The 922,746-nt window shown below is 45.6% G+C and carries 865 protein-coding genes, 8 tRNA genes, 3 other RNA genes, 1 pseudogene and 6 riboswitches (1 of these 883 cut by a window edge); of the genes and pseudogenes, 405 read left to right on the top strand and 472 right to left on the bottom strand.

Features of this window, described 5'->3' with window-relative positions:
* Positions 1–202 precede the first annotated feature (202 nt).
* The 3 genes from ACN0W5_RS04620 (at position 203) to ACN0W5_RS04610 (ending at position 4,093) form a co-directional block, all read left to right on the top strand.
* Positions 203–1,714, top strand: coding sequence for an aldehyde dehydrogenase family protein (locus ACN0W5_RS04620; RefSeq protein WP_417453025.1), 1,512 nt, complete (start codon positions 203–205; stop codon positions 1,712–1,714).
* Between the two features lie 36 nt (positions 1,715–1,750).
* Positions 1,751–3,007, top strand: coding sequence for an NAD(P)/FAD-dependent oxidoreductase (locus ACN0W5_RS04615; RefSeq protein WP_417453024.1), 1,257 nt, complete (start codon positions 1,751–1,753; stop codon positions 3,005–3,007).
* 84 nt (positions 3,008–3,091) lie between these two features.
* Positions 3,092–4,093, top strand: a complete 1,002-nt coding sequence (locus ACN0W5_RS04610; RefSeq protein ID WP_417453023.1) for a 4-hydroxyproline epimerase — start codon at positions 3,092–3,094, stop codon at positions 4,091–4,093.
* An 87-nt stretch (positions 4,094–4,180) separates the two neighbouring features.
* Here the strand turns inward: ACN0W5_RS04610 and ACN0W5_RS04605 are convergent, their stop codons facing one another.
* The 4 genes from ACN0W5_RS04605 to ACN0W5_RS04590 all read right to left on the bottom strand — a co-directional run bounded on the left by ACN0W5_RS04605 (position 4,181) and on the right by ACN0W5_RS04590 (position 8,775).
* Entirely contained in the window at positions 4,181–5,884 is a 1,704-nt protein-coding gene (locus tag ACN0W5_RS04605; RefSeq protein ID WP_417453022.1) for a methyl-accepting chemotaxis protein, read from the bottom strand.
* Positions 5,885–6,199: 315 nt separating this feature from the next.
* Complete coding sequence (locus ACN0W5_RS04600; protein ID WP_417453021.1) at positions 6,200–6,757, bottom strand: rhomboid family intramembrane serine protease; 558 nt, start codon at positions 6,755–6,757, stop codon at positions 6,200–6,202.
* A gap of 26 nt (positions 6,758–6,783) precedes the next feature.
* Positions 6,784–7,914, bottom strand: a complete 1,131-nt coding sequence (locus tag ACN0W5_RS04595; RefSeq protein WP_417453020.1) for an alanine racemase — start codon at positions 7,912–7,914, stop codon at positions 6,784–6,786.
* Positions 7,915–7,980: 66 nt separating this feature from the next.
* The gene (locus ACN0W5_RS04590; protein ID WP_417453019.1) at positions 7,981–8,775 is read right to left on the bottom strand and encodes a thymidylate synthase; all 795 of its coding nucleotides are present in this window, start codon (positions 8,773–8,775) and stop codon (positions 7,981–7,983) included.
* A 173-nt stretch (positions 8,776–8,948) separates the two neighbouring features.
* Here ACN0W5_RS04590 and ssrA point away from each other — a divergent pair.
* Positions 8,949–9,311: a transfer-messenger RNA gene (ssrA, locus tag ACN0W5_RS04585) on the top strand.
* 105 nt (positions 9,312–9,416) lie between these two features.
* On the top strand, positions 9,417–9,974 hold the full coding sequence (locus ACN0W5_RS04580) for an SspB family protein (protein WP_417453018.1): 558 nt from the start codon (positions 9,417–9,419) through the stop codon (positions 9,972–9,974).
* A 340-nt stretch (positions 9,975–10,314) separates the two neighbouring features.
* On the opposite strand, the gene ACN0W5_RS04575 is transcribed toward ACN0W5_RS04580, so the two are convergent.
* The gene (locus ACN0W5_RS04575) at positions 10,315–13,107 is read right to left on the bottom strand and encodes a bifunctional aconitate hydratase 2/2-methylisocitrate dehydratase (RefSeq protein WP_417453017.1); all 2,793 of its coding nucleotides are present in this window, start codon (positions 13,105–13,107) and stop codon (positions 10,315–10,317) included.
* A 187-nt stretch (positions 13,108–13,294) separates the two neighbouring features.
* Entirely contained in the window at positions 13,295–13,498 is a 204-nt protein-coding gene (locus ACN0W5_RS04570; RefSeq protein WP_085901272.1) for a hypothetical protein, read from the bottom strand.
* Between the two features lie 63 nt (positions 13,499–13,561).
* Here ACN0W5_RS04570 and ACN0W5_RS04565 point away from each other — a divergent pair, with 63 nt between their 5' ends.
* The 4 genes from ACN0W5_RS04565 to ACN0W5_RS04550 all read left to right on the top strand — a co-directional run bounded on the left by ACN0W5_RS04565 (position 13,562) and on the right by ACN0W5_RS04550 (position 16,566).
* The gene (locus tag ACN0W5_RS04565; RefSeq protein ID WP_417453016.1) at positions 13,562–14,200 is read left to right on the top strand and encodes an alpha/beta family hydrolase; all 639 of its coding nucleotides are present in this window, start codon (positions 13,562–13,564) and stop codon (positions 14,198–14,200) included.
* Positions 14,197–14,559, top strand: coding sequence for a TfoX/Sxy family protein (locus ACN0W5_RS04560; protein ID WP_417453015.1), 363 nt, complete (start codon positions 14,197–14,199; stop codon positions 14,557–14,559). Before ACN0W5_RS04565 ends, ACN0W5_RS04560 begins: the two co-directional genes overlap by 4 nt.
* Positions 14,560–14,800: 241 nt before the next feature.
* Complete coding sequence (gene fumC, locus ACN0W5_RS04555; RefSeq protein WP_417453014.1) at positions 14,801–16,207, top strand: class II fumarate hydratase; 1,407 nt, start codon at positions 14,801–14,803, stop codon at positions 16,205–16,207.
* 68 nt (positions 16,208–16,275) lie between these two features.
* Positions 16,276–16,566 carry a ribbon-helix-helix domain-containing protein gene (locus ACN0W5_RS04550; protein WP_417453013.1) on the top strand — a complete coding sequence of 97 codons (291 nt, stop codon included), beginning with the start codon at positions 16,276–16,278 and terminating at the stop codon, positions 16,564–16,566.
* Here ACN0W5_RS04550 and ACN0W5_RS04545 read toward each other — a convergent pair.
* Positions 16,547–20,032 carry an AsmA family protein gene (locus ACN0W5_RS04545; RefSeq protein WP_417453012.1) on the bottom strand — a complete coding sequence of 1,162 codons (3,486 nt, stop codon included), beginning with the start codon at positions 20,030–20,032 and terminating at the stop codon, positions 16,547–16,549. The genes ACN0W5_RS04550 and ACN0W5_RS04545 overlap by 20 nt on opposite strands.
* A 235-nt stretch (positions 20,033–20,267) precedes the next feature.
* Here ACN0W5_RS04545 and ACN0W5_RS04540 point away from each other — a divergent pair, with 235 nt between their 5' ends.
* Together ACN0W5_RS04540 and ACN0W5_RS04535 are read left to right on the top strand one after the other, a co-directional pair.
* The gene (locus ACN0W5_RS04540) at positions 20,268–20,600 is read left to right on the top strand and encodes a Rap1a/Tai family immunity protein (RefSeq protein ID WP_417453011.1); all 333 of its coding nucleotides are present in this window, start codon (positions 20,268–20,270) and stop codon (positions 20,598–20,600) included.
* Complete coding sequence (locus ACN0W5_RS04535; RefSeq protein WP_417453010.1) at positions 20,593–21,786, top strand: MFS transporter; 1,194 nt, start codon at positions 20,593–20,595, stop codon at positions 21,784–21,786. The genes ACN0W5_RS04540 and ACN0W5_RS04535 overlap by 8 nt, the downstream gene beginning before the upstream one ends.
* Here ACN0W5_RS04535 and ACN0W5_RS04530 read toward each other — a convergent pair.
* From ACN0W5_RS04530 to ACN0W5_RS04500, 7 genes are all read right to left on the bottom strand, one after another.
* A complete protein-coding gene (locus ACN0W5_RS04530) occupies positions 21,783–23,234 on the bottom strand; it encodes a sigma-54-dependent transcriptional regulator (RefSeq protein WP_417453009.1) in 1,452 nt (483 codons plus the stop codon). The genes ACN0W5_RS04535 and ACN0W5_RS04530 overlap by 4 nt on opposite strands.
* Positions 23,235–23,390: 156 nt before the next feature.
* Positions 23,391–23,690 carry an Hpt domain-containing protein gene (locus ACN0W5_RS04525; protein WP_417453008.1) on the bottom strand — a complete coding sequence of 100 codons (300 nt, stop codon included), beginning with the start codon at positions 23,688–23,690 and terminating at the stop codon, positions 23,391–23,393.
* A 318-nt stretch (positions 23,691–24,008) separates the two neighbouring features.
* Entirely contained in the window at positions 24,009–25,556 is a 1,548-nt protein-coding gene (locus ACN0W5_RS04520; RefSeq protein WP_417453007.1) for a SpoVR family protein, read from the bottom strand.
* Positions 25,557–25,653: 97 nt separating this feature from the next.
* Positions 25,654–26,958: a YeaH/YhbH family protein gene (locus tag ACN0W5_RS04515; RefSeq protein WP_417453006.1), complete on the bottom strand. Its 1,305-nt coding sequence runs from the start codon at positions 26,956–26,958 to the stop codon at positions 25,654–25,656.
* A 41-nt stretch (positions 26,959–26,999) separates the two neighbouring features.
* Entirely contained in the window at positions 27,000–28,943 is a 1,944-nt protein-coding gene (locus tag ACN0W5_RS04510; RefSeq protein ID WP_417453005.1) for a PrkA family serine protein kinase, read from the bottom strand.
* A gap of 311 nt (positions 28,944–29,254) precedes the next feature.
* Positions 29,255–30,292, bottom strand: a complete 1,038-nt coding sequence (locus ACN0W5_RS04505; RefSeq protein WP_417453004.1) for a threonine aldolase family protein — start codon at positions 30,290–30,292, stop codon at positions 29,255–29,257.
* Between the two features lie 65 nt (positions 30,293–30,357).
* Positions 30,358–30,723 carry a hypothetical protein gene (locus ACN0W5_RS04500; RefSeq protein WP_417453003.1) on the bottom strand — a complete coding sequence of 122 codons (366 nt, stop codon included), beginning with the start codon at positions 30,721–30,723 and terminating at the stop codon, positions 30,358–30,360.
* 100 nt (positions 30,724–30,823) lie between these two features.
* On the opposite strand from ACN0W5_RS04500, the gene ACN0W5_RS04495 reads away from it, so the two are divergent.
* The 3 genes from ACN0W5_RS04495 (at position 30,824) to ACN0W5_RS04485 (ending at position 33,703) form a co-directional block, all read left to right on the top strand.
* Entirely contained in the window at positions 30,824–31,810 is a 987-nt protein-coding gene (locus ACN0W5_RS04495) for an RluA family pseudouridine synthase (protein ID WP_417453002.1), read from the top strand.
* Positions 31,811–31,941: 131 nt separating this feature from the next.
* Positions 31,942–32,826: an RNA polymerase sigma factor RpoH gene (gene rpoH, locus ACN0W5_RS04490; RefSeq protein WP_299379005.1), complete on the top strand. Its 885-nt coding sequence runs from the start codon at positions 31,942–31,944 to the stop codon at positions 32,824–32,826.
* A gap of 172 nt (positions 32,827–32,998) precedes the next feature.
* The gene (locus ACN0W5_RS04485) at positions 32,999–33,703 is read left to right on the top strand and encodes a hypothetical protein (RefSeq protein WP_299379007.1); all 705 of its coding nucleotides are present in this window, start codon (positions 32,999–33,001) and stop codon (positions 33,701–33,703) included.
* Here ACN0W5_RS04485 and ACN0W5_RS04480 read toward each other — a convergent pair.
* The 6 genes from ACN0W5_RS04480 to ACN0W5_RS04455 all read right to left on the bottom strand — a co-directional run bounded on the left by ACN0W5_RS04480 (position 33,696) and on the right by ACN0W5_RS04455 (position 41,916).
* Complete coding sequence (locus ACN0W5_RS04480) at positions 33,696–34,166, bottom strand: hypothetical protein (protein ID WP_417453001.1); 471 nt, start codon at positions 34,164–34,166, stop codon at positions 33,696–33,698. The two genes, ACN0W5_RS04485 and ACN0W5_RS04480, sit on opposite strands and share 8 nt — an antisense overlap.
* A gap of 8 nt (positions 34,167–34,174) precedes the next feature.
* Positions 34,175–36,202, bottom strand: a complete 2,028-nt coding sequence (locus ACN0W5_RS04475) for a hypothetical protein (RefSeq protein ID WP_417453000.1) — start codon at positions 36,200–36,202, stop codon at positions 34,175–34,177.
* A 200-nt stretch (positions 36,203–36,402) separates the two neighbouring features.
* Positions 36,403–37,704 (bottom strand): adenylosuccinate synthase, encoded by a 1,302-nt coding sequence (locus ACN0W5_RS04470; protein WP_299379012.1) that lies wholly within the window; start codon positions 37,702–37,704, stop codon positions 36,403–36,405.
* A 1-nt stretch (position 37,705) separates the two neighbouring features.
* The gene (locus ACN0W5_RS04465) at positions 37,706–38,863 is read right to left on the bottom strand and encodes an ATP phosphoribosyltransferase regulatory subunit (protein WP_417452999.1); all 1,158 of its coding nucleotides are present in this window, start codon (positions 38,861–38,863) and stop codon (positions 37,706–37,708) included.
* Between the two features lie 302 nt (positions 38,864–39,165).
* Entirely contained in the window at positions 39,166–40,743 is a 1,578-nt protein-coding gene (gene serA / locus ACN0W5_RS04460; protein ID WP_417452998.1) for a phosphoglycerate dehydrogenase, read from the bottom strand.
* A 12-nt stretch (positions 40,744–40,755) separates the two neighbouring features.
* Positions 40,756–41,916 (bottom strand): phosphoserine transaminase, encoded by a 1,161-nt coding sequence (locus ACN0W5_RS04455; protein WP_417452997.1) that lies wholly within the window; start codon positions 41,914–41,916, stop codon positions 40,756–40,758.
* A 262-nt stretch (positions 41,917–42,178) separates the two neighbouring features.
* Between ACN0W5_RS04455 and ACN0W5_RS04450 the strand changes: the two genes are divergently transcribed.
* Positions 42,179–43,957, top strand: coding sequence for an SLC13 family permease (locus tag ACN0W5_RS04450; RefSeq protein WP_417452996.1), 1,779 nt, complete (start codon positions 42,179–42,181; stop codon positions 43,955–43,957).
* Here ACN0W5_RS04450 and ACN0W5_RS04445 read toward each other — a convergent pair.
* From ACN0W5_RS04445 to ACN0W5_RS04435, 3 genes are read right to left on the bottom strand one after another with little or no spacing between them, the layout of a single operon-like run.
* Positions 43,954–44,412: a GNAT family N-acetyltransferase gene (locus ACN0W5_RS04445; protein WP_299379023.1), complete on the bottom strand. Its 459-nt coding sequence runs from the start codon at positions 44,410–44,412 to the stop codon at positions 43,954–43,956. The two genes, ACN0W5_RS04450 and ACN0W5_RS04445, sit on opposite strands and share 4 nt — an antisense overlap.
* Before the next feature lie 33 nt (positions 44,413–44,445).
* Positions 44,446–45,228, bottom strand: coding sequence for a PhzF family phenazine biosynthesis protein (locus ACN0W5_RS04440; protein WP_417452995.1), 783 nt, complete (start codon positions 45,226–45,228; stop codon positions 44,446–44,448).
* Positions 45,229–45,247: 19 nt separating this feature from the next.
* Positions 45,248–46,624, bottom strand: coding sequence for a pyridoxal phosphate-dependent decarboxylase family protein (locus tag ACN0W5_RS04435; protein ID WP_417452994.1), 1,377 nt, complete (start codon positions 46,622–46,624; stop codon positions 45,248–45,250).
* Positions 46,625–46,828: 204 nt separating this feature from the next.
* Between ACN0W5_RS04435 and ACN0W5_RS04430 the strand changes: the two genes are divergently transcribed.
* The gene (locus ACN0W5_RS04430; protein ID WP_299379029.1) at positions 46,829–48,175 is read left to right on the top strand and encodes a PLP-dependent aminotransferase family protein; all 1,347 of its coding nucleotides are present in this window, start codon (positions 46,829–46,831) and stop codon (positions 48,173–48,175) included.
* Between the two features lie 78 nt (positions 48,176–48,253).
* On the opposite strand, the gene glmM is transcribed toward ACN0W5_RS04430, so the two are convergent.
* The 16 genes from glmM to ACN0W5_RS04350 form a co-directional block, all read right to left on the bottom strand.
* Positions 48,254–49,609 carry a phosphoglucosamine mutase gene (glmM, locus tag ACN0W5_RS04425; RefSeq protein ID WP_417452993.1) on the bottom strand — a complete coding sequence of 452 codons (1,356 nt, stop codon included), beginning with the start codon at positions 49,607–49,609 and terminating at the stop codon, positions 48,254–48,256.
* 49 nt (positions 49,610–49,658) lie between these two features.
* Positions 49,659–50,732, bottom strand: a complete 1,074-nt coding sequence (folP, locus tag ACN0W5_RS04420) for a dihydropteroate synthase (protein WP_417452992.1) — start codon at positions 50,730–50,732, stop codon at positions 49,659–49,661.
* Between the two features lie 88 nt (positions 50,733–50,820).
* Positions 50,821–52,761, bottom strand: a complete 1,941-nt coding sequence (gene ftsH / locus ACN0W5_RS04415; RefSeq protein ID WP_417452991.1) for an ATP-dependent zinc metalloprotease FtsH — start codon at positions 52,759–52,761, stop codon at positions 50,821–50,823.
* Between the two features lie 89 nt (positions 52,762–52,850).
* Positions 52,851–54,224, bottom strand: coding sequence for a tRNA lysidine(34) synthetase TilS (gene tilS, locus ACN0W5_RS04410; protein ID WP_417452990.1), 1,374 nt, complete (start codon positions 54,222–54,224; stop codon positions 52,851–52,853).
* Between the two features lie 21 nt (positions 54,225–54,245).
* Positions 54,246–55,286: a tol-pal system protein YbgF gene (ybgF, locus tag ACN0W5_RS04405; RefSeq protein WP_417452989.1), complete on the bottom strand. Its 1,041-nt coding sequence runs from the start codon at positions 55,284–55,286 to the stop codon at positions 54,246–54,248.
* Between the two features lie 166 nt (positions 55,287–55,452).
* On the bottom strand, positions 55,453–55,974 hold the full coding sequence (pal, locus tag ACN0W5_RS04400; protein ID WP_299380864.1) for a peptidoglycan-associated lipoprotein Pal: 522 nt from the start codon (positions 55,972–55,974) through the stop codon (positions 55,453–55,455).
* 164 nt (positions 55,975–56,138) lie between these two features.
* Entirely contained in the window at positions 56,139–57,476 is a 1,338-nt protein-coding gene (gene tolB, locus ACN0W5_RS04395) for a Tol-Pal system beta propeller repeat protein TolB (RefSeq protein WP_417453121.1), read from the bottom strand.
* A 17-nt stretch (positions 57,477–57,493) separates the two neighbouring features.
* Positions 57,494–57,700, bottom strand: a complete 207-nt coding sequence (locus tag ACN0W5_RS04390; RefSeq protein ID WP_299377020.1) for a hypothetical protein — start codon at positions 57,698–57,700, stop codon at positions 57,494–57,496.
* Between the two features lie 170 nt (positions 57,701–57,870).
* Positions 57,871–58,806 (bottom strand): hypothetical protein, encoded by a 936-nt coding sequence (locus tag ACN0W5_RS04385; protein ID WP_417452988.1) that lies wholly within the window; start codon positions 58,804–58,806, stop codon positions 57,871–57,873.
* Between the two features lie 11 nt (positions 58,807–58,817).
* The gene (gene tolR / locus ACN0W5_RS04380; RefSeq protein WP_417452987.1) at positions 58,818–59,273 is read right to left on the bottom strand and encodes a protein TolR; all 456 of its coding nucleotides are present in this window, start codon (positions 59,271–59,273) and stop codon (positions 58,818–58,820) included.
* Position 59,274: 1 nt separating this feature from the next.
* Positions 59,275–60,045: a protein TolQ gene (tolQ, locus tag ACN0W5_RS04375; protein ID WP_417452986.1), complete on the bottom strand. Its 771-nt coding sequence runs from the start codon at positions 60,043–60,045 to the stop codon at positions 59,275–59,277.
* A gap of 58 nt (positions 60,046–60,103) precedes the next feature.
* Positions 60,104–60,550: a tol-pal system-associated acyl-CoA thioesterase gene (gene ybgC, locus ACN0W5_RS04370; protein WP_299380859.1), complete on the bottom strand. Its 447-nt coding sequence runs from the start codon at positions 60,548–60,550 to the stop codon at positions 60,104–60,106.
* 12 nt (positions 60,551–60,562) lie between these two features.
* A complete protein-coding gene (gene ruvB / locus ACN0W5_RS04365) occupies positions 60,563–61,651 on the bottom strand; it encodes a Holliday junction branch migration DNA helicase RuvB (RefSeq protein ID WP_417452985.1) in 1,089 nt (362 codons plus the stop codon).
* Positions 61,648–62,274, bottom strand: a complete 627-nt coding sequence (ruvA, locus tag ACN0W5_RS04360; protein ID WP_299380857.1) for a Holliday junction branch migration protein RuvA — start codon at positions 62,272–62,274, stop codon at positions 61,648–61,650. The genes ruvB and ruvA overlap by 4 nt, the downstream gene beginning before the upstream one ends.
* A complete protein-coding gene (ruvC, locus tag ACN0W5_RS04355) occupies positions 62,271–62,858 on the bottom strand; it encodes a crossover junction endodeoxyribonuclease RuvC (protein WP_417452984.1) in 588 nt (195 codons plus the stop codon). Before ruvC ends, ruvA begins: the two co-directional genes overlap by 4 nt.
* Before the next feature lie 28 nt (positions 62,859–62,886).
* Positions 62,887–63,639, bottom strand: coding sequence for a YebC/PmpR family DNA-binding transcriptional regulator (locus ACN0W5_RS04350; protein ID WP_085904112.1), 753 nt, complete (start codon positions 63,637–63,639; stop codon positions 62,887–62,889).
* Between the two features lie 250 nt (positions 63,640–63,889).
* On the opposite strand from ACN0W5_RS04350, the gene ACN0W5_RS04345 reads away from it, so the two are divergent.
* Positions 63,890–64,183, top strand: coding sequence for a hypothetical protein (locus ACN0W5_RS04345; protein ID WP_417452983.1), 294 nt, complete (start codon positions 63,890–63,892; stop codon positions 64,181–64,183).
* Positions 64,184–64,550: 367 nt separating this feature from the next.
* Here the strand turns inward: ACN0W5_RS04345 and ACN0W5_RS04340 are convergent, their stop codons facing one another.
* From ACN0W5_RS04340 to ACN0W5_RS04305, 8 genes are all read right to left on the bottom strand, one after another.
* The gene (locus tag ACN0W5_RS04340) at positions 64,551–67,742 is read right to left on the bottom strand and encodes an efflux RND transporter permease subunit (RefSeq protein ID WP_417453120.1); all 3,192 of its coding nucleotides are present in this window, start codon (positions 67,740–67,742) and stop codon (positions 64,551–64,553) included.
* Positions 67,743–67,892: 150 nt separating this feature from the next.
* Positions 67,893–69,080 (bottom strand): efflux RND transporter periplasmic adaptor subunit, encoded by a 1,188-nt coding sequence (locus ACN0W5_RS04335; protein ID WP_417452982.1) that lies wholly within the window; start codon positions 69,078–69,080, stop codon positions 67,893–67,895.
* Between the two features lie 93 nt (positions 69,081–69,173).
* Positions 69,174–69,818, bottom strand: a complete 645-nt coding sequence (locus ACN0W5_RS04330; protein ID WP_417452981.1) for a TetR/AcrR family transcriptional regulator — start codon at positions 69,816–69,818, stop codon at positions 69,174–69,176.
* Between the two features lie 186 nt (positions 69,819–70,004).
* Positions 70,005–70,826: a TIGR00282 family metallophosphoesterase gene (locus tag ACN0W5_RS04325; RefSeq protein ID WP_417452980.1), complete on the bottom strand. Its 822-nt coding sequence runs from the start codon at positions 70,824–70,826 to the stop codon at positions 70,005–70,007.
* A 159-nt stretch (positions 70,827–70,985) separates the two neighbouring features.
* Positions 70,986–71,576 carry a 5-formyltetrahydrofolate cyclo-ligase gene (locus tag ACN0W5_RS04320; RefSeq protein ID WP_417452979.1) on the bottom strand — a complete coding sequence of 197 codons (591 nt, stop codon included), beginning with the start codon at positions 71,574–71,576 and terminating at the stop codon, positions 70,986–70,988.
* Between the two features lie 61 nt (positions 71,577–71,637).
* A non-coding RNA gene (ssrS, locus tag ACN0W5_RS04315) (6S RNA) lies at positions 71,638–71,794 on the bottom strand.
* Positions 71,795–71,803: 9 nt separating this feature from the next.
* Positions 71,804–72,145 carry a cell division protein ZapA gene (locus ACN0W5_RS04310; RefSeq protein WP_299377465.1) on the bottom strand — a complete coding sequence of 114 codons (342 nt, stop codon included), beginning with the start codon at positions 72,143–72,145 and terminating at the stop codon, positions 71,804–71,806.
* 4 nt (positions 72,146–72,149) lie between these two features.
* Positions 72,150–72,374 (bottom strand): hypothetical protein, encoded by a 225-nt coding sequence (locus tag ACN0W5_RS04305; protein ID WP_417428445.1) that lies wholly within the window; start codon positions 72,372–72,374, stop codon positions 72,150–72,152.
* Between the two features lie 291 nt (positions 72,375–72,665).
* Between ACN0W5_RS04305 and tkt the strand changes: the two genes are divergently transcribed.
* From tkt to ACN0W5_RS04260, 9 genes are all read left to right on the top strand, one after another.
* Complete coding sequence (gene tkt, locus ACN0W5_RS04300; protein WP_417452978.1) at positions 72,666–74,681, top strand: transketolase; 2,016 nt, start codon at positions 72,666–72,668, stop codon at positions 74,679–74,681.
* A 29-nt stretch (positions 74,682–74,710) separates the two neighbouring features.
* Entirely contained in the window at positions 74,711–75,709 is a 999-nt protein-coding gene (locus tag ACN0W5_RS04295) for a class I fructose-bisphosphate aldolase (protein WP_417452977.1), read from the top strand.
* 102 nt (positions 75,710–75,811) lie between these two features.
* Positions 75,812–76,822: a type I glyceraldehyde-3-phosphate dehydrogenase gene (gene gap, locus ACN0W5_RS04290; protein ID WP_299373583.1), complete on the top strand. Its 1,011-nt coding sequence runs from the start codon at positions 75,812–75,814 to the stop codon at positions 76,820–76,822.
* A gap of 160 nt (positions 76,823–76,982) precedes the next feature.
* A complete protein-coding gene (locus ACN0W5_RS04285; protein WP_417452976.1) occupies positions 76,983–77,636 on the top strand; it encodes a thiamine phosphate synthase in 654 nt (217 codons plus the stop codon).
* Positions 77,637–77,722: 86 nt separating this feature from the next.
* Positions 77,723–78,289, top strand: a complete 567-nt coding sequence (gene efp / locus ACN0W5_RS04280) for an elongation factor P (RefSeq protein WP_047762249.1) — start codon at positions 77,723–77,725, stop codon at positions 78,287–78,289.
* 86 nt (positions 78,290–78,375) lie between these two features.
* Positions 78,376–79,176 carry an inositol monophosphatase family protein gene (locus tag ACN0W5_RS04275; RefSeq protein WP_299373596.1) on the top strand — a complete coding sequence of 267 codons (801 nt, stop codon included), beginning with the start codon at positions 78,376–78,378 and terminating at the stop codon, positions 79,174–79,176.
* A gap of 169 nt (positions 79,177–79,345) precedes the next feature.
* On the top strand, positions 79,346–80,908 hold the full coding sequence (locus ACN0W5_RS04270; RefSeq protein ID WP_417452975.1) for an OmpA family protein: 1,563 nt from the start codon (positions 79,346–79,348) through the stop codon (positions 80,906–80,908).
* A 103-nt stretch (positions 80,909–81,011) separates the two neighbouring features.
* Positions 81,012–82,172: a flagellar motor protein MotA gene (locus tag ACN0W5_RS04265; protein WP_417452974.1), complete on the top strand. Its 1,161-nt coding sequence runs from the start codon at positions 81,012–81,014 to the stop codon at positions 82,170–82,172.
* Between the two features lie 6 nt (positions 82,173–82,178).
* Positions 82,179–83,501: a peptidoglycan -binding protein gene (locus ACN0W5_RS04260; protein WP_417452973.1), complete on the top strand. Its 1,323-nt coding sequence runs from the start codon at positions 82,179–82,181 to the stop codon at positions 83,499–83,501.
* Between the two features lie 73 nt (positions 83,502–83,574).
* Here ACN0W5_RS04260 and ACN0W5_RS04255 read toward each other — a convergent pair whose 3' ends face one another.
* Positions 83,575–85,407, bottom strand: coding sequence for an ABC transporter transmembrane domain-containing protein (locus ACN0W5_RS04255; protein WP_417452972.1), 1,833 nt, complete (start codon positions 85,405–85,407; stop codon positions 83,575–83,577).
* Positions 85,408–85,633: 226 nt separating this feature from the next.
* On the opposite strand from ACN0W5_RS04255, the gene rpmE reads away from it, so the two are divergent.
* Positions 85,634–85,858, top strand: a complete 225-nt coding sequence (gene rpmE, locus ACN0W5_RS04250; RefSeq protein ID WP_085901212.1) for a 50S ribosomal protein L31 — start codon at positions 85,634–85,636, stop codon at positions 85,856–85,858.
* Positions 85,859–85,892: 34 nt separating this feature from the next.
* Here the strand turns inward: rpmE and ACN0W5_RS04245 are convergent, their stop codons facing one another.
* Complete coding sequence (locus ACN0W5_RS04245; RefSeq protein WP_417452971.1) at positions 85,893–86,291, bottom strand: DUF1465 family protein; 399 nt, start codon at positions 86,289–86,291, stop codon at positions 85,893–85,895.
* A gap of 365 nt (positions 86,292–86,656) precedes the next feature.
* On the opposite strand from ACN0W5_RS04245, the gene ACN0W5_RS04240 reads away from it, so the two are divergent.
* The gene (locus tag ACN0W5_RS04240) at positions 86,657–87,118 is read left to right on the top strand and encodes an Hsp20 family protein (protein ID WP_417452970.1); all 462 of its coding nucleotides are present in this window, start codon (positions 86,657–86,659) and stop codon (positions 87,116–87,118) included.
* A 560-nt stretch (positions 87,119–87,678) separates the two neighbouring features.
* Here the strand turns inward: ACN0W5_RS04240 and ACN0W5_RS04235 are convergent.
* The 3 genes from ACN0W5_RS04235 to ACN0W5_RS04225 are packed head-to-tail and all read right to left on the bottom strand — an operon-like array spanning position 87,679 to position 89,701.
* Positions 87,679–88,467 (bottom strand): 3-hydroxybutyrate dehydrogenase, encoded by a 789-nt coding sequence (locus ACN0W5_RS04235; RefSeq protein WP_417452969.1) that lies wholly within the window; start codon positions 88,465–88,467, stop codon positions 87,679–87,681.
* A 33-nt stretch (positions 88,468–88,500) separates the two neighbouring features.
* A complete protein-coding gene (locus tag ACN0W5_RS04230; RefSeq protein ID WP_417452968.1) occupies positions 88,501–89,460 on the bottom strand; it encodes an AEC family transporter in 960 nt (319 codons plus the stop codon).
* Positions 89,461–89,518: 58 nt separating this feature from the next.
* Entirely contained in the window at positions 89,519–89,701 is a 183-nt protein-coding gene (locus ACN0W5_RS04225; RefSeq protein ID WP_417452967.1) for a DUF1192 domain-containing protein, read from the bottom strand.
* Between the two features lie 217 nt (positions 89,702–89,918).
* Here ACN0W5_RS04225 and ACN0W5_RS04220 point away from each other — a divergent pair, with 217 nt between their 5' ends.
* Entirely contained in the window at positions 89,919–90,902 is a 984-nt protein-coding gene (locus ACN0W5_RS04220; RefSeq protein ID WP_417453119.1) for an NAD(P)H-quinone oxidoreductase, read from the top strand.
* Positions 90,903–91,046: 144 nt separating this feature from the next.
* Positions 91,047–91,700: a DUF1013 domain-containing protein gene (locus ACN0W5_RS04215; RefSeq protein ID WP_299373627.1), complete on the top strand. Its 654-nt coding sequence runs from the start codon at positions 91,047–91,049 to the stop codon at positions 91,698–91,700.
* A gap of 137 nt (positions 91,701–91,837) precedes the next feature.
* Here the strand turns inward: ACN0W5_RS04215 and ACN0W5_RS04210 are convergent, their stop codons facing one another.
* Positions 91,838–93,736, bottom strand: a complete 1,899-nt coding sequence (locus tag ACN0W5_RS04210) for a propionyl-CoA synthetase (protein ID WP_417452966.1) — start codon at positions 93,734–93,736, stop codon at positions 91,838–91,840.
* A gap of 239 nt (positions 93,737–93,975) precedes the next feature.
* Entirely contained in the window at positions 93,976–94,146 is a 171-nt protein-coding gene (locus ACN0W5_RS04205) for a YdcH family protein (RefSeq protein WP_082130264.1), read from the bottom strand.
* A 390-nt stretch (positions 94,147–94,536) separates the two neighbouring features.
* On the opposite strand from ACN0W5_RS04205, the gene ACN0W5_RS04200 reads away from it, so the two are divergent.
* On the top strand, positions 94,537–95,124 hold the full coding sequence (locus tag ACN0W5_RS04200) for a UbiX family flavin prenyltransferase (RefSeq protein WP_417452965.1): 588 nt from the start codon (positions 94,537–94,539) through the stop codon (positions 95,122–95,124).
* 164 nt (positions 95,125–95,288) lie between these two features.
* Here ACN0W5_RS04200 and ACN0W5_RS04195 read toward each other — a convergent pair whose 3' ends face one another.
* Positions 95,289–95,834, bottom strand: a complete 546-nt coding sequence (locus ACN0W5_RS04195; RefSeq protein WP_417452964.1) for a TIGR02444 family protein — start codon at positions 95,832–95,834, stop codon at positions 95,289–95,291.
* Between the two features lie 215 nt (positions 95,835–96,049).
* Here ACN0W5_RS04195 and ACN0W5_RS04190 point away from each other — a divergent pair, with 215 nt between their 5' ends.
* Entirely contained in the window at positions 96,050–96,265 is a 216-nt protein-coding gene (locus ACN0W5_RS04190; protein WP_299373648.1) for a YdcH family protein, read from the top strand.
* A gap of 74 nt (positions 96,266–96,339) precedes the next feature.
* Here the strand turns inward: ACN0W5_RS04190 and ACN0W5_RS04185 are convergent, their stop codons facing one another.
* Positions 96,340–97,098 carry a GGDEF domain-containing protein gene (locus ACN0W5_RS04185; protein WP_417452963.1) on the bottom strand — a complete coding sequence of 253 codons (759 nt, stop codon included), beginning with the start codon at positions 97,096–97,098 and terminating at the stop codon, positions 96,340–96,342.
* A 257-nt stretch (positions 97,099–97,355) separates the two neighbouring features.
* Here ACN0W5_RS04185 and purE point away from each other — a divergent pair, with 257 nt between their 5' ends.
* From purE to ACN0W5_RS04165, 4 genes are read left to right on the top strand one after another with little or no spacing between them, the layout of a single operon-like run.
* Positions 97,356–97,853, top strand: a complete 498-nt coding sequence (gene purE, locus ACN0W5_RS04180; RefSeq protein ID WP_417452962.1) for a 5-(carboxyamino)imidazole ribonucleotide mutase — start codon at positions 97,356–97,358, stop codon at positions 97,851–97,853.
* Positions 97,854–97,908: 55 nt separating this feature from the next.
* A complete protein-coding gene (locus ACN0W5_RS04175) occupies positions 97,909–99,009 on the top strand; it encodes a 5-(carboxyamino)imidazole ribonucleotide synthase (RefSeq protein ID WP_417452961.1) in 1,101 nt (366 codons plus the stop codon).
* 16 nt (positions 99,010–99,025) lie between these two features.
* A complete protein-coding gene (locus ACN0W5_RS04170; protein ID WP_417452960.1) occupies positions 99,026–99,157 on the top strand; it encodes a hypothetical protein in 132 nt (43 codons plus the stop codon).
* Positions 99,096–99,842: a hypothetical protein gene (locus ACN0W5_RS04165; protein WP_417452959.1), complete on the top strand. Its 747-nt coding sequence runs from the start codon at positions 99,096–99,098 to the stop codon at positions 99,840–99,842. Before ACN0W5_RS04170 ends, ACN0W5_RS04165 begins: the two co-directional genes overlap by 62 nt.
* 28 nt (positions 99,843–99,870) lie before the next feature.
* On the opposite strand, the gene ACN0W5_RS04160 is transcribed toward ACN0W5_RS04165, so the two are convergent.
* Complete coding sequence (locus tag ACN0W5_RS04160; RefSeq protein ID WP_417452958.1) at positions 99,871–100,509, bottom strand: COQ9 family protein; 639 nt, start codon at positions 100,507–100,509, stop codon at positions 99,871–99,873.
* Between the two features lie 86 nt (positions 100,510–100,595).
* A complete protein-coding gene (def, locus tag ACN0W5_RS04155) occupies positions 100,596–101,153 on the bottom strand; it encodes a peptide deformylase (RefSeq protein WP_417452957.1) in 558 nt (185 codons plus the stop codon).
* A gap of 289 nt (positions 101,154–101,442) precedes the next feature.
* Here def (ACN0W5_RS04155) and rpsU point away from each other — a divergent pair, with 289 nt between their 5' ends.
* Positions 101,443–101,646, top strand: a complete 204-nt coding sequence (gene rpsU / locus ACN0W5_RS04150; RefSeq protein WP_046508209.1) for a 30S ribosomal protein S21 — start codon at positions 101,443–101,445, stop codon at positions 101,644–101,646.
* A 169-nt stretch (positions 101,647–101,815) separates the two neighbouring features.
* Here the strand turns inward: rpsU and ACN0W5_RS04145 are convergent, their stop codons facing one another.
* The 5 genes from ACN0W5_RS04145 to ACN0W5_RS04125 all read right to left on the bottom strand — a co-directional run bounded on the left by ACN0W5_RS04145 (position 101,816) and on the right by ACN0W5_RS04125 (position 108,208).
* Complete coding sequence (locus ACN0W5_RS04145) at positions 101,816–103,114, bottom strand: Hsp70 family protein (protein ID WP_417452956.1); 1,299 nt, start codon at positions 103,112–103,114, stop codon at positions 101,816–101,818.
* Positions 103,115–103,308: 194 nt separating this feature from the next.
* The gene (locus ACN0W5_RS04140) at positions 103,309–104,712 is read right to left on the bottom strand and encodes an NAD(P)(+) transhydrogenase (Re/Si-specific) subunit beta (protein ID WP_417452955.1); all 1,404 of its coding nucleotides are present in this window, start codon (positions 104,710–104,712) and stop codon (positions 103,309–103,311) included.
* A 12-nt stretch (positions 104,713–104,724) separates the two neighbouring features.
* Positions 104,725–105,135 carry an NAD(P) transhydrogenase subunit alpha gene (locus ACN0W5_RS04135; RefSeq protein WP_417452954.1) on the bottom strand — a complete coding sequence of 137 codons (411 nt, stop codon included), beginning with the start codon at positions 105,133–105,135 and terminating at the stop codon, positions 104,725–104,727.
* Positions 105,135–106,568: a Re/Si-specific NAD(P)(+) transhydrogenase subunit alpha gene (locus ACN0W5_RS04130; RefSeq protein WP_417452953.1), complete on the bottom strand. Its 1,434-nt coding sequence runs from the start codon at positions 106,566–106,568 to the stop codon at positions 105,135–105,137. Before ACN0W5_RS04130 ends, ACN0W5_RS04135 begins: the two co-directional genes overlap by 1 nt.
* A 251-nt stretch (positions 106,569–106,819) precedes the next feature.
* Positions 106,820–108,208, bottom strand: coding sequence for an ABC1 kinase family protein (locus ACN0W5_RS04125; protein WP_417452952.1), 1,389 nt, complete (start codon positions 108,206–108,208; stop codon positions 106,820–106,822).
* 269 nt (positions 108,209–108,477) lie between these two features.
* On the opposite strand from ACN0W5_RS04125, the gene ACN0W5_RS04120 reads away from it, so the two are divergent.
* A complete protein-coding gene (locus ACN0W5_RS04120) occupies positions 108,478–109,551 on the top strand; it encodes a PLP-dependent cysteine synthase family protein (RefSeq protein WP_417452951.1) in 1,074 nt (357 codons plus the stop codon).
* Positions 109,552–109,610: 59 nt separating this feature from the next.
* Here ACN0W5_RS04120 and ACN0W5_RS04115 read toward each other — a convergent pair whose 3' ends face one another.
* Complete coding sequence (locus tag ACN0W5_RS04115) at positions 109,611–111,416, bottom strand: M3 family oligoendopeptidase (RefSeq protein ID WP_417452950.1); 1,806 nt, start codon at positions 111,414–111,416, stop codon at positions 109,611–109,613.
* A gap of 154 nt (positions 111,417–111,570) precedes the next feature.
* Between ACN0W5_RS04115 and ACN0W5_RS04110 the strand changes: the two genes are divergently transcribed.
* On the top strand, positions 111,571–113,409 hold the full coding sequence (locus ACN0W5_RS04110; protein ID WP_417452949.1) for an AMP-dependent synthetase/ligase: 1,839 nt from the start codon (positions 111,571–111,573) through the stop codon (positions 113,407–113,409).
* A 69-nt stretch (positions 113,410–113,478) separates the two neighbouring features.
* Here the strand turns inward: ACN0W5_RS04110 and ACN0W5_RS04105 are convergent, their stop codons facing one another.
* Both ACN0W5_RS04105 and ACN0W5_RS04100 read right to left on the bottom strand, forming a co-directional pair.
* A complete protein-coding gene (locus ACN0W5_RS04105) occupies positions 113,479–113,838 on the bottom strand; it encodes a BCCT family transporter (protein WP_417452948.1) in 360 nt (119 codons plus the stop codon).
* Positions 113,762–114,175, bottom strand: coding sequence for a BCCT family transporter (locus ACN0W5_RS04100; RefSeq protein ID WP_417452947.1), 414 nt, complete (start codon positions 114,173–114,175; stop codon positions 113,762–113,764). The genes ACN0W5_RS04105 and ACN0W5_RS04100 overlap by 77 nt, the downstream gene beginning before the upstream one ends.
* Before the next feature lie 475 nt (positions 114,176–114,650).
* Here ACN0W5_RS04100 and ACN0W5_RS04095 point away from each other — a divergent pair, with 475 nt between their 5' ends.
* Entirely contained in the window at positions 114,651–118,136 is a 3,486-nt protein-coding gene (locus ACN0W5_RS04095) for an acyl-[ACP]--phospholipid O-acyltransferase (protein ID WP_417452946.1), read from the top strand.
* A gap of 23 nt (positions 118,137–118,159) precedes the next feature.
* Here the strand turns inward: ACN0W5_RS04095 and ACN0W5_RS04090 are convergent, their stop codons facing one another.
* From ACN0W5_RS04090 to ACN0W5_RS04075, 4 genes are all read right to left on the bottom strand, one after another.
* On the bottom strand, positions 118,160–119,035 hold the full coding sequence (locus ACN0W5_RS04090) for an AbiJ-NTD4 domain-containing protein (protein WP_417452945.1): 876 nt from the start codon (positions 119,033–119,035) through the stop codon (positions 118,160–118,162).
* Positions 119,036–119,185: 150 nt separating this feature from the next.
* On the bottom strand, positions 119,186–119,533 hold the full coding sequence (locus ACN0W5_RS04085) for a DUF2312 domain-containing protein (protein ID WP_417452944.1): 348 nt from the start codon (positions 119,531–119,533) through the stop codon (positions 119,186–119,188).
* A 177-nt stretch (positions 119,534–119,710) separates the two neighbouring features.
* Entirely contained in the window at positions 119,711–120,010 is a 300-nt protein-coding gene (locus ACN0W5_RS04080; protein ID WP_417452943.1) for a DUF1244 domain-containing protein, read from the bottom strand.
* Positions 120,011–120,054: 44 nt separating this feature from the next.
* Entirely contained in the window at positions 120,055–120,843 is a 789-nt protein-coding gene (locus tag ACN0W5_RS04075; RefSeq protein WP_417452942.1) for an N-formylglutamate amidohydrolase, read from the bottom strand.
* Between the two features lie 389 nt (positions 120,844–121,232).
* Here ACN0W5_RS04075 and ACN0W5_RS04070 point away from each other — a divergent pair, with 389 nt between their 5' ends.
* Positions 121,233–122,519 carry a glycerate kinase type-2 family protein gene (locus tag ACN0W5_RS04070; RefSeq protein ID WP_417452941.1) on the top strand — a complete coding sequence of 429 codons (1,287 nt, stop codon included), beginning with the start codon at positions 121,233–121,235 and terminating at the stop codon, positions 122,517–122,519.
* Between the two features lie 42 nt (positions 122,520–122,561).
* On the opposite strand, the gene rarD is transcribed toward ACN0W5_RS04070, so the two are convergent.
* Complete coding sequence (gene rarD / locus ACN0W5_RS04065; protein ID WP_417452940.1) at positions 122,562–123,461, bottom strand: EamA family transporter RarD; 900 nt, start codon at positions 123,459–123,461, stop codon at positions 122,562–122,564.
* Between the two features lie 158 nt (positions 123,462–123,619).
* Positions 123,620–124,564, bottom strand: a complete 945-nt coding sequence (locus ACN0W5_RS04060) for an alpha/beta fold hydrolase (RefSeq protein WP_417452939.1) — start codon at positions 124,562–124,564, stop codon at positions 123,620–123,622.
* 136 nt (positions 124,565–124,700) lie between these two features.
* Between ACN0W5_RS04060 and ACN0W5_RS04055 the strand changes: the two genes are divergently transcribed.
* On the top strand, positions 124,701–125,420 hold the full coding sequence (locus ACN0W5_RS04055; RefSeq protein WP_417452938.1) for a helix-turn-helix transcriptional regulator: 720 nt from the start codon (positions 124,701–124,703) through the stop codon (positions 125,418–125,420).
* A 22-nt stretch (positions 125,421–125,442) separates the two neighbouring features.
* On the opposite strand, the gene glcF is transcribed toward ACN0W5_RS04055, so the two are convergent.
* The 8 genes from glcF to ACN0W5_RS04015 form a co-directional block, all read right to left on the bottom strand.
* Positions 125,443–126,744, bottom strand: a complete 1,302-nt coding sequence (glcF, locus tag ACN0W5_RS04050) for a glycolate oxidase subunit GlcF (protein ID WP_417452937.1) — start codon at positions 126,742–126,744, stop codon at positions 125,443–125,445.
* A 9-nt stretch (positions 126,745–126,753) separates the two neighbouring features.
* Positions 126,754–127,959, bottom strand: a complete 1,206-nt coding sequence (gene glcE / locus ACN0W5_RS04045; protein WP_417452936.1) for a glycolate oxidase subunit GlcE — start codon at positions 127,957–127,959, stop codon at positions 126,754–126,756.
* Between the two features lie 77 nt (positions 127,960–128,036).
* The gene (locus tag ACN0W5_RS04040) at positions 128,037–129,524 is read right to left on the bottom strand and encodes an FAD-linked oxidase C-terminal domain-containing protein (protein ID WP_417452935.1); all 1,488 of its coding nucleotides are present in this window, start codon (positions 129,522–129,524) and stop codon (positions 128,037–128,039) included.
* A 209-nt stretch (positions 129,525–129,733) separates the two neighbouring features.
* On the bottom strand, positions 129,734–129,859 hold the full coding sequence (gene ykgO / locus ACN0W5_RS04035) for a type B 50S ribosomal protein L36 (protein ID WP_046503444.1): 126 nt from the start codon (positions 129,857–129,859) through the stop codon (positions 129,734–129,736).
* Between the two features lie 173 nt (positions 129,860–130,032).
* Positions 130,033–130,971 carry a class I SAM-dependent methyltransferase gene (locus ACN0W5_RS04030; RefSeq protein WP_417452934.1) on the bottom strand — a complete coding sequence of 313 codons (939 nt, stop codon included), beginning with the start codon at positions 130,969–130,971 and terminating at the stop codon, positions 130,033–130,035.
* Between the two features lie 205 nt (positions 130,972–131,176).
* Positions 131,177–131,806, bottom strand: coding sequence for a TadE/TadG family type IV pilus assembly protein (locus tag ACN0W5_RS04025; RefSeq protein WP_417452933.1), 630 nt, complete (start codon positions 131,804–131,806; stop codon positions 131,177–131,179).
* A complete protein-coding gene (locus ACN0W5_RS04020) occupies positions 131,806–132,411 on the bottom strand; it encodes a TadE/TadG family type IV pilus assembly protein (protein WP_417452932.1) in 606 nt (201 codons plus the stop codon). The genes ACN0W5_RS04025 and ACN0W5_RS04020 overlap by 1 nt, the downstream gene beginning before the upstream one ends.
* Positions 132,408–133,790: a pilus assembly protein TadG-related protein gene (locus ACN0W5_RS04015; RefSeq protein ID WP_417452931.1), complete on the bottom strand. Its 1,383-nt coding sequence runs from the start codon at positions 133,788–133,790 to the stop codon at positions 132,408–132,410. Before ACN0W5_RS04015 ends, ACN0W5_RS04020 begins: the two co-directional genes overlap by 4 nt.
* 354 nt (positions 133,791–134,144) lie before the next feature.
* Between ACN0W5_RS04015 and ACN0W5_RS04010 the strand changes: the two genes are divergently transcribed.
* Positions 134,145–134,858 (top strand): sulfite exporter TauE/SafE family protein, encoded by a 714-nt coding sequence (locus tag ACN0W5_RS04010; protein ID WP_417452930.1) that lies wholly within the window; start codon positions 134,145–134,147, stop codon positions 134,856–134,858.
* Between the two features lie 53 nt (positions 134,859–134,911).
* On the opposite strand, the gene ACN0W5_RS04005 is transcribed toward ACN0W5_RS04010, so the two are convergent.
* Both ACN0W5_RS04005 and ACN0W5_RS04000 read right to left on the bottom strand, forming a co-directional pair.
* Positions 134,912–134,986, bottom strand: a tRNA-Val gene (locus ACN0W5_RS04005).
* 99 nt (positions 134,987–135,085) lie between these two features.
* Complete coding sequence (locus ACN0W5_RS04000; RefSeq protein ID WP_417452929.1) at positions 135,086–135,442, bottom strand: response regulator; 357 nt, start codon at positions 135,440–135,442, stop codon at positions 135,086–135,088.
* Between the two features lie 186 nt (positions 135,443–135,628).
* On the opposite strand from ACN0W5_RS04000, the gene ACN0W5_RS03995 reads away from it, so the two are divergent.
* The 5 genes from ACN0W5_RS03995 to ACN0W5_RS03975 all read left to right on the top strand — a co-directional run bounded on the left by ACN0W5_RS03995 (position 135,629) and on the right by ACN0W5_RS03975 (position 140,289).
* Positions 135,629–136,576 (top strand): N-formylglutamate amidohydrolase, encoded by a 948-nt coding sequence (locus ACN0W5_RS03995; RefSeq protein ID WP_417452928.1) that lies wholly within the window; start codon positions 135,629–135,631, stop codon positions 136,574–136,576.
* 392 nt (positions 136,577–136,968) lie between these two features.
* On the top strand, positions 136,969–137,142 hold the full coding sequence (locus ACN0W5_RS03990) for a hypothetical protein (protein WP_417452927.1): 174 nt from the start codon (positions 136,969–136,971) through the stop codon (positions 137,140–137,142).
* 78 nt (positions 137,143–137,220) lie between these two features.
* Complete coding sequence (locus tag ACN0W5_RS03985; protein ID WP_417452926.1) at positions 137,221–138,117, top strand: transglycosylase SLT domain-containing protein; 897 nt, start codon at positions 137,221–137,223, stop codon at positions 138,115–138,117.
* A 74-nt stretch (positions 138,118–138,191) separates the two neighbouring features.
* Positions 138,192–138,392, top strand: a riboswitch (cobalamin riboswitch).
* Positions 138,393–138,427: 35 nt separating this feature from the next.
* Complete coding sequence (locus tag ACN0W5_RS03980; protein WP_417452925.1) at positions 138,428–138,772, top strand: hypothetical protein; 345 nt, start codon at positions 138,428–138,430, stop codon at positions 138,770–138,772.
* Between the two features lie 164 nt (positions 138,773–138,936).
* The gene (locus tag ACN0W5_RS03975; RefSeq protein ID WP_417452924.1) at positions 138,937–140,289 is read left to right on the top strand and encodes an MATE family efflux transporter; all 1,353 of its coding nucleotides are present in this window, start codon (positions 138,937–138,939) and stop codon (positions 140,287–140,289) included.
* Between the two features lie 31 nt (positions 140,290–140,320).
* Here ACN0W5_RS03975 and ACN0W5_RS03970 read toward each other — a convergent pair whose 3' ends face one another.
* The 3 genes from ACN0W5_RS03970 to ACN0W5_RS03960 form a co-directional block, all read right to left on the bottom strand.
* A complete protein-coding gene (locus tag ACN0W5_RS03970) occupies positions 140,321–141,898 on the bottom strand; it encodes a sensor histidine kinase (RefSeq protein ID WP_417452923.1) in 1,578 nt (525 codons plus the stop codon).
* A 19-nt stretch (positions 141,899–141,917) separates the two neighbouring features.
* On the bottom strand, positions 141,918–142,700 hold the full coding sequence (locus tag ACN0W5_RS03965; RefSeq protein WP_299373438.1) for a response regulator transcription factor: 783 nt from the start codon (positions 142,698–142,700) through the stop codon (positions 141,918–141,920).
* 92 nt (positions 142,701–142,792) lie between these two features.
* Positions 142,793–143,497: a hypothetical protein gene (locus ACN0W5_RS03960; RefSeq protein WP_417452922.1), complete on the bottom strand. Its 705-nt coding sequence runs from the start codon at positions 143,495–143,497 to the stop codon at positions 142,793–142,795.
* Between the two features lie 535 nt (positions 143,498–144,032).
* Here ACN0W5_RS03960 and ACN0W5_RS03955 point away from each other — a divergent pair.
* Both ACN0W5_RS03955 and ACN0W5_RS03950 read left to right on the top strand, forming a co-directional pair.
* Complete coding sequence (locus ACN0W5_RS03955; RefSeq protein WP_417452921.1) at positions 144,033–145,160, top strand: glycosyltransferase family 4 protein; 1,128 nt, start codon at positions 144,033–144,035, stop codon at positions 145,158–145,160.
* 10 nt (positions 145,161–145,170) lie between these two features.
* Entirely contained in the window at positions 145,171–146,454 is a 1,284-nt protein-coding gene (locus tag ACN0W5_RS03950; RefSeq protein ID WP_417452920.1) for a 3-deoxy-D-manno-octulosonic acid transferase, read from the top strand.
* A gap of 29 nt (positions 146,455–146,483) precedes the next feature.
* Here ACN0W5_RS03950 and ACN0W5_RS03945 read toward each other — a convergent pair whose 3' ends face one another.
* From ACN0W5_RS03945 to dusA, 3 genes are all read right to left on the bottom strand, one after another.
* On the bottom strand, positions 146,484–147,395 hold the full coding sequence (locus tag ACN0W5_RS03945) for a polysaccharide deacetylase family protein (protein ID WP_417452919.1): 912 nt from the start codon (positions 147,393–147,395) through the stop codon (positions 146,484–146,486).
* 76 nt (positions 147,396–147,471) lie between these two features.
* Positions 147,472–147,924, bottom strand: a complete 453-nt coding sequence (locus tag ACN0W5_RS03940) for an OmpA family protein (protein WP_417452918.1) — start codon at positions 147,922–147,924, stop codon at positions 147,472–147,474.
* A 65-nt stretch (positions 147,925–147,989) separates the two neighbouring features.
* On the bottom strand, positions 147,990–148,976 hold the full coding sequence (gene dusA, locus ACN0W5_RS03935) for a tRNA dihydrouridine(20/20a) synthase DusA (RefSeq protein ID WP_417452917.1): 987 nt from the start codon (positions 148,974–148,976) through the stop codon (positions 147,990–147,992).
* Positions 148,977–149,463: 487 nt separating this feature from the next.
* Here dusA and ACN0W5_RS03930 point away from each other — a divergent pair, with 487 nt between their 5' ends.
* From ACN0W5_RS03930 to ACN0W5_RS03920, 3 genes are read left to right on the top strand one after another with little or no spacing between them, the layout of a single operon-like run.
* Positions 149,464–150,222: an HAD family hydrolase gene (locus tag ACN0W5_RS03930; RefSeq protein WP_417452916.1), complete on the top strand. Its 759-nt coding sequence runs from the start codon at positions 149,464–149,466 to the stop codon at positions 150,220–150,222.
* Between the two features lie 39 nt (positions 150,223–150,261).
* Positions 150,262–151,125, top strand: a complete 864-nt coding sequence (locus tag ACN0W5_RS03925; protein ID WP_417452915.1) for a type 1 glutamine amidotransferase — start codon at positions 150,262–150,264, stop codon at positions 151,123–151,125.
* Between the two features lie 60 nt (positions 151,126–151,185).
* Entirely contained in the window at positions 151,186–151,797 is a 612-nt protein-coding gene (locus tag ACN0W5_RS03920; protein WP_417452914.1) for a YfbR-like 5'-deoxynucleotidase, read from the top strand.
* Here the strand turns inward: ACN0W5_RS03920 and ACN0W5_RS03915 are convergent.
* Genes ACN0W5_RS03915 through ACN0W5_RS03905 form a run of 3 tightly spaced genes read right to left on the bottom strand, consistent with a single transcriptional unit; the run spans position 151,794 to position 154,525 of the window.
* Positions 151,794–153,146 carry a hypothetical protein gene (locus ACN0W5_RS03915; protein WP_417452913.1) on the bottom strand — a complete coding sequence of 451 codons (1,353 nt, stop codon included), beginning with the start codon at positions 153,144–153,146 and terminating at the stop codon, positions 151,794–151,796. The genes ACN0W5_RS03920 and ACN0W5_RS03915 overlap by 4 nt on opposite strands.
* Before the next feature lie 27 nt (positions 153,147–153,173).
* A complete protein-coding gene (locus tag ACN0W5_RS03910) occupies positions 153,174–154,172 on the bottom strand; it encodes a glycosyltransferase family 2 protein (protein WP_417452912.1) in 999 nt (332 codons plus the stop codon).
* Positions 154,173–154,183: 11 nt separating this feature from the next.
* Positions 154,184–154,525 carry an EamA family transporter gene (locus ACN0W5_RS03905; protein ID WP_417452911.1) on the bottom strand — a complete coding sequence of 114 codons (342 nt, stop codon included), beginning with the start codon at positions 154,523–154,525 and terminating at the stop codon, positions 154,184–154,186.
* Between the two features lie 226 nt (positions 154,526–154,751).
* Here ACN0W5_RS03905 and ACN0W5_RS03900 point away from each other — a divergent pair, with 226 nt between their 5' ends.
* Both ACN0W5_RS03900 and ACN0W5_RS03895 read left to right on the top strand, forming a co-directional pair.
* Positions 154,752–155,621, top strand: coding sequence for a GNAT family N-acetyltransferase (locus ACN0W5_RS03900; RefSeq protein ID WP_417452910.1), 870 nt, complete (start codon positions 154,752–154,754; stop codon positions 155,619–155,621).
* Between the two features lie 16 nt (positions 155,622–155,637).
* Positions 155,638–156,402, top strand: coding sequence for a PIG-L deacetylase family protein (locus tag ACN0W5_RS03895; RefSeq protein WP_417452909.1), 765 nt, complete (start codon positions 155,638–155,640; stop codon positions 156,400–156,402).
* 7 nt (positions 156,403–156,409) lie between these two features.
* Here ACN0W5_RS03895 and ACN0W5_RS03890 read toward each other — a convergent pair whose 3' ends face one another.
* Complete coding sequence (locus ACN0W5_RS03890; RefSeq protein ID WP_417452908.1) at positions 156,410–157,282, bottom strand: LysR substrate-binding domain-containing protein; 873 nt, start codon at positions 157,280–157,282, stop codon at positions 156,410–156,412.
* Positions 157,283–157,396: 114 nt separating this feature from the next.
* Between ACN0W5_RS03890 and ACN0W5_RS03885 the strand changes: the two genes are divergently transcribed.
* Together ACN0W5_RS03885 and ACN0W5_RS03880 are read left to right on the top strand one after the other, a co-directional pair.
* Positions 157,397–158,785, top strand: a complete 1,389-nt coding sequence (locus ACN0W5_RS03885) for an aspartate aminotransferase family protein (RefSeq protein WP_417452907.1) — start codon at positions 157,397–157,399, stop codon at positions 158,783–158,785.
* 79 nt (positions 158,786–158,864) lie between these two features.
* Positions 158,865–159,326: a GNAT family N-acetyltransferase gene (locus ACN0W5_RS03880; protein ID WP_417452906.1), complete on the top strand. Its 462-nt coding sequence runs from the start codon at positions 158,865–158,867 to the stop codon at positions 159,324–159,326.
* Here ACN0W5_RS03880 and ACN0W5_RS03875 read toward each other — a convergent pair.
* Positions 159,318–159,629: a hypothetical protein gene (locus tag ACN0W5_RS03875; RefSeq protein ID WP_417452905.1), complete on the bottom strand. Its 312-nt coding sequence runs from the start codon at positions 159,627–159,629 to the stop codon at positions 159,318–159,320. The genes ACN0W5_RS03880 and ACN0W5_RS03875 overlap by 9 nt on opposite strands.
* Before the next feature lie 118 nt (positions 159,630–159,747).
* Between ACN0W5_RS03875 and ACN0W5_RS03870 the strand changes: the two genes are divergently transcribed.
* Positions 159,748–160,179 carry an Lrp/AsnC family transcriptional regulator gene (locus ACN0W5_RS03870; RefSeq protein WP_417452904.1) on the top strand — a complete coding sequence of 144 codons (432 nt, stop codon included), beginning with the start codon at positions 159,748–159,750 and terminating at the stop codon, positions 160,177–160,179.
* 55 nt (positions 160,180–160,234) lie between these two features.
* Here ACN0W5_RS03870 and metZ read toward each other — a convergent pair whose 3' ends face one another.
* Together metZ and ACN0W5_RS03860 are read right to left on the bottom strand one after the other, a co-directional pair.
* The gene (metZ, locus tag ACN0W5_RS03865; RefSeq protein WP_417452903.1) at positions 160,235–161,437 is read right to left on the bottom strand and encodes an O-succinylhomoserine sulfhydrylase; all 1,203 of its coding nucleotides are present in this window, start codon (positions 161,435–161,437) and stop codon (positions 160,235–160,237) included.
* Between the two features lie 69 nt (positions 161,438–161,506).
* The gene (locus ACN0W5_RS03860; RefSeq protein WP_417452902.1) at positions 161,507–161,929 is read right to left on the bottom strand and encodes a rhodanese-like domain-containing protein; all 423 of its coding nucleotides are present in this window, start codon (positions 161,927–161,929) and stop codon (positions 161,507–161,509) included.
* 120 nt (positions 161,930–162,049) lie between these two features.
* On the opposite strand from ACN0W5_RS03860, the gene ACN0W5_RS03855 reads away from it, so the two are divergent.
* A complete protein-coding gene (locus ACN0W5_RS03855) occupies positions 162,050–163,141 on the top strand; it encodes a hypothetical protein (RefSeq protein WP_417452901.1) in 1,092 nt (363 codons plus the stop codon).
* Between the two features lie 170 nt (positions 163,142–163,311).
* Entirely contained in the window at positions 163,312–164,454 is a 1,143-nt protein-coding gene (locus tag ACN0W5_RS03850) for a diguanylate cyclase (RefSeq protein ID WP_417452900.1), read from the top strand.
* 94 nt (positions 164,455–164,548) lie between these two features.
* On the opposite strand, the gene ACN0W5_RS03845 is transcribed toward ACN0W5_RS03850, so the two are convergent.
* The gene (locus ACN0W5_RS03845) at positions 164,549–165,052 is read right to left on the bottom strand and encodes an Lrp/AsnC family transcriptional regulator (protein ID WP_299378576.1); all 504 of its coding nucleotides are present in this window, start codon (positions 165,050–165,052) and stop codon (positions 164,549–164,551) included.
* A gap of 211 nt (positions 165,053–165,263) precedes the next feature.
* Between ACN0W5_RS03845 and ACN0W5_RS03840 the strand changes: the two genes are divergently transcribed.
* The 5 genes from ACN0W5_RS03840 to ACN0W5_RS03820 all read left to right on the top strand — a co-directional run bounded on the left by ACN0W5_RS03840 (position 165,264) and on the right by ACN0W5_RS03820 (position 170,039).
* Positions 165,264–166,253 (top strand): mitochondrial fission ELM1 family protein, encoded by a 990-nt coding sequence (locus tag ACN0W5_RS03840; RefSeq protein WP_417452899.1) that lies wholly within the window; start codon positions 165,264–165,266, stop codon positions 166,251–166,253.
* Positions 166,254–166,511: 258 nt separating this feature from the next.
* A complete protein-coding gene (gene trxB, locus ACN0W5_RS03835) occupies positions 166,512–167,456 on the top strand; it encodes a thioredoxin-disulfide reductase (protein WP_417428294.1) in 945 nt (314 codons plus the stop codon).
* 242 nt (positions 167,457–167,698) lie between these two features.
* Positions 167,699–168,589: a LysR family transcriptional regulator gene (locus tag ACN0W5_RS03830; protein ID WP_299378588.1), complete on the top strand. Its 891-nt coding sequence runs from the start codon at positions 167,699–167,701 to the stop codon at positions 168,587–168,589.
* A 525-nt stretch (positions 168,590–169,114) separates the two neighbouring features.
* Positions 169,115–169,561 (top strand): hypothetical protein, encoded by a 447-nt coding sequence (locus ACN0W5_RS03825; RefSeq protein WP_417452898.1) that lies wholly within the window; start codon positions 169,115–169,117, stop codon positions 169,559–169,561.
* Positions 169,551–170,039, top strand: a complete 489-nt coding sequence (locus ACN0W5_RS03820; RefSeq protein ID WP_417452897.1) for an ImmA/IrrE family metallo-endopeptidase — start codon at positions 169,551–169,553, stop codon at positions 170,037–170,039. The genes ACN0W5_RS03825 and ACN0W5_RS03820 overlap by 11 nt, the downstream gene beginning before the upstream one ends.
* A 117-nt stretch (positions 170,040–170,156) precedes the next feature.
* Here the strand turns inward: ACN0W5_RS03820 and ACN0W5_RS03815 are convergent, their stop codons facing one another.
* On the bottom strand, positions 170,157–171,377 hold the full coding sequence (locus ACN0W5_RS03815) for an MFS transporter (protein ID WP_417452896.1): 1,221 nt from the start codon (positions 171,375–171,377) through the stop codon (positions 170,157–170,159).
* On the opposite strand from ACN0W5_RS03815, the gene ACN0W5_RS03810 reads away from it, so the two are divergent.
* A complete protein-coding gene (locus ACN0W5_RS03810; protein ID WP_417452895.1) occupies positions 171,378–172,295 on the top strand; it encodes an AraC family transcriptional regulator in 918 nt (305 codons plus the stop codon). It abuts the gene before it with no gap.
* A gap of 48 nt (positions 172,296–172,343) precedes the next feature.
* Here the strand turns inward: ACN0W5_RS03810 and ACN0W5_RS03805 are convergent, their stop codons facing one another.
* From ACN0W5_RS03805 to ACN0W5_RS03795, 3 genes are all read right to left on the bottom strand, one after another.
* Positions 172,344–174,191 carry a BCCT family transporter gene (locus ACN0W5_RS03805; protein WP_417452894.1) on the bottom strand — a complete coding sequence of 616 codons (1,848 nt, stop codon included), beginning with the start codon at positions 174,189–174,191 and terminating at the stop codon, positions 172,344–172,346.
* 407 nt (positions 174,192–174,598) lie between these two features.
* Positions 174,599–175,606 carry a protein-methionine-sulfoxide reductase catalytic subunit MsrP gene (gene msrP, locus ACN0W5_RS03800; RefSeq protein ID WP_417452893.1) on the bottom strand — a complete coding sequence of 336 codons (1,008 nt, stop codon included), beginning with the start codon at positions 175,604–175,606 and terminating at the stop codon, positions 174,599–174,601.
* 220 nt (positions 175,607–175,826) lie between these two features.
* Positions 175,827–177,029 carry a pyridoxal phosphate-dependent aminotransferase gene (locus tag ACN0W5_RS03795; protein ID WP_299372353.1) on the bottom strand — a complete coding sequence of 401 codons (1,203 nt, stop codon included), beginning with the start codon at positions 177,027–177,029 and terminating at the stop codon, positions 175,827–175,829.
* A gap of 387 nt (positions 177,030–177,416) precedes the next feature.
* Between ACN0W5_RS03795 and ACN0W5_RS03790 the strand changes: the two genes are divergently transcribed.
* Positions 177,417–177,632 carry a hypothetical protein gene (locus ACN0W5_RS03790; RefSeq protein WP_417452892.1) on the top strand — a complete coding sequence of 72 codons (216 nt, stop codon included), beginning with the start codon at positions 177,417–177,419 and terminating at the stop codon, positions 177,630–177,632.
* 30 nt (positions 177,633–177,662) lie between these two features.
* On the opposite strand, the gene ACN0W5_RS03785 is transcribed toward ACN0W5_RS03790, so the two are convergent.
* Both ACN0W5_RS03785 and ACN0W5_RS03780 read right to left on the bottom strand, forming a co-directional pair.
* On the bottom strand, positions 177,663–178,196 hold the full coding sequence (locus ACN0W5_RS03785) for a carboxymuconolactone decarboxylase family protein (protein WP_417428282.1): 534 nt from the start codon (positions 178,194–178,196) through the stop codon (positions 177,663–177,665).
* 193 nt (positions 178,197–178,389) lie between these two features.
* Positions 178,390–178,929 carry a peroxiredoxin gene (locus tag ACN0W5_RS03780; protein ID WP_085901129.1) on the bottom strand — a complete coding sequence of 180 codons (540 nt, stop codon included), beginning with the start codon at positions 178,927–178,929 and terminating at the stop codon, positions 178,390–178,392.
* Between the two features lie 264 nt (positions 178,930–179,193).
* Between ACN0W5_RS03780 and ACN0W5_RS03775 the strand changes: the two genes are divergently transcribed.
* The 10 genes from ACN0W5_RS03775 to ACN0W5_RS03730 all read left to right on the top strand — a co-directional run bounded on the left by ACN0W5_RS03775 (position 179,194) and on the right by ACN0W5_RS03730 (position 191,559).
* On the top strand, positions 179,194–180,447 hold the full coding sequence (locus tag ACN0W5_RS03775; RefSeq protein ID WP_417452891.1) for a diaminopropionate ammonia-lyase: 1,254 nt from the start codon (positions 179,194–179,196) through the stop codon (positions 180,445–180,447).
* Between the two features lie 40 nt (positions 180,448–180,487).
* Positions 180,488–182,617 (top strand): excinuclease ABC subunit UvrB, encoded by a 2,130-nt coding sequence (uvrB, locus tag ACN0W5_RS03770; RefSeq protein WP_417452890.1) that lies wholly within the window; start codon positions 180,488–180,490, stop codon positions 182,615–182,617.
* Between the two features lie 102 nt (positions 182,618–182,719).
* Entirely contained in the window at positions 182,720–184,252 is a 1,533-nt protein-coding gene (locus tag ACN0W5_RS03765) for an ATP-binding protein (RefSeq protein WP_417452889.1), read from the top strand.
* Between the two features lie 472 nt (positions 184,253–184,724).
* Entirely contained in the window at positions 184,725–185,696 is a 972-nt protein-coding gene (locus ACN0W5_RS03760; RefSeq protein ID WP_417452888.1) for a calcium/sodium antiporter, read from the top strand.
* Positions 185,697–185,825: 129 nt separating this feature from the next.
* On the top strand, positions 185,826–186,218 hold the full coding sequence (locus tag ACN0W5_RS03755; protein ID WP_417452887.1) for a dihydroneopterin aldolase: 393 nt from the start codon (positions 185,826–185,828) through the stop codon (positions 186,216–186,218).
* Between the two features lie 641 nt (positions 186,219–186,859).
* Entirely contained in the window at positions 186,860–188,938 is a 2,079-nt protein-coding gene (uvrC, locus tag ACN0W5_RS03750; RefSeq protein ID WP_417452886.1) for an excinuclease ABC subunit UvrC, read from the top strand.
* 138 nt (positions 188,939–189,076) lie between these two features.
* Positions 189,077–189,598, top strand: coding sequence for a molybdopterin-guanine dinucleotide biosynthesis protein B (gene mobB / locus ACN0W5_RS03745; protein WP_417452885.1), 522 nt, complete (start codon positions 189,077–189,079; stop codon positions 189,596–189,598).
* Positions 189,598–190,857 carry a gephyrin-like molybdotransferase Glp gene (gene glp, locus ACN0W5_RS03740; RefSeq protein WP_417452884.1) on the top strand — a complete coding sequence of 420 codons (1,260 nt, stop codon included), beginning with the start codon at positions 189,598–189,600 and terminating at the stop codon, positions 190,855–190,857. Before mobB ends, glp begins: the two co-directional genes overlap by 1 nt.
* Positions 190,854–191,105, top strand: a complete 252-nt coding sequence (gene moaD, locus ACN0W5_RS03735; protein ID WP_417452883.1) for a molybdopterin converting factor subunit 1 — start codon at positions 190,854–190,856, stop codon at positions 191,103–191,105. The genes glp and moaD overlap by 4 nt, the downstream gene beginning before the upstream one ends.
* A 1-nt stretch (position 191,106) precedes the next feature.
* Positions 191,107–191,559, top strand: a complete 453-nt coding sequence (locus tag ACN0W5_RS03730) for a molybdenum cofactor biosynthesis protein MoaE (RefSeq protein WP_299380192.1) — start codon at positions 191,107–191,109, stop codon at positions 191,557–191,559.
* A 77-nt stretch (positions 191,560–191,636) separates the two neighbouring features.
* On the opposite strand, the gene ACN0W5_RS03725 is transcribed toward ACN0W5_RS03730, so the two are convergent.
* Positions 191,637–192,518, bottom strand: a complete 882-nt coding sequence (locus ACN0W5_RS03725) for a branched-chain amino acid aminotransferase (RefSeq protein WP_417452882.1) — start codon at positions 192,516–192,518, stop codon at positions 191,637–191,639.
* 181 nt (positions 192,519–192,699) lie between these two features.
* Here ACN0W5_RS03725 and ACN0W5_RS03720 point away from each other — a divergent pair, with 181 nt between their 5' ends.
* The 3 genes from ACN0W5_RS03720 to ACN0W5_RS03710 all read left to right on the top strand — a co-directional run bounded on the left by ACN0W5_RS03720 (position 192,700) and on the right by ACN0W5_RS03710 (position 195,402).
* On the top strand, positions 192,700–193,206 hold the full coding sequence (locus ACN0W5_RS03720; protein WP_417452881.1) for a MarR family winged helix-turn-helix transcriptional regulator: 507 nt from the start codon (positions 192,700–192,702) through the stop codon (positions 193,204–193,206).
* Positions 193,207–193,293: 87 nt separating this feature from the next.
* On the top strand, positions 193,294–193,989 hold the full coding sequence (locus tag ACN0W5_RS03715) for a response regulator (RefSeq protein WP_417452880.1): 696 nt from the start codon (positions 193,294–193,296) through the stop codon (positions 193,987–193,989).
* Positions 193,990–195,402: an ATP-binding protein gene (locus tag ACN0W5_RS03710; protein ID WP_417452879.1), complete on the top strand. Its 1,413-nt coding sequence runs from the start codon at positions 193,990–193,992 to the stop codon at positions 195,400–195,402.
* A gap of 35 nt (positions 195,403–195,437) precedes the next feature.
* On the opposite strand, the gene ACN0W5_RS03705 is transcribed toward ACN0W5_RS03710, so the two are convergent.
* From ACN0W5_RS03705 to ACN0W5_RS03685, 5 genes are all read right to left on the bottom strand, one after another.
* Positions 195,438–195,779 (bottom strand): tRNA-binding protein, encoded by a 342-nt coding sequence (locus ACN0W5_RS03705; RefSeq protein ID WP_299380178.1) that lies wholly within the window; start codon positions 195,777–195,779, stop codon positions 195,438–195,440.
* Between the two features lie 79 nt (positions 195,780–195,858).
* Positions 195,859–196,461 carry a hypothetical protein gene (locus tag ACN0W5_RS03700; protein WP_417452878.1) on the bottom strand — a complete coding sequence of 201 codons (603 nt, stop codon included), beginning with the start codon at positions 196,459–196,461 and terminating at the stop codon, positions 195,859–195,861.
* Positions 196,462–196,570: 109 nt separating this feature from the next.
* Positions 196,571–197,392: a pyrroline-5-carboxylate reductase gene (proC, locus tag ACN0W5_RS03695; RefSeq protein WP_417452877.1), complete on the bottom strand. Its 822-nt coding sequence runs from the start codon at positions 197,390–197,392 to the stop codon at positions 196,571–196,573.
* 39 nt (positions 197,393–197,431) lie between these two features.
* Complete coding sequence (locus ACN0W5_RS03690) at positions 197,432–197,932, bottom strand: YbjN domain-containing protein (RefSeq protein WP_299380170.1); 501 nt, start codon at positions 197,930–197,932, stop codon at positions 197,432–197,434.
* A 305-nt stretch (positions 197,933–198,237) separates the two neighbouring features.
* A complete protein-coding gene (locus ACN0W5_RS03685) occupies positions 198,238–198,555 on the bottom strand; it encodes an accessory factor UbiK family protein (RefSeq protein WP_417452876.1) in 318 nt (105 codons plus the stop codon).
* Positions 198,556–198,785: 230 nt separating this feature from the next.
* Between ACN0W5_RS03685 and rfaD the strand changes: the two genes are divergently transcribed.
* The 9 genes from rfaD (at position 198,786) to ychF (ending at position 207,419) form a co-directional block, all read left to right on the top strand.
* On the top strand, positions 198,786–199,769 hold the full coding sequence (gene rfaD, locus ACN0W5_RS03680) for an ADP-glyceromanno-heptose 6-epimerase (protein ID WP_417452875.1): 984 nt from the start codon (positions 198,786–198,788) through the stop codon (positions 199,767–199,769).
* Complete coding sequence (lgt, locus tag ACN0W5_RS03675; protein WP_417452874.1) at positions 199,766–200,665, top strand: prolipoprotein diacylglyceryl transferase; 900 nt, start codon at positions 199,766–199,768, stop codon at positions 200,663–200,665. The genes rfaD and lgt overlap by 4 nt, the downstream gene beginning before the upstream one ends.
* Complete coding sequence (locus ACN0W5_RS03670; protein ID WP_417452873.1) at positions 200,662–201,780, top strand: class I SAM-dependent methyltransferase; 1,119 nt, start codon at positions 200,662–200,664, stop codon at positions 201,778–201,780. The genes lgt and ACN0W5_RS03670 overlap by 4 nt, the downstream gene beginning before the upstream one ends.
* Complete coding sequence (gene pgeF, locus ACN0W5_RS03665; RefSeq protein ID WP_417452872.1) at positions 201,777–202,553, top strand: peptidoglycan editing factor PgeF; 777 nt, start codon at positions 201,777–201,779, stop codon at positions 202,551–202,553. The genes ACN0W5_RS03670 and pgeF overlap by 4 nt, the downstream gene beginning before the upstream one ends.
* Positions 202,554–202,669: 116 nt before the next feature.
* Entirely contained in the window at positions 202,670–203,581 is a 912-nt protein-coding gene (locus ACN0W5_RS03660; RefSeq protein WP_417452871.1) for a hypothetical protein, read from the top strand.
* Positions 203,582–203,706: 125 nt separating this feature from the next.
* Complete coding sequence (locus tag ACN0W5_RS03655) at positions 203,707–204,639, top strand: ribose-phosphate pyrophosphokinase (protein ID WP_047762369.1); 933 nt, start codon at positions 203,707–203,709, stop codon at positions 204,637–204,639.
* Between the two features lie 153 nt (positions 204,640–204,792).
* Complete coding sequence (locus ACN0W5_RS03650) at positions 204,793–205,440, top strand: 50S ribosomal protein L25/general stress protein Ctc (RefSeq protein WP_417452870.1); 648 nt, start codon at positions 204,793–204,795, stop codon at positions 205,438–205,440.
* Positions 205,441–205,479: 39 nt separating this feature from the next.
* Entirely contained in the window at positions 205,480–206,229 is a 750-nt protein-coding gene (pth, locus tag ACN0W5_RS03645; RefSeq protein WP_417452869.1) for an aminoacyl-tRNA hydrolase, read from the top strand.
* Positions 206,230–206,321: 92 nt separating this feature from the next.
* Positions 206,322–207,419, top strand: a complete 1,098-nt coding sequence (gene ychF / locus ACN0W5_RS03640; protein WP_417452868.1) for a redox-regulated ATPase YchF — start codon at positions 206,322–206,324, stop codon at positions 207,417–207,419.
* 95 nt (positions 207,420–207,514) lie between these two features.
* Here ychF and ACN0W5_RS03635 read toward each other — a convergent pair whose 3' ends face one another.
* From ACN0W5_RS03635 to petA, 5 genes are all read right to left on the bottom strand, one after another.
* A complete protein-coding gene (locus tag ACN0W5_RS03635) occupies positions 207,515–208,024 on the bottom strand; it encodes an HPP family protein (RefSeq protein ID WP_417452867.1) in 510 nt (169 codons plus the stop codon).
* Positions 208,025–208,152: 128 nt separating this feature from the next.
* Positions 208,153–209,016 carry a VOC family protein gene (locus tag ACN0W5_RS03630; RefSeq protein WP_417452866.1) on the bottom strand — a complete coding sequence of 288 codons (864 nt, stop codon included), beginning with the start codon at positions 209,014–209,016 and terminating at the stop codon, positions 208,153–208,155.
* Positions 209,017–209,219: 203 nt separating this feature from the next.
* Entirely contained in the window at positions 209,220–209,978 is a 759-nt protein-coding gene (locus ACN0W5_RS03625; protein ID WP_299372303.1) for a cytochrome c1, read from the bottom strand.
* Positions 209,979–209,992: 14 nt separating this feature from the next.
* Positions 209,993–211,204: a cytochrome b gene (locus ACN0W5_RS03620; protein WP_417428221.1), complete on the bottom strand. Its 1,212-nt coding sequence runs from the start codon at positions 211,202–211,204 to the stop codon at positions 209,993–209,995.
* Positions 211,205–211,216: 12 nt separating this feature from the next.
* The gene (petA, locus tag ACN0W5_RS03615) at positions 211,217–211,771 is read right to left on the bottom strand and encodes a ubiquinol-cytochrome c reductase iron-sulfur subunit (protein WP_299372298.1); all 555 of its coding nucleotides are present in this window, start codon (positions 211,769–211,771) and stop codon (positions 211,217–211,219) included.
* Positions 211,772–212,093: 322 nt separating this feature from the next.
* Between petA and ACN0W5_RS03610 the strand changes: the two genes are divergently transcribed.
* From ACN0W5_RS03610 to ACN0W5_RS03600, 3 genes are all read left to right on the top strand, one after another.
* Positions 212,094–212,570 (top strand): tRNA (cytidine(34)-2'-O)-methyltransferase, encoded by a 477-nt coding sequence (locus ACN0W5_RS03610; RefSeq protein ID WP_417452864.1) that lies wholly within the window; start codon positions 212,094–212,096, stop codon positions 212,568–212,570.
* Between the two features lie 54 nt (positions 212,571–212,624).
* Complete coding sequence (gene hemF, locus ACN0W5_RS03605) at positions 212,625–213,524, top strand: oxygen-dependent coproporphyrinogen oxidase (RefSeq protein WP_417452863.1); 900 nt, start codon at positions 212,625–212,627, stop codon at positions 213,522–213,524.
* Positions 213,525–213,626: 102 nt separating this feature from the next.
* A complete protein-coding gene (locus ACN0W5_RS03600) occupies positions 213,627–214,163 on the top strand; it encodes a GNAT family N-acetyltransferase (protein WP_417452862.1) in 537 nt (178 codons plus the stop codon).
* 6 nt (positions 214,164–214,169) lie between these two features.
* Here ACN0W5_RS03600 and ACN0W5_RS03595 read toward each other — a convergent pair whose 3' ends face one another.
* Genes ACN0W5_RS03595 through ACN0W5_RS03580 form a run of 4 tightly spaced genes read right to left on the bottom strand, consistent with a single transcriptional unit; the run spans position 214,170 to position 216,930 of the window.
* Entirely contained in the window at positions 214,170–215,390 is a 1,221-nt protein-coding gene (locus ACN0W5_RS03595; protein WP_417452861.1) for a CCA tRNA nucleotidyltransferase, read from the bottom strand.
* Entirely contained in the window at positions 215,390–215,680 is a 291-nt protein-coding gene (locus ACN0W5_RS03590; protein WP_417452860.1) for a hypothetical protein, read from the bottom strand. The genes ACN0W5_RS03595 and ACN0W5_RS03590 overlap by 1 nt, the downstream gene beginning before the upstream one ends.
* 6 nt (positions 215,681–215,686) lie before the next feature.
* On the bottom strand, positions 215,687–216,349 hold the full coding sequence (locus tag ACN0W5_RS03585; protein ID WP_417452859.1) for a CoA pyrophosphatase: 663 nt from the start codon (positions 216,347–216,349) through the stop codon (positions 215,687–215,689).
* 53 nt (positions 216,350–216,402) lie between these two features.
* The gene (locus tag ACN0W5_RS03580; protein WP_417452858.1) at positions 216,403–216,930 is read right to left on the bottom strand and encodes a DUF1285 domain-containing protein; all 528 of its coding nucleotides are present in this window, start codon (positions 216,928–216,930) and stop codon (positions 216,403–216,405) included.
* 238 nt (positions 216,931–217,168) lie between these two features.
* Here ACN0W5_RS03580 and ACN0W5_RS03575 point away from each other — a divergent pair, with 238 nt between their 5' ends.
* Genes ACN0W5_RS03575 through ACN0W5_RS03560 form a run of 4 tightly spaced genes read left to right on the top strand, consistent with a single transcriptional unit; the run spans position 217,169 to position 224,017 of the window.
* A complete protein-coding gene (locus ACN0W5_RS03575; RefSeq protein ID WP_417452857.1) occupies positions 217,169–218,182 on the top strand; it encodes an AAA family ATPase in 1,014 nt (337 codons plus the stop codon).
* Positions 218,183–218,191: 9 nt separating this feature from the next.
* On the top strand, positions 218,192–219,202 hold the full coding sequence (locus ACN0W5_RS03570) for a DUF58 domain-containing protein (protein ID WP_417452856.1): 1,011 nt from the start codon (positions 218,192–218,194) through the stop codon (positions 219,200–219,202).
* Positions 219,195–221,954, top strand: a complete 2,760-nt coding sequence (locus ACN0W5_RS03565; RefSeq protein ID WP_417452855.1) for a DUF4159 domain-containing protein — start codon at positions 219,195–219,197, stop codon at positions 221,952–221,954. Before ACN0W5_RS03570 ends, ACN0W5_RS03565 begins: the two co-directional genes overlap by 8 nt.
* The gene (locus tag ACN0W5_RS03560) at positions 221,951–224,017 is read left to right on the top strand and encodes a hypothetical protein (protein WP_417452854.1); all 2,067 of its coding nucleotides are present in this window, start codon (positions 221,951–221,953) and stop codon (positions 224,015–224,017) included. Before ACN0W5_RS03565 ends, ACN0W5_RS03560 begins: the two co-directional genes overlap by 4 nt.
* On the opposite strand, the gene ACN0W5_RS03555 is transcribed toward ACN0W5_RS03560, so the two are convergent.
* Positions 224,014–224,550 (bottom strand): GNAT family N-acetyltransferase, encoded by a 537-nt coding sequence (locus ACN0W5_RS03555; RefSeq protein ID WP_417452853.1) that lies wholly within the window; start codon positions 224,548–224,550, stop codon positions 224,014–224,016. The genes ACN0W5_RS03560 and ACN0W5_RS03555 overlap by 4 nt on opposite strands.
* A 331-nt stretch (positions 224,551–224,881) precedes the next feature.
* Entirely contained in the window at positions 224,882–225,784 is a 903-nt protein-coding gene (locus tag ACN0W5_RS03550) for a LysR family transcriptional regulator (RefSeq protein ID WP_417452852.1), read from the bottom strand.
* Between the two features lie 126 nt (positions 225,785–225,910).
* Between ACN0W5_RS03550 and ACN0W5_RS03545 the strand changes: the two genes are divergently transcribed.
* Together ACN0W5_RS03545 and ACN0W5_RS03540 are read left to right on the top strand one after the other, a co-directional pair.
* Positions 225,911–226,621: a pirin family protein gene (locus ACN0W5_RS03545; protein ID WP_417452851.1), complete on the top strand. Its 711-nt coding sequence runs from the start codon at positions 225,911–225,913 to the stop codon at positions 226,619–226,621.
* Between the two features lie 30 nt (positions 226,622–226,651).
* A complete protein-coding gene (locus tag ACN0W5_RS03540; RefSeq protein ID WP_417452850.1) occupies positions 226,652–227,626 on the top strand; it encodes a glutathione S-transferase family protein in 975 nt (324 codons plus the stop codon).
* Positions 227,627–227,705: 79 nt separating this feature from the next.
* Here the strand turns inward: ACN0W5_RS03540 and ACN0W5_RS03535 are convergent, their stop codons facing one another.
* Both ACN0W5_RS03535 and ACN0W5_RS03530 read right to left on the bottom strand, forming a co-directional pair.
* Positions 227,706–228,245, bottom strand: a complete 540-nt coding sequence (locus ACN0W5_RS03535) for a DUF924 family protein (RefSeq protein WP_417452849.1) — start codon at positions 228,243–228,245, stop codon at positions 227,706–227,708.
* Between the two features lie 109 nt (positions 228,246–228,354).
* Positions 228,355–231,342: a phosphoenolpyruvate carboxylase gene (locus ACN0W5_RS03530; RefSeq protein ID WP_417452848.1), complete on the bottom strand. Its 2,988-nt coding sequence runs from the start codon at positions 231,340–231,342 to the stop codon at positions 228,355–228,357.
* Positions 231,343–231,745: 403 nt separating this feature from the next.
* Between ACN0W5_RS03530 and ACN0W5_RS03525 the strand changes: the two genes are divergently transcribed.
* The 4 genes from ACN0W5_RS03525 to ACN0W5_RS03510 all read left to right on the top strand — a co-directional run bounded on the left by ACN0W5_RS03525 (position 231,746) and on the right by ACN0W5_RS03510 (position 233,889).
* Entirely contained in the window at positions 231,746–232,015 is a 270-nt protein-coding gene (locus tag ACN0W5_RS03525) for a hypothetical protein (RefSeq protein ID WP_417452847.1), read from the top strand.
* 137 nt (positions 232,016–232,152) lie between these two features.
* On the top strand, positions 232,153–232,827 hold the full coding sequence (locus tag ACN0W5_RS03520) for a tetratricopeptide repeat protein (protein WP_417452846.1): 675 nt from the start codon (positions 232,153–232,155) through the stop codon (positions 232,825–232,827).
* A 58-nt stretch (positions 232,828–232,885) separates the two neighbouring features.
* Positions 232,886–233,314, top strand: a complete 429-nt coding sequence (locus tag ACN0W5_RS03515) for a hypothetical protein (RefSeq protein ID WP_417452845.1) — start codon at positions 232,886–232,888, stop codon at positions 233,312–233,314.
* Positions 233,315–233,397: 83 nt separating this feature from the next.
* On the top strand, positions 233,398–233,889 hold the full coding sequence (locus tag ACN0W5_RS03510) for a copper chaperone PCu(A)C (protein ID WP_417452844.1): 492 nt from the start codon (positions 233,398–233,400) through the stop codon (positions 233,887–233,889).
* 87 nt (positions 233,890–233,976) lie between these two features.
* Here ACN0W5_RS03510 and ACN0W5_RS03505 read toward each other — a convergent pair whose 3' ends face one another.
* Positions 233,977–235,116, bottom strand: a complete 1,140-nt coding sequence (locus ACN0W5_RS03505; RefSeq protein WP_417452843.1) for a DNA alkylation repair protein — start codon at positions 235,114–235,116, stop codon at positions 233,977–233,979.
* 225 nt (positions 235,117–235,341) lie between these two features.
* On the opposite strand from ACN0W5_RS03505, the gene ACN0W5_RS03500 reads away from it, so the two are divergent.
* Positions 235,342–235,959: a hypothetical protein gene (locus tag ACN0W5_RS03500; RefSeq protein WP_417452842.1), complete on the top strand. Its 618-nt coding sequence runs from the start codon at positions 235,342–235,344 to the stop codon at positions 235,957–235,959.
* A gap of 75 nt (positions 235,960–236,034) precedes the next feature.
* Here ACN0W5_RS03500 and ACN0W5_RS03495 read toward each other — a convergent pair whose 3' ends face one another.
* From ACN0W5_RS03495 to ACN0W5_RS03475, 5 genes are all read right to left on the bottom strand, one after another.
* Positions 236,035–238,146 carry a TRAP transporter permease gene (locus ACN0W5_RS03495; protein ID WP_417452841.1) on the bottom strand — a complete coding sequence of 704 codons (2,112 nt, stop codon included), beginning with the start codon at positions 238,144–238,146 and terminating at the stop codon, positions 236,035–236,037.
* A gap of 90 nt (positions 238,147–238,236) precedes the next feature.
* Positions 238,237–239,262, bottom strand: a complete 1,026-nt coding sequence (locus tag ACN0W5_RS03490) for a TAXI family TRAP transporter solute-binding subunit (protein WP_417452840.1) — start codon at positions 239,260–239,262, stop codon at positions 238,237–238,239.
* A 285-nt stretch (positions 239,263–239,547) separates the two neighbouring features.
* Positions 239,548–241,323 carry a sensor histidine kinase gene (locus ACN0W5_RS03485; RefSeq protein WP_417452839.1) on the bottom strand — a complete coding sequence of 592 codons (1,776 nt, stop codon included), beginning with the start codon at positions 241,321–241,323 and terminating at the stop codon, positions 239,548–239,550.
* Positions 241,324–241,382: 59 nt separating this feature from the next.
* Positions 241,383–241,820 (bottom strand): YaiI/YqxD family protein, encoded by a 438-nt coding sequence (locus ACN0W5_RS03480; protein WP_299373758.1) that lies wholly within the window; start codon positions 241,818–241,820, stop codon positions 241,383–241,385.
* A gap of 105 nt (positions 241,821–241,925) precedes the next feature.
* Positions 241,926–242,822, bottom strand: a complete 897-nt coding sequence (locus tag ACN0W5_RS03475; RefSeq protein WP_299373755.1) for a fused MFS/spermidine synthase — start codon at positions 242,820–242,822, stop codon at positions 241,926–241,928.
* A 249-nt stretch (positions 242,823–243,071) separates the two neighbouring features.
* Here ACN0W5_RS03475 and ACN0W5_RS03470 point away from each other — a divergent pair, with 249 nt between their 5' ends.
* Complete coding sequence (locus tag ACN0W5_RS03470; protein ID WP_417452838.1) at positions 243,072–243,797, top strand: GNAT family N-acetyltransferase; 726 nt, start codon at positions 243,072–243,074, stop codon at positions 243,795–243,797.
* On the opposite strand, the gene ACN0W5_RS03465 is transcribed toward ACN0W5_RS03470, so the two are convergent.
* The 3 genes from ACN0W5_RS03465 to ACN0W5_RS03455 form a co-directional block, all read right to left on the bottom strand.
* Positions 243,756–244,016: a hypothetical protein gene (locus ACN0W5_RS03465; RefSeq protein WP_417452837.1), complete on the bottom strand. Its 261-nt coding sequence runs from the start codon at positions 244,014–244,016 to the stop codon at positions 243,756–243,758. The two genes, ACN0W5_RS03470 and ACN0W5_RS03465, sit on opposite strands and share 42 nt — an antisense overlap.
* Complete coding sequence (locus ACN0W5_RS03460) at positions 243,997–244,137, bottom strand: nitroreductase family protein (protein WP_417453118.1); 141 nt, start codon at positions 244,135–244,137, stop codon at positions 243,997–243,999. Before ACN0W5_RS03460 ends, ACN0W5_RS03465 begins: the two co-directional genes overlap by 20 nt.
* 321 nt (positions 244,138–244,458) lie before the next feature.
* A tRNA-Gln gene (locus ACN0W5_RS03455) sits at positions 244,459–244,533 on the bottom strand.
* A gap of 266 nt (positions 244,534–244,799) precedes the next feature.
* On the opposite strand from ACN0W5_RS03455, the gene ACN0W5_RS03450 reads away from it, so the two are divergent.
* Positions 244,800–245,681 carry a peptidoglycan-binding domain-containing protein gene (locus tag ACN0W5_RS03450; RefSeq protein WP_417452836.1) on the top strand — a complete coding sequence of 294 codons (882 nt, stop codon included), beginning with the start codon at positions 244,800–244,802 and terminating at the stop codon, positions 245,679–245,681.
* A 71-nt stretch (positions 245,682–245,752) separates the two neighbouring features.
* Here the strand turns inward: ACN0W5_RS03450 and ACN0W5_RS03445 are convergent, their stop codons facing one another.
* From ACN0W5_RS03445 to ACN0W5_RS03435, 3 genes are all read right to left on the bottom strand, one after another.
* Positions 245,753–246,625 (bottom strand): 4-(cytidine 5'-diphospho)-2-C-methyl-D-erythritol kinase, encoded by an 873-nt coding sequence (locus ACN0W5_RS03445; RefSeq protein WP_417452835.1) that lies wholly within the window; start codon positions 246,623–246,625, stop codon positions 245,753–245,755.
* A gap of 18 nt (positions 246,626–246,643) precedes the next feature.
* A complete protein-coding gene (locus tag ACN0W5_RS03440; protein ID WP_417452834.1) occupies positions 246,644–248,407 on the bottom strand; it encodes a tetratricopeptide repeat protein in 1,764 nt (587 codons plus the stop codon).
* A gap of 192 nt (positions 248,408–248,599) precedes the next feature.
* Positions 248,600–250,252 (bottom strand): electron transfer flavoprotein-ubiquinone oxidoreductase, encoded by a 1,653-nt coding sequence (locus ACN0W5_RS03435; protein WP_299379713.1) that lies wholly within the window; start codon positions 250,250–250,252, stop codon positions 248,600–248,602.
* Between the two features lie 436 nt (positions 250,253–250,688).
* Between ACN0W5_RS03435 and ACN0W5_RS03430 the strand changes: the two genes are divergently transcribed.
* From ACN0W5_RS03430 to ACN0W5_RS03405, 6 genes are all read left to right on the top strand, one after another.
* Positions 250,689–251,534, top strand: a complete 846-nt coding sequence (locus tag ACN0W5_RS03430; protein WP_417452833.1) for a uracil-DNA glycosylase — start codon at positions 250,689–250,691, stop codon at positions 251,532–251,534.
* Between the two features lie 232 nt (positions 251,535–251,766).
* Positions 251,767–253,647 (top strand): lytic transglycosylase domain-containing protein, encoded by a 1,881-nt coding sequence (locus ACN0W5_RS03425; RefSeq protein ID WP_417452832.1) that lies wholly within the window; start codon positions 251,767–251,769, stop codon positions 253,645–253,647.
* Positions 253,631–254,176, top strand: a complete 546-nt coding sequence (gene moaB / locus ACN0W5_RS03420; RefSeq protein WP_417428156.1) for a molybdenum cofactor biosynthesis protein B — start codon at positions 253,631–253,633, stop codon at positions 254,174–254,176. The genes ACN0W5_RS03425 and moaB overlap by 17 nt, the downstream gene beginning before the upstream one ends.
* A gap of 101 nt (positions 254,177–254,277) precedes the next feature.
* The gene (locus ACN0W5_RS03415; RefSeq protein WP_417452831.1) at positions 254,278–255,738 is read left to right on the top strand and encodes a cation:proton antiporter; all 1,461 of its coding nucleotides are present in this window, start codon (positions 254,278–254,280) and stop codon (positions 255,736–255,738) included.
* A gap of 6 nt (positions 255,739–255,744) precedes the next feature.
* The gene (locus ACN0W5_RS03410) at positions 255,745–256,392 is read left to right on the top strand and encodes a ribonuclease HII (RefSeq protein WP_417452830.1); all 648 of its coding nucleotides are present in this window, start codon (positions 255,745–255,747) and stop codon (positions 256,390–256,392) included.
* 142 nt (positions 256,393–256,534) lie between these two features.
* Positions 256,535–257,563 carry a site-specific DNA-methyltransferase gene (locus ACN0W5_RS03405; RefSeq protein WP_299379740.1) on the top strand — a complete coding sequence of 343 codons (1,029 nt, stop codon included), beginning with the start codon at positions 256,535–256,537 and terminating at the stop codon, positions 257,561–257,563.
* 128 nt (positions 257,564–257,691) lie between these two features.
* On the opposite strand, the gene mutY is transcribed toward ACN0W5_RS03405, so the two are convergent.
* Positions 257,692–258,792: an A/G-specific adenine glycosylase gene (mutY, locus tag ACN0W5_RS03400; RefSeq protein ID WP_417452829.1), complete on the bottom strand. Its 1,101-nt coding sequence runs from the start codon at positions 258,790–258,792 to the stop codon at positions 257,692–257,694.
* 177 nt (positions 258,793–258,969) lie between these two features.
* Between mutY and ACN0W5_RS03395 the strand changes: the two genes are divergently transcribed.
* From ACN0W5_RS03395 to ACN0W5_RS03360, 8 genes are all read left to right on the top strand, one after another.
* On the top strand, positions 258,970–259,542 hold the full coding sequence (locus ACN0W5_RS03395) for a DUF721 domain-containing protein (protein WP_417452828.1): 573 nt from the start codon (positions 258,970–258,972) through the stop codon (positions 259,540–259,542).
* Between the two features lie 109 nt (positions 259,543–259,651).
* Positions 259,652–260,269, top strand: coding sequence for a DsbA family protein (locus ACN0W5_RS03390; protein WP_417452827.1), 618 nt, complete (start codon positions 259,652–259,654; stop codon positions 260,267–260,269).
* Between the two features lie 220 nt (positions 260,270–260,489).
* Positions 260,490–263,957 (top strand): chromosome segregation protein SMC, encoded by a 3,468-nt coding sequence (gene smc, locus ACN0W5_RS03385; RefSeq protein ID WP_417452826.1) that lies wholly within the window; start codon positions 260,490–260,492, stop codon positions 263,955–263,957.
* A gap of 263 nt (positions 263,958–264,220) precedes the next feature.
* Entirely contained in the window at positions 264,221–264,565 is a 345-nt protein-coding gene (locus ACN0W5_RS03380; RefSeq protein ID WP_417452825.1) for an AtpZ/AtpI family protein, read from the top strand.
* Positions 264,566–264,610: 45 nt separating this feature from the next.
* Positions 264,611–265,321 (top strand): F0F1 ATP synthase subunit A, encoded by a 711-nt coding sequence (locus tag ACN0W5_RS03375; RefSeq protein ID WP_085901471.1) that lies wholly within the window; start codon positions 264,611–264,613, stop codon positions 265,319–265,321.
* 67 nt (positions 265,322–265,388) lie between these two features.
* Positions 265,389–265,616: a F0F1 ATP synthase subunit C gene (locus ACN0W5_RS03370; protein ID WP_046503712.1), complete on the top strand. Its 228-nt coding sequence runs from the start codon at positions 265,389–265,391 to the stop codon at positions 265,614–265,616.
* A gap of 116 nt (positions 265,617–265,732) precedes the next feature.
* Entirely contained in the window at positions 265,733–266,227 is a 495-nt protein-coding gene (locus ACN0W5_RS03365; RefSeq protein WP_417452824.1) for a F0F1 ATP synthase subunit B', read from the top strand.
* Positions 266,228–266,229: 2 nt separating this feature from the next.
* A complete protein-coding gene (locus ACN0W5_RS03360) occupies positions 266,230–266,718 on the top strand; it encodes a F0F1 ATP synthase subunit B (protein ID WP_417428141.1) in 489 nt (162 codons plus the stop codon).
* Between the two features lie 79 nt (positions 266,719–266,797).
* On the opposite strand, the gene ACN0W5_RS03355 is transcribed toward ACN0W5_RS03360, so the two are convergent.
* The 5 genes from ACN0W5_RS03355 to ACN0W5_RS03335 form a co-directional block, all read right to left on the bottom strand.
* Positions 266,798–267,568 (bottom strand): class II glutamine amidotransferase, encoded by a 771-nt coding sequence (locus ACN0W5_RS03355; RefSeq protein WP_417452823.1) that lies wholly within the window; start codon positions 267,566–267,568, stop codon positions 266,798–266,800.
* 321 nt (positions 267,569–267,889) lie between these two features.
* A complete protein-coding gene (gene gcvP, locus ACN0W5_RS03350) occupies positions 267,890–270,778 on the bottom strand; it encodes an aminomethyl-transferring glycine dehydrogenase (protein ID WP_417452822.1) in 2,889 nt (962 codons plus the stop codon).
* Between the two features lie 116 nt (positions 270,779–270,894).
* Complete coding sequence (gene gcvH / locus ACN0W5_RS03345) at positions 270,895–271,272, bottom strand: glycine cleavage system protein GcvH (RefSeq protein WP_299374852.1); 378 nt, start codon at positions 271,270–271,272, stop codon at positions 270,895–270,897.
* Positions 271,273–271,390: 118 nt separating this feature from the next.
* Positions 271,391–272,494, bottom strand: a complete 1,104-nt coding sequence (gene gcvT / locus ACN0W5_RS03340) for a glycine cleavage system aminomethyltransferase GcvT (protein WP_417452821.1) — start codon at positions 272,492–272,494, stop codon at positions 271,391–271,393.
* A gap of 152 nt (positions 272,495–272,646) precedes the next feature.
* Positions 272,647–272,757, bottom strand: a riboswitch (glycine riboswitch).
* Positions 272,758–273,046: 289 nt separating this feature from the next.
* The gene (locus tag ACN0W5_RS03335) at positions 273,047–273,628 is read right to left on the bottom strand and encodes a hypothetical protein (RefSeq protein WP_417452820.1); all 582 of its coding nucleotides are present in this window, start codon (positions 273,626–273,628) and stop codon (positions 273,047–273,049) included.
* Between the two features lie 250 nt (positions 273,629–273,878).
* Between ACN0W5_RS03335 and ispH the strand changes: the two genes are divergently transcribed.
* The 3 genes from ispH (at position 273,879) to rnhA (ending at position 276,318) form a co-directional block, all read left to right on the top strand.
* Positions 273,879–274,847, top strand: coding sequence for a 4-hydroxy-3-methylbut-2-enyl diphosphate reductase (gene ispH, locus ACN0W5_RS03330; RefSeq protein ID WP_417428133.1), 969 nt, complete (start codon positions 273,879–273,881; stop codon positions 274,845–274,847).
* Between the two features lie 65 nt (positions 274,848–274,912).
* On the top strand, positions 274,913–275,878 hold the full coding sequence (locus ACN0W5_RS03325) for a homoserine kinase (protein ID WP_417452819.1): 966 nt from the start codon (positions 274,913–274,915) through the stop codon (positions 275,876–275,878).
* A complete protein-coding gene (gene rnhA, locus ACN0W5_RS03320; protein ID WP_417452818.1) occupies positions 275,875–276,318 on the top strand; it encodes a ribonuclease HI in 444 nt (147 codons plus the stop codon). The genes ACN0W5_RS03325 and rnhA overlap by 4 nt, the downstream gene beginning before the upstream one ends.
* Positions 276,319–276,357: 39 nt before the next feature.
* Here rnhA and ACN0W5_RS03315 read toward each other — a convergent pair whose 3' ends face one another.
* Complete coding sequence (locus ACN0W5_RS03315; protein WP_417452817.1) at positions 276,358–277,161, bottom strand: flagellin; 804 nt, start codon at positions 277,159–277,161, stop codon at positions 276,358–276,360.
* A gap of 492 nt (positions 277,162–277,653) precedes the next feature.
* On the opposite strand from ACN0W5_RS03315, the gene ACN0W5_RS03310 reads away from it, so the two are divergent.
* Positions 277,654–278,250, top strand: a complete 597-nt coding sequence (locus tag ACN0W5_RS03310) for a DUF1194 domain-containing protein (protein ID WP_417452816.1) — start codon at positions 277,654–277,656, stop codon at positions 278,248–278,250.
* Here the strand turns inward: ACN0W5_RS03310 and ACN0W5_RS03305 are convergent.
* Together ACN0W5_RS03305 and ACN0W5_RS03300 are read right to left on the bottom strand one after the other, a co-directional pair.
* A complete protein-coding gene (locus ACN0W5_RS03305; RefSeq protein ID WP_299374875.1) occupies positions 278,247–278,729 on the bottom strand; it encodes a peroxiredoxin in 483 nt (160 codons plus the stop codon). The two genes, ACN0W5_RS03310 and ACN0W5_RS03305, sit on opposite strands and share 4 nt — an antisense overlap.
* A 25-nt stretch (positions 278,730–278,754) precedes the next feature.
* Positions 278,755–280,866 carry a protein-disulfide reductase DsbD family protein gene (locus ACN0W5_RS03300; RefSeq protein ID WP_417452815.1) on the bottom strand — a complete coding sequence of 704 codons (2,112 nt, stop codon included), beginning with the start codon at positions 280,864–280,866 and terminating at the stop codon, positions 278,755–278,757.
* Between the two features lie 214 nt (positions 280,867–281,080).
* Here ACN0W5_RS03300 and ACN0W5_RS03295 point away from each other — a divergent pair, with 214 nt between their 5' ends.
* Positions 281,081–281,653 (top strand): YqgE/AlgH family protein, encoded by a 573-nt coding sequence (locus ACN0W5_RS03295; protein ID WP_417452814.1) that lies wholly within the window; start codon positions 281,081–281,083, stop codon positions 281,651–281,653.
* A 16-nt stretch (positions 281,654–281,669) separates the two neighbouring features.
* Here the strand turns inward: ACN0W5_RS03295 and ACN0W5_RS03290 are convergent, their stop codons facing one another.
* The 12 genes from ACN0W5_RS03290 to ACN0W5_RS03235 form a co-directional block, all read right to left on the bottom strand.
* Complete coding sequence (locus ACN0W5_RS03290) at positions 281,670–282,305, bottom strand: GNAT family N-acetyltransferase (RefSeq protein WP_417452813.1); 636 nt, start codon at positions 282,303–282,305, stop codon at positions 281,670–281,672.
* Positions 282,305–283,564, bottom strand: coding sequence for a M16 family metallopeptidase (locus ACN0W5_RS03285; protein ID WP_417452812.1), 1,260 nt, complete (start codon positions 283,562–283,564; stop codon positions 282,305–282,307). Before ACN0W5_RS03285 ends, ACN0W5_RS03290 begins: the two co-directional genes overlap by 1 nt.
* A 3-nt stretch (positions 283,565–283,567) precedes the next feature.
* Entirely contained in the window at positions 283,568–284,965 is a 1,398-nt protein-coding gene (thrC, locus tag ACN0W5_RS03280; RefSeq protein ID WP_417452811.1) for a threonine synthase, read from the bottom strand.
* Between the two features lie 135 nt (positions 284,966–285,100).
* The gene (locus tag ACN0W5_RS03275) at positions 285,101–286,594 is read right to left on the bottom strand and encodes a carboxypeptidase M32 (protein WP_417452810.1); all 1,494 of its coding nucleotides are present in this window, start codon (positions 286,592–286,594) and stop codon (positions 285,101–285,103) included.
* A 51-nt stretch (positions 286,595–286,645) separates the two neighbouring features.
* Positions 286,646–287,398 carry an SURF1 family protein gene (locus ACN0W5_RS03270; RefSeq protein ID WP_417452809.1) on the bottom strand — a complete coding sequence of 251 codons (753 nt, stop codon included), beginning with the start codon at positions 287,396–287,398 and terminating at the stop codon, positions 286,646–286,648.
* Between the two features lie 286 nt (positions 287,399–287,684).
* Positions 287,685–288,482: a cytochrome c oxidase subunit 3 gene (locus ACN0W5_RS03265; RefSeq protein ID WP_299378334.1), complete on the bottom strand. Its 798-nt coding sequence runs from the start codon at positions 288,480–288,482 to the stop codon at positions 287,685–287,687.
* 34 nt (positions 288,483–288,516) lie between these two features.
* Positions 288,517–289,128: a cytochrome c oxidase assembly protein gene (locus tag ACN0W5_RS03260; protein WP_299378337.1), complete on the bottom strand. Its 612-nt coding sequence runs from the start codon at positions 289,126–289,128 to the stop codon at positions 288,517–288,519.
* A 1-nt stretch (position 289,129) separates the two neighbouring features.
* Positions 289,130–289,285: a hypothetical protein gene (locus ACN0W5_RS03255; RefSeq protein WP_417452808.1), complete on the bottom strand. Its 156-nt coding sequence runs from the start codon at positions 289,283–289,285 to the stop codon at positions 289,130–289,132.
* A 1-nt stretch (position 289,286) separates the two neighbouring features.
* Positions 289,287–290,207 carry a heme o synthase gene (gene cyoE, locus ACN0W5_RS03250; protein WP_299378393.1) on the bottom strand — a complete coding sequence of 307 codons (921 nt, stop codon included), beginning with the start codon at positions 290,205–290,207 and terminating at the stop codon, positions 289,287–289,289.
* A gap of 90 nt (positions 290,208–290,297) precedes the next feature.
* Positions 290,298–291,899, bottom strand: a complete 1,602-nt coding sequence (ctaD, locus tag ACN0W5_RS03245; RefSeq protein ID WP_417452807.1) for a cytochrome c oxidase subunit I — start codon at positions 291,897–291,899, stop codon at positions 290,298–290,300.
* An 80-nt stretch (positions 291,900–291,979) separates the two neighbouring features.
* A complete protein-coding gene (gene coxB / locus ACN0W5_RS03240) occupies positions 291,980–292,921 on the bottom strand; it encodes a cytochrome c oxidase subunit II (RefSeq protein WP_417452806.1) in 942 nt (313 codons plus the stop codon).
* A 219-nt stretch (positions 292,922–293,140) separates the two neighbouring features.
* Positions 293,141–294,487, bottom strand: coding sequence for a DUF3422 family protein (locus tag ACN0W5_RS03235; RefSeq protein WP_417452805.1), 1,347 nt, complete (start codon positions 294,485–294,487; stop codon positions 293,141–293,143).
* Positions 294,488–294,682: 195 nt separating this feature from the next.
* On the opposite strand from ACN0W5_RS03235, the gene tldD reads away from it, so the two are divergent.
* The gene (gene tldD / locus ACN0W5_RS03230) at positions 294,683–296,113 is read left to right on the top strand and encodes a metalloprotease TldD (protein ID WP_417452804.1); all 1,431 of its coding nucleotides are present in this window, start codon (positions 294,683–294,685) and stop codon (positions 296,111–296,113) included.
* Between the two features lie 231 nt (positions 296,114–296,344).
* Here the strand turns inward: tldD and ACN0W5_RS03225 are convergent, their stop codons facing one another.
* Positions 296,345–297,709, bottom strand: coding sequence for a glutamate--cysteine ligase (locus ACN0W5_RS03225; protein WP_417452803.1), 1,365 nt, complete (start codon positions 297,707–297,709; stop codon positions 296,345–296,347).
* A 57-nt stretch (positions 297,710–297,766) separates the two neighbouring features.
* Positions 297,767–298,558, bottom strand: a complete 792-nt coding sequence (locus ACN0W5_RS03220) for a 16S rRNA (uracil(1498)-N(3))-methyltransferase (RefSeq protein ID WP_417452802.1) — start codon at positions 298,556–298,558, stop codon at positions 297,767–297,769.
* Between the two features lie 95 nt (positions 298,559–298,653).
* Between ACN0W5_RS03220 and ubiA the strand changes: the two genes are divergently transcribed.
* From ubiA to pabB, 3 genes are all read left to right on the top strand, one after another.
* The gene (ubiA, locus tag ACN0W5_RS03215) at positions 298,654–299,598 is read left to right on the top strand and encodes a 4-hydroxybenzoate octaprenyltransferase (protein ID WP_417452801.1); all 945 of its coding nucleotides are present in this window, start codon (positions 298,654–298,656) and stop codon (positions 299,596–299,598) included.
* Between the two features lie 11 nt (positions 299,599–299,609).
* Complete coding sequence (locus tag ACN0W5_RS03210; protein WP_417452800.1) at positions 299,610–300,284, top strand: class I SAM-dependent methyltransferase; 675 nt, start codon at positions 299,610–299,612, stop codon at positions 300,282–300,284.
* Positions 300,285–300,471: 187 nt separating this feature from the next.
* On the top strand, positions 300,472–302,310 hold the full coding sequence (gene pabB, locus ACN0W5_RS03205) for an aminodeoxychorismate synthase component I (RefSeq protein WP_417452799.1): 1,839 nt from the start codon (positions 300,472–300,474) through the stop codon (positions 302,308–302,310).
* Between the two features lie 52 nt (positions 302,311–302,362).
* Here pabB and speE read toward each other — a convergent pair whose 3' ends face one another.
* The 4 genes from speE to ACN0W5_RS03185 form a co-directional block, all read right to left on the bottom strand.
* Complete coding sequence (speE, locus tag ACN0W5_RS03200) at positions 302,363–303,211, bottom strand: polyamine aminopropyltransferase (protein ID WP_417452798.1); 849 nt, start codon at positions 303,209–303,211, stop codon at positions 302,363–302,365.
* Positions 303,208–303,765: an adenosylmethionine decarboxylase gene (gene speD, locus ACN0W5_RS03195; protein ID WP_417452797.1), complete on the bottom strand. Its 558-nt coding sequence runs from the start codon at positions 303,763–303,765 to the stop codon at positions 303,208–303,210. Before speD ends, speE begins: the two co-directional genes overlap by 4 nt.
* Before the next feature lie 151 nt (positions 303,766–303,916).
* Positions 303,917–304,678 (bottom strand): hypothetical protein, encoded by a 762-nt coding sequence (locus tag ACN0W5_RS03190; RefSeq protein ID WP_417452796.1) that lies wholly within the window; start codon positions 304,676–304,678, stop codon positions 303,917–303,919.
* Between the two features lie 12 nt (positions 304,679–304,690).
* Positions 304,691–304,888 carry a DUF4170 domain-containing protein gene (locus ACN0W5_RS03185; protein WP_162200100.1) on the bottom strand — a complete coding sequence of 66 codons (198 nt, stop codon included), beginning with the start codon at positions 304,886–304,888 and terminating at the stop codon, positions 304,691–304,693.
* A 310-nt stretch (positions 304,889–305,198) separates the two neighbouring features.
* Here ACN0W5_RS03185 and ACN0W5_RS03180 point away from each other — a divergent pair, with 310 nt between their 5' ends.
* From ACN0W5_RS03180 to ACN0W5_RS03135, 10 genes are all read left to right on the top strand, one after another.
* Entirely contained in the window at positions 305,199–306,170 is a 972-nt protein-coding gene (locus tag ACN0W5_RS03180) for an SPFH domain-containing protein (RefSeq protein WP_417452795.1), read from the top strand.
* Positions 306,171–306,175: 5 nt separating this feature from the next.
* Entirely contained in the window at positions 306,176–306,625 is a 450-nt protein-coding gene (locus ACN0W5_RS03175) for an NfeD family protein (protein WP_417452794.1), read from the top strand.
* A 9-nt stretch (positions 306,626–306,634) separates the two neighbouring features.
* The gene (locus ACN0W5_RS03170; protein ID WP_417452793.1) at positions 306,635–308,146 is read left to right on the top strand and encodes a UbiD family decarboxylase; all 1,512 of its coding nucleotides are present in this window, start codon (positions 306,635–306,637) and stop codon (positions 308,144–308,146) included.
* Positions 308,147–308,165: 19 nt separating this feature from the next.
* The gene (locus ACN0W5_RS03165) at positions 308,166–308,627 is read left to right on the top strand and encodes a PAS domain-containing protein (protein WP_417452792.1); all 462 of its coding nucleotides are present in this window, start codon (positions 308,166–308,168) and stop codon (positions 308,625–308,627) included.
* A 447-nt stretch (positions 308,628–309,074) separates the two neighbouring features.
* A complete protein-coding gene (leuA, locus tag ACN0W5_RS03160; RefSeq protein ID WP_417452791.1) occupies positions 309,075–310,748 on the top strand; it encodes a 2-isopropylmalate synthase in 1,674 nt (557 codons plus the stop codon).
* 226 nt (positions 310,749–310,974) lie between these two features.
* Positions 310,975–312,321 carry a TldD/PmbA family protein gene (locus ACN0W5_RS03155; protein ID WP_417452790.1) on the top strand — a complete coding sequence of 449 codons (1,347 nt, stop codon included), beginning with the start codon at positions 310,975–310,977 and terminating at the stop codon, positions 312,319–312,321.
* A 48-nt stretch (positions 312,322–312,369) separates the two neighbouring features.
* Positions 312,370–314,178 (top strand): ABC transporter ATP-binding protein, encoded by a 1,809-nt coding sequence (locus ACN0W5_RS03150; protein WP_417452789.1) that lies wholly within the window; start codon positions 312,370–312,372, stop codon positions 314,176–314,178.
* Between the two features lie 32 nt (positions 314,179–314,210).
* On the top strand, positions 314,211–314,945 hold the full coding sequence (locus ACN0W5_RS03145; protein WP_417452788.1) for a lysophospholipid acyltransferase family protein: 735 nt from the start codon (positions 314,211–314,213) through the stop codon (positions 314,943–314,945).
* Positions 314,932–315,936 (top strand): tetraacyldisaccharide 4'-kinase, encoded by a 1,005-nt coding sequence (gene lpxK / locus ACN0W5_RS03140; RefSeq protein ID WP_417452787.1) that lies wholly within the window; start codon positions 314,932–314,934, stop codon positions 315,934–315,936. Before ACN0W5_RS03145 ends, lpxK begins: the two co-directional genes overlap by 14 nt.
* Positions 315,933–316,841, top strand: a complete 909-nt coding sequence (locus ACN0W5_RS03135; RefSeq protein ID WP_417452786.1) for a lysophospholipid acyltransferase family protein — start codon at positions 315,933–315,935, stop codon at positions 316,839–316,841. Before lpxK ends, ACN0W5_RS03135 begins: the two co-directional genes overlap by 4 nt.
* A 5-nt stretch (positions 316,842–316,846) precedes the next feature.
* Here the strand turns inward: ACN0W5_RS03135 and ACN0W5_RS03130 are convergent, their stop codons facing one another.
* Positions 316,847–317,668: a M23 family metallopeptidase gene (locus ACN0W5_RS03130; protein WP_417452785.1), complete on the bottom strand. Its 822-nt coding sequence runs from the start codon at positions 317,666–317,668 to the stop codon at positions 316,847–316,849.
* Positions 317,665–319,278 (bottom strand): exodeoxyribonuclease VII large subunit, encoded by a 1,614-nt coding sequence (gene xseA / locus ACN0W5_RS03125; RefSeq protein ID WP_417452784.1) that lies wholly within the window; start codon positions 319,276–319,278, stop codon positions 317,665–317,667. Before xseA ends, ACN0W5_RS03130 begins: the two co-directional genes overlap by 4 nt.
* Before the next feature lie 216 nt (positions 319,279–319,494).
* Between xseA and purD the strand changes: the two genes are divergently transcribed.
* Positions 319,495–320,775, top strand: coding sequence for a phosphoribosylamine--glycine ligase (gene purD, locus ACN0W5_RS03120; RefSeq protein WP_417452783.1), 1,281 nt, complete (start codon positions 319,495–319,497; stop codon positions 320,773–320,775).
* Between the two features lie 56 nt (positions 320,776–320,831).
* On the opposite strand, the gene ACN0W5_RS03115 is transcribed toward purD, so the two are convergent.
* On the bottom strand, positions 320,832–321,314 hold the full coding sequence (locus tag ACN0W5_RS03115; protein ID WP_417452782.1) for a nucleoside deaminase: 483 nt from the start codon (positions 321,312–321,314) through the stop codon (positions 320,832–320,834).
* Between the two features lie 133 nt (positions 321,315–321,447).
* Here ACN0W5_RS03115 and ACN0W5_RS03110 point away from each other — a divergent pair, with 133 nt between their 5' ends.
* A complete protein-coding gene (locus tag ACN0W5_RS03110) occupies positions 321,448–322,467 on the top strand; it encodes a pseudouridine synthase (RefSeq protein ID WP_417452781.1) in 1,020 nt (339 codons plus the stop codon).
* A 26-nt stretch (positions 322,468–322,493) separates the two neighbouring features.
* Positions 322,494–323,081, top strand: coding sequence for a 16S rRNA (guanine(966)-N(2))-methyltransferase RsmD (rsmD, locus tag ACN0W5_RS03105; RefSeq protein ID WP_417452780.1), 588 nt, complete (start codon positions 322,494–322,496; stop codon positions 323,079–323,081).
* 18 nt (positions 323,082–323,099) lie between these two features.
* Here rsmD and ACN0W5_RS03100 read toward each other — a convergent pair whose 3' ends face one another.
* The 11 genes from ACN0W5_RS03100 to ACN0W5_RS03050 form a co-directional block, all read right to left on the bottom strand.
* Positions 323,100–323,846, bottom strand: a complete 747-nt coding sequence (locus tag ACN0W5_RS03100; protein WP_417452779.1) for a hypothetical protein — start codon at positions 323,844–323,846, stop codon at positions 323,100–323,102.
* A 117-nt stretch (positions 323,847–323,963) separates the two neighbouring features.
* On the bottom strand, positions 323,964–325,106 hold the full coding sequence (locus ACN0W5_RS03095) for a DUF3095 domain-containing protein (RefSeq protein ID WP_417452778.1): 1,143 nt from the start codon (positions 325,104–325,106) through the stop codon (positions 323,964–323,966).
* A gap of 107 nt (positions 325,107–325,213) precedes the next feature.
* Complete coding sequence (gene mutL / locus ACN0W5_RS03090) at positions 325,214–327,160, bottom strand: DNA mismatch repair endonuclease MutL (protein ID WP_417452777.1); 1,947 nt, start codon at positions 327,158–327,160, stop codon at positions 325,214–325,216.
* Between the two features lie 15 nt (positions 327,161–327,175).
* On the bottom strand, positions 327,176–328,477 hold the full coding sequence (locus ACN0W5_RS03085; RefSeq protein ID WP_417452776.1) for a glucose-6-phosphate isomerase: 1,302 nt from the start codon (positions 328,475–328,477) through the stop codon (positions 327,176–327,178).
* A gap of 115 nt (positions 328,478–328,592) precedes the next feature.
* Positions 328,593–329,945 carry a M16 family metallopeptidase gene (locus ACN0W5_RS03080; protein WP_417452775.1) on the bottom strand — a complete coding sequence of 451 codons (1,353 nt, stop codon included), beginning with the start codon at positions 329,943–329,945 and terminating at the stop codon, positions 328,593–328,595.
* Positions 329,945–331,240: a M16 family metallopeptidase gene (locus ACN0W5_RS03075; RefSeq protein ID WP_417452774.1), complete on the bottom strand. Its 1,296-nt coding sequence runs from the start codon at positions 331,238–331,240 to the stop codon at positions 329,945–329,947. The genes ACN0W5_RS03080 and ACN0W5_RS03075 overlap by 1 nt, the downstream gene beginning before the upstream one ends.
* Before the next feature lie 257 nt (positions 331,241–331,497).
* Positions 331,498–332,079: a DUF3035 domain-containing protein gene (locus tag ACN0W5_RS03070; RefSeq protein ID WP_417452773.1), complete on the bottom strand. Its 582-nt coding sequence runs from the start codon at positions 332,077–332,079 to the stop codon at positions 331,498–331,500.
* A gap of 30 nt (positions 332,080–332,109) precedes the next feature.
* Positions 332,110–332,628, bottom strand: coding sequence for a signal peptidase II (gene lspA, locus ACN0W5_RS03065; protein ID WP_417452772.1), 519 nt, complete (start codon positions 332,626–332,628; stop codon positions 332,110–332,112).
* A 13-nt stretch (positions 332,629–332,641) separates the two neighbouring features.
* Entirely contained in the window at positions 332,642–335,482 is a 2,841-nt protein-coding gene (gene ileS, locus ACN0W5_RS03060; protein ID WP_417452771.1) for an isoleucine--tRNA ligase, read from the bottom strand.
* A 41-nt stretch (positions 335,483–335,523) separates the two neighbouring features.
* The gene (locus tag ACN0W5_RS03055) at positions 335,524–336,525 is read right to left on the bottom strand and encodes a bifunctional riboflavin kinase/FAD synthetase (RefSeq protein ID WP_417452770.1); all 1,002 of its coding nucleotides are present in this window, start codon (positions 336,523–336,525) and stop codon (positions 335,524–335,526) included.
* A 191-nt stretch (positions 336,526–336,716) separates the two neighbouring features.
* Positions 336,717–337,148: a MaoC family dehydratase gene (locus ACN0W5_RS03050; protein WP_299371489.1), complete on the bottom strand. Its 432-nt coding sequence runs from the start codon at positions 337,146–337,148 to the stop codon at positions 336,717–336,719.
* A 244-nt stretch (positions 337,149–337,392) separates the two neighbouring features.
* On the opposite strand from ACN0W5_RS03050, the gene ACN0W5_RS03045 reads away from it, so the two are divergent.
* Positions 337,393–337,842 (top strand): DUF2846 domain-containing protein, encoded by a 450-nt coding sequence (locus ACN0W5_RS03045; RefSeq protein ID WP_417452769.1) that lies wholly within the window; start codon positions 337,393–337,395, stop codon positions 337,840–337,842.
* 151 nt (positions 337,843–337,993) lie between these two features.
* Here ACN0W5_RS03045 and ACN0W5_RS03040 read toward each other — a convergent pair whose 3' ends face one another.
* The 4 genes from ACN0W5_RS03040 to ACN0W5_RS03025 all read right to left on the bottom strand — a co-directional run bounded on the left by ACN0W5_RS03040 (position 337,994) and on the right by ACN0W5_RS03025 (position 341,433).
* Entirely contained in the window at positions 337,994–339,586 is a 1,593-nt protein-coding gene (locus ACN0W5_RS03040; protein ID WP_417452768.1) for an RsmB/NOP family class I SAM-dependent RNA methyltransferase, read from the bottom strand.
* A gap of 9 nt (positions 339,587–339,595) precedes the next feature.
* Entirely contained in the window at positions 339,596–339,940 is a 345-nt protein-coding gene (locus ACN0W5_RS03035; RefSeq protein WP_417452767.1) for an ArsC family reductase, read from the bottom strand.
* 92 nt (positions 339,941–340,032) lie between these two features.
* Complete coding sequence (locus ACN0W5_RS03030; protein ID WP_417452766.1) at positions 340,033–340,725, bottom strand: cyclic nucleotide-binding domain-containing protein; 693 nt, start codon at positions 340,723–340,725, stop codon at positions 340,033–340,035.
* A gap of 57 nt (positions 340,726–340,782) precedes the next feature.
* Positions 340,783–341,433, bottom strand: coding sequence for an NnrU family protein (locus ACN0W5_RS03025; RefSeq protein ID WP_417452765.1), 651 nt, complete (start codon positions 341,431–341,433; stop codon positions 340,783–340,785).
* Positions 341,434–341,694: 261 nt separating this feature from the next.
* On the opposite strand from ACN0W5_RS03025, the gene ACN0W5_RS03020 reads away from it, so the two are divergent.
* Positions 341,695–342,909: an NAD(P)/FAD-dependent oxidoreductase gene (locus ACN0W5_RS03020; RefSeq protein ID WP_417452764.1), complete on the top strand. Its 1,215-nt coding sequence runs from the start codon at positions 341,695–341,697 to the stop codon at positions 342,907–342,909.
* Between the two features lie 8 nt (positions 342,910–342,917).
* Here the strand turns inward: ACN0W5_RS03020 and ACN0W5_RS03015 are convergent, their stop codons facing one another.
* Positions 342,918–343,853 carry a 2-hydroxyacid dehydrogenase gene (locus ACN0W5_RS03015; RefSeq protein WP_417452763.1) on the bottom strand — a complete coding sequence of 312 codons (936 nt, stop codon included), beginning with the start codon at positions 343,851–343,853 and terminating at the stop codon, positions 342,918–342,920.
* The gene (locus ACN0W5_RS03010) at positions 343,850–344,263 is read right to left on the bottom strand and encodes a VOC family protein (protein ID WP_417452762.1); all 414 of its coding nucleotides are present in this window, start codon (positions 344,261–344,263) and stop codon (positions 343,850–343,852) included. The genes ACN0W5_RS03015 and ACN0W5_RS03010 overlap by 4 nt, the downstream gene beginning before the upstream one ends.
* Before the next feature lie 114 nt (positions 344,264–344,377).
* On the opposite strand from ACN0W5_RS03010, the gene ACN0W5_RS03005 reads away from it, so the two are divergent.
* On the top strand, positions 344,378–345,295 hold the full coding sequence (locus tag ACN0W5_RS03005; protein ID WP_417452761.1) for a LysR family transcriptional regulator: 918 nt from the start codon (positions 344,378–344,380) through the stop codon (positions 345,293–345,295).
* Here ACN0W5_RS03005 and ACN0W5_RS03000 read toward each other — a convergent pair.
* Positions 345,283–345,741, bottom strand: coding sequence for a hypothetical protein (locus ACN0W5_RS03000; RefSeq protein WP_417452760.1), 459 nt, complete (start codon positions 345,739–345,741; stop codon positions 345,283–345,285). The genes ACN0W5_RS03005 and ACN0W5_RS03000 overlap by 13 nt on opposite strands.
* Before the next feature lie 139 nt (positions 345,742–345,880).
* Positions 345,881–345,965: transfer RNA gene (locus tag ACN0W5_RS02995), tRNA-Leu, on the bottom strand.
* Between the two features lie 347 nt (positions 345,966–346,312).
* Here ACN0W5_RS02995 and ACN0W5_RS02990 point away from each other — a divergent pair.
* The 3 genes from ACN0W5_RS02990 to ACN0W5_RS02980 all read left to right on the top strand — a co-directional run bounded on the left by ACN0W5_RS02990 (position 346,313) and on the right by ACN0W5_RS02980 (position 348,090).
* Entirely contained in the window at positions 346,313–346,819 is a 507-nt protein-coding gene (locus ACN0W5_RS02990; protein ID WP_417452759.1) for a cold-shock protein, read from the top strand.
* 152 nt (positions 346,820–346,971) lie between these two features.
* Positions 346,972–347,553, top strand: a complete 582-nt coding sequence (locus ACN0W5_RS02985) for a YqaA family protein (protein WP_299371453.1) — start codon at positions 346,972–346,974, stop codon at positions 347,551–347,553.
* Between the two features lie 21 nt (positions 347,554–347,574).
* Complete coding sequence (locus ACN0W5_RS02980) at positions 347,575–348,090, top strand: disulfide bond formation protein B (protein WP_417452758.1); 516 nt, start codon at positions 347,575–347,577, stop codon at positions 348,088–348,090.
* A 79-nt stretch (positions 348,091–348,169) separates the two neighbouring features.
* Here the strand turns inward: ACN0W5_RS02980 and ACN0W5_RS02975 are convergent, their stop codons facing one another.
* The 3 genes from ACN0W5_RS02975 to ACN0W5_RS02965 form a co-directional block, all read right to left on the bottom strand.
* Positions 348,170–348,739: an HNH endonuclease gene (locus ACN0W5_RS02975; RefSeq protein ID WP_417452757.1), complete on the bottom strand. Its 570-nt coding sequence runs from the start codon at positions 348,737–348,739 to the stop codon at positions 348,170–348,172.
* Between the two features lie 266 nt (positions 348,740–349,005).
* Positions 349,006–349,680, bottom strand: coding sequence for an alpha/beta hydrolase (locus ACN0W5_RS02970; protein WP_417452756.1), 675 nt, complete (start codon positions 349,678–349,680; stop codon positions 349,006–349,008).
* A gap of 125 nt (positions 349,681–349,805) precedes the next feature.
* Positions 349,806–350,435, bottom strand: coding sequence for a DNA-3-methyladenine glycosylase family protein (locus tag ACN0W5_RS02965; RefSeq protein WP_417452755.1), 630 nt, complete (start codon positions 350,433–350,435; stop codon positions 349,806–349,808).
* A gap of 55 nt (positions 350,436–350,490) precedes the next feature.
* On the opposite strand from ACN0W5_RS02965, the gene gluQRS reads away from it, so the two are divergent.
* Complete coding sequence (gene gluQRS, locus ACN0W5_RS02960; protein ID WP_417452754.1) at positions 350,491–351,351, top strand: tRNA glutamyl-Q(34) synthetase GluQRS; 861 nt, start codon at positions 350,491–350,493, stop codon at positions 351,349–351,351.
* Between the two features lie 24 nt (positions 351,352–351,375).
* On the opposite strand, the gene ACN0W5_RS02955 is transcribed toward gluQRS, so the two are convergent.
* Positions 351,376–353,034 carry an acyl-CoA dehydrogenase family protein gene (locus ACN0W5_RS02955; RefSeq protein WP_417452753.1) on the bottom strand — a complete coding sequence of 553 codons (1,659 nt, stop codon included), beginning with the start codon at positions 353,032–353,034 and terminating at the stop codon, positions 351,376–351,378.
* A 201-nt stretch (positions 353,035–353,235) separates the two neighbouring features.
* Complete coding sequence (ccrA, locus tag ACN0W5_RS02950; protein WP_417452752.1) at positions 353,236–354,519, bottom strand: crotonyl-CoA carboxylase/reductase; 1,284 nt, start codon at positions 354,517–354,519, stop codon at positions 353,236–353,238.
* Between the two features lie 190 nt (positions 354,520–354,709).
* Between ccrA and ACN0W5_RS02945 the strand changes: the two genes are divergently transcribed.
* From ACN0W5_RS02945 to ACN0W5_RS02910, 8 genes are all read left to right on the top strand, one after another.
* On the top strand, positions 354,710–356,764 hold the full coding sequence (locus ACN0W5_RS02945; RefSeq protein ID WP_417453117.1) for a methylmalonyl-CoA mutase family protein: 2,055 nt from the start codon (positions 354,710–354,712) through the stop codon (positions 356,762–356,764).
* 251 nt (positions 356,765–357,015) lie between these two features.
* On the top strand, positions 357,016–357,195 hold the full coding sequence (locus ACN0W5_RS02940; RefSeq protein ID WP_417452751.1) for a hypothetical protein: 180 nt from the start codon (positions 357,016–357,018) through the stop codon (positions 357,193–357,195).
* A 145-nt stretch (positions 357,196–357,340) separates the two neighbouring features.
* Positions 357,341–358,198, top strand: coding sequence for a DUF4743 domain-containing protein (locus ACN0W5_RS02935; protein ID WP_417452750.1), 858 nt, complete (start codon positions 357,341–357,343; stop codon positions 358,196–358,198).
* Between the two features lie 72 nt (positions 358,199–358,270).
* Positions 358,271–358,468, top strand: a complete 198-nt coding sequence (locus ACN0W5_RS02930; protein WP_085900978.1) for a twin transmembrane helix small protein — start codon at positions 358,271–358,273, stop codon at positions 358,466–358,468.
* A gap of 192 nt (positions 358,469–358,660) precedes the next feature.
* Complete coding sequence (locus ACN0W5_RS02925; RefSeq protein WP_417452749.1) at positions 358,661–359,224, top strand: cob(I)yrinic acid a,c-diamide adenosyltransferase; 564 nt, start codon at positions 358,661–358,663, stop codon at positions 359,222–359,224.
* A 150-nt stretch (positions 359,225–359,374) separates the two neighbouring features.
* The gene (locus ACN0W5_RS02920; protein ID WP_417452748.1) at positions 359,375–360,124 is read left to right on the top strand and encodes an electron transfer flavoprotein subunit beta/FixA family protein; all 750 of its coding nucleotides are present in this window, start codon (positions 359,375–359,377) and stop codon (positions 360,122–360,124) included.
* Positions 360,125–360,126: 2 nt separating this feature from the next.
* Entirely contained in the window at positions 360,127–361,059 is a 933-nt protein-coding gene (locus ACN0W5_RS02915) for an FAD-binding protein (protein WP_417452747.1), read from the top strand.
* Between the two features lie 140 nt (positions 361,060–361,199).
* A complete protein-coding gene (locus tag ACN0W5_RS02910) occupies positions 361,200–362,084 on the top strand; it encodes a 3-hydroxybutyryl-CoA dehydrogenase (RefSeq protein WP_417453116.1) in 885 nt (294 codons plus the stop codon).
* Positions 362,085–362,207: 123 nt separating this feature from the next.
* Here the strand turns inward: ACN0W5_RS02910 and ACN0W5_RS02905 are convergent, their stop codons facing one another.
* Entirely contained in the window at positions 362,208–362,786 is a 579-nt protein-coding gene (locus ACN0W5_RS02905) for a redoxin domain-containing protein (protein WP_417452746.1), read from the bottom strand.
* Positions 362,787–362,878: 92 nt separating this feature from the next.
* Here ACN0W5_RS02905 and argH point away from each other — a divergent pair, with 92 nt between their 5' ends.
* The 5 genes from argH (at position 362,879) to ACN0W5_RS02880 (ending at position 369,489) form a co-directional block, all read left to right on the top strand.
* Positions 362,879–364,249, top strand: coding sequence for an argininosuccinate lyase (gene argH / locus ACN0W5_RS02900; protein WP_417453115.1), 1,371 nt, complete (start codon positions 362,879–362,881; stop codon positions 364,247–364,249).
* Positions 364,246–364,551, top strand: a complete 306-nt coding sequence (locus tag ACN0W5_RS02895; RefSeq protein ID WP_417452745.1) for a hypothetical protein — start codon at positions 364,246–364,248, stop codon at positions 364,549–364,551. The genes argH and ACN0W5_RS02895 overlap by 4 nt, the downstream gene beginning before the upstream one ends.
* Before the next feature lie 5 nt (positions 364,552–364,556).
* Positions 364,557–365,828 (top strand): diaminopimelate decarboxylase, encoded by a 1,272-nt coding sequence (gene lysA / locus ACN0W5_RS02890; RefSeq protein WP_417452744.1) that lies wholly within the window; start codon positions 364,557–364,559, stop codon positions 365,826–365,828.
* A 72-nt stretch (positions 365,829–365,900) separates the two neighbouring features.
* Complete coding sequence (locus ACN0W5_RS02885; RefSeq protein ID WP_417452743.1) at positions 365,901–368,450, top strand: DUF4175 domain-containing protein; 2,550 nt, start codon at positions 365,901–365,903, stop codon at positions 368,448–368,450.
* Positions 368,451–368,697: 247 nt separating this feature from the next.
* Positions 368,698–369,489, top strand: coding sequence for a substrate-binding periplasmic protein (locus tag ACN0W5_RS02880; RefSeq protein ID WP_417452742.1), 792 nt, complete (start codon positions 368,698–368,700; stop codon positions 369,487–369,489).
* A 43-nt stretch (positions 369,490–369,532) separates the two neighbouring features.
* Here the strand turns inward: ACN0W5_RS02880 and ACN0W5_RS02875 are convergent, their stop codons facing one another.
* Both ACN0W5_RS02875 and ACN0W5_RS02870 read right to left on the bottom strand, forming a co-directional pair.
* Entirely contained in the window at positions 369,533–369,901 is a 369-nt protein-coding gene (locus tag ACN0W5_RS02875) for a response regulator (RefSeq protein ID WP_417452741.1), read from the bottom strand.
* Positions 369,902–370,020: 119 nt separating this feature from the next.
* Positions 370,021–370,827 carry a zinc-ribbon domain-containing protein gene (locus ACN0W5_RS02870; protein WP_417452740.1) on the bottom strand — a complete coding sequence of 269 codons (807 nt, stop codon included), beginning with the start codon at positions 370,825–370,827 and terminating at the stop codon, positions 370,021–370,023.
* 177 nt (positions 370,828–371,004) lie between these two features.
* Between ACN0W5_RS02870 and ftsE the strand changes: the two genes are divergently transcribed.
* The 5 genes from ftsE to ACN0W5_RS02845 all read left to right on the top strand — a co-directional run bounded on the left by ftsE (position 371,005) and on the right by ACN0W5_RS02845 (position 374,224).
* A complete protein-coding gene (ftsE, locus tag ACN0W5_RS02865) occupies positions 371,005–371,721 on the top strand; it encodes a cell division ATP-binding protein FtsE (protein WP_299371147.1) in 717 nt (238 codons plus the stop codon).
* A complete protein-coding gene (locus ACN0W5_RS02860) occupies positions 371,721–372,611 on the top strand; it encodes a cell division protein FtsX (RefSeq protein WP_417452739.1) in 891 nt (296 codons plus the stop codon). Before ftsE ends, ACN0W5_RS02860 begins: the two co-directional genes overlap by 1 nt.
* A gap of 37 nt (positions 372,612–372,648) precedes the next feature.
* Positions 372,649–373,278, top strand: a complete 630-nt coding sequence (locus tag ACN0W5_RS02855; RefSeq protein ID WP_417452738.1) for a YdcF family protein — start codon at positions 372,649–372,651, stop codon at positions 373,276–373,278.
* Positions 373,279–373,366: 88 nt separating this feature from the next.
* Positions 373,367–374,017, top strand: coding sequence for a lysophospholipid acyltransferase family protein (locus ACN0W5_RS02850; RefSeq protein WP_417452737.1), 651 nt, complete (start codon positions 373,367–373,369; stop codon positions 374,015–374,017).
* Positions 374,018–374,224: a hypothetical protein gene (locus ACN0W5_RS02845; RefSeq protein ID WP_417452736.1), complete on the top strand. Its 207-nt coding sequence runs from the start codon at positions 374,018–374,020 to the stop codon at positions 374,222–374,224.
* 102 nt (positions 374,225–374,326) lie between these two features.
* On the opposite strand, the gene ACN0W5_RS02840 is transcribed toward ACN0W5_RS02845, so the two are convergent.
* Positions 374,327–374,917: a gamma-glutamylcyclotransferase gene (locus ACN0W5_RS02840; protein WP_417452735.1), complete on the bottom strand. Its 591-nt coding sequence runs from the start codon at positions 374,915–374,917 to the stop codon at positions 374,327–374,329.
* A gap of 124 nt (positions 374,918–375,041) precedes the next feature.
* On the opposite strand from ACN0W5_RS02840, the gene ACN0W5_RS02835 reads away from it, so the two are divergent.
* Positions 375,042–376,103, top strand: a complete 1,062-nt coding sequence (locus ACN0W5_RS02835; RefSeq protein WP_417452734.1) for a DUF2125 domain-containing protein — start codon at positions 375,042–375,044, stop codon at positions 376,101–376,103.
* Between the two features lie 48 nt (positions 376,104–376,151).
* Here ACN0W5_RS02835 and ACN0W5_RS02830 read toward each other — a convergent pair whose 3' ends face one another.
* From ACN0W5_RS02830 to ACN0W5_RS02815, 4 genes are all read right to left on the bottom strand, one after another.
* Positions 376,152–377,084, bottom strand: coding sequence for a prephenate/arogenate dehydrogenase family protein (locus tag ACN0W5_RS02830; protein WP_417452733.1), 933 nt, complete (start codon positions 377,082–377,084; stop codon positions 376,152–376,154).
* Complete coding sequence (gene hisC, locus ACN0W5_RS02825; RefSeq protein WP_417452732.1) at positions 377,077–378,159, bottom strand: histidinol-phosphate transaminase; 1,083 nt, start codon at positions 378,157–378,159, stop codon at positions 377,077–377,079. The genes ACN0W5_RS02830 and hisC overlap by 8 nt, the downstream gene beginning before the upstream one ends.
* A gap of 52 nt (positions 378,160–378,211) precedes the next feature.
* Positions 378,212–379,057, bottom strand: a complete 846-nt coding sequence (locus ACN0W5_RS02820) for a chorismate mutase (protein ID WP_417452731.1) — start codon at positions 379,055–379,057, stop codon at positions 378,212–378,214.
* 330 nt (positions 379,058–379,387) lie between these two features.
* Positions 379,388–380,146: a class I SAM-dependent methyltransferase gene (locus ACN0W5_RS02815; protein WP_417452730.1), complete on the bottom strand. Its 759-nt coding sequence runs from the start codon at positions 380,144–380,146 to the stop codon at positions 379,388–379,390.
* 180 nt (positions 380,147–380,326) lie between these two features.
* Here ACN0W5_RS02815 and gloB point away from each other — a divergent pair, with 180 nt between their 5' ends.
* From gloB to ACN0W5_RS02800, 3 genes are read left to right on the top strand one after another with little or no spacing between them, the layout of a single operon-like run.
* Entirely contained in the window at positions 380,327–381,103 is a 777-nt protein-coding gene (gene gloB, locus ACN0W5_RS02810) for a hydroxyacylglutathione hydrolase (protein ID WP_417452729.1), read from the top strand.
* A gap of 48 nt (positions 381,104–381,151) precedes the next feature.
* A complete protein-coding gene (locus ACN0W5_RS02805; RefSeq protein ID WP_417452728.1) occupies positions 381,152–381,769 on the top strand; it encodes a glutathione S-transferase N-terminal domain-containing protein in 618 nt (205 codons plus the stop codon).
* Between the two features lie 4 nt (positions 381,770–381,773).
* On the top strand, positions 381,774–382,202 hold the full coding sequence (locus ACN0W5_RS02800) for a cupin domain-containing protein (protein WP_417452727.1): 429 nt from the start codon (positions 381,774–381,776) through the stop codon (positions 382,200–382,202).
* 30 nt (positions 382,203–382,232) lie between these two features.
* On the opposite strand, the gene ACN0W5_RS02795 is transcribed toward ACN0W5_RS02800, so the two are convergent.
* From ACN0W5_RS02795 to ACN0W5_RS02775, 5 genes are all read right to left on the bottom strand, one after another.
* Positions 382,233–382,916, bottom strand: coding sequence for an HAD family hydrolase (locus ACN0W5_RS02795; RefSeq protein ID WP_417452726.1), 684 nt, complete (start codon positions 382,914–382,916; stop codon positions 382,233–382,235).
* Positions 382,917–383,093: 177 nt separating this feature from the next.
* On the bottom strand, positions 383,094–383,819 hold the full coding sequence (phbB, locus tag ACN0W5_RS02790; protein WP_417452725.1) for an acetoacetyl-CoA reductase: 726 nt from the start codon (positions 383,817–383,819) through the stop codon (positions 383,094–383,096).
* A gap of 191 nt (positions 383,820–384,010) precedes the next feature.
* Positions 384,011–385,186, bottom strand: coding sequence for an acetyl-CoA C-acetyltransferase (locus ACN0W5_RS02785; protein ID WP_417452724.1), 1,176 nt, complete (start codon positions 385,184–385,186; stop codon positions 384,011–384,013).
* A 233-nt stretch (positions 385,187–385,419) separates the two neighbouring features.
* The gene (locus tag ACN0W5_RS02780; RefSeq protein ID WP_417452723.1) at positions 385,420–386,499 is read right to left on the bottom strand and encodes an alpha/beta fold hydrolase; all 1,080 of its coding nucleotides are present in this window, start codon (positions 386,497–386,499) and stop codon (positions 385,420–385,422) included.
* A gap of 4 nt (positions 386,500–386,503) precedes the next feature.
* Positions 386,504–386,905 carry a hypothetical protein gene (locus ACN0W5_RS02775; protein WP_417452722.1) on the bottom strand — a complete coding sequence of 134 codons (402 nt, stop codon included), beginning with the start codon at positions 386,903–386,905 and terminating at the stop codon, positions 386,504–386,506.
* Between the two features lie 226 nt (positions 386,906–387,131).
* On the opposite strand from ACN0W5_RS02775, the gene phaR reads away from it, so the two are divergent.
* Positions 387,132–387,743: a polyhydroxyalkanoate synthesis repressor PhaR gene (gene phaR / locus ACN0W5_RS02770; protein ID WP_299376646.1), complete on the top strand. Its 612-nt coding sequence runs from the start codon at positions 387,132–387,134 to the stop codon at positions 387,741–387,743.
* A 129-nt stretch (positions 387,744–387,872) separates the two neighbouring features.
* On the opposite strand, the gene ACN0W5_RS02765 is transcribed toward phaR, so the two are convergent.
* Complete coding sequence (locus ACN0W5_RS02765) at positions 387,873–389,594, bottom strand: putative bifunctional diguanylate cyclase/phosphodiesterase (protein WP_417452721.1); 1,722 nt, start codon at positions 389,592–389,594, stop codon at positions 387,873–387,875.
* A 485-nt stretch (positions 389,595–390,079) separates the two neighbouring features.
* Here ACN0W5_RS02765 and ACN0W5_RS02760 point away from each other — a divergent pair, with 485 nt between their 5' ends.
* Positions 390,080–390,475 carry a helix-turn-helix domain-containing protein gene (locus ACN0W5_RS02760; RefSeq protein ID WP_417452720.1) on the top strand — a complete coding sequence of 132 codons (396 nt, stop codon included), beginning with the start codon at positions 390,080–390,082 and terminating at the stop codon, positions 390,473–390,475.
* Between the two features lie 106 nt (positions 390,476–390,581).
* Here the strand turns inward: ACN0W5_RS02760 and rfbB are convergent, their stop codons facing one another.
* The 3 genes from rfbB to ACN0W5_RS02745 form a co-directional block, all read right to left on the bottom strand.
* Positions 390,582–391,643, bottom strand: a complete 1,062-nt coding sequence (rfbB, locus tag ACN0W5_RS02755) for a dTDP-glucose 4,6-dehydratase (RefSeq protein WP_417452719.1) — start codon at positions 391,641–391,643, stop codon at positions 390,582–390,584.
* 91 nt (positions 391,644–391,734) lie between these two features.
* Positions 391,735–392,181, bottom strand: a complete 447-nt coding sequence (locus ACN0W5_RS02750) for a response regulator (protein WP_417452718.1) — start codon at positions 392,179–392,181, stop codon at positions 391,735–391,737.
* Between the two features lie 244 nt (positions 392,182–392,425).
* Positions 392,426–392,502: transfer RNA gene (locus ACN0W5_RS02745), tRNA-Arg, on the bottom strand.
* Positions 392,503–392,807: 305 nt separating this feature from the next.
* Between ACN0W5_RS02745 and ACN0W5_RS02740 the strand changes: the two genes are divergently transcribed.
* The 3 genes from ACN0W5_RS02740 to gpt all read left to right on the top strand — a co-directional run bounded on the left by ACN0W5_RS02740 (position 392,808) and on the right by gpt (position 395,523).
* On the top strand, positions 392,808–393,971 hold the full coding sequence (locus ACN0W5_RS02740) for a hypothetical protein (RefSeq protein WP_299376661.1): 1,164 nt from the start codon (positions 392,808–392,810) through the stop codon (positions 393,969–393,971).
* 209 nt (positions 393,972–394,180) lie between these two features.
* Complete coding sequence (locus tag ACN0W5_RS02735; protein ID WP_417452717.1) at positions 394,181–394,936, top strand: TSUP family transporter; 756 nt, start codon at positions 394,181–394,183, stop codon at positions 394,934–394,936.
* Between the two features lie 107 nt (positions 394,937–395,043).
* Positions 395,044–395,523: a xanthine phosphoribosyltransferase gene (gene gpt, locus ACN0W5_RS02730; RefSeq protein ID WP_299376667.1), complete on the top strand. Its 480-nt coding sequence runs from the start codon at positions 395,044–395,046 to the stop codon at positions 395,521–395,523.
* 24 nt (positions 395,524–395,547) lie between these two features.
* Here the strand turns inward: gpt and panC are convergent, their stop codons facing one another.
* Complete coding sequence (gene panC / locus ACN0W5_RS02725) at positions 395,548–396,405, bottom strand: pantoate--beta-alanine ligase (RefSeq protein WP_417452716.1); 858 nt, start codon at positions 396,403–396,405, stop codon at positions 395,548–395,550.
* Positions 396,406–396,648: 243 nt separating this feature from the next.
* On the opposite strand from panC, the gene ACN0W5_RS02720 reads away from it, so the two are divergent.
* Positions 396,649–397,854, top strand: coding sequence for a class I SAM-dependent rRNA methyltransferase (locus ACN0W5_RS02720; RefSeq protein ID WP_417452715.1), 1,206 nt, complete (start codon positions 396,649–396,651; stop codon positions 397,852–397,854).
* Positions 397,855–397,859: 5 nt separating this feature from the next.
* Positions 397,860–398,309, top strand: coding sequence for a GNAT family N-acetyltransferase (locus tag ACN0W5_RS02715; protein WP_417452714.1), 450 nt, complete (start codon positions 397,860–397,862; stop codon positions 398,307–398,309).
* 10 nt (positions 398,310–398,319) lie between these two features.
* Here the strand turns inward: ACN0W5_RS02715 and ACN0W5_RS02710 are convergent, their stop codons facing one another.
* From ACN0W5_RS02710 to ACN0W5_RS02700, 3 genes are all read right to left on the bottom strand, one after another.
* A complete protein-coding gene (locus ACN0W5_RS02710) occupies positions 398,320–399,744 on the bottom strand; it encodes an ATP-binding protein (RefSeq protein WP_417452713.1) in 1,425 nt (474 codons plus the stop codon).
* 36 nt (positions 399,745–399,780) lie between these two features.
* Positions 399,781–401,208, bottom strand: a complete 1,428-nt coding sequence (locus tag ACN0W5_RS02705) for a dihydrolipoyl dehydrogenase family protein (RefSeq protein WP_417452712.1) — start codon at positions 401,206–401,208, stop codon at positions 399,781–399,783.
* Between the two features lie 101 nt (positions 401,209–401,309).
* Positions 401,310–402,044, bottom strand: a complete 735-nt coding sequence (locus ACN0W5_RS02700) for a TVP38/TMEM64 family protein (RefSeq protein WP_417452711.1) — start codon at positions 402,042–402,044, stop codon at positions 401,310–401,312.
* A 370-nt stretch (positions 402,045–402,414) separates the two neighbouring features.
* Here ACN0W5_RS02700 and rpmH point away from each other — a divergent pair, with 370 nt between their 5' ends.
* From rpmH to argB, 6 genes are all read left to right on the top strand, one after another.
* Positions 402,415–402,549: a 50S ribosomal protein L34 gene (rpmH, locus tag ACN0W5_RS02695; RefSeq protein WP_082113995.1), complete on the top strand. Its 135-nt coding sequence runs from the start codon at positions 402,415–402,417 to the stop codon at positions 402,547–402,549.
* A gap of 4 nt (positions 402,550–402,553) precedes the next feature.
* Entirely contained in the window at positions 402,554–402,964 is a 411-nt protein-coding gene (gene rnpA / locus ACN0W5_RS02690) for a ribonuclease P protein component (protein ID WP_417452710.1), read from the top strand.
* A gap of 26 nt (positions 402,965–402,990) precedes the next feature.
* Positions 402,991–403,260, top strand: a complete 270-nt coding sequence (gene yidD, locus ACN0W5_RS02685; protein ID WP_417452709.1) for a membrane protein insertion efficiency factor YidD — start codon at positions 402,991–402,993, stop codon at positions 403,258–403,260.
* On the top strand, positions 403,257–405,059 hold the full coding sequence (yidC, locus tag ACN0W5_RS02680; protein ID WP_417452708.1) for a membrane protein insertase YidC: 1,803 nt from the start codon (positions 403,257–403,259) through the stop codon (positions 405,057–405,059). The genes yidD and yidC overlap by 4 nt, the downstream gene beginning before the upstream one ends.
* A 159-nt stretch (positions 405,060–405,218) precedes the next feature.
* On the top strand, positions 405,219–405,899 hold the full coding sequence (yihA, locus tag ACN0W5_RS02675) for a ribosome biogenesis GTP-binding protein YihA/YsxC (protein WP_417452707.1): 681 nt from the start codon (positions 405,219–405,221) through the stop codon (positions 405,897–405,899).
* A 115-nt stretch (positions 405,900–406,014) separates the two neighbouring features.
* The gene (gene argB, locus ACN0W5_RS02670) at positions 406,015–406,923 is read left to right on the top strand and encodes an acetylglutamate kinase (protein WP_417452706.1); all 909 of its coding nucleotides are present in this window, start codon (positions 406,015–406,017) and stop codon (positions 406,921–406,923) included.
* A 115-nt stretch (positions 406,924–407,038) separates the two neighbouring features.
* On the opposite strand, the gene ACN0W5_RS02665 is transcribed toward argB, so the two are convergent.
* Both ACN0W5_RS02665 and ACN0W5_RS02660 read right to left on the bottom strand, forming a co-directional pair.
* Positions 407,039–408,319 (bottom strand): DUF2336 domain-containing protein, encoded by a 1,281-nt coding sequence (locus ACN0W5_RS02665; RefSeq protein WP_417452705.1) that lies wholly within the window; start codon positions 408,317–408,319, stop codon positions 407,039–407,041.
* Positions 408,319–410,019 (bottom strand): diguanylate cyclase, encoded by a 1,701-nt coding sequence (locus ACN0W5_RS02660; protein WP_417452704.1) that lies wholly within the window; start codon positions 410,017–410,019, stop codon positions 408,319–408,321. The genes ACN0W5_RS02665 and ACN0W5_RS02660 overlap by 1 nt, the downstream gene beginning before the upstream one ends.
* A gap of 203 nt (positions 410,020–410,222) precedes the next feature.
* Here ACN0W5_RS02660 and ACN0W5_RS02655 point away from each other — a divergent pair, with 203 nt between their 5' ends.
* The 4 genes from ACN0W5_RS02655 to ACN0W5_RS02640 all read left to right on the top strand — a co-directional run bounded on the left by ACN0W5_RS02655 (position 410,223) and on the right by ACN0W5_RS02640 (position 413,658).
* Positions 410,223–410,894: a pyrimidine 5'-nucleotidase gene (locus tag ACN0W5_RS02655; protein WP_417452703.1), complete on the top strand. Its 672-nt coding sequence runs from the start codon at positions 410,223–410,225 to the stop codon at positions 410,892–410,894.
* A 164-nt stretch (positions 410,895–411,058) separates the two neighbouring features.
* Positions 411,059–411,901 (top strand): 2,3,4,5-tetrahydropyridine-2,6-dicarboxylate N-succinyltransferase, encoded by an 843-nt coding sequence (gene dapD / locus ACN0W5_RS02650; RefSeq protein ID WP_417452702.1) that lies wholly within the window; start codon positions 411,059–411,061, stop codon positions 411,899–411,901.
* 21 nt (positions 411,902–411,922) lie between these two features.
* Complete coding sequence (dapE, locus tag ACN0W5_RS02645; RefSeq protein ID WP_417452701.1) at positions 411,923–413,086, top strand: succinyl-diaminopimelate desuccinylase; 1,164 nt, start codon at positions 411,923–411,925, stop codon at positions 413,084–413,086.
* An 86-nt stretch (positions 413,087–413,172) separates the two neighbouring features.
* Positions 413,173–413,658: a hypothetical protein gene (locus ACN0W5_RS02640; RefSeq protein WP_417452700.1), complete on the top strand. Its 486-nt coding sequence runs from the start codon at positions 413,173–413,175 to the stop codon at positions 413,656–413,658.
* 19 nt (positions 413,659–413,677) lie between these two features.
* On the opposite strand, the gene truA is transcribed toward ACN0W5_RS02640, so the two are convergent.
* The 3 genes from truA to def (ACN0W5_RS02625) form a co-directional block, all read right to left on the bottom strand.
* A complete protein-coding gene (gene truA, locus ACN0W5_RS02635; protein ID WP_417452699.1) occupies positions 413,678–414,475 on the bottom strand; it encodes a tRNA pseudouridine(38-40) synthase TruA in 798 nt (265 codons plus the stop codon).
* Positions 414,475–415,428 carry a methionyl-tRNA formyltransferase gene (gene fmt, locus ACN0W5_RS02630; protein ID WP_417452698.1) on the bottom strand — a complete coding sequence of 318 codons (954 nt, stop codon included), beginning with the start codon at positions 415,426–415,428 and terminating at the stop codon, positions 414,475–414,477. The genes truA and fmt overlap by 1 nt, the downstream gene beginning before the upstream one ends.
* A gap of 77 nt (positions 415,429–415,505) precedes the next feature.
* Complete coding sequence (def, locus tag ACN0W5_RS02625; RefSeq protein ID WP_299375886.1) at positions 415,506–416,024, bottom strand: peptide deformylase; 519 nt, start codon at positions 416,022–416,024, stop codon at positions 415,506–415,508.
* Between the two features lie 206 nt (positions 416,025–416,230).
* On the opposite strand from def (ACN0W5_RS02625), the gene rmuC reads away from it, so the two are divergent.
* Positions 416,231–417,727 carry a DNA recombination protein RmuC gene (rmuC, locus tag ACN0W5_RS02620; RefSeq protein WP_417452697.1) on the top strand — a complete coding sequence of 499 codons (1,497 nt, stop codon included), beginning with the start codon at positions 416,231–416,233 and terminating at the stop codon, positions 417,725–417,727.
* A gap of 16 nt (positions 417,728–417,743) precedes the next feature.
* Here rmuC and ACN0W5_RS02615 read toward each other — a convergent pair whose 3' ends face one another.
* The 6 genes from ACN0W5_RS02615 to ffs form a co-directional block, all read right to left on the bottom strand.
* Positions 417,744–419,180 carry a DUF4139 domain-containing protein gene (locus tag ACN0W5_RS02615; protein WP_417452696.1) on the bottom strand — a complete coding sequence of 479 codons (1,437 nt, stop codon included), beginning with the start codon at positions 419,178–419,180 and terminating at the stop codon, positions 417,744–417,746.
* 148 nt (positions 419,181–419,328) lie between these two features.
* Entirely contained in the window at positions 419,329–419,913 is a 585-nt protein-coding gene (locus tag ACN0W5_RS02610; RefSeq protein WP_417452695.1) for a hypothetical protein, read from the bottom strand.
* A gap of 114 nt (positions 419,914–420,027) precedes the next feature.
* Complete coding sequence (gene recR / locus ACN0W5_RS02605; protein WP_417452694.1) at positions 420,028–420,624, bottom strand: recombination mediator RecR; 597 nt, start codon at positions 420,622–420,624, stop codon at positions 420,028–420,030.
* Between the two features lie 10 nt (positions 420,625–420,634).
* Complete coding sequence (locus tag ACN0W5_RS02600) at positions 420,635–420,958, bottom strand: YbaB/EbfC family nucleoid-associated protein (protein WP_299378704.1); 324 nt, start codon at positions 420,956–420,958, stop codon at positions 420,635–420,637.
* The gene (locus tag ACN0W5_RS02595) at positions 420,958–422,865 is read right to left on the bottom strand and encodes a DNA polymerase III subunit gamma/tau (RefSeq protein WP_417452693.1); all 1,908 of its coding nucleotides are present in this window, start codon (positions 422,863–422,865) and stop codon (positions 420,958–420,960) included. Before ACN0W5_RS02595 ends, ACN0W5_RS02600 begins: the two co-directional genes overlap by 1 nt.
* Before the next feature lie 151 nt (positions 422,866–423,016).
* Positions 423,017–423,114: signal recognition particle sRNA small type (ffs, locus tag ACN0W5_RS02590), an RNA gene on the bottom strand.
* Positions 423,115–423,223: 109 nt separating this feature from the next.
* Here ffs and nudC point away from each other — a divergent pair.
* Positions 423,224–424,165 (top strand): NAD(+) diphosphatase, encoded by a 942-nt coding sequence (gene nudC, locus ACN0W5_RS02585; RefSeq protein WP_417452692.1) that lies wholly within the window; start codon positions 423,224–423,226, stop codon positions 424,163–424,165.
* A gap of 75 nt (positions 424,166–424,240) precedes the next feature.
* Here the strand turns inward: nudC and ACN0W5_RS02580 are convergent, their stop codons facing one another.
* Both ACN0W5_RS02580 and ACN0W5_RS02575 read right to left on the bottom strand, forming a co-directional pair.
* Entirely contained in the window at positions 424,241–425,089 is an 849-nt protein-coding gene (locus ACN0W5_RS02580) for a prephenate dehydratase (protein WP_417452691.1), read from the bottom strand.
* A gap of 89 nt (positions 425,090–425,178) precedes the next feature.
* A complete protein-coding gene (locus tag ACN0W5_RS02575; RefSeq protein ID WP_417452690.1) occupies positions 425,179–425,937 on the bottom strand; it encodes a 3-deoxy-manno-octulosonate cytidylyltransferase in 759 nt (252 codons plus the stop codon).
* 248 nt (positions 425,938–426,185) lie between these two features.
* Between ACN0W5_RS02575 and ACN0W5_RS02570 the strand changes: the two genes are divergently transcribed.
* The 7 genes from ACN0W5_RS02570 to ACN0W5_RS02540 all read left to right on the top strand — a co-directional run bounded on the left by ACN0W5_RS02570 (position 426,186) and on the right by ACN0W5_RS02540 (position 434,880).
* A complete protein-coding gene (locus ACN0W5_RS02570) occupies positions 426,186–426,728 on the top strand; it encodes a c-type cytochrome (RefSeq protein ID WP_417452689.1) in 543 nt (180 codons plus the stop codon).
* 117 nt (positions 426,729–426,845) lie between these two features.
* Positions 426,846–427,643, top strand: a complete 798-nt coding sequence (hisN, locus tag ACN0W5_RS02565; RefSeq protein ID WP_417452688.1) for a histidinol-phosphatase — start codon at positions 426,846–426,848, stop codon at positions 427,641–427,643.
* A gap of 207 nt (positions 427,644–427,850) precedes the next feature.
* Positions 427,851–429,959 carry an extracellular solute-binding protein gene (locus ACN0W5_RS02560; RefSeq protein WP_417452687.1) on the top strand — a complete coding sequence of 703 codons (2,109 nt, stop codon included), beginning with the start codon at positions 427,851–427,853 and terminating at the stop codon, positions 429,957–429,959.
* On the top strand, positions 429,959–431,056 hold the full coding sequence (locus tag ACN0W5_RS02555; RefSeq protein ID WP_417452686.1) for a microcin C ABC transporter permease YejB: 1,098 nt from the start codon (positions 429,959–429,961) through the stop codon (positions 431,054–431,056). Before ACN0W5_RS02560 ends, ACN0W5_RS02555 begins: the two co-directional genes overlap by 1 nt.
* A 3-nt stretch (positions 431,057–431,059) precedes the next feature.
* A complete protein-coding gene (locus ACN0W5_RS02550; RefSeq protein WP_417452685.1) occupies positions 431,060–432,127 on the top strand; it encodes an ABC transporter permease in 1,068 nt (355 codons plus the stop codon).
* Complete coding sequence (locus tag ACN0W5_RS02545) at positions 432,124–433,785, top strand: ABC transporter ATP-binding protein (RefSeq protein WP_417452684.1); 1,662 nt, start codon at positions 432,124–432,126, stop codon at positions 433,783–433,785. The genes ACN0W5_RS02550 and ACN0W5_RS02545 overlap by 4 nt, the downstream gene beginning before the upstream one ends.
* A gap of 165 nt (positions 433,786–433,950) precedes the next feature.
* Positions 433,951–434,880, top strand: coding sequence for a 2-hydroxyacid dehydrogenase (locus tag ACN0W5_RS02540; RefSeq protein ID WP_417452683.1), 930 nt, complete (start codon positions 433,951–433,953; stop codon positions 434,878–434,880).
* A gap of 96 nt (positions 434,881–434,976) precedes the next feature.
* On the opposite strand, the gene ACN0W5_RS02535 is transcribed toward ACN0W5_RS02540, so the two are convergent.
* From ACN0W5_RS02535 to ACN0W5_RS02495, 9 genes are all read right to left on the bottom strand, one after another.
* Positions 434,977–435,315: a MarR family winged helix-turn-helix transcriptional regulator gene (locus ACN0W5_RS02535; protein ID WP_417452682.1), complete on the bottom strand. Its 339-nt coding sequence runs from the start codon at positions 435,313–435,315 to the stop codon at positions 434,977–434,979.
* A 185-nt stretch (positions 435,316–435,500) separates the two neighbouring features.
* Positions 435,501–435,947: a universal stress protein gene (locus tag ACN0W5_RS02530; RefSeq protein ID WP_299378679.1), complete on the bottom strand. Its 447-nt coding sequence runs from the start codon at positions 435,945–435,947 to the stop codon at positions 435,501–435,503.
* Between the two features lie 150 nt (positions 435,948–436,097).
* On the bottom strand, positions 436,098–437,477 hold the full coding sequence (locus ACN0W5_RS02525; protein WP_417452681.1) for a leucyl aminopeptidase family protein: 1,380 nt from the start codon (positions 437,475–437,477) through the stop codon (positions 436,098–436,100).
* A 242-nt stretch (positions 437,478–437,719) separates the two neighbouring features.
* Complete coding sequence (locus ACN0W5_RS02520; RefSeq protein WP_417452680.1) at positions 437,720–438,895, bottom strand: TAXI family TRAP transporter solute-binding subunit; 1,176 nt, start codon at positions 438,893–438,895, stop codon at positions 437,720–437,722.
* A 266-nt stretch (positions 438,896–439,161) separates the two neighbouring features.
* Positions 439,162–439,821: an energy-coupling factor ABC transporter ATP-binding protein gene (locus tag ACN0W5_RS02515; RefSeq protein WP_417452679.1), complete on the bottom strand. Its 660-nt coding sequence runs from the start codon at positions 439,819–439,821 to the stop codon at positions 439,162–439,164.
* Positions 439,821–440,606, bottom strand: coding sequence for a cobalt ECF transporter T component CbiQ (gene cbiQ, locus ACN0W5_RS02510; protein WP_417452678.1), 786 nt, complete (start codon positions 440,604–440,606; stop codon positions 439,821–439,823). The genes ACN0W5_RS02515 and cbiQ overlap by 1 nt, the downstream gene beginning before the upstream one ends.
* A gap of 1 nt (position 440,607) precedes the next feature.
* Entirely contained in the window at positions 440,608–441,264 is a 657-nt protein-coding gene (locus tag ACN0W5_RS02505; RefSeq protein ID WP_417452677.1) for a cobalt ABC transporter permease, read from the bottom strand.
* Positions 441,251–442,048: a cobalt transporter CbiM gene (cbiM, locus tag ACN0W5_RS02500; protein ID WP_299378667.1), complete on the bottom strand. Its 798-nt coding sequence runs from the start codon at positions 442,046–442,048 to the stop codon at positions 441,251–441,253. Before cbiM ends, ACN0W5_RS02505 begins: the two co-directional genes overlap by 14 nt.
* 12 nt (positions 442,049–442,060) lie before the next feature.
* Entirely contained in the window at positions 442,061–442,864 is an 804-nt protein-coding gene (locus ACN0W5_RS02495; protein WP_417452676.1) for a DUF4198 domain-containing protein, read from the bottom strand.
* A 198-nt stretch (positions 442,865–443,062) separates the two neighbouring features.
* A riboswitch (cobalamin riboswitch) is annotated at positions 443,063–443,297 on the bottom strand.
* A 164-nt stretch (positions 443,298–443,461) separates the two neighbouring features.
* Between ACN0W5_RS02495 and ACN0W5_RS02490 the strand changes: the two genes are divergently transcribed.
* On the top strand, positions 443,462–444,022 hold the full coding sequence (locus tag ACN0W5_RS02490; RefSeq protein WP_417452675.1) for a TetR/AcrR family transcriptional regulator: 561 nt from the start codon (positions 443,462–443,464) through the stop codon (positions 444,020–444,022).
* Positions 444,023–444,099: 77 nt separating this feature from the next.
* Positions 444,100–444,337: riboswitch (cobalamin riboswitch) on the top strand.
* Between the two features lie 145 nt (positions 444,338–444,482).
* Positions 444,483–445,307, top strand: coding sequence for a DUF4198 domain-containing protein (locus ACN0W5_RS02485; RefSeq protein WP_417452674.1), 825 nt, complete (start codon positions 444,483–444,485; stop codon positions 445,305–445,307).
* Between the two features lie 144 nt (positions 445,308–445,451).
* Here ACN0W5_RS02485 and ACN0W5_RS02480 read toward each other — a convergent pair whose 3' ends face one another.
* The 4 genes from ACN0W5_RS02480 to ACN0W5_RS02465 form a co-directional block, all read right to left on the bottom strand.
* Complete coding sequence (locus tag ACN0W5_RS02480) at positions 445,452–445,976, bottom strand: CBS domain-containing protein (protein ID WP_417452673.1); 525 nt, start codon at positions 445,974–445,976, stop codon at positions 445,452–445,454.
* Between the two features lie 154 nt (positions 445,977–446,130).
* Entirely contained in the window at positions 446,131–447,033 is a 903-nt protein-coding gene (locus ACN0W5_RS02475) for a MipA/OmpV family protein (RefSeq protein ID WP_417452672.1), read from the bottom strand.
* Between the two features lie 86 nt (positions 447,034–447,119).
* A complete protein-coding gene (locus ACN0W5_RS02470) occupies positions 447,120–447,692 on the bottom strand; it encodes a hypothetical protein (protein WP_417452671.1) in 573 nt (190 codons plus the stop codon).
* A gap of 149 nt (positions 447,693–447,841) precedes the next feature.
* Complete coding sequence (locus tag ACN0W5_RS02465; RefSeq protein ID WP_417452670.1) at positions 447,842–448,747, bottom strand: LysR family transcriptional regulator; 906 nt, start codon at positions 448,745–448,747, stop codon at positions 447,842–447,844.
* A gap of 111 nt (positions 448,748–448,858) precedes the next feature.
* Between ACN0W5_RS02465 and ACN0W5_RS02460 the strand changes: the two genes are divergently transcribed.
* The gene (locus ACN0W5_RS02460; protein WP_417452669.1) at positions 448,859–449,764 is read left to right on the top strand and encodes a DMT family transporter; all 906 of its coding nucleotides are present in this window, start codon (positions 448,859–448,861) and stop codon (positions 449,762–449,764) included.
* Positions 449,765–449,905: 141 nt separating this feature from the next.
* Positions 449,906–450,604 carry a GntR family transcriptional regulator gene (locus tag ACN0W5_RS02455; RefSeq protein ID WP_417452668.1) on the top strand — a complete coding sequence of 233 codons (699 nt, stop codon included), beginning with the start codon at positions 449,906–449,908 and terminating at the stop codon, positions 450,602–450,604.
* Between the two features lie 15 nt (positions 450,605–450,619).
* Here the strand turns inward: ACN0W5_RS02455 and ACN0W5_RS02450 are convergent, their stop codons facing one another.
* The 3 genes from ACN0W5_RS02450 to ACN0W5_RS02440 form a co-directional block, all read right to left on the bottom strand.
* On the bottom strand, positions 450,620–452,659 hold the full coding sequence (locus ACN0W5_RS02450; protein WP_417452667.1) for an FAD-dependent oxidoreductase: 2,040 nt from the start codon (positions 452,657–452,659) through the stop codon (positions 450,620–450,622).
* A gap of 134 nt (positions 452,660–452,793) precedes the next feature.
* On the bottom strand, positions 452,794–453,978 hold the full coding sequence (locus ACN0W5_RS02445) for a mandelate racemase/muconate lactonizing enzyme family protein (protein WP_417452666.1): 1,185 nt from the start codon (positions 453,976–453,978) through the stop codon (positions 452,794–452,796).
* 52 nt (positions 453,979–454,030) lie between these two features.
* Positions 454,031–455,626, bottom strand: coding sequence for a trimethylamine methyltransferase family protein (locus tag ACN0W5_RS02440; RefSeq protein WP_417452665.1), 1,596 nt, complete (start codon positions 455,624–455,626; stop codon positions 454,031–454,033).
* A gap of 102 nt (positions 455,627–455,728) precedes the next feature.
* On the opposite strand from ACN0W5_RS02440, the gene ACN0W5_RS02435 reads away from it, so the two are divergent.
* Positions 455,729–456,652 carry a LysR substrate-binding domain-containing protein gene (locus ACN0W5_RS02435; RefSeq protein ID WP_417452664.1) on the top strand — a complete coding sequence of 308 codons (924 nt, stop codon included), beginning with the start codon at positions 455,729–455,731 and terminating at the stop codon, positions 456,650–456,652.
* Positions 456,653–456,686: 34 nt separating this feature from the next.
* Entirely contained in the window at positions 456,687–457,145 is a 459-nt protein-coding gene (locus ACN0W5_RS02430) for a methylglyoxal synthase (protein ID WP_417452663.1), read from the top strand.
* An 80-nt stretch (positions 457,146–457,225) separates the two neighbouring features.
* On the opposite strand, the gene ACN0W5_RS02425 is transcribed toward ACN0W5_RS02430, so the two are convergent.
* The 3 genes from ACN0W5_RS02425 to ACN0W5_RS02415 form a co-directional block, all read right to left on the bottom strand.
* Positions 457,226–458,719, bottom strand: coding sequence for an alkaline phosphatase D family protein (locus tag ACN0W5_RS02425; RefSeq protein WP_417452662.1), 1,494 nt, complete (start codon positions 458,717–458,719; stop codon positions 457,226–457,228).
* A 93-nt stretch (positions 458,720–458,812) separates the two neighbouring features.
* Positions 458,813–460,609 (bottom strand): methyl-accepting chemotaxis protein, encoded by a 1,797-nt coding sequence (locus ACN0W5_RS02420; RefSeq protein WP_417452661.1) that lies wholly within the window; start codon positions 460,607–460,609, stop codon positions 458,813–458,815.
* Positions 460,610–460,747: 138 nt separating this feature from the next.
* The gene (locus tag ACN0W5_RS02415) at positions 460,748–461,824 is read right to left on the bottom strand and encodes a P1 family peptidase (RefSeq protein ID WP_417452660.1); all 1,077 of its coding nucleotides are present in this window, start codon (positions 461,822–461,824) and stop codon (positions 460,748–460,750) included.
* A 234-nt stretch (positions 461,825–462,058) separates the two neighbouring features.
* Here ACN0W5_RS02415 and ACN0W5_RS02410 point away from each other — a divergent pair, with 234 nt between their 5' ends.
* Positions 462,059–462,544, top strand: coding sequence for a YHS domain-containing (seleno)protein (locus ACN0W5_RS02410; protein ID WP_417452659.1), 486 nt, complete (start codon positions 462,059–462,061; stop codon positions 462,542–462,544).
* Between the two features lie 75 nt (positions 462,545–462,619).
* On the opposite strand, the gene ACN0W5_RS02405 is transcribed toward ACN0W5_RS02410, so the two are convergent.
* Positions 462,620–462,823 (bottom strand): hypothetical protein, encoded by a 204-nt coding sequence (locus ACN0W5_RS02405; RefSeq protein ID WP_417452658.1) that lies wholly within the window; start codon positions 462,821–462,823, stop codon positions 462,620–462,622.
* Between the two features lie 503 nt (positions 462,824–463,326).
* Between ACN0W5_RS02405 and ACN0W5_RS02400 the strand changes: the two genes are divergently transcribed.
* The 3 genes from ACN0W5_RS02400 (at position 463,327) to ACN0W5_RS02390 (ending at position 465,683) form a co-directional block, all read left to right on the top strand.
* A complete protein-coding gene (locus ACN0W5_RS02400) occupies positions 463,327–463,860 on the top strand; it encodes a PAS domain-containing protein (RefSeq protein WP_417452657.1) in 534 nt (177 codons plus the stop codon).
* A gap of 4 nt (positions 463,861–463,864) precedes the next feature.
* Positions 463,865–465,016, top strand: coding sequence for a methyl-accepting chemotaxis protein (locus tag ACN0W5_RS02395; RefSeq protein WP_417452656.1), 1,152 nt, complete (start codon positions 463,865–463,867; stop codon positions 465,014–465,016).
* Positions 465,017–465,197: 181 nt separating this feature from the next.
* Complete coding sequence (locus tag ACN0W5_RS02390) at positions 465,198–465,683, top strand: YajQ family cyclic di-GMP-binding protein (RefSeq protein ID WP_417452655.1); 486 nt, start codon at positions 465,198–465,200, stop codon at positions 465,681–465,683.
* A gap of 206 nt (positions 465,684–465,889) precedes the next feature.
* On the opposite strand, the gene ACN0W5_RS02385 is transcribed toward ACN0W5_RS02390, so the two are convergent.
* Positions 465,890–466,555: a hypothetical protein gene (locus tag ACN0W5_RS02385; RefSeq protein WP_417452654.1), complete on the bottom strand. Its 666-nt coding sequence runs from the start codon at positions 466,553–466,555 to the stop codon at positions 465,890–465,892.
* A gap of 212 nt (positions 466,556–466,767) precedes the next feature.
* Here ACN0W5_RS02385 and ACN0W5_RS02380 point away from each other — a divergent pair, with 212 nt between their 5' ends.
* The gene (locus ACN0W5_RS02380) at positions 466,768–467,343 is read left to right on the top strand and encodes a peroxidase-related enzyme (RefSeq protein ID WP_417452653.1); all 576 of its coding nucleotides are present in this window, start codon (positions 466,768–466,770) and stop codon (positions 467,341–467,343) included.
* Positions 467,344–467,451: 108 nt separating this feature from the next.
* Here the strand turns inward: ACN0W5_RS02380 and ACN0W5_RS02375 are convergent, their stop codons facing one another.
* The 5 genes from ACN0W5_RS02375 to ACN0W5_RS02355 all read right to left on the bottom strand — a co-directional run bounded on the left by ACN0W5_RS02375 (position 467,452) and on the right by ACN0W5_RS02355 (position 471,562).
* Positions 467,452–468,162 carry a hypothetical protein gene (locus ACN0W5_RS02375; RefSeq protein ID WP_417452652.1) on the bottom strand — a complete coding sequence of 237 codons (711 nt, stop codon included), beginning with the start codon at positions 468,160–468,162 and terminating at the stop codon, positions 467,452–467,454.
* Positions 468,163–468,180: 18 nt separating this feature from the next.
* Positions 468,181–470,100: an AAA family ATPase gene (locus ACN0W5_RS02370; protein WP_417452651.1), complete on the bottom strand. Its 1,920-nt coding sequence runs from the start codon at positions 470,098–470,100 to the stop codon at positions 468,181–468,183.
* Complete coding sequence (locus tag ACN0W5_RS02365; RefSeq protein ID WP_417452650.1) at positions 470,087–470,614, bottom strand: ABC-three component system middle component 5; 528 nt, start codon at positions 470,612–470,614, stop codon at positions 470,087–470,089. The genes ACN0W5_RS02370 and ACN0W5_RS02365 overlap by 14 nt, the downstream gene beginning before the upstream one ends.
* On the bottom strand, positions 470,615–471,088 hold the full coding sequence (locus tag ACN0W5_RS02360) for an ABC-three component system protein (protein WP_417452649.1): 474 nt from the start codon (positions 471,086–471,088) through the stop codon (positions 470,615–470,617).
* Positions 471,089–471,472: 384 nt separating this feature from the next.
* Positions 471,473–471,562 (bottom strand) — tRNA-Ser (locus ACN0W5_RS02355).
* A 228-nt stretch (positions 471,563–471,790) separates the two neighbouring features.
* Between ACN0W5_RS02355 and ACN0W5_RS02350 the strand changes: the two genes are divergently transcribed.
* Positions 471,791–472,108 (top strand): hypothetical protein, encoded by a 318-nt coding sequence (locus tag ACN0W5_RS02350; RefSeq protein WP_417452648.1) that lies wholly within the window; start codon positions 471,791–471,793, stop codon positions 472,106–472,108.
* A gap of 112 nt (positions 472,109–472,220) precedes the next feature.
* On the opposite strand, the gene lepA is transcribed toward ACN0W5_RS02350, so the two are convergent.
* Positions 472,221–474,023, bottom strand: a complete 1,803-nt coding sequence (gene lepA / locus ACN0W5_RS02345) for a translation elongation factor 4 (RefSeq protein ID WP_047762587.1) — start codon at positions 474,021–474,023, stop codon at positions 472,221–472,223.
* Positions 474,024–474,258: 235 nt separating this feature from the next.
* Between lepA and ACN0W5_RS02340 the strand changes: the two genes are divergently transcribed.
* Both ACN0W5_RS02340 and ACN0W5_RS02335 read left to right on the top strand, forming a co-directional pair.
* Positions 474,259–475,845 carry an ATP-binding protein gene (locus tag ACN0W5_RS02340; RefSeq protein WP_417452647.1) on the top strand — a complete coding sequence of 529 codons (1,587 nt, stop codon included), beginning with the start codon at positions 474,259–474,261 and terminating at the stop codon, positions 475,843–475,845.
* Between the two features lie 123 nt (positions 475,846–475,968).
* Positions 475,969–476,538 (top strand): nucleotidyltransferase family protein, encoded by a 570-nt coding sequence (locus tag ACN0W5_RS02335; RefSeq protein ID WP_417452646.1) that lies wholly within the window; start codon positions 475,969–475,971, stop codon positions 476,536–476,538.
* On the opposite strand, the gene ACN0W5_RS02330 is transcribed toward ACN0W5_RS02335, so the two are convergent.
* The 7 genes from ACN0W5_RS02330 to rpmI all read right to left on the bottom strand — a co-directional run bounded on the left by ACN0W5_RS02330 (position 476,535) and on the right by rpmI (position 483,144).
* A complete protein-coding gene (locus tag ACN0W5_RS02330) occupies positions 476,535–477,263 on the bottom strand; it encodes a hypothetical protein (RefSeq protein WP_417452645.1) in 729 nt (242 codons plus the stop codon). The two genes, ACN0W5_RS02335 and ACN0W5_RS02330, sit on opposite strands and share 4 nt — an antisense overlap.
* Positions 477,264–477,530: 267 nt before the next feature.
* Positions 477,531–478,178, bottom strand: coding sequence for a hypothetical protein (locus ACN0W5_RS02325; RefSeq protein ID WP_417452644.1), 648 nt, complete (start codon positions 478,176–478,178; stop codon positions 477,531–477,533).
* 244 nt (positions 478,179–478,422) lie between these two features.
* Positions 478,423–480,831, bottom strand: a complete 2,409-nt coding sequence (gene pheT, locus ACN0W5_RS02320; protein ID WP_417452643.1) for a phenylalanine--tRNA ligase subunit beta — start codon at positions 480,829–480,831, stop codon at positions 478,423–478,425.
* A 14-nt stretch (positions 480,832–480,845) separates the two neighbouring features.
* Positions 480,846–481,916: a phenylalanine--tRNA ligase subunit alpha gene (pheS, locus tag ACN0W5_RS02315; protein ID WP_417452642.1), complete on the bottom strand. Its 1,071-nt coding sequence runs from the start codon at positions 481,914–481,916 to the stop codon at positions 480,846–480,848.
* Positions 481,917–481,960: 44 nt separating this feature from the next.
* A complete protein-coding gene (locus ACN0W5_RS02310) occupies positions 481,961–482,320 on the bottom strand; it encodes a hypothetical protein (protein ID WP_299375166.1) in 360 nt (119 codons plus the stop codon).
* A gap of 249 nt (positions 482,321–482,569) precedes the next feature.
* Positions 482,570–482,926: a 50S ribosomal protein L20 gene (gene rplT, locus ACN0W5_RS02305; RefSeq protein WP_299375163.1), complete on the bottom strand. Its 357-nt coding sequence runs from the start codon at positions 482,924–482,926 to the stop codon at positions 482,570–482,572.
* A gap of 17 nt (positions 482,927–482,943) precedes the next feature.
* On the bottom strand, positions 482,944–483,144 hold the full coding sequence (rpmI, locus tag ACN0W5_RS02300; RefSeq protein ID WP_047762593.1) for a 50S ribosomal protein L35: 201 nt from the start codon (positions 483,142–483,144) through the stop codon (positions 482,944–482,946).
* Between the two features lie 340 nt (positions 483,145–483,484).
* Between rpmI and ACN0W5_RS02295 the strand changes: the two genes are divergently transcribed.
* Together ACN0W5_RS02295 and ACN0W5_RS02290 are read left to right on the top strand one after the other, a co-directional pair.
* Positions 483,485–484,594: an efflux RND transporter periplasmic adaptor subunit gene (locus ACN0W5_RS02295; RefSeq protein ID WP_417452641.1), complete on the top strand. Its 1,110-nt coding sequence runs from the start codon at positions 483,485–483,487 to the stop codon at positions 484,592–484,594.
* Between the two features lie 2 nt (positions 484,595–484,596).
* On the top strand, positions 484,597–487,725 hold the full coding sequence (locus ACN0W5_RS02290) for an efflux RND transporter permease subunit (protein ID WP_417452640.1): 3,129 nt from the start codon (positions 484,597–484,599) through the stop codon (positions 487,723–487,725).
* 71 nt (positions 487,726–487,796) lie between these two features.
* Here the strand turns inward: ACN0W5_RS02290 and ACN0W5_RS02285 are convergent, their stop codons facing one another.
* From ACN0W5_RS02285 to ACN0W5_RS02270, 4 genes are all read right to left on the bottom strand, one after another.
* On the bottom strand, positions 487,797–489,014 hold the full coding sequence (locus tag ACN0W5_RS02285; RefSeq protein ID WP_417452639.1) for an NAD(P)/FAD-dependent oxidoreductase: 1,218 nt from the start codon (positions 489,012–489,014) through the stop codon (positions 487,797–487,799).
* A gap of 106 nt (positions 489,015–489,120) precedes the next feature.
* A complete protein-coding gene (gene infC / locus ACN0W5_RS02280) occupies positions 489,121–489,642 on the bottom strand; it encodes a translation initiation factor IF-3 (protein ID WP_299375147.1) in 522 nt (173 codons plus the stop codon).
* Between the two features lie 187 nt (positions 489,643–489,829).
* Positions 489,830–491,749 (bottom strand): threonine--tRNA ligase, encoded by a 1,920-nt coding sequence (gene thrS / locus ACN0W5_RS02275; RefSeq protein ID WP_417452638.1) that lies wholly within the window; start codon positions 491,747–491,749, stop codon positions 489,830–489,832.
* 187 nt (positions 491,750–491,936) lie between these two features.
* On the bottom strand, positions 491,937–493,163 hold the full coding sequence (locus ACN0W5_RS02270) for a glycosyltransferase (RefSeq protein ID WP_417452637.1): 1,227 nt from the start codon (positions 493,161–493,163) through the stop codon (positions 491,937–491,939).
* A gap of 32 nt (positions 493,164–493,195) precedes the next feature.
* On the opposite strand from ACN0W5_RS02270, the gene ACN0W5_RS02265 reads away from it, so the two are divergent.
* The 5 genes from ACN0W5_RS02265 (at position 493,196) to ACN0W5_RS02245 (ending at position 496,689) form a co-directional block, all read left to right on the top strand.
* Positions 493,196–493,993, top strand: a complete 798-nt coding sequence (locus ACN0W5_RS02265; RefSeq protein WP_417452636.1) for an alpha/beta fold hydrolase — start codon at positions 493,196–493,198, stop codon at positions 493,991–493,993.
* A gap of 126 nt (positions 493,994–494,119) precedes the next feature.
* Positions 494,120–495,082, top strand: coding sequence for a bifunctional helix-turn-helix transcriptional regulator/GNAT family N-acetyltransferase (locus ACN0W5_RS02260; RefSeq protein ID WP_417452635.1), 963 nt, complete (start codon positions 494,120–494,122; stop codon positions 495,080–495,082).
* 9 nt (positions 495,083–495,091) lie between these two features.
* The gene (locus tag ACN0W5_RS02255; protein ID WP_417452634.1) at positions 495,092–495,904 is read left to right on the top strand and encodes an AzlC family ABC transporter permease; all 813 of its coding nucleotides are present in this window, start codon (positions 495,092–495,094) and stop codon (positions 495,902–495,904) included.
* Positions 495,904–496,221, top strand: a complete 318-nt coding sequence (locus tag ACN0W5_RS02250) for an AzlD domain-containing protein (protein ID WP_417452633.1) — start codon at positions 495,904–495,906, stop codon at positions 496,219–496,221. The genes ACN0W5_RS02255 and ACN0W5_RS02250 overlap by 1 nt, the downstream gene beginning before the upstream one ends.
* A gap of 93 nt (positions 496,222–496,314) precedes the next feature.
* Positions 496,315–496,689: a cupin domain-containing protein gene (locus ACN0W5_RS02245; protein ID WP_417452632.1), complete on the top strand. Its 375-nt coding sequence runs from the start codon at positions 496,315–496,317 to the stop codon at positions 496,687–496,689.
* A gap of 11 nt (positions 496,690–496,700) precedes the next feature.
* Here ACN0W5_RS02245 and ACN0W5_RS02240 read toward each other — a convergent pair whose 3' ends face one another.
* Positions 496,701–497,498, bottom strand: coding sequence for an SDR family oxidoreductase (locus tag ACN0W5_RS02240; protein WP_417452631.1), 798 nt, complete (start codon positions 497,496–497,498; stop codon positions 496,701–496,703).
* Between the two features lie 192 nt (positions 497,499–497,690).
* Between ACN0W5_RS02240 and ACN0W5_RS02235 the strand changes: the two genes are divergently transcribed.
* Entirely contained in the window at positions 497,691–498,470 is a 780-nt protein-coding gene (locus ACN0W5_RS02235; RefSeq protein WP_417452630.1) for a tetratricopeptide repeat protein, read from the top strand.
* A 37-nt stretch (positions 498,471–498,507) separates the two neighbouring features.
* Here the strand turns inward: ACN0W5_RS02235 and ACN0W5_RS02230 are convergent, their stop codons facing one another.
* Entirely contained in the window at positions 498,508–499,179 is a 672-nt protein-coding gene (locus ACN0W5_RS02230; RefSeq protein ID WP_299375114.1) for a glutathione S-transferase family protein, read from the bottom strand.
* Between the two features lie 214 nt (positions 499,180–499,393).
* Between ACN0W5_RS02230 and ACN0W5_RS02225 the strand changes: the two genes are divergently transcribed.
* Together ACN0W5_RS02225 and ACN0W5_RS02220 are read left to right on the top strand one after the other, a co-directional pair.
* Positions 499,394–500,086, top strand: a complete 693-nt coding sequence (locus ACN0W5_RS02225; protein WP_417452629.1) for an ArsR/SmtB family transcription factor — start codon at positions 499,394–499,396, stop codon at positions 500,084–500,086.
* A 61-nt stretch (positions 500,087–500,147) separates the two neighbouring features.
* Complete coding sequence (locus ACN0W5_RS02220) at positions 500,148–500,480, top strand: hypothetical protein (RefSeq protein ID WP_417452628.1); 333 nt, start codon at positions 500,148–500,150, stop codon at positions 500,478–500,480.
* A 79-nt stretch (positions 500,481–500,559) separates the two neighbouring features.
* Here ACN0W5_RS02220 and gltB read toward each other — a convergent pair whose 3' ends face one another.
* From gltB to ACN0W5_RS02205, 3 genes are all read right to left on the bottom strand, one after another.
* Positions 500,560–505,101: a glutamate synthase large subunit gene (gltB, locus tag ACN0W5_RS02215; RefSeq protein ID WP_417452627.1), complete on the bottom strand. Its 4,542-nt coding sequence runs from the start codon at positions 505,099–505,101 to the stop codon at positions 500,560–500,562.
* Between the two features lie 11 nt (positions 505,102–505,112).
* Complete coding sequence (locus ACN0W5_RS02210; RefSeq protein ID WP_417452626.1) at positions 505,113–506,540, bottom strand: NAD(P)-dependent oxidoreductase; 1,428 nt, start codon at positions 506,538–506,540, stop codon at positions 505,113–505,115.
* Between the two features lie 228 nt (positions 506,541–506,768).
* Positions 506,769–507,683 carry a complex I NDUFA9 subunit family protein gene (locus ACN0W5_RS02205; protein ID WP_417452625.1) on the bottom strand — a complete coding sequence of 305 codons (915 nt, stop codon included), beginning with the start codon at positions 507,681–507,683 and terminating at the stop codon, positions 506,769–506,771.
* A gap of 221 nt (positions 507,684–507,904) precedes the next feature.
* On the opposite strand from ACN0W5_RS02205, the gene ACN0W5_RS02200 reads away from it, so the two are divergent.
* From ACN0W5_RS02200 to ptsN, 8 genes are all read left to right on the top strand, one after another.
* On the top strand, positions 507,905–508,528 hold the full coding sequence (locus ACN0W5_RS02200) for a ribonuclease D (protein ID WP_417452624.1): 624 nt from the start codon (positions 507,905–507,907) through the stop codon (positions 508,526–508,528).
* A 198-nt stretch (positions 508,529–508,726) separates the two neighbouring features.
* Positions 508,727–509,731 (top strand): KpsF/GutQ family sugar-phosphate isomerase, encoded by a 1,005-nt coding sequence (locus ACN0W5_RS02195; protein ID WP_417452623.1) that lies wholly within the window; start codon positions 508,727–508,729, stop codon positions 509,729–509,731.
* A gap of 14 nt (positions 509,732–509,745) precedes the next feature.
* Positions 509,746–510,450 (top strand): LPS export ABC transporter periplasmic protein LptC, encoded by a 705-nt coding sequence (gene lptC / locus ACN0W5_RS02190; protein ID WP_417452622.1) that lies wholly within the window; start codon positions 509,746–509,748, stop codon positions 510,448–510,450.
* Positions 510,447–511,259 (top strand): LptA/OstA family protein, encoded by an 813-nt coding sequence (locus tag ACN0W5_RS02185; protein WP_417452621.1) that lies wholly within the window; start codon positions 510,447–510,449, stop codon positions 511,257–511,259. Before lptC ends, ACN0W5_RS02185 begins: the two co-directional genes overlap by 4 nt.
* Positions 511,256–512,041 carry an LPS export ABC transporter ATP-binding protein gene (gene lptB, locus ACN0W5_RS02180; protein ID WP_417452620.1) on the top strand — a complete coding sequence of 262 codons (786 nt, stop codon included), beginning with the start codon at positions 511,256–511,258 and terminating at the stop codon, positions 512,039–512,041. The genes ACN0W5_RS02185 and lptB overlap by 4 nt, the downstream gene beginning before the upstream one ends.
* 11 nt (positions 512,042–512,052) lie before the next feature.
* Positions 512,053–513,582 (top strand): RNA polymerase factor sigma-54, encoded by a 1,530-nt coding sequence (gene rpoN, locus ACN0W5_RS02175; protein WP_417452619.1) that lies wholly within the window; start codon positions 512,053–512,055, stop codon positions 513,580–513,582.
* Between the two features lie 207 nt (positions 513,583–513,789).
* Complete coding sequence (hpf, locus tag ACN0W5_RS02170) at positions 513,790–514,359, top strand: ribosome hibernation-promoting factor, HPF/YfiA family (protein ID WP_417452618.1); 570 nt, start codon at positions 513,790–513,792, stop codon at positions 514,357–514,359.
* A 27-nt stretch (positions 514,360–514,386) separates the two neighbouring features.
* Positions 514,387–514,851, top strand: coding sequence for a PTS IIA-like nitrogen regulatory protein PtsN (gene ptsN, locus ACN0W5_RS02165; protein ID WP_299375075.1), 465 nt, complete (start codon positions 514,387–514,389; stop codon positions 514,849–514,851).
* An 82-nt stretch (positions 514,852–514,933) separates the two neighbouring features.
* Here ptsN and ACN0W5_RS02160 read toward each other — a convergent pair whose 3' ends face one another.
* Complete coding sequence (locus ACN0W5_RS02160; RefSeq protein ID WP_046504281.1) at positions 514,934–515,152, bottom strand: DUF1150 family protein; 219 nt, start codon at positions 515,150–515,152, stop codon at positions 514,934–514,936.
* Positions 515,153–515,280: 128 nt separating this feature from the next.
* Entirely contained in the window at positions 515,281–515,733 is a 453-nt protein-coding gene (locus ACN0W5_RS02155) for an Hsp20 family protein (RefSeq protein ID WP_299375066.1), read from the bottom strand.
* A gap of 296 nt (positions 515,734–516,029) precedes the next feature.
* Between ACN0W5_RS02155 and ACN0W5_RS02150 the strand changes: the two genes are divergently transcribed.
* The gene (locus tag ACN0W5_RS02150) at positions 516,030–516,206 is read left to right on the top strand and encodes a hypothetical protein (protein WP_417452617.1); all 177 of its coding nucleotides are present in this window, start codon (positions 516,030–516,032) and stop codon (positions 516,204–516,206) included.
* An 8-nt stretch (positions 516,207–516,214) separates the two neighbouring features.
* On the opposite strand, the gene ACN0W5_RS02145 is transcribed toward ACN0W5_RS02150, so the two are convergent.
* Positions 516,215–517,426, bottom strand: coding sequence for a sensor histidine kinase (locus ACN0W5_RS02145; RefSeq protein WP_417452616.1), 1,212 nt, complete (start codon positions 517,424–517,426; stop codon positions 516,215–516,217).
* Between the two features lie 291 nt (positions 517,427–517,717).
* Here ACN0W5_RS02145 and ACN0W5_RS02140 point away from each other — a divergent pair, with 291 nt between their 5' ends.
* Positions 517,718–518,578: an MBL fold metallo-hydrolase gene (locus tag ACN0W5_RS02140; RefSeq protein WP_417452615.1), complete on the top strand. Its 861-nt coding sequence runs from the start codon at positions 517,718–517,720 to the stop codon at positions 518,576–518,578.
* A 133-nt stretch (positions 518,579–518,711) separates the two neighbouring features.
* Here the strand turns inward: ACN0W5_RS02140 and pyk are convergent, their stop codons facing one another.
* The 3 genes from pyk to ACN0W5_RS02125 form a co-directional block, all read right to left on the bottom strand.
* Positions 518,712–520,154, bottom strand: a complete 1,443-nt coding sequence (pyk, locus tag ACN0W5_RS02135) for a pyruvate kinase (RefSeq protein WP_417452614.1) — start codon at positions 520,152–520,154, stop codon at positions 518,712–518,714.
* 299 nt (positions 520,155–520,453) lie between these two features.
* A complete protein-coding gene (gap, locus tag ACN0W5_RS02130; protein WP_417452613.1) occupies positions 520,454–521,461 on the bottom strand; it encodes a type I glyceraldehyde-3-phosphate dehydrogenase in 1,008 nt (335 codons plus the stop codon).
* 299 nt (positions 521,462–521,760) lie between these two features.
* A complete protein-coding gene (locus ACN0W5_RS02125; protein ID WP_417452612.1) occupies positions 521,761–522,525 on the bottom strand; it encodes a DeoR/GlpR family DNA-binding transcription regulator in 765 nt (254 codons plus the stop codon).
* Between the two features lie 154 nt (positions 522,526–522,679).
* Here ACN0W5_RS02125 and glpK point away from each other — a divergent pair, with 154 nt between their 5' ends.
* Positions 522,680–524,167, top strand: a complete 1,488-nt coding sequence (gene glpK / locus ACN0W5_RS02120) for a glycerol kinase GlpK (protein ID WP_417452611.1) — start codon at positions 522,680–522,682, stop codon at positions 524,165–524,167.
* A 171-nt stretch (positions 524,168–524,338) separates the two neighbouring features.
* On the opposite strand, the gene ACN0W5_RS02115 is transcribed toward glpK, so the two are convergent.
* The 4 genes from ACN0W5_RS02115 to ACN0W5_RS02100 all read right to left on the bottom strand — a co-directional run bounded on the left by ACN0W5_RS02115 (position 524,339) and on the right by ACN0W5_RS02100 (position 530,360).
* Positions 524,339–526,522, bottom strand: coding sequence for an RNA degradosome polyphosphate kinase (locus tag ACN0W5_RS02115; protein WP_417452610.1), 2,184 nt, complete (start codon positions 526,520–526,522; stop codon positions 524,339–524,341).
* A 178-nt stretch (positions 526,523–526,700) separates the two neighbouring features.
* Positions 526,701–527,036 carry a YdbL family protein gene (locus tag ACN0W5_RS02110; RefSeq protein ID WP_417452609.1) on the bottom strand — a complete coding sequence of 112 codons (336 nt, stop codon included), beginning with the start codon at positions 527,034–527,036 and terminating at the stop codon, positions 526,701–526,703.
* A gap of 25 nt (positions 527,037–527,061) precedes the next feature.
* Positions 527,062–527,292, bottom strand: a complete 231-nt coding sequence (locus ACN0W5_RS02105) for a YnbE family lipoprotein (RefSeq protein ID WP_417452608.1) — start codon at positions 527,290–527,292, stop codon at positions 527,062–527,064.
* Positions 527,293–527,393: 101 nt separating this feature from the next.
* Positions 527,394–530,360 carry an intermembrane phospholipid transport protein YdbH family protein gene (locus tag ACN0W5_RS02100; RefSeq protein ID WP_417452607.1) on the bottom strand — a complete coding sequence of 989 codons (2,967 nt, stop codon included), beginning with the start codon at positions 530,358–530,360 and terminating at the stop codon, positions 527,394–527,396.
* A 245-nt stretch (positions 530,361–530,605) separates the two neighbouring features.
* Between ACN0W5_RS02100 and ACN0W5_RS02095 the strand changes: the two genes are divergently transcribed.
* The 3 genes from ACN0W5_RS02095 (at position 530,606) to ACN0W5_RS02085 (ending at position 532,891) form a co-directional block, all read left to right on the top strand.
* A complete protein-coding gene (locus ACN0W5_RS02095; RefSeq protein ID WP_417452606.1) occupies positions 530,606–531,562 on the top strand; it encodes a PDR/VanB family oxidoreductase in 957 nt (318 codons plus the stop codon).
* Positions 531,563–531,702: 140 nt separating this feature from the next.
* Positions 531,703–531,867, top strand: a complete 165-nt coding sequence (locus tag ACN0W5_RS02090) for a DUF3012 domain-containing protein (protein ID WP_417452605.1) — start codon at positions 531,703–531,705, stop codon at positions 531,865–531,867.
* Positions 531,868–531,895: 28 nt separating this feature from the next.
* On the top strand, positions 531,896–532,891 hold the full coding sequence (locus ACN0W5_RS02085) for an alpha/beta hydrolase (protein ID WP_417452604.1): 996 nt from the start codon (positions 531,896–531,898) through the stop codon (positions 532,889–532,891).
* Between the two features lie 67 nt (positions 532,892–532,958).
* Here the strand turns inward: ACN0W5_RS02085 and ACN0W5_RS02080 are convergent, their stop codons facing one another.
* Positions 532,959–533,621, bottom strand: a complete 663-nt coding sequence (locus tag ACN0W5_RS02080) for an O-methyltransferase (protein ID WP_417452603.1) — start codon at positions 533,619–533,621, stop codon at positions 532,959–532,961.
* A 162-nt stretch (positions 533,622–533,783) separates the two neighbouring features.
* Positions 533,784–534,023: riboswitch (cobalamin riboswitch) on the top strand.
* A 150-nt stretch (positions 534,024–534,173) separates the two neighbouring features.
* Here ACN0W5_RS02080 and ACN0W5_RS02075 point away from each other — a divergent pair.
* The 4 genes from ACN0W5_RS02075 (at position 534,174) to ACN0W5_RS02060 (ending at position 538,352) form a co-directional block, all read left to right on the top strand.
* A complete protein-coding gene (locus ACN0W5_RS02075; RefSeq protein WP_417452602.1) occupies positions 534,174–535,424 on the top strand; it encodes an aromatic ring-hydroxylating oxygenase subunit alpha in 1,251 nt (416 codons plus the stop codon).
* 91 nt (positions 535,425–535,515) lie between these two features.
* Entirely contained in the window at positions 535,516–536,613 is a 1,098-nt protein-coding gene (locus tag ACN0W5_RS02070; protein ID WP_417452601.1) for an FAD-binding oxidoreductase, read from the top strand.
* Positions 536,614–536,788: 175 nt separating this feature from the next.
* Positions 536,789–537,634 (top strand): fumarylacetoacetate hydrolase family protein, encoded by an 846-nt coding sequence (locus ACN0W5_RS02065; RefSeq protein WP_417452600.1) that lies wholly within the window; start codon positions 536,789–536,791, stop codon positions 537,632–537,634.
* Between the two features lie 184 nt (positions 537,635–537,818).
* Positions 537,819–538,352: a PAS domain-containing protein gene (locus ACN0W5_RS02060; RefSeq protein ID WP_417452599.1), complete on the top strand. Its 534-nt coding sequence runs from the start codon at positions 537,819–537,821 to the stop codon at positions 538,350–538,352.
* Between the two features lie 71 nt (positions 538,353–538,423).
* Here ACN0W5_RS02060 and queF read toward each other — a convergent pair whose 3' ends face one another.
* From queF to queC, 4 genes are all read right to left on the bottom strand, one after another.
* Positions 538,424–538,891, bottom strand: a complete 468-nt coding sequence (queF, locus tag ACN0W5_RS02055) for a preQ(1) synthase (protein WP_417452598.1) — start codon at positions 538,889–538,891, stop codon at positions 538,424–538,426.
* Positions 538,892–538,976: 85 nt separating this feature from the next.
* Positions 538,977–539,765, bottom strand: a complete 789-nt coding sequence (queE, locus tag ACN0W5_RS02050) for a 7-carboxy-7-deazaguanine synthase QueE (protein WP_417452597.1) — start codon at positions 539,763–539,765, stop codon at positions 538,977–538,979.
* Positions 539,762–540,118, bottom strand: a complete 357-nt coding sequence (gene queD, locus ACN0W5_RS02045; protein ID WP_417452596.1) for a 6-carboxytetrahydropterin synthase QueD — start codon at positions 540,116–540,118, stop codon at positions 539,762–539,764. The genes queE and queD overlap by 4 nt, the downstream gene beginning before the upstream one ends.
* A 3-nt stretch (positions 540,119–540,121) precedes the next feature.
* On the bottom strand, positions 540,122–540,877 hold the full coding sequence (gene queC / locus ACN0W5_RS02040) for a 7-cyano-7-deazaguanine synthase QueC (RefSeq protein ID WP_417452595.1): 756 nt from the start codon (positions 540,875–540,877) through the stop codon (positions 540,122–540,124).
* A 338-nt stretch (positions 540,878–541,215) separates the two neighbouring features.
* On the opposite strand from queC, the gene ACN0W5_RS02035 reads away from it, so the two are divergent.
* Positions 541,216–542,667, top strand: coding sequence for an NAD-dependent succinate-semialdehyde dehydrogenase (locus ACN0W5_RS02035; protein ID WP_417452594.1), 1,452 nt, complete (start codon positions 541,216–541,218; stop codon positions 542,665–542,667).
* A 238-nt stretch (positions 542,668–542,905) separates the two neighbouring features.
* On the opposite strand, the gene ACN0W5_RS02030 is transcribed toward ACN0W5_RS02035, so the two are convergent.
* The 4 genes from ACN0W5_RS02030 to ACN0W5_RS02015 form a co-directional block, all read right to left on the bottom strand.
* On the bottom strand, positions 542,906–543,871 hold the full coding sequence (locus ACN0W5_RS02030; RefSeq protein ID WP_417452593.1) for an esterase/lipase family protein: 966 nt from the start codon (positions 543,869–543,871) through the stop codon (positions 542,906–542,908).
* On the bottom strand, positions 543,864–544,529 hold the full coding sequence (locus ACN0W5_RS02025) for a TetR/AcrR family transcriptional regulator (RefSeq protein WP_417452592.1): 666 nt from the start codon (positions 544,527–544,529) through the stop codon (positions 543,864–543,866). The genes ACN0W5_RS02030 and ACN0W5_RS02025 overlap by 8 nt, the downstream gene beginning before the upstream one ends.
* A gap of 123 nt (positions 544,530–544,652) precedes the next feature.
* Positions 544,653–545,567 carry a pseudouridine-5'-phosphate glycosidase gene (locus ACN0W5_RS02020; protein WP_417453114.1) on the bottom strand — a complete coding sequence of 305 codons (915 nt, stop codon included), beginning with the start codon at positions 545,565–545,567 and terminating at the stop codon, positions 544,653–544,655.
* A 40-nt stretch (positions 545,568–545,607) separates the two neighbouring features.
* Positions 545,608–546,534 (bottom strand): carbohydrate kinase family protein, encoded by a 927-nt coding sequence (locus ACN0W5_RS02015; protein ID WP_417452591.1) that lies wholly within the window; start codon positions 546,532–546,534, stop codon positions 545,608–545,610.
* A gap of 209 nt (positions 546,535–546,743) precedes the next feature.
* On the opposite strand from ACN0W5_RS02015, the gene ACN0W5_RS02010 reads away from it, so the two are divergent.
* Positions 546,744–547,229 carry a DUF2946 family protein gene (locus ACN0W5_RS02010; protein ID WP_417452590.1) on the top strand — a complete coding sequence of 162 codons (486 nt, stop codon included), beginning with the start codon at positions 546,744–546,746 and terminating at the stop codon, positions 547,227–547,229.
* 99 nt (positions 547,230–547,328) lie between these two features.
* Here the strand turns inward: ACN0W5_RS02010 and ACN0W5_RS02005 are convergent, their stop codons facing one another.
* From ACN0W5_RS02005 to ACN0W5_RS01995, 3 genes are all read right to left on the bottom strand, one after another.
* Complete coding sequence (locus ACN0W5_RS02005) at positions 547,329–548,219, bottom strand: GNAT family N-acetyltransferase (protein WP_417452589.1); 891 nt, start codon at positions 548,217–548,219, stop codon at positions 547,329–547,331.
* Entirely contained in the window at positions 548,206–549,198 is a 993-nt protein-coding gene (locus ACN0W5_RS02000) for an MDR family oxidoreductase (RefSeq protein ID WP_417452588.1), read from the bottom strand. The genes ACN0W5_RS02005 and ACN0W5_RS02000 overlap by 14 nt, the downstream gene beginning before the upstream one ends.
* A gap of 155 nt (positions 549,199–549,353) precedes the next feature.
* The gene (locus tag ACN0W5_RS01995) at positions 549,354–550,487 is read right to left on the bottom strand and encodes a dimethylsulfoniopropionate demethylase (RefSeq protein WP_417452587.1); all 1,134 of its coding nucleotides are present in this window, start codon (positions 550,485–550,487) and stop codon (positions 549,354–549,356) included.
* A 58-nt stretch (positions 550,488–550,545) separates the two neighbouring features.
* Between ACN0W5_RS01995 and ACN0W5_RS01990 the strand changes: the two genes are divergently transcribed.
* Positions 550,546–551,547, top strand: a complete 1,002-nt coding sequence (locus tag ACN0W5_RS01990) for a LysR family transcriptional regulator (RefSeq protein WP_417452586.1) — start codon at positions 550,546–550,548, stop codon at positions 551,545–551,547.
* Between the two features lie 380 nt (positions 551,548–551,927).
* Entirely contained in the window at positions 551,928–553,871 is a 1,944-nt protein-coding gene (locus ACN0W5_RS01985; protein ID WP_417452585.1) for a methyl-accepting chemotaxis protein, read from the top strand.
* Positions 553,872–553,993: 122 nt separating this feature from the next.
* Here the strand turns inward: ACN0W5_RS01985 and ACN0W5_RS01980 are convergent, their stop codons facing one another.
* The gene (locus ACN0W5_RS01980) at positions 553,994–555,097 is read right to left on the bottom strand and encodes a diguanylate cyclase domain-containing protein (RefSeq protein WP_417452584.1); all 1,104 of its coding nucleotides are present in this window, start codon (positions 555,095–555,097) and stop codon (positions 553,994–553,996) included.
* 338 nt (positions 555,098–555,435) lie between these two features.
* Here ACN0W5_RS01980 and ACN0W5_RS01975 point away from each other — a divergent pair, with 338 nt between their 5' ends.
* Entirely contained in the window at positions 555,436–556,323 is an 888-nt protein-coding gene (locus tag ACN0W5_RS01975; RefSeq protein WP_417452583.1) for an ion transporter, read from the top strand.
* 44 nt (positions 556,324–556,367) lie between these two features.
* On the opposite strand, the gene ACN0W5_RS01970 is transcribed toward ACN0W5_RS01975, so the two are convergent.
* Positions 556,368–557,219, bottom strand: a complete 852-nt coding sequence (locus ACN0W5_RS01970; RefSeq protein ID WP_417452582.1) for a mechanosensitive ion channel family protein — start codon at positions 557,217–557,219, stop codon at positions 556,368–556,370.
* Between the two features lie 225 nt (positions 557,220–557,444).
* Here ACN0W5_RS01970 and ACN0W5_RS01965 point away from each other — a divergent pair, with 225 nt between their 5' ends.
* From ACN0W5_RS01965 to ACN0W5_RS01950, 4 genes are all read left to right on the top strand, one after another.
* A complete protein-coding gene (locus ACN0W5_RS01965; protein WP_417452581.1) occupies positions 557,445–557,933 on the top strand; it encodes a PAS domain-containing protein in 489 nt (162 codons plus the stop codon).
* 170 nt (positions 557,934–558,103) lie between these two features.
* Entirely contained in the window at positions 558,104–558,592 is a 489-nt protein-coding gene (locus ACN0W5_RS01960) for a PAS domain-containing protein (protein ID WP_417452580.1), read from the top strand.
* Positions 558,593–558,713: 121 nt separating this feature from the next.
* On the top strand, positions 558,714–559,577 hold the full coding sequence (locus tag ACN0W5_RS01955) for a radical SAM protein (protein WP_417452579.1): 864 nt from the start codon (positions 558,714–558,716) through the stop codon (positions 559,575–559,577).
* Positions 559,578–559,632: 55 nt separating this feature from the next.
* Positions 559,633–560,313, top strand: coding sequence for a YczE/YyaS/YitT family protein (locus ACN0W5_RS01950; protein WP_417452578.1), 681 nt, complete (start codon positions 559,633–559,635; stop codon positions 560,311–560,313).
* 77 nt (positions 560,314–560,390) lie between these two features.
* Here ACN0W5_RS01950 and ACN0W5_RS01945 read toward each other — a convergent pair whose 3' ends face one another.
* Positions 560,391–560,945, bottom strand: a complete 555-nt coding sequence (locus ACN0W5_RS01945) for a VUT family protein (RefSeq protein WP_417452577.1) — start codon at positions 560,943–560,945, stop codon at positions 560,391–560,393.
* 882 nt (positions 560,946–561,827) lie between these two features.
* Here ACN0W5_RS01945 and ACN0W5_RS01940 point away from each other — a divergent pair.
* The 3 genes from ACN0W5_RS01940 (at position 561,828) to ACN0W5_RS01930 (ending at position 563,959) form a co-directional block, all read left to right on the top strand.
* Entirely contained in the window at positions 561,828–562,166 is a 339-nt protein-coding gene (locus tag ACN0W5_RS01940; RefSeq protein WP_417452576.1) for a helix-turn-helix transcriptional regulator, read from the top strand.
* A complete protein-coding gene (locus ACN0W5_RS01935; RefSeq protein ID WP_417452575.1) occupies positions 562,156–563,469 on the top strand; it encodes a type II toxin-antitoxin system HipA family toxin in 1,314 nt (437 codons plus the stop codon). Before ACN0W5_RS01940 ends, ACN0W5_RS01935 begins: the two co-directional genes overlap by 11 nt.
* Before the next feature lie 265 nt (positions 563,470–563,734).
* Positions 563,735–563,959, top strand: a complete 225-nt coding sequence (locus ACN0W5_RS01930; RefSeq protein ID WP_417452574.1) for a helix-turn-helix domain-containing protein — start codon at positions 563,735–563,737, stop codon at positions 563,957–563,959.
* 26 nt (positions 563,960–563,985) lie between these two features.
* On the opposite strand, the gene ACN0W5_RS01925 is transcribed toward ACN0W5_RS01930, so the two are convergent.
* From ACN0W5_RS01925 to ACN0W5_RS01860, 14 genes and pseudogenes are all read right to left on the bottom strand, one after another.
* Positions 563,986–565,287: a type II toxin-antitoxin system HipA family toxin gene (locus ACN0W5_RS01925; RefSeq protein ID WP_417452573.1), complete on the bottom strand. Its 1,302-nt coding sequence runs from the start codon at positions 565,285–565,287 to the stop codon at positions 563,986–563,988.
* Complete coding sequence (locus ACN0W5_RS01920; RefSeq protein ID WP_417452572.1) at positions 565,284–565,538, bottom strand: helix-turn-helix domain-containing protein; 255 nt, start codon at positions 565,536–565,538, stop codon at positions 565,284–565,286. The genes ACN0W5_RS01925 and ACN0W5_RS01920 overlap by 4 nt, the downstream gene beginning before the upstream one ends.
* A gap of 517 nt (positions 565,539–566,055) precedes the next feature.
* The gene (locus tag ACN0W5_RS01915) at positions 566,056–567,309 is read right to left on the bottom strand and encodes a type II toxin-antitoxin system HipA family toxin (RefSeq protein WP_417452571.1); all 1,254 of its coding nucleotides are present in this window, start codon (positions 567,307–567,309) and stop codon (positions 566,056–566,058) included.
* Complete coding sequence (locus ACN0W5_RS01910) at positions 567,302–567,637, bottom strand: transcriptional regulator (RefSeq protein WP_417452570.1); 336 nt, start codon at positions 567,635–567,637, stop codon at positions 567,302–567,304. The genes ACN0W5_RS01915 and ACN0W5_RS01910 overlap by 8 nt, the downstream gene beginning before the upstream one ends.
* A gap of 567 nt (positions 567,638–568,204) precedes the next feature.
* A pseudogene (locus ACN0W5_RS01905) lies at positions 568,205–568,447 on the bottom strand (transposase); the annotation flags it as partial.
* A gap of 215 nt (positions 568,448–568,662) precedes the next feature.
* The gene (locus tag ACN0W5_RS01900) at positions 568,663–569,967 is read right to left on the bottom strand and encodes a type II toxin-antitoxin system HipA family toxin (protein ID WP_417452569.1); all 1,305 of its coding nucleotides are present in this window, start codon (positions 569,965–569,967) and stop codon (positions 568,663–568,665) included.
* On the bottom strand, positions 569,964–570,308 hold the full coding sequence (locus ACN0W5_RS01895; RefSeq protein ID WP_417452568.1) for a helix-turn-helix transcriptional regulator: 345 nt from the start codon (positions 570,306–570,308) through the stop codon (positions 569,964–569,966). Before ACN0W5_RS01895 ends, ACN0W5_RS01900 begins: the two co-directional genes overlap by 4 nt.
* Before the next feature lie 460 nt (positions 570,309–570,768).
* Positions 570,769–571,074 (bottom strand): hypothetical protein, encoded by a 306-nt coding sequence (locus ACN0W5_RS01890; protein WP_417452567.1) that lies wholly within the window; start codon positions 571,072–571,074, stop codon positions 570,769–570,771.
* Between the two features lie 83 nt (positions 571,075–571,157).
* Positions 571,158–571,466, bottom strand: a complete 309-nt coding sequence (locus tag ACN0W5_RS01885; RefSeq protein ID WP_417452566.1) for a hypothetical protein — start codon at positions 571,464–571,466, stop codon at positions 571,158–571,160.
* 24 nt (positions 571,467–571,490) lie between these two features.
* Complete coding sequence (locus tag ACN0W5_RS01880) at positions 571,491–573,083, bottom strand: TniQ family protein (protein WP_417452565.1); 1,593 nt, start codon at positions 573,081–573,083, stop codon at positions 571,491–571,493.
* Positions 573,080–573,943 (bottom strand): TniB family NTP-binding protein, encoded by an 864-nt coding sequence (locus tag ACN0W5_RS01875; protein ID WP_417452564.1) that lies wholly within the window; start codon positions 573,941–573,943, stop codon positions 573,080–573,082. Before ACN0W5_RS01875 ends, ACN0W5_RS01880 begins: the two co-directional genes overlap by 4 nt.
* 39 nt (positions 573,944–573,982) lie before the next feature.
* Complete coding sequence (locus ACN0W5_RS01870) at positions 573,983–575,971, bottom strand: Mu transposase C-terminal domain-containing protein (protein WP_417452563.1); 1,989 nt, start codon at positions 575,969–575,971, stop codon at positions 573,983–573,985.
* A 3-nt stretch (positions 575,972–575,974) separates the two neighbouring features.
* The gene (locus ACN0W5_RS01865; protein WP_417452562.1) at positions 575,975–576,610 is read right to left on the bottom strand and encodes a TnsA endonuclease N-terminal domain-containing protein; all 636 of its coding nucleotides are present in this window, start codon (positions 576,608–576,610) and stop codon (positions 575,975–575,977) included.
* 183 nt (positions 576,611–576,793) lie between these two features.
* On the bottom strand, positions 576,794–577,192 hold the full coding sequence (locus ACN0W5_RS01860) for a hypothetical protein (protein WP_417452561.1): 399 nt from the start codon (positions 577,190–577,192) through the stop codon (positions 576,794–576,796).
* A gap of 462 nt (positions 577,193–577,654) precedes the next feature.
* On the opposite strand from ACN0W5_RS01860, the gene ACN0W5_RS01855 reads away from it, so the two are divergent.
* The 5 genes from ACN0W5_RS01855 to ACN0W5_RS01835 all read left to right on the top strand — a co-directional run bounded on the left by ACN0W5_RS01855 (position 577,655) and on the right by ACN0W5_RS01835 (position 586,319).
* Positions 577,655–578,575: a restriction endonuclease gene (locus tag ACN0W5_RS01855; protein ID WP_417452560.1), complete on the top strand. Its 921-nt coding sequence runs from the start codon at positions 577,655–577,657 to the stop codon at positions 578,573–578,575.
* Between the two features lie 230 nt (positions 578,576–578,805).
* Positions 578,806–580,560, top strand: a complete 1,755-nt coding sequence (locus ACN0W5_RS01850) for an N-6 DNA methylase (protein WP_417452559.1) — start codon at positions 578,806–578,808, stop codon at positions 580,558–580,560.
* Complete coding sequence (locus ACN0W5_RS01845; RefSeq protein ID WP_417452558.1) at positions 580,550–581,989, top strand: restriction endonuclease subunit S; 1,440 nt, start codon at positions 580,550–580,552, stop codon at positions 581,987–581,989. The genes ACN0W5_RS01850 and ACN0W5_RS01845 overlap by 11 nt, the downstream gene beginning before the upstream one ends.
* Positions 581,989–583,221 (top strand): FRG domain-containing protein, encoded by a 1,233-nt coding sequence (locus ACN0W5_RS01840; protein ID WP_417452557.1) that lies wholly within the window; start codon positions 581,989–581,991, stop codon positions 583,219–583,221. The genes ACN0W5_RS01845 and ACN0W5_RS01840 overlap by 1 nt, the downstream gene beginning before the upstream one ends.
* Positions 583,218–586,319, top strand: a complete 3,102-nt coding sequence (locus ACN0W5_RS01835; RefSeq protein WP_417452556.1) for a type I restriction endonuclease subunit R — start codon at positions 583,218–583,220, stop codon at positions 586,317–586,319. Before ACN0W5_RS01840 ends, ACN0W5_RS01835 begins: the two co-directional genes overlap by 4 nt.
* Positions 586,320–586,512: 193 nt before the next feature.
* On the opposite strand, the gene ACN0W5_RS01830 is transcribed toward ACN0W5_RS01835, so the two are convergent.
* Positions 586,513–586,589 (bottom strand) — tRNA-Arg (locus tag ACN0W5_RS01830).
* Positions 586,590–586,676: 87 nt separating this feature from the next.
* The gene (gene pip, locus ACN0W5_RS01825; RefSeq protein WP_417452555.1) at positions 586,677–587,633 is read right to left on the bottom strand and encodes a prolyl aminopeptidase; all 957 of its coding nucleotides are present in this window, start codon (positions 587,631–587,633) and stop codon (positions 586,677–586,679) included.
* A 61-nt stretch (positions 587,634–587,694) separates the two neighbouring features.
* Between pip and ACN0W5_RS01820 the strand changes: the two genes are divergently transcribed.
* The 4 genes from ACN0W5_RS01820 (at position 587,695) to ACN0W5_RS01805 (ending at position 592,466) form a co-directional block, all read left to right on the top strand.
* Entirely contained in the window at positions 587,695–588,519 is an 825-nt protein-coding gene (locus ACN0W5_RS01820; RefSeq protein WP_417452554.1) for a thermonuclease family protein, read from the top strand.
* Between the two features lie 35 nt (positions 588,520–588,554).
* The gene (locus tag ACN0W5_RS01815; protein ID WP_417452553.1) at positions 588,555–589,016 is read left to right on the top strand and encodes a rhodanese-like domain-containing protein; all 462 of its coding nucleotides are present in this window, start codon (positions 588,555–588,557) and stop codon (positions 589,014–589,016) included.
* A gap of 61 nt (positions 589,017–589,077) precedes the next feature.
* Positions 589,078–590,565, top strand: a complete 1,488-nt coding sequence (locus ACN0W5_RS01810; protein ID WP_417452552.1) for a M48 family metalloprotease — start codon at positions 589,078–589,080, stop codon at positions 590,563–590,565.
* A 14-nt stretch (positions 590,566–590,579) separates the two neighbouring features.
* Positions 590,580–592,466, top strand: a complete 1,887-nt coding sequence (locus ACN0W5_RS01805) for an adenylate/guanylate cyclase domain-containing protein (RefSeq protein WP_417452551.1) — start codon at positions 590,580–590,582, stop codon at positions 592,464–592,466.
* Here ACN0W5_RS01805 and ACN0W5_RS01800 read toward each other — a convergent pair.
* The 5 genes from ACN0W5_RS01800 to ACN0W5_RS01780 form a co-directional block, all read right to left on the bottom strand.
* A complete protein-coding gene (locus tag ACN0W5_RS01800) occupies positions 592,463–593,152 on the bottom strand; it encodes a helix-turn-helix transcriptional regulator (protein ID WP_417452550.1) in 690 nt (229 codons plus the stop codon). The two genes, ACN0W5_RS01805 and ACN0W5_RS01800, sit on opposite strands and share 4 nt — an antisense overlap.
* Positions 593,152–593,952 (bottom strand): hypothetical protein, encoded by an 801-nt coding sequence (locus ACN0W5_RS01795; protein WP_417452549.1) that lies wholly within the window; start codon positions 593,950–593,952, stop codon positions 593,152–593,154. Before ACN0W5_RS01795 ends, ACN0W5_RS01800 begins: the two co-directional genes overlap by 1 nt.
* Positions 593,953–594,115: 163 nt before the next feature.
* Positions 594,116–594,613 carry a CarD family transcriptional regulator gene (locus ACN0W5_RS01790; protein ID WP_299377734.1) on the bottom strand — a complete coding sequence of 166 codons (498 nt, stop codon included), beginning with the start codon at positions 594,611–594,613 and terminating at the stop codon, positions 594,116–594,118.
* Between the two features lie 515 nt (positions 594,614–595,128).
* Positions 595,129–595,467: a ferredoxin FdxA gene (gene fdxA, locus ACN0W5_RS01785; RefSeq protein WP_299377732.1), complete on the bottom strand. Its 339-nt coding sequence runs from the start codon at positions 595,465–595,467 to the stop codon at positions 595,129–595,131.
* A 90-nt stretch (positions 595,468–595,557) separates the two neighbouring features.
* Positions 595,558–596,022, bottom strand: a complete 465-nt coding sequence (locus tag ACN0W5_RS01780) for a TerB family tellurite resistance protein (protein WP_417452548.1) — start codon at positions 596,020–596,022, stop codon at positions 595,558–595,560.
* Positions 596,023–596,188: 166 nt separating this feature from the next.
* On the opposite strand from ACN0W5_RS01780, the gene ACN0W5_RS01775 reads away from it, so the two are divergent.
* Positions 596,189–596,869 carry a DUF938 domain-containing protein gene (locus ACN0W5_RS01775; protein ID WP_417452547.1) on the top strand — a complete coding sequence of 227 codons (681 nt, stop codon included), beginning with the start codon at positions 596,189–596,191 and terminating at the stop codon, positions 596,867–596,869.
* Between the two features lie 24 nt (positions 596,870–596,893).
* Here the strand turns inward: ACN0W5_RS01775 and ACN0W5_RS01770 are convergent, their stop codons facing one another.
* Positions 596,894–597,811, bottom strand: a complete 918-nt coding sequence (locus ACN0W5_RS01770) for a LysR substrate-binding domain-containing protein (RefSeq protein WP_417452546.1) — start codon at positions 597,809–597,811, stop codon at positions 596,894–596,896.
* 140 nt (positions 597,812–597,951) lie between these two features.
* Here ACN0W5_RS01770 and ACN0W5_RS01765 point away from each other — a divergent pair, with 140 nt between their 5' ends.
* Positions 597,952–598,794, top strand: a complete 843-nt coding sequence (locus ACN0W5_RS01765) for an EamA family transporter (protein WP_417452545.1) — start codon at positions 597,952–597,954, stop codon at positions 598,792–598,794.
* A gap of 94 nt (positions 598,795–598,888) precedes the next feature.
* On the opposite strand, the gene ACN0W5_RS01760 is transcribed toward ACN0W5_RS01765, so the two are convergent.
* From ACN0W5_RS01760 to ACN0W5_RS01750, 3 genes are all read right to left on the bottom strand, one after another.
* Positions 598,889–599,251 (bottom strand): GFA family protein, encoded by a 363-nt coding sequence (locus ACN0W5_RS01760; RefSeq protein WP_417452544.1) that lies wholly within the window; start codon positions 599,249–599,251, stop codon positions 598,889–598,891.
* Positions 599,252–599,351: 100 nt separating this feature from the next.
* Complete coding sequence (locus ACN0W5_RS01755) at positions 599,352–599,747, bottom strand: RNA-binding S4 domain-containing protein (protein WP_417452543.1); 396 nt, start codon at positions 599,745–599,747, stop codon at positions 599,352–599,354.
* 10 nt (positions 599,748–599,757) lie between these two features.
* Positions 599,758–602,520 (bottom strand): helicase-related protein, encoded by a 2,763-nt coding sequence (locus ACN0W5_RS01750; RefSeq protein ID WP_417452542.1) that lies wholly within the window; start codon positions 602,518–602,520, stop codon positions 599,758–599,760.
* Positions 602,521–602,763: 243 nt separating this feature from the next.
* Here ACN0W5_RS01750 and ACN0W5_RS01745 point away from each other — a divergent pair, with 243 nt between their 5' ends.
* Together ACN0W5_RS01745 and ACN0W5_RS01740 are read left to right on the top strand one after the other, a co-directional pair.
* Positions 602,764–603,123, top strand: a complete 360-nt coding sequence (locus ACN0W5_RS01745; RefSeq protein WP_417452541.1) for a copper resistance CopC family protein — start codon at positions 602,764–602,766, stop codon at positions 603,121–603,123.
* A 15-nt stretch (positions 603,124–603,138) separates the two neighbouring features.
* The gene (locus tag ACN0W5_RS01740) at positions 603,139–604,014 is read left to right on the top strand and encodes a copper resistance D family protein (RefSeq protein ID WP_417452540.1); all 876 of its coding nucleotides are present in this window, start codon (positions 603,139–603,141) and stop codon (positions 604,012–604,014) included.
* 48 nt (positions 604,015–604,062) lie between these two features.
* On the opposite strand, the gene ACN0W5_RS01735 is transcribed toward ACN0W5_RS01740, so the two are convergent.
* Positions 604,063–604,707, bottom strand: a complete 645-nt coding sequence (locus tag ACN0W5_RS01735; RefSeq protein ID WP_417452539.1) for a hypothetical protein — start codon at positions 604,705–604,707, stop codon at positions 604,063–604,065.
* A 234-nt stretch (positions 604,708–604,941) separates the two neighbouring features.
* On the opposite strand from ACN0W5_RS01735, the gene htpG reads away from it, so the two are divergent.
* Complete coding sequence (gene htpG, locus ACN0W5_RS01730; protein ID WP_417452538.1) at positions 604,942–606,873, top strand: molecular chaperone HtpG; 1,932 nt, start codon at positions 604,942–604,944, stop codon at positions 606,871–606,873.
* Between the two features lie 99 nt (positions 606,874–606,972).
* On the opposite strand, the gene ACN0W5_RS01725 is transcribed toward htpG, so the two are convergent.
* A complete protein-coding gene (locus ACN0W5_RS01725) occupies positions 606,973–607,821 on the bottom strand; it encodes a DUF1223 domain-containing protein (RefSeq protein ID WP_417452537.1) in 849 nt (282 codons plus the stop codon).
* Positions 607,822–607,999: 178 nt separating this feature from the next.
* Positions 608,000–610,678: an aconitate hydratase AcnA gene (gene acnA, locus ACN0W5_RS01720; protein WP_417452536.1), complete on the bottom strand. Its 2,679-nt coding sequence runs from the start codon at positions 610,676–610,678 to the stop codon at positions 608,000–608,002.
* A 313-nt stretch (positions 610,679–610,991) separates the two neighbouring features.
* Between acnA and ACN0W5_RS01715 the strand changes: the two genes are divergently transcribed.
* The 3 genes from ACN0W5_RS01715 (at position 610,992) to ACN0W5_RS01705 (ending at position 614,267) form a co-directional block, all read left to right on the top strand.
* On the top strand, positions 610,992–611,528 hold the full coding sequence (locus ACN0W5_RS01715; RefSeq protein WP_417452535.1) for a c-type cytochrome: 537 nt from the start codon (positions 610,992–610,994) through the stop codon (positions 611,526–611,528).
* Positions 611,529–611,607: 79 nt separating this feature from the next.
* Entirely contained in the window at positions 611,608–612,957 is a 1,350-nt protein-coding gene (hemN, locus tag ACN0W5_RS01710) for an oxygen-independent coproporphyrinogen III oxidase (RefSeq protein WP_417452534.1), read from the top strand.
* A 122-nt stretch (positions 612,958–613,079) separates the two neighbouring features.
* On the top strand, positions 613,080–614,267 hold the full coding sequence (locus tag ACN0W5_RS01705) for an NnrS family protein (protein ID WP_417452533.1): 1,188 nt from the start codon (positions 613,080–613,082) through the stop codon (positions 614,265–614,267).
* Here the strand turns inward: ACN0W5_RS01705 and ACN0W5_RS01700 are convergent.
* From ACN0W5_RS01700 to ACN0W5_RS01685, 4 genes are all read right to left on the bottom strand, one after another.
* Positions 614,264–615,460, bottom strand: coding sequence for a glycosyltransferase family 87 protein (locus ACN0W5_RS01700; protein WP_417452532.1), 1,197 nt, complete (start codon positions 615,458–615,460; stop codon positions 614,264–614,266). The two genes, ACN0W5_RS01705 and ACN0W5_RS01700, sit on opposite strands and share 4 nt — an antisense overlap.
* Positions 615,461–615,623: 163 nt before the next feature.
* Positions 615,624–615,911, bottom strand: coding sequence for a hypothetical protein (locus tag ACN0W5_RS01695; RefSeq protein ID WP_417452531.1), 288 nt, complete (start codon positions 615,909–615,911; stop codon positions 615,624–615,626).
* Between the two features lie 228 nt (positions 615,912–616,139).
* A complete protein-coding gene (locus ACN0W5_RS01690) occupies positions 616,140–616,352 on the bottom strand; it encodes a hypothetical protein (protein WP_299378404.1) in 213 nt (70 codons plus the stop codon).
* A gap of 285 nt (positions 616,353–616,637) precedes the next feature.
* On the bottom strand, positions 616,638–617,939 hold the full coding sequence (locus ACN0W5_RS01685) for an aspartate aminotransferase family protein (RefSeq protein ID WP_417452530.1): 1,302 nt from the start codon (positions 617,937–617,939) through the stop codon (positions 616,638–616,640).
* Between the two features lie 240 nt (positions 617,940–618,179).
* Between ACN0W5_RS01685 and ACN0W5_RS01680 the strand changes: the two genes are divergently transcribed.
* Positions 618,180–619,322, top strand: coding sequence for a PQQ-dependent sugar dehydrogenase (locus tag ACN0W5_RS01680; RefSeq protein ID WP_417452529.1), 1,143 nt, complete (start codon positions 618,180–618,182; stop codon positions 619,320–619,322).
* A 23-nt stretch (positions 619,323–619,345) separates the two neighbouring features.
* On the opposite strand, the gene ACN0W5_RS01675 is transcribed toward ACN0W5_RS01680, so the two are convergent.
* A complete protein-coding gene (locus ACN0W5_RS01675; protein WP_417452528.1) occupies positions 619,346–620,254 on the bottom strand; it encodes a LysR family transcriptional regulator in 909 nt (302 codons plus the stop codon).
* A gap of 127 nt (positions 620,255–620,381) precedes the next feature.
* Here ACN0W5_RS01675 and ACN0W5_RS01670 point away from each other — a divergent pair, with 127 nt between their 5' ends.
* The 15 genes from ACN0W5_RS01670 to ACN0W5_RS01600 all read left to right on the top strand — a co-directional run bounded on the left by ACN0W5_RS01670 (position 620,382) and on the right by ACN0W5_RS01600 (position 637,022).
* The gene (locus ACN0W5_RS01670) at positions 620,382–620,573 is read left to right on the top strand and encodes a hypothetical protein (RefSeq protein WP_417452527.1); all 192 of its coding nucleotides are present in this window, start codon (positions 620,382–620,384) and stop codon (positions 620,571–620,573) included.
* 727 nt (positions 620,574–621,300) lie between these two features.
* Positions 621,301–621,909: an SRPBCC family protein gene (locus ACN0W5_RS01665; protein WP_417452526.1), complete on the top strand. Its 609-nt coding sequence runs from the start codon at positions 621,301–621,303 to the stop codon at positions 621,907–621,909.
* A gap of 197 nt (positions 621,910–622,106) precedes the next feature.
* Complete coding sequence (locus ACN0W5_RS01660) at positions 622,107–622,574, top strand: (2Fe-2S)-binding protein (protein ID WP_299378424.1); 468 nt, start codon at positions 622,107–622,109, stop codon at positions 622,572–622,574.
* A gap of 2 nt (positions 622,575–622,576) precedes the next feature.
* Positions 622,577–624,928 (top strand): xanthine dehydrogenase family protein molybdopterin-binding subunit, encoded by a 2,352-nt coding sequence (locus ACN0W5_RS01655; RefSeq protein WP_417452525.1) that lies wholly within the window; start codon positions 622,577–622,579, stop codon positions 624,926–624,928.
* A 14-nt stretch (positions 624,929–624,942) separates the two neighbouring features.
* Entirely contained in the window at positions 624,943–625,725 is a 783-nt protein-coding gene (locus tag ACN0W5_RS01650) for an FAD binding domain-containing protein (protein WP_417452524.1), read from the top strand.
* 77 nt (positions 625,726–625,802) lie between these two features.
* A complete protein-coding gene (locus ACN0W5_RS01645; RefSeq protein ID WP_417452523.1) occupies positions 625,803–626,729 on the top strand; it encodes an AAA family ATPase in 927 nt (308 codons plus the stop codon).
* A gap of 6 nt (positions 626,730–626,735) precedes the next feature.
* Positions 626,736–627,956, top strand: coding sequence for a vWA domain-containing protein (locus tag ACN0W5_RS01640; protein ID WP_417452522.1), 1,221 nt, complete (start codon positions 626,736–626,738; stop codon positions 627,954–627,956).
* A 13-nt stretch (positions 627,957–627,969) separates the two neighbouring features.
* Positions 627,970–628,317, top strand: a complete 348-nt coding sequence (locus tag ACN0W5_RS01635; protein ID WP_417452521.1) for an XdhC family protein — start codon at positions 627,970–627,972, stop codon at positions 628,315–628,317.
* A complete protein-coding gene (locus tag ACN0W5_RS01630; RefSeq protein ID WP_417452520.1) occupies positions 628,314–628,991 on the top strand; it encodes an XdhC family protein in 678 nt (225 codons plus the stop codon). Before ACN0W5_RS01635 ends, ACN0W5_RS01630 begins: the two co-directional genes overlap by 4 nt.
* The gene (locus ACN0W5_RS01625) at positions 628,988–630,604 is read left to right on the top strand and encodes an NTP transferase domain-containing protein (protein ID WP_417452519.1); all 1,617 of its coding nucleotides are present in this window, start codon (positions 628,988–628,990) and stop codon (positions 630,602–630,604) included. The genes ACN0W5_RS01630 and ACN0W5_RS01625 overlap by 4 nt, the downstream gene beginning before the upstream one ends.
* Entirely contained in the window at positions 630,601–631,032 is a 432-nt protein-coding gene (locus ACN0W5_RS01620) for an iron-sulfur cluster assembly scaffold protein (RefSeq protein ID WP_417452518.1), read from the top strand. The genes ACN0W5_RS01625 and ACN0W5_RS01620 overlap by 4 nt, the downstream gene beginning before the upstream one ends.
* Positions 631,033–631,151: 119 nt before the next feature.
* Positions 631,152–633,542: an ATP-binding protein gene (locus ACN0W5_RS01615; protein ID WP_417452517.1), complete on the top strand. Its 2,391-nt coding sequence runs from the start codon at positions 631,152–631,154 to the stop codon at positions 633,540–633,542.
* Between the two features lie 192 nt (positions 633,543–633,734).
* Positions 633,735–634,637, top strand: a complete 903-nt coding sequence (locus tag ACN0W5_RS01610; RefSeq protein ID WP_417452516.1) for an NAD(P)-dependent oxidoreductase — start codon at positions 633,735–633,737, stop codon at positions 634,635–634,637.
* 212 nt (positions 634,638–634,849) lie between these two features.
* Positions 634,850–635,899, top strand: a complete 1,050-nt coding sequence (locus ACN0W5_RS01605; RefSeq protein WP_417452515.1) for a putative transporter — start codon at positions 634,850–634,852, stop codon at positions 635,897–635,899.
* Positions 635,900–636,059: 160 nt separating this feature from the next.
* Complete coding sequence (locus tag ACN0W5_RS01600) at positions 636,060–637,022, top strand: carbon-nitrogen hydrolase family protein (RefSeq protein WP_417452514.1); 963 nt, start codon at positions 636,060–636,062, stop codon at positions 637,020–637,022.
* 22 nt (positions 637,023–637,044) lie between these two features.
* Here the strand turns inward: ACN0W5_RS01600 and ACN0W5_RS01595 are convergent, their stop codons facing one another.
* Complete coding sequence (locus tag ACN0W5_RS01595; protein WP_417452513.1) at positions 637,045–638,721, bottom strand: PAS-domain containing protein; 1,677 nt, start codon at positions 638,719–638,721, stop codon at positions 637,045–637,047.
* Positions 638,722–638,989: 268 nt separating this feature from the next.
* On the opposite strand from ACN0W5_RS01595, the gene ACN0W5_RS01590 reads away from it, so the two are divergent.
* On the top strand, positions 638,990–640,216 hold the full coding sequence (locus ACN0W5_RS01590; RefSeq protein WP_417452512.1) for an aminotransferase class V-fold PLP-dependent enzyme: 1,227 nt from the start codon (positions 638,990–638,992) through the stop codon (positions 640,214–640,216).
* 139 nt (positions 640,217–640,355) lie between these two features.
* Here ACN0W5_RS01590 and ACN0W5_RS01585 read toward each other — a convergent pair whose 3' ends face one another.
* From ACN0W5_RS01585 to ACN0W5_RS01575, 3 genes are all read right to left on the bottom strand, one after another.
* Positions 640,356–640,673: a hypothetical protein gene (locus ACN0W5_RS01585; protein ID WP_417452511.1), complete on the bottom strand. Its 318-nt coding sequence runs from the start codon at positions 640,671–640,673 to the stop codon at positions 640,356–640,358.
* A gap of 111 nt (positions 640,674–640,784) precedes the next feature.
* Positions 640,785–641,486 carry a GntR family transcriptional regulator gene (locus tag ACN0W5_RS01580; RefSeq protein WP_417452510.1) on the bottom strand — a complete coding sequence of 234 codons (702 nt, stop codon included), beginning with the start codon at positions 641,484–641,486 and terminating at the stop codon, positions 640,785–640,787.
* Positions 641,483–642,865 carry a formimidoylglutamate deiminase gene (locus tag ACN0W5_RS01575; RefSeq protein ID WP_417452509.1) on the bottom strand — a complete coding sequence of 461 codons (1,383 nt, stop codon included), beginning with the start codon at positions 642,863–642,865 and terminating at the stop codon, positions 641,483–641,485. The genes ACN0W5_RS01580 and ACN0W5_RS01575 overlap by 4 nt, the downstream gene beginning before the upstream one ends.
* A gap of 93 nt (positions 642,866–642,958) precedes the next feature.
* On the opposite strand from ACN0W5_RS01575, the gene hutG reads away from it, so the two are divergent.
* Complete coding sequence (hutG, locus tag ACN0W5_RS01570; protein WP_417452508.1) at positions 642,959–643,795, top strand: N-formylglutamate deformylase; 837 nt, start codon at positions 642,959–642,961, stop codon at positions 643,793–643,795.
* Positions 643,796–643,836: 41 nt separating this feature from the next.
* Here the strand turns inward: hutG and ACN0W5_RS01565 are convergent, their stop codons facing one another.
* Complete coding sequence (locus ACN0W5_RS01565) at positions 643,837–644,346, bottom strand: glycine-rich domain-containing protein (protein ID WP_417452507.1); 510 nt, start codon at positions 644,344–644,346, stop codon at positions 643,837–643,839.
* 724 nt (positions 644,347–645,070) lie between these two features.
* Positions 645,071–646,063 carry an MBL fold metallo-hydrolase gene (locus ACN0W5_RS01560; protein ID WP_417452506.1) on the bottom strand — a complete coding sequence of 331 codons (993 nt, stop codon included), beginning with the start codon at positions 646,061–646,063 and terminating at the stop codon, positions 645,071–645,073.
* 124 nt (positions 646,064–646,187) lie between these two features.
* On the opposite strand from ACN0W5_RS01560, the gene ACN0W5_RS01555 reads away from it, so the two are divergent.
* Positions 646,188–647,153 carry a LysR substrate-binding domain-containing protein gene (locus ACN0W5_RS01555; RefSeq protein ID WP_417452505.1) on the top strand — a complete coding sequence of 322 codons (966 nt, stop codon included), beginning with the start codon at positions 646,188–646,190 and terminating at the stop codon, positions 647,151–647,153.
* Positions 647,154–647,438: 285 nt separating this feature from the next.
* On the top strand, positions 647,439–647,960 hold the full coding sequence (locus tag ACN0W5_RS01550; protein ID WP_417452504.1) for a hypothetical protein: 522 nt from the start codon (positions 647,439–647,441) through the stop codon (positions 647,958–647,960).
* A gap of 197 nt (positions 647,961–648,157) precedes the next feature.
* Here ACN0W5_RS01550 and ACN0W5_RS01545 read toward each other — a convergent pair whose 3' ends face one another.
* Positions 648,158–648,574, bottom strand: a complete 417-nt coding sequence (locus ACN0W5_RS01545; RefSeq protein WP_417452503.1) for a hypothetical protein — start codon at positions 648,572–648,574, stop codon at positions 648,158–648,160.
* 44 nt (positions 648,575–648,618) lie between these two features.
* Here ACN0W5_RS01545 and ACN0W5_RS01540 point away from each other — a divergent pair, with 44 nt between their 5' ends.
* On the top strand, positions 648,619–649,860 hold the full coding sequence (locus ACN0W5_RS01540) for a protein rep (RefSeq protein WP_417452502.1): 1,242 nt from the start codon (positions 648,619–648,621) through the stop codon (positions 649,858–649,860).
* Positions 649,861–649,912: 52 nt separating this feature from the next.
* Positions 649,913–650,725, top strand: coding sequence for a helix-turn-helix domain-containing protein (locus ACN0W5_RS01535; protein WP_417452501.1), 813 nt, complete (start codon positions 649,913–649,915; stop codon positions 650,723–650,725).
* Between the two features lie 64 nt (positions 650,726–650,789).
* Here ACN0W5_RS01535 and ACN0W5_RS01530 read toward each other — a convergent pair whose 3' ends face one another.
* Complete coding sequence (locus ACN0W5_RS01530; RefSeq protein ID WP_417452500.1) at positions 650,790–651,680, bottom strand: hypothetical protein; 891 nt, start codon at positions 651,678–651,680, stop codon at positions 650,790–650,792.
* A 184-nt stretch (positions 651,681–651,864) separates the two neighbouring features.
* Here ACN0W5_RS01530 and ACN0W5_RS01525 point away from each other — a divergent pair, with 184 nt between their 5' ends.
* From ACN0W5_RS01525 to ACN0W5_RS01515, 3 genes are all read left to right on the top strand, one after another.
* Complete coding sequence (locus ACN0W5_RS01525) at positions 651,865–652,377, top strand: helix-turn-helix domain-containing protein (protein WP_417452499.1); 513 nt, start codon at positions 651,865–651,867, stop codon at positions 652,375–652,377.
* Between the two features lie 58 nt (positions 652,378–652,435).
* Positions 652,436–652,774 carry a helix-turn-helix domain-containing protein gene (locus tag ACN0W5_RS01520; RefSeq protein WP_417452498.1) on the top strand — a complete coding sequence of 113 codons (339 nt, stop codon included), beginning with the start codon at positions 652,436–652,438 and terminating at the stop codon, positions 652,772–652,774.
* A gap of 68 nt (positions 652,775–652,842) precedes the next feature.
* Positions 652,843–653,664 carry a site-specific integrase gene (locus ACN0W5_RS01515; protein ID WP_417452497.1) on the top strand — a complete coding sequence of 274 codons (822 nt, stop codon included), beginning with the start codon at positions 652,843–652,845 and terminating at the stop codon, positions 653,662–653,664.
* A 64-nt stretch (positions 653,665–653,728) separates the two neighbouring features.
* Here ACN0W5_RS01515 and ACN0W5_RS01510 read toward each other — a convergent pair.
* Positions 653,729–653,804: transfer RNA gene (locus ACN0W5_RS01510), tRNA-Ala, on the bottom strand.
* A gap of 117 nt (positions 653,805–653,921) precedes the next feature.
* Complete coding sequence (locus ACN0W5_RS01505; protein WP_417452496.1) at positions 653,922–654,251, bottom strand: FYDLN acid domain-containing protein; 330 nt, start codon at positions 654,249–654,251, stop codon at positions 653,922–653,924.
* Positions 654,252–654,596: 345 nt separating this feature from the next.
* Between ACN0W5_RS01505 and aroA the strand changes: the two genes are divergently transcribed.
* The 16 genes from aroA (at position 654,597) to ACN0W5_RS01425 (ending at position 669,615) form a co-directional block, all read left to right on the top strand.
* Positions 654,597–655,922: a 3-phosphoshikimate 1-carboxyvinyltransferase gene (aroA, locus tag ACN0W5_RS01500; protein WP_417452495.1), complete on the top strand. Its 1,326-nt coding sequence runs from the start codon at positions 654,597–654,599 to the stop codon at positions 655,920–655,922.
* A 77-nt stretch (positions 655,923–655,999) separates the two neighbouring features.
* Positions 656,000–656,641, top strand: a complete 642-nt coding sequence (gene cmk / locus ACN0W5_RS01495) for a (d)CMP kinase (RefSeq protein WP_417452494.1) — start codon at positions 656,000–656,002, stop codon at positions 656,639–656,641.
* A 133-nt stretch (positions 656,642–656,774) separates the two neighbouring features.
* Positions 656,775–658,466, top strand: coding sequence for a 30S ribosomal protein S1 (gene rpsA / locus ACN0W5_RS01490; protein ID WP_299377008.1), 1,692 nt, complete (start codon positions 656,775–656,777; stop codon positions 658,464–658,466).
* Positions 658,467–658,727: 261 nt separating this feature from the next.
* The gene (ihfB, locus tag ACN0W5_RS01485) at positions 658,728–659,018 is read left to right on the top strand and encodes an integration host factor subunit beta (protein WP_299377011.1); all 291 of its coding nucleotides are present in this window, start codon (positions 658,728–658,730) and stop codon (positions 659,016–659,018) included.
* A gap of 28 nt (positions 659,019–659,046) precedes the next feature.
* A complete protein-coding gene (locus ACN0W5_RS01480) occupies positions 659,047–659,370 on the top strand; it encodes a lipopolysaccharide assembly protein LapA domain-containing protein (protein WP_417452493.1) in 324 nt (107 codons plus the stop codon).
* A gap of 164 nt (positions 659,371–659,534) precedes the next feature.
* Entirely contained in the window at positions 659,535–660,482 is a 948-nt protein-coding gene (locus ACN0W5_RS01475) for an ornithine cyclodeaminase family protein (protein ID WP_417452492.1), read from the top strand.
* Between the two features lie 122 nt (positions 660,483–660,604).
* Positions 660,605–661,312: an orotidine-5'-phosphate decarboxylase gene (gene pyrF / locus ACN0W5_RS01470; RefSeq protein WP_417452491.1), complete on the top strand. Its 708-nt coding sequence runs from the start codon at positions 660,605–660,607 to the stop codon at positions 661,310–661,312.
* Between the two features lie 35 nt (positions 661,313–661,347).
* The gene (locus tag ACN0W5_RS01465) at positions 661,348–662,196 is read left to right on the top strand and encodes a hypothetical protein (protein WP_417452490.1); all 849 of its coding nucleotides are present in this window, start codon (positions 661,348–661,350) and stop codon (positions 662,194–662,196) included.
* 153 nt (positions 662,197–662,349) lie between these two features.
* Positions 662,350–663,267 carry a hypothetical protein gene (locus tag ACN0W5_RS01460; protein WP_417452489.1) on the top strand — a complete coding sequence of 306 codons (918 nt, stop codon included), beginning with the start codon at positions 662,350–662,352 and terminating at the stop codon, positions 663,265–663,267.
* A 54-nt stretch (positions 663,268–663,321) separates the two neighbouring features.
* Entirely contained in the window at positions 663,322–663,987 is a 666-nt protein-coding gene (locus ACN0W5_RS01455) for a phosphoribosylanthranilate isomerase (protein ID WP_417452488.1), read from the top strand.
* Between the two features lie 11 nt (positions 663,988–663,998).
* Positions 663,999–664,883 carry a phosphatase PAP2 family protein gene (locus ACN0W5_RS01450; protein ID WP_417452487.1) on the top strand — a complete coding sequence of 295 codons (885 nt, stop codon included), beginning with the start codon at positions 663,999–664,001 and terminating at the stop codon, positions 664,881–664,883.
* An 87-nt stretch (positions 664,884–664,970) separates the two neighbouring features.
* Positions 664,971–666,182, top strand: a complete 1,212-nt coding sequence (gene trpB / locus ACN0W5_RS01445) for a tryptophan synthase subunit beta (protein ID WP_417452486.1) — start codon at positions 664,971–664,973, stop codon at positions 666,180–666,182.
* A gap of 12 nt (positions 666,183–666,194) precedes the next feature.
* A complete protein-coding gene (gene trpA, locus ACN0W5_RS01440) occupies positions 666,195–667,025 on the top strand; it encodes a tryptophan synthase subunit alpha (RefSeq protein ID WP_417452485.1) in 831 nt (276 codons plus the stop codon).
* A 24-nt stretch (positions 667,026–667,049) separates the two neighbouring features.
* Positions 667,050–667,976: an acetyl-CoA carboxylase, carboxyltransferase subunit beta gene (gene accD, locus ACN0W5_RS01435; RefSeq protein ID WP_417452484.1), complete on the top strand. Its 927-nt coding sequence runs from the start codon at positions 667,050–667,052 to the stop codon at positions 667,974–667,976.
* A gap of 62 nt (positions 667,977–668,038) precedes the next feature.
* Entirely contained in the window at positions 668,039–669,322 is a 1,284-nt protein-coding gene (locus ACN0W5_RS01430) for a bifunctional folylpolyglutamate synthase/dihydrofolate synthase (protein WP_417452483.1), read from the top strand.
* A gap of 98 nt (positions 669,323–669,420) precedes the next feature.
* Positions 669,421–669,615, top strand: a complete 195-nt coding sequence (locus ACN0W5_RS01425; RefSeq protein ID WP_417452482.1) for a 2-hydroxymuconate tautomerase — start codon at positions 669,421–669,423, stop codon at positions 669,613–669,615.
* A 153-nt stretch (positions 669,616–669,768) separates the two neighbouring features.
* Here the strand turns inward: ACN0W5_RS01425 and trxA are convergent, their stop codons facing one another.
* The 8 genes from trxA to ACN0W5_RS01385 form a co-directional block, all read right to left on the bottom strand.
* Entirely contained in the window at positions 669,769–670,092 is a 324-nt protein-coding gene (gene trxA / locus ACN0W5_RS01420) for a thioredoxin TrxA (protein WP_299376103.1), read from the bottom strand.
* Between the two features lie 100 nt (positions 670,093–670,192).
* Positions 670,193–673,672 (bottom strand): double-strand break repair helicase AddA, encoded by a 3,480-nt coding sequence (gene addA / locus ACN0W5_RS01415; protein WP_417452481.1) that lies wholly within the window; start codon positions 673,670–673,672, stop codon positions 670,193–670,195.
* Positions 673,669–676,773 (bottom strand): double-strand break repair protein AddB, encoded by a 3,105-nt coding sequence (gene addB / locus ACN0W5_RS01410; RefSeq protein WP_417452480.1) that lies wholly within the window; start codon positions 676,771–676,773, stop codon positions 673,669–673,671. The genes addA and addB overlap by 4 nt, the downstream gene beginning before the upstream one ends.
* A gap of 3 nt (positions 676,774–676,776) precedes the next feature.
* A complete protein-coding gene (locus tag ACN0W5_RS01405; protein WP_417452479.1) occupies positions 676,777–677,514 on the bottom strand; it encodes a nucleotidyltransferase family protein in 738 nt (245 codons plus the stop codon).
* A gap of 88 nt (positions 677,515–677,602) precedes the next feature.
* A complete protein-coding gene (tsaE, locus tag ACN0W5_RS01400) occupies positions 677,603–678,094 on the bottom strand; it encodes a tRNA (adenosine(37)-N6)-threonylcarbamoyltransferase complex ATPase subunit type 1 TsaE (RefSeq protein ID WP_417452478.1) in 492 nt (163 codons plus the stop codon).
* Positions 678,091–680,583: an ATP-binding protein gene (locus ACN0W5_RS01395; RefSeq protein ID WP_417452477.1), complete on the bottom strand. Its 2,493-nt coding sequence runs from the start codon at positions 680,581–680,583 to the stop codon at positions 678,091–678,093. Before ACN0W5_RS01395 ends, tsaE begins: the two co-directional genes overlap by 4 nt.
* A gap of 211 nt (positions 680,584–680,794) precedes the next feature.
* Positions 680,795–682,090, bottom strand: a complete 1,296-nt coding sequence (ahcY, locus tag ACN0W5_RS01390; protein WP_417431119.1) for an adenosylhomocysteinase — start codon at positions 682,088–682,090, stop codon at positions 680,795–680,797.
* Positions 682,091–682,256: 166 nt separating this feature from the next.
* A complete protein-coding gene (locus tag ACN0W5_RS01385) occupies positions 682,257–683,153 on the bottom strand; it encodes a LysR substrate-binding domain-containing protein (protein ID WP_417452476.1) in 897 nt (298 codons plus the stop codon).
* Positions 683,154–683,278: 125 nt separating this feature from the next.
* Here ACN0W5_RS01385 and ACN0W5_RS01380 point away from each other — a divergent pair, with 125 nt between their 5' ends.
* Positions 683,279–683,983: an ureidoglycolate lyase gene (locus tag ACN0W5_RS01380; RefSeq protein ID WP_417452475.1), complete on the top strand. Its 705-nt coding sequence runs from the start codon at positions 683,279–683,281 to the stop codon at positions 683,981–683,983.
* 25 nt (positions 683,984–684,008) lie between these two features.
* On the opposite strand, the gene ptsP is transcribed toward ACN0W5_RS01380, so the two are convergent.
* The 8 genes from ptsP to ACN0W5_RS01340 all read right to left on the bottom strand — a co-directional run bounded on the left by ptsP (position 684,009) and on the right by ACN0W5_RS01340 (position 691,195).
* Positions 684,009–685,775 carry a phosphoenolpyruvate--protein phosphotransferase gene (ptsP, locus tag ACN0W5_RS01375; protein WP_417452474.1) on the bottom strand — a complete coding sequence of 589 codons (1,767 nt, stop codon included), beginning with the start codon at positions 685,773–685,775 and terminating at the stop codon, positions 684,009–684,011.
* A gap of 109 nt (positions 685,776–685,884) precedes the next feature.
* Complete coding sequence (locus ACN0W5_RS01370) at positions 685,885–686,133, bottom strand: HPr family phosphocarrier protein (RefSeq protein WP_417431383.1); 249 nt, start codon at positions 686,131–686,133, stop codon at positions 685,885–685,887.
* A gap of 64 nt (positions 686,134–686,197) precedes the next feature.
* Positions 686,198–686,590, bottom strand: coding sequence for a PTS sugar transporter subunit IIA (locus ACN0W5_RS01365; protein WP_299376128.1), 393 nt, complete (start codon positions 686,588–686,590; stop codon positions 686,198–686,200).
* Between the two features lie 225 nt (positions 686,591–686,815).
* Positions 686,816–687,715 carry an RNase adapter RapZ gene (rapZ, locus tag ACN0W5_RS01360; RefSeq protein ID WP_417452473.1) on the bottom strand — a complete coding sequence of 300 codons (900 nt, stop codon included), beginning with the start codon at positions 687,713–687,715 and terminating at the stop codon, positions 686,816–686,818.
* A 43-nt stretch (positions 687,716–687,758) separates the two neighbouring features.
* Positions 687,759–688,211: an HPr kinase/phosphorylase gene (locus ACN0W5_RS01355; protein WP_417452472.1), complete on the bottom strand. Its 453-nt coding sequence runs from the start codon at positions 688,209–688,211 to the stop codon at positions 687,759–687,761.
* Entirely contained in the window at positions 688,212–689,864 is a 1,653-nt protein-coding gene (locus tag ACN0W5_RS01350) for a stimulus-sensing domain-containing protein (RefSeq protein WP_417452471.1), read from the bottom strand. It lies immediately after the preceding gene.
* 38 nt (positions 689,865–689,902) lie between these two features.
* Positions 689,903–690,403, bottom strand: coding sequence for a hypothetical protein (locus ACN0W5_RS01345; RefSeq protein ID WP_417452470.1), 501 nt, complete (start codon positions 690,401–690,403; stop codon positions 689,903–689,905).
* A gap of 93 nt (positions 690,404–690,496) precedes the next feature.
* A complete protein-coding gene (locus ACN0W5_RS01340; protein WP_299376147.1) occupies positions 690,497–691,195 on the bottom strand; it encodes a response regulator transcription factor in 699 nt (232 codons plus the stop codon).
* A gap of 345 nt (positions 691,196–691,540) precedes the next feature.
* Here ACN0W5_RS01340 and ACN0W5_RS01335 point away from each other — a divergent pair, with 345 nt between their 5' ends.
* Positions 691,541–692,560, top strand: a complete 1,020-nt coding sequence (locus ACN0W5_RS01335; RefSeq protein ID WP_417452469.1) for an NAD(P)/FAD-dependent oxidoreductase — start codon at positions 691,541–691,543, stop codon at positions 692,558–692,560.
* 121 nt (positions 692,561–692,681) lie between these two features.
* On the opposite strand, the gene ACN0W5_RS01330 is transcribed toward ACN0W5_RS01335, so the two are convergent.
* Positions 692,682–692,900, bottom strand: coding sequence for a cold-shock protein (locus tag ACN0W5_RS01330; RefSeq protein ID WP_417453113.1), 219 nt, complete (start codon positions 692,898–692,900; stop codon positions 692,682–692,684).
* Between the two features lie 398 nt (positions 692,901–693,298).
* Between ACN0W5_RS01330 and ACN0W5_RS01325 the strand changes: the two genes are divergently transcribed.
* The 3 genes from ACN0W5_RS01325 to ACN0W5_RS01315 all read left to right on the top strand — a co-directional run bounded on the left by ACN0W5_RS01325 (position 693,299) and on the right by ACN0W5_RS01315 (position 695,533).
* Positions 693,299–694,081: a HugZ family protein gene (locus ACN0W5_RS01325; protein ID WP_417452468.1), complete on the top strand. Its 783-nt coding sequence runs from the start codon at positions 693,299–693,301 to the stop codon at positions 694,079–694,081.
* Between the two features lie 107 nt (positions 694,082–694,188).
* A complete protein-coding gene (locus ACN0W5_RS01320) occupies positions 694,189–694,629 on the top strand; it encodes a hypothetical protein (RefSeq protein ID WP_417452467.1) in 441 nt (146 codons plus the stop codon).
* Between the two features lie 115 nt (positions 694,630–694,744).
* A complete protein-coding gene (locus ACN0W5_RS01315) occupies positions 694,745–695,533 on the top strand; it encodes an HAD-IIA family hydrolase (RefSeq protein ID WP_417452466.1) in 789 nt (262 codons plus the stop codon).
* Between the two features lie 58 nt (positions 695,534–695,591).
* Here the strand turns inward: ACN0W5_RS01315 and polA are convergent, their stop codons facing one another.
* Positions 695,592–698,372, bottom strand: coding sequence for a DNA polymerase I (polA, locus tag ACN0W5_RS01310; RefSeq protein ID WP_417452465.1), 2,781 nt, complete (start codon positions 698,370–698,372; stop codon positions 695,592–695,594).
* A gap of 235 nt (positions 698,373–698,607) precedes the next feature.
* On the opposite strand from polA, the gene ACN0W5_RS01305 reads away from it, so the two are divergent.
* Together ACN0W5_RS01305 and ACN0W5_RS01300 are read left to right on the top strand one after the other, a co-directional pair.
* Positions 698,608–699,930 carry a molybdopterin-dependent oxidoreductase gene (locus ACN0W5_RS01305; RefSeq protein WP_417452464.1) on the top strand — a complete coding sequence of 441 codons (1,323 nt, stop codon included), beginning with the start codon at positions 698,608–698,610 and terminating at the stop codon, positions 699,928–699,930.
* 116 nt (positions 699,931–700,046) lie between these two features.
* On the top strand, positions 700,047–700,391 hold the full coding sequence (locus ACN0W5_RS01300; RefSeq protein ID WP_417452463.1) for a hypothetical protein: 345 nt from the start codon (positions 700,047–700,049) through the stop codon (positions 700,389–700,391).
* Between the two features lie 123 nt (positions 700,392–700,514).
* Here the strand turns inward: ACN0W5_RS01300 and ACN0W5_RS01295 are convergent, their stop codons facing one another.
* The 5 genes from ACN0W5_RS01295 to ACN0W5_RS01275 all read right to left on the bottom strand — a co-directional run bounded on the left by ACN0W5_RS01295 (position 700,515) and on the right by ACN0W5_RS01275 (position 703,903).
* Entirely contained in the window at positions 700,515–701,366 is an 852-nt protein-coding gene (locus ACN0W5_RS01295) for a hypothetical protein (RefSeq protein ID WP_417452462.1), read from the bottom strand.
* Between the two features lie 18 nt (positions 701,367–701,384).
* Positions 701,385–701,915, bottom strand: a complete 531-nt coding sequence (locus ACN0W5_RS01290) for an RNA polymerase sigma factor (protein WP_299373817.1) — start codon at positions 701,913–701,915, stop codon at positions 701,385–701,387.
* A gap of 106 nt (positions 701,916–702,021) precedes the next feature.
* Positions 702,022–702,843 carry a DUF4344 domain-containing metallopeptidase gene (locus ACN0W5_RS01285; RefSeq protein WP_417452461.1) on the bottom strand — a complete coding sequence of 274 codons (822 nt, stop codon included), beginning with the start codon at positions 702,841–702,843 and terminating at the stop codon, positions 702,022–702,024.
* 148 nt (positions 702,844–702,991) lie between these two features.
* On the bottom strand, positions 702,992–703,639 hold the full coding sequence (locus ACN0W5_RS01280) for a hypothetical protein (RefSeq protein ID WP_417452460.1): 648 nt from the start codon (positions 703,637–703,639) through the stop codon (positions 702,992–702,994).
* 84 nt (positions 703,640–703,723) lie between these two features.
* Positions 703,724–703,903, bottom strand: a complete 180-nt coding sequence (locus tag ACN0W5_RS01275) for a zinc-finger domain-containing protein (RefSeq protein WP_046505944.1) — start codon at positions 703,901–703,903, stop codon at positions 703,724–703,726.
* Positions 703,904–704,266: 363 nt separating this feature from the next.
* Here ACN0W5_RS01275 and ACN0W5_RS01270 point away from each other — a divergent pair, with 363 nt between their 5' ends.
* Complete coding sequence (locus ACN0W5_RS01270; protein WP_417453112.1) at positions 704,267–705,214, top strand: ABC transporter ATP-binding protein; 948 nt, start codon at positions 704,267–704,269, stop codon at positions 705,212–705,214.
* Positions 705,215–705,474: 260 nt separating this feature from the next.
* Positions 705,475–706,581, top strand: a complete 1,107-nt coding sequence (locus ACN0W5_RS01265) for a lysophospholipase (RefSeq protein WP_417452459.1) — start codon at positions 705,475–705,477, stop codon at positions 706,579–706,581.
* A 17-nt stretch (positions 706,582–706,598) separates the two neighbouring features.
* Here ACN0W5_RS01265 and ACN0W5_RS01260 read toward each other — a convergent pair whose 3' ends face one another.
* Complete coding sequence (locus tag ACN0W5_RS01260) at positions 706,599–707,213, bottom strand: septation protein A (protein ID WP_299373799.1); 615 nt, start codon at positions 707,211–707,213, stop codon at positions 706,599–706,601.
* A 453-nt stretch (positions 707,214–707,666) separates the two neighbouring features.
* Here ACN0W5_RS01260 and ACN0W5_RS01255 point away from each other — a divergent pair.
* From ACN0W5_RS01255 to ACN0W5_RS01230, 6 genes are all read left to right on the top strand, one after another.
* Positions 707,667–707,743 (top strand) — tRNA-Arg (locus ACN0W5_RS01255).
* A 100-nt stretch (positions 707,744–707,843) separates the two neighbouring features.
* Positions 707,844–708,830 (top strand): integrase, encoded by a 987-nt coding sequence (locus ACN0W5_RS01250; RefSeq protein WP_417452458.1) that lies wholly within the window; start codon positions 707,844–707,846, stop codon positions 708,828–708,830.
* Positions 708,831–709,003: 173 nt separating this feature from the next.
* Positions 709,004–710,500 (top strand): SpvB/TcaC N-terminal domain-containing protein, encoded by a 1,497-nt coding sequence (locus tag ACN0W5_RS01245; RefSeq protein WP_417452457.1) that lies wholly within the window; start codon positions 709,004–709,006, stop codon positions 710,498–710,500.
* Between the two features lie 56 nt (positions 710,501–710,556).
* Positions 710,557–713,934: an FG-GAP repeat domain-containing protein gene (locus ACN0W5_RS01240; RefSeq protein ID WP_417452456.1), complete on the top strand. Its 3,378-nt coding sequence runs from the start codon at positions 710,557–710,559 to the stop codon at positions 713,932–713,934.
* Positions 713,935–714,032: 98 nt separating this feature from the next.
* Positions 714,033–717,614, top strand: coding sequence for an RHS repeat-associated core domain-containing protein (locus ACN0W5_RS01235; RefSeq protein WP_417452455.1), 3,582 nt, complete (start codon positions 714,033–714,035; stop codon positions 717,612–717,614).
* Between the two features lie 2 nt (positions 717,615–717,616).
* The gene (locus tag ACN0W5_RS01230) at positions 717,617–717,838 is read left to right on the top strand and encodes a hypothetical protein (RefSeq protein WP_417452454.1); all 222 of its coding nucleotides are present in this window, start codon (positions 717,617–717,619) and stop codon (positions 717,836–717,838) included.
* Positions 717,839–717,951: 113 nt separating this feature from the next.
* Here the strand turns inward: ACN0W5_RS01230 and ACN0W5_RS01225 are convergent, their stop codons facing one another.
* Positions 717,952–718,536, bottom strand: a complete 585-nt coding sequence (locus ACN0W5_RS01225) for a hypothetical protein (protein WP_417452453.1) — start codon at positions 718,534–718,536, stop codon at positions 717,952–717,954.
* A gap of 170 nt (positions 718,537–718,706) precedes the next feature.
* Here ACN0W5_RS01225 and ACN0W5_RS01220 point away from each other — a divergent pair, with 170 nt between their 5' ends.
* Together ACN0W5_RS01220 and ACN0W5_RS01215 are read left to right on the top strand one after the other, a co-directional pair.
* Positions 718,707–719,531 (top strand): prepilin peptidase, encoded by an 825-nt coding sequence (locus ACN0W5_RS01220; protein WP_417452452.1) that lies wholly within the window; start codon positions 718,707–718,709, stop codon positions 719,529–719,531.
* A 331-nt stretch (positions 719,532–719,862) separates the two neighbouring features.
* On the top strand, positions 719,863–720,210 hold the full coding sequence (locus ACN0W5_RS01215; protein WP_417452451.1) for a hypothetical protein: 348 nt from the start codon (positions 719,863–719,865) through the stop codon (positions 720,208–720,210).
* Between the two features lie 52 nt (positions 720,211–720,262).
* Here the strand turns inward: ACN0W5_RS01215 and ACN0W5_RS01210 are convergent, their stop codons facing one another.
* The 7 genes from ACN0W5_RS01210 to ACN0W5_RS01180 form a co-directional block, all read right to left on the bottom strand.
* Complete coding sequence (locus tag ACN0W5_RS01210) at positions 720,263–720,880, bottom strand: hypothetical protein (RefSeq protein WP_417452450.1); 618 nt, start codon at positions 720,878–720,880, stop codon at positions 720,263–720,265.
* 216 nt (positions 720,881–721,096) lie between these two features.
* Complete coding sequence (locus ACN0W5_RS01205) at positions 721,097–722,044, bottom strand: replication protein RepA (protein WP_417452449.1); 948 nt, start codon at positions 722,042–722,044, stop codon at positions 721,097–721,099.
* Entirely contained in the window at positions 722,034–722,291 is a 258-nt protein-coding gene (locus ACN0W5_RS01200) for a helix-turn-helix transcriptional regulator (RefSeq protein ID WP_417452448.1), read from the bottom strand. The genes ACN0W5_RS01205 and ACN0W5_RS01200 overlap by 11 nt, the downstream gene beginning before the upstream one ends.
* 157 nt (positions 722,292–722,448) lie before the next feature.
* Positions 722,449–722,763, bottom strand: coding sequence for a hypothetical protein (locus ACN0W5_RS01195; protein WP_417452447.1), 315 nt, complete (start codon positions 722,761–722,763; stop codon positions 722,449–722,451).
* 35 nt (positions 722,764–722,798) lie between these two features.
* Positions 722,799–723,263: a hypothetical protein gene (locus tag ACN0W5_RS01190; protein ID WP_417452446.1), complete on the bottom strand. Its 465-nt coding sequence runs from the start codon at positions 723,261–723,263 to the stop codon at positions 722,799–722,801.
* A 204-nt stretch (positions 723,264–723,467) separates the two neighbouring features.
* Positions 723,468–724,247 (bottom strand): HNH endonuclease, encoded by a 780-nt coding sequence (locus tag ACN0W5_RS01185; RefSeq protein ID WP_417452445.1) that lies wholly within the window; start codon positions 724,245–724,247, stop codon positions 723,468–723,470.
* A gap of 154 nt (positions 724,248–724,401) precedes the next feature.
* Positions 724,402–725,640, bottom strand: a complete 1,239-nt coding sequence (locus ACN0W5_RS01180) for an MFS transporter (protein ID WP_417452444.1) — start codon at positions 725,638–725,640, stop codon at positions 724,402–724,404.
* A 116-nt stretch (positions 725,641–725,756) separates the two neighbouring features.
* Here ACN0W5_RS01180 and ACN0W5_RS01175 point away from each other — a divergent pair, with 116 nt between their 5' ends.
* Positions 725,757–726,158 (top strand): helix-turn-helix domain-containing protein, encoded by a 402-nt coding sequence (locus ACN0W5_RS01175; protein ID WP_417452443.1) that lies wholly within the window; start codon positions 725,757–725,759, stop codon positions 726,156–726,158.
* A 168-nt stretch (positions 726,159–726,326) separates the two neighbouring features.
* A complete protein-coding gene (locus ACN0W5_RS01170) occupies positions 726,327–726,545 on the top strand; it encodes a hypothetical protein (protein ID WP_417431166.1) in 219 nt (72 codons plus the stop codon).
* An 85-nt stretch (positions 726,546–726,630) separates the two neighbouring features.
* Here ACN0W5_RS01170 and ACN0W5_RS01165 read toward each other — a convergent pair whose 3' ends face one another.
* Complete coding sequence (locus ACN0W5_RS01165; RefSeq protein WP_417452442.1) at positions 726,631–727,197, bottom strand: bifunctional transcriptional activator/DNA repair enzyme AdaA; 567 nt, start codon at positions 727,195–727,197, stop codon at positions 726,631–726,633.
* A gap of 154 nt (positions 727,198–727,351) precedes the next feature.
* Here ACN0W5_RS01165 and ACN0W5_RS01160 point away from each other — a divergent pair, with 154 nt between their 5' ends.
* Together ACN0W5_RS01160 and ACN0W5_RS01155 are read left to right on the top strand one after the other, a co-directional pair.
* Positions 727,352–728,122, top strand: a complete 771-nt coding sequence (locus ACN0W5_RS01160) for an isocitrate lyase/PEP mutase family protein (RefSeq protein ID WP_417452441.1) — start codon at positions 727,352–727,354, stop codon at positions 728,120–728,122.
* A 180-nt stretch (positions 728,123–728,302) separates the two neighbouring features.
* Positions 728,303–728,992: an adenylate/guanylate cyclase domain-containing protein gene (locus tag ACN0W5_RS01155; RefSeq protein WP_417452440.1), complete on the top strand. Its 690-nt coding sequence runs from the start codon at positions 728,303–728,305 to the stop codon at positions 728,990–728,992.
* Here ACN0W5_RS01155 and ACN0W5_RS01150 read toward each other — a convergent pair.
* The gene (locus ACN0W5_RS01150; RefSeq protein WP_417452439.1) at positions 728,989–730,170 is read right to left on the bottom strand and encodes a cupin domain-containing protein; all 1,182 of its coding nucleotides are present in this window, start codon (positions 730,168–730,170) and stop codon (positions 728,989–728,991) included. The genes ACN0W5_RS01155 and ACN0W5_RS01150 overlap by 4 nt on opposite strands.
* Positions 730,171–730,396: 226 nt before the next feature.
* Here ACN0W5_RS01150 and ACN0W5_RS01145 point away from each other — a divergent pair, with 226 nt between their 5' ends.
* The gene (locus ACN0W5_RS01145; protein WP_417452438.1) at positions 730,397–731,263 is read left to right on the top strand and encodes an AraC family transcriptional regulator; all 867 of its coding nucleotides are present in this window, start codon (positions 730,397–730,399) and stop codon (positions 731,261–731,263) included.
* On the opposite strand, the gene ACN0W5_RS01140 is transcribed toward ACN0W5_RS01145, so the two are convergent.
* Positions 731,252–732,181 (bottom strand): hydrogen peroxide-inducible genes activator, encoded by a 930-nt coding sequence (locus ACN0W5_RS01140; protein ID WP_417452437.1) that lies wholly within the window; start codon positions 732,179–732,181, stop codon positions 731,252–731,254. The two genes, ACN0W5_RS01145 and ACN0W5_RS01140, sit on opposite strands and share 12 nt — an antisense overlap.
* A 148-nt stretch (positions 732,182–732,329) precedes the next feature.
* Between ACN0W5_RS01140 and nhaA the strand changes: the two genes are divergently transcribed.
* The 6 genes from nhaA to ACN0W5_RS01110 all read left to right on the top strand — a co-directional run bounded on the left by nhaA (position 732,330) and on the right by ACN0W5_RS01110 (position 738,990).
* The gene (gene nhaA / locus ACN0W5_RS01135) at positions 732,330–733,523 is read left to right on the top strand and encodes a Na+/H+ antiporter NhaA (RefSeq protein ID WP_299375315.1); all 1,194 of its coding nucleotides are present in this window, start codon (positions 732,330–732,332) and stop codon (positions 733,521–733,523) included.
* Between the two features lie 118 nt (positions 733,524–733,641).
* Positions 733,642–733,750, top strand: a riboswitch (TPP riboswitch).
* 113 nt (positions 733,751–733,863) lie between these two features.
* On the top strand, positions 733,864–734,886 hold the full coding sequence (thiB, locus tag ACN0W5_RS01130; RefSeq protein ID WP_417452436.1) for a thiamine ABC transporter substrate binding subunit: 1,023 nt from the start codon (positions 733,864–733,866) through the stop codon (positions 734,884–734,886).
* A 49-nt stretch (positions 734,887–734,935) separates the two neighbouring features.
* Positions 734,936–736,618 (top strand): thiamine/thiamine pyrophosphate ABC transporter permease, encoded by a 1,683-nt coding sequence (thiP, locus tag ACN0W5_RS01125; protein ID WP_417452435.1) that lies wholly within the window; start codon positions 734,936–734,938, stop codon positions 736,616–736,618.
* Positions 736,611–737,318, top strand: coding sequence for a thiamine ABC transporter ATP-binding protein (gene thiQ / locus ACN0W5_RS01120; protein ID WP_417452434.1), 708 nt, complete (start codon positions 736,611–736,613; stop codon positions 737,316–737,318). The genes thiP and thiQ overlap by 8 nt, the downstream gene beginning before the upstream one ends.
* Before the next feature lie 154 nt (positions 737,319–737,472).
* A complete protein-coding gene (locus ACN0W5_RS01115; protein WP_417452433.1) occupies positions 737,473–738,261 on the top strand; it encodes a transporter substrate-binding domain-containing protein in 789 nt (262 codons plus the stop codon).
* A gap of 81 nt (positions 738,262–738,342) precedes the next feature.
* Complete coding sequence (locus ACN0W5_RS01110; protein ID WP_417452432.1) at positions 738,343–738,990, top strand: glutathione S-transferase family protein; 648 nt, start codon at positions 738,343–738,345, stop codon at positions 738,988–738,990.
* 393 nt (positions 738,991–739,383) lie between these two features.
* Here ACN0W5_RS01110 and ACN0W5_RS01105 read toward each other — a convergent pair whose 3' ends face one another.
* Positions 739,384–740,370 (bottom strand): 2-hydroxyacid dehydrogenase, encoded by a 987-nt coding sequence (locus ACN0W5_RS01105; protein ID WP_417452431.1) that lies wholly within the window; start codon positions 740,368–740,370, stop codon positions 739,384–739,386.
* 213 nt (positions 740,371–740,583) lie between these two features.
* On the opposite strand from ACN0W5_RS01105, the gene ACN0W5_RS01100 reads away from it, so the two are divergent.
* Complete coding sequence (locus tag ACN0W5_RS01100; protein WP_417452430.1) at positions 740,584–741,204, top strand: SH3 domain-containing protein; 621 nt, start codon at positions 740,584–740,586, stop codon at positions 741,202–741,204.
* 159 nt (positions 741,205–741,363) lie between these two features.
* Here ACN0W5_RS01100 and irrA read toward each other — a convergent pair whose 3' ends face one another.
* On the bottom strand, positions 741,364–741,801 hold the full coding sequence (gene irrA / locus ACN0W5_RS01095; RefSeq protein WP_299379069.1) for an iron response transcriptional regulator IrrA: 438 nt from the start codon (positions 741,799–741,801) through the stop codon (positions 741,364–741,366).
* A gap of 404 nt (positions 741,802–742,205) precedes the next feature.
* Between irrA and fabA the strand changes: the two genes are divergently transcribed.
* The 6 genes from fabA to ACN0W5_RS01065 all read left to right on the top strand — a co-directional run bounded on the left by fabA (position 742,206) and on the right by ACN0W5_RS01065 (position 747,585).
* Positions 742,206–742,718: a bifunctional 3-hydroxydecanoyl-ACP dehydratase/trans-2-decenoyl-ACP isomerase gene (gene fabA, locus ACN0W5_RS01090; RefSeq protein ID WP_299379071.1), complete on the top strand. Its 513-nt coding sequence runs from the start codon at positions 742,206–742,208 to the stop codon at positions 742,716–742,718.
* A 65-nt stretch (positions 742,719–742,783) separates the two neighbouring features.
* Positions 742,784–744,007, top strand: a complete 1,224-nt coding sequence (gene fabB, locus ACN0W5_RS01085) for a beta-ketoacyl-ACP synthase I (RefSeq protein WP_417452429.1) — start codon at positions 742,784–742,786, stop codon at positions 744,005–744,007.
* Positions 744,008–744,100: 93 nt separating this feature from the next.
* A complete protein-coding gene (locus ACN0W5_RS01080) occupies positions 744,101–744,877 on the top strand; it encodes an enoyl-ACP reductase FabI (RefSeq protein WP_417453111.1) in 777 nt (258 codons plus the stop codon).
* A gap of 84 nt (positions 744,878–744,961) precedes the next feature.
* Positions 744,962–745,378, top strand: coding sequence for a YqaA family protein (locus ACN0W5_RS01075; protein WP_417452428.1), 417 nt, complete (start codon positions 744,962–744,964; stop codon positions 745,376–745,378).
* 99 nt (positions 745,379–745,477) lie between these two features.
* Positions 745,478–746,449, top strand: a complete 972-nt coding sequence (locus ACN0W5_RS01070; RefSeq protein WP_417452427.1) for a trypsin-like serine peptidase — start codon at positions 745,478–745,480, stop codon at positions 746,447–746,449.
* Positions 746,450–746,604: 155 nt separating this feature from the next.
* Positions 746,605–747,585 carry a tRNA dihydrouridine synthase gene (locus ACN0W5_RS01065; RefSeq protein ID WP_417452426.1) on the top strand — a complete coding sequence of 327 codons (981 nt, stop codon included), beginning with the start codon at positions 746,605–746,607 and terminating at the stop codon, positions 747,583–747,585.
* Positions 747,586–747,624: 39 nt separating this feature from the next.
* Here ACN0W5_RS01065 and ACN0W5_RS01060 read toward each other — a convergent pair whose 3' ends face one another.
* Positions 747,625–748,980: an AmpG family muropeptide MFS transporter gene (locus tag ACN0W5_RS01060; RefSeq protein ID WP_417452425.1), complete on the bottom strand. Its 1,356-nt coding sequence runs from the start codon at positions 748,978–748,980 to the stop codon at positions 747,625–747,627.
* A 233-nt stretch (positions 748,981–749,213) separates the two neighbouring features.
* On the opposite strand from ACN0W5_RS01060, the gene ACN0W5_RS01055 reads away from it, so the two are divergent.
* Genes ACN0W5_RS01055 through ACN0W5_RS01045 form a run of 3 tightly spaced genes read left to right on the top strand, consistent with a single transcriptional unit; the run spans position 749,214 to position 753,656 of the window.
* A complete protein-coding gene (locus ACN0W5_RS01055; protein WP_417452424.1) occupies positions 749,214–750,116 on the top strand; it encodes a phytanoyl-CoA dioxygenase family protein in 903 nt (300 codons plus the stop codon).
* Positions 750,106–750,648, top strand: coding sequence for a DUF4269 domain-containing protein (locus ACN0W5_RS01050; protein WP_417452423.1), 543 nt, complete (start codon positions 750,106–750,108; stop codon positions 750,646–750,648). Before ACN0W5_RS01055 ends, ACN0W5_RS01050 begins: the two co-directional genes overlap by 11 nt.
* Before the next feature lie 50 nt (positions 750,649–750,698).
* Positions 750,699–753,656 (top strand): DUF2339 domain-containing protein, encoded by a 2,958-nt coding sequence (locus ACN0W5_RS01045; protein ID WP_417452422.1) that lies wholly within the window; start codon positions 750,699–750,701, stop codon positions 753,654–753,656.
* Between the two features lie 724 nt (positions 753,657–754,380).
* On the opposite strand, the gene typA is transcribed toward ACN0W5_RS01045, so the two are convergent.
* Both typA and ACN0W5_RS01035 read right to left on the bottom strand, forming a co-directional pair.
* Positions 754,381–756,210 carry a translational GTPase TypA gene (typA, locus tag ACN0W5_RS01040; protein ID WP_417452421.1) on the bottom strand — a complete coding sequence of 610 codons (1,830 nt, stop codon included), beginning with the start codon at positions 756,208–756,210 and terminating at the stop codon, positions 754,381–754,383.
* 161 nt (positions 756,211–756,371) lie between these two features.
* Positions 756,372–757,367, bottom strand: coding sequence for an adenosine kinase (locus ACN0W5_RS01035; RefSeq protein WP_417452420.1), 996 nt, complete (start codon positions 757,365–757,367; stop codon positions 756,372–756,374).
* Positions 757,368–757,733: 366 nt separating this feature from the next.
* Between ACN0W5_RS01035 and ACN0W5_RS01030 the strand changes: the two genes are divergently transcribed.
* Positions 757,734–758,630, top strand: coding sequence for a DMT family transporter (locus tag ACN0W5_RS01030; protein WP_417452419.1), 897 nt, complete (start codon positions 757,734–757,736; stop codon positions 758,628–758,630).
* A 72-nt stretch (positions 758,631–758,702) separates the two neighbouring features.
* Here the strand turns inward: ACN0W5_RS01030 and dapB are convergent, their stop codons facing one another.
* From dapB to dnaK, 3 genes are all read right to left on the bottom strand, one after another.
* Positions 758,703–759,509, bottom strand: a complete 807-nt coding sequence (gene dapB / locus ACN0W5_RS01025; RefSeq protein WP_417452418.1) for a 4-hydroxy-tetrahydrodipicolinate reductase — start codon at positions 759,507–759,509, stop codon at positions 758,703–758,705.
* Positions 759,510–759,774: 265 nt separating this feature from the next.
* A complete protein-coding gene (dnaJ, locus tag ACN0W5_RS01020; protein WP_299374840.1) occupies positions 759,775–760,908 on the bottom strand; it encodes a molecular chaperone DnaJ in 1,134 nt (377 codons plus the stop codon).
* Between the two features lie 72 nt (positions 760,909–760,980).
* A complete protein-coding gene (gene dnaK, locus ACN0W5_RS01015; protein ID WP_417452417.1) occupies positions 760,981–762,897 on the bottom strand; it encodes a molecular chaperone DnaK in 1,917 nt (638 codons plus the stop codon).
* A 285-nt stretch (positions 762,898–763,182) separates the two neighbouring features.
* On the opposite strand from dnaK, the gene ACN0W5_RS01010 reads away from it, so the two are divergent.
* Positions 763,183–763,425, top strand: coding sequence for a hypothetical protein (locus ACN0W5_RS01010; RefSeq protein WP_417452416.1), 243 nt, complete (start codon positions 763,183–763,185; stop codon positions 763,423–763,425).
* Positions 763,426–763,469: 44 nt separating this feature from the next.
* The gene (locus ACN0W5_RS01005; protein WP_417452415.1) at positions 763,470–764,078 is read left to right on the top strand and encodes an alpha-ketoglutarate-dependent dioxygenase AlkB family protein; all 609 of its coding nucleotides are present in this window, start codon (positions 763,470–763,472) and stop codon (positions 764,076–764,078) included.
* 121 nt (positions 764,079–764,199) lie between these two features.
* Here ACN0W5_RS01005 and grpE read toward each other — a convergent pair whose 3' ends face one another.
* Together grpE and hrcA are read right to left on the bottom strand one after the other, a co-directional pair.
* Positions 764,200–764,844: a nucleotide exchange factor GrpE gene (grpE, locus tag ACN0W5_RS01000; RefSeq protein ID WP_417452414.1), complete on the bottom strand. Its 645-nt coding sequence runs from the start codon at positions 764,842–764,844 to the stop codon at positions 764,200–764,202.
* Between the two features lie 79 nt (positions 764,845–764,923).
* Positions 764,924–765,955 (bottom strand): heat-inducible transcriptional repressor HrcA, encoded by a 1,032-nt coding sequence (hrcA, locus tag ACN0W5_RS00995; protein ID WP_417453110.1) that lies wholly within the window; start codon positions 765,953–765,955, stop codon positions 764,924–764,926.
* 270 nt (positions 765,956–766,225) lie between these two features.
* Here hrcA and ACN0W5_RS00990 point away from each other — a divergent pair, with 270 nt between their 5' ends.
* Entirely contained in the window at positions 766,226–767,377 is a 1,152-nt protein-coding gene (locus ACN0W5_RS00990) for a type III PLP-dependent enzyme (RefSeq protein ID WP_417452413.1), read from the top strand.
* An 11-nt stretch (positions 767,378–767,388) separates the two neighbouring features.
* Here ACN0W5_RS00990 and ACN0W5_RS00985 read toward each other — a convergent pair whose 3' ends face one another.
* On the bottom strand, positions 767,389–768,165 hold the full coding sequence (locus ACN0W5_RS00985) for a helix-turn-helix transcriptional regulator (protein ID WP_417452412.1): 777 nt from the start codon (positions 768,163–768,165) through the stop codon (positions 767,389–767,391).
* Between the two features lie 112 nt (positions 768,166–768,277).
* Here ACN0W5_RS00985 and ACN0W5_RS00980 point away from each other — a divergent pair, with 112 nt between their 5' ends.
* The 7 genes from ACN0W5_RS00980 (at position 768,278) to ACN0W5_RS00950 (ending at position 774,539) form a co-directional block, all read left to right on the top strand.
* Positions 768,278–769,729 carry an MFS transporter gene (locus tag ACN0W5_RS00980; RefSeq protein ID WP_417452411.1) on the top strand — a complete coding sequence of 484 codons (1,452 nt, stop codon included), beginning with the start codon at positions 768,278–768,280 and terminating at the stop codon, positions 769,727–769,729.
* Between the two features lie 131 nt (positions 769,730–769,860).
* Positions 769,861–770,580: a ribonuclease PH gene (rph, locus tag ACN0W5_RS00975; RefSeq protein ID WP_417452410.1), complete on the top strand. Its 720-nt coding sequence runs from the start codon at positions 769,861–769,863 to the stop codon at positions 770,578–770,580.
* A 50-nt stretch (positions 770,581–770,630) separates the two neighbouring features.
* On the top strand, positions 770,631–771,275 hold the full coding sequence (gene rdgB / locus ACN0W5_RS00970; protein ID WP_417452409.1) for an RdgB/HAM1 family non-canonical purine NTP pyrophosphatase: 645 nt from the start codon (positions 770,631–770,633) through the stop codon (positions 771,273–771,275).
* 114 nt (positions 771,276–771,389) lie between these two features.
* A complete protein-coding gene (gene hemW, locus ACN0W5_RS00965; RefSeq protein WP_417452408.1) occupies positions 771,390–772,613 on the top strand; it encodes a radical SAM family heme chaperone HemW in 1,224 nt (407 codons plus the stop codon).
* 108 nt (positions 772,614–772,721) lie between these two features.
* Complete coding sequence (locus tag ACN0W5_RS00960) at positions 772,722–773,243, top strand: PAS domain-containing protein (RefSeq protein WP_417452407.1); 522 nt, start codon at positions 772,722–772,724, stop codon at positions 773,241–773,243.
* Between the two features lie 63 nt (positions 773,244–773,306).
* Positions 773,307–773,651 (top strand): hypothetical protein, encoded by a 345-nt coding sequence (locus ACN0W5_RS00955; RefSeq protein ID WP_417452406.1) that lies wholly within the window; start codon positions 773,307–773,309, stop codon positions 773,649–773,651.
* 27 nt (positions 773,652–773,678) lie between these two features.
* Entirely contained in the window at positions 773,679–774,539 is an 861-nt protein-coding gene (locus tag ACN0W5_RS00950) for a phytanoyl-CoA dioxygenase family protein (RefSeq protein ID WP_417452405.1), read from the top strand.
* 11 nt (positions 774,540–774,550) lie between these two features.
* Here ACN0W5_RS00950 and ACN0W5_RS00945 read toward each other — a convergent pair whose 3' ends face one another.
* From ACN0W5_RS00945 to ACN0W5_RS00925, 5 genes are all read right to left on the bottom strand, one after another.
* The gene (locus tag ACN0W5_RS00945) at positions 774,551–776,932 is read right to left on the bottom strand and encodes a heavy metal translocating P-type ATPase (protein ID WP_417452404.1); all 2,382 of its coding nucleotides are present in this window, start codon (positions 776,930–776,932) and stop codon (positions 774,551–774,553) included.
* A gap of 102 nt (positions 776,933–777,034) precedes the next feature.
* Complete coding sequence (locus tag ACN0W5_RS00940; RefSeq protein WP_417452403.1) at positions 777,035–778,981, bottom strand: DUF2207 domain-containing protein; 1,947 nt, start codon at positions 778,979–778,981, stop codon at positions 777,035–777,037.
* Entirely contained in the window at positions 778,978–779,550 is a 573-nt protein-coding gene (locus ACN0W5_RS00935) for a LemA family protein (RefSeq protein WP_417452402.1), read from the bottom strand. Before ACN0W5_RS00935 ends, ACN0W5_RS00940 begins: the two co-directional genes overlap by 4 nt.
* A gap of 97 nt (positions 779,551–779,647) precedes the next feature.
* On the bottom strand, positions 779,648–779,914 hold the full coding sequence (locus ACN0W5_RS00930; protein WP_417452401.1) for an ArsR/SmtB family transcription factor: 267 nt from the start codon (positions 779,912–779,914) through the stop codon (positions 779,648–779,650).
* Between the two features lie 151 nt (positions 779,915–780,065).
* A complete protein-coding gene (locus tag ACN0W5_RS00925; RefSeq protein ID WP_417452400.1) occupies positions 780,066–781,496 on the bottom strand; it encodes a penicillin-binding protein activator in 1,431 nt (476 codons plus the stop codon).
* Here ACN0W5_RS00925 and rsmI point away from each other — a divergent pair.
* From rsmI to gshB, 5 genes are all read left to right on the top strand, one after another.
* The gene (rsmI, locus tag ACN0W5_RS00920) at positions 781,487–782,437 is read left to right on the top strand and encodes a 16S rRNA (cytidine(1402)-2'-O)-methyltransferase (protein ID WP_417452399.1); all 951 of its coding nucleotides are present in this window, start codon (positions 781,487–781,489) and stop codon (positions 782,435–782,437) included. The genes ACN0W5_RS00925 and rsmI overlap by 10 nt on opposite strands.
* A complete protein-coding gene (locus tag ACN0W5_RS00915) occupies positions 782,438–782,815 on the top strand; it encodes a YraN family protein (RefSeq protein WP_417452398.1) in 378 nt (125 codons plus the stop codon).
* A gap of 80 nt (positions 782,816–782,895) precedes the next feature.
* Positions 782,896–783,504: a BON domain-containing protein gene (locus ACN0W5_RS00910; protein WP_417452397.1), complete on the top strand. Its 609-nt coding sequence runs from the start codon at positions 782,896–782,898 to the stop codon at positions 783,502–783,504.
* A 67-nt stretch (positions 783,505–783,571) separates the two neighbouring features.
* Positions 783,572–784,447 carry a SirB1 family protein gene (locus ACN0W5_RS00905; RefSeq protein ID WP_417452396.1) on the top strand — a complete coding sequence of 292 codons (876 nt, stop codon included), beginning with the start codon at positions 783,572–783,574 and terminating at the stop codon, positions 784,445–784,447.
* A gap of 21 nt (positions 784,448–784,468) precedes the next feature.
* Entirely contained in the window at positions 784,469–785,413 is a 945-nt protein-coding gene (gene gshB / locus ACN0W5_RS00900; protein ID WP_417452395.1) for a glutathione synthase, read from the top strand.
* A 152-nt stretch (positions 785,414–785,565) separates the two neighbouring features.
* Here the strand turns inward: gshB and ACN0W5_RS00895 are convergent, their stop codons facing one another.
* The 26 genes from ACN0W5_RS00895 to tsaB form a co-directional block, all read right to left on the bottom strand.
* Positions 785,566–785,964, bottom strand: a complete 399-nt coding sequence (locus tag ACN0W5_RS00895; RefSeq protein WP_417452394.1) for a GFA family protein — start codon at positions 785,962–785,964, stop codon at positions 785,566–785,568.
* 12 nt (positions 785,965–785,976) lie between these two features.
* Entirely contained in the window at positions 785,977–786,594 is a 618-nt protein-coding gene (locus tag ACN0W5_RS00890) for a pyridoxamine 5'-phosphate oxidase family protein (protein ID WP_417452393.1), read from the bottom strand.
* A gap of 76 nt (positions 786,595–786,670) precedes the next feature.
* On the bottom strand, positions 786,671–786,979 hold the full coding sequence (locus tag ACN0W5_RS00885) for a DUF1272 domain-containing protein (protein WP_417452392.1): 309 nt from the start codon (positions 786,977–786,979) through the stop codon (positions 786,671–786,673).
* Between the two features lie 111 nt (positions 786,980–787,090).
* On the bottom strand, positions 787,091–787,846 hold the full coding sequence (locus ACN0W5_RS00880) for a glycerophosphodiester phosphodiesterase family protein (RefSeq protein ID WP_417452391.1): 756 nt from the start codon (positions 787,844–787,846) through the stop codon (positions 787,091–787,093).
* A gap of 164 nt (positions 787,847–788,010) precedes the next feature.
* Entirely contained in the window at positions 788,011–790,128 is a 2,118-nt protein-coding gene (gene pnp / locus ACN0W5_RS00875; protein WP_299378640.1) for a polyribonucleotide nucleotidyltransferase, read from the bottom strand.
* Positions 790,129–790,407: 279 nt separating this feature from the next.
* Entirely contained in the window at positions 790,408–790,677 is a 270-nt protein-coding gene (gene rpsO, locus ACN0W5_RS00870) for a 30S ribosomal protein S15 (protein WP_047764175.1), read from the bottom strand.
* 35 nt (positions 790,678–790,712) lie between these two features.
* Positions 790,713–791,642: a tRNA pseudouridine(55) synthase TruB gene (truB, locus tag ACN0W5_RS00865; RefSeq protein WP_417452390.1), complete on the bottom strand. Its 930-nt coding sequence runs from the start codon at positions 791,640–791,642 to the stop codon at positions 790,713–790,715.
* On the bottom strand, positions 791,642–792,094 hold the full coding sequence (rbfA, locus tag ACN0W5_RS00860; RefSeq protein WP_417452389.1) for a 30S ribosome-binding factor RbfA: 453 nt from the start codon (positions 792,092–792,094) through the stop codon (positions 791,642–791,644). The genes truB and rbfA overlap by 1 nt, the downstream gene beginning before the upstream one ends.
* Positions 792,095–792,122: 28 nt before the next feature.
* Positions 792,123–794,801 (bottom strand): translation initiation factor IF-2, encoded by a 2,679-nt coding sequence (infB, locus tag ACN0W5_RS00855; protein WP_417452388.1) that lies wholly within the window; start codon positions 794,799–794,801, stop codon positions 792,123–792,125.
* Positions 794,798–795,469 carry an RNA-binding protein gene (locus ACN0W5_RS00850; protein WP_417452387.1) on the bottom strand — a complete coding sequence of 224 codons (672 nt, stop codon included), beginning with the start codon at positions 795,467–795,469 and terminating at the stop codon, positions 794,798–794,800. Before ACN0W5_RS00850 ends, infB begins: the two co-directional genes overlap by 4 nt.
* 23 nt (positions 795,470–795,492) lie before the next feature.
* Entirely contained in the window at positions 795,493–797,034 is a 1,542-nt protein-coding gene (gene nusA / locus ACN0W5_RS00845; RefSeq protein ID WP_417452386.1) for a transcription termination factor NusA, read from the bottom strand.
* A gap of 121 nt (positions 797,035–797,155) precedes the next feature.
* A complete protein-coding gene (rimP, locus tag ACN0W5_RS00840) occupies positions 797,156–797,701 on the bottom strand; it encodes a ribosome maturation factor RimP (protein WP_417452385.1) in 546 nt (181 codons plus the stop codon).
* 267 nt (positions 797,702–797,968) lie between these two features.
* Positions 797,969–798,676: a tRNA (guanosine(46)-N7)-methyltransferase TrmB gene (gene trmB / locus ACN0W5_RS00835; RefSeq protein ID WP_417452384.1), complete on the bottom strand. Its 708-nt coding sequence runs from the start codon at positions 798,674–798,676 to the stop codon at positions 797,969–797,971.
* A 27-nt stretch (positions 798,677–798,703) separates the two neighbouring features.
* Positions 798,704–799,876 (bottom strand): methionine adenosyltransferase, encoded by a 1,173-nt coding sequence (gene metK, locus ACN0W5_RS00830; protein WP_417452383.1) that lies wholly within the window; start codon positions 799,874–799,876, stop codon positions 798,704–798,706.
* A 222-nt stretch (positions 799,877–800,098) separates the two neighbouring features.
* Positions 800,099–800,581: a helix-turn-helix domain-containing protein gene (locus ACN0W5_RS00825; protein WP_417452382.1), complete on the bottom strand. Its 483-nt coding sequence runs from the start codon at positions 800,579–800,581 to the stop codon at positions 800,099–800,101.
* A 115-nt stretch (positions 800,582–800,696) separates the two neighbouring features.
* A complete protein-coding gene (gene lnt, locus ACN0W5_RS00820; protein ID WP_417452381.1) occupies positions 800,697–802,295 on the bottom strand; it encodes an apolipoprotein N-acyltransferase in 1,599 nt (532 codons plus the stop codon).
* 6 nt (positions 802,296–802,301) lie between these two features.
* Positions 802,302–803,243, bottom strand: coding sequence for a hemolysin family protein (locus ACN0W5_RS00815; protein WP_417452380.1), 942 nt, complete (start codon positions 803,241–803,243; stop codon positions 802,302–802,304).
* Positions 803,236–803,862 (bottom strand): rRNA maturation RNase YbeY, encoded by a 627-nt coding sequence (ybeY, locus tag ACN0W5_RS00810; protein WP_417452379.1) that lies wholly within the window; start codon positions 803,860–803,862, stop codon positions 803,236–803,238. The genes ACN0W5_RS00815 and ybeY overlap by 8 nt, the downstream gene beginning before the upstream one ends.
* A 53-nt stretch (positions 803,863–803,915) precedes the next feature.
* Positions 803,916–804,872, bottom strand: a complete 957-nt coding sequence (locus ACN0W5_RS00805) for a PhoH family protein (protein WP_417453109.1) — start codon at positions 804,870–804,872, stop codon at positions 803,916–803,918.
* 83 nt (positions 804,873–804,955) lie between these two features.
* Positions 804,956–806,362, bottom strand: a complete 1,407-nt coding sequence (miaB, locus tag ACN0W5_RS00800; RefSeq protein WP_417452378.1) for a tRNA (N6-isopentenyl adenosine(37)-C2)-methylthiotransferase MiaB — start codon at positions 806,360–806,362, stop codon at positions 804,956–804,958.
* A 71-nt stretch (positions 806,363–806,433) separates the two neighbouring features.
* Positions 806,434–807,270, bottom strand: a complete 837-nt coding sequence (locus tag ACN0W5_RS00795) for a lysophospholipid acyltransferase family protein (RefSeq protein ID WP_417452377.1) — start codon at positions 807,268–807,270, stop codon at positions 806,434–806,436.
* Position 807,271: 1 nt separating this feature from the next.
* The gene (locus ACN0W5_RS00790) at positions 807,272–808,090 is read right to left on the bottom strand and encodes a GNAT family N-acetyltransferase (RefSeq protein WP_417452376.1); all 819 of its coding nucleotides are present in this window, start codon (positions 808,088–808,090) and stop codon (positions 807,272–807,274) included.
* Between the two features lie 70 nt (positions 808,091–808,160).
* Positions 808,161–808,583, bottom strand: coding sequence for a Fur family transcriptional regulator (locus tag ACN0W5_RS00785; RefSeq protein WP_299379548.1), 423 nt, complete (start codon positions 808,581–808,583; stop codon positions 808,161–808,163).
* Positions 808,584–808,709: 126 nt separating this feature from the next.
* Complete coding sequence (locus tag ACN0W5_RS00780; RefSeq protein ID WP_299379549.1) at positions 808,710–809,123, bottom strand: MucR family transcriptional regulator; 414 nt, start codon at positions 809,121–809,123, stop codon at positions 808,710–808,712.
* Between the two features lie 166 nt (positions 809,124–809,289).
* Positions 809,290–809,748, bottom strand: a complete 459-nt coding sequence (gene rimI, locus ACN0W5_RS00775) for a ribosomal protein S18-alanine N-acetyltransferase (RefSeq protein WP_417452375.1) — start codon at positions 809,746–809,748, stop codon at positions 809,290–809,292.
* Between the two features lie 8 nt (positions 809,749–809,756).
* Positions 809,757–810,458, bottom strand: coding sequence for a tRNA (adenosine(37)-N6)-threonylcarbamoyltransferase complex dimerization subunit type 1 TsaB (gene tsaB / locus ACN0W5_RS00770; RefSeq protein ID WP_417452374.1), 702 nt, complete (start codon positions 810,456–810,458; stop codon positions 809,757–809,759).
* Between the two features lie 180 nt (positions 810,459–810,638).
* On the opposite strand from tsaB, the gene ACN0W5_RS00765 reads away from it, so the two are divergent.
* Entirely contained in the window at positions 810,639–811,721 is a 1,083-nt protein-coding gene (locus ACN0W5_RS00765; protein WP_417452373.1) for a polysaccharide deacetylase family protein, read from the top strand.
* A 105-nt stretch (positions 811,722–811,826) separates the two neighbouring features.
* On the opposite strand, the gene ACN0W5_RS00760 is transcribed toward ACN0W5_RS00765, so the two are convergent.
* The 13 genes from ACN0W5_RS00760 to ACN0W5_RS00700 form a co-directional block, all read right to left on the bottom strand.
* Positions 811,827–812,390 carry a NifU family protein gene (locus ACN0W5_RS00760; RefSeq protein WP_085902610.1) on the bottom strand — a complete coding sequence of 188 codons (564 nt, stop codon included), beginning with the start codon at positions 812,388–812,390 and terminating at the stop codon, positions 811,827–811,829.
* Between the two features lie 105 nt (positions 812,391–812,495).
* Positions 812,496–813,032, bottom strand: coding sequence for a universal stress protein (locus ACN0W5_RS00755; RefSeq protein WP_417452372.1), 537 nt, complete (start codon positions 813,030–813,032; stop codon positions 812,496–812,498).
* A gap of 3 nt (positions 813,033–813,035) precedes the next feature.
* Entirely contained in the window at positions 813,036–813,833 is a 798-nt protein-coding gene (locus ACN0W5_RS00750) for a TIGR02186 family protein (RefSeq protein ID WP_417453108.1), read from the bottom strand.
* A complete protein-coding gene (locus tag ACN0W5_RS00745) occupies positions 813,833–814,747 on the bottom strand; it encodes a sulfite exporter TauE/SafE family protein (protein ID WP_417452371.1) in 915 nt (304 codons plus the stop codon). Before ACN0W5_RS00745 ends, ACN0W5_RS00750 begins: the two co-directional genes overlap by 1 nt.
* 344 nt (positions 814,748–815,091) lie before the next feature.
* On the bottom strand, positions 815,092–816,120 hold the full coding sequence (gene trpS / locus ACN0W5_RS00740) for a tryptophan--tRNA ligase (RefSeq protein WP_417452370.1): 1,029 nt from the start codon (positions 816,118–816,120) through the stop codon (positions 815,092–815,094).
* A gap of 497 nt (positions 816,121–816,617) precedes the next feature.
* On the bottom strand, positions 816,618–818,327 hold the full coding sequence (locus ACN0W5_RS00735) for an ABC transporter substrate-binding protein (protein ID WP_417452369.1): 1,710 nt from the start codon (positions 818,325–818,327) through the stop codon (positions 816,618–816,620).
* A gap of 71 nt (positions 818,328–818,398) precedes the next feature.
* Positions 818,399–818,677 (bottom strand): DUF2160 domain-containing protein, encoded by a 279-nt coding sequence (locus tag ACN0W5_RS00730; RefSeq protein WP_156176779.1) that lies wholly within the window; start codon positions 818,675–818,677, stop codon positions 818,399–818,401.
* Positions 818,678–818,692: 15 nt separating this feature from the next.
* A complete protein-coding gene (locus ACN0W5_RS00725; RefSeq protein ID WP_047764155.1) occupies positions 818,693–819,490 on the bottom strand; it encodes a carbohydrate ABC transporter permease in 798 nt (265 codons plus the stop codon).
* 3 nt (positions 819,491–819,493) lie between these two features.
* Entirely contained in the window at positions 819,494–820,363 is an 870-nt protein-coding gene (locus ACN0W5_RS00720) for a carbohydrate ABC transporter permease (RefSeq protein ID WP_299379593.1), read from the bottom strand.
* Between the two features lie 2 nt (positions 820,364–820,365).
* Positions 820,366–821,445, bottom strand: a complete 1,080-nt coding sequence (locus tag ACN0W5_RS00715; RefSeq protein WP_417452368.1) for an ABC transporter ATP-binding protein — start codon at positions 821,443–821,445, stop codon at positions 820,366–820,368.
* A complete protein-coding gene (locus ACN0W5_RS00710; protein WP_417452367.1) occupies positions 821,445–822,536 on the bottom strand; it encodes an ABC transporter ATP-binding protein in 1,092 nt (363 codons plus the stop codon). Before ACN0W5_RS00710 ends, ACN0W5_RS00715 begins: the two co-directional genes overlap by 1 nt.
* 52 nt (positions 822,537–822,588) lie before the next feature.
* Positions 822,589–824,106: a glycerol-3-phosphate dehydrogenase gene (gene glpD, locus ACN0W5_RS00705; RefSeq protein WP_417452366.1), complete on the bottom strand. Its 1,518-nt coding sequence runs from the start codon at positions 824,104–824,106 to the stop codon at positions 822,589–822,591.
* 139 nt (positions 824,107–824,245) lie between these two features.
* On the bottom strand, positions 824,246–825,016 hold the full coding sequence (locus ACN0W5_RS00700) for a DeoR/GlpR family DNA-binding transcription regulator (protein WP_417452365.1): 771 nt from the start codon (positions 825,014–825,016) through the stop codon (positions 824,246–824,248).
* 250 nt (positions 825,017–825,266) lie between these two features.
* On the opposite strand from ACN0W5_RS00700, the gene ACN0W5_RS00695 reads away from it, so the two are divergent.
* The gene (locus ACN0W5_RS00695) at positions 825,267–825,863 is read left to right on the top strand and encodes a 2-hydroxychromene-2-carboxylate isomerase (protein WP_417452364.1); all 597 of its coding nucleotides are present in this window, start codon (positions 825,267–825,269) and stop codon (positions 825,861–825,863) included.
* 79 nt (positions 825,864–825,942) lie between these two features.
* Here the strand turns inward: ACN0W5_RS00695 and murJ are convergent, their stop codons facing one another.
* From murJ to ACN0W5_RS00670, 5 genes are all read right to left on the bottom strand, one after another.
* A complete protein-coding gene (gene murJ, locus ACN0W5_RS00690) occupies positions 825,943–827,571 on the bottom strand; it encodes a murein biosynthesis integral membrane protein MurJ (RefSeq protein WP_417452363.1) in 1,629 nt (542 codons plus the stop codon).
* 200 nt (positions 827,572–827,771) lie between these two features.
* Complete coding sequence (locus tag ACN0W5_RS00685) at positions 827,772–828,329, bottom strand: PAS domain-containing protein (RefSeq protein ID WP_417452362.1); 558 nt, start codon at positions 828,327–828,329, stop codon at positions 827,772–827,774.
* A 58-nt stretch (positions 828,330–828,387) separates the two neighbouring features.
* A complete protein-coding gene (locus ACN0W5_RS00680; RefSeq protein WP_417452361.1) occupies positions 828,388–831,156 on the bottom strand; it encodes a [protein-PII] uridylyltransferase in 2,769 nt (922 codons plus the stop codon).
* Positions 831,157–831,229: 73 nt separating this feature from the next.
* Positions 831,230–833,875, bottom strand: coding sequence for a DNA mismatch repair protein MutS (gene mutS / locus ACN0W5_RS00675; protein ID WP_417453107.1), 2,646 nt, complete (start codon positions 833,873–833,875; stop codon positions 831,230–831,232).
* Between the two features lie 266 nt (positions 833,876–834,141).
* On the bottom strand, positions 834,142–835,572 hold the full coding sequence (locus ACN0W5_RS00670) for an ATP-binding protein (protein WP_417452360.1): 1,431 nt from the start codon (positions 835,570–835,572) through the stop codon (positions 834,142–834,144).
* Between the two features lie 463 nt (positions 835,573–836,035).
* Here ACN0W5_RS00670 and ACN0W5_RS00665 point away from each other — a divergent pair, with 463 nt between their 5' ends.
* The 8 genes from ACN0W5_RS00665 (at position 836,036) to phoB (ending at position 846,420) form a co-directional block, all read left to right on the top strand.
* The gene (locus ACN0W5_RS00665; RefSeq protein ID WP_417452359.1) at positions 836,036–838,327 is read left to right on the top strand and encodes an NADP-dependent malic enzyme; all 2,292 of its coding nucleotides are present in this window, start codon (positions 836,036–836,038) and stop codon (positions 838,325–838,327) included.
* Positions 838,328–838,514: 187 nt separating this feature from the next.
* Positions 838,515–839,969: an ATP-binding protein gene (locus ACN0W5_RS00660; protein WP_417452358.1), complete on the top strand. Its 1,455-nt coding sequence runs from the start codon at positions 838,515–838,517 to the stop codon at positions 839,967–839,969.
* A 344-nt stretch (positions 839,970–840,313) separates the two neighbouring features.
* Positions 840,314–841,351 carry a PstS family phosphate ABC transporter substrate-binding protein gene (locus tag ACN0W5_RS00655; RefSeq protein ID WP_417452357.1) on the top strand — a complete coding sequence of 346 codons (1,038 nt, stop codon included), beginning with the start codon at positions 840,314–840,316 and terminating at the stop codon, positions 841,349–841,351.
* Positions 841,352–841,456: 105 nt separating this feature from the next.
* Positions 841,457–842,839, top strand: coding sequence for a phosphate ABC transporter permease subunit PstC (gene pstC / locus ACN0W5_RS00650; RefSeq protein WP_417452356.1), 1,383 nt, complete (start codon positions 841,457–841,459; stop codon positions 842,837–842,839).
* Complete coding sequence (gene pstA, locus ACN0W5_RS00645; protein WP_417452355.1) at positions 842,832–844,118, top strand: phosphate ABC transporter permease PstA; 1,287 nt, start codon at positions 842,832–842,834, stop codon at positions 844,116–844,118. The genes pstC and pstA overlap by 8 nt, the downstream gene beginning before the upstream one ends.
* 28 nt (positions 844,119–844,146) lie before the next feature.
* Entirely contained in the window at positions 844,147–844,947 is an 801-nt protein-coding gene (gene pstB / locus ACN0W5_RS00640; RefSeq protein WP_417453106.1) for a phosphate ABC transporter ATP-binding protein PstB, read from the top strand.
* An 11-nt stretch (positions 844,948–844,958) separates the two neighbouring features.
* Positions 844,959–845,699 carry a phosphate signaling complex protein PhoU gene (gene phoU, locus ACN0W5_RS00635; protein WP_417431348.1) on the top strand — a complete coding sequence of 247 codons (741 nt, stop codon included), beginning with the start codon at positions 844,959–844,961 and terminating at the stop codon, positions 845,697–845,699.
* 4 nt (positions 845,700–845,703) lie between these two features.
* Complete coding sequence (gene phoB / locus ACN0W5_RS00630; RefSeq protein ID WP_082130429.1) at positions 845,704–846,420, top strand: phosphate regulon transcriptional regulator PhoB; 717 nt, start codon at positions 845,704–845,706, stop codon at positions 846,418–846,420.
* A gap of 99 nt (positions 846,421–846,519) precedes the next feature.
* On the opposite strand, the gene ACN0W5_RS00625 is transcribed toward phoB, so the two are convergent.
* Positions 846,520–847,500, bottom strand: coding sequence for a glycosyltransferase family 9 protein (locus ACN0W5_RS00625; protein ID WP_417452354.1), 981 nt, complete (start codon positions 847,498–847,500; stop codon positions 846,520–846,522).
* A gap of 241 nt (positions 847,501–847,741) precedes the next feature.
* On the opposite strand from ACN0W5_RS00625, the gene ACN0W5_RS00620 reads away from it, so the two are divergent.
* The 4 genes from ACN0W5_RS00620 (at position 847,742) to ACN0W5_RS00605 (ending at position 852,817) form a co-directional block, all read left to right on the top strand.
* A complete protein-coding gene (locus tag ACN0W5_RS00620; RefSeq protein WP_417452353.1) occupies positions 847,742–848,683 on the top strand; it encodes a nitrilase-related carbon-nitrogen hydrolase in 942 nt (313 codons plus the stop codon).
* A gap of 230 nt (positions 848,684–848,913) precedes the next feature.
* Positions 848,914–850,491 carry a SulP family inorganic anion transporter gene (locus tag ACN0W5_RS00615; RefSeq protein ID WP_417452352.1) on the top strand — a complete coding sequence of 526 codons (1,578 nt, stop codon included), beginning with the start codon at positions 848,914–848,916 and terminating at the stop codon, positions 850,489–850,491.
* Between the two features lie 224 nt (positions 850,492–850,715).
* On the top strand, positions 850,716–851,192 hold the full coding sequence (locus tag ACN0W5_RS00610; RefSeq protein ID WP_417452351.1) for a DUF523 domain-containing protein: 477 nt from the start codon (positions 850,716–850,718) through the stop codon (positions 851,190–851,192).
* Between the two features lie 101 nt (positions 851,193–851,293).
* On the top strand, positions 851,294–852,817 hold the full coding sequence (locus tag ACN0W5_RS00605; protein ID WP_417452350.1) for a YifB family Mg chelatase-like AAA ATPase: 1,524 nt from the start codon (positions 851,294–851,296) through the stop codon (positions 852,815–852,817).
* 75 nt (positions 852,818–852,892) lie between these two features.
* On the opposite strand, the gene ACN0W5_RS00600 is transcribed toward ACN0W5_RS00605, so the two are convergent.
* Positions 852,893–853,138, bottom strand: a complete 246-nt coding sequence (locus ACN0W5_RS00600; RefSeq protein ID WP_299377758.1) for a ParB N-terminal domain-containing protein — start codon at positions 853,136–853,138, stop codon at positions 852,893–852,895.
* Between the two features lie 338 nt (positions 853,139–853,476).
* Here ACN0W5_RS00600 and ACN0W5_RS00595 point away from each other — a divergent pair, with 338 nt between their 5' ends.
* Complete coding sequence (locus ACN0W5_RS00595; protein WP_417452349.1) at positions 853,477–855,018, top strand: PAS domain-containing sensor histidine kinase; 1,542 nt, start codon at positions 853,477–853,479, stop codon at positions 855,016–855,018.
* An 87-nt stretch (positions 855,019–855,105) separates the two neighbouring features.
* Here the strand turns inward: ACN0W5_RS00595 and ACN0W5_RS00590 are convergent, their stop codons facing one another.
* The 7 genes from ACN0W5_RS00590 to hisB form a co-directional block, all read right to left on the bottom strand.
* Positions 855,106–855,462 carry an HIT domain-containing protein gene (locus tag ACN0W5_RS00590; protein WP_417452348.1) on the bottom strand — a complete coding sequence of 119 codons (357 nt, stop codon included), beginning with the start codon at positions 855,460–855,462 and terminating at the stop codon, positions 855,106–855,108.
* A gap of 91 nt (positions 855,463–855,553) precedes the next feature.
* Entirely contained in the window at positions 855,554–855,892 is a 339-nt protein-coding gene (locus ACN0W5_RS00585; protein WP_417431365.1) for a phosphoribosyl-ATP diphosphatase, read from the bottom strand.
* A 20-nt stretch (positions 855,893–855,912) separates the two neighbouring features.
* Positions 855,913–856,674, bottom strand: a complete 762-nt coding sequence (gene hisF, locus ACN0W5_RS00580) for an imidazole glycerol phosphate synthase subunit HisF (RefSeq protein ID WP_299377750.1) — start codon at positions 856,672–856,674, stop codon at positions 855,913–855,915.
* Positions 856,675–856,779: 105 nt separating this feature from the next.
* Positions 856,780–857,520 carry a 1-(5-phosphoribosyl)-5-[(5-phosphoribosylamino)methylideneamino]imidazole-4-carboxamide isomerase gene (hisA, locus tag ACN0W5_RS00575; RefSeq protein ID WP_417452347.1) on the bottom strand — a complete coding sequence of 247 codons (741 nt, stop codon included), beginning with the start codon at positions 857,518–857,520 and terminating at the stop codon, positions 856,780–856,782.
* 12 nt (positions 857,521–857,532) lie between these two features.
* Positions 857,533–858,087 carry a GNAT family N-acetyltransferase gene (locus ACN0W5_RS00570; RefSeq protein WP_417452346.1) on the bottom strand — a complete coding sequence of 185 codons (555 nt, stop codon included), beginning with the start codon at positions 858,085–858,087 and terminating at the stop codon, positions 857,533–857,535.
* Positions 858,084–858,725: an imidazole glycerol phosphate synthase subunit HisH gene (hisH, locus tag ACN0W5_RS00565; protein ID WP_417452345.1), complete on the bottom strand. Its 642-nt coding sequence runs from the start codon at positions 858,723–858,725 to the stop codon at positions 858,084–858,086. Before hisH ends, ACN0W5_RS00570 begins: the two co-directional genes overlap by 4 nt.
* 53 nt (positions 858,726–858,778) lie before the next feature.
* On the bottom strand, positions 858,779–859,366 hold the full coding sequence (gene hisB, locus ACN0W5_RS00560; protein WP_417452344.1) for an imidazoleglycerol-phosphate dehydratase HisB: 588 nt from the start codon (positions 859,364–859,366) through the stop codon (positions 858,779–858,781).
* A 389-nt stretch (positions 859,367–859,755) separates the two neighbouring features.
* On the opposite strand from hisB, the gene hslV reads away from it, so the two are divergent.
* The 5 genes from hslV (at position 859,756) to msrA (ending at position 863,069) form a co-directional block, all read left to right on the top strand.
* The gene (gene hslV / locus ACN0W5_RS00555; RefSeq protein ID WP_417452343.1) at positions 859,756–860,331 is read left to right on the top strand and encodes an ATP-dependent protease subunit HslV; all 576 of its coding nucleotides are present in this window, start codon (positions 859,756–859,758) and stop codon (positions 860,329–860,331) included.
* Positions 860,331–861,665 carry an ATP-dependent protease ATPase subunit HslU gene (gene hslU, locus ACN0W5_RS00550; protein ID WP_417452342.1) on the top strand — a complete coding sequence of 445 codons (1,335 nt, stop codon included), beginning with the start codon at positions 860,331–860,333 and terminating at the stop codon, positions 861,663–861,665. Before hslV ends, hslU begins: the two co-directional genes overlap by 1 nt.
* 20 nt (positions 861,666–861,685) lie before the next feature.
* Positions 861,686–861,880, top strand: coding sequence for a DUF1737 domain-containing protein (locus tag ACN0W5_RS00545; RefSeq protein WP_417452341.1), 195 nt, complete (start codon positions 861,686–861,688; stop codon positions 861,878–861,880).
* A 235-nt stretch (positions 861,881–862,115) separates the two neighbouring features.
* Positions 862,116–862,562, top strand: coding sequence for a peptide-methionine (R)-S-oxide reductase MsrB (gene msrB, locus ACN0W5_RS00540; RefSeq protein ID WP_417452340.1), 447 nt, complete (start codon positions 862,116–862,118; stop codon positions 862,560–862,562).
* On the top strand, positions 862,563–863,069 hold the full coding sequence (msrA, locus tag ACN0W5_RS00535; RefSeq protein WP_417452339.1) for a peptide-methionine (S)-S-oxide reductase MsrA: 507 nt from the start codon (positions 862,563–862,565) through the stop codon (positions 863,067–863,069). It begins immediately after the preceding gene.
* A gap of 123 nt (positions 863,070–863,192) precedes the next feature.
* Here msrA and ACN0W5_RS00530 read toward each other — a convergent pair whose 3' ends face one another.
* The 4 genes from ACN0W5_RS00530 to ACN0W5_RS00515 form a co-directional block, all read right to left on the bottom strand.
* Positions 863,193–863,576 carry a helix-turn-helix domain-containing protein gene (locus ACN0W5_RS00530; protein ID WP_417452338.1) on the bottom strand — a complete coding sequence of 128 codons (384 nt, stop codon included), beginning with the start codon at positions 863,574–863,576 and terminating at the stop codon, positions 863,193–863,195.
* 46 nt (positions 863,577–863,622) lie between these two features.
* Positions 863,623–864,225: a Smr/MutS family protein gene (locus tag ACN0W5_RS00525; RefSeq protein WP_417452337.1), complete on the bottom strand. Its 603-nt coding sequence runs from the start codon at positions 864,223–864,225 to the stop codon at positions 863,623–863,625.
* A 193-nt stretch (positions 864,226–864,418) separates the two neighbouring features.
* Positions 864,419–865,666 carry a murein transglycosylase A gene (locus ACN0W5_RS00520; protein ID WP_417452336.1) on the bottom strand — a complete coding sequence of 416 codons (1,248 nt, stop codon included), beginning with the start codon at positions 865,664–865,666 and terminating at the stop codon, positions 864,419–864,421.
* A 65-nt stretch (positions 865,667–865,731) separates the two neighbouring features.
* Entirely contained in the window at positions 865,732–866,466 is a 735-nt protein-coding gene (locus tag ACN0W5_RS00515) for a Tim44/TimA family putative adaptor protein (protein ID WP_417452335.1), read from the bottom strand.
* 126 nt (positions 866,467–866,592) lie between these two features.
* Between ACN0W5_RS00515 and ACN0W5_RS00510 the strand changes: the two genes are divergently transcribed.
* A complete protein-coding gene (locus tag ACN0W5_RS00510) occupies positions 866,593–867,150 on the top strand; it encodes an FxsA family protein (protein WP_417452334.1) in 558 nt (185 codons plus the stop codon).
* A gap of 19 nt (positions 867,151–867,169) precedes the next feature.
* Here the strand turns inward: ACN0W5_RS00510 and ACN0W5_RS00505 are convergent, their stop codons facing one another.
* Positions 867,170–867,715, bottom strand: coding sequence for a thioredoxin family protein (locus ACN0W5_RS00505; protein WP_417452333.1), 546 nt, complete (start codon positions 867,713–867,715; stop codon positions 867,170–867,172).
* A gap of 191 nt (positions 867,716–867,906) precedes the next feature.
* Between ACN0W5_RS00505 and ACN0W5_RS00500 the strand changes: the two genes are divergently transcribed.
* On the top strand, positions 867,907–868,464 hold the full coding sequence (locus ACN0W5_RS00500) for a histidine phosphatase family protein (RefSeq protein ID WP_417452332.1): 558 nt from the start codon (positions 867,907–867,909) through the stop codon (positions 868,462–868,464).
* Between the two features lie 9 nt (positions 868,465–868,473).
* Here the strand turns inward: ACN0W5_RS00500 and ACN0W5_RS00495 are convergent, their stop codons facing one another.
* A complete protein-coding gene (locus ACN0W5_RS00495; protein WP_417452331.1) occupies positions 868,474–869,352 on the bottom strand; it encodes a LysR family transcriptional regulator in 879 nt (292 codons plus the stop codon).
* A 178-nt stretch (positions 869,353–869,530) separates the two neighbouring features.
* On the opposite strand from ACN0W5_RS00495, the gene ACN0W5_RS00490 reads away from it, so the two are divergent.
* Both ACN0W5_RS00490 and secB read left to right on the top strand, forming a co-directional pair.
* Positions 869,531–870,184, top strand: a complete 654-nt coding sequence (locus ACN0W5_RS00490) for a DUF2306 domain-containing protein (protein ID WP_417452330.1) — start codon at positions 869,531–869,533, stop codon at positions 870,182–870,184.
* A 124-nt stretch (positions 870,185–870,308) separates the two neighbouring features.
* Positions 870,309–870,809 carry a protein-export chaperone SecB gene (gene secB / locus ACN0W5_RS00485; RefSeq protein WP_417452329.1) on the top strand — a complete coding sequence of 167 codons (501 nt, stop codon included), beginning with the start codon at positions 870,309–870,311 and terminating at the stop codon, positions 870,807–870,809.
* A 69-nt stretch (positions 870,810–870,878) separates the two neighbouring features.
* Here the strand turns inward: secB and dnaQ are convergent, their stop codons facing one another.
* From dnaQ to ACN0W5_RS00460, 5 genes are read right to left on the bottom strand one after another with little or no spacing between them, the layout of a single operon-like run.
* Positions 870,879–871,577 carry a DNA polymerase III subunit epsilon gene (dnaQ, locus tag ACN0W5_RS00480; RefSeq protein WP_417452328.1) on the bottom strand — a complete coding sequence of 233 codons (699 nt, stop codon included), beginning with the start codon at positions 871,575–871,577 and terminating at the stop codon, positions 870,879–870,881.
* Positions 871,578–871,615: 38 nt separating this feature from the next.
* Positions 871,616–872,272 (bottom strand): dephospho-CoA kinase, encoded by a 657-nt coding sequence (gene coaE / locus ACN0W5_RS00475; protein ID WP_417452327.1) that lies wholly within the window; start codon positions 872,270–872,272, stop codon positions 871,616–871,618.
* Between the two features lie 48 nt (positions 872,273–872,320).
* The gene (locus ACN0W5_RS00470) at positions 872,321–873,169 is read right to left on the bottom strand and encodes a shikimate dehydrogenase (RefSeq protein WP_417452326.1); all 849 of its coding nucleotides are present in this window, start codon (positions 873,167–873,169) and stop codon (positions 872,321–872,323) included.
* On the bottom strand, positions 873,170–873,799 hold the full coding sequence (locus ACN0W5_RS00465; protein WP_417452325.1) for a Maf family protein: 630 nt from the start codon (positions 873,797–873,799) through the stop codon (positions 873,170–873,172). It lies immediately after the preceding gene.
* Positions 873,792–874,613 carry a pyruvate, water dikinase regulatory protein gene (locus ACN0W5_RS00460; protein ID WP_299372861.1) on the bottom strand — a complete coding sequence of 274 codons (822 nt, stop codon included), beginning with the start codon at positions 874,611–874,613 and terminating at the stop codon, positions 873,792–873,794. Before ACN0W5_RS00460 ends, ACN0W5_RS00465 begins: the two co-directional genes overlap by 8 nt.
* Before the next feature lie 672 nt (positions 874,614–875,285).
* On the opposite strand from ACN0W5_RS00460, the gene hemE reads away from it, so the two are divergent.
* From hemE to rho, 3 genes are all read left to right on the top strand, one after another.
* A complete protein-coding gene (gene hemE / locus ACN0W5_RS00455; protein ID WP_417452324.1) occupies positions 875,286–876,317 on the top strand; it encodes a uroporphyrinogen decarboxylase in 1,032 nt (343 codons plus the stop codon).
* Positions 876,318–876,341: 24 nt separating this feature from the next.
* The gene (hemJ, locus tag ACN0W5_RS00450) at positions 876,342–876,785 is read left to right on the top strand and encodes a protoporphyrinogen oxidase HemJ (RefSeq protein ID WP_417452323.1); all 444 of its coding nucleotides are present in this window, start codon (positions 876,342–876,344) and stop codon (positions 876,783–876,785) included.
* Between the two features lie 240 nt (positions 876,786–877,025).
* Positions 877,026–878,282, top strand: coding sequence for a transcription termination factor Rho (gene rho, locus ACN0W5_RS00445; RefSeq protein WP_417452322.1), 1,257 nt, complete (start codon positions 877,026–877,028; stop codon positions 878,280–878,282).
* Positions 878,283–878,359: 77 nt separating this feature from the next.
* On the opposite strand, the gene ACN0W5_RS00440 is transcribed toward rho, so the two are convergent.
* Positions 878,360–879,343 (bottom strand): quinone oxidoreductase family protein, encoded by a 984-nt coding sequence (locus tag ACN0W5_RS00440; RefSeq protein WP_417452321.1) that lies wholly within the window; start codon positions 879,341–879,343, stop codon positions 878,360–878,362.
* 57 nt (positions 879,344–879,400) lie between these two features.
* On the bottom strand, positions 879,401–879,895 hold the full coding sequence (locus tag ACN0W5_RS00435; protein ID WP_417452320.1) for a methylated-DNA--[protein]-cysteine S-methyltransferase: 495 nt from the start codon (positions 879,893–879,895) through the stop codon (positions 879,401–879,403).
* A gap of 149 nt (positions 879,896–880,044) precedes the next feature.
* Here ACN0W5_RS00435 and ACN0W5_RS00430 point away from each other — a divergent pair, with 149 nt between their 5' ends.
* The 8 genes from ACN0W5_RS00430 (at position 880,045) to ACN0W5_RS00395 (ending at position 887,446) form a co-directional block, all read left to right on the top strand.
* The gene (locus ACN0W5_RS00430; protein ID WP_417452319.1) at positions 880,045–880,791 is read left to right on the top strand and encodes a phosphatase PAP2 family protein; all 747 of its coding nucleotides are present in this window, start codon (positions 880,045–880,047) and stop codon (positions 880,789–880,791) included.
* A gap of 120 nt (positions 880,792–880,911) precedes the next feature.
* On the top strand, positions 880,912–881,163 hold the full coding sequence (locus ACN0W5_RS00425) for a DUF6489 family protein (RefSeq protein ID WP_417452318.1): 252 nt from the start codon (positions 880,912–880,914) through the stop codon (positions 881,161–881,163).
* Between the two features lie 153 nt (positions 881,164–881,316).
* Entirely contained in the window at positions 881,317–882,672 is a 1,356-nt protein-coding gene (gene mnmE / locus ACN0W5_RS00420) for a tRNA uridine-5-carboxymethylaminomethyl(34) synthesis GTPase MnmE (RefSeq protein WP_417452317.1), read from the top strand.
* A 173-nt stretch (positions 882,673–882,845) separates the two neighbouring features.
* Positions 882,846–883,034, top strand: coding sequence for a YqaE/Pmp3 family membrane protein (locus ACN0W5_RS00415; protein ID WP_085901560.1), 189 nt, complete (start codon positions 882,846–882,848; stop codon positions 883,032–883,034).
* A 58-nt stretch (positions 883,035–883,092) separates the two neighbouring features.
* Complete coding sequence (gene mnmG, locus ACN0W5_RS00410; RefSeq protein WP_417452316.1) at positions 883,093–884,961, top strand: tRNA uridine-5-carboxymethylaminomethyl(34) synthesis enzyme MnmG; 1,869 nt, start codon at positions 883,093–883,095, stop codon at positions 884,959–884,961.
* Positions 884,951–885,583, top strand: coding sequence for a 16S rRNA (guanine(527)-N(7))-methyltransferase RsmG (rsmG, locus tag ACN0W5_RS00405; RefSeq protein ID WP_417452315.1), 633 nt, complete (start codon positions 884,951–884,953; stop codon positions 885,581–885,583). Before mnmG ends, rsmG begins: the two co-directional genes overlap by 11 nt.
* Positions 885,584–885,614: 31 nt before the next feature.
* On the top strand, positions 885,615–886,436 hold the full coding sequence (locus ACN0W5_RS00400; RefSeq protein WP_299380977.1) for a ParA family protein: 822 nt from the start codon (positions 885,615–885,617) through the stop codon (positions 886,434–886,436).
* A gap of 74 nt (positions 886,437–886,510) precedes the next feature.
* Positions 886,511–887,446: a ParB/RepB/Spo0J family partition protein gene (locus ACN0W5_RS00395; RefSeq protein ID WP_417430879.1), complete on the top strand. Its 936-nt coding sequence runs from the start codon at positions 886,511–886,513 to the stop codon at positions 887,444–887,446.
* Positions 887,447–887,461: 15 nt separating this feature from the next.
* Here the strand turns inward: ACN0W5_RS00395 and holA are convergent, their stop codons facing one another.
* The 5 genes from holA to ACN0W5_RS00370 all read right to left on the bottom strand — a co-directional run bounded on the left by holA (position 887,462) and on the right by ACN0W5_RS00370 (position 893,503).
* Positions 887,462–888,496 carry a DNA polymerase III subunit delta gene (holA, locus tag ACN0W5_RS00390; RefSeq protein WP_417452314.1) on the bottom strand — a complete coding sequence of 345 codons (1,035 nt, stop codon included), beginning with the start codon at positions 888,494–888,496 and terminating at the stop codon, positions 887,462–887,464.
* A gap of 37 nt (positions 888,497–888,533) precedes the next feature.
* The gene (lptE, locus tag ACN0W5_RS00385) at positions 888,534–889,055 is read right to left on the bottom strand and encodes an LPS assembly lipoprotein LptE (protein WP_417452313.1); all 522 of its coding nucleotides are present in this window, start codon (positions 889,053–889,055) and stop codon (positions 888,534–888,536) included.
* Positions 889,056–889,076: 21 nt separating this feature from the next.
* Positions 889,077–891,638 (bottom strand): leucine--tRNA ligase, encoded by a 2,562-nt coding sequence (gene leuS, locus ACN0W5_RS00380; protein WP_417452312.1) that lies wholly within the window; start codon positions 891,636–891,638, stop codon positions 889,077–889,079.
* Between the two features lie 140 nt (positions 891,639–891,778).
* Positions 891,779–892,312, bottom strand: coding sequence for a DUF3576 domain-containing protein (locus ACN0W5_RS00375; RefSeq protein ID WP_417452311.1), 534 nt, complete (start codon positions 892,310–892,312; stop codon positions 891,779–891,781).
* Between the two features lie 126 nt (positions 892,313–892,438).
* Positions 892,439–893,503 carry a porin gene (locus ACN0W5_RS00370; protein ID WP_417452310.1) on the bottom strand — a complete coding sequence of 355 codons (1,065 nt, stop codon included), beginning with the start codon at positions 893,501–893,503 and terminating at the stop codon, positions 892,439–892,441.
* Positions 893,504–893,891: 388 nt separating this feature from the next.
* Between ACN0W5_RS00370 and ACN0W5_RS00365 the strand changes: the two genes are divergently transcribed.
* Both ACN0W5_RS00365 and ACN0W5_RS00360 read left to right on the top strand, forming a co-directional pair.
* On the top strand, positions 893,892–894,719 hold the full coding sequence (locus tag ACN0W5_RS00365) for a sulfotransferase domain-containing protein (RefSeq protein ID WP_417452309.1): 828 nt from the start codon (positions 893,892–893,894) through the stop codon (positions 894,717–894,719).
* A gap of 55 nt (positions 894,720–894,774) precedes the next feature.
* The gene (locus ACN0W5_RS00360; RefSeq protein ID WP_417452308.1) at positions 894,775–895,455 is read left to right on the top strand and encodes a YggS family pyridoxal phosphate-dependent enzyme; all 681 of its coding nucleotides are present in this window, start codon (positions 894,775–894,777) and stop codon (positions 895,453–895,455) included.
* On the opposite strand, the gene ACN0W5_RS00355 is transcribed toward ACN0W5_RS00360, so the two are convergent.
* The 4 genes from ACN0W5_RS00355 to ribA form a co-directional block, all read right to left on the bottom strand.
* Complete coding sequence (locus tag ACN0W5_RS00355) at positions 895,452–896,015, bottom strand: hypothetical protein (protein ID WP_417452307.1); 564 nt, start codon at positions 896,013–896,015, stop codon at positions 895,452–895,454. The two genes, ACN0W5_RS00360 and ACN0W5_RS00355, sit on opposite strands and share 4 nt — an antisense overlap.
* A gap of 82 nt (positions 896,016–896,097) precedes the next feature.
* Positions 896,098–896,628: a L,D-transpeptidase family protein gene (locus tag ACN0W5_RS00350; RefSeq protein ID WP_417452306.1), complete on the bottom strand. Its 531-nt coding sequence runs from the start codon at positions 896,626–896,628 to the stop codon at positions 896,098–896,100.
* A gap of 85 nt (positions 896,629–896,713) precedes the next feature.
* Entirely contained in the window at positions 896,714–897,805 is a 1,092-nt protein-coding gene (locus ACN0W5_RS00345) for a hypothetical protein (protein ID WP_417452305.1), read from the bottom strand.
* 185 nt (positions 897,806–897,990) lie between these two features.
* The gene (ribA, locus tag ACN0W5_RS00340; RefSeq protein ID WP_417452304.1) at positions 897,991–899,124 is read right to left on the bottom strand and encodes a GTP cyclohydrolase II; all 1,134 of its coding nucleotides are present in this window, start codon (positions 899,122–899,124) and stop codon (positions 897,991–897,993) included.
* Positions 899,125–899,809: 685 nt separating this feature from the next.
* On the opposite strand from ribA, the gene ACN0W5_RS00335 reads away from it, so the two are divergent.
* From ACN0W5_RS00335 to ACN0W5_RS00325, 3 genes are all read left to right on the top strand, one after another.
* Positions 899,810–900,505, top strand: coding sequence for a response regulator transcription factor (locus tag ACN0W5_RS00335; protein ID WP_299381062.1), 696 nt, complete (start codon positions 899,810–899,812; stop codon positions 900,503–900,505).
* Between the two features lie 63 nt (positions 900,506–900,568).
* Positions 900,569–901,408, top strand: a complete 840-nt coding sequence (locus ACN0W5_RS00330) for an MBL fold metallo-hydrolase (protein ID WP_417452303.1) — start codon at positions 900,569–900,571, stop codon at positions 901,406–901,408.
* A 149-nt stretch (positions 901,409–901,557) separates the two neighbouring features.
* Complete coding sequence (locus ACN0W5_RS00325; RefSeq protein WP_417452302.1) at positions 901,558–902,880, top strand: adenylate/guanylate cyclase domain-containing protein; 1,323 nt, start codon at positions 901,558–901,560, stop codon at positions 902,878–902,880.
* 42 nt (positions 902,881–902,922) lie between these two features.
* On the opposite strand, the gene ACN0W5_RS00320 is transcribed toward ACN0W5_RS00325, so the two are convergent.
* The 10 genes from ACN0W5_RS00320 to ACN0W5_RS00275 all read right to left on the bottom strand — a co-directional run bounded on the left by ACN0W5_RS00320 (position 902,923) and on the right by ACN0W5_RS00275 (position 914,521).
* Positions 902,923–904,110, bottom strand: a complete 1,188-nt coding sequence (locus ACN0W5_RS00320; RefSeq protein ID WP_417452301.1) for an ABC transporter permease — start codon at positions 904,108–904,110, stop codon at positions 902,923–902,925.
* A complete protein-coding gene (locus ACN0W5_RS00315; protein WP_417452300.1) occupies positions 904,107–905,105 on the bottom strand; it encodes an ABC transporter permease in 999 nt (332 codons plus the stop codon). The genes ACN0W5_RS00320 and ACN0W5_RS00315 overlap by 4 nt, the downstream gene beginning before the upstream one ends.
* Positions 905,105–907,021: an ABC transporter ATP-binding protein gene (locus ACN0W5_RS00310; protein ID WP_417452299.1), complete on the bottom strand. Its 1,917-nt coding sequence runs from the start codon at positions 907,019–907,021 to the stop codon at positions 905,105–905,107. Before ACN0W5_RS00310 ends, ACN0W5_RS00315 begins: the two co-directional genes overlap by 1 nt.
* Positions 907,022–907,077: 56 nt before the next feature.
* Positions 907,078–907,629, bottom strand: coding sequence for a hypothetical protein (locus ACN0W5_RS00305; protein ID WP_417452298.1), 552 nt, complete (start codon positions 907,627–907,629; stop codon positions 907,078–907,080).
* On the bottom strand, positions 907,617–908,837 hold the full coding sequence (locus ACN0W5_RS00300) for a glycosyltransferase family protein (protein WP_417452297.1): 1,221 nt from the start codon (positions 908,835–908,837) through the stop codon (positions 907,617–907,619). Before ACN0W5_RS00300 ends, ACN0W5_RS00305 begins: the two co-directional genes overlap by 13 nt.
* 31 nt (positions 908,838–908,868) lie before the next feature.
* The gene (locus ACN0W5_RS00295; protein ID WP_417452296.1) at positions 908,869–909,495 is read right to left on the bottom strand and encodes a histidine phosphatase family protein; all 627 of its coding nucleotides are present in this window, start codon (positions 909,493–909,495) and stop codon (positions 908,869–908,871) included.
* Between the two features lie 3 nt (positions 909,496–909,498).
* Complete coding sequence (locus ACN0W5_RS00290; protein WP_417452295.1) at positions 909,499–910,719, bottom strand: glycosyltransferase family protein; 1,221 nt, start codon at positions 910,717–910,719, stop codon at positions 909,499–909,501.
* A 2-nt stretch (positions 910,720–910,721) separates the two neighbouring features.
* On the bottom strand, positions 910,722–911,909 hold the full coding sequence (locus tag ACN0W5_RS00285; RefSeq protein ID WP_417452294.1) for a glycosyltransferase family 4 protein: 1,188 nt from the start codon (positions 911,907–911,909) through the stop codon (positions 910,722–910,724).
* A gap of 13 nt (positions 911,910–911,922) precedes the next feature.
* Positions 911,923–913,146 carry a glycosyltransferase family 4 protein gene (locus ACN0W5_RS00280; protein WP_417452293.1) on the bottom strand — a complete coding sequence of 408 codons (1,224 nt, stop codon included), beginning with the start codon at positions 913,144–913,146 and terminating at the stop codon, positions 911,923–911,925.
* Positions 913,147–913,228: 82 nt separating this feature from the next.
* Positions 913,229–914,521 carry a glycosyltransferase family protein gene (locus ACN0W5_RS00275; protein WP_417452292.1) on the bottom strand — a complete coding sequence of 431 codons (1,293 nt, stop codon included), beginning with the start codon at positions 914,519–914,521 and terminating at the stop codon, positions 913,229–913,231.
* Between the two features lie 560 nt (positions 914,522–915,081).
* Between ACN0W5_RS00275 and ACN0W5_RS00270 the strand changes: the two genes are divergently transcribed.
* Together ACN0W5_RS00270 and ACN0W5_RS00265 are read left to right on the top strand one after the other, a co-directional pair.
* A complete protein-coding gene (locus ACN0W5_RS00270; RefSeq protein ID WP_417452291.1) occupies positions 915,082–917,619 on the top strand; it encodes an ATP-binding cassette domain-containing protein in 2,538 nt (845 codons plus the stop codon).
* Between the two features lie 66 nt (positions 917,620–917,685).
* Positions 917,686–918,150, top strand: a complete 465-nt coding sequence (locus ACN0W5_RS00265; protein WP_417452290.1) for a cyclic nucleotide-binding domain-containing protein — start codon at positions 917,686–917,688, stop codon at positions 918,148–918,150.
* A 74-nt stretch (positions 918,151–918,224) separates the two neighbouring features.
* Here ACN0W5_RS00265 and xth read toward each other — a convergent pair whose 3' ends face one another.
* Positions 918,225–919,022: an exodeoxyribonuclease III gene (gene xth, locus ACN0W5_RS00260; RefSeq protein ID WP_417452289.1), complete on the bottom strand. Its 798-nt coding sequence runs from the start codon at positions 919,020–919,022 to the stop codon at positions 918,225–918,227.
* A gap of 489 nt (positions 919,023–919,511) precedes the next feature.
* On the bottom strand, positions 919,512–920,279 hold the full coding sequence (locus ACN0W5_RS00255) for a gamma-glutamyl-gamma-aminobutyrate hydrolase family protein (protein WP_417452288.1): 768 nt from the start codon (positions 920,277–920,279) through the stop codon (positions 919,512–919,514).
* A gap of 190 nt (positions 920,280–920,469) precedes the next feature.
* On the opposite strand from ACN0W5_RS00255, the gene ACN0W5_RS00250 reads away from it, so the two are divergent.
* Positions 920,470–921,255: a sterol desaturase family protein gene (locus ACN0W5_RS00250; RefSeq protein WP_417452287.1), complete on the top strand. Its 786-nt coding sequence runs from the start codon at positions 920,470–920,472 to the stop codon at positions 921,253–921,255.
* Here ACN0W5_RS00250 and ACN0W5_RS00245 read toward each other — a convergent pair.
* Both ACN0W5_RS00245 and ACN0W5_RS00240 read right to left on the bottom strand, forming a co-directional pair.
* A complete protein-coding gene (locus ACN0W5_RS00245; protein ID WP_417452286.1) occupies positions 921,252–921,947 on the bottom strand; it encodes a LolA family protein in 696 nt (231 codons plus the stop codon). The two genes, ACN0W5_RS00250 and ACN0W5_RS00245, sit on opposite strands and share 4 nt — an antisense overlap.
* Positions 921,948–922,066: 119 nt before the next feature.
* Positions 922,067–922,746: the end of a DNA translocase FtsK gene (locus ACN0W5_RS00240; RefSeq protein WP_417452285.1), read on the bottom strand. It continues 1,705 nt past the right edge of the window; 680 of the gene's 2,385 nt are visible here — the last part of the coding sequence; its start codon lies beyond the right edge, outside the window — the gene reads right to left on this strand; its stop codon occupies positions 922,067–922,069.

Raw genomic sequence — 922,746 nt, 5'->3', positions numbered from 1 at the left:
ATTAAAACTTCAACTTACACCAAAATATTGTATACAATATCCAATGAATACATATAATATCCGAAATGATTAACCAGATTTGACAAAAAACTCAGAAGTCTATCGTCTTTTCCCGTCAAAACGATTGAACAAAGATAAGGCGATTACAAAGATTTCAAAACAGTCAGCCAGAACCCGAAAACATCGGGTTATTGATTAAAAAATGATCGCCATTCATCGAGATCCATTACAACGGATCAAACGAATAGATGATGGCCCTGCCCAACCCAAGGGAGTAGAAGTTTTGAAACAGAATTACATTAACGGTCAATATGTCGATGGTTCGACAGCCCGTGATAACATCAACCCATCAAACACATCTGAAATCGTTGGTGTTTACACCCAAGCCGATACGGCACAAACCCGTGACGCAATTGATGTTGCCGATGTTGCGGCAAAAAGCTGGTCACAGTCGACACCACAACAGCGCTTTGATGTACTGGATGCAATCGGCACAGAACTCATTGCGAGAAAAGCAGAGCTAGGTGAGCTTCTTGCGCGCGAAGAAGGCAAAACCCTTGCAGAAGGTATCGGAGAAACGGCACGTGCGGGCCAAATTTTCAAATTCTTTGCGGGCGAAGCACTTCGTTTAAAAGGCGACAAACTTGCCTCTGTCCGCCCCGGTGTCGAAGTAGAAGTAGTCAGGGAAGCATTAGGCGTTGTTGGTATTATTACCCCTTGGAATTTCCCGATTGCCATTCCGGCTTGGAAAATCGCACCAGCAATTTGTTATGGCAACGCCGTCGTCTTCAAACCTGCCGATCTTGTTCCCGGTTGCGGTTGGGCTTTGGCTGATATTATTTCACGCTCTGGCCTGCCCGAGGGTGTCTTTAACCTCGTCATGGGACGTGGTTCCGTTGTTGGTGAAGAAATTTTGACCAACCCTAAAGTAAATGGCGTCAGCTTCACCGGATCAGTCGCAACTGGTCGTCATGTAGCCGCCACCTGTGCAGGACGTATGGCTAAATTCCAGCTTGAAATGGGCGGTAAGAACCCGCTCGTAGTTCTTGATGACACCGATATTGATATAGCGGTCGAGACTGCTGTTCAGGGGGCATATTTCTCAACAGGTCAACGCTGCACAGCATCTTCACGCCTGATCGTTACAGAAGGTGTGCATGATGAATTTGTCGCAAAAGTAATCGCCAGACTTGAGCAGCTAAAAATCGACAACGCCCTGTCCGATGGTGTTCACATTGGTCCAGTTGTAGATGAAAGCCAGCTGAAACAGGATCTGGACTACATTCGTATCGGCCAGGACGAAGGCGCAAAGCTTGCTTATGGTGGCAAACTTCTGGAACGCGCGACCAAAGGCTTCTACCTGTCTCCCGCGCTCTTTACCGAGACAGCTAATTCAATGCGCATCAATCGTGAAGAAGTTTTTGGACCTGTTGCTTCTGTCATCCGTGTTGCCGACTATGATCAGGCCCTCGCCGTTGCCAATGACACCGAGTTCGGCTTGTCATCCGGTATCTGCACTACGTCCTTGAAATACGCATCCGATTTCAAACGCAATGCCAAGGCAGGTATGGCAATGGTAAACTTGCCGACAGCAGGCGTTGATTACCATGTCCCATTTGGCGGCACCAAAGGATCAAGCTATGGCAGCAGAGAACAGGGCAGTTATGCTGCTGAATTCTTCACAACAGTAAAAACTGCCTATACGCTGCCATAAGGTAACGCAACACGACTCAGCCTTTGGAGATTATGGATGAGCGCAGGAACGAAAAAAAATATACTCGTTGTTGGATCAGGTATCATTGGTCTTTGCAGTGCGAGCTATCTTTTAAAAGATGGCCACGCTGTTACCCTTGTAGAACGTGATCCACTTGGCGATAGCGCATCGTGTGGTAATGCTGGTGCGATTGCTGCGACGGAAATTGTTCCCTTTGCTCTTCCTGGACTTTGGAAAGATGTGCCCGGCTGGTTACTGGCCCCCTTGGGGCCTTTATCCCTTCGCCTAACCTATCTACCAAAGTTCCTCCCTTGGCTGTATCTGTTCCTGAAATCCAGTAGTCATCAACAGGTAGAAAAAACTACTGCTGCGATGAGTGTCTATCTGAAGACAGCTTTTGATGACTACGCTCCCCTTCTTGGTGAAGCGGGTTTGCAATCGCTTTTGAAAACAGAAGGGTCATTGACCGTTTACAAAAGCGAAAAGGGCAGAGAAAAAGACGCTTATTACTGGGATCTGATCCGCCGAAACGATATTGAGGCGCGTCACGTTTCACGATCTGAAATCCTGGAACACGAGCCTCAATTGGGTGAATTAGCAAAATGCGGTGTCTATACACCAAGATGGGGGCACTTTGCCAATCCGGCTGATTTAGTCAGAGGCCTAGCAGAACAGTTTACCCGCAACGGCGGCACCTACATTACAGATGAAGTTGAACAGATTGAGCATCAGGATAACCACCCCTCATCTGCGAGAACCAAAGGCGGACAAAATATTGTGTTTGATCAGTTGGTTATTTGTGCTGGCGCATGGTCAGCACGTCTGGCTAAAAAACTTGGCGATAGTTTTCCACTGGACACCGAACGTGGGTACAACACAACACTGCCAGCACCCGGCATTGATCTTAACAACATGGTCCTTTTTGCAGAGGACAAATTTGTCGCCACGCCTATGAGCGTCGGCCTGCGTATCGGTGGGGCCGTTGAATTTGCCGGAATTGACGCCGAGCCCAATTACAAACGATGTGACACACTTCTAACGCTAGCCAAAAATTATATGCCAAATCTGAATGGGGCTGGGGGCACAAAATGGATGGGCCGCCGACCGTCGACACCTGACAGCGTTCCTGTCATCAGCCAGTCAAGCCAACATCCAAACGTCCATTATGCCTTTGGCCATGGTCATTTGGGGATCACTGGTGGCGCGGTAACGGGGCGAACAATCGCAGATATGATTGCGGGTCGGACACCTGATTTTGACCTAAAGCCATTTAGAATTGACCGTTTCAACTAATTTATCTCAAGTTTAGACATAATCACAAAACCTCAAACAGCAAAGCCCCAGTTCGGCAGAAAGCTTTCATAAGGATAGACACACGTGGCAAATCATACTTTTTTCTGTGTTGATGCACATACTTGCGGAAATCCGGTCCGGGTTGTTGCGGGCGGCGGCCCTCTTCTTCAAGGAAATTCCATGCTGGAACGGCGCGCGCACTTCCTTGCCGAGTATGACTGGATCAGAACAGGATTAATGTTTGAGCCCCGCGGACACGACATCATGTCCGGCAGCATTCTCTACCCGCCAACCCGTGAAGATTGCGACATCGGTATTCTGTTCATCGAAACCAGTGGCTGCCTCCCCATGTGTGGACACGGCACAATTGGTACCGTAACTATTATGATCGAGCGTGGTCTGGTTACACCCAAAGAAGAAGGTGTTTTACGCCTGGATACACCAGCTGGCTTGGTAATCGCTGAATATAAAAAGAACGGTGACTACGTTGATTCTGTGCGTATTCGCAATGTTGCTTCTTTCCTCCACTCAACCAACCTCAATGTTGATGTGCCAAACTTTGGTAGTCTCAAATTTGATGTCGCCTACGGCGGTAATTTCTACGCTATCATTGAGGAACAGGAAAACTACCATGATCTGAGCGATATCACGCCAGGGGATATCCAGCGTTTAAGCCCCATGATCCGTAACCTGATCAATGAAAAATACGACTTTGTTCACCCGGAAGATGATCGAATTCGCGGCTGTTCGCATTTACAGTGGACAGGTACACCTATTCATCCGGACGCCCACGCCCGAAATGCCGTATTTTATGGCGACAAAGGCATTGATCGTTCCCCTTGTGGCACAGGAACATCCGCGCGGATGGCACAACTCGCAGCCCGCGGAAAGCTCGACATCGGAGATGATTTTGTGCACGAGAGTATCATCGGTAGCCTGTTCAAAGGCCGCGTTGAAGATACAACTAAGGTGGGTGGCTACGATGCTATTATTCCATCCATAGAGGGCTGGGCACGCATCCACGGCCTAAACAACATTTTCATTGATGATCGCGACCCCTATGCAAAAGGCTTTCTACTGACGTAAAGCCCTTTGCTATACATGAACGCACTGTCCATATAATCAATATTAGTGCGTTCATGTATGAAGGAAGTTAGTTCTACTAAACGATTACTAACCAATTTTACTAATAAAACCATCAACTTGTTTTGAAAGATCCCGACTAAATCCTTGAAGTTCAGTCGAAGCAGTAAGCACATTCTGAGAAGCGCTATTTGTTTGGTTTACAGAGTTTTCCACTAAAACTATCTGCTCCGATGCCGTAGAGGTATTTTGAGACGCAACTGAAATACTACTCGCAATTTCAGCCGTCGCGCTGCTCTGCTCTTCTATAGAAGACGAAATCACTGTAGAGATCTCATTGATTTCCTCAATGATCGTTTGAATTCCCTTGATCGCCCCGCCAACAGAACCAGTTGCAGATTGAATATCATTTACCTGTTGTTCTATTTCTTCTGTCGCTTTAGCTGTTTGAGATGCAAGGCTTTTAACTTCAGATGCAACAACAGCAAACCCTTTACCTGCTTCACCTGCTCTTGCAGCTTCGATGGTAGCATTAAGAGCCAATAAGTTTGTTTGCTCGGCAATCTCGGCAATTAAGCTAACAACTTCGCCAATTTTTTGTGCCGCTGTCGTCAGTTGTTCCATTTTACTATTTGCACCAACAGCTTCGTCTGTCGCACTTGTGGCAACCTTCCCTGATCTTTGTACCTGTTGCATTATTTCATTAATTGAAGCAGCCAGTTCTTCGGATGCAGCAGCCACTGCATTTACGCTTTCAGTCGCATGCCGCGTAGAACCAGACGCTTGATTGGTACCAGCTAGAGCCTGTTCTGAATCCGAGGACATATTTTGAGCAATCTCGGCAAGGTTTTGCACAGAAGATGATACTTGCTTTACAATTGTCTCTACAGAAGCCTTAAACTCTTCTGAGAGAGCTTTTCTTTCTTGTATTGCAGAAACTTCATATTGCTTTTCAGCTTCAATACGCTCTTTTTCTAATCGCTCTTTCTCTTCAGCATTCGTGCGGAAAACTTCTAATGCTTGGGCCATTTCGCCAACTTCATCACCTCGATCAATGTAGATGTTTTCAATTCCAAGATCTCCCCCCGCAACCTTTTCCATCATGGTCGCGAGTATCGGAATTGGGCGCATCAAGCCACGAAGAACAAAAATCGTGATAACTGCGCCAATAAGAGTAGCAATTAATGAAGCAACTATGAGTGCGTTAATAATATTATTTAAACCGAGATTTATTTTTTCTTTAAGAACACCAGCATAGAGGATTCCTATTTCTTGCCCTTCAGGAGAAAAAATTGGTTCGTATATCGTGTAATAATCTTTCCCAAGAATATTAGCTTCACCATTAAAAGTTTTTCCGGATAAAATAACGGGATAAACTTTTCCCTTTTGTCCCAAAGGTGTTCCAACGGCTCTTTTTCCATCACCTTTTATAATGTTTGTCGTCACGCGCCAGAAATCTTTACTCTCATCTTCCCACCGAAAGACCGTAACCGTTTCACCAGTTGTTGTCCCAATTTCGTCAATCATACTATGATCGTCAAAATCACTAATACCGTTCATAACCAAATCATGCACTTTACCCGTAGCATCAACAGAGAAAGTTGTTTCGGGGTATTCCTTCTTCAGAAGAACGGCAGCGGTTCGTAAGCTAGAATTTTGTTGTTCAATAACGGTTTGAGTTAAATCTGCTTTAAAAGTCCATGCAGCCCAGCCACCTACAATAGAAGCCGTTATCGCAATAATAAACACAAACAAAAAGACAATCTTGGTACTAATCTTCAAAGACTTTAACATCTTCATCCCTAACCACAATAAACTCTCGATCAATCACAATTAGACATATAGTATTTATTTTCCCTTAATTTCAAAAATATCATCGCATTCAAATAAAGTTAAATCTTTAATTACAGCTAAAAACAATCAAAACAAAAAACAACCTTTAATTGTTAAAAAGGAAAATATTTACTTAAAAAAACACGACAAAACATAAACAACAAATAACCTTATCGCCCCAAATAACGCCCTAACCTAAAGATGCTATTTGATTAAACGATCAAAGGATGATGTAAAAAAATAGGGGAAAATTGCCTACTCAAGTCACACTTCTATTTATTTTTTTGACGAATAAGCAATGTAGGCAATCAATCCGCCTGACAGAAAGCCAAACAGATGTGCTTCAAAGGAAACACCTCTCATTGGGATAAAAAGTCCAGAGATCAATCCACTGTATAGCGCGAGAACAAATACCGCGATGATGATTGATCGAAAATCGCGACGCCACCAGGCAGACCCCAACAGATATCCAAGTAATCCATAGACGATACCGCTGGCCCCGATATGAAGCGCTGGTCGGCCAAAGCACCACACCAAGCCACCGGAAAAGAGAATAAGAGCAAGACAAACCGACCGAAACTGCCCTCGCCGTCCACCCCGGGTTTCAAGTGACACCAAACAGCCTAAAATCAAAAGAGGGATTGAATTTGATATCAGATGAACATAACCCGCATGCAAAAAGGGTGAAACGAGAATACCCGGAAGTGCCCCTATATTCCTTGGCACAAGACCATATTGATAAAGGGCGCCCGACAGCATCCAGTTCAAGGCAAAAACAGCCCAAAGACTGCCGACAAAAATAAAGACATCCTGGAAGCGTTTCAGAAAACTCATGCCGGCCTCATAAAACTTTTATGCTGTTACCAACGATTAACCCGTTCCCATTTCCCTAAAAGCTCTCCTTCGGCACTATGTACATCATAATGGGAAAAGCCTGCACAGGTCATACAGGTGTGGATTGGCAAGATCCGAAGACGGCTTCCAACTGGGAATTTCTCATAAGGAAGGTCACCCGAAATTGATGCAATAAGGCCGTGTTCCTGATGAACAGATTCGACGTATAACTCTTCGAATACTTCGCTATCCAATCCACATACAAGGCCATAACCTGTATGTGAAGAGAATTCGCTGGCACTTACATCTTTCGACAAAGCCAAGCCACCAGCGTCTATAAGAAGACGTTTTGCTGTTTTATTGTGCCCGATTACTGAGGCAAGAACCGTTGCAGCGATCTCGTTTTGTTTGCAGGTCCCGATAAACATCTGATCAACATCACCAAACATATAAACGCCCGGCCTGATTTCTGTAAGACCTTTGTAGCTTTTTGCAAAAACGGCTGTCGGCGTTGAACCAGCGCTGACGACAGAACAGGAAAAACCTGCCGTCAAAAGTCGCACAGAAGCACTAACAACGGCCTCCCGCTCCTGTTCTGCTATCTCGGCGATCTCTTCTGGTGTAGAGACGTGGTAGGAATGACCAGCATGGGTCATCACCCCTTTCAAACTCAAGCACTGTGATCCCGTAATAGCCTCGGCCAAACTCAAAAGTTCCTGAGAACCGGCAAGTACGCCTCCACGCCGCCCGCCACTATCGATTTCAATCAAAACAGGAAAGGTTGTTCCAAGCCTTTTCGCTTCATGATCCAACAAGGAAATGGCATCGGGATTATCGGTGGTTAATGTCAATTTAACACCTTTATCCTGTATCCTCTGCGCTTGGGATAACTTCGATGGAACAATCCCCACGGCATAGAGAATATCTGTGACACCACCGTTAGCAAAAAAGTCAGCTTCCGCCAGAGTAGAAACTGTAATGCCATCAAAACCGTCTTTTGTTGCACAGTGATAAGCTTCTAAAGCTTTCGCCGTTTTCATATGTGGGCGTAGCTTGACCCCTGCTTCATTGGCGCGCTCTTGCATCACGCGACAATTTTCTTCAAATACATCTTTATCAAGTAAAAGCGCCGGCGTTGTCAGGGTATCGAAAGGCATTATAGTTTCTCGCAAACGATATTATTGTTGGAATATACTCGAACCGATTAGAACGCTGTTCTAGAATCAAACAGATACTTTACCAGCGATATGCGGGTGCGCTTCGTAGTCCAAGATATCAAAGTCATCAAACGTATAATCAAAGATACTGTCGGGCTTTTTATTGATCCGCAGGCTTGGTAATTTGAGTGGTTCACGTTGTAATTGGGTTTTCACCTGCTCAAAGTGATTGGAATAGATATGGGCATCACCAAAGGTATGGACAAAGTCACCCGGCTCTAAATCTGCTTGCTGCGCGATCATATAGGTCAGAAGCGCATAGGACGCGATATTAAAGGGAACACCAAGGAAAATATCCGCGGACCGTTGATAAAGCTGACAAGATAATCGACCTTCAGCAACATAGAACTGAAAGAGACTATGACACGGCGGTAAGGCCATATTATCCACTTCCGCCACATTCCAAGCAGAAACAATGTGCCGCCGGGAATCAGGATTAATTTTGATTTGTGCCATCAAATTCGTGATCTGATCCACGGTTGTGCCATCAGGTGTGGGCCACGAACGCCATTGATGCCCATAGACAGGCCCCAGATCACCATTTTCATCAGCCCATTCATCCCAGATCCGAACCCCATTTTCCTTGAGGTATTTAATATTCGTATCCCCTGATAAAAACCAAAGTAGTTCGTGAACAACCGATTTAAGGTGAAGTTTCTTTGTCGTCATCAAGGGGAACCCTTGAGAGAGGTCAAATCGGATCTGTCGTCCAAAAACGCTCCGTGTCCCTGTACCTGTTCGATCTCCTTTATCCGTTCCATTCTCTAGGACATCTTTCATGAGATCGAGATACTGACGCATTAATTTTCCTTCAAAAGCTAAAGTAGGCAAAAGTTAGGATGGAAGAATCCAAAAATTTGATGGAAAGATCATATCACGTGTCAGGATTTAGTCATCAGTTCAGAAGATGTCCTTTTGCAAAAAAGCACTAAGCCAGCTCTTTTAGATAAGAAAAATACCCTTTTGAGACATCAGCCCTTGTGAAGTCCTATACATAGTCACTATATTCAAGGTGTCGGCTTCGGCCGTCTATGGTGCTAAACGGGCTTATGGAATAAGCGTTGTGGACCCGGGGGCGGTACCCGGCGCCTCCACCATTCCTTACATTCTTATGAATGTGAATTATGGGGGCGAAATAGGATCGACACGCGTGGTAAAGATTTGTTCGGTGCCCGGCATGGTTCCGCCGTTATCGGGCCGTTTTGAGTAATTGCAAATGACAATTCTCGTGGGGTAGCTCTCGCTGCTTAATTGCAGTCTGAGCAACCGCTTTTAAGCCCTAGGTTTTCACAAGCCTAGGCGGGGTTCGGGGGCACCTGGCAACAGAAGCTCCCACTTTTCATGTCTGGACTCTGGCTTTGTGTTAGAGTAGCAGATAGAGGTATAGAATTAATCAGAGCGATAAAACGTTCAGATAAGCAGCGGCCGGGTAATATATAAGTATGTCGGGAAACAACGAGATTTCAGAAAGCGAACTTCGCTACGACCATATGGTCGAAAAAGCTCTCTTGAACGTGGTTCGGGAATCTCTCGAATATGCTGCAGAACACGGTCTTCCCGGTGACCATCATTTCTACATCACCTTTAAAACGGCTCAGGAAGATGTCAGTATCCCTGATCATCTGAAAGCGCGTTACCCCGGCGAAATGACCATCATCCTTCAATATCAATTCTGGGATCTTGAAGTTGGTAAAGATGGCTTTAGCGTAACGCTCAGCTTCTCGGATGTTCCAGAACGTATGAGCATTCCTTATTCGGCGATTGTTGCCTTCGCAGACCCATCCGTACGGTTTGGTCTGCAGTTCGATATCACAAATGGTGATGGCGAAGATTTGGAAGAAGAACTCGAAGATCTTCTTGAGGATTTTGAAGAAGACGCCTTTGAAAACAGCGATACTGCTGCAAATGCTGATAATAGCCCGGAAGAGCAGAAAATCAAAGAAAAGCAACGTGAATCCGGTGATAACATTGTCACACTGGATACCTTCAGAAAGAAGTAATCTCGGGTTGTTGAACCTAACCACGCGCAGCGTTCCGAAACTCATTCATCGAATTGAAGTCGTGCAATAATGGCTTGAGCATCAAGTCGCGCCCCAGTAGCAACTCTTGTGGACGTATCTTCTAACTGAATCCTATAGCCTTAAGCTCCCTAAACCAATCCATCTCTGCATAACATCTTGGATCAATGATCAGAATCTGATAGCGGGCGGCATTTAAACTAAAAATTTATCACACACATCTGTCCCCTTTAATTAAATACCAAAAGGGACCAAACGAACAACAGGGGTGGCCAAAATGACCACCCCTGCATAAATAAGCTAAAAACCACTTATCGGCGTTTTAGAAATGGGCTGACTTTGTATTTCCCGGCTTTGTTAGTGGCGGGGCAAATTTTGTCAAATCGATACCTTCGACAGAGGCTTTATATTCTTCCATTGTCGGTGTTCGCCCCAAGATTGCGGAAAGAACCACAACTGGTGTTGACGCCAATAGAGATTCGCCCTTTTTATCTTTGGAATCCTCGACAACCCGCCCTTCGAAAAGACGTGTAGAAGTGGCCAAAACCGTATCACCCTTGGCAGCCTTTTCCTGGTTCCCCATACAAAGGCTACAGCCAGGTCTCTCAAGATAGAGAATATTTTCGTATTCTGTACGGGCCTCAACTTTCGGGGCTGCATCGTCAAATTCAAAACCAGAGTACTTCTGCAGAACAGTCCAGTCGCCTTCTTCCTTCAACTCATCAATGATGTTGTAGGTCGGGGCAGCAACAACCAGAGGCGCCTTGAATTCAACACTACCGTTTACTTTTTCAAGATTACGGAGCATCTGAGCTACGATTTTCACATCGCCTTTGTGAACCATACAGGAACCCACAAAGCCAAGATCTACTTTTTTCTCTGCCTGATAGTAAGAAATTGGTCTGATCGTATCGTGAGTGTACCGCTTGGAAACATCTGCATTGTTTACATCAGGATCGGCGATCATCGGCTCGTCGATTTCATCCAGATCAACAACGACTTCAGCAAAATATTTCGCGTTGGCGTCAGGTGTCAAAGCGGGTTTCTCGCCTGATTTGATCTCGGCAATACGCTTTTCAGCAATCGCGATCAGACCATGGAGCATTTTGTTTTCGTTCTCCATGCCCTTGTCGATCATTATCTGAATACGTGATTTTGCAATCTCCAGAGATTCGATCAAGGTTTCATCTTCAGATACACAGATTGACGCTTTGGCTTTCATCTCAGCCGTCCAGTCTGTGAAGGTGAAGGCCTGATCTGCCAACAAGGTACCGATATGCACCTCAATAATACGCCCTTGAAAGACGTTATCACCGAACTGCTTGAGCATCTGTGCCTGTGTCGCATGGACCACATCGCGGAAGTCCATGTGATCAGCCATGGTACCTTTGAAGGTTACCTTTACAGACTCTGGGATTGGCATGGTTGCTTCACCTGTGGCCAAAGCCAAGGCAACAGTACCTGAATCGGCACCAAAAGCGACGCCCTTTGACATACGCGTGTGGGAATCCCCACCAATAATAATTGCCCAGTCATCAACCGTAATATCATTCAGGACCTTATGAATCACGTCGGTCATAGAATGATAAACATCCTTTGGATCACGCGCAGTAATCAGACCGAACTTGTGCATAAAAGCCATCAGTTTAGGCGTATTTTCCTGCGCTTTAAAATCCCAAACAGATGCTGTGTGACACCCAGACTGGTAAGCGCCATCAATTGTCGGGGCTAACACAGTTGCAGCCATAGCTTCAAGCTCTTGCGACGTCATCAGACCTGTCGTGTCCTGAGAACCGACAATATTAACCTTCACACGAACATCTGAGCCTGCATGTAAAACAGCCCCTGGACGAACACCAACTGCATTTGCATTGAAGATCTTTTCAACCGCAGTCAACCCCTGTCCTTCGTGGTGGATCTCTTTTGAAGGCGCAAAAGCAGACTTCAGTTCAACACCCAGTGTTTCACAAGCAAAGGTCTGAAGTTTTTTACCAAAGACGATCGCATAAGAACCACCCGCCTTCATAAATTCAACTTTTTGTGGACTAAAAGAAGACGCCACATCAGCTAGATTTTCATCACCAGCATCATTGAGAAGCTTTTTGTCTTTTGTATTGATGGTGAGAACGGTACCTGTTTCTACAGAATATTTTTGTTCAAGGATCGGATTACCGTCATTGTTCAGGATTGGCTTGCCTTCGGAATCCAGCTTTTTGACCCAATTCTTCAGATCAATACCAATACCACCAGTTACCCCAACAGTTGTCAGGAAGATCGGGGAAATACCGTTTGTACCTGCAACAATCGGTGCAAAATTAACAAATGGAACATAGGGACTAGCTTGTTTACCTGTCCACAAAGCGACATTGTTCACCCCAGACATACGGGAAGACCCAACTCCCATGGTGCCTTTTTCAGCAATCAGCATCACCCGCTTATCAGGGTGCTGTCTTTGCAATTCCTGAATTTCGGCTTGCGCTTCTTCAGAAATAAAACATTTGCCGTGTAGTTCACGATCTGAACGAGAATGCGCCTGATTACCCGGTGACAATAGATCGGTGGAAATATCACCTTCGGCTGCGATGTAGGTAACAACTTTAATTTCTTCTTCTACATCGGGGAGTTTTGTAAAAAACTCTGCCTTGGCATAGCTCTCAAGGACATCACGAGCCACGATGTTTCCGGCATCAAATGCTGCCTTCAAACGCGCCATATCTGCGTCATAAAGGAAAAATTGAGTTTTCAGTACATCCGCGGCTTGTTTCGCAATCGATTGATCATCACCAAGGGCGAGATCAAGGAGAACCTCAATCGAAGGACCGCCCTTCATATGCGAAAGTAGCTCAAAGGCAAAGGAGGGCGTAATCTCTTCAACGCTCGCTTCACCAAGAATAATATCTTTTAGGAATTTCGCTTTTTCCCCTGCCGCGCTGGTTGTACCAGGCAAGGTGTTATAGATGAAATACTTTAGAGAATCTTTTCTGTGTTCATTATTCGGATCTTTGATTTGAGAAATGACTTCTCTTGTAAGCGCATCATCTTCTATAGGCTTAGGGTTTAATCCCTGTTTTTTGCGCGTTTCAATTTCTTTTAGATAATCTGTATACAGGCTCATGGTTATCCCGACGTCTGACGTTAGATACATTTATTGAGCATCGGATTTTTGTAAGGGACTATGTAGAACCCGAAATACTCTTTGTATGTCGTGGTATAGCAAATTGATGCCGCGTTGCAATATATTCTGCGGTATGGGCACAAGCTTGTTTTGGCCTTTCCCCCACTAATACAGTGCCTTTCGCGTTCTATTTCTTCTCAGCCCGGCCCATCGTTTTGGGGTCCCACTTAACAACTTTTTTGGGTTTCTCGGGTGTGGCGAGAATAGAGTCATTATTCTGGCCGACCTGGCTAGCAAATTCTTCAAAACGCCGACGCATTTCTTTCTTCTCTTCAGAATTCATGTCCTGAACAGACTTGTCAGATAAATCTTTCTGGCGAATATCACTCATGCTCTATACCGTAGATCTGTGCATCAAAAGTCATAACCTGTTCTAAATATACATGAAAGCATCATGACAAGCATCCATTTTTTACAGAACGGCCCAGAAGCAGCTCTCGATACGAATAAGGTAACTGTCCTTTTCACCCACGGATCCGGCGCCCCTATGGATACCGATTTTATGAATTACTTCGCTGAAAAGTTAGGAAATCAAGGCCACAACATTATCCGGTTTGAATTTCCCTTTATGGCTGAACGCCGAACAACCGGGAAGAAGCGCCCCCCGGACAGAGCGCCGAAACTATTGGAATTCTGGCAACAAGTAATAGATCAGCACCCTCAGCGCCCTCTTTATATAATGGGGAAATCCCTTGGCGGGCGCATGGCCAGTATGATCGCGGATGAAATGAATGTTACTGGTACTATCTGTCTCGGCTATCCCTTTCACCCCCCTACCAAACCAGAAAACACCAGAACCGCACATCTTGAAAATGCCAAAACACCCTGCCTAATCATACAAGGCACACGTGATCCGTTTGGAAAACCAGACGAGGTTGAGCATTATCTATTATCAGATAAAATAAGAGTCTACTGGTCAGAAAACGGGAATCATAACTTAAGCCCACGGAAAAAATCAGGTCGAACAGATGAGCAAAACTGGTCAGAAGCTATTGCCGCTATAAACGCATTTATCAACGAGACAAATTCATGAGCAAGATTTTACCTAGCTGTGTCGAAGAAGCAATCAATCTCTGCCTTCCACTGGGTGAAATCAGAGTTAAACCAATGTTTGGCGGACATGGGTTGTATTTTGAAGACATCATGTTTGCTCTAGAGGCCTTTGGTAGCATCTATTTAAAAGCGGATAAAAAAAGCGAAACCCTTTTTATTGAAGCCGGTAGTGAACCTTTCACGTACGAAGGCAAAAACAAACCCATAAAAATGTCATACTGGCTTGTCCCGGAAACAGCACAAGAAGATCCAGAAGAATTTATTCATTGGGCCGAACTGGCAATTGCTGCATCAAAACGCGCCCATGCGAAAAAGAAACCTAAAGCAAAAAAACGATAAACTCTGCCTGAGACGACTCTGTGCTAAAAACAATCAAGTAACCTTGAAAAATAGAAGCAACTCAGGATAACAGAAATAAAGGGATAACCGTCATCGAGAATAATTAGTTCAGTTAGCCTGTTTTTCCGTGACGCAATCTGTGTATACTGCGGCGCAACATTACAACTGAACAGATAACAGACAAACCTGCTACTGCTCAATTATCAAATCAGCTGCCAGAGAAAGTTAGGGAGCCAACAGCATGTCCGATAAAGGCAACATTCGTATTGAAACAGATTCCATGGGCGAAATAGACGTCGCAGCAGACCGTTATTGGGGTGCTCAGACTCAACGCTCGCTTCAGAACTTCAAGATTGGTGGCGAAAAAATGCCACCTGCGCTGATTAAGGCACTCGGCACACAAAAACTTGCTGCTGCACGCACGAACATTGAATTAGGTGTGTTGGATAAAAAGCTCGGCGAGACGATCTGCCAAGCCGCACAAGAAGTTATCGACGGAAAGCTGACGGATCACTTCCCGCTGGTTGTCTGGCAAACAGGCTCTGGTACGCAGAGCAATATGAATACCAATGAAGTCATTGCTGGTCGCGCAAATGAAATCCTGACTGGTGAGCGTGGCGGGAAATCCCCTGTGCACCCAAATGATCACTGCAACATGGGGCAGTCATCAAATGATACTTTCCCATCGGCAATGTCCATCGCGGGCGTAAGACAGTTAAGTGAGGAAACCATTCCTGCACTTGAACGGCTGCATGCTTCGCTTGATGCCAAAGCAAAAGCTTATGAAAAAATCATCAAAATCGGCCGCACACACCTAATGGATGCAACGCCCCTGACCCTAGGGCAGGAATTTTCCGGCTATGCCAAGCAGATCGAATATGGCATTGCCCGGATCAAAAATACACTTCCGCGCCTAGCCGAACTTGCGCAGGGTGGCACCGCTGTTGGTACCGGCTTGAACTCTGTCGAAGGTTTTGCTGAAAAATTTGCTGCTCAGGTTTCTGACATTACAAAGCTACCATTCACAACAGCACCAAATAAGTTTGAGGCACTTGCAGCACATGACGCCATTATTGAGGCATCAGGCGCGTTAAACGTTCTTTCAGCTTCCTTGATGAAGATTGCCAATGACATCCGCATGCTTGGCTCTGGCCCGCGTTGCGGACTGGGAGAGCTGCTGTTGCCTGCAAATGAGCCTGGTTCATCCATTATGCCCGGCAAGGTAAATCCTACCCAGGCCGAAGCGATGACAATGGTTTGCGCACAGGTTATGGGGAACCACACAACAATTACTGTAGCCGGATCAAACGGACACTTTGAACTCAACGTTTTCAAACCCGTGATGATTTACAACCTGCTGCAATCTGCCAAGCTGATTGGGGATGCCTGTGACTCATTCCGCGAAAATTGTGTTGATGGTATCGAAGCAAACGAAGAGCGCATCACAACCCTGATGCAACAATCCCTCATGCTGGTGACGGCCCTCAACCCGCATATTGGCTATGACAACGCTGCGAAGGTTGCAAAGAAGGCCTACGTGGAAAACAGCACACTTAAAGAAGCAGCTGTAGCACTCGGCCTTTTGACAGCAGAAGAGTTTGATGAAAAGGTCCGCCCTGAAAACATGGTCGGTCCTCGTAAAGCCTAGGTTGATCTATAGGCGGGTGATAAATCATATTACCCGCCTTATCTTCTTTGTTATTGCGCGAGAACAACATGGTTCTGGACTTCAAGTCGGAAGAAATCAAAAAACGTTCCGTAACCATATCCGGGCACAGAACCAGCTTTAGCTTGGAAGAAGGCTTTTGGCAGGAAATAAAGCTCCTTGCGAAAAGCGAAGGCTTATCTCTCAACCAGTTTGTTGAAAAAGTCGATGAAGCAAGAACAAGCAATCTTTCAAGTGCCTTAAGAATTCTTGTCCTGAACCATTTAAAAGAGCGACTTAAAAATAGCGAAGAAGATACGCTCTCTGTCGCCCCCCCAGCAGTTACCCCCCAAGTTCCTTAAAAAGTCCCTTCAGAAGTTCTTTGGCTTTCTTTTTCTTGGACTTCTTGTCCTCAACAACTGGCTCATTCGTTTGCTCAACAGGTTCCCCCGTCGCTTCTGGTTGCGGTTCGGAAACGTCTTCACTAGGAACTTCCCCACCCAAGAGCTGATTGATTGTATTAGACTTGTTTGATTGCAGGAACTGCCCTTTGACCCTTGGGTTCGGCTTATCCAAATCACCCTTCAGATGAACGGTTAGATAAGGTTTGGTTGGGTCTTCGCCCTCACGAAAAAGGTCACTTTGGCTTTCAATCAACCATGCTGGTAAATCCACTGTGGCTGCCGTAAAGACCGATGTTCGATTGCCATCAACTCGAAGGTCTTTGGAAACAAGAACACCATTATGAATCGTATACGTCCCCTTCAACTGAGCGGGATGTCCTGCGAAGGATTGCAACAATGTTGTCGTTGCATCTCCAACGCCTTGAATCCCCTTTAGTTTGGAACCAAGGACGCCAAGCAGCGCTCCGCCAACAACTTCTTTAGTTTTAACTTTTGCGGTTAAAACACCATGAATCTGACCGCTACCATTTAATGCCTGAACAAGATCAGCTTCAGACCTGCCTTTTGTCGTAATCTTACCTTCAACGGAAACTGGGCCTGATACTCTTTTGAAATCAGCCATGTCCCGAAGCAACGAACCACTATCAATATTGTCACCCTTGATATCCATATCCACAAGAATCTTATCTCGGCCATCAACAGTGCCTATTGCGGTAATTCCACCTCCATAGGCAACGCCTGCAAACTGGGAAAGTGTCAAAACACCATCCTGCAACGTCGCTTTTGCCTGTACATCTGCGATACTTAGAGCATCCTTCTGGACGGCATCAGATATAAGCGAGATCTCGGCATCCAAAGAAGACAATCCAGACAGATCCATTTTTTCCTGAGACCAGCGTCGGTTCAATCCGGCAGAAACCGAGCTGCCACCACCGGATGCACCGCCGGATGCACCGCCCTGTCCTGATTGAGGCAAAAGGCTATTCAGATTCAGCTGACCTGTCATCAGGTTAGCTGTCACCTTTGGTTTCGCACCTTTTACGTTTGCGACGACACTCCCTTGGATACGAGTATTGGCAATGGTTCCATCAAGCTCTGACAGTTCGACTTCTCCCGATCCCGCCTTGATGACAGATTTAACAGAAACCCGTCCCCACTGTGGATTAGTCGAAGCTTCAGGATTAAGTCTTTTCACAAGCTGTGCAGCATCGGGATGATCAATAACCACCAAACCTTGATACAACGAATTGGTTCCGGGCTGAATCACACCTTTGGCCTGATAGGACCCCCCTATTGCTGCCCCAAGAAGATCAACAGATAGATTGTCTTTAGTCCCTTGAACATTACCACTAATCTCTAAAGAGCCCAGCTGAGGCATTCCCTTAATTTTATCTTGTCCGGCAAGCGTCAAAAGCTTTGGAAGGTCAGCCAGCTTGGCGATTATTGTCGTATCGAAAGAAGGAGTCTCAGTCTCAATCTGTTTGATCGCACCTGATAAAGCGAGAGAAGACCCCTCAATATCATCCAAAGACGCATTTCTTATTTGAAGATTACCTTGTTGCAAAGTGGCATCCAGCTTCACCCCGCGAAGCGGAATACCTTGGTACACGGCTTCCCCAAGAGTAATATCCAGATTAGCATCCAACCGCCCCAACAACGATTCCGATTTATTTCTGTTAGCTGATGCTTTCTGAGTTGATGAATTGCTATTATCAGCCAAAGAAGAATCGTTAGACACCTCAGCATTCTCGTTTGTTTTATCAGATGAAGCCTTTTTTTCACCTATCTTATAAGCATCTAAATCAATTCGATCGATAACAACACGTGCCCCAACACCCAAACGATCACGAAGCGCAATTGTAGCCGCCCCATCTAGATGAGTAACATCTAACGTAATGGAGACCGGATTTAGAACGATCTGTTCAGGCCTCAAGCTAAAGCGCAGCTTACCATCCAACCGTCGTAACCTATCATTGGGGACATCAGGAACATCTAATTCAAGCCATGTCAAAAGTCCGCGCAGATCTTCTGTCCGCGCGTTCAATTGTCCATTAACTGTTTGATTTTGATAATTGGCAGCAAGAGCTATTTGACTACCACTTGGAAGTTGAGCGCTTAAATTCTGAATCTCGAACAAACCATTTCCGAGGCTGGACTGCAGAACCAAACCACGCACAATTCTTTGATTGTAAATAATATCATCAATACTGATTTGCGCCTGAAGAGAAATTTCAGGGGAAAACGTTGGCCACGAAGATTTGGAAAGCTCTTTTGTTCCCTGACCCACTTCTGACGTTGAATGCCCTGTTACCGCATTGCTCTCATCGGAAGTACTTTTTGTGGTCGAGATCTTGTTCTTTTGGATCGCATCTTGAACTGTGAGAATATCATCCAGGTTCACTCTTGGGCTTGCCAGGTTCATCGAGATATCGACACCGCCCTTCAGACCGGCACTAACCGTGCCAGTCACTTTTTGCGCCCCAACCCGAACGATAAGATCATTCACAGAAAGCTTGTTAAGGTCACCCTCCAGCTCAGCAGAGATTTCAAAATGACTATCCGCACTTGTTTTGACATCAACCTTAAACAACTCTGAAATCAACGCCCCCAGATCACTTCCATCCCCGTCAAATTTTCCGCGATAGGAAGTACTGTTGACATGACGAGAGACCAAGCCATTAAACTTTAGCTTTGCTTCGGAATCAGGCAGGCGAATACCTGCATTAATTGCGGTTGCTCCTTCGTCGGCAAACTGGCCCAAATCCAGTTCAATCTCTGTACGCTGCCCTCTCAGCAACAAATCACCACCCAGAGTAAAAGGACCTGTAAGACTTTTTGCAGCTACCTCAACATTAATCCCTCCAAAAGTCTCCTGAACATTGCCATCTCTATAATGGACGGTACCGTCAATAATTCGAAAATGATCAAGCACAACACCGGAGAAGAAGGTGCTATCAGCTTCGTCTTCATTATTATCTAAAGCGTTATTTGGGTTTGGTGTAAGCCCGCTATCTGCTTTCCCTTGAGCAATATCCACAGGAGAGAAAACCCAGTTTCCCGAACCATCTGCAAACTTCTCAACATGTATGATAGGTTTTCTTAAAATAACTTCATCAACCCGAAGTCGACCACTCAACAATGGGAAAACAGCAATTTTCACACCCAACTCATCAAGGGAAATCATTGTATTTTCGTTGGATCTTGGGTCGTTTTCCAATCGGACATTCGCCGCAGAAAAACTTGGCACAGGGAGTATTCTAAGATGAAGATCCCCCTCAATATCCAAAGTTCGTCCCGTATGAGCATAAACCTGCTCTGTTATGTCGCCTTTATACTGGTTCCAGTTAATAAAACCTGGCCCAAATAGCACGCCACCAATGACGAGAAGTAATATTATGGATATTGAAATCGTAAATTTGCGCACGATCCAACCTTTTATGATGTTTTATGTTTATGGTTTTGTGTAAAAAATCACACTCTATAATTGTTAAGCTCTAAACTACTCATAAGCTTGTATTTAATCAATCGTTTGCAAGAGATACCTTTATTTAAATTGCGTTATTTCAGATAAATCCACGCATCCCTTGCAAAAATAAACCATCGCGTGCAATTCCGTGATAAACTCGGCTTTCAACACTTTTATAACCAGGTACGACGTTTTGCTTAGAACATTCATTATTAGTTTTTTTATACTCGTTTCCACCAATGCTTTTGCAGCCCAACAACTTACGAATAAAGAGCTTGCCCAGCTATGTAATTCCGAGGACCGATGGTTTGGTGGTCTGTGTAACGGATATATTACAGGTACAGTTGAGAGCCTGTTGGAAATGAGAGAACAAGGACTGATTGCAGAGGCATTTTGTTTTCCAGCGAACACACAACGCGGTCAATTCATTGACGTCATTAGGCTCTCTCTTACAAAAAAAATCGATACCCAGCCAGCATTTGAAAGCATCGTATTAACATTAAGGGAAAAATATCCGTGTGAATAAAATCACAAAGGAACAAGAACTAACTTCAAAACACCCTCGGAATCTTAAAGATTTGATAGCAGTCATTTCCTGCGTATCTATTGCTGGAATTAGTATGGGGTTTACGCTTCCTTTGATGACGATTTCACTTGATCGCGATGGGAATAGCGGATCATTTATTGGCCTTATCGGTTCCATGCTTGGAATAGCTATTGTACTTTTTTCCCCTTTTGTCCCTGCCTGTATTTCCTATCTCGGCATGAGAAAGTTTGTCATCATTTGTATGCTTGGCGAAACACTCATGTTTGTTTGCCTGTTTCTCTTTCCAACACCAATTGCCTGGGTTCTCATCCGCTTTGTTATGGGCATGGCTGTTGCCGGGATTTTCATTGGCAGTGAAAGCTGGATTAATCACCTGGCCATCTCATCTCACCGTGGACGCATACTCGCCCTTTTCAATATATCCTTAGGCCTAGGCTTTGCTTCCGGTCCTCTACTTCTCGTTATCACGGGAACCGATAGCTGGCTTCCCTTTATAAGCGGTGCCTGTATTTGTTTCCTCGCAACAATCCCTTTACTGTTGGTTCAAGATCCAGAGATGGATTTGAAAACCCCGAGCAGCTTTAATCAATTTTCATTTATACTGATCGCCCCTGCATATTGTGCTGCGGTTGTTCTTGCTTCGGGAACAGAAACTTTAATGGGAACTTTTTTTCATTACTACGGTTCCAGAGTAGGATATGCGCAGCACAATATGCATGTCATGCTAACCTTGTTTTTTCTTGGCGGCCTTGTCTTCCAATACCCAATCGGCTGGCTTGCAGATCACATGAACATTCCGCGCCTACTGCTTATTCTGGGAATAGTTTGCATGTTATGCATCATCCTGACATTCCAATTTTCCCATATGATTTTCGTGTTTAAATTCCTTCTATTTTGTTGGGGAGGAATTTTGACATCTATCTACAACACCGTTCTTACCGCTGTTGGGCACGAATACAAGGGGGCTGATTTGATTGCGGCAAATGCATCATTCGGATTTTTATGGGGGATAGGCGGATTAATGCCTCTTGTTGGCGGTCAAGCGACACAAGTATATCAAGGAGAAGCTTTGATATACGTTTCACTGGCACTAACGATGCTGTTTGTCATTTTGATGGTTGGTACTTTGATAAACCCGAAAGCAAAGAAGAAAAACTATAACTAGGGTGTTTTCTTCGCCAATTCTTTCCACTGGGCCTTCTTACGATAGATTGTCGAAGGATTGATATCCAGCAAACTTGCTGCTTTTACGATATTGCCATCACACTTTTCTATAGCACCTTCGATAGCGTCTTTTTCAATCATCCAAAGCGGTAAAACTTCTGCTAACTCCATCGCGGGTGTCGCCTGATCGGTTACGAAAAAATCGGTGGCGTCAGGGATTGAGCTTCTAAGATTGCCATCATCACTTGCGGTAACACTTTCCTTATATTGCACAACACTCGAATTTTGACTACTTAACGACGGCAGCATATCTGCGGTTAAAACCTTGCCTTCGTTCAAGACAATTGAGTTTCTTATGACATTCTGCAGTTGGCGAATATTCCCAGGCCAATTGTAATTATTAATTACTTCCGCTGCATCAGAAGAGAAGATGGAAAACTCTTTGCCTTCTTCTTTTGCATATTCAACTAAAAAAGATTTGGCAATTTCCAGAATATCCTCGTCACGATCTCTTAATGGCGGAAGATGAATAGGGATAACATGAAGGCGATAATATAAATCTTCGCGAAACCGTCCTGCTTGAACTTCTTGCAAGGGGCTACGGTTGGTCGCACAAACAATTCTAATATTTACTTTCTCCAAGCGGGTACTACCGACTTTGTGAAAAGTGCCACTTTGGATAAAGCGTAAGAGCTTTGTCTGTAGATCAAGATCCATCTCGCAGATTTCGTCCAAAAACAAAGTCCCGCCATCCGCCTGTGTCGCAGCCCCGTCCCTGTTCCCAATTGCCCCTGTAAATGCCCCCTTCACATGACCAAAGATCTCTGATTCCATTAAGTCCTTTGGTATTGCCCCGCAATTAAGGGGGACAAATGGCTTTTCTGCACGGGGGCTACACTTATGAATTGCTTCTGCACAAACTTCTTTTCCTGTACCGCTTTCGCCTGTGATGAAGACCGTTGCTTTGGAAGCCGCCGCAGAATCAATTGTACGATAAATGGACTGCATCGCAAAGGAAGAGCCAATAAACCCATAGAAATGCGTTCGCTCTTTAATGGCTTCAACCATCTCGGATAGCTGCATATGCTTCAAAGCATTACGCACTGTAACGATTAGTCGATCAGCAGAAAACGGTTTCTCAAGGAAATCATAAGCCCCCAAACGCATTGATTCGACGGCTATGTTCACAGATGCATTTGATGTGATAATAACCACAGCGATCGGTAATTTTCGTTCCTGCACCATACGCAAGATTTCAATACCATCCATGTCAGGCAATTGTAGGTCTAGCAGAATAACTCTGTATCCGCCGCCCTCAAGCTCATGAAGGGCTTCTTTACCAGACATCACCTGAGTCGATTCATAACCAGAACGCTTTAAATAACTTGTATAAACAGCAACAAGAGATGCCGTATCTTCTACAAGTAAAATAGAGGGTGTGTCTGTCATCAAATATCGTACCAATCGGGTGTATTATTCAGCTAAACAAGAAAACATTGATGATACGAGGGAACATACGCCTTGCCAAGCTTACAAGAGACCCAAGTCAGGACAAGACCCAAGCAGTACAAGACCCAAGCAGTACAAGACAAGGCGCACATTCTTCTATTTATCCTGATAGGCCTCCATTGTTAACGCCCCGATAGCATCAACACCTATAACGAGCTCAATCGCGTGCTCATGATTCTTAAGTCGACAAGCTTCATTAATAAGTCGCATACGTTCCTGTAGCCGAAGAGCCCCAAAAGTTCCACTGACACTTTTTAAAGTATGACTTTCCCTTTCCAACTCGGTGCTATCATGTACTCGTGCTGCATTAAGAACACCCGCGAGATGCGTCCTTAAATCGGCAAGAAACTGTTCGATAAGAAAGGGAATGGCTTCTTCCCCAACTTCATTTGACAAGGACTGAATCACCACCTCATCACGTATAGGATAAGTTTTATCCAATTCTTGCGTATCTATTTCATTAATCGAGCTAATTGTCCTGTGCTCCCCTCTGAAATCGGTGCGGCAAACACCGATATTTCAAGATGATTAATCCTGACAGTTAAGTTTTGAACACGTGTTACTAATGAAGCTTGTTTCCAAATATAGGCAACAGAAAACAAGCTTCTTCAACGACTCATCAAGAATAACAGCTAGCAAATAATTAAACAGTATAAAAGTTGGGGTTTATACATATCCTCTACGCAGCCCTGACGTCCCTAGGAAAACCACGTTTCAACAAGCGGTAACATCATAAGTCGCGAGAATTTTTCCTGTAAGCGCATCCTCGCAATAAAGACTAACATCATAGCCCCACAATTGCGCTATTCTACGCATCACCTGTTCAGCTTCTTTGCCATCAATTGGCACATCGTCGTGCACCATGTGGCGTAAGGTAATCGCACGATCCCCCTCAAATTCAACATCAGCAACCTGTATATCCAATGTCATCGCAGAAACAGTATGGGATTTAGCCAAAGCACTCCGGACTTTTTTGTATCCACGGCTATCATGAATGGCTTCTACCTTTAAGTGTGGAAGGGACGAATTGTCGTGTATCTGGAACAATCTAAAATCCCGGATCAGCTTCGGGCTTAAAAACTGCAAGATAAAACTCTCATCCCGATAGTTTGCCCAGGCATCTTTAAGAACTTCAATACCAGTGTTGGATCCTGCTATGTCGGGGAACCATTGTTTATCTTCATCTGTTGGTTCATGACATATGCGGTAAATATCCTGCATCATGGCAAAACCCAAAGCATATGGATTTATCCCGGTCCATCTCTGATCATCAAAATTTGGCTGGGCCACAACCCTAGTATGATAATCAATAAATTCCAGCATTGCGCCTTCGGTGATTAGGCCTTTATCAAATAGTCTGTTCATAATGTAGTAATGACAAAAACAGGCACAGCCCTCGTTCATCACTTTGGTTTGCTTTTGCGGGTAAAAATACTGGGCGATATTTCGAACAATACGCAATATTTCTCGCTGCCAGTCCTCCAGTACGGGGCTATGTTTTTCAAAAAAATAAAGAAGGTTAGCTTCCGGCAACCCAAACTTGGCCATGTTGGCTTCCTGACGTTGGCTTTTTACTTCATCATCCTCAACGTCCGCTTCATTATGTGGCAATGTACGCCAGATATCTCTATAATCACCGCGTTTATGCTCTTCACGATCATCTATGCGCTGTTTCGCCATCTCACGAGACATAGGGACAGGCCTTGAATAGTGATCGACCGCGTTCTCACGAAGTGCATGTGCCGCATCCAACAATTCCTCCACGGCTTCGACACCATGTCGCTCTTCGCACTTATTGATGTATTCACGGGCAAAATGCATATAGTCCAGAATAGCTTCTGCATCTGTCCATTGTTTGAATAGATGGTTATTTTTGAAGAAATGATTATGCCCAAACGCAGCGTGGGCGACGACCAGTGCCTGCATCGTCATGGTGTTTTCTTCCATGACGTAGCTGATACAAGGGCTAGAATTTATAACAATCTCATAGGCAAGGCCCCGCATACCTTTGCGGTAATAAAATTCGTCCTGAACAAAGCTCTTACCAAATGACCAATGATTGTACATCAGTGGCATACCAATGCCTGAATAGGCATCCAACATTTGTTCAGAGGTAATAACCTCTATTTGATTCGGATAAACATTTAACCCCAACTCGGTATTTGCGATTTCTTCGATGGCATCATAGACACAATCGAGCTTCTCAAAGCTCCATTCTGCACCTTCATACAGCGGCTTCTGTACCTCTTGTGCCTTTGCCATAAAAAATCCCTTCTAATTCTGTCCTGACCATCAATCGTACAAAATCACCAACTCATTGGGCTTTTTGTTTCACGAGACATTCAGCTTTCTTTGGTATTTAATTTCCCCCGGCATCCTCTTTTGCAAATAAATCCCTGAAAACAGGAAAAATATCATTCGGTTTGACGACTCTTCGCATGGCAAATTGTTCAAAGCTCCCGGTTAGCTGAGCATAAATTCGCCAAAGATCGGTCATGTTTTGTTCGTCTTTGAAGATCTCAAGTTCTTGCTCATCCATAACCTCAATATAAGCAAAATACTGACAGGCCGGCAGGATAACATCCCCCATTATGGCGAGGCATTTTTCCCGATCGCTTGCAAAGTTGTCGCCATCAGACGCTTGGGCGGCATAGACATTCCAGTCGCCAAGGGGATAGCGATCTTTTAGAACTTTCTGCATTTCTTCCAGAGCAGAAGAAACAATGGTTCCCCCTGTTTCTCTGGAATAGAAAAAAGTCTCTTCATCAACCTCTTTTGCCATGTGTGTATGGCGGATAAAAACCAGCTCAACCCGTTCGTATTGGGTCGAAAGAAATAGATGCAAAAGCATAAAGAACCTTTTTGCCAGATCTTTCATGCTTTCACTCATTGACCCGGAAACATCCATCAAGCAAAACATCACGGCGCGCGTATTCGGTTTTGGAATTTTTGTGAACGATTTGTAGCGAACGTCCAAGGGGTCAATGTAGGGAACAAATCGACGACGATGCTCTAGCAATTCAAGTTGCTCGTGGAGCTCTTTTAGTTTTTTGGTTTTCCGCCCTCTCGCCTCAAGGTCCAGTATCTCTTCTCGAAGAGTGTTAAGTTCCTCACTTCCTGGCCGCTTCATCGAAATCCGGCGGGCAAGGCTATGCCGCATTGTTCGTTTCAAATCCAGGTTACTTGGCGATCCAACACGCACATATCCAGCACGCTGTTTTTCAAACTCGACTTCTTCTTTCAGCGACGTTTTCACCAAGTCTGGCAGCTCCAGATCTTCAAAGAAAACATCCAGAAACTCCTCTCTGGACAAAGAGAACTGGAAGCTATCTTCTCCCTCTCCATCCTCACTGGCTTTTTTGCCGCCCTGTCCCTCACCACCCTTTGGCGGACGCTTTATCTGATCCCCAGTCGAGAACTCTTTATTGCCAGGCAAAACACGATCATGTTTGCCTTTAGAATAGTCATACTTGAAACGAGGTTCGTTTAAGCCTTTAGAGGGAATCGTTATCCGGCCATTATGACCTATATCGGTCACTTTACCGCCATTTACTGCCTCTTTTACGGCTTCGCGTATCTGACTTTGAGCACGACGAATAAACCTCTGCCGATTGGGTAAACTCTTGCCCTTTGGATTTAGTCGCCTGTCAATAAAATGCATCATGCTGTTAATCCACCTATCCATTGCCTCGCAAGATAATCTGACTAACCCGCTTTATTGACACGCATATACCAATCAACCAGACGATGAACCTGTCGCCTGCTATAGCCACGGTCAACCATCCGATCGACAAATTCATTGTGCTTGGATTCAGTCTTCTTATCTTTTTTCGATCCGAAAGAAATCACTGGCAACAGGTCTTCTACTTGGCTAAACATCCGTTTTTCAATCACTTCTCGTAATTTTTCATAGGATGTCCAACGGGGATTGTGCCCTTTGTTGTTAGCTCGGGCACGTAGCGTAAATTTCACAACCTCGTTTCTAAAGTCTTTCGGGTTTGAAATTCCCGCCGGCTTCTCAATCTTGGACAGTTCCTGATCCAAAATCCGAGGATCAAGCAGTTGTCCCGTATCAGGATCTTTGAAATCGTGTCCTTCGATCCACGCATCTGCATAAGAAATGTAGCGATCAAAAAGATTTTGTCCAAAATCTGAATAGGATTCCAAATAGGCCTTTTGAATCTCATTCCCGATAAATTCAGCATAGCGGACAGATAAATAGCCTTTGATGAATTCAAGATAGCGTTTCTCTATTTCATCAGGGAATTGTTCACGCTGTATTGCCTGTTCCAACACGTACATAAGGTGCACTGGATCGGCTGCAACTTCATTCGGATCATAGTTAAATGTCTCGGCCAAAACCTTGAAGGCAAAACGGGTAGACACACCATTCATACCTTCGTTCTGTCCAGCAGCTTCCCGGTATTCCTGAATCGGTTTTGCATTCGGATCGACATCTTTTAGATTATCACCATTATAGACCCGCATTTTTGAGAAAATATTGGAATTTTCATGCTCTTTTAAACGTGTCATCACACTGAATTGTGACATCATTTCCAATGTTGACGGTGCACAGTGGGTATCATTAAGGTCGCTATCTCTCAGCAGCTTATGATAAATATCAGCTTCTTCATTAGCGCGTAAGCTATAGGGAACCTTGATCACGCAAACACGGTCAATAAAGGCTTCATTGTTTTTATTGTTCTTAAAATTTTGCCATTCAGATTCATTTGAATGCGCCAGAATAATCCCCTGAAAAGGTATCGCCCCCAGGTTTTCCGTCCCCACATAATTACCTTCCTGCGTCGCGGTCAGTAACGGGTGCAACATTTTAATCGGCGCTTTAAACATTTCAACAAATTCAAGTAGACCCTGCGTCGCCATGTTCAAACCACCGCTATAGGAATAAGCATCTGAATCGTTTTGGCTATAATATTCCAGTTTGCGAATATCAACCTTCCCGACAAGGGTCGAAATATCCTGATTATTTTCATCACCGGGCTCTGTTTTGGAAATACAAATTTGACGGAGTTTTGATGGATACATCTTCACCACGGTAAACTTGGAAATGTCTCCTTCAAATTCTTCTAAACGTTTAAGTGCCCATGGAGATATCAGCCCTGTCAGGCGATGTTTGGGAATGTGATACTTGTCCTCAAGGAGGTCACCCATTGTCTCTGGATTAAACAGGCCAAGAGGAGATTCAAAAATAGGGCTGATATGATCACCGGCTTTCAAAACGTAAACCGGACAATTCTCCATTAAAATCTTTAACCGCTCAGCAATTGAAGATTTACCGCCGCCCACTGGTCCCAATAGATAAAGGATCTGCTTTTTCTCTTCGAGGCCTTGAGAAGCATGTTTAAAGAAACCAACAATACGTTCTATGGTTTCTTCCATACCATAGAACTCACTAAAGCTTGGGTAGCGCTTGATTGTCCGGTTCATAAAAATCCGGCCCATACGTTCATCTTGGCTTGTATCAAAAAGTTCAGGCGTACCAATGGCATCCAGCATTCGTTCTGCTGTCGAGGCATACATAACCCTGTCTTCCCTGCATCCAGACAAGTAATCCCTCAACGACATTTCGCTTTCTTGCCGGCTACCGTATAGCTCGGAATAGGCGTCGAAAATATCGGTCTTGGGCATTATGACCTCCTCTATATATTGGCTTAACCTGAAATGCGTTCCTTTATAAAAACAGCCTTCTATCGCTTCTTTACACAACAATGAGATTTTAGGAGGCTGAACTAAAACTCATAAAGGCGGGTATCAAAAAAACACAAAACGAATGCACGATACTCTAATCTTTTGATACTGCTCTTATATTTTTTACGTTCTCACCTGCGAGTTGGATTAACTATTTTCTTTTTTACTCTAAAAAAATAAAAAACCCCGGCTTAACCAATAGGCTAAACTGGGGCTATTTTCACAATTTAATTCACATAAACGCAGAAGCCTTAAAGGATTTGTCCCCGCGCGATTTCAACGAACCGATCCACATCAGACTGACTTGAATTAAAGGACATGACCAAACGAACCAGAGATCTTTTTTTCCCTGGCAGCATTTCATAAAATTCAAAACCTGCTTCCTTCAAGGCACTGATCATGGCCCTTGGCATCGTTAGAAAAAGTATATTTGCTTCTACAGGATGTACGAATTCAATCGAGGTGATACCAGACAGTCCCATCTCCATACGCTTCGCCATATCATTGGCTTGCATGGCATTTCTTTGCCATAAATTATTGTCCAGATAAGCAGTCAGTTGAGCAGACAAAAAACGCATTTTTGAAATAAAATGCCCGCCGCGTACGCGCCTGTTTTCAAGTTCTTTTACATTTGGCTTTCCAAAAAACACAACTAGCTCAGCGCCCATTGCTCCGTTTTTGGTCGCCCCGAAAGAAAGAACATCGACCCCGGAACGCCACGTAAGATCAGCGGGCGAGCAATTGGTCCCGACAACAGCATTGGCAAACCGGGCACCATCCATATGAACCTTGAGATCATTTTCTCTGGCAACTTCTGCAATCGCCATAATTTCATCGGGCCGATAAAGTGTTCCAGCCTCAGTTGTTTGGGTCAGGCTAACCAAACTGGGCTGCGTATGACGTGGAACACCGCGCCCAAAAATTGCGTCTTTCAGCGACTGTCCCGTAAACTTACCATGATCCCCGGGTAAAGGAATGAGCTTTGCGCCACCCGAATAAAATTCAGAAGCGCCACATTCATCAGTATTGATATGCGCTTCTTTATGGCAATAAATCGTGCCATAGGCTGGGGTTAAATAAGAGATAGGTAAAACATTGGCCGCTGTCCCACTAATAACAGGGAACACCGTCACATCTGTCTCGAAGATTTCAGCAACTTTATCTGATAAGCCATCTGTCCACTTATCCGCGCCATAGCTCATCGCTGCATGATCATCATTCGCTTTGACCATTACATCCATAATTTCAGGCGAAACACCTGTGACGTTATCTGAGGCAAAGTTCGTCATACTGCCTGTTCCATCTATTCTTTAATCAACTTTTTAAAATACATTTAGCTATCTTATTGAGGATATCAGTTGCCTGAAATATCAATCTGCCAGCCACCTATTTTGGTGCCATTGCTACTGTCATAAATATCCACACGCTGACAATCGCGTGTTAGTTCGCCATCAAAACGGAAAAGAACCGTATTCCCTCGTAATTGCGCATCAGCCAAGCGGCACCCTGCGGGAATTTTCACCTCGATAGAACCAAAGCTCTGCCCCGAAACTTTCAAGTCCTTGCCGATAACCTGCGCTTCAGAAACTATTTCAGCTTCATTGGTTTCTTTTGATAGAGTTCCATCGCTTAGCCTTGTCGAAATTGTATAAATAACAACGGCAAAACCAACAACCAGAAGAATAGTCATTATCGCAACGGCTATCTTAATAGCTTTCATCTTAATCAACCCACGAGTAAAAGGAAGTCATGTAATAAGCGAGCAAAGCCTGTTCGGCAAGCCAGAGCAGTCTGTAAAGAGAAGCCAATACGAGGAAAACATGCCAGATAACGGCAATAACACTGATCATCCACAGATCTACAATTTGATCGTTTCAGATGCAGAAAAAAAACAACGCCTCGACCGCTTTCTCGTGAACCACCTTCCTGATCTGTCCAGAAGCCGGTTGCAAGCGCTTATTTCTGAAAACTGCCTCGCCATTGACGAAGCCATAATTGAAACACCGAATTACCGTTTAAAGCCGGGTCAAAAATTAACACTGACCGTTCCCTTAGCAGCTGATCCAGAACCGATAGCACAAGATATCCCGCTCGATATTATATATGAAGATCCTTACCTTCTTATTGTAAATAAACCATCAGGTATGGTTGTTCATCCCGCCCCAGGAAACAGCGATGGCACGTTGGTCAACGCCCTGCTCTATCATTGCGGAGATGATTTCAAAGGCATTGGGGGCGTACGTCGCCCCGGCATTGTGCACCGTATTGACAAGGACACCAGCGGCTTAATGGTTGTCGCTAAAACGGACGAATGCCATCAGGGTCTGGTACAGCTTTTTGCCACACACGATATAGAACGTAGCTATAATGCAATTGTATGGGGATTTCCCAAGCCCGCTGCGGGTCAAATTCAAGGAAATATTGGCCGTAGCCCAAAGAACAGAAAGAAGATGGCGGTTGTACAGAGGGGCGGAAAAACGGCTGTAACCCACTATAAAACCTTGGACGTACTTTCTAATGGCGCGGCAAGTATAATAGAGTGTCGCTTGGAAACAGGGCGCACCCATCAAATTCGCGTCCACATGACCCACATAGGCCACCCGCTTCTCGGCGACCCCCTATACGGCAGTCAAAGCCAAAGCAGGCACAAAAACCTTCCCGAAGAAGCACAGGTGCTAATGAAAACTTTCAATCGACAGGCGTTACACGCCAAAACACTTGGATTTGTTCACCCCATAACAAAAGAAAACCTTTCTTTTTCCAGTGAACTATCAAGAGATTTGAAAGATTTGATTATTAGTTTATAATAATTAAAAATCGCATTTAGAATTAAGTTACCTCTTGTGCACCGCGGCATGACACACCATATCTAGCATCATGCAGAGAATTGCCGTTGTGAGCATCGCATCATAACTAGCTACGAAAAGGGGAACGTAAAATGGTATCATCAAAAATCCCAGCCCTGACACCAGAGGGAAACCTATCGAGATATCTTCAGGATATCCGTAAGTTTCCTATGCTAGAGCAGAATCAGGAATACATGCTCGCCAAACGCTGGCGTGAACATGACGATACAGATGCCGCACACACACTTGTGACCAGCCATTTGCGTCTCGTTGCAAAAATTGCAATGGGCTATCGCGGATACGGACTACCCGTTTCGGAACTAATTTCCGAAGGCAACGTCGGCATGATGCAGGCCGTAAAACGCTTTGACCCGGAAAAAGGTTTCCGTCTCGCCACGTATGCAATGTGGTGGATCAGAGCATCAATCCAAGAATACATCCTTCACTCTTGGTCTCTCGTCAAAATGGGGACAACCGCTGCGCAGAAGAAGCTGTTTTTTAACTTGCGCAAACTTAAGGGGCAAATGTCAGCTATTGATGAAGGTGATCTGTCACCTGAACAGGTAACTCATATCGCCGACACCCTCAAAGTTTCAGAGAACGATGTGGTTCAGATGAACCGCCGCCTTGCCGGTCCGGATAACTCTTTGAATGCTCCCTTACGCATTGATGGTGACGGAGAGTGGCAAGACTGGTTGGTTGATGAAACAGAAAGCCAAGAAGTTCAATTTGCAGAGTCTGAAGAGCTCACAAAACGTCGGGCTTTACTTGAAGATGCATTGCAAACACTGAATGAGCGGGAAAGACATATCCTTCAAGAACGTCGTTTAAAAGACAACCCTACGACACTAGAAGATCTTTCTCATGTTTATGACATCAGTCGTGAACGCGTCAGACAAATCGAGGTCCGTGCGTTCGAAAAATTGCAAAAAGCGATCAAGAATGCTGCCATCGAACAAAAGTTAGCCATTTCATAGGTCAACATAAAACACAAAAAAGCCAGTTGGATACGTCTAGCTGGCTTTTTTATTGTCCAGTAAGACAGTCTTTCCCAAACACCGCAGTCTCCTAATAAAAATTTGCTGGAAAATAACGTTTTGAAAAGCTAATTTCCAAAATCAATTTATGAAAAGAAAAACAAGGCTCGTCATGACCTCTTCTGAAAAGACATTCGAAGACAACCTTCCCAAATGGATGTGGTTATGGCTACCTATCATTCTGGTATTAATTCTGTTGGTGACAGGACTTGTTCTACCAGGTCAGGTCTATAGTGACTGGATCGGTAACGAACGGACAGGAATACTGGAAACCTCTCATGCAATTATTCCAGCCATATCTTTTCTATTGGCTTTGCGTATCATTTTTCACCCAAAGGTGCCGACGTTTTCTTTCCTCTGGTTTTGGATTTTACTTGCTGCGTTGGGCAGCTTTTATATGTCCGGGGAAGAAGCGAGTTGGGGGCAGCACTGGTTCCAATGGGATACATCTGACGAATGGTCAAAAATTAATGACCAAGGAGAAACCAATTTCCATAACACCAGCTCTTGGCTGGATCAAAAACCACGCACAATTCTGGAAATTGGCATCATTTTAGGTGGTATTATTCTCCCCTTTATTTTTCTGCGCAAGCCAAGCCTGAGAAACCATCCCTACGCTATTATTGTGCCAACACTGGTTTTACTACCCACTGCGATTATTGCTGAAACCACACGCATGACAGAACGGCTATTTGCCGCTTTGGATGTGCCTTTTCGTTTTTTTCAAAGGGCAAGTGAAGTCCAGGAACTCTTTTTCGCCCTTTTTGTTCTTTATTATTTAATCATGATTTTAAAGAGAGTGAAAAGACTCAACTGACTTCTTGCTCTTGAGGTTCAGTATCTTGCTCAGGCGTAGTAGCACTCACCGATTGCTTAACGCCGTCTCCCCACGCCTCGACAAGATCATCCTGATAGCGGCGAATGGCTTTAATCTTGCCATCGGTTGAGATGCTTAAATAGCTGGAAACAAAAATCGGTGTTCCCAGATAAAGAATCCATCCTAAGCCCGCTGCACCATATGCAATCATCATGTTCCAGGGATCAGAAATTGCGCTGAAAGCACCATCAAAGGATTGTCCCCGCTCCCAAAGTTCCATTAATGGAGGAAGAACCCCGCAAAAATTTGGCAAACCTATCGTAACTGTAAAATAGCGATGCGGGTTGCGGTCAATTACATAAACGACCAAACTCGGCACCATTAATACCGCAAGCAAAATTGCAGACGGCATTAATACCGCAGCAAGCACAAGCAAAACGAGAAGAAGAAGTACGCGACTCATTTTATCCTCTAAAAAACCCAGGCGATTGTCATACCAACCAATGCCAAGCTGGAACATAAGCCGGAAATTACCGCCGAGGTCTTCTCACTTACAAGTTGGACATTTTCATTTGAAACAAGGCCACCCTGCTCAAGCCAAGTTGCTTGGGCTTCTAGGTTAGAAAAAATCATCTGCGCTTGATCAAAACCTGTTTGATCCTGATCCTTGATTTGAGAATTATCCAAAATTGACTGTAATATTGTTAATTTTCCTTCGGTCGTCGCATTTTCAACCGCTTCACGAAGCTGTTTGCGAAAAGCCGTATTATGAAAATTCTCCACTGAATCTATCAATAAGTTCGCCATATGAGCCGATAACGCGGGTAAATTGGGTGGCCCGAACTGTTTTTGCATATCTGCCAAAATTCTTAACGAAGCCCCATTATAAACATCCCTGTCAAAAGGATCTTCAAACCGCTTTAACAGAGCATCAAAATTTCCACGCATATTGTTCATGGCAAAGGCAAGTATATGCCGGTCAACTGGTGCCCCCTCTATTCGACCAGAAGCAACCATATTCTCTAACGCTGGTAATAGATTTTTAATATCATCAACATAATGGTCCCCAACCAAAGGAGACATACAAGGCCAGCCCTCGTTACCGGCATAGACCGCCCGCTCCATCCCATATCCCGGAACCATGCTTTTTACATTTTGGGCCAAGTGCTCAATCTGTTTAATGATGGCAATAAATTCAGGCTTGGTTCTGGTTTGTGAGGTCACCCAAGCTTGGGATAGCTTCATCCTGATAACATCAAGAAACTGCTCTACCTTACCCGGCTCAAAAAATTCCAATGCAATCGCTTGCGCGATGGCGTCGACACGAACGGCAACATCTTTGTATATAATCGGTGCCGCTGGATCTAATGCCATGATAGAAGCTGAAACGGCCCTGTCATCCCCGCTTCCTGTTGATGCCAAGGCACTTGACGTCCGTTCAGCAAGAACGATTAAATCCCCCATATCTTCATTGGACAGCGCACGTCGAACCCAGGAATCTAGATGATCAGATGAAATCAACTTCTTACTCTCTGACCAATTTAACCTCATCGCATTGGCAAGCATTGGTGCAGTTAGATAGTCTTTCCCAGCAAAAGAGATTGATCTAACAGCCTTTGGAGGTAACGGAACCTGTTTAGGGCTTAAATGACGACCATTAGCCCACATTTCAATGTCTGGCATAGCCCAACGCTCATAGGGGTCATCACTCAATAATCCGCGTAAAGGCTCCATCAATTTAAGAGGTACGCGGGTTTGCCCCACCAATGCACCATAAGACCCAAGCTTTATTTTCGCCTCAATAATTTCTGCGTCGGACTTCCCCTTGAGAAGAGAGCCCCCCATCGCGACTTCCGCCAAGAGAACACCAAATGAGTAAAAATCATCAAGTACACCACCCTCACCGCGTCCCGAAGGTAACGCCATACCCGAATCAATTGGCTCGTAGAGCACAGGTTGTGCGTAGGCCGCAGGGGTTGAAAGGCACTCACCCAACATTGCCCTGCCATCAGATGCTACGAAAATATTTTCAGGGCGAATGGCACGGTGCATCAGTGTTCTGGAAGAAAGCTCTCTCAGGGCGGGTAATAAATTATGTATAAACCCATTAATAATTGTTTCTTCGTCCATTTTCGGAACAAGCTGGCCCGCTTCTGGGATCAGACGAGTTCCGGAAGGCCGTTCATACACAAGAACGAAACGACGAACATTATCTTCGGGGAAGATTACCGTCCCAGAACCAACAGGTGTCATCATCACCGGGCAGCTAACACGGCTCATCAACCGGATCATAGAAAACCGGGGTGCAGCTTCCTTCTGACAGATCAACGCAAAAAGAGAATTATTGCCCTTAAGACTGGCCGCTGCGATCGCCAGCGTTCCCGGTGATTGTAATTCAGGCAGACGTTCAGCAGGAAGAAGCCGAAACTTACCTTCGAATTCTACAGGTTGCTGTAAATGTGCCAATTCGTTGGCAATTTCTTTGATATGAGTAGGCATTACTTCCTCAACCTGAGAACAGGCCCCCCGGCCTTCACAACACAAAAGATGAATACTGTTCTAGAGCTATAACAGAGAAAGGTAAAAAAGATAGTTAACAAAAAATATATAACGCCTACGAGAGCGTAAAAAATAAAAGCACTCCCCAGTGTCAGAGAAGTGCTTTTATTAAAAGACTTTATATAGTCCAGATTAGATTTTTATGGTTTAGGATGAAAAGGATCCTGAACCAAAATAGTATCATCACGTTCCGGACTTGTTGACAGCAAAGCCACAGGAACATCAATAAGCTCTTCGATACGACGGATGTATTTAATCGCTGTCGCAGGAAGATCAGCCCAGGAACGAGCACCATATGTGCTGTCGTCCCAACCTTCGAGTGTTTCATAGATCGGCTCTACTTTAGCCTGCTTGCTCGCAAGTGATGGCAAGTGATCGTACTCTTCACCATCGATACGGTAACCAACACAGACCTTAAGCTCTTTAAAACCATCAAGAACATCAAGTTTGGTTAGGGCAATACCTGTAATACCACCAACCTTACATGCTTGGCGCACCATAACAGCATCAAACCAGCCACAGCGGCGTTGGCGACCTGTTACAGTACCAAACTCGTGCCCACGCTCACCCAGACGTTGCCCGACATCATCAAACAATTCTGTTGGGAAAGGGCCAGAACCTACGCGAGTTGTATAAGCTTTGGTGATACCCAGAACATAGCCAACAGAACTTGGACCAACACCAGATCCAGCAGAAGCCTGACCAGAAATCGTATTCGATGATGTCACGAATGGATAGGTACCGTGATCAACGTCCAACATAGCGCCTTGGGCACCTTCGAAAAGAACGCGTTTATCTGTTTTGCGGCATTCTTCAAGACGTTGCCAAACAACATCAACAAAGGGAAGAATTTTTGGCGCAACTTCCAAAAGCTTCTCAACAACGCCAGCGCCATCAATTTCAGGCTGGTTTAAGCCTCTGAGCAGAGCATTGTGGTGCAGCAATAGTGCATCTACACGTTCTTTCAGGAAGTCGGCATCTGCCAAGTCACAAATACGAATAGCACGACGGCCAACTTTGTCTTCATAAGCTGGGCCGATACCACGGCCTGTTGTACCAATCTTGGCATCACCCTTTGCAGCAGCTTCACGCGCACGATCGACTTCACCATGCAGTGGCAAAATAAGAGCTGCATTTTCTGAAACTTTTAGATTCTCGGGCGTAAGTTCAACGCCCTGCTCGCGCAGACGATCCATCTCAGCCAAAAGAGCCCAGGGGTCAACAACAACGCCGTTACCAATGATGGACATTTTACCTTTACGGACGATACCAGAAGGTAAAAGAGAAAGTTTATAAACTTCGCCATCAATAACGAGTGTATGACCCGCGTTGTGACCACCTTGGAAACGAACGACAACGTCCGCTCTTTCAGAAAGCCAATCAACAATTTTACCTTTACCTTCGTCTCCCCATTGGGAGCCGACAACAGCAACATTAGACATGTCAGTTATTTCCTAACTCATGTATGTGATCATCCTCTAAGAGATGACTACAGGACAAACGCAGCGCTTCCGCGCGATCATTCTCGACAGGTCCAAGACCCGAAATTGTTATCCAACCCTGCGCGCGCAATGCGGCACCTTCATCACGCCGTGTTCCATGAGGAAGAAAAATACGGCGTGCTATTTTTGGCTTTGGCAGGGCTCGTAAAACTGTATCCATAAAGAGGGTAAAACCAGTGGCAGGCTCAGTAATATTATCAACACTCACTGAATCATACCGTCCTCCACGTCCCAATTCCCCCCGGACCCCTTTGGCAAAAAAGATAAAGCTGGTTCCTGTGTGATATTCAAAACCACGGTGTTCAACCAGATCCAAGGTTACCGTTAGCTCTGGGGCAGATTCAGCAACCAATTCAACCACATCAACAAGTTTGGAAAATTCGTCTGCAGCCACACCAGAAAAACCTAATTTTCGAGCAGATTCAATAACGTGTTGAGCCGAACCCGCGGCGCTTAAAAGCTGTCGGAAGAAACCCGCGTTTTCACCCGCGATCTTTTCAACTTCAGCTGCATCCTTACGATCCAAAGCAATCCGTAATTCCAGCGCCTGCTCGGCTTCATAGCCAAACTCTTTTGCAATAGCGGGAACGAGCGTTGGCAGATTGATATCAACACTTAGGTCTTTGACACCAATAGTTTCAAGCGCCGTGACAGCGGCCAAAATAACTTCAGCATCGGCCGTGTTGTCAGTAATACCGATCAGCTCGCCGCCAACTTGTGTAAACTGTCTTTCAGGACGAAGCTGGCTACCCGTTACTTGCAGAACATCGCCGCCATAACAAAGGCGCAATGGTCTCGGTGCATTCTGCAGACGTGATGCTGCAATTCGGGCGACCTGAGGGGTGATATCTGCACGTACCCCCATCATGCGATGGCTTGACGGGTCCATAAGGCGGAAAATTTGGTCAGACAGGGTTTCGCCAGCGCCTGAAAGCAACGCATTTTCAAACTCCAACAATGGGGGTTTGATGCGGTCATAACCTTCAGATGAAAAACTATCTATAAGACGGCGCACTACTTCGGCTTCGTGCGCGGCGGCAGGCATTAATAAGTCCTGCAAGCCAGCTGGCAATAAAGCCTGGTTCCCATTCTTTTTCATGGTATGCGTTCCGGGTCGTTTTTAAGCTCATACGATGCGAAAAAACCTGCCGTGACCGAGAAAAGGTCTAACCTTGGGCTCTTTCGGTGATTGACTACAGGTTTTACTCTCCAAGAGCAACCTGATTCCCTGATTCAAGGCTGAAAAGTTACTCTTTTCTGTCAATAATCAAAAAATATGTCGTAAATTCAGTATCCTGATAATTCCCCCCAAGAGTTCAAAAAGAAGGCTGTGGGAACGTCCCACAGCCTACTTATTATGCTTTATGCAAAATCAGAGCTTAATTATAATAGCGTTTCAGCTTAGAAGTTAAGTTGCACAACCTGCTTGGTCTGCGGAAGTTGTTTGACCTTGTCTAACTGTGCCGCATCCAGAGGACTATCCAGTTCAACAAGAGCAATCGCATCCTGTCCAGGTGCTGTTCTTCCCAGATGGAACGTCGCAATATTCACATCTGCTTCGCCCAACTGCATACCCAGTGCCCCGATATATCCGGGCGTATCTTCGTTGGTCAGATAAAGCATATGTTTACCAAGCTCCGCCTCTATTTCGATACCTTTAATATTCACCAGACGCGGACGTTTGCCACCAAAGAGCGTCCCTGCGACAGAACGTTCACCTTTTTCGGTTGTTACCGTCAGACGGATTAATGTCTGGAAGTCGCAATCACGTTCATGTTTGGCTTCGCTGACATCAATATTCCGTTCTCTTGCAATAATAGGAGCGCTGACCACATTCACTGAATCCATAATCGGAGCCAAAAGGCTGGCAACAATTGTCTGCGTCAACGGACGGCAATTAAAGGAAGCAACGGAGCCTTCATAGTCGATCTTGATCGCTTTCAGACCTGTCCGTGTAAGCTGCCCCGCAAAGCTACCCAACTGTTGCGACAACGCCATATAAGGTTCCAGCTTATTAAACTCTTCCGCAGTCAGAGACGGCATGTTCAACGCATTGGTTACCGCACCCGTCAGCAAATAATCAGAAAGTTGCTCAGCAACCTGCAAGGCAACATTCTCCTGCGCTTCAGCAGTTGACGCCCCCAAATGTGGTGTCGCAACAAAGTTCGGTGCTCCAAAAAGAACAGAGTCCTTTGCTGGCTCAACCTCGAACACATCACTCGCTGCACCGGCAACATGGCCGCTTTCCAAGGCATCTTTAAGGTCAGCTTCAACAACCAGACCACCACGGGCGCAGTTAATAATGCGGACACCTTTTTTGGTTTTCGCCAGCGCCTTGGCATCAATAATTCCCTTGGTTTGATCCGTCAGAGGAACATGAAGCGTGATAAAATCGGCACGCGCCAAAAGCTCGTCCAGCTCAACTTTTTCAACGCCGAGGTCCTTGGCGCGTTCAGGTGAGAGAAAAGGATCAAAAGAAATCACTTTCATCTTCAATCCCTGTGCACGGTCAACAACAATAGAACCGATATTTCCACAACCAATTACGCCCAGAGTTTTGGCTGTTAACTCAGATCCCATAAAACGGGATTTTTCCCATTTACCAGCTTGTGTTGATTCGTTTGCTTCCGGAATTTGTCGGGCAGCAGCAAACATCATCGCAATTGCATGTTCAGCCGTGGTAATGGAGTTACCATGAGGTGTGTTCATAACAACAACACCTTTGGCAGAAGCGGCGTCGATATTGACGTTATCAACACCAATACCCGCACGTCCAACAACTTTCAAATTATTCGCAGCTTCCAAAACCTTTGGCGTTACTTTTGTAGCGGACCGGATAGCCAGACCATCATAGTCACCAATTATGGCAATCAATTCTTCTTCGGAAAGACCAACTTTAGTATCAACTTCAACGCCACGATCGCGAAAGATATCTGCGGCTTTCGGGCTTAACTTATCACTTATGAGTACTTTAACCATTTTTCCAACACTCTATTCGAATTCTGTACGTACTTGCTCTATTGCCCAATCCAACCAGGGCAACAAAAGCTCGATGTCTGAGGTTTCAACTGTGGCACCACCCCAAATGCGCAAGCCCGCCGGTGCATCACGATAAGCACCGATATCAAGCGCGGCATTTTCTTCTTCCAACAATGCTGCAAGTCTTTTGGCCGCTTTGGCCTGCGCATCATCAGAAAGGGCTGTGAACCAGTCAGCCGTTACCTTCAAGCAAACGGATGTTGTTGAGTTTGTCGATGTGTCTTCAGCAAGAAAGGCAGCCCAATCACTTTTGGAAACCCAATCCGAAATGACTGCAAAATTTGCATCGCAACGACCAACCAGACCTTCTAGGCCACCCACACTTTCAGCCCAACCAAGAGAATCCAGTGCATCTTCGACGCATAACATCGAAGGCGTATTAATAGTGGCTCCAGTGAAGATCGATTCGTTTAATTTTCCACCTTTTGTTAAACGGAAAATCTTAGGCATCGGCCAAGATGGCTCGTGGTTCTCAAGCCGTTCAACAGCACGCGGACTGAGCGCGATCATGCCGTGAGCACCTTCTCCCCCCAGAACTTTTTGCCACGACCACGTTGTGACATCCAGCTTATCCCAGGGTAAAGGCATCGCAAAAGCAGCTGATGTTGCATCGCAAATAGAAAGTCCCGCACGATCAGAACTGATCCACTCTCCATTAGGCACACGAACACCAGAGGTCGTACCGTTCCAGGTAAAGACCACATCACGATCCCAAGAAACTTGTAATAGATCAGGTAATTTCCCGTAATCGGCTTCAAAAGTACGTACATCATTGAGTTTCAGTTGTTTGATTACGTCTGTAACCCAACCTTTGCCAAAACTTTCCCATGACAGCATATCTACTCCCCGTGGTCCGAGAAGAGACCACAGTGCCATTTCTACGGCACCAGTATCGGAAGCTGGGACAATTCCGACACGATAATCTTCGGGGATACCAAGGATTTTGCGTGACTTTTCGATCACTTCCGCGAGCTTGGCTTTTCCGCCTTTTGCGCGATGAGATCTTCCATGCCAGCAAGAGCCTAGTGAATCCAAAGACCAACCAGGACGCTTGGAACAAGGCCCGGATGAAAATCTTGGATTTAAGGGACGTTCACTAGGTTTTTCTTTCATTGGACATTTTACTCCAGTATGGCAGTTTTTTTTAACTACACGAAACAAACCACCCTATAAGCTAGGGTCGCAAACCGACTTTTTCAGGTCGCGGACGCATCATAAACATATTGCACCGCAAAATGCTTCCTTTTATTTGCCTGATTTTCACAGAAATGAAATTTTTGCATAAGCACAGCATTGTAGTCAGTGCTATTCCAGAATATTTTCTATATACTTAGTAATTAACTTCGCAAAGTTAGGTGGCCAAAGCAGGGTGGGAATGAATACCGATCAATTTATCGTTTTTGCCATTATAGGTCTCGCATTAATTTTATTTATATGGGGCCGAATAAGGTACGATGTTGTTGCAATGATGGCACTTATTGGATCTGTGATCCTTGGTGTTGTCCCTGCGGATACAGCCTTTGAAGGATTCGGGCATCCTGCGGTAATTACGGTTGCCGCCGTTTTGATCATCTCACAGGCATTGCGTAATTCGGGTATCGTCGAGTTGGCAACTCGTTTTCTAGAGCCTGCTGCGGGACATCCCACACTTCACATACTGGCACTGACCACCGTTGTTGCCATTTGCTCCGCATTCATGAACAACGTCGGCGCACTCGCCCTCATGTTACCAATAGCAATCGGCAGTGCTTACAACAGTAAAAGGCCCACAAGTGAAGTCCTGATGCCCCTCAGCTTTGGTTCATTACTTGGCGGCCTCACGACATTGATCGGTACGCCACCAAACATCATCATCTCAAGTTTTCGGCAGGCAGAAACCGGGCAAGGCTTTGCCATGTTCGATTTTTTACCCGTTGGGCTTGGTGTCGCCTTAACAGGCATTCTTTTTATCTCTGTCGTGGGTTGGCGCCTGCTGCCCAAAAGAGCTGTAAACAACAGCGAGAATGAAAGCCTTTTCCAGATTGAAGACTATATAGCCGAAGTCCGAATTCCGGAGAATTCACCTTATGTGGGACACCGTCTTGTTGATTTGGAAACACTGGCTCAGGGTAACGTCGCTGTCGTAGCCTTGGTTCGACGCGAAGATCGTATGCTCGCACCTTCTGGCTATATGCGCCTTAAGGCCGGGGACATTCTAACGCTCGAATCCGATACGGATACTCTCCAACGGGTTGTCGACGAAGCTAACCTAGAACTTGTTGGCTCTGCGGATGACAGTTCTCAAGACCTTCAATCAGATCGCGTTGGCGTATTAGAGGCCGTGGTCACACCAGGCTCTAGACTAGAAGGTCGGACAGCACATAACATGCAATTACATACCCACCATGGCATTAATACTCTTGGCGTTGCCCGACAAGGGCAGCCCGTCAACGAACGAATTGGACGTGTTCGCTTTATGCCTGGTGATGTTCTTCTCATTCAAGGTATCAGAGAAGAAATGCCTGAAACTTTCGCGTCTCTGGGGCTTTTGCCTCTTGCAGAAAGAGAGCTTTCCTTAATCCCAAAACGGGGATCAATCGTTGCACCTCTTCTATTCGCAATTGCAATTCTGCTGGTCGTCTTTGGTATTTTGCCCCCCCAAATTTCTTTTCTCGGTGCTGTTGGCACTATGGTTTTGTTGGGTGAACTCAACCTCAAAGAACTGTACGAATCTGTGGACTGGTCAATTATCGTGCTCTTGGCAGCAATGATCCCTGTCGGGCTAGCCTTGGAAACATCGGGAGGCACCGCCATGATTGCCTCACCGCTTGTATCATTGAGCGCACATATTCCTGTCTGGGCCATCATGGGATTATTGATTTTCATAACCATGATTTTATCTGATGTCATGAATAATGCTGCGACAGCGGTACTGATGGCCCCTATTGGTATTTCTATTGCGAATGGTTTGGGTGTGAATGTTGACACTTTCCTGATCGCAATCGCAATCGGAAGCTCATCGACCTACTTAACCCCCATCGGGCATCAATCCAATTTGCTTGTTATGGGACCGGGTGGATATAAATTTGGCGACTACTGGCGCATGGGACTTCCACTAGATATCATTATCCTTGTGGTGTCTGTGCCTCTTATCCTCTGGATATGGCCGCTCTAAAAGGTATAGGACATTTTCATAACATTAGTGATTTCATCAAATTCAGTCTGTAGAAAGCCTGAGTTTTTGTAGAGCTTGATCGCGTGATCCATTTGCCCCCGGACAGTTTCAAGTAAAATTGAGCGTGCCTTTTGTTCCGCGGCAAAATCCAAAACTCTATTGATAAGGGCCTGTCCTGTATTGTGACCCCGCCCGGACGGTTCAATCCAAAGGCGCTTCAGCTCATAACAAGCCGCCTCTTTGAACTTTACACCAACAACACCGACAGCTTCACCCTCAATAGATTTTACAATCCATAACCGACCATTAGGCAGCGAATAACGTTTATCGATTTCATCCAGTTCTTTCTCAAATCCTTCGAAACAAGGACATGCTTGCGCCCACTTCTCATAGTTCTTGAAAAGCCGCACAACAGAAGAAAAATCCTCAGGTGATGTTACTATTTCGATATTCATGCCTATGATCTCTTTTTGAACCAACCGGATACACTATAGATAGATTACCCCCTTGAGATAAAGTATTGCCGTTCCCGTTAAAAGAATTCGATCTCCACAATCCTCTATCTCAAGGACACCACCTCGCTTAGAAACCTGCTTGGCAATCATTGTCGACTTACCAAGCACGCCTTTCCAATAAGGAGCACAAACAACATGCGCTGAGCCAGTTACAGGATCTTCCGGAATACCACAATGCGGGCCAAAGTATCTGGCAACGTAATCATAATTACGGCTGGTTGATGTAATGATCAAACCATCCCCAGGCAGTTCGGCAACTTTGTCAAAGTTTGGCTCAACGGCAAGAACACTTTCTTCGTCATCGAGTACAGCCATTAGCTTACTTGATATATAGGTTGCTTGCGGGCGCACACCAATCGCCTCTTCAACCATCGAAATGCCATCGAAAGGTGACGGGCTGCGAGACGGAAAATCAAGCGTGTATTGCCCATCGCGACAGGCAACCTTCAGCACACCGCTTTTGGATTCAAATGAAATTTCTTTGGTTGCTTGATCCTGTTCAGTGGCAATCACATGTGCTGTCGCCAAAGTAGCATGGCCACAAAGATCAACCTCGGTTGTCGGCGTAAACCAGCGCAAATGATACCCCTGTTGTGTCGGAACAAAGAAGGCCGTTTCAGACAGATTGTTCTCTGCTGCGATTTTAAACAACAGATCATCCGGTAACCATTCGGTCAGGGGACAAACAGCCGCCGGATTCCCACTAAAAAGCTGCCCCGTAAATGCGTCTACTTGGTACAGTGGAATTTCCATCATTATTCAGACCTTCTCTTTCCTATCTTGCTGGCTCGATCTTATTCTCTGCCTCAATCTTTTTCATGGCATCTTCAATCGCCTTCAAAGACTGATTAATATCTTGGCGTGTTATCTTCCATGATGATACTGAAAGCCTAAACGCATTGTGACCTTTCCAGACCGTGGGGCCAAACCAGCACGTGCCATCTTGTTGAACCGTTTCAATTAGGGCTTCTGTTTTCTCTACGCTATCCCAGGAGATCACGATTTGATTGAGAACAACATCGTTCAAAATGTTTAATCCCAAAGCTTCCAGACCTTTTGCAAAATACTGAGCTAAATCACAACAACCGGAAATCAGGTCATCAAGCCCTTCGCGCCCCAGAAATTTGAGCGCTGCCCATATATCAATACCCCGGGCACGTTTGGAAAACTCCGGAATATAACTTTGCGATGCCCCATCCCGTTCCTTCAGATAAGCAGCAGAAACTGACATTGCACCATGAAGGGCATCATCATCCCGGCAAATGATAAGACCTCCGTCATAGGGCGTGTTTAACCATTTATGCCCATCAGCAGCCCAGGAATCAGCCTTTTCGATACCTTTGGTTAAATGCGCTCGAGATACCGAAGACCTCGCCCAAAGACCAAAGGCACCATCCACATGTACCCAGGCATCGACCGCATGGGCACGATTACAAATCTCATCAATAGGATCAAAGGCACCGCTGTTCACATTCCCTGCTTGCGTACAAACGATTGTTTGGTCGTCCAGTACCGGTAACTTGCTGATATCAATAGCCCCGTTAGCATCGGTTGCGACTTTAATAACCCTCTTCTTTCCCAAGCCCAGCATAGACAACGCTTTAAGTACCGTGACATGGACTTCATCACTCACAACAACCTTGATTTCAGGTGCCCCAAAAAGACCATCTTCTTCAACGTTCCATCCGTGTTTTTTCAAAATCTTATGCCGCGCAGCCGCCAAAGCGGTGAAAGTTGCCATTGTCGCCCCGGTCACAAAACCAACCGCGGATTGCTCTGGTAAATCCAAGATATCCAAAAGCCATTGCGTTGTTACTTTTTCAATTTTGTCGGCCACAGGCGATGTCACCTGAGAAGACGCAACCTGATCCCAAGCAGTTGCCATCCAGTTGGCACCAACCGTGACAGGTAAACTACCCCCGACGACAAAACCGAAATACCTGCTCCCGGCAGATGCGACAGTCGCAGGGGACCCCACCTCATCCAATTGTTTTAAGATATCATTGGGATCATGCCCCTTCTCAGGAAATGGCTCCTCAAACTGGCTAAGCGCCTTAAGATCATGATCAGACGGAAAGACTCTTTGGCTATCAACCTCAGAAAGATATCTTTCACCTCTTTCATAAGCATTACGTAACAATTCACGAGACATTGTCTTCCCCTTCCCCTGTACATCACCCGATCAACCGCACCTTAAGAAATTGAAAATAAATAAATTATTTAAAGCAGAGCGAACAATTGCATAAAAACTACATATTGTCTCAGTTATATCTTGCCTAATTAGGGGGTCAATCATTACATTGTCACCATGACAAATTGGCTTCCAAAAGTAAAATTCGGGGCAGGTCCTCGCTATATGGCAATTGCTGACGCCCTTTCCGAAGATATTCGAAACGGCTTCCTGCAACAGGGTGATCGTCTTCCGACGCACCGTGATCTTTCCTGGCATCTTGGTGTCACTGTTGGAACGGTCAGTCGCGCCTATGCCGAAGCTGAACGTCGGGGACTTACATTTGGTGAAGTTGGACGTGGCACTTTTGTTCACGGACCATCCGCCGCTGAACGTCACATGCTTAATCAATCGAGATTTAAAGATCACAATTTAATCCAGATGGATTTTGCTTATCCGCCCCCAGGAGACGTTGAAGAAAAGGAAATGTCATCAACGCTGCAAAGCATCTCTACCGACCCGGAAATTTCAACTCTGCTTAGCTATCAACCCCATTCCGGGCTGGCTCACCATCGTGAAGCTGGCGCTAAATGGTTTGATATGAACGGCCTCACGGTTGAGCCGGATAACGTAATTCTCACCGCAGGTGCTCACCACGCCATAGCCGTCGCTATGGCAGCACTAGCGCGCCCGGGTGATCGCGTCTTATGTGAAGAAATGACCTATCCCGGCATACAATCGGTATGCAGGATGCTTGGACTGCGTCTTGATGGTCTTGAAATGGATGAACACGGTATTTTACCAAAAGCCTTTGAGGAAGCCTGTAAAGCAGGTGACGTAAAGTTCTTATACTGCGTGCCTAATTTTCAAAATCCAACAACACGCTTGCTCCCCATGGAACGTCGGCAAGCCATAGCCGACATTGCACGGCGTTACAGAGTTTCAATCATCGAAGATGATGTTTTTGGTCTTGTTGCTGAAAACGCTTTACCCCCTATTACAAACCTAGCTCCAGAGCGTTGTTATTACATCAGCTCCCTGGCGAAAACGATCGCCCCTGGCTTGCGTGTTGGTTTTCTGACAGGTCCGCAACACAGTATTTCCAGTCTAGTCGCAGCAGTTCGTGCTACTTGTTGGATGGCTTCCCCTGTTACCGCTGAAATTGCAACAAGATGGATCATGAGTGGGTCTGCAGATAAAATTCTGGAAGGTAGAAAAAAGAGCGCACGACGCCGTGTTGAAATTGCCAGAGAGATCTTTGCCGACTACGAGATGGAAAGCGAAACATTGGGTATCTATGTCTGGCTTCACCTACCCGCACCTTGGAGATCCAGCCAGTTTACCCATGCAGCCAACAGAGCTGGTGTAACCATCTCTGCCTCTGAAGCCTTTATCGTTGGGCGAAAAGCCCCGCCACATGCCGTCAGGATCTGTCTGGGCCAACCCGGTTCAGAAGAAAAGTTGATCAGAGGATTAGACATATTGGCCGGGATATTAAAAAAAGGTCCCGACGTCGGCACGTCTGTCTTTTAAACAAGTGGCGTACGGCCACCTGTCTAAAACATTTTAGGTGATATATTCAAAACCTAACAAACACGTTTGGAAACCCAATTACGTTACGTTAGAGATTGTATCTGAAATCTCGGACACAACAGTAGTCACAAGATCAGAATCTTCGCCTTCAGCCATAACCCGGATAAGAGGCTCGGTTCCGGACTTACGAATAAGGACACGCCCCTTGCCATTAAGCTGAGCTTGCCCGGCTTTTATGGCATCTTGTACCTTGCCCATACCTAACACATCATCCAGCGGCACACCGCTCGTAATGCGAACATTCTTCAGTAACTGCGGTAACGGGGTAAACCCGCGAACAACTTCACTTGCTGGACGATCAGCCCTGATAACCGCAGCCAAAACCTGTAGTGCTGCAATTAAGCCATCACCGGTCGTTGTGTGATCGCTGATCACCATATGACCGGATTGCTCACCCCCAAGATTGTACCCCTGCTCACGCATGGTCTGAACCACATAGCGATCTCCGACGGGAGTACGAATAAGCTCTAACCCAAGGTCATTCAGATATGTTTCCAGCCCCATGTTGGACATAACCGTTGCAACAACGCCGCCCCCCTTGAGAAGCTCACGCGCGTGGAGGGTCTTGGCAATGATTGCCATCACCTGATCGCCATCGACAATTTGCCCGTGCTCATCAGCCAGAATCAAACGATCGGCGTCTCCATCAAGGGCAATGCCAATATCCGCACCGTGCGCGACAACTGCTTCCTGCATCAAAGTAGTCGCCGTCGCACCGCAATCCCGATTGATATTAAAGCCATCAGGCGTCACCGCCACGGGGATAACGTCAGCACCCAGTTCATAAAGAACAGTTGGCGCAACCTTGTATGCTGCTCCATTGGCGCAGTCGATAACAACTTTCATTCCATCCAGACGCAAATCCTTTGGAAAGGTATTTTTAACAAACTCAATATATCGCCCCGATGCATCGTCCAGACGCCGTGCACGCCCCAGCTTAGTACTCGACGCGAGGGGAATTGACTTGTTGTCCTGTAGACGCGCTTCAATTTTAGCTTCGACATCATCGGATAGTTTAAAACCATCTGGGCCGAATAGCTTGATCCCGTTGTCTTCAAAGGGGTTATGGGATGCCGAAATCATGACCCCCATATCCGCCCGCATAGAGCGGGTCAGCATCCCAACAGCAGGTGTTGGTACAGGTCCCAGAAGAACAACATCCATACCAACGGAAACAAAACCTGCGGTTAATGCTGGCTCCAGAAGATAGCCGGACAAACGTGTATCTTTACCGATCACGACTGTATGGCGATGATTACCGCGTTGGAAATGTGCCCCAGCAGCTTTGGCAACAGCCAGTGCAATTTCAGCTGTTACAGGCTCTTCATTCGCTTTTCCACGAATACCATCTGTTCCAAAGTATTTACGGCTCATCTCTTTTTTATAACTCCAACACCAACACTAATATTTTTAAATACTCTTTTTACACAGCCTGTCTTATAGCCTGTCCGATTGCAAAGGCCTGACTTGTCTCTGCCACATCATGAACCCGGTACATTTGAACACCACGATCCAACCCCGCTAAGGCACAGGCAAGTGATCCTGCCACACGATCTTTTGGTTCTTCGCCTTGTGACAACTTACCTATGAAACTCTTACGGCTCACCCCAAGCAAGATCGGGCATCCGATGCCATGCAAAAGAGATAAAGTATCCAATAATCTAAGATTATGATCCACAGTTTTCCCAAAGCCAATACCTGGATCAACTGCAATCATATCTTTTGGAATACCAGCTTCCAAACACGCCTGAACACGCGATTGCAAATAATCATAAATATCCAGAGCAACATCCTGATAGAGCGGATTTGCCTGCATCGTTTCAGGGGTTCCCTGCATATGCATCAAAATAACAGGTACTTTTGCGTTGGCAGCAGCTTCCAGACTTTCCGCATCACCTTCCAACGCCGTGACATCATTGATAATAGCGGCACCAGCCTGCACGGCCTCTGTCATCACCTTTGCATGTCTGGTATCGATTGAAACCAAGGCTCCTGCTTCGGCGAGCTTTTCGACAACAGGAATAACCCGCCTCAACTCTTCGTCCAACGAAACGGGATCAGCACCTGGTCGCGTTGATTCCCCACCGATATCAAGAATTGTCGCGCCCTTGTCAATCATCCGCAAACCATCACCAACGGCTGTACCAGTAGAATAACGATCCCCGCCATCAGAAAAGGAGTCGGGCGTGACGTTAATGACAGCCATAACATGGGGCCTAGACATATCCAGCCCCGCAAAAGAAGACCTTGGTTTCCCCAAAGTCGCCAAGAGATCAGATGCCGTAGAAGTTAGGTCCGTATGGTTATTATCCGTTAACCACGGCAAAATCTCCGAAGTGGGCAGAACATGACGCTCACGAATTTCTCTGGAAGAAACCCTTATCGTCACTTCCGCAGCAGCAAAGCTGTTGCCATTCCCCATAAAGGGCAATGCCTTGCCAACAGAGCTTTGGGTGGAAGATATTCCAACCGGGCGAATATAGAGTTTATGTGACATGAGATACCTGTGGATATCTGTGTAAAACACCAAGGCCCCACAGAATGCGAGGCCTTGGTTTTATTAAATCAACATGACAGAAAAACGATCAGCTTTCAGGCTGAGGTTCTGGTGTTGCACCACCCTTGTCATCTTCTTCGTCATCGCGATGAACTTTTCCACTCTTTGGAACTGAAGTACGAGGTACATCAGAGCCATGATCAGAATTACTATCATCACTACGATCAATCTTGCCGTCTTTCAGAAGCTGTTTAACATCTTCACCAGATAGAGATTCATATTCCAAAAGTGCTTTGGTGATAAGTTCAAGTTGATCACGATGTTTTGTCAAAACATCACGAGCTTGCTTTTCAGCCGTCTCAATAATGCTACGCACTTCGTCATCAATCATCTTCTGGGTTTCACTGGAAACACTCAGGCCATTATCACCGCCGCCGCCATAGCTAAACGGATCATCCTGACGCGATACATAACGCAGGCGACCCAGCTTTTCGCTCATGCCGTAAACCATCACCATGGAACGGGCCATGTTTGTCGCTTGCTGAATATCATTTCCAGCACCCGTCGTAACATTATCTGCGCCATAGATAAGTTGTTCAGCTTCACGACCACCAAACATCATCGCAAGGCGCGCCTTCATTTCCATTACCTTATAGCCAAGGCGATCTCGCTCTGGCAGGTTCATGGTCACACCCAGTGACTGACCACGCGGAATAATTGTCACCTTATGAAGAGGATCATTGCCCTTAACATGAATACCGACAAGAGCATGTCCGGCTTCATGATAGGCTGTCATTTCTCGCTCTTCATCCGTCATGACCATCGAACGACGCTCAGCACCCATCATCACTTTGTCTTTTGCATCTTCAAAGTCAGACATCGTAACAACACGCTTACCTGAACGGGCAGCAAGCAAGGCAGCTTCGTTAACAAGGTTAGCCAAAGCAGCACCAGAGAAACCAGGTGTTCCTCGCGCAACAACACGCGCGTCAACATCCGGTGCCAAAGGAACTTTGCGTAGGTGAACCTTGAGAATTTTTTCGCGACCAAGAATATCAGGATTAGATACAGTAACCTGGCGATCAAAACGTCCCGGACGCAAGAGTGCAGCATCAAGAACATCAGGACGGTTCGTTGCCGCAATAATGATCACGCCTTCGTTTGATTCGAAACCATCCATCTCGACGAGAAGCTGGTTGAGTGTCTGTTCGCGTTCATCATTACCGCCGCCCATACCAGCGCCACGGTGACGACCGACAGCGTCAATCTCGTCAATAAACAGAATACACGGCGCATTCTTTTTACCCTGTTCAAACATATCGCGGACACGGCTAGCACCAACACCAACAAACATTTCGACAAAGTCAGAACCGGAAATAGTAAAGAAAGGCACATTTGCTTCACCGGCAATCGCCCGCGCCAACAACGTCTTACCTGTACCCGGAGGGCCAACAAGCAAACAACCTTTTGGAATTTTTCCGCCCAACCGCTGGAATTTTTGAGGATCTTTCAGGAATTCAACAATCTCCTGAAGTTCTTCTTTGGCTTCATCAATCCCTGCTACATCATCAAAGGTGACGCGCCCTTGCTTTTCCGTCAGCAGCTTAGCCTTGGATTTACCAAAGCCCATAGCCTTACCGCTATTTCCCTGCATTTGGCGGAAAAGGAAAATCCACACACCAATCAACAGGATCATAGGGAACCATGAAATCAGAATCTGTATCAGTGTAGATCCCTCTTCCTTTGGTATTGCTTTTACGATCACGCCAGCATCACGCAGCGTTTCAACAAGCTTGGGATCATCAGGCGCATAGCTAGAGAACTGACGTCCATCACTGGAAACACCTTTGATTTCACGCCCCTGAATAGTAACAGAGGTAACTTGCCCAGATTCGACCTGGGTTAGGAACTCAGAATAAGCTACCTGTTGTTGCCCGCTCTGAGACGACGGCCCCTGAAACAAATTGAACAGGGCAAACAAAAGCAGGGCCACTACAATCCATAGGGCTGCATTACGGCTGAAATTCAAGGTAACGACCTTCCAAAAAATCTGTGCTGCACCCAAACAGGTCCAGCGAAATGAATCACTTCTTCCTAGAAGATAATGCGCTTACGCTCCTAAGCAACCGTAAAGGGCAACTGAATCAGCATATTTTTTGGTTCGAATCGCATTTTCATCTGAATTTCATCGATCCAGTCCGGATTCAGGTACTCTAAATGGGGAACGGTTATGATTTTATCCCCATTATAAACAGCTGGCAGGCTATATCGGACAAAACGGGAAACACCGACATTTTTTACTGTTGGATGTAACGCGCACAGGTCCTGCCACCCTCTTTCCCCCAATGTCTGTAACATTAGGTTATCATTTTTCATTTCGTCATTAACCTGTACAAAGAACCTGTTGTCCCAAAGACATTCCTGTCCAGGGGTTAACAACAACTTTGACACCAACCTATTCTCTCGAACAATAAAGATAACATCATCTTTTTTGATAATTTCACAGCCAGCAAGCGTCAGCTTAACCGAATCTGCACTCATCAAAGATTGAACCAAACGATCAAGCTTTATAGTTTTAGGAGAATAATCTCCTCCCCCAACGGTCAAAAGAGTGCGTTGTAGAGCTCTTTGGAATATTTCCGTTTGAATTTCCTCCGATTCGCGAAAATCAATTTCAGCGTATCCGATTGGATTCAGACGTACTCTTTGATCAATAAAGGCATCGGTCCTTTTTTGCAGTGATCGACGAATTCGCCCCAGACTATGGGTAATACGCTCTAAGCTGCTTTTCCTTATTCCTTGCTGCTCTAACAAAGGAAGCTGCTGTCTAATCCGGTTCCTTAAATAATCTGCCCGCTGGTTACTAGGCTCTTCAATCCACCCCCAGCCATGATGCCTTAAGGTTTCAACCAAACGCTGTTTTGGAAAACCAAGTAAAGGACGGATAAGCGTCATTGCGCCGTCTTGTCGTTGCATAGAGATACCAGCCAAGCCATCAGATTTACTTTGTCTGACAAGGCGCATAAGGAACGTTTCAACCTGGTCATCTAAATGATGCCCCAAGGCCAGAAAAAAAATCTCTTTCTCTCGCCCCCATTTGGCAATCAAAGCATGGCGTGCTTTGCGCGCACGAACCTGCGAGCTCCCCTTTTCTTCACTATCCACCCCAAGAGAACGTGTAAGAATATCATGTTCAATTCCTTCAGCCGAAAGGCGTGCATGTACCCAGTCTGCTTCAATGCCAGATTCGGGGCGCAGACGGTGATCGACAGTCACCGCAAGAAGTTCACCACCTTTAGCTTTCACCCAATACCTGAGCAATAGACAAAGTGCCATACTGTCCGCACCACCAGATACAGCAACCCCGATCCGAAAAGGATTTCGAGGAAGAGCAATCACAGACATCAGCTGTGCAAACTCTTCCTCGCTAATTGGCAGTGATTTGGAATCGGGCCTTGATTGCAGCACCTTTTCCGTCGGAAGATCACCCACTGGAAACTCTTTGCATTGAAGTTAAGGGCAGTTCAAGCGTTGAGATTCCTGACCTGCACGTTGTTTAACAATCGCACTTGCATTGGGATAACGGTTCAAAAGTTCCCCAAACGTACCACAAGCATCTGATGTATTACCAAGCGAAGAAAGCGAAAGACCAAGCTTCAAAAGATTATCTGGTGCTTTAGAAGAATTGGGATAGCGCTGGAAAGAATCTGCAAAGGTAATGGCGGCTTGTTGGTAATCACCGCGGACATAATAAGTTTCACCTAACCAATAGGTCGCGTTGCCGGCAAGAGAATCTTCTGGATGATTTTCAACAAACTTAGAGAAAGCCTGTTCAGCCTCATCATAGCGGGCTTGACGAAGCAGACCAAAGGAATAGTCATACTGTTCTTTTGGTGTATCGCCGGGGAGCGTATAGCTCGCCACTTCGTCAGAGCGTAATCCGCCTTGGATCAAGCTTTGTGGTGACGCACTATCTACTGCTGTATTTGGTGCCGTTGCTGCCTGTTGTTGAGTATTAAAATTATTCAAATCTTCTGCTGGGATTGTTCCCAACACACCAGGTTGCCCGGATGCTGATGGCTGTCCCGTCGTTTGCTGGGCCTGCGAAGCTGTGTTGTTTGCAGCAAGAGATGTTCCTTGTTGCACAGCCCCCACTTGTCGGCCATTTTCCAAGTTCTGCAATCGTAAATCCGTATCAGCGACAAGCTTATCTAGCCTTTTACCAAGCTGATCCAGACGGAAATTTACTTCCTCAAATTGCCCGGTCAGACTTCTCATTTGGTTTTCAACTTGGGAAAGACGAAGCTCTAATCGTCCCGCATTAGCACCGCCACTATCCGAACCTACAGCAGCAAGCTCTTCGGCAGATGGCGTTTTACCCTGATAAACGTGTTGTTGTAGTGTCACCAGTTCACGTTGAAGGCGATCAATTTTATTAACCAACCCCTGTACTTGTGAATTTTGCGCCCAAGCACTCGTTTGCATTGCCATAACAACGAACGCAGCACCCGCGCCTAAACGAAACGTTTTCAAACTAACAGCCATCAATGACATTTTTTCTTGCACCCTTAAACGATAGTAGGTCCTGATTATATATAGCCTTATATTGGTGAGAATATGGCACACCAAATATCACACATATGAAAGCAGTAATTTAACAAAAAAATCCCGTTTGGTTTCGTCAACCAAACGGGATTTTTAATAAGATCAGTCTATGCGCTTAGTTTACAACGAAGACTGCACGACGGTTCTGAGACCATGCTTCTTCGGTAGAACCGAGAACAGCTGGACGTTCTTTACCGAAGCTAACGACCTGAACACGATTCGGATTTACACCAAGAGCAACAAGGTAATCACGTACAGAGTTTGCACGACGCTCACCAAGAGCCAAGTTGTATTCACGTGTTCCACGCTCATCAGCATGACCTTCAACAGTCAGCGTCACAGCTGGATAGCTGTTCATCCAAACGGCAAGTGCTTCAGTAGTTTTCTGACCTTCGCCCTGAAGGTCGCTTTGGTCATAACCAAAGAAAACACGATCACCAACGTTTACAACGAGGTGTTCCAGAGAACCAGGCTGTGGCCCCTGAATGGATGAAGAACTTACAGAGGAGGACTGGTCAGTTGTACCAGTTGTTGCAGATGAACCATCGTTTGATCCGTCTGCATTGTTATCAGAATTGCTGGCACAAGCACTTAGGAACAGTGCGGCTGCAAACATTGTGAGCAACTTAAAGCGCATAATTTTTTCGCCCTCTCGAGTAATACCCGAATACTAAAATTGTTAGGTGATCTGTCTGAAACAACAAATCAACGAAGAAACTCAATAAACCCCCAGTTACACCGATTAAATCGGGAAACGTCCACGACTATAACGATATAACTGTTATTTATCAAGCATACAGCTTATTGCAATAGTGGAGACCAAGCCGGATCAACTCCATCAAGAGGCGTAACGACCTCTCTTTCGTTATATCCGGACAGATCAACCGTATAAACTTTGCTTTTCACCTTACCACGACTATCGGACTTGCCTTGTTTGTAATAAGAGAGAACGCGACCATTCGGTGACCACGTTGGTCCCTCGGCATGGTAACCTTCCGCAAGCATACGTTCACCTGATCCATCAGGCTTCATGACGCCGATATAGAATTTTCTACCGGAAAGGCGTGTAAAAGCAATCAAATCGCCGCGCGGGGACCACACAGGTGTCGCGTAACGTCCTTTGTTAAAAGAGATTCTCTTAACATTTCCACCATTAATATCCATCACATAAAGTTGCTGACTACCACCACGATCAGAGTTGAATACAACCTTAGATCCATCCGGTGAATAAGACGGCGATGTATCAATAGCTGGGTGATTTGTCAGACGCGAAAACTTTCTGGTCCGTAGATCCATCGTGTAAATTTCTGTATTCCCACGATCAGCAAGACTCATTACCACAGAGTTTCCATCCGGAGAGAATCGCGGTGCGAAACTCATTCCCTTGAAGTTTCCAAGGGTTTCTTCACGGCCGGTTTGTAGATCGAGCAGCTTTACCTTTGGAACATTCCCCTCGAATGACAAATATGTGATCTCTTGTGACGTTGGAGAAAAACGCGGTGTGAAAACATCAAACCTGCCGTTTGTCAGGAATTTATGATTGAATCCATCCTGATCCATAATTGCCAAACGTCTTTGACGCCGATTCTGTGGCCCTGTTTCAGAGACATAGACAACACGGGTGTCAAAATACCCTTGTTCCCCTGTTAGACGCTTATAGATGGCATCAGAGATTTGATGTGCAATCCGTCTCCAGTTCGTACGAGTCGAGGTATAAGAAAAGCCTGTCATCATATTCTCGGCATAGACATCCCAAAGGCGGAATTCAATACGGACCTTGCCATCGCCCTGGACCTGGGCAGAGCCTGTCACCAGTGCTTGGGCATTAATCAAACGCCAATCCCCAAAACGAACCCCAACCTGAAGAGAGTTTTGGTCTTGGATGAAGGCTTTATTATCGATAGGTTTGAACAAACCTGTACGCTCAAGGTTTGCAGAAATCACCTCGGCAATATCCCGCCCGATCAGCTGTGCTTCTGGCTGCCCGCCGTTAAAGTCCGCAACAGCAACGGGTAAAGGTTCAACAAAACCTTCGGTAATATTTACGTTGATCTCAGCCTGCGCAGGCACACTACCAATCGCAATTCCTAACACACTGACCGCTGCAACCAGCAATCCGCGCGTTGCCTTTATTAACATCACTGTTCTTCTCCCGTTCATTGATCGAACATTTTTGATGGATCAATTCGAATATTAATCATTCTCCAGTCACCATAGAGATCACTAGGAAATTTATAAGGACCACACCCGACAAGTGTTTTACTAAGCTCGTTCAATGCATTGTTAAAGACATCATCATGATCGAATCTCTCACGATCAACAACGATAACCTCTTCAACATGACCATCTCGAGATAACTTCATTGATAATTCAACAATAGTATCTAAAGAAGAATTAGGGCTAAAATTTGTTTTCCAGCATTTACCCGCTGTTTCTATAAAAGCAAAAGGCTCGGCAACCGCTATACTTTGTGAATACAAACATATTACCGAGACAAAACAATATAAGGCGCCTTTAGAACGAAGCCTTGAAATCATTGCCCAAACATCTTTGATGGATCAAATGTCATGTTCACTGTTTGCCAATCACCGTAGAGATCAACTGGAAGCTTGTAGGGCGCACAGCTGATAACAGCACGTCGAGCATTCTCAGCGGCAGTTCTGAAATATGCGTCTTTGTTAAATCTGTTCTGATCAACAATTTGCACACCGCTAACGCTCCCATCTTGGCGCATTTGCACAGAGATCTCGACGATCATTTCCTCAGCCTGTAAGGCCCCGGCATCGACCCGCCAGCACTGTCGCATCTGCTGCTGAAGAGATCTTTGAATATCATTGATCTGCGCAGCGGAAGCACGTTGTCGTGTCGGCCTAGTTGGTGCCTTACCCTTGGTCGTGGTTTTCTTTGGTGCTGACTTCAACTTATCCACATTTTTCAAAATAGACGTAAGCGCATCGACTTTTGGCTTCGGTTCTTCCTCTTTCTGCACGACTTCCGGTTTGGGTTCCGGACGTTTAGGCGGTTTTGGGCGCGATTTCGGTTTTGGCGGCAAAGCCTTTTTTACTTCTTCAGGCTCTGGCTCAATATTTTCGATAATCTCCGGCTCTGGCGCCTCAACCTTCAAAGGTTCAGGCTCGGGAACAGGTTCCGGTTCCTGGATTGGCTCCGGCTCCGGCGCAGGCTCTGGTTCTGGAACAGGTTCAGGCTGTGGTTCAGGTTCAGGAGCGGGCTCTGGCTGAGGTTCTGGTTCCGGTTTAGGCTCTGGCTCAGGAGTCTCTTCCGGCTCGGGTTCAGGGTTGTCCTGTTCAGGGGCTGGCGGCTTTTCCAAATCAAGCTCGGCAAGAACAACAAACTCCACAGGCACAACCTGCTCAGCAAGAAAGGGCTTGTTAAAGCGTGGTAATCCGAAAATTACAAACGCCAACAACGCCATGTGCATTAATAAAGAAACAGCAATGCCTGTACGCATATTCTTAGCGACTACTTCTGTTCTTTGGGTAATTCAGCAATCAAAGCGACCCTGTCATAACCCGCACTATTAACAAGACTCATGACCTGCATGACCCGCCCGTAATCGATGGCTTTATCGCCCCGCACATAAACCCGCGTATCCGGTTTATTCTCAGTGATTGCATTCAAGCGTGGAACCAACTGTTCTTCTGTCACTTTGGTTTCTTGCAGAAAAAGTTCACCCGTGGCGTTTACAGAAATAACCAGCGGTTCTTCGGAAGCATTCAACGTTTTGGCTTGTGCTTTGGGCAAATCAACAGGCACCCCGACGGTCAAGAGTGGCGCCGTCACCATAAAGACAATCAGGAGCACAAGCATAACATCCACAAAGGGTGTTACGTTGATATCACTCATCGGTTTGCGGCTGGAACGCTTCCAACGACCGCTGCCTTTGGATGCCCCCCCACCAAGCGTCGGCGCTGCCATTCTAGTGCTCCTCTAACTGACGAGAGAGAATCGCACTGAACTCGCCGGCAAAAACTTCCAGTCGTGCGCCATAACGCCCGATATCACTGGATAGCTTGTTATAGGCAAGAACTGCTGGAATAGCCGCGACAAGACCAAGTGCCGTTGCAAACAGAGCCTCTGCAATCCCGGGGGCAACAACAGCAAGGCTGGTGTTCTTTGACGCTGCGATCGAGGTGAAAGCATTCATGATACCCCATACCGTTCCAAAAAGGCCGATAAAAGGCGCTGAAGATCCGACAGAAGCAAGGAACACCATGCCTCTTTCCAAGATATCCATTTCCCTGTTCAAGCTGATATCCATCACACGGTCAATACGCTGCTGTAAACTGACGCGGGCATGATCGCTGCGGCTAGCATTACCGCGACTACTGGCACGCCGCCATTCACGCATGGCAGAAATAAAAATACTGGAAACAGGATCAGAAGGGCGCTTTTCGATGCGATCATAAAGATCATCCAACGAACCGCCTGACCAAAATGCTTCATCGAACTGATCAGCCCGGCGACGCAAGCTACGCAGTTTGACAATTTTATCAATCATGATTGCCCAAGACCAGATAGAGGCAATAATGAGGATAAAAATAACGATTTTTACAATCAGATCGGCTTGAAGAAATAATCCCCACACACTAAGATCATGAACGGCTGATGCCCCACCCAATGCAACGGAATCAACGACATTGCTACCAAGACCGACTGTCTCGACTGTTTCTACAACTTCATTTGCCATCGGCTTTGACAGCTCCTTTTAGCACCCTAAACTCATTCCCCAAACTTATACCCCGGGCTTACACCCCGAACTTACTCAAAGTTTGACTTATTTCTGATGGGATCCTTGCGGGTCCCCCCTTTTCGTCCACACAAGCGATACGGATATCACAGTGGACTAATAGAACATCGTTCCGATAAATAATCTGTTCAAATGAGAAGCTAGCGCCTTTCATTTGGGTAATTCTGGACTTAACAACCAACAAATCGTCAAGATACGCTGGCTGTGCGAACTTAAGAAAGCAATCTTTTACGGCAAAAAAAAGGCCAAACCGCTTACTTAGATCTGTCTGTTCAAAATCAAGGAGCCTCAAGATCTCTGTTCGGGCTCGCTCTGCAAACTTCAAGTAATTGGCGTGATACACAATTTTGGCATTATCCGTGTCTTCGTAATAAACACGAACGGGATAATAATGACTGCCTTTTTCAAACACCCCAGTTAGAGGAAGATCACAAATTTGTTTCATATCTGTCCCTGATCACCCGATTTCACTATTATCGTCTGGGCTATCTCCTGACGCTCCTGCACCGGATAGAAGATCCATTTGTGATGACCGACGGGCCTTGATCTCAACAGGCTCGTTCAAACCAAGGTATTTATACCCTGTGGAACTAAGTAAACGTCCACGTGGTGTTCGCTGTAAAAAGCCCTGCTGAATTAAATACGGTTCGATAACGTCTTCGATAACGTCTCGCTGTTCAGACAAAGCAGCTGCGAGAGTTTCAGCACCGACAGGACCGCCACCATAATTCTCTGCGATAACACGTAAGTATCGGCGATCCATGGCATCAAGGCCTTTTTCGTCAACATCCAAACGGCGGAGGGCCACATCTGCATCAGCCGCTTCAATCAACTCAACGCCCGCAACCGCAGCGAAATCCCTGACCCTACGTAACAATCGACCAGATACCCGTGGCGTTCCCCTTGCCCGGCGTGCAATTTCAAAGGCGCCATCATCACTCATCGGCGCTTCAAGAATTTTAGCCCCGCGGGAAACAATCTGTTGTAATTCCTCTGGCTCATAAAATTGAAGCCTGAGCGGAATACCAAACCGTTCGCGCAGAGGCGTAGAAATCAATCCAGAACGAGTCGTTGCCCCGATTAACGTAAAGGGCGGCAAGTCAATTTGTACTGACCTTGCGGCGGGTCCCTCACCAATAATCAAATCCAGCTTAAAATCCTCCATCGCCGGATAAAGGATCTCTTCAACCACGGGCGACAAGCGATGGATTTCATCAATAAAAAGTACGTCGTGTGGCTGCAAGTTCGTCAAAATAGCCGCGAGATCCCCAGCCTTCGCAATGACGGGGCCTGACGTCGCCCGAAAGCCAACGCCGAGTTCACGAGCAACCACTTGGGCCAAGGTTGTTTTTCCAAGACCTGGTGGACCGAAGAAAAGAACATGGTCCAGCGCATCACCACGCTGTTTTGCAGCCTCAATAAAAATATGCAGGTTTTCACGTAATTGACGCTGCCCAATAAATTCACCGAGGCTCAGAGGACGCAAAGAATTTTCTACACCATCCCCTTCGGAAAATTCATTGGATACTAATCTATCGTCGTTCACCGCATTAACTCCGCAAGACCACCACGAATAAGTTCCTCAAGGGGCGTATCAGCCCCTTTCTCGCTGGATATCTTTGCAACCGCACTGTACGCTTCTGAACGTCGGTACCCCAAATTGACCAGGGCAGAAATTGCGTCTTCTGAAATCGCCATCGGCGTTGATGCAGGCTTACCTTCTGCCGCCGAACTATCAACAATCTCGCCTGACGTTCCAAGTGACAGCTTGGCAATTTTGTCTTTAAGTTCGTTCATGATGCGGATTGCTAGCTTGGGTCCAACACCATTTGCTCGGGTTATTGTGGTTTTGTCCTGGGCAGCAATGGCAACAGATAGTTCATCGGGCGATATCGCCGACAAGATTGCAAGACCAACCTTTGCACCCACCCCCTGAACAGTACCAAGCAAGAGATACCATTCTTTTTCAGCAGCTGTCGCAAACCCAAACAAGTGGATATGATCTTCTCTGACATGGGTTTCGATCAACAAGCTTGTTACTTCACCTTCGCCGGGCAGAACAGAGAGCGTACGACTGGAACAAAAAACAATGTAGCCAACACCGCCAACATCGAGCATAACCCAGTCATCCCCTGTGGAATCAACCTTTCCGGTCAGCTTACCGATCATCTAAACTTCTTCCCCCACGTTTTGCCTGTTTTCTTCAAAGTTCTTGGATCTTCAATCCCTGCTTTTTTTAAAGCAGCACTGATTGGATCTTCGGTTCCTTGGGCCCATTTTCTACCCGTTGAAGCATTATGGGCATGACAAATAGCAATCGCCAAGGCATCCGCAGCATCAGAAGAGGTAATTTTACACCCCGGCAACAGCCGTTCAACCATCATTTGCACCTGATCTTTTGTTGCGTGACCTGTGCCAACGACTGACTTTTTAACAATCATTGGCAAGTATTCACCCACAGGCAAACCAACCAAAGCCGGAGTGATGAGGGCAATACCACGCGCCATACCAAGCTTAAGCGTTGAACTTGGGTTCTTGTTCGCCAGGGTAATCTCAACAGCCGCTTCATCGGGCTGATAATCTGCAAGAACAGTTTGAATACCGTCGTGGATTTCCACAAGGCGTTTGGGAAGATCGTTCGTCGACAGCGTTTTCACAACACCATTTGCAATATGGTGCAGCCTGCTACCTTCTGATTCGATGATTCCCCACCCGGTAAAACGAAGGCCGGGATCGATTCCAATGATCCGCATTATCTCTGGACCCGGCCTCCTTTATAACTTAACCAGCGGTAAGCTTAGCCATAATTTCGTCGTCGATTTCAAAATTCGCACTCACATTTTGAACATCGTCGTTATCATCAAGCGTATCAATCAACTTCAACATTGTTGATGCCTGATCTTCGTTCAAGCTGATAGTATTCTGTGGCTTCCACTGTAGACCAAGCTCTGTCGGCGGGCCAAATTTTTCAATCAAAGCATCGCGAACATCCGCAAAATCACCGGGATCACAAATAATTTCGTGATCATCATCAGTGCTTTCAACGTTATCTGCGCCGGCCTCAACAGCGGCTTCGAACATTGCATCAGCATCAGCTACAGAAGCGGGGTAGGTCAATGAACCAACACGGTCAAACATGAAAGAGACGCTGCCTGTTTCCCCTAGGTTACCACCAAGCTTGGAAAAGGCGGTTCGAACTTCCGATGCAGTCCTGTTGCGGTTATCAGTTGACGCATCAACAATCACTGCGACGCCAGCTGGACCATACCCCTCGTAACGAACGTCTTCGTAGTTCGCGACATCTTCCCCACCAGCAACACGTTTAACGGCGCGATCAATGTTATCTTTTGGCATGTTCGCAGCACGTGCAGCCATGATGGCATTACGCAAGGTCGAGTTTTGTTCTGGATCAGGTAATCCAGAACGGGCTGCAACCATAATTTCGCGGGTGTGACGCGCAAAGATTTTTGCACGTTTTTTATCTTGGGCACCTTTACGGTGCATAATGTTTTTAAATTGTGAATGGCCTGCCATGAGCAGAATTCCTAGCTCTTGTATTATTAAACGGTATTTTTAATTGCCTTCTAGCAGGATTTCGCTGCCAGAAGAAGCCCTAATAGAATTGTTTTCTTTTTTCAGCCACGCCAACACTAAATGATCATCCGCTATTGTGCCCTTGAAACTTGATAAGCTTAACCAAAATCATTAACTAAAGTTTAATTTAAAGTGCATAGAGTAGGCTATCATTAACTAAAGAACGTGATATCTGGATCGGGTACACATCATGGCAGAGAAGTTTCACATCCTCGATTTCCCAGAGGACAATCAACTTGATGCAAAAGAATTTTCAAAACTTGCTGAACAAGCTGCTGACCTGACAGAGGACTACGCATTTTATTCAAATCTGGACGCTTTAAACACGCTTATTGAAACGGCAAGCCCCTTGCCAAATCGCCCTCTAGAAGCCGCTACAAAAGTAGCGTCTATCGCCAAAGACACTCTTCAGCAAACCAATATGATGATTGATGAGGTTCAGCGTTTTAAAGCTCTATCAAAAAAAATCGCTAAACACTCGTAATTCAAGAGCGCTAATCAACCAGTGGAATAGTTTGGGATCAGCGTCCTCCGACATTTACAGTTTCTAGACGAATAACGAGCCCTATTGTATCATCTTTTTCTATATTACAACACGGACTAAGTTGCCCCTCCTCACGTTGGACTATTGGATTCTCTTTCATCATACCAATAGCCAAAACATAATTCTAGGTTCTACTCAAATCGACAAAGTTGGCTGGTATTACATACATATGGTTCCAACAAGAGGTCAAATTTTGCTAGCCAGAAAGTACTCCATGATAGCTTTCTGGGTAACCGCTTCTCTGCAAGGTTTGACAAAAATGATAGCCCCCCCTAGTTGTCCATTATTTAGAATCCCAACTAACGAATTACTTTGCTCCGTCGATATCTGATGGCTTTAACACAGCATCGTCTTGATAGTGTTTCTTCTTTAAACCAACTTCTAATTTGCGAAGAAGGACATAAAAAACGGGTGTAAAAATTAGTCCAAAGACCGTCACACCGATCATTCCATAAAAAACGGCGACACCGATAGTCTGACGCATTTCTGCTCCTGCACCCTGGCTCACCACCAAAGGAAGAACACCCATAATAAATGCAATAGAAGTCATTAGAATAGGCCGCAGACGCAGGCTAGATGCTTCAACAGCAGCCTCAACAATTGATCTCCCCTCGCGCTCTAACTCACGAGCAAACTCGACAATCAAAATCGCGTTTTTAGAAGCAAGCCCCGCCAAAACAAAGAGTGAAATTTGCGTAAAGATATTATTATCCCCTCCTGTATATTTAATACCCAGCATTGCAGAGAGAATTGCCATTGGCACGATCAAAATCACTGCCAGAGGTAGAGTTAGGCTTTCGTATTGCGCCGCCAAAACAAGGAAGACAAGTAATAAACAGAGCGGAAAGATAAAGACCGCTGTGTTGCCAGCCAAAATTTGCTGATAAGTAAGCTCAGTCCATTCATAATCAATACCAGGCGGAAGTGTCTCATCCAAGATTTTGACAATGGCGTCCTGAGCCTGACCAGATGAATACCCAGGTGCTGCATCCCCGTTGATATCAGCCGAACGATAGGCATTGTAACGCGAGGCGATCTCCGGACCAAATGTTTCTTCAACCTCTAACACAGACCCAAGAGGAATCATTTGTCCATCCAGATTACGGCTTTGCAAAGCAAGTATATCATCGGGTTCAGAGCGGAATTCCTTATCTGCCTGAGCAATTACTTGGTAAGTTCGCCCGAACTGGTTGAAGTCATTTACAAAACGAGAGCCAAGGTAAACTTGCATAGTCCTAAAAACCTCTTCGACTGAGATTCCCAGACGCTCCGCTTTGGTACGATCAAGATTGGCAAAAAGTTGCGGATAACTAATGTTATAGTTGGTATAAACACGGGTCAAAGCTGGATCAGCATAGGCCTTACCAAGTACTTGTTGAACGGCATCATCAAGAGCTTCATAACCAAGATCGTTTCGATCCTGGACCTGCAATTTAAAACCTCCTGTATTTCCCAACCCTCTGACTGGTGGCGCCGGGAAAATTGCAACGAAAGCTTGCTCTATAGAATTAAACTTTTGTTGCAACGCACCAGCGATTGCAAAACCATTAAGATGCGGAGCCGTTCTTTCTGAAAAATTATCCAGAGTAACAAACACAATACCCGAGGCGGGACTGTTAACAAAACCATTTACAGAAAGCCCGGGGAACTGAACAGCATTGGCGACCCCCTCCTGTTGAAGAGCAATGTCTCCCATTTCGCGCAGAACCTCTTCGGTACGTTCGAGTGTCGCACCGGGCGGCAACTGCGCAAAACTAATCAAATACCCCTTATCTTGTGCCGGGACAAAACCTTCTGGAACAGACGTAAAGGTATGCCCTGTTAGATAAACGAACCCGCCAAAAATCAACATCATAATGGTCTTGCGTGTGGTAAAAAGACCAACTGCCTTAACATAGCCATTCTGACTTTTGCCGAAACCGACATTAAACAGCTTAAAAAACCAGCCAAAAAGAAAATTGAACAGCTTTGTCAGCCAGTCATTATGCTGGTGTGCTGGCTTGAGCAACAAAGCAGATAAAGCCGGGCTCAATGTCAGAGAATTAATTGTCGAGATGAAAGTCGCTATAGCAATAGTCAAGGCAAACTGTTTATAAAATTGCCCCGTCAAACCACTTACAAAAGCAATCGGAACAAATACCGCACCCAAAACCAATGAAGTAGCAACAATTGGCCCCGTAACCTCTTTCATCGCTTGAATCGTTGCGTCCTTAGGGCTCTTTCCGTTTGCAACGTTTCTCTCCACATTCTCCACGACCACAATCGCATCATCAACAACGATGCCAATAGCCAAAATAAGACCAAAGAGCGATAGTACATTAATCGAAAACCCAAAGGCATACATGAATGCAAAGGTACCAACGATTGAAACCGGGACTGCCAGCAACGGAATGATTGAAGCTCGCCATGTTTGTAGGAAAATGATCACTACCAGCACAACTAACAAAATTGCCTCAAGAAGGGTTTTCATAACCGCATCAATGGAATCACTCACAAAAACCGTCGTATCATAAACAATGGAATAATCGACATCATCAGGGAACGTTTTCTTAAGACGCTCCATTGTATCCCGAACATCTTTCGCAATATCTAATGCATTGGCACCGGGAGAAGCGAAAATCGGCAAAGCAACAGCCTGTTCATTGTTCAATAAAGAACGTAGTGCATAGTTTTGAGCATCGAGTTCGACACGTGCGACATCCGACAAGCGCGTGATGGTACCACTATCGTCTCGCTTGATAATAATTTGCTCAAACTCTTCCTTGTTTTGTAAACGTCCCCTTACATTGACAGGCGACTGGATCTGAACACCATCGTCATAAGGAGGCCCACCAATCACACCAGCAGCGACCTGAAGGTTCTGCCCACGGATTGCACTTACAACTTCCGAAGCCGTCAAATCCAACTCTGCAATCCTGTTAGGATTCAGCCAGACACGCATCGCGTAATCACCAGAACCGAACAAAAGCACCTGCCCAGCCCCCTGAATTTTGGCAAGTTCATCGCGCACACTCAAGGTACCAAAATTCCGCAGATACAGCATGTCATAGCTGCCTTTTGGTGAACGCAGATGAACCACCATAGTCAGATCTGGAGATGATTTTGTAACCGTCACGCCAAGATCACGCGTGACCTCTGGCAAACGGGGCAACGCCTGCTGCACACGATTTTGAACAAGCTGCTGGGCCAGATCGGGATCTGTTCCTATAGCAAAGGTCACACGTAACTGCATGACACCGTCTGAAGACGCTAAAGAGTTCATGTAAAGCATGTTCTCAACACCATTAATTTGCTCTTCTAGTGGCGTTGAAACTGTCTCCGCTATAATAGCAGGATTTGCTCCAGGAAACTGGGCACTTACGACGATTGACGGCGGAGAAACTTCCGGATATTCGGAAATAGGTAGAACCAGCATGGCAATCGCGCCAGCAATAAAAATAAGGACCGAAAGAACAGACGCGAAAATAGGTCTATTCACAAAAAAACCGGAAATATTCATGGTACTGTCCAAGCGGAAAAAGAGTGTATCTGCAATCGGCACGAAACTTTAAGCACACCCCTCAGATTATGCAGTAAGGATATGCATTTGTTCGTTTCGTTATTTTACAAGAAATAATAAAGAAGAATATTCTTCTCCTTATTTCTAGACTTAATCTGCCCTAGCAACCTTGTCAGCAAACTGAGGGTCAACGGGCATACTTGGGCGGATACGCATTAAACCTTCCGTAATGACAACATCGCCATTATTCAGACCTTTGGTGACGATACGCTTTCCCTCAAACCGCTCCCCCAAAAGTACCTCGCGATAGGCCGCCTTGTTCTCTGCATCAACAATATAAACAAACTTACGATCCTGATTGGTACCAATTGCCGTTTCTGAGATCAGAATATGGTTTTGAGCCTTAGCGCTACCGATTTGGACTGAACCGAACATCCCCGGCAACAACATCCCATTCTTGTTTGCAAAATAAGCGCGCGCACGTATTGTTCCAGAGGCGGCATCAATACGATTGTCAAAACTATGAACAAAACCTTCAAAAAGTTGTCCACCGCTCCCCAGCGTTAAGCGTACAGGAATTTTGTCAGCCTTTTCCTGATTAAGCGTCTTAACTGTACGGATATGGTTCAGATAAGTCTGCTCATCAACATCAAAGGCAGCATAGATACCGTTACTTGACACAATGAAAGTCAAAACTGGTGCGTTACCGCCAGCCTCAACGAGATTCCCTCGTGTGATCTCTGCTCGACTAACATATCCGGATATTGGTGCTTTAACACTTGCACGATCAAGGTCAATCTCGGCCTGAATCAGGCGTGCTTCAGCCACTTTAACCGAGGCATATGAAACACTAGCGTCGTTTTTACGTTGATCAAGCAACCGTTCAGAAATTGCTGCTGAATTGATCAACCCCTGAGCCCGTTTCAATTGCTTGCTTGCAAAGGATGCCTGATTTCTTGCTGAACTTAATTCAGCCTTAGCCTGAGCAACAGCAGCTTCATATGGCTTGGGATCAATCACAAACAGAACATCCCCCTTTTCTACAGCTTGTCCGTCCTCAAACAAAACCTCGGTAATCGTGCCACTGACCTGTGGGCGAATTTCCGCAAAATCAACAGCTTCCAGTCGACTAGAGTACTTTGACCAAATTTGAACAGGAACGGCCTTGGCACGAATCGCTGTCACAGGTAGGGCTGCCGGAGCCCCCTGTGTAACGACGTTATTATCGGTCGTTTCAACTGCCTGACCTTCGGAATAAATACCAATACCCACAGCCCCTAGAGCAGCAATAAAACTTGCCGCCACAAAAAGCTTTCTTTTATTACTTGATAACGACATCACGTATCTCTCTTAATCACTTGACCGATCGGTCAAATTTCAAGTCAAAATATAAAATTGAATTCCAGATTTTTTCACCAGAGACCACTTCTCTTAAGCTGTAAGCTTCTTTCCTTGAAGAAAGCTCTCAACGTCCTCATCCCGGAGTCCTACAATACGAATTAATCCGGTAATCAGATCACGCTCCACAGCTTCAAGAGAGTTTTGTATTCTTGCGACCATAACCATACCGACGACATAGCGATAAGTCTCTTCACCACGACTAACAGCATCAATGTTATCAGACAGATAGCCTTGTGCTATCAAATCCCGCACCAGGCAGATATAATAGGTTTCTAACATCCGCGACACTTGATCAGACTTAGTATAAAGCCCTTCTGTATCATGCCCCACCATTTCGGAAGCAAGAGTCATGAAAGGACAACCACAAACTTGACCAAAACGCTTTTGGATTTCACGTTGATGAAACAAAACCTCTTCGCCAAGATCAAAAATCCGTTGAATTGGATGCTTCCGAGGAGAAAAAACTCTGTCCATCATGCCAACAGCTTCATTAGATTTTCTGTCCATACAAGAAAATGCTAAATCAGCCTTACTTTTGAAATAATGGTAAAAACTCCCCTTATGAACGCCGGCTGCCTTACAGATATCATCAACACTTACAGAACAATAACTATTACGCCATATCATTTCTGTTGCGATTTCTAGCAACCTTTCCTTGGTGTTGTTTGTTGTCATCTAGACATTCCATCATATAATTCACCATACAAATAATGCCCTTGACTGAATGGTCAAGGGCACTATTCTTTTTTTTGCCAAAATTCTCATAATTAGAGGCTTATGACAGGAATGTCAGAATACCAACCACATAAAAAAAAGAGAAAAGAAGTCATATAGTCAAAGACGAAAAATTCAGTCTATGTCTTAATCAACCTGTGGAATAGTTTGAGACAAGCGTCCACCAACACGCACAGGCTCTACACGAGTAGCTAGCCCTGTGGCATCATCTGTTTCTACATACAATGCACACAAAGTTGCTTCTCCAACTGCCGGGCTCATCCGTTCTGTCGGCAATTTTTTGGTAAAGCGCGCGACGGGAACTTCTTTTTTCATGCCGATAACTGAATCATAATCCCCGGTCATACCAACATCACTTTGATAGGCTGTGCCATTTGGCAACACTGTATGATCAGCGGTTGGCACGTGGGTATGCGTTCCAACAACAAGACTGACTTTGCCATCCAAAAAGTGTCCCATGGCCATTTTTTCACTGGTTGCTTCTCCGTGAAAATCAACCACAACCGCAGAAAGTCCCTGCTGCCCCATTTTATAGCGATCCAGTATTTTGGAAATCGCTGCAAAGGGATCATCCAGCGGGTCCATAAACACTCGCCCCATGGCATTCATCACCATGATCTTACGCCCACCGGGCGCCTCATAGAGTGCAGCTCCACGCCCAGGCGCGCCTTCTGGATAATTCAAAGGACGCAACAGTCGATTTTCCTTGTTGATGTAAACCATGCAATCTCGCTGATCCCAGCTATGATTACCACCAGAAACAACATCAGCACCGTGATCCAAAAACTGCTTACAGATTTTTTCTGTGATCCCAAAACCCGATGCTGCATTTTCGCCGTTCACAATAACGAAATCCAGTTTCAGATCCCGGCGAAGTCCTGGCAAATGCGCAACAATTGCATCTCGACCAGAGCGCCCGACAACATCACCACAGAACAATAATCTCATAACAGTCTCTTTAATTTACGGGTTATTGAGGAAAAACACCTTCTTTCAATACAACGCGTGTACTACCCCGTGAGGAAGAGCTTGGCAAAGAATTTACCCAATCACCCCTGATCCCGATAATCTTTAAACTACCGAAATAGAGAATTTAGGTCTGAGCGATCAGGAAAGTTCGATAACTTCCTGCTCAGTCACAATATAATCCAAAGGTTGATCATAAGGTCCACGAATAACTGCGGGCATTTCCTGCCCAGCATAGGCTATACCAATCGCAATGACTGATTTTTTAGCCCGCAACTTATCCAGCGTCCGGTCATAAAACCCGCCACCATAGCCAAGCCGATATCCAGCACGATCAAAGGCCAGAAGAGGAACAAAAAGCACATCAGGCTCCAATTCGTCCTTGTCGGCACTCGGTTCTTTTGTCCCAAAACCAGCATCATCAAGCGTATCGCCTGGCGCCCAGCTTCTGAAAACCAAGGGCTTATTAGCACCCAACATAACAGGAAGCACCGGGGTGAAGTCTTTATGATGTAAGGCTTGTAATAATGGCATGGGGTCAAGTTCATCCCCCAAAGGCCAATAGGCGGAAACAACTGAATGAGCAGGCAATGAAATCGTTTCAAACAGGCGTCTGCATAGCTGATCAGCCGCATTTGGATTGTGCTTGTAAGCTTCAGCACGATTCGTCTTGGCTTCTTTACGGAGTAACTTTTTACGTTGATCTATCTCATCTATATTCGATGTATTCATCATCCCCTCCAAATTCGTCGCTATTTACCCTGACCAGGGCTGAATAAACCAGAGAGGAAAACGTGGTGCCGCGGTAGCCGTCGGCTCAAAGTCCTCTTGCGGCCTGCATAAGCAGGTGGGCGCCATATGCCAAGACCACGATCTTGACAGGGACAGCTCCCTAAAGAAGATTATTGGCCCCAGGGATTTTACCAGCCTAACGCACCCCGCAGCACCAGTGAGATCTTTTACTGATTTTCCAATCGGGCGGCAATAGATTCCAGACGGTCCGCACAACTTTCCAGCGCACTTGCGACTTTCTCTGCTTCAACCTCGTCAGCAGCAGCATCTTTTTTGCCGTTTCCGGATTTACCATCATCAATTTGGATATAGGCTTCATGTAACTCGTCTGCAAGAAGCAAACTTGCCATAAGCATTAAATGGGTTTCACTTACCTGCCCCATTGACCCTTTAAGTTCGTCAATCTTTTGATTGATATATTTGGCCAAGCCCAAAAGATGATCTTCTTGTCCATCCTGACAACCAACTGAATAGCGGCGTCCGTTCACGGTCAGTGTTACTTGCGCCATGTTCTTACTTCTCCAGTGAGGCCGAGAGTTGCCCGATCACTTTATCAAGACGATCACCAACTTCTTGTTTTGTGGTTTTAAGATCAGCATTCTCTTTCAGACTCTGATCGAGATTTTTTTGCATCTCTTGAAGTGTCCCATCGGATTCGTTTGATGTGGCCTCAAAGTTTTTCTCAATTGTATCCACTGCCAGAGCAAGACGCTCCAGAGCTTTTAATAATCTCGTCATATCAAGAAACAGCCATTTGCTGAAATTTTATCCCCAGATTCAGTAACCCAGTTCAATTACAGGGTAATATAAAGATTAACCAGAATAAGATGCCCATCTTACATAGGTCAACCGCCTGGCTTACAAGTCTTTTCATTGTGTCCTTTATAGGGTCATTTTCCCGAACTTAACAGCCATTCCTCAGATCACTGTTGACCTTGGCGGTGCAAAGGGGCATTTTGCCGCCGTTAATGGACCCCTGTCTTAAACATTCCAGACAGGATAATCTGAACCCAACTGGGGACCTTGAATATGACTGCACTGCGCCTTCCCGTATCTGCTGCGGACGCCGCGCCAGGTAGCAACCACACTGATATGGCAAATGCCATTCGTGCTCTTTCCATGGATGCCGTTCAACGCGCGAACTCTGGACATCCAGGAATGCCAATGGGCATGGCTGATGTAGCTACCGTACTTTACAGCCGTTTTCTTAAATTTGATCCATTACGCCCTGACTGGGCAGACCGCGACCGTTTTGTTTTGTCTGCTGGTCATGGATCAATGCTGATCTATTCCTTGCTTCACCTGACTGGTTATCCAGACATGACAATGGATCAGATTAAAAACTTCCGACAGTTAGACAGCATCACAGCTGGTCACCCTGAATTTGGTCATGCTCCGGGCATTGAAACAACCACAGGCCCACTTGGTCAGGGAATTGCGACAGCTGTCGGCATGGCCTTGGGCGAGCGCATGATGAACGCCCGTTATGGCGACGAAATTGTTGATCATCACACCTATGCAATTGCCGGTGATGGCTGCCTTATGGAAGGCATCAGCCACGAAGCTATTTCAATGGCCGGTCACCTGAAGCTGAACAAGCTGATTGTTCTTTTTGATGACAACGGCATCACCATTGATGGCTCAACGGACATGTCCGTTTCTGATAATCAGATCAAACGCTTTGAAGCCTGTGGCTGGGATGCGGTTGCAATCGACGGTCACGATCCAGAAGCAATTGCAGCGGCAATAGAAGCTGCCCGTAACAGTGACAAACCTTCTTTGATTGCCTGTAAAACAGTCATTGGTTTTGGTGCCCCGACAAAAGCGGGAACATCGAAAACCCACGGCGCGCCCCTCGGCGACGATGAGATCGCTGGCACAAGAGAAAAAATTGGCTGGCCACACGCCCCGTTCGAAATTCCTGAGAACATTCTCAAGGCATGGAGATCAGCGGGTAAACGCGGTGCAGAATTCTCTGCAGCTTGGGACGCAGAACTCGCAAAAATCCCAGCTGACAAACGCAAGCTTTTCGAAGACCAGATGGCAGGCAAACTACCCGATGGTTGGAAAGAAACTTTCCGGGCATACAAAACCAAAGTCAGCGAAGAAGCACCAAAACTGGCAACCCGTCAGTCTTCTCAAAACGCATTAGAAGAGCTTACAGCGCTAATCCCGCAAATGATTGGTGGTTCTGCTGACCTCACAGGTTCCAACAACACCAAATCCGGTGTTCAGGGCCCTGTAAGTGCAGACAACTACGGTGGTAGCTACATTTATTACGGTGTACGTGAACACGGTATGGCAGCTGCGATGAACGGCCTTGCTCTTCACGGCGGTTTTATTCCTTACGGTGGAACATTCCTAGTCTTCACAGACTATTGCCGTCCGTCTATTCGTCTTTCTGCTCTGATGAAACAACGCGTTATCTATGTCATGACGCATGATTCTATCGGCTTGGGTGAAGATGGCCCGACACACCAACCTGTCGAGCACATTGCCTCTCTTCGTGCGATCCCGAACCTCAATGTCTTCCGTCCAGCAGATGCGATTGAAGCTGCCGAATGTTGGGAACTGGCGCTTGAAAGCGAAGAGGCTCCCTCTGTGATCACTTTGACACGCCAAGGTCTTCCTGCACAGCGCAAGGATATATCTGTAAACTATTCCAGTTACGGTGCTTATATCCTTAATCCTTCTGTGCTTGATCGCCAGGTCACACTATTGGCAACCGGATCAGAAGTGGAGATTGCAATTGCAGGTCAGAAACTTCTTGAAGAAATGGGCATTGGTACAGCCGTTGTTTCCATGCCATGCTGGGAACTGTTCAAGCAGCAGCCACAGCATTACCGTGATGAAGTCCTCTCCCCTGGCACACTAACCGTTGCCGTTGAAGCCGCTCTTCCATTTGGATGGCACGAGTGGATTGGATCACAGGGCGCATTTGTCGGGATGACCGATTTCGGTGCTTCGGCCCCGATTGATCAACTCTACAAGAAGTTTAAAATCACACCTGAAGCAATCGTAGACGCAGTTAAAGCTCGTCTATAAAGCTCGGGATCTGTTAAAGGATTTTAGATATGACTGAATCACTTGCAGATATTGCGCAAGCTCTTGTAACCAGCGGCAAGGGCATTCTTGCCGCTGATGAGAGCACGGGCACCATAAAGAAACGGTTTGATTCTATAAGCGTAGAATCAACCGAAGACTCTCGTCGCGATTACCGCGAGCTTTTGTTCAGAGCAAAAGGTGGGAATGATTTTATCAGCGGCGTCATTCTTTATGATGAAACCCTGCGTCAGAATGCAGCTGATGGCACGCCCCTTAGTAAAGTCCTTCAAGATCAAGGGATCATTCCCGGCATTAAAGTTGATCTTGGGGCCAAACCACTTGCCGGGCATGACACTGAAACGATCACCGAAGGCCTTGATGGTCTTAGGGATCGCTTGAAAGAGTATGCAAAACTTGGCGCCAAATTCACCAAGTGGCGTGGTGTTTATAAAATCACTGAAGAAACCCCCAGCTTTGCAGCGGTTAGCGCCAATGCACACGCCTTGGCACGCTACGCTGCGCTTGCACAAGAAGCTGGCTTGGTTCCAATCGTTGAACCTGAAATTCTGATGGACGGTGATCACGACATCAATGTCTGTCAGGCCATTAGCGAAGAAGTACTACGTTCCGTTTTTGCTGAATTGGCAAATCAGGAAGTAGAACTAGAAGGTATTCTTCTAAAGCCAAACATGGTGATTGCTGGGCAGGATTGTCCCGAACAGAATTCTGTTGACGAAGTTGCTGAACGCACTGTCGCAACCCTCTTGCGCTGTGTGCCTGCTGCTGTTCCGGGCATTGTTTTCCTTTCTGGTGGTCAAAGTGATGATTTGGCAACAAACCATCTCAATGCCATGAACAAGATCGGTAGTAATCTACCATGGAAGCTTAGTTTTTCCTATGGTCGTGCCCTACAAGCAGCCCCCCTCAAAACTTGGGCTGGTAAAAAAGAAAATGCCGATGCTATGCAACAGGCATTTTTGAAAAGAGCCGAGGATAACAGCAGGGCGTCGACAGGCGCTCTGAATTAATCTTCAATCAAATGAACACCCCATCCGAAAGGTTGGGGTGTTGTACTAAGAGGCAAAAGCCTCGAATACGTGTAACTAAATAAAGAAAATAGGTTCCAAATCATGACAGTCAAAGTTGGAATCAATGGTTTTGGTCGCATTGGTCGCCTCACACTTCGTGGAGCAATTGAAACCAATCGTGACGACATCGAAATCGTTGCTATTAACGCATCTGGCGATCCCGCTATCCACGCCCATATGCTTAAATTTGATTCCGTTCACGGCACCCTCAATGCCGAGGTCGAAGCGGATGATGAAAACATCATTATCAACGGCAAAAAAATCAGAATGCTGCATGACCGCGACCCGGCTAAATTGCCGTGGAGCGATTATGGCGTAGATATCGTTCTGGAATGCACTGGTGCCTTTAACAATGTAGAGGGCTCGTCCCTTCACATGGTTGGTGGTGCAAAAAAAGTTTTGATTTCTGCTCCTGCTAAAAAAGGCTGTGATCTGACTGTCGTGTACGGTGTTAATCACAAGCAACTTAACGCTGACCACAAAATTGTATCTAACGCGTCCTGTACAACAAACTGTCTTGCCCCGGTTGTTGACGTTCTCCAAAATCAAATCGGTATCAAGAACGGCTTTATGACAACCACGCACGCCTACACAGGCGATCAAACAACGGTTGATTCAAAGCATAAAGATTTGCGTCGTGCACGTGCTGCGGCCGTTTCAATGATCCCGACATCAACAGGGGCAGCCCGGGCAATCGGTGAGGTTCTTCCTGAACTTGAAGGCAAGCTGGAAGGAAACGCAATCCGCGTTCCAACCGCCAATGTCAGCTGTATTGATCTGACTTTCACAGCGGAACGAGATACCACTGTTGAAGAAATCAACAACGCTATGATTGATGCTTCCAAAGGATACCTTAAAGGTGTTCTTGGCATTAATGCCCTACCGTTGGTTTCCTGTGACTTCAATCACAATCCCTCATCATCAGTTTTTGATACCACGCAAACCCAGATTATCGGGGGTAACTTTGTGCGCGTTCTGGCTTGGTATGACAACGAGTGGGGCTTCAGCCTTCGTATGTTGGATACAGCCGTTGCTATGGGAAAACACCTGTAACAAGAATATAATTCTTTGATTTGAATGGGGTTCTTTTGAACCCCATTTTCTTTTCTGGCTCTTTCATTCGTTCTTTTCTGGTATGACCTATTCGCTTTTGTGATATGAGCTATTCTTTTCTATCCATTGCCAGCAACCACCCGCTTAGGTATGAGAAGGTATGAATTCAGAAATTTATCTCCTAACACCCACCGACCTGTTGTCTGGTGACAAGGACGTCGAACAGTTTAAAGCCACATATATTCAGGCCTTGGACGGAGGCGGGATTTCTTGTGTTTTGCTTAGTGGGACAGCTAACAACGCAGAAACATTGAAGAAAGCTGTTGAAACCCTTCAGCCCATAACGCAAGAACGTGATATCGCCTTTCTCATAGAAGATGATTACCAAACCGCCAAAGCGTTTGGGTGTGATGGTGTGCATCTAAACGATGCAGGTAGCTATAAAGAAGCACGCGAGTATCTTGGAACAGATTATATTGTTGGTGTTGACTGCGGTATATCTCGACACGATGCAATCCTAGTTGGCGAGGCTGGGGCCGATTACGTTGCCTTTAACAATAGGCGCCCCTTGCCGGAAATTGAAGATCCTGACGTTCGTGAATTTGAAGAAGGCGGCCCCAAAGGTCTGGAACTTCTCACATGGTGGCAAACGATGATGACGCCCCCTTGTGTATCCATGGATGACATCACAATTGAAATCGCTAAAGCACATGCTGAAGCCGGGGCCGATTTCATCGCGCTACAAACTGCCGTATGGAGCCATCCTGATAATTCGACAACGGCAATCATAGAAGTAAACGAGGCGATTGCCTGAACGCTTAGGACCTGATAGTTTCCCCAGCGACATAAAAGTACACACACTAATTGATGTTATTTGACAACTGAAGACGGGCACAGATCATGAAAATTAACGGTAATGCCATTCGCCCTGGCAATATTATTGAGCACAAAGGCCGCCTGATGCGTGCCATGAAAACTCAACACACGCAACCGGGCAAAGGTGGGGCGTACCTGCAAGTGGAACTAAAAGATATCCGCGATGGTACCAAAATGAACGAACGCTTTCGCGCAAGTGAAGATGTTGATCGTGTCCGCTTGGATCAAATCGAATATCAGTTTCTTTTCCGCGAAGATGACATGCTTACCTTCATGAACAATGAAAGTTACGAGCAAATTGCTTTGCACGAAGACATGGTTGGTGAACCTGTTATCTTCCTCCAAGATGGAATGACAGTTTCTATTGAGTTATACGAAGAAGAGCCAATTTCTGTCGTTTTGCCTGACACCGTAATCTGTGAAGTTGTCGAAGCAGACGCCGTTGTCAAAGGACAGACAGCGTCTTCTTCTTACAAGCCTGGTGTTCTGGATAATGGCGCCCGTATCTTGGTTCCCCCACACATCGCAGCTGGCACACGCATTGTTGTTAACACTGCTGATGGCAGTTATGTGGAACGAGCCAAAGACTAAATCGTTTATCACAGAGGGGCTTAATCAGGCCCCTCTTAAAACACGGCCCCTTAAAGTATGGCCTTCTGACACGGAAAGTAATTTCGATGGTATATCGCTCCCCCCGTATTACGGTTATGATCCGCGCCGCTGAAAAAGCCGCCCGTAGCCTGAAACGCGATTTTGGTGAGGTAGAAAACCTACAGGTTTCCAAAAAAGGACCTGCTGACTTCGTTTCAACAGCAGACCTTAAAGCTGAGAAAATTCTCAAGGAAGAGCTGAAAAGAGCGCGCCCTGAATTCGGCTTTCTTACAGAAGAAGCCGGCGTAGAAAAAGGCGAGAGCAAGGACGAGAGATGGATTATTGATCCCCTCGATGGCACAACAAACTTTCTACACGGTTTGCCTCACTTTGCCATTTCTATTGCTCTTGAAGTTCGTGACGAAATCGTTGCCGCTGTTGTTTATGATCCGATCAAAGATGAAATGTACACGGCTGAAAAAGGTAATGGCGCTTATTTGAATGACCGCCGTCTGCGGGTTTCTGGTCGTGTAAGTCTGGATAGCACGATCATTGCGACTGGAACTCCTTTCCTTGGGCGTGGTGACAGAGGTCCATTCCTGCGTGAAATCAATGCTGTAATGGCACAAACTGCAGGGGTTCGCAGATGGGGGGCAGCAGCCCTTGATCTCGCTTATGTCGCAGCCGGACGCTACGATGCATTCTGGGAAAGAGATCTTTCAGCTTGGGATGTTGCTGCCGGCTTACTTCTTGTAAAAGAAGCTGGCGGGTCGGTTACAGAAATCGATGGCCGGGCTTTCAAGCTAAAAAGCGAGAGTATTCTTTGTGCGAATATTGATTTGCACCCTAAGATGGTGAAATTGTTCAAAGAGTCCGGTAAATACTAGCTTTCCGCGCTCTCTAAATTACCATTTTGACTATTTTACAAAGGCTCATCATCCATGAGCCTTTGTTTCTTTTAGCCTTCCCTATTGTCGTATCCCTCTATGAGCATTAAGCTACGGACAAAGATTCACATTCGAGAATCATCCTGGGGGATGGAAATTGTTCAAGCCTATGAGCTATATATATAAAAATAGACACCAAAATCGCTCAACGATGTTACAGGCAAGCTGTGCCACACTCGCACTACTATGCAGTACATCAGCAGCCGTAGCACAGAACACAACAATCATTGGCGGGTCTGGAAGTTCTGGCGTTTATGTGAATGAACAGCTGATTGGATCCGTTCCTGCCTATTCCAATGGATATTCCTATGGCGGGCAAACCAGCGGGCAACCGGCCCCAGCGGGCTATCCCGGCGCGGGAAACAATCAATACCTCAGCAGACCGGGAAACCTGCTTTTCCCACCTGAAAATTTCCCTCATAGTCAGGTCACAGTAAACAATTTCGCTGACTTTCAAAGTTCAGGATATAACCAAAGTCCATATTCTGCACAGGGCAATCCGCAGAACTATAATTCTTGGCAACAACGATATGGCCAAAATTCTTATGCTCAGGGGACCTATCCGCAACAGCCTGGGCAAACAACAAATTCAAGCCTCTACAATCCTTACGGACAACCTCTTGTCCCCTTATCACAGGTATCCGGCACTCGGGTAGCAAGCACAGGGCAACAGCCACAGTACCCATCTCAAATCCCGGCCTTTTCACCCCAATCACAGTTATTGGTTCCGCCCCCAAATGGTGGAAGTCGTGCTGTACAGAACGTACCAGCTATAGAGAAAAGCCCTTCGGCTCCGGCACCTCAAGCTCCTGTGTATGAAACTGCGTCAGTAACACCTGCGCCCAAAGCCACGTCTAAAAAGGTTGAACCCGTTAGTCAGACCCAAGCACCAAGTTCCAAAATTCCACCTGCCCCGGCCGTGGAAGAAACACAACCAACCAAGGTTGAGCCTGTTGCAACACCGAAGATTGTTGAACCAGAAATTGTTGCTCCAAAAGCTCCATCCCCCAAAGCTCCATCCGCGGAAGAGACTACAGAAACAGCCGCAACAGCAGCTGAAGGAACAACGTTCTCTGCACCTACACCAAAAGTAACCGCGCCAACGCCATCAATCACAGCCCCAGCTCCAAAGATTGAAACTGTGACCGCAGAGCCTGTTTTGACTCCGCCACCAGTTCCAGAGCCTGCTGAGACTGTTTCTGAAACGGCAATACCAACGGCACCAACAATAGCAGAAACCACCTTAACAGAGAGCACGGAAGCGCTTGCTCCGCCACCTCCTCCAACAGAGGCTGAAGCGACACCTTCACCCGTAGAATTGTTACCAAACAACGAAACTGCCGCCGTTACCTCCCCGGAAGAACTTGGGCCTATCCAGTTATTATTTGAACCAAGTGATGCGGATTTGAGTTTAGAAGCAAGAGCACAACTAAATACACTCGCAGATCAGCTTTTAGCCGACGACAGTAAAGTTGTTCAACTTCTGGCCTATGCGGGTGATAACGAAAGTAATGCGCAAGCCCGCCGGATTTCTCTCTCCCGAGCCCTCGCTGTCCGAGGCGTACTTATGGAAAAAGGCATACCGAGCACTAGAATGCATGTCCGTGCATTAGGTAACAAAGCTAAAAATGGCAATCCGGACCGGGTAGAGATTATTCCTGTCCAAAACTAATTCTTAGAGCAACTCTCGTGCACGGGAAGTGGCTGTCTTAGTTTTGCCTAATAAAAACTGTACCTTGCATGAAAGTTTCTAAATACCAGAGGGCGCTTAACGCATGAAACGGCCAACACGCTACCTTATCCGAATGGGGATTTTTCTGGGGATCGTAAGTATTGCTGTTGCAGCGCTTGCACCAAGTCTCCAGGAAGCTTTCATAGCCAATGCAGTTATGAACGGCATGATTTTAGGCGTTCTTTTCTTGGGTATTATCTATATTTTCCGGCAAGTACTCTCTCTTAATCCAGAACTTGCTTGGCTGGAACACCTAAAAAGAGAAACAGAAGGCGGTTTGGTTTTTGCCGGTTCAATGAACGAAGTCAGAGAACCAAGGCTTCTCGGCCCCATGGCAACTATGATCGGAGAGAAAAAAGGCAAACTGAGCCTTTCCACTCTTTCTATGCGGACTCTTCTCGATGGTATCCAAAGCCGCATAGAAGAAAGCCACGATATCTCCAGATATTTGATCGGCTTGCTGATTTTCCTAGGTCTTCTTGGAACTTTTTGGGGATTGCTGGAAACCGTCAATGCCGTCGGCGATACAATCGCTGGCCTCAGCACAACAGCAGACGATCCCTCTGCTATGTTTGACGAGTTGAAATCTGGTTTAGCAACTCCATTATCCGGTATGGGAACAGCCTTCAGTTCTTCATTGTTTGGTTTAGCGGGTTCATTGGTTCTCGGCTTCTTGGAATTACAAGCAGGACAGGCACACAACCGTTTTCTCAACCACTTGGAAGAATGGCTATCCGGCATCACCAAGCTTTCCAGTGGCGGGCCCGGCGCTGAAGGTGACCAATCAGTTCCAGCTTATATTTCTGCGCTGTTAGAACAGACAGCCGAAAGTCTCGAGAAACTGGAAAGAACAATGTCTCGGGATGAGGAAGAACGTGTTCGCGGGAATCAGTCTTTAATTACACTCACGGAACGGATGTCCACACTGACGGATCATATGCGCGCAGAACAAAGCGTTATGCTCAGCATTGCAGAAACACAATCACAGCTAAAACCCATCCTCAGCCAATTAGCGCAAACACAATCTACCCAAGCAAACGCAGGTCTAGACGAAGCCTCTAAAGGACACCTGAGAAACATGGATCTTCGCCTGGAACAGCTTTCTGGTGAAATAGCAAATGGCAGAGAAAGTTCTGTCCAGGAAATAAGAAGCGAAATTCGTCTGTTAACTCGCACATTGGCAGCAATGGCAGAAGGCGAATAACTCCGAATGTTTTCAGCCCGCCGCAGAAGCAGTAAAAGATCTATCAATATCTGGCCTGGTTTCGTCGACGCCTTGGCAACATTGCTTCTTGTCATCATTTTCGTGCTCATGGTCTTCATGGTTGCTCAGTTCGCCCTCAGCAACGCACTCAGCGGCAAAGACAAGGCACTCTCAAATCTGAACAGGGAAATTAGCGAACTTGCAGAGCTCCTCTCGTTAGAGAAATCAGCAAATACCAGATTACGTTCCAGCGTTACCCAGCTTACAACGGAATTACAAAGCTCCATATCTTCACGTGACAGTCTCGCGAATCAATTAGCGTCTCTCTCGGAAGACAAAGAAAATCTGGAAGGCGAATTACTCTCTGTCAGTAAGCAATTAAAAGACCTTGTTAGCGCACAAGCTCTGTTACAAGAAAACAACGATCAGCTCGCAACCGAAAAACAACAACTTCAAGACGACAAGAAGAGCATAGAAGATCAGCTTTCTGCATTGGAATTGGCTGCTGCCAAGCTTTCTAGGGAATCAGCACAAGTAAATGCCGAACTGGAAGACGCTTATAAAATCATTGAAGCTGATAAAGAGAAAGTTGAAACCCAACTCGCTGAAATAGCTCTGTTGAAAGAGCTCCGGGACAATCTGACGGCAAAGCTCGCAACCGCAGAAACGAGTATTACGGGTCAAAAGGCCCTTACAGAAGAAGCTCAAACCGAAGTCGTGCTTCTAAACCAACAAATTGCCGCGCTTCGCCAACAACTCTCGGATATCTCTGCTACGCTGGAAATCACCGAAGCGATTAATGCTGCGCAAGAAACGCAGATTTTAAATCTGGGAAAACGCCTCAACGTTGCACTGGCGACAAAAGTACAGCAGCTGGCGAAATACAGATCAGAATTCTTTGGCAAGCTAAGGGAAGTATTGGGCAATAGACAAGACATCCGCATTGTCGGAGATCGTTTTGTCTTTCAGTCAGAAGTTCTCTTTTCCAGTGGCTCAGCAACACTGGAAGCTGGAGGCCAAGAACAGTTGGGACAATTGGCAAAAACCCTCAAAGAGCTCTCTGCCAATATCCCTGATGATATTGACTGGATTTTACGTGTTGATGGCCATACGGATGTACAACCGATCTCTACAGCTGAATTCCCTTCTAACTGGGAGCTTTCAACAGCGAGAGCGATATCCGTTGTCAAATTTCTGATAACCCAAGGCATACCGGCATCCAGACTGGCAGCAACAGGCTTTGGCCAGTTCCAGCCCTTAGACAGCAGTCGTGATGAAATTGCCTTCAGACGTAACCGCCGTATAGAGCTAAAACTGACACAACGTTAATAGGTCACCTCAGCAGTCTCTATAAGATGCTTATTTTTTCATAGGATAATAAGACAACGACCAAAAAAGAAGTTTAGCTTGCTGCTTGGACCGTAAGCTCTGCATCCAAATCCGGCCCGAACTGCAACTCTGCCAACCGTGCATAAAGACCATCCTGCTTAACCAGCTCAGCATGCGTTCCACTTGCCACGATGCGGCCTTCGTCCATGACCAAAATACGATCTGCTTTCAAGACCGTCGCCAAGCGGTGAGCAATCATGATTGTTGTACGCCCATCCAGCAGATTATCTAATGCTTTTTGAACAGCAACTTCACTTTGAGAATCCAAAGCAGACGTTGCTTCATCCAGAAGTAAAATTTCTGGGTCTCGCAGGATAGCCCGCGCAATGGCAAGACGCTGTCTCTGTCCACCAGAAAGACGTACACCTTTCTCGCCGAGATAAGTATCATATCCATCAGGAAGCTTTTCCAAAAACTCATGTGCCGACGCAGCTTTGGCTGCATTGATTATCTCTTCGCGGCTCGCATCTGGACGGCCATAGCGAATGTTCTCGTAGGCAGTAGCCGAGAAAACCACAGGCTCTTGAGAAACCAAGCCAATGTGTTTACGCATTTCAACAGGGTCAAAGTCGGGAAGAGTAACACCATCAATCTCAACAGCGCCCTGTTGCACATCATAGTAACGAAGCAGTAACTGAAAAACTGTCGTTTTCCCTGCCCCAGAAGGCCCGACAATCGCCACTTTCTCACCTGCTTTGATATCCGCAGAAAACGCTGTCATAGCCGATTGCGTTGGTCTGGACGGATAATTAAAGCTCACATCTTTGAAAGAGACTGCCCCTTTAATTTTGGCAGGCAATGGTGTTGGAGCTTCTGGTGCCGCAATATCTGTTTTTAGGGCCAGAAGGCTTAACAGACGCTCTGTTGCCCCTGCCGCCCGTTGTAAGTCACCTATAACTTCACTAAAGGCACCCAGTGATCCCGCGACAACAATTGCGTAGAAAACAAAAGAGGACAGCTCACCAGCGGTAATACGACCTTCCAGCACATCGCGACCACCAACCCAAAGAATCGCGCTAATCGAACCGAAAACCAGTACAATAACAATCGCCGTCAAAAGTGCTCGAAATCGGATTCGCGTCACTGCCGTGGTAAAAGCATCTTCGACACGATCCGAAAAATACTGGCGATCAAGCGCTTCATGGCTAAAAGCCTGTACGGTACGAATCGCCCCGATTGTCTCATCAGCATATACACCAACGTCTGCAATCCTGTCCTGGCTGTCTTTACTCAGGGTCCGCACTTTCCGGCCAAAGAATAGAATTGGGATCAGTACAAAAGGAATAACAAGCGCAACAAACCCCGTTAATTTCGGCGACGTTACAATAAGAAGAACTAACCCACCGAAAAACATCAATAAATTACGAAGAGCGATAGAGAAAGACGACCCAACAACAACCTGTAAAAGCGTCGTATCCGTTGTCAGCCTTGAAAGAACTTCACCACTTCTGGTGACTTCGAAAAAGGCAGGAGACATCTTAATAATGTGGCCAAATACGGCGGAACGTATATCAGCAACAACCCTTTCTCCAATCCACGACACGAGAAAGTACCGTGAATAACTTGCCAGTGCTAAAAGGACAGTTACGCCAAAAAGAACAAAAACAGCCTGATCAAGAAGCTCGCCATTTCCACTTGAAAAACCTTGGTCGATCAGCGCTCTAAGCCCTCTCCCTAGCCCCAACACAGTGCCTGCAGCAATGACGAGAGCAATCATCGCACCACAGATTTGCAGTTTATATGGCCGCACAAACTGCCATAACAACAACAGATGCTTTAACTCTTTGCTTTTAGGCGCATCTTCTTTCGATGCGGCAGCTAAACTCTTTCCACTGTTGCGGGTCATACTTGTCTTTCCTGATGAAGGACTCCATTTCTGGACTCCATAAAAATAATAACTTACCTAATAACGGAATTGACCTTTGTACTCCAGTATGAGAAACCACAATTTATTAACGGCTTCAATGCGACCCTATGCCTCTGACAGGTAAATTTACACGATTCGTGGAATTAACTTGCCTCTTGGCGCAGGTTCGGTTAAATAGCCCCCGCTTCCTAAGGGGATACGGACTATGAAAAAAGATATTCATCCAGAATACCACACCATCAAAGTTGTAATGACTGATGGCAGTGAATTCGAAACACGCTCTACATGGGGCAAAGAAGGCGATACTATGCGTCTTGATATTGACCCTAAGAGTCATCCAGCTTGGACTGGCGAGCACCGCTTGGTTGATACCGGTGGTCAGGTTGCTAAGTTCAACAAGCGTTTTGCAGCTTTTGGCATCAAGAACTAAGCCAAACTGTTTAAATGTTAAAAAAGGTTCCGTTTTACGGAGCCTTTTTTTTTGCTCTATCCAATTGAGAATCCAGTCTCGCCACACGCATATAAAGCTGGTAGCTGCGCCCCATCAAATCGACCATTCTTGGATCAGCACCATCCGGTAATTCATCTGCAACTTCACAAACGTTGCGACCAGAGATTCTGTTATCCGGCTGCCTAGCCTCATCTAAAGTTATCTCGCCATTAAGAACTGCTCTTTGCAACAAAAGCCATGCTACAACCTGTGTCAGCCGAGTTGTAAGCCGCATACTTTCACAACAAATTTGCAGCCTGTCTTCCGGCTTTAACCATGGATGACGGTTACTGGCTCTATCGGCCAGATAATCCCTTGCCTCTTTGGTGAGGGACAAGGCTTCTTGATAAGTCGAATCCAGATACGTAACCATAAACCGCCTGATCGTCGCTGCTCTGCATAATAATACAGTCACATGCAGAGTTTTATTCAACCTACCACAAGGGGCTTAACAAATTCTTGGCCCGAATAATCAATGTGAAAGCCTTCGGGTTCTCGGGCCACTCAGCCAGAGTTTCTTGCCAGAGTTTCTTGCCAGTGTTCCTTCCCCGCGTTTCTTGAAAAAAATCAATCTCCTAAATCATCCAGCTATTTTTTTATGGCCCTATCTTGAAAACACTCAGCTCACATCCTAACTCAAACAGTACAAGGAGTGCCAATAGGGCTTCTTAGTATTCCCGAGCCTGACCATGACGGTAGGCTCATTGTTTAGCTTGTTGCTCAGAAGGAGAACACGCAATGCACCATCGTGACCTTACACCATTACTACGTGCGACTGTCGGCTTTGATCGCATGATGAATATGCTTGATGCATCCACCCGACCAGACACGGCAACATCCAGCTATCCCCCTTATAACATAGAGAAAATAGCCGAACATGATTATCGTATCACAATGGCTATTGCTGGTTTTGCACAGGACGAACTAGAGATCACCATCAAGGAAAATTCTCTTCATGTTTCTGGAAAAAAAGAACGCGATAAGGACGAAGAAGTCACCTATTTGCATAGAGGAATAGCAAATAGGTCCTTTGAAAAAAGCTTTGATTTGGCAGACCACATTAAGGTAACTGGGGCAAATCTTGAGAACGGCCTGCTTGTCATTGAGCTGGCACGCGAGATTCCAGAATCAAAAAAACCACGAACTATCCCAATTTCAAATGGGGATTCCAAAGAACCTGAGCTAATAGATCAGAAATAATTTTCAGATCAAAAACGCCAAAGGCCGAGCTTATATTCGATAAGCTCGGCCTTTGTTTTTTTGGCAATATATCTAACAGACATTACGATCTATGTCGTTTGGTCTGTTTGTCCACCCTGTCAACTTGCCTTTGTTATGCAAGAGGTTATGAAGACTCGAGCCTCTCGTCAAGGGGTTGTTTTGTTTTTTGACATTTTTACGACAAAATTTGCCTTTTTTCAGGCGCTTTTCGCTCTCTGAATCAATGCCTATTCAAATGATATCAAAGTATTACGCAAAAAAAATCCGCCGGCAAAAAACCGGCGGCAAGTCAACAGGGAGGCATCAAAAAAAAGACAAATAGTAATAAAAGAACTAAAAAACCTTTTTTGATATTACAAGATTATAAGAAATGAACTAAAAAAGAGTTAACAACATAAATCTTGTTCTTACACTTAAAGATTTAAGATCTATTTTTTCTTTTTCAAGAGGCAAAATTAAAGGGAAGCAAATAAAAAGCTTCCCTTAGGCTCTAGTATTCATCAGATGAAAAATAAATAACGATAATAATAGCTTATAAATTATTGTGCCATCCATCCTCCATCTATTGAATAGGGTGCCCCCGTCATTTGGTCTGCGGCTTCACTACATAAGAAAGCAGCAAGTCTACCTATCTGTTCAGGTGTTGAAAAATCCTGAGATGGTGTTTTTTCAGAAACCAAAGCCCGCTTTTCTTCCTCAAAAGTCTTGCCGCTCTCTTTTGCTCTGGCCTCGATCTGAGCACGAACCAAATCAGTTAAGACCCACCCAGGACAGATCGCATTCACGGTAATCCCCTTCGTCGCGACCTCTAACGCAACAGCCTTGGTCAACCCGACAATGCCATGTTTTGCCGCAACATAGGCTGATTTATTTGGCGATGCGGTCAAACCATGTGCAGAAGCAACATTGATAATACGGCCCCATCCTTTTTCTTTCATCCCAGGTAAAGACGCCTTTATCGTATGAAAGGCAGACGAAAGATTAATGGCAATAACCGCATCCCAGCGTTCTTCAGGAAACTCATCAACAGGTGAAACATGCTGAATCCCTGCGTTATTCACCAAAATATCAACAGCACCAAGTTTTTTTTGAGCCTCAGATATCATATCCGTGATTTCAGATGATTTACTCATATCAGCACTTGAATAGGCTACCTTTACACCGAAATCCGCGGCTATTTTTTTCTCCAAATCTGCAATTTCGGATCGGTCCCCAAAACCGTTCAGCATAATATCAGCACCTTCTGCCGCTAAAATTTCAGCAATCCCCTTACCAATACCGCTGGTCGATCCTGTAATAACCGCCACTTTCCCTTTGAGGCCCGACATTTATTTCTCCTGTAATATAAGAATTGATAACAATTACTTGGGTAAGACGTTCACGTAGTATGCGATCAACATCGTTACTGTAACAACAGATAGAATCGTAGATGAAAGCACGACAGACGCCGCCCTTGCCGTAAAGACCCCATATTGCTGTGCCAAGATAAAAACGTTCACACCTGTCGGCTGCGCGGCCAAAATAACAGCGACCGCTGCCCACAAAGGCGGAACATCAATAACGTTAAAAACAAGGATTGCGACGATACAGGGATAGATAATTGTTTTTAACACAACGATTAAAAAACTTTGCTTCAAATCACCCGCGAGTTTGAATTCAGTAAGGGATACCCCCAATGAAAAAAGAGCACAGGGGACAACAGCCCCACCCAACAAAGCCGTGAAACGATCCATAACCGAGACAAATTCATAACCTGAAAGCTGATAAAGCCCGCCTGCGATAAGACCTATGATAATGGGATTACTCCAAATCGCTTTTGCCAAAGAAAGTAACATGGTTTTGGCCCCATGCCCTCCATCACCTTCGCGCGACAGGTCATATTCCGTCAACATCGACGTTAAGGCCATAAGTATCGGGGCCTGAAAAGCAATCAACATGGTCAAAGGGACCATGCCTTTATCTCCAAAAGCAGAATAGACTAAGGGAAAACCAAGTAATAAAAGATTGCCATAGGTCGCCCCCATTGCCATCACAGCAGCTTCTTTTAGCCCATGACCATACAAAAACCGTCCGAGAACCGCGCTCAAAATAAAAATAGAAAGCGAAACGCTGTAGAAAGCAACGATAAGAGAAAAATCGATATCCGCGGACAAGTTTCCTTGAGCCATTGTACGGAACAAAAGGGCCGGGATCGCCATATAATACACAAAAAAGGAAAGTCCCTTCAAAGCACCAGACGACACCCATTGTCTTTTACCAGCGATGTATCCCGACAAGATAATTGCAAAGACCGGTAAAACTATTTCTAAACTGACGAACAAAATGCCCCCTTACCATCGTTACAGTTTTGCGGTGCGACAAACACCTCGATGACTGGACTTAAGCTTTAAACAAACCGTCCAGCCCCTGACGATGCTTTTCTTTTCGATCTATTTCTATTTGCGTTCTCGTGATCTCGTCCTCTAGCCGCGCGATATATTCTCTTAATTCATTCAACCCCATAGGCTCTAAGTTTTTGAGCTGAGGCTTACCTTTTCTGGGCTCAAGATCGTCAATATCCATACCATCCCCACTTTTTTACTTACATACGGTTTGTTCACATACTGCGACATATACCTTGGCATTGATTACTAATTATGAATTTCGAGCACATCAATTGTTGCCATTGGCAATCTCCATCTCTGCATATTAAACTGAAGATCTAAAAGAGAAACAGCAGATTAATAACCGACAGGGTAAACGCGTGGCACAAGATACTTCCGGACCATTCCCCGAAAAGATGACGGCAATTGAAATCAAAGAGTACGGTGACGCAGATCAACTGGTGCCGACACACCGTCCGATCCCTGCCCCTGCAGAAGATGAGGTCCTTATTAAAGTCAGTTATGCTGGCGTAAATCGTCCAGATGTGATTCAACGCAAGGGTCTCTATCCACCTCCCCCGGGAGAATCCGATATTCCCGGCCTTGAAATATCAGGAACGATTGTCAAAATAGGGGCACAAATCAACCAATATAAACCAGGAGATAAGGTTCTCGCCCTTGTTGGCGGCGGTGGGTACGCTGAATATTGTACCGCCCCGGTTGGACAGTGCCTACCAATCCCCAAAAATCTTTCCATGGAACAAGCCGCTGCACTACCAGAGACCTATTTCACTGTGTGGAGCAATGTTTTTGATCGCTGTGAACTTAAACCCGACGAAACTATTCTGATCCACGGCGGAACCTCTGGCATTGGCACAACCGCCATTCAATTGGCCAAAGCTTTTGGCGCCAAAGTGATTACCACGGCAGGTAGCGATGAAAAGTGTCAAGCCTGCCTAGATCTCGGGGCCGACTTGGCTATTAATTATAAAACACAGGATTTTGTAGAAGAATCTAAGGCTTTCACCCAGAAAAAAGGCGTCGATGTCGTTCTGGATATGGTCGGCGGAGACTACATACAACGCGATATTTCCTGCTTGGGAACAGACGGCCGCCTCTGTTTCATCGCCTTCTTGTCAGGATCACAAGCAGATGTAAACTTCATGCCTGTAATGCTCAAACGCTTAAAAATCACCGGATCAACCCTGCGTGCCCGTTCCAGAGCATTTAAAGCCCAGATAGGTAATAATCTAAAAGAAAAAGTCTGGCCATTAATTGAAAGTGGCAAGCTGGGTCCTCTGATTTACAAAGTCCTACCATTGGAAGAAGCTGCTGAAGCTCATAAATTAATGGAATCATCCAAACATATCGGAAAAATTGTTTTAAAACTTGAAAAGTAGCCCCAAAGCCAGCTAATTAATAAAAAAACACCTCAATCCTTTATTTACTGCTTGGCCTCGCGGTATATTCGGGGTAAGCCACCCGTTGGATACGTATTACCGTAGCCGAAGGATCATTAGCCGACGGCACGATTAGGAGAACCAATGTCTCAACCACTAATGCCAAAAGCGACCGCCGTTTGGTTGGTCGAGAACACATCGCTAACCTTTGAGCAGATTGCAGAATTCTGTCAACTTCACACACTCGAAGTGCAAGGAATTGCCGATGGTGAAGTCGCTGTAGGTATTCGGGGTATGGACCCCATTGCAAATTCTCAGATCACGCGCGCGGAACTAGAACGCTGCGAAAAGGATTCGTCAAAGTCTCTGCGTTTTTATCAGCAGGATGATTTGCCACAGCCGTCCAAACGGACAAAGGGTCCTCGTTACACCCCAATTGCAAAACGTCAGGATAAACCAGACGGAATTGCATGGTTGGTTCGCCACCACCCAGAGCTTACAGACAACCATGTTTCAAAACTGATTGGTACGACAAAGAAAACCATTCAGGCGATCAGAGATCGATCTCACTGGAACATTAGTAACATTCGTCCTCGTGACCCCGTATTGCTTGGCCTTTGTAAGCAAGTCGATCTGAACGCGACAATCGACAAAGCGATCAAAGAAGCTGAAAAAGCTGGCCGCATCATTCCAAAACCAGAACCAATGGAAGAGGAAGTTGTAGCTGCACCGGTCAAAGAAGAACTTCCGGAAGATCCGTACGAAGCCTTCACACGCGCTTTCAAAAAGACTGATTGATATCCTACATATCAAAAACCCAAAAAGGCCTCTTATTTTTAAGAGGCCTTTTTTATAGGTTTGTCCCGTCCTGAAATAAGTTTATATATTTCAGGACGGATCAGTCGGTACAATTCCCAGCAGAAACAATAGCGACGTTACGATTTTGCATACCCAATGCTTGTCAGGGCGACTCTGATTTCATCCAGAATTGCCGGATCATCAATGGTCGCGGGAATTTTATAGTCTTCGTTATCGGCAACTTTACGCATCGTCGCACGCAAAATTTTACCCGATCGCGTCTTGGGTAACCGTCCGACGACCACAGCAAGCTTGAAGGCCGCAACCGGTCCAATATCGTGCCTGACTTTTTGTATAACTTCCGCAACTACGTCGCTATGAGATTTTTTGGCTCCCGCTTTTAGAACCATAAAGCCGAGTGGTAGTTGGCCCTTGAGTTTATCTGCCACGCCAATTACCGCGCACTCAGCAACATCTTCATGAGCCGCTAAAACTTCTTCCATCGCCCCGGTTGATAAGCGGTGTCCTGCGACATTGATAATATCATCTGTCCGGGACATGACATAGATATAACCATTTTCATCTTTATAACCAGCATCCCCTGTTTCATAAAAACCTGGGAAACTTGACAAATAAGCTTGGCGGTGGCGCTCTTTCGCATTCCAAAGGGTCGAGAAGGTTCCTGGCGGCAGAGGAAGCTTACAAACGATTGCCCCGATATCCCCCGCAGGCATTTCATTATGATCTTCAGCATCGAGAATACGAACATCCCACCCAGGAACTGATCGGGCAGGAGATCCAGCTACAATAGGTAATTCTTCAATTCCAAGACAATTAGAAGCTATCGGCCACCCTGTTTCTGTCTGCCACCAGTGATCAATGACCGGGACCTTTAGTTTTTCCAACGCCCAATTCAATGTATCAGGATCACATCGCTCCCCAGCAAGAAACAAAGTCCTGAAGTGTGAAAGATCATACTTTTCCAAATAAGTAGCGTCCGGGTCCTGTTGCCGGATTGCCCGGAAAGCTGTGGGCGCTGTAAAGAGAACAGAAACATTGTGTTCCGAGATAACGCGCCAAAATGCACCGGGATCGGGTGTCCCAACTGGCTTACCCTCGTACATGACAGAGGTTGCCCCGTAAATTAACGGCCCGTACACAATATAGGAATGCCCAACAACCCAGCCGACGTCCGACGCCCCCCAAAAGACCTCGCCAGGTTCAACATTATATATTTTCTTCATCGACCAATGCAGGGCCACAGCATGCCCGCCATTATCACGTACAATTCCTTTGGGCTGCCCTGTGGTTCCAGAGGTATAGAGAATATAAAGCGGATCTGTCGCAGCAACAGGGACACAATCAACAGCCGAGGCCTTCGCCTCTGCCTGTGCCCAATCCACATCGCGCTTGGCTGTCATAGATGCTTCTATTTGCGGGCGTTGCCAGATTACACAGTGATCAGGCTTATGTGTTGAAAGATCAATCGCTTCATCAAGCAAAGGCTTATAGGGAATAACCTTGTTCACCTCTATACCGCAAGAAGCAGAGACGATAATTTTCGGGCTACAATCATCTATACGCGTTGCAAGCTCATTAGCTGCAAATCCTCCAAAGACGACCGAGTGAACAGCACCAAGCCTTGCACAAGCCAACATTGCGACCGCCGCTTCCGGTATCATTGGCATATAAATAATAACGCGGTCACCCTTTGAAACACCAAGCTCAACAAGTGACCCCGCAAATTTGGCGACACGGTTTAAGAGATCGGAATAGCTGATATTCTCTTTTGTATCGGTGACAGGGCTATCGTATATCAAGGCTGTCTGATCGCCCTGCCCCTGTTCTACATGTCGATCAAGCGCGTTATAGCAGGTGTTTAGTTCTCCCCCGCTAAACCATTGGTAAAAAGGCGCGTCAGTGTCGTCTAGCACTTTGGCATATGGTTTATACCAATTAATTTCCGATGCGGCTTCGGCCCAGAAAGTCTCTGACTCTGCCAAAGAACGCGCTTGCACGTCATCAAATAAACCCATGATGTTGTCCCAACATGATTATATATTTTTTATCCAGCCTCCCCGACCGGTCAGAATAGCTTGCTGCATATTAACTAAGGGATCAATTTCCCCAATACACAGAAGCCTGCATTAGATAATTATTTTACAAATTTTTTACAGGCAAGATAATAAAAAAACACCCGCCCGGAAAAACCGAACGAGTGCTTTTTTCATTTATCTAAATGCAAGCAAAAGGTACGCTAAATACCTCGGCATTCTTAGTGGGGATCACTCAACATTTGCATTTCGTCTTTAACGCGAAGCTTTTGCTTTTTAAGTGACATTAGTAGGGATTCATCGGGATGCGGGCGCGTACTCTCCTGATCAATAGCGCTCTCTAAAGTAACGTGTTTTGTGCGCAAGGACTCGATGCGTTCGGCAGTGGCCATATTCGTCTCCCTTTAAATACTAAGTTTCAATTGCTACCAATCACACTTAATGTTGTGAATCTTTACTTCAATTAATTTTTCCAAGAATCATCATTGCACTAGAAATTTTCATGAAAAATCTCCATTACAATATCTGAAAAAGTTTTTAGAAAGTACTGATCGTGTTTGAGATGGCAAAATCAAGACCGCAGGCCGTTTATTAGGCTTTCGCATATGGGATATTTTCAAAGCGTCCCAACCGCAATTATCTTGTTTTTTTCGTACCACCCAAACCCACAAACATTGTTGAGAAGACAGCGTGTATATATGCTAGACCTGTCAGACAAACTTGCCAAGAGCCAGGCAACATATATTTCATTTTTTTATCACACTTGTGAAAGATAGTTACCCATGACGAAGAAGAGAATTATTGTCGGAATCAGCGGAGCAAGCGGTGTAACCTACGGTATTCGCCTCTTGGAAATCTTACGCCCTACTGACATTGAAACTCACCTAATCATGAGTAATTCTGCTGAAATCACATTGACTTACGAAAGTAATTTAAAAGTTTCAGACGTTAAAAATCTTGCTGATGTCACTCATAATGTCAAAGACATTGCCGCTTGTCTTTCCAGCGGGTCCTATCGAACACTCGGCATGGTCATTGCCCCCTGTTCTGTCAGAACCATGTCTGAAATATCAAGTGGCGTCACCTCGAGTCTCTTGACCCGTTCAGCAGATGTTATCTTAAAAGAACGCAGAAAACTGGTTCTTATGGTTCGGGAAACACCACTTCACACAGGGCACCTGCGTACCATGGTCAACCTGTCCGAGCTGGGCGCAATCATCGCACCGCCTGTTCCAGCCTTTTATGCCAAACCAAATAGCTTGGACGAAATGGTAGATTATAGCTTGGGTAGAATTCTTGATTTATTTGATATCGAGATCCCGGGGATGAACCGATGGGATGAAAATAGCAAGAAGCGCCCAAAGAACTGAACTTGAAACTCGATGATTTGGACGTGAAACCCGGTGACCTGTACATCGAACTTGGGACACCGGACTTGGTCTTCACCAACTTATCATCCTAAACCAAGCCCACACACCAGGCTAGATTACCTCAGCACCCGCCAATGATGCGACAGGAAAATTAGCTCGATCTTTTACTGAAACAGCCACACAGCTTCCAAGGGTGGCAACTCTGGGAACCCGCCACGAACAATTGCGGCTAAGTCAGCACAATCCACGGTTCCAATGGCGTCAACTTCACATAGCTCCAAATATAAAACCATGTTTTTTGCGGCCATTCCTGACGAGGGTAATAAAGCAGGTCGCAACGTCATATGAAGGTGCATAAAGTTTTGCTGCAAAGCTTCGGCCCATAGTTCCGAATCTTTCACAAGATTCCGCAGCCCCTCTGTATGGCGAAAGCCATTTATGGTTTCTGCCTTCATCCATGTCCGAATATCGCGCAAGGGTTGGATCACGTGATCTCGCCACTTTTCAATACCAGAGATCAAGCCGGAAAGCTCTTTTGTGCTCAGTTGCTTTCCGCAAAAGCCGGCCCAACAGCAAAAGAGCAATAAATTAACATCCAGATCATACTTTTCCTGCAAAACCAGACAGGCAGGAGCAACTCCTTGCTGTCCGTAAACATCAAGAGAGAAGTTCCAAAAAGGATTTATGGGCAACTGGCTTTGATCAAACATTTTCACCACAGTTTATAGCGCACTGCGAATAAAGAACAAACTATCGAATCGCTATTAACTGTTATTTAGAATGCCCTTTCAGCAAACCAAAATCAGTCTCTTTTCACCAAATCCACAACGATCGAAATAAAACTTACACAAAAACTATGTTTATTTTTAAAGTCAGAGTATAAGTAACTCCTTCTGTTAAATGTGAGTTCAAGAGACCCTGACACGTGGAAAATACAACAGGTAGTAGTAGAAAAGAGCTAATCGAAGAACTTGAAAGGCTCAAACAGGAGCATCGAGACATGGATGATGTTATCGCCCGCTTGCAAGAGCACGCTCCGTTTGATCAGTTACAGCTTGTAAGATTAAAAAAGAAAAAGCTTAATCTTAAAGACAGTATGAACAGAATTGAAAGCAAGTTGCTGCCAGATATTATAGCCTGAACAACCATTCCCAGACACGGTCTGCAAAAACCTAAATATTTTCTAGCCGATTAGGGGTGGGCTTTCAGATACCTCTAAGAGGCATCTCGTTCTCCAGAAGTATTTTGTTTAGCTTTTTTCTGTTCATACATTGCCTTATCAGCTGCTTTGAGCGCCGCATCAGCATCCCCGCCCTGAAAACTGTGGACACCGTGGGAAACATGAACATTCACAGAATTCCCCTCATAATCAAAAGGTATCTTTGCAACTTCCCCAGCCAATAACTGTCCCTTCTCTACTGCGATATCCGGTGGAGCCTGAAGTAAAATCACACCAAATTCATCCCCCCCCAAACGCCCGACAATATCAGAAGAACGCACATTACTGAGCAATGTGGATGCAACATGTTTAATCGCCTCATCACCGGCTTCATGCCCCAACCCGTCATTGATTTCTTTCATGCCATTCACATCGATATAAATAACACTGCCCGGCACCTCATAGCGCTCGCTATACGCCATCATCCGATCAAGCTCGCGTACAAAAGCACGGCGATTTAGAACAGGTGTCAGAACGTCCTGATCTGCAAGCTTTTCAAGGTAATCCACTCTTTTTTTGGCCTGATCCAACTCCTGACGAACATCCTGAACTTCTTTCATCAGTCTCTCAATCGCAGCACGAACCTTTGGCGTGAACTCGGCCTCTGGAATGCCACCAATCGAGGCAACATCTACAGGAGCTGTCGCATCAGACACTCCATCAACTTTTTGTGCTGGTTTAACAGTCGGTGTTGCCGAAACACGCCCGACACTGCTTACAGAGCCAGTTCCACCGGTTGGTCTTTGGACCTTCATACGACAAGCAATCCCTTTGCTTTATTTTCATTCCAGCTTCCTGCCGGAACATCTGTTATTTTAAAGCCATCCCATCAAACGAGGCGCCAAAAAATAAATACTCAATGCACTTTATATACAATCATTTTACATAAAGTTACCAAAAAACGGTAATTCTCCGTAATTTCCAGACAAAGCATTGTGTTCTCTTTACTTGCCTTCTTTTCTCACACGTCTTAATAATGCGCTCCGATACACAGCTAAATCAGGATTAAGCAATGTCCGAGAAATCTCCGCAAGTTGGTATAATCATGGGTAGCCAATCCGACTGGCCCACGATGAAACATGCGGCCGAAACCCTCGAAGCCTTGGGTATATCTTACGAAAAACGTATCGTATCTGCTCATAGAACCCCTGATCGTCTGGTTAAATACGCCACGACAGCGCGCGACAGAGGTCTGAGCATTATTATCGCTGGTGCTGGTGGCGCTGCGCATTTGCCGGGGATGGCAGCCGCTATGACGCCATTACCTGTTTTTGGTGTTCCAATCGAAAGCAAAAGCCTGAAGGGACAAGACAGCCTGCTATCAATCGTCCAGATGCCCGGCGGAGTACCCGTTGGGACATTGGCAATTGGTAAAGCTGGCGCGATCAACGCAGCTCTTTTATCAGGATCAGTGCTTGCGCTTCAAAGCGAAAAGATTGCAGAAGCTCTGGATAACTGGCGTCAAAAACAAACCGATGCTGTCGCCATAGAGCCAGTTGATACCCTCTAATTAAGACACCTATTATTTAGGCAACGTTTTACGGAAATCCGTGGAGACAACGATTATGAGCAAGTCGCTTTCAGCCCCACTCGCCCCAGGTTCCATTATTGGTATTCTTGGGGGTGGACAACTCGGAAGAATGGCTGCATCTGCGGCTGCTGAGCTGGGATATCATTGCCACATCTACTGTCCCGAAGCCGATAGTCCTGCAAGTGAAGTTTCTAAATATTCAACGACAGCAACTTATGATGATGAAAAGGCCCTTGCTGATTTTGCTGAACACGTTGATGTTGTCACTTATGAATTTGAAAATGTTCCTGCCAAAACCGCCGCCTTTCTGATTGACCGCATCCCGGTTAATCCTGGCCCAAACGTTCTACACATTTGCCAAAATCGATTACGTGAAAAGGATTTCTGCAACTCTATTAACGTTCCGACGACACGTTATATGGAAGTCACGAACCCCGAATCACTTGATCGTGTTGTCAGAGACATGGGACGCCCCTGCATTTTGAAGACCACCGAAATGGGTTATGATGGCAAGGGACAAACTTTTATAGCTGCTGATACGAAATTAACCGATGCATGGAATGCAGTTGCTCCAAATTTGGATCAAGCAGAGTTGGTTGTAGAAGCACTGGTCGATTTCCGTATGGAAATTTCTGTTATCGTAGCCAGAAGTATTCAAGGTGACTGTCAGGCGTATATTCCTGTAGAAAACCGTCACAAAAACCATATTCTGGACCAAACAATCGTCCCGGCACGCATCTCGCAAAAGATTAGTGATCGTGCAGAAGCTTTGGCACGGCACATGGCCGAAGAAATGGAACTCGTCGGCATGATGGCCGTAGAGATGTTTGTCACCACGGATGATGAAATCCTGATCAACGAAATGGCACCACGCCCACACAATTCCGGTCATTGGTCCATGGATGCCTGCGTCACATCCCAGTTTGAACAGTTTATTCGCTCCATTGCAGGATTAAATCTTGGATCTGTTTTCCGTCACTCAGATGCCGTCATGACAAACCTACTCGGGGACGATGTTGAAAAGTGGGAAGAAATCCTCTCTGATCCCGCAAGCAAACTGCACCTCTATGGCAAAGACGAAGCAAAACCCGGACGCAAAATGGGGCACTTTACCCGGATCATTCCCCGGAATTAATTAACATCGTAATGAGATGCGAATTATCCTGAGCCGAAAAGGTTTTGATGCTCAATATGGGGGCGGTCCAAGCCCGATTCTGCCCAATGGGGCCAAAGACTTATCAGGAGATCGCCTCGCCGATTGGGCACTTAGGGGCTATCATTGAGCAGCTAAAACCCAAAGCAGCTTCCCCTCAAGACAGAGCGCATCTAGATCCTGATCTCTATCCCGACAGCCTTCCGCGTCATCCCGATTGGACCTGTTGCTTTGGGCAATATGGTGCAGCTCAGCAACATCTTGCCAATCAAGGCGTCACGACCGGAGACATATTTCTCTTCTTTGGCTGGTTCAGGTGCGTAGATAATAATTTGCGACCTTTGTCCAAACAACCAGACCTACACGTTATCTATGGATGGCTACAGGTTCAAAAGGTGATCAACATCGGCACGGATATTCACTCTACAGCAAAACAATACCCAGCCTATGCGGATCACCCTCATCTCACACATTCTTTTGGGGCAAACAACACCCTTTACATTGCAAAAGACAAGTTAAAGATCGATCAGAAAGAACTCGATATTCCCGGCGGAGGTGTTTTCCCCCAGATAAATCAGGACAGAGTTTTGACTGCTGAGGATTCCACTCGCTCCGTCTGGAATTTACCTAAATGGTTTGCACACCCGACACCCGCACTATCTTATCACCAAAAAATAGACAAATGGAGACCGACACCCAAGGGTTGGGAGCTAAAATCAGCCCCAAAAGGACAAGAATTTGTGATTAATACCCAAGGACGTAATCGCCCGGCTAATCAATGGCTCAAAAAAATATTCCGCGATCAACCGATCTGACAAAGATGCTAAGAATGACAAGATTCTCTTACGGGCTCTTCTTGGAAAAAGGGACACAAACTTGAAATTTATTGGCCAGCGCACTTACCTTACCTATTGTTTTACCTAACGCGCCGCCAATTTTGAGAACCTCTGCAATACGCCGATCAAGAAAGCTCCAGGTTTTTTCAAAATTTTCAGAACAATCATCCAACCAAAATAAAAGCGTAGAACTATAAACACCCGCAAGCAACAAGCGTTTGCTATAAAAATTATAATCGGTGGATGTATCCCCGGCGGCTAACCACATGGCATCGACGGTATCATAAACATTATGCATACCTTCAGTCGCCTTAAGCGGCATTGTAAAAAAGCTTACGCCTTTGCGAATGGCTTCACGATCCGGTGTCATAAGCTCCAGTTTGGTTCTTACAGCTAATGTAATTCGATCGCGTACTTTCATGTCAACCGCGCCATTCTTTTCCAAAATTTCCATAACCTGATGGTCAAGCAGTTGATTATAAAATCGCAACACATCAGTTATGCCCCTTGGAAAGAGAATGGAAACATCCTGAGATGAGAAATCACAATTGGTTCCCGCCTCAGTAAGAGCAGCATCACTCCACCCCTCAAAAGGAACAATGCATAACAAAGCTTCTAACAGTTTGACTTTTTTTGCTTCGCTCATATCACGATTCCTTAAGTTTCCTAGCTCACGTACAATTTTGCTCTGGGAAGATAGTGTGCAGAAACATTCCACTTATCCCAAAGATCTCATTCATCAGCTTTTTGATAACCGACTTCTGATGAAAAAATAAGTGATTTAATATCTGTCATTCGTTCTGGGTAGAGAACACCGTTCAAATGATCGTATTCATGCTGAACAACGCGCGCATGAAACCCGGTGGCTTCACGCTCAATAAGCTTACCATCAAGCCCCAACCCGCGATAGCGAATTGATCTCTGGCGAGGAACTTTCCCCATCAAGCCCGGAATGGAAAGACACCCTTCCCAGCTTTCATCGATTTGATTGCCGATAAAATCAATTTCGGGGTTCACAAGAACAGTCAAAGGCACAGCTGCCTCGCCCTCTATCGAAATCCCCAATCTTTCAGCTTCAACTTTCGCGCGATCTTCGGAAACGAAGAAGACAAAAATACGTTTCGACTCGAAAACCTGAGGGGCTGCTATGCCTGTACCACCGGCCTCTGTCATGGTCTCGACCATGTTTTCAACAAGCTCGCGGATTTCGGCTGATGTCGGATCAGAAACAGGCGCAGCAATCTGTCGTAAAACAGGATGTCCCATTTTTGATATATTTAGTAAGGTCATGTTTATACTATGGAACTCTGGTTACACAGAATCAAAATAAAACACCGTGTCTTTACAAAAGTTATCATATTATAGTGCTAAAGCACAGAAATACTGGGAAAAAGAATTTCTAAAGAATCTGGGGTGCTCCTTATTCTTCCCTTCACATTCATAAAAGGCTGTGATAGGTACTGCCATGAACCTGCTGTACCATCGGTCCAGCGGATGTTCTTTATGTGTTCAACTCGGGTAACCGAGAAAACTCTGTCAGACCAATCATGGACTGACGTTAGAAAGGAGCTGATCGCCCGTGCAAGTACACGTTCGTGATAACAATGTTGATCAGGCTCTTCGCGCGCTTAAGAAAAAGCTGCAACGCGAAGGTGTCTTCCGTGAAATGAAGTTGCGTCGTCACTTCGAAAAACCATGTGAGCGCAGAAAGCGCGAGGGTGCCGAAGCAGTTCGTCGCTATCGCAAACTTCTTCGTAAACGTATGGAACGCGAAGGCTATTAAAGTCTGATTGACGTTCTGTGAACGTCGCTTAAGGCGAGATATCTTCCTCTTGGAAGAAGAACGGGCTGCCCTCTAACTCAGAAGGCGGCCCGTTTTGCGTCTAGAATAAATTCGGGTCATCTCTCTCCTCAGCAACCCGATCCTTACTTTAAGTATAAGCAATCACGATCTAAACAGCCCAGCTTTGAGAGTCTGGATCTTGCCCTACCAGAGCAAGGCCGTAAGCAACGGATTCAAGCTGCTTCCCGCTTGCCAATTTATCTTTTCCGAAAAGCTTGGCAAAAAGCGTCTGCACAGCCGGAACGTAAGATGTTCCCCCCGTCATAAAGACCTTATCAATCTGAGACAGAGGAATTTTACTTTCCTGTAACAAGCTATCGACCTTTTTTTCGATCACAGCCAAATCCTTTGCAATCCAGTTTTCAAAATCTTGTCGATAAATCGTTTTCTCAATTTTTTTGTCACTGAAGTGAACCGAAAAATTCGTTTCATTGCTGTTCGTCAAAGCCATTTTCGCTTTGGAAATGGCATCATAAATATCCATGCTCCAATCATTATCGACAACATCGATAAAGGCTTCGATCATTTCCGGATGAACCGCCACTGATTTTAATTCACGAAGTTCGCGAAGGGTTGTCGGGCTTTTCAAAACCCCAAGCTCGTGCCACTTGGAAAAACGATTGTAGAAACTGTTGGGCATATCAAGAACCTTACGATCCAAGGAATAGTACCCGCTGCCTTTACCAAGAGACGGTGAAACCACATGATCAATTAATCGACTATCAAAGGTATCACCCGCGATACCAACCCCAGCATAGCCCAAAGGTGTTGATCGCAAGGTTGAGCCTGAACGCTCAAACTTGATGAGAGAAAAATCGCTTGTTCCGCCGCCGAAGTCAGCAACTAGAATAGTTGCTTCTTTCTCAATATTTTTTGCGTAGTAATACGCCGCGCCGACAGGCTCATAGACATAACTTACGTTAGAAAAACCAATACTTTTATAAGCCGCATCATATCGCTCGCGCGCCAAGTCTTCATCCGGAGAATGCCCTGCATAGATAATTGGACGCCCGGCAATAACGGTGGTTTTATCTTCAGGGATCTGATCTCCGGCATCCGAGACAAACTGTGTAAAAAAATCAGCCATAATATCTTGCAAGGTAAAGCGCTTGGAAAATATTTGCGTTTCCTGAAACAGCTTACTGGCGATATGACTTTTGAAAGACTGAAGAAAACGCACTTCACCGCGCGCCGTTAGGTATTGCTCCAATGCCCAAGGGCCACCAGCCACATCTACTCTGGAGTTTTTAGCCGGGCTATGCTTCTCGTAACAAAGCAAGCTACGATAAACATCATGAAGAATATCATCGTGCTTGAATTTAACGGATTTCACCGCTCCCTTTTGGTCAGCCATAGCAATCACAGTATTCGTCGTACCGAAATCAATACCAATTGAGATATCACTCATGGCTTCATCCTCGTTTATATAAGGTTGGAAAAAGGGACGGGATACATGATCCCTTTCAAGCCAAGTATCAAGCAATAATTTGTAAAAAACCTACTGCATGTTGGTTCTTTGGTACGAGGTTCTTACACCCGTAAACCAAATAAAAAGGGCATCCGAGGATGCCCTTTTTCCAATACAGCAACGATAAGAAGCTCTTAGAGCTGCTCCAAAGACTTCACTATCTTCTCGCACATCTGTTTCGCATCACCGAACAGCATCATCGTGTTATCCCTGAAGAAAAGCTCGTTCTGAACACCAGCATATCCAGCAGACATACCACGCTTCACAAAGAGAACGGTCTGGGCCTGGTCAACTTCCAGAATAGGCATCCCATAAATAGGTGATTTGGGATCTGTCTTGGCAGCTGGGTTAGTAATGTCATTCGCACCGATAACAAAAACAACATCCGTTGATTTGAAATCGCGATTGATTTCATCCATTTCTAGCACTTCGTCATAGGGCACAGATGCTTCCGCCAGCAACACGTTCATGTGCCCTGGCATACGTCCCGCAACAGGATGAATAGCATAACGCACATTAACCCCATCAGCTTTCAGCAAATCAACCATTTCACGCAGCGTATGCTGAGCCTGTGCAACAGCCATACCGTATCCCGGCACAATAACAACTGACCCCGCATTTTTCATCAGGAAAGCCGCATCATCGCCAGAGCCGGATTTTACAACCCGATCATCATCAACGCCGCTCCCGGCGGGACCATCATCAGCCTCGGCCCCAAAGCCACCAAGGATAACGCTGATGAACGAACGGTTCATGGCTTTACACATGATGTAGCTGAGGATTGCCCCTGAAGAGCCAACCAGCGCACCTGTAATAATCAACAGGTTGTTTTGCAGGGTAAACCCGATGCCACACGCGGCCCAGCCTGAATAGGAATTCAGCATGGACACAACAACAGGCATATCCGCACCACCAATCGGTAAAATCAGTAAGAAACCGAGTAACAGTGTAACCGCGATCAATACCCAGAGATAAAGAGGTTCCTGCGTTGTACAGAGCAAAACAAGCAGCACAACAACTAACGCGCCAAGTGCAGCATTAAGCATGTGTTGCATCTTGAAGACCAGCGGTGCACCCGAAACAAGTCCTTGCAGCTTAGCAAACGCGACCACTGATCCCGTAAAGGTAATCGCACCCACGGCTGTACCAATTGCCAATTCAACAAGGCTTGAGATCTGAATATCGCCAACCCGTCCAATACCGTAGGCTTCTGGTTTGTAGAAGGTTGCTAAAGCGACACAAACCGCGGCCAAACCGACAAGACTGTGGAAGGCTGCAACAAGTTGCGGCAAGGCAGTCATTTTAATGCGCAAGGCAATGACAGTACCAATAGCCCCACCGACAAGCAGTCCAAGAAGAATGGTGCCAAAACTCACCACGCCAGGCGCCATAAGGGTCGTTCCGATGGCCAGAACCATCCCGACGATACCAAAAATATTTCCCTGTCGGCTGGTTGTCGGGTGCGAAAGCCCGCGAAGCGCCATAATAAAGCAGACTGAAGCAGCCAGATATAACAGAGCAGAAAGATCTGATGACATAGTAAGCTCCCCCTATTGCTTTTTCTTGAACATTTGCAGCATACGCTGCGCGACGATAAAACCACCAAAGATGTTTACAGCAGCCAACACAATGGCAATGAAACCCATGATTTCGCTAAAACCAACATCGGCTGGTCCCGCCGCAATCAGTGCGCCAACAATAATCACCGATGAAATGGCATTGGTTACCGCCATCAAAGGCGAGTGCAATGCAGGGGTTACATTCCAGACAACGTAATAACCAACAAACACAGCTAAAACCAACACCGTCAAGCCCATAATAAATGGGGCCCCTGCACTTTGCCCGGCCGTGTCGATAGCAAGGCGACTGGCCTCAGATGCAAGGGATGCAACCTCGTCAGATAAGGCACGTGCTGAATTAGCGACATCAGTTGCCTTGTTTATAAATTCCTCACTAGACATCAGGCATCTCCCCTATCTTTAGGTTCAGTGTTTGTCTCGGGCTTACTTTCAGCGGGCTTAGCCGACGCTTTTTCAGGCGCAGCTTTAGGCTTTGGAGCAGCTTTGTTCGCCGCAGCCTTTGTCGTTTTCTTCGCTGTTGTTTTCTTTGCAGGCGCCCGTTTAGAAGGTGCTTTTTTCGTCGTAGTTGTTTTTCTTACTGGCGCTTTTACAGCAGTCTTCTGGGCCGCTGATTTTGGTGTTGCTGGCTCACCTTCGGCCGCTGTCTCTGTTTTAGAAGCCGGCTTTTTTTCAGTATGGGCCAACGCTGGATGAACAATCGAACCTTCGTGTGTTACACAGGTTCCTTTGATGATTTCGTCATTCCAGTCAATTTTTAATTCCTTAGCTTCTTTATCGAACAGAAGTTCAAAGAAATTGAAAACGTTCTTGGCATAGAGCGAAGATGCATCCGTCGCCAAACGTCCGGGAACATTGTTATAACCAACGATGGATACACCATCCTTTTCAACAACTTTTCCGGCTACAGACAGTTCACAGTTACCACCGTTTTCGACAGCAAGGTCAACAATCACCGATCCTGGTTTCATTGACTTGACCATTTCTGCCGTTACCAATACTGGCGCAGGACGTCCTGGTATCAATGCCGTGGTAATGACCATATCAACCTTGGCAATGGTCTCTGCAATCAAGGTTGCCTGTTTTGCCTTATAGGCATCCGACATCTCTTTTGCGTAACCACCAGCGGTTTCAGCCTGTTTAAACTCATCGTCTTCAACGGCAACAAACTTTGCCCCAAGCGATTCAACCTGTTCTTTCGAAGCCGGACGAACATCCGTCGCCGATACGACGGCACCAAGACGCCGTGCCGTTGCAATAGCTTGTAGCCCGGCAACCCCTGCACCCATGACAAAGACCTTGGCCGGAGCAATAGTCCCGGCAGCGGTCATCATCATCGGAAAAGCACGATTGAACACCGCAGCACCGTCCAACACAGATTTATATCCTGCCAAATTTGATTGGCTGGACAAAACATCCATCGATTGTGCACGGGTAATACGTGGTACAAAATCCATTGCAAATGCTGTTAATCCAGCCTTTGCATAAGCATCCAATTCTTTCTCAGAACGATAAGGATCTGCTATTGAGACAACGATGGTACCTTTAGGCAAAACTTTAAGTTCATCATCTTTACCGCCTGCAATTGGCTTTTGCACCTTTAGAACAGCTTTAGCATCCTTGTAGGTTGTCGCGGCATCTTTCCCAATCGTCGCGCCAGCATCCTTATACGCTGTATCCGTGAAGCTGGCCGCAACACCTGCTCCTTTTTCCACAAAGACATCACACCCCAACGCGGCGAGTTTTTTCACCGTCTCTGGAGAAGCAGCGACCCGTGTTTCATTCGGGCGACGCTCCTTGGGAATAGCAATTTTCATATTTTCTCCCCACAAGAATTGTCATTGGATAGAAATACCCAACAAATTGTCATCGTTATTAAAAGGCAATTAAAATCAAAGCTGCAAGTGTGCACTGCACAAAAACATTCTAAAAGCGCCATAACTCAAGGGAAACACCTGTGCCAGCTAGGAAATAATTCTAAAAAAGAATAACAATTTATTGCTGTAATATACAAAAATATCGATTCGCGTGTATACACAGGTGACAAATAGCTACTTACAGATCAACTTTATCCATGTGTCGGAATTGGAACATTGAATTCGTTCAAGGCTGATGTTTGTCTTTCCAACAAAATCTGGTGATCAAAATCCGAAATAAGATCATGAAACAGTTGATGCCAGTTTATTTCGGCATTCAAGTGCATGAACACTGACCCAAGACCGACAGCAGCACGATCCATGAGAACAAATTCTCTTGGTGGCTTTACCCCACCTAACCGACGTAACTCCTGATGCACCTTATTTGCTACTCCGGCACCGTAAGCGCCCCCCTGATAGTCATCAACTATGGTTCTTTTTCGATCCTGAAGCAGAGGTCCATAAAGAAAATGCGCCCATATGTTCAGCGTATTTAGCATCTCTCGACTTTGAATTTTAAAACCCCAGCTTTCATAAGCCCGAACAGCCAGGTCTTCGTCATCTCGTTCAAGCCCAAAATAAAGATCAATAACCCCCTTAACAAAAGATGCATCAAAAACACGGATACATCCAAAATCCAACAAATTGACATCACCGTTCTCTCGTATGGAATAGTTGCCAAGATGAGGATCACCATGAATAACGCCATATTTATAAAAGGGAACATACCAGGCACGAAACATATTCATCGCGACCTGATTTCGCATTTCCAGATCGTTTTCATGAGAACTGATAAAATCAAGAAGCGGGACACCATCAAGCCAGTTCATCGTGATCAAACGATTGGTCGTTAACTCGGGAACAGCTTTCGGTACACATACATGTTTTTCATCTACAAGCATGTGCCCGTAAAGTCCCATGTTTTGCGCTTCACGTTGATAATCCAGCTCTTCTCGTAAGCGATCGGTTAATTCGTGTAAGATATTTGAAGGATCAATCGCCTTGTCATAACGCCGATAAATCCCGAACAACAAAGCAAGCTGTTTTAAGTCAGCCTCAACGGCCGAAATCATGTCCGGATATTGCAATTTACAGGCAAGCCCTTGCCCATCCAAAGCAATCGCACGGTGGACCTGACCAAGTGATGCCGCTGCCGTTGCGACTTGATCAAAGGATTGGAATTTTCTCTGCCATCCCGTCCCCAGCTCCGTCTTCATACGACGCTTCACAAACAACCATCCCATGGACGGTGCGTTTGATTGCAGCTGGCGAAGCTCTTCAGCATATTCTTTGGGCAGTGCGTCGGGGATCGTCGCAAGAATTTGTGCCGCTTTCATCAAGGGCCCTTTAAGCCCTCCCAAAGCGTTCTTCAACTCTGCCGAATGTTTTGCAGAGTTCAGACCTGTCCCCAATACACGATTTCCAACAACCTGTGCAGCAAGTCCTCCTACAGAGCTTCCGACTTTGGCATAGCGTTTCAAACGTCCCGAGAGACGTGATCCTGAATCGCTTATATCTTGGAGATCTTCGTCATCCTGCATTCTGCTGATCTTTCGTACAATCTCTGAAACTTGCCAAATATGAAACGTTAAACCTTTATATGGTGTTTGACCTTCAAAAGTACCAACTCAATCTTCCTCACCTTGCAGGCAAAAAATTTTGGGAAATTATCTCAATAAAAACCTAAAATATGCTTATATTTGAGAGAAAATAACGCCATTGGTCATATACCTTCGCCCGCAAAGATATCAACAGGATCAAAGCTTATGTTATCCTGTGTTTTTAAGAACTACGATTTTCGGATTTTCTAATGAATAAAAGACTTTGGGTTCAACAAGCTCTCAACAAAATCGAAGCGGATTATAACCGATCTTCTGATACCCACCTTATCAAACTGGATTTGCCAAGTTGCCTTGGCGTTGATTTATATTTTAAAGATGAAAGCACACACCCGACAGGTAGCCTGAAGCATCGGCTTGCAAGATCACTCTTTCTTTATGGTCTTTGTAACGGATGGATTGGGCCGGATACCACTATCATCGAAGCATCATCAGGCAGCACAGCAATATCCGAAGCATACTTTTCCCGATTGCTAAATCTAAGATTTATTGCCGTCGTGCCCAAAACCACAGCCCAACGAAAACTGGCACAAATTGAATTTTATGGTGGTGAATGCCATTTGGTTGATGCGAAAGATATCTACACTGAATCAGAACGGCTCGCGCACGAGTTAAACGGTCACTACATGGATCAATTCACTTATGCAGAGCGCGCCACTGATTGGCGGGGCAATAATAACATAGCTCAATCCCTGTTTTCGCAAATGACACTAGAACCCCACCCTTACCCGGAATGGATTGTAGCCAGTGCGGGTACGGGCGGCACATCCGCAACACTCGGCCGCTTTATCCGCTATGATCAATCCTGTACGCACGAAACAAAACTATGTGTGGTTGATCCAGAAAATTCTGTTTTCTATGACTTCTACAAAACGGGTGATAAAAACCTAACCAGTTCTGGATCACGAATTGAAGGCATCGGTCGCCCAAGAGTTGAGCATTCTTTTGTGCCCAGTCTGGTTGATCGCATGATTCAAATTCCTGATGCTGCGTCTATTGCGGCAATCAACGTTCTGGAAAAACTACTTGGACGCAAATGCGGGGCATCCACAGGAACAAATCTTTATGGTGCCTTTCTTCTCATGTCCGAAATGAGAGCCCGTAAAGAAAAGGGCAGCATTGTTACGCTAATCTGCGATTCCGGAGATCGCTATCTCGATACCTATTACAGCCAGGAATGGCTTGATCGCCACAACATCGATCCAGCGCCTTATATCAAAAACCTTGAATCATTCCTTGAAACTGGGTCACTTACCTTGGATTAAGTCATTACCAGCCTCAAGAAACTCCTGCCTTGAGGCTGGTAAATCACAACAGAGCAATATTATTGCTCCATAGCTTCCAGCTGATCAATAAATCCAGACACAACTTTAAGTCCCTGTTTCCAGAAATCCGGATCACTTGCATCTAGACCAAAGGGCGCGAGCAACTCTTTATGACGTTTTGAACCACCCGCAGAAAGCATATCCAAATATTTCTCTGCGAACCCATCCTCGCTTTGCTGGTAAACCGCATAAAGAGAATTGACCAGACAATCCCCGAATGCATAGGCATAAACATAAAACGGCGCATGAATAAAGTGTGGGACATAAGACCAATAGGCTGCGTATTCATCTTCGAAACGAATAGCAGGCCCCAAGCTTGCTTTTTGGGTCTCCATCCAGATTTCACCAAGCTGTTCGGGCAACAGCTCCCCTTTACGACGTTCATCATGAACCCGAGTTTCGAACTGGTGCATCGCAACCTGTCGCACAACAGTGTTCAGCATGTCTTCAACTTTGGAAGCCAGCATGATCTTACGCGCCTTGGCATCCGCTTTCTTTTTCAAGACAGACTGGAAAGTCAGCATTTCACCAAAAACAGAAGCCGTTTCAGCAAGCGTTAACGGTGTATCCGACATGAGTGGTCCTTGCCCTCCGGCGAGAACCTGATGCACGCCATGCCCAAGCTCATGCGCCAAGGTCATTACATCCCGTGTCCGACCTTGATAATTCACAAGTAAATAAGGATGCGCACAAGGGACGGTCGGATGAGCAAAGGCACCCGGCGCTTTACCCGGACGAACAGGTGCATCAATCCAGGGGTTATCAAAAAACTTTTGTCCCACTTCAGCCAGCTTTGGCGAAAATCCTGCGTAGGCAGTCAACACAGTCTCTGTTGCATCGGCCCACGTAATAACATCATCATCGTCATCCGGCAGAGGTGCGTTTCGATCCCAGTAAGGAAGCTGTTCGACCCCAAACCACTTTGCTTTCAGTTTATAATAACGATGCGCAAGATCCTGATAAGAATCAGCCACCGAACTTACCAAAGCATCAACAACCTCGTCTTCGACAACGTTAGCGAGGTTCCGCGAAGAAACAGGACGAGAGAAACCGCGCGCCAGATCTTCGACTTCTTTATCTTTCGCCAAAGTATTCGTGATATGCGCAAAAAGGCGCTGATTTTCGCCCAACACCTTCCCCAGTGACTGAGCCGCTTCTTTACGTGCTTTAGGGTCGCGATCACTGAGTTTATTCAAGATCTGCGCAGAACTGAACTCTTCCCCCATATAAGGAAAGCGAAGGCTCGCCATCGTTTCATCAAACAGGCGCACCCATGCTGAGCGACCGGAAACACGCTTCTCGTGAAGGATTTTCTCGACATCATCAGAAAGCTGATAATCTTTTTGTGCCCGTAAATCTCTCAACCAAGGGGCATATTTGGAAAGGGAGCTATCTGTTATCTTGATCTGTAGATCACCCTCGTCCAACTGATTCAGCTCTAGAGAGAAAAACAGGATGTGTGAGGAAATACCTGTGCTGCGCTCTTGCATAGACTGGAAAAATTTTCCAACTTCCGGATCACTCATATTTCCAGCGTAGACCAGATAAGCATAGCTCATCACCTTGCCCATAATCTCTTGAGTGTTTTCAAACACTTCAATCGCAGCGCAAAGAGCTTCCCCGTCCAGATCCGCTAACTTCCCCGCATATTTTGCATTAAAAGCAATGGCTGACTTTTCGACAGCAACCAGATCATTTTCCAGTTCGGTAGAATCTGGTGCGGGATAAAGATCAGTTAAATCCCACGCGGGTAAAGTACCAAGCTTTTCATCATTTACTTCTTTGGGGTGAGCAGCTTCGGTCATAAAAATTCCTCTCATTCCGCAAACGCGGTCTTCAAATACGAACGTTGTCTGTATAAGTTAGGATCTAGAAATTGAAAACAAGGCGTGAATCGCCAAATATTACAATACATAATGATAAGAAATCACGCGAACAGGTAAAGGCCTAACAAGGAACATGGAACAAACTATTTCTCCGCCGCACTACAAGAACCTTGTCAGTCTCTTTTACGCGCATGCGACAGAGAAAAAAGAACAGCCTTTTCTTTGGTTCAAAGAAAACAAACAATACTGGCCCATTAGTTGGGAAGAAACATCCCGGCGGGTAACCGCATTAGCACGAAGCCTGAAAAAGATCGGACTTGAAAAAGGCGACAGAGTTGTCCTTGTTTCCGAAAACAGACCCGAATGGTTTATTGCTGATCTTGCCATTATGGCTGCCGGAGGGATATCTGTTCCAGCCTATACAACAAATACCCACACCAACCATAAACACGTCCTTGACCATTCAGATGCCAAGGGGATCATTGTCTCCACGAACGCTCTTTGTAAGAAATCCCTTCCCGCGGCAAAAGAAGCCCCCAATTGTCTGTGGGCCATTACGATGGATACGATCGACAAGGATGACATGGACATCTTTGAGATCAGCGAAGGCAAATCAGAACTGCCTATACATGATTGGGAGCATTTAATCGCCGAAGGGAATAACCTTTCGGTGGATATCGAAGCAGAGGCAGATAAGCTCACCAGAAAAGATGTGGCCTGTCTCATCTACACATCAGGAACGGGCGGACTTCCCAAAGGAGTCATGTTAAGCCACGGCGCAATACTTTGTAACTGTGAAGGCGCTTGGGACGTTCTCTATCATCTTGGCTTGGGGGATGAGGTATTTCTTTCGTTCCTTCCTCTTTCCCACGCTTACGAACATACAGCCGGACAGTTTTTCCCATTACTGCTGGGGGCGCAAATCTACTACGGCGAAGGGGCAGAACATCTGTTGCGCAATCTTGCTGAGGCCCGTCCGACTATTATGACGGCAGTTCCCAGATTATTTGAGTCCATGCACAGTCGCATTACCCGTGGCTTGGAAAAAGAAAAGCCGCTCAAACGCAAACTATTCTACAAAGCAGAAGCCCTCGGCCGAAAAAAGTACTATCAGTCGGATAATCTCGGGTTGGTCGAAAACCTTCAAGATCGCCTCTTGGAAAAATTGGTTCGTAACAAACTTCGTCAGCGTTTTGGGGGACGCCTGAAAGCAATGGTTTCCGGCGGCGCGGCCCTGAATGAGGATGTCGGACTGTTTTTTCATGCGCTTGGCCTGACAATTCTGCAGGGCTATGGACAGACAGAGGCGGCCCCAGTTATCGCGGTTAACAGGCACGACAAAATAGATATGTCCACTGTCGGCCCTCAACTCAGGGGCGTTGAAATCAAAATCGCTGATGACGGCGAAATACTGGCTTCGGGCGAGCTTTTGATGTCAGGCTATTGGAATGATCAGAAATACACCGATGAAACCATCAAAGATGGTTGGCTTCATACCGGGGATATTGGCGAAATTGATCATCGCGGACGACTAAAGATCACTGACCGCAAAAAGGATATTATCGTTTTATCCGGGGGGGATAACGTTTCCCCTGCCCGTGTGGAAGGAAAATTATCTCTCCATCCCTCAATTCATCAAGCCATGGTATACGGGAACAAACGCCCTCACTTAACGGCTGTTATCGTTCCTGATGACGAGTTTCTCGACCTATGGGGCGAAGCCAACGGAGTTGCCGCCGTTCTCGCCTCTGTACACAACAATCCTTCGTTAAAAATTTCTATTGCCAAAGCCGTTGATCAAATTAACAAACAGCTCTCCCCGCTTGAGAAAGTGCGTAAATTTGTGATCGCCAAAGAACCTTTCACAATTGACAATGAAATGATGACACCAACGCTAAAAGTTCGACGCCACAAAGTTATTGAGCTATATGAGGAAGAAATTGAGTCCCTTTATCCCAAAGTATCAAAATAGAAATTGCACAAAAAACGGCCCCAACATTTAGTGGGGCCGTTTCATTTAGTAACGTTTACGCATAAACGGTTAGTCGTTCAAACTTCCGCTAACACGGTCTCCGCTTGGTGCATAAGCAATACCTAAATCTTCCTGACGAAGAGACTTTACCAAGCCAATCATCATAAAGATCATGATAATTGAGAACGGCAATGCTGCGGCAATCGCCGCCGCCTGTAAGGCTTTAAGCCCCCCTGCCATTAATAGCGCGGCAGCAACAAAACCTTCCCCAAGCCCCCAAATAACACGGTGCACAGTAGGTGGATTTTCATCCCCGACTGATAGAAGAGTGTTAACCACTAAGGTACCGGAGTCAGAAGAGGTAATGAAATAGGTCGCAATAAGGAGTGTCGCACACAATTGCAGCGATTGATCCCATGAAACCAGCATTCATTTTTTGCAAGGTTACATATAGAGCTGACGTCAAATCAGACTTAACTGCCTCGACGATACCCCCATCACCAAAGAGCTCGATATGCAATGCAGTACCACCAAATGAGGTTAACCAGACAGCACCAAGTAATGTTGGCACCAATAGAACACCGAGAATAAATTCACGGATTGTCCGGCCACGTGAAATACGCGCAATAAACATACCTACAAATGGTGCCCATGACATCCACCAGCCCCAATAGAAAGCTGTCCACCAGCCTTGCCATTGGCTCGCTTCGTCATTTGCATTGGTCCAGAGGCTCAAAGGAATTACATTTCCTATATAATCACCCATGTTCTGTAGGAACGATCCGAGAAGATAACGGGTTGGGCCGAGGATATAATGGGAAAGCCAAAATCCTTTTCATGGTTATAAACGACCGTTTTATCGTTGATTCAGGAATAAAAATACCATCATACGCGTTTAAAAACTGACATCATTCGTTGTCTCAAAGGCACCCACAAACAGAATAATCCAATAAAAACAAAAGAAAGCACAATTTAAAAAATAATAAAATCAATACTCATTTAACTGGTTAACAGTTTATTTATGACATTTCTATTAACGACCATTTTTATCTAAATTTGTAAATTTTCACTCTTTGACACATCAATTTTCAACCCCACACTTGACTTTGAATTCAAAAAGTTACAAATATGAGTGATTGCTCACTTATATTTAAATAAGTAAAAACACAAAGTTAGTTTAAATCATCAAAACAATTCGGCACTATGCAGCAAAAGACGATAAAGAGGCGGAGTAGCTAGGGATGTCCCCAGACGATAAAAACAGAGAAGACGAAACTTTGGCAAATCAATCTCAGCCCAAAGAATCTGGTGGTGAAAATCTATTGCATCTTTTGCAAAGTAAACGTTTTCTGCCTCTTTTCCTCACTCAGGCATTGGGGGCTTTAAACGATAACCTTTTTAAAAATGCTCTCGTTGTCTTGATTACTTACAAGATGCTCCACCTGTCACCAGAAGAAGCCAAGGCGATGGTCACCCAGGCTGCGGGCATCTTTATTCTTCCCTTCTTTCTCTTCTCGGCTATCGCAGGTCAAATTGCGGACAAGTTTGAAAAGTCGCGCTTAATTCGCCTTACAAAATACCTTGAAATAATCATTATGGGGCTTGCCAGTTATGGCTTTTTGACGAACTCCCCCGTCTATCTGATGGTCGTCTTGTTCTTAATGGGAACACAGTCAGCCTTCTTTGGCCCCCTTAAATACAGTATTCTTCCTGATCACATGCGTGATGAAGAGCTTATCGGTGCAAACGGGCTGGTCGAAGCAGGAACATTCTTATCCATTTTGATCGGCACAATCATCGGCGGCATTGTAATTATGACAGAGGATGGCTTGATGACTGTCTCCCTCCTCATCATAGCTCTATCCCTGATCGGTCTTATCACGAGCTACTTTATTCCCAAAGCCGAAGCCTCTGAACCAGCCCTAAAAATCAACCCAAACTTTCTTGCAGAAACCTATAATCTGGTTAAACACAGCGCGGGCAATCGCCCTGTATTTCTCTCTATCATGGGAATTTCTTGGTTCTGGTTTTTTGGTGCAACGTTTCTTTCTCTATTCACGCCATTGGCAAAGCAAATTATTGGTGGAAACGAGTTGATCAGCGTTCTCTTTCTCACCATGTTTTCTATCGGTATCGCTCTCGGCTCACTAATATGCAACAAGCTGCTCAAAGGTGAAATCACAGCACGTTACGTTCCCTTTGGCGCTCTGGGGTTATCGCTTTTCAGCTTTGACCTGTATCTCGCATCGAACACCATAACATCCGCGTCATCCTCGTTGATTGGCCTCGCAGAATACTTCCAACGCCCCGAGCTTATCCGGGTTTTGATTGATCTGCTGCTTATCTCTATTAGCGGTGGCCTCTATATCGTACCGCTCTATGCCATTCTTCAACATGAAAGTAGCGAAAGTCACCGGGCAAGGAATATTGCCAGCAACAATATCGTCAATGCCCTGTTTATGGTTGTCTCAGCCATTGGGGCAACGGGCCTGTTCATGCTTGGCTTTACTATTCCTGAAGTGTTCCTGATCGTTGGGATACTCAACCTTTTCGTCGCTCTCTATGTCTGCAAACTCCTGCCCGAAGTTCCAACAAAGCTTTTCTTCAGACTCATACTAAAAATCTGTTTCCGCGTGGAAGTTAGAGGCGAAGAAAACCTTGACGAACTGGGGCCAAAAGCCGTTATCGTCATCAACCATGTTTCCTTCCTTGACGGTGTCCTCCTTGCAGCTTTCTTACCCGGTCGTCCGACCTTTGCGATAGATACCTATGTCGCTCAGCGTTGGTGGGTAAAACCTTTCCTCTCTGTTGTTGATTTCTATCCGATTGACCCGACCAACCCCATGGCAACCAAAACCATGATCAATGTGGTCAAATCCGGAAAACGCTGCGTGATCTTCCCCGAAGGGCGTATTACCGTCACCGGGGGCATGATGAAGATATTCGAAGGCCCCGGCATGATTGCGGATCACGCAGATGCACCTTTGCTGCCTGTGAATATCGAAGGCGCGCAATACACACCCTTCTCACGTCTGAAGGGTAAAATACGCCAACGCTGGTTCCCCAAAATTATTATAACCATTCATCCACCGAAAAAACTTCGCCTCAGTGACGATATTCGCGGCAGAGAACGACGTTCAGCCATCAGTGTTGGGCTCCACGATTTGATGAGCGAAACTGCATTTACCTCGTGCCCACCAGAAGGCGGTCTGTTCAAGAACCTGTTGGATGCCCGTGATATACACGGTGGGGACGCTGCGGTTGTCGAAGACATTCAACGTGCGCCGCTTTCCTACGACAAACTGATAACATCCAGTTTTGTTCTCGGTGACAAGTTTGCCAACTTTACAAAACCGCAAGAGATTGTTGGCCTGTTGCTCCCGAACTCCTCGGCAGCGGCGGTGTCGTTCTTTGCGATACAGGCCATCGGGCGCGTTGGGGCCATGCTCAACTTTACCATGGGCGAAAAGAACCTGCTGTCCTGTTGTAAAACCGCAGAGATCAAAACCATCATCACATCCCGTAAGTTCATCGAACTCGGACGTCTTGATGATTTGGCTGATGCGCTGGGCCGCGAACACAAAATTATCTATCTCGAAGACCTCAAAGAGGAAATCTCCCTCGGCAACAAGCTGTGCGGTTGGGCAAAAAGCCACTTCGCCAGAACATTCCACAATAAATCTGCGCCAGAGAGTAATGATGCAGCTGTCGTACTGTTCACCTCAGGATCAGAAGGTGTGCCAAAGGGCGTCATGCTCAGCCACAACAACCTTCTGTTCAACAGAAGCCAGCTTGCAGCCGTGGTGGATTTCAACTCGACAGATACCGTTTTCAATGCCTTGCCCATTTTCCATTCATTTGGCTTAACAGGCGGCCTTTTGCTGCCCATCCTCTCTGGCATTAAAACTTTCCTCTATCCGTCCCCGCTCCATTACCGCATCGTTCCCGCTCTTGTGTACGATACTAATGCGACTATTGTCTTTGGCACAGATACCTTCCTGACGGGCTATGCCCGTGTCGCCCACCCCTACGACTTCTATTCGGTTCGACATATCTTTGCCGGGGCGGAAAAGGTCAAGGACAGCACCCGAAAAACATGGTCAGAGAAATTCGGCCTGAGAATTCTCGAAGGTTACGGCGCCACAGAAACATCCCCCGTGCTATCCACCAATACCCCGCTTCAATACAAAGCGGGTACGGTCGGACGCTTCCTGCCCGGTATTGAAAGCAGACTGGAACCTGTACCCGGTATCCCCACAGGCGGACGCCTCTTTGTCAAAGGCCCCAATGTCATGAAGGGATACCTACGCGCCGAGGCCCCCGGACAGCTTCAACCACCCGAAGACGGTTGGTACGATACCGGGGACATTGTGGTCATGGACATTGATGGCTTTATCTCTATTCAGGGCCGTGCCAAACGCTTTGCCAAAATAGCAGGCGAGATGGTCTCGCTGACCGCTGCAGAAGATCTCGCCAGCAAAATCTGGCCGGGCTTTATGCACGCCGTCATCACACGCCCGGATGTCAAAAAAGGCGAGCAACTCATCCTCGCCACAGAATGCCCCGACGCCACCCGTGCAACTTTGTTAAAAGAAGCTCAGGACCAAGGCATCAGCGAACTGATGATCCCCCGCGAAATCGAAATTATGGATAAAATCCCCGTCCTCGGCACAGGGAAAACTGATTACCAAACACTTCAAAAGGAGCTCGTGCCTGAAGAAAGCTGAGAAAGAATAGTTGGGATGATATTTTACTCGGATATCGTCCCGCTTAGACGAGCTTTATTAATAAGATATGTTACAAAAGAAGCACAAGCTCCGAACATAAAAGCAGCATCGGTTACATCCACTTCGACCTTACCCTCATGTATAGCATCGCGAATACCCTCTTGGTCACTTGTGTATCCATAAATACTCAAGAAACCCCTTTTTAAAGCAGGGTGTATTGTTATACTTTTCTCTAATGTTGTTAGAGCTGGGCCAAGGCTTTTCGAAGCACTTTCATTTAATCTACGGGCGACAGATTCAACAGCGTGGATGCTCTCACGAACACTTCCTGTAGTGTCACCTCTGTTCAATGCATCCGCTGAATTACGTAGATGAATACGCGCACCATCGAAGCTATTCTTAATTGCAACCTCGAAAGCCTCTTTAATCGCTACCCCCTCTTCTTGCGTCACAATAGGAATGATTGTGGGGCCATCGCTAATCAGAGTGTATGCGGTTCTACTCTTTTCCAAAGACCATTTAATTTTATCATCCAATTCACGAGGACAATCTCCGTGCCTCAGAACAAATGTTAAAAAGTCAAAAACACTATGCAAAGGACCATTAAAAATAAGCGCTTTTACTTCTTCACGATGATAATCAAAATCCGAGCGAAATTCATCAGTGGGAAGGTAATCAATGGTCACATGTTTCTCAAAAAGGATTGTGTTCCATCGCTGATCGAGTTCAATATAATCACCGTAGTTCGCCCCTACAAAATCACCGTAGATAGCATGCCATATCAAACTCCTAGCTTCTTTAGAAAGCTCTCCAATATTTAACAAAGAGGGCAATGGCTCAAGGCCTTCAGCCTGAGAGAATGAAATTTTCGTTCTATCCAACTTATTTTTATCAGTCATAATTCAGAATATAACTTACTTGTTTTTCTTACAACTAAGCAAACATCCTATACGTGAAAAAAGATATTATCACCATTAAACAACAACCATAAAATCTCACAAAAAAACCCGCCGATTGGCGGGCTTTTTCTTTATGGATGTTCAGTAAAGTTACACCATACCAAGAGCGTGCTTATAGACGTCAATAAGCTCTTCCTGCTCCATGCGTTCTTGCTGTTCAAGTTTGCGGAGAGAAACGATCTTGCGCATGATTTTGGTATCGAAACCAAGCGCTTTAGATTCGGCATAGACTTCCTTGATGTCGTCGGCGATGCCTTTTTTCTCTTCTTCCAGACGCTCAACGCGCTCGATAAATCCGCGAAGACGGTCCGCCGTTACACCAGCGATTTCACCTGGCACGGGCGCTGCGCTAGAGGAACTTGTTGTTTCTGTTGCCATATCATCTGACTGGCTGTCGTCAGAAGTATTTTCTTCGTAGCTTGATTCGAAATCGCTCATGCCCGGGGCCCTTTTATAAAATCACGTGTAATGAGTTGTCTCATAAATTGTCTGTGCGGAAATTAGCGCCCTGCTTCTGCTTTGGCAATGCCCCGCAGTAACCAAGGAGACTTTTTTACAAGATGTCTCTCGCTTACCACAGTCTGTTTTAATGGTTGGCTTAACTGACTGGCAAGACTAATCGTGCGCGGGTTTGCTTTTTTCAAAGGCCGCTTTTTGTTCAGCCGTTGCTTCCAATTGGTGCTTCGATTTCCATTCGTCATAGGGCATCCCATAGACGATTTCACGGGCCTGTCCGTAATCCATGGTCTCGCCTTTTCCTTCCGCAGCAGCCATATACCATTTGGACAAGCAATTCCGGCAAAATCCGGCGAGGTTCATCATATCAATATTCTGAACGTCTGTACGATCTTGCAAGTGCGAAACAAGGCGTCTGAACGCCGCTGCTTCCAGTTCCAGTTTGGTTTGCTCGTTCATGATTTTTTTCTCCCAAAACAAGGTATTTCTTTTTGTGCTTATCTTTATAGATAGCACTTTATTTCTTTAAGCGACGGGCAATGCAGAACCTCTTCAAAGGCATTGATCATATGGGTCGTCCACTGATCTATCCCCGCCTGATCTGAAATTAGATCCTGACGAATTTCAATGAGGACATTGGGTAGTCCCCGTCGATCCGCATGCATTTCCATTGTATAGCCATGACCATCCCGGCCAGTGTAGGGCACGTTGTCCCCACAGTTAAAGCCTTGTTGCGTAAAAGTTTCAATCAAGGGCAACGGAATGCGAGGGTCTTGATTCCACAACACGCAGACAGGCCACGGGCGGGCAACACCGGCCATTTCATGGGTCATACTGTGCATGGACACGATAATTGGCACCTGTCCCTGCTCAATCATGTTATCCAGCGTCGTCTGAATTTGATTGTGATAGGGCCAATAAAAAGCATTTAAGCGGGCTTCTCGCTCTGCCTCTGGCATATCCTGATTTGCAGGGATATGACATCCGTCGCTTACCAAAGGCATCAGGGCATCGTTATCCAGTTTGCGGTTTGGGTCGACCAGAAGACGTGAAAAGTTACTGAAAATAGCCCGAGATTTGAAATGTTTAGCAACGCCTTCGGTCACGTCTTTGATACCAATATCATAGGCCACATGCCGGGTCAGATGGTGATCTTCGACACCAAGATTATTGCGGGATTTAGGAATAAAAGATGTCGCGTGATCACAGAGAAAAACAAAAGGGGTTTCAGCATCTTCATTAATAACGCTCACCGGGCTTGGTTCATCCGAAGCCAGAATTTGGATATCCATTATCTTCCTATTACTTTTACCTTAACTCAGGCCTTATGATGAGGCCCTGACTTTACGTCGCTACTCTATGCCCAATACCACTGAACTCAAGGCTTTTATGCCTTCCTCAATATTGTATTGGTTTAGCGTGATTTCCAGAGGAATTTTGCCATCGCATCACCAGCCCACGAACATCAGAGATTACTTTCCCATCACAGCTGAAAGCTTTTGCGTGCAAAATCAGATAAGCTATCTAGCGTCAAAGACAAAAACCGACCAGATTTTTCATCACAACGTCAAAGAAAGGCAGGAATAACAGTTATTCCGAAGGCTTCTCTTGACGAATGCCCCTGTTCATTTCCATAAAGGCATCTCTGGTTTATGACACTTGTTAAGCGAAGGCCCTGTAGATGAACGCGATATCCCCTAAAAAGTTCCTACGAGATCTCTTCCAGGCTGGTCTGGATGCAGCAAATCCCCGATTGGCTGTGCCTGATTACTTACCAAACCCACCCAAGGGAAAAACCGTCGTGATAGGCGCCGGAAAGGCCGCCGCTGCTATGGCCAAAGCTGTCGAAGAAAATTGGGCCGGACCGATCGAAGGCCTTGTCGTAACCCGCTATGACCACGACATGCCCGAGGGCGAAAAGTGCACCCGCATCGAAGTTGTCGAAGCCGCCCACCCTGTACCGGATGCAGCTGGTCGTGAAGCAGCAAAGCGTATCTATGAAATGGTGCAGGGCCTCAGTGCTGATGACCTTGTTCTTTGCCTTATATCCGGCGGTGGCTCATCTTTGTTGGCTCTGCCCGCTGACGGCTTGTCCCTTGAAGACAAACAGACAATCAACAAGGCTTTGTTGAAATCCGGCGCAAACATCATCGAAATGAACACGGTGCGTAAACACCTATCGGCTATTAAAGGCGGACAGCTTGCTGCCGCTGCCGCCCCGGCACAGATGGTTAGCCTTTTGATCTCTGACGTGCCCGGTGATGATCCCGATGTCATCGCATCCGGCCCAACCGTTCCAGACCCCAGCACATTTGCAGACACCCGCGCCATTCTGGCGAAATACGACATTACACCACCTGCATCTGTTGCCACATACTTGGAAAAGGCGGCAAACGAAACACCCAAACCAAATGATCCGGTTTTTGCCAACTGTTCGATGCACATGATTTCCCGCCCGCAGGATTCTCTTGACGCAGCCAAACGTGTTGCTGAAAAGCATGGCTTTACCCCTGTCGTCCTAGGTGATTCAATCGAAGGGGAGGCCCGTGAAGTCGCCAAGGTTATGGCCGCCATTGCAAGGCAGGTCACCAATCACGATCAACCCACACAGGCACCTTGTGTACTGTTATCCGGTGGCGAGACAACCGTCACGGTCAAAGGAAATGGCCGCGGCGGCAGAAATGCAGAGTTCTTGCTCGCTCTTGCTGTTGAGCTTGGTGGCTCCGCAAATATCTATGCTCTAGCATGTGACACCGACGGCATCGACGGCAGTGAAGACAATGCCGGTGCGATCTTGAGCCCTGATACGCTCGAACGAGCTGTTAAACTCGGCATTAATGCCAAAGAACATCTTGCCAATAATGACGGTTATAGCTTTTTTCAGGCTCTTGATGATCTCATCATCACCGGACCAACGCGAACAAACGTCAACGATTTCCGTGCAATTGTCATTATGCCAAAAGACTAAGACCACCGAACAGCGCTATACACACGAAACGAAGCAGGTTGCCTAAAGCGCAACCTGTTTTTTTGCGCGCTTCATATCGACAAAGGATTGTGCACTAAACAAAAAGACCGCGAACCAGATCAGTCCAAAAGAGATGGCATGTACGTTGGTAAAGGCTTCGCCAAAAAGCAGCGTTGCCAACAACAGATTAACGGTTGGGCCAACGTATTGAATCATGCCAATTGTTGAATAGTTCAAGCGTCTTGCAGCGGCAGCAAAACAAACCAGCGGCACGGTTGTAACAACCCCGGCCAGCATCAACAGCAAACTAATGCCTGTGCCACCAGTAATATAAGTGATCTCGTTCTGAACCCCAATCCAGATCAGATAGCCCAAGGCAATAGGTGTGACCATTGCCGTTTCAGCAAAAAGCCCGACCTGTGCCCCCACAGGCAAACGCTTTCTGATAAGTCCATAAAACCCGAATGACATTGCCAACACTAAAGCAATCCATGGGAACTCTCCCCCGATATAAGTAAGATATCCAACAGCCAACGCGGCTAATCCCACCGCGATTCCCTGTAACAGCTTTAGCCGCTCCCCAAGTATGACAACACCAAGAAGTACGTTGACCAAAGGATTGATATAGTAACCCAGACTTGCCTCGACCAAGTGTCCATTGGAAATCGACCAAATGAATACAAGCCAGTTCACCGCAACGAGTACGGCACTTAGCAGCAACCACCCCCAGATCTTGGGCGAACTGAAAGTCTCTTTAATCTCTGACCATCTTTTCCGTGCGAACAGCAAGATAGCAAGAAGAACCAAAGACCAAATCACGCGATGGCTCAGAACCTCTATAGGTCCTGCCGCTTCTATCTGTTTGAAATATAGTGGTGTCAGCCCCCACCATAAAAATGCGGCCAGAGCCAGAAATACGCCCTGAAGAGTGTCACGTGTCATTTTGGAAATCCTAACCAGAGAAGCTCAGACTACTCTGGGTAAATTAACTTTGCCAGACAGATTACACCTCAAGTCCAATTATTTTATAAAATATGCCATAAAATAATTACCAATGTTCTCAGATACTTCTTTATCGGCCCATCGCAATATTCTTTGCGCTAACTCTGATTTTGTTGTGCCAACCAGTTTAAAATTGTTTGATTCGTTTCTTCCGGTTTTTCTTGCTGAATCCAATGACCGCAGTCCAGATTAACCACATCAACATTAGGCACAAAATCGGATAGATTTTCAGACTTCGCGATGGGGTCCCGGTCACCATAAATCATCAGTGCAGGTTGTTGAATGACGGGATCTACATCTGCCAACTGGTGCCAGTTACGGTCAAGGTTCCTGTACCAGTTTATGCTACCTGTGAAACCTGTTCCTTCAAAGGCCGAAACAAAAACGGCAAGATCACTGTCATCCATGATCGGCTCACCCAGAGGCGTTTTTGTTTCAGCAAGATTGATCATCATCATACCCGGTTCAGGTGGGGCTGGAGGGACATTTTTGCGAAACATATTACGCAGAAACTGGAACGTATTATCGTTTAACACAGCATCTGCAACACCCGGTTGTCGGTTGAAGTGAACAAAATAGAAGTCGTCACCAAAAAACTCTTCCATAAACTCGATCCAAGGCTTTTCTCCGCGCTCTTGGTAAGGCAAGGACAGATTTATGACTTTATTTACTCGATCGGGGTGCAACAAAGTCAAACCCCAGACGACCATTGCCCCCCAATCATGACCAACAAAGGTCGCATCTTCGTATCCATAGTGATCAAGAAGTCCAACAAGATCTCCGGTCAGGTGCTGAATATCATAGTCTATTACTTCGCTTGGGCAGGATGAATTGCCATAACCTCGCTGGTTTGGGACGATGACATGGTAACCAGCTGCCGCAAGCGCGGGCATCTGATGACGCCAGGAAAAGGCGTGTTCTGGCCAACCATGACAAAGGATAATTGGGTTTCCCGCATTCTCTTGACCAGCTTCAAAAACTTCCAACTCGACACCGTTAACGGAAACAAAGGTGGGCTTTGGAAAATTGATTGGGATAGACATTGTGTTTCCTTTTAGCTTTTGTCCCAGAGGTTTAGGGATGTGCATTACAATCGCAAACCTTCTTGTGACTTGAATGATCATTGACTAAAACCAAATAGTGACAAATACTGGCACTATTTATTGATAAGCTTATAAAATGAATATTCGCCCCAGACTTGATGCCATTGTGCGTAGCCTTCGCCGCAACGGAACGTCGACAATAGCTGAGTTAGCAGAAGAGGTTGGTGTATCAAGGCGGACAATATTGCGCGATATCAGTACGCTGCGCGACGAAGGTTTTGTCATTCATTCCGAGCCTGGTCGCGGGGGTGGCTTACAACTTGATCCACAATCGGTTCAGACCACCGCGCGGCTCTCGGTTACTGAGATTTTTGCCCTTCTTATCAGCGTCGCATCCATGCGTGCGGCCGGGAACTTACCCTTTTCAGCCCTCGCTGATGCTGGGCTCGCTAAGATAGAAAAAGCCCTGCCATCGGACAAAGTACGCGACTTGCGCCGTTTCCTAGATTGTTTGTACGTCGGACAGCTTTCACCCCAAGTCGACATATCTGATATGAAAGCTATAGAGTCAGCACTGTTGCCCGCATTCGAGACCGCATTTCTTCAACGGCTGCAACTAAGTTTCCGATACCGCGATGCAAAAGGGGCCATAACAACCCGAATTGTTGAACCTCAAGCTATGCTGATCTTACCACCACTGTGGTATTTGGTAGCCTGGGATCCCGCGCGCGAAGATTTCCGCCATTTTCGTATGGACCGCATCAGCAAACCGGAATATCTGGAAGGCACAAGCTTTCGAAGACGACATGTCCCCTTCGAAGATCATGTCTCTCCAGTTCGTAATTTATCAAGGTAACCCTTTGTCGCCTTAAGCGTTATCAATCCAAAATTTCCGGTTTAGGACCGCCTGTGGCCCAATCGAGGAGTTCAACGTTATGGACAACGGGAATATCTGTACCTGAAGATATCTGACACTGGCACCCGATATTTCCAGTGGCAATGATATCCGGTGTCAGTGTTTCAATGTTTTTGACTTTGCGATCCCGGAGCTTCTCGGCCAATTCTGGCTGCATAATGTTATAGGTTCCGGCAGAGCCACAGCACAGATGTCCCTCGGTTACATCGCGCACGACAAAACCCGCCCCGGTTAAAAGCTCTTTTGGTTGCTTAGTGATCTTTTGACCATGCTGAATTGAACATGGGGCGTGGTAGGCAACAATCTTTGCCGGTTGATCGTCCTCCTTATCCACCAGCGCCAAAGGTTCAAGATCTGCAAGGTATTCTGTGATATCTTTTGCAAGATCAGAAACCTTTGCTGCACGTTCCGCCCAATCAGGATCATTTCGGAGCATAAAGCCATAATCTTTGATCGTGGTTCCGCACCCAGACGCATTAGTAATAATAGCATCCAGTCCTTCACCTTCGAGTTCAGTCACCCAGCCTTGAATAGCAGCCTTCATCTGCCGTTCTGCCATTGTCTCTTTGCCCATATGGTGAACAAGCGACCCGCAACAGCCCACGCCCTTGGCAACAACAACTTCGATACCATGCCTTGTTAAAAGCCTAATCGTTGCTTCATTTATAGAAGGCGCAAGAACAGTCTGTGCACAGCCAGACAAAAGTGCCACACGCCCTTTTGTCTCACCAACTGCCTTAAATGTCTGGGGCTGATCGACAACACTTGCAGCGGGGAGTTCCTTTGGCGCAAGATCAACCAGTGCCTTTATCCTTCCAGTGACAAAGTTCTTCATCAGAGGTTTTGTCAAAGAGGCAATGTTCAATGCGCCACGAAACCAGAAGGGCCGAGGAATAAGATAACTCAAAAGATTGCGCAACAACCTTTCAAACAAAGGGCGCTTATAAGTGTGTTCAACATGATTTCGGGCATGATCCACAAGATGCATATAGTTCACCCCCGACGGACAGGTCGTCATACAGGATAGACAAGACAAACAACGGTCCAGATGTTTTGTGACCTCCGCTGTTGCCGCTTCCCCCTCTTCCAACATACCCTTGATTAAATAGATCCGCCCACGAGGGCTATCCAACTCGTCTCCTAGTAAGACATAAGTGGGACAGGTCGCTGTGCAAAATCCACAGTGCACACACTTACGCAGAATGCTTTCAGCCTCTTCAACACTAGGATCAGCCAACTGAGCGAGAGAAAAATTGGTTTGCATTTGTCTCTCCTATAGATCTGCGTATAAGCGGCCAGGGTTTAGAATAGCTTTGGGATCAAAGTTATCCTTTATGCGCTTCATTAGGGCATGCTCTCCTGGGTCAAGAGGATGTTGAGGAGTGGCGGCATCGCCAATATTATGAGGCGACCTGACCAAAGTGGCGTGTCCGCCCATGCTCTTTAATTTATCCCTGAGCACAGAGGCATTCCCATCACCAGTCAGTGACAGCCAAATAAGCCCACCAGCCCAGTCATAATAGTACTCGGCCTGATCCTCTAACTTTAAACTCTTAATAAAGGTACTTCCTTGTGCTGGTGGCAACGATACTCGCCAAACTGATCTCTCGGGTGAAATTGTAAAAACTTCTGCATCACGTAGCTTTTGCCACAAAGGCTTGCTTTCCCGCTCAGCAATCAAACTTCCCGTGTCAAAATCTGTCAAAAGCGATGCCAACTTGTCCGCCCTATAGGTGACTGATGGTCCATGCCCTTCTAGCCTCAACACCGTTATCGCTCGTTTTTTTGTCTCAAAAGAAAGCTTCGAGGAAATAGACTGCGGAATATGTGCTGCCGAAGAAACTTCGCATGAAGAGTTCAAAGCGACTGACATTGCTTTGTTTGCCTGCTCGTCAGTAAGACCGTAAAGGACATAGCTTTTCTCTTCTGGTGGAGCTGGCAATACCTTAATTGTAATATCACTCATCACGGCCAGAGTTCCATGAGCCCCAGCCATAAGCTTCATAAGATCATAACCCGTCACATTCTTGACCACCCGACCACCGGACTTAAATGTTTCTCCCCGCCCAGAAACTCCGGAAAAACCCAAAAAATGATCTCTCGCAGCACCGGCCCTTAGCCGACGCGGGCCAGATAGATTACAAGAAATCATTCCACCAAGCGTTCCGGGATCAGGTTCTCCCTTCAAAAGAGGGCCATAATCCATTGGTTCAAAAGCCATGTACTGTTTATTCTTGATCAACTCTTCTTGAATCTCGACCAACGGTGTCCCTGCCCGTGCCGATAACACGAGTTCTTCTGGTTCATACAGTGTAATACCGGTTAAGGCAGACATGTCCAGTTGATGGTTGGCTTGCACAGAACGCCCAAATGTCTGTTTACTACCAGAGCCGGTAACTTCAATACTCTCTTCTTCGGATAAAGCCCATTTAATGGCTTCTTCCAATTGGTCTGCATTCTCAGGCTTGATATGACTCATAAAACTCTCGTGACGTTTTTTATTATTCGTTTCTGATCGTCTGATTTTATTTCTAGCTGGATGACTCCAGAACAACTCTAGAAGCGTGGGATATCAGGAAAAGGTAACTTACCTTTATGTATATGCATACGTCCTAGCTCGGCACACCTGTGGAGTTCGGGAAAAACCTTCCCTGGGTTCAAAAGTGCCTTACTGTCAAAAGCACACTTCACTCGCAGCTGCTGTTTCAAGTCGATCTCGTTAAACATTTCCGGCATAAGATCGCGTTTTTCCACACCTACGCCGTGTTCACCCGTCAGCACCCCGCCAACCTCAACACAAAGCTTTAAGATATCCGATCCAAAATCCTCGGCCTTTTCCAACTCTCCCGGATTATTAGCATCGTACATAATTAAGGGATGGAGATTGCCGTCCCCTGCATGGAAGACATTGGCAACGCGTAGATCGTAATGCTCACTCATTTCTCGCATACGCTTTAAGACAAGGGGAAGCTTATTACGGGGGATTGTTCCATCCATACAGTAATAATCCGGTGTCAGACGCCCCACTGCGGGGAAAGCGGCTTTACGGCCCGCCCAGAAAAGTTGTCGCTCTTCTTCATTCTGGCTAATACGACTGGTGATCGCCCCGCATTTTTCAGCAATCGCGGATACCTGATCAATCAAATAATCCACTTCAGCCTGCGGGCCATCCAGCTCAACAATAAGCAGCGCTTCAACGTCCAGAGGATATCCTGCATTGACGAATGCTTCCGCGGCTTTAATAGCTGGTTTATCCATCATCTCCATGCCGCCAGGAATAATACCATCAGATATGATGGCTGCAACGCAATCCCCCGCACTTTCCGAGCTGGAAAATCCAAGCAAGAGCGCTCTTGCTGTTTCAGGTTGGGGCAGAATACGAACCGTTACTTCCGTCACAACCCCAAGAAGCCCCTCCGAACCTGTCATTAACCCAAGGAGATCATAGCCGGGACTATCCAGATGCTTCCCCCCAAACCTTAAAATAGTTCCGTCAATCAAAACCATTTCAATGCCCAAAAGATTGTTGGTGGTAAGTCCGTATTTCAGGCAATGAACACCACCCGCATTTTCAGCAACATTACCGCCGATGGAACAGGCAATCTGACTGGAAGGATCTGGGGCATAATAGAACCCGTTGCCCTCTACAGCTTTTGTAATGCCTAGGTTCGTGACCCCCGGCTGAACCACTGCACAACGGTTATCATAATCAACGTCGACAATTTTATTAAATTTGCCCATACACAATAAAATTGCGTCGGCCAAGGGCAAGGCACCACCAGATAGAGAAGTTCCCGAACCACGAGGAACAACTTTAATTCCCTCGGCATGACAATACGCCAGCACCTGACTTACCTGATCAACGGTTTGCGGCAGAACAGCCATTAAAGGAGGTTGGCGATAGGCCGTAAGTCCGTCTGATTCGTATACCTGTAATTCCCGATCACTTAAAATCACGCCTTCGCCGGGAACTATTTCCCTTAAGGCTTCCGCAATCTCATCTCTTTTCGCCACGATCGACTGATCAGGATCAGGCATCTTCATCAGGTTTCTCCAGATTTATTATTAGGCCCATAGCCTCGCTTAACTTTGCGCCAAGAACAAGTGTGGAGATAAAGAGTTTACGTCACAATATTTGCGACAGATCGGAATATTTGAAATTTAGCGATTAAAAAAAGAAAAAACCGCTCTCTCTTTCGAGAGGCGGTTTTTTTCTTAACTTCATTCTGACCAAATCGTCAGAGTGAACAAGATTAGCCCTGACGCGCTTTAAAGCGAGGGTTCTTCTTGTTGATGACATAAACCCGGCCGCGACGACGAACAACACGGCAGTTCTTATCGCGCAGCTTGGCAGTCTTCAGAGAGTTTACAACTTTCATGGTCCTACCTTTGGCAAAAAATGTGCCCGCTGATCGGGCTGTCGAGAAGCCCGGACAATATGTAAGGACCTCTTAGATGTCAACTGCCTGATCAAACAGTGTGAAAACTGAGCGCTTCTATACGCAACTTTTCGGGTAAACAAAAGAGAAAAGAGACTCTTTTTTCGGATTCTTTACCAATCAGACAGCATTTGTGTCTGAGATTGTCTGATTGCAAGGAATCGATAAAGCCTGATCGTTCCGGATTCAAGAGCATGTGTACGACGCGCCCACAGCTCCATTTCGCGGACCAAGACATCTTCCATCTTCCTGTCAACGCCGTTTTCTTTCATCTGGCCCAAGTAATCAGCCCAACCGCTTTTGACCATTTGAAGATAACGATCTGTCATGTCTTCGAAAATTCGACTTTGAACATTACCCGCCGTGAAACCTTGTTCATATTGAAGTTTTGTCCAGACCTGAAGACTGCTTCCTTCACCATCCTTCCAAGACTTCAATATTTCTTCGTCGGGGTCATCATCTACGATAAAATCAGTGAAAAGAAATTGCCCGCCATCTTTCAGCGCACGACAAGTATCTTTAAAAAATTGCTCTTTATTTTGAATTGTATAGAGAGATTCTTTCGAGAATATGCAGTCAAAAGACTTTGGCTTGAACTCAAACTTCTCAGGATCAAAGGCAAGAACGGGTGCTTTTTTTGCCATTCCTGCCATGGTCGAGATTTCCATCCCGGCTTCGACCATTTCGTGTTCACGTTCCATACAGGTCACCCAAACACCAAACTTATCGGACATTGTCCGACCAGCACCACCAAGTCCAGCGCCAATATCCAAAACATTTTTGGAAGGGTCTAAACCGAAAGGTTTAATGAGCTCTTCAATATATTCTTCATCACCCGGGGTAGTGTTTCCTTCACCCCATACGTCTTGAATAAGTTTAATACGTAAATTTTCCCACTCATGACTATCTGCGCGAACGTCATGTTCTTTTATGGCAGGCATGGGTGGCGCTTTTGGCACGATGCGTAATTCATACCCAAACCACCAGGCCTTCAATCTATCAAATAATGATATCTGGCCTTTCATAACCTGTGTGTTGGCTGATTTTGCCATCTAAGCAGTGCTCCTCATGCCCAGAAGGCTAACGTACTTATACTTGAACCACAAACCCGAACACCCTCATCCCTTATTTAACCACTGTATTCGTGGCCGCCCCCAAAGATGTTTTTTTGACGTGATTAACTCACGCATCGTTCTTTATATGAAATTCATTATTACAATAAATATTTATGTAAACATTAATAACAATATTTCTGGATTATGGGCAACCGTCTGTTTGTCCAGGGTCACGTTGAATTGATATCAAAGCCGATATCCGAGGAGTATGAATAGCAGTTCGCGTTATCTGAGTACTCTCTACAATATTATCGAAAATCAACGGTTCATAATCATAGAAAACTTCTGCGATGATAATGTTGTCCAATGGATCAACAATCAGCCCGTTCGGTACAGTTGCTGTTGTCCCGGCAAGCCCCACAGACCCGGAAACGGCCAAGCTCCCTGCCCCACACTGTTTCCAATTCACCTCAGGCGGGTTTGCCCCTGTTCCGCTGACAGAGGAAACGATAATGATCCCGTTTGCCCCCAAATCAAATGGGTGGATAATATAGTCTGCCGCAGTAAAAATTACATCCATCTCAGTCGCAGACATATTTCTGGACTGCGTCACCAAGTCACTGATTTCGGCAGTGAGTCTCAGCACTTTATGCTGTATCCAGATATAACGGCTCATTTCAATGGCGCCGGATAAAATCAACAATAAAATGGGGAGGATAAGGGCGAGTTCAACAAGCGCGACCCCCCCGTCACATTTTTTGAAGCGCCGGAAAAATCTGAAGCATCGAAAAAAAACGCAACGACTATTCAATAACGTTGATCGTAAGGACATCAACACGACGCACCTCCGCCATAGGGCTCGTTTCTGACCGCAACGCTTGCACGTAATTTAACCTTGCCGTTTTCACCAATTAAGTTAGCGACATATCCCGTAATCAACTGGGTTTCATGGACAACAGTGTAGAGAACAACCTCTGACCCGTTTCCTGCACCGTCGAACCCAGCATCTGAATCCCAAGCTCCATTACAATTCAAATCGGTAAAAGTTTCTCCACCATCATAAGCATTATTGCCATTGGCATCCACATAAGGTTCCGGATCACCAATCGCGTCAAAATCTTCATAAACTAAGGTTGTGAGCTCGTCCGCTTTTACCTGAACAAAACCAGCGCCATGAATGTTGATAGTTTCAAGTATCTTTTCTTCTTTGGTCACGCCAGGTTCTAAATTACCCGTAACACCGTATCGTGCCGCTTCTCGTAATCCACCCTCTAACAGTATTGTTGCAAAATACACCCCCCCCAGATCAAAGACGCCCAGAACAAGCGTCAGGAAAATGGGCAACCCAAGAGCATACTCCAAAGCAACTGCGCCCCTGTCACACTTCCTGAATTTTTTAAAGCGGCATTTCCCAAAAAGAGATCGAATAAGAGTCATTTTGATATTCTGAGTTCAGATAGTTCAGTGCCAATTTTTTCAAAAGCTTTTTCCAGTTCAGCTGCGCTATCAGCCTTAAAATAATAGGGTGCGGTCGTGGCACTCGCGACACTTTTCATCAGGTTAGTTTCAACGTGGTACTCGACAACATATATATCAACACCTGTTGCCTTTATCTGCGCAGCAACGGCTGACAATCGGGCGTCCATCTCGGATACATTAAGATCACCCCTGTATGCATCGCGGTAAGAACTGGTATTCAGGCCATCTGTCATAATCACAATCGCACGACGAAGATTACTCTTAGTGCTTGCTTGGTTGTACGGTTCCCCTGGCATTAAAGCACGCCAAGCCCAAACCAGACCTTGAGCAATTGTCGTTGTACCTGTGGGACTAGACAGTTCATCAATAGCAGCTATCGCATGACTTTTTGTTCCAGATAACTTTGAAATTCCCCAAGCTGGACAGCTGACAGTATACAAGTAGCCATTACTAGGATTCACCACCCTTCGAGGCATTGGTTCCCAAGCTTCCCAGGTCACACCACCAACGTCAGCATCATATAAAAGATGATCAGCATCATCATCGTTGCTGTTATCAGTATAGCGGGCATAGGCACAACCACGCCAATCACTATCAGGCTCTGTAATAAAGGGAACGGGAGAGTTATTGGTATACCAGTACCCACCCGTAAATGTGTTCAAAGCAGAATCGTAGCTCACACCACGTTCTGCCACATTCACAGCAGCAGACCAAGGCACCAATCCAACCTGGAGATTCTCACTTTCGGTCTCATTACCAAATAATTTATTAACAAGAATTTCAGCGGCATCCTTGGCCGAACTCAACCGGGATCCAGACCCGTCGGAACTTCCCATTGATCCTGTCGTGTCAATGGAAACCACCACATCCAAGGGTGTAATAAGCCGCGTGACCTCTGAACTGGCCGCCACAGACATTGTCTCTTCCCCCAGAACACTCATTAATGTTGTATTCAAAACAGCAGATGCTGAGACCGTCACTTTGGTGCCATTGTCACTAATGATAGGAGTTGCCAGCGTAACATCAACATTCATAAAATCACTTGGAAAATTGGCATCAAAGTACTTGGTAAATTCAGCTTGTAGCTTAACAACGTTGTCTGCGTAGGGTGCCGCCGCCAATGCCGATGCATCCAGAGCTTGGCTTAAACGCGCTTTGACCACATAACCGCGCCCGACATCCACCCCCAAACCAACCATGGCAATGAGCGGCACAACAACCACACCAAAATTTACAAATATAGATCCCTTTTCACAGGCATAGCATGCACCGGCCACCTGCTTGATGCGCAGAGCAAGGTTCACAAGTCTTGTTATTGCCGCTGAAAAAGATGTCATTACTAGCTCACCCTAATGATTTGAGCCCCGTGCGATTACCTGAATCTCTTTTGATGGCATCGCTCGTTCCACTAAAATTCAATTAGCTCACCATGCACTTCTACCAAGTCACAATTAAAAAAAGATTAACTCTAACCCATTATAAAAAAACAATAATTTAGGTAAAATTTGAGATTTATTTCTATATAAAAATAAACTCTGTAATAACAAGCCTCTACCGAACAAAAGCAACTGTTTTGAAATTAAACTTCAATGACAATTATTTTCAGCCTGTGTAATACAACACGAAATATCCGATGCATTTCCAAGCATATCCCCCTAATAAGGTAAGAGAAACAAACAACGATTTCTCTGATGGAACTTTATCTCTTTCTTATCATCGCCCTTGCTGGCTCTTTAGTATCAGCCGTCTTTGGGCTAGGCAGCGGCTTCATTGTTCTTTCCATCGGTTCACTATTTATTCCTATCAAAGACTGTATTGCCCTGACAACTATCCTGTTCATGGCGTCGACCTTCACAAAAACAATCCTGTACCGTCAGCATATAAACTGGCGGCTTTCAGCAACTATAGCGATCGGAAGCATTCCCTTTTCCTGGCTAGGAGCAGAGACGCTCGCTTCTATTGATCCGGAACCATTGCGGCCTCTTCTCGCTGGTTTTATCATCTTAAGCATTATTATTAGCGCTTTTGGTCTTAAATTATCCCTTCCACAAAGAACATCTTTCGCCCTGATCGTTGCTGCTTTTTATGGATATGTCTCAGGGTTACTTAGCAGTGGAAACCCCATCAAAGCGTTAGCGCTGGATCGCATGGGATTTGAAAAACAATCTTTTATCGGTGTTATGGCGACGACCGCCCTAGGGGTAAACCTTATCAAGCTAATCAGCTATTCCAGTAATAACATTCTGCGACCAGAACATTATCCTATTGGTACAGCCTTGATAATGATCGCCATATTGTCGGCTTTGACAGGCAGGAAGCTAATTGGCAAAATTGAAGACCAAAGATATAAACATGGTCTATCTATTATCCTCGTTTTCTCTGCGATAACTTTGTTATTTAAATAGCCTTCTTAAGAACTAGGCAAAAGAAAACCCCAAGGTTTCCCTTGAGGTTTTCATGGTGGGCGTAACTGGGATTGAACCAGTGACCCCTTCGATGTCAACGAAGTGCTCTCCCGCTGAGCTATACGCCCTATATCCGAAAAATCGTTTGATAAATACGCAATATTCGGTGAGACAGGGAAGTATCAAACTGCCAAATGTTTGACAAGCCCTTTCGCAAAAGTTTTCGCTTACAAAACCACTTTATTTACTTCATCAATCAAATCTCTGAGATGAAATGGCTTGGACAAAACGATATCACTTTTGAATGAAGGGTCTTTTTCCTCCATCAAAATTCCAGAAAAGCCTGTAATAAACATAATCTTGATCTCTGGCTGATGGTAACGGGCGATTTTAGCTAGCTCCAAGCCCCCTTTTTCCGGCATGACAACATCAGTCAAAACCAAATCAAACCGATGAAAAGATAATGTTTCTTCTGCTTCTTGCCCATTCGAGGCCGAAATTACATTATGCCCCGCTCTCTCCAATGCGCGGCACAGGTAATAACGTAGGTTATCGTCATCTTCTGCAAGAAGAATGTCAGCCATCAGAAACGGTAAATCAATCGAATAAAGTTCAAAAAAATGCTCGACACTTCATTATCATAGCATCAAGAATAGGTATAAGCTTATACATCATTTTACAGCCCACAATCAAAAGAGCGTTATGAGAACGATCCGTCACACGACTAAATCTTCATCCATGTTATTCATTGGACTATTGACGACGATATCATGACCTATGATGTGAATGAAATGGGTGACAAAAATTCGACACCGCAAAACAATCGAATTGAGAATGACGAACAAGGCTCGATCAGAGAAACAGAATCCTATCGTTTGCACCTTCCAAAACAGCATATTTTGCCAGTCGTTTTGTCTTCACCCCACAGCGGAAATCACTATCCGGAAGCTTTTGTAGAAGGCTCTAAGCTGGATATTCATAACCTGCGCCGCTCGGAAGATTCTTTTGTTGACGAACTATTTCAAAACGCCCCTAAACTCGGGGCACCTTTACTTTGTGCACTTTTCCCGCGTGCTTTCGTAGATGCAAACAGAGAACCCTTTGAACTTGACCCACATATGTTCGAAGATGAGCTACCCAGTTATGTAAATACAAACTCGCCCCGCGTTGCCGTTGGATTGGGAACCATTGCCCGCAACGTCACCAGCGAAACACAGATCTACAAAGACAAATTGACCTTTGCCGAGGCGAAAGAACGTATAGAACGATTTTACTGGCCTTATCATAAAGTACTTCGTCAGCTCGTGGATGCGACAAAGCGCAAATTTGGGTACTGCATTCTGATTGATTGCCATTCCATGCCCAAACTGACAACACAGGCCAATGCAATAAGTTCTCGCCCATCACCCGTCCATTTTGTTCTGGGGGACCGCTTCGGCAAAGCCGGATCAAGAATCATCACAAAAACCGTTGAGGATATTCTAGAACAGAATTTATACCGCGTCCTTAATAACAATCCCTACCCCGGTGGTTTCATCACCCAGCATTATGGCGAACCCGCTCTGGGTATTAACTGTCTTCAGATAGAGATATCCCGTACTCTATACATGGACGAAGAGAAGATTGAACGCAGGCAAGAATTTGATGATATCGCCTCATTAATGGACGATCTCATTATTGCTATCGGCTCCATCAAACAAAGCGACCTCGATTATTAGAACAGGTTGATCTTCTATTACCCAAACGTTGAAGATGATCACCTTTCACACTGCTATTCTTCGAAAGCAGCTTAGGGAGAGGCCTGTAGAGGTAGAAATGTTCAGGTAAATATTGCCGTTTTACACGTTTATATGGTTAAGCACTTATTAATAAAAAATCTTCTTCCCCAAAAAGAACTGACTTCTCGTTCTCCCCCCCAAAAAAGCCCCACATCCAGGCAAGACACTGTTATCAAAAAAATAACTCTAATTACGTACGAAATACCATCATAGAAAATAGACCATTGCTGACTTCAAGACTATGAACCAGAGTCAAATCCAATTTACCAGAACATAACTGGCCTCAAAATTGCTTGTTATAATTTCAAGAGTAATGAAAATTGGAGGAGAAAATGTTCGATTATGAGAGACGTCAAGATTTTCTAATTCGCAAGAACCAAGAGCCAGTTAAAATTTTGGCCTTAAAAGAAGAGAATGTCGGTAAATTTATCAATCGCATAACACGTAAATTTCCAAATGAAAGTTGGGAGATTTTACCGAGAATGCTGCCCATTCAAACTGACTAAAAACGAACCTGGCGAAAATTGCATAACGCAAACGATCACCAGACAAATTGAATAAAACAAGGAAAGGAGCAAAAGATCATGCCAAGTAATCCGCTATACTATCTAGCCTTGGCTATTGGTATCCTTCTATCAACCAACGCTTTTGCCCAATCCATGAGTGCGAAAAACAACAGTGATATTTGTGCCGATATCATCACAGAAACAGAGATCGAAAAAAGAATTCCCCTGCATTTGTTACGTGCTATTTCTTTAGTTGAATCGGGCAAATGGGACAAGGAAAAGGGTAGCCGAGTGGCATGGCCCTGGACTGTTATGGCAGAAGGGAAAGGGCGATACCTTCCTACCAAACAAGCCGCAATTGCTGAGGTAAAAAAACTCAAATCTAAAGGCGTCAAGAATATCGACGTCGGCTGCATGCAGGTTAATTTGTACCACCATGCCAAAGCTTTCAAATCATTGGAGGCTGCTTTCGATCCCCACACAAACGTAGCCTACGCGGCTAAATTTCTTGTTGAACTGCGCGGAAAATCCCCGTCATGGACATCAGCTGTTGGCAGGTATCATTCTTACAACCAGAAATACAGCACCCCTTATCGCCGTAAAGTATTAACGGCCTGGCGCGACGAGAAACACCGTATAAATAAAGAACTCCGCCTCGCAGCACTTGAAAAAAGAGCCCAAGAGAAGATTGCCCGGCAACAAAAGAAAAACACTCCCCTCGCAGAAAACCACGCTAGAAATCCTGGCGGCGTTGAAGTATCTCATTTAAAGCCAACAGGATCGACGCCGACACTTGGTGTTGACCTTCCCAAAACGAGTTCGCGTAAAAAGGCACCCTCGGCAACACTCTCATTGGAAAAGCTTGTCCTGACAGAAAACGTAGAAAGTGCTTCACAAAAACCCGTTACAACAAAAATAATCGGGCGCTCAATAGCCACGAGGATTCTTTTTAAAAAATTTGAAACCAATTCATAGAAATTCTGCCAGACTTAATGGCGACTGAAACACCAGATTCAATCAATTGACATACCCCATTCCAGTAAAGTAGCTTTACTTTAAATCGCGAGGTTCCCCCTATGGGATGAAAAGGGAATTTGGTGAAGTCTGTAAGACTGACTCCAAAGCTGCCCCCGCAACTGTAAGTGATGAGATATTATCTTATGACCCACTGGCCTACATAAGGCTGGGAAGGACGGATAGATATCGTTGATCCACGAGCCAGGAGACCTGCCATCGCATTTATCAACCATTAACCCGGGCGGGGTGCACCGGAGGAGAAAATGCAATGACGAGTCACGCCTCTACACTATCTTTCGCTTGTGCGACAGTTCCTTCTAATTCCACAAATGATCCTAAATCTATTATTCATCAGATGCTTATGATGGATGAAGAAACCAACACGCCACCAGAAGACATTATCCTGGCTTGGGTTTTGAGTCTCCCAAATGAGATCGACCCTGCTTTAGCAGCCATTCAGTTATTGTCACATTATGAAGACATCATTGATCAGACAAATAACAGCTCTGCAAAAACCATTATGTTTCTGAAGCAAACAGCTGAGTTTCCAAGATCACGGCTGGCAGCGACTACACGCCGGGGATCAAAATACCGGCGCAGACTACATTCTTGACCTGTTCCAAATCAATCACGTTGATATATCTTTCAAAGGCTCATGTTTCTATGTGCCACTTATCGTGATTAAACCAAGGAAAAAATAAAAGTACGATAACGGTAGTGCATGGGATATAAGACAATTCCTTTATCCCATTCTCTCCACATCAAAGTACCGAACTATTGACCAAGCTGCCTTCCCATTACACACACATTCTGGCCTTAGCAGTTCCGCTAATTCTATCAAATTTGACAGTCCCCCTACTGGGTGCTGTCGACACCGCTGTTATGGGTCATTTACCAGACCCTGCCTATATCGGCGGCGTGGCCGTAGGGGGAACAATTTTCAGCTTTCTCTTTTGGGGATTTGGCTTTTTGAAAATGGGGACGGTCGGTTTTACATCTCAGGCTTTTGGGGCTCAAAACTTCCCGGAGCAACAGGCGGCCTTTCTACGCCCCATACTACTTGCGTTATTGTTTGGGCTCATTCTCATCGCCTTGCAAACGCCTCTGTTACAGCTGTGCATCACATTGATCGATGGCAGTGAAGCGGTTCAGAATCTGGCCTTTCAATACAGCACGATACGTATATGGAGTGCGCCTATTGCCCTGTCTAACTACGTCATTATTGGCTGGCTTATCGGTAAGGGAGAGCCAAAGTTAACATTTATCCTTCAGGTCATAATAAATTCTGTGAACATTCTGTTGGATTTGTTTTTTGTCGTACAACTTGACTGGGGGGTAGAGGGTGTCGCGCTAGCAACAGTGATCGCAGAAGGTGTCGGCTTCACTGTAGGTTTGTGGATCATTCTAAAGAAGTCCAATTTCTTCACCTACAATGTTGACTGGCAGAATGTTTGGCTTCGTTCTCATATTCTTGCCTTGTTCACCGTAAACCGGGATATCTTTATTCGTACGCTGTGCCTTATATTTGCGTTTGCATATTTCACAAGATTAGGCGCCGGCATGGGGGATGAGATCCTCGCGGCCAATGCAGTGTTAATGCAGTTCCTCTATTTTTCAGCATATGGCTTAGATGGCTTCGCCCATGCTGCTGAAATCACAACCGGGCACGCAAAAGGGCGAAAAGATAACATTGAATTCAGAAACGCAGTTAAGGCCAGCAGCGCCATGGCTTTCCTGACATCCATTCTATTCGTTATCACCTTTTATCTGTTTGGGCCGTTAATTATCGGTTTATTCACCGACATATCAAGCGTCAGATCAACCGCCACAGAGTTCATTTACTGGCCCATACTTATGCCCCTGATAAGCGTGGCAGGATTTCAGTTTGACGGCATTTTTATCGGAACAACACGAACGGTTGCTTTACGTAATGCCATGATACAATCACTGCTCATCTTTCTGATCAGTGCATGGTTTCTGGTACCTATGTGGGGAAATCACGGATTATGGTTGTCGATGATGCTGTATATGGCAACGCGCGGGTTAACCTTATTCAGATATTACCCAGCCCTTGCAAATTCCATTGGGGCAACGTCTGCTAAGGCAAAATCCATGGGGCAAGCAACTTAGTAGGCATAACATTTGTTCAGAAGATACTTTATTATTCACCGTTTTGCGGAAGAGAAACAATAATAGAGAGGCCGCCATCCTGGCGATTTTCGGCCCTGACATAACCTCCAATCGCTTCGACGTTTCTACGGACGATCCAAAGACCAATCCCCATGTGATGAGAGGAACTTCCTCCCTTAATTTGTTCTGTATCACTGCTAGAATCATGTCCTGTTTTTTTCGGTCGATATGAAACATATCTCTCAAAAATACGCTCAATTTCACTGTCGGGGACGCCCGGCCCACGGTCACGCACAGCCAGTTCAGCCGTTTTCTTACCGTTGATCAAATCAACTGTGACCGTCGTACCCCGAGGGGAAACCTCAAGCGCGTTATCGATAATATTCTCAAGTATGGTTTCCAGCATATCTTCGCCGGCAAGCACCGAAATTTCATGATCTATTGAGCTTTGCAAGATAACCCCTTGCTGAGAGAAGCTCACATTATAAGCCTCAAGCATTCGCAGAAGAAGTGCGGAAAGATCAATGTTTTCTCTGGGTGGATTCAGTAGTTCAGCAGAGGTATGTTCAAGGTGTCGCGCAGTGGAAACCAGGTTTTCCAAGCGATCCAGAGCTTCTTCAACAACCTGCAGGGCACGGCGTCCCCTTTTGTTCTCTATTTCTACCGTCTTGTTCAAGGGTTCAAGCGCTTGTCTGATAATCGCCAATGGTGTCTTAAAAGCATGCGCATTGTCTTCGGCCGCACGTCGGATCGAATCAGATGACTCGCGCAAAGTATGGGTCATCCGATCGAATTCATGAGCAACAGGTTCCAGTTCAGGCACCTTGTTGCTCATCATAAAGCTGCTTTTATCGACACTGCCTTCGCGAATTCCACGGGCAAGATCTCTAAAGCGCATCAAATCACGCCAAACGGTAAAAACAAGAATGGTAAGAATAAGCGCCATACCTAAATAAATTGCAGCTGCAATCTGAACTTCCAGTGTCTTCCAATAAGGTTGTCCAATGGAAGAGCCTAGAAAAACCTCTGCCGATTGCGTCGCGATAACCGCCCAACATCCGGCATCGGTCCTAATCGCTGTCATAGAGGTCAATAGCTCTTCGATACCACTGGGCCGTAGGTGCCTTATCGCCATTGGCCGTTCGATCAAACAGCTGGCCGTCAAATTATCAAAGACACCCTGAGCAACCAGTGTCTCTCGTTCTTTACGCAATTCGTCCGCCGAAAGGCGTGGTTCCGAAGCAACAAAAAAGACCCCTTGCACCCCCTCTTCACCAGCAGGACGGAACAAAACTTTTATGCCATTTCCCTTGGTTGCTATACGTTCGATTTCTTCTGGTAAATCCAACAAAATCGAAGGGTCGGCGCTTTCGAGCATAGGCCGTAAACTCTCGGCCATAAGTCGCCCCTGTTCACGTACCGCGGTGAGAACAATGTTTTGGCGATCGAGATCAGCTTGCCGAAACTCTTGATACAAAAGGGCCGGAACAGCAAGAAACACCAAAAGCATGATAACGAATTTTGCGAACAGGGAATGTGCCGCCCGGCTCATCCCAGACCGACGTACTTTCTGTTCGCTTTCGTTTATAATCACGCCTTGGTGTTTCACGATTTAACCTTCGAACCAGTTAAGCCGTACCTGACGGACCATCATTCCGCCAGCGATAACCAAAACCGGGATAGTTTTCAATGTGCTCAAAGCTATCATCAATTTCCCGGAATTTTTTACGTATGCGCTTAATAAAGGAACGGACATTAGCCTTGTAGCCATCCGTGCCGTACCCCGCGACAAAATCTTTACCATGCACCAGATCGTATATCTGACGATAACTTACGTCGTTACCAATTCCCGTTGCCAAGAAACAAACAATCGCAAATTCTGTTAAAGTCAGGTCCAGCTGCTCACCTTTCCAATAGGCCCGCATGATGTCTTCGCGAATTTCAAGATCACCTATACGTGAAGATAGCGGGTTGCCGGAATCCTTTCCTTCTTCCTGAGAGGATGAACTCCCCTTTGTGCCTTCGGCAATTAATCGCAAACGCTGTAAAATGATCGGCAAGCGTCTGGATTTATCGATAAAATCAACCGCGCCCCAACGAAGTGCAGCTTCTTCATAGATTTCATCACTTAACATCGTAAGAAAAATGACTGGATTATTCATTCTTGCTTCACGTAAACGTCTCAAAACGGCTAAACCATCCAATCCAGGCATACGCCAGTCCAGAAGAATGGGATCAAGTGACGGTTCATTTAACAAATAACTAAGAACATCAGCACCATTATCGAAGTCAATAACATTAAAACCCTCTTCAGATAGGTTCAATCCCAGTGATTCCCGGAAAAGATCGTCATCATCAACCAAAATAACGCGCGGACTTGCTGTCTCAACTATTGTCGTCGCTGCCATCATTTTTATCTCCTGCCTTCGCTTCCATTACTTTCGAGTGTGTCACACACATCATAAATTCATTAAATAAATTTCTCTGCCGCTATCAATCTGCCTCATGAATCAGGCACCAGATTGCCAGTACCATCCCTTTTTAATGATCGGGTTTCTTCCATTATCTTCTGAAAACAAGCCTGAACGACAGCATGATCTTCTTCGCTGATTGTACCCGGCTTCAAAGGGGACTTGCTACCAGCCGATTTTCCATCATCGGCTTTGAGCGACGTAACCTTTGATAGTCCATCACCATTAAGACCACTTTCATAGGCCAGTACTCTGTAATCACCAGCCTGATCCAGTTTCGGATAGAAAAAAATCTGTAAACTACAGCTCTCGGTATCATATCCCCAAACACGTGCCGGATAGACGTCCCTTATCCATACCGGTTGCCCCAATTTTTCCCGGACCTGAATAAAAGACATGCCAAGCAGAACGCTAATTTTTGGCGTAACCAATAATGATTTGTCTGAGAGATCTCTATCTGTTTGCAATGCCAACAGATCTTCTGAAGGCACTGGTCTATCCGGTATTTTTTCCGGCTTCCAGTTTGGCTTCGGCACCTCTAATTCGGAAACAGCTTGTGGTTCATGTTTTGCATTACCGCGTGCTGCAATTTGAGGTTCGGCAGGTATCTGTGTATCGCTCGCAGTATTTTTGTTCGCAAAGAACCCGCCTTTTCCTGGAAAATTACTACATCCAGCCAAAAGAAGTGCCGTTACAAAGAAAAATGGATAACGAAGCGAGCCTCCGATCCTGTTCATTCCTAGATGACATCCCAACATAATTGTCTCGTAGCGCGAACGCTGCCTATCCCTTATCGACACAAACCCTCCAAGGCTTGTGTTTATTTTGTGGTCAACGCCTAGGCGACGCCATAATTAACAAAGCCTAAAAAATAAAAGTTGCCCTAAAACAAAGTTATCAACGTTCCTTACTCCACGAAATCTAGCAAATTCTTCCGTAGAATATTGGAATACAGTAAGCTGCCAATATAATCTTAAATAGCAAAAACCCGTAAGACGATCAAAAGACACCCTAACTAAGTAAGTCTTTATAAACCTGCAAAAGTGTCAATTTAAAGGATTCCTCGCCGTATATAACAATTTTTTATAAATGCCCTAGAAGAAAAGCTAACAAAATTAGTCCCCTCAACCATTGCACCAGTTAAAATAAGTCGGTATGTCAGATACTCAATTTGGGAAATAATTACACTAACCCATTTCCGTACGAGCACGACAACTATATGATGCCCTAGTCCGGGATCTATTATCTCAGAAATTAATAAGCAGGAACCGAATGAAAATCTGCCAAATTTGCGCTGTCGATTTCTCGCTTTACCACATGCTTCTTCCTCTTATGAAGGGAATGCGAGATGCAGGTCACGAAGTTGTCGGCGTCTGCAGCGATGGCCCATTGGTTGAAAAAATTCGCGCGGAAGGCTTTAGGGTCGAAACCATAGAAATTGAGCGATCGCTCAATTTGCTCTCACACACAAAATCATTCAATAATCTGACTCGTTTTTTCAAGAACGAAAACTTTGATCTGGTTCACACACACACACCGGTAGCATCCCTCATAGCTCGCTTTGCAGCCCGCGCAGCTAGTGTTCCTCAAATAGTCTATACCGCGCACGGTTTTTATTTTCATGAAAACATGCCAACGATGAAAAAAAATATCTTCATTGGGCTGGAATGGTTGGCTGGCCGTTTTACCGACACATTGTTTACACAAGCTCAGGAAGATGCAGAAACAGCCAAGAAGCACAAGCTGTGTAAGAATGGAACAATTGTCGCCATTGGCAATGGTATCGATGTAAACAAGTTTTACCCCGCGTCCCCAAAATCATACAGAAAAGCCCTTAGAATAGAACTTGGTGCCAGGGATGAAGAGACTGTTATCCTGATGGTTGGCCGGTTGGTCCGGGAAAAAGGTTATGTTGAACTGATCGAGGCAATGAAAAAAGTCAACGCAACTCTCTGGATTGTCGGTGACCGACTTGAAAGTGACCATGCCAGCGACATTGACGATGCCATAGCTCAGGCCAAATCAGATGAGAAATTAAAAAAACGCATTCGGTTTTTAGGCTACCGGGATGACGTGAACCAAATCATGCGTGCTGCGGATATTTTTACCCTTCCATCTCACCGAGAAGGTATGCCCAGATCAATCATCGAAGCAATGATGACAGGTCTTCCCGTGGTTGCTACTAATATCCGTGGATCGCGGGAAGAAGTTAACGATGGGAAAACAGGCATTCTGGTCCCGGTAAATGAACCGGGAAAATTATCCGATGCGCTCTGCAAGCTTGTGAACAGCCCCAAATTGCGCGAAACAATGGGGTCAGCCAGCAGAGAACGTGCATTAGCACTGTATGACGAGCAAAAGATAATAGAAACCCAGCTTAAGACATTAAACCTGAGTTAGGGCATCGTGCATGACAACACTCCGCACAAAAATAGCTATGGGTATATATTCTTCTGTTGCGACGGTTATGACACCGCTTGTCAAATATCATCTGGCAAAGCGCATAACCCGCGGTAAAGAGCATCCGACACGCTACACAGAAAAACTTGGCCACGCCTCTTTGGCGAAACCTAAAGAAAAGTTGATGTGGATACACGGGGCATCGGTAGGAGAGTCTCTGTCGATGTTACCCCTACTCGAAACTTTTCACAAACTACAGCCCGATTTGAAGTTTCTTGTTACAACAGGAACAGCCACATCTGCGCGACTGATGGAAGAACGGCTTCCAGCATACGCGATGCATCAGTTTGTGCCCCTTGACCTACCGCTTGCTATTGAACGGTTTTTAAAAACCTGGCGTCCGGATATTGCCTTAATTATTGAATCAGAACTATGGCCCAATATGATTTTTCGAACGAAATCTCATGGTATCCCCCTGATTCTTCTTAATGGTAGAATGTCACAAAAATCAGCTAAATCATGGACAAGAGCATCATTTTTTATTCGGGATCTTCTCAAACAATTTGACCTGATTCTGGCTCAATCCTCTACAGACGCACGGCGGTTTTCAGAATTAGGAGCTCCCCACGTCAAGAAACAAAGTAACTTAAAGTTTGCAGCAGCCCCTCTGACATACAATCAAGATCATTTTGAAGAGCTATCTTCATCCATAGGCGCGCGTCCGGTTTGGTTCGCAAGCTCGACACATCGGGGCGAAGAAGCGTTTCTTGCAGAGGCTCACGAAAAACTTAAATCAAAATTCCCCAATCTTCTATGCATTATTGCCCCTCGGCACCCGGAACGAGGCCCCGAAATTCTCAATGAATTTCAAGGAAAAGACCTGACCGTTAGCCTCAGAAGTGAAGGCACAGACATAATAGAAGACACCTCAATATATCTGGCTGACACTTTGGGGGAACTCGGCCTTTTTTATGCACTATCGCCTGTTGTTATTATCGGCGGCTCTCTATTACGTAAAGGAGGACAAAACCTCTTAGAACCTGCGAGGCAAAACTGCGCGATTATCTGTGGACCAGAGATGCAAAATTTTGAAGAAATTTGCAATGAGATGGTTGATAATCATGCCGTCGTTAAGCTATCAGAGCCAGAAGATATCACCGAACAGCTAGAAGTGCTTTTAAGTGATAAGTCTTTCCAACAGAGGCTGGCACAAAAAGCAGCCGCATATGTAAAAGACCGCGGGCAGGAAATTAATGCCGTAGCTGGTGAGATCCTACAGAAGCTTCCGAGCTAGTCGATAATCTCAATTAACAGATAAAGCCCCTATACAATCTGATCCAGTTCACGAGACAGATGTACTAACTCTTCCAACGTCGGTGGCGCCATGTACCGCTCAAATATAGGGAGTGCTGTCACGGCATCTTTCTGCAGCACTTTATTGACGGCCTGCCTGCTCATCAATACAGCGGTACAACCTGCTTTCTTTGCAAAGAGAAAAGTATTCGCATCTATATCATTTGTCCCCCCAAAAGGAGCTGCAAATGAAAATGTACAAAAATACTCTCTTTCTCTAAGCCACGTTTGGCACGATCTGATTTCTTCGCATTGTTGTTCTGGCGGTAAAGAAGATAAAACGTAATGAGAAGCGCTGTGGTTTCCATAGCAAACCAAAGCATTGTCGATCAGCTTTGATTCGTCAGCGATTACTTTTGTAAGCGAGCTCAAGGTCCCATCCAGCTGCTTCGCAGCAAAAAAAACATCCAACGCCTGATCGACACGCTTACTACTTAATCTTGGCTTTTTACTATCTTTGTAAAATCGTTCTGCTCTTATTTGTTTCGCCCATTTTTCCTTTCCGAAAAAGGTTAAAAAATCTTCTTCAAGTTGGTGCGACAGAATAAAGCGTACCTTATCCCGCCAAAAAATACGGCCCTCGACAAGATTACTATTGAGGAAAACCGTGCATGGTAATTTTTCTTCAATCAACCATGGTATCGCGTTGCTAAATAAATCGGCATAGGCATCATCAAAGGTAATTGTTGCCAGGCCACGCCTGTCTTGCGCGTTAACAAAGTCATCTAAAGAAACAATTTCAAACTGATTACGCAGCCACTTTATCTGTCGCCTGAACTCATCTGGACAGACATTATGCAACCTGCTCTCCAGCCCCGTCGGAATACTTTCAAAAACACCGTGATATAAGAGGATGTGGCCCCCCTGATATTTAGCCGACAATTATTTTTTCCTACTTAGGCGTTCCGAATAAAACGTGACACGATCAAAGCTTCAAGAAAAACAAACGTATTCACCCTCACTCGCTATAAGCAATGACCTCTACTCGACGATCTTCATCTGCTTTATCACCAGTCCCCCACAAAGAAAAACTTCCATAGGCTTCACCGCGGAAAACCGTTTCAATTCTTTTCTTGGCGATGCCTTTTTTTATCAGGTAATTCTTGGCGCTCTGCGCGCGTTTAAGAGAGAGCTTTTTGTTCGCTTCGGGATCGCCCTGTTTATCTGCCTGACCAATCGCGCAGATTTTTAGTGAAGGATGACCATCAACAACATCAAAAAGATCATCTATCTTTTTTTGCGCCTCCTTCGAAAGGCCCGATTGACCAACCTCAAAATAAATAACTTTTTTCGCTAACGGACTTTGGTCAACAGGTCTTGAACAATCAACTTGGCTAGACAATGCAGGAGAAAGGCTTATTCCCCACATAAGCATTCCCAGTGTAAGATACTTAGCAATAGTTTTAATCACAAAAAGTCCCCTTCCCTTCTCAATTGCCCGAACAATCCTACAGCACAGCAAGCCAGAAAACCATATCAAGCAACATCACGGGTCTGTCCCGACAATAAGAAGTCTTCATAAGCCCGTCGAATAACACCCTCATCAGAACCCGGCTTAAATGCATTTTGGCTTAAGCTCCGTCGCCAAGCCCGCGCACCTGGCAACCCATTAAAAAGCCCGAGGACATGCCGCGTTATTGATTTTACAGGCACTCCTTCGGCCACCTGCACGGCAGCATAATTGCAGAGTTCATCGACAATTTCACCACGCTCTTTGATCCTAGTTTCACCATAAAATTTCTGATCAACTCCTGCTAGAATATAAGGATTTTGATAGGCTTCTCGACCAATCATCACGCCATCAACTTTTCCCAAATGGTCCTCAATCTGATCAAGTGTTTGCACACCACCATTAAGGATGATCTCCAGATCCGGGAAGTCCTGTTTAACCCGATACACCACATCATACCTCAAGGGCGGAATTTCCCTGTTTTGTTTCGGGCTCAATCCTTCTAGCCACGCTTTACGTGCATGAACAATCAGTGTTTTACAGCCTGCATCTTTCACTTTAGATACAAGCTCGTGTAAAAACTCATATGAATCCTGATCATCAATGCCGATACGTGTTTTTACCGTTGCAGATAATCCGGATGCTGTCATGGCAGAAACGCATTCTGCAACCAAATCTGGCTCTGCCATCAAGCACGCACCAAATCGCCCTTTCTGGACACGATCACTTGGGCATCCGACATTAAGATTGACCTCATCGTACCCAAATTCTGCCGCTCTCAAAGCACACGTTCTGATCGCTTCAGGGTCACTGCCGCCAAGTTGCAACGCTATCGGATGTTCTTTTTCATCAAACTGCAAAAACCGTTCAGGATCTTTACCATGGAGCAAGGCGCCGGTTGTCACCATTTCCGTATAAAGAACTGTATGCTGCGAAATCATACGCAAAAAAGACCGTTCATGTCGATCGGTCCAGTCCAGCATCGGGGCAACGCATACTTTCCTGTTCAACATCTTCTTTTCCATCAACTTAGTGCTAACTCCATCCAGCATATACGACAAAGATACCCAAACAGCATTCCAAAAGTTTTTTTAACAGCTATCGCACAAACATTAAACCATAGTTGGTGGTAAAGCATCTGCAGGAAAGCCCCTATCCACCATAAACAACCAGTATTAAGGCTGAACACAAACTAAAGCCTCCCATTAATTAGCCTCCTCCCTTAATCAGAAAGGGACCAATAAAAGACGAGTTACTTTCGCACAGAATCAGACCACTAAGCACCACAAAAACCTTTTTTTTCACAGTCCAATTCTCTAGATATGACAAACTATTAGCAAATAACCCACATAAAATAACCAATAGTCACTTTTATCCCACTTTTATCTTGTCCAAAATAACATTCCATTTTATGATCTCGACCATAAGTCAAAAATGACACAAACACCTTACTAACGATGCGTTCTAAACCACGCACTTAATTGAAAGAGGAAGCCCACAATGATCAAGGCCATCACCTTTGACCTATGGGATACAATCGTTGATGACGATTCAGACGAACCCAAACGCGCCGCCCAGGGGTTAAGAAGCAAAAAAGAAGAACGTCGCCACATTGTATGGAAAGCCCTGAACGAAGTCGAACCCATCGAGATGGATGCAGTGACACTTGCATACGATGTCGCTGATGCTTCTTTCAATGTTGTCTGGAAAGAACTCTTTATAAACTGGACCGTCGAACAGCGCATTCGCGCTATTTTAAATGGTCTGGGTCGCAGCCTTCCAAAAGATCTTTTCGATCGCGTTGTCAAAGAGACAGGCGATATGGAGGTCAACATTCCCCCAAATGCAATCGACGGCGTTAAGGCGGCTTTAGCCGATCTATCAAGCCGTTATAAACTCTGTATTGTTTCCGATGCCATTGTCACACCGGGAACAGGTCTTCGACAAATTCTCGACGATTATGACCTTAAACAGTACTTCAGCGGCTTTGCCTTTTCTGATGAAGTCGGTCATTCCAAACCGCACCGTAGCATGTTTGATACTGCCGCAGAGCAGCTCGGCGTGAAGGTCGAAGAGATGTTGCATATAGGTGACCGAGACCACAACGACATCAAAGGCCCGCATGCATTGGGAATGAAAGCCATACTATTCACCGCAACCCGCGATGCCGACAAAGCTCACACGACAGCCGACGCTATTGTCGACAGCTACGCAGATTTACCAGCTGCAATTGATGCTCTCGCGGATGCCAACAAATAATAACTAAATAATACCTCTATCAAACCGGAGAAAGACGACATGTCTAAAAATCCACGTTTCCTCGTCGTCGATGGCTATGCCAAAGAAGGGCGTGATGGCCTAAAAGAAGGCGGCGCGTCCACAGCGGGCGATCTTTACGTCAAGATGCTGAAAACGCAAAGCCCAGACGCGGAGTGTGACATCGTTTACCCCGCCGATCCGGGGGCAACCCTTCCTATGGGCGCAGGTCTAGAGCAATACGACGGCATTGCCTGGACAGGGTCAAGCTTGACCGTTCACTCTGATGATCCCAAAGTTGTACCGCAGATTGAATTTGCAAAAGCTGCCTATGAAGCACAAGTCCCAAGTTTTGGTAGCTGCTGGGCAGCACAAATCTCTGTCGTCGCCGCGGGTGGTGCCTGCGCAGTTAATCCCAAAGACAGGGAAATGGGTTTTGCGCGTAAAATCTCCCTAACACCCGAAGGCCGTGCTCATCCCCTTTTCGAGGGCAAAAAATCTGTCTTTGATGCTTTTATTAGTCATGATGACGAAATCACTCACCTCCCTCCCAATGGTCAGATATTGGCTTCTAACGATTGGACATCAGTTCAAGCCGTATCCGTAACCCATAAGGGCGGTGTATTCTGGTCCGTTCAATACCACCCGGAATATGACCTTCATGAAATGGCGCGACTTTGTTATTGCCGTAAACAAAAGCTGGTAGATAAAGGCTTCTTCACAAACATTGATGATGCCCAGAATTTTGTGGACATGCTCGAAGCACTTCATCAAGATCCCAGCAGAAAAGATCTGTGGTGGTTGCTTGGTATTGATCATGACATCATGAACGCCGATATTCGCCAGGCCGAAGTTAAGAACTGGATTGAACGCCTCGTCATTCCAACGATGGCCCGCAGACGCTAACCGCTGCAGACGATTCACCCAATCAGGTCTGTGGCTCGCAACGAGAAACAGACCTGATTTATGATTACACACAAAGAAAAACCTACATCCGCCCCTCGCGCATGGCAGCGTATGTTGAGCGGACGAAGACTAGACCTCCTCGACCCATCCCCCCTCGACATAGAAATAGAAGACATCGCGCTTGGCCTATCACGTGAAGTCCGCTGGAATGGGCAAACAACTGGCGAATGGGGCTATACCATTGCCGAACACTCCCTTTTAGTCGAAGAAATTGTCACTCTGCTTAAGCCGGATACGAAACCCGAGATTCGCTTGGCGGCCCTCCTTCACGACGCACCGGAATACGTCATCGGCGACTTGATTACCCCTTTTAAATATGCAATTGGCAGTGGCTACAAAGATCTGGAAAACAGATTGATGCAAGCAATTCACGTCCGCTTTGGACTGCCCGCCAATTTACCAGACACAATCAACAAGCTGATTAAACGCGCAGACCGTATGGCAGCATACCTAGAAGCTACACAGCTGGCTGGATTTAGCGACAAAGAAGCCAGCAAGATATTTGGTAAACCTAGGGCAATGCCAAATATCCGCATCACTGGCATCCCTCCGCAAGAAGCGAAAGAGAGCTTTTTAAAACGGTTTGAAAAGCTCAGCCAACCACCAGCTTAGTTTTTATTAAATCCAACCGATACTAAACGGCGCTGTACTAGCTTCCAGAGCGCGTACCCTGTCAAAACAATCGCAATTGAATAGATCATAACTAGTGGAACATTGTACCTTGGGATACTAACAGAAACGAATGCATTAAATCCGACCATAAAGAAAAACGGGAATGCAAAAAATAATACTGGCGCTGTACCAGCTATTTTTTTCAGCTGTATAAACCCTGGTATCAAAGCAAATACGCCAATCAAACCAAAGTACTTTGCCACCCACATTCCTCGTAACGAGAGTGAAAATGTTACCATAATATGTTTCACAATATCAGGTAGAATGTAACCATTAAGCAGAAGACTAATACGCTCTTTTTCCGTGGCAGCTTGCCTATAAATCTCTGCTCTCATAACCGAATTACCATATTTGTAATACCCTTCCGGATGACCAAAACCTAGTTTCTGGTATAGTTCCACAGGGAATAAACTTCTGCTTAGCGAATCACCAAAATCGGGCAACCAGTAGATAAAACTGACAGCATATTCAGCCCAGCTCATCATGTTATACGCTACTCTTTCCGAAAGGATATGCGGGCCATACCCTGCACTCACCCCGAAAACGCCGTAATAAGAGTAGTTACGAAGCATCCAAGGAAGGACAAACAAAATAAATGGCAGCAAAAAAGCACCTGTCTTAAACACAGCCTCTTTTAGCCCTTCTTTTTTGATTAGAAGCCAATAAAGAGGGATACCCAGAATAAGAAAATACACCAAGTACAGATATGATGGACGTGTTAAGACAGCAATAGAGAGTCCGGTTCCCATAAACAGAAAAACACATAAATTATCTTTAACCTTAAGGGCATAGGCCAAACATACCGCAAAACTTATAAAACCAAAAAAAGCCCACGATTCTGTAATTAACCAGGTTGAGTATTCTGACATACGTCCAGCAAACAAAACCAACATCATTGCAGCCAAAGACAACCAGAATCGTTTTGTTAAGAAAAGACAAGCGAGATAACAAAAATATACGACTACTGCGATCAAAACAGTCTGCACGGCATAAACAGAAGTCAGCCCGGAAACGTCACACCCCCCTTTGCGATCACTATAACAACGGATTGCCTTATTGACCTCGGGATCAACTGACATCATTAAGCTAAGAAAACCCGGATATAACGGAGCAACGATTATACCATCTCTTTTGTTTTCAAGGGGAACAAGTGAAAAGCTTGTTGCCCGATCAGCATAACTCAAAGCGTCAAAAACGGGTTCCTGATACCCAACTTTAATTGCCTGGATAGTAAGAATTAAAAGGCAAAATATGAACGGAAATAAATATAAATTTGTTTTTTTAATCACAAAAATAATTTACCCTCAGTAAGAATTTTAGTTATTAAGATCAATATCAATTCTACGTTTAAGCCGCTTGCTCAAAGGTGTCTTTGGCTCATTTGTAATATCAAAATTAAGAGCTGATAGTACAAGCTGTAAACCGACAACCATGGGTAAAGCCGCAAGCATCACCTGTCCTGGAGTTGCTTGTTGTCCTTCAAATGCAGACAGATACCAATGCCAAACACCAAACACAGCACCGTAACAAATAAGCATTGGTCCTAAGATAAACTCTAATGATGCCAGACTAAAATCTCTGAGAAAATAACTATAAACCAGCCTTTTAAATGCATTTCGAATGTGCCCACCTAAAAATGGTAAAATAATTTTTCTGATTTTCAAGTTTGAAATCTCATCCCCATATTTAGCTTCCATAGGAATGTCTTGAACAACTGCTCGTATTAAATTCAAACGAAATAGCATGTCGCTTTCAAAAAAATAACTGGATGCAACCTTGGATGTATCCAAAAGCTGAAACACTGAAAGATTAATTGCTAAAAACCCGTTCGTTGGATCCATTATTCGCCAATAACCCGACGAAAATTTATTTACAAATCCGAGAACAGCATTCCCGAAAAGGCGAATTTTCGGCATTGCGACAAGACTGCGACTGTCCCAGAAACGGTTGCCTTTTGTATAATCCGCGTCCCCCGAAAGAAGAGGATCAATGAATCTTGAAATCAGACTTGGGTCCATTTGACCATCACCGTCAACTTTGACCGCAATATCATGTCCAGCTTTTTGCGCAGCATCAAAACCAGTGATCATTGCACCACCAACCCCCTGATTTGTAAGGTGCCTTAAGACAGTGACACGGGTATCTTGAATATTAGATTCAATAAAATCCCCCGATTTTTCAGGACACGCATCATCAACGCAAATAATTGCATCAACAAAGCTAGGAATAGAATCAAGCACGCCTTTTATATGAGATTTGACCTGATAACAGGGTATCACCACAACAATCGATTTTTCTTTCTGCACATCTCTCATTCTTCAGCTGCTTAGATCTCTTTCACAGAAATAATAACAATCCCCGCTATAATAAAAACGGTTCCAACGACATTCTGCCAACCCAGACTTTCCTTGAAAAGGATTGATGCGGCAACAGGAACAATAACGAAGGCCAAAGCAGTGAATGGATAGGCAAAATTGAGAGGAACTGTTTTCAGGATCCATACCCATACAAGCGTCGCAATGCCATATAGAACAACCCCTATAATCAACCAAGGATTTACTAAACCTAAAACTCCTTCGTTCCAATTTATTTCTAATGAAGCCTTTTTAAAAAGAAGCTGGCCAGAGGACATCACCAAAGTAAAAAGTAGTAAAATCAAGATTTTCATAAAAGAGTGTTTCTCTAAATAGCCAAAGAAGCCGATACAAAAATTTAGAACTCGACGATCTCAGTTCTATATATGTTAATGTACACAATAACAATATGAAGCAAATAGAGATCGCTCCACTGCTTTACCAAATATTAACCTTAAATATCCTAGACAAAATATTACTCTTTATAGATAGTTTGGTGCAAATAATCTCTCTCCAGCCTTAAAACATAGAGTATCAGTTTTGAATTTCGCTCCAGTTGGATCTTCTTTAGACCTTATAAACCAATATAGTAAACTGTTCGGGATGTGTTTTAACAACGCCCCCCATCTGACAAACTCTGAAAAAGCGGCAAAGTATCTTCTCTGGCTCTACCACAACAACCCTGAAGGTAAAGCTGTCGGCTTTGACGCGTGGGATAAAGACATTCTAGCCGCTCACTACTCAACAATTCCAGTTCGTTGGTCTTTTGCAGGAACAATTCGGAAAGGGCTACTTTCACTTAATACGGCAACACACCCTGATTATCGTGGTAAGGGACTTTTCACCAAACTGGCAGACAAGACATATCAAACAGCAGCAGAACTTGGTTACGAATTTGTTATCGGCGTTGCAAACAGCAACTCTACCCCAGGCTTTCTAAAAAAACTTGATTTCACTCTTGTCTCCTCGCTAGAAGCTCGGGTCGGTGTTGGCACCTTCCCTCAAAAAACCCGCCATACGCTAAATAGTTCTGGATCACTGATAAAACATTACTGGACTCAAAAATCTTTTTCCTGGCGTTTATCCAACCCTAATAACCCAGCGCGCATCACAAAAAAAACTAATCCTTTTTCACAAGTAGAAGCCTGTACTGATAAATCTGTCATTAAAGCTTTCACCGAGATCTACTTAGATGAAAATACTGAAGCGACAACAAGTTCGCATAGCATGGGCCTACGCTTAATGCTTGGCGTTATTCCCGAAGAAGCTTCTTGGGGAAATTACTTTCCCATTCCGGATCGGTTAAAACCCTCTCCGCTGAATTTAATTTTTCGCAACCTGCAAGGTCACAATTTAGAGATCGACAAAAGGCATCTTTATTTTAATTTTCTGGATTTTGACGCCTACTAAATAGGATTTTGTAGCGATGTCGCACGTATTTTTATTCTCACATCAAGACGATGAATTTGGTGTATTCAAAGTAATTGACGATCTGGTCAGCTCAAAACACGATGTTCACATCGTTTACCTAACAACGGGTACCCTTGATGGTTCAATATCTATACGAAGAAACACGGAAAGCATTGATGTTTTATCTAAGCTTGGGATAAAAAAAAAACAGATTCACTTTATTGGCTGTGAAAACGAACTCTGCGATGGAAAGCTATATCAGAACCTCCATATAGCAGAGAAAAATCTTGATACGCTTTTCAACCTTATTGGCCCGCCAAGTACACTTTATATCCATGCATGGGAAGGCGGACACCAAGATCACGATGCGGCCCATATTCTTGGACTGGCCATGGCACAAAAACATGCCTGTCTAGAACAAACCTTCCAATTTTCCCTTTATAACGGCTATACTCTACCTTGGGTTTTATATAATGTGCTTAAGCCTATTCCGGAAAATGGTCCCGTTCAAAGAACACAAATATCCTGGACTGACCGAATGCGATTTATCACTTATTGCTGTCGCTATCCATCACAGTTGAAAACCTGGATTGGCTTGCTACCCTTTACACTTATCAATTATTTACTCGATGGTCATCAAAAGCTACAGCTATGCGATATTAATCGCATACAACATCCCCCTCACACAGGAGTACTTCTATACCAAGCAAGAAAAGTATTGAATTATAAGAATTTCAACGAAGGTGTCTCTACATTTTCACAACAACACTTCAAGAATTGATAATCCGTCACCTACGAAAACTCTCAGCAACCTCATGAAAAGCTTTTACAATTCTGAGTTCTTTTCGGCGCTTCAGAGTTAAGAGATATTCCGTTGTCTCCAGATCCGCATCATTAACCTCTAAGATATGAACCCTTTGGTCTCGTGGTAATTCATGGGAAGATACTATCCCAATGCCTAAACCAGCGGCAACAGCTTCGAACAGGCTTTCCCGACTTGCAATTTCCATAATAGGTTTAATATCAAGCGATTTTGTCCGACAGGCTTTTTCAAAAACCTGTCGGGTTATTGATTGAGGTTCGCGCCAAATCATTTTTTCCGCACTTAGTTCAGAAATTTTGATCTGTTTTTTCCCGGATTGTACCCAAGGGTGTGTATGGCAACAGAAAACAACCACACGATGCCGATAGAAAGGTATTGCTTCAACCAACGGATTTTCTTCCCACCCCGTCTGTAAAGCAATATCAACTTTTTCGGCCAAGAGATCCGCCGTTACTTTTTGCGAATTTCCAATATTCAAACCGATATGTACTTCCGGGTATCTCTCCTGAAAGGCAGCAATAATTGGCACGATGAAATATGGACTTCCCGCAGCTATCCGACATGTACCGCGACGCAGTTCCTTTGTCGCATCCAAAAGCTCTGCTGCCTCACTTTCAAGTGCAAAGATTTGAGCTGAGATTTTTAAGAGATCCTCGCCAACTTCGGTCAAGGTCACGCCGCGGCTGTTTCGTCGGAAAAGGCTAAGTTCGTATCTCTCCTCTAACGCCCTGATATGCGCTGTTACCGCTGGCTGGCTTATGGATAGATGTTCTGCAGCCTTCGTCAAACTTCCTTCGCGCGCGACAACGTTAAAGGCCCTTAACTGAGATAAGTTCATCACACACTCATAATTTTTTATTATACCTAGGATAAAAATATACAATTAGATTTATGTCTTTATATATTTCATAGTTAAGAACAAATCAACAAAACCTGTGAAGGCCTTAGCCCTATGAACAGTCATATCTCATCCTCCGATAAAACGCCCCAAGGGGCCGAGGGTGACGTTAATCACTCTCCACGTCGTAAAGTCTGGCATGACAAAAATATTGATAAGGAAGCACAGGAACTCCTTCGCAGAGATGAGAAGGTTTTTCTTCATCAATCCGTTTCCACGCCTTGTCTCTCGGTCATCAAAAAAGCAGAAGGTATTTGGATCGAAGACAACCGCGGACATCGATTCATGGATTTTCATGGCAACAACGTGCATCATATTGGCTATGGTCATCCCCGTTTAAAACAAGCGATTAAACAACAACTGGACGATCTCCCCTTTGCACCGCGACGCTTCACCTGTGATCCCGCAGTAGAGCTTGCCGAAAAGCTAACCGATCTCGCCCCCGGTGACTTAAACAAGGTTCTCTTCGCAACCGGGGGATCAGATGCCATCGAAATTGCTCTTGCCTATGCCCGAGCCAAAACAGGACGCTTCAAAACTATTTCTTTTTGGGACTCATTCCACGGGGCAGGATTTGGGGCCCGATCTATCGGCGGCGAAGAAATGTTCCGCTCAGGTCCTATAGGCCCTCTCTTACCCGGAACAGAACACGTGCCACCGTTCGGTGATTATCGCAACGCCTGGGGTGTAACAGAAGGTTCTGCGGAACTCTGCGCCAATACCATTCGTTACGTTCTGGAAAAGGAAGGGGATGTTGCCGCCGTCATTGCCGAGCCAACTCGCGCTGTACCTTATGTTGCGCCACCAGGATTTTGGAAGAAAGTTCGCGAAGCCTGTAACGAATTTGGCGCGCTTCTGATTTTTGATGAAATTCCAACAGGGCTAGGTAAAACCGGGAAGATGTTCTCGTGCGAATACGATGATGTCATTCCTGATATTCTGGTCGTTGGCAAAAGTCTTGGCGGCGGCATTCTTCCTATCGCCGCAACCATTTGCCGCCCAGAACTGGATATTGCAGATCGCTATGCCTATGGGCATTACACACACGAAAAAAACCCTGTCACGACCCGGGCTGCACTAACGACATTACAAATCATTGAAGACGAAGGCTTGGTTGAAAATGCCGCAAAGGTTGGCGCTTATGCACTTGAACGCCTGCAGGAAATGCAACAACGTCATCCGCTAATCGGCGATGTTAGAGGACGTGGGTGTTTATTCGGCGCGGAGCTTGTGACAGACAGAGACACGAGAGAACCAGCCAATGACGCAGCCGATATGGTTTTATATGCAGCTCTAGATAAAGGCCTTAGCTTCAAAACCACCATGGGGAATGTTCTGACCTTCACCCCTTCTCTGGTCACAACGCAACAAGAAATGGAAAACGCCATGGATATCATTGATGCCTGTCTTGCAGAAGTCGAGATAAAGCTGGGATATCGATGAACGCTCTCTTCTAACGAGATTATTGCCACTTCTGGATTAACGTATTGCGGAGAAATATGATCACTCCTATTCTGCACCCATGACAAATATAACTTTCAGACAGGCACAAGAAGATGATCTTCCGGTAATCATCTCCATGCTGGCAGATGACGACCTCGGCTCAACACGCGAAGATGCTTCTCTGCCTGTGAATCAAAAATATCGAGCAGCCTTCGAAGCCATTGATAAAGATCAGAACCAGTACCTTGCCGTGGTTGAACAGGCAAATGAGATTATCGGCTGCCTCCAACTAACCTTCATCCCCGGCCTTTCTCGCCTTGGCATGTGGCGAGGACAGATAGAAAGTGTCCGCATTGCTTCCGGTCATCGAGGCTCTGGCCTTGGTCGGCAAATGTTTGAATGGGCCATCACTGAGTGTCGAAAGCGTGGTTGCGAACTCGTCCAGCTAACAACAGACAAGGCACGCCCTGATGCTCTTAAGTTTTATGAAAAGTTAGGTTTCAAATCCAGCCACGAGGGCATGAAACTAAACCTAGACTGATCCTTTTTTTTCGATTACCAGAACTCTTGCAGCACCAACGGGATGAGCAACGTGCTCGTCCCCTTCTCCGGCATAAAATATATTCCCTGTTTCGATCACCTGCTCCAGTTCTTGCCCTGCTTCTTTATATAACATTCGGACCTTACCATCCAAAACAACAAAAACTTCATCCCCATCGTTCTGATGCCACTTATAAGGTTTATCCGTCCAGTGAAGCCGGACGGTTGCACCTTCAATCTGTGCAATATCCATCGCATCCCAAGCTGCATCTCCGGTAAATTTGGCTATCTCTATAAACTTCATTTTGCATCTCATCGCTCTGCAGTTAATTTTCTATCGATGCTAAGGTCTTGTCCAAAACGATGATATAGGCATGATGTACAGTTGAACCTGTTATTTTAACTATATCATTCTTAGCAATATGCCCCGATCTCTCGACCACAAAGATCTGAAATTATTAACCTTGCTACGAAACAATGCGCGCGCTTCAATTAAAGAGCTGGCTGCAGGTGTCGAACTATCCCGTACCGCCTTGATAGAACGGATCAAGCGTTTGGAAAGGGATGGTGATATTGAGGGGTACACCCTAAAGAAGGTGCAAAAAGAACAACCTTTGACATTTTTCCTACTGGTTAAGACCCATCAGCCCTCATGTGAACTTATTGCGCCCCGCGTGAAAGCGATTCACGAGATAACGGCCTGCCATTCCCTTGGCGGGAATATCGATATGATTATTGAGTTATCAACGGATACCCTACAGCGGGCGAATGAGATAAGAGAAGAAATATCCAGTTACACCGAAGTCGCTCAAATAACAACATCGACGCTTTTGAAAACACATTTTGAAAAGTAGAAGGCCACCATAATTGGTGACCTTTTATAACTTCGTCTTAAAAACAGTTCTTACACTACCCGCGAATTGCCTGTTCCAAATCTTCTTTCAAATCATCCGCATCTTCAAGGCCGACCGAAATTCTCAAGAAGCCCTGCGTAATACCAACAGCCAAACGTTCTTCTTCACTCAAGCGTTGATGCGTCGTCGAGGAAGGGTGGGTAATCAAAGTCTTGGAATCGCCAAGGTTATTTGAAATATCCGCAACACGAAGACGGTTTAGAACTTTAAAGGCAGCTTCTTTACCTCCCTCTAATTCAAGACCAATCAGCGTACTTCCCTTGCCAGACATCTGTGCCATAGCAAGATCATATTGTGGATGCGATTTCAGACCGGGATAAATCACCTTTTTCAGACCCGGCAGCCCTTCCATATGGTGTGCCAGCGCCAAGGCATTCTCGCTCATCCGGTCAACGCGCAGGGCAAGCGTCTCAAGCCCCTTAACCATCGTCCAGGCGTTAAAGGGGCTCATGGACGGACCTGTATGGCGTAGAAAATCCTTAAGATGATCAGTGTCAAATTCCTGGGAACAAAGAATAGCACCGCCCATGCAACGCCCCTGTCCATCGATATGTTTGGTTGTTGAATAGACAACAATATCTGCGCCAAATTCCAACGGCTTTTGCAACATCGGTGTCGCAAAAACATTATCGACAATCACCAATGCACCTGCTGCATGCGCCATATCACAAACGGCTTTTAGATCAATAATATCTAGCGCAGGATTTGACGGTGTTTCTAACAAAACAGCTTTGGCACCTTTGGCAAGGGCTGTTTCCCAAGCTTTCAAGTCGGTTCCATCCACGACTTCGGTCTCGACACCATACCGAGGCAGAAGCTCGTTCAGGATAAACAGGCAAGAACCAAAGAGCGCTTTGGCACCGACAACGCGATCCCCTGCCTTCACTTGACAGAGAAGAGCTGCATTCACCGCAGCCATACCACTTGCTGTTCCACGACAGACTTCAGCGCCCTCAAGCAAACGCATACGTTCTTCAAACATGGAAAGTGTTGGATTCGCGTACCGAGAATAGACATAACGTTCGCGATCCCCGTTAAAGGCTTCTTCTGCCTCTTCAGCAGAGCTGTAAACGTAACCAGAATTCAAATACAGCGCCTCACTCGTTTCATCAAAGCCGCTACGCATGAGCCCGCCGCGCACCAGTTCTGTCTGGGGGCGAAGCTTTTGTGCTGAAGCATTTGATTTGCTGTTCGTCATCTTTCCTAATCCATTTACTTTATTATGCCCTGAGGGATATTTCTCCGAAAGGAACACTTTTAATTACGGTTAATTTTGTTTCCAGGGAATACCTGCGGCTTTCCAGCCCGCTACTTTTCCCCGATGGCCGCTTTCGTCCACAGGCCCTTCAAAGCCATGCAAAATGTTGAAACAGTATTTATAACCGAGTGACGTTAACGCGATCGCAGCTGAAACGGACCGCACTCCTGACCGACACAGTATATAAAGGGACTGTTCTTCATGTATTCCCAACTGCTTTATCGTCGTCACAAAATCAGGATTGACCTGCATCTGTGGATAAACCTGCCAAGGAAGAAGCTGCGCATCTTTTCCCAAAGATGAAAGATCAGGCACACCGACGAACTGGAACTCCGGGACAGTCCGGACATCAAGCAAAACAGCATTCAGGTCCTTTTCCAAGGCATCCCAAGCTTGCTCTACCGAGACATCACCTGCGTATTGTTGCTCCATTCCGATCTCCATTTGTGCCAGACAATTGGTTAATGGCGCTTATTAATATTGAGAATTAGGGATTTTAAAACCTTTTTCATCAAATACTTTATTCAAATACTTTTGAAATAGGATTCAGGCATGTCTGATTTAGAAGAACTTCGCACCCGGGTAGAAGCAGCAGAAGAACATTTTGGTCTTATAGCTGATCAACAAAAAGGTTATAGCCAACGCTTGATTGCCCTGCTCAATATTACCGAGCAAAAGGATCAGACCATCGGCAAACTCGAATATGAAAACGAGCAACTACGCACGATGCTGTTCTCTCTTTTGCAATCTATCGAAAAGGGGGACACGACAAATACCTTGCAGGACATGGATGTACGCATCTCAGCAATGACGAGCGAAACTGTTGAAATTGAAAACAAATCGGCGGATGACGACCTTTCTCTTCCCGCACCTGAGGCAGAGGTCACAGATGAAGAAGAAACCTTCAACCTAGAGGAAGATGCGCAAGAACTCGACAGTTCAGCCTCAGCAGAAAACGGCGAAGAAAGTGATCTCGACGAGATTGAAGAACTTGTCACAGATCTTGAATCTGATGATGACAATAATGCCATGGCTAACGACGAAACCGATCTAGCGGCGGGTGATTTGAGCGATAACTCTGAGGATGAAGCAGACGACATTTCTATGGAAGATGTCTCCGAATCCGACGATGCCCTCGATTCTCTTGAATCAGGCTCAGAGGACGAAGCTGCATCAGAAGAAATGGCCGATGCAACAGAAGACGACATTATCGCTGAAATAGCAGACAATTTGGAAGAAGTACTTCCTACTGAAGACAACAGTGCTGAAGAAGAAATCATGGATGCCACTGGCATGGATGACACAGATATCGAGGATTCTGGGATGGAGACCTCTGACACAGGCGACGTCGATACCCCCTTAGAAGGGTTGGAAGATCCCCTCGAAGATCAAATCCTGTCTCAGGAAAGTACCACAAACGAAAGTGCAACGGCCGTAGAAGATCCCGATGATATGTTGACAGCTGACGCAACCGAGACTCTTCAAGACGCTAAAATCAGTACAGAAGACATCCCTTTGAGCGAAGACACCGATATTGACAGTTTCCTAGATGAAAACGCTGATGAAGAAGAGAAACCAGGCACCCCTGAAATCGAAGATATAATGGAGCGCATTTCAAAACAGGCACTTTCACAGGGCGAATAAAAAGGGGAAATTTATCTATAAAATTCCGATTTTATTTTCCCAAGAAATGACCTTACTTTAATGCCCGTCAAAACATCTTTCTTATTCGAAAAGCATCCTTGCCCGTGATTTCGGACTATTTAAAATTATACCTCCCCCCGATTCTGCTCGTCACAGGAGCTATCTATCTGGTGGCCTATCCGCAAAGCTATCCCGCACCGATAGATCTGCTGCTCGCTATTGCACCAACAACCTTGTCGACTTTGGGGGCAGGGCTTTGCCTTTGGTTCAGAAAAATCAATCCTGTTTTTTGCTTCGCCATTGCTGTTGGCCTTTCCTATTTCAGCGGAGAAATGTCTGAGACACAGTATTCAGCCGCATTTATTTTGATCCCCCTTGTTTGGATGGGGCTAGCGATTAGTGAAGAACGCGGGATTTTAACCCCTTCGGGTTTCACAAAAGGATTATCACTCTTCGCCGCAGCAGGGATGATTGCGACACTTGGTTATCCAGCCAATGATCTGGGCATCTTTTCCAACCTGTGGATTGATTTGAACTACGCCATGCAATGGCGTCCCACTTGGGGCCTTTGGATGCCTCTACCTGCTCTGGCCTTTGGCGCATTCAGTCTCGCTGCTATGGTTTTGACCGTTCGTCTGATCATCTACCAAAGACCAATGGATGCAGGTTATCTTGGGGGGCTCATCGCACTATTGGGCGCCGCCCTTCGATTTGGAGATTTTCCCGCAACTCCCATATTTATAACCCTCACATCTCTTCTACTTATTCTCAGCCTTTTCCAGGAATCACATCGCATGGCTTTTCTGGACGAGTTGACCCGTATTCCAGCCCGGCGGGCATTGCTCGCAGACATGAAAAAACTGGGACGTCGCTATACGCTGGCGATGGTCGATATAGATTTCTTTAAAAAATTTAATGATACTTACGGGCATGATGTGGGCGATCAGGTTTTACGCATGGTCTCTTCCCGTCTCAATCAGACGGGCGGTGGATGCCGTGCCTACCGATACGGAGGCGAAGAATTTACCTTACTTTTCCCAGGAAAAACCGTTGACGAAGCTTTCGACTATTTGGAAGAAGTCAGGGAACGTATTCAAGGAACTGTTTTTGTTATCAGGGGATCAGATCGACCCGCGAAAAAACCATCAAAATCAAAGAAGAGTAACAGTAATAAAAAAGTTAAAGTCACGGTATCCATTGGTGTGTCAGAACGAACTGAAAAACACGAAGACCCGATGGATGTCATGAAGAAAGCGGACCGTGCCCTTTACAAAGCAAAAGATAAGGGCAGAAACTGTGTGATCGACATGTAAATGCCCTCCCCAAAAAAAAGAAGCTCTGATTTCATAAGAGATACAGAGCTTCTTTGTTATTTACCTCACCAGTGCTTAATAGCGAATACTGGGCTTATTCCTGCCCGCCCCCCAAAAGAAGCGCATCATTATCATCAATTGGAACCCCAGGAATATTTTTGGAAGTCCTGATGACCTGAATGGTCTGTACTGTCGCCACATGAGGCGCAGCCGTCAGCTTTTCTGTTAATTCGTTTTCATGACTGGTATTGCGGGCAACCAGCTTTAAAACAAAATCATTAGAGCCACGGGTCATGCTGCTTTCGCGCACTTCCGGCCACTCATTCATAAAGCTTTCAAATTCAGTCAACACCTGCTCGGACTGACCGGAAAGGCCAACAAGGGCGTAGAAGGTCACTTCATAGCCCAAGGCTTCGGCCTCTAGCTCGGCGTGATACCCCTTGATAAAACCAGCTTCTTCCAAAGCCCTTACCCGTCGAAGACAAGGGGGCGCAGAAATACCTGCCCTGCGGGCGAGTTCGACGTTCGTAACACGTCCATCTTCCTGAAGATCCTGAAGTATACGAAGATCTATACGATCTAACTTTACGCGGCGCATGCAAACGTCCTGTACAGTGTTTCCGGTAACACCCTAAGCCTTCATGCCGTCACATGATAAACAATTAGAGCGAATCGAGTGATTTTGAGTAACAATATTACTCGTGACCTCCGTCTTTTCAAGATACAACAAACAAATTCTATTAGGTAACTGTCACAATGGTGGTCTTTTCCTTGTCTAAATCCTCTTGTCGCGCGATATTCCCTGAACAATGACAGAGATTAAGAAAAACCTTGTTTGCTGGGCTGTTAGCGATGGACGCGCCGGTATAGAAGCCAATTGTCTGGGCCTGGCAGCAGCAATGGGGGTTGCTCCTGTCATTCACCATGTGCAGATGAAATTTCCTTGGAAGTGGCTACCACCAGCTCTCATCCCGCTGCATACCGGTATTTACGATGCATCTCTCTTTCCCCCACAAGACGCGCACGAAGAAAGCTGGCCAGACGTTATAATCGGCTGTGGACGGCAAGCCGCGCTTTTTACCGCACTGGTGCGCAAACTGAGTAAGGGCAAAACCTTTGCCATTCAAATTCAGGATCCCAAGGTATCGCCAGACCTTTATGATCTGGTCGTAACACCAGATCACGATAAATTAAGAGGCTCTAATGTCCTAACCACCTGTGGTGCCCTTAATAAAATCACACCAGATCTGCTTGAGGTTAGTAAAAAAGAACTCGCCCCCCGCATCTCAGGCCTGCCAAGGCCGTTAGTTGCTGTTTTGATCGGCGGAAAAAGCAAAGCCTACGATTTAACAGAAAACATTATTCATCAACTTGGCAATCAGCTTCAAAATCTGCATCAACAAACTGGATGTGGGTTTCTGCTAACAACATCAAGACGAACTGGACAGAAAAACGCGGCCTTATTATCCGGCTACCTGAAAGACATTCCGGCTTTTGTATGGGATGGACAGTCCCCGAACCCTTATTTTGGTTTTTTAGGATCAGCCGACGCCATCATTGTCACCAGTGATTCCGTGAATATGGTTACAGAGGCTGCAAGTACTGGCCGTCCCGTCTTTACCGTCGATTTGGCAGGGGGCACCAAAAAATTTGATCGCTTTCACCAAAAGCTTAGAGATGACGGTATCATCCGCCCCTTTAACGGTACGTTAGAGACATGGCCCTATCCTCCGCTTTGCGAATCACAGCGGATAGCCAAGATCATATTGAAAAAGCTTGATAATTCCGGGCGTCGATAACAGAAACACAAAAGCCTTTAGATAAAGCCCAAAAGATATTGATCTGCCCCTTGTAGAGAACGTCTAGGCACTCTATTTTTCACTCAAGCATAAGACGATTCTATCGTGATTTTCACCGAGATTTCCCCAAGATTACTACAGGGATTTCCACCTCGTTTCTCACCACTTAGATCAATTATTGATCAACTTTGGTGCTGTTATGGTGTCTCGGAATAATGTCGATCCGATAAAGACACAAACGAGAAAGATACAAAGAGCATGTCCGAAACCCACCGTACCAAAGTACTGATTATCGGTTCTGGCCCCGCAGGCTATACCGCCGCTATCTATGCCGCGCGCGCGAACCTTGAACCAATATTGGTTCAAGGCCTACAACCCGGCGGCCAGCTGACCATCACCACAGAGGTCGAAAACTATCCGGGGTTTGCGGACGTCATTCAAGGTCCATGGTTGATGGAACAGATGCAAAAGCAAGCCGAACACGTTGGCACGAAAATGCATTTTGATATCATCAACGAAGTCAATTTTGATGAACGTCCTTTTGTCTGTACAGGCGACAGCGGCAATAGCTATGTTGCCGACACAGTGATCATAGCCACAGGCGCCCAGGCACGCTGGTTAGGACTAAAAGGCGAAGAGACATACAACGGACGTGGTGTTTCAGCCTGTGCGACCTGTGATGGTTTCTTCTATCGTGGCAAAGAGGTTGCCGTTATCGGAGGCGGTAACACAGCTGTCGAAGAAGCTCTCTATCTGGCAAACATCTGCTCTAAGGTGACACTGGTACACAGAAGAGACGCTTTGCGGTGTGAAAAAATCCTCGAAGATCGTTTGTTAAAGAATGAAAAGATCGACATTCAGTGGAACAAAGTTGTCGATGATGTCTTGGGCACACCGACAGATGGCGTTACTGGCCTAAAACTAAAAGATACTCAAGATGGCTCTTTCTCTGAACTTGAGACCAGCGGCATGTTCGTGGCTATTGGACATGACCCCGCAACAGCAATATTCAAAGGCAAGCTGAATCTGGATGATGAAAACTACATTCTGGCGACACCCGGCACAGCCACAACCAACATTCCCGGCGTTTTTGCGGCAGGTGACTGCGTTGACAAAATCTACAGACAAGCTGTGACAGCAGCAGGTATGGGCTGCATGGCAGCACTGGAAGCCGAACGCTATCTGACGGAAATGAATGACTAGAACAGTCACCTAACCAAGATAAAAAGCGAAGCTTGTAAGGGCTTCGCTTTTTATTTGACCAAATTTCATTTGATTTGAGCTTTTCAAAAAAATATACGCTTACGCACAATTTGTTAAGAAGCTGTAATTACAGTAGGATATCCATAATTTACGAATCGCTGCCGCGAATTCAACGCGCAGACTAAGGGAGAAGTGGTTTGTCAGAGGGCACAAAACGCCGGAGTGGCCTGAAAGCGTCTATCATGGACTGGGATAAACTGCGTATTTTTCACGCCGTTGCCGAAGCCGGAAGCTTTACCCACGCAGGGGAACAACTCAACCTCAGCCAATCTGCCGTCAGTCGTCAAATCTCTGCTTTGGAAGAAAGCCTCAAGGTCTCTCTTTTCCACCGTCATGCGCGCGGATTGATACTGACCGAACAAGGCGAACTTCTTTACAGAACCGCTCACGATGTTTTTGGTAAGCTTGCCATGACAGAGGCACAGTTGACCGAAAGTAAAGATCGTCCCAAAGGCCCCCTTAAAATCACCACAACAGTTGCCCTTGGCTCAACATGGCTTGCTCCACGCTTGCACGAATTTATCGACCTTTATCCTGATGTAGAAGTACAGCTTATTCTATCGGACAAAGAGCTGGATCTTTCCATGCGCGAGGCCGATGTCGCCGTACGTCTGCACCCGCCAAGACAAGCAGATTTGGTTCAACGCCACCTGCTAACAGCTCAAATGCATATCTATGCGTCTGTGGGCTATATCAAAAAATTCGGTATGCCACGTTCTGTGAAAGAAATTTCTGATCACAGGCTAGTTGTTTATGGGGACGACACGAAACCACCCCTTCCGGATATCAACTGGCTGCTACACGTTGGCACCGAAAATACTGGCTTGCGCCGCGCATCTCTAGCCATCAACAACATCTATGCCATCATGAAGGCTGTGCGCTCTGGCGCGGGCCTAGGCGCACTTCCTGATTTTATGACACAGGAATCAAGCGATCTCGTACAGGTATTACCCGAAGTTGAAGGCCCACAGTTCGATGCCTACTTTGCCTATGCCGAAGAAATGCGATCATCCAAACGAATTGCCATTTTCCGGGATTTCCTATTACGCAAGGTCGCAGAATCAAAATTCTAGAGTAAAATACTCTAAATTACGCTTTTATTACAAAAACTTACTAGGTATGCGCCTAATGCATATCGGCACTGTAATAATGTAAATCGACAACCTAAAAAAAAATGCTACATTGGTTGTCATCAGATGTTGCGTTGCAATATCTACTTTGACTGACTGTTGAGCTTGCTCCGGTTGGTCTGTTTCCAGGCTTCGGCCTGGGGGTCTTCGGACCCCACGTCTCCCAGACGTGAAGCCTCCCTGTTCAACTTGCCTCCAAGCTTCGTGCTTGGAGGTTTTTTTTCGCCTACACTTTCCAAGAATCGCATAGAGACACGCCAGAGACAATTTTTACAATTTTTGATGATCACATGAACAAGAATATATAAAGATTGAGACAGGGGAATAGCATTAAATAAGTTTAGTTGACAGGCAATCCATGTTAATTAAGCCAATAGGAACAAACAATGAACATTAGTTAACTAGAAATACTGTCAATAAATTGCTACCATGGAGATAAATAAAATCAAATTTTCTAGGGCTTTTAAGTTGAAAATAGTTATAAGCATGTGTTTTGCGCTATTAGCAATAATCACAATTATTGTTATTCATCCAATTATTAATGATTTTTTTGGTATAGTAGAATACGTAAAAAAGCACCCTAAAGCACTTGATGAAATTGCTATTGCAGTTCAAATAGGTCGATTGGACTACATATCCGGGCTATTGACCATTCTTGGGCTGCTTTTGGCTATTTTTGCCTTCTTTGGTTTCGGATATATAAAACACGCAGCAGAAGATATAGCAGAACGCACTGCGAAAGATATCGCAGAGGATATAGCAAAAACTGTTGCCGAAGTTAAGATTAATGAATATATACAGGATGAAATGCCTGACTTGATGAAAGAATATTCTGGGTACATGGTGTCAACTATGTCTGGAGATATTGCAGACTTGATCAGTGAAAATTCAGGAGGTAACGGTGATGATAATTAACCCCTTCGAAATAGTAACTCGACATGTAAAAGCTGATACTCCTGTTAACTTGGATGCTTTGGCATCTGATCTTGGTGTTTCCATCAAAAGAACAAACCTAGACGATGATATTGCTGGAATGATTGAGAGAAACGCAGACGGTACCTATACTGTATCTGTGAATGAAGATCAGCACCCAAATCGTCAACGCTTTACTATTGCACATGAACTCGGCCACTTCGTTCTCCATAAAAAACTTATTGGCGACGGAGTTGACGATACTAAAATGTATAGAAGCACGGATGCAGGAAAGTATCACAACAAGAATTTTGCTAAGATTCAAGAAACTGAAGCAAATCAATTCGCAGCAACTCTTTTGATGCCAACACATCTGATAAAGAAATATCTAGAATTAGGCGTCTCAGAAGCAAGTATTCTATCCGGTATATTTGGCGTCTCAGAGCAAGCTATGGAAATTAGGTTGAGATCTTTCCCTTAATTCCCAAAAACCTGCTCAAACAACTTTTTTCTATGCCCACCCCGAAACAAAATAAAAGCGCCGATACATTGTATCAGCGCTTTTATCGCATATAAGATAATTCGAAAGATAAACTTCCTACTCCGCAGGTTGAGGCAAAGGTTTAGTTCCTCCGATAACGACCTCATTACCCGGCCTTGGGTCTCTCGGCACATTGAAAGCTAAGATCAGGGATATCACTGCCATGCCTGCGCCAGCGGCAAAGACCATCCACATGGCTTCGTCGGGGAAGGCGTGTCCGAAGAGCACCGGAATAAAGACAGCCGGAATATGGTTGATGGAAAAGCTAACGCCAGAGGTCGCGGCGATATCCTTGTAGTCAGCGATCTTCTGCAAATAGCTTTTTTGAGCAATAGCAAAAGAAAAGAACAGGTGATCGAGTATATATAGGACAGCAGCAACCCAAGCCTCTCCGACGAGGGCATAGCCGGAAAACACCAAAATAAGGCCGATGTATTCACAGATCAGGGCGCGACGTTCACCCCAGCGCGAGATAAACTTGCCGATCTTGGGCGCAAGCCAGAAGTTAATAGCTTGGTTCACCAGATAGAGCATGGTGATTTCGGCAACAGAAAAGTCGAACTTCACCACCATCATAAAACTGGCAAAGGCGACAAAAATTTGACGTCGGGCACCGCCCATAAAGGTTAGCGCATAAAAGAGCCAATAGCGTTTGCGCAAAATCATCTTCTTGTGCTGCACTTCCTTTGGCGAATAGGACGGGAAAGCAAGCACAACAAACAGAACCATCAGGATCGTCATAACACCACCCGCCAAATAGACCCATTTGTAATCAAGACCAAAGAAGGTGAAGATCACCCAGATCATACCGTATGCGGTGATCGACGCGATGGACCGCGCAGAAAGCTGCCGCCCCATTGATAAAGGCGCTCTTTCTTTATCAACCCATTGCAGGGTTAACGACATCTGGACCGTTTCGTAATAATGAAACCCGAACGACATGATCACCGTGGTCACATAGAGGCCAAAGGCACTGGGGTAAAACCCCGTAACAGCAACCCCCACACCCAGCAAGATCAAAGCCATCAGACCAAAAGTACGCTCCTTAATAAAGAGTAGGAATAATAGAGCACTCACCACTAACAGCCCTGGAATTTCACGTACGGACTGCAAGATTCCAATTTCAGCCAGACCAAAATCGGCCTTTTCCACAACAAAGTTATTCAGAAGGCTCATCCATGTCGCAAAAGCCAACGGCATCGCGGCAGAGAGAATGATCAGACAGCCTTCGGGCGTACGCCAGACTTCCGGTTTAAGATAATGACCGAGGGGTTTCATATGTTATTTTCCATCAAGACTTCTATTGGTTGTCGCTACAATAGGGATAGAAAGCAAGACTGTCTTGCGTTATCATGCCATACGATATCGACAAACGGACAAAATATTCAATATATCATGAGAATTGAGCCGCCTCTTAACCAGCCACTGGTGTCAAAGCCAAATGATGTGCCTGCGGAACTGGTGCGCCCCGTCATGGTTCGTGCCGCCAATATGCGCCCCGGCAGACGTGTCTTGCCGCACAGCCATGCTTGGTGCCAGCTGGCTTATGCGTCTGAAGGTGTTCTCGCCATTTACACCAATCAAGGCAGTTGGGTTGTGCCTCCGCAACGTGCCGTCTGGATACCGCACGAAACAGAGCATGAGGTCTATTCCCCTCATGGCTCTAAATGGCGCGCGCTGCACCTTGATAAAGAATTCTCCCAAGGTATGCCCGATAGCTGTTGTGTTATCTCTGTCTCAAAGCTGTTACGGGAAATGCTGATCCACGCCGCAACTCTACCAGTGGAATATGATGAACAGGGTGCAGACGGGCGACTGATGCAGGTTCTTATGGATCAAATCCGGGCAGCCAAAACCGTCCCGCTACATCTCCCTCTCCCACAAGATGCCAGATTGCGCCGCGTTACCGAGCTTTTGATTCATACGCCTTCAGACCCACGGAGGCTCGAAGACCTCGCCTGTGATGCCGGGGCCAGCAGTCGGACGCTTGCCAGACTGTTTTCCAAAGAGTTGGGCATGACCTTTCGCCAATGGCGCAGCCAATGCCGCCTGATGGCATCAATGGAACGTCTTGCCCTTGGCGAGCCTGTGACCTCTGTTGCCATCGATTTGGGATACGACAGCCCCAGCGCCTTTATCGCCATGTTCAAACGCACACTAGGTAAACCACCTGCCGCATATTTTGCGACACAATAAAAAAAGCCACGCATCTCTGCGTGGCTTTTCTGTTTGAGGCTGAAATACTTATTCAGCTGCCTCCGTCTCTGCAATCTTCTCTCTGTGATTATCTCTATAGAGAGCTTTGGCAAGAGAGATCACCATCAGCACCATCACCATTGTAAAGGGCAACGCCCCAATGATCATCGCATTTTGAAGCGCACCAAACGGGTTTGCTTCTGCGCCACTGTTACCTGCAATAATCAAAGCACCAATCACACTGGTGAGAATAACACCCCAAATAATGCGGTGTTTGATATCCGTTTCCTTCTCGCCACCAGACATGATTGTATTCATCACCAGAATACCCGAATCAGCAGATGTCACCAAGAAGGTCATAATCAGGACCACACACATGATCGTCAGACCCGACAGCGCACCACCAGAGAGCATCTGACCAAGGGTTACAAACAGCTTTGCGGTATTACTTGCACCAAGAATTGCACCATCAGCACTACCCGTTAGCTCCAGATCAATTGCTGTGCCACCAAGAATGGTCATCCAAAGGAAACACACGATTGCTGGCGCAATAACGCACCCAAAGATAAACTCACGAACAGAGCGACCTTTTGAAATCCGCGCGAGGAAAAGACCAACAAACGGCGAGAACGCAATCCACCATGCCCAGTAGAAAGTCGTCCACCCAGCTTGCCACCCGAACTGACGCCCTTCTGTACCCGCAGCGTAAAGAGCGGCTGCGACCTCGTCTGAATTTTCCAACGCGGTTACAGATGCGGGCAACGTCTCTTTAAATCCGCCCAGAGATCCCCAAGCATTGGTCGCATTACCATAAACAGAGGCGATGTCTTCTGCTGACAGAGCCTTGGCTGCATCAGGAATGGCCATGGCAAATTCTTCGACAGATAACGGACCGTAAGCCCCAAACGACAACTGCGTGAAGTGAATGATATAGTCAACCAAGCTTGCACCAAAGGTCGTCATTGCAAAAGCGAATGAACCAAAGAAAACAAACGTCAAAAGCAAGATGATTGATAATACCAGATTGAGGTTAGAGAGATACTTAATCCCCCGACCAACACCGGAAACCGCAGAGAGAATTGAAAGCCCCATAATGATGAAGAGAGCAGCTAGAAGGCCAACAACGCTTGGTTTCGGTGCTTCAGCATCTCCGTTCATAAGCCAGCTCATATCAGTAACGGCATAGACACCATCAACAAACTGGCTAACACCAAACCCAATGGTTACAGACACGCCAAGAATAGTCGCAACAACGCCAAGCACATCGACAATGTGACCAAAAGGTCCATTAATCATCTTACCAAAAAGCGGCGTAAGGGCGGAACGGATTGTTAACGGCATATCCCGTGTATAGGCGTAATAAGCCAGAGACAGACCTGTGGTCACATAAATAGCCCAAGCATGAAAACCATAATGTAGGAATGTGTAACGGTAGCCAGATTGTACGGCTTCTTCAGTATTTGGTACCACAGCACCGTCGATGATTACCGGGTTAGAGCCCCAGAGACCGAGGGGTTCTGCTGTCGCAAAGACCATCAAGCCAACGCCTAGCCCAGCCCCAAACATCATAGAGAACCAAGAGAAGTTGGAAAATTCGGGTTCGACACCTTCTGCCCCTAGTTTCTTTCTGCCTGTTGCCGGTATCAAGGCAATGATAAACAAGAAGAAGGCAAAACCACCAACCGAGATGATATAAAAGGTGTTAAAGCTGTTCAAAACATTGGAATTAAGAGCAGACAGGACGCTATTGGCATTACCTGGCCAAATCAACGCCCATAATACCAGCAAAGTCATACTGCCTTTACTGATCAAGGCAATGGGGATGCTGTGTCCCTCATAAAAGCCTCCCGTGGCCGTTTTGATCTCAAGATCAGTGAATGGTGGTTTGATTGACATTATGCTTCCCCGTTTCGATTTTTATTATCGTTCTTTGTGTAACAGCTTTAAAACTCTGATTACTCAAAACAATATGAAGCAAAAACGGGTGTAACCGAGTACACTGAAGTATTTTTGTATTATTATTATCTATTTATGTCTTTGCAGAAAGTCCAAGTACCATTTCACAGAGTTCAAACAGATAAACGACACTAATGTACGTCCTAATTTTTGATGTCGCCGCACAAATACTACTGTAACTTTCGAACAAAGCTTCAGTCAAACTTAATATACCCAGAACTACTCGAGAAAAACTGAAGTAAACTTAAGGATTATTGATCTAACAACTTTAATCACTGCGCACAAATAAAGGCAGAGCGATTTATATTTACGCTCTGCCTTATAATTTTTATCAAGCAAGTTTCTATTTAGGTATACAGGCGTTCACCCTTTATATCTTTGTAAAGCTTAGCCACCTCATCCGCATATCCATTAAACAACAAAGTGGGTACTCTTTCACTTTTTCCAAGAGGTTGCTCCGTAGCTTGGCTCCAACGTGCATGCGCAACTTCCGGGTTCACATTTGCCCAAAAACCATATTCAGACCCTTGAATTTCTTCCCAGAAAGAAACTGGTCTTTTATCTGTGAAAGTAAATTTCACAATTGATTTGGTCGACTTAAAACCATACTTCCAAGGCGTCACTAACCGTAGGGGTGCCCCGTTTTGTTTGGGCATCGGCTTGCCATAAATACCTGTCGCGATAAACGCAAGATCATGCGATGCCTCTTCAATCGTTAGCCCCTCAATATAGGGCCATGGATACCAATGTGCTTTTTGTCCGCTTGCGATATCGGGCAGATTAAACGTTTCCATGCGTATGTACTTCGCACTAGACAGCGGACGAGCAAGTTCAACCAGCTTTCGAAGTGGAAACCCTGTCCAGGGAACAGCCATAGACCAGGCTTCAACACATCGATGGCGATAAAGACGCTCTTCAAGCTCAATTTTGGCAAAAAGATCATCGACATCCAACTGCATCTCTTTTTCAACCATTCCATCAATGGCGATTGACCAAGGACGCAAAGGTAATGCCTGTGCTTTTTCGTGAATGTTTTTTGAAGACCCAAATTCATAAAAATTGTTATAAGTTGTCGCCAGCTCTTCAAAGCTGAGATCACGATCCAGTTTATAGTAATCGTTTCTTTTCGCCGGATAATACTTGGCACTTGGATCAAGGCCGGATGTCTGTGTCGTACTTTGGGATGGCGCAGTTGCTTCTGCAGAGGGTTCATCACAACCAGATACAAGACCAACAGACAAAACAGCCGATCCCAAAGCAGCCCGTTTCATAAAATGGCGGCGATTCAAATATACACTTTCCTCGGTCAACTGACTTTCTTTCAGCTCCCAGGGTTTGCGAAATTTCAATAACATTCTAAATCCTCTGTCATGTTCCAGTTACAGAGATACTCCTTGTCCCTCTCACAAACAAATCACTGCTGCGTTAACACCCCGTGTGACAGGGGCTAAAACGACCGCACAAACTAAAAGGGCACATCTAATGATGCGCCCTTTTAGTTTTACACCAGATCCTCTCGCCCGGATATCTTACACAGATATCTCCCGCGAATTGATCGTATTTTTTAGCTCAACTCTAGCTCAGGGCCTCACAAGCACGCTTGATACGCTCACAGGCTTCTTTCAAAGCTTCGGTTGAAGTCGCATAGGAAATACGGAAATAAGGAGACAGGCCAAAAGCCTCACCCTGCACCGCAGCAACATCGAAACCTTCAAGAAGATAGGTCACAAAATCACCGTCAGATGAAATCTGTTTTCCATCCGGAGTTGTCTTGCCAATGGTGCCTTCGCAAGAAGGATACACATAAAAAGCGCCTTCGGGCTTAGAACAATTAATGCCCGGGCAGTCGTTGAGCAAATCAACAACCATGTCACGGCGCGCTTTAAAGACTTCATTGTGCTTGGGGATGAAGCCCTGATCACCACGAAGGGCTTCAACAGCCGCGGCCTGGCTGATAGAACAGGGATTAGATGTGCTTTGAGACTGAATTTTGGCCATGGCTTTTATAAGCGGCACAGGACCACCAGCAAAACCGATACGCCAGCCTGTCATACAATAGGCTTTGGAAACACCGTTCATGGTCAGCGTACGATCATAAAGAGATGGTTCAACCTGTGCAGGCGTGACGAACTCAAAGTCGTCGTAGACGAGCTTTTCATACATATCATCAGTCAGAATCATCACATGCTCATGACGCTTAAGCACATCTGTCAGCGCTTTCATCTCGTCATAAGAATAAGCTGCACCTGTTGGGTTTGAAGGACTGTTCAACAACACCCATTTAGTTTTATCAGTGATCGCTTCTTCCAAATCTTCGGCCTGTAACTTAAAGCCATTACTTTGCATACAAGGCACCGCTACCGGCTCACCATCAGCAAGAAGAACCATATCAGGATATGAAACCCAGAAAGGGGCTGGAATGATAACTTCATCCCCCGGATTCAATGTTGCCATGAAAGCATTATAAAGAATCTGCTTTCCACCAGTACCGACGGTGATCTGCTCTGGCTTGTACTCCAGACCATTATCTCGTTTGAATTTTTCACAAATTGCAGCTTTGAGTTCTGGCGTCCCATCAACCGCGGTATAACGTGTATCTCCACCATTAATGGCGGTGATAGCGGCTGCTTTGATGTTATCCGGCGTGTCAAAATCCGGTTCACCAGCGCCAAGGCCAATGACGTCACGCCCAGCAGCTTTTAGCTCACGGGCTTTGGTTGTTACAGCAATAGTCGGAGAGGGTTTGATTCGCGAGAGGCGATCCGCGAGTTGCGGCATGACCTTATGCTCCTGTTGTTTCGCCGGATCTAGACAAGATTAAGTCTGATCGGGCTTACGAGTTTCAAGACGGGGTGTTGCACAGCGGGCACCGTAATATAACCGACACAGACACCGCAACAGTGAATCGCAGTTTAAAACCATTTTATACGATTAGCTAATCAATGAAATAGACCAGAAAAGAAGGTGCCGTTGTGGAATCTAACCAGAAGACTATTACTCACTAAATACATAAAACACCAAATTGCCGTATTTCTTCTAAATAGCTGTCACAGTTTATCTCTAGAACCCTTAGCCAGTAGAGTTCTACGGAATGAAACCACGAACCTTTAGACACAAACTTTGACGGTGATAGGCCGTTTTAATCCAACCCGAGGAGTATGAGGGATGCATCGAACAGGATATGTCCGCAATTCATACAAAAACAGCGAAACCAAAAAAGGTCTCGTTAGCCTAACAGCTCTTTTGGTCTTGTTAATATCACTTTCAACTGTTTCCGTTTCCCTAGCCGCAATCCTGTCTCCAGAAACCTTCCTCGCCCAACGAATGACAGAACAAAAGAAAGACGAAATCAAGAAAGAGGCCCGGGAGCCTCTTTCTTAAACACGATCATTAATAGTCAGATTACTGATCCTAATCAGCTAAAGCATCTTCCCCATCAAATGTCGCGGCAAGCGCATGCATCACAGACGCGATACGAATTGCATCCTGAATGCCTTCTTTCGAAATTCCACCTGCGGCAACTTGCTTTTCGTGGGATTCAATGCACATGCCACAGCCATTAATAGATGACACAGCCAACGACCAAAGTTCGAAATCAACTTTATCTACACCAGGTCGACCAATGATGTTCATACGCAATCTGGCAGGTAGCTTTAAGTAGTCTTCATTTCCGCTGAGGTGGGCAAAGCGGTAATAGATATTATTCATCCCCATAATCGACGCTGCTGATTTAGCCGCTGAATAAGCCTCGGCAGATAGCTTTTCTTTTGCTTCAGCATTAATCGCCTTGATGACAAAAGCATTTCGACTTGCAAGTGCAGATGACAGGGCAGTTCCCCAAATTTGCTGATCATTCAGGGACGTTGATGTTAAAACATTCGTAATATTCAGCTTAAGATCTTTTGCATAATCAGGCACTGCTGATTTCAAGTCACTAATAGACACTATCTCGTTCTCACTTTATCTCGGGCTTATAGAGTAGATCTTTATTCGTCAGGACAGAATGCTAAAAAGCAAAACACAGGAAAGCAGAATAAAAATCAAAAGGGTTATGGCAAACGGGAACAAACAATACGCTTAACTGAAAAAGGGCGGGTTCAGTTTCCCGATCCCGCCCTTTTGTCAAAGCTCTTGGTTCTTAAGCAACTTTAAGAACGTCGTCGCCTTTATTCCAATTACATGGGCACAGTTCATCAGTCTGTAGCGCATCAAGAATACGAAGCGTTTCTTGTGGGTTACGACCAACGTTCAAACCGTTTACGCCAACATGCTGAATGATGCCGTCTGGATCAACGACAAACGTGGCACGAAGGGCAACGCCAGCTTCAGCGTCGAGAATTCCTAGGCCTTCGCAAAGCTCACGCTTGATATCAGAAACCATTGGGAAAGGAAGATCATTAAGATCTTCGTGATCCTTACGCCATGCCATGTGAACAAAATCACTATCCGTAGAAACACCAAGAATCTGCGCGTCGCGATCTTCGAACTCTTCGTTCATTGCGCCAAAAGCAGCAATTTCAGTTGGGCAAATAAACGTGAAATCTTTTGGCCAGAAGAAAACAACTTTCCATTTTCCTTCATAGCTTTTATCTGTGATTTCAACAAAACCATCCGTTGGGTTATTAGAAACAACCGCTGTCAAAGCGTATTCAGGAAACTTATCACCAATCGTAAGCATGCTTACACGTCCTCATAATTATGCCCACAATGTGAGCGCCGGTATTAATGCAAATTTTAATTGCGCCAAAATCTAATTGCGCAAAGCCCTGCGCAGAGGGTATTTTCAGGGCCTACTTAATCTGTAGAAATTCCTGAAGTCAAGATTTTTTTAGAATAATTCTAATTAACAACTGTCTTTAATTTTTTCACCTCTTTTCCTTACACGAAAAAAAAGCTTAACTGGATACAATTACATTCGTCAGGACACTTAAGATTAAGTCAAATGGACCGCTATTTCTCAATCTGGAAAAGATCACAATTCAACCTGCTTCCTAACCCTGATGCATCCAGATCACTGACTTATGGAGAAGAACTCGAACACATTCTCTCCAAAGAAAGCTGCCAGAAAGCCTATGACGAAATAAAGGCTTGGCCCGAATATCAAATCAGTCCTCTTGTCTCTCTCTCTAATCTTTCAAAGAAACTTAATCTCGTTGACATCAGTTTCAAGGATGAAAGCGAAAGATTTAATCTCGGCTCATTTAAAGCACTCGGCGGTGCCTATGCTGTTTATAATTTCCTGAAAATTTTTATAGAACAAACAAAAGAGATCACAATCAATTCAGATGACTTACGCCAAGACACCTATAGGGACATTACATCGGAATTGACGGTTGCGACGGCGACGGATGGTAATCACGGACGTTCTGTCGCTTGGGGTGCCCAGATCTTCGGCTGCAACGCTATTATTTATGTTCCTGCCAGTTGCAGCCAATCGCGTATCGAAGCCATCGAAGAATACGGCGCAACAGTACTCCAGATGCCGTTGAAATACGACGAAACCGTCAGACATTGCATAAAAGAAGCAAAAGAAAACGATTATCAGATCATCTCTGATACATCATGGGAAGATTACCGCGACATTCCCGCCCAAATAATGCAAGGCTATAGTATTATTGCCGAAGAAACCTTGAAAGAATATTTCACGCGTCCCTTTCGCCAAGCAATCCCCCCATCACATATATTCATCCAAGCTGGTGTTGGAGGATTAGCCGCTGCATTAACGGGTTATTTTTGGTTACATCTAGGGGAAAGACGCCCCAAAATCGTTATTGTAGAACCTGAGAACGCAGCCTATTTATATGCCTCTGCCGCTGAGGGGAAACTAACCAAAGCAAGCGGAGACAAAGAAACCGGTAATGTTCACACCATTATGGCTGGATTAGATTGTGGAGAAACATCCCCTATCGCTTGGGCAATACTATCTCGTGGGGCAGACTTCTTTATAACGATACCTGATGCGATCACAGGCCCAACAATGAAGTTGATTGCAGAATCGCCTTTTGATGACCCTGCCTTGAAAGCGGGTGAATCAAGCATTGCCGGGCTGGCAGCTTTGATTATGACAGCAACACATGAAGATACGCGCGAAGTCCTTGGCTTATCGCCGGATTCACGTATTCTTCTGATTAATAGCGAAGGTATTATGGATCAGTCTTTGTTCCAAAAGTTGGTCGTTGCAGACCAAGCTAGCTGATCCTCAATAATTTTCTTAATCTTCAGGGCACAGAACACGTATGACCTCTCCATTGATTGAACGCGCATCAGACAGTTTTTTCAAAGACGACTCTAAACCCTTCCGCCTTGATTCAGAGTTCTCTCCCTCAGGGGATCAACCCCAAGCTATCAAAGAGCTTTGCGATGGATTAAACCAAGGAGAGCGCAGCCAGGTTCTATTAGGCGTAACAGGGTCTGGTAAAACTTTTACAATGGCGCAAACCATTCAAAAGCTACAAAGGCCAGCCCTTATCTTAGCTCACAACAAAACACTCGCCGCCCAGCTTTATTCAGAAATGAAAGGCTTTTTTCCGGATAATGCAGTCGAGTACTTTGTCTCTTATTATGACTATTATCAGCCCGAAGCTTATGTCGCCCGAACAGATACATACATAGAAAAAGATAGCTCAATCAATGAGCAGATTGATCGCATGCGACATTCAGCGACCCGTGCACTATTCGAACGGGATGATGTAATTATCGTTGCCTCAGTCTCTTGTATATACGGTATTGGTTCTCCTGAAACCTACGCACAAATGACGCTAAGCCTAAAGGTCGAACAGGAAGTCGACATGCGCGACATCCTGAAATCCTTGGTTGAGCTACAATACACCCGTAATGATATAGCTTTTGGGCGCGGTACATTCAGAGTACGGGGGGATACGCTAGAAGTATTCCCCGCACACTACGAAGATCGTGCATGGCGGATATCTTTCTTTGGTGATGAAATCGAATCAGTACAGGAATTTGATCCGCTAACTGGCGAAAAAACCGCCGATCTGGAAGGTGTCAGGGTTTACGCCAACAGCCACTATGTAACGCCACGACCAACCTTGTTGCAGGCCGCGAAGGGGATTAAAGCAGATCTCAAAGTCCAATTGGAAAAATTTAATCAAGAAAACAAACTGCTTGAAGCCCAGCGTCTTGAGCAACGGACAGTTTTTGATTTAGAAATGATAGAAGCGACAGGGGCCTGCGCTGGCATTGAAAACTATTCCAGATATCTTACCGGGCGCGCCCCGGGTGAGCCCCCCCCTACACTTTTTGAGTACTTACCAGACAACGCCCTTTTATTTGTGGATGAGAGCCACGTTACAATCGGGCAGCTTAATGGCATGTATAATGGTGACTTTGCCAGGAAATCTAACCTCTCAGAATATGGTTTCAGACTTCCATCTTGCATAGACAATCGGCCTCTTAAATTCCAGGAGTGGGAAGCTATGCGCCCACAAAGTGTCTTTGTCTCCGCCACACCCGGGCCGTGGGAATTGAATGAAACAGGCGGCGTCTTTGCCGAACAGGTTATTCGTCCGACAGGACTATTAGATCCTGTTTGCGAGATAAGACCTACGGAAACACAGGTCGATGATCTTATCAAAGAATGTAAAGACGTCGTCAGCCGGAATATGCGGGTTCTTGTTACCACGCTGACAAAACGTATGGCAGAAGATCTGACCGAATACCTTCACGAAGCACATCTAAAAGTCAGATATATTCATTCGGATATCGATACCCTCGAAAGAATGGAGATTATACGTGACCTGCGTAAAGGTGTGTTTGACGTCCTTGTCGGCATCAACCTGTTACGTGAGGGGCTTGATATTCCCGAGTGTGGTCTTGTCTGTATTCTTGATGCGGACAAGGAAGGCTTCTTGCGATCGACCACAGCATTGGTACAGACCATCGGTCGCGCGGCGCGTAATGTGGATGGCAAAGTTATTCTTTACGCCGACAAGATGACCCCTTCCCTGACCAGAGCGCTTGATGAAACCAACCGCCGCAGAGAAAAACAACAGGAATACAACGAAAAATACGGCATCACGCCAGAGACAATCCGCAAGCAAATCGGTGACATACTTGGTTCTGTCTATGAAAGTGATCATGTTACAGTAGATCTCAAAGACACAAGTGACAGTCATCGGGTAGGACACAATCTCAAATCCTACATTGACGACCTAACCAAACGTATGCATGAAGCTGCTGCTGATTTGGAATTCGAAGAAGCAGCCAGAATCAGAGATGAGATTAAAAAACTGCAAGACGATGAACTTGGTCTATCAAACACTGCTAGCAATAATTTATCTGACCGAATGGCAATGGCTGAAGCCAAATCGAAAAGCAAGAAGTATCGCAAGGGGAAAAGAGCTTGAGGTAGGAAACTAGATATAGAGTAATCATTGCTTTATATGTGGGTTAAACTTCCCAATTTCTTCGCCTAATGATATCCTGCGATTAACTTCTAGGAAGAACATATGACTTCGTCACTGACTGAAAGCTTGCCAGAATTTCATTTTTGGCAGGATTTATCAGCCTTCAACAGGCTAAGTACGGCCGTCTGGATCTTCGACATAGAAGACCATAATATCTGGTGGGGAAATGAATCTGCACTCAAATTCTGGAACGCCGATACCCTTGATGACCTTGTAAAAAGAGATTTTTCAACTGATTCCAGCTCAGTAAGACGACGCCTGCATGAAATGTTCGAAACGTCTGCACGGGGTGATCGGGTAGAAGAAAACTGGACTCTCTATCCGAATGGTCAACCACAAATGGCTATTCTCACCTTCACACCAATTTTAATAGAAAGCTGTAGAAAAGCTCTCCTCATTGAGGCAACACCACAAATAAAAGATGAATTGGATCACAGAACTAAAAGGATTTTGGAAGCCGTCAGACATACCCCTTTGATGATTACCACGTTTGATGGTGACGGTAGCTTATTAGCGCAAAATCCTGCCGCCGCGAATGCTTACAATGTTCAAGATAAATCGACAACGATTGAAGATCGTTATAATGACCCTGAAATCCGCAAACGTATTCTGGACCAACACGACACACCGAAACGCTTCAAAAGAGACATAAAAGTATACACAGCCTTTGGTGAACGCTGGCACACACTAACAGCCGAAATAGGGCTGGATCCAGTTTCAGGCCGACAAGTAATTGTTGCAACAGAGGAAGATATCACGGAACGAGTCAAAGCCCAGGAAGAATTAAGGCGGCTCAATCTTAACCTAGAACAACGTGTCGCTGAACGTACCCATAAGCTGACAATTGCTAGGCAAGAAGCCGAAAGTGCAAATAAATCCAAAGGTAATTTTCTGGCGACAATGAGCCACGAACTCCGAACCCCTTTGAATGCAATTATTGGCTTTTCGGACATGCTCGGACACCAGATTTACGGCCCAATAAACGAAAAACAAACAGCTGCAATCAGGGACATACATTCCAGTGCACAACATCTTTTAGAGTTAATAAACGAGCTACTTGATGCCTCTACTATTGATAGTGGAGAACTAAAACTGTTTGAAGAATATTTTCAACACGATGATATCGTTGATTATTGCCACGCCACTTTTGAACTGGAAGCAATGAAAAAGGATCAAACGCTTATCGTTGAAAATAAAGCAAAAGATGTCCTAATCAAAGGTGATTCCAGGCGGTTTAGACAGATACTGATCAATTTACTGGGCAACGCCTTTAAATACACACCAGAAGGCGGAACTGTATCATTACTCATTGATTACGATAACGACGACAATTTGCTTTTCCAAGTCCAAGACACTGGAATTGGTATAGAAGAGACGCGGTTACCTGATATATGCAAAGCCTTCACACAAGTAGCCTCTTCTTCTTGGGCAGCAGGAAAAGGTGTTGGTTTAGGGCTATATATAGCATCACGGTTAATCGATGCCCACGATGGAACACTGACAATAACCAGTAAAGTTAATCAAGGTACAAATGTTAAGGTTTTGATTCCCCAAAACCGCCTAAAGAAGGCTTAAACGTCCAGAGAAATCAGATTTCTATTGCCTGTTCTCGAGTAGCGATCGAACAAAACGCAGAGTTTTGCTTCGGCAAGGAAACAATTAATTGATTTTTCCTTTCCCCACCTCACATACAAAAGATGTAAAAAAGAGGACGTTTGCCATGACATCTAACACGAGCATCTATCACGTAACGATTCATATATGAGCACGCAATCTGATCATCGATCAGTTTATAATTTTGAGCTTCATAAGAATGCGTAAAAGAACCCACAATCAAAAGATCCGTTATCAGTTTCCAAGGACGCCTTATCTTTTCATCCCCTCAAAAACTTAAAATGCAGCAAAAAACCGAAAATAAGGCCAAAATTTGACAATCATTCCGATAGGCTATTGAAATACACCCCGATGAGGGGCATTTAATGGCCTGTATTCTCTCTCTGCAACAACAGAGAGATCCGGTGCGAACACAGTAAAGAGTGAAATACATATGACAGCAACAGCATTTCTGGCAGCAGGCGGGGGCCTCGTCCTATTAGCAGTAGGCGGTGAAATCCTCCTCCGTGGCGCACTTGGAATTGCTCGGAAGCTTGGTATTTCACCAATGCTTATTGGCCTGACGATTGTGGCCTGCGCAACCTCGATGCCAGAATTAATGGTAACCCTAGTTGCTGGTCTTGATGGCGCAACAGACATTGGTGTTGGTAATGTCATCGGATCAAATATCGCAAATATCCTTTTAATTTTGGGTGTAGGCGCCCTTATTTCGCCACTAGCAACCAAACCTTGCGATGTAATGCGCGACACCATCGCCATGTTAATTGCTACGGCAATTTTTATTGCCTTTGCGCTTTTAGGTACCTTCACCATCTGGCACGGCGTATTCATGCTCGCTACCCTTATCTTCTATATCTGGCGCAGCTATTATCGCGAGAAAAAATGCAATCCAAAAGAAGAAGCCGATCCAGAACTGGCCGAAGAACTAGAAGCAGCACCGGGCTCTATCCCTGTTTCTATCTTATTGCTCCTCATAGGCGTTGCGGGCCTTATCTATGGCTCTGAGCTTCTTGTCGATGGTGCTGAAATAATTGCCCGTGCTGCAGGTATTTCAGAAACCGTTATTGGTGTGACCCTTGTCGCCTTGGGGACCTCGCTTCCTGAGCTTGCAACAGCCGTAGTTGCAGGTATTCGCGGGCATACAGATGTTGCGCTTGGCAACGCGCTGGGGTCAAATATTTTCAACTTGCTCCTGATCCTCGGGGTGCTCGCAATTGTGTCGCCTTTCACAGTTTCTCCGGCCGTCATCGAATTTGATATGTGGGTGATGGCAGGCGTAAGTCTACTGATCGTTCCGACCATGATGCACGCTGGTAAAATATGCCGTTCGAAAGGCGTCTTCTTTATTGCTCTTTACGCAGCTTACATTCTTTACCAGTTCAAAGATAAGCTCTTTGTCGCTTAAAGATTAATGCTGTAAGTACCTTTGGAATGCTTTTGACCTTCCCAAGTTCAAAGCGTAGATTAGCGCCCGATTAGTTGCCCAGCTAATCAGGGCTAGAACAAGACTGTTTAAAAGAAAAGGAATGTCGACATGACATCCGAAAAATCCGCTATTTCCGGAAGCCAGTTAATTGAACAAAAATTAATAGTACGAGACCTCACACTCAGCTGCAACATAGGCTTGACCGAAGAAGAGAGACTTCGCCCACAGCGATTAAAGGTAAACCTTGAACTTACACTGAGCCCTCTTCCTGTTCTTAATGACGAGATTGATGAAACAATCAATTACGGAATATTGGTCAAGAAAGTCAGGAACGTTTGCCTGCAAACCAAAGTAAAGCTTTTGGAAACTCTTGCCAATGACATCTCTGAAACCTGCTTCTTTGACGATAGGATTAAAACCGTTCACATGCGCATAGAAAAGCTTGATCGTTATCCCGATGTGGCTGGGGTTGGTATCGAAATCACCAGACGCCGCGCTTAATAAGAACCTCCTTTTTTTAATCGATCGCTAGCACCAAAGGCCAGAGCAATCTCTGGCCTTCTTCGCACAAACAATTCCCCCCAAAACTTAATATTTGATAACGACTCGTTATCGATAAAATATCGCCAAGATTCGATTTTTATCGAGGGACGAGCGTATAAAACCTTTAAGAATCAAAGAAATTTTATTTCGAGAATCCCTAACTTGTACACAGGAGAAATCTTTCTGTAACCGTCAAGCCATAAAAAAGAATTTTTTTTATACGTTAGAACGTTGACTTTAAATTCAATAGTAATATCAGTTACTTACAAAATATGCCTATTTTTTAAGCACCTTATTGCAATGCTAGTGTTTTCAAGGGGTATACGCGTAGGCTCACAAGATAGCCACAAAGTTATCCACAGGATCCGTGGATATAATTTTATACGGTTTCACCCAGAGAAATCAGTAGATGTGACGAATCCTATGTCTTCTTAAGAGTCCCATCTATACATTAAGAAAGTGTTCTTGACCTGTTCCACATTAAACGTCATCTAAAGTAGTGCAAGACACTCTTCTTAGCGCAGACGTAACCTGATATATTAAGATCTTCATATTTTAATTCTCTTGAACAGTTAAACCGGACCCGTTTAAGTCAGAAAATGACAAAAGTGCCTTCACGCAAAGCAAGAAAAAAAGATCCGTCGCAAGGTGGAAAACGATCGGCAATGGCTGCGCGTGAAGATTTGGATCCGACAATCGCTAATAATCCACTTGATACTGTTTCAGGATTGTCTGAAGACACCATCAGCTGGGAAGCGGGATCGCAATCAGATGCCGAACAGACAGTCGGAACCAGCAACATCGAAATCGGGACTGGTATAATACTAAGTGTCGTGAAAACCCTGCCAGGTTCACCCGGCGTTTACAGAATGATGGATAGTGAGGGGAATCCTCTCTATGTCGGAAAAGCAAAAAATCTCAAAAAACGTGTTGTTTCTTATACTCGGGTTGACCAGCTTCCCTATCGGATAACGCGGATGGTTTCCGAAACACGATCCATGGAAATTGTGCGAACGAACACCGAAGCGGAAGCTCTTTTACTGGAAAGCAACCTGATCAAGCGTTTAGCCCCACGCTACAATGTATTGCTCAGAGATGATAAATCATTTCCTTACATTCTGATCACAAGCGATCACGAAGCACCGCAAATAACGAAACATCGCGGCGCACAAAAAAGAGAAGGACGGTATTACGGCCCCTTTGCCGATGCCAGGTCTGTGAACCAGACAATAACAGCGCTGGAAAAAGCATTCTTACTTCGATCTTGTAGTGACGGCGTCTATACAAACCGTACTCGCCCTTGTTTGATGTACCAAATCAAACGTTGCTCCGCGCCCTGTGTTGGTCGCGTCTCTCTATCCAACTATGCGTCTCATGTACAAGAGGCCGAAAGTTATCTAAGTGGTTCATCGTCTAATTTTCAAAAAAAAATGGCTGAAAAGATGCAGACTGCCGCTGAAGAACAGGATTATGAACAAGCAGCAGTTTATCGGGATCGTATTCGCGCCCTTACGGCAATCCAATCCAAGCAGGAAATTAACATTGCTGACTTAGATGATGCGGATGTTTTCGCCCTTTATGAAAAGGCCGGACAATCCTGTATTCAGGTGTTTTTCTTTCGGGCAGGTCGGAATTATGGAAATCGTTCTTACTTCCCCAAGCACGATAAAACTATTGAGGCTGAGACCGTACTAACGTCGTTTATTGCCCAGTTTTATGCGAACAAGCCCGTTCCAAAGTTAGTAATGGTCAGCCATAAACTACCCGAGGCCCCTGTCCTTGCAGAGGCATTGGGAACAAAAGCTGGGCGACGCGTTGACGTTACACACCCATCACGAGGTGCCAAAAGAAAGTTGGTCGAAAATGCGACCGTCAATGCCCGCGAAGCCCTTGCCCGAAGGATGGCTGAAAGTGCAAGCCAGCGCCGATTACTTGAAGGCATGTCGGATATGTTGTTTCTGGAAGCGACACCAGAGCGGGTTGAGGTTTATGATAACTCTCACACCCAAGGATCAGAGGCTTACGGTGGCATGATCGTCGCAGGCCCCGAAGGCTTTATGAAAAAAGCCTATCGAAAGTTTAAAATTCGCGGCGACAAGCCCCAAGACGGTCAAGAAGAGAAAACACCAGCAGCTTATCAGGCAGGCGACGACTATGCTATGATGCGAGAGGTTTTAACTCGCAGGCTATCAAGAAGCCTAAAGGAAGATCCCGATCGACAGACTGATCAATGGCCAGACCTTCTAATTCTCGACGGTGGGCAAGGACAGCTAACAGTCGGCATCGAAGTACTTGAAGATCTCGGCCTGACGGATATTCCCATCGTTGCGATCGCGAAAGGGCAAGACCGAAACGCTGGCCGAGAGAGAATCTTTCTTCCCAATCGTCCTTCCTTTCTCGTCGACCCTAAAGATCCTGTCTTATACTTTATCCAACGGTTACGGGATGAAGCACATCGCTATGCCATTGAGACACATCGCAAAGGCCGAACCAATGCGCGTTTAAAATCTGCCCTTGATAGTGTTCCCGGGATTGGCGCAAAACGTAAAAAGGCGCTGTTATTCCGCTTTGGTTCAGCAGATGCCGTTGCCCGCGCAGGGGTTGAAGATTTGGCAGCGGTCGAAGGCATCAGCCGCGTTGTCGCACAATCAATTTATGATCATTTCAACACAGAATGATTTCTGTCCCTCAATTTTCTATTCCACAACTTTTTATTCCATAGTCGCCATCACCTCATTTGATCTATAACATAGCAACAGCCTTATCTGGGCGTTATACAGCTTGTAGAAATTTACCAACACGTTAGAGGATTTATCATGAAGGTTTTTGGCCTTGCAGGTTGGAGTGGTAGCGGCAAGACAACTCTTCTCAAGCAGGTGATCCCGACTTTGGTCAAGCGGGGCTTAAAAGTCTCGACACTAAAGCATGCGCATCACAAATTTGACGTTGATAAACCCGGTAAAGATTCCTATGAACATCGTGAGGCCGGGGCCAGTGAAGTGATGATTTCATCTGGGAACCGGTGGGCTTTGATGCATGAGTTGCGGGATGAAAAAGAACCAACACTTGAAGAGCTAATCCCTCATATGACGCCCGTGGACATTCTTTTGATTGAAGGTTTCAAAAAGGAGAGTCATAAAAAGCTAGAAGTTTTCCGCCCCGCCCTTGGAAAACGCATGCTTCACAAAGACGACCCTAACATTATCGGGGTCGCTACCGATGACGACGAAATGGATACGCCTCTGCCCACAATAAATCTCAACGATATAGAAGCGATCACTGATTTCATCTGCATATCATGTGACCTTCATCACAAGGCCAGAAAGGCCGCGGACTAATGGCCCAACTTTCGGATGATTGTTTTGCCCACGGCGGCAAGTTAATGACAACGGCCGATGCCCTCGCCCTGTTAGAAGAGAAGCTTCAGTGTATTACAGAAAAAGAAACGATTTCCGTTGTTGAATCTTTGGGGCGGGTATTGGCCGAAGATGTTATCTCACCTTGCAATGTACCTCCGCATGACAACTCGGCCGTTGATGGCTATGCGGTGTATTTTGATGATTTAAACACAACATCAGAAACCACCCTGCCTATCAGTGATCGGATAACTGCCGGTAGCCACGTCCGGGAAACACTTCGCAAAGGCACCGCAGCGCGAATTTTTACAGGTGCCCCTATGCCGCTGGGTGCAGATACAGTACTGATGCAGGAAGACTGTCGCCTTGTGGGAACCAATGAAGTCTCAATACCCCTTGGTATCAAGCCGGGATCGAACAGGCGTTTTGCGGGCGAAGATGTCGAAAAAAGCTCTGTCATTCTTCATGCCGGTCGCACAATACGCCCCCAAGACATGGGCCTTATCTCTGCGGTTGGCATATCAAAAATCAAGGTCCACAAATTACTTCGCGTTGCCTTTTTCTCGACGGGGGATGAGCTTAGAAATCCCGGCACGCCATTAGACAGCGGTCAGGTTTATGATTCAAATCGCTATACAATAAACGGCTTGTTAAAAAATCTTGGCTGCAACGTAACCGATCTTGGCATACTTCCGGATAAACCCGACCTGATACACAAAGCTTTAGAAAGCACAGTTAACCGCTATGATCTTGTGCTGACATCAGGCGGTGTCTCTGTGGGTGAGGAAGACCATGTAAAGCAAGTTGTTGAATCATTGGGCTCTCTCCACGCCTGGCGGTTGGCGATCAAACCCGGCAGACCAGTTGCTCTTGGACAAATAGGATCAACCGCATTTGTTGGACTCCCCGGAAACCCTGTGGCTGTCATAGTCACCTTTTCAAATTTTGTTCGCCCCTTGATCAATCTGTTATCCGGAGCAGAAAATACGCCCCCCAAAACCTTCCCTGTTGTTGCAGCTTTTTCTCATAAAAAAAAGAAGGATCGCAAAGAATGGGTGCGGGTTCATCTGAAAGAAAACCTTGAAGGCCATTGGGAAGCACATAAATATCCCAAAGAAGGCGCTGGCATTCTTTCATCAGTCTGCCATTCAGATGGTTTTGCCGTTCTTGATGAAGACCTATTATCTATCAAACCCGGAGACACAATCTCCTACTTGCCTTTTAACGAGATCGCGTTATGAAAATTCTCTATTTTGCATGGTTAAGAACTACTATCGGCAAATCCACCGAAGAGATTACACCGCCAGAAACTGTTAAAACAGTGAGCGACCTACTTGATTGGATGCCTTCTCTTGGCGAGAACTATTCTTCTGCCCTTGAAAAAAGAGACCTGCTTCGGATTGCCATCAATCAGGAATACGCAGATCCAGAACACGTAATTAAACCGGGTGATGAAGTTGCACTCTTTCCGCCGGTAACGGGTGGATAGTATGATCAAAGTACAAGAAGAAGACTTCGATGTTGGGCAAGAGATTAAAAATCTAACCCAAGAGAATCATGCTATTGGAGGTGTTGCTTCTTTTCTCGGCCTTGTCAGGGATATTGCCAGCAACGAAGAAATTTCGGCCATGACTCTTGAGCATTATCCCGGAATGACAGAGAAAATGCTTGCTGAAATAGAGGCCGAAGCAAATCGTCGTTGGGAACTTGATGCGAGCCTGATCATTCATCGTTATGGACGCATGGAACCCGGTGAACAGATTGTCTTGGTCATCACCTGTAGCAAACATCGTAAAGCAGCTTTTGAAAGTTGCGAGTTTTTGATGGATTATCTGAAGACAAAAGCCCCCTTTTGGAAATTGGAAGAAACATCCGAAGGTGGCAAATGGGTTGATGCTCGTGATAGTGATGACACAGCAGCATCTCGCTGGATAGAGACATAAATTCTCAACCTAGGTAACAAAAAACAGCACCGCGCCAATGAAGCGCAGTACTGTTTTTTAGGGTCAATCAGATATGTTTATGCACTAGGTTCACGAACCAATTGATCATAAGCTAGTAAAAGATCCTTTGTTACATCCCCCGGCGTAAATTTATAGCCGCCAATTTCAGAAACAGGTGTCACCTCTACTGCCGTACCGGTCAAAAAGACCTCCTGCGTTTTCCCCAACTCTTCCGGCATAATAGCGCGTTCAATAACGTCATAACCTTTTTGTTTTGCCAGATCGATCACGGTACGTCGCGTAATCCCATCAAGGAAACAATCTGGTATTGGCGTATGAATTTTTCCATCTTGTATTAGAAAAACATTAGCCCCTGTTGCCTCGGCTATCTGCCCTCGATAATCAAGCATCAAGGCATCGTTGTAACCTTTCGCTTCTGCGGCATGCTTTGAGAGCGTAGCAATCATATAGAGGCCAGCAGCTTTAGAGTGCACAGGTGCCGTGGCCGGATCAGGACGACGCCACTCTGCGAAATCCAGACGAATACCTTTCAGTCGATCTTCAGGAGAGAAATATGATGGCCACTCCCAGGCTGCAATTGCGACATGGATCCGGGATTTTTGGGCTGAAACAGCCATCATCTCGCTTCCGCGCCATGCAACCGGGCGGAAGTAGCCATCAACAATATTATTGGCATCCATGACTTCCTGCGCAGCTTGATGAAGTTCTTCAACGGTATAAGGAATATCAAATCCGAGAAGTTTTCCTGAATTGATCAAGCGTTCATGATGTTCCTGCTGTTTGAAGATGCGGCCATTATAAGAACGCTCCCCCTCAAAGACGCTGCTACCATAATGAAGGCCATGGCTTAGAATATGAACTTTGGCATCCCGCCAAGGAATAATTTCACCGTTGTACCAGATAGAACCGTCGCGATCATCAAATGGAAGCATAGCCATAGCTTTCGTGTTAAAGGTGGTATAAAGTTCATTTTTTACGTTGTTTCCACTACTTACTCGCAATATCGTTGAGTGAAGCAATGGAGTCGGCGTAATATTATTACAATTAACCATGAGCAATCGATATTTTCGACCGATCATATTGAAAAACAGATAATACTAATTCGATAGATAAGTCAACATGACTGACATAAAATCCGGACCTAATCCCCTTTTTCTTCGTACAGATGAAATCATGCAGGCAATTGAATTGCTGTTTTTTGCATATAGAGATTTCACAGGGGAGCCCGACGAACTACTTGCAGAATATGGCTTTGGGCGTGCTCACCACAGGGTAATACATTTTGTTGGGCGCAACCCCGGCATAACCGTAAGTGAGCTGCTATCGATTCTTCAAATTACGAAGCAATCCTTGTCCCGTGTACTTTCCCAATTGGTCGCAGAAGGTTTCATCAAACAAACCCCCGGGGAAATAGACCGACGGCAACGGCTTCTGGAGTTGACGGAAAAAGGGACTGAATTGGACGAAAAGCTTTTTAATGTCCAGCGGCAACGGATTGTCAAAGCTTATAAAGAATCCGGTGCAGAAGCTGTTGCTGGATTCAGATCAGTTCTAATGAATATGATGGAAGAAAGTGACCGCCCCCGTTTCACCCCAAAACCAAAGCGTCCATCTAGCCGACGCTAAAAGGCTGCCCAATAATTCAATCTCAATATACACTTGGCTCCAAATTAAGATCTGTGAATACAATTTCGACGCGCTATACTGCAATACATGAATGATTTTAACCCACATTTATTGGTCGTAGATGATGACACCCGGCTTCGGGAGCTCCTTCAGAAATTTCTGACGGATCAAGGTTTTATGGTCACCGCAGCCTCTAGTGCAGAAGAAGCCCGATCAAAGCTGGCATCTTTATCATTCGACCTCTTGATACTGGACATCATGATGCCGGGGGAAAGTGGGTTAGAACTTACAAAATCCCTCAGGGAAAAGGATGATGTCCCGATACTTCTCTTGACCGCAATGGGCGAAACAAACGATCGAATTAGCGGACTTGAAGTCGGGGCCGACGACTATCTTTCCAAACCTTTTGAGCCAAGGGAACTTGTTCTGCGCATAAATGCGATTCTAAAGCGTATACAAACCGCTGCGCCGGTCACAGAACTCCCGACAGAAAATGTTATTTTTGGATCGTTCAGGTTTGATGTTCGGAAATCTCAGCTGTGGAACAATGACGAGTACATCCACCTAACAGACGTCGAGGCGGCTCTTCTAAAAACCTTGGCCCAGCAAGCCGGGATAGCTGTGGGTCGCGATGAGCTTATCGAGGATGGATCCGAACTTGCCAATACACGAAGTGTCGATGTTCAAGTAACCCGCTTACGGCGAAAAATAGAACAAGATCCGAAATACCCGAGGTTTCTTCAAACGATCCGCGGTGTCGGATACATTTTGAAAACGGATTAAATGACCAGTACGCCCGCCAAAGAATCATATATGGATGAAGAAGACGCGCTTCCCAAAAAAAAGAAACGCCCCTTCTTTTTAAAGCGGTATCTTCCCAAATCACTTCTTGGGCGTTCTTTAATCATTATTGTTACACCGCTTCTACTTGTTCAGGCCATTTCGGTCTGGGTGTTTTATGATCGTCACTACGAAACGGTAACGAAACGTCTGGCACAAGGCATTGCAGGTGATATAGCAACATCTATCCTTCTATTGAAAGAAGCAGAAACACCCTACGACAAAGCGAATATTTTTCAGCTTATGCAAAGAACTGCAGGGCTATCCCTCACTCTACATCAAGGCATCGAACTCCCCCCCGTAAACTGGCAACCCGGGTGGTCAGTATTGGAGCGTCGACTTGACCAAGCCATTCACGATCAATTGCTTAAAAACCTGAATGAAAATTATCGATACGACATAGATACCACTAGTCTCGTTGATCAGGTAAAAATACAGATCGAGCTGGAAAATGCGGTATTGTTGGTCCTTGTGCCCAGCAAACGTCTTTTCACCTCCACAACTTATCTTGTCATTCTGTGGATGGTTGGGTCATCGGTCATTACCTTTGGTGTTGCCGTGATCTTTATGCGAAATCAGGTTCGGCCGATACAGCGCCTTGCCCGGGCTGCGGAAAGCTTTGGTAAAGGCCGGGATGTTAAAGGCTTTAAGCCCGAAGGAGCAACAGAAGTCAGACAGGCATCAGGGGCCTTTATTCGGATGAGATCGCGGATCAAAAGGCAAGTAGAACACCGCATGGCGATGTTGGCCGGTGTCAGCCATGATCTACGAACCCCACTTACCAGAATGAAGCTACAGTTGGCAATGTCTGGGCAATCAGAAGATACAAAGAACCTTCAGACTGACGTTGCCGAAATGGAAAAAATGATCGAAGGCTACCTTGCCTTTGCAAGAGGCGAAGGGCACGAACAAACCGCCTCATGTAATGTATCTGCCCTTCTCAAAGGACTGATGCAACAGCTGAGTTTCAGCAATAACCCCATCGATCTGCATATTGAACAGGAAATCAATATTCAGCTCCGCCAAGAAAATTTTAAGCGGGCCATCAGCAATCTTGTTACAAACGCACAACGTTACGGCAGCCACGTTATGGTTTGTGTCCGGAAAAGATCAAAAGATACTGATGAGCTTCTCGAAATAACAATTGATGATGACGGCCCGGGGATTCCAGAAGAACATCGGAAAGATGTTCTTAAGCCCTTCTTTCGCTTAGAACAGTCTAGAAATCAGGCAACAGGTGGTGTCGGCTTGGGTCTCTCTATCGCCAACGATATTATTAGTAACCACGGCGGTGATCTTTCCTTGGAAGACGCTCCCGGCGGTGGACTACGGGCCAGAATCTCTCTTCCATTTTAAGCCCGTTTTCTTTTTTGCTCACAGCAGGGCAATGCTTAGTGCATTCGGCTACCGTTTGGTACCTTGTGATCGGGGGCAAGCAAAACAATACCTCCCTTGTCATCAGAAGCTCCTAGCACAAGAATTTCCGACATAAATTTGCCTATCTGGCGCGGAGGAAAGTTTACGACAGCCATAACCTGCCGCCCAATGAGCGTTTCTGGCATATAGTGATCTGTGATTTGAGCAGATGATTTACGAACACCGATCTCATCCCCAAAATCGACCCAAAGCTTGATCGCTGGCCGACGAGCCTCTGGATAAGGCTGGGCATCGACAACAGTCCCGGCCCGAATATCAACTTTAAGAAAATCATCAAATGTCAATTCGTTACTCATACAACTTATTCCCTCAATAGATGGAGAGAAATAATTATACGCAACGCATTGAAAGGCAAGAAAGACTCAGTAAAAAATACTAGGCTGCTTTCTCTTTATTCCTCAGAACGCCCGACCTTGTACAACGTCTCGCCATCGTATCCAACCGTCCCAGAACTTTATCTAGTTTGACCATCGTTTTGCCCAAGTCGTCGCTGTCGTCACCTAACCAGGATTGAAGGGCAGTAAGATAGGCGATTGAAAAGGCTTTCACCCTCACGACGCCTCTGATCCCTGATGTCGATATCCCGGCCGCTTCCAACATCAAAGGCATTGAGCGCCGAAGGTTACAAAGGAACAACAGTGCTGCCACCGGATCTCTACGGCTATCTTTGGCAATAGCTTTGATGCCGTCTTTGAAAGGCGCCAGCGCATCAAATCTGTTCATGCAAATCTCAAACAACCTATCTTTCGCGGGTTGCTGCAGGTCGTCGGCATCGCATTCGTCGAGAACACCCTGATCTGCCTGTTCAGATATAAACCGCAATATAGAGTTCTTTGAAGGAAAAATCTGATGCAGATCAGATAGCGACACTTTTGAGGCAACTGCGATTTCAGCAAGAGATAACGTGGCCCACCCCGTTTCGACAGCTAAAGACATCGCTGTCGAAACGATATGTTGGGGTATTTCTGATTTTTTCATCACTACTCTCCCCACAATGAAGATACGTCTAATATATAGGGAAGAAAGATAAAATTAAAAGGCAGCTGACCTAAGCGCAAACCCTGAGCTCAAAGGCAGGTTTCAATGTTCAAGACAGCTCTTTACTTCTTTTTGCAGCAGCAGCTACAGTCTTGCTCATCACAGGTTGTAAACCATCATCAGCCATAAGAACATTCAGGCCCGCTTGAGTTGTGCCGTTCGGGCTGGTGACATTGATACGTAACTGACTAGGACTATCATTAGAAAGCCTGAGAAGTTCTCCTGCGCCAGATACAGTTGTATCCGCCAATTTCTGCGCCAACTCTTTCGGCAACCCAGCATCAACACCAGCTTGCGCCAAGCATTCTGCGAGATAAAAAATATAAGCAGGGCCGCTGCCAGAAACCCCCGTAACTGCATCAATCTGGCTTTCATCTTCAAGCCAAGCGGTTTCACCCACGGCGGCCATGAGTTCTTCGCAGACAATCGCTTGTTCTTCACTGACATTTTGATTTGCATAAAGCACTGTCATCCCGCGCGAAACGGCGGCTGGCGTATTTGGCATCGTCCTCACAACAGCGGCATCAGCGCCTAAATGTTCTTCAAAAAATGAAATTTGTTTTCCTGCAACAACCGAGAGGATCACGGCACCCTGTTCAGCATAGGGCTGATAACTCGTAATCGTTGCGTCGATCATCTGTGGCTTAACAGCAAAAAGGATATAATCAGGACTGAAGGATCCACTAAGTTCTTCAAGCGTCTCAATAGCCTGAACACCCTGTTTGACGAATGGCTGCATGTAAGGAGCCTTTGCTGAAGGGTCAATGATAGTAACTTGAGATCCAACCAAGCCACGGTCCAACCACCCTTGCAGCATCGCGCCGCCCATCTTGCCACAACCAACAAGCAGCAAGGTACCATCGTTAAGCATATTAAGCGTCCTATTCCATAAAACTTTAGGAGTAGAACTCTACGCTTCTCCTGCCGTATCCATCAAGGCAAGATCTACGGCATTTAGTTCGGAATCCCCCCCAGAGGATACCAACTGGATCGCAGGGATAAGACGATCCCACTCTGCAACTGCGGTCGCGACCAGATCTTCCGTTTGATCCTGAGAGAAACCATCTTGGCCTCTTAGCGGTACTGTATGTCGATACGCAGGCCCCCCAGTTTCAGGTACGAGATCAAAATGCCCAAGCCATAATTGATTGTTGACAGAAATCAACAACTCGCAAATACGGCTTTTGGCCAACTGCGGGATAATAACTTCACCATGACAGGCAAAAAACATCGCCTGTAATTCACTTTGCCATTGAAAATGAAGATGAAGAGGCCCCCAATGTCCTTCAATCACAGCTAACAGCTCGAAATCACTTTCACGCTCGAAATCCCAGTTATAATCTAGGATCCACTCTTCGATAGCATCAATGGGATTGAAAGGTAGTCGCTCATTCGTAGTTTCTGAGTTCATTGCACTAACCCCTCACTAAGTATAGTTGAGCAAGATACAATAGTTACTGCCACAATCCATATATTGAATTAATGTGACAGAATACTACCAAATATAGTGTGACACAGAACGAATCTTGGGATCAAGAAAAAAGATAAAATAAAAGCCCGAACATTGTCCGGGCTTTTCATACTTTATTCGAACCCACAGATTACTCAGAAATATATTTATTCCAGATCCATGAGATTCAGACTTAGGGAGATTCAGACTTAGGGAGATTCAGACTTAGGGAGATTCAGGCCTAAGAATTCTAGATAACGATAAAGTTAATCAGATTTCTTGGGGGCAACCTTTTTAGCTGTCGTAGATTTGGGGGATGTTTTTGCTGCCCCTTCCAACTTTGCCAATCTAGCTTCCAGTGCCGTAACCTTTTCGGCCAGATCTTCACTTTCTTCCCGTGCCTTGACAGCAACGGCTTTCATGACATCAAATTCTTCGCGGGGCACAACATCCATTTGAGAGATAATGCGTTCAAACTGTTCACGAATCCGCGCTTCGACTTCCCCCCTCATTCCAGCGGCCGCCCCCATAGCGCTACTAGCAACTTTGGCCAGATCATCAAGGATACGATTTTGAGTTTGCATGTTTCTGCCTTTCATACTGTAAGCCTGATCAAAAGACCTCTAAGCGACTCACATTTTTGACTTTATTTGAGCCTAATATGGCTCTTTGATCGCCCGGCTTCAACCTTGTTCGTTATCCTTTAAACAAAGTTATCAAAAAATATCCTTAAAATATCGATGCAAAAGCTTCTCTATGCCTTCTCAAAAGCATATATAGGGAGGCAGAAGATATATCACGAAAGGCTTCAAGCATGTTTCTCGTTACTGGCGGCGCTGGTTTTATTGGTTCAAACCTCGTTGCGTCCCTTGTCGAACAAGGAAAATCCGTTGTCGTCAGCGACTGGCTTGGTCATGACGACAAATGGCGTAATCTGGCAAAACATGAGCTTGAAGATATTATAAAGCCCGAAGCACTGCCTGCGTTTTTAGCTGAAAATGCTGATAAGCTCGAAGGTGTTTTTCATATGGGAGCCATTTCGGCGACGACCGAAACCGACGGTGATGCTCTTATGGAAAACAACTTTAAACTCAGTAAAGATCTTTGGCATGTCTGCGCAAAACATAGCGTGCCTTACATCTATGCATCATCAGCAGCGACCTATGGCGGTGGAGAACACGGTTTTGACGACGAAGAAGATATCGCGCATCTGGCCAAACTCCAGCCCCTGAATGGCTATGGTTGGAGCAAACAGCTCTTTGATCGCTGGGTTGCCCGCCGTGTGGCGAATAAAGACCCGCAACCACCACAATGGGCTGGTCTTAAGTTTTTTAACGTCTACGGTCCAAACGAATACCATAAAGGTGGGCAAGCAAGCGTTGCTTTCCATCTTTTTAATCAAGTCATGTCAGGCGAAGCCGCAAAGCTGTTTCAATCACACCACCCAGACTATTCTGATGGCGGCCAATTGCGTGATTTTATTGCTGTGGAAGACTGTGTTCGGGTCATGATGTGGTTAAAAGACAACCCAACAGCAAGCGGCCTGTTTAATGTTGGAACGGGTCAGGCAAGATCTTTCGTGGATTTGGCCCGGGCTGTATTTTCGGCCATGGGTCGTAATGAAAATATAAAATATGTCCCAACGCCTGAAAATATTCGTGATAAGTATCAATATTTTACCGAAGCTCGCATGAGTAAACTTAAAAAAGCCGGGTACGATCATCCCTTCACATCGCTAGAAGAAGGCGTTCAGCGGTACGTCACAGAATTTCTTGCACAGGAAGACGCCTACAAATGACACAAGAACTGGTCTTCGCGGCTCTCACCTATCCAGAAATAGATCCCATCGCAATCAGCTTGGGTCCCTTGGCAATCCGCTGGTATTCGCTCGCTTATATATTCGGTATCATTCTTGGCTGGCGCTATTGCCGCTGGCTCTGCTTTCAGGCCCCAAGGCAATTACGGCCAATTGCCATGGATGATTTTATCGTCTGGGCAACACTCGGGATCATTCTTGGGGGCAGGTTAGGCTACGTTCTTTTCTATAACTTCACATACTTCCTCTATAATCCGCTTGAAATCTTTGCCGTTTGGCAAGGCGGGATGAGCTTTCATGGCGGGCTTCTCGGCGTCATCACGGCTATGGTGCTCTTCGCCCGTAAAGAAAAAATACATTTTCTTGCCCTTGCCGACATCATTGCCTGTGCAACCCCAATAGGCCTATTCTTTGGTCGCTTGGCGAACTTTATCAATGGCGAGCTTTTTGGGCGCATTACGACCGCTGAAATTGGCATGGTATTTCCGAACGGGGGGCCTCTACCTCGTCACCCAAGCCAACTTTATGAAGCGGGCCTTGAGGGGCTTACCTTACTCTTAATTCTCTATCTCGTTGCCCGCATTGGTGGTCTTCGTCGCCGGGGGCTCACAGCTGGATTGTTCTTGGTTGGATACGGCTTATCCCGAACAGTTGTAGAGTTCTTTAGAGAACCAGATGCTCATATCGGTTTTCTCTTCGCTGAAATAACAATTGGTCAGCTTCTGTCCTCTCCCATGATACTCATTGGCATTGGTCTTGTTGCTTTCGCTCTTCGCCAACCTCTTCAAACGACAGGGCCAGAGTTCAAACCAGAAGACATTTCCCCGAAAGAAGCGGACAAGGCGGCTAAAAAGAAAGCTTCATCGAATAAAAAATGAGTACAGCACCAGATAACAGGTCGCTTTTTGAAAGTTTTCGCCGTCGAATAAAACTCGAAGGAGCGATAACTGTTGCCGACTATATGGCCGATGTCCTTATCGCGCCAACGCATGGGTATTATATGTCGAATGAGCCCTTTGGCATATCCGGAGATTTCATAACCGCCCCGGAAATAAGCCAGATGTTCGGAGAACTCATCGGCTTTTGGTGCGCAGATACCTGGTACAACATGGGTGGCCCGACTGAAATCCATCTCATTGAGATGGGACCAGGGCGCGGCACGCTCATGAGCGATGTCATGCGCGCTGCTGCGATGGTCCCCGGCTTTCACCAAGCCGTAAAAATCCACCTGATTGAAGTCAGCCCAAAGCTTCGGAAAAAACAAAAAGAAACCTTAAGTGGATATGATGTCAATTGGTATGATGACTTAACCGACCTTCCCAACGGACCCAGCATATTCATAGCCAATGAATTTTTTGATGCCCTCCCTATTCGTCAGTTCGAGCGCTCACCCAAAGGTTGGTCCGAGCGATTAATCACCTTGAACGAAGATGAAACAGACCTGGTCTTTACCCTTTCCCCTCCCTCAAAATCCATTGAAACGATTATCCCTCAAGAGTTGGTAGGTAGTCATGAAGGTGCAGTCGTTGAACTATCATCCATAGCGGCTAACGTTTCGGCCCAAATATCTCACCATATTGTCAAACACGGTGGGGCAGGCCTTTTCGTCGATTATGGTTGGGCAATACCGACTGCAAAGCCGAGTTTGCAAGCTGTCCGCAATCACAAAAAGCACGATGTCTTACAGGAACCGGGCACAGCCGACCTTTCAGCCTTTGTTGATTTTCCCACACTGAAAAAATCCGCGGAAGCAAATGGGGCTTCTGTCCATGGCACAATAAGCCAAGAGGATTTCTTACGAAGCCTTGGAATAGAACAACGCGCCGAAATGTTGCGCCAAAATGCAGATGATAAACAGGCGATTGATATCACAGCAGCCGAACATCGTTTGACTGATCCCAGTCAAATGGGGAACCTCTTTAAAGTGATGGCCCTCACAAACCCGGATCAACCAACACCCGCCGCATTTCCAGAATCAAAGGAAGCAACATGATAAGAAGCCCCGCACTAGATCAACATAAGGGCATCAAACATGGCTTTCTCACTCGTCAGGATGGGGCCAGCCAAGGCCTCTATGCGTCGCTTAACTGTGGGTATGGTGCAGATGAAGCGAAAGAAAATGTAACGAAGAACAGAACCATTGCGCTTGAGCGCATGGGTTCTCCACAAGCAAAACTTGTCACGGGTTATCAGATTCATTCCGCAAATGTAGAGATTGTCAAAGCCCCTTGGAATTGCCCCGAAGATGCCCCGCAGGTCGATGCCTTGGTAACAGGTCAACCAGAGATCGCATTAGGTATTATGACCGCAGATTGCGCCCCTGTTCTTTTTGCAGACCCCGATGCGCAGGTAATCGGTGCAGCACATGCAGGTTGGCAGGGTGCGATCAAGGGAGTAACAGACAGTACAATTGATGCAATGGAAAGCCTCGGCGCAACCAGATCAAATATCTACACGGCAATTGGCCCCTGTATTGCGCAAGCCTCTTATGAAGTTGGTGCTGAGTTTGCACACCGTTTCTTTGAAGATACCGAAGATAACATAACCTACTTCATTCCTTCCCCGAGAGAAGGCAAATTTCTTTTTGACCTTCGACAGTATGTCGGGGACAGGCTCAAGAAATCCGGTGTAAAACAGGTGTCTATTTCCAAAAATGACACCTATGCCGAAGAAAACCTCTTTTTCAGTTACCGCCGATCCTGCCACCGAAAAGAAGCTGACTATGGCAGGGGCATATCCATTATATCATTGGAGAGAACAAACTAATGCCACATCTTATACTCTTCTTTTTAATGTGTATTCTCGGCATCCTCGCGACTTGCAGCTTTATGTGATTACTTATCTGGCACTGATACCCATGCTTTTTCCCATAACACAATCATATGATTAAATTTCTCCCTTTACTTTTCATTGCCTTGATAACGGCTTGCGGCCCCTTACCGCGCCCCTTCATGGCACAGGAACCAGACAGTAATCCGCTTTTGAAATTAGAGAACACGCGCCCTCTTGCCGTAGAACCACCAATTTTTGCATTACAGGAAGCAGGTATTGAACCAACAGACCTAACCATTTGGGCGCAGGATAATCTGAGCCAAGCTCTCAGAGATCAAAACCTACCCGCAGCAAACTACGCTTTTGCCTCAAACAGTTTACACCTATACAGCAGCTTTGAGGCAGAAACCATCAGTGAAGATCATGTTGTTATCAGCCTAAAAATAGGTGTTGCAGAAACAACCAATCCTAATCAGTTTTTGATAGAGTCAGAGGAACGGACGACGGTCCCCGCGATACATCTGAAAAAGAACTCAAAGCCTATTTTAGCAGAAATCATAAAAAGAGCCTCCCAAAACGTCAGTCTCAAAATTTCGCAACTTGATCAGGATACAGGCCCTCAGCCTCAAATTACAGATTATGTTCACATTCAACTTTCTTCTTTATCTGATCGCCTGGACGACAGAACCAAGAAAATACTGGAAAATGAACTAAGAGCATCATTTCAGCTCAGGGACCTCTACCTGACCCGCGAAACAACAGAAGATTCTGCCTACAAACTCAGCTTGGGAATAGAACTGTCGAAACAAGGCGAACAAGGAATACTGTCCTTACTCTGGATTCTTGAAGATAGCACAAGCGGAGAAGAAATCGGGCAAATAAGCCAAACGAACCCGGTACCTAATATTCCTCTTTCGCGAATACTGATTCCTGCCTCGGAAGCAATTTCAGAGGGAACAGCCATAGGAATCAAGGACCTACTGCAACAAAAGAGTCTTCAAAATCAAGCTGTTCTGAAATAAGAAACAAATGAATCTTTATGGGCGTTTACAGAAAAGACTGAGATTGCTAAGTTCCGCCCGTCCAATATGAAAACTGCCGACAAGTCATATGTTATGGCTTGTCCAGCCTAGCCGGGGATTTTGGCGTGAAGATCTTAACGGGTAACAGCAACCGACCATTGGCCGAGGCCATTTCTGCATATTTGAATCTACCACTGACCAAAGCATCAGTGCGACGGTTTTCTGATGAAGAAGTTTTTGTGGAGATCCATGAAAACGTGCGCGGTGAAGATGTATTTATTATTCAACCGACATCCTATCCCACCAATGACAACCTTATGGAACTCTTGGTAACGATAGATGCTCTAAAACGCAGCTCAGCGAGCCGTATAACAGCCGTAATGCCATACTATGGCTACGCGAGGCAGGATCGTAAATCCAGCCCCCGTACACCGATTTCGGCCAAGCTTGTTGCGAACCTAATTCAAACTGCCGGCGCGGATCGCGTTCTAACCATGGATCTCCATGCAGGACAGATTCAAGGTTTCTTTGACATTCCGACTGATAATCTTTTTGCAGCACCAGTCTTCATAAAAGATATTCAGGAACGCATGTCCAAAGGGCCTTTGACCATTGTATCGCCTGATGTCGGTGGTGTTGTCCGAGCCAGAGCCATTGCCAAACGCCTTGATGCTGATCTCGCGATCATCGACAAGCGTCGAGAAAAAGCTGGTGTTTCAGAAGTTATGAACATCATTGGCGATGTAAAAGGTCAACGTTGTATTCTTATCGATGACATCGTGGATTCGGCTGGAACCCTCTGTAATGCTGCTGGTGCTCTTAAAGATGCCGGCGCCACAGCTGTATCAGCTTACATTTCTCATGGTGTTCTATCTGGCGGTGCCGTTGCACGTGTTACGGCTTCACCACTTGAAGAACTTGTAACGACAGACTCAATCCAAGCGACAGAAGCTGTTCGTGTTGCACACAACATGCGTCAGATTTCTGTTGCTCCGCTTATGGGCGAAGCAATGCGCCGTATAAGTGATGAGCAATCGGTATCCTGTCTGTTTGACTGAATACCGCTAATTACTGCGGATTGATTTGACGAATAGCTTTCGTCCGTATACAACACGGGCGAATTCTCTGGCTCAGCACCCCTGGAGGCTGGTCAGTTACTGCAACGGCGGAGCAAATGCTCTGCCGCTGTCATTTTACTTTTGGAGACTAAAATGAGTGATATCACAAAAGTGAGCGCAGAAGCTCGCGATAGAGCCGGCAAGGGGCCCGCTCGTGCCGCTCGTCGTGCAGGCCTTGTTCCTGCCGTCATCTACGGTGCAAAAAAAGACCCTGTCATGATCAACTTGGACCCTCGTCCAATCACTAAAGAGTACAACTCTGGTCACTTTGGTACCCGTCTTTGGGAAATCGAAGTTAATGGCAAAAAAGAGCGTACACTTCCACGTGACATTCAATTGCATCCCGTAACAGACATGGTTGAACACGTTGACTTCCTTCGCGTTTCTGCGAAGACGTCCGTAAACGTTATGATTCCTGTACACTTTATCAACGAAGAAAATTGCCCCGGCCTTAAGCAGGGTGGTGTTCTTAACGTTGTACGTTACGACATCGAACTTTCTTGCCGTGCAGATCATATTCCAGAAAATATCGAAGTTGATATGGCTGGCATTGAACTCGGCGATAGCGTTCACATCTCTTCCGTTACACTTCCGGACGGCACAGAGCCAGTAATTTCCGATCGTGACTTCACAATCGCAACGATTGCTGTACCAAGCTCTGTTAAGTCTGCAAAAGCTGATGATGCTGGCGAAGAAGAAGGCGCTGGTGAAGAAGAAGCTGCTGCGGCAACCGAAGAGTAAGATCTCTCTCTTTTGATCTGAACCTAGAGGTAAACTGACATGCTATTGTTTGTAGGTCTCGGTAATCCAGGTCAAAAATACGAGAATAACCGACACAACATCGGTTTTATGGCGGTGGACGATATTGTCCACCGCCATAATTTTTCGCCTTGGCGTTCTCGTTTTCAAGGGAAAACCTCGGAAGGCAGGATTGGTTCGGAAAAAGTCCTGATCCTCAAACCAGAAACATATATGAACGAATCTGGTCGAGCTGTTGGCGAAGCAATTCGCTTTTTTAAAATTGCCCCCGAAGATGTCTTTGTCTTTTATGATGAACTTGATCTTGCTCCGGGGAAACTCCGCATCAAAAAAGCGGGGGGATCTGGTGGCCACAATGGCATCAAGTCAATAGATGCTCACATTGGTAAAGAATACTGGCGCTTACGCATGGGCATTGGCCACCCCGGACACAAAGAACGTGTTACCGGCCATGTTTTGGGAGACTTTTCAAAGACGGATCAAGATTGGCTCGGTAAAGAGATCGATGCCATTTCACGGCACATAGATCTTCTTGTAAAGGGTGACACCCCGGGCTTTATGTCAAAGGTCGCCCAAGATGTTACGCCACCGAGACCAAAAAAAGTACCCGCACAAAAAACATCCTCTCAGGCCCCCACAGGGGACCAAAACACGCCTAGAAAAGCAAAGCCAGAAACAACCAAAGCTGACACAAACGTCAAAAATAACAAAGACGGATGGCAATCGACCTTGGCTAACTGGTTTAGTAATAGTAAAAACCCCCAAGATTAATAATATCTTTAGTCATTGGCTGATTAAACAAACAACTGTTCTCGGCATCGCAAACCATGCTTTAGCGAGAACCATAGTGAAAGGGAATACCCATGGGTTTTAACTGCGGCATCGTCGGCTTGCCGAACGTAGGCAAATCCACGCTTTTTAATGCGCTAACTGAAACAGCAGCAGCCGAAGCGGCCAACTATCCTTTCTGCACCATTGAACCAAACGTCGGACGCGTTGCGGTACCTGATCCTCGTTTGGATAAGATTGCAACCATTGCCAGTTCGCAAAAGATCATTCCGACACAACTTGAATTTGTTGATATTGCCGGTCTTGTCCGTGGTGCATCCAAAGGTGAAGGCATGGGGAACGAGTTTCTTGGAAACATCCGTTCCGTTGATGCCATTGTCCACGTTTTGCGCTGCTTTGATGGTGAAGTAACCCACGTAGATGGATCAGTTGATCCTGTACGGGATGCCGAAACAGTCGAGACCGAGCTTCTTATTGCCGATCTTGAATCTGTTGAAAAACAAATCACATCGAATGCAAAGCGGGCAAAAGGCGGGGATAAAGAAGCCAAAGCCAAACTTGAAGTTCTCACCATCGTTGGTGAGGTTCTTCAAGAAGGGAACCCCGCAAGAACAGCAGAGATTTCTTCAGATCAACGCGACATTTATAACCAACTTCAGCTACTGACTGCTAAACCAGTTCTCTATGTTGCAAACGTCGAAGAAGAAAATGCTGCAACCGGAAATGATTATTCCAAGAAAGTAGAAGAAATGGCCGCTGCCTCTGGTGGTGTGAGCGTTATTATTTCTGCGGCAATCGAAGCCGAAGTTGCCTCCCTTTCCGATCCAGAAGAAAAGACAGAGTTCTTAGCCGATCTCGGCCTAGAAGAGACAGGTTTGAAAAGAATTATTGCAGCCGGGTATGGTCTCCTTGGCCTTCTGACATTCTTTACTGTTGGTCCCAAAGAAGCACGGGCGTGGACAGTTGTCGACGGATCAACGGCTCCAAATGCAGCGGGCGCTATTCACACGGACTTTGAACGTGGCTTTATTCGTGCCGAAACCATTGCCTATGATGATTACATCGAATGCAGTGGCGAACAGGGTGCGAAAGATGCCGGAAAAATGCGTGCGGAAGGAAAAGAATATATCGCGAAAGATGGTGATATATTCCACTTCCGTTTCAACGTGTAACAAATCACCATTCAAAGAATCCAGATTACTAAAAAAGGCGGAAGATCATACCGCCTTTTTTAGTGTCTGAGATTAGGACCATAACATCCTCTGGACTACCAGTATTCTGGATAAGACCTGTTTCGCGACAGATTGTTGGTGATCAAACCGACAAACAAAATAATCAGCGCACCACTTAATACCGGTGTGAAGACAAACGACCAATCAGCCCCTTCGAGCATAATCACAAGTGGTGTCGCCCCAGCTGGCGCATGCAGTGTTCGCGTTAGCTGCATAAAGGCAATCGCAGTTGCAACAGCCACCCCCATTGAAAACCAGTTTGCCCCAAGCGCTTCAAGGACAAGCAACCCTATTAATGCTGCAATCAGATGGCCAAGGACGAGACTACGCGGCTGGGCCAAGGGACTATTAGGCACCCCGAAGACTAGTACACAACTTGCCCCAAATGGCGCCATAAAAAACAGAGCCCCAGCCTGGTCAGATAGCCACGCGATAGCACCAATCGCAACCATTGCCCCAAGCCAACTCCACCAAATATGACTAACACTCGGAATAGCAGGAACAGCTGTCCCTCTTCCCCGATACTTCGTAAGGTAATTTTTCATCACATAGACCCAAATTTCATCCAAGGCTGGATATAAGGCAAGTATACTGATCGTTCTATTTTTATATTGTTATCATATCATCAGATTTACGAATTGAAGGGATAACCTAAAAAAAAGGAAGAATGTTATTAGAGTGCATCGAAGGCGAGAACAACCCCACAAGCATCATTTTTCTGAAGCCTGATACGCGAATCACCTTCTCTTTGGTAACTCACCCTATATTGATCAAAATAAGCCTGTGTAGCCTTTAAATCCCCTACCCAAAGATGAAAAGCAATCATATATCCGTCAGCTGCGCCATCATTTGGTTCAATACCCGGATAAAAGCGGTTAATATCTTCTGGCGCAATAAACCGTAAAACCTGTTTGCGCTCGCTTACATAAACATCAATACACCCATCTGTAACAACAACCGCGTCTGCACCAAAAAACTCGGAATACTTGGTAATCACATCGCTCGGGTTCGGGGTTACATAAACCACCCGTTTGATACCACGGGCACCATTTGCATGTGCAAGCCACTGACTTTGCCACACCACGTCTGGTGTTTTGTGGTCACAAACAAAAGAAGATATTTTAGGGCTAACCTGATTATCATATCGCAAAAGCTCAAAGGCAGGCATGACGTCACCATGTTCCAGTTCGAGTATGCGTTTCAAATCCTTGGGGCCGTCAATAGGAACTCCCGCTTCTTTTAAACAAGCAGCCGTCTGCCCTATATCTTCACTTCTAAACGCAAGGCCTAATCCACCTTCACCATTTTCAAGAAAAACATCCAGTCCATTGGTATCCTGATTTTTATCAACGATACCAATAAGCTCCAGATAATCACCCGGGAACATAATGCAATAGTTGGCCGTTCCCCAACCAATATGACGCCCCCGGGGTGTTAAGCGAAACCCTAGACGGAGGTAATGATGACGTGCCTCTTCCAATTGCTGCACACCAATCAACAGGTGATCAATCCCCTTGAGAGACGAACTGAATAGCATTCAATTTTCCTTAAAATTATTCAGCAGGTATTATTCGGCTGCTTCAACCTACTCCATTTACAACGATATAGGAATCTCCCTTATCTGCCAGATATATTCCGCTGTTATTTTCACGCTGATACATTCACAAGAAAAACGCCAGAAAACGACACAAAAAAGGCTGCTCTAACTGAGCAGCCTTTTTTTTAAACCAAGACGATGTCTTAGTGAACTTTAGCAAATACCTTACGCTTTGCAGCATACATAACCAGTGTGAAAATAATCAGAAAGATCATAACTTTCACGCCTGTATTTTTACGCGCTTCAAGCTTTGGCTCAGCCGCCCACATCAAGAAGTGGCTGACATCCGCTGCCATTTGATCAACAGTCGCCGCAGTGCCATCGCCATATTCCACAGCATCTTCTGAAAGTGGCGGTGCCATTGCAATCAGATGACCTGGAAAATACTTGTTGTAGCTCAGATCGCCAGTCTCGAAACCTTCTGGCGCATCTTCATAGCCTGTCAACAACGCACGCACAAAACTTGGACCGCCGACACGAGCTTTTGCCATTAGCGAAAGATCAGGTGGCGCTTTACCGCCGTTTGATGCCGCCGCAGCTTTTTCGTTAGGGAATGGTGACGGGAAATAATCGGACGCAATTGCGTTGCGTTCAAACATTTCGCCTTCGTCATTCGGCCCGTCTTCAACTGTATATTCAGACGCAATTGCTTTGATCTCATCAACATTGTACCCGAGATCAGTCAAGTTACGGAACGCGATCAAGTCAAGTGAATGACATCCAGAGCAAACTTCTTTGTAAACTTGGAAACCACGTTGTAGCGAAGCTTTGTCATAAGTGCCAAAAACACCGTCAAAGCTCCATTCATAATCTGGCAATGGAACAGCATCTCCTGCTGCATTAGCAGGAACTGTTGCAAAGCCAAGGGCCGCAGCAAAGAGGCCAGACAGAATTTTCTTCATTAGTCGTTCCTCTCTCAAGATTTCAATACGGCTTCATGGATAGAGCTTGGTAATTCGCGCGGACGTTCAATCATCGGCAGTATAACAGGCAGCAATATCAAGAAGTGGAAGAAGTAGTAGGCAGTCGCGATCTGACTTGCAACAACGTACCAACCTTCAGCGGGCTTACCACCAAGGTAACCAAGGAAGAGGCCATTGATAAGGAAAATCCAGAAGAAGACCCGAGCAACAGGACGGAACTTACAGCTACGAATTTTGGAACGATCCAACCACGGTAGAACAAACAAAACGGCAATCGCACCGAACATGGCAAGAACGCCACCAAGCTTATCAGGAACCGCACGCAGAATTGCGTAGAAAGGCAGGAAGTACCATTCTGGAACAATATGCGCAGGTGTCGATAGCGGGTTCGCAGGAATGTAGTTATCCGGATGCCCCATATAATTTGGTGCCCAGAATAAGAACCCAGCAAACAGTATCAAGAAAACACCAAGACCGAACAGATCTTTGATCGTGTAATAAGGCTGGAACGTCAGGCTGTCCTGAGGACCTTTCATATCAATGCCAAGCGGGTTGTTCGATGTCACAGTGTGAAGGGCCACAATGTGAAGAACAACAACGGCAACGATAATGAATGGCAACAGATAATGCAGCGCAAAGAAACGGTTCAGTGTTGGATTATCAACAGAGAAACCACCCCAAAGCCAGGTAACGATATTTTCACCAACAACCGGAATGGCCGAGAATAGGTTCGTAATAACTGTCGCACCCCAGAAGCTCATTTGCCCCCATGGAAGAACGTACCCCATGAACGCAGTGGCCATCATCAACAAGAAGATAACAACACCCAACTGCCAAAGAAGTTCGCGTGGCGCCTTATAAGATCCGTAGTACAGTCCACGCATCATGTGGATATACACAGCAATAAAGAAAAACGATGCCATGTTCATATGGATATAACGGATCAACCAACCGTTATTCACATCGCGCATGATACGTTCAACAGAATTGAACGCCATATCAACATGTGCGGTGTATTGCATCGCGAGAATGATACCCGTTACGATCATTGTAACCAGAGCAAATCCGGCTAGTGACCCAAAGTTCCAAAGATAATTCAGGTTCTTTGGCATTGGGTATTCATAAAGGGTGTGATGTCCCATAGAGATTAGAGGCAGACGATCCTCAACCCACTGGACGACTTTATTATTTGTTTTAAAACTCATGACCTGTTCCCCCTAGCCGATCTTGATAGAGTTGTCAGTCAAGAAGACATAAGGCGGTACTTCCAGGTTCTTCGGAGCTGGCCCCTTACGAATACGCCCGGATGTATCATAGTGTGAACCATGGCAAGGACAGAACCATCCGCCATAATCACCCCGTGATTCACCAGTCTTCTGACCAAGTGGAACACATCCAAGGTGCGTACAAACACCAACTAGAATAAGCCACTCAGGTTTTTCCACACGATCTTCATCCGTCTGTGGATCAGGAAGGTCAGCTAGCGGAGTTTCCTCAGCACCGGCAATTTCCTCAGCTCCACGACGTCTGATAAACACAGGTTTACCGCGCCAGGTAATGGTTACGGACTGACCTTCTTCGATCGGTGACAAATCTACCTCAGTAGAAGATAGAGCCAGAACATCCGCCGAAGGATTCATAGAATCAATCATCGGCCATATTGCACCAGCAGCCCCGACAACGGTCATAGCCCCGGCCGTCAGGTACAGAAATTCACGCCGGGTCTCACCGGACCCTTGGGCGGAACTTTCAGGATTCGCGCCGTCTGCCATTTGTGTAATCCCTATTTTCATCTCTCAAGCTTACAACTCTAAAACAAAGAGCTGCGATACGATACAGGATTTTTGGGCCATTGCCCTTGTCCAACCCTAATTGCGCCCCCATCTAAGCATCGCAGGATGCAAGAACGGATGTGACATCCTGTCGCACTTAGGACTAGTCCTATATTTAGTGACAGGGATATAAAGGATTTGTCATAGAAAGGCAAAGACTCTAAGTGTGAGTCGGACAGGTAAATAACGTTTTTTCCGTCACTTCCGTATTTATGGCCCACATTTATAGCTATATCTTTACCTCATTATAGAGATGAACAGCATGCGTCTTGCTCTTTACCAACCGGATATTCCACAAAACACAGGAACAATGCTTCGAATGGCTGCCTGCCTTGATGTCGCAGTCGACATTATCGAACCCTGTGGCTTTGTTCTTAACGACAAACGCATGAAAAGATCCGGCATGGATTATCTGGATCAAACCGAACTTGTTCGCCACACATCCTGGGATGCTTTTAATCATAGTCGGCTGGAAAGCACACAACCAAAGCGTTTGATCCTACTGTCAACGAAAGCCGCCAAGCCTTACACAAATTTTTACTTCCAACCCGACGATATACTTATGGTTGGCAGAGAATCAGCCGGTGTTCCTGACGATGTGCATCAGGCAGTTGACCATTCTGTTCTCATACCGATGGCGATAGGCGTGCGCTCCTTGAACATTGCAGTATCTGCTGCAATGGTTCTGGGCGAAGCTCTGCGACAGACAGGTGGATTTCCTGTCCCAAGCACCGTATAACGTTATACGATTATATTATTATATCCAAGAACACCGTAACCCCACGAGTATCAGATGTACCAACGGCAAGATCCGACAAGCCCTTTCCCGAATCACGGCGCGCCCGAAGATCATAAAGAGCAGGCTCAGCGTTGGTTCAGACAACTCAGGGATAGCATTTGTGCCGAGTTCGAACGGCTGGAGGACGAACTCTCCGGTACGGTACTGGCAAAGCTTGGCGGGCCTGATGCAGGCCGTTTTGAAAGAAAACAGTGGGATCGCGACGGTGGTGGCGGTGGTGAAATGTCCATCATGCATGGGCGCGTATTTGAAAAGGTGGGGGTCAATATATCCACGGTTATGGGGGAGTTCAGCGACGAATTTTCCAAACGCATTCCCGGCGCTGATAAAGACCCGAGATTCTGGGCAAGTGGTATATCACTTGTTGCCCATATGCACTCCCCACTCGTACCAGCAGTACACATGAACACCCGCCATATCGTCACGACCACCAGTTGGTTTGGCGGTGGTGGTGATTTGAATCCCATGTATCCAGTCGATCATGACACCCATGACTTTCATCGGGCCTACAAAGATGCCTGTGACAAACACAACCCTGGTTTCTTCCCCATCTTCAAAGAATGGTGTGACGAATATTTCTATATTCCCCACAGGAATGAAGCCCGTGGTGTCGGTGGTATTTTCTACGATTACCTGAATACCGGAAACTGGGACGCAGACTTTGCCTTTACACAGGATGTGGGTAGAGCATTCTTGGATATATATCCACAGATTGTGCGCCGCCACATGCACAAAGACTGGAACGACGAACAGCGAAAACATCAACTTTTCCGCCGAGGCCGCTATGCAGAATTCAACCTGCTTTACGATCGCGGCACCATGTTTGGCCTCAAAACGGGTGGAAATGTCGAAGCAATCCTGATGTCTATGCCACCAGAGGCAGCTTGGCCATAGCACCTCTCTTAAACACGCCCACTTTGAAAAACCGGAATAGTTCGCCCGACACCTGAAATTAACACCAAAAGCATAAATCAAATCATCCGAAGGAACCTTCTTATGCTATCGGTACCGCAAAAGATTATATTGGAAACAGATCGTCTGATCGTTAGGGAAATTGACGAAGCTGACGCTCCCTTTATTTTACGTCTTTTGAATGATCCTGCTTTCATTAAAAACATTGCCGACAAAGAAATCAGAACACTGGACCAAGCCTGCGATTACATTAATTCAGGCCCCGTCACCAGTTATAGAGAAAACGGCTTTGGCCTCTTCGTATTAGTCTTGAAAGAGGGCAAAGCCTCAATCGGCATGTGCGGGCTGGTCAAACGCGATGGGCTCGATGACCCCGATATTGGCTATGCCCTTCTTCCAGAATATTGCTCAAAAGGGTACGCTGTCGAAGCAGCTAACGCTGTTCTAGAATACGGACATACTCAGTTAGGAATAGATAAAATCGTCGGCATCGTGAACCCCGATAATACTGGGTCAGCCAAAGTGCTTGAAAAAATTGGTCTGGTATTTGAAAAAATGATCACGGTGTCTGAAGACCTGCCGGAAACCAAATACTATATATCAAGAAAAACAACTAGATAATCTAGGCTAAACCTTCAAAGCATAAGCCAGGCACTGGTCTTGATCAGGTTGAAACGATTGTTCAATCCACCAATCTTCCGTCGCCTTTAGCAGCCGCCCCATTTTTGGTCCCGGCTCGACCCCTGCCTGAATAAGATCGCGTCCGTGTAGCGGGAAGAAAACCGGACGCCATTCCTCGACAATTTTTGCACGATATTGAATATTTTTATTTTTGAAATCATCGCCATCTCTTGCCACTTGTAAACGGAGCAGGTCCGAGACCAGCCCAGCACCAATACGATAGAGAGCTTCTTTAAACAGCATTTCATCCGTACCAGAATCAATTTCGTACTCAGGCTTTATCAAAGAGAGAAAATGCTGTTTTTCTGCTGTTGAAAACCGTAAGCGGTCGGGGATGGTAACTTTATCTTTGGCCTCTCCCCCTTCTAGTAAAGCAACCAACCGAACAAGAGGGTCTCTACGACCTTCCAGCGGTATAAACCGTGCCAAACAACCACCGGAAAGAATTTCGGGCAGAAAGGGAGAAAAAATCTGATTTTCCAACATAACATTTATAACGGGCATCGGGTTTGGTGCCGACAGAAGCCTCATTATCTCGCTATGAATACGTTCCGCAGACAAATTTTTGAGCATATGTTTTTTTGACGTGGCTGCCGTTACACCTTCCTCATCAAAAACATCCGTACCGTACCACGCTTGAAATCGGAAAAACCTTAGTAATCGAAGGGCATCTTCTTCGATGCGAGTTTCCGCCTCACCAACAAATCGAACGCGACTTTCTTTGAGATCCTCAATCCCGCCAAAAGGATCAAACACCGTTCCATCCAGGCGGCAAGACAAGGCATTCATCGTCAAATCGCGGCGGGAGGCATCTTCTTCCCAATTATCTGTGTAGGCCACAGTTGCATGACGGCCATCTGTTTCGACATCGACCCGTAGTGTTGTAATTTCAAAAGCCTGATGATTGCAGACGGCCGTAATCGTACCATGATCAAGCCCCGTCGGGATCGCTTTGATCTTTGCGGCCTCTAATAGCTTGATCACCGTTTTCGGGTGATCAGGTGTTGCAATATCAATGTCCTTGATTTCACGTCCCAGCATGGCATCGCGCACACAACCGCCAACGAAACGAACGTCTTGCCCCTTAGCAGATAAGGCTTGCATCACCTGTTGGGTTTCTTCTGTCAGCATCCATCGCTGATTCTCTAACTTGTACGTCACTGTCATCAATCAATATCGGTATTATCCAGAACTTTTGGCTGGTAACTCGGCGGCACAAGGCTGTCGCCCGGGGCTGGGCCGGAATTAGAAGAGAAAATTCCCATCGCAATACCTGCGAGAACAACACCGCTTAAAAATAGCCAGGCCCAAGGACCACGCTCTATCCATGGCAAATCTTCTTCGCGCATTGCCCCTTCTGATTCAGAGCGGGCTCTTCTTGTTACAAGGTAATAGGCAAGATAAAGAGCAAACGGCAACAGAATTGGCAAAAGGATTAGAAGTAGTCTGGTCAGCATTCGCTGTTATTCCCCATTACAAGTTATATGATTATTAGAAAAATTATTGTTCTGATTAAGGCTTAGAACCTCGCACAAGTTTACCAACATGCCCGCCGTCGCCCCCCAAATAAAATAGTCATTAAAGGGAAAAGCATAATAATATCGACGATAGCCTTCAAATTCGCGAAAATGGCGTTGGCGGCTTTCAGGGGCTAAAAAGAAATTCAAAGGAACTTCAAACACTTCAGCAACTTCAAAACTGTCCGGCTCAACAGGAAAAGGTGGTTTAATAAGACCAACGACAGGTGTGATCACAAATCCTGTACGGGTCACATAAGTATCCAGCTCCCCAATAATACTGACATGTTTACGGGGAAGACCGACCTCTTCTTCCAGTTCTCGCAAGGCGGTATCACAATGGTCTTTGTCTGTTGGGTCAACACGCCCCCCCGGGAAACTGACCTGCCCCGCATGATCATGAAGATGATCTGTTCGTTTTGTAAGAAGTACTGTAAACCCCTCTTCTCTCTCAACAAGAGGTACAACCACGGCGGCGGCTGTTTTATTCCGCGTCGGATCAAAAAATCCCGGGTTTAAGTCATGATCACCTCGCGTGCTATCTTGCTCTGATGGCACGGCTTTTTGCTGTGCAAAAATCTGTGTCAGCCTCTGAGATGTCCAATTCAAACCCACGCTTTGTACCGTCCTTTTCTATAATAATAGACTGATATTGGGTACGGTTATTCAACCTTACCCAGCAGATGAAATACCCCTGAGCTCCATACGCCGACTTCACTGCCCTTTATTTCAGCTAAATCCATCAACTGATAGTAAACGGCACGTAAGATACGGGCCTCTAAGTTTTGTCTTACCAATATATAGGGTGAGGGCTCGCCACTTTCATCTTTATAATCAATTCGAATCGGATGATCCTTATCCAGATCAAACCACTGATCCATATTGTTGCGAAATGATAGGACTTGCTCCTTCCCTTGTCCGTCGTTTTTAAGTTCAACAATCGTAAAGGGAACGTCTTCGACAACAATCTGGGCTTTTTCTACTGGCGTCACTAACCAATATTCGCCGTTCTCATCACGTTTAAGAACTGTCGAAAATAATCGCGCGAGGGCTTTTCGCTCAATTTCCCGTCCTTCATGAAACCAAATGCCATTACGGTCTATACGCATATCAACATCACTGGTTATCGGTAACTTACGGACGGCTTCGGCTAAATCACTTTTATCTGACGTGTCACTACAATCTGTCATCTTTTTGTGGCCCTATAAGCAAGAGATCACTGTTGATTGATCGGATATCACTATGCAAACGCTTGTTTTAAGTTCATTATAACCAAGGTGTTAATGAATGCGTCAAAGAACAAATGTATACTACCATAGGATACATCTGGGCAATGGCCTTGGATATGTAGTCAACAACACAGATACCGGCTTAGTCCAAACACTTAGGCAGCGATATATTTGAAGTTAAGTCAAAAGAGGAAATAAAATGGACACTACGGATAGAAATCCGAGTACAACATTATCCGAAGACCTAACCTTACAGGCAGATCAGCTCTGCACTCGCCTTGCACAACTCAATAAAAATCTAGGAAAAGTTGTCTTCGGGCAAGAAGGTGTCATTGAGCAAGTCTTAATCACCTTATTAGCCGGGGGACACGGCCTGCTCGTCGGGGCACCGGGACTAGCGAAAACCAGGTTGGTCGAAAATCTTGGTATCGTCTTTGGCTTACAGGAAAAACGTATTCAATGTACACCCGACCTGATGCCTTCAGATATCATTGGTTCAGAGGTCCTTGAAGAAGACGACGATGGTCGAAGATCTTTCCGCTTTATTCAAGGACCTGTTTTCTCACAACTTCTAATGGCCGATGAAATCAACCGAGCCAGCCCCAGAACTCAGTCAGCCCTGTTGCAGGCAATGCAGGAACATACTGTCACCGTCGCCGGGCAAAGCCACAAATTACCCTCTCCTTTTCATGTTCTTGCAACCCAGAACCCCTTAGAGCAGGAAGGAACCTATCCTCTCCCGGAGGCACAGCTTGATAGATTTCTTTTAGAGATATATGTCGGCTATCCTGACAGAGAAGCTGAAAAACAGATGCTTCTTGCCACGACCGGAACAAGCGAACCCGAAGCAGAAGGCATTTTAACAGCACGTGAGCTTCTTGCGGCACAAAAGCTAGTCAGGGAAATTCCTGTCGGCGAAGATGTTTTAGAGGGAATTTTATCGCTGGTTAGAAATGGCCGCCCTGAAGAAACCGAAGATGATTTTGTAAAACAGTTCGTCGCTTGGGGGCCCGGACCACGCGCCAGTCAAGCCTTGATGATGGCCAGTAAAGCGCGATGCCTGTTACAGGGGAGATTAAGCCCATCACTAGATGATGTGATAGCCTTGGCTGCACCGGTTTTAAGGCACAGAATTCATCTGGACTTCACAGCCAGAGCTGAAGGCATAACCGTATCAAAGATTATTAAGCGCCTTATCGCCCCCCTGAACTAGAGGGTTAATATGTACAAACGGGCTCCATCAATAGAAGCTTCTGCAGAGAAGCTTTCAGCAGCACTTCCCCCTCTTCTGATTGAAGCAGAGCGTGTTGCCGCAACAGTTTTCCAAGGGGCCCATGGAAGACGCCATGTCGGACAAGGTGACGAGTTCTGGCAATACAGGCACTATAGTCCTGGGGATTCCCCGCGTAAAATTGATTGGCGTCGTTCCGCCAAGTCTGACCCTAATTCTGAAAATGCAGGAATCTTTATCCGTCAAAAAGAGTGGGAATCTGCCCAAAGCTTATGGCTCTGGAATAATACTGCCCCTGGAATGGATTGGGCTTCTGACAAAAAACTGGTAACAAAAAAACATCGAGCTTCAGTTCTTAGCTTAGCACTTGCACAGCTTCTCATTCGAGGTGGAGAAAAAGTCGGACTGGCCGGCGCGGACATCCCTCCTTCAAATTCCAGAAAAAATCTTTATACCATCGCGCAACAGCTGGAAAATCAAAATTCAGATAATAAAAACAAAGAAGATAAGCATCCCGAATATGAACTCTCTCAAGGTCATCGTTTTGCTCAAAACGCTGCTCTTGTATGCTTCTCCGATTTTCTCACCCCCTTATCTGAACAGAAGAAAGTCTTTGCAAATCTTGCGCACAAAAACCTTCGTGTTTGGCTGGTGCAGGTTCTCGATCCTGCAGAAATGAACCTGCCCTACACAGGACGAGTGAAGTTTCAACAACCGGATGGGGACGGCGAGCTCTTACATTCTGATGTTGAATCTATCCGTGATCTCTATATCGATCGTATCAGGGCACATAACAAAGACCTGTCCCGCCTCGTCAAAAAATGGGGGTGGAACCACATCCTCCACACAACAGATAAATCACCGGAATCAACACTTTTGACCCTCTACCGAAGCATCTCTGAACGTCAGAATGCTTTCACACAAACCAGAGGAGAAAACCCAAACGACACCGTAAGTGAGGCAAAAACAAGCAGGGAAAATGTGGGGTCAGGGTATGCTTGACTTAGGGATCATAGGATTTTTAAATCCGTGGCTCTTACTTGGCCTCATCACGCTCCCTGTTGTTTGGCTGATTCTACGTATAACGCCACCTGCGCCAAAAAAAGTTACCTTTCCAGCATTGCGACTTCTCTTGGGTTTACAAGGATCAACCTCCAAACCTCAAAAGACAGCTTGGTGGCTTATTCTCCTTAGAATATTGATTTTAGTTATTCTTATTCTAGCTTTATCTGAACCCATATATGCCCCTGTAAAGCGAACCGATAACAACTACAACACACTTGTTTTGTTGGATAATGACTGGGCCTCAACAAACAGCTGGACCAAACAGCTTGCAACGTTGCGCTCTGTTCTTGAACAAAATAAAGGTAGCAATAAACAAGTAGCTGTTTTGACTACCGCAAAAGACACGACTGGACAGTATCATTTTTCCGGCTTCAAAAATCCCGAAAATCTTTTGACCAATTTAGAACAGCTCTCGTCAATCCAAAGCTGGCAATCTGACCTGCAAGGCGCCCTAAAACAAGTCGAAGAAGAACTTGAACGTTATCATCCTCTCAAAGTTTTATGGCTTTCTAACGGGTTGCTCTCTACATCACAAACAAACGAAACATTAGAACGATACATACCTTTTGCCACATCAGAGATTTATCTCCCGCTCAATGAGAATCTTCCACTATGGATTACGAACATAACCCCCGACAGAAGTGGATTGAAGATAACCGTAGAACGTGGCTTCGAGGGCCCAGAAACAGAAGAACGAGTAGCTGCTCTTTCAGGCAAGAATGAAATACTGGCCTCAGAAAACATTACTTTTGCTAAGGGTGAGAAAGCTGTTTCAGTAACCATTAACATGCCCAATGAGCTTTATAACAAAGCACAAAAGGTAATGATTGTGGGAAAGAATACCGCAGCAACAACCTTCTTACTTGATCAGAGTAATTATCGTTTCCCCGTCGGAATTCTTACAGCGGCAGGCCAAAAGGATAACAAATCCCTTCTTGGTGAGCACTATTATCTTCAACGGGCTTTAAGCCTGTTTACAGACGTCAGATACGGATCTGTGAAAGAACTGTTGTCTCGAGAACTTTCAACAATTGTTTTAACTGATAAAGAAAGCATCCCTTCTGATGACGAAGAAACACTCAATCAGTGGATCAACCAAGGCGGCCTTCTTTTAAGGTTTTCCGGTCCCAATCTGGCAGAGAAAAGGGACAAGTTTATTCCTGTTCCTCTTCGCAGTGGCTATAGAAATCTGGAAGGGAACTTAACATGGGAACAGCCCCTTACCCTTGAAAAATTTGACAAGAGCAGCCCGTTTTTTGGCCTCCCTCACAACACAGAAATAACGGTATCCGGCCAGTTGCTAGCTCAACCTACGCCGGAACTCGATAGCCACACGTGGGCTAGGCTTCAAGACGGCACTCCTCTTGTCACTGCAGACAGTCATGGGGATGGCATGATGGTATTGGTACACACCTCATCAAACACGCGCTGGTCTAATCTGGCTTTGTCGGGCTCATTTATTGATATTCTTAGACGCATATTACAGTTTGGTCAGGGTGTTGGCGCAACCAATGCATCAGACAGTAAACTTCCTGTACATGATATACTTGATGCCTATGGCAACCTTATTCCCATAGAAAATTCTTCCATAACACTGGATACAGCCCCAAACAAAAAGATCACCGCTCAGAACATTGGTCCGAAAATCCCCCCTGGATACTATGGCAAAGACAAAAGGCAAAAAGCTGTAAACTTGGCAGGCAATTTGCCAAACATTCAAAAAAATGACTTTCAAGCCGACGATCGGCAAATTTATGAATCCAGGAAAGAAAGTCCGCTCCAAGTTCCTTTGCTTTTCATAGCTCTTACCTTATTCCTTTTAGATCAAGCGCTGACCCTATGGCTCAGAGGATTGCTGTCAAGTGCAGTTATCGGCAGACCTGTCGCTGTTATTCTGCTTCTTTTGCTTCCCATGACCCTGACGCCTACTCATAACGCGACAGCACAAGACGTCAAAGAACCATTAGACAGCCAAGGTATCGAAGCAACACTGAACACCTACCTTGCCTATATTATTACTGGGGATAACAAGGTCGATGCTGACAGTCATTCAGGGTTAGCCGGTCTCTCACTCCAATTGCACAGACGTACAGCCGTAGAAAATGTCAGAGTTACAGGCGTGGATTTAGACCGAGACCAAATCTCGCCTTATCCCTTCCTCTATTGGCCAATAACTGCGCTTCAAGAACCGTTGACTGCGCGGGGCAAACGACAACTGAATGAGTACATCAGCAATGGCGGTTTAATTTTGTTTGACCTGCGCGAAGCTTCAAACACCCTGAACTCTGCATTGGGGTCACAGGGGAATGCGCAATACCTGCAGATGCTGACGGATGAGATAAATATCCCACAGATGGAACCTGTTCCTGCTGGTCATGTGATCACACGGTCTTTTTACCTTCTGGAAAGCTTCCCCGGTCGCAATAATAACCGTGATTTTTGGACGGAAAGTACGGACCCCTATCGGAATGACGGTGTTGCGAGAATTTTGATCGGATCAAATGACTGGTCCCGCGCCTGGGCCATAAATGGGCAGGGGCACCCTCTCTATGCCATGGTACGAGGCGGAGAACGCCAACGAGAACTCGCCTATCGGTTTGGTATCAATCTGGTTATGTACGCATTAACGGGTAACTACAAAGAGGATCAGGTTCACATTCCCCATATTCTAGAGAGATTAGGTCAATGATCTCTAGTTACGGAATAGAATGGCAGCCTCTCGTTCCCCTTTGGATGATCTATGTGATCATCGGCTTTGCGCTGATTTCAATACTTTCGCTCTTTTTCCTCAAAAATAAGGGCGGGGAATTCAGAGCTGTCTTCTTGGCGATTATTGCTGTTTTTTTAGCCAATCCCAACCTGCACAAAGAAGTCAGTGAGGCTTTGCCAGAACTCGTTCTCGCCATTATAGACAACAGTCAATCAATGAGCTACGGCAAGCGAAAAAGCCAAGCTGCTAATGCGCTAACCTCGCTGCATGAACAAGTTAATCAACGGTCAGATCTTATCCTTAAAACAATACAAATTAACGGCGACGCTGAAAACGGTACTAAATTATTCGAAGAAATATATCTAACTGCTGAAGATAAAGAGCGTCTGGCCGGTATTGTTATTATCTCAGACGGGCAGATTCACGACATTCCCAAAACACTGGAAGGAACACAGTTTCCACAAGATATTCCCCTTCATTTGTTTTTAACAGGTGATCCCGACAAAGGGGATCGCCGTATTGTTATTGAACAGGCCCCTGCCTTTGGGATTATAGATCAAAAAACCGAGCTTTCATTTAAAGTCATCGACGAAAATATTAATAAAACAGGTGCCCCGGCAACAATTACGTTACGAAAAAATGGTGAGGTTGTTGCAGAATTTGAAACCCCGATTAACCAGACAATTACGCATGAGCTGACACTGGAAAATCGGGGCGAAGCAACTTTCGATATCACGGCAAAAACCTTGGATGAAGAAATCACCCCGATCAATAATCAGGCTGTTTTTACAGCAAATGGTGTTCGAGACAGACTAAAAGTTCTTTTGATTTCAGGAGAGCCCCACCCCGGCGAGCGCGCATGGCGGAATATTCTCAAAGAAGACCCTTCTGTCGATCTCATCCACTTTACGATTCTACGACACCCCAGCAAACAAGATGGTACCCCCATCAGAGAGCTTTCCCTGATTGCCTTTCCGATACACGAACTATTCGAGGTGAAGCTGGCAGACTTCGACCTGATCATTTTTGATCAATACCAGCGCCAAGGCTTCCTGCCCAGTCATTACCTGACCAATATCGTAAGATACGTTAAACAAGGGGGGGCTCTTTTGGAAGTTGGCGGCCCTGGCTATGCCTCACCAGCGTCGCTCTACAACACAGCTTTGGGCAGCATTCTTCCTGCTGAACCACTGGGCAAAGTATCTGAACAAGCTTTTCAGCCACTGATCACACAAATGGGGCTACGCCACCCTGTAACAGCACGTCTGCCTAAGGCCAATCTTTCACACGATGAAAAACCACAGTGGGGACGTTGGTTCAGACAGGTTGAAACAGATACGATTGGTGGATCAACCCTTATGACTGGAAACAACCAACTCCCTTTGCTTATTCTGGATCATTACGAAGCAGGACGTGTCGCACAGATAACCAGTGACCACATCTGGTTATGGGGACGAAATATCGAAGGTGGGGGGCCACAAACAGAACTAATTCGACGTTTGGTACACTGGCTCATGAAAGAACCTGAATTGGAAGAAGAAATATTAAAGGCCCGATTAAAGGATCAACAGCTTACGATCACCCGCCAGAGTATGTCAGAGAAAGAAGCCACACTTTCTATAACCAGCCCATCAGGAAAAGTAACTGAGACCACACTCAAAGCCGATACGCATGGCTACGCCTCAACAAGGATAGAGGCGACTGAACCTGGCCTTTACACAATTAATGATGATATCCATACGGTCGTTGCCCAACAAGCACTCAGCGGACCCGAGCATGAAAAAGTACGCGCAGATCCTGCACCGCTTGCCTCAGTCATAGGAACAAGCAAAGGCGGCATATATCATCTTAAAAATATTACCCCAAATTTACGCCTCGTAAGAGGGAATGGTACTCTCACCGGAAAAGAATGGGCCGGGCTGCAGGCACAAAAAGCCGAGAAGCTAATTGGATCAACACGACACCCGCTTCTTCCCCCGTGGATTTTCTTATCCCTACTACTCTTAACAGCATTCGGGGCCTGGTATCGCGAAGGCCGTTAGACTTTTTGAATAACCCGTTCTTCGTAGGTATTTTCCCAAGGTACTAATTCCCCTTTGGGAAGGATGCCAAAGGGGATATTTTGAAGTGACAGGACCTGAAATTTATCAGCACTGACAGGGACAGGCATCTCAAACCCAAGAGGTTTAGCAAGTTCAAAACCGTAAGGCGCATAATAAAGGTGCTCCCCGACAACGAAACACAAACGGTACCCCATTTTGCGCGCTTTATTCAGTCCATGTTTAACGAGAGCTTTTCCGATACCCTTGCCCTGTAAATCTGGCTGCACCGCCAAAGGTCCCAAAAGGAGAGCTGTTTCATCACCAACAAGTACAGGCCAAAAACGGAGTGTTCCCAGCAATTTTCCAGAAGAAGGCGACCGTACCGAAAAGCTTAAATCAGGAGCAGCAGAAACATCAGTCCGAAAAGAGTAAGAAGGACGGGATTTTCGTTCAACTCCAAACGTCAAATCCAGTAGTTTATCAATCTGTGCTTCATCCGTAGCATTTTGAAGGGTAATCGTATAGTCACACATGGTACATCCTGCATTAGTGCCAGCTCTAAGAGCCTGTACTTTTATTTATCAAAGACATCTTTTTTGCTAGCTGCTGTCTTTGGTAGTGCAGGTTGACCTGATACTCAGGTCGCTGAACGGTCCATCTCGACACACAGACTAACAGCCCAGCGAACAGAAGTTCGAGGGCAGGTGCGTCGTCGTCGGAGGTGTTCACAACAGTTGGGCATCTAAATGACCAAGCCTTAAAAAAGTAAATACGATTTGTATATCTTCGATATCACGATTTTTTACCGTGTCAAAGCAAGAAAATATCACAGATGCTTTTTTCATAACAATCGCCAATAAAAAATCAACGATTCAGATTTGACTTATTCCCATAAAAATTTGCAATAAAGTCTATAAACACCCGGGCTTTAGGCGAGAGATTGCGATTGATCGGATAGACAACATATATTGCGTTATCTGTATCCACTTCCCAATCTGGAAATAGCTTCACCACTCGTTTTTGATTTATCGCTTCACGAGAAATGAAATCTGGCATACAGGCAAAACCAATGCCTTCTTCGACAGCAGAAAGAATAAAATCTCCATTGTTCGCCGACAGATTACTCTTCAACGATATCCTAACAGTTCCCTGTTCTCCTGTAAGTTTTAAGTCTGTAATTCTATTCAGATTTGAATAATGCAGAAAGTTATATCCGGTCAATTCTGAAGGGATTACTGACCTGTATCCTTTTTCAAAATAGGATGGGGCAGCAATAATACTCATTCCACAATCAGATATTTTCTTGGCAACCAGCCTTGAGTCCATCATCCGCCCGATACGAATGCCAACATCAAAACCATCTTCGACCAGATCAACCATTTGATCATTAAGAACCAGATCTATCTCTATCTCGGGGTAGTTCTTTCTAAAGTCAGCAAGCATGGGGGCCATACACTTGATCCCAAAAGACATCGGGGCATTGATTTTCAATAATCCTCTGGGTGTCGCAGATAATCGAGAAACTGCATACTCTGCCTGTTCGGCGACATCCATAACGGCTTGACACTTTTCAAAAAACAACCTGCCAGCTTCTGTCAGAGAGAGACGCCTTGTTGTACGGTTTAATAATCGGATTCCCAAGCGATCTTCAAGGCGGCTCACCTGTTTAGATACTGCAGACTTACTAATGCCCAATGCCTGGGCTGCAGCTGTAAAGCTTTCATGTTGAACAACCGAAGCAAAAACCGCCATTTCATTCAAATTCATCTCTTGCCCTTACCAGAAACTGTTTCCAAAAAGAAACAATGTTGTTCTTAATTCAGCCATTATAAAACAAAAGTGATATAACTATCTATAGCTTAATAGTCATTTTTAAGTGTATTGGAGACCCCGATGATTGACATCAGACCATTTGATAGTTTGGGCCGATTTCAGAATGAATGGTTAAACGCCCATTATCATTTCAGCTTTGCAAACTACATGCATCCCGAGAGAACAGGCATTGGCCCCCTATTGGTTTGGAATGATGATGAAATCCAACCCGGTGGCGGTTTTCCAATGCATGGACACCGGAACATGGAAATCATCACCTATGTACGATATGGTGCTATTTCTCATGAAGATCACCTGTCAAACAAAGGGCAAACACCCGCAGGCGATATTCAGGTAATGACGGCTGGCAAAGGCATCATTCACAGCGAATATAACAATGAAGCTGAAATAACCGGACTTTATCAAATCTGGATTCAACCTTCAGAAACCTACCTTAAGCCTCATTGGGATCAAAAAACCTTTTCCCAAGCTGATTACGCGAGTGGTTTTCTACCGCTGGCGTCCGGAGAGAAAAAATATCCCAATGCGTTACCTATAAATCAAAACGCTACTCTTTACGGGACGCACCTGAAAGAAAATGAAGAGATAAACCAACCCATAAAGAAAGACCGGCTAGGATACCTTGTGGTTTCAAAAGGTTCGATCAAACTCAATGATCAGCGACTAAATGAGCGAGACGGCGCAATGATCGCGAACGAAGAAAACTTAAACATCAAAGCCCTCGGGAACGCAGAGTTAATTTTTGCGGACCTGCCAGATACGGCTCAATAAGACAGTAGCCAAAAGAAAAGGAAGAGATAAATGGGAAAACTCGTAGATGGCCTATGGCATGATGTCTGGTATGACACCAAAAGCAGCAATGGTAAATTTCAACGCAAAGATGCCCAGTTCAGAAACTGGGTGACGGCGGACGGATCCAAAGGCCCCAACGGAGAACAAGGCTATCCTGTCGAAAGCGGGCGTTATCATCTCTATGTAAATTTAGCTTGCCCTTGGGCACACCGAGCCCTGATTTTCAGAAGTCTTAAAGGTCTGGAAGGGGCTATCACAGTCTCTATCGTTCACTGGGAAATGAAAGAAAACGGCTGGGAATTCAAACCCGGAGATCTTGGCTCTACCGAAGATCATCTTTATGGGTCTGAGTATCTCTATCAAATCTACACAAAAGCTGATCCGAACTATACGGGCCGGGTTACCGTTCCTGTGTTGTGGGACAAAAAAGAGCAGACAATTATCTCAAATGAGTCTTCTGAAATCATCAGGATGTTCAATAGCTCCTTTGATGCCTTTGCGACAAATGATGTTCCTGATTTTTATCCTGAAGATATGCGTGAAGCCATCGATAGTGTGAACGAGCTCGTCTATCACAGCATTAACAATGGCGTTTACAAAAGCGGCTTTGCAACAACTCAAAAAGCCTATGAAGAAGCTTACTACGAGCTTTTCAAAGTGATGGACGATCTAGAAGAAAGACTGAATTCACAGAAATATCTGGCCGGAGACCGCTTGACGGAAGCTGACTGGCGTCTTTTCACCACCTTATTACGTTTTGACCCCGTCTATTACGGACATTTCAAATGCAACAAAAAGCGTCTTGTTGACTACCCAAATCTATGGGCTCTAACACGCGAGCTTTACCAATACGAAGGCGTCGCAGAAACCGTCAACATCCCCCACATCAAAGCCCATTATTACGGCAGTCACGGGACAATCAACCCAACAGGCGTCATACCTGTAGGACCTGATATCGACTTTAACCAGCCTCATAATAGATAGCTTAAAACAAACACCAGTGTATATCGGCTCAATCCAGAGCCGGTATACACGTCCGATTGAAACCTTTTAGCACTCTGAACTAAAAAGACGATCCTGGTTGTTTCAAGAACTCGATTTCCTCTGATGTGCTTTCTCGTCCAAGAACTTCGTTACGATGTGGAAAGCGGCCAAATCGACGAATAATGACTTCGTGCTTTTGCGCATATGTCAGCCAGTCAGGATTTTCATCCATATCCTGATAAAGCTCTAAAGACTTTTCCTGCATGGCAAGATCTTCGCTATGCTCAAAGGGTAAAAGAATAAAATTCCGCTCTCTTTGCGGGAGCTCTGTGTGCCACCCTTTATTCACGACCTTTTTAGCAATCTCCAATGCCTTTTTATCCGTCGCAAAGGTCTTGGCGTCATTCCTGAACAAATTACGCGGTGCTTGATCGAGCAGGATACAAAGAGCCAAACAGCCCTTGGCTGTATCTGCCCAATGATCAAGCTCACCTGCACTTGCCTGCTGATAGAGAGAGCCGAGTTTCTCGGCAACTTCACGATCAAATTCCGGATCTTTAAAGAACCACTTCCGATCCATACCCTCAGCTAACCAAAAATCCAGAACATCATCTATCACGGTGCATCCCCCCTCAGAAATCAGCATTACTTAGTAAAGCTCAGAACCTGTAGAAATCACGACGAAATACAGACGACCTACAGGTTCTGAGCTTTTTTATACCAATGCTTTACCCGTGCGCACCAATACTATTTGAAATACCGACAGAGATCCGACGACAAAGATCATACAGCTCTTCAATTGGTGCGAAGATATTAGCATGCTCATCGGAATAATCGCGGGTTTCATCATCGCTATAATCACTGGGCTCGCCGTACTCTTTCTCGGTAAAAACCGTTTTCCCTTCATGCACAGGGAAAGTCGCTTTCAGTTCTTCGAGTGCTGATGGAATTTCCATCGCGATAATATCTTGGATCAAATCTTCTAGCGTTAAATCATCGCGGTTGGCAAAGGCAGGAATGCGCATCGCCAACAAGAAAATTTCCTGAATGAGACACAAACGAACGACATGTAAAATGATCAGATTGATTCGCCGACGGGTATCGAAAGGGAAAACCTTCTCTTGTCCATCAGCAGCCAGCGCATCCAACCCACTGTGGAGGTGAATCGCATCTTGACGGAAAACCTGGAGCATCCTGTTCATGCCATCATAACGCTGCGTATCGCCAACAAGATTAGAAAGGCGAAGCTGATCACGGGCACGTTCCGTATGTTTTACAGCGTAGGCCTTAGCCAGCCAATATCTGGGGTTGAAAAGAGCTGCATAAGCTTCGGGTGTATTCAAGCTACTCAGACCTTTTGCATAGGACACCATATCCATAAAGCGTCGAACCCGATCTGATTCTCCATGCAATTTCACAAAGGCATCCAGATCTCTGGATATCGCCGTACCGAAACCACCCGCCGTGTTAGCCAGATACCCCAGTTGCTGGAGGATCGCATTATGCGGGATCGCCCGGATCTGTGACGGATGTCCCCGGTCAATCCCGTGGTGTTTATCGTGCTGGCGTTTACTCTTTCTGGATCCGGTCTGATACAACAGATTTGTGCTGAAAGACCCCAGAAGTGCGGCATAGTCTTTGTTCTCCAGCGTATTCTCATGAAAATCTTTCAGGGTTAAAAAGAAATCCAGTGAATAGTCTGTGTTGGTATAAAACGCATCCTTGTCATCCACAGTCGGTTTACCCAACGCGTGTTCAAGCAAGCGGGTTACCGTGGTCAGCGCAAGCTTAGGTGTTCCGAAATAGAGATACCCATCGCCACCCTGAAAGCTGACTTCCTGTTTCAAAGGAATATTATTCGCTGCAAACAATGAACGTGTCATCGGAGAAGAAACGTATTTAAGACGATCATTGAAACTCAACGGATGTGCTCCACGGCCCATTGATTCGCCATGGGTATCAAAGATAACGACCTCGACACCTTTGACGTTATAGTCCGCAAGTAACCGTGCCAGTTTCATGTGCAGACGTTCAATCGCAAGCGACGCTGAAACCTGTCCTAAATAACGCCCGGCATCAGAGAAACCGGTTTGAATGCACAAACGTCCGCGCTTTTCCACATAGGCACGGTAATGTTCGTTCTCCAAAAGCTCAGCAATAACCTCGCTGCCACGTTCCAACGCAGTTCCTGTTTCAAAGAGCGGAGAGATATCCAGCAGATCATCAACACCGAACAGCTTTGCGTAATAAAGGGCTGTCAAAATGGTAAAAGGTGTGTCGCACTCAGCTATCAAAAAGCGGATTGGGCGCGATGCATCAACATACTTGATCATCTGCGCAATCAGCATGAACATTCGTTTTGCGGTGGTATGTTCGGCAGATAACGAGCCAAAATTTATGCGAATTGGCTGCACCTCATCCAACAAGCCGGAAAGCGCGCGGAAATTCCCTCTGCGACGTCCGGGATCATCCGGCTCACCTTCCATAGCAATATTCTTGCGAATGGCGTTATGGAGTTGTGCAGAATTGAGCCTGACATGCATATGAGATGTTGCCAGCCCATAGTTTGCAATTTCAGACCTCAAAATAATCAGAGAGCGTTTCAGTTCAGTATTATCAGTTAAGTTGAGGGCGCGGTTAATTGCTTCAATCAATTCCGCAGTATGCACCAAACGTGCGCCATCGTCGGCAACAATTGAACGGGATACTTCTTTTAAGGCTTCTTCAGATGCACTGTTATCACTGAAAAATTCAGTTTCTTTTTCAGCCACGTGCAAAGCAAGAGTAACCCGACTCTTGATCAAAGCAAGCGTGGTTTCCAGTTCATCCTTTTCACCTTGATGTTCTGTAGTTATCTCGTTCAGTTTGGAAATATAATAGCCAAGTTGAACAACCTGAACCTTCATTCTGGTGTGGAGCGTATTCGCCCATGTAATATCGGTCCTACCATCAAGATCATACCCAACCCAACTTGCCACTGATAAAACGCGCGGAGAAAGTTCGGTCCATTTTTCAGGATACAGTTCTTCTGCAACGGCCAAAGCAACGTCGTATACTTCTCTTAAGGCTTGCTGTATCGAAGCGATTGCCTCCATCGCCTGTCCATGCTCAGCCAATAAATCAATGGCCTGATCAGGTTCATGAGAGTTACCAATGACAAGCTGATTAAGCGCATCAACCGCCTGAGTATCAAGCGCCTGTCCATCAGAACTTTCGTTAGCTGTAAACTGGGCCAGCGCCTGATAAAGCTCTTTAGACAAACCAAAGGTCGGGTGCGCAGTGATAACAATCCCGAATGCCTCGCGTTCGAGCTTGTCTTTAAAAGCCTCGAACGAAAGTTGCGTATTCGTATCATCAAAAGCCAAGGCCTTAAAAAGCTCTGACAGTCTGGATTTATTATCGGTGATACTCTCGACACCAACATAATCTGAAACGCGCTTTGCTCTATCTCCAAAGGCTTCGACAGATAAATATTGTACTAACTGGGAAAGTAGATCCACAGAAAGGTTGCCTGCCGCCAAACGTTCGGAAAGATCGTGTGCAAGCTCCAGAACCGGATTTCCCAGTGGATGACTGGTTGCCTGTTGACGCATGGTAATCAAGCGAGATTCCAGCTCATCGCGCAATGTACAAGCTTCTGTAAAACGCTTCTCACCTTTAACCTGAGAAAACAATACGTCCAAAGCGAGCCCTTTAGAGGCTTTAGATTTTGCCATTAATTTTGACCTTCCCATTCACGACACTACTTGGGGCACATCAGACGTAGATGGTCATTCATGCCTTCGAATTCATGGTCATTTTTTTATGTTTAGTTCCCGATTTTTCGGGTCTGTCGTGCTGGGACTTTTTATATGACCACTTTATAATTTTCTGTGCTTATAAGAGAAAGTTACAAAGCTAGCAAAGAGAATTCTTCTATCAGTTCATAATCAAATTAAATATATTCTATTTTTTTCAACTAATTAGATAGATTTTCACACATCAAAAGAAAAAGCCTTTTGAATAATAATCTACAATTCACCGTTCAATATGGTTAATTTTGGTATCGTCACAGAAAAGCCACTGGAATCACTAGAAAAAATCGTTGCATCAACATTCATAAAGGAATAAAACTAAAGCATGAGCGATTTTTTTGAAAATGACGACGAACTCGTCTTGCAACTAGGCGACCTTCTTCCTGATGACGCAGGGGAAGTGGTTCTGTTTGCACGCGATGAACCGCTCAAAATTGAATCAAACACACCCTTGATCGAAACAGGTGTTGTTGAAGATTCACATATCACAGCCTCTGGTACAGATGTTGGCGGGCTGACCTATAGTCAGTTTGCAAATGGAATGACTTTGTATCACGACAATGATCATATCTTGATCATCGCGCCGGACGTATAAAACACTCTACCTTACATTTGAACGCAACAGCCTTTAAAGCATTCCGGAATTTATTTTTTTCCTGTAAGCTAAAGTATCGTTACGCCCTGTGATTATATTCAGCCACTTTCACCTCTTTAAAAATCGATAGTGATCCAATGCTACGCTTTTTTATTTCAGCTTTGTTCCTCTTTATTACATCTCAATCCTTTGCTGAGACATCGCGCGGGTTAGAAGCTTATAATCGCGGTGACTTGGAAGCAGCCCTATCCGAACTTAGAGAACCAGCAACAAACGGAGATACAACAGCGCAGCTCTATATAGGACACATCTATCGCGAAGGGATTAAGGGGAGCTTGGATTATAAACAATCAGCTTTCTGGTATCTAAAAGCTGCAAAACAGGGGCACGTCCAAGCCCAAAGCTTTATCGGGCTATACTACACAGACGGTATTGGTGTCAGGCAGGACTTTGACTTGGCTGTTCATTGGCTAGAAAAAGCAGCAAACGCAGGTGACCCCGCAGCCCAGAATAGCTTGGCAGCAATCTTTAAAAATGGCCTTGGACGCGTCGTTGATTATGATAAAGCAGCCTATTGGTATACCAAAGCAGCAATGCAAGGGCATCCTATTGCCCAACGAAACCTGGGACGTTTCTACGAAAAGGGGCGTGGCTTTCAGGTCGATCTTATCAAAGCCTATGCTTGGTACAAAACGTCATCCCTTCAGGGAAACACCTATAGCACTCAATCTCTGCGACAAATAAGCGCGAAAATGACTTCGATAGAGGTTCTTGAAGGTGAACAACTTGCCAAGAGTTTCCCAAGAAGGTAAGGATCAAGTATGATAATGCCCTGCTCTAAGGGCTAGCTTTAAAATACTTGAGCATAACATGCCCCGGCAAGATAGACAGATAGCGAAACAGGACAAACAAAGCATTGCTATGCTTTCCATATTTGCGCTCTGTTTCAAGCTATTCCTGCCAATATTTGCAAGCCTCTTTCTTACCATTCAAGCAACGGCTTCACCCCTTAACAAGTCAAACGGCGTTCAAATCACTCTGGAAAAATCTCTGAGTTTTATTTGCACCCCGAGCGGCATAGATCAAAACCAACAAAATAATTCAGGCTCAGCAACTCTGACGGATCATTGTGATCATTGTTTGACGTGTGCTTTTTATACGCTTCAGCGTAATACTGATAAGCGAACAGCATCCCTGTTGGTGCAAAGTACCTTATCGTGGCGGGTCATAGGCTCAAATCAAGCCAAACTCCCCCTTGATGATCAGCGTCATTCATCAAGGGCGCCTCCGCGCGCATAATAAAGCCCCCAAGTAAAACAAACACCATCTATACTTTCTTTATTTTTTGGCCATTGAGGCCTAGAAAACAACATGAGGTTATCATGAAAAAATTTCTCGTCACTCTAACAGCCCTTCTTGCCCTAACACTTTCTGGCTTAGCCTCTGCAAAGGATTTTAAAGCCGGCGACATCATGGTTAAACAACCTTGGGCGCGCGCTACGCTTGGCCAAATGAAGAACGGCGCTTCATTCCTGACACTACATAATATGGGTGCCGAAGATGACAAACTAGTCGCAGCCGCGGGTTCCGCCGCTAAGCGTATTGAACTGCATTCTCACACCATGGTCGATGGCGTCATGAAAATGCGCCAGGTTGAAGGTGGTATTCCTGTTGCTGCGGGATCAATGGTTGAGCTAAAACCGGGTAGCTTTCACATCATGCTAATGGGCCTCGAGGCACCATTGAAAGAAGGCGAAATGTTCCCGTTAACGCTAACTTTCGAAAAAGCAGGTAGCGTCGATATTATGGTGCACATTGAAAAAGGTGGCGCGATGAAAATGGACGGCGAGGACAAAGATCACAGCAACCATTAAAAAGATCATTAACCTAAAATCGGGTTTAAATCATAAAAAGCCGAGCTTACCAAAAGCTCGGCTTTTTCTTTGCTTACAGTTTACCTTCTATGCACTGGTTTCTTCCATAACCAATTCAAAGTCTTTACGCCCAAGTGATTTACCATTTGCGATGATCTCGACCTGATGAAGTCCCGGATAATACCTGCGGGTGGTTATCGGTTTAATATTGTGACGTTTCCGGGCTTTGTGTTTTCCCCCAGCAGCAAGATTAAATGTTTTCCACTTAAAAACCTTGGGTGATGTTCCTCCATTGGCTTTCCGGTGGTGAACGACAAAATCAAGAATTAGCGCCTGATCCTCATTACTTTCTGAAGTCATTGTCATCTCAAACTCTACCCCCTCCCCATAGATTACGGATGGGGTCAGCACATTAAAATCAATCAATTCAACCTGCGCATCTTTATAGCCCAAGGCCTCTAGACATTTTTTATGTCCTGATTTTATAAGTGTTCGACAGGCGTGACGTATAAGTTTCTGACGTTCTTTTGACGCCCCCTTCATCCACTTCCTTGCGATTTCAGCGACTAGGTCAGGATGATCCTTTGCTATATCATTCAAGTTATTGGCAACAGAGCGACGCACATACTCTTCTGGGTCATCCCGAAGCTTTTTCAGAAGAGGAAGTAAAGGGGCAGGATTTTTGATAAAATCAGGTAATTGCATTGCCCAAGGCAATCGAGGACGAGAACCTTCCGAAGCCAATCGACGCACATGATAATTTTCGTCATCTGCCCAGTTCATGATTTCTGCCAATGTCACCACGGGGGCAGAAAGTAAAAAGTGTCGAATAGCAAACTCAGAACTCGAACGCTTGGTCATTTCCTTGAGTAATTCCATGGATAGATGAAAATGCTCTTTGCCGTAGAACGCAACATAATCACACATCGGCATAACCAACCAGCCGGACACACCTTTATCTGAAGTTCCCTGATCACTTATCGATATATTTTCATCGGGGTTCAAAATCCCCAGTAAAATGTTTGCAGCACTGGAAAAATCTTCGGGCAGATATTTATAAAGTGCCTCAGTGATCCTGCCAGATCGTTGCTTTAATTCAAGCTTACCCAGATCTTTCGTCGCAAACGCAATAAACCCTTCCCGATCAAAATCACTTTGTTGTGCCTTAAGATGCTCAGCCATCTTGGATATTGACTTCAGATTAAAAACTTCTTTAAAGGGCTCCATAATAATCCTGTTTACTTTCATGGGTTGCTTGGCATCTTCTTTTACATCCCCCCTACTGACAGCATAGTGTCAGTAGGTATTTACAGTGCACGTTCACAACAATTTGAGTACTGTTAGCTCGTCATTTCAAAGCATTCCTATAGGGTCATATAATGATATGGAAACCTTTGGATACGCCGAAACGAAATGATGCTTAAATCTCAACGAAGATGCTCATCCCTTTACATGACAGCCTTTATTCTTGCCGCAGTAATAAGCTTTTCAGCGACGGCAAACGAAGCCTTAAAACATGTCGACCACGTCATGGCCCATTGGGCGGACACGCCTCAAGAACAGGGATTACTTCCCGTCGCCATTGCGGAAGCCAAAGTCGCCAGAACTCACGCTGATTTAGCGGCATCGGATCTAACCAGTCTCAGTTCCATGCACCTACATACCCGCCATGTTTTGCACGCTTTAGACCCCGCGCAGGAAGAAAAAGGACCCGGACTTGGGTACGGCCTGATAAAAGCATCAGAAGCGTTTGCAGTACACGCTGAACTTGCTTCGGATTCAGAAGATGCCAATGATATCATTCGTGTGTCCGGAATTATGGTCGCATCCGTTGGCCGCAATACAACGCGCCGCGCTAAAGTAGCTTTTGAGCTTTCAAAGCAAATCCTTTTGAGCAAAACCATCGAAACCGCCGCCCCTAAGGTACAAAAGCTCAAGCAGCTAACCCACGCACTCTTTGCGGGGGAGGATCTGGATAAAGACGGCCGTATTGTTTGGTATCATCACGAAGGTGGATTGAAAATTGCCACCGAACATATGGAAATCATTAAGAACAGTACAACACAATAAAAAAACCAAAGCCCAAACACAATAAAAGGCCGGTATCCGATACCGGCCTTTCATATCCTAAAAGCGGTATTGCCCCTATATTTGGACAGTAGCAACGCTTTTTTTGTTCCAGAAGAAAAAAACAACAAAAACAGCTAAAACAGCGAGATGGATTTCCCATCCCAGCGGCCATAACAACCCGGCGCCAAGAGCTAAAACGACACCTCGCTCTAGCCAATTCAGTTTCTCTTCTAGATATCCCTGTAACGCCCCTGTCAAGGCATACAATCCCACTAAAGAGAACCCAAAAATCATAAGGACTTCGTGCCACTCTCCACCCAAAAACGGCGTGTAGGCAAAAAGGAGTGGAACAATATAAAGACCTTTGGCCACTTTCCAAGACTGTAACCCCGTTGCCATAGGCGGCGTCTTGGCGATTGCCGCCGCCGTAAAGGCGGTCAAGCAAACAGGGGGCGTTACATTACTATCCTGTGACAACCAGAAAATAATCATGTGAGCTGATAACAGCGCATAGATTTGAGTGTCTTTATCCAACACCATTTGTCGCAAGGTATCTGACATATCCGGGGGAACCAACGCCAGAATTCCTTTTGCGGCCTCTGTGGACATCGGTAAACCAATTTCGGCAAGACGTTCAGGAGCCGCCAGCATAAAGATGGCTTTGGCATCATCAGCCAGATTACCCGCAGCAATAGCCTCGACCAGTAAACCATCTGCAATAAGTGAATAGAGAGCCGGGGCAGAAAGCGTTCCCAACACAATATATGATGCTGTAACAGGCAAGCCCATTCCCAAAACAAGCGAAGCTAGCCCGATAAGCACCATCGCAATGATCAGGCTATCCCCCGCCCAATTGGTAATCATCAAAGAAAATGTATTCCCAATTCCGGCCGTCGCAATAACATTAACAATCAAACCGACCGTACAGAGTAAGATCCCTGTCATGACCATATTCCGTGCGCCGAGTGCCAGAGCATCGAGAATGGCACGTAGACCCATTTTATTCGGCGTCAACCACGAAGCGACAACAACCCCGATAATTGAAAAGCCAGCTGCATAGGTCGGGGTAAAGCCATAGATCAACAAACCAATCAGGACTGTTATTGGCACAAGAAATGGTAATCCACCCCTTTTGAGAACTTCAAAGGCACTTTCCGTTTCCACTTCAACAACGTGCACATTGCTGCGTTTTGCTTCCATACGCACAAAAAAAGCTACCGTTGCGAAATAGAGAATAGCCGGCAGAAAAGATACGGCGATAATCGTCGTGTAGGGAATCTGCGTATAGCTCGCCATCACAAAGGCACCTGCCCCCATAATAGGCGGCATCAATTGTCCGCCTGTTGACGCAGCAGCTTCAACTCCGCCTGCAAAACGAGCTGGAAATCCTGCCTTTTTCATCAAGGGAATGGTTATCACACCCGTCGACGCGGTATTCGCCACAGCTGAACCAGAAATAGTACCTGTAAGACCAGACGCAAACACAGCAACTAAGCCAGGACCACCAACTGTTTTTCCTGCAACGACACGTGCGAGATCAATAATAAAATCTCCAGCACCAGAACGCACAAGAAAAGCCCCGAAGAGAATAAACATAAAGACAAAGGTGGACGATATGCGAGCAATATTTCCAAACAGCCCATCATCACCATAAACACTCCTGAAAAGGATTGTCTCGTTACTTAGACCTTTAAATTTAAACACTCCATCAATTAGCGCGCCCCACCACCCGATATAAGTCAGGGCTAGTACAATAAGAATTGGAATAATCCATCCTGTCGTCCGACGGGTGAATTCAATTGCGATAATGATTAATAATGTTCCAAATACCCACTCTGGCGTTTCGAGACGAACCCCACGCTCATAGATGGCGTCTTCCATAGAGATCATGTAAAGCGCAGCAAAAGCCCCAAAAAGACCCAAGGCCACATCAAAAACAAGAAGCCCTCTGTTTTTGCCATTCCCGATCATAGGGTAGATTAAGGCACCCATAAGAACGAAACCGGCAAAGTGCAATGAGTTCTGCCAAAGTCCCGGTATCACGGCAAAGACGTTGAAGTAGATATGCATCAGAGAAATGATCACCCCAAGGCCAAAAACGACCTTTCCGATCCATCCCTCATCACCACGGACAATCGCTTCGTGTTCGCCCAATTCAACTTCTGGTGCGTTTGTTTCTTGTGACATGATTTCCCCGAAAGAAAAGCGTAGTAATAAGACGGGCGCTCGAAATCTCGAGCGCCCGATAAAGCTTTGAAATATTACAATTTCAGCTGATTATTTTGCAATTAGGTTTGCCGGAATATCAATGCCAATTTCTTTGTAATACTTAGCCGCACCCGGGTGCAATGGCACAGGCAAACCAGCCAGAGCTGCATCTGTGCTCATTGCTTTGGTTGCTTTGTGAATTGCGTTAAGGAAAGGAAGATTTTCATAGATCGTTTTTGTGATCTGATAAACAGCATCTTCATCTACGTCATCACGCACAGCCAGGAAGTTTGGCTGAGCAATGGTTGTAATATCTTTTGTCTGTCCAGGATAAGTACCAGCAGCAATAGTGAATGGTGTCCAAAGACCGAAACCACCATCAGCTTGTTTTGCTTGTTCGGCAGTGAAGTTCAATAGTGTGATTTTATCACCCATTGCGGCCATCGCTTTGGTTACCGCACCAGTCGGCGTACCTGATGGTGTTCCCATACCTGCAACCTGTCCGTTTTGCAGGGCATCAGCAGATGGGCCATATCCAACATGTACAAGGTTGTAATCTGCATTTGCATCAATGCCCAAGTTTTTCAGCAAAACAGTATTTGACCCAATGGTACCTGAGTTCTTTTTACCCAAGGCCATGCTCTGGCCCTTCATAGCAGAGAGATCAGCAACCGTACCTGTCTTCGCGTGTTCTGTAAGAACAGTGAACTGCTCCACATTCTGCCATAGCATTGAGACAGAACGCATTTTCGTTTGTGGACCGTCTTTCTCTACAGGACCTTTACCGTTCCAGGCATAATACCCGTATAGCCCTTGAAGAATAGCAAACTGCGCTTCGTCTTCACGGAGTAGTTTTACATTCTCGCCTGAGCCAGCAGAGTTAATTGCTGAGAGACCAATTTTCTGTTTTGGCTGTAATTTAACTTTAACAAGAGTAGAAATCGCAACACCTACAGGATAGTAAGTCCCGCCAGTACTGGCCGTTGCCATAAGATAATCGCGAGCTTCCGCGGCTTGAGCAACAGCACCAGCTGACAGTGCACTGCAAATAGTCGCAGCAGCAGCAACACCTTTAATTGCTTTCATCATTTTCATAAGAGCCTCCCTAAGACATTTATTATTTTCTATAGATTACGTGTTTAAGCATATTTGGCTCCACGTTACTCATTTCACAGGAACAAGGCCAGCCTCCATTCGGGGGTTTTTAAAACAAGCATCGTAGAGACAAAACATATCAGACTACATAAGGCAAAAATCATGCCATCAAAGCTCCCCATTAACAGCATGAAAAATAACAACATTAAAAGGTAAACAAAGATATGGAAGCAAGTTTTCGCCGACATATAAATTCAGAATAGGCAACTTTCCGCGCATAAGAACCTAAACATCCCGGTTCAAAATAGCCGTGAATTCAATCACAAATCTGGCCCCGGACTTTGTCGTGTTTTCAACGCGAATGTTTCCGCTAAAATCTTTGATAATTCCATAACTGATCGACAACCCCAGTCCGACACCTTCGCCAACCTCTTTTGTCGTAAAAAAAGGATCAAAAATTTGATCCAGATTCTTAGGATCAATTCCCGATCCACTATCTTCAACAACAACGATTGCGAACTGATCTATCCGGCGAAGACAAACGAAAATTTTCTTCTCCTTTTGTCCGCCCATGGCATCCGCGGCATTACGAAACAGGTTCACAAAAATTTGCTCCAGACGAATAAGGTCACCCTTCACGAAAACTGGCGCGCCCAAATCTTGAAAATGGAGTTCAATTTCATCCGGTTTCCATACTGTTTCCATCAGATTTATTGCATTTTTCAGGGCCTCTCTTAGATCTACAACGTCGTACTCAACAGGGGCTTTTTGCGCAAAGCTATTCAGCTCCCCCGTGATATTACTCATACGATCCGTAAGTGATGATATTTCAGTCAAAGACTCTTTCACGCTGTCCTTTTTTCCCTTGGCAAGCAACAAACGAGCACTGGCAACAAAAGTCCTTATTGCCGCCATTGGCTGATTGATTTCATGCGCTATCGCTGTGGACATTTGTCCCAAAGCTGCAAGCTTGCCCGTCTGAACCAGATCTTCCTGTGTTTTCAGCAGCTGCATTTCTGTGCGTTTTCGCTCGTCAATTTCCAGCTGTAATTTTTTGTTAATTTCCTGGAACCTTCCCGCCTGCCGCGCCCGCTGTGCTGAACGTAGTTTTTGACGCCGTTCGCGCAGGAAAAGCCCCCCAAGAAAAAACGACATCAACAAAACAGAACCGATAACCCAAGCTGTCTGTTGTTTCTCTTGAACAAGCTTCAGTGGGATTAAAAAATGCATTACCCAGCCGGGCTTCACAGAACCCCTTTCCAAAGAAAGGTATCGTTGCCCGTCAATTTCAAAAACATTTCGACTAAAAAGAGTGTGAAGTTGCAGATTAAGCGGCATCAAATCCGCACCACCAAACTGACGATTACTCCTGATTCGTGCCATAGCCGCTTCATCAATTGGTAGAACAGTCCGATAACGCCACTCATCTCGACTGGACAAAAAGATGACACCATTATTATCAGTGACAAAAACATGCTCCCCGCCATTGTGCCATTGCTCTTGCAGCGGCCTCATATCGACTTTGGCAACGATCACTCCTTTAATCCCTGCTTTATCCTGAACTGCGTGGGACATAAAGTAACCGGGAACGCCTGTCGTCGCACCAACAGCGAAAAAACCTGACTCACGACCTTCTATGGCATCCTTATAATACGGTCGAAAAGCATAATTATGCCCCACGAAAGAACGCTCTTCCAACCAGTTAGAAGCAGCAAGAGTGGTCCCCTCACTATTCAAAACATAAAGAACATCTGACTCTGCTTTTTGATTTGTGGCTCTCAACGAGCGATTGACCGAAGTTGCGACGCCTTCTTTGCCATCATCTTCACTCAGTAAGTTCTTAATTCCTTCATCTCTGGAAAGAACAAAAGGGAGATAACGATGTTTTTCCAAGGCAGACCGCAATGTGCCTTGATACAAAGACAACCTCTCTTGCCCAACCAACGATAAATCTCGTGCGGTGAGAACTCCAACCCAGTACCCAGCTCCGTACACAACGGCAATGCCTACTCCCAGCCCACTTAGCCAAAGAAAAAAGGTTTTCCATGAGATTCTAGGCATCGAAGACATCACTTTTATAAGGAATATCGCTCAACAGATCCGACACCACCGTCTTATCATTATTTTTTATGTATAAGCTGATCCAAGGAAGACAAAAATCGAGATCGATCTTGCTTCGTGAAGGCAGGCGAATAGCTTTTCACTTCTCCACTTTCACGTAAATTGGTCATTAAATCCCTGACCGCCAAGGTCATACCCATCGCATCTTCGGTGAAAATCTTACCTTTGTGATCCAAAACTTTCGCCCCTTCGGCCACACAGCGAGACGCCAGCGGAATATCAGCAGTGATGGCGATATCTCCCTGCTTTATATTCTCGGCAATCCAGATATCTGCCGCATCAGGCTCTTCGGGAACGACCACAGACGTAACCAAAGGATGCCGACCATATCTGAGCCAGGTATTACTAACCATATGAACCTTTAGGTTATGCCGTTCCGCAACTTTCACGACCTCATCCTTTACCGGACAAGCATCCCCATCTACATAAATTTCCATTCTGAACTTCCATTATAAATGTTCACCCTGATCAATGCCCCGAGATCAATGATCAACACATATAAACAGTTTTGCAGGTGTCCACTTGATCAGCTCTCTTAGTCATCATTTCTTTTTGCCGAATCCAAGTTCATTTTTCCACCAGTTCGGTAAAGCAAAGGCAGCCTTGTGAACAGCTGCATTATAGTGTTTGCCATCATGTTTTATATAAGGATCAGAATAATCAAAGCCATCCTTGGTATAAAGGAAAAAGCCGAACTCTGCGCCCGGATACATAGGAACAATTGAACGATAGACATCCAGATGAGGGAAAAAACGACCACTACGCATAATCTCTAACAGACTGTGATCTTCTTCACTGGAAGCTTCCTGCAAGAACCTGATCCGGTCTTTACCAATAAAAATACTATCCGAATCAATGCAGACACCATCGTCTTTTAGAATAGCGACCAGATTATCTAAAAATTCTTCGGTAAATAAACTAGCCGATGGTCCCACTGGTTCAGTGATATCCATAAAGATAAGGTCAAACTGTTCTTTTCTATCTAATGCTTCGATGACGTAACGCGCCGCATCATCGCAAATCAGCTCAACCCGTGGATCATCATAGTCTCCGTTTATCGCGAGATATTCATTGCTAAGCTCAATAACACGTCGATCAATCTCTGCCATAACAACCTTTTCAATGTTGTTATGAACCAAAAGCTCTCTGAGAAGGCCGCCATCACCGCCGCCTACGATCAACGCACGCAAGTTCTCTCGCTTGCGGCCAAGGACAGGAACATGAACAGCCATTTCATGATAGATAAATTCATCTGCTTCCGATGCTTGAATCAGATCATCCAAAACAAGAATTCGACCAAAATCCTTGTGGTCGTAAATTTCAATCTTTTGGAACTGGCTCTGCTCACTGTGCAGAAGCTCCATTTTCATGGCATGTGTAAAGCCAATTGCGCCCGGGTCTTCATGCCACCAGGTACTGAAATCAATTTTATCTGCCAATGATCTGTCCTATTCATAAAAATGTATCAGCGATGTATAGTAAAGCATGCCGTGCCGTACAATCATAGAGTCCATCCCTCCCCAGAAAGATATCAAAAAGTAGACACGCGTAGAAATCTATTAATTTTCACGAACCATGTAGAAAAGAACTCAACCAAAGCGGCCCCATCATTATAAGGCAAATGGCCCTACGAATCAGACCCATTTTATGACTAACTACCCGTGAACTCACGATACGGATAGATAAAAATGTGTAAGAATTCTCTTGGCCAGCCAATTGGCCCAATCGTACCCAATTGGGCAGAGCCTCGCCATCCAGACGTTAAAACGCTCGATGGCCAATATTGCAAATTGGAAAAATTAAACGCGCAAGACCACGCTAAAAATCTTTTCGTCGCGAATTCACGAAGCAAAGGAGGAGAGATATGGACATACCTTCCCTATGGACCTTTTGCCCAGATTGAGAGTTATCAAGAATGGGTCGAAGAAATGTCTGAAAAGACTGATCCTCTTTTTTATGCTGTCATCGACAAAAAAACACAAAAGGCACTAGGTGTTGCAAGCTATCTACGTATCACACCAGCAGCAGGCTCAATAGAAGTCGGCCATATAAACTTTTCACCAGCCTTACAAAGAACTGTTATGGCAACAGAAGCCATGTATTTGATGATGCGCCATGTTTTTGTCGACCTTGGTTATCGACGATACGAATGGAAATGCAATGCATTAAACGAAGGTTCAAAATCGGCCGCAAAACGCCTGGGCTTTTCTTACGAAGGGACCTTTAGACAAGCTGGTATCGTAAAGGGAAGGAACAGAGATACGGCTTGGTTCTCAATCCTTGATACTGAATGGCCTGTCATGGAACTGGCGTTTTCCCGCTGGCTCAATGAAGGCAACTTCACCTCTGACGGAAGCCAGATAACAAGCCTGTCAGATTTCACCCAGAAAATAAGGCACGAACTGACTGCCTGATCGACCGGGGAAGCATTCAAACCAGGTAGAGATAACATTCAGGGCTTTTTTGTTTAAAGCCTCTTCAGGAACGGAAGCTGAATTTGATGGATGGCCTGCAACGATAACCATGACGGTTTTTTCACGCTTGGGACGCCCTAACAAATCTCTTAAGAACCTCATTGAGCTTAGCGTATGGGTCAGTGTTGCAAGACCAGCATTATGCAATGCTGTAATCAAAATGCCATGGCTGCCTATTTGCTCCAGAAGGTGCCAGCCCTGCCGTGCGTACGGCATTTTCTATAATAGCCCGATCAACTGGTGCCGCAGAAAAGTCGCGAATTGTTCGGCGCTTCTGCATCAAACAATGGAAATCATGTGAACGTCGGCGTCTTTCATCCTCTGTGTAATCAGGCAACCCTTCAAAAGGTACGACTCGAAATTCTGCTGACAAGACCAACTATCCCTGTTCTTATTTTTTAAAAACTAAAAACGATTCCGATTAGCACTATTTTCTAAGAAGTGTTTTAGAGCGTTTCTTTGGAAATATAATTTTAGAAAAGGCTAACACAGTTAGGGAAAAGAGACAGACTCAACATAAATTCCAATGAAGTCATGCCATTCTTAATTTACAGGATAAAACGAAAAAGGCCCCAAGATATAATCTCGGGGCCTTTTTCATTGGCTGGGACGGCAGGATTCGAACCTGCGAATGCCGCTACCAAAAAGCGGTGCCTTACCACTTGGCGACGTCCCATCAGATGTGGGAGAGAAAATAGCGTTACTTCCGAGGAAGTCAATGGCTTAAAAGCAATTTTTATCACATTTTTTTAATTATTTTTTTAATATTCTTCAAGGATATTTACCTCTTTTAAACCTGAATGCTTTACCCCTAACCCAGATATTGATTATCCTTGTGTAAATAATGAGTGGTAATCAAAAGAAATCCGCCAATTAAGGCATCCACCCGGGGCAATTCTTGCTCTAAAACACCGAATATAGAAACACAGGGAACTGGAATTGATGAGCGACGATAAGCTCAAGTCTGAAGACGAAAAGCCAACCAGCCGCAAATCCCGCCAGCCGACGACGCGCAAAACTGCTGCAAAAAAGTCTTCTGCCAAGGCAAAACCTGAAGAAAAGAGTACTTCAACGACATCTAAAAAGACTGTTGCGAAAAAAACAACAACCAAAAAAGCTATGAGTAAAAGCAGCGTTTCCTCTGATATATCATCATCAGAGAAAACCGAAAGCAGTCCCCAAAAGACAAGGCCAGTTGCAAAAGCAATTACAGCAACATCAAAAAGAGTCACGGACAAAAACAAGTCTGAACCGGTAGGCGAAGGTGGTAATAAGCCCGCTCCAAAGACACTGGGTACGACACCCAATCCATCTGAAAAGCCTCAGGGGAAGAGTACAGACAAAAATGTCGAGGCGGCAAAGCCAAAGAAAGACTCTGCGGAAGTAAAAGGCAAAACTAAATCACTCTCTGCGGAATCCAAAGATGCGATTGCACGCCCCAAAAAAGGGTACTCTTTGGCCAAAATGATTACCGTCGCCGCGGTGCTCTTTCTCGGGGTACTTGCTGTTTTTCTGATTGGCAATGACTCGATTATGCCTGTCGCGGATACCAGCTCTCAGGCGACAGCGACTCAGGCCACGGATGAACCTAATCCAAATGCCAGCTCGCCCTATGGGATGCGGGTCGAACAGCTAAAAGAAATTGAAGGACTACTCGCAAGCTTGAATTTTGATCCCGGCAGGATCGACGGCAATATTGATCACGAGGCAGTCGCCGCAATCAGCCTGTTTCAAGAAATTTCCGGGTTACAAGTAGATGGAAAGCCAACACAGGAGCTCTTAGCCGAACTCAAAGCTGTCGACAAAATGCTAAGTAATAATTAAGGCTAATCGTTAAGCGTAATAGCGGTGGCTCTCTTCCAACAACGAGCGCCGCTTTCTTATAATCGGCGCCCTTAGCACAGAATTACGGACTGAACCCACCATTCCTTGTGGGTTCGTCCGATTTCAATAGCTGCATTTTCGGCAGTATCCCGATTGTCATAAAGTCCATAACACGTTGCACCACTGCCGGACATACTCGCAAATAAACAGCCTGTTCGATTTTTTAACGCCCTGATGCTCTCTATAATTACGGGCTCCAGTTGCATGGCAGGTTTGGCCAAATCATTGCCACTATCATTCAGGTACCCAAGCAAATCTGACATGCTGCATTCTGGTCCCGGCCCAGGTAAAGCTTGAGAGAACTGACCGTTCAGTGTCCGGAAAATGCGTGGGGTAGATACCGGGCATCCTGGGTTTATAAGAACACAGTAAAGATCAGGTAGCTGAGGTCCTGGCTTTACAAGTTCACCAACGCCTTCCATCCAAGAGCACGTTCCCTGAAGACAAACAGGAACATCAGCTCCCACTTGCAAAGCAAAATCATGCAAACCAGTAATATGATCAGGCTCTATTCTCCATAAGCGCATAAGCCCTCTAAGTGTCGCCGCTGCATCTGCAGAGCCCCCGCCGATACCGGATGCAACAGGAAGATTTTTCTCAAGCGTAACGGTTGCAGCCTTATCAACACCCAAAAGCTTCTGCAGCTTTCGACCTGTTTTGAGCACAAGATTATCTTCCGGATTATCAGCACCCCCAACCAAGTAATCACCAAAAGGCCCTGTGACCTTAAGAGAAAAATCAGACGCGGGTTCGAAAAGCAGCCGATCACCAACACTGGCGAATACCACCAAACTTTTTAGAAGATGATACCCATCATTTCGTTGCCCTATTACCTGCAAAGACAGGTTTATCTTTGCAGGGGCGAATTCGGTAATATGCTCCATTGAAACTGATCTATCCAATTAACTTTCAGATCTATCAGCAACGATGCCTTTATCAATCTTGGTTCGAATCAATTCGACCTGTTCTTCTTCTGGCTCAAAACTAAGAGCACGCCGCCATTGGAACCGTGCCTCATGTTTGCGTCCAACCTGCCAATACGCATCCCCTAGATGGTCATTTATCACAGGATCTTCAGCTTTAAGCTCAATCGCTCTTTCAAGGTATTTTACGGCCTCTTCAAACTTACCAAGGCGATAATAAACCCACCCCAGACTATCGACCACATATCCGTCATCAGGGCGAAGTTCTACCGCCTTGATCAGCATTTTTTCGGCCTGTTCTAGGTTTTTTTCCAGCTCAACCCAAGAATAGGCAAGATAATTCAACACATGAGGTTGATCAGGAGACAATTCCAAAGCTTTCAAGAAATCGGCCTCTGCTTTTGGCCATTTTTTCTGGCGTTCAAAGGCGATCCCGCGATAATAAAACAAAGCCCAGTAACGGCTGTTGTTTTCATCGATCCGTTTGATCGCTTCACCATAGGCATCAGCGGCTTCGTCAAAACGTTCCGAACCACGCAACATATCCCCTTTGCGCAAATGGGTCTCAAAGCGTTCAGGCCGCAGCTCTTCTAGTTGAGCCAAAGTCTCCAACATTTCGTTTTCGAGGCCCTGAGCGTCAAGTTCATCCGCAATTCTGAGGCCAATCGTCCATGCATAGGGAGAATCCAGCGGTATCGTTTTATAAAGCTCGATCGCGGCACGACTACGCCCCTGAGTTTGCATAATCTCGCCCACAAGGATTTTTGCTTCTTCATAATCAGGGCGTAGCTTCAAAGCCTGATTGGCATAAACCAGCCCGGTATCATAAGCCTTTTCCTGTGCATGCAAGCTGGCAAATCCAAAAAGAATTTCTGCAAAGGCATCTCCAGGCTTAGAAATAACCCGTTGTAAACCTTTGTCAGAATCTAAACGCGACAATGCATGATTGGCAATCGCATTTTCTGGGTCCTGCTCCAGATACGTTGTAATTAACCCACGAGCAGCTTCTTTATCACCTTGGCGACTTAAGAAGTCAGCGACAATATTAACTTGCCTAAGTGTCGGCTGTTCCGAAGCACCAAGCAAAGACATGTAATCTTTACGCGCATCTTCCGGGCGCCCACCCAAATCTTTTAAAAGTGCGATCTGAATTCCATAAAGCGACTCAAATCCTTCTTTCTTTGAAAGAGGTTCCAGATTTTCCAATGCTTTATCCAGATCGTTCTGAGCAAGATCAGTCCAGGCAGAGAACATTGGCTCTAGAATTGTGTTAACACCGACATCGGGCGTTGCTTCGATTCTTTCGCGAACCTCGTCCCAATCTTTTCGTTCAACGGCATCAATGACAAGAACAAGGTGCGCAATAGACTGTTCCGGAGAAATATCAAGCAGACGCTTTGCCAATGCCAGCGCCTCATCATCTCGCCCGGTACTCGCCGTTAGCAAAAAAGAACGCGCAAGAAGCCGAGGGTCTTCCGGCGAAGCTTCTAAAGCATGAAGCATCAGTTCGGTTGCAATCTCATAATCACGATTATGCCCGGCAACCAACCCGGCAAGATAAGACCCCGACGCAGAATTACTTGTCCGGACAAAAGGGGATTCAGTACCGAGATCAGCTGAACTTTGCTTACCATCAGAATCACTTTGAGCTGCTGTACACGCGCCTAGAATGAGCGCTGTTCCCGCAGAAAAAATAAAGCGTTGTAAATATTGTTTTACGAACATAGAGCCGTGGCGAGGCAAATCATCCTCCTCTTCACCAGACAAGAAATGCCAGCAGTCTAACTCTCTAAATGCTTAACGCCAAGTATCTGCTGCACAATATAAAGTGACCACATAAAAAACTGACCGCCTCATCTATAAAAGCGGTCAGTTTTTTGTTCGTTAATTCATCATCCACCCAGAAAGAATCCGCTAGGTGTTGGCATATTACCCTTACATGTTTGGATAGTTCGGGCCACCAGCACCTTCTGGCGTTACCCAGTTAATATTCTGGGTCGGATCCTTAATGTCACAGGTTTTACAATGCACGCAGTTTTGTGCATTGATTTGCAACTGAGGATTATTGCCATCGTCATCACGAACAATTTCGTAGACCCCTGCCGGACAAAAGCGCTGTTCCGGTGCATCATAGATCGCAAGATTGTGTGCGATCGGCACTGAAGCATCTTTTAACGTCAGGTGAACAGGTTGATCTTCTTCGTGGTTTGTACCTGAAACAAAGACAGAAGAAAGCCGATCAAAGGAAAGTTTTCCATCCGGTTTCGGATAATCAATTTTAGGCATATCAGCCGCAGGCTTCAGGCATTCATGGTCATAATGTTTATGGCTGAATGTCCATGGTAACTTACCGCCAAAGACTTTGAGATCAATACCCGAATAAAGCATAGATCCCCACAACCCAAATTTAGTGAAAGCGGGTCTGAAGTTTCGGGATTGATATAACTCTTCATACACCCAAGACTTTTTGTATGCTTCGGGATAAGCGGAAAGAACAGGCGCTGTTTCTTCGCCGGCTGTTACCGCATCAAAAGCAGCTTCAGCAGCAAGCATGCCGGTCTTCATCGCATTATGGCTTCCTTTAATTTTTGCAACATTCAGGAAACCAGCAGAACAACCAATTAAAGCACCACCAGGGAAAGCAAGATCTGGTACAGATTGCAGACCACCCTCATTCAAAGCGCGGGCACCGTATGAGATTCGCTTACCACCTTCTAACATTTCTGCGATTGCCGGATGCATTTTGAAACGCTGAAACTCACCAAACGGGAACAGATGTGGATTTTCATAATCCAGCCCCACAACATACCCGACATAAGCTTGGCCATTCTCAAGATGATAAATGAACGACCCACCCCAAGTGTCGCTTTTCATCGGCCACCCGGCGGTGTGAACAACCGTTCCAGGCTTATGCTTGGCCGGGTCCAGCTCCCATAGCTCTTTCATACCAATGCCGTAAGTCTGCGGATCACAGTTTTCTCTCAGATCAAACTTTTCCATCAGACCTTTGCTGAGCGAACCACGACACCCCTCGGCAAAAAAGGTGTACTTACCGTGGAGTTCCATGCCCGGCATATAGGAATCTTTTTGTTCACCAGTCTTGCTGATGCCCATATCACCTGTTGCAACGCCTTTCACACGACCATCGTCATGATAAACAACTTCTGCAGCCGCAAAACCGGGATAGATTTCCACACCAAGTTCTTCTGCACGTTCACCAAGCCAACGACATAGATTGCCCAAAGAAATGACATAATTACCATCATTATGCATTTGGCTTGGAAGCAGAGCGACAGGAAGGTTTACAGATCCCTTTTCACTAAGAAGCATAAACTTCTCATCAGAAACAGGGGCATTAAGCGGAGCGCCTTTTTCTTTCCAGTCTGGAATAAGTTCATCCAATGCTCTGGGCTCAAACACAGCACCAGAGAAAATGTGCGCTCCAACTTCTGAGCCTTTTTCCAAAACACAGACTGAGACTTCTTTCCCTTGTTCAGCAGATAATTGACGAAGCTTAATTGCGGCGGACAACCCTGCGGGTCCTGCCCCGACAATAACAACGTCATATTCCATAAATTCGCGTTCCATAGCCCTCTCTCCAATTCGAGCCGTGAGCTTTGCGGCTTATCTAGCCGCTTCCCCTCAAATTACAACAGGCCACATGATTCAACAAAAATCCACAAATGACCACATATTTTTATTTGTTAGTTGTGACATTACCATTCACACATCGTTTTCAACACCAATTTATAGATATTTCCGCGCTGCAGCAATTTAACAATAACGACACAGAACAATCAAAAACCACGAAAAGGATTTGCAAAAATCCATAGACGTGCTCAACAGCCGCCTAACTGAAACCTTCACCGTCATAGATTGAACATGTGGACTCACTAAGAAGAAAAGTGTCCTATTTTATAAACATCCATGGATCAACACCGAACTTTGCTTTAAATAAAAGTCAGTTTGTATGTGATGCCTGCGAGGCATTGAGCAAAAGATATTGGGATATTTAATTAAAATCATGACCGCCGAAGACTGGACGCGTGACGAATTGTTGGCTGCTCTGACCTGGCAACTAGACGCTGGAGCTGATGAGGCGATTAGCGACATTGCCGTTGATAGCTACCAACTCAGTCAGGAACAAATTCAGACCGCCCCGAAAACATCCACATCAAAGACCTCAGCCCAAACGGCAAAACCTGGCGCCCAGGCTGCTCCCCCAACACCCCCCAAAGCCGCTGCAGCAAAACGTGTTCTTCAATCATTCCAAAAAACACTGAGCGAAGCACAGAACCTCGCAAGTAACGCAGAAAATATCGAAGACTTGGCAACTGCACTTGCTTCTTTTGATGGTTGTTCATTGAAAAAAACAGCTATCAATACCGTTTTTGATTCGGCCCCTTCTCAAGCAGATTTAATGATCATCACGGGGGCGCCCCGGGCCGATGAAGATCGGGAAGGGAAAACTGTTGCAGGCTCAAACCGCAAGCTTCTAATTAACATGCTCAAGTCCATCGACCTGAATATAGATGATGTATACCTTAGTTCCTGTGTTTTCTGGCGCCCACCAGGAGATAAAAAACCAACCGTTAATGACCTTGCCTGTTGCAAACCCTTTATTGATCGTCAAATAGAACTCATCTCCCCAAAAGCACTCGTTCTGATGGGGGAAAGTACGTTGCGAGGTTTCATTGATCCTGACGCGAGCTTGCTACGACAAAGAGGAAAATGGATTGAATACACACCGCCAAATGGTAAAGCAGTCCCAACAATAGCGACTTTTGCGCCGCATATGCTTCTCAACACTCCCCGACAAAAAGCTCTCGCTTGGCAAGATTTACGTGCCATAAAAGCAAAGCTTGCCTAATCACCACCGACTTCTTTTATAAAACAACAAATTAAGCGATATTTCTTCATCCTTTCGAAAGAAGAACAGGTGTAGATAAGATTCTAGACAAATTTTTGACGCATTTGAGAGCTATTGCCCCCACTGCCACAATTAACTAACTTGTATTATGGTTAATGGGGACATCGACTAAGCAAAGCCAAGCCTATTTCTCGACAGAGGTAAGGGGCTAGTGGGGGAAATTCACTTCGTTATGACGATATTCACGCGCGCACTACATTGGACGATCAACACGGGGATAAAAGCAGCGAAACTCAGCTGTCTATTATTGCTCTTTTCCTATGCAGCGGCGGCATCAACGAAGGTTGATGAGCAATTTTCCAAATCCAATATCCAGGCAGACCCAAATTTCGTAGCTCCCGAAATTCTTAGTGACAAAGACATCAAGCTCTACGCCAGAATTTTTTCCCGACAGGAACAAGGTCGTTGGCAAGGTGCTGACAAACTAATTGCGAAACTCGACAATAAAATTCTACTCGGCCACGTTCAGGCGCAGAGATATTTGCACCCAACAGCTTACAGATCAAAATACAAAGAGCTCAAAGCATGGCTTGCGACCTATGCTGATCACCCTCAAGCCGATATTATCTACAAACTGGCCCTGCAAAGACGCCCCAAAAACTACAACTATCCACAAAAACCTGTCCGTTTCAAAAGTGCCCCCTATCGCGCTTATGGAAAAAACTACAATTATCGCTCTAACAAAAAGCTGTCTAAAGCAGACAAGACCAAAGCCAACCGCTTAAAAAGACAGCTCCGCCGGAATGTTCTGAACACACGCCTCTCTATTACCGAGGATGTTCTGAAATCTGCAAAGGCACAACGGCTTCTTGATCCTATAGAAATAAATGAAACTTATGCACAATTAGCTGCAGCTTGGTATTACTATGGAGAAGATAAAAAAGCTTATCAACTGGCAAAAAAGGCAACCCAATCCAGAAAATATGTTCCCTCTGCTGACTGGATTGCGGGTCTCGCCGCGTGGCGTTTGAACAAAACCAAAGAAGCCCGCGACCATTTCACATATCTTGCCAAGGCCTCGCGTAGTAATAGCTGGATGCGATCATCAGGCGCCTACTGGGCTGCCCGCGCTAATTTGAAACTAAAACAGCCTCAAGATGTCAGCAAATACCTTTATCAAGCCGCAGAATATCCAAGAACGTTCTACGGTATTCTAGCGCGCAGAGCCCTTGGTCTCGAGCTAGCTTTCGATTACCAATCACACCAATTAAATGAGATCACAGCCAAAACATTACAAAGCCATGCACCAAGCAAAAGGGCTCTGGCTTTATTACAACTGGGACAGACGAAAGAAGCAAAGTCAGAATTAAGCCGTTTGATAGGCAGCATCGAAGGCAATGAAATACCCGCATTCCTACAGCTCGCTGAACATTCCGGCATGCCTGAACTCGCCTTTCGCCTTGGTGCTAGATTGGCAGCAGAAGAAAAACAGGAAAAGCAAAACCCCGCTGAAAACAGAGGCGTCATAGATGCCGCTCTTTACCCTATCCCCAAATGGGAGCCGGAAGGTGGCTTTGAAATCGATCGTGCATTAGTCTTTGCTTTTATGCGACAAGAATCCTCATTCAACCCAAATGCAAAAAGTCCTGATGGTGCCCGCGGCCTCTTGCAATTAATGCCTCAAACCGCAAGCTACATATCCAAAAAGCAAAGCTTTCGCGGTAAAACACGGAATCAATTGTTCGACCCCTCTCTTAATCTGGCTTTGGGGCAGAAGTATTTGAGTTATCTACTCAACCACAATTATGTTGAAGGTGACCTGTTTAAGCTAGCAACGGCCTATAACGGCGGACCTGGAAACCTGGGCAAATGGGAGAGAAAAATCACCTATAATGATGATCCTCTTCTCTTTATAGAAAGCCTTCCGTCACGGGAAACCCGACTGTTTATCGAACGAGTCCTGACCAACCTCTGGATCTACCGAGCCAGACTTGACCAATACTCACCATCATTGGATACCCTTGCCGCCGGCCAATGGCCCAGATATGAAGCTCAAGACCCTTACAACAAAACCTCTGAATCGGACGTAGCAGAGAATGCCAAAGCTAGATGAAACCCGCCCCTTTTTGCCCGTTAATATTGCGGTTATGACCATTTCGGATTCCCGTACGAAAGAAGATGATCGTTCCGGCGACATTCTGGAAAAGATGATTAAAGAAGACGGCCACAAGGTTTCTGCACGGTCTATCATCAAAGACGATATCGACGCTATTACGACACAACTTCAACATCATATTACCAACCCGGAAATAGATGTCATCATCACGACGGGCGGAACAGGTGTAACAGGGCGTGACACGACCCCAGAAGCGTTCAAAGCCGTTATGGAAAAAGAAATCGAAGGATTTGGCGAACTTTTCCGATGGATCAGCTATAGCAAAATCGGCACATCAACCATGCAAAGCAGAGCCATTGGCGGTGTCGCAAAAGGTACGTACCTTTTTGCCCTTCCCGGATCACCTTCAGCCTGTAAAGACGGCTGGGGAGAAATTCTACGTTCCCAACTGGACAACCGTCATCGTCCCTGTAATCTGGTTGAATTGATGCCACGGTTACAAGAACACCTGCTCCCTAAGAATTGATTTCGTCCAACGGCAGAACATCAAATCAAGTAAAGCTGACATCCTATGTTAAGCTGTGTTTATCCCCGACACAGAAGTGTACATAAGAATAAAAGAGTATCATGGAACATCACAGCGGTAGTTTAACAGGTCTGGCGATAGTTGTTGTTGCGGCACTTGCGTGTGGCATTGCCATGCGGAAATTCAAACAGCCGCCTGTGCTCGGTTATATTCTGGCTGGTGTCTTTTTAGGCCCCTCAGGGTTGGCGCTTGTAGAAGACAGGGATAATATCTCTACCCTGGCAGAGCTTGGCGTTTTAATGCTGCTTTTTGTTATCGGCATGAACCTGTCTTTACGCGGCATAAAAGAAGTCTGGCAAGTCGCGGTTATAACCACCGCGGCACAAATTGGTGTTGGTGTCGGCGGCATGTGGCTGTTGGGCCAATTTATGGGCTGGAGCTTTGAATTGATCCTTTTCTTTGGATTTGTTTTTGCCCTTTCAAGCACAGCCGTTGCTGTCAAAATGCTACAAGAAATCAATGAATACGGCACCCGAATTGGACAGGTAACCATCGGTATTCTGATTGCACAGGATCTTGCCGTGGTTCCCATGATGCTTTTTGTCAGCTCCTTCGGTTCAGAAGGTGGTATCGGGACCTCTGCCTTTGTAAAGGTGGGCGTATCTATAGGGATCCTCATTCTCCTGTTTATCTTCTTGAGTAAAAAACGAGGATTACAAATCCCCTTTGCCCGTTCAATTGGCGATAATGAAGACCTCACCCCCCTTGCGGGAATGGCCTTTTGTTTTGGCGCCTCTGCCTTTTCAGGCCTGATTGGGTTATCCGCTGCCTATGGGGCATTTTTAGCAGGGCTTATTCTTGGAAATTCGGCGAGCCAAAAAGTCATGTCCCGACAAGTCGCACCGATTCAAAGCATCCTGTTGATGGTCTTTTTCCTGTCCATCGGCATGCTTTTGGACGCCCAATACATATGGGATAATCTCGGACTTGTGTTCTTCCTCGTGCTGTTTGTTGCGCTCTTTAAAACCGCCCTCAACATTACCTTGATCAGGTTCCTTGGCGAAACCTGGCCACGCGCCTTCCTATCCGGCTCTATCCTTGCACAATTGGGTGAGTTCTCATTTATCCTCGCGGCTCTTGGGGTCGGCGCTGGTGTTCTGGATGATGAAAACTATCGACTGGTTGTCTCCGTTACCGTGATCTCTCTTTTTACCAGTCCCTTCTGGCTCTTTACAGCCCGAAGGCTACACCGAATCACCCAGCTTGGAATCACCTCTGGTGCCGAAACCATGCGCCTAACATATGGCCCAGAAGTTGGTGCCATCATTCGGACATCAAGCCTTGCAGAGAAAATACTACTGCGCACAGGGCAGAGCGTTTTGATGAAATGGTTTCCTAAGCTTCAAGAACGCTTACTCCGTCCAAAGCCCAGTGATGATGGCCAAATTTCAAGTTCCACTCCAAGTCAGGACAGCATTCCGGCACCAGAACCTGAAACCATATCTGATTCGTCAAAAGACGAGCCCGAAACAGGCAATAACAAGCAAACCAACAAAAAGTAAGCGTTCATGCCTGACTTTTCGAGAGAACAAGAATTTGATCAAGAGTTCGGCACTAACAACGCCATAATCGTTGGTGTTGATGAAGTAGGGCGTGGCCCATGGGCTGGACCAGTCGTTGCCGGGGCCGCATGGTTGGACCGCCAAAAAGTATCGGATGATTTGATTTCAAAGCTCGACGATTCCAAAAAGCTTTCCGTCAAAAAACGAGAAGACATAAATGACCAGCTTTATGATTTACATCAACAAGGCATCATCAATCTCGCCCTAGGCGAAGCCACCTGTGAAGAAATTGACAAACTGAATATCCTTCAGGCATCCATGCTGGCAATGCAACGAGCTGTCGCAAACCTCACGATTACACCACAGGCCATTTTGGTCGATGGCAACAAAATTCCAGAACTCCCCTGCCCTGCAAAAGCGGTGATCAAAGGAGACAGTATTAGCCTGTCCATTGCTGCCGCATCTATCATTGCTAAAGTGAATCGGGATCATCAGATGTTCGAATTATCGATTCAGTACCCAGGTTACGGATGGGAAAAAAATCAGGGCTATGGAACGGCTCAACACAGGGCCGCACTACTAGATCTTGGGGTTACCCCTGCACACCGCCGCACATTTCGTCCAATAAGAGAGCGACTCGAGCTAAACGACTGACTCCAATGACTCTTTACTTGACTCTTCCGACAAAAAATACTTGACCGCGACTCCACAGTGACTCAAGATAGGGGACTCGAGTCAAGAGGAGTCTGCTTTAGTGAAGAAGAATGTTGTCCATCTCGGTGAGTGCGTCGAGATCATGAACAGTCTACCCGAAAAGTCTGTTGATGTGATCTTTGCGGATCCCCCGTATAACCTGCAATTAGCGGGTGAGCTAACACGTCCGGACAACTCCAAAGTTGATGCCGTCAATAATGACTGGGACAAGTTCGATAGCTTTCGTGCTTATGACGAATTCACGTGGAATTGGCTGAAAGCTGCACGTCGTGTTCTAAAGGAAAACGGAACACTTTGGGTTATTGGCAGTTACCACAACATATACCGCGTTGGTGCGCTCCTCCAAAATCTCGATTACTGGATGCTGAACGACGTGATTTGGCGCAAATCGAACCCGATGCCGAATTTCCGTGGCAGACGTTTTACCAACGCGCACGAGACAATGATCTGGGTCGCCAAGAACAAGAGTTCAAAATACACTTTCAATTATGAATCCATGAAGGCCCTGAACGACGACATTCAAATGCGCAGTGATTGGTTGTTACCAATTTGTAATGGCGGCGAACGCTTGAAAAATAGCGAAGGCGACAAAGCGCATCCTACTCAGAAGCCAGAATCTCTCCTACATCGCGTTATTCTTTCTTCGACAAAGCCCGGTGATGTTATTCTCGACCCCTTCTTTGGCACAGGTACGACAGGTGCTGTAGCAAAAAAACTCGGCAGACAATTCATTGGCATTGAGCAAGATCAGGAATACGTCAAAATTGCGAAAAAACGTATTTCTCAGGTTAAGCAGTTGGATGACATCAACCTTGTCTCCATCGAACAAAAACGCGAACAACCTCGTATTCCTTTCGGAACACTTATTGAACGCGGCCTGCTTGAGCCAGGTACAACACTTTACGGCCCGAAAAAGAAATACTCGGCAAAGGTACGCGCCGACGGCAGCCTGATATCAAATGAATTCCAAGGTTCGATCCACAAAGTAGGTGCCATGGTGCAAGGCGCATCAGCCTGTAACGGCTGGACCTATTGGCACATGGACGCCGAAGGCCGGGAAGTCTGTATCGACGTCCTCCGCCAACAAGTCCGCGCTGAAATGACGAACTAAAAAATATTTTACCTCAATAAGAAAAGCCTGCTTCTGCGGGCTTTTCTTATTTTTGAAGTGAATACTTTGCTTCAGAACAATAAAATTCCAAAGCCATCTATAATATCATTGATCAGGGCAAGATAGAGCTAGATATAATCAGCATGATGGAGGATTTTTTTCATGACCGTTGGCAGGGCCAGCGCTGCAAAATCTGATTTATGCGCCCACTTTCCCTGCACCGCCTTTGCCACCTCGTCATGATTCCGAGATACCTTTGTGGTCAAAACCGTGATCTCGAAATGAAAGTGCGTGAAGGTATGCTTCACTATGCCATCTAACTCGGTCCATTGTGACAACTGGTCTAGCCCGGGATCTCGCTCTGCGTTTCCCTGCACGATCCAATTCCCTGTTGGTACTTCTGTCATCCCCCCCAGCAACCCCTTTTCCGGTCGCCGTCTCAAAAGTACCCCTCTCTCTTCTGACAAAAAGAGATAGGCATAAGCACGGCGGGTTGGTTTTTCTTTCTTGGGGGCTTTCTTGGGTAAGACTTCAGCAATGCCAGACTTTCGGGCCAGACAAGCCCCATTAATAGGACAGATTACACACCCTGGTGATCGTGGCGTACATATGGTTGCCCCCAGATCCATCATCGCTTGTGCATAGTCACCTGCTCGTTCATTCGGCGTTTGCTTTTGGGCGCACTCTTTCATTTGAGGTTTTACGCCCGGCAATGGATCTTCGAGTGCATAGTACCGAGCAATCACACGCTCAACATTACCATCGACAACGGTCGTCGGACGATCAAAGGAAATCGCCGCAATCGCAGCGGCAGTATACGGGCCAACACCAGGGAGCTTGAGCAAGCCCTCTTCTGTATCAGGAAAAATTCCGCCCAGCTGCTCGGCAACAACCTTGGCACATTTGTGTAGATTTCGTGCTCGAGCGTAATACCCCAACCCCGCCCACGCACTCAGAATATTGTCCAGCTCTTCTGAGGCCAGATCATGTACTGATGGCCAGGCCATCAAAAACTTTTCGTAATAGCCTTTAACCGTCGCCACGGTTGTCTGCTGAAGCATGATTTCACTCAACCATACACGGTAAGGGTCAGCGAAAAGCAAATCAGGATTATTACGTTTTTGCCAAGGAGATAGGCGCCATGGCAACTCACGAGCATGCCTATCATACCATGGCAATAATTCTTCTGCGATCATTTGAACCAAAACAGCAACCTGTATTTTACACATTTCCGGCTCGGTCAACGATGTCCCGAGCACCGATCTTAAACTTTAATTTTACGAATCGGTTCTGTTTTCACCGACCGCGCCGCTATACTCCTTCCCATATACAGTCAGATCAACTAAAGAAGAACGCACACCGCAAGAAAGCCTAACAACCCCGAGATCAAAGCACCCTGATGAGCCATGGCAAAAACCACCAAGTCTCGAAAAACAAAAGGCGCTCAGAACAAAAAATCAACGCCTAAAGACACCAAAATTCCGGAGATACCAAGCCGTCGACGCAAATCTATGCAACCGATAGCAGCCACCTTGCCCATGCTGACAAAACGCATTACGGGGAAACGAGGTTTTGCCGAAGCTGGGCTTATTGAAGACTGGGGTATAATTGTGGGCAAAGAACTGGCCAACCAGTGCTTGCCAGTAAAACTACGCTACCCAAGCCAAGGTATCAGGAATGACGGCACCTTGCTCATTAAAGCGGACCCCGCTTTTGCGCTGGCAATTCAACAACAAACGCCACAGATAATCGAACGTGTGAACAGCCACTTTGGCTATCGCGCGATTTCCCGTATATCCCTTCAGCAAGGCCCCTTATACAAACCAGATAAAAAACAGGCGCCAGAAATTCCCAAACTATCCCTCCAAGAACAACAGGACATAAAGAAAGAGTTCTCCAATGTTGGAAATGAAGCGCTAAGAACATCTCTTGAAAGATTAGCGGCAACAACACGCGCCAAAAACAAGATCAAGAAATAGTGAACAAACCCTTTTGCCCTATTGCCGCCATAGTTATCTCTAGACTAGGGTAAGGACAAATTTATATAGATTTCGACACAGACTTCGCAGTTCAGGAATATTACAGACAATGAACAGACGGCTTTTTATCCGCAACGCAGCGGCTTTTGCATTCAGTTTTCCGCTCGCGGCCTCACTTACAAACATTTCTTCAGCTCAAGCCGCTGGCGAAGTAACAGAAAATGATCGTATTCTCGGTGATCAAAATGCACCGATCACCATTATAGAATACGCGTCCCTCACCTGTCCGCATTGCGCAGATTTCCACACAGGAACCTTGCCTGACGTTAAGAAGAACTGGATTGATACCGGCAAAGCCCGCTTGGTCTATCGTCATATGCCACTGGATGGTGTTGCCCTGCGCGGCGCGGCTGTAGCAGAATGCCTGGAAGGCGATCGATACTTCTCTTTCCTTGGTTTACTTTTTCAGCAACAACAAACATGGGCCTTTGGCGGCGCTGCAAAAGAGGGTCTTCAGAAAATGGCTCTTCTTGCAGGCATGAATAATGAGCGTTTCGAAGAATGCTTTAATGATGAAGCAACTCTGCGCCGTATTGTGACCCAGGCTCAAGAAGGCAAAACCTCTTTTGGTATTAGCTCGACACCAAGCTTTGTCATTAATGGCGAGGTATTTGCTGGTGGCCGCGACTACGACGCGATGAATGACCTTCTAGAAGACGCCTTGTAATCAGCGAGAAGTAACTTACAAGCTCAAAGGCCTCATGATCTTCATGAGGCCTTTTGTTTTACCGCTGCCCCGATATTGTTGCAGAAGATCATTCATAGAGTTACAGTTTTCCCTATGACATCCGAAAAAACGGTGCTTACTCAAAGATTCAGGACATTTATTTCCACGACAGACCTGATCTTGCAGGGGGACTACAAACAAAATCAGGGATTCGTGGGCATTGGTTCAGTTTAATAAGCTACGCCTCAGCGGATTTAAATCTTTTGTTGATCAGACCGAACTCCTGATCTCTTCAGGCATGACCGGAATTGTCGGCCCAAACGGGTGTGGAAAATCCAATCTGGTCGAAGCCCTGCGCTGGGTTATGGGTGAAACATCAGCCAAACGGATGCGTGGCAGTGAAATGGATGATGTCATCTTCGCCGGATCAGCCACTCGTCCCGCCAGAAATATCGCCGAAGTCTCTTTAGTGCTCGATAATCGCGACAGAACGGCCCCTGCCGCTTTTAATGAATACGATGATATCGAAGTTGTTCGCCGAATATCCCGTGGAAGCGGCTCAAACTACAAAGTAAATGGCAAGGATGTACGTGCACGTGACGTTCAGCTTTTATTTGCCGATGCTGCAAGCGGATCACAATCCACCGCACTGGTCAGTCAAGGGCGGATTGGCGAGATTATCAATGCAAAACCCACGAGTAGACGTGGTCTACTAGAAGAAGCCGCGGGGATAACCGGCTTACATTCACGCCGACACGAAGCAGAGTTACGACTAAGGGCCGCCGAAACAAACCTTGAACGTCTTGAAGATGTCATCACAACGCTCGACACACAGCTTCAGGGTTTAAAAAAGCAGGCAAGGCAGGCGAATCGTTACCGAAATCTTGCCCAACTTATTCGACAACACGAAGCAATCCTGCTGCATTACGAATCAGTGGATGCAAAAAAAGCCCAAAGCGATGCACTTGATGTTTTAAAAGCCTCACAGAAAGACGTTTCTGAAAAAACAGCTATCACGGCACAAAAATCCCGTACCCAGGTCGAGGTTGCGGCCAGTTTACCCACTCTTCGAGAAGCGGAAACATCGCAGTCATCAAAACATCAAAGATTATTGATTAATCAAGAAACACTGCAAAGAGAAGAAGAACAGGCGATTGACGCGCTTAACAAATCAACAGACCTGTTATCCCAGCTCAAGAAAGACCGAGATCGCGCAACTAACATCAATGCTGATGCCCTAGAGGCTGAAGAACGACTTAAACAAGAACGCGAGCAGATTAAAGAAAAAAACAAGTCTGTTCACGCCGATCAACAGGATCTGGAAATCGCCTGCAAAAAGCACGCACAAACCATATCTGAAATTGATCGCTCTATCACAAACATCAACAGTCAAATTGCTGCAAACGAAGCGCAATCAACTGCCCTGAGAAGACGTCAAAACGAATTAAAAGACCTGATCACCCGACAATCATCGCAACTGCGCCAACAAGAAGCTCAGCACAAACACCTTGTTTCACAACAAGAAAGCCGCGCAAGCCTTATCGAAGCAGAACGAGAATTGGAAACCGCTGAGAAAGCACTTCTTAACGCAAAAGAAACCTCGAATACCTTAGAAAAGGATGTTCAGGCTAAGCGCCTGACAGAGGAACAGACGCGTGACGCTAATCAAGATGCGCAAAGTGAACTCAACCAAATCAATGCAGAAAGCCGCGCCCTGAATGAACTTTTAAAAGGAGCGTCATCCTCTGTGTCGGACCCGATCCTTGATGAACTCTCTGTTAAAGCAGGTTATGAAAAAGCATTAGGTGCTGCCTTGGGTGAAGACCTAAACGCGGGATCCCAAGAAGAAGCGGTTGCTCATTGGCACAATATCCCCATGCGCACAGACCTCCCCGCACTCCCCGAAGGAATAGACCCTCTTCTCAATTTTGTGCAATCGCCCGACCGCCTTCATGCCAGACTGTCGCAGATCGGCATTGTAGAGACCCGCACCATTAGCGAAGAACTCTATACCCAACTGGCTCCGGGTCAAAGACTGGTATCAAAAGAAGGTACCTTGTGGCGGTGGGATGGTCTGACCGTCAGAGACGATGCACCCTCAACAGCAGCCGTGAAGCTGGAATATAAAAACCGTCTGAAAGGGCTTGAGAAAGAAAAAGCAAAAATTGAATCACATAGTATAAAAGCAAAAGAGTATTTCATCGCAGCAAAGAAGGCACTTGATAAAAGCCTCGAAGACGAAAAACTTGCCCGGCAAACCCTAAACAATGCCCACAACGACGTTTCCGCAGCCAAAAATCATCATACAGCTTTAGCCCAAAAACACGCAAAGCTCGCATCACAGCTGTCAGCCGCCGAAGAAAATTTACAACGGTTAATTCGCGAGAACCTTGAAACCAACGAACAGCAAAAAGCAACTGTAGCCGAAATAGAAGCTCTGCCGGATCAAAAACAGGAAAAAGAGCAGCTAGCCGATTTAAAGGAAAAGCTGTCTAAAGAAAGAAACCTCCTTGGCTCGCAGCGCGGCAAGCTTGAACAGATCAAACGGGATGTCACAACCCGACGCGAGCGCCTTGCCAGCATCGAGAATGAATTGAATTCCTGGTCACGTCGAACGAAAGAAGCCAAACAGTATCTAGGCGAAATTGATATCAGGATAAAACGTACAGAAGGAGAAATAGAAGTATGGAAAACCAAGCCTGAAGAGATCAAAAAACAGAAAGAAGCTCTAACCACGGTTATCACCCTATCTGAAGCGTCGAAAAATCAAGCCTCGGAAAAACTGCGTTCTGCTGAACTGGAACAAGCCGAAGCAGACAGACAACTGAGAGAATCAGAACAACTTCTCGCCCAAGCAAGAGAAGCCATGATCCGAGCAGAATCTACTGTTGAACAAAATAAACAAGCCATGGCGATTTTAATCGATCGTGTAAGGGAACGTTTGGGATGCTCTTTGGAAAAAGCACTTTCTATCGCAGATATTCAAATCGGCGAAGATTTGCCCCCCCGTGATGATGTCACCCGAAAACACGACCGCCTAACAAACGAACGAAACAATATGGGCCCAGTTAACCTTCGTGCAGAACAAGAAGCAGAAGAACTGGACGAACGAATAAAAGGTATGTTGAACGACAAAGAAGACCTTTTGCTCGCAATCGGGAAACTAAGGCAAGGTATTGCCAACCTAAATAAAGAGGGCCGAGAACGCCTACTGAAAGCTTTTGATCTCGTAAACGCTCATTTCTCCGATCTTTTCGTCAGACTCTTTGGTGGTGGCCGCGCACATCTGACGCTTACAGAAGCAGAAGACCCTTTGCAGGCTGGTCTAGAAATTATGGCAAGCCCCCCAGGAAAGCGACTACAGGTCATGTCACTTTTGTCTGGTGGCGAACAAGCACTTACAGCTTTGTCTTTGCTTTTCGCAGTATTCCTAACCAATCCGGCTCCCATTTGTGTTTTGGATGAGGTTGATGCTCCGCTCGATGACGCCAACGTGGATCGTTTTTGCAAATTGGTCGAGGAACTGGTTCACAGTACATCAACCCGCTTTCTCATAATCTCGCACCACCGTATGACCATGGCGCGGGTTCGACGCCTGTTTGGTGTTACCATGAGCGAACGGGGCGTCAGTCAACTCGTATCGGTTAATCTGGAAGCTGCAGATGACCTAATCGAAAAGAAACCTTAAAGTTAAAGCCTCTTTCTTATGCTCTCTTCTTTCGCGTCCGCACAATAAAGCACTTCTCTTTCAAAATATTACCCCTGTACAATCGGGAACAAAAACCTTGATCCATTTAGCTCTGAGAGGATAAGAACGGGGACGCATTGGAATTAGGTCAAAATCATGGCTGATTCTTTCTTGACATAACTATGATGCTCCACGTATGTTGCGCCCGCGTTTAACAGGTGCTACTTCAGCTCAAATGGTAGCCATCAGGAAGGCTTAATTAAATGCCGGAACCTGAAGATCGTTCGTCTTTGACGGACCTGGATAAAAGACTGCGCGCGGCTCGCGAGCGTCAAAATCAGGTAACTAAACCTGAATCCAGTAACCGAGCTGATGCAGCAAGCGGTATGGCGGTAGGTTTCCGCATATCCGTGGAAATAGTTGCAGCCCTGATAATGGGGTTTGGGATAGGATACTATCTCGATCACTTATTAGGGACTAAACCTTGGTTGATGATTATATTCTTCTTCCTTGGTATCGGGGCAGCCTTTGCCAATGTGGTTAGGGTTGCTAAACAGTTAGAAAACAAAAAGCGTTTTCGCGATAATCGCGAAGATCGCGCAGAGTAAAATTAGAGGGGAAGGCTCGTGGCATCAGGTGGTTCAATCGACCCAATGCACCAGTTTGAGGTAACAACTCTTTTACCAATCCAACTAGGTAATTACGATATCTCCTTTACCAACTCAGCGCTGTTTATGTCGCTGAGCGTTCTACTCGTAACAATCTTCCTTGTGGGATCAACTCGTGGACGTGCACTCGTTCCCGGTCGTTGGCAAAGCATGGCAGAGATGAGCTATGAGATGGTTGCGAACCTTCTCCGGGATAACGTCGGCTCAGCCGGACGTCAGTACTTCCCGTTTGTCTTCACTCTGTTCATGTTCATCCTCTTTGGAAACGTGATCGGTCTCGTACCGGGTACCTTTACTTTTACTAGCCACATTGTCGTTACCTTTGCGATGGCAATTATTATTTTCTTGGCAGTAACAGTAATCGGGTTCGCTCGCCACGGAGCAGGCTTCCTTCGCCTCTTCTTCCCACATGGTGCGCCATTGTGGACGGCTGTGATCCTTATTCCGATCGAACTGGTTTCTTACCTTTCACGACCCATCAGCCTTTCTGTTCGTTTGTTTGCGAACATGGTTGTTGGCCACGTTCTTTTGAAGGTCATCGCTGGCTTTGTCATCATGCTCGGTGTGTTTGGGTTTATCCCACTCGGCGTGCTTGTTGGTATTACAGCTTTGGAATTCCTGGTGGCGGCGTTACAAGCGTATGTCTTCACCATTCTGACTTGTATCTACCTGCATGATGCGATCCATCTGCACTAAGATCTTTTCAGAAATCGTAACTTTTTTATCTATCTAACGCACAAGCGTTACAAGGAGCTCGAGAATTATGGAAGCAGAAGCTGCAAAACTGATTGGTGCTGGTCTAGCTACTCTAGGTATGATTGGTGCAGGTGTTGGTGTTGGTAACGTATGGGCTAGCTACTTCCAGTCCATCGCTCGCAACCCAGCGTCTAAAGACGAAATTGGTGCGAACATCTGGATTGGCTTTGCTGTTACTGAAGCGATCGCACTGTTCTCTCTACTAGTTGCTCTGATCCTTCTGTTCGTAGCTTAATTGGAACAGATTGTTAGGCCGATGTTCTCAAATATCTTATGGATATTTGATGGTATATCGGCCTATCAGACTTTTATCTGATCCGATTTTGATAACTGAACAAGGCGTGTAGCACGATGCCACAATTTGAACAAATCGATACGTTCGTAGGCCAAATCTTTTGGCTTGTCGTTACCTTCGGTGTGCTCTACTTCCTGATGGCCAAGGTTGCTTTGCCACGTCTGGCCTCGATTTTGGAAGAGCGCGAAAATAGAGTTTCTGGTGATCTGGAAAAAGCAGAACGCTTGAAGCAAGAAGCAGAAGAGGTCCTTTCGGATTATCAGAAAGCTATTGCTGATGCGCGCGCTTCTGCTGTTGCCGCTCTGAAAGAATCTGCGGATGAAATCGCAGCCACTAGCGCCAAGCGCCAGGCTGAGTTTGACACCCAGCTTTCGGAAAAGGTTCAGATTGCCGAAGACAAAATTAATGCTGCTCGTAGCGAAGCTATGGGTCACATTAAGGATGTTGCCAAAGACGTTGCCGCTGCCGCGACAAGTAAATTGCTTGGTACTGATGTAACCGACGCTAAACTCAGCAAAGCTGTTGACGAAGCACTAGGGGAGCAGAACTAATCATGGAATTACTTCAAAATCCTACATTTTGGGTTGGTGTAGCTTTTGCTATATTTGTACTTCTTGTCGTCACTAAGGGCGGTAAAGGTATTGTAGCCGGGCTAGACGCACGCGGTGAAGCCATTCGCAAAACACTCGAAGAAGCTCAAAATCTTCGGGAAGAAGCGCAGAAAACACTGGCTGAATACAAACGCAAACAACGTGATGCTCTGAAAGAAGCAGAAGCAATCATTGAACACGCAAAGCAAGAAGCTAAACGCGTTCAAGAAGATGCTGCTACTGATTTAGAAGAGTCACTTAAGCGTCGTGAACAGCAAGCCATGGACAAGATTGCTCAGGCAGAAACCGCCGCACTGAACGAAGTTCGTGATCAGGCCGTTGATGTTGCAATCACTGCGACCAGAAACATTCTGGCTGGCAGCATGACCAAGGCGAAAGCCAAAACATTGATGGATGATTCCATCAGTTCGCTTGGTGAAAAATTTCATTGATCTTTCTTAGATCATGCACAAAAAACCGGCTCAGATGAGCCGGTTTTTTTGTATCTATGTTTCACATCAGAAACACTCACTAAATCTTTAGGGCAACAATCTCTTTAACTTCGGATTTACTTGCAACAAGGACATGTGATGCAGGAACCTTGTTCCACCCTTCGTGATCTTCCGTTAATGGCTCGGAAACGACCACCAGATCGCCATCTTTATGACGCCAGTACAATGATGGTGCGAAACGATCATTCGAATGCCTGAGGCAATAAAGATCGTCACCGTCCGTTATTGCCATTGTACAGCGGAATGGCTCTGTAATATTTCTTTCTGCCTGTAATGTTTCGACTGTCGATACCATTTTTCGAATTGCATTTACCGGGTCAGATTCCAATCCAAAATTAAACAACATATAAAACAGCGCTTCACTGTCTGTCGTCCCCATACGTTTTATATAATGCTCATCGGTTATGTAAGTTTCCAGAGCGCGTCTGAATTGTTCATAGCCCCCAACCTGACCATTATGCATCCCCATCCAGTTTTTATAAGAAAAAGGATGGCAGTTAGCTCTGGATGTTGCTGTCCCTGTAGACGCTCTTACATGAGCAAAAAAATGTGATGATCTTATTTGAGATGCAAGGTGCTGCAAGTTGCAGTCATTCCAAGCAGGCATCGTTTCCCTATACAGGCCAGGTTCATGCCTTTGCCCATACCAACCAACACCGAAACCGTCTCCGTTCGTTGCAACCTTGGCTTCCGTCGCATGCTGAGATTGCTCAACAAGCGAATGCTGTGGTTTAAAAAGTAACTCTTCCAAGAAGATTTCTTGTCCGGAATAGGCCAGCCAGCGGCACATTAAATTGCTCCAAATTAAAAAGGACTGTGAAAAAATTTCTTATGCCCTCCAAAAGAGTACGGGCAATATATGAAAAGAAGTACCTTATGTTACTCACAATCAATACATCAGCAATAGACATCTTGCTTATAATAAAATAAAAAAAGGAGTTCGTGTTTGCACACGAACTCCAGTCCCAGCAATGGACGGGAACAGGGTGCGGCCCTATCCCAAGTATGTCAGGCCGTCCCTTGCCTAACATACACGCCCTATGAGGGCGGAGAGATCAGATATAATGAGACACCCAGCAATGGTCCCATCTGGTCTCTCCGCTTTAGCGGCCTATTCAGCCGCATCCCGATAGCTCTCTACCGAAGGGCAAGAACAAATTAGGTTACGATCACCATATACGTTATCAACCCGTCCAACTGGCGCCCAATATTTACCGTCACGAAGTCCTTCAACAGGGTAAGCTGCTTCTTCACGGGTATAAGGATGATCCCAATTTTCAGATAACAGTGATGCTGCCGTATGTGGGGCATTGCACAGCATGTTATCTTCCAAAGGTAATTCGCCAGATGCAACACGACCGATTTCTTTCCGGATAGAAATCATAGCGTCAGCAAGACGATCAATTTCATATTTGGATTCAGATTCGGTCGGCTCAATCATCAAGGTTCCCGGCACAGGGAATGACATTGTCGGCGCATGGAAGCCATAGTCGATCAAACGCTTGGCGATATCATCAACCGTGATTCCGATGTCATCCTTAAGCGGACGAACATCAATAATACATTCGTGCGCAACCATACCGTTCTTTGAAGTGTAAAGAACCGGATAATGATCAGAAAGACGCTTCGCCAGATAGTTTGCATTCAAGATGGCCATCTGTGTTGCTTTCTTCAGGCCTGAGGCTCCCATCAACTTGAGATAGGTCCAGGTAATCGGAAGAATGCTTGCCGATCCCCAAGGTGCAGATGTCACAGCACCCTGCCCTGTTTCTGGTCCAGCCTCGGCAACGAGAGAGTGGTTTGGCAAGAAAGGCGCAAGATGCTTACCAACGCCGATCGGCCCAACACCTGGTCCCCCACCACCGTGTGGGATACAGAATGTTTTATGAAGATTAAGGTGTGATACATCGCCACCGAACTTGCCCGGCTTAGCCAGACCAACCATCGCATTCATATTGGCGCCATCAACGTAAACCTGCCCACCAAAGTCGTGAACAATACCACAGGTTTTACGAACTTCTTCTTCAAACACGCCGTGTGTTGAAGGATAAGTAATCATAATCGCAGCAAGGTTTTCCTGATGCTTTTCTGCTTTGGCATACAGATCATCGTTATCGATGTAACCTTCATCATCACAGTTAACCACAACAACCTTCATACCAGCCAAAGCCGCAGAAGCAGGGTTGGTTCCATGTGCAGATGCCGGAATCAAACAGATATCACGCTGTGTATCACCACGACTTTCATGATACTTACGAATAGCTAGAAGACCCGCATACTCCCCCTGAGATCCAGAGTTAGGCTGTAGAGAAACCGCATCGTATCCGGTCACTTCAACAAGCATATCTTCCAAATCTTTAATCAGCTCAAGATACCCTTCGGCTTGATCCAGAGGAACAAAGGGATGAATCTCACCAAACTCAGGCCATGTAACGGGAATCATTTCCGTCGCAGCATTTAGCTTCATGGTGCAAGAACCCAATGGGATCATTGCACGATCCAAACCGATATCCTTGTCACAAAGCTTACGTAGATAGCGCATCATTTCTGTTTCAGAATGATAGCTATTGAAAGTCGGATGAGTCAGGAAGTCAGTGCGTCGAGCAAGAACTTCCGGAAGGTTACTCGGTGTAGATTGATCAAGACTATCTACATTTTGATCAGCAACACCAAAAGCAGTCCAAAGAGTTGCAATATCATCACGTGTCGTGGTTTCATCAATAGAAATACCCAACGTGTCAGCATCAACAACCCGAAGGTTCATTTTATGCTCACGTGCTTTCGCAGCAATCGCTTCTGCTTTCCCCTTCACATTGAGGGTCAAGGTATCAAAGAAAGCATTGTGTGCAACTTCGATACCACCAGCTTTCAGACCGGCTGCCAGAATTGAAGCAAGGCGCGATACTCTGCGTGCAATTGTCTTCAGACCTTCTGGACCGTGATAGGTCGCGTAGAAGCCAGCCATGTTTGCCAAGAGGGCCTGCGCAGTACAGATATTACTCGTCGCTTTTTCACGACGGATGTGCTGTTCCCGAGTTTGAAGTGCCATACGCAGAGCAGGCTCGCCATGCGAATCAACAGACATACCAACAAGGCGTGCAGGAATAGAACGTTTAAATTTATCGTGTGTGGCAAAGTAACCAGCGTGTGGTCCACCAAAACCCATTGGAACGCCGAAACGCTGTGCAGAACCAATCGCAAAATCAGCGCCAAGCTCACCCGGGCTTTTGATGAGTGTCAGAGCAAGAATATCCGCAGCAACACCTGCAAGACCTTTGTTCTCTTGAACAGCCGCAATCAAGTCACTGTAATCTTCGATACGACCGGAAGTACCGGGATACTGGAAAAGGGCACCATAAACAGCCGCAGGATCTAAATCCTTACGTGGATCACCGATCACAACGTCATAACCCAAAGCTTCTGCACGCGTTTTAATAACGGCGATGCTTTGCGGTAAAAGATCCTGATCAACAAAGAAAGCTTCTGCTTTGCTTTTGGCAACACGACGACAGAAGGTCATCGCTTCAGCAGCCGCTGTCCCTTCGTCAAGCATAGAGGAATTCGCCAATTCCATGCCAGTAAGGTCGCTGATCATTGTCTGATAATTCAGGATAGCTTCCAAGCGACCCTGAGAAATTTCAGCCTGATACGGCGTATAAGATGTATACCAACCCGGATTTTCCAGCACGTTCCTGAGAATCACTTTGGGAACGTGAGTGCCGTAGTACCCCATACCAATGAATGATTTAAAAACCTTATTCTTTGACGCGAGTGATTTAGCATGTGCTAGCACATCAACTTCTGTCTGGCTCTCAGCCATAGAAAGCGGCGTGGTCTCACGAATGGCCTCTGGTACAGTTTTATCAGAAAGCTCTTCCAAAGAACCAAGACCCAAGAGCGTAAGCATTTCAGTTTGCTCAGCATCATTTGGCCCAATATGACGGCGAACAAAATCTGTTTTTTGTTCTAGGTCTTTTAGAGACACATTTGTATCAGACATGGCGAATTCCTTAATTGGTAAACCAATGCACAGCTTCTTTGTCAGAAGCTGGCATCAATCAAACGTACTTAACTGAGATTACAAAGACTCAGAATTTACAGGTACTTGAGCGAGGATTAACCCTGACCTTCGATAAAGGTTTTGTATCCGGCTTCGTCCATCAACTCTTCAAGCTGTGATGCATCTGTAATTTTGGCTTTATAGAACCAGCCCTCACCCATTGGGTCAGAGTTCACTAGGCTTGGCTCATCAGCCAAAGCTTCGTTACCAGCAATAACTTCGCCATCACAGATAGCGTAAACTTCACTGGCAGCTTTCACAGATTCTACAACAGCTGCTTCATCACCTTTTTCTAGGTCTTTGCCTTCGTCTGGAACTTCAACGAACACAACATCACCAAGCTGTTCTTGAGCAAATTCTGTGATTCCAACAGTGCCGACATCACCGTCGATTAGAATCCATTCGTGGTCTTCACTGAATTTAAGTTCGCTCATAATCCTGATCCTCTAATAAATTGTTTTTATTTCAGAGCGTCGAAATTGGGACGTTACTCTGCATTCTCGCGGATGTTATCCACTATTTTTATTTCCCGAACGTTTCGATTTTTCGAAACTATCCTCGGAAATAACTCTTTTGTTCAAACGGCATTTTCACAACTTTACACGGCATTTCCTTGCCACGTACCAGTGCGTTCAATGCTGTTTCTGGTGTTTTGTAATCAGATGCCACATAAGCAATCGCTATAGGCCCCCCAACAGACGGACCAAAACCACCGCTGGTTACCTTACCAACGACGTCACCTTCAGTATTGGCGATTTCAACGCCGGGACGCAAAGGTGCACGTCCTTCGGGGAGGATTCCAACCAAGCGTCTTGGGGCACCATCAGCAATCTGTTTCAGAATGATGTCATCACCCGGAAAGCCACCTTCAGCGCGGCGGCGTTTTTGAATAGCCCACAACAGGCCAGCTTCGATTGGCGTTGTTGTTGTATCGATATCATTTCCATACAGGCAAAGACCTGCTTCCATACGCAAAGAATCGCGCGCACCCAATCCAGAAACTTCGACTTCGGGTTCATCTAGAAGGCGACGAACGATTGCCACGGCCTTATCCGCCGGAATAGCAATTTCATAACCATCTTCACCCGTATAACCTGAACGGCTAACTTGGCAGCTAACACCATCGATTTCCAACGTCATGAAGGTCATGAACTTCATATCAGCACAACGGGCATCAAAACGCGCCAGTACATCAACGGATTTCGGCCCCTGCAAGGCAATCAGCGCGTTGTCATACTCAACTTCGACCGTAACTTGATCGCCAATTTTGGATTTAATGTGTGCGATATCAGCATCTTTACAAGCTGCATTGATAACCAAGCTCAGTCCACCAGGAACCTTTGTTATCATCAAGTCGTCAAGAATACCGCCTTCATCGTTGGTGAAAAAGCTATACCGGATAGAATTTTCGGACAAATTTTCCAGATCAGCAGGAAGAAGGCTTTCAAGCGCAGGAATTGCATTCTCACCCATGAGGCGCACAATACCCATATGGGATACATCGAAAATCGCTGCAGACGCACGTGTATGTTTATGCTCTGTCATAATCCCCGCCGGATACTGAACAGGCATGGAATACCCTGCGAAAGGAACCATTTTGGCACCAAGTTCTACATGCAGATCATAAAGAGGTGTTTTTTTAAGGTCTTCCGACATAACCAAGCTCCAGAGCACAAAAGGTAAAACACAACAGCTAACAGCCGTTGCATCCCCCTCTGTCTTAGAACCTGAGAGATTCACAAAAAATGTTTCGCATTTTTTGCTTACTCCGTCGGTGTTTCGCGGTACGCAAAACTTTCCAGAGTTGCCTGCCTCTTGCGGTCCATGTGCCTGAGAGTTTCCGGGGCGGTTGCTCCTTCGGCGCTGTCCGTATTGTTTCGCTTAAGAAACTCTACGACAATCTCTCCCGCGAGAGGTATTTCAGCAATAGTCGGATTGTCTCACAACAACCTAACTTAGCTAGAGATTTACCCTCTTCTGAAAAAAAGTCAACCGCAGACGACACAAATTCCAGTGAACACGACAAATATCGAACAAATACAACCACTTATTTCCTAAAGGAAATTTTTCCACCAACAGATTCCCATAATCAGGCACAAGGGTGACAGCCCTCAGTTGCCGTCGTATTAATGACCTGGGTAACAATTACCCGGCGTTATGAAGAAAGCTCTATATCGCGATTAGTCCGAGAACTTTTTGTAGAGCCGATTATATTTTTGTACGGTTATAATAAAGCTCACTACGTGTAAGCTCGAAACCGATGAAAATAATATAATCATCACCTGTTTTACCATTACGTAATGGTATCGTCGGGAAAATATTGTCCACCAAAGCAACTGACGTTCTGTTGCCTTCAAATGGGGCAACAAGATCAAAAGATTCACGGCTCAAAATTTTGCGATCATGTGTCGCGACGGCGACAAAATAATTGAATTTTGCCGCGCCATCACTAGCTGGTCCCTGTGTCAATTCAAACCGAACAACGACCTGATTACTCAAGTTATTCGTTTCTTCATCAATAACACAGACATTCGCAAAATTATTGATCGAAGCTTCAAATGTCACGTCAGTTAAATCACGTCCCTGCCCTTGGAAGCGCGTCATTTCTTCGGCTTCTTTAAGCACAATAATTTCAGGACATGCAGGGGGGGCTTTTTCCGGCTCAATCAAACCGCACCCGGAAAGAACAAGGCCAGAAAGAATAAGGCCAGAAAGAACAGGGGATGGAAAAACAACTGCGCCTGACCGAAAAGAAATGCGCGATAATACTTTAGAGAACAGGCGACCCATAAAATGTTCTATCCCTTAATCTGACAAGGATTAAAATAACTTAAGTTAGCCAACCCACGATATCATAGTTCAGCCACAGATGAATATCTTTCATACGATTATTCCTAAATACAAAGATACCAAGGCAGAAGCAAGCACCCGATGTTTAAGATCGCATTGATTAGCCCTTTTCTCGGCATCCGCACTGTATTAGTTTCGCGGTTATTATATAGATGAGCTATTCTCATCAAAAGCTTTACGGACGGATGATATGAACAAAAACGATCTCACGATACTACTTGCCAGCCCGCGGGGCTTTTGCGCCGGTGTTGATCGTGCCATTGAGATTGTGGAACGCGCCCTCGTCAAGCACGGCGCACCCGTTTATGTTCGGCATGAAATTGTTCACAACAGATACGTTGTAGAATCTCTTGAACAAAAAGGTGCGGTTTTTGTTCAAGAACTGGATCAAGTTCCCGAAGGACTTCCTGTTATTTTCTCGGCCCACGGCGTACCTAAATCTGTACCCGCCGCAGCTCAAGCTCGTGAGCTGTTATATTTTGACGCCACCTGCCCTTTGGTAAGCAAAGTCCATAGAGAAGCTGAACGTCACGAAAAAGACGGCCGTCAGGTTATTCTCATTGGACACGCTGGACATCCAGAAGTGATTGGAACAATGGGACAGCTAAGCGATGGGTCTATTGTTCTTGTTGAAACAGAAGAAGATGCTGAGAATTTAACTGTCGAAGATCCAGATAATCTTGCATTTGTCACTCAGACAACTTTATCCGTGGATGATACAGCCTCCATTGTCAGAATATTGATGCGTCGGTTTCCGAATATGCTGGAACCCAAAAAAGAAGATATCTGTTATGCCACAACCAATAGGCAAGAAGCCGTTAAAGCAATCGCGACAAGATGCGATGCTCTTCTGGTCATCGGTGCCCCCAATTCATCAAATTCAAAACGCTTAGTGGAAGTTGCTTACAAACAAGGCTGTGAAAAAGCAGCATTGGTACAACGGGCGACAGACATCAAATGGGATGCCCTTGATGGAGTAAAAACACTGGGCATAACAGCCGGGGCATCCGCCCCTGAAATTCTGGTAGAAGAAGTAATTGATGCATTCAAAGACCATTACAATGTATCAATCGAAGAGATCAATATCCGGGACGAAAACGTTATTTTTAAAGTGCCCAAAACCCTGCTAGATACACCAGCGACAAAAGATATTCGTTGAACATCAATAGCTTGATCTAATCTAGATATTATTTTTCCAAGACACCAATTTTCATTGAGACAAGAATGGCCGTTTACACAGAAGTTCCAAATGACGAAGTTGAAAGCTTCCTCACCGAATATGACATCGGTGATGTCCTGTCCCTCAAAGGAATTGCGGAAGGCGTAGAGAACTCAAACTACATTCTTCACACGACCACGGGCCATTATATTCTGACGCTTTATGAAAAACGGGTAGAAAAAGCTGACCTCCCCTTTTTTCTGGGATATATGCAACACTTGGCGAACAATGGCATTTCATGCCCCGTACCCGTCGCAGGTAAAGATGGGAACAATCTGAGAGAACTCTGCGGACGCCCAGCAGCTATAACCACTTTCCTTGACGGTATGTGGCCAAGGCGTATCCAGCCCTTTCATTGCCGAGCATTGGGTAAAACCATGGCAGAGATGCATCTCGCAGGACAGGATTTCGCTATCCAAAGGCCAAATGCTCTATCAGTCAAAGGTTGGAAAGAAGTACTGGACGCTTGTGAGGGCAAAAGTGACCAGGTTAAAGCAAGCCTGACAGGCATCCTAAACAAAGAATACGAATTTTTAGAAAGACATTGGCCAACAAACCTGCCCAAAGGGGTTATTCACGCAGACATGTTTCAAGATAATGTCTTCTTTATTCATGAAAGACTTTCAGGAGTTATTGACTTCTACTTCGCCTGCAATGACATCTTGGCCTATGAACTCGCGATCTGCCTCAATGCTTGGTGTTTTGAACAGGATAATTCCTTTAACATTACAAAAGCACAGCTCATGCTAAGAGCCTACCAAGAAGTTCGCACTCTAGAGGATGATGAACTGAATGCCCTGCCCTTACTTGCCCGTGGCGCATCCCTTCGATTTTTACTGACACGGCTCTATGACTGGGTCAATCATCCCGAAGGCGCTTTTGTGAAACCAAAAGACCCTATTGAATATTTAAACAAGTTGAAATTTCACCAATCCGTTAAAAGCATTTCTGATTATGGAATAACCCTATGAGCCAAAGAACACCTGTAGAAATATTCACTGATGGGGCTTGTTCAGGTAATCCGGGTCCAGGTGGTTGGGGCGCCTTGTTAAGGTATAAAGACACAGAAAAAGAACTGTGTGGTGGTGACGCAGAAACCACGAATAACCGTATGGAGCTTCAAGGTGCGATATCAGCGCTGAACGCCCTTAAAAAACCATCCTATATTGTTTTGACAACTGACAGCGTGTACGTAAAAGACGGCATTACAAAGTGGATTTTTAACTGGCAAAAGAACGGCTGGAAAACGGCAAATAAAAAGCCGGTCAAAAACGCAGAACTATGGCAAAACTTAGTTGAAGCGCTAAAACCTCACGACGTTGAGTGGCGTTGGGTGAAAGGTCATGCTGGACACCCTGAAAATGAGCGTGCGGATGAACTCGCACGTAAAGGCATGGCCGAATTCAAATAGGGCCATGCCTTTATTTAACGCGAGGAAAGAAAACTTAATCTAGTTCTCTAGAAGCTTTAGCAAAGCTTGCGGATTTTTGTTGGCTTGGGCTTGCATCGCTAATTCGGCTTCATTAAGCACTTTGGACGTAACCAAACTGGTTGCTTGTGCAGCAACATCTGCATCAGCAATCGCAGAATTAGCAGCAGATACGTTCTCAATTTGGCTGGCTATATTTTCGCCAGCAACTTCAAAACGTGAGACTGTTGCTCCAATTTCTGCTCGGGCAGTGCTTACTTGATTGATCGCACTATCAATTGCCCCAATTGCTGTCGTCGCATTCGCTGCGCTATCTACAGTTAAGCTCGATATACCTAGGGCTGCCCCCGTAACATCGACACCATCAAGAGAAATTGTATCCCCGACATCTGTTCCAACAAGAAAATCAGAACTATCTGTGTTATCGAGAAGCCCTCGACCATTAAAAGTGGTCTGATTTGCTATTCCAGAGACTTCGTCTCTAATCTGAACAAACTCTGCATTTATCGCCTGAAGACTGGCAGGATCTTGTGTCCCACCCAAAGCTTGTGCTGCAAGTTCTTTCATTCGCATCAAGCCATCAGAAATTCTGGCAAGTCCTCCATCTGCAATTTGCCCGATACTTGCGCCTTGCGCAGCAGTGGCTGCATTTTGATTGAGAACAACCGTGTCTGATTGCAAAACAGTTGAAATAGCCAAAGAAGCTGCCGCATCGGAAGCCCTCGGAATATTAGAACCACTTGCTAATTTATTGATACTATTTTGCTGCAAACGTGAATTTTGCAGTGACGTCGCATTAATCGACGCGCCATTAACGGTAGGCATTTGACCGTCTCCAATACTTAGAGAGTGTTACGCGCATACCTGCGCAGTGCACCATTACTAGTGGTCTTATTTTGAGCCTGATAAGGAAAAAAATCAATAACTTACGTATCCAAAGCACCTTATATTTCGATAAAATTTTAGACAGTTTTTATGCTCCCTGTAAAAAATCCAATTTTTCAGCAACTTGCTTGATCACAACAACCAAAGCTCTCCATCTATTTTTTTCCTTATTCGCATAAATCCTCAGAGTCGGCACGCGTCATATATCAGCGCAAAGTTGAAAAAATCACAAAAAGAAGCATTAAAATACATTTTGAGGTATGATGCCAAATACACTTTTAACAGAGTCGATATACCTTTGAATATAATTCAAAAAAAATCCCTCCCGTTAATATCACTGCTACTAATGGTCATTGTTGTAACAACGAGAACATCAAATCCCAGCCAAGCTGAAGGATTAGCCGTAGATATGGAACTCATATTGGCTGTCGATTGTTCTTACAGTGTCAGCCAAGCGGAGTATCTATTACAGATGAACGGGCTCTGGCACGTGCCCTTCGTTCATCCGCAGTGAATACGGCCATACAATCTGGACATTACAAAAGAATATCTATTGCGTTAATTCAATGGTCAGGCACAAATAATCAGATTGTTTCAATTCCCTGGACGGTTATAGGCTCCCCCATTTCTGTAGACAATCTAGCCCTGCGGGTGAGTAAACTCCCCAGACACGTTTCCCTTGGGCCAACATCGATCTCAGCGGTAATTGCCAAGTCACTTCATATGTTCAACAACACCCGTTATAGATCCCACAGAAAGGTGCTGGATATATCTGGCGATGGACGGAATAACGATGGTGTGCCCGCCCATTTTCTGCGCGATGTTGCCATCAAAAAAGGAGTAACCGTTAATGGCCTTGCCATCATCAATGAAACGCCGACCCTACATCACTACTTTCGAAATGCTGTGATCGGTGGACAGGGAAGCTTTGTTATAAAAGCCAATTCTTACGAGGCCTATGAATATGCCATTCAAAAGAAACTTGTCCGGGAAATAGCTCCCCTGCCCATTGTTCAGAATACTTTTTAGAGATCTTCAAGCAGAACTTCTGCCGCTGATGCTTCATAAGCGCCGGCATCTTCAACATGGAGCGATGCCACGACACCATCCTTGATCAGCATAGAAAATCTGGCTGCGCGTTGGCCAAGACCAACCCCTGACGCATCGATAGTCAACCCAACACCCTCGGCTAGTTCGCCCAATCCATCAGCCAACATCATGATATCTCCCTCTGGATCAAGCAAATCCCCCCAAGCCTTCATCACAAAAGGATCATTCACTGACATACAGGCGATAATATCGACACCTTTATCACGTAATTTTTGTGCGTTTTCTTTATAGCTTGGAAAATGTTGTTCCTGACAAGTCGGTGTAAACGCCCCCGGAACCGCGAAAAAAGCAACCGTTTTACCCGCGCAAAATTCAGCAAAATCAATTTTATCAATACCCTCGGCATTCTTATTCCAAACGGAAGCAGAGGGAACTTTGTCTCCAACTGAAATCGTCATCTTATTTCCAATCAATATGTTAAATTTATTTATTCGATGCTTGTTCAAAAGCACCTAAAACTTCATCTATGGTCAACAACTCGGATAACACTATCCCTTCTGGTGCACCGGGACCATAAATAATATTAAATGGAATACCATAGCGGTTATAGCTTTCTAAATATGCGGTAATCACATCATTTGGCAGAGTCCAGTCAGCTTGCATTGCCATAACATTTTCCTTTAATAATAAGGACTGGATTTCATCCTGTTCCAAAACAAGCTTCTTGTTTACCTGACAGGTAATACACCAGTCAGCTGTGACATCAACAAAGACCACCTTACCGTTACCGACTTCTGAAGCTATCTGTTCCTGAGCAAAGGGTATCCAGTAATCCGAAACAGATACCTTATCGGCAGAGACAGAAAATTTGTAGGGAACTGCCAAGGCAAGAATAGCAAACAAAGAAACAGCAAAAAAACGCTTTCCAATTGCGAGCGACTTAACCGCTAAAACAGCCATGCCAAGAACTAAAAATCCTGTAACAAGGACTGTTGCCAGCCAACCAACCTGAACAAAGAGAACGGATAGAAGCCACGCAACTGTTCCCAGCAAAAGTATTCCAAGGACACCTTTCAACCAAATCATCCAAGTTCCCGGCTTAGGTAGAAAAGTGGCAAGCCTTGGTTTTGCAGCAACGATCAAATAAGGCAATGACATACCAATTCCGAGGAAGGTAAAAATCGCAAAGATTTCCCAGGTTCCCCGTGCCAAAGCAAAACCAACTGCAGTCCCAAGGAATGGTGCGGAACAAGGTGTAGCCAGAAGCGTGGCGAACATTCCTTTTAGAAAATCGCCACTAGCCCCCTGCTTTTCACTTACACTCACAGCACGGTTCATCACCCCACCCGGAGCCAGGAACTCAAACCAGCCAAAAAGATTTGCTGCAAACAAGGAAACAATCCCGCTCATCGCAATGAGAAATAAGGGTTGTTGAAACTGTATCCCCCATCCCACTGAAAAACCCGTAACCTTCAACAATGATGCCGCCGCAGCCAATATCCAGAAGGAGGTCAGAATACCCAAACTTGTTGCAACAAAGCTCTTGCGAATGCCCTGTTGATCAGTCTTTTCATGCTTGATCACTGACATCAACTTTAAAGAAAGCACTGGCAGGACACAGGGCATTAAGTTGAGAATGAACCCACCCAATAACGCTATCCCAAGAAATGGCAAAAATTCCATAATCCCAATACTTGTCCCTGCTGGAATTTCTTTATATCTGGAAACGGTTTTAAGTTCTGCGCCCTTAGTCCCCTCAACAAGAGACAAGGTGATTTGTTTACCTTCTAAAACGCCCTTGGTTTCCTTCCCAATCGAAACCGGAATGATGAATTCAGCTTTGCGGCCACCATCAAAGATAACAACGTCAGGTGCAGAGAACGAAAAACCGGGAGGTCCCTCGACAATTACATCAGGGTTTCGAAATTCGTGGTTCTTCGCAGTCGCATAGACCTTGAGAATAAGGTCTTCATTTTCGCCTTCGAGAAAACTGTCCGTAATGCCAAAATTAGTTTCAGTTCCAAGTCCCGGAACTTGTTGAATATAAGTATCGATGATACCAGCTTCCAAAGAAGGAAACGCGTCTCCCGCCGGAATACGGATAGCCACTTCGGCATCAAAGGGAATACAAATTTCCTTACAAAGCAAATAACTCGCTGTCCCTCGCAAGGCTACATCCCGCGTCGGATCTTCCGCCTGAACTTCAAACGGAAAGACAACCTCTTTGCTATAGCCAAATGTCTGTAAACCAAAGAGCGTAAAACGATGGGGAACCGGCCAGTAAAACTGCCAAGACTTCAAATTATCGCTTGCGGCCAAATCAAGAGAAACAGGAAAGCCAGCATCACCAGGTGAACGCCAATAGGTCTTCCAGCCTTCTTTTAGTTCAAACTGAAGCCCAAGCATCATCTTGCCAGCATCGCCGAGGGTTTCTTGTCCCGTCACCAGACGAACTCGCGAGAACTCTTCATCAACCCAAGGGGATGAAGAACCAAGGGCCGTATAAGGCAAAGAAAACAATCCAAAGAAAACAAGAACCATTCCCTGCAGGGCACGATACAGATTGCAGTTTATCTTTTGCTGTAAAAAACGCATATATTCCTAGTTTCTGACCTTAGCCAGCACCACCAAAGCGATGCTGTAATTTTTGCTTTAGACTTACTCTTTTCTAAATATTAAGATGTAAACCTATATAGTATAAACGAATTGTGACGATGTGACGGAATGCCTCGGCTTATAATCACCATAAGACCTTGAAGCAACGCAATGATCAACATCTCAATATCTGCTCAGGAGGGATGAAATATCAATGACAAGCTTTCAGAGTAACGGTTATTTGACCGGAAAGTTACTGATAGCCATGCCACAGATGACAGATTCACGCTTTGTAAAATCGGTCATTTATATTTGTGCTCATAATGAAGATGGCGCCATGGGACTTGTGTTGAACCAAATCATCGAAAGCTTCTCTTTTATCGATCTATTGGAACAATTGGAAATACCACCAACAGAAGTATCATCCCAGATCAAGGTACATTTTGGCGGCCCTGTAGAATCTGGCCGCGGTTTTGTTCTGCATAGTAATGATTACAAACAGGACGGAACAATGCTGGTTGCAGAAACAGTCTCTATGACAGCAACGGTTGATATTCTAAGCGACCTCGCCAACGACAGAGGCCCAGAAAAAAGCCTGCTTGCTCTGGGGTATGCCGGATGGGGTCCTGGTCAACTAAATGAAGAATTGCACCAAAATGGCTGGTTGGTCGCAGATCAGGATGATGAAATACTCTTCGGATCAAATTTGATGGATAAATGGAATCTTGCCATGTCCAAAATTGGAATAGATCCCGCCTTACTGTCTGGTGAAGCCGGACACGCCTAAATTAATCGTCTACTGATTAAGCTTTGACCTCGGCAACAGGGGGCAGATTAATCCACCCACGGCGAGAAAGGCGCGGGTCATTTTGTAAGAGAGCAAAGGTTATATGATCCTGCCACATCGCATTGATCTTCAAATACCCCCGGGCTTTCCCCTCTTCCTGAAAACCTACCTTTTTTAGTACTGACTGGCTGGGACCGTTATGTTCCAGACAGGCCGCTTCCAAACGGTGCAAGCCCAATTCATCAAATGCATAATCGATCAGGGCAGATAAGATCTCTGTCATATAGCCCTTACCTGCATGTACTTCGCCCATCCAATAGCCGATCGTCCCCATATAAGCCGCACCGCGGCGTATATTCCCCAAGGTGATCCCGCCAAGCATTGTGTGGTTATCCCGAGAAAAGGCATAAAAAGTATAACCAGCATCATTACGCCAATCGAATTTATATGCCCTAAGCTTGTCACGAAACGACGATCGCGTCAGGTTATCACTACCCCAAGCAGGTTCCCATGGGGACAAAAAATCGCGGCTTTCCCGGCGTAGGTTGGACCATTCTTTCCAATCCCCAGACTGGGGGGCACGCAGGTAAATTCGCTCGTTCATCAAGCGTAATTTCCGCATATCCCAATGGCTCATCCCACTTAAAAACATTAAGCAACAAACCTCTTTTGCAGCTGTTCTTTGCTTTCCAGATTACCAAGAGGTCCCATCGCAGTAAGCGTCATAGGGCTTTTCAAAAGCTGTTTCGCAAAACCCTGAACCATTTCCACATCAACGGCATCAATCTTCGCAACCGTTTCCTCAACAGAGATAACCCGATCAAAAATCAAAAGTTGCTGAGCAAGTTGTTCACAGCGGACTCCAGTGCTTTCCCGCCCCATCAGAATAGAAGCTTTTAACTGCGTTCTTGCTCTGACAATTTCTTCCTCGGTAACGGTTGAGGAAAGATCCATCAGCATATCCGAAACAACAGGCACAAGTTCATCTATCTCTTTCTCGCCGGTCCCAGCATAGATGCCAAAAAGACCATTATCCATAAAGCTGGATGCAAAAGAATAGATCGTATAAACAAGCCCCCGCTTTTCGCGAATTTCCTGAAATAGTCGTGACGACATCCCCCCGCCAAATAAGGTAGAGAGAACGTTAGCAGCGTAATAATCTTCGCTCGCAAACTCAGCACCTTTAAACCCAAGGAGCAGGTGAACTTGTTCCAGATCTCTGTCCTCCCTGAATTCCCCCCCGGTATATTCAGACTGCGGTAAGGGAGCCAGATTAACTTTGTCCAGGCTACAGAAGTGCTCTTCGGCAAGCTTAACAAAGGCCTGATGATCCACATTACCAGATGCACAAACCACCATAGTATCACTACCGTAGTTACGAGATAGGTAGCTACGAAGATCCTCAGCACTTAACCGACTGACAATCTCTCCTCGTCCAAGAACCGGGCGTCCAAGTGCTTGTGCAGCAAAGGCCGTTTCCTGAAAATGGTCAAAGACGATATCATCTGGTGTATCATTTGCTTGGCCAATTTCCTGCAAGACGACATGACGCTCTTTTTTGAGTTCACTTTCATCAAACAGAGGCTTCTGCAAAATATCAGCAACCGTATCCAGTGCGAGAGGAACGTCATCTTTAAGCACTTTTGCATAGAAGGCCGTATTTTCCCGCGATGTATAGGCATTCAATTGCCCACCTACGGCTTCGATCTCTTCTGCAATATCAAATGACGTTCGTTTTTCTGTCCCCTTGAACACCATGTGCTCAAGCAAGTGTGCGACACCATTTACATTAGCGCCTTCATGTCGGGCACCAACACCAATCCAAGCCCCTAAAGAGACGGATTCTACTGCGTTCTGTTGATCTGTGGCAACGCGCAGTCCATTTGACAGTGTCGAAATTTCAATTGTCATTATTTAACTGTTTCTCCGACGAGACAGCACCATGTCTTTTAATTTACCCAAATCGTTTTCCATTACTTTATACTGTTCGTCCCGATCAAAAAGATCGGCCATATGTTCCGGCAACTCAGGTGTAACACCAGAAGCTTTATGAACGGCATCAGGGAATTTAGCAGGATGAGCCGTTGCCATACAAACCATCGCGGGGACATCTTCGCGCACCTTGGCTACCGCAGCAGCCACAGCAATCACAGAATGTGGGTCAAACAATTCACCCGTCTGTTCATAATATTTTTTAATTTCAGCAAGCGTTTGCTCGTCATCAAGACGATAAGCATCAAACAGCCTGAGAGCCCGTTGATGACGTGCAGGTTCCAAATCAAAGTTTCCATTTTCACGGAACGATGTCAGCGCAGCTTCGACAGATGAACCATCCTGATCCAGTAAATCAAACAACAGACGCTCAAAGTTACTCGAAATCTGAATATCCATTGATGGGGATAGACTTGGTTCAACAGGATTCATTGTCATTGACCCTGTTTCAAAGAACCGGGTGAGAATATCATTGCGGTTAGAGCCAACAATTAACTGGGATACCGGGAGACCCATTCGTCCAGCAGCATAGGCCGCGAAAACATTACCAAAATTACCTGTGGGGACAGAAAAGCCCACAGGACGGTCCGGTGCGCCAAGGGCAACCCCAGCGGCAAAATAATAGGCAATCTGGGACATAATCCGTGCCCAGTTAATGGAATTTACCGCAGATAGATTTACCGAATCCCGAAAATCCTGATCATTGAACATTGCCTTCACATGGTCTTGGCAATCATCAAATGTTCCCTCAAGGGCGATATTGATTACGTTGTGCGAGGTGACAGTTGTCATCTGGCGTCGCTGCACTTCAGAAACGCGACCATGAGGATGCAGAATATAAATATCAATTTGATCCCGATCCCGACATGCTTCAATCGCCGCAGAACCCGTATCACCCGAAGTCGCCCCAACAATTGTGATTCGCTCGCCACGTTTCGCAAGGACGTAATCAAAAAGACGCCCAAGCATCTGCAGGGCAAAATCTTTAAACGCAAGCGTCGGCCCGTGGAAAAGTTCCATGACCCAAATGCGCCCATTTATCTGTTTTAAAGGAGCAACAGCGGAATGTCTGAAGTCAGCGTAGCTGTCTTCAACGATCGCCTTTAGGTCTTGATCAGGAATAACACCGGCAACGAATGGCTTCACAACACGAAAGACAATTTCCGTATAGGGCTGACCAGCCATGTCGCGGATTTCTTCTGCAGAAAACTGGGGCCAGCTTTCAGGAAGATAAAGTCCACCGTCCCGGGCCAATCCAGCAAGGAGTACGTCGTCGAAGTTAAGGGCTTCTGCCTGCCCACGAGTGCTGATGTATTTCATGATTTCCTAGACCGTCACTTTTGCAACGAAACAAGCCCACTGGGCTAAAGCCAAAAACCTTACTGCGCCTTTATCGTAGCAGCAAGTAAGATCAATTTTACTATGGTTTTCTTGTACCAAGATCAAGCATCAAGATTAAACGTCAAGATAACGGGCCTTCAAATGCGCTTTGAATACCTGTGGATCAAGTGGATGCCCTGTAACTGTTGTCAGTAATTCATCTGTGGAAAGGAAAGATCCCCAAGCGTGAACATTCTCATTCAGCCAGCCCATAAGCGGCTTAAAGTTTCCTTGGGCTAACGCGGGTGGAATTTCAGGAACCGCTGCCTTTGCCGCTGCAAACAACTGGGCCGCAGCCATGGCACCCAAAGTATAGGTCGGGAAATATCCCCAAGCACCGTCATACCAGTGAATATCCTGAAGACAACCAAGCGTATCGTTGGGCGGGCGAATACCCAGTAACTTCTCTAACCCGTCATTCCACGCCTGTGGTAAATCTTCAAGACCCATGGATCCCTTAATGAGTTCTTTTTCCAGACGGTAGCGCAGAATAACGTGCGATGGATAGGTAACTTCATCGGCATCAACTCGAATAAAGTCAGGTTTAACTTTGTTATAGATGCGCTGCATGTTCTCAGGCGCCCAAGCAGCCCCTTGACCAGCAAAAGCTGCTTTTGCTTTTTCGGCAACAAATGAAACAAATTCTTCGCTTCGGCTCGCTTGCATTTCAATAATAAGCGATTGGCTTTCATGCATCGTCATACCACGCGCAGCCCCAACAGGCTGTAGACGCCAATCCTTTGGAAGGTTGCGCTCATACATCGCGTGCCCGGTTTCATGAAGAACACCCATCAGTGACGTCATGAAATCCGTTTCGTCATATCGTGTTGTTATCCGGATATCATCAGGTACACCGCCACAGAAAGGATGCAGGCTCACATCAAGACGGCCATTATTGAAATCAAAGCCCACAGCCTTGATCATTTCTCGCCCCAGAGCTTCTTGCGCTTTTACAGAAAACGGCCCATCAGGCATCACAGCTGCGGTTTCTGATGCCTGTTTTTCCAGCACTGCCTGTGTGAAATCTGGTAGGAATGTCGCTAAATCATCAAAAATCTCATCAATGCGCATTGATTTTCCGCCAGGCTCGAAATGATCCAGCAGGGCATCGTAGGTATCGCACTGAAAAAGCTCGGCTTTGATCTTGGCTTCTTGCTGCGTGAGGTTAAGCACTTCTTTCATCGCAGGCAGGATCGAAGCAAAGTCATTATTCGGTCGGGCTTCACGCCAGATCATCTCACAGCGTTTGCCAGCTTTGGTTTGTGCTTCGACAAAATCGCCATCGAGTGCCGTTGCATGACGCCAGATTCGCTGCATCTCACGCAGATTAGCCAACTGCCAGCTACCAAGATCCCCTTTGCTTTCCAGAGCTTGCGCAAACAAGTCTTCCACTTCACTGCTGGTCAAGATTTCATGCTGAACACCACTAAGAGCAGCAAGCTGTTCCATTCTGGCTTCAGCACCGCCGGCAGGCATGACTGTCGACATATCCCAACCTAATACACCGCTGGCTTCACCAATAGCGTTCATCCGGCGGAATTTTTTTTCAAGAGCAAGATAAGCTGACATTTTACATTCCCAATCAGGCAACAAACCATTCACAAGACGAGCGATTGTAATTTAGTCGTCTTCCCGTTTTTCAACAGGGCGATAATGATAGATGAAATAAATCACAGCAAGGATCAAAGCCATAGCATACCAAGTAATAACGTATTCCAGATGATTATTCACCAAAGCTATACGCGTTTGCCCGCCAAGAGGATATCCCCCCGGATTAGCCGCAGGGCCTGCATCAAGATAGACACTCATCACCGGGTTAGACAGATCTGTTTTCTGGCTCATTTCTTTGATATCCGTATAAAACCAGAAGTTATCTTCGGGATCATTAACTGGGCGCACAAATTCATACCCCTTCCATCCACCAACGCGAAGAAGACCTTCTATTTTAACGGGTCCATCAACCTGACCTTCAGGCCGAGAGGCAGGCGCTTTAAACTCAGAAGGAACAAAACCACGGTTGATCAGAATTTGTCGCCCATCCGTCATCACAAAAGGGGTAATAATCTGGATGCCTAATTGCCGATCCAGTGAACGTGCCCCCATGATAAGCTCTTTATCATGCAGGAACTCACCCTCTACCCAGACATTGATAAACTCATCAGCCTGCGGGTCAGCAACTTCGCCGGGATATGTTTCTGAAAAAGAAATTGCCACAGCAGAAGCGCGATCCGTTCGTAACGCAATTTGATCTTTTTTCCATTCCATGCGTGATAACTGCCAAGTGCCCAGAGCAATCGCAATCAAAACGACGGGAATAGTAAACATCGTAGGCCAAAAAGTTGGTTGGAAACGGCGTATAGTGCCTTTGGTCATAATCGACAAATCCTGTGTCGCTTGCTTTTAATAATATTCGAGCGCCACCATAAGGCCTTTGCAAGAACAGAGCAAAGCGATTGAGGCCCTCTGACAAGAAAATCTCTTAAATATAGGGCAAATGAAAAGGTCGAAGACATCCCCAGTGACACCCCCTAGGGCAAACTTGGAAACATAGAAAGAAGAAGGCCGTGCCTTAACGGGTGAAATGTGTATTTCACTTGCGTTTCAGGCACGGCCTTCTTTTCAAACCGAAACTGTTTCAGGTTGCCCTGATAGGCTGGACTTAGCCACCCCACCAGTATACAGCAACAAATAGGAACAACCAGACAACGTCCACGAAATGCCAGTACCAAGCAGCTGCCTCAAAGCCAACATGGGCTTCAGGTGTGAAGTGACCTTTTTTCGTACGGATCAAACATACAAAAAGGAAAATGGTACCAACGATGACGTGGAAACCATGGAAACCGGTCGCCATGTAGAAGGTAGAAGAATAAATATTATCTGTGAAACCGAATGCAGCGTGGCTGTATTCGAAAGCCTGAAGTGCCGTAAAAATCACGCCAAGACCGACAGTAATCATCAAAGCATGTACCGCTTGCTTCTGTTGACTGTTCAAGATCGCATGATGCGCCCAAGTCACGGAACAACCGGACAGCAGTAGGATCAGCGTGTTCAAGAACGGCAGATCAAATGCATCGAACGTTACAACATCAGCTGGCGGCCAAACGCCCCCGATAACTTCACTCGGATAGAACGCCGCCGTGAAATATGCCCAGAAGAATGCAACAAAGAACATTACTTCAGAAGCGATGAATAGTACCATCCCGTACCGCAGACCAATACGAACCACAGGGGTATGAAGGTGACGAACATAAGCTTCGTTCACCACGTCACGCCACCAGCCATACGTACAAATAAGAACCGATGCGATACCCGCAAAAAGAACTATATTTGTATAGTCATGCATCATCAAAACAAGACCTGTCGCCATTAAGCCAGCAGCAAAAGCTGTCAGCAAAGGCCAAGGGCTTGGATCAACCAAATGATACGGATGTTTTACTTCGTCGTGCCCTGCACTCATGATATCCCTCTTAACCAGACGCTATTGCGTATTGTTAATTGACCTCTACAACCGGTTTATTTCCGGTGTCATTACCCAAATCACCCACATCCACACTATCTTCTTCTTCAGTATCCCGGAAGAAAGTGTATGATAGAGTGATTGTTTTTACGTCACTGAGATTCGGATCATTCTCTATTTCCGGATCGACGTAGAAAGTGACAGGCATGTCAACTTCTTGTCCCGGCAACAAAGTCTGCTCTGAAAAACAGAAACAATCTACTTTTACGAAATACTGACCAGCCTTTAGCGGTGTCACATTGAATGTGGCAACACCTTTGACCTTATCATCAGACGTATTTTTTGCGCGATAAAACGCAATTCCTTCTTCCCCGACCTTAAGATCAACCGCACGCTGCGCAGGCTTAAAATGCCAAGGTAAATCTCCGTTCACAGAGGAATCAAATCGAATAGTCACATCACGATCACTAACAACCAGATCGTCCGTTGCTCCAGCTTCAGAAACCTGTGTTGTGCCACCATATCCTGTGACCTGACAAAACAGCTTATACAGTGGCACGGATGCAAAAGCCAACGCCACCATTCCGCAGACAACACCGCCTAGAATAATTGCAACGCGCGCATTTTTATCGCCAGCGACAGACATGCTACTTCATTCCCATCTTTACGATAGTGACCGCATACACAAGTGCAATGAAACCAAGTAAAACGCCCAAAATAGCCCAGTTGCGGCGTTTCCTCTGTTTATGGATTTCTGCCGAATTTTCCACAGTTTCATATTTTTTTGTTTTGTCTTCAGACATATTAACCACCAATCAAACTCAAAATACCTGGCGTTCGATCAATAATAAGAACGGCAAAGAGAACAAAGAGATATAAAATAGAATAGAAGAACATCTTACGGGCATGACGATCCTCTTCGGAACGCAGCACCTTGATGTTCAGCCATAGAAAATACGAACTCGCGATCAGCGCAACAGCCCCATACAACAGACCAGCAACGTTGAAATATACTGGCGCCAAAACAACTGGGAAAAGGGCAATGGTATAAACCAGCATTTGCCACTTAGTATTCTCACGACCAGAAACAACTGGCAACATCGGCACTTTAGCAGCGGCGTAATCGCCATCTTTATAAAGCGCCAAAGCCCAAAAATGTGGGGGCGTCCACATAAAGATAACCAAGAACAGAACAATAGATTCAATAGACACTGTTCCTGTTACAGCCGCCCAGCCAATCATCGGAGGAAACGCACCCGCAGCCCCACCAATGACAATATTTTGTGGCGTGCGGCGTTTCAGGAACATTGTGTATACAAAAACATAAAAACCGTTGGCTAAAGCCAGAAGTGCTGCAGCGGTCCAATTAACCGCTAAGCCCATAATCATCACAGAAAACAGACTTAGGATAACTCCAAAGCTCAAGGCAACGTCCGGTGCCATACGGCCAGCCGGTATAGGACGTTTTTTCGTTCGTGTCATAATCGCGTCAATGTCACGATCATACCACATGTTAATTGCTCCTGCGCCACCAGATGCAATCGCAATGCAGAACAGGGCAATAATTCCAAGGAATGGATGTATCGTTCCCGGAGCAACCATTAAACCGGAGAATCCAGTGAACACAACCAGATACATGACACCTGGCTTCATCAAAGCCCAGAAGTCAGCTACCTGTGCAACACCGCTTAAAGAAGCGGTATCGGTTGTTGTTGTATTTTCCATAGATGTATCGGTCACAATTTACTCCTGATTAAATCCGGCCATTAACATCCAATAATGCGATGAAATGGCCGGATCTATACTTAACTACCGTTATTTGATTTTTGGCAGCTCGTTAAAGCAGTGGAACGGTGGAGGAGAAGATACTGTCCACTCTAACGTCGTTGCACTTTCGCCCCATGGATTAGCTTCTACACGACGACCAAATTTCATTGTCCATATAGTCATGACAACAAAGAAGATTGTCGCGGCAAAGGTAATATAGGCACCATAAGAAGAGATCGCGTTGAAACCAGCATAGGCATCTGGGTAGTCAACATAACGACGTGGCATCCCTTGCAGACCAAGGAAGTGCTGAGGGAAGAAAATCATGTTCACCCCAACAAACGTCAGGACGAAGTGCAGATAACCTGCCCAAGCTGGGTAATCACGCCCAGACATTTTACCCATCCAGTAATACATACCAGCGATAATTCCAAAGACAGCACCAAGGCTGAGAACGTAGTGGAAGTGCGCCACAACATAGTAGGTGTCATGCATTGCCAGATCCATACCAGAGTTCGCAAGAACAACCCCGGTCACACCACCAACAGTAAAGAGGAAGATGAAACCAAGCGCCCAGACCATAGGTACAGAGAAACGGAGTGAACCACCCCACATTGTAGCAATCCAAGAGAAAATCTTAATCCCCGTAGGTACAGCAATAACCAGCGTAGCCGTTGTAAAGTAAGCACGTGTATTTACGTCCAAACCAACGGTGTACATGTGGTGCGCCCAAACAACGAAGCCTACGAAGCCAATCGCACACATCGCATAGGCCATGCCGAGATAACCAAACACAGGTTTACGGCTAAAGGTCGAAATGATGTGAGAAATGATACCAAATCCAGGCAGGATCATAATGTACACTTCGGGGTGGCCAAAGAACCAGAACAGATGCTGATACAGGATCGGATCACCACCTTTGGCCGGATCGAAGAAAGATGTTCCGAAGTTACGATCTGTAAGCAGCATAGTGATCGCACCACCAAGAACAGGAACCGCCAAAAGCAACAAGAAAGCCGTCACAAGCATGGACCACACAAAAAGAGGCATTTTGTGCAGGGTCATGCCTGGCGCACGCATGTTAAAGATTGTTGTGATAAAATTCACCGCACCAAGTATGGATGATGCACCCGCCAGATGGAGGGCAAAAATCGCCATATCAACCGATGGTCCCGATTGCCCAAAAGATGAGAGCGGGGGATAAACCGTCCACCCGGTACCAGCACCCTCACCAACCAGCGCAGAGCCCAGCAGCAGAAGGAACGCAGGAACAATTAACCAGAAGGAAATGTTGTTCATACGCGGGAAGGCCATATCCGGTGCACCGATCATCAAAGGAACAAAGTAGTTCCCAAAACCACCGATCATTGCAGGCATAACCACAAAAAACACCATGATGAAACCATGTGCCGTTACGACAACATTCCACCACTGGCCATTTGGCTCGCCATCAGTCAAAAAGTATTGTACGCCTGGCTCTTGAAGTTCCAAACGCATGTAAACAGAAAATGCGCCACCAATCAAAGCAGCGATTACTGAAAAGACCAGATACAAAATTCCGATGTCTTTATGGTTGGTCGAACAGAACCAACGGGTAAAGAACCCCGGCATGTGATCATGGTCGTGATGGGCTTCAGCAGCAGTACCCATATCTCAAATCCTCATTTCGTTTCTTTAAGCGCTTCTCTTGGCGCTATAACCGATTGAACGGCGAAATCTATCGAAGTTTCTCAGTTAAGCTGAGCAACCTGTACGGAACGATCATCTTCAATCGCAGCAAATTCTTCCTTGGCGAACTCAACCCATTTGTCGAACTCTTCTTTGGAAACGGCTTTGATCATGATCGGCATATAGGAATGGCCAGTACCACAAATCTCTGAACACTGACCGTAGTATGTACCTTCTGCGTTCACTTCGAACCAAGTCTCATTGATACGCCCAGGTACGCCATCAAGCTTCAAGCCCATAGAAGGCATTGCAAAAGAGTGAATAACGTCATCACCGGTCACCAAGAGACGAACTTTCGTGTTAACAGGGACCACAATCGCGTTATCCGTCGTCAACAAACGTGGCTCACCAGCTTCCAGTTCATCTTCTGACTTCATATAAGCGTCAAATGTGAAATCGCCTTGGTCAGGATATTCATAAGACCAATACCACTGCTTTCCGATCGCTTTGATCGTCATCTCGGTATCAGGATTACTGTCCGCCGCATAAAGAATTTTGAACGAAGGTATCGCAATAATCACCAAAATGATTACCGGAACAGCAGTCCAGATAATTTCAAGCAGCGTGTTATGGCTTGTTTTTGATGGGACAGGGTTCCGTTTCTCAGAGAAACGGAACATCACATAAAGCATCAGAACCAGAACAACGACACAAACCGCAACAATAATATAAAGCAGTAGCTCGTGAAATTCTCCCAATGCAACAGCAGTCGGAGAAGCGGCATCTTGGAGACCAAGACCCCATTCGACTGGCTGAGAGGCGTGACCAGTAGCAGTCAAACCGCCGAACAGTGCAACAGCACTAATTAGATAGGCAATCCGTTTCAGAAACGTCATGTACTCAACATCCTGTTTTTTTATATCAACTTTTGTTCCTGAATTGATCAGGATCAAAGTATCTTTCCCGATTCCAAGACTAATATACAGAATGGATGATTCTGACACTAGCTGGACTCCAAAGTTATTCTGGCGCAACCTACCCTATTGAAACCCGAGAGGACAAGCCCCAGATACACAAGAATTACGCATAGTAGATGCTTTAAGCTACCAAAAGATAAACATTAAGTGAACTATAGCCCTTCCCGAGAAGCCCGTCCCCTGGTTGCGACCTTATGACGCAGAACCCCATTTACCTCATAAATCTGCGCGTTTTACATTTAATTCTTAGTGTGAATTCCGACTTTCCTGCTCAACTATTTTACGGACACGGCGTACACCTAACCATAACGCAGTAACAACAAACGGGATAGACACAGCCGCAACAATAGACGCGTTCATATCGACTCCAGCGGTCTTAACCCCCTTTGCCAAATAGTAAATCAAGCTAACGACATAGTAACTGATCGCCGCCACAGAAAGACCTTCTACTGTCTCCTGTAATCTCAGCTGAATACTTGCTCTTTTATCCATAGACTTCAGAAGTGCAGAGTTCTGTTCTTCCAACTGGATATCAACACGCGTTCTCAATAACTGCCCCGCCCGGGCAACCCTTTTGGACAATGTATCCAAGCGCAATGCCATTGCCTCACAGGTTCGCATGGCCGGGGTCAGACGTCGATCCAAAAAGCTTTCCATCCGTTGAAAGCCATCCATGTTTCCTTCTTTCAACTTCAAAATACGTTGCTTAACCAACTCGTGGTACGCCTTTGAAGCAGAAAATCGATAGTTGGTAGCAGCTGCGGCCTGTTCAATTTCAGCAGACAACTCAGTCAGCTCGCTTAGCAACTGCTTTTCGTTATCCACATCCCGGCGGTCGGTCATACGCGTCGTTATATCCTTTAGCGCGCGCCCTGCTTTTGCCAGACGATCCCCATATTGCTGTGCCAAAGGAAGAGACAGAAGGGCCATCATTCGATAGGTATCAATTTCGAGCAACCGCTGAACGGCACGTCCTATTTGCCTTGGTTTCAAACCGTAATCTTTAATAAGGATGCGGCCATACCCGTCCTCGTTAATGCTAAAATCCATCCAAACACCGGCAAGTCCGCCACGTAGTGTACAAGCAGATAGATGCCCCGTAGGAAAGAAAGAAACTTGCTCCTGCATCGTGCGCTCCGGTGCATCGTGACCTTCGAGTTCAAGATGTACACCGACCAGTCTTTGACCCGGTACAGCATTAAGCCAATCCTCAGGTACCAGCTCGATTGCCGTCTTTGAGAAAGGTTTATGATATGCCTGTTTTGGCTTTTGAACACTTGGTGCCGTATCGTACTGCTTTCGATCCGGGTCTTTTCTGTTGCGAAAAAAAGTGTAAGTGGAAAATTCTGTATGACGCTCCCAAACCACATAAAAGTGACCTAGGTCAGCCATAAAATGTTTCGTTCCCGGGGCTGGTGCTGCCACGTTAAAACGTTGGCATAACAACCCCACATGGGCTCTTTCTTCTTCGGCTTTGTTTTCTCCTGATAACATTCCTATGTGAGTGATAGTTTCTGGACCAGTCAGCTGGGTAAATGGCCTTGCATGTAATTCATTACAAAGCTCAACCCGCAAGGGGTGATCGCGCAACATTTTTGTTCCTTATATCGACCTTATTTCTGCCTTTTAACAGAGCTCTTTTAGTCCGCTTTCTTCCGTAGAAGCGTTTTTTGCCTTTTGACAAAATGAAGTTTGACAAGATTCTCTTTAATTTGGAAGTCAAGATCATTGGCCTTCTCACATTGAGCACCTATATTGTCTGCAAAGGTATATTAAAGGAATCCATTTATGAGCTACATTGCCACAACCGACGATCTTTTTTTCAACCGCACCGATCTTGATCAAAAGCGGCTGGAAAACATTGTCAACAATGCCCTAACAGGTGCCGACGATGGCGAGCTCTATCTTGAATACCGCCAATCCGAAGGTATGGTTTTCGACGATGGACGACTGAAAAACGCCAGCTTTGACACATCTCAAGGATTTGGACTTCGTGCAATTGCTGGTGACAGTGCTGGCTATGCCCATGCAAGCGACCTGAGTGAAGAGGCCATAAAACGCGCGGTGAATACAGTTCAAGCCGTTCACAGCGGACATTCCGGCACTATGGCAGGTTCGCCACAAGGAACAAACTCAGCGCTTTACACCGAAGACAACCCTCTATCTGCCTGTGCTTTTGAAACCAAAATCAAAGTGCTCAATGATATTGATGCCTATGCCCGCGCAAAGGATTCTCGAGTAGTTCAGGTTAGCGCATCTATTTCCGGCGAATGGCAAGCCGTACAGATTATTCGCGCTGACGCACACAAAGTTGCTGATATCCGCCCGCTGGTACGTCTAAACATTTCAGTCACTGTTGCCCAAGGTGACAAGATGGAAAGTGGATCCTATGGTGGCGGTGGCCGCTTTGTTTATGACAGCCTGCTTGATCCAGCTTATTGGCAAAAAGGAACTGACGAGGCCATTCGACGAGCACTTGTTAATTTGGATGCTGTTCCCGCACCCGCTGGTGAAATGCAGGTCATTCTTGGTCCTGGGTGGCCTGGAATTCTACTGCACGAAGCTGTTGGTCATGGTCTGGAAGGTGATTTCAACCGTAAAAAAACATCAACCTTTAGTGACCGCATTGGAGAACGCGTTGCCTCTAAAGGTGTTACTATTGTCGATGACGGCACCATAGCAGATCGTCGCGGATCAATCTCGGTTGATGACGAAGGCACGCCGTCTCAATGTACAACCCTGATTGAAGACGGTATTCTTGTTGGCTACATGCAGGATCGTCAAAACGCCCGATTGATGGGCGAAAATTCTACAGGCAACGGTCGTCGACAAAGCTATGCCCACATTCCAATGCCACGGATGACAAACACAGTGATGCTGAACGGCGAACACGACCCCAAGGAAATGCTTAAATCTGTGAAGGATGGCATTTACGCAGTGAATTTTGGCGGCGGTCAGGTCGACATCACGTCAGGTAAATTCGTTTTTGCCTGCACGGAAGCTTATAAAGTCAAAGACGGTATTGTCGGGGAAGCTGTAAAAGGTGCCACTTTAATTGGAAACGGTCCTGATGCCATGCAAAAAATTTCCATGGTTGGTAACGATATGGAAATGGATGATGGCGTTGGTACTTGCGGCAAAAACGGCCAAGGCGTTCCCGTTGGTGTTGGACAGCCCACTCTTTTGATCAATGGCATTACTGTTGGCGGCACGGCTTAAACCAAAGAACACTTGAATTGTAAATTAATCCTTTCTTAACTCAATTCTAAGTAGTATTTTAGATGCAACCTCCTATCGACCCTTGTATCGATATCTTAATGCCCCGGTTAATTCCGGGGCTTTTTTTTTGCGATCTTTTCAAAAAAGCTGATCACTCACATAAAGAGTAATCAGCTTTTAAGTTAAGTCACTTAACTGCGTCGAGTATCTCACTTAACCGTGAGAGCTTACTTAATAAGCATACTCAATAAATGCAGGGTCAACGGATTCATTCCAGCGTTCATAATAAGCTTTGAGCTTTTCTTCCGCTGGGGTAACACCGCTTTCAGCTGTCTCCATCAACGTATTAAGGAAGTGAACTTCATCACGCCCTTGGCCATCAATACGTCCTCTGTTCTCAAGACCGCTGGCTGCTATTTTTACGACTTCCTCTGCCAAACCTTGAAGTTTCTGGCCACGGACGACCGCAGACAAGCCCTTGGCCGGGACTTCCGCTCTCAACAATTGGCGCTCTTCATCGGTCCAGTCTTTCACCAGATCCCATGCGGCATCCAGCGCTGATTGATCATAAAGCAGGCCAACCCACAAAGCAGGTAAAGCACACAGAGATTTCCACGGGCCACCGTCAGCACCGCGCATTTCAAGGAATTTTTTCATCCGCACTTCGGGAAAAGCCGTCGTAATATGGTCATCCCAATCTTTTAACGTTGGTAGTTCACCGGGGAGTATTTTCAATTTTCCCTGCATAAAATCACGGAACGATTCACCGCTGGCATCCAAATATTTACCATCGCGATATACAAAATACATTGGCACATCGAGAACGTAATCGACATAGCGTTCAAAACTCATACCATCTTCGAACACAAAGGAAAGCATACCACAGCGATCAGGATCGGTATCGGTCCACAAATGACTACGATAGCTCAAGAACCCGTTGGGTTTGCCATAGCTAAAAGGAGAGTTCGCAAAAAGGGCCGTCGCAATAGGCTGTAATGCCAAGCTGGTACGAAATTTGTGGATCATGTCCTGTTCGCTGGAAAAATCCAGATTAACCTGAACAGTGCAGCTTAACGTCATCATATCCAAACCGAGATTACCGCGTTTTGGCATATATTCGCGCATAATCTTGTATCGGCCCTTTGGCATCCAATTGACGCCTTCCTGCCCCCATTTCGGATTGAATCCCATTCCAAGCATATGAATACCAAGCGGTTCGGTAATTTCCTTAACCTGATGCAGGTGAGAGTGCACTTCACGGCAGGTATCGTGCACTGTCTCCAAAGGAGCACCAGAAAGCTCAAGTTGCCCACCAGGTTCCAATGTGACCGAAGCTCCGCTATCTGTTAGCGCAATGATATTGTCGCCTTCATAGCCCGGGGTCCAGCCAAATCGATTGGCAAGACCTTCGAGGATCATCTTGATTGACTTTTCACCATCATATTTCAGTGATTTAAAAGTCTCATCACAAAAAGCGAACTTTTCATGCTCTGTCCCAATACGCCATTGATCTTTAGGTTTGTTACCACTTTCCAGATAGGAAATCAGTTGGGCTTTATCCGTAATTACGGTTGATGAGGAAGAAGCGTCGGACATATTTAAATTCCATTTATTCGGTCATCGTTTAAAATAAAAACTCAGAATTGCCTGAATTCAAGCAACCGTGACCGGCGTTGTACCTTTTGGTGGGCGCATACCCCCATCTCCTAATATTGCCTGCCAACATGACAGGGCTGCAACAGCAGCGGTATCAGCCCGAAGTACTCTTGGACCAAGACCTATTGGTGTCACATAAGGAAGGCGACGAAGAGCTTCAAGCTCTTCTTCAGCAAAACCACCTTCCGGACCGATTAATACCGCCCAAGGGCGTTGACCGGCATCTGGCTCTTTAACCAGTATTTCTGTTAGAGTTTCTGCAATAGGCTTTGCATCACCAAATTCCGCACAAACCATTAAACGCCTATCATCAGGCCAATTATCGATGAGCTTGTCCAATGATATGGCATCATCAACTTCTGTGACTGATAAGCGTTCACATTGTTCCGCTGATTCCTTTGCGTGCGCCGCAAGGCGATCACGGTTAATTCGCTTAACATCCGTGTAACGGGTAAAAACAGGCAAGATGCGTGAACAACCAAGCTCCCCAGCTTTTTCAGCAAGAAAATCTATCCTCGAACGCTTAATTGGCGCAAATACCAGCCAAATATCAGGTTCCGGTGCAGGTTTGCGACGTTGCTCTTGTATCTGTAACGAACACCATCCCTTGCCCAATCCCTCGATCACACCAAGCCATTCGCCGTCTCGCTCATTAAAAAGACCGATTCGTGCGCCCGTGTTAAGTCGTAAGACAGACCGCAGGTAATGCGCACCCGCAGCATCAAGGCCGACAGTCGCCCCTTGGCTCAAGCTTTCTTCCACATAGAGTCTGGTTACAACACGTTCCATCTCTCGAACCTACCTTCACAAAGCAGTACTTCAGGTGTATCACTCATAATTAAACAAGTAGATAACACCCACAAAAGAGATAACACAACGCCGATATGACCAATAATGCCAGCGACAATGCTAGTGACATCGCGAATGATCGTTTAATCATCAGAATATCTCCCGCATGGACCCGACCATATCTACGTCTGGCAAGACTCGATAGGCCGATTGGAACTTGGTTATTACTCTTCCCCTGCTGGTGGTCGATGTTGCTCGCAACCAGTGCGCCCGGTTATCAAATCGGCAGCCCCTTTGCCCCTCTCTATTTCATGGCACTCTTTGCAATCGGCGCCCTTACAATGAGGGGCGCGGGCTGCACCATCAACGATATGGCTGATCGAGAGTATGACAAGAAGGTAGCACGTACCGCCACACGCCCCTTGGCTAGTGGTGAGCTTTCCATGAAGCAAGCCACGGCCTTCCTTGCCCTTCAACTTGCCATCGGTCTTGCGGTGTTATCTCAGTTCAACACTTACACCATTATTTTGGCCTCATCAGCCATATTGCTGGTGATCTGCTATCCCTTTATGAAGCGCATAACCTATTGGCCCCAAGCATGGCTTGGCCTGACCTTCAACTGGGGTGCCTTGGTTGGTTGGGCCGCTGTACGAGGCGACCTCAGCCTCCCTCCTCTTCTCATTTATATCGGCGGGATTGCCTGGACGCTTGGGTACGACACTATTTATGCACATCAGGATAAAGAGGACGATGCATTGGTCGGCGTGAAATCCACCGCATTGAAACTGGGAAACAAAACAAAGTATTGGCTCGTGCTCTTTTACAGCATTTGTACGCTCTGCTTTGCCACAGCAGGATTTATTATGGGGTTACAATGGCCTTTTTGGCTTGGAGTTGCAGGTTTGGCCTCCCATTTCTTCTGGCAAGCGGCTACCGTTCGGATTGATGATCCGGCCGACTGCTTAAACAAGTTCAAATCCAATAGAAATATCGGGTGGATTTTTCTCGCCGGGATCTATCTTGCCGCGACAATCAAATAACCCAACATTAAATGACGCAGATATCCGACCCCAAAAATTTTATCGTCCGAAACACTCGACCAACGGCGACGCCACTTCTTGGGGATAAAATAGAACTTTATCTGGCCTGTCAGGATCTACCACTTTGGCAACTGGGCGAAGAAGAGCTAGATAGGCTAAAACTTCCCACACCCTTCTGGGCTTTTGCTTGGGCTGGTGGCCAAGCTCTCTCTCAATACATTCTGGATAACCCTAGCATTGTCCGGGGCAAACGCGTTCTCGATTTTGCTTGTGGATGTGGCATACAAGCCATAGCAGCAAAGATGTCAGGGGCAAAGACAGTCCTTGCTGCTGACATTGATTCCTTTGCAATCGCCGCCACACAATTGAACGCTAAACAGAACAAAGTAAGCCTCGCAACAACATCCGAGAATTTGGTGGGAAAAGACAACCAAGGTTGGGACGTGATCCTCGCAGGTGATGTTTGTTACGATGAACCCATGGCCAAAGAGATAACATCATGGCTTTGGCAACTTTATAAAACAGGCGTAATTGTTCTTATGGGGGATCCAGGAAGAACCTACCTGCCTAAATCAGGATTAAAAAAATTAATCGCTTATGGCGTCCAAACATCCTCTTCCTTGGAAGATACCGATGTACGAAATGCCTGCGTTTGGGAATTCTATAAGAATGAAAAATCATCATAAAAATGCATTAATCTTTTTCTGGCTACGGTTTCGCATTATAACAAGGCGCTATCTGACTGCTGCTGAGTTTGGAATAAGATTACATCTTCTTTTTTGACGATAACCTCTGACAAGTACGCTTAAAACTAGACCTTAATGCAAGAGCGCGCTAAAGCTCTCTTGCTAAATTGAACCAACTGTTGGCCTGATGAACGAGTATCTACAAAAGCAAGAAAAACCATTTGTACTGCTGGATGACACGCTCTCTGGCAAAGGTTCGGTTTTGTTCATCAATCCAAGTAATATCATTAGCTGTGATAGTCCCGAAGAACTAAATGCAACTTTCGCTTTGATGGATCGGGAAAGAAAAGCAGGAAAGCACTTAGCTGGCTTTTTATCTTATGAGTTAGGCTACCTTCTCGAAGACAAGCTTTCGTGTTTATTACCACCGGACACAAGCCGTAATGTTCCTTTACTGTGGTTTGGATCCTTCGAAGAAGCAGTCTCACTTAAGCCGGTAGAAGCACATAAGTTCCTCGCAAAACAACGGTCCGGTGATTACAACCTAACAAACCTGAAACCTTCAATGGATGAGCAAAGCTATTGCACCGCCATTCACAAAGTTCAGGATTATATCGCAGCCGGCGACACCTATCAGGTTAACTACACATTCAAACATCGTTTTGATATATCCGGCGACCCAATAGCCTTATTTCAGGAACTCAGGCAGCGACAGAATGTCAGCAATGGTGCCTATATTGAAACAGGTCACCATACTATTCTCTCTCTATCCCCTGAAATATTCCTGTCAACGCAAGGGCCCAAAGCACGGACCCGGCCAATGAAGGGGACTGTCCAGCGCGGAAAAAGCCCAAAAGAAGACAACGAAAATAAAATCTGGCTCACAAAAGACGAGAAATCACGCGCTGAAAACCTGATGATTGTTGATCTTTTGAGAAACGACATGGGACGCGTATGTGAAGTTGGTTCCATAGAGGTCACCGAGCTATTTACGATAGAAACTTATCGATCTCTGCATCAAATGACGTCAAATATCATCGGGAAACTTCGGCCCGAGGTAAGCCCCGTTGATCTGATCCGACAGCTTTTCCCTTGTGGCTCAATAACCGGTGCCCCCAAAGTACGTACAATGGAAATTATTTCCGAATTGGAAGAACAACCCCGTGGCGTCTATACCGGAAGCATTGGACATATCGCCCCCAACGGGAACACCAAATTTAATGTCGCCATTCGCACCCTGATGGTGGACAAAAACGGCAAAGGTGAAATGGGTATTGGTAGTGGCATTGTGTACGATTCCAGTTCTGAAGCTGAATATCAGGAATGCCTTCTCAAAGGACAGTTCCTGTCAGGCAATTTGGCAGGATACGCAAAACCCCTTTTTGATCTGATAGAAACACTACGATGGGAAGAAGGAACGGGGTATTTCCTTCTTGAAGAACATCTTGAACGTCTTGAAAATTCTGCAGGTTTCTTCGCTTATCCTTTTGAGAAAGAAAATGTATGTTCGGCTTTGCAAAGCCTAGAGCTCAAGGGTACACAGCGCGTCAGGCTTTTGCTGCATAAAGATGGCTCGACAACAGTCACAGCCACATCAATAGAGCAACCCGACCCTCAAAAGCCTATAGGCTATGTCGTTTCAGAAAAGACTGTCGATAGCAGTGATATATTCTTTTACCATAAAACAACCCGTCGAGAGTTTTACGAAGACGAACTTGCCAGACAAAATCAGCTCACAGGTTGCACAGAAGTCTTATTCACCAACGAACATGGTGAAATCACAGAAGGCGCACGCACAAATGTCTTTATCGAAATTGAGGGCAAGCTGTTCACACCACCTATTTCCAGTGGCGTCTTAAATGGTACATTCAGAACGTACCTGCTCAAAACAGGTTACAAAGACATCACAGAAAAAGTTCTATCGCTTGATGATCTGGCAGTAGCAGACACCGTTTTCTTTGGAAATTCGGTTCGTAATCTAATGCGCGCTCAGTGCATTTCGCAGGAAATAGAAAAGGGAGCATAGAAGCTCCCTTCGTATATAAACCGAACGCCTTGAAACAGGCTAATCCGTTAGATTATGCAACCAGTTTCTGAACATATCCAGGAAGAGCAAAGGCTGCTCGGTGGATCTCTGGCGTATAATACTTGGTCTCAATCCCAGCCGAGCTATAGCGCGCTTCTAATTGATCCAATGAAATGTCCTTCAACCCCTTTTGATCCGTTCCCCAGCCAAAAGCCATCGGGCCACCAACATAGGTTGGTACAGTAGCGAGATAGCATGTGGCCTCCGCAAAGATCGGTTTAAAGAACGTCAATGTGGATTTCAGCTCATCAGCCTGCAAAAACGGGACCCCGTTCTGGGTGACAAGAATGCCGCCCTCTTCGAGACATGATTTACAATCTGTGTAGAAATTATCTGTAAAGAGAACTTCCCCAGGACCAATCGGATCTGTCGAATCAACAATGATAAGATCGTATTTTTCCGAACACTGCTTCATAAAGAGACAGCCATCCTTAATCACAAGATCCAATCGCGGATCTTCAAACGCATTTCCACAAATCATAGGAAGATGTTCTTTGCTAAGTTCGATAACAGTTCGGTCAAGCTCGACCATCGTTACCTTCTCAACAGTTTGATGTTTTAGCACCTCTTCCAGCATGCCCCCATCACCGCCACCAACAATCAGAACCTTTTTAACGGCTCCGTGGGCGAAGATCGGAAGATGGGCAAGCATTTCATGGTATATGAATTCGTCCCGTTCCGTAATTTGGGTTACACCATCCAAGGCCATAACCCGACCATAGATCTCGTTTTCATAAATAACGAGGTTCTGATGTTCTGTTTTATTATCGAAAAGAACTTCTTTGACACGAAAACTCGAATGGATATCTGCGTGCAGCTCTTCTGTCACCCAGTCCTTCATTTTGTTTCTGTCCTACCCGTTTCTTGAGTCCTGATTTCTTTTCCACGGCGTATTTCTTCAACCAGAACTTCATCTGGACCAAAAGCTTCTTTCAGAACATCAATTGAATTGTGAGGCTCTGAATCACCACACATAAACACATCCAATGCCGCATAGCCTTTTTCGGGCCATGTATGAATGGAAATATGTGATTCAGCCAAAACCGCGACACCAGAAACGCCGCCGTTAGGGGTAAAGTGATGTAAATGTATGTGCAGTAAGGTCGCTTTGGACCTTTCAACACATTCGATAAGGGTATTTTCGACAAACTTTAAATCATCTAACCGACGAGCCCCTTTAAGATCAATGATCAAATGGGTGCCGGCAAACCTCTCTCCGTCGCGTTCAATGAAGAAATCCTTTTGCTCTTCATCCAAGGCAACTACATTCGAAGCTTCGACATTTTTAGTTTCAATACCAGTCCGACAAGCGGATCCGTTTTCTTCCGTTTGGGTGGTGCTTGAACCTTGATTCAAGTCCATCCCCAATTGGAAGAGGGCGTGTGCAGTAGACACTTAGCGTCCTCCCCAACCAGTAGATGACTTTGGCTCAATCGCGATTTAATGCCGAATGCAAAAAACCCCTGTAAAGCCACGATGTTGCGCGGTCTTAAAGAACCTCGTTTTCAAATGCAAGGAAAAAACTCACCTGCACTGAATGCACGTATTAACGGGATATACTATAGAAAGGATGAAAAACATCCAATGATTGTTTTCTGACAGCTTCCACAACCTTGCTTCTATATTGCGATGCTTCGATAGATTTCAAGATTGCATCATCAAGATCTTCGTCAGCCCCATGTCCCTCGTGAACCAATTTCAAGACTTCCTCTTGCCCAAGAGCATCATACCTGCGGTTTCGTGCTGGTATTGCGTTTAAGGCAAGTGGGTTGCCATGGAAATTGAACGCCCCAAACGAGCTACGATAAACGGCGAGACGATTGGGATCAGTCGGCAAATCATGATTTTCAGACGAATCCCATTGGCATTGAACATGTCCATAGGAATAGTTGCCACCCGGCAACTCGGTTTCATGCATACGGACGAGCTGATCATCGGTTAACCATGTCAGAAAAACCTGAACACTCGTTCCAGGACAATATACCAGTTCGGCAGCAACGGACCCATAGCGCGCAACGTGTGCGGAATAGACCACATCATGATCATGCAGCCAAATAGCCGTTAAGGGAATCGGATCTTGCCCCGAAGGATGCCCAACAAACTTCCGCGACAACTGTTCTGGTGCACGGTTTGAGCCATGTGCAATAACAGCTTTTCGATCTGAAAGTTTGATCCCGTACTCAGTAACTTTAGAGAAGTCTTCACTTCGCCCATCTACAAATAGATATGACGTTTGCGGGGCAATAAAGGGATACCCTTTTGCCAAGCGAAGCCTATCACTCTGGTCACAAGGAAGTTCCCAGGGCATAAGATACGTTATTTAGTCAGTACAGGGCGGTGGAGCGTCTTTATCGACTCTCTCAATCCGGAAACGCGTTGTGCACTCATCGACCGTCAACCACGCTCTACGTGACCACTCTTTTTTTGCGGATTCATAATCTGCAAACGGGCCGATCCACTCTTCGTCCCCCCCAACGGCTTCGCAGAAAGAAGTATCTGCATATTCGCCGCCTACCACAAAAAACTGTTGTGCCATTACTGTTACTCTATACTAATCGCCGAAATTGTCTCGGTACATACGCACTTCTGGGTACTATAGGCCCCTTAACAAAAGAGTAATAGAAAAAAATTCAGAAAAATGCTTAAAAAAGTGAATAAAAATATCTTAAGACAAATCACACATATTGCAGAATCCTTGAGAAACAAGGCTTTAAGGTTAGAATATCGATATAAACGATACGAATATTTAAGAATTCAGTTTCTGTTTTTTTACGCTATACTCATCGCACAGGTTGTATAAATTTTAAAAATTCATTTAAGGGGTTAACATGCTTTCGGCTTTTTCCATTTTTGCTATCGCAGTCGTCGTGCTCGCGGTCATACTCGTTCTTATGGGGGTAAAATCCGTACCTCAGGGAACTGAATACACAATTGAAAGATTTGGCAGATACACCAAAACATTATCTCCCGGATTGAATTTGATTGTTCCAATCGTTGACCGTGTCGGTGCCGAGCTTAACATGATGGAAACCGTTATGGATGTTCCATCACAGGAAGTTATCACCAAAGATAACGCCTCTGTTCAAGTTGATGGTGTTGTCTTTTATCAAATTCTCGATGCGGCAATGGCTGCCTATGAAGTCAGGAATCTTGAGCGTGCAATACTAAACCTGACCATGACAAACATACGTACCGTTATGGGATCTATGGACCTCGATGCGCTTTTATCACAACGCGACAAAATCAACGCCGAGCTGATTACGGTTGTCGACGAAGCAACCGCACCTTGGGGGGTGAAGGTTACACGTATTGATATCAAAGATATTACACCGCCAGCTGATTTGATTGAATCCATGGCCCGTCAGATGAAGGCCGAACGCGACAAACGCGCTAATATTCTCGAAGCAGAAGGTGTACGCCAAGCACAAATTCTTCGAGCTGAAGGCCTTAAACAATCCGCCATTCTGGAGGCTGAAGGGCGTAAAGAATCCGCCTTCCGTGATGCCGAAGCCCGTGAGCGTGAAGCTGAAGCGGAAGCAAAAGCGGCTGAATCAGTATCCAAATCAATCGCCGAAGGAGACATTCAGGCCATTAATTATTTTGTCGCCCAAAAATATGTCGAAGCCTTTGGCAAGTTCGCGGATTCACCAAACCAGAAAACCATGATCCTACCGATGGAAGCTACCGGCATTCTTGGTTCGATCGCAGGTGTTGCTGAACTGGCAAAAGCAGCTCTTGGTGATGGCAGCTCAACATCATCCAAATCGCCTTGGTCCACTGACAGCAAAGACGGAGTGTAAATCAGATGGTCGATCTATCTGGCGTAGAATTCTGGTACTGGTGGATTTTTGCTCTTTTCCTTTTGGCCGTTGAAGTTTTTGCCCCCGGGGCTATTGCGCTGTGGATGGGAATCTCGGCGGGGATTGTCGGCGGATTACTCTACATTTTCCCCGATTTACTTTGGGAAAAGCAGATTATTATCTTCGCGGTTCTTTCCGTTGTTTCCGTTGCCGTTTGGCGTATCTATGCACGCAAAAATCCGCCTGCGTCAGATAATCCAAACCTTAACAAACGCGGTTCAGACCTTATTGGATACAGTTTCACCCTTACTACCAGCTTGAAAAACGGCATGGGTCGGGAAACAGTCAATGGTGTCCTTTGGAAAATCAAAGGTAGGGATTTACCTGAGGGTACGAAGGTGAGTATAACCAGCGTTGAAGGCACAGCCTTGATCGTTGAACCAGAAGAAGCATGATTTCATATAATGCCATACGCCTCGTTACGGGATTTTATTTCTCACCTTGAAAATCAAGGTCGCTTAGTCAGAGTCTCACATCCGGTATCTCCAGAACTGGAAATGACCGAAATACAAACAAGGTTATTGGCAGAAGAAGGACCCGCAGTCCTTTTTGAAAACGTCGTGCACCAGGACGGAACACCTTATGGTATGCCCGTCCTGGTCAATCTTTTTGGAACAGTCGAACGTGTCGCCCTTGGCATGGAACGAACCCCCGAACAATTAAGAGAAGTCGGTGAAACCCTTGCTTTTCTCCGTCAGCCAGAACCGCCCGCAAGCTTGAAAGAAGCGTGGAGCAATTTGCCTCTGCTCAAAACAGTGATGGCAATGAAGCCGAAAAGCGTTTCATCCGCACCATGTCAGGAAGTTGTTTTGACTGGCGATGACATTGATCTAGCAAAGCTGCCAATTCAAACCTGTTGGCCCGGAGAACCCGCTCCGCTTATTACCTGGCCACTTGTCGTTACCAAAGGCCCCGGCGACGAAAAAACGGACGTCTATAATCTGGGCATCTATAGAATGCAGGTTCTGGGCAAAGACAAAACACTTATGCGCTGGCTCAAACATCGGGGCGGCGCACAACACTATGCTCGTTGGAAAAACCAGAAGCCCGATCCCTTGCCAGCCGCAGTTGTTCTTGGTTCAGATCCCGGTACAATCATTGCGGCTGTAACGCCTGTTCCAGATACGCTCTCGGAATATCAATTCGCGGGTCTGTTGCGCGGGAAAAAAGTTGAGCTGGTTGATTGCAAAACAGTTCCTCTTAAGGTTCCTGCGAATGCAGAAATCATTCTGGAAGGCTTTGTCAGCCTAGATGAATATGGTGACGAAGGCCCTTACGGTGATCACACCGGGTACTACAATTCTGTAGAACCCTTTCCAGTATTCACCGTAACCGCCATAACCATGCGGAAAAACCCAATTTATCTCTCGACCTTTACAGGACGCCCACCTGATGAGCCATCCGTTTTAGGTGAAGCCCTGAACGAGGTGTTCATCCCTCTCATTCAACAGCAGTTTCCAGAGATTAGTGATTTCTGGCTCCCGCCCGAAGGATGTAGCTATCGGATTGCTGTCGTTTCCATGAAGAAGGCATACCCCGGGCATGCCAAACGCGTCATGCTTGGTGTTTGGTCGTATCTACGCCAATTCATGTATACAAAGTGGGTTATTGTTGTTGATGACGACATTAATGCCCGCGATTGGAAAGATGTAATGTGGGCGGTATCAACCAAAATGGACCCCGCGCGGGACATCACGGTTATCGAAGGAACTCCAATCGATTATCTCGACTTTGCCTCACCTGAAAGCGGTTTGGGATCCAAGATTGGTCTGGATGCAACAGACAAATGGGAGCCTGAAACAAAACGCGAATGGGGCGAAGAAATCAGAATGGATCAAGATGTTATCGATAAGGTCGATGATATGTGGGCCGATCTAGGCCTTCCCGGTTCTGGCAAAGCCATCTGGAAAAAATAACGTACTGAAAGAAAATTAAGTGTTTGATCCACAGAAATTAAAATCTGTTAAAAATTTTGAAATCTATCAGTACTGGAACCAACAAAAAGGCGACAAGTTAATGCCTGCGCGGGTTGATCTGGACCCCGCAGATCTGGGCCATCTGTTACCCAACATCTTAATTCATGAAGTCCAGGCCGAACCTCTGGATTTCAGATACAGATTAGTTGGATCAGAAATTGTGAGCCATATAAACCAAAATCCTGCAGGTACATGGATGTCGCAAATACCACACCAGAAAAAGCCCAGCAAACTCTGGAGCTTTCTTGAAGATGCTGTCGCCAACAAACGCCCTGTAATCGCTAACCCACCTTACCTTGGGAAGTATAAAGAGTTTAAATTTATCGAAGATATTATTCTGCCGCTGTCTGCTGATGGTAAAAACGTAAATATGCTTTTCATTGGCGTTGATTTTCTGAAAGACCACAGCAGGTTACATTGACAAATTGATTTCCAATTCTTCACTTGACCCCGGATAAAATGCAACGCATCTTATTAGCCATGACAAAAAGCGGAAAAATTCTGAGCCTACTAGAGCGACTTATTAACCCGGCCTCCTGAATGAGAGTGCCGGGGTTTATGCTATTCGCAGCTCGGAATTAACTGGAACCGCAATATGTTTACTTCATCAAACAATAAAACAAGCTGCCCAACCATGGGCCAAGTGAATTTTGCAACACAACAGTCTCGACTAAAGCAGTTAGAGCGCAACTTCTGCAGCTCACTCCTCGGCAACCTACGACTTATTGACGATCATCGCGGCCATTAAGCGGCCCTCGGTGATCGTACTTATTGCCGCTAAAAACATAACGATATTATCATAGAGCTTAATTACTCGGATGCTGCGCCCAAAATTGAGAGCGCCCCGAAAAAAAGAAAGAATAAAACAATGAACAAGATGCCATTTGAACGTTATCAACCCTTTGAAACTGTCAAGTTGGACAATCGTACTTGGCCCGGAAAGACAATTGAAAAAGCACCAATATGGTGCTCTGTCGATTTACGTGACGGTAACCAGGCTCTTATCGAGCCAATGGATACCACGCGCAAATTGAAGATGTACAAGCTGCTTTTGGATATGGGGTTCAAGGAAATAGAAGTTGGTTTTCCCTCTGCATCCCAGACCGATTATGATTTTTTAAGAACCCTTATCGAAGAAGACATGATCCCCGATGATGTCAGCATTCAAGTTTTGACCCAATCAAGAGAACATCTGATTCGCAGAACCTTTGAAAGCATTCGCGGTGCCAAAAATGTCATTGTACATTTATATAACTCCACATCAGAACTACAGCGCCGCGTTGTCTTCAGGCAAGACAAACAGGGAATTATCGATATCGCGGTAGCTGGTGCCAAGTTGATAAAAGAGCTTATCCCAACAGTTCCCGAAACAAAAATTACGCACCAATACTCCCCCGAAAGCTTTACCGGCACAGAAATGCCTTTCGCACGGGATATTTGCGAAGCAGTAATGGACGTATGGGAAGCCAGCCCAGAAAATAAAGTTATCCTGAACCTGCCAGCAACCGTGGAAATGTCCACGCCAAACGTCCATGCAGATCAGATTGAATGGTTCTGCAACAACGTCAAAAAACGTGATTCAGTCATTATTTCCCTTCACCCTCACAATGATAGAGGAACGGGTATTGCGGCTACTGAATTAGGCTTGTTGGCTGGCGCAGATCGCGTAGAAGGTACCCTTTTTGGTAATGGAGAACGTACGGGTAACGTCGATCTGGTCACGCTTGCCGTTAATATGATGACCCAGGGCGTTGATCCAAATCTGGATATTTCTGATATCAACAACATCAAAGAAACCGCAGAATACTGTAATCAACTTCCCGTTCACCAGCGACATCCTTGGGTTGGTGAGTTGGTATACACAGCTTTCTCAGGGTCTCATCAGGACGCAATCAAAAAAGGGATGGTGGCTCTAAAAGCAAATAACTCGGATCAATGGGAAGTTCCTTACTTGCCAATTGATCCTCAGGATATTGGTCGGAGTTACGAAGCTATTATCCGAATTAACAGCCAATCGGGTAAAGGCGGTGTCGCCTATATCATGCAGAATGATTACCACATGGATCTTCCACGTGATCTGCAAGTGAATTTCTCGAAAAAAATCCAAAATATTGCAGAAACAACAGGCAAAGAAATCACACCTCAAATTATCTGGGACAGCTTCGAAAAGTCATATTTGTGCTCGACATCTCCTGTCGAATTTATTTCCCACACAACAGTACCTGATACTCATGCCGCCGAGATCCGCCATCTAACGGCAAAGATTAATCATTTTGGTGAAGCCAAAGAAATTTCAGGAAAAGGAAACGGTCCTATTGCAGGCTTCACAGATGCCATCGCAGAAAACTTGGGCGTACGCCTAAGCGTCGAAGATTACCACCAGCATTCTCTGACCCATGGATCAGATGCCAAGGCTGTCGCTTATCTGGAACTAAAAACTTCCGAAGATGAAACGGTATGGGGCGTTGGAATTGATTCCAATACAACAGTCGCGTCAATCAAGGCCATTGTTTCTGCAACTAATCAAATATTGGAAAATTAAGTTCTTTGGTAGAGTTTGTTTCCCCATCAAACAGCGTCAGATTTTCTGGCGCTGTTTTTATTTTTACACCATTATTTGTTGATGAATGGAGTTTCTTCTATTGCGCACGAAGCATACGACAACATTTTTATGGCATTAAAACGAAATAATCCAAGCTCTGCGGCTTTATCACTGCTTGTTCGTAGCCTATATATGTAGCGTAACTTTTTCAAAGCTAGGAATATTTATGCCTTCGTCCAGTGACTCACAGAACCTGTTGGAAGATCTGATCAAAAAAGCAAAAGCGGCCGGAGCAGACTCCGCTGATGCGCTGATGTTCAGGTCAGTATCTGTTTCCCATGCTCAACGACTTGGGAAGATGGAGAAACTGGAGCGTGAAGAAAGCAATGATCTCGGCTTGCGGGTTTTTATTGGGAAAAGAAATGCTGTCGTTTCGTCCAGTGATTCGTCACCATCTGCTATTGATGAGTTGGTAGAGCGCGTTATTTCTATGGCACGCGTTGTCCCCGAAGATCCCTATGCCGGAATTGCAGATGCAGAACAAATTACCAAGTCTTTTCCTGAACTTGATATTTATGATTCAGTAGAACCCTCTGCGGATGAACTCATCAACCGCGCCAAAGAATGCGAAGAAGCCGCTCTTAGTGTTGAAGGCATTACAAATTCCGGTGGTGCAGAAGCTTCATGGGGAGAAGCCTCAATCGCTCTTGCCGCGTCCAATGGATTTTCCGGGTCCTATAATTCATCAGGACATTCTATTTCGGTCTCTGTTCTCGCAGGTGAGAAAGAGACCATGGAAAGAGACTATGATTTTTCTAGCGCTGTGTATGGTAGCGATCTGACTAACTCCACAGAGATCGGTAAAAATGCAGCAGACAAAGCAATTAAACGCCTAAACCCTCGCAAGCCAGACACACTAAATGATATCAGTGTTGTCTATGATCCGCGTGTTTCATCCAGCATCATGGGGCATATGATGGGGGCAATCACAGGCCCAGCAATCGCACGCGGTACCAGTTTTCTCAAAGAATCTCTAAACAAGAAGATCTTTGCCGATGGCATTAACATTGTTGACGATCCTCACCTTCACCGTGGCCTAAGGTCCAAACCTTTTGATGGCGAAGGCCTTGGAAATAGAAAACAAAATATCATTGAAGATGGCGTTCTGCTCACATGGCTCCTCAGCCTTTCTTCAGCTAGGCAGCTTGGATTACAAAGCACCGGACATGCATCCAGAGGTACATCCGGAAACCCGTCTCCTTCTCCAACCAATCTCTATATGGAAGCAGGCAAACTGTCCCCAGTAGAGTTAATCAAAGATATTAAACAAGGTTTCTTCGTCACCGAGATGATGGGATCAAGCGTAAATGGTCTCACAGGCGATTATAGCCGTGGCGCAGGCGGTTACTGGATTGAGAATGGTGAAATTGCCTATCCCGTATCGGAAGCAACAATTGCAGGTAATCTCAAAGACATGTTCTTGAACCTTACCCCTGCAAGCGATCTTGTTTTCCGCTACGGTAGTAATGCCCCGACAATCCGTATTGATGGCATGACCGTCGCAGGCAACTAACAAATCCCCCCCCATAAGAATATTCTTCTCAGATTGATACAGGCGAAAATGTCGAGCACAAAATCGAACAAAATGAAATTAGGTGATGCCTCCACACAATTTCTAATTAAACGCCTTTTTAAAGACTATGTCTCAGGACAGCTCGTCAAGATAGCCTTCTCTTTAATTGCGATGGCATTTGTTGCCGGCTCAACAGTGATGCTTGCCAAACAGATGGAACCCATCATCAATGATATCTTTCTGAAGCGCCAGGAAGATTTATTACTACCAATCGCGCTGGGTGTTATAGGTATTTTCTTTGTAAAAGGCGCTGCGACTTACGCCCAATCCATGCTGATGCAACACGTCGGCTTGGAAATCATTGCAACTATTCAAGAACAGCTTTTCAAAAAGCTGATGCGTGCTGACCTCGCCTATTTTCACGAGGAATCCCCAGGTAATCTGGTTTCCAGATTTATGAACGATGCCAACATGCTTAAAGGCGTTGTGTCGAATACCCTGACATCCATCGGTAAAGATACCTTAACTGCTGTCGGGCTCATCGGCATGATGTTCTATCAGGACTGGTTTTTAGCAACCATTGCCTTTGCAGCCTTTCCAACCGCAATTCTGCCGATAGCAAAAACAGGTAAAAGAATACGCAAGGTTTCGACAAACACTCAGGAATCAATGGGACTTTTAACGACACGACTGGACGAAGCCTTCCAAGGTATTCGTCACGTCAAAGCCTATAATATGGAAGATCACGAAACCAAGCGCGTTTCCGAAACAATCTTGACCGTATTACGCCTGAACCTCAAAGCAGCAAGAACCAGTTCTATCCTGTCCCCCATCATGGAGACACTCGGCGGCATTGCCATTGCAATTGTTATTCTTTACGGCGGTAACGAAGTCATCCAAGGCACCAAAGATCCGGGCTCCTTCTTTGCTTTTATCACAGCGCTTTTACTCGCTTATGAACCAATTAAGAAGCTGTCCAAACTCAATGCAAACATGCAAACTGGCTTGGCAGCCGCCCATCGGGTCTATTCTATCCTTGATAGCGAGCCAAACATCAAAGATCCCTCTGACGCCAAAGAGCTTGAAATCACAAAAGGCGATGTGATCTTTGAAGATGTTTATTTCAATTACGACGATAATACATCAGCGCTCGAAGCCATAAACCTGACAGCAAAAGCCAATAAGACCATTGCCCTTGTTGGGGCTTCAGGTGCGGGGAAAACATCCATTCTCAACCTCATCCCTAGATTTTATGATGTTACCAAAGGTAAAATTACCTTTGATGGTCAAGATATCCGCGATGTAAGCTTGAGCAGCCTCAGGCAGGCAACAGCGTTGGTCAGTCAGGAAATCCAGTTATTTGATGATACTGTCCGAGCCAACATCGCTTATGGGAAAACAGATGCCAGCGAGGAAGAAATAATCGAAGCAGCCAAAAATGCGCATGCACATGATTTTATTCTTTCCCTGCCGGAAGGTTATGACACCCAAGTTGGTCCTCGGGGATCAAGACTATCCGGCGGGCAACGACAACGTGTTGCTATTGCCCGCGCAATGGTGAAAGACGCACCTGTGCTACTATTGGACGAAGCAACTTCCGCTTTGGATACGGAATCAGAACGGCATGTTCAAACCGCACTCAATACCTTGATGAAAGGTCGGACCACCTTTGTCATTGCCCACCGCCTTTCAACCGTGATTGACGCAGACATGATCTATGTAATGGATAAAGGGAAAATTATCGAAGAAGGTACGCACACTCAGCTACTGAAAAAATCTGGAACCTATGCAAAGCTGTACGCGTTACAATTTGCCGAAGAAGCCGGAAAAATTAATGAAGCTTCACAGCCAGTTTAAAGGCGACTAAAGGAACCTGTCCGAAGAAGATTATGAAGCTATCAAAACGGATACTCCGTTCAACCTTTTTCCAAAACCTTATCGCCAGATTGATTTCTAGCTACATATCCCTTGTACGCAATACGGTTCGTTGGCAGGAAATCATTCCTGACGAAACCCGAAAATATCTGGATGGCGATTCAAACATAATCGGCTGCTTCTGGCATGCACGTATGATCATGATGTTCAATGCTTGGAAAGACAGTGACCGTAGCAAGTTCCATATGCTTATCTCGGCTCATAGAGATGGCCGTGTTATCGCAAAATCCATTGAAAACCTCGGTTTTAATACAGTTGAAGGCTCCAGCCGAAGAGGTGGCGCAACTGCATTGGTTAACCTTAAGCGTACCCTAGAAAAAGGCTGTGCAATAGGCATAACCCCAGACGGCCCCAAAGGCCCCAGGATGCGTGCAAAAATCGGGGCCATCAAGGCTGCGCAGATGACCGGAAGACCGATACTTCCTGTCACAGGAACCGTCGCAAATCGTAAAGTCTTTAATTCTTGGGATCGTTTTGTTTTACCCGCCCCCTTTACAAAGGGTATTATTATTTGGGGCACACCAATTTATGTTGAAAGAAATGCTTCTAAAGAACAACAGGAAGCATTGCGCTTGGAACTAGAAAATCAGCTAAACGAACTAACGCACATGGCTGACCAGTCATTTAGTCAAGATCTAATCCAACCAGATCCGCTACCTGCATCAGAGACTTCAGATGCGAACACCTGAGTTCTGGAACCATCGTGGCCTTATCAGTACTTTGCTGCTGCCCTTGTCCGGCTTTTATTATTTGGGCAGTATCCTACGCCAAAAACTTGCCTCTCCGACGAAGGTCGATGTTCCGGTCATTTGCATTGGTAATCTAACAGCAGGTGGTAGCGGGAAAACCCCCATTACTCTTTCATTAGCAAATACACTTCAACAGATGGGGAAAAACCCACACATCGTTTCAAGTGGCTATGGCGGCTCACAAGAAGGTCCGCTGCGCGTATTACCATCACAGCACTCTGCACGTGAAGTGGGCGATGAACCCTTGATGATGGCCCTTGCGAATTCACAAACAACACCGGTTTGGGTCAGTAAAAAAAGGATCGATGGCGCAAGAGCAGCGATAAAAGAGGGCGCAAACGTCATTCTTCTCGATGACGGCTTTCAGAACCCTGCCCTTCAAAAAGATTTATCGATTATCGTCGTAGATAACAAAATTGGTTTTTCTAACAACCGTCTGATCCCTTCTGGCCCTCTGCGAGAAAACATAACCGATGGCCTAAAGCGTGCCGACGCTATTTTTATTATCAAGCAGCCTAATGAGACTATCAATCCAGAATTAGCTGACATTTTCGACGGGAAAGACGTTTCAAATATAACAATAACACCTGCTGATAAAGCCATACAAGCAGCACTGAAACAGAAGAATATTTTTGCTTTTGCCGGGATTGGGTATCCGCAAAAATTTTACAACACACTGAAAGATTATTCTGCACAAATCTGCGGAACCAAGGATTTTCCAGACCACCATCAATATACCGAATCTGATCTAAAACAGATTATGTCTCTTGCTCGTAGATTTGACGCGGATGCTATTTTTACGACAGAAAAAGACTTCGTAAAAATTCCTGAAACATATAAAGACAAAATCTCTTGCTTGCCCATTCACGCCGTTTGGGATAATCCACAATTTATAAATTCTATTTTGCACAAATTAATAGGAAACACATGACAAGCGATGTCTCTTTTCGACATAAAGTTGAGGCCATCGGCTTTCGATTTTTGCTATGTCTGGTTGGCCTATTTCCTGTAAAAGCCTGCTCTAACTTTGGTGGCTTCTTAGGGCGAACAATTGGCCCCCGACTTGGTATATCACGTAAAGCAGATCTCAACCTGCGCCTTGCAATGCCCGAGCTATCAGAAAAAGGCCGCAAACAGATTATTCATGATATGTGGGATAACTTGGGTCGTGTTATTTTTGAATACCCTCACCTACAAGAAATCGTACGAACAGACCGTGGTTATATTACCGTCGAAGGTATTGAAAGGTTCGAAGCGCCAGAAGTAAAAGACAAGGCGTTAATTTTTGTTGGTGCCCATATCGGTAACTGGGAAGTTCTTCCGATGACTGCCGCACTGCGTGGTTATCCGCAAACAATTATTGTGCGCCAACCCAATAACCCGCTTGTTGCCAATGCCATTGATAATATCCGCACCTCTACCGGAAATATTTCCGCAGCCAAAGGCGTCGAAGGTGCCAGAGCTTCTCTGAAAGCAATCAAAAACAAGTCTGCTGTCGGAATTCTTGCCGATCAAAAAATGAACGACGGCATTGAAGCACCCTTTTTCGGCATTCCTTCTATGACACCAGCGGCCCCTGCATTACTTGGGAGTAAGCCAAACGCTGTTGTCTTCCCTATCCAATGTATAAGAACAGGCCCAGCAAGCTTTCATCTCGTTTGTCATTCTGCAATTGACTTCCCAAATAATGTTCCCCGAGACCAAGCGGGATTAGAGGGTATGACAGAGCTTAACAGCATCATAGAGGGCTGGATCAGGGAAAAGCCAGGAGATTGGCTCTGGCTACATCGTCGTTGGCCCAAAGAAGCTTATAGGAACCTCAAAGAAAACTCCTGAACACCTTATTTAGGCATTGGACCAACAAGGGTTACCGGATCGACCCGTTCTTTAAACCAATTCATGCGCCAATCCAAATGCGGACCGGTCACACGCCCGGTTGCGCCAAGTGTTCCCAGGTGATCCCCTTGAGTGAGAAAATCACCAACTTTAGCTGTCACGCTATCCATATGCAGGAATGTCGATGACAAGCCGTGCCCATGATCAAGAATCACAGTCCCACCGGAATAATAAAGGCCTGGCTCGGCTAAGGTCACGATGCCCGGTGCCGGAGCAAGAATAGGTGTTCCCACAGGTGCCGCTACATCCACACCGTAGTGTGGTCGTTTAGGAACCCCATTAAAGACCCGCTGACTACCATATACGCCAGAGATACGGCCCTGAGCTGGCCAGATAAAACCAGACGCATACATGGGTTCATCAAAATTTGATGTTCTTGCTTTGGCAACTACCGCTGCATCACGACTGATACGATCCGAGACTTCTTTGGGGGGAGATACATATTTTTTCGCAACCCCCTCTATACGCTGAATTGCATAATCCCGTTTCTTAATTTCATAATTCTGGGTTTGAATTTCTCCGTTCGGCTTTTGAATACTAAGCTCGATAACACCTTCGGCATCACGTCCAAACCCAAAAACAAAATCGCCTTGCTCGGAAAGTTTGATAACCTCTTGATTAAGAAAAACTTTTGTTCCGCTTGGCGCTTTACCGATGATGATCCCGCCCTGAATAAATTCTCCCCGCACAGAAATATTATCATCTGCCAATGCTGAAGAAACCAATGCCGAAAGCGCGATAAAACACACTAATAAAGGCTTCATCATAATAAACTTCCCTGAGCAGTATCTGTCGTATCAGATTTTTTCTTTTGCGTTTTTTTCTGTATTTTTTTGGGAGCTGACAGTGGAGTGGCCCCTGACGTTCCACCCTCCTTATTCTCATTCGCAATAGCTTGAATAAAAGCATTATCCGCAAATTCGATATCTAGCTTCGTACCATCACCTATATCCGCAGCCGTAAGAACATTGCCATCAGCCCCTCGGACAACAGAGAAACCACGTTTCAACACGTTTTTATAAGAAACCCCCTCAAGAACACGGTCCAAAGAAGTAATCTCATTTTTTGCACGTTCCAATCGCAACGCTGTCGCTGATGCCATACGACGCCCAGAATCAAGTTTATCCATCTCGAATTGACGCACTGGGACAATCTGCTCCCCCACTGCCTCAAACCGATCACTTAGTGACGACAGGTGATGTGAAGCAAGCAAAATTTGTTGCTTAGGATGCGGTAGCCGAGCTGAAAGTTCAGATAATTCCGATGTTTGATGGCGCAAATACCCCTTCATCGCATTACGCATGCGTTCTACACGATCATCAAGTCGTTGGGCTTTTTCTTCGATCAAACGTCTAGGATCTGGAAGGCCTCTTGCAAGAGCCTCTATCTGCATCCGACGCTCCCCCATTAAACGGTTTGCACCGGCATAAATCCGTCGGCCTATATTCTGAACTTCACCAATCAGCTCTGCCCGCACAGGCACCGCCATCTCAGCTGCCGCCGTTGGTGTTGGCGCGCGTCTGTCAGAGGCAAAGTCAATCAACGTTGTATCCGTTTCATGACCAACCGCAGAAATCAATGGAATTTTAGAATTAGCCGCAGCGCGAACCACAACTTCTTCGTTAAAAGCCCATAGATCTTCAAGGCTACCACCCCCACGCGCAACGATCAGCGTATCAGGGCGAGGAATATCCCCATTCGGATCAAGCCCATTAAAGCCATCAATAGCTCTTGCAATTTGACCTGCTGCACCTTCACCTTGGACCAGTACAGGCCAAACAAGAACGTGACGCGGAAATCGATCAGATAATCGATGCATGATATCACGAATCACCGCCCCGGTAGGCGACGTTACAACGCCAATAACCTCTGGCAGGAAGGGAATAGCCCGTTTGCGTTCGTCAGAGAACAATCCTTCTAAAGCAAGCTTCTTTTTACGCTCTTCCAAAAGCTTGAGCAAAGCGCCTTCGCCGGCAATTTCCATACTATCGATAACAATTTGATAGTTGGATCGCCCCGGATAGCTTGTAATACGGCCCGTCACAATGACTTCAAGGCCATCTTGAGGATCAACAGAGAGTTTACTTGCCTGCCCCCGCCAACAGATCACACTCAAAACTGCATTTTCATCTTTCAGTGACATATAAATATGCCCTGATGCAGCACGTTTAAGGCCAGAAATTTCGCCACGCACACGAACGCGGTCAAACCGAGTTTCAAGTTCCCGCTTGATAGAGTTGGAAATCTCGCTAACGCTCAGTGCTGGCGCGTTATTTCCACGTGCTTCTGCCGGATTACCGCGCGTATCAGCAGATTTAGACGGTGCTGATTTGGGCGCTGTTTTTTTGGGTCGGGGTGTAGAAAACAAATCATTCATGCGGTCATCCTAAACATCCATCCCAGCAAAGTCGACAGACCAATCGCTGTTTACGCGCTATTTTCTTACTTCTATTCAAAAAACAAATCTTCTCCATAAAACCAATGACACATACGAGATTTTTGACAAAACTTTTCTGCACTAGTTCTGGTATTCTGAGAGTGGATAGGGCATAAGCTTGCCAGATTAATTGACCCTAATATTCGGGAGCACAAAATGAAAATTCTCGTCGTTGGATCTGGTGGCCGTGAACACGCCCTGTGTTGGTCTATTGCCAAATCTCCCTTGTGCGAAAAACTTTATTGTGCCCCTGGGAACGCCGGAATTTCCGATGTTGCAGAGTGCCTGCCCCTTAAAGCAGAAGATCTTGATGGCTTGGTTTCCTTTGTACAGGAGAATGACATCGGGTTTGTTGTTGTCGGCCCAGAAGCTCAGCTGGTTGACGGTCTCGTCGATCGTATGAACGCCATTAACGTCCCCGCCTTTGGCCCTTCAGCAGCCGCAGCCGAATTGGAAGGCTCAAAAGGCTTCATGAAAGATATCTGTGCAAAGTATAATGTACCAACAGCCAGCTATCAGCGCTTCACGGACCTTAACGCTGCAAAAAAATACCTCGACGAACAAGGGGCACCAATTGTTATCAAGACCGATGGTCTAGCTGCAGGTAAAGGCGTTACCGTCGCCATGACATTAGCAGAAGCCCACACCGCCGTTGAAGAAGCGCTTTCTGGTCGTGCATTTGGGGCAGCAGGCGCAGAAGTCGTCATCGAAGAATTCATGCAAGGTGAAGAGGTCAGCTATTTTGTTTTAACCGACGGCGAAAATTACCTCCCGCTAGCCTCAGCACAGGATCATAAGTGTGTCGGTGAAGGAGATACTGGCCCGAACACTGGTGGCATGGGTGTTTACTCGCCGGCAACGATCCTGACGCCAGAGTTAGAGCAACAGGTTCTTGAGCAATGTATCAAACCAACAATCGAAGGCATGAAATCTGAGGGCCATATTTATAAAGGTGTTCTGTTTGCCGGACTTATGCTGACCGAAACTGGCCCAAGATTGATCGAATACAATGTCCGTTTTGGCGACCCGGAATGTCAGGCGCTTTGCTTGCGCTTAAAGTCTGATATCCTTCCTGCACTTTTGGCTTCTGCACAGGGCGGCATAGAGGATATCAAGCTCGAATGGCATGATGAAACCGCATTACTGGTTGTCATGGCTGCAAAAGGTTATCCCGCAGCTTATGAAAAGAATACTGTCATAGAAGGTGTTGATAACGCAGGCGCCGACCCAGCGGTCACAATTTTTCATGCTGGCACAGTCAGAGGTAAAGACGACAGTTTACAAGCTGTCGGGGGACGGGTTCTAGGTGTAACCGCTTTGGGATCTGATATCAAAGAAGCACAGAACAAAGCCTATCAGGCCGTGGATAAAATTACATGGGACCGAGGCTTTTGCCGTCGTGATATCGGTTGGCGTGAATTGGCGCGTAACGCCTAATTAATGCCTCAAGGGAATATTAAGGTCGTACCAGTAAAGTCCTTGGACTAGACAGTTTATCGACGCTCCTGAAAGAAGGTTTTAAGAATTTCGGCACACTCCGCTTCCCGAATACCACCATATACCTCGGGCGCATGATGACAGGTTGGCTGCTCGTAAACTCTGGGGCCATGATCCACACCGCCACCCTTGGGATCATATGCACCGTAATAAACCCGTTGGATACGTGCGAAAGAGATTGCCGTCGCACACATAGGGCATGGCTCTAGCGTAACGTAGAGGTCGCAGCTTTCCAGACGAGCACTGTTCTGGAGTTTTCCAACAGCTCTTATTGCGAGTACTTCGGCATGTGCCGTCGGGTCACGATCCCGTTCAACGCGATTATGCGCCTGTGCCAATACTCGCCCGCTGTCCCGATCCACAATCACAGCCCCAACGGGTACTTCGCCTGCTTCAGCCGCTTGTTTTGCTTCCTTCAAAGCAAGCGCCATAGCTTCGCCCGGTTTTTTGCAAACCTGTGATTTCTGTTTTTTTTCCATAGCTAGGGACTCTCATTGGAAAACATGAATTGGTCAAGTAGAAGAGCAAAAGACCATCTAAAGATTGCCACTGCATAGGACGTTTGTTTTATTCACAGTAGACAGAAGCCAAAGTCGAGCATACATTCCGGCCATGACAAACTCAAAATCGACACGACCAAATCGCCAAAAACCCAGTTCGAACACCAAAGGTTCGAGTGCCAAAGGCCCAAGCACAAAAGGCAACGCCTTTAAGGCTAAGGGGGTCAATCGCCCCTACAAAGGGAAGCCTTCTGGGAAAAACACTCAGCAAGATACAAAACCTGCTGTTGAAACAATCGAACTTTCCGACAAGAAAGAGCGCATTGCAAAGGTGATCGCACGTGCAGGGCTGTGCTCCAGACGTGATGCAGAACGCTGGATTGCAGAAGGTCGTGTTAAACTTGATGGCAAAGTGCTGGAGACACCAGCAATTGTTGTTGGGCCAGACAATGCTATAGAGGTAAACGGCGAACCACTTCCCTTACCGGAACGTCCACGCCTGTGGAAATATCACAAGCCAAAGGGACAAATAACAGCAGCACGCGACCCAGAGGGGCGTGCAACTGTTTTTGATCACCTTCCCAAAGATCTACCACGTCTACAGCCTGTTGGACGGCTGGATTATAATTCGGAAGGTCTGCTGCTTTTTACCAACGATGGTGGCCTGAAGCGTAAAATGGAATTGCCAGCCACAGGCTGGACCCGACGCTATCGTGTCAGGGTTCATGGTCAGGTTGATGAAAGACACATCAAAACCCTTGCCGAAGGTATTACCATTGATGGCGTTCACTACGCCCCTATCGAAGCCAGTATTTCCCATCAAGCCAAGACAAACGCATGGATGTTGATGTCTTTGAAAGAGGGAAAGAACCGTGAGATCCGTCGTGTTTGTGAACACTTGGGACTGATCGTTAACCGGCTCATCAGAGTTTCCTATGGCCCCTTCCAACTTGGCGAAATTGAACCCGGTGATATTGTCGAACTACCTGCAAAGCTTATCCAGGATCAATTCGGTCTTGAAGGCAGAACAGGCCGAAAACCTACGGATAAGCCATCGACGAAGTCAACTGGCAAAAAGACAGTTCCTTCTCGTGGAAAATCAACATCAGGTCCTCGTGGAAAACGCTCCTAAAATGATCTCTAGGTAATGGTGTTCGTATGAGGATTGTCGGCGGTAAACACAGAGGGCGACCTTTAACCTGTCCAACGGGGAAAACCGCGCGCCCAACGCTTGATAGAACACGCGAATCGCTCTTCAACATTCTTTTGCAAGGCGATGTCAGCAAAGGCCTGCTGCCAACAGGGACGAAATCCTTGCTCATCGGCCGACATGTTCTGGATGTTTTTGCCGGAACGGGTGCCTTGGGTCTTGAAGCCCTTTCACGAGGCGCGCAAAAAGTAACCTTTATAGAAAAAGCTCCGGACAGCCTCGCTGCGCTCCGGGACAATATCAAAAGCTTGAAAGAGCAACAGACCACCCAAGTTATTCAAGGCGACGCTTTAATTCCACCGAAAGCTCGGGAAGCCTGTTCTCTTGTTCTTATGGATGCACCCTATAATCAGAACCTGACCGACCCGACTATAAAAGCCCTGGACAACGCAGGTTGGATTGCAGAAACGGCGCTTATTGTCGCCGAATGCGATGCCAAAGAAACCATCATATCACCATCCGGTTTCGAAGAAGTCGATAACCGGAAATACGGCAAAGCCAGAATTTTCTTTTTCTTGAGAGTAGAAAAGACATAACTGAGTTGGTATATCTGATTATTGGAATGATGATTGCTTTAAGATTCGAGCCTCTTCATCACCAAAACTCAGCGACGGCCTCCTGTTTAACTCTTCAAAAAGACGCTCATTTGCTTTATTTTCTCTATTCAAATTAACAACAGCCATTTTCTCGGCTATTTCTTTACCAACCCCATATATACTCTTAGATTTAAGTGCTCTAGGCTTACTTCCTTTGGATTTAGATTTCTTTGGTTTAAATTCCAATAAATCCATGAGCTGTTTTGTTTGATCTATCCGATCATAATTATTTTTTATTTCGTCCAGAAGTTCTGTGTCCGTCATGGTTCGTGGAAATTTAATAGCTTCGTCACCCTTGCGCTCAATTCTTTGGCTTTTCAGCCGAATTGTTTGAGCAATTGTCCCTTGGCCAGGTAGCTTTTCAAACTTATCTAAGTTATCAAAAAACTCGTCTCTCTCCGTATCAGCCATGTGAGGAAACTTTTCCATTTCCTTTAGGAACATAAGAACCAAAGGGCCTGTACCCGTATCTTTTATTCCCGGGATATTTGGATTAATTCCCCAGTGACCCAAAGATGCATCCAGTTCAGTCTCAAACTCTTGCTGTTCACCATCTGTCGGGTCTTCACTAAAAATAGGAAAAAGAATTTTCAAATGTGTTTTCAGGCCACGGCCGATTTGATCAAACATCCCTTCCTGTTCATTTTTTTGCGGATAGAGAATTCTCTCATGTCTTTCTCGATCACTTTCTTTTACTTGTACCAAGCAACTCATCCTTTCATAAAAAATTACCGCTCATCAATTAGACGGCGGCACATAAAAGGATATTTAAAAAAGGGCTTTAGCTACAATTCATCACGAAAGTTTCTAGAGAATTTATAATTATTGCGCCATCTGAGCTTTTAGGCTTTTTGCTGCCATTGCGTAGCCACCATCAGCACCATCGATAAAGTGAATATGTTGTGCACAGTGTAAATCGAGCAACAGGCAAGTCATCAATGCTTCGTTAGAAACATGCGTGCCATAAGTTATTTTACCTGCGGCTTGCTCTCTTTCCAAATACATATGGAGTTCCTGGATAACTTCCAAATCACAATCCAAAACCATCCGAACCATGTCATCAAATTTTCTGAAATCAGAGTTATTGCGTAACTCTGTCAGATAGGTTTCTGGTTGATAAGGACCTGATTTTAAATTTACAAAATTAGCAAACCGCAAATAGATTTTTTCAAAGAGTGTTTTCAAGGTAGGCCAGATGTTGGTTCCTCTTCCTTTACTTGCAGCAAATTTTTCCAAAAAAAAGTTCTCAAAAAGTCCTCTAAGTTTCATATGCTGAATTTTCACAGGATTTGGATCTGAATTTTCCCTGTTCAGAATTTGTTCTATATTATCAACAATACGCGGATATTCATGATCATTAACCGCGTGCACTAACAATGTAATAATCTGCCCATTAACAGACTTTAAAGGTTGCCAGTGACAGGAAAGTCCTTCCAGATTAGGTAAGCGTGTTACAGCATGCAGCTTACAAAACTCTCCGGTTTCATCTGCCTTTATAATAGAATCGGCCAAGGCCAATCCGCCACCATTGAATAATGCGAGACTATTGCCGGGTGATAACTCTAATCGAGCAACTTGGATGTTTTTACCACACTCTTTGATGTGTGAAACGGGCACACACCCAACTCTTAATTCAAGATCATAAAAGTCCTGACCAAAGATTTTGACCGCAAGTAATTCATCAATCAACGCTTCACGATCATTAGACGAGCACAGGAAGGATGCACCATCGCCCCCAAAAACAAAGGGGATTTTTGCGCCACCAACCGTATTAAAAACCGCAGTAATACACGCTGCCCCCAACATGTTAATATCTTTATAGCGCCCGGCTTCTATAGCTTTGGTAGAGCTGACAACATCCGTGACGATTACCCACCAGTCATCGGGAGCTTCATGATAGTACTCATCACTAAAGGCGTGGAAGAATCGTGTCGCAGGCTTCAGGCTCAAAAAGTCAAAACTCAAGAAGTTCTCCCCGTGTGATGCGTTCCAGAAAAGCCTTTGAATACTTCTCAGTAATTAACACTCGAACGATTAAGTCTTAAAATAGCACAACTTATAGATAGGAACGATTACCTTCTGGAAAAGAGCTTTTCTATATCTGCTAGCTTCAATTCAATATAGGTCGGGCGTCCATGGTTACATTGCCCAGAATGCGGGGTCACTTCCATCTGACGTAAAAGGGCGTTCATTTCCTCCCCATTGAGGCGGCGTCCAGACCGGACCGATCCATGACAGGCCATCGTCCCCAGAACGCGTTCGATTTGCTCTTTCAGGGCAAGAGTTTCACCCAACTCAGCAAGTTCATCCGCAAGATCCGTTACCAACGCGGCTGCATTTGCACGTTCACCCAAGATTGCGGGAACCTCGCGCACAACAACGGCCCCGGCACCAAAACCTTCAAGAACCAGTCCCAGCTCTGATAACTCATCCGCCCGTTTCACCAATCGGTGTGCCGCATCTTCGTCAAGTTCAACAACCTCAGGTAAAAGCAGCATCTGGGTTTTCACCCCCTGTTCAGCCATCTGCGCTTTCATCTTCTCAAGAACCAGCCTTTCATGGGCAGCATGTTGATCAACGACAACAATGCCGTCAGCGGTCTGTGTAATAATATAGTTCTCATGGAACTGTGCCCGTGCAGCCCCCAAGGGATGAGATGCGTGGTCAAAATTATCAGCATCAGCGAGGTGATTATGAGAAACAGCAGACTCCCCGCCCCATTCCACCGCGCCTTCCGAAAGTCCAGACGAGAAATGTTCTTGCCGTGCATGTGGAATGAAGTTTTCTGCTCCGGGTAAACCAGATTGAGCAGATCCCATTTGCTCATCGGATAAGGGGGCATGATAATCCATCACTGCGTCAGACAAACGCCCGGAAGGATAATTAACCGAGGACTTTGATTGCCACGTATAATCGGTGCTTGGACGTGGCGTCGTATACCCACCGTTTTGCTCACCTCTTGCTCGCGCGGCCTCCAGCATGCCCAAGGCTGCATTCCCTACAGATGTCGAGGCCCGATGCCCTGCCTCTGCCAATGCATGCTTACAAGCACCAACAATTAGGCCGCGTACCAAGGCGGCATCCCGAAACCGAACTTCGGTCTTTGCCGGATGCACATTCACATCAACCATTTCGGGTGGGAGGTCCAAAAACAACGCAAGAAGAGGATGTCGATCACGTGCAAGAAAATCCTGATACGCGCCCCTAACAGCACCTTGCAACAACCGATCCTTAACTGGACGCCCGTTTACAAAAAGATATTGATGCTGCGCATTCCCACGATTGAGAGTTGGCAATCCAATATAGCCTGAAAGTTTCAAATATTCACGCTCGGCCTCAATAGGCAGCGCATTTTCTTCAAATTCTCGGGCCATAACAGATGAAAGACGTTTCAAGCGCACTTCAAATAAGTCACCACTACTCGCTGGCAACCGAAGGATAGTCCTTTTCTCGTCTGAAAGTGAAAAACCTACTTCCGGATTTGCCATAGCAAGACGTTTTAAAACATCTTCTGCATGACTGACTTCAGTTCGGGCTGCTTTCAAAAATTTTAATCGGGCTGGTGTCGCAAAAAACAAGTCCCTGATTTCAACCCGCGTCCCGGCGTTACATGCTGCAGGCTGTGGATCAGTTACAACACCGCCTTCTACCTTAATTGTCCAAGCATCTTCAGCCCCTGCTTCACGGCTTGTAATCTGCAAACGAGCCACCGCCCCGATAGACGGAAGCGCCTCGCCCCTGAACCCGAGGGTTTTAATATGAACAAGATCATCACTGGGGAGCTTTGAAGTTGCATGGCGCTCGATACAAATGCCAAGTCCTTCACGGCTCATCCCACAGCCATCATCGGTAACAGAGATATAGCTGCGTCCACCATCACGCATGACAACGTCAATGTTGCGCGATCCTGCGTCCAGTGCGTTCTCCACCAACTCTTTAATTGCCGCAGCGGGGCGTTCGATAACTTCGCCAGCAGCGATTTGATTAACAAGGGTGTTGGGTAGACGGCGAATTAGCACTTAAAAGGCTCCTGATTAAAGATCTTTTAACATACGGCGGGCGAGTACCTTGCCTTGCTCAACGGCGGGCTGATCATAAGGGTTCACCCCTAACAGGTCAGCCGTAATGACTGTCTCCAGCATAAAGTGCATGGTCAAAGCACCCAACGTTTCTTCATCAATTTTATCTAATAGGAACTTTCTCACCGGACGACCATTTTTGGCCAAAGTCTGCATGGTGGCCTCGGCAGAAACGGTGAGCAGATCCCCCAAAGTACGCCCCCGGAGATAACTCAGCGAATCTTCACCTTTTGGCAATACGGTATCAACTGGCAACCCCATACCTTTGGCATCATGATAAATCATCGTGAACATCTTGTCCTGGGGACCATCCAGATACAGCTGCAACTGACTATGCTGATCAACGGTTCCAAGAGCTCGGATTGGCGTCGTTCCCTTACCCTCTTTGCCCAAGCTCTCTGCCCATAACTGGTTATACCAGAGACCAAGATCAGCAAGTCGGTCTTCATAAGGCATAATAACTGTTTGCCGGATACCACGTTGGCGCTGCAACCCCGTTGCGATAGCTGCGCCAACTGCCGCAGGGATATCCTCCATTGAGGCACCAGAAAAAGCCTGATCGACAACTTTTTGAGCACCGTCTCTCAAAGCAGCCGTATCCAAACCAGCAATCATTGCCGGGAGCAACCCGACCAAGGTAAGGATACAAAATCGCCCCCCAATTAACGGGTTTTGATCAAGACATTCAAGTCCCAGATCTCTTGCTAACTTTCGTAGAGGATTAGGACGGGGTTCAGTGATAACAGTAACCCGTTCTGATAATCTATCCGCGCCATATTCCTTCTGAAAGATTGGTAACAAAGCCATAAACTGGGAAACAGTTTCCGCAGTTGATCCTGATTTGGAGACAACGATTAAACCAGTACGAGAAATATCAAGATGCTTTAAGAGAACATCAAAACTGTGAGGGTCAATATTGTCGATAAAATGAAGATGCGGTCCACCGTTAATTGGCCCAAAGGCACTCGTGGCTAGACCATACAGCGTGCGTCCACCAAGCGACGACCCTCCTGTCCCCAGAACAATAACATCGTCACAATTTTCCCGGTAAGAAGACACTAGCGCTTGGCAAGAAACGAGGTCATCGCGCTCGCTCGGGATCATCAGAAACGGCAACCGTCCACTGTCTTTATCATCTTTAAGACGGGCAAGACTGGACTTACAGCCTTGAAGCTGTTCTTCAAATATTTTCTGTTCCAAACCACCTTCGCCAAGTGTTCTGGCAAGGCAAAACTCTGCATCGTGTGTGTAAGACATTGTCTCTTTTATCTATCTAAGAATATACTTGTAGTATTACCGATTTGTCGCTGATGACGAAAGCTTTCATCCCATAAAACCGCTGGAATCGCTTCTTCTCTTGCAGATAGAACTGTTATGGCTCAAACGGCAAAGGGACTTCTTCCTCAAGCCCGACCGGGCGCCCAGCAATAACAACCGTCAACGAATCTGGCTTAAATAATTCTTTGGCAACCCGTTTTGCGTCTTCCAACGTCACGGCCTCAAGGTACTTATTCCGCTGATCTAGGTAATCGATCCCCAAATCATTCAACTGCATCGCCAACAAGATATTTGCAACCCGCCCCGTGCTGGTAAAACTTAACGGGAAAGACCCCGTCAAATAGGTTTTGGCATCGATCAATTCCTGTTCGCTCGGTCCTTCTTCAGCCATTAATGACCATTGCTCTTTCATAATCCGGATTGTTTCAGCAACGCGTTCATTTTGTGTCGCGACCGAAGCCATCACAAGCGGTGCCTGATCCAACAAAGAGAGGTAACTACCTACAGAATAAGTCAAACCTCTTTTTTCCCGAACCTCCTGATACAACCGAGAAGAAAAGCTTCCTCCGCCTAGAATATGATTCACAATAAAGGCGGCATAATAATCAGGATCATCCCGGGAAATGCCTCTATGGGCCATTATAACTTCGCTCTGGGGAATATCCTCGTCCAAAATGATCGTTCCCCCTTTTATCGCAGGTGACGCACCAGATACCCGAAATGGTTTTGATTTTTGTGTAAGACCACCAAAGGCCTGATCCAACAATGTCCCAAGTTCAACACGATCCACATCCCCAACAACTGCAACGGTCAGGTTATTTTGGGCAATGTTCTCTGCCATATAACTTTTCAAATCAGAAATAGTTATGTTTTTCAAGCTTTCAAACGTTCCATCGTTTGCACGACCATAAACATGGTTGGGATAATAAAGCGTACGCAAAGTACTTTGCGCTTTGTATCCCGGATCATCCGCCCGCTGTTTAAGAGCAAGAGAAATCTGTGATCGAATTCGTTCAATTGGCTCACGGTCAAACCTTGGTCCCGTCAAAGATAGCTCAAGCAACTCAAAAGCTATCGCCTTGTTTTTTGTTAACGTGACAAGCTCACCACTAAAAAATTCACGCCCAGCATCAAAGCCCAAAGAGATCGACAAATCATTTAACTTGGCCTGGAAAGCTTGCGAATCAAGGTCCCCTGCCCCCTCATCAATTGTCGCAGCAACGAAGTTGGCGAGACCTTCTTTACCATCCGGATCGACAGATGACCCTCCCGAGAAAGCAAATTTCATCGAAATAATGGGGTTACTACGATCTTCGATAAGCCAGGCGTGTATTCCGCCGGGGCTTGTAACCTGAACAATATCAACAGCAAACGCCGAAGAAAGATTACACAAGCTCAACAGAGTTGTTAGGTATGTGGCAAGTCCGAGCTTGACAAAAGACTTCATTATTCGGCTCTCTTTCCTGGCAACAAAACACCTGTAACCGACTGGTTATCAACAAACGTTTTTTTCAACAGATCGTTGATTTTGTCTGATGTAACTGCAGAAATCCTGTCTGGCCAAGCTTCTACGTCCTCGACACTCCCACCTGTAGTTATCGCACGCCCAATCACATTAGGTGCCGCGGCAAGAGAATCACGTGCAAAAATGGCCGCATCAACCATCCGGGTTATAGCTTTATCCACTTCAGCCTGCGTTACCCCCCCCTCTATCAAATCAGAGAGTTCTTCCCGTAACCGCTTTTCTACCACATCAATCCCCACACCAGGACGAGGAGAAATGTAGAGCGTAAAGGTACTCAGGTCATAAGCATTGGGGCTATAGGATGTACCAACAGATGCCGCCAGTTTTTCTTCAATAACCAACTTTTTATATAACTTGCTGGTCGCTCCTGAGCCGATAATCTCGTCTAACACCTGTAATGCGTAAGGATCATTATTACCGGCGGTCCGATAACTCGGGGCAAGATATCGTATCGTAACAGATGGATTAGTGATCAAATGACTTTCCTTCACAACCCTTCGTGCAGCATTTTGCGGGGGTTCTGAAATCCTCTTTCGCTCGGGCACTTCCTTGTAGGGAATAATGCCATAGTATTTCTCAGCAAGAGGCTTTACTTCGTCAACGGTAACATCACCTGAAATAACAAGGACAGCATTGTTCGGCGCATACCATTTTCGATAAAAAGACAGAGCTGTCTCTGTATTCAATGCCTCTATTTCATGATCCCAACCGATAATTGGTATCCGATAAGGATGGTTGAGAAACTGGCTGGCCCGCATAACTTCACCCAATTGCGCGCCGGGGCGGTTTCCAACGCGGCTTCGCCTTTCTTCACGCACGACTTCGCGTTCGGGCAAAACCTTTTCATCATCCAGGATAAGACCTGTCATTCTGTCGGCTTCCAGTTCCATCACCAATTCAAGGCGGTCTTTGGCTACTGTTTGGTGATAGGCGGTGTAATCCCAAGACGTAAATGCATTTTCCTGTCCCCCATTTTTAGCTACCAACGCTGAAAATTTGCCCGACTCGAAACGTTCAGTTCCCTTAAACATCAAGTGTTCTAAGAAATGCGCATTCCCAGACTCACCAGTATCTTCATCTGCAGCTCCGACTTTATACCAAAGCATTTGCGTGACGATCGGTGCTCTGTGATTGGGAACAACAACAACCTCAAGCCCGTTATCAAGGGTAAAAGTATCTGGATTAAAAACGGCACTTTGAACAGATGAAAACGGCACGATCAAACTGCAAACAATCATGTAAAAAGAAAACGTGGATTTAAATTTAGAGACCATTTTCAAGCAATCTAAGTCGTTTAAGAGATTTCATAGGGCAAAATCGCTGCAATCAAAGCGAACACGATCAATCCGTGTTCTTCATGGCGCATTAATCTGGCAAAACTAGGGCAACAAACTATTTTTCAGATACAGCCAACACAAAATAAAAAAAGCTCCGACAAAATCGGAGCTTTTCTCAAATCATTTAGAACCAACAATTAGAAAAGATTGTCAAACACCCCTTCAAGTGGAGCTTCACGTTCGATCACAATAATCTCGGTTTCGCCTTGGCCACGCGTCCCAAGAGCAGCGTTTTGCTGAATGCGTTTCGCCTCTTTTACCGGATCAACCAAGCTATTGGGATTAGGTTGATCTTTCCAGAAAATCAACGCATCAACAACCTGTTCACTTTCAGAATTAAGCTGACGTGTTTCCCGGTCAATAAGAAGACGGATATCATCAGGCGCCTCATTTGCGCCCGCCGACTGTAAGAGCGCCATTTCGCCATCGCTACGCCCAGCTTGATCCAATGACGAGCTTTTTTCTGGCCCTGCAGTACCGTCTAGATTAAACACAGCACGCTTGGCTTGCCCCTGTGCCGATCCTTCTTGAGGACGTAAAGCCCCCGGACGAGGAGGCGCAAGATTGTAATCAGGTGGAAGGCTAAGAGGTGCTCTAGACACGACTTTAAATTCGTCGGGAGCACGCTTTCCTAATCCAATTTGTTCTTTCAAACCATCACTACAACCAGTGACAGCCAGGGCAAGAACAATTAACCCAAAAAATTTGATCTTCTTCATGCTTTCAATCCGCATCCTTTTTCAAGGTTCTTACTTATTACCCTTAGATGGCGTCAAGAACAAGCCGTCATAGAGCAAAACCATTACCCCGATAAAAATAAAGCTGTCTGCGAGATTAAATGCAGGCCAAGGGTTAAAGATCCGCCAGGGCAAGAACGAGATACTGAAACTCAGGAAATCAACCACTCCAATGTGAACAAATCTATCAATTACATTTCCGATCGCACCGCCACTTATCAGACCGACAGACACAGAGATCAGCTTACCCGGTTCTTTGTAAAGCCAGACAAACAAAGCCACCACGATAGTAATGGCAACCCCAGCTAATAAGAAGGGTCGCCATTCAGAATTGCTACCAAACAAACCAAAGCTTACCCCAGGATTATAAGCCAGAACGAGATCGAAAAAACTTGTGACCTCAATAATTTTTGGTGGGTTCATGATGTCTAACAATACGTACCACTTACTGGCCTGATCAATTACGGCAATCAATAAAGCCAGCATTAAAGCACGGAGTACCATCAAATTACCTTTACTCTCGAGATGCATCCTAGCTGACACCTTAGACACTAGCAGCTAAAACGCTGGCACAACGACTACAAGTGCCCGCATGCGGATGACTTCCCACATCGGGAAGCACTTTCCAGCAACGCTCGCACTTATTTCCTTCGGCACCATCGACCACAACACCAACGCCATCGACATCATTCAAACGATAAGCTTCTTGTGGAGCATCAGCTTCGACCAGTTCAATCTGAGATGTAATACAGATATCAGCCATATTAAGATCACCGATAGCAGAAAGCAGCTCGGGACGGTTGATATACACCGCCGGCCGCGCCTGAAGGCTAGAGCCAATTTTTTTCTCGGCTCTTAAAACTTCAATTGCCCCAGTAACAACGCGACGAACTTCACGCACATTGTCCCAGCGTTCAGCCAGAGTATCATTTTCCCAGTCCGCTGGAATTTCCGGGAAGGTACGCAGATGCACAGACTCAGCTTCGTCTGTTTTTCCACGTGCCAACCATGCTTCTTCTGTCGTAAAGCACAAAATCGGTGCTAACCATGCCGTTAATGCATCAAAAAGTGTATCAATGACAGTCCGGCAAGCGCGGCGTTCAAGTGTATCTTTACCGTCGCAATACAGCGTATCTTTGCGGATATCGAGATAGAAGGCAGACAGATCAAGCGCACAGAAATTATGCAGAGCCTGGAACATTGCGTGATAATCATAATCGTCACAGGACTTGCGAACGATCGTATCCAGCTCAGTCAAACGATGCAGAACCCACTTCTCAAGCTCAGGCATTTCCCCTACAGGCAAACGCTCTGCGTCGCTAAATCCATCAAGGCTCCCCAATAGGAAACGCAGCGTGTTTCTTAAGCGACGATAAGCATCGGCTTGATACTTCAAAATTTCATCACCAACACGCAAATCTTGCGAGTAGTCAGAAGCAACAACCCAAAGACGCAGGATATCTGCACCGTATTTGGCATTGATTTCCGCAGGCGCCGTGATGTTACCCAAAGATTTGGACATCTTGCGGCCTTTGTTATCAAGAACAAAGCCATGGGTCAGAACGGCATCGTATGGTGCACGACCACGTGTCCCGGCAGATTCCAGTAGTGACGTATGGAACCAGCCACGATGCTGGTCCGACCCTTCAAGGTAAAGATCAGCCGGCCATTTCAATTCTGGGCGTGCTTCCAATACAAAGCTGTGGGTTGACCCTGAATCGAACCAGACCTCGATGACGTCCTGAATTTGCTCGTAATCATCCGGGTTATACTCGTTACCAAGGAAGCGGGCCGGCGGACTGTTAAACCAGGCATCACCGCCTTCTTGTTCGAAAGCATCAACAATACGATCGAGAACCTTCTGATCACGAAGGGGTTCACCCGTTTTCTTTTCCATAAAGATCGGCAGAGGAACGCCCCAAACTCGTTGGCGAGAGACACACCAATCCGGACGCCCTTCAATCATCTTGTAAAGGCGAGTCGATCCCTTCTCGGGAATGAAGCGGGTCTCATCGATAGCTTTAAGCGCTTTATCTCTTAGTTCATTGGTTTCCATAGAAATAAACCACTGAGGCGTGGCACGGAACACCAATGGTGCTTTGGAACGCCAAGAGTGCGGGTAACTATGACGCATGGATCCTTTGGCCAACAAAGAGCCTGATTCAATCAGAGCCTTGATCACACGCCCATTGGCGTCACCTGCTTTACCTTCCTGGGTATAAACACAGGCACCAGCAAAGAACGGAACATGATCGTAATAAACGCCAGCTTCATCAATCATCATCGGGACTTCCAGCCCTTGTTGACGACCGAGTTCATTATCATCGGCACCATGACTTGGCGCGATATGAACAAACCCTGTACCAGCATCATTTGTAACAAAGTCAGCGTTCAGTAACGGCACTTCGTAATCATAGCCACCATCAGCACCCTCTAACCCGTTAAGGGGGTGTTTGACTTTAACGTCAGAGAGATCAGAAACCACGCCAACTTCGGTCCATGCTTCGATCTTGGCATCTATTCTAACCTGTTCGGACAATTCACGGTTTAGAACAAGGCGTTCACCAACTTTGGCAATGCTGTTTTCACCGAGCTCTGTCACTTCGTAAACCACATATTCGAACTCTTCACCGCAAGCCACCGCCCTGTTAGCAGGAATGGTCCACGGTGTGGTTGTCCAGATGATGATCGATGCGCCGTCGAGCACCTTGTCATTACTGCTGGCAATCGGGAAACGAACCCATATCGTTGGTGACTTCAGTTCATGATATTCAACTTCAGCATCGGCCAAGGCTGTCTTCTCTACAACCGACCACAGAACAGCTTTGGTCCCCATGTAGAGACCTTTGTTCATCAAGAACTTACCCATTTCCTTCACAATCAGGGATTCTGATTGGTAGTTCATGGTCTTATAAGGTTGTTCCCAATCAGCTTCGATACCGAGACGCTTGAATTCTTCAATCTGGATCTTGATCCACTTATCGGCAAACTCACGACATTCCTTGCGAAATTCCACAACAGGAACTTCGTCTTTATCCTGACCGCGCTCGCGATAGCCTTCTTCGACCTTCCATTCAATCGGCAGACCGTGACAATCCCAACCGGGCACATAGTGTGCATCTTTACCTAACATCTGTTGAGAACGATTGATCACATCTTTCAGCACTTTATTGAGTGCGTGCCCCATATGAAGGTGACCGTTAGCATAGGGAGGGCCATCGTGAAGCGTAAATTTTTCGCGGCCTTTGCTCTGTGCACGCAGTTTCTCAAACAACCCAATATCTGCCCAACGCTGCAAAATCTCAGGCTCTTTTTTGGGCAAGCCAGCGCGCATAGGGAAATCAGTCTTGGGGAGAAAAACAGTATCTTTATAGTCCGTGCTCATGGAGCCACTCTTCCATTTTAACAATTATGTCGTTTTAACAATTATGCTTGATGTTCACCTGTTGCCGAAACAACGGGGTCGATTGGATGATCAGGTAAAGCCAACAAAAGCTTTCTAGCCTGTTCGCTGTCTTTTTCGATCTGTTCAGTCAAGGCCGATAGGCCATCAAATTTCTTTTCAGGGCGCAGATATTCCACGATTTGCACCCGAAGGTCCATATCATAAATATCTTCATCAAAATCAAAGATGAAAACTTCAAGGTTTACACCCTCACCATCTATGGTCGGGCGCACACCAATATTTGCTACACCGTTGTACCAATGGGTTAACCCGAAACCCTCAACCCCAGCCTTGGCAACACGTACGGCATAGACGCCCAGACTGGGAATAAGATAATTTTCCATGGATAGATTCGCGGTCGGAAAGCCAATCGTTCTTCCGCGCTTAAACCCATGCATTACCGTGCCGTCAATTTCCCAGTAACGCCCCAAAATTCTTGCTGCATCAGCTGGTTTACCTGCCTTGAGGTATTCCCGGATGCGCGATGAAGATAAAACAACATCGTTTTTATCTTCAACAAGTGTAGCGGCCGTGACACCAAAACCGTGTTCTTTTCCCATGGTTTCAAGCAACGTTGCGTTACCTTGGCGATCCTTACCAAAACAAAAATCACCACCAATAACCAAATGTTTCGCACCTAGATCACGTACCAAAGTCTCTAAGACAAATGATTCTGCTGACTGTTTGGCAAAATCAAGAGTGAAATCCTGAATATAAACATGATCAACACCAACCTTTTTCAAGGCATGTGCTTTTGCGATCATTGGGGTCAAACGAAAACAAGATTGATCTGGTTTAAACAAAGATCGGGGATGAGGCTCAAAGGTTAAAACGGCCAAAGGGCGGTTTAATTTTTCCGCAATCTCTCTTGCCTGACGAATCACGGCCTGATGCCCCAGATGAACACCATCAAAGTTGCCAATTGCAACGACAGCTCCCCGTGCGTCATCCGGTAGATTGGTAAAGTTATGAAAAACTGCCATTTATTAAACCTAGGCTTATAGCCTGTAAGCTCCTGAAATATTCTACGCGTCAGGCTGTAAAAATATTTAATGCGCTTCCGATATTAGCAGACGCACCATAAACAACCCTCAAAGGCCTATGAATACTAGGTCAAAGGCTGCTTGAAAACAGCCTTATGGCTTTTTTATCAAAAGATTTAACGATAATAGACTTATTGATCCCGTGAAGACACCATAACCATTGCCTCACCATCCAACACATCCTTGCCCTTTACTTGGCAAAGTGTCTCTAAAATCACACGTTTTTTAGACATCATAACTTCCTTCACCCGCACAATCGCCGTAACAGTATCACCAATACGTACAGGCCCCTTGAATCTTAGTGACTGCGAAAGATATATACACCCTGGCCCGGGTAATCTCGTCCCCAAAACTGTCGACAGATAGGATGCTGTTAGCATGCCATGGGCAATACGCCCTTCGAAAACACTTTTTTTCGCAGCTTCTTCATCAATATGTACAGGATTGGTGTCACCTGAAATACCTGCAAACAAAACAATGTCGGCTTCGGTTACTGTCTTCGAGAATGATGCTTCCATTCCCTCATTCAGATCTTCGATATAATACCCTTGTTGCCCGAACATAAGCTCTTCCCTCCGCCACAGGTCTATTTTTTCAGTTTATTATTATTTAAATGATCCCGAGATTTGTATTATTCTTTCTCAAAAATCAATCTTTGGATAACTTCACGAAAATTACGTTGTTTCGCACCTGCAAACAAGTGTTATTTTGCACCGCAGCATACACTGATATACAAGACAAACCATCTTTGGTATTTTTTGAAAAGTGATTTAATATACAAGTTGGTTCTATATAAAGGTTGATCTGGTGCTCTCATTCACAAAGACGGTTGTAATCTTCACTATTCTCTTGCCCCTCACAGCCTGTGGAGCGAGTAAGCAAGCAAAACCAATAACTGGTAGCCTGCCCGCAATTTCACCAGAAAGTGCCCGTTTATATTTTTACCGTTCTCAGGTTCCTTTTCTCGCAGCCATTGAACCTGACTTTCTCGTAAACGGGAAGTCCGTCGGAACAGCAAAACTCAATCAGGTTCATTACCGCGATGCACAGCCCGGTAACTACGAAATCAAAATATCATCTGACATTGAAACCCCGGTTTTGATACTCTTAAAACCCGGAGAAACACGCTATTTCAAAGCCTACGGCACCACATCAGTCATCCGCAGCTATCACGCAATCAAAGAAGTCCCCGAACCCGAGGCACTGAAAGAGATTCAAGGACAAAAACTTCTGCCCCCAGATCAAAACCCAAGTTAAAGGACAATCTGTCATAATCCCCGAAACCCAGAACAGGTTTATTCTACAAATAAGACAGTTAGAAAAAGGCCACCACGAATGTGGCCTCGTCAGTTGGTTTGAGAAAACTGGCCTGAGAAAACTGGCCTGGGTAAATTAATAAGCCAGCATCCTATTCTGCTTCTCTTTCGAGAACAGCTGCAAAAAAACCATCCGTATCATTTGTTGCCGGGCTTAAACGAAGCATGTTGCCTATTGTCTCTGGCATAGACGACGGCATTCTTTCTTCCCAAACATCTTTTACCGGCACCAATTTGAAATCAGGACGGGAACGAAGCAATTTAGCCACCTGATCTTCATTTTCAATAGGCAGCAGAGAACAAGTGGCATAAACCAAACGCCCACCTGGCTTCACCAAACGGGCAGCAGATGTCAGAATACTTTCTTGTAATGCGACCAACTCCTCTAAATCCTTTTCATCTCTGCGCCATTTCGAATCAGGGGCACGACGCCAAGAACCTGTGCCGCTACAAGGGGCATCCACAAGAACACGGTCAAACTTACCTTTATTCTTTTTGACCCAAGGATCACGTTCGCTTTCCAAGACTTTTCGTTCGGCATTAAACACACCGGCCCGTTTCAATCGCTGTGCCGCACGGTTCAAACGTTTGTTATGAACATCCGCCGCAATAAGCTGCCCGCGATTATCCATATCAGCAGCCAGAGCTAGCGTTTTACCACCAGCCCCTGCACAAAAATCGATAACCCGTTGTCCCGGCTCAACGGCAACCATGACCGCCAGAACCTGAGATCCGGCATCCTGAATTTCAAACTCACCACGTTCATAGAAGGGTAAGTGCGCTTTTCGACCTGCATCCGTAATCCGCAAACCGTAGGGAAGCCAATCTAGCTTTTCAACCTTACATCCCGCCTTTTCCAATCTTGGGATCAGGTCGTCACGATTACCTTTAAACGGATTAACCCGGATATCCAACGGTGCAGCTTCGCGCAAAGCATCAACTTCTTCAGCAAAACGATCTCCAAAGACTTCGCGCAACCCTTTTTCCGCCCAAGATGGGCATTCCAACGTCACAGCCTCGGGCATGGTTTCATCAGCAAGTTGCTTTCCATCCATCGCGCTCAACACACGCGCTTCTGAATCAGTTAGTCGCTTAAGATAACCGCCGCCGCCTTTGCAAAAGTGCGTAATATCCTGAACGTTCTTGCCATGGGTAAGAACGAGATCCGCAAGAAGAAGTTTACGTACTTGTGGTGTCTGACCATTGATTTCCAGCCACCATAACAAACGGCGATAACGACGGACAACGCCCCACACCATATCTCGAATACGTGTATGATCACGCGGGGTCAAACGCCCCTTTATGTTTGAAAAGTGGGCTGCTAACGCCCGATCTATGGGGCTGTCGGAATTCGTTGCTTCTTCCAGAACCGCCAGAACATGAAACAACAAACGTCCCATAGGCAAGTCAACACGTTCTGCGCCACGCGCCAGCCGTGCCCCACTTTTAACAGGCTCGACATCTGATCGCTTTGTATAAAAATTTTCCTCACCTGAGGAATTTCGATCGTTCACACGGTCATCGCGCGTTCTACCATGCTGGCGCCTATTTTGATGATCAACGCTGCGTGTCTTCTCGGCATCTTTTCCGTGTTTCTGCGCGAGGAATCTTTCCTTGCGCACCTGTTGTTTTCCAGCGCCAGACTTACCGTCAGCAGATTTTTTATCATTAAATTGATCAGCCACGATATGCTCCTAAAGCCCCAAAAGGGTTTGTTCGTTTTTAGTAAACCCAACGATGACACCTTGTGGCGCATCAAAAACCGGACGTTTAATGAGCGTAGGATTTTCCAGCATCAAGTTCCGGGCCACAGCCTCATTCACCGACTCCTTGATATCATCTGATAAATTTCGCCACGTCGTGCCCCGCTTATTAAGAAGCTTTTCCCATCCCGCCACAGAGATCCATCTATCAAGATCTTCAGCAGACAGTCCGTCCACACGGAAATCGTGATACTGATGATCAAGACCTGCGGCAGACAATGTTTTGAGTGCCTTTCTGCATGTATCGCAGTTCTTAATACCGTAGAGTTTGATCATCAATCTTTCCGTTCTTAAATAAATTCTGGCACCTAGGTAACCTTCTGATCACGAAATGCAAGCAAAGTTGTCAATTCTACTAAACATAGCACCTAAGCGAATTTCGTAGCTCTTCTATTTTGCGAAAGGATTTTTGTCACCAAATCTGCCCCTATCGCTGCCACTAGAACAGACTGAAGATCTCTGTCTTTATGATAGAGCTTTTCCAGATCAGACCGTTCCCAAACCAGACACTTGGTCCTTTCGCGCGTTGTTACCGTCGCACCGGCTTTTTCCATTGTCAAAAAAGACATTTCGCCGGCAAATTGTCCGGCCTCAATTTCACCAACACGCTTATGACCGACAGATACAAAAGCTTTTCCCTCAAACAAAAGAAATAATCTATCCGGACACTCCCCTTCGAAAAGGATTGTTTCACCTTGCTCAAATTCAGACCAACATGCGGCCCGAAAAAGTCGTTTAACAAGAACTCTATCCATCGTCGGAAATGCTTTATCTTTCAGAGATTGCTCTTGATCTGATAAGTTAGAGCGGCGTTTTTCCAAAATAAGAAGCGTCGAGTGAAACAAGTTCACTGCAATAAGAATCATATTTCCAGAAAAAGATAGCCACATCGGACCATTCTCAGGCAGAAGAGCTGCAATAGCCATCGCGAGCTTAGCTACAATGGTAAAAATTCGAAGCCATAAAATATCGCTGACGACAAAAGCAACAAAGGTCAGTAAGAAACCGATAGCGACAAGCAGTTCAGGGAGACTTGAAAGGTTTTCCTGAATAAAAGGCATTATCAACTCCACTCAAATGAAAGCCACTAAGTTCCCGTTCACGAACCACTACTCATCCTACGGCGTCAGTATGGAAGAAAGGGGCGATACGCCCAAAAGCTGTCCATGATATGTAATGGCAAGCCCATAGCACGCCGTGCCGATAACAGGCCCCAAGGTTCCTAATCTAGGCAAGAGATCGCCATTATTTTGATGTAACCGCCCAAAAACAGGAACGTACCCTGTCTGCTCTAGAAAGAACTGATCCTCTGGATCTCTGGAAATACGGCGCTGATGATCAGACCAAATCATTGCAAGAACCCCATACCCCCCTAATCCACCAAAAAAGAGAATAAAGGCAAGATTCCCGTTCACAAGCACATGGCTGAAACAGGCAATTGTTACCCCCATCAGCATTGGGTGTCGGGTCAATCTTTGTGTCCCTTTTGAAATATACGAGCTAACAATCAAAATGATTGCCACGGGCATCAACAGAAAACTTTGCAAAAGGATAACCGCACTACTTGCCACCCAGTATTCAACATAAGAACCTTGGACATAGCCATAAACAGCGGTACCGAAGGCCACCAAAGACGCGAAAGAAAAAAGCCCCTTATATTGCAACTCCCCTAACTGCGCGACTATTGCCGATCTTACTTTTCGTGTAGCTGTTACCAAATGCAACAAAGAAAATAGGCCAAGCCCGCCAATAATTATATAAGTCGCCATTTCATCCCCATTTATCCAGCGCCCTGCTTCAAGCCCTATTCCTCTAGTATCATGATTGCAACACCTAGAGCATCGTTCACTCATCGCTCACTGCTTTGCAAATTAAAGCTCTATATAGATTGGTCATGCCTGACATCTTATTCAAAGCTATTTCAAAATATTGTTACAGCTTGGCGTTTTTTCTCAATTCAGGTATTACCCCGTTTAAAGTTCCGACAAAGTTGTTGCACATGAACCAGTACACGGACAAAAGAGAGATCCATGCAAAATACCTCTCCATATAAAGAACCAGAAAAGTGGGATGTTATTATTGTTGGCGCAGGTGCTGCCGGCCTTATGTGTGCAATTGAGGTTGGGAAAAGAGGGCGGCGTGTTCTGGTCATCGACCATGCAAAAAAACTCTGCGAGAAAATTCGCATCTCAGGCGGTGGGCGTTGTAATTTCACCAATATACACACCACAGCTAACGACTTTATTTCCGGCAACAAACACTTCTGCAAATCTGCATTGGCACGCTACACCCCCTATGATTTTCTTGATTTGATGGCCAAACACGAAATCAAGTATCATGAAAAAACACTTGGACAGCTTTTTTGCGACAACTCTGCACAGGATATCATTGATATGCTGCTCGCAGAATGCCGAGACGCAGGCGTCGAGATTCACAATCCAGTATCCGTTAATGGTATTCGCCCTTTACCAGAAAGCCCCAGTGGCCTTAGGTTTTCTCTCGAAACCAGTAAAGGTGCTGTCACATGTCAATCGTTGGTCATTGCAACGGGGGGGCTTTCCATACCAAAGATCGGGGCTACAGATTTCGGCCATAGAATTGCCCGACAGTTCGATATACCCCTTACACCAATCCGGCCTGCACTTGTCCCTCTGACCCTCAACGCTGATGACAAAGCCTTTTGCAAAACCCTTAGTGGTGTTTCACAGGACTGTATCGCCTCAGTTAAAAAGCAGGGCTTTCGCGAAAACCTACTGTTCACCCATCGCGGCCTAAGTGGGCCAGCTATTCTACAGATTTCCTCTTATCTGGAACCGGGAAAATCACTTTCCATTGACTTGTTGCCCGCCCAGAACATTGAAGAAGAACTCACCGCAGACGCAAACAAAAAGAAGACACTGACCAATGTTCTTGCCCCTTTCATGAGCAAACGCTTTGCACAGGAATGGGTTAATCGATTTAGCGAAAACAGAACGCCCGCAGATATGGGGAGCAAGAAACTTCATGCTGCTGCTGAGGCCATTCACAAGTGGGTCATCACACCATCAGGGGATGAAGGTTATGCAAAGGCCGAAGTGACGCTTGGCGGGGTAAACACAAAGGATCTTTCATCCAATACCATGGAAAGCAAGACGCGATCGGGCCTTTTCTTCATCGGTGAGGTGGTCGATGTAACCGGACATCTGGGCGGTTTTAATTTTCAATGGGCATGGGCATCAGGCCACGCAGCGGGCCAGGCTGCATAGACCTTACTTTAATAGCCAACTGACCGTTCAACTTGCTTTGGCAAAAGTCCCGTTCTTCTGTAGTTTTTGATATTTCTAGCCACAATTTCAACGGCTGTTTTTTGATTTGTCGGCGCCGCGACATGCGGCAAAAGCGTGATCTTCGGATGACGCCACAACGGATTATCAGCCGGAAGCGGTTCTTGTGAAAAGACGTCCAACACCGCATGGGATAACTGCCCGTCATCCAACGCTGCGACCACGTCTCCCTCTATCTGGTGACCGCCACGACCAAAGTTGATCAACCCAGTTCCCTTGGGAAGCTGAAAGAACAGATCCTTTGACAAAATTCCCATTGTCTCTGGTGTCAGGGGTAAAAGATTTACCAATATATCAAGCCCTTGAAGAAACTCCTTGAGACGTTCTTGCCCCGCAAAACACTTAATACCTTCGATACTTTTCAGCGACCTGCTCCACCCTCGAACGTTAAAACCCAAGGCCCGTAGCTGTTGAGCAGAAGCAACCCCCATCTCCCCCAAGCCGAGAATACCAATCGTACGATCAGACGACCGCAGTAATTCATGCTGCTGCCATTCCTGACGTTGTTGTTGTTTGGCATAACGAGGTAAATCACGATGCAGGGCCAGAACATGGGTCGCGGTTGCTTCAGCCATTGACGCGGATAAGGTTGGATCAATCAACCGAACAAGCGGCACGTTTTCAGGTAAGGTTGGATCCCCCAACAACGCATCAACACCAGCCCATAAACTTTGAATCATTTTTAACTTTGGTAGAGTACGCAACACCTCTTGTGGCGGATTAGCAACAATCGCTATATCAACATCGGCTCTGTCATTGAGTTCAGCCAACAACGTAACATCTTCTTCTGGCAATGCAGATCTGAGCTGGTTTAACCACATCGTTTCTTCTTCAGTTGAAACTGATGTCAGTAAAAGAATGCTCATGATGCAAAAACCCTATCCATTGATTTAAAGCCTTTAATCTCTATCGGATTTCCAGATGGATCAAAGAAAAACATTGTCCATTGCTCGCCAGGCTCGCCTTCGAATCGCACCATGGGCTCCAACACAAACTCAACTTTGGCCGCTTTGAGTTTCTCTGCAACACCAATCCAATCCTCATATTCAAGAATTACCCCTAAATGCGGCATTGGCACCATATGTCCCCCGACCCTGCCCGTAGATTGAACATCAAAAGGCGTACCAAGGTGTAGAGAAATCTCATGCCCAAAAAAATTATAATCGACCCAACTGTCAGATGATCGCCCCTCTTCACAACCAAGTATCTCACCATAAAAAGAACGTGCGTCGGCCAAGTTGCGTACATTGTATGCTAGGTGAAAAAGGCTTTTCATCGAAAAATCTCCTGATAAGAACTTATGAATTTGTGGTCTTGAGAACTCTCTAGCACAAAAATAAAATAACAATTACTGTGTTATTGTTACTTTAAACATAGGAATATCTTTGTTTTGAATAGTGATTTTCTCAAAAGCCTAATTGCTTTATCCAAAGAAGGCTCGATTGCGCGGGCAGCACAATCACAAGGGCTGACTGCCACAGCAGTAAGCCAACGCATAAAAGCGCTGGAAGAACAGGTTGGATCTTCTCTGACTATACGATCAGGGAAAACGGTTCATTTAACTGAAGCTGGACAACGTATTCTGCCCCACGCAAAGAAATTGCTGGAAGTTGAACGCGACCTGTTAAGCACCTTAAACAAGGGGCGAATGTCTGGACGTTTAGATCTAGGAGCCATCTCAACGGCAATGACGGGCATAATCCCCAAAACCCTGAGCTTCCTTCAGAATGATAAACACGACCTGGAAGTAAAACTACATCCGGGAACATCACAACAGCTATATAACCGCCTGCTTTCAGATGATCTCGATGCAGCCATCATCAGTGCACCGCCTTTTTCTTTACCAAAAGAGCTCAAATTTGAAGTCGTAAGTCAGGAGCCACTCTGCCTTATTGTTACAAAAGGCCTTTTGCCAGAGGATTTGTTTAAAGCGGAAAATAAGACGGCAACAAAGTTCTCATCCGATCTTCTTAAGCAACTTCGGCAAAAACCTTTTATTCGGTATGACCACAATGCCTGGGGAGGAAAACTTGTTACTAAATTTTTACGCGACAACAAAATCACGGTGCAAGAATTTTGCGAGCTTGATGCCTTGGAAGCGATTACCGTACTCGTGAACTCTGGCCTTGGCATATCCCTGATCCCAGACTGGCAAGGGCCTTGGCCAGAAGGGATTGACCTTCACAAAACCATACTTGACGATACACGCTATTATAGAAAAACAATATTAGTACGAAAAAGGTCAACCGCGAAGGAAACCATTATCTCTTATATCGGGAAAGCAATAAATCATCATCAAACCAGATAGGTGCTGACAATTAAAAGACTTACACCAGTAAAAGCAACAGCACAGATAAAAATGTAAATAGGGTGCCAATAGAGAAATAATGGATTCTTTTCTCGCTGACGGTCCGGATTCTTGATGCGGCCCTCAAAATAGATTCCTGTTTCGTAAAGCTGAAGTGCCGAATCGATATTTCGAGATGTTTGTGACACGTGATGACGGCGTCGACCATGGCGGACCAGCAACATTACAATAACACCAAACAGAAGCCCATTAACCAAAAGAATCGCACTCACCAATTGAACAGCAATTTCTGTTTGATTCGTTATCCAACCGACCAAAATAAATTGTGCAGTCAAATATCCAAAAACAAGACGTAGATCCAGATTCGCCATAAACCGGAGCTGTTCCCCTTGCTCCTTTGCAAGCTCAGTCAGAACATGTGCTTTCACACGATCAATCTTGGACATTTTATTTCTCCCAATGCACGGAAACAAAGGGAACACTTTCCCATTACCACGGGGGAGCATCTTAATAACTGACGGGGAAAAGTCTCTATCGAATTAACGAATATAATCGCTTATTCAACGGCGTTTTGCGGAAAATAAATGGTGCCCCCGGCCTGAGTCGAACAGGCACATCCGAAGATACGAGATTTTGAGTCACGCGCGTCTACCAATTCCGCCACGGGGGCACTTGTGGATGCGCATATTACTGATGCTTTCGCCTTTGGCAAGCCTCGATTTCATTTTTATAATTTATCTAAATTTAGATTTATAATTCATCTAAAATTAGGCACAAAAATAACACAAAGGTTCGGGGTTTTTGCTTTTCCCTAATATTTCTAGTAAACTATCGCTAGAACTTAATTCCAAAGCAAGGTTACTTTAAGTTTAAACGGCCTCTTTCTTGGGGGGAAGAGATTCACAATAAATGGCCGTTCATTAATCATAATAATCCCCTCAGAAACTTAAATCGTACCCTCGGGAGGGGTTCAATTTTAAGTTCTACATTCAGGTTAGTCTGGAGCAATCGTGCGCCATGTTAGATACCAGTGTAATAATAGATCAAACTGAAAATGAGATGCCTGATATACAGGCACGCGTAAAGTGGTTCAATGCCACCAAAGGGTTTGGATTTGTCCAGGCTGGGGAAAAACTTCCCGATGCATTTCTTCATATATCCGTTTTAGAAAGAGCAGGTCATCGTTCCCTGCCCGAAGGCGCAGAGCTAATTTGCGACCTGACAAACGGAGACAAAGGGCTACAAGTCAAAAATATTCATCGTGTAGAATCCATACCGGAACCGCCCCCACCTCCTGGAAGCGAGAGTGGTGAGCCAACCATCGAAGGTATTGTTAAATTTTTCAATGCTGACAAGGGCTACGGATTTGTTTCTCCTGATGACGGCAGCAGAGATATCTTTATCTCAGCCCGTATTTTGGAACGGTCTGGAATATACCGAATAGCCCAAAATCAGCGAATCAAAATGGAAACAGAAGACGGCGACAAAGGGCCCTTGGCCACAATTGTCCAACTCCTAGATTAAAAGGAAATCTAACTACCCAAAGCTAAGGTAGCACAAAACGAGGAACAATCGGGTAGAACGATACAAGCACAACCTTGTGCTTGTATCTCTGCTTGACCTACAGGGAAGAGTCCTGTTTTCTTCGCTTCCTAATCAACATAAGGAAGCTCACCGTGTTTCGTAGCCTTTATAACTGGACTATGAGTCTAGCCGCACATCCTCATGCGCTATTAGCTCTCGGCCTTATCGCCTTTATCGAGAGTTCAGTTTTCCCAATTCCGCCAGATATATTAATTATCCCAATGGTGTTGGCTGCACGAGACCAAGCATGGAAAATAGCCCTTATCGCAACTATTGCTTCCGTTTTGGGCGGTATGTTTGGCTATGGAATCGGTGCCTTCTTATTCGAATCTATCGGCCAACCCGTCATAGAATTTTACGGCAAAACAGAATATCTGGAAGATTTCAGAACCCAATATAATGACTGGGGCGCCTGGATTGTCTTTATCGCCGGGGTAACGCCTTTTCCCTATAAAGTGATTACCATTGCTTCTGGCTTTTTTGAACTTAACTTTACCGTCTTCAGTATTTCTTCTTTGGGTGCCCGCGGGCTTCGGTTCTTTTTTGTTGCGGGACTACTGTGGTACTTTGGGCAGCCAATCAGAATATTTATTGAAAAGTACCTCAATATTCTTGCCACAATCTTCTGTATACTCCTAATCGGGGGCTTTGTAGCCCTTAAATACTTGATCTAGAAGTTACAAACAGGCGAGAAAATGGCTGCACTTGTTAAAACGATAACAGATATCAAGTCTGGATGGATGGCGTTAATCGCTATCCTGTCCAGTGCCACTGTTCTAGCAGTAGCCTTAGCCTTTCAGTATATTGGTGGCTTATATCCCTGCGTTCTCTGTGTATATCAACGCTGGGCCTATGTCGTAGCAACTGGCTTTGCGTTTTTGGCCTGGATGCTAAGGAAAAACCTTACGCTGACGAAAATAACATTGGGCGCAAGCAGCTTGTCATTTTTTGCAGGTGCCACTATCGCTGGATTTCATGTTGGCGTCGAAAAGCGTTGGTGGGAAGGAACCAGTGAATGCCAAGGAGGCGCACTGGACCTTTCGGCTTCGGTAGCAGACCTGACCAGCCAATTGATGAACCAGCCGATTGTTCGGTGCGATGTCGTACCATGGGATCTTTTTGGTATCTCAATGGCTGGCTATAACATCATCATATCTCTAGCGCTTGCCTCAACGTGCTTATGGGTAATTAAGGTTTCTAGACAAGCCTGACCATCCCCCGATCTTTTTGTCACAATGATACTTGGGCTTAAAGAGTCTTATCTTTCATCCCTGCGTTCGTACAAAAAAATTAAGCATCACCGTCTCGCTCAAGCTCAGCATCCCAATAAAGAAAATCATGCCAGCTTTCGTGAAGGTAATTTGGCGGGAAACCACGACCGTTCTGATTAAGTTCATGAACTGTCGGACAGCGCGGCCATGACTTTAACACCATTCTCGCTTCTGAAGGTGACCGCCCCCCTTTAGATAAATTACATGACTGACAGGCCGTAATAATATTTTCCCACGACGTGCCCCCCCCCTGGCATCGGGGAATGACATGATCAAAGGTCAGGTATTCAGATGCTTCTCGAACCCCACAGTATTGGCAGGTAAAAGTATCTCGTAAAAATACATTAAATCGGGTAAATGCGGGGCGTCGGTCCATCTCAACGTAACTTCGAAGGGCAACAACACTTGGTATACGCATTTGGAAAGACGGCGAATGAACCTCGCTCTCATATTCAGAAACAATTTGAACGCGATCGAGAAACACAGCTTTAATTGCATCTTGCCAAGACAAGACAGAGAGAGGGAAATAACTGAGTGGACGAAAGTCCGCGTTTAGGACCAACGCCGGATTAGCAGAAAAGGAAACCACGTTTTTCCTCCGTGGGATCTCAAAACACCAGGGCGAATGATACCAAAGCACCAAAACTGAACGATACTGAAGTATCTATTTAAAAGTAATGCTCTTCTTACAAACATACAACATTTTGTACCAAAGTAACAAAAGAAACACAAAACTCAGGTTCAACTGTCACAATTCAGTTCATTTCACGACACGAGCGTTAGATGCAAAAAAGGCTCTTTTCCACACGAAAAAGAGCCCCTGTTCAACATCGCAATAAGCGCGTTTTTCCTAGCCTATTCATCTTTAGCAGCATAACCGAGCAATTCAGTTACAAACCCAACACCCATGCGAATACCGTTTTCATCAATACCGTGCCCAAGTTCGGAAATCATTTCCTGATACACAGTTATATCATGCTCTGTCATCGCCTGTACCGCCGCGGGAAGCGCCTCAGGGGGAACAACCTCATCTTTATCACCATGAATCGCGAGCACAGTACACTTGCTAGACAGTTCATCCTTGAGCAAATCAGGCGCGACCAGCATGCCGGAATAACACATCATGCCTGCAAAAGGTGACTTTTGGCGGAAACCAAGATGGTATGCCATCATAGCCCCTTGGGAAAAGCCCATCAGAAAAACACGTTCGGGCGGCAAATTATAATGCGCCATTTCTTGATCAATAAAAGTTTGCACAACAGGCGCTGCTTTTTGAATGCCATCGAGAATAAGATCTCGATCCCTGCTCATCAAGCTAAACCATTGCCGCCCCATCGGGGCCATGTCACAAGGCTGATGCGCATCCGGAGAAACGATAGCAGCATGCGGAAGAGCATTGGCAAAAAAAGGCGCGAGACCAATCAGATCCTGCCCATCGGCACCAAGACCATGCAGCATGATTATGAGTTCTTTTGCTGGCCCACCCGAGCTCGGCTCGTGACGAGGTCCAGTTAATGTTACCTCTGACATTTCCATGCCCCCCATGAATAACTATCTACTTTTACACGACTTTTTAACACAGGTCATCAATTTTAGCCAAATGGTTAACAAATTCTCAACTACAGCACCATAAAAAGGGGCAAAATTTTGAAAAATCAGGCGATACCAGCATGGCGATAATAGTGCCATAAAAAACGGGCGCCAGCACTACGATGGGGGCGCCAATTTTCGGAAAGTTCATACATTTCTTTCGGTGTTGGACGATGTTCCAAACCCTTTAAATGCTTCATCGCCTCTTGCAAGGCCAGATCAGCAGCGGGCATGACATCAGGTCGTTTCAAAGCAAACAAAAGATATACTTCACACGTCCAACGCCCTATACCTTTTACTTGGATCAGATGATCAATAACCTCATCATCTGACATATCCGGTAGATGTTCCAACTGCAGGCGCCCGGACAAAACATCCTCGGCCAATCCACGTGTGTAACGTTGTTTTGGGCGGCTCAAACCTGCCGCCTTCATGCCGTCGTCATCCAAAGCTAAAATATTTTCCGGGGTGATCTCCCCAACTTGTTCCATTAATCTACCCAGGATTGCTTTTGCCGACTGAACAGAAACCTGTTGAGAAATAATCATCCCAACCAAACCATTAAACCCGGTATCCTGAGTGCGGATTGGCGGCAAACCACAATCAAGATACGCTTTGGCTACATCAGGATCTTGACTTGAAAGTGCCCCTAAGGGGACACGTAAAGCTTCATCCGGTATTTTTCGATCACTCACGACTGGACTTTTCCCTTGTTCCCATTACACATTCTATTTGATGAAAACCCATTTAATGACCACATTGCCAACACAAATCTTTCGTTTCGCGCCTTCGCCCAGCGGATATCTTCATCTTGGGCACGCTTATTCCGCTCTCTTTAGCTGGACACAGGCGCAAAAACACCATGCCCAGTTCATTCTGAGAATCGAAGATATAGACACTTCGCGATGCCGCAAGGAATTCACGGAGGCCATATACGAAGATCTTTCATGGCTCGGCTTGGAGTGGCGTGATCCCCCTCGTAATCAGTCTGAACACATGGACGATTATCAGAGAGCACTCAAAAAGCTAGAAGACCAAGATCTTCTCTATCCTTGTTTTTGCACGCGCAAAGAAATTCAAAACGAAGTTCAACAATCTGGGCGCGCCCCGCACGGGCCAGATGGCTTAATATACCCCGGCACCTGCAGAAACCTGTCTACGACTGAAAGAGAAACGCGCATCGCACAAGGGGACAGCTATGCTCTTCGCTTGAACACAGCGCAGGCGTGCGCTTTAGCAGGAGAGCTATATTGGCATGATGAAAGAAAGGGAAAGGTCAGAGCAACACCAGAAGTTTTTGGTGATGTTGTTCTTGCAAGAAAAGACATTCATACCAGTTATCACCTATCCGTAACCGTTGATGATGCCCTTCAAAATATTTCCTGCATCACCAGAGGCACCGATCTCTTTCAAGCCACTCATATTCACAGGCTTTTGCAAGCGTTACTAAAATTGCCTGTTCCAACCTGGCACCACCACGATCTGCTTCACGATGAAGAAGGTAATCGGCTGGCCAAGCGACATAATGCCCTTGCCATCAGAGAACTCAGAAAACAGGGGAAAAATCCTGACGACATCAAAAAAATGGTTGGCTTATTAGATCAAGGATAAAGTCTAGGCGATCGGCAGAGCAACTTAATTACGCCCGGATAAAAGGCCGCGTGCAATAACCTGAGCTTGTATCTCTGCTGCCCCTTCGAAAATATTCAAGATACGTGCATCACACAGTACACGGCTTATTTTATATTCTTCCGCATAACCATTGCCACCGTGAATTTGCAAAGCATTATCAGCATTTGACCATGCAACACGCGCCCCTAACAACTTAGCCATGCCGGCTTCAATATCACAGCGTCGATCCGAATCTTTCTCCCGCGCCGACGCGTAGGTTAGCTGTCGAGCGATCATGGTTTCAACAACCATCCAGACCAATTTTCCGTAAACTCTGGGGAAATTGTATAGCGATTTACCAAACTGGATACGGTCATGTGCATATTGCATCCCGAGCTCCATCGCACACTGCGCCACGCCGACTGCTCTTGCGGCTGTTTGAATCCTTGCCGATTCAAAGGTCGCCATTAACTGTTTAAATCCTTGCCCCTCTTCCGCCCCAAGCAAGTTCTCTTTTTTGACTTCAAAACCGTCAAAACCAAGTTCGTATTCTTTCATACCGCGATAGCCAAGCACCTTGATTTCCCCACCGGTCATGCCTTCAGCCGGAAAATCTTCATCATTATTTCCTCGGGGCTTTTCCGCGATAAACATAGAAAGACCTTTATAGCCAGGCTCATCCGGATTGGTTCTTGCCAACAAAGTCATGATATCACTTCGCGAGGCATGCGTGATCCAGGTCTTGTTGCCCGTGATTTTATAACAATCCTGAGATAGCACTGCCCGTGTTTTTAAAGATCCCAAATCAGAGCCCGTGTTGGGTTCAGTAAAGACAGCTGTCGGTAAAATTTCACCTGATGAAATCAGGGGTAACCATTTTTGCTTTTGCTCTTCCGTCCCACCCAAGCGAATGAGCTCCGCAGCGATTTCTGAGCGCGTCCCCAAAGATCCCAAACCGATGTAACCACGGGAAAGTTCTTCGGTCACGACACACATGGCCGTTTTCCCCATCCCAAGGCCGCCATATTCTTCAGGAACCGTTAGCCCGAAAATGCCTAACTCCGCCAATTGTTGAACAACCTCTATAGGGATGAGTTCATCCTTCAAATGCCATTCATGAGCAGCATCACTGTAATCATCGGCAACTTTCCCGAACTGATCCCGGACCATTTCCAGCGTCTCATCACCAAGTCCTAAAGCCCCAAAATTTTTACTTTCAAGGCTATTCACCAAAAGATCAGCCAAAGCTTTTCTATTTTCTTTTGTATTCCCATCACCAATCAACGCACGAACCCCGTCCGTATGAAAATTGAATACATCAGTTTCTTCTACACCCAAATCCTGAGGACGCAGGATTTCAACCTGGCTGATTGCAATTCCACCAGATAGCTGGGACAGATATTCGCCAAAGGCTATTTTGAGGATGAGCCGTTCTAGTTCGCGAAATTCATTTCCGCTATCCAGCCTTTGTGCCCAAAAAAGCATGTTTTCCAAAGCAGAAACATACGTCGCCATCCATGCATAGCCATGGGCTGCAAACTGGTTCTCTTCGATTAAGCTTGCTGATATACGATCACCATCAGTCGTTTGCTTTACCAAATAATCACGTGCTTTTTCCTGCAGTGATTTGGATGAGGATATCGCTTTTTCGCAACGAAAAAAAAGCTCTTGGTTTTCTGACATTTTTTACCTCAAAGGAATTACCCAGTCATAGATTTTTTAGCGCACCAACTTCAAAACAAGAGTAACCGTTTGGTGAAAAACCTATCAAAATAAGATCGAACAATAAAAAGACCGATAAGCGCAACAGCCCTCTACGACATGACGTGACAGAGGTATGCACCCGTATAAGCATAACCATCGCGCTTATCGGCAGCAGGAAACTTAAGCGTCAATCACATCTTCCAAGGTACGTAACCCCGGGCGCGTTGATTGAACGAGAACAGCCATATTCCCAGGCTTGTGTTCATTATTCATCATCTTGGTATGGGCCCTTGGTATGTCTTCCCACGAAAAGACTTCTGACATACAGGGGTCAAGACGTTGTTCTATAACCAATTGATTTGCCTGCGACGCCTGTTTCAGATTGGCAAAGTGGCTGCCCTGTATGCGCTTTTGACGCATCCAGACAAAACGCGCATCAAAGGTCAAATTAAAGCCCGTTGTCCCGGCACAAAAAACAACCATGCCGCCACGTTTAACGATGTTACAGCTCACAGGGAAGGTTTGTTCGCCCGGGTGTTCAAAGACAAAATCAACATCATTACCCTTGCCCGTAATGTCCCAAATTGCCTTACCAAACTTACGAACTTCCTTCATATATTCTTTATAGCCGTCGACATCATTCACTTCGGGCAGACGTCCCCAACAATCGAAATCCCGACGGTTCAAAACACCCTTGGCACCAAGGGACATAACGAAATCCCGTTTGGTTTCATCAGAAATAACACCGATCGCATTCGCTCCAGCCGTGGCAATTAATTGAATAGCCATAGAGCCCAAACCACCGGAAGCTCCCCAGACCAGTACGTTATGTCCCGGTCTCAGGATATGAGGGCGATGACCAAATAACATGCGATAAGCCGTTGCCAAAGTCAGTGTGTAACAAGCGGACTCTTCCCAAGTCAGGTGACGGGGGCGATGCATAAGTTGCTGGGACTGGACCCTCGTGAACTGTGCGAAAGATCCATCAGGTGTCTCGTAACCCCAAATACGCTGGGAGGTAGAAAACATGGGGTCACCACCATTACACTCTTCATCATCCCCGTCATCCTGATTACAATGTACAATAACTTCATCACCAACTTTCCAACGTGTAACTTTTGACCCGACAGCCCAAACAATTCCAGACGCATCAGATCCGGCAATGTGATAGGGTTCTTTATGAACATCAAAGACAGAAATCGGCTTACCAAGGCCTGCCCAAACCCCGTTGTAATTAACACCCGCCGCCATCACGAGAACAAGAACCTCGTTATTTTCTAACTTTGGTATATCGACAACTTCAACCCGCATTGCCTGTTCCGGATTGCCCTGGCGTTCCCGGCGAATAGCCCAAGCATACATCTGCTTTGGAACATGTCCCATCGGGGGGATTTCCCCAACTTCATACAAATCTTTCTTTTCCTGATGCGCTGTAATATCCACGATTTTTGCTGTTTCACTCATCTTAGCCTTATCCCCATTCATGCCACTTTTTTGGTGGTCTTTACATGTCGCCCGGAGCGGCAAAAACTTTCTCACTGTTGAAAATCAGTTTAGCTCGAGCTAATTATTTTGCAATGCACAATTATTATATTTTTACTAAACACTGGATAATATAGTAATTTTATGTCTATATTTTAACAAAATAACGACAATAACGAAAAATTCAGGGAAATTTCGGATGTCTGAGAGTTCAAAAAAAACAAGCAACAACGCACATGCAACAAAAACAATTGATCAACCTTGGTTATTCAGAACCTATGCTGGCCATTCAAATGCCAAGGCATCCAATGAACTCTACAAAACGAATCTGAAAAAGGGCCAAACAGGTCTGTCTGTCGCCTTCGACCTTCCAACCCAGACGGGCTACGATTCGGATCATACCCTTGCACAGGGTGAAGTGGGGAAAGTCGGCGTTCCCATCTCTCATCTAGGGGATATGGAAACACTGTTTCACGAAATTCCTCTGGATCAGATGAATACATCCATGACGATAAATGCGACGGCCCCTTGGTTATTGGCGCTCTATATAGCCTGCGCCGAAAAACAGGGCCTAGACCGTAGCAAACTGTCAGGCACAACCCAAAACGACCTGATCAAGGAATACCTGTCTCGCGGCACTTATATATTTCCACCACAGCAATCTATGCGCCTCATCACCGATGTGATCTCGTTTACCTACAATCAAGTTCCCAAATGGAACCCTATGAATGTTTGCTCCTACCACCTTCAAGAAGCGGGGGCGACACCCGTTCAAGAACTTGCCTACGCATTAGCGACAGCCATATCAGTCCTTGATGCTGTAAAGGATTCCGGACAAGTACCGGATCACGATTTCTCAAAGGTCGTCGGCAGGATTTCGTTTTTCGTAAACGCCGGTGTACGCTTTGTGACCGAGCTTTGTAAAATGCGGGCTTTCACACGACTTTGGGATGAAATTTGTCATGAACGCTACGGTGTAACAGAAGAAAAATACAGGCGGTTCAGGTATGGTGTTCAGGTCAACTCTCTTGGATTAACTGAACAACAACCTGAAAATAACGTCTACCGTATCCTGATTGAAATGCTGGCTGTTGTTCTCTCCAAAGACGCCAGAGCCCGAGCCGTCCAACTTCCAGCCTGGAACGAAGCCATGGGCCTACCACGCCCTTGGGATCAACAGTGGTCTCTCAGATTGCAGCAGATAGTCGCCTTTGAAACCGATCTCCTTGAATATGGCGATATTTTTAACGGCTCTACAGAAATTGAAAACAAAGTTCAGGCGCTCATGAACGAAGCAAAAGAAGAACTTGCTCGCATTGAGGAAATGGGCGGCGCGATCGCGGCTGTAGAGAGTTCTTATATGAAAGGAAAATTGGTTGAATCAGCGGCGCAAAGATTCAGGGATATCGAAAATGGAGATCTCACAGTCATCGGCGTCAACAAACATACAGAAACAGAGCCCTCTCCCCTGACAACGGGCGAAGATAATGGCTTCTTAAAAACGGATGACGCCGCTGAAGCCCAGCAAATTGAGAAATTAAAACTCTGGCGTCAGAACAGAAATGCCCATGACGTTGAACACGCCCTTTCCCAACTTAAAACCGCAGCCATAACAAATGATAATATCATGGAAAGCTCTATCGCTTGCGCCCATGCCGGGGTGACAACGGGTGAATGGGCGCAAACACTCAGAGAAATTTTTGGAGAGTTTCGCGCCCCGACAGGTGTTGGTCAGAGTTCTTTGAACGAAGGAGATCAGGACCACCTCGTAAAAATACGAGCTGAGCTTGATAAGTTAACAACGAAGATAGGACGCCGCCCTAAGATTCTTGTTGGCAAGCCAGGTCTTGATGGTCATTCAAACGGCGCAGAACAAATCGCAGTTCGCGCCAAAGAAGCAGGATACGAGGTCGTCTACGAAGGCATTCGCTTAACACCGTCACAAATTGTAAACGCTGCCTTGGAAGAAGGTGTCCACATTATTGGCCTCTCTATCCTTTCCGGATCTCACGTCCCCTTGGTCAAAGAGATCATATTAAAGATGCAGGCCGCTGGAATCTCAGACATTCCTATTGTCGTCGGCGGCATCATTCCCAAAGAAGATGCGGAACATCTTTTGAAGTTAGGCGTTTCTGCCGTCTACACACCAAAGGACTTCGACCTTGGTTCCATCCTTAGCGATATAACCAACATATTATCAGCCCCCTACAAAAGGGCCGCGAAGTAGTATTTTGCACCCTCGACACCCCGGAAAAAGCAATTCTCAAAGAAAAGAGGTAATTTGGGAGTTTAAGAGCCCTCACTAAAAAGTGAGTTTTAATTTCAAAAGCTGCTCCCATTTAATCTTAAGAAAGTTTAAGCATGGCCCTTGTAATGTTTAGTGCCATCCATAAATAGATCATCAAATTCAATTTTTCGTACTTAGACTTTTGTTTTGTCAGTACTTTATTAGCTCAAATCATGAGCAACGAGATCAAAATGAACCTTATATTTCGCATCGCTTTTTCAGCCGCCCTTCTCGTCTTTGGCGTCATGTTCCTTGGACGGTCTCACGCCCCTAGTGTTCAACCCGCAACCATACTTGAATCAAAAAGCTCTCTTGAATCTCCTCAAAAAATAATGGAATTAAAAAAGCCTACTTCAATACAACACGGCTAATATAGATTTTCAAAACGGATTTTAATCCGAACCGAGTGCTTTGTTTTTAATTATTACACATAAATCTCATTGCCAATAAATCTGGGAAATCGCAATATACTCCTGAAATAATGCCTCCCCGCAGCAAATAATTCAGGAGTCCTCCTTGTCTCTGTTAGAGCGTGTCAAAGCCTGCCATTTCTGGCAGCCGGAAAATTATCTCCCCTTCATTATCAACAGTGAAGTTCATGGGCACATCACACATGATTTAGCGACAAGGTTAAAAGATTTCACTTCTGTCTTTGATGTATCGTCGCAAAGCGTCACTCTTTCAACCAAGCTCACAACATTTGAAAACCGCACCAGCGAAGTTGAAAGCGTTATTAAGACTTTGGTAAAAGATGGCATCATCCCCAGGTGGCGAGATGAAGAATATGCCGTGACCAATAGCTGGCACCTGCCGCCCCTTTTAAAAATGGATCGCGGGGCTTCTGGTCACTTTGGTATTCGAAGTTACGGTGTTCATGTCAACGGCCTCGTTCATACAAAAGACGGCTTGAAGGTTTGGATTGGGAAGCGTGCGTTATCCAAGCCAAACGCGCCCGGAGAATTGGACCATATCGTAGCTGGGGGACAACCTTATGGTTTAACCATAATGGAAAACCTGATCAAAGAAGCTGAAGAAGAAGCCAACATCCCACGCGCTATAGCAGCAACAGCCAAAGCAACAGGTATGGTTACCTATCGCTGCGAACGCCCTGACGGCTTGAAAAATGATCACCTTTATACCTATGACCTATATTTGGATGAAAGCTTCATCCCGCAAAACATGGACGGAGAGGTAGAGGAATTTTATCTATGGCCCATAGAAAAGGTTATTGACCGCATCACAAATACGGATGATTTCAAATACAACGTCAGCCTTGTTTTGATCCACTTTTTGATCAGAGAAGGTTACCTCACCCCTGATGACGATACCTATTCAGATTTGATCGAAGGCATGCACCGCCAAGACATAGCGTAATAAATCGTAAAACCAGACAAACGAATACTAGACACTGAAATAATTCCAAGAAAATAATTCGGAAACATAATTATGGACAGTTTTTTAAATATCTTGATGGTACTTTCGCTTGTTGCTGTCGTTGTCATCCTTTTTGCCGGGCTTATCAGCATGGCCCGCGGCGGCGAATACAACAAACAACACGCCAACAAATTCATGCGGTATCGTGTTTTAGCACAAGGAATTGCACTTATTATTTTCCTGATCGCATTTTGGGCCAAGAACCAATAGGAACAGATTAAAACTGCTGAACACTCCTTGATAAGAAAAATTTCAGCTTTATTCGTCAAAAGTCAGTCGCATCGGTGATATATTCTTCAAGTCCTTCCAAGGTACTCTTTCCATCTGTTAAAGGAAAAGGCCAACTGTTATAGGAAAAGGAACGACGACAAACTCAACCCTTTAGAAAGAGAGCTTGCTGTAATGGTACAATTGACACGTATTTACACAAGAGGCGGCGATAAAGGTAAAACCTCGCTTGGTTCCGGTAAACGCGTCCATAAACACGACCTCCGTGTTGAAGCTTATGGCACCGTTGACGAAACAAACGCCATCGTTGGTATTGCGCGACTATACAGTAAAGATCTTGTTGATAACATTCTGGCACGTATTCAAAACGATCTTTTCGATCTTGGCGCAGACCTCTGTTGCCCGGAAGAAAAAGATCCTGAATACCCCCCCCTAAGGATCACTGCCGAACAGGTAGAAAGGCTTGAACAGGAAATAGATGATTTAAATGCTGATTTATCACCTTTAAAGTCATTTATTCTTCCCGGGGGTAGTGAAATTGCAGCCTACCTGCACCAGGCCAGAACCGTTTCACGCAGAGCTGAACGCTTTATATCAGCCCTGAGTCAAACAGAGGACATCAACCCAGAAGGATTGAAATATATCAACCGTCTTTCCGATTTGTTTTTTGTTCTTGCTCGCCATGTCAATGACAAGGGGGCAAAGGACGTGCTCTGGGTACCCGGGGCAAACCGATGATCTTCGGGAGAAAGTCTTCAGGCGATCATTGACAGTGTATGTCGGCGGGCCTAATCTTCCCGGCGACTGGCTGTTAGAGAGTAAAATGACGGACTTATAGATTCTTGTCATTTTGCTTAGGTAAAGCGCGAATATTAAGGATACTTCTAGATGAAAGTACTCGTCCCAATCAAACGCGTTATAGACGCGAACGTGCAGGTTCGGGTTAAATCTGACCAGACTGGCGTTGAATTAACAAACGTCAAAATGGCGATGAACCCGTTCTGTGAGATTGCGGTTGAGCAAGCTGTACGCATGAAAGAAGCTGGCATTGTCAGTGAAATCATTGTTGTTTCAGCTGGACCAGCCCAGGCTCAAGAAACTCTCCGTACTGGCCTTGCGATGGGCGCAGATCGTGGCATTCACATTCAGAGCGACGAAGATTTACAGCCATTGGCGATTGCCAAGCTGTTAAAAGCTGTTGTCGCCAATGAAGAGCCAGGCCTCGTTATCCTTGGGAAACAGGCAATTGATGGTGACAATAACCAAACTGGACAGATGCTTTCTGCTCTTCTTGGTTGGTCACAAGGCACTTTCATCTCTGCTGTTGAAGTAGCAGGTGACAAGCTAAACATCACACGTGAAGTTGATGGCGGCCTCCAAAACGCAAGCCTTGCAATGCCAGCTGTTCTGACAGTTGATCTTCGTTTGAACGAGCCACGTTATGCGTCGCTTCCAAACATCATGAAAGCGAAGAAAAAGCCTATCAACGCAACATCCCCTGCTGATCTTGGCGTTGATGCAGCACCGCGTGTCAGCACGCTGAAGGTAACAGAACCTCCGGCACGTGATGCCGGTGTTATTGTTGGTTCCGTTGCTGAACTGGTCGACAAACTCAAGAACGAAGCAAAGGTGATCTAACGATGTCTATTCTTGTTATCGCCGAACACGACAATGCAAGCATTAAGCCTGCTACGCTAAACACTGTTACCGCAGCTACACAGCTGGGTGATGACGTACACGTCCTTGTTGCTGGTTCTGGCTGTGCCGCAGCTGGTGAAGCCGCTGCAAAGATTGCTGGTGTTTCCAAGGTTCTTGTTTCCGATGCCCCTGAGTATGCTCAGGACATTGCTGAAAACATTGCACCATTGATCGTTAATCTTGCTTCTGGTTATAGCCATGTGCTGGCACCAGCGACAACCTATGGCAAAAATATTCTTCCACGTGCTTCTGCACTGTTGGATGTTCAGCAGATCTCAGAGATCACGGCAATTGAATCTGCAGATACGTTTGTCCGTCCGATCTATGCTGGTAATGCCTTGGCAACGGTTCAGTCTTCAGATGCAATCAAACTTATTACCGTTCGCGGTACAGCTTTTGATGCCGCAGCAGAAGAAGGCGGTTCAGCTGCAGTAGAGACTGTTGATGCAACAGGTGATGCCGGTCTTTCCGCTTTCGAAGGCCAAGAGCTGACTAAATCCGAGCGCCCTGAACTGACAACCGCTGGCGTTGTTATTTCTGGTGGTCGCGGCATGCAAAACGGCGAAAATTTCGCCATGCTGGAACGGGTTGCAGATAAACTTGGCGCAGCTGTTGGTGCGTCACGTGCTGCTGTTGATGCTGGCTATGTACCAAATGACTACCAGGTCGGTCAGACCGGTAAAGTTGTGGCACCAGACCTCTACATTGCTGTAGGAATTTCCGGGGCTATTCAGCACCTTGCCGGAATGAAAGACTCAAAGGTCATCGTTGCTATCAATAAAGACGAAGAAGCACCAATCTTCCAGGTTGCCGATTATGGTCTGGTTGCGGATCTCTTCGATGCAGTTCCCGAGCTTGAAGCTAAGCTTGGATAAATCTTTTGGCTTATCTCTCTCACTTATTGAGACTTGATATTTCAAAGACCGATCTGCAATGATACCCTACGACAAGACGCTATCAAATATGATAGCGTCTTGTTTTAAATTACAGTGTAACGGAAAGGCTCGTGAAGAGTATGACTATTCAGGATATTAAATCCGTTGGCATTATTGGCGCAGGGCAGATGGGTAGTGGCATTGCACACGTTAGCTCAATTGCTGGCTTTGATGTTCACATGGTCGATGTCAATCAAGATCAGCTTGATTCAGCACTCGCCACCATCAAAAAGAACATGCAGCGTCAGGCATCCAAGGGAAAGATATCCGAATCAGACATTGCCACAGCCTTGGGAAGAATCAAAAACTCACAGGAACTGAAAAGCCTTTCAGATTGCGATGTGGTTATTGAAGCCGCCACAGAAAACGAAGAAATAAAAAAGGATATCTTTCGCAAAGTTTGTCCTTTGATGAAGCCAGAAGCCATTCTCTGCTCTAACACTTCGTCAATTTCCATCACACGCTTGGCGGCCGTGACAAATCGTCCAGGGCAGTTCATGGGCATGCACTTCATGAACCCAGTCCCAATCATGCAGCTTGTAGAATTAATTCGTGGCATTGCGACGGAAGCGGACACCTATCAAGCAATTAAGGATATGACCCACAAGTTGGGCAAAACATCTGCTTCATCCGAAGACTTCCCGGCTTTTATCGTGAACCGTATCCTTTTACCGATGATCAACGAAGCGGTTTACACCCTTTACGAAGGGGTAGGTACGGTTGATTCAATTGATACCGCGATGAAGCTCGGCGCGAATCACCCTATGGGACCACTGGAACTTGCCGACTTTATTGGGCTGGATACCTGCCTCGCTATCATGTCCGTACTTTATGACGGTCTCGCCGATACTAAATATCGCCCCTGTCCTTTGCTCGTGAAGTATGTAGAGGCCGGCTGGGTAGGCAAAAAATCTGGCCGTGGCTTTTATGATTACGGTGGCGACACACCTGTGCCAACGCGCTAAAACGAATTTAAAATCCAATATAAGAGCCATCATGTTTATCACAGATGGCTCTTTTTGTTTTTAGCAATATTTCAGTCAGATCCAGTTTAACCTCAGCCTGTAATCTGCACTGATTTTCGCTTTTTATTTAGACGTATAAAAATCAACCAGTATCTTTACTTCCGGCGCATCCCATTCAAAAGGACCGATGAGAGCCCCGACAATCATACCTTCTTTGCTAATCAAATAGGTTGATGGCAATCCCCGTAACCCAAAAGCACGAGAAACGCGGCCTTTGGGGTCAACATATGCCGGTAAATTTTTCAGATCTTTATCTTCGAAAAAGGGAAGAACTTTTTTAAGGCCAGCTCTGTCTTCTGAGAGCGTGACAACACGAAAGAGATCACTTCCCAATTCTGCCTGTAATCTATCTAGATCGGGCATTTCCTTTACGCAAGGTGCGCACCATGTTGCCCAGAAATTCAAAAGAACAACCTGCCCCTCCATTTCCGCGAACGAGCGTAGTTTTCCCTCTTCATCCTGAAAGGTTTCGATCGGCACTGGAATAGGTGGATCGAACAGAGTAAAGTTCCCTTCGAGTCGCCCTTCGAGTGGAGGTTTATCCACAGCGCCAGCAAATGACACGCTCATCAAAAGCGTTACAAATGCTGCAATGAGCATGTGAAGAAGACCGGACAGGCGAAGGGCTTTAATTTGGATCATTTGTACAAGTCCATAAAGTCGTAAGACCGAATAAGGCGAAAGAGAATACCGTGTCAGAACCAAAAACACCCAGTGAGACATCTGCCAATGCAATGTGGGGCGGACGCTTTAGCGTTGGACCTTCCGAAGTTATGGAAAAAATCAACGCTTCCATCGATTTCGACAAACGCATGTCCGCACAGGATATTGCCGGATCAAAAGCTCACTGCAGTATGTTGGTTAAACAAGGTATTATCAGCACAGAAGATGGCAATGCAATACTCCAAGGTCTAGACACAATTTCGCGAGAGATTGAAAACGGAACCTTCACCTTCTCTGCTGCTCTGGAAGATATTCACATGAATATCGAAAACAGATTGCGCGAACTCATCGGGGATGCAGCGGGTAGATTACATACTGCGCGTTCTCGAAACGACCAGGTAGCAACGGATTTCAAGCTTTGGGTTCGCAGTGCGATTGATGAACTTGATAAGCAAACTGGCCTTTTGATCGAAGCCTTGATCAAGCAAGCTGAAGATAATTTTGACGTTATTATGCCCGGCTATACCCACCTACAAGCAGCCCAACCTGTGACATTTGGTCACCACATGCTTGCCTATGTTGAAATGTTTGGACGCGACAGAAGCCGACTACGGGATTGTCGCAAAAGATTGAACGAATGCCCTCTGGGTGCTGCAGCACTGGCAGGGACATCTTTCTCAATCGACCGGCACATGACAGCCGAAGCCCTTGGCTTTGATCGCCCAACAGCAAACTCGCTGGACTCGGTTTCTGACAGAGATCACGCGCTTGAGTTCATGTCCTCTGGTGCAATCCTCGCGACTCACCTCTCTCGCTTTGCCGAAGAACTTGTGATTTGGTGCTCTCAAGGCTTCGGTTTTGTCACACTTTCTGACGCCTTCACAACTGGTAGTTCTATCATGCCACAAAAGAAAAACCCGGATGCAGCAGAGCTCATTCGTGGTAAAGTTGGTCGGGTTATCGGTTCAATGAACACTCTTTTTGTCGTGATGAAGGGTCTCCCTCTCACCTATGGCAAAGATATGCAAGAAGACAAAGAGCCCGTATTTGATGCTGCTGATACCCTTATTCTTAGTGTTACAGCCATGAACGGAATGGTCAGCGACATGGTTGCCAACCGTGACAAACTTCATGCTGCAACAGCCCATGGGTTCTTGACGGCCACCGACCTTGCTGACTGGCTGGTCAAAGAACTTAACCTTCCCTTCCGGGATGCTCATCATGTTACGGGTACCATTGTAAAGCTGGCCGAAGACAAAGGCTGTGATATAAGTGACTTGAGCTTAGAAGAAATGCAAAGTGTCGAAGCACGCATTTCTCAGGATATATTCAGAGTTCTCACCGTTGAACAGTCCGCCCAAAGCAGAACAAGTTTTGGCGGTACAGCACCTGAAAATGTTAAGGCCGCTGCGAAAGCTGCCAGAGAGAGATTTTTGTCATGAAACAAGCCGGAACCATAAAACAAATCTGGATTGTACTAGGACAACACATTTACGGGAAAAGATCTCTTGCAACAGCAACTCTTATTGGCGCAGGTTTGCTACTCGCCGCCTGTGGTAAGGTTGGGGGGCTAGAACGCCCCAGCGGAGATTGGGATTATCCACAACAGTATCCATATCCCCCTGCTGTAACGCCCAACTCCTCTTCAACAGGTATACCGACCGCTGAACAACAAAACGCTATACCCGAGAGTTTGCAGATACGTAAAAATTCGAAGGTCAAGACAAAGATATACGGACAGTAAAAATTATGAGTGCCTTTGAATACCGCCATGGTCAGCTTCATGTCGAAGATCTGTCACTGGCAGAAATTGCCCAAGAAGTTGGGACGCCCTTCTTTTGCTATTCCACCCAAGCGATGGTGAATGCATACAACTCTTTTTCTGATGCTCTCGCAAAAGCAGGCGTCAAAGGCACAATCTGTTACGCACTCAAAGCAAACTCTAACCAATCTGTGATCCAAACCCTTGCCAAAGCAGGTGCAGGAGCAGATGTCGTTTCGGAGGGAGAGCTGCGCCGCGCGTTGCAAGCTGGTGTTGACCCAAAGAAGATTGTCTTTGCAGGCGTTGGTAAAAAACCATCCGAGATGGCCGTTGGTCTAAAAGCTGGCATCCTGCAGTTCAACGTTGAATCTTTGCCCGAATTAGAAGCCCTTTCTGCAGTCGCTCAAAAAATGGGCGTTACTGCACCTGTTGCTTTTAGAATAAACCCTGATGTCGATGCAAAAACCCATGCAAAGATTTCAACAGGAAAAGCTGAAAACAAATTCGGTATTGATATTCCAAGTGTTCGAAATTTCGTTGAACAAGCCAAAGCTCTTCCAAACATCGCTGTTGAAAGCCTGGCCGTTCACATTGGATCACAGTTAACAGACGCAAACCCGTTCAAAGATGCATTTGCACGATTGGCGAGCCTCTATCGTGAACTACAGAGTGCTGGTTTACCGCTGAAACGGATCGACTTTGGCGGCGGCCTAGGCATTCAATACAATGATGAGACACCGCCTGATCTGACCGAATATGCACAGGCCGTCAGCGAAGCCATGCAAGGACTAGATGCGGAATGCATCTTTGAACCCGGCCGTTTTCTGGTTGGGAATGCCGGTGTTTTGGTGACAGAAACTATATACGTAAAAGATGGCACAAATCGTCGTTTCCTCATCATCGATGCTGCCATGAACGATTTAATTAGACCATCCCTTTACGATGCTTGGCATGATGTCACGCCCCTGAAACAACCTGATGAAGAGACGCCGCTGAAACCGTGTGACATCGTTGGTCCGATCTGTGAGTCAGGCGACACCTTCGCGACCCAAAGACCCCTGCCCGAAATTGCAGCGGGTGATCTCCTCGCCATGGAATCAGCCGGTGCCTATGGCGCTGTTATGGCCTCTAGCTACAATACCCGACTGAATGCTCCTGAAGTTTTAGTCAAAGCAGATCAATATGCGATTGTACGTAAGCGTATTGATTATGATACACTGATAAAACAGGACATTCTGCCCGAGTGGTTGTCAGAATAGTATAACCGGCTTTATTCGTCATATTATGGGGCGGTATGTCCAAATGAGCCTACCAAAGGAACATATGGACCGATGGATAGTACCGCCCGACGAAGATCACTGTTAAAAAAACAGGCAACAAGGCCCGAGCTTGGGTTACCATGGAAAATTCAAGCTAAAACCACACTGACCAAAATGGTCCTATTTTGGGAAAGTCTCTGGCAAGCATCCTGTTTTTTTTGGGGAACACTTTGCGCTTTTGTTACCCTGATCCTTCTTGATTTTCCAGCTCAAATCCCAGCTTGGGGGCATGTCGCATTCCTTATTTTATCTTGCGGTCTAATCACCTACGGAGGAATTAAGGCACTTTTATCGACAAGGATACCAACTCGCCACCAAGCCTTACGACGTCTTGAACAAGACAATCAACTTTCTCATCGCCCTTTAAGTAGTCTTGATGATCGCCCTCTAAAAGTCTCAAAAACTAGCCTTGCTCTATGGCTCGACAACAAGAAGCGTCTTGCTGACTCATTCAAATCACTCAAACTAACAGCACCGAAACCACAGTTATTTAAATTGGACCCTTATGGATTACGGTCATTGATCGTCATAGGGCTATTCATTGCATCATTTTCATTTCATCAATGGCCAGATCGCCTGTCCTCTGCTTTTGAATTAAGCAAACTATCGTCACTTGCCAAGCGACAAGACGTGACATTCAGTTTGTGGTTAACCCCTCCAGATTACACCGGGATGCCACCCCTCTTTTATGACCAGAGCTTTAGCCCACCGCCTGAAATAAACCTACCAAGCGGCAGTAAAGTAATTGCTCAATTTAACGGGGAAGAAACACCACCCGATATCCTCCTTGGTGATCGGACATATGAAACAGAACAAACAGGCTCATTAAACCATCAAAGTGTGTTCCTTATTGAGCAGGGAGGAATCCTGCGAGTAGGTGGGTCATTTACATCCGTTGTAAATACCACGATTAACCTCATCGAGGATAACCCACCCCAAATATCGTTAACGGAACATCCCCAAGCAAATGACCTTGGATTACTCTGGCTCAATTACGAAGCACAGGATGACTATGGTACTAACCTACTGACCATAGAATTTTGGCCCCAGAATACACAATACGAGCCCCAAAATCCCGAAAGTACAAAGATCGAAATTCCCCTGCCCGCAAGTAAGATTACGACTTACAAAGGTCAACAATACCTCGACCTTACCGACAATACTCTCGCCGGAGAAGAGGTATGGTTTAAATTGACTGTACAGGATGGGATAGGGCAATTGGGGCAAATAGAACCGATTAAAATCGTTATACCTGAACGCAGTTTCACCCATCCTTTAGCACAACATCTCGTGCAACTTCGCAAGGACCTTAATACGCCAGCCAACAAGCTTGAAGTTATCGCGACACTTGGCATGTTAGTAAAAAACCCTGATACATACGGCCATGATAGTCTCGTTGCTTTGGCTATGAGCATTGCCGGCAAGCATCTTTTTTTTGAACCGACACAACCCGGTGTAGCTGAAAGCCAGAATATTCTTTGGAAAACGGCTCTTCATCTTGAAGATGGTCGCATAAGCACCGCGCAAAGAAAACTAAGGAACATTCAACAACAACTACGTGACGCATTGAGTTCCAATGCTGACCAAGACGAAATCTCTCGCCTTATGGATCAGTTAGAACAAGCTGTCGATCAGCTTTTATCAGATATGTTGAAAGATTTTCTGGACAACCCAGACAAAAACACCGCTGCCCAACCATCCGAAAATGCTCAAACAATTGAAAGTAAAGATCTGCAAAGCATGATCGAACAAGCAAGAATGCTTGCTGAGAATGGCTCTATGGAAGAAGCAATGGAGCTACTTTCACAGCTTCAAAATATGTTAGAGAACCTCGCTTTCCAAAAAGGCCAGCAACCAGGCAACAATGCCAATGACGTAGGGCGAGAAACATTTGAAAAGCTCCAAGATCTGACCAAGCGACAGGAAGAACTTCTGGAAAATAGCTACAAACGCCAACAAGAAGCCCAAAATCAGCGCGAAGGGAACGGGGCAAAATCCTCGCCTCAGACAATGCCCGGCGATGGCCGCCCCGGAGAACAAGGGCAAGAGCAGAGCCAAGAGCGATATCGTGATGCAAAAAGCCAAGAGCGCATCAGGCAAGAGCTTAAACAGATGATGGAGAATATTCAGGAGCTTCTTGGTAATCTTCCAGAAGATTTTGATCAGGCCGAGCAATCTATGGGCATCGCACGCGATGCTTTACAAGGACAAAACGGCGAAGGAAAAGAGAACGAACAAGCTGTACGCGCCCAAACCAGAAGCCTGAGAAAACTACAAAACGGTACGGAACAAGCCGCTGAAAAGTATTTAAAAATGCTCAGCCAAGCCCCAGAACGCGGCAGCGGCTGGGTCAGAGGCAAAGATGGATCGGGACGTGATCCATTTGGACGAAATATTGGGAGCAAGGGTGGGAATATCGCCAAACAAGGAGTTCCATTACCTAGCGAGAACGACGTGATCAAAAGTAGATCAATTCTTGAGGAATTGAGAAACCGAAGGAATGATAGAAAGCGGTCTATAGAAGAGAGAACTTATATTCAAAAATTACTGGAACGCTTTTAAACAACATGAGTTCTGATCTGATAACGGCTTGCTCTCATGTTGAGAAATTACAACATAATTAACCGCAATAAACTTAGTATTTCCAAACCTCGGAAGATTTTTGTAACACAAATAAAAACCAGAAAATACAGTGATGATCTTGGGGAAAATTTTCCAATACAACTAGATAATTTATAAATTAAAGACGTGTAATTTAATTTAGTATACTATCACCTATGGTTGTCTTTCGCCAATGGTGGAACTCTTAATGACTGGAAAACGTTTATCAAAATACATCATCTTGGTTTTGTACGTTTTTTCTACCTCACTATGGATGATGGAATCTGTCGCTCTATCTGATGGAAAAAACTGTAATGCGATACGGGTTAATGGAGCATCTGATTGGTACCCTGTGTTAATGTATACTGAAGAAACAGAGGTACATCATGGAATTGCAATCGATATTGCCCGTGAAATCTTTCGGCGCCTTGATGTTGCAATCATAGATGAACCTGCTCTTCCTTGGAAACGAATGCTGCGGCAATTGGACAAGGGAGAGCTTGATCTTTTACTCGGTGCATACTGGACCAACGAACGCGCCCAGATTTATGGCTACACTGAACCTCTCATCAAAGACGAGGTTGCGATTTTTGTCCGTAAAGGAGAAGAATTTCCCTTGGATGGTCTTGAGGACTTGGTCGGGCTTGTTGGCCTTCGTCCTCTAGGGGGATCATATGGGGAAAAATTTGATCTCTATGCGAAAAAGTACCTGGATATACACGGTGTCAAAGTGGATGGGACACTGGATTTATTACTAACCGGACGGGCGAATTATGCCGTATTAGGCCGATACGATGGCATCGCGGACCTTCAAGAAACCGGAAATTCAAATCGCATCAAAGACCTTCCCTGGCCCGTGGCTTCAAACAATGTCCATTTAATGATGAGCAGAGCTTCCCCTTGTTACTACCTTCTGGACGACATCAACAAAGTAATCCGAGAGCTCCACAAAGAAGGCTTTACTGAAAAGCTTGAGGCGCGATACCTTCAGGTTAATTAATCCTAAATCAGGTAACATTCTGGCGCGGGAGCGTCATTTTTATTTAGCTTGCCTGTAGGCCTAAAGCTTCTTCTGCTGCATCACAAATTTCTTGCAAGCTAAATGGCTTTGTCACGACCTTGAAAATCAGCTCTTCCAAGTTATGTGCTCGTTGCTTTTCAGCTGAATACCCCGTCATGAGTAGCACGGGCATTTCTGGGGCATCTTTTGCCACCTTAAGCGCCAGCCCGATACCGTCCAGCCCCGGCATGACAATATCTGTAATCAAGAGATCATATTTGTCTTCGCCAAGGGCTTCTAGTGCCTGCATCCCATCGCCAACGGCTTTTACTTCATGATTTTTATGCGTCAAAGCCCGCGCAACAAAACTACGTACAGCCTTATCATCTTCAGCTATCAAAATCTTCGCCATACAGGGTCACCGCTCTCACGCTAAACTTACAGTTAACAATTCGTTAATACGAAGAATATCACGTCGTTGCGAATGATACCACGTTTGAAAGAACCGACGAAAACTATCAGGCTACAGAGCTATTCATCGACAGGATCAAAATCAGGGTTTTTCAGAGCATCATCATCCGAAATAAAACTTGTATTAACCCCCGCAGCTTTTGAGCTGCTTAGAAGTTCAATAAAAAACTCTATTTCTTCTTTCGGTTCTAAATAAGGAACATCCAATGTAATGGTTTTACGAGAAACCGCCGCACCGCGATTATCTGACAGCCAGCCTATGAGCTTTGGAACGACAACCTTCTTGTCCAGAGTATTCTTAATTTTACCTGTTAAAACAATAACCTTGATACCATCACGAGATCCTCGTTCAGTTTCCTGATCTTCAATTTTAAGACCGTGCCCTACTAAATAAACCTGTAACCCCAACAGGTCGTAAACTTTCATAGCTTCAGGAACAATATCGACAATCTTTGCCCTCGTGGGGCGGTCAGCAAGGGCATAAGCACCTCCCCCCACCATAATCAAAAGGAGAAGCCAGGCAATAAGTCCCCATTTTCCTTTTTTCTTTTCTTTCTTTTTGTCTGGAGCAAAGCCTTTAGGTCGCTTGGTGCGTACATTTCCTGGCTCAACAAAGTCATCATCCAGTGGTGTCGGTTCTGGTGGAACTGGCGAAGGCACTTCTTGTGAAGGAGCCGCGTCACTTTCCATCTTTGGAGCATCGTTTGTTTCTTCAGGAATGTCCGCGGTAGCAGATGTAAACTCCAAATCAGGTTCCTGAAACCAAGTATGTCGACAGCTACTGCAACGGACCTTGCGCCCAGAATCACCTAGAGCATCAGAGGCAATTCGGAATTTGCTACTGCATTCAGGACAAGAAACAATCATTCGATTTTTCACCAGCGAAGAAACTAAATTGGCCTTAATTTATACGGTCCAGAAAATACGATGGCAAGTAAGGCCTTACCCAGCAGCTATTTTTGTTTTACGTTCGATGATTAATCAAGGCACAAGGCTTTACGCTAGCAGACAAAATATGTCATTGTTTTTCCGTCACTCACCACTATGGATTTCAAACTATTGGTCCGTTTTCAAGATGTTCATTTGCGTTATGGTTCTGGCCCGGATGTGCTTCATCAGGTCAACCTGACGCTTGCCCCAGGATCCTTTCATTTTATGGTTGGTCCCAGTGGTGCAGGGAAATCATCCCTTTTGCGACTTATGTACCTGGCTCATCGTCCATCTTCGGGTCGGCTGAGTATTTTTGGACGGGATGTGTCCCAGCAAGATCGTAAAGAGTTAACGATGCTTAGACGACGCATTGGCATTATCTTTCAGGACTTTCGCTTACTTGATCATCTGACCGCTTTGGAGAACGTCGCCCTTCCTCTTACGATTACCGGGCAATCCCTTGATAAGGTCCGGCGGAATGTAAGTGAGCTATTGTCCTGGGTTGGTCTGGCTGATTATCTTGACGCAAAACCGCCAACACTTTCTGGTGGGCAACAGCAACGCGTTGCGATTGCCCGTGCCGTCATTGCTCGCCCAAGTTTATTGTTAGCTGATGAGCCTACAGGAAACCTAGACGATAAAATTGCAGAACGTTTACTTTTTCTGTTTGAAGAGCTTAATAAACGTGGCACGACCATCGTTGTCGCTTCCCACAACGAAGGCCTCGTGAACCGTTTCAACCATCCCGTTTTTAAAATCGTGAATGGCGAAGTCAGACTGATCCGCAACGAACAAAACGCGACCGCGTCAATAACAACGGATGGTGCGTGATGTTTGGCAACAGAAACGATGTGCCTCTTGACAGAGATGCATCCAGCAGGTTTTTACCATGGCTAATTGCGATGATGGTTTATCTCGCGACGATGTCACTTGTCATCGCCCTCACAATGAACAAACTGGCCAATCGATGGGATCAAGGTCTTTCAAGTAGCTTAACGATACAAATCCCTTCAGAATCATCAGACTCAAAGCGATCTGCCATCGAAAAACAGCTTAAGCTTTTCATATCAAAGATTGAAAAGCTGGATAATATCTCCAAAGTTGAACAGCTTAACGACACAGAACTAAACAAGCTTATGGAACCTTGGCTTGGCAAAGATATATTGCTTCATGACTTGCCCATTCCTTATCTAATCTCCATCGAACTAGATAATTCCAGTGCCAAAACAATTGATGAAATCAAAGCTCTTCTTGCCCAAGATATCCCCCAAGCCAGCGTAGATGACCACCAACGCTGGCTTGGTAATTTATTGGGCCTGACCAAAGTCATTCAAATTATTGCATTGCTTGTTGTCGTTCTCGTAGGCGGTGCCGCAGCTTTAATGGTTATTCTTGTCACCCGAATGGGACTCGCGATTCATCGGCAAGTCGTCGAGTTATTTCACCATATGGGCGCACACGATTCATATATTGCTTCTCGTTTTCAGTTTCATGCCTTGAAACTCAGCATTGTTGGCGGCCTGTCAGGGTTACTTCTTGCCGGGATCACAATCGCCAGCTTCAGCTCTTTATTGGGGCAGGCAAATAGTGCCGTTCTTCCGACACTTACCTTTAGCGCTGGCGAATGGGGATTGCTCTTATTAATGCCATTATCTGCTTCTTTAATTGCGATGATGACCGCAAGGTTGACCGTTTTAAGAAGCTTGGCACTGATGCCATAAGGAAGGGATGTCATGACCAACAGAGAAGAGTTGATCGTTGTTTCATAAACCTATGCGCAGAAGATACGTTCTTTTAAAACTTGCGTCCTTCCTAACGGTCACAGCGTTATTATCCTGGGTACTTGGTTTTTTTTGGTTTGCAACAAACCTGCCAGAAGAAGTGACAAACAACACAGAAGATGCCGATGTTATTGTCGTCCTGACCGGGGGGAGTGACCGTATAAACACTGGGCTAGATCTTTTAGAACAGGGTATAGCAAAAAAACTTTTTATTTCAGGCGTATACAAGGGCGTTGAGGTACAAGAGCTTTTAAGATTATCACAGCGCTCACCTAAAAATCTGGAATGTTGCGTCAAGCTGGGATATCAGGCCGACGACACACGTGGAAACGCACTTGAAAGTCAAAACTGGATAGAAGAAGAAGGCTATAGCTCATTACGGCTTGTCACAGCGGCCTACCATATGCCAAGAAGTCTTCTGGAATTCAGAAATGCGATGCCAGAGATACAAATTCGGCCTCACCCTGTCTTTCCACAACATGTGAAACAGAAAGACTGGTGGCTTTGGCCGGGTAGTATGACCTTGATCTTATCAGAATATGTTAAGTTTCTAATGGCTCATGTCAGGATCTGGCTCGAAGACATGCAGGCGATATTGATTGGATAAAAACTCGATGATTTTTCTAAGATCCCTGACCTTCAATATTTTCTATTTGATTTGGTGTGGTATTTTTTTCATCCCGTGCCTTATACTCATGATATTTCCACAACGTTTTATTTTGCAAGCTGGGCACTATTGGGCACTGGTAATATTTTGGCTTCTCAAGGTCATTTGTGGCACCACCTATGAAATTCGGGGGCAAGAAAATATTCCCAAAGAAGGTGGTTTTTTGTTGGTCAGCAAACATCAATCAGCTTGGGAAACCATCGCTCTGATGGCTTTTTCGGATAACCCTTGTTTTATTCTTAAAAAAGAGCTTCTGATGATACCTTTTTTTGGTTGGTATCTTTGGAAAGGTGGTGTTGTCGCCATCGATAGGAAAGCAGGGTTAAAGGCTCTCCGCCAAATGATCAAAGAGGCAAAAGAGCCCTTAGATAACGGTCGTCCAGTCATTATCTTTCCCGAGGGAACAAGAGCTACTCCCTATCAGGAACCAAACTATCAAACAGGAATTGTTGCGCTCTATAGCGGGTTAAATGTACCCGTTTGCCCAGCTGCTGTTAATTCTGGTCTGTTCTGGGGTAAAGATGCTTTCGTTAAAAAACCCGGTAATATTATACTTGAATATCTGCCTGTTATCCCTGCCGGCCTCGACAGAAAAGTGTTCATGAAAACAATGCAAGACACCATAGAAAATGCCAGTAATCGTCTTATGAATGAAGCTGAGCAGAAAAAAGAGGCATAAATGTCTAAGCCCCGTAAATGTCCAAAGTGTTCAACAGAAATCGGCATCGACGAAGATATCTGCTATTCCTGTGGCGAGAATGTTCCCTTCAATCATCCTTGGTACATAATGCCCCTAGGGGGAATTATCGTTCTCAGCTTATTTTGGCTTTTGACTGATTTTGATGCCTTGATTCAATACATGACACAAAGCATCCCAGATAAATAAAATTAGGCAAATAACTCCAGAGAATACCAAAGATATATTTATCGAGAACAGAGTATAAGGTTGGACTTGTGGATCAAGGCTTTCTCTCGAAAAGGACTCAGATCAGGGAAGATGCTTTTGAGCCTCAACTACGTTATCGAGAAGTTCTTCCAGACCCGGATCATCAATATTCAGCGCCTTGAGGTGTGACACAGTGTTGTCGAGATATTCAAAGCATTGACCGCTGCTACCCACCCCTTGAAGAATATGTGAAATCAGTTCCTGATTATTTAAGCGGCCTGCATATTGATTGTGCTTCGTATCTGCCACAAAAGTTGCAGCTATAACTTTCTCACCTGACTTCAGCGAGATATCGTACCAACCCGGATGGTATACGCCAGAAATCATTTCTCGCTCAAAAAGATAATCCATCACCACAACGCGTTCTGCTGCAGGAACCTTATAAGCCATTCCAACACAGGAACCACCTTGGTCCAACCCAAGAACAAGCCCCGGGCATTCAGGCGTTCCTCGGTAAAAGAAAGAATAGATACAAAAATGTCGATGAAAGCCATCCAACACCGCTGGTTGGACTTCAACATGCGGGAAACCAGGGTTCCACATTAAAGAACCATAGCCAAATACCCAAAAATCCTGGCCCTCTTCGAGCGATAATTTCGAATCATAAAAGGCCCTTAATTCAGGGGTCGACATTGCTCTGGTTCTCCGAATCGTCTATGGCTAAGGAAAGATGAGTGTAACGATTGCTTTACCAAACGAAAAGCAACGCCCTCAATTAAAATGATTTAGTTCCATAGAAACCAAGGGGCGATATAAAATGTCTGTAAATGCGGACAAAAACGTCAATCAATCGTCTGGCATTGCAAAGAAGTTGATCATATCCGGCCTGACACTATGCATATTCTTCATCTCATTCTCTATTGCTTTTTGGTTTTGGGCCGCAAGCCAAATGGAAACAAGCCTGAACAGGTGGAGCGAAAAACAACGATCCCGAGGGTTTGAAATTTCTCATGGTCCGCTATCCATAAGTGGGTTCCCCTTTTTAGTTCGGGCAGACCTCAAAGAACCTCGCATTAAATCCCCCGAAGGATGGTACTGGCAAACACCTCACCTAAGCGCTGAAGCAACACCTTGGTCGCCACTCAGCATGGTCGTAGATCTAAGTGCAGTACATTTTATTGGCGGTCTTCCCAGTAACCATCCCCCGATAACAATCGAAAGCAATTTGGCAAAGTCCACCGCACAGCTAACCCTTGAAGGTGAGTTACTCAATGCTCGGCTTCAGGCCGACAAACTCGTCGTAACCAGAGAGAGCCATCATCCCCTTACAATAACAACACTGGATACAACTCTTGGCCCTCTGAAATCAGCGTCGGCCCAAAACCCGCTTCAAGAGTTCAATATTCTCATTAAAGCGCAGGATATAAATCACCCTGAATTGGATAAGACACCTCTAAAGGGTCCGATATCTCAGCTAAATCTGGACGGTACGTTATATGGTACAGTCCCAAAAGCCAAGCTTAAGAAAGCCCTTCATATCTGGCGGGATACAGGTGGTTTTCTATCCCTACACGATATGAGCTTACGCTGGGGCCCTCTACTCCTGGATGCCAGAGGCAAAATAGCCGTGGACAATTTGCTCCGGCCTTCGGGTAACCTTGACAGCCGAATTGAAGGAGCTGGAGCCGTTGTTAAAAAGCTAGAAAAAACCGGCCTCATAAACAAAGGACAAAGCTTTGGCATAAAGTTATCCTTGGCTGCCTTGGGAAAGACAAACGAGCGCGGACGCCATGAAATAGAAGTCCCACTTATTATGAAAGACGGATGGCTCTCTATTGGCCCGGTTACGCTACTTAAGCTACCGCCCATCGCAAAGTAACTATATCAATAAAAAAGCTCACTTCCGAAGAAGTGAGCTTTTTTACAATTAATCCTGAGCGCTATCTGGTTCTCGAGCATCAAACGTACCCGCCTGATGCGCATCAACAATACCGCGACGAATATCTCGGGTTTTCCGGAAGCGATCTTCCAGAACATCGCCTTCGCCCCACCTTACCGCTCTTTGAAGCACGGACAAGTCTTCGGAAAATCTTTGCAACATTTCCAAAACGGCTTCGCGATTGTTCAAGAACACATCACGCCACATAATGGGGTCAGAGGCTGCAATTCGTGTAAAATCACGAAAACCACCCGCTGAGAACTTCACAACATCGGCCTGTTGAGTCTCCTCCAGGTCCGTTGCTGTCCCCACGATTGTATATGCAATCAAGTGAGGCAAATGAGATGTAATCGCCAAAACTTTATCATGATGGTGAGCCGTCATGATTTCAACCATACTGCCCAAGGAAGTCCAGTAATCCGTGATAAGATCAAGCGCCTTGCTATTGGTACCGGGGACAGGTGTTAAAATACACCAACGCCCTTCAAACAATTCTGCAAAGCCTGCCTCTGGACCTGAATGTTCTGTACCTGCAATCGGGTGCCCCGGAACAAAGTGTACGCCATCAGGCAGATGCGGCCCCACATCCCGAATAACCGATTCTTTGACAGATCCGACATCTGTGACAATAGCTCCTTCCTTCAATGACGGCGCCATTGCACTGGCCAAATCATCATAAGTGCTAACAGGCGTACAAAGGATCACCAGATCAGCATCAACCACAGCTTCGGCAGGCGTTTCATAGATTGCGTCAACCAAACCCAATCTCATGGCTGTATCGCGGGTGCCCTGGCTGCGAGCACAAGCAACAATTTCTTTTGCCAAACCATTTTTACGCGTTGCAAGAGCCAGAGACGAGCCGATCAGACCAATCCCAACCAAAGCGATTTTATTAAAAAGTGGATCTTTTTTTTCAGTCATTGATAAATGCGGAGAGACTATCGACCACCACCCTCATCTCATCTTCGGTTCCGATTGAAATACGAATATGTTCTGCCAATCCATAGGAAGACATACCACGCACCAAAACACCTTTGTTTTTCAAGAATGTCAGAGCTGCTGCTGCGCGTTCACCGGAATCAAAGTTCACCAGAACAAAGTTACCGACAGAATCATGCGTTTCCAAACCAAGTTCAGACACCTGTTGGCGGAACCAGTTAAGCAGACGACTATTAAGTTCTTTTGACCGGGTAATGTGTTCTTTATCTTTGATTGCAGCAACACCCGCCGCCTGCGCAGCCAAGCTAACATTAAACGGACCGCGAACACGGTTAAGAACGTCAGCAACCTCCGCTGAACAATAGGCCCATCCCAAGCGAAGCGACGCAAGACCGTGTATCTTAGAAAATGTCCGTGTCATAACCACATTGTCATTTTCTTCGACCAAGGTCGCACCACTTATATAATCTGCATTATCAACGTATTCGCAATAGGCGGCATCAATAACCAGAAGTACGTCATCCCGTAACTCAGTGCGCAATTTTCGCAGCTCTATTTCCGATACATAACTTCCGGTTGGGTTGTTCGGGTTCGCCAGGAACATAATGCGCGTTTTATCGGTCACGGCTGCCAACATGGCATCGACGTCAATACGCAGATCTTTTTCCCGGGCTTTCACAGGAACACCACCGGCAATCTTGGTCCCAATCGGGTACATCAAAAAGCCGTGCTCGTTATAAACAACTTCATCTTCAACGCCGACGTATGCGTTAATCAGAAGGCCTAACAGTTCATCAGAACCAGCCCCACACACAATTCTATCTGCATCCAGATTTTCTGCTTCGGCTATACCTGTTCTCAGTAAATAAGAGCCACCGTCCGGATATCGATGAAGGTCCTCTGCGATTGCTAGATAAGCTTTTTTAGCCGCGTCTGAAGCACCTAATGGGTTTTCATTCGAAGCCAAGCGGCAAATCCGATCGACACCTTCAACTTTAGATTCTCCGCCAACATAAGGGGATACATCCATAATTCCGGGTTGCGGTTTTAAAGCCATTGTAAAAACTCTCTTATTTTACTGAATAGTTATCGGCAACGTGCCGATGAAATTATGCGTCCGTAAATGGAACTGCATAACCACCGATTGTCCAGGCATGTGTAATCCTTTGATCTGACAATTCGGCTAGTTTGGCCAGGCGCTCATCACCTGGTGTTACATAATCATCCACTTCGATCAACTGTAACCATACAGCCGGATCAGGCGTGTGAATTTGAATATTAACGGGTTTCAAGTCTGATTTTTTCAACAAATTCGTCAGAGTTGTACGAGACAAAGGCTCGGCAGATTCAACCACAATATAGCTGCGATCATGGCCTGTTTTTTCCTGAGCACCCAATCCAACGATAACCGCTTCGGGGCCATCAGTGTTGGACATCTGATAAAAAGGTAAGCGCGCGATAATTCTGGCGTTTGTTGCTGCTTCTCCCTGAGCAAGAGAAAGCCACCAAGGATTACCTTCTCCGGCCTGAGGTAGAGGAAGAACACCCGCGGTTGCTGCGCCATCCGTGACTTCGCGTAAAACACTCATCACTGTCTGACGGTTCGAGATCGGTGTCTCCATGCCAAAATGTTCCCGAGACAGATCGTAGTAAGTATTGTCGCCTTCAGGGGCACATACAGATACAGAAAACCTGCTTTCCAGCTGCAGTGTACTTGCAAAGATCTCTCTCCACAGACGAACAATCGCTGATTTAGGCAAGATGCCGTCATGCCGCTTAATAAGGCAGCGCAACACTTCTGCTTCTCGACCAGCATCAAGACTTGTCGAAGATTGCCCTTTTTCTTTCACGATTGATTGGACAACATCCGCCCTTTTCATCAAAAGGTCATGGATTTGATTGTCGATTTCATCAATCCGGCTTCGCAAAGAAGAAAGTTTATCTTTTTCAGACATAATTTTTAAAGGCCTGTGATTCTCTATTCCAAAGAAGAGATAGACATAGAGGGGGCGAAAAGTAAAAGGAAAGATTCATGTATAGAGCAAGACAGACGCCTTAATTAGCCTTAAATACCTGACAGCTCACAAAGTACGTCAGCACGTTGGGTTCCGTGGATAAATGACCGTATCTCGCGGAACAATTCCGGATAAGAACAAACAAACAATAAATTCGTTTTTAACATAACTTGATTTACCTCGCGCACACTTTGATAACTGTCGTCTAAAAACAGCCCAAGGGACAAATTTTAGACTTAATTCGGATCAAAATTATAATCAGGAATTCTATTATGGCTTCGAAATACGATAGATTTTTGATGTATTTTGATAGGCCTGTGGGGCGCCCACCAGGCTTGAACGGCGTATATTCTGAACCTTTTTAGGGGTTCCAGGGGCATATAACTGCTTACCAGCCTCAACAGTTAAAACACCTGCAAACGTTGGGAAAAATCTTTTCCCCATTCGTTCCCACGCAGGTGCCGATTGCAAAAAGGTCAACCGTTGGCTGGGTGGGACGTAAAGAGATCTGTTGGTCGTTATCGGCACAAACAATGCATCATTCAAAAGCTGCGAGATCTGTGATCGACTAAAAGGGCGTCCCCAGCCAAAAGGGGTTTTATCTACCCGTGCCCAGATACCCCGTCGGTTCGGGGCAACAATAAGCAATCGACCGTCACTGGTCAGGACGCGCCATATTTCTCGCAACATATCCCGTAGATATTCACTGCTTTCCAGACCATGAACCAACAGGACTCTATCAATAGAATAATCTGGTAAAGGCAGCTTTGTTTCATCGACTAGAGATGTTTTCCCCGGTCCCCCGCGGGGCCAGTGACAAACACCTTGCGATGCAGGCATAAAAGCCAGTACACGATCGGCTTCATCTTCGAATTGTGTGAGATACGGCGTGGTATATCCAAGCCCTAAAACAGATTTACCCTTTAAATTTCTCCAGTGTTCGCGAATACTCCCACGGATGACGTGCGCGGCGGTTCCCCCCAGACGGGTGCCGTAGAATCCCTGAAGATCAACAACGTCAGTCCACATTCTTTTCTCTGCTTCTCACTAGATATTTGTGTCGCCATAAACCAGTAGCGAAAATCATAATCAAAAAAAAAATCGATCGTCGATCTTTAAAACATAGGTTGCTAAGATCACCTTAACAAATGAAAAGCCAAAAAGGCTGTTACATTTTATATCTTTAAGCTCCTCCAATTGGAAATAAATATGCTTGATGTCAGACAAATCCCTATACTGAGCGATAACTACAGTTACCTAATTAAAGATACAGACACAGGCGCCGTTGCCGTCATAGACCCTGGCGTTTCAGACGTAATCCTTGAAAAAGCAGATGAACTTGGCTGGACGATCACAGATATCATCCTGACCCATCATCATGATGATCACATTGATGGCTTGGCTGACATAAAGAAAAAAACCAACGCAAAGGTAACAGGCCCTAAAAAGGATCGACACCGCATTGATGGCATGGATCTTATGGTTGATGGTGGCGATCACATTCAGTTTGGATCAAAAACGGCAAAAGTATTTTATGTTCCCGGACATACTCTGGGACACATTGCTTATTGGTTTGAGGATGAAGATATTCTGTTTCCCGGTGACAGCCTGTTTTCATTGGGGTGCGGGCGATTATTCGAAGGTACGCCGGAAATGATGTGGCAATCTCTCCAGCAATATCTCCTTCTTCCTGAGAAGACACTTATCTATTCGGCGCATGAATACACCCTTTCAAATGCAGAATTTTCGCTTACAGTTGATCCAGATAACTCAGACCTTAAAAAGAGAGTCGAAAAGATCAAGAGCCTGCGGAATGATAACCAGCCAACCGTACCAAGCTTGTTAAGCGAAGAGTTAAAAACCAACCCTTTCCTACGACCGAACGATATCCGTATTAGAGAAAACTTGAATATGCTCTCTGCGACAGATGCAGATGTATTTAAAGAAATTCGTAAACGCAAAGACAACTTTCAACCTCCCTCATAAAACGCCATTAGGCATTTATTCGTAACGTTCTTAATACCGGAGCCATCAATGTATTTATGTTTTTCCCCCACCTCCCCCTATGTCCGCAAAGTGCTTATGCTCGCCATGGAAAAAGGATTGGATAGTGAAATCAATCTCGTCCCCATGGGAACCTTCACTAAAGAATCAGAAATCTGGCAAAAAAATCCCTTGGGGAAGGTTCCCGCGCTTGAAACACGTGAAGGAACAATCCTATGCGATTCACCGCTGATCTGTGAATATCTGGAAAGCCTGAACCAGTCTCCTGCACTTGTTCCAGCATCCGGCGAAGCTCGCTGGAAAGCCTTGAATTTCCATGCCCTTGCAGATGGCATTATGGATGCCAGCCTCTTAAGAACAATGGAGCGTCGTCAACGCCCAAGCGAACATCAACTTGATTCTGTGCACGAAGCCCAAAAATTCAAAATCGACACCACATTGGATGTATTTGAGCAAGCCGTTATAGACAAAACTCTTGGCGAAAACTTTGGCCTCGCAGAAATAAGTCTCGCCTGTGCACTAGCTTATCTTGATTTCAGATATGCAGCTGAAGACTGGCGTGCAAGCCACCCAAATCTCTCTGGCTGGTTCAAGCAAACTTCAGAGCGCCCCTCTTTTGTAAAAACATCCCCACCGACAGGCTCATAAAGATATGAAGAGCTACTCTGCACAAGAGATAATCAAACATCTTGATCTTCAACCTCACCCGGAAGGGGGGTGGTACAAAGAAACCTATCGCCACCAGCCTTCTGATGGCGGCAGAGGTGACCAAACTGCAATTTTCTTTTTACTGGAAAAGGGTCAAAGCTCTCATTGGCACAAAGTAGATGCTGTCGAAATGTGGCATTGGTACGCGGGTAGCCCCCTTACCCTGAAGTCTCATGACGAGAAAGCTGAAACGACCGTTACTTTAGGGCCCGATGTTATTGCAGGACAAACACCACAACACATCATTCCTAAAAACCACTGGCAAGCAGCCAGTGCAGAGCAGGGTTGGGTCCTTGTGGGCTGTACCGTCGCCCCAGCTTTTGAATTTGATGGGTTTGAGTTGGCTCCCCCCGATTGGACACCGGGGGAATAGCTCTGATCTAGCTAATCCAAGCGCATACTTTTACGCAGCTACATAATCCTTTAACATCACTGAAAGCTGGCGCATATCGTCAAAAACAGCATAAGCGCCAGCTTCTATCAACTTTTGCCCCTGCCCCTTTTTATCCACAATATGCTCTGCACCAACAAAACCAAGAACAGCTATTTCCGCATTCGTGGCCCCCGTAACACCAGTAACCGTATCTTCGATAATCAAAGCCTGCTCTGGCTTCACCTTCATCATTTCACAAGCCATCAGATGTAAATCGGGTGCAGGTTTGGGATGCTTCACCATAGAAGAACTGAATCGCCTTTCTTTGGCGAAAAACTTTCCCAATCCGGTTTCATCGAGCGCACTATTCAGCCGATCAGTTCTACTGTTCGAGGCTACGCAAAAGGGGTATTCAAGTGTTGAAAGTGTTTCTTTTATGAAGGGAAGTGTTACAAGTTCATCTGCCATCTGATCAATCGTTGCACGCTCAACAATCTGCGCGAAGTCTTCCGGCAATTTCGCGTCAGAGATTTTATTGAAATGATCCCTTATGGCGTCATCGGTATATCCTGCGAATTGATTGGCAACATCTTGTGGGCCCAACATAATGTTATAATTCGCAAGTGTCTGGGATACAATTCGAGCCGCCAGTGCTTCACTATCAACCAAGACACCATCACAATCGAAAATAATAAGTTCAGGAAAAATCGTCATAGATCTCTTATCGCTTCCAATAAAGTTCTAATATTCCAGAGAATTACCTGTGGTTTATGGCACAATCAAGACAGATAAAAGAAAACCCTGTTATCTCAGTAGAGGGCTGAGGTAACAGGGTTTCAATCATGAACCAAGCATTCTTGGTTTTCTTAAGGAATCGCGTCTCAATTACGCTTAGTCCATATACTGGCCGCCATTCACACTCAAGGTAGAACCCGTCACAAAGCCAGACTTTTCGGATGCTAGAAAGACAACACAATCCGCCACTTCTTCTGGCTCTCCCAACCGTCCAACAGGTATCTGTGAGATAATTTTGCTATTAAGAATTTCCTCGGGAACAGCCCGCACCATTTCTGTACCGATATACCCCGGCGCGACAACATTTGCTGTGATGCCCTTACTTGCATTTTCCTGTGCCACTGACTTGGTAAATCCAATGACACCCGCTTTCGCCGCAGCGTAGTTTGCTTGGCCAAACTGTCCCTTTTGGCCATTGATCGATGAAATACTAATAATGCGCCCATACTTGCGCTCTCGCATGCCATCAATCACACCGCGCGTCATATTAAACAGAGAGTTGAGATTGGTGTCTATCACGGCCTGCCACTTGGACTGATCCATTTTATGCAATGTTGTGTCCCTTGTAATACCCGCATTGTTCACAAGAACGTCTATTGCACCCAACTCTTTTTCTACGTGGGCAATGCCTTCTTGGCAGGCATCGAAATCGCCAACATCCCATTTAAAAACTGCGATTTTATTTTCATCCCGGAACTTTTGCGCAGCTTCGTCATTTCCAGCATAACTGGCTGCAACACTGTACCCAGCCTCTTTCAAGGCAATTGAAATGGCCGCACCAATTCCTCTGGTACCTCCGGTTACAAGAGCAACACGAGACATTTTTATTTCCCTTCGTTATTTGCTGTCTCAGGGCAGAACCCTAAATTTCTGTAATTTAACCCAGGATTTTTGGACAAAATCGCGAGGCATCTACAAAAAAAGGCCGCCCAGAACAAAGGCAGCCTTTCCACAAAGAGTTGCTGTCGATGATATTTTTATTTTTTGTTTCATCGACAGTCTCCCTGATTTTCTTAATCGCGCTCAACACAGAGAGCAATTCCCTGTCCGCCGCCGATACAAAGGGTCGCTAATCCTTTTTTAACATCACGTCGCTGCATTTCATGAAGCAGCGTCACAAGGACACGCGCACCTGAAGCCCCAATTGGGTGTCCCAGAGCAATTGCACCACCGTTTACGTTCACAATATCCTCATTCCAGCCAAGTTCCCGGTTAACAGCGATGGCTTGCGCAGCAAATGCTTCGTTGGCTTCAACCAACTCGACATCGTCAATCGTCCACCCGGCTTTTTCTAGTGCCTTACGGCTGGCCGGAATAGGACCAGTCCCCATAATGGCGGGGTCCACACCAGCCGTTGCCCAAGATACAATTTTCGCCAGCGGCTTAATGCCATCAGCTTGCGCCTTGCTTTCAGACATCATCACAACCGCGGCCGCACCATCATTAATGCCTGATGCATTTCCTGCCGTTACAGTGCCTTCACGATCAAATGCGGCTCTTAACTTGGCAAGCCCTTCAGCCGTTGTATCAGGCTTTGGATGTTCGTCTGTCGCGACAACAACTTCACTGCGTCGGGTTTTAACTGTGACAGGAACAATCTCATCCTTGAAGTATCCAGCTTCCTGCGCAATCGCAGCTTTTTGCTGAGACCCGGCAGCAAAAGCATCTTGATCTTCACGGGATATATTAAATTTTGTTGCGATATTTTCTGCTGTTTTTCCCATGTGGTAATCATTCATTGCGCACCACAATCCGTCCTTGATCATCGTATCAACAAGTTTGACATCACCCATTTTGGTTCCCGTACGCATGTGCGAGACATGCGGAGCCAGGCTCATGTTCTCTTGACCGCCAGCAACGACGACATCGGCATCACCCAAGGCAATGGATTGATACCCTAACGCCACCGTCCGCAACCCTGATCCGCAAATCTGATTGATGAGATAGGCAGTCTTTTCGTTTGGAATACCAGCGCCCAACGCGGCTTGACGAGCAGGATTCTGGCCATCCCCTGCCGTCAAAATTTGACCAAGGATGACTTCGTCGACACTTTCAGGTGAAACACCTGCGCGTGCAAGCGCTTCGCGAATAGCAATCGTTCCAAGTTCCGCGGCAGGAACCGTTGAGAGGCCCCCACCAAACGCGCCAACCGGGGTTCTCGCCGCCCCAACAATAACAACACCAGACATTACAGATACCTTTCAGAAAAGCTGTATCTCAAAAAATAATTCCATAAAACCAGAAGCTCGTATTCCCCTGAACAACCAGTTTACCTTATCCTGTTCACTCTCAGCACAATGCTGCACTGCAAAATTATTATATAAACCATAACGAGGCTAGCCATCATAAATCAAGACATTATTGCACTATTGTGACATAAAAATTTACTTTTATCGCCAAATATTGAAATTATATTGCATTTTTACGATCTAAATTGTTCCATCCAATCCATAATTGGATTCCAGACTTTTGATTGTGCATTGCGACTAACCATAATACCAATGTGCCCCAATGGGGTTTCGACCAACGTACTGCGATCAATACCGGCAGACAGCGCAAGAGATGACACCTTCGGCACAATCCGGTCATTATCAGACACAACAGACAAGGTTGGCACTCGCACCTTATTTAAAGTAATCTTCTCACCCGAAACGACCCAATGACCTTTTTCAGTCAGGTTTTCACCATACCATTCCTGAAGACACTCACAGGCAACTTTCTGTGTAAGAGACACCCCATCATTCAACCAGTCTTCCAAAGATATAAAGACTTTTGCTTGCTCCGTATCCACATCAAGTTGCCTAAAATTCAAAAATTTCCGTAACGACAATGTCGGATCCAAAGACGCAAACAAACTTTGCAGCCCCTCGCCAGAAAAGTGCCCCACAGTATTTATCCACGGTAAAAGACTTTGAAGCCAACGCCCCTGTTGAATTGCTCTTTGATCTTCTTTTTCGTGAAAATCCCACGGACTGGCGATAAGTACGAGGGACTTGACCAACGGTTGCGCCAAAACGGACAAAGCGGTTGCTAAGGTTCCCCCCATACAATAGCCGATTACGATCGGCTTTTTACCGCTTCCTTTTTCCACTTCTTTCAAAGCCGGTAATAAATATTGGACAATATAGTCTTCAAGACCAAAGTTGCTCTCGGCCGGGCCAGGATGCCCCCAATCCATTACGTAAGGCCCCCAACCTTCATTGGCCAGCCATCGGAGGAAACTGTTCTCCTTTAGTAAATCAAGAATGTAATAGCGGTTAACCAACGAAGGGATAACAAAAAGAGGATAATCATCGGCCTCTTTTCTATAACTCAAAAGAGAGGCTGAACCTTTCGTCCAGACTGTCGGCATTGCCTTTCGTTTGTTAACGAACTCAGCATTTTGATATTTTTTGATTCCCTCTTGATAAAAAGAAAAACGTCGAGCTATAGCGCCATCAATTGCCGTAGAAAATTTTAGAGGGTCATCACCTAATACTTCAGATGCTATCCTTGTCTTCATCCTCTCAGGTATTTCCAGAGTCAGCTTCGAGTTCGGCAATTCGCCTTGCAAGAACCCCAAGCCGAGCTTTGAGCTCTGCAACGTCATCAACGCCGACATCATGTGCATTGGTAGCGGAATTGGACTTTTCTTGCGATTGCTTTCCACCCGTTCCAGCCCTTTCTGAATGCCCCATATCTTTTCTCAATACGGACAAAAGCGGATTTACCTCTCCTGTTGAATCAGGATGATAGGCGCTATGGTAAAAAGCTTCCCACTTTCTGTACAGATCAATTGTCGCAGGATCGAGATCTGCGGACATATCCGCCATCAAATGCCATGGGGTCAGCTGCAGTTTGGAAAGATGGCTGATCCATAGATCCAAATATTCATCAGCAAGCTGATCGATATCTTTTTCCCTGTCCAAAAAGGCCTCTCTCCCATAGTATACGCATTCGTATTGCGTTGCCTAATGGCTATATTCGCACAAGCAATGAGAAAAATAGACAAAAAATTCTCTTTTTTTAAGGCTTTTACACCCAATTCATTGACAGAGAGCATCGCAGCGCAGCAATATTTAAGAAGCAGTGCACAAACAGCAATGAGCCAGCAACAGAAACTGGTAAACATAATAAGCATTGGAGGCGAGGATCTTGGCGACCTCAAAATCAGGGAATAATGACGATACTATCGTTATAAAAAAATATGCAAACAGACGTTTGTACAACACAGCGACAAGCAGTTATGTGACATTGGATCATCTATGCCAGATGGTAAAAGATGACGTCGAGTTCGTTGTCTATGATGCGAAGTCTGGAAATGACATCACACGATCTGTCCTAACCCAAATCATTGTCGAAGAAGAAGCAAAAGGGCAAAACTTGTTACCTATTTCCTTCTTGCGTCAATTGATCAGCCTTTATGGCGATTCCATGCAATGGGTTGTCCCCAAATATCTGGAACACATGATGGAAGGTTTTTCGGAAAATCAGGATAAAATGCGCCAATCAATGCAAGAAACCTTTGGCGGCATTTTTCCTTTTGGCAATCTGGATGAAATGAACAAACAAAACATGGCTCTTTTTGAAAATGCCATGCAAATGCTGTCCCCCTTTCAGAACCCGCAACCGTCCTCAACACCAAATACTGAGGAACCAGAGGTGAAAAGATCCGCAACTAAGGCTGATAATGGTGGGTTCGACGACTTGAAAACACAGGTTGAACAGTTGCAAAAACAACTCGACGCCCTAAGCAAAAAAAAATAGCTCCCAGCACGACAACAAAACCGCCGCGTCAACAGACTAGGTAGGAAAAACCCAACAATAAAATGGCTCCCAAGAAATCGGGAGCCATTTTTGAATAAGCTATTATTGACAAAATTTTGAACTGGTTACTTATATTGGGAAAACAATTGCGTCTTTAACCCCAACATTTTCGATAAGCCAATCAGGTTTAATTTCCGGCTTCCCAAAATAAAAACCCTGAAGCAAGTCAATCCCTTCACGAGAGAGGAACTCAGCTTCTTCAGCCGTTTCAACAAATTCAGCAATTGTTGTGTGATTTAGCGCTTTGGCTAAACCCAGAAGATTTCTAACAAAAATCTGATTTTCCTCATTATCAAGAATACCAGCAATAAATGAACCATCTATCTTGATAATATCTACTGTAAGCGTTTTAAGATGTCTAAACGTTGTATAGCCTGCTCCGAAATCATCAATAGCAACCTTACAACCAAGTTGCCTTACAGCAGAGACAAAACGCGCTGACTCTTCCAAGTCATGAAGCGCCGCTGTTTCTGTGATTTCGACAATCAACCGACTGGCAATATCTGGCCTCGACTTCACACGCGAAGACAACGCTCTCAGCCAACTCCGATCTGATGCTGTCAGCCCAGATATATTCAAAGACATCGTGATGTTCGGATACCGGACCAAATCCTCTAAGGCCAATTCCAAAACTCTACGATCAATAACCCGCATCATGCCCAATTGTTCGACAACAGGTATGAACCGCCCTGCCGGAACAGTCTTTCCATCGCGATCAAACATGCGTAAAAGAGCTTCGACCAAAACAAGCTCATGACTTTCAGAATCGACAATTGGCTGATAAGCCAAGGCAATCCTGTCTTCTTTCAAGGCCAGTTTGACTTCCTCACCAATAATCATACTGGTTCGATAGTTTTCACACTGCTCTACAGTTAGTTTGTAAGGTTTAACACAGTCGCGGCCATTTGACTTTGCCTCCAACAAAGCGCTCTCAGCTTTTGCAAAAGCATCAAAACTGGTTTTTGTCTGTTCAGGAAAATCGACAAACCCAACAGAAACCGTCACGTAAATACGCTCGTTGTTTATCTCAAACGGTATTTCACGAACGGTTTGTAAAATGCGATCAGCAATGGTGTCTGCTTCCTCATGCGAAGCGACACTCATGATTACACCGAATCGATCGCCCCCAAGGCGACCAACAATATCAGCCCCCCGAATGCTTTTATCCAAGCGTTCGCCAACCTCGACCAAAACGGCATCACCCGCTTCAAAGCCATAAGCGGTGTTAATCATACCGAGATGATCGACACCAACGGCCAAGAAAGTGCCCACATTACTGTATCGGATAGCCTGCTCAAGAGAGAAATCCAGAGATTCCCTTAACCTCAACTTATTAAAATGCCCAGAAAGCTCATCGTAGCTGGCAAGATATTCAAGCCTTGCCTCTGCCTGTTTTTTGACAGTTACGGGGCGTAGCACACCAGTCAACCGTGTTGGTGCCCCTGTGGTCGAAACATCAACCGACCCTCTATCGTGGACCCATTGAAAATTACCCGCGCCATCCCGAATGCGATATTCGCAATCGTAGAGGGCCTCACCAGAAAAATGGTCCGTTAAATTACGCATTCTTGCTGGAAGATCTTCGGGGTTAATACGATTGTGAAAGGTTTCACCTGTGGCTGGAATCAAATTATCATCCAAGCCAAAAAGAGACGCAACTCTGCCCAACCACATAAGGCTATCTGTTGCCAAGTCCCATTCGTACATGACATCACCAGATGACTCCAATGCGGTCGTCATCTGGTCCAGAAGAGAAAGATCTATATTATTATCACGAGCGGACCGGAGCACGGTCTGTCTACTCCTACCTGAAGATGGACAACTATAAATACCCGCACAAGACACCGATATTCACGTTAAATTCAAATGAATAATAGCGATTAAGTCATTAACGAATACTGAATCCAGTTAATAATTAATCGCAAAAAAATAAATAATGAGTTTTGTATAAAGGTTTTATCAATTCAGTTGCAAGAAACTTATTTTCGCTTTGAGAACAAAATATTAAGCAAAATTCATAGAGCAAACTAAATATCCAAATTTAGCTTCACAATAAGCGAAAAATACAAAAATCATTTCCTTCAATACCGTTCATAGAATAATCACCCAATATTGGTTAACAGAAAGTTAATACACACCCCACACAAGTACAAAACATAATTCTCAAAACATTTTATACAATTTCTATTGAAACTCACCTTCAAACGGTCTATTTCACACTAAAATCAATGTAAACACCTTGCTATGTAAGCATCCGTTTTAAGTGAGTAAATTCCGTGACTCGTGCAAAAAACAAACCTTTCGACACATACCGTATTGAGAACCACGTAGGTCAAAAAATACGCGAACGCAGAACTATGCTGGGCCTGACGCAGCAGCAGCTAGCCGATTTAATCGGGGTAACTTACCAACAAGCTCATAAGTATGAACGCGGTATAAACAGGGTTTCTGCTGGTCGTTTGTACGAAATCTCACAAGCTCTGGGAGTAGAAATAAGTTTCTTTTACGAAGGCCTTCATGACACGCAAGGTACCGTGAGCGAACGCCAACGGATGTGTTTGGATCTCGCCCGGAACTTCACCAACATCAAAAATGAAAAACATCAGGATGCTTTAAGCATGCTTTGCAGGGTATTATCAGAGCAATCACTGGCTGATCCTGAAACAGCCTGAACCACAAAAAGCCAAAACATCAAATACAATGAAATGACACTGATACATTAACTAGAGACTATTAATCCCTAGAATTTTCATCTGCCTACTAACAAGTTCTCTACTCCTAGAGCTCCCCTAACCTTTCTTGACTGTACTTTTCGGTTTGGATCTCGCGCCACCAAAATTGGTTTTCAAGATACCAATCAACAGCATCAACAAGCCCCTGCTCAAAGCTAACTTTTGGCGACCAGCCTGTTTTAGCCTTGAACTTCGAGGCATCCAGAGCATACCGCTTATCGTGACCGGGGCGGTCCTGAACATTTTCAATCAAATCAGAAAAATTCTCTTTGTTCGGATAGCACTGGTTCAGATGGTTACAGATCCCTTCGACAACCAAACGGTTTGTGTGCTCATCTCCAGACCCAATGAGATACGTTTCACCAACATCTCCCTTTTGCAAGGTTAGAAGCAGGGCTTCCACATGATCTGAAACATGTATCCACTCTCTAACTTGGCTTCCATCGCCATAAAGCGGCAAAGCTTTCTCGTCAATCGCGCTCGCAATCATTAAGGGAATAAGCTTTTCGGGAAACTGCCATGGACCATAATTATTACCACAGTTCGTAATCATTACCGGCAGACCATAAGTATGCCACCAAGCTTTTACCAGATGATCTGAGGCCGCTTTCGATGCAGAATAGGGTGACCGGGGATCGTAGGAACTCCCTTCATTGAAAAAGCCACTTGCCCCAAGGGAACCGTAAACTTCATCAGTAGAGATATGCAGGAATCGAAATTGCGAAGAGGCTCCCTTTTCCCTCCAGAAACTTAGGGAGTTCTGTAGTAAATTAAAAGTTCCGATAATATTACTGCTTATAAAATCACCCGGTCCATCAATTGAACGATCAACATGGCTTTCAGCTGCTGCGTGGATCACAATGTCTGGCTGAGCATCTTTGAAAGTATTTCTGACCGCGTCATTATCTTCAAGTGCAGCTTTGTTGATAGAAAAATATTTCTGAAAGCCATCTAACCGCCTGAGATCAGCGGCATAGGTAAGCTTATCCAAAACAACAATTTTGTCGGCACCTAAACGGCTTAACTGTCGAACAATCTCTGCACCAATAAAACCAGCGCCGCCAGTTACAAGAACCCGTTTATCTTTCCAAAAATGTTCTGCACTCATTAAAGGCCTCACCTAAACTTTGACGGTATTAACTAATGAAAAGAACAAAGACCTGATAGTGAAGTCGCTCGCTGAAAAAGCGCTCTATACGTTACCCGATTTCCAAATACTCATCATCTTCAGAATCATCAGCGACAGACATGGACGAAATATCAATAATACGGCACAGGCGACGGTGAAGTATTTCAATTGAAACAGGCTTTGCCAAAACATCACTAACGCCAGACTGGATAGCTTCCATCACTCGGTCGTATTCAGTATGTCCCGTTAAAAGAATTATCGGAACACGACTAAAAAAACCGCCTTCTTTTCTCAGGTCCCGGGTAAATTCCAAACCATCCACAGGCTCCATTTCCCAGTCCGTGATAATAATATCAGGCTTTTTAAACTTCAGCTCTACCCTAGCGGCTTCGACATCGCGAATATATTGAACATCAAAGATTCCCATTGCAGTGAAGATTGTCTTAACAATACGCAGCATATGCGCACTATCATCGACAACCATCACATTCAATCCTGACAAATCGTAGGCGGACAAAATACCCTCGCAAATATTCCAAAGCTGTCTTTTACAAAATAATAGCAGAATTATCCGCCGTACAGTGAGATGACAAACTTATAGCCCGAAGCCAGCGATAAAAAAAAGCAGCGATGCGCATAAGCAAACAATAATTTTTATTTAGGGCAAGTGCACCAGCGGATTCACAAAAAACCAAAGACCGAAACAAGGCACAAAAATCAGACAAGAAAAAAGCCCGGCTTTAGACCGAGCTTTATCAGAATGGCGCACCCGTCAGGACTCGAACCTGAAACCTCTTGATTCGTAGTCAAGTGCTCTATCCAATTGAGCTACGGGTGCGTTTCAAAGCGTTTCCAGAGTAGATCCCTGAAAACGAGGCGGAAGTTACTCTTGCTTCTGTGAGGATGCAAGCCCTAAATCGCAGATTCGTATTTTTTTTTAATCTCATGCCTAACTATCAATTAGTTGGTGGGAAAACTCTTGTCCCTGCGACTCCCTTCAAGTAGTATCTGGCCTAAGTATTTTGGGGGGTTGGTCAACTCGTGTATCTTTTCGGGCGTTTTTCCCGTATCAATTATAGTAATAATACTAGATTTGAGAGATGATATATTTGGCTGATCACAATCAACAGTGCGGACTTGTCAATGGGATCCATTAAATCCTCTGTTTTGCGTAATACCGTTACAGCTTTGGCTGCGGTGATGTTATTAAATGGTTGTTCTTTTACCGAAGAAGCCTTGTGGCCTTCTATCGTCGGGGAAGAAACTGTAGAAGATGCAACGACGACTGCTGCAGAGGCACCTGTCGTTCCTGATACAGTTGTAACCGATAACATCTCTGGCTTGCCTTTGCTGGGCTCAACCATTTTTGAATCTCCGGGGGTAACGCCGGGACAACCAACAGGAACGCATGTTGGCAAAAAGGTTGAAGAGCTACGCGGTGATCTTTCGAGGCTTCAAGCCCGTTTGATACATCATAATAACAACTTGCAGACACAGCGTAACAACGCACGCGGCAGTGCCGGAACTTACCATTCCATTATTGCTGCGATGAATACGCGTCTTCAGGTTGGGACCACGCCGGGTAACCCACAGATGGTGAACGGCTGGAATAAAGCACAGCAAGAACTGGAAGCTGTTGGTGCGAGTATCACCAATTTAAACAGCCTTTCCAACGAAGCAGGATCAACTTCTGCCCTTGCCGCCTTCGTTCTGGATTCAGCGAAATCAACGTATGAACTACGTGGTGCCTTGGATGAAGATCACAGACAGCTTGCTGTTCTGGAAGACGAAGCCAACCAGACGGTTGTTATTCTTGATCGCCTGATGAATGAGTTGACCGAAGATATTGCGCGTACACAGAATTACTTCTCTGCTGAACGCACAAATCTGACAGCACTTCAGGTTGCCGTTGATAATGGTGAGTTCATTGGTGGCAATCTAGGAAGCAGAACGTTTGGCCTTCCTGTTCCTCCTCCACCAGGCGGATCGGCTGGCCTTGTTGGTCGTCAACCACCTTTGGCCATCATTCGTTTTGATCAGCCTAACGTGAATTACGAACAAGCCCTTTTCACTGCCGTTAGTCGCGCATTGGATCGTCGCCCGAGCTCAGCTTTTGACTTGGTGACGGTTGCCCCGGCTCGTGGAAATTCAGCTCAAATTGCATTAGCAACGAGCAAATCCCGCAAATACGGTGAAGATGTTATGCGCTCATTGACGAAGCTTGGTTTACCAGCTTCTCACGTATCGCTTTCATCAACCAGTAATCCGGGTGCTCAGGTCCCAGAGGTTCATGTTTACCTACGGTAACAGGATCTAAGTAATTATAAAAAAGCGGTATCATTTTGGTGCCGCTTTTTTTTGTGTCTCGAAATATCACCCGAGCCAGAACACCACAGAATAATACAAGCCCCTCCATAAACACTCATCTCTTATCCCCTATAGTCTATTGACCCGTTCGCAAAAATACTTCAGAGCATGCTCAGTCACTTTACTCATTTTTTAGCTTGGATCTTCCCTTGTCAGCGGACCTAATCCCCATCGTCGCCTTTATTCTATTTATATCCAGTTTGATTCAAGGGGCTGTCGGTTTTGCCTTTGGGCTAATTGCCCTAACCTTCCTGACCCTGCTCGGCGTCGAACTGACCACAATTGTACCACTACTTTTAACCGCGGGCCTCGCTCAGCTTCTTGTCGGGGTCTACAAGCTACGCGATCACATCCAGTATGAGCCTTTGATAAAAGGATCTGTGATCAGGTACATAACATTGCCTTTGGGCATTCTTTCTCTTGGGTACATCACCACAACCATAGACAAAGACCAAATTGAACAACTGGTCGGCCTTCTCATTCTTGGAATTGTGGTTCTTCAGCTTATCGTCAGGCCATCCCCCCAAGAGAAGCTTCATCCCTTCTGGACATTCATTGCATTTGGTGCCAGCGGCTACACAGCAGGACTAATTGCTGTTGGAGGCCCACCAATTGTTTTATGGGTCATGGCCCACAAATGGACAAACGGACAGATAAGAAGTTTTCTTTTTGCCAGCTTTCTTGCATCAGCGCCGATAAATGCAGTTGTACTATACTTTGTTCTGGGCGACAGCGTCTTTTCACCTATGCTTTACGGCCTTGCTTTTTCTCCATTGATCGCACTGGGCTCACATTTAGGCGTTAAACTCGGCCACGCGTTTTCTCCTGAAAAGCTTCGGACGATTGCCTTTTCGATTCTTGCCATAAGCTCTCTTTCATCCATCGCGGCACCTCTGCTACACTAAATTTGTAGCGTTGCAATCAGGGCAAGCAAGGTTTGCCCTTCTAAAGGTTGAGATTTTTCGCCAGTTCTGCTTTATTCCGGCATCATTTAAAATTGGAGTCGAAAACCGTGTCCGAACAACCAAAAACTTTTCCCGTATCATGGGAACAATTACATCGTGATGCCAAGGCCTTGTCATGGCGCCTGATGAACGAAGGCCCTTTTGAAGGTATTCTAGCTGTTACACGTGGTGGCCTGGTACCTGCGGCTATTATCGCGCGCGAACTGGATATCCGCCTTATCGACACCGTTTGTATCGTTAGCTATTCCAGCGAGAACAAACAAGGTGAGCTCAAAGTTCTCAAAGAGTCACCAAAAGAAAGTAAAGGCTGGCTGATTGTTGACGATTTGGTCGACACAGGAAAAACAGCACGCGCCGTGCGTGAGATGATGCCAGATGCTCACTTTGCAACACTCTACGCCAAACCAGCTGGCCGTGATATCGTTGACAGCTTCATTACAGAGGTCAGCCAAGATACCTGGATTTACTTCCCTTGGGATCTTGCCCTACAAACTGTCCCACCATTGGTTCAGGGTAAATACGACTAACTAAACGTCGTAAAGTATTCGGCTCTACCGGCTGATTGGATAGTTATCAATCAGCCGGGTATTGCCAAGCCAAGCAGCAACAAAAATACGCCCACTTAACAAATTATCCCGATCAGCAACATCACTGAAAAGCTCAAGATCTTCTTCTGATCGAACCTCAAGATAGTCGATTCGATCAAACCCACTATCCAGAATAACTTTTCGTCCCCATTCCAAGACGTGGTCAACGGCTTCGCCTTGACGAATCAAATCTGCAATGGTGCTTTCCACCTTATACAAAGTCGGTGCAATGGCACGTTGGTCTGCTGATAGCCGACGATTTCGGGAAGACAAAGCAAGATGATCACCTTCGCGAACTGTCGGAACCCCGATAACATCAACATCCAAGTCAAGATCACTGGCAACCCGCTGGATCAATAAATACTGCTGAAAATCTTTTTGTCCAAAATAGGCTCGATCCGGTGACGTTTGAATAAGCAGTTTAGAAACAACTGTTGTAACCCCGTCCATATGCCCAGGGCGTGTTGCCCCGCAAAGGCAATCCTGCATCGTCCCCACGGCAACAGTAGTACTGTATCCTTTTGGATAAACCTCTTCTGCTTGGGGGAGATAAACGAGATCTACGCCTGCGTCCTCAAGCTTTTTCAGATCCGCATCAGTATCCACCGGATAGGCATCCAGATCAGCCTTATTATCGAACTGCTTGGGATTAACAAAAATCGTAGCAATAACGCGATCATTATCCGTCTTGGCGGCACCAACAAGCGAGAGATGCCCCTCGTGCAGTGCTCCCATGGTCATCACCACGCCAACTTCTTGTTTATCGGCCTTCCAGCTAGAAACAAGCGCGCGAAGATCCCGTTTGGATTTTACAATACGCATTACTCTTCCTATTAAACCCCGATAAGGGGCATTATATTGAAACAAAATACTTGCGCGCCGTTATAAACAAACGTCAATCACGACACAAACAGCTTTACTGTAAATCCTAGCAAAGCACTTATTGCATCGCAACAATTCGCCCTCCCCCTTTTCCTTCGTTATACTAACCTGCAAGCCTAAGCTTGCAGGGGCCGCAGATTTCACTAGACTGCCGTCAAATTCATCCCTAACGAAAGAACTATTATGAGCGCTGCTCTCGATCTCAAACAACGCCCGACCATTCGCCTGAGACCAAAGGCACAGAAGAGACTGTTGAATGGTTATCCCTGGGTCTTTTCCAACGAAATTGAGGTCAGCGCAGAAACCAAACAAATTCCGGCAGGAACGGTCGTTAGGATCGAAGCCAATGATGGCCAACCATTAGGTACAGCAATATACAACCGCCAGCCATTGATCTCTGCTCGCTTGCTTAGCTCTAGCGCCAAAACAATTATTGACGAAGATTTTTTTGCAGAAATTTTGCGAAAAGCTCTATCGCTACGTGAAACCCTGTTTAGTGTTCCTTACTACCGTCTGATTCACGCTGAAGCAGATGGTATTCCGGGAACGATTATTGATCGGTATGGTGATACTTTGGTCCTACAAGTTAATACTGCAGGGATCGAAAACCTTTTGCCCGCATTGCTTTCCGCTCTGGATCAAGTACTGGATCCCAAAACCGTTGTTCTTCGAAATGACACACCTTCGCGTTTACTTGAAGGCCTCGAATGCTATGACAAGGTTGCCAAAGGCGTGCTGGACGGCCCCATCAAGGTCATTGAGCACGATGCAACATTCTTTGCTGAACTTCAAGAAGGCCAAAAAACCGGTTGGTTCTTTGATCAACGTGACAACAGAACACTCGCTGCTCGTTTTGCCAAAGACGCGGATGTTCTCGATTGTTACTCCTTTGCTGGTGGCTTCACAGTTCAATCCGCACTCGCAGGTGCCAAATCTGTTACAACAGTCGATCGCAGCCAAACTGCGCTGGATTTGGCTGCCAAAGCTGCCGAAGAAAACGGCGTTGCAGATAAATGTACTTTTGTAAAAGCTGAAGTCTTTAATCATCTTGCCAAATTGGCAAATGACGGCAAGAGCTTTGATCTCGTTATTGTTGATCCCCCAGCCTTTGTAAAAAGCAAAAAAGATATTCAACAAGGCTCAAAAGGTTATAGAAAACTCGCCAGACTCGCCGCCAAGCTTGTTAAGCCCGGTGGTTACCTTGTTGTGGCATCATGTTCTCATCACATGGATATCGACAATTTTGCAGATCAGACTCGTAAAGGTCTTTTAGATGCGACCAGGAAATCCCGCCTACTCTTTACCCGGGGGGCCGGTCCAGATCATCCTGTACATCCGTTCTTACCCGAATCTGAGTACCTAAAGCTTCAACTCTACACACTGGACTAGCCCTCATGATAATCAACGTAGATTTCCTTCGTAATCATCCTGATTGCATCGAAATCTGCGCTGATTGGGAATACATAACTTGGGGAAAGAGTTACGGCTGGACAAAGGAAAACGTTCTCAAAAGTTATCAACGAATGACAGAGGACGATAGTACAGAGCAAGCTTTTGTCGCGTTATCCGATAACAAGCCTATCGGGACAGCTCTCTTAATTGAAAACGATCACGAAGATTATAAACATTGCCGTCCATGGTTGGCAGCTCTGTATGTTGCTCCTGCCCATCGACGCAAAGGCGTTGCTCGAAAGTTAGTCGCACTTGTTGGACAGATCGCACGTGATCGAGAAGAAAAACAATTATTTCTTTATACCCTGACTCCAGAAATTTACCGCGCAATGGGATGGAAAGTTATCGAGCAATTTGGCGACAATAAATTTCTTATGAATATTGAGCTTTGAAAGCTGTAAATCAACCAAATAACTGTGGCTTAGAGCTCGACACACTGGACTTGATCGGGAGCTCTAAACAGAAGCAGGCCCCGCCAAGTTCGGAAACATCTAGCCAAATATCCCCGCCGTGTGCCCGCATTAAATCCCGGGTTATTGCGAGTCCCAAGCCAGACCCGTTTTTACGTGTAGAGCCTTTGAACGGTTTAAAAAGGTTTGACCTCATTTCGGGCGGGATTCCAGGCCCATCATCAGCGATTGAGACGATCAAACAATCCAGCTCGGTTTGCAATCTAATCTCTGCGGTCTTGGCACCAGCTTGTTCTGCATTTCGAGCAAGGTTTTCAAAAACCCTGTAAAGCTGCTCCCAGTCACCTGAAACATTCGTGCCCGGCGGTATATGATTCTGGACAGTGATATCAACAGATTCGGCGATTTGAATCGTATCCGCGACCTCACCAGCCAGTTCGTGAAGGTCAAAATCCATAATATCGAGCTGTGGCGTACCTTCTTTGGAAAAGTTAAGCATCTGTCCACAGATATGAACAGCTCGATCAATCGCCGCCAGTAAAACCGGGGCAACCTCTCGAACCTCGGGATCTTCGCTTCGGTTTAACCGGTCAGAAATCAACCGAGCCGTAGCCAGCCCATTTCGCAGGTCATGGTTAATTTTGGCCGCAGCAGTGCCTATCGCCGCCAGCCGGGTTTTCTGCCCCAAAGAGGATTGTAACGAAACCTGCATTGATGCCAGTTCGGATTCAGCGATTCCGACTTCATCAGTTCGAGAGGATGGCCTGATGATACGAGTCGCATCTTCTGGGGCATCTCTGAATTTAATCATGCTGCGTGTGATCCGTCGTAAAGGCTGGACCATTAACCAATGCAGACTGATAAAAACAAGCGCCGCCGTCATCAACGCAATCCCCAAAGAAAGCGCCAAAATCCGCCAAGAATATTCATACATATCCCAACGCATAGGTGTTTCGCTCATTACCACCTCGACGAGAACCTCATCATTTTTTGGCGAAGGACCGACGATTCTAAGAATACGATGCCGTGTTTGACCAAGAGCAACAAAAGCATCCTTTATCAGGCCAAAGAAACTTTCCTCTCTCAAGTCGTAAGTCTCATCAATTTCGACCTCTGCACTACTCATGAGCTTCAGCTTTCCCTGTCCGGGCCTTTGCAGGGCAACCGCCAAAGCATTCACGTGGCTCAGAAGCTCTTTTTCAAGGTCTTCACTCACCATCATGTCATCGGTTGCATCCAGAGCAAGTATAGCTAGGTGCGCATCCGCCAGATGTTCTTGAAGATAGACAAACCGGAACCGTGCTATGGAAGGTGCAAAGATCAAAATTTCTGCCAACAACACAAAGATAGCCGTCAGCACCAATAGCTTCGCTGACAAACTGGTGATAAAGGGTGGCAGTTGAATTTTTCCAGCCATGAGCTCACTATTTCATTTTCAAAGATTAAGTGAAGCTTATCCAAACTTGGCAAGAAAACGAACAATCTTCTTCACACGATCACTAAACAACGATTCTGTATAGTAGCTGCCCGCCACACGTTTACTGACTTCAGAAAGCGTTGGATAGGGGGCAATCACATTTGCCATATCGCCGATTTTCAAACCTTTGGACAAGGCAAGTCCCCAAGGCAGTATCAATTCACCGGCCTGAATTCCAACAATAGACGCCCCCAGAATTTTACCTTTCTGGCTCGTGATCACCTTGATCTTTCCTTCGGTTCGACGTTCCGCCCGAGCACGATCATTATCCGCGAAAGACCAGTTAAGAATTTTGTGCTGAACGCCCTGCTTTTTTACATCAGCCTCAGATAGACCAACTTGCGCCAACTCAGGGTCTGTATAGGTTACCCACGGCACCGCGTTGTACGAAACTTTTGCGGGTAATCGAAACAAAGCACTTCGAATAATAATGCCCGCATCATAGGCCGCCATGTGCGTAAACTGATAGCCACCTGTCACATCACCAGCCGCATAAATCTTACGGTTAGAGGTTCTTAGACCTTTATCGACCTGAATTCCCTGTCGTTCATATTTGACGCCAGCAGATTCAAGGTTAAGCTTTTCAAGATTGGGAATACGTCCCGCCGCCAACAAAAGGTGTGTACCGTTAATTTCGCGCTCTTCACCATCAGCCTCAACACGAAGGCTTACACCATCTGGGCTTTTACTTGCGGAGAGAACTTTCGTCTGTTCCAAGAGAGAAATCCCATCACCCGCTAAGCGATCACGAATAACAGACACCAGATCAGGATCGTCCTTTGGCATTATACTTGCCATCTCGACAATAGAGACCTCACTTCCCAAATTGCGGAAAGCCTGCCCCAGCTCGCACCCAATTGGGCCACCACCAACAATAATGATTTTTTTTGGTAAATCCGTCAGATCAAAAACAGATTCGTTGGTCAGAAACGGGACGTCTTCAATGCCTTTGATTGGCGGAACCATTCCACGAGATCCCGTCGCAATAACAAAACGTCGCGCCTGAATGGTGACATCGCCAGCCTTTAAGGTCTTGGCATCTACAAACGTCCCCGGGGCCTGAATAACCTTGACCCCCAATGATTCAAAACGTTCGACAGAATCATGTGGTTCTATATCAGCAATCACTTCTTTCACGTGATCATGAACTTTTTGAAAATCCACTTCTGGCGCCTCGTAAGTTACACCAAATTCAGGTGATTTTCTCCAGCTACGAGCAGCTTTGCCCGCCGTAAGAAGCGCCTTGGAGGGAACACAGCCATAATTTAGGCAGTCGCCCCCCATTTTACCCGCTTCGACAAGCACGGTGTCTGCACCCATTTGAACCGCACCAGCGGCAATAGACAAACCAGCTGACCCACCACCAATAACGCAAATATCTGTTTTGATCGTGTTATTTTCCATGGAGAAGTCCTTAAATTAAATGTTCTTTACGATTCCCAAACCATACAAGCCACCGAATCAACCGAGAGCCTTATTCAGCACCCCGAGGATACAGGCCATAATTAAGCCTGGTTTTTCTTTCCAAATTTTTTGTAGAGGACAGGAATGAAGGACAGAAGTGCAAGACCCAATATAGGTAAAAGTATCTCTGGCTTGAGGATAATACCTAAATCAGGTGTGCCGCCACTTCGGAACAGAGCATCTAAACCATTCCCAACAGATGCATAAACAAAGGTTCCGGGAATGATGCCAACAAATGTTGCAATTACATAGTTTCTAAGAGAAACGCCCACAAAAGCAGGAACAAGATTAACCAGCCAAAATGGAAACAAAGGAACCAATCTGAGGATCAAAAGGTAACTCAGTTCGTTTTCGTGAAAGCCTTGTTCCATCTTTTTCAGATAGCCTTGTGCTTTTTCCCGCAAGATATCCCGAAATGCTGTCTTTGCGGCTAAGAACACCAAGGTAGACCCAATCGTCGCGGCAACGACGGCATAGATACCACCAAACCATGTTCCAAAAAGGAATCCCCCCGCAATGGTTAGAAACGAACCACCGGGAATCGAAAATGCTATCGCTATGGCATAGAGAGCGACAAAAGAAACAATGGCAAAGAAAGTACGATCTTGAACGAATCCGTTCAATGCCTCTCTATTCTCCTTCAATGCGTCAAAGCTGAGATATTGGTGCCATCCCAATGCGTAAACGGCAATCAACCCTGCAACCAATATAAGAAGTGGCAGCATGCGTTTGAGCAAAGAGGCGCGCTTTTTGTTATCGTCGTTTGTTTCGGTCATACTAGTATCGGTATCTATCATAGAAGTATATTTTTGACGTAATAACTTAAAATACAAGCCTATCAAGCCATTCACACAGGGATGTGATCAAACGAGAGGAGCTAAGTGCACAGTTTATAACGAAACTTCCTATTTTTATCTTTAGAACGATAAAAAGTACTGTGAATTACCTTAAAACATTGATAGAACCTGCTCAACGGTGGTTAGTAACAGTCTTCGTTCACAGCGTTTCCCAGACATAATTCAGGAAAAAGTTTCTGTTTTTTGAGGGAATCCATTGAATCTGACTGACAGGCGTTGACAGATGCTCAGTGCCCGCTTATACACCGACCACTATTTTCAATAACCTTCCGGATAACGGAGAATTACAGTGAAGCGCACTTTTCAGCCGAGCGTATTGGTTCGTAAACGCCGCCATGGCTTTCGCGCCCGTAAAGCTACCGTCGGCGGTCGCCGCGTCCTAGCTAACCGTCGCTCAAGAGGTCGTAAGCGTCTATCCGCTTAAGACTATGATGCTCGAAGTCGGAAAGCTCAAAAGGCGATCCGAATTTCTTCGGGTAGCAGCGACGCATAATAAATGGGTCACACCCGGCTTGATTCTTCAAGCCATGCGGCGTCAACCTGAAAGCTCTTCTAACTCAGAAGAGCTTTATAGGTCTGGCGCTATTCGCATTGGTTTCACAGTTACCAAGAAAGTTGGTAATGCTGTAATCAGAAACCGGGTGAAACGTCGTTTACGTGCCGCTGCAGCAGAAATACTTTCCGAATATGGGAAAGCTGATCACGATTACGTTCTGATCGGACGAAAAACAACATTGTTTCGCCCATATGATGATCTTAAAAACGATCTGAAGATATCCCTACAACGGGTTAAAACAGATCGAAAGAAAGCATCAGGTCCCAAAAGGCCACAGAGCTGATACCCGAGTAATGAGAGGACACAGTATTGAAAATATTACGTGCACTCCTTTTAGGGTTCGTAAAGCTGTACCAATACGGAATCTCTCCCTATACTCCCGCAAGCTGCCGTTACCATCCCACATGCTCTGAATATGCAAGCGAGGCAATTGTCACGCATGGCGCATTACGGGGTGGTTGGTTAGCCCTGAAACGTCTTTCTCGTTGCCATCCCTTGGGTGGTTACGGTTATGATCCTGTACCAGAACCATCTGACAACGATCATTGCGATGATTGTCATGTCACGAACAACCGTTGAGCCGATCACTGATGCAAAACGAAGATCAACGTAATATTCTTCTTGCTGTCGTCTTGTCCGCTGTCATTCTTTTTGGCTGGACTTTTGCACAAGAATACTTCTTCCCGCCAAGCCCTGAGCAAATTGCTGCCAGAGAAGCTGCACAACAGCAGCAACAATCACAAGCAAACATCGCTTCTGATAGCTCGATCCCCGAAGTACCTGGTGGAACAAATAACCTTCTGAAACTCATCGAAGGCCGTCCAAGAGAAGAAGCTTTGGCAGATGCAAAGCGAATCACAATCGACACACCAACTGTTGAGGGCAGTATTTCCCTCACAGGTGGTCGGATTGATGATTTGGTTCTCAAGAATTATCAGACAAGCATTGAAGAAGGCAGCCCGAACGTTGTTCTTCTCTCTCCTGCACAGACAAAGAATCCTTATTACGCGGATTTCGGGTGGATTTCTTCCGACAGAAACCTTGCCGTTCCAGACAATAAGACAATCTGGACTACAGCAAACACAAGCCTGACACCTCAAAGCCCTGTCACCCTGACATGGAATAACGGTTCAGGCCTCAAGTTTGAGCGAGAGCTTTCCATTGACGACGGCTACATGATCAGCATCAAACAACGTGTCGTGAACACATCAAACGGCATTGTTGATTTAGCTCCCTACAGCCTTGTTTCGCGAACAAATACGCCAGAAACTCTGGGATATTATATTCTCCACGAAGGTCCAATCGGTGTTCTAGGTGGTAGCCTGACAGAAGTCGATTATTCGGATTTGAAAGAAGATGGTAACGTTACTTTGCCGAGCACAGGCGGATGGCTTGGTATCACAGATAAATACTGGCTTACAGCCCTGATCCCTGATCAAAGCAAAGAAATAAGCACACGGTTTATTTACAGCGGCAAAAACGGTCCTGATAGGTATCAGGCTGACTATTTTTACAATGTAGAAGCTGTCCCTGCAGGCGGAACGCTTGAATTCAGCAGCAACCTCTTTGCTGGTGCCAAGGAAGTTCCTTTGATTGATCAATACACTGATGACCTCGGCATTCAAGATCTTGATCTTGCTGTGGATTTCGGTTGGTTCTATTACATTACCAAACCTTTCTTCTACGCCCTTCACTGGCTCACGAGCATTGTCGGTAATGTTGGCCTCTCTATTATGGCTCTGACCGTTATTATCAAACTTTTCCTCTTCCCCTTGGCAAACAAGTCTTATGTTTCCATGGCGAAAATGCGTAAGCTACAACCTAAGTTGGTCACCCTACGCGAGAAATTTGGTGACGATCGTCAAAAGCTTAATCAGGAAATGATGACTCTCTACAAGCAAGAGAAAGTCAACCCGATGGCTGGGTGTTTGCCCATCGTTATCCAGATTCCGATTTTCTTCTCTCTCTACAAAGTTCTCTTTGTAACCCTAGAGATGCGTCAAGCTCCATTCTACGGCTGGATTCATGATCTATCTGTTCCTGATCCGACTTCACTGGTGAACGGCTTTGGCCTGTTCCCATGGGGAATTCCAGAAGCAGACACACTGATTGCCTTCCTGAATATCGGCATCTGGCCTGTGCTGATGGGTATCTCCATGTTCTTGCAGCAACAGTTGAACCCACAGCCAACAGATCCTGTACAGGCGAAAGTCTTCCTGTTCATGCCATTGTTCTTCACTTTCCTTCTCGGAACATTCCCGGCCGGGCTCGTGATTTACTGGACATGGAACAACCTACTTTCCATTATTCAGCAAGCTGTGATTATGAAAAAGGCTGGTGTTCCTTTGGGACGCACGCCTGCAGAAACAAAAAGTTAATCCACGTTTTTGCAAAATCGATATTGAAAGGCCCTGACACTAAGTCAGGGCCTTTTGCGTTATTCCTTGCCGAAAGCAAGAACAAAGACTATTCATCACCCCGCTCTCAAATATAATATGATTACCCAGTTTAAGATGTAGGGGGCAGAGGAGAAGATAATGACTGACGATATTCAAAATTCCGGCACTCGCTTTGATAATCCCGAAGACGATCCCGCGATGCTGGAAGCTGGTCGATTACTTTTCGCGAAATCCTGTGATTTTATTCTCGGTGCTACGAAAGATGAACACATCGGTAATTACGGGCTGCCAGAAATAGCGTTTGCAGGGCGTTCTAATGTTGGAAAATCGAGTTTGGTAAACGCATTGACAGGTCAAAAAACACTGGCGCGGACATCGAACACGCCTGGTCGAACCCGTCAATTAAACTTCTTTGACCTTGGACAGAAGCTCATGCTGGTTGATCTTCCGGGGTATGGGTATGCACAGGCCTCTAAATCTGATATCGCCTATTGGACAAACCTGACCCGCAACTACCTTCGTGGACGCGCAGAGCTGAAACGTATTTTACTTTTGATCGATTCACGTCACGGTGCCAAAGACAGTGACCGACAAATAATGGATGAACTCGACACCTGTGCCGTTTCCTATCAGGTCGTCATGACAAAGACAGACAAGATCAAACCGACACCCCTTGCCGAAGTTGAAAAGAAACTTGCAGCCGAACTTGCCAAACGCCCTGCCGCGCACCCCCAAATTATGAAAACATCATCGGCAAAATCTATTGGTATTGCCGAGCTTCGCGCAAGCATTGCCGCACTGACAGAACAAAGTAGATAAACGACTGTGTTTTCACCTGGGTAATATTTCGCTATAACCTTTTACCCGTTAACAACCACATCCCTATCAAGTACCTTATTCCATACTTAACATAACGAATTCAAAGGTCGCCAAGATGACAACCAAACATGCCAAGGACCCCAGAAAGTGGCTTAGAACAGCCCAAACAATTTCAGAGGCCTTGCCATTTATGCGACGTTATTCTGGCAGAAAAGTTGTCGTAAAATACGGCGGCCATGCAATGGGTGACGCAGATCTAGCAGACAAATTTGCCCACGACATCGTTCTGTTAAAGCAAGTTGGTATAAGCCCCATTGTCGTTCATGGTGGGGGACCGCAAATCGGTGAAATGTTGAAAAGACTTGCTGTAAACAGCGAATTTGTTGACGGGTTGCGAGTAACCGATGCCGAGACTGTTGAAATCGTTGAAATGGTTCTCTCTGGCAAGATCAACAAAAGCATCACCGCGGCAATTAACAAAGCTGGAGGAACTGCGGTTGGGGTTTCGGGAAAAGATGGAAGCCTTATCAGAGCAAAAAAACTGCAACGAACAATTAAAGATCAGGATTCAAATATCGAGAAGGTTCTTGATCTCGGATTTGTTGGTGAACCCGAAGAAATTAATCCGAACTTCCTTCTCGAGTTAGATAGATCAGGCATGATTCCTGTGATCGCTCCTATTGGGTACGGACCAAATGGTGAAACCTATAATATCAATGCCGATACCGCAGCTGGGGCCATTGCTGCTGCCGTTGGTGCATCACGCCTGTTACTAATGACTGACGTTGCCGGTGTCTTGGATAAACAAGGAACACTTATTTCTGAGCTCACAATGTCAAAAGCAGCAGAGCTTATGCAAGACGGAACAATCAGTGGCGGCATGATTCCAAAGCTTGAAACCTGCCTGGAAACAGTTCGTGGTGGTGTTGATGCGGCTGTCATCCTTGACGGTCGAATTGCGCATTCCATGCTGTTAGAAATATTCACCGATTGCGGCATAGGCACGATGATCAAAAAGGCCTAGAAATCGGTAAGGTTTCTTATTCAAATACTTTTTTTTTGGGGGGAGATCAGCCCCCTGACAAAAAAATCCACCAAGAGAAATCTCGGACAGAAAGTCAAGATTGGTGAGTTACTGGCTATTCGGCATCATCAAGATATAGGGTAACTTGCCAATCCAACTCTTTATCAGAAATAGGAGCTTCGCCATTCTCATCAGCTTTAATCGACTGTTGTGGTGGAATCCCTGCTAACCGTAATTGAACAATATTTGCCAACTCCATAGAAAATCCAGCTTTCCAAACCAAGGCCACGACTGTTTTTGCAGCCCTCGAAAGAACCATTCTGCGCGCGACCAAAGGCGGTAGATCAGCAACTTTGGCAAGAGCCTGAATAGCAAATTCACGGTCACCACAATGTAACCGCGTCGTTATAAGGTCTTCTGTCAACTTTCCCGATTTATACAGTTTTTCAACTTCACTCTCTATTGCTTTCTCATCTTCAGAATCAATGTTTTCCTGGAGAACATTATCTACCTCCATCCGTTTACGGACTTCCAAGCCAATAGCAGTAGAGACTTCTGGATCCATATCTGGCCTGTCTAATAAGTTCTCCAACAAAGTTTCAGCAACAAAACCAGCCAAGCGTTTCAAAGAAAGAGGTGAAAGTTTAGGACGTTTCACAAGTGGTTCGTGCCAAGCCTGAACCTCAGGGGCTTGTTCAACCAATAGATCCAACGTTTCCTCGCGAATTTGCGCTGATTGGTTATCAAGCATCGTAGCAATCGCGTCGTGATCTTTGGTTTCAACAATAGCATCTGTAATGTTTTCGCCGAGATTAGACCGCCGGGAAATAGCTTTTAACCGTGAGCCTCTCACACCATCCCAGATTATTTTCAACAAGTCTTCGTCGGTTAAAATCGGCGAGGATTGAAGAACCGGAGATGCCACACTATCGACCTCATCACAGGCAAGCCTACGGACGATAGCGACAGGAATTGTGTCTAACTCTTTGACAGCCTCAGAAATAACTTCTCTAACTTTATCTTGCTGATCTTCAACAAGTATTTCGAGGGTTTTTATAACAAAATCATACGCTTTTCTTTGTGTTTTTCGATCCAGTTCAGGTGCCAGCTTACCAATTTTCTCGGCAAGTTCCATACGAACCTGACTGTCATTATCCTTTGCAAGCAACAGATCAGCTTGTTTCGGCGTTAAAGCGTTAGAGGCAATTGCCTGACGTACATTGGCATTATCATCATCAGCTAAATAATAAAGAATTTCCGGTTGAATATCCTTGCGATTGGCCAATGACAACCTGACGTCACTATCTTTGCTTTCAGCCATTTCTTTTGCGTCTTCATACGCCAACGCTGCTTGCATTCTTTTACCACCCTTTGAAGAATCAGCTGACTTACTCATTAATCAACCTCATCATTATTTTCTTTCACGACATAAACGCCATTTTTGCCAGATCGTTTCACTCGGTACATGGCCTCATCTGCATGTAATAACAAATCGGATAGATTCGTATCCTTCTGTGCCGAAAAAAGATATCCACCAACAGAAGCACTCAAAGACCACTTGGGGTCATCTTTTCTGGAAAACGCAGGAATAAGCGCGTCCAAAAGATCTTGCGCTTTGACTTGCGCCTCGCCCTCGGAAACAGCCGGTAAGAACAATACGAATTCATCCCCCCCCAAACGCGAGATCCAATCATTCCGCCTTGTTTTACTTTTTAAGATTTCCGCAAAATCCTTGAGAACCTTGTCTCCTTCTTGATGCCCATAAGCATCGTTTACATACTTGAAATTATCCAGATCGAGATAGAGTAATAAATGTGTTTTTTCATCACCAAGATTATCTTCGATAAAACCATCTAGCAGGTGTTCAAAGTGTCGCCGGTTCAAAAGCCCTGTTAACGGGTCTGTACTGGATAGAGCTTGAAGCTCTTTATGATGGCCGTATTGTTGCAGCGAAATACCAATTTGAACTTGTACACGCTCAAGAAGTTCACCTTCCCCAGGGGACCAAGAAGCCCGATTCCCCTTACGCCACAGACAAGTAAATCCATTTAACTGACCCCGAAATTTAGTACAAACAGCAACAAGAATACCATCAGAACTGGTTTCCTGATAAACGGTTTCGCCCATTTCCATTGCAGCTTGGACCCGCGCAATCGCATCCAGTTGTAGTGCTTCACCTTCCTCTGCAACAGCCTGCCATATATCGCCGTCAAAATGGCTAATCATCACAGCATCCACGGGTAACGCGGGGATCAGACAATTTGCGACAGATACCAACATTCGCATCGGCACCATTTCACTACGCGCAATTTCCAGGATTCTATTATAGACACGTTCACGATGAATCTCGTTAGCCCGCAATAATTCATCGTGACGTAATTCTGTGATATCACGACAAAACCCTCGATTCCCGTGCCATATTCTACGATCGCCCCAAAGAGGCATCGACGTTACTAACAAGCACCGCTCGTCACCAAAGTTGTCTTTGACCCAAATTTCTTCCTCCTCGCAAGGAATCTTACAGGAAAAGGGGTTAGTAACAACTGACGATGGATCAGCAAACAGGGTTTCTGCATCTGAACCTGACAACTCAGTAGAAGAAAATCCCAAACCTCCTTCCGGGGTAATAAAACTGATTTTTCCTTTTTTATCAGTCTCCCACGCGAAATCGCACGCGGCTTCAAGAAGATCACGATAACGTTGCCTGGATTCAATCAGCGCAGCGCGCAAGTTACGTTCAAGAGAAATATTACGTCCAAGCAAAAGCGCGGATGCCCCGTCAGACCAAGGTAACAAGGCAAGATCAAAAGCGCCAAGGACACGGCTATTCTCATCCTTCCCTTCTCGCACGAGCAAAGGGTTCACCTGTGCAGCTCGCCCACTCAATGCCGATTGCAGCGCATCCCGGTACTCTTCTGATCCCCCGCGTTTAATAAAGGTACACAGTAAATCAGCCTGTTCATTTGCACTGGAAACACGACCGTTTCTTTCAACGAAAAGAACTGCCCCAGGAAAATCAGCAAAGGGGCCGCCTGGTATGGTAACATCCCATAGTTCCTTGTCGGTTTTATTTGGCAAATCAACACTCTTATTCATTTTTATCTTTCCTGGCGGAGCCTTCTCGGCACCTCACAGATACTGTTCAGGGCCAAGTTTAAATCACCACAGTTAACACCAACTTAAACTTGTGATTTTGCATATTTAAATAGTGCAAAAGCGATTCTTGCTTGGCTAATCATAAAAATCTGACTAGGGATTCTTATTACGCAGGTGAATGTTCGACGATTGGAAAGTGAAAAATGGCGAGCTTAGACGACAGAGATGTCTGGTTATTTGATCTGGATAATACACTCTACCCAGCTTCGTCCAATTTGTTCGGGCAGATTGAACAGCGGATGGGAAGTTTTATACAAGAATTTCTTGATCTCGACCCAATTGAAGCCAAAAAAGTTCAAAAGGATTATTTCCATCAGTATGGCACGACGCTGAAAGGTCTCATGGTCAATCATGATTTGGCACCAGATCGCTATCTCAATTATGTCCACGATATCGATTTTGGTGTGATTTCACAGAACGAGGCACTCAATAAAGCGCTTACAAATCTGCCTGGTCGGAAGCTGATCTTTACCAATGCATCCAACATTCACGCATCAAATGTAATGGATCGCTTAGGGGTTAGTCATCATTTCGAAGAAATTTACGACATTGCAGATGCAGATTACATACCCAAACCATCACAATTCCCTTATGACGACATCATCAAAAAACATGGCATCGACCCCACCCGATCTGTATTTTTCGAAGATTCTGCCAAAAATTTAAAACCTGCGGCTGAAATGGGAATGACAACGGTGTGGGTCAAAACAGATATAGATTGGGCATCCGTGGGGGCAACCGATGATAAAGGGCAGATTGCTGATTTTATTCATCACCACACAGACGATCTCGTGAGTTGGCTGAATAATCTATGAAATCAGTTTCAAATTAGGGATAAACCCGCCCCAAAAGCCATAAATCGTATAACATCGGCTTCAGAGCCTGTAAGCGTTTGACAAGAGAATAACCTCTACCGCATTGTCCCCTCCAAAGCCGCGAGGGCTCAATCAGATAACAGTCGACGATGGGACATATCATTATGAATACTGATATCCAGAATAGCATTGAAAGTGCCTGGGAAAACAGAGACCAGGTAAGCGCAGCAACAACAGGCGAAGTTCGCGAAGCCGTAGACGAAGCTCTTATGCTTATGGATTCAGGTCAGCGTCGCGTTGCCGAGAAAGGTCCAGACGGTTGGATCGTCAATCAATGGCTAAAAAAAGCTGTCCTCTTGTCATTCCGCCTCAACGATATGTCTCTCATCGCTGGTGGTCCCGGCGAAGCCACAAACTGGTGGGATAAAGTTCCCTCCAAATTTGAAGGTTGGTCCGGCGATCAATTTGCATCCGCAGGTTTCCGTGCTGTTCCCGGCAGCATCGTGCGCCGTTCAGCTTATATTGCTCCCGGTGCTGTCCTGATGCCAAGCTTTGTTAATCTAGGCGCTTATGTTGATAGCGGTACCATGGTTGATACTTGGGCAACTGTTGGCTCTTGCGCGCAGATCGGCAAGAACGTTCACCTATCCGGCGGCACTGGTATCGGTGGCGTTTTGGAACCGCTACAGGCTGGTCCAGTTATTATTGAAGACAATTGCTTCATTGGTGCCCGAGCCGAAGTTGCCGAAGGCGTTATTATTGAAGAAGGTTCCGTTCTTTCCATGGGCGTTTATATCGGCGCATCCACCAAAATTATTGACCGTGAAACCGGTGAAATTTTCATGGGTCGGGTTCCAGCCTATTCCGTGGTTGTTTCTGGTACACTTCCAGGCAAGCCACTTGCCGATGGAACACCGGGGCCGAACCTATATTGTGCCGTTATTGTGAAACGTGTTGACGAGCGCACGCGTTCAAAAACATCAATCAATGATCTTTTACGTGACTAACGAAGACCGGAGCGAAAATAAATGACCGTCGAGAACCCCGCCTCTGCCTTAGAAGTCAGTCAGGCACTTATCAGATGCCCCTCTGTCACGCCTACAGAAGGAGGGGCTCTCGACCTCATGGAATCGCTTTTAAAGCCCTTGGGTTTTGAATGTCAACGTTTGCCATTTAGTTGCGCAGAAACCTATGACGTTGATAACCTCTATGCCCGATTAGGCAATAACGGCCCCGTGTTTGGATACGGGGGACACACCGATGTCGTTCCCGTTGGTGATGCTAACGCCTGGAGCGTTGATCCCTTTGGCGGCACTGTTGTTGATGACAAACTAATTGGACGCGGCACCGTCGACATGAAAGGCTCTATCGGGGCTTACGTCGCTGCATTGACCCGTTTCTTGAAATCACCTCAAGGTCAAAACCTAAATGGTTCACTAAACCTGATTATTACAGGGGACGAGGAAGGCGTTGGCCTAAACGGAACACGCAAAGTTCTCGACTGGATGACTGATAAAGGCGAGAAGATGGACGTCTGTCTTGTCGGGGAACCAACAAGCAATACTGTGCTTGGCGATATGGTCAAAATTGGTCGTCGTGGATCTATGAACTTCGCCCTAACCGTCCGTGGTGTGCAGGGACATACGGCCTATCCCCAGCTGGCTAGCAACCCGCTACATCCCGCCATCAACATGCTGCACAATCTGTTGCAGGAACCATTGGATAGCGGAACAGAACACTTCCCGCCTTCAAGCCTTCAATTAACAACCGTTGATGTTGGTAATCCGGCAACAAACGTGATCCCTGCTGATATCACGGCGAATTTCAATGTTCGTTTTAATGATCTCTATACCTCAGACCACATTGAAGCCTGGGTACGCGAACGCCTACACCGGGCTGATTTTGACTATGATCTAAAAATTCGCGTCTCTGGGGAATCGTTTTTGTGCCCCCCAGGTCCTTTCAGCGACCTGATCGGCACGTCTATTCAAGATGTAACAGGTGTTAAAACGGAGCTGGGCACATCCGGCGGAACGTCGGATGCGCGTTTTATCAAAGATTACGCGACAGTTGCTGAATTTGGCCTATTAAATGATACTGCTCATAAAGTCGATGAACACTGTACAGTCCAAGAACTCGAAAGTTTATCCAAGACCTATGAAACAATGCTAAGGGGATATTTCAAAGCGTGATCCCAACTCTCGCAGAAATAAAAACCAACCTAGGCGACGCTTTGCAATATATGCGGTTTAACGGCGCACAGATAACGCAAACAACTGTGAATACAGAGGCCTTTTGGAAATCATTTTTTGCAGCGGTTCTTTGTATCCCCGGCACAATCTATTTAACGATTGCCCAACCGCTGGAACCAGAGCCAACTGTCGATCTTTTTGCTCTATTCCTTATTGATTCGCTCTTTTATATCATAAGCTGGATTGCCTATCCAATAATGATGCATCTGCTGTTAGTTCTGCATAAAAAAGAAAACTTGTTTGGCCAATTTATAATCCATTTCAATTGGCTACAAGTGTGGCAATTACTCGCTTTCACGTTATTGTTCTTTGTTTTACAAACAAATTACCTACCAGATTCTTTAGGGGCCTTTTTATACCTGATCATCCTATTGTACGTGCTTATAGCACAAGCTTATATGACAAAAACAACACTAGAAACTGGTTGGTTTTCAGCTACTGCCTTCGTCCTTTTTTATATCATCCTAGGGCAAGCAATACTCACTCTTAATCAGGACATGATGTATTTGTAACGAACTTAATCTATGATTATTACGCCGTTGGTTCTTTGCCAACAGTCGGATCATGAGCAACATCATCCTCTGATAACGGATCAAAGCCAACAGAGACAAAATAAAGCCCCCAAGCTGGTGCCATCTCACCAGCCTGACTACGGTCTTTTGCGTCCAAAACCCGTTTCAAATCTTCTTTTGTCCATTTGCCCATGCCGACCTTTTTTAAAGATCCTGTGATATTACGCACCTGATGATAGAGGAATGAGCGGGCAGATAATTCAATGCGAATTTCGTCCGCCTGTTGGGTGACTGAAATCTGGTTAATGGATTTAACCGGAGATTTCGCCTGACAATCCTTGGCACGAAAAGAAGTAAAATCATGAACACCAACCAGAACCTGTGCCGCTTCATGCATCGCGTGTACGTCCAGTTTCTGCGGAACAAACCACGCTTTGTTATGATCAAGAACAAGATGCGCCCGGCGGTTAATGATACGATAGAGGTAACTGCGTTCTGTCGCAGAAAACCGGGCATGAAAATCACCATCGACAATTTCCGCGTCCAATACGGCAACCTTCGCCGGTCGGATATGAAAATTAATCGCTTCCCTTACTTTGTGCGCAGGAAAATCCTTTTCCAGATCGACAGATGCAACCTGCCCTAGGGCATGCACGCCACTATCTGTCCGTCCCGAGGCAAAAACATTTACCCGCTCGCCACAGAACTTGAAAATCGCTTCTTCCAATACTTCCTGAACAGAAATTTGCTCCTTTTGGCGTTGCCAACCAAAAAAATCTGTCCCGTCATATTCAATGGTGAGTTTATAACGAGGCATTATACGCCTTTAGTTTCGTGAGCCTGCATCAAATTTGTCCCTTTTTTCAGTGGGAATCCATTCAAGAATGCTTTGCGGTCCATAACGCCTTTTCCCGGACGCTGTAGTTTCTCAATCCGCAGCGCATCCTCGCCACAGGCGACCAACAGCTCATCATCAAGTAAAGTTCCCGGTACAGCATTGTGAAGATTTTCAACAAAAGAAACTGCCTGAACTTTAAAACGATCCCCTTGGTAAGTGAAATGTACACCCGGCCATGGGGTCAAGGCCCGCACTTTCCGTTCAAGGTTTTGGGCTGGTTGCGTCCAGTCTAATTCACTTTCATCCCGGGATAATTTTTTAGCGTAAGTCACACCTTCTTCGGGTTGGGGTGTCGGAACCAAGTCGCGGTTTTCAAGCCCGACAAGAGCTTCAACGATCAATTTACCACCAAGTGCCGAAAGCGCATCATGCAACTTAGACGCCGTTGTTGTTGATGTAATATCGATCCTGCCTTCGAGAATGACATCGCCCGCATCAAGTTCTTCAACCATCTGCATAATGCAAACACCGCTTTCAGCATCACCCGCTTCGATCGCACGCTGAATAGGGGCAGCTCCGCGCCAACGAGGCAGCAGAGAAGCATGCACATTCACACATCCCATTTTCGGTGCATAAAGAGCTTCTGTCGGCAAGATAAGCCCATAGGCAACCACCACTGCCACATCAGCGTTATGCTTTCTGAAAGTGTCCTGAACATCAGAGTTTCTAAATGTCTTCGGTGTAAAGACAGGCCAGCCCTGATCGGCAGCATAGGCGTGAACAGGCGACAGCTTTTCTTTCTGTCCTCGCCCAGCCGGACGCGGCGGCTGGCTATAGACAGCGACAATCTCGTGCCCGTTTTTCGCCAGGGACTGCAAACAAGGAACGGAAAAATCCGGGGTTCCCATAAAAACGATACGTAACGGTTTCATCCCATGTTCCTTGTTTCGTTCTTTATCATGTTGTTTGCTTAATTTCGCGTTCTCAGAGCCGCAGGCAAACCAAGCGATTATCCCGCTTCCTTTGCCGCGACGACTTTCTTCAGCTTCTTCATAATCATTCCGCGCTTTAGCTTTGAGATATGATCAACAAAAAGCACACCATCAAGATGATCAATTTCATGTTGGATACAGGTTGCCAAAAGACCATCAGCCTCAAGCTCAATCTTCTTCCCTGTCTCATCAAGATAAGTCATTTTGATCGCAGCCGGGCGTTCGACATCAGCGTACTGTTCTGGCAAAGAAAGACAGCCTTCCTGATAAACCGAATACTCGTCTGATTCCCAAGTAATTTCCGGGTTTACCATACAATAGGGCTGATTTTCTTCTTTATCATCACTAACATCGACAACAATAACCCGCTTGGTCACACCAACCTGACAAGCAGCAAGGCCAATCCCAGGCGCTTTATACATCGTTTCAAGCATACTGGTCAGCAGCTCACGAATTTCATCGTTCACTTCTTTAACGGGTTCACAAACGACTTTGAGGACCGGGTCCGGGGCGATGACGATATCAAGAATAGCCATGATTACTCGCTATTTTTACATATTAAATTTGATACACTGACGTCTTAAAATTGATAAGATTCAGCTCTTTTCTCTTAGGTATTGCCTCATAGCCGTCAGGTCAAGCAAAGCCTGATACAAAAGCCTCTACTGACGAAGCCATCTAGCCCATGCTAGACTTAGTTTCGAATCGCAAAATGTTCCTTTTACACCCAATTGGATAACCTATGGATCTCACTGTTCTCCTGACTGGCGCCACCGCTGGTTTCGGTATCGCACTTATCATTGGCCTGCTTATCAACCTTAAAACAAGAGGACAAAACTCTGAATTAAATGCGTTAAACCAAAGCCTTGCAGATAGGAAACAAGAACTCTCTCTAGAGTTGGAAAAGCAACAGGCAGAATACATAAAGTTACGCACAGAACGCGAAGAGCTGCATGAAGCCTATACTGACGCCATCACCCGTGCCGCCACAGAAGAACAAAAAGCGTCTCGCATTCCAGAGCTAATTGATCAAACAAAAACTCTTGAAAAGGACAATCTTAATTTGCGGAACCTCATGGCACGTTTGGATAGCGAAAAGGCAGAAATGCGAACAACGCTCAATAAGGAACGTGAAGCGCAAACAGAGAAGTTACAAATTCTAGATGAGGCCCGGATAAAGCTTACAGAGCAGTTTGAAAACCTTGCCAATCGCATTTTGGATGAAAAATCGCAAAAGTTCACCGAGCAGAACAAAAAAGGCCTGGAAATGCTTTTAAATCCCTTGAAAGAAAACATTCAGGGATTTCAAAAGCGCGTTGAAGAAACCTATGACAAGGAATCAAAGGAACGTTTTTCTCTGCATAAGGAAGTACAAAGACTGGCCGACCTTAACAAACAAGTCAGCGAAGATACCAATAACCTAACCAAAGCCCTCAAAGGACAAAGCCAAACACAGGGTGCCTGGGGTGAAATGATTCTGGAAATGGTTCTGGAAAAATCAGGCTTGAGCAAAGGGCGTGAATATGACGTCCAGCAGTCAATGAATACCGAAGAAGGCAAGCGCTATCGCCCGGATGTCATTGTTCACCTACCCAATGGCAAAGACATCGTAATTGATTCAAAGGTGTCCCTGACGGCCTACGAACGCTTTCATTCTTCTGAAGAGGACGATCAAAAAGATATCGCCCTTGCCGAACATGTCACATCGATCCAAAATCACGTAAAAGACCTCTCGCAGAAATCCTACCAAGATCTAGAAACTATTCGGTCATTGGATTATGTCCTGTTGTTTATGCCCATCGAAGGGGCCTTCAGCACGGCAGTCCAACACCAACCGGACCTTGTTGGGCAAGCCTTGGAAAAGAATGTTGTTATAGTGACACCCTCTACCTTATTACTCGCCCTAAGAACGGTCGAAAACATCTGGCGTTATGAAGACCAAAATCAAAATGCCCAGAAAATTGCCGAAAGAGCTGGAAAACTATACGACAAGTTTGTTGGCTTTGCAGAAGATTTGAACAAGGTTGGGGATTTTCTGACCAAAGCACAGCTCAGCCACGATGAGGCTTTCAAAAAGCTCTCAAGTGGCCGAGGCAACATCGTCAAGCAAGTCGACCAACTACAGAAAATGGGGGCAAAAGCCAGTAAAACTCTGCCAGGAAACCTGACAGAGTTTTTGGATAATGACGAATCAGATGAACCTCAGAATAAAGAATCGCCTCTTCTATCTAATACATAAATGAATCCGTTATCGCTTATTCGTTGGAAACCCTGAGTTTGTAATCAAAAGAGACTTTACCTTCAGCAGGGATATCAAGAGTCCAGATAACCTTGTTCGCCGACTTTTTCTCGTGCTTGACGCTTTCGTTCAGAATTTTCCAATTTCGTGGCATATTTCCGACAACGTCAACAGACACAGCTTTGTCGCCACTATTTCGCAAGGTAATTTCTTGGGTCAGTTGATAGCTGTTTCGCGAGAGGTTTTCATAGGAAAGCTGTTTACCGTTCCCTGTGACTTGGTTCGCAGAACCGATCACCAATTCAAACTCTTCTCCTTTCGGAACAGCCCGCATGTGCTCTTCACCCATAAAAATAGATGAATTAGCATCTTTAACTTGCTGATAAACACGGATAGTGCCCCCGGGAAGCGGTTGACCAAGACCTTTGTCTTCGGTGTTTTCAGCCTTTAAAACAATGTCAGCTTGTTGGCGACCCGTTTCATCAGCACCGGGATAGGGCTGGATCAACTGTTGAAAACGATAGCGTTTTTCAATGTCAACAGCATCATTTTCAAGCAAGGTCACCTGTTTCGTTTCGACACCACCGATATCAATCTTGCCCGGCAGGCGATAGACATCCCGATCAGCCACAGATTGGCGTTGCGGCATTGATGATTCTGCCTTAGAAAACATCACATCGCTTTCAGCACCCATCATCGCCATTCGTGGAGCCGGGGCAGGCTGAACACGCTTTACATTACCCGCCACCAATCGAACATCTGCATCAACAAACTCAACACCTGTTTGGTTGGTCAAAGTTGCCATTGCTTTCAATGATAACTTTTCACCACTGGGATCTAGATCCGCGACATAAGTCACGCGCCAGTCCAAACCACCTGTGAGGTAGGTCAGCTTAAGGTCCTTGTCGCCGGCTTTTGCGCTTTCCACAACAGCAAGTAGTGTTGGACCCGCTCTTAATCCTTCAGGTATCGAATCATAAACAAGACGACCCGAAATTCCGGTCTCAATTTTATCTTCAACCCTTAGAACCACCCCCTCACGAACAGCCAAAACATCTGCTTTTAGCGCGCGTTCTTCACCAGTTTCGGGATTAGTCCGAATCAAGGTTACGGTTTTACCTAAGGACGCTTCTAACAATCGCTGCGGAGAGAGAACTTGCTGATCAAGACGTTGCTCTCGTACACGAAGCCCTTCTCCCGCAATGAAAAGACTATCAAGCAAAAGATGAGGACTGACATCCTCCAGCGCCAAAGTACTTCCGCCTGTTGACAGTTTACTACGACGTGTCTGGCTAACCTGCCCCAAATTATTACTGTAGAACACCAGCGCAGTAGATTGATTGGCATTTGCTCCAATGGGGATCTCTTGAGCACTTGCGAAGGTACTCAAAGAGAATGCACCCAACAAAGCAACCGCTAAGTAATTAGCAGAAAATAATCTTGAGGCGGTCATTATGTCAGCTCCTCAGCTTTGACGTTATTACGATTGATTGCCAAGATGCTATTGCATTACGACAAAAGCATGACAGCAATAAGACATAAACCTTGCCTTAGCATGCAAGAAACAACTCTGGTCACGAGCGATTTATCATAAACAAGATCTAGTTTACGGTCTTTACATGACCTTTTTTGTAATTAAGAGTATTGGCAAAATCAACGATATCAGAAACGGTAAAACGTTCATCACCACAGTCGTACCCCATAAAAAATCCTGTCGGATGAGGAGTGTGATTATAGCCGGCAGGTGTCGCCGATCTTACGGCCTGCATAAAAGTGATACACTCTGCGCTTTTATCATTTTCAAGTTCAGCATAGTAAAACTTACCATACTGATTAGTCAGGATATTAACGTCAGCAGGATTGAGCTTTGGGGCACTTTTCTCAAAGTCATTCCAGTCAGACATTAACTTGCCAAATTCTTTTTGATCTATCTTAATTCTGTAATGGCGAGCATGCCCAGCCTTGGTGATTAACATACTACCACCATCCCACACCCATTCTTCCTGATAGGTACCACTATGGGTTACTTTTCGTGCATAAAGAGATGTATTTTTAGTTTGCTTCCAGTTAAGAACAGCCTCATTTTTGGGAATTCCCTCCCAGTCAGTCCATCCACTATTCGTTGTTTGACAAGCACTTAAAATAAGCAATGAAGCCGTTGAAAACAAAACCGTAAATTTAGACATATTTCCCCACAAATAGAATAGATACATTTCGGCATCTATTTCGTAATGAGAACAACAGCCTCTTGCAATCATAAATTGAAGAATAATTTAATTATATCAATTGCAGACAATAACTTAGCCCGTTGATCGACGTGCTTTCAAAGCTGCGGTAAGCGTTCCATCATCCAGATAGTCCAAACTTCCCCCGACGGGAACACCATGGGCCAGTTTGGAAACATCGACCTCATATCCTGCCAGACATTCAGTGAGATAATGCCCTGTTGTCTGGCCATCTACAGTCGCACTCAGAGCAAGAATAATTTCCTGCACATGTGTTTCACCTGCGCGATCCAACAACTGATTAACATTCAACTGAGCTGGCCCTCGTCCATCAAGCGCAGACAACGTGCCGCCCAAAACGTGGTACAGGCCTTTAAATGCGCCACTTCGCTCCAACGCCCAAAGATCACCAACCTCTTCAACAACACAGATTTTACTATGATCTCTTTTAGGACTCTGACAAATAGTACAGGGGTTTTCTGTATCAAGATTACCACATGTCCGACAATTTGTAATGCTCGCAGCTGCGTCAGTCATTGCTTTCGCAAGCGGCAGCATCAGACTTTCGCGCTTTTTCATTAAAAAAAGCACAGCCCTTCGCGCCGACCTTGGCCCGAGCCCTGGTAAGCGCGAAAGAAGTTGTGTCAGACGGTCAATCTCGGTTTTAGCCATGCATGCCGGCCTAGAACGGTAACTTCATGCCAGCTGGAAGATTGAGGCCACCAGTTACATCTTGCATTTTTTCCTGTGTGGTCACTTCGACTTTTGAGCTTGCGTCGTTCACAGCGGCAAGGATCAAGTCTTCAAGAACTTCAACATCATCAGCATTAATCAGTGACGGGTCAATTTTGATAGACCGCAGATTATACTTACCACTCATAACCACTTTGACCATGCCTGCGCCCGCAGCGCCTTCGATTTCCAAGTCAGCCAAAGCTTCTTGCATTTCCGCCATTTTGCTCTGCATCTGCTGAGCTTGCTTCATTAAGCCGGCCAGATTTTTCATCAGATTTCATCTCCGTTATTAAGGCGTTGTAGCAGCTCCGCATCATCAAGATCCGGGTCTTCCATATCTGGGTCCATGATTTGATCAATCAAGGACTTTTCATCCACGCTTTCTACTACATAGTTATCAGGCATCAAGCCTTTTCGGCTGATTAATTTTGCACCCGGGAATAATTTAAGGACAGATAAAACAAGTGGATCCTGCATTGCTTTATCATCAAGTGCCTTATTAATCTGCTTTTCCTGCGCCCGGATGGTATCAACACCGTCTTTTGCTCTCTCGATGACTTTCCACTTCGCTCCTGTCCACTCGCTCAGATGGCGTTGGATTTTTGCAGACAAATCACGAGGCGCATTCTCGGCAGGCTTATACTCTATTTCGCCCGGACTAAAGCGAATCAGATGGACATCGTTTCCAAGATAAGCGGACAGAATTCTCTCCCCCCTATCCCGTGCAAGATTAATCACATCCCGAAAGGTTTTCGGGGTTGCATACACCTCTTCTTCAAACTCGATATCAGGAGAAGTGTTATCCACCACCAATTCTGGTTTTGTTGCTGCTCCAGATAAAGCAACAACACTCGGGTCCATGGCCACGGCTTGCCCGCCATTTGCCATTCCACGAGCGGATGTCTGTAAATTCGATGTTATTCTATTGCCTTCGCCGCCAGCTCTATTTTGGACGCCGCCAGCAGGGGCGTTACCCGCTGGAGCGTCCTGGAGCTTTTTTATGAGATCCCCCGGCGTAGGAAGATTACTCGCATAGGCCAGACGAATAATGACCATTTCAGTTGCTTGCAAAGGATGAGGCGCAATTTGAATTTCCCCCAATCCTTTCAGCAGCATTTGCCAGGTTCGCGCAAGTAGAGGCATTGAGAGCTTTGTGCACATCTCGCCACCACGAACGCGTTCGGCTTCGGGTATACCCGGCATTTCCAACGTTTGAGGAACCAGTTTAGCTCGCGTCAAAAGATGGCTCAGCTCCAGAAGATCCTTCATCACAACAAGAGGTTCAGCCCCTCCGTTGTAGAGATCGGACAAAATATTCAGCGATTCAGGGCAATCCCCTTGCATCAGCGCGTCATAAAGATCGAAAATCCGAGTTCGGTCCGCCATCCCAAGCATATGACGGATAGGTTCGCTCTCTATCTTTTCACCACCGCCTAAAGCAATGGCTTGATCAAGCAACGATAATCCGTCACGCGCAGACCCATCGGCCGCACGCGCGAGAAGTCCGATTGCTTCGTCCTCAAACCCAATTTTCTCTTTGCCAAGGATCATGGTGAAAAGTTTGATGAGCTCTTCGTGCTCCAAACGTCTGAGATCAAAACGTTGACAACGGGACAGAACGGTTACCGGTACTTTGCGAATTTCTGTCGTCGCAAAGATAAAGACAACGTGCTCAGGCGGTTCTTCCAGTGTTTTCAACAGCGCATTAAAGGCACTGTTAGAAAGCATGTGAACCTCATCGATGATGTATACTTTCTTGCGGGCAGAGACCGGGCGATAGCGCACAGATTCGATCAACTCACGGATATCGCCAACACCCGTTCGGCTTGCCGCATCCATTTCCATCACATCAACATGTCGATCTTGAGCAATAGATGTACAGCTTTCGCAGACACCACAAGGATCAGCGGTGGGACCACCTTGCCCATCAGCACCAACACAGTTCAGCGCTTTGGCAATAATACGGGCTGATGTTGTCTTACCCACACCACGAACACCGGTTAAAATAAACGCATGGGCCAGACGATCAGTATCAATCGCATTTGTGATCGTTTGGACAAGGGCGTTCTGCCCATAGAGATCACTGAAAGAGGCAGGGCGATACTTTCGCGCCAAGACCTGATAAGCCGCGTTGGATTCGTTATCCGGTTCAGCGGGTTCTGTAGAAATATCGCTCATACTACTGCTTGATTTGTGTCGAATAACCCCACTTTACCCCATTGAAGCATCAAGGCAATCATCCTCGGCAAAGTTATTGAAAAAGAGAAGATCGGACACAAAAAAACGAGCTAAAAGCTCGTTAATACAGGTAGTTATCACAAAAATAGAAGGTGAGAGGCTGAACCACGACCCGCGGCTAACTCGTTACGGCTGCTTCCTTCCGGATCTGACCGGGTTGGCGAGCGCTACGCCCATAGCCAACCTCTCGCCCCCTATATCGGACTTCTCTGCCGCGAACGCAAGCCTTTTTGCAGGAAATTAATTTTCGAACGTTCTAAATGTTTACAGATCGACATCTCTGGTACACCCTCTGACCATGACCACAAAATTACATATATATACCTCGTCAGAGCTTGAACGTGCTGCTCACCTGCGCGTCCATCCTGACACCCTTCAAAGCTATCGCAACTCACCCGATAGTCTCGTCACAATCGTCTGGCGCCACATGGGGCTCTTTACGTCTAATGCAGGCACCAGTACTCGCGATGACATCGAACCCTATTTCATTCCCGCCAGTCATGCCGGAGAAATTCTTGATCTGGCAGAAGAGGTAATTTTTCTTGGCCTTCGGCACAACAGACCCATCTTAGCCGCAATGCTCCCTCACACTGAAACAGCCCCAGAGCTTTCGCCCCCGGAATTTTCGCAGGGCACCTTTCTTGACTTGCGGGACCATTGGTCACTTTTAAATAAAGAAGACGCCGCAATCATGGCATATGCGCGTGGTCTTAATCACTGGCATAAACACCATCGTTTTTGTGGATATTGCGGCAATCCAACCCGGTCTACAGAAGGCGGTCACGTTCTGGAATGCACGGGGAGTAACTGCGGTAAACTACACTATCCGCGTACCGATCCTGCTGTGATCATGCGTGTCACCGATGGCGACTGGTGCCTGCTTGCCCGCAATGCAGGATGGCGCCCGGGCGGGCACTCTGTTTTGGCTGGCTTCCTTGAGATAGGAGAAAGCCTTGAACAGACTGTTATCCGGGAAGTAAAAGAGGAAGTTGGGATCTCGGTCAAAAATGTCCGTTATCATTCTTCCCAACCTTGGCCTTTTCCAGCATCTTTAATGGTTGGTTTTACCGCCGAAGGGTCTCGTCATGATCCCCTAGTTCTGGATTCAAATGAAATTGAATCTGCCAAGTGGTTCCATCGTGACGAACTCTTGACTTCTCCCGAAGACGAAACCTTCAATCTTCCGCGTAAAGACTCAATTTCGCGCGTTCTAGTCGATGACTGGCTAAAAGAAAAATAATCTCTATTTAAACAAGAAAAGCTGGGCAGCAGACCCAGCTTTTCTTTTATCATCAATAGTCCTGTGACTTTCTAATCAGGATGGCGTCCTGAAAGAATTGGCGGGATAAACCCCCAGAATTTTAACTTCTTTCGAGAAGAAACTCAGTTCTTCAAGTGCGAGACGAACCAGACGTTCCGAAGGATGTCCTTCCACATCTGCATAGAACTGCGCTACAGAAAAACTACCGTCCGTGATATAACTTTCCAGCTTTGTAATGTTCACACCATTGGTCGCAAAGCCACCCAACGCTTTGTAAAGGGCCGCCGGAACGGACCGCACTTTAAAAACGAATGTCGTCACAACCATACCGTCTTTGGGATCGGGATCAATCGGATCCCGCGCCATAATCAAAAAACGGGTCGTATTATCTGCGTTATCATTTACATCCGTCCCCAACGTCTCAAGGCCGTAAATTTTACCCGCCATAGAGGTCGCGATCGCACCGACATCCTTATTATTCCACAAGGATACCTGTTCGGCGGCCCCTGCTGTATCAGCCGCAACAATCGGCTCTATATCATGTTCACGCAAGAACTCACGGCACTGAGCCAAAGCCTGAACATGGGAATGAACCTGACGCAAACCTTTCAGAGTCGCACCTTTGGGGGCAAGCAATTGATGTTCAATTTTTTGATAATGCTCACCAATAATATGTAACCCCGATTCTGGCATCAGGTGATGATTATCGGCCACGCGTCCCGCACTGGAATTTTCAATAGGAATCATCGCAAGGCGGGCTTTACCATTCCGAACTGCTGCAAAGGTATCCTCAAACGAATAGCAGGGCAGCGTTTCCATGTCAGGAAATACCGCTCGACAAGCTATGTCAGAGTTTGCACCCTTGACGCCCTGAAAGGCGATCAAATTATCAGCATCGGTCATTGGTTTAGGCCTTAGTTATAGAGTTAATCAATTTTGGCTTCTCGTATCAATTCGGCCATTTGGCTTTGACCATATCAATATAGAAGACTTCAGGATCCAGCGAGAATCTGCCGCGCCTTTTCAAGATCCGCAGGAGTATCAACCCCAAGCGGAACAGTGTCAACGAGAGCAACATCAATGCGCATCCCGGATTCCAAAGCCCGAAGCTGCTCTAATCGTTCGCGTTTTTCCAAAGGCGATGCAGGTAAAGAGACAAATTTCTCCAAAGCTTCGCGTCGATAGGCATACATACCAATGTGGTGATAGAGCGGTTGATCATTATTACCCTCGTCCCAAGGCGCCTTGCTTCTTGTAAAATAGAGGGCACGGGAAACCGTTTGTCCTGCGTCAAAACCAGCAACGACTTTTACAACATTTGGGTTATCACGTTCAGCCAATTCGGAAATCTCAACAGCCAAAGTACCAATATCAACCCCTTCCGTTGCCAAAAGCTCAAAAGTTTGCTTGATCAATCTCGGTTCAACTGTCGGCAAATCCCCTTGTACATTGATGATTGCATCGTGTTTGTTTTCCGGATCAAACTTTTGCAGCGCTTCGTAAATCCGATCAGAGCCAGAGGGGTGATCAGGGTCTGTTAAAACGGCATGCCCACCAATCTTTTTAATTGCATCCGCGATTTCCTGTTCAGCACAGGCAACCACAACAGGCCCCAACTTGGCTTCGACAGCCCGATTGTAACACTGGGCAATCATTGGCAAACCTGCGATATCCGCCAAGGGTTTATTTGGCAAACGCGAAGAGGCCATTCGCGCAGGAATCAACACAACAGGATTTTGAGGACAAGACATGAAAGGCCTTTAACAAATGAATTTAGCTAATAGATTCACCTAAGCATTAATTACCGAGAGAATCCTTTTCTTCGCGCTAACATAGTTAAGAAAACGCTTCAAAACAAAGTGCTTTGCGCTTTTTTCACTATAACTATTCAAAAAATCCGCTTAAGCTTGGCAAAAATCAATGGAAACTATTGAATGCTTGGCTTCAGAACGCTATTGTCTGCCGGAAATTCAAATATAAGCCCAAAGGGTCAGGAAGAATGTCTTTAGAGAATAATAAGGCTTTTGCCTCAGTACTAACTGCCGGCATCATCTTAATGGCATCTGGTTTTGCAGCGAATATGCTCTACCAACCAAAAGACTTGGAAGAAAATGCCTATAAGGTTGAAGTCGCTGATAGCGGTGCTGAAACGGCATCGACAGCCCCTGCTGGCCCAGTTATTGAACCAGTAAGCGCCCTTCTTGCTTCTGCCGATGTTGCGGCAGGTGCAAAAGGATTTAAGAAATGTGCTGCCTGTCACACCGTAGAAAGTGGCGGCGCGAACAAATTAGGCCCGGCGCTTTGGGGAGTTGTTGGTTCTCAACGCGCTTCAGTTGATGGATACTCCTATTCTGATGCTCTAACTGCCATGAATGGTGAAACTTGGGATTACGAAGCTCTCAACGAGTTCCTGACCAAGCCAAAAGCTTATGCCCCAGGAACGAAGATGGGTTTTGCTGGCCTCAAGAAAGTTGGTGCCCGTGCAGACCTGATCGCTTACTTGCGCGAGCAAAGCGACAATCCGGCGGCTCTGCCAGAGTAAGCTGAGAAACAAGCATCTGAAAAAGGCGACCCACCGGGTCGCCTTTTTTATGCATCACAATTGTAAAACAAATCTGCTAACAACAATTTGAGCTAGATTTAAGCAGGGTTCCCCATGATGAGTTCCAATTTTCTTTGTCCCAACGAATTTATACAGCTTGGCGAAAAGCTTTGCGACGCTGCACAGGGCGTTATCCTCCAACATTTCAGACATCCGCTTGATGTCGAGGGGAAAAGCGATGACTCGCCCGTCACCATAGCTGACAGAAATGCAGAAAGCGCCATGCGTGATCTCATCAACACAACCTATCCAGACCATGGAATAGTCGGCGAGGAACATGGCTCTGAGAATCTGGATGCAGAATTTGTCTGGGCGCTAGATCCAATTGACGGCACCCGAAGCTTTATTTCCGGCCACGCCATTTTTGGTACTCTCGTTGCTCTTTTACGCAATAATCAGCCCGTCATGGGCATACTTGCAATGCCTGTGCTCGGCGAGCGTTGGGTAGGCGCAACAGGACACAAAACCCTTTTTAGGGACTTCAGGGGCACCACTCAGGCAACCACACGAGATTGTGCCAAACTATCTGACGCCACAATTGCCACCACCTCTCCCCATCTATTTAAAGAAGATGAGTTTCCAAAGTTCAATCGAGTTCGCGAAAATGCCAGAATGCCCCTCTATGGTGGAGACTGTTATAACTATGGCCTCGTTAGTAGTGGTTTGATCGACCTAACAGTTGAAGCAGGTATGGGTGTTTATGATTTTCTGGCGCAAGTTCCTATCCTCACTGGTGCGGGGGGAATCATGACAGATTGGGAAGGCAATGCCCTTGGTATGCATTCTGATGGAAAAGTCATCGCTGCTGGAGATCCCCGCGTTCACCAAGAGGTTTGTAGCTTCATCAATCAATAGTTCTTATCAGTATCGAAACAAAGTTGACTATTTAAGCCATCATGTTAACCATTTTTCATTACTCACCTGCCACTATCCTCATTCAGTTTTGGTTGAGGTGCGAAAAATGGTTAACGAAGTCCTTGATCATAAAATCAAAACACCTCAGACTATCCACCTAGGGGCCTTTGCCCTTTAAACAAACATTTCGGGGGTTATGACAAGACGATGCGCGCACTCTTTCTGGCCAACTTTGTCCTCTGCGTCTTCTTGCCGTTTTCAGTTACCGCACAAACGACAAAATCCCACGGCATCGCAATTCATGGCGAACCGGGTTACCCCGCTAACTTCACTCATTTTAATTATGTCAATCCTGATGCACCCAAAGGCGGCGAAATTCGTATTGCCAGCGAAGGCACCTTTGACAGCTTCAACCCCTATATCATCAAAGGTGTTCCCGGTCCGGGCTTTACCCCGGAAACTCTTCTGACAGCAAGTGCCGATGAAGCCGCCAGTGAATATGGGCTGATTGCCGAAAGCCTTGAATGGCCCGAAGATAGATCGTGGGTCATCTTCACACTGCGTCCGGAAGCCAGATGGCACGACGGCGTACCCATAACCGTCGACGATGTTATTTTTTCTTGGGAAACTATACGTAATGATGCCGGACCTTACGTAAAAAACTATTACGCAATCTTGAAGAATGTCGAAAAGGTCGGGGATAATCAGGTTAAGTTCATTTCAGACGAACCAGGTAACAAAGAATTCCCCATTCGTGCCGGATCATTGCCGATTTTTGCCAAACATTACTGGGAAAGCAGAGATTTCTCTAAAAGCACACTGGAACCTCCTTTGGGAAGTGGTCCTTACAAAGTAACGGACTTTGAAGCTGGTCGTTATGTTGTTCAGGAAAAAGTTAAGGACTACTGGGGAAAAGATCTGCCTGTAAACAAAGGGCAAGATAATTTCGATAAGATAAAAACCACCTACTACCATGATGACGATGTCATCAAGCTTGCGATCAAATCAGGCGAAATAGATTATCGGAACGAACGCTCATCCAGTGCCTGGGCACAGGATTATGATGTCCCTGCCATTACAAAAGGATGGCTAAAAAAAGAATCAATCCCACACAAACGTCCCCAAGGAATTCAGGGTTTTTTCTACAACACGCGGCGAGATATTTTCAAGGACCCAAAAGTCAGAGAAGCCATCGGATATGTCTATGACTTTGAATGGACAAATAAAAATTTATCCTTTGGGCTATTGACACGCACAACCAACTTCTTTGGCAACTCTGAGTTATCCTCAACAGGAGTTCCCAAGGGTCGCGAGTTAGAAATACTCGAAAAATATCGCGGGAAAGTACCTGACAGCCTTTTTACAGAAGCATTTCATGTCCCTACATCTGATGGAAGTGGTTGGCCACGACACAATTATCGCAAAGCTTTCGAGCTTCTTGCCGATGCAGGCTGGGTCGTGAAAGATCTGAAATTGGTGAACGAAAAAACCGGGGAGCAAATGTCTTTTGAGATGCTTGTTTCATCCAAAGGTATGGAAAGAACGATACTTCCCTTTGTGACAAGCTTAAGCAAGCTTGGTATTGATGCCCGAATTCGCCTTGTTGATAGATCCCAATACATCAACCGTATCAGAGACTTTGACTATGACATTGTCATTATTAAACTTTCTGCCAGCATCACACCCGGTACAGAACAACGCGGTTTCTGGACGAGTGAAACCGCAGATAAAAAGGGAAGTGGCAACTTTGCAGGCGTAAAAGATCCTGTTATCGATGAGCTAGTAGAAGCCATTGCCAATGTCGATAATCGAGAAGAATTGGTTGCAACCGTCCGCGCATTAGACCGAGTGTTACTCTGGGGTTATTATGTTATTCCACAGTTCCATACCGAAGATGATCGTGTGCTTTACTGGGATAAATTTTCACGCCCCAAAGTTACGCCTTGGCGTGGAACCAGCACGTCTTATTGGTGGTTTGATAGCGATAAAGAAGCTGCATTGATAGAATCAATGTCAAAGAACGAGCTTACCCAAGAAGTTGACACGACAAAAACAGATGAAACACCAGTTGCTGAATTGTCAGAAAATAGCGAGCCATTTTTTGACCCATTAATTGTTGATACCTTTTTGAACAGCTTTGAAAATCTGGGCCTTAATCCGGAAACACTAAAAGACTTTTTCACCTTTCAGATCTTTGCCGATCCTGACGCTTTTTTTAAAAAAGATAACTGGCGCCCCTATGCGCTCGGTATCAGCTTGTTGCTTATTAGCCGCTGGTTCATTCGAAGACGTCGACGCAACAGGGGACAAATCTGATGCTAGCCTATATTGTTCGCAGACTTTTACTAATGATCCCGACACTTCTTGGGATCATGGTTTTAAATTTTGCCATCATTCAGCTTGCCCCGGGCGGCCCTGTGGAACAGGTTCTCGCCAAACTGTCAGGGCAAGGCGCGGAGATATCAGAACGTATAACTCAGAACAAAGATGATCTGGCCCCGGTCAGTGATATAGAAGCATCGAACACCAGCAAGTATAAAGGCGCACAAGGACTCGACCCAGAACTTATCAAAGAGCTTGAAGTTCAATTTGGTCTGGATAAGCCACTACATGAACAGTTTATCGTCATGATGGGTAACTATTTAACCTTCGATTTTGGTGAAAGTTTCTTTCGGGATCGACAAGTTATTGACCTTGTTATCGACAAAATGCCTGTTTCTATTTCTCTGGGACTCTGGACCACACTACTTGTTTATTTGATCTCTATTCCCCTTGGCATAAAGAAGGCCATTCGCGATGGATCTTCTTTTGATATATGGACCAGTGGCATCATTATCGTTGGGTATGCCATCCCTGGATTTATCTTTGCCGTTCTCCTGCTCGTCGTGTTTGCCGGGGGCAGCTATCTCACAATTTTCCCTCTTAGCGGACTAACATCCGATAACTGGGATGAGCTATCGACCCCCAATAAAATACTCGACTATCTACACCACATCATTTTACCCGTCACAGCGATGGTGATCGGCGGTTTCGCGAGCTTAACAATGCTGACCAAAAATTCTTTTTTGGATCAGATTGGGCAGCAATACGTCACAACAGCACGGGCAAAAGGCCTGACAGAAAGTCGCGTGCTTTACGGTCACGTATTCCGAAATGCCATGCTCATCGTCATCGCAGCCTTCCCCGCCAGCTTCATCGGCGTTCTTTTTACGGGATCAGTATTGATAGAGGTTATTTTCTCACTCGATGGTCTTGGGCGCTTGGGCTTTGAAGCCGTATTCAATCGTGATTACCCTATTATTTTTGGCACTCTTTACTTCTTCACTCTTGTTGGACTTCTTATGAACATCATTGGTGATCTTGCCTACATGCTTGTCGATCCCAGAATTGACTTTGAAAGTCGGGAGGGTTGATCTATGAGAGGTGATACACAAAAACTATTCGGCGTGACACTCGCCCCGATGAATCAGCGGCGGTTACAAAACTTCAAAAAAAATCGCCGGGGATACTGGTCTCTTTGGATTTTTATTGTTCTTTTCGGCCTGAGCCTGCTCGCCGAAGTCATTGCCAATGATAAACCTATTGTCGTTTTTTATGACGACCAAGCATACTTTCCGATTGTGCAAGCTCTACCAGAAACTCACTTCGGCGGAGAATTCAAAACAGAAACAGATTATCACGATCCTTATGTCCAAAATTTGATTTCGGCAAAGGGATGGATGATCTGGCCGTTAATTCAATACAATTATAAAACTGTTGCCTATAAGCTGCCTGCGCCAGCCCCCACACCACCCGATTTTGATCATTGGCTTGGCACAGATGATCAGGCGCGGGATGTTGTCGCCCGTCTGCTCTATGGTATGAGAATATCAATTTTATTTGGCCTGTTATTAACAGCAATCAGCGCCGTTATCGGTGTGACAGCCGGTGCAATCCAAGGTTATTTTGGTGGTGTGCTTGATCTCGTTGCGCAGCGTTTTATTGAAATATGGAGTGGCCTACCAACCCTCTATATCCTCATTATTGTCAGTTCCGTTCTCGTACCAAGTTTCTGGACGCTTCTGGGCATCCTCATGCTCTTTAGTTGGGTCGGCTTTGTCGGTGTCGTCAGGGCTGAGTTCCTAAAGGTTCGAAACTATGATTATATCAGATCAGCCAAAGCATTAGGGGTTAGTGATAGAATGATCATGTATCGCCATATTCTCCCTAATGCGATTGTCGCAACGCTTACCTTTCTCCCCTTCACGTTAACGGCAGCAATTACGGGGCTGACCTCTCTTGATTTTCTCGGCCTGGGGCTTCCCGCAGGATCAGCATCACTCGGTGAGCTTCTTGCTCAAGGTAAAGCAAACCTTCAAGCACCGTGGTTAGGATTAACAGCCTTTGTTTCCCTCGCGGTAATGCTCAGCCTTTTGGTGTTTATTGGTGAAGCAGTCCGTGATGCCTTTGACCCCAGAAAGCTTTTTAACGGAGGTCGCTCATGAGTGTTCTCGTCGACCATTCCACTAAAGAAGAGCAAGCTCTTTTGGATATCACCAGTCTTTCGGTCCAGTTTCGTGGCGAAGAAGAGACTGTCGATGCCGTCGCGGGTATTACCTACAAGCTGATGGAGGGGCAAACAGTTGCTCTAGTTGGAGAGTCCGGATCAGGAAAATCTGTCAGCGCCCTATCTATTTTGCAGCTACTGCCTTACCCACAAGCACACCACCCACAAGGAAGCTCGATAAAGTACAGAGGTAAGGAAATCATAGGTGCCAATGATGCTACCATGCGGGATATCCGTGGGAATAAGATTTCGATCATCTTTCAAGAACCCATGACATCATTGAACCCGCTACATACGATCGAAAAGCAAATCAACGAAGTCCTTTTTGTGCATAAAGGCATGAGCAAGATCGAAGCACGGAAACGTACTCTCGAACTTTTAAAGCTGGTCGGCATTAAAGATCCTGCTGGTCGCCTGAAATCCTACCCACACGAACTGTCTGGTGGACAGCGACAACGTGTCATGATTGCCATGGCGCTCGCCAATGAGCCGGACCTTTTGATCGCGGATGAACCAACGACAGCACTGGACGTTACTATCCAAGCACAAATTCTTGAACTGTTGAAAGAGCTTCAGGAAAAGCTTGGCATGTCTATTCTTCTGATCACACACGATCTTGGCATTGTCAGAAAGATGGCCGATCGCGTTTGCGTCATGACAGAGGGCCAGATTGTCGAACAGGGGCCGACTGAAAAAGTCTTCTCGCAACCAGAGCACCCTTACACTCAAAAGTTACTCGCGGCCGAACCTCAGGGAAAACCTGTCGAAACCAATTCTGATGCGCCAGTAATAATGGCCTGTGAAGACATCAAGGTTCACTTCCCGGTTAAGCGAGGCTTGCTGCGTAGAACCGTTAGTCATATCAAGGCCGTTGATGGCATATCCCTCACCCTGCAACAGGGCCATACAATTGGCATTGTCGGCGAATCAGGATCGGGAAAGACAACCCTGGGCCTCGCCCTCTTGCGTTTGATATCAAGTAAAGGTGCAATCCGTTTTGACGGGAAATCCATTGCCAACACCAAAGGATCGCAACTCAGATCACTTCGGCAAGAAATGCAAATTGTTTTCCAGGACCCTTATGGATCACTCAGTCCTCGTCTATCGATAGGGCAGATCATCGAAGAAGGCCTCAAGGTTCACGGACTAGGTGGCAATGCCAAAGAAAGAGAAACACTGATTATAGAGGCCTTAAACGAGGTTGGCCTTAATCCGGAAAACCGCCATCGTTATCCGCATGAGTTTTCAGGCGGACAGCGCCAAAGAGTTGCCATTGCCCGTGCCATGGTTTTAAAGCCCCGTTTTCTGGTGCTGGACGAACCAACTTCGGCGCTCGATATGTCAGTTCAGGCCCAGATCGTCGATTTACTTCGTGACTTGCAAGTCAAACATAAACTCACCTATCTTTTCATAAGCCACGACCTGAAGGTGGTTCGTACATTGGCGGATAATGTCATCGTCATGAAAGACGGCAAGGCAGTTGAAACAGGGACAGCCAAAGAAATCTTTGAAGCTCCGAAAACTGCCTATACTCAAGCCTTGATCAAAGCGGCTTTTGATCTGGAAGTTGTAAACCAAGACGCGATAAGCGCTTAAAAAGCTTCACCACACACATTAAACTCGCCAGAATCTACAGAGATCTAGAAAAACAATTTCTGAAGATAAACCACTGCGAAATAAAAAACTTTTGTTGCCGGATTGCCAGACCTTTCCTGCATCCCCTACACTGTCTATTCGATGACCGATCATTAGGGGCACTTGATGGCACTTCTTTTTATTTCTGAAACGGACAAGTTGGATTTGTGGCGTAAATATCTGCGCGATGAAATTCCTGATCTCGATATGCGTCTGTTGCCAGAGATTGGAAATAAAGAAGACATAGAGTACGCCCTTGTCTGGCAGCCCCCCAAGGGACTGCTCAAATCCCTACCCAACTTGAAAGTTATTTTTTCCCTGGGTGCCGGGATAGACCATCTGGCCTCGGACCCGGATTTACCCGAAAACGTCCCAGTTGTGCGAATGGTTGATTCGTCTTTGACGTCAGGCATGACAGAATATGTTGTCATGGCGGTCCTCAATCACCACAAAAGTATGCGCCTGTATCGCGAACAGCAGAACCGTAAGGAGTGGACGTTGCATGTCCCGCCAGTAACCTGGGATAGGCGGGTTGGGATCATGGGTATGGGAGTCTTGGGTTCAGATGTCGCAGGTAAGCTAAGCTATCTCGGTTTTGATGTAGCAGGGTGGAGCCGGACCCACCGGGAACGACCAGGCATAAAAACCTATGCGGGTGCAGATCAGCTTGAAGACTTTCTAAAAACAACCGAAATATTGGTCTGCCTGCTGCCTCTGACTTACGAAACAGAAGATATTCTCAATAAAGATCTTTTTGCCATGCTTCCCAAAGAAGCAAGCGTTATCAATGCGGCAAGAGGCGGCCATCTGGTTGAAGAAGACTTGATAGAAGCACTGGATTCAGGTCATCTGTCCGAGGCAACACTCGATGTGTTCAAGTCCGAACCACTGGATCAAAGCCATCCCTTTTGGGATCATCCCAAAATCACGATTACGCCGCATGCTGCCAGTACAACACACCCAAGCTCTAGCGCCCGAAATGTAGCCGATGGTATCCGGCGCTTTGAAAGCGGAGAAGAGCTATTAAATGTTGTCGATATGAAACGAGGCTATTAAGCCTGTCATGATGTATTCCATGAAACACCAAATTCACAAATATTGAATGACTGGAAATCCCCTACTGAAACTTGAGGGGTTCAGGTGCGATGGGACTTAGACTTCTTCGGCATATTGTTCGACCATATCAGCAAATTCTCGTAAATAGACGGAACCTTTGATTGTTCGTTGCACAAGGATCGAGCGGCGATCATTCTCATCCGTTTTTCGGCGAACAAAATCATACTTCCCTAAACGATCAAGAGCACGCGTCACGGCTGGTTTTGACATATTCAGCTCTTCTGCCAACCCACGAACTGTATGTGCCTGATCTTTGAGGTATACATGAAGCAATAAAGTAAATTGGCGAGACGTCAGATCCGGTAGCCCTTTTTGCAGAGCTGTGACCATAACGCCTCGCCATAATTCTAAAGCCTGTTTCGCTGGTATATCCACGATCAATCCCAAACGTTCCGCAATCGCAATGATTCTAGAACACAAACAGGACTAAACTCAAGATATTCCTTCAATACGTTACAGGAGCACCAAAGCCGTTTAACTTTTTTGCTCAAGTCGGCTTAAAAACTCATGCAATTTTTCGGCACAAACAATAAAGCCAATATAAGCCAAACAGCTATATATTACCGAACGGTAACACAGGTAACTTTACTCAAACTTGCCACTTTATGAGAAACAGATCCCAGAAGAAGTGATTCCAAATCACCGTGACCACGGCTTCCCATTACAATTGCATCGACTTTGTTTTTGTCAGCAAATTCAACAATCGATCTCGCAGGTGGGCCAACTTTTACTTCAGTCTTGATATTCTCAACACCAACTTTTTTGGCAATTTCTTTTGCTTCGTTGAGAACTTCTTGGCTAAAGGAATCAAGAACATATTGTGCGTCCTGACCAGAAACATGTTCAACCTCCATAAAGCGGCGCAACCCTTCGTTCATTTTGACAGCTTTTGCAACTGTCAAAAAAACAAGTTCACCTTCAAACTTAAGGGCCAGGGCGGCGGCTTTTTGAACGGCCCGCATACTGTGCTCGGAACCATCAACCGCACAAAGGATTTTATTGAACATTGTCATACTCCATCTGTAAGACAGTTATTAAAACCAAATTCAAAAGAACATTAGCATAAAATAAGAGAATTTTCCCAATCTCTATGGACAACCCTGAAATGCAAAAAAGCAGTCCATTAAGTTTTTCGGTAGATCCGGGAAAGTAAAACCTTATTGTCCAACCATTTCTTTAACCATGGAATAAACAGCTCTCAGGCCAAGAGCTTCACCACCTTCTGGCTTCCCTGGCGAAGACGAATTGTTATAAGCCATGACGTCAAAATGCGCCCACGGAATATCTTTCTCAACAAATTCCTGCAAATACAACGCTGCCGTGATCGCGCCGGCATACGGCCCACCAGATATATTGTTCAGATCAGCAATCTTGCTATCCAGCATTTTTCGATAGGGTTGGTACAACGGCATGCGCCAAACTTCATCACCTGTCGTTATGGAATGTTGACGCAGCTTCTCTGCTGTCTCGTCATCATTACAGAACATAGCGGGTAAATCGGTACCCAAGGCAACACGCGCAGCACCCGTTAACGTCGCAAAATCAATAATCAGATCCGGTTTGGCCCGGCTTGCTTCGGCAAGGGCATCACACAGAACCAGGCGACCTTCGGCATCTGTATTCCCGATTTCGACAGTAAGACCTTTACGGGTTTTGATGATATCGGATGGTCTGAATGCATTTCCGGAAACGGCATTTTCAACAGCAGGAATAAGGACACGTAGCTGGCAAGGCAGGTTACTTTGCATTATTGCCGCAGCAATCCCCAGTACATGAGCAGCACCGCCCATATCCTTTTTCATGAGTAACATACCAGCCGCTGATTTGAGATCCAGACCACCGGTATCAAAACAAACACCCTTGCCCACAAGTGTAATTTTGGGCCCCGCATCTCCCCATCTGAAATCGATCAATCGGGGGGCACGGACAGAAGCCTTACCAACTTCGTAAATCGCCGGATAGTTAGCTTCGATAAGCTTGTCACCGACGATGACATTACAATCGGCTTCGTATTCACCAGCCAATTGTGAAGCTGCGGTAGCAAGCTCTTCTGGCCCCATGTCATTACTCGGCGTATTAATCAAATCACGTGTCAGGTGGACACCACTTGCAAGGGCGTGAACCTGTGTTTGATCCGCGCCTTTTGGCCAAACAAGTGTCGCTTGAATCTTGTTGCTCTTCTTGTAGCGTGTGAACCGGTACGTCCCAATTGCCCATCCCAGAGCAACCTGTGTTGCAGCTTCCCGAGAAAGGTCATCTTTGAGGTAATAAGTGCCCTCTGGAAGATTTTGACTTAACCCCGCAGCCGTCCATAGACCGGGAACATCCTGATCTCCAATCCCGACAACGGTGGCTTTAACACCATCATTCTGATCCGGTAGTGAACAGGTCGCCCCCTCATCAGCTTTAAACCCGTTTGCAGTCATCCATGATATGCCCTTGGCATTTTCTTGAAGCTGCTCATCAAATTGTTTTTTGTTTAAAAAGATTAAAGGTATAGCCTGCTTTGGAGCAGAATCAATTAGTTGAAAACTCATGTTTTTCCTACAAATTACCAGATCGTGAGAAACAAGACAGTGCCCACATAGAAATGAATGCTGCTGATGTTACAACCTGATAAGTACAGTGCACAGTCTTTTTTAGGCTCAAAACAATATAATACGATGACAAGGTTATTCTGAAAGATGGGCGTGGAAAATAAATTTGAGCATAGAGAAATCCGTATCGATGCTAGCTATTGAGCTTTGGGTTGGCGCGTCAAAGCGTTAGAACCATCAAACTACTCTTCAACACCTTCTTCAGTGTCAGTAGAATTAATTTCATTTGATATTTCATCATCAATCACGACCTGATCACCGTCTTCGGACACACCCTGATCTTCTTCGAGGTCTTCATCCATAAAGGTTTCTTCTACTTCCGGGATCATGCCAATTTCACGGTAAAATCGTTCAGCCCCAGGGTGCAGGGGTAAGATCAAACCATCCAACGCGGTTTCCCGGGTTATATACTGACCAAGTGCGTGCCCTTTTGTCAGATTTTCTGCGGTGGTTTCATGCCACAACGCCTTGGTGATGCCATAAACCAGATCGTTATCCAAGTCATCTCGTACCAAGAACTGGGCCGGAACCATCAGAGCCAGTGTATCAGATGTATTTTTGTAGGTACCAACACCAATCGTCCCCCCAGAAAAGAAAGGATATATTTCTTGCAGGATTTCAACGTCTGTTTGACTGAGAGACAAAAGTTTTGCTTTGTGTCGATCAGTCAGAACCGTGACCAATCTTGCTGGCGCCCCCGCAATCATGAAAAAGGCATCAATTTCACCGCTGGTAATGGCTTCGTATGATTCACTGTCTGACAAAGTGAACATATTTTCTTTCGAAACCCTGACACCCCGGGTTTCCAAGAGTAACTGCGCCGCAGCATTGGTACCAGAACCTGCTGGTCCAATAGAGATTTTTTTCTTTTCAAGATCTTCAAGAGATCGAATACCACTATTGATACCAACCACAAGATGCATTGCTTCCGGATATAGGTTCGCAACACTTCTAAGGTTGCCAATAGCACCACGAGTGCGAAAAACATGCTCGCCCCGCAATGCCCAGAAGACAACATCAGCTTGCGCAAAGCCCCCCTCAAGCGTGCCATTAGAAATACCAATCACGTTAGAAACAGACCCTTGCGTTGAGACACTCACAGACAGAAGGCCATCAACACCGCAACTACCACCTTTTTCACAGGCGCGAGACCCCACTGGCTTGCTGATAGAACTGGCGATAATGCCACCCAACGGGAAATAATTTCCTATTGTCGCCCCGGTTCCAATTCGAAACACAGGCGTATCTTGGGCCAAACTGATATTCGACAGTATCGATATACAGAAAATAGAAGCGACAATAACGAAGTTTTGGAAGTTCTTTTGAAAGAAACGGTACCTTGAGGACGTCGAAAACAACCGACTGCCTTTCTCTTATAACAGATTAGTCGCTGGGAAGCTTTTCTTATCCTACGACATAACTGGTTAAAAGTTAATTATAACTTTGTGCCGCCAACGATTTTTTATTACCCAAAATTTTTACGACGCAAGGTATTATCTCTTAAGTAAAACAACGGAAAAGTCTAGCCGATTCCATCCGTTTTCTAGCCTTAACGCAGAATCTAACAATCAATAATGACAGAGTGTGGGTATATTTATGGCCGTAATTAGCCGAGCTAATAAGATTACGCGGCCTGCTCCATAATAACGCCATCAGACAGTTCGACCTGTCGGGTTGCCACCCTGTTCAGAAAATGGTGGTTGTGCGATACAATGATCATGGCTTGCGGAAGCTCTGTCAGCAACGAAATCAGATGTTGTTTCGTATCCCGATCCAGATCATTTGTCGGCTCATCAAGTAAAAGGACTTCCGGCTCTAACGCCATAACTGTTGCCAAGGCAACAAGCCTTTTTTGGCCACCAGATAATTTATGCGTAATTCTATCGGCCAGATGTTCTAATCTTAAAAGCTCAAGGGTACGTCCGACGATTTCAGCAACTTCTTCGGATGACTTGCCTAAATTCAAGGGGCCAAAAGCTAGGTCTTCGGCAACCGTTGGGCAAAAAAGCTGATCATCAGGATCTTGGAAAACCAATCCGGCACGCACTCGGACGTCACGGAAATCCTTTTCCTGTTGTCGCACAGCCCCAAAAGCATGAATTTCACCGCTATTGGGTGTTTCCAAACCGTTTATCAAGCGAAGAAGGGTACTCTTACCAGCACCATTGCTGCCAGTTAAAGCCACACGATCCCCGGCGTTGAGTTCAAAATCCACGCCCTTGAGAACATCCAATCCACTTGAGTAGGAAAAATGCAGACCACGTAGCGAAATCAGCGACGCCATCAAAAATACTCCACAGCCAACAGGCCTAAAATAACAACAGCCGCACAAACTGAAAAAATACGGTCGCGCGTTTCTATCTTCATATTATTCAAAATATGGAATCGCCCGTCGAAGCCTCGACATTTCATTGCTTCCATAATCCGGTCAGATCTCTCGAGACTTCTAACCAACATCATGCCGATCAAATATCCAATGGAACGCAGTGTATGTATATTCGTCCGGGGAACAAAACCACGGGCTTTCATCGCCATGCGCATGGTTTTGTATTCTTTATAGAAAACATCAATATAGCGCACAGTGAAAAGGAATAGATGGACCAACTTTGCCGGAACTTTAAGACGATAAAGTGCGTGCCCCAGAACCGATGGCTCCATAATTCCCACCAATCCCATCAGGGAAAAGAGTATGGCGTTCGCCTTCAATCCAACCTCTGCCGCACGGTAAAGGCCTTCTTTACTGGCATCCCACCCCCAGACAGAGAAAAGGGCCTCCCCCTCCATTGTAAAGGGGAGTGTCAGCATCAAAACCACAATGAATGAGTCGACAACAATAACCTTTCGGACAGTTGTCCATAACGGCAAACGTGATGACAGAGAAAGCCCTAACCCAACACCAAGAGCAAGGGTCAGAGCACCCAGATCATGCATTGCCGAAATAAGAAAGGCGAGCAGCACACAAGAAACAAGGCGAACACGCGGGTCTAGGCTTTTTAAAAATGCTTCAGATCGGCTCTGATCATTTTTAACGGCCCAAGATTGCGAAACTTCGCCCAGTACCTGTGTCATATTACGCGCCCTTAGCCATATCGTTCTTCTTGGTCTGCCTGCGACCGAGAAGGAAAGATGCTATACCAAAGATTCCAAGGATATAACCACTACCCCCCAGGATATCCTGCATGCGACGTTCTTCTTTGTATTGCGCCAGCTCTTTTCGCAAAGACCGAACTTCTTTCGAGGTTTTTGAGACAAGCTTTTCGAGAGCAACCTGATCAATCACCACAAGATTGCCACCTGTGTCAGAGACAATGGGCTGAGCTGTGATATCATTATCAGAAGAGACAACTTCCTGACTCGATGATGTCTCAGGAACGCTTCTTCCTTCGAGATCATCAGGCAACTCTTCTGCAGTTACAGTGAGTGTAGCAATATGTCCCGCGCTCAAATTCGCACGAAAAATATGGTCGACCTTTTTTGTCGCCGTGAAGACAAAAAATCCTTCTTCGTCCGTTGTTGTCTCACCCAGCTTGTTATCTTCCGAATCAAAAACTTCAACAAGAAGGTTTTTTGCCATATCCCCATTGGAAAACCCAATTTCACCTTCGATGATATTTCCATCAGGATAAGCGGCTGAAATAACTTTGTGTGCCCAAGCATTCGAATAAACGCCGAGCGTAAGAAGAGATGCGAGCAAAAATGCTGCAAATTTTAATTTACCGTACAGCATTGATCAGCTCCGGTTTAACCTTTGTAATTAATTGAATAGTCGCGGCTGTTAAGATGCCTTCCACTGCCATTACAGGGAAGTGTGCGACGATGACAAACTCGGCAGCTTTCGCGAATTCATCTCCAGATAAGGCGAGGGAAATCGCAACCATAATCGCCGTAAAAAAGATGGATAGAGATCCGCCCAGAAACCCCCAGAAACCAGCAACAGAAAGAATTTTCCGGCGGTAAAGGATGTATCCGTAAATCATCACCACAGCAAAAAGTGCCAAAGAGATACTATTTACTGAAACACGCCATGTTGCCCCTTCGACCTGATAGGTTTCGTAAAGAGAAACACTGGCCCAGATAGATAAGACAAAGAAGATAGCAAACAACGCATCAGCCACAAGTTTGGCCAAATTTTGTTGTTGAGCAGTAATACCCCACCGACAGATAAAGAAAACCATCACAGCGGGAAAAGCAATATTTACTGCATTGACGCCCAGTACTGTCAGCCCCCCAAAACCAAAGAAAACAGCTTGTAATAACAAGGCAACAACAAGTGCGGGGAAAGCTGCCCATCCCAGAATAATGCCCAACAGGCCGTTCAAGATTAGATGAACTGAGGAAAAACCGAGCGGGACGTGAATCAAAGAGACTACGAAAAAGACAGCCGATAATACCCCGACACGGGGCAAATCTTCCGGTTCCAGCTTTTTCAAACTATAGGCCACACCAGCGGCGGCAATAACGCCACCGCCGATGAGAACTGGATTTGATAAGGCACCATCAACGATGTGCATCGTTATTTATCCTTAATCAATATCTCGGGCTTGAATCCAAATCACAGCATCCTGAGAAAGCTCTTTACCTTCGTGCTCTTTATCCGGCCCAACGCCAAGAGCTGCAAAGCCCCAGAATCCCTCTTCGGGAATACCGAAAGTAAAAGTACCAGACGCATCCGCTAAAATTGCGTGTGCAGGTGACGAAATCCGGGCTTCACTGGCAAAGCGATTATTTTCAGGATCTGCAGGATAGTTGAGATACTCAACTTCAATCTCAGCAAATGGAACTGGTTTTCCCTCGGATAAAACAACCCCGGAAAATGTCCCCCCCTCAATAACGTTATAAGGCTTTGTCAGGGGGCGGATTTCAGTTTTCAATTCCTGAGGTTCAGCCCAGTCAGTTGGAAGATCACCAACGTTCACATACGATTTTGTAATTTGTTGAATAAATATATCTTCACTTGCTTCGTAAAAAGGTGCTGGGTTTAAGACAAAAACGTTGTCGCCAAGACCGCGTAACTTCACAGAAGCTTCATAGGCTTTTCCTGTATTTTCGCTACTGGTCCACTCGATAACTTTCAAGCTATCCATCAGGTCTTTCTTTTTGCCTTTACGAATAACGTAAAACTCTTCTGGTGTTCCCATTTCCATTACATGGCCTGATTCAGCAGGGTGTGTGAATGGCATTTTTAATGTTATTTCTCCCCCCTTTTCAAGCATAGTCTCTGGCGTATAAACCAATTGGAAGTGTGCTTGCGCACCAGACATAAAAGTTGCTAGCCCGCCAAAAACGACACTACAAACAACGGTTCCACAAAGAAGTACTTTTTTCATCGCGTTCAAAAATCCCCTACCTTCAATGCAATCCATTGAAGACAACGTTCCTAAAATAAGCTGATTGGAATCCGAGAAAGACATCAGACATCTCGTCAAAGCATAAACAGGCATCCCTACTTAAGCTTATTCCAGCAGCTTGGCTCAAAGGCACGCCACAAACGGATGTCCGTCACCAATGGTGCTCCCCGCCCTTTGGTCTAGTGACATTATGCCGGCAGGTCTCCTGGCTCACGGATCGTTGCTCAATCACCAAACCTTCCCGGCACAAAAACCTTTCGGCCATACCAGTGGTTATTCTTGGTAAGAACTCACCGTTTACAGTTGCGGGGGCAGCCACGGTTCAAGACCCCCTGATGGGTAGATCCCTCCGTGTTCCCTTTTAATCCCCGGACGACTTCATCCATGGGGAACCATGCATGGCGCGAGTTTATGCGGAGAACAAAAATCCTGCAAGTCCAAGATTCCAAAAGGTTGAAACGACCTATATAATTTCAAAATAATTTTCGTGTAATTTTTGAAGGTTATTTACTTGGCATTTCATGGCGGCCAGCATACTTATGAGTATGTCTTTGAATGAGTTCAATGAGAGTACAAATGATGCCCAGTGGCCAAAACTGGCTTAATGCCGCGATGGAAACCCTATCAAAAGAAGGTTTTCAAGCACTTACGATACCGCGCTTATGCCAGAAACTACGTCTGACCAAAGGCAGCTTTTACCATCACTTCAAAAGCTTCTCTGCCTTCAAACAGGACTTGCTAGCCTTTTGGGAAAAGGACTACACACAAGATATATTTGACGAAATAAGAGATGTAGAAGATCCCGAAGCCCAATATGAAATGCTTTTTAACCTCGCGTTTGAAAAAGACCTTGCTGTTGATCTTGCCGTTCGCGCATGGGCACAGGCAGATGATCAGGTCAAAGAAGTTGTCTCAAAGGTTGATGAAATTCGGATCAATTTATTAACAGAAATGTATCAAAAATCCTCTAACCTATCCCAAGAGACCGCGCGTAATTACGCCGTGATTGATTACACAGGATACATCGGATTCTACAGCCTGTTTCCCGACGCGCCAGATAGCTGGGCACGTGATCTCGCTTCTATTCAAACAAGAGCACTTCTTTCGGACAGTAAAATGACTGGCGGAAAAATTTAAGCTTAAATAATTCAAGATAGAAGAATTTCATTTGTGATCACTATGTACAATTAAATTGATCTGTCCTCTTGAAAAAGACACACTGCCTCGGAATCGGTTTTTCGGGTGAAAATTTGATCCGGAAATAATAGGGAACACGGAAGGATCTACCCATCAGGGGATCTTGAACCGTGGCTGCCCCCGCAACTGTAAACGACTTAAAGCTTGTTATTACCACTGGTACTTTCCAGAATTTTTAATTTCTGGAACGCATCGGGAAGGGACAATGCTCTTACGTTGTAAGCCAGGAGACCTGCCGATTTAACGTCACCTGTCTGATGAACGGGGTGTTCATTAGGGCGGTTTTCCGTCGAGTGACGTGCCTGTCGATACTGGCAAGGCGCGGTTCTAAGCTGATCATGGGATCAGTGTCTAAACTCGCACTGCCATTGTCATAACTTTTTTAGACAAGGCGCGTATCATGCTTTTGCAAATGAAACATAAAAAAATCTCACAATCATCGTGGGCTTTCCTCTTAACTATTTTCTTAACAATATTTTCTTCTCAACAGGCCTCAGCACATTTCATAGAGCTTATCCCTTCATCTTCCCTAATAACTAAAAGTGCTGAGAGTGACTTTTCATTCGATATCCGGTTCACCCATCCGATGGAAGGGACACCACTGATGGAAATGGAACAGCCAGATTTATTTGGAGTTCAAGTCGCGGGGGAAAAGTACGATTTAACAGCAGCCCTTCAATCCACAACGATCGAGGGAAAACTTAACCCTGCAAATGCGACATCCTATGTTGCAAACCACAAAATAAAACGTGCCGGGGACTATAGTTTCTACCTCGTCCCCAAACCCTATTGGGAACCAGAAGAACAAGCCATGATTATCCACTACACAAAAGTAGTGGTAAACGCCTATGGCTTGGAAAACGGCTGGGAAGATCCCATTGGATTGCCCGTCGAAATTATTCCATTGAGCAGACCTTATGGCCTATGGACAAATAATTTGTTTACAGGGCAAGTGCTCAACAATGGGCAGCCTGAACCACATGCGACGATCGAGATTGAATATCGAGGAGAAGGACAGGTCGCTATCCCAGCGACGCCTTTTATCACCCAAGTTGTACGGGCCGACAAAAATGGTGTTTTTCACTATGCAATGCCAAAAGCCGGGTGGTGGGGATTTGCTGCTCTTCTGGATAACGGAAAAACATTACCAGCACCCGATGGTACAGAAGCACAGGTAGAAGAAGGCGGGTTGATTTGGGTACATACCCAAGACATGCCGCAATAGAAATTCCAAGATCCGGAATTATTGCCAGAAGAAATAACCTCAAGATAAAACAGGTTATAAAACAACAAAGCGGTGGGCTCAATTTCAGAGTCCGCCGCTTATTCACAAAAGATTATCCTGTCACCTATTGAATACGGTACAGGCTTAGCCTGACATATAGGCCATCATCTGTTTATTCTCATACTCTAATTCCAAAAGACGTTTACGCACCACATCACCGATTGAGATCATCCCACACAACTTGCCTTCTGAAACAACCGGCATATGACGGAAGCGACCATCAGTCATTTTTTGCATGACATCATGTACTCTTGCATCTGGCGCACAACAAATAGGATTAGCCGTCATAATCGTATCAATTTTGTCGGCAAAAAGGTCTTTCCCTTTTTGCCCGATCCCGACCACAACATCGCGTTCAGACACAATACCGACAGGACGATTGTCATCATCAGCAACAACCAAAGCCCCGATCTTAAAAGAATTGAGCATATCAATGACTTCTTGAACGGTATGCTTCGTCGTAATCGTGTGAATGTCCCCGCCTTTATCCGCAAGAATGTCTTTAACCGCACCACCGGAAGCTCCCCCAGAAGATCCTCCCGCTTGGCCAGAACCAGAACCGCTATCATTTTGATAAGTTGCGGCGCTGAAATCACCGGAAAATAGCATTTATAATCCTCCTCGTGTTCTGCTGTATTTTGAGTATAGCACAAGAATATTAGGACAGAACTTTTGTTTCTAAAAAGTTCCCGGAAGACTTAATCATAAAGGCTCCCGGGACAGTTGGCGGATTGGAAAAGCCTGGCAGAACACTTAACGCGTGTTAAAAACTATACGTAATCGCAAGACCACCAAAGAATTGGTTTTCACTTTCGACAAAAGGACTATCAGCAGCATCCCCCAACAAACGCGCATAACCTAACGACCCGTTCATTGCCCAGTTTTCGTCAAAGCTATACGTTGCCCCCAAGTTAAAGCCGACATCCTTTAAACCTGCATCAGCATCATGTTGGTTATACTTGCTTCTGGAAGCTTGCTTGCTATTCACGCCAAAATAAGACTGCATATAATCTTCTGATGCCCAACTAACAGACGGGCCCGCTGAAATCCAAAGGCGTTCATCAAGAAAACTATGTCGATATTCAGCATTCAGGCTGGCAAGAAGACCTTTGTCTTCTCCGCTTAGATCCTGGGTTATGTCTAAACCCAATGCGTACATTCCCAAATCAAGTTCAGCAAAAGCAGTCCCCACGAGACCAGCTTCGACATCACCTAGCCCCTTCAGGGCCGAATTATCGCCCTCATCTCTCCCCCAGTCATAGTTCAGGGAAACGCCCCCTGAAAAATGTTCTGACCGCAGGAATGTCGCCCCAATACCGCGATCAAGCGAAATGAAGAGCGTATCATCTAACCAAGAGGCTTCGAGTATAGGCATCGCCCCCACACCATATTCATCAGAGCCTTCATAGTCAGGCCCAAACCCGACCCCTGCACCAATAGAAAAATCCCAGTCACTTAGCGCGGCATCAACAAAGTCACTAGACTTGTCACTGCCTGCCGCAACTTGATCATCAGCCACAGCCGATGATGCAAGATTGAAAAAAATAAATGACGCGAAAGATACAAACTTAATCAGTTTGCTTGGGCGAATATCAATCAACTTACCATCTTCACCTTCTGAAACAGATAAAGATATATAAGAAAATACAGAACGGCACTTAAACATGAGTCCCTCATTAAACAACGAAAATATACCGTGCTTATAAGAGAGCTTTCTGACAGAGGCCTGACCGCTGAAATTTAAAAGTTGTTTTAGGTTAACGCCAATTCTGTGCCGAAAATGTCATTGAAATAATATTCAGGAAAAATCGTTTCATCGGGTTTTACACTCCTCAGCGGCACAGGCCCAACCCTTTCAAAAAGACGTTGAATATCGTGTACTGACAAGCCACCCCAAGATGGTTGCAGCGCTTGGCATATTGAATCTTCCAATTGCTTATAAATAGCTTTGATAAACATTTTTTGATTAGATGATGTTTTCAGAGTATGTAAACTCGGCATTTGCCAATGAACCCGCAAAGCACCCAAAGGCCCCAAAACAGGCTGATTTTCATCTGGCGCGCTAATACTGATGACAAGGTCAATATCCGGGGCCCCATCTTCCATAAATAACTTATGAGTTTTTGAGAAAAGCCCTGCTGTGTCATATCCCTTGGCTTTGAGAAGCTGCTCGACCATCGGTATCATTTGACCATTCGGTTCCATTCCAGCACTAAAAGACCGAACACGGCCACCCCCAAAGTCCCGCAAAAGCGTTTCCCCGATCAGACTTCTCGCTGAATTCTCTGTGCTTAAAAAAAGAACATGAACTGGTTTTTGCACCATTATTAATAGCCCTTGTGATCAACTATGTGTTTGGTCGCCAAAATTGATTATCAAGCGTTAATAGACAAACAATTGATAGGGCGGGGAAATATCAATCACATGAAAAATAAATGACCCATTTATGAATTTCATCAAAATGTGTACGACAGTTAGTGTGACGTCTGTATTATCCTGAAAATTGTCAATAGCTCGTTCATCACAGATCTGATAGCAGGTACAAAACGTAAATCACCGTGTACGATTAAATGAAGGTTCGAAATCAACCCAGGAATATCCGGTGTTAATCTTTTCAGTTGAGGATCATGGTCTCCCGCGGCAGAAGGCAATAATCCAACGCCCAAGTTCTCTCGTAGAACCATTTGCATCATCATCGCATTACTAATTCGAATAGTCGGCACAACCGTTTGAAGCGTTGATCGCATCCATGTCGCATCCGGTTGATAACTGTGTTCTTCGTCCCATCCGATCCAAGGTAAATTTTTCTGTCCAAGCCAATCCTCTAGATCACTCCCTTGCGATAAGGGGGCGATGTCACTGTTCTTTGATGTAAAAACAGCAAACGGCATATCGCTTAATTTTTGTGTGAAAAGGTTTCCCTGTTTGGGCTTACAAAAACGGATTACCAAATCGGCTTCTCGTCGCGACAGACTTGCCTCTACATGCGTAGTAATCAATTCAAGCTCAATTCTAGGCAAGGCTTTTCTTATCCGATGAACATATTTGGCCAGTAACATTCCCGTCTGTTCATTCATCGAGACTCTGACCGTTCCAACAGAATCTGCTGCCAAAAGTGTGCTTTGACGATCCAACGTTTCAGCCGCTTCAGCCATGGGAAAGGCCTTTGAAGCCAGCATCACACCGGCTTCCGTTGGGGATAGTCCTTCTGACAATCTCTCGAAGAGGCGATTCTTCAGTCCATTTTCCAACGATTTTATTCTGCGCCCGACGGTTGGTTGGCTCATGCCTAACTCTCGTGCTGCTGCAGAAAAAGATCTCCTTTCATAGACTGAAAGAAAAACCCTGATATCATCCCAATCATATGGCGACTTAAACATTTACGCCCCTATTCATTTACGCATATCAAAATTACATTTTTTTTCATATCATACATTAATGAATAGACCTATTTATAGAAATACGGCCAACTAACGATCTACAGGCAGAAAATGTTTGCGTACACAGAGCAGAATAAAACAAATTTTCAGGCAATGTTCGCCGTATTGTTTGCCGCCTTTCTTTTCTCGGCCATGTTTACGCTGCCCAAAGGTTCAGGCACAGATCTACCTTGGTTCCAGATTGTTTTTATCCGCTATACAGGTGGGCTGATTTTTCTGCTCCCTACCGTATGGCGATGGCACTACAAAGGAAACAGCCTAAAAAGCAGTTTGGGGTTTCTCCATATTGGACGTTCAATTGCTGGTATTGGTTCCGTAGCTTGCGTAGTCATTGCCGCATCCCTGATCCCACTTGCAGATGTCATAACCATCAGCTTTTCTAACGGAGCCATCGTCCTTATTTTAGCAGGCATTATTCTAGGTGAACGTGTTCTACCTCGTCACTGGGCGTCAATTATCATTACCATTTTTGGGGCAAGTCTTGTTGCATCTAATAGTTCTAACGGTGGTCAAAGTGCCTTTTTTAGTCCTGCAGCTCTCATTGCACTCCTTGCCGCTTGCTGCATGGCCATTGAAATCATCGTCATCAAATTCGTCAGTGAAAGAGAAGCCATTCCTGTAACTTTGCTATACGTGAACGGACTGGCTAGCCTCTTGTTACTCATTCCTACTTTGACTTGGGGACAGTGGCATGGTCTGGAAAATTGGTGGCCCGTTCTTTTAATGGGACCCATTGCCATTTTGGGGCAAACCCTCAACCTATTTGCTTTTAGAAAAGCGAATGTGGTTTTGCTAACGCCGCTAACATATAGCTCAATACTTTTCTCTGCGCTTTTGGGATTCTTTCTCTTTGGCGAAAGTCTTAGCTGGTCCACAGGAATCGGTGCTGCCATTATCATTACAGGCTGTTTGATTGGAATGGGTATCTATCGAAAAAAAGTGCCTCAATCCCCCTAAAGTTCTCATGTTGAAATTTTTAAGCATTACCTTCTTGGGGCTTGACTATTACATGGGCTAAAGTAGCTCCAGCTTTGTCTTCCGTGTATGAACGGCAAAGTTCTCTGCATATCACCAACGATAAGGCCAGATAAGCCCCTTATGATCAGCGATCACAGTGCCCTAAAAAGTATCGTCTCTCGCTTTACTGACGAGCAGGTATCAACCCCTGTCTTTGTTGCTAACGTTCTGCGCGAAGCAATTATCTCTGGTACCCTTCCACCACACAGCCTTGTCCGACAAGATACAGCCGCAGATGCAATGGGTGTCAGTAAAATTCCAGTCCGAGAAGCACTCCGAACATTGGAAGGTGAAAACCTTATCAGCTTTGAGCGAAACAGAGGGGCACGGGTCCTTCCCGGTTCAATTCGGGAAATGATTGAAATTTTTGAACTTAGAAAAGTAATCGAACCACATCTTCTACAGCTCTCGATCCCAAACCTCACGAATGAAGATTTATCGGACGCGCAAAATCTGATCACCCGTGAAGCCCAATCAACGAACCAAAAAGAGTTGGGCGAACTTAACCGTCAGTTTCACGAAATCATTCTATCCGGGGCCAAAGAAACTATCGGGTACAAATTCCAAGCCATTCTTTTTACCACATCCGAACGCTATTTGAGATTAAGCTTAAAAGAGCCGTCCTCTCAAACGCGCAGTAATGCAGAGCATCAACTCCTGATCTCAGCCTGTAGTGCACGCGATGGAGACAAAGCAAAAGAGCTTCTCGTAAAACATCTAGAATCAGCTCAGAATGTTATTCACGAGAAGCTCAAACAGGATAAGTCTGTAGATCCCTAATTTAAGGAACGGTTTTTATAAATCTTTTGCAAGCCTAAGCGCGTCGTAGATTGCCGCGTGGGTATTTCGGGCGGCAACGGCATCTCCAATTCTGAAAAGCTGAAACTTACCATCAGCATTCGTGGTAATTCTTTGTGGGTGCCCATCAACAAAGGCTTTGTGATCCAATTCACCAAGATTCAAAGACATCGGTTTGAGATCAAAATAGATTTCATCCATCGGAATCGTACCGTGATTGATCACAATCTGATCGTAGCTTTTTTCTTTGATCAGATCACTATAATCAGTGCCAATTTTAGCCCGGAGTCGATTTCCATCCCGCTCAACATCTTTCAGTCGATAGGTAACAGTAAAGGTCACATCTTTTTCCTGTATTGAACGCATGTAAGGAACCAAATTCATAGCCATGACATCAGGGGCAAAACTACGGTCCGGCGTCATAATCTCGACCTTTGCACCTGTATTTGCAATAATTTCAGCGGCCTGCAGCCCGGCATGATCCCCCGCGTCGTCGTAAACCAGAACGTCCTGACCCGGTTTGACATCACCAGCAATGATATCCCAGCTGGAAGCCACCAACTCATTGCCATTTTCCAAAACTTCAGTGTGGGGCAAGCCACCCGTTGCAATAATAACGACATCCGGATTTTCCGCCTCAATATCAGCAGCTTCTGCCCAGGTATTAAACCGAAACTCAACGCCCCGCGCAGTACACTGTGCCATACGCCAATCAATGATCAAAATCATCTCGGCCCGCCGTTGGCTTTGCGCAGATAAACGAATTTGCCCCCCCGGTTCCGGGGCTGCTTCGAAGACAACAACGTCATGCCCGCGTTCAGAAGATACTCGCGCGGCTTCCAGCCCGGCAGGTCCAGCCCCAACAATGACAACTTTACGTTTCTCGTCCGCGGCAGGAATGTCGTGCGGCATTGTCAGCTCTCGCCCCGTTGCCGCATTGTGTATGCACAAGGCATCACCCCCCTGATAAATGCGATCCAGACAATAAGTTGCGCCAACACAAGGACGGATATCGTCTTCACGCCCCGCCATAATTTTTCTCACAATATGCGGATCAGCCATGTGCGCCCTGGTCATACCGACCATATCCAGAAGCCCTTCGGCAACCGCATAACGCGCTGTCGCAACATCGGGAATACGGGCTGCATGAAAGGTTGGCATGCCTGTGGTTTTTTTCACTTCTCCGGCGAAATCCAGATGAGGCGCAGATTTCATTCCCTGCACAGGGATAACATCTGTTAAACCGGGATCTGTATCAATATGCCCACGAATGACGTTGAGAAAATCGACCATTCCAGAACGCTGTAAACGCTTTGAAATTTCAATGCCATCTGCAGCAGAAATTCCATCCTTGTCCGCTTCATCGGCAGTATAACGAATACCAACAATAAACTTGTCACCAACACGCTTTCGAATAGCTTCAAGCACATTTAACGAAAACCGCATTCTGTTTTCCAGCGACCCGCCATACTCACCATCCAATGTGTTGGTTCGCGGCGACCAGAACTGATCCATCAAATGCCCATAGGCTTCCAGTTCAATACCATCCAGCCCAGCAGCTTTCATGCGCTCCGCCGCATCGGCATAATCCTCAATAATTCGAAGAATATCCCAGTCTTCCATCTGCTTCGGGAAAGCACGATGCGACGCTTCGCGGTGGTGTGACGGCGAGACGGCAGGTAACCAGTCCCCTTTGTTCCAGCCTGTTCTACGCCCCAGGTGGGTCAACTGGATCATCACGGCACACCCATGTTCATGACATGCATCCGTAACTTTCTTCATCCAAGGCACAACCTCGTCCTTGTAGGCCAACACATTATTGAACACTGGGGGGCTATCACGGGATACGGCGGCAGACCCCGCAGTCATGGTCATACCAACCCCAGCTTTTGCCCGCTCTTCATGATAGGCACGGTAACGGTCCTTGGGCATCCCGTCTTCGGGGTAAGCGGGTTCATGGCTTGTGGTCATGATCCGGTTCTTGATTGTCAAATGCTTCAGTTTATAGGGTTGCAACAAAGGATCATTACTGGCCATTTATCTCTCCTGTTTATTCTTGTCTCCGGTCAGTTTCTTTATCTGGCTCTTTGCCTGTTTATCTGTCCGAGGTTTTCATCAATGTTATACTAAAGCTAAAACTCGATAGAAGATTTTATACCGAGCACAGCTGGTTAATTAAGGGGCAACTGACGGAATAATCCGGGGTTAGCAGGATCGTTGAAATGACTCATAGGTCCATGCTCAACAAAATGATTATGCCAGCATTTCATGGCCTCTGGATCCAGCTCGACCCCCAAACCACATCCTTCCGGTACCGCTATGGTATTATTTGTCTGACGGAAGGGACCGTTTTTAATGACATCGCCAATTTGCCAACGGAACAAAGATTGCGAGGGCTCCGTAATCCATGGTGTTGCAGCAACAACATGTAAATAGGCCGCGGTCATAATGCCGAGGTCATTTGAGTAGCACCAAAAACCTTTGCCCATTGCTTCGCAGGCTGCAATGAACTTCATTGTTTTCCCAATGCCACCAAGCGCAGCAAAATTACAGACAAAATAATCCGGGACGCCAAGGGCCACAGCCCGCCGTAAATCAGGAACATGCGTGGAAAAGGGAATGATCGAGTGTTTCCGCAGTTCGGCCATTTCTTCAAAGGTCGCAACCGGGTCTTCGTAATTTCGAATGTTATACGGCTCTAGTTCTCTCAGAACCCAACGTGCCGTTGTTAAAGACCACTGCATATTTGAATCAAGACGCAACATGGCATCAGCCCCAAGGACCTCACGCAACAAACGGACGGTTCTGATTTCTAGCTCGGGGTCTCCCAAAATAAGCTTACCCTCGAAATAGCTCGAACCGTGTTCCTCTTTCATTCTCAAGCAATAATCAACAATGGCCTCGGGGGTCATCTCCCCACCTGCACCGTTGTTTTTGGGTCGAAAAGCAAAGTATTCGGTGAAGGGAATTTCCTTTCTAACGGCGCCACCCAGTAGTTTATAGAGCGGCATGTTCATCACTTTGCCCCGGATATCCCAGAGTGCGAGTTCCAATGCGCCAAAGGCTATTGAAATAGCATTTTCACCTGTGTTTACCGTGATCTGCCACGGCGGCACACAACGCGCTTCACAGTTAGCAATATCCAATGGATCAGCACCGATAAGAGCAGGGGTAATTTCTTCCTTGATAACCTCACCAAAATGCCACCAGGGCGCTTCCCCCAACCCAACAACACCTTCGTCGGTAAAAACTTCGATGATGGATTTGGATGCGCCGGGGTAAAGCCCCGCTGTCCACCAGAAAGGTGCATCAAAGGGTACATTTACATGAGTGATTTTAATATCCGTAATTTTCATGATTTAGGCCTCACCAATCTTCTTAACCCTTATCTAACGAACAAAGACGGTTCTAATACCAAGCATCTTTCGTTTCAGTTTTCCGTCGATTCATAAAATTAAGCAGGGCTTCGTCTGTATCTGCGGCCAAATGCGGTGCTTGATAATCTGCCAATATCTTTTTCCATCTGCGATTAGCACGGATCATGGCGTCATCCCCGCCCTGCTCGCTCCAGCTTTCGAAAGGCTGATCATCATTAAGTTCGCTATCCCAGTATGCCGTTTCATAATGAGAAAGCGTATGCGCCGTACCAAACATATGTTGTCCCGGCCCACCTTCACGCAAAGAAGAGATTCCCAAAGTATCGTCATTGATTTCAAGGCCTTTGAGATAAGCGTGTAATGCCCCGCAAAGATCGGTGTCCATAATGAACTTCTCATAAGACATTGAAAGCAAACCATCCAGAAATCCTGCGGAATGCAAAACATAATTCACGCCACCTTGCACTGCGGACATCATCGACATCATGGCTTGAACCATCCCCTGACCATCCGGTACTTTTGACGTCGCAAAATTGCCTGCACAACGCAGGGGTAGTTTTAATCGCCGCGCCAACTGTCCCATAACCAAACTCCCCAACGCAGGTTCAGGCGTTCCAAAAGTCGGGCTGCCAGACCGGAGAGACATGGACGACAAAAACGATGCCAGAATGGCGGGCGCACCCGGCCTGACAAGCTGGGTCAAGGCGCAGCCAACCATGGATTCAGCCAAGCCTTGCGCAACAGCCCCCGGCATTGTTACCGGGCAAACCGCACCGCCAAGCAAGAAAGGCAAGTGGATAGAGCCTTGCCCTGCCGCAGCGTAAGCACGAATGCCCTGGGTAGAAATACCGTCCCAAACCAAGGGTGAAGTAGAATTAAAGTTCCCCATGATCACACAGTTCTTATCAACAAACTCGGAGCCAAAAAGAATGCGACACATTTCAATGCTATCTTCTGCACGCTCAGGGGCCGTGATAGACCCCAGAAACGGGCGATCTGAATAACGGATATGGGCGTAAACCATATCCAGATGACGCTTGTTAACCGGAATATCCGTCGGCTCACAAATTGTTCCGCCGGAATGGTGCAGCCATGGACTAGATTGCGCCAACTTTACAAAGTTTTCGAAATCATCAAGAGTTCCATAACGGCGTCCCTTATCCATATCCATCACAAAGGGCGAGCCATAGGCCGGGGCGAAAACCATAGCATCCCCGCCGATTTCAACAGATTGCGCAGGATTTCTTGCGTGCTGTGTAAAACGCTCAGGCGCTGTCTTAAGAAGTTCCCGAATCATTCCCGATTCGAATTTGATATTCCAGGCTTCCGCAGAAATATCTGTAACCTGCCCGCCAGCTTTTCGAAATAGTTCCACAGTCTCAGGGTCTTCACGGAACTCAATACCTATCTCTGCCAGAATGGTATCAGCAGCTTTCTCAATCTTGATCAGGTTTTCTTCGTCAAGAAGATCATAAGTTGGAATGTTACGTTTTATAAAAGGAGTCTGCAGGTGTAAATTTTGTCCTGCCCCATCCATACGACTTGCTTGTCTCGCTGCACGACCACGATTTCGGGCTCTTCCCACCCGATGTTCATTACTATCTACACGATCAACCGACTGTTCCATTGCCTTACTTTCTTACGAGAATAATAGGAATAGGCATATGCTATACTTATGCAATATAGTTGTGACTGGCTAAAAATCTTATTCTTAGGCTAAGTTTAATTTATGCGAAAATTAAAATCACTTATCCAATCCCCAGCATCCCTCTTCTCTTTTGAAGCGGCGGGCAGACATTTATCCTTCGCCCGAGCAGCAGAAGAACTTAACGTTAGTCAGGCGGCAATAAGCTACGCCATCAAACAGCTAGAAAGTGCGTTGAATGTGCAGCTCTTTTACCGAGGACATCGTTCCGTTGAACTGACAAATGCGGGTAAACGCTTTCACAACGACGTCACCATGGGGCTTGGTCATATACACCGTTCTGCCGAAGAACTCTCTCGCTCGGATAGCGAAGGCAGCATAACGCTTTCTTGCTCTACAGCCTTTGCCAACTATTGGATCGTACCAAGGTTGGGGACTCTCCGAGCTAAGAACCCAGAGATTGATCTCCGATTGCAAACGACCGACAAGGATATAGACCCAGCAATAGAAGGAATTCCACTGGGCATACGACGCGGCATAGGCAACTGGCCCGGTCATGATGCCATTCAGATCGCCAGTGAAGAAGTCTATCCGGTTGCCAGCCCCCGATATCTTGCCGAGAACGGTCACCCAAAAGACGCCATTGAGCTTTCAAAACGACGACTTATCTATCTGGAAGAACCCTACCGGGATCGGCCAAACTGGCATAACTGGTTTCAAGCCAAGGACTTGGTCTGGAAAGATTATGGCGAAGGATTACGCCTGAACGATTATGCCCTTGTTATCCAAGCTGCGTTGGCCGGCGGTGGTGTTGCCCTTGGCTGGTGGCATCTGGTCGATCATTTGGTTGAACATGGTCTTTTGGTAAAGCTGGATGACAAACCAGTCCATTTTGGTGGGGATTTTTGGGTTTTATGGCCAAACCACAAACCATTAAGCCCCCAGGCAGAGCGTGTACGAGATTGGCTGATATCTTCACAAAATTCCTTGGACAATGGCCTCTATTAACGCGATATTATGCCGACCCAACAAGGAGATAATAATGTCCAGCAGTTCTGCTAATAGTCCCAAACGTACGATTGCAATGGTTGCCCATGACCGCATGAAGCCTGTGCTTCTGGAATGGGCCGACGAAAATCAAGAACAGCTAAAAGAGTTTCGCATTGTTGCCACCGGAACCACCGGCCGTCTGTTGGCTGAAAACCTCCCAGAACATGATATAACCGCGTTCAAAAGCGGGCCGCTTGGTGGTGACCTACAAATTGGTGCACTTATTTCAAACGATGAACTGGACGCTCTGTTCTTTCTCGTCGACCCTATGACGCCCCAACCACATGATGTTGACGTCAAAGCTTTGATCAGAATCTCAACTCTCTATGAAACACCTGTGGCCTGTAACCGGACAACAGCAGATTTCATCCTTCGCGGTATTACGGAAAAGGGCTACCAGAAACGTCCAGCACACCCCATGATCGAAGAATACGTCACACGCATTGTGTAAGGCTGACTGTATCCATTAGATTTTTGAGCCCGAAATTTCCTGAGTCCGGATTTTCCTGAATAGGGAATTTCGGGCTGATATCACTCAATCGCGTGGATTACCTTAGTAACAGGTGTGTCCAGACCTTCGACATACCAATTTGCCCACAAGCGATTTTCCCTATCCGGCTCTAAACTCAGGAAATTTCGGGCGAGTATATATTTTTTCCGCTGGGTTGGTAATTCCATCATTCGTGCTGTAATGCCCTGTTCAATCGGCTCGACTTCATCACTCAATTGCGTCAACAACCACCCCATTAGTTTGGGCGGCGCAGGATGAACAATTCCAGACGCGGTGAGCTGATTGATAACCTTTGATCGACCATGTGCAGGTGCGCCGCGTTCGCTTTCGATTACCCCCAGACAGGCAACGTGAACATCGCCGGACAGAATGGTCACGCGGCAGGATTTATCTGACATAAGTCCAAGTAATCTATGGATCATCCGCAAGCGTTCAGCCCGATGATTTGGGCTCTGCCAATGATCCCTTAAATCGTCTTCAAGTTCCTGTTCACCGGGCAGCCAACCCATCAAATTTTCTATAGATCCAAAGTCTGCGTGAACAACAGGCACTGGCGATACAAAAAGCAGATGCTTTGGTCCGCCCTCATTGACTGGCAGCAAATCGTCTAGATGATGCCAAATCAAATCCCAACTTTCCCGGGAAAGTACTTGTTTTTGTGTTCTTTCCGTCCGCGTATCCAGTGATAAAACGAGATAATTCCCAACCCTTAGGGCTGTTGAAAACCCCTTGGTCGGTAAAGCAGATGGATGTTTTTCATCTTCTGGTATCGAAAGCTGCTGCTGGAACAGAGCAAAATATTTCCGCGCTATGTTAAAAATTCCCTGATAGACCTCACACTCCTGATCTTCGGCGGCATAGGACCCCCAACCATCGAAGATGTCATGGTCATCCCACATCATGATCGTAGGGATAGAGGCAAGCGCTTCAGCCACAACGGGTTGTTTCCAGCGCTGGCAATAAAGGTCAAAATAAAAGCGATCAACCTGATCCCGCATCAGACTTGTAAACTTGCGTTCCCGTCGCTTGCTACGCGGTAGCTCAACCCACTTTTTAATCTCGGAACACCGTTCCCATATTTCATCTGCATAGACCTGATCCCCGCCCATAATCATCAAATTATAAGGCATTATCCTGTGCTGGAAGAGCAAAGCCTTCCACATCGCATTTTTGTCATCCACTTTTTTGATTTCACTCGGGGCAGAAAAGCCATTACAGGAAAGAAAAGTCATTTGGGGATCAGTGTCCCGGCCCGGAACATTGAATATCCAAAAATCAAACCCAAGGAAATACTTCACCCCTACGGCTTCTTTTTCACGTGCCACACGGACATCAAATCGCGACGCAATAAAACCTTTGGTTTGATATAAAGTTGAACGAGAGATACATTCCCCTTTTTCCAACCTGAAGGTCAAGTCAGAGGTTGGTGTCTTTGACACAACCAATATAGATAGATCCCAAAAGTCCTCTTCCGTCGCTCTCAGATTCAAAATCGGTCCCAATTTGAGATCCATGATATCGCTCCCTAAATTTCATATTTATTTAGAGAGGATATATGACGGCGAGGAACCATTCTACATTAAGTTGAATTCATCATCTGCAAATCCCTAAACAGGCGATGACGCAGCATTTAAAATCAGCCTTAGATCATTTTGCATATGGCCCAACGCTGACTTAATCATATCAGATGTTTTCATCAACTTATCAGTTGCATCACCTGTGGTTCGCGACGCATCCCGCATGGCTGCTGTACTTCCAGAAACCTTGTTCGCATTTTCTACAGAATCTTTCACAAAACGGGCAATCCCGGTAGATGCATTTGACTGAGCTTCAAACAGCTGCACCAGACCACGCATTGATTGATCCACCTGATTGATACGCCCTTCGATGGTGGTAATACCTTTCGCTGCCTGTTCAGATACATCCCGGATAGATTTCACCCTGACCGCAATGGCATCTGTAGCTTGTGAGGTTTCCGCAGACAGCTTTTTTACTTCTTCAGCAACAACAGCAAAACCAGCCCCAGCAACCCCGGCCCGAGAAGCTTCAATGGTTGCGTTCAAAGCCAGTAAATGCGTTTGACCAGCAATTTTCTGAATCATCTCAATAATTTCTTCCACCTGATTAGCCGTTTCGTACAGGTCCTCAACAGTAGAATGTGCCTCTTTGGTATCTTTCGTAGCCAAAGACGTCAGCTTAATCTGCTGATCAACGGCTTCTGACATTTCTGAGCTACATGAAACAAGATCTTCTGAGAGTTCTCTGATTTCGCCGGCCATTTTGGCATTAATGTCTGCCAACTCAATCGTCTCACCAGCCTGTTGGTTGGTATTGGTTGCAAAATTTTGTAGCTGATCAGACATGATCGCTAAATCATCCGCATGCAAGGTGACGCTTTTCACACTGGAATTCATGCCACTTTCAAGCTGAGATGCCACAGTAACAAGCCTGTCTTCGACAGCTTTTTGATTGCGTAAACGCTCTCTCTCGTTTTCTTCTCGCAAGACAGCAGCTTCATCCCTTGCCTGCTGGAAACGTTCGACCCCGCGAGCAAGAGAACCTATTTCATCAATACGTCTTGCTTCCCGTAACTGAACATTTCCACCATCCGCAACTTCACGCGCTGCGGCCTGTAACCGGACCAATGATCGTGTCACCAGACTACGATTTATACCAAAGATTACACCAAGGATGAGCACAACAGCCACACCGCCAAGGCTGATTGAAATTATAAGAGCCAGATCCGCAAAGGCCTTCACCTCTTCATCCTTTTCACGAATGACATCAACATGTTGAAGTATTGCGATACGTTTTTGTTCTGCTTCTAACGTCGCGTCAGCCAGTATGCCTTTGAGAGACAAAACTTTTTGCCCTAAAGCATCATCACCAGAATTTTCACGGGAAATCCTTCCCACTTCTCGCTCAATGTCTGGAAGAACAAGTTTATCAAAACGAAATTCCTTTACCTTGTCCTGATACTTCCCGCCTGCAAACACACCAAGAGATACCGAAGGTTTCCCCGATCCCTCATCGAGCACAAAAAAACCATTTTTGGACAGGTCCCTGCGCTGGTTTCTTTTTTTATAACGGGCCTTTATACCGTTCCGGCCATCATGAATGATTACACTTGCCCCTTGAGAAAGAGCCCAATTCTCTATTTCTTTAGAGGCATTAACTTCAAGGTGGGTCCCGATAGAAAGATACCGTGTTTGCAGATCAGTAATTTCTGCCCGCAACATTTGATTCATTTCCCGCAAAAGCTGGGTCCGGGCTTCTTCTTTTTGCATCATATTTTTCATCAGAAGCTCAAACCCAAAGAGCAGCCCCGCCATAAGGGGGACCAATACTGTTATCAACGCAAAAATCAGTTTGATATCAATTCGGGATTTAATAGCGGTAATCATAACACTCTCACAATGTAATCAAAAAATTTGCTTTTTCATCGTGAGAACCGATATCAATTAATAATGACAGTTTTACTGATTTTTGATGACCTTATTTCGATAAATATCCTTTTTAACCATATACTTAAGAAACAGACGTTATCTTAACATATCTACCACACGCTCTAATGGAAGCTCATGTACCACACGCCCTTTATATCCATGTGTCGTTACCGCCATACAAAGTGAATTTACGATGGCTTCTTCGGTGGCTTCAACCACACCATGGAAAAGAGGATTGATATCCTTCTCAGGCACAATTTTTAAGTGCTCATGCATTCCCTCTTCGCGCAACCGCAGGATATTCCCTGTGGAGAAAGCAATCGTATAATCACCACTTCCATTATGACCAAATCCACCTGTACGCCCAAGTCCCAAGGTTGCCCTACGGGCCAGTCGGTCACACTGTTTCGATGACAAAGGCGCGTCGGTCGCAACAATAATGATAATTGATCCATCTTCTACATGAGGAACCCGTTTTCGATCTGGCACAGGTACTTCTTCCTCCGTAATCTGCGCCCCAACAGGAACGCCATTGATACGAAAATCTTTACGGTCTCCATAATTGGCCTGTACCAACACGCCAACGGTATAGGTTTCCCCCAGAACACTCACCTGTCGAGAAGACGTTCCAATCCCCGCTTTGAAATCGTGGCAAACCATTCCTGTTCCCCCGCCGACACAGCCCTCTTTCACCGGACCAGCCTGCGTATCCTTCATCGCTTGGGCGACATGCTCTGTCGTCAACGCAAAAGCATTCGGGTCACTCAACCAACCATCCCAGGTTTCAGCAACAATAGGATGCGTCCCACTATGCGTATCCTTGTCATCACAAAGTTGATTGATACCCCGATGAACAGCCCCCACGCCATAATAGGACGTCAAAAGAATTGGTGATGACAGTTGGCCTGCTTCTTCCAACCAACCACGGCCCGTCATTTCACCATAGCCGTTAAAAACACTTGATCCGGCAAAGACACCATGACTCCAGAGTTTATTTTTTCCCAACGGAAGAATTGCGGTAACACCTGTACGAAGCACCAATGGCGTATCGTCTTGTACTGTTGCGTGCCCAACCTCGATGCCCGGCACATCCGTGATTGCATTCCAAGGACCAATTGGCAATGCGCCAACTTTTATCCCGAGTTCCCGAAGCCGTGTTCTTTTGGAAGTCATTCGAAATCTTTCTGCTAAATCCTAATCCGGGGACATTAAATCAAGTCTGGCCAGACTGTACAAAGACGAACCTGATTAAATTCTCTTTTCCGTTAAATAGCTCACCAAATAAACCGGCAAAAAAAATGTCCGAGTAGCTGCCCACAGCTCAAAAACCACAATCTCAACAGAATGTGATATGCACTTTATCTTCTTGCTGCTTATCTTGTTAGGCAAAGATTAAAGGAGAGAAGAATGACCTACTCGCGTTCTATGAACAGACGTCACTTTACAAAGCTCGCAGCTATTGGAATTGCGAGTAGCTGGGCAACTGTCCCAACGACCTCATTCGCTGCACAAGACCCTGTTTACACCAGCTTTATTTCTTCCCTTGCTATCAATGGCTATGACCCCGTTGCCTACTTTAAAGCAGGCAAGCCAGTTGAAGGTTCTAAAGATCACAAAACAGAGTGGATGGGGGCAACTTGGTATTTTTCGAGTAAGGAAAATCTGGAAAGCTTCGTTGCAACGCCAGAAGCCTTTGCGCCTCAGTATGGTGGTTATTGTGCATGGGCCGTGGCACAAGGAGATACAGCTTCGACAGATCCCTTTGCCTGGAAAATAGTCGATAATAAACTCTATCTAAACTATAGCAAAGATATTCAAAAAAGATGGGAAAAGGATGTCCCGGGAAATATCCATAAGGGCGATAATAACTGGCCAAAAGTCCTTAACGACTAAACCGTATTTCAAGCCGGATCACAAAGCGAACCACTTCGGTTTTACTGAATAGGATGGCACTGAGCGATCCAATGCTTAATCCTCAGCCAAATCAAGAACATGGTAATCAAACGCCAATCTGTCGGCGCTGAAGTACTTGGTGATGTTGGCTACATAATCCACAGTTTCACGTCCGATAACTTTACGGGTAACTTGCTCAACATTTGAAACCCACTTATTAGGGTTTAAGCCATCTTTTCCCGCTTGTTTACGTATATGCTGAACTTTATTGGAGGGCAACGCCCTCCAATAAAAAGCGACAGGTTTATAAATAAATACGGTCGGCCATTTTTTTGGGAAGTTTTCTTTTGCAGGGGCTGAAGGAACTCTTCCTTTAAATCGTATTCAAATCCACGCGGCTTACCATCAGCTATAAATAATTCACCGGGCAGTAACTAACCAGAACACAAGTTGTTCGCTTTTCGGCAAAGACATCAAGATCCCCATCATAACATTCACCTGATTCAATCAAAAGACTTGGTGTAGCTGATGCTCCTCCCTATAAAACAGGGCGAGCATAATGAGAAAACGCATAACATTAAGATAAAACAATATCTTACATGCATCTTTTGCAGAAAAAATAATATGAAATTTCATCTTCTTTTTCATAAAAAATTAACATGTGCAGTACCAAAACCTAAGTGCGTTAAACCAGGAAATTTGAACGTACCGAATCGTTCATTTTAGTGCTCGCTGTACGACTGGATCTTACTCTATTTTTACCACCCCTTGCCGAGGTCCAAATGAAGAATTTACCCATTACAAACAAGGAACGTTTTTTTGCCGACAATGACTTAATCGTCAGCAAAACTGACCTGAAAGGTCGTATCACCTATGCTAATCAAACTTTTTTAGCCATTGCCGATTACAAGGAACAGGAAGTACTCGGTCAACCTCACAGCCTGATCCGCCACCCCGATATGCCGCGATCAGTTTTCAAGCTCCTGTGGGATACCCTTCAGAATGGGCAAGAGATTTTCGCTTACGTCAAAAACAGAGCCAAAAACGGTGATCATTACTGGGTCATTGCTCACGTTACGCCCAGCAGAAATGCCCAAGGAAAAATTACAGGATATCATTCCAACCGACGGGTACCGGATAGATCTATTTTAGATAAAATAATTATCCCCCTATACCAGGAACTTCTAACAATCGAACAAAGGTCAGATCGAAAGACCGGGTTAGAAAATTCCTATAAAAAACTAGCCAGTGTTTTACAAGATCAAGGACTGGCTTATGACGAATTTATAGCAAATATCATGCGGAAAGCGGGGTAACGGTATGTTTGGAAAGTGTTCAGACAAAGAGTTGCAACAAATATTAGATGTTTGCACCGCCGTTTCCAACGGTGATTTTGAAGCAAGAATTACCAACATAAAATCAAAAGGTAAGACCGCCGAAGTTATGAACGCGATTAATCTTATGATTGACCGCACCGATGCTTTTATGCGCGAAGCTACCGCCTCGTTGGAATACGCCAGTCACAATAAATACTATCGACGCATTGCCGAAAAAGGCATGGTCGGGTCCTTCGGCGTTGCCAGCCGAACAATTAACGAAGCCATGGATTCAATGGAGAACAAGGTCACCACTTTCTCTGATATTATTGATCAATTCCAAAACTCTATGGGATCAATTGTATCCACGGTCTCCTCTGCTTCGACAGAGCTCAATGCCACATCAGAAACAATGACCAGTACGGCCAGCCAAACGAGTGAACAGGCCACAGTGGTTGCTGCTGCTGCCGAAGAAGCATCCGTTAACGTTCAGACAGTTGCCTCGGCCGCTGATCAGCTATCTGGTGCTATCAATGAAATCAACCAGCAGGTTCTGCAATCCTCTGGCGTATCTATTGAGGCCGTCAAAGAAGCACAGGCAACTGCCACCATGATTTCTACGCTATCGGATTCATCACAAAAAATTGGTGAAGTGATGCACCTGATCAAAGATATTGCCGAGCAAACCAACCTTCTTGCCCTCAACGCAACCATCGAAGCTGCACGTGCCGGTGAAGCAGGCAAAGGCTTCGCCGTCGTCGCATCAGAGGTTAAGAACCTCGCCAATCAATCAGCCAAAGCAACCGAAGAAATCGCACAGCAAATTTCAGGTGTACAGGATGCCACCAACAATGCCGTCGCTGCCGTTGATAAAATCAAATCGGTTATTGAGCAAATTAACCAAAGCTTCACCGCCATTTCCGCCGCCATCGAAGAACAGGGCGCCGCGACACGAGAAATCGCCCGCAACGTCGATGAAGCTTCAGCCGGAACCACCGAAGTAACCAGCAATATCCAAAAGGTAACTCAAGGCGCTGTTGAGACAGGTAATGCATCGAAAGATGTATTAACGGCCTCTGCAGAACTTTCCAAACAGGGCGAAGTCCTCAATACCGAAGTGAACAGCTTCCTTTCCTCAGTTCGGGCCGTTATCTAGCAACCGATCAAGGCTGTTACAGCGAAGACTTTTATATTTTAACCCTCGTACAGTTCGGCTATTCTGCTTAGCAGTCTTAACATACCGTCGGTACGGGGGGTAACTTTGTCCGCCCCTAATGGCTAAAGATACGATAGATCACAGTATTTACAGTACATTATTACATAAGGAAGAATTCACGATGCCATCATTTGATATCGTCTCAAAAACCGATATGCCAGAAGTCAACAATGCGCTTGATGGTGTGCGTCGGGAAGTCACCCAGCGCTATGACTTCAAAGGCTCTAGCTGTGAAATCACAATCGAGGGCGAGATCATCACCATTCTTGCCGACGATAATTTAAAGCTGACACAGATGCAGGAACTCCTGAAAGGTCACGTTACCCGTCGCGGTATCGACGCCGCCGCATTGGACTTTGGCAAGGAAGAAGCCGCATCGGGCAACATGGTGCGCCAACAGGTAACGCTTAAACAGGGCATCGACCGCGAACTGGCCAAAAAAATCACCACCGCCGTCAAGCAATCCAAGCTAAAGGTTCAGGCCGCCGTTCAAGGTGATGAAGTCCGCATCACAGGCAAAAAACGCGACGACCTTCAAGGCGCGATCACCATGATCAAGGAACTGAACATCGAACAGCCACTGCAGTTCGAAAACTTCAGAGATTAATCAGATAGATAGTCTTAATAACGGTGGTTTTTTACCCGATCTTAATCGACGGATATGATGATTTAAACTCGCCATTTCTTGACCAACAAACATGCCCACACGCCGCCACCTATCTCATGACGATGATTAGTGGCAGCGTGTAGGTGTTATCATATGGTGTAATCCATGAAGAGAATTATCCCCAAGAAAACTTTGACCTAATTTTCTTATTTTGTGAATTTACAGTCTATTGGGTGACCGCTGCGTTCCAAATTCATACCAACTGCGTACACACTCTGTGATGGTATTTTATTCGTGTTCAAGGACACGCTATAGGTAACATGCAAATCATCACACATCGCTTTTTGTCGCGCATTAAGATGCTGTATAAAAACAGGTGCAGACCCGCCTTCGATATCCTTTGCATCATACGTCATAAAACTCGGGGAATTCGTTTGAGTTTCAACGAGCCCAGATTCTTTTAGTTTCTTGTTCACACTACCAATATAAGCTTTCGCTTCTTCAAAAAAGGCAGGTTCCTGATCTCTCTTTTGATAACTTAATAACGTAATAACACCATCAGACATGCGAACATTCAAAATTTGGGATTTTATTTGCTCAGAATACATACAGTTCCAACTTTGCTGTCTAGGTTTCGGCGGGCGAGACTTAACCTTACTCTTTCTTTCCGGCACATCAACGCGCTGACATTGCAACGAAGGATAGGATGCGATAAAGGCTTCAATTTCTGATGCCGTGCTCTTTAAAGAAAGGTTTTCAAGTTCAATATCTTGTATAATAGCAATGGTATTATCTTCACTGGCATAAACCGAATAAGGAGCAAATAATGACACGAAGGACAGCATAAACAGGTGTGATAATTTTAACTTCATTAAATCTATTTCCTTCTAAATTCGACACTAAAGCGTGTAATATTTTTTCACCCACTACTTTTTGTATATTCCTTACATTCGCCAAATATATCTTCAAGAATAAAATGCCCGAGATTTATTTCCATTTTTACGCCTATGGTCGCGACTGGTCTCCTCTCAAAGCAAAACAGGCGCGCAACCGATAAAGCACAACTCAATAAGGAAACAGATAAATGTCCTCTCGCCCGATAAGCCGCTATCCCGTGCCAGAACTGAATGCGCTGCCAGATGATATCAAAGAGAAGATTTTAGCCGTTCAGGAAAAAGCAGGCTTTATTCCCAATGTGTTTCTAGTGCTTGCCCACCGACCAGAAGAATTCCGCGCCTTCTTTGCCTATCATGATGCCTTGATGAATAAAGAGAGCAACCTGAGCCAAGCTGACCGAGAAATGATCATCGTTGCAACCTCCAGCGACAATGCCTGCCACTACTGTGTTGTCGCCCATGGCGCGGTTCTTCGTATTCGGGCAAAGAATTCCCTTATTGCCGACCAGATCGCCACCAACTATCGCAAGGCCGATATCTCCCCAAGAGAAATGGCGATGCTGGATTTTGCCCTCAAGGTATCCAACGATGCCCAGTCAACCAACGACGAGGATTTTGAAAAGCTTCAAGCTCACGGCTTCACAGAGGAAGATATCTGGGACATCGCCGCCATAACCGCCCTCTTCGGCCTAAGCAACCGTATGGCAAATTTCACTTCAATGCGCCCCAATGACGAGTTTTATTCTATGGGGCGGGGGGTGTAACGGTTTTTTTAGGCTTCTTTTCTTACACACATCAAGAGATAATTAAAAGTTAGTCCCTTTATCGTCATAATCACTCGAAGATCACTTTTCAAATCAAGAAAACCACTACTATTGTTGCTCAGAAAAGCCACTTCCTAGATCGTAAGAAATTGTACACATAACCCGTGCAGTGAAAGCAACTCCTGGTATTGATAGCAATATGAAACCTAATACGAAGAAGACTGTTACTATCTTAACAGCAGTTCTACCTGTATTTCTATCAAGTGCACTATAGTAACTCCGAAGCACATCAATTCTAATTTGGTTATCTTCGTCTTGTTTTAGGGCGTCAGAAGCTGTTTTTAAAGATTTGTCTCGCTCTAACCATGGAGCCCGCCGTAAAAGTGAGTCCACTGCATCTGGTCTACGTGATTTGATCGTAATGAACATTGAGCGTAGATTTCTGGCTGTTACGAGGTCAATATTTGCCATCACGTAATCAGCTATTGAACGAGTCGTTTTGATTTCAACAGGAGCAAACAGACGATATACAATTGTACCTATTCCGAGAAGAAGTATTCCGCAGTACAAAAGATTCAACCTCATTGGAAACGAGATTAATTGATCACAATCATTTAGTAGATTTCCTTTATCAAGAAGACCGCCCAGAGACCCAAGCCATATCTCAATCTCAGCATGGTACAAAATCGCATACCCTATAAACGGAGTCGCCATTGTCAGAGTTGCCGGAGCACTTTGCCCAAAGCCACGAACCATTTGCCAATTCAGTAGCCGATTCCAAAAATGTTCCGTTTTCCAAATCGACTTTTTAGTTCCCACTATTTGCCCACCTAATTTCTAGCCTATAAATTTCAAAGTGCGATTTGTATGTGTGAAATATTCTCCAACTGTAATTTCAGGAGTATTAAGCTCTTCTGCTATCATAGAGGTCGCAATAATGATTTGCATATCTGATTTAGCTGTTGAGCATTTTTCATGCAGAAGTCGTTGAAAATTCTTGCTGCGCTCTGGTTCCAGCCCCTTATCTTCCACAGTATCCATCAAGAGGAAACGTGGATGATAGAAGCTTTTATCATTTGCAGAAGCGAGAGCTAAACTGGCAAAAAAACTATTGCGTAAATAGACCATAGAACTCGCAGAAAAATATGATTCATCATTAACGCTTATACGATCACCATCAAACTCAAAATTGACACGATTGGCATCTACAAACGTAGATTGTCTCTCAAGATCTTGATGAAGGAATTCCAAACAACATTCCTCTACTTTCTTACGAGCTTTTATAATTTGCTCTTGACTCCGACGCTCTGAAAAATTGATCTGCGCTTTCAGTTTTTCTATTTCTGAATTCAAATTATCTCGTTGTTCTCTCGCTTCTTGCAGTTCTGTAATTATTGCTTTTCGACTGGCTAGCTCTTCTAATTCTCTTTGTGCATATCCAGCATCACGATTTAGTTTTCTTAGACGAGATCTAAGTTCAGTAGTAGGACTCCGTAGAGATACACTATAATGGCGACTAGCTTGCTCCCAGAGCTCATGAGTTTTCACAATTTCCGAATTTAATCGCATCAAACTGTTTTTTCTAATTCCCTGAAGATCGAAAGAGTTTTGCTTCTGACGAGCATATTCATTTATTAATCTTAAAGATCTTTCTTTTGTATGTTCAGAATCAGAAGCTTGCTTGCATAACGTGCAGGCACCTTCGACCTGCTCTTTGGAAACAGGAGCTAAACATGATGGGCAGAAATCAAATTCCAATGTATTCAATTCATCGACTATAACTTTCGATTGTTGTAGTGCTTCTAATTTCCTATTTAATGAAATAATAAAAGCATCAGAATCAGCAATTTGAATTTCTAATTCATCGCGCTCTTCTATTAATTTACCCAATTTCTCCTGAAGTTCTTTGACTCGAGCATATGTTTCGTTTTGATCATTTAGAGTAAGCCGGTCATCAAATTGCGCATTGAATATTTTTTCTTCTAACGTCGTTATTTCATTATTCAATTTATCCAATTCATCAACGAGCCGTTTAGCTTCTTGTGATAACCATTCACTCGTAAGCGGATGTCCATCGCGTGCGTGTGTCCTAGTAAGAAAGTTGATGCGGGTAATAACTTCTTTCACCTCAGAGTCAGCAGCACGAAGCCTTAAGCGTGCTTCATAATACTGATCATCAAATGCACCCAACAGCAGATTACCAACAGTCTCTCGAGTTATTGCATCGTCAAAAGACTGATTTCTAAGTATCTTTTCAACAGAGCTTAATTGATCGGAATACACTAACCGAAGGATTTGGTTTATTGTAATCTTTGTGTTTGCCTCTCCGTATTGAACTTCGGGGAAACCAAGAAGGCGGAACATAACTTGAGAAAAGCTTTCTGCCTTGCCCCTTCTAAAAGAATAGCTTTCCCAGCCATCTTCTGACTTTTCTAAAGCTCCTTCAATTGGGCCAAAATATATTTGCATAGGACGTGAAGATTTTGGTTCTATACTGCGACGCAGCGTTATGTCCGAACCGTTCAGCTTAACACCAACAAACACCGTATCGCATAATAAAGCTGTTTCACGCCATTGATGTTCTAACAAGTCACCACCAAGCGCAAAGAACAAAAAATCCATAATGGTGGATTTTCCCGAGCTATTTTCACCTCTAATAATATTAAGACCTGAATGAAATTTTTCATCAAACACCCGAGTACCACGAGCAAATACAGTTAATGCTTGAACTTGGAGATTAGGGTTAAATAATGTCATATCGATATTCCCCAAGACCGGACCGTGAGAATATCCCACCATCCCCAAAAATGCTGATTTGTGTGAGGTATCGAGTCAGAAACATAAACAATTCATTATGCTCAAAAATAAACCCATCCACAGTATTCGCTAATGCTTTACTGACATGACTTTCTTGCAAATAAGTATCTTCAGTTCCACTTTCTTCACACTTAATAAGTTTTGCGCCAAGCATCGCGCTTATCGCCGTTAGTTGCATTGACTCCATTCTTTCAAACACTACTCTGGGGTCTGGTAATACATCGTACACAGTTGGTTGATAACGTTTGAGTAGTAAATTGCGTTGTTTAGTAAAACCAGCAACTCCTCTTGGCGCTCTAAGTTCTTCAACTTTCCATGGAAAGCATAAGAAGAAATCCGCTACTCGAAGCGTTCGTGCAGCCATATATTTCTCCTCTGAAGCTTTCAGTAATGCAATGTACCGAAAAACAGCATGATAAGGATCATAAGCAGAAGTGTAAGTAAGAGAGAACATTCAGTGCCACCTAACGAAACAGCGATCAGCAAGCCAATATATCATGCCACGAACATGAGCATGAGTTAGAGTGAAGTGCTGAAAACCATCTCCCATGTCTTTAATGGTTGGAATCACTATCTGTTGATCAATAATTATATCAATCTCTCTACGACTAAGCTCGTGTACATGTGGCGATATGTGATTCTCAAAAACATCATTAATCCTAGCAAGAAAATAAGCGAACAATTTCTGAGCAGAAGGATAATGCTGTAGCCTACTGAGAAGTTTGTGAAATAGCTCTTTTTTTATCTGAGCATCTGGAACTTGATCATCTCTTTCCGCAGCTTTTAGCTTCTCATCTAATCCGACCACCTCTTCATCTGATCGTCGGTCATGGAACATTTGGAGATCATCAATAAATTCCATCACTCCGCAATTCCCGTTGGCAATTTCTGAATCCAAGCTTTCTAATAACCCTGAAATTTGAGACATCTTTTTCCATTCAATTGTATTGCCCTATGCCGGACAATAACACCATAGGTTGTCTCAAGGTTTTCAGAAAATTAGGTTAATTTCAAGCATTTACACAATCGATAGGTGTTTTTTCTTATTATTTGGTGTTGACGATTAAAATACTACTAGATTTTCAAGTGATTTCTTCGAAAACACAACACATTTCACATTTTTGAGAACGGAAATTATGAACCCAACACCTAGCTACCTGCAATTCAATTTCATTGGCAAAACACTTAATATAATTGAGTTAAAGCCTTACAAAAAACTCAATCTCAATAAACGCTTTGGCACACGTTTATGAATAGTAAAACTATTCAAGGCAAAAATTTAGAATTAATTTCAGGTGGAGTAAAAGTATAATGGCGGAGAGAGAGGGATTCGAACCCTCGATACGCGTTAACGTATACACACTTTCCAGGCGTGCGCCTTCAGCCACTCGGCCACCTCTCCAGCATTATAGGGCACCCTTGGGTGCGAGGCGGAACTTAATGGGTATGGGCAGAGGATGCAACCATTTTTTGCACCAGATAAGCACACCATTTCTTGAAGCCACATTGAAGCTGTTAAGTCTTGATTTTGACAGACAAAATTTCTTTACTCGCCCTTATGCTGTTAAGCTGTATGCTGGCATTAGAAACAGCATCATTAGAGCTGAAATTTTATTGGAATAGGAAAAGTATGACATTCGTCCTACGGATACTTGGCTGGGTCTTTCTGGCAATTGCTCTTGCCTCACTCGCCTTTGATCTTTTCCCCTTGATGGAACAAGGTAGCTTTCAGCTCTCGCTGTTGGGGGAAAACTGGTTTGCGGTGCACCCCGGTTCGCTCAATCTACTGCAGGCGGTTACCGAACGCTATATCGGGTTATGGCTTTGGGATGACGTGTTCTCACCCTTGCTCTTTGTCCCGACCCTTGTTGTCGGCCTTGTCGCCGCTGTGATCTTTTTTATACCCAGCTATTTATTCAAAAGCAGCAGTAGAAGAAGACGTCGTTAAAAAAAGTCCAGCCCAAAAGAAGGTACATAAAAAAAGCTCCGCCCGATAATCTGCTAAAAGCAGGAAAAATCGTCCGGAGCTTTATTTATAACAGCACTTTAAAGCGAAGACCTTAATCGTCACCCATCTTGAGCGCCGCGAGGAAGGCCGTCTGCGGGATTTCAACATTCCCGACCTGACGCATGCGCTTCTTACCTGCTTTCTGTTTTTCCAGAAGCTTACGCTTACGCGAAACATCGCCGCCGTAACACTTTGCGGTCACATCTTTACGCATGGCTGAAATGGTCTCACGCGCGACGATCTTGCCACCAATTGCCGCCTGAACAGCAATTTTAAACAACTGACGCGGGATAAGGCTTTTCAGACGTTCACAAAGAATACGGCCGCGTGGCTCAGCCTGAGAACGGTGCACGATAATCGAGAGAGAATCCACAGGCTCTGAGTTCACCAAAATGGAAACCTTCACCAATTCGTTTTCTTCATAGCCCTCAATGGAATAATCAAAGCTGGCATAGCCACGGGAAATGGATTTCAGACGATCATAAAAATCGAATACAACTTCGTTCAACGGTAGCTTGTAAACTATCATCGCACGACTGCCCACATAGGTCAGTTCTTGCTGAATACCACGGCGATCTTCGCAAAGCTTCAACACCTGTCCCAGATAATCATCTGGCACCAGAATATTTGCTTTGATCCACGGCTCTTCAATATGATCAATCTTAACCACATCCGGGAAGTCTGCCGGGTTGTGCAATTCCATCAATGAACCGTCCGTCATGTGGATTTTGTAAACCACACTTGGTGCCGTCGTGATGAGGTCTAGGTTAAATTCGCGTTCCAGACGCTCTTGAATAATCTCAAGATGGAGAAGACCAAGGAAACCACAACGGAACCCAAAACCAAGTGCGGCAGAAGATTCTGGCTCGAAATGGAACGATGCATCATTCAACGCCAGCTTGCCAAGGCTATCACGCAGCATTTCGTAATCATTAGCATCAATCGGGAAGAGACCACAGAACACCACAGGCACAGAAGGCTTAAAACCAGCCAACGGTTCAACGGCAAGATTCTTTTCGTCTGTAATGGTATCCCCTACTTTGGTATCGGTAATCTGTTTGATACCCGCCGTGATATAGCCGATTTCACCAGCGCGAAGTTCTTTGAGCTTGGTCAGTTTTGGTGAGAAAGCACCAACCGCATCCACAAGATGCGTGGTGCCGGTTCCCATCATACGGATTTTCATGCCCGGTTTGATCACACCATCAACCACACGCACCAGCGTAATCACGCCGAGATAGCTATCGTACCAGCTATCAACCAGCAATGCTTTCAGCTTATCGTCGGGATCACCAATTGGGGCTGGCAACTTTTCGACAATGGCATCCAGAACAGCTTCGATACCTTCGCCAGTTTTCCCGGAAACGGTTAGCGCATCCGTCGCGTCGATGCCGATAACTTCTTCGATCTGTTCGCGCACACGGTCAGGTTCCGCCGCAGGCAAATCGATCTTGTTGAGCACAGGGATGATATCATGATCATTATCAATCGCCAGATACACATTCGCCAGGGTCTGGGCTTCGACACCCTGTGATGCATCGACCAGTAACAACGACCCTTCACAGGCCGCAAGCGAACGACTGACCTCGTAGGTAAAATCTACATGGCCCGGAGTATCAATTAGATTGAGCTGATAGACCTCGCCATCTTTGGCCTTGTAGTTCAGACGTACAGTCTGGGCCTTAATAGTGATGCCACGCTCGCGCTCAAGTTCCATGTTATCCAGAACCTGGTCCTGCATTTCACGATCACTCAGCGCGCCACAATGTTGAATCAACCGATCCGCCAGGGTCGATTTCCCGTGGTCGATGTGCGCAACAATTGAAAAGTTTCGAATATGTTTTAAATCAGCCATTAACTTCATGCCTATCAATAATCGTGCGGAAGATAAGCCCTAAAGCAGGAATGCGCAATCTATCTCTGCATCATAGCGGGGTTGCAGCAGTAAAATAATGGGGATGCGCGCTCCCACGTATAAAAGACAAAGTAAAATATGGAACATTTGCTCCTATAGCTCCCCCTTAAATCCCCTGTAAACTTTTCCACGCTAATATTGAAATAGTTAGGTTTTTCTTGAGGGAATTTTACCCGTGTCCACAAACACCATCGGTTATGTCACATCTATCAGCGGCGACAGTTTATCGGCCTCGGTTGCACCCGACGTCGATCTACCAACAATCGGCGATATGATCAGAATCCAGTCAGAGACGGCGATTGCCTTCGGTTTGATCAGCGACATGGAAATTCCCCAACCTTCCCACCCGCCAAGCCCCAATGACGTCAAGGTGATGTCCATTGATCTTCTGGGGGAAAAACTGACCAATCCAGACAAAGGCGAGCTGCCGGGTTTTCAGCGTGGCGTTTCCCGCTTTCCTGTACTGGGGGCAGAGGTCGAACCCGTCCAAACGAATGAACTTGCGGAAATTTATGCCCGCCCAGACAAGCCTTGTTTTACTGTCGGCGCCCTGTCTCAAGAACAGAAACTTCCCGCCTATATCATGACCGATGCGCTTTTGGGCAAACACTTTGCCATCCTTGGCACGACGGGTAGCGGGAAATCCTGTTCTTTGACGGTGATCCTGAAATCCATCCTTGATAGCCACCCTTGCGGTCATATCATTCTGATTGATCCACACAATGAATATTCAGCTGCCTTCAAGGACAAGGCAGAATCTCTTAGCCCTGAATCATTGCGTCTTCCCTACTGGCTTTTAAATTTTGAAGAGTCTGTTGAAATTTTCTGTAGTAAAGAACCAACAGCGCGCAATATTGAGGCTGGTATTCTTAAAGACGCTATCTTGACCGCCAAACTGAACTGGGGGGAACAGGGACCAGATGCCAATACTCTGACTGTTGATACCCCTGTTCCCTATAAACTATCTGATCTGGTTCACCGCATTGATGAAATGATGGGACAACTCGGTAAGCCAGAACAACTCGCGCCCTTTCAACGCCTAAAAAACCGCTTGGAAAACCTTCGTGGGGATCGTCGTTATGCCTTTATGTTCGGGAACGTCGCCCTACGCGATAACATGAGCTATATCCTCTCTCAGCTCATGCGTATTCCTAATGATGGCAAGCCGGTTTCAATTTTCGATTTGTCCGGTGTGCCGTCCGAAGTTGTGGATGTCATGGTATCCCTTCTATGTCGGACCATGTTTGATCTCGCAGTGTGGGGACACAGGCATGACCCTATCCCCATTCTCGTTGTTTGCGAAGAAGCCCACCGTTATGTGCCGTATGATAAAAATTCAGGCTTTGCCCCGACGCGCAAAGCTCTTGAGCAAATTGCCAAGGAAGGCCGTAAATACGGTGTTTCACTGGGGTTGATCACCCAAAGACCATCCGAACTTTCTGAAACCATCCTATCGCAGTGTAATACGATGTTTTCGCTACGGATGAGTAACGAGCGTGATCAAATGTTTGTACAACGCACATTGCCACAGTCATCATCCAGCCTTTTGAAATCGCTTCCTTCTCTTCGAAATCAGGAAGCAATTGTTGTTGGTGAGGGCGTAAACTTCCCAACCCGGATCAGGTTCCATGAACTCTCGGCGAACGAACTGCCCGAAAGCAACACCGCAAGCTTCGCCAAAAACTGGGCTGAGGACCGCTTTGATGCAAACCACATCAACTATGCCCTTAAACGCTGGCGCACCCAATCTCGCGAAAGTTGACCAAGCTCTCACCTCAATCCAACTTGACGAAAGCCTGAATTCAGACTGTTATCCTTAACTCTGAAATCGCAGGATCGCTTCTTGTTGAGATAAGTACAAAATAAAACAATTAAGAGTCTCTTTGTGTCCAACGCCGCACGCCTTAGGAATTTTTTACACTCTTCGAAGCCGCTTATGGACTGCATGGCGGTTGTCAAAGATCTTGATTTGCCCGATTGCTGGATTGCCGCAGGCTTAATACGCAATTCCTTTTGGGATCATTTGAATAACATTCAAATTCCCCCGGTTAAAAGTGACATTGATGTTATCTATTTTGCCCCGAAAGACACGCGGCAAAAAACAGAACATAGCTATGAAGAAAAGCTGCGATCAACAGCACCAGAAATGGAACCCATTTTCGGCAATTGGTCCGTAAAAAACCAAGCTAGAATGCATCAGGTTAACAGAGACCGCCCTTATCAGGACTGTCATGATGCCCTAAAGCATTGGCCCGAAACAGTTACAGCGATCGCAGTCAGGCTGACACCCAAGAATGATATAGAGATTATGCATCCCTTTGGTCTAGATGACCTCTATCAACAAAAGGTGCGCCCTTGCCCGTATTTCAAGGAACACAAGCTCTTCGAGTTTAAAGTTCGACAGGATAAAAAACGGTGGCAGGATCGTTGGAGTAATCTGGAAATCGTGATTTAGTTTACCTTCATTATACGCTTGAAAGCGCCATCATAAATGCCCGCTAAATCCTGAAAAATCTGGGTTGCCTGTTTCATATCACTCGCGCCTGGCATCTGGATGTCTGCAACACCCGAGATTTGATCAATCTGCCCCTGCAAAGCATTCACGTGTTCTGACAGTTCAGGCGGCACCTGATAGCTTACGGATGAAACCCCTTGAAGACTTTCAAGATGAGAGAAAACGACCGCCAGTTGCCGTTCTTCGGTTTCGCTCATGACTTTTTGAGGGTTTGAGAGCATACGATCTGCCTCATCTTCCAAACGCTGAACAAGGTTATGATGCATGGGATCGACGGATGTCGGGGCAAAGCCCAAAACATCGCCGATCCGTTGCCGCAGAACAGTAATCTGCTCTTTCTCATCCGGACTTAACTTTTTACTAGGCTGTTGACCAAATATTTCCGAGAGTTGCTTTTCCAAATCACGGATACGGCTTTGTTCTGCGGCGGAAAGATCTTCAAAACGGACATCACCAACTTGGCGAACAGAGCCTTCCATCCGTGCCAAAAGCTCTTTAGCTTCATCCGACAAGGTAATTTCATAAGCTGCCGAGCTGCTGTTTTCTTCTTGCTTGGCCTTATTACCAGAAATTACACGTTCTTCACTCGGCGCCGGGGCAACAGGACTTGGCAACCCATGCCCGACGCCAGTACTCAGAGAAACAACATCCAGATTAACGCTCACGTTTTCCCACCTCATAAAACTCTTTAGCTTTGTGAAGCAAAAAACAGGCCATAAATTTTATTGTTATTTTTCAATGGTAAAATAGCATCTAGGACAAAAATCAGAACTTTTTACCCTTACAATTCTACCTCTGGGAAAAAGGTACCATCTGCATCTTGTAAGGATATTCATTATCCGGAACTAACGGGCCCTGAACTCAAAAGCCTATGTATGCTGAATACCTTATGAATACTGAATACAATGACATATATTCGCTCGTGAATCCTTTTATATAGAAGCACCAGGCAAAAAGGGATCAATTCGTGTTCCCTGTACAGGATTGATCGCCGGATCATTAGAAACGGGAATATCATGGCAATGGACATCATCAGCTTCAAATTTGTTCAAGATATCCAATGCTTTTTGCTCTTGCCCTTCATCCCGCAGAGTAACCCACAACAATAAACCGCCTCGCTGGAGTTGACTCTCAATTGATTGTGCATGTTTATGACCAATCCACTCTGCAACAAAAGAACCAAAAATACCTGTAGATCCGCCAGCTAAGACAGCGCCCATAATTGCAACGGCAAGTGACCCACCCGATGCAACTATTGGTGCGGCTGCCACAATCGCCCCGATATAAGCCAAACCACCAATAAGCGTTGTTTTTCCTTCGACAATTGAATCATGTTCGACATAAGCCGTACGAGGGACATTCACATCATCTTCCAACTCAACAACGGAATGGTAGCGATGCCCCAATTTTTCAGCCACCGCGTCCTCGCTGGCGAGAAGGCTGATTTCAGATCGATCGAACCCTGCGTTTTGGAGTTCGTCAACAGCGGCTTCAAGCTCAGCAGCACTATGAAAAACCCCGACAGCTTCACGCACAGTCATTTGAATGATTTTGTCTTTTTCCACGGTAAGTTCTGACATAAGTGCCTCCTAAGGTATCCCCCAAGATCAACTTCTTATCGGATGAACTTTTGGTGACGTTAAAACACGCCACTCCCCCTGCTAGATTAACTTAGCACAAATCTAAGATAATATCAGCAAACAGCATTTCACATAATCGAGATCAGGATAACGAGCAGTCTTTGGCAAAAGAAAAGCCCGGCAAAATCTCACGGTATCTACCGGGCATTCTATCGGGCTTTTACTTCGTATATTTTTACTGATCTTAACTTCGAAGTGTACCGCCAGTTGCCTTCATGGCCTGTGCGATAACCTTCTGGGAAACTGCTTCAATTTCCTCATCCGTCAGGGTTTTGTCCCGAGGCTGCAACGTCACGGTGATAGCCAGTGATTTCTTCCCGTCTTCAACACCTTTTCCTTTATAGACGTCAAAAAGGACGACATCCGTAATCAGGTTTTTATCCGCGCCCTTAACAGCACGGATAAGCTTTCCAGCCTCGACGCTATCATCAACCAAGAAAGCAAAATCACGATCAACAGACTGGAACGGAGAAAGATCCAGCGCAGGTTTGATCTTGCCTGATTCACCTTTTTTGATCTTTGGCTGTGGAATGTTTTCCAAGAAAACTTCAAAAGCAACAACAGGGCCTTTGATATCCATCGCTTCCAAAACGCGAGGATGAAGCTCACCAAACGCGGCCAATACATTCTTTGGCCCCAACCCAAGAACGCCTGAACGTCCGGGATGGAAATAGGATGGTGCTGATGTAAATACCTGCAAGTTTTCTACCGGAGCACCCGCAGCAGACAAAGCAGCAAGCGCATCACCCTTGGCATCAAACAGATCAACAGGGCGGCTTGGGCTTTCCCAATGACGTTCTGCCACGTTACCGGAACGCAATCCGGTTGCCATCTGCTTCTGCCCTTTGGCTGTGTCGTCCTGATACTGAGGTCCCACTTCGAAGAGCGCATTATCGGCAAATCCGCGGTCAGTGTTACGTGCCGCTGCCGAAAGCAATGTCGGCAGGATAGAAGGACGCATAGTATCCAGATCCGTAGAGATCGGATTGGCAACTCGCAGACTATCGGGAACACCACCAAACAGTTCGGCCTGAGCATAAGAAACGAATGAGAAGGTTACAGCTTCATCAAGCCCGCGCCAGCAAAGAGCTGACCGCGTGTTAGACACGCGACGTTGTGCCAAGGTCAGCACGCCCTGAGGCAGATAACTTGGCATTTCCATTTGTGTCTCAGGGATATTTTCATACCCATAGATACGTAGAATCTCTTCCACCAGACAGGCTTCGAGTTCCACATCCGGACGCCAGCTCGGCACCGTTGCCAAAATCAAACCGTCTTTTTCTGTAACGTCAAACCCCAGAATGGACAGGATTTCGATTTGTTTGTCTTTTTCAACAGCAACGCCACAAAGATCTTTGATACGATTTGGGCGCAGTTCAATAACACGTTTTTCTGATGGAATTGATCCCGCAGATGTAACCTTACTGACTTCACCACCACACAGATCAAGCACCATCCGTGTCGCAACATCCACGCCCCAATCCGCAGATTGGCTGTCGACAGTGCGCTCAAAACGGTATCGTGCATCAGAAAGAATACCGGATTTACGACCGGTAATCGCAATTGATGTCGGATCAAACAGAGCAACTTCCAAGAACATGTTTGTGGTTTCATGACTACAGCCGGAATTAAGCCCGCCCATAACACCACCAAGCCCCTGAACACCGTTATCGTCGCTGATCACAACCATGGACTCAGACAGCTTGTATGTTTCTTCGTCAAGCGCCAGAAACTCTTCGTCATTCCGAGCATAGCGCATGGTCAGATCGCCTTTGACTTTATCCGCATCAAAAACATGCAGGGGGCGACCAAGATCAAAGGAAACGTAGTTGGTAATATCTACCAAAGCTGAGATTGGGCGTAACCCGAGCGCCAGGAGTCTTTCTTGCAACCACTTGGGGCTAGGACCATTTTTCAGGTTCTTGAAATAACGTCCAGCCACATAAGGAACATCTTCAGCAACAGCTGCATCAGCTTTCCACTTAATCGAACTATCAAAAGATCCTTCGATAGTTTCAAGCTTCAGTGGTTTAAGCGTCCCCATACCGGCAGCGGCGAGATCACGGGCGACACCGCGAACCCCGAGGCAATCACCCCGGTTTGGTGTAATCGCAATTTCAATGATCGGATCATCAAGGCCAAGAATTTCAGCCAGCGGCACACCAACTTTCGTATCTTCGGGAAGATCAATGATGCCATCATGTTCATCAGACAATCCCATTTCACGCTCGGAAACCAACATACCGTTAGAATCTTCGCCGCGGAGATTGCCGGCCTTCAGGGTAAGATCGATGCCTGGGACATACGACCCAACAGGTGCGAACACACCAATCATACCTGTTCGAGCATTCGGTGCACCGCAAACAACCTGACTAATCCCTTCGTCTGACTGTACTTGACAGACTCTCAGGCGATCCGCGTTGGGATGCTGAACAGCTTCGATAACTTTCGCAGTTTTAAAAGCCTTGAGTTCATCAGCTTTATTCTCAACACCTTCGACTTCGAGACCTATAAGAGAAAGTTTTTCAACAATTGCTTCCAAAGAAGCATCTGTGTCGAGGTGATCTTTCAACCAGTTAAGTGTAAATTTCATTTTCCCAAACCTCTCTACAGACCACGGACCATGCTGGGCATTTCCATCGGCAAGAAGCCATAATGTTTCATCCAGCGCAGATCAGTTTCATAGAAAGTTCTCAAATCAGGAATACCGTATTTGAGCATGGCAAGACGTTCGATCCCGATACCGAATGCAAAGCCTTGATACTTGGAAGAATCAATGCCGCAGTTCTCGAGAACTTTTGGGTGAACCATGCCACTGCCCAAGATTTCCAACCAATCTTCGCCAGCGCCGATTTTCAGCTGCCCACCAGAACGGGAACATCCGATGTCAACTTCGGCTGAAGGCTCCGTAAACGGGAAATAACTTGGACGGAAGCGCAAAGGGAGATCTTTTACGCCAAAGAAGGCGCGACAGAACTCAATAAGAACGCCTTTAAGGTGACCCATGTTTGTTTTTTCATCAATAACCAACCCTTCGACCTGATGAAACATCGGGGAGTGTGTGGCATCGTGATCAGCACGGAATGTCCGGCCTGGCGCAATAATGCGGATAGGCGGTGTCGTGTTTTGCATCGCGCGAATTTGCACAGGGGAAGTGTGGGTCCGTAGAACGGATCGGGTCCCATCTTCACGCTCTGGCATATAGAAGGTATCAAGCTCCTGACGTGCAGGATGTTCCGGCGGAATGTTCAACGCAGTGAAGTTATGAAAATCATCTTCGATGTGGTGCCCTTCAGCCACGGAAAAACCCATCTCACCAAAAATAGCAACCAGCTCTTCTAGGGTTTGGCTTATGGGATGCATTTTGCCGATTGTCGCAGGACGTGGTGGCAGAGAGACATCAACCTTTTCTTCTGCAAGGCGCGCTTCCAATGCGATGGCATGTAGGTTTGCCTTACGCGTCTCAATTGCTTCGGCAACAGCTTGCTTAATCAGGTTAAAGGCCTGCCCAGCTTCCTTGCGCTCTTCAGGGGCCAGATTACCCAGCGTTTTCATACGCTGTGTAATTTCACCTTTCTTTCCCAGTGCTTGAACACGCACAGCATCCAAAGCATCCAGATCTACGGCAGCTTCTACTCTTTGCAGCAAATCACTGCGAAGTTCTTCCAGATTATCCATTATACTTCCCGTTCATGAGGAAATCCTCAATCAGTAATCTTGTGTTATTCCAACTTCATTGCCAGCATTGCAACCGCACCACCCACGACACTCTGGACCTGTCCATCAAGTAAAACTTTATCCAAAATAACGTCTTGGGACGTGCGGTCATAACGGAACAGAAGCGTTAGCTCATGATCTCTATCATCCAGATTTTTCCGAATACTCGCACTGACCAGTACTTGTTGATCAGATTGTTTATCATTCCATGGTCCTGCCAGCCAAGTGACTTTACCATGACGCCCAGCCAATTCACCGATTAAATCAGAATTACTTTGGCCATTCACAACATGATCGCGAACTATATCAATTTCTTCAGAATAATTAACACCAGTCGCCCCGCCAGCATCAAAACAGCCAGACAATAATGACAAGCACAAAATAATAGGTACGAAGATTTTCGAAAGAGAGACCACGGGACGTCGTTCCAGTTACAAGCGAGAGGTTACTCAAATACCATCGACAGGTTCTGCCCAAATAAATCGTCAGAACATTTAGATAGTACAAAAGTCAGAATATAGTCGTCTTTTCAAATACGTTCAGGCCCTAAAAGACAAACAGGCAGCACCCGAAACCGGATGCTGCCCTGTCATAAAGCCTAAAACGAGTGTGCGTTAAGCCAGAGCTGCTTTTGCCTTTTCAACAACAGCAGCAAACGCAGCTGGCTCACGAACAGCCAGATCAGCAAGCACTTTACGGTCAAGACCGATTTCAGCTTTCTTCACACCATTCATGAACTGAGAATACGTCACACCGTGCAAGCGGGCACCAGCGTTGATACGCTGAATCCACAAACCACGGAATGTACGTTTCTTAACACGACGATCCCGGTATGCGTACTGCCAGCCTTTTTCAAGGCGCTGTACGGCTACACTAAATACGTTTTTGCCACGGCCGCGGAAGCCTTTAGCAAGTTTAACAACTTTTTTGTGGCGTGCACGTGATGTCACGCCCCGTTTAACACGAGCCATTTGCTACTACCTTAACCTTAACCGTTAACTAGGAAATTACGTTTGATGACACGCGCATCAGAATCACAAAGAGTTGTCGTACCGCGAGCGTTACGAATCATTGTTTGTGAGCGTTTGCGCATACCGTGACGTTTACCTGCCTGAGCAGCAACGACTTTACCAGTTCCGGTCAGGCGGAAGCGTTTCTTCGCGCCAGATTTCGTCTTAAGTTTGGGCATTTTCTTTCCTTATAAATAAAGTTCTTTTTCAGAGTGACTAGGCATACCCTTTGGCACATGCCACCCGACAATGGCGGGGGTTATAGTATTCTTTCCCCTCTTTGGCAAGCTCTAACATAGAGAAAATATGGAGTCTTCATGTCAAACGCCTCCATTCGTTTTTTCTCACATCTTTTTATCATTAATGCTAGGTTATATATCGCTTAAATACATTATTTCGTATAAACACAACAAAACATACCCCAGGGTATTGAACAATAATTATTAGATCATACTTCTTGCACCACAACTCACATTCCTTGCCGACGCTAATTGCTGGACATCAAAAGAGAACCGCGCCATGAAGTTTCCCCACACAAAAACACCTGCATTGTTTTTTGCATCGACAATCCTGCTTGGTGCCCAGTTAGCCTCGGCCCAAGATAATTCTACTCCCCCGCCAAGTGTGATTGTTACCACTGTGCAAGAACAGAACGTTACGCCAGAACTCACATTTGTCGGTCGAGTTGAAGCCGTCAATACCGTTGACTTACGCGCACGTGTTGAAGGTTTTGTCGAAGAACGACACTTCAAGGAAGGTGCAAATATTCAGAAAGGCGATCTACTTTATGTTTTGGAAAAAGCTCCGTATCAAATTGCAGTAGAACAAGCCAAAGCTGATCTTGCCGGCGCAAACGCGACCCTTAAAAATGCTCGCTCAGACCTAAACCGGAAAAAAGACCTTCGAAAAAAGAAAGTTGTCTCCGAGGCTTCTCTGGACACATCAGAGGCGAGCGAAGCTTCTGCTCTGGCAGAAGTGATGCAGGCAAAAGCTGCCCTTCGCAAAGCAGAATTAAATTTAAGTTATACCGAAATCCATAGCCCTCTGGATGGGCAAATAAGTCGATCTCGGTACAGTGTGGGCAATTTGGTCAATTCCAGTAGCGAACCTCTTGCCACTATTACAAGCCTTGACCCGATCTATGTTACGGTTCCGGTTAGCGACAAGCTCATCCTCGAAGAACGCCGCAAGGGCCTTTCAAGCGAAGCCCCTGTCATTCCATCGTTGGTCCTCTCTGACGGGAAACCCTATGAGAGCGAAGGTAAATTTGATTTTATTAATACTAAAGTCAATCAAAGCACAAACTCGATCACAACCCGAGCAGTTTTCCCCAACCCCAAACATATTCTGGTACCGGGTCAATTCGTTAGCGTGAACGTTCGCAGTAAAGAAACCCGAAGTGAGCTGGTTGTCCCCCAAGCATCCGTTCAAAAAGATCAACAAGGATACTTTACTCTGGTTGTCGACCGCAGCAACAAAGTGGAAATACGCCGAGTTCAAGTGGGCGAACAAATCGAAACAAATTGGGTCATAAAAGACGGCCTCCTTAAAGGAGAACGCATCATCGTCCAAGGTATTCAAAAGGTAAAACCAGACATGGTTGTCAACCCGGTTGAAGAAGGAGCCTGATCGTGTTTTCAGCCCTTTTTATCAATCGCCCCAAGTTTGCCCTAGTCATCTCAATTGTCATTTCCCTAGCAGGTATCATCGCCCTTAATTCAATTCCTGTTGCAGAATACCCGGACATTACCCCACCACAGGTCAAAGTGACCACCAGCTATCCCGGTGCTAATGCAACTGTTGTTGAACAGTCTGTTGCGGCCCCCATTGAAGCAAAAGTCAATGGGGTCGACGGCATGTTATACATGTCCTCAACAAGCAGTAACGACGGCAGTTATGACCTCACGGTCACTTTTGCTGTCGGAACAGACCCAGACATCGCTGCGGTTAACGTTCAAAACCGGGTTGCAACCGCCAACGCCTCTTTACCAGCAGAAGTTACTCGGCAGGGCGTCATTACTCAGAAGCAGTCAACGTCTATGCTTCTTGTGATCAATATGGTCTCACCTGATGACACACAAGACTCTCTGTTCCTGAGTAATTATGCCTCTATTTATATTCAGGATTCACTGGCACGAATTAACGGTGTCGGCAGCGTCTCGCAGTTCGGTGCCTTGGATTACGGAATGCGTGTCTGGCTTAATCCTGATCGTCTGACTGCCGTTGGCCTCACCACCAAAGATGTGAGCGAGGCAATAGAAAACCAAAACATACAGGCAACAGCAGGACAACTGGGAGCTCCACCGTTTGAAGGCACCCCCCAATTTCAGTACACCCTTCAGGCCAAAGGTCGCCTGACAACGGTTGAAGAGTTTGAAAACATTGTTATTCGCGCAAACCAGGACGGTTCCTTTGTTCGGCTAAAAGACATTGCCCGGATAGAACTTGGCTCTCAAAGTTATTCTTCCGTTTCAAAGCTCAACAATGCTCCTTCTGCAGCAATCGCGGTTTATCAATCACCCGGGGCCAATGCCCTTGAGGTTGCCGACGCCATCTATACTGAACTAGACCGCCTGTCAGAAAGCTTCCCACAGGGTGTAGAGTACAAAATACTTTACGACACGACCAACGCGGTAAGGGCCTCGGTTCAAGAGGTCATAGAGACACTACTCATCACCTTTGTTCTTGTTGTCAGCGTAACCTTTCTCTTTTTGAGCGACTGGCGGTCGACCCTGATCCCAAGCCTTGCGATTCCGGTATCCCTTATCGGCACCTTTGCCGTTCTCTACGCTGTCGGGTTCAGCGCCAACATGATAACCCTCTTCGCCATTATCCTCGCCATTGGTATCGTCGTCGATGACAGTATTGTCGTTGTTGAAAACGTGCAGCGGATCATGAAAGAAACCGGGAAATCAGCGGCTGATTCAACCAAGCTGGCAATGAAAGAGGTCACTGGCCCGGTCGTGGCAACAACATTGGTTCTCCTAGCCGTTTTTGTGCCAGTATCTTTCATGCCCGGCATTACAGGCGAGCTTTACAAGCAGTTCTCTCTCACCATTTGCGTGGCGGTTTCGCTCTCTTCTATCAATGCATTAACACTGTCACCTGCACTTTGTGCACTTCTGTTAAAACCCGACAGCGGTGAACCCCGTGGACCTTTGAAGCTTTTTGCAAATCTTGTTGATCGAACACGTAATGGATATAGCAGGGTTGTTGCCCTTATGATCAGAAGGCTTGCTATCTCCTTGGCCGTTCTTGGTATTTTCGCTGGCGTAACCGTCTATATGTTCCAGACCGTCCCCACAGGATTCATTCCCATGGAAGACAAAGGCGTGTTCTTCGTGAACGTTCAACTTCCGGATGGTGCATCACTGGAACGAACAAATGAGGTTACAGCCAAAGTCACAGATATGTTGCTGGAGGAAGAAGGCGTCACAGATGTTATCTCCGTTTCCGGTTTCAGCTTATTATCGGGAGCAGCCTCGAATTCTTCTTTGTTAATTCCGGTTTTAAGCGATTGGGCAGAACGAACTGAATTTGAACTCAAGTGGTTTAATATCCTGGGCCGTATCAACGGTCGACTAGCCGGGCTGGCCTCGGCAGAATCCTTCGCTTTCCCACTACCCCCTATTATGGGTTTGGGCACAGGCGGCGGCGTTGAAGCTCAGGTTCAGGATTACCTTGGGCGAACACCTCAAGAGCTTGCTTCTGCCGTGCGCAGCTTGGTCTTTGCTGCCAACCAACAGCCCGAATTAGCATCTGTATTCAGCACCTATTCCGCAAATATTCCTCAGCTCTTTCTAGAGGTTGATCGAGAAAAAGCCCTCGTTCTCGGCGTTAAGATCTCAGATATATTCTCAACTCTGCAAGCTAATCTTGGATCATCCTATATCAATGACTTTAACCTCTACGGGAAAGTGTACAGAGTCCAGATTCAGGCCGAAGCACAATTCCGTAACGGGTTGGAAGACATCGATAACCTTCATGTTCGAAATGATAACGGGGATATGATTCCCCTGCGGACGCTTATCGAGATAGAACCCATCCTCGGCCCCCTATCCGTCGCGCGTTATAATCAGTTTAAATCAGCGTCCATAACCGGATCGCCGGCGACAGGCTACAGTAGTGGTGATGCCATTGCTGCACTGGAACGTGCCGCGGCTGATGCCCTGCCGGACGGATATGGCATTGAGTGGACAGGAACATCCAAACAAGAACAAGAAGCCGGTGGCTATATCGTCATCATCTTCGCTTTGGCACTTATCTTTGCCTATCTTTTTCTTGTCGCCCAATATGAAAGCTGGAGCATTCCGTTATCCGTCATCACATCGGTTATTCTGGCCGCTTTTGGGGCCTTGGTGCCTATGGCACTCTTGCCCTTCCTAGACAATAACCTCTATGCCCAGATCGGTATGGTGATGCTTATCGGGCTTGCCAGTAAAAGCGCCATCCTCATTGTCGAATTCGCAAAGGTCAGACGAGAAGAAGGGCTTTCCATTACAGAAGCTGCCCTTGATGCGGCAAGCTTGCGCTTCAGGGCAGTGATGATGACTGCGCTTTCCTTCATACTCGGTGTCTTACCCTTAATCTTTGCATCAGGTGCCGGGGCAGCCAGTCGCGTCGCGGTGGGTTTTGTTGTCTTTGGCGGTATGGTTGCGGCCACATCCATTGGACTTCTGTTCATTCCACCTCTTTATGTTGCCTTCCAGTCTATGCGGGAAGCAACCAACAAAAAACTATGGAAAACAAAAGAAAGCTAGCAGCTTTTCAGTAATAAAAAGGCGATATAAAAAGAGTCGAAGGCTAATATCTTCGGCTCTTTTTACCTATCTCATTTCGCCTTTCTTGCCCGCGCCTTTGCGCAGAGAAGCTGAAAATCTTCAGAGCTGGGATCTACCTGCCCAAATCGGGTGAGATCAAAAGGGCTCAAATCATAAGACGCCCTGCTTCCCGTAATCAGCTCTGCCAAAGCATCCCCAATACCTCCAGAAGCCATTACTCCTGACCCACAACAACCTGCGGCAACAAAAACACCATTAACCGCTTGAGCTTCACCCAGAAGGAAATGACCATCCGGGGTATAGGCAGAAAGTCCCGCCATGTAACTTTCGAAACGCGCTTCTTCAAGCTTTGGAAAGAAGCCAGACACTCTTTGTTCCGCCTCCACCAAAGCGTCCCATTCCCCGCCTTCTTCTGTCACAGCGAAAGAGGTAATGTCCTTGGGTAACCCTCTATAATCAAACGTACGAGAGTACTGTTCTTGAACACCTAACAACAAACCGCCGACCTCTGGCCTCGTATAAGCCCCCGCATCGGCATGAACCACCATAGGCTGCTCATCACTGAAATAGTTTTCAGAGGCTGTTATCCAAAAATGGCTTCTGGTCGGGATCATGGGTAAAGCGATACCCAATGGAAGCGTTAAATTATTCGCCCAGGAACCGGCCGAGACAACCACATTTTCACAGGAAATAAATCCCTGATCAGTCTCGACACCAATGACAGCACCATTATTTACCCTAATGCCAGCAACATTAATACCAGTTCGAATTTTTGCCCCATAAACTCTGGCCGATTTAGCATAAGCATGTGTCAAACGATAAGGATCTATATATCCCTCTTCACTGAAATGAACAGTAAGGGCATCACTTTTAACCTGAAGCCAAGGTAGATGCTTGGATCTCCATTCAGCATTTACCCGTTTGGCGGCTATGCCTTCGTTCTTAGCACGATCACATAGTTGCTCTAAACTGGCTTTACTCTCAAAAGTTTCTGCTATTCTTAGTGTTCCAACCGCTTTGAAATCAAGCAGCTCATCCGTGATATTTTCAAGTTCGGAAAGACCTGTAAAAGTCCGGCGACTAAGGCAATCAACAGCGGGCTTTGAAGAAATCTGAAACATCAACCCCGCTGCAAGAGACGACGAAGCTGAAGCTAAATCCTGCCGCTCGAGAAGCAAAACATCTTCAACGCCACGTTTTGCAAGGTGATACGCAATAGAACACCCCAAAATACCGCCGCCAATAATAACGGTTGATGCTTTTTCCATAACGATACCTTCTATAGGTAAAAACAATAATAAATAGGCAACAAAAAAGCCGCTCTGTTCAAGAGCGGCTTTTCAAAAAGGCTATTAACCTTAAATATTCTCAGGCTTATTTTGGCGCCAAGATCATAATCATCTGGCGGCCTTCCATTTTCGGCCTTAGCTCCATCTTAGCGACTTCGACCAAATCGGTCTCGATACGCTTAAGAACTTCCAGACCGACTTCTTGGTGCGTGATTTCACGTCCGCGAAAGCGCATAGTCACTTTCACCTTGTCACCTGCAGAAATGAACTTGTGTGCAGCCCGCATCTTCACGTCATAGTCATGCGTGTCAATGTTTGGACGAACCTTAAGTTCTTTAAGCTCGATAATCTTTTGCTTTTTACGAGCTTCATTTTTCTTTTTCTGCGATTCAAAACGAAATCTGCCGTAGTCCATGATCTTGCAAACAGGAGGCTCCGCATTCGGAGAAATCTCAACAAGATCAAGACCTTCATCAAATGCACGTTTCATTGCATCACGTGTAGGTACTACGCCAACCTGTTCGCCGTCTGCGTCAACAAGACGTACAGTGTTGATAGTAATTCGTTCGTTTACCCGCGGACCGTCGATGCGCGGGGGTGTCGTCATTGGTGCGCGTGCTATTGTCGTGCTCCCGTTTTTTCCGTTATCCCAAAATTACAAACTTCATAGTCTGCAATAGGCTATTACTCTAAAATACCAACCGTTTATATTGCGTTTACGCCTATAAAAACAATGGGCGTATAATGCCAATATCTTATGCCAGTCGGCAACCACAAAGTTATTTTTTAATCGCCTACTTCTCAGCAGGCGACTTTGATTCTTCAGTCAAAGAGCTAAGTGCTTCTTCCAAAGACATAATTTCTTGGTTCTTTCCACCAAGGCGACGCAGAGCAACTTTCCCTTCCTCTGCCTCTCGGCGACCAACCACTGCAATCACAGGCGTTTTGCTTAGGCTATGTTCACGAACTTTATAGTTAATTTTCTCATTACGCAAATCAGCTTTCACCCGGAGTCCCGCAGCCTTCAGCTTATCACGAACCTCTTCGGCATAATCATTCGCATCGGAAGTGATCGAAGCCACAACGACCTGTTGCGGAGACATCCACAGCGGAAATTTACCCGCGTGCTGTTCAATAAGAATAGCGAGGAAACGCTCAAAAGACCCCAGGATGGCACGGTGCAGCATCACAGGACGATGACGCTTATCATCATCACCGATATAAGAAGCATCCAGACGTTCTGGCAGAACCACGTCGACCTGAAGGGTTCCACACTGCCAGTCACGGCCAATAGCATCCTTGAGCACGAACTCAAGCTTAGGACCATAGAAGGCACCTTCACCGGGGTTCATTGTGTATTCAAGCCCGGCTTCTTCAACAGCTTCTCTCAGCGCACCTTCGGCTTTATCCCAAGATTCATCGGTTCCCGCACGTCGTTCCGGACGATCAGAGAACTTCACAACAATTTCGTCAAAGCCCAGATCTTTATAAACCGTTTTCAAAAGATCACAGAAGATAACAGTTTCACTATTGATCTGGTCTTCGGTACAGAAAATATGTGCATCATCCTGTGTAAAGGCACGCACGCGCATCAAACCATGTAGTGCACCAGAAGGCTCATTACGGTGACAGGCACCAAATTCTGCCATGCGCAAAGGTAAGTCACGGTAACTGGTTTGACCCTGCTTAAAAATTTGCACATGCCCCGGGCAATTCATCGGTTTGACAGCAAGGGTACGATCATCTTCAGATGTCGCCACGAACATATCTTCGCGGAATTTTTCCCAGTGACCAGACGCTTCCCAAAGAGCACGATCGATCAACTGCGGCGTTTTCACTTCCTGATAGCCGCCATCTTCAAGGCGTTTGCGCATATATTCTTCGAGCGAACGATACAGTGCCCAGCCTTTCGGATGCCAAAAAACAGAACCAGTCGCTTCTTCCTGCATGTGGAAAAGGCCCAGCTCTTTTCCAAGGCGGCGATGATCACGCTTTTCAGCTTCTTCAAGCATCTGCAGATACTTTTTCAACTGTTTTTCATCAGACCAGCAAGTGCCATAAATACGCTGCAGCTGATCATTATCTTTGTCTCCTCGCCAATAGGCACCAGAGACCTTCATCAGCTTAAAGCCCTTGCCAATCTTTCCTGTAGATGGCGCGTGCGGTCCACGACAAAGATCAAGCCAATCACCCTGACGGTAGATCGTAAGATCTTCATCGCCCGGAATGTTATCAACATGTTCGGCTTTGTATTTTTCGCCTTTGGACGCAAAATGTTCTTTCGCTTTTTCACGATCCCAAACTTCACGAACGAAGATTTCATCACGCGAGATAATTTCGTGCATTTTTGCTTCGATCTTCTCCAGATCGTTCGTCGAAAACGGCTCATCACGTGCAAAGTCGTAATAGAAACCAACATCCGTCGACGGACCAAAGGTCACCTGCGTACCGGGGAAAAGTTCCTGAACAGCTTCCGCCATCACATGCGCACAGTCATGGCGCAGCAAATCAAGAGCCAGTGGGTGCTTGCGGGTCACAATTTCCAAGGTCGCGTCCGTCGTGATTGGATATGTCGTATCTCTTAACTCGCCATCTACCACCACAGCTAAAGCATCTTTGGCCAAACGTGGACCAATAGATTCTGCTACCTCATGCCCTGTTACAGGACCATCAAATTTGCGCTGACTTTCATCAGGCAATGTAATTGTGACCATCGGAAATCGTTCTCAGTTACTGTTCTATCATCTAGGAAAATTGACTCTTGTAGAGTTCCAGCAATGTAAAAGGATTCCATGGCCTGTCAAGCATACCGCCAAGGATTCCGCGCTTTTAATGGAAAGAATCCCTCTATTCGGTTTTTCAGACCGTCCCTCAGGGGTATTCCGACTTAAACGACGAGTTTTATGCTGTAATTGCCTTTTCAGAAATCAATTCACGATAAATACCAACAGTCTTGGCACACATCAGTTTTTTCGAAAATAACTTCTGAACCCGTTCTTGCCCTTTGAGCGAGAGAATTTCACGTTCGCGAGCATTTAAGCTCAGGGCACGGCGAATGGCCCGCGCACAGCTTTCTGCATCCTCGTTCTCAAACAGAAAACCTGTTTCATTCGGAACCAGTTGTTCCTTTGCACCACCATGGTCACTTGCCACAACCGGACGCCCCATGGCTTGCCCTTCGGAAACAACCCGTCCAAAACCTTCAGGGTCCGTCGATGCCGAAACGACAACATCAGACAACATATAGGCCGAGGGCATATCATTACAGTCGTCCATGATAAAGGCACGGCTTAGAAGATCATTATCCATAATCATCTTTTCCAGCTCATCCCGATAGGCTGTACGCCCCTGATCAGACCCAACCAGCGCACAACATAAATCAATATCACGAAGATGCGTCAGGGCTTCGAGAAGGACCTTTTGCCCTTTCCAGCGCGTTAATCGACCGGGCAGCATGATAAGCGGAACACCATCAGGGAGCCGCCATTGCGTTGACAGCTGGATAACACGCTCGGCGCTAACAGCATGTGGTGAGAAGCTATCCGTATCCATGCCTCTGTGTACGATGCGAATTTTATTTTCATCGACCTGATAGTTCTTGCGGATATAGTCCGCAACAAATTCAGATATAGAGATGACGACATCACCTTTGGTCATAATCGAATTGTAATATCGCTTAAGACCATTGTTAATATTATAAGGCGCGTGAACCGTTGTCACAAAAGGCACTCCGGTTTTACGAGCAGCCCTGTGTGCCGGGCGAGCAGGTGCCCTGGATCTTGCGTGTACCAAATCGACGCCTCTATCTTTGATCAGGCGTGCAAGACGGCCTGTATTCCGCCACATAGTCCATGGATTCTTGGAATGCACTGGAAGCTCAACATGTTCTGCCCCGGCAATCTTCAAACGCGCAACCAACTGTCCGCCTCTGGAAGCAACGATTGCTTTCCCGCCGGCTTCGATGATGGCTTTTGCCATGTCCAGCGTGCCGCGTTCGACACCGCCAGAATCCATAGCAGGAACAACCTGAAGCACCGTCATTGGCGTACCATCAGATTTCACAAGAGAAGGAAGCTCTGGGGTAGCGGCTTCAGATATCAAAGTGTTAAGGTGAGAACCATCCGTCATATGTCGGTACTACAAGGAGTCCTATTTAATTCATGTCCAATAAAGATACAGCGTCCAATAGTGATACAGAGTTCACAACACAAGTTCCAGAGTTTCTCGAACGCCCGAATGGGCAGCATATAGCCTATATAAAGACAGAAGGCGATAATGATTTACCCGGAATTGTCTTTCTTGGCGGCTATATGTCTGACATGACAGGTTCGAAAGCTACTGCACTGGAAGAGTTTGCGAAATCCAGTAAGCAAAATTTTATCCGTTTTGACTATATGGGGCATGGGAAGTCTTCTGGCAAGTTCACAGATGGAACAATCGGACAATGGACCGAAGATGCCATCGCTGTGATTGACGAACTTACAACCGGCCCACAGATACTGGTCGGGTCGTCCATGGGGGGCTGGATCATGCTTAACGCAGCTCTGAAACGACCAGATAGGACCAAAGGTCTTGTTGGTATCGCAGCGGCCCCTGACTTCACACAGGATCTTATGTGGGATACTTTTTCGCAAGAGCTCAAGGATACGCTTTTAAGTGAGGGCGTTTACTACGAACCAAGTGAATACGGCGATGAGCCCTATGCCATAACTCTAAAGCTCATCGAGGAAGGTCGACAGCATCTTTTGCTGGACAAGAAACAGCCGATCACTTGCCCAGTACGCCTGATTCAAGGAATGAAAGACGTCGATGTTCCCTGGGACATCGTTCCGAGAATTGTCGAGTCGCTTGAAACTGAGGATATGGAAGTCGTGCTAGTAAAAAGTGGTGACCATCGCCTCTCTGAACCACAAGACTTACACCGGTTAAAGAAAATCATTAAAGAGATCAGTCGCTAAGCTAAATTCTGACTTCTTTCTCATAACCTTTCAAAGCAGCCGATTTTACCTTGGCTTCTTTTTTTCTTTTCCAAGAGATATCTATTCGATAAAATATTATGTAACCAGTTACGTAATGGGTTTAATATGAATTTCCTCGCCTCCCTCGGCAGCCTCACACTTGCCAGTCGCCTCAAACGCCTGAGCGACACACTTTTCAATGAGGTCAATATTATCTACGAGAAAACTGGCTTGACCATTCAGGCTGGTTATTTCCCGCTCTTTTACCTTCTATACAAAGAAGGAGCTGTTTCAGTGTCTGATTGCGCTACGGCTACAGGTGTCAGTCACCCTGCTGTTAGTAAAATGGCGAGAAAAATGGTTGAAGAAGGATGGATTGAAAAAAAGCCGTCTCCGAAAGACGAACGTACTCAGCTATTGACCTTGGCTGATCAAGCAAAGCATGCCCTACCAAAGCTCATTCCTATCTGGGATGAGATAGAGCGTTCTCTTGATAGCATGTTAACAGAAACAGAACCCGGCGACTTACTCGACCAACTGCGTAGTCTCGAAAAGCTGAATGATGAAGCTCCACTTAGTCAGAAGGTCCTCAACAATTTGGCGGACCCGTATCTTTCTGGCGATATAGAAATCATCAATTGGGATTCAAAATACGCCACCTCGTTCAAAGAACTAAATAAAGAATGGCTGGATTATTACTTTCTAAATCTTCAAGAAGAATGGGATAAAGAGTCTCTGGATAATCCCGGTGGCTATTACCTTTCCCGCGGCGGCACAATTTTCTTCGGACTTTGTGGTGGAGCTCCCGTAGGGACCTGTGCCCTCGCCCGCGTTACCGATGATCTCTACGAAATATCCAAAGTAGGTGTTACCCCTGCCGCCCAATCCAGAGGCATAGGACGTCGTCTCGTGGTCGCAGCTTTAAACGAAGCACGTCGTCTAGGGGCTAAACAAGTGTTTCTGGAAAGTAATCGCAAGTTGGTTAACGCACAAAAACTCTATCGTAAGTTAGGCTTTTGCGAAGGACCGCACCCCAAAGGGAAATCCGATTATAGACGCGCAAACATCTACATGACCGTAACATTATGAGTAAGAATAATGAGTAACGTACCCACGCCAGATAACTGCGCAACAATACCGATGAGCACAAAGTCCATCGGCGCAGGGGATGCCATAACAGATCACGATCCAAAGCTATCCCGAAAAGAAATTATCAGAGAAATCTTCGCGGGCTCTCGTGCAACCATTCCCATGATTGTTGGCGCCATTCCATTTGGCATTATATTTGGCACTCTCGCAGAACAAAGCGGCCTGTCACCTCTTGGCGCAATCGCCATGTCCATTTTTGTTTTTGCAGGCTCTTCCCAATTCATCGCCTTGGGATTACTTGCGGCCGGAACCGGACCGCTCATGATCATAGCAACAACCTTTATCGTTAATCTGCGCCACTTGCTTTACTCAGCAGCACTTGTTGACGATGTCAAACACCTGTCCGGCCCATGGCGTGCGTTGATTGCTTTTGGCCTAACCGACGAGAGCTTTGCCACCATTGCCGACAAAATCCGTAAATCAGATGATGAATGGCGTAAAAAATATGTCCAGTGGTTCTACCTTGGATCATTCAGCGCGATGTATGGCAACTGGATACTCTGTACCATCATTGGCATTACACTCGGAGAACTCTTTCCGGATATCGGCAACTGGGGTCTGGACTTTGCCATGGCTGCAACCTTTATAGGTATGGTTTTACCGTACCTAACCACGCGCCCTATGCTGGCCTGTGTTATCGTTGCAGGGGCCATGTCCCTAGGGACCGCCGATATGCCACACAAACTTGGTTTAATGGTCTCAGCCCTCAGCGCATTGGCCGTTGGTCTGTCTTATCACCTCATAAGCGGGAAGAAAAAATAATGAACGAAGCACTCATGATCGCGGGCATGGCCGTTGTAACCTTTAGCATTCGTTATGTCCTTCTTGCCTCTGCGGGTCATTTTACCTTCCCAGGTTGGGCCAAAATCGCACTGGATTTTGTTCCCCCAGCCGTTTTGACAGCCATCATTGTCCCAGCTGTTTTAATGCCGAATGGTAACAGCATCGAATTCAATCTGCAGAATGCGTCCCTGCTCGCAGCCTGCGTTGCCGTGGTCGTCGGTTTGATCCGCAAGGATCTTCTGACGACCATTGTAATCGGCATGATCGCTTTTGGTCTTTTCAAATGGCTCCTTTAACAAAGCCTATTGAAAACAGCTTTGTAGGCTTCCTCGTTCTCGTAATTCCAATTTCACCGATCTTCAGCTTCATCAACCAAGGGAATCCGCTAAATGTCAGATAGAAATGTTGTAAACTTGCCAGATGCTCTAGGCCAAATCACAGACCACTGGTCACCCAAAGTGCTCGCCCAGGTCAATGACCAGTTTGTAAAAATTGCTAAACTGAAAAATGAATTTGTCTGGCACAAGCATGATGACGAAGACGAGCTTTTCTACATTATCAAGGGTAAGCTCCTCATGCAGTATGAGGACAAAACCATTGAGCTTAACGAAGGTGATATGCACGTTGTTCCCAAAGGCGTTATGCATAACCCCGTTGCCAAAGAAGAATGCTGGATCATGTTGGTCGAGCCTGTCGCCACGGCACATACAGGAGACATCATTACCAACCGAACGCGGAGTCTGGAAGAGCAGATGAACGCTTGATTACTTTGCTTCTAAAGTAAGCTTTTCAATCCCGATTGATAGTCAGGATAATCAAGATTCACACCAAGCTCGGTTATAATTCGGCTATTATCCACTCGCTTATTATCCAGCCAAAAGGTCTTCGCCATGGGGCTCATTTCTGCCTGATCAAAAGCGACAAGAGGCGGCGGATCAATTCCCAATAACTGGCAGGCATAGGTGGTGACTTTAGATGGTTCTTCCGGTGCGCTGTCACATACATTGTAAATACGTCCAGCTCGAGGCCGCTTAACAGATGCCTCAAGAACGTTTGCAATGTCTTCGACATGGATACGGCTGAAAATATGCCCCGGCTTATCTATCCGCTGCTTCACTTTACCGGATTTAAGTGAATCCAAGGGGCTACGCCCCGGACCATAAATACCCGCCAGTCTAAAGATATGCACCAGGATATCATGTGCTTCGGCAAGTGCCAGCCATTGCTTTTCAGCCTCAGCACGTTGCTCGCTTCGCGGACTTGACGGGGCCAGCAGGTCATCTTCAAAAACAACACCACCATCGCGATTACCATAGACCCCTGTCGTCGAGAGGTATCCAGCCCATTCGAGTTTTTTGCACTGAGCAATTTCCGCAGCATGTAACTGCAGGACACAGTCCCCTTCCTTGCCTGGCGGAATGGACGAAAGAATATGAGTTACATCACCCAACACGGTCGATACATCCGCCAGCGGCAAAGAACGCTCAAAGTTGTGAACGTTAATACCTTCTTTCTCTAATATTTTCCTCTTTCCAAGATCTTTATCAGAATCAGGACGAATTGTGCCCGACACCTTCCAACCGAGGGCTTTCATTCTTCTAGCAAAAACGAGGGCAGAAAAACCCAAGCCAAAACAAAACAAATGTTTAGAATAATGCGACATACGTTCCTCGATCTCGAAATTGCCTAATTTCTTATATAGGGTCCCTTTACAAACTGAAAAGCAAAGCTTGCAAAGTAATAAATTTATGGTCCAAATGCGCCTATGACACAAAAACACAAACTCTTCGCGTCTCTTTTTATGCTGCCCGTTGCTATTGGCTTTACCTTTTCGAGTGAAGCTGCAGGGCGTAAAGAACCTATCAATCACGAAGAACAATATATCGCCTGTATAAAATTGGTTGAACGTCGCCCGGACGCAGCGTTTGAATCCGCCCTTTCCTGGGCATCACAAGGCGGCGGATTCCCGGGTGAACATTGTGCGACCCAGGCATTGTATGCGCTCAAAATATACGATGCCGCAGCAACACGTCTGGAGAAGCTGGCGAACGACATGAAAACAGATAATGTCGAACTTCGCTCGCAACTACTTCATCAGGCCGGACGCGCTTGGTATGACCATGGCGATCTGGACCGCGCCTTTGCCGTACAAAGTACAGCAATCACCCTTTTTCCCGATGGCACAGAATACTATATCGACCGAGCCGAAATTCTAGCCGAGCTTGGCCGATTTGACGAAGCCTTGATTGATTTGGAAGTTGCCCACAGCCTAGAACCAGAAAGGGCAGATATACTTGCCCTGCGCGGTACAGCAAAAAGGTTCTTAGGGAATGACACAGAAGCCTTAAAAGATATTACCCTCGCACTGGACCTAGAACCTGATAATCTAGAGGCCCTGCTTGAGCGTGGAATATTAAAGCGCTTGGCTGGTGATAATAACGGTGCGCGGGAAGATTGGCTTAGAATCGTCAACATTGCCTTGGGAACACCAGCCGCAGACGCAGCGCAGCTAAACCTTGAGAAACTGGATGTAACTGTAGAGTAACTATTCCGGCAGCCCAAAAATCAGATTAGAAATCAGCCTAGAAGTCCAGATCAGCGTAGTGTTTGGGCGGCGGCACACCCGGTATCAAATCCGTTAGAACCCCGCGCATACAAGGGCGGGATTTAACACGCGCATACCAGTCTTTGGCCCCCTGATGCTCTTTCCAAGGAACATCCCCGATATAATCAAGGGATGAGATGTGAGATGCAGCCGTTATATCAGCCAGAGAGAAGTCATCCCCGGCCAACCATGTCCTGCGATCTGTCAGCCAACTGATGTATTCCAGATGGTAATGAATATTCGCATGCCCGGCCCGTATGGCCTGGGAATTTGGCTCACCCAGCCCGAGAAAACGCTTTAACATTTTCTCTTCAACCAGGTTTGCCGTGACTTCACGACGGAATTTGTCATCAAACCATGAAATCAACCGTCTAACTTCGGCACGACATAACGGATTGTCTCCCAAAAGGCTCTGGTCCGGATAAGCTTCTTCTAGATACTCAGAAATGACCTGCGCACCGCCTGTTATGCTCGTTCCATCATCCTCAACAAGCACAGGCACTTCGCCCGCTGGATTAAGTGTCAAAAACGCTTCGCGGCGTTCCCAAACTTTTTCAGCATGCAATTCGAATTCGAGCTTTTTCTCTCGCAATAACATGCGAATTTTGCGGCACCCAGAATCGAGTGGAAGGTGGTGAAGCTTTCTCATTTTTGGACTATAACCCTACTGAGCGAACGAGAAAACCACGTAAAACATGTTTAAATGAAAGATTCGGCTCAAAATAAATAACGAACAAAACGCTTTGTTTTTAAATGAAGAATTATAAATCCTCCTAAATTTTGTCAAAAAAATGACGCGCAATATAAAAATAAATCTACAGGGTGTCCTTTACTCAAAATCATAGTTCGTCTAGCATCGAATCATGAAAGAAGGACCCGATATCACCCTTATAGGCTCTCTTATTGGAGATCCTGCCCGCGCAAACATGCTCTCTGCCTTGATCAGCGGTAAGGCACTCACAGCGAGCGAGCTTGCAAATGAAGCTGGCATTACCTTACAGACAACCAGTGCCCACCTCAAAAAACTTGAATCTGGTGACCTGATACGTCAACGAAAACAAGGGCGTCATCGTTATTTCAATCTTGCAGACGAAGACGTTGCCACCCTACTTGAAACCATGATGGGACTCGCTGCAAAAAAAGGACATATCCGGACACGGACAGGTCCCAAGGCCCCCGAAATGAGGAAAGCAAGGGTGTGTTACAATCATCTTGCGGGAGAATTTGGCGTTCATATGTTCGACAGCCTCCTTGACAGAGGATTCCTTTTCCAGCGTCAGGATGATGTTGAAATTACAGATTCAGGCCGTTATTTCATCACAGGTCTGGGAATAGATCTTGATCCACTGCAAAAGGCCAAACGCCCTCTATGTAAATCCTGCTTGGACTGGAGTGCCCGCAGAAGTCATCTCGCGGGATCACTTGGCACTGCCCTATTGGATCATATCTATGAAAAAGGCTGGGCTAAACGCCTCGAGAGCATGAGGGTTGTTAAATTTTCGCACCAAGGTGAAGCAGCTTTTTATGAAAAATTCCCTCCATTATCAGACGAGTAATAACCTAATCAAAAATATCTAAGCCTATAGACTTAAATCAGGAATAGAGGGCAATATTTCCTTGAACAGACCTTCTTTTAAAACTCTCTTTCACTTCTCAAATGATGACATAAGAGTTATTGAAATCAAACGATTGGATCTTCCGGCAACCACAGAAAAATCAAAACTTTTCCATTGGCTTCTCGTCAATAAAGATCATTCCATCCAAAAGCTTACTTTCGTCGCCATGTCCGAAGACAGCAAGTTCCAAACAAGAGAGTTTAAAGAAGGGAAGCTCCGTTTCGATGATATGCAGGTTTTTTATGACGCGGATACTTCTCACGCTTTGAAATCTTGCCTGGCAAACGACTTACCAGACACGCTGGTATCATTGCTGGAAAATTATTTCACTTAGAATAAGCAATCTTATAATCACTAAAAAACAAGGGGCTGTAGAAATACAGCCCCTTGATCGGAACAATACCCGATAAAGTTTAAGCGGTTTTAAGTTCCCCTGGTCCAGTAACTGGATGTTCGAGCAAAGAAAGCATTTCTTTTGGAACAACCTGCCAGAAGTCACCCTTGATCTGCGCCCAATCGTTTAACAAACGTTCAGTGTAAACCGACTGCGTCTCTACATGATGTTCCTTCACCAGATCCAGCAATACTTGTTCCCAATACTCGGTTTCAACCTGTTGATAGATGACACTCTCGTCATTGATACGGCTCGGCAGGATACGGCTCGGATCATAAACAAAAGCCATACCACCTGACATTCCGGCAGCAAAGTTCATGCCCACGTCACCAAGAATAACAGCCGTTCCACCCGTCATATACTCACAACCGTTTGAGCCACAGCCTTCGACCACAACTTGGGCCCCAGAATTTCTAACCGCAAAACGTTCACCAGCTTGTCCCGCAGCAAACAACTTACCCGCTGTTGCCCCGTAGAGAACCGTATTCCCGATAATTGTATTATGCTGGGTCGCCAGCTTACTCGAAGCCAAAGGCCGAACGACGATCTCGCCACCGGAAAGCCCTTTACCTACGTAATCATTCGCATCGCCAAAGACTTCCAGCTTCATGCCTTGAACGGCAAAAGCACCCAACGACTGCCCGGCAGAACCACGCAACCGCACGGTGATATGCCCCGGCTGCAGCTCTTTCATTCCAAAGCGGGTTGTAATTTTTGATGCCAGACGCGTTCCTACAGCACGGTGCGTATTGCGCACGTTGTATTGCAGTTGCATCTTTTCCCCGACTTCGAAGAAGGGGTTTGCATCTTTGATAATCTGCGCATCAAGTGTATCTGGAACCGGGTTACGACCTTCCAGCGTACAATATCGTTTCGATGTTCCGCTATCAGCCAAAGCAAGTAACGGGTTAAGATCCAAATCATCAAGGTGTGGCGCACCACGACTGACCTGTTTCAACAGGTCAGTTCGACCAATGATTTCATTCAGCGTTTTATACCCGAGAGAAGCAAGAATTTCACGCACTTCTTCGGCAATGAAGCTAAAGAGGTTCACAACTTTTTCTGGTGTGCCATCAAACTTCGCCCGCAGATCATCATCCTGCGTACAAACCCCGACAGGGCAGGTATTGGAATGGCACTGGCGGACCATAATACAGCCCATAGCAACCAGTGACGCAGTCCCAACACCGTATTCTTCTGCGCCCAAGAGAGCCGCGATAACGATATCTCGTCCGGTTTTCAAACCACCATCTGTCCGGAGCGTCACATTGTTCCGCAAGCCATTAAGGGTGAGAACCTGCTGAACTTCACTCAAGCCAATTTCCCACGGCACACCGGCGAACTTTACTGACGTTTGCGGCGATGCCCCCGTTCCACCAACATTCCCCGAAATTAGAATAATATCTGCCTTGGCCTTGGCCACACCCGCAGCAACCGTACCGATACCGGAACGTGCAACAAGCTTCACACAAACTTTGGCCTTTGGATTGATTTGCTTCAGATCATAAATCAGCTGCGCCAAATCCTCGATAGAATAGATATCGTGATGCGGCGGCGGGGAAATCAATGTCACCCCAGGCGTGGAATGACGCAGACGTGCAATCAGCTTCGTCACCTTAAATCCTGGAAGCTGACCGCCTTCACCCGGTTTCGCCCCTTGCGCAACTTTGATTTCGATTTCCCGACATTTGTTCAAATATTCTGCAGTAACACCGAAGCGGCCGGATGCTACCTGCTTAATGGCAGAATTTTCATTGTCACCGTTAGGATGCGGCACATACCGTTCAGGCACCTCACCACCTTCGCCAGAATCAGACTTTGCACCGATCCGGTTCATAGCAATATTAAGCGTTCCATGTGCTTCCGGGCTCAGCGCCCCAAGCGACATCGCTGGCGTGATAAAACGCTTTCGCAGCGATGTAATTGATTCCGTATCTTCAACATCAAGACCACCATCTGTCGCCCGCTTGAAATCCAGAAGGTCTCTCAAATTAATTGGTGGACGGCTCTCCAAGCCCTTGGTGTACTTCTTAAAGAGTGAATAGGACCCCTTGGTGACTGCTGTCTGCATGGTGTGGATCAACTGACCTTCCCACGCATGTTCTTCACCGCCGGCTCGATAGCGATAGAAACCACCTATTGGCAAAGCCGTGGAATCAGATTCCCATGCCTTTTCGTGAAGCTCCAGGGCCTTTTCTTCCAGACCCGTCATACCAATTCCGGAAATGCGGCTTGGCATCCCGGGGAAAAATTCATCGACCAGTGTTCGCGATAAACCAAGTGCTTCAAAGTTATAGCCGCCACGATAAGAAGAAATAACCGAAATTCCCATCTTACCCATAATCTTAAGCAAACCATCATCCACAGCTTTTGTATAGCGTTCCATACAATCATCGAATGACAGATCACCAAACAGACCACGCCGATGACGATCAGCAATAGCTTCTTCGGTTAGATAAGCGTTCACTGTTGTGGCACCAACACCGATCAGAACCGCGAAATAATGAACATCCAGACATTCAGCGCTACGCACATTAATAGAACAGAATGACCGCAGTTTATGCTCAACCAGATGTGTATGAACAGCACCTGTCGCCAGGATCATCGGGATAGAAACCCGGTCAGCAGACTGCGCCTCATCAGTCAGCACAACGTGCTCAAAACCTTCGCGAACCAGTTCTTCAGCTTCCCGGCGAACACGGCGCAAAGCATGACGGAGCGCCCCCGGTTTGCCGTTTGCCTCAAAAGTACAGTCAACCTCACCCACCGTGCGGCCCATATGTTTGGAAAGCGCAACAAATTCAGAATTCGTCAGAACGGGCGAATCAAGCTGAAGTATCGTAACCTGACCTTCTTCTTCATCCAGCACGTTACCCAAATTTCCAATACGGGTAATCAAGGACATGACCTGTTTTTCACGCAAACTATCAATAGGCGGGTTGGTCACTTGGCTAAAGTTCTGGCGAAAGAAATGGTGCATGGGTCGAACATTATCCGACAGAACTGCCAAGGGCGTATCATCCCCCATTGATCCCATAGCTTCTTTGGCCGTTTCGACCATTGGATGCAGGATCAGTTCCATATCTTCTATGGTCAGTCCAAAATCCAACTGGCGTCGGCGCAACTCATCCTTAGAAAGAGGTTCTCTACTATATTTGTGCTTTTTAACCAGATCGTCGATCACAAGGATATTTTTCAACCAATCCCCATATGGCTGTTGTGCAGCCAGACGGTCTTTGATTTCTTTATCTTTGAAAATTTTGCCTTCTTCAAAGTTAACCGCAATCATTTGTCCAGGGCCTAACCGCCCTTTTTCAATGACACGCTCAACATCAATATGAACCATACCGGTTTCTGACCCGGCAAAAAGCAGCCCGTCACGCGTGATGGCATACCGCATAGGGCGCAGTCCATTGCGATCGGTGCCAGCCAAGGCCCACGGGCCTGAAAATCCACACACCGCAGCCGGGCCATCCCAAGGCTCCATCACCGCATTACAATAGGCATAAAGCTCTTTGTGATGCTGAGGCACAGCGTCATTTTTACTCCACGATTCCGGCACCAAAAGTGTCTTGGCCATCGGGAGAGTACGATCAGACCTGATCATCAACTCAAACACAGCATCCAATGCCGCAGAATCAGAACTCCCCGGCGCGATAACAGGTTTCAAGTCCTCAACATGCGATCCGAATTTCGGGTGATCAATGCGACACTCGTGAGACTTCATCCAATTGACATTCCCCCGCAGCGTATTGATTTCGCCATTGTGAGCAATCACGCGGAAAGGTTGGGCCAAATGCCATGTCGGGAAAGTATTCGTTGAAAAACGCTGATGAAAAATTGCAAAACTTGAAACAAAGCGTTCATCTAACAGATCCGGGTAAAAATCAGCTAGCTTCTCAGCCAGAACCATTCCTTTGTAGATAATGGAACGACAGCTTAGTGAACAGATATAAAAGTCTTTGATTGAATCTCGCTCAGCCGCAGCTTCGATCCGACGCCGGATAATATAGAGGTCTGTTTCGAATCGTTCAGCGTCAACACCCTTGCTATTGGCGATCATGATCTGCTCGATTTCGGGACGATTTAAGCTCGCTTTTTCACCGCATATCGCCGTATTAACCGGAACCTGTCGCCAGCCATAAATCGAATAGCCGAAGTTCAGGATCTCACGCTCAACAATGACACGACAACGTTCTTGTGATCCAAAATCCGTTCGCGGCAAGAAAACCATGCCGATGGCAAGGTCATCATTCTTTAGGTTATGCCCCAGATGCTCGATCTGTTCTTCGAAGAAACTTTTAGGAATTTCAACATGAATGCCACATCCATCCCCTGTCTTACCATCGGCATCAACAGCTCCACGGTGCCACACAGCTTTAAGTGCCTCGATACCTGCCTCGACAACAGAACGACGTGGTTTTCCATCAATAGCGGCAACCAAGCCGACGCCACAGGATGAATGCTCATCTTCCGGGTTATAAAGACCATGTTTCTGGTAATGCGCTGCCTTTTGTTCCCATTGAGAAATCGGGTCCGGAGTTATCTTTTTATGTTCCATGTGCTCTCTCCTCAGGCGGCTGCAGTTTTTCTGCGCTCGATATATGTATGTATTTGATCAGCGGCATCACGGGCATCTTTAATCGCCCAAACCACCAATGATGCACCGCGAACGATATCCCCCGCAGCAAAGACGCCGTCCAAGGCCGTCATCATGGTCGTATTATCGACCCTTAAAGTACCATAGCTGCTAACCTCCAACCCCTGTTCATTAAACAGTTGAGGTAAATTTTCAGGCGAGAAACCAAGCGCTTTGATAACCAGATCCGCAGGAATTGCCTCGCGAGAATCAGGCACAATCTGCGGCACCTGACGGCCAGAAGAATCAGGCATACCTAAATGCACTTTTGACACCAGCACTTCACGTACGTTTTCATCACCAACAAATGCGTCTGGTGATGACAACCATACAAACTCGACACCCTCTTCTTCCGCGTTCGTCACTTCTCGTTCAGAACCGGGCATGTTTTCCTTATCGCGCCGATAAAGACACTTAACTGATTTAGCTCCCTGACGCACTGCTGTACGAACACAATCCATGGCCGTGTCGCCACCGCCAATAACAACAACATTTTTATCCTTGGCATTCAAACCATCACTCATATGATCAGACTTCAGACCTAGATCGTTGCGGTTCGCTTCTGTCAGGTAATACAACGCAGGCAAAATATTACCGAGCTCACTCCCAGGCAGACGAAGATCACGAGCTTGATAAACACCTGTCGCAATTAAAAGAGCGTCATACTGCTCTCGAATTTCCGCAAATGACGTAGCTCCACCAATATCAACGCCCAGATGGAACACGATCCCGGCGTCTTCCAATAATTTTATCCGACGATCAACAACGTATTTTTCCAGCTTAAACCCAGGGATACCATAAGAAAGCAATCCACCTGCACGATCATAACGATCATAAACATGAACCTGATATCCTTTGCGTCGCAGCTGCTCGGCCGCAGCCAATCCACCAGGGCCAGCGCCGATAACACCAACGGTCTCCGCACGTTCGCGCACAGGCTTAACGGGCTGAACCCAACCATTGTCCCACGCTGTATCAGTTATATATTTTTCAACAGCCCCAATTGTTACTGTTTCATGCCCCGACTGCTGAATTACGCACGAACCTTCACACAACCTGTCCTGAGGGCAAATACGTCCGCAAATTTCCGGAAAATTATTTGTTGCCTGAGAGACTTCGTACGCCTCTTCCAAACGACCATTCGCTGTGAGCATTAACCAATCAGGAATGTTATTGGAGACTGGACAATGTATCTGACAAAAAGGCACGCCACACTGGGAACAACGACTGGCCTGTATCTGCGCGGCAGCTTCTGAAAAAGAATCGTAAATTTCGCGAAAATCTTCATTCCGCTGATCAGCAGACCTCTTTTCAGGCATCTCTCTGCCTTGCTGAACAAATTTCAGCATCTTTTCAGACATTATCTCTCTCCTAATCGGGCAACTATTTTCTTGTTTATTTACAGAAGCTTGCTGGTGGCTTCTTTGGACTTTTGGGCCGCACCCGCTAATCATAACAATGATCAATAGGCAATATAGGTAACTATATTTGACCTATTTGTCAAATATATCGATAAAAAATGACCAAAGTGTATTTAATTTTCCCGTAAAAACAAAATATAGTTCCGATTTGGGACTAAAACAAACTCCTCACCTCAAGTAAGTTGGCAAAACAACCTCCACATCAACTGGCTTAATATTCAGAGCAACAAAACTCAGGGCAGATTCAGCAACCACATTATCTTTTTTAAGCATCCTTAGCTGATCGCGCGTCAAAGGAGGCTGCGGCATAAGCTCCATAATAAGCGCCTGTAGATATGCAACCCAGAACGGCAAAGTGATATAAGGCCGCGAGAAGCCTGAATACTTTTGCAAAAGGTCCAGACAATCACGGAACGACAAGACCCTGGGGCCACCGAGCTCATATACTTTGCCACCATATTCACCAGGCAGGTCAAGACACCTAGAAACAGCCTCAGCCACATCACCAACATAAACAGGTTGAAACTTCGCACTTCCACCACCGACCAGTGGCAAGAAGGGGCTCACAGAAGCCATACGGGAAAAGCGGTTAAAAAAATCATCCTCTGGCCCGAATACAATACTCGGCCGCAAAACACTCGCCGTCGGAAACGCACCAAAAACCGCGGCCTCCCCCTCGCCTTTACTGCGCCCATAGGCGGAAGGAGACGAAATATCAGCTCCGATGGCAGAGATCTGAACAAATGCCGAAACACCCTTTTCTTGCGCGATCTGCGCAATTAACCCCGGCAACTTACAGTGTAAATAATCAAAGCGCTGCCTCCCGCCTTCAAACAGGATACCAATCAAATTAACAACCGCCGTTGACCCGACAACCACCCGTTCCAAGGAAGCCCTATCCGCCACATTAACATACACAGGCGTTACACTCCCCACGTCACCACAACAGGTCAAAAAGGATGATTGAACCCGATCACGAACAGCAATACGTACATGCCAGCCAGCCTTCGCCAGCCGAGAGACCACATGTCGGCCGACAAAACCGGAACCTCCAAAAACAGTCACAACCTTTGATGCGCTCATATTCTCCACCCCTCATTGAACTAATTATTAATAATTTGACGGCACAGTCCCCACCATCGGCAAAAACCATCAATCATCCTTGACAGAAACAGCTTGGCAGTGAGAATGCCGAGATTAACACAAATTCGACGTTTTATTCTTAAACTATACGTTTTATTGCCAGACGAACCACCTTAGTACCCGCCTAACCACCAGAGCACAGATAGATCAGGAGCCACATAGTGAGCGACGTAAAAATCCACCTTCATCAGACAGACCTGCCAGACGGTATAGATTTCGGCACGTCCGTAGCGGTCGATTCAGAAACTATGGGCCTCAACCTATCCAGAGACCGACTATGCCTCGTCCAGCTTTCAGCAGGGGATGGCGTGTGTCATTTGGTTCAATTTAAGGACGGTAACTTTGATGCCCCAAACCTAAGGGCGCTTTTCACAAATCAAGATGTGACTAAAATTTTCCACTTTGCCCGGTTTGACCTCGCAGCAATCGAACGCTACCTTGGGGTCACCTGCAACCCAGTATACTGCACAAAAATTGCCTCAAAATTGATCAGAACCTACACCGATCGTCACGGCCTTAAGGAACTATGTAAAGAGCTTTTGAGTATTGATATTTCAAAGCAGCAACAATCCTCTGACTGGGGCTCTCCAGATCTTAGTGAAGATCAACTTCGCTACGCAGCATCCGATGTCCTCTACCTCCACAGGATGGTAAAAATTCTGGATGAAAGGCTCGCCAGAGAAGGCCGCACAGAAATGGCAAAAGCTTGCTTTGACTTTTTACCATGGAGAGCAAAGCTGGATATCGCCGGGTGGGATGAAACAGATATTTTCGCACACTCATAAACACGCGCCTTCTTGGCGCCACTTTTGAAGTACATTTTCAGTGTTCGTTTTATGGTCAGTTTCCCGGCATTTTTTTTAAAGTGCCGGTTTTACTTCCCTGTAAATAACGTGTACCAATTAAGCATGACATGCACCATTAGTGCCAGTTTATATTTTACCTGGGACATGAATCCGGGAAATGGGATAAAAATCTAGAAAATGGCGAACGCAGTTCATAATTCTGAGCCGGATATGACAACAACATCAGCTAACACAACACAAGCAATCGAAACAGCACGTCGGGTTCTTGACCTAGAAGCAAAAGGCCTTCAACAATTAAGCGCCGAATTAAACAGCAGCTTTGTCGAGGCCTTAGAGATCCTGACAGCCGCTACTGGTCGCGTCATTATATCCGGCATGGGGAAAAGTGGACATATTGCAAAGAAAATAGCGGCCACTTTAGCATCCACAGGAACACCCGCTTATTGCGTTCACCCAGGTGAAGCCAGCCATGGTGATCTCGGCATGATCACACGCAACGATGCTGTCCTTGCAATGTCAAATTCCGGGAACACTTCAGAACTCAGTGATCTTATCACCTACACAAGGCGTTTCGGCATCCCGCTCATTGCTATGACCAGCCGAAAGAATTCCGCCTTGGCCGAAGCAGCTGATGTTGCCCTTATTCTACCTTCGCTCCCAGAAGCTTGTCCCCACGGTTTGGCCCCCACAACATCGACGACCATGTCACTTGCGCTGGGCGACGCCCTCGCAATCGCCTTAATGGAACAAAAAAACTTCCAACCACATGACTTTAAAGTTTTTCACCCTGGCGGCGCACTTGGAAACCAACTTCTAAAAGTATCCGACATTATGCATAGCAACGAACTGCCTCTTTGTGCCGGAAATACGTCCATGACAGAAACCATTCTGATCATGACACAGCGTTCTTTTGGATGCATCGGTGTAACAAATAACGATGGAAAACTTGCTGGCATCATCACGGATGGTGATCTAAGGCGCCATATGGACACGGATCTATTGTCAATGACAGCAGAGAGCGTCATGACACCCGCCCCCAAAACCATTCGCTCTTCAGCCCTTGCGGCCGAAGCATTGGGACAGATGAATGAGAGATCAATCACCAGCCTCTTTGTTACCGAAGACGAAATGCCAGTTGGTATTATCCATATCCACGACTGCCTCCGCGCAGGAATCGCCTGAGGCCTCGAAACGGAATGAGCTCCCCCGCCAGATCTAATAACGAAAAAAGCACTGCCTCGCAAAAAGAAACAGAGCTTGCAACGCCCGTAAAGCCGCCAAGCTTTTCTGGGGGTAATGCCTACAGTGTCTTTGTCAGCATTGCGAAAGTTACCCTTCCTTTCTTCGCTGTTGTTCTGGTTCTTCTGGTTATTGTTTGGCCACAACTAGAGGAACAAGTAATTACAGAGGGAACTGCCATTGGCAACAGCATCTTGGAATCAAGTACGCCCGACACTTTAAGCGCCTTGAACCCCAAGTACTTAGGCCTCGACGAGAAAAATCAACCCTACACAATCATTGCTGACTTGGCAGAACAATCCAGTGAACGTGAGAGCGAAATTTTTCTAACCCTCCCCAAAGCCGACATCACTCTCGAAGACGGCACATGGCTTGCCCTTTCGGCACAAACAGGTATGTACGATAGGGATGAGAAATACTTGAACTTGAATGGCCAAGTAAATATTTTCCAAGACCAAGGCTTTGAAATTATGACAGAAGAAGCCATGTTTGACGCAAAGGCCGGGTCTGCTTACGGGCAAATGCCCGTACAAGGTCACGGACCAGCTGGTACAATAAATGCCGAGGGCTTTGTCATCACCGATCGCGGCAAACGCATAACCTTTACTGGCAAAAGCAAGCTGATCATCCTTCCTGGGGCTCAGGAGGCCCTGAAAAAATGACCCGTTTAGTAGCAATTCTGGCTTTGATTTTCAGTATATCAATCCTCCAAAGCAATATCACCATGGCGCAGGGCCTGACAGACGGCCTTGGCGACAGTAATGTCCCGTTGGAAATCAATGCTGACGAAGGCATAGAATGGCGCAGAGATCTTAAACAATACGTCGCAAGCGGAAATGCCCGTGCAGCACAAGGAGAGCTAGAGGTTTTTGGCGACCAACTTATCGCCCACTACAGAGAAGGCGTTGAAGGTGGCACAGAAATTTACCGTGTAGATGCTGTCGGGAACGTCAAGATTGTGTCCCCTGGCGAAACTGCCTATGGCGATAACGGGGTCTATGACATCGACAAACAAGTCATGGTTCTCACGGGGCAAAACCTTCGGATGATAAGTGGCGCAGACACAATTACAGCCCGAGACAGTCTTGAGTACTGGGAAACAAAACAACTTGCTGTCGCACGCGGCAACGCAATAGCAATTCGAGAAGACAAACGTGTTCACGGTAACGTTCTAACAGCTCATTTCGTTCGTGACGCGGACAACCAGTTAGAAATCGAACGTATAGACGCGCATGGCGATGTACGGGTTGCAACAAAGACAGAGTATGCCACTGGAGACAAAGGCATTTATTTCGTAAAACGAGAAATAGCCAATCTAATCGGAAACGTAAAAATAACACAGGGCGAGAACCAGATGAATGGGGATGAAGCACAATTTAATCTGGCAACAGGCGTAAGTAAGCTTGTTAGTAAAAGCGGCAAACCTGTCCAAGGCCTCATTCTACCATCAAGCAAAAAGAAAAAACCATGACCGACAAGCAACAATCCGCTATTAAAGAAAGCGGCTCCAAACCATCACTTGTTGCAGACAATCAAGGCTTGATGGCAACAAACATCGGTAAAAGCTTTAAAAAACGACCAGTCCTTCGCGCTGTTACAATGCGTGTGCAACGCGGAGAAGTCGTCGGATTGCTTGGCCCTAATGGTGCTGGAAAAACAACCAGTTTCTATATCATCACCGGACTTCTTTCCCCTGATTCCGGTTGGGTCACTCTGGACAATCAAGATATCACCGATCTTCCTATGTATCGTAGGTCCCGTATGGGAATTGGGTACCTTCCACAAGAAGCATCTATTTTTAGAGGCCTAACCGTCGAGCAAAACATTCGCGGTGTTCTAGAAGTTGTTGAATCAGTCCGCAGCAAAAGAGAAGCAAAACTGGACAACCTGCTTGCTGAATTCTCAATCACCCACCTACGTAACACACCCGCAATTGCTCTCTCTGGGGGTGAAAGAAGACGTGTTGAGATTGCCCGCGCCCTCGCCTCGGACCCAAGTTTCATTCTACTGGATGAACCGTTAGCTGGTATTGATCCAATTGCAGTTGGTGATATTCGCGATCTTGTCATGCACCTTAAAGACCGCGGTATTGGCGTGTTAATCACAGATCACAATGTTCGGGAGACCCTTGATATTGTTGACCGAGCGTACATTATTCACGATGGAATGGTGCTTATGGAAGGCACACCAGACGAAATTGTAAACAATGATGATGTTCGTCGCGTTTACCTAGGAGAAAGGTTTAGCCTTTAAGGGTTATACCTATGGCAATTTCGCAAAGACTAGAGCTGAGGCAGAGTCAAAGCCTCATCATGACCCCGCAGTTGCAACAGGCAATAAAACTGCTGCAACTGTCAAACCTAGAGCTCGCAGACTACGTCCAACAAGAGGTCGAACAAAACCCTCTTTTAGACCGGGATGACGGCACCCAAAACTCGGCCCTCGTCGATACAGATTCCAATGACCTCCATTCCGCAGCCGCTGCGCCGTCTGAAAACGAAAACCAGCAACCTGACTCTTTAGAGCTTTCAAACGCGGAAACGCTGCCCGACAACAACCAAACACCACTCGATAATGATTTCGATAATTATTACGATAGCAGCCCGGATAATCAGTGGAACGATCAAGATACGGCCTTTTCCAGTTGGGGAGCAGGCGGAAACACCCGGTTTGATGACGCAGAATTTTCTCTTGAGAACAGGTTACAAGAAAATATAACGCTCCGTGGCCATCTGCGTGAGCAATTACAGATGGAAGTTAATGAACCAACCGAACGCCTGATCGGTGTTCATCTCATCGATCATGTTGATGATGCAGGCTATATGAAAGCCCCACTTGATGAAATCGCAGACCAACTGGGATGCCCGCTTGATCAGGTTGAATCTGTTTTGAAAACATTACAAACATTTGACCCCGTTGGCATCTGCGCTCGAGATCTCGGTGAATGCCTTGCAATCCAACTTGCGGAACGTAACCGTTTGGATCCTGCGATACAGGCCTTGCTTGATAACTTGGAACTACTTGCCAAGCGTGACCTTAAAGCCTTGAAAGAAGTTTGCGGAGTCGACGAAGAAGACATAACCGATATGATCGCGGAAATTCGCGCTCTAAATCCTCGCCCCGCCGCCACCTTTGACACCAGCGATGTCGAGACTGTGATCCCTGAAGTTATCATTAAATCTGATAACGCTGGCGGATGGCGCATTGAACTCAATAACGATGCTTTACCTAAAGTTCTGCTCAACAACAGGTATCACGGAACAGTTTCAGACCTGGCACGCACAAAAGAAGATAAATCATACATATCTGAACAGCTACAGTCCGCAAACTGGCTTATCAAAGCTCTGCACCAACGGGCGACAACCGTCCTCAAAGTCGCGACCGAAATTGTAAGCCAACAAGACGGTTTTCTACAAAAAGGTGTACAGGCACTGAAGCCCCTGACCCTAAAAGATATAGCTGAAGTCATTGAAATGCATGAATCAACAGTCAGCCGTGTTACCTCGAATAAATATATGGTGACGCCGCGCGGGACCTTTGAAATGAAGTACTTCTTTACCTCATCTATTAGCGGTGGAGATGGCGACGCCCATTCATCCGAGGCTGTTAGGGATCGCATTAAAAACCTGATTAATCAGGAAGATCCGAAGAAAATTCTGTCTGATGATGCTTTGGTAACCAAACTAAAGGCTGAAGGAATCGACATCGCGCGACGTACTGTCGCAAAATATCGCGAAGCCTTGGGAATCCCTTCCTCCGTACAAAGAAGGCGCGAAAAAAAGCTCTCTTTTTGATTTTTTTCACGTAACAAAATCGACTTATTCCAAAAGACTATGTATACTACCCATGTCGTGTATCACTACGGGAGGAAAATATGGTTCAACCTACTATCCTTGACTCCGATAAACGACGTCACTATGGTGCCGCCCCAGATAGCGGGGCTTGATTGGCACATATGGCCATTACGCTACCCCCCTTAACAATTCAGAGAATTTGTTCACATGCAGCTTTCCGTTAAAGGCAAGCAGCTCGACGTTGGCGACGCGCTGCGCACTCATATAGAAGAGAATCTTTCCGCTACTTTGGATAAATATTTTGGTGATGCCATTGATGTAAATGTCACCATGTCCAAAAATGCTTACCTGTATCGTGCGACTATTGTTGCACATGTAGGTAAAAACATTCGCCTAGAAGCAAATGGCGAAGCAGGAGAACCATATCCTGCATTTGACTTGGCTGCCGAGCGTTTATCTAAGCGCCTGCGCCGTCACAAACGTAAACTTCGTGATGACCATGCAGAAGGCGGGAAAGAGGCAACTCACGCTCAGCACTACATCTTGTCGAGCGAAGAAGAAAAAGAAGATCACCAAGAGGAAGTCGAAGACAGTCCTTTGATCGTTGCAGAGATGGCAACTGAAATCCCAACTCTAACAGCCGGATTGGCTGTAATGCGTATGGATTTGGAAGATCTTCCAGCCATGATGTTCCGCAACAGCAAACACGGTGGTCTGAATATGATTTACCGTCGCTCGGATGGAAACATTGGCTGGGTTGACCCAGCAAAAAGCTAAGACGCGAATAACCAAAGACTACATGTAATGGAACTAACCGACCTTATCGGCCCAGATGCCGTAGCTGCTGACATGAAAGTCAACAGCAAGAAGCAATTTCTTCAAGAAGTTGCCAAGCGTGCATCTGAGATCACCGGAACAGAAGAACGAGATATTTTCGAAGTTCTCATCGAAAGAGAGAAGCTTGGCACGACTGGTATTGGTCAAGGCATTGCCATCCCGCATGGCAAGCTACCAAATCTGGATAAGCTCTACGGCTTTTTTGTAAAGCTGGAACGTCCGATTGATTTCGATTCAATCGACGAGCAGCCTGTCGATCTTATTTGCCTTCTCCTTGCTCCGGAGACAGCTGGCGCTGACCATCTCAAAGCTCTTGCACGCGTATCGCGCTTCTTACGGAACGCATCGACATGCGAGAAACTTCGTGGGACAGAAAGTAATGATGGCATTTATGCACTTCTGAGTGCCACAGCAACAAGCCATGCAGCCTAAAAGGTAAGAGTTCTTTAGTACAAAATATAAAAGGCTCCGAATTTCGGAGCCTTTTTTACGAATTCGTTACTTTCCCAGAGTCTTAGTGCACGCTTAACGGCTCAAGATCTTGCTGACGAACTGCGGCAAAAGCGACATCCCTGTCACTTACGACTGTAATCTCTGTTCCATCAGCTGCGTAAATACCAAAGCAAGCATCACCCTCGACTTCAACGGGCTTTACATAGGCCACAATTTCCAGTCCTAATGCAGTCATATCCTGATCTGTCATCAATTCTGATATTACTTGCTTAATCATCATCACTCTTTTCCAACTTTAACGGCAACAGTTCAATAACCCGAACTGCAAAATTATGCCTACTATAGTTCCCTATTCTTAAGGAACCATCAATCAGTAATATTTCTTACACTCTTTATTGCTTCAGAAACCTAACTTTTTTTATCTTCAATTACGGTTGCTGACGATTTTTCATTACTTGTTTGAATCTCAATACTACGAATGGCAATGTTTTGTAAGGGTTGTTCCAAATCAACATGCAAAAGCCCATTTTCAAGCTTTGCATCCAAGACTTCGATTCCTTCGGCTAAAACAAACGCGCGCCTGAACTGTCGGGCTGCAATTCCACGATGAAGATATTCTTTGTCATCATCTGATTTTGCTTTCCCTTTAATAACAAGCTGATTGTTTTCAATCTGAACCAGCATATCTTCTTGGGAAAACCCCGCAACAGCAAGGGTAATGCGTATTTTATTCTCGCTTACTTTTTCAACGTTATATGGAGGGTATCCATCTGACGCAGTTTTGGAAATCATATCCACAGCTTGCTCAAATTGCTCAAACCCAAGCATCAACGGACTATTAAATAAAGATAATCTAGACAACTATACCTCCTCGAAAGAGCAAGGCTCATTCATATTGTGGCCCCGAATGGCAACCAGTAAATCGAATCAAGTAACCCACTATATAGCAGCGTCACAGGAATATAATTGGGGTCTTCCACCCCACAGGTCAAGACCAACAGACAGAATCTGCCTTGATAAAAGCGCAGGGCCTCACACAACACACTCAAAGATAATGCACCCGAAACAAATAACTACCCAAAACTTAACACCTTCCCAAATCACCGTAAATTGTGTATACCTACACATACTCAACACCACATGTTGTGGAAAACTCTGTGGATAACATGATGAAAAGCTCGTTGTCAGTTGCCTCAAGTCCCTATTTAGCCAAGCCCTTACGTTCAATTGCTCAAGTAAAAGCTGAGCACGATGAAAAACGAAAGCTGGAAGAGCTAAAAAGCCATAAGCTACAATCTAAGATGTCTGATGCACCAAATAAAAAAGAGCATTAACGAATAAGTTATTTGTGCACAACCAAATCAGGTGGAAAACGCAACGTTATCGCGGTTCCAAGGCCGGGCTCACTGGTAATGAAAAAATCGCCCCCCAACGCCTCGATGGATCTTTTTGAAACCGGCAACCCCAAACCTGTTCCTCGAATATGAGTATGCGTTTGTGCTTCTAACACCTGCCCATAAGGTGACAGAGCCAGGGCCAGTTCTTCCGGGGACATACCTATACCATTATCACGAATAACCATTAAAACTACACCGTTTTTCGTGTCGTACTGCCCCTCAACGCTAACACGTCCCCCGCGACGGGTAAACTTAACGGCATTAGAAACCAAATTCGTCAGGACTTGTTTAAACCGGCGTTCATCCGTTTTCAAATTGGGAAATTCGTCCGGGATATTTGCAGAAAGCTCAATACCAGATTCTTCCGCCAATAACGCCATAAGGCGAAAAGTCTCATTCACGGCATCTTGAGCAGAAACTTCGGTTATCTCGAGATTTTCTTCGCTTGATTCTTTTTTTGCCAGATCCAATACGTCATTCACAATACCTAGTAAATGCCTGCTCGCATTATGGATATCATCAGCATAACCAAGATACTTATCATGCCCAAGAGACCCAAATCTCTCTTGCTTCATGATTTCAGAAAACCCTAAAATCGCATTTAACGGCGTCCGTAATTCATGGCTCATATCTGCGATAATGTTATTGTTCTCTTTCGTTTCTTCTGGAAGGGCGGGGTTTTGCTCTAAAATTTTTCGCTCAGCCTGTTTCAATAAAACAAGAGCCAAGTCGGCCTTTTGCGTTTTCGTTGCTAACTCAGATTCAAGCCTTGATCGTTCCTTAGAAAGACTTAACAAAGTTTGGCAACTCAGTCCTAAGCGGTGAATATCACGTGGGAAAATAATAAAATCATCAAACAAATCAAACGTCGATTGTCCCACCGCATCCAAGTTATCATCAGTGATACAGATGATGGGGCAACGCTGAGTCCAAGATAACGATTTATAGTTGGTAAGTTTTTGTCTTAGTTTCCCGTTCAATGAACTGACGGAAAACAAAAAGAGCTCAGGTTTAACCTGAGCTTCAGGATCAAATTCCTCAGATACAACAGCCGCAGAAAAGCCAGCATCGTTAAGCGAAACGCAAACAACTTTGCAAAAGGCTTTATCATCACCAACAACAATAATTCGCGATTTCGTTATATCATGCTGCAACACAAGGTCTTCCTGAACCACAAAATAGCTAACTATCCAAATACCCAGACAGAAGCCTAATTACCTTAGTAAACAAAGAATATCCGTTGAGGGTTATAAAACCATTAAAAATAAGAATTGTTGGCATCCTACCGTTAACGGCCGATGACTAAATTCTTCACACTCTAACAAGCTCCCTCTATCTTTCTGTTAATTCTCAGTAAGGCACCTCATTACAGGAAAGCACTTTGAACATAAACAAAACTACCTATTTTATAAAATATGATGTTATCCTTTTTCAAAATGGAGATGGGTATGCCAGTAAAAATTGAAGCTTTCTTTCACGACGCAAGTAGCACAGTTTCCTATCTTGTCTGGGATACAAAAACAAAAAAATGCGCTGTGATTGATTCTGCTCTTGATTTTGATGCCAGTTCAGGACGGACATCCACAAAAAGCGCACAAAAAATCGTTGATTTTCTAACAGAACAAAAGCTGATCTGTCAGTGGATTCTTGAAACTCATGTGCATGCAGATCACTTGAGTGCAGCCCCTTTTATTAAAAAAAATGTTGGTGGAAAAACTGCTGTTGGGAATCACATCCCTGAAATTCAAAAAACGTTTAAAACAATCTATAATGCAGAATCAGATTTCAACACTGACGGACAGCAATTTGACCATCTGTTTGACGATAATGAAGAGTTTCTACTTGGCAACACTGTCTGCAAAGTCATCCACACCCCTGGCCACACACCAGCTTGTGTTACCTATCTGATAGATGACAATGCCTTTGTTGGGGATACACTGTTCATGCCTGATTTTGGCACTGCACGCACAGATTTTCCGGGGGGAGATGCCGGCCAACTATACGATTCAATCAAGAAAATTTTATCCCTAGACGAAAATACAAAACTCTACACCTGTCATGACTATGGCCCGAATGGTCGCCAAATTGCTTGGGAAAGCACGGTTAAAGAACAGCGAGCCAATAACCTGCATGTGCACAAAGGGGTTACAAGAGATGCGTTCATAAAGATGCGCACTGAACGCGACAAACAACTCGCTATGCCCGCACTTTTAATCCCTTCGATCCAGGTAAACATGCGTGCCGGGGATCTACCGCCACAAGAAGAAGACGGTGATAGATATTTGAAAATCCCCCTTAACAAGTTTTAGCCAAGAATACTCTTTAAACAAATCAGGCCTTAACCTGAATGCTCGTTATAGCCTAGCTTTACAGCTCTATAATAAGACCATAATGAAAAAGCAGCCCTGAGGCTGCTTTTTCATTATGGTTTCGGAATTAAGATCACGACGTGGGATCAGGCTTTTCATGTTGGCCTACTGTAGCAATACGAAGATTGTTTGTCGCACCAGGTGTGCCAAAAGGAACCCCTGCTGTCACGACAACTTTATCACCATTTTGACAAAAGCCTTCACGGCGGGCAATACGGGTTGATTTACCAACCATTTCACCAAAACTGCTAACGTCACGTGTATTCACAGAATGAACACCCCAGACCAAGGCCATCTTTCTCGCGACCCGTAAATCAGGGGTCAAGCCCAACAAAGGTGTATTAGGGCGTCCACGTGCAGCCCTGAAAGCCGTACTCCCCGTTGTCGTGAAGGTGACAATCGCTTTTGCATCAACCAAATCGGCGACATGGCGTGCGGCATCACTGATTGCATCCGCTTCTGTTGGGTTAGGCAGGATTTCATCTGCATGCACCAGCTTGAGGTAGAGCGGGTCTTGCTCAATAGTCTCGATAATGCGGTTCATCATCGTCACCGCCTCAAGAGGATAAGCACCGCTAGCTGATTCTGCAGACAACATCACAGCATCAGCACCATCATAAACAGCTGTGGCAACATCAGATGCCTCTGCTCTCGTCGGCGTTGGGGCGGAAACCATTGTTTCCAGCATCTGAGTAGCCACAATCACAGGCTTCCCATGTTCGCGGCAAGTTCCGATGATACGTTTTTGTAAAACAGGCACATTTTCCGGTGGTAGCTCGACCCCCAGATCTCCACGCGCAACCATAACCGCATCGGTCAACTCAACAATCGCTTCAAGCTGTTCGATAGCAGATGGTTTTTCCAATTTGGCCATGACACCAGCACGCCCGTTAACAAGCTTGCGTGCCTCCATCACGTCTTCTGGACGCTGAACAAAGGACAAGGCACACCAGTCACAGCCAAGTTCCAGGCCAAACTCCATATCGAGTAAGTCTTTTTCGGTAAGGGCTGACAAAGGTAAAACAACACCAGGGACATTCACACCTTTATTGTTTGACAACACACCGCCGACAACAACTTCGGTTGTTGCTTCTGTGCCACTTAGCCCTGTAACGCGTAACCGGATCCGACCGTCATCCAGCAACAGATCTGTTCCAACTTCGAGTGCATCAAAAATTTCTTTGTGCGGGAGGGTTGCGCGCTTTGCATCCCCAAGCTCATCTTTCATATCTAGCTTAAAGGTCGAGCCATTCACTAATTCTGCAGAATCATTGACAAAGCGCCCTACACGCAATTTAGGCCCCTGAAGATCCATTAAAACAGCAATTGGACGTCCGGCTTCTTTTTCAACTTCGCGGATCAGATCGTAACGTTCTTTGTGATCTTCGTGCGTCCCATGGCTGAAATTGAGACGGAAAGTATCAACACCTGCTTCGAACAGCGCCGTAATAGTCTCCTTATCCGAACTGGCAGGGCCAAGTGTCGCTACAATCTTACAAAGACGCTTACGTTTCATGTCAGGAACCTTTTCATTGTGTTTATTTCAGGATTATATCCTGTTTTATCTGTCTTATCAGTTTTCTATTACAAAAGCTTGGCTCAACGACGACAGTTTTGTCTCGATCAACGAAACTCTTGCACTGTACCCCAAAATCCGAGCTCAGAACCAGAATACAGAAAACGGCACGCCAATTCGTGCCGATTTTTTCTTTTTTATGCTTCTCTACAAAACACTACTTTTATTGTCATCAACAACGATATCAGGACAAAAAAAGATCAGGAGAGAGCCCTCTACTCTCTCCTGATCAAGTAGACCTAGAGGCTAAGCCCCAGGGCGACAGCAGTGTCAACCATACGGTTGGAGAACCCCCACTCGTTATCATACCAGCTCAAGACACGGACCAAACGATCCCCAACAAGTTGGGTTTGCGTCAGGTCAAAAGTCGAACTGGCAGGAGAGTGGTTAAAATCTATTGAAACCAAAGGCTCATCATTAGTTTCTAAAACACCTTTGAGAGCACCTTCGGAAGCAGCGATCATTGCTGCATTAATTTCTTCGGCAGTTGTCTTTCTTCCCGCTGTAAAGACAAGGTCAATCATCGAAACATTTGCTGTCGGAACACGAACAGCTGTGCCATCTAACTTGCCATCAAGCTCTGGTAAAACAAGACCAACAGCACGGGCCGCACCCGTGGATGTCGGGATCATAGAAAGAGCCGCTGCTCTGGCCCGACGAAGGTCAGAATGCATGGTATCAACGGTGTTCTGATCACCCGTATAGGCGTGAACAGTCGTAACAAAACCTTCTTCCAAGCCAACCAACTGGTTAAGAACATGGGCAACGGGTGCCAGACAGTTTGTCGTACAGGATGCATTAGAAACAATGGTATGTTCCGGTGCAATCTTATCGTGATTCACACCGTAAACCACGGTTAGATCAGCGTTTTTGCCCGGCGCAGAAATCAATACTTTCTTCGCGCCAGCTTTCAGATGAAGAGAGGCTTTTTCACGATCTGTAAACAGTCCGGTGCATTCAAGCGCAACATCAACCCCCAATTCGCCCCATGGCAAATCAGCAGGATTACGTTCTGAGAAAGCAGCAATACGTTTGCCCTCAATGATCAAAGCATTATCGTCAGCTTTGATATCTTTGCGAAGCGTACCGTGTACTGAGTCGTATTTGAGAAGGTGAGCATTGGCCTGAGCAGATGCCAAGTCATTGATTGCAACAACTTCGATATCATCACGACCCGCTTCAACGATGGCCCTCAACACAAGTCGGCCAATACGACCAAAACCATTAATTGCTACGCGAACCGCCATTATTTGCTCCTTCGGGACTTCATTATTTATAACTCTTGATGACAAAATGTTCATTTTTGAACATAAACGCAAGTTATATTTTTCTAAAGTGAATATTTTATGACACTAGCTTTGAACGTAAAGAGAGATAATTTTAATTACCCAAGATCCAGACACCAAAAATAATCACTTAAAAACAACGCATTACAAAAAAATATTGCGTAAGCGAGTATGTATTTTTCAGCGCGACAAGGAGTGATCAGCTAAAATTGAGCAGCAATTATGAATGTTCAGTTACAAAAATTCGATAGAATCCGGTTCTAACAAAGAACTTCCAGATCCAGCGATTTGATAATGGAAGACAAGGGCTCGGTCGGCATACTATCCGTAACCAATGTATCAATCTGAGATAAATGCCCTAAGCGAACCAATGCGTTTCGTCCGTATTTACTGCTATCAGCAACAAGTAGAGTATGACGTGCATTTTCTATAATTGTTTGAGAAACCCGAACACCACCATAATCGTAATCCAGCAGACTGCCGTCTTCATCGATACCACCAACAGCGATCACGCCAAAATCGGCACGAAACTGACGGAAGAAATCAATTGTCGCTTCACCAATGATGCTTCGATCCATATTTCGAACGACACCACCAGCAACAATAATTTCAAAGCTGGGATTCGGACTCATAATATGCGCAACACTCAGGCTGTTTGTAATGACGCGCAACCCTGTGTGTCCCATCAAAGCTTGGGCAACGCTTTCGTTTGTCGTTCCCATATTGATAAACAGCGATGCATTGTTCGGGATCTCACGCGCCACAAGCTGCGCAATACCTTCTTTTTCCTGCGCGTTAATTCCCTGACGCTGCGTATAGTCGAGATTAAGGACAGAAGAACTAAAACTTGCTCCGCCATGAAAACGGTTCAGCAGCTTCGCATCACAAAGCTCATTTATATCTCGCCGAATTGTTTGGGTTGTTACAGAAAAATCCTGTGCCATTGAATCAATAGATACGAAGCCATTATCCTTCGCCAACTCAAGAATCTGCCTTTGACGACGGCTAAGTTTTTCCAGATTCATCTGCATTCCCCACTAACAAATTCGCGCTTTTATCAGCACTTGGCCCCTTTTACCCAATTTCTAACAAAAAAGGAACCGATGTTCACTTTACTTTCATAAACGAACATACGAAAGTAAAGATCAAATTCCAAGGGGAGTCAAAAGGGAAGCCGGAATGAGCGAAAACCAACACATTCTTTCAATTGATCAAGGCACAACAAGCAGCCGGGCAATTATCTTTGATGTCAAAGGCAACAACCTTGCAACATCGCAACAGGAATTTCCTCAAATTTTCCCAAAAGACGGATGGGTCGAGCACGATCCCGAGGCTATTTGGACCTCAACACTAGAGGTATCGCGCGAGGCCCTTAAGTCAGCACAAGAAAAAGGCGCAAACGTCGTCACCATCGGCATTACCAATCAACGAGAAACAACCGTTATCTGGGACAGATCGACCGGGTTGCCGATCTACAATGCAATCGTCTGGCAAGATCGTCGTACAGCGGAACTATGTTCAAAACTGAAAAAGCAAAATCACGAAGACATGGTAACCGCCAAAACAGGCCTGTTACTTGACCCCTATTTTTCTGCAACCAAAGTTGCTTGGATTTTGGATAATGTTGAAGGGGCTCGTGAAAAAGCAACCCGTGGCGAGCTCGCTTTTGGCACCATTGATAGCTTCCTGTTATGGCGTCTAACCGATGGTAAAGTGCACGCAACAGATGTTACCAATGCCTCAAGGACTATGCTCTATAATATTCATGACCTCAAATGGGATGATGAACTTTTAGCATTGTTCAATATTCCTGCTTCTCTCCTACCCGAAGTAAAGGATTCTGCCGCTGATTTCGGCACAACAAACGCTGATATATTTGGGATCCCCATTCCAATACAGGGCATTGCAGGCGATCAACAAGCTGCAAGTTTTGGCCAAACCTGTTATGACGCAGGGGATATCAAAAGTACCTATGGCACAGGCTGTTTTGTTCTATTGAACACAGGCGAAAAACCTTTGCCCTCAAAGAACAGACTGCTCACCACCATTGGTTATCGGATTAATGGTAAAACATCCTATGCTTTGGAAGGTGCAATTTTTATGTCCGGCGCAGCAGTACAATGGCTTCGCGACGGCCTTAAGATAATTGAATCAGCATCCGAAACCGAAGCGATTGCCAAAAGCCTTCCGGATAACAAAGGCGTTTACCTTGTTCCCGCCTTTACAGGGCTTGGCGCCCCTTATTGGGATCCCCATGCCCGCGGCTCCATCTATGGGCTGACAAGAGACAGCGGACCAGACGAAATCGTCCGAGCAACATTGGAAGCGGTTTGCTACCAGACCAGAGATCTTTTTGAGGCGATGACAGACGACGGTATCGACCCAAAAACGTTGAAGGTTGATGGTGGCATGGTTGCCAACAACTGGGTCATGCAATTCCTTTCCGATACACTAAATCTGGAAGTGGACAGACCAGCAGTCCCCGAAACCACGGCACTGGGCGCGGCCTATCTCGCAGGGCTTCAACACGGCATTTATAAATCACTCGACGATATTAAAGAAAACTGGACGTTGGATCGAAGCTTTACACCAGAAATGGATGACGCAACCAGAAAACAAAATCTTGACGGTTGGGATCTCGCAATCAAAAGAACTAGATATCAATAATCCAGATATCAAAATAAAGCGTGCAACTGTGGCTTTAACCATGGTTCACCCCAGCATAAAGCCACCATTTACGAGACAACAAAAAAACGGAACATCATTGTTCCGTTTTTTTGTTGTGGCTTCTTCAATCTAATATATTGCGCTCGTGTAATACCGACCGCATTGAAGACATTATTTTTTACGACGCTTTTTACCCATACTCTTTTTAAGCGCCTTACCACGTCCAGATAAGCTAGGATTCGTCATAAAGAAGTTATGTGCACTGAAACCAACCCCGGCAGGCTCTACCCGCTTAAAAGTTGCGTCCGCCTGCATAATCCAGCTCTGGGCTTCGTCTTGTAGATTGGCAAACATTACCTGGTCCAATACCTGACGCTTTACCGTATCATTTTCGATCGGCACCATCACCTCTACCCGACGATCCAGATTTCGCGGCATCAAATCTGCCGAGGATATATACACTTTGGCATCTGGTGATGGTAGATCATGACCATTACCAAAACAGAAAATACGACTATGTTCCAAAAAGCGTCCGATGACACTGCGCACCTGTATATTTTCTGACAAGCCTGCGATACCCGCCTTCAAACAGCAAATACCCCGGGCCACAATTTCAATTTGGACTCCGGCATTACTGGCCACATAAAGCGCATCAATAATATCTGCATCAACCAGACTATTAACCTTGATCCAGATCGCTGCGGGTTTTCCTTCATTGGCATTTTTGATTTCTGCAGCAATCTCTTTCTTGATTCGCTGACGCAGGGTATTTGGCGCATATTCCAACTTCTCCATCTCTTTTGGTGCGGCCGATCCTGTCGTAAAATTAAAAAGACAGGCCGCATCTCGTGCCAGCTCTTCATTACAGGTAAAAAAGCTGAGATCAGTATAGATTTTTGCATTAATCGGGTGGTAGTTACCCGTTCCAAAATGGACATAGGTTTTCATCCCATCCCCATCACGTCGTACAACCATCGACAACTTGGAATGCGTTTTCAGATCGACAAAACCATAGACAACCTGAACACCAGCACGTTCAAGATCACGAGCCCAACGAATATTCGCTGCCTCATCAAATCGTGCCTTCAATTCAACCAGCGCGGTAACAGACTTTCCCGCTTCAGCGGCATCAATTAGGGCACGCACAATAGGTGACTGGTTTGATGTGCGGTAAAGTGTTTGTTTGATGGCAACAACCTTTGGATCACGCGCGGCCTGTTTCACAAACTGCACCACAACATCAAAACTTTCATAGGGATGATGAACAATAAAATCCTTTGATCGGATTGCAGCGAAGCAATCCCCCCCAAAGTCCTTGATCCGTTCCGGGAAACGGGGCGTATAGCTTTCAAATAACAATTCATGCCGTGAAGAAACGATCATCTGGGACACATCAGAAATACCCAACATACCCGGCAAAACAAAAACATCATTCTCATTGACGACGTGATGCTTTGTGACAAATGCCCGCAAACTTTCAGGCATTGAAGCATCAACCTGAAGTCTGATCACAGAACCACGACGCCGACGGCGTAACATGGTTTCAAACGTTCGAACCAAGTCTTCCGCTTCTTCGTCGACTTCGACATCAGAATCCCGCAGAATACGAAAAAGACCATCCCCCAAAAGCTCAAAACCCGGGAATAAGGTATCCATAAACATCCGGATAACATTCTCCAACGCGATAAAACGATCTTGATTGCCCGGCAACTTAACAAAGCGTTGGATATTATGAGGAATAGGCACAAGACCGTTAATCAGACGGTTATCCTGATATCTGGAAAGCTCTAGAGCCAGAACCAGCCCCCTATTGGGAATAAAAGGAAACGGGTGAGCAGGATCAACCGCCAAAGGTGTCAGCGCGGGGAAAACCTGGGTCTGAAACCATGACGTCAGCCATTCTTTTTCTTCCCGCGTCAATTCATCCGGGCTTAAGAGGAAAAAGTCTTTATTACGAAGTTCAGCAAAAACATTTTGAAGAGATATTTGTTGTTCCTGCATCAAGCGTCCCGCTTGGATAGAGATTTGCTGTAGTTGTTCAGCAGGCGTCAAACCGTCCTGACTAAGCTTGGTAACACCAGCAGCGACCTGCCCCATTAACCCAGCCACACGAACCATATAAAACTCGTCAAGATTGCTTGCAGAAATCGATGCAAAGCGTAAGCGTTCTAACAGAGGATGTTCCGGATTACTCGCTTCTTCCAGCACTCTAAAATTGAACGCTAACCACGACAGTTCACGATTAATGAAACGCTTAGGTGATTTCGTAATCAGCCAATCACAATCAGGATAATCAGTGTTCGTTTCACAGTCTTCGGGGTTCGCATCCGGAAGGTCAACAGCCAGATCATCCATCGTAAATTCCTAACCTTTTACACAATCAGACTGATTGCACTAACAAGGTCAGGTTTCAGTTTAATGTCAGATTAACCAAAGGAATCTGACAATCCATATTCAAAACTACACGCAAAGAAAAAGCCCCACCAAATGGCAGGGCTTTACAATTGAGCTTTAAAATCAATAACGAGTTACTTTATTTTTGTACCCAAGAGCCATCTTCAGCCTGGAACCAGGTTCCGCTTGGGGCTTTACTCATAATCTGCTTGGCATAAACCATGCCGACCTGCTTGACGCTCACGCCTTCTTTGTTTGCGCGCTCTTGATAGATCTGCGTGCGTTTTGCATTTGTCGCAGACACAAAATCAGATGCAGAGCCATCACGTGCGACAGCCATACCATCATACCGTTCACCGACGGCCCCCGAACTGCGCAAACTATCAAGATCAGCAGCCCACGCCGTTGGAATGACGGATGCAACCGCAAAAGCCAGGAACAGAATTCTCAACATTTTCATGCTATTCAAAACCATTGTTTCAGTTTCCTCCACCGGCAATCTAGAAGAGATTTGGATTATTATTAATGTCATCTTTCGCCTGATCTTCCAGACGAACACGTACTTCAGCATCCAACTTGATATTAAGGTTGATCGTAATCGGCTCTCTCGGTGCCTCGACCTTAACAGTTGGCGTACAAGCCTGAAGCCCCATTACAACCGCGGTAACAAGAACAAGCTGCTTGCTTATATTTTCATTCAGAAGGCCACCCAAGGCGTTATCCTCTGCCATTAAACATTAAATCTTATCAACAATAGTCACTGAAATAAGGCAAGGGAAAGGCATTTTTGCTCCTAAAAGCTATTTAGGAGCAATCTGAAACCTTGCTCACCTTATTTATCCAACAGCCCAGAAACCAACCCTCTTGAAATTTTTTGCCCCTGTAAAAGAACAGCAAGTAGAGGCTCGACCTTAGTTTCAAGATTGATATTCAATTGGAAGGGATGCCCGTCGAGAACATCTTTATTTGCACCACTAATGCCTAAGCTCACCTGAGCGGCGGAATTGATAGGCTTATTAATATCCAGCGTGAGCTTGGTGTATTCGAAGTTGTGCAAAGCTTTCACCAATAGTTCAACCTGTTCGCCGCCGGCGGCCAAGGCATCCGCAATTAATTGGGAACGTATTTGTAATACACCCGGCCCTTCTGTTGCCAAGGCTCCCTTCTCAATAATAATTTGCTCCCCCTCAAATTTAATTGGAATTTCGCCTGTTAACTGTCCCGTACCACTAAGATCTTCGCGCCCAATTAATGTAAAAAGTTCTTTTAAGTCCAACTTATTAACCTGCAACCGTATTGATTTTTGATCTGCAAGAACCGAAATTTTTTGAGGAACAAAACCAAGATTACCACCCGCAATCATTAACTCGGCAGTCCGAAGATCAACGATAAAATCATCTACTTCAGGCACAACACCAAACACCAGTTTAATATCCGATATTGGAACCCCGGCATCAAAAGAAGCAATCTCAAGCTTCTGCCCAGGCGGTAAAACGGGTTCTGCTATACCCTGAAAGAAAAATCGTCCAACTAAATCTTTAAAAGGAAGCTCGTTAATCTCTGCATCAGATAGATCCACATTCAAATACCCCTGCCCCTCAGGGACACCTTTTTTGATCACCACCTCAACACCGCCAGAAACCGAACCATCACGAACCTTTAGATCAGATAAGTGGGGTGTAAAAAATTTCGGCTGCATACCATATTCATTAAATGAAATCAGCGGGATAACTGCATCAATGTTTCCATTAAGAGAGATTAAATCCAGATTGCCTTCAAGATTTAACAATTGCGTTCCCTCAAGAAGTTTTGCATCAGCAGATAAAGCGGTCTTTGCTAGGGAACCTGATGTCTTACTCTTAACGAACAATGCGGGTAAACCAAGTTCAGGATCTTCCTGTTTGATGTTCGCTTCTGATCGGCTCTCAAAGATAAGTTCCTGAACATCAAAGTCATTCGCAGGTTGGAAAAATGGCGTCGAGACATCATTACGAACGGAGCTGATCTTTAACTTTTGATCCGACAAATCAATTTCAGATATCGTTGTCCCGATATGCCACTTGCCCCCCGCACTTCCTCGAAACTTAGTCAAAAAATTAGAAACAACGATATCTTTGTTTTCTTTGATCAGATTCAGCTTAAGGGCTTTAAGGTGTAAGTCACCGGAGACTTTCCTGAGTTCCACAACATTTTCTGTTTCATCTGAAAGAACTTGGAATTCACTCTCGATGTTTGACAAAGAGACAACCTCTTTGGCCTGAGTTTGGATAACGTCCGGAACTTCGAACTTTACAAGCTCAAATTGCCCACCATCTGCTGTGAAGATCAACTTATTCTTATCTAAGCCAAAGCTTCCTTGTACGGTCCCTTGCACCACCTTGATCAAATAATCAGCCTGTCCTTTAGATTGAGTATTATCAACTCCTCCTGTTTTGATTTTCCAGTCACCACGCCAACTCTCAGTGGTATCTTGTGATACAGTCGCGGCTAATGACCCATCAGATATTTTATATCCGGCAAGCTTTAATCCTTTGCCCCTGACATCAAGAATCGCGTTATCAAGTCGTACCTGGTCATATCCTTGGCCGACACTTCCCGTTAACTGTGAAAGAGACGTGATCTCAACAGGTGTTTCTCCGCGGAGTGTGATACCAATTTTACCCTCGACAGGCCGTTCATCATTCAAAATAAAGGTGAGGTCAGTTTCACTAGGATCGATTTCCCCCGATAAAAACGGGCCGAATATTTGTTTTATTTCAGGGGGAATTGTATCATCCACAGACAAATTTTTTACATTAAATTGCCCGAAATCTCTGAGGTAAATTTTGGTCTCCTGGCCTTTTTGGATAAGCTTCAACGGCACCTTTCCATTAAATTCAGCCCCTGAAACCAGCCGACCCTCGCCCCAAACATCTGACGTCAGATCAACCGTTGCCTGACCCAAGTTTAGCAACAGGGGATTAATTGCTTCACGCCACTTCGAAGGTTGGTTCTCCCCCACGTCAATCTGTCCGACACCATCCAGATTAACCTTCATCCGAGTACCTTCAATCTCAGGCGACAAAAAAGCTTTTGGTATATTACCCGTTATGTCCCCAAAAACATTCCAGTTCAGACCGGGATCATCCAGAAAGAAAGAGGCCGCCCCTTCGCCTGAAACACCAATTTTCTGCCACTTAACATCCCAGTCTATTTGCAAATCAGAACTAGAAAAAATCGCCCCTAGATAAAACTCTTCCGGTTCATAGCCAGCCAGATATCCGCCTTCGAAGCTTATCCACCCCTGAACATCATCTTCCGAATGCCCCGTAACTTCGACAGCAAAAGGTAACTGTGCCACTCCAAGTTCAGTCATAATTTGAAGTCGACTATTGTTGATTTTAAGCGCAGGCTTAAAGGGAAGTATCGGCAGGGAAGATTGAGATTCTCCTTGCTCCTCACCGACGAACAAACTGTCTAGAGATCCTAAAACAGGCTGTTGTCCAGTCACATCAAGCGACAGGAACAAACGATCCAAATCAACAGCCAGCTCGCCACCTTGCCACAAATCAATCAGATCGTAGGATAAAACAAGACGGTCAAGGATAACCTCGTTCTCAATTCCGACAACCACATTCTGAATAATCACTTCACGATGGGATACTTCAGAAACCTCGGCAGAAAAGCCGGGTAATGCTAAATTGTCTGCAACTTGATCTAATAGATACTGAGCAAGAGGGAGACGATAATAGATTGCGGAACCAATGATCAAAAGCATCACTGCCCCAAACCACAAGAGCCTGCGCCCCCACGTTCTCAATCTATTTTTTCCTGTATTCATGCGATCAGATTAACACAGGAGGCAGGGGAAGAAAGTTTCTATTCATTTGCACGCCAGAATCGTGAACAATAATGATAAAATTGAAACAATCCATATAAACAAATACTTAACTAGGAACACGTTACAGTCAATCAATATCGTATATTGTACTCTACCGCCAAAAGACACACCTATATAAACAGACATATAACTAGATTGCGAATATTTCAGGAGCAAGTGAGGCCATGACACAGAGGATCAAGGTTCTTATTAATGCAATCAAGGATCAAGCCCTCAACATCAAAACCTACGAACTGATCAGCCCTGATGGCGCCTCCCTTCCCCCCTTCACGCCCGGCGCGCATATTGATTTTTTCCTGCCCAATAACCTAATCAGGCAATACTCATTATCGAACTCCGCACAAGAGAAAAACCGATACGTGGTAGGTATCCAGAAAGAAGAGCAAGGTCGGGGGGGATCACGTCTTATCCACGATCAATTTAAGGTTGGTGATGAAATTGAGATCTCTGCACCCCGTAATCACTTTCCACTGGATGAAACAGCACAGCGTTACAAACTTATCGCAGGCGGGATTGGGATCACTCCGATCATGTCCATGGCACGCCGTTTGAAAACCATTGGAAAACCTTTTCAACTCTATTACGCCTGTCGCAATGAGCAGCGGGCTGCTTTTATACAAGAGCTTAGGTCGACAGAACTCTTAAAGCATGTCGTGTTTTCCTATGATGATGTTCATGGCCCCCTCAACACATTAGCGTTATTCGGTCGTCCCGAACCAAACGTACAGATATATTGCTGTGGACCTTCAGGCCTGATGGATGCTGTGAAATCTGCAACCAGCTCTTGGCCAGAAGGAAGTGTCCGTTTTGAACACTTCTCCACGAGTAAAGACACCGGGCCACAAGAAGATGACGATAGCTTCGAAGTGATCATTCAGAGCACTGGCCGCGTGTTTCAAATCCCCGCGGATAAAAGTATTTTGAGCGTTCTAGAGGAAAACGGAATCTTCATTGATCACGCATGTTGCGAAGGTATCTGCGGCACCTGCGAAACAGGTCTTATAGACGGCGAAGCGGACCATCGTGACATGATTTTGACCGAAACAGAAAAGCAAGAGAATAAACAGATCATGGTTTGTTGTTCCAGGGCGAAAACATCACCGCTGACATTAGATCTCTGATACTTTTCGATCAGTACTGTACTGTAAAAAAACGGTCTTTTCCGCTTAAGTATAAACACGAGGTAGCATCAAATCTTTTTCTGACCTATCATACTTGCAGTTTAATCCTTTAACCACTTTTACCTATCCCGGGGGAATTTATGTCCTATTTTAAACTTGTTCTTGCTGCTCTTTTCATTACAGGCCTTAGCGCCTGCTCACCAGAAGTTGGCAGCACGGAATGGTGTGATGCGCTGAAAGAAAAACCAAAAGGCGATTGGTCCGCGAATGAAGCAACTGATTTCGCGAAACACTGTATTCTCTAAGACACATTAATTCTACAAAGGTGCGCCTATGGGTGAGGGATTGGATAAAGAACTTCAGGAATTTGTCTCTGTATCAGAAAGCTTTTCCACACAGGGAACAAGTGATCTGAACGACATCAGAGCCAGCTATAATCTGATGTGTCAACATTACAACACCCCTCACCCCAATAACCTCAGGGTTTTAGAAGGCGCTGTCGAAGGCCCGGAAGGTGACATTCCTATCCGAGTTTATCGGCCCATTGAAGCGATTTCCACCGACGCGGTTAATGAAACGGCTCCAAATGCGGCTGAAAAACATCCAACTCTCTTGTATTTTCATGGGGGCGGTTGGGTTCTCGGTGATCTGGACAGTCACGATGCGATTACAGCTGACCTCGCCAGTCAAGCCAAGGTACAGGTTATCGCTGTCGATTATCGTTTGGCCCCTGAACATGTGTATCCGGCCGCTTTGGACGATTGCTGGGCCGTGTATCAGGCCATCACGGAGAATCCGGAAATCTTTAGAGCCGACAGTGATTGTTTAATCATCGGAGGTGATTCAGCTGGCGCTTCGCTGGCGGCAAGCGTTACTCTTATCGCTCGTGATATCAACCTTCTTGGCTTTAATGCACCATCACTCAAAGGCCAGCTATTGATCTATCCTGCCCTGACAAGTGAGAACCTCCCTTCACGGACCAGACAAGCACAAGCACCACTGTTCAGCACGCCCGATCTGGATAACTTTATTGACTATTATCTCGGGCATAAAGCCACTGCAGAAGACAAGCAGGACTTTAAAATATTTCCAGCTCAGGCAGATGACTTTTCAAAGCTTCCCGCCGCTTTCATCAGTGCAGCAGCGCTTGACCCCTTGGCCGATGATGGACCTGATTACACAGACAAGTTAAAAGCCGCAGGCGTTCAGGTAAGATCCATTGTCGAACCCGGTTTAATGCATGGCTGGTTACGTGCCCGCAATAGTAGCCCAAGGGCAGCTGAAGCCTTTGCCAGAATAGTGCAGGCCCTTAGAGATCTATCAGCCTAAGAAAATAACAGTTCTGCTTTTAGATGTGGCGCGTTACATGTGACCAGACGTTTTTTCTAAAGAGCACTTAGATGTCTTTTTTACGCACCAGTGTCATGCCATCTGAAAAGGGAAGCGTGACCATTTCCACACGCTTGTCGTTGACCACAATTTCATTCAATCGACGAATGGCATCTGTAATCGGTTCTTTCACTGATGGCTTGGCCACATTCCCATACCAAAGAACATTATCAATAACCAGTAAACCATCCGGCGTCAGAATCTTGAGACAAGCTTCGTAATATTCCGGATATCGCTCTTTATCCGCATCAAGAAAAATAAGGTCAAATTTAAGCCCCTTATCCTGTAATCTGCTGACTTCGGCCAAGGCATCACACAGACGAAGTTCGATTTTATCTTCGACACCAGCCTCAAGCCAAAAAGCCTCGGCAATGTCGGTGAATTTTTTTTGATTATCCAGTCCAAGCAGCACACCATCCTTGGGCAACGCCTTAGCCATACACAGACTGCTATAGCCGGTAAAAACACCTATTTCCAAAACAGATTGAGCCTTTAGCATCTTCACCAGAAAGAATAGGAACTGTCCTTGCTCTGGGCACACCTGCATATGACCGAATCTCATTTGCAGTGTTTCCGCCCTCAAGCGAGCGAGTAAAGGATCTTCGCGCCCGCCAAAGCTTATGAGATATTCCTGTAGCTCATCTGTAATAGAAACATGACGGGAATTCATAAAAAAAATCCATTGTTTTCAAATATTCACGACACCTTTTACCATAGTAACGACCTATTTCGACAAGCATAAATTATAGTGTCGCAAACGTAGATCTGCCTGTCGCTTTTCAAGGCGACCACGGATCATGGTTTCATAAAATCAGCTTTAGAAATAAATTTAATAATGACAACTCCTCCAGGTGTTTCATGAAGTTAATATTTTGATTTCATGAAAATAATTGGGAAGTCGGTCCGCGCAAACTTACGTACCACAGCGCAAACCCGACGCTGCCCCCGCAACGGTAGGAGAGGAATAGATATCACAAGCTATCCACTGGATAAACTCTGGGAAGGATGTGATTTCCGCCATCTTAGATGGCCCTCTCGAGCCCGGAAACCAGCCTGAGGCAAGTCTAAAAGTCGCGGTGGGCGATTGGAACGACCTGTTGATCTCTAAGCAGCGTAAAAGCATGCCAGAGACAATACTGTTCCGATCCTCATCACACGTCAGAATTTACCGCTCAGAAAATAATATCTGAGATAAACGCTTGTTGCTGGATAGGACCGAGAGATGACTGTATCAGCCCACGATATGATGTTTGATCTGCTTCGCAGTAAAAAACAAAATTATAGCCTGCCGCGAGAGTTCTATAACGACCCGGATTTTTTCAAACTCGACATGAAACATGTGTTTGGGAAATCTTGGGTTTTTGCCGGCCTTGTTTGCGACATTCCGAAGCCAGGAAATTTCTTCACTCTATCAATCGGTGATGATCCCTTGGTTATTGTCAGGGATGATAACAACGAAATTCACGCAATATACAACACTTGTCGCCATCGCGGATCCAAAGTCTGTCTGGAAGAAAAAGGCCATACCGCAAAGCTAGTCTGTCCCTATCACCAATGGACCTACAATCTTGATGGTAACCTGTTGTTTGCCGGCAACATGGGTGAAGGTTTCAACCCCGCAGACTTCCCCCTTAGGAAAGCAAATATCGGCTTTGCAGACGGCATGATTTTTGTCTGCCTTGACGAAAATCCACCTGCTTTTGATCACTTCAAAGAAGCCGTTGAGCCATTCTTAAAGCCACACGCATTGGACAAAGCCAAAGTTGCGCATGAAGTCACCATCAATGAAAAAGCAAACTGGAAGTTGGTAATCGAAAACAACCGCGAATGCTATCATTGCAACGGTTCACATCCTGAGCTTTTGAATTCACTTCTTGAATTCGACAACACCGATGACCCCCGTGCGACCCCGGCATTCAAAGTACTGGTCGCAAAAAAATCCAGCGACTGGGATTCTTTGGGTATCGCCCACGAAAGTACTCCGCACAATCTGGAATACCGTGCTGTGCGCATGCCACTGGCAGAAGGAATTCATTCTATGACCATGGATGGTTCTGTCGCCTGTAAAAAACTTATGGGTGATTTGACCGATCCGGATATGGGGTCCATGCGCCTGTTGCACCTGCCCAATACCTGGAACCATTTCATGGGGGATCATTCAATCGTCTTTCGCGTAATGCCTGTTGGCCCGCAAGAGACATTGGTGACAACTAAATGGATTGTTCACGAAGATGCCGTCGAAGGTGTGGATTACGATCTTGAGAAAATGACCAAAGTTTGGAACGCCACCAATCATCAGGACAGGGAGCTGGCCGAAAATAATCAACTGGGCATCAACTCAAAAGCTTACCAACCCGGTCCCTATTCAGAGGGTGCCGAGTTTGGGGTAATCAATTTCATCAACTGGTATAGCGCCCACATGCTCGGCAAATTGTTTGATCCCGCCAAGCTCAAGCTAGCTGCCAGCGAATAAATATCACTTTTCAAACTGAAGAGGGCGCAACGACTGCGCTCTCTAGAATGACTAAAGCCCATAAGGGCAATTATAATTGGGGAAATCTAAAATGGCTGACATGGCTGTTAAGCAGGCTATCAGAGATTTGAACACAACGACGCCATGGGATAGCCACTCGCAAATGCTAGAGTGCGTGATGATTCTTCAAGATACCCATGACGTCAAAACCTTTTGTTTTCAAACCACAGATAATAGCTGGTTCCGCTACCTGCCCGGACAGTTCATCACCATCGAACTAGAAATTGACGGCAAGCTTGTTCTACGGACCTACACCCTGTCTTCAAGCCCTTCTCGCCCCCTGTCAATTTCCATTACGGTCAAAGCAAACAAAGACGGCTATGCCTCTCAATGGCTACATGAGAATTTGAAAGAAGGTGACAAAATCAAGGCCCATGGTCCTGCTGGTCTCTTTACCCTGCATAACCATCTGGCTGATAAATATCTATTTATTTCCGGGGGCGCAGGTATTACCCCAACCCTGTCTATGACTCGCTGGCTTTTTGACCAAGGCACCCATACAGACGTGCATTTTATTCACTGCGCCCGGACGCCTTCAGACATTATTGCACGTCGTGAGCTGGAAAGTATGAGCGCGCGCGTCAGTGACATCAAGGTTGCCTATGCCTGTGAAGAGCCTGATCCATACGGAGCCTGGACCGGATATACAGGCCGCCTCAACCAATTAATGCTGGAATTGATTTCCCCTGATTATCAGGACCGAGAGATTTTTTGCTGCGGACCAGGCCCTTTTATGCAGGCCGTCCGTGATATTCTCAACACAGCTGGCTTTAACATGGATCAGTACCATGAAGAGAGCTTTGAGGCACCAATCACCGATGAAGAAGACCGTCCTGAGCATGATGACGTCATTATTGATGACGATGCAAAATCGTCTGTCAGCTTCCAAAGGTCCAAAAAAGATACCCGGGTTCAAGAGTCCGATACCATCCTGACCGCGGCCAAGAAAACAGGACTTCACATTCCAAGCGCTTGTCAATTTGGTGTTTGCGGGACCTGCAAAGTTAAGAAAGTCTCTGGTGAAGTTCACATGATGCACAACGGTGGTATTACACAAGAACAGATCGACGACGGCTACGTTCTTGCGTGTTGTTCAAACCCATTGGGAGATGTCGTTATCGACTTCTAAATCGTGCCTGTAGCAGAGGTGATCACAAACAAGACCACCTCTGCACAACAAAGATGTAAGTCAACAAATCCTTTTTGTGATCAACATTCACAATTTTTCCCAAATTTTCCTATCGTCTCTTTAAATTTCTGACGCTATTGTAGTCATCAATTAAAAGAAAACAGGGATAGAGATCATGAAATTACTGCGTTACGGCCCTATTGATCAGGAAAAACCGGGCTTATTGGATCTGCAAGGTAACATCCGTGATCTTTCCGGAATCATTGATGATATAAATGGTGAAAACCTTAACTCCCAAGCTATTTCAAAAATACAGGAACTGGATAGCAACTCTCTGCCTTTGGTAGAGGGCTCGCCACGAATAGGCCCTTGTGTTGCCAACGTGGGGAAAATCATCTGTATTGGCTTGAATTATCATGACCATGCCAAGGAAGTCGGAGCAAAACCAACACCAGAACCACGCATTTTTATGAAAGCAAGCTCTTCAATTTCCGGCCCCTATGACAATGTTGAAATCCCCAGAGGGGCAGAAAAAACTGACTGGGAAGTCGAACTTGGCGTCGTCATTGGCAAAAAAGCGAAATACATCGAAGTTGATCAGGCAATGGATTATATCGTCGGTTACTGTCTCGCCAACGATGTGTCAGAGCGCGATTTTCAGATGCATCGATCCGGACAATGGGTAAAGGGTAAAAGCCATGACACCTTTTGTCCTCTCGGCCCATGGCTGGTCACGCCAGATGAAATTGATGATCCACACCAACTCCCAATCTGGCTGGAAGTTGATGGCACACGTCATCAAAACAGCTCTACAAGCAATCTTGTCCATCGCATCCCGGAAACAATTTCTCATCTCAGTCATTTCATGACGCTTCTACCCGGCGATGTTATTTTGACGGGCACGCCATCTGGCGTAGGCATGGGGAAAAAGCCAGCCCCGCTTTTCCTTAAACCAGGCATGACGATGGAACTTGGCATAGAGGGACTTGGGACACAAAAACAACTCGCTATATTAGCTTAAACCTCTTCATAAAAACATGTTTTTCCATATCACGTGATTTCCTACGCACAAGAAAAAAGTGTTAATTGAGATTTTGTGTTTTAGTTTTACATTAAATTGTATAAGTACAGACACTAACCATAAAAAAATATATGAACATGTCTAGGCGCGGCAGGAAATAGAGCCAACCAAACAGGATCCTGTATTGATAGCAACTTTGAAAAAACTCCATAACTATTGGAGTGAGAAAAAAAGGCGTCGCCCCTTTCCTGCTAGAGACGATTTAGACCCTATTGATTTCCATTATGCCCTTGGTGATGTCTCTCTGATTGACGTTGATCAACCAGAAAGCTGTCAAAGCCCTGTATACAAAATCCGTTTACTCGGTAGTAACATTCAAGAACGCATTGGTGGCTCATATACTAATCGTAATCTTGAAGAGTTTCCAGAGGCTGGGTCTTTACGAAAAATGCGTATCGCATACCAAGAGGTATTAAAAACAAAAGAACCCCTAGCTTATACCAGTTGCTTCAAAACCGGAGAAAAAAAACAGCCATTCATCTGTTGTGTATGGCCTCTTTCAAGCGATGGAGAAAAAATTAACATGCTACTCTGTTGCCGGGAACATATCATCGATCGTTCACTTTTGACAGATCAAACGTCTCAATTTAGCGCATCAAAAACATGGCCTTATAGAGAATGGAGCACCTCGCCTCTGTTTTCTTCACTTACTCAATAATCAATTAATATCATAACAAAGAAGGCCCTGTACAAATAGTACAGAGCCTATAGATACGAATAGAACTTCGTTTACCCGCGCCCACGATAAGGGGGAACCCCCTGATCCGGAATCCAAATGCCTTCTGGCGCCGGGCCTGACTGATAGAAAACGTCAATCGGAATACCCCCACGTGGATACCAATAACCGCCGATACGCAACCACTTTGGTTCCAAAAGCTCTTCAATACGTTTGCCAATGGAAACAGTACAGTCTTCATGAAAAGCACCGTGGTTCCGGAAGGATCCCAGGAAAAGCTTGAGCGATTTACTTTCCACCAACCAATCACCGGGTACATAATCGATCATTAGGTGAGCAAAGTCCGGCTGCCCCGTAATAGGACAAAGAGACGTAAACTCTGGCGCGGTAAAACGCACAACATAACCAGATCCCTTTTGCGGATTGGCAACACGTTCCATCACGGCTTCTTCCGGGTTATCTGGCAACTTACTGTCCCCACCCAGCTGAGTGAGATTTGAATAGATGCTTTCTTCTGTCATTTCTTTTCAAGCTCCGTTGTTCAAGAGCAGCCACCTTTTTTGTATGGGTGGCCAAATTCATATTATTAATAAGATCTCGACGAGATTAAACGCCGCGTTCATTACCCCAAATCAACACATGCAGTTGCGGTAAGACAGTCGCGTCGTACCATTCGTCTTCAACCACCTTGTCTATGAGCCACCGCATCCGATCCATAACACCCGACATATCGATTGTAGGTTCTGTTTCTTTCACCGTTCCCGGCGTATGGTTCCCAGGTTGTAGATACATCCGTAACCTCGGGAACCGTCGGTGCACTTCTTTGGCATAGGCATAATCGCGATCATCAAAAACCACCACTTTCATAATGGTTTCTGTATCAGAACCAGCCGCAGCCACACAGCTCGCCAATAGATCCCAATCTGTTTCCATTTCAGACGACGGCGGCTTCGGACTTAGCGTCAAATTATCCAGCTTTGAAAACCAGTCTTTGACCACGCTACCCTGTGTTTCCAAGGCGAAGCGATAGCCTTGTTCGTTCCCCAAATCAATCAGAGCACCGAGCGGCTGAATAGCCGGATTGCCCCCGGACAACGAGACAAGCAACGGCTTGCCACCAGATAGTGACGCAATTTCCGACATGATTGCAGTCGGTGACATTGGCTTCCACTGATCGCGAAAACTTGAATCCACGGCATAGAGCGTATCACACCAACTACAACGATAATCACAACCACCCATCCGTACAAACACGGTGGGCATACCTGTTAAAGCACCTTCGCCCTGTATGGTTGGGCCAAAAATTTCACTGACGCGGATTGTCCGTGCATTAGGGGACCCATCGGAAAACACTTTCATGCTCGATGTGTTGTCGTTTGATGTTTCGGTAATCATGGTCTGTACTCAGCCCATGTTTTGGGCGTCTCACTCACCCGAAGAGCTGTGACTTCTGACCAGCGTTCAAGTGACCAATCAAACAGGTGCTTGGCCAACCGCTCGGCTGTGACATTATCATCACCAAGGACTTCATTGAGATGCCGATGATCCAAGACATCATCGATGTATTGTTTCAGCTCGCTTAATTCGAGGTAATCACGAACAAACCCCGCCGAATTCAACGTCTCGCCTGAGAGTTCAATTTCAACGATATAGTTATGACCGTGCAACCGTGAACAGGGGTGCCCTTCGGGAACCCCCATCAGCTGATGGGATGCTGAAAAGGCAAATTGTTTTGATATGCGGTACATCCATCAAACTCCCTTGGCTTTTTCAACGGCTTCAAGCCAATAGTCAGGATCTTGATAGATTGTCGGATCTTCCACCTTAGCAACATGAAAGGCTTCGCGACGCTCCACACAGGTGCCGCAACGACCACAATGATGTTCATAACCTTTATAACATGACCATGTATCCTCAAAAGGAACCTTCAGACGGCTGCCCTCTGCGGCGATGTCACTTTTGGGAAGATGAACAAAAGGAGTGTAAAGCTTTACAGCCGCGTAGCCATCCAGCGCATGGTGCTGCATTTCTTCGAAAGAATCAATGAAAGCAGGGCGACAGTCGGGATAGATAAAATGATCTCCCCCATGCACCGCAGCGGCAACAGCGTCTGCATTCTCAGCAGCCGCAGCACCAAAGGCAATTGCCAACATAATTGCATTGCGGTTCGGCACAACCGTAACCTTCATGCTTTCTTCTTCATAATGTCCGTCAGGCACATCAACATCGTCCGTAAGGGCAGAGCCAGACAGCAAGGCCCCAACATTGGCGATATCAATAACGTTGTGCGGAACACCAAGACGTTCTGCACAGCGGCGGGCATAATCGAGTTCTTTCTTGTGACGTTGACCGTAGTCGAAAGATATCAAGCGCGTCAACTCAGCCTCCGCAGCAACCTTGTGCGCAAGCGTAACTGAGTCCAAGCCACCTGAACAGATGACGAGTGTTTTCATTCGTTCCAATCCTTGTTTTTCTACCGGGTAGGCTGCGACCGGGGAGCCTGACATTGCGCGGATGGCTCCAGTTTCGATTTAAATCGCGCACCCCGATATACCCCAGAAGAAGAAAAAAGCAAAGGGCAGGAGCAATTCCTTAATCGAAGATCACCTATGCGAGTGCATCAAAAGCACCATTTTTCTTTAAAAGCGCCTTATAAAGGCATCCGTAACATTAAAAATATAAGGGACAAGCTGCGAAGAATCCTATCCAAGCACAAACCGTCTCAATTCCGGTTTGTGGCCCTAAACAAAATTTTATACTGGGCCGTTGTCCTCTAGCAACGCCTATGGGTATGATACCTCCTCTTTTGATTATCTATCCTCCCCTTTAAATCCTCGAGGCCAGTATGGAACTTAAAGACCCCTCTTTGTTACGTGATAAATGCTACATCAATGGCGCATGGGTTGATGCCGACAGTGGTGAAACCTTTGCTGTAACTAACCCGGCAAATGGTGATATTCTGGCTTCGGTTCCCAAGATGGGCGAAACAGAAACCCTGCGCGCCATTCAAGCCGCCGAAGAAGCCTTTGGCCCCTGGAAAGACAAAACCGCCAAAGAGCGGTCACAAATCATGCGCAAATGGTTCGAGCTAATTATGGAAAATCAGAGCGACCTTGCGCTATTGATGACACTTGAACAAGGAAAGCCGCTGACCGAAGCAATGGGTGAAGTCGCCTATGGCGCAAGCTTTGTTGAATGGTTTGCCGAAGAATGCAAACGCACCTACGGCGATACTATTCCAGAACACTTACCTGGCAGACGCCTTGTGGTGACAAAAGAACCAATTGGTGTTGTCGCCGCCATTACCCCGTGGAACTTTCCAATTGCCATGATCACCCGCAAGTGTGCGCCGGCAATTGCTGCGGGCTGTACCGTTGTCATCAAACCTGCTGAAGACACGCCTTTGAGTGCTTTCGCGCTGGCAGAACTCGCCGAACGCGCAGGTATCCCCAAAGGGGTGATGAACATTGTTTCCGGCATTCCCCAGCAAATCGGCAAGGCACTGACCGAAAGCAAAGCCGTCAGAAAACTCACCTTTACGGGTTCGACACCTGTCGGAAAACTTCTCATGAAACAATGTGCTGATACGGTCAAAAAGACTTCTATGGAACTCGGCGGCAATGCACCTTTCATCGTTTTCGACGACGCAGATCTGGATGCTGCTGTCGAGGGTGCGATGATGAGTAAATTCCGCAATGCAGGACAAACATGCGTCTGCTCAAACCGTATACTGGTACAGGAAGGTATCTATGAAGCTTTTACGCAAAAGCTAATTGAAAAGACTGCTGCGCTCAAAGTTGCCCCTGGTACAGAAGATGGTGCGCAACAAGGACCACTGATCAATGCAGCGGCATCAAACAAAGTCAGCGAACTTATCGAGGATGCCATCAGCAAAGGTGCAAAAACTGAAATCGGTGGAAACCCACATGATCTCGGCGGTACCTTCTTTGAACCGACAGTCATCACCGGGGTGACCGATGACATGCGTATTTTCAGCGAAGAAATCTTCGGCCCAGTTGCGCCTCTCTATAAATTCAAAACCGAAGATGAAGCCGTTCAAATGGCAAACGATACGCCTTTCGGTCTTGCCGCTTATTTTTACAGCCGAGATATCGGGCGGGTATGGCGTGTCTCTCGCGCCCTAGAATACGGTATCGTCGGCATTAACGAAGGCATTATTTCAAACGAAGTTGCCCCCTTTGGTGGCGTCAAGGAAAGCGGTGTCGGCCGTGAAGGATCCAAATACGGTATGGAAGACTTCCTTGAAATCAAATACCTCTGTATGGGCGGTATTTAACATTTATCAGCTACAATCGATAAAAAGGGGCTCTCGAGCTCCTTTTTATTTGAGATTTCGACTCTTCGTGAAAAACAAATAATTGATCGTCCCGTAACACTTGGCCACTACAGGCAAGGTTAACAGCTTGTCCAAAGCCTTGTCTTTCATCATACGCCACTGTCGAAGTTCAGGCTGATTTTGGGACGAACTGCGACGAAACAGAAATATCAACCAAAGAAGAATAGCTATTGTCATATTAAAGAACTCCATTCTCTAGTGTTGAGCCAATTAGTTTTCCCGATTTGAAATATCGCAGAGCTGCATCGACGACGGCATTACGATTACATAACGATGAATGAAGCCCGGGCAAAACCAGTACTTGATCGCACCCAAGCAGCCGGGCCTCTGCGACTGAAACCACTCCGTCATCATCACCAGGTAGAAACGGATTGTACCCTTCGCCATCCGATTTCCCCCCGGCGATTATCGCAGTCTCACATTCAGGCATCGGTATTTTCTGTACAGAATCAGGTACAAGTTCCTGTCCCGATTTTCCGTAGATGATTTTATAAAACGCCAACTGTTTGACCCATACAGCAATGGCAGAGCCCTGATTAGGCGGGGCAATCATTAACAAACGGCCAATGTTTATACGTGCTTTCCAGGATGTCAGGTTTGCCAAAAGCTGCCTGACAACCAAGCCCCCCATGGAATGAGTAATAAACGAGACCGCTTTAATATCATTACGACGGGATAAGATTCGCGCCAGCTGATCCGCATGTTCGTGAATAAATGCTCTGGTAGAGGGATAGGTAATCGCAGCGACTTCATATCCTTCATCCGCAAAGACACGCTTCATCTTTTGAAAAGTATCTCCTGAACGGGTGATGCCATGAACCATCACCAGCAAATGAACGCCTTCAGTATCAGGATGAACAGGCGGTATAATTTGTTTTTGAACTTTATAGTGCTCAAAGACAGAGAAACAATCTTCAAAGGTACCCCACGCCTGCCGCTTATCATCAGGGTCCAACAAACGGAAATGACCGCTGTAAAGATTGAACTGTATGCGCCAACTGGCATAGATGAATTCATCCCGCCAGAACTGCTTTCCCCCCAAAGTTGGCAACTGAATATTAATCGGTATGCCTTCATTCGACCGTAAGTTTTCTGTCGCGAATTCCATTCCCTGACGCAGGTATTTTTCAATACTGTCAATCATCGGACTCACCTCCGATGTTGTTTGGAATATTGCCTAAAAAGCCCTTGTGATCTTTAAGGCCATTTAAGAAAGTTGTTATCAGCAAGCTACACACTTTGTATGAAGACTGACTTATGACCACACCCAGTTTCTTTTTATCGGCAAGCGATATGATCCCATGCAGACTAGACCATAGTGTTGCAGATATTTCTCTTTGCTCTTCAGACGTTATCCCCGGTAAAATCGGACGCAATGCCTCGTCAACAAGGTTCAACAACATCGAAACCTTTTGGTCATACCATTCAGGCAATGTCTCATCACTTGCCGGAATATGATCAAAAAGAAGGCGCCACAGGCTTCTGTTATCGTCAATAAACGCCAGATATCCAACCAGAAGCTTCTCTATATTTTCGTTAACAGCCCCAAGATCCTTTATCTCATTCATCGGCAGCCTAGACAGATTGTCATATAAACGTTCCAGTGTTCTACCATTCAACGTAAGAATAAGCGCATCGATGTTTGCATAAACATTATAGAGCGTACCGGGCGCATAACCTATTTTTTGCGCAATCTTTCGGGCAGAAAGCTCCGATAGTCCGCCAGTCACCACCAACGCCTCAGCAGCATCAAGAATCATTTTTTTCAATTCATCCGGACTGTGATCAACACGACGTGCCATCTGGTAAGCCTTTTTGTTTATAAAACTACACACACAATAATGAACACCGTTCAGAATTCAAGAAAAAAATAACGCCACAGATCAATTTAAGACAAGTGGCGCTATATTATTCTAAGAAAGTGATCAGCTTAACCGACTTAAATCTTTAGCAATATTTGCCGCCAACACCGCATTGTTTTTTACAAGCGCGATATTGGATTCCAAGCTATGCCCTTTGGTCAATTCAACGATTTTGCCAAGCAGATAGGGCGTAATCGCCTTCCCAAAAATCCCGTCTTTGGTGGCACTATTCAAAGCAGATGCAATCACGCTATCCATTTCAGACCTGTCCATTGCATGGCTTTCGGGAATTGGGTTGGCGATCACGGCGCCCCCTTGATACCCAAGGTCTTGTTGTACCGCCAGCATACCGGCAATCTCAGATGCAGAATCTGCTGTTAAAGGTGCATCCAAACCGGAATCACGACAATAAAAGGCAGGGAACTTGTTTGTTTGGTAACCAACAACAGGAACGCCTCTGGTTTCTAGGAATTCAAGTGTTTTTGGTAAATCCAAAATAGATTTTGCCCCGGCACAAACAACTGCGACAGGCGTTTTTGCCAATTCTTCCAAGTCCGCAGAAATATCAAAATCATTTTCTGCTCCCCGGTGAACACCACCTATGCCCCCCGTGGCAAAGACAGAGATGCCAGCCATTGCTGCACAAATCATCGTTGCCGCTACAGTTGTGGCCCCGTCACCTTTTTGAGCAACGAGCAAGGGCAGATCCCGGCGTGATAGTTTCGCAACATTCTCGGCTTTACCAAGTTTTTCCAACGCGGCTTCATCCAGGCCAATCCGGATAACACCATCAAGCACAGCGATCGTTGCCGGTACGGCGCCCTGCGCACGAATCAGATCTTCGACTTCACGGGCCGTCTCCACATTTTTTGGATAGGGCATACCATGCGCGATAATGGTGGATTCCAAAGCAACAACGGCTTTTCCCTCTGCAAGGGCATTCGCAACTTCAGGGGCAATATTCAGGTGTTTTTGCAATTTCGGATTCATACTTTTACCAATAACTTATTTTTAGAGTTCAAGAGCCAATAACGTCCAGAGAGAGATCTCGCAAGTTCTCAGATGTCGCGCCCTGATCTTTAAGTGTAATTCTCGCGGCATCGAGGCCTCTCTTCAAAGCCACTTCAGGGGTATAGCCCATTGAAATTCCGCTAAGAGTACCTGCGATTAATGAATCACCGGCCCCAGTAACATCTACGACATCGACTTTTCTTGCTGGAAAATGTTTATGACTCTCCTTCTTAAAGAAATAGGCACCGTGTAAACCAGCTGAAATCACAACGGACTTGGCTCCTCTCGCCGTCAATTCAAAACCTGATTTCATAATATCAGTTTCCGTCTTGATTTCCTGTTCGGTCAGAACGCTTGCCTCATCGACATTGCAAAACAAGATATCAAGGCGATTGATGATTCGATCAAGCTTTCGAGCCTTGGCAACTGATACCGCATCAGCGGCTAGGAATTGTTCCGGGACGCGCCGCTCAGATAATGCAAGCAAGACATCAATAGGCATGTTGGTATCAACAAACCAGATAGGATACCCAGACAAACGCTCTTTCAGATTTTTAAACATCTCGGGTCTGAGCTGGTCATAAATTTCCATATCGGCCAGACCAAATGCCAACTCACCATCTGGCTGCAAAACAGCTGTGTAAGTTGCCGTCGAAAAATCTACCGATCTCGGCAGTGACAATACATCCAACCCATCAGCGCTAAATTTCTGTTCTAGCGCATCGCCAGCCACATCCTGTCCCCAATAACTTAACAATCCGGAATCAATGCCCAGCCTGTTAAGATTCATCGCAACATTATGTGCAACCCCACCGGGGTATCGGGAAACAGTAACGGGGTTAGACGTGCCTTGTCGAACCGATGTGTGACACTGAGATCGCACATCCCAATGGGCCGCACCAATACAAAGCACTGATTTGATTTTAGTTTTCAACAAATTAACTCACGAGAAAAAGCTTTAGGGCTGTTCAGGTTGCCGTTTTACCCAGAAACAATCTTACAATACCAGAAAATGTTCTCTCATTTGATCAATATCAATGTCTGCCAATCGATATTCCTTATGATGAAAGCTGAAAATAGCTGTCATATATTTGGCCAGTTCATTTTCATAACTGTCACGTAAGCATTATTAAAGAGGCTCTTGTGCTAAACAACACGAAAAAAGCGACAAAAAGAAAGAGCGGCATCTCACCCCGCCTTTCGTACCGTCGTCGTTTTTTTGCGTTCACAGCAATACTGTCTCTATGCTTACAAATTCTCATCCCGCTGGAACAGAGTTGGGCAAACCCACCGCAGGACTTGGATATCAATTCAGAAGATGTTTTTGTTATCTGCACACCAAGTGGACTCAGAGTTCTTTCCTTAAACTCTGCAAAAGATGGCGAACCAATTGAAAGTACGCTGGATATTTCTTGTCCGGCCTGCTCATTGGCTTCGGTAACCCTTGCTCCTCTACCTGTCAGTGATCCCGTTCTATACCAAACCAGTTTTGCTATAGCGGATAATCGGTTCGAGCTATCAGACATCCCTCATGATCGACCAGCGCCACGACCACCGACCAGAGCCCCACCGAAACAGAATATATTTAAATTACATACTGAAGTCCTAATAAGGTCAAAGACTGTGTAAACTTAACGTTTCGCAGTCTTTGGCTTTTCTTGTGCCCCCTTTAAGCACCTCCGCAAAACAACATCATCCATAACCCCTTTAAGGCTGCTATAGAAGCACTTAGGCATAGGCTTGGCTCATAATCGACCAATAGTGCTCTCGACACCCAGGGAAGGTATTATTACGGATCATTGCCGGAGGATTAGCAATCAAACGAAAACCTAATGAAGGTAATAGTCCATGCAAGGCTTGTTGATCTTCAGGAACATCAATGCGTAGTTCTTTATCGGACCGTTCAGCAATATATCTAATCATTGCCAAGGCTGTATCACTATCAGGCGCAACCATTGGCCCCAAATGATGTTGTTCCCGCTGTGGCGTGGCAAGAATAAACCCAATCACCTCGCCCTGTTTATTCTCGGCAATGACTGCATAATCAGACTGAGAATACCTTAGCTCGAACAAACTACCTCTGTTTGCACCAAGTGCCTTTGCATCCATGCCAATAACATTCTCAAGGTCATTTGCATGCATCGCCCGTAGCGCAACTCGACGCTGATTTAGAGGAAAATCTGGTAACGAACTCTTTTTTAGAAACTGTTTCGGAGAACCAAAAAATTTGCGTATCCGTCCGGCAACTTCATATCCGCACTTTTTATAAAGTGGCTCGCCCGCTTCAGTGGCGATCAAACACAGTGTCCGCCCTTTTGCAATTTCGTGATCATGCAAGGCATCCATTACTGCCCGACCATAGCCTTGTTTCTGATTTTCCGGACGCACCATGATCATCCCGATCGACGCCAATTCAGAGCCGTATGGGAAAAGAGCACCAGTGGCGATTATCTTCCCTCGCTCATCTCTGGCCCCTAAAAAAACACCCACCTGAAGCATGACCTCAAGATCTTTCACGACATGCGTCCAGCCAAGACCTTCAATTAAGTCCAAAATTGCGGGGACATCATCAAGAGTTAATGATTTAAATGAAAATGCTTTGGCTTTATCCATTAACATCGACAACAACACGCCCTTGAACAGCACCTTTCAAAATCGCAGCTCCCAAATCAGGCAAATCATTCAGGGTCGCATGCTGAACCATCTTTTCTAATTTCCCCATGGGTAGGTCCGAGACAACTCTCTGCCAGGCTCGTTGACGATTTTCAAAGGGCTGCATAACTGAATCGATACCCAAAAGATTCACGCCACGAAGCAGGAAAGGAATAACCGTTGCAGGTAACGCCGCCCCGCCAGCAAGGCCAACAGCAGAGACCGAAGCACCATATTTCATCTGGCCGAGAACACGGGCGAGCATTGCCCCGCCGACGGCATCAACACACCCCGCCCATGTTTCGCTTTCAAGCGGACGCTTCACTGTTTCGTTCAATTCCTCCCGGGCTACGATCCGGCTTGCGCCAAGCTCTTTGAGGTAGTCTGCAGTATCAGGCCGCCCGGTAACCCCAGCAACACCATAGCCAAGATTAGCTAGAATAGAGGTGGCGACAGAACCAACACCACCCGCTGCCCCCGTGACAAGAATCTCTCCCTGATCGGGCTTCAGACCATGATCTTCAAGGGCCATAACAGCCAACATTGCCGTAAACCCAGCAGTTCCAACTGCCATTGCCTGTTTTGTACTCAAACCATCTGGTAATGGCACCAACCAATCAGCCTTCACCCGCGCCTTTTCTGAATAGCCACCCCACCAGGATTCACCAACACGCCACCCGGTCAGAACAACTTTGTCCCCCGTTTTATAACGCGCATCATCTGATTGCTCGACCGTTCCTGCAAAATCAATTCCCGGAATATGGGGGTAGTTACGAACCAAACCACCGTTACCTGTAATACAAAGGCCATCTTTATAATTCACGGTGGAATACTCTACCGCCACCGTTACATTTCCCTCAGTAGGCAGACTACTGTTTTCCAGCTCTTTAATTTCGGAACTAACAACACCTTCTTCGGACTTATCAACAACAAGAGCTTTGAACATAATTACTCCTTAAAAATCTACTGTGGCCAGTTGGTTTGTTTGCGCGCCGAACTTACGGCCGGATCCGTGAACATAGTTGAACCACGAAAGAGTACTGTGCCCTGTAAACAACTGAAAGAGAGAATTTTTACAAGGCCTGCGAGAGACGCCAAACCCTATTCCATCGGAAAAGAAGCAATTCGGGCTTCGCGAGAACCGAACGGAGTCTGCACAAAAACCGTTTCATTATTTTGCCAGTACTCCTTGGCAATCGTTGCAATTGCAAGAAAAGCACCGTGTCTGATGGAATCACACCCCGATGTCAGTTTACCAATTTGTTGCTCTGCCTTATCGAACACGGACCAGTTTTCAAAAACGCCTGTATTAAGGTTCTCAGAAAACAACAAATGACATACCTTCCTTTGCAAACCTTGATCTTTTTCTTTTTGCAAAGCGTCTCTGGCAACAAAATCAATATCTGCTTCAAGGTTTACATATTTCTCTAACCCGCACTCAAAGGGGGATGTTCCCATCGTCATATCGTTACCATAAGACAATAGGCTGCCTTCCACCCGCTCGATAGCGTTTGGACAGCCTGCACGAATATCGAATGCCTGTCCTGCTGCCCAGATTTGATCCCAGAGCTGAAGTGCAAGCTCTTTGCGGTCCAGATAGATCTCAAAACCACCTTGTTTTGACCAGCCAGAACGTGCGACCACCATATCATGGCCTTCAAACGCCATTTTTTCAAAGCGGAAAAACCTGATGTCACGAACCTTATTACCAAAAACCGCAGCCATCACTTCTTCAGCTTTGGGCCCCTGAACTGCTAAGGGATATACGTCCGGTTCAAATACCTTCACGTCCAGATTGCCCCCCCGGGCAAGTCCTTTTGCCCAGAGCATGACATCGCTATCAGCAATGGATAACCAGAATCTGTCTTCCGCCAATTTTAAAATAATCGGATCATTAACCATTCCGCCGTCTTCATCGACGAGGGGTGCGTAAAAACACTGACCATATTTCGCTTTCGACAAATCACGACAAGTCATCAACTGTGTTAGACGAGCCGCGTCAGGACCTTTGATCTCGACCTGTCGTTCACAGCTCACATCCCAAATCTGCACAGCCTCGCAAAGATGTCTGTAATCTTCTTCAACACTTCGGAAAACTGTTGCTAACAACATATGATTATACACCGTATAGGCCGTTATTCCACAGGCCTCGACACGATCGGAAAACGGGGTCCGCCGCACACGTGTTGTCGGCGAAAGCACCGGTACTGGCGAAAGCACAGGTATAGAAGTCATAATATTTAATTCCTAATACGAAATCCAAAACACTCAAAAAATTTCAAGGCGTATTTTCTTGTCCAGAAAGAAAACAGATGCGCCCGAACCTGTGAAGGCATATAAGATTCATATCATCATCAATTATTTCGATAATAAAATGCGTGACCTTCCCCCTCTTAAAGCTTTGAGAGCTTTTGAAGCCTGTTACCGTCTTCGAAGCTACACCCGAGCAGCAGAAACACTTAATGTCGGACAACCCGCGATCAGCCATCAAATTCGGCTTTTAGAACAAGACTTGGGCATCAAGCTCTTTATCAAAAAAGGGTCATTGATTTCCGCAACCACCGAAGCTGATGACTATTATCAGGAAATTTCTCAGGCTTTGGGAAGAATTGCGGAAATTAGTCGTAATCTCCGCGACAGAAGTAACAGAAGGGCACTTAATCTCGCAACGTACCCCGGCATCGCCGCCTACTGGGTCCTTCCAAGATTACATGACTGTCGAGAACAAACAAAAAATCTGTCGATAAAAATCACAACGATAGACAAGGAACGAGATATCAATTGGGATCAGGTCAATTGCGCCATTTTGTTTGGAACCGGTAATTGGCCCGGATATGAATGTCAAAAACTGATTTCTGAAGACGTACTTCCGGTAACAGCACCATTTTTGGCAGAACAGTTGGCCCCCTATTCACCAGAAAAAATACTAACGACGGCCTCCCTTATTCATCTGGAAGATACTGAACGAAGATGGTTTGACTGGTCGGACTGGCAAAAAGAGTTTGCTCCGAATGTAAAGTTACCTTCAGATAGTATCGCCGTTACAAATCACGGCCTAGCCATACACCAAGCACTTCAGGGGCAGGGAATTGTTCTGGGCTGGACACAGATCATTCAAGATTTGATCGAAGGTGGGGCCCTTGTTCCACTCCATAATAAATCTCTAACATCAGAGCGAGGATACTGGCTTGTTGCTCCCAAAAATTTCTTTAACAGCGATGCTGGCAGGATAATAAATCATATCCTGACGACTGAAGAGGCCCGTCAGAACGCTTGTTCTTTTCCAACTGTCTAAGTCCGATATTTCCTCAAATAGGTAATAAAAATTCACAACAAAGATATGGACAATCTGGCTGCAAAGGACTTTTTCGCGAAAACAACGGCAAAAACAACACTACTTTTTATAAAATAATGAATTTACCCGTTTCCAACTGGTATCTTTGCGCAGTCATAACAAACAAGGAATAGTAAAAACCAAAACCAGCTTAAACATCAGAAATAAAATAAAAATCACCTTCAGTAATTATCGACACCCACCTCAAACTTTACTCTTCATCAAGAAATAGTACTTCGATTTAATTAAAAATTTTATCACTTTTTTTATACATTCAAGAAATAATAGCTTTCAGTTACCGATAGATGATCGAAAATATTGGTTATTAGGAGACTGGAACTATGTCCTTTAACATCGGAAGTAGAATTTTAGCCGCAGCAGCCCTGATTGTTGTTGTTACCTTCTCTGCTTTTATTTTGTATTTTGATTTCAATCAGAATAGTGAAATTCGCATCTCCTTGAAATCCAACGTCAATGAAACCGGTGCCTTAGCAACAGCAGGAATTTCAAACTGGATTGGTGGACGCCAAGCCCTTATTGAAAATGTGGGGCAAAATATTCTTTCAAATCCTGCCTCTGAAAATATCAGCACCCTTGTTAATCGAAAGGTACTGAACGACACCTTCATGTTTACCTATTTTGGTAGCAAAGATGGTACAATGACGATGTACCCGACTGAGTCCCTACCCGAGGACTATGACCCCCGTACTCGACCTTGGTATAAAGATGCTGTTAGCGCAAAATCCAGCACACTAACAGAACCCTATGAAGATGCCTCTAACGGTAACTTAATCGTCACAGTGACCACGCCAGTTATAGACGGTAGCAATGTCCTTGGTGTCGCAGGTGGTGACATTGAAATCACCACCCTTGGTGATCTTGTTCGTTCCGTAGACCTAGGGGGTATCGGTTATGCTTTTATGGTCAATGACCAAGGAACCATCTTGATACACCCAGATAAAGAATGGACCTTAAAGCCTATTGCTGAAGCTTTCCCAGAAGATACACCTACGGTAAGCGCAGAAACAACTGACTTCACAGAAAACAGTGGCGATACCATGTTTGCCTTTTTCAAGGTTGATGGACTTCCCACTGTTAACTGGTATCTCGGTCTGGCAATTGATCGGGATGCAGCTTTCCAGGCTCTTACAAATTTCCGCATAACAGCCATCATAACAGCAATTGTCGCCGTGCTCGCCATTATGGGCCTCCTCGGCATCCTTGTCCGCCAATGGGTTTCCAAGCCAGTTCTAGGCATGACAGATGCAATGACGAACCTTGCTAGTGGAAATCTGGACGTCGAAATTCCTGGTAACGATAAAAACGATGAAATCGGTTCTATGGCGGCTGCCGTTGATGTCTTCAAAACCAACGCGATTGAGATGCGACGACTGGCAAAAGAAAATGAGGAATCAACAGAACGACATGCGCGTGACCGCCGGGAAACGTTAAATAAAATGGCTGATTCATTTGAACAATCTGTCCTGTCCATTGTTGAAGCTGTTGTTCAAGCATCAGCCAACACTCAGGATGTTGCCAGTCAACTAACCGCAAGCGCAGAGGAATCCAACGCCAGAACACAAGCGGTTTCCAATGCTGCGATTGAAACCAGTCAGAACGTACAAACTGTTGCAGCTGCAACAGAAGAGCTTTCTGCGGCCATCCGAGAAATCGGCGTTCAAGTAACCCAATCAATTCAAGTTACCGGGGAAGCTGTCGACGGCGTTAACCGAACCAATGGAACCGTGACTGAACTTGCAGGGGCTGCCCAGCGTATTGGCGAAGTCGTGAAGCTGATTTCTGATGTAGCAGGCCAAACCAACCTGTTGGCACTTAACGCCACAATTGAGGCGGCAAGAGCAGGAGATGCAGGAAAAGGCTTTGCTGTTGTTGCATCCGAAGTGAAAACGCTTGCGAACCAGACCGATCAAGCGACAGGTGATATCCAGACACAGGTTGACGGTATTCAAGGTGCGAGTAGCCAATCAGTGCAAGAGATCACCAACATCAGTTCAACAATCGAACGCATGAACGAGTTTGCGAATGCAATTGCCGCTGCCATTGAAGAACAAGGAGCTGCGACACAAGAGATTTCCAACTCAGTGCAAAAAGCAGCTGCCGGCACGCAAGAAGTATCCAGCAACGTAGAAGTTGTGACAAAGGCATCTTCTCAAGTCAGTGCTGAGGCAAATAACCTGTTGCAATCTTCTCGTGAGATGCAGTCCATGGCCGAGAACTTACGTACTGAAGTACAGAGCTTCTTAACCACAGTACGAGATAGTTAATCCCCTCTTCTCACAATCGCTCAAATCAAACAGGCCCTGCTTAACAAAAGCAGGGCCTGTTTCGTTCGTTTACCAATTTGTGCTCTGATTTACGTTGTCTCATAAAACAGTAAGGACCCCCCTTAAAGGTCAGAGAAAAATCCAAAATTATTTTTACCTTTTTTCTTGATCGCATACATTGATTTGTCAGCACAATTCAACAACTTCTCTGCTGTCGTGCCATCATCAAGAGAGAAGGCAATACCGACTGAAGCCCCCACACGGGCTTCTTCGCCATCAAGAGAAAAAGGAATATTCACCTGTTCAATCAAGGTTTCGGCCAATAGCTTTACGGAATCTCGGCTAGTGACTTCTTTTAACAGTATAATAAATTCATCACCGCCGATACGTGCAGCCATATCTTCTGGTGCCAATAGATCGCGAATACGATCCGCAACGCCGACTAGAATAGCGTCTCCAGCCTCGTGCCCCAGTGTATCATTAATGGCCTTGAAACCATCAAGATCAATAAAGAAAACCGCCGTTTTCTCGCCCTCTGTTCTTTCTTCAGCAAGGATATCCTTGAGATATTTCAAGCAAAGGCGGCGGCTGGGTAATAAAGTTAACGCATCATGATTTGCCAGAAACTTCATTTTCTGTTCTGCAGCTTGTAAATCCTCGGCAAGCCAAACCATTTCCTGAGCCTGCGCTGCCATCCGCTCTTCACTATCAATCAATTCAGAGACCTGAATCTGCAGCCGCTCTTCAGACAAACGTAGAGCCTTTTCAGCTTCGGCTCTCTTTTCAATATTCAGCTGCTGTTCTTCGGCGATAATTGCCAGCTCTTCCGCTTGCGCTTCAAGGCGCTCACCGATATCACGGAAATTATGACGCTCTATGTCAAAACGTTCTTCGGCCAGAAGCAAAGCATCGCTGATCTTTTGTTTAATTTGATTTTCTTGATGTTTTTCAATTTTCTGAATAGAGGCCAAAGCCCTTGCAAGGAGGTCATTAACCTCTTTGGCAGAAGGCTCGGCATCCCACCAGACCACATCAGAAAATCGGGCTTTGTGCCCACAGGAGTCATCATTTTCAGCAGAACAGATTGTGGCAACAAAGCGTGGCACAAGCATGTGCATAACAAAGCTTTGGTTCCCGGTCCCCCGACCTAAAACAAATTCTTCAATTCCAAGTTCTGCGCCAAATTCTTCCCCGGGCTCCTCTTCGGGGTTACCGAACGCCAACATTACCGAAACTACCCCCACTACCCTTTTGCACCAACGGATCGAACAGATCTTTTAATCTATGGTGGAGTGATATTTCTTATAAAACGATGATTTCAAACAGATGTAAATATAGTGTTATTTTTCTTGTTGCGCTTTTTCCTAACACACTTTGGTTAAAAAAGCATACACCTGCTTAAAAATTTAACTTTATACCAGGGGCAAATAATTCAGATCGATCGCTTTATCAGCCTCAGCAGTATTACCGCTTTTCATCCAGCTACCTCTTGACCTAATGATTTCCTGCGTTAAGTAATGAACTCAAACGATCCCCGCACAGCAACAGGTAAGCACCGCATCCGATGAGTTTGGACAAAATGACGCAAGATCCACCCCAAACGAAGGCTGATATGCCAAGCCTATCAAACACAAAATTACGCGCATTTTTAGAAGGCAACACCTTTACCTGGGTAATTACCTCACTCATTTTGATTAATGCAGTGACTTTGGGGTTGGAAACAAATTCCAGCCTGACGCCTCCGCAAACCGAGCTTCTCTATTGGGTAGACAAAGCTATCCTGATTGCCTTTTCTCTAGAGCTTACCCTCAAATTTTTCGCGTTCCGGCTAAACTTCTTTAAATCCGGATGGAATATTTTTGACCTGCTGATCGTGACCATTGCATGGGTTCCTGCCAGTGGTGCCTTTGCGGTATTACGGGCCTTGCGCATTCTGCGTGTACTGCGACTGATTTCTGTGGTTCCTCAAATGCGCCGGGTCATTGGCGCAATCGTTGCCTCCGTTCCCGGCATGCTTTCAGTAGTCGGCGTGCTTTCCATCGTCTTTTACGTTGCCGCTGTCCTGACCACAAAGCTATTTGGCCAACACCCTGATCCAAATATGCAGGAATGGTTTGGCACGATATCGTCCTCTGCCTATACTCTGTTTCAAATCATGACACTCGAAAGTTGGTCCATGGGAATTGTCCGCCCGACGATGGAAATCTTTCCCCATTCATGGATTTTCTTCATTCCTTTTATCATCATCACAAGTTTTGCAGTACTGAACCTCTTTATCGGTATTATCGTGGATGCCATGCAAACTTCACACGACGAAACAGATGAAAAAATCACCGAGATGGCAAACATCACCCACGAAGACCTTCTCACCCTGATCAGCCGTTTTGAAAGTCTGGAAAGTAAGATCGACCGCTTATCAGATCCTGAAGAACAGTCCTCCTCCAAAGATTAAATAATCGCTAGAAAAGATTTCTGTTCAGTAGAAACACAGACCTTTTACGACATTTCTTCTTGGTCGGCTGAAGTATCGCTCAACGCGATTGCCGTTCCGCCACCGGACAGAAGCTCTATCTTTTCCGCCTTGAGGGCGCTCAACAAAGCCGTGTTCACACGATAGCGTTCTTGATAATAACGCTGGCTGGGCACCCAGTACCGCAGACCGATAACAATACCCCCATAGGTAAAATCATGCACACCAATCTGGGCGCGGGGGTCACTCGGGACCAGATCATCCCCCTCCAAAACCCTTCGTAAAACATCAATGGCACGGTCTGCATCTACTGATCCGGCCAAGGGGATACGGGTTTCGACAATTCTGTTGCTGTGTGAGTTGGTGATAACTTCACCGACAATGCGCTTGTTCGGGATCGTGATCAGCTCTTTGTCTTCACCAATTAATTGGGTATAGGCTAATTTGACCTCGTGGACGACCCCACTGCCCCCCTTAACAATAATAGTATCGCCAATTGTAAAGGGTCGTGTCAGGATAATAGAAAGTCCTGCGCCATAATTGGAAAGAGGCCCCTGTATTGCCAAGGTCGCACCAAAGGCACCAGCCCCTGCCAGTGCGATCAACGGGGCTGTACTGATCCCGAAATTACCAAGAGTAATGATGATAACAAAGACGATCAAAACAACTTTGACAATGTTACCGACAAAGCCAGACAGCGTCTGATCAAACTCTTTACGCAGGCACAACCCGGTAACCTTACCGCCAATCCAGCCCGCTATTTTCAAACCGATAATCAGAACAATGACGGCCCCGATGATCTGAAATCCATAAGCAACCCCGAATTCAATCCCTTTATCAATCAGGGCTTCAGCTGTTTTGAGCTCTTCATCAATCATTATCAACCACCCAACATTACCTCGTTTCAAGATATTTACGGTCTAAAAATTCCTTACGTATATCAAAGCGTGAAGTCAGCAAAGCATCAACAGTTAATCAGCATTCCTCAAAAATTGTTTGGCGTTTTTGAATACAAATTTTAACCTATTTGCACCACACTCCTGCTATGAAGGCCACAGCGCACACACGTTTTTCTTGAATTTTATATTTGAAGGCAACTTTTAATGACAAAACCTAAAAAATTTTATAGTCGGGGTTTTGACGAGAGTTTTCTGCAGAGATGTGACGATAGAATAGCTGCCTTTTATCAAATGTGGAAATCAAAGTGTAAAGATGACCACATCCCTTCACGAAGCGACTTTGATCCAATCGATATGGTTCGTTTTTTGCCCGGCATTACGTTGGTTGATGTTGATAAAGAAACCCAAAATTTAACTTATCGCTTGGTCGGGACAAACGAAGTCGCCGTTCGCGGGAAAGACCCCACAGGCGATAGTGTGAAAGAACACTTCCACGCAACAACTTGGGAAGATACCTGGCAAAATTATAACCATACCATCAATAACCAAGGCATCGTTTTTGATGATTTGGACATGCCAAATTCAAACGGCATTATTGTCGGTGATGAAACGATATTTCTCCCACTATCCTCTGACGGAGAATACGTAAATATTGTTATGCTTTACAGCATACAAAGAGAACCTTCCGAGTAAATTATCCTATTGAAGGTCATCATAAAAAAATAACGAAGGATGTAAGTAGGACTCGGCCAAAATGTGCCACCCTTACAAAACGGTTTAGATCTCGTTGAATATAGACTATCACATCCTTCGGCTTATCTTTAATTTCACTCTATATCACGTCACTTCCGAAAGAGTCCTTCATGACAAAACCTATGAAATTTAATGCCCGGGTTTTCGATGAAAGTTTTCTAAATCAATGCGATGCCCGAATTGCGGCATTTTACCAAATATGGAAATCAAAGTGTAAAGATGGCGTCATCCCTTCTCGAAGCGATTTTGACCCGATTAACATGGTTTGTTTTTTGCCCGGCATAACATTGGTCGATGTGAACAGTGAAACCAAAGAGCTCACCTATCGCCTCGTGGGAACAAACGAAGTTGCAGTCCGAGGGAAAGATCCGACGGGCGAGGCTGTCAAAGATAATTTTCATGCAAATTCTTGGGACGATGCGTGGGGAAATTATGGGCACGTCATTAATAAAAAAGGTGTCGCCTACGACGATTCAAACATCCCAAATTCAAATGGCGTTATAGAAAGGGATCAAACAGTGTTTGTCCCCCTGTCATCAGACGGGGAGCAGGTAAACATTGTAATGGCATACAGCATTCAACAAAAGATGGTGAGATAGCAACTAGACGTTCCATAAATTGCGATCATAATCCTTACTGTTAAAGTCTATTGCATTCTTGAAAACTGACGCATAAGTCATATACGGTCCCCCAACAGGAGGAAGAATCATTTATTATAATATGCCGCTCTATCGCCCTCCGAGTGAAGGGAACAACCTGATCATACAAGCGACACTTGGGTGCTCTGCAAATTATTGCACCTTTTGTTCTATGTATAAAACCAAGACATATACCGCCAGACCGCTTGATCAGGTCTTCGCAGATATAGATCAAGCTGCGCAAGAGTGGCCCACGGCAAGCCGTGTCTTCCTCGCCGATGGTGATGCCCTCACCCTGTCAATGGACAATCTGCGCGCAATCTTAAACAAACTCCACGAAACATTCCCCGCGCTGACAAGGGTATCAGCCTATGCGACGCCCAAGAACCTGATTGATAAATCGGTTGATGAATTACGCGAACTGAAAAGCATGAAACTAAGCCTCGTCTATATGGGCATAGAATCAGGTTCGACCCAGGTCCTCAAACGCGTGATAAAAGGTGCCTCGCACAAAACCCACGGTATGGCTCTGGACAATGCGAATGCGGCTGGGCTGAAGGTATCTGCCACGGTAATCCTCGGGCTTGCTGGACAGGCGGGGTGGGAAGATCATATCGCAAGTACCGCTCAATTGATCAACGATCATCCCCCGACCTATCTCTCAACCTTGCAACTCACCCTTGATGAGGCGACTGTTGATGAGTTTATGGCTGAGCAAGAAAAGGGTTTTACGTTTCAAGACGACGATGCAATTCTTCTGGAACAAGAACAACTGCTCAAGCTTCTAAACCCGCCAAAACCGGTCATTTTCCGTTCAAACCATGCATCGAATTGTTTACCGCTAGCGGGCAACTTACCAAAAGATAAAAACAAGCTATTGGAAATTATTACTGCGGCAAAAGACCAAACTCACCTACGCCGCTCTCCGTTTATGCGCAGTCTATGATCAGAGATCTAAGATAAAGACCGTGTAATGCGCGCACTCTGATACTGGACCTGTTATGAAAAATTCCCCGCGCCTCTCCTTCCTCTCCGTCAAGGGTGTCCCAACCCTGTCCTGGAGTTCGCCGAAACCACTGAATTTGCGGCCCGACCTTGTCACCCTGATCTTGTTGATCGTTGGTTTGACAATATTTGGCCTTGGCGAAGCCCTTCTTATCGCAGCCGGAACAGGCGTAAGCCCCTGGACCGTTTTGGCACAGGGTGTAAGCCAACAGACGGGCTGGACCATAGGTTTATCGACCTTCATCGTTAGCATGACCGTACTTATTTTGTGGTGGCCACTCAAACAGGTGCCGGGCATTGGCACCATCCTGAACGCCATAATTATCGCCCTTGTTCTGGAATTTATCCTGCCCTACATCACAACGCCCGAGGATTATATCTTTCAGGTCTTGCTCACCATTTTGGGCATTCTGGTAACAGGCTTGGGTAGTGGCATTTATCTGATCGCCAATTTGGGTCCAGGGCCCAGAGACGGCCTGATGACGGGACTACAGCAACAAACCAACCTACCCATAGCCTGGATCAGAAGCGGGATAGAGCTATCCGCCGTAATCATCGGGTGGTCTCTCGGCGGTGTTGTCGGCCTCGGTACTGTGCTGTTTGCTGTTTTGATAGGACCATCGGTAGCGTGCAATTTGTTTTTGCTGAACAAATTGTTTGGTGGAAAAGAGACCTAGACAGAAAACAGGCTGAAACACCCGTCGAATTCTATTAATACTTAGTCAATCACCTAGCATTGGGACGAGGTTAAGGATTATGCAGAAGTCACCCCGAGGCGTTGGTCTCTTTTCCGAAGTAACGAAATCAACGGCAAGGCAAGTAGAACCATCCATGACTTCCCTAGTACTTGGCCCAACAGAAAATCCAGATTTCCAAAGGCAAGCTGTAGAAAAACAACACTATCGATAACAAGGCCAACCGCGCTACTGGCTAAGACGGCAAGCACCAATCGGCGTTCTTGTAACGGCGTATAAACAGCAAAATCTGCGAGTTCAGAAAGCAAAAACGCGGCAGCAGAAGCAACAACGAGCGCTGGAGGAGCAACATAAGCAGATAGTGCAGCTCCGATCACTATTGCAATCAAGGCCCATTTCTTCCCTAAGCGTCGCTGAACCATATCTCTTAAGACAAGAGCAGCCCCGATCATCAACACCCCACTTGGTGCCATGGTGTCTGGACCAACAGGCAAAAGACAAGGACCATCCACGACACAAACGGTACCAACATTACCGATCATCCAATTCGCAAATGGTATACAAAAAAGGAACGCAATAAAATAAACACTGCCTTCAACCTTTATTGCCTTCATTACCCAAGCCTTATTTTGATGTAATTACCCAAACAGTATGTTGCATGGATAACAGCTTCTGTAAGGCGTCGCATAAGCTGTCACCATCTCTGACACAAAGCAAGGCTTTGGAGCGAATTTTTGACGCATAGTTTAGCCTAAAAATGACGCATAAGATGTCATCCGCCTAAATTATGGACCCAAATAGTGTCATTTCACAAAATTGTTCAGATTTATTTTACATAAGGCACATTATCCGAATCAGTGATTAGGGAGCGCAGCCTTATTTTAAGATGTGTCCGAGACGAGAATAAGCAAATTTCTTTCTCAGAAAAAGCACAAAAAAAATAGCCCGGGAAATCCCGAGCTATTTGAAATATTATCTCTACGTAGATTTTATAAAATCACATTTTAAGTTTTGACCTCTGCTTTTTACGATTTGGTTTCAGAGTATAGGTGCTCACCAGTTGCATTGAATTATTAATCCACTGCGCCGTTTTACGCTTTAGAGCTCGAATATTACTCAATTCATTTTCAGAAAGATAATCTTTCAATTTTTTTGCTACCTGCTGCATTCCAACATGAACACTTTGTGGTTCAGTTTGAGGTGGTCCAATCTTGTTGCATCTCCACAAATCGCCGAAGCAGAGTGTAGGACGCCTCAGTAAATTCAGCTCGCGAATGCGTTTTGTCGTTATCTCGAACATGCGCAGCCTATATGCCCTTAAAGTGACAACTCGAGGCTTGCTGCATGCATTATTGACCGATGAAGAGGGCATATCGCATCAATATGACTGCCGTGTCGGTCAATTTAGTTGACACAATTTTACTTATATCCATAATGAGCTATGAGGCGGTCAAATTACGTAAATATGACCGATGAGTAAATCAAAATAGGTTTGAATGATGCCAACACCAAAGCGCACTTACGCCCGCTACACCACTGAGGGGGTCGTCCTGCTGGGCAAGATGATCCGCCATGGGCGCAAGCAGCGCAAGATGACCGAGATGGAGTTGGCTGAACGCTTAGGCATTGCTCGTAGCACTCTTCAGCGTCTGGAGAAAGGCAACCCAAAGGTGGAAGTCGGCATCATGTTCGAAGCAGCGACGATTGTGGGCGTGAAGCTCTTCGAAAGCGATGAGAAGGGCATCAACCGCCTTTCAGATCGCATGGACGACCGCATCGCTGTCCTTCCCAAGCACGTCTACAAGACCGGAAAGAAGGTCGTCGATGAGTTCTAAACTGCCCAAGTACAATGAGGCATATGTCTGGGTCTGGCTTCCCGACGCGACCGTGCCCATCGTCGCTGGACGATTGAGCGCAGACAACGGCCTCGTCCACTTCAACTACGGTAAAAGCTACCTGGAGCGCGAGGATGCTATCCCGCTCTACCTGCCCGAACTTCCACTCCAGCCAGGAGAGCTTCCGCTCCCAGATGGCCTCATTATGCCGAGTAGTCTGCGCGATGCTGCGCCGGACGCATGGGGACGACGCGTTATCCTCAACAAGAAGTTTGGCGCCAAAGGCAACGAACTCGACGATCATGAGCTGTCAGAACTGACATTCCTCCTGGAGTCAGGGTCTGACCGTATTGGCGCGCTCGATTTCCAGCTTTCGCCTAGCGAGTATATGCCGCGCTCCCCGACAAATGCCACACTGGAAGAGCTAATCGAGTCAGCACAGCGGGTTGAGAAGGGTATTCCGCTATCTCCCGAGCTTGATCAGGCATTGCACCACGGCAGCTCAATTGGCGGCGCACGGCCGAAGGCACTGGTTGAAGATGTCGCCATCAAGCATGTCGCGAAATTCTCATCGTCTTCAGATCTCTATAGCGTGGTGAAGGCGGAATATGTCTCGATGCGCCTCGCTGCACTTTGCGGCCTCAATGTCGCACCAGTTTCGCTGGAGAGTGCCTCAGGCAAAGATGTTCTTCTCGTAGAGCGCTTCGATCGCATGAAGGCCGAAGCGGGATGGCAGCGCAAGATGGTGGTTTCAGCTCTGACAATGCTAGGGCTGGATGAAATGATGGCTCGATACGCGAGCTACGCCGATCTTGCCGACATCATCCGTCATCGTTTCACCGAGCCACAAGCGACATTGCGAGAGTTGTTTGCTCGCATCGTCTTCAACATCCTCTCAGGCAACACCGACGATCACGCGCGAAACCATGCGGCCTTCTGGAACGGCGAGATGCTCTCGCTTACACCAGCCTATGACATTTGCCCTCAAGGACGTGCAGGGCAGGAGGCGACGCAGGCTATGCTCATCACCGGTGATAATCGGACGAGCCGCGTAGCGACTTGTTTTGAGGCAGCTCATCACTTCTTGCTATCTCAGAGTGAGGCGATAAAGATTGTCGAGGCTCAGTTGCGCTGCATAGCTGAGAATTGGGTGGCGGTATGCAATGAGGCAAAGCTCTCAGAAACCGAACGGAATTTCTTCTGGGGACGACAATTTCTCAACCCCTATGCTTTCACCGCCCTTGAAAGAACTCCAATCGCGATTTCTGAACTTGCTAACGCACTGCGGAAGTCCGTCGCATAAAATTCCTGACCAGAAACTCTGGCAACCTACGGTAGCTCACAATTTTCAACGATTGCCGACGGCATCGATTATCACTCCACCGATCCTATGAAAACTTACAGGGCTAAGTGCCTTAAATTAAACAAAGCCATCGTTGAATTGACTTTTAAAAAGGTATTCAAAACCAAGGAACACCTATTTCATAACTTATATGAACCCCTTGGATTAAACGAACATCGGACCGCGCAATACCGTGGGTCAGTTGAAACCAAATGGAGTGTTTTTTATGACTGAGGAATTGACCAAAAATCTCCCGAATTTAATTGAGCTCGGCAAACAAGTAAGAGCAAAGAGAAAGGCTGAAGGCCTTAACCAAAAAACACTTGCTGCACTTGCTGGCTGCTCCCATGTGCCAGTTGTTCATTTAGAAAGAGGTACTGGGAAGTTAAACTTAAACACGGCGTGGAAAATCATGGATGCCTTAGGTATGACAAAAGCGTCATCAGATTGAATATATCCCGTTTTAACAACTTAGAACTAGTCCAAATGATCAATCCCGAGAGAAAGTGAACGCTTTCGCGTATGAATACCAGCAACTAAACTATCAGATAGCGCTTCTGGAAAATCATCCGGTAAAGCTTGGATTGTTTCTTCTATAGCAGTATCTATTCCATTTAAGATGTCACGTAACAGTTGCTGAACCAGAGGCAGGCCAAATTCAGACCTTTTGGCAGTTTGCAAAAAGTGCCTGACTGCGACTTCATCCATTCGATATTTATTATCATCGCCCACAGACATAGCAAGCTTCATTTGTTTTCGTTGCAATTGCCCTTCATCCAACGCTTTTTGCGCCGACAATATGTCGTAGAAAGGTGTCATATTAAAACCTCCTGGTTGCAAAGAGATGCTAAAATTCTTGGCATGCCCGTCAGTAGCGCCAAGCAACCAAAATAATATTTGTGCCTTGATAAAAGCCGATTGATCTTTTGTTGGTTGGTTACTGGCCTTTAATAATTCCATGCACTGAACAATATTAGGTCCCCCATCTGCCTGATATTTTTGACTGGGAGGAGTTGCCATTGCCTGACAAAAATCTTCCTGTGGGATACGCATCAATTTTTCATTTGAAATCCACCGCCTATCAAAACGCTCAATAACAAGGGCCTTCACATCTTCAAACTGACAAATTTCCACTTTTGCAATATCAAGCCCCATAAACTCACAGAATTTCATGCAGAAAAATTCATTCTCCACGCTGTCCTGCAAATCAATCCCGTTGGGTAATCTCCCCAATTGTGTTTTGAAGATATGAGTTGTTGGTGTCATACCCACAGGGCGCAACCATTGATTATTCACCAGTAAAAGGGCTGTTTTTTCCTGCGCACCTGCAATGGAAATTCGAAAATCGTCATCACCTTTTATCCCTAGAGGATCTGCTTTAAGATCACGCAGGATGTGTGCAATATCTGTCTCGGAAACTTCTTCGCCTTCCAGGTTAAGCCCATGGTTTTTGCCATTTCCAGATGGAATAAACTGTAAAGCACCGACACAATCGCCTCCAATTTTCTCCAGCATGCTAAACGCATCTAAACCCGAAGCATTCACTTTGGAGGCAACTCGCTCACGTATAGCCTGATTGTCAGGAAGCAGGTTCTCAAGATAGGCAATCACTGGTGCGCCTTGATGCCCTCTTTCATTCAAAGGCAAGGAAAGAGAGATAGGGAAGGTTCCACTCAGTGAAAGCCATTCAGGCACATATTTAAAGGTTATAGCACCAGAACGTGCCATCACGATGTCGCCTACGTTGCGACCATTCAACAATATGGACAGTTGCTTCACTGCAGTAAGTCCTCAAGCTGAACAGATCCGGGCTTCTGGCGCGGCATTAACTCAAATTCCAGTTCAAGGGCCTCCAGCACTCGGAAAATTGTTTTAAGCTGCGTCCCAGCATCCCCATTCTCCAAAGAGGATATAGTTGCAGGGCGCAAATTAGTTCTGGCGCTAATATCTTTTTGCGTCAGGCCTTTCTTTTTGCGCGTGCGCCGAATGGCTTCGCCTAATTGTTTTGCGTTTCGTGCAGTCAGAATCATAGTATAATCCCTTATTTACGCCGCAGAGTAACATATGCATAATGACGCTACAACGTAAATTAACAAAAAATACGCTTTAGCGTAATTTATCAAAAAATCAATTTTGCTGTAAGAAAGGGTGCGGAAAGAGAATCTAATAAAATTGATCGGGAAAATTCCGAGCTATTTGAAATCTGATTTCTAATAAGATTTTCTGAGACTAATAATTTCCTCCTGTTGTGTTCAATTTAACAGAAGGTTCTCTCTATTTTATTGCGACGGGTCCAGATTCGTCTCAATTCTGCGTAAAATACCTTAATTTTATAGAAGAGCTCTCCAAGAGCCAGAAGAAGGAGAATTCCAATGGGAGCAGATCAACCAAAATATAAACACCACTAACTTATAATCGAGTACACATTCGGGAGAAGGTCACGGGGGCAGTGATACCAAGGCCATCACCAAAATCCAGTATTAATTGATTTTTCATTTTTTATTCTTTCCTAACGTTTATTTTTACAGGCAAATTATATTTCATTTTCTACTCCAAGAACTTCTTTAAATCTTCATGCTCAAAAGCAGAAGCCATGCTATCCATTTCTTTTTTGCTTAAAGCAAACTGTGCTGCAACATTTCTCCATTCACTAACGGCAAGCGCGACTTCTTTTGCAATTTCATTCGCTCTAGGTTTTTTAATTCGAAAATCATCAATGACTGAAAACGCTAGATCAATAGACGCGGTAGGATTATCAAAATCAATTGATGTCGATAGCATGCGTGCTTTGACCTCAATAGGCGTTGGGTTCACATCATAGGCTGGTGATAATACCCATCCCTTGTGGCGTTCATACAAAAATCCATGGTTTCTAAGATGGTCATCAGTATTTGAAATCATGACAGTAAAAACAATGCGTCGCCATAACTCCTCTAGATCAACGTTTGGATTTGCCCCATGCTGGGTAATGGCATAAGCGATTTCAAGGTAGCTATGAGGGTCATTGTCTTTTGCTCCCAACATGCTCATGGCTGATAAGAATGGAACACGATGACCTTTAACACGATCAAAGCGCCTTAAAATTAAAACAGGTTTGTCCATGATTGTTTCGAGACGCCAACCTGCTGTTTTAACACCGGCTTTCTCTGCAAGCGTGAGTGCCACAGCTTCCCAAACAACCACATTAAACTCATCATCTTTTTTAGGGAATTTCGCAATAGCCAAGCTACCATCCTTATCCCTGACCGATGCTTTTGGTCTTGCACCGCCAAGAGATGATCCCGGTGCCAATAATATCTTTAAATCTTCTGCTGTTTCATCGCCATCCAAATAGCGTTCTGTCGCCGATAACAATCTAGGAAGGTCAACTAAAGGGGGGATGCTCTGTTTATCCTTTGGTGTTAAATACGGCCCACCATCTTCCAGTGAAAAGCGTAAAGCACCTTGGCGAGCTTCATCATTCACGCCCAGCAAGTAATCTGCTTCTGATAGCGTTCTTGTAACTTCTCCTGAAGATTTAGTACGCACACTTTCAGATCGACGCATGAGAACGCGCCCCCAGCGATCCGGTGCTGAATCACCAACAGCACCAAATAATATCTGATCTGGCGTAGTATGAAATGATCCTTCTGTTAATTGGAGTGCTGGATCAAGCGCAAATTTTTCGGAATGCCTCAGCCAATCTTTATCATATTCGAAAGACGCACTTTGACGCGACCCACGTTGGTGAAACCAGAGCTTTCCAACGCTGTGAGTCTGTTCGTCAAGTTCAATAGAAACGTATATTTGCTGACTACTCATTGCTTTCTCCTTTGTCACTTTGAGGTGATCTAATTCTTTGAGGGAGGTTCTCATCTTCCAGCTCACGTCCAACAATATCATGTGAAGCATCAGCGACTTGCGCCAAATGATCCGACATACCTAAAACAAAGAGAGCAGAGGCATATGACCCCATGGATACACTGGGATCGCCTTTTTCAATTTTAGATAAAGTAATACGAGAAAAACCAGCGCGTTCAGACATAAGTTTCACTGCAATACGGCGGCGGCGGCGGGCATCGCTAATATCTTTTCCCAGCTGCCTTAAAGCTTTCTGCACGGGTATTGGTAGATATGTTTTCTTGCTCATAGCCTTACCTTAATGTTTCTTATGTTTATCCTTATGCGGGCTAATGTAAATAATAAGAAACATTAAAGGAAAGTCAAACTACTTGATGCATAATGCATACTATTATTATCCTTATGGTAGTTAAGGTAAACAATAGTATACATTAAGGTTTTGGCTGCAGTCCTGCCTCGTAGGCGGACTTTAGGGCTCTGTTGCAAAAAATTCACTCAGAGTTACTCTTCAATAGATTATCTTTTCTACAGCGGGATTTCTCTATGTCTGAGTTCAAAAGTTGGAAGGACTCTAAATTAGTATGGAGGAATTTTTGGGGCTCAGGTCAGTTGTTTTTTTTAAACACGAGAGTGATTGAAAAAATGGATTCAACGATTCATCAAATATACATAATACTCTATTATGTGAATCAGTGCTCAGGGAGCACAACCTTTTTTAAGATGTGTCCGAGATGAGAATAAGCAAATTTCTTTCTCAGAAAAAACACAAAAGAAAATAGCCCGGGAAATCCCGAGCTATTTTTATAGAAGTATTACTTAGACTTTATAATCGACCCGTTTTGGTAATCCCCCCATTTTTAATGGGATCGTTCTGCATGCTCATTTCAGCATACATCTTTTTTAGGCACCGGTTCTGCTCGGATAAATCCTTCATTTCTGCGATCAGAGAGGCATCCATGCCGCCATACTTAGCTCGCCATTTGTAGAATGATGCATTGCTCATCCCGTGTTCACGGCAAAACTCAGAAACAGGAACACCGCCCTCTGCCTACTTCAAAATCAACATGATCTGTGCTTCGGTGAATCGTGAATTCTTCATCAATAAATCTCCTCAGTTATATTGCCGAGAAAATTCTACTTTTGAACACATTTAATTTTCGGGGGATTACCTAACCACCTCTAAAAATGGAGGTATTACTAGAGGATCTGGCAAAAAGTAGTGCCAAAAGCTATCAACGCCGCAATGCCATAGCTTCTATTGAAAATATTACGAGAGAACTATGCCATGGAATATAAAACTCAATGCCATCAATGTTAGTTTAGAATATCAGTTCTGTGAGCACGGGAAATTTTATCTATTGTAGATACGTCAATCCCTGCATTGCTTGCATATTGCCCCCAATCTAGTATTGCAGCTTGTACTTGCTCTAGTATGTCTTCTGCCCTACCACGTTTCATTGAAATCAGCTTAGCGCAGCCCTTAAAATCACTGAGAGAAAACTGATCACGTTTGCCATTCATCGACATTTGATGGCTGCCCGCCCACGTTCCACTCGGATTATAGCTATAGGTAACATCATAGGCGGGTGATAACGACCACTGACCTGCCTTATTCATCAAGAAGGTGATATTTTTAACGTGATCGTCCTGATTTCGAGCCAGGACATTAAAAGCCATTCGCCTAAACTGCTCCTCAATATCGTCCATTGTTAAACTAAGTTTTCGAATAGTTTGAAAGGCCTGCTCATACGAATAGGCGCCAGCTTTTTTAAAATCATAATGCTCCATGGCGCCGAAGGATTGTATATGTAGTTTTTGGCCATCATCAGATCGATCAAAACGCTTGGTCATAAAGTGACTTCGGCCATTCTCTTCCAGCAAGCGGCAATCCATCATGTTAATGCCAGCCGCACGAGCCATTTTGTAATATGCAAATTCAATCAGGCCATATCCTGCGGGATCTTCAAGCTCTTTATCTTTGTTGCCAGTTACCCCATCAAATTTTAGCAACCAATACGAAAACCCATCACCAGCATTAACCTGACCAGAGTGCACCTCGTTCGTCTTAGCATTCCAAGCAATAATAGCTTTAGCACGAGCTCCACCTGCCGATGTCCCTACCTGCAATATTTCGTTTAGTGTATTTTCTCGATCTGGCACAGCAAAAGAGCCATCAAATTGATTACGCTTTGTCAGTACTTCGCTAGCTAATTTTACAAGAGCATCAACATCAATCGGTTTTGCTTTTCTGGAAACAGGACCTTGTGTCGGAGCGTACTCCAACGCTCCCATACCGCGACTCGCAGTATAACAAAGCCGTTCCACAGGATTAAAGCTATTTGGCGTTCGCCCTTCTCTAGCCAACCAAGCGTTAATCAACGCGTTGCCAAAATCATCCGGCAATGAATCTGATAACATTCCAGGGAGCCCATGAAACGTCTCTACAGGAAGTGCTGTAAATGTATAAATTTTGTTGGATAACGGCATTTTGAGTGGCGCAACTTCAATACCACTAGTGATAAAATTTGAATCATATTCAAAATTGCCACGCCCTACATTACGATCCCAACTGACCGCACCAATAGTTTTTCCCCATAATTTCACCTCAGCAACGGTCATGCTTCTTCATCACCCCAAGTCCATCTATCGCTTTCTTTTTTAAGTTCCGCAGTAGAGGCACGTTTGCGACTTTTACCTTGCAACTTAATTTGCTGCATAGGACTTATGGCAGGTTCAGGGACAAGTGCTTCCAAATTATCTAACAAGCCAAGACTACGCAGCACACGGAGAAAATTCGACAATTGCGTAGAATGCCCTTGCTCAACACGATTAATCGTACGCACAGAGACACCAGCCTCTTTAGCGAGTGATTTCTGTGTTATATTAAGATTGAGACGGTACTGAAGAAGTCTCTCCCCTAACAACCGAAGTACGGCTTCATCAGATATTCCATTTTCCATAAGATGTCACTTTTGTCCTGTTACTATCAAATAGAATTAAGAGTATGCCATTTTTGGCCTATTAAGCCAAATATTATAAAGTTAATCAACGTGAGAATAATGGCGGGTAATCTTATATATTACAGATAATATGCCACTTTTGGCACATTAGATTGAAAAGTAGATTTTGAAGAAACCTCACTTAAAGGAGAAACGTTTTGCAACCAACCCAAAAAGATCAAATCAGAGAAGTGAGGGTTTGTGCGGATCACAGAAGAAATGAGTTTTGTGGCAAAAACTATAAAACTGGCGTCACCACCACCTAAACCATAATGCATAATTATGCGAATCAGTGCTTAGGGATCCGGGCCTTAATTTAAGATGTGTCCGACATGAGAATAAGCAAATCTTACTCTTAGAAAAGCACAAAAAAATAGCCCGGGAAAATCCCGAGCTATTTTATAGAAATATTACTTAGACTTTATGGTCGATCGGTTTTCTCTTTAACTCGAACCCCGCCGTCACCATGATTATCTGGAGTAACAATCCATCCCTCATTCCACGCATTTAAGCATTCTGAAATTAACTCAAATGCATTGCCATTATAGGAATCTATAATAGTGCCCTCAAAAACTGTTTCCCCATCTTCTGATTTAATCTGGTATTTATAATCAGAACTCATTCGATAGGTATGAGGCCCTGTGATATTTGCAATTTTAATTTCCCCAATTTGTTTTTGTTTTGAATAATCGCCCCGCGGAATAACATCTACTTTCACCAAAATCATCTTGCCTAACTCCCCAATTAAAACAAAATTAGATAATCGAGTTCGCTGCTATTAATATAAAAAAATCAGGTTTTCTTTCCTTCCTACCAAACGTCGCTCTCTAAATATTTTCGAACACCCTTAATATCTACTATCATCATTTCAGATGCACACTTTCCTCCCCAAATTTTATTCGGCTTTTTCACCCATTTGTTTCTCCTTTCCTCATCTACAAACCAAAACTTTAAAGCAGTTCGAATTCTTAAAGCCCCACAAATTTTCTCATCAACTTCACCGCTAAAGCCTTCGATCTTGCCTTGCTTCATTTCCTGATATTCATCTAGGGTACACCCGAGAATTTCACGCCCTTCCTTCTCAGTTAATCCCCATTTATCGAATAAAACACCGATCAAATTCATCTCTTGTGGTTATGAAAGCTAAGTCGTTACAAGCGACCGGATACCTGACTTCATTTGAAGAATGCCTTGGACCGATAAATCCCCCCTTCTTACGAGAATGTCACCAAGAACCTTTGGTGGATCCCTTTGCAAATAGACCGATAGTTCACCGCCCAGAACCATCATTATCGCATCCAGGTGGCTTACTCCGTATTGCCGCAGCCCTGAAAATGCTTCGTTAAGGCTAACCAAATCTTGAGATGAGATGCCTTTGCTAGATATAGCTTTATTAGCCAAGCTATCTAAGAAGGTCTGAGGCGCTGTTGGCGTAAATACCCAGTTCCTATTTCCATCGACATTCGGTCCGCGAGCTGCTTTTAATAGCCCCTGAGCGGCCAAGTCATCTCCGACCTGCCGACTGATACCAATAATTCGACAGAGGTCATCCAGACTGATCAGGCTCGCCAGATAGCTCTTAGCCTGATCAACATTCTCTGCAGTGTAGTTACGGTATTTCTTCTCTATGGATTCCAACGTGACTGGCTTGAGAATACCCATGCCCTCAAGCCATTGAATTTTCTTTGGGCCAACTTGCAAAAACTTCCCTGTTTCTTCCCGGCTCAAAGTTTCTTTTTGGCGACCCGTTCCCCAGACAGATGTACAACCTTGATGCTTTACTGTTTGATCGTATCCACGATCCCTGAGGTAGTCCTTAAAGGTATCTCTAAAGAGCTGTAGAGATACACTATATTCAGTACCATACAGCCCCTTGTAGAGCGCCCCGAATGCCCCCTGGAGGCCCGCGCTTTTCTTTTTGGAGCTCAGCAGATGTGCACGATAAACATCAATCTGGTTCCAGAAGTTATAAGGCCAATTATCAAGAAGCTTTGCAGCTTCCTCCATTAGCCCAGCACACGCCTCTAAAGACAATCCTGCCAAACGACTACTTTTACGGCTGTCTAACTTAAGGAGCACAGCTCCCAAAAGCGAAATCACCTTATGAAAATCGACCACATCCAGCTTGGCCATAGAGGCAAATGGTTCTGGTAGATTTTTAGAAATCGCAACACCTGAAGAGCTCTCAAGTGCTGACATCAAAAGTGAAAGGGGAGCTGAGTTAACAGAATTGGGCTCTACAGAGCTCAACTCTTCCCCACAGCGACAGTGACAAAGTGTTGTACGGGACCAGGATAGTTTTCTCCCGCAAGTAGGACATACCCCTATTAAAGCGCAGTGATGTTTTGGACAGTGCGTATAACCAACAAGATCCCACACCTGTTTATGATAAGGTTCTTCCTTTAAACACTGGGGGCATAGCTTACTTCTCGACAAATCGATAAGTTCTCTATCAAGCTTCTGCTCACCAAATCCCAGAATGGAACCTTTAGACGATTTTTCTGATTGATAACCTTTTTCTTTAAGCTTATCGGCTGAAGTATGCAGACACGGTTCAAGCACCTCAGAGTAATTCGCGAGCTTCACCAAGCCAGAAGCGCCACGTACATCTAGGCCTAACGCATTTGGGACAACACTGATGGAACTATAAAGGTTTTCACCTGATAGCCGTAATAAATACCCATGAAGGCTTTCACCAGCTTCAAGTGGTGCAGTTAGTGGGATGGACAATCTCATTGTACCATCCCCAGAAAAGGATTTCCGTTTGATTTTTCTTCTCTATTTGCCAGTTCAATAAAAGCTTCACTTAACGACGAGGGGCTTAAACGGCTTTCTTCATTCCAAAACGAAATCTCCGCGGCACGCTCAATCAACCTTATTGCGCGACCTCTTAGTCTGCTACTTCCGATCCAGAGAGCCTGGGCCATCTTAGGTTCTTCAAGATTGCTATCACCATGAAAAGGCAACGCATTAGAGATGACATGCAAGAAATGAAGCCAGTCTTCCCTAGCTTGCGCATCACCTGATTGATTTTGATTAAATTCCAAACGCCCCTTCAGACGCCTTTCGAGTTGCTCATTTTCTGTAAAGACACTGTTCAGCCTATCAAGCCCAGTTAATAAGATTGGCACCTTCCACTCATTAAGACCGTTCTTAAGCCAATCGGCCACATCATAAATCACACTTTTCTTTTTTGTTTCGACAAAGTGCTGGGCTTCGTCAAAAACGATTAAATCAATACCTTCTTTTTCAAGCACGTATTTTATTTTCATTGAAAGCTGAACACCGGTTGAGCGCGTGTTCGCCCAACCAATATCTCCAAGGCATTTTAGAATTTCTTGTGTGAATGCTTTAATAGAGCATGACGGCGGCACATCTACTCTCAAGATCTTCAATTCAGGGTTTCTAGATATAAAGTTCTGAATAAAAGTCGTTTTACCTGCCCCAGAATCCCCAATTAGGCACATACAAGACCCTTGCCGGGATTGTTTTTCCGACATGATATAATTTAATAATCTTTGATGGGCGGAATGTGTTCGTTGGTTCTCAACAAACACATTTCTAATTTCAGCGATCTGATTAAATTCATATTCCATTTTTTTACTCCTTAAATTAAACGTGAGTAAAAAATAGGATCATTTCTCAATTTTATATTTGTTTGAATAATTTTCGTAATTAACCGAAAAATTAAATTCATTTTCTTCTGAATTAAGCGTTTTATTTGAAACACTTACATTTTCAGAAAATTCGAATTCTGAGACAAAATTATTGCTAGAATAAATATCATCAAATCCATTTGATGAAGCAGGAATATTTTTTCGAGCCTCTTTAATTAGTTTATCTGGATTACTAGAACCAGCTTGTAAATAACCTCGCTTCTTGGGGGCATCCCAGTTCTGCCCCTCAAAAAACTCAGCTTTACGAGACAACCGATCAACACAGTTTTTATTTTTAGTTTTATTGGCGGCTCTTTTACTCGTGATAAGTCGATGCTGATATGCTTTTAATCCACGCGTATACTCTTGGTCACATGCAGGTACAGAAACGAAACGGCCATTATCAGGATCCTTGAGGAAAACCTCACTCAAATCGTCCGGATCATAACGAATTTCAAACTCATGACCTTGAAGACAGTTAGCCCTGTAATATCCCAAATCAGGCATATTATATTTCAGCCCAAATACCTCAATCCCATAAGGTTGAACGGTCCGTGCAACCTTTCGCATTAATTTATATTTAAACTCAGTACCCAGATTTAGATAGCCAGACATTCCCTGCTCTACACTTTCATTCCATAATTCAAGCGGTTTACAGGAAATACCCCCATGCCATTCACTGGGGTAAATTTTAGTAAAAAACGTCTTGGTCATAGCCTCTAATTCATTCAGTGTTAAACTGGCTTCTTTAACAGAATCATACCCTTCACGCGCTTTGGTATCGCCAAAGGTTGTGCCCTTTATCTGATGAAGAAACATTGTATTAAGAGTTCTGAAAATGCGCTCAACATGAGCTTTTTGTACAGGGTCACCAGCTTCACAATATTTGATGACGCAATTCATCTGAAAAGAGGCCTCAACCATCTCCTCTGAATGAAATTCAGCACCATTATCAAGAAGCAACATTTCAGGAGGATTATACGTTGGGACTAATCCGTTAGGGTCAATTATATCTGCGAGACATTTACCTACGCTACTAAAACTCGGCTTATCCAAAGAGATATAATAACCAACAACCATTCGTGTATATTGATCAAGAGCAACGGTTAACCAAGGTCTTGCTGTAAGCCCCTTACCTATCAAAGCCACAACATCCATTTGAGTGTGATCCATCTGTACGCACTGCATGGGACGACTTACAGGGGTAGATGCATAATATTGCTTAAATCGGCGATTAGCTTCAGCTTCATCAAATTTATGAACACATACGGTGTAAGGATCTCTTCTCTGAATTGCTCGTAATACAGTTGATTCGCTGGGCAAATCTACTGCATGAGCAGGTGATACTTTCTCATTATATTTAGCAAGTATTCTAAATACTTCCGCTCGTATCCGATCAACACTAGCCTTCTCTCTTCGCATGTAGATTCGATCAATTACATCATCTATCGTATCAATCACCATATTCGGCAATCTTGGCGTATGATTGCCTTTCTTGCTGTGTGCGGGAATCAAGGCCCTAATATCTTCTCCCGCATTTTTATATGCCTCAAACCACCTACTAAGAGTACGTACGCTAAAAGGCTTCTTTAGGTTATCCTCAACTTTAAATTCCTCTAGGACCTCTTTGTATTCAGATTTCTTATATTTTCCAGGCCCGAACTTTGATTTCAATCGGCGAATATATTTGTACCTACTAAGAGCTTCAGCCTTATTCTCCTCAGAATAAGCATCAAACGCCTTGGACTGGATGCCTCCGTCAAAGAACCAAGCCTGCTGATTTAATTCTAATTCCTCACTCTGGGTAAAGGCGACAAAATCACGTGTCGAGAGGCTCATTACCTCGCCTGTATCAACACGCTCTAATTGGATATTCCCTTTAACTTGCTTGATGTAGGTATAGCTCAGCCCTTTGAAAACAATTTCCGTATCTTTAGGTAAAGTAAGTGACGGCACCATAATTCCCATAACTTAGCCCTCCACTGCTGTGCTTAATGAAATAAAAGATGCTGGTGTTAATTTCTTCGAATGGTCGATAATTAGATAGCCAGCCCAAATTAGCGCGTAAACAATTGGCATAGGTAAATAGGAGCTAAGTTCTTTGATCGTAATCTCATGCCCTGGCGCCAAGTAATCCCTTGCAACCACCTTATGATCCTCAGTTACCGGTACCCGTACATATCTGAGCAGCTCTTTTGAATTTGGTAACCGTGGCTCTTGCCTGATTTCAAACTCAGTAAAGAGTTTATAAGAAAGACGTTGCTCTCTATACACCTCTGCGATTGCTTCGTACGTAGCTTCTGTCTCTTTGTTTTCAAACCTCTGATAAGGCTTCACTTCAAAGAACTCCTCGACACCATCCCGTAAGGTCACAAAATCTACAGTGTTAGTGTGAGACCTTTGATGACGAGTATAAGTGACCTGCTTAGGCTGCTCACAATAAGCCTGTACGAGAGGATCAGCTTCAAATAAATAAATGGCATCAAGTTCCAGTGTTGATTCATAACCGATCATTCGGTTCATTTTCGTACTTGGGAAATATCCGCAATATGTGCCCTTCTTTTTACGAACAGGGTTACGAACGGGTGTGTAATCAAAATTAATCATTGTTTTCTCCAAACTCATATTTCGGTTCAGAAAAAATAGGGTCGATTTTGAAATTTATTTTTGAGCTGTATTTTTGTGTGTCTAATTAATTAAACAATTAAATATCTGCTGTTTTTTTATGCCCTATTTTTTAATTAAAATAAGCACAGCCAAGACGAACCTGGCTGTGCTGAATTATTTTAATCAACAAGTTAAATCAACGAGTTCAGGCACTTTTGAAATTGAAATATATAGATATTTAATTGGAAAAGAATTTTCGGAATTAAATATTTCCTCCCCCATTTCACCAACAATATATTTTTTAATATTAAATTCGGATTTTAAATTATCAGCCTGAAGTAAATTTTCATATTCCCCGATTAAATCTACGACCATTTGCTTGGCATCTTCGCGGGCAAAGGCTTCCGCAGGATTATAGGCGGAACAGCTTTTAATACTATTAGCTAAGGAAAAGGCCTCTTCAAGCCATTCACTAGCTTCAACCAGCCTTTCGCGCTGAGCCTTAGGAAGGTTATTTGGAACAGTCCAAACAATGTCCCAAATTTTTTCTGAAAGAATAATATTTATAAGAGTTTTATTCATAAGAAATTCCCATAACAGTTTCAGATGAATTAAACATAGGGTCGTATTTTTAGGGTTTTGATATTTTTTTATATTTTTTTGAAACAACTCAATTGTTATTAAATACCACGATCGCCAATTTTATTAATTTATTGTTTTAAAATAAAATTATTAATCGATTTAAAATATTGAAACCTCTTATTCTCATCACTCAAATTGTTTTTCGCTAAAATAATAAACGGTATTTTGCCCCAATTCATAGTCAATATTCACAAGCTGTAATTTATAACGAAAAAACTCCCCTTCCTTAGAGGTGATAATTCTATATATCTCCTCTATGGCGTATGCCAGCGTTTAATCCGCCAAAGCCACAACACTGAATACAAGAATATAAACCAATTAAAATCTCGCCATTGTTGCAAGTGCCCGCTATAAATACCGTAGTTTACTAGCATATCGTTTTTCTGTTCTTTGGTAGGGTATATGATTCCTGATTATCAAACTTTAATGTTGCCGGTATTAAAATCAGCCGATAAGGGGAAAGTGAAAACGACTGAGGTTATTAATCACCTTGCAAATAAATATAACCTCACAGAAGAAGAAAAAAATAAGCTGCTTCCTAGCGGGGGGAAAAAGATCTTTTATGACCGTGTGCATTGGGCAAAAAGTTATCTAAAGCAATCCGGGCTATTACATTACCCATCCCGTGGGTACTTTGAGCTAACAGATGCCGGACGAGCTGAACTCGCCAAGGATCCAAAACGTATTGATAACCAATATCTAGAAAAGTTCGAAAGCTATCGATCCTTTAAAACTCGTTTAAATACAAAAAGAGATATTGAAAACGAGATAGGTTCAAGCAACACCTCATTAGCACTTAATTCGGACTTAACCCCCGATGAGGTTCTACGTTCAGCACATCGAAACATCAACGACGCCCTTGCTGCTGACTTATTACAACGAGTGCGTGAAGCCACCCCCCAGTTTTTTGAAGAACTGATTATCGCCCTACTAATCGCGATGGGTTACGGCGGATCTTCAGAAGAAGCCGGGCAAGCTCTCGGGCGTAGTGGAGACGATGGAGTTGATGGCGTCATAGATCAGGATCCGTTAGGCGTTGATCAAATTTACGTCCAGGCCAAGCGATATGCTGAAAGCAACACAGTTGGATCACCCGCAATTCGTGATTTCTTTGGTGCCTTGAACCTAAAGAAAGCCCAAAAGGGAATCTTCTTTACCTCTTCAAAATTTAGTCCATCAGCATTACAAACAGCAAACGACCTTGGCATGCGCATCGTCTTGATCGATGGTCAACAACTAACGAAGCTGATGATCCGCTATAACATTGGCTGTCGTGACGAGGAAATACTCCATTTAAAAAAAGTAGATGAAGATTTTTTTTGAAAATGAAATTAAACCTAAAAATTTGGATATTACCCAACAACTATCACATTGGCATACAAGAGATTAACAACTAAAACTAAAATCGATTGGGCATTAACAGATACAAAACCAAATTACGACTTTCTAAATATTGCTACCACCGATTCAACAGCCTCAGCATAAAGCCACAATTAATTTACGCAAAAGCTATCCAGAACACATCCAGTCAAATTCGTTGGAGATCCAATAAGATGAAAAAACTCGAACAACAGTTCCTCAATGAACTTGATGACAAGCTTTGGAAGGCTGCTGATAAATTGCGCAGCAATCTTGATGCTGCCAATTACAAGCATGTGGTCCTTGGACTGATCTTTCTAAAATATGTTTCTGATGCCTTTGAAGAACGCCAGTCTGAATTGCGAGATCTTTTTATATCCGAAGCTGACGACAACATCTATTTCATGCCGCGCGGTGATTATGACAGCGATGAAGAATATGAAGAGGCCATCGCAGCAGAGCTAGAGTTATTGGAATATTACCAAGAAAAAAATGTCTTCTGGGTTCCCAAGGAAGCTCGGTGGAGCACTTTAAAAGATAAAGCCGCCCTGCCTATCGGCAGTGTCATCTGGCAAGACGCACAAGGTCAGGACGTAAAACTTCGCTCGATCTCCTGGCTTGTCGACAACGCCCTTGATGCCATCGAAAAATCCAACGTCAAACTAAAAGGCATCTTAAACCGGATCGCCCAGTATCAGTTGGATAACGATAAACTAATTGGCCTCATCAATAGCTTCTCAGATACCAGTTTCAGCAACCCTGAATTCAAGGGTGACAAATTGGAACTGCACAGCAAAGATATTCTCGGCCATGTGTACGAATACTTCCTGGGTCAGTTTGCCTTGGCTGAAGGCAAACAGGGTGGCCAGTATTACACCCCGAAAAGCATCGTCACCTTAATTGTTGAAATGTTGGAGCCCTACAAAGGCCGTGTTTATGACCCGGCCATGGGCTCAGGCGGTTTCTTTGTTTCCAGCGAAAAATTCATTGAGGAACACGCCAAGGAAAAACACTACAACGCGGCAGAACAGAAAAAGCATATCTCCGTCTATGGCCAGGAAAGTAACCCCACCACATGGAAACTGGCCGCCATGAACATGGCTATTCGCGGTATTGATTTTAACTTCGGCAAGAAAAATGCCGATAGTTTTCTGGACGACCAGCATCCGGACCTTCGCGCCGACTTCGTCATGGCCAACCCACCATTCAATATCAAGGATTGGTGGCATGCCTCCTTGGAAGATGACGTGCGCTGGAAATACGGCACCCCGCCCGAAGGCAACGCCAACTTTGGTTGGATGCAGCACATGTTGCACCACCTTTCACCCACAGGCTCCATGGCCTTGTTGCTTGCCAACGGCTCCATGAGCTCCAACACCAACAACGAAAGTGAAATCCGCAAGGCATTAGTAAAGGCTGATCTGGTGGAATGTATGATCGCCCTACCGGGTCAATTGTTTACCAATACGCAAATCCCCGCCTGCATCTGGTTTTTGACCAAAACCAAAAAAGAAGCAGGTGGAAAACGTAATCGACAGGGCCAAACCTTGTTCATCGACGCGCGCGGTCTTGGTTATATGAAAGACCGGGTGTTGCGGGACTTCACCTTGGAAGACACAAAGAAAATTGTGGAAACCTTCCACAATTGGCAGAAAGGCGAGAACTACGAGGACGAGCCCGGCTTTTGCGCCAGTGTCTATAGAGATAAAGCCGTACAGATTGACGCAGGTATCGCGGAGGATGACGTCACCACAACAACCATTGAAAAACATGATTTTGTGATGACACCAGGGCGCTATGTGGGGGCAGCAGAAGGGGACGAAGACACGGAACCTTTTGATGAGAAAATGAAAAGGCTGACGGCTCAATTAAATGATCAGTTCGGCGAGAGCACCCGCTTGGAAAGCGAAATTAAAAGCAATTTGGCGGGGTTGGGCTATGAGTTTTGATCTAACAACCTTAGGTGCTTTCGCGAAGGTTCAAGGAGGTTATGCCTATAAGAGTCAGGATTTTTCCAAAGCAGGTAATTGTCCTGTACTTAAAATAAAAAACATTAGGTTCGGTTATGTTGATTATTCAGAAACAGCATATATCAATGATGAGTTGGCTGACGAAACTACTGACTGGAGAACAACAGAAGGCGACATTCTAATCTCAATGACTGGCTCAGGCCCTAACGCCCCCAAATCATTGGTCGGCCGAACCGCCAGAGTTTGGAAAAACGACCCTACTTCATGGATCAATCAACGCGTTGGAAAAATTGTTATTAAAGATGAGAAATCAATTCACCTAGACTACATCTTTTACCTATTAACAACACCCCAAAGCCAAGAATTTTTAGTTTCAAATTCCTCGGGAAGCGCTAATCAAGCGAATATTAGTGGCAAAACAATCGAAGCTCTACCTTGTCCAAATGTAAGCTTCAAAGAAAGTGAGCGTATCGCAAAGATTTTACGCGACATTGATGAGAAAATAATTTCAAACCGCCAAATCAATCAAACGCTGGAGGAGATGGCGCAAGCGATCTTCAAGAGCTGGTTTGTGGACTTCGACCCGACACGGGCCAAGGTTGCCGCACTGGGATCAGGCGGCAGTGCTGAAGATGCCGAACGCGCGGCCATGCGAGCGATTTCTGGTAAGTCAGACGAAGAATTATCTGAATTTAAAGCCGCATCCCCAGACGCATTCAACACTATAAAATCCACCGCCGCCCTCTTCCCCGCCACCCTGCAAGACAGTGAACTAGGGGAGATACCTGTGGGATGGCTGCCATCCGATCTTAAATCGTACACGACAGAATTACGTCGTGGTATATCCCCAAAATACACTAGAGAGAATGGTGTAAGAGTTATTAACCAAAAGTGTATCAGAAACCACACTATTGACTTCACTTTAACAAGACGAAACGACCCCTCGAAAAGAAAAATTGAAGGTAGAGAAATTGAGGTTGGTGACGTATTGGTAAATTCCACAGGAGTAGGCACTTTAGGTAGATTGTCTCCAGTTAGAAACCTAGATGAAATAACTGTTGTTGACAGCCATGTTACAGTCGTACGTGCTGACTCCTTGAAAATTTCTAAATCTTTTCTTGCTGGCCTAATGATTGAAAATGAACCATACATTGAGGCTAGCGGTGCGGGAAGTACTGGACAAACTGAACTTAGGAAACAAATATTAGAAGATATACATTTTGTGTGTCCCACTCATGACATCGACAGAAAATTTGATGCTCAAGTTGAAAAAATAAATTCTCTAATTGCGATACTTGAAGCCCAAAGTTTATCTTTAGCTGAAACGCGCGATACCCTTCTCCCCAAACTTCTCTCCGGTGAAATGGATCTATCAAATATTGCCGCTACCGATGAAGAGGTCGCGTGATGGCAGACAGCTCATATTGGCAGAAAATCCCTGAATGGAATAATGATAACCCTTCCCATTCTTTCGAGATTATGGCGGATGAATTTAGCGGACGTATACCTGTTACGCGGCTTGAACATTGGCGCGCTTTTACGAGCTTACTTGAAAGCACTTTCTTCAACAGAAATGCCACACAGTTCGTTTACAGAGGCCACCGGCGGTATGACTGGAGCATCATGCCCACCCTCGGCCGGTTGACGGCATCAGGCATTGTGACAGAAGACCTGGCCAATGAACAACTTGGCCTTTTTCGCAAGGCGATACGTGGACGTATCAACGACCATTCCCTATTGGAAGACGGCCTGGAAGATGACGAGCTATGGTCAATCGGGCAACATCATGGATTAATGACTCCGCTTTTGGACTGGACCTATTCCCCTTATGTCGCCTTGTTTTTTGCTTTTGCAAAGGAAGACCAACCCGATGAAAAAGACAATCCTTACAGGGCAATCTATGTCCTTAATAAAAGCTTCATTGCAGATGATGAGGCCTGTCCAGATATTCGCGTTTTTGAACCAAAGAAAGATGACCATGGGCGACTGGTCAGTCAGGCGGGGCTTTTCACATTTTCCCCCTATGATGCGACAATTGAAAACAAGCTCGCAGAAATCCTTGGCGACGAAGATTTTGATGATGACGAATTGCGAACGGCTACTGAGGACGAACAGGCTGCCATACTGGCAAAATATATTTGTAAAATTTATGTCCGGAATGAAGAACAGCACAATTGCTTAAAGCATTTGCGAAAAATGAACGTCCATCACGCCAGCTTGTTTCCTGATCTGATCGGCGCTTCGGACTATTGTAATATTTTTGTATCCGAGCAGGAAAGAGATCGACAGACAGATAAACCTGTCGAGGACATTGAGACTGCTAAAGGTGTAGTCCCCACCCCGCATGTTAAACATGCCTTGCCAAAACCTGAAGACATAGTGTCGCTGTCTGAATTGCTGAAAGTACCGCCTGAAAGCGCTAACGTTGAACCAGGACGTATTGAGCTCATCGCAGGCGAGCTATCCAAGGTGCTGGCTCAGGGGAAACTGGTCGATTGGGAAGAGCGAGAAACCTTACAGGCCGAAATGAAAACCAAGACCCGTGTTTTGCTTCGCAAATATGGCTATCCCGTCGAAGCAAGGGACTACGTGATCGATAATATATTGTCGATTAATGTAGATAAGGGAGAGGCAACATGAACGAAGAACAATTAGAAAACTTGTGCCTCGACTGGTTACGCGAAAGTGGCTGGGATGTCTTGTACGGACCAGACATCGCACCAGATGGACCAAACCCAGAGCGCATAGATTACGCACAAGTGATGCTGACATCACACATTGAATCGACTTTTCACGTCATCAACCCCCATCTGCCTTTAGAATGTCTGGAACAAGTTCTTGTCAAAATAAGCAAGCCGGGAAGCCTGGACCTACTGACTAATAACAGAGGCTTTCACCATCTGTTACTTGAAGGTATTGCGGTTGAGTACAAAAAGGGCGACGAGGTCGTCAATGATCACGCCTTCCTGGTGGATTTTGGCAAAGTGAGCAACAACCGTTTTGTCGCCGTTAATCAATTTACTGTTCAAGGCAACAAGCAACCGCGACGTCCAGACGTTATTTGTTTTATCAACGGTCTTCCCTTTGCGGTGCTGGAACTCAAAAGCCCCAAAGATGAAAACGCCAATATTTGGGACGCGTTTAACCAGCTAGAAACCTACAAGCAGGAAATCAGTGACCTTTTCACCTTCAATGAAGCCTTGGTGATCAGTGATGGTTATACCGCGCGTATTGGTTCCTTAACCGCCAACCAAGAACGCTTCATGCCTTGGCGGACAATTAAAAGCGAAGATGACAAGCCTCTGCTTGAATGGCAGCTAGAAACCCTTGTTCGTGGTTTCTTTAATCCCGAACTTTTCCTCGACTATATCCGCTTCTTTGTTTTGTTTGAATCCGATGGCGAAAAAATTATAAAAAAAATCGCAGGCTATCATCAATTCCACGCGGTGCGCGAAGCGGTTCAAGCAACGATTGCTGCGGCACAAGATGGTGGCGACAAAAAAGCTGGTGTTGTCTGGCACACCCAAGGATCTGGCAAAAGTATTTCTATGTGCTGTTACGCAGGAAAGCTGTTGCAACAACCTGCCATGAACAATCCAACCCTGCTTGTTGTAACGGATCGCAACGATCTGGACGGTCAGTTGTTTGCGACCTTTTCTGCAGCAGAAAGCTTATTGAAGCAAACGCCGGTTCAAGCCAATGACCGTGATGCCTTAAGGCAATTACTGTCAGAGCGCGAGTCCGGGGGCATCATCTTTACGACGGTTCAGAAATTTGCGTTGCTGGATGGGGAAGCCGAACACCCAATCTTGAACAATCGACATAATATCGTCGTCATTTCTGATGAGGCACACCGAAGCCAATATGGCCTGAAAGCTGTTCTGACCAAGGATGGTGAATATAAATTTGGCTATGCCAAACATATGCGCGATGCCCTGAAAAATGCATCCTTCATTGGGTTTACCGGCACCCCTATTTCCATGGAAGATAAAGACACACGCGCGGTCTTTGGGGCCTATGTATCCGTTTACGATATTCAGGATGCTGTCGACGATGGTGCGACAGTGCCAATTTATTATGAATCCCGCCTCGCAAAGCTCGACCTGAACCACGAGGAAATGAACAAGCTTTCCGATCAGGTAGAAGAGGTTATTGAGGATGAAGAAGACCTGGGCTTGCGTGAAAAGAAAAAAGGTGAATGGAGCCGCCTTGAGAAACTGGTAGGTGCTGAACCCAGATTAAGCCAAGTGGCCGCCGATCTGGTTGAGCATTTTGAAGCCCGAACAGCCGTAATGGACGGCAAAGCCATGATCGTTGGCATGAGCCGCGATATTTGCGCCCACCTTTACAATGAAATTGTCGCCATTCGCCCTGATTGGCACGACGACGACCCAGAAAAAGGCGCGATTAAGATCGTGATGACAGGATCGGCTTCCGACAAGCCTTTATTGCAGCCGCACATCTATAACAAGCAGACTAAAAAACGACTAGAAAAACGGTTCAAGGATGAAACCGACCCACTCAAGCTGGTAATTGTGCGTGATATGTGGCTGACCGGATTTGATGCTCCTTGCTGCCATACGATGTATATCGACAAGCCCATGAAGGGCCACAATCTCATGCAGGCCATCGCACGGGTGAACCGGGTCTTTAAAAACAAACCAGGTGGTTTGGTGGTCGATTACATAGGTATCGCCAACGAATTAAGACAGGCTTTGAAAACATACACCGAAGCAAAAGGTCGTGGTGAGCCGACATTACGGGCCGAAGAAGCTTATGCAATTTTGATGGAAAAGGTCGATACTGTACGGGGCATGTTTGCCAAAAACGGCAAAACAACTGGCTTTGATTATCAAGTATTTGAAACCGATGCGCACAAGCTGTTGGTTCCCGCAGCAAACTATATTCTCAGCTTAGAAGATGGCAAAAAACGATTTTTAGACGTCGTTCTTGCTATCACAAAAGCCTATTCCCTTTGCAGCACCCTTGATGAAGCAAAAGAACTGCGAAAAGAAATAGCCTTTTTCAGTGCAATTAAAGCAGCCATCAGCAAATTTACCACGGTCGATAGAAAACTGGCGCAGGAAGATACCAATTCAGCCCTGAAACAAATTATCGACAATGCCGTTGTCGCTGAGGGTGTGGCAGATGTTTTTTCTCTTTGCGGATTGGACAAACCAAATATTGGGTTGTTGTCAGATGAGTTTTTGGAAGATGTGCGCCAAATGCCTTACAAAAACCTTGCCGTTGAACTTTTGGAAAAACTTCTGAAAGACGATATTAGGGCCAAGACCAGAAATAACGTGGTTCAGGAAAAGAAGTTCTCCGACCGCTTGCTAGAGTCACTTCGAAAATATAACAACCGCGCCATCGAGACTGCTCAGGTTATCGAAGAGCTCATCCAGATGGCAAAGGACTTTCAGGATGAAATCGCTCGCGAATCAGAACTTGGTTTAAACTCTGATGAAATCGCCTTTTATGATGCCTTGGCGAATAATGAAAGCGCGGTCAGAGAGCTGGGCGATGAAACTCTGAAGAAAATTGCCGTCGAAATTACCGACAAACTGAGAAAATCAACAACCGTCGACTGGCAAATCCGTGACAGCGTAAGGGCAAAGCTAAAGATTTTGGTTCGCCGCACATTACAACGATACAAATATCCTCCCGACAAAGCATTGGAGGCAGTTGAGCTGATTTTGAAACAAGCTGAAGCTTTATCAAATTCTTGGACAATCTAGAGGGAATTTTTGTGGATATGGTCAAGTTCATTCCAAAAACCTGACATCTTTAGGGCTAAGGGAAAATCAAACGTTTTTGACGTAATGACAGCTTATGAGTTCCCCGATCAAACGAAATCAATAACTTAGCAGCAATTTCGACGACAGCTTCTTTGACGCCCTACAGCTTCTTTGACACCCGATTCTTTATATATGGTGATCCCGACGCGATTCGAACGCGTGACCCTCAGATTAGGAATCTGATGCTCTATCCTGCTGAGCTACGGGACCACTGGCTATCTATATAGTTGAGAGTTTCTTTTCTGCCAAGAGGGTGCCTTGTAAGCTTTAAAAACTTTTTGTACCCAACGCCTGTGATCAAACAAGGCCGCGGAATTTATCCATAGCTTCAACCAGTGCCTTGGTGATCCCTGGCTCAAAGGCAGAATGCCCGGCGTCATCAACAAATTTGAACTCGGCTTCGGGCCAGGCTTTGTGCAGATCATAAGCCGTTGATGCCGGACAGACGATGTCATAACGACCGTGCACAATAACCGCAGGAATATTTCTGATACGATCAATCCCGCCCAGCAACCCGCCTTTGGGTAAAAAACATCCATTCACAAAATAATGTGCGATCAATCTGCCAACGGGGAGTGCCCGGGCATCGTCCAGAGATGCTTTGACAATCTCTGGGTTAGGCAAAAGCGTCACGCAACTGGCTTCATAACTGCTCCAAGACTTGGCCGCAGGCAAATGGATTGATGGATCTGGATCTGTCAGACGTTTGTAATAGGCCCCCAGAACATCCTCGCGCTCTTCTTCACTTAAAAGAGAAATAAAGTTCTCATAGGCTTCGGGGAAAATCGACCCGACACCCCTTTCACTTAAATACCATTCAAGTTCTTTGGGACGGGACAGGAAAATGCCGCGCACAACCAAGGCGTCCGTACGATCGGGATGGGACTGAGCATAGGCCAATGACAGTGTCGATCCCCACGATCCCCCAAATACAATCCAACTTTCGATCGCCAACTGTTGGCGCAAAAGCTCCATATCTGCAATAAGATGAGGCGTATCATTATTTTCAAGTGATCCCAACGGCAGAGATTTCCCACAGCCGCGTTGGTCAAACAGCACAATGCGATAATGTGCAGGATCAAAGAAGCGACGGTGCGCTGCACCGGTACCGGCCCCCGGACCGCCATGAACAAATAGCACCGGCTTGCCCTGTGGATTGCCCGAAACCTCCCAGTAAATTTCATGGCCATCCCCAACAGAGAGAAAGCCCATGTCATAAGATTCTATTTCTGGGTACAGTTCTTTTGGGTTCATAATACTGCTCAAAATACTATTAAAGATTGTAATACAATTGCTACCCTACTATGACGAGACTATGCCGAAATTAAAAGCTTTCATCAGTCGATTTTTGTTCTTCTTTCTGTTTCAATACAGCTGGCTTTCGTTCGATGGCATATCCTCTGCACAACAGGCTCCGGCCCATTTAACACTAACCTTGGACAAACTAGTCCAGGTCACAGAAATAACAGCCGATCACCAGCTAATTCTTGCTGATGGTACGACCGTAAAGCTTGCTGGCTTGTTATTACCAACTCAACAAGACTGTGGTCGACTAAAGGTCGTCTGCCCCCTTGTTGAGCGACTGTCACATTATCTGCAAACAATCCTTTTCAACCAGCAGATCTATATCGCCAGCAGCCCACAATACTTCGATAGAGGTGATCGATTATTGGCACAGGTTAAAAACAAAGAAGGCAATTGGGTACAAAAAGAAATACTCGAACAGGGCCTCGGTAGAATAATTACAACAACAGCACGCCCAACCGATTTGGTACAAATGCTTTATGTCGAAAATCAAGCTCGGCAAGCACAACGGGGAATATGGCGTCTGAGAGCTTTTCAGGTTTTGCCAACAAACAACCTCAACGACAAAACAGATCGTTTTCAAATTATCGAAGGTACGATCAAGAAAACAGCAGAAGTCCGCGGCACGATCTATCTAAATTTTGGTAAGGATTGGCGGACAGATTTCACGATAAAATTGGAAAAAAACCATCGGGTGGCTTTTGCCAACAAAGGCAAAGACCTATTGCAAACAGCCGGTCACAAGGTACGAATACGGGGCTGGCTGTTCTGGGAAAACGGCCCTATGATATCTCTCTACACGCCAGAACAGCTAGAGCACTTATCAATAGAATAATTTTTGATCAAATACATCATCGGGATCAGATAAAAATGCCCCACAACACCCCAAATAATAAAACTGAGAATACAACTGCCACAGACAACATTGGCCAAGAAACAACTACGATAGAAGTGAGTCTGCAAAAATTGCTCGACGTGGCAAGTACAGAGATAACAGAATACTCCCCTAAAGAAATAAAAGCGTTGTTGGCACAGGACGATGTTATCCTGGTTGATATCAGGGATATACGAGAGCTCAAGCGCGAAGGTATTATCCCTGGCAGCTATCACTGTCCCCGTGGCATGCTTGAATTCTGGATTGCCCCAGACAGCCCTTATTACAAGCCTGCCCTGTCACCAGATCATCATTTTATTTTGCATTGTGCCTTGGGTTCACGATCGGCCCTTGCAGCCAAAACCCTGCAAGATATGGGGGTTCCCAAAGTAAGTCATATGGCAGGCGGCTTTAAAGCCTGGAAAGAATGCGGTTTAGAAGTCGAAGAAAAGACATAATTCCTTTATAAATTCATCATAAAGGACTCAACGGTATAATTTGAAGAAACAGCGCGAACTCATGACGATGACAACTATTTTCCGTTTAAGAACCCCTCTACTGGCCCTAGCCCTTCTTTCAGCCGGGCCGTTGCTATCTGGTTGCTCAACATCAGAAGCCACAGGACGCACGTTTTTTAATGGAGGTTTATCGCCCGCGCAGGAACAAAAATTGGGGGCAACAGAGCATGTAAAAATCGTCAAAGAATTTGGCGGTACCTACGACGCAGACCCTGCGCTGACAAAGTATATCAGCAGCCTTGGAAACTTCCTTGCCAAAACATCTGAGACGCCGGACCAAAAATTCACCTTTACCCTGTTGGACAGCCCGGTGGTCAACGCTTTTGCCTTACCGGGCGGGTACGTTTATACCACGCGCGGCTTATTGGCTCTGGCAAATGATGAAGCAGAAATCGCCGGTGTGATCGCACACGAAATCGGTCATGTTACCGCAAAGCATTCGGCTGAACGGTATGGCTCTACGATGACAGCAAATATTCTTGCCGCTGGTGTTGGTATTTTAACAGGCAGCGGACAAGCCGCTCAAGCTGTGGGCACAGCCGGAGCTGTCGCGGTTCAAAGCTTCTCTCGGGATCAGGAATTTGAAGCAGATCTTCTAGGGGTCCGTTACCTCTCTCGCGGTGGATTTGACCCCAACGGCATGGGTGATTTCCTTACTCAACTACAATCCAGTAGCCGTCTGGATGCTGAAATCGCAGGAGACCCAGGACGCGCAGATCAGTTCAACATCATGCAAACCCACCCCCGAACAGCGGATCGTATTCAACGCGCCATTCAACAGGCGGGAACAAAAACCGTCAACAACCCCATTGTCGGGCGGGATGTTTATCTCAAAAAAATTGATGGCATGCTCTATGGGGATGATCCTTCACAAGGGTATATTCGTGGGCAAAGGTTCTCACACCCCGAACTCAAACTTACCTTTACCGCGCCTGACGGCTTTCGCCTAATCAACAGCAAAACACAAGTTGCTGCTGTTGGCCCTGAAAATTCATTGGTCATTTTTGATGGTGCAAAAGCGGACGTCAGCGGTAGCCTGAAAAATTATCTAACAAATGTTTGGGCAAAAAATGTTCGACTCCAAGATGTAGAAAAAATTACCATTAACGGCATGGAAGCCGTGACTGGCCGCGCCACACAAGTTAATACGAAAAGCGGAAAAAAAGATTATCGGCTAATCGCAATTCGGTTTTCTGGCAATAAAGTATACCGCTTGACCTTCAGGACGGATCCCAGTCAAACAAATCGCTTTTCAGAAGACTTTAGACGCACCACATATTCATTTAAGAAGCTATCCAGTGCCGAAGTCGCGAAGCTAAAGCCCTACAGACTCAAAATCCACACGGTGCGTTCTGGGGATACACTAACAAGCTTGGCCAGAAAAATGCCCTTTGCTGACTTCAAATTGGAACGGTTACTTGTCCTGAATGGATTAAATAAAAACAGTCGGCTTGTTCGCGGACAAAAAATCAAACTCGTTACAGAGTAATCGGAACCTTAAATTTGGTAGATACGACTAACAAGCCCATTCCAAACGAGATCTCTGTCCCCATAGATTGTGCTGTCAAAAAACACTGGCGTCCATCAATTGCAATGGCCTTGTCATTTGGGTTCGGTGGCATGACTATGATTGCGCTCGCAATTGTCATCTGGCTTTCCTTTGATACCGCCAAGGACAATACATACGCGCTTACCCAGGAGGTAACCGAAGTCAGCTTTGGCTCTATCCGCTCGCATCTGGACAACAATCTCAATGCAGCGGCGAGTCAGGTAACCTATATGGCTGAATTGGTTCATCAGGGATTACTTGATCCAAACGATGAAAAAGCAATCACCCAAACGATCAAAGGGGCACTTGCCGCGACCCCTCAAGTACGCGGCATGTCATTCATGCGAATTGACGGATCAGCCGTACAGGCAGGGTGGTTCGACGACACCTCTTTTTTTAGTCGAAATCAAAAAAGCGATAACGAGTACCGCTTTGCGTCCATATTACAGGATGCAAGCAAAGAAGATGGGGTTTATTGGGGCGGTATCATCTGGATAGAAGAACTAAAAGAACCCCATATTTCTGTCTTTCATCCCGTGTATCAAGGCGATAGGTATATCGGGGCAATGGGGGCAATTATCTCTATCAGTTCGCTTTCGGATTACATCAATAAACTTGATAAAGAGACAGGCAATCACACCTATCTCCTTCTCAATCGAAACAAAGTACTCGCCCACCCATCCCTGATTGATATGAGCCGCTCAGGTCTGTCAGCAGAAAATCCTCTCCCAACCCTTAATCAAGTGATTGATGGCAACTTACGCCGGATTTGGGATGAACCTCTCTATGATTTCACCGACATTCTGGGCAACGGAGATATCAAAGGCCACGCCGTTGATTCTTTTGCCGGGGAACTATCTTTTCTCCACACCAGTTTTTCCGCCTATGGGTTTGATGACCTGACACTGGGCATTTACTTCATGGAAGGAGAATTGGAAGGGTACTATGAACGGCTATACTTCACAGGGGCCGCAGCTTTGGTCATTGCCCTGATTACAGTCATCATTATATTTTTCGCAGGTAAGTTCATTGCCATACCTCTACAGCGTCTGGCCGAGACATCTCAACAAGTGGGGCAACTGGACCTCATCCACACCCAACGCCTGCCCGGAAGTATGTTCAGGGAACTTGATACAGCTGCAACAGCTTATAATTCTATGCTGGGTGGACTAAAATGGTTCGAGAACTATGTTCCCAAAAAACTTGTAAAACAACTTATGGAAACCAATGGCGAGGGTATTATCTCGGAAGAGCGGGAAATCACCGTTATGTTTACCGACATTGTCAGCTTTACACCCTTGAGCGAATCAATGCCGGCCACCGAGCTTGCTGGCCTTCTCAATCATCACTTCGATCTTTTAGGGGCTATAATCGAACAAGAAGGCGGCACCATCGATAAATACATCGGTGATTCTGTAATGGCTTTCTGGGGGGCGCCTACACAAATGGATGATCACGCCAAACATGCTTGTATCGCCGCCTTGCGTATAGAAAAAGCGCTAAGAGAAGATAATAACCGAAGAAAAGAGATGAGGCAGCCCCCTATCTATATTCGAATAGGCATCCATAGTGGCCTTGCCGTTGCCGGTAATATCGGGGCCAAAGGCCGGGTCAACTACACATTGATTGGTGATACTGTAAACACAGCACAGCGCCTTGAAGGCCTCGCGAAAGAAGCCTTACCAAACAGTGCGGAAACAGCAAAAACACTCATTTCAGCCGCGACCCGAGATTACATCAAAAACGATACCAAAATGGAAACCACTCCGAAGGGTTTCTTTGCATTACGTGGCCGAGAAACTGAAACAGAAGCCTATGAGCTAAAAAACCATGATTTTTAAGCGCTTGTTGTTTCTTCCAAGTGTTTGAGAAAATCATCATGTGTCTTCCCTCTTTCACGGGGGAAGCACTCTTCCAGAACAATCATTTGTGTTATACGGTCAAGTCTGAAGACCCGAAAGCCCTGACGTAATTCACACCAAGCCCCCAGCATCCAAATTGCTCGATAAAGCTGCAAACCCAACGGCCAAAGAGTGCGTTGGCTTTTATCACCTTTGCCATCTTTGTAGTTGATCAAAACTTTGTTCTGGTTTCGTATGCCATGCCGCAGATCACCCACATCAATGATGATGGGTTCAGGCAAGGCGTCACCATGCGCAACGAGATTTGGCTTGGCCAATCTCGGACGTAAAAGATCAGGCAACACACTATCAATTTTCTGAAGGACATCTGTCGCAGCAAGCGCTAGTTTTGGATCGGCCCAAGCCTGTACCATGGTCATTCCAAACGAAAGAGCTTCAAGTTCTTCCGCATCGAACATAAGAGGGGGTAGATCATAGCCTTCGTATAGAAGATACCCAACGCCAGCTTCCCCTTCGACAGGAACACCAGAACCAATTAAATCTTTAATGTCTCGATAGACTGTTCGGGTAGAAACTTCTAACTCTTCAGCGAGTTTATCTGCGGTAATCAGTCGGCCACGACGTAGAATTTGAACTAGACGAAATAAGCGGTCAGCCCGTCTCATCAGCTTTCCAGCACCTCGAGAACCTGACCATCCAGACCTATACAAGCCGCAATCAATTTACCGCCAAACCCACAGCCGCCATCAAGTGTGACGGCAAACTCGTCGTATTTCGGTCCGGCTTGCTCTGGATCATAGCCTCTAAACAGGCGTGTAAAGGGGCCAAAATTTCCTTTTACCTGCTGAAAGCCTTTATTTGCCCACCAAAAACTATCTTTTTGAGTTTCCAGCGGACGACTGGGATTAATCCCTGCGTTCACAAAAAGAGTGGTTCCATTATCAGGATAGGCAGCACGTTTTAACTGGCCAAGGACTTGATAGTGACCCGGTTTTTCCTGCATGGCACGACGTACCTTGTTGGTCCACCGTGTTAGTTGCATGGCACCTGCGGCAGCCTCGCGGAAACCTTCTTGTGGGTCAAACCCATAAGCTTGTAGCGAAGCGCCAACCCCTTGATCCAGCATCCATTGTAGAACGCCTCTTGGGTCGGTCGCAAATTGCAGCTGTAGCAATTTTTGCCACATTTCTTCCTGAGAGCCCCTTAGATAAACAATATCGCGGGAAAAGTTCTGATATCTGGCAAGAAAGAAACGACGGAAAGAAATAAGCTCGTCCAGGGTTTCAGCAACATGCACCCCATGCCCCATAAAGTTACCGAGATAGATAACGCGATCACCACGTTTTAACCGGGGTTCAAGGGCGGCGTGGATATTCCGCAAAGGATCGACCTCACCGTGAATGGCGCTAACAGCCCAAATACGGTGCGTGGCAGTCAGGATAGCGAATTTTTGCACATCGCCCATGGGAAAGGACGGTACCCCTGTTACAGCTATAGCGAGAAGGAGTGCTTATAAGAAAAGCGCTGAACTCTCGCTTGATTGCCCGATAAACGGGCGATTAAAACGAAGAAGACATAAACGCGGCTCCGCGTTAACGGAACCGCGTTTTCACATGTTCTCCGTAAAACTAGGCTGCTGCAAGCATTTCTTCTAGTTTTACAGCTGCTGAGTCTTCGTCGATTTCCTCAACAGCAGCAAATTCACGCGCTAATCGTTCCAGAGCAGCCTGATACATCTGGCGCTCACTAAAGGATTGTTCAGGTTGTTCGGGGCCACGATGGAGATCACGGACAACTTCGGCGATAGAAACTGGATCACCAGAGTTGATCTTTGCTTCATATTCCTGAGCACGGCGGCTCCACATTGTCCGTTTTGCACGAGAACGCCCTTTTAAGGTTGTAAGGGCATCTTCCATAAGCTTGCGGCTGGACAATTTACGTAGACCAGAGCTTTCAGCACGCACCAAAGGAACACGCAACGTCATTCTGTCTTGTTCAAAAGTCACAATAAGCAATTCAAGCGTAACGCCAGAAATTTCTTGGGTTTCGATACCCTGTACGCGTCCAACACCATGGGTTGGGTAGACCACGTAATCACCGGCACTATATTCTGCTTGTTTACCCATTAGATCTCATCTCTCCGTTTTGACAGCCTGAATTCATACAGACCCTACATTCATATAGGTATGTTTTCAGATTTAGCTATACCTGACATGCAAAAAAGCATATGGCCATAAAGAGCATCTGAAAGCATACCCAAAACGCATGGACACAATATCCCCACGCAATTTTAAAAAAATTGGCAGGGGCAGAAGTTCGTTATTAAGTGAAACTTACTAAAGGCGAAGGTAATTTTTTATCCGACACCGTAATCAGCTATCCATCCGTTAGGGATATGTTATACAGTAATTACAGTAAAATTTCAATATTCGCTTAGCACATGCCAGCCACGCGATTAAAGCATAGTTCAATGCACCAGAATAAACTGTTGAATTATGAAGCTATTGTGAAGAAGCGCGACCACGTCGCTTTTAATATTGGCTAACCGAATCAAACAAAAAAGATCCGTTAGCTCGTTAAGCACCCCTGTCACAGGTGCTCACGCATTTATTCAACCAATATCTACTCAGCCAGTATCTACTCAGCCAGTATCGCCCGGTTTTTCACTGAAATGCTCTTGTAGCTTATTACCTACACCATTCCATTCATCTGCATCAGCTGGCTTTTCACCCATACGGGTGATGTTTGGCCAGATATCTGCCCACTTCTTATTGAGGTCCATTACAGACTCAGAAGCAGGATCAGTATCAGGCAAAATCGCTTCCGCAGGACATTCTGGCTCGCAAACACCGCAATCAATGCATTCATCCGGATGAATGACGAGCATGTTCTCCCCTTCGTAGAAACAATCTACAGGGCAAACTTCAACGCAGTCCATATATTTGCATTTAATGCAATTTTCCAGGACGACATATGTCATCGTCTAATCTCCACTTGGCTCCTGACCAACTACAGGATTTACCCTGTGTCACCTTTTAGGCATTCCCACTTTGGGTTTATGGAAAAGGGCCTACCCTTTCAAGCCCAAACGAGCAAGAGCTTTTTTACGAGCATCACCGCTATCGCGATCAGAAACATAGAGCAACCCGGCAATTCGTCGCATCAAATTAGCTTCGTAGTGATGTAGCTCGCCATCCGCATAAACAACTTCCCACATCATTTCAATAAACTCTATACGCTCTTCCGGGCTATGGCTGTCATTAATAACCCGAGTAAAAGCAAAGAGCTGACTTGAACTCCCGGCCTTTTCTTCTGCGAGCGATAGTAACTCTTCACCATCTTCAGCACTCAAGCCCAATCGATTCTGCATAAGTTCGATAATCTTTTTCCGTTCTTCAGAACCAAAATCATCGTCCATTCCAGCGGCTTCAACCATTAAGGCAGCTGCGGCGACTTTTTTATCACTGTGATTAACCAAGGCCCCTTGGGGCTTTTGTGAGATTTCACCCAATAACTCTTTTATACGACCGAACAATCAACTTTCCTCAATTACGATTAAACCGAGCAACAAGTCTCTACAAAAAAGGGTCTAAAGATACTAAGGTCTTTAGACATCCAGTCTTTTGAAGACAGAAGCCATTAAGTATATCTATAATCTAGTGTCATCGCAGCCATTAAACAACTTTTCGGAACCCCGAAACATGCCGTCCGAGATAAAAAAAAACCAAACAACAAATACATTTCCGCCTACGCCTGATGCCAGACGTTACGCTCCAGCAACAGAACGCAACAGGCAAGTTATCTATGACGTCTTGAAAAACAACCTTCCTGCAAAAGGAAAATTGCTGGAAGTCGCAAGTGGAACAGGCGAACACGCTGCATGGATCGGGTCACGTTTGCCAGCAATCAAATGGCAAACCAGCGAATATGACACTGATCTTTTTCCCAGTATCAAAGCGCATATAAAAGCATCTAAAGCAAAGAATATCACACCTCCGGTTCACATTGATGTTTTGCAAAATAACTGGGGACTTAGCCCGGAAGAAATGGCCCAGTTTTACGACAAAACTGATATCGTTACCTGTGCTAACATGATTCACATTGCCCCTTGGGAAGTCGCAATCGGGTTGATCAAGGGAGCATCTAATTTTTTGGTCCAAAGTGGCTTGTTGTTTATTTATGGACCCTTCTTTCAAAGCGGCACAGAAACCGCCCCGTCAAACATTGAATTTGATAATTGGCTAAAAGAACGAGATTCATCTTGGGGAATTCGACAACTGGATGATGTAGAGCACCTTGCCAAAGATCATGGCCTGTTCCTTTACAAAGCTCACACCATGCCTGCGAATAATCTTTTTCTACAGTTCAAAAAAACTGGTTAACTTGAGGCATTCACCTCTCCGATATCACTCTGACCCTATATCACTCCAGAGTGGAGAAGACTTAGCTTCATGCTCAATCCACGACAGGAATGCCCTATTTTTCTTTCGCAATGAATCCCGTGATATCACTGAATACACCTGTCCATTTGGTACAAACCCAAACGGCGCGATCAAGCGTTTGGTTCTAATGTCTTCACTGACCAGTGCCCATGGTGCTATAGCAGCCCCCAATCCCCCCATAGCAGCTTCTAACATAAAATAGATATGTTCCAGATCCGTACCTTTATCAGCCTCAGGCACCTCTACACCCGCAACCTTTGACCAGTCGGCCCAAGCCGATTTTCGTGTCAGACTGTGTAACAGCGGAACCCCTTTTTTTGATAACAAACTTCCGGATTTTAAGACATTAAATCGTGCATCCAATTCAGGGGTCATGACTGGACCCACCAGCTCAGCGAACAAAGGCGTCACCTCAACATTTGGGGGCCAATTATCTTCACCAACGACAATTGCTAAATCACACGCGGCGTTCGCAAGATTAGGCATGTTTGTTATAGTGCTTAACCGAACATCAATTTTAGGATAGCGTGCCGAAAATCGGTGTAACCTTGGCAAGAGCCATCGCATCATGAAGGTTCCGATACAGGCGACATCCAGTGCACCCTCTTCACTATCGACTACACTTGCAATACTCGCCTCAAGCTGATCAAAAATCGCCGTCAATTGAGGCTGTAGCTTTACCCCTGCTTCTGTGAGTTGCAACCTGTTGCGCGGCCCTTCAAACAGTCGCACCCCCATAACATCTTCCAGATGCCGGATCTGCTTACTGATGGCTCCATAAGTAACATTTAATTCTTCGGCGGCATCAACCATCCGCCCTTTTCGGGCCGTAACTTCAAAGGCCCGGATTGCATTTAACGGGGGTAACGACGATCTATTCATAATAGTTTTTCTCACATATAACAGAGAAATGATCGATTTATTCTTTGTAAATCAGACGATTTAATCAACACACATTTTTAATAGTGAGAAAAAATCCTTTGCTTAGGGTTAAAAACAACACGTAGAAAGTAACTCCCCAAATGGACACAATCGTCTTTCTTGCCATAATGGCTGGCGCCCTTATGCACGCTGGTTGGAACGCCGTTATCAAGATCGGGCTGGATCGCTTTTCCGCCATCCTTCTCCTCTCTCTTTTTCAAGGCGCTATCTCTTTCGCGCTAATCCCCTTCTTCCCCACTATCGCCAGTGATGCCTGGCCATGGCTACTTGCCTCTATCCTGCTACATGTCGGATACAAATTTTTCTTGATTAAAGCCTATGCCTTGGGGGATTTAAGCCAGATATATCCCCTCGCTCGGGGAACAGCCCCATTAATCGTCTCAGTCGTTAGCGCCCTATACCTGGGCGAAGTTCTGACCCTGACCAGTGCCTTGGGTATTGTCTCAATTGGCTTGGGGATTATGGCGATGGCTTTCAGCAAGGGACCCAACACACCACCGCTTTCAAGAAAAGCGCTGGTTTTTGCTTTCTCCACTGCTTCTTTTACCGCCGCCTATACACTCGTTGATGGAATAGGGGCTCGTATGTCCTTTAATGCCTCAAGCTTTACCCTATGGCTATTCGCCGGAGACAGCTTGATTATGTTGCTGTCTGCTTTGGTCCTTAGGGGCAGAAGCGCTGTAGTAAAAACATTGCCAGCATGGAAAAGTGGCTTTGTGGCCGGAGCTCTTTCTCTGGGGTCATATTGGATTGCCATCTGGGCAATGACCAAAGCGCCGATTGCTTTGGTCTCTGGCCTGCGGGAAAGTAGTGTGCTTTTCGCCATGTTCATCGCCGTATTCCTACTCAAAGAAAAAGCAGGAATGGTCAGATGGCTAGCCGCTTTTTCTATAGGCACAGGAATTCTTCTTACCCGGTTCTAACTCAGCCGCCGTGTAAAAACATCTTCGATACGAAGATCAGCACAACCAAAAGCTAAATGGCAGAAATATCGATCAAAAAGCAATCCACCACCTTCTATGGAAGGTTATCAACTTCAGGTATTACCTCCAAATTGCTATCCCACATAGCACGGCTAGACGTACATATATGGGCATTAGGCCGAATAGATATCTTACTATCCAGACTGCCAGCAGGTACCACGAGCAATTCTCCCCCCATTTGCATATTGGGTACCGCCGAACCACACGCAGAACAAAAACTTCTTGAATGCTGTGTCTCCGGCACTCGATAAACCTTAATTTTCTCTTGTCCTGAACACCAGTTTATTACAGCTGTTGTAGAGAATAAGTTGGCAGCATGGGCCGAACCAGTTCCCTTTTGACAACGTGAACAATGACAAAGGAAAAAGTGGCTAAACTCGCCTGTAATCTCAAACACTACAGTTCCACAAAGGCAAGATCCAGTTATCAACTCAGTCACAAGACCAACACCCCACTGACGTTAAATAAAAAACATACAATAGATCAAAAAGGTTATATCAACCATTTTGGCGAAGTTTATCTATATCCCGACGATCCTTTTTTGTCGGTCGCCCCGTTCCCATATCCCGTATCGCGGTATCCCCAACAGAGTTTGTCTTACGCGATTTCTGACTATCGATAGGGGCGAGGTCTTCATAAAGTTCTCGCGCTTCAGGTGCTGGCCCTCGGCGACTTCCAAGGGCGAGAATTTTGACAACACGAATGTTTGCCCCCTGCGTAAAGGTCAGGACATCATCGGGTTTTACTAGCTGACTGGCTTTACTGATCGCCTTGCCACCAACACGCACCCGCCCGCCATTACAGGCTGTACTGGCGATTGAGCGCGTTTTAAAAAATCGAGCATACCAAAGCCACTTGTCAATGCGAAGACTTGCCTTTTCATCACCAGCCATCGCAAGACCTTTAGCGTTTGAAAGACATGTCCTGAAGAACGGCAAAAGGTGAATCCGCCATTCTGGCCTTTTCAGCTTCAACCTGTTTCTTCCGGGCTTCTTTTTTCTTGGGGTCCTGCTTTTTCGGCCCACGCAGGCCAAAGGCTGTCACACCGCCCTTTAGTCTATTTGGATGGAATCGCAAAGACTTTAGAACAAAAGCAATCTGCTGATCATCAAGGCCAGACACTTTTCTCATGTCATCATTTATAATAAAAGATCCCGGAGGAAGTTTCAGATCATCATCTGCTTTTTTATCCTCTTGCACTTCAACCGCTACGTTATCCACGGCTTTCACCTCGGATTCTGAAGCAGCAACATCCTGATCGTTACCAGATGTAACTATCGCAGTATCATCAACGACAGGTGCCTCGACAGCAGGCGTCTCAATCTCAACGACTTTAGCTTTGGGATCAGTGTCTTTTTTGTTCGATTTCTTTTCACCGTCATCCTTGCTAAGACGAAGTAACTTATACGCTTCATGCGAAACACGTTCCAGAATATCGGCGCGAAGAACGAGTTCACGGCCCTTGCGGTTAGAAAGGTGACGATAACCGACAGACGCACAGAAAATATCTTTCTGTGCTTCGGATGGCGTAAAGTACTTGCTCTCAAAATCAGGGAGTTCCGGCACAGAAACTTCATTCCATGCAGCCCATAACAAAGCACGAATCCGACTTGGTCTTGGACGGTTTAAATTCGGGAGAAAAACGCTTTCTCGGCCAAGGCGTAAACCAAGGTCAGCCAAAGCTTTCCGGTCCGCTTTGCTCAGGCCGTTAATCTGATCTCGCACCAGATAACGCGGCACAAGCCCCAAGCCTTCGATAACCTGGAACGCAATACCACGGGCTGTACCCTCAAGCTTGGCATCAGATAAATAGAACAAAGGTTTGAGCTGCGCTCGCAAATGGCGTTCCAGCCATCCGATAAGACGAATCCTAATCTTTTCGCGCATTGGGCTATCAATAAACTCGGTCGAATAGACATCAACAGCGGGGCTGAGAGAGCTTTCGCCCTTGATCAGCTTACCAACAGCAATACCGCGCCAAGTAAGCTCACCAGCATCATTCAACAAGAAAGATCCGTCATTATCTTCTTCAAGCACAGAAACCCGCGCAGGCATTTCACTTAACAGCGTTTTGCGCGCTGCTGTCAGGCCCGGCTTGATATCAGACCCCTGAAGACTTTCATCCAGAACGAAAGAGAACCCAACGATACGCCCAAGGAGTTCACCTTCGACAATAACGTCACCATTTGCTTTAACTGCCGACACTATACTTTCTCCCGCCTGGAGGCTTCGTACCAATTTTGCTGCTCGTCTATCGACAAACCTTTGTGTTAGACGCTCGTGAAGCGCGTCCGATAATCGATCTTCTATCGCACGACTGACGCCTTGCCAATGCTCATTATCTTTAATCCAATCTGATCGATGACTAATATACGTCCAGGTCCTGATATGAGAAATGCGCGCAACCAAAGTATCAATGTCGCCGTCGATGCGATCAATACGCTTAATTTGAGTTGCAATCCAATCTTCCGGAAGCGCCCCATGGTTGCTTATCAAATAATGATATATCTGAGAAAGCAACCGAATATGTTGGTCCGTCAGAATTTTTCTAAAGTCAGGAACCTGACAAACTTCCCAAAGCAGCTTCACCAGTGCAGTATTTGTTGCACTGTCCTGAACTGTACTTTCTTGAGCCAACGCCATTAATGCCTGATGATCTTCGGCATCTCGCACCCGCGATAATATTTTGTCGTCCGCACGCCGTTCCAAAGACTTTATCAGCTGCTCTGGCGAACGATAGTCTAAATCATTGTTCCGCCAATAGATAACACGTAACGGATCGTAGTCGTGATTTTCAACACGGGCGATCAAATCTTCGTCTAAAGGCCCAACATTATTTGTGGTCCCAAAGGTTCCATCCCGGGTATGACGCCCAGCACGTCCGGCGATCTGTCCAATTTCTGATGCATAGAGATAACGGGAAATACGACCATCAAACTTTTCCATTCGAGAAAAAGCGACATGGTTCACATCCAGATTCAACCCCATACCGATTGCATCAGTTGCAACCAAATAATCGACATCGCCGTTTTCAAACAGTTCTACTTGCGCATTTCTCGTGCGCGGGCTCAAAGCCCCAAGAACCACAGCCGTCCCCCCACGGTGCTGGCGAATGGTTTCAGCCAATTGATAAACATCTGTCGCAGAAAAAGCGACCACTGCTGATCGGGGCGGCAAACGGATAATCTTTTTGTTACCGGAAAAGCTCAGGCTTGAAAAACGGGGCCGTTCAATAAACTCGATATCTCTGACAAGCTTCTTGAGGATCGGCGCAATGGTATTCGAGCCCATAAACATGGTTTCGGCCGTACCACGCGCATTTAGAAGCCTGTCGGTAAAGATATGCCCCCGCTCTTCATCTGCCGCCAACTGTATTTCATCCACAGCAAGAAACTCGACCAGTTTATCCACTGGCATGGATTCAACCGTACAAAAGAAATAGCGGGCGGATTTGGGAAGTATCTTTTCTTCACCCGTAACCAAGGCACATTTGGCAGCACCCTTTATAGCGACGGCTTTGTCATAGTTCTCACGGGCCAATAACCGCAAAGGAAAACCAATCATGCCCGAGCTATAAGCAAGCATCCGTTCCATCGCCAGATAGGTTTTGCCCGTATTTGTAGGACCAAGAACTGCTGTGATTTTAGCCGATGCGAGAAAGCCCATCTATCCCCCCTGCGATTAGGAGGCCGTGATAACAGAACACGTAAAATCCAAATCAAAAAGCTTAAATAATAAGTAGGTTTATACACGGGAAAATCAGGGAAGAAAATGCGATTCCTCACCAGCCAAAAACTTATTGCGACAGTAAGCAATAAGTTTTAGTCCGCAGTGTAATTTGACCTTCCCCCTACTGGAAAGATTATATTATTCAATGATTGGCAAAAATTGCAATCTTTGAGGAAGATTATGAAATCAATATTTTCGACATTACTCACAGCTTTACTTTTAATAACCTCTCTTCCAAATGAAAGTATTGCACATACAAAAGTTACAAGTACGATCCCCGCAAACGAGGCTGTTCTCAAGAAATCACCGGAAGAAATAAAGCTCATTTTCCCGGAACCCCTCAAAATCACGACTTTGAAGTTGTTGGATAATGAAGGAAACGAGCTCACACTAGATCAAGATAAAAGCCTGAATCCCGTTACGGAAAAAATAGCGTTCCCCCCATCTTTAAACGCAGGAACCTATCGTGTTATCTGGCGGGGAATTTCTGCGGATGGGCACCCGATTAAGGGACAGATTACCTTTACTATTTCACCTTAAGTCTGCCAGGATCACATGATAGAAAATACGGAATATTTACTCGCATTTCTAAAAACAGCCATCTATGGCTGTAGTCTCTTTTCCGGCGGCACGTTACTTTTTCTATATATATTTCGACAAGAAACCAGAAACATTCGATCAGAGCTTTATTCCTTTATTGCCAGATCAAGCCTACTGGGAATCACGCTCATCATTATCAACCTGGGAACACAGGTAATCTGGCTTTCTGCAGGAGATCTAAGTGCGTTTTATGATCTAGATATGATCGCTCTGGTGTTGTCTTCTTCGACAGGATACACACAATTATTTCTTGGCCTAGGGTTAATTGGTATCCTATCGGCATCGAAAATAAACCATCCCATCTATGGTCTTTTGGTCTTATTTCTAATTCCCATCACTTATGCTTTGTCAGGGCATACCGGGTTCTATTCACCAACGTGGTTGTTGAAAATTTTTATTATTGGGCACCTGTCTATCGCCAGTTTTTGGGTCGGCAGTTTCATTCCCCTACTCGCGCTTATTAATCAGAAAAAACAAACTGCATCAGGAACATTGGAACGATTTGGAACCATTGCTGTCTTTTTAGTCCCTCTTCTGCTTGCTACAGGAATAGGGATGGCCTGGCTCATCACCGGTGGCATAAATGGCCTCACAACCGATTATGGATTGATGCTTATAGCAAAAACGGTTTTTGTTGTCCTGCTCTTATGCTTTGCGGCTTTAAACAAATTAAGGCTGGTACCCCAATTCAAAACAGGTCAGGCACCAGCAGCCGAAAAACTCAAACGGTCAATAAGAGCTGAAATCACACTCGTGTTGATTATACTGACCTTGACAGCAATCATCACAACGATAATTCCACCAGAAGATCTAGGGCACCGCCTTGGTTAACCTGTATCTGAACTAATCTATATTTAAAGTATGTATTAACAGGTTACTTTATTGCAACCCAGTCGGAACAGGTCCGTCCTTCCCAGGGTCCCACCCGGAAGACCACATTTCATATGGCACAATATGCGGCTTTACACCGCTATTTTCAAACCAAGAATCAATCGCGAAACTTTTCCCGGTAGAAACATCAACAACAGCCGCAGACGTATGGGGCCATCCACCAATAAAGAATCCTCGGGTAACCTGAGACCGTAGTCTGTGATGTTTAATCAATCCCAATTTGCTGAGGAACATCAGCGTTGTCGTGGTGTTTACAGCCTCATCTTCACAATCAAGCTGTCCCGATTGCCCATAACCTGTAAAGGTGCCGCCGATATCATTTTCAGTCCCAGCCTTTGGCGCATTCGTTTGCTCCATATAAGCAACCGCCTTTGCCATCGCAGCCCGCTCTTGCTGTGGGGTTTGTGGTACACCAAAGGCTTTGATCAGTCCTTGCTTATCTGCATCACTCACGGTCAGACTTAATTGTCTCGCGCATCCATACCCATGACAATACTGATATTGTGTCATGGTTGGCACGGCGACACCCTTGCGTTCAAACACCATATTTGGTGAAGAATTCGGTCCAGCAGCACACCCACCAAGCACCAAAGAAAAAGCCAACAACATCGATTTAGAAAACCGATTAGACATAATGATAAAACCCCTTGCCCGAGCACACGATCTGCACAATCACAACAAATTGTCTCTATGTTTTTACAGGATCACAAAATTCCTGCAATAGCTTTGAAGTCAGCCAACACCTCTTCATCAGTTAGATAACTTGAAATACTGATCTTATTAAGCCATATGTCTTTTGCTCTTGATAAATAAGGCCAAGAGATTAGCAATATTATTTCGAATAGTTAAAAGGTGGATTATACAATCATGTCTGAGGAACAACTTTCCTTCCAGGCCGAGGTTTCCCGGCTCTTGGACATCGTGGCCCATTCGCTTTATTCCAATAAAGAAATCTTTCTGCGCGAGCTCATTTCCAATGCGTCTGACGCGTGCGATAAACTTCGGTACTTGGCAGTAACAGATGGCGACCTGATGAAAGACGATCCCGATTTCAGGATCGACTTGGAAATAGATTCAACTGCCAACACGCTTACCATCAGCGATAACGGCATCGGCATGAACCGCCAAGAGCTTATTGATAACCTTGGTACCATCGCGCGTTCTGGCACCAGCGCTTTTATGGAACAGATGGAAAGCAGCAAAGACGGCAGTAATCTGATCGGTCAGTTCGGTGTTGGTTTCTATTCCAGTTATATGGTAGCCGACAAGGTCAGCGTTACCAGTCGTCGTGCCGGCGAAGATCAGGGTTGGCAATGGGATTCAGATGGCAAAGGCAAATTCACCATTGCCGAAGTTGAGAAACCCATGCGTGGAACCTCTATCACGCTGCACCTGAAAGAAGAGCAAAAAGAGTTTAGTGAAGAACTACGTCTTCGCACCATCATCAAAACCTATTCAGATCATATTCCAATTCCCATCCGACTCAAAAAAGCATCCCCAGAAAACGAAACGGCAGAAAACGAAGATGGCAGCATTGAGAATACCCCGGAAGATAATGAGGCAGAATGGGAAACGCTGAATTCTGCTTCTGCGATCTGGACCCGGAGTAAATCCGATGTAACAGATGAACAGTACAAAGAGTTTTACCATCACGTTGCCCATGCTTATGACGACCCATGGCTACGCGAACACTTCCGCGTTGAAGGTGTGCTGGAATATTCTGGTCTTCTTTACATTCCTGGCAGCAAGCCCTTTGACCTCTTCCACCCAGATCGCAAACACGGCGTAAAGCTTTATGTCCGCCGGGTCTTTATCACCGATGACTGCCAAGAGCTTATTCCCGCCTATATGCGGTTCCTGAAAGGCGTGATTGATTCAGAAGATCTACCGCTCAACATCAGCCGTGAGATGCTTCAGGACAACCCAATGCTGCGTAAAATTCGCGGCGGCATTGTGAAACGTGTCCTTGGCATCCTCGAGAAAAAAGCTGAGAACGAGCAGGAAGAATATCTGAAATTCTGGGAAAACTTTGGCTCTGTCCTCAAAGAAGGTCTCTATGAAGATCTGCCGCAAAAAGATGCTCTCTTAAAACTCTGCCGCTTCAAATCCATCAAAACCGATAGCTGGATCAGCCTTGCGGATTATCTCGAAAAAATGAAAGAGGGCCAAGAGCATATCTACTATATCTCTGGTGAAGATGAGCAGGCACTTCGTCGTAGCCCACAGATTGAAGGCTTCAAAGCCAAAGATGTGGATGTGCTTGTTCTTCATGACCCCGTCGATGAATTCTGGGTAACATCCATTAACGAGTACGAAGGCAAAGGCTTTAAATCTGTTACCCGTGGCGGTGCCGATTTGAACAAGATCGACAGTGCGGATGACAAAGATGATTCATCAAAAGACAAAGAAGAAGATAAAGCTGAACTCGGCGCCCTGCTCGGGTATATGAAACTGACCCTCGAAGGGGAAGTTAAAGATATCCGCAGTTCAGAACGCCTCACCGACTCTGCCGTTTGTCTTGTGGCCGATGAAGGCGACATGGATATCCATCTGGAGCGTATTCTACGGAGCCACAAACAGGTCGATGAAGCCAGTAAACGTGTGCTCGAAATCAACCCGAAACACGATCTCGTCAAGCGGCTTTCTACCCTGATCAAAGAAGATGGTGCTGCCAAAGAACTTGAAGACATTGCCTGGCTTCTGTTAGATCAGGCAAGAATTCTCGAAGGACAAATTCCATCCGACGCCGCGACATTTGCGCAACGCATGTCTCGCGTTATGGGTAAGGGTCTATCATAAGACCTCTCTATCATAATAAGACCAAAAAGGCGGTTGAGTAATCTCAACCGCCTTTTTTCGTTCGCAAGATAAAGACTTTTAACCCAATTTGGACAGGAATTAACTCGGGTTACTTTCGTTTAAAACGGCCCCAAGAATTGCACCACCAAGACCATCTTGTAGTAACAAGGCATATCCATCTTTCGGAGACAACCCAAGCGAAGCAAAGCTAAACGAGACGGAGGCATCTTTCCCATTCCATTCAGCAGCGTGCTCAAACCCGCGAACAACGTGTTTGTTGACCATAAATAGCCCTTTGTTCTCACCCCGTTGAATTTCCGTCTCGTGCTCTTCATCAAAAACGGCCACCCACAAGGTAGCTGATCCCCCAAGCGGAAGCTCTTTGCTAAAATTTACCGTTGGTTCAGTAAAGGCATTACCTGCAACAGACAGAGATACAGTCTTACCCGTTCTGGCAGCTTCTTCTATCCCGAGCAAAACGTCGCCCCGTCGGGATCCAACCAGCTCTTTACGTCCATCAATAACCAATTGCGGTGTATAGACATATCGTAAAGACATGGTGGAACCGTAATCACGCTGACGTTGCGTTGCTTCCGGGCTGGAAAAAGGATCTTTCCACCCAATATAGTCCCAATAATCAACATGATACGACAGGGCAATAATTCCGGGTTGATCAGCAAGCTCAGTTAAAAGCGCATCGGCTGGCGGGCAGGAGCTACAGCCCTGCGACGTAAAGAGTTCAATAACCACAGGTGCTGTTTCGGAAAGTCCAGCAACATTAGCAGCCTGTGCAACCAACTGTCCTTGAGCCAAGCGTTTTTCCGCAGCCCGAACAACCTCGCTAGAGGTACCGCTTATCGCCATATAGGCCCAAGCAGACGAGAGGCCAAGCGCAACAAAAGCAACTTGCACAAACGGACGCTTAAATAGAGTCTTTAAATATTTCATATTCAAAGACTATGCCTCTTTTAGCGAGAGCTCCAGTCACGTCATATTCAAGTTTACGCGAGCAAGGAAAGTCTACACGAGCAAAACAAGATTTGCCCTCGATATCTAATTTGCCTCATCCTAACCAACAAAAAAAGGCAGCCCGATGGGCTGCCTTTCTGTCACTCATACAAGTGGTTTAAGTCTCATCATTGATCAAGTTACGCAGTACATAGTGAAGAATACCACCATGGCGGAAATATTCGACTTCATCTGCGGTATCAATACGGCACTTCAGCTTAATATCTTCGACCGAACCATCCGGACGGCTGATACGACAGTCAACATCCATACCCGGCGTAATACCATTTTCAACACCAGAAATATCAATCGTCTCATCCCCCGTAATACCAAGCGTTTCACGGGTTACACCATCTTTGAAGACAAGCGGGAGGACGCCCATGAAAACAAGGTTGGAACGGTGAATACGCTCAAAACTTTCAACAATAACCGCCTTAACACCTAACAAACGGGTTCCCTTGGCAGCCCAGTCACGTGACGAGCCCATGCCGTATTCCTTGCCTCCAAAGACAACAAGCGGCGTGCCATCATCGATGTACTTCATGGCTGCATCATACACGGGCATAACTTCGCCTTTGTATTTAGAAAATCCGCCTTCTGTACCCGGTACCATCTCGTTCTTAATACGAATGTTGGCAAAAGTGCCCCGCATCATAACTTCGTGGTTACCGCGACGAGACCCGTAAGAGTTAAAGTCGATTGGACGTACCTGGTGGCTAGTAAGATATTCGCCCCCTGGGCTATCAGCTTTGATCGCACCCGCAGGCGAAATATGATCAGTTGTGATATTGTCAGCAAGAACCAGAAGGGGACGTGCGCCAGCAATATCGCTAAGGTCGCCAGCTTCCTTGCTCATGCCCTCAAAGAATGGCGGATACTGAACGTACGTACTTTGGTCATTCCAGTCATAGGTCAAACCAGTCGCCGTTTCGATTTCTTTCCATTGCTGGGGACCTTCAAAAACGTTGTCATAACGCTCTTTGAACATTTCCGGCGTTAGCGCAACGTTAGAGATTTCCTGAATCTCTTTTGACGTCGGCCAAATATCTTTCAGATAAACATCTTGACCATCTTTGCTCTGCCCAATCGGATCATTCAAAAGATCAATGGTCACATTACCTGCCAGCGCATAGGCGACGACAAGCGGCGGCGACGCTAAATAGTTCAGACGTGTCTGCGGGCTAACGCGACCTTCGAAATTACGGTTTCCGGACAGAACCGCTGCAACCTGTAATTCTTTGTTATCAATGGCAACGATATGCTCATCGGCAAGCGGGCCAGAATTCCCAATACAGGTCGTGCAACCATAGCCAACGAGATCAAAACCAATTTGATTGAGGTAATCCTGAAGTCCCGCCTTCTCGAGGTAATCAGTCACTACTTGTGATCCCGGGGCCAATGATGTTTTCACCCAAGGTTTCGAGGTAAGGCCCAATTCAACCGCTTTTTTCGCGACAAGACCAGCACCGATAAGTACCGACGGGTTCGAAGTATTGGTACAGCTGGTAATGGCAGCGATCATGACATCGCCATTGCTCAGTTCGTAATCTTTACCTTCAACAGGGGATTTATCACCTGCCTTATCCCCCAAAGCTTCATTGATCAGTTCGATAGATTTTGGTGCAAGATTGCTGAGAGAAATACGATCTTGTGGACGCTTTGGTCCGGCAAGACTTGGCTCAACCGTTGAAAGGTCAAGTTCTAGTGAAGATGTAAAGATCGGATCAGGTGTGTTTGTCTCTCGCCACATCCCCTGTGCCTTAGCATAAGCTTCGACCAAAGCAACGCGATCAGCATCACGACAGGTAAAGCTGAGGTATCTGATAGTCTCTGCATCAATCGGGAAGAAGCCACAGGTCGCCCCGTATTCCGGCGCCATGTTTGCGATTGTCGCCTGATCAGCCAAAGTCAGATTATCAAGACCAGCACCAAAGAACTCAACGAACTTCCCAACAACACCATGGGCGCGAAGAATTTCAGTAACGGTCAAGACCAGATCAGTCGCGGTTGTTCCCTCTTTCATCTTGCCGGTAAGTTTCATACCAACAACCTCAGGGATTACCATGGAAACAGGCTGTCCAAGCATTGCCGCTTCTGCTTCGATCCCGCCGACACCCCAACCGAGTACGGAAAGGCCATTTACCATGGTTGTATGGGAATCAGTTCCCACTAACGTATCAGGGTAGGCAACCGTAGAGCCATTCTCTTCTTTCGTCCAAACAACCTGTGCGAGGTTTTCAAGGTTCACCTGATGGCAGATACCTGTTCCCGGGGGAACAACGCGGAAGTTATCAAAAGCAGTTTGTCCCCAGCGCAGGAAAGAATAACGTTCTCCGTTACGCTCAAACTCCAGATCAACGTTTTTCTGGAATGAATCTGCGCCGCCGAATGAATCAACCATTACGGAGTGATCAATAACAAGATCGACAGGGGAAAGAGGGTTGATCTTCTTGGGGTCCCCGCCCATTTCCACCATAGCCTGACGCATAGCAGCTAAATCAACAACAGCAGGAACCCCTGTAAAATCCTGCATAAGAACACGTGCAGGGCGATAGGCAATTTCACTATCCGACGTACGATTTTTCAGCCATTCAGCCATCGCTTTGATGTCATCAACCTTGACGCTGCGATCGTCTTCAAACCGTAACAGGTTTTCTAAAAGTACTTTCAGAGAAAAAGGCAAACGGGATATATCCCCGAGTGTCTTGGAAGCTTCCTCGAGACTATAATAGTCGTATGTCTTGCCATTTACATTAAGCTGGCGGCGAGTATTCAGGGTGTCCTTACCAAGAGCCAATTTAATCTCCTCTTGCGGGTGTACGTCTCTCCAGATGGGGCTTTTTCCTGTTTTGCAGTAACTAGATCACTTTAGATCTGAGGAACCAACAAAGCCTTCTCATCTACTTATCTTATGCAATGTTAAGTTACCTCGTTAGGGATAAAAAGCAATATATGCCGCGACACAGAATAAGAACGAGTTAAGTTTATCATTAGCGTTTACTAATAGTGTAGTTTGTCTTTTTCCCTTGAGCTTACAGTGGGAGGAACATTTATGATCCTGTCATTATATTCTCTACGTACTAAAGTTAAGCTGAACAGGGATTATTACAATGGCCTTTCGTTTTTGGGGACATTTCCAACGCCAATTTTTAACGTGCCACAAAATAATCCTCTTAGTTGCAATAGGTATTATAGTGGGGAGTTATTTTATTTTCTACTCCCCAGATCTTTTTCAAAAATCGGAAACAGCCGATAAGATTTCGGCTTCTGGTTACATTAATTCATTTGATATCATAGAGGGCGAGAAACTTTACCAACAAAATTGTGCATCCTGCCATGGCAGCCAACTCCAAGGAGAAGCGAATTGGCGTAGCTCAAAAGAAGATGGATCTCTACGTGCACCACCTCATAATAAAGACGGGCATACCTGGCACCACCCAGATCGCATACTTTTTCATATAACAAAATTTGGCGGCGGAGCCATCGCCCCGAAAGGCTTCAACAGCAACATGCCTGCATTTAACAAAACTCTCCACGATGTAGAGATAAACAAGGTTCTGGCTTTCATCAAAAGTAAATGGCCGAAAGAAATACGTCAGCGTCAAAAAAACATCTCAGACAAAGACAAAGCATCCCTAAGCCAATAAACATCTCTGATTAAGCCTCACTCTTCATTCTTGACATAAATCAAGGATAGCTGATCACAGTTCGGATATTCCATGGTTTATGAAAACAGAGATCATTCAAAAATACGACAAAGGGGTTCCTCGTTATACGAGCTACCCTACGGCACATCTTTTTAAGCCCGACTTTGAGGTCAGTACCTACACTGACTGGCTGAAGGCTATTCCAAAAGAGATGCCACTCTCTCTGTATTCTCACATCCCTTATTGTGATAGCCTCTGCTGGTTTTGTGGGTGCCACACCAAGATCACCCAAAAATATAAACCAATAAAAGAGTACATGGGGTCTTTACAAAAAGAGATCCTTATGACCGCAGATGTCACGGGCCGAGGACGCCCGGTTAATCATATGCATTTTGGTGGTGGCAGCCCAACCATTTTAGTACCGGAAGATGTAAAAGAACTCTTCCAGACATTCCATGAAGCCTTCACCTTTACCGATGATGCAGAAATAGCAGTCGAGATTGATCCACGGGATATAAGCCAAGAGGCTATCAGAGCCTGGGCTCAGGGTGGTGTTAACCGGGCCAGTCTTGGGGTACAGGATATCCAAGACAAGGTACAAAGGGCCATTAACCGCATTCAACCAATTGAACAGACCGCAAAGGTTGCCAATTGGTTACATGAAGAAGGCGTCCACGGTATCAACATGGACTTGATGTATGGCCTTCCTTATCAAACGGTAGAATCAGTATTGGAAACCATTCGTCAGGTCATGACCATGGCCCCCGAACGCATAGCCCTCTTTGGTTATGCGCACATTCCGTCATTAAAACCTCATCAGCGCCTCATCCCCGAAGAAGTCCTCCCCGATTTCAACGAAAGATTTGAGCAACAGGAAGCGGCGGCAGAACTATTACAAAGCTATGGCTTTGTCCGGATAGGTCTGGACCATTTTGCAAAACCTGATGACCCCATGGCAATTGCTTTTAAAAACGGAACCCTCAGACGTAACTTCCAAGGTTATACGACAGATAAAGCAGACGCGATGATCGGGTTTGGCGCATCTTCTATCGGTGCGCTACCAAGCGGGTTTGTCCAAAATATCGTCGCGATCAGAAACTATCGTGCTGCAATTGATAATGGAGATTTTGCCGTCGCCAAATCTATTCCTTTCAAAGGTCAGGACAAATTACGGGCCGCAATTATCGAACAGCTTATGTGTTACCATGAGGTAGATTTGATTGAAATCTGCAATAAATTTCAAAGCTCAATTGACGAGTTCGACTACGAAATCAGTGCCTTGCAAACTTTTGTCGATGATAAAATAGCCCGGTATCAAAATGGGGTTATCATTGTAGAACATGATGCAAGGGCATTGGTCAGAGCCGTATGCGCCCTGTTTGACCAATACCATGGGTCAAGAGAAATGACTTACTCGCAGGCGGTTTAACAAACCAATTTGAAATAAAAAATATGTTATTTAAGAAAAATAAACTGCGCGGCTCTGTCACATACCACTATAGATGCATATAATATACATGATAAAGAGTAACCATAAGGAACATTGATATCATGATTTCAGCAAGTTCACCCTTTTGGCGGGCAGGGTTTAGACCCTTTTTCACAGCCGGAGCACTATATGCTCTGATTGTCCTGTCGCTCTGGGTTCTGATACTTGCTGGGATCATCGATTATGAAACGCACATCGCCCGGTCACTCATTCACGGCCATGAAATGATCTATGGCTTTGGCGTTGCTGCAATAGCTGGCTTCATACTCACAGCCATGCCGAACTGGACAAATACAGCACCTTTAGCTGGCAAACCATTAATAGCTCTCTTTAGCCTCTGGCTCTTTGGAAGGTTATCCCTGTGGGCCGGAACATCTCTCCCGTATAACTTCCTTGCCACCATTGACCTCCTTTTTCTTCCTGTTCTGGCTATCTACACAGCAAAAATACTTATTAAAACCGGGAACAAACGAAACCTTATGTTACCCGGAATATTCATGATACTTGCCATCTTCAATTTGTGTTTTTATCTCTCGGATTCAGGGGTCGTACCGCATTCATCAAGAACCGTTCTGGAAGCAGCCATATCTCTTTTGATACTTTTAATCACTATTATCGGAGGGCGTATTATTCCTGCCTTTACGCGTAACGCCCTCGCCGCCCAAGGAAAATCCGTCGACATAGCGGCTCCTGGTAAACTCAGCATCCTGTGCATCATCGGCACAGCAATAATGATGATTGGCGATCTATTCGTTGCTGATAATTGGCCCTATTTGTTTGCATACTTCTGTGCCCTGCTTGCAGGATTACATCTCGCCCGCCTTTATTTCTGGAAAGGGTGGATGACCCTATCTGATCCCCTGTTATGGGCGATGCACATTGCCTATCTATGGATCCCTATTGGCTTAACGCTAAAAGCTTATGGTTTTCTCGCTTACGGTTACTTCTGGGAAAGCGCCCTTCACGCCCTGACGGCAGGGGCTATTGGCACGATGATCCTTGTGGTGACGGTCCGTGCCGGCCTAGGCCATACGGGTAGCATTCTTAAAACGAACCTGTATCTGACAACCGCGTTATATGCGCTGACCTTCTCTGCAATTTTTCGAGTCATTCAACCCTTTATTGAGAGCGAACTCTCGGAACAATTACTGTACCTATCATCACTCTTCTGGGTTATTGCTTTTGGCCTTTACCTACTTAACTTCATCCCCTTGATGGGCCGACCAAGGCTGGATGGCAAGCCCGGTTAAGGGGCTGCTTCCTCTCTCAGTTTTGAGGCTGCACGTGAAACCGCCAAAACAAACAGAGCGAAAATAACAGGAAATCCTATTTGAATATTAAAGTTCTGCCCTATGCCAGCAAGAATCAGCGGCGTTACGAACGCGCTAACAAGAATAATTTTCTCCCATATCGCGCCACCTTTTTGCGCGACATCCATCGCAAGCAGGACTATCGGAATTGACAGTAACGTCATTTCATAATCAAAAAGGTACGGAAGAATTAATAACGTTGCAGAGATAAGCGCAGCAAAAGCCATATTCGTAGGGCCGCAACGGTACCAAAGCCACACAAGAACAGCCACCACGACAAAAGCCATCACCCAATGTGCCCCAAAAGAGAAGCCATCGGTCAGCCCCACCATTTTAAGCGTTATATATAGGCTTGGCATTTTTTCAGAAAGCAAAAATCCCTGGCTCATAACGGACTTAACCACCGACATGTTCTGGAAGAACATCTCCCAAAGTTCCCAGCCAAATACGACAAACGATAGTCCAACAAAAAGACTTGTAGTTAAGGCCGCAGAGAAGAACACCCGCCATTGTTGAGAGACAAGGAGCACCAGTGGAATAAGAACGCCCAATTGTGGTTTAAAGGCTAATAATCCGATAAACACCCCCGCGAGAAGAGGCTTGGATCGAAAATAAAAAATGGCACAGGCAAGTAATCCTGTACTTAACAAGGAATTCTGCCCGTGAACCATCGTCAGGTACACTGCCGGATAGGCAACAATCAGTAATATAGCATAGGGATGGTCGAATAATCGCTTTAATGAATATACGTAGAAAAGAAAGCTGCTACCGATAAACAAAAAATATGACGCAAGATATGGGATTGTCGCAAAAGTAGTTGATAACAACATGAAAGTTGGCGGATAGTGCCACAAAAATACGGATTGATTCCCAGGCACCGCCAACTGTTGTATCTCAACGATCCTTTCCCGAACAAATACAGCTTCGGGCGTCCCCAAAAGCGCAAGATAACCTGCTGACCAAAAAGTTATAAAATCATAACCTGCCGGACTGTTATCCGTATCCAGCATGTTGTCGAAAGAGGATATCAGGGCAATCGCCCGGAACAAGCAGATCCCTAGAATAAAACATCCATACAAACGCAGGCGATCTGGCTCAAAAACAGCAGAATATAAATTTCTACTCTCGGCCATTTTCTTAAATTTCGAACTCAAAACACAACCACTATTTGCCACCCATCAGATCGACCAAACCTAACCTGAAAGATAACAAATAAGTATTAACGAATAAGTTCTTATATCTTCCTGAAAAATAAGCCCTCAGGATGACTTTTTGCGACAAAAAGCAAAAGGGTTCTTAAACTCTCAGCGGGTTTTTCTCGCCTTGCTGCTCCAAAGAGAAATCCAGTACAGGATCAACCTGAGACTGGTTAACCGTTTTCTTGGTCCAATCAGATTTTTTTCGAACCAGTTCAGCAGCGCCAACATTTTTTTCACCCATCAATGGGTTTTTAAGCCGTGCGTAAATAACCCCATCAACATGGGATTTGTAAATGTCTGTCACAATCCAATCTTGTAAAAAACGAGTTCGCTTTGAATAAACATCACCAACAACGGGTAATTTTTCTGGACTTTTTTCCTTCATGGAGCACCTCTGTAATATATAAATTGAAATTATGACAGTTGCTCGAAATTATGGAGGATCTACGATCACATCAAGGTCAACTAAGGGCGCAGAGGGGCTTAACATATAATTGTCACCCTACGGACACAAATCAGACTCAGGCAGTATCTGGTTATCTAGAGAAAAGGTTCAGAACATAAAAAACCCGCTATACAGCGGGCTTTAAATTCGAAAAATCTATCGTTTGCTTCAAACAGGTGCTTTTCGCAACCAATCAGAACCACGACGCGTCAATTCAACAGCACTTACAGATTTATCCCCAATATTTTTATTGCGGAGTCGGGCGTATTCAAGCCCGTCAATTGTCGATTTATAAACCTCGACAACTTCCCAATCTTGGTACGATGCGTGCCTTTTAGAAAAAATGTCACCAATCTCAGGCATATGCTCGAACTCTTTCATGAACCATTCTTTAAACTACTTTCAGGATCTATTCAGGAATTGATACTCTGCCGATCACGATCGATCAAATGTTAAGATAAAATTTATCTAAAAAAACAGAAAAGCCTCAACGCCAGAACAAGCCAAGAACACTTATTCATTAGAGTTACCTGAATAATTAAGAAAAGTATGCAAACAATATGATCATTTTAAGACAATCACAAAAATAACACTCTGCTATTCATCATTGTTATTAATCATTTCCGACTTCCATTTTCTGTAACCATTGAATAAACACGCTTTTAGTTAGAGAACATCTTCTCGTAAGCAATCTTCAAAACGCGTCAAAAAAGCATCACAAATACTTTTGTCATGAGCAATTGAGATATAGAGCTTTGTCCCCATTGGATTCAGGAAAATGCCCCTTTTAAAAAGGCCCAACATCATCTTACGACCTTTCTTTTTATCCCCCAGCGCCGTTGAACGATAATTGAAAACCTCTTGATCTGTAAAAACGATCTGCGCCAAAGGGCCATCACCGATTACCTGCGCAGGCTCTCCCAGACTACTAAGAATACGTCTTAGATTTGCACGCAAATACTCCCCTGTCTCAAACAGCTTCTCATAGGTCCTCGGCACACGATAAACGGAAAGTGCAGCATTGGCTGCTGCGGTAGAAATGGGGTTTCCCCCCAGAGTCGAGGCCATCCAAACATAATTATCTTGACCAATATAGTGCTCATTTACATGGTCCATAATATCCGCCCTGCCGCCAAACGCACCGATGGGATACCCACCTCCCAGAGCTTTACCATAAGCAACAAGGTCAGGGATCACTCCATATTTTTCTTGTGCACCGCCATAGGCCAATCGAAACCCTGTGACCACTTCGTCAAAGATAAGCGGGATACCCTGTGTATCGCAAAGCGCTCGGACACCTTCCAAAAACCCCGGGATTGGCGGCGTACAGCGCTGTAAAGGTTCCATGAGAACCCCGGCGATGTCATCCGCATAACTATCTATAATTTCTTTTGTTGTTTCCAAATCATTATAAGGCGCAACCAAAAGGTTTTCTATCGCCATTGGGGTGCCAGCAGAGGTGAGCTCCGGGGTTGGAAAAGATAAATTTTGATGTGGAAAAAGGGATGTAACACCCGCTTCATTCGCACCATGATAAGCCCCTTCAAACTTCAATATCTTTTTCTTGCCCGTAAATGCCCGCGCCAATCGCTGGCAGTACATCGTTGCTTCTGTACCAGACGCACAGAATCTTAATCGATCAATGGCCGGCGCAATTCTTTGTATTTCTTCGGCGAGCTGTAGCGCATGATTATTCAAATAAGCAAAATTTGATCCCAACTCTGCTTGTTTTTGGACGGCTTCAACAACTTCTTCTCGCGCATGACCAACCAGACAAGACCCCCAACCTATCGAAAAATCGAGATATTCTTGCCCGCCGCTGTCCCAGAGTTTGGCACCTTTCCCCTTTTCAACCTCAATCAACGTTTCAGGGGGAAAGCCAAATTCACCGTTAGATATACCTGCGGTAAAAACACTTAGCGCTCTTTTTTGAACATTATTTAGGTCTTGTTCTGGTTTAAGTGTCATAACATTTCTCCTATTTTTACCCTGCGCTTATCATGTTTGCGGTGTCCCATAGGTCTAGAAGTTAGTGGTTTTGAGGACAATTTAATAAAGCGAGAAAATGTTTTCAGGAAAATTTACTACGCAGAATTCTGATCACAATAAATTCATGCCAACTTGTTTTTATCCTAAATCTTGGGCCATCATACGTGTGGTTCGGTAAACTTGTTCAGTACACTGATCATATTTTCTTTGGAGTGCGACATGGTACAAAAGACATTTTTGACTATATGGCTTTCCTTTATCGCGGCGGCCTTTACACCCCATCAAACCGCTGCAGCCTCCCCCAGCGTGTTCCAGAGTGAAAAAGAGATCTTTGAGCTTGAACTACTTGTTGATGGACTAGATCACCCATGGGGTATGGTCTTTTTACCAGACAAGACTTTACTGATCACAGAGCGTGAAAAAGGATTGAAGCTCTATCATGACAATACTCTGCATGATGTTTCTTTGAGCGATTTCCCCGAAGTCAGAGCAAGAGGGCAAGGCGGGTTACTTGATATAACAATTCACCCTGAATTCAAACAAAACCAGTTGATCTACTTCACCTATAGCCACCCGCTCAAAAAAGGATCGACAACTGCATTGGCCCGAGCCAAATTTATCAATCGCGAACTTATTGATCCCAAAACCATATTTATTGCAGACACCGGATCTACCACATCAAAGCATTATGGATCACGCATCGAATTTGATCGCAATGGTGATCTATTTATGACAATCGGGGATCGGGGAAATCGTGATAATGCACAAAAACTTAATTCACATGCAGGCAAAGTATTACGGCTGAATGATCAGGGTGGGCCCGCCAACGACGCCCCCTTCTCGGAAACAGACAATGCCCTTCCTGAAATTTTTTCTTATGGGCACCGCAACCCACAAGGCCTTACAAGGCACCCTGAAACTGGTGAGATGTGGGCAAGTGAGCATGGCCCCCGTGGGGGAGATGAAATAAACCGCCTTCAAGTTGGGGTAAATTACGGCTGGCCCGTTATCACCTATGGTAAAGAATACATACTGGGGTCAATCGGGGAGGGAACACATCACCCTGACATGGCACAACCTGTTCATCAGTGGACACCATCTATTGCACCTGCTGGCATAACTTTCTATTCAGCGGATGCCTTCGCCAACTGGAAAGGTAACCTTTTCACCACGGCCTTAAAATTCAAGCTTCTGGTCAGACAGGAAATAAAAGACAACAAAGTCGTTCATGAGGAACGATTGCTTACAGAAGAAGTCGGTCGCATCCGGGCGATAGAACAGGGGCCTGATGGCTTTCTTTATATTCTGACAGATGCAAATAACGGGGCGCTTTATCGCCTCAAACCACAAAGCCAGCAATAAACCAATCACAAACAACCACGACGTTAAATATCTTTTAAACTGATACCCCGATCCCAATAGGGCTCACTACCAAATTTTCCTTCGAGGAAGTCAATAAAAGATCTGGTTTTGGCTGGCAAATGTTCTCTATTGGGATAGAGCGCATAAACAGCGGCACTTGGCAGCTCAAATTCTTTAAGAATGGGAATCAGTTCGCCCGCTTTCAGTTCATCCCCAATATCCCAGGTGGATTTAATGGCAATACCAATTCCTGCCTTCGTAGCATCCCTCAAGATCTCGCCATTGTTTGTTTCTAGATTACCCTTAACCTTAACATCGATCTGTCCTTCCGGACCTTTGAAGTGCCAATGATCATGCACACCACCAGGATATCCAAGTACCAAACAGTTGTGATGAATAAGATCTTGTGGATGCTTCGGAATACCCTCTTTCGCTAAATAATCACGCGATGCACAAACCACCCGTCTTGCCGGGCTTAGCTTTCGCGCGATCAGACTGCTGTCTTGTAGCTCACCAGTTCTAATTGCGAGGTCAAAACCGGATTGAACCATATCAACAATTTGATCCGTCAGGCTTACTTGAATAGATACGTCCGGATACTGCTTGAGAAACTCTGGTAACAAGCGAGATATATGCTTACGCCCAAAAGACGACGGTGCGGTTATTTTCAGCGTCCCCTTCACATGTCCGGCCAATCCTGAAAGTGCGGCCTCGGCATCTGCTATATCTTCAAGGATGGATTGACAGCGGACATAATAACCTGCGCCTTCATCCGTCAGGCTTAAGCGCCTCGTCGTTCTATTGAGAAGGCGCGCATCAAGCCGCTCTTCCAAGTTAGCAATGCGCTTGCTGACAACAGCAGCGGATAAATTGAGGTTCCGCCCTGCCGCGGTCATTCCGCCAGCAGTAACAACCTCGACAAATACTGTCATATCGCTAATCACATCCATAGTATTATCAAAATAAACGACATAATCCTTATCCAACAAGACCTATTATCATTTGCTTTAAAAATGCATATCTTATTCTCAAGGAATAAATTGATGAAGGACCTGAAAGATGAGAAATACAATCGAATCTGCTAACGATTTTGATCTAACCGCAGCTGATATGAGCGTTCACTTTCAGAATGCCCGCAAAATGAGATCTGCAGAAGCCCATAAACTTTTCAGAACATTATTGGAAACGCTAACTTCCCCCGTAAGCAGCTGGAAAACCCGTTATGTTTTAGCCTTGTCCAGAACCGCCTAACGAGACTTTTGAAAACTTACAAAAAAACAACCGTAAGACGTATACTATTGCGTCTTACGGAATAATTTTAATTATTATTTAATTTTTATCAGGCCTACTACAATCATGAATTGATTCGTAGATAAATTAAATCCGAACAACCAGTCTGTACCTTTAGTGTCAGTACCGTACCCAAATATCAGTTTATACAGGTTTTAGAGAGACGCATCCTACCCCGATGCTCTGATGCCGAGACATTAGCGATGTGACGTTTCACACCCTCCCCAAATGTCTCTGTATCTACACTTTGCCAATCGGTCCCCCGCCGATTGGCTTTTTTTTGTAATTTCACCTTATACGAAAAAACATATCCGTCGCCCCATCCGGACGATCCATATCCTGTTTTGTTCGAATAGTACAAAATATGGCCAACGGGTTTCAATATTCCCTCCCCATTTTCGCCATGATGAAACACTTCACGCTGCTTGATATCCCCCCAGTGCTCACCCACACTAAAAAGTAGTAAGATTACTTCACGAGACTCCGAAAGGTAGTATTTTATGTTATCACATCTGGTTTGTCGCAAAGTTGAAACACTTCACTTGGGTAATGACAAAAGAGGACTAGAAAGCTGCTCACGCATAGCTGATAGTTAAAGAACCAATAGCTATTAGAACAAACACCAAGAAATGAACCGCTAAAAAATAAGGCGGATACGAACAGGGTAAATCGCACAAGGTAAATTGCTATGAAAATGGAAGGGCAACAACTGATCCCGGCCCCTCAGGATAAGGTGTGGGAAGCCTTGAATGACCCAGAGATATTAAAGCTCTCAATTCCAGGCTGTGAGACCGTTGAAAAAACATCTGACAATGAATTTAAAGCAAGCTTGACCGCAAAATTTGGCCCCGTGAAAGCTAAATTCAATGGACAAGTAACTCTTTCAGATCTTAACCCGCCTAATAGCTACACTTTAACTGGCGAAGGTAAGGGTGGCGCAGCTGGTTTCGGAAAGGGAGAAGCAAAAGTTTGGCTGGAAAGCCAAAACGAGCAAACTCTGCTGAACTATTCAGTAAATGCCAAGGTTGGTGGTAAACTTGCCCAAATAGGGTCTCGCCTGGTTGATTCAGCCGCAAAAAAAATGGCGGATGATTTTTTTCAGGCCTTTTCCCAAAATATCGGCTCACCTGTCGGCGAAACCACCGATGAGTTACAAACCGATGAGTCACCAGATGAAACACCATCCCAAATAAATTCAGACACCGAAACGTCAAAAAATACATCCAACAACAATGCCCTCTACTTCGGCATTGCAGGCGTCTTATTAGCCGCCATTGTTATCTATGCCCTAAGTTAATCTTCTTGGGCATAGAAATGAGATTAAGCACGTTCTAAACACAAAAGAGTTCGACAAAGAGCCACCAATTTCAGATCGCGTTGCACGGATTCAATAGGCCTATGCAGTGCACCATTCGCCCCTAGGGCAACAGATCCAGACCCCCTAACGAACAAAAAAATAATCTGGACTGTCACACCACGAACAGGAGAAAACCGATGCCAACGGTATCTATGACAGTTAATGGCAAGCAAGTTTCGGCGGATGTATCGTCGAACACCCTGCTTGTGACTTTTATTCGCGAAAATCTAAAACTTACGGGCACTCATGTTGGCTGTGACACCAGCCAATGTGGTGCCTGTGTTGTTCACGTCAATGGTAATAGCGCAAAATCCTGTACCATGCTTGCCGTTCAAGCCGAAGGCGCAAATGTGACAACGATCGAAGGTCTTGCAAAGGGTAATGACCTTCATCCTATGCAAAAATCCTTTCAGGAAAATCACGGTCTGCAGTGCGGATTTTGTACAACAGGTATGATAATGAGTGCCGTTGATCTGGTTAATAAATCTGACAATCTGGATGACGCGTCAATTCGTGAAGGACTAGAAGGCAACATTTGTCGCTGCACAGGCTACCAGAACATCGTCAAATCCATCCAGGCCGCTGCAAAAGAAATGGAGGCGTAATCATGACTACTGAAACTGGAATCGGCGCCTCTGTACGTCGCAAAGAAGACAAACGTTTTATCATCGGCAAGGGACGATATCTCGACGATATCACAAAGCCCGGCCAAACCTATGGTTACTTCATTCGCTCGCCCTATGCCCACGCAAAAATTAACAGCATCGACACCAGCGAAGCGTTGAAAGCACCTGGTGTTGTTGACATTTTAACGGGTCCAGATATGGAAGCCGATGGCATTGGTCCTATTATCTGTGGCTGGGGAATTACCTCTAAAGATGGCACTCCACATAAAGCCCCGGCACACCCGGCCTTGGCCGTAAGTCATGTTAAATACGTTGGTCATCAGGTTGCACTTGTTGTTGCTGAAACCCTGCAACAAGCGAGGGATGCATCCGAACTTGTAGAGATTGATTACGAAGAACTACCCCATGTCATCGAAGTTGGTGATGCATTGGCAAGTGGTGCACCACAAATCCACGACGACATCCCCGGCAACCTGTCTTTTGATTGGGAGCTTGGTGATCGTGCTGCCGCAGAACAGGCCATCGCAACAGCGCACCACGTCACGCGCATGGATTTACGGAATAATCGACTGATTCCAAATGCAATGGAACCCCGTGCAGCACTGGGGGAATATGATGCCGGTACAGACGAAATAACACTCTATACCACCAGTCAGAATCCTCATGTACACAGGCTTGTCCTGTCGGCTTTTAATGCGGTCGCACCAGAACATAAATTGCGGGTTATCGCCCCAGATGTCGGGGGTGGATTTGGATCAAAGATCTTTATCTATTCCGAAGAAACAGTCTGTGCCTGGGCAACAAAGAAACTTGATCGCCCCATCAAATGGACAGCGGAAAGATCTGAATCATTCCTGTCTGATGCTCATGGCCGTGATCATGAAACCCACGCAGAAATGGCCTTTGATGCAGATGGTAAAATCCTAGGTTTCAAGGTATCGACCAAAGCAAATGTTGGCTGTTATCTATCAACCTTTGCCTCTGCCGTACCAACCTATCTCTACGGCACCTTGCTTAATGGCCAGTACACAATGCCAGCCATCTATTGTGAGGTTCAGGCTGGGTTTACAAACACAGCCCCCGTCGATGCCTATCGTGGTGCCGGCCGGCCGGAAGCAACATATGTTGTCGAACGGATGATCGAAATCGGGGCCCGTGAAATGGGTATAGATCCGGGGGAGATTCGCAAACGGAACTTCATCTCACCGGATGCTTATCCTTATGAGACACCCGTTATTATGACCTATGATAGCGGCAACTATGCCCTCGCCATGGATAAGGCACAGGCCGCGATAGATTACAGCGGATTCGAAGCCCGAAAAGCTGAATCTGCACAACGCGGCAAGCTTCGCGGTATTGGCTATTCCGCCTTTATCGAAGCTTGCGGCATTGCACCGTCAGCGGCGGTTGGCTCTCTCGGCGCTGGTGTGGGATTATGGGAATCTGCACAGGTTCGTTTCAACCCGACCGGCAGCGTGACTGTCTTTACAGGTAGCCACTCACACGGCCAAGGTCACGAGACAACCTTTGCCCAGATCGTTTCCGACCAGCTCGGCGTGCCGATTGATCAGGTGGAAATATCCCACGGCGATACCGGTAAGGTACCTTTTGGAATGGGTACCTATGGGTCCCGGTCCCTTGCTGTCGGGGGGTCTGCAATTATGAAAGCTATCGATAAAGTTGTCGAAAAAAGTAAGAAAATTGCAGCCCATACACTGGAAGCTTCTGTCGAGGACATTGAACATTCCGGTGGTGTTTTCTCTGTTGCGGGTACTGATAAAAAAATGACAATGGCAGAGATCGCATTTTCTGCCTATGTACCCCATAACTATCCGGCAGATGTTGAGCCAGGCATGGACGAGACGGCGTTCTATGATCCGCTAAACTTTACCTTCCCTGCTGGCACCCACATCGCCGAGGTCGAGATTGATCCCGAGACAGGTACAACAGAAATCCTAGATTGGGTTGCTGTGGATGATTTTGGTAACGTGATTAACCCCATGATTGTCGAAGGACAAGTTCACGGTGGCCTTGCGCAAGGTATCGGGCAGGCTCTTATGGAAAACTGTGTTTATGACAAGGAAAGCGGTCAGCTTTTGACCGGTTCTTACATGGACTATTGCATGCCGCGTGCTGATGACTTGCCGACCTTCCGGGTCGAAACCATCAACACCCCATGTACGACAAACCCCCTTGGCGTAAAGGGCTGTGGTGAAGCAGGTGCGATATCTGCACCAGCGGCATTGATGAATGCCATCACCAACGCACTGGGCAAGGAAATCGACATGCCAGCCACACCTGAAAAGGTATGGCGTGCGGCACAGGGACTATAAGGGAGGAATGCATCATGTATAATTTTGATTACAAACGTCCGGGTACCATAGACGAAGCTGCTAACCTCCTGAACGATGACACCGTTTTGCTTGCCGGGGGACAAACCTTAATCCCGACGCTCAAACAGCGTCTGGCCCAACCGGAAGCGCTGGTTGACCTCAGTGCTATTGAATCACTTCGCGGGGTTTGCCCCGATGGTGATCGACTGGCTATCGGGGCCATGACAACCCATGCCGAAGTGGCAACCAAAGCAACAATCCCCGTACTAGCATCTCTTGCCAGCGGGATTGGTGATGCCCAGGTTCGCAACAGAGGAACCATTGGGGGCTCAATTGCCAACAATGACCCAGCAGCAGACTATCCTGCTGCGGTTGTCGGGCTGAACGCAGTGGTCAGTACCAATCGGCGGACAATTGCCGCAGATGATTTTTTTACCGACCTTTTTGAAACAGCTTTGGAAGAAGGCGAGATCATTACCAATGTGACCTTTCCAAAACCAGAGGCAGCTGCTTACATAAAGTTCGATAACCCGGCATCACGGTATGCCATCGTCGGCGTGATGGTCGCAAAAACCAGCTCTGCTGGCATCAGAGTAGCAGTTACAGGTGCTGGTCCTTGCGTCTTCCGTCAAACAGAAATGGAGGCTGCCCTTTCAGCAAGCTTCACCCCACAATCATTGGATAACATTTCTGTATCTGCAGATGGCCTGAATAGCGATATACATGCATCTGCAGAATATCGTGCCAACCTGATTAAGGTTCTTGCCAAACGCGCCGTTGCTCAAATAAACGGCTAATCTATCTGGCCGCAGTTGCTTTGCATAATCAACTGCGGCCTTTTTTACGTTTTAATAATCTTCCTGCGGAGCACGTCATGCCTAATTCGTCTCAAATCTCTGCTTCAATTGATGACGTCCTTCAAAACCTAGCCAACGGAAAATATGTCGCCGACCGTTCTCTTGCCACGGTGATTCACCTTGCCTTGAACATGCAACGCCCGCTGTTTCTCGAAGGTGAAGCCGGGGTTGGAAAGACTGAAATCGCAAAAGTACTCGCTGCAACGCTGGATCGGCCTTTGTTACGTCTTCAATGTTATGAAGGCCTTGATATAAACACTGCCGTTTATGAATGGAACTATACCCGGCAAATGGTTGAAATCCGTATTGCTGAAGCTGCAGGGACGACAGATCGCGCGGGGTTATCCAAGGATATCTTTGGTCCAGAGTTTTTAATAAAGCGTCCATTGCTGGAAGCTTTGGAAAGCCACAATGGCAAAAGCCCCGTTTTGCTTATAGATGAGCTGGATCGTGCAGACGAAGCTTTTGAAGCCTATTTATTGGAAGTTCTCTCTGACTATCAGATTACTATTCCCGAGCTTGGAACAATCAAGGCAGAAGAGCCACCGATTGTCATCATCACATCTAATAGAACCCGGGAAATTCACGACGCCTTAAAACGTCGGTGCCTTTATCATTGGGTTGATTATCCTGATGCCCTACGAGAGCTTGAGATCCTCAAACTCAAAGCACCGGATGCAGCCGAACAGCTCAGTAATGAAGTTGTTCTTTTCGTTCAGGAGTTACGCAAAAACCCTCAAATTTTCAAACAGCCCGGTATTGCAGAAACCATTGACTGGACCAATGCATTAACACAACTGGATCGTGTCTCGCTGGCACCAGAAATCGTCAGTGACACGCTCGGAGTTCTTTTGAAATATCAGGATGACATAAGCCGTATTCAGGGCAGTGAGGCTTCTGACATTTTGAGGAAAGTACAAACAGAGATGGATCAGATAGGGTAACTCCTTATGGTTCAACAAAGCTCACACCCCAACACGCCACGTGACAAAGGTTATCTGGCAGAGAATATTCTCCATTTTGCCCGAACCTTGAGAAAGGCAGGAATTGCTCTTCCGCCAACGCGTGTTTTGGAAGCGATAGAGGCCATCCGATTTTCGGGGTTAACAAGGCGTGACGACATCTATGACACCTTCCGGTGCCTTTTTATTACCAGTAGAGATCAACAGGAGATTTTTAATCAATGTTTTCATATCTTTTGGCGCAACCCCGAGTTTTTGGAACGGGCAATGTCGTTGCTGTTGCCAACGACATTTCTTGAAAACGCGCCACAAGACGAAAAAGACAAAGCACTCAAGCGTGTGAGTCAGGCATTCGCGCCAGAACAAAAAAACCAGCTCCCAAAGGAAAAAGAGGAAGAGAAATTAGAGGTCGAGTTTGACGCTAGGCTCACCAGCTCTGACGAGAAAGTGCTTCGCCATAAAGACTTTGAACAAATGAGTGCCGCAGAACAGCAAAAAGCATTGGAACTCATTAAACGTTTGCAACTACCTGCTGAGCTAATCACCACTCGACGCTTTTCTCCATCCCTACGGAAGCAACGAATTGATACCCGCAAAACGATGCAGGCATCAATGAAACGTGGTGCAGATATTATTGAGCTGAAATATAAAGCAAAAAAGGTACAGCGAGCACCGCTGGTCATTCTCTGTGATATCTCTGGCTCTATGAGTGAATACAGCAGAATGTTGCTCCATTTCATTCACAGCCTTAGTTCCGCTCGCGACCGTATCCATAGCTTCACCTTTGGTACTGAATTACACAACATCACCAGACAGATGAAATATAAGGACGTAGATGAAGCCCTCGCCGCGGTCGGACAACAAATAGATGAGTGGTCAGGGGGAACACGGATCAGCAGCGCTATACACGATTTCAATCAGCACTGGTCACGTCGTGTTTTGGGTCAACGTGCAAATGTTCTTTTGATCACCGACGGTTTAGAGAGGGATGGCGCCTACGATCTTGCATTGGAAATGGATCGCTTACACAAATCCTGTCGAAAGCTCATATGGCTAAACCCATTGCTCAGATACGACGCATTTCAGGCAAAAGCACGCGGGATTAAATTAATGCTGCCCCATGTTGATGAATTTAGAAGTGCTCACAATATAAATAGTCTGGAAGGTTTGATCGAAAGCCTGCAAAATACCAGACGCCCCGCACAGTAACGGACGACCAAGAATGATTGAACCACAAGTAAGAGAAACATCTGCTGAAGACCTATTGAAAACCGCAGCTCGCTGGCAAGACGAAGGTCGCCAGGTTGCTCTGGCAACCGTTATTAAAACATGGGGATCATCACCGCGTCAGGCTGGCAGCATAATGATCATAGACCAGAACATGACCATGCTTGGTTCTGTCAGTGGAGGCTGTATCGAAGGTGCTGTGATTCAAGAAGCCCTAGAAATTATGGCCCACGGCAAAGCTGGTATTTTGGAATTTGGTGTCGGCGATGAACAGGCTTGGGACGTTGGCTTGGCCTGTGGCGGTACCATTCAGGTATATGTTGAACGATTGGAAGCAGCATGAAGCGCACAACACTCGATCAACTAAACCGCGCTAAATCGGCAAAGGAAACCACCGTTTTACTCACAGACCTGAAAAGCGGTGAACAGGAACTAGTGTATCCCCAAAGACCAGATGTAGATCATCCCTTGTTGGATATCCTGAAATCAGCTGTACGTGACGACAAATCTTATGTTCACGTAACTGAAAGCGGCGAGACATTCATTCAAGTTTTCAATCCACCTCTACGTTTGATCATCGTTGGTGCCGTTCATATATCACAATTTCTGGTGCCCATGGCGCAATCCGCTGGTTACGAAATTATTCTTATTGATCCGCGCAGTGCATTTGGTAACAAGACCCGCTTTCCGAATTGCAACATCAGCAATGAATGGCCAGACGAGGCCATGGAAGATCTCAAACCTGATCACAGGACTGCCGTTGTTTTGCTTACTCATGACCCCAAACTGGACGACCCCGCCCTGCTCGCATCACTTCATTCTGACGCCTTTTATATCGGTGCCCTAGGTAGCAAGAGAACCCATGCCAAGCGTCTTGATCGCCTGAAAAATTTAAATAGCCTTGAACGGATTGAAGGCCCCATTGGGCTGGATATCGGAGCAAAAAATCCCGCTGAGATTGCCGTATCCATTTTAGCCTCTATTACAAAAGCCCTCCGTCATGGGGACAGGTCGTGATTTACGCTGAAATCAAAACCGAGGACGCCAAAGGCACCTATCTGGCGCACTCGATCAACAGTCACAAAGGTCGACTAAGCAAAGGGCACCACCTGACACCATCTGACATTAATGATCTGCTAATGTCTGACATTACAACCATCACCACAATCCGGCTAGAAGAACACGATATTCACGAAGATCTCGCGGCCGCGCAACTTGGGAAATTTGTTTCTGGCAAAGGCGTCAAAACAAGCCTGGCCTTTACAGGGCGCTGTAACATTTACAGCACAGAACACGGTGTTTTTAAAACCACTCCACAAGATATTGATAAGATTAATTCAGTCGACGAGGCCATCACACTTGCGACGCTTTCACCCTATAGTGTTGTCCATCCGGATCAGCTCGTGGCCACAGCAAAAATCATTCCGTTAGCTGCCCCATCGCAAGCTCTGGAACAAACCAAAGGATTAGCTCAACTTACCGTCCATCCCTTCAAAAGGTTTAAAACGGGCCTTATCCTGACCCGATTACCGCAAACAAAAAAATCTGTCCTCGCAAAAACACAGATGGTTGTGAACCAGCGCCTCAAGTCCTGTGCGAATGAACTTTCAGAGACAACTATTGTTGATCATACCCCCACCGCAATTGCCACAGCCATTAACACCCTACGCAAGAGTAATTACGACCTCATCCTGATATTTGGCGCTTCAGCAATTGTTGACAGACAAGATGCCCTGCCCAAAGGGCTAGAGCTTTCGGATGGCGACATAGAGCATTTTGGGATGCCTGTAGATCCGGGAAATTTACTTTTGCTGGGCAATCATTCGGGGTGTAAGATCATAGGCTTACCCGGTTGCGCCAGATCACCTAAGCTAAATGGATTTGACTGGATCTTGCAGCGTATTCTTGCTGGGTTGAACGTCAACCGGAATACAATCATGCAAATGGGGTGCGGCGGGTTGCTCTCTGAAATTCCGACACGACCACAACCAAGAGAGAAAATACCTTCGGAGATCTCTCATAACGCCCCCAAAGTAACCGCTATTCTTTTGGCAGCAGGGCAGTCTCGAAGGATGGGACCGGAAAATAAACTCCTCCAGAAATGGCACGGCAAACCCCTTGTAAAATGGGTTGCAGATAATATTGGCGAGAGCCAGGTCGATCATACAATTGTTGTAACAGGACACGAAGCCAAGTTGGTACAGGAAACCCTGAGCCAAAATGATGTTGAATACATTCACAATCCTGACTTCGCCGATGGGCTGAGTACGTCTTTGATAAAAGGATTAATGGCAGTACCAGCGGATAGTGATGCTGTCCTGATCTGTTTAGGGGACATGCCGTCAATCAATAGCACACAGCTGAATCAGTTAATCAAAGCTTATGACCCTGAAAATGGGGCCGCGATCTGTGTGCCAACATTCGAGGGGAAACGCGGCAACCCCGTATTATGGAATAGAAACTTCATCCCCGAGATGTTAAATTTGAAAGGTGATAGTGGCGCAAGGCATCTTCTGGGAAACTACCCCAGTGATCTTCAAGAAGTCGTGATGAATAACACATCTGTACTTTCAGATATCGATACGCCCGAAGCACTATCCACACTGCGCAAGACAGGCTTCATAAAATGAACGAATTAATGTCTGATGACGATCTCTACAATAAAAAGCTATTGCGTCTTGCAGCCATGGGTGATTGTCGGTTGGAAAGTCCCGACTACACCATAGTCCATAACAATCCCCTTTGTGGTGATCGTATCACGCTCGACCTACGAATTGATGGCGATCTGATTTCAGGAGTTGGTTACAAAGCGCAATCCTGTGCTCTTTGCAAGGCCTCGGCACAACTTATAAAAGATCTTTCTATTGGACGTAACTTAGCTGAATTAGAAAAAGTTCATATGACGTTAAAATCCCAATTGAAGGAAAATTCACCCATATCCCTTCCAAGTAATTGGGAATCATTCCATATTTTCCAACCTGTTGCTGAAATAAAAAACAGGCATAGCTGTGTATTGCTCCCTTTTCAGGCACTCGCAAAAATAGAAACAATTTATTAAAACAAAAAATTATATAATTGTACTGATTAAAAATAGAAGTTTTGCTACCTGATCCGCAAGATTTCCAGAACTACAGCGTGCGTTATGAAATTCATCACGTGTAAAGGTTTGAAAAAACTATGTCGATTCAGAGTAAAATTGGTTCTCTTCTGGCCGTACTATTTCTCGTTTTGATCGCAACCAGTGCCGCTATACTGAAAACTGTTGTTGAACCGGAATTTGCAGATCTTGATCGTGAGAATACCATTCATCGATCACAACAAATACAAAATACACTCAATGCTGAACTAAAAGATTTGAAGATCTATTCCAGTGATTGGGGAGTTTGGGATGACACCTATGAATATATGGTCAAAAAAGATCCTGATTTTATCGCAGGCAGTGCCCCGGATGACACCTTTCTATTAACAGATATACACATGATGGCCTTTTACGATATGAACAACGATATCGTTTGGGGCCGCTGGTTTGACAAAGAGGCTGACAGCTTTACAGATCTGGATATTACCTTTGTTGATGCCAAAACCAGATCTGTAATGTCGCCCCAAGCCGTTGTTGCGAATAGTGGTATGGCAGGTTTTGCCCAGACAACCCGCGGGCCGATGATGATTGCAGCCCATCCCATCCTCAAAAGTAATCAGGATGGCCCTGCCCGTGGAATTGCCATCACCGGGCGATTTCTAGATCAAAACCGTATGGAAAAAATTGCTAAGGATCTCAACGCAGAATTTAATACGGTTGTCAGTCTGGATCAAAGCATCTCAGAAGGCCAGCACCTACCCCTCGACGTTATATCAATCCCGCTACAACCTGGCGCAATCGGCCTTTTCGACGACCAAGAAAACGGGATGCTCTACTCCTATATCGATATTATTGCCATGAACGACGTGAAATTAATGCGTCTGGTTCATCCCCATCAGATGGAGATATTAAGCAAGGGGCAATTCGCCATTTCAACGGTGCTACAACTTTTTGCCGCCTTTTTTGCCATTGCTTTGATCTTCATCGTTTTCTCGCTCCATCGAATTGTTCTTAACCCCTTGGGCACTCTACGAAGAAAAATAAACGCGATGAAGAGAAGCGAGACACTATCAACAGAAACTATTCCTGAAACCCAATCTAACGAGCTATTGCTCGCATTGGAAAGTTTCGATGCTATGGAATCAGAAATCCGCCAGCATCAAAGCGATTTGGAAGATAAAGTCCGCGACAGAACTCATTGGCTGCAAGAAACCAATGACCGGTTGGAAGAAGAAGTCATTGAAAGGCAACGAACAGAAGAAAGCTTACGCGCAGCAAAAGTAGAGGCAGAACAGGCAAGCCACAGTAAATCAGAATTCCTTGCCACGATGAGTCATGAGATTCGTACCCCTATGAATGGCATTGTGGGGATGACCAATTTAATGTTGGAAAGCCAGCTCGATGAAGAACAGCTGGATTACACAAATTCCATCAAAAGCTCCGCCGACCATCTATTATTACTTATCAACGATATTCTCGACATTTCTAAACTGGATGCTGGGGTAAGCAAACTGGAGATCAGTGATTTCAGTCTCACTGAGGTTATTGAATCAGTAACTTCAACTCAGAAACCAAATGCATTATCGAAAAATTTAACATTGCTTTCAGAAATGGATCCCGGTCTTCCTGACTGGGTGCGCAATGACCCGACCAGATTAAGGCAAGTTCTTTTTAATCTTGTTAGTAACGCAATCAAGTTCACGGATGAAGGGCATATCAAGATCTCAGTAACCCCTCTTAAACCGCGTTCTGGAAACGTTCAGTGGATCAAATTTTCCGTAGAAGATACAGGCATCGGCATCAGTGCCCCCGATCAAAAACGTATATTCGAACGTTTTACCCAAGCTGACGGTTCTTCATCCAGAAAACACGGCGGCGTAGGTCTCGGCCTATCGATTGCAAAGCATTTAAGTCAACAAATGAAGGGTGAAATCGGACTCGAAAGTACTCTTGGAAACGGCAGCACATTCTGGTTTACCGTTCCCTTTGAAATACCAGGCTCAGATCAGAAACAGAATCCAAATTCTTCCAGAGACACAGAACAAAACAAGCCTGTCTCAGAAACACTCATGAAACAAATCACGGAAACAGTGGCACTATCTGCGAATAAGCAATTACAAGTTCTGATCGTAGAGGATAATAAGATAAACCAAATGTTATTGACCAAATTTTTTACCAAACGCGGTCATGTTTCAGACATTGCCTTTAATGGTTTAGAAGCACTGGAGTATCTAAAACACAAAGATCCCGACATTATTCTTATGGATATACAAATGCCCGAGATGGACGGCATTGAAGCGACAAAAGCGATCCGTATGTTGAGTGGGGCCAAGTCAAAAATTCCGATCATTGCGGTAACAGCGAATGCTATGAAAGGTGATAGAAACACATATATCGCCGCCGGAATGGATGACTATGTGGCCAAACCAATAGATTTCGATCAACTAATGAAGATAATCAGAAAAAATGTTCCTGCGGAGAAACTCTAAGTATCGTTATTTCAGGCCACAGTATGAATAGGGGGAAAATTGAAAGCGCACGTTTAAACTAACCTTGCTAATTGTCCCTGTCGTTTAGAGGACAATCCCCTCACACCCCTTGCCCAATTCCTTTCAAGTTTCTAAGCTCATCCCAATTCATTGAAATGCCCCCGCAAGTAACCTATTCCCTAGATAGGTTACTTGCGGGGGCAACAAAAACTTAGGAGCAGGAATATGGCAAAAGTTGCGTTTATCGGTTTAGGTGTTATGGGCTACCCAATGGCAGGGCATCTAGCCGCAAAGGGGCATAACGTCAGCGTTTACAATAGAACAAATACAAAAGCCGAGGTATGGGTACAAGAACATGGAGGCAAAAGCGCGACAACACCCCGCGCCGCATCTGAAGGTGCAGAAATTGTTTTCTGCTGTGTTGGGAACGATGATGACCTGCGCTCTGTTGTTCTTGGCGATGACGGTATCTTTGCCGGTATGAGCGCAGATACAATTCTGGTCGATCACACAACGGCATCAGCAGATGTTGCCCGCGAACTTGATGCTATCGCCCGCGAAAAATCCATCCACTTTATCGACGCTCCTGTATCTGGTGGTCAGGCTGGCGCTGAAAACGGTGTTCTCACTGTGATGTGTGGTGGCGAACAAACTGCCTTTGACCGTATCAAACCCGTTGCCGATTGTTTCTCACGTGCTGTCACCCTTATGGGACCTGTTGGCTCAGGACAATTGACCAAGATGGTCAATCAGATTGCTATTGCAGGCCTCGTGCAGGGTCTCAGTGAAGCCATGAACTTCGGTCAAAAAGCCAATCTGGATATGGAAAAGGTCATCGACGTGATCTCTAAGGGAGCAGCGGGTTCCTGGCAGATGGAGAACCGAGGATCAACCATGTGCCAAGGCAAGTTCGAATTTGGCTTTGCCGTCGATTGGATGCGCAAGGATCTTGGTATCTGTTTCGAAGAATCAAAACGAAACGGTGCCCGTTTGCCCGTAACTCATCTTGTCGATCAGTTCTACGCCCAAGTCCAAGGTCGTGGTGGTAATCGCTGGGATACATCCAGTTTGGTGCATTTGCTGCAAAACGATTAAGCGAAATAAATCAATTTGATAAATAGCAGCGAGCATTCACGTCTTGCTGCTATTTTTATTTATTTAACCTAATTCGCTAACATTAAGTATTACTTTTCAAGATATTGTGATCACAAGGTTTATCGACCTTTTAAAAATAATTCGGCCTTGATCCTGCCACACGCTCTCGCCATGATACGCGAAATTCATAAAGGCCAAAAAGAAAGATCCTGATGTTTCATAGTTTTTTTAAATCCAAAGAATGGGCTCTTTGGGCCTATGGTGGAGGCCTATTATTGCTTTCAATAGTTTGGATACAGGTACAATTCTCTGTTATTTTTAATGAATGGTACCAAAGATTTTACGATCTACTCCAAAATGCAGGTGATTATAAAGATAACCCAGAAGAAGGCATTCGGTTATTCTTTGAAGCTCTTTTTGGCTTTGAGTATTTAAATGCTTGGTCTCGTGAAGATATTTCATTTCTTATAGCAGCTATGCCCATGATTCTTCTCGGGACATTTGCCAACTGGTTTACCCGGATTTACGTTTTACGATGGCGCCAAGCTATGACTTTCAACTTCATTCCGCGCTGGCGAACCGTGAAGGAAGAGATTGAAGGAGCTTCTCAACGTATTCAGGAAGATTGCTATCGTTTTGCAAGTATTGTGGAGCACCTAGGAACAGATGTTGTTAATTCAGTACTGACCTTAATTGCGTTTATCCCAATTCTCTGGACACTAAGCGATAAGGTAGAGCTTCCCTACATAAAGGATATAGAAGGCTCACTTGTATGGTTATCCTTAACGGTTTCCATTGGGGGGATTGTTATTTCATGGATAGTCGGCTCAAAATTACCCGGTATTGAATACGACAAACAAAAAACTGAGGCGGCATTTAGGAAAGATCTAGTCCTCGGCGAAGAAGATAAATCAAAATATGCTCAGCCTCAAAATCTCTTCTCTCTTTTTATAGGCGTCAAATTTAATGCGCACAGACTTTTTAAACACTACAGTTATTTTGATATTTGGAGATATTCTTATAAACAGTTAATGATTATAGCACCGTTTATTGTTATGGGCCCAAGCCTTTTTAGTGGAGGAATTCTGCTAGGGGTATTGATGAAGACGTCTAACGCCTTTGGACAAGTACATGGAAGTTTTTCTTATTTTCTAGATAATTGGGTAATTATTACAGAACTGCGTTCGATCCATAAACGACTTCGTGAGTTTGAACATAATTTACAAAAATATGAAGAAAAGAAGCCAAAAAAAGTTAAATAACGCAGGTGAGTAGCCAAACTTACCCCATATGAAAGAGCCCCCTGCTTGGGGGCTTTTTCACATTCTTGCGGTAAAGAGGACACGACAACTGATCAGGCTTTGATCCGCTTAAACCTGCGTGTTTAACTCTGGATAAATTCGTCTTATCCGGAGTTATCTTATGTCTGCCAATAAAGACCTTTTGACCGTTGGGCTTGCCCAGATCACGCCTATCTGGCTCAATCGCGAAGCTACCCTTGAAAAAATCATCGACTATATAAATCAAGCTGCAGATCAAGGCTGTGATCTCGTTGGTTTTGGCGAAGCTTTGGCACCGGGCTATCCCTTTTGGCTCGATCGCACCGATGGCGCCCGTTTTAACAACGACATTCAAAAGGAAATCCACGCCAAATATCTGGACGAGGGTGTCTGCATTGAACGCGGTGACCTTTTGGGTGTTTGTGAAGCAGCTAAGGCGCGTGAGATTGCTGTCTATGTCGGCATCATGGAACGCCCCCTTGATCGGGCAGGGCACAGCCTCTATTGCACCCTTGTTTATATCGACAAACAGGGTCAAGTCGGTTCCGTTCATCGCAAACTAATGCCAACCTACGAGGAACGGCTGGCCTGGGCGCCCGGCGATGGTCACGGTCTGCGAACACACCCGCTAGGGGAATTCACAGTGGGTGGCCTGAACTGCTGGGAAAACTGGATGCCATTGGCCCGTGCGTCGCTCTATGCACAAGGCGAAGATCTGCACTTCTCCTGTTGGCCCGGCGGTGATCACAACACCCATGATTTACCCGGCTTTATAGCTAAGGAGTCGCGTTCATATACAATGTTTGTCTGCGGCTTGATGCGCGTTGAAGACATCACAGATGACATCCCACATGCTGACCTTATCAGAGCCGGAGAAAGCACTGGTTTTCTGGCCAATGGCGGCAGTTGCCTGATGGGGCCAGATGGAAAATGGGTTATTGAACCTATTATTGGCGAAGAACGTCTAGCTATCGCAACGATTGACCACAAGCTTGTCCGGAGAGAGCGTCAGAACTTTGATCCCGCAGGGCACTATTCACGGCCGGATGTCACACAGCTCTCTGTCAATAGAGAGCGTCAATCCACAGTTAAATTTACAAGTTAAAGCGTAAGATAATCGCCTTGCATCAGTGCAGAGGTCGGTTTCCCAGACTGATCTCTGTACTTTTACTTCCTTTGGTTTTGTTGACCGGGGCCCGATCAACACTGCGTTCTCGGGGGAAATGAACACAAACATTTGTCCCCACCCCAAGCTCACTATCAATAACAACGCGTCCACCATGCAATTCAATAAGTGATTTCACAATGTGAAGCCCTAACCCGCTACCTTCGTGATTCCGTGTCAAGGCCTCGCTAACTTGATGAAAGGGGTCCATGACCTTGGGTAAATTTTCTTTACTAATACCTATCCCCTTATCAGCAATTGATAAGCTAATACCGTCTCGTTTATTCCCAGATACAGTGATAATTACATCCCCTTCGTCACGGGAAAATTTGACAGCATTAGAAAGCAGGTTGATCAATACCTGCTTAATCCGACGTGCATCCGCATAGAGATAGGGTAAGTCGCTCGGCAATTCTGTGATCAATGAAATATTATGGCTATCCGCTTTATTCAACAACATCGCCACCGATGATTCTATTACGGTAGACAGATCCACTTCTGTCTCTACAAGATCCATATCTCCAGACTCAAGTTTGGAAACATCCAGAAGATCGTTTAAAACCTCAAGCAGGTGAACCCCTGCATTATTGATATCAAAACAATAATCTTTGTATCTTTCCTGTCCCAAGGGGCCGAAGGATTCATTTTTAAGCAGTTCAGAGAACCCAATAATACAGTTCAGCGGCGTTCGAAGTTCATGGCTCATATTCGCCAAAAATTCATTCTTACTTCGGCTTGCCAATTGCTCTTTGCTAACAGCACTCCGCAACCGCCCTTCTGTTTGAATACGCGTTTGTAATTCAGTCTGCAGCTCTGCTGTGCGCTGTTTCACTCGCTGTTCAAGCCCGAGATTGGCCACTTCCAGGGCTTCTGCAACTCTTTTTTGAACGGTGATATCATTATAAGTCGTCACAAACCCATCTTGAAGCGGGTTTCCACAAACCTCTACAACAGTTCCATCCGTCCGTGTTCGTTCTAAATGATGAGGCTCGAATTTGTACGCCAGCTCCATACGTTCGTGAACCTGATGATCGATATTGCCTGGCCCATACTCTCCCCTTTCAGCATTATAACGAAAAAGGTCAGCCATAGATGTTCCGGGTTTTCCAAGCTCTTCGGGAAAATCCATAAGCTCTAGAAAACGTTTGTTACACAGCACCAGCTTACAATTGCGATCAAAAAGGGATATGCCTTGCGTAATATTTTCGACAACCGTCTTTAACTGTCCGGCAATGGCAATCACATCACCAACCAGACAGGACGAAGCATCACTGACAAGAACAGAGGCGCCGCCGTCACTCAAATTATTCATGCGGATTTGTGTTAATTCCAGGCTGGGTTTTTGGAAAACAATAGCCTGCCCAATTCCCATAAAATGAAGCCATTCGTCGAGAATTTCCGCCTCAGCCCCCTTTGCATTAACGCGCACATCACTGCAAATACAACGAAGAAGAATATCGTTTAACGGTGTGCCAGCTTTGACACTATCTTTAGGGACCCCCAAAAGCTTTTGAAAGTCATTATCGCTACCGATCAACTTACGGTCATTGTCAAAGAAAGCAACGGCTTGTTTTGGTAAGTAAAGCGGACTGGTATACTCCACAGGTGATCCTGCCTGAGTTACCTTATGTTTCCCCATACTGTGACCCCAAATGTATTAGAAGGCTTCCTTGCCAGCTCTAGGGTATCAAAGATAAAGAATAAACTCTTAAAATTTAGTTGCTCTTCAAAGTGGTACTTGACCCCAAGCCCAGAAACAGCGTTACATACTCTAAAGAATAACTAATTTTCCGTGTTTCTACCCTTAATAGCAAACACACTCTTCCTTGGCTCAAATTCCACTGATTTAGACAGATTAAAAGGCCCCTGACTCTTAATCCTCCAACATAAAGAGACAAATACCGCTCATGACAACATTAGATCTAGATTTTATTCGCTCCAATTTTCCTGCCTTTAAAGAGCCCTCTCTTGAAAACTGGTCTTTTTTTGAAAATGCGGGGGGATCTTATGCCTGCCGTCAAGTTATTGAGCGCCTGAACTCATACTATTGCAAAACCAAACTACAGCCTTACCACCCCTTTCCCGCATCTGAAGCTGCTGGACATGAAATGGATCAGGCCCTCATCAAACTAGCCGCCTATCTGAATGTTACAGAAGCTGAGATTGATCTGGGGCCATCGACCAGCCAGAACACCTATGTACTGGCACAGGCTTTTCAGGCCACCATGCAAGAAGGCGATGAAATCATTGTCACCAATCAGGACCACGAGGCAAACTCTGGCGTTTGGCGAAGATTAGCTGACAGTGGAATTATTGTTCGCGAATGGCGAGTTGATTCAGAAACCGGGTATCTGAACCTTGCTGACCTAGATAATTTATTGAACGACAAAACACGTCTTGTCACTTTTCCTCATTGCTCAAATATCATTGCTCATGTGAACCCTGTTGCTGAAATAACAGCGCGTGCCCACGCCGTTGGCGCAAAAGTTGTCGTTGATGGCGTTTCCTATGCCGGGCACGGTTTCCCCGATGTTTCTGCCCTCGGCGCAGATGTGTATCTCTTTTCGCTCTACAAAACCTTTGGCCCACATCAGGGGTTGATGGTTATCCGCCAAGAAACAAGGGATATTCTGGCTCATCAGGGGCATTTCTTTAACAAAGATCTAGCCCACAAACGACTTGTACCTGCGGGTCCAGATCATGCTCAAGTTGCAGCTTCCAACGGCGTTTCAGAGTATTTTGATGCTGTACATGCCCATCACTTTGATCATGAAGCGGATCCCCTTACGCGGGGCAAAAATGTCCATGATCTTTTTCAGGCCCATGAGCAAGACTTGATGGCACCTTTGCTCGAATATATCCGAGGGCGAAATGGTTTACGCCTTTTGGGGCCAGATACCCCCGAAGAAAGAGCACCAACCATTTCCATCATAACCAAACGTAATGGACGATCCGTTGCCGAAGACCTTTCCAAACACGGCATTATGGCCGCAGGTGGTCATTTCTATTCCTATCGGCTTTTTGAGGGAATGAATCTTGATCCTGAAGCGGGGGCCGTTCGCGTTTCCTTCGTCCACTACACCAGCCCTGATGACATCCAAAAACTACTCAAGGCATTTGATCAGGTGCTATAATCGCCACGGATCACAATCCCTGATATAAGAACAGGCTCTAATATCGATGGTAAACCAGCACTCAGCACATTTTAATCTGAGTGTTGGTTGTTACCCTTAAACAACAACCTTAATTTTTCGAAGATTACGAATATAAATATTACGGCGTTCTATCGTCAGCTTCAGAAACCGGTACTTTTCCAAGTGTTATCCTGAGAATCACAATAAACATTACGGGAACAAGGCACAAAGCAACCGCAAACACACCTTTAATCCCCCAAAATGCCCCACAGAAAATCCACATAAGCACGACATTAAGCAAGAAATACAACGTCGCATCCGAATTGGGATCCAAGAGCTCTTTGAAAAAAGAGCCTATGAGCGGCACAGCATAAATCAGCTGGAAGATTTTGGGTTCACCAGATGTTAACGTGTCAGGCATTGAGGAAGACAAACCTTGAGCCGTTGTATCAGCCATGCATATTCTCACAGTATTTTAGTCGGATATAAGATCTTGCTAAAATAGGAATGCAATCATCAAACAACAAAGTGACAGAATGTCACAGAAAATGACCCAGGTATAAAACTCTTAAATTTCTGTATGCATGCGATAGCCAGGGGCATAGGCCAAGCGAACGATTGTTACCGGAATATCAGCGTTCCATGTTGTACGATCAATTACAAAAATGGCCGCCCCTTCGGTTGCTTGTAACAGTTCAGCTTCTTGGCTGGTCGCATTCGCTGCATAGAAGGAAATGTCGCCCTTTGTTAAGGGCGTATTTTGGACCAGCCATTCGTTTGCATCAATCTCTTGCAAGTTCACATCACGAATAGCCGCAACTTCGCACAAGTTCACCCACCGATCTTCATAGAGAAAGGGCTGATTGTCCGCATAATGCAAGCTGCGAACATGCAACATCTCAACCGTGTCAGACAATCCAAGGCGACTTGCCACAGCAACCGAAGGCGGTGTCTCTGTCCTTTCCAAAACAGTATGGCGCCACGCCCACCCCCGTTGCTCAACCTCCAACCTTGTGATCGGGATTTCCAATGTTGCCTTCCGGATTGGATTCAATGCCACGCGGGTCCCCGCCTTGCGGCGACGTTCCAGCAAACCTTCGTCGGCAAGGGCACGCATCGCCCGGTTAACCGTTGCGCGCGCGCAGCCAAATTCTTCAGCTAAATTAATTTCATTGGGAATCATGTCACCGGGTAGCCAAATCCGTTCAATAATCCGGCGCATGACCTCGGCTTTTACACTTTGCCAGCTGTTGATCTCTGTTGTGGTCAAATCCGGTCCTTTAATGACATTATCGTTTTCTTGTAGCGGGCAACGATTTGATCCCGCTTGATATGATGCCCCTCTTTTACCAGATGACGGCCTGCTGACCAGACATCAGTGATCATATGGTCATCACCAGCAAAGATATAGCTGTCCAGAATGGCATCTCCGTCTTTACCCAACAGATCAACAGCATTCATATCCAGAGCAAAAAGATCCGCATGCCGTCCAACTGCGATAGCACCAGATTCACGTTGCCCTGCTTGCGATCCACCCGCCACAACAGCATCCATCAAAACACGACCCGTAGATTTTTCTTTGGTTGCAAAAACCGCCCGTCCCCGATCGCGAAGGCGTTGCGAATATTCCAACGTCCGTAATTCTTCTGATAAGGAAATGCGAATATTTGAATCAGAGCCAACCCCAAAACGGCCACCAGCATTAACATAGCGAACACCGTCAAAAATACCGTCCCCCAAGCTAGATTCTGTTATCGGACAGAGACCTGCAACAGCATTTGTTCGCGCCAAACCTTCTGTTTCGTGTGGTTCCATATGGGTGCAGTGTATCAAGCACCAACGTTCGTCCACAGCATGATTTTCTAACAACCACTCTACGGGGCGTTTACCCCATGAAGATTGGATCTCTTCAATTTCAGCTGTTTGTTCAGCAATATGCATATGCAAGGGTGCTGCCGGCGCAAGCCCTGTTGCAAAGCGCATTCCTTGCTGACTAACAGCCCGAAGGGAATGAGGCGCAACACCTAATCTTGTGTCATCCGGTAATATTTTGAGTTCTGTCGCTGCGGATTCAAAGAGTTTTTGGAATCGATCCAGCGTGTTCCCAAACCTGATTTGTCCCGCCCCCAATGCGCGACCATCACATCCACCGTGTTCGTAGAGCACAGGCAAAAGCGTCAACCCCATTCCCGTTTCTTTTGATGCCGCAATGATTCGATGGGAAAGTTCTCCGATATCATCATAAGCCACACCACCGGGTTGATGGTGTAAATAATGAAATTCACAGACCGCAGCATAGCCCGCTTCCAGCATTTCCATCTGCATATAGGCTGTAATCGCCTCGATATCCTCCGGGCTTAGATGATCCAAAAAGCGATACATAAGCTTTCGCCAAGTCCAGAAGCTGTCTTTAGGGTCCGGACCTCTGGTTTCGGTCATACCTGCCATCGCCCGCTGAAAAGCATGACTATGAAGGTTTGTCGGCGAAGGCAAAAGCACGCCAAATTTATCCGCCTGCTTAACAACAGGGGCTTCAGGAACAACACCAGACTCAACTGAAACGATCCGTCCATCATCACCAATTACAACATGCACATCCCGCTGCCATCCGCTTTGCGTAAGTGCTTGTCCTACCCACAGATGTCTCACTTCCCTGCTCCTCGCCATCGCTTGACAAAACATTATGTACATACATAATATAAATAAAGATAGACCTTATCAAGCCACGAAAAGAAAGTTTTTATGCCTTACACCTCTACTTTCGAGACACCGATGTCTCCGGTAAGCGTCACAAACGGGAATAGTCCAGTTGTGCTGGGCATGCCCCATACGGGGACCTGGCTTCCTGAAAAAATTTTAACTAAATTAAATGCTAACGGAAAAAAGCTTGCCGATACGGATTGGCATATTGACTTGCTTTACGCCGACCTTCTGCCAGATGTAACAATCGTCAAAGCAAACTTTCATCGCTATGCCATTGATGCTAACCGAGATCCTTCCGGTGTCAGCCTATATCCCGGACAGAACACAACTGGCCTATGCCCTTTGACTGATTTCGATAATCAGCCAATTTACCAAGATGGTTGCGCACCAGATGAAGCTGAAATTGAAAAACGCCGTCTGGACTTCCACGCGCCCTATCATACTGCCCTTCAGGCAGAGCTTGAACGCGTTCGCAACATTCATGGAACGGCCATTCTCTATGATTGCCATTCTATCAGGTCCACCATTCCGTTTCTCTTTGACGAGCAGTTACCTGATTTTAACATCGGCACAAACAACGGAGAGACTTGTAACAAGGTGATTGAGAAAAATGTTTGGGATATCTGTAATAGCGCACCTGAATACAGTACCGTTCTTAACGCACGCTTCAAAGGAGGCTGGACAACACGCCACTATGGGCAGCCACACAATAATATCCACGCTATTCAAATGGAACTGGCCCAGCGCACGCACTTGGAAGAAGAAAGCCCGCCCTTCGATTACGATGCAAAAAAGGCAGCAACTCTGCGCCCTTATCTCAAGAGCATTTTGGTGAAGCTAACCGAGTTGGTTGAGACCAAACAGCTACAGCGATAATAAGTTTAATGATTTACATAAAATTGCAGCAGCTATTTAAATTAAGGGGCTGAAGTAGTTTTTATTTCTTCGTCAATTGCCTTGGTAATATCAACCCCAAATTCTTGCTTGAATAAATTAACCGTATTACTAAAAGCTTTTTCTAACTGGCGTCGATCTTCTGTACTTCTTGATCCAAAATAAGGGAAATGATGAAGGTAGTAGCCAAAAATTATCTGACAATCTTCGACATATTTTCGCGTATCAAGAATGTGATTATGCCAAACAGCATCTATGGCCAAAGTCGGTGAAATATCGCTGTCATACTTCCGTAGAAGATAGAGATATTGACGATATTGCTCTATCGCGTATTTGGCATCTTCCTCTTCCCATAACAAACCAAGCTCACCTGCTGATTCTTCATTTGTCATTTTGAAGAAGATCATAGACATGTCCATATTGAAGATATAATTTTTAATATCTTCTAGTTGAGTTAATTTTTTGATTCCTGACAGTTCTAAAGGCAGCGAAAGATCGCCTGCCAGATCTTTATTTACATCAACTAATTCCATACCTAATTACTCCAAATAAAGACTGATTCCTGCATCACAAACTTCAGGAAAATCTCGCTTCAACGCGGCATTCCGTCAGCAACGAATTGGGCATACCAAGGAACATGAAATTCATATATCAGTCGGGAACAGATACAATGCCTTCGACCAGAAAGAAGACATACTTGGCTATTCTATGTGATTCACGTTCACATGCTTATAGAGTTTCAAGCACTCATCAGGCAGGTGTTAACCTACAACCACCTGATGAGCAGGCTCGATTTCGATTGATAATTCATCTGTGTGATGATCTTCGTTTTATAGGATTACCACACAAGAATATGTTAAAACTCTAGCTAGAACTCGGCATGCATAGTTTGCCGCAGAAAGCTTTTTGGTTACTTAATTTAATTTTGTATTGAGTCCGTTTCTTCGGCACAGAAACAGACTGAGCTAGAGATTGCTTGGCTTTTTTTGTTGTTACTTTGTTCATAATATTCTCCTCTGTTCTAAAAAGTTTTATTTATAGTGAGCACGTATTAGGTCATTACAAAAAAACAAGTGCAACTTAAAGAGGATTAAAAATATCAATTAACAACTTTCGATCAAGATCTCTATTCTCTAGCTAGTTTTTGTATAATTCTCTATCTATAATTGTTTTAATATTTTCAAATCAACTAGGCGCTATGGGCTGCATGCTTCCAAACACACAGCCCAATCATTTAAATCATCCCTGACACGGAAATTACAGTTGGTACTGCCAGCTTGATTGATAGTACCTGTAAGCGCCTTTGTCCTCAGCAACATGCCCAAGCCCAGGAAATTCAAGGTGGCTTCCCAGAACAGCTACCCTGTCTGCACTCACCCAATCAAGCATTCTGCGGCGGGTTTTCTCAGCTTGCTGCATATCTATATCAAACGCGATACTCCATTCAGGATGTTGAAATTGCAGGGCGGTAAAATGAACGACATCTCCCCAAATTAATACTTCCTGACCTTCGGAACGTAGGACAAAACCTGTATGCCCTGGCGTATGACCAGGCAACGCTACAGCCTCAATACCCGGTAGAATTTCACCGTCCTTATCAATAAGCGTCAAACGCTTCGAATAAGGCGCAGACATTGCCTTGGCATTTGCAGAGTTTGTTTTCAGAAAATCAGACGCTTCTGAAATATAAGCATCGTCATGCCAGAAGTCCCAATCGTTCTTGTGTACAATCAATTCGGCATTAGGGAAGTGCGCTTTTCCTTCTTTTGATGTAATGCCAGAGATATGATCCACGTGCATATGAGTTAAAAGAATCGCATCCACAGATTCAGGCGTGATTCCTGCTGTTTTGAGATTGCCCGTAAACTGTCCGAGCGTAGGCCCCATATTGTCCGCAGTACCTGAATCAATCAGGATAATCTTCTCCCCTGTATTCACCACAAAAGAATTAATCGGAACCCGAATTTTATCAACCGGAGGGGTCCGAAACTGATCTTTATAAAGCTGTTCTGCCACCTGTGGATCATAACTGGGGATCAGATCCGAACCAGCGTCAATATAGCCGTCCAACAAAGCAGTTACTTCAAAATTACCAACGGAAAACCGATAGGCACCCGTCGTTTGCACACCCGCTTTCGGGGCCGCGGCAAAGCCCGGCATTGAAACAGAAAGCGATGCCATCGAAGCAACAAGCCCAGCACCACCGGTTAAAAGTGAGCCTCTTAGTAAATCGCGTCTTGAGAGTGTCATGTAAAAATTTCCCGATATCACAGTTATCCAAATCAATACCGCTTAATATCAGTATATTTTTCTGGATCGGGAGAGGTTTTATGCCTATACCCTATATAAGCACTGCTTATACTAAGGATTTTCTATGGATCGCCTACAACTTTTCCAAACATTTATGATCTCCATAGACAAAGGCTCTCTCTCTGGCGCGGCAAAGGTACTCAACATTAGCCAGCCCGCAGTTAGCCAACAGATTACTCTACTGGAAAGTATTCTTCAGAAAGAGCTACTGTTCAGAACATCACGGGGCGTAAAACCTACCGAAGCAGGATTAGTCGTTTACAGCAATGCAGATAACATCCTCAGCCAAGTAAACAAGCTGCATGAAGAACTAAAAAATCTGGATGAAAGCCTAACCGGGTCGCTTCGAATTACAGCACCTCTGGCCGTTGGGCAAAGCCTTGTCGCCCCGATCGTTTTTGAGCTTCAAAGCCAGTATCCCGAACTCAATATATCCTTAAAACTCAGTGATCAACTTGCGGATTTAGTGAAGGATCGAATTGATCTGGCGGTCCGTGTAGGATCGCTCGGAAAATCCGATGCTCTGGCCCGCAAGATCGGAGACTTACAACTAATGCTCGTCGCAACACCTGACTTTCTGGATCGCTACGGACGCCCTCAAACTCCGCAAGATCTCGTCGAAATACCCATGATCCAATACCGAGATGAAAAAAAAGTAACCAAGAAAATTGTCAGAAAAGACAAACAAGAATATCTCGCAGAAGTACAATCAAACTATACCTTTGATAATCCCGATGTCATCGTGAACGCCTTAAATCGGGGAATCGGCTATACAAAGCTTCCTTACCTGCTGATAAAAGAGCAACTGGCAGAAGGTAAGTTAGAGCGGGTATTACCAGCCTACACTGTTCCTTCCAAGCCTATTTATCTGCTCTACCCTTCGCGGCAATCGTTGACCAGACGCGCCGAAGTATTTATCGACCGAATGCTCTCAACCATTATCAATCTGGACGGCATCACTCCTGCCAGAGGCGGAAAATGGCGCATGGACAGCGACCAACCAACCGAGAAGCTATTGGATATTGTTTAGGAAGAATAAGACAGTTTTATAAAAAGTTTGTCTTAAAAAAACAAAACCCACCGCTTTAGGCGATGGGTTTTGATGGTGGAGCCAAGGAGGATCGAACTCCTGACCTCTTCGCTGCCAGAGACGGGGAACTCAAGCAAAACCAAGCAAAAACTAAAAATCCTCTAGAACGCCCTCTCTATATTTTTCAACAACTTATAACTACTGCCCTAGGGGTTTTACAAACCTGTTTGCGAAACTCCCTTTTGTCACTCTCTGCATTTCCAATCAATGCAGGAGGGCTTTCTCATGTCTGATCGCCTAATACCAAGCAGTGTCATTTCAGACCTCAAGATTGAGCCAAGTGGCAACAAATGCAGGATCATTATTGAGCTTTCGTGGGAAGATTTAGAGACCTTGATGGCTCATGCTCTTCCAAACATTGATCCAGCAAAAAAAGTCAAAGAACACAATGATCGCTTAAGGGCAGAAGCAGATAAAAGACATCAGGCTCAGAACGAGCGAAACCTGCTACTTGGAAAAGCAATTCATGATTTTTTTAATGAGTTACGAGGTGAAGGCTTAGACGCAAAAGCTTCATGGCTGGAAACTGCTGAACACTTTGAAATTTCAGAGTTCAACGCAAGAACCTTTGAGAAACTTTACAAGGTCAAAGCACATAGAGAGCGTGATGCCAAAATATGTATAGCGTTCGAAAAAGGGAAGAAAGTCGCCAAGCTCTGTGAAGAGTTCAATCTCTCCAGACCAAGTATCAACAAAATACTTAAACAAGGTGGACTAAAACCGACCAAATCGAGAGGTGCAAAGTAATGCAGCACTTCTCTACAATCATTACCGAGATTTTGGCCGGGCTCTGCTGGGAAGCAACCCGAGCCTTTAGAGGGGACGAGGGCGGTAGGAAACTCCGCCCTCTCCACCCAGCTCTAGGGGATGTAATCCCCTCTAAAAAAGAAAATCCATCGCTTACTCGTCCGACAGGACGAGGACAAAAACCTCTGTCTATCAACTCACTCGCTTCTTGCGAGTTGCAACGGCACTTTGAAACTGACGCGGCTTACTGTGCTGTTAGCTTCCTCTACCTTAACGTCCGCACCTATTTTAACAAATTCCAATACTTTAATAGACACTCCACCCGCGACTCCCTCTTGCGAACTTGCCGTAATAGCAACATCAAACTGCATCGGCATAACTATGTGCGGAACAAAGCGCGTTTTTTGACCACGCTTGATAATCATGACCCCATCTTCATCACGATCAAATGCTCTTCCAGTAAAGTATTCTCCTACGCCAGTTTCTGTTGGCTCTCCAATTATGGGGAATGGTGTAATACCTCGCTCTCGATTACGCCCCTCTTGGTCAAACTCCAAAAGAGCTTCAGTAACATCACTAAGAGCAGCTTTGACAAAATCTTTAAGCGTAGTCATCGGCAAAACTTTCTAAAGCATAATACAATCACTGGAGGCAGCCTATGACGGTCTCCCTTGATATACACGCAAATAATGCTTCACCACCTGTCGCAAACCAAAACTCCCAAGCCGGAAAACTCTCCGAACCGGGAAATCAAAAATACCGTCGCCATGCTCTGAGACGGTCATCAAGCGCGCTTATGCGCCAAGAGCGGGTATCTTGCTGCGGTCAAAAGACCATTGGGGGTTTCGCTTCACTTCACCATCATCAGGGACAATCTCACTTTGGCAGTGTCGAAACCTGTGGCTCTGTATGGATGTGTCCTGTTTGCGCTGCAAAGATCACTCAGGGCCGCTTAACTGAACTTGATGAACTTCTGGACGCTCACAGACGTATTTCAGGCCGCGCCTATATGGCGACACTGACAATACCGCATCACCGCTTTCAATCCTGTGCAGAGTTAAAACAAGCCGTCGCCAATGCATGGCGCAAGGTCAAAACCGGAAAAGGCTGGCAGACCACAAGAGATTGTAACGGTTGGATCGGTGATATTCGCGCTCTGGAAATCACTCACGGCAACAATGGCTGGCACCCACACTTACACATTCTGATTTTCTTTGATCAGAAGGCCACTGATGGGCAAATGCTGGAATTTGGCGAATGGCTATTTGAAACATGGGCCAAGTCAGTTGAGCGTAACGGCTTTGGTCAATGTAGCCGAAATGCTTTTCGCTATGACCGGGTAAACGACAGCAAAGGTGCCGCCGAGTATGTTGGTAAATGGGGTGTTGCTATGGAAATGACCAAAGCACACGTCAAACGAAGCAAGAATGGTCGTACACCTTGGCAAATCCTTACCGATTATAACGAGACAGGTGACGAACGTGACGCCGCTCTTTTCCAAGAATATGCCATTGCCTTCAAAGGTGCTCGTCAACTCACGTGGAGCCGGGCTTTCAAGCGTAAAAACCTGAGCAAAGAACCAAGTATTCGCAAACGCTATCTCGAGGGTGAAGAACTCAGCGATCAGGCATTGTCTGAGGAACTAACAATGCCTGAAACTCAGACCGCTTTCATCACACGCGACCTATTCAAAACGATTTCAGGCAAGGCCATGACGGCTGATGTCTTGAGTGCTCAGGAACGTGGCGGACTGAATGAAGTCCTCACGCTTTTGAGTGACAGGGGAGTGCTTTGGAAAGTCACCGAAGTACCGGGATTATTGGAAGGAACCTTTGTCCCCATGCTCTCCCCGAGAACTGCCGGGGAATGTCCCCCGGAACCCTTCCCCAAGCCTACGTAACGTAAACGTAGGCAAAGGGAATAATTCAAACACAACTTTAGGAAACAAAAACATGGTAAAACAAATGAACGATCTACCGGAAATCAACACAGAAGAAACTCTGGCCCATAAGCTACGTGCTGCCAGAGATTACACCAACCTTTCACGGGCAAAAGTTCAAGCGGAAACGGGCATTTCTGCCAAGTCACTTGAGAAATATGAGGACGGAACATCAGAACCACCTTTGAGCCGTTTAAAAACGCTCTGTGAGCTTTATGGCCTGTCTTTGCATGAACTTCTTGGGAAAGAGAAAACCGCAGAAAATCAGGTCCTAAGGAATATCCCCGGTTCAATTGAAGAGATTACTGAGGAATCACCTAAGGAAGTTACCGAGGGCATGAATTCATTTGTTAGAGACGCATTACAAGAACTAGATAGATACAGAATTTCATCGTTTGAGGGGCACACTCGTAAAGCAACTGCTTTATCTGCTCATCTTACGCAAATAATAAAATATCTTGAGGTAAATGAGCTTTTACAACTCGCAATAGACCGAGGGTTATTTATAGACGATTGTCCAGATGAAGAAGCTTTATTTGGTATGATGGAAACCAATTTTGAAAGTGGTCAGTCAAGTTGTAGCGACATTGAAGAACGAGTTGTTGATACTGCTATTCTTGGTATCGATCTACATTCTGTTGAGAGAGATGCCCTAGTAAGACTTGCTGATGATCTTAGCGAGGATTTCGATATCGATTCTGAAGTGATCTTTGGCTGGGGTAAACATAAAGACTTTGTACCCAAAATTCGCGCACCGCTCCGCCAACTGGCTCTCACAGGTAATCAGGTTGATTTAATTAACAAAGAACTGTTTCCTCTTCATTAAAAAATCACAAAAATGAACGGCGTACACTCTGCTACACTGCGCCGTTCATAAATCTCGGGTAAAACTATAATGAAGCCAAAACAGGTAAAAATGATGCGACTACAGGCCCTAACACTCCTACGTGATCTGAGAAAATAGACATAAAAGTAAGATACTTCTCTTTAAAACCTTCTGTGCCATGCGTATCCCTCATATCCTCCACACAATTAATAGTTTTTCTCCTCAACTCCTCATCTGATATTGTCTTTAGAGCTTCAATTAGTTCGAGAAATACTGCTGGGATCTCTTTCTCCATATCAGCTTTTTGAGAAAAATCACGGCTATCGCTCGCAATGTTTTGAACATCGCCCTGTATATTATTTATAAATATTTTGGTCACTGTCTCTTGTGGAACAGGCTCACTATTAATTGCAGCTTCTCCTGCCTCAGGCTCTTCTGATTCAATTTCGAGAACAAACGTTAATATTCTATTTCTGATGGTATCAAGTGCAGATACAAAGGCCGTTACTGGGATAACTTTCCATGCCTGCAAACAATTCATACCTTCATACATTTCTTGACCGACATGAGCTACTAAATCTGGGTTCCATGGTTGAGATAGAGTTCCATTACCATCTGATTTAGCTACGAGAGATTCCATTGTAGCTGTTGGTTCAAGCATATAATACGTCGATAACCCTTCACGAAAGTTCTTAGGAACACACAACAAAGGTATATCAGCATTACGTAATCCTGTTTGAAATGGCCCGGAAAAATGTCCCTTAGAAGTTACGGTAATAATTCTATATTCAGGTAATTCATCAACTTCTTTATACCCGTTTAATTCACTGCTTACCCAGTGCTTAAACTCATCATTACCGAGCCTCGCAGCCAGAACTGTGCATTTACGAAGCAAGACTGACAGCTCTACCTCAGAACTAACCGCAGCATCTTGGATTTCCCTCAATAAGGACATATAATTTCCCTTTGGTTAAAGGCGTTTTTCAAATGCCCATTTAGAAATTTTTAAACTTACACCTTACCCATATGCAGTCTTTGATTGTAATTTACCACCTAATTCCCCTATCGATATCAAATTGAGTTGACTGCATGTCAAAATAATGTACTTATTTGTACATAATTTTGACAGGACTTGTTTAGTGAGTGAAAAAGTAGACAACAAAATGAGCTATGCAGAAGTTGCTTTGCGTAGAGTAATGCCGGGGAAAGGGCAGGTGTTTTCTACAAATTCACTTGGTGAACTTATAAGGGTGGCACGTGACAAGAAGGGAGTTTCACGGGTTAAGCTTGCAAAATTCATAGGCGCTAGCCTGAACTCAATGGTTAAATACGAGAAAGCTGGAGAAGAAGGCGGTCAGTATCCTCCTCTACCTAAGTTAGCAAAAATTTGTGAGTTACTTAATATTGACCCAAGAAATGCATTCAATCAATTGATCTGGTCCAACGATGTCGAGGTTCAGGTGGAATTCGACTTTGTAAGCCATTTTGAAGATGAAAAACAAGAATACACAAACGAAGAAACTAGTAATCAATTGAAAGCATTAGAAGGTTATCTAATCGATATTACCGATAGGATGTATGCTTTTGAAGAAAAACTCGACCAATCAATAGAACCAAAAAATGGCCCGGAAAAAAATTCCGAGCCATCTTAAGTATATCCAACCGCTCAAACTGTTGACGCAGTTTCGAACAAACCAAGAAGGAATATTCATGAGCAATTTCGCAAATAATAACGTTCCCAACATATTAAAGCAAGAAGATGATCCTTTGTTGACACTTCATCAAGTCGCAGATCGTCTCAATGTTTGTTATGAAACAGCACGGAAACTAGTTAAACGTGGCGTCATGTCATCACATCGTCGCCCAGGATGCTCAATACGTGTTTCTCAAACTGCTTTAAATGAATATCTGGAGCGTTACACATGGCCCGCCCAAGAAAACAACCACGTCTCGTCACACTTAAAAACCGGAAATATTGGTACATCCGTGATGGGCGAGAAACAAAGTGTACGTTCACTACAAACGCGCTGGAGGCAGAACAATGCCTAGTCGATTACAAAGCAGCGAAAAATGCCCCAGACAAAAAACCCTCAATCGCAGAGCTTCTATCCAAGCGAATGAAAGATGTTCAGCTCAGAAAACTGAGACGAGCATCATCAATAACTTATTTTCACCCACCACTTATAGAACACTTTGGAAATCTCAGGCCGGACCAACTCACAAGCGTCTTTCTTCATGCCTACATGGAAAAACGAGCCAACGTTCAGGGAATGTTACGCGAAGAGCTAATCGAGCTACGAGCAACGCTGAACCACGCCGTAAAGAACAAGTGGATCGAATCCGCACCTATAATCACTCTGCCTCCCAGAAGTGCACCGAGAGAACGGTTCATCACCAAGGAAGAAGCTTACGAACTGTTGGAAACAGCCAGCACAATGCATTTGAAAACATACATTTTGATTGCAATGGCCTCAGCAGCACGCAAAAGCGCAATCCTTGGACTGACATGGGATCGTGTAAACTTGGATCACAACTGGATCGACTTTCGCGATCCCCAATTGATGACCAGCAAGAAGCGGCGAACAGTCGTTCCTATCGATCAAGAATATTCAGAGGCACTAAGGGAAGTGAAGCAGTACGCTCAAACGCCTTATGTGGTCGAATATATGGGCAAACCGATTGCAGACATCAAAAAATCATTCAAGAAAGCCTGTGTCAAAACGGGTCTTCACGACGTCTCGCCGCACATACTGAAACATTCAGTGATTTCATGGCTGGCAATGGATGGGCATTCAGTGGATCAAATCTCAGATATGACCGCGACAACTCAAGAAACAATCATGAGAGTGTACCGGAAATATTCGCCGGATTATCTGGCTCCATTAGCCAAAAGTCTGGTGCCAAAACAGGGTTTCGCAAACCTGTTTGTAAAACCCTAGAAATTCACGTTGAAAATTCTGTGCCCAAAATGGCAAAACCCCTAGGTTTCCCTAGGGGTTTTGATGGTGGAGCCAAGGAGGATCGAACTCCTGACCTCTTCGCTGCCAGCGAAGCGCTCTCCCAGCTGAGCTATGGCCCCAATTTATCCGCCGCAAAACAGCTGATGCGGCGGAAAATATGACGTCTTTTCCTCCTTGGCAAGAAAAATATTTCCTTACCAAAAGAAAAGCACGCTTCCTGTCAGAATCTAACCGACTCAGTCGTCGCTGATACCGCCAGCGCCGGCGCTTACACCCTGAAGATCTTCATCATCATCCGGGTCTAGATCATCACCGTCATCTATGTGAAGCAATTCCTCCTCATCCGGGAAGTCCACAACGTTATCAGATGTATCCAAATCAACATCCTGCGCTTCATTTGCTTCTTCAACCTCTGCCTTAGCGCTTTGCTTTGGCTGGTTTGATTTAGCACTCAAATCCAATTCAGACCCGCATTTGGGACACACGATTGGTGATTTCAAAAAATCGTAAAATTTCGCCTTACAGCTTAGACAGGTACGTTTGCTACCCCATTCCGGCTTACTCACAGCCAGATCCTCCAACTAAAATTTTGTAACAACCACACTATGGTTTCGAAAAAACTGCAAATGCCATGATCACCACAGACTGTCAATAAAGGGTGAATGACAATTTAAATATTGAGAAAAAAATTCACCACCTCATCCTTCAATATGTCACAGCATTAACTTTGTGCACATCAAACTCTGGTAAAAACCTGCTTTCCCCTATAAAAGAGACCGAAATAATCCTTTTGGATCTGATAACGCGAAAAAGAGTTGTGACGACATCGTCGATACGAATTTTCAACACACAACAGATTCGCCGAATGCCAGACAATGGCGAATCTGAAAAGCGAAACACGGAATACATTAATGACCAGCGATAATTCTTTGTCTTCAACCCCAAGCTCTTCACTCAAAGGTACAGTTAAAGTTCCCGGCGACAAATCTATCTCGCATAGATCCCTAATGTTTGGGGCCCTCGCAATCGGAAAAACCAACGTCTTTGGTATGTTGGAAGGCGAAGATGTGCTGGCGACTGCCAAAGCCATGCGCGCTCTCGGCGCTCATGTGGAACGTGATGATCAAGGCGTCTGGCATATTGAAGGACGCGGCATTGGTGGCCTTTGTGAACCTGAAGATGTCCTGGACATGGGAAATTCAGGAACCTCGGCACGGTTGTTAATGGGTATTCTTGGCAGTCATCCGATCACAACCTTTATGACCGGGGACGCCTCACTCAGAAAACGCCCGATGGGGCGCGTTGCCAATCCATTGGCAGAAATGGGCACACAGGTTCGCTGCCGCTCAGGCCAACGCCTCCCCCTGATGGTACAGGGCGCAGAAACCCCGATGCCGATCCGGTATAAGCTCCCGATGGCATCAGCCCAGGTAAAATCATGTATCTTGTTGGCCGGACTAAATACTCCCGGCGAAACAACCGTCATCGAAACAGAACATACCCGGGACCATACGGAACTTATGCTCCGTCACTTTGGCGCGGAAGTTCGCGTGACCCAAACGGACGAAGGCAGAGAAACGACTATTGTAGGGCAACCAGAACTTAAAGCAGCCGATGTACACGTCCCTTCGGACCCGTCTTCAGCAGCCTTTCCAACCGTTGCTGCCCTGATCAACAAAGGGTCTGAGCTTCGCCTTCCCGGTATCGGCATGAACCCGCATCGCAATGGAATTTACATCACCTTGAAAGAAATGGGTGCCGACATTACGCTGGAAAACGAACGTACTGAAGCAGGTGAACCTGTTGCAGATCTCGTTGTCCGCGCAAGTAAACTCAAAGGTATCACCGTACCCGCAGAACGTGCGCCCTCTATGATTGATGAATATCCCATACTGGCAATTGCTGCTTCTTTTGCCGAAGGCAAAACCGTTATGGAAGGCTTAGGAGAACTTCGGGTCAAAGAAAGTGACCGCCTTTCAGCAGTTGCCAATGGCCTCAAGGCTTGCGGCGTCACCTGTGAAGAAGGGGATGATTATCTTATTGTTGAAGGATCACCCGCTAGCGTAAAGGGTGGCGGCACGATCACAACGCATTTTGATCACCGCATTGCCATGAGCTTTCTGGTTATGGGAATGGCTGCGAGCGAACCCGTAAAGGTTCTGGACGCAGATGCAATTGACACCAGCTTCCCTGATTTCGCCAAGTTGATGAACGGCTTAGGCGCTCAAATCGGTTAGTTTTATTACCCAGACCAGCCGTACAAAAGATATAACTATCACCAGTTACTATTAAGCTGGATTAAAAGGAAAAGACTTTGCCTGTTATCGCTATTGATGGTCCTGTTGCCTCTGGCAAGGGAACTTTGGCGCGTCGTCTCGCCACCGCAATGAATTTTGCTTATCTGGACACCGGTTCTCTCTACAGAGCGGTTGCATCCCTCATTCTTGAACGGGGAAGTGACCCTAACGACTCCGTCGTTGCTGCAAAGGTTGCGGATGGCTTTACCGCGGACGATATCAATCGGCATGATCTTCGTGATGAAAAAGTTGGCCAAGCTGCTTCAATCGTTGCTGCCAATCAGGAAGTGCGGAAATCTCTGTTGGAATTTCAACGTAGTTTTGCAAAAACACCGCCAAACAACTACTTAGGCGCTGTTCTGGACGGGCGGGATATTGGAACCGTCGTTTGCCCGGACGCTGAAATCAAACTCTTTATCTCTGCAACACCGGAAGTCCGCGCCAAACGAAGACATAAAGAGTTGCTTGAACGCGGCGATGAGTCTATATACGCCCGCGTACTGGAAGATTTGCGTGAACGTGATGAACGGGATCGTAACCGTGACACGGCTCCCTTACGGGCAGCAGAAGATGCGGTCACTTTGGATACCAGCGATATGGATGCCAATAAGGCTTTTGAAGCAGCAAAGTCACTCGTTAACGAGCGCCTTTCACTTTAGAGCAAAGGTATCTTTATCGGGTACCTCGTGTTTCTCTCAGTATAATTTTACTAGCCCGGGATGGTCCTGGGTAGACCGCCGGAAAAACCGGCCGGCCTGTATAGTGCGAACCTTTTGAAAGGAATATTAACCCATGGCTGAAGCAGCTGTTGAAAGCTTTGCCGACCTACTAGACGAATCCCTCGGTCAATCCGATCGTCTGGAAGGTAATGTACTTAAAGGCATGATCGTTGCCATCGAAGGCGACGTTGCCCTTGTTGATGTAGGCCTCAAATCTGAGGGCCGAGTTGCACTTAAAGAATTTGCTGACGCTGGTCAGGCTCCCGAAGTTAAAGTTGGGGATGAGGTAGAAGTTTACCTCGAGCGCATGGAAAGCAAAAACGGGGACGTTATGATCTCCCGTGATAAAGCCAAGCGTGAAGAAGCCTGGACACAGCTTGAAAAATCCTTTGGCGACAACGAGCGCGTTAACGGCGTTATCTTTGGTCGTGTTAAAGGTGGCTTCACTGTTGATCTTTCCGGCGCCGTGGCATTCTTGCCAGGCAGCCAGGTTGACATCCGCCCAGTTCGTGACGTTTCCCCATTGATGGGCAATGCACAGCCATTCCAGATCCTGAAAATGGATCGCGCACGTGGCAACATTGTTGTTTCCCGTCGTGCTGTTCTGGAAGAAACGCGTGCTGAGCAACGTTCAGAGCTGATCCAGAACCTTAATGAAGGTCAGGTTCTTCAGGGTGTTGTTAAAAACATCACTGATTACGGTGCCTTCGTTGATCTTGGTGGCGTTGACGGTCTGTTGCACGTTACTGACATTTCATGGAAACGTATCAACCACCCAAGTGAAAAACTGACTATCGGCCAACAGGTTGATGTTCAGGTTATCCGTTTCAACGCTGAAACTCAGCGTATCAGCCTTGGCATGAAACAGCTTGAGACTGATCCTTGGGATGGCGTTGCAGCTAAATACCCAATGGGTGCGAAACTTGAAGGTCGCGTGACCAACATCACTGACTACGGTGCCTTTGTTGAGCTAGAAGCTGGTATCGAAGGTCTTGTTCACGTTTCTGAAATGTCTTGGACTAAGAAAAACATCCACCCTGGCAAAATCGTTTCTACGAGCCAGGAAGTTGCTGTTATGGTTCTTGATGTTGACGAATCAAAACGTCGTATCAGCCTTGGCCTGAAACAATGTTCTTCCAACCCATGGGAGTCATTCCAGGCGAACCACCCTGCTGAATCCGAACTTGAAGGCGAAATCAAAAACATCACCGAATTCGGTCTGTTTGTTGGTCTTCCAGGCGAAATTGACGGCATGGTTCACCTTTCAGATCTGAACTGGGAACTTTCCGGTGACGAAGCTGTAAAAGAATACAACAAAGGTGACATGGTTAAGGTTAAAGTTCTCGACGTTGACGTTGACAAAGAACGTATCAGCCTTGGCATCAAACAGCTCAGCTCTGATCCTTTCGCAGGTTCAGTAGAAGGTCTGAAAAAAGGTGTTGTTGTTACCTGTACTATTACAGCCGTTACAGATGGCGCTCTTGAAGTTCAAATCGCTGATGGTGCTACTGGCACAATCCGCAAAACTGAACTTTCTCGTGAGCGTAGTGAACAGCGCACAGATCGCTTCGCAGTTGGCGAAAAAATCGACGCACGTATCACAAACATCGATTCCAAATCACGCAAAATTGCTCTGTCCATCAAACAGCACGAAGCTGCTGAAGAGAAACAAGCAATGGCTGATTACGGTTCAACAGACTCTGGCGCTAGCCTCGGCGATATTCTCGGTGAAGCTCTCTCCAAAGCTGCGGAAGACAAAAAATAAGCTGAAATTTTCAGTTCAAAAAAAGGCCCGGTGTTCATTCACCGGGCCTTTTTTGCATTAAAATCACTTTTATATAGGGGAAATGCTTTATTCTTAATGACTTAGACTTGACGGATTTTTCAGGCTCTGGCACCCTTTACCAGAACAGGACTAAAATTACGGCAATAAAAGCTTAGAGTCAGAATTAGACGCCGGATAATCCGAGGTGTAAGAGACGGGTATTCGATCTACTTCGGTAACAGCTACAGGGAGACGTAAGGCATGACCAAGTCAGAGCTCATTCAGCATATCGCAGAGCAAAACCCACACCTCTATCACCGGGACGTAGAAAGAATTGTCACAACTATCTTTGACGAAATCTCTACCGCACTCGCAGACGGCAATCGGGTCGAACTCCGCGGTTTCGGAGCTTTTTCCGTCAAACATCGTGATGCCCGTGTTGGCCGCAATCCACGTACAGGCGAATCCGTCGAAGTAGATTCCAAGCACATTCCCTTTTTCAAAACGGGTAAACAACTACGCGAACGCCTAAACAATGGTGTCGATAGTTAACAAATACCCCAAACATGGTTCGAAATAAGTGAAACGATTTAGTTGGGTACTCACAGCCCCTATAACACTGGCTATCCTCCTCTTGGCAGTTAACAATCGTCAGGATGTCACATTGGAAATATGGCCTTTTGGGCTCCAGTTTGATTACCCGCTTTATCTCATCATTCTGATCTCCGTTGGTCTCGGCATTCTAGCAGGTGCCGTTATCGCATGGCTATCCAGCGCCGCGACCCGAAGACGTGCGAAAGCAGCTGAATGGAAAGTGCTGGACTTGCAACGTGATCTCTCCTTTGAGCGCGCAGAACTTAAAAAGTTACAAGAAAAAGAACAGTCTAATTCACTTGTTCCCTGAACTATCCTCGGGACATGAACTAACCTTTTTTTGACGTTCATGATCAAAAAGAAGCCTAACGCGCCCATTTTTTCTGAATGAAGACGATGGATGTTGACGTTGGCTCTCTTCACATTCACATTGTATAAAATATTCAAACTATCGATTTAATTAAAGGTCACGCCGTGCAAAACATCACAGCTGAACAGGTTGCACAAAGCCTGGATTACCCTTCCCTTGTTGAAGCGCTAAGAGAAGCCTTTCAAAAAGACATATCCGTTCCAATGCGACACCATCACGATATGGAACAACCCAATGGCCAAAGAGAGTCCACTCTGTTGTTGATGCCTGCATGGGAATCCGGAAAGTCAGTTGGTGTAAAACTTGTCACTGTAAGCCCAGAAAACGGTAAAAAGGATTTACCGGCTATTCAAGGTATTTACATCCTGTTTGATGGCGATACCGGAACCCCTAAGGCCCTTATAGAAGCCAAAACCCTAACGGCACGTCGCACGGCCGCAGCTTCTGCATTGGCAACGTCCTATCTAGCCCGACCAGACAGTACAAAACTCACCATGGTTGGGACTGGCGTACTTGCACCAAATCTTATTCAGGCACATGCGGCTGTACGGCCCATAAAAGATGTCACAATCTGGGGACGTGATCTGAAAAAGGCCGAAGACCTCGCAAAAGAAATCAACAGCCTAGGATTCACGGCTCAAGCTGAAGAGAACTTGGAAAAAGCAGTATCTTCTGCTGACATCATTTCAAGCGCAACCCTAAGTAAAACACCCCTGATTTCAGGCAGCTGGCTAAAACCAGGCCAACATATTGACTTGGTCGGGGCCTATCGTCCGGATATGCGTGAAGCAGATGATGAGGCCATCAAACGAAGTAGCATATTTGTCGATACCTACGCAGGTGCGACAAAAGAAGGCGGCGACATTGTGATCCCCCTACAAAGCGGTATTCTGAGCAGAGAAGATATCAAAGCAGATCTCTTTGACCTTACCCAAGGCAAACATAAAGGTCGGAGCTCTGTAGAAGAAATCACCTACTTCAAATCTGTTGGTCACGCACTGGAAGATCTAGCCGCTGCACAACTTGTTGATAAGCGCATTAACGGCCTTTGAATATGGTATCAGCCACGATCTATCAGTATTAATTACTCATTACGATAAATACAGGGGTGACCAACGGGATCACCTCTGTTAGGAATGGGTTCCGATTAACAACCTTTACTGGAGATCGGAATATGACCCCGAAAGAACGTATCTTTGTTGCCATTGACACACCTGATATCAATAAAGCAACAGAGCTGGCAAAAGCACTCTCTGGTGAAGTCGGCGGTATCAAAATCGGCAAAGAGCTATTCACCGCTCAAGGACCAAATGCCATCAGAGGTGCCGTTGGTGGCGAACCTCTTTTTGTCGATCTGAAGTTTCACGACATTCCCAATACAGTTGCCGGTGCGATCCGGTCTTCCCTGCACATGCGTCCCTTTATGGTGAATGTTCACGCCTCAGGCGGCAAAGCGATGATGCAAGCCGCAGCCGAAGCCGCACGCGAAACATCCGAAGATCTTGGTATTCCACGCCCGATCGTATTGGCGGTTACGGTTCTCACAAGCATGGACGATAGCGATCTTTCAGACGTCGGCCAACAAGGCCCGGCAGCGGAACAGGTCGTACGCCTTGCTCTGTTTGCAAAAGAAAGTGGTCTTGACGGCGTCGTCTGCTCTTCACAGGAGATTAAACTGCTTCGCAAGGCCTGTGGCCCTAAATTTAAGCTTGTCGTTCCTGGGATACGTCCTACATGGGCAAGTGCAGGCGATCAAAAACGGATCATGACACCGCGCGACGCGATTGAGGCAGGGGCTGATTATCTGGTCATTGGTCGCCCGATCACTGGCGCAGAAGATCCCGTTGCCGCTGCACGCAGAATTGTTGAAGAGTTAAATTAAATCAGAAGGCCGGAAACAAAGCCGGGAAAGACAGCATGGTATCCCAGATTCCTCCAGAACAAGCCGTTCATGACATTCCGGTTAAGACCGTTAGCGGCCTAGCCATCAAAACGGTTATGGGGAATTTACCCGCACTAACACAAATGGCTTTGTTTCCGTTCTTGCTATCAGCGCTTATTTCAGCCCTATCTATTCCATCTTTGGGGAATGCCCTATCAAGCTGGATACTAAGTATCCTCGCTTATGTTCCACACACACTATTTGCTGTTGCCTGGCATCGTCGCACACTAATGAACTTACAAGCGCCTGAATCCACTTCAATCACAAGCTGGAACAGAGTTCATTGGCAATTTCTTCTGAAAATAATAATCCTGCTCGCCATCTTTTATGGCATGAGTATGATTGGCAGCTTGCCCGTATTGACCATTGGTGCTGCAATTCCATCCCTTGTCCCGTTATTATTTTTGGGACTAATGATCGCTATGATTTATGTGGTCGCAAGATTATCATTCATTCTACCCGCCACTGCTGTCGGCGAAAAATACACCCTTAACGACAGCTGGAAGCACACAAACAATCAAGGTTGGCGCATTGTTGCAGCATTCCTGATACTGACGATCCCCTTTGGCATACTCATGCTTTTAATTGCTATGTTCGCCTTCGGAAGCTTCTTTACTGGTATGCCAACAACCCCGGAGGAAGCCGCTAATTTTAATATTTTGAGTTTTGTTCAAAATAACGGGCCTGCCTTTTTCTTTTTACAACTCATCATTCTTTTTGTGACTTATCTACCAACCGCCGCTGTGATCTCAATGCTTTCTATCGTCTTCAAAGGCTGTACAGGCTGGGTGCCTGAACAACCCGAAGAAACGATAGATGGCTAAGGGAGCCACAAGCAAAATAAATTGGCATTTTACTTCGAAAGTATTTACCTCAAATAAATACACTTTGCCATTGCCACACTCCTTATACGTTGAATATTATCCCCCTTCTTCTACTAGACATCTAGCTAAAGAGTAATTTAAGGGGGATATAAAGTGACAACTCAGACAGAAGTAGATCAAACAGATAACTCTATCGCCATTGGAGAGGGAATCAGCACGGCCTTTTCATTACTGTTTTCAAATCTGGCTACAGCATTCAAACTAGCGATTATGCCAGTGATTTCAATTCTGATAATCGCTGTCATGCTTTTTTTCTTTGTAGTTCAATCAATATTAGATATTCAGGCTAACCCGTCACCGGATTTACCTGTAATGTATTCAATAGCAACAATTGGAATCGCAGTTCTCGTAACATTAATTCCCATACAATATTTTACCGCATGGATCCGTTTTCTAAATACAGGAAATGCATCTATTTCTGAAACATTCGTGTTTAACCTTAAAAAAAGGCATTTTGTTATTTTTGGCAAAAGCTTTCTACTCTACATTGTAATGAATATTGCAATCGCTATTGCCGTAGGTTTAATTACATTCGCGTTTTCTGCATCAGAAATGCTATCAGTCATAGCATTAATTATAGCAATTTTTCTAATTTTCGTCGTTGCCCTAAGACTATCCTATGTCTTTCCAGCGGCTGCACTGGACCAACCCTATAGCTTTTTTAAAAGCTGGACAGATACCAAAGGACAATGGCTTTCACTACTTGTGTCGTTTATTATCCTATCGATTCTTTTTGTGATAATGCAGATTGCTCTGATTTTTGTAATCGGGGTATTTTTCACTATTTTTGGTGGAGCTTCATCCCTTCTTATCGGAGGAGCTTCTGACCTTTCACAATCATTAGCAGGCCTAATGTCGATATCCACTCTACTTCTTGTTATCCCAGCTTATTTTATCATATTGATCATAAGTATGATCTCATACATTCCATTTATTAACCTGCATTACTATTGCTTCAAAAAAAATGCAGGATGGATCGACGATAACAAACTTGTTGATCGTTTCTCCTAAAGCTTTTGCTTTCCTGCCCGGATGTTATAAATATTTGGGCAGGAACAAAACTGAATGAGACAGGCAAGTACCTTGGCAACTGAAGTTAAAATTTGCGGTATAAACAGTAACGAAGCTCTGAACGCAGCACAGGAAGCTGGTGCGGAATACCTTGGCTTTGTCTTTTTCCCCAAAAGCCCCCGTCACGTTTCTGTCGAACAGGCTGCAGCCCTTGCAAAACAGGCAAAGTCCGGAATTAAGAAGGTGGGGTTACTTGTCAATGCCAGTGATGATGAAATTCGCCAAATCACAGAACAGGTTCCTTTGGATATCCTTCAATTGCACGGTGGCGAAACACCGGAACGTGTTGCCGAGATCAAGCGCAACTTTGGTCTGGAAATCATGAAGGTCATCAAGGTTTCAGAGCAAAAAGATTTTGAAACAGTCTCTGTTTTTGAGGAAGTTTCTGATCGCCTGTTGTTTGATGCCAAACCACCAAAAGACCTTAAAGATGCACTCCCCGGCGGAAATGCAATTTCTTTTGACTGGCGTTTGCTGGCAGGAAAAAGCTGGAAACGACCATGGATGCTGGCTGGTGGGCTGAACTGTGAGAATATACAGGATGCCGTTCGGATTTCCGGCGCACCCGCTGTTGATGTCTCTTCCGGTGTTGAAGACAAGCCCGGTCTGAAATCAATTGAGAAAATTCACACCTTTACATCCAAAGCCCACAATACGTGATACCCGAAGACATGATGCCTGATTCTGTTCTTGTATTTCTGACTCACTTTGGTGAGATACAGTTTCTTATTGCTGCGACAGTCTGCATCTATTGGATTATCTGCCCTAGATTAGGGACGCGCTTGTGGTTTGCCCTCTGCCTATCAAGTTCCGTCCAACAGACCCTTAAAATGGCCTTTGCACAACCACGTCCCTATTGGTTGAATCCCGACCTTTTGGCGATCGAAAAAAGTACCTCATACGGCATGCCCTCTGGGCACGCACAAACGCCACCACTCTTTTACGGTATCCTCGCTAAATCTTCGCGGCGACGTTGGGCTTATTTCCTGGCGGCTGTTATCGTGATACTCACCGGTTGGACAAGGATCACCGGTAATGTTCACAGCACGGAACAGGTGCTTACAGGCTGGACCATTGGTGTTTTCCTCCTCATTTCTATATTTTTGTTGGAAAAACCTGTCTCTCGATGGTGGCAAAAAAGCACCTTGATCATCCGCGTATCGGGTTCTTTCGCTTTTTGCGCCGTTTTAATGGGCGTCGGTCTTTGGTCAGCATCCAATGCCGGACAGCAAATTGTTCCTGCAATTTGGGTTGAAAACGCAGGACATCCTCTGCGCCCTGTCAAAGCAGATAATATCATCATAGTTCCCGGTCTTTTGTTTGGCTGGCTTCTGGGCCTTGCACTTTTAGATGGAAAATACCCGCCAAAACCCACCAATAGAATAAAGCTTGCTCTTCGACCTTTGCTTGGCTTGCCGCCCTTGGCGCTTTTAATCGACATTGCACCGGGGAAAGAAATAGAGCTTATTTTAATCCTTACCTTCGTCGTTGGTACCCTTGCCGGATTATGGTCCAGTTATGGAGCACCTTTTCTTTTCAAGATATTAAAGATCTAAGTATCGGATCCCTTGCAGGATGGTGGCTTTTCAGGCAAAGTCCGCCCAAGATAGATCATAGAGATCCGATAAGGTTGCAGAGTAGATATGACAACACCTAATTCTTATATGAACGGCCCTGACGAGCGTGGACATTTTGGTATTTTTGGCGGTCGCTATGTCGCTGAAACATTGATGCCTCTTATTCTCGAAGTCGAAAAAGCCTACGATGCAGCCAAGGCTGATCCTTCGTTTCAAAAAGATTATGACTATTACGCCAAACATTATGTTGGGCGCCCAAGTCCGCTTTATTTTGCAGAACGCCTGACCCGCGAACTCGGTGGCGCAAAAATTTACTTTAAGCGTGATGAGCTGAACCACACGGGTTCGCACAAAGCAAACAACGTACTCGGACAGATTCTTCTGGCCAGACGTATGGGTAAAAAACGTATTATCGCAGAAACCGGCGCCGGACAGCATGGTGTTGCAACGGCAACGTTCTGTGCCCTTTTTAATCTGCCCTGCGTTGTTTATATGGGCGCGACTGATATCGCACGACAGGCACCAAACGTCTTTCGCATGAAATTGTTAGGGGCCGAGGTTATCGGCGTTGAAAGCGGCACGGGCACTCTGAAGGATGCCATGAACGATGCGCTGCGCGATTGGGTAACCAATGTCGAAGAAACATTCTATATCATCGGCACCGCCGCTGGCCCACACCCCTATCCGGTCATGGTTCGTGATTTCCAATCCATTATTGGCCGCGAAGCAAAAGAACAGATGCTAGAAGCCGAAGGCCGTTTACCCGACCAACTCGTCGCCTGTATTGGTGGTGGCTCGAACGCAATTGGACTGTTCCATCCTTTCCTGGATGACAAAGATGTCGCGATTACAGGTGTTGAAGCAGCTGGTTTCGGTGTAAAAACCGATAAACACGCCGCGTCACTTACAGGCGGTAAGCCCGGTGTTCTTCATGGAAACCGGACGTTCCTGTTGCAGGATGATGATGGGCAGATACAAGATGCCCACTCTATCTCTGCTGGCTTAGATTATCCGGGCATTGGGCCAGAGCATTCATGGCTGCATGACATCGGTCGTGTAAATTACGCATCCGCCTCAGATACCGAAGCATTGGAAGCCTTCCAGATGCTGTCAAAGGTCGAGGGAATCATCCCCGCACTTGAACCAGCACACGCATTAGCGCATGTGACCAAGATTGCACCGGACATGGACAAAGATAAAATCATCCTTATGAACCTATGTGGTCGCGGCGATAAAGATATCTTTACGGTTGCCGAAGCACTCGGCGTAGAGATTTAGGGGGAAGATATCATGAGCCAAACAAGACTTGAAAAGCGTTTCGCTGACCTGAAAGAAGAAGGCAGAGGTGGCCTTGTTACTTTTGTAACCGCAGGTGATCCCGATTTTGAAACCAGCCTAGAGCTTGTCAAAGGATTGCCCGAAGCTGGTGCAGACGTCATTGAACTCGGCATGCCATTTTCCGACCCGATGGCTGATGGCCCTGCCATTCAGGCCTCTAGCTTACGTGCATTGCGCAATGGCATGACACTGAGTAAAACACTCGATCTCGTGCGCGCCTTTAGACAAGATAACCAAGATACGCCAATTATCCTGATGGGGTATTACAACCCGATCTACATCTATGGTGTAGATAAATTCTTGGCCGATGCAAAAGAAGCAGGTGTTGACGGCTTCATCATTGTTGATCTGCCGCCGGAACATGATGATGAATTCTGTATTCCTACATTAGAACAGGGTTTACACTTCATCCGACTGACAACCCCAACAACAGTTGGTGCCAGATTACCGAAAGTACTTAACAATACGAGCGGTTTTGTATATTACGTATCCATCCTTGGCATTACAGGAACTGCCGCCGCGTCTGACAGTGCGATCCATGACGCAGTAGCGCGCCTGAAATCCGAAACAGATTTACCTGTTGCCGTTGGCTTTGGTATTCGGACCCCCGAACAAGCCGCTAAGGTGGCAACAGTTGCGGATGCCGCGGTGGTCGGATCTGCAATTATAGATAAATTAAGAGAAAACTTGGATGATGATAACCAGGCGAAACCTGGCCTCAGCCAAGCAGTATTGGAATACGTACGTACACTGGCAGATGGTGTACGTGGATCCCGTACTTAAATTGAAACAAGTAAGGCAGAAAGCATGAACTGGATTTCCAACTACGTCCGCCCAAAGATCCGTGCGCTGGTACAAAAAGATACACCAGATGATCTATGGGTAAAATCACCTGCCACAGGCCAGATGATTTTCAAAAAGGAATTGGAAAAGAACCTTTGGGTCTGTCCCTATAGCGGACATCACATGCGGATCTCTGCGAGAAAACGCCTTGAGACTCTTTTTGATGACGGTGATTACACCCTCGTTGAGTTACCCAAGACCCTTACTGATCCGCTAAAATTCAAAGATCTGAAAAGATACACGGACCGCATCAAAGATGCGAATGCCAAGAATGAAGACAAAGAAGCCATTCTTGTCGCCCGCGGGACGATGGGCGGTATGCAAACGGTTGTCGCCGTCTTTAACTTTTCGTACATGGGCGGCTCTATGGGAACAGCCGTTGGTGAAGGCCTACTGACAGCCGCGAAACTTGCTGTTCTTCAGGAAGCACCTTTGCTGGTGATCCCCGCATCTGGTGGTGCACGTATGCAAGAGGGCATTCTATCCCTAATGCAGATGCCGCGTTCAATCATTGCTGTTGATATGGTTAAGGATGCCGGACTTCCTTATGTGGTTCTATTGACCGATCCAACGACTGGTGGTGTTTCTGCTTCCTTCGCTATGCTTGGGGATATTGCCATTGCGGAACCTCAGGCAAATATCGGTTTTGCCGGAAAACGTGTGATCGAAGAAACCATCCGAGAAAAATTACCAGAAGGTTTCCAGACTGCCGAGTATCTTTTGGAACATGGCATGGTCGATATGGTGGTTCATCGCCACGATCTACGCGAGACACTTATTCGGATCTTCAACCTTTTGACTCAAAAAGGTCCTTCGGCAGAAATTTTGCCGCTCAAAGGCACTGAAGAGCCAAAAGAAGAAACCAAAGAACAGAACAACCCGGCTGAATAAGCCGGGTCCGTCCCTTTGGTAAGAAACACCAAGCCACAAATCTATCAGGTAGAGATATGACCATGCGTCGGAGTGATATCGTCTTAGAACGCCTTAGCCTCTTGCATCCCAAAATTATTGATCTATCACTCTCTCGTGTGGAGCGATTGTTGGGTTTACTTGATCATCCAGAGGAAAAATTACCACCTGTTATTCATGTCGCCGGCACCAATGGCAAAGGATCTTTCCTTGCCTATCTCAGGGCAATTCTGGAAGCACACAACAAGGATGTTCATCTCTACACCTCTCCCCATCTGGTAAAGTTCCACGAACGCATCAGGCTGGCAGGGGAATTGATTTTCGAAGATGAACTGGTCGCGCTGCTTGAGGAGTGTGAAAAGGTAAACGGTCCCGATTCCATAACTTTTTTTGAAGTCACAACCGTTGCGGCATTCCTTGCTTACAGTCGTCACAAAGCAGATGCTCTCTTGCTTGAAACAGGGCTGGGTGGTCGCCTCGATGCCACCAACATGATCGCGCAACCCGCTCTCACAGCCATTACCCCCATTTCCGTAGATCACACGCAGTTCCTCGGGGAAACCATCGAAGAGATCGCCGCTGAAAAAGCAGGAATCCTCAAAGCTGGCGTCCCCTGTGTGGTTGGCAAGCAGCCAAAATCTGCCCTCGCAGTTATAAAGGCACGTGCCGAAGAAGTTGGTGCCGAACTTTATATCGAAGGTGAAGATTGGGTTGTCATCCCGGATGCAAAAGGTTTCGTCTTTAAAGGACGTCATGGGGAAGCACACTATCCAAACCCCAACCTTTTGGGAGAACATCAGATCGAAAACGCCGCTTTGGCTGTTGCTGCCACAGATATTCTGACAAGCTCATTTGATCTCAAAAAAGATAAAATCCAACAAGGTCTGACCCAAGCCTATTGGCCCGGCCGTATGCAGAAGTTGACGACTGGTTTGTTACCCGATCTTCTTCCTAATGGCTGTGAACTGTGGCTTGATGGCGGTCACAACGAATCTGCCGGACTTGCTTTGGCTAAAATTCTCAAGACATGGCAAGACAAACCAGTTCATATAATTTACGGCATGCTCAACACAAAAGCTGCCACAGATTATCTGCGCCCCCTAGCTCCACTTGGGTCCAGCCTACGCGCAATTGAAATCCCTTTTGAAGCAGCATCTCTTAGTGCTGAAGATGCTGCCGCCCATGCTGTTGAAGCTGGTTTTGATGCCAAGCCCTGCGCCTCTGCGCAACAGGCCGTTGAAGAGATTCTTGCCCAAGAAGAACCCGGCCGCATTCTTATCTGTGGCTCTCTCTATCTAGCGGGACATATCCTCGCGGAAAGCCATTAGTCAGGAGCCGAGTTAACGCGACTCTTTGCCCAAGACTAAGCCTAGCTTTTTTGGTTAAAATCCTCTATTCTGATTCTACCTAGAAAGAGGACGAAACCATGCCAATCATACGTGTGGAAATGTTCCAAGGTCGTTCGCTTGAGCAAAAACGTGCTCTGGTCAAAACGCTGACCGAAGAAACGGCCAGAATCACAGGCTGCAATACCGAAGCGGTGTATGTCGTTATCGACGATATTCACAAAGAAAACTGGGGTGCCGGAGGCATTCTCTGCACCGATAAAGTGCACCATTAATTTTCACCCGGCTTGCGCCTTACTGGAACGAGATAATCAAGATAACACACCAACTTGGGTGCCTGTTTGTATTTCAGTAATTCCCCACAAAAAAAGCCCCGCAAAATGCAGGGCTTTTATCTTGAGACAAAACATCAAATACGCGATTTCGTCTTATGCAAGAGAAGATGTAATCCACTCTTTTAGTTGACCTTTGGCAATCGCGCCCACTTTTTGCGCAACGATTTCACCATCTTTGAAAAGAAGTAATGTTGGAATACCGCGAACACCATATTGCTGTGGAGTCATTGAATTTTCGTCAATATTTAGCTTGGCAATAGTAAGAGAGCCGCCCATTTCTGCAGCGATTTCATCCAGCGCAGGCGCGATCATTTTACAAGGACCACACCATTCAGCCCAGAAATCCACGAGAACAGGGACATCCGCTTTGAGAACGTCGGCTTCAAAAGAATCATCGCTGATTGCGATCGTTGACATAGTATACCTCTTGCCATTTGTTTGTGTGCGATGAAAATAACGTAATACGTCTTTCCCATCACATCGTCAGCATGAATGTAGGGATGCAGGTCCCCCTGCGTCAAGGTTCATATTCAACAAGAATGTTATCCGGTAAGTGCATCAACCGGGCTTCGTCTGTCCAAAGCAGATGTGCTTCTACTTGATAATCCGGGTAAATTTGCCTCAAAACCGTACGATACGCCGCCATTTGGCGCAGATAGGAACGGTGAACATTTTCGACTTTTTTAGGCGGTGGGCGATTGGTTTTATAGTCGATAATTTTTACTTTATTGTCCGTTATGATTAACCTGTCCACCTGCCCGGAAATAACTTCAACATCCCCATCGCGATGAACCAACCCCACAACAGGGACTTCTGCCCGGCTTCCTTCACCAAAAATGTCCTGATAATCCGGATGATTGAGAACAGACAATGTTTCCGTCAATAACGTAGTGACCTGATCAGGATCTAATTCATGTAATGGTGATTCCAGATATCGCCGCCCCGACAATTCCCATTTTTCTTTAGGTAAATCCGGCAGTGTTTGTAAAAGACGATGGATGATCCGCCCTCGCTTGAACCGTGAGCCATCGTCTTGTCCCAGAGGCGAACGTACAGGCGGTTCATCATCTTTTGCTCTGGATGGGGCGAGAGGTCTTGGCGGAACTGGTTCCTGATCCGGATCGACAGACGCCCATAACGGTAAGCTTCCATCAAAATGATCAACAACCGCTTCTTCTTTACCCGCTTGGATCTGAACTTCCTGCGCATTCTCCTGAACACGGCCCATTGCGTCCCACATGCCAGCCGGATCTTCGGGAAAAGAAAACTCGGCCTCTTCGCCATGTTCATTCAGAGCCGCTTGCGCCAAGGCATACCAGCTATCCTCAGACGGTTCACGCGCGCCCGTCCAGCCACAAATAATCAAACGATCCTCGGCACGGGTTAAAGCCACGTACAAAAGTCGCCGGTATTCCCGCAGGCCTTCTTTGCGAATCTGATCTCGGGCAGAAGAAATGATTTCTGTATTCATCGCCGTTCGTGGTGACCATACAGGAAGATTACCTTGTTCTTTTAACCAGACAACACCCCGATCAGCCTGTGGTATCTGTGTTGTATCCGGTAAAATAACTACTGGAGCCTGAAGACCTTTGGATCCATGCACGGTCATGATACGTACCGCACCACCACCCTGTTCAAGGTCACGTTTGATTTCCTGATCACCAACTTCCAGCCAATGCAAGAAGCCCTCTAGCGACGGCGTTTCTTCCCGTTCATAGGCAAGTGCAAGAGAGAGGAATTCTTCGATAGGATCACGCGCATCAGGCCCCAGTCTGGACAAGAGCATTTTCCGTCCGCCCAAAGAACCAAGAATATGAGAGAATAGTTCAAAAGGCGGCGTATAGTCGGCACGGGCCAGCAAGCCATTCAAAAAACCAGAAGCACGGGCAAAGATATCATCCGATTTCGCTCTATCCCGCAATCGGGACCACAGGCTACCTTTGCGATTATACGCCAGATCGAAGAGCTGATCTTCATCCAACCCAAGCAACGGTCCCTTCAAAACTGTGGCCAGCGTCAAATCGTCTTCGGGTAACAACAAAAAGCGTCCCAATGCGACAAGATCCATCACCGCCATCTGGTCGGTCAGCACCATCCGGTCCACCCCGGAAACAGGCACAGCTAAAGTTTTGAGTTCGCGCACCAGTTCTTCAACAAAAGCATTACGACGGCGAACCAAGATAAGAATATCACCGGGATCAATACGCCGCCCCTTCGACGGTAACTGACAGACGGGATCATCAATTCCAGCTTCGGCAAGGGTCCAGTAATGGATACGTCGCGCCAACACACTTGCCAACCGTGCCCGGGATTCCATTTCCGCTTCTTGTGCTAGCGGTAGAGTCCACGGTGTGTCTTCAGTCGCGCCCTCACTTACCATCAACGGCCAAAGTTCAACGCGCCCAGCTTGCCCCAACCGAACTGGTTGATGTTTGAGAAGATCTTCATGAAAAGAAACGCCATCTGCTGCCGAGGGATAAGAAAAAACCTGATCAACAGTTGAAAGTACCGACGGTGTCGAACGAAAAGACACATCCAGACTAATACGTTGCCATTTTTGACGGGCGATCTCGACTCGTTTCTCAAAATGTTCGCGCATTTGCTCGAACTTTTCTGGATCAGCTCGTTGAAAAGAATAGATGGATTGTTTGACATCCCCCACAGCAAAGATCGTTCTGATGTCTTCTCTTGCACCCTCGCCGTCAAAGAACTCATTACAAAGTGCGGAGACAACTTCCCACTGTTCCGGGTTGGTATCCTGTGCCTCGTCAATCAGGACATGATCGATGCCACCATCAAGCTTAAAGAGCACCCAAGCAACGGCCCGTTCCCCCTTTAAAAGATCACGAGTTTTCAGAATAAGATCGTCGTAATCCAGAAAGGCACGGGTTTCCTTATAGCGCTCGTACCGTGATAAAATAGCAATGCCCAAGTCAAGCAGCGACGATGTTGCTTTCGCAACACCAATTGCGTTGAGCTTCTCGTTCAGCCGAATTAGACGTTCGGCTTCATCCATCAAGATATCCGGCAATTGTGGCAGGACGGATAACGCGCCTTTTGTTGCTAATCGACTTTTGATGCTTCCAGCTTGTGTGAAAAAGATCGTCCTGTAATCACTGTATTTTTCTTGCCTTACATCTGATGGACTCTCAATCCATTTTTTAAGAAGATGCCCACGTTCTTGATCAGATTTTGCGCCTTGCAAAAGAGCATCCGCCGCGTGAGAAAGCTGTATCGTGTTGAAAGCGCCATCGTCACACGCTGTGCTTAAGAGATCTGTTGCATTACTGTCTGGATCAACACCAAGAGTTTCGTAAATCGTCTTCTTAAGACCTAGCTGATCGCCGTACTGATCCAGAAGATCTGAAATTCGCCCACGCTCTCGGATAATTTCCTGTACTAGCGATCCAAACGATTGTTCCTGAGTATAGGCCGTGATGCATTCCAATGCGTCAGTAACAGCCTGTTCACTCAATCCTCCACGGCCAGAGAGAACATCTTCACGGGACCTGAACAGAAGTTCTTCTGCAGAACGATCATCAAGGATTTGAAAATTCGGGGCCACTCCAGCTTCCAGAGGAAATCGTCCCAGCAATGATTGGCAAAAAGCATGAATTGTCTGAATCTTCATACCGCCAGGCGTATCCAAAACCCGCGCAAACAATCGCCGTGCTGTCTGCAATTCATCCTGCGTCGCACTTCGACCAAACAGCTTTTCAAGCTCTTTGACAAGATCATCTTCAGGAATAGTGGACCAGCCAGCCAGCTTGTCAGACAGACGGTTAGCCATCTCAGCGGCAGCCGCCTTGGTAAAGGTCAGCGCCAGAATTTTCCCCGGTTCTGATCCACTCAACAGCAAATTCAAAATACGATCGGTCAGAACTTTTGTCTTACCTGCCCCCGCAGAGGCGCCCACCCAAACAGATGTGGTTGGATCTGCCGCCTGTCTTTGCTCATTGGTTGCTTGCCGGAGGATATCATCAATGCTTAGCGTCATAAATCTCCCTCCCCACCTGTGGACCACTCTTTAATACGCGCCAGATGCTCAAAATCATTATAGACAAGGGCTTGATTAGGTCTGGGTCGCGCAGCGTAGGGTGTTTCCTGATAATCAAATTCAGCAATCAGGTCCTGTAAGCCTTCGATGGCAATTTTTGCAATCTGCCCAGCACCTTCTTTTGCGCCGCGCTGACCCAGTGCATTTTTATTCTCACCCGCCGGATCACCACCCGTTAACCGCCAATAAAGTAATTCTTTAACGTCATCAGGCAGGATGCCAAATCCGCCTTCTATCGCAATGGCGGCTTCCAAAGGCAGTTGTGGGGAAATCCCCTGCAACACATTCTTGGCACTTGGAACTGTTCCCGTTTTATAATCGAGTATCGCCAAGCCACCTGTTGCCAATTCATCGATACGATCTGCCTTGGCCGTCAAGGTAAAGTCCCCCGCTGGTCCGTTCAGAACAAGCTTACCAGTGACCTCAACATGGGATTTGGAAACCAGTTTCCGACGCAGGATTTCTTGTTCCACAAACCACTTGGCAATACGCTGAAACCGTGGCCACCAGAAAGACCAGATACCAGGACGGTCTTTAACCGCAGCAAATACACCTTCCCCAATGATGAGAAGCTGCTGCTCTGCGTTTCCAGGTAAAGCATCCGGATATTGCTTGAGAAATTTTTCAAGTGCTTCATGAATCAAGCTTCCCTTATCTGCCCCAGATGGATCTGCATCCAGAAGATCAAGCTTTCGAAGCTTTAATATCTTTTGAGCATAAAGTGCGTAAGGATCCCGCATCCACGTTTCAATACGGGTGACCGAAAGGTTTCGGGGGCGCGCGGAAACTGGCGGTGTCGGTGCCGGTGCTTTTATCTGGATGCGCGTTTCCGGCAGATCCATTGCCTCTGCCCAACCTAACCACTTCTTGGCATCCTTCTGTAAAAAGCCCCGAAGGCCTTTACCTTCCAACAAAGCTTCAATACGAAGCAACCAACGCGAGGGAACCGTTGGTGCTCCCTCTACCTTTTCTGATCGGGTTAAGAATACTTCTGGCGCACAAAAAGCCTGAACAAAATCCTGCGCAGATAATCCGACCTGCTGCTCAGGTTGCGGCAGCCCAAAATCCCGTCTCATCGGGCGGCTCATCCATGGGCCGGGTTTTGCCTCTGCCGGCCAACTACCTTCGTTCAAACCGCCTAGAACAACCACATCAGCATGCTGTAAACGAGCTTCGATTGCCCCCAAAATACTCAACCTCGGATGCGCCCCAAAAGGGGCACGCACAGCGCGCCCCACCATAAGAGCTGCAATTAATTCAGGATATCGGCGTGGAGATACATCAGGAGCATCACCTGCGGCTTCTCGTAAATCAGCAACAAACTCTGCTGTTGCGCTACCGTCATCCCCGGCCCAAAGCCTCTCTGCCCCGCTTTGCTCATCTGTAGAAGCCAGAAACTCGGCAAACTCAATATGGGAATCAAGTAAGGCGCGAAAAGATTGTGTGCCCCCCCGAATATGATCATCAAAAACCTGCCCCGCCGTGATAAGACGCTGTAGCAGACCCTGAATTTCATGACTGTCTTCAACATCGTCTCCAAGGGCTGCCATTAGCCCTTCAAGTCCCGATGCAGGACGAACCCCGCGAAGTACCGTAATTTCAAGCTGTCGAATAATTCGTTTAAAAACACCGATCTGCATACCCGCAGCACAAAGTGGATGTTTCATTGCCGATAGGAAAGAAATTGGCGACAGCCCAGACACCATCATTTCGGCTGTTAGCCGCAAAAAAACTGCCGGGGCAGCTTCGGGCAAAGGAGAGCCCGCAGAATCATCAATTGTAATCGACCAGCGTTCCATCTCTGCCGTAACCCGGCGAGCGAGGTCTCGATCCGGCGTAATCAAAGCAGCTGTTTTCTCGGGTGTTTCCAGAACTGATCTTAAAATAAGGGAAATGGCCAAAGCCTCTTCACCCGGTCCCGGACAATCCAGTCGAGATACCTTTTCAAGCGATTTCTGGAATATCGAAATATCCGACTGTTCTATATATCTTTGCCATTGCGTAGTTGCCTGTGCCGGACGCATTGCCATATGCACAAAATCAACCCGCGTTTCCGGTGCTCTGTTTTTAAGCTCAGACGTTCCCAAATCAATTTCACCTGAATCAGCTACATCAGCATCATAAGGCCAGGGCTGTAAATGAGTTCTCTGGATGTCCAAACGTTTTAGTAACCGCGCCAATCCATTTTGGGGATGCGAGCTATCTTTCAAAAACTCACGCCAGGTATCATCGTCTGCTGTTGTGTCAACGCCTGGCAAGATTACAACACCTTGTGGGCATTTGGAAATAACGCCAATTAAATCGGCGGCGGCAGGAATGGACCCTGTTGAGCCCGCAACAATGAGGGGGTGATCCGGGGGGCATTGTCGCCAAAATTCTGCCTGTCCTTCCAAAAGACGCCGCCGTCTTTCTGCCGGGCCAATACCACCAGTAGCCTCTTCGACTGTCGGCCAAATTTTCGTTAAAATTTCAAGAAATTCCAACGTAATCTGCCAATGCACAGCATAGTCTTCGGGCACTAGATCAGATAACTCGGTAAAGCTCAGACCTTCGGTTTGCACCTGATCCAGAAAACGACCAAGCTCTCCGGCAAGACGAACCGCCTGATCTTCCGGGATAATATCCCCGCCATTTGCCTTGACCTGTGACACCGACCATTTCAATACCAGCTGGCTCAATAATAACTGACGCCTTAAGGATGACAAAACAGGTGGAAGATCAAGATCCTGACCAATAGCCACGTCAGCGGCTGACATCAACAGCTCGTCTGGGTCTAGATCGCCCAACGGCAACATTCTCGGTAGCATCATGGCTTTGCCATCAGACGCCCGTAAAAAAGCCTGTTGCAAACTTCGACAAGCGCGTCTTGTCGGTAAAAGAATCATTACCTTGGAAAATTCCAAAGGGTTGCCACCCCAGCGCGTTAAAATTCCTTTGGCCAATGCGTCAACAAACGATGCATTCGACGCGACAGAATAAACTTCTGTTACAGCCTCTCTCACCGCAGAAGGTTCTGTATCAAAGGGAAGCTCAAAAGTCATTATCTAGGTACCGTCGAATTTGGATGCCGCAGGCAACATGTTTTGCAAAAGGTCTTCTACTTCACAAAGGCCTTCCGGTGTGCCAACATGAAACCATTCCCCATCATGCTCTAAGCCGCATAACCGATTAGATGCCAAAGCTCTATCAAAAATTTTGTTGAGAGAAAAAGACCCTTGAGGCGCATCAACGAAAAGTTTTGGATGCAAAATTTGAATACCTGCATATACGTAAGGCGCAGCGGCCGCCTCTCCTCGGCGACTTAGTTTTTGGTGGGTTTCCAGAAAAAAATCACCCGCACCTTCGTATCCATAGGCCTTGGATTTTGGATGCACCAGAAGCAACGCATCCATCACATCAGGATCCCAAAAATTCATAATGCGCTTGATCGCTGCGTCAGTACCATCAAGCCAACAAACATCACCGTTCACGACAACAAAGGGATCGTTCCCCAAAAGAGGAAGCGCCTGCGTAACGCCCCCCCCCGTCTCAAGAATTTCATACTCTTCAGAAAAAATTATCATTGGGTCATCGTAGGCCTCAACAAAATTTTGAATTTGCTCTTTCAGATAAAAGCCATTCACCACTATTTTCTGAATGCCTGCCGTTCTCAACTTCGCAATGATACTTTCCAGCATTGGCACCCCGAGAACAGGGACCAAGGGTTTGGGAATCGTCTCTGTTATTGGTCTCATCCGCTTGCCAAAACCGGCAGCCAATATCATCGCATTTTTTATTGTCATCGGGGTTACTATGTCCTGCCTATCAACCAGATCAATCCTCGATCAAATCACACTTAAAGAAAATACCAGATTTAAGAGAATGCCGAGTTTAAGAAAATAAAGGAGCTAATCGTTCTCGCCATTTGAGATCACCCAAAAGTTTCAATGACCTTGCGGTTTCCCCCTGCCCGTAAGACAGCTTTACCTGTAAATATCCACGCGGCATCAAAAACCCTAGTTTATCGGGCCATTCGATAAGTGAAATGCCTTCGGCAAAAGCTTCTTCTATACCAAGCTCATAGGCTTCTTCTGGATCTTCAAGTCGATAAAGGTCAAAATGCCAAATCTGTCGCTCAGCCCGCTCATATATTTGAACCAAGGTAAAAGTTGGGCTGGGGACTTCCTCTATTTGCTCCATCCCATCCATTGCTGGAAAAGCATTAATCAAGGCGCGGGAAAATGCTGTTTTACCAGCACCAAGATCCCCATCCAGAGCCAAAACATCACTCTCTTTTAGAAATGGTGCCAGACGGTGTGCAAAGTTCCGGGTTTCATTTTCATTAGCAAAGGCAATCTCGCCAATCAGGTTCTCTGCTATCACGATGTCTGTTCCTCTGCCCGGGATTGACCGTCCCCATTCGCCTCAATACCCGTCTCTGTCTCAGCGGCTTCTTGATCTTGAGCATTTTCCCGGTTTTCGGTATTTGCGTTAATTGTATCGGAAACAACTTTGCGAATTCCACCCGGTTTTTCCGGATCTTCAAGCAATGGGATATGGCAAGTTACTCTGGTTCCCTCATTTATTTCGGATTCAATTTCAACCCAACCACCGTGAAGCTCCACAAGGCTTTTAACAAGAGACAGACCAAGTCCTGCACCCGCCTGTTTTGCGTGTCCTTCACCGCGTTCAAATTTATGGAAAACCCTTTCTTGATCTTCCTGGTTGATGCCAACACCATTGTCTTTTACAGAAATACGCAGTTCATGATCACGGCTTGCGGTGATATCAACTCTTTCCCCTTCAGGTGAAAACTTAAGTGCATTCAACAACAGATTATATAACGCTTGCGTCAAACGGCGTTCATCCACCAATACAAAGCCAATATTGTCATCACAGACTATATTCACATCTATATTCCGATAACGCGCTCTTTCATGCCCGATTGTGTGAAGGTGTTGCAGCATATGCTCGACCTTAACCTCAGCAAGGTCAAGATGCAGATAACCTGCTTCAATAGTTGCCAGATCCAAAATGTCATTGATTAACGCCATCAACCGTTGCGATGATTCAACGATAGCCTGACTATATTCTCTCTGTCGGCTGTTAAGTTCACCAAAAAATTGATTTTCAAGAATTTCAGCAAAGCCGACAATCGCATTCAGCGGCGTCCTCAGCTCATAAGAAACATTGGCAATAAACTCTGTTTTCAGTTTATCCGCCGTCTCCAGAGCTTCATTTTTCTCTAGCAGAGCGTGCTCCACAGTAACGGAATCTGTCACATCAAGAAATGTCAACAAAGTCGCACCGTCTGGCAGCATAACTTGCGCCCAGTCAAGAACAACACCATCAGCCCGGAATTTACGACCAGATCTGACCTCAGGCTCACAAACACGCGCGACCATCATTTCCAGTTGGCTGTCCCAGTCTTCACCCTTAACCTCAAATAGATCTCTGCTCTGTTGAACAACATCCCTGACATGTGGTTCGCTATTGAGGAAATCTTCGGGAAGCCTCCAGAGCTGGGCAAAGTTAGGATTGTACAACTTCAAACGCCCGTCAGCACCATACACCACAACAGCTTCATATAACTTGTTCAACGTTTCACGTTGTACCGCAGTAAGCGTATTATACGATCGTTCCAAAGCAAGACGATCTGTAACGTCTTCGACCGTTTCAAGCACCCCACCAAAAGGGTGCGCAGTTGCAACAGACCGTAGCGTTGTTCCATCGGTAAGATGTAACAACTCTTCAACGGGTTCGATCATCGTACGATAATCGCGGAGCCTCTGTTGTTTAAATTCTGGAAAATTCGCGTATTCTGGCAACCTGCGATTTTCACGCATCGTGTCTAAAATCTCGCTTAAATGCGGTTCCGATTTCAAAAAATCTTCATTCAATTTAAACAAGGTTGCATAGGCTGAATTAAAGAAAGTTAGACGTTCATCAGGGCCAAATATTGAAATGGCTATGCCCAGATTTTCAAGAACCTGAGCATGAGCACTAATATGCCGTCCGAGTTTGTTTTCAGCTTCCTCTAGGACCGTTTGATCAACTGCAAACCCCAACAGCGTTTTATCATCCAACTTTCTTTCACTAAATTCCAAAAGCCGCCTTTCGCCTGCGATAATTGCATGATGCTTATCACAAGCAATTTCACCATTATCGAACGCCTGTCGAGCAAGGCTGTGAGTTTGGGAAACCTTTGACCGATCAACCAGTTCTATATTTTTCTGAACAATATCTTTTTGTTCTGCTTCAACAGCATTAGCGTAGGCTTTGTTGCAATAGGTAATCGCAAGCTTATCATCGCGCATCCAAACCGGGATCGGTAAATTTTCCAACAAAGAAGAAACATGGCGTGATTCTTCCGCCGCTGTTTTTGCCTGCCTTTCAAGATCACTAATATCTGAAAACCAGACGACGTCTGTAATCGGCGGGTTGCTTATCGCAGACTCAATACGCTGTCCATTTATACGATAGGTTCGACCCTTCGATCGCAGAGTCAACGTAAAGGCCTTCCCTTGATCTGTTAGGCTATCAAAGGCCTCTGTCAGTGTGTTGGCTTCACCTGTTCCCCGTTGAAAAGCAATTGAGATTGCATTGAAATCAATCTCTCCTTTATCAAGGCCAAATTCACGCACAACGCCAACACTGGCCCGTGTCTTTTTGTCATGGTGGGAATAGGTGACGCATCCAAGTGGTGCCGCCAGAACCGCTGCGCGATCCAGTGACGATTTTATCTGTAGATCTTGGAGTTTTTGCTTAAGCAGCTGCCAACGATGACGATATGCAAAAACAATTAACCCCGACCCAAGCAGGATAATGAGAGTAAGAAAGAAACCCGGCAGGTAAGCCGAAAATGACGACACTGCGTTCCCCTCAATAAGTGCAGAAAATCCATATTTTGTGTTGGATTTTTTGAAGCGCCAGAAAACCCTTATCAAGTGTAATAAGTTTACCCTGTCAAAACAAGGTGTTGAACGCAATCAGGGGACACAGAAATTAATCTGCATCCCCTGAAGACAACGTTTCCTAGCTGTCATGGCGAAAAAGCTCGCCAATCTAACCATAATAACGCAATTAGTAACGGTAGTGATCCTGTTTGAAAGGACCTTCTACTGGTACGTCAATATAATCAGCTTGTTCTTGTGTCAGTTTAGTCAGCTTAACACCTAGTTTCGCAAGGTGAAGTATTGCAACTTTTTCATCCAGCGCTTTAGGAAGGACATACACTTTGTTCTCGTAGTTCGCTGAATTTTCCCATAGCTCGATCTGCGCAAGAACCTGGTTTGTGAAAGATGCTGACATCACAAAGCTTGGATGGCCTGTTGCACAACCAAGGTTAACAAGACGACCTTCGGCAAGAATAATCAGACGCTTACCATCTGGGAATTCAACTTCGTCAACCTGATCCTTCACATTGTGCCAAGGGTAGTTACGAAGGGCAGCGATCTGAATTTCAGAATCAAAGTGACCAATGTTACAAACGATTGCACGATCTTTCATTTCACGCATGTGGTCGATTGTAATGATGTCTTTGTTACCTGTTGTCGTGACAAAGATATCACCGATAGGAGCTGCATCTTCCATTGTTGTCACTTCGTAACCTTCCATTGCGGCCTGAAGCGCACAAATTGGATCAATCTCGGTTACAAGAACACGTGCACCCTGTGTACGAAGAGAAGCTGCTGAACCTTTACCAACATCACCGAAACCACCAACAACAGCAACTTTACCAGCAACCATTACGTCTGTTGCACGTTTAATGCCGTCAACGAGGGATTCGCGACAACCATAAAGGTTATCAAACTTGGATTTTGTGACTGAATCGTTCACGTTGATGGCAGGTACTTTCAATGTGCCTTTTTTGGCCATTTCATACAGACGGTGAACACCTGTTGTTGTTTCTTCTGAAAGGCCACGAATATCGTCCAGAAGTTCTGGGAAATGATCGTGAACCATAACAGTCAGGTCGCCGCCATCATCAAGAATAAGATTTGGCTTCCAGCCGTCAGGACCTTCGATTGTCTGTTCGATACACCAATTGAACTCTTCCTCGGTCTCACCTTTCCAGGCAAAAACAGGAACACCCGTTGCAGCAATAGCCGCAGCCGCCTGATCCTGGGTAGAAAAAATATTACAAGAAGACCAACGAACCTCAGCACCAAGGGCAGTAAGAGTTTCGATCAAAACAGCTGTCTGAATTGTCATATGCAAACAACCAGCGATTCGAGAACCCGCTAGTGGTTTGCTTTTGCCAAATTCTTCACGGAGCGCCATTAGACCTGGCATTTCAGTTTCAGCAATTGTGATTTCTTTACGGCCCCAATCAGCTAGGGACATATCCGCAACTTTATAATCAGTAAAATCTGTCATGTACTTGGCTTTCGTTTATTGCAGTAACATAAAGAAATCTTTATGTGTTTATTTTGGCAGAAAATTAACAGCCTTGAATAAATATTGCAACCCATTTTCGAAAAACTCAGCACCCTTTAGAGTTTGCAAAATATGACTGTGCTCAACTTCATTTGATATCAATATTTTATCCGGAAATGTTGCGCGAATGACTTTTTACCCCAGCAAAAGTTCTCGCGAGTGAAACAAAAGCCTCCACAACACGCCGCTTAAGCTGACTTTTAAGGCAAATCACCATGTCACGATTACTATTTGCGAGTTCTTTGAGGGGCACAGCAACCGTTCGATCATCCCCAAGCACTTCATGTTCAAATAAAAAACCGATGCCCAAACCAACCGCAACCGCTTCTCGAACCGCTTCACGACTACCAAGCTCCAATTCATTCCCATAACGCAGAGATAATTCCTTCACGGCCTTTTCAAAGACCCGGCGTGTATTTGATCCACGTTCACGTAAAATCAACGGCGCCCCCGTCAAGTCAGACAAAGAAAGCATCTTTCGAACAGCAAAAGGATGATCCTTATGGATCAAGGCAATCATTGACTGCACAGAAAGCTCATCAATTACCAGCCGATCACTTTCAGAGCAATTCGCCGTTATCCCCACATCTGCTCTTTGTGCCAAAATATCCTGTCTTACAGTTTCTGCATTACCAAGTGTGACTGTCAATTTGATGCCCGGATACTTTTCACGAAATGCAGCAATAATATTCAACGCCGCATGAGGGCCATCGGCAGCTATTTTCAGATGGCCTTTCTCCAACGCAGAAGACGATGACAGGTAGTTTTGAATTTCTTCTTCTTCGATAAAAAACCGACGTGTTTTATCGTACAGCGCCTGACCATCAGAGGTTAAGATTGCCTTTCCACCACTGCGAATAAAAAGTGTCAGACCGTAAGATTCCTCTAAGCTCTTCACCTGTATCGTAACAGCTGGTGGGCTCAAGTTCAAAAGATTGGCCGCCCTTGAAAAACTGCCTTCTCTTGCAACAGCATCAAAAGCTCTAAGTTGGCTATGTCTCATGATGGTATCGATCCATCCTCTGAATTAAATTTTATTTAATTTATTATGTACTGAATTTAATTTGTCTTGATAAGCCTCAATTAACAAACTGATGACCAAACCTAAACATCTGTTGGGAAACTTTAATGTCTAAGCAGTCCTCTCCAAACACCACTTCAAAGGGCCATACTGAAAAAAAATCCTTTGACTACATGAACCCCACTGTCCCCGGTGAGCTTCCTCTTTTTGACATCCCCTTGGTCAAAGCAACCCCTGAATCGCTCCAGGGATTTGGAACTGTTGTAACAGATTATATGTCTCATCCCGTTGAAATCGTCCAATGGCCCGCGCAAGGTTGGCGCAAAATTGACGCCGGAACAGGTGACGAAGCCGGACACCTTGACGGTATTTTTGAATTTTGGTGGGAAGGTGATGTTCTGTTGGGGCAAAACATGGCGGTAAATGATCGCTATATTCTGGGCTGGTCAGAGCAACCGGGACAAGCATCGCGTACAAACAGCACACCAGACCGCTCTCAGCTCTTGATCTGGCACGCCAATTATCACCCCGATGGCGCACAGCTTTTTTATCCTTTGGATAACAAACCTTTTATTGCTGCTCTGGCAAAAACTGGGGATGATATGAAACCCGAAGATTGGGTTGCCTTCTATTGTGACGGATCATTTGGTCTGTGTATCCATCCGGGCATCTGGCACGAAGCCATCACTCCGCTTTCACAAAAGTCCCGGTTCTATGATAAACAAGGCGCTGTCCACGCCAGAGTAAGTTGCAACTTCACAGAAGAGTTTGGTGTTTTTCTTCGCATTCCTTTAACACCACCATCTGAATAGTCATGACGAGGCAGATGCAAAACGATTAAGAGTTGTAACGCTCATTATAGTCTTGGAGCATAATTGAAATACGCCCTGGATCGTGCTGGGTCATAATGGCCTGGGCACGCCGGGTGACATCTTCCATATTCAGTTTCAGAATTCTGTTTTTAACCCGTGGCAAAGCGTTAGAGCTCATCGAAAGATCTCGAACACCTAACCCAAGCAAGAGAGGTAAATAATCGACATCACCCGCAACCTCGCCACAGACAGAAACCGGAATGTGGGCGCGACGCGCTGCATCAACCGCAAAAGAAATCAAGCGTAATACCGCAGGGTGCAAAGGGTTATAAAGATAAGCAACCTGTTCCTCTGCACGGTCAATTGCCAAGGTATACATGGTCAAATCATTAGTACCGATAGCAAAAAAATCAGCAACCTTGGCTAGCCCATCCGCTGCCAATGCTGCCCCCGGGACCTCGATCATAATTCCAAGCGGTGGCAATGGATCAGCAATACGAATATCTTGTTTTTTTAAACCCTTTGCGACTTCTTTCAAGACTTTACGAACTTCACGAACCTCGCTGGGTGTTGTCACCATCGGCAGCAATATCCGCAAAGGGCCATGAGCGCTGGCTCTTAAAATCGCCCTCAGTTGCGTCTTTAATAGATCACGGTGTTTCAACGACAGACGAATTGCACGTAACCCAAGTGCCGGATTTTGGGATTCTGTAGGATGTGTTCCCAAAGCAGAAACCAGCTTCTCCCCTCCGGCATCAAGCGTTCGGATCGTCACAGGGCGCCCCGCCATGCCATCTATAATCTCTGCCAGTGCTTCGTACTGCTCTTCCTCACTAGGTAACTCTTCTCTGTTCATAAACAGAAACTCTGTTCTTAAAAGACCAACACCTTCGGCCCCATTTGCCACGGCTTGCCCTGTTTCACGCGGCAGTTCAACATTGGCCTGCAAACCAACTCGTTGTTCGTCAACGGTTACAGCTACGACATCACGTAAGCCGGCCAAAACTTTGACTTCACGTTCAATATCTTTGAGGCGAAGCTTATAATCTTTGATACGTGTAGGGCTTGGATTGATAATAACCCGTCCGTTTGTACCATCAATGATTATAGGCTCACCGTTTTCCACACCTTTTAAAAGGCCGGGAACACCAAGAACCGCAGGCAAACCAAGCGAACGCGCCATGATCGCGGTGTGTCCCTCTGGTCCACCAAGAACCGTCGCAAAACCACCAATGTGGCTGGGGTCCATCATTGCTGTATCTGCAGGGGTAATCTCTTCAGATAGAATAACCGAATTTGGGGCCAACCCAGTATAGGAGTCCGTTTTCGTCTTGGTCAGATTACGAACAATGCGATGCCCGACCTCGCGAACCTCTTGCGATTTTGTTCGCAAGTATGGATCTTCCATGGCAGAAAACTTGCGCGCGATCTGCCCAACCTCGGCCATTACGGCCGCTTCGGCATTTTTTTGCCCCGTTTGAATGCGCGCCTCAATTCCCCCAATCAAACTAGAGCTTTTGAGCATCTGCATATGGGCATCTAGGAGGTAACCAAGCTCTTCACTTGCAGCACCATGAAAATCTTTTGATTGTCCGTGTAGCTTGAGAACCTGATTTTGCGCCTTTTCAACAGCGTCCGACAAACGTTTACGTTCGCCTGCGATCTTTGCCGTCGGAACCCGATACTCCAAAATTTGAATGTCGCTGGATTCACTGACGTAGGCAGAACCAATTACCACCCCCGGAGAGACAGCAAGACCTTCGAATATACGTTCACCGGACGTGTTGGTCACAGCCCATTCCCATCTTATAATTTAAGCAAAGCGATGAAGACTTTCGCTCCCTGATACATACTCACCCAAAAACCTTATCGAGAGAATTAACCCACAAAATTTGAGTAAATCAGTCTTCGTCAAACTTATTCGCGACCAATTCTTCCAGTGCTTTCATAGCTTCTTCGGCAGATGGTCCCTTGGCAGATAATTCAATTTCACATCCCGGGGCGGCTGCCAACATCATCAACCCCATAATGGAACAGCCAGATACGCTTGTCCCATCCTTACAAACGGTCACTTCTGCATCAAAAATCTCGGCAACTTTCACAAACTTTGCCGAAGCTCTGGCATGTAGACCCCGCTTGTTCAAAATCATCAATGTTTTGGTAAGCAAATTCTGATCCCCCCTTAAAACCCAAAACGATCGGTTTTAAGCGCGCTTAAAGAAGCTCTGAAGCGACGTGTATGTATTTACGACCTGCTTCCTGGGCTTCTAAAACTGCTTCCTTCATAGGTTTTGTTTCACGCAGACCAGCCAGCTTAATCAAAAGAGGCAAGTTAACACCAGCAACGACCTCAACATTGGCCTTATCCATAATAGATATGGCAAGGTTAGAGGGGGTACCACCAAACATGTCCGTTAGAATCACAACACCACTACTATCCTCTACCTTTTCAACAGAAGAGATAATTTCCTGACGCCTTTGCTCCATATCATCCTCAGGACCTATACACACAGTTTCTATCTGTGTCTGTGGTCCAACAACATGTTCCAATGCTGCCACGAATTCGAGAGCCAAGTCACCATGTGTGACCAGAACCATCCCTATCATGCCTTCCCTTTCCGCAGGCGCGTTCCCTTTATAGACGGGAAAATTAACAGTAAAGCATGACCACACACAAGGCGAAGCCACATACTAAAGGCAATTATTATCTCGAAAGAGAGTATTTAGGGGTTTAACAACGGTAAGAACATCTTAGCGATTGACCGTTCGGCAGCATTTCTAACTATTTTCTCGCCCATTGGTTACTTTGATGCTCGAGATTACGAATAGGGATTATTTATACCGATCAGGCTCTTTGTCCATATCTCGATGCGCAATAATGATTTGCGGCCATACATCATCTAGCTCTTTACCTAACCATTCAGTTAAAGCAACAGATCTGTGACGCCCGCCAGTACAGCCTATTGCTATGGTCAGATAATTTTTACCTTCTTGCTGATAGCGCGCCAAAAGAGGGATTACCAAATCCTTTAAGTGTGACGCGAAGCTGGAAAAATCAGGATCTTCACGGACGTAGTCTGATACAGCTTTATCTTTTCCCGATAACGGGCGCAGATGCGGATCATAATGAGGGTTTCGCAAGAAGCGCACATCAAACATAAGATCCGCTTCTCTGGGCACTCCGAAACGATAAGAGAAAGACATAACCTGTACGGTCATCACCCCGCTTTCTTCCAACCCCAGCAAACTTGTTAAGCTCTGCCTGAAATCTGCCGATGTGGTATCCGAGCTATCAATCGCAAAATCAGCCCGCGCCTGCAGCGGAGCAACCAATAATCGCTCGGCAAGAATACCGTCTTTTAGGGGACGATCTTCGGAAAGGGGATGACGACGGCGCGTTTCTTTAAAGCGCCGCTCAAGAACATCAACTGAGCAGTTCAGGAAAACCAGCGAAACATCCAACTCGGGCCGTTTTTTCAATTCACGAATGTGCTCTAGCAGAGGGGGCGCGGAAAAATTTCGAGATCGGATATCTATGCCAACAGCCAGAGGTCGGCGGCGCGGCTGATCACCAATGACGAGATCTAGTAAATTCAACGGTAGATTGTCAATTGCCTCAAATCCGTGATCTTCAAGAACCTTCATTGCTGTAGAACGACCCGCACCAGAAAGCCCGGTCACCAAAACAACCCTAAGAGGCTTTTCGATTTTACTCTCTTGAGAAACTGACATAGATGCTCGCCTAGTACCCGACAAATGACAGAAAGAACAATATTTACCTTACTATATCGCTTTCTGGGCGGGATATGGCAAGTAACAGCTTTGCGACAGTTGAATGATCAAAGCTGTGTAGCTGGATACAAGGGATTTCAACACCCAAGATTTTTTCTTTTCTCACGTCGGGTAATCGTTCGACTTCCCCGCGAGAAACCAGATCAACAACTAACCCTAACGGCACATCAGAACAGTAAGAGAAAGACACAATTCCCAAGCCCCTGACCTCCAGCTTTCCTGCGATGGAAGGGGGAGGAGAAGCAAGAATATTATTTCCCAATTTTGAAAGAAGAGTCTGATCATCTGATACAAGCTCGGCACGCCCGGCATCAATCATCCTTAAGGCTAAATCAGATTTTCCAGCGCCTGATTCGCCCCGAAGCACAACAGCTGTCAACCATCCGTCATTCTGAAAGGCAATCGTCGTACCGTGAACAAGTTGACTATCAGACATCTACTTCTGTTCTTCCGGTAAAGAGATAGTAAAGCGTGCGCCAAGGATGTTCCCGTTTTCATCCAGTCGATTTTCTGCAGCGATCGTCCCGTTGTGAGCTTCTATAATTTGCTTGGAAATACTTAGGCCTAGGCCAGAATGTGTGCCAAATTTCTCGCCCTCGGGACGTTCGGTATAAAAGCGATCAAAAATAGCTTCAAATTTACCTGGAATAATACCGGGGCCATCATCATCAATAGTAATCAAAACTCTTCCCTGTTCTGACCTAGCCGCCAACCGTATTTTACCATCTTGCGGGCTGAAGGTTTTTGCGTTTGTCATCAGATTACGTAAAACCTGCCCCAATCGGCCTTCCAACCCTTGAACACAAAGTTTTTGATCGTTTTTGATGTCAGTTTCAAAAACAGGACAATTTTCATCAACACGCTGGATCTCAACCAAAGCTTCCAAAAGCTTACCCACGTCAACTTCTTCCATCTTGGCGCGGGAAAGCTCTGCATCCAAACGGGAAGCATCAGATATATCACTGATAAGACGGTCCAACCGTTGGACATCGTCCATAATAATAGCCAATAATTTCTTTTGCTGTTCAGGATCACTTATACGAGAAACTGTTTCAACAGCAGAGCGAAGAGACGTCAGCGGGTTTTTGATCTCATGAGAAACATCTGCCGCAAAGCCTTCGATCGCGTCCATTCTGGCCCACAGAGCTTCGGTCATCGCCCGCAGAGCACCAGACAAATCACCGATTTCATCGCCCCTATGGGTAAAGTCAGGAATTTCGTATTCACGTCCCTTCCCATAACGCACAAAATCAGCTGCATTTGCCAACCGACGCAGCGGACGCCCGATAATTCCCGCAAGATATAGTGATAAAAGTACCGTTACACCCAATGCCAGACCACAAACCGCGAGTATATCCCGACGACGATCCTGAACCGCCTGTGTCACGACCTGCGCATCCTTAGAAAGCATCAGGGCACCGAGGACCTGACGATATCTTTGCACAGGAACAGCCATAGACAGAACAAGACGGCCCGTCGTATCCGTCCGCACCATTCCTGCAGGTTCGCCGTTCAAGGCAATAAGCACTTCGGTATAGTCTTCTGCACTTTGATGTTGCGCTTCACGATAGAGCGGCCAGTCATCATGCCCCGGGAGCCAGTTAATAATTTCTTCGTAAAACAGGATGATACGATCCATCATCCCCATGCCTCCGGGCGGCGGTAGTTCGCCGACCTCAACAGGGCCACCAACCCCGGCAAGATAAAGACTATCAGCCAGCATTTCACCACTGGTTGCAAAGATTCGGGCGCGAACACCAATGTCGTTCAGCATTGCCCGCATTAGACTGCGTGTCAGTTCAGGAACAAGTTTTTCACTCCCAACCTGACTGGCAACAACGGCGGTCGATCCTAGGCTGAGGGAAAAGGCTCGCCCCTGTATCGATAAAGCGTCTAGTTCAGATGCAATGAGGCTCAACCTGTATTGTTCCAGATGCATCAATCCGACAACCGGAATCATCAAAACAAAGCTGTTAATCAGAAGAATCTTGTGGGTTAAAGACGAACGCCATCCCCGCTTGCGCCCCTTGCGGTGCTTTTTAACGGTTTGCGCTATTTCAGCTTTTTGCTTATGGCTTTCGTCAGCCACAGTTTCCCCCAAATAACATCAAGTACACACTCAAATTATTACAGCTCAGTCAGGATTCTGGCGGCTTGATCATTCAAGCTATAGCAAGTCACCGTACCTCCGGTGGCTTGTATTTTCCAAGCTTCCAGATAACTGCCGAGATAAATCAGTTTCTCATCAGAAAAAACTGACAGGCTATCCAGATGCTTCTGGTTTCCCCGTTGCCCCCACAAGACACGGTCCGGGCGCTTCCCTTGCAGATCACAAGGGGCACCTGTTCCACCGGTTTTCAGGGCCAATCGAATTACCTTTTCTTGCTGCCGGCTCAAAGACTGCGCAGGTGAGTCATCAACAACACTCGCAGAGTTCACAAGGATAATATCGTAATCAGGCAAAACCGGGCCAGAGGTTGCCGATCCATTATTTTCACTCAAGAGCTCGGAATTACCCGTCTTTGACTTCAGTTCCGAATGTTCATTGGTTCCACCAAACAGCGTCACCAACCCAAGAACAATCAGCCCCATTCCGACAAACAAACCTACGCGTTCCATTTTATCCATTAAAAAGTTCTCCGTATCACAAGAGCCCCAAGCTCTTTTTTACAGCTAACCCCCAGTAGGATGTTGAGTAGGACGTTGTGCGGAACATCCCGCTTATTCACGATAGCGATAGCCAACACCATACAACGTTTCAATTTGGCCGAAATCGTCATCACACTCTTTGAATTTTTTCCGTAATCTCTTGATATGACTATCGATTGTTCTGTCGTCAACATAGACCGCGTCACCATAAGCTGCATCCATTAACTGGTCACGGTTTTTCACATGCCCTGGGCGTTGCGCCAATGCTTTTAGAATTAAAAATTCCGTCACAGTCAGGTTGACGTGCTTCCCTTTCCAAGTACAGAGATGACGCGACGCATCCAGCATCATTTCTCCTCGTTGGATGGGCTTTTCGCCTTCTTTACCTTCGCTCACATCCTGCTTAGCTTTTTCCCGGCGCAATAAAGCCCTGATTCGCTCAACCAGCAAGCGCTGAGAGAAAGGCTTGGTAATATAATCATCCGCCCCCATACGAAGTCCCAGGACTTCGTCAATTTCATCATCTTTCGACGTTAGAAAAATTACAGGGATCGAGTTGCCTTCACGAATACGACGCAAAAGCTCCATACCATCCATTCGTGGCATTTTAATATCAAGAACGGCCAGATCAGCAGGACTGGAAGTCATCCCACGTAAAGCTTCCGCACCGTCTGTATAGGTACGAACTTTAAAACCTTCGGATTCAAGAGCAATAGATACCGACGTTAAAATATTTCTGTCGTCATCTACCAGTACAATGTTGCCTTCCATGCCATTCCTCATTTCAAGTTCAGGGGCCGGGCCTTTATCCGGGACAGCACCCTTATTTCGCTTAAGCGAATCAAATAGTAAATATCCTGTCACATTAAGCAATGTGGCGCGTGACTATGGCAGCATTTTGTTCCTGAATGGGCACTTATGGGAAGATAATTTTTAAACTTTGGACAAAATAATCCTGATCTGAGCAAAAACAACGATCGCTTTAAGTCTTCCTTTGAAAGAAAAAACATTGCTTTGCCGTTTTTCTACTATTGAATCACCCTAAAGCTTAAATACAATGCGCCCTTTATAGAGTTATTCTAAATGCCTCTTATGGCGATCATGAGGATTATCTGTGTGAGTCAAAACATCCAGAAAACTGACGTTGTTATTATTGGTGCAGGACCAACCGGTCTTTTTTCTGTGTTCCAGTGCGGCATGCTTGGTATGAAGGCTCACGTTATAGATGCTCTAGAGGCTACAGGCGGACAATGCACGGCTCTCTACCCAGAGAAACCAATCTATGACATTCCCGGCTTTCCGACCGTGGCAGCAGCAGAACTTATCGAGTACCTAGAACAACAGGCCGCACCATTTGACCCAGTGTATCATTTAGATCAACAGGTTTGTGGCTTGGCACGACAGGATGATGAAACATGGCGTGTTACAACCTCCAAAGACACAATTATTGACTGTAAGGCTGTTATTATCGCAGCTGGTGCAGGTGCTTTTGGCCCCAACCGTCCTCCTCTTGATGGTCTTCAAGACTTTGAAGGCAAGTCTGTGTTTTATCTGGTAAAACGCCGCGAAGATTTCAGAGAAAAAACAGTCGTTATTGCTGGCGGGGGCGATAGTGCTGTGGATTGGGCCATGTCCCTACCACAAGTGGCCAAAAAAGTTTACGTCGTCCACAGGCGCGACAAGTTCCGGGCTGCTCCGGAGTCTGTTGCCAGAATGCGTGCACTGGCAGAAACCGAAAAAGTAGAGATGATTGTTCCCTACCAGCTTCACGGGCTGGACGGAACAGACGGTAAACTCTCGTCTGTCATCGTCAAGGACCTACAGGGCAATGAACGTGCCCTGGAAGCCGATATTCTGTTACCTTTTTATGGACTGGCAACAAACCTTGGCCCTATTGCAGACTGGGGGTTCGAATTGGAACGCAGCCATATTCTTGTCAATCCAGCAACTTGCGAAACCAAGCAATCAGGTATCTACGCTATCGGCGATGTCGCAACCTACGAGAACAAATTAAAGCTTATCCTTTGCGGTTTCTCCGAAGCAGCCATGGCGGCACATGCCATTCACCCAAGAGTATTTCCTGATCAGGAACTGCATTTCCAATATTCAACGTCACAAGGCGTTCCCGGAGAATAACGATTCGCTAAATTATTTTAGCGTTTAACACTTGAAAGCAAGGTACTGAGTCATACCTTGCTTTTCGACATTACCAGATGATTAACTTCGACCAAGCTTACTCCTCGGTCCTATTTCAATGCTACCCCACAGGCTGTAACAACCTGATATTATCAGCTGCCATTCGCCCTTTGCGGCTCTCGACCAATTCATATTCTACTTGCTGACCTTCAACCAGACCTGCCAATCCAGATTTCTGCACCGCGGCAAAATGTACAAATACATCTTCTTCCCCCGATTGCGGTGTTATGAAACCATATCCCTTTTGGCTATTAAACCAACGGACAATCCCTTGTTGTATCAAGATTAACTCCTTAAAAAATAAGCGGTACACCCCAGAGGTGCACCGCTTATTGTAGCTTTTCCAAACCAGTATCCCTTAATACTGGCAATCATTAACTGATGTGTCAGGATTTTCGATAAACCAAACAGCTCGATCTAAATCAAATCCCTTAAAATCAACAGCATTTCTTCGAATGATAGTTTCAATTATGGTTAATATCAATAATAGGTTGTCATTTAATACCACAATTTTGTTTTTCATAAATATTCCAAAACATTACATTATGTTTTACAAATATTTTCTTGTTCTCCGAATTGCCACTTGAACAGAGACAATCTGCGCAATTTACTTTTTTGTATTTAATTCAATGCTGTGATCATATCAGCTACACAAAATTTAGTTCAGGCGCCTCATAAATGAAAAAAATAAGACCCAATCCTAATTCAAGCGAAATAGAAAAAGCACGAAACCTTATGCGTTGGGCAAGCAAAGCCTATATCGCAACTGAGCTTTCCTCGAATACAAAGTCAACAGATGCCCCCGGCGGTAAAGCGACAACAGTCCAAGATTCACATCCCTATGCCTCGCTCTCCCTTGTTACGCTGGATCACAATGCAACACCTTACATGATGTTGTCCGATCTGGCGGACCACAGCCAAAACATGGCACAGAATCCAAAAACCGGCATGTTATTTGATGGCACAGCAGGATACAGAGACCCTCTGGCTGGTGGGCGCGTTACCCTGATCGGAACAATGCAAAAAGTTGAAGACGATCGCATGCTGCAACGATTTTTAACCCGGCACCCAGCCTCAAAACTCTATGCAGGTTTTAGGGACTTCAGCCTCTATCGGTACGATATTCAGGAAGCCCACCTCATTGGTGGGTTTGCAAAAGCAATCTGGGTATCTGCAAAAAACTTTACGTTGGATTGTACAAAATCTCAGGAACTTATAGAGGCAGAAACTTCAATTATAGATCATATGAACAGTGATCATTTAGACGCAATTAGTGTGATCGCAGAAAAAACTTTGCAGCTGGAACCAAGCAAGTGGCGAATGTGTGGTATAGATCCTGAAGGATGGGACCTACACAACGGGCACATCCATGCAAGGTGTTCATTTGACCAACTCGTTACGAATGCATCAGAAGCCAGAAATGCACTTGTAAGCCAAATCAAACAAGCAAGAGCATCCTAATAACGTATCGTTGCCAGAAATGTTACTAGCACTTGATCAAAAGAAAAGTCATATGCTCTTCACGGAACAAAGATCTATTGTCCAGACAAACTAGGGGAACAGAATAAATGACCATGATCAAAAAAATACTACCTTATTTGCTTGCGATTTTTATCGCTTATGTATTTTTAAGGTATCTACCCTTCAAATTTGCCAAGGGTAGTCATCTCTTCCAGGTTCTCGAAGATTGGAGCGGGCTTGCTTGGTTTGAGCCTCATGGCCGCTATTTAACAGGTGGTGCAGAATTGCTTGCCTGTATTCTGCTTTTCATCCCACGGTTACAATCACTTGGCGGTTTGCTTTCACTGGCTCTGATGAGTGGTGCCATTTTCTTCCACGTTTTCACTCCATTGGGTATCGACCCTTATAACGATGGCGGAAAGCTTTTCACACAAGCAGTCGGTGTCTGGTTCTCCGGCCTTATCATCATGTATCTACGTCGGGATGAATTTGTACCCCTCTTGAAACATCTGGGAACCGATCCCAAGTTTACTAAAGCAGATATGTGATTCGATCTCCAAAATTGACCACATAAACATACCAAAGCCCAACCGACAGGTTGGGCTTTTTTATTGGCAGTAAAATCTGTTACTAAGCACAACTTATTTCAACAGGACTTTGTTAATGCATAATATCTCGGCCCTTTTATTTGATCTTGATGGCACTGTTTATCGGGGAACAAATGCTATTCCAGGTGCAAGCGATTTCATTGCCACGTTAAAAGAACGCAATATTCCATTTCTGTTTGTGACCAATCGCGGAAATCGCCACCCCTCTGCGGTTGCAGATCAACTTGTATCTATGGGAATTCCCTGCACAGAAGATGATGTCCTGACCTCAGCGCAAGCCGTTGCCATGGGGCTGGAACCCGGAACAAAAGTCTATTGCGTCGGGGAAGAACCACTTAAATCAACCCTAACAGAAGCCGGCATGGTCATCGTAGAGAATACGGCAGATCATGAAGCCGATGCCGTTGTTGTTAGTTATGACCGCGGTGTCAACTATGAAAAATTAAGCAACGCCTTACGCTTTATTGATAAGGGTGCCCGCTTCATCGCAACAAATACAGATCGTTTGATCACAGTCGAAGACGGCATATTACCTGAAGCAGGGCCATTGGTTGCCGCAGTTCAAGCCGCCACAAACAAAGAACCTGAAATCTTTGGGAAGCCTGAAAAGCCAATCATGGATGCAGCCTTGAAACGCATCGGAAAACCCGCTGACCAATGCGCCATTATCGGAGATAATTTATTCACAGATATTCTTGCCGGGCACAAGGCAGGTATGAAATCAATCCTGATACTGACAGGTGTAGCCAATCGCAAAGATGGTGAACATGCAGAATACAAACCAACATGGATTGCTGAAGACTATAAAGATCTCGCCGACATCCTGTTTAAACAATCAAGTTGAAAACAAAGAAACCCGGACAAAAACCCGGCTCTCTTATTTCTCGCTCAACATGTGGCTTCTAGTGAGCTTCGCCCCAACTGCGTCCGACACCCGCATCAGCCGTAAGCGGAATTGAGAGCTTCAGCACGGGATCACAAGCATTTTCCATAACAGAACGAACGACTTCTGATGTTGCCTCAACTTCTGCTTCGGGAACCTCAAAGATCAATTCATCGTGCACCTGAAGCAGCATTTTAGCACTTAAATCAGCATGATTAAGCGCAGCTGGCATCCTGATCATCGCCCGTTTAATGATATCAGCTGCCGTCCCCTGAATTGGTGCATTAATCGCAGCCCGCTCGCCAAAGTTCTTTCGCATCGGATTTTTCTCATTGATCGACGGCAAATGAATGTGACGCCCAAAAAGCGTTTTCACAAAACCATGTTTGTGCGCAAATTCTTTGGTTTCTTCCATATAACGTTTGATTCCCGGGAACCGCCCGAAATAAGCATCGATATAATCTTTTGCATCTTTTCGGGAGATCCCCAAACTCGCGGCCAGACCAAAAGCGGACTGCCCATAGATAATACCAAAGTTAATTGCCTTTGCCTGTCGGCGGATCATCGGGTCCATGCCTTCAATCGGCGTATCAAAAACCTGATGTGCTGTAATGGCGTGAATATCCTGCCCCTCGACAAAGGCCTGACGCAAAGCATCTTCTTCTGCAATTTCAGCAACGAGACGAAGTTCAACCTGAGAATAGTCCACAGAAAGCAGTTTATAACCATCTTCCGCGATAAAGGCATCTCTGATCTTTCGACCTTCTTCTGTACGAACGGGGATATTCTGCAGGTTTGGATCAGATGACGATAGCCGCCCGGTTGATGCTACAGCCTGCGCATAGGATGTGTGAACACGCCCTGTCTTGCTATTTATCTGATCTTGCAAAGCATCTGTATAGGTACTTTTCAGCTTGGCAAGTTGACGCCATTCCAGAACCTTGGTGGGCAAAGTATGACCTTCGACAGCAAGACCTTCGAGAATATCAGCGCCGGTACTATAGGACCCGCTCTTGCCTTTTTTACCACCCGGTAAGCCAAGCTTATCGAACAGAATTTCCCCCAGTTGTTTGGGTGATCCAATAGTGAAAGGCTCACCCGCCACTTCATGGATCTCGGACTGCAAGTCGACAAGACGTTGGGCAAAATTATTGGAAAGACGATGTAGGAAAGGGCGATCCGCCTTAATCCCACGTTGCTCCATATCCGACAGCACCTTTACCAGCGGTCGCTCAATCGTCTCGTATACCGTCGTCATTTTTTCAGGGACAAGACGCGGCTTCAAAGCGGCATGAAGACGGTAGGTAATTAAGGCATCTTCCGCAGCATAATCCAACGCTTTATCCAACGGCACCTTATCGAAAGTAACCTGAGACTTTCCAGTTCCAGCAACTTCTTTAAACTTAATTGTCGTGTGATCCAGATGTAACTCAGCAAGCTCGTCCATGCCGTGCCCGTGCATTCCGCCCTCAAGCACATAAGATAGCAGCATCGTATCATCTACGGGTGAGACAGAGATCCCGTTTTGGGCAAGGATTACCATGTCATATTTGATATTTTGCCCAATTTTGAGAACCGATGGATCTTCCAATAACGGCTTCAAAAGCTCAATGGCGCGCTCTTTCGGAATTTGTTTTGGACGATCTGCGGATCCACCCAACAAATCAAGTCCACCATCCCCACTCTCGGAAACCGCAACATGATCCAAAGGAATATAACAGGCTTTGTTTCCGCCCGTAGACAAACTTACACCAACAAGGTTGGCGCTCATCGCATTCAGTGACGTCGTTTCCGTATCAACCGCCACGGCTCCCTTTAGCTTGGCATCCGCAATCCAACGTATAAGTGCGGCTTCATCTTGCACCAATTCATATTCGGGATCACCACCTTCGGATGCAGCTTCATTCGCCACCTCCATCGGGGCATCCCCCAGTCGTTTTGACATTCTCGCCAGAAGAGACCTGAAAGCATTCACCTCTAAGAAGGGCCGAAGCACTTCTGCCACTGGCTCCCGTGTCGCAAATCCTTCCAGCGGGATTTCGACGGGCACATCCTGTTTAAGGGTCACCAGCTGTTTACTGATCCGTGCCATTTCTGCGTTATCTTGCAACTTTTCCCGACGTTTTGGTTGTTTAATCTCACCCGCACGCGCTAGCAAACTTTCCAGATCACCATATTCTGTGATCAACTGCGCAGCAGTTTTGATACCAATGCCTGGCACCCCGGGGACATTATCAACAGAATCACCCGCCAAAGCCTGTACATCGACAACTTTATTCGGTTGAACCCCAAATTTTTCAAAGACTTCATCCGGTCCAATGATTTTATTCTTCATCGGATCCATCATCGAGATACCGGGTTCAACCAGTTGCATCAGATCCTTATCTGATGACACGATGGTCACATCAATGCCTTTTTCTTTGGCCTGACGTGCATAGGTTGCGATCAAATCATCCGCTTCAAAGCCTGGCATTTCTACCTGTGGCAGATTCAACGCGTCCGTTGCTTCTCTGATAAGCGCGAATTGAGGAATTAGATCTTCAGGAGCTTCTGGTCTATGAGATTTATACTCTTCATAGATATCCATCCGGAAACTCGATCGCCCCGCATCAAAGATGACAGCAATACCGTCAGCCTCCATATCGTCGCGCAGTTTGAGCAACATATTGGTAAATCCGAAAACAGCATTAACGGGTGTTCCGTCAGGGCGCGTCATCGGTGGAATGCCAAAGAAAGCCCGGAAAATATATCCGGAACCATCGACGAGGTAGAGGTGCTTGAAAGGTACGTTATCAGTCATGCTGCACAGAATGCCCAAGCGGCTCGGTTAAGTCGAGCAGGAATGACAGAAATATACCTTGAAATCATAAAAATATGCCCTGATGAAATGTCGGAGCAAAATGCTTGAAAATTTTACCCGATTAAATTAGTCAATTTTTTTCATCCCATATGGAATAAAACCAAAACCCGAGACGTTACCTCCATAGTTGCAAAGAGAATAAAAACAAACAACTCACTACGTACACGGGGAATATATGACTGAAAAATTATCAAAAAAATCTACTAAAAACTCTGGAATTCCAAAGCTTTTTGACCTCTATTCATCTGACCCAACTGCGGCTGATTATAAAATTTTCGGGCGCGTTCCCGATCAAAACCGTCGCGGCTTTCTGAAAGGCGCAGGTCTCGCCACCATGGGGGCCATGCTTGGGGCGTCTATCCCTTTCAGCAAAAACATGCCATCCGGGTTGATCCCGGTTGCTCTTGCTGAGACGGGCGGTGTTATCGAAGGAAAAGACGGGCTAACACTTCTCAATGATCGCCCCCTTAATGCGGAAACACCACCACACCTTCTGGATGATGCAATTACCCCAGTAAACCGTCACTTTATTCGCAACAATGGCATACCACCCGAAGAAGTTGATCCCGAGACTTGGACCTTGACCATTGATGGTCTCGTCGACAAACCCATGAAGCTCACAATCGCTGATCTGAAAAGCAAGTTTGAAGTTGTTACCAAAGCACTCGTCATCGAGTGCGGTGGAAATGGCCGTGCCTATTTTAATCCCCCGGCAAAAGGCAACCAATGGACTCTCGGTGCCGTCGCTTGTTCTCAATGGACAGGTGTGCGCTTGAAAGATGTTCTGGAAGCTGCTGGCGTTCAAAGCAGTGTGGTCTATACAGCCCATGAAGGCGCCGATGGCCACCTTTCCGGTGATCCTGAAAAGCTGCCTATTTCTCGCGGTGTGCCCATCGCCAAAGCAATGGACCCCAATATTCTTATTGCTTTCGAACAAAACGGTGAGCCAATTCATCCCATGAACGGGGCGCCTTTACGTCTTGTTGTGCCGGGTTGGCCGGGGTCTTGTTCGCAGAAATGGCTAACACGTATTTGGCTACGCGATCAGGTTCACGATGGCCCCAAAATGACTGGCACGGCCTATCGTGTTCCTAATCACCCGGTTTCTCCTGGCGAAAAAGTGGATAAAAAAGACTTTGGGATTATCGAGCGTATGCCGGTTAAATCCCTTATTACCTTCCCACAGTCAGGTTTAGAGACCACGGACAAGAACATTACAGTTCGCGGTCACGCATGGTCCGGTGATAGGGATATCAGCTCCCTAAAAATCTCGGTTGATTTTGGAGCAACTTGGCTGGACGCAAAACTGGATAAAGCAGTAAACACAGGTGCTTGGCAAAGTTGGTCTGCAGCTGTCACTTTGCCGGAAAAGGGCTATTACGAAATCTGGGCTAAAGCCACAGATTCTGAAGGAGAAAGCCAGCCACATGCGATTGACTGGAACCCCAAAGGGTATCTGAACAACACAATGCATCGTATCGCAATCAGGGTTTCCTAATCCTTCCGCTTTCTTTTTCTTTGCACCTTGGCGGTCATTTTCATCGCCAAGGTGGTTCGTGCTATCGTCATGAACATTCAATCTGTGGATATTTTTACCCTATGGATAACTATAAGATGACAAAAACATCACTGCGTCGTGGTGCTGTAATAGCTTCCCTATTGGTATCAGCGCTCTTTGCCTTTAGCGCCCCGAGCCTTGGGCAAGACGCCGACGAAGACGAGTTTGAAGGACTTGTGGCTGGCCCAGGACAAGAAGAAGTGTTGATTTACTGTTCTGCCTGTCACTCAACCAGAATTGTCCAACAACAAGGTCTATCTCGGGATCAGTGGATCGAAACACTGGAATGGATGGTGGAAGACCAAGGCATGAGTGAAATCGACGAACCAGATCTTACGCTAATTCTCGATTATCTGGCCAAGAACTACAACGTTGACCGTCCTAACTTCCCGACAAACTAAAGTGTAGAGCCGCACTTCAAATAAAGGAAAAAGCTCGAAAAGAAGCCGGGCAGATTTTTGCCCGGCTTCTTTTCGACTACTCGTTCTTTTGACTTGTACGTTTTCTTTTAACCGAGAAATAACTTACACACAGGGATTAGACTGCGCGTAGGCCTGCTCCATAGCGTATTGCGCTTCGTCAGAAGAAGGTAAGTTTCTCTCACCCTGAAATTTCAGATAGGTCACAATAGAGTCAAACCGCTTCCGCTCCATACCTGTTGCCAAGAGAGCAAATCTAAAACGTTCTCCTGTCCAGAAATCAGAAATTAGATTCTTCGTTTGAGAAAGGTTTGAAAACGGGACCTGATCCTCGCCACTATCCTTCTTTGGGTCATTTTGAACTGGTGTTACCAACAGAGAAACCCGGCATCCTCGTAGCCCGCGATAGTGCATAACAATTGCGTCATCGCGATCAAAGGTACCAATAGACAAATCCACCAGGTAAAGCTTGCTGCCAGTAAGGTCCGGTGCTTGTAACGAGCCAGAGACCGCAGCTGCAATCAACGGTTTATATTCAAGCTCTGAGACAACAAAACTTTGATCGGAAAGCTCTGTGTGCAAATCCAGCGCCCACAGATCAAAATCGGGAGACGAAAAATATCCCACAGAAAAATATCCCACAGAAAAATATCCCACAGGGGATACTATCATAAATAATGCAATCACAGCAGCAAGGACCGAGAATCCTCCTGCTATTTTCCTGTACCCAATTACTTTCTTTTCGCAAGACCGAGATTCATCTTGATCTTTCAGAACACTACCAGCCAAAGCATTCTTTAAGACTCTCAACCGCGTAATTTCAGAAGCAACTTTCGGATCGGTTCCTGCACAGGTTTTTACCCATACCTCTTGCGACGGAGATAATTCACCATCGACAAAAGCATTCAATGTTTCCCAATCCGGGCTTTCCCCAATGGGATGTTCCTTATTGGACATAACTAACTGTACTCACGATTAACGGTATTTATGTGGGAATTTAACAATCTTTTCTTCCGCTTCTTCTTCCAGTCGTGCCAACAACGCTTGTCTTCCTCGACTGATCCTACTCATAACTGTGCCCTGCGAAATATTCAGTAACTCGGCCACTTCCTTGTAACGTAATCCCAAAATATCTACTAAAGCCAAAACTTCTCTATGATCCGCTGAGAGTTCTTCGTAAGCATTTCTAATAGCGAGAGTATCTTCCGGGTCAAGTACCTGATCATTGACCTCACTTACCCAACGTTTTTCCTGCGTGAAATATTCCCTACGCACCGTCTTTTTTCTTTGTTCATCAAAGAAAAAATTCCGAAGTACACGAAACAACCATGGCCGCAGCTCATCTGCCGACTTCAAACAGGGACCCGATTGTAAGGCACGCGCAATCGCTTCTTGTACCAGATCATCGGCCTGATCCCGATCACCACATAGAGCGGTGGCATAGGCCTTTAAATCCGGAATCAGCTTTTCTATACGTCTGCGACTACCGAAGAATGAGCGAAGCAAAGTTTTTCCTGACAAAAATCATCTTGAGTTTAGACCGTAACTGTCTTCTCTGATGTGTTTTATATATAAAGGAAGCTACAATAATAATAAGTCTAGGTCCAAAGCCTTATCCGTTCTCTTCCGCAAGCCGATCATAGATATGGCTGTATTGTGCGATCTGTTCATCACAGAGAATAATTTCAAAATTCTGGGGATCCCAAAAAGCATTAGCTTGACCACAAGACATCAAACGTAAGGTAATTTTACGGGGCAGATAAAAGTTTCCTTCAACGAAGCTTTCAAATTCGTCAAGAATTCCGTGTACGTGTAGCCATTCGCGATAACCTTTGTACCGCGGGTCTGGCTTATCTTCTATAATCACAACCCTGTCTGTGCGAATGCGATCCCCCAACCAGTGTGACGACAGCATACCATCCCACTCATCGGTTTTTTCCTTATATTCACCAACACATTCAGGCGTAATCAAATCGACTACGTCAAAATCTTTAGGCAAATCAACATAGACATCGGGATCAGATCCATAAACCATACAAAGGTGTTGCAAAAACCGTTCTGAATCCAGAGAGTGCTCTCGCCCCTCACTGCTGCCAAAGCTTTCATCCTCGCTCATGGTTAGCCAATAGAGCGCTGTAGAGAAGAGATAGTTATCAAGTTGAGTTTCCCGCTCTTCTCTCAGATTCCCTTCATTAAGCTCTTCGGTCAGGGCAATGATCGAGAAGTGATCTACCGCATCTTCTTCGTTTTCACTTAACCGTAAATTGTACATAGATACAAATGCGTGCCCTGCCTCGTGATAGAGGGTCAGCAAGATATTTCCGGCAATAAACTCCTGTGCGGTTAGTTTTTCGGCGTCTTGCGCCTGTATCTGAGCATGCGGAAAAAGAACACAACCAAGAGACACAGCAAAAAGAACGCCAAGTCTAGACATAAAATTTCCCGAGCTATGAACGGCTTTACAAACCTGCTCAATAAAAGCCTTTATACACCACCACATAAGCTTCATCTCTTTCGATATCTCACCAAAAATCCTGTGTACCAAAAGCATAAACCAACTTTCTAAAACGAAAAAATCCGCTCTATTTATGAACTACGATTTTGTCATTAACTGCATACAGAAAACATGGCTGGCCATTAGATTTAACTTCACAATAGCGGATCACTCTATCTTTTAAGTCTTTGTGCGGTGCTGCCTCTTTAGAATAAGCAAAAGAATTTGCACCATTATTGCTTACCGCATAAACAAATGTCAGTTCAGGGTTTTTGATACTGATTCTACTTTGATAAACATCAAAGGATTTTTTTTGACCTTCCGTTAGCTTTCCATTGAAATTTACGACCTGTTCTTCAACTTTGGCCTTATCGTCTATTCGATGACCACTTCTATCCCATACAACCTTCCCCCCAATATCATAAACTTTACAAACGATACCTTCAGGATTCAAGAAACCTCCCGCCTTGTTTACACATGCCCCATTGGCATAATATTTTAGCTTATTAGCCTTGCGACGACAGTCCCCATGATCACAATTAACACCATACCAACTGGATGTTCCATCCGTGGAAACAGAAAAAATCACGGGTTCGTTTTCTAAATATTTTTGATAAGCAACTTTAATTTCTGGACTTAGTTCTATTGGACCAGAACCCGTCAAATTAAGCTGTCTTTTATTACAGCCGGAAAGAGTAATAACTATCCCGACAATAATTATGGCTATACGGAACATTATTCCCCCACTTTATTCTTTGCAGAAAATAAAAGCTCCACACCCAAGGCATGGAGCTTTTAAACATATCATAACCAGCAAGTTTTAGTGACCGCTTCCGCCGCCAGCACCTTCTTTCAGGATAAAACGCTTGCTGCAATAGGGGCAGGTAATTTCATTCTTCCCGTTCATGTTGAGATAAACGAGCGGATGTCCCTCGGGACCACTGCCGCCATCACAGGCAACAACGTTGGTTTCAACCTCTTGCGTTTCAGTAACGGCCATAACTCTATTCCTGACTTCACCCCTTGTTTTTCGAACCGAATAGCAAGTTTTCCTTGCGATCTTCAGTCCACTTTTCCAAGAGGACTTTATTATTGAGACAATAGTCACTATGTAATGATGCTGAAATTCTTTTACCGTCCATAAAGGAAAGTTTCCAGCCTCTTTTTCCAACGGCTACCTTTTCCCCGCCGGACAACAATTTAAACCATTCTAGACCTTTTAAGGTAAACAGCCTTTTAAGGCGGATAGATAGTACATATTATGCCTGACGATCATAATTACGCCCAGACAACAAACTCAGCTGCAAAGTCTGAATTTCCAGACTCCGCAGATACAGGTTCAGAACATAAGGACACATCCGGCATGCCCACTTACGCCGTTGAACTAGAAGGTCTGACCAAGGTCTATCAGGCCGCCGGAAACGCCGCAGAAAAACGCGCCCTGAGTTCTGTTGATCTCAAAATTCCGCGCGGCAGTATCTTTGGCCTTTTAGGGCCAAATGGCGCCGGAAAATCGACCCTGATCAACATTCTCGCTGGCCTTGTCAATAAAACCAGTGGCTCTGCCAAAATCTGGGGTCATGATATTGTGGACGAAATGCGCCCTGCGCGTATGTCCATTGGTGTCGTGCCACAAGAATTGAACTTTGATCCCTTTTTCACGCCCTTGGAACTACTGGAACTTCAGGCCGGTCTTTATGGCGTCCCAAAAAGTGAACGCCGCAGTGAAGAAATTCTGGAGGTGATGGGACTGAGCGACAAGGCAAAAACTTATACCCGTAGCCTGTCCGGCGGGATGAAACGCCGCTTGATGGTTGGGAAAGCCATGGTACACAGCCCACCTGTACTGGTTCTTGATGAGCCCACAGCAGGCGTGGATATCGAACTTCGCCAACAGCTTTGGGCCTATGTGCGCGAACTCAATAAACGTGGCACCACCATTCTGCTAACCACCCACTATTTGGAAGAGGCAGAAGAACTTTGCGATGAAATCGCCATCATTAACCACGGACAAGTTATTGCCTGTGATACAACCCAAGCCTTACTTGCACGTATCGAAAGCAAAACGCTGACTCTTACCCTCGGCGAAGATCTAGATAGCTTACCTAGCAGCTTTACCGCTTTCCACGTTGAGCAAAAATCTGCACGCGAGCTAACCTTTACCTACAAATCAGATGACGGACAACTCGCAGAGATCCTCAAAGCCGCCAATACCGCCGGTCTTTCCATTCTGGATCTAACAACAGATCAGGGCGATCTGGAAGATATCTTCCTGCAACTGACACGTGGGGCACACAACGCCACTGCCTAATGTAATTTCACAAGTAACATAAGTTTAAGAGGGGGAAGGTTCTCTTCCCCCCCAAATCTGTTTTTCCCTTAGGTTTCTCAATTATCAGAACTGATTTCTCGCCTTTATCGTTAAGGAAGAAACCGCCACGTCCGTGCATATTACCCTTTATCAGACTGGCAATTTATGACCATTAAAGTTAGCTTTTACTCAAGGCGTGAAATGGGAAGTCTGATTGACCTACACGAACGCAAAAACAACGACGAGGGAAGCTAAATTTAGTGGCTATAAAGTTGACAATGTTCGGTAAGGGTAGAGTTTCATATAACAGGCTTTTGCACCCGATACTTTTGGGCTTCTTGCTTATAATCTCACTTGCCGCCTGTACCCCGCGCCTTGGTCCCGCTGGTGAGCTTACACAGGCTGCTGAACTGACCGACGATCACCTGATTACCGACGACGGCCTGCAGCTTCCCTTGCGAAGCTGGCTGCCCGAGGAAAAGCCCTCTGCAATCATTCTCGGCCTGCACGGATTCAATGATTATTCCAATGCCTTTGATGGCCCCGGCACCTTTTGGAAAGACGCCGGTATCGCCACCTATGCCTATGATCAACGTGGGTTTGGTGCGGCCCCTCATCCTGGCTTGTGGGGCGGGCATAAACGCATGACATCCGATCTGCGTACCGCCACCAAGCTCTTGCGTCAGCGACATCCCAATACGCCGCTTTATGTTCTCGGCATTAGCATGGGCGGCGCGGTTGCCATGGCTGCTTTGGAAGAACAGAACGGATCAAATAAAGGCATTTCATCTAGTCTGGATATAGCCAATTTAGATATAGATGGCGTTATTCTCTCGGCCCCGGCGGTGTGGGCCAGAAAAACCATGCCGTGGTACCAACGCGCGTCGTTATGGCTTGTCGCCCACACCACACCATGGGCAAGCTTTACGGGCAGCGGATTGAAAATACAGGCATCGGACAACATCCCCATGCTGATCGACCTTGGCAAAGATCCCTTGGTGATCAAAAGCACCCGGATTGATAGCGTTTATGGCCTGACTGATTTAATGGATGCCGCCTATGGTTCTCCCGATAGTCTGACACTTCCCGCACTTTTGCTTTATGGCGAAAAGGATGAGGTCGTGCCCTGGCACCCGACACGTGACGTCTGGAAACGATTACCCAATGGCATTTCTGGCCCCCAAAAGGCCGCCCTCTACCCCGAAGGATGGCACATGTTATTACGGGATTTACAGGCGGAAACTGTTCTTGCCGATATTGCAAGCTGGGTAAAAGATCCGGCAACACCTTTGCCATCAAGCGCCGATCTCAACGCCCAACAAAAAGTGGACCAGGAAGACCTGAGACAGGAAACAAAGACGAATTAAGCTAAAAAGCGAGACGTTTACGCTTCGTCTTCATCAGGCAAATGATATCTGCGGATGACCGGATACTGGCTAAAGATAAAGAGCACCATCAACCCCATTGATCCCAGAACCTTGAAGTTCACCCAAAAATCATTGGATTGCGTGCGCCAGACAATCTCGTTCAACACCGCCATACCAAGAAAATAGAAACCGAAACGGATGGTTAGAATACGCCAGCCTTCATCAGTCATGTTCCATGCCTTTTGCATCAAAGGCTTGATCAAGGGACGCTTGAAAATGAAAAGGCCACCAAAAAGGATTAGGGCAAAGACCGTCTGAATAATGGTTGGCTTCATCTTGATGAAGGTTTCATCGTTCAGGTACACCGTCAGCCCACCAAAAACCATCACCACCACAGCGGTAATCAGGGGAACCTTTGGAATTTTGCCATCGTAATACAGCGAAAAGGCAATCCCGATCACAGTCGTGATCATCAGGCCAACAGTCGCGGCAATCAACTGTGTTGTATTCTGGAGAAGCTCATGCGGGAAGGCAGCGACAATACGATCAAAACCATAATAGATCCCCATAAAGATCAGAATTGGACCATATTCAATTGCAGGTCCCATCCAGCTTGGTTTTTGACGCGCCATTCCTAACTCCCTTTTGGTTCCAATTTACCGCCATCCCAGCGACATCAGAACATCAAACCAGCGATAAAATACCACCTATCAGGTGCAGCCACTTTATCACATTCAAAAAACTGTCGCCCAACAAGCCACAAAGGACAGGTCAAACACAAGAAAAAAGCGCTAACGCATCGCGTTCAGCTTATTATCAAAGCAATATAGGAAAGGTATCGGAAATTCCAAGGCCTCTATAGAGGCGATTATAATAGAGACGGACAACATTCTAACTTTATGCGCCCCCTATACGTATTGAGATAGATTAGGACTAAAAAGCGAAAGACAAACAGAAACAAAGCACCCAGAGATAATTTCACAAGCCCATCAAATTTATCACCCGCAACAAAGGTAACAGCCATTTTGCCCCTTTACCTCGTCCATAGCTTGCAGTAATGTCCGCCCTATTGGCCCTATGCTTAAGCACCCGTAGCTCAGCTGGATAGAGTGTCGCCCTCCGAAGGCGAAGGTCACAGGTTCGAATCCTGTCGGGTGCGCCAATAAAATCAACAATTTAACACTTTTGACGATCTCTTCTTTGCCTTTTTGGGACAATTTTGGGACACTATCTTCTAAAGTTTTTCTTTTAGGAGCAGGAAAGTGGCGACTATTTCCAAACGTGGGGCGTATCAATGGCAGGCCAAGATTCGCAAACAAGGCTACCCTGCTCAGAGTAAAACATTTGATTCTAAACGTGAGGCAGAAGCATGGGCGTCTGTTATTGAATCTGAAATGACACGCTCTGTCTTCATTGATCGATCACTAAGTGAACGAGAAACTCTGGAAGATGTCATCGTTCGCTACATGAAAGAAGTTGCCCCAAAACATAAAGGTGGCGATGCTGAAATAGCGCGTCTCAATAAACTTTTAAAAGATGAACAAGATCTATGCTGTCGCATCATGGCAACCCTAACCATTGAAGATTTTGAAGGTTACCGAGACAAACGCCTGAACGAAAACAAAGCGCCAGGAACAGTAAAAAGAGAGCTCGGCCTTTTACACAGCGTCATTGAATCTTCTCTGCGAAGACTCGGCCTATTGGAAAATCCCGTTACGAAAGTTAAACGTCCAAAGGTTAATGATAACCGCATCATGCGTTTTTACGGGGATGATGAAGCAAGATTAATGACAGCTATTGATTCTTGCCGAAACCCTTGGATTAAACCTGCAATCATTCTAGCCCTAGAAACAGCAATGAGACGGAGTGAATTACTTAACCTACAATGGCAGCACATTGACATGGAAACCTGCGTCGCACACCTGCCGGATACAAAAAACGGAGAGTCTCGTGATGTTCCCCTGTCCTCTATTGCGATAAAAACACTGAAAAACTTACCACAACAAGAAAGCGGGCAAGTTCTGCGAACAACCGCCGAAGGAATAAAAAATGCCTTTGAGAGAGCGCGTAAACGCGCAGATTTGGAACATTTCAATTTTCATGATCTCAGGCACGAAGCCATATCGAGGCTGTTTGAAGCAAACTGGAACGTCATGGAAGTTGCTGCAGTTTCTGGCCATAAAGACCTTCAGAGCCTTAAACGCTATACAAACCTTAAAGCAGCCGACCTCGCTAAAAAGATGGGGTAATCACTTAATTTCAACACAAAGCACGTAAGCAGTATGACATTAATAAATAACTACACTTTATGATTGACTTTATGGGAATATTTTCTAAGGTAAAATCGCTCGCATAACGTGTATTACCTTTCCTTTAGACCGTATTTTCGGTTATCTGATCTGGGGGGATCAAAATATCTCTGTTGTCGTCTTTGCGACTGGCTGGCTTATGCCTTGCCGGAAGCCTTTCTGTCGCCTTTGTTTCTAGTGCTTATGCCCAGACGAGTAATACCTCAACAGTAGCCGGATCTTTAGAAGGGGAGTTTGCCGTTGATGACAGTGGGGCAGCAACCTATTCCATTCCCATTTCCGTTCCTCCTGGGATTGCGGGGAATGAACCCCGTCTGGCTCTGTCCTATTCCTCTCAAGCAGGCAATGGACCCTTAGGGATCGGCTGGGGCTTGTCCGGACTTTCTGCCATTACCCGTTGTGGGCAGAGACTGGTACCCCACGGCAAGATCCACGGGGTCGACTTCTCTACTGAGGATCGCTTCTGTCTGGATGGTCAGAGGTTGGTCGCTGTCTCTGGCGCCTATGGGGCCGATGGTACGGAGTACCGCACTGAAATTGAAAGCTATGCCAAGGTTATCTCCAACGGTGCAGCAGGCACAGGTCCCGAGAGCTTCACGGTCTGGAGCAAGGGTGGTTTGATCCTGGAATATGGCGCAACTGCAGACAGTCGCATTGAGGCCATCAAAGCAGATGGTACCGCAAGAGCAGAAGCCCGTCTCTGGGCCCTAAACAAACAGGCTGATCGTTCAGACAATGCCATTACCTATAGCTACACCGAAGACCAAAGCAACGGCTCTTACCGTATTGACCGTATAGACTACGGCGGCAATGCCACAGCTGGAACGACAGCCACCTCCTCTGTACGTTTTGTCCATGAAACTCGCGCAGATAGTCGTAGCTCTTTCCAGGCTGGAGCCAAGATCAACCAGGACAAACGCCTCACCAATGTGCAGACATACGAAGCTGAAACACTGGTTAGCGACTATCGTCTTACCTATGACAGTAAAGTTGCGGGTTATCCTGATGATCCAAACGCTTCAGCCCCGCTAAGTTGTAAAGCTATCCTTGATGCCGGAAGCTCCACGGGTAACGGTTACTATCAGATAGATCCAGATGGTGCCGGAGGAACAGCACCTTTCGAAGCCTATTGTAATATGAGTGACAATGGTGGCGGATGGACCCTGGCTGCCTCCATTAGTACGAGTAACAAGCACCACTTTCAAGCGGCCAATCACGACACAAACGGTAACTACCGCGTGGACTTCGAGCAACTTGGTGAAAAGCTCGAAGATAGCGTGATTAACTCTCTCTATAGTGATCGCCTTTGGGTGAACATTGTTGGCGGCAGCGGAGACATCCATTGTGAAAAAGCCAACCAGTCCGGTACTGGATTGAGCTTTGCCTACAACTACAGCCCTGTCTGTGGATATACCTACACATCAACTCAAAACTATGCAGGTGACGGCGCAAATAATAACTGGGGTATCAACGTTTGGAAAAACTACGATTACCGTGCGTACAAAAACAATTATTCCGGATGTAATGGCGCAGCAGCTACTTACGTGCCAAGCGGCAACGGTGGCTGTAACTATCACCCTTCACGCGGAGGGGATCTATGGGTCCGCTAGCAAAAATTCCCAATAATTCGTCCGATAAAAACTCACAGATCGCCAGGTGGTTCCAAATGCACCGTTCCAGAAAAATCTCTATAAACAACACAACGGCTCGAGCCGCCTTTATGGCCGGAGTACTGGCTGTAGGACTGACAGGGACAAGCCTGGCATCCGGCTCATCCTCACCCCCCACCTACGACGGTTCCCGTTCCCAGATTGTGTCGATCACGCAGTGTAATGCGTCTGATGAGTGTGTAACGCCTGTCACTTTAAGCTGGAATGACGAGAACACCTCATGGCCCCAAAGCCAAGCCTTTTCTGACTTCGGTAAAAACAACTACAGCTATCCCCTGGTCTCTGGGGACTGGAACGGTGACGGCTTTAGTGATCTCGGACGGGTCACCTCAACGGGGATGTCCTTCTATCTCGGATCCGCCTCAGGCATGAGTGGTAACTTCCACCTGAACGATTTCAGTGTCGGATCATTTGCCAACAGCAATGACAATCCCCTAATCACAGGAGACTGGAACGGCGATGGTCTCGTGGATGTCGCCCGTGTGAGCTCCAGTGACGTGAAGTTCTATGTTTCTCGTGGTACAGGCTGGAACAACCACCCCACCCTCAATGATTTTGGTAAAAGCAGCTTCGCCAATGGTCGGGATTACCCGATTATCACCGGGGACTGGAATGGTGATGGTCTGTTGGATCTCGGGCGCGTGACACAGGGCGGTATGTCTTTAAGAACCAGCCTGAACTCTCGTTATGCGCTTTTGGATTCTGTGACCAATTCACGGGGACACCTCTCGAGCATTCACTACAAAACCCTCACGGACAGTACTCTTTACAAGAAGGGGGCTGCGGCAACTTATCCTGAACAGGACTACACTTCTGCGATGACTGTGGTCTCCTCTATTGAGCGGGATGACGGTATTGGAGGGAAACGCCATATCGACTATCTCTATGAGGGACTGCGCGGGGATGTTGCCAGGGGATCTTTCCTCGGCTTTAGCAAGGTCACCTCTACGGACAGAGAACGCACCACACAGACCGTAACCGACTATCGTCAGGACTGGCCTTTCTCGCGTCGGATTGCCAAGGCAACCCGTAAGCTGAGCAATGGGGTTCTCATCTCGGTGAAGGAAAACACCTGGGAACAGGTGACCACCAAACCGGATGTGACAAGTGTGCGTCTGGCACAATCTGTTGCCAAGTCCTATGAGATCAATGGACAGACCCCGACCGATCCGGGCACCGGGGATCCCATTGATCCGCTCCCCATCTATGACATTACCCTCTCTGCCCATGCGGAGAACTACGATGTTGCCGCTAACCTCACAGGTTGGAATGGGACCGACAAAGTTCATGTCAACGTCACTGTAGATGCCGGTGTTGTACTTGGCTCCACCTCTGCGGATAGCTATGCGCTGGACTTTACGGATCTGCCGCAGGGCTCAACAGCCAGCCTTACCAACAATGGCGACATCATTGGGTACTACGGTGTCGTGAACGGCGGTAGTGGCGGACATGCGGTGAAAACATCCGTTCCACTGAAGGTCACAAACAACGGCACCATATATGCTGGTGGTGGGGGCGCAAAGGGAGCAAATGCCACCGCCTATGGGAATACAACAAGCTACTCGTCATCTGCAAATGATGACCGCTGTTGGCAAGGACAAGATGTAAGTTGTTCTGCTGCTGGTGGAAACGGTGGAAGGGGAGCTGGTTGGTATGGAGCTGGCCTCTTTTACGCCAATGGAGCTGGAGGATCTGGAGGGGCAAGCTGTACTGCAGGAACACCTGCATCCGGTTATCCGAACTGTACTGGTTATCAACAAACTGCGACAGGTGCCACAGGTGGGGCAGGCTCTGATCTTGGAATTGGCAATGTCTCTGGGGCCACCGCTGGTATTGTCTTTAACGGCTATAGCCTCATCACCTTTAACGTTGCGGGCCTCTGGGGCGGTCAGGTCTCAGAAGAAGCTACACCGATCAATCCAGGCAATGGCAACACCGATCCAACTGGCACGGCAGATTACACCCTCACCATTGCAGCGCACACCGAGAATGTGAATGTAGCGACATTGTTGGCCACAGAAACAAACTGGGATGGCGCGACTGTTTCCAGCGTCAAGGTGATCGTGGAACCAAACATCGTGGTTGGTTCCACTTCTGCAAGTACCTACGCCATTGACTTTAGTACTCTACCAACTGGCTTTACCGCCATCCTCGACAATAAGGGATCCATCGTTGGGTCCTATGGTACCGTCAACAATGGTGATGGCGGACATGCCGTAAAAACCAACATCCTGCTCGATGTTTATAACGCGGGCGTCATCTATGCTGGCGGCGGCGGTGGGCACAACGGAGCAAGTAGAACCGCAACTGGATATGATTCAGATAAGTTTTACTCTGCTAACGACGATCGATGTGGGTTACGGGCTGTGACCTGCACAGCTCCCGGTGGTTCTGGTGGTCATGGGGCTGGCTGGTATGGCAATGGTCAATTCTACAATGAAGCTGTCATGGGTACTAATGGTGGGTATTGTAGTGCAGGCGGTGTTAGACGAAGTAGTTCATGTACCGGCGAATACGCTCGCTCCGCTACTGGGGTAGCCGGTACTGACGGCGGAGCCTTTGGTCTTAACGGGGAAAGCGGGGGTGTCGGAGGTATCGCCTTTGACGGTATCAATCTGATCACCTTTAAAAACGAAGGCCTATGGGCAGGTCGTACCATCGATGGGCCAGACATTGCTCCGCCTGCAGCCCCCGGCACACAGTTCTACACAATTGCCGGGGCACATAACTGGACTGTTCCAAGTGATGTCACTGCCGTTCGTGTGACGCTTGTTGGGGCCGGCGGTAGTGGTGGTCAGAATGGGACTTGGTTTGGCTCAGGATCCTTTATTCCCGGTGGCGGCGGTGGCGGCGGTGGTGCCGGTGCTGTTGTGCAGAAAATACTGGCTGTTGCCCCCGGTGACGTTATCCCTGTAACGATTGGTGCTGGGGCCGAAGCATCCATTTATGTCCATCCTGTGGTTGGAAAGAACACAGATGGTACCAGCGGTCAGCAAAGCACCTTTGGCAGCTTGTTAACCGCAGCACCTGGAATGGGTGGCGGGGGCGGCTACTCGCAACATCAATCCAGTGGTGCAGGCGGTGCAGCCGGAGCTGGTGCCGTCGCAAGTGGTGGTGAGCTTATCAACATAAACGGCCAAGATGGTACTGTCGGCGATCCATCTTCAACCGCAGGGGGAACTTATCTCTACGGAAATGGCGGTAACGGCGGCGAAGGCTATTTACTGGAAGGTACCAGTTGTGGTGCAGGCGGTGCGGGACCTGCCAAAAAAGCAGGACATGGTCAAAACCCGAGCATGCCGGGAAGTGACGGCTGTGTACTGATCGAATGGGGGGCAGAGATAACAGCCTCTGGTTCCGGGGGGGCGTCGTGATGGTGAGCTGCTCTGGACTGTTATCTGATTTATTTACCAGGCGTAAGAATATAAACGGCATGGAAGAACTGGGGTCAGTTCTTGTGAGGGGAAAAGATATGTCTGTTGGGGTTGATCAAGCTGGGGGTGCTGTGCAAAGAAGCTCAGGGCATGGGACTTCGGGGCAAAAGGCTTTGGGGAATGCATCGCATGGTTTTGGTGAAAGATTATTGAAATCTCTGAAGCCCCTGAAATCACTTAAACCTCTGGCGTTTGCGGGGATGTTGGCGGTGCCTTTGATGGCACCCGTTTCTGTGCAGGCGGCTGGTTTGGTCAAGACAACGACGGTCACCTATACCTATGACGAGTATGATAACGCCACGCAGGTTGATACCTCGGTTACGGATGGTGTGGAGACCTTTAGTACTTCGGTTGTCACCACCATTAGCAATGACGAAAGCAAGTGGTTGCTGGGGCGCACGACGCAGGTTGTGACCACCAGCACCAATGCGGATCAAACCTCTCTCTCCCGCACTTCTGCCATGACCTATCACGGCGATACCTTCCTGCCTGCAACAACGACTATTGAACCGGGGGATGCCCAGCTAGAGATGGTGACCACCTATGGCTACGACAGCTTTGGTAATGTTATCACAACAACTGTATCTGGTAGAGATGAAACCGTTCGAACAGTAACTTCAGATTATGGGACTGATGGTCGATTTGGCTTAAGTTCTACAAATGGCAAAGGACATACGACATCTGTAACTATAGATAGTAAGTTTGGAGTTACTCTATCAGCCTCTAATGCAAATAGTACAGTCACCAATTTTGAATATGACGGCTTTGGCCGCAATATCCGCCAGATAATGGCTGATGGAACTGAAACTGTAACAAGTTATAACCTGTGTTCTGATGCCGGGATCACCTGTCCGAGTAGTGCCGTGGAGCGTGTTCAGCAGCAATCACTGGAAACCGCCAGTGGTACAGCCATTGCCGCCAGTAACACTGTCTATGTGGATAAACTGGGACGTGAAATCCGCAGCGAAAGCCAGATGGCCGATGGTTCTGTCGTTTATGCTGATACGGCCTATGACAGCTTTGGCCGGGTGATCAAAACATCCGCGCCCTACAAGGCAGGTAGTAATTCCATTGACTGGGCGCTCAGTGAATATGACGTATTGAATCGTGTCACGAAGTCCACCGATCTCAATGGTGCCGTGACCACCACAGCGCACAATGGCCTGAGCGTGACCATTACAACGCCGTTGCAGGAAACGGAAAGTCGTAAGAGTAATGCGCGGGGTGAACTGGTTCTGGTCACCGATACCATGAGCGGCACTATTGCCTATACCTACGATGCTTTTGGTAATCTGACCAGTACCACCGATGCCAAGAACAATACCGTGACCATTGCCTATGATAAACTGGGCAAGAAGCTCAACATGGATGACCCGGATATGGGATACTGGTCCTATAGCTATAACAGCTATGGCGAACTGACATCCCAAACGGACGCCAAAGGACAAACCAATACCCTGACTTATGATGTATTGGGTCGCATGATCCAACGTGTTGAAGCTGAAGGGACCACAACCTGGACCTATGATACCGCCGCCAATGGGATTGGGCTATTGCATAGCGCGACGGGGCCGGGTGGTGCTGGCCAGCCAAATTATGCGGAAACCCATAACTACGACAGCCTGAGCCGTCCAAGCAGTACGACACGCAAGATCCGAGGTAAGGATTATACCACCTCGATTTCCTACGATACCGCAGGGCGTTTGGGTACTGTGACCTATCCCACAGGCTTTGCTGTGGACTACAGCTATACAACCACCGGCTATCTGGATGAGATTACCAAAACAGCAGACAGTTCCCTGATCTGGAAAGCCAAAACCCGGGATGCGGATGGTCGCGTGCGGGAAGCCCAGTTGGGCAATGGCCTGACAGAATGGACCGATGTAGATGAACTCGGTCGAGTTACTTCTCGCCGTTTGTCCGGTGCACAAGGCCTGCAGCTCGATCTGGCCATGACCTTTGACCTTGTGGGTAACCTCACAGCCCGTCAGGACAATGTACAGGATCGTAAAGAGACCTTTGGCTATGATGCGCTTAACCGCCTGACCTCCAATCTCTTGGTCAAGGCTTCAGACAGCACACAGCTGGCCTCAACCAGTTATGGTTATGACATTATCGGGAACATGACCCTGAAGTCAGATCTCAGTCATGGCGGGGTTCTGACCTATGATCCAGCGCGTCCCCATGCGGTGGCAACAGCCAAGGGTGGATCTTACACCTATGATCTCAACGGTAACCTCACAGGCGGTGGCGGACGTTCCGTCTCCTGGACCAGCTTTAACAAGCCGGCCACCATTGATGCCACGGCCTCTTTGTCGGCGACATCCTTTGTCTATGGCCCTGACCGGGCACGTATCCGTCAGACTATTGTAGAGGCAGGCACGACCACAGAGGTTGCCTATGTAGGTTCCTACTATGAAGAACGCACGCCTGTAACGTCAGCCGGGGTTCAGTCCGGTACCATGGAGCAGATCCACTATATCCGTGCGGATGAGCTGGGACTGGTGGAAGAACGTCTATCCTATGATCCGCACGGAAGACGACGGGAAGCAGACTGGCAGGAAGCATCCCTACCCATCCGTCCAACATTCACCCCACGTGGTTTTACCGGGCACGAACATCTCGACGCTGTTGGCATCATTCATATGAATGGCCGTGTTTATGATCCGGAACTGGGAAGGTTCTTATCAGCGGATCCAAATATTCCAGATCCATTATCCACACAGGATTTTAACCGTTATTCCTATGTAGGGAACAATCCTCTCTCTTACACCGATCCTACAGGTTTTTACAGGTCAGGACCTCCTGATGATGGAACAAGAGGAGGCCAGGATCCTAACCGAGATTTAAACAAAGATGGGAAGATTGGTGATGGCAATGGTCGAATGATAGATGCTCCACCAAAAGAAACAGAGAAAATCGAAGAAGAGAAAAGTTTTTGGGATTACTTTACGCCTCGACCAAGGCAATGGGACTGGAATCGTGCTATTGCAAAAGGTGCGGCAGGCCTTAAGGCTTTTGCCGAGAAATTTGGGGGTATCGTAGGTGAAACAATAGATGAATATTCTAATATAGATTTAACTACACCTGAGGGGTTGAATAAATTACAAGATATTCTCTCCGTTGCAGGTCAAGCTCCTGCCATAGGTATTGTTGTCGATTTAACAAATGCAACAATTAGCATTGTTAGAGGAAACTATACAGATGCCGCATTACATGCGGGATCAGCTATACCTGTTATCGGGAATGGCATTGCAGGTACGGTTACAGTTGCTAAAGTCGCAAATAAGGTTAATAAAGCTGCAAAAGGAGTAAGTACTAAAGTTGACGGCGTTATTAACGAAACTTTATCGGGTAAAGGAAATATAACCAGTAAGTATTCTCTTAACTCTGATGAAGCTTTGGATGCCGGTTTGAAACATGTAGGTGACGGCTATAAAGAAATAGGCAAACAGGGTAGCGGTGTTTTCAGAAGTGCTGATGGAACAAAGCAGTTTAGAATTGATAACAACTCTCTAAGTGGTAATCATGCCCCGAATGTACCGCATGTGCATTTAGAGACTTATAAACCAGGTGCTCGAAAGCCAACAACCAATAACCATATACCTCTGGTTGATTAATTATGAAAACTATTAAGTTGAATAGAGTCGGCCGAATTATTGAAGGGGACGATAAGGGAGCATTTATTAAGGTTCTCGATGATTCCGAAAATACAGGCGGGTATTTAGTAATTATTTCTACAGTTCAAACCTTTGAAAGTGGCTTTGACGATTGGGTAGAAAATCGAGAAGCGCTTCAAGACTACTTTCAGGAGTCAAGATGGGTTATTGAATGGATTGATTAAGTTCAAAATTCCTCTCGGCCCTGATAACTTAAATGATCAATGGGCTCCCCTACTTAATAAAACATAAATTATATAATAAAATAAAACGATGTGACTTACTTATAAATATTGAATTAAAAGGAAATTTCATGGAAAGGCCTCTCTTTCGGCCCAGTTAAACGAATTTTGAGTTTTTGACGCAGGTTCGACTGATTTACCAAACTTGTTAATTTCAACTCAATCTTGGCAATAGCTCGTTCTGATAGCTTTAAACCATTTCCCACACGAACACGTTCGACTGATATCCCAGAAGCATTTTCCATAAATTTGTCAGGACTTTCAGGAAGTTTGTTGTTAACTGACTGGTCAGACGCGACCTCTTCCTCTACCGTCTCACCAGATTTATAGAGGCTATGAGCATCAGAGATGATCACTGTGATTTCTGCGCCCTGTTCCTGCCAGCGATACTCTGATCCATCGGCGCGCCAGAAACCTACGGCGCGGTCCTGGAGCAAGCCGTCGATCACTCTGAGGACAGCGCTTTCCATCAGGCTATCCAGTTGAGCACGTTCGCCCAGATTTCGGACCAGTTTGACGTCCGTGCTGGCCAGGGTGCCAAAACGGGCCGCGACCAGGGCGAGCAGGACGAGCCCCAGCAGCACCATCAAGAGGGCATATCCGCGTTGGGTTTTTCTCTGCTCTTTTGGCACGAAAGACATGAAATCAGTAGCTCGGTAAAGGCTTAGACAGGAAGCTCGAGTAGCTATTTAGTTGTAGAATAATCAGGGCCTGTGTAAAGAATTAATCCTGCTTTATCGCCTCTTCTGATGTCTGACATACACCTTTTATGGGACTTCACCCTCCCACCAGGATAGAAACCATCGCGATCATGAGACCCGAGTTGCTCTTTCTCCTTATAGCCAGCCCCTTTATCGGCAGCTTTCTGGCTCTCGTCAGCCAGCGCTTGCCGTTAGGGCAGCAGGTCCTAACCGGGCGATCTCACTGTCCGGGCTGTAACCGGTCACTCAACCTTTTGGATATGGTACCTTTGATCTCGGCCCTGGTATTGAAATTTCGCTGCCGGAGCTGTGGTTTTGCCTTTGGCACCCGGGACAGTATGATTGAACTGCTCAGCCTGTGGCTCTGCCTTTGGGCCGTTCTTGCTCTGCCCTGGCCTGTGGTATTGGTCGGGGTGCCTTTGGCCTGGTGCCTCCTGGTGCTCGCCATTATTGATTTTGAGCACCTCTATCTGCCAGATCTCCTCCTCCTCCCCCTGACCCTCGCGGGGCTTGGCTTTAGCTATTGGTGGCAGCCTGATTTGTTTGTGCACCATACTATCGGCCTGCTTATGGGCGGCGGCCTGTTCTTTCTCATCCGCTGGCTCTATAGCCGTTTGCGCGGGCGAGAAGCCATGGGGCTGGGAGATGTAAAGTTCGCCTGTGCCATCGGTGCCTGGGTCGGCTGGATGGGCCTTGCCTCTGTGATCCTGATCGCCGCTGTTTCTGCGCTGGTGTTCTACTTGATCCGTGAAAGGCTAAGGAAAAGATCGCCGCGCCTTATCGATAAAACCGGATCGCCACCCGAGATGCAGGCAGAAGAAGAGCTCGATACAGAAGCCAGCGAAGAACGTGATAGCAGCCTGCTACCCTTTGGCCCCTTCCTCGCCCTAGGTCTCTGGATCATCTGGCTCCATGGTCCAATAATGGTGGGGTGAATAGTGAACGGTGAAATAGGAAAGCTTTGCAAAATAAGTAAAGCTATCAATTTAAGGGAAGTTACTTTCAACATATCATTTATACGCACATCCAAGAGAAGTCGTTGAGCAGAATGCGAATAAGCTTCTCCATAGATAGGTAAAAATCTCGGAAAGTGGTCCCACTTTCCATGTCCTGCCCCCGTATAAAAATGTGAAAATCGTTTATTTTCGTTTATCGTTTCCGGACTACTTGCATGTGAAAAATATACGTAAGGTGATGTCGATTTTTCTTCTAACATAATGGATTCAAAGATAGAATTTTAGGATCTATTTGAAGAGGGGATTGATAATGTCACGATGGGGTCTAGCGAATATAGAAGTCCTTGCCAGCAAGCCATACATTGCGGATGAGCTGAAACGTGGCGTTCCCATGCAACAGCTTTACGACTATCTCTACTCTAAGGGATGGATAACCGTTAGCTATAACAGTTTTCGCTTAAGAGCACGTGTTATCAAACAAGAGGTTACTGCAGCAACAAATCAAAGTAATCCAAAAACTCGTTCTGCCAACCACCGACCAAAACTAACAAAACCTCAATCCAAAATAGAGCCGGAAAGTAAACCAGTCCCTTCGAGTAGAGAGTTTGTGCTAAGCTCAATTAGTGATTTGACAGAATTCAATCGGGAAAAAGATTGAGCTCAAAAGCTATGCCTTTGAGCCCAACATAAAGTCTATAAGTGATACAGTTTTACAGGTTCGCTTGATCAAGCTTTGCATTCAAATCACGCCAAGCCATGTTTAGCCTACTCTTGGTTATAACATAGTAATCCGATGTGGTGATGGCTTCTTGGTAGGTTAGGTAATCACACAGCATTCGATTGATATCATAAGCCATCGGGCCATCTTTCTCTGGCCCCAAAGGAATGATGCCATCTATGCGATCCGAATAATGAGCATAAAATTTTGTATCTTCGAACTTTTGTCCATCAATTCGCACCTCTCCAAAATACTTATTTAGCCAAACAATCGTACGACTGTCAGGAAAGTTATCCAAAAGAGATTTGTAACTATTAAGAGCCTCAATACAAGACGCCCCGCCAACGATTATTGAATGCAGCAAGATCCTTTTCCCAAAGGATTGCGCCTCATCCATAAAGCCTTTCGCTTTTAAGACCTGACATATGCTTAAATAAGATGTGCTTCCACAATCCACGATGACTTCTGCGTCATCATCCATCTGTAAAATCTGCTTAAAGAGGCTATCGATAGATTTAGGATTAGAAGAATCCTCACAATAAATATCAAACCATTTTGTGTTGAAAGCTTCATATCGTCGTAAGTTCCCTCCGCAAGGCTCTGTACTCACACAAAGAACCCTTTTATTCCTGGCAATATAATGTTGAGCCAAAAGAGATGCAGTGTAGGAGGTGCCAACACCCCCTTTGCCATTTAAGAAAAAATGAGTTGTCCCCATAATTATTCTCCAACTACAGGTTATTAAAATATAGGTGATATAGGTTTGCGCGACCAAATGACCGTAAGATCATCTGAATTACGCGACCGTTTGACCGTGAAGGCGCGACTAAACGTCTGTGGATAGTTTCGCGTTATAAGGAATTGGCGGCGGACTATGTTTCAGAATTAATCCTCGGCTCTTTCCCTCTGCGTCAAGGCTCTCACTCACCCGTGCATTAGGGTAGATAAGCTTTACGGTTGAAAGAGTGCCTATGAACTTGCGGCGAAAATCTCGTAACCGAGCATAACCACGTCCAAACTGCTTCCACAACAAGGGCCAATATATGAGGTAAGGCTTTTTCAGGCGATGAAGGCGTTGTGTCAGCCAAAGATAGATATCCATTGCCAAAGCAGAATGAGAAATGGCTGTTATGGCCTTAAGATCTATCGGAACGGCTTGTTTTTGTAATGTCGCCCAGTATTCGCGAGAGAGAACAAACTCTGTCGGCCAAAGCACCCGCGTTTTACCTAGGGATAGCCACATCAGGTCAAAATCAGAAACAATATGGCCCTGGCTTTGACGCCCACCTGCAGCCATTCGAATAGTGGCAGTACCCAAGGCCGATAACTGATATTTGAATTCGGAAACATCCTGCCCGTTTGGCTCTCTATTCAACACCTTTTTCAAAAAACCAGTCATAGAACGGTTAGGCTTTATGACAGGAGATTGTTGCTTAATCGCCTCTGTACTCAGGTGGATTAAAGCTAACCTTGCCCGACTACCATTGGGCAAAGGCATCTCCTGCCATTGTTTAGCTTTAGGGTCAAAGGCCGCCCCAGCCTCTATCTGTAGGGCCGTCTTTCCATTTGTACATTCCCAAAGACGTGACTCTTCAGGCATCCGTCGTGTAGGCAAAAAGTTTTGACATAAAGTACTATGCAGAAAGCCAATATCCGCACTTGGACCGGCCAGTAAATCATTTGCCGCACGAGCTACTCTGCACAATCGCGGATCAAGAATATGACTGGCTCTATCCTTGCCCTCAACAATGATCCTTACATTATTACTTTTCATTGTCGTTTGCTCCACTAGGAGATTGCCGACAACGCCCTCTCTTTCGCGGACGACCTCGTTTACCTTTTCCGGGGTCGATTACTTGGTCCTCTAGCCAAGCTTCAATATCATCAACACGATAAACCGCGCTTTTCCCAATAATGGCATAAGCAGGCCCCGCCCCCCGGCAAGCGAGCTGAGCAAGAGTTGTAAATTTTACGGGATACCGGTTAGGGACTTCTTTTCGAGTTAAGTATTTACTGCTCATTCGAATCACTCCTAATAAACTGTCTTGCAATCCGATTAGGGTGAATGAATAAGAGAGAAATATGCAAATTGAGAAATTTATAAATTTCCTGAATGTTCTATTGTTTTTGTTTTTTCGCCATATAAAAAATCACAATAATTCAATTAATAACAAATACTTATAAGATATTTTTTAGTAAATATTGATAATCAATCTCTATTTCATTTCGCACTGATTTAGGGCTTCTATCGACATCCCATAACTTAACTATCAATTCAGATACTTCTTCTAACCCACCTACTCTAGGTTTGTGCAGACCAGCCTTAACAATCCAACATAAATGCTCGAAACAAACTTCTTTAATTGGCCTCTCTTTATACCTTCTTCCTCTAGAAGGAACCCGATAGTATTCAGTTTCATAGAACTGTTTAACCATGCCCGGTATAGTCCCGTGCACTTCCACACAATATCTAATAGCTAGTTCTAATGTCATAGAAACTCTGTATACAGCAGCCCATTGCCGTTCACTTAAATCATCAATTTCGATTTTCTCAGAAACTTCTTTACAACGAAGCTGTATATTTTTGTTTGTTCTATTAAATTCGGAATTTTTAAATTAGCCCAAGTATATTTATTTAAATAAAGGAGAAAAAACCATCCAGTTATTGGTGAATCGATACTCGGCCCCTCAACCTTATAATCGCTTGGATCAGTATCCCATGCATACTCCTCAGTAATAAACATATCTGGGCGCCCCATACGTAAAAACCATTGAGTCTTGTTATATTTCTCTAAGGAAGAAGTTTTTGCACCTTGATCTAAATACCTTTCCTCAGTAAAGTCCGTTTCTAGATACCTAGCATCCGAAATAAATATTTTGGGATTACCATAAATCCAATGTCTTAAAAATTTAAAAACTTCCTCACGGTCAGAACCTACACGACTGTTATTGATATAATCGGCAAGCTCACCAATTAAAAAACGTTTTCTCACGCTATCTCCTTAAAATATTTTTTGGGACAATTTTGGGACAGTAAATTTAGATTCGAATGATGTTCATTAAACTCAACCAAACTATATTACATTTAATACCAATAAGTTAAATAAAATTTACTCTGACATCAATAGGTTAAAAAGGCCCTCCGAAGGCGAAGGTCACAGGTTCGAATCCTGTCGGGTGCGCCAATATTTAACTATTTAATCTTTCTCGTAGAATATACGCCGATGCTGTTCTAGAAAAACTTGATCAGGTAAAAATCGTTTGGGCATATGCAATCTTGAAGATTCTACCCGTTCTAACTCTCCTCTCGCAATTTGCGGTACGTCATTTCTTATTTTTAAACGATAATCTTCATCAAAAGTTATCAGATGTCTGTCAAATGCACGATCATGTAAACTATTCAGACAAATGCCATTAGACGGATTTACACGATTCACATGATCATCTTTCCATGCAACAATATGACTAGCATTTAAAAGTCGTACATCTTCAATTCCAGTTAAGGCACATCGCCTACCGTATGCACTCAGTATTGCTTTTCGAAAAAAATTTTGCCCAATTCTCTGCTTACTGAATGCCTGTTTGTCTCGCCCCCTCTGAGGATCAAAATGAATGCCTACCTCTGCTAAGCCAGAAGGTTCATTTATTAAGCCTCCTGGGTCTAATTTTACACTATTACTTTTACCATGTGATTGTTTTTCATAAGCTTCAATTATCGCAGATGGATCATTTTTAAACTCATCCCAGACTTCCCGATCTGTCTTGCTGGCATTAGACATCCCTTTTTGAGGAATGGATGTATCCAAAGCAGCAAGGTTTGCAAGCTTTAAAGCAACTGCATTCTTAGATCGCCCCAACTCATTTGCCAGCCTTATAATCTCTGGATTTCTGTTATCAATTTTTCCAAAATCAGTCACTAAATACAACGCCAGTGCATGACGAACTTCTTCCTGAGACCAATTACGCCGTTCTGCCACTATCTAAATTCCAACACTCATAATTACCAACTCAACTAGTATAGTTGTGTAATAATAATTATTATCGCGCAATAAGGTTGCTCAAAAATTGTAATTAATTAAAAATCGCAACCATATACTGAACTTGATCAAAAAGTTCTAAAACGCTTAGCAATCAAACTTGTTTCGCATGCAAACTCAAGACATCCATTCCTCGTTTCACGGCGGCCATAAGCGCGATTGTTCCCAGCAACAGAGCTGTGCCTTGATAGGTTATGTTATAGCCAAAGGAGGTAATCGACGGGGTGCTCAGGAATGGAGAACAAAACTGTCCAAGGAAAACAGACGTTGTCAGAACACCGCCAGCCATGCCACGGCGGCTTGAGGGGGCGACTTGCAGAGCAATACCCACAAAGTTTGGTACAGCAAGGGCAAAGCCAATACCCACGGCGACCGATCCCGCAATGATCGCAATAACATTCTCGCCAAAGGGCAGAATGGCAAACCCAAGGGCCATAAAACCATAACCCAGCGCATAAGCCCCCGCATATCCCATGACACGTTTAATCCGACCATAGAATAACGCTGCGCATCCCCCGGCTAATGACAAAGCACCAAGGCCTGCCCCCGTCATAACGGCACTGTCATAGCCCAAATTATCAAGGAAGAAGGGGAGCTGTGTTGGCATCAGGAAAAAGATCATGTTTGTCATTAGTTGTAGTACTGCTAAGGCCGCGATCAATCCTTTCCACGATTTATGGCCATAAGTTTCACTGGCCTCTATTTTCACATGGCTTGCAGCTGCTTGGTTTTTGGTGGAAACATCTGATGTCTCTTTGATAACCAACCACATAAAGGGCAGGTAAAGAACGGCCAGACCATAGATAACAAAGGGCAGGCGCGGCGAACTAACGGCAAACCAACCCGCGAGTGTCAAAAAGACAAAACCCCCAAAATTTCGGGCAGAAATCTGTAATCCTGTCAGGGCACTGCGTTTCTCGCCTGTGAAATAGTCCCCGATCAATGCGGTCTGTGACGTCATAATCATGGCCACAGCGATGCCGAGGGCTAATCGGCTGGCAAAGATCATTTCAAGATCGGGCAGATAAAAACCTGCGCTGCCGGTAATGACAAACAACACAACACCGGATAACAGCATCACGCGCCTGCCATAACGGTCTACAAAGTACCCGGCAAGCGGTGCGAAGATAACAACCGTCAGCGACGGTGCCGGAACTAGTAATCTAATCAGGAGGTCGGCGTTGGCTTGCCCCATAAATGCACGTTCCAATCCAGCCAAGGCAGGGCTGATGGTCGCGTTTGCCATAACCATAAGGGTGGCAGCCATCATCAAAGCAATTGCTCTGCCATCTTGCCAAACCGGGATTTCTTTTGGTGAACGAGACTGTGTCATCGGCTCTTTCCTCTTGTACAAATCGTCTGTTGAGCGCACCATACAAGTTCAAGTTAACTTGAGGTCAAGTGATAAAATTCAACATTGAATCTTCCGATCCAATAACAGAGAAAAATATGCGTGTTTTAGATATTTCCGAAGTGGTCGAACAGACGGGGTTACGCCCTTCGACCCTGAGGTATTATGAAGAAATTGGTCTAATTAAATCCATTGGTAGACAGGGTTTACGGCGACAATTCGCCCCCCAGACATTGATGCAATTGTCTTTAATCACTCTGGGGAAATCCGCAGGATTCTCGTTGGATGAAATCGCGGGGATGTTTGGCGAGGACGGTCAACCTGACCTATCCAGAGAAGACTTACGGACACGTGCGGATGATTTGGATAAACAAATCCATGATCTTACCGTTCTCAGCAAAGCCCTGCGCCATGTCGCCAACTGTTCCGCACCATCCCACATAGAATGCCCCAAGTTTCAAAAGCTGCTACGTGTGGCCAAACGGCCGAAGAAACGTTAGTCCTTCGAAGAACAAAATCATCTCAGAGAAATAAATTGGGCAATATTTGTAACGTGCTTATCTGCGCTTAAGCTATCTGGCTCAATTCCATCACCTAAAGTTTGGTTTACAAATAAGCCAGAAAGTGTTCTTGATTTGATACAAAACATCTAGCAGAAAGATAGTGCAATGGGATCAGGATCAACACGACCAAACAATGCCGATGACAAAATGATCGCAGCAATTGGACGCGGCGATAACAGTGAGTTTAGAGATCGTAGCCCAGGTAAGAATATCGACACCAAACTCATCAAAGAAAAAGAAGCCAGAGAAAAGAAAATTCAGGACAAAACCGACCGATTAAGAGCATTGAGATTGGCTGCTGAAAAAGAAGCAAAAGCAAAATAACGCGTACAAATCAGAGTTATTTGAAAACACACCCGTAACACCAAATCATATTCTCAGATGATCAAAAGGTTTATGGAAGGGAAAGTTATTTTCTTCTCATGGATGTTGGTGATCTTCCATAAAGAGCAGAAAACACTGCATTAAACCGACGCAAGCTGCCAAACCCCGCAGCAAAGGCAATTTCGGTCATAGACATATTGCTATCGTTTAAAAGACGTTTGGCCCGTTGCACACGATAGGTTTGCGCCGCCTGCGACGGGCTGGCCCCGAAGTGTTTTTGAAACAGACGAGCCAGCTGACGCGACCCCACACCAAGACGATCAGAAAGCTCTTCTACCGAGCCTTCATCCAGCGCCCCACCTTTAATGAGCTTCAGGGCACGATTAACAGTCGTCTTTGATCCCTCCCAAGCCGGACTAAAAGGTGCCGTTTCAGGACGACACCGCAAACAGGGGCGCAATCCCACCGCTTCTGCAGCGGGGGCTGTCTCAAAAAACTGTACATTTTTGGTCATTGGTAACCGCGCAGGACAAACCGGTCGACAATAGATCCCTGTGGTAAAAACACCCACAAAAAAGACACCGTCATAGGCCGGATCGCGTCTTAAACGTGCCGCATTGTATTCATTAAAATGATCAATCTCTTTTATCATAAGCCTACTATAACCAGCATCAAAACACTTTACAGAGCAGAAAAAATGACCAGGTCCGATTTCGACCAGCTTTTATCAGAACAGAAAGCTATAGCTTGGGCAGGAATACAACTGACTTTATACCGATTATACTATTTTTACAGGAGCCATCATCATGTCATCCCTTCAAGAAAAAGCCGAAAACTTTCGCAACCTGCACGAAAAGGGCAACCCGCTGGTGCTTTATAATATCTGGGATCCCGGAACAGCCAAAATCGCCGCCAGTTCAGGTGCCCCAGCAATTGCAACAGGGAGCTGGTCTGTCGCAGAAGCCTTTGGTTTCCCAGATGGCGAAAAGCTCCCCCGCAATCTTGCCATGGAAAACATCAACCGCATATGCAATAGCGTCGATATTCCTGTCTCTATGGACCTTGAAGCCGGCTATGGCAGATCACCAGAACAGGTTGCACAATCTGTAATCCTTGCAGGACAAAATAGTGCCGTCGGCGTTAATTTTGAAGATCAGATTATCGATGGCAAAGGGCTCTATAGTATCGAAGATCAAGTTGCTCGGGTTGCAGCAGCCAAAAAAGCATCCAATACGCTGGATGTACCTATCTTTATTAACGCACGAACAGATATTTTTCTGCAAGCCAGTGAGGTTGATGATCAAAAGGAACTTCTGCAAGAAGTGATCACGCGGGGGCAAGCCTATGCCGATGCCGGTGCAGACGGCTTCTTTGTCCCCGCCTTGACAGATGCCTGCTTAATTCGAGAGCTCTGTGACACATGCCCCTTACCCATCAACATCATGATGATGTCTGGCTGTCCCTCTGTCAGTGAACTGGCGAACCTCGGCGTCGCCCGTATCAGCCATGGCCCCGGCCCGTTTCGTGCGGCAATGGAGTTAATCAAAAAAAATTGCTCAACACTTTATGGCGACTAAGTCTGAAGCACATTTTTCTGGTAAAGGGTAGGATGCAAAATTCTGCCCTTTCTTTTCTTGTCAGAATTTTGTGATCACACGTTTTTCCCTTGTTTCTTGGGAACTCTTTCTCTCTATTATGGCGCGCAAAAGTATCGTGCAAAGAACGCGATTACAGCTTACGTCAATTAGGGGAAAAGAATGGCCGTTGATAAGGAACTCTACGAGTTCCATTTTGGCTCACTCAAGGGTTGGGAAAACTTTGATGAAAAACTGGATCAACCTATTGAAAACTGCTGTGTTATGGCAATGGATTTCTGTTCCTACAGTGCCTTTGTTCGTGAAACCAGCAACATTTCCCTCGCCCACAGAATGCTGAGTGCCTTTTGTGATGGCGCCCGGGACATTCTGATCGAAAGTGGTGCACTGGTTGATCGCGTGCAGGGTGACGGCTTGCTTGCTGTGTGGGGCGTACACGAAGAAGTGGATGCCGCCAATGTTCTTAACGTTGCAGCGAAAATACACAAACTCGCCAAAGAAACTGCCAAGATCTGGCAAGATTCTATTGATCGCGTGATCGAGACCCAGGGTGCGCGCATTGGCCTGTCTTATGGCCCCGTGACGCTGCTCTCACTTCCCTCGGCCTATCCCGGGTTCAGCCTACTAAGCGAGATTGTCAATTTGGCTGCACGGCTCGAAGCCCGTGCCGATCCCGGCACCGTTTTCATGACAAACCGCTTTGAAAACCTGCTTCCCTTTGCCTTACAGAAAGACTGCACCAGCCTGTCAGACGAGGATGGACAAAGAGGCCTGAAGCTCAAAAACGTTGGCCGTGTTCAAGCCTTCAAGTGGGCACCGGAAGAAGAGCCTGAAAATAGGAGTGAAATCTAATCAAGAAATTCAAGCGCTTGATGATTATATAACTCCAACAAGAACTCCAGATAGGCTGGTTCAGCAAAGAGATCCGGATAGCTCTTTGAATTTACGACTTCTTCTTTCATAAAGAGCTGCACAAGCGGGAACATACGTTCATCCAACGTGAAGCTCTGGCTATCAAAACCAAGACAGAAACCGCCCGTTGCTGAAGCTGTAATTGCAAACTTTACATATTCCGGTTTAATCAGGCTGGCGCCTTCTTCTAATTCATTTTTAAATTCATCATCGTACAGCATTTCTTCGCGCTCATTATAGACGCCAAAATCTTCATGCGATGATTCAGTGAAGAATTCAACAAGCCACTGAGTAAAGTTCGCTGATGTTATCTGCCGTTCAAAACAAGCCTTGATATCTGCAACGGCCTTTTCGCTTAGGGTAAAACCGGACGATATTTCCGAGAGATCTTGACCGACATAACGTTGATCAAGATCGTCAAATTCGGAAATATATTGCGCATACCCACTAAAAAGTTCGGATATCTTTGGCCCCAAAAAGCCGACAGAATAGGTAAGCGCAGCTTCAAGCGTCGTGCCTTCATGCCCAAAACGAGGAGGTACATAAAGCACATCACCACTTGTCACTTCAACCTCGTCGCCCTCAAAACCACCCGCCAGAACCTTGAGATCAATACCTTCGATATAGATCTCATCATCAATGGCTTCTCGTCCTATTTTCCAACGCCTTTTGCCATCACCTTGAACTAGGAATACATGGTAGCTATCGATATGGGGACCAACAGATCCACCCACAGCAGAGAAGCTGACCATGACATCGTCCATCAGCCAACGGGGTGCAAAATCAAAGCAAGAAAGGAGCGTAGAGGTATCAGGATGGAATTGTTCGACATTTTGAACCAAGAGGCTCCACTCTTTGTCGCCTGCAGTATCAAAGCTTGATTCATCAAATGGACCGAATGCACAGGTCCAATTTCTTTCTTCACCAGCCGTTTTGACCATACGCGATCTTGCCGTTTCTTCCATGGAAAGACCCGCAAGTTCATCCGGCTTGATCAATAGATCCAGTGTTGCATCCGGAATTGCCTTACGAACCAAAAACGGTTTTTGGTTCCAATAGGTGCCATAGAAATCATGGGCGGTAGGCATTTGATCAAGAACAATAAGCGGGTTAGTCATCGCGACATCCTGAAAGACGAAAAGAAGAACAGATGTTATAAGGACCTTATTACACCCTTCTCATGCGTATTAAAGCATCAATTATCTTCACGCCCCCCTTTTGCAAAGGACAAGAAAGACAAACAGATGAGCCAAGAAACAACAAAACGAGTTTATTTATAAAAAGGCAATCCTGATCAAGATTAACAAGAAGCCTGAGTCTATTCTCTCTCAAGCAGGAGAAACTATGCCGATCAAAAAAGCTATTTCTTTTATAGAACAAAATCTTGACCAACAGATTACCTTTGGAGAAATAGCAAATGAGGCAGGTCTCTCGCCTTATTATTTTGCCAGATTATTTCGCTCTGCCACGGGGCAGACAACGATGGGCTACCTTCGTCATCGTCGTTTGACAGAGGCCGCAAAAATCCTTGAATCAAATCGGGATACATCCTTGATACATCTAGCATTAGATTATGGGTTTGATAGTCAAGAAGCCTTCACTCGAGCTTTCAAGAAATGCTTCGGCTTACCACCGGGTCAATATCGATCAAATGGATGTTCGATACCGGCCAGGTACCAACTACCTCTCCTGCATTCAGTCACATCAAATTCAGGAACTCTGCCTATGAAACCTCGTATTATAGAAAAAGAAGCTTTTCGCATCATCGGTATCAGTGATGATTTTGGACCTGATAATAACAAAAGCATCCCCGATCTTTGGGAAAAGGTCGGCTGCCGTTACCCAGAAATCAATCACAGTAAAAATGGTCGTGCATACGGTCTTTGCCTAAAAGGGTCCCCTGAAAACTTTACCTATATGGCAGCCTTCGAAGTTAACGATCAAAATAATATTCCTTCTGGTATGGAGGGGCTTGTTATTGAAAAAGCTGACTACGCAGTTTTCACCTTCACGGTTGATGACAAGTCCCCTATTGGAGATCAGTTTTCAAACGTTTACCAAGGCATTTGGGGAAACTGGCTACCTAACTCGAATTATGAGTACGCAAACACACCTGACTTCGAACTTTATGATAATCGCTTTGATGTGAATAGTGCCACAGGTCAGGTTGATATCTGGATACCTGTAACCCAAAAAGCTCTATCTGCTTAAAACTACCTCACCCGAAATCTGCCGATTGAGTGATCGTAAAAGATCTTCTTTGAATTGAAGGAATTCATTAATACGCGGTGAATTACTGCGCCAAGCCAAACCAACTTGTCTTTTCACAACGCGTGTTTCAATCGGCCTAGCGCATACTTCCTGATCTTTGGTTATTTCGGATCGCGCATAAAGATTAGGGAAAAATGATATCCCCATGTCCATACCAACCATCTGTCGTAGAGTATCGAGGCTGGTACCTTCGTAGTCATTCTGAAGATCAGCACCAAATTCCCGGCAAAGTTCCTGCACCTGTTCATACAATCGATGACCAGCACCGAGAGAAAGGACTGCTTCTCCTTTAAGGTCTTGTGGGGCAACGCTGTCGGCCATTGCCAGACGGTGGTTTTTTGGTAAGCCAACCATAAGCGGCTCACTAAAAAGTACCTCTGTCCTCAAACCATCATCTTCTAACGGAAGTGCTGTCAAAATTAGATCATGATGACCTGTGCGAAGAGCTTGTTCCAACGATGATGACCTGTCTTCCCGAATATAAAGCTTCAAATCAGGGTAAGCCCGGTGAAGATCTGGTAAAACATATGGAAGTAAATAAGGCCCCACAGTCGGCGCAACACCTAATCGCAATGTACCGCCTAACATTGATTTCGCAGTTTTAGCATGATCACAAAGATCATTTAGATCACGCAATAAAAACATCGTCCGATTCAATATTTCTCGCCCAACAGGAGTCAATTCAACCCCGTGGCGTGTCCGATCAAGAAGAACCACCCCCAAACGATATTCCAGTTCTTTTACTTGGTCACTCAGTGTTGGCTGTGAAACATTCAATTGTTCCGCAGCCTTACGGAAATGCAACGTTTCGGCAACCGCACTAAAATATTCCAATTGTTTGATAGTAGGCTTTATCATCTCAACTGCTTGCTGATAGTTTTTATCTATTACACATTGACAATAAAACGATTACACTTATCAGGCAACAGCCCCCATTTTTTCTCGGGTACATGTGAAATTCGGCAATTCGGAGATTCCTGCAATGCCAAAAACAATGATCAAGAAAATGCCAACAAAAATGATCAAAGACTTCCTACAGCTGGAATCATCTGGGGGTATCATCCTTATGATCGCGGCGCTACTGGCGTTGGTCGCATCAAATTCTCCGCTAGCATCTATCTATACTAGTGCATTAGAAGTTCCCTTCACCATTGCCCTTGGCGACTTAGCGATTTCCAAAGCTATCTTGCTCTGGATTAACGACGGGATGATGGCAATTTTCTTCTTGTTAATTGGTCTGGAACTCAAAAGAGAGATTCTGGAAGGTCAATTGTCCTCCGCCGATCAAATTGTTTTACCCGCCATCGCAGCTGTGGGTGGCATGCTTATTCCAGCATTGGTTTTCTCAGGTGTTAACTGGGGTGTCGGATCAAACATGAACGGCTGGGCAATCCCAACAGCCACAGACATTGCTTTTGCCTTGGGCATTATGGCCCTTTTAGGCAACAGAGTTCCCCTGGCACTTAAAGTTCTTTTGACTGCTATTGCCATTTTTGATGACTTGGGCGCAATTATTATCATTGCTCTTTTCTATACGGCTGAGCTCTCATTAATCTCACTGGCTCTGGCTGCGGTTGCTTTAATCGGTCTCTTGATCCTCAACAGATCCGGCGTCACCGCAAAAACCCCCTATATTCTCGTTGGTATCGTGCTTTGGGTTTGTGTTCTGAAATCAGGTGTTCATGCCACGCTAGCGGGTGTAGCACTTGGTTTTGCCATTCCTTTAAATGGAAAAACAAAAGACAGTGCCAGCCCACTTAAAAATCTGGAACACAACCTCCACCCGTGGGTTGCGTACATGATTTTGCCTGTTTTCGCCTTCGCCAACGCAGGAGTGTCGCTTGTTGGCGTTACGATGGGAACGGTTCTTGCCCCCCTTACCCTTGGTATTGCGGGTGGCCTATTTATCGGTAAACAGATCGGCGTCTTTGGCTTTATCTGGGTGGCCGTCAAATCAAAGATCTGTCGCCTGCCAGAAGGAACCAATTGGACTCAGATCTATGCTTTATCTCTCCTGACGGGTATTGGATTTACCATGAGTTTGTTTATCGGCGGCCTAGCCTTTGATGACCCCGAGATCGGTAGTCAGGTTAGAATTGGCGTCCTCAGCGGATCTATACTGTCAGCCCTCGCTGGTTATCTGTTACTGAAACTTTCGCCTGCACCTCAAGATAACGAGGCCACTAAGGTTCCGAAGTAACATTGAGAGATCACGTAAAAAAAGAGCCCGATCATTCGGGCTCTTTTTGCTTTCCGAAAATTTTACCCATTGGCTGGATATGTCTTGCTGGTTTTTGGGGAAATGTCTAAGGTCAAAAACGGTCTCAACGGGGTGCCTTTTATGGGCTGAGAATTTTCAATATTGAAATAGACCCGTGGAACCTGAACCGGTTAATACCGGCGGAGGGAATTGAAGACTGGATGCTGTTTGTGATTTTAAAGTCTCTGCCTGAATTAGGCTGAACTTTTTAATCAAAAACACGTGACTATTTCCAGATTTTTCAGGTCCTTGCCCGCCCCACTCATTTATGGAGCGTCGCATGATCCTGCGTACAACTATGGCTGCTGTAGCAGCAACAACACTCACCCTTGGTTTGAGCCTTAACGCACAAGCACAAGAACAGGACAAAAAAGTTCTGACCGTTTACACTTATGATTCTTTTGCTGCGGACTGGGGCGCAGGCCCTAAGGTAGAAAAAGCTTTTGAAGCCACCTGTGATTGCGACCTGAAGTTTGTCGCGCTAGATTCGTCTGTCGGCATTCTCAGCCGCCTCAAGTTAGAAGGAACAGATAGCTCTGCAGATGTTGTCTTGGGTCTGGATACCAACTTGACCGCTGAAGCTACGGCCACAGATCTATTTGCAGAAAGCAATGTCGATTTATCCAATGTTGATCTGCCTATTGATTGGGAAAACGAACAGTTCATACCTTTTGATTATGGATACTTTGCCTTCGTTTATGATAGCCAAAAGCTGACCAACCCACCTGCGAGCCTTGATAGTCTCATTAACGGCAATCCAGATCTGAAAATCATCATTCAGGATCCGCGCAGTTCAACACCGGGTCTTGGTCTGATGATGTGGATGCAAAATGTATACGGCGATAAATCAGCTGACGCATGGGAAAAGCTTTCCCCAAAAATTGTGACTGTAACCAAGGGATGGAGTGAAGCCTACGGCCTCTTCCTTGATGGCGAAGCAGATATGGTGTTGAGCTATACAACATCCCCAGCTTATCACATTATTGCCGAAGAAAAAAAGCAGTATAAAGCCGCTATTTTCGCTGAAGGTCACTACATGCAGATCGAAGTTGCTGCTCAGTTGAAGACAGCAAAAGAACCAGAACTAGCACAGGAATTTCTGAATTTCATTACCACTTCAGGTTTCCAGAACGAAATTCCCACCGGCAACTGGATGTATCCAGTTATCGATTTGGGTAAAGACCTTCCCGCTCCATTTTCTCAGTTACCGCGCCCAGATAAATCACTTCTTTTTTCCCCTGAAGAAGCGAAAAACAATCGGCAAATCTGGATTGATAACTGGCTAAATTCCATCAAGCAGTAGATCGAATATAACTGATCGTGTTAATGCCCCGATATCAAGGCGACTCATAATGCAAAGGCCATTACAATTTGTGCAAAAATGGCTGATGTATTTGTGGCCCGGCTTATTAAGCCTCGGCTTTATTGCTTTGATATTGGGTTTTGCCTTTAGCGGTCTTTTCTCTGAGATCAAGAACATAGATCTCACCCGTATATTCCAGAACAGCTATCTATATCGGGTGATCGGGTTTACCTTTTTTCAGGCCGCTCTCAGTACACTACTGGCAACGGTTGTTGCTATTCCCGTTGCCCGCGCACTTGCCCGACGCCCAAGCTTGCCCGGACGACAAATTTTCCTGCAACTAGCATCGCTCTCGCTCATCATCCCCACTATTGTTGGCGTATTCGGTATTGTCGCCATACATGGCCGTAATGGATGGCTTAATCAGTTTCTTTCCCTATTTGATGTTAGTGCCGGAAACTATCTTTACGGTCTCACTGGAATTCTAATCGCCCACGTTTTCTTTAATGCCCCACTTCTCTCGCGAATTTTCTTACAAAGTCTTGAAGCTTTACCACCGGAATACTGGCGAAACACAGCACAACTTGGCATGACTGGCAAAGATATTTTCCGACTTGTTGAATGGCCTCTTCTCCGGCGTATTATTCCGGCATCTTGTGGTCTTGTCTTTCTGCTTTGTTTTACATCTTTTGCCGTTGTCCTTGCTCTTGGGGGGGGGCCTTCTACAAACACGCTGGAAGTTGCCATCTATCAGGCGATCCGCTTTGATTTTGATATTCCCAAAGCTGTCATCCTATCTCTCGCCCAGTTGAGTCTCTGTTTTATCCTGCTCATCATTGGCAGCAAGTTTGCCCGCCACATCACCCTTCAAAAGACAGAAGAGCGGTCTATCCAGCGGCTTGACGCCCGTCATACCAGCGCCAAAATAACGGATAGTTTAGCGCTTTTGGTGATGGTGTTTTTGGTTATCCCTCCCTTGCTTGCAACGATCTGGAAAGCCTTTTCTCCTCGCTTAATAGCCGTCATAACAGATGAAAAATTATGGATAGCTTCGTTCAACAGTCTGCTCATATCACTAACAGCAGGCTGTATCGCACTCATACTTGCCATAGGTATCGCGCTGATGCTGCGGAGCTTACAATCGCCTTATCGTCTGGGCAGGTACATCTTAGCTTCACCCTTTGCGACAATGACGGATTTATCCGGAAGTATTATTCTGCTTCTCCCGCCTTTTGTCCTGGCAACAGGGTTATTTATTACCTTCAGAACAGCTACCAGTCTGACAATATTGGCGCCTTTTCTGGTGATTATTGTTAATGCCTTGATGACATTACCGTTTATTCTGAGAATTCTTGTTCCTGCCTTTGAAACCTCGGCACAAAAAAGTGATCATCTATGTGATAATCTGGATATCAAAGGGTTGAATCGCATTCGTATTATTGACTGGCCACAGAACAGAAAAGCACTGGGACTGGCCTTGGGATTATCCGTTGCACTATCAACGGGTGATTTAAGTGTCATAGCCCTTTTTGGAACCCAGGATTTTACGACCTTGCCTCTTTTAATGTTTCAAAAAATGGGCAGCTACCGATTGGATGACGCAGCGATTACAGCTCTGTTTCTTTGTCTGCAAAGTTTGATGCTCTTTATTTTTATAGAACGCACCATATCTGGAAAGGGTTTCGCCCTCTCAACCTTAAGAACCAGCAAGAAGGCTATGCACTGTGCCTGATTATCAAAAAGTACCAGAGCAGAAAGCCTCTGCCCCAAAAGCACGGGGTCAGAAAACAAATGGTCACGAATCATTCCAGGGATTGAGTATTGAGAAACTGTCCTATCAACATCACGGCAGTGAAGAGGTTTTGGATTTTGATTTGAGGATAGAGCCCAATGAACTCGTCGCAATCCTTGGGCCTTCAGGTGTCGGAAAATCAACTCTTCTGAGCTTAATTGCGGGTTTTGAAAATCCGAATTCTGGCTCCATCAAGTTTGAAGACAAAGAGCTTACCCTCCTATCACCATCAGAACGTCCAATCACAAGCCTCTTTCAAGAACACAATCTTTTTGCCCATTTGACGGTCGAAGAAAATATTGGCTTGGGTATTCATCCCGGCTTACGCCTGACAGATCAAGACAAAGACCAGATAACAAAAGCTCTTAATGATGTTGATCTCAAGGGGTTGGAGAAACGCCTTCCTGCCGAATTATCAGGCGGCCAACGACAACGCGTAGCGCTCGCCAGATGTTTGGTCAGGCGACGGCCCATCTTATTACTAGACGAACCTTTCAGTGCTCTTGATCAGGATTTGCGCAAAGAGATGCTAAAACTGGTGATGGATCTCCACAAGAATCACCACCTTCTAACACTGATGGTCACACATCTAAAAGAAGATGCAGATGCCATTGCGGATCGGATTGTCCACCTTTCCTAATCAGAAATAAGCGACTGGCTCAAACAAGCTCTGTTCACAAAACTTTGAAGCAAGCCCGTAACACACCCCGACCTTTGAACTGGTGCAAAATATTCAGCTGTTCTACACTTACGCCTGAACCCATCTTTGAAATAGCCGTAAAACCGGAATTCTCATGCTTAAAATTCAGACACTACTCGCCACAGTTACCCTTTTAACTGTTGGACTTTTTACATCTGCGCATGCCGCCGATGAATCACGCCTGAACAAAATTCTCAGCTCTGGAGAGTTAAGAGTTGGCACCACTGGGGACTGGAACCCCATGACTATCAAAAACACGACAACAGGTAACTACGAAGGTTTTGATATCGACGTTGTCACCGAGTTGGCCAAAGACATGGGCGTAAAACTGACCTTTGTTCCCACAGACTGGAAAACACTGATCAACGGTGTCGTTGCCAATAAGTACGACATGACAACATCTGCCTCTCTAAATCCAAAACGCATGGCCGTTGCTGGCTATACAGACAGTTATTACAACGTCGGAACTGTGCCATTAACGCTGAAAAAGCATCTGGATAAATTCAATTCCTGGGATGATATCAACAAAGCTGATGTGTCCGTGGCAACAACTCTTGGAACTGTACAAGAGCAACAAGCTAAAGAATACTTCCCCTTGGCCCAACTAAAGTCTGTTGAAGCCCCCGCACGCGATTTTCAGGAAGTTCTATCTGGTCGCGCGATGGTACACATTACCTCCAACGTAGAGGCGGCTACTCTCGTTCAAAAATATGAGCAAATGGCCATTGTTCCTGTGAAAGAAGCACGTTCACCTACACCACTCGCAATGCTAATTTCCCAGGACGATCAAGTATGGATCAACTACCTCAACCATTGGATCCAGCTTAAAAAGACTCAAGGTTTTTTCAACAAGCTTGCCGTAAAGTGGAAATTAGCTGAATAAACCAGTCTCCATATCTCTATGAAATAACGGGCTGTTCGCGGCCCGTTATTCTTGTCGTAGGCCCTAAAAAGTAAGTTCGCCATGATTTTTTATGCTGTTCCCGTCAGCAATTTTTGCGCTAAAGTTGAAATTGTACTCACCTTAAAAGGCCTTTCCGCCGAGGTTCGTCTGCCCCCGTCTGGTTATGGCTCGGCTGAGTACAAATCTATTGTTCCTGCTGGTACCGTTCCTGCCTTAGTTGACGGGGATTTTGTTCTAAGTGAATCAGACAGTATTTGTGAATATCTGGAAGAAAAATACCCGCAACAACCGTTGCTACCTCACACCATAGAAGACCGCGCTAAAGTGCGAATGTTGGCTCGGTTACACGACTTGAAGATTGAGCCGCTGATAAGGTCTCTTTTTAAACATATGGCGCCGACACAAAGAGACATCGAGTTTATCGAAACAACAAAATCTTCACTTTCACAACAATTAGATCTTTTGATCCAGCTTGGCAGTTTTCACCCCTACATAGCTGGTGAAGAGATAACTCTGGCTGATTGCGGATATGCGCCCAGCCTGTTACTCGCGCAAAAAATGTTCATTGAAGGTAATGTAAGTTTCATCTTACCCGACGAGTTTATTACTTGGCAAAATGAATTGAATCAGCACAGCAAGGTTGGACCTTTCTTAACGAAATACGGCCTCGCTGTTGATCAGTGGATAGCTCTTAAAAGAACCCAGTAAATCACCCAATAAATCACACCATTAACCGATACGACCTGAATAAATTCACTTCTAAAGTTAGATTTAAAAAGTAAAAGGCAGAGTTGATTTCTCAACTCTGCCTTTTGTTCTAGGTACGTCTGATTTGGAGATCGAACGATTAACCCAGACTTTGACTCTACTATGAACTCGGAGTCCCCTGCAAATAAGCAAGATTACTAATGCACTTTCCCAAACAAATTCGGGAACAAACCCTGAGCCTAAAAATTAGTTAACTAAATCTTAAATCAAGAAAACGAATCGAGCAACTACATTCAACTCAATTCAGTCATGCAAAAAGCACAAGCCTTTAAAGTCTAGATCTATTTGCCTACCAGCCTGTACAGAAAAGGAGCCCGAAAGCCCCTCTTTTACTTAGAACATGGCCTCAACAACACGGTCAGGTGGCGTATGCCCATCCACAAAAGTTTTGATGTTGATAATGACTTTTTCACCCATATCCTGACGACCTTCAATCGTCGCGGACCCCATATGCGGTAACAGAACGACATTATCGCTGGCCTGTAGTTTCGGATTAACAGCAGGTTCCTGCTCAAAAACATCCAACCCTGCACCCGCGATGTCTCTTGATTTAATCAAACGGGCCAAAGCATTTTCATCAATGACCTCTCCGCGACTGGTGTTCACAATGATCGCACGGTCATTCAAAAGCTTAAGACGTCGGCTTGATAACAGGTGAAAAGTCGCAGGTGTATGCGGGCAGTTCACAGAAATAATATCCATGCGGGAAAGCATCTGATCCAAACTTTCCCAGTAGGTTGCTTCCAACTCGTTCTCAATATCCGGATGTACTTTGCGTCTATTATGGTAATGGATGGAAAGACCAAAACCCTTTGCACGGCGGGCAACAGCCTGACCAATACGCCCCATCCCGATGATGCCCAGACGTTTACCCCACATGCGATGCCCCAGCATCCCTGTCGGGCTCCATCCATTCCATTCACCAGATTTGATTAATTTGACACCCTCGGTGATGCGGCGAGAAACGGCCAGAATAAGGGCCATTGTCATATCGGCGGTATCTTCGGTCAAAACACCCGGTGTATTTGTGACAGTAATACCCCGCTGACGACAGGTTTTAAGATCAATATGATCCACGCCCGTTCCAAAAGAAGCGATCAGTCGCAGATTCGGTCCCGCTTGGGCAAGAACCCCTGCATCAACCCGATCTGTCACTGTTGGCACCAGAACAGCCGCTTCTTTCACAGCCGCAATCAATTCCTTTTGAGAGAAAGGTTTGTCATCAAGATTCAAACGACAATCAAACAGTTCCATCATCCGAGTTTCAATCGCGTCCGGAAGTCTCCGCGTAACAATTACTAGGGGTTTTTTCTGTGTCATGTGCCTATGGGATCCCCGTCGCTGGTCCTTTACGACAAGCCGTTATTATTTGAGAGTTAACGGTCTTGCTTTATCTTCCCTAGTCTATGCTGTGAATAAGGTCTTTGCCAAGAGAGAGAAACAGTTGTTTCGATAAATTCTAGCCAGCACAGAATTAGGAAGGTAATCTCTCAAACACTTCGCGAGCTATTTAGATATAATTGAAATTTCAGCATGAAAAAAAGTTTGATGCGTCTGCCTTTTTCAGGGGACAAAAAATCGACGCTCCGGCTTTCCCGACTTTCTCTGGGGCCAAGAATAATCAGCACCATAGGAATTGTGGGAATGGTACTTTGTACCCAGCTCCTTACTCACAGCATCGGGGCACAAACTCTTGGCACAAACTCAGGAGATCAGGCGCAGAGAAAAATTGGACCAAGTGGACTACCACTTCCCCGGTTTGTGAGCTTTCGATCCGGTAAAGTCAACATGCGCGCAGGTCCTGGTTCTCGGTATCCAATTCAATGGATTTATCAACGGCGGCGGCTACCAGTCGAAATCATTGATGAGTTTGATACTTGGCGGCAAATCCGTGATTGGCAGGGAACAATAGGCTGGGTACACCAATCCATGCTTAAGGGTCAAAGAAGTATGATGATTACAGGCGCTGTTCGAACCATTTACGATGACCCAGAAACAACTAGTCGGCCAGTTGTACAGGCAGAAGCAGGTGTGATTGGTGAGCTAGAATCCTGTAATATTGACGACTGGTGCCAAGTAGAAATCAACGATATTTCAGGCTGGCTACAACGGAAATCTCTCTATGGCTCATACCAAGGAGAGGTTTTTGATTAACTCAAAAACCAATGAGGTTACGTTCTGAGCCTCAATAGAGGCTTGATGATCAGTGGCATTTTATACATGCACTAAAACAGTCTGCACACCGTAGCTTATGCAGTAGTAATTAGCTGTTGTGAATAGAATCTAATATCGGGTGATTTAAAGCATGATCCGTTAAATGGATTTGCCTTTTTCATCAAGATCAACCACATGAACAACGACCTCTACCCTTGAAATAGCTTTACCTTCCGGGAGCTTGGGCAGGTTTTTGAACTGGACTGTCTCTTTATCGATATCAATCAGTTCACCAGTCTCTTCATAGAAGATATGATGATGGTCACTAATATTGGTATCGAAATATGATCGCCCGGCTTCAACCAGAACTTCCCTAAGAAGCCCTGCATCATGAAACTGATGAAGCGTATTATACACTGTCGCTAAAGAGACGGACACCTTGGCGTCCATTGCTTCGACATGAAGTTGCTCAGCAGATATATGACGATCCCCGCGAGAGTACAATAACTTGGCCAGCGCCAGTCGTTGTCGTGTAGGCCGCAGGCCTGCACCTTTGAGGGTATCAATCAATTCTGTATAAGGGCGTATCTTTTCCATACCTTCAATATAAGGCAGTTTCAGCGCTATTAAAGGAAAAAATCCACAAAACGCGCTGTTTTCCGTCACCAAGAGCCAATTTACATGGCTCAAAAGCAGGATTATTTTCTAAAAACCAATATAAAAAAATTCATAACACAGACAAAAAAAGGCCCAAATTCAGACAATAATTGTTAAATGTTTCAAATTGTTTCAGTTTTTGATTGATCTTTTCCTATAGAAACAGCACATGTCAGGGAAATAGATCGCTTCTCGTGACAAGGAATATAAAATTCCTTAATAAACGAGCTGCTACAACTTGAAGAACATTGCCAGGACATGGTGTGCCTGTGCTATAGTCACGCCGGATTCGGCCGATTAGAGCTGATGTTCGGATAACAACATAAAAGACGGTGGATAAACCTTTGAGCGAACGCCAGAACAGCTACTCCTATGAAGAAATTCTATCTTGTGGACGTGGTGAACTCTTTGGTCCTGGAAATGCCCAGTTACCTTTACCTCCAATGCTGATGTTTGACCGTATAACAACCATTAACGACGATGGTGGTGAACACGGCAAAGGTCAAATAATTGCAGAATTCGACATTAAGCCTGATCTTTGGTTTTTTGGCTGTCATTTTGAAGGTGACCCAGTTATGCCTGGCTGCCTTGGCCTTGATGCCGTATGGCAAATGACTGGATTTTTCTTAGGGTGGACTGGCGCTCTTGGTAGAGGTCGTGCACTTGGTGTTGGTGAAGTTAAGCTAAAAAGCATGATCACCCCATCTGTCAAAAAAGTGACCTATAAAGTTGATATGAAGCGAGTCATAAATCGCCGACTGGTTATGGGTGTCTCTGACGGCATCATCATGGCTGATGATGATGTTGCGTTCGAGATCAAAGATATGAAAGTTGGTTTGTTTCAATCTGACTCTTAAGCCAGTACATTAATTATTGCCGCCATTATCAATTTAGGTTGGCCTGTAAAGAAGGGATACGACAGATGCGTCGCGTAGTCGTCACCGGACTTGGAATTGTTTCCAGCATTGGCAACAACAAAGAAGAAGTAATCGATTCTTTGAAAGAAGGTCGATCAGGTATTGAATATTGCGAAACCTATGCCGAACTGGGCTTTCGCAGCCATATTCACGGATCCATCAATATCGATCTTGATTCTTTAGTAGACAGAAAGCTGCGTCGTTTCATGGGCGATGGTTCTGCCTATAACTATGTTGCGATGAAAGAGGCCATCGAAGACGCTGGTCTTGGAGATGATCTGGTATCTAACATCAGAACAGGCCTTGTCATGGGTTCTGGTGGTTCTTCTACATCCAATCAGGTAGCCGCGGCGGATATCACGCGTCAGAAAAGCCCAAAACGCGTCGGCCCCTATATGGTGCCACGATGCATGGGTTCAACAAACTCCGCAAATATGGGAACTGCCTTTAAAATCAAAGGCCACAGCTATTCCATTACCTCTGCGTGCTCTACATCAGCACACTGTGTGGGGAATGGCGCAGAGCTTATCCAGATGGGCAAACAAGACATCGTTTTTGCCGGTGGAGGTGAAGAACTTCACTGGACTTTGACAGTTCTTTTTGACGCCATGGGCGCCCTTTCCAGCAAATATAATGACGACCCTACCAAAGCATCTCGCGCATACGATTCTGACCGCGATGGCTTTGTCATTTCCGGTGGTGCTGGTGTCGTTGTTCTTGAAGAATACGAACATGCCAAAGCACGTGGTGCAAAAATCTATGGTGAGCTTGCTGGCTATGGCGCAACATCTGATGGCGCTGATATGGTTGCGCCATCTGGTGAAGGTGCTGTTCGTTGTATGAAACTTGCTCTTGCAGAAGCTGGCAATACCAAAGTTAACTACATCAACGCTCACGGTACTTCCACGCCAGTTGGGGATGGTACCGAGCTTAATGCAATCAAGGAAACCTTCGAGGGACAGGATATTCCTTGGATTTCGTCAACAAAGTCCCTAACCGGCCACTCTCAAGGGGCGACCGGCGTTCAAGAAATTATTTACTCACTGCTTATGATGAACAACAATTTCCTGTGTGCATCTGCAAATATCGAAAACCTCGATCCCGAAGCTGTAGGTATGCCAATTCTCCTTGAAAGAAGAGACAACGAGGAAATCGACTGCGTTATGTCCAACAGCTTTGGCTTTGGAGGCACAAACGCATCGGTAATCTTCAAACGCCTGAACGAGTAAGCCTGATAATAAAAAACAGGACCTCGCAAAGAACAAAGCTTCGAATAGCAGTATTAGACGAAAGGTAGAAACGTGACGATGACAACGGCATTGATGGATGGAAAGCGCGGCTTAATTATGGGCGTCGCGAACAACCATTCCATCGCCTGGGGGATTGCTCAAGCGTTACATAACCAAGGGGCAGAACTCGCTTTCACCTACCAAGGTGACGCCTTTAAAAAGCGAGTTGAACCTCTGGCAGAATCATTGGGATCAGATCTGGTTCTTCCTTGTGATGTTGAGGACGGTGATGCATTGGAAAATGTTTTCGCAACCCTCAAGGAACAATGGGGAAGCCTGGACTTTGTTGTCCATGCAATTGCCTACTCTGACAAAGAAGAGCTTAAAGGACGTTACGTAGATACAACACGGGAAAATTTCCGTAATACCATGTCTATATCCTGCTATTCATTTACTGCTGTCGCACAAAAAGCAGCACCATTTTTGAGTAAAAATAGTAGCTTGATTACCCTGACATATCTTGGGTCCGAACGCGTCACGCCTAACTATAACGTTATGGGTGTTGCTAAAGCTGCTCTGGAATCGTCTGTGCGGTATCTTGCAACCGATCTTGGCCCAACAGGAACACGCGTTAATGCAATCTCTGCAGGTCCAATGCGTACACTTGCAGGCTCTGCGATTGCAGATGCCAAGTATACCTATGGCTTTACACGTGATAACTCACCACTTGAGCGCAATGTGCTTTTGGAAGAGGTTGGAAACGCAGGCCTTTATCTGGCTTCTGATCTTTCTGCTGGTGTGACCGGTGAAGTGCACTTCGTTGATGCAGGTTTCAACGTCATCGCGATACCAAGTCCGAAAAAAGACTAAGGCCATTTTTATTTAGTCATGAGATTAAGGCTGCCTTTTGGCAGCCTTTTTTACGACCGACGCTAAGATTTAAGACATTTTGATATGTTCACGCTTTTTAGTCTTTTTACAGGTGCCTTTTTAGCCGCAACAATACTCCCCTTCTCTTCCGAAGTAATGCTGGCAACAGCATTGCATTCTGGGGAACATCCAAAATGGCTTTTGGTGCTCATTGCAACAACAGGAAATACCCTCGGCGCCATTGTGAACTGGTGGCTAGGTCTTTACCTTTTACATTGGTCAAATCGCAGGTGGTTCCCCTTTTCAACACACCAATTAAACAAAGCCTCAAAATGGTTTCAAAAATACGGTACTTTCTCTCTACTACTAGCTTGGGTTCCGGTAATAGGTGATCCCCTCACTTTTGCAGCAGGGGTTCTGAGGGTTAGATTTATTCTTTTTTTACCCCTCGTGTTTTTGGGGAAAGGGTTGCGATATATCTTGATAGGATGGATGTTCTAAAGAACAGTTTATCGTAGGAGGTTCAGAAAATTAGTGCCCTTTTCCCATCCAGACTGCGATAGTCAACAATAACGTCTGATGTCTAAAGGGATAACAGCAATGATATCTGGTAGATTCCACGCTCTCTTGATCACTATGATTGTTATCCTTGCCGGATGCAGTGCCCAACAAAAGCAAACACCATCACAGGCAACAACATCATCATCAACAAATACAACCGAGAAAATACAACAGGATAACCCCGGCTTTTTGGTGGGTAAAAACTTTGCCTTGCTCGAAGCCCGTGAATATCCCTGGAGCACGCTTGGACGCCTGAACGTTGCCGGGCGGCACTTTTGTAACGGCACGATGGTTGGTGTGCGACAGCTTCTCGCTCCCGCGTCCTGCCTTTATGACCTTGTCGAAGGTCGTTGGTTCCAGCCGAGGGAAATGGTTTTTATTGCAGGATATCAGCGAGATGATTCAACGATATCTTCCGTTGTAAAAAATTATCAAACCGCACAAGGCTTTACCCCTGCAAACAAAAGTCTGAAATCTTTACTGAACAACTGGGCTTTGGTCGAGCTAGACAACCCACTTGGCAACTATACCGGTTGGGCTGGCGTTACAAACCAGACACACCCCGACGACTTAATCATCGAAGCTGGCTACCGTAGGGGATGGGAACACATACAGGCCTTGTTTCCCTTCTGTAATAAAAACGCCGCCAGATCGACCTCGTGCCCCTCACGGAACGAAGGTCCACTCAATCGTTTTTCTATCACGGATCAAGGACTTGTTCTCGCACCAAGCAATGTCATCGCAGATCAAACCTATCAAAGCTGGAATCTGAGCCCACACCCCGCTGCCCCGCAAAAATCACCTTATGTTACTTCACAGCCTCAGAACAGCGTGCAGCGTCTGTTAGTTGACCTTAAATACCTCGAAACAAATACATCCGATGTATCCAGAGCACTTTTGCAGGCACAGCAAGATTTGGACATTCCACAAACTGAAAAAGCTGACAGCACAACGCTGTATCACCTACTCAAGCGGCTAAACGTTCTATACAACGGCAATCCTGTTTCCTGATATTTCGATCAAGATAGGTTATTGGGCAAACGGATGGGTTTTGACTCCCGCCCCGCTGCCCTGTACACAGCAGCAAAATATATGGGCATCAGATTTTGGGTAACCCTGATCAGGCGAAAGATATTGAGAACCGGTAAAAACAGAAAGATCTGTGCATGAAGCTGATCCTTGCCCCCATGGAAGGTCTGGTCGATGCACAAATGCGCCAGATACTTACCACTATCGGGGGCGTCGATCAGGGTGTGACAGAGTTTATCCGGGTCAATGACCTCGTTTTACCACCGAAATCCTTCTATAAAATTGCCCCAGAGCTTAAAACCGCAGGTAAAACCGTTGCTGGGACCCCAATTGCAATTCAACTGCTTGGCTCGAACCCTGATGTTATGGGCGAGAATGCCCACCTCGCGGTGAAACTTGGTGCCCCGGCCATCGACCTCAACTTTGGCTGTCCCTCCAAACGCGTTAACTCAAACAAAGGCGGTTCTGTCCTGCTCAAAGAACCCAATATAGTCCATGACGTTGTTAAAGCGGTCAGGGCTGCTGTTCCGAAAGAGGTTCCAGTCACTGCGAAGATGCGATTGGGCTATGAAGATAAATCACAAGCTCTGGAAAACGCTCATGCCATCGAAGAAGGCGGCGCCTCAGAAGTCTGTGTGCATGCCCGAACAAAGGTAGAAGGCTATCGCCCCCCGGCCCATTGGGAATGGATTGCCCGTATCCGCGAAACTGTTGATATCAACGTGGTCGCAAACGGCGATGTTTGCACAGTGGATGATTATAAACGCTGTCGCGAGATCAGTGGTTGCACCGATGTCATGATCGGACGTGGCCTTATTGCCAAACCGGATCTCGCCCGTCTGATCCAGCATGATAACCGATCTGATAGGGATAATACCTCTCAGAATGCTCCCGTCCTGCCTTGGCAGGAATTCTTACCTGTTTTACGTGGGTTTTACAGGGAAATGTGGTTGGAAGTACCGGATAAACACGGTCCTGGGCGCCTCAAGCAATGGTTAAACTTTCTGAAACTGCAATACCCAGAAGCTCAAGATCTCTTTACGCAAGTCCGCGGGATCAAAGACCCTGAAGTTATCGATCGTATGCTGCTTCCTGATGCTTTTCGAGAAGCAAGCTAAAGGCTAGCGATCTCATCCACCCGTAATTAATAAAAGTATTTACTGAACGGTTTCTTCAGTTGATTTTTCCAAGTTTTCATCTGATTTCTGTCTGGAATCATATATCATCAGCCCGATAACCATAATAATTGCAGGGATTCCCATTCCAGCTGCATAAAGGAAAAAAGTTGTATAGTCTGTGTGATCAATAATTACACCAGAAAATCCTGAAATAAATTTACCAGGAAGAGTCATAAACGAGCTAAACAATGCATATTGTGTCGCCGTATAACTCTTATTAACGAGGCTGGACAAATAGGCAATAAACACAGCACTAGCAACACCATTAGAAAAGTTATCCGCTGTAATTGTCAATGTAAGGAAATCAAGGGAATAGCCAACCTGTGCAAGAATGGCAAAAAGAACATTCGTTAGACAAACCAATATCGCCCCAAGAAGCAGAACAGGTAAAAGCCCGAACCGCATAAGTAACATACCACCGACATAGCCACCAAAGATTGTCATGATCAGACCAAACACTTTGGATATGCTGGCAATTTCAGACTTCGAAAACCCAAGATCTATGTAAAGAGGGTTTGCCATATTCCCCATGATAATATCACTGATTTTATAGGCACCAATAAATGCCAGAATAAATCCACCAATCCAGCCATTACGCTTGAAGAAATCCACAAAGGGATTCAACACCATTGTTTGTGCTTGATCTATATAGCTATTTGATTTGTCAAAAGGCTTGATACCCTCAGGCGCTTCTTCCCTATCCGGTTCTTTGATAACAAATACGGTAATAATACCGACCCCCATCAATAGGGCCATGACCTGATAACTTAATATCCAAGAATAAAAATCAGCCAAATATAATGACCCTGCACCAGCCACGAGCATAGCAATGCGGTAACCCATGACATAATTAGCAGACATAGCTCCTTGGTACTCTGTATCCATTGCTTCAATACGATAAGCATCAAGCCCGATATCCTGTGTTGCCGAGGAAAAAGCAACAACAACGGAAAAAGCGGCCATTTGTGCAAGGTTTGCAGTTGGATCGGTAAAAGCCATACCAATCAAACCAACAATAATACCAAATTGCCCCAAGAGCATCCAAGAGCGGCGCTTTCCCAAACGCCATAAAAAGGGAATATCGATGTGATCGACCAAAGGTGCCCAGAGAACTTTGATTGAAAAAGCCAAACCAACCCAAGCAAAAAAACCGATCTCGGTACGGGAAACACCCACATCTCTGAGCCATGTATTCAGCGTAGAAAAGATTAACAGCAAAGGCAGGCCAGCAGAAAAGCCAAGAAACAACATACCTATGACCCTTGGTTGACGGTAAACCATCAGAGATTCTAGCCAGTTATAGCTACTTTTTCTCTTGCTAGTGCCGTCTGTCATATACCTGCTTTCTCTGTATCAATTGGCCCAAAGGCCTTCATTACTCATATAGTTAACTGTCAGCTTTTGGATCATAAGTCACGGATCAAAGATTGTCTGTGGGTTATTTTTAAATCGCTCACAATTTTCTCTACTCAAAGAGTGTTGTAATCTCTAAGCTTTTATCCAACAGTCACGTCATTCATATAACGAACTCATAAGTCACGACACCTCTACAACAGGAAACGCCTTACATGACAAACAACACCACTTCATCCATACAAAAGTTTGCCGCCCCTGCTGGCGGTATTCTTAACACTGAAATGAAGCAATTTTTTGATGATAATGGTGTGTTGGTTCTGGAAGACTTTGTATCCAAAGCTGCCTGTGAAAAGCTGATGACACAGGCGGGGAGCATTGTAGATGCATTTGATCCCGATGAATTTCGGGCTGTCTTTTCGACAACCAATAAAAGCCATGAGGGTAATAACTATTTCGAAAAATCAGGAGATAAAATTCGCTGCTTCTTCGAAGAAGGTGCCTTTGATGCCGAAGGTAAGTTGAAACAAAATAAGGCGCTGTCTATCAACAAGATCGGACATGCTCAACACGATCTTGATCCCGTGTTTTCAGCTTTTTCCCGCAATCCCGATCTTGCACAGGTTGCCAAGGATCTAGGCATGGCACAGCCCTTGTTAAGCCAATCTATGTATATTTTCAAACAACCCCGTATCGGCGGCGAGGTGATTTGTCATCAGGATTCAACCTTTCTCTATACAGAACCCCATTCCTGTATCGGTATGTGGTTTGCCATGGAAGATGCCACCCTCGAGAACGGCTGCATGTGGGGCCTGCCCGGACATCATAAATCCCCCTTGAAAAAGCGCCACTATCGCAATGCCGATGGAAAGCTCTTTACCGAAAAGCTAAATGACACAGTATGGCCCGAAGAAGACCGCGTGCCACTAGAAGTCAAACAGGGATCATTGATTGTTCTCCACGGACAGCTTCCACATCTAAGCGGGGCAAATACGTCGGATAAATCCAGACAGGCCTACACGCTGCATCTAATCGATGGTGCTTGCGAGTATCCCGATACAAACTGGTTGAGTAGAAGTTCAGACATGCCCTTCAGAGGGTTTGAGATTGACGGGTGACACCACAAGGCAAAGAGCAGACTATATAGAAGTTCTGAATTGCTTGGCCCTTTCAAAACTTCTCGTGGGTGTTAATTACGAGATTATTGGCACACCGCCTCTGAGTATCGATATTGCAGACAGCGATATTGATATTGCCTGTTTCAGCTCTGCCCCTGGTGCATTGGCGCAGAGATTATCAACAGCACTTGCCAACCATAAGGATCTATCTCAAAGAACTCTTTCTTTTCCGCCCTACAAAACAGAGCTTATTTCCTTCAACTTTATGGGGTGGCCCATTGAATTTTTTATTCAAAACAGGCCCTTAAACGAACAGTTTGGTGTCCGCCATTTTCTTTTGGAAAAACGGTTACTAGCCCTTTTCGGCACTCGCTTTACGCAACGAGTGATCGAACTCAAGCAGCAGGGTGTAAAAACTGAACCTGCTTTTGCCAAACTTCTTGGTATTACCGGCGATCCCTATCTCAATCTTTTAAGTCTGGAAAACCTGCCAGATCAAAAAATCAGACGTCTATTTCCCCCAAGTTTATGATAAGTCACAGCTTCCTGTTGTCTCTACCTTAGGGATAACGCTATGATCCCGTGAGTTTTGTTATAAATCAACCAGCTTTACGTGTTATCTGTGCTGGTTTAGGGGGTATTGTGGACGAAGTACTACTGGTTCTTCTGGGAATTCTCATTCTTTTTGGTGGCCCGATACTGGCCTTTGTGGCCCTGTATAAAATCGGCGGACTACGCAGTGAGATCGTTGCTCTAAAACTCAAGTTACAAAACCTTGAGAAAAAAGCTGTGCCAGCCACAGCACCAGACACAACCATAGAAAACCCCGTGACACCGTCACAAGAAGCAAAACCAGTGGCAACGCCACAGGAAAGCGCACTTGATACAGCTAAAGGCATCCAGAGCGAGTCTTTGCAAAAACCTGTACAAACAAACGAACAACATTCGTCCTCAGAAGAAACCGCAGCTTCTCAACCCGGGGCCAATGCTCAAGAACCATCAGGCATAAAACAGAGCAACCAGCAAGCTGAGAAACCTGTCGCAGCTAGATCCATTGCCGAAGCCATGGAAAGCTATTCCAGTGACAAAAGCCCGTGGAAATCTTTCGAAGAGGCTTTCACCCGTCAGTGGCTGGTTTGGCTAGGTAGTTTGACCGTTATTATCGGCGGCGTTTTCCTGATAAAATACTCAATTGAGAACAACCTGCTTTCCCCTGGCTTTAGAATTACCTGTGGCGTTCTCTTTGGGTTAGCCCTGATGTTTGGTGGGGAATGGTTACGTAGACGCCCCATTGAACAAGCAATCGCTGCGCTCAAACCCAATCACGTTCCACCCGCCTTAACTGCTGCGGGCCTTGCCATCACCTATGGCAGTATCTACGCCGCCTATGGCCTGTACGATCTTATTTCACCGCTCTTTGCTTTTGTCCTGCTCACCATCGTAGCAATTGCCGGGTTGGGACTTTCCTTGCTTCAGGGCCCATTGATTGCCGCTATGGGCATGGCTGGCGCCTTTGTCATTCCGATGCTCGTCAGTACAGGCAATTCGTCCGCCTGGGCTCTTTTCAGCTATCTAAGCTTTATTACAGCCTCTGCGTTGGCGGTTGTCCGCTATCAGAACTGGTGGTGGCTTGGCTGGATGTCTCTCACAGGTTCAGTTCTCTGGCAGCTTCTATGGATGGGTGCAGCATGGGAGAAAGGTGATATCTATCCGCTTGCTCTGCATCAAACCCTAATGATCGGACTCTTTATCGCGCCACGGTATGAAAGCTTCCTCAGTTCTATCGAAGATATCAAAACCAGCTTAAAACATCCGTTCGATTTTGACGGCAACCTGTCGCCAGAAAAGATCCTTGGGCTTTCGGCCATCGCAGCTGTACTGGCATTACAGATTATCCTCTTGTCCATGGATAACTTCTCTACCGCCTCGCTTGTCTTCTTCTTTATCATTGCTGGTGGGCTTGGGTATAGCGCCTTCAAACTCAGACACTGCGAAGCCCTGCTTACGGGGATTTCATTGGTTGCGCTTTATATTGTCGCCCGTTATCCCTTCCCCGGTTCGATCGAGCTTCCAGAAACCCTCTACGTTTCCGGACAAGACGCGGGAACGCTTATTAACCCCATCATCCCGCCAGAGCTTAATTTCTATCTGCTGCTCTCTGGCTTTATTGCCATTCTTGCCGCAGCTGTCGGCTTCAGAGGTCTAAGTAAAACCAAAACACCCGTGTATCTGGCGACGCTGTCAGCGACAGTCCCTTTGTTGGCCTTCTTGTTTGTTTATCTCAGAGTATCCGCTATCGGTGCTGACCTCGCGTGGAGCCTACTCGCGCTGGTTCTTGCTGGCCTCGGCTTTATGGCCGCGAAACAGGTCCTGCCAAAAAGATCAGAAGCTGGTATGGAACCTGTATTGGGCGTCTATGCCCTCTCGGTTCTCGCTGCTTTGGGTATTGCCTTTGCCATCGCCTTTGAAAAAAGCGGCCTGACGATTGCCCTCGCGCTGCTACTCCCTTCTGCCGGATGGGTTGCGTCTCAAGTACGCATCCCCTTTATACGTCCATGCATTCTTTTCGTCGCTGTGGTCGTAATCCTTAGGCTCGTCGCCCTGAATCATTTCGATCCTGTAATTCCACGAGAAGAAGTCGATGCGCTCTGGCTTCTCTATAGTTTTGGTATTCCAGCAATCGCTTTTGCCGGGGCGGCCTATTATTTTAAACAAGAAAAAGACGACCAGCTCGTGACTATTCTTGAATCAGGGGCCATCGCCATTGGCGTCGTACTCGTCAATCTGGAAATCAGATATCTGGTGAACGACAATAATCTGTATGCCCAGTACTACGGCCCGCTTGAACAAAGCCTACAGTCCCTGTCTTGGTTGATAACAGGCGCATTCCTTTATTACCGCAATCGCATCGTACCGCGCATTGCCAGCAACTGGGGCTCTAAGATCCTGTTATCCATGGCTGGGGCACAGATACTGGTCTTCCAGTGTCTTATCTTCAACCCTGTCTTTACCAACGAAGCCGTGGGGAATTGGCCACTATTCAACCAGCTATCGCTTGCCTATCTGATTCCCGGCTTGATCAGTGTTATTATCTACCGCGAAGCCCGTAATCAGGGGCATAAGAAGTTTATGCCATGGATTGGCGGTATCGCTGTCTGGCTTGTCTTTCTTGACCTGACACTTGAAGTCCGCCGGGCGTTCCATCCCTTTGCTATGGCATCAGGCGACATTCTCAATGCCGAAGGTTACAGCTATTCAGCCGCATGGCTTATCTTTGCCGGGATACTACTTGCCGTCGGGATCATTCGGGACATTTCCAAGATACGTCATCTCTCTTTGGGATTGGTTCTATTGGTGACCACCAAAGTCTTTCTGTGGGATATGTCTGCCCTCAGCGGCCTTTACCGGGTGGCATCCTTTATCGGCCTTGGCCTCTGCCTGATCGGCATCGGCTTCCTCTACCAACGCTTTGTTTATCCAATTGGATCAGAGCCGGAAGAAGATAAAAAAGATGATAACAAGGCAAAGTTTGCTAAATAACAGCCTTATAATTAATTCAAGAATCCAAATACTTTAAGAAATATTAACTTTCTTGTATTTTGGATTCTCAAATTAGTAATTTTTCTAGTATCTCATTAATAATAAAGGATGATTTATTATTCGTGTAAATATTTTTCAAATTCTATTTATTTACAGATAGTTACAATAGCTTCTTATTCCTAAAACCAGCTTATGTACAGTTTATCCATAGCCTCTTTAATCAAGGAAACACACAAAGTTGTGTGTCAATAGGCAAAATAGTGATGACGACAACTAAGTATTGTGTGAAAATTATCTTGTGCAAATGAGATTTTTGTTTGCATGAAGCAAGGCCGGGGTGCGACCCGGCCTTTACTCAATAACTCGCTAATGCTGATAGCAATAGGAATTATAGTCATTCGTACCTATTTGGCACACTTAGGAGTACCATACTCTTTTTAATGTGCAAGTAACAATTCAGCATTAGCATTTCTTTCAAGGAAAAAGAAGTGTCAAAGCAATTAACACACGACGATAAAATTAAAGTCCTTAAGCTATTGGAAAAAGGACTATTTCAACATGAAATCGCCGCCATCTTTGATGTTAATCAAGGGCGTATATCAGAAGTAAAAAATAATTATGTACTCACTAAATCAGGCAATTCGCCCAGTACACAATTATCATTAATCTGACACAAAAAAAGGGGCTGCTAAAAAGCAGCCCCTTTATCAGTTGCGAAGATCGCTTAACCGATAGCTTCTTTACTACGTGCGTGACGTTTACGCTCATGGCCGATCAGGTACTGTTTACGCAGGCGGATAGATTTTGGTGTTACTTCCACCAATTCATCGTCCTGAATATAGGCAAGTGACTGCTCAAGAGAACGAATACGCGGTGGTGTCAACTTGATCGCATCATCTTTACCGGAAGCACGTACGTTGGTCAGCTGTTTTGCTTTCAAAGGGTTCACTTCAAGGTCATTGGGACGACTGTGTTCACCGATGATCATGCCTTCGTAAAGTGCATCACCTGGGTTCACAAAGATCTCTCCACGCTCTTCAAGGTTCCAAAGGGCGTAAGCAACAGCAGAACCAATACCATTGGAAATCAAGACGCCCTGACGACGCCCCTGAATCGCACCACGGTAGGGACCAAAGCTGTGGAACAGACGGTTCATGATGCCGGTACCACGTGTATCTGTTAGGAACTCACCGTGATAACCAATCAAGCCACGTGAAGGCGCCAGGAAGGTCACGCGGGTTTTACCCACACCGGATGGACGCATATCAGTTAGCTCAGCTTTACGCTCAGCCATTTTCTCAACAACAACGCCGGAGTATTCTTCGTCCACATCAACGACAACTTCTTCCATTGGCTCAACCAATGTATCAGTTTCATCTCTGTGCATCAGCACGCGCGGACGAGAGATAGAAAGCTCAAAGCCTTCGCGACGCATGTTCTCAATCAAAACACCCAACTGAAGCTCACCACGACCAGCAACTTCGAAAGAATCCTTTGAATCACTTTCTTTGATGCGGATGGCGACGTTACCTTCAGCTTCACGGTTCAGACGATCACGGATCATACGGCTGGTAACTTTGTCACCTTCACGGCCCGCAAGCGGAGAATCATTAACGGTGAAAGTCATCGCCAAAGTCGGCGGATCAATCGGCTGTGCAGCAATGCCTTCTTCAACAGATGTATCGCAGATCGTATCAGCAACGGTTGCATCAGGAATACCCGCAATCGCCACGATGTCACCCGCACGCGCTTCCTCAACAGGAACACGTTTTAGACCATCAAACGCCAATAGTTTTGACAAGCGGCAATTGTTGATCGTTTTACCGTCGGCAGTGATGACCTTCACTGGCATATTCACCTTGGCAATACCAGAGTGGATACGACCGGTCAGGATACGGCCAAGAAAGTTGTCTGCTTCAAGTGTGGTTGCCAGCATGGAAAACGGTGCATCAACTTCTTCAGTTGGTGCTGGCAAAATATCAATCATCAACTTGAAGAGTGGTTCCATATTCTCTTGCGGATCTTCAAGGTTTGTAATTGCCCAACCTTGTTTTGCAGAAGCGTAAAGAACCGGGAAATCAAGCTGATCTTCGGTTGCATCAAGGTTCACAAGCATATCAAAAACCTGATCCACAACCCAATCAGGGCGCGCATCAGCTTTATCAGCTTTGTTGATAACAACAATTGGTTTCAGACCACAGGCAAGAGCTTTTGATGTCACAAACTTGGTCTGCGGCATTGGGCCTTCTGCTGCATCAACCAGCAGAACAACACCATCAACCATAGAAAGGATACGCTCAACTTCGCCACCGAAATCGGCGTGACCAGGTGTATCAACGATGTTGATCCGGGTTTCTTTCCAAGCCACAGAAGTACACTTGGCAAGAATCGTGATACCACGTTCTTTTTCCAGATCGTTGCTGTCCATTGCACGTTCATTGACCTTTTGGTGGTCACTAAATGTACCGGATTGTTTTAGTAGCTCATCCACCAAAGTGGTTTTGCCGTGGTCAACGTGTGCGATAATCGCCACGTTGCGAAGCGCTGTAGTCATTGCCTTATACTCTCATGTATCAAAGAGGGGCTTCTGCGCCCCGCATTATCTTCGGTCATCAAATACACCCGGGTCATCCATGGCGTTATCAATGTGCTCTTGTCTTTCTGTTCTACGTAACCACTAAGGTCTGTAGCGCAGTCGTGTGACAGAGCGATGACCTACTTAAGTTTTTCCTCTACCAGTTCCGCCAGAGAAGTTTCTGGGCGGGCGCCAAAGTGGGAAATCACCTCGGCGGCGGCGATTGAACCGATCCGGCCACTGTCATAAAGATTGTAGCCGTTCGTGTATCCGTAAAGAAATCCTGCTGCATATAGGTCGCCTGCCCCTGTTGTGTCAACCACCTGTTCAACAGGAATGGCATCAACAACGTGAACTTCATCACCCGCACAAACGACAGAACCCTTATCACCACGGGTGATTGCCGCGACAGAACAACAGCCTCGGACCTCTTGCAGAACAGCATCAAAGTTATCAACTTCGAAAAGCGCCATGGCTTCTTCTTCGTTTGCAAAAAGAATATCAACGTAGTTATTCACCAGATTCAGGAAAGATTCGCGGTGGCGACCAACACAGAAAGAATCTGACAGTGTCAGCGATACCTTACGTCCGGCAGCATGGGCTGTTTTAGACGCATGGATAAAAGCTTTCTTCGCTTCTTCCGGATCCCAAAGGTACCCTTCCATATAGGTAACTTTGGCAGATCTAATCATTTCTTCGTCGATATCAGCAACTGTGAGATTAACACAAGCACCGAGATAAGTATTCATCGAACGTTCAGCATCTGGCGTCACAAAGATCAAACAACGCGCAGTAGAGGGGCCATCCGTTGCAGCTTCGGTATTGAACTCAACGCCTTCTGCGCGAATGTCATGACGGAAAACCTGACCGAACTGATCATCACGTACTTTACCAAAATAGCCGCCCTTACCACCAAGCGACGCAATACCGGCCATGGTATTCCCAGCAGATCCGCCAGAGCGTTCAATCGCAGGCCCCATCACATCATAGAGCGCATCGGCACGATCCTGATCAATCAGGTTCATCGCCCCTTTGATGATACCTTGTTCTTCGAGCAGCGCATCATCAGCAGTAGCAACAATATCAACGATGGCATTACCAATGCCGACAACATCAAGTTTGGCGTTTTCGCTCATAAAATTTCCGTATTATAGGCCCACAGAGTTTGCTCTGGGGTCGGTTACAGTCAGGTTATAATTTGCGCGGAGTATAGCCAGTTCCATATTCTGGGCAAGCACAAAGCCACAGGTCTCCCATGCGCTGCTCACAAGGCTTGCTTTCAATCTATAAAGAATTTCCAAAGATGTAGCTTAAGTAACTGAAAAAACGCCTGACTATCTTGCCTCTTGCCCACGCGTGGAATAAAGATCAAAGTCGATGGAGGTTGCAAAACTTCATATTTCAAACAGCTTTACCCGATATTGCCCCAAACAGCGGTTTAAAAGCCCTGTGTAAAGTCGTCTGAAAAGGGCGCGTTTATTACATTCTGAGAAAGTCACGTTGTGAGCACACAGGAAAATCAGGCATCTATATTGGATACCACACGGCAAGGTATTATCTTGGCCATTATCGCTATGGCTGCCTTTTCTTCAGGTGATGCCGTGGTCAAACATGTTGCGCAAACCTATCCCCTGCCACAACTTCTTTGGGTACGATACATTATCCTGTCTGTCTTTGTGATTAGCATGGCGCTTTATAAAGCTGGCCCAACGGGATTAAAAAAGGTTGCACAGGCGAACAACCTGCCCCTGCAGATATTCAGATCTGTATTTTTGCTGGGTGAAGCGTTCCTCTTTACCTTAAGTTTCAAACTGCTACCCATTGCCGACGTTCACGCAATTGTAGCAGTAGCCCCCATCGTCGTCACAGCCTTGTCAGCTCTATGGTTAAAGGAACTGGTTGGTATCCGTCGTTGGTCAGCTGTCCTCGTTGGTTTCGCAGGCGTAATGATTATTCTACGGCCTGGCTTTGAAGGCTTTAACGAACTTTTTCTATTGCCCCTTCTGGCAGCAGCAGCCTTTGCCGTTTATCAAATTTTGCTACGTATCAGCAGCCGTTATGACGATGGCGAAACCTCACAGTTTTATACAGGTGTTGTCCCCTTGATCTGTGTAACCTTCATGGTTCCGTTTTTCTGGGTAACGCCGGATTTCTACGGCTGGATCGCGCTCATTGCCGGGGGTATTTTTATCAGCCTCGGACATTTCTTTCTGATCTTCGCGTTTCAATACGCAACCCCGTCTGCAATCCAGCCCTTTAACTACACACTCCTGGTCTGGGCCACGCTCTTTGGCTGGCTCTTCTATGATGAATTTCCAGATCAATGGACCATCGTGGGGGCTTTGGTCGTGGTCTCTAGTGGGCTATACACCCTCTATCGTGAGCGTAAACGAAGCTAAGACGATTCTTTCATCCAGATATAAAAAGGGAGCGAGCAGCTCCCTTTTCAACATCGCCAAGACTGAAACAACCTATTTCAATCCGAGGACATCTCGCATGTCATAGAAGCCGTTTTCCTTGCCCTGTAACCAGTTGGCAGCCTTAACAGCACCACGAGCAAAAACTTCACGATTGCTTGCCCGATGTCCTAACTCTATCCGCTCGCCATCTGCAGCAAAGATCACGCTGTGGTCTCCCACCACATCACCACCGCGCAGCGTTGCGAAACCGATATCGCCGCGTTTTCTCGCGCCAATAATGCCATCACGTACTTTGTCTGCAACTTTGTCCAGCTCAACCCCACGCCCCGATGCCGCTGCTTCACCAAGGGCGAGCGCAGTGCCTGAAGGTGAATCAACCTTGTGACGGTGGTGCATTTCAACAACTTCAATGTCGTAGTCTTCATCCAATGACGCCGCGACCTGTTCAACAATAGACATCAGAAGATTCACACCCAAACTCATATTGCGGGCAAAAACAATTGAGGTTGTCGTGGTTGCCGCTTCCAGTTCAACCACCTGTTCTTGGGTCATTCCCGTGGTTCCAACAACAAGTGAACATCCGGTTTTTGCGGCCAGCTTTGCATGGTTAAGTGTTGCTTCCGGCACAGAAAAATCAATGACAACATCGCACGCCTCAAATAAAGCGAGTGGATTATCTCCGACTGTTACACCAATCGTGCCAATTCCCGCCAACTCACCCAGGTCTTTGCCAAGGTTAGGGCTCCCCGGAAGTTCGGTTCCACCAAAAACCTCACAGTTATCCGTTCGGCCAATAACGTCTGTCAGCATGCGCCCCATTCGGCCTGCACTGCCAACAATCCCAATTTTGTTAGTCATCTTCATCTTCCCGTCAAAGACTAGCATGTATGGCTATATAATCTATTTCAAAACAGAGATAGCAGCTAAGTCAGATCTGTCCAAGACAGAACTCTCACCGCTTCCAGAACAAAGCCTGTTATTCATAATTAGCGGTGATACTTAATAGCGAGTTTTGGAAAACAAACCCAAAGTGCCGTAGCTGAAACTTCTAAATAAACGAAAGCATAAAAAAAGCCTGTCAGGTATATCACCGACAGGCTTTTTCTTATTAAAGGTTTGGTCTTTATTCCGTAAGGTCTTCCCAGAATTCTTTGACGCGCTTAAAGAAGCCAGAGCTAAGAGGCGAATTATCCCCGCTTTCTTCTTCAAATTCACGCAACAGCTCTTTCTGACGTTTCGTCAGGTTAACCGGTGTTTCTACGGTTACCTCAACGTACATATCGCCACGTGAGCTCGATCTGAGGACAGACATCCCCTTGCTACGCAAACGGAACTGCTGTCTGCTCTGCGTGCCATCCGGAATAGAAACTTTGGCACGGCCGCCGTCAATTGTCGGCACTTCGACAGAACCACCCAAAGCAGCCTGCGTCATCGAAATGGGAACGCGACAATAAATGTCTGCGCCCTCGCGCTGGAAAATTCTGTGCGGTTCAATCGAAAGGAAAATGTAAAGATCCCCGGGCGTACCGCCACGAGCCCCCATTTCGCCTTCGCCAGCCAAACGAATACGATTGCCTTCTTCCACACCCGCAGGAATGTTTACCTGAAGGGTTTTTTCTTTTTCCACTTGGCCAGAACCGTGACAGTTTCCGCAAGGTTTTTCGATAACTTTACCGACACCCTGACAAGTATGACATGTCCTCTCAACGGTAAAGAAACCCTGTTGCATACGCACACGACCCGCACCTTTACAGGTACCACAGGTTACCGGGGATGATCCCTTTTCAGCACCGCTGCCATCACAAACATCACAGGAAACTGCGCTTGGAATCCTAATTTCGGCTTCTTTACCTGTGTACGCATCTTCCAGTGAAATTTCCATATTGTAGCGAAGGTCGCCACCGCGTTGGGACCCGCCCGCAGATCGCCCACCGCCGCCAAAGCCGCCAAACATTTCTTCGAAGATATCAGCAAAGCCACCGCCGCCGAAACCACCGCCACCAAAGCCGCCGCCAGCGCCTGGCCCGCCATTTTCAAAAGCAGCATGGCCATAGTTATCATAGGCCGCGCGTTGCTGGTCGTCTTTGAGAACGCCATAGGCTTCGTTAATTTCTTTGAATTTTTTTTCCGCTTCGGCATCATCCGGATTGCGATCCGGGTGGTATTTCATAGCCAGTTTGCGATAGGCCGATTTCAACTCTTTGGCATCTGCCGAACGTGAAACCCCTAAGACCTCATAGAAATCCTTTTTGGACATCAGTATAGTTTTCCCTCATCAGAAGGTGAAAAGGGGCTGGCAAACGCCAGCCCCCTGAAATCCAAAACCGCCTTAAGCGCTTTTGCTGTTCTTCTCGTCGTCAACTTCTTCGAAGTCTGCATCGACAACACCGTCGTCAGCTTCTGCTTCAGAAGCCGATTCAGAAGCACCTTCTGCGCCTTCGGCACCAGCGTCAGCATAAAGTGCTTCACCCAGCTTCATTGACGCCTGACCCAAAGCTTCCATCTTGGCTTTGATATCTTCAACATCATCACCTTCAAGCGCAGTTTTCAATTCCGCAACCGCTGCTTCGATAGTTGCTTTTTCTTCGTCAGAAACTTTATCGCCAACTTCACCAAGTGTTTTCTCTGTCTGATGGATCAGACCTTCAGCCTGATTTTTAACTTCGACAGATTCACGACGGGCTTTATCAGCATCGGCATTTTCTTCAGCATCACGAACCATCTGATCAATGTCAGCGTCGCTCAGGCCACCAGAGGCTTCGATACGAACAGACTGTTCTTTACCGGTTGCTTTATCTTTCGCGCCAACATTAACAATACCGTTAGCATCAATATCAAAAGTAACTTCGATCTGAGGAACACCGCGTGGCGCACCAGGAATACCTTCGAGATTAAACTGACCAAGAATTTTGTTATCCGCAGCCATTTCGCGCTCACCTTGGAACACACGAATTGTCACAGCACTCTGGTTATCTTCGGCTGTAGAGAAAGTCTGGCTCTTCTTCGTTGGGATTGTTGTGTTACGATCAATCAGTTTGGTCATAACACCACCCAGTGTCTCAATACCAAGAGACAATGGTGTCACGTCAAGAAGAAGAACGTCTTTCACTTCACCCTGAAGAACACCCGCCTGAATAGCAGCACCAGTTGCCACAACTTCATCAGGGTTCACGCCACGGTGTGGTTCTTTACCAAAGAAGTCCTTAACAGTGTCATGAACTTTCGGCATACGGATCATACCACCAACCATGATGATCTCGTCGATGTCACCAGCTTTTACACCAGCGTCTTTCAACGCAGACTTAACAGGACCCATTGTGCGTTGGATCAAATCGTCAACCAATGCTTCCAATTTCGCACGTGTCAGCTTGACGTTAAGGTGTTTAGGACCAGACGCATCAGCCGTAATAAACGGTAGGTTCACTTCAGTTTGAGTAGAAGAAGAAAGCTCGATCTTTGCTTTCTCAGCAGCTTCTTTCAAACGCTGTAGAGCCAGTGTATCTTTACGAAGGTCAATACCCTGTTCTTTGTTAAATTCATCTGCCAAGTAATCAATGATGCGGCTGTCGAAATCTTCACCACCAAGGAATGTATCTCCGTTTGTTGATTTCACTTCGAACACACCGTCACCGATTTCAAGAACGGAAACATCGAAAGTACCACCGCCAAGGTCATAAACAACAACGGTACCAGAACCTTTTTTGTCCATGCCGTATGCAAGAGCAGCAGCAGTCGGCTCGTTGATAATACGTAGAACTTCAAGGCCAGCGATCTTACCGGCATCTTTTGTTGCCTGACGCTGAGAATCGTTAAAGTAAGCAGGAACAGTGATAACTGCTTTTGTCACAGGCTCACCAAGATAACTCTCGGCAGTTTCTTTCATTTTTTGCAGGATGAAAGCAGAAATCTGTGACGGGCTGTATTTTTCACCGTTGGCTTCAACCCACGCGTCACCATTGTCAGCTTTAACAATATTGTATGGCACAAGGTCCATATCTTTTTTTGTCAGCGGATCGTCAAAACGACGACCGATCAAACGCTTGATCGCAAAAAGAGTATTTTCAGGGTTTGTAACTGACTGGCGTTTGGCGGGCAGCCCAACGAGGCGCTCTTCAGCCGTAAAGCCAACCATAGAAGGTGTCGTACGCGCACCTTCAGCATTTTCAACAACACGGACGTCTTTACCGTCCATAATAGCGATACAGGAGTTTGTGGTTCCTAGATCAATACCAATTACTTTGCTCATGTTTATTCCTCACACTTAATATAGCAAACCGATTTGGCAGCCTTGATGCCAAGCACTGCCGGCTGGTCCCTTTTGAGGGCTGAACCCATTTTTTGGGCTCACGGGATATATATGCAGCCAGAGCTTTCACTGCAAGGAGCAATATGCCTAAAAAAATAAGGTTTTTCAGAAAAGTTAAATTACATTATGAATCAATAGATTAGTGATATAATAATTTATCGCTCATCTTTATTATGATGTTTTTCAGGTGAATCACCGCGCGAATATTCCGGGAATTTAGCCATAATGAACTCAAAAAAAGCCAACGTTAGCCCTAATATCCGAAAAATGGTTAAGTGGATTGCTGTAGGAGATGTTTTGTTTGGAATCGCCGTCATGCTCACAGCGCACTATCTTCTCAAAAATGAACTTGTTCAGTGGTTCGGACTCGCCGTTACCCTCATTGGTGGACTCCTCTTTTTAACAATGCGCTTACTTGAAAAACGGCAAACACGAATCATTAATTCTCAAGACAGATCAGAGAGCTAGCATTTATAAATAGTTCAAAACAGTGATAAAGTGTCCGTAATAAAATGATTGCCGGTTTTCAATATCACCCCGAATATTTCAGCCAGGAAGAACAGAAAAATCTCTTATCCGAAATTCGAGAGATGATCAGGATAAACCCTCTGTTTCAACCCACAATGCCCAAAACTGGTAAGCCCTTTTCTGTCGCCATGACATCGTTTGGGTCTCTGGGCTGGGTATCAGACAAAACCGGGGGATATCGTTATCAAAGTTTCCATCCCGTTACCAAACGCCCCTGGCTTCAGATACCGGATAAATTACTCACAGTCTGGACCGATTTAACTGGCTATTCGGAACTTCCGGAATGCTGCCTGTTAAATTATTATCAAAACGAAAAAGCGAAAATGGGTCTTCACCGGGATCAAGACGAGCAGGATTTTAATGCACCCGTTCTTTCTGTATCATTAGGAGACAGCGCACTCTTTCGCCTTGGAGGGCTTAAACGGCAAGGGCCGACAACATCAACCAAATTAAATTCTGGTGACGTCGTCATACTTGGTGGCGAAGCTCGAAACGCCTATCATGGTATTGATCGTATTTTATATGGATCAAGCCAGCTACTGAAAAATGGTGGACGTATTAACCTCACGCTCCGTAGGGTAAATAAAGTCTAGCAATTTCTCTCTCCTAGAACGTTGCAAGATCATCATCCAATGAGGCTGCTTTTGAAAAAGCATCTCCATAAAAAAAGTCGGCACAAAAGTACCGACTTTCTCAATCTAAACAGCTAAAAGCTTAAGCTGTTGTGTCCACTTTATCTGCACCAGCAACAGGGCCGCCCTTGGCAACGCCAACGCGTGCTGGCCTTAGCAGACGATCATGAAGGCGGAACCCTGGTTGAATAACCTGTAAAATTGTCCCTTCTGGTTGGGAAGGATCAGGAATTTCAAACAGCGCTTCATGGCTGTGCGGGTCCATACGGGCACCCATTGCCTCGACTTCGGTAATGTTATGTTTTTCAAAAACCTTGAGCATTTCGCGATTGGTCATTTCAACACCATCGCGGAGCGTTTTAAGGTCTTCATTGCCTTCGGCGGTTTCTTCTGAAACAGATGACAACGCACGTTGAAGGTTATCCATAACACCAATTAAGTCTGTCACCAGCTTTTGAGGTGCATACTTGATAGCATCTTCCTTATCACGACGCGTGCGATTACGAAGATTTTCCATATCTGCCATTGTACGCAACAGCTTGTCTGTCAACTGAGCATTCTGCGCATCCAGTTCAGCAACTCTTACGGCATCTGACTTTGCTTCTTCAGCTGCAGACGCAGTATCAACGGTTGCTTCTTCTGCTGCTTCTCCGTTTACCAGATCATCAGGAATCTGATCTTCAGCAACAACATTCTCTTCCGGATTTTGTTTTTCCGTTTCGGACATTTTCCGCTAACCAATCTTCTCTTTTAAGTTACTTACTTCTGGATTTAACAAGATTTCAGCCCTGTTTATCCAACCACTCTCATCCAATCATTCGACCAAGTATTTTGGCGGTATAATCCACCATCGGAATGATACGGGCATAGTCAATTCGTGTTGGACCAATGACCCCGATCGCCCCGACAACCTGTTGTCGAGTATTTTTATAAGGTGCCATTACTACAGAACACCCCGCTTGGGCAAACAATTCATTTTCAGACCCTATAAAGATCTGAACCCCCTCTGCCGTTTTTGTCATTTCTAACAAACGGACCAGAGACTCTCGTTTTTCCAATGCAGAGAATAGATGGCGTACCCTTTCCAAATCTTCAAGGGCATTTATATCTTCAAGTAACTGTGCCTGTCCTCTCACAATCAGCGCACCATTAGAACTGCCATTGATATCTTCGGCCCATGTCGCCAATCCCAGTTCGACAACTTTCTGTGACAGCTGGTCCAACATGGCCTGATGTTCTTTGAGCTCGGTTTGTATTTCTTGTAGCGCTTCTTCCAATGTCCGCCCGACCATACGCGCAGCCAAAAAGTTTGATGCATCAACAAGCGCAGAGGGCGGTAACCCCAAAGGAATATTAACCACCCTGTTTTCAACTGATCCAGAATCAGAAACCAACACAACTAGAGCCCGCCCAGGAGCAAGAGATACAAATTCAATATGTTTTAGAGGTTCAGATAATTTAGGCGCGACAACCAATCCTGCACACTGGGAAAGGCCGGATAACATTCCCGTAGCCTCTTCCAATAACTGAGGCATGGATTTTCCATCAGCTGCACACTGTGCTTTTATCTGGCTGCGCTCATCTTTACTAAGGTTTCCGTGTTCTAACAAACCGTTCACATAAAGCCGAAGGCCAACATCCGTTGGTAGCCGTCCGGCAGAGGTATGCTTGGCAAATAAAAGCCCCATATCCTCTAGATCAGCCATAACATTACGAATTGTTGCCGCCGACAGATCCATACCAAGCTTGCGAGATAACGTTCGGGACCCAATGGGTTCCCCGGTTTCCACATAAGCATCAACCACCAGACGGAAAATCTCGCGAGAGCGATCATTCATACCTGCAATTGCACCGGATATCAGGGATGTGTCATTAAACTTCACAGAATTTCCTTTTAAATTCCAATGCCCTTAAATAAGTGATCCTTATTCACCGACTAGCATTGTCTTAATTTAGTAAGCCGCAAAGCCTTGGTCAATGCTGGCTTGAACGAAAACTAACACTTGCATCATAACCCGATACCTCTTAAAGACGCGCTTAAAATTAAGACTCGGTTTTTGAAGGTCAGCATCGGCCCGCTTGTTCTATTAGGAATAGTGACAAATTAAATGAGTATCGGTTCTTTAAATGCAAAATTAGAGGCCTTTTTCGCCCAAAATTCCTTTGATGAACCGCATTTGGTCATAGACCTTGATCAGGTAGAGGTCAATTTCAACAATCTAGCATCTGCCCTGCCCAACGCATTGATTTATTACGCGGTAAAAGCCAATCCTGCATCGGAAATTTTGTCTCGGCTTAAGAACCTAAGCTCCTGTTTTGACGCTGCGAGCATCGCAGAAATCAAATTGTGCCTGTCACTCGGTATTCCGGCGAATCAAATATCATTTGGCAATACTATCAAAAAAGAAAATGCCATCGCCGAGGCCTACAAACTCGGCATTCAGAGTTACGCATTCGATAGTTATGAAGAGCTTCTTAAAATTGCCCGATCAGCTCCCGGTTCTAATGTCTATTGTCGTGTCCTGGTCGACTGTTCTGGCGCCGACTGGCCCCTAAGCCATAAGTTTGGTTGCTCGCCCGTTATGGCCAAAGAGTTGCTATCACAATCAATGATCCATGGCTTACATCCAATAGGTCTTTCATTTCATGTGGGGTCACAACAAACAAAAAAAAGCCAATGGGATAATGCTCTCGGTCTAATTAAAGAACTCTATAAAGATCTGAAAAATGAGGGTATTGAACTCTCTACACTTAATCTCGGCGGCGGTTTCCCCACTGCGTACAATGCGGATGTACCATCCATTTCTCAATACGGCGAATACCTTTCATCTGCGTTGAAAAAGCACTTTGGAGACAACATACCAAAAATCATTATAGAGCCCGGACGGTCTGTTGTTGGTGACGCAGGGGTCATAGAAGCTGAAGTTGTTTTAGTGTCCCGCAAGAATACAGACGATGAAAAGCGCTGGGTTTATCTCGACATCGGCATTTTCTCTGGTCTCGCAGAATGTCTTGATGAAGCCATCAAGTATCCGATTACGATTGCTGGAAAAGAGGCTGATACCAACCTGGGACCTGTCATTCTCGCAGGCCCGAGTTGCGATAGCGTCGATGTCCTTTATGAGAAATTTAATTACGATCTGCCGCTTGATTTAAAACCTGGCGACAAGATTCGCATCCATGCAACAGGCGCTTACACAACAACTTACTCGTCCATAGGCTTCAATGGGTTTCCCCCACTGAATAGCAGCTGCATATAAATCCGGGAACTCTATTCATCTACGATCAAATACCGTGCCTGAGGTGAAGAACGTTCTTCGCTTGTCTTTTCTGAAGCCATCTCGTGGCCACCGATATCTTCCTGCCCCAGTTCCACAGAAATGTCCGGTTTATTCTGGGTTTTGGAATTATGTGGGCGAATACGGTAACTACAACGTCGACCACCTTCTAACAGATATTCGACACGCTCCACATCAACATCTGGCCCAAGAACCGTCCTGAAGATAGACAACTCTGCACGACAAAATCCCTGACAAATCGTAGCCGCAGTACAAATAGGGCAGTGATTTTCAATAAAGAGAAATCCACCCTGATCATCTGCCTCGGCTGATGCCATATATCCTTCGCGCTCTCTCAATTCGACCAGCTGGTGTACCCGATCTTCAAGTGTTGTTACCTGTGAAAGGGCATCTGTATAATTCTTTAGCGTCTGTTGCTCGCGATGACTGACCAGCTTCTCAACCCCTTCATCACCAAAAATGATGCGGGCGCTTTCAATTAGATCTTTTGTCAACAATGCATGAGAATCGCCGAATGTGTTATGAGACTCTGCCGTTAATTCCCAACTCACAGCTGGCCTTCCCGCCCCTGATGACGAAGCCTCTACCGATGCCTTTTGAATCATTCCTTCTGCAGACATTCGTTTGAGGTGTTGGCGCATACCAACTGCTGTCATAGACAATTCACTTGCCAGATCAACTGCTTGCATTTCTCCTCGTGCTTTTAGCAATGCGAGAATTGCATCTTCTGTCTTTTCATTTTTTCTCATAGCAATAGAGTATAGTCTATAAAGTTAATTAAAAAAAGTATTTGCTTTTTTAATTATTCAGCTTACAAATTAAATAAGAAAAGAAAAAACTTTTTTATTTAAGGTCTGTATCATGCCCAACTCTGCGCCACCAAATACTAAGTCAAAAATGACTCCGCAGAACATTCTACACCTGGTGATTGTTTGTATGGGCGTCGCCCTTTATGCCTTAAATAGCTTAATCACTTCGACATTATTGCCTTCCGCCGTTGATGATCTTAATGGCGTTGAATTTATTAACTGGTCAGCCCTGCTTTATACCACCGCCGCAATGATTGCATCACTTTCCGCAGGGACAACAAAAACCAGAATCGGTGGGCGTGCTATTATGACTATCGGTGGCTCGATCTTCACGGTCGGCTCTCTTTTGGTCAGCCTTTCCCCATCAATGGAATTGTTTCTGTTCTCTCGCGTTGTTCAAGGGATTGGCGGAGGATTGGTTCTCGCAAGTTGTTACACCGTAATTGCTGACCTTTTCCCACGTCATCTCTGGCCAACTGTTTTTGCGATGGAATCTGCTGTCTGGGGTATCGCCTCGGTTGGTGGGCCACTCGCTGGTGGTATTTTTGCCCAAACAGTAGGATGGAGAGCGGGTTTCTATATCATGACTGTCTGTGCAATCCTGTTTGTCATCCTTATAAGGTCTAGTTTTCCTAAAAAGGAAAAGACTGAATCCACAACAGAAACAGAAGTCAGAACATCACTGCCTTTCTTCAGGCTTGGGCTTTTGGGATCAGCCGTTTTGATCATCGCAATGGGGAACAGAGAACCCGACTACGCCGTGGCTTTCTTGATCACTGGTTTATCTTTACTCGGATACCTTCTTTATAGGGACAAAAGATCTAATAACTCCTTACTTCCCAAGCATGGCCTCAGTCTTTTCAGCGTTGCCGGCACCGGAATTACAGTCATCTTTCTGGCCATGGTTTCTTCCATTTCTTTTATGGTTTATGGCCCGTATATTTTGCAAAAAATTCACGGGTTCTCCCCCCTGTCTGCAGGCTTCATGGTCGCCCTTGAATCAATATCCTGGTCACTCGCAGCAATGGTCTGTGCCAAACTTCCACAGAATAACAGTTGGCGGCTATATCTTATACCAACAGGTGTCTTTACCGCATTCTTAGGGTTTTATGGCATTGCACAGTTTCTTTATGGCGGGCCATTATGGTCCTTGAGCATTGCAATTTTTCTAGCCGGGGCAGGATTCGGCATTTTTTGGGCCGATCTATCATCTGTAATCATTGAATCAGGGCCAAGTGAGGAACAGGATAAAAGGTCTGGTGCTATTCCTACGCTGCAAATGTGCGGGGGCGCATTGGGTCCTGCGATTGCCGGCATCCCAGCAGCCATGATTGGGTTCAGTGAGGGGGCCAGCCCAGAGATTATTGAACAAACATCATATTGGGTTCATGCCATCTTTTTCCCCGTATTGATCGTTGCCACACTCTTATCAATCTATCTGGTAAGATTAAAAAACAAAGACGCTCAAAAGAATCTATTGAATTCTATTCCAGAGCCCCTGTGATATTCCAGATAAATCAGGCAGATAACCAGATCATAAATACGGCTAATCAATGCCACTGGACGTACCGGAAGCCATAAGGTAGCTTCCCGCTCAATATATTTATTTATCGCCAATATTATTGAGGGCTAATCATGCGTCCATCAGGCCGTACTCCTGACCAAATGCGTCAGGTTACTATTGAAACCAACTTCAGCAAACATGCCGAAGGATCTTGTCTGATTAAATTCGGTGATACGCACGTGCTTTGCACAGCATCAGTCGAAGACAGTACACCACCATGGCTTCGCAATTCTGGAAAGGGATGGATCACTGCCGAATACGGTATGCTTCCCCGCGCAACCCATAGCCGTTCAAACCGGGAAGCCGCCCGCGGCAAACAGTCTGGCCGGACACAGGAAATCCAGCGTCTGATCGGCCGTTCTCTGCGTGCGGTTGCTGATATGTCAGGCTTTGGCGAACGCCAGATCAAAATTGACTGTGACGTTCTACAGGCCGATGGTGGCACACGAACAGCGTCCATCACAGGCGGCTTTGTTGCTCTCCATCTTGCATTTCAGCACATGAAGAAACTAGGCATGATCGAAGAAATTCCGCTGACAGACCACGTTGCAGCTATTTCTTGCGGTATTTTCGAAGGCACTCCCGTTTTGGATCTTGATTATCCCGAAGATTCCAATGCTCAAGCAGATTCAAACTTTGTCCTGACAGGCGGCCTCGGCGTTGTTGAAATTCAGGGAACAGCCGAAGAGAAGCCTTTTTCTCGCGATGAGTTCAACGCGCTGCTCGACCTTGCGGAAAAGGGTGTATCTGAGCTTGTAGAATTACAAAAACAGACTATCTCTGGCGCGTAAAAAGACCGTTAGAAAAAGATACGACCAGAAAGACAAGCAGGAAAAAACTCATGACTCAGGCTGAAAAAACATTCCCAGAGAAGACTCTACGAGATAGTAAACTTGTTCTCGCCAGTCATAATCCGGGAAAATTACGCGAAATAGCCGAGCTTTTGGCTCCCTATGGCGTTGACGTTATTTCAGCCGGAGATCTTGGCTTGCCAGAACCTGTCGAAGATGGGGAAACCTTTGCAGCAAATGCGGAAATAAAGGCGCTTGCCGCTGCAAAAGGATCCGATCTACCTGCTCTGTCAGACGACAGTGGTCTAGCTGTGGTTGCCTTGAATGGTGCCCCCGGTATCTATTCTGCGCGTTGGGCCGGGCCTGAAAAAGATTTTTCTTTGGCAATGGAAAAGGTCGAAGAAGAACTGCAAAAAGCAGCAAAAACAGGTAATGACACACGTGCGGCATATTTTGTATGCGCTCTTTGCCTTGCTTGGCCTGATGGCACAACAGAAGTCTTCGAAGGTCGCGTTGATGGCACTATTGTCCATCCGGCGCGCGGTCTGCAGGGTTTTGGTTATGACCCTATTTTTCAAGCTGATGGTGAGACAATAACATTCGGTGAGATGGATCCAGCACGCAAACATTCAATGAGTCATCGTGCCCGTGCCTTTGCTTTGCTTGTTGCCGAAAAATTCACCCCTAAGGCCTGAACCAAAGTCTTCGTATCAACTTTACTGGCTTTTAAACGAGACTGAATTCACCGTGCTAAACTAGTCAGCACTAGTTTAAACTCATTTCTGGCTGACTTCTAAAGGGACTGCGTTTTGATAAACACTCCAAGTTCCGGCTCTTCCCTTCCCGCTGCCGCACGGCGCGGATTTGGTATCTATATACACTGGCCCTTTTGCTTGAAAAAGTGCCCCTATTGCGATTTCAACAGCCACGTCCGCGAAGAAGTTTCTCAGAAACGATGGCGTACAGCCCTTTTACAAGAACTTGATCATTACGCCGACTTATTGAAGAAATCTGGCGGCGAAGGCAGAATTGTCAGCTCAGTATTTTTCGGCGGTGGCACACCTTCTCTCATGGCGCCTGAAACTGCCGAAGGATTGATTCAAAGAATTCGAAAACACTGGCCCTGTACGAATGACCTTGAAATTACACTAGAAGCCAACCCAACTTCTGTTGAATCAGATAAGTTCGCTGCCTTCGCCCAAGCAGGTATCAATCGCGTATCGTTGGGGATTCAGTCCTTAAATGATCAGGATCTCCAGTTCTTAGGGCGGGAGCATTCTGCTGCAGAAGCTCTCAAAGCGATTGATGTCGCCCGGCAGAATTTTGAACGCTTTTCTTTTGATCTGATCTACGCCCGTCCTAAGCAAGAGAAAAAAAGCTGGGAAGACGAGCTAGAGCGGGCCCTAAACGAAGGCACCAAGCATCTTTCTCTCTATCAGTTAACAATTGAAGAAAATACACCGTTTCATGGCGCGCGCCGTCGTGGCGAGCTTAAAGAACTCAACCCTGACATTGCAGCCGAACTATACGATGTCACCAACAATGTTATGGCACGTCACGGATTGCCCAACTATGAAATATCAAACTATGCCAATCCCGGGGAAGAAAGCCGCCATAACATAACCTATTGGAAATACGGCGATTATATCGGCATCGGCCCCGGAGCTCATGGACGACTGACATTGGCAGACAACACGCCTTTAGGAAACAAAATCGCGACACGGCAGCACAGAGCACCAGAAATTTGGCTCAGTACAGTAGAGCAAGCTGGTCATGCAACTCGAACACACAGTTCCATTTCGACTACGGAACGTTTTGAAGAAATGCTCATGATGGGGTTGCGTTTGAGCGAAGGTATTAAACTAGAAGATGTCCGGGATGAAACAGGTCAGAATCTGACAGATCTGATTCAACCCGATAAAGTGAATCAACTTGTACAAGAAAGCTTGCTATCTCTTGATAACAAGAGAATACGAGCCACAGTTGAAGGCAGAACCCGGCTTAACAGCGTACTCTCCTACCTATTGACATAATCATCCTGCAGGTCGGGAATTACGCCAAAACCACAAAAAGAAATCCTTCTCGCAAGAACATCATTCTATCCACGTTGACAAGCCTGCTAAATCATTTCAAAAATAGCCATGGCTAACTATGATTATTCCTCTTCACTCTTAGATTTCTCAGATGCCCCTGACGAAATCCTTCGCATATTGAAGATATGGCAAGATCATAAGCCTGCTCAAGGTAACCCCTATAAAAACGAGATGGATCCCTTAAGGTATCGTAAACACCTTGGTCGGTTTTGTGTTGTGGAAATTCAGAAAGATCCCCTGGACTTCATATACCGGCTTGATGGTACCGAGATTTCATCCTCTTCAAACGAAGATCTTCGCGGTAAAAGCATCCTTGATGGCACCCCAAGCCAAATCTATCATGAGCATTTTGAAGAGTTTAAGACAACCTTTCTGGCTTCGGCTCCGCAGATATGGAAAATCTTTTATCGAGACGAAGAGACCTGTGATTATTTACGACTGATTCTTCCCTACGCACAAAATAATGCCCCAGCCAAAGACTTACCGTCATATTTTATGACTTACTGCTATTCTCTTCTTACTCCCGAGGGACATTTCGAAGCATCACGTCACTCAACCTCAAAGATTTAGCCTATCTATAACTTGCCTGATCATCAAACAGATGAGACAAGGCAATAAATAGAGGATTTATGCATGCTACACCTAGAAAAAGCCGCCGCCATTATTTATCAGCAGGCTTCCAAAAGACCAGGTTTTGAGGACTTGAGCACTGATGAAAAGTGGAACGACATTGCCGTCGATAAAGACCGCGTTATCAAGACTCTGACCCATAAATGGAAAGGCTGTATCTCTCTGATAGCAGAACTAAAAGAACACCCGGATGTCAAAGCTACTGGAATTGAGGATCTCCCGGAAAGCTACAAGCTAGAGAAACTTGAAGGGCCAAAGGCTGACGATGGGAAATTGCTGGAAGATACGGCAAGAGCAATGGTCTCAGCCATTCTAGATGCTGCATTAGCCCAGCATATAAATAGATAACCAGCGTTTTAACGTCAGGATTTAGCTGTGAGTCACTTCACAAAAAAGCAACTTAATAGCATATCTTTTTGGCGCGATATCAATCCACATCTCACTATCAGCTCGAATCACCTGAACGCAACTCCTACTCAAACGATTGACGACAATCTACTGTCCAGCGCATCTGATTCGTTATGGCAAGACGGATACCTGGATTGCCAAAATGTTTTTACAGAACAGGATATAGCGCCCCTTCGTCAGGCAATGGAGGAACTTCATCACCATAATCTGCCACAGGCATTTATTTATCTTTACGACGAATCTTGGGAACTGTTTTTCCGATTGCGAGCGCTCTTGCAAAATTTCCTGGGGGATAATTACAGCGTCCTTCCCCATTTTTGGGCTTGGTACATCATCCCCGGCAAAGCAAAAGGCTGGCCACCACACAGAGACAGCGCCGATCAATCAGTGATCGAACTCTATGGACAGGAAATGTTAGTCTCACTGAGTCTTTGGGTCCCCTTAACGGATGCAACGCCTGAAAACGGCTGTATGTCCGTTCTCCCGCTTAGCTGTGAGAAAGATTATCCGGCTCCGGTTACAGATCCATCTGAAATTGCCTTACAGGACATTCTCTGCCTCCCCGCCAAAGCTGGGTCAATATTAGGGTGGCGACAGGATCTCTATCACTGGGGTGGTCGAAGCCACAGAAATGCCAAAACCCCAAGATTAAGTCTCTCGCTCGAGTTTCAAAATTCTGCCTTGGATCCGCTCTGTGAACCTTTGTTAGACCCCAAGCATCCCCCATCCCCTGAAGAACGCCTGAATCTCATCTTTCAACAGTTCGAAAAATACAAGCACATCGCGGACCTACCCAAAGGCTTCGAAGAAAATAAACCTGCGACCTAATCACCTGCGGCCTAATCAGGGGAATTTCGCAACAGCCGCAAAGCGTTCAAGGTCACCAATACCGTCGCCCCCGTATCAGCCAACACAGCCATCCAAAGCCCTGTCACGCCAAACAAGGTTGTCATCAAAAAAATACCCTTGAGGCCCAGCGCCAAAGCAACATTTTGGTGAATATTCGACATGGTCTGACGTCCACGACGAATCAATACTGGCAGGTCCTGTAGTTTATTTTGCATCAACGCAATATCAGCCGCTTCCAGAGCAACATCAGTACCGCCCCCCATTGCGATACCAACATCGGCAACTTTAAGCGCAGGGGCATCGTTTATGCCATCACCAACCATCACCACAGTACCTTTAGCCCGCAACGCTTCGATTTCCCTGAGCTTATCCTGAGGCATCAAACCTGCTTTTACAGTAAGCCCTAGCTCACTCCCCAACGCTTTGCCGGTTTTCGGGTTATCCCCGGTAAGCATAATGGTTTCAATACCAAGCTCCTGCAATTGGCCCAGGGTATCCTTGGCTTCTTCACGCGGTTCATCACGTAAAGCCAAAACCCCGGCAAGGACATTATCAATTATCACAACAACAACGGTTTTACCCTGCGCCAAAAGTCCCTGTGCCTGTTCATAAATCTTTGCATTTTCAGATAGTTGTTCTGCAAAATAATCCGTAGATCCGACAGCAACCATACGTCCTTCGACATTGCCCAAAGCTGCCTTTCCGGTTATGGATTGGGCCTCTGTTACAGCCGGAATCTCTATGCCTTGATCTTCGGTATAACGAACAACAGCTTCAGCCAACGGATGACTTGATCCTCTCTCAACAGCCGCAGTCAAGCGGATCATCTCTGCCGCATCGTCCTGTGCAATAACATCTGTAACCTGTGGCTTGCCTTCAGTCAGCGTACCCGTTTTATCAAAGGCCATGGTTTTAGCTCGGGACAACAACTCTAGGGCTGCCCCGCCTTTAATCAACAACCCTCTCCGAGCCGAAGCCGCAAGAGATGATGTGACAGCAGCTGGCACTGAAATAACCAGCGCACAGGGGCAGGAAATAATTAACAACGTAAGAGCCTTGTATATCCAAGCCTCCCAAATTCCGTTGAATAATAGCGGGGGAATCACGGCAACCAACAACGCAACAAGCATCATTGCCGGTGTGTACCAAGATGAGAAGCGATCAATAAAACGTGCAACAGGGGCTTTGTGTTCCTCTGATTCTTCGATCAACCTGATGATACGATCCAACGTGTTATCACCAGCTTCCGACGTCACACGAAAGGTTGCAAGTTTCTCAAGAACAAGGGCTCCAGCCTGTGCTGTGTCATCTACATCTCTGTTTCGGGGAATAGATTCACCCGTCAGAGCAGCTTCGTCCAAAATCGCCATCTGATTAAGAACAATCCCATCAGCAGGTAATCTTTCACCCGGGCGGACTTCAATTACATCACCAACAGACAAGTCCTCAGCTGGGACTTCCCGACGATCGTTCCCTTGAACCAGCCGGGCAACTTTAGGCTGGAGATCAAGCAGTAGCGTCACGCCTTCTCGCGCTTTATTCGCGGCCCGCTGCTCCAAGGCTTCACCAATTAAAAAGAGGAATAACACCATTGATGCTTCGAGGGCTTCGCCCAGAAGCAAAGCCCCAATCGCAGCAACCGTCATCAAAGTTTGGATACCAAAATACTGGCCAAAACGAATAGATCGTACGGTATTGAGAAAAATGGGAATCAAACCAGCTAAAGCCGCGACACTATAATAAACACGTGCATTTTCCGCGTTAAACTGTGCCAACACCACCGCAACAACTAGCGCAACGCCCGCAATAAACATCTTACCAGCACTTCCACTCAAGAATGCTTTAACCTGATCAAAATGACCAAAATCAGAACCATTTGAAATTGCTGTCGGTGTTTGACTCTGGGTCTGCGAGGAAGAGCAACAGCTTGAACTTCTTTTTACCTTAGCCAAATTGCCGTCGACGACTTCAGTCAGACCAAAACCCAAGCCCGTAACAACCTTTTGTATATCGTCTTGAGTAACTTCGCTCGGGTTAAAATCTGTGTTCAAGCGTTCTCGTGCAAAAGAAATTCGCGCCGTATGAATACCCGGTAATCTGTCGACTGCTTTTTCGATTGATTTTGCGCAACTAGGGCAATCCATACCACTGATTATCCAGACCATATGATGGTGGAGCTCTTTAATTTCCGCGATTATAGCAATAATCGCATCCTTAATATCCTCGCCCCCAACCCAAGAGACAGCCTTGCGGGAAACCACAAAAGAAGACAGCCCAGGCAAAGATTCGAGCCTTTTGCTAATTCGATCCCGACAATCCCCACAGCTTTCAGCTTCGGGCATATAATCTACAAATAAAAGTGTTTGCGCCATAACCAACCTAAATATGAAAAATTATTCATATGAAATTATATTCATACTTAAATTAAGTCAAGAGACCGTGGGAAAATTAAGTTCAATACTGAAAGCAGCATCTTACCAACCGCCACCACCGCCGCCGCCGCCGCCGCCACCGGAAGACCCACCACCACTTGATGAACTACTAGACGACGAGCTTGGCGGACTTGAAGCAGAAGAAATCGTATGCCCGATACCACTTGTTAGCCCACTGGCAATAGAGCTTGAGCTACGGGAAAAGGAATCCCCACTATACCAGCGTGGTTTATAATCCATCGGGGCCTGATTCATAATGGCCAGATAGCTTTGTAATCTTTCTGACCATTGATCTTCGACCCCAAGAGCCATCGCAAAGGGTAAATGCTGCTCAAACACATGCTCATTAAAATTAGGTTCTGGACCAATAGCAGACAGTCGCTCTCCTTCGGCAACAGATAGGTACAGCTTATAGCCTTCCAATTGATCAAGAATTTTCTGTCCCTTGACACTTGGGGCTTCCATCAAATAGCTAAAAACCAGCGTGACGGTAAAAATCAAAAGAACAATACCGTAATTTTCAGCTGAGAAGGCCTGATCGGTAACTAGTTCTCCTACAGATAAAGAACAGTAGGGGATCACCAAAAAAATGGCCAAAGGCAAAAGCGCGGCAATGTTTTTTGGAAGCCCGGACTTTGCCATTCGTTCAGACAGGATCCTGCACAAAGGTGGTAAAATAACCCCGGAAAAAATACCAAAGAAGGCCATAAAGAACAGTGCCGGGACGATGAGATCTCCCCCAGCATAGGCCAGTGACATAATAACGCCGCCAAGCCCAATTAAAAATCCGATAAGCCATTTACCAGTGTTTGCTGCAAAATAACCCGATCCATACTCACCGCTTACCTCTTCCCCAAAAAAACTCACCACAGAGGCAAATCTGGAATCGTATTTCCGCTTTAATTTATATTCATCTTCAGGATCAGGCAGTAGTCGGTCAATGATCGTCCATTCCCCTCGTGGTAAACTATCCAGATCTGCTTTTTCTGTTCTCTTCAGGGAATAGTCACTTTTGCTCTGATTGATTGTTATATATCCCTTCGTTGCCAGACTTGTCAGCGCGACAACGAATGCTGTTTTCTGGCTATAACCTTTCCGAAACCCTAAATGGTTCAGATACCCAGCCGCCGCAGGGGAAATATTTTTTGGACCTTTAAAAAGGGGTATAACAATACCAGCCGCAGGATCACGACCCGCATAAAACCACACAACAGCATAATAGATCGTGACAATAACCAGCGTCACAATCCCAATCAAGAAGCTGGTATTGTCTTCAGCATCGCTTTCAGCTTGCTCAAGGTTATCCGGGACTCGGACAAAGCCAGTTGGCCAACTAACGGCTACCGTAAAACCTTCGCTAACTTGTAAAAAACGTGTCGTCGTAAATGAAATTCCGTCCGAAGTTAAATTTGATTCATAGTCACTTCCATCCTCGCCTTGATACCCTGTATAGCCAATAGAATGTATCACATTCGCACCAGTCGGGAGATCGATGTTTGCAACGACTTTATCAATAGGAAAATTCCAATCATTACCAGTTACATTCCAGTACAGCTCATCCATCGTATCCAGATGCGTGAGTTGGCGCGTCGTTATGTAGGTAATTTCATAGGTATATTCACCCGGTGGTAATAGGTAATCAGACCGCCCCAAATAAAGGCGGATACCATTGCTAAGATCTTTTATATGGTAATCTTCATTCTGTCCGTCTCGCGCAACAGAATAGAGCTGAAATCCAACCGAATAATCCTTACCCAGAACTTTGTATTTAGTGGGAAAATCTCTATAAATTCCCCTTGCTATATTTTTACCCTCAGCACGAACTGTTATTGTTTCTGTAATTCTCAAACTGCTATCTTCTTGAACAGCAATGTCAGAAACTAATAGCTTAATCCGTTCATCAGCCAATACAAAAGATGGCGCAAATAGGATCAACGCTCCAAGCAACAAAGCCCCAAAGTTCCACTTACGAAAAATTTGATCGTTCATAGTTGTACTCCTGGTGCCTGCCGGCCATCTGAATTTTCCAGCTGAAAATACTCTGCGCGGGTAAAGCAAAACTGTTTTGCGATTAAGTTACTCGGAAAGCTTTCGACAGAAACGTTCATCAATCGCACGGCCCCGTTATAATACCGACGCGCCATCTCAATATCATTTTCAACTTCTGTCAGGGTGGATTGAAGATCAAGAAAGCTATTATCTGCTTTTAGATCCGGATAATTTTCCGCAACCAAAAGCAACCTCGTCAAGGCAGACGCAAGGCCTCCTTCGACCTCCCCACGCTTATCAACACCGCTTCCAGAAAAACTCACACACTGTGCTCTCAATTCCGTAACATCGGTTAGCGTGGATTTTTCGTGTGCGGCGTATCCCTTAACAACCTTGACCAGATTGGGGATCAAGTTGCTTCGCTTTTTTAGCTGAACATCAATACCGCTCCAACCTTCAGAAACTTGCTGACGGTATTTCACCAACCGGTTATAGGCAAATATAGCCCACAGGATCACCAAGGCGGGAATGCCAATTCCAAGAACAGACAAAAGAAACGACGAAGGCATACACAGTCCACAATAGAATTAAATATGCCCTCACTATACAGCGCGTGTAAAAAGCCGCTAGCAGGTATTTTGTATCAATTGTTGCTGTTACTTTATCTTAATCGAGATCTTCCAGAACATGGTGTGCCATGTCTGCAATGACATGGCGGATATGTTCATCTGCCAATTCATAATGAACATGGCGTCCAGCTTTTTTAGACACCAAGATCCGCGCGTCTCTGAGGTGGCGTAGATTGTGGCTGGTCAGCGACTGAGATTGCCCTGTAGCCTCTGAAAGCTCACTTACAGAACAAGGATGCTCGAAACAACACAGGCAAAGCCGTAACCGGCCTTCGTCACCCAAAGTCTTGAAGATGTTGCTCAAGCTCTCAATACCCCTACCTCCAAGTTCGGGAAGTCTCTGACAGCAACTTTCTTCTCCTAGGGCATCAGAAATAACTGGCTGACAATTTTGATGGTCTTCTATCGCCACAATTCTACTTTCGATGATCTTTAGATAACCAAGCCACTTATGATCAATTAACCAAAGGTGTAAAGCTTGCCGGGGCAGGATCAACAACATTGATCAAATCACGCTCCAACGACAAAATAGCCAAACCGCGTTCACTCCGCCCATCTGCATGAAGACGGAAAACACCATCAAGACCGGCAAAACCTTGTGAATTAGTCAAAAGGCTCTTCGAATAGTTCACAGCAGTGGATTGGCTTTCGGCCTGACGGGCAATAACGGCTGCCAGAGCAACGGAATCATAAGCAAGTGTCACGATACGGGGTGGCGTCTGGCCATATAGTACTTTGTAACGATCTTTAAAGCTTTCCCAATGCACCGGGGAAGGGGCAGCATACCAACTACCAACCAGTGCCGGTTCACGACCAAGCTTGGGGTTATTCCACAGGGCTGTACCAAGATATTTCACCTGATTAGGATCAACATCATAATAGTTCAGTAACGGCGCAATCGTTAACAATTGCTTGCCACCCGTAGGAATAATAATAGCTTCATAATTTGGCGGACTAAGCGTATCGCGACCACGAAGCCGCGCAAGCGCTCTTCGTGACGCTGCGTCGCCCCGGGCTTTCAACGTTGCTTTATGGTCCAGAAGAGACTGATGGCGTGCATTGTAATTGGCAATCGCCTTTACTTTCTCTTCTAGATCAGGGGCTGATGGATTGAAAAAACCAAGCCGCGTTAATTCTACGCCTGATCCATAAGATTGAATTTGCAACGCGCTGACAATACGCCGACCATAATCGTTATCAGGGGCAAAAACAGCAACCCGTCGAATGCCCTGAGCTGCGGCATAATTCACGACACGTCTGATTTGTTCTTCCGGTGTTAGCCCCAACACATAAATACCATCGCCAGCCACAGCCTGATCGTTCGAGAAAGAAAGGACATTAATTCCCGCCTGACGAGCCAAGGGAGTGATGGCAGAAACAGATGTCGCAAATAGAGGGCCGATCACCAGATCAACCTGTTCATTAACAAGCGATTCCATTGCCATGCGCGCACCTGTTGGTGTGCCCGCTGTATCTCGCACCACCAGATCAAATTTTTCGCCGGACACATCAAACAATGCAAGTTGCGCCGCATTTAGTAGAGATTCACCAATGGCCTTGTGGCGGCCACTCAACGGTAAGAGAAACCCGACTTTTGTTCGCCTCTCGCTGATTACAACAGTTTCTGCCGTATCAAGGTCCGCGAAGGGATCGATCTCTTCAATAATTTCTGGTTCCGTAATTTCCGGCTCTACAGTGTTTTGCACAGACTCTGACTGACTTTCTTCAACCTCTGGGGTTTCTGCCGTTGCGTCCGGCCCCTTTTTCATGGTTGTCTGACAACCAGAGATCAGAATAGAAAGCAAGATGATCGCTGGTAGGGAAACAAGCCAACGGCTAATACCCATGCCTTTTACAACAAAGAAAGTTGCCAACGTTGAGCTCAAAACAGTCATCCTCTCAAAATCATCCTGTCACCAAGTCCGAAGGGACTAATAAAACACTTACCGAGGAACAAGCCAACAGTCGCCCCGCCCCAAGCAGTGATAAACCTGAACCAGCACTTTACCTCGTTGCCACCCCAATCGGCAACATGGGGGATATTACGGACCGTGCAAAAAAAATTCTTGCCGCCGCAGACCTTATCGCCTGTGAAGACACACGTGTCACCAAAAAGCTTGCCCAAGCCTTTGGCTTTACAGCCCCTTTGGTCGCCTATCACGAGCATAATGCTGACAAAGTAAGACCTAAACTTATTGAAAAGGTAAAAAAAGGCAATGTCGTGGCCTTGGTTTCTGATGCAGGAACACCCCTGATATCAGATCCAGGTTACAAACTGGCGAACAGTGCCCATGAAGAAGGTATCACCTTAACGTCTATTCCTGGCGCTTCAGCCCCGATTAATGCCCTTATCTTGTCCGGCCTTCCAACGGACCGCTTTTTCTTCAATGGCTTTCTTCCCAACAAAACAGGAGCACGTTGTAAGGCCCTAAAAGAACTAATCTCGATTCCCTCTACGCTTATATTTTTCGAATCTACACACCGCTTGGCCGGCTCTTTAGCCGATATGTACAACGTCCTTGGGAATCGCTCCGCCGCGGTAACACGCGAACTGACTAAGAAGTTTGAAGAAGTACGCCGTGGAAACCTCAAAGAATTGGTAGAATATTATGCCGAAGCAGGAAATCCCAAAGGCGAGATCGTCGTTGTTGTTGGGCAAGATAATACAAAATCCAACGAATTAACCGAACAGGACCTAGACGATCAGATTAGAAGTGCTTTGGAAAACAATTCACTCAGGGATGCCGCCGCTTTGGTCAGTACAGCCACTGGCTTGCCTAAAAAGAAAGTTTATCAACGCGCACTGGAACTTTCCAAAGATCGTTAAATGTCCCGTTTCTTTTTAAACAAATCCAAAAAGAACAGCTATACGACAGGCCGCTATGCAGAAACAATTGCAGCGATGTATTTACGGTGCAAGGGATACCAAATTCTTGCCCGAAACTATAAAACCAAGGTCGGCGAAATTGATCTCATCGCAAAAAAAAGATCACTGATATGTTTCTTGGAAATTAAAAAAAGAAAAAGTGTGGAAACAGCTTCCCAAGCAATTCACCAAAAACAACAAAAACGGATCATTCGCACAGCAGAATATTATTTAAAACAAAACCCCTTTTATCAGGATTTTGACAAAAGGTTTGATGCCATTCTTATTGGTGCCACAGTTTTCCCTTATCACATAAAAAATGCGTGGCAGGTTCACTAAACAAACCGTACAAAAACATTAGAACAGATATTGCGGATCTCAAATTTTGAGATCAGGTCATTAACAGGAGTAATTTCACCATGACCAAGGTGGGGATAGCACTTAGATTAACATTTACCTTAATTGGAATAGCCATATTAAGTGGGTGCAGCACAACTGGCGCCGTGATTGGTGCAGGTGCCGTAGCGGCAAACACTGCTGCAGAAGAACGATCCTTTCAAAAAGCCGTGACTGATGTTCAAATCCAGCTGGAAATAAATGACCTTTTTTTACGAGAGAACGTTTCTATTTTCAGAAAAGTGAACACTCAGGTTAATGAAGGTAAAGTGTTACTCAGCGGTAATGTCGAACTACCGGAACATCGTATCATCGCGGTACGTGAAGCGTGGAAAGCAACCGGGGTTCGCGAAGTCATCAACGAGATCGAAGTCAATAACGACAGCGGTATCACTGACTACGCACGTGACGTCTGGATTAATACACAGTTAAAAACAGTTCTATTGTTCGACAAAGAGGTCACTTCCATCAACTACAATATTGATACGGTTAATCAGAGTGTCTATCTGCTTGGCATTGCCCAAAATCAACAGGAAGTGAATCGTGTAATCGCGCATGCCAAGGATATCGACTACGTCAAACGGGTTGTCAGCTATGTCACGCTAAAAGACGATCCCTCTAGGACACAATAATCCTGTTCAAATAACCATAAGCGGCGGTAATATTCATTTTTACCGCCGTTAGAAATTTAAAAACTCAATGTTACATCGTACATCACTATCCCACGCCGATATAAACCATCACCTGAAAAATGTCGGCCAGGCAAATGACGATGATATTTCTATTTCTGAAACAGCCTTGTTAATTGCAGCACAAGACCGCCAGTCCAATACCGTTGATCGCTATAGGGATCATCTAGATAATCTAGTTTTACAGACCGAAGATCTTTTATCCCAAATAAAACGGCACACAGATAACCTTGGGCTCATCGACATCCTTAATTCCATCGAGACCGTTCTTTATGATATCAACGGCTACAAGGGCGATACAGAAACATATGACAGCCTGGATAATACAAACCTTATTGCCGTGATAGAACGACGCAAAGGTCTGCCCATTGTTCTGGGCATTCTTTACTTGCACATTATACGCTCTTTGAATTTTAAACAGCCGCTATTGGCTGCAGGCTTGAATTTTCCCGGACATTTCTTGATTCGAATTTCATATGAAAAAGAGCATGTCATTATCGATCCTTTTGAACGCGGAAAGATTCGAGATACCCCCTGGTTACGCGCAACCTTGAAAAACTTTCTGAGTGATCAAGCAGAACTAAGGGCCGAGTTCACACAATCCGTCAGCAATAGAAATATCCTCTTACGACTTCAGAATAATATAAAAGTGCGGTTAATTCAGGCTGAAGAACCCGAAAAAGCTCTTGAGGTGTTGGAAAAAATGCTTCTCATTGCCCCCGATGAGCCTGCTATATGGCACGAAGCAGGTATGCTTCAGGCATTTTTAAATAACATTCTTGCTGCAATTAAGACTCTGGAACACTATCTACTTATCGAAGAAGACCACAGAGGTCTTATGGAAGCGTCTCAGATGCTTCAAAAATTGAAAGCACAACTGAACTGATCGACTAGGGAATATGATCTCATGACACTCTCCGTTGCCATCCAGATGGACCCAGTATCAACCATTGACATCAATGGCGACAGCTCTTTCATCTTGGGCCTTGAGGCGCAAAAACGTGGCTATAAACTGTACCATTACCTGCCAAAAGATCTTTCCATGAAAGGATCGCAGATTTATGCCAAATGCCGCCCGGTAGAGTTCAGACGAGAACAGGGAAATCACGCCACTCTCGGTGAAGTTCAAACCATTGACCTAGCCACCATAGACGTCATCCTTATGCGTCAGGATCCCCCATTTGACATGTCGTACATTACCGCGACGCATCTGTTGGATCATGTGCATCCCCAGACACTTGTCGTGAATGACCCAAGCTGGGTCAGAAATTGCCCGGAGAAACTTTTCATTGCTGAATTTCCCGAACTTATGCCGCCAACCCTGATTACAAATGATCTAGACGAAATCAAAGCCTTCCGGGCGGAATATAAAGACATTATTGTAAAGCCGCTCTATGGGAACGGTGGTGCAGGGGTTTTCCATATCAAACCAGATGATGAAAATCTGAATTCTGTTTTTGAATTGTTTGAAGAACATTATCGCGAACCCATTATCGCGCAGCTATACCTACCCGATGTTCGCAAAGGGGACAAACGTATCATCCTGGTCGATGGAAAACCCGCAGGCGCCATTAATCGTGTGCCGGCAGAAGGTGAAGCAAGATCCAATATGCATGTCGGTGGACGACCCGACCCAATCGGCCTGACCGAACGTGACCACGAAATTTGTGCCGCTATTGGCCCAACCCTAAAAGAACGTGGCCTTATCTTTGTTGGCATTGATGTCATCGGTGATTACATGACAGAAATCAACGTAACATCCCCCACTGGAATTCAGGAAATAAACCGTTTCAACGGTGTTTCACTCGAAGCTGATATCTGGGATTCAATTGAAGATAAAATAAACAAGTAATCGCGCTTTCATCTAAGCAAACACGTCATTCCGGTTAGTGTCAACCAAGGCTCTTGCCGGAATGAACGTGCCGTTCTGATTAGCTGCCACCGCCAAGTTCTCATAAGCGCGAAGAAACTCGCTTATAGCCTTATCAAACCAACGTGTATCACCTATGCCTGAGGATAAGTAACGTGTTTTGGAAGCTCGTCATCCAAATCGTAGTAGTCTCCTTTTTTAGAAACATAGATATGACTTGATGTCTGAATACCCGTGTCTCCGTCAATCGTCCCGCTCATGATTCCCATTTTGTCACGACCTACCTGATCCCAGAATAAGCTGGATCCACAGTTGGCACAAAACCCCCGCTGGGCACGATGGGACGATTGATACCACTTCAGGCTTTTATCCGAGATAATTTTGAAATTATCTTTGGCAACTGCTGTTGCAGAAACAAAATGGCCACTTGTTTTACGACATTGAATACAATGACATGCTATGGAATCACGTAACTGGCCAGTGATTTCAAATCGTACATTACCGCAAAGACAAGATCCTGTCTTCTTATCCATTGCCACTACCCCCTAATACAAACTTTTCTGATATCGGCCTTCCATCGTCGCATCATATTCATCCGCATCAAGTCCACCAGCGACATGATCGGCCAATATCTGCCCCATTGACGGCAAAGTCTTTCGATCAACAATTTTATCGGGGTTCCAAATTTCTGACCGCATAATTGACTTTGCACAGTGAATATAAGCTTCATGAACTGTCACGATCAAAGCACAGCGCGGTTCTTTTCCATCCACAGACAGATCTTTCAACAGATCAGGTTCTACTGAAATCTGCACAACACCATTAATCCGTAAAGTCTCTTTGACCCCAGGTATCATGAATAAAAGGCCGACTTGCGGATTATCGATCAGATTAAGCAAACTATCTATACGATTATTACCGGGGCGATCCGGTATAGCCAGTTGGGTGTCGCTCAACACTTTAACAAAACCGGGCGCATCCCCTTTAGGCGAACAATCTGCCCCCAACTTGGGACTGCTTGTTGCCATCGTTAAAAAGGGGCATTTGGCGATAAACGCGCGACAATGTTTATCTAGCTTCTGCAATACCTTCTTATCAGCACGAGGGCTTCTTTCCCCGTAAATTTTTTTGAGATCTTCAGTTGTCTTAACAATATGAGACATAGAATTATAAAACCTGTTTGAAAAAGGAACGAAGTCACAGAACGATTCCCTAAACAAACTCAAGATTAAGCTGGGTTTATCGTTCTTCAGGTTTTATCGACTTTATAGTAGCGGAAAATGCTTTCAACGCTTCATTAGAGTATTTTGTATGAATTCTTGCTTCAGAAGGCTTTTGATGGCTGGTTGACAGTCCAGTACGATATTCAGTCGCCGGGCGTATAGGCCGCGCCGTAAAACCTCCACCACAGTTGGGACAGACATTTTCTATAATTTCATCCACACAGTCACGACAAAAAGTACATTCATAAGTACAAATCATCGCATCTATGGCTGTTGGCAAAAGATCCTTATCACAACACTCACAATTCGGCCTAAGTTCTAGCATGTTCAAATTCCCATATTTTATTCTCAATTTCATTTGAGGAAATTATGATCATCTAAGAACACAAAATAAATGCCACTTAGGCATCAATTGTTGCCAAAATAATCTGTCAGGCTAATCGCCAATAGCCGCGATCATATCACCCGGGAAATCAGTTATTATACTGTCGACGCCCATATCTACAAGCTCAACACCGCGATCAACCTCATTAACTGTATAGGTCGCTGTCGCATAGCCCGCTTGCTTGATTTCTTTAACGAGTTCGGGAGTATACATCTTATGCCACAAATGAATTGCCGAGCATTCAAGACGCTTCGCATTTTCCTGCCAGCCCGTTATATCATCATAAAGCAATAGACCTCTGGGATGGTCCGGGGCAAGATCTCTGACAACTTCCAATGATTTCAGTTTGAAGGAACTGAACAGAGGTTTATCACGATTTTTCGGCCACAGCTTGTCTAGAAGCTCAACCACTTTACGTGCTGTTTCTGCTTCCTCACCATCTGATGGCTTTAATTCTATATTGGGGTGAAGATTATGCTCAATATGGAACAGCAAGAACTCTTCCAGCGAAGGAATTTTCTCGCCATGATACTTCTCGTCAAACCAAGCGCCAGCTTCAAACTCTCTGAGTTTGGCAAAGCTATGATTCTTGACTAATGCGTCAATACCGGATGTCCGCTTTAAATCCTGGTCGTGGTAAATGATGGGAACACCATCTTTGGATAGCTTCACATCAAACTCGGTCCAGCGTACTCCTTGATCAAGAGCTTCGCGCAAGCTTGCCATTGTGTTTTCAGGCCGAACGCCTTTGGCTCCTCTATGAGCCTGGACTCTTGGCAACTTAACAAGCGGAGTGGCGTTTGCCATGCTCCCTCTCCCATAACTAAACATGCTGGCGTGGAATAAAAAAACGGACGACCTTAATCAAGATCGTCCGTTTCTTAATACCTGCTTTTTATGACAGGTCAATTACCAGTTTACATGGCTTAGTAGGTCCAGTTTGTCACCATACTGACACCTGACCAGAAGACTTATTCTTCGTCTTCCTGACCTTCAAGATCTTCACCGGTTTCTTGATCAACACGTTTCATGGAAAGTTTAACCTTACCACCGCGCTCGATACCGATACATTTGACCTTAACCATGTCACCTTCGTTTACAACGTCAGTTACTTTGCCAACGCGACGATTTTCCAGCTCAGAAATGTGAACAAGACCGTCACGTGCGCCCATGAAGTTCACGAATGCACCAAAATCAACACAGCGAACAACTTTACCGTCGTAAACAACACCAACTTCTGGCTCGGCAACGATTGATTTGATCCAATCAACAGCGGCATCACCAGCTTCTTTATCAACAGCTGCAACCTTGATTGTACCATCGTCATCAATGTCAATCTTCGCGCCAGTTTCTTCAGTAATCTCACGGATAACTTTACCGCCAGTACCAATAACTTCGCGGATTTTATCTTTTGGAATGCTGAACGTTGTGATGCGCGGTGCATGCTCGGAAACACCTTCACGACCAGATGTCAGGGCTTTCGCCATTTCACCCAGAATATGAATACGACCATCATGCGCCTGCTCCAAAGCAACCTTCATGATTTCCTGTGTGATGGATGTAATTTTAATATCCATCTGCAAAGCAGTTACACCGTTTTCAGTACCCGCAACTTTAAAGTCCATGTCACCAAGGTGATCTTCATCACCCAAGATGTCAGAAAGAACAGCGAAATCATCACCTTCTTTAATCAGACCCATCGCAATACCAGCAACAGGTGACTTAAGTGGAACGCCAGCATCCATCAACGCAAGTGAAGAACCACAAACTGTCGCCATAGAAGAAGAACCATTGGATTCTGTGATCTCTGAAACCACACGCATTGTGTATGGGAAATCTTCTTTTGTTGGAAGCAATGGGCGAATCGCACGCCAAGCAAGTTTACCATGACCAATTTCACGACGACCTGGACCGCGAAGGAAGCCAGCTTCACCAACTGAATATGGAGGGAAGTTATAATGTAGCAAAAAGTGCTCACGATAACTGCCTTCAAGCTGATCGATAATCTGCTCGTCTTGACCGGTACCCAATGTAGAAGTCACAAGCGCCTGTGTTTCACCACGTGTAAACAGTGCTGAACCATGTGTCAGAGGAAGCTTACCAACTTCAGAAACAATTGGGCGAATCTGTTTGGTATTACGACCATCGATACGCATGCTTGTTTTCAAGATGCTACCGCGAACAACTTCTGCTTCGAGCTTTTTGAATAGACCGCCAGCAATCGCTGCTTCGTCTTCTTCCAAACCTTCCAAAGCAGCTGCTTTAACTGCAGCAATATTTACCTGACGCTGTAGTTTTTCCTGTTCACCATAGGCTTCGGTGAATCTATCAAGAATGCCACCAGCAACCAATTTTTCTTTTACAGCTGCAACGGCTGGATCGACAGGTGCAAGTTCACGAGGATCTTTTGCACATTCTTCAGCCAGTTCAATAATCGCATTGATCACAGGCATCATCTGTTCATGGCCAAACGCAACAGCGCCAAGCATAACTTCTTCGGACAGCTCTTTTGCTTCTGATTCGACCATCAACACACCTTCGTGTGTACCAGCCAGAACCAAATCAAGATCCATGTTCTCGTAGTCTTGCATCAATGGGTTAAGAACGTATTCATCGTTCTCATAACCAACGCGACAACCACCAATTGGACCCAAGAATGGCAGACCAGAGATTGTCAGTGCAGCAGAAGCACCAATCATAGCAATGATATCTGGATCGTTTTCAAGATCGTGACTGACAACAGTACAGATAACCTGAGTTTCGTTTAGATATCCATCAGCAAAAAGCGGACGAAGTGGACGGTCAATCAGGCGAGAAACCAATGTTTCTTTTTCAGATGGACGCGCTTCACGTTTGAAGAAACCACCAGGTATCTTACCTGCGGCATAGGTTTTTTCCTGATAGTTTACAGTCAGTGGGAAAAAGTCCTGACCTGGTTTTACGCTACGTGCGCCAACAGCTGTACAAAGTACAACAGTGTCACCGTAAGTTGCCAATACCGCACCGTCAGCCTGACGTGCAATCTGACCAGTTTCCAGCTTAAGGGTACGACCACCCCATTCAATTTCTTTAGTGTAGATGTTAAACATCAGTTTTCCTTATTATAACGGGCCGGATTCTTTCTTTTGCCGGGCCTACGTAAGCTGTTCATTTATAGCTTGAACAGCTTACGCAGGACCGGCGCAGACCTGACATTGCCCCGGCCCCCGAAACAATATCAAATAACTATTCAGTTCATGGCCCAGTTCTTGGGCTAGCGAGAAAAATTCTCACATCCCAATCTTTGGCCACTCCTTGAATAGACGTACACCCGGCCAACAGGAATGATATTCGCTGTAGACCGGGTGTTACATGAAACTTCCTTTGCCTTAGCGGCGAAGGCCGAGACGTTTGATCAGAGCATCATAACGGCCCTGATTTTTCTTTTTGGTATAGTCCAGCAGACGACGACGCTGACCAACCATTCCAAGAAGACCACGACGGGAATGGAAATCCTTTTTATGATCTTTTAGGTGTTCAGTCAGGTTGTTGATACGCTCAGATAGAATAGCTACCTGTACTTCTGGAGAACCAGTATCACCTTCAACAGTGGCAAACTCTTTTACGAGTTCCTGTTTACGCTCAGCCGTAATCGACATCGCTTTTCCTTCTTTAAAAGCTATCTAGGAAAATCCTAGAGATTTAAAACACGTACTGACCTCACCTCACCTTTTTCAAATCGGGCCAAAGCAACGGGTGTTCCATTTTCTGTTGCCAGAAAAACATCCCCGTTAACTAAGTCACCAATCCGGTCAAGATCATGTCGCGTTATCATAGATAACACTTGACCATGACGAAGGCGGGTTGCTTCAGTTTCTGATAAGGCCAACGCCGAGATGTCGTCCAGCGCGGTCTCTACCGGGAGCAAAAGCTCCTCGGCAGCGGGACTATGCCCGATCTCTTCAAGAGATTCCAGTGAAATCGCATGTTCTAAGGTAAAGGGTCCTACGCGTGTACGTCGTAGCTCAATCACATGAGCACAGGTTCCCAATGCCTTGGCGAGGTCACGGCCCAGGGAACGAATATACGTTCCCTTTCCACAATTGACCTCAAACTCGGCGACATCCTCGCTTCGCATATCGATTAAATCAAACCGATCAATATGTACAATACGGGATTTTAGCTCGAACTCTTCATCGCCATCACGCGCCAGATCGTAAGCTCTTTTACCATCAACTTTTATTGCGGAATAACGTGGCGGAACTTGTTCCACATCACCAATAAACTTTGTAAGAGCCTGAAGTATATCTTCTTTTACAGGGCGTGCTGGGCTGATTTCAATAACCTCACCCTCGCGATCTTCTGTCGAAGTAGCTTCCCCCCACTTCACAGCAAATCGATAGGTTTTACGCCCGTCCATTGCATAGGATACTGTTTTGGTTGCCTCACCAAATGCCAAAGGAAGCAAACCACTGGCCAAGGGGTCAAGCGTTCCGCCATGCCCAACTTTTTGAGCATTAAGAATACGTCTCGCCTTGCCAACCAATTGTGTAGAAGAAAGTCCAAGAGGCTTGTCCAAAACAAGCCATCCATGGATAGGAAGACCTTTTTTCTTACGGGCCATCAGCTATCCGCTTCGTCATCCCCGGCTTGCGACTCGGTCAATGTCTCATCATCTTCCTGACGCAGATCCTGCTGAACACTATCGCTTTGCAACAAAGTATTGATTTTAGCAGCTTCATCAAACGAAGTATCAGGTTCGAACCCAATCCGAGGACAGCTTCTAAGTCGCAGCATATGGCTTAATTCACGGCGAAAAAAACCATTCGCTTTGTTCAAAGATTTTGTCACCGCGTCAAGATCAGCCCCACCCAAAGGCACAACAAAAGCTGTCGCATTCTTCAGATCAGGACTAATCCGCACTTCTGAAATTGTGATAATCACACCTTCCAGATTTGGATCATTAAAGCTTGTCCGATTCAGAACTTCAGACATCGCGTGGCGAATTTCTTCGCCCACGCGCAACTGTCTTTGGCTTCTGGGTGAACCACTGCGGTTTTTATTATTGGAACTCATATCATCCCTTTATCGCTGGCGAGAGCTACTATAGCTCTCGTGCGATTTCTTCGATGACGTAACACTCAATCTGGTCACCCACTTGAATGTCTGAATAGTTTTCAAAGGCCATACCACATTCGTAGCCTTCCTTCACTTCCTTCACTTCATCTTTGAAGCGACGCAAAGTCTTCAGAGCACCATCATGAATAACCACGTTATCACGTAGCAAGCGAACTTTAGATCCACGTTGAACTGATCCTTCAGTGATCATGCAACCCGCAATTTTACCAACCTTGGTAATATTAAAGACTTCGCGAATTTGCGCATAACCAGTGAATTTCTCACGCTGTTCAGGCTCAAGAAGGCCGCTCATTGCTGCTTTCACATCATCCACTACGTTATAGATGATGGAATAATAACGAATATCAACATTTTCGCGACGTGACATTTCACGTGCCTGTGGGTTCGCACGAACGTTAAAGGCAATAACGAATGCACCCGTGGACTGAGCCAGGGTGATATCAGATTCGTTAATCGCACCAACGCCAGTATGCAGAATGTTCACTTTAACTTCGTCAGTGTTCATTTTCTGCAAGCTTGTTGCGATTGCTTCCATAGAACCGTGCACATCTGCTTTGACGATAACCGGAAGCTCTTCCGCTTTACCTTCTTTCAGCTTAGCAAGCATCTGTTCCAATGAACCACGACCTGCTGCTGCGGCAGCAAGATCTTTTTTCTTCTGCTCACGATACTCAGCAATTTCACGGGCTTTGGCATCGGTATCAACAACAACAAAGTCATCACCTGCACTCGGTGTACCGTTTAGACCCAGCACCTCAACAGGAAGTGAAGGTCCAGCAGAATTCACCTTTTGACCACGTTCGTTTGTCATTGCACGAACACGACCCCACTCGCTACCTGTTACAAAAATATCGCCAACATTTAGCGTTCCTTTTTGAACAAGTACAGTCGCGACAGAACCGCGACCTTTATCAAGCTTGGCTTCAATCACAGCACCAATAGCAGCACGGTCAGCATTTGCTTTCAACTCAAGCAATTCAGCCTGGAGCATGATGGCTTCTTCAAGCTTATCAATACCCATTTTTGTTTTAGCTGATACTTCAACAGTCTGGATTTCACCGCCCATGTCTTCGACAATCAGCTCGTGCTGAAGTAGCTCTTGCTTCACTCGATCAGCATTTGCTTCAGGTTTATCCATTTTGTTGATCGCAACAATGATCGGCGCACTAGATGCTTTAGCGTGATTAATCGCTTCGACAGTCTGTTCCATGATACCATCATCACCAGCAACAACCAGAACAACGATATCAGTTACAGTCGCACCACGTAGACGCATTTCAGTAAAAGCGGCGTGACCTGGTGTATCCAAGAAAGTGATCTTGTTACCAGAAGCTAGATTGACCTGATAAGCCCCAATATGCTGGGTGATACCACCTGCTTCGCCGCGGACAACATCCGCAGAACGAATGGCATCCAGCAACGATGTTTTACCGTGATCCACGTGGCCCATAATAGTAACCACAGGCGACCGAGGTTGTTGCTCTTCATCAGTTTCATCCTGATTACCAAGAATACCTTCTTCAACATCCGCTTCGGTAACACGTTTGATTGTGTGGCCAAGTTCCTGAACAACGATTTCCGCAGTGTCAGCATCAATCGTCTGATTGATTGTTGCCATCACACCAAGCTTCATAAGTTGTTTGATAACCTCAGTCGCACGTTCAGCCATACGGTTAGCTAGTTCCTGAACTGTAATTGTTTCAGGCAAGATAACTTCACGTAAAACTTTGATCGGCGCTGCGCGGTTACCACCACGCTCTTGTTGAAGCTTCTTCTGACGGCGACGCTTAACAGAGGCCAATGAACGTTGACGTCCATCATTATCTGAAGTGGCACTGGATATAGTCAATTTGCCTTTGTTACGGCGATCACCAGTGGCTTCTTTTTTATCGGTAGCCTGCTTAGGCACAAAAGTAGGTTTGTTCCCCTGCTTAACACGACCACCAAGCTCATTCGCAATAGCTTCCCCAACGGAAGCCGGTGCAACATTAGGCTTCTTCTTAGGTCTTGGCTTAGGCTTAGCAGAACGAGGATCAGGTGCACGCTCAGCAGCTTCACGCTTCTTGCGGGCTTCTGTCGTAACACGTGCAGCAGCTTTGGCTTCTTCTTCTGCTTTTTCCATAGAACTTTTAGTGTTCTCTGCCCGAGCGACAGCAGCTTCTGCTTTTAAGCGCTCAGCTTCTTCCGCAGCGAACCGTGCATCTTCTTCAGCCTGAATAGCAGCTTTGCGTTTGTTTTCTTCGTCTAAACGTTTTTGCTCTTCTTCAGCAGCCTGTTTTTTGCTCTCTTCGGCTTCACGTGCAGCCGCAAGAACCTGCATACGTTTTGCTTTTTCAGCATTCGTCAGGTCATCGTGTGTTGCCACAGGCTTTGGCGCTTTTTTTGGCGCAGCAGGTGCTTTTTTCTCAGGTTTTGGTGCTTCGGTTAGGCTTGGTTCTGGCGTTGTAACCTCAGCCATACGCCCACTCTCACCGCGTTCAAATGTCCGGCTGCGCTTCACTTCAACCGTGACGGATTTAGACCGCCCATGGCTAAAACTCTGTTTAACCTGGCCGGTTTCTACAGTTTTCTTCAACTCAAGCGTATTCGGCCGGCTTAATGTCAGCGGCTTTTTGCTCTTACTGGTGTCCTTGCTCGAGGTCATTCTTTCAGGCGTCCACTTACTCTTTTGGCGGGATGTCCCGCAATTCCTCTTACAGCTAACAACCGCGCCACATCAGCGGCGAACCTATCAGCGATTCCACTCGGTCTAAGCGCTACATGTACCCAGGTATCCCGGCCTAGCGCTTGCCCTAGCTCATGCCCGGTAAAAACTTCGTTTATCGGCAAATCAGGATCAATGGCCCTGGCCAATGCACGAATTTTACCGCGCCCATCTTCTGCCGCATCTGCGGCTTGTACAAGTATCTTGACGTTCCCTGAAGAAAGCCAAGCTTTCGTTTTTTCAAACCCTGCTACTAAATGTCCTGCACGTTTTGCCAGACCTAGAGCATCAAGGCAACGTTTCGTTAGCTGCGTGTCAAGTTGCTCGATCAGATCATCGGGCACTTTAACCTTCGCTTTAGCCGAACGAGCGAATAATTGTTTATGACACGCTTTCTCTACCATATCCCGGCTTGGAGACAACCAGATTCCGCGTCCCGGCAGTTTTCCGAATAAATCCGGAACAACATTTCCTTCCGGCCCGATCACAAATTTCAACAGGGCCGACTGAGGGAAAAGATCACCAGAAGCAATACAGCGTCTTTCAGGTTCGCTCTTTCGCTTTTTTCTGACCTTCTTCTTTCCCTCAGTTTTTTTCTTCGTTACCAAAGCATCTAATCCTCTGGCTCTATCTATTCACTCGCCTCAGATTCAGAAGCAGCTGCATCTTCATCTGCAAACCAGTGCGCACGTGCTGCCATGATTATTTCGTTTGCCTTATCTTCTGACATTGCAAGCTCTTCACCAAGCATTTCAACAAGCTCGTCCCCGGCTAGATCAGCCAGATCATCCAATGTTTTAATGCCTTGCTCAGCCAAATGAACCACTTGCTCAGCAGATAGGCCATCCACAGACATCAGGTCGTCTTGAACACCTAAATTCTGGCGAGACTCTTCAAGTTCTTTTTCGTGAGCTTCAAGGAATGTACGGGCACGATTACGAAGTTCTTCTGCAATGCCTTCGTCAAAGCCTTCAATGGCAGCAAGCTCGTCAACAGGAACATATCCGACCTGTTCAACACTTTCAAAACCTTCTGCAACCAAGAGATGGGAAATCACATCATCGACATCAAGAGCATCAATAAAGTTTTGCGAACGCTGCTTGATTTCTTCCTGACGGCGGCGAGATTCTTCTTCATCCGTCATGATATCAATATCCCAACCCGTCAGGATAGAGGCCAAACGAACGTTCTGACCACGACGACCAATTGCAAGAGAAAGCTGATCATCAGGTACAACAACCTCAATACGCTTTGAATCTTCGTCCAAGACAACTTTGGAAACTTCAGCTGGTGCCAAAGCGTTCACAACAAATGTCGCAACGTCTGGAGACCAAGGAATAATATCAATCTTTTCGCCCTGGAGCTCTGTCACGATGGCCTGAACACGGCTACCACGCAAACCAACGCATGCGCCGACAGGATCAATCGAGGAGTCCTGTGAAAGAACCGAAATCTTGGCACGACTACCCGGGTCACGGGCAACCGCCTTAATTTCAATCACACCATCATAAATTTCAGGCACTTCCTGTGAGAAAAGTTTTGCCATAAATTGAGGGTGAGAACGAGAAACGAAGATTTGTGGGCCACGAGCTTCTTCACGTACATCATAGATATACCCGCGAACACGATCGCCATTACGAAAGTTTTCACGCGGCAGAGTTTCATCGCGGCGCATAATGGCTTCGGCTTTGCCCAAATCAACAGTAACATTACCAAACTCGTTCCGCTTAACAACACCGTTGATAACCTCACCAACGCGATCTTTGTATTCACGGAATTGTCTGGCACGCTCTGCATCGCGAACTTTTTGAACAATTACCTGCTTTGCTGTCTGTGCAGCAATACGACCAAGGTCGATCGGTGGTAACTCATCAAAGAAAAATTCACCAATTTCAATATCAGGCTGGCGGACTTTAGCATCTTTCAGTGTTGTTTGTGTAAGTTCGTTCTCTACTTCTTCAACAACCTCTGTATAACGACGCAACCTAACTTCACCAGTTTTACGATCAATTTCAGCGCGAATATCGCGCTCGTGACCATACTTTGCACGCCCCGCTTTGGAAATAGCCTGCTCCATCGCATCCAGCACTTCATCTCGTTCAATACTTTTTTCACGAGCAACAGCTTCAGCAACCTGAAGAAGTTCAGTTCTATAAAGAGCAGTCGTTTCCATTTGCCCTCAAATCCTCAATCTATCATGACAGCCAGATCAATCCGCACCGTCACTTTACTTGTTTATCCTATAGCGCAGTACTACACGTACTTCGCTACAACGCATTTTTCACAAACGTGGATTATCCACCCGCTTGTGCTGCAGCAATCAGTTCATCTGTCAAAAGAAGCTTCGCTCGCGACATGTCCTGAAAAGCCAGATATACTTCGGCCTCTTCCTCTTCGAGATCAAGATGAATAGCTTCACCTTCCACCCCAAGAAGACGCCCTTTAAAACGTCTGCGTCCATCAACATTGATCAACATTTCAACCCGGGCATCAAAGCCAGCAAAGCGTTGAAAGTCAGATAAGCGTGTTAATGGGCGGTCTATACCGGGTGAACTTACTTCCAGACGAAAAGCTCCAGAAATTGGATCTTCAACGTCCAAAAGCGCTTCAATCGCGCGGCTGATATCTGAACAGTTATCAACAGTCATGATCTCGGTCAGATCACTATGCTCAGCCATCACCTGCAGCGTTTTGCGCTCATCACCACCTGTAATCATAACACGAACGATATCAAAGCCCATAGACGCCAGAGTCGGGGCTATAATCTGCTCTATTTGGGCAGCTTTACCGTCACTCGTTTTGGCAAGAAGAGGTATCGTACCCCCTTTAGCGTCTAACAAAAACTCATCTCCGTTTGTATACGCGTCTACTCTATGCTTTTGGGTTATGCCATTGATCAAAGACATAAAAACAACATTAGACGCTGAATTTAGATACAAAAAATGGGCCTTAAGGCCCGCTTTCAAAACTTCGATGTAGCGGGCTACAACAAAGTGTGTCCCGCGCGCACTGTAACCTCAGCCTCATTACAGTGCAAGCGCTTTTCTAAAGCCATCGTAAAAGTGCTGTTTAACATATATTCAGTGAGCAGACATTACTCGAGTAATTTATGTGCGCACCGCCCTTTTAAAACGCAAGTACCCGGGCTTGAGACCTTTTTTCAAGGCTTTTTCTTCATAACGTGTCTTAGGCCAATCGTCTGTGCGCTGGTTCCAGTCACCTTTTGATTCAGCCTGCCAAGTAAACAACGGGTGAGGGACTGTTCTTTCAAGCATCCATTGCAGATACCCCATATCATCCGTCGCCATTCGAAGTTCACCACCGTCCACTAACAACTCTGCCAGCAAGTCCAATGTTTCAATCTGAACGATACGACGCTTATTGTGACGGGCTTTATGCCAGGGATCAGGGAAAAGAACAAAAACTTTGCTGAGAGAGTTCTTTGGCAAGAACGGCATCATATCCCGGACATCACCCCGATAGATACGGACGTTTTTAGCCCCGTTATCGTCAAGATGGCCAAGCAAACTCGCAACACCGTTAATGAAGTATTCAGCCCCAATCAGGTTGACATCGGGGTTGTGTTCAGCCTGCCAAGCCAGATGCTCGCCACCACCAAAACCGATTTCAAGCCATGTTTCATGGCCTGATCGTCCGAACATATCGCCTAGGCTATAAGGAACAATGTTTTCAGGATCACCCAGCACTATCTGGATTTTTGGCAGAACTGTCTCAACAAGCTCCGTTGCCTTTTTTCGCAGAGGGCGACCCTGTCGACGGCCATAAAAAGTACTACGCTTAACAGGATCGCTCATCTTCTTTACTCTACGTCTTCTCAGCTCTTATAGATTAAAGGCTGACTTAAGGTTGTCCACAAGACCAAGGTGCTCCCATGAGAAACCTCCATCATCTTCAGGACGACGGCCAAAGTGGCCGTAAGCTGCTGTACGCGCGTAAACAGGCTTGTTCAAAGCCAAATGCTCACGAATACCGCGTGGGGAAAGATCCATAATATCCATCAGGATCGCTGGAAGCTTCTGTTCATCAACCTGGCCTGTGCCATGCGTGTTCACATAAAGTGAAAGTGGCTTGGACACGCCAATTGCATAAGAAACCTGAATTGTACAGCGCTCGGCGAGGCCAGCACCAACAACATTTTTCGCAAGATAGCGCGCAGCATAAGCTGCTGAACGGTCAACCTTGGTCGGATCTTTACCAGAGAAAGCACCACCACCATGCGGGGCTGCGCCACCATAAGTATCAACAATGATCTTACGACCCGTCAGGCCTGCATCACCATCGGGACCACCAATAACAAAGCGTCCGGTTGGATTTACATAGAATTCATCGTCAGAACACATCCAACCCTGCGGAAGTTCTTTTTCGACGTGACGTCGTACGATTTCACGAATCTGGTCACTATCCATACCCTCAGCATGCTGAGTGGACACAACAACAGACGTTGCACGAACAGGTTTTCCATCAACGTATTCCAGAGTCACCTGGCTTTTGGCATCTGGCCCCAAACCGGGTTCTTCACCGGAATGGCGAACATCAGCCAAAGAACGTAGAATATTGTGCGAATAGAAAATAGGCGCAGGCATATAACCTTCGGTTTCCTTACAGGCATAACCGAACATAATACCCTGATCACCAGCACCTTCGTCTTTATTACCAGCGGCATCTACGCCCTGGGCGATATCCACAGACTGCTCATGGATGAAGTTCTGTACATCCATGTTCTTCCAATGAAAACCGTCTTGTTCATAGCCAATGTCACGAACAGCCTGACGAGCCACTTCCTCAATGACATCTGGTGTCACCGAAGCAGGGCCACGAACTTCACCGGCCAAAACGATCCGGTTAGTTGTTGCAAGTGTCTCAACCGCAATACGGGACTGCGGGTCGTGAGAGAGGTATAGATCTACAATAGAATCTGATACGCGATCACAAACTTTGTCAGGGTGTCCTTCAGACACAGACTCGCTTGTGAAAAGATAGCTGCCAAGTCGCACGACAACCCCTTTCTATATGATTATAAAAAAATTGATCGGCGCACCGGAAAGTAACGTTAATGCGACCCATGCCCGACCAAATGCACTATATAACGAAAAATGCATATAATGCAAAACGCGATCAGGAATGCCTGATCGCGCTCTATAATGCAATGCATAAATTAATGATTCACTGATAAACCAAAATTTAAATACATAATTTTTACTGTTACCCAGAACAGATTATTCTTTAGCTGTTCCTTCAGAAGCAGCTTCAGCAGCCGTCCCCAGAGCTTTTGTCATCTCAAAAAGACGCTTCCGCACCTGTGGATCAACAATTTTATAATAAGCTCTGACCAGCTCAAGTGTTTCGCGTTTCGCCATCGGGTCTGCTTCGTGAACAAAAGCTTCAACCTTTTCTTCACTCATTTCGCGCAAACGTACAGGCGATTGTGACGCAACTTCATCAGGCATGTCTGCGAAGAAATAGCCCACAGGCACTTCGAGAACACGTGCCAAGTCATACAAACGACTAGCACCAACGCGGTTGGCACCACGTTCGTATTTTTGAACTTGCTGGAAAGTCAGACCAATAGCTTCGCCCAGCTTTTCTTGGCTCATGCCCAGAAGGGTCCGACGCAATCGAACTCTGCTACCAACATGAACATCAACTGGATTTGGTTTACCTTTACCACGAACTGGTTCGTTTTCTTGTACTCGACCCATAATTTCACTCTTTCTAAACTGCACACAAGCAACCATCTATACGAGCAAATTTATGCATACTATCGTATGTAGTCAACTTATTTCTTTCAAAAGAGTGTATTTTATTAGTCTTTCACTACTTTTTACTCCTGATCACCAATGGTAGTAGAAGGAGACCGATTAGTAGCAGTACAGAGAAATTGCCAATGAGCGAAAACAAGGTTTGCCCAGAGATCTTTTTTGGTAATCCTGTGTCAACAATGCCCTTTTCTCCTAAACCAATACTCTTGATCACACGCCCATAAGCATCAATAGAAGCAGATATACCCGTGTTCGCAACACGGATCACAGGAAGACCTTCTTCAACAGCCCTGAGTTGTGCCATCCCAAAATGCTGATAAGGACCACTGGTTATTCCGAACCAGCCATCGTTGGTTGCATTGAGTATCCAGTCTGGCCTTTTGGAAGAGTTGGCAACCGCACCCGGGAAAATAATTTCATAGCAAATCAACATGCTCATCCCGGGGAGTCCAGGAACATTCATCGTACGGAGCCCTTCACCCGGTGTAAAATCAGAGCTCCCAGCCGTCATTTTTTTTAGGAACGGCAACCAGTCTTTCAAAGGTACGTACTCGCCAAAGGGGACAAGATGGAACTTGTCATAAGTGTCGATAATTTCGCCGCGGCGATCAAGGACATGCATGGAGTTCCTGAAGCTCCGCTCAATACCTCCATCAACAGACAGCTCTTCAACTCTTGGAGCACCCGTAATCAAATATCCAGATGGTGGAACGACTCTTGAAATAACGGAACGTAACTCCTTATCCCCAGACAATAAAAAAGGCACGGCTGTTTCTGCCCAGATTACATGGGTAATATCCTTGAATCCCTCACCTGCACTCAGCCCCATCTGAGTTACAATGTGTTCCCCCCGCAGGTCCGGTTTCCACTTGTCAGCCTGATTTATGTTTGGCTGAACAAGACGCATTTTTATGTTGTCAACGAAGGCTTCACTACCCGTCGATGCTGCACTTAATCTAAAGGCACCGTAGCCCCAAACAAATAAGGGCATACACAGAACAAGGAGCACGAAGGCAACACGGCGTTTCATTTCTGAAAATGGAACCTTGGAACTTTCAAACAACACTGCTGGTGCACTGGCAACAAGAAGAGTAAGGAGACTCAAGCCCCAGACGCCAGTTAAGCTTGCAAATTGAATCATTTGATCAGAGAAAGTCCAAACTGAACCGATAAGATTCCAAGGGAATCCCGTAAAAATCCAAGACCGAAGCCACTCGACAAATAACCAGATCGCCGAAAAGGCCAAAACCCGCTCTATCCCCTTAAAACTAAGCCGCCCCATTACGTAACCGATAAGGAGATGAAAAAGTCCCATTCCTGCCGCCAGGGCAAGAATCGCAAAGGGCATTAACCAGGCGTGGCGAGCGCTATTAACCAGAAAAGCTGCACCAACCCAATAGAGGCCAACGGCAAAATATCCCGTTCCAAATGCCCATCCGATAAAGGCTGCTTTTTTGGGAGTTTCAGCACCTTTCCAGAGCCATAAAAGACCGACAAAGGCAGGAAACAATAAAGGTATAAAAAACAAAGGTGCAAAAGCGGTTGCAGATAGCCCCCCCAGAATGGTGGCGACCCCATAGCGCTTCCAACCTCTAATTTCTTGTAAATTTTGGCTCAGGCTATAAACACCTGCCAGTCCCCGCCCAATCACCATACTGGCTTAGCCTTCTTTTTGTTCTTCGCTATCTGCTGCCGTATTTTTCCATACTTTTAAGCGCTTAATTCTGCGTGGATCAGCATCGAGGACCTCAAACATAACGGCTGTTTCCTCATGCTCAATCAATTCACCTCTCGCAGGGACACGATCAGCAAGCCAGAAGACCACCCCCCCAAGAGTATCAATGTCTTCATCGCGCTCTTCATCGGTCAGAATAGGACCTATCTTTTCTTCTAGTTCCTCAATTGGACAGCGCGCATCAGCGACAAAAGAACCATCAGGACGTGGATATAGACGCGGGCCTTCGTCGGTATCGTGTTCATCTTCAATCTCGCCGACGATCTCCTCGACAAGATCTTCAATCGTGACAAGCCCGTCAATTCCGCCGAATTCATCCACAATCAAAGCCATGTGGACACGCGACATGCGCATTTCCAACAGCAAGTCAATCGCCCGCATGGATGGGGCAATAATCAAAACACGACGAACAATACTGGCCAAGTTTGGATTACGCGCGCCCTTTGAATACTCCAAAACGTCTTTGATATGGACCATACCAATGACATCATCCAGTGTTTCCCGAAATACAGGTAGTCTTGAGTGCCCTGCGCGGCTCATCATATCGATAAGATCCCCGATGGAAGTATCCAAATCCACAGCGATAATATCAGCACGGGGCACCATCACGTCAGAACAAGTCAAATGACGAAGCTTTAGGATATTCCCGAGCATAACGCGCTCGTCTTCCCCAATAGGAGTCAATGATGCAGCTTCATCTTCGCTGCCTTCGATTTCCTCAATGATTTCTTCCATCGTCTCACGAAGACTGGAATCGCCATTTTTGAAACCAAAGCTACGCGTCAACCAATTCCATAGTCCGCCGCGCGACGATGCCTCTGCATCCTGGTCGCGCAGCGACTTACTATTTCCAGATATTTCACTCATCTATCATACCCTGTAAAAGCCGATCGCCATCAAGCTCGTAAGGGTTATTAACGCCAAGCCTATTCAAAATTTCTACCTCAAGCCCTTCCATCTCAAGTGCATCATCATCTTCAATATGATCATACCCCAACAGGTGCAAAACACCATGCACCAAAAGATGCGAAAAATGATCTTCCAGCCTTTTAGATTGCTCATTTGCTTCTAAAATCAAGGTTTCAATAGATAAAACAATATCGCCAAGCGGCAAAACACCACGTTGAGAAGCAAGGTCAGCCTCGTCCGGGTCATCAAGTGTAGAGAAAGAAAGAACGTTCGTTGGCTTGTCTTTACCCCGGTATTCCTTATTCAAAGCCTGAACAGAAACATCATTTGCCAAGACAACAGATAGTTCCGCTTCCGAAATCAACGTCGTCTCAGATGAAGAAGGGTCTGCTGAAAAGCCAGCAAAGACATAAGAGGCAATTACAGCCCGATGGATAAGCGCTTGATGGTGCGGAAGAAGCTCAGACCACTGCGATTCCTTAAGCTCAACAGATACATCGAACCCCGAAGACATAAATGAAGCGCCTTCATTGCTCAAAGACCGTTCCAACGCTTCAGTCATAATCAGGTCAGACATCTATCTGCCTTCCTAATAAAGCCCCCCCTGACACCAGACAGGGGATCGACGGGTTAGCCATCAAAGAAATCTCTTTCTTTCGCTTCACCTTTATTTTCATGATTATCATAGGCACGAACAATTTTTGTAACCAGTTCATGACGAACAATATCTGCATGAGCAAACTGCACGAAACCGACTTCTTCCAATTTGGCAAGGGTTTGAGTTGCATCCCGTAGGCCAGACAGTTGCCCCTTTGGCAAGTCCACCTGTGACATATCACCCGTCACAACCATTCGCGACCGCTCTCCAAGCCGGGTCAAAAACATTTTCATCTGCACAGGTGTCGTATTCTGGGCTTCGTCCAGAATAACAAAGGCATTCGACAGAGTACGGCCACGCATAAAAGCAAGAGGCGCGATCTCAATTTCACCGTTTTCCAGCCGGCCCATAACTTGATCCGAAGGAAGCATATCATGCAAAGCATCATAAAGCGGGCGTAAATACGGATCGACCTTGTCTTTCATATCTCCAGGAAGGAAGCCAAGTCGTTCGCCTGCCTCGACAGCTGGACGAGAGAGAATAATGCGCTCAACATCACCGTTCAGTAACAAGGAAACCCCATAAGCAACAGCCATATAGGTCTTGCCGGTTCCAGCTGGGCCGACACCAAAGACCAACTCGTGTCGTTGCATTGCCTTGATATACGCGGCTTGACCTGGCGAACGTGGATTAAGGCGCCTTTTACGCGTTATAATCGCCAGCTCATCGCCATGCGTTGATTCTACTGCTTTTTCAGTTTCATCAACATCCGGCGTTATTTGCGCCATACGAACAACCGCATCAACTTCACCATCACCGACGTCCAAACCCTTTTGTAACCGTTCATAGAGTGCCTTTAAAACAACCTTTGCTGTCGCTACAGAATCTTTATTACCGCTTATTGATACCTGATTACCGCGCGAAGCGAGATCCACACCGAGGTGCTGTTCCAATCGAACTAGATGTTGGTCATGTTCCCCATAAAGCATGGGAAGAAGACTGTTATCATCAAACTCAATTAATTTATTTTGCCGTGCACCACGGGCGGCTTGTCCGTTACGAGCTCTGGCTGTCAAATGCGTCCCTCCATTCCGGCTTTGGCATGCTCTATATTATGCGCGTCAAAACCGCCAAAGTCACCTGTTACTACTGAACCTGTTAAAGAATTTGGTTTTGCTGTCTCTATTTTGACATCAACAATTTGCCCCATTAAACGTTCAGGAGCCTGCACAAAGACAGATTGCATGTACGGACTGCGCCCGCCTAGCTGCCCAGTTTCGCGACCTTTGCGTTCAATCAAAACCGAAAGTGTTTGCCCGATCATGCTCTGGTTAAACGACATTTGCTGTGCATTAAGTAATTCCTGTAACATTGCCAAACGTGTTGACTTAACATCCTCTGGGACCTGTGCATCAATACCTGCAGCTGGCGTCCCCGGACGTGGGCTATATTTAAAGGAATAAGCTTGGGCATAATTAATATCAGTAACCAGACGTAGCGTGTCTGCGAAGTCCTGATCACTTTCGCCTGGAAATCCAACAATAAAATCAGACGACAGAGCCAATTCAGGGCAAACATCGCGAAGCTTGTCAATTACCCGTCGATATTCATCGCCAGTGTGTTTACGATTCATCATTTCCAATATGCGGTCAGAACCACTTTGAATTGGTAGATGCAAATAGGGCATGAGTTCAGAAAGGTCGCGATGTGTATCAATAAGCTCATCATCCATATCATTTGGATGCGATGTCACATAACGAAGACGTTCAATACCATCGACTTCTGCAAGTTCTCTAAGTAATCGCCCCAAACGCCATGTTTTGCCATCAGCACCTTCACCGTGGTAGCCGTTCACATTTTGACCAAGAAGAGTAACTTCACGCGTACCATTGGCAACCAGACGCTTGGCCTCGTCAACAATTGCCGTTACAGGACGAGAAAATTCAGCACCACGAGTATAGGGAACAACACAGAAGGTACAGAACTTGTCACAGCCTTCCTGAACAGAAAGAAAAGCCGACGGACCATGCGTTTGGCTTTCTTCCGGCAGAAAATCAAATTTGGATTCAACAGGGAAATCCGTGTCAGAGATGCCTCGGCCAGTGGTATTACCAAGCGCCTTTGTGACCATTTCAGGTAAACGGTGATAAGTTTGTGGGCCAAACACCATATCAACCTGTTTTGCACGGCGTAAAATCTCTTCGCCTTCAGCCTGTGCCACACAACCGGCAACACCAATCAGCATGCGCTCACCACCGGATTCGCGCTTCTCCTTGAGACGACGTAACTGCCCAAGCTCAGAGAAAACCTTCTCAGAAGCTTTTTCGCGTATATGACAGGTATTGAGAATCACCATATCAGCCACGTCAGGGCTATTCACGGTCTCGTATCCCAGAGGAGCCAGAACATCTGTCATACGAACCGTATCATAGACGTTCATTTGACAGCCATAGGTCTTAATATAGAGCTTTTTTGCCAACGTAATTACCAATTCAGCCTAGTGTTATTTGCGGTCATGTTTATGACAAACCGTTCAAACACCTTGTTAAATTACCATCTGTTGGGATTTGAAGCTATCGGTAATCGCTGCCCTCTCAGGGCATTGGAAACGCCGCTAGATACTGCTTTATGACAGTGACTGGCCATTGCTTTCCTATTCGCGAAGGAACTCGCTTCTACTGGCTCTAGGAACTCAACCTCTACAGTTAAAACCCCCATCGCCAGCGCATGCCATAAATGCCCAGGCAATTCCATATCACCATACCAAGCATAAAAGGGCCGCCACAAACGACCCATCGGCATACCATCCAACCGGGTGTATGTAATAGAGATTGGCTGAACCAGCAAGGGGCTATCGTTTTTCGAGACCTGAGCAACTGAAAAGAGTGCCGATTTAAAAGGTAAAACCCGCGTACCATCACTTGAAGTTCCCTCGGGAAATAAAATCAGATCGCGCCCATTTCCAAGTCGCTTTGCCATGTTGTCACGACTTTCGCTGGACTTATGGCGACGACGTTGAATAAAAACCGTACCGGATAACTTCGCCAGCCATCCAAAAAATGGCCAGTTACCAACTTCGGACTTCGCCACAAAATGCCCGTCAATCAGGCTACCCAAAACAGAAATGTCCAGATAAGAAACATGATTGGATACATACAGTGTCGGTTGGCGCGTACTTTGTTGGCCCCGGGTGACGATCTTAATACCATTAAAAAAACACGTCGAATTATGATACCAGAGAGGTAGCTTATACCGTCCAGGCAAACGTAAGAGTAAAAGCAAAAGCTGTAACGGCATCAAGGCTAAAGTGAACAGGACATAGACAACCAAACGGCATGAGGCTCTTAAATCAGAACCCAAACCAGAAGCTACAGCAATGTCCGACATATCATGCTACCTGTTCAGCTGCATTGTCCGTTTCACGGCGATAATGTTTATAATATTTATCTGTTACCCGGCTTGTCTCGACAATCACGCAAACATCCGTAGTGCCGAATTGCTCATCAATCACAGCGCCATCTCCAATAACACCACCAAGCCTGAGATACCCCTTAATTAAAGGCGGAAGCTCTTTGATTGCAGCCTTCGGATCAATCTGATCAGCAGGCATAAGATCCATAGAACTAAATCTTTCCGGCAGGGCTTTGGGGCGAATATCTGTATCCGCCAAGTGATTGTGGTATAGATAGGATAACGGCAGCTTCATTTGCTCTGGGTCAATGCCGTGCAAACTTGCGCAGCCAAACATGTAACGAATGTCATAAGTGAAAACATACTGGGCGATACCGCGCCATAAAAGTTGCATCGTTGAACCACGTCGATATTCCTGATCAATACAGGACCGCCCCAGCTCTAAAATTTCGCCATCAAAGTTCAGCAGCTTTTCCAGGTTGAATTCATCAACCGAGTAAAATTGCCCCCGTTTTTTCGCGCCTTCACGCCTCATTACACGATAAGTGCCAACAACAGCGTCTGGGCCAGTGCCCCGGTCATTATCAAAAACAAGCAGATGATCGCAAAAAGGATCAAAGCTATCAAAGTCCCGATTCTCTGCTGCCATCTCAGGAGTAGGTTGTGCAGAGTTTTCACGATAAAAAATATCATATCGCAGATTTTGCGCAGCCAAAATCTCCCGTTCGCTCTCGGCCAAACGGATCGTAAGTTGTCCCGCAGTTACATCGACGGGTCGTGAAGTACCCTCATTCATGCTCAGCGTGTTCCCTGGAAATAAACATGGCGATTTTAAACATGTCGAGGACTGTGCCAGAAAATTGTGTCTATTTTATTGCACTACAGCCTTCACGCACAGCATAAAGTTCAAGGCGATGATCGATCAAGCGATAACCAAGCTTTTGCGCCATCTTATTCAAAAGTTCGTGAATTTCGTCATCAGAAAATTCCAAAACTTCACCAGAATTTACATCGATAAGATGATCGTGAACCCGCTCTGTGACTTCTTCGTAACGGGCGCGGCCATCCCCAAAGTCATGACGCTCGAGAATATTGGCTTCTTCAAACAGCTTCACAGTCCGATAGACCGTCGCGATAGATATCTTCGAATCTAGCTTGGAAGCACGGTGATAAACCTGCTCCACATCAGGATGGTCCGTAGAATCAGAAAGAACCCTTGCAATTACTCTTCGCTGCTCGGTCATCTTGAGACCTTTTTCAGCACAAAGAACTTCCAGTTTTGATGCCATAATTACCCTGAACTCATCGTTAATGGATACAGTACTTTTTTGAATAATTCTAATTTACACAAAATGCGCTACCGAGAAAAGCCCGATAGCGCATTTTTTACGTCTAACCAGTTCAAAGAAAATTGATTACTTGGTCCTGTTTGCTTTTGTCCCCAAGCCAATCTGTTTCGCCAAAGAACTACGTTGTTTTGCATAGTTAGGCGCAACCATTGGATAATCTTGCGGCAAGCCCCAACGCTCGCGATACTCTTCCGGTGTCATATTATAGGCTGTTTTCAAATGGCGTTTAAGCATTTTAAGCTTCTTACCGTCTTCGAGACATACAATAAATTCTGGTGTAATGGACTTTTTAATAGATACAGCTGGCGTAGGACGCTCGGGCTCTTTCTTTTCTTCCTGACCCAATGTGGACAGGGTGCCATAGACCTCGCGGATTAATTGAGGCAAGTCTGCTACGGCAACAGAATTGTTGGAAACATGTGCGGAAACAAGACTAGTAGTAAGCTCGACTAATTCTAACGAGGAGTTATCTTCAGACATAGTATGACTGTTCTTTCCCAATATAAAGTTATCTTGTAATGATCAAAATATTATTTAATTCATAACATACCAATAGGTGAATTAAAGTTATTTCTTACAAATTTCAAGTTAGTTTCGATAAAATATTTATATTCTTTTATTTATCAACAATAACACCTGAAGTCATTTAAATATCCGCAGACATGATAACTGCATCAACAGTTGAACCATCCGGTTTGTGGTAGTATTTGGATCTTCGAGCGATTTCCACAAATCCCATCGCCTTATAGAGCGATAGCGCAATAATATTATCTTCGGAAACCTCTAAAAACATTTTATTAACAGATACTTGATTAAGGTACTCAAATAATTTAGCGATTATATTTGTTGAATAGCCCAACCTTCGGAAATCTGGGTCAACGCAAAATGTCAATATTTCAGCTTCTCCAACAACTTCTTGCCAAATAATAAACCCTACCGGCTTCCTATTATTACAATAGATAAACCCCTTATTTGTTTTTTGAACAAGTAATTCCAAAAAATCTTTAGCATTCCATGCAGCCCCGGCAAATGACCTTGAATGCATTTCTGCCAACAATTCAGCATGCTCAATGCCACACAGAATGATTTCCTCTGCTTCGCTCATGCCATCATCTAGAACGTCGGCTTGTTTTTAGGTAAGGAAACATCCGGCGCCCGCAAGTACAGCGGCTCAACCGACTTATTTTTCCCGTCAAAAAGCTGATGCTCAACGGCACATAACAACAAATTTTGAGCATCAGCATTCGCAAATGAGGTTGAAATTGCTATCTTTCTTCCTGCTTTTATCAAGTCGTCATATGCCTGATCAATACCACCCCCAACCAAAAGTAAATTACCCTCTGGCAAAAGATCACTTAAGTTTTCTGGAAGCGCAGCAAACGGCTCTGTTAACGGATTCAGTTTTGAATCAAAGCTTTGAACAAACAAATCTGCACGTTTAGCATCAATGATGACAACGATTTGAGTATCTGCAGCCTTTTCAACCGACGTCACGCCGCGGGCAAGAACTTTAAAATTATTAACCCCGACAAGTTGCTTATCGCAGGCAAGTGCAAAACCCTGAGCTGCGGCTAAACCAATACGCACACCAGTAAATCCGCCTGGGCCTGTCGTAACAGCAAACCCTGCCATATCCAGCAGCTCTTTCCCTGCTTCATCCAAAATCTCTTGCACGATTGGCAAAAGGCGCTCTGATTGACCACGCCGCATTGTCTCTATACGTGAAGCCAATACTTGGCCTTTGTCCATAATAGCAACGGAACAAGAAGACCCCGCGGTATCCAAACCAAGCAACAATGAATTATCAGCCTGCATTATCGTGAAACCATCCCTTTGACACTCAGGTTAACATAGCTCATAGCTTAAAAGACAAAACAACATTATGGCTTATATCCTTGATGCTACTTTGTTACAATTGAAGACCATCAGTGATCGCCTCTTATTAGGGCTGGCATTAAAGTAACATTAAAGAGCAAAGAAGCAGAATTATCGACAATGCTTAAAAAACACCGTTTTCAATTACTTTCCTTTTTCCTCGCATTCACCCTTGGCCTAATTGGTTTTGAAAAGACCGCTTCAACACAAGAAGCGAAAAAGTCTATTGAAGGCGTTAATAAGAACGGTGCCGTTGTTGTTATGTATCAACGCTTTGAAGAAAGTAAATACCCAACGACCAGCACCGCTCTCTCCATCTTTGCTGATCATATCCAAGAGCTTCAAAACAAACAGTACAACGTGATCCCTCTTCTAGATGTCGTTGATGCCCTCAAAAATAGTTCACCATTGCCGGATCGTGCCGTTTCAATAACAATAGATGATGCCTATCTTTCTTTCTACGAAACAGCTTGGCCCGCCCTACAAAAAGCAAATCTTCCTATAACTGTATTTGTAACGACATCTGCAGTAGACCAAAATCGGGTCGGGTATATGACCTGGTCTCAAATAAGAGAGCTGGCATCGGATCCTCTTGTAACCATAGGAAATCACGCCAGCGAACTCAGGCATATTGCCCACTTACCACAACAAGAACAGAAACAGATTATTGATCAATCGAATCAAACTTTCAGACGCGCTTTGGGTAAACAGCCAAATCTATTTGCTTACCCCTATGGCGAGATCAGTAATAACCTGCAAAATGTTTTAAGAGCCGCAGGTTTTAAAGCAGCCTTTGGTCAGCATTCCGGAGCCATTGATCTCAATTCCAATCTGATGGCTTTACCGCGCTATCCATTCAATGACCGCTTTGGCACATTGGAACGATTCAAACTAGCCATCAACAGTTTACCATTACCCGTATCAGCCGTTTTACCCGAAAACTTAACCCTCAGTGAAGCGACAAATCCACCCCTCATCGGGTTTACCATCGGTTCACAAATTACTCCCCGTGCAGACGGATCCTATCGAGGGCTAAACTGCTATAGTTCTCAGGGCGAACTTACATTACAAGAACTGGGTGGGGGGCGTATTGAGGTTAGATTAAAAGAACCATTCAAAACTGGTCGAGCGCGTATCAACTGTACCATGCTCGGCCCTGATGGGCGCTGGCGTTGGTTTGGGCAACAATATTACATCCCCTGAATTAAAAACCTAAAGCCAATAAAAAAAGCCCGAAGTTGAAACCAACTCCAGGCTTTTAATTTTTTTAAAGAAAATCTGATCGCGCCTAAGTAATTATAATACTAGTTAAGCACTGGCGCGCACTTCAGATACTTCAGGAATGTAATGACGCAGCATGTTCTCAATGCCCATCTTCAAGGTCGCTGTCGAGCTTGGGCACCCCGCACACGCCCCCTGCATATGCAGGTAAACGATACCGTTTTCGAACCCATGGAAAACGATATCCCCACCGTCCTGCGCAACAGCCGGTCGAACGCGTGTATCAAGTAATTCCTTAATCTGGGATACAATTTCATCATCGTCTTCATCACTTGCTTCAGCGTGAGAAGACATTGCCTCGGAAGCATCCGTAATAACTGGGCGTCCCGCTGTGAAATGCTCCATAATCGTACCAAGGATAGAGGGTTTCAGGATATACCACTCTTTGTCTTCTGCCTTGGTGATCGTAATAAAATCACCGCCAAAAAACACCCCGGTAACGCCTTCGATTTCGAACAATCTTAGAGCAAGAGGAGAATTTGAAGCCGCTTCTTTTGCTTCAAAGAAAGCCGTACCACCGTCAAGTACCGGACATCCCGGTAAAAACTTTAGCGTAGCTGGGTTTGGCGTCTGTTCTGTTTGGATAAACATATCTTGCTCGTTTAAAAATCGGTCTATGATTGTTGTTCTTATATGTAATCTTATAGGGGCTATTCAAGCCCCTATCCACAATGAATATTCATATAGAATATTTCTTTAACTGATTTCGTCGATTTCAGCAGGCTCTAAATTATCAGGCACAACTGTTATTGGCACACGTAACTTACCAATATGTTTCCCCATCAGCGCAGTCAAAAGAGGTCCAGGTCCCCCAGAGCCAGAACTCGCGCCTAGAACAAGGATAGAAATTTGATCGTCTTCATTTACAAGCTTGACCAGCTCATCACGCCGATCGCCTTCGCGCATGTAAAGAACAGGGATTTGCCCTGAGTATTCAAGGACTTCTTCGCCAAGTTTATTCAACAAAGCTTCGGCTTCTTCCCGGGCTTCTTCTTGCATCAGATCCCCGACAGCCGCCCAGTGATTAAACTCGGCAGGTTCAATGACATACAAAAGCGCAACCCGCCCACCCGTATGAAGTGCACGACGGCACGCAAAGCGCATGGCCTGCAACATCTCATCACTGTCATCGACGACGACAAGGAAAATCCGATCTGTAGATCCATGATTGCGGCATTTTTTGCCGTCAGTCTCTTGATCAATTTTCAATTCTGTCGATTCTGCTTCACTCATACCTTATCCCTTGCGGAAAATTAAATGACCGATCCAGCCGGATACCAAAGCAATCACAATGGCAATAATACCATACATCGCGCTATGAAGGTGTGCATAGTCATAAATTTCCGCTTCGGCCCCTATTTTTGATACCGTTAGGGGTGTCGTTCGCGCGTCAATGATTTGCCCATCACGCAAATGATAAACACTGACGGAATACGTCCCAGTCGGCACGTTAGCAGGCAATTCAAATTCTGTTCGAAATAAATGTTCGCCTAAAAAAACTATTTCCGCGTTTTCCAGCTGATAATTACCACTACGCAGCAGGTTCCGAAGTAAAGCTTCTTTCCATGAATCGGCCAATTTCCCCGCAGCTTTTGTTACCGGAAGCTCAAGGCCAATATTATCAAAGCCGATGGCATTAAGCGCGCGTGTCGCCGAAGAGGATATTTCGTCAATTGGGCCCGTTGAAGCTATGGAATAAAAACTCGGCACACTTTCGAACTTCATTGACGCCGTATTCATCCAGATTCCGGCGATCTGCCCTTTTCGCTGTACTTTAAAGTCCGTATCCGGCCCTCTCACAACGACAATGACTTCACCCGGGGAATTAATACTGCCAAACAAAAGAATGCGATCACCTGAAAATCCGGCCGTAATTGCCACAAGGTGACTGGAAAGATCCGCCTCAATGGCCTTCGTCTCTTTTCCTGACAAAACAAAAAGAAATGATAAAACAATCATCAAAAGAGCATTTAATGAGCAGGCTTTATTATCAGGAAAAAGTCGGTATCTCCGAGATGTCGCACGCGTTATCATCACACCATCTCCAGAACATAGAGATCAGCGGGTTCAATCAAAAGATCAAGGAACAGTTTACCGCAAACCATAACAACCAGAATCCCCAGCAACAGGCGTAACCAGTCACCCTGCATTTTAGCCCCTATCCGCGTACCAACCTGTGCCCCGAGGACAGAGCCAACCAACAGTAAAAGTGCGAGAACAACATCAACCGTCTGGTTCTGAGCTGCTTGTAAAAAAGTCACGTTCGCAGCAACAAAGATAATCTGGAAAAGCGATGTTCCAATCACCATCGCTGTAGGCATACCCAACATATAGATCATTGCCGGCACAAGAATGAACCCACCACCAACCCCCATAATGGCAGAGAGAACACCAACAAAAAAACCAATACCTAGCGGCAGAAGCGCCGAAATATAAAGCCGGGATTTACGAAAGCGCATTTTTAGCGGCAAACCATGGAACCAGTTATGTTCATGCAACTTGCCACGGGAAATACCCCCGGACTTTCTGCGCCGGAACACAGCCTTGATACCTTCGAGCATCATCAAAAGCCCGATCGTACCCAGAAAAACCACATAGGAAAGATTAATAACTAAGTCAATTTGGCCAAGACTTTTTAGGAAAGTAAACAAGCCAACACCGAGTGTGGACCCAATAAAGCCGCCAACCAGCAATATCCAGCCCATCAGGAAATCAACATTTCCCCGTTTCCAATGGGCAAAAACACCAGAAACCGACGACGCGATCACATTGTTTGCTTGTGTTGCAACGGCAACGGCAGGAGGAACGCCGACAAAGATCAAGATTGGTGTCATCAAAAAACCGCCCCCAACACCAAATATCCCCGAAAGCAGTCCGACACCGCCCCCCATTGCCAATAAGAGGATTATGTCAACAGATATCTCAGCGATCGGCAGATAGATTTGCATTGCCGTCAGTCGCCCTTTTCACAGGTATTCATTTAGCTCTACCCTGTTCTATCGTTTCAGACAGAAAGTTTTTATTCATAGGCTTTCAAGGGAGCACCCCTAAAGGAATCTATCCTGCTTCACAAAAAAGGAAAAGGGGCTCCATTGAATATTTTCTTTATTTTTCAACTTTTTGCTTAATATTTTTTTAATTTGACCAATTATAAAAACACACCACTGCTTTTCTTTTCAAACGCTTCCCTAAAAGAAAAGGGCATCAGAAACAAACCTGATACCCTTTTCATAATACATCTGGGGCCAAATATTTTTTATACTGGCTCCATGTAACGATAAGCTTTTACTTGTTACGGCCGTAAAAAACCAACAGCTTCAAAAACTTCTTTCATCACAGGTTCTGCTAGCTTAGCAGCTCGATCTGCCCCTTGTTTGAGCACGGAATCAACATAGGATTTGTCGTCCATCAATCGTTTCATTTCCGACCCCATTGGTCCCAACTTGGTAACCGCAACTTCTGTCAGGGATTTTTTAAAATCAGCAAAGCCTTTACCTTCAAATTCACCCAGGACATCAGAAAGCTCTTTGTCGTTTAATGCCGCGTAGATAGACAGCAAGTTAAAAGCTTCCGGACGTTCTCTGCGGGCGTCATCAAGCAACTTACCATTTTCATCCAACACTTCAGCACCGGGGATTAAATGTGGATCACTAGTTGCCTTCTTGATTTTTTTGGCAACGGTATCTGCATCGTCCATCATGGTGATACGACTGTAATCCGATGGATCAGACTTGCTCATCTTTTTACTACCGTCACGCAAAGACATGATGCGTGTAGCAGCACCAAAAATAAGTGGCTCCGGTACAGGGAAAAGATCAACATTGAAATCATTATTGAACTTAATGGCGATATCACGCGTCAACTCAAGATGCTGCTTTTGGTCCTCACCGACCGGCACATGGGTTGCCTTATAGGCAAGAATATCCGCCGCCATCAGGTTTGGATAAACATACAAACCTGTGGATGCTTTCTCACGGTTCTTCCCAGCTTTATCTTTAAACTGCGTCATCCGATTCAACCAGCCGATCCTGGAAACACAGTTAAAGATCCAGCCAAGCTCGGCGTGGGCAGAAACTTGTGACTGATTAAAAATAATGTGCTTTTCAGGATCAACACCCGCCGCCAGATATGACGCCGCAACTTCACGTGTATTATCAATCAACTGCTTAGGATCTTGCCAGACAGTAATGGCATGCATATCAACGACACAGAAGATGCACTCATAGTCGTCCTGAAGGCGCACAAAATTACGAATAGCGCCGAGATAGTTGCCAAGATGTAGGTTCCCTGTGGGCTGCACGCCCGAGAAGATACGCTTCATGGGAAAAGATCCATTCCAATAGCGGTTGATAGTAAGATTTAAGAAAAGGCTTTATCGCCGTTCAAAACCCTGGGGTCAAGAGCTGGAACCAAGACGCAGGATGCAGATCAATCGAACAAACCTTTCGGATCATAAATCGGTTCTCCGCCAAGAAGTGTTGCCTCTACATTCACAGACCCGATCTCATTTATCGGTATATCCAAAATATTGCGGTCCAGCACACCAAAGTCAGCTTCGGCCTATGGCATTTTCTTATCAACAGTGTAAATTTGCGCGTTTACAACAAGATAATTGTCAGAAGTTGCATGACTTTGCGTTAAAAAAGCACTGCTCAACCCCAGACTAGGACCAATGACTTTAACGGCCGAGAAAGTGGCTGTACTGTCTTTTTTCGTGTACTTCGACGACATCCTCGTGCGGTAAAGAATACCACCAAAAACAGAAAAAGGGCCGGAGGAAAAACCTCCGGCCCTTCTATTCGCAAGGAAATGCGTTAATTAGTTCCAGCTTTTAACAAGCTCGTCATAATCAACTGTTTCACCCTGTGGTTTCTCGTTGGCCAATTTGGCTTTAGGAGAACCAGGCTGATTCAGCCAGTAGCTGGCTTCTTTTTCTTCGTTCAGCTTAGGTCCGCACTCGCCCTGTACGCCTGCGCGTTCCAGACGACCAAGAACTTTATCCTGAGCAGCTGCAAGTGCATCCATAGCTTCCTGAGGTGTTTTTGCACCAGAGCTCGCATCACCAATGTTCTGCCACCATAGCTGTGCAAGTTTTGGATAGTCAGGAACGTTGATACCTGTTGGTGTCCACTGAAGACGAGCAGGTGAACGATAGAATTCGACCAAACCACCAAGTTTCGGTGCACGCTCTGTGAAGGATTCATGCTGGATATCGCTTTCACGTACGAAAGTTAGACCAACGTGACTTTTCTTCAGAGAAACAGTTTTGGCAACAGTGAACTGTGCGTAGAGCCATGCAGCTTTACGACGATCAACTGGTGTGGATTTCATAAGAGTCCAAGAACCAGCATCCTGATAACCAAGCTTCTGTCCTTCTTCCCAATAAGGACCGTGTGGAGAAGGTGCCATACGCCATTTTGGTGTACCGTCTTCGTTCACAACTGGAAGACCGTCTTTCACCATGTCGGCAGTAAAGGCAGTGTACCAGAAGATCTGCTGAGCAACAGCACCCTGCGCAGGAACTGGACCAGCTTCACCAAAGGTCATGCCCGGTGCAGATGGCGGCGCGTAAGCTTTAAGCCAATCAACATATTTGGACACGGAATAGACAGCAGCTGGACCGTTTGTCGCGCCACCACGTGCAACGGAAGAACCAACTGGGCTACAGCCTTCCATACGGATGCCCCATTCATCAACAGGAATGCCGTTTGGAATGTTTTTGTCGCCAGCACCAGCCATGGACAGCCACGCATCTGTGAAACGCCAGCCAAGAGATGGATCTTTTTTACCGTAATCCATGTGGCCATATACAGGCTTACCGTCGATTTCTTTCACATCATTTGTGAAGAAATCTGCGATATCTTCATAGGCAGACCAGTTAACCGGAACACCCAAATCATAGCCGTATTTTGCTTTAAATTTAGCTTTGATATCCGGATCAGAGAACCAGTCATAACGGAACCAATATAGATTCGCGAACTGTTGAGCAGGAAGCTGATAAAGCTTGCCATCCGGACCTGTTGTGAAAGATGTACCGATAAAATCACCCAAATCAAGATCAGGATTACTTACTTCAGCACCTTCACCTGCAATCCAGTCAGAAAGCGGCACAACCTGTTGGTAACGATAGTGCGTACCAATAAGATCTGAATCGTTGATGTAGGCATCATAGATGTTTTTACCGGACTGCATCTGTGTTTGCAGCTTTTCAACAACATCGCCTTCACCAATCAGGTCATGGTTAACCTTGATGCCTGTGATTTCATAGAAAGCTTTGGCAAGAGTTTTTGATTCGTACTCGTGCGTTGTAATGGTTTCGGAAACCACATTGATTTCCATACCTTTGAAAGGCTCAGCAGCTTTTGCAAACCACTCCATTTCTTTCATTTGATCAGCTTTGGACAAAGTCGAAGGCTGAAATTCATTTTCTACCCAGTTCTTCGCTGCAGCTGCATCCGCATGAGCTGCACCAGATGAAAGAACCAAAGCGACGGCTGTTAGAGCGCCGCCAATATAACGGGACTTCATTATTATATCTCCCTGTTGCTTCATTCAGTAAACGAGTTTGCCTCGTCACCCCACATTTTCCCTCTAGGTGTTTACACCCATCTAAACACGATGAATGCGTAGACAGCGCTTACGACGAGGGCTCCCCACAGTTGGATATCTGACATCAGAAGCCAACCGAGGTGAATAAAAGCACTGCCCAGTAGTGTAATAAACAATCGATCCCCACGCGTGGTTGGAATATTAAGAATCCCAACCTTTTCCCTTTCGGGGAATTTGATTGCCAATACCGTCATAACAACAAGCGTTGTTGCAATGATGATAAAGAAAGTAGCCGTTGGCCAAGTCCAGGCCATCCAGTTCAATTCCATGATACGGACTCCCCTTTAAACCCGGCCTAGGGCAAAGCCCTTGGCGATATAGTTACGAACAAAATAGATCACCAGAATACCCGGTATAATAGTCAGTATCCCGGCCGCTGCCAGCACCCCCCAATCAAGCCCCGACGCAGACACGGTACGTGTCATGGTCGCGGAAATTGACTTGGCATCAACAGAAGTCAGCGTTCTGGCCAGCAACAATTCAACCCAAGAGAACATGAAGCAGAAGAATGCAGCCACGCCGATACCCGAAGAAATCATCGGTGTGAAAATACGGGTAAAGAAACGCGGGAACGAATAGCCGTCAATATAAGCGGTTTCATCAATTTCACGCGGGACACCAGACATAAAGCCTTCGAGAATCCAGACCGCCAAGGGAATGTTAAACAGACAGTGTGCCAAGGCCACCGCTATGTGCGTATCAAATAATCCCACAGCCGAATAAAGCTGAAAGAACGGCAAGGCAAAAACCGCTGGCGGTGCCATTCTGTTGGTCAAAAGCCAGAAAAATAGATGCTTATCGCCCATAAAGTTATAGCGCGAGAATGCGTAAGCCGCAGGCAAGGCAACCAACAGGGTAATGATCGTGTTCAACACCACATAGATTGTCGAGTTTATGTAACCGTTGTACCAGCTTGGGTCTGTAAAGATCACCATATAGTTGGCAAAGGTCAGATCCTGTGGCCAAAGGCTAAAGGTACTGAGAATTTCCTCGTTCGTTTTCAAGGACATGTTGAGCAACCAGTAGATCGGTAACAGCAAGAAAACGATGTAAAGAATAGTGACGAGAGCTTTGGTTTTCATGACTTAAGACTCCGCTCTGTCTAAATAGCTCATCACTGTGAAGAATACCCAGCTGAAGAGCAGAATGATTAAGAAATAGACCAACGACATCGCCGCAGCAGGTCCCAGGTCAAACTGACCAATTGCCATTTGAACCAAATCGATCGAAAGGAAGGTTGTCGCATTACCCGGTCCACCACCAGTCACCACGAATGGCTCGGTATAGATCATGAAGCTATCCATAAAACGCAACAGCACAGCAATCAGAAGTACGCGATTCATCTTTGGCAACTGGATAAAACGGAATGTCGCCCACTTGCTCGCTCCGTCAATTCTAGCAGCTTGATAATAGGCATCGGGAATTGACTGTAAACCGGCATAGCAAAGCAACACAACTAGCGACGTCCAATGCCACACATCCATGACAATCAAGGTCACCCAAGCATCAATTGTGTTTTGCGTATAGTTGTATTCAATACCCAATCCATCCAGAGCAGCCCCCAGAAGACCAATATCAATACGGCCAAAAATCTGCCAAATCGTGCCCACCACATTCCAGGGAATCAGGAGTGGCAGCGCCATAAGGATCAAGCAAAACGGAACCCACAGTCCTTTTTTAGGCATCGCCAACGCAATCGCAATACCAAGCGGAATCTCGATAGAAAGGATAATAAAGGAGAACAGGAACTGACGCCCTAGCGCCCCGTGGAAACGGTCAGACCGAAGAACTTCTTGGAACCATTCAATACCGGCCCAGTAGAATTCATTATTTCCAAAAGTATCCTGAAAGGCATAGTTAACCACTGTCATCAAAGGAATGACCGCAGAAAATGCCACGATTAAAACAACAGGAAGAACAAGCCACCAAGCGCGGTTATCGGACCATTTATTCATGATCAAGCCTCCTCTACCAAATGACTGTTGGCATAAAGATTCACATGCGTTGGATCGACAACAAGACGCGCACCATCAGCAGGGACCTCGTCTTCTTCGTTGACCATCACTTTAAACTCATGATCTTCGAGACGGACACTTGCGACCTTAAAACGGCCAAGGTCTTCTACCTTTTGAATAGAAACGATCGGCCCCGATCCTTCACGTGAAAGCGACAGGAATTCCGGACGAATACCAACTTCTAATGAAGCCCCCATAGGAATGTTACTCAGGCCCTGTTCCATGGCAAACGCATGGCCAGCGACCATTGCTTGCTTACCATCAATATGACACGGCACAACGTTCATGCCCGGTGAACCGATGAAGTAACCAACAAAGGTGTGCTTTGGGCGCTCAAACAGCTCTTCAGGTGTGCCCATCTGAACAACAGCACCATCGTACATAACAACCACTTTATCAGCGAAAGTAAGTGCTTCCGTCTGATCGTGTGTGACGTACACCATCGTGTAGTTAAAGCGTTTGTGCAGATGCTTAAGCTGAGAGCGCAACTGCCACTTCAAATGAGGATCAATAACTGTCAATGGTTCATCAAACAGGATCGCTGATACATCAGCACGAACCAGACCACGCCCCAAAGAAATCTTTTGTTTGGCATCAGCCGTAAGACCACTGGCTTTACGCTTGAGACTATCCTCCATTTCCAGAAGTTCCGCGATTTCACGAACACGTCCGTCAACTTCACTGGCACTCACACCGCGATTGCGGAGCGGGAAAGCCAAGTTGTCATAGACAGTCATGGTGTCATAAACCACCGGAAACTGGAAAACCTGTGCAATATTGCGGTCTTCAGTCGCCTTATTTGTAACCGCCTCTCCATCGAAGAGAATTTCACCGTGCGTTGGCTTCAACAAACCGGAAATAATATTCAGAAGTGTTGTTTTACCACAACCAGATGGGCCAAGCAGCGCGTAGGCTCCGCCATCTTCCCAGATATGGTTAAGCTCTTTAAGGGCAAAATCCTGTGGCTCCTGGATATGCGGCATATAGGAGTGCGCCAAACCATTGAGTTCAATTTTCGCCATTACGCTTGCTCCCCAGCTGTACCCCAGGGGCCCGCTACCAGCTTGCCTTTGGTGTCAAAAACAAAACACTTGGAAGGTTCCAGATAAACATCGATATCGCTATCGATTTCAATTTCCTGCACCCCATGTGTAAGGCTGACCCAGCGCTGGTCTGCGAAATCAACATGCACAAAGCTTTCAGACCCTGTGATCTCTGTAACCGCAACTTTGGTTTTAAAAGAGATCATGCTCGGATCACTGTCGATATGCAGATGATTTGGACGGAAGCCCAATGTGTAATCACCATCACCTACCTGAGACAAAACACCTGTCGCTTGTGCTGAGAATTTCTCACCGTGGCTAACGACGCCACCCTTGATACTGACAGGCAAGGTGTTGATCGGTGGATCAGAGAAAACATCAGCCGTTAACAAATCGCCCGGATTACGATAGATATCGATTGTCGGTCCGAATTGTGTAATCCGACCTTCGTGCAACGTCGCGGTGTTACCACCTAACAACAGCGCCTCTGTTGGCTCGGTCGTCGCATAGACAAAGATCGCGCCAGTTTCAGCAAAAACCCGTGGCAATTCTTCGCGAAGCTCTTCACGCAATTTGTAGTCCAGGTTCGCCAACGGCTCATCCAAAAGAACAAGGTCAGCACCTTTAACCATAGCCCGCGCCAGTGCAGTACGCTGCTGTTGGCCCCCTGAAAGCTCAAGCGGTGTTCGATCCAGCATTGGTTCCAGCTTCATCATCGCTGCTGCTTCACGAACTTTACGATCAATCTCGTCAGCCGGAGCGCGGGCAATACGTAACGGAGACGCAATGTTCTCGTACACTGTCAATGCCGGATAGTTAATGAACTGCTGATAAACCATAGCAACATTGCGATCTTGTACCCGAACGCCTGTTACATCAATACCATCAAAGGAAATACGCCCCTTGGTCGGCTTATCCAAGCCGGCCATAAGCCGCATCAAACTGGTTTTACCTGAAAGGGTCGGTCCGAGAAGAGTGTTAAGCGTACCACGCTCCAGACTGAGGTTTGCCTCAGCTATATGTACTTCGTCTCCGACCGTCCTCCAGATATTCTCTAGAGATAACGTCATTTCAACCCCACGAAACTCAACTTTATAGTTGGTTTTGTTTTTCTATTTTTGTTTAGCTGGCTTTTGCCAGTTTTTTAATATTCTGCGCCATCCATTCGGATAGTGCTTCCTTGTCTGCTCCCTTGATTCTCAGTCCTAGTTTGCTTCGACGCCACAGTACATCATCCGCTTTCTGCGCCCATTCATGGATCATCAGATAACGCACTTCTGCTTCATAAAGATCAGCTCCGAAATTCTGACCTAAATCCTCTAGCGACGTTGCATTGCCAAGTAAAAGCGAATAACGGGTTCCGTAACTCCGTATCAACCGCTCTGCATGGCTTTTTGTTATAAACGGGTATTCTTTTTGTAGTTTAGAAACTTGTTCAGTTGCCTGCTCACACGGGAAATCGCCCCCGGGAAGGGTAGCGCCCTGAGTCCAAGCTCCCCCAATTTCAGGGAAAAATCCAGAAAGTTTTTCAATGGCATGTTCTGCCAGACGACGATACGTCGTGATCTTCCCACCAAAAATATTCAGGGCAGGGGCGCCATCAAGCTCATCAACTTTCAATACATAATCACGTGTTGCTTCCTGTGCCTGGCTTGCACCATCGTCATAAAGCGGGCGAACACCAGAATAGGTATGAACAACCTGATTTGAAGAAATCGACGTTTTGAAATAGCTGTTTGACAGGCGGCAAAGATATTCAATTTCGTCCTGAGAAATTTTAACGTCAGCAGGGTCACCTTGGAAATCTTCATCTGTCGTCCCGATCAGCGTGAAATCCTTTTCATAGGGAATAGCGAAAACAATACGTTTGTCGTCATTCTGGAAAATATAACAGCGATCGTGGTCAAACAGCTTTGGAACAACAATGTGGCTTCCCTTAACCATTCGTATAGAATGATGAGACGAACTTTCCATTTCTTCATTCAGGAACTTCGATACCCACGGACCAGAAGCATTTACAAGAACCTTACCCTTGATGATCTGTCGATCGCCATCATTTGTGCTTTCACAGGTAAGATTCCAAATACCGTCTTTAACTTTGGCATCAACACAACGGGTCCGGCAATGAATATCTGCCCCTTTATCCCGTGCATCTATCGCATTCAAGGCAACCAGACGGGCATCATCGACCCAACAGTCAGAATACTCAAAACCTTTTGCGAACCCTTCTTTCAAAGGAGATCCCGCTTCATCAGTTTTCAGATTTAATCCGTGACTTGCTGGCAGCTTTTTCCGCCCGCCGAGGTTGTCGTACAAGAAAAGTCCAATACGAATAAGCCAACCGGGCCGCTGTGATTTGTTGTGTGGTAAAACGAAACGAAGCGGCCAGATAATATGCGGCGCCATCGCCCAAAGGGTTTCGCGTTCAATTAAAGCTTCGCGGACGAGACGAAACTCATAGTGTTCAAGATATCGTAGTCCACCATGAATAAGCTTGGTACTCGCCGAGCTGGTTGCCTGTGCTAAATCGCTTTGTTCAACAACACATACTGAAAGTCCACGACCCGCAGCATCTCTAGCAATTCCGCACCCATTAACGCCACCACCAACGATGACCAGATCATACGTCTGACCGCTCACAATACCTCCCCAACACAGTACTTACTGAAAAAGCTGTACCGTATGTATTCGAATCTTTCGAAACGAGTTTCCTTTTGGTTTCGTTTTGCACGCTATTCGAAGATTTCAAGGTTCGCAAGTGAAAATTTTTATTACATTTTTATGACAGCTCAGATTCAATAAGGCGGATACCGCTATCCCTACAGATTCTCCTCAGATTTTCGGATTCAAGGCTGTCTGTTACAAAAGTATTAATTTGATCAAATTCTGCGACACGAACAGGGGCGGTTCGTTTTAGTTTCATTTTATCTGCACACAGAATAACGTGGTGCGCGTTGTCAATTATGGCCTGGGCCACTTTCGCTTCCCTTAGATCGAAATCCAGCAAAGACCCATCTTCATCTACCGCCGAGGTCCCGATGATAGCAAAATCCACTTTAAATTGCTTGATAAAATCAACAGCGGTTTCGCCCACGACACCACCATCTGAACGGCGAACCATCCCCCCGGCAATTATAACGTCAATTGATGGTGCCGGACGTAATATATTGGCAACATTTATATTATTGGTAATGACCAGCAGATCTTTCTTACTCAACAGGCACTGTGCAACTTCTTCGGTTGTTGTCCCTATGTTAATAAAAAGAGAGCAATTATCTGGCACCAAATCAGCAGCTGCAGCACCTATTCCTCTCTTCTCATCTTTTGCAATCATGCGCCTTGCGTCATAACGCAGATTTTCGACACCCGCCGCAAAGACAGCGCCACCATGGATTCTTTTCAATATGGCGCGCGCGCAGATTTCATTAAGGTCTTTGCGTATGGTCTGAAGAGATACTTCGAAGCGAGTAGCCAGTTCTTCGACTAAAACACGTCCTTCTTCCCGCGCAAGACCAACGATTTCGCGCTGTCTGGGATTGAGAGTGTCCATTTTAAATTCCCCTGAGCTCATCTTATTATTATATATTGATGACAGTTTAAAATGACCTCAACAAAAACGAAAGCACAAAAGCTTCGTTTTTCAAAAAACGAAACTATTTGTTTCTTGCCTAACCAATTATAATCCTGAATTCTCCTTCTCACAGAAAGATGATTGGACGAAACCAACGTTTAAAACTCTTATCTCAAGATCCTGTTTCTGCCGCGAACACGCAAAAACACCCTTTTAGTAGGACAGAATAATGACCAAAGTTATCGACAATTATCACTTTCTTCTATCTCCTTGGAGCTACCTCGGCATAAAGCATTTCAACCGCGTTGTGGCGAAACACAACGCCATCGTAAATTACAAACCCATATCTGTTATGGACACCTTTGAAGTCATGGGCGGAACGCCACCAAGCAAACGCCACCCATCTCGCATGAAATACAGAATGATGGAATTAAAACGCTGGTCCAAGCATTTAGGTATCCCTATGAATTTTGAACCTGCCTTTTGGCCTGCGGACCAAACACTCGCAGCGCAAATGGTTTACGCAGTTCAAGAAGCGGGTGGAAATGCCGGGGCTTTTAGTGATGCCGTTCTGACGGCAGTCTGGTCACAGGACAGAAATATTGCCGAAGAAGCAACGCTTGCAGAAATTTCTCGCGAATGCGGCTTTGATCCAAATACACTTATTGCCCAAGCGAAAAGTGATGCTATGGCTCAAGCCTATATCAATACGACAAAAGAAGCCCATGACCGTGATGTCTTTGGTTCACCAACCTACGTTTACAACGGTGAAAATTTTTGGGGACAAGATCGCATAGACTTTCTAGATAAAGCCCTAGAAAACTAACGAACATCAGATTAGATCATCCAATGGTGAGTGATAATCCTGCTATCCTTCACCATTGGATTTAAAATATTCCAAATCTTTAAGCTTTACCCCGTCGGAACATCGCTGAAAAATCGGCTGGGCGCACCGCGCCAAGCAAGAGAGACAAAAAAGCATAAACAAGAAGACCAGCGCCGATCAACGCAGAAAGTGCGGCTACTTTCTCATAAAGCTCACCGTCGAACCAAGGACGTAACCAGCGCATCCCGGACCAGAGAACACCCCCCATCACCAGAGAAGAAGCCAGTATTTTTGGTAATCTGGAAACGAATCGTCCATCAAGTTTTAAATGATCCTTACGAACCAGAACAATCCAGAGCATCAAAACATTTACCCAAGAAGAAATAGCCGTCGCCAAAGCGATCCCGACATATTGAATAAACTGGAAAAGTATCAAACTGAGCGCAATATTTATAACTATCGACACAATTGCCAGACGGAACGGTGTTACCGTATCTTCCCGTGCATAAAAAGCAGGCTGTAAGATTTTTACCAACACATATGCAGGAAGACCAGCGGCATAAGCCATAAGCGCAACAGCAGTTGCGTCGCTTGTTTCGCGGCTAAACAATCCCCGTTCAAATAAAGTCACAACAATTGGCCAAGGTATAACAATCAAAGCAATGGTAGCAGGTAGCGTCAACAACAAGGCCATTTCCATACCTCTGTTCATGCTATTCATCGCACCTTTATCATCATTAGCTTTTAATTTTCGCGCTAATTCAGGCAAAAGAACAACACCAAAGGCAATTCCTATCATCCCCAAAGGTAGCTGGTAGACACGCTCTGCATAATAGAGAAAAGAGACGCCGGCTTCCTGAAAAGTCGAAATCATTGTGCCAATAACAACATTAATCTGCATCGCACCAGCTGAAAGCACACCTGGAACCATACGACGCATTAAGGTTTTCACATCGCTCGATAACCTAGGTAATCGCATTCTCATATTCAAACCAGCACGCTTTAGAGAAATAAATAACAAAAGCATCTGGCCGAACCCGGCTGCGGTCACGGTCCACGCCATGGCCTGCCCCGGATCCGGTACCCGCGGAACAATCAAAACCAATGTAATAATAAAAAATACATTAAGTAAAATGGGGGCCGCAGCCGCAGCCGCAAAACGTCCCAGCGAGTTCAACATACCAGAGAAAAGGGCAACAATGACCATAAAGAATAAATAAGGAAAAGTAATCATATTAAGCTGTTCGGCATAGGCCAGCTTAGAAATAAACTCACCAGGTATGGCCAAAGCCTCCCCAAGCCCTTGTGGTTTGAGATTTATGGCTTCTTGAGTAGAAACTTTAAGGGCCCAATCTTCAAACCCTGGTGCCAACGCATATGTCACCCAAGGCATTGATGCCATTGCCCCAAAGGTCAATAATAACATAAAGGTAAACATCACCGCATGAGTCTGTTCTGCAAATGTTTGAGCAGCTTCCCGTCCTTCAGCCTCTACTTTTCCAGCATATAAGGGAACAAAGGCAGCGTTAAACGCCCCTTCAGCAAACAGACGACGAAATAAATTTGGTAATCTAAAGGCGACAAAGAAAGCATCCGCAATTGGCCCCGCGCCGAGAAAAGCAGCGACAAGAATATCACGCACAAAACCAAGAATACGGCTTAACCCAGTAAAACCGCTTACTGTCGCCAGATTACGAACCAAAGACATTCAGATACTCCGCATAGAACTCACAAAGGGAGTTTCACTTCACTACCTGTAAACTCACCCTCATGCCCATACCTTTGTAGAGGAAGCCGTTAGGATTTGGAAGAGGCTGATTTTACAGAGACATAGATACAAAGACATAGAAGATGACAAAGAAGATCTCTGAAGCTTATTGAAAAACTTCTTTCTATCATCTTGTAAACCTAAGATGAAACAGGAAGCGGTGTCCCAAAACCGATATCGATATAGTCTCTTTGATTAACTTTGTGATAATTTAATTGTTTGTCTGAATTTTGATGCCACTCAATGTTCTCAAGCACATCGTCGACAAAAACCAGATAGTGATAATCCCCATTATCTGAGGCAAGGGGATAGCCAACTGTTTCAGAAACATGTGCCAGTCCTGATTCGTACCGACCTTCAAGGATTACCCTCATACCACAGGGAAAAGAAGCCACTTTGAAAAGCTCATTGTAGGCATCATCCCGGCGTTCTTCCGAGACAAATTCAACATAATCTCGTCCTGTTGGATCAAACCCAATACGATCAACGATCCCCGTACCAACCAGACGAAGCCGAGATTGCCCCGGTGTGCTCAAATCATGTATTAAAATATGCGGTAGAATCGCTTTTACTGCCGCAGGATTGAAATCACTTTTCTTTGGAACAGTTTGACCACTTGAATATTTCAGTTCCCACCAATAGTCATGCAACCGCTGACAACGAGGGCTTGTGAAAACCAGTGATGAAACTGTCTTCATATACTTAACTCGCACCTAAACTGACTTACTCCATTCAGTATATCGCAAAGAGAGTTAATCAAGCATTGAACACTTCCAATAATTTTTTCTGAATATTTTTAACTTTTTGTTCTGACGAAACCTTGTCCCCCAAAGCTGATTGAACATAGAAAACATCAACCGCCCGCACACCATAAGTCGCAATACGCGCAGAATGAACCAGCAAGCCCAATTTGGTCAAAGCCTGCGTCAGATAGTAAAGTAACCCCGGTCGATCCTGACCATTAATTTCCAAAACAGTATAGCTTTCACTTGCTTTATTATCGACCAGAACCCGGGGCTTTACCTTTAATGCATTATGAACTCTGCTTGGTAATCTGGTCGGAAGATTCTTAAGTAACTTTGCCGTTTTTAATTCACCCGTTAGAGACTTTTCGATTGCCGTTTCTAACGTTGCCAAACGTTCCGGGTCGTTAATCATCCCTTTGGTATGGGCATCCGCAATATAAAAGCTATCTAATGCCATACCGTTTTTCAGCGTATGAATCGTTGCCCCCTCGATAGAAGCACCAGATACAGCCAAAGCCCCAGCAACCCTGCTGAACAAACCGGGGTGGTCTGCTGTATAGATTGTGACCTCTGTAATTTGGCGATAGGTATCAACACGAACTTCGGATGTATAAGGAGATTTATCGTTTTCTGCCTTGCGAATTAGTTCAGCCCGACGCTTCTGGGTTTCTGTATCTGTTGAAATCCAATAGGAAACTGTTCCAAGCTCGAGATGCTTGGCAACGTCCTGTGCTGGCCAATGGGATAGCTCTTTTGTCAGAACTTCCCACGCCACTTGAATCCTTCTCTCTTGGCCCTCTGCAGCTAATCCACCCGATAAAAGCTCTTCGGTACGCCAATAAAGATCACGTAACAAAGCAGCTTTCCAGGCATTCCAAACATTCGGCCCCACCGCCCGAATATCGGCAACTGTCAACACCAGCAACAACCTTAGACGTTCCGGGGACTGAACGATCTCGGAAAAATCCTGAATGGTTTTAGGATCATCAATGTCCCTAGAGAAAGCTGTTTCACTCATGGTCAGATGATAACGAACCAACCAAGAAACCGTCTCAGTTTCTTCTGGCGTCAGCCCCATACGAGGGCAAATTCTCTGGGCTATTTTAGCACCTTCGATAGAGTGGTCGCCCTGCCTGCCTTTGGCAATATCGTGCAAGAACACGGCCACATACAGCACTTTACGTGACAGAATTTTGTGCACGACCTCACTGGCAATCGGCGCTTCTTTTTTCAGCGTTCCTTTTTCAACCTGATGTAAAATTCCTATCGCAAACAGCGTATGCTCATCCACCGTATAATGATGGTACATATTGAATTGCATCAAAGCGACGACACGCCCGAAGTCAGGAACGAAACGTCCTAAAACACCGGACTCATTTAATCGGCGTAGCGTTTTTTCAGGATCTTTGGGCGACGTCAGAATATTCAGGAACAGGCGGCTGGCGGCTTCGTCCTGACGGACACTTTTTTTAATCAAACGCAGAGATTGGGTAATTTTGCGCAATGCTGCAGGATGGATATCTAAATCGTGTTTTTGGGCGACATGGAAGATACGTAACATCTCCACAGGATTTGTTTCGATTGAATCATCCTGACGAAAAGTCAGACGATCTCCCTCTAAACGAAACTTTTCGATGGAACGTTTACGCTTGAGAAAAGGAAGTGGCAGACGGAAACCCGATCTACGATTATGTTCTGCTTCCAAAGCTGCACAGAAAATACGTGTGAGACCACCAACCTCTTTTGCGACGATAAAGTAATGCTTCATCATCCGCTCAACACCCTTGGTTCCGGCGTGATCAGTATAATTCATCCAATCTGCAAGGTCACGCTGCACATCAAATGACAAGCGTTCTTCAGGTCTGTTGGTCAAATAATGTAATGCACAGCGTAAGGACCACAAAAAAGACTGTGCTTTGGCAAACTGACGAACTTCCTGTCGGGTGAAGATTCCTCGCTCCGCAAGACTGGAAATATCGTCGACCTGATATATAAATTTCGCAATCCAGAAAAGGGTATGCAAGTCTCTTAATCCGCCTTTACCCTCTTTGATATTTGGCTCCAGCGTATAACGGGACCCCCCGACTTTTTTGTGGCGCTCACTTCGTTCTTTAAGTTTTTGTTCAATAAATTCAGCCCCATGACCAGAGCGAACAACCCGGTCGTAAGTTTTTCTGAGTTTAGTGTATAGCGCGTCATCTCCACAGAGATAACGGGCCTCAAGAATGGCTGTATTTATTGTTAGATCAGAAAGAGAGCTTCGGATGCATTCCTTTACGTTGCGAACGGAATGGCCAACTTTGAAGTTTAGATCCCACAGAAAATAAAGCATGGCCTCAACTACCTGCTCTGTCCTGGGAACACTCTTGTAAGGTAACAGAAACAGTAAATCGACATCAGACTGCGGTGCCAATTCTCCGCGACCATACCCCCCAACTGCGACAACAGCAAAGGTTTCGCCTTTGGAACGCGACCCAATCGGATACATTTCTTCATCAACAAATTTAAAAACAAGCTTCAGAATTTGATCAACCAGAAAACAGTTCGCACGTACAACCATTGTTCCAGAAGACTTTTTATCAAATCGCTTGCGGACCTCAGCATGCCCTTCTTGTAATGCATCCCGTAAAAGTGCGAGAACTTTATTACGTTTGACCTGTCCCGCTTCATCAACAGCACATATTTCAACTATCGCAGCTTCAAGCTTAGAAGCAGGAAAAATAGCCGTTTTGTTCTTTACGTCCTGATGATACGCATAATCGAGAGATGTTATCGGCATGCCGTCCTGCTTTTATACCTTGTGTTATTATTTAATGTCCCCTGGATTTTTGAAACTTTAGGAACAATAGAAGCTACTCTTTACCAACCGCCTTAAGTTCATAAAGTAAATCCAGTGCCTGACGAGGCGTTAGATCGTCCACATTTATTTCACTTAAACGTAGGTCAACACCGGAAGCATTTTGATCAACGACTGCTTCTGCCGTCGTTGTTGGTAAACTGGCAAAGAGAGGGAGGTCTTCGGCAAGATGTGTCAAATTCCCTGCTTGTCCGTCTTTTTCTAATGTCTCCAGAACCTGCTCTGCACGGGTAACCGCGGCAACAGGCAATCCGGCCAGCTTGGCCACATGAATCCCATAGGATCGATCCGCAGCACCATGCGTAACCTCGTGCAAGAAAACAACTTCTCCCTTCCATTCTTTCACACGCATGGAGTGGCAAGAAAGTGATTTGAGCTTTGATGTTAAACTGGTCAATTCATGATAGTGGGTTGCAAATAAGGCACGTGATTTATTGGTTTCATGCAGGTGCTCAACACAGGCCCATGCGATAGACAAACCATCATATGTAGCTGTACCACGCCCAATCTCGTCAAGAATAACCAATGATCGCTCTGTCGATTGATTGAGGATAACAGCCGTTTCCACCATCTCGACCATAAATGTAGATCGCCCGCGGGCCAGATCATCAGCCGCGCCAACACGACTGAACAAACGATCGATAGATCCGATATGTGCTGCCTCAGCCGGCACGAAAGATCCCATCTGCGCCAAAACCGCAATCAATGCATTCTGCCTGAGAAAGGTTGATTTACCAGCCATGTTAGGTCCCGTAATCAACCATAAGCGCTGGTGATCTTCTAACGAACAGTTATTGGCCACAAAAGGCCCCTCGGACGTTTTGGACAAAGCAGCTTCCACAACAGGGTGGCGCCCGCCAATCACATCAAACGCCAGACTGCTATCAACTTTAGGACGATTCCAACGCTCACTAACAGCGAGTTCCGCCAAAGCGGCATTAACGTCCAACTCTGCGAGAGTACGTGCCGCCAAAGCAATCTCATCAGCTTGTTCCACAACTTTATCAACCAGATCGTCATAAAGTTCCAACTCAATAGCCAAAGCCTTACCAGCAGCACCTGAAATTTTTTGCTCAAGATCAGAAAGCTCGACCGTGGTAAAGCGCATTGCAGAAGCAAGCGTCTGACGGTGGATAAATTCTGAGTCAGCATCGGTATTAACTTTGGAAGCGTTTGTTGGACTGACCTCAATAAAATAACCAAGAACGTTGTTATGTTTGATCTTCAGACTATTAACACCCGTAATTCCGGCATATCTTGCCTGAAGCCCCGCAATTAACTTACGGCTATCATCTCTCAGTTGTTTATATTCATCCAGATCAGGCGAAAAGCCTAGGGCGATAAACCCGCCATCCCGGGCGAGCAACGGCAAGTCTTCTCGTAAAGCGCGTTGAAGCATATTACAGAGTTCCCGGTGGTCACCCAGTTTCTCAATGCAATTTTTTATACCCTCAGGCAGGCTATCCAACTGTACCCCACCCAGCATCGACTTTAATTTGCCAGCTTCTGACAAAGCATCCCGAATACCAGCAACATCACGCGGCCCCCCGCGTCCGACGGTTAAACGGGACAAACCGCGCTCAATATCAGGGCATTGACGAAGACTCGCGCGCAAGTCTTGGCGAAGGCCATCTTCTTCGACAAACCATGACACTATATTCAGACGACGAGAAATCGCTTCAGGCTGCGTTAAAGGGGCCGCTATACGCGCCCCTAATAATCTGGCCCCCGCACCAGTCACCGTCCTGTCGATTGTTGCGAGCAGGCTTCCCTTGCGCCCCCCCGTCAATGCTTGGGTCAGTTCCAGATTTCGTCGGGTCGCTGCGTCAATTTCCATAACCGCATCACTACGGATCCGCTTGGGCGACGACAAACGGGGCAGTTTGCCCTTTTGTGTAAGTTCAACATAATCAAGCAAAGAGCCTGACGCGGCCACTTCAGCCCGAGAGAATTCGCCAAAAGCATCAAGCGCCTTTATCGAAAACACATCCTCCAAACGACGGCGGGCGTTTTCGCTATCAAACCGCGATGATGGAAGCGGCGACAAAACGGACCGCCATTCATTAACCACATCAGCTAGCTCTTCACGCAAAAACAATCGTTCTGGTAGCAGCAGCTCACCGGGATTAAGCCGCGCCAACGCGGCAAGAAGGACGCCATTTATATTTTTGTCCGAAGCTGCCAAAGGCTGGGTATAAAAATCGCCCGTGGACATATCCAGCCAAGAAAGTCCGTAATCACCAGCCGCATCAGTTAAAGCCGCCAGATAGTTGTGGCTTCGTGCATCAAGAAGTTCATCTTCTGTAATTGTTCCCGGCGTAACAAGACGAACAACGCCGCGCTTTACAACAGACTTTGCCCCACGCTTTTTGGCTTCAGCCGGATTTTCCATTTGTTCGCAAATCGCAACCTTAAACCCTTTGCGAATCAAACGAGACAAATAACCTTCTGCCGCATGAAAGGGAACACCGCACATGGGGATATCATCACCCTTGTGATGTCCCCGCTTGGTCAGGGTGATATCCAAAGCTTCCGACGCCTGCACAGCATCTTCAAAGAAAAGTTCGTAAAAATCGCCCATACGATAAAAGAGCAAAGAATCAGGATGATCTTCTTTGATTTCAAGATACTGCGCCATCATAGGCGTTACTTTTTCAGTAGACTTGACCTTTGATGCAGCCTTGGAGGTTGACCCAGATTGATCTGCCTTTTTGCTTCCCTCATGACCAGAGAGCACAGAGTTTGGAGTTTCTTGGTCTTGGTCGCAAGGTGCGGTTGTTGTTATTTCAGTCACAGAAAGGCAATACTCAAAAAAGAAAACAGGGTGGGGAAAATAACACACTCGCATTGCTGAGCAAAGAATGCTTACCCGATTTTCGTTTTTAAAATTTTTGAGCTGTCAGCAGTCTAATTTACCTGCTTTTTCACGCTCATGTCAGTACGTTTAGACGGGAAAACCAACGTAACTTTGGTTCCCTTGTTGAACTCGCTCTCTAAAATAAGCTCACCATCGTGTAATTCCATCAACGTTTTCGACAGGGGAAGACCCAGACCGGTTCCTTCGTGTTGCCTTGTAAGGTGGCTATCAACCTGAATAAAAGGTTTCAAAACTTCCTTAATTTTTTCTTCAGGAATACCTATACCTGTATCTTCAACAGAGATAACTATTTGGGTTTTTTCATTCAACCAGGCCGACAGAACAACTTCTCCACCTTCGGGTGTGAACTTCACTGCATTACTCAACAAGTTCAACAACAACTGCCGTAATCTGGTATTATCACCGAGAAGATAAGGACAATTAGGACTGACATTTGATTTCAACGTTATCAGATTACGTTCAGCACGATTATTTACAATTTTCAGGCACGCAGATACGGCCTCCTCAATATCAACAACTTCTTCGACCAAACTAAGTTCGCCGGCTTCAATTTTTGACATGTCGAGAATGTCATTGATAATTTCCAGCAACAACGATCCACTGCTATAAATATCTTCCGCATAGGCCTTGTATCTAGGTTCCTGAATTTTCCCGAGCATCTCGTATTTGATCATTTCTGAAAAACCAATAATGGCATTCAACGGCGTTCGCAGTTCATGACTCATATTTGCCAAGAAATAGGTCTTTGCCCGGTTCGCGGCTTCCAACCCTTGCACATAAATCAGCTGCTGTTTTTCATGTTGTTCCAGCTTATCAATCATCCGGTTATATCCATCAATGAGCTCACCGACCTCATCTTCGGACGTTACAGGGATTTTATGACGAAGTTCTTGCTTATCGAAGGATGCAAAACCTTGGCCCAAGTCCTGAATTGGTTTGATCAAATAACGTCGGGTTGCAAAGAAAAGAACGCCTGAGAGACCAAAAACAACAAGGATGCCTTCGGGAATCTCATCCACAAAATTGTTCCACAGCTTTGTGGATATATCCGTATAGGCAACAACAAGAATAAACTTACCAATTTTTCGATTAACAAAGGGATCCTCATAAATAATATCGAGGGTATAGCTTCTATGCGTTTGCAGAATTGTATCTGCGACTTCTTTTTTCGCTATTAAATTGTCTTTTTCATCATAGACCTCAGCCCTATAAACTTCAGAGAATTCAATAAGGCTGCCTAAATGCGATTCAATTGCTTCCAGATCAAAATTCCAAAGATACCCTGAAACGACATTAGCCTGAGTCGATGCCAAATTATGCCACTGTTCAGAAACCATGGTCTGTTCTTCTTCGAAATCCAGATAGCTATCCACAAAAGATTCGACCATCGTGGCAATAAGAACAGCAGGAACAATAAGATATAATAACTTGGCATTAATTGTTTTTGCAGATTTAAACATAAGAAAGACCTGCAAAGCCACTTTGTTTACAAGCCAAGCTCTCAATTGTATTTAACGTTATGCCCTCAATCATCGAGGCTTTATATCGCTGAAAAAGAGTCTGCATAAATATTCCGAGCCAATGCCAAGTAATTTACCAACAAAGATTAAATGCTTTCTTCTATACACACTCAAGAGAAGATCTTCTTAACAATAAGATAGAATTACTTAACTCTCTCTTATCAAAACGCGATTTGCTTATTTCTTTTACCCTTATTTCGCGTCAGTGAAAACAATCAGCTGCGCATGTCGCTAATTTAATTAGCTCAACGAGGACTTTTTTGAACAATTTCTCTTCCAATTGGCATTTTTGCAATGCAGTATATCCTTAAGAACCGCTTAACAGGTTTCATTCATATCAAAACAAGACCAAAATCACCCTGACGACGACACTTAATTTATTATTATAGCGGAGAGCAGACCCGTGCCTAAGCACAATTCCCGAACCACCGACGCAGATGCGCTGGACTTTCATGCCTCGGGACGTCCCGGAAAACTGGAAATCAAAGCAACCAAACCCCTCACAACACAACGAGATTTGTCCCTCGCTTATTCTCCTGGCGTTGCTGTGCCTTGTTTGGAGATCGCCAAAAATCCCGCCGCAGCTTACGACTACACCGCCAAGGGAAACCTTGTTGCCGTAATATCTAACGGTACTGCTGTGCTCGGCCTAGGTAACCTTGGTGCCCTTGGTTCAAAACCTGTGATGGAAGGTAAAGCAGTTTTATTTAAACGCTTTGCAGATGTTGATGGCATTGATCTCGAAGTCGATACCGAAAACGTTGATGAATTCGTCAACTGTGTTCGCTTTTTAGGGAAGACTTTTGGCGGGATTAACCTTGAAGATATAAAAGCGCCAGAATGTTTTATCATTGAACAAAGACTTCAGGAACTCTTGGATATTCCTGTTTTCCACGATGATCAACACGGGACCGCGATTATTGCCGCAGCCGGCTTGTTAAGTGCCATTGATATCACCGGTAAAGACCTGAAAAAAATCAAGATGGTCGTGAACGGTGCGGGATCAGCAGGTATTGCCTGTACCGAGCTTGTCAAAGCACTCGGCGTTCCCCATGAGAATATCCTGCTTTGCGATACAAAAGGCGTTATTTATCAAGGCCGTGAAGCAGGGATGAATCAATGGAAATCAGCACACGCCGTACCAACAGATGATCGCACGCTCGAAGACGCCATGAGCAACGCCGATGTGGTTTTTGGTCTTTCTGTCAAAGGGGCTTTTTCCCCTGAAATGATTAAAAGCATGGCACCAAACCCGATCATCTTTGCTATGGCAAACCCGGATCCAGAAATTACCCCCGAAGATGTCGCCCAAGTCAGGGACGATGCGATCGTCGCAACAGGCCGTTCTGACTATCCAAATCAAGTTAACAACGTTCTTGGCTTTCCCTATATCTTCCGCGGTGCACTTGATGTTCGCGCATCCAGTATCAACATGGAAATGAAGGTTGCGGCAGCAAAGGCACTGGCCGAACTGGCACAAGAGGACGTGCCTGATGAAGTCGGAAAGGCCTATGCAGGCAGACAGCTGAAATACGGACGGGACTATATCATTCCAGCACCTTTTGATCCTCGTCTTGTTGCCGTTATTCCACGAGCCGTTGCCGAAGCGGCAATGGAAAGTGGTGTTGCCGGTAAAAATATCGAAGACCTAGATGCTTATGAACGCGAGCTTTCTGCGCGTCTGGACCCCGCTGCAACAACATTTATGCGTATTGCGCAAAAAGTACGTAGCAACCCAAAGCGTGTTGTTTTTGCTGAGGGCGAGGAAGAATCAGCCATTCGTGCAGCGGTAACCTATTACAATGCAGGATATGGTACACCGTTGTTGGTTGGTCGCGAAGAAACCATCAAAGATACAATGCAACGACTGGGTATCAATGGAGACTTCATTGAAATCCACAATGCCAGTATTTCCGAGCACCGTGAGCGCTATACCGATTACGTGTACAACCGCCTGCAACGTAAAGGAAAACTCTACCGTGACTGCCAGCGCATGGTTAATCAAAACAGGAACATCTTTGCCTCCTGCCTTGTAACTGACGGTATTGCGGATGCCATGGTCACAGGCTTGACTCGTAGCTTTGCCGTATCGCTTGATGATGCAATGAGGGCAATCAATTGCAAACCTGGCAAACGTGCTATGGGCATGTCGATGATGATCATCGATGGTAAAGCCATATTCGTAGCAGATACATCAGTCAACGAAGTGCCAACCTCTGAACAACTTGCCGATATTGCCGTTCAGGCCGCATCACATGTTCAGGCCATGGGTTACGAGCCACGAGTTGCCTTTTTAAGCTTTTCTAACTTTGGCAATCCAACCCGGGAAACGACAACACGCATCAGACGTGCGGTTTCTGTACTTGATACAATGAATGTCGGTTTCGAATACGAAGGCGAAATGCAAGCCAACCTTGCCTTGGACTTTGATCTCCAAAAAAGATTGTTCCCTTTCTCTCGTCTCAGCGGGCCTGCCAATATTCTGATTATGCCAGCACTTCATTCTGCCAATATTACCACCAAGCTTATCCAAAAAGCAGGTGGCAGTACGGCCGTTATTGGGCCAATGCTGGTAGGTCTCGAAAAACCAGTACAGATTGTTCCTATGGGCGCAACCGTAACCGACCTTGTGACCATGGCAGCATTGGGAGCGTATGAATCCATTACAAATGAGATGGAAGAACCCTTTCTCTGATTTGAGAAATTGAACATATTTGTTACGGTTTTATGAATTCATCAGTGGCTTCTGGATTTACACAACCAGAAGCCGCTTATTTTAAACGATTTTCATAACCGTCTTCAAACTGTCATGAAGGCAAGTTAAGTATAGGCGGAAATCACGACTTACTTTCCGTATTATTCGCTAACACAATTGGGTCAACATGCCAGTTCGCCAGGACAAATATAATCGACTATTTACGTCGTCTCTCATTTTATCATCCCCGGCCATTGCCGTCCTGTTTGCGCTCGTTATCCTTCATCTCATGGTGTGGCAAGCAGCGCTGATATCCGGTTTACTCATACTTGTTGGCACCAGCTACATTCTGAATAGCCATTACAGTCACGTCGAACGTCTGAAAGAATATATTACTGCCCTTCGTCAATTGAAGGGTCGGGACCCTCTACCAGAACCGCCATCTGCAGCGGGTAGTTTTCTGTATCCCGAACTTAATTCAACCTTGTCTCGCATGGCACAGGAACGACAGCAATACAGACGCCAACTAGAAGATGTTACGGATGGTAACGAAGCAATTCTACGCTCCCTACCAGATCCCTTGATCATGCTGGGCACGAAAAGAAAGATTATCCGTGGCAACCCGGCAGCTGAAACAATATTTGAGGATAAATTAGCCGGAAAAGAACTCTCAACAGTATTGCGGAATCCATCCATCCTCAACACCATTGATGAACTTGAAAAAAGCCAGAAAGATATTTCCAGATTCGTCGATTTTAAAATTCACGGGCGCGTTGAACGCTACCTCCAAGCACGCATTGCGCGTATGCCTGAACAGACCTGGGACGGTACAAAGGTTATTATTAGCCTTCACGATTTAACATCGGCAAAACGCGTTGAGCAAATGCGAGAAGATTTTGTCGCCAATGTCAGTCATGAACTTAAAACACCATTAGCAAGTTTGATGGGTTTTATCGAAACACTCAAAGGCCCAGCCAAAGACGATCCTGACGCACAGCAAAAATTCCTCAAGATCATGCAAGATCAATCAGAACGTATGTCCCGCTTGGTATCTGATTTATTATCTCTGTCTAAAATCGAGCTGCTTGAGCACACACCGCCAACCAGCGTGACTGATTTGAGCGTGGCCATGACCACAATCATCGAGGGACTGCACACACAAATTCAAAATAAAAATATTACCATTCGCCGAGACATGGATGATGTTATTCCTGTTCTTGGAGACACAGAAGCCCTGACACAGGTTTTCCAGAACCTTTTAGAAAACGCTGTTAAATACGGGCATCAAGGAACGACCGTAACGATTCGCTGTAAATCTTACGGCCCCGGTAGCCAAGGAATGCGTCGCCTCGGGCGACCGTCCGTGGCAATATCTATCATTGATCAAGGGGATGGTATTCCCCGGGAACACATACCGCGCCTGACAGAACGCTTTTATCGTGTTGATGCCGCCAGATCGCGCGAACTTGGTGGCACTGGCCTCGGCCTTGCCATCGTAAAACACATCGTCAACCGCCACCGCGGTGTTCTAACAATCGACAGTGAAGTTGGACGTGGGTCAACATTTACAGTTTACTTACCTCAAGCTGCGATTAGAGAAGGGCAACGCAAACCAATTAATGTGAGCGAAGTCAATTTCTGACCATAGACATTCTTGTTAAAGATCGTGTTATTTAACAAAAGCTTCAAATTAAGAGATCCTAGCGCTTCCCTAGGATCTCTTTTTTAATTCCATGTTTTTTCTCTAAATATCAGCATTTTAATAAAAATAAAATTTAAGATTTTTTGATTTTTCGCCCAAATGAACGTAACAAAATTGTCACGATAGAGTCACAGAACTATAGCTCTAGCCCGATATGTTTTGCCTCGCCGAATGATCGGCAGCGCATATTATCCCAGTGACGGTAAAAACAGTTCACGCAGAGGGGATCCCGTAAAATCGGGATATGCGTACCTTGAGATTTATTAACGCTATATAGCGGAGACATGAACGTGATTAAAAAAGTTCTCACTGCGACAGCACTAGCTGGAATGATGATGGCAGTAGCTGGCGCTGCTCAAGCACGCGACCAGATCCGCATCGTCGGTTCTTCTACAGTTTTCCCATTCTCAACAACAGTTGCTGAAACATTCGGTAAAACAACCGGTTTCAAAACGCCTGTTGTTGAAAGCACCGGTTCTGGCGGTGGCATGAAGCTTTTCTGTGCAGGTGTTGGCGTTGAACACCCGGATATCACAAACGCTTCTCGCCGTATCAAAGCTTCTGAATATGAAAAGTGCACCAAAAATGGTGTTTCCATCACAGAAGTAAAAATCGGTTTTGACGGTATCGTACTTGCAAACTCTAAACAGAGTGACCGTCTGACTCTGACTAAAAAACAGATCTTCATGGCTCTTGCTAAGCAGGTTCCTGTTGACGGTAAGTTGGTTGACAATCCATATCAGAAATGGAGCGACATCGACTCAAGCCTGCCAAACAGCAAGATTGAAGTTCTAGGCCCGCCACCAACATCCGGTACACGTGATGCATTTGTTGAGTTGGCTATGGAAGGCGGCGCAAAGAAATTCGAAAGCCTGAAAGCCCTTCGTAAAAGCGACAAGAAAGCTTTTACAACAGTCGCTCACACACTCCGTGAAGATGGTGCCTATATTGAAGCTGGTGAGAATGACAACCTGATCATTCAAAAGCTTGAAGCCAATCCACAGGCTCTAGGTGTTTTCGGTTTCAGTTTTCTTGACCAGAATGCTGATAAAGTTCAGGGATCCATCGTAGATGGTGCTGAGCCAACATTCGAAAATATTGCTGCTGGTGACTATGGTGTGTCTCGCTCTTTGTACTTCTACGTGAAAAAAGAGCACGTAGGTTCTGTACCTGGTATCCAGGAGTTTGTTAACGCTTTCACAAACGAAGATGCTTGGGGTGACGAAGGTTATCTTGCTGACAAAGGTCTGATCCCGCTTCCTGCGGCTGATCGTGAGCAAGTTAAAAACTCTGCCCGTGGTCTTCAATCTTTGAGCATGTAAGCTTATAAGACTAATCTGGAAAGCTGGTGACTTGATATCAAGTCACCAGCTTCTGGTAAGTTCAGTTTAAAATAAAAGTGGGTTCCCTTACGGGTATATAATCAAATGGAACAGTTGGCTCTCTTTTTCGCTTTGCTTTTCCTCACAGTACTGGGCTTTATCCTGGGAAAAGGGCGGGCAGTAGCGTTATCTGGTCATTCAGATCAGCCTCTGCATTCTAGACTACCCTACTACGGCCTATACACCGCCTTGTGGTGTGGCCTACCAAGCCTTCTTATTATGGCTGGCTGGATGATTTTTGAGCCGCAAATTGCAGAAATGCTTGTTGCCTCACAGTTAAGAGAGAGCAATGGCTCTATAACACCGGATCAACTAACGCTTTACATTAATGATGTTGTAAACCTTGCTTCTGGTGGTATTTTAAGCCGTGAACCAGATGTAGCCCTGTTATCAGCAGCAGATAATTATTCACTCTTTAGGCAAATCAGCTATTTCGCTATGGCTGTTGTTGCGATCGCCTTTTCATTACTAGCTTTATATACAAGTCTCAAAAAAATTAACCCGGAATTGAGAGCAAGAAATCAGGTTGAAAAAGTTATCTCAATCATCATGATGGTCTCGTCCCTGATTGCTATTCTGACGACAGTCGGCATCGTCTTCTCCCTGATCTTCGAAACACTACGATTTTTTGACAAAGTACCTTTCTTTGATTTCCTTTTCGGCACGCACTGGAGCCCACAAACGGCTCTACGAAGTGATCAGGTTGGTGGTTCAGGTTCTTTCGGGGCAATCCCACTTTTTGCCGGGACTATGCTAATTACCTTCATCTGTATGGTTGTGGCTATACCTGTCGGTCTTTTGTCTGCCATCTATATGTCTGAATATGCAGGTAAGAAATTTCGAGCCTTTGCGAAACCAGTTCTCGAAGTATTGGCAGGTATTCCAACGGTTGTTTATGGTTTTTTTGCAGCTCTAACCGTTGCACCTTTCTTTCGTGACAGTGGCACCCTTCTAGGACTAAGCGTCTCATCAGAATCAGCTTTGGCGGCTGGTATGGTTATGGGCATCATGATCATTCCCTTTATCTCATCACTTTCAGATGATGTGATGAATTCTGTCCCCCAATCACTCAGAGACGCATCTTATGCCATGGGTGCGACGAGATCCGAAACTATTACCAAAGTGATTATTCCTGCGGCTCTTCCTGGTATTGTAGGCGCCATACTTCTTGCGATGAGCCGAGCAATCGGCGAAACAATGATTGTCGTCATGGCAGCTGGTCTTGCCGCAAACTTAACGGCCAACCCTTTGGAAGCAGTTACCACCGTTACGGTTCAGATTGTTACCCTTCTCGTAGGTGATCAGGAATTTGATTCTGCAAAGACACTCGCTGCCTTTGCGCTGGGATTACTGCTCTTTGTTGTCACCCTTACTATGAACGTTGTGGCCCTTAAAGTGGTCCGTAAATATCGTGAAAAATATGACTGATAACACGCCACATCTCAAAATAAATCCCAGCTTGCTCAAGCGACGCAACGCGGCTGAAAAACGATTTCGTTTTTATGGTCTAGCTGCTGTCATGACGGCTGTGCTTGTCCTCTGCCTTCTGCTCACGTCTATTATTTCCAAAGGCTACACAGCTTTTCAGCAGACCTATATTCTAATGGACATCCGACTTGATGCTGAAACCATTGATCCTAAAGGAACCAAACGGGTAGAAGACCTCGCGGCTGCCAGTTATAAAGGGTTACTGCGCAGTGCACTAAGAGAACAGTTTCCTGGAATTGAAGGCCGTAAAGCCAAACGAGCTCTTTACGGAATCGTCGGATCATCAGCAGAATTCGATATCCGAAACGCTGTTCTCGACAACCCAAAGTTGGTTGGAACAACCGCAACCATTGCCGTCAAATCGTCAGATGATGTTGATAGCTTTTACAAAGGTTATATTCCGCGAGATGTTCCAGAAAGCAACCGCAAGATTAAGGACCGCGAACTAGCCTGGCTTGATACTCTGTTCGAAGATGATCGCATTATAAAAAAATTCAATGTTGATTTCTTCACCAATGGCGATTCGAGAGAGCCCGAAGAAGCTGGTATTCTCGGAGCTGTAATTGGCTCACTATATACCTTGGCAATTACGCTGGCACTTTGCTTCCCAGTAGGTGTTCTAACCGCCATTTATCTGGAAGAGTTTGCTCCGACAAACAAGTGGACAGATCTTATCGAGGTAAATATCAACAATCTTGCCGCAGTCCCATCCATCGTCTTTGGACTTTTAGGTCTTGCTATCTTCTTGAACTTTATGGGATTACCAAGATCTGCGCCGATTGTTGGCGGTATGGTTCTCGCCCTGATGACCTTGCCAACCATTATTATTGCATCCCGTGCCGCACTTAAGGCTGTACCACCATCCATTCGTGAAGCCGCCTTGGGCATTGGCGCCTCAAGAATGCAAACTGTTTTCCACCATGTGCTCCCCCTCGCAATGCCAGGTATCTTGACCGGAACCATTCTGGGTATGGCACAGGCACTTGGTGAAACCGCCCCACTTTTGATGATCGGTATGGTTGCCTTTATCGCAGATATCCCAGGATCAATGAGTGATGCGGCCACTGTCCTTCCCGTACAAATTTATCTTTGGGCAGATAGTCCAGAACGTGGATTTGTCGAAAAAACATCAGCAGCAATTATGATACTGCTGGCCTTTCTCATCGTCATGAACGCAATCGCAGTTATTTTGCGGAAACGCTTTGAGCGTCGTTGGTAAGCAAGGAATAATAGGAATGTCCTACGCTATGGATATGCAAAATTATACAACCCAATCAGAAACCGCTACCTCCGAGCCAAAAATCATGGCACGAGATGTAAATGTTTTCTACGGCCCCAGTCAGGCGCTAAAATCCATACAACTGGATATTGGTGCCAACGAGGTCACATCCCTGATCGGTCCGTCCGGTTGTGGCAAATCAACCTTTTTACGCTGCCTCAATCGCATGAACGATGTAATCGAAAATTGCACCGTTGAAGGGCGCATAAGTCTGGACGGTGTCGATCTTTACAATTCCGGTCTCGATCCCGTACTTCTCCGGGCACGTGTCGGGATGGTTTTCCAAAAACCAAACCCCTTTCCAAAATCCATCTTTGACAATATCGCCTATGGTCCTCGCTTACACGGAACTGTAAGCAACAAAGACGAACTGGATGAACGCGTAGAGAAAAGCCTCCGTCGCGCTGGTTTGTGGGATGAAGTCAAAGATCGTTTGGACAAACCAGGCACAGGCCTTTCGGGCGGACAGCAGCAACGCCTTTGTATTGCCCGTGCTATTGCAATTAATCCAGAAGTAATCCTGATGGATGAGCCATGTTCTGCTCTGGATCCAATTGCTACTGCAAAAATTGAAGAACTTATTGATGAGCTTAGAGAACGCTTTACAATCGTGATTGTAACGCACTCTATGCAACAAGCTGCCCGTGTGTCTCAACGAACAGCCTTCTTCCATTTGGGAGAATTGGTTGAAGTCGGAGAAACAGATCGTCTCTTTACCAGCCCACAAGATGATCGTACCCAAGGTTACATTACGGGAAGATTCGGGTAAGGAAGATGGATATGCCAGAAACCAAAGACCACATCGTCAGCTCATTTGACAAAGAACTTCGTACCATCCATGAGATTATAATTCGCATGGGTGGCATGGCAGAAAATCAACTGTCCGAAGCCGTCGATGCGCTTGTTCAACGCGACAGTGCAAAAGCTGAACTCGTCCGTAAAGAAGACGCAAAAATCGATGCGCTGGAAGAAGAATTGGAAGCCGCTGTCATTCAATTGATTGCCTTGCGCCAACCCGTTGCTAACGATCTTCGGGCCGTCATTGCTGCTTTTAAAATCTCGTCTGATCTTGAACGTATTGGTGATTATGCAAAGAACATTGCCAAGCGCAGTATTGCAATCAACCAAATGCCACCACAAAAATCCGTTACCAGCATTATGCGGATGTCACGACTGGTCCAGGAAATCGTCAAGGATACCCTTGATGCCTTTTCCAACAGCGACAAGGACCGCGCGATAGATGTGTGGCACCGGGATGAAGAAGTTGATGAAATGTACACTTCTTTGTTCCGCGAACTTCTAACTTACATGATGGAAGATCCACGGAATATCGGTGCCTGTACACACATGCTCTTTATCGCCAAAAACATCGAACGAATGGGCGATCATGCAACAAATATTGCTGAAACTATTTACTATTTATCGACCGGCGAACGTTTGGAAGGTAAACGCCCTAAAGGGGATCGCACCGCTTTTCAAATCCTTACCCCCGATGATGGGGAAGGCGAAGTAGAAATTTAACGTAATGGAAAAAAAGGATCTTTCCATGAAACCCTTGGCATTAGTCATTGAAGACGAAATCGCACTGACAACGTTGTTACGCTATAACCTTGAAAAAGAAGGTTTTCGTGTCAATGAAGCACATGATGGCGAAGAAGCCCTCCTTCGTGCAAAAGAAGAAGCCCCAGATCTAATTCTTCTGGATTGGATGCTCCCGCTTCTATCAGGCATTGAAGTTTGTCGTCAGCTACGTCGTCTGCCAGAAACCAAAGATGTGCCAATCATCATGCTAACAGCACGCGGTGAAGAAACAGACAAAATCAGAGGTCTGGATTCAGGTGCCGATGATTACATGACGAAACCGTTTTCACCTGCTGAGCTAGTTGCGCGTATTCGCGCCATCATGCGTCGAAGCAAACCGGAAACAGTAACCGAAGCACTTACTTTTGAAGACATCAACATGGATTTGGCTGCTTATAAAGTTTATCGCGGCGACCGCGAAGTTCATTTGGGTCCAACCGAATTCAAGTTGCTCCGTCATCTGATGCAAAACCCTGGACGTGTCTTTAGTCGCGAACAGTTACTTGATTCAGTTTGGGGTCACGATGTGTACGTTGAACCCCGCACAGTAGATGTTCATATCAGACGCCTCCGCAAAGTCCTGAACGAAGGTACTGAACAGGATCTAATTCGTACGGTACGTTCAGCGGGCTATGCTCTGGATCGCGCCAAAGCAGCTTAATTAAGCTGCTTTATTATAGAAATAGCCAATAATCCGATCCCTTATGTTTAAGACGTAGGTTATTGGCTATTTCTAATTCACCGCTTAAAGAACGATTGTTTACAAAAGCTTTTCAATCTCGCTCCACACCTGTTCTGACGTAACCTCGGAAATATCATCACTGGGCGAGATAACGGGCTTAATCCAATCACAGTACGCGAAATAATAGCTTTTGATAAAAATTCCCACCGCAGGCATGCTCGACATCGCAGCCAAGTTAAGACCAAAGCTATCGTTGCCTACGTAGAAATCACAGGATTGAAGCAAAGCATGACTATGGTGAAGCAACACCTTACGGGTTGTCAGGTCAATAAATCGGTCCGGGCTAGCGGTATTATCCAAGATACCTTGGGCAATCGGGGCGACATCACCAGCGCCAAACAACAGAATTTGCCCGGGATAATTTTCCAAAAGACGCTCTGCTATTTCCGAATATCCTTTAACACCCCACTGCTTGTAGGCCGCACTGGCATTAATACCTAAGGCGATCATTCTTGGTTTCTCTAGAAGTCCAATTCCCTCGAACGCAGCCTTAACAACGTGTTCGGGTTGCCGAAACCTGACATCACTATAATCGTAAGAAATACCCACATCATCCATGACCATAGCAGCATGATGCATGAAAGCTGGTAAGGGGACCTGTTTCGGCGTCAACGTTCCCTTGTTGAGGAAAAAACGGTTCCAGGAGCCTTTGAAATAATACCCATAACGGTTTTTGACACCCGCCATCATAATCGCGAATGAAATACCTGTCGATTTATGAAAAACAAATGCCGTATCAATCTCTGCCGCTTTCGTTAAACGACGTAACCTGCCTAAGTCAGCCTTGCCAGAAACGTCCTGATCCTTGGCGATAGGTAAAACCTGACTAACCATGTCAATTTCTGAGAAAAGTTCACTGATTTCCCGCCCTTTTTTACACGCGAGAACAATCGACTTTCCTTCAGATTTTTGTTGGATAGAACGAATAAACGGCATATGGAACAGAGTGTCACCTAGCCCACCGCCAGTTACCACAAGTGTTTTACCCAATTCTGACATTACTGGTTAAACCTTATTGATTATTCTAGATATTAATCCAGCCGCAACTATACTCAAAGAGTCTGCTAAAGAAAGAAAGGAATTAGACCAGCCTGCAAAGAGCTTAATAAATATTGCCACTTAGTAATAATGATATCTGTAAGGCTAAAATTACCGCTTTGCCAAATATCTTATCAAGGTGTAAGGATTTCCTTTAGAGACGTTCCCTATATCATAAGAACAATATTACAGGAGAATACGTGTGACTCTATCCCCGCTTAATATTGCACTCTGGGCTATAAATCTGGAACCCCCCCTAAAGTCTCTTGCAGATTGGATAGAGATTACCAGCCATCGGATGGAACAGGCTAAAGAGCAAGGGGCGAACCTGTTGCTCATGCCTGAATATGTTTCAGAGCAATGGATGTCCTTTGCCCCCGCTGGTATTGCACCCGACGAAGAAATTCCCTGGATGGCAACACAGGCAGCAGATGCGATTGATCAGCTAAAAGGCTTAGCGAAAACACATGAAATGGGGCTATTAGCAGGAACCTTTCCCGTTGCAATCGATACCAAAGACGAAGCCTCTGACTCGCCCGTCAATGATAACAGTGGGTTTTACAACAGGGCACATCTGTTCTTGCCCGATGGGCGATATATCACACAGGATAAGCTGTGCCTGACCCCAAGTGAACAAGATCCCCAAGCATGGTGTTTGACACCGGGGAGCAAAGTAAAGGTTTTTAACTGGCAGGGGCTGCGGATCGCCATCCTGATTTGTTTGGATGTGGAAATGCCGGCTTTATCCTCTCTGATAGCCGATCACGATATTGATTTGATCCTTGTACCATCGATGACATCAAAACTTGCGGGCTATAATCGCGTTTTTGGCTGTGCAAAAGCCAGGGCCATCGAATTACAGGCCGCAATCGCCGCTGTCGGCCCAATCGGTGCAACACGATTTCTAGGTAAAAAAAGGCAAAACCAAACCTCTGCCGCCGCTGTCTACATTCCCTGTGAAGAAAGCCTTGGACATATTGGGGTTGCTACCGAAATTTCACCGACGGACACCACTGTTGGGCAGGGACCTTTGATCGTTGCCAAAGATGTACCCTTTGCGGAAATTCGCAGGTTGCGAAACGGTAAAGCAGAAGTTTGGCCAGGTGCTTGGGATGCAGATCATATCTTTGTTGAAGAAGAATAGAATAGTGGCCTAATTTACCTGTTTGATCAGCTATCCTTGCCTTCGATATGTGTTCAACACATACCCCACAGAACAGACAAGGCGCAGATTAGATATTTTCTAAAGTAAATAAATTTGTTAGAAGCGCGCCAGTATAGAAACATGGCGACTTTTTCCAAGAGGTAAAGATCGCCCTTAATTCGGTCATTGGGCAACCCCCATGGCCTTAAAAAGATCCGATCGGATACCAGATGAAAGCCTACAATTTTTGCGACCCGAAAAATATCAAAGCTGATGTTCTCTCGGGATTAACTGTTGCTCTTGCTCTTGTACCAGAGGCTGTCGCCTTTGCTTTCGTGGCACAGGTCGATCCTCTGGTTGGCCTATATGCTGCCTTTATTGTCGGTTTGATTACCTCATTAATCGGGGGACGTCCGGGAATGATTTCTGGCGCCACAGGGGCACTCGCCGTTGTGATGGTCGCCCTAGTTGTTTCGCATGGGGTACAATACCTATTTGCCGCCGTGGTTCTGATGGGTATCTTGCAAATTCTTGCTGGTATCTTCAAACTCGGGAAATTTATTCGCCTAGTTCCACACCCTGTAATGCTTGGCTTTGTGAACGGGTTGGCCATTGTCATCTTCCTCGCCCAGCTATCCCAGTTCAAAGTGAACCCAACAGATCCCAGTAGCGAATGGCTGAGCGGTGCAACACTTTATATCATGCTAGGTCTTGTTGCCCTAACAATGGCAATTAGCTTTCTCTTGCCAAAGGTTACAAATCTGATTCCGGCACCATTGGCTGCCATTGCTGTGGTCACTACGGTTGTTATTGGTTTCGGACTTGATATTCCAACCGTTGGTAACATGGCGTCTATCGCAGGTGGCTTGCCAGAGTTTCATATTCCAAGCGTCCCCTTAACGCTTGAAACTCTCTATATCATTTTTCCATATTCACTTATCCTTGCCGCTATTGGCCTGATTGAATCGCTGCTAACCCTGACCTTGATTGATGAAATCACCGAAACCAAAGGTCGCACATCACAGGAATGTATGGGGCAGGGCGTTGCAAATCTTGTGACCGGTTTCTTTGGTGGTATGGGTGGCTGTGCCATGATCGGCCAGTCCATGATCAATATCAAATCCGGTGGTAAAGCACGCCTTTCAGGTGTCGCGGCTGCAGTCTTCTTGTTGATCTTTATTCTCTTTGCTTCGGACCTTATTGAACTTATCCCACTGGCCGCACTGGTCGGGGTGATGTTTATGGTCGTAATCGGCACGTTTGAATGGTCAAGTTTCCGCATTCTGCACCGCATTCCAAAATCAGATGCTTTTGTCTTGATTTTAGTCTCTGGTGTCACAGTTTATAGTGACCTTGCCATTGCCGTTGTTGTCGGTGTGCTCGTTTCTTCCCTGGTCTTTGCCTGGAACTCTGCCAAGCATATCTATGCACGCGTCGGCACCACAGAAGACGGCAAGACAACAGTCTATGAGATTTCTGGCCCATTGTTCTTTGGGTCAATCAGCTCGTTCCGAGACCTTTTTGATCCCGCTAATGATGCGGATGATGTCGTTGTAGATTTCCGGAATGCCCGTGTTTGGGATCATTCAGGCCTAGAAGCAATCGACGGCTTGGCTGAACGCTACACCCGCAGAGGAAAAACGCTGCACCTGCGTCATCTAAGCCCTGATTGTCGTCATCTACTTGAGAAGTCTGTCAGCATGGTCGAAGAAGATAAAGAAGGCGATCCACACTATGGTGTTTTTGTTGATTACAACGAAATGTACCATGAAGACAATGAAATCGCTGATAAAGCTCAAAAGGTGTAAGCCTCAAGCGCCATAACCGACTCGAATAAAGAGGGCTTTTTTTGCCCTCTTTATTTTTTTGTTTTTCTAATTCTGAGGAAAAACATAAATCATGTTGGCAGATATTTGCATGATCACATACGCTTTGTGTAATAAGACACTATCAGCAAGTGTTAAACTGTCTCGAAATATAAATCATATGAACATTCACGGAAATTCAGTGCACTGATTGAGAAGCAGTCATCATGAGCAACAGTACGCAAAAATCAGATCCACAGATACTTGTAAGCGCCTGCCTGATGGGAAAACCAGTGCGATATGATGGACGATACGCATCCCAAGGGTCAGAAAAGCTTCATCAACTACATAAACAAGGACGCATTGTCTTGCTTTGCCCTGAAGTTGCCGGTGGACTGCCAACCCCTAGAGCACCAGCGGAACGCATAGCGAACCTTATACAAAGCCAAACAGGCGAAGATTTAACCAATGCCTTTACACACGGGGCGAAAAAAGCACTCACCTTGTGCCAAAATCACAACATCAAAATTGCCATTCTCAAAGAAGGTAGTCCCTCTTGCGGTAGTGATTTTATTTATGATGGTTCCTTTACCGGAACAAAAATCAATGGCGCAGGTATTGTCACAGATCTGTTACGCGCCAACGGCATTTCTGTTTTCAATGAACATAGTATTGAACGTGCTCTTGATCTCGCAAACATCTAAATAGATACAATAAATTATACACAAAAAATAAATTTCTTCTTTTACGTGCAATAAAGAATGTTACACTAAGTTCTCTTTTTGTTCCATCCAGGTAAAAGCAGATGACTGTTCAGATCAATACCGTCTCTTTTCAGGGGATAGAAGTTCGGGACATCGAAGTTCAAGTCCAGTTATCAAGTGGGTTACCCGCCTTTCACATTGTCGGATTACCAGACAAAGCCGTCGCCGAGAGCCGCGAGCGAGTCCGCGCAGCCTTAACCGCAATCGGACTAGCTCTTCCGCCGAAAAGAATCACAGTAAACTTAGCCCCGGCGGACCTACAGAAAGAGGGGAGTCATTACGACCTTCCCATAGCACTAGGTATCCTTGCCGCCATGGAAATTGTCCCCGCAAGTGAATTAACGACCTACCTGGTGCTGGGTGAACTGGCTCTGGATGGGACCATACGGGCTGTAAACGGTATCTTGCCCGCTGCGTTACAGGCGTTGGCAAGCGATAAGGGTATAATCTGCCCTGAAAGCCAAGGTGTGGAAGCCGCATGGGTAAAAGGATTAGAAATTATTGCTCCCTCCAGCCTATTAGCGCTCACAAATCATATCAATGGACGTCAAATACTTTCAGCACCCAAAACAGTCCTACCCCACCCAGAACCAGACCGCCGGCACCTTCCGGATCTAAGGGATGTAAAGGGGCAAGAAACGGCTAAACGGGTGCTTGAAATCGCTGCTGCCGGTGGCCACCATTTGCTTTTCAATGGTCCTCCCGGCTCTGGAAAATCAATGCTTGCTTCTCGACTGCCATCAATTTTGCCAACGCTGTTACCAGAAGAAATTTTAGAAGTCAGTATGATTCATTCCCTCGCTGGCCTGTTAAAAAATGGTACGTTAGAAAGCCTACGTCCTTACAGAGATCCTCATCATTCGGCCTCTGCGCCTGCTATTGCAGGCGGTGGTCCCAAAGCAAAACCCGGAGAAATATCATTGGCACACAGAGGTGTTCTCTTCCTCGATGAACTTCCAGAGTTTAACCGCAACGTGCTCGAGACGTTACGCCAGCCTTTGGAAACTGGCAAAATCTCCATTGCCCGAGCAGAAGCCCATATTACCTACCCTGCACGCGTTCAGATGGTTGCCGCGATGAATCCCTGTCGTTGTGGCGAAGTCGACCCTGTAACTCAGATCTGTGCCCGAGGGCCTAGGTGTAGCACCCAATATCAAGCCCGTATTTCAGCCCCACTTTATGATCGCATAGACCTCTATCTCGACGTCCCACCTGTTAGAGCATCTGATTTATCTCTGCCACCCCCTAAAGAAAGCAGCCACGATGTTGCACTGCGGGTCCAGACTGCGCGTGATATCCAAACACAACGATACGCAGTCTATCCAAAACAAAACCGTCCCCATTGCAACGCCGAGGTAGAAGGCGAAATTCTGGATAAAATTGCTTTCTTGGGACCTAGGGAGAAGGAATTGATGCAGCAAGCATCAGAAAAATTCAAACTTTCGGCCAGAGCCTACCATCGTGTCCTTAAAGTTTCCCGGACCATCGCCGATCTCGACAATCAGGATATGATTCAGACGAAACACATTGCCGAAGCCCTGCGTTATAGAAAGCCCCAAAAGTAGTAGCTGTTAAGTGAAAACTACACGAGAAAAAAGAAAACCTAGAAAACTTTAAACTTAATAGAGGCCCACACACAGCTATCTTTGCTTGGCATGCAATATGTGCCCTTTAATCGTAGTTTCCCCCAAAGCCTTACGAGCTTCGAGACGGTGAACCCCTCGCAACAACACATAACGACCTTTGCCCTGACGAACGCTTATAGGGTTCTGTTCCTCCTCGTCCATTATCTTGTCAGCCGTAAGCTTTAATTTTTCAGGGTCAAGTTCTTTACGACGATCAGCTGGTACATAAATCTCGTCTATGTTTAGGGTATGAACCTTCATTATTTTATTTCTCCCTACCCTTAGCAATCATTCTGATTCATCTAAACACTATAGCCTTTACCGCCATTTTTTTACTAAGAGGGCGAAAATTTCTCTAAAATAAGTGAGACTCCGCATGAATCCAAGCTTTTACGACATGTATTTCTAACTAAATTTCAACTTTAAGTTTGTAAAAAGTATAATTTTCAAATCTTCATAAAAACAACCATGATCCATAACTTACTGATTCACAATATAAATAAAATTTCTCTAAAATTTTACTAAAATCACACTCAACTTATGCTTATAATTAATAACTACTTGTGCGTTTGTCCCACATAATTTCAACAGGACTCGCAATGTTAGCAATAAATGAAATCAAGTCACTACACCCAGAAGAAGTAAATGATACTGGTTCATGCGAAAGTCTCGTAAATAACTGTCCTTATGGCATGTACCGTACTGACTGTGACGGATATTTTTCCGCAGTAAATCCTGCTTATGTAAGGCTTTTTGGTCTTAATACAGTTGAAGAATTTTACGCATATACACGTTCACCAAATTGCCAGCTTTATACTGATCCTGACCTACGCAGAAACCTTTATAGTCAGCTTCAACAGAAAAATCAGTTAAGCCAAATTGTCTATCAGATATTCAAAGTCAACGGCACAACCCAGTGGGTAAAAGAACACTGCGTCGCTATACGGGATAAGTATGGGTCAATAATTGCTTTCGAAGGTTATGTAGAACCAGCGGATAAACAGGACGATTCAACTGAAACCAACTTACGGCCCGAAGCCAGATTCAAAGCTATTTTTGACCAGGTACAAAACATAGCAGTTCAAGGATACGATAAGAACAGACAAGTTATATACTGGAATGACGCCAGTACTAAGCTTTATGGATATACAGAAAAAGAAGCCTTAGGGAAAAAATTAGAAAACCTGATTATTCCTGATGAAATGCGAGATCACGTTATCAATGCCCACCAAATCTGGCTCACTAAAAATACGCCGATACCTTCCGGAGAAATAAGACTAAGAAATAAAAACGGCGATCAAATACCTGTTTATTCCAGTCACGTCATGCTTTTAAATTCCGATCAAGAACATGAAATGTATTGCATTGATGTTGAATTGACGGAAATAAAAAAGATCGAGCGCGCGCTACGAATTGCCAAAGATCATGCGGAAAGTGCAAGTATGGCAAAAACCGCTTTCCTTTCGGCAATGACCCACGAACTACGGACACCTCTCAACGCTATTATTGGCTTTTCCGAAGTAATGGAACAAAAAATATTTGGCGATCTGGGACACCCTCGATATCAGGAATACGTAAGTGATATTCACAGTAGCGGTAGCCATCTCTTGGGAATTATCAATGATATTCTTGATCTTACGATGATCGAAGCAGGTGAACTAAATCTATGTAAAACAAGTGTTTGCCTTCGGAAGACAATTACTCACGCCCTTCAGATCGCACAGCGAAAAGCGATCAACACAGGTATTTCACTACAAACAAATATCCCCAAAGATATTCCCCTTATTCTTATCGATGAAAGAAGTTTGAAACAGATTTTACTCAATCTAGTATCTAACGCGCTTAAATTTACCAATGATCAAGGTGTCGTCACTATCAGTGCTAACTATTCAGCAAAAAATGGCTTTAACATCCACATTGATGACACTGGTATTGGCATGAGTGAAGCTGAAATTAAACTGGCGTTGCGTCCCTTTACCCAGGTTGACCACAGCTTAGAACGGAAATATGAAGGAACAGGGTTGGGACTGCCGCTTTCAAGGTCACTAACCGTTATAAATGGGGGTAACCTCAGGCTGACAAGCGTCAAAGGCACAGGGACAAATATTATCCTTCATTTCCCGGCTGATATGACAGTATGATATTAGAATTGTACACGACATACAAAAACGGAGGCAATCATGCCTCCATTTAAAATTAAACTTCTATCCTAGGGTAAAGATGGAAAGTTAATTAAAGCATCCTCCAAGATCAGCACCACCAAGCAAATGTACATGATAATGTGGCACTTCCTGATGCGCGTGAGCTGCGTGGTTTGAAATCACCCGATACCCGGATTCAACAATGCCCTTTTCTTTCGCAATCTCGCCAATAGCTCTGTTCAAGGAAACGATTTCATCAGCCGATGCTTTTTCATAAAAATCAGCAGATGAAACATAAGGTCCTTTTGGAATAATCAAAATATGAATTGGGGCCTTGCGGGAAATATCATTGAAAGCGAAAACATGTTCATTTTCAAAAACTTTCTCACAAGGAATCTCGCCTCTAAGAATTTTTGCAAAGATATTATTTTGATCATAGGCCATTGTTATTATTCCTTTTAAGTCCGAGCACTATATAAAACAGCAGCCTAAATGATCCGTCAAGGTTACCTGTAGATCCAGCTACACCATAAGATCAGTATTTTATACGAGACGCTTTCTCGGCAATACCGGAAATACCCTTACGGCCTTCCAGTGCTTCCCAGACATCGCATGGTTTTACGCCTCTCGCTTCCCAAAGAACTAAAAGATGGTAAAGCAAATCAGCTGATTCAGCCGCAAGCTCTTCTTTTGACCCACCCACGGCTTCAATAACGGTTTCAACAGCTTCTTCACCAACCTTCTGGGCAATTTTGTTCACGCCCTTTGAAAAGAGGCGTGCCGTATGTGATTCATCCGGATTATCATCTTTACGACTGACTATAACGTGGTGGAGTTCATCTAGAATATCTGCCGAGAGTTTCTTTTTCGCCATTTGTCTGATCCAATATTTGTCTAGACAGCTCTAACAGGGACACCTGCCTGTGCCATATGCTCTTTCGCTTCTGCAATACTGTAGGTACCAAAGTGGAAGATCGATGCCGCGAGAACTGCTGTTGCATGACCTTCTTTAACCCCATCAACCAAATGATCAAGGTTTCCAACACCACCAGAAGCAATCACAGGGATACGCACAGCATCAGCAATCGCCCGGGTTAGCGGTAAATTGTATCCCTGCTTGGTACCGTCACGGTCCATAGAGGTGAGAAGCAACTCGCCGGCACCATACCGTTCCATCTTTTGCGCCCATTCAACCGCATCCAGACCTGTTTCCTCGCGTCCGCCATGCGTGAAAATTTCATACTTACCCGGCGCAACCTGTTTTGCATCAATTGCAACAACAATGCACTGAGAGCCAAACTTTTCACTGGCTTCTTTGACAAATTCAGGATTGGTAACAGCGGTTGTGTTAATGGAAACCTTATCTGCCCCTGCAAGTAACAGACTTCTGATGTCTTCGAGTGTTCGAATGCCACCGCCAACGGTCAAGGGCATAAAGCACTCTTCAGCCGTTTGCGAAACCACATCCAGCATAATGTCCCGCTTTTCATGACTTGCGGTAATATCCAGAAAACAAAGCTCATCAGCGCCGGCTTTGTCATAAAGGCGTGCCTGTTCAACCGGATCACCAGCGTCACGCAATCCAACAAAATTCACGCCCTTTACAACGCGTCCGTCTTTCACATCAAGACAGGGAATTATTCTTGCCTTAAGCATTTAACTCTCCGGAACTTCTGAGGTTTTCACCCCGTATATCAACTGTAATATCAAGCGGTTTACTGCCGATTACAAATGACAGTTTGATTATGTCTTCAAACCACACTATTTCGCTTCAATAACACCAGAAGCAATAGAAAGTGCTTCTTTCGCATCAATACGACCATCATAAATGGACCGACCGCAAATCACCCCTTCAATCCCCGCATCTTCAACCATCTTCAACTGTTTTATATCCTCAACCGAAGCAACGCCACCAGATGCAATCACAGGAATAGAAATCGCCCGCGCCAAGTTGGCCGTAGAATCAACATTACACCCCTGCAGCAGGCCGTCGCGATCGATGTCAGTATAAACGATTGCACTGACACCAGCATCTTCAAACTTACGGGCCAGATCTGTTGCTTTTAGATCACTAGTTTCTGCCCAGCCCTCGGTCGCAACCATGCCACCCCGGGCATCAATCCCGACAACGATTTTACCCGGAAATTTTTTACAGGCTTCCATAACCAGTTCTGGGTTTTTAACAGCCACTGTTCCCAAAATAACACGTGTAACCCCAGCATCCAGCCACTGTTCGATGGTCTTGATATCGCGAATGCCACCACCAAGCTGTGTTGGCATGGAAACTGTCTTTACAATATTTTCAACGGCAGCACGATTCACTGGACGGCCTTCAAAGGCGCCGTTCAAATCAACCATATGCAGAAATTCAAATCCAGCGTCTTCAAACTCTTTTGCTTGCGCCGCAGGATTAGTATTAAAAACGGTCGCCGTATCCATTTCACCTTTCAACAGGCGAACGGCTGCCCCATCCTTCAGATCAATTGCCGGAAATACGATCATGGTCTTCTATCCTCAGGAGTTATTCAAAAGCTTGCTGTAGTAGTGCCCAGCGACCCACTGGCCATCAACCTTGGCATAGCTGTGTTGCGTGCCCCAACGTGTGAAACCCAGTTGCTCATATACACGAATAGCCTGTTTCTGTGTTTCACGTACATCGAGGTTGAGAACACTTAATTGGCGTTCTTTCGCCGCAAGTTCAACCGCCTTGACCATCCGGGCCGCCAGCCCGTGACCACGTGCCCAAGGTGCCAAAAAGAAGGAAGACAACTGACCGGAATGGGCCTGTGCTTCGTTGTTTCGGGGCTTGCAGTGCAGTTGAGCTGATCCACAAATAGTGCCATCAAGCCGCGCCACAAAAATCTGCCGATCAGGCACAAGAAGTGCCCCACGCCAATGATTTTCCAGTGTATCGCGTTCGGGAACCCGCAGCCATCCAAAGCCACCACCATCTTCAATAGCAGCTTCGGTCGCGTCGCAAAGATCATAGAGATCCGGTCCGCGAAATTCTGTTAGTTCGTTCACCCCAACTGTAGGGGCACGATCTGGCATAGTAGGCGTTGCGTTCATGGTTTCCACTTCAGGAAATTGGCAAATAGACTCAAACCAGCAGCTTGAGATTTTTCAGGGTGAAATTGAGTACCAATCAAATTATCGCGTCCGATAACAGCAACGACCTTGTGACCATACTCAACTTCGGCAAGGATATGATCCCGATTTTCAGGGATATAGTGATAGCTGTGGACAAAGTAAATATGCGTCCCGTTTTCAAGTCCGTTCAAAACAGGGGTTTTCTGCAGGACACTCAGCTCATTCCACCCCATATGTGGGATCTTCAGACTTTGGTCTTCCGGATCCATTTTTATAACTTCGCCAGGGATCCAGCCCAGACCTTCGCAGTCTCTGTATTCACGTCCAACAGACGCCATAAGCTGCATGCCCACACAAACCCCCATGAAGGGTTTACCACCTTGAATTACCTGTTCCTGAAGAACATCAACCATACCTTCAGCAGCGTTTAAACCGCGCCAACAATCAGCAAAAGCCCCAACACCAGGTAATACAATACGATCTGCTTTTCGTACCTGTTCCGGATCACTCGTCACTACAACAGAGGTCCCTAGGCCAGTTTCAGCAGCAGCACGCTCAAAAGCCTTTGCGGCCGAGCGTAAATTTCCAGATCCATAGTCAATGATCGCGAGCGTCATTTTCAATGCCTCATCACGTTTACGTTGAAAAGTTTGCTATCAACTCAGATTGATCAGAGCACACCTTTGGTTGAGGGAACTTCATCTGCTTTGCGGGGATCAATCTCGATCGCTTCACGAATGGATCGCGCTAAAGCTTTGAAACAGGATTCGACAATATGGTGATTGTTAAAGCCATGAATCTGATCCACGTGCAACGTCATTCCCGCATTAAAGGCAAAGGCCTGAAACCACTCTCGGAAGAGTTCAGTATCCATATCGCCAATTTTATCGCGATCAAAAGTCACGTTCCAAACCAGATAGGGACGATTGGACAGGTCCAGTGCGACCCTGCTCAAAGCTTCATCCATGGGTAAAAGACAGGAACCATACCGACGAATGCCCTTGCGATCACCCAAAGCCTGTTTAAAGGCCTGTCCCAACGCAATACCCACATCTTCGGCGGTATGGTGAAAGTCAATGTGCAAGTCACCCTTGGCACGCAACGTTATATCCATCAAGGAATGTCGAGAAAGCTGTTCGATCATATGATCAAGAAATCCAACACCTGTTTCCACATCATATTTACCGGAACCATCCAGATTAATGGTTGTCGTAATTTGCGTTTCGTTGGTGTTACGCTCGATACTTGCTTGCCGCACGGGGTATCCTTCCCAATGACTGATCGGATGCATTGACCCAGAAGTCTATCCGAAAATTGTCTAAACTGTCCTAAATTGTATAGACGACTAAACAGCTTTTTCTCTAGTAAAGCCGCGGCTTTTGTAGCAGGTCAGCCCCCTCGATACCAGAGAGATTTATTCCATCACACAGATTAAAACATCAGAGATCCATTTTTGACCAAAAACATTCTTAAATAGATTAAAGAAATGACCTTTTGCTGTGGTTGTCATCCCCTGTCTTAGCTTGTATTACCTAATGATCAGAAGAAGATTACGAAAACAGGTTGCTGAAAAAGTACATTAATTTCCCTCTTTCTCAGCATAAACATACTTTTCTCGTATGATCATCCCTTGACGTGAAGCAGTGAATGGACCATTTCAAAACAATGTCTGAACACGATCCAATTAAATGGCGCGGCACGACCATCTTGTCTGTCCGCAAAGGTAACAAGGTTGTTATAGCCGGCGATGGCCAAGTGAGCCTGGGCAACACCGTTATCAAAGCAAATGCACGTAAAGTGCGTCGACTGGGCAAAGGCGATGTTATCGCTGGCTTTGCCGGGGCGACTGCCGATGCATTCACTCTTTTTGAACGTCTGGAAGCTAAGCTGGAAAGCTATCCAAGCCAACTGACACGTGCTTGTGTTGAAATGGCAAAGGATTGGCGGACCGATCGCTATCTACGCAGACTTGAGGCAATGATGGTTGTTGCTGATTCCACAACGTCTTTGATTTTAACGGGTAACGGCGATGTTCTGGAACCAGAAGATGGTCTAATGGGCATTGGGTCCGGCGGGTCGTTCGCCCTGTCTGCAGCAAAGGCGCTTATTGATATCGATGGTATGGAAGCAGAAGAAATTGCTAGAAAATCCCTTGGTATCGCCGCTGATATCTGCGTTTTCACTAATTCTAATTTGATCGTCGAAAGTATGGACGCCAAATAATGACCGAAAATAACACTCAACACACCAGCGCCTTTAGCCCGCGTGAAATCGTATCAGAACTAGATCGCTACATCGTTGGCCAAAATGAGGCCAAACGTGCTGTTGCCATCGCCCTGCGTAATCGCTGGAGACGTCAACAGCTTAGCGACGAGATGCGCGAAGAAGTTCTTCCAAAAAACATCCTTATGATCGGTCCGACCGGGGTTGGTAAAACCGAAATCGCCCGTCGCTTGGCAAAACTTGCCAATGCGCCTTTCCTGAAAGTAGAAGCAACCAAGTTCACCGAGGTTGGTTATGTAGGCCGCGATGTTGAACAGATCATTCGTGATCTTGTTGATGCGTCCATTCTGTTGACAAAAGAAAGCCAACGTAAATCTGTTCAGGCAAAAGCGGAACAGAATGCAGAAAACCGCGTTCTTGATGCCTTGGTTGGCGATGGGTCAAGCGAAGAAACCCGACAAAAATTCCGGAAAATGCTCCGCGAAGGGCAGCTGAACGACAAAGAGATCGAAGTTGAGGTGACCGATCATGGTGGCATGCAAATGCCAACCATGGATATTCCCGGTATGCCAGGCGCAAGCATGGGGATGCTCAATCTGGGTGATATCTTTGGCAAAGGCTTTGGTCAAAAAACCAAGAAGCGCCGTCTGAAAGTCGAAGAATCTTATGAGCTTCTGATGACAGAAGAAAGCGACAAGCTGCTGGATGAAGAAAGCCTTGTCCAAGACGCCATCCGCAATGTTGAGCAGAACGGCATCGTATTCCTGGACGAGATCGACAAAATCACCATCCGTTCAGAACGTTCCGGTGGCGATGTCAGCCGGGAAGGGGTTCAGCGCGATCTTCTGCCTTTGATCGAGGGAACAACCGTCAGCACCAAACATGGTGCCGTTAAAACTGATCATATTCTCTTCATCGCTTCCGGTGCATTCCACCTGTCCAAACCATCGGACATGTTGCCAGAGCTTCAGGGACGTTTGCCTATTCGCGTAGAGCTAAACGCCCTGAGCCGTGACGATATGAAACGTATCCTCATGGAGCCGGAAAACAGCCTGATTAAGCAGTATATTGCCTTGATGGGTACCGAAGAGCTAATACTTTCCTTTGAAGATTCTGCGATTGATGCCCTTGCGGATCTTGCAGCCGAAATTAATACCTCTGTTGAAAACATCGGTGCCCGCCGTCTTCATACCGTGCTTGAAAAACTGTTGGAAGAAATCTCTTTCACCGCAACAGACAGAAGTGGCGAAAGCGTGACAATCACAGCTGATGATGTAACAGAACAGGTATCTGGCCTCGCCAAAGATACTGATTTGTCGAAATTTATTCTCTAATTGCCAGAGACAAAGGAAAGATGATGAAACTAGGATATCGTTTTATCACTGGTAAAGATGACGACAAGTTTTGCAAACGCATCTCTCAGGCTTTGGAAGATGGTTACCAACTCCATGGGTCTCCATCTCTGACTTTCAACGGCGAAGATGTAATCTGTGGACAAGCTGTTATCTGGCCAAAAAACAAAGAGCCTGAAGGCAAAGAGAAAGACTGAGCCACGTTACCGATCAATTAACATTGGTAATGTAGCTCATTCAGCGACACGACAAAATGCAGGTGAATATTTCACCTGCATTTTTCTTCACCATCGACTAAAGAAAACCATATAGCTCACAAACAGTTCTCCATAATTCTCTCTTCACATAAAGTTTATGGCTGGAACACTTGGCATTTACGACCCACGCGCCCCATATCCCAATAAGAAATGATGATAAAAGGATCTTGTTGGCATGAAGACCTATAAAAAAAATAAAGAAGCGATTGCACAGCTGACCCCCGAACAATACAGGGTGACACAGGAAAATGGGACGGAGCGTCCCTATACTGGCGAATATCTCGAAAACAAAGATGTTGGTATCTATGTGGATATCGTTTCTGGCGAACCCCTATTTGCTTCATCAGACAAATATGAGAGTCACTGTGGGTGGCCAAGCTTCACCAAACCAATTGTGCCTACACACGTTGCTGAACTCAGGGATAGTACCCATGGAATGGAGCGCGTGGAAGTAAGATCCAAACATGGCGATAGTCATTTGGGACATGTTTTCACAGACGGGCCGACTGACAAAGGCGGCCTGAGGTACTGTATTAATTCTGCTTCACTGAAATTTATTGCAAAAAGTGACATGGAAGTAGAAGGTTACGGTGAATATCTAGATCAAGTAGAGGACGTATAGATGACTGAAAAAGCCATATTGGCCGGCGGCTGTTTTTGGGGCATGCAGGATTTGATCAGAAAGCTTCCCGGTGTGGAAGAAACCCGGGTCGGCTATACGGGTGGCGATGTTGAAAATGCAACTTACCGCAATCACGGCACCCATGCTGAGGGTATTGAAATTTTATATGATCCAGCACAAATTTCCTATCGACAGCTTCTGGAATTTTTTTTCCAAATCCATGATCCTTCCACGCCTAATCAGCAAGGGAATGATCGTGGCGCAGCCTATCGTTCTGCCATTTATTATACCAACGAAGACCAGCGACAAATAGCCATAGATACCATTGCCGATGTCGATGCCAGCGGCTTATGGCCTGGCAAGGTCGTAACCGAGGTAAAATCTGCGGGTGATTTCTGGGAAGCAGAGGCCGAGCATCAAGACTATCTTGAAAATGTACCCAATGGTTATACCTGCCACTTCCCACGTCCAAACTGGAAGCTGCCCAAACGGGAAGTCGCAGAATAACATCCAATTATTTTAAATTTGAAAAGATTTAATCACAGTAAAAGGCGCTTTCAAGCGCCTTTTTAAACCCTGAACATGAAAGTGTCCGAAATAAATCTCGGTAAGATTAAACCTAAAAGCCCACTATTCAGAAGAAGAGTCCAGATTGTCATCAAACTCTTCTCCCATAACTTTCATCATGACTTCGATTTGTTGGTCATCCAGCGCCGATATTTTTTCGGCGAGGCAGTTCGCAAAGTAAGTCGCTTTTGGCGATAATCCTGCGGTATTTACAGATACCTTCGGGTCAGATCTTATCGCCAGTTCTTCCAACTCTTCCGCATCATCCCAGATAATATTGAGATACTGACACACCCGATGCACAAAACGGCGGCTTGGCTGCCCCCGGTGCCCGTGTTCAATGGACGACAGATACGCGGACGAGACCCCAAGACCTTTTGCCATATCCTTGAGAGTAATTTTACGTTCTGCGCGAATTTCGCGCAACTTGTGTCCAAAGGGTGTCATAAAAACTTTATATAGCAATTACAGCGATGTATCGAGCAAGCAGTCTCTAACTTTCTCGCCGCCTTTTCAAGAGAACATATAAAGCCCCACTACCACCATGGTAATGTTTGGCATGGCTAAAGGCTAAAATAGCGCTGCGATTTGGTTCTTCATTCAGCCAATAGGGCACCATAGATTTCAAAACACCCTGTGATTGAGGTCCTGACCCCTTGCCGGTGATTACAATCACATTCCGCAGATCTCGCGCACGACAATCATAGATAAAACGTTCCAAAGAAGTTTGCGCCTGTGTCTGTGTCTGCCCATGCAGATCCAGCACGGCCTCTATAGGAAGTTTTCCCTTGATAAAACGCTCAGCCTGTCGCCGATCCATATTTTCGACCTGTCCGTGGCTCAGAGGTCCCGAATTTTGTTTCTTCTTACTTGGCCTCGGGGTCGTTGGGGCATGGCGATAGGATTTGAAAGGCTGATCCTCTTTCAAATTTGGAATGTCGGCTTCTATATGATCCGGGTCAAATTTCGGCTGAGGCAAAGCCCGACCAAAGACAAAATAATCCCTGTTCTCTAAGGGCTTCACCGTCGTAGAGACAGAACGCCAGAGATCCGAATCCTTCATTTTTGAAGATATATTATTATCTTTTTTGGCCACGCAGTATCACCGGAATAATGAGGAGACTCAAACGTCTCTTTTTGCCGTCTCTTCTTGCGCCAATTATACTGTCAGTTACGCGCAACTGATGCGGAGGTAATCAAGTTACCTGAAAATTGCAAGGATCTTCTCTGTTATTCCGTCCAAAAGAAGATGCTTCACCCTAGCCACTTACTTGTTCTGCCCAGAATCGTTAAGGCGAAATGTTTTTTGGTAAAACTGTCTTTGGTAGCAACAGGTAATATTGCCCCTTTTGCTTCATTTTACCGGCCTGAGCCAGGGCAGGTTCCCCCGGTCCCCAAAAGAAATCCCCTCTGACAGGCCCGCGAATAGCACTGCCAGTATCCTGAGCAACCATTAACCTCTGCAACGGCTTCTGCGTGCCAGGCCATGTGGTATCCAGCCAAAGAGGGACGCCAAGGGGCATATGACGGGGATCAACAGCAAGAGAACGTTCTGGCGTCAGCGCAACACCCATTGCGCCAATAGGTCCATCACCTTCTATTTTTCGGAAAAAAATAAATCTGTTATTCCGCTGCATAAGTTCATTGGCTTTTTCAGGGTTTTCTCTAAGCCACGTCCTGATGGACTGCATAGACATCTGATCACGAGGGATAATCTTTTCGTCAATCAACGCCCGACCAATAGCATAGAATTTATGCCCATTGTTCCCTGCGTATCCTACACGGACAACCTGACCATCCGGCAATTTTACCAAACCGGATCCCTGTACATGAAGGAAAAACACATCCACAGGATCATCAGACCAGATCACTTCTAGATTTTGGTTCTCAAGAGCACCATCATCAATCTCGGTGCGGTTATGATAAGGCACCAGTCGATTGCCTTTGACCTTTCCAACTATGGTTGTTCCTTTGAGCTCCTTATCAAAATCGCTCAAACGAACAGAGACCAGATCAGATGGCACATCGTAAAGGGGATATTTATAGGTCTCGTCTTTGGTAAAAGATCCGTTTAATTCAGCTTCGTAATACCCGGTAAAAAGACCTTCGGGCTCAGCATTATTCTTTACATGATAAGGCGTAAGGTTTTCTTGCAGCCAAACCCCAAAGTCACTGTGATTATCCAAATTTGACATAAAAAGCTGCAGATCGTGACACAAAGCTTTCCAGTCTGCAGCTGTGCCAGCAATGCCTTCTGGCCCTACTTTTTTAGTATCCGGCCACTTTTGATACCTTACACAGCTTCTTTCCAGTGCCGGATAAGCTTTGAACAATTCGTCATCATGCCAGCCCGGCAGAGCTTCGTACCCAACAAGACTGAGGGTCAGGGTTTCTTCAATTGTTACGCTGGGGGCAGGGGTCTTGGCAGCTTGATCACAACTGGATAATGAAATGGCCGCAGCGGGTATAGAGATCAGCAATAATCTTCTGAAAATCTGCTGTCTCTGAATAGAATCAAACCACGAAGAAATCTGCAAAGCCACCCCCATGGCTACCAAATAAGCTGATAGCCCGTCATCAAAGATTAAACCTGTGTAGAAGCTTAATTGGGACTACGCGTTTCCACCAGTAACCAATTTGGGTCTTTACTTCTTGTATCTCGGGTAAAGGTCCAGATATCGGTGACCTTGGAAACGTGATTTGGATCTCCAGAAACAGTATTTCCATCTTTATCACGGGTTACATTAACCTGTTCCGATACAAACTTGACAGTAACAACAGCATGACGCCCGGACATTTCGGCATCAATGATATCCACATCATTGATACCAACCATAACGGTTTCATGCGTTTGCTTCAGAGATTCACGCTCATCAATAGCTGATTTGAAGTCGTGATAGACTTCATCATCCAATAGATTACGAAGAGTTTTTGTATCTCCGTCAGCAAAAGACCCAATGATCATTTCGAAAGCAGACCCGGCGCCTTGGACAAATTCAGCAGGGTCAAAAGACCGATCTGACATCTGAATAGCAGAAAGCCCTTCGGCCAGTGCAGAATCAGATGGCAGAACATCCACTGCGACTTTGCCGCCATGCAAAGAACCCGTACGGATTTCTTTATTTGGCGTTTCGCTAGAATCCAGAAACTGTGAGTCGTCACTATGTCGATCTTCGCGATTAGGTAAATTAACGACATTGTCGTTTTCAGCACGATCCTGAAAAGGGTCGTGATCGGGCTTCTCATCAAAGCCTGTGCGCTTACCAAGCGTACTGCGAAGTCTGAGGACGAGGAAAACTGCTACTGCAGCAAGAAGAATGATATCGAAAAAAGGCAAGTTGTTACCCATGTATGATTTGATTCAATAAATATCGATCAGCTACTAGTGAGAAACGACATTAATCACTATATTCATAATCACTTAATATAGATTAAATAGGCAAGTGCTTAAGAAAGAGCAAGTATGGGAATTGTTTTCCTTATTCTTTTTATCGGTATTCCACTGTTGGAAATCGCCGTTTTGATTCAAGTTGGCGATCAGATCGGCCTTTGGAGCACGATCGGTTTAATTATTTTGACGGCCGTCATCGGTACCGGGATGCTTCGTCATCAGGGCATTGCAACAATAATGAATGCCCAAAAGCAACTTAATCAGGGTGCTGTGCCCGCAAAAGAACTCTTCGATGGACTATGTCTTTTAGCCGCAGGGGCACTTTTACTTACCCCCGGATTTGTTACTGATAGCATTGGCTTTACCCTTCTTGTCCCTCCTGTACGAGAGTTACTTCGAAATACATTAGGCAAAAGAATCTCTCATGGATTACAAAATTCAAGATTCCAAAGCCAAGGCTTCCAAAATCAAAACTTCCGGGACCAAGGTTTTTCCAACCACCCACATTCAGATAATTCCAACGGAAAATCCCCCTTTGGCAAGGCTGGGTCCTGGAACAAAAATGACGACACTGTAATTGATGGTGATTATCAAGACGTCACTGAAACAGACAAAGATCGCCTGAACTAATCCCTTATCCTTATCGCGATTATCGCCATTTGATAGAGCACCCCATAGAAGCAATCTGCTCTGCGGGTCCTTGGCCATGTTTGGCAACACCGAGCATGGCTTCAAGAAGCTCTGGTCTTGCATTTGGAACTATCTGGGCAGTTGAGGCATTCAAACGACCCCGATATTGCAAGCCGTCTTTGGCGTCAAAGCCAAAGAAATCCGGGGTACACACCGCATCATAGGCCTGCGCAACATTCTGACTTTCATCCAACAAGTAGGGGAAACTAAAATCGTTATCCCTACTAAATTTCTTCATGTTTTCCGGGGAATCATCTGAGTAATTCCGATAATCATTGGACATAATCATCGCGACACCAATACCCACGTCCTGCAACTTTTTGGCATCAACCACGAGATCCCCGATTATTGCTTTTACATAAGGACAATGATTACAGATAAACGCGATTAACGTGCCATTTGTTCCTCTTATGTCATCCAGGCTGATTAACTTACCGCCAAGATCCGGTAATTTAAAAGCAGGTGCAGACCACCCAAAATCACAAATAGGTGTTTTGATAAGCATGAATTATATCCCCTGAAATGCTTTTTGCTTTATAAAACCCTGAATACAACACCAATCACACTATTTGATTAAATCGTGCTATTTAGTTTTCAAGATTCCAATCTCTGTATATTCTCTCCCCTTGCAACTGGTGATCACAATCCTCTTTTACCAGATGCAGAAGGCATCGGACCTAACAAACGGGATAAAAAATGTACCTTCTCAGACACGGACAATCCGAGTTTAACGTAACTTATGCAAAAACACGTATTGATCCGAACATTCCGGACCCGGAATTAACTGATGAAGGTCGGTCACAAATCCATGCCGCTGCCCAACATTTAAAAGACAAAGATATAACCAAAATTTTGGTAAGCCCCTATACAAGAACCCTTCAAACTGCCGAAATTGTCAGTGATATTCTAAACTTACCTGTTCAGATTGAAGCACTCGTCCGCGAACACGCCTTTTTTTCCTGTGATATTGGATCTCCATCATCAAAGCTATCTCAGGAATGGCCACATCTGGACTTTGAACATCTATCAGAATACTGGTGGCCGGATTTAAATGAAACGGAACATCAGGTGAAATTGAGAGGTCAGGAGTTTCAGAAAAAAATGCTCGCATTTAGTGACTGGTCAAAAACACTGGTTGTTAGTCATTGGGCATTTATTCGTGGCTTAACCGGTCAAGAAGTAGATAACGGTGCCATCCTTAATATAGACCTTCAATCCCTCTCGATTGATAGCGCTATCTCAACGACAAAGTAACCACCACCCTTAGGAAACATCCCGGGTTATGTCCTGTGTAAGTTGACGCATCCACTGATGAGCCGGGTCTCTATCATTGCGTTGGTGCCAGATAAGTTTGATATCCACATCACGTACCGAAAACGGTGGCTCAAAAACCTGTAGTTCATAGCGTTCGAGAAAAGGTTGTACCAGCTCCATCGTCGTCGTCGCAATTAAATCACTGTTGGATACAATAATCGGACTTGCCATATTTGATGCAACCGTTGCCGCAATATTACGCTTAACAGCAAGCGGTAAAAGAATGTCATCCAAATATGAATGCCTGTTCCCATCGTTCGAGAACACTAAGTGCCGAGCCTTTTTATAATCTGCCAAACTAAGCTGTCCCTGAATAAAGGGATGATCTTTTGCTGCAATCACAACGTGGTGGCTTTTGAATAGCTTTAATGTTTTGAAACGGGCGGGTGGGGAGTGACAAACCGTTGCAGCCATATCCAACTTATTATTTTCCATCATTTCAATGAGCTTGGAAAGCGGATGTGGATATAAGCTAATAGACAGATTAGGTGCCTCTTTCGAAAACCGATCAAGAATAAGCGGTGCATAGCGGGCAACCGCATGGTCGGGAAGGCCAAAATGAAAAATACGGTCAGAAGTCCTGGGATCAAAGCTTGATGGTTGTGTTATAACACCGTTGATTTGCAAAATAGCCTGAAAAATTGGTTCAGCAATCTCGTCAGAACGTGCCGTTGGATCAACACCATTTTTAGAGCGGATAAAAAGAGGATCATCCAGTGCGTGCCTTAATCTTTGCAGTGCATGGCTCACAGCTGATTGCGACAAACCAAGATGATCGGCTGCACGCGAAATATTCCTTTCCGAATAGATTGCGTTAAAAATTTTCAATAAATTCAGATCAACATTAACATTATGAATTTTATGCATGTTAATTATAATAAATATGCAGTGGCATAATATCCAGATCTATTCAAAATAATTGGTACCAAGATAAACAGGCGGCTCTTTCCTTGGGACTGCTTAAAATTAAAGCCATCAGAATAATCAATAGAGATTGGGTACAATAATGACGTTGCAATCCTTCGCCAAAAAAGGGGTTTGGCTCTTTATCATGCTATCAGCGACTGCCATATCTCTTTTATCCCTGCGCTTTCTGTTACCAAATCCGCCCCATGTCGCCCCGGAAATTCTTGAGAACTATATCAACCATAAAACGGTTTTTCTTGCACATGTAACCGGTAGTTTAACTGCGTTGCTTATTGGCCCCTGGCAATTTGTTACCGGACTCAGAACAAAAATCCCCAAATTACATCGATGGACGGGTCGTATTTATATGATCACTGTTCTCATCGGTGGCATCGGCGGGTTCATCATTGCTTGGTCTTCAGAATATGGCCCCATTGCTGTAGCGGGTTTGGCTCTGCTCTCAGTTGTTTGGCTCTACGTAACCGGGAAAGGATATCTCTGCGCTAGAAGTCGACAGTTTCAAGCGCACAGTAAATGGATGCTCAGATCCTTTGCTCTAACTGCCGCGGCAATAACCCTTAGATTGGGTTTGCCTATTGCTCCCGCCCTCGGATACGAGTTTGATACAGGCTATATTGCTCTGTCTTGGGCAAGCTGGATCATTAATCTGGGGATTGTTGAAATCTATCTCAGACTAAATACTTCTGATTTTGGGGGTATTACAAAATCATCACTTACTACCATATCCACATAACACGCCACTTTATCCCCATTCTAGAGCACAATTGAATATGAATTTTTAGTATCTGGCCTAATCCTTGGTTGTTCAGGCCTTCAAAGCATGCTAGCCAATCAGGCAAACATTTAGGGAGCTTTTTATGGCTGAAGAAACAACCGCCCAGCAACAGCCGCTGGTTATAAAAATGCAGTTCATCAAGGATTTATCATTCGAAAATCCACATTCACCGATGATCTACCCAATGATGTCAGAAAAGGCACCTCAGCTGGAAATCAATGTTGATGTCACACCGACACAGCTTTCCGACACAGCGTACGAAGTTGTTCTGAACATACGTGGTTCAGCAACAATTGACGACAAGACTGCTTTCATGATTGAGCTTGATTACGGTGGAGTTGTTACCCTTGCCGAAGGTCTTGAAGCGCAGATCGTTGAGCTATTGTTGATGGTCGAATCACCACGTTATCTCTTCCCGTTTGCGCGCAACATCGTTGCTGATATTACAAGAGACGGTGGTTTCCCACCATTGATCATGAACCCGATTGATTTCCATCAGATGTTCATGCAACGCAAAAGCGAAGCTGCTGCTGCCGAAGCAAACGCTGAAATGGCAAAAGACGAAACAACAGCAGACGCTTAAAGCCTTCTGACATACGTTTAAGAAAGGGTGGCTGCGGCTACCCTTTTTTAATGAGCTAAATTTTTGCTTTTATTTTCTCCAGATTGGATCGCTTAAAAGCTTTAGCATCGCGCTATGTGCGGCCAGCTCGTCTTCAGGAACAGTATGAGGTCTTGCTTCACGTACTTTTTTGCCTGTCTTAGTACGGTTTATACCTTGTCTTTGGCCGCTATTATTTCCAGACGAAACTGCTTTTTTGGCACCGAGATCAAAACCGTGTTGCCGACCGCCCCGAAGTTCCAGATATACCTCGGCAAGAAGCTCACAATCCAGCAAGGCGCCGTGATAGGTACGCGACGAGTTATCAATTTCAAATCGGCGACACAAAGCATCCAGATTAACAGGCGATCCCGGGAAAAGTTCTCTGGCGATGACGACGGTATCAATAGGTTTGTTTTTGAGATTTGGCCGCCCCGCCCATTTGAGTTCTGAGTTGAGGAACTTCATATCAAAAGGGGCGTTGTGGATAACCAGAGGATCTTCGCCGATAAATTCCAGAAATTCATCAACCACATCCGCAAAAAGTGGTTTATCCGCCAGAAATTCTTCGCTGATACCGTGAACTTTAAAAGCACCCTCTGGCATGTCACGTTCAGGATTTATATAGAGCTGTAGCGACTTACCCGTCGGCAAGTTCTGATAAACTTCCAGACACCCGATCTCAACAATACGGTGGCCTTCTTCAGGCTTAAAACCAGTTGTTTCTGTATCCAGAATAATTTCACGCATATTGACTATCTAAATCCCAGAATGGTGTTTGTATAATATTACTGTTTGCAGACCAATGACAGATGTGGGGAAAATCTTCTGCCTTTTGTACCACTTGCTCTTTTATCACTCGATCCTAACTTTTCAACAATCTGTTGTACCTGTTGAAAAGAATGCCTTCTCCCTTGATTTGATTTGATCACAAAATCAGCCCGTGTCCTTTTCTCCATATCAGGCATCTGCTTATCTAAAATTCCCTGATATTTTTCTACCGTCATTCCCTTGCGCGATAAAACCCGTTGATCCTGTAAGTATTTGGGACAGGAAACAACAAGAACACTGTCACAAAATTTATAGCCACCAGTTTCGAAAAGAAGCGGAATATCCAAAACCACCAACTCTTTTCTCTGTCTGGCATAGCGATCGATAAAACGATGCATCTTTTGTCGGACGAGGGGGTGTAGAATTGCTTCCAGCTGTTTTAATTTTTCCGGTTGCCCAAATACGGCATCACCGAGTTTTTTACGATCGATTCCGTTTGCTGTCTCGGTTTCAGGAAAAAGGTCAGAAATTTCCTTAACTACTGCCCCGTTTTTACTCATCAATTGATGAACTGTGGCATCCGCATCATGTACAGGAACTTTCAACCGTTGAAACATCTTCGCAGCGGTCGATTTTCCCATTCCAATTGAACCTGTAAGTCCAAGAACATGCATTAAGATAATCCGTTCCCGATACAATAAAACACGAACAACAGCCTGATACTATCCCTCCAGAACAAACTTGCGCAGATCCTCTGTTACCTCTGGTTTTACGCCAAACCAGGCCGCAAAACCCGGTCTTGCTTGGTGTAATAACATACCGAGACCATCCACAATCTTATTGCCTCTTTTCTCGGCCATACCAAGAAGAGGGGTGATCAAAGGCGCATAAACAATATCGGTAACCACACAGGATTTTGGTAATTTATCCAGTGATAATTCCAAAAGCGGTTGACCTGCCATACCAAGACTCGTCGTGTTTACCAATAAATCACAGCCGTTAAGGATATCATTGCGATTTTCCCAATCAGCAACCGTAATCATGCCATCAGCACCTGATGATAAATCAGCAGCAAGAACTTCAGCACGTTCTTTTGTCCGGTTCACAAGGATGATATTTTTCACTCCGGCATCCTGTAGAGCAACGATCACGCCACGGGATGCACCGCCAGCACCTAAAACAACTGTTTTTGCTGTAGAAAAAGCAAAGTTTTCAGCACTTTGTTTCAAGTTTTCTATAAACCCAAACGCGTCGGTGTTAGACCCATAAGAACGTCCATCTTTGAAAACAATCGTATTCACAGCTCCAATTCGTTTCGCAAGCGGATCAACTTCATCGCAGACTGCTAACGCAGCTTCTTTGTGCGGGACTGTGACATTCACCCCGCCAAACCCGGAATACATCAATCCCTTCAAAGCGGTTTCAAAGTTTTCAGGTTCAATAGCAAGGGGAAGATAAGCGCCATCTATTCCCAGTGCTTGCAACCAATATCCATGTAATCGCGGTGATTTTGAATGGGATATCGGCCATCCAATTACCCCGGCTAAGCGGGCTTTGCCTGAAAGAATCATCTAAGCCAGAATCCTGTTATATCGCAAAAATGTGAGAAGAGGGAGAAGCGGAAGCCCCAGAATTGTAAAATAATCCCCTTGAATCCTATGGAAAAGTTGCGCGCCAATACCTTCTAGTTGATAGGCACCAACAGAAGAAAGGGCCTCATCCCCCAGTGCATTTAAATACGACATGATAAAGTCATTATCTAAAACACGCATGGTCAGAGAAGCCGTTTCATTGTGGTGCCACAGCCTCTCGCCATTTTTGACCACACAAACCGAACATTCCAACTGATGCGTTTTCCCGGATAAAGCCTTTAGATGTGCTACAGCATGATCCAGATCTGTCGGTTTATCAAACCAGACCCCGTTACAATTCAACATCTGGTCTGCGCCTATGACAAAAGAATTAGGATTTGTCATAGAAACTTTACGCGCTTTAAGCTCAGCAAGAGTTTCCGCAACTTGTAATGCTGTTGCACCCTCGGATTTCAAGGATTGTTTAACTTCATCCTCATCAATTGCAGCGGGTAATAAACCAGAAAGGGACACCCCTGCATTTTTTAAAAGAAGCCCCCGTGCTTTACTTGCTGAGGCCAGAATGACTGGGGTCTGATCTAAGTTTTCTTGGTTTATAACCCTATTCATCGGCAATTCCCATATGGCGATGATAGTGTTTGATAATTGTTGCCGCCGTTTCTTCGATAGACCTGCGCGTCACATCAATAATGGGCCAACGATGCTCGTTACAGAACTTACGTGCCATTTTCACCTCCTCTTTAATAGATTCTAGGTGAACATAGTCAGTTTCTTCTTCATTTGAGATCATTTTCAAACGACTTCGACGGATCTGCATCAGACTTGCCGGGTCTTTTGTCAATCCCACAACCAAAGGATTAGTAAGCGTTTCCAGCTCTTTCGGTAAAGGGCAACCTGGAACAATAGGGACATTCGCTGCTTTATAACCCCTATTGGCCAAGTAAATACACGTTGGCGTTTTTGACGTTCTAGAAACCCCCAGCAATACAATCTCGGCATCATTCAAATTCTGCGGTAATTGCCCATCATCATGGTTCAAAGCAAAGTTCATCGCTTCAATTCGATTGAAGTACTCAGAATCCAATGTGTGTTGCAGTCCAGGTTTACCTGACATTTCCAAATTGAAATAACTCGCAAGTGCATGAATAACCGGATCAAGAACTGGAATAGAAGGCAATCCCAACCGCCGACATTCCCGGATTAAAATTTCTCTAAGCTCTTGATTAACGACTGTAAAAAGAACCGGGCCAGGTTTTTGTCGGATCTGAAGCAGAACTTTTTCCATTTGAACTTTGGTTCGTATCAAACTCCAAACATGTTCAATAGGTTCTTCCACTTTAAACTGCACCATACAGGCACGGGCAACAGAATTGATTGTTTCACCTGTGGAATCAGAAACAAGGTGTAAATGGGTCTGCGACATATCTATTTCCGAACTCTCGGTCTCGCCTTTCGGCTTTTGAGCATATTGTTGTGTTTCATACATACACATTAAGTACAAAACACGAAACCTGTCTGGCCTGGAAAGCAATCTATTTTCACATTTTCTTCAAAGAAACTTATTTTTACTCGGTTTTATTCAGCTCATTTGGAATATTAAACCAAAGAAAAAACAGTAACTTATTATTTTTTATAAAGATGACGTCCGGGTCATGCCCTCAGGTGTGAACAAAGTTGGGGGTAGTGCGTAAAACTTTGTGGATAACTATAGCTATTTGTCCACATCCCCCTTTTTTACACACGCTGTCCCCAAGCCACTCCCTCGTCTTATGCGACAATTCGCTGCAATACTCACATCTGTGCAAAACTTGTAAAAGGACTCCGAAATATAAAAAAGTTATCCCCATAATTAAGGTTATTAAGGAAAAAATAGGACTCCGAGATTCGTTAACGAGTCCCTATTTTCAATCCACGATGAAATTCACAAAACACACAGAAATAACGAAAAATTTAAATTGAAGACTTGAAGCTTGAGGACAAGTTATGAATAACTGACTAATCCTCGTGATTCACAGGGATCTACAACAACAACAAATAATTACTATTATTTAGTATATTAATAGAGATAACTTCTAACGCGAGGTTCAAAGAGACCGTGAAAACCGAAAACAAACTCATGATACGCGCTCTTAAGGGCAAAAAAACTGAACGCACACCTATCTGGCTAATGAGACAAGCGGGCCGTTTTTTACCTGAATACAGAAAAACAAGAGCATCAGCGAACGGTTTTCTAGATCTTTGTTACACACCCGATCTTGCAGTAGAGGTAACACTCCAACCCATTCGAAGGTTTGGGTTTGATGCATCAATCATGTTTAGTGATATCTTAGTGATTCCCCATGCATTAGGCCAAAAAGTGTGGTTTGAAGAGGGTGTAGGACCAAAACTAGAACCTCTAGATTCCATTGAAGATCTATCAAAGCTTAATATGGACAAACTTCATGAAGTCTTAGCACCAATGTATGAAACCCTTGGCCGTTTGAAAGAAGAACTTCCAAAAGAAACAACCTTAATTGGCTTTGCCGGAGCTCCTTGGACAGTCGCCAGTTATATGATCGAGGGTGGATCTTCCAAAGATTATGCGAAAGCAAAAACCTGGGCTTATTCAAAACCAGAAGAATTTGATCGAATAATCAACTTGGTAGTGGAAGCAACAACCAGATATCTAATCAAACAAATTGAAAGCGGTGCTGAAACCGTACAAATTTTTGATTCCTGGGCAGGTGTATGGCCAGAATTTGCTTTACGACGTTGGTGTTTGGAACCTTGTAAACAGATTATCGCTGGAATCAAATCAGTTTATCCAAACGTTCCAGTTATTCTCTTTCCAAAGGGTGTAGGAAATAATTATCCCGTTTTTGCAAAAGAAAGCGGTGCTGATGCCTTAGGACTGGACACAACTTTATCGACTTCTTGGGCCAGAGATAACATTCAATCTCACGTAACTGTACAAGGAAATCTAGATCCGCTCGTCCTTGTAGCCGGTGGTGAAATACTGGAAAGATCTATAGAAACCATTATGAGCGATCTTAGCGGTGGACCCTTTATTTTTAATCTTGGTCATGGCATTGTGCCGCAAACACCAATCGAGAACGTCGAAAAAATGTTAACGCTCGTCAGGGGCTGATTTTAAATAGGAAATATCTGAAGTATGGGTGGATTTTTAGGTGAGGGTTATCTTTGGATAAAAGCTCTTCATATTATGTCAGTTATCTCCTGGATGGCAGGTTTGCTCTATCTTCCACGCATTTTTGTGTATCATACCCAAGTTCCTGTTGGTTCTGAACGGTCAGAGATTTTTAAAATTATGGAGCAAAAATTATTTCGCTTCATAATGAACCCTGCAATGATGGCCAGTTGGCTTTTTGGTATATTGCTGGTTTTAAATATTGAAGCTCATACTGATGGGTGGTTTCATGGCAAATTCACGCTATTGATTGCCTTGACCATTTTTCATGAAATTGCTGGGAAGTGGATGAAAGCCTTTCAAGCTGATAAAAATACTCGCAGTGAACGCTTTTATCGTTATGCTAATGAAATTCCGACAATTTTAATGATTTTGATCGTGATTTTTGCTGTTGTTAAGCCATTTTGAGCCCATATTTAAGTTTTACAGAGAATTCTTTTACTTGACTTCCTTTTTGAGGTACTATAATTCACCCCGCTAGCAAACGTGGGCCAACATCAACAGCCCGTTATTCCGATTTACATTGCAGCAGGAAATTAAGTCTTTGGGGATCGTCGAAATAATGACGAAGCCTTTTATAAATCTTAACTTGTATGTTGCATCCTTATCATCTCGTTCATTTTTAACTGAACCAAACTTTTCCATCATATGAACTTACAAGATCTCAAAGTAAAAAGTCCCGCAGAGCTTCTAAAGCTTGCAGAGGAACTTGAAGTAGAGAACGCCAGCACCCTGCGTAAGCAGGACATGATGTTCGCCATCCTCAAACAAATGGCTGAGAACGATGTGCCTATTTTTGGCTCGGGTGTTTTGGAAATTTTACAAGATGGGTTTGGTTTTCTCCGTGCACCAGAATCAAATTATCTGGCAGGACCTGATGATATTTATGTCAGCCCAAGCCAAGTAAGACGTTTTGGTTTAAGAACGGGTGATACTGTCGAAGGGCAAATTCGTGCGCCCAAAGATGGCGAACGTTATTTTGCGCTTTTAAAAGTTAATCAAATTAATTTTGATCAGCCGGAATCTTCGCGTCACAGGATTAATTTTGATAATCTGACACCGCTTTATCCGGATGAAAAACTCAAGCTTGAGCTTGATGATCCAACAAAAAAAGATATGACGACCCGCGTGATTGACCTAGTGACCCCATTGGGTAAAGGTCAGCGTGCATTGATCGTAGCTCCACCAAGAACGGGTAAAACCGTCTTGATGCAGAATATTGCGCAGTCGATCGTGGCAAACCACCCTGAAGTTTTCCTGATTGTTCTTCTTATTGATGAACGCCCAGAAGAAGTCACAGATATGGCCCGTTCTGTGAAAGGTGAAGTGGTTAGCTCTACATTTGATGAACCAGCTCATCGCCACGTTCAGGTAACTGAAATGGTTCTGGAAAAAGCAAAACGTCTTGTTGAACATAAAAAAGATGTTGTCATCCTTCTTGATTCTATTACGCGTCTTGCCCGTGCTTACAACACTGTTGTTCCTAGTTCTGGTAAAGTTTTGACCGGTGGTGTCGATGCGAACGCGCTACAGCGACCTAAACGCTTCTTTGGTGCTGCACGTAACATCGAAGAAGGCGGCAGCCTGACGATCATCTCTACAGCTCTTATTGATACTGGTAGCCGTATGGACGAAGTGATCTTTGAAGAGTTTAAAGGTACAGGTAACTCTGAAATCGTACTGGACCGCAAACTTTCTGATAAACGTACCTATCCTGCGATTGATATCAGTAAATCCGGTACGCGTAAGGAAGAGTTACTGGTTGATAAAGCAACCCTTAGTAAAATGTGGGTTCTTCGCCGTATTCTTACACCAATGGGTGTGACAGATTCTGTTGAGTTCTTAGTAGATAAGCTAAAAACATCCAAAAATAATGACGAATTCTTTGATTCAATGAATCAATAGTTGATTTGTGAACAAGAAAAAGGGCTGCCAGAAAAATTGGCAGCCCTTTTTTATTTCTGCTAGGTTTCAATGTTATCCTAGTGTTCTGGAACAAGAATAGTAGATCCTGTTGTTTTTCTTGCTTCTAGATCTTCATGGGCCTTGCGGGCGTCGTACAACGCATAGCTTTGGTTGACATCAATCTGGATTGCACCAGAAGAAATTGCCTGAAATAAAGCATTTGCTGAGGCCGCCATGTCATCATGAGTTCCGCAATAATGTGCCAAACTCGGACGCGTAAGATAAATTCCACCCTTTGCATTAAGAATAAGTGGTTCTATAGCAGGGACGGGGCCAGATGCATTCCCAAAGGTTACCATGGTGCCACGAACCTTTAAACAGTCTAGGGATCCCTCAAAAGTGTCTTTGCCAACAGAATCATAAACAACGTTTACACCTTTGCCATTCGTAATATCTTTAACCCGGTCGACAAAGTTTTCAGTCTTATAATTAATGGTGTGATGACAGCCTTTTGCTTTGGCTATTTCTGCTTTTTCTTCAGATCCGACAGTACCAATTACGGTTGCGCCCAAAGAATTGAGCCATTGAATGGCAAGCGATCCAACGCCACCAGCAGCGGCGTGAAAAAGCACAAAATCGCCTGATTGGACACAATAGGTGCGTCTTATTAAATATTCAGCTGTCATTCCTTGTAACATGACCGAGGCAGCTTCTTCATCAGAAATTCTCTCAGGTATAAGAATAACTTTATCTGCAGGAATTATTCTGTGTTCCGCATAAGAGCCTATTGGCCCAGTGCCATAGGCGACCCTGTCTCCCACATGTAGGTCTGTTACACCTGGGCCAATATCTTCGATTATACCAGCGGCCTCTAACCCTATACCCGAAGGAAGCGACGGTTGAGGATAGAGGCCTGTCCTGTGATAGACATCAATAAAGTTAAGACCGATAGCTGTTTGTTTTAACCTTATTTCGCCTTTGCCAGGCTTACCAATTTCAATGTCTTCATAATGGAGGACTTCTGGTCCACCATATTCATAAAACTTAATACCCTTATTCATAGCTCACCTGTATTTGTTATTATTAAAGGACTGTTTTCTGGAATATTTAAACATTATTTAAAGCCCGGGAAGACTTGGCTGATTTTCTTCAAAAACTTTATAACCTTCGAGAAATAAGAGTTCTTTTTTTGATTTTCCACCTTCACCCCCGGAAAACCCACCAAGAACTTGGTTTCCTGCGATGACCCGATGACAGGGAATAATGATAGGAATAGGGTTTGCGCCGCAGGCACCGCCCACAGCCCGAGCAACTGATTCAACTTCATGGGCTATATCCCCATAGGTTTTCACTTTTCCATAAGGAATTTTATATAAGGCATTCCATACATTTTTTTGAAAACTTGTTCCTTGAGGAGCTAACGGAATGTCATCAAAGTTATTTCTTTTTCCTGCAAAGTATTGCTCTAGTTGTTTTTTACATTTTAGAAGCAAGGGTGTAGGGCTTTGTTCATAAAGTTTTTTATCATTAATCCATTGCAGACGGACAATTTTGTTATCTTCTTCTGCAACATCCAAATAGCCTTGTGGCGAGGTAAAGGTTAAATGATACATAGAAGTTCCCGGTTGTCAGATGCTTGTAATAAGATTAGGAAAACGTGTGATACACGATAACTCTTTTTGTCGGTTCAAGATATTATAACAGCAAATTTGATGTTGTTGGGTAAGGAATACCCGCAGTAAAAAGAATTAAGGGCTTAATAGTGAATAACTCTGATCAAAATCTGTCATTATGGAACTTCAAGAAGTTAATTCTTTGGAATATGATTGTTGGACTGGTTATATATTTTTTTATTGATAGTGGTTTTAAAACCCCTTGGGACGAACATATTTTTTTCTTTTTAAATGGTTCTTTGCAAGATGGTCGGACGATCTGGAACAACTATTGGGCGTTCACTAATAGCAAAATATTTGATAATTTAAGTGGTTTATTCCTAGCTTCTCTTTGCCTTTGGTATGTTTTATTGAATAGGGAAAATTCTTTTCAAGAACGTCTTGCCAGAATTTTTCTTTTAGTTATTGCCGTTGTACTAACAATGATAATAATTTCCCGGGGGTTCGAGCTTTATTACCATCAAAGTCCGTCACAGGTTCTTACTCCGTTTATAAATATAAATGATCTTGTTTCTTGGATAGAGGTTAAAACAGGAACAAGAAAATCCTTTCCCAGTGATCATGCTGCTATTTCTTTTATATCTGTTATATTCATGTGGCGATATTTTGGAATTTCCTATGGACTTCTTGTGAGCGTTTTTGCCCTGATTAATGCCAGCCCTAGACTGGTCGGGGGAGGGCACTGGTTCGGTGACGTTGCTATCGGAGGCGTCTTCTTGGCCATTATGGTTACAGTTTGGATGATTTATACACCAATGCTCAATGTAATGCGTAAACTTGTGCGTTGGATATTTTCCAAGGAACCTTTGACTAGTCTGAGTAAAAACTGGAAGTAAAATTATTTCGTTTAAGTAATGTTTCCCGTGAAACAAAAGCTGATCTAAAAATTTCTAATTATTTTCCTGTAACTAAGGTATGGTATTTGAAACAGCTTTATTAAATTGCGGGAAATAACCATGAAAATCACTTTTGATATAGATTGTACTCCAGAAGAAGCGCGGCAGTTTTTGGGTCTTCCCGATGTTTCTGAACTTCAAAAAGAAGCAATAGAAGAAGTTAGAAAAAAAATGCTTGAGACTATCCAAGCAAGTGACCCTGAAACGTTAATGAAAACCTGGATGCCAGCTTCAATGCAAGGGTTTGATCAAATGCAAAAGATGTTTTGGTCTCAATTTTCACAAGATGGCTCAAAAAAAACATCTAAGTAGCTCTCCTTCTTTACCTTCTTAATAATTATACTTTCGGGATCATAGAACTTCTGCAGTTCTGCTATGTTATAAAGGGTTTTGACCTGCTGATTGTCTGCGGCTAATGTGCAATTCCCTACGATTGAGCATGAAACTCTTATTGGTTTAGACAAGATGGCTTCCGAAACAATTTTTGCCTTATCAACTGCGCCGGGACAGGCGGGTGTTGCTGTGATTAGAATATCGGGTAGCACAGCCAAACTTGTTTTAGAAAAGATGTCATCTTCTTTTCCTGAACCTCGTGTTGCTGCTCTTATAAAATTGTTTGATCCGGAAGATAAAGCTGAACTGGATCGGTGTTTAGCTCTTTGGTTTCCTGGTCCCAGTAGTTTTACGGGGGAAGATGTTGTCGAGCTACACCTTCATGGTGGTCGTGCCGTAGTTGATGGCACGATCGAAGCTTTGGCAAAATTACCTGATTTTCGTCCAGCTGAAGCCGGTGAATTTACACGTCGCGCATTTGATAATGACAAACTCGACTTAACTGAAGTAGAGGGACTGTCTGATCTCATCGCAGCAGAGACTGAAGCTCAAAGAAAACAAGCCATTCGTCAAATGGATGGGGAACTTTCTAAGCTGGTGGAAGGATGGCGTGATCGTCTGGTCCGGATGCTTGCCTATTTGGAAGCTGAAATTGATTTCCCAGATGAAGAGCTGGAAGAAGGAATTTCAGCTCAAGTAAAACACAATATAGAGCAGCTTATAGAAGATATTAAACATCATCTGGCTGATAGTCATCGCGGTGAGCGCTTACGGAATGGGATTAAGATAGCAATTGTTGGACCCCCAAATGCTGGCAAATCTTCATTGCTGAATGCTTTGGCACGACGGGAAGTCGCTATTGTTTCTGATGTTGCCGGGACAACGAGAGATATAATAGAGGTACATTTGGATCTATCTGGTTATCCCGTTATTGTTTCGGATACGGCTGGTCTGAGAGAAATAGAAGAAAATACGACAGATGGAATTGAGCTCGAAGGGATAAGAAGAGCCAAACAGAACGCTGAATCCGCTGATCTATGTCTGGCTGTTTTTGATATCGCCGATAGAGATAATTTTGATACTGAAACTTTAAAATTATTGAATAGTGATAATAGTTTTGTTGCACTCAACAAATGCGACATACATCAAGCGGATCAATCTATCCCTTCGTCTGTTTCTGGATTTGATATAACTAAAATATCGACTAAATCTAACGATGGTTTAGATACCTTATTAGAAAAGCTTAATTCATGGGTTGTTTCTAATATGGGACAGTCTGGAAGTTCATCCGGTATTACGAGACAGCGGCATAGGTCAGCTTTGCTTGAATGTTTAGTTTCATTAGGTAGATCTCTTGAGACTGATTTACCAGAACTTTGTGCTGAAGATTTACGCCTTTCGACACGCTATCTAGGACGAATTACCGGGAAAGTTGACGTGGAAGAGTTATTAGATGTTATTTTCTGTGATTTTTGCATTGGAAAATAAACTAATTTAGCTTACATAGGTAAAGCGTTTTGTGAACGATGTTTCACGTGAAACAGACCATATAGTAGTTATGAATATGGCTGAAAATTAAGTTGAGGGTAAATTCACTTCAGTGAACTCACTTATGACAAATTCACCGAAAAGTTTGAAGAATCTTATTAAGAGGGAAGATAATGCGTTTATTATTGGCTTTGCTTATTCCATGGTTACAATTTTTCACAATTGGAAGACCCTTTGCTGGAATCATTTGTCTCATTTTACAGATCACTTTAATTGGTTGGCCTGTGGCAGCAATTTGGTCTGTTTACGCATTGAGCCAATATAATACGGATCAAAAGATTAAAGACGCTTTGGGTAAATAGCCTTTAACTTAGTTCTAAATATTTTTTAAATTCGAAAAATATAGCAAAGCGATCAGCTATGAAAAACTATGATGTTATTGTTGTTGGGGGCGGTCACGCTGGAACGGAAGCTGCTGCAGCTTCTGCCAGAATGGGTGTTGCTACACTTCTTGTAACCCATAAAAAATCGACTATCGGTGTTATGTCTTGTAACCCTGCGATAGGCGGTCTTGGCAAAGGGCATCTAGTAAGAGAAATTGATGCGCTTGATGGGTTAATGGGTAAAGCCATTGATCGAGGTGGCATTCAGTTTCGTGTCTTAAATAGAAGTAAAGGTCCAGCAGTACGCGGACCGAGAGCTCAAGCTGATCGCAGATTATATAAAGAAGCTATTCAGGAACTCTTGGATGATCAGGAAAATCTGACAATTCTTGAAGCTCCCGTTGAAGATCTTATTCTGGATGAAAATGACATTTGTTGCGGTGTCATTACTGATACGGGGGAAAAGATCTTTTCTTCTGGTGTTGTTTTGACGACAGGAACTTTTTTAAACGGATTAATTCATCTTGGTAAAAAGAAAATTCCCGCTGGTCGGGTAGGGGATCAACCAGCTATAGGTTTATCCAAAACTCTATCTCGGTTTGGTTTTGAGCTGGGACGTTTAAAAACCGGCACGCCAGCACGACTTGATACACGCACAATTGATTATAGTAACTTGGTTGTTCAGCCAGGGGATATACCGCCTGAACCATTTTCCTATATGACAAAGGAAATTACCCAAAAACAGGTTCCATGTCATATAACCTATACCAATATTGATACTCACGATATTATTGCTAATAATATTGACCAGTCTCCAATGTATTCAGGCCAAATCGAAAGTAAAGGTCCGCGATATTGTCCTTCTATAGAAGATAAAGTTGTCCGATTTAAAGAGAAAGATCGCCATCAAATTTTTCTAGAGCCAGAAGGCTTGGACGATGTAAATGTCTATCCAAATGGCATATCTACATCTCTTCCAGAAGACGTACAGGAAGATTTTTTAAAAACTATTCCTGGTCTAGAGGAAGCAAAAATACTTCAACATGGCTATGCGATTGAATATGACTATGTTGATCCGCGTGAATTACGTCCGACATTGGAAACATTGAAAGTTCATGGGCTTTACTTTGCGGGTCAAATCAATGGGACAACTGGTTATGAAGAGGCGGGGGCACAAGGTCTTATTGCTGGTGTAAATGCTGCATTGAAGTCTCAAGGGTCTGATAGAGATTTTGTACTGGATCGTGCGGATGCCTATATGGGGGTTATGATTGATGACCTTGTAACTTTGGGGGTTACAGAGCCTTACAGGATGTTTACCAGTCGTGCAGAATATCGTTTGAAACTTCGAGCGGATAATGCTGATCAACGTTTAACACCTATAGGGCTTGATATTGGGTGTATTAAAGAAGACAGAGCTTCTGTATTTAATGAGAAGATGTCTGCGATTTCAAAAGCAAGAGCTTTTGCAAAGGAACATTCTGCGACACCTAATGAGTTGATTGCCTTTGATATCAATGTGAATAGAGATGGGCAAAGAAGGTCTATTTTTGACTTACTTCGTTACCCTGAAGTTACGATAGAGGTTCTAACTAAAGTATGGCCTGACCTTTCACAATTTGATCCGATTATCGTAGAGCAACTAGAGATAGATGCTAGCTATGCAGGTTACATTGATCGCCAAGATGCTGATATCAGAGCTTTTAAGAAAGATGAAGGTTTAAAGCTACCAGAAAATTTTGATTACGCGTCTGTTCCAAGCCTGTCTAATGAGATTATTCAGAAACTTAATCAATCAAAACCTGATACGTTAGGCGCGGCGTCGCGTATCTCGGGTGTTACACCTGCTGCACTGGTTGCACTTTTAAGATATGTAAGAAGATTAGATAAAAATAATGTTGCCTGATCAAACTGGAATTGAAGTTTTTAAAAAGCATATTTCTGTTTCACGTGAAACAGAGGATAAATTACAATGCTATGCGGATCTTTTGATTAAATGGAATAAAGCAATCAATTTGGTGAGTAAAAACACCTTACCTGATTTATGGATCCGCCATTTTTTAGATTCTGCTCAACTTATTAAATATCTTTCTGAGACAGAGCATAAAAAAACAATTGTTGATTTTGGAAGTGGCGCAGGTTTTCCAGCTCTTGTTCTTGCTATACTGGGAGCAGGGGAAGTTCATGCGATGGAATCTGATCTTAAGAAATCAATGTTCTTGCGTGAAGTTTCACGTGAAACAGATGCAGGGTTAATTGTTCATAATAGTCGTATTGAAAAGGTTGAACCCTTTGCTGTTGATGTTTTTACAGCACGCGCTTTTGCACCACTTTCTAAAATTTTAGATTTCTCTCAGTCCTTTTTAAATGCTTCAAAAGGAAAAAAAGATCCTGAATTTTTGCTTTTAAAGGGGCGAAATGTAGATGAGGAATTGACCGAAGCAGAGAAAAAGTGGACTATGAAGGTGTCGAGGTACAATTCTTTGTCTGATGATGATGCAGCAATATTGAACCTCAAACTTCTATAACTTGGGGGGATTGATCGTGTCAGTACAAGATATGGATTCAATTTCAAGTAAAAAGAAACGTGAAGCTAAGGTTTGGTCTATTGCAAATCAGAAGGGTGGGGTTGGTAAAACAACAACAACCGTTAACCTGGCAACAGCTTTAGCCGCCTGTAAGAAAAAGGTTCTGATTATTGATCTTGATCCTCAGGGGAATGCTAGTACTGGATTAGGTGTAGAACCTGATGCCCGGCAACAAAGCATTTACCAGGTTATGATCGAAGGTTTACCTATCACGCGTGCTGTTAGATCAACAGATGTTCCCCGGATGCATGTTATTTCTTCTGGTGTGGAACTTTCAGGTGCTGAGCTGGAGCTTGTGAATCTGAAAGAACGTGAATTTAAATTGGTGAATGCTATTGGCCCGCTTCTAGATCAGTTTGATTATATCCTGATAGATTGTCCACCTGCACTTGGTCTGCTGACCTTGAATGCTCTGGTTGCTTCTGATGCTGTTCTTGTGCCTCTACAAACAGAGTTTTATGCCTTAGAAGGGTTATCTCACCTTCTTCGCACAATTGATCGTGTGAAGCGCGGGCTTAATCGTCGTCTTCAAATTCAGGGTGTTGTTCTTACGATGTATGACAGAAGGAACAACCTTTGTGAGATGGTTGCTGCTGATGTGCGGGCCTTCTTGGGTGATAAGGTGTTCAATACGGTTATACCGCGTAATGTCAGAGTGTCAGAGGCACCTTCACATGGTAAGCCTGTCCTTTTATACGATGTTGCTTGTGCAGGCTCTCAGGCTTATATCAAGTTGGCTGGTGAAATTCTTCGGAACGAACAGGTTCGTATTACCGAACCGGCTGTTGCATAATAATTAAACGGGTCATAACCCAAATAAAATTAACCTAATTAAATATAAACAGGCTTAGTTGAAAGGGTCGTTTGGTGGCTGAAGCTCAGGATAAACGGAAAAATTTAGGCCGCGGTCTTGCTGCTCTTTTTGGGGATGAGACAGAAGACTATGCGTCTTTGGATAAAGTGCGTTCTACAAAGCAAGTTCCGATAGAGCATATCCATCCCAATGCTAAACAGCCCCGCCGTCATTTTGAAGAAGAAGCGCTTGCGACGCTTGCTGATTCTATTGAACAATCAGGCTTGCTGCAGCCTATTTTGGTACGTCGTCATCCTGAGCTCTCATCAGAATATGAAATTGTGGCGGGGGAACGTCGTTGGCGGGCTTCTCAACGGGCACAGTTACATGAAATTCCCGTTGTAATACGTGAACTGAATGATGCTGAAGTTCTCCAAGTTGCAATAATTGAAAATGTTCAGCGTCAGGATCTAACGCCGATCGAAGAAGCAACTAGTTACCGTCGTCTTATGGATGAATTTGGCCATAAACAAGACGATGTTGCCAAAATTATCGGGAAAAGTCGCAGCCATATTGCAAATATACTTCGTTTACTTTCCCTTCCGGAAGAAGTACAGAATCTCGTCGAAAAAGGTGATTTGAGTGCCGGTCATGCTCGTGCACTTGTTGGCGCTGAAGACGCCGTTGAACTTGCTCAGGAAATTTCTTCAAAAGGTCTTTCTGTTCGGGAAACGGAACGCTTGGCTAAAGCGATGAAAAAAGAGCTTAGTGAGCCTGATGAAGGTCAGGTTCAGGTTAAAAAGCCAATTTCTACGTCAAAGATTAAACCAAGTTCAGGCTCGCAAAAGGATGCAGATACTCTTGCGTTAGAGCGCGATCTGTCAAATATGTTGGGCTTAAAAGTTAGTATCGATTTCCATGGGCAGGGTGGTGCGCTTAAAATCGCTTACGATACCTTGGAGCAGCTTGATAATGTTCTGCACCGATTAACCCAATCTTCCGAGTCATAACCCTCTATGTGCTATTTAAGAACGCCGGCGGGTAGGGGCGTTCGCTGTTATTTCTAGTAGTGTTCTTGCACAAAGTGTTTCTGCCGGGGCCCCTGTTTTTTTACAGTTGGCTTCCGTATCTAAAAGCATACTGAGTGTCTTGGCCAATGCCGTTGGGGACCATTTTCTTGCTTGCGCTTTAAAAGGATCAGCAACTTTCCAGAATAAAGGTGGTCGTAGTGTTGAGACAGCTTTATCCATAGGGATACCTTGGGCGACTAAACCGGCTGTTAAATGCAATCTCTGGAAATGTCGGGTGACCGCTCTTAGAATAGTTATCGCGTTTTGATTTTCTTGGTGCGCTCTTACCAAAGTCTTTTCAAGTTTTTGTATATTTCCTGTTCCGACGGCAATTGCTAAATCGTCTAGGGTTAATGTCGCGGTGTCACCAATGCAGGCTTGTGCGTCTTCGAGAGAAATGGGTGAGGAATTTATACCTTTATACAGACACAATTTTTGTAATTCTCGGCGCGTTAATCGTCGATCAGTACCAAGATTTGCAACGAGGAAGCCGAGAGCGTCGTTTGAAAGAGAAAATCCTTCATTTTCAATAGTTTGGCGAATTAGACCAGGAAGGCTTTTTTCATCATCTTTGTAACAGGCAATCGCTGCCGCTATATTTTCCGCTTCGAAAATTTTTCTAAGTTTGGATCTACCTGGTAAATCACCTCCCTCTAGGATGATGAGGGCATCGCCAACGGGATCAGAAAAATAATCTGAAAAAGTTTGAGCTAACGCATCACTGGCGGATCGTATTCGTATAACGCGCCTGCCAGCCATCATGGATATGGCCGCTGCTTCATCTCTAATCAATGAAGGTTCTTTTTTCAGAACATCGCTATCAAGGTTGACTACACGAAAAGGATCTTGAGCATCATCGACGACAGTGTGCAGTAAGTTTTGGCTTCGTTCTAGAATCAATCCTTCATCAGGTCCATAAACCAAGATGGCTTTTATACTACTGTCGGGAGACTTGGAAAAACTATCAGCTTTGGCAGCAGGTATTTTCACTTACTCAGAGCCTTATTCAGAAAACGACGCAAAGCACTTACTGTAACTTATTGAAGTAAGTCCCGAGCTGTAAAGCCATATCATCGGCTACCTGCCGTAAAACACGGCTACGGGCAGTGTCCTCTGCGACAAGGTTAGCGTAGGGATCATCCAGCTTGTCAAAACTGTTGGTTGATCGTGCTATGGAAGAAAAAACGATATTATTACTAGCTAGACTAACGAGTGAATATTTGACTGCTATAGTTAAATTTGTTCTTGAAGCCGTATTATCGAGACGAACAGCTAAGTCTTTTTCAGTTTCTTCAATAATTGCTTTCAAGACATAAAGTGGTTTTCTTGGTTGTCCAAGTGGGTTCATTCTGTCCCGCAGCATGTTGTGAAGAATTTGCCCTGGGCGATCGGGAAGTGGGCTTATTCTTATCGTCTGCAAGGCTTGATTCGAAGAATATCCTGTTTCAGTGTTCTTTTTATAGACGGGTTGAAATCCACAGGCTGACAGGCCGAAAAGACCGAGTATAAAGGTAATTAATAGACAGAATCTTTTGGCAAATATGGACATTATCAAAGCCTTAAAAGCAGATTATACAACAATATTTACAATACGGTTTTTGACGATAATAACTTTACGAATATCTTTACCATCAATTGCTCTTTGTACCCCTGCCTCGGCTAGTGCAGCTTGCTTAATTTCATCTTCTGTTGCTTCAAGCAACAATGAAATTGTTGCACGCACTTTACCGTTAACCTGAACAGGAAGCTTTACAGTTTCATCTACGGTTAAACTTTCATCAGCAACGGGCCAAGAAACACTGACGATAAGATCGTTATGACCAAGTTGATTCCATAGCTCTTCGGAGATATGGGGCATCATAGGAGAAACAAGACGAACGAGTATTTCAAAAGCTTCACGTAATGCCCAGAAATCATCATCTTTAGTCGCTTTGAATTGACCTATACTATTGGTTAATTCGTATATTTTTGCGACCGCAGCATTAAAGCGGAAGCTTTCAATGTTTTCGCTTATAGCCGCGATGGATTTATGAACTGTTCTTCTCAGTTCAAGAGCCTGATCATTGAATGTGGCTGGTTTTTCTGTGGTAACATTTGGAAGATTATTCAACTCTGTTGTGATCAGACGCCACATACGTTGGGTAAAGCGCCATGACCCATCAATTCCGGATTCTGTCCATTCCATGTCACGATCTGGGGGGCTATCTGAAAGCATAAAAAATCTTGCTGTATCAGAACCATAGCTTCCAATAATATCGGCAGGATCGATGGTATTTTTCTTTGATTTACTCATCTTGATAGATGGACCGACGTTTACTGTGCCACCATCTAGAGTAATAAAATCTCCGGTATCATTTTTTTCTATTTCTTCCGGAGAAAGCCATTCACCCTTATCGTTTTGATAGGTTTCATGGCAAATCATACCTTGGGTGAAAAGACCTTTAAAAGGCTCTTTCGCAGTAAGGTATCCACACTTTTCAAGACCGCGAGTGAAGAATCTTGAATAGAGAAGATGAAGTACGGCGTGTTCAATACCGCCGATATATTGATCAACAGGGAGCCAATAATCGACATCCTTGCGATCAAAGGCGTTGTCATCTCTCGGACTACAGAAACGTGCAAAATACCAAGATGATTCCATAAAGGTATCAAAGGTATCTGTTTCTCTTACAGCAGCTTTGCCACAACAAGGGCACTTTGTGTGTTTCCATGTTGGATGGTGTGCAATGGGGTTACCGGGCTTATCGAAGGTTACGTCTTCGGGCAACTCGACAGGAAGATTTTCTTCCTTTTCAGGAACAGCGCCGCAATCTTCACAATAGATAATGGGAATAGGACATCCCCAATAGCGTTGACGGGATACACCCCAATCTCTCAGGCGGAACTGAGTGGTTCCTTTACCTTGGCCCAGCTCTTCCAGATGATTAATGACTGTTTTCTTGCCAGTATTAATATCTAAACCATCAAGGAACTGAGAATTAAATAGCGATCCTTCGCCAGTATAAGCTTCGTTCTCGACGTTGAAAGTGTTGGGATCTTTGTCTTTTGGTAGGACAACAGGTGTGACGTCTAAATCATACTTTCGGGCAAAATCTAGATCACGTTGATCATGCGCAGGGCATCCAAATACGGCGCCGGTTCCATAATCCATAAGAACAAAGTTTGCGACATAAACAGGCAGCTCAAGAGAAGAATCCAAGGGATGAGTGACTTTTAAGCCTGTATCAAACCCTTTTTTCTCTGCCTTTTCTATCGCCTCTTCGGATGTGCCCATCTTGTTGCATTCGGCAACAAAGGCTTTGAGATCAGCGTTATCAACTGAAAGCTGATCAGCTAGTGGATGATTAGCAGAAATAGCGCAGAATGATGCGCCGAATAGTGTATCGGGGCGTGTGGTGTAAACTTCAATTTCCTGATCAGAGTCTTTGATCTTGAAAAAGACGCGTGCCCCTTCGGATTTGCCAATCCAGTTGTGTTGCATAGTACGGACTTTGTCCGGCCAGCGATCTAGGGTTTCCAGACCTTCCAAAAGCTCATCAGCAAAGTCGGTAATTTTAAAAAACCACTGACTCAATTTGCGCTTTTCTACTTCTGCACCAGAACGCCATCCCTTACCGTCGATAACCTGCTCATTGGCGAGCACTGTCTGGTCCACTGGGTCCCAGTTTACCCACGATTCCTTACGCTCAACCAGACCCTCTTTTAGGAAGTCCAGGAACATTTTCTGTTCGTGTTTGTAATATTGTGGATGGCAGGTAGCTATTTCACGATCCCAATCGATGGAAAGACCCATAGATTTGAGCTGTTCGCGCATGGCGGCAATATTTTCATAGGTCCACTTACCAGGATGGACTCCACGGGCCATTGCGGCATTTTCTGCGGGAAGACCAAAAGCGTCCCACCCCATGGGATGAAGAACATTAAATCCTTTGGCTTTTTTATATCGAGAGATTACATCGCCAATTGTGTAGTTCCGAACATGCCCCATGTGGATCCGGCCAGAAGGATAGGGGAACATTTCCAAGACATAATACTTGGGTTTTTCTGTATCTGTTTCGACAGAAAAGCAATTGTTCTCAACCCAGGCTTTTTGCCACTTGGTTTCGGTTTCCTTGACGTTGTAACGGCTCATAATATTCTGACTTAGCTAAAATGGCTTATATATATACATAAAGCCCATGGTAATAAGATTAAAAGGCCACAGATGAAGGGTGTTCAGTTTCTGTGGCCTTGATACGGTTTCATCCAATTTATGTAAATTGGGTAAAGAAGTTACTCGCTTGAAGCAATTCTTAACTGGCGAGCACGTGTTAGAATTGCATCTTCCAACTCTGTTCCCGTTTTAGGGTCGACTTTCGCGTCTATCCAGCTGCCGGTCACATCGCGTTGTTGTTTGAAAACGGAGGCACGAACACCATCGGCGCGAAGATCGCGACCAAGAATAAAGACATTAACTTTAAAGCGCTCTGGCTTGGTTTCATTGGGGCTGTACCAGTCCGTGATAATTACGCCGCCAAAAGGATCAGCAGAGGTGAGGGGCATAAAAGCGATGGTATCGAGCGAGGCACGCCAAAGAAAAGAATTTACGCCAACGCCAGCACCACCGTCCTGGGGTTTATTATTTCCCAGATCTAAAAGGTTAACGCCCCCTTCACCGCCAAGAATTGACCCGCCGTATTTGGCATACCTTTCATCTGAAGGGTTATCATAGATAAGATCTGACTCTTTACCACCCTCGCAAGCGAGAAGGAATATAGAGAGTAGCGTAATAAAAGCGAAACGAACAAAAGAGGTGAGGTTGGTCATGCTTCTTCCCGGATTATACTCAATCTGAGAATACTTAACCTAATCTTCATGCAGAAGTACAGCAAAAAGAAAGGTCGGTTCGAAACCGAACCGACCTGTCTTTATAAACTATGTAGTAGGTATCAATTAGAATGATACAGCTACACCAGCTTGTACGTTAGTGAAGTCTTCAGCAAAGTTTTCGTACTCGCCGACAGTACCAGCAACCCAAGTACTTAGACCTGGTGCGATTTGATAGCCAACACCAGCAGAATATGCTGTGAATTCGATATCAGAACCATTGTCTACATCACGCTCGGACCAAGCTGCACCGATTGAAGCGCTCCAAGGACCAGTTGTATAAGCTAGACCTACGTCAATAGTATCAACTTCATCAGCGTCTTCAAAATCATCGTGAATGTAACCAACAGCTGCGCTGAAACCAGCGTAACCAACCATCAGACCACCACCGACACCGATGTAAGTAACATCGTCAGAACCAGCTGCAGAGCGCTCTTCTGTAGCTGCAACTAGACCAGCATCAATTGAAAAGTCATTGAAGTTACCAGAATAATTGATACCAGCATCAAAGTGGTTATCTACACCTGTACCACTACCAGAAACAGAGTTACCTGTATCTGAGTCAGGTGCGAAAGAAACACCAGCTTTGAAGCCGTTGAATGTTGGTGTGAAATAAGTGATTTTGGTATCATCAGATGAGTCGTTAAGGTCAGCTGCTGTACGAGCGCCTGCACCACTTCCAGTATAACCTGTGTTGTATAATACTGAACCAGTGTAGTTACCGTACATACCAAACTGGAATCCAACAGAAGAACCAGAAACCATCAAGCGATCTGCTGCTGAATCTTGATCACCAAGTTCAACGCGACCGAAATCACCTTCTAGGAAGATGTGGTTTTCATCTGAATTGTTAGATGTGTTTTGGTCAGCTTCTAGCTCAATGTGCAGACCATAAGTCAGACCATTGTCAGCAGTTGCTGAGTAATCAAGAGCGATTTCAGAGTTAGTGTTGAAATCAACACCTTTGTTAGTGTCACCACCAACGCCAGCTGAATCACTATCTACACCAGTAGAAGAAACGTGAAACTGTGTCCATGCGGACCAAACGATTTCGCCATCAGCAGCCATTGCTGGTGCTGCGAAAGCTGCGCCAGCTACAAGAGCTGAACTAGCAAGCAGAACTTTTTTCATTATATTCGATCTCCAAATAAAGATATGTCAGGCACTAAGCCTTCAATTAACGTGTGCTTTTGTAGCATTAGCTGAAAAAGAACTGCAATACTGGAATCTTATGTAATGTTGTTTTTGAGTACTAGTGTGACATTGATGCAACAAAATGGATGCTTTGGGTCGAGAATTTTTAGAAGAATGAAGGGATATTAAGTTTTTATCGTTAGAACTTGATTAATTCATTCCTTAATTAAAATAGGGATTCTGGGTATTATAATGAAAAAACAAGAAGCTTTTTTGATCTGCTTGCAGGTATTTTCTAGTCCTGCTAGGTAATCATTTAAATATCCTAATTTGGCGTCCAAGATATGTATTGGACGGTCTTAAAGTTTTAGAATGGAGACAATTGATGCCGGGCATACTCTGGATTGCTTCTTATCCAAAATCAGGCAATACGTGGGTTCGTGTTTTTTTGGCGAACTTAATTTTGGATGCAAAAGAGCCGTTATCTCCCGACCGTGCAAACGAAGTATGTGTAAGTGAAGCCAATCGTGTTTGGTATGAGCCTTTCTTAAAAGATAAGCCTTGGGATGAACAAAGTGAGCAAGATATAGCAGATGCTAGAGAATTAGCTCAAAAAAGGGCAGTTGAGGTTAATAAAAGGGTTGTTTTACTAAAAACACATAATTTTTTAGGCGAGTTTTTAAATAAGCCACTCTGTTCTATGCATTCTACAGCTGCCGCTGTCTATATAGTCAGAGATCCAAGAGATGTTGCTGTATCTGGTGCGGATCATTTTGGGGTTTCAATCGACGAAACTATTGAATTGATGAGCAAGACAGGTGCACGAAGCGAAGCTGATGAAAACTTAGTTTATGAAATATACAATAGCTGGTCCAATCACGTGAAATCTTGGACGCAGGTTAAACATAAAAACCTTATAGTTCTTAAATATGAGGATATGTTGGCAGATCCCCACACTGTTTTGGGTGGGTTTGCAAAAAAACTTGGTATCACGAAGGACCAAGAACGTATAAAGCGTGCTGTTGAATTCTCTTCGTTTAAGCAGTTACAGGCCCTAGAAGCTGAGAGGGGTTTTATTGAAAGATCTCATAAAAGCGAAAAATTCTTCCGTTCTGGTAAAGCTGGTGGATGGCGGGAAGTGCTGACAGATAAACAACGTTATCGCATCGAGAAAGATCACAAAGTACAAATGAAGCGTTTTGGATATTTGTAATTTCGAGTCACTTAGAACTTCGAACTCTGTCTTAACTGAAAACACGTTGTTTATTATGTCTGTTGATATCGCCAACAATCTCAAAAATATTAGAGATCAAATAGAGTCTTCTCGGGTGGAGTCTTTGATGGCTTCCGAGAATGTATCTTTGATTGCTGTGAGTAAGACAAAACCTGTTGAAGATGTTTTATCAGCTTATGAGGCTGGTCACCGTGTTTTTGGTGAGAATAAAGTCCAGGAAGCTCAAAAGAAATTCAAAGATATTGGACCGAAAAGAGATGCAATTGAACTTCATCTAATCGGCCCCTTACAAACGAATAAGGCAAAAGAAGCTGTTGAGACCTTTGATGTCATTCAGACTGTAGATAGGCCAAAATTGGTTAACGCATTATCAAAAGAAATAAAAAAACAAGGGAAAAGTCCCGAACTATATATTCAAGTAAATACAGGTGAAGAACCACAAAAGGCAGGTGTTTTGCCGAGCGGTTTAAAAGACCTTATCGCCCTTTGCCATGAACAAAATCTTCGAATTACCGGGCTTATGTGCATTCCACCTGTGGATGAAGAGCCTTCACTACACTTTTCCTTCTTGTCTAAGCTTGCAAAGGAAAACGGTTTACCAAATCTATCAATGGGTATGAGTAGTGATTTTGATTTGGCTGTTCGTTTCGGCGCAACCCATGTCAGAGTCGGATCAGGTATTTTTGGTACGCGCGATTATTCTAACTTAGGCTAGCTGCAATCATCGAAATTTGTACAGTCATCAAATCTTTCGGGATTTGTCGTTGTTAATAATTTTCTGCCGATAAGTCCGATGGTTTTAGAAAATTCTTCTGTATTTGGTGCAGAATAAACCCGTGCTCTTAGGCTTGTTAAGGTTTTGCTATTTAGACAAAAAGCGGCAAGAACTACGCTTGTATTTTCGGTGGAAAAATTTTTCGCATTTGAATTATAGTCTTTGCGACAAATTGAAATTGCATTGCCACTTTCTGGCACATTAAAAGCCCATTTCATTTGATAAGGGCTTTTGATTTCTGTGGAAGAGGCGGGAGCATACTTTGCATCAAGCCATTTGGGGCCATATTTATTCAGGCCCACTGAAACATTTTGCTCGAGGGCTTCGTTCTCTTTTTTAGAGACAACATTTACTTTGATTGCTTGGCCACTCGCCGCTAACAAAGCATCCCCTTTTGTATATCCCAATGAATAATAGGTTGAACGAAGACTGTCATAGCCAGCGGTGGCACACCCTGCCAGTAAAAGGCTTATGGCTATATAAGAAAGAGTCTTTTTCATGTTTCGGGCTTTCTTAAGTTCTTAATCTCGCTCTTCAATATGGGGACAATTTGATAAAAAACATCCGATATTCAAGAAAATTTTATCCAATTACTTCAATCTTTGATTCACTTTCTATAAGGGAAAGTAACTCTAAGAGGTTATTGAGTTCAAGAGCAACGCAGCCTTCTGTCGGTGTCAGCCCCGGTTTGGCGACATGGAGAAATATTGCTGATCCCTGACCTGGAATGACAGGGTCTGAATTGTGGCTTAGTAGGCCGATCAGATCATAGGTGTTTTCTTGCTCTTTCCACAGGATTTCATGGCTGGATGTATAGGGAACAATGACGGCTTTGTTGTAATAGGGATCTTCGGGCTCATCACACCACCCGTCTCTTTGGCAAAGAGGGGCAATTTCAACCGCCTTACGAATAGCTTTTCTTTGTTCCAGCGATATACGGTCTGCACGATATAGAACTTTGGTTAAATTCCAGCTTCCTATTGGTGTTTTTCCATCACCCTCGACTTTTTCTTTGGCAGGAACAGTACCATTTTTACCGATGGTACAAGGCCATGTTCTGTCGCCATACGATGCTTGCCATTTGCCATTAACTACCTGAACAATGATATTCATGTCTTCACCCGAGATCAGTCTTTAAACGTAAGCTGGAAATATAATTTGGGCCAAACATACATATTCAGTCTGGATTGTCGAGGCTTCAGTTATTGCTTTTTAGCTCTCGATATTTATCCAACCCGTTTAACATATTTTGTGCGAAATCACTTTCAATGGCAGCAATAGTTTCCTGAGCTGATGGAACGTTTTCTGTGATGGAAGCGGTTGTTGGGATGGATACTTGGGGTGTCTCAGTTTTTACAGGTGTGGGCTGAGGGGAATATGATGCCTGTGCAATAAGCACATTACCACCAGATAGAGGGAACCATTTACCGTGTCTGGATGGTGATATAGGTGCCGGGTTCGCTTGCTGTAAAGTTAAGGGTGAATTAGAGGGCAGGTTTGATGATGCTGGAACTGGTTGTGCAGCAGCTGTTGCTTTAGCAGCCGTCATATCGTCGTAAAGAGCTGCTAGGGCGGCCTTTCCTTCGAGAGGAGACGTTGTTGAGCCGGGGCCATTGGTGTGCGTTACTGCATTACTGATCTGCTGTGGCTGTTGGCTTGGTGCGGGGGGTATCACTGGGGCCAGCTGAGAAAAAATGGGTGGTGATGTATTCTCGGCAGTGGATTCGGCTGCTGCAACCTGTACAGGGATTTCTTCTTCATCGGGCCCAAGAAAGGCTTCCAGAATGTTTTCGCCTATATCTTTACCTGTTGTTTCTTCTGAAATTGAGTTTGCGATGGCGGAAATAAAACCGGAAGGTCCGCCATAAATCATCCCCCCAACGACCCGGGCAGTTGGTTGAATTTCATCGCCGGTGATTTCTCTGTATAATGTTGAAATTACAGGAATATGTTGCAGAGGATTTATAACATCGAGAAAATCAAAGAAGCCGAAACTTTGTTCTTCCTGAGATGAATTTTGCTGTTCTATAGCGGCTTCTATCGTGGACTTCTTGCTTGGATCCGTTGTGCTTGTTTTGACTAGTTCATTTTTAAACTGATTTTCTTGTGTAGGTTTATGGGATAAAGGCGCTTTATTTATTTGTGCATTTTGAGGTTGCGCCAAAGGTGTTGAAGTTGTGGCAAGAGAAGCGTTTTCTGATCTCGAATCCGTATTATTGTGCCCATTATGAATGGCAGGACGGATTTGTCCTTTTTGAATAACTTGTTGAGAATAGAGCTGATCCAACATAAGCCTGATAACACCTGATCGTTAATTCAAGTGTATCAATGCAATGATTGGGCCAATTTATAGTGTCCTATATGGGGATTTTTCCTATTAATTCTAATATAGACCGGAATACTTTTCCTGTAATAAGGCAAAGCTTGCCCATATCAGCTTATATATTCCCAAAGGCATTGCTTTTAAAGATTGTTTTAGAGCTTGTGCCCAAAGCGTGTTGCTTTGGTTTTTAGATAAAACTCATTGTGCCCGTTTGAAGGGAAATGATGTGGAACCATTTCTATAACTTCTATACCACATTCAATCAAAGAACTGGCTTTTTCAGGATTGTTTGTCAGAAGTCTAACTTCGTTATATCCCAATTGACGCAGCATTTCAGCAGCGGGAATATAAATCCGTTCATCAGGGTCAAAGCCGACAAGTTCATTGGCATCTGATGTATCAGCGCCTCTATCTTGTAATTCATAAGCCCGAAGTTTGTTCATCAGGCCGATGCCCCGACCTTCTTGTGAAAGATAAAGGAGAACACCACCACCCTGTTCTTCCATAAGCTTTATCGCGCCGCGAAGTTGGTCGCCGCAATCACACCGTAAACTACCAAGAAGGTCACCCGTAAAGCATTCAGAGTGCAGGCGTATTAGCGTTGGTTGATTTGGATTGGGGTCACCAATAACAAGGGCAAGATGTTCAGTGCCTCCGTCCTTTGGACGAAATGCGACAACGGTTGTCTTTTCGGCCATTTCAAGAGGAACCTGAGCAGATGCTACTTTTTTTAGACTATAAGCGGCCGTACTGCGATAGCTTGCAATATCACTTGCCGAAACGACGAGAAGGTTATGTGTTTTTGCAAGCTCTGTGTCTTTACCGTCTGGTAAATTTACAAAAAGCGCAGCTGGAAGCAGGCAGGCCAGTTTTGTCAACAGCACAGCATTTCGGGCCAATATTTCGGGGACTTCGGTGGTCAGAAAATTATCATGCCGTAGATTAATCCCCAGAGGATCGTGTACAGGATCAGCCAGGTAGGATGCGGCTTCTGGTGACATCCCGTCCAGCGCAAAGGCGATGACTTCTGTGGTATTGATAAGGGGTTCTGCTTCCGTGATCCCGATGGCTGCTGCGCGGCGTGCGGTTAAAAGAAGGCAAGGTTCTGCATTGCTGATATAGCGAAGTTTGTTCAGGCTTTCGTCTGATGAAGTTTCGGATGCCTGTATTAATGCAGACTGTCCATCGGGGCGCTGTACAATAACAGCTGCTCCTCGACGCAATTCTGCAATCGCTCGCTCAACAGCAGGGAGGATCCTTGCGGCATTTTCTTCTAGCGCTGGCACGTGATCTGTTCTTTCGTCCGGCTTGGTTGCATTCGGTAATCACAGCTTTTGGTAATGTATATCACCAAAGAACAGTGATCCGCTCCTTATTTAGGGAACACTATCCTGACATTCCAGATAAATGTCTAAAAGCCAATGGTCACTTATAGCAAAGTAGCACGAATTGAAAGTGTGAAAATACGAAGTGTGAATAAGGAGTTTGCGACAATCCTTAACATTTATTGGGTGTTAAGGGGTACTTGAACCAGTTCATTTTCTGCATTTCCAGTTCTTTTTTTGCATTTATAGTAAACTGTGGATGGTACATCGATTTATATCAGGTTAATTATATCTATGGCGCACACGTATTGTTTACCAACTGCTATTTGTAGTTTCTGTTGAAAATCTCGATATAGACAAGCTTGAAATTAAATTAGATCTATAATTTTGATAGCTAAAGTGTAACTTTATTTGTTTATAGCCACCTTTATCGTTAATGCCGGGATACTCTGGTGTACAGATTTCGCGGGTGAGCTTGAATGTGGTTAGTGCGAGTGTTATCTAAATGGGTGTAATTTTTGGATAAAAGCGGGTTACTTGATAGTCGCAGAAATAATACAATTGGATAGTAAATCCGGCAGAGAAATAAAAATTGTGACATGAACACTGTGATTTAAACAGGGAAAATAGATAAGGGGCCTATGGGATGACGACTTCAAACGGCCGTAGAATATTGCTTGTTGATGATGATGACGCGCTGCGTTCGTCATTAAGAGAACAACTGCATCTACATGAAGAGTTTGAAACAACGGAAGCTGTAAATGGTATGGAAGGCTTGGAAAAGGCCAAAGATGATTACTATGATGCTATTCTGCTGGACGTTGGTCTTCCCGACATGGACGGGCGTGAAGTTTGCCGTCTTATGCGACGCGCAGGGGTTAAAAGTCCTATCATAATGTTAACAGCTGCTGAATCAGATGCAGATACTATTCTCGGTCTGGACGCGGGCGCGAACGATTATATTACAAAACCGTTTCGTTTGGGGGTACTTCTGGCGCGATTGCGTGCTCAGCTTCGCCAACATGAACAGAGCGAAGATGCCGTTTTTACGATCGGGCCCTATACTTTTCAACCCAGTGGAAAAATTCTTATTGAAGGTGAAACACAAAAGAAAATCCGCCTGACAGAAAAAGAAACATCTATCCTTAAGTATTTGTATCGTAAAGGATCTCAGGTGGTTGGTCGGGATACTCTTCTCAATGAAGTTTGGGGTTATAACGCTGGTGTAACCACGCATACGCTTGAAACGCATGTCTATAGATTACGACAAAAGATTGAAATCGACCCATCGAATGCAAAGTTATTAGTAACAGAGCCTGGTGGTTATCGTTTGGTGCCTTAAGGGTATCTTGGCAAAGGATCTGTGAATTTTGCATTTGGCTATGTAGTAGCCGGGAGATTAAACGTGTCGGTAACGAGTGATTTTACAGTGAAATTCTGGGGGGTAAGAGGCTCTATACCCTGCCCGGAAAATAGCCACAGGCGTTACGGCGGGAATACGTCATGTGTAGAGGTTCGCTGTGGAGATCACCATTTTATATTCGATGCTGGCACGGGCATCAGATCTTTGGGGCAAAATATTTGCTCGGCAAGCGACAAACAGCAAATTGATATCTTTTTCTCACATACGCATCACGATCATATTATGGGTATGCCATTTTTTGGTCCGAACTTTTACCCCAAAAATAAAGTGCGGTTGTGGGCGGGGCATTTATTAGAGCAAAAAAGCAATCTTCATGAAATTTTGTGCCGGTATATGGCGGAACCGTTGTTTCCCGTACCACCCAAAATATTTTCAGCGAATGTGACCTTCCATGATTTTCACAGCGGTGAAACGCTCGAGCCGTATCCCGGGTTAAAGGTTCGCACGACACCTTTAAATCATCCGAATGGAGCTACGGGGTATCGCTTGGAATATCAAGGTAAGTCTTTTTGTTATATTACTGATACGGAGCATAACCCGGGAGTACCAGATCGTCAGATTCTGGAACTTGTCCAAGGCGCTGACTGTATGGTTTATGATAGCAGCTATACAGACGAAGAATATCCGAAGTTTAAAGACTGGGGACATTCAACTTGGCAAGAAGGGGTTCGACTCTGTGAACAGGCAGACGTTAAGCAGCTTATCGCCTTTCATCACGATCCTTGCCATAACGATGACTTCTTAGATGTTGAAGCCGAGAAGGCAGAGAAATTACGGCCGGGAACGTTGTTTGCAAAAGAAGGACTGGTTCTTAGCTTGTAATTAGTTTTCTTTGGATCACGTAATTCTGACTATGGCTTGATCAAAGTTTCTATAGAATAAGAACAGCAAAAGCTTAATTTAAGTGTATTGCATGACAAATCTCAGACAGATGTCATAGGCAGGTACCCTAAAATTTCAGGATTATAGATATGAAGTGGTTTAGCTCGGTTAACGAAACAGCTCTGCCAGCGCGGGTATTAAAAGCCATTCATGAACAAGAAGATAAAACCGAACGATTAATTGGCTGGATTCAGCTGGGCGTCGTTAGTATTTTTGGGTCACTTTATCTTATTTCACCAAAAACCTTTAATGAAGATGTAACCTTTGCTCCTGTTCCTTGGGCCTTGAGTATTTATCTGGTTTTGACACTTATTCGGATTGTCTGGGCTTATAAATTCCATTTACCTGATTGGTCATTAGCGGTTTCTGCGCTGTTTGATATGACGCTATTGATGGTACTGATCTGGAGCTTTCATATTCAGTACAACCAGCCCCCAAGTTTCTATTTAAAAGTCCCAACTCTTCTTTATGTTTTTATCTTCATCGCGATCAGAGCTCTGAGGTTTGAAGCCAAATTCGTTGTCATTGCCGGGCTATTTGCGGCTTTGGGCTGGGGTATAATGATCATGTATGTTGTCTCGGTTGATACCATGGACAGCATGATCACGCGGGATTATGTGCATTACATGACCTCAAACTCTATTCTTCTTGGGGCCGAATTTGACAAGATAATCTCTATCCTTGTTGTTACCCTTATACTTGCTGTTGCCTTGGTTCGCGCCCGCGCTTTATTGATTAATTCTGTGTCCGAGCGACAGGCTGCCCAAGAACTGTCGCGTTTCTTTTCCCCAGAAGTTGCTAAAAAAATTGCCCATTCAAAAGATAAAATAATGGTGGGGAGCGCCGAAAGACGCGAAGCGGCGATTATGAACTTGGATATGCGGGGGTTTACAAAGTTAGCTGCGGTTGAATCTGCCGAGGTTGTGATGGGTACATTGGCTGAATATCAGCAGCTTTGTGTGCCGATTATCCAGAAGCACGGTGGATCAATTGATAAATTCATGGGGGACGGTATCATGGCTACCTTTGGTGCTTCACTCCCTTCGGAAACCTATGCGGCCGACGCTTTAAGGGCTATGGATGAACTCATGGATGTAACAGCGGTATGGCAAAGGGATGATGGTGAAGAAGCACCGCTTGTTAATGGTTCAATTGCTGTTGGACCTGTTCTTTTTGGTGCTGTGGGAGATGATACGCGGTTGGAATACACGGTAATTGGTGATGCTGTAAATCTGTCAGCTAAACTTGAAAAGCACAACAAGGACGTCGGTGCGCGCGCAATCTCAGACTATACCACTTATAAAATAGCCCTTGAACAGGGTTATCAGCCTTTATTGGAACCAAAAGTAATTGAAAAAAGCCAAGTTATGGGGATTTCTGAAGCAATGGATCTTGTGGTTATTGCGAATTAATATGCGGTGAGAAGTTTTAACTTCTCACCGCATATTAAAGTATTATTTATAGGGGTCCGCGGCATCACGTAGCCCGTCACCTAAAAAGTTATAGCAAAGTACGACCAGCACGACGGGTTGTACTGGTAAGAGCAGCCATGGGTATAGAACCACGGCGCTTATATTCTGGGCTTCGTTAAGCAACACGCCCCATGATGTGATAGGGGCTCTTAATCCTAACCCCAGAAAAGACAGACTGGTTTCACCCAGTATCATCATGGGAATAGCAAGGGTCGCAGAGGCAATAAGATGACTACTGAACGAAGGCAAAAGGTGTTTTCCGATAACCCTTGCATGTGAAGCCCCCATCAACTGGGCCGCAGTGGTGAAGTCTTCTTCTCGCAAGCTCAACAGTTTTGATCTGACCGCACGGGCTAACCCTGGCCAGTCTAGAAAACCCTGAATAATTGATATCCCAAAGAAAACACCGAGAGGACTCCAAGTAACAGGCAAGAGAGCCGAAAGGGTCATAAAAAGTGGTAAGCTTGGGAAAGACTTGAGGATCTCAATGGCTCTCAGAACGAAATTATCGACCAATCCGCCAAAATATCCTGCCAACCCGCCAAAGAAGGTGCCGAGCACAAAGCTGATAGCAACGCCAATCAAACCAATGGTGAGTGAAATTCTAGAGCCGTAAATGATACGGCTAAATACATCACGCCCTAAACGGTCGGTTCCCCAGATGAAAAGAGTTCCGTTTTCTGCTGGACAGACGAAATGGAAGTCACCACTGACGAGTCCAAGGTAATCATATTCCTGATCACTTCGGCAAAAGAAGTTTAGCTTCTGAACATCTGATGTATCCGGCGTATATTCCCGTTTCAAGTTTTCCATATTGAGGTTGTAGTCAAAGCCATAGACAAACGGACCTATAAACTCGTCTTCATGGAAAAAGTGAATGGCCTGTGGTGGGGCGTAAATAAACTTGGTTTCGCGGTTGTGTAAGTTATAGGGGGCAACCAACTCTGCCAGAATGGCAACAGTGTACATACACAACAGGATAATGCCGGAATAAACGGCTAGTTTATGCTTTTTGAACTTCCACCACATAATTTGCCATTGCGATGCGGTGAAATAGCGTTCCTGTTGTGGGGTTAGCTTCGTAACTGAATAAGGGTCGAAAGGCGCGGGATTGACGTAGTGTTCAGTAGCTTGGTTCGAGAGCTGGTTATCTGTTGTTTTTTGACTCATTTTTCAGCTCCCCCGCCCAGACGGATTCTTGGGTCGATCGCGGCAAGAATCAGATCTGAAATGAAGACTCCAATAACGACCAAAGATGCTTCGATGATAAGGAACGATCCTGCAAGATACATATCCTGACTTAAAAGGGAGTCAACAAGCATTGGGCCTGTTGTCTCTAACCCCATGACCACAGCGACCAGAACAGAGCCGGATAGTAGATCGGGAAGAATAGACCCAATATCAGCAATAAAGGGATTTATTGCCAATCGAAGGGGGTATTTCAACAGGATTTTGAGGGGTGTCTGGCCTTTGGCTTTGGCTGTAATGACATACTGTTTGGATAGTTCATCCAGCATGTTCGCGCGTAGCCGTCTGATCATACCAGCGGTACCGGAAGTCCCGATTACTACGACGGGAACCCAAAGATGTTCTAAAACGGATAGTGCTTTATCCATGCTCCAGGGTTTGCCGATAAATTCGTCATCCATTAGGCCCCCAATTGAAGTTCCAAACCAGACATTGGCAAAATATAGCAGGACCAAAGCCAATAAAAAGTTAGGAGTCGCCAAACCTATGAAGCCGACAAAACTGAAAACATAATCACCGACAGAGTATTGTTTTACCGCGGTATAGATGCCGATGGGGAATGAAAGCACATAGGTAAAGAGTGTTGCAGCAAGAGCGAGCACAATGGTTAGGGTTATGCGATCACCAATAACTTCTGTTACGGGTAGTTCATGTTCGAATGAATAACCAAGGTCGCCTTGTAAAAGCCCAAAAACCCAGTCGAAATATTGTTCGTACATGGGTTTGTCCAACCCATATTCGGTACGGAGGTAATCGATTTTTTCTTGGTCAACGTTCTCGCCTTGTGCCTGCATTTCGGCAATCTGTGTTTCCAGATAATCACCGGGCGGCAGTTGAATCAGGGTAAAGATGATAGCTGAAATAATAAGTAGTGTTGGCACCATGGCCAAAATACGATTAACGATATAGCTCAACATTATGCGTGCTCCCTCATATCTGTTTGAGGAATGGCATCGCTATCAGTGCCTTTGTGGACGCGCACATAGTGACCGCCACCTAAATCAACCATGACCATATCGTGTTGATTACTTACGGTAAAAGGCGCTGGCCAGTTTTCCGGCACAGAGGCTTTTCCTTCCAGTAAATCTTTTAAATCAAGCGGACGGTCTAGGTCGGGGTCTGGGACTGCAGATACCAACGCGCGGGTATAGGGATGAACAGGATTTTTAAAGAGTAATTCTTTTGGGGCGGTTTCTACCAATCGTCCTCTGCACATGACGATAATTCGGTCTGCAATGTAATCTATCACGGCCAGATTATGACTGATAAAGATATAGGTCAGCCCTAAAGCCGCTTTTAAGTCCTTCAGAAGGTTAAGAACCTGTGCTTGAATAGAAACATCTAACGCCGATACAGGCTCGTCACAGATCAAAAGGTCGGGTTGTAGTGCTAGTGCCCTTGCAATCCCGATACGTTGACGCTGTCCCCCTGAAAATGAATGCGGATAGCGATTTATATGCATTGGTGCCAATCCAACGACATCCATCAGGCTTTCAACGTACCTTCGTCGCTCTTTGGCATCTTTCATACCGTGTATCAGTAAGGGTTCACCAATTAACTCTTGGACGGTCATGCGCGGGTTAAGTGAACTATAGGGATCTTGGAACATGAACTGAACACGTTCACGAAATTTAAAGAGGTCTTTTTTCTCAAGCGTTAGAACATCTGTTGGGTTATTTTCTTGATCCCTGAAAATAATTGATCCCTGATCAGGCTTCAGGGCACGCATGATAATTTTTGACAGCGTGGTTTTCCCGCAGCCGCTCTCTCCCACAAGGCCAAGGCATTCCCCGCGGTTGACAAAAAAGCTGATATCATCAACAGCCAATGCCTTTTCTGATGATTTTTGCGAGAAAAATCCACCTTTTCGGATCGAAAAAGATTTCGAGATATTGTTTACCTCAAGCAAGGGGGGATCATTTTCATTGATTTCCCGTCTTTGCCGCTTTGCTTTTAGAATAGGGTTATCAGGATGATGTTCAATTTCACGAATTGGTTTTAGCCGTTCATCCGGTTTCATATCAAAACGGGGGACTGCGTGAAGCAAAGCTTTGAGATATGGGTGCTCGGCTTTTCTGAAAATATCTTCCAGTGTGCCGCTTTCCATAACCTCGCCATGGTACATGACCACGACTTCATCTGCCATGTTAGCAACCACGCCAAGGTCGTGGGTAATCATGAGAACGGACATATCCAGTTCGCTCTGCAAATCTTTGATTAACTTTAAAATTTGCGCCTGAATGGTTACGTCGAGGGCCGTTGTGGGTTCGTCGGCGATCAAAAGGGCTGGGCGGCACACTAAAGCCATGGCAATGACGGCACGCTGCCGCAATCCACCTGAAAGTTCAAATGGATAGGTGCGCATTGCTCTGACGGGATCGGGAAACCCGACCATCCGTAACATGTCGGTTGCAAGTTCCAGTGCTTGTTTCGCGGAAATGTCACGGTGCAACTCTAGGGCTTCACAGATTTGGCTACCAATCGTATGCACTGGTGACAGCGAAGTCATGGGTTCCTGAAAAACCATAGATATCCGGCCACCGCGGATTTGTCTCATCTGTTTGCTGTCGGGTCGGATTCTCGCCAGATCTAGAATTTCACCATGTTTCTTGGGATCTGAAAAAAGAATTTCACCCCCTGCAATCTCGGCAACGTTGGGTAAAATTCCCATAATTGCCTGACTGACAACTGATTTTCCTGATCCAGATTCACCAACCAGAGAGACAGTTTTCCCACGCGGGATATGAAAGGATACACCTTTGACGGCGTTCAAAGTTCCCTCTGGAAGCTTGAATGCGACACGGAGGTCTTTGACCTGTAGAAGATCGTTCACGATTATATACTGGCCTCGTTGTTAAACCCTGTTGGCTTGATCGTCTTAATATCTTTTTAAATTCCTGACATTTTCGGATCTGGCATTTCACTGCTACCTTCTGGATCAAGTCCGATATCTAGCATATTGCCAATGGTGCTTGGGTCAAGCGGCAGGTTGTACTCTTTCGCAAATAGTATGGTTGCCCAGATAAGGTACCTGAAACCATACAAGTTGGAATCAAATGTGAGTTTTTGTTCTTCGTTCTTTAAGACGAGGTGCAGAACGCCTTTGGGTTTCTGGTCGTTTTCTTTATCTTTCACAGGGCGCCCGTAATAGCGTAACTCTATGTTTTGTATATCTTTGAATAGAATTTTTCGTTGTTTGAAGTCTGTTATTTCAATCTGCTGGTTGTCGAGGGTTACACGTGTTCTGTGGCGTCGTAGTGAATGGAATCCGAAGATAATAAAGATAATGAGGATGGCGCTAAAACAGATTTGGGAAAAAGTGTTGTTCAGACCGAAAACCAGTCCGCCGAGACCAATTGATAAGCCAAAAGCTGTTTTCAGATAATCAAGATAAATATCAAAAAGGGGATATTTGAAACTTTGTGGAGTTATTTGGGGCACTGTATGTCTTTCTTTTTGCGTCTTTTCTCAATTAGCTCTTTGATAAACAGCGTTGTTTTGTCTGTGCCGTGTACATCTATTTTCACTTTTGACTCAGGCTTTTTGGACCCGGATTTTGGAGACACGGACTTATGAACAGCGTCATCTATTTTTTTTGCCAAATTTTCCGGGGTTAGGTCTGCTTCTGATAGTAGCGATAGCACGCCTGCTTTTGCTAGTTTCTGTGCACGGTCGGTCTGTTCGCTTTGACCCTCTGCCGAAAAGGGAACGACAATCGCTGGTGTCTCGGTCATAAGAGTTTCCATAATGGTATTATATCCAGCCTGACTGATTGAAAGCTGAGCTTGGGATAGAAGTGTGCAAAAGTCCGGGCGGTTTCGTTCGACAATTAAACCATCAGGCGCATGTTTGACGATGTTGTTGAACTCTTGATCAGGCAGGTTGTTACCTAGAAGCAATCGCCAGGGGACATTATTTAAAGTGGAAAGATCCTTGGCTTTAATGACCGTCTCAGCCAAGGGTAGGGCTACGGCACCCCCGCCTGCAGAAACCAGTACACCCTTTCTATCCTCTGGTGAGTTGGGGTTTTGATTTTGGGCATTACGCTCAACGACGTAGCCAGTATAGACGATTTTTTCTTTAACTTTCGCAGCAAGCGGAAAGCTATCTTCAAGGGGAATAAAATCTGGATCGCCATGAACCAGAACATGATCAATATCTTTTTGAACCCGCTCAATAATCCATTCGCTTTTGCCCGGCGTTTTATGGGTTGTGAGAATATCCCGTATAGAACTGATAACTGGAATGTCCATCGATTTGGCCAAAGCAATCAAGGGGTCCAGTTCAAAACGCATTTGGCGTCTGCCAAAGGGAAACATTTCGATCAAGAGGACGTCAGGCTTAGTCTTACGAAAAGTTGATAAGAGAAGTTTTTTGCGGTGTTCTTTCCACGTGTCGTCGACGATTGTTCCTTCAGAATCTTTTAGAATCTTAAAACTGTTATCGGCAGCATGAAGGGCGGGAAGTTGAAAGAGCTTGGCGTTACCGATATCAAGAAATGAAACGGGACGGCCACCAGACGCAAATAGAACCGACATTCCGGCTTTGTCCAACTCTTTTGCAAGTAATGATGCACGTCTGAGGTGTCCAATACCCAGAAGATGCTGAACATAGATAAAAACGTTAACTGTATCTTTTGGGGTTGTCATTTGTGGGCTTCTTTAGGATGAAAGGGCGTTTTTATTTGGTATGTTGCAGGGGGCGCGGAAAAAACTCAGTAGATTGTAACAAGCTGATATTCATTGTTTTTACACTGATTTCACCTGTTGGGGAAACCTGAAAAAGGTGAGCGCAGTTATCTCTTATCTTTTCATTTGGCTTAACGCGCATATCCCAGTTTGTTGCGTCGGCATAAAGCGCCCTTAGGATACCTTTGTGAGCCACAGCAACAATTGATTGGTTTGATTTGGCTATTCGATTTAGAAAAGGTTTTAGGCGTTTCTGGACATCTCTTGGGCTTTCACCGTCGGGGGGGCAAAGATCCAGTCCAAGCGCTTCCATTTCTTCCATTTCTGGCCCCAGCCTTTCCCTTAACTCTGGTAATCTTTCTCCCTCCCAAATTCCCCAGGACATTTCGATCAGCAAAGGCTCGATCTCAAATTTCTCTTGTCCTAACAGTTCAGCGGTTTGTTGTGCGCGTTGCAGTGGGCTGACGTACCAAGGCACCTCTATCCACTCATTTGGCAGGTGCCATTTTCGAACTGTTTTTATGCCCTGTTCAGACAGGGAAATATCAGACCAGCCCTGCATTCTTTTTTCAGCATTCCAAACGGTTGGCCCATGCCTGAACATTAATATGTCAGTCATTCTTCAGAAACTTTCGTAGGGGTTTATTTCTAGGATATCTGAAAGGATTGTCGCCGTGTTTTCAGCGCCATTTGTATTTAAGCTGGATGGGGGCTTTTGCTTGTTTAGTAATGTTTTCTCTATGGCTGTGGCGAGTTTTTCTGCTGTCAGGTTTTCTTCATCCACATAGGTGAGGGCATTTTGTTCAGATAACAGCTTGGCTCTGAGGGTTTGTTCAGTTTCTAGTCCACCGGAATAGGGAACAATGACACGGGGACATCCGGCACGAATAACCTCCATAACGGTGTTGTAACCACCTTGGCTTATGGATAATGCACAGTTTGCCAAAAGAGAGGTGAAATCCGGCCTTGAACGCTCAACAATCAAGTTGTTATCTGATTGTATTCTGTATTTTTCGAACAATTCTTCTGGCAGGCTATGGCCAATAAGAATGCGCCATCGTTTTTCTTTTAATACACTCAGTTTTCTCGCACTTAATGCTGCTTCAATCAGCCGTTCACTGACGGCACCGCCCCCGGTCGAAACCAAAACTTCATCAATGCCGTCTGTCGGATGTGGCGTACCGTCAACCTTTTCATCGACAACATAGCCACTATAAAGGATTTTGTCGGCGATATGGCGCGCTGGATGAAAGGTTTTATCAAAGGGAATAAGATTTTGATCACCATGAATTAATACGTGATCAAAATGGGTATCTACCCAAGAAAGCATTTCAGTTATACGTTCCGCTTTTGGCGCTTTGACCAGAATATCTCGAACGGATGAGATTATTTTACTGGAAAATTCAGATGTTTGAGCGGCTTCAAGAAGAGGAATGAGTTCAAAGCGCATTTGCCTACGGCCAAAGGGGAACATTTCCAACAGGACGAGCCGTGGTTTTGTTTTGTGATAGATCTCAACAAGTTCCTGTGCCCTTTTAGCTTTAAAGGCCTTATCTATCGGCTGGTCGTTTTTATCCAATAACTTTGTGAACAAGATACCGTCAGCACGAACAGGGTCCAGTTGATAAAGCTTTGCGCTGCCAGTATCCAGTCCGGGGACTTCCATTCCTCCGGAAACAAACGCAACGGATAGGCCAGCTTTATTCATTGCCCGGGTGAGTGTTGCTGCCCGTTTTTGATGTCCGATACCGAGAAGATGTTGGACATAAAAGAGAACGTCTATACGTTTCTCTTGAGGTTTCTCAGGATTCTTGGTTTTAGATCTTGTGGCTTCAGATATCATTATTATAGCGTTTTATTTCTCTTGGTATAATCGAATAGTGGTAATCCCGGTTCAATATAGCCTTTTCTGGATGCTGAAAGGATTGCATCCAAGCGTTGTCCGGCTGTTACAAGGCTATGCATCGCCTCTACTTTTTCTGCTGCCGCCTTTCCCATATCCCGACGACGAACGGGGGCAGTCAACAAACTTCTAAGCGCAGCGGCAAAGGCTACGGGGTCTCCGGGTGCTGTTAGAAGGCCGGTTTCGCCATCTGCGACAACTGCGGGAACACCGCCTGTTTTTCCTGCGATAACAGGCAGTCCACCAGCTTGGGCCTCTAGAAAAGCGAGGCCATAGGCCTCGTTAACTGCGGGCCAGGTATAGATATCACACGCTGGTATAAGTGATGCCAGTTCATCTGAATTAAGCTGGCCCGTATAAGTAATTTTGGTTTTTGGGACCCATACAAAACTTGATTCCACGTCTGGTCTGGCTTGTCCATCACCAACGATGATTAGTTGCCAGGGTAAGTCTGGCAGACCGCGCAAGGCTTTTGAGAGCACTCTGTATGATTCCAGCTTGTCCCCGGGGCGCATCATGGCAATTGCCAATAACCACTGTTTGTGTGGATCTAGATCATATTTTTCTGCAATAGCTTTACGACACTGCGACCAGTTTTTGCGCTTTTCAATAATGGGCTCGGGAACAATAAAGGGTGGCAGCGACCAGTTTCTTACTGTGTCTGGCAGGCAGTGTGTATCATGTGGATTAAGACTTATAACGCAATCGGCTTGATCAACGGCTGAGACGACGGCCTGATGACTTAAATCCCAGGGGCCATTTGCTCTTTTGTTTGCAATTGATGCTTCGATGGCAATGTAGGGAATATTGAGCGCGTTACATACAAGCGGCCCGATCCAGTCCGGCGCTTTATAATAGAGATGGTATGTAATCCAAACATCTGGACGCTGGTCTTTTGGTTTGTTTTGGATCTTTTTTATGTATCTTGCGGCAAGTTTTTCGCCAATTTTTTTCAATCTGGCCTGACGGGTTTTGTCACCAGTTGCGTCTCTACTGCGCAGGTGAGAGGCGATGTGGACGTCGTGTCCTTGGGCTTCTAGGGCTTGTATAAGTAATCTGGCGACGTGACGGTCGCCAGATGGCGTAGGGTGGCGGGGTGATTTTAGGGGGGCGTAAAAAGCGATCCGCATTTCTATCGCCTGACTATTGCCCTGTGAACCGGTTGAAAAGCTGATCTATGCCTTGTTTCATGGAGAACTCACCTCTTACGCGTTTTGCTCCGGCTTGTCCCAAAGTTTCCCTGAGGATGGGATCTTGTATGAGCTTTTTAAGGGCAGTACCTAAAGCATCAGGGTTTTCTGGTGAAACCAATATACCTGTCTCATTGTTAACAATAAGCTCAGGTATAGCAGATATATTGGTTGAAAGGCAGGCCAGAGCTTGACTTTGTGCTTCCATAAGTACATTTGGCATGCCATCACGATCCCCGTCTTCTGTGATTCTGGATGCCAAAATAAAAAGATCTGCTTTTCGGTATTGTTCCAGAACAATTTCTTGAGGTTGAGCGCCCATCCAAGTGATCTTATTGCTAATACCAAGTGATTCAGCCTGATTTTTCAAATCCTTGCTTAATGTTCCGCCTCCAATATGAATAAAATGCCAATGCAGTGTGATCGGCAAAGAGGAAAGGGCTTTTAGTAGATCGTCATACCCCTTTTTGGCGACCGCACGGCCGACGGATATCAGGGTGACGCTTTTATCTTCTGAGCTTCCGTCATTCTGGGAATGGTTATTCGCCGTTTTATCAAAACGATCAAAGTCAAGACCGTGGTAGACTAGGTCTACACAGTTCTTATCTGTGGTTAAGCCTTTTAAATAATCCACGTTAAACTGCGTACAGGTCGCTAGCCATTTGATATCGGCTAGTTTTTCCCGTAGTTCCCACTCTGGCGATGTCCAGATATCCTTGGCATGGGCCGATCCACACCACGGGATATTCCGGATAAAAGACGCATAGCGTGTGACTGAAGACGGAGTATGTAAAAAGTGCGCATAGAGCCAATCGACATTCTCTGGCAATTCAGCAGCAAGAACACAGGCCTGAGCAAAACGTCTTATCCGATTTGGGGTTCGGTCACGTTTTAAGTCCTTGATGAACAGGGAAAATGCTTTTTTGTACCCAGCTAGCTTTCGGACATTCCACCAGCTTTTCAAAACCCGGAAGGGCTCTTGATAGATATATTCTGGCAGATAGCTGACAGGTGCTTTGATTTCCTGATGAATGGGGTGTGTGGACGTATCTGTTGGGTGGCGAAGTGAGACTAATGACAGGTCCAGCCCGCGTTGTTCTAGCGCAAGAAGTTCCTGTGCGATAAATGTCTCTGAAAGGCGTGGGTAACCTTTTAGGATTACGGTTATTTTTTTCATACCGTCGGATTATAGCTCTTTTGCTTGCCGCCTGCTTTTCGACAAAAGTAATTTGACGATTAGCACGATCGAGCAGGTGGGGTTAATTTGTCTTTGATAGTTTGTCGATTATGCCAAATTTTGAAAGCTTTGCCTTGAAGCAGTTATCGGCAAGTTTGATGACGTTTTTCTGTCCATCAAGCAATCCTGGTACAACGACATCAGATGGCAGGTTTTGTTGAGGCAAATTTCTTAGTGCTGTTGCCATTTTTTGTGGATCGCGTTTGCCATCATTTTCCAGCATACAAACCAAGCCGAGTTCCTGCGCACGACTGGCCCGAATGTACTGTTCCATTCTGGGGACAGTTCTTGGTACGATAAGGGCTCGTTTATCGTAGGAAAGGATTTCACAAAAGGTATTGTATCCCCCCATACCAACAATACCGATCGCTCTATCGACTAGGCTTTCGAATTGGGCATTAAAGGTTATGGCTTCAACATTGGGCAATTTGCTGGCACGGACCTGAAAATCATGCTGAAGGTCGCTATTCATAAAGGGACCGAGTGCAAACAGAGCTGGATAAGGAAGGTCAGGATCGCTTTCATAGGCAGAAAGAACCCAATCAATTATCTCTTCGCCGTCTCCGCCACCACCGACAGTGACAAGAAGATAAGGTGTTTCTTCGTCAACTTTTTCGAGTACAGGCATAGGAACATCGCTGCCTCCTGTGCGGCGTAGATAGCCTGTATAGGTCATTTTCCTCTGAACTGATGGCGGTAAGTCGATGCCATCTAACGGATCACAAATTTGAGGAAGGCCATAGACCCAAATGTCATCATAGTATTCTGACAAAGCGGGTAGTGTGTTTTTACGCTCCCACTCACTTGAGAGAAGATCCGGATCATCCATGACGTCTCTGAGGCCGAGGACACAGGGGGTGCCTCTGCTTTTTAGCAAGCGGAGCGTGTCTTCTACTTCACCCCGTAATCCCAAGGGTTCTTTATCTACAATGAAAAGGTCGGGATCATAAAACTCAGCGGTATGTTTGATAATTGACGACCTTATGCTCAGGGTCTGTTCAATATCAATGTGTAGGTTGAGCGAGGTATAGTCACCATTCCTCAGTTTGATGACGCCTGGGATACGGACGAAATCAACGCGAGATTTAAAGCCAAAGGACCCAATGATTGGCGAACCTGATAGAATCAAAACAGATAAGTTTTTATGCTCTTCTACCAGTGTATGAGCAATTTCCCGACAGCGCCGCAAATGCCCCAGACCAAAGCTATCGTGACTGTAAATAAGAACACGGGTACTTTTTTGATCATCAACAATGTGTTTACTGTCTTGTGTAATGGTATTGCTCCCCTCGATAATGTCGGGACTATGCCACAATTCGTTCCTAGGACCCAAGAAAGAATATGTGTTCAGAATGTTTTGTCGATTTTTTTTTGATAAAAATTGAATGAATTTAGTGTAGCTATGTGCTCTAAAATTTTTTTCTATTTGAAGCTGTATTATAATATCCTGTGTTTATGGTTACATTAAGTTACCATAAAGCTGTTATTTAAGCGTTACACATCGAATAACAATGTGTTTATTCCCTTCGAGTTTACCTCTGTTAGTTCTTCGGATAGGCTGAGTTTTATAAAGGGTTAAAATTTGTTGGCTGTTTACTCAATAAAAGTTTGGCTTTATCGTGTAACTTGTTGAAATATAGATATATTGATTACAATTTAAACTTTTAAGGCCGGGTGCGGGGGATTTAGGGCGCAATGGAGCAACGACTTTTTAAGTATATATGGAAGCACAGTAAAACGGACCAGATTAAAATTCTGTTCCTTGTACTGGCATCAATGCCCTTTTACTTTCTATCATTAGATTTACCAAAAAGTATTATAAACCGCGCCGTCGACTCTCAAAACTTCGCTGACATTAATTCAACGTTGTCTTTTATGCGGTTTGAACTTCCTTTTGGTGAGGAAATATTTGGACATCCAATCATTCTCATTGAAGGCTTTGATTTAACACAAATCTCTTTACTGTTTGCACTGTGTTTTTCATTTCTCTGTCTCGTTTTGGTTAATGGACTTTTTAAGTTTGTTATCAATACTTTAAAAGGCCAACTGGGCGAGCGGATGCTCCGCAGATTACGTTTTGAGCTTACCGACCGTATTCTTCGTTTTCCTGTTATGCATAGTCGCCGCGTGAAGCAGGCAGAAATTGCGACGATGCTCAAAGATGAAGTGGAACCCTTGGGAGGCTTTATCGGCGATGCAATCGTCACACCCTTCTTCTTGGGTGGCCAAGCCTTGACTGCGCTCATCTTTATCATGGTCCAGAATGTTTGGTTGGGCATTGTTGCGATGAGTATCGTTCTGGTACAGGCTTTTTTAATCCCCAAGCTTCGCAGACGTATTCTTGATCTTGGGCGCCAACGCCAAATGACAGCGCGGGCCCTTGCCGGACGTGTGAGTGAGCTGGTCGAAGGAGCTGTTGAAATCCAGTCTCATGATACCAGCAACTATGAACGTGCAGAGATATCCAGCAGACTTGGTAAGATTTTCAAAATTAGATATGAAATTTATCAACGAAAGTTTTTTGTTAAATTTTTGAATAACTTACTTGCCCAAATAACACCGTTTATTTTCTATCTTGGCGGTGGGTATCTGGTTATTACCGGGCAGTTTGAAATTGGTACCCTTGTCGCTGTACTTGCGGCCTACAAAGATCTGCCCCCGCCGATCAAGGATCTCATTAATTGGGACCAACAACGTAATGATGTTCAGATTAAATATGAACAGGTTGCTGAACAATTCCAGCCGAATGGTATGATTGATTCTGAAATGCAACGGCTTGAAGAAAAACATAGCCCGCCATTGGAAGGTGACATTGTTGTCAGTAATCTTGGTCTTGTTGATGAAAACGAGAATAAACTTCTGGAAGGTATTAACTTCACGGTTGGTGTGAATAAAAAAATTGCTGTTGTTGGTAATGCCAGCAGCGGTAAGGAATATTTAGGGTTGCTTTTGGCTAATCTGGTTAAATCATCTTCTGGATCGATGAAAATAGGGGGCAAGCCAATGGTGCAATTGCCTTCGGCTATAACCGGACGCAGAATTTCCTATGTAAGCTCAGAGGCTTATCTCTTTCCTTTGTCGGTGATGGATAATCTTTTCTATGGATTGCGGAACTGGATGATTAAGGACACATCCTTGCTTCCTAATTCAGAGGTTGAATACCAGCGTGAAAAGCAAGAAGCACTTCGAACAGGTAATATTGCGCTTAATCCAAATGGTGAATGGATAGATTTTAGCTCTGCCGGAATAAACGATCCGGCAGAACTGGTTCCGCGTGTGACAGAAATTTTACGCGCGGTTGATTTCGAAGAAGATGTGTATCTTTTTGGGTTAAGCGGGATAGTTGACTGTGAAAATAGGCCGGATATCGCAGAAAGTATTCTCGGGGCAAGAATTGCGCTAAAGGAACATTTGAAGTCGACAGGGGATGAAGATCTCGTTATCGCCTTTGATCCGGAAAAATATAATAAAAATGCGACATTACGCGAAAACCTCTTGTTTGGTACTCCCCGTAAAAAGCAGTATGCGGGAAATAACCTTCTGACCATGCCAGTTTTACGTGAATCTGTCGAAGAAGCGGGCCTAAAAGATAGTATTTATAATATGGGCCTTTCTATTGCCCGTACCATGGTTGAACTATTTATGGGTCTTCCGCCGTCTCATCAGTTTTTTGAACAGTTCAGCTTTATCTCTGCTGATGATCTGCCTGAGTTCGATAAAATAGTAAAACGAGCGGATAAAAGTAGTTTTTCAGAGATATCGGGCTCTGATCAGGAAGCCCTGATGTATTTGCCTTTTGATTATGTAGAGGCACGTCATCGTTTGGGGTTGGTAACTGAGGATGTCGAAGCAAAAATTTTAAAAGCCCGACAAATTTTTGCAGACAAATTGGAAAGTCGTGATCCAGATGCCGTTGAATTCTACGATCCTGATTCATACAATTCCGCTGCAAGTATTCAGGATAATATCCTGTTTGGTCGTTTGGCCTATGGCCGTGCCGAAGCTGGTGCAACAATCGGGAGAGTTATGACAGAGCTTCTTGATGATCTGGGGCTAAGGTCTGAAGTTATTGAAGTCGGGCTTGAATTTAATGTTGGTATTGCCGGAAATCGCTTGAGTAGTGTTCAGCGGCAAAAACTGGCTTTGGCACGCTCATTGATCAAAAAACCGGATCTCCTTATTTTGAATGAAGCAGCAGCCGTTATGGATTCTCAGAGCCAGAACAGGCTGGTGCCATCTATCATGGAAGCTCAGGAAGATCGTGGTATCTGCTGGACATTACAAAGGGCAAGTTTATCTCAACATTTTGAATATGTGATTGTCATGCAGAATGGGAAGGTTGTCGAAAGTGGTAGCTTCGACGAACTCAACAAAGATGGTAAGGTCTTGAAAAGTCTTATTGATGACGAATAACATCATCAAATAAGTTACCGGGATACGAAGCTAAAGAGAAACAGAGTAGGTAGGGAACCAGAGTAGATGTCGATTGAACAAGAAGTTGAAGCGTTAAAAAATATACCGCTTTTCGCGAACATTGACCCTTCCCGGCTGAAGCTTATGGCCTTTGCCAGTGAACGCCTGACATTTAAAGAAGGAAAAGAGCTCTTCCATCAGGGGGATGCAGGGGATGCAGCTTATATCTTTATTGAAGGGGAAGCTGATGTCATTGTTGATACTGATGACGGTCCACTTGTTGTCGCATCTTTTGGAAAAAATGATTTTGTCGGTGAGATCGCTATTCTTTGTGATGTGCCCAGGACAGCAACGATTAAGGCCAAGTCAGAACTGATTACCTTGAAAATTACCAAAGAGCTTTTCTTTAATATGGTAATGGATTTTCCGGAAATGGGTGTTGAGGTCATGCGTGTACTTGCGCATCGTATTGATCATACTACCAGCCAATTGACCGAAGCTCGTAATGCGTTGGCCGAAAAAGCGGATTAGAGACCGCTTTGTGCGGCAAACAAAGTCAGGGGTAAGCAAATCCTAGTAGCTAGAATTAATGTAGCTAGAATTAATTAAATATCGATATCCACGACATTTGGGACGTGATCCGAAGGTTTTTCCCAGCCGCGGGTATGTCGGACAACTTCAAAGTCCTTCAAGGAAGTCTTCAAGCTTTGAGTTGTGAGTATGTGATCCAGTCGCCACCCGTAATCTTTCTCAAAGGAAGGCTTGTATCGATAACCCCACCAACTATAGAGCGGTTGGTCATCGGGTATAAAATGGCGCCCAACATCAACTAAATCTCCTGATTTGCGGAGATTTGCCATAAGTTCACTTTCCAAAGGAGTATGACCTACAGATTTAAGGAGCTTTTTGTGGTTCCAGACATCCTTTTCCAAAGGGGCGACGTTAAGGTCACCGACAAGGACAATTTTTTTCTCTTTTACTTCAGGTTTCGTAGCCCATTTGGACATCTCTTTGAGGAACTGTATCTTATGGGCAAATTTGTCATTTTGTTCCGGATCCGGAATGGGACCGCCTGATGGGACATAAAAATTATGAACTTCCAAGCCATTCTTTAATGTAATCGACATATGCCTTCGGTCATCTTTCCCACACCAGACGATTTTTTCGTGGCTTTCTACGTTGTTTTTACACAGGATTGCAACACCGTTATAGCTTTTTTGCCCGTGAAAAAAAACCTCTTCATAACCCATTGATTTTATATCAGATAATGGGAATTCGATATCTTGGACCTTAGTCTCTTGCAGGCAGAGAACATCCGGGGTGTGACTGTCTGTAAAGTCTTTGAGATGACCTAGACGCTGTCTGACAGAATTGATGTTCCAAGTAGCAATACGTAGGGGCATAAAATTATTCCATATACGAAATGATTTCATTCCACTATCGATATGAAGTTGTTTCGTATGTGGAATAATAGATGGTTTTTTATTTCTGCTGCGAAATGAGGCTGATATTTATGAAATCAAGAACTCAATTGATATAATTTGATGATTCTATCACATAGATTTCAAAAATAAAAGAAAGGAACACCTGATTGGGGGGATAACCAGGTGTTCCCGCTTCTTCGCAGAGTTTCAAGGAACCAGAGGGGGGATTCCAGTTCCTTTAACGTCGCCAGGAGTGAGGTAGGAGGCGACGTGATTATAAGATAAGCCATCTAGTGGGGATTTCAATGAACCTGTGGATAAAATTTAAGTTACAGGAATTTATTCATACTTATGGCATTGATTTGGAATATTATCCTTAAATTTTCTATAAAATTTTTGATTCTGATGGGCCGTCATTAGAGACTCCACAGAAAGGGTCATTTTTTGTACAAAGAAAAAGACAGTGGCTTAAGAGGAAGTTTTATTCATTCTGTTGGCTACAGCCTTGCCAAAAGCGCTGAAGATGGCCTTAGAGGTACTATTCTCAATTGCTTTGTATTCTGGATGCCACTGTACCCCGAGAACAAAAGATTTTTGATCGGGCATGGAAATGGCCTCTATCGTGCCGTCTTTTGCGATTGCATCTGCCATTAGCCCTTCACCAAGATCTTTTACGGCCTGATAATGTAGAGAGTTTACTTCTGCATCATCTTTTTTAAGAATCTCATATAACCGACCTTGTTGATTAAGGGTGATAGAATGGTTGGGCCCATAATCAATGTCCATATCGTTTGTGTCTGGACTGCTATGATCCATGCGTCCTGCTATGTCTTTAACCTGTGGGAATAAACTGCCACCCAAGGCAACATTAAGTTCTTGAAATCCACGGCAGATAGCAAGAAGAGGCACTTCCTGACTAATGGCCTCTCTTATCAAGGCGAAGGTTGTTTGATCACGCATTTCATCATAAGGCTCTGCTTCGGCAGAGGGGGGCGTTTTGTAGCGTTCAGGATGAACGTTACTAGCGCTCCCAGTCAGCATGATGCCATCAAGCTTCGAGACAAGGCGTGGGATATCTAATAGATCTGGTAAGGCCGGAATAATGAGGGGCATTGTGTTCGATGATGAGGCAACAGCCCTTAAATATTTATCATCAACAGCATGATAGGATTTTGGTGTTTCGGCTTTATGCAGGCATGCTGAAACACCGACGATTGGAAGTACTGGTGGTAACACTGGATTGGCCCCTAGATTATCAGATCAAAAGTTTTCAGGAAAAAGTGATTTGTGATGGTACTGTTTACGCTATTGAGTGCAAGTATGATTCTGTGGCTAGGGATGATTAGTTCATGGCAAGACGCGCAACTAATAAAGCTACATACCGGATAGTGAACATATGGTTATACAGTAATAGATGGGAAATTTTGTGGAAGTACTATTGGCCTATAAAGGGGTAGTTGTTTTTGCTTGGCTTCTTTCTCTATTTGTCTTGGAGCGAATTTTCCCTGCTTCTTCTTTGGTAGACAAGAGCGAATGGCTTGAAAAATACTTTCCCGTAAGAGTTCGGCGAAATATATGTCTGTGGTGCTGTAACCTGCTTCTTTCTCCGATTGTGGTTATTCCTTTAACTATTTGGGCCACGACACATGTGATCGGTTGGCGTCCAGATGTCTTATCAGGTGGTGTAGGAATTATAGCCGATATAATTTTGTTAGACTGTCTGATTTATTGGTGGCACCGGATAAACCACGAAATTCCCTTCCTCTGGCGGTTTCACGAAATACACCACCTGGACATGAATTTGGATACTACGTCGGCTCTTCGGTTTCATTTTGGCGAAGTGATAATATCTGCTTTGATGAGAGTTCTCGTTATTGTTCTTTTTAATATCCCGCTGGTATCCGTTATAATTTTTGAAACTACTCTATTGATTGCAACAATCTTTCATCATTCAAACTTACGATTAGCGCATGGGGTCGAAAAAGCCTTGTCCATGTTCATCGTGACACCAGAAATTCATTGGGTGCATCATCATGCTCTTCGTCGTGATACAGACAGTAATTACGGCACAATTTTTAGTTTTTGGGATAAAGTTTTCCGCTCTAGAAGCGCTACAAAAAGAACTTTGAATATGAAAATAGGCGTTGAAGGAGCAATGGATAAATCGCTCCTTCAGTTATTTTTTAAGCCTTTTAGGGTGAGAAAAGATTAATCCCAATTTTCTTTCTTTTTCATATTGAGGTCATCGGTAGTAAAGACGGTTTCGTCTATTGATGCATCATACACAGGATTCACAAGTGAGACCTGTGTTGTAATGCCTTGAGCGTCGATAACTTCCCACTTTCGCAGAGAAATCGGGTTGTCACTGAATAGCAGTGTCATTTGGGTGCCGTCAGATTCACCTTCGGCTCTTATTTCTAATTGAATTGTGCTGTCGGATTCTTGTGCGCGAAGGATCTGAATGTCTTTGTGAAGTTCGACTTTTTCGCGAATCAAAAACCATAGCGGCGTTTTCCATAGGGGTAGATAAGTCGATTGCTTTAATTTTTTATCGAAATAGAGCAGAGTAACGCCGTTTGCGATCATAACAATTGGAACTGGCTCGTCATACTCAAAACGCATTTTGCCAGGCCGTTGAATATTAACGTCTCCTTCTGCAAGGCTGCCATTACTGGAAATTTGAATAAAGCGCGCTGAGACGGATTTCAAATCATTCAGATAGGATTCTATGCGTCGTACGATAGATACTTCATCAGGGGATAGCCCATTTAATCCGTTTGGCTCCACCGCTGTATTTGAATCTGCCTGGGCTGTCTGATCGATTAGGATAATTTGCCCGGTGAGCATGAAGAGGGCGAAAATCGCGATCATGAAGGACTTTAATGAAAATATTTTATGAAACATGATCAAGGCTTGATCCTTAGAAATTCAATGGTTCTATAATAGATTTTGTGCTTTGGGACGCTAGAAAACAAGGCCGTATCTATACCTACTCTATTGCCCCAGCTTTATTCATCCCTGTTTTATTCATCTCGGTCTGGCACCAGAACTTCACGTTTGCCGACATGGTTAGCTGATGAAATAACACCTTCATCTTCCATCCGTTCGATGATTGTTGCGGCCCTGTTATACCCGATCTGAAGGCGTCGTTGAACATAGCTGGTTGATGCTTTCCTGCTTTTGATCACTTCTGCGACTGCTCTGTCATACAGTTCATCGGCTTTACTGCCATTCCCCCCACTGCTTGATGGGGCTGTTGAATCAAAATCAGGGCTTTCTGAATCTTCGGTGGTTACTGATTCGATATAGTTTGGCATGGCTTGCTTTTTAAGCCAGTTCACAACTTCTTCGACTTCTTCATCAGTCACCAACGGGCCGTGGACACGCTGAATTCTTCCGCCTTGCCCCATGTATAGCATATCGCCCTGACCCAGAAGCTGCTCTGCGCCTTGTTCACCAAGGATCGTACGGCTATCAATTTTTGAGGTCACGTGGAAACTGATACGCGTCGGGAAGTTCGCTTTGATTGTACCTGTGATAACATCGACAGACGGGCGCTGTGTGGCCATCATGATGTGAATACCTGCTGCACGTGCCATTTGTGCAAGCCGTTGAATTGCGGCTTCGATATCCTTGCCTGCAACAAGCATAAGATCTGCCATTTCATCGACAACAACGACGATATAGGGCAGGGCGTTCATAT

This window comes from Kiloniella sp. (assembly GCF_048270245.1).
Classification (GTDB): Bacteria; Pseudomonadota; Alphaproteobacteria; order Kiloniellales; family Kiloniellaceae; genus Kiloniella.
The sequence above is the reverse complement of the archived record's forward strand: the minus strand, read 5'-3'. Positions and strand labels throughout refer to the sequence as shown.

Bases quoted from the DNA above. Each gene is read 5' to 3' on its own strand.
- thrC (WP_417452811.1), bottom strand. From the start codon at position 284,965: ATGAAATACATCAGCACTCGTGGGCAGGCAGAAGCCCTTAACTTCGAC.
- ACN0W5_RS01270 (WP_417453112.1), top strand. From the start codon at position 704,267: ATGCCCACTTACGCCGTTGAACTAGAAGGTCTGACCAAGGTCTATCAG.
- ACN0W5_RS00670 (WP_417452360.1), bottom strand. From the start codon at position 835,572: ATGTTTAAATCTGCAAAAACAATTAATGCCAAGTTATTATATCTTATT.
- tkt (WP_417452978.1), top strand. From the start codon at position 72,666: ATGACTGCACTGCGCCTTCCCGTATCTGCTGCGGACGCCGCGCCAGGT.
- ACN0W5_RS03490 (WP_417452840.1), bottom strand. From the start codon at position 239,262: ATGAAAATGATGAAAGCAATTAAAGGTGTTGCTGCTGCTGCGACTATT.
- trpA (WP_417452485.1), top strand. From the start codon at position 666,195: ATGAGCCAAACAAGACTTGAAAAGCGTTTCGCTGACCTGAAAGAAGAA.
- ACN0W5_RS03505 (WP_417452843.1), bottom strand. From the start codon at position 235,116: ATGGAGCCCTTTAAAGAAGTTTTTAATCTGAAGTCAATATCCAAGATG.
- ACN0W5_RS04385 (WP_417452988.1), bottom strand. From the start codon at position 58,806: ATGCGTACAGGCATTGCTGTTTCTTTATTAATGCACATGGCGTTGTTG.
- ACN0W5_RS03530 (WP_417452848.1), bottom strand. From the start codon at position 231,342: ATGGCAAAATCTAAAGCCTCTAAAGGGCTCGCTTTGGACGTATTGTTT.
- ACN0W5_RS01160 (WP_417452441.1), top strand. From the start codon at position 727,352: ATGTCATCCCTTCAAGAAAAAGCCGAAAACTTTCGCAACCTGCACGAA.
- rplT (WP_299375163.1), bottom strand. From the start codon at position 482,926: ATGGCTCGTGTTAAACGGGGCGTGACATCACGTGCACGCCACAAAAAA.
- coaE (WP_417452327.1), bottom strand. From the start codon at position 872,272: ATGCATGTTCTTGGACTTACAGGTTCAATTGGAATGGGAAAATCGACC.
- ACN0W5_RS00585 (WP_417431365.1), bottom strand. From the start codon at position 855,892: ATGGCGAAAAAGAAACTCTCGGCAGATATTCTAGATGAACTCCACCAC.
- ACN0W5_RS02800 (WP_417452727.1), top strand. From the start codon at position 381,774: ATGAAGAGCTACTCTGCACAAGAGATAATCAAACATCTTGATCTTCAA.
- ACN0W5_RS01865 (WP_417452562.1), bottom strand. From the start codon at position 576,610: ATGATTAATTTTGATTACACACCCGTTCGTAACCCTGTTCGTAAAAAG.
- ACN0W5_RS03155 (WP_417452790.1), top strand. From the start codon at position 310,975: ATGCCTTCGTCCAGTGACTCACAGAACCTGTTGGAAGATCTGATCAAA.
- ftsE (WP_299371147.1), top strand. From the start codon at position 371,005: ATGGATTTCAAACTATTGGTCCGTTTTCAAGATGTTCATTTGCGTTAT.
- ACN0W5_RS02325 (WP_417452644.1), bottom strand. From the start codon at position 478,178: ATGTCAGAACTTACCGTGGAAAAAGACAAAATCATTCAAATGACTGTG.
- ACN0W5_RS01070 (WP_417452427.1), top strand. From the start codon at position 745,478: ATGATATCTGGTAGATTCCACGCTCTCTTGATCACTATGATTGTTATC.
- hemF (WP_417452863.1), top strand. From the start codon at position 212,625: ATGTACCAACGGCAAGATCCGACAAGCCCTTTCCCGAATCACGGCGCG.
- ACN0W5_RS00415 (WP_085901560.1), top strand. From the start codon at position 882,846: ATGCGTTTATTATTGGCTTTGCTTATTCCATGGTTACAATTTTTCACA.
- ACN0W5_RS03650 (WP_417452870.1), top strand. From the start codon at position 204,793: ATGAGTGATATCACAAAAGTGAGCGCAGAAGCTCGCGATAGAGCCGGC.
- ACN0W5_RS02940 (WP_417452751.1), top strand. From the start codon at position 357,016: ATGAACCTTATATTTCGCATCGCTTTTTCAGCCGCCCTTCTCGTCTTT.
- ACN0W5_RS03600 (WP_417452862.1), top strand. From the start codon at position 213,627: ATGCTATCGGTACCGCAAAAGATTATATTGGAAACAGATCGTCTGATC.
- lptB (WP_417452620.1), top strand. From the start codon at position 511,256: ATGACCGACAAGCAACAATCCGCTATTAAAGAAAGCGGCTCCAAACCA.
- ACN0W5_RS02075 (WP_417452602.1), top strand. From the start codon at position 534,174: ATGACTGTATCAGCCCACGATATGATGTTTGATCTGCTTCGCAGTAAA.
- ACN0W5_RS02185 (WP_417452621.1), top strand. From the start codon at position 510,447: ATGACCCGTTTAGTAGCAATTCTGGCTTTGATTTTCAGTATATCAATC.
- ACN0W5_RS04500 (WP_417453003.1), bottom strand. From the start codon at position 30,723: ATGAAAGCTATTAAGATAGCCGTTGCGATAATGACTATTCTTCTGGTT.
- ACN0W5_RS02740 (WP_299376661.1), top strand. From the start codon at position 392,808: ATGGGATCCATTAAATCCTCTGTTTTGCGTAATACCGTTACAGCTTTG.
- ACN0W5_RS00440 (WP_417452321.1), bottom strand. From the start codon at position 879,343: ATGAATAAGGGTATTAAGTTTTATGAATATGGTGGACCAGAAGTCCTC.
- ACN0W5_RS04115 (WP_417452950.1), bottom strand. From the start codon at position 111,416: ATGACCGAAGCTGCTCACCCCAAAGAAGTAAATGATGAAAAGCTTGGT.
- leuS (WP_417452312.1), bottom strand. From the start codon at position 891,638: ATGAGCCGTTACAACGTCAAGGAAACCGAAACCAAGTGGCAAAAAGCC.
- glmM (WP_417452993.1), bottom strand. From the start codon at position 49,609: ATGAGCCGTAAATACTTTGGAACAGATGGTATTCGTGGAAAAGCGAAT.
- ACN0W5_RS00755 (WP_417452372.1), bottom strand. From the start codon at position 813,032: ATGAGTGAAGCAGAATCGACAGAATTGAAAATTGATCAAGAGACTGAC.
- petA (WP_299372298.1), bottom strand. From the start codon at position 211,771: ATGGCAGACGGCGCGAATCCTGAAAGTTCCGCCCAAGGGTCCGGTGAG.
- ACN0W5_RS04255 (WP_417452972.1), bottom strand. From the start codon at position 85,407: ATGACCCGCAACAGTGGAAAGAGTTTAGCTGCCGCATCGAAAGAAGAT.
- rimI (WP_417452375.1), bottom strand. From the start codon at position 809,748: ATGAGCGAAGCAGAGGAAATCATTCTGTGTGGCATTGAGCATGCTGAA.
- hslU (WP_417452342.1), top strand. From the start codon at position 860,331: ATGACCGAAAATAACACTCAACACACCAGCGCCTTTAGCCCGCGTGAA.
- ACN0W5_RS03010 (WP_417452762.1), bottom strand. From the start codon at position 344,263: ATGAAAAGCCTTTTTCACCTAGCATACAATGTACGCAACTTGGCCGAC.
- nusA (WP_417452386.1), bottom strand. From the start codon at position 797,034: ATGGAAACGACTGCTCTTTATAGAACTGAACTTCTTCAGGTTGCTGAA.
- ACN0W5_RS03980 (WP_417452925.1), top strand. From the start codon at position 138,428: ATGACGAGTCACGCCTCTACACTATCTTTCGCTTGTGCGACAGTTCCT.
- ACN0W5_RS01315 (WP_417452466.1), top strand. From the start codon at position 694,745: ATGCATAATATCTCGGCCCTTTTATTTGATCTTGATGGCACTGTTTAT.
- ACN0W5_RS03880 (WP_417452906.1), top strand. From the start codon at position 158,865: ATGACAAATATAACTTTCAGACAGGCACAAGAAGATGATCTTCCGGTA.
- ACN0W5_RS02425 (WP_417452662.1), bottom strand. From the start codon at position 458,719: ATGGATCTCAAATTGGGACCGATTTTGAATCTGAGAGCGACGGAAGAG.
- ACN0W5_RS02545 (WP_417452684.1), top strand. From the start codon at position 432,124: ATGAGTGTTCTCGTCGACCATTCCACTAAAGAAGAGCAAGCTCTTTTG.
- ACN0W5_RS03135 (WP_417452786.1), top strand. From the start codon at position 315,933: ATGACAAGCGATGTCTCTTTTCGACATAAAGTTGAGGCCATCGGCTTT.
- murJ (WP_417452363.1), bottom strand. From the start codon at position 827,571: ATGTCTTTGGTTCGTAATCTGGCGACAGTAAGCGGTTTTACTGGGTTA.
- ACN0W5_RS00595 (WP_417452349.1), top strand. From the start codon at position 853,477: ATGTTAGCAATAAATGAAATCAAGTCACTACACCCAGAAGAAGTAAAT.
- irrA (WP_299379069.1), bottom strand. From the start codon at position 741,801: ATGGAAAAGATACGCCCTTATACAGAATTGATTGATACCCTCAAAGGT.
- ACN0W5_RS03960 (WP_417452922.1), bottom strand. From the start codon at position 143,497: ATGAACAGGATCGGAGGCTCGCTTCGTTATCCATTTTTCTTTGTAACG.
- glpK (WP_417452611.1), top strand. From the start codon at position 522,680: ATGAGCGAAAACCAACACATTCTTTCAATTGATCAAGGCACAACAAGC.
- ACN0W5_RS03365 (WP_417452824.1), top strand. From the start codon at position 265,733: ATGCCACAATTTGAACAAATCGATACGTTCGTAGGCCAAATCTTTTGG.
- ACN0W5_RS03115 (WP_417452782.1), bottom strand. From the start codon at position 321,314: ATGGAAAAAAAACAGAAATCACAGGTTTGCAAAAAACCGGGCGAAGCT.
- ACN0W5_RS00720 (WP_299379593.1), bottom strand. From the start codon at position 820,363: ATGAATAAATGGTCCGATAACCGCGCTTGGTGGCTTGTTCTTCCTGTT.
- msrB (WP_417452340.1), top strand. From the start codon at position 862,116: ATGAAGACCTATAAAAAAAATAAAGAAGCGATTGCACAGCTGACCCCC.
- ACN0W5_RS00945 (WP_417452404.1), bottom strand. From the start codon at position 776,932: ATGGCGCAAACACTTTTATTTGTAGATTATATGCCCGAAGCTGAAAGC.
- ACN0W5_RS01820 (WP_417452554.1), top strand. From the start codon at position 587,695: ATGCCGAAATTAAAAGCTTTCATCAGTCGATTTTTGTTCTTCTTTCTG.
- lspA (WP_417452772.1), bottom strand. From the start codon at position 332,628: ATGCATCTCGAGAGTAAAGGTAATTTGATGGTACTCCGTGCTTTAATG.
- ACN0W5_RS03625 (WP_299372303.1), bottom strand. From the start codon at position 209,978: ATGAAGAAAATTCTGTCTGGCCTCTTTGCTGCGGCCCTTGGCTTTGCA.
- ACN0W5_RS02880 (WP_417452742.1), top strand. From the start codon at position 368,698: ATGACTGGAAAACGTTTATCAAAATACATCATCTTGGTTTTGTACGTT.
- ACN0W5_RS03480 (WP_299373758.1), bottom strand. From the start codon at position 241,820: ATGGAAATTTATGTAGATGGGGATGCTTGTCCGGTAAAGGATGAGGTC.
- ACN0W5_RS00615 (WP_417452352.1), top strand. From the start codon at position 848,914: ATGAAAGCCTACAATTTTTGCGACCCGAAAAATATCAAAGCTGATGTT.
- ACN0W5_RS00265 (WP_417452290.1), top strand. From the start codon at position 917,686: ATGTCGATTGAACAAGAAGTTGAAGCGTTAAAAAATATACCGCTTTTC.
- pstA (WP_417452355.1), top strand. From the start codon at position 842,832: ATGACTGATAACACGCCACATCTCAAAATAAATCCCAGCTTGCTCAAG.
- ACN0W5_RS04210 (WP_417452966.1), bottom strand. From the start codon at position 93,736: ATGGGTTTATTTGATGACGTGCAAGCGCGTTCTTTGGCAGAGTCAGAG.
- ACN0W5_RS01790 (WP_299377734.1), bottom strand. From the start codon at position 594,613: ATGGGTAAACAAGCAGAATATAGTGCCGGTGATTACGTGGTCTACCCA.
- cbiQ (WP_417452678.1), bottom strand. From the start codon at position 440,606: ATGACACAGGTACTGGGCGAAGTTTCGCAATCTTGGGCCGTTAAAAAT.
- ACN0W5_RS03300 (WP_417452815.1), bottom strand. From the start codon at position 280,866: ATGCGTTTTTTACAGCAAAAGATAAACTGCAATCTGTATCGTGCCCTG.
- ACN0W5_RS04285 (WP_417452976.1), top strand. From the start codon at position 76,983: ATGAATTCAGAAATTTATCTCCTAACACCCACCGACCTGTTGTCTGGT.
- ACN0W5_RS03875 (WP_417452905.1), bottom strand. From the start codon at position 159,629: ATGAAGTTTATAGAGATAGCCAAATTTACCGGAGATGCAGCTTGGGAT.
- pabB (WP_417452799.1), top strand. From the start codon at position 300,472: ATGAACGAGTATCTACAAAAGCAAGAAAAACCATTTGTACTGCTGGAT.
- moaD (WP_417452883.1), top strand. From the start codon at position 190,854: ATGAAAATTCTCTATTTTGCATGGTTAAGAACTACTATCGGCAAATCC.
- ACN0W5_RS01080 (WP_417453111.1), top strand. From the start codon at position 744,101: ATGGATGGAAAGCGCGGCTTAATTATGGGCGTCGCGAACAACCATTCC.
- ACN0W5_RS03380 (WP_417452825.1), top strand. From the start codon at position 264,221: ATGCCGGAACCTGAAGATCGTTCGTCTTTGACGGACCTGGATAAAAGA.
- ACN0W5_RS01450 (WP_417452487.1), top strand. From the start codon at position 663,999: ATGATGCCTGATTCTGTTCTTGTATTTCTGACTCACTTTGGTGAGATA.
- ACN0W5_RS04275 (WP_299373596.1), top strand. From the start codon at position 78,376: ATGGTATATCGCTCCCCCCGTATTACGGTTATGATCCGCGCCGCTGAA.
- ACN0W5_RS00290 (WP_417452295.1), bottom strand. From the start codon at position 910,719: ATGATATCTGAAGCCACAAGATCTAAAACCAAGAATCCTGAGAAACCT.
- ACN0W5_RS02125 (WP_417452612.1), bottom strand. From the start codon at position 522,525: ATGAATCTGGAAAAACTTAGCCGTCGTCAAAGGCAGATTCTTGAGTTG.
- ACN0W5_RS03435 (WP_299379713.1), bottom strand. From the start codon at position 250,252: ATGGAACGCGAATTTATGGAATATGACGTTGTTATTGTCGGGGCAGGA.
- ACN0W5_RS03870 (WP_417452904.1), top strand. From the start codon at position 159,748: ATGCCCCGATCTCTCGACCACAAAGATCTGAAATTATTAACCTTGCTA.
- ACN0W5_RS04620 (WP_417453025.1), top strand. From the start codon at position 203: ATGATCGCCATTCATCGAGATCCATTACAACGGATCAAACGAATAGAT.
- ACN0W5_RS00460 (WP_299372861.1), bottom strand. From the start codon at position 874,613: ATGTCGCAGACCCATTTACACCTTGTTTCTGATTCCACAGGTGAAACA.
- ACN0W5_RS01750 (WP_417452542.1), bottom strand. From the start codon at position 602,520: ATGGGCTTTCTCGCATCGGCTAAAATCACAGCAGTTCTTGGTCCTACA.
- ACN0W5_RS03700 (WP_417452878.1), bottom strand. From the start codon at position 196,461: ATGAAAAAATCAGAAATACCCCAACATATCGTTTCGACAGCGATGTCT.
- ACN0W5_RS02025 (WP_417452592.1), bottom strand. From the start codon at position 544,529: ATGGCACGTCGTGTTGATCACAGTCCGGATGAATTGAAAAAAATGATT.
- ACN0W5_RS01205 (WP_417452449.1), bottom strand. From the start codon at position 722,044: ATGAAAAGTAATAATGTAAGGATCATTGTTGAGGGCAAGGATAGAGCC.
- ACN0W5_RS03815 (WP_417452896.1), bottom strand. From the start codon at position 171,377: ATGAAACCCCTCGGTCATTATCTTAAACCGGAAGTCTGGCGTACGCCC.
- ACN0W5_RS03055 (WP_417452770.1), bottom strand. From the start codon at position 336,525: ATGGCAGTTTTTCATAACTTTACCAATCTACCGGATGACGCACGGGGA.
- pal (WP_299380864.1), bottom strand. From the start codon at position 55,974: ATGCGCTTTAAGTTGCTCACAATGTTTGCAGCCGCACTGTTCCTAAGT.
- ACN0W5_RS00505 (WP_417452333.1), bottom strand. From the start codon at position 867,715: ATGCTTATCAAAACACCTATTTGTGATTTTGGGTGGTCTGCACCTGCT.
- ACN0W5_RS02820 (WP_417452731.1), bottom strand. From the start codon at position 379,057: ATGTCTGAAAAAGATAAACTTTCTTCTTTGCGAAGCCGGATTGATGAA.
- ACN0W5_RS03495 (WP_417452841.1), bottom strand. From the start codon at position 238,146: ATGTCACAAGAAACAAACGCACCAGAAGTTGAATTGGGCGAACACGAA.
- ACN0W5_RS04125 (WP_417452952.1), bottom strand. From the start codon at position 108,208: ATGCAGGATGACGAAGATCTCCAAGATATAAGCGATTCAGGATCACGT.
- argB (WP_417452706.1), top strand. From the start codon at position 406,015: ATGACAACCAAACATGCCAAGGACCCCAGAAAGTGGCTTAGAACAGCC.
- ACN0W5_RS03460 (WP_417453118.1), bottom strand. From the start codon at position 244,137: ATGCAGAAGCGCCGAACAATTCGCGACTTTTCTGCGGCACCAGTTGAT.
- ACN0W5_RS03500 (WP_417452842.1), top strand. From the start codon at position 235,342: ATGACAGCCTTTATTCTTGCCGCAGTAATAAGCTTTTCAGCGACGGCA.
- ACN0W5_RS03710 (WP_417452879.1), top strand. From the start codon at position 193,990: ATGACCAGTACGCCCGCCAAAGAATCATATATGGATGAAGAAGACGCG.
- ACN0W5_RS03370 (WP_046503712.1), top strand. From the start codon at position 265,389: ATGGAAGCAGAAGCTGCAAAACTGATTGGTGCTGGTCTAGCTACTCTA.
- ACN0W5_RS01010 (WP_417452416.1), top strand. From the start codon at position 763,183: ATGAACTCAAAAAAAGCCAACGTTAGCCCTAATATCCGAAAAATGGTT.
- ACN0W5_RS00685 (WP_417452362.1), bottom strand. From the start codon at position 828,329: ATGAAGACAGTTTCATCACTGGTTTTCACAAGCCCTCGTTGTCAGCGG.
- ACN0W5_RS00825 (WP_417452382.1), bottom strand. From the start codon at position 800,581: ATGGGTCGAGTACAAGAAAACGAACCAGTTCGTGGTAAAGGTAAACCA.
- addA (WP_417452481.1), bottom strand. From the start codon at position 673,672: ATGACGCTAAGCATTGATGATATCCTCCGGCAAGCAACCAATGAGCAA.
- rph (WP_417452410.1), top strand. From the start codon at position 769,861: ATGCGTCCATCAGGCCGTACTCCTGACCAAATGCGTCAGGTTACTATT.
- ACN0W5_RS02660 (WP_417452704.1), bottom strand. From the start codon at position 410,019: ATGAATAAGAGTGTTGATTTGCCAAATAAAACCGACAAGGAACTATGG.
- ACN0W5_RS00780 (WP_299379549.1), bottom strand. From the start codon at position 809,123: ATGTCTGAAGATAACTCCTCGTTAGAATTAGTCGAGCTTACTACTAGT.
- ACN0W5_RS02600 (WP_299378704.1), bottom strand. From the start codon at position 420,958: ATGAAAAATCTGGCCGGCTTAATGAAGCAAGCTCAGCAGATGCAGAGC.
- ACN0W5_RS00960 (WP_417452407.1), top strand. From the start codon at position 772,722: ATGGCTAACTATGATTATTCCTCTTCACTCTTAGATTTCTCAGATGCC.
- ACN0W5_RS00370 (WP_417452310.1), bottom strand. From the start codon at position 893,503: ATGAAAAAAGTTCTGCTTGCTAGTTCAGCTCTTGTAGCTGGCGCAGCT.
- dapD (WP_417452702.1), top strand. From the start codon at position 411,059: ATGAATACTGATATCCAGAATAGCATTGAAAGTGCCTGGGAAAACAGA.
- def (WP_417452957.1), bottom strand. From the start codon at position 101,153: ATGACCTTACTAAATATATCAAAAATGGGACATCCTGTTTTACGACAG.
- ACN0W5_RS00745 (WP_417452371.1), bottom strand. From the start codon at position 814,747: ATGCAAATCTATCTGCCGATCGCTGAGATATCTGTTGACATAATCCTC.
- ACN0W5_RS02915 (WP_417452747.1), top strand. From the start codon at position 360,127: ATGTCTATTCTTGTTATCGCCGAACACGACAATGCAAGCATTAAGCCT.
- ACN0W5_RS04070 (WP_417452941.1), top strand. From the start codon at position 121,233: ATGAACGCGATATCCCCTAAAAAGTTCCTACGAGATCTCTTCCAGGCT.
- ACN0W5_RS00765 (WP_417452373.1), top strand. From the start codon at position 810,639: ATGCTTAAAAAACACCGTTTTCAATTACTTTCCTTTTTCCTCGCATTC.
- ACN0W5_RS03170 (WP_417452793.1), top strand. From the start codon at position 306,635: ATGCCATACGCCTCGTTACGGGATTTTATTTCTCACCTTGAAAATCAA.
- tsaB (WP_417452374.1), bottom strand. From the start codon at position 810,458: ATGCAGGCTGATAATTCATTGTTGCTTGGTTTGGATACCGCGGGGTCT.
- ACN0W5_RS02035 (WP_417452594.1), top strand. From the start codon at position 541,216: ATGGAACTTAAAGACCCCTCTTTGTTACGTGATAAATGCTACATCAAT.
- ACN0W5_RS01230 (WP_417452454.1), top strand. From the start codon at position 717,617: ATGAAAACTATTAAGTTGAATAGAGTCGGCCGAATTATTGAAGGGGAC.
- typA (WP_417452421.1), bottom strand. From the start codon at position 756,210: ATGACTACAGCGCTTCGCAACGTGGCGATTATCGCACACGTTGACCAC.
- pip (WP_417452555.1), bottom strand. From the start codon at position 587,633: ATGAACCCAAAAGAACTGTACCCAGAAATAGAATCTTATGACATGGGC.
- ACN0W5_RS04480 (WP_417453001.1), bottom strand. From the start codon at position 34,166: ATGAGTCGCGTACTTCTTCTTCTCGTTTTGCTTGTGCTTGCTGCGGTA.
- ACN0W5_RS04010 (WP_417452930.1), top strand. From the start codon at position 134,145: ATGGAACTTTATCTCTTTCTTATCATCGCCCTTGCTGGCTCTTTAGTA.
- ccrA (WP_417452752.1), bottom strand. From the start codon at position 354,519: ATGAGTGAAACAGCAAAAATCGTGGATATTACAGCGCATCAGGAAAAG.
- ACN0W5_RS02485 (WP_417452674.1), top strand. From the start codon at position 444,483: ATGCTTTTGCAAATGAAACATAAAAAAATCTCACAATCATCGTGGGCT.
- ispH (WP_417428133.1), top strand. From the start codon at position 273,879: ATGAACAAAAACGATCTCACGATACTACTTGCCAGCCCGCGGGGCTTT.
- ACN0W5_RS00725 (WP_047764155.1), bottom strand. From the start codon at position 819,490: ATGAAAACCAAAGCTCTCGTCACTATTCTTTACATCGTTTTCTTGCTG.
- ACN0W5_RS04335 (WP_417452982.1), bottom strand. From the start codon at position 69,080: ATGTCGTTATCAAGTAATAAAAGAAAGCTTTTTGTGGCGGCAAGTTTT.
- ACN0W5_RS01950 (WP_417452578.1), top strand. From the start codon at position 559,633: ATGAAAAATTCCCCGCGCCTCTCCTTCCTCTCCGTCAAGGGTGTCCCA.
- ACN0W5_RS00905 (WP_417452396.1), top strand. From the start codon at position 783,572: ATGTTACATCGTACATCACTATCCCACGCCGATATAAACCATCACCTG.
- queE (WP_417452597.1), bottom strand. From the start codon at position 539,765: ATGATTACCGAAACATCAAACGACAACACATCGAGCATGAAAGTGTTT.
- ACN0W5_RS03720 (WP_417452881.1), top strand. From the start codon at position 192,700: ATGACTGACATAAAATCCGGACCTAATCCCCTTTTTCTTCGTACAGAT.
- folP (WP_417452992.1), bottom strand. From the start codon at position 50,732: ATGTCACATAAACTCTATATTCGCCCGGTTGGAATATCTTCCACCCAA.
- ACN0W5_RS02260 (WP_417452635.1), top strand. From the start codon at position 494,120: ATGAATTTCCTCGCCTCCCTCGGCAGCCTCACACTTGCCAGTCGCCTC.
- ACN0W5_RS04040 (WP_417452935.1), bottom strand. From the start codon at position 129,524: ATGAAGATGCCTGATCCTGATCAGTCGATCGTGGCGAAAAGAGATGAG.
- ACN0W5_RS03925 (WP_417452915.1), top strand. From the start codon at position 150,262: ATGTCTAAAAATCCACGTTTCCTCGTCGTCGATGGCTATGCCAAAGAA.
- ACN0W5_RS03565 (WP_417452855.1), top strand. From the start codon at position 219,195: ATGCTTGACTTAGGGATCATAGGATTTTTAAATCCGTGGCTCTTACTT.
- ACN0W5_RS03470 (WP_417452838.1), top strand. From the start codon at position 243,072: ATGTGTAAGAATTCTCTTGGCCAGCCAATTGGCCCAATCGTACCCAAT.
- ACN0W5_RS01810 (WP_417452552.1), top strand. From the start codon at position 589,078: ATGACGATGACAACTATTTTCCGTTTAAGAACCCCTCTACTGGCCCTA.
- ACN0W5_RS01765 (WP_417452545.1), top strand. From the start codon at position 597,952: ATGGACACAATCGTCTTTCTTGCCATAATGGCTGGCGCCCTTATGCAC.
- ACN0W5_RS00465 (WP_417452325.1), bottom strand. From the start codon at position 873,799: ATGAATAGGGTTATAAACCAAGAAAACTTAGATCAGACCCCAGTCATT.
- ACN0W5_RS03520 (WP_417452846.1), top strand. From the start codon at position 232,153: ATGCTACGCTTTTTTATTTCAGCTTTGTTCCTCTTTATTACATCTCAA.
- proC (WP_417452877.1), bottom strand. From the start codon at position 197,392: ATGCTTAACGATGGTACCTTGCTGCTTGTTGGTTGTGGCAAGATGGGC.
- ACN0W5_RS03210 (WP_417452800.1), top strand. From the start codon at position 299,610: ATGACGCAGATATCCGACCCCAAAAATTTTATCGTCCGAAACACTCGA.
- ACN0W5_RS00360 (WP_417452308.1), top strand. From the start codon at position 894,775: ATGTCTGTTGATATCGCCAACAATCTCAAAAATATTAGAGATCAAATA.
- ACN0W5_RS03395 (WP_417452828.1), top strand. From the start codon at position 258,970: ATGGCAAAAACCACCAAGTCTCGAAAAACAAAAGGCGCTCAGAACAAA.
- dnaK (WP_417452417.1), bottom strand. From the start codon at position 762,897: ATGAGCAAAGTAATTGGTATTGATCTAGGAACCACAAACTCCTGTATC.
- ACN0W5_RS01585 (WP_417452511.1), bottom strand. From the start codon at position 640,673: ATGGCTGATACAACGGCTCAAGGTTTGTCTTCCTCAATGCCTGACACG.
- ACN0W5_RS01740 (WP_417452540.1), top strand. From the start codon at position 603,139: ATGATAGAAAATACGGAATATTTACTCGCATTTCTAAAAACAGCCATC.
- ACN0W5_RS02815 (WP_417452730.1), bottom strand. From the start codon at position 380,146: ATGTGGACTGACGTTGTTGATCTTCAGGGATTCTACGGCACCCGTCTG.
- glp (WP_417452884.1), top strand. From the start codon at position 189,598: ATGGCCCAACTTTCGGATGATTGTTTTGCCCACGGCGGCAAGTTAATG.
- ACN0W5_RS02795 (WP_417452726.1), bottom strand. From the start codon at position 382,916: ATGACGATTTTTCCTGAACTTATTATTTTCGATTGTGATGGTGTCTTG.
- ACN0W5_RS00295 (WP_417452296.1), bottom strand. From the start codon at position 909,495: ATGACTGACATATTAATGTTCAGGCATGGGCCAACCGTTTGGAATGCT.
- ACN0W5_RS01890 (WP_417452567.1), bottom strand. From the start codon at position 571,074: ATGATTTTGGTGAAAGTAGATGTTATTCCGCGGGGCGATTATTCAAAA.
- gap (WP_417452613.1), bottom strand. From the start codon at position 521,461: ATGGCGGTTCGCGTAGCAATTAATGGTTTTGGTCGTATTGGCCGACTT.
- rsmG (WP_417452315.1), top strand. From the start codon at position 884,951: ATGTTGCCTGATCAAACTGGAATTGAAGTTTTTAAAAAGCATATTTCT.
- ACN0W5_RS02715 (WP_417452714.1), top strand. From the start codon at position 397,860: ATGATAATCAACGTAGATTTCCTTCGTAATCATCCTGATTGCATCGAA.
- ACN0W5_RS03890 (WP_417452908.1), bottom strand. From the start codon at position 157,282: ATGAACTTATCTCAGTTAAGGGCCTTTAACGTTGTCGCGCGCGAAGGA.
- ACN0W5_RS04430 (WP_299379029.1), top strand. From the start codon at position 46,829: ATGGCAATTGCTGACGCCCTTTCCGAAGATATTCGAAACGGCTTCCTG.
- argH (WP_417453115.1), top strand. From the start codon at position 362,879: ATGTGGGGCGGACGCTTTAGCGTTGGACCTTCCGAAGTTATGGAAAAA.
- ACN0W5_RS00695 (WP_417452364.1), top strand. From the start codon at position 825,267: ATGACCAAAGTTATCGACAATTATCACTTTCTTCTATCTCCTTGGAGC.
- ACN0W5_RS03840 (WP_417452899.1), top strand. From the start codon at position 165,264: ATGACAGAGATTAAGAAAAACCTTGTTTGCTGGGCTGTTAGCGATGGA.
- ACN0W5_RS03445 (WP_417452835.1), bottom strand. From the start codon at position 246,625: ATGGAGCATATTACCGAATTCGCCCCTGCAAAGATAAACCTGTCTTTG.
- ACN0W5_RS01340 (WP_299376147.1), bottom strand. From the start codon at position 691,195: ATGGAAGGCAACATTGTACTGGTAGATGACGACAGAAATATTTTAACG.
- ACN0W5_RS01715 (WP_417452535.1), top strand. From the start codon at position 610,992: ATGGCCTTTCGTTTTTGGGGACATTTCCAACGCCAATTTTTAACGTGC.
- ACN0W5_RS03965 (WP_299373438.1), bottom strand. From the start codon at position 142,700: ATGATGGCAGCGACGACAATAGTTGAGACAGCAAGTCCGCGCGTTATT.
- ACN0W5_RS02990 (WP_417452759.1), top strand. From the start codon at position 346,313: ATGTTAGATACCAGTGTAATAATAGATCAAACTGAAAATGAGATGCCT.
- ACN0W5_RS01295 (WP_417452462.1), bottom strand. From the start codon at position 701,366: ATGTCCAATAAGGAACATCCCATTGGGGAAAGCCCGGATTGGGAAACA.
- ACN0W5_RS03810 (WP_417452895.1), top strand. From the start codon at position 171,378: ATGTTATTTTCCATCAAGACTTCTATTGGTTGTCGCTACAATAGGGAT.
- ACN0W5_RS04330 (WP_417452981.1), bottom strand. From the start codon at position 69,818: ATGACAACAAACAACACCAAGGAAAGGTTGCTAGAAATCGCAACAGAA.
- ACN0W5_RS01655 (WP_417452525.1), top strand. From the start codon at position 622,577: ATGACTACTGAAACTGGAATCGGCGCCTCTGTACGTCGCAAAGAAGAC.
- rpoN (WP_417452619.1), top strand. From the start codon at position 512,053: ATGGCAATTTCGCAAAGACTAGAGCTGAGGCAGAGTCAAAGCCTCATC.
- ACN0W5_RS04160 (WP_417452958.1), bottom strand. From the start codon at position 100,509: ATGAGCGAAGCAAAAAAAGTCAAACTGTTAGAAGCTTTGTTATGCATT.
- ACN0W5_RS03910 (WP_417452912.1), bottom strand. From the start codon at position 154,172: ATGAGAGATGTGCAGAAAGAAAAATCGATTGTTGTGGTGATACCCTGT.
- mutY (WP_417452829.1), bottom strand. From the start codon at position 258,792: ATGTGTAAAATACAGGTTGCTGTTTTGGTTCAAATGATCGCAGAAGAA.
- ACN0W5_RS00345 (WP_417452305.1), bottom strand. From the start codon at position 897,805: ATGTTGGATCAGCTCTATTCTCAACAAGTTATTCAAAAAGGACAAATC.
- ACN0W5_RS01930 (WP_417452574.1), top strand. From the start codon at position 563,735: ATGACTGAGGAATTGACCAAAAATCTCCCGAATTTAATTGAGCTCGGC.
- ACN0W5_RS02610 (WP_417452695.1), bottom strand. From the start codon at position 419,913: ATGTCTAAATTTACGGTTTTGTTTTCAACGGCTTCATTGCTTATTTTA.
- ACN0W5_RS04025 (WP_417452933.1), bottom strand. From the start codon at position 131,806: ATGTCCTTACGATCAACGTTATTGAATAGTCGTTGCGTTTTTTTTCGA.
- ACN0W5_RS03590 (WP_417452860.1), bottom strand. From the start codon at position 215,680: ATGCTGACCAGACTACTTCTAATCCTTTTGCCAATTCTGTTGCCGTTT.
- ACN0W5_RS03275 (WP_417452810.1), bottom strand. From the start codon at position 286,594: ATGTCAGCTTATCTTGCTCTTGAAAAAAAATTCCGCCGGATGAACGCT.
- ACN0W5_RS00625 (WP_417452354.1), bottom strand. From the start codon at position 847,500: ATGTCAGAATTGGGTAAAACACTTGTGGTAACTGGCGGTGGGCTAGGT.
- ACN0W5_RS03410 (WP_417452830.1), top strand. From the start codon at position 255,745: ATGCCTGACTTTTCGAGAGAACAAGAATTTGATCAAGAGTTCGGCACT.
- dusA (WP_417452917.1), bottom strand. From the start codon at position 148,976: ATGTTGAACAGGAAAGTATGCGTTGCCCCGATGCTGGACTGGACCGAT.
- ACN0W5_RS01735 (WP_417452539.1), bottom strand. From the start codon at position 604,707: ATGTCTAATCGGTTTTCTAAATCGATGTTGTTGGCTTTTTCTTTGGTG.
- ACN0W5_RS03775 (WP_417452891.1), top strand. From the start codon at position 179,194: ATGGACCGCTATTTCTCAATCTGGAAAAGATCACAATTCAACCTGCTT.
- ACN0W5_RS02385 (WP_417452654.1), bottom strand. From the start codon at position 466,555: ATGAAGTTAAAATTATCACACCTGTTTATGCTGTCCTTCGTGTCATTA.
- ACN0W5_RS01535 (WP_417452501.1), top strand. From the start codon at position 649,913: ATGGTAAAACAAATGAACGATCTACCGGAAATCAACACAGAAGAAACT.
- ACN0W5_RS02870 (WP_417452740.1), bottom strand. From the start codon at position 370,827: ATGATTGTTTCTTGTCCTGAATGCAGTAGCAAATTCCGAATTGCCTCT.
- ACN0W5_RS01515 (WP_417452497.1), top strand. From the start codon at position 652,843: ATGAAAGATGTTCAGCTCAGAAAACTGAGACGAGCATCATCAATAACT.
- ACN0W5_RS01835 (WP_417452556.1), top strand. From the start codon at position 583,218: ATGAACGAAGAACAATTAGAAAACTTGTGCCTCGACTGGTTACGCGAA.
- trxA (WP_299376103.1), bottom strand. From the start codon at position 670,092: ATGTCAACGATCGCAATCAGCGATGATTCTTTTGAAGCCGACGTTCTC.
- ACN0W5_RS02655 (WP_417452703.1), top strand. From the start codon at position 410,223: ATGGCGAGCTTAGACGACAGAGATGTCTGGTTATTTGATCTGGATAAT.
- ACN0W5_RS04455 (WP_417452997.1), bottom strand. From the start codon at position 41,916: ATGAAAGAAAAACCTAGTGAACGTCCCTTAAATCCAAGATTTTCATCC.
- ACN0W5_RS04515 (WP_417453006.1), bottom strand. From the start codon at position 26,958: ATGATGCATTTTATTGACAGGCGACTAAATCCAAAGGGCAAGAGTTTA.
- thrS (WP_417452638.1), bottom strand. From the start codon at position 491,749: ATGGTCACAATTACATTGCCTGATGAAAGTCAGCGCAAATTTGATGGT.
- ACN0W5_RS04570 (WP_085901272.1), bottom strand. From the start codon at position 13,498: ATGAGTGATATTCGCCAGAAAGATTTATCTGACAAGTCTGTTCAGGAC.
- ACN0W5_RS00955 (WP_417452406.1), top strand. From the start codon at position 773,307: ATGCTACACCTAGAAAAAGCCGCCGCCATTATTTATCAGCAGGCTTCC.
- ACN0W5_RS04485 (WP_299379007.1), top strand. From the start codon at position 32,999: ATGACCTCTTCTGAAAAGACATTCGAAGACAACCTTCCCAAATGGATG.
- ACN0W5_RS04575 (WP_417453017.1), bottom strand. From the start codon at position 13,107: ATGAGCCTGTATACAGATTATCTAAAAGAAATTGAAACGCGCAAAAAA.
- ACN0W5_RS01260 (WP_299373799.1), bottom strand. From the start codon at position 707,213: ATGGCGCGTCAAAAACCAAGCTGGATGGGACCTGCAATTGAATATGGT.
- phoB (WP_082130429.1), top strand. From the start codon at position 845,704: ATGGAAAAAAAGGATCTTTCCATGAAACCCTTGGCATTAGTCATTGAA.
- ACN0W5_RS02415 (WP_417452660.1), bottom strand. From the start codon at position 461,824: ATGACTTCCAAAAGAACACGGCTTCGGGAACTCGGGATAAAAGTTGGC.
- ahcY (WP_417431119.1), bottom strand. From the start codon at position 682,090: ATGACAGATTTTACTGATTATAAAGTTGCGGATATGTCCCTAGCTGAT.
- def (WP_299375886.1), bottom strand. From the start codon at position 416,024: ATGGCTATTCTTGATATCGTCATCGCCCCGGACCCGGTCCTCAAAGTC.
- ACN0W5_RS02525 (WP_417452681.1), bottom strand. From the start codon at position 437,477: ATGAGTTTTCAACTAATTGATTCTGCTCCAAAGCAGGCTATACCTTTA.
- ACN0W5_RS01620 (WP_417452518.1), top strand. From the start codon at position 630,601: ATGAACGAATTAATGTCTGATGACGATCTCTACAATAAAAAGCTATTG.
- ACN0W5_RS00660 (WP_417452358.1), top strand. From the start codon at position 838,515: ATGCCAGTTCGCCAGGACAAATATAATCGACTATTTACGTCGTCTCTC.
- ACN0W5_RS03145 (WP_417452788.1), top strand. From the start codon at position 314,211: ATGAAGCTATCAAAACGGATACTCCGTTCAACCTTTTTCCAAAACCTT.
- ACN0W5_RS03315 (WP_417452817.1), bottom strand. From the start codon at position 277,161: ATGCCTACCGTTAATGGCGCGTCGATTAATGCGACGTCACTGCAAAAT.
- ACN0W5_RS04225 (WP_417452967.1), bottom strand. From the start codon at position 89,701: ATGGATATTGACGATCTTGAGCCCAGAAAAGGTAAGCCTCAGCTCAAA.
- ACN0W5_RS00700 (WP_417452365.1), bottom strand. From the start codon at position 825,016: ATGGACACTCTCAATCCCAGACAGCGCGAAATCGTTGGTCTTGCGCGG.
- ACN0W5_RS00590 (WP_417452348.1), bottom strand. From the start codon at position 855,462: ATGGCCTATGATCAAAATAATATCTTTGCAAAAATTCTTAGAGGCGAG.
- ACN0W5_RS04175 (WP_417452961.1), top strand. From the start codon at position 97,909: ATGAGCAAGTCGCTTTCAGCCCCACTCGCCCCAGGTTCCATTATTGGT.
- pnp (WP_299378640.1), bottom strand. From the start codon at position 790,128: ATGTTTAACATCTACACTAAAGAAATTGAATGGGGTGGTCGTACCCTT.
- leuA (WP_417452791.1), top strand. From the start codon at position 309,075: ATGAACAAGATGCCATTTGAACGTTATCAACCCTTTGAAACTGTCAAG.
- ACN0W5_RS04135 (WP_417452954.1), bottom strand. From the start codon at position 105,135: ATGTCTAGTGAGGAATTTATAAACAAGGCAACTGATGTCGCTAATTCA.
- ACN0W5_RS04605 (WP_417453022.1), bottom strand. From the start codon at position 5,884: ATGTTAAAGTCTTTGAAGATTAGTACCAAGATTGTCTTTTTGTTTGTG.
- ACN0W5_RS02955 (WP_417452753.1), bottom strand. From the start codon at position 353,034: ATGTCAGAAAACCAAGAGCTTTTTTTTCGTTGCGAAAAAGCGATATCC.
- ACN0W5_RS00730 (WP_156176779.1), bottom strand. From the start codon at position 818,677: ATGGAATTGAACTGGATGGCCTGGACTTGGCCAACGGCTACTTTCTTT.
- ACN0W5_RS03995 (WP_417452928.1), top strand. From the start codon at position 135,629: ATGACCTATGATGTGAATGAAATGGGTGACAAAAATTCGACACCGCAA.
- ACN0W5_RS01455 (WP_417452488.1), top strand. From the start codon at position 663,322: ATGAGACAGGCAAGTACCTTGGCAACTGAAGTTAAAATTTGCGGTATA.
- ACN0W5_RS01915 (WP_417452571.1), bottom strand. From the start codon at position 567,309: ATGAGTAGTCAGCAAATATACGTTTCTATTGAACTTGACGAACAGACT.
- ACN0W5_RS00350 (WP_417452306.1), bottom strand. From the start codon at position 896,628: ATGAATATCATTGTTCAGGTAGTTAATGGCAAATGGCAAGCATCGTAT.
- ACN0W5_RS00285 (WP_417452294.1), bottom strand. From the start codon at position 911,909: ATGCGGATCGCTTTTTACGCCCCCCTAAAATCACCCCGCCACCCTACG.
- ACN0W5_RS04165 (WP_417452959.1), top strand. From the start codon at position 99,096: ATGGGGCCAAAGACTTATCAGGAGATCGCCTCGCCGATTGGGCACTTA.
- ACN0W5_RS04450 (WP_417452996.1), top strand. From the start codon at position 42,179: ATGAATACCGATCAATTTATCGTTTTTGCCATTATAGGTCTCGCATTA.
- ACN0W5_RS03985 (WP_417452926.1), top strand. From the start codon at position 137,221: ATGCCAAGTAATCCGCTATACTATCTAGCCTTGGCTATTGGTATCCTT.
- ACN0W5_RS02400 (WP_417452657.1), top strand. From the start codon at position 463,327: ATGAAGAATTTACCCATTACAAACAAGGAACGTTTTTTTGCCGACAAT.
- dapE (WP_417452701.1), top strand. From the start codon at position 411,923: ATGACCGTCGAGAACCCCGCCTCTGCCTTAGAAGTCAGTCAGGCACTT.
- ACN0W5_RS04140 (WP_417452955.1), bottom strand. From the start codon at position 104,712: ATGTCATCAGATCTTTCTGCTCTGTTATATCTGGCTGCTTCAGTCTGC.
- ACN0W5_RS04085 (WP_417452944.1), bottom strand. From the start codon at position 119,533: ATGAGCGATTTCGAATCAAGCTACGAAGAAAATACTTCTGACGACAGC.
- ACN0W5_RS01240 (WP_417452456.1), top strand. From the start codon at position 710,557: ATGCACCGTTCCAGAAAAATCTCTATAAACAACACAACGGCTCGAGCC.
- hisN (WP_417452688.1), top strand. From the start codon at position 426,846: ATGAGTTCCAATTTTCTTTGTCCCAACGAATTTATACAGCTTGGCGAA.
- msrA (WP_417452339.1), top strand. From the start codon at position 862,563: ATGACTGAAAAAGCCATATTGGCCGGCGGCTGTTTTTGGGGCATGCAG.
- ACN0W5_RS03405 (WP_299379740.1), top strand. From the start codon at position 256,535: ATGAACAGTCTACCCGAAAAGTCTGTTGATGTGATCTTTGCGGATCCC.
- ACN0W5_RS04075 (WP_417452942.1), bottom strand. From the start codon at position 120,843: ATGGATATCCAAATTCTGGCTTCGGATGAACCAAGCCCGGTGAGCGTT.
- ACN0W5_RS01200 (WP_417452448.1), bottom strand. From the start codon at position 722,291: ATGAGCAGTAAATACTTAACTCGAAAAGAAGTCCCTAACCGGTATCCC.
- ACN0W5_RS04105 (WP_417452948.1), bottom strand. From the start codon at position 113,838: ATGCTGGTTTCATGGGATCAATCGCTGCAATTGTGTGCGACACTCCTT.
- ACN0W5_RS04110 (WP_417452949.1), top strand. From the start codon at position 111,571: ATGGAACAAACTATTTCTCCGCCGCACTACAAGAACCTTGTCAGTCTC.
- ACN0W5_RS02550 (WP_417452685.1), top strand. From the start codon at position 431,060: ATGAGAGGTGATACACAAAAACTATTCGGCGTGACACTCGCCCCGATG.
- ACN0W5_RS03325 (WP_417452819.1), top strand. From the start codon at position 274,913: ATGGCCGTTTACACAGAAGTTCCAAATGACGAAGTTGAAAGCTTCCTC.
- ACN0W5_RS01220 (WP_417452452.1), top strand. From the start codon at position 718,707: ATGAGACCCGAGTTGCTCTTTCTCCTTATAGCCAGCCCCTTTATCGGC.
- ACN0W5_RS02665 (WP_417452705.1), bottom strand. From the start codon at position 408,319: ATGAGTAAGTCAGCTGATTCTTCAAAGGGTGGTAAAAGAATGCAAGCA.
- ACN0W5_RS03355 (WP_417452823.1), bottom strand. From the start codon at position 267,568: ATGTGCCGCTGGCTGGCCTATTCCGGACAAGAAATCTTCTTGGAAGAG.
- ACN0W5_RS03595 (WP_417452861.1), bottom strand. From the start codon at position 215,390: ATGACAGTGACGTACAAGTTAGAGAATCAGCGATGGATGCTGACAGAA.
- ACN0W5_RS00790 (WP_417452376.1), bottom strand. From the start codon at position 808,090: ATGAATGAGGGTACTTCACGACCCGTCGATGTAACTGCGGGACAACTT.
- ACN0W5_RS03990 (WP_417452927.1), top strand. From the start codon at position 136,969: ATGTTCGATTATGAGAGACGTCAAGATTTTCTAATTCGCAAGAACCAA.
- ACN0W5_RS02270 (WP_417452637.1), bottom strand. From the start codon at position 493,163: ATGACGGATGGTTCTCACCTTAACACTTTGATATCTGAAGCCGCTACC.
- ACN0W5_RS03830 (WP_299378588.1), top strand. From the start codon at position 167,699: ATGGACTGGGATAAACTGCGTATTTTTCACGCCGTTGCCGAAGCCGGA.
- ACN0W5_RS00530 (WP_417452338.1), bottom strand. From the start codon at position 863,576: ATGACACCCTTTGGACACAAGTTGCGCGAAATTCGCGCAGAACGTAAA.
- ACN0W5_RS00750 (WP_417453108.1), bottom strand. From the start codon at position 813,833: ATGATAACGCGTGCGACATCTCGGAGATACCGACTTTTTCCTGATAAT.
- ACN0W5_RS00605 (WP_417452350.1), top strand. From the start codon at position 851,294: ATGACTGTTCAGATCAATACCGTCTCTTTTCAGGGGATAGAAGTTCGG.
- ACN0W5_RS00375 (WP_417452311.1), bottom strand. From the start codon at position 892,312: ATGACCAACCTCACCTCTTTTGTTCGTTTCGCTTTTATTACGCTACTC.
- grpE (WP_417452414.1), bottom strand. From the start codon at position 764,844: ATGTCCGAAACGGAAAAACAAAATCCGGAAGAGAATGTTGTTGCTGAA.
- ACN0W5_RS03290 (WP_417452813.1), bottom strand. From the start codon at position 282,305: ATGTTTTTAAGTGGGATGAGCCATTGGGATATGCGGAAATTACGCTTG.
- ACN0W5_RS04345 (WP_417452983.1), top strand. From the start codon at position 63,890: ATGGCAGAGAAGTTTCACATCCTCGATTTCCCAGAGGACAATCAACTT.
- ybeY (WP_417452379.1), bottom strand. From the start codon at position 803,862: ATGTCTGACCTGATTATGACTGAAGCGTTGGAACGGTCTTTGAGCAAT.
- ACN0W5_RS02235 (WP_417452630.1), top strand. From the start codon at position 497,691: ATGACACAAAAACACAAACTCTTCGCGTCTCTTTTTATGCTGCCCGTT.
- ACN0W5_RS01690 (WP_299378404.1), bottom strand. From the start codon at position 616,352: ATGAAAGAGTTCGAGCATATGCCTGAGATTGGTGACATTTTTTCTAAA.
- ACN0W5_RS01850 (WP_417452559.1), top strand. From the start codon at position 578,806: ATGAAAAAACTCGAACAACAGTTCCTCAATGAACTTGATGACAAGCTT.
- ACN0W5_RS04090 (WP_417452945.1), bottom strand. From the start codon at position 119,035: ATGACTGATAAAAATAAGTTGGATAGAACGAAAATTTCATTCTCTCAG.
- accD (WP_417452484.1), top strand. From the start codon at position 667,050: ATGAACTGGATTTCCAACTACGTCCGCCCAAAGATCCGTGCGCTGGTA.
- xth (WP_417452289.1), bottom strand. From the start codon at position 919,022: ATGCCCCTACGTATTGCTACTTGGAACATCAATTCTGTCAGACAGCGT.
- ruvC (WP_417452984.1), bottom strand. From the start codon at position 62,858: ATGCGGATCATTGGAATCGATCCCGGCCTTCGTTTTACCGGGTGGGGA.
- ihfB (WP_299377011.1), top strand. From the start codon at position 658,728: ATGACCAAGTCAGAGCTCATTCAGCATATCGCAGAGCAAAACCCACAC.
- hpf (WP_417452618.1), top strand. From the start codon at position 513,790: ATGCAGCTTTCCGTTAAAGGCAAGCAGCTCGACGTTGGCGACGCGCTG.
- rfaD (WP_417452875.1), top strand. From the start codon at position 198,786: ATGTTTCTCGTTACTGGCGGCGCTGGTTTTATTGGTTCAAACCTCGTT.
- ACN0W5_RS00335 (WP_299381062.1), top strand. From the start codon at position 899,810: ATGACGACTTCAAACGGCCGTAGAATATTGCTTGTTGATGATGATGAC.
- ACN0W5_RS01060 (WP_417452425.1), bottom strand. From the start codon at position 748,980: ATGACAGACGGCACTAGCAAGAGAAAAAGTAGCTATAACTGGCTAGAA.
- trxB (WP_417428294.1), top strand. From the start codon at position 166,512: ATGTCCGAAACCCACCGTACCAAAGTACTGATTATCGGTTCTGGCCCC.
- ACN0W5_RS03110 (WP_417452781.1), top strand. From the start codon at position 321,448: ATGACAAACTCAAAATCGACACGACCAAATCGCCAAAAACCCAGTTCG.
- ctaD (WP_417452807.1), bottom strand. From the start codon at position 291,899: ATGGGTACTGCTGCTGAAGCCCATCACGACCATGATCACATGCCGGGG.
- ACN0W5_RS01100 (WP_417452430.1), top strand. From the start codon at position 740,584: ATGAAAAAAAGTTTGATGCGTCTGCCTTTTTCAGGGGACAAAAAATCG.
- ACN0W5_RS03580 (WP_417452858.1), bottom strand. From the start codon at position 216,930: ATGACAGATTGTAGTGACACGTCAGATAAAAGTGATTTAGCCGAAGCC.
- ACN0W5_RS01795 (WP_417452549.1), bottom strand. From the start codon at position 593,952: ATGGGCGATGTGCAAAAATTCGCTATCCTGACTGCCACGCACCGTATT.
- ACN0W5_RS02195 (WP_417452623.1), top strand. From the start codon at position 508,727: ATGGCGAACGCAGTTCATAATTCTGAGCCGGATATGACAACAACATCA.
- ACN0W5_RS00885 (WP_417452392.1), bottom strand. From the start codon at position 786,979: ATGCTAGAACTTAGGCCGAATTGTGAGTGTTGTGATAAGGATCTTTTG.
- ACN0W5_RS04590 (WP_417453019.1), bottom strand. From the start codon at position 8,775: ATGCGTCAGTATCTCGATCTCATGAAAGATGTCCTAGAGAATGGAACG.
- ACN0W5_RS02095 (WP_417452606.1), top strand. From the start codon at position 530,606: ATGACACAGAGGATCAAGGTTCTTATTAATGCAATCAAGGATCAAGCC.
- nhaA (WP_299375315.1), top strand. From the start codon at position 732,330: ATGCCAACAAAAATGATCAAAGACTTCCTACAGCTGGAATCATCTGGG.
- ACN0W5_RS02445 (WP_417452666.1), bottom strand. From the start codon at position 453,978: ATGAAAATTACGGATATTAAAATCACTCATGTAAATGTACCCTTTGAT.
- tolQ (WP_417452986.1), bottom strand. From the start codon at position 60,045: ATGGCAAATGAAGTTGTAGAAACAGTCGAGACAGTCGGTCTTGGTAGC.
- ACN0W5_RS01910 (WP_417452570.1), bottom strand. From the start codon at position 567,637: ATGAGCAAGAAAACATATCTACCAATACCCGTGCAGAAAGCTTTAAGG.
- ACN0W5_RS02515 (WP_417452679.1), bottom strand. From the start codon at position 439,821: ATGGCGTCGCTGATTTCGCTACGTGGTCTGCATTTTTCCTACTCAAGT.
- ACN0W5_RS03225 (WP_417452803.1), bottom strand. From the start codon at position 297,709: ATGTCCGACGCTTCTTCCTCATCAACCGTAATTACGGATAAAGCCCAA.
- ACN0W5_RS02570 (WP_417452689.1), top strand. From the start codon at position 426,186: ATGTCTTTAGAGAATAATAAGGCTTTTGCCTCAGTACTAACTGCCGGC.
- ACN0W5_RS03485 (WP_417452839.1), bottom strand. From the start codon at position 241,323: ATGCCTAGAATCTCATGGAAAACCTTTTTTCTTTGGCTAAGTGGGCTG.
- ACN0W5_RS03360 (WP_417428141.1), top strand. From the start codon at position 266,230: ATGGAATTACTTCAAAATCCTACATTTTGGGTTGGTGTAGCTTTTGCT.
- ACN0W5_RS02615 (WP_417452696.1), bottom strand. From the start codon at position 419,180: ATGACCGCCTCAAGATTATTTTCTGCTAATTACTTAGCGGTTGCTTTG.
- ACN0W5_RS00435 (WP_417452320.1), bottom strand. From the start codon at position 879,895: ATGTATCATTTAACCTTTACCTCGCCACAAGGCTATTTGGATGTTGCA.
- ACN0W5_RS01285 (WP_417452461.1), bottom strand. From the start codon at position 702,843: ATGTCTAGACTTGGCGTTCTTTTTGCTGTGTCTCTTGGTTGTGTTCTT.
- ACN0W5_RS01275 (WP_046505944.1), bottom strand. From the start codon at position 703,903: ATGGCCGTTACTGAAACGCAAGAGGTTGAAACCAACGTTGTTGCCTGT.
- ACN0W5_RS00325 (WP_417452302.1), top strand. From the start codon at position 901,558: ATGAAGTGGTTTAGCTCGGTTAACGAAACAGCTCTGCCAGCGCGGGTA.
- ACN0W5_RS02245 (WP_417452632.1), top strand. From the start codon at position 496,315: ATGTCAGATAGAAATGTTGTAAACTTGCCAGATGCTCTAGGCCAAATC.
- ACN0W5_RS03860 (WP_417452902.1), bottom strand. From the start codon at position 161,929: ATGGAGCAACAATACGCAGGTGATGTCTCGGTAGAGCAAGCTTGGGAT.
- ACN0W5_RS00915 (WP_417452398.1), top strand. From the start codon at position 782,438: ATGTCCCGTTTCTTTTTAAACAAATCCAAAAAGAACAGCTATACGACA.
- ACN0W5_RS00300 (WP_417452297.1), bottom strand. From the start codon at position 908,837: ATGACAACCCCAAAAGATACAGTTAACGTTTTTATCTATGTTCAGCAT.
- pgeF (WP_417452872.1), top strand. From the start codon at position 201,777: ATGATAAGAAGCCCCGCACTAGATCAACATAAGGGCATCAAACATGGC.
- ACN0W5_RS03335 (WP_417452820.1), bottom strand. From the start codon at position 273,628: ATGGGTCGCCTGTTCTCTAAAGTATTATCGCGCATTTCTTTTCGGTCA.
- ACN0W5_RS01700 (WP_417452532.1), bottom strand. From the start codon at position 615,460: ATGGCCGAGAGTAGAAATTTATATTCTGCTGTTTTTGAGCCAGATCGC.
- mobB (WP_417452885.1), top strand. From the start codon at position 189,077: ATGAAGGTTTTTGGCCTTGCAGGTTGGAGTGGTAGCGGCAAGACAACT.
- ACN0W5_RS01280 (WP_417452460.1), bottom strand. From the start codon at position 703,639: ATGTTCCGTATAGCCATAATTATTGTCGGGATAGTTATTACTCTTTCC.
- hslV (WP_417452343.1), top strand. From the start codon at position 859,756: ATGGACCATTTCAAAACAATGTCTGAACACGATCCAATTAAATGGCGC.
- ACN0W5_RS02875 (WP_417452741.1), bottom strand. From the start codon at position 369,901: ATGGCGAAGATTTTGATAGCTGAAGATGATAAGGCTGTACGTAGTTTT.
- ACN0W5_RS03760 (WP_417452888.1), top strand. From the start codon at position 184,725: ATGACAGCAACAGCATTTCTGGCAGCAGGCGGGGGCCTCGTCCTATTA.
- ACN0W5_RS01605 (WP_417452515.1), top strand. From the start codon at position 634,850: ATGTTTCATAGTTTTTTTAAATCCAAAGAATGGGCTCTTTGGGCCTAT.
- nudC (WP_417452692.1), top strand. From the start codon at position 423,224: ATGACCACAAAATTACATATATATACCTCGTCAGAGCTTGAACGTGCT.
- ACN0W5_RS02575 (WP_417452690.1), bottom strand. From the start codon at position 425,937: ATGTCTTGTCCTCAAAATCCTGTTGTGTTGATTCCTGCGCGAATGGCC.
- ACN0W5_RS02430 (WP_417452663.1), top strand. From the start codon at position 456,687: ATGTCCAGCAGTTCTGCTAATAGTCCCAAACGTACGATTGCAATGGTT.
- ACN0W5_RS03020 (WP_417452764.1), top strand. From the start codon at position 341,695: ATGCAAAATACCTCTCCATATAAAGAACCAGAAAAGTGGGATGTTATT.
- ACN0W5_RS03765 (WP_417452889.1), top strand. From the start codon at position 182,720: ATGACTTCGTCACTGACTGAAAGCTTGCCAGAATTTCATTTTTGGCAG.
- ACN0W5_RS00795 (WP_417452377.1), bottom strand. From the start codon at position 807,270: ATGTCGGACATTGCTGTAGCTTCTGGTTTGGGTTCTGATTTAAGAGCC.
- ACN0W5_RS01225 (WP_417452453.1), bottom strand. From the start codon at position 718,536: ATGTCTTTCGTGCCAAAAGAGCAGAGAAAAACCCAACGCGGATATGCC.
- ACN0W5_RS04185 (WP_417452963.1), bottom strand. From the start codon at position 97,098: ATGAAGGTCCAAAGACCAACCGGTGGAACTGGCTCTGTAAGCAGTGTC.
- ACN0W5_RS01705 (WP_417452533.1), top strand. From the start codon at position 613,080: ATGATTTCAGCAAGTTCACCCTTTTGGCGGGCAGGGTTTAGACCCTTT.
- ACN0W5_RS00545 (WP_417452341.1), top strand. From the start codon at position 861,686: ATGATGAAACTAGGATATCGTTTTATCACTGGTAAAGATGACGACAAG.
- ACN0W5_RS01520 (WP_417452498.1), top strand. From the start codon at position 652,436: ATGAGCAATTTCGCAAATAATAACGTTCCCAACATATTAAAGCAAGAA.
- ACN0W5_RS01660 (WP_299378424.1), top strand. From the start codon at position 622,107: ATGCCAACGGTATCTATGACAGTTAATGGCAAGCAAGTTTCGGCGGAT.
- ACN0W5_RS03550 (WP_417452852.1), bottom strand. From the start codon at position 225,784: ATGAATTTGAATGAAATGGCGGTTTTTGCTTCGGTTGTTCAACATGAA.
- uvrB (WP_417452890.1), top strand. From the start codon at position 180,488: ATGACCTCTCCATTGATTGAACGCGCATCAGACAGTTTTTTCAAAGAC.
- ybgC (WP_299380859.1), bottom strand. From the start codon at position 60,550: ATGAAACAAATTTGTGATCTTCCTCTAACTGGGGTGTTTGAAAAAGGC.
- dapB (WP_417452418.1), bottom strand. From the start codon at position 759,509: ATGACTAACAAAATTGGGATTGTTGGCAGTGCAGGCCGAATGGGGCGC.
- ACN0W5_RS02225 (WP_417452629.1), top strand. From the start codon at position 499,394: ATGAAAGAAGGACCCGATATCACCCTTATAGGCTCTCTTATTGGAGAT.
- ACN0W5_RS03660 (WP_417452871.1), top strand. From the start codon at position 202,670: ATGATTAAATTTCTCCCTTTACTTTTCATTGCCTTGATAACGGCTTGC.
- tolR (WP_417452987.1), bottom strand. From the start codon at position 59,273: ATGGCAGCGCCGACGCTTGGTGGGGGGGCATCCAAAGGCAGCGGTCGT.
- ACN0W5_RS03295 (WP_417452814.1), top strand. From the start codon at position 281,081: ATGACAAGCTTTCAGAGTAACGGTTATTTGACCGGAAAGTTACTGATA.
- ACN0W5_RS02460 (WP_417452669.1), top strand. From the start codon at position 448,859: ATGTTTGCGTACACAGAGCAGAATAAAACAAATTTTCAGGCAATGTTC.
- gltB (WP_417452627.1), bottom strand. From the start codon at position 505,101: ATGGAACATAAAAAGATAACTCCGGACCCGATTTCTCAATGGGAACAA.
- ACN0W5_RS04580 (WP_417453018.1), top strand. From the start codon at position 9,417: ATGTCGGGAAACAACGAGATTTCAGAAAGCGAACTTCGCTACGACCAT.
- phoU (WP_417431348.1), top strand. From the start codon at position 844,959: ATGCCAGAAACCAAAGACCACATCGTCAGCTCATTTGACAAAGAACTT.
- ACN0W5_RS04235 (WP_417452969.1), bottom strand. From the start codon at position 88,467: ATGTCGGGCCTCAAAGGGAAAGTGGCGGTTATTACAGGATCGACCAGC.
- ACN0W5_RS03220 (WP_417452802.1), bottom strand. From the start codon at position 298,558: ATGGAACGTGTTGTAACCAGACTCTATGTGGAAGAAAGCTTGAGCCAA.
- ACN0W5_RS00680 (WP_417452361.1), bottom strand. From the start codon at position 831,156: ATGCCGATAACATCTCTCGATTATGCGTATCATCAGGACGTAAAGAAC.
- infC (WP_299375147.1), bottom strand. From the start codon at position 489,642: ATGACGACACCCCCGCGCATCGACGGTCCGCGGGTAAACGAACGAATT.
- ACN0W5_RS00610 (WP_417452351.1), top strand. From the start codon at position 850,716: ATGAGCAACAGTACGCAAAAATCAGATCCACAGATACTTGTAAGCGCC.
- ACN0W5_RS04350 (WP_085904112.1), bottom strand. From the start codon at position 63,639: ATGGCAGGCCATTCACAATTTAAAAACATTATGCACCGTAAAGGTGCC.
- ACN0W5_RS01540 (WP_417452502.1), top strand. From the start codon at position 648,619: ATGACGGTCTCCCTTGATATACACGCAAATAATGCTTCACCACCTGTC.
- ACN0W5_RS03635 (WP_417452867.1), bottom strand. From the start codon at position 208,024: ATGAAAAATTACCTTACGAAGTATCGGGGAAGAGGGACAGCTGTTCCT.
- hisC (WP_417452732.1), bottom strand. From the start codon at position 378,159: ATGGCTTTAAAACCGCAACCCGGAATTATGGATGTATCCCCTTATGTT.
- ACN0W5_RS00600 (WP_299377758.1), bottom strand. From the start codon at position 853,138: ATGAAGGTTCATACCCTAAACATAGACGAGATTTATGTACCAGCTGAT.
- ACN0W5_RS02595 (WP_417452693.1), bottom strand. From the start codon at position 422,865: ATGAGCGATATTTCTACAGAACCCGCTGAACCGGATAACGAATCCAAC.
- xseA (WP_417452784.1), bottom strand. From the start codon at position 319,278: ATGAATGATTTGTTTTCTACACCCCGACCCAAAAAAACAGCGCCCAAA.
- ACN0W5_RS01560 (WP_417452506.1), bottom strand. From the start codon at position 646,063: ATGACACTCTCAAGACGCGATTTACTAAGAGGCTCACTTTTAACCGGT.
- ACN0W5_RS01175 (WP_417452443.1), top strand. From the start codon at position 725,757: ATGCGTGTTTTAGATATTTCCGAAGTGGTCGAACAGACGGGGTTACGC.
- ACN0W5_RS02380 (WP_417452653.1), top strand. From the start codon at position 466,768: ATGTCCTCTCGCCCGATAAGCCGCTATCCCGTGCCAGAACTGAATGCG.
- ACN0W5_RS03270 (WP_417452809.1), bottom strand. From the start codon at position 287,398: ATGACCAAAGGCACTATACGCCGTTTCCAACCAACTTTTTGGCCTACG.
- ACN0W5_RS02920 (WP_417452748.1), top strand. From the start codon at position 359,375: ATGAAAGTACTCGTCCCAATCAAACGCGTTATAGACGCGAACGTGCAG.
- gcvP (WP_417452822.1), bottom strand. From the start codon at position 270,778: ATGTCTGATACAAATGTGTCTCTAAAAGACCTAGAACAAAAAACAGAT.
- ACN0W5_RS01595 (WP_417452513.1), bottom strand. From the start codon at position 638,721: ATGGGGAAACATAAGGTAACTCAGGCAGGATCACCTGTGGAGTATACC.
- ACN0W5_RS04200 (WP_417452965.1), top strand. From the start codon at position 94,537: ATGACGAAGAAGAGAATTATTGTCGGAATCAGCGGAGCAAGCGGTGTA.
- ACN0W5_RS02455 (WP_417452668.1), top strand. From the start codon at position 449,906: ATGATCAGCGATCACAGTGCCCTAAAAAGTATCGTCTCTCGCTTTACT.
- ACN0W5_RS03690 (WP_299380170.1), bottom strand. From the start codon at position 197,932: ATGAACTCAGAAACTACGAATGAGCGACTACCTTTCAATCCCATTGAT.
- ACN0W5_RS01235 (WP_417452455.1), top strand. From the start codon at position 714,033: ATGTCTGTTGGGGTTGATCAAGCTGGGGGTGCTGTGCAAAGAAGCTCA.
- ACN0W5_RS02065 (WP_417452600.1), top strand. From the start codon at position 536,789: ATGAAATTACTGCGTTACGGCCCTATTGATCAGGAAAAACCGGGCTTA.
- ACN0W5_RS03510 (WP_417452844.1), top strand. From the start codon at position 233,398: ATGAAAAAATTTCTCGTCACTCTAACAGCCCTTCTTGCCCTAACACTT.
- ACN0W5_RS02560 (WP_417452687.1), top strand. From the start codon at position 427,851: ATGCGCGCACTCTTTCTGGCCAACTTTGTCCTCTGCGTCTTCTTGCCG.
- ACN0W5_RS03050 (WP_299371489.1), bottom strand. From the start codon at position 337,148: ATGTTCGGGCAACAAGGGTATTATATCGAAGATCTGAATGAGGGAATG.
- ACN0W5_RS04205 (WP_082130264.1), bottom strand. From the start codon at position 94,146: ATGGCCACTGCCGAACGCATCGAGTCCTTGCGCACAAAACACGTTACT.
- ACN0W5_RS01195 (WP_417452447.1), bottom strand. From the start codon at position 722,763: ATGACATTAGAACTAGCTATTAGATATTGTGTGGAAGTGCACGGGACT.
- ACN0W5_RS01370 (WP_417431383.1), bottom strand. From the start codon at position 686,133: ATGATTTTGAACAAGCGGGGTCTACATGCCAGAGCTTCGGCAAAGTTT.
- moaB (WP_417428156.1), top strand. From the start codon at position 253,631: ATGCCAAAGCTAGATGAAACCCGCCCCTTTTTGCCCGTTAATATTGCG.
- ACN0W5_RS02000 (WP_417452588.1), bottom strand. From the start codon at position 549,198: ATGTTCAAAGCTCTTGTTGTTGATAAGTCCGAAGAAGGTGTTGTTAGT.
- rfbB (WP_417452719.1), bottom strand. From the start codon at position 391,643: ATGAGTGCAGAACATTTTTGGAAAGATAAACGGGTTCTTGTAACTGGC.
- ACN0W5_RS01425 (WP_417452482.1), top strand. From the start codon at position 669,421: ATGCCAATCATACGTGTGGAAATGTTCCAAGGTCGTTCGCTTGAGCAA.
- ACN0W5_RS01840 (WP_417452557.1), top strand. From the start codon at position 581,989: ATGGCAGACAGCTCATATTGGCAGAAAATCCCTGAATGGAATAATGAT.
- pyk (WP_417452614.1), bottom strand. From the start codon at position 520,154: ATGAAACGTAAGCGTCTTTGTAAGATTGTAGCGACACTTGGCCCTGCC.
- rpmI (WP_047762593.1), bottom strand. From the start codon at position 483,144: ATGCCCAAACTTAAGACGAAATCTGGCGCGAAGAAACGCTTCCGCCTG.
- hemJ (WP_417452323.1), top strand. From the start codon at position 876,342: ATGGGTGGATTTTTAGGTGAGGGTTATCTTTGGATAAAAGCTCTTCAT.
- thiB (WP_417452436.1), top strand. From the start codon at position 733,864: ATGATCCTGCGTACAACTATGGCTGCTGTAGCAGCAACAACACTCACC.
- ACN0W5_RS02840 (WP_417452735.1), bottom strand. From the start codon at position 374,917: ATGTCGACCCCTGAATTAAGGGCCTTTTATGATTCGAAATTATCGCTC.
- ACN0W5_RS01035 (WP_417452420.1), bottom strand. From the start codon at position 757,367: ATGAGCGAAAACGCCAAACTTGATGTTGTCGGCATTGGTAATGCCATC.
- ACN0W5_RS01325 (WP_417452468.1), top strand. From the start codon at position 693,299: ATGAAAAAAATAAGACCCAATCCTAATTCAAGCGAAATAGAAAAAGCA.
- purE (WP_417452962.1), top strand. From the start codon at position 97,356: ATGTCCGAGAAATCTCCGCAAGTTGGTATAATCATGGGTAGCCAATCC.
- yihA (WP_417452707.1), top strand. From the start codon at position 405,219: ATGACTGACGATATTCAAAATTCCGGCACTCGCTTTGATAATCCCGAA.
- ptsN (WP_299375075.1), top strand. From the start codon at position 514,387: ATGGAACTAACCGACCTTATCGGCCCAGATGCCGTAGCTGCTGACATG.
- rmuC (WP_417452697.1), top strand. From the start codon at position 416,231: ATGGATCTCACTGTTCTCCTGACTGGCGCCACCGCTGGTTTCGGTATC.
- infB (WP_417452388.1), bottom strand. From the start codon at position 794,801: ATGACCTCGAGCAAGGACACCAGTAAGAGCAAAAAGCCGCTGACATTA.
- ACN0W5_RS00760 (WP_085902610.1), bottom strand. From the start codon at position 812,390: ATGTTTATCCAAACAGAACAGACGCCAAACCCAGCTACGCTAAAGTTT.
- ACN0W5_RS00715 (WP_417452368.1), bottom strand. From the start codon at position 821,445: ATGGCGAAAATTGAACTCAATGGTTTGGCGCACTCCTATATGCCGCAT.
- fmt (WP_417452698.1), bottom strand. From the start codon at position 415,428: ATGAAACCGTTACGTATCGTTTTTATGGGAACCCCGGATTTTTCCGTT.
- ACN0W5_RS00880 (WP_417452391.1), bottom strand. From the start codon at position 787,846: ATGGCAAACGCCACTCCGCTTGTTAAGTTGCCAAGAGTCCAGGCTCAT.
- ACN0W5_RS03805 (WP_417452894.1), bottom strand. From the start codon at position 174,191: ATGTCAATCAAACCACCATTCACTGATCTTGAGATCAAAACGGCCACG.
- ACN0W5_RS01670 (WP_417452527.1), top strand. From the start codon at position 620,382: ATGAGAAATACAATCGAATCTGCTAACGATTTTGATCTAACCGCAGCT.
- ACN0W5_RS04560 (WP_417453015.1), top strand. From the start codon at position 14,197: ATGAGCAAGATTTTACCTAGCTGTGTCGAAGAAGCAATCAATCTCTGC.
- ACN0W5_RS01935 (WP_417452575.1), top strand. From the start codon at position 562,156: ATGAGTTCTAAACTGCCCAAGTACAATGAGGCATATGTCTGGGTCTGG.
- ACN0W5_RS01845 (WP_417452558.1), top strand. From the start codon at position 580,550: ATGAGTTTTGATCTAACAACCTTAGGTGCTTTCGCGAAGGTTCAAGGA.
- ACN0W5_RS01995 (WP_417452587.1), bottom strand. From the start codon at position 550,487: ATGACTTCTATACCTGTGCTTTCGCCAGTACCGGTGCTTTCGCCGACA.
- dnaJ (WP_299374840.1), bottom strand. From the start codon at position 760,908: ATGTCCAAAAAGGATTTCTATGAGGTCTTAGGGGTTTCACGTTCGGCA.
- ACN0W5_RS00805 (WP_417453109.1), bottom strand. From the start codon at position 804,872: ATGCTTTATGGGGAACATGACCAACATCTAGTTCGATTGGAACAGCAC.
- ACN0W5_RS01355 (WP_417452472.1), bottom strand. From the start codon at position 688,211: ATGTCTGATAGTCAACTTGTTCACGGTACGACGATTGCCTTTCAGAAT.
- ACN0W5_RS01300 (WP_417452463.1), top strand. From the start codon at position 700,047: ATGACAAAAACATCACTGCGTCGTGGTGCTGTAATAGCTTCCCTATTG.
- ACN0W5_RS01565 (WP_417452507.1), bottom strand. From the start codon at position 644,346: ATGGAATTAGTTGATGTAAATAAAGATCTGGCAGGCGATCTTTCGCTG.
- efp (WP_047762249.1), top strand. From the start codon at position 77,723: ATGAAAATTAACGGTAATGCCATTCGCCCTGGCAATATTATTGAGCAC.
- rarD (WP_417452940.1), bottom strand. From the start codon at position 123,461: ATGACACGTGACACTCTTCAGGGCGTATTTCTGGCTCTGGCCGCATTT.
- ACN0W5_RS04145 (WP_417452956.1), bottom strand. From the start codon at position 103,114: ATGAGTGATATCTCAATTGGTATTGATTTCGGTACGACGAATACTGTG.
- ACN0W5_RS03795 (WP_299372353.1), bottom strand. From the start codon at position 177,029: ATGCCGCAACTCGCGGATCGCCTCTCGCGAATCAAACCCTCTCCGACT.
- ACN0W5_RS02835 (WP_417452734.1), top strand. From the start codon at position 375,042: ATGTCTGTAAATGCGGACAAAAACGTCAATCAATCGTCTGGCATTGCA.
- gcvT (WP_417452821.1), bottom strand. From the start codon at position 272,494: ATGTCGGAAGACCTTAAAAAAACACCTCTTTATGATCTGCATGTAGAA.
- ACN0W5_RS01005 (WP_417452415.1), top strand. From the start codon at position 763,470: ATGATTGCCGGTTTTCAATATCACCCCGAATATTTCAGCCAGGAAGAA.
- ACN0W5_RS03015 (WP_417452763.1), bottom strand. From the start codon at position 343,853: ATGAGCATTCTTTTACTGACATCAGTTTCAACTGAAGAAGAAACGATG.
- ACN0W5_RS03685 (WP_417452876.1), bottom strand. From the start codon at position 198,555: ATGCAAACTCAAAATCGTATCCTTGATGATCTGGCCAAAGTTGCTAGT.
- ACN0W5_RS01065 (WP_417452426.1), top strand. From the start codon at position 746,605: ATGAAGCTGATCCTTGCCCCCATGGAAGGTCTGGTCGATGCACAAATG.
- trpB (WP_417452486.1), top strand. From the start codon at position 664,971: ATGACAACACCTAATTCTTATATGAACGGCCCTGACGAGCGTGGACAT.
- ACN0W5_RS02495 (WP_417452676.1), bottom strand. From the start codon at position 442,864: ATGAAAAAAGTACTTCTTTGTGGAACCGTTGTTTGTAGTGTCGTTTTT.
- gap (WP_299373583.1), top strand. From the start codon at position 75,812: ATGACAGTCAAAGTTGGAATCAATGGTTTTGGTCGCATTGGTCGCCTC.
- ACN0W5_RS04325 (WP_417452980.1), bottom strand. From the start codon at position 70,826: ATGAGATTATTGTTCTGTGGTGATGTTGTCGGGCGCTCTGGTCGAGAT.
- lpxK (WP_417452787.1), top strand. From the start codon at position 314,932: ATGCGAACACCTGAGTTCTGGAACCATCGTGGCCTTATCAGTACTTTG.
- ACN0W5_RS01955 (WP_417452579.1), top strand. From the start codon at position 558,714: ATGCCGCTCTATCGCCCTCCGAGTGAAGGGAACAACCTGATCATACAA.
- ACN0W5_RS00940 (WP_417452403.1), bottom strand. From the start codon at position 778,981: ATGAACGATCAAATTTTTCGTAAGTGGAACTTTGGGGCTTTGTTGCTT.
- rpoH (WP_299379005.1), top strand. From the start codon at position 31,942: ATGGTATCATCAAAAATCCCAGCCCTGACACCAGAGGGAAACCTATCG.
- ileS (WP_417452771.1), bottom strand. From the start codon at position 335,482: ATGAGCACGGACTATAAAGATACTGTTTTTCTCCCCAAGACTGATTTC.
- ACN0W5_RS04520 (WP_417453007.1), bottom strand. From the start codon at position 25,556: ATGGCAAAGGCACAAGAGGTACAGAAGCCGCTGTATGAAGGTGCAGAA.
- ACN0W5_RS04440 (WP_417452995.1), bottom strand. From the start codon at position 45,228: ATGATGGAAATTCCACTGTACCAAGTAGACGCATTTACGGGGCAGCTT.
- rpsA (WP_299377008.1), top strand. From the start codon at position 656,775: ATGGCTGAAGCAGCTGTTGAAAGCTTTGCCGACCTACTAGACGAATCC.
- queC (WP_417452595.1), bottom strand. From the start codon at position 540,877: ATGTCAGGCTCCCCGGTCGCAGCCTACCCGGTAGAAAAACAAGGATTG.
- ACN0W5_RS02395 (WP_417452656.1), top strand. From the start codon at position 463,865: ATGTTTGGAAAGTGTTCAGACAAAGAGTTGCAACAAATATTAGATGTT.
- ACN0W5_RS01695 (WP_417452531.1), bottom strand. From the start codon at position 615,911: ATGAAGGAAAAAAGTCCAGAAAAATTACCCGTTGTTGGTGATGTTTAT.
- ACN0W5_RS04120 (WP_417452951.1), top strand. From the start codon at position 108,478: ATGAATAAAAGACTTTGGGTTCAACAAGCTCTCAACAAAATCGAAGCG.
- ACN0W5_RS01960 (WP_417452580.1), top strand. From the start codon at position 558,104: ATGACAAAACCTATGAAATTTAATGCCCGGGTTTTCGATGAAAGTTTT.
- ACN0W5_RS04080 (WP_417452943.1), bottom strand. From the start codon at position 120,010: ATGAACGAGCAAACCAAACTGGAACTGGAAGCAGCGGCGTTCAGACGC.
- ACN0W5_RS04505 (WP_417453004.1), bottom strand. From the start codon at position 30,292: ATGACGAACTTTGCCTCAGATAACGTCACAGGTGTTTCGCCTGAAATT.
- ACN0W5_RS02980 (WP_417452758.1), top strand. From the start codon at position 347,575: ATGGCTGCACTTGTTAAAACGATAACAGATATCAAGTCTGGATGGATG.
- ACN0W5_RS01180 (WP_417452444.1), bottom strand. From the start codon at position 725,640: ATGACACAGTCTCGTTCACCAAAAGAAATCCCGGTTTGGCAAGATGGC.
- ACN0W5_RS04495 (WP_417453002.1), top strand. From the start codon at position 30,824: ATGCCAGATAACGGCAATAACACTGATCATCCACAGATCTACAATTTG.
- ACN0W5_RS01530 (WP_417452500.1), bottom strand. From the start codon at position 651,680: ATGTCCTTATTGAGGGAAATCCAAGATGCTGCGGTTAGTTCTGAGGTA.
- ACN0W5_RS00895 (WP_417452394.1), bottom strand. From the start codon at position 785,964: ATGGATAAGAAGACAGGATCTTGTCTTTGCGGTAATGTACGATTTGAA.
- ybgF (WP_417452989.1), bottom strand. From the start codon at position 55,286: ATGTCATTGATGGCTGTTAGTTTGAAAACGTTTCGTTTAGGCGCGGGT.
- ACN0W5_RS02085 (WP_417452604.1), top strand. From the start codon at position 531,896: ATGGGTGAGGGATTGGATAAAGAACTTCAGGAATTTGTCTCTGTATCA.
- ACN0W5_RS01940 (WP_417452576.1), top strand. From the start codon at position 561,828: ATGATGCCAACACCAAAGCGCACTTACGCCCGCTACACCACTGAGGGG.
- ACN0W5_RS04220 (WP_417453119.1), top strand. From the start codon at position 89,919: ATGACGGCAATTGAAATCAAAGAGTACGGTGACGCAGATCAACTGGTG.
- ACN0W5_RS01650 (WP_417452524.1), top strand. From the start codon at position 624,943: ATGTATAATTTTGATTACAAACGTCCGGGTACCATAGACGAAGCTGCT.
- ACN0W5_RS01635 (WP_417452521.1), top strand. From the start codon at position 627,970: ATGATTGAACCACAAGTAAGAGAAACATCTGCTGAAGACCTATTGAAA.
- ACN0W5_RS00935 (WP_417452402.1), bottom strand. From the start codon at position 779,550: ATGCCTTCGTCGTTTCTTTTGTCTGTTCTTGGAATTGGCATTCCCGCC.
- ACN0W5_RS01645 (WP_417452523.1), top strand. From the start codon at position 625,803: ATGCCTAATTCGTCTCAAATCTCTGCTTCAATTGATGACGTCCTTCAA.
- ACN0W5_RS02555 (WP_417452686.1), top strand. From the start codon at position 429,959: ATGCTAGCCTATATTGTTCGCAGACTTTTACTAATGATCCCGACACTT.
- ACN0W5_RS00470 (WP_417452326.1), bottom strand. From the start codon at position 873,169: ATGATTCTTTCAGGCAAAGCCCGCTTAGCCGGGGTAATTGGATGGCCG.
- ACN0W5_RS02205 (WP_417452625.1), bottom strand. From the start codon at position 507,683: ATGAGCGCATCAAAGGTTGTGACTGTTTTTGGAGGTTCCGGTTTTGTC.
- ACN0W5_RS02295 (WP_417452641.1), top strand. From the start codon at position 483,485: ATGAAGTTTCCCCACACAAAAACACCTGCATTGTTTTTTGCATCGACA.
- ACN0W5_RS01985 (WP_417452585.1), top strand. From the start codon at position 551,928: ATGTCCTTTAACATCGGAAGTAGAATTTTAGCCGCAGCAGCCCTGATT.
- ACN0W5_RS01075 (WP_417452428.1), top strand. From the start codon at position 744,962: ATGTTCACGCTTTTTAGTCTTTTTACAGGTGCCTTTTTAGCCGCAACA.
- ACN0W5_RS00990 (WP_417452413.1), top strand. From the start codon at position 766,226: ATGAGTATCGGTTCTTTAAATGCAAAATTAGAGGCCTTTTTCGCCCAA.
- ACN0W5_RS00355 (WP_417452307.1), bottom strand. From the start codon at position 896,015: ATGAAAAAGACTCTTTCTTATATAGCCATAAGCCTTTTACTGGCAGGG.
- ACN0W5_RS03080 (WP_417452775.1), bottom strand. From the start codon at position 329,945: ATGAAGTCTTTTGTCAAGCTCGGACTTGCCACATACCTAACAACTCTG.
- pstB (WP_417453106.1), top strand. From the start codon at position 844,147: ATGGATATGCAAAATTATACAACCCAATCAGAAACCGCTACCTCCGAG.
- ACN0W5_RS04340 (WP_417453120.1), bottom strand. From the start codon at position 67,742: ATGAATATTTCCGGTTTTTTTGTGAATAGACCTATTTTCGCGTCTGTT.
- rho (WP_417452322.1), top strand. From the start codon at position 877,026: ATGAACTTACAAGATCTCAAAGTAAAAAGTCCCGCAGAGCTTCTAAAG.
- ACN0W5_RS04195 (WP_417452964.1), bottom strand. From the start codon at position 95,834: ATGTTTGATCAAAGCCAGTTGCCCATAAATCCTTTTTGGAACTTCTCT.
- ACN0W5_RS02090 (WP_417452605.1), top strand. From the start codon at position 531,703: ATGTCCTATTTTAAACTTGTTCTTGCTGCTCTTTTCATTACAGGCCTT.
- ACN0W5_RS03950 (WP_417452920.1), top strand. From the start codon at position 145,171: ATGACAACACTCCGCACAAAAATAGCTATGGGTATATATTCTTCTGTT.
- ACN0W5_RS02860 (WP_417452739.1), top strand. From the start codon at position 371,721: ATGTTTGGCAACAGAAACGATGTGCCTCTTGACAGAGATGCATCCAGC.
- ACN0W5_RS04130 (WP_417452953.1), bottom strand. From the start codon at position 106,568: ATGAAAATTGCTATTCCCAAGGAGCGTCGCCCGAATGAAACACGGGTC.
- truB (WP_417452390.1), bottom strand. From the start codon at position 791,642: ATGGCCCGTAAGAAAAAAGGTCTTCCTATCCATGGATGGCTTGTTTTG.
- ACN0W5_RS04615 (WP_417453024.1), top strand. From the start codon at position 1,751: ATGAGCGCAGGAACGAAAAAAAATATACTCGTTGTTGGATCAGGTATC.
- ACN0W5_RS03305 (WP_299374875.1), bottom strand. From the start codon at position 278,729: ATGACGATTTCAGTTGGAGACAAAGTTCCCTCTGCTTCCGTTTGGAAT.
- ACN0W5_RS02435 (WP_417452664.1), top strand. From the start codon at position 455,729: ATGCGAAAATTAAAATCACTTATCCAATCCCCAGCATCCCTCTTCTCT.
- ACN0W5_RS03570 (WP_417452856.1), top strand. From the start codon at position 218,192: ATGTACAAACGGGCTCCATCAATAGAAGCTTCTGCAGAGAAGCTTTCA.
- ACN0W5_RS04320 (WP_417452979.1), bottom strand. From the start codon at position 71,576: ATGAATACATCGAATATAGATGAGATAGATCAACGTAAAAAGTTACTC.
- ACN0W5_RS01320 (WP_417452467.1), top strand. From the start codon at position 694,189: ATGACCATGATCAAAAAAATACTACCTTATTTGCTTGCGATTTTTATC.
- ACN0W5_RS01155 (WP_417452440.1), top strand. From the start codon at position 728,303: ATGGCCGTTGATAAGGAACTCTACGAGTTCCATTTTGGCTCACTCAAG.
- ACN0W5_RS02895 (WP_417452745.1), top strand. From the start codon at position 364,246: ATGAAACAAGCCGGAACCATAAAACAAATCTGGATTGTACTAGGACAA.
- ACN0W5_RS00400 (WP_299380977.1), top strand. From the start codon at position 885,615: ATGGATTCAATTTCAAGTAAAAAGAAACGTGAAGCTAAGGTTTGGTCT.
- cyoE (WP_299378393.1), bottom strand. From the start codon at position 290,207: ATGGAAAATACAACAACAACCGATACCGCTTCTTTAAGCGGTGTTGCA.
- polA (WP_417452465.1), bottom strand. From the start codon at position 698,372: ATGACTGATAACGTACCTTTCAAGCACCTCTACCTCGTCGATGGTTCC.
- ACN0W5_RS01745 (WP_417452541.1), top strand. From the start codon at position 602,764: ATGAAATCAATATTTTCGACATTACTCACAGCTTTACTTTTAATAACC.
- ACN0W5_RS01775 (WP_417452547.1), top strand. From the start codon at position 596,189: ATGCCGTCCGAGATAAAAAAAAACCAAACAACAAATACATTTCCGCCT.
- ACN0W5_RS03630 (WP_417452866.1), bottom strand. From the start codon at position 209,016: ATGCTATTCAGTTCGTCTCTCAAGGGGATTGATCACCTGTTGATTGGT.
- ACN0W5_RS03390 (WP_417452827.1), top strand. From the start codon at position 259,652: ATGAACAGACGGCTTTTTATCCGCAACGCAGCGGCTTTTGCATTCAGT.
- ACN0W5_RS01980 (WP_417452584.1), bottom strand. From the start codon at position 555,097: ATGTTGGCGTTCGGTAACCCCGAAGAGGAGCCCGGGGAAGAATTTGGC.
- ACN0W5_RS01380 (WP_417452475.1), top strand. From the start codon at position 683,279: ATGTCTAAGCAGTCCTCTCCAAACACCACTTCAAAGGGCCATACTGAA.
- ACN0W5_RS02830 (WP_417452733.1), bottom strand. From the start codon at position 377,084: ATGACTGAAAAAAAAGATCCACTTTTTAATAAAATCGCTTTGGTTGGG.
- mnmG (WP_417452316.1), top strand. From the start codon at position 883,093: ATGAAAAACTATGATGTTATTGTTGTTGGGGGCGGTCACGCTGGAACG.
- ACN0W5_RS02970 (WP_417452756.1), bottom strand. From the start codon at position 349,680: ATGTCAGAGGTAACATTAACTGGACCTCGTCACGAGCCGAGCTCGGGT.
- ACN0W5_RS02845 (WP_417452736.1), top strand. From the start codon at position 374,018: ATGTCTAAGCCCCGTAAATGTCCAAAGTGTTCAACAGAAATCGGCATC.
- ACN0W5_RS01365 (WP_299376128.1), bottom strand. From the start codon at position 686,590: ATGATAGGGATGGTTCTGGTCACACATGGTGACTTGGCTCTCGAATTC.
- ACN0W5_RS03755 (WP_417452887.1), top strand. From the start codon at position 185,826: ATGACATCCGAAAAATCCGCTATTTCCGGAAGCCAGTTAATTGAACAA.
- glcF (WP_417452937.1), bottom strand. From the start codon at position 126,744: ATGCAAACCAATTTTTCTCTCGCTCAGTTGGCTGATCCTAGTGTTGAA.
- ACN0W5_RS04240 (WP_417452970.1), top strand. From the start codon at position 86,657: ATGCACCATCGTGACCTTACACCATTACTACGTGCGACTGTCGGCTTT.
- rnhA (WP_417452818.1), top strand. From the start codon at position 275,875: ATGAGCCAAAGAACACCTGTAGAAATATTCACTGATGGGGCTTGTTCA.
- ACN0W5_RS02720 (WP_417452715.1), top strand. From the start codon at position 396,649: ATGAGCGCTGCTCTCGATCTCAAACAACGCCCGACCATTCGCCTGAGA.
- ACN0W5_RS04100 (WP_417452947.1), bottom strand. From the start codon at position 114,175: ATGGGTGATTATATAGGAAATGTAATTCCTTTGAGCCTCTGGACCAAT.
- rpsO (WP_047764175.1), bottom strand. From the start codon at position 790,677: ATGTCGATTACGGCTGAGCGTAAACAGGAACTCGTAAAAGAGTTTGCC.
- ACN0W5_RS04465 (WP_417452999.1), bottom strand. From the start codon at position 38,863: ATGAAAAAGAATGGGAACCAGGCTTTATTGCCAGCTGGCTTGCAGGAC.
- ACN0W5_RS04170 (WP_417452960.1), top strand. From the start codon at position 99,026: ATGCGAATTATCCTGAGCCGAAAAGGTTTTGATGCTCAATATGGGGGC.
- ACN0W5_RS03620 (WP_417428221.1), bottom strand. From the start codon at position 211,204: ATGAGTTTTAAAACAAATAATAAAGTCGTCCAGTGGGTTGAGGATCGT.
- ACN0W5_RS04020 (WP_417452932.1), bottom strand. From the start codon at position 132,411: ATGACTCTTATTCGATCTCTTTTTGGGAAATGCCGCTTTAAAAAATTC.
- ACN0W5_RS03130 (WP_417452785.1), bottom strand. From the start codon at position 317,668: ATGATGAAGCCTTTATTAGTGTGTTTTATCGCGCTTTCGGCATTGGTT.
- ACN0W5_RS03025 (WP_417452765.1), bottom strand. From the start codon at position 341,433: ATGGCGACTTATATAATTATTGGCGGGCTTGGCCTATTTTCTTTGTTG.
- ACN0W5_RS03175 (WP_417452794.1), top strand. From the start codon at position 306,176: ATGGTCGATCTATCTGGCGTAGAATTCTGGTACTGGTGGATTTTTGCT.
- ACN0W5_RS01615 (WP_417452517.1), top strand. From the start codon at position 631,152: ATGTCGATTCAGAGTAAAATTGGTTCTCTTCTGGCCGTACTATTTCTC.
- ACN0W5_RS02505 (WP_417452677.1), bottom strand. From the start codon at position 441,264: ATGCTGTACGGTAAATTAAAATTTGCAGCATTTTTGCTCGCATCTCTT.
- ACN0W5_RS01945 (WP_417452577.1), bottom strand. From the start codon at position 560,945: ATGAAGGCAATAAAGGTTGAAGGCAGTGTTTATTTTATTGCGTTCCTT.
- pth (WP_417452869.1), top strand. From the start codon at position 205,480: ATGCTATTGTTTGTAGGTCTCGGTAATCCAGGTCAAAAATACGAGAAT.
- ACN0W5_RS03715 (WP_417452880.1), top strand. From the start codon at position 193,294: ATGAATGATTTTAACCCACATTTATTGGTCGTAGATGATGACACCCGG.
- ACN0W5_RS04470 (WP_299379012.1), bottom strand. From the start codon at position 37,704: ATGTCTAATGTTGCTGTTGTCGGCTCCCAATGGGGAGACGAAGGTAAA.
- hisF (WP_299377750.1), bottom strand. From the start codon at position 856,674: ATGCTTAAGGCAAGAATAATTCCCTGTCTTGATGTGAAAGACGGACGC.
- ACN0W5_RS00910 (WP_417452397.1), top strand. From the start codon at position 782,896: ATGACCAAGGTGGGGATAGCACTTAGATTAACATTTACCTTAATTGGA.
- ACN0W5_RS02390 (WP_417452655.1), top strand. From the start codon at position 465,198: ATGCCATCATTTGATATCGTCTCAAAAACCGATATGCCAGAAGTCAAC.
- ACN0W5_RS01815 (WP_417452553.1), top strand. From the start codon at position 588,555: ATGCCCCACAACACCCCAAATAATAAAACTGAGAATACAACTGCCACA.
- ACN0W5_RS01165 (WP_417452442.1), bottom strand. From the start codon at position 727,197: ATGATAAAAGAGATTGATCATTTTAATGAATACAATGCGGCACGTTTA.
- lnt (WP_417452381.1), bottom strand. From the start codon at position 802,295: ATGGTGATTGGGCGGGGACTGGCAGGTGTTTATAGCCTGAGCCAAAAT.
- ACN0W5_RS01345 (WP_417452470.1), bottom strand. From the start codon at position 690,403: ATGGATAAAATGGAACGCGTAGGTTTGTTTGTCGGAATGGGGCTGATT.
- ACN0W5_RS02930 (WP_085900978.1), top strand. From the start codon at position 358,271: ATGGACAGTTTTTTAAATATCTTGATGGTACTTTCGCTTGTTGCTGTC.
- rsmD (WP_417452780.1), top strand. From the start codon at position 322,494: ATGAGGATTGTCGGCGGTAAACACAGAGGGCGACCTTTAACCTGTCCA.
- ACN0W5_RS01770 (WP_417452546.1), bottom strand. From the start codon at position 597,811: ATGAATAGATCGTCGTTACCCCCGTTAAATGCAATCCGGGCCTTTGAA.
- hrcA (WP_417453110.1), bottom strand. From the start codon at position 765,955: ATGAATGATCGCTCTCGCGAGATTTTCCGTCTGGTGGTTGATGCTTAT.
- ACN0W5_RS00890 (WP_417452393.1), bottom strand. From the start codon at position 786,594: ATGTCTCATATTGTTAAGACAACTGAAGATCTCAAAAAAATTTACGGG.
- ACN0W5_RS03150 (WP_417452789.1), top strand. From the start codon at position 312,370: ATGTCGAGCACAAAATCGAACAAAATGAAATTAGGTGATGCCTCCACA.
- pheS (WP_417452642.1), bottom strand. From the start codon at position 481,916: ATGGATAATCTGGAAGAACTTCGCAGTGATTTGCTGCAAAGAGTAGAA.
- gluQRS (WP_417452754.1), top strand. From the start codon at position 350,491: ATGACCACATTGCCAACACAAATCTTTCGTTTCGCGCCTTCGCCCAGC.
- ACN0W5_RS01895 (WP_417452568.1), bottom strand. From the start codon at position 570,308: ATGGAAAATGGAATATCTGATGAAGCCGTACTTCGGTTGTTAGGGGAG.
- ACN0W5_RS02070 (WP_417452601.1), top strand. From the start codon at position 535,516: ATGGCTGACATGGCTGTTAAGCAGGCTATCAGAGATTTGAACACAACG.
- ACN0W5_RS01055 (WP_417452424.1), top strand. From the start codon at position 749,214: ATGACAAACAACACCACTTCATCCATACAAAAGTTTGCCGCCCCTGCT.
- ACN0W5_RS01465 (WP_417452490.1), top strand. From the start codon at position 661,348: ATGGTATCCCAGATTCCTCCAGAACAAGCCGTTCATGACATTCCGGTT.
- ACN0W5_RS01870 (WP_417452563.1), bottom strand. From the start codon at position 575,971: ATGGGAATTATGGTGCCGTCACTTACTTTACCTAAAGATACGGAAATT.
- ACN0W5_RS01680 (WP_417452529.1), top strand. From the start codon at position 618,180: ATGGTACAAAAGACATTTTTGACTATATGGCTTTCCTTTATCGCGGCG.
- trpS (WP_417452370.1), bottom strand. From the start codon at position 816,120: ATGAAGCGTATCTTCTCGGGCGTGCAGCCCACAGGGAACCTACATCTT.
- ACN0W5_RS03525 (WP_417452847.1), top strand. From the start codon at position 231,746: ATGAGCGATTTTTTTGAAAATGACGACGAACTCGTCTTGCAACTAGGC.
- ACN0W5_RS01405 (WP_417452479.1), bottom strand. From the start codon at position 677,514: ATGACAATAAAAAATGCGATGATATTGGCTGCCGGTTTTGGCAAGCGG.
- addB (WP_417452480.1), bottom strand. From the start codon at position 676,773: ATGACTTTTGAGCTTCCCTTTGATACAGAACCTTCTGCGGTGAGAGAG.
- ACN0W5_RS02850 (WP_417452737.1), top strand. From the start codon at position 373,367: ATGATATTTCCACAACGTTTTATTTTGCAAGCTGGGCACTATTGGGCA.
- ACN0W5_RS03920 (WP_417452914.1), top strand. From the start codon at position 151,186: ATGATTACACACAAAGAAAAACCTACATCCGCCCCTCGCGCATGGCAG.
- ACN0W5_RS00320 (WP_417452301.1), bottom strand. From the start codon at position 904,110: ATGAGTCAAAAAACAACAGATAACCAGCTCTCGAACCAAGCTACTGAA.
- cbiM (WP_299378667.1), bottom strand. From the start codon at position 442,048: ATGCACATCGTTGATGGTGCCTTATCAAATCCAGTTCTCATCGGCGGT.
- pheT (WP_417452643.1), bottom strand. From the start codon at position 480,831: ATGAAATTTACACTTAACTGGTTGAAAGATCACCTCGACACAGATGCT.
- ACN0W5_RS04595 (WP_417453020.1), bottom strand. From the start codon at position 7,914: ATGCCTTTCGATACCCTGACAACGCCGGCGCTTTTACTTGATAAAGAT.
- ACN0W5_RS00510 (WP_417452334.1), top strand. From the start codon at position 866,593: ATGGGAATTGTTTTCCTTATTCTTTTTATCGGTATTCCACTGTTGGAA.
- ACN0W5_RS04550 (WP_417453013.1), top strand. From the start codon at position 16,276: ATGGTTCTGGACTTCAAGTCGGAAGAAATCAAAAAACGTTCCGTAACC.
- ACN0W5_RS03070 (WP_417452773.1), bottom strand. From the start codon at position 332,079: ATGAAGAAGATCAAATTTTTTGGGTTAATTGTTCTTGCCCTGGCTGTC.
- tldD (WP_417452804.1), top strand. From the start codon at position 294,683: ATGAGCTACATTGCCACAACCGACGATCTTTTTTTCAACCGCACCGAT.
- secB (WP_417452329.1), top strand. From the start codon at position 870,309: ATGGCTGAAGAAACAACCGCCCAGCAACAGCCGCTGGTTATAAAAATG.
- ACN0W5_RS03575 (WP_417452857.1), top strand. From the start codon at position 217,169: ATGGACACTACGGATAGAAATCCGAGTACAACATTATCCGAAGACCTA.
- ACN0W5_RS03855 (WP_417452901.1), top strand. From the start codon at position 162,050: ATGTCTGATTTAGAAGAACTTCGCACCCGGGTAGAAGCAGCAGAAGAA.
- ACN0W5_RS03790 (WP_417452892.1), top strand. From the start codon at position 177,417: ATGCATCGAACAGGATATGTCCGCAATTCATACAAAAACAGCGAAACC.
- ACN0W5_RS04445 (WP_299379023.1), bottom strand. From the start codon at position 44,412: ATGAATATCGAAATAGTAACATCACCTGAGGATTTTTCTTCTGTTGTG.
- ACN0W5_RS01385 (WP_417452476.1), bottom strand. From the start codon at position 683,153: ATGAGACATAGCCAACTTAGAGCTTTTGATGCTGTTGCAAGAGAAGGC.
- ACN0W5_RS00245 (WP_417452286.1), bottom strand. From the start codon at position 921,947: ATGTTTCATAAAATATTTTCATTAAAGTCCTTCATGATCGCGATTTTC.
- ACN0W5_RS03285 (WP_417452812.1), bottom strand. From the start codon at position 283,564: ATGACAATTGAAATTTCGACACTGTCAAATGGACTGCGCGTTGCCACA.
- htpG (WP_417452538.1), top strand. From the start codon at position 604,942: ATGTCTGAGGAACAACTTTCCTTCCAGGCCGAGGTTTCCCGGCTCTTG.
- ACN0W5_RS01115 (WP_417452433.1), top strand. From the start codon at position 737,473: ATGCTTAAAATTCAGACACTACTCGCCACAGTTACCCTTTTAACTGTT.
- ACN0W5_RS02705 (WP_417452712.1), bottom strand. From the start codon at position 401,208: ATGGAAAATAACACGATCAAAACAGATATTTGCGTTATTGGTGGTGGG.
- ACN0W5_RS00270 (WP_417452291.1), top strand. From the start codon at position 915,082: ATGCGGTTTGAACTTCCTTTTGGTGAGGAAATATTTGGACATCCAATC.
- ACN0W5_RS02925 (WP_417452749.1), top strand. From the start codon at position 358,661: ATGGTACAATTGACACGTATTTACACAAGAGGCGGCGATAAAGGTAAA.
- ACN0W5_RS03085 (WP_417452776.1), bottom strand. From the start codon at position 328,477: ATGTCTTACACACACGATGCAGAGTTTTGCCTTGCCAGAACACTTGGC.
- ACN0W5_RS01590 (WP_417452512.1), top strand. From the start codon at position 638,990: ATGACAACATTAGATCTAGATTTTATTCGCTCCAATTTTCCTGCCTTT.
- ACN0W5_RS01975 (WP_417452583.1), top strand. From the start codon at position 555,436: ATGAGTTTGGACAAAATGACGCAAGATCCACCCCAAACGAAGGCTGAT.
- ACN0W5_RS03425 (WP_417452832.1), top strand. From the start codon at position 251,767: ATGACGATATTCACGCGCGCACTACATTGGACGATCAACACGGGGATA.
- ACN0W5_RS03190 (WP_417452796.1), bottom strand. From the start codon at position 304,678: ATGCCCTGGGAACTTCCTTGTGACCAGAGTGATAGGCTTCGCTTGGCA.
- truA (WP_417452699.1), bottom strand. From the start codon at position 414,475: ATGCCTCGTTATAAACTCACCATTGAATATGACGGGACAGATTTTTTT.
- trmB (WP_417452384.1), bottom strand. From the start codon at position 798,676: ATGAGCGATCCTGTTAAGCGTAGTACTTTTTATGGCCGTCGACAGGGT.
- hemN (WP_417452534.1), top strand. From the start codon at position 611,608: ATGAAAACAGAGATCATTCAAAAATACGACAAAGGGGTTCCTCGTTAT.
- ACN0W5_RS02360 (WP_417452649.1), bottom strand. From the start codon at position 471,088: ATGTCTCAAATTTCAGGGTTATTAGAAAGCTTGGATTCAGAAATTGCC.
- ACN0W5_RS02030 (WP_417452593.1), bottom strand. From the start codon at position 543,871: ATGATTGACAGTATTGAAAAATACCTGCGTCAGGGAATGGAATTCGCG.
- ACN0W5_RS03260 (WP_299378337.1), bottom strand. From the start codon at position 289,128: ATGTCTGTCGCTGGCGATAAAAATGCGCGCGTTGCAATTATTCTAGGC.
- gcvH (WP_299374852.1), bottom strand. From the start codon at position 271,272: ATGAGCGAACTTAAATTCAGTGAAGACCACGAATGGATTCTAATCGAC.
- mutS (WP_417453107.1), bottom strand. From the start codon at position 833,875: ATGATGGCGCAGTATCTTGAAATCAAAGAAGATCATCCTGATTCTTTG.
- ACN0W5_RS01140 (WP_417452437.1), bottom strand. From the start codon at position 732,181: ATGATAAAGCCTACTATCAAACAATTGGAATATTTTAGTGCGGTTGCC.
- ACN0W5_RS00785 (WP_299379548.1), bottom strand. From the start codon at position 808,583: ATGGCATCAAAACTGGAAGTTCTTTGTGCTGAAAAAGGTCTCAAGATG.
- ACN0W5_RS01150 (WP_417452439.1), bottom strand. From the start codon at position 730,170: ATGACTAACCCGCTTATTGTTCTTGATCAAATGCCTACCGCCCATGAT.
- ACN0W5_RS04245 (WP_417452971.1), bottom strand. From the start codon at position 86,291: ATGGTTACGTATCTGGATTCGACTTATCAAGAAGCCTTGTCCCTCACC.
- ACN0W5_RS02780 (WP_417452723.1), bottom strand. From the start codon at position 386,499: ATGAAGACAAGGATAGCATCTGAAGTATTAGGTGATGACCCTCTAAAA.
- ACN0W5_RS02465 (WP_417452670.1), bottom strand. From the start codon at position 448,747: ATGTTTAAGTCGCCATATGATTGGGATGATATCAGGGTTTTTCTTTCA.
- ubiA (WP_417452801.1), top strand. From the start codon at position 298,654: ATGACCAATAATGCCAGCGACAATGCTAGTGACATCGCGAATGATCGT.
- ACN0W5_RS01110 (WP_417452432.1), top strand. From the start codon at position 738,343: ATGATTTTTTATGCTGTTCCCGTCAGCAATTTTTGCGCTAAAGTTGAA.
- ACN0W5_RS01755 (WP_417452543.1), bottom strand. From the start codon at position 599,747: ATGGCTGGTGATGAAAAGGCAAGTCTTCGCATTGACAAGTGGCTTTGG.
- ACN0W5_RS02265 (WP_417452636.1), top strand. From the start codon at position 493,196: ATGTCCAATAAAGATACAGCGTCCAATAGTGATACAGAGTTCACAACA.
- ACN0W5_RS02805 (WP_417452728.1), top strand. From the start codon at position 381,152: ATGTATTTATGTTTTTCCCCCACCTCCCCCTATGTCCGCAAAGTGCTT.
- ruvA (WP_299380857.1), bottom strand. From the start codon at position 62,274: ATGATCGGTAAGCTGACCGGAAAGGTTGATTCCACAGGGGATGACTGG.
- ACN0W5_RS02910 (WP_417453116.1), top strand. From the start codon at position 361,200: ATGACTATTCAGGATATTAAATCCGTTGGCATTATTGGCGCAGGGCAG.
- ychF (WP_417452868.1), top strand. From the start codon at position 206,322: ATGGGTTTTAACTGCGGCATCGTCGGCTTGCCGAACGTAGGCAAATCC.
- ACN0W5_RS02710 (WP_417452713.1), bottom strand. From the start codon at position 399,744: ATGGCTGGAAAAATTCAACTGCCACCCTTTATCACCAGTTTGTCAGCG.
- fdxA (WP_299377732.1), bottom strand. From the start codon at position 595,467: ATGACATATGTCGTCCTGGAAAATTGCATTAAATGCAAATATATGGAC.
- ACN0W5_RS03845 (WP_299378576.1), bottom strand. From the start codon at position 165,052: ATGCGCCGCGTAAAGTTAGATCGTATAGATCTTCGTATACTTCAGGAT.
- ACN0W5_RS02700 (WP_417452711.1), bottom strand. From the start codon at position 402,044: ATGACCGAAACAAACGACGATAACAAAAAGCGCGCCTCTTTGCTCAAA.
- ACN0W5_RS03610 (WP_417452864.1), top strand. From the start codon at position 212,094: ATGCGTCTTGCTCTTTACCAACCGGATATTCCACAAAACACAGGAACA.
- gloB (WP_417452729.1), top strand. From the start codon at position 380,327: ATGCTTGATGTCAGACAAATCCCTATACTGAGCGATAACTACAGTTAC.
- ACN0W5_RS01145 (WP_417452438.1), top strand. From the start codon at position 730,397: ATGCCGATCAAAAAAGCTATTTCTTTTATAGAACAAAATCTTGACCAA.
- ACN0W5_RS04015 (WP_417452931.1), bottom strand. From the start codon at position 133,790: ATGACATCTTTTTCAGCGGCAATAACAAGACTTGTGAACCTTGCTCTG.
- msrP (WP_417452893.1), bottom strand. From the start codon at position 175,606: ATGTTATTGAAATTTCGCAAACCCTGGGAGCTGAAAGAAAGTCAGTTG.
- ACN0W5_RS01600 (WP_417452514.1), top strand. From the start codon at position 636,060: ATGTCTGCCAATAAAGACCTTTTGACCGTTGGGCTTGCCCAGATCACG.
- ACN0W5_RS00490 (WP_417452330.1), top strand. From the start codon at position 869,531: ATGACGTTGCAATCCTTCGCCAAAAAAGGGGTTTGGCTCTTTATCATG.
- serA (WP_417452998.1), bottom strand. From the start codon at position 40,743: ATGGTTAAAGTACTCATAAGTGATAAGTTAAGCCCGAAAGCCGCAGAT.
- ACN0W5_RS01875 (WP_417452564.1), bottom strand. From the start codon at position 573,943: ATGGAATATGAATTTAATCAGATCGCTGAAATTAGAAATGTGTTTGTT.
- ACN0W5_RS01555 (WP_417452505.1), top strand. From the start codon at position 646,188: ATGGATCGCCTACAACTTTTCCAAACATTTATGATCTCCATAGACAAA.
- ACN0W5_RS00315 (WP_417452300.1), bottom strand. From the start codon at position 905,105: ATGTTGAGCTATATCGTTAATCGTATTTTGGCCATGGTGCCAACACTA.
- ACN0W5_RS00980 (WP_417452411.1), top strand. From the start codon at position 768,278: ATGCCCAACTCTGCGCCACCAAATACTAAGTCAAAAATGACTCCGCAG.
- glcE (WP_417452936.1), bottom strand. From the start codon at position 127,959: ATGAGTCATATCAAGCCTGAGAATGCAGACCAATTGGAAGAAGCCATT.
- ACN0W5_RS04305 (WP_417428445.1), bottom strand. From the start codon at position 72,374: ATGACGAGATTATTAAAAGCTCTGGAGCGTCTTGCTCTGGCAGTGGAT.
- hisA (WP_417452347.1), bottom strand. From the start codon at position 857,520: ATGATCGTATTTCCGGCAATTGATCTGAAGGATGGGGCAGCCGTTCGC.
- ACN0W5_RS03560 (WP_417452854.1), top strand. From the start codon at position 221,951: ATGATCTCTAGTTACGGAATAGAATGGCAGCCTCTCGTTCCCCTTTGG.
- uvrC (WP_417452886.1), top strand. From the start codon at position 186,860: ATGACAAAAGTGCCTTCACGCAAAGCAAGAAAAAAAGATCCGTCGCAA.
- ACN0W5_RS03030 (WP_417452766.1), bottom strand. From the start codon at position 340,725: ATGCCTTTTATTCAGGAAAACCTTTCAAGTCTCCCTGAACTGCTTGTC.
- ACN0W5_RS03555 (WP_417452853.1), bottom strand. From the start codon at position 224,550: ATGTGTGACTATACGATTACCCTTCAAAATGCTACGGATGAAGCACAG.
- ACN0W5_RS01550 (WP_417452504.1), top strand. From the start codon at position 647,439: ATGTCTGATCGCCTAATACCAAGCAGTGTCATTTCAGACCTCAAGATT.
- ACN0W5_RS02110 (WP_417452609.1), bottom strand. From the start codon at position 527,036: ATGGTTTTGAATAGCATGAAAATGTTGAGAATTCTGTTCCTGGCTTTT.
- ACN0W5_RS02370 (WP_417452651.1), bottom strand. From the start codon at position 470,100: ATGACATTATTTAACCCTAATCTCCAAGTTCAAGCATTAACTGTATTT.
- ACN0W5_RS03255 (WP_417452808.1), bottom strand. From the start codon at position 289,285: ATGTCTGAAGACAAAACAAAAAAATATGAAACTGTGGAAAATTCGGCA.
- ACN0W5_RS02580 (WP_417452691.1), bottom strand. From the start codon at position 425,089: ATGACCGATGCTGATAATTTGATCGCCTTTCAGGGCGTCAAGGGTGCA.
- hutG (WP_417452508.1), top strand. From the start codon at position 642,959: ATGCCTTACACCTCTACTTTCGAGACACCGATGTCTCCGGTAAGCGTC.
- ACN0W5_RS02210 (WP_417452626.1), bottom strand. From the start codon at position 506,540: ATGTCTGAAAAGATGCTGAAATTTGTTCAGCAAGGCAGAGAGATGCCT.
- ACN0W5_RS02080 (WP_417452603.1), bottom strand. From the start codon at position 533,621: ATGAATTCCCGTCATGTTTCTATTACAGATGAGCTACAGGAATATCTC.
- ACN0W5_RS04270 (WP_417452975.1), top strand. From the start codon at position 79,346: ATGAGCTATATATATAAAAATAGACACCAAAATCGCTCAACGATGTTA.
- ACN0W5_RS02160 (WP_046504281.1), bottom strand. From the start codon at position 515,152: ATGATGATTAAGCAAGTAATATCAGAATTGATGACAGATCAGGATATG.
- ACN0W5_RS04095 (WP_417452946.1), top strand. From the start codon at position 114,651: ATGTCCCCAGACGATAAAAACAGAGAAGACGAAACTTTGGCAAATCAA.
- ACN0W5_RS00570 (WP_417452346.1), bottom strand. From the start codon at position 858,087: ATGAACGCAACGCCTACTATGCCAGATCGTGCCCCTACAGTTGGGGTG.
- ACN0W5_RS01545 (WP_417452503.1), bottom strand. From the start codon at position 648,574: ATGACTACGCTTAAAGATTTTGTCAAAGCTGCTCTTAGTGATGTTACT.
- tolB (WP_417453121.1), bottom strand. From the start codon at position 57,476: ATGTTAATAAAGGCAACGCGCGGATTGCTGGTTGCAGCGGTCAGTGTG.
- rdgB (WP_417452409.1), top strand. From the start codon at position 770,631: ATGACTCAGGCTGAAAAAACATTCCCAGAGAAGACTCTACGAGATAGT.
- ACN0W5_RS03730 (WP_299380192.1), top strand. From the start codon at position 191,107: ATGATCAAAGTACAAGAAGAAGACTTCGATGTTGGGCAAGAGATTAAA.
- rbfA (WP_417452389.1), bottom strand. From the start codon at position 792,094: ATGAGTTCCAATAATAAAAACCGCAGTGGTTCACCCAGAAGCCAAAGA.
- ACN0W5_RS04435 (WP_417452994.1), bottom strand. From the start codon at position 46,624: ATGTCTCGTGAATTGTTACGTAATGCTTATGAAAGAGGTGAAAGATAT.
- ACN0W5_RS01170 (WP_417431166.1), top strand. From the start codon at position 726,327: ATGGGATCAGGATCAACACGACCAAACAATGCCGATGACAAAATGATC.
- ACN0W5_RS00365 (WP_417452309.1), top strand. From the start codon at position 893,892: ATGCCGGGCATACTCTGGATTGCTTCTTATCCAAAATCAGGCAATACG.
- ACN0W5_RS04565 (WP_417453016.1), top strand. From the start codon at position 13,562: ATGACAAGCATCCATTTTTTACAGAACGGCCCAGAAGCAGCTCTCGAT.
- queF (WP_417452598.1), bottom strand. From the start codon at position 538,891: ATGACAGAAGAAAGCATCTATTCAAATCTCACTCAGCTGGGTGGGGAC.
- ACN0W5_RS03820 (WP_417452897.1), top strand. From the start codon at position 169,551: ATGATAATTAACCCCTTCGAAATAGTAACTCGACATGTAAAAGCTGAT.
- hisH (WP_417452345.1), bottom strand. From the start codon at position 858,725: ATGACGCTCGCGATCATTGACTATGGATCTGGAAATTTACGCTCGGCC.
- ACN0W5_RS01880 (WP_417452565.1), bottom strand. From the start codon at position 573,083: ATGAGATTGTCCATCCCACTAACTGCACCACTTGAAGCTGGTGAAAGC.
- ACN0W5_RS03930 (WP_417452916.1), top strand. From the start codon at position 149,464: ATGATCAAGGCCATCACCTTTGACCTATGGGATACAATCGTTGATGAC.
- lepA (WP_047762587.1), bottom strand. From the start codon at position 474,023: ATGGCTGATTTAAAACATATTCGAAACTTTTCAATTGTTGCGCACATC.
- ACN0W5_RS02440 (WP_417452665.1), bottom strand. From the start codon at position 455,626: ATGGAACAGTCGGTTGATCGTGTAGATAGTAATGAACATCGGGTGGGA.
- ACN0W5_RS02490 (WP_417452675.1), top strand. From the start codon at position 443,462: ATGATGCCCAGTGGCCAAAACTGGCTTAATGCCGCGATGGAAACCCTA.
- fabB (WP_417452429.1), top strand. From the start codon at position 742,784: ATGCGTCGCGTAGTCGTCACCGGACTTGGAATTGTTTCCAGCATTGGC.
- ACN0W5_RS04215 (WP_299373627.1), top strand. From the start codon at position 91,047: ATGTCTCAACCACTAATGCCAAAAGCGACCGCCGTTTGGTTGGTCGAG.
- ACN0W5_RS01860 (WP_417452561.1), bottom strand. From the start codon at position 577,192: ATGAATAAAACTCTTATAAATATTATTCTTTCAGAAAAAATTTGGGAC.
- ACN0W5_RS03905 (WP_417452911.1), bottom strand. From the start codon at position 154,525: ATGAAAATCTTGATTTTACTACTTTTTACTTTGGTGATGTCCTCTGGC.
- ACN0W5_RS02540 (WP_417452683.1), top strand. From the start codon at position 433,951: ATGGCACTTCTTTTTATTTCTGAAACGGACAAGTTGGATTTGTGGCGT.
- pstC (WP_417452356.1), top strand. From the start codon at position 841,457: ATGGAACAGTTGGCTCTCTTTTTCGCTTTGCTTTTCCTCACAGTACTG.
- ACN0W5_RS04000 (WP_417452929.1), bottom strand. From the start codon at position 135,442: ATGGCTGACATTCTTCTTGCAGAAGATGACGATAACCTACGTTATTAC.
- mnmE (WP_417452317.1), top strand. From the start codon at position 881,317: ATGGCTTCCGAAACAATTTTTGCCTTATCAACTGCGCCGGGACAGGCG.
- ACN0W5_RS03955 (WP_417452921.1), top strand. From the start codon at position 144,033: ATGAAAATCTGCCAAATTTGCGCTGTCGATTTCTCGCTTTACCACATG.
- ACN0W5_RS03265 (WP_299378334.1), bottom strand. From the start codon at position 288,482: ATGAGTGCAGGGCACGACGAAGTAAAACATCCGTATCATTTGGTTGAT.
- ACN0W5_RS01675 (WP_417452528.1), bottom strand. From the start codon at position 620,254: ATGACAGTATTTGTCGAGGTTGTTACTGCTGGCGGAATGACCGCGGCA.
- recR (WP_417452694.1), bottom strand. From the start codon at position 420,624: ATGGCTAAAACCGAGATTGACCGTCTGACACAACTTCTTTCGCGCTTA.
- lgt (WP_417452874.1), top strand. From the start codon at position 199,766: ATGACACAAGAACTGGTCTTCGCGGCTCTCACCTATCCAGAAATAGAT.
- ACN0W5_RS03895 (WP_417452909.1), top strand. From the start codon at position 155,638: ATGTCGCACGTATTTTTATTCTCACATCAAGACGATGAATTTGGTGTA.
- ACN0W5_RS03885 (WP_417452907.1), top strand. From the start codon at position 157,397: ATGAACAGTCATATCTCATCCTCCGATAAAACGCCCCAAGGGGCCGAG.
- ACN0W5_RS00815 (WP_417452380.1), bottom strand. From the start codon at position 803,243: ATGAGTGAAATATCTGGAAATAGTAAGTCGCTGCGCGACCAGGATGCA.
- ACN0W5_RS01855 (WP_417452560.1), top strand. From the start codon at position 577,655: ATGATTCCTGATTATCAAACTTTAATGTTGCCGGTATTAAAATCAGCC.
- ACN0W5_RS04310 (WP_299377465.1), bottom strand. From the start codon at position 72,145: ATGGCGCAAGTAACACTGACCGTGAACGGACGCCGCTATTCAGTTGGT.
- gshB (WP_417452395.1), top strand. From the start codon at position 784,469: ATGACACTCTCCGTTGCCATCCAGATGGACCCAGTATCAACCATTGAC.
- ACN0W5_RS03000 (WP_417452760.1), bottom strand. From the start codon at position 345,741: ATGTCCAAGATTGATCGTGTGAAAGCACATGTTCTGACTGAGCTTGCA.
- speE (WP_417452798.1), bottom strand. From the start codon at position 303,211: ATGAAGGACTGGGTGACAGAAGAGCTGCACGCAGATATCCATTCGAGT.
- ACN0W5_RS04390 (WP_299377020.1), bottom strand. From the start codon at position 57,700: ATGAAGTTATCTCGAGATGGTCATGTTGAAGAGGTTATCGTTGTTGAT.
- ACN0W5_RS01640 (WP_417452522.1), top strand. From the start codon at position 626,736: ATGGTTCAACAAAGCTCACACCCCAACACGCCACGTGACAAAGGTTAT.
- ACN0W5_RS04530 (WP_417453009.1), bottom strand. From the start codon at position 23,234: ATGACAGACACACCCTCTATTTTACTTGTAGAAGATACGGCATCTCTT.
- ACN0W5_RS00280 (WP_417452293.1), bottom strand. From the start codon at position 913,146: ATGAAAAAAATAACCGTAATCCTAAAAGGTTACCCACGCCTTTCAGAG.
- ACN0W5_RS01970 (WP_417452582.1), bottom strand. From the start codon at position 557,219: ATGATTGATGAAGAGCTCAAAACAGCTGAAGCCCTGATTGATAAAGGG.
- ACN0W5_RS04030 (WP_417452934.1), bottom strand. From the start codon at position 130,971: ATGGCAAAATCAGCCAACACACAGGTTATGAAAGGCCAGATATCATTA.
- ACN0W5_RS04055 (WP_417452938.1), top strand. From the start codon at position 124,701: ATGAATATTCGCCCCAGACTTGATGCCATTGTGCGTAGCCTTCGCCGC.
- ACN0W5_RS02350 (WP_417452648.1), top strand. From the start codon at position 471,791: ATGACATTCGTCCTACGGATACTTGGCTGGGTCTTTCTGGCAATTGCT.
- ykgO (WP_046503444.1), bottom strand. From the start codon at position 129,859: ATGAAAGTTGTAAACTCTCTGAAGACTGCCAAGCTGCGCGATAAGAAC.
- ACN0W5_RS01920 (WP_417452572.1), bottom strand. From the start codon at position 565,538: ATGATTCTGACTGCACGAAACGCAAAACAATTAGGCGAAGCCATTCGG.
- ACN0W5_RS02255 (WP_417452634.1), top strand. From the start codon at position 495,092: ATGAGTAACGTACCCACGCCAGATAACTGCGCAACAATACCGATGAGC.
- lysA (WP_417452744.1), top strand. From the start codon at position 364,557: ATGAGTGCCTTTGAATACCGCCATGGTCAGCTTCATGTCGAAGATCTG.
- ACN0W5_RS03540 (WP_417452850.1), top strand. From the start codon at position 226,652: ATGGGAAAACTCGTAGATGGCCTATGGCATGATGTCTGGTATGACACC.
- ACN0W5_RS04260 (WP_417452973.1), top strand. From the start codon at position 82,179: ATGTTTTCAGCCCGCCGCAGAAGCAGTAAAAGATCTATCAATATCTGG.
- ACN0W5_RS01800 (WP_417452550.1), bottom strand. From the start codon at position 593,152: ATGAGACGGGCTGACCGCTTATTTCGTCTAGTTCAAATTCTACGTCGT.
- ACN0W5_RS01105 (WP_417452431.1), bottom strand. From the start codon at position 740,370: ATGACACAGAAAAAACCCCTAGTAATTGTTACGCGGAGACTTCCGGAC.
- ACN0W5_RS03415 (WP_417452831.1), top strand. From the start codon at position 254,278: ATGGAACATCACAGCGGTAGTTTAACAGGTCTGGCGATAGTTGTTGTT.
- ACN0W5_RS01430 (WP_417452483.1), top strand. From the start codon at position 668,039: ATGCGTCGGAGTGATATCGTCTTAGAACGCCTTAGCCTCTTGCATCCC.
- ACN0W5_RS03545 (WP_417452851.1), top strand. From the start codon at position 225,911: ATGATTGACATCAGACCATTTGATAGTTTGGGCCGATTTCAGAATGAA.
- ACN0W5_RS01630 (WP_417452520.1), top strand. From the start codon at position 628,314: ATGAAGCGCACAACACTCGATCAACTAAACCGCGCTAAATCGGCAAAG.
- ACN0W5_RS02140 (WP_417452615.1), top strand. From the start codon at position 517,718: ATGCCAGTAAAAATTGAAGCTTTCTTTCACGACGCAAGTAGCACAGTT.
- ACN0W5_RS03430 (WP_417452833.1), top strand. From the start codon at position 250,689: ATGACCGCCGAAGACTGGACGCGTGACGAATTGTTGGCTGCTCTGACC.
- queD (WP_417452596.1), bottom strand. From the start codon at position 540,118: ATGTACCGCATATCAAAACAATTTGCCTTTTCAGCATCCCATCAGCTG.
- ACN0W5_RS02005 (WP_417452589.1), bottom strand. From the start codon at position 548,219: ATGTTAATGGATAAAGCCAAAGCATTTTCATTTAAATCATTAACTCTT.
- panC (WP_417452716.1), bottom strand. From the start codon at position 396,405: ATGCGTATTGTAAAATCCAAACGGGATCTTCGCGCGCTTGTTTCTAGC.
- metZ (WP_417452903.1), bottom strand. From the start codon at position 161,437: ATGACGAACAGCAAATCAAATGCTTCAGCACAAAAGCTTCGCCCCCAG.
- ACN0W5_RS02365 (WP_417452650.1), bottom strand. From the start codon at position 470,614: ATGTTCTCTCTTACTTACACTTCTGCTTATGATCCTTATCATGCTGTT.
- ACN0W5_RS03725 (WP_417452882.1), bottom strand. From the start codon at position 192,518: ATGGCTATGCTTCCATTTGATGATCGCGACGGTTCTATCTGGTACAAC.
- ACN0W5_RS03180 (WP_417452795.1), top strand. From the start codon at position 305,199: ATGCTTTCGGCTTTTTCCATTTTTGCTATCGCAGTCGTCGTGCTCGCG.
- ACN0W5_RS02420 (WP_417452661.1), bottom strand. From the start codon at position 460,609: ATGATTACCGCTATTAAATCCCGAATTGATATCAAACTGATTTTTGCG.
- ACN0W5_RS01725 (WP_417452537.1), bottom strand. From the start codon at position 607,821: ATGAAATATTTAAAGACTCTATTTAAGCGTCCGTTTGTGCAAGTTGCT.
- ACN0W5_RS03705 (WP_299380178.1), bottom strand. From the start codon at position 195,779: ATGAGTAACGAATTGACATTTGATGATTTTCTTAAAGTTGATATTCGG.
- ACN0W5_RS02115 (WP_417452610.1), bottom strand. From the start codon at position 526,522: ATGGATGATCTGGCTGTTGACCTTCCGGATGCGAACCCCGAAGACTGT.
- lptE (WP_417452313.1), bottom strand. From the start codon at position 889,055: ATGTCCATATTTGCCAAAAGATTCTGTCTATTAATTACCTTTATACTC.
- ACN0W5_RS03670 (WP_417452873.1), top strand. From the start codon at position 200,662: ATGAGTACAGCACCAGATAACAGGTCGCTTTTTGAAAGTTTTCGCCGT.
- ACN0W5_RS01665 (WP_417452526.1), top strand. From the start codon at position 621,301: ATGAAAATGGAAGGGCAACAACTGATCCCGGCCCCTCAGGATAAGGTG.
- ACN0W5_RS02230 (WP_299375114.1), bottom strand. From the start codon at position 499,179: ATGAGAAAGCTTCACCACCTTCCACTCGATTCTGGGTGCCGCAAAATT.
- ACN0W5_RS02480 (WP_417452673.1), bottom strand. From the start codon at position 445,976: ATGCTATTTTCCGGTGATTTCAGCGCCGCAACTTATCAAAATGATAGC.
- ACN0W5_RS01900 (WP_417452569.1), bottom strand. From the start codon at position 569,967: ATGACCGTTGCTGAGGTGAAATTATGGGGAAAAACTATTGGTGCGGTC.
- ACN0W5_RS02250 (WP_417452633.1), top strand. From the start codon at position 495,904: ATGAACGAAGCACTCATGATCGCGGGCATGGCCGTTGTAACCTTTAGC.
- dnaQ (WP_417452328.1), bottom strand. From the start codon at position 871,577: ATGCGTGAAATTATTCTGGATACAGAAACAACTGGTTTTAAGCCTGAA.
- ACN0W5_RS02410 (WP_417452659.1), top strand. From the start codon at position 462,059: ATGACCTACTCGCGTTCTATGAACAGACGTCACTTTACAAAGCTCGCA.
- ACN0W5_RS04295 (WP_417452977.1), top strand. From the start codon at position 74,711: ATGACTGAATCACTTGCAGATATTGCGCAAGCTCTTGTAACCAGCGGC.
- ACN0W5_RS04475 (WP_417453000.1), bottom strand. From the start codon at position 36,202: ATGCCTACTCATATCAAAGAAATTGCCAACGAATTGGCACATTTACAG.
- rnpA (WP_417452710.1), top strand. From the start codon at position 402,554: ATGATGCTCGAAGTCGGAAAGCTCAAAAGGCGATCCGAATTTCTTCGG.
- ACN0W5_RS01965 (WP_417452581.1), top strand. From the start codon at position 557,445: ATGACAAAACCTAAAAAATTTTATAGTCGGGGTTTTGACGAGAGTTTT.
- ACN0W5_RS03035 (WP_417452767.1), bottom strand. From the start codon at position 339,940: ATGATCAAACTCTACGGTATTAAGAACTGCGATACATGCAGAAAGGCA.
- ACN0W5_RS00985 (WP_417452412.1), bottom strand. From the start codon at position 768,165: ATGAGAAAAAATGAAAAGACAGAAGATGCAATTCTCGCATTGCTAAAA.
- ACN0W5_RS00710 (WP_417452367.1), bottom strand. From the start codon at position 822,536: ATGACGTTATCTCTAGAGAATATCTGGAGGACGGTCGGAGACGAAGTA.
- rapZ (WP_417452473.1), bottom strand. From the start codon at position 687,715: ATGTCAGTTTCTCAAGAGAGTAAAATCGAAAAGCCTCTTAGGGTTGTT.
- ACN0W5_RS02450 (WP_417452667.1), bottom strand. From the start codon at position 452,659: ATGGCCAGTAATGATCCTTTGTTGCAACCCTATAAACTGAAGCATTTG.
- ACN0W5_RS04510 (WP_417453005.1), bottom strand. From the start codon at position 28,943: ATGCCCAAGACCGATATTTTCGACGCCTATTCCGAGCTATACGGTAGC.
- pyrF (WP_417452491.1), top strand. From the start codon at position 660,605: ATGACCCCGAAAGAACGTATCTTTGTTGCCATTGACACACCTGATATC.
- purD (WP_417452783.1), top strand. From the start codon at position 319,495: ATGAAAATTCTCGTCGTTGGATCTGGTGGCCGTGAACACGCCCTGTGT.
- ACN0W5_RS00500 (WP_417452332.1), top strand. From the start codon at position 867,907: ATGTACCTTCTCAGACACGGACAATCCGAGTTTAACGTAACTTATGCA.
- lptC (WP_417452622.1), top strand. From the start codon at position 509,746: ATGAGCTCCCCCGCCAGATCTAATAACGAAAAAAGCACTGCCTCGCAA.
- ACN0W5_RS00735 (WP_417452369.1), bottom strand. From the start codon at position 818,327: ATGAAGTCCCGTTATATTGGCGGCGCTCTAACAGCCGTCGCTTTGGTT.
- ACN0W5_RS03450 (WP_417452836.1), top strand. From the start codon at position 244,800: ATGAGCGACGATAAGCTCAAGTCTGAAGACGAAAAGCCAACCAGCCGC.
- ACN0W5_RS02470 (WP_417452671.1), bottom strand. From the start codon at position 447,692: ATGGTGCAAAAACCAGTTCATGTTCTTTTTTTAAGCACAGAGAATTCA.
- ACN0W5_RS04600 (WP_417453021.1), bottom strand. From the start codon at position 6,757: ATGAGTTTTCTGAAACGCTTCCAGGATGTCTTTATTTTTGTCGGCAGT.
- fumC (WP_417453014.1), top strand. From the start codon at position 14,801: ATGTCCGATAAAGGCAACATTCGTATTGAAACAGATTCCATGGGCGAA.
- ACN0W5_RS01685 (WP_417452530.1), bottom strand. From the start codon at position 617,939: ATGACACTTAAACCAGAACAAGACCTAAATAATGTTCAAAAAAGAGCG.
- phbB (WP_417452725.1), bottom strand. From the start codon at position 383,819: ATGTCTCGTGTTGCTCTTGTAACCGGAGGTACCAGAGGAATTGGTGCG.
- ACN0W5_RS03375 (WP_085901471.1), top strand. From the start codon at position 264,611: ATGCACCAGTTTGAGGTAACAACTCTTTTACCAATCCAACTAGGTAAT.
- ACN0W5_RS03515 (WP_417452845.1), top strand. From the start codon at position 232,886: ATGCCCCGGCAAGATAGACAGATAGCGAAACAGGACAAACAAAGCATT.
- ACN0W5_RS00655 (WP_417452357.1), top strand. From the start codon at position 840,314: ATGAACGTGATTAAAAAAGTTCTCACTGCGACAGCACTAGCTGGAATG.
- ACN0W5_RS04060 (WP_417452939.1), bottom strand. From the start codon at position 124,564: ATGTCTATCCCAATCAATTTTCCAAAGCCCACCTTTGTTTCCGTTAAC.
- ACN0W5_RS02105 (WP_417452608.1), bottom strand. From the start codon at position 527,292: ATGGCAGAGGATAACGCCTTGGGTGGCCTTCTGAATGAAAATATAAGC.
- thiP (WP_417452435.1), top strand. From the start codon at position 734,936: ATGCAAAGGCCATTACAATTTGTGCAAAAATGGCTGATGTATTTGTGG.
- aroA (WP_417452495.1), top strand. From the start codon at position 654,597: ATGACCAGCGATAATTCTTTGTCTTCAACCCCAAGCTCTTCACTCAAA.
- ACN0W5_RS00425 (WP_417452318.1), top strand. From the start codon at position 880,912: ATGAAAATCACTTTTGATATAGATTGTACTCCAGAAGAAGCGCGGCAG.
- ACN0W5_RS01305 (WP_417452464.1), top strand. From the start codon at position 698,608: ATGACTGAAAAATTATCAAAAAAATCTACTAAAAACTCTGGAATTCCA.
- ACN0W5_RS02785 (WP_417452724.1), bottom strand. From the start codon at position 385,186: ATGTCTGGTGTTGTTATTGTTGGGGCGGCGAGAACCCCGGTTGGCGCG.
- ACN0W5_RS02885 (WP_417452743.1), top strand. From the start codon at position 365,901: ATGGATAGTACCGCCCGACGAAGATCACTGTTAAAAAAACAGGCAACA.
- ACN0W5_RS04265 (WP_417452974.1), top strand. From the start codon at position 81,012: ATGAAACGGCCAACACGCTACCTTATCCGAATGGGGATTTTTCTGGGG.
- ACN0W5_RS02285 (WP_417452639.1), bottom strand. From the start codon at position 489,014: ATGGAAAAAGCATCAACCGTTATTATTGGCGGCGGTATTTTGGGGTGT.
- ACN0W5_RS03235 (WP_417452805.1), bottom strand. From the start codon at position 294,487: ATGTTGCGCGATCACCCCTTGCGGGTTGAGCTTTGTAATGAATTACAT.
- ACN0W5_RS03780 (WP_085901129.1), bottom strand. From the start codon at position 178,929: ATGCTTACGATTGGTGATAAGTTTCCTGAATACGCTTTGACAGCGGTT.
- ACN0W5_RS02530 (WP_299378679.1), bottom strand. From the start codon at position 435,947: ATGTTCAATAAAATCCTTTGTGCGGTTGATGGTTCCGAGCACAGTATG.
- ACN0W5_RS02905 (WP_417452746.1), bottom strand. From the start codon at position 362,786: ATGATCCAAATTAAAGCCCTTCGCCTGTCCGGTCTTCTTCACATGCTC.
- rpmE (WP_085901212.1), top strand. From the start codon at position 85,634: ATGAAAAAAGATATTCATCCAGAATACCACACCATCAAAGTTGTAATG.
- ACN0W5_RS02475 (WP_417452672.1), bottom strand. From the start codon at position 447,033: ATGTTTAAGTGCCGTTCTGTATTTTCTTATATATCTTTATCTGTTTCA.
- ACN0W5_RS01215 (WP_417452451.1), top strand. From the start codon at position 719,863: ATGTCACGATGGGGTCTAGCGAATATAGAAGTCCTTGCCAGCAAGCCA.